The sequence below is a fragment of the Citrobacter sp. RHBSTW-00017 genome (assembly GCF_013797615.1).
Lineage (GTDB): Bacteria > Pseudomonadota > Gammaproteobacteria > Enterobacterales > Enterobacteriaceae > Citrobacter > Citrobacter braakii.
On sequence record NZ_CP056899.1, the window covers coordinates 2,471,508 to 3,394,253 of the forward strand.

Sequence of the window (922,746 nt, forward strand, 5' to 3'; positions counted from 1 at the left end):
AAGGCTTTGCGGCGCTGCATGAAAAAGTGCGGGCTGAACTGAACGATACGGTGGTGGATATTGCTAAGCAGGTCGAACAGATCCTGACCGCGGTGTTTAATATCAACAAACGTCTGAAAGGGCGCGTGGATATGACCATGGCGCTGGGGCTTGCGGATATCAAATCGCAGATGGGCGGGCTGGTGTACCGTGGATTTGTTACCGGCAATGGTTTCAAGCGTCTGGGCGATACGCTGCGTTATTTGCAGGCTATCGAAAAGCGTCTGGAAAAACTGGCTATCGACCCGCATCGTGACCGTGCGCAGATGCTGAAAGTGGATAGCGTGCAGCAGGCCTGGCAGCAGTGGTTCAATAAACTGCCTCCCGCGCGCCGTGAAGATGACGATGTCAAAGAGATCCGCTGGATGATAGAAGAGCTGCGCGTCAGCTATTTTGCCCAGCAGCTTGGTACGCCGTATCCGATTTCCGATAAACGTATTTTGCAGGCGATGGAGCAGATTTCGGGATAAATCGGTACCAGACAGCATACCGGGTAAGGTGACGTCACCGCCCGGTATGCAACCCGATAAAGTATTAAGATCAGGAGTCATGAGTATGAGCCAGTTTCCGACACTTTCCGCAACCACGCTTACGGCGATCAATACCGTAGGGCGATGGTTGGCGCAGAATGATTTTACGGGGAATATCACCGTTCAGTCAGATTGCGTGATTCTGGCAGGGAACGCGGTTATTCCGACCATCGACGCCGCCTGCCGGATCGCGAAAGAGCAACAGGTTCCCTTGTTGATTAGCGGTGGCATCGGTCACTCCACACGATTTCTGTATGACGCGATTGCAGAGCATCCTCGTTACAACATCATTCGTACCACCGGGCGCGCGGAAGCGGCGATCCTTGCCGATATCGCACATCAGTTCTGGCAAATCCCAGGTGAGAAGATTTGGGTGGAAGACCAGTCAACAAACTGCGGTGAGAATGCCCGTTTTAGCTGTGCATTATTGAATCAGGCGACGGAAAGTATTCATACCGTCATTGTGGTACAGGATCCCACTATGCAACGTCGCACGATGGCAACCTTTCAGCGTGTAACCCGCGATGAGCCGCATGCGCCGCGCTGGTTGAGTTTCCCTGGATTCATCCCTGAGCTGGCCCAACAGCAAGACGGCGTGGATTTTGTGCCAGCAGCAGAAGGTTTGTGGTCAGTGGATCGCTATCTGTCTCTCATAACCGGTGAACTTCCTCGCCTGCGTGATGATGCCACCGGTTATGGGCCTTGTGGCCGCGATTTTATTGCCCATGTTGATATTCCTCAGAACGTTGAGCAAGCCTGGCAGCAGTTGCAAAATGACATCGTGCTGACTGACTTACTGGAGAGCCGCTCTCTGTAATTCCTGTTGCCCGTTTGTCGGCGTTTTGCGGCAAACGGGCAAAAATCACACCTGTTTTTTCCCTTCATCATCACTTTGCCAGACGCTTTTATGAAGCCGCTCACAGAACAGCCACTCCAGCCATAATACGACCTGCATGATTGATATTAATTAACAATAGTTTTACTTGTTAAAAACAAATCAATCACAGGAGAGCCGCATGTCAGTACCCGTACAACATCCTATGTATATCGATGGGCAGTTTGTGACCTGGCACGATGATGCCTGGATTGATGTCGTCAATCCTGCCACGGAAGAGGTGATCTCGCGTATTCCCGATGGACGTGCCGAGGATGCGTGTAAAGCGATCGATGCTGCACAGCGCGCTCAGCCGCAATGGGAAGCGCTGCCCGCCATTGAACGGGCGAACTGGTTACGCAAAATTTCTGCGGGTATCCGTCAGCGAGCCAGTGAAATCAGCGCGCTGATTGTGGCGGAGGGTGGAAAAATACAGCAACTGGCTGAGGTCGAAGTCTCGTTTACCGCCGACTATATCGATTATATGGCGGAGTGGGCGCGTCGCTATGAAGGCGAGATCCTGCAAAGCGATCGTCCGGGCGAGAATATTCTGCTGTTTAAGCGCGCTTTGGGCGTGACTACGGGCATTCTGCCGTGGAACTTTCCATTTTTCCTGATTGCCCGCAAACTGGCTCCCGCACTGTTGACGGGTAATACCATTGTCATTAAGCCGAGTGAATTTACACCGAATAACGCCATCGCCTTTGCCAAAATTGTTGATGATATTGGCTTGCCGCGCGGCGTATTTAATCTGGTGCTGGGACGTGGTGAAACGGTCGGTCAGGCGCTGGCCGCAAACCCTAAGGTGGCCATGGTGAGCATGACCGGTAGCGTCGGGGCGGGTGAGAAAATTATGGCTGCGGCGGCTAAAAATATCACCAAAGTTTGTCTGGAGTTGGGTGGCAAGGCCCCGGCTATTGTGATGGATGATGCCGATCTTGAACTGGCCGTAAAGGCAATTGTTGACTCGCGGGTGATCAACACCGGACAGGTATGCAACTGTGCCGAGCGCGTGTACGTTCAGAAAGGTATTTATGACCAATTCGTCAATCGTCTGGGTGAGGCGATGAAAGCCGTGCAGTTTGGCAATCCGGCTGAGCGCAATGATATTGCGATGGGGCCGCTGATTAACGCCGCTGCGCTGGAGCGTGTAGAGCAGAAAGTTGCACGAGCGGTGCAGGAAGGCGCCAGAGTGGTGCTGGGCGGTAAGGCCGTTTCCGGCAAAGGGTATTACTATCCTCCGACGTTACTGTTAGACGTGCGCCAGGAGATGGCGATTATGCACGAGGAGACGTTTGGTCCGGTGCTGCCGGTGGTAGCGTTTGATACGCTGGAACAGGCGCTGACGATGGCCAATGACAGCGATTACGGTCTGACCTCATCGATCTATACGCAGAATCTGAATACGGCGATGAAAGCGATCAAAGGGCTGAAGTTTGGCGAAACCTATATTAATCGTGAAAACTTCGAGGCGATGCAGGGCTTTCATGCTGGCTGGCGCAAGTCCGGGATTGGCGGGGCTGACGGTAAACACGGTCTGAACGAATATCTGCAAACGCAGGTGGTGTATCTGCAGTCCTAATTTTTCGCCGGGTGAGCCAGTACGCCACCCGGCGCAATTCTCACACTTTGCTGGCGATCCATAAGAATAAGCCGGGTGAGCAAAAGTTAATGAATTTTTAACAAAAGCCCGTTATGGTGACGCATTATTGTTTTTATTCAGGAAGTGTTATGGGGAATAAGTATTCTGGCCTGCAAATTGGCATTCACTGGCTGGTCTTTTTGTTGGTCATTGTGGCCTACAGCGCTATGGAGTTTCGCGGATTTTTCCCGCGCAGCTATCGTCCCTTATTTAACATGGTGCACGTATCCTGTGGCATCACTATTTTAACGCTGATGGTGGCGCGTCTGCTGGTCAGGCTAAAATATCCGGCACCGCCGATTGTGCCAAAACCGAAGCCGATGATGACCGGAATGGCGCATCTGGGGCATCTGGTTATCTATCTGCTGTTTATTGTTCTGCCGATTATTGGACTGGTGATGATGTACAACCGGGGTAACCCGTGGATTGCATTCGGCATCGTTATGCCGCATGCGGCAGAGGCCAATTTTGATGTAGTGGATATGCTGAAGTCCTGGCACGTGACGCTGGCAAATCTGGGCTATTTTGTTATTGCTCTGCATGCCGCTGCGGCCCTGATGCACCACTATTTCTGGAAGGACAATACGCTGCTGCGCATGATGCCGCGAAAACGCTCCTGATGTAATGCCCCGCAAATGCGGGGTATTTTTTTAGCCGATTATTTTTCCAGACATCATAAAAACTTACCGACAAGATGGTTAAACAACGTCCAGTTCATCACACTCGCTACTTGATTGCTGCTCTTATTAAAACTACTGTATATAAATACAGTAAATGAGAGGCAGATTATTATGTTGTTTTTCCAGCCTGCGGAACGCCGCGAAATTAAACACTTTCCGTTATTTAGCGATCTTGTGCCCTGCGGTTTTCCATCTCCTGCGCAGGACTACGTTGAGAAACGTATCGACCTCAATGACCTGCTGGTACGGCATCCCAGCGCAACCTATTTTGTTAAATCATCTGGCGACTCTATGAGGGGAGCAGGGATCGGCGAGGGTGATTTACTGATTGTCGACAGCGCCAGAAAACCTGCCCATGGAGACATCGTTATTGCCGCCGTTGAGGGCGAATTCACCGTTAAACGCCTGCAATTACATCCGGTTGTGATGCTGAAGCCAGAGAACAGCGCCTACGCGCCGATCATGATTAGCAGCGAGGACACGCTGGATATATTTGGCGTGGTGACATTTATCATTAAAGCTGCGGGCTGATGATGTTTGCACTGGTGGATGTTAACGCGTTTTATGCCAGCTGTGAGTCGGCATTCCGGCCTGATCTGAAAGGGAAGCCCGTTGTCGTTCTTTCAAATAACGATGGCTGCGTTATTGCCAGTAGCGTAGAGGCAAAGGCGCTTGGCGTTAATATGGGAGCTCCGTACTTCAAACAGAAAGATCTGTTCAGGCGCTATGGCGTGTTCTGTTTTAGTTCGAACTACGAACTGTATGCGGATATGAGCAGCAGGGTGATGTCGATTCTGGAGGAGTTGTCGCCACGCGTGGAGATATACAGTATTGATGAAGCCTTTTGTGATTTAACGGGCGTGCGAAACTGTAGGGATCTTACGGATTTTGGTCAGGAAATCAGAGCAACCATTTTGCAGAAAACACGTCTCACGGTTGGGGTCGGCATCGCTCAGACCAAAACCCTGGCCAAACTGGCGAACCATGCGGCTAAAAAGTGGCAGGAACAGACAGGCGGAGTCGTGGATCTCTCAAATATTGAACGCCAGCGTAAGCTGATGGCAGCACTCCCGGTTGATGAAGTCTGGGGCATCGGACGCCGCATCGGCAAAAAACTGGACGTCATGGGCATTAAAACGGTTCTCGACCTGGCGGATACCGATATTCGCTTCATTCGTAAACATTTCAGCGTCGTGCTTGAGCGAACCGTCCGGGAATTGCGCGGTGAGCCTTGTCTGGCGCTGGAAGAGTTTGCGCCGGATAAGCAGGAAATTATCTGCTCAAGATCGTTTGGTGAAAAACTCACGGATTACAACGCCATGAGAGAGGCCATTTGCACCTATGCTTCACGTGCTGCGGAAAAGCTGCGCAGAGAACACCAGTACTGCCGGTTTATCTCTACGTTTATCAAAACCAGTCCGTTTGCCCTGAATGAACCTTATTACGGTAACAGCGCATCGATAAAACTGCTGACGCCAACTCAGGATAGCCGGGACATTATTACAGCAGCCACGCGCAGCCTGGACGCCGTTTGGCGAGAGGGGCTACGTTATCAAAAAGCGGGCGTTATGCTGGGGGATTTTTTTAGCTCTGGCGTTGCACAGCTGAATCTTTTTGATAATAACGCCCCGCGGCGTAACAGCGATAAATTGATGGACCTACTGGATACTCTTAATGCTGAAAAGGGGAAAGGAACGCTCTACTTTGCCGGGCAAGGGATACAGCAGCCGTGGGCGATGAAGCGAGACATGCTTTCACCACGTTATACAACGAGATACAGTGATTTGCTGCGGGTAAATTGATAGTCAAACAAGGCTTCCGCCCACCTTATTTATACCGGATCAATTATCCTTTCAATGACAGGACGTTGTAAATTGCCAACGATTCCATAACCTTGGATACCTTTCCAGCGCGGCTAAATTAGCGCTCCTTTAATACTTCGATAAGATACAAAGTTGATATTCAAAAAGTTGGATTGTTGTGAACTCAGGAGTAGGATTATTTCTATCTGATAGAACCAGTTATCGAACTGGCTTATACGAGTTGTTTGTTTTTCACTTACGAAAAGGTGGTGCTGGTAATGAGTACATTCATCATTCGTTTATTATTTTTTTCTCTCTTATGCGGTTCTTTCTCAATACATGCTGAAGAGCAGAACGGTATGAAACTTGAGCGGGTTGTGATAGTGAGTCGTCATGGAGTAAGAGCACCTACGAAGTTCACTCCAATAATGAAAGATGTCACACCCGACCAATGGCCACAATGGGATGTGCCGTTAGGATGGCTAACGCCTCGTGGGGGAGAACTTGTTTCTGAATTAGGTCAGTATCAACGTTTATGGTTCACAAGCAAAGGTCTGTTGAATAATCAAACGTGCCCATCTCCAGGGCAGGTTGCTGTTATTGCAGACACGGATCAACGCACCCGTAAAACGGGTGAGGCGTTTCTGGCTGGGTTAGAACCAAAATGTCAAATTCAAGTGCATTATCAGAAGGATGAAGAAAAAACTGATCCTCTTTTTAATCCGGTAAAAATGGGGAAATGTTCGTTTAACACATTGAAGGTTAAAAACGCTATTCTGGAACGGGCCGGAGGAAATATTGAACTGTATACCCAACGCTATCAATCTTCATTTCGGACCCTGGAAAATGTTTTAAATTTCTCACAATCGGAGACATGTAAGACTACAGAAAAGTCTACGAAATGCACATTACCAGAGGCTTTACCGTCTGAACTTAAGGTAACTCCTGACAATGTATCATTACCTGGTGCCTGGAGTCTTTCTTCCACGCTGACTGAGATATTTCTGTTGCAAGAGGCCCAGGGAATGCCACGGGTAGCCTGGGGGCGTATTACGGGAGAAAAAGAATGGAGAGATTTGTTAAGTCTGCATAACGCTCAGTTTGATCTTTTGCAAAGAACTCCAGAAGTTGCCCGTAGTAGGGCCACACCATTACTCGATATGATAGACACTGCATTATTGACAAATGGTACAACAGAAAACAGGTATGGCATAAAATTACCCGTATCTCTGTTGTTTATTGCTGGTCATGATACCAATCTTGCAAATTTAAGCGGGGCTTTAGATCTTAACTGGTCGCTACCCGGTCAACCCGATAATACCCCTCCTGGTGGGGAGCTTGTATTCGAAAAGTGGAAAAGAACCAGTGATAATACGGATTGGGTTCAGGTTTCATTTGTTTATCAGACGCTGAGAGATATGAGGGATATACAACCGTTGTCGTTAGAAAAACCTGCTGGCAAAGTTGATTTAAAATTAATTGCATGTGAAGAGAAAAATAGTCAGGGAATGTGTTCGTTAAAAAGTTTTTCCAGGCTCATTAAGGAAATTCGCGTGCCAGAGTGTGCAGTTACGGAATAAGTAACTAATTATTATATATAGCGTATTAAAAAATAGAAACCCCCGGTTTGTAGTCGGGGGTATTCGTATTGTTCATAATTACATGAGTCTTCAACTGACTGCTCTTTGCGAGTGACAATCCAGTTACGCTGCTCCAGAAAAAATCCGGACTGTTCAGCGATGCAGAATACATCGAAAAGCGCTCGGTGTTGGACTGCGACTCTAAAACCGCTTAACACGGTGATATGCCCACATATGTCTAAATGTGCTGTTTGTGCAACGTATTAAATAATAACAAGTTATTAATTTTACAATTAGTTAAAAAAACTGATAGTATACCCCCCTATAGTATTTGGAGGGCGTATGCCGCATTCACCCGAAGATAAAAAACGCATTCTCACTCGTGTACGCCGTATTCGCGGTCAGGTTGATGCGCTTGAGCGCGCGCTGGAGTCCGGCGAGCCGTGTTTGGCTATCCTGCAACAAATTGCCGCCGTGCGCGGCGCATCCAATGGCCTGATGGGCGAAATGGTTGAGATCCACCTAAAAGACGAACTGGTCAGCGGGGAAACAACCCCAGACCAGCGTGCCGTGCGCATGGCTGAAATCGGCCATCTTCTGCGTGCTTATCTAAAATAACACCATCACCTCGCAATAATGGGAAGAGACAAATGAAATCACGTGCAGCAGTTGCATTCGGCCCCGGCCAACCGTTAAAAATTGTCGAAATCGATGTCGCACCGCCAAAGAAAGGTGAAGTGCTGGTTAAAATTACCCACACCGGCGTGTGCCATACTGATGCTTTTACGCTCTCAGGCGACGATCCGGAAGGGGTTTTCCCGGCGGTGCTCGGCCATGAAGGTGGCGGCATTGTGGTTGAAGTGGGTGAAGGCGTTACCAGCCTGAAACCGGGCGATCATGTGATCCCGCTATACACCGCAGAATGTGGCGAGTGTAAGTTCTGTAAATCGGGTAAAACTAACCTGTGTCAGGCCGTACGTGCGACCCAGGGCAAAGGTCTGATGCCGGATGGCACCACCCGTTTCTCGTATAACGGCGAGCCGATTTATCACTATATGGGCACCAGTACCTTCAGCGAATACACAGTATGTGCGGAGATCTCTCTGGCGAAGGTTAACCCGCAGGCTCCGCTGGACAAAGTGTGTCTGCTGGGGTGTGGCGTGACCACCGGTATCGGAGCGGTCCATAACACCGCAAAAGTGAAAGAAGGCGATACCGTCGCCGTATTTGGTCTGGGCGGTATTGGCCTGGCGGTGATTCAGGGCGCGGCGCAGGCGAAAGCCGGGCGTATTCTGGCCGTTGATACCAATCCGGAAAAATTTACGCTGGCAGGTGAAATGGGCGCGACCGATTTCATCAATCCGAAGGATTACGACAAACCGATTCAGGATGTGATTGTCGAGCTTACCGATGGCGGCGTGGACTTTAGTTTCGAATGTATCGGTAACGTTAACGTGATGCGCGCGGCGCTGGAATGCTGCCATAAAGGATGGGGCGAAAGCATCATTATTGGCGTGGCAGGAGCCGGACAAGAGATCAAAACACGCCCGTTCCAGTTAGTTACCGGGCGTGTCTGGCGCGGTTCCGCGTTTGGCGGCGTGAAGGGTCGTACTCAGCTTCCTGGTATGGTTGAAGATGCGATGAGCGGGAAAATTCAGTTGGATCCGTTTATTACCCACCGTTTACCGCTGGAGCAGATTAACGACGCGTTCGATTTAATGCATCAGGGTAAATCCATCCGTACCGTTATCCACTTTGGCGATAACTGATTCATTGGCCAGCGGATTTCACCGCTGGCACTTTCCTGAATTTTTTAGAATTATGTTGTGAAAGTGTGACGAATCCGGCGCTTTTCACGGTAAGTAAACTTCCCGGATTGCCGATGACTATCTAACGGGCGTGTTTTCACGCATAAACCCTACAAGAGAGTCGACGGTCATGGACAACACTACATCGATGCAAGCCCAGCATAAACTGGGCTTTCTGCATCAAATCCGGCTGGTTCCGCTGTTTTCCTCCATTCTCGGTGGCATCCTTCTGCTGTTCGCCTTAAGTTCCGGGCTGGCAAGCTATTTTCTTATGCAGGCCGATCGCGATCAGCGCGACGTGACCGATGAGATTCAGGTCAGGATGGGGTTATCTAACAGCTCTAACCACTTGCGTACCGCGCGTATCAACATGATCCACGCCGGCGCGGCGAGCCGTATTGCCGAAATGGATGACATGAAGGCCAATATCGCCGAGGCAGAAAAACGGATTAAGCAATCGCAGGACGGTTTCAATGCTTATATGTCACGCGCGGTAAAAACGTCTGCCGATGAAGCGTTAGACGCTGAACTGAGCGCCAGCTTCAAAGCCTATACCGACGGCTTACAGCCGATGCTGAAGTACGCTAAAAACGGCATGTTTGAAGCGATCATCAACCATGAAAATGAACAGGCCAGACCGCTGGACTCTGCGTACAACAAGGTGCTGTTAAAGGCGATCGACATTCGTACCACCAGGGCGAATCAGTTAAGCGAACAGGCGCATCAGCGTACACAGCTTGGTATGGCTTTTATGCTGGGCGCATTTGTTCTTGCGCTGGCGCTGACCGTGATGACGTTCATTGTTCTGCGCCGTACCGTCATTCATCCTCTGTTGCGTGCCGCCCAGCGTATTGAGCAAATTTCAGCGGGGGATCTGACCATGCCGGAGGAACCGACCGGGCGCAGCGAAATTGGTCGCCTGAGCCGCCATCTGCAAACAATGCAACGTTCGCTGGGGACAACGGTAGGCACGGTGCGTCAGGGCGCGGAAGAGATTTATCGCGGTACCAGTGAGATTTCGGCGGGGAACACCGATCTGTCTTCACGTACCGAACAACAGGCTGCGGCGATTGAACAAACGGCGGCCAGCATGGAAGAGTTGACGGCGACGGTGAAGCAAAACGCCGACAACGCGCATCATGCGAGCAAGCTGGCAGAAGATGCTTCCGGCAAGGCCAGTCGGGGCGGTCAGATGGTTTCTGGCGTGGTCAAAACCATGGGCAATATCTCAACGAGTTCAAAGAAAATCTCCGAAATCACAGCCGTTATTAACAGCATTGCTTTCCAGACCAATATTCTGGCGCTGAACGCAGCGGTTGAAGCGGCGCGGGCAGGAGAGCAGGGCCGTGGGTTTGCCGTGGTTGCCAGTGAGGTGCGCACGCTGGCAAGCCGCAGCGCTCAGGCGGCAAAAGAGATTGAGGGATTGATCAGCGAATCAGTCCGACTGATTGACCAGGGCTCCGGAGAAGTGGTCGCCGCGGGCAATACGATGACGGATATTGTCGATGCGGTAAAACGCGTCACCGACATTATGCTGGAAATTGCAGCGGCCTCTGATGAGCAGAGCCGGGGTATCGTCCAGGTGAGTCAGGCAATTTCAGAAATGGATAAGGTAACGCAGCAAAATGCCTCGCTGGTTGAAGAAGCCTCTGCCGCTGCGGAATCGCTGGAAGAGCAGGCGGCGCGCTTAACGGAAGCTGTTGGCACATTCCGTTTAACAGGGACAAGTGCTATTAAACGCGCGCCTGTGACGACAAAGCCTGACCATTCACGCCCGCAGGCGGCAACTGCCAGTGGCGATAACTGGGAAACGTTTTAACAATAAAATCAATTAAGGGACCTGATGGTCCCTTAATTTTTGGCATCAAAACGGTACGGTTTTGCGTATTGCGGCGATCAGGATCTGCGCGGCCTGAGAGAGCTGCACATCGACACGGGTAAGAATGCCGATGGGTTCACCCGCACCGTGGGTGGGTATCGGCAACGACACCAGCGTCGCCTGGCGTAAATCTTCTCTAACCGCGCCTGAAGGGACAAACCACACATAGTCGTAATCGACCGTCAGTTGGCGGGAGAGCGATGCTGACAGCGTTTCAATACAGCCCGGAGGCATTTTGCAGCCCTGACTTTGCAACAACGCCTCTGCGTGCTGGCGAGGGGCGGTTCCTTTTGGTGAAACCACCACCGGCCACTCCATCACCCGACTCAGCGTGATGGTTTCCTGCAACAACGGGTGGTTAGGGCGCACGACCAGTTTGAGCGATTCCAGAAATAACAGCTCGTAGTTCAGACCAACCATCAATTCCGGATCGGCCATACGGCCAATGCCGAGATCAATTTCCCCTGACTTTAAACCCGCCAGGATCATGGGATTACTCATGGTGGCAACCTGCAGCGTGGTCTCCATTTGCTGCTTATGGAACGGGCCAATGACCGCTGGCAGAATGCCCAGGGCCGCGGTGGGTAAGGCGCCAATCCGTACGACATCCGTCTGTGACTCTTCGCGCTGGTTTAAGGCTTGTCCGGCGGTGTTGAGTGCATCCAGCACTCTGACTGCGTGGGTAAGAAACTGTTCTCCGGGCAGCGTTAATTGTGCGCCAAGGCGACCACGCTCAAAGAGCCGGGTACCGGTCAGTTGCTCCAGTTCATTCAGCGTTTTGGAGAGGGCTGGTTGGCTCAGGTTAAGGGTCTCAGCCGCGCGGCCCAACGTTCCCTGCTGTGCAACGGCGACAAAAGTATGAAGGTGGCGCAAGCGAATGCGCTGATTGAACAGAACATTTTTTTCCATAAGCGATGTTAAAAACAGAGTCGTATCGGTGACAAGTGAAGTTGTTCGATTTTGATAACCTGATAGCAAAATATTATTAACATTTATCCTATTTTACTTACAACTGATTTATTTTGCTTATGTTTTGTACAGCGCTGCCGGGTGGTGGGATCATGGAAGAGAATCCGTCCAGTCGATATACTTTCGTTATTGTTTGCTTTTGAACCATTCTCTTCACAAGGCACTGATTAATGATAGATGTAATAGGGCACCTTAACCCCGATAGCGATGCCATTTGTACCGCCGCCATGACGGCGCGTTGGCTTACTTTACGTGGCCAGCAGGCGACGGCATGGCGTCTGGGCGAACCTAACCGCGAAACGCAATTTATCTTTGAGCATGCGGGGCTGACGATGCCTGAACGGCTGACGTTTGAACTGACCGATCGTGATGTGTGGCTGGTCGATTTCACCGAGCCTGCCCAGGGGCCGGCATCGCTGGCAGAAAGTAACGTCGTGGGAATTATCGATCATCACCGACTCGGTGGATTAGTCACTCGTCTGCCACCAGAAGTGTGGGTGAAGCCAGTTGGCAGCAGCGCGACGCTGTTATGGCAACTGATGACGGAAGAGGAGCGCAGCCAGTTGTCTGCCGCTGAGGCCGTTTTATTGCTGGGTGCCGCATTGAGTGACACTGTCACGCTTCGCTCACCAACGACCACCTCTGACGATCGCCTGGCGGTGGAGGCCCTGGCCCAAAAAACCGGTGTGGATCTCGAGGCGTTTAGTCGCGACCTGCTGTCTGCTAAAACAAGCGTGGAAGGCATGAGCGCTCGCGAGCTTCTGCAGAAAGACATTAAAACCTTCACCATTCATGGACATTCGGTGTGTGTGGCGCAGCTTGAACTGTATGCGCTGCAACAGGTGGATGCGGTGCTGGACGATCTCCGTCTGGAAATGGCGCGCTATGCAGAGGAAAAGAATGCCGCTCTGGTTGTACTGATGCTCACCGATATCAATCTGGGCGACACCAGCCTGTGGTTTGCCGGTCCAGAGCTGTCAGACATCCCGCAGCCCTGTAAGGTGGAGGGGATGCTCAGCCGTAAAAAACAGATGTTGCCCTGGCTGGAAAGTCATTTAAAACCACGCCAGTAGGTTCTGTTCACCGTCTGTAGGGGTGGGAAATTTACGCGGGGTCACACTTTGTAAATTCTTCCCACCGGAGTCAGCGGCGTTTTCTACACTCCAGGTAATATTCACTGGAGGCATGACATTATGGCGAACACCATCACGGCAGATGAGATTCGGGAACAATTTTCGCAGGCAATGTCAGCAATGTACCAGCAGGAAGTCCCGCAATATGGCACGTTGCTGGAACTTGTCGCTGATGTGAATCTGGCGGTACTGGAAAATAATCCTACGCTGCATGAAAAACTGGCGAATGCAGATGAGCTGGCCCGGCTAAACGTTGAGCGCCACGGCGCCATTCGGGTGGGCACTGCGCAGGAGCTTTCTACGCTACGCCGGATGTTTGCCATTATGGGCATGTATCCGGTGAGTTATTACGATCTCTCCCAGGCCGGTGTTCCCGTGCATTCCACCGCGTTTCGTCCCATTGACGATGCGTCGCTTTCGCGCAACCCGTTTCGGGTATTCACCTCGTTATTGCGGCTCGAATTAATCGAAAACGCCGCGCTACGGCAAAAAGCCGCGGAGATCCTCGCGAAACGCGATATTTTCACCCGTCGTTGTCACGAACTGCTGGATGAGTTTGATGTGCAGGGCAGTTTTACGCCTGAGCAGGCGCAGGAGTTTGTGCAAGAAGCGCTGGAAACTTTCCGCTGGCATCAGCATGCCACGGTCGATGAGGCGACCTATCACGCATTGCACAATGAGCACCGGCTGATTGCTGATGTGGTGTGTTTCCCTGGGTGTCATATCAACCATCTGACGCCGCGTACGCTGGATATCGACCGGGTACAGTCGATGATGCCGGAGTGTGGCATTGAACCCAAAATACTGATTGAAGGGCCGCCGCGCCGTGAGGTGCCCATTTTATTGCGCCAGACCAGTTTTAAAGCGCTGGAAGAGCCGGTGTTATTTGCCGGTGAAATGCGTGGCACTCACACGGCGCGTTTTGGTGAAATCGAACAGCGCGGCGTGGCCCTGACGCCGAAAGGCAGAGCGTTGTACGACGAATTGCTGAATAAAGCGGGAACGGGAAAAGACAACCTGACACATCAGCTGCATTTGCAGGAGGTGTTCAAAGCATTCCCGGACAGCGAATTTCTGCTGCGCCAGCAGGGACTTGCCTGGTTCCGCTACCGGCTGACGCCGTCGGGCGAGGCGCATCGACAGGCGATTCGCCCGGATGACGACCCGCAGCCGCTCATTGAGCGGGGCTGGCTGGTTGCTCAGCCCATTACCTACGAAGATTTTTTACCGGTGAGCGCCGCGGGGATTTTCCAGTCTAATCTGGGGAATGAAACTCAGGCCCGTAGCCACGGTAATTCCAGCCGCGACGCGTTTGAACAGGCGCTGGGGTGTGCGGTTTATGATGAGTTTGCGTTGTATCAGGAGGCGCAAGATCGCAGTAAACGGCGGTGTGGTTTACTTTAATTGAATTTACATGGGATTCGGTCTGTTCCCATCGACATAAAATATTTTCGATTTTGTACAGATAATCGGCGACCAACAATTGGATTATTAATGAATTTTGTCTAGAGTGAGCGGTCAGAAATGTGCACTCTCTTGCCGCTGATTATGGCCGGCGCGGGACCATTTACACGACCAGAAGGACTTACTTTCAGGCATGAATCGCAGACGATTTATTAAAGGTTCAATGGCAATGGCCGCCGTGTGCGGAACCAGTGGTATTGCATCACTCTTTTCCAGCGCCGCCTTTGCGGCAGAGTCTGACATTGCAGACGGAAAAACCGTACGTTTTGATTTTTCCGTTCTGCAATCGATGGCCCATGACTTAGCACAGAAGCCCTGGGGCGGCGCACCGCGCGCGTTACCTGACACGCTGGCGAAACTGACGCCGCAGGCCTACAACAGCATTCAATATGACGCAGAGCAGTCTCTGTGGAACAATGTTGAAAATCGTCAGCTTGATGCGCAGTTCTTCCACGTGGGAATGGGCTTCCGTCGCCGCGTACGCATGTTCTCGGTTGATGGCAGCACGCATATGGCGCGCGAAATCCACTTCCGTCCGGAACTGTTTAAATACAATGATGCGGGTGTGGATACCAAACAGCTGGAAGGGCAGACTGACCTCGGGTTCGCCGGGTTCCGCGTGTTTAAAGCGCCAGAATTAGCCCGTCGCGATATCGTTTCTTTCCTGGGCGCCAGCTATTTCCGCGCCGTGGATGACACCTATCAGTACGGTTTATCGGCCCGCGGTCTGGCGGTAGATACCTACACCGACAGCAAAGAAGAGTTTCCTGATTTCACCTCTTTCTGGTTCGAAACGGTCAAACCGGGCGCAACCTCCTTTACCGTGTATGCGCTTCTCGACAGCCCCAGCGTAACCGGTGCATTTAAGTTCGTGATCCACTGCGAGAAAACGCAGGTGATCATGGATGTACAAAACCACATCTATGCGCGCAAAGACATCAAGCAGCTCGGTATTGCACCGATGACCAGCATGTTTAGCTGCGGCAACAACGAACGTCGGATGTGTGACACCATTCACCCGCAAATTCATGATTCCGACCGTCTGGCGATGTGGCGGGGCAATGGCGAGTGGATCTGCCGCCCGCTGAATAACCCGCAAAAACTGCAGTTCAACGCCTATACCGATAACAACCCGAAAGGGTTTGGCTTGCTGCAGCTCGATCGCGACTTCTCCCATTACCAGGATATCATGGGCTGGTACAACAAGCGTCCGAGCCTGTGGGTCGAACCGCGTAACCAGTGGGGCAAGGGGACTATCGGCCTGATGGAGATCCCGACGACCGGCGAAACGCTGGATAACGTCGTCTGCTTCTGGCAGCCTGAAAGGTCGATCAAAGCGGGCGATGATCTGGAATTCAAATATCGTCTGTACTGGAGCGCACAGCCGCCGGTGCGTTCACCGCTGGCTCGCGTGATGGCGACCCGAACAGGCATGGGCGGCTTCCCGGAAGGATGGGCGCCGGGCGAGCACTACCCGGAAAAATGGGCGCGACGTTTTGCTGTTGATTTCGTCGGTGGCGATCTAAAAGCCGCCGCGCCGAAGGGTATTGAACCGGTGATTACGCTCTCCAGCGGTGAAGCGAAACAGATTGAGATCCTTTACGTGGAACCTATCGACGGTTATCGCATTCAGTTTGACTGGTATCCGACCTCTGACTCAACCGATCCGGTAGATATGCGTATGTTCCTGCGTTGTCAGGGCGACGCCATCAGTGAAACCTGGCTGTATCAGTACTTCCCGCCAGCGCCGGATAAACGTCAGTACGTTGACGACCGCGAGATGCGTTAATCACTCCCTTTACGGCTCTCCGAATGGGGAGCCGTATCTGTAATCCTCTTCACAACCATTCTGTACACTATTTACTCGATCCCGTTCGCATTTTTCTGTAAGTCAAGTGGGTACTCTGGAGGTGTGTGTTTCTTATACACGTCCTTTTCCACTAACAGGGAGAAAGTATGTTTCCAGAATACAGAGACCTTATTTCCCGACTGAAATCCGAGAACCCTCGCTTTCTGTCCTTATTCGAAAAACACAACAGCCTTGATCATGAGATCTCCAGACTGGAAGGTTCGGATGGTCGGGGGTATAGTTTGGACATTGTTCGCCTTAAGAAACAGAAACTCCACCTGAAGGAAGATCTGCTCAAAATATTGCAAAAAGAGAGTGTCAGTGAGAGCTAAGTAAAACGGCGCTCGCTGTGTAAAAGGGCTTCCAAAAGGGAGCCCTTCCTGTTTTTATTTGATTGAGCAGGGTGGCCTGCTTAACCATCATAACGGAATGAAAATGTCAGAAGTGATTACCATCAATGACACGCTGGAACTGCGTGCCGTAGAAGAGCAACACGTCACGCCTCTGCATCAGTTGGTGCTTAAAAATAAAAGCTGGCTCCAGCAGTCGCTGAACTGGCCGCAGTTTGTTGCCTCTGAGGAGGACACCCGCAAGAATGTGCAGGGCAATATGATGTTGCACCAGCGCGGTTACGCCAAAATGTTCCTGATTTTTGCGCAAGAAAATGTGGTCGGGGTTATCTCGTTTAACCAGATAGAACCGCTGAACAAAGCGGCTTATATCGGCTACTGGCTGGATGAGGAGCATCAGGGTAAAGGCATCATGTCCCAGGCGCTACAGGCCTTAATTCATCATTATGCGCAGCGTCAGGAGATTCGCCGCTTCGTGATTAAATGTCGCGTAGAAAACGTTGAGAGTAACCAGGTGGCGCTACGTAATGGCTTCCAACTGGAAGGATGTATGCAACAGGCGGAATTCCTTAATGGTGATTACTATGATGTGAATCTCTACGCCCGCATCATTGATGGCTCTTCAGAATAAACCTGCGATAGGCGTGCGCGTAATGCGCTGTTCACCGTTAATCACTTTCGGTCCGCGTAGGTGAATGGTATCGCCATCAAACGCCTGGATATGCGCCTGACCGGTTATCTCAATGTGATGCTCGATCAGCACTTCGCCCAGCACGCAGACGTGGCCTTCAATCAGGATGTGGTCATCTAACTGGAGCGGTCCACCGCGTAATTGCGCATGACCGCCGACCAACACGTGGTGTTTCAGCACGCAGTTACCTTCAACTACCGCGTGCTCCGCCACCTGCGAGCTGTAGCGTAGGGTAGGTATGGCATCTTCTTCGCTCCCGGCGATGACGCGCGCATATCCATAGACTTTGGCGCAATCGCAAATCCAGACATTGTTCTCTTCATTACCTTCCACCTGTGCGAAATCAAAAACTTCCGCCCGATGTTCAATAAAGGCATAGTTGATTTTCGCATTGCCATAGATCTGCGCCTGATGCACCACTCGTGAGTGGCTGACAAAAGCCCGATCATAAATTTGCAGGAGCTGGTCGTTTTCACGGGTTAGCCCCCTGGCGGCGATGATTTCAGAGTCACACATCACGCGCGCATCACCAAAGAGAAGGCACTCGCCGCGAACCACAGAATCCTGAATGGTGACGTTGTCACGTATTTGCGCGTTATGACTGATTTCAGCCCGGTCAATCCACACGTCATCGCTAATTTGCGCGCCATCTCTGACCACGCTTGCCTGAGTAATGCGGGCGTTTCCTGTAATCGTCGCGCCGGAAAATGCGAGCGCGTTTTCATCGTAAATCCAGCAATCACCGCTTTGTGACAGCACGCTTTCATTGTCGATCCAACCACCGGGCGTACCGGCCTGGACATCATTAAAATCAGTGAGCGCAATGATTTGGCGTAGTAATACGCTTTTTTTATTGCCATTATCCTGGTAACTAAAGGATCGAGACTCATCGCTGAGACGATATTTGGTCATAGCTCATTTCCATGTTGCGCACCTTAGTTAAACGTAGCAAAGTTTTCCGCACTGGCTAAATCAGCGGAAATTCCATAAAATGCATTTCAAATATACTTTAAAAAATAAACAAAATGAGTAAGAACAAACAGAGTGAGCGGGTCCTCAATCTTCCGGCCGGTTATTTTGGCATGGTACTGGGCATCATTGGGATGGGGTTTGCGTGGCGTTATGCCAGTCAGGGGTCGGTTCCGGCTGAGGGCGAAATGACACCCTAAGCGTTAGCTCTGTGTCGTTGCACGATGTCAGCGACGGTATTCTTGCTGATACCGAGCTCGCGTGCGATCCAGCGATAGCTGCGTCCCTCGGCCCTCATCGCAACCACCTTAGGCAAAAGTCGGTCTGATTTTGGTCGCACTCCGGCCTGACGACCAAGCCTCTTACCACGTGCCTTCGCAACAGCAAGGCCTGACTTGACCCGCTCGCTGATGAGATCCCGCTCAAACTCCGCAATGCCGGAAAGAAACGTCGCCAGCATTCGTCCATACGGCGACGAAAGATCGAACGCCATTCCATTCATGGCTATCACGGAAACCTTCCAGTTCTCCAGTTCACGTAGCGTATTGAGCAGATCGAGCGTCGAGCGCCCCCACCGGGAAAGCTCAGTGACCAGGATTGCATCAATTTGTCTGGACTGGGCAAGCGCCAGGACTTTCTTTCGCTCGGCCCGGTCGAGTTTAGTTCCTGAACCTGTTTCCTTAAATATTCCCACCACGTCGTAGCCGGCACGGCCGGCGAAGGCTCGCAGATCAAATTCCTGGCGTTCACAAGACTGATCCGCTGTTGAAACCCGGCAGTAAATGGCGGCACGATGTCCCAATTGAACCCTCCTGGATTTTTGTATCGGAACGCCCTGATTTATATGGGCTGGCTGTTGTCCAAAACAGACTATACTTCAAAAGGGACGAATTTGTATGTCACGACGCCATATTTTCACCGAACGGCAGCGAGCAGCGCTGTTCGATCTGCCCACGGACGAACTGTCGCTACTGAAGTTCTACACGCTGGGCGATGATGACCTGGAAAACATTAGGCAGCGCCGCAGACCGGAAAACAGGATTGGCTTTGCCCTGCAACTTTGTGCCTTACGATATCCGGGCCGTGCACTGGCTCCTGGTGAGATGATCCCGCGTGAAGTCCTTTCCTTCGTCGGTGCTCAGCTTGGAGTTCCGGCTGATGCGCTTCTCACTTATGCCACACGGCGCCAAACCCGTCAGCAGCACATGGACACGCTGCGCGAAATTTACGGCTACAAGACCTTCACGGGCCGTGGTGCCCGTGATCTGCGGGAGTGGACTTTCGGCCAGGCCGAAGATGCCAGATCAAACGAGGATCTTGCTCATCGTTTTATTGTGCGGTGTCGGGAAACTTCCACCATTCTGCCCGCAGTATCGACAATCGAGCGCTTGTGCGCGGATGCTCTGGTCGCCGCTGAGCGGCGGATTGAAACGCGGATTGCGGAAAATTTAACAGCGGATGTTCGCGATCACCTGGACAAACTTCTGAGTGAAATGCTCGCCGGCAATATCAGTCGTTTCATCTGGCTTCGCAACTTCGAGGTTGGTAACAACTCGGCTGCTGCTAACCGTTTGCTCGACAGGCTCGAATTTCTGCGTACCCTGAATATCAATCATAGTGCTTTGGCCAGCATACCTGCCCATCGCATTGCCCGGCTGCGTCGGCAGGGTGAACGCTACTTCACCGACGGTTTGCGTGACATCACTTCGGACCGCCGCTGGGCGATCCTTGCCGTCTGTGTTGTGGAGTGGGAAGCGGCGATTGCTGATGCCATAGTCGAAACCCATGACAGGATCGTAGGAAAAACCTGGCGGGAAGCGAAGCGCCAGCATGACGAAACAATTTCCGGCTCTAAAGCCACACTCACGGATACGATCCGTACCTTCACCGCGCTGGGAGCTTCGTTGCTTGAGGCCCGCAGTGACGGAACCCCGCTGGAGATGGCTGTCGCCAGTTCGGTTGCATGGGACCGGCTCGCTCAACTGGTAGCGACAGGGACTCAACTCAGCAACACGCTAGCCGATGAGCCTCTTGCATATGTCGGGCAGGGATACCATCGCTTTCGTCGTTATGCGCCCCGCATGTTGCGCTGTCTGAAGCTCGAAGCCGCGCCGGTCGCCGGACCATTGGTAGCAGCAGCTTTGTCGATCGGAGAGATGAAAGGTGTTGCATCGCCAGAAAGGCGTTTCCTGCGGCCCAGCTCCAAATGGAACCGTCATTTACGAGCTCAGGAAAAAGGAGATACCCGTCTTTGGGAAGTGGCGGTACTCTTTCACCTCCGGGATGCTTTTCGTTCCGGAGATGTCTGGCTCGCTCATTCGCGCCGCTATGGTGACCTCAAGCAGGTACTGGTGCCGATGATCGCGGCGCAGGAAAATGCAAAACTGGCCGTGCCTTCCAACCCACAGGATTGGCTGGCAGACAGAAAGGCGCGACTCACGATCGCTCTTAAGCGGCTGGCCCGGGCTGCCCGTAACGGCACTATTCCGCACGGTAGCATAGAAGATGGAACGTTGCGGATCGACAGGTTGACAGCAGACGTGCCGGATGGTGCCGAGGCACTCATACTGGATCTGTATCGCCGAATGCCGTCCGTTCGGATTACCGACATGCTGCTTGAAGTTGATGCAGCCCTTGGTTTCACAGATGCGTTTACCCATCTGAGAACCGGGGCTCCATGTCGCGACCGGATCGGTCTGCTCAACGTCCTGCTCGCTGAAGGGCTCAATCTGGGCCTGCGTAAGATGGCGGAAGCTACAAACACGCATGATTACTGGCAGCTCTCACGCCTTGCCCGCTGGCATGTTGAAAGCGAAGCCATGAACCAGGCATTGGCAATTGTGGTGGCCGCGCAGGGTAAACTGCCGATGTCACGCGTCTGGGGGATGGGCACGTCAGCATCGAGCGATGGTCAGTTTTTCCCGACAGCGCGGCATGGCGAAGTCATGAACATGGTCAATGCCAAATATGGTTCTGTTCCCGGCCTCAAAGCGTATACTCACGTAAGCGACCAGTTCGCGCCATTCGCTTGTCAGTCGATCCCGGCGACCGTGAGCGAGGCACCGTATATTCTCGATGGACTACTGATGAACGAGGTCGGTCGCCATGTTCGCGAACAGTATGCCGATACAGCAGGATTCACCGACCATTTGTTCGGAGCCAGTAGCCTGCTCGGCTACAATCTCGTTCTGCGAATCAGGGATCTGCCATCGAAGCGGTTGTACGTATTTAATCCCGATACGACCCCCAGGGAGTTACGCAAGTTGGTAGGTGGAAAAGCCCGGGAGGATCTTATCGTTGCGAACTGGCCTGATATTTTCCGTTGTGCCGCGACGATGACCGCTGGCAAAATCAGGCCCAGCCAACTCCTGCGCAAGCTCGCTTCTTACCCACGACAAAACAACCTTGCAGTTGCGCTTCGTGAAGTTGGTCGTATTGAACGGACCCTTTTCATTATTGAGTGGATCCTGGATACGGACATGCAGCGGCGTGCTCAGATCGGTCTTAACAAGGGAGAGGCCCACCATGCGCTCAAAAATGCGCTCCGTATCGGGAGGCAGGGGGAAATTCGCGATCGCACGACAGAGGGGCAGCACTACCGAATCGCTGGGCTCAATTTATTGACTGCGGTGATCATTTACTGGAATACCGTCCATCTTGGTCATGCCGTCACGGAGCGGCGGAACGAAGGGTTGGATGTTCCCCCTGAATGTCTTCCCCACATATCCCCATTGGGCTGGGCGCACATTCTACTGACTGGCGAATATCTTTGGCCCAAGGAACCGAAAGCTTAGGGTGTCATTTCGCCCTCAGCCGGAACCGACCCCAGTCAGGTGTGGCCTGTGAGTCACTTGATTGGCGACGGTTTAGTGATCCTCGCAATGGTCATTTGGGGGCTGCTGACGCTGGCTTTTCTGAGCCGTTTACTGCGTTTTCCGCATAGCGTATTGGCGGAAATTCGTCACCCGGTGATGAGCAGCTTTGTCAGTCTGTTTCCGGCCACAACGATGCTGGTCGCGATTGGTTTTGTCCCGTGGTATCGAGCGCTGGCGATTGGGTTGTTCAGCATTGGCGTGGTGATACAGCTGGCCTACGCCGCCTGGCAAACGGCAGGGTTGTGGCGTGGTTCGCATCCAGAGGAAGCCACCACGCCGGGTCTGTATCTGCCGACCGTCGCCAATAACTTTATCAGTGCAATGGCCTGTGGCGCACTGGGTTTCAACGACGCAGGATTGGTGTTTTTAGGCGCCGGGGTTTTTTCCTAGCTCAGTCTGGAGCCGGTGATTCTGCAACGTTTACGTAGCTGCGGTGAGTTGCCTGCGGTGTTACGTACTTCACTTGGCATTCAACTGGCGCCTGCGCTGGTCGCCTGCAGCGCCTGGCTTAGCGTTAACGGCGGCGAGGGCGATACGTTAGCCAAAATGTTGTTCGGCTATGGTCTGCTGCAACTGCTGTTCATGCTACGGCTCATGCCGTGGTATTTGTCACAGCCATTTAATGCGTCTTTCTGGAGCTTCTCGTTTGGCGTGTCGGCTCTGGCAACAACAGGGCTGCATCTGGGCCACGGTAGCGAGTCAGGATTTTTTCATACGCTGTCGATCCCACTGTTTATTTTTACCAATTTTATCATTGCATTATTACTGGTACGTACGTTTGCATTGCTGATGCAGGGGAAACTGCTCATCCGCACGGAGCGTGCTGCATTACTGAAATCTGAGGATAAATAATGACCCTTTGCGACGAAAACTACTTTACTGAGAAATACGATTTAACTCGTACGCATTCCGATGTTGTTGAAGCGGCAAACATTGTTAAGCCAGGTAAAACGTTAGACCTGGGCTGCGGTAACGGTCGTAACAGCCTGTACCTTGCGGCAAACGGTTATGACGTGACAGCATGGGATAAAAATCCCATGAGCATCGCTAACCTTGAGCGTATAAAAGCGGCGGAAGGGCTGACCAATCTGCACGCGAACGTCGCGGATCTCAACGCATTACACTTTGATGGCGAATATGATTTTATTCTTTCTACCGTTGTGCTGATGTTCCTTGAAGCCAAAACTATCCCTGGCCTTATTGAAAATATGCAGCGGTGCACTAAACCGGGCGGATATAACTTAATCGTCGCGGCGATGGATACCGATGATTTTCCGTGTACCGTGGGTTTCCCGTTCGCGTTTAAAACCGGAGAATTGCGCAATTATTACAGCGGATGGGATCTGCTGAAATATAACGAAGACGTGGGTGAACTTCATCGTACGGATGAAAACGGTAATCGAATTAAACTGCGCTTTGCCACAATGCTGGCACGCAAAACTGCCTGAACCTCCCGCCTGGGTTAACTCTTTCTGCGCTCAGCATTTTTTGTGCCGGGCGTAGAGAGAAAATTGTGCGGTGTTTACCATTTTTAGTACATCCAAAATGAAACGGTTTTGCTATGCTTTTTAAGCATCATTGCGAAAACTAAAGGGATCGTTTCATGCGTACTCAAACTTTATTTAAAGTTGCAGTGCTTACTGGCTTGTTGGCATTATCCGGCTGTGCGTCAAAAGTGACCGCGCCGGATAAATATTCTGGGTTTTTAAAAAATTACTCTGATTTGAAGGAAACACAATCAGCATCGGGACAAACCGTACTCCGTTGGGTTGATCCGAGCTACAACGAATCCAAATATGACAACATCGTATATAACCCGGTAACGTATTATCCGGTTCCTAAACCTACCACGCAGGTAGGGCAGCAGGTTCTTGATCAACTGCTGACCTACACCAATACCCAGTTGAAATCCGCCATCAGCAAGCGTAAGCCCCTGGTTACTACCCCTGGGCCACGTAGCCTGATTTTCCGCGGAGCGATTACCGGTGTTGCAACAAGCAAAGAAGGTCTGCAGTTCTATGAAGTAATCCCGGTTGCGCTACTCGTTGCGGGAACACAAATGGCAACGGGTCACCGTACCATGGATACCAACCTCTATTTCGAGGGTGAGTTGATTGATGCTGCGACCAATAAACCGGTAATTAAAGTTGTACGTAAGGGTGAAGGTAAAGATCTGAGCAACGAAAATACGCCGATGGCGTTCGAAACGTTGAAGAAAGTTATTGATGACATGGCGACGGATGCCACCATGTTTGACGTGAACAAAAAACCACAATAATAATCAACGCACCATCTCAGGATGGTGCGTTTTTTTTATGCCACCCGGCGTCGATAGAATAGTTTACCCATCAGCACTTCTGGTCGGGCAAACATCACCATATTCCCCAGTAAAATCAATACCAATCCGGCAATAGCGTTAACTTGCCAGACGTATCCTTCATACAATGTTGACAGCGTTAGCGCAACCAGCGGGAAAAGCAGGGTACTGTATGCCGCCCTACTGGGACCAATGCGACCTACCAGTGTGAAATAAGCGCCGAAAGCAATCACTGAGCCAAAAATAGCCAGATATAACAGCGCGCTGAGATAGCTGAATGTCCACTGTGGCGTAAAATTGTCCCCGCGCATCAGCGCAATGGCAGCGATCAACAGCGTGCCGTACAGCATGGCCCAACTGTTGGTCGTTAACACTTCCAGCCCTTTTTTCTGGTGACGCATGCTGATCATATTACCCAATGAGAAACCGAAGGTTCCAAGGGCGCTTAAGCCGATACCCAGCAGCAAGGAATGATTGAATCCGCTGTTGAGCAAATCCTGCCAGAAAAGAGTCACAATGCCCGTCAGTCCAAGACCGGCTGCGATATAGAAACGCAGCGGTGGTTTTTGCCCAAAAAAGATGAAGCTATTGACCGCATTGAACAGGACGGCCATTGAGAAAATCACCGACTCCAGGCCGGTATTAATCCAGGCCGCAGCCGTATAAAAACACCAGAAGTTGAAGCAAAAAACGCATCCACCCTGTAACAGACAAAACAGATGATCGCGACCAGACAGTTTGCGTAATTTACCGCTAACCAGCAGGATCACTATCATCAGCGAACTGGCAACGGCGAAGCGCCAAAAGATAGAAACCGGCGCAGAAACCGGGCCCTGCTGCAAATAAATCGCAATCCATGTCGTTCCCCAAATTACCACCACCAGGCAGTACAACAGTGCGTTCATACAACTCTCTCTTTTTTGGATTCAGGTTCACACTGTGTCATGTCTGGCGGCAGGAGGCTTTCATCGGTTTGCGGCGGACTTGCAAAATCTTGCGCTTTTTTAGCGTAAAAGCGAAAAGGAAGCTGTTAACAATATGTGGCTGTTATAGACTGAAAGCCTGCTAACTTATTTTGAATGTGATGGTATGCCTCAGCCCTACGATGCCTTTGAAAACTTACGCAAACATAATGCCGTGCTGCATGAATCGGTTGCGTTACATTCAGGGATCCAACTGGCGGCCTGGTCAAACAAGCGCGATACCATCACCCAGTATTGCGATCACCATACGCTCAGTTTATATATCGCGGATGGCTACGAGAGTTACCACAAAACGGCGGGGGGCTGGAAGAATGGCGGCGGACCGGACCGTTTTTGCCTGATGCCGAAAGAGAGCGAGTCGAGTTGGGATATCCGCGACGATCTCTCCTTTGTTCACCTCTATTGTACCGATGCACATCTGCGCGAAGTGGGGGAAAAAGTCTGGGATAGAAGTCCCTATAGCTTCACGCTGGACGAGCACACGTTTGGCAGTGACCCCGGGATCACGGCGGTTTACCGTCAGTTTCTGCTTGATAACGACTGGCAGCAACCGGCCAATCACCTCACGCTCAGCGCGGCATCTTCGCTACTGTTAACGCATCTGATCCAGCATTACAGCAACGTTCAATGGCGACTGCCCACCGTCACCGGGGGACTCGCGCCCGTCACCTTGCGTAACGTGCTGGCCTATATTGACGCGCATCTGGCGTACCCAATCACCCTGAACGATCTGGCTAGCGAGGCGGCGCTCAGCGAATTCCATTTTGCCAGAATGTTTCGCCAGTCGATGAATATGGCACCGCATCAGTACGTGATGCAACGTCGTATGGCGCTGGCGCAGCATCTGGTCTGTTACACTTCACGCAGTTTGTCAGATATTGCGATGACCTGCGGATTCAGTTCGGCAAGCCATTTTAGTAACCGGTTTAAACAGGTAACCGGTAAAACGCCAACGCAGCTACGTGCGGCGAAATAACGTCAACACGGCGTAGCAGATACCGCCGACGACCAGCCCCCAGAATGCAGATCCAACCCCCAATAACGTCAGGCCGCTGGCCGTGACCAAAAACGTAACGATGGCTGCATCGCGTTCCGCTTCATTATGCAACGCCTGATACAAACTACCGCTAATCGTCCCGAGCAAGGCCAGACCGGCCAGCATCTGGATCCAGCTTACGGGCAGTGCCGCCATTAGTCCTGTGACTGAACCGCCAAACACCCCAGCCAGAAGATAGAAGACGCCAGCCGCGGCGGCGGCGAGCCAGCGTCGTTTGGCATCAGGATGCGCTTCGGGACTTTGGCAAATTGCGGCGGTTATGGCGGCAATGCAGATGGAGTAGACACCAAACGGTGAAAACAGCAGCGCCAGCAGACCGGTAAAGATAATGAGCGGTGAAACGGGTAATGAATAGCCCGAGGCATTCATAGTGGCAATACCAGGGGCATTTTGTGAAGCCATGGTAACCAGAAACAGCGGTAGCGCAATGCTGATACTGTGGGCAAATGAAAAGTGTGGGGCAATAAACGCAGGCATGACCGGCGACAAATTCACTCCGCTTGTGACAATGTCACCTTTTATTAGCGCGATAACGATACCCGCCAGCATCGCGGCGATCGTCGCGTACCGTGGGGCTGTGACTTTAAATACCAGCCATGCCACCAGCATACTACCGCACAAAATAAGCTCACTGTTGAGGCTATTAAAGGCCTGCAGACCAAAGCGCAGTAGGATCCCGGCCAGCATGGCTGATGCCAGTGAGTGGGGGATTATTTTCATCAGACGGGCAAACAATCCGGTTATGCCGCACAGCACAATCAACGCGTTAGCTACGATAAAAACGCCGATAGCATCCTGAATCGATACCCCGTGCAGACCCGTAACCAGCAGCGCGGCGCCAGGTGTTGACCAGGCCGTGAGCACAGGAGCGCGATACCATAACGTCAGCGCCAGCGTACTGACGCCCATTGCAATCCCCAGCGCGGTCATCCAGCCCGCGATTTGTTCGGTGGTCGCACCTGCGGCCAGGGCCGCTTGCCAGATAATGGCAGCCGAGCTGGCGTAACCGACCAGGACAGCCACAAAACCCGATAATACGGTGGGTAGTGGGATGGAAAATGCGCGCATAGTCACTCCGTGTGCGTTATAACGGTCAATTAATGTAGCACTGTGCGTTATAGCGTACAAGTGCTAAGCTGTAGCCTTGAGAAAGGAGAGTCAGGAAGGCGAAAAATGGAAAACTTAACCCACTATCTGGCCACAACGCTTCGCACGCTACGTCACCAGCGGGAATGGAGCCTGTCACGTTTGGCGGAGGAAACCGGCGTGTCAAAAGCCATGTTGGGGCAGATTGAGCGCAACGAATCCAGCCCAACGGTGGCGACATTGTGGAAAATTGCTACCGGACTGAACGTGCCATTCTCGACGTTTATTTCACCGCCAGAGTCAGACGGCGCGCCAACATTCGATCCCCAGCAGCAGGCGATGGTCGTCACGCCATTGTTTCCGTGGGACCCACAGCTGTGCTTCGATCATTTTTCGATACAGCTGGCACCTGGCGCACTCAGTGAATCGACTCCGCATGAAACCGGCGTTATAGAGCACGTGGTGGTGATAAATGGGCTGCTGGATATGTGTATTGAGGGGCAGTGGCGCACCATGAAATCCGGCGAGGGGGTGCGTTTTGCGGGAGACAGGGCGCATAGCTACCGTAACAGTAGCGAACAAACGGTTCACTTTCATTCCCTGATCCATTACCCGCGCGGTTAATCGGGAAAACTATTCCGAAAAGCCGCGCTTGTGACTACAATAGCCGCCATTTTTACCACTTGTGGATGGTAACAACTGTATGCGCCAGCAGCCTCATCACCTTGAATTGTTAAGCCCGGCCCGGGATACCGCCATTGCACGTGAAGCCATTTTGCACGGCGCTGACGCCGTTTACATTGGCGGACCGGGTTTTGGCGCGCGTCATAACGCCAGTAACAGCCTGAAAGATATCGCCGAACTGGTGCCGTTTGCGCATCGTTACGGGGCGAAAATCTTTGTGACGCTAAATACAATCTTGCATGATGATGAGCTGGAGCCCGCACAGCGATTAATTACCGATCTGTATCAGACCGGCGTTGACGCCCTGATTGTGCAGGATATGGGGATTCTGGAGCTGGATATCCCTCCCATTGAGCTGCACGCCAGCACCCAATGTGATATTCGCAGCGTCGAGAAGGCGAAGTTTCTTTCTGACGTCGGATTCACCCAAATTGTCCTCGCGCGCGAACTGAGCCTTGAGCAGATAAACGCCATCCATCAGGCTACGGATGCGACTATTGAATTTTTCATTCACGGTGCGCTGTGCGTCGCCTATTCAGGCCAGTGTTATATTTCACATGCGCAAACCGGACGTAGCGCTAACCGCGGTGACTGTTCTCAGGCTTGTCGCCTGCCGTATACCCTGAAAGACGATCAGGGGCGCGTCGTGTCCTATGAAAAACATCTGCTGTCGATGAAAGATAACGATCAGACCGCCAACCTCGGCGCGTTGATTGACGCAGGCGTGCGCTCCTTCAAAATTGAAGGGCGCTATAAAGACATGAGCTATGTGAAGAATATTACCGCGCATTATCGTCAGATGCTGGACGCCATAATTGAAGAGCGCGGCGATCTTGCCCGTTCTTCAGCCGGGCGTACCGAACATTTCTTTACTCCATCCACGGAAAAGACCTTCCATCGCGGCAGCACCGATTATTTTGTGAATGCCCGTAAAGGGGATATCGGCGCATTCGACTCACCAAAGTTCATCGGTCTGCCGGTTGGCGAAGTCCTGAAGGTGGCAAAAGATCATCTCGATGTTGAGGTAACAGAACCGCTGGCCAACGGGGATGGTCTGAACGTGTTAATCAAGCGTGAGGTCGTCGGATTTCGCGCCAACACCGTTGAAAAAACGGGGCACAATCGTTATCGGGTGTGGCCGAATGAAATGCCCGCCGACCTGCACAAAGTGCGCGCCAACCATCCGCTGAACCGCAATCTCGATCATAACTGGCAGCAAGCGTTGACCAAAACCTCCAGCGAACGCCGCGTCGCGGTCGATATTGAGCTGGGCGGCTGGCAGGAACAGTTGATCCTGACGCTCACCAGTGAGGAGGGGGTGAGTATCACCCATACGCTGGACGGCCAGTTTGAGGAAGCGAACAATGCAGAAAAAGCGTTGAGCAACCTGCAGGATGGTCTGGCAAAACTGGGACAAACGCTGTATTACGCCCGTAATATTCAGGTGAATCTGCCGGGAGCATTGTTCGTGCCGAACGGTCAACTGAATCAGCTGCGACGTGAAGCGGTCGATATGCTGGATGCAGCTCGTTTGCAAAACTATCAGCGCGGTCGCCGTAAACCGGTTGCCCAGCCGGCGCCGGTTTACCCGCAAACGCATCTGAGCTTTCTGGCTAACGTCTACAACCATAAAGCGCGAGAGTTTTATCACCGTTATGGCGTGCAGTTGATTGATGCCGCCTATGAGGCGCATGAAGAAAAGGGCGATGTGCCGGTGATGATCACCAAACATTGCCTGCGTTTTGCGTTTAACCTGTGTCCGAAACAGGCGAAAGGAAATATCAAAAGCTGGAAAGCCACGCCGATGCAGCTGGTTAACGGCGATGAGGTCCTGACGCTGAAATTTGATTGCCGACCGTGCGAAATGCACGTGATCGGCAAGATGAAACATCACATTCTGAAGATGCCGTTGCCGGGCAGCGTGGTGGCTTCCGTCAGCCCTGAAGAACTGCTGAAAACGTTGCCAAAGCGTAAAAGCTAACGGTTAGCTCTGATGTGTATCGGGTTTGCGTGATTTTTGCCAGTAATGGTGTTCGCGAAGATCGGCGGCGGATTCTTCCGCCGTCATTCGTAGCTCATCGCTGTCGGCCGTGTGTCGTAATAAGTGATCGGCATCCTGCACCTGAATATATTCATGTCCCTGATTGGTAGCGAGAAGCTGACCGGAAAAAAGCGCGCTGGCCAGCAATAACACCGTTAACCCTTTCTTAAACATCATGCACCCTCTGGTACGTTAGCTGCGGAATTGACGATAATTTCGCCAGGTGACTATTCAATATTTTAATCGGGTTAATGACAATCTCTGTTTTGTCATTTCGATGTTTTTTACATTTTTGTTTAGATAACGTTGGGATTTGTCACAACCGGGCAGTGCAGCGCTGCCCGGTTGTTATCAGGGAGAGAATCAGGATTTAAATCCGGCGGCCGTCATCAGGAGACGAAAGAACATACCAACGGCGGCCAGGGCCAGCACGCTGCCGCCCCAGAGGATCACCAGCCACATCAGGCGTTTCCAGATTGTTTGTTGCATCAATGATACCCCTCACCATGTTGAACTTTGCCGCGGAAAACGTAGTAGCTCCAGAAGGTGTACACCAGGATTATCGGGATAATCAGCAGCGCGCCAACCAACATAAAGCCATGACTCTGCGCCGGAGCTGCCGCCTGCCACAGCGTAATGGACGGTGGAATGATGTGGGGCCAGATACTGATCCCCAGCCCGCTGAACCCGAGAAAAATCAGCCCCAGCGTCAATACAAAAGGCAGCGTATGGCTGTTTTGCTGACCCAGCGAGCGCCACAGCCAGAGGCTAATCAGCGCAACCAGGAGCGGAACCGGCATCAGGAACCACAGATTGGGCAGGCTAAACCAACGCTCGGCAATGGCGCTGTGCGCCAGCGGCGTCCACAGGCTGATAATGGCAATGACAACCAGCATCGCCAGCAGCAGTTTTCTTGCCACGCAGCGCATTTTATCCTGCAACGGATTTTCGCTTTTCATCACCAGCCATGTTGGGGAGCCCGCAGAATTCGGAAAAAATCGTACGCTAAGGTTTTCCGGGCATCCGTAAGGGCCGAAACTTCCCGTCTTCCAGTCTGCGGCTCTGCCGCCAGACGTAATCGCCGGTTAGGTTGATGTGCTCCCAGCCCAGCGGCGACAGGAATTGCAGCAGCTCGCCGTCCACCGGCTTGCCGGCCTCGACCAACCCCTGGGTGGCGCGTTCCAGGTACACCGTGTTCCACAGCACGATAGCCGCCGTCACCAGGTTGAGGCCGCTGGCCCGGTAGCGCTGCTGCTCGAAGCTCCGATCCCTGATTTCCCCAAGGCGGTTGAAGAACACCGCCCTGGCCAGCGAGTTGCGCGCCTCACCTTTGTTCAGGCCGGCATGCACGCGGCGGCGCAGTTCAACACTTTGCAGCCAGTCCAGGATGAACAGCGTGCGCTCGATCCGGCCCAGCTCGCGCAGGGCCACGGCCAGTCCGTTCTGGCGCGGGTAGCTGCCGAGCTTGCGCAGCATCAGCGAGGCGGTGACGGTGCCCTGCTTGATCGAGCTGGCCAGGCGCAGGATGTCGTCCCAGTGGGCACGCACGTGCTTGATGTTCAGGGTGCCGCCGATCAGCGGGCGCAACGTCGGGTAGGCTTGCACGCCCTGCGGCACGTACAGCTTGGTTTCGCCGAGGTCGCGGATGCGCGGCGCGAAGCGGAAGCCTAGCAGGTGCATCAGGGCAAAGACGTGATCGGTGAAGCCGGCCGTGTCGGTGTAGTGCTCCTCGATCCGCAGGTCGGACTCGTGGTACAGCAGGCCGTCGAGCACATAGGTGGAATCGCGGACGCCGACATTCACCACGCGGGTGCTGAACGGCGCGTACTGGTCGGAGATATGGGTATAGAACAGCCGTCCCGGCTCGCTACCGTACTTCGGGTTGACGTGCCCGGTGCTCTCGCCCCGGCCACCCGCGCGGAAGCGCTGGCCATCGGAGGATGAGGTCGTGCCGTCGCCCCAGTGGGCGGCAAAGGCGTGGCGATACTGGTGGTTGACCAGCTCGGCCAAGGCCGCCGAATAGGTTTCGTCGCGGATGTGCCAGGCTTGCAGCCAGGACAGCTTGGCGTAGGTCAGGCCGGGGCTCGACTCGGCCATCTTGGTCAGCCCGAGGTTGATCGCATCACCGAGGATTGCGGACAGCAGCAACGTCCTGTCTTTGGCCTCGGCCCCGTCCTTCAAGTGGGTGAAGTGGCGGCTGAAGCCCGTCCAGTCGTCCACGTCCATCAGCAGTTCGGTGATCTTGATGCGCGGCAGTAACTGGCTGGTTTGGTCGATCAGCGCCTGCGCCCGATCCGGCACCGCCGCATCCAGCGGGGTGATTTTCAGCCCTGACTCGGTGAGGATGGCATCGGGCAGCTCGTTGTCCTTGGCCAGGCGGGTGACGGTGGCCAACTGCTCGTCCAGCAGCTGCAAACGCTCTTCCAGGTACTGGTCGCTGTTCGGGTTGATCGCCAGGGGCAGGGCCTGCTCGCGCTTGAGTGCGGCGAACTTCTCGGCCGGCAGCAGGTAGTCGTCGAAGTCGCGGAACTGCCGCGAGCCCTTGACCCAGATGTCGCCGGAGCGCAGGGCGTTCTTCAGCTCGGACAGGGCGCAGATTTCGTAGAATTTCCGGTCGAGGCCTTCCGGGGTGATCACCAGCGGCTTCCAGCGCGGCTTGATGAAGGCCGTGGGTGCATCGGCCGGCACCTTGCGCAGGTTGTCGGCGTTCATCTCACGCAGGGTCTGCACGGCTGCCAGCACGCCTTGCGCGGCCGGCGCGGCGCGCAGTTCCAGCACCTCCAGCAAGGCCGGCGTGTAACGGCGCAGGGTGGCGAAGTTCTCGCCGACCAGGTGCAGGTGGTCGAAGCCTTCCGGCCGGGCCAGCAGCTCGGCCTCGCTGACGCTCTCGGTGAACTCGTCCCAGGGAATCACCGCCTCGATGGCGGCATAGGGGTCGCTGCCGCTTTCCTTCGCTTCCAGCAGCGCCTGGCCGATCCTGGAGTACAGGCGCACCTTGTCGTTGATCGCCTTGCCCTGCTTCTGGAACTGCTGCTGATGCTTGTGCTTCGCGCCGCTGAACAGCTTGACCAGGATGCGGTCATGCAGATCGACCAGCTCATCGATCACGGTCGCGGTGCTCTCCAGCACCACGGCGGCCAGGGTCGCGTAGCGGCGCTGCGGCTCGAACTTACCGAGGTCTTTGGGCGTCATCTGCCCACCCTCGCGGGCCAGCTTGAGCAGGCGGTTCTGGTGGATGTGCCGGCCCAGGCCTTCGGGCAAGTCCACCAACTGAAATGTCTTCAGCCGCTCGATGTGTTCCAGCATGTGCCGAGAGTTGGGTTTCAGCGGTGCCTGGCGCAGCCAGGTCAACCAGGTGATGCTGCTGCCGGCCTTGAGCTTCAACAGCTCGTCCAGCTTGGCCCGATGCGAGTCCGTGAGTGGTTCGACCAGGGCGCGGTAGACCCGCCGATTGGCTCGCGCAATGGCTTCCGAGCAGGCCCGGTCAATCACGCTCAGCGCCGGCAGGATGCGTCGTTTCTGCCGTAGGCTCTCCAGGGCCTGACCGGCCAGCAGCAAGCCTTTGTCGGTCTGCTGGGCCAGCTCGGTTAGCTCGCGCACCAGGGCGCGGAAGTCGGACAGGCCGAACGGGGCCAGTTGCAGGTAGGTGCGCAGTTCCTGGGCATGCTCGCGACGGGTCACGTCGCGCTCGCCGTACTTTGCCCAGCTCGCCGGCTCGGCCTGGACTTGCTTCGCCACCCACAGGATGACCGGCTCGGGCAGCTCGCTGTCGGTTCCCAGCGCGTAACCGGGGTAGCGCAGCAGGCAGAGCTGCACGGCGAAGCCGAGGCGGTTGGCGTCGCCGCGTCGCTGGCGGATCAGCGACAGGTCGGAGTCGTTGAAGGTGTAGTAGCGGATCAGGTCATCCTGGCTTTCCGGCAGCGCAAGCAGGGTGTCCCGCTCCGTGGCCGAGAGGATCAAGCGACGCGGCATGTGTCAGTCGTCCGTGCGGAGGTACTGGTAGAGGGTTTCCCGGCTGATGTTGAACTCGCGGGCAAGCTGCGCCTTGGGCTCGCCGGCCGTCGCTCGCTGCCGCAGGGTAGCAGCCTGCTCATCGGACAGGGCTTTCTTGCGGCCCCGGTACGCGCCACGCTGCTTGGCCAAGGCGATGCCCTCACGCTGCCGCTCGCGGATCAGGGCGCGCTCGAACTCAGCGAAGGCCCCCATCACCGACAGCATCAGGTTGGCCATCGGCGAGTCCTCGCCAGTGAACACCAGGCCCTCCTTCAGGAACTCGATGCGCACGCCGCGCTGAGTCAGCTTCTGTACCAAGCGACGCAGGTCATCGAGGTTGCGGGCCAGCCGATCCATGCTGTGCACCACCACTGTATCGCCTTCGCGGACGAAGCTCAGCAGCGCTTCGAGCTGGGGGCGCTGGGTGTCCTTGCCCGATGCCTTGTCGGTGAACACCTTGCTCACCTGGGTTTGTTCCAGCTGGCGTTCCGGGTTCTGGTCAAAGCTGCTGACCCGGACGTAGCCGATGCGGTGCCCCTGCACGATGTCTCCTTGGTTGAAGGCGGCTTAAGTGCACTTTCTGTTCCGTTGTGCCTCAAAGCCCATTTCTGTCAGGCTGAAATCTATAACCTTCGCGGGCATGTGTCAAAAAATGGGAAAGCAGACTCTATTCTGACGAAGCGGCGCGGCCCTGCCTGACATCAAGTTAGGGTATAGCCTAGATTGACATGCGCGATGCAACCCTTAACTTGCTTGCACCTATCGTTTCCATGCTAGCTTTATCGTAACGCTAAGGAAGCTCTGAAAAAGCCCATGTTTCGCGAAATCACCGCTCTGTAACCCGCATGGTTGCTGGGATGCATTTCTCGAGCGGGGGCTTTTTCAGACCTTCCTTAGCTTAGCGTACGATTTTTTCCGAATTCTGCGGTTCCCCCATGTTGCCCCCAACAGGGCGTAGGCTACAACCAGGCCCACGCCGCAGAACAGGGTAAAGGGGGTCAGCCAGTCGAAAGGACCGCCGCTGTAGCTGCGTCCGGTGACGGAAAACCCGTTGAGTACGGCACCGACCACAATACCCTGAGTGAATGTCGCGAGGATTGAACCGCCGAGAAAAGCTTTGTCCCAGAATGGTCGATGCGCCGGCGTGGCTTTGAAGCGAAACTCAAACGCGACGCCGCGAAATATCAGGCCGATGAGCATCAGGGTCAACGGGATCGTCAGCGCATCGACAATCACCGCATAGGCCAGGGGAAAAGCGCCGAATAATCCGGCGCCACCCAACACCAGCCAGGTTTCATTACCGTCCCATACCGGGGCGACGCTGTTGACCATCACATCGCGGTCATCCGCATCCGAAATCGCAGGGAATAAAATACCGATCCCGAGATCAAAACCGTCCATCACGATATACATCAGCGTGGCGAACACGATAATTACAAACCAGATAACTGATAAATCGATACCCATTAGCGGTGTGCCTCCGGTTGAGAATCGAGAACAACAGCAGAAAGCGGCCGTGCCGGCGTGCCTGTTGGTGGAATGGTCGGCTCATCTTCCTGTGGCCCTTTGCGGATCAGGCGGATCATGTAGCTGTAACCCACGCCAAACACCGAGCTATACACAACAAAGAAAGACAGTAGGCTGATGCTCATATGTAAATCACCATGTGCGGAAACCGCATCCGCCGTACGTTGCAAACCGTAAACCACCCACGGCTGACGGCCAACTTCGGTGGTCACCCAGCCAGCAAGGATGGCAATCAGACCGGAGGGCCCCATCCACAATGCAAAGCGCAGGAAAGGACGTGAGGTGTATAGCCGCTCCTTATAACGCAGCCACAGGGCAAACGCGCCCAGCAGGATCATCAGCATGCCTAACCCTGCCATAATGCGAAACGACCAGAACACGATGGTGGAATTGGGCCTGTCCTCCTTCGGAAATTCTTTTAACGCCGGGACCTGTTTATCCAGACTATGAGTCAGGATCAGGCTGCCCAGCGCCGGGATTTCCAGCCCATAGCGGGTGCGCTCCTGCTCCATATCCGGCCAGCCGAACAACAGCAGCGGGGTCGGTTCACCGGGCGGATTTTCCCAGTGTCCTTCAATCGCCGCAATTTTTGCAGGCTGGTGCTTCAGCGTATTCAACCCGTGCATATCGCCAATTAAGGCTTGCAGCGGGGCGACGATTAACGTCATCCACAGCGCCATTGAAAACATCGCGCGAATTGCTGGCGTGCTATTACCGCGCAATAAATGCCATGCGGCTGATGCCGCGACAAACAGCGCGCTGCTCAGGAAGGCGGCAACGGACATATGCAGCAAACGATAAGGGAAGGAAGGATTGAAAATCACGGCGAACCAGTCGACGGGAACGACTTGCCCGTTAACAATTTCATAGCCCTGTGGCGTTTGCATCCAGCTGTTGGAGGCGAGGATCCAGAAGGTAGAAATAATAGTACCCAGCGCAACCATACAGGTTGCGAAGAAGTGAAGTCCTGGGCCAACCCGGTTCCAGCCAAACAGCATTACCCCGAGGAAGCCCGCTTCGAGGAAGAAGGCGGTTAATACTTCATAGGTCAGCAGCGGCCCGGTGATGCTACCGGCGAACTCAGAAAAACCACTCCAGTTCGTGCCGAACTGATAAGCCATCACCAGCCCGGAAACCACGCCCATACCAAAGTTTACGGCGAATATTTTCGACCAGAAATGGTATAGCGAGCGCCAGGTCGGATTTTTCGTTTTTAACCATAACCCTTCGAGCACCGCCAGATAACTGGCGAGGCCAATGGTAATCGCCGGAAAAGGATACCGTAAACGCGAACTGGATCCTCGCCAGGTGAAACGCGTCAAGACCGAACATGCTTAGCTCCGCAGGCAAAATTGATTTAGCGCAATTCTAAGGCTGCGAAGCAATGGAAGGCAGAAACAGAACAGTTCTTTTTAACCATAACAGTTGTCGTGCTGTTATAGGTTGGCCTGGCTGATATGAAATCTGGAACCTGGATTCCTGTTATTGAATCGCGTCCTCCCCATGCGAGTGATTTTACGCTATCACTAGCGAGGTAATGAAAAGGTAATCATAAATGTTTACTTTGTGCGTATAATAGACGACAGGGAGGCGCAGTGAAGCAAAGTGAGTTCAGACGCTGGCTTGAATCTCAGGGAGTGGCTGTTACAAACGGCTCAAATCATCTGAAGTTGAGGTACCAGGGAAGGCGTAGCGTTATGCCCAGGCATCCTGGTGATGAAATAAAAGAAGCCTTGCGAAAATCGATCCTGAAGCAGCTTGGTTTACAGTCATCATCAATATGAGGTTAATTATATGAGAGATTTTGAAAAAATCATGCGTTATCCCGTTAATCTAATCCCCTCCGTGGAAGGTGGATTCGTGGTTTCTTTCCCGGATATTCCTGAAGCATTAACCCAGGGCGAAACCCGTCATGGGGCTTTGCAGGCTGCGCAGTCTGCATTGGTGACCGCTTTTGAATTCTATTTCGACGATAACGAACCGATTCCTTTACCTTCGGCGGTTGGCACTGAAGGTGACTATGTGGAAATCCCCCTGAGCATTGCGTCGAAGGTTCTTTTGTTAAATGCCTTTCTTGAATCAAAAATCACCCAGCAGGAGCTGGCAAACAGGATCGGCAGGCCTAAGCAGGAAATTACCCGTTTGTTCGATTTAAAGCACGCGACAAAAATTGATGCTGTGCAAATAGCTGCACGCGCCTTAGGCAAGGAGCTGTCAGTAACAATGTTGTAAAACTGTTAACTATAACAGTTATAAAAAATGCCCTGATTATGTAAACTGATATATACAGTGCGTGTCACCGACACCGATTATCAGGACGAAAAATGAAAAAATACCAGCGACTGGCTGAGCAAATTCGCGATCAAATCGCGTCTGGCGTATGGCAGCCCGGCGATCGCTTGCCATCCTTGCGCGAGCAGGTGGTCAGCAGCGGCATGAGTTTTATGACCGTCGGACATGCATATCAGTTGCTGGAAAGTCAGGGCCGGATTATCGCCCGGCCGCAGTCGGGTTACTATGTTGCCGCGCGCCCTGAACGTGAGCTGGCAGCGCCGCAGGCGCAGGTGATGCGCGATGAAGCGGTGGATATCAACACCTATATTTTTGATATGCTGCAGGCCAGCCGGGATGCGTCAGTGATGCCATTTGCCTCTGCATTCCCCGACCCGCGTCTGTTTCCCCTCCAGCAGTTGAACCGCTCGCTGGCGCAGGTCAGTAAAACCGCGACCGCCATGAGCGTGATAGAAAACCTGCCGCCGGGAAATGCTGAGCTGCGCCATGCCATTGCCCGCCGCTATGCTCAACAGGGGATGACCATTTCACCTGATGAAATTGTCATCACTACCGGTGCGCTGGATGCCCTCAACCTGAGCCTGCAGGCGGTTACCGAACCGGGAGACTGGGTGATTGTCGAAAATCCCTGTTTCTATGGGGCGTTGCAGGCCCTGGAGCGATTACGGCTGAAGGCGCTTTCAATTGCCACCGACGTGAAAGAGGGGATCGATCTTACCGCGCTGGAGCAAGCGTTGCAGGAGTATCCGGTAAAAGCCTGCTGGCTGATGACCAACAGCCAAAATCCGCTGGGTTTTACGCTCAGCCCAGAGAAAAAGGCGCACCTGGTCGCATTGCTGGAAAAATATCATGTAATGCTGATAGAAGATGATGTCTACAGCGAGCTGTACTTTGGTCGCGAAAAACCACTGCCTGCCAAAGCCTGGGATCGCGCCGACAGCGTTTTGCATTGTTCATCCTTCTCGAAGTGCCTGGTGCCCGGATTTCGCGTGGGCTGGGTGGCGGCCGGGAAGCATGCTCGACGTATTCAGCGACTCCAGCTCATGAGCACGTTATCCACCAGTTCCCCCATGCAGCTTGCGCTCGTGGATTATCTGTCAACCCGGCGCTATGACGCGCATCTGCGCCGCTTACGCCGTCAACTGGCGGAACGCAAACAGCAGGCCTGGCAAACGTTGCTGCGTCATCTTCCGGCGGAAGTCAAAATTCACCATAACGACAGCGGCTATTTTCTGTGGCTGGAACTGCCTGAACCGCTTGATGCAGGCGTGCTCAGCACCCAGGCACTGGCGCACCATATCAGCATTGCACCGGGAAAAATGTTTTCGACCTCGGGGAGCTGGACTCGTTTTTTTCGCTTTAATACCGCATGGCACTGGGGAGAGCGTGAGGAACAGGCTGTGAAACAGCTGGGAAAATTAATTCGCGAGATGATGAAATAAAACGTAACGCGCTATTCAATATAAAAGAATAGCGCGTTCTTATTTTCGAAATAGAGAATACCTAACCCCGATGTTATTTATATCGGGTGCTACCATACAAAAAATCAATAGTTCTTACTATTGCCACCGTTGCACCTAACTCCTTGTCTATACTCCAGAAGATTAAAGCTCCCGATCAGCGTCAGTAGCGTAATGAGCGTTAGCTCACAACCTGATTAAATTTCCTTGCGCCAGCAGGAACGCTTACAACACCCCGACTATTTTTAGGAAAGGACATATATTTACGGCAAGGCTGCCGCTCAATATTTTTTAGACAGGAGTAAGACGTTATGAGCAAGCAGTTTGCCCTCAGTAGCCTGTGCGCACTCAGTATGACGCTGATGACTGCACAGGCAGCCGAACCCCCGACATCCTTAGATAAACCGGAAGGCCGTCTGGATATTATTGCCTGGCCGGGCTACATCGAACGTGGACAGACCGATAAACAATATGATTGGGTCTCGCAGTTTGAGAAAGAGACCGGCTGCGCGGTCAATGTTAAAACAGCGGCCACTTCTGATGAAATGGTCAGCCTGATGGCAAAAGGCGGCTACGACCTGGTTACCGCTTCCGGTGATGCCTCCTTGCGTCTGATTATGGGAAAACGCGTTCAGCCGATTAATACCGCGCTGATCCCTAACTGGAAAAGCATCGATCCGCGCGTGGTAAAAGGCGAGTGGTTTAACGTTGGCGGAAAAGTTTACGGCACACCGTACCAGTGGGGGCCAAACCTGCTGATGTACAACACCAAAATTTTCCCAACGCCGCCGGATAGCTGGAACGTGGTATTTGTTGAGCAAAAACTTGGGGACGGAAAAAGCAATAAAGGGCGCGTTCAAGCCTACGATGGCCCGATCTATATTGCCGATGCTGCATTATTCGTTAAGGCGACTCAGCCGCAACTGGGCATTACCGATCCCTATCAGCTCACCGAACAACAGTATCAGGCGGTGATCAAAGTTCTGAGCGATCAGCACGCGCTGATCCATCGCTATTGGCACGATACCACCGTACAAATGAGCGACTTCAAAAACGAAGGTGTGGTGGCGTCCAGCGCCTGGCCTTATCAGGCGAACGCCCTGAAAGGAGAAGGCCAGCCTATTGCCACGGTCTTCCCAAAAGAAGGGGTTACCGGATGGGCTGATACCACCATGCTGCACAGCGAAGCCAAACACCCGGTGTGCGCTTACAAATGGATGAACTGGTCATTAACCCCGAAAGTTCAGGGCGACGTCGCAGCCTGGTTTGGTTCTCTGCCAGTCGTGCCTGAAGGTTGTAAAGCCAGCCCGCTGCTGGGTGAAAAAGGCTGTGAAACCAACGGCTATAGCTACTTTGACAAAATTGCCTTCTGGAAAACGCCGATCGCAGAAGGTGGCAAATTCGTTCCTTACAGTCGCTGGACGCAGGATTACATCGCCATTATGGGCGGTCGTTAATTCCGCTGGGGGTTTTATGACGTACGCAGTGGAGTTTCATAACGTCTCGCGTCTGTACGGGGATGTTCGTGCAGTTGATGGGGTGAGTATTGCGATTAACGACGGTGAGTTTTTCTCTATGCTGGGGCCATCCGGCTCCGGCAAGACCACTTGTCTGCGCCTTATTGCAGGGTTTGAGCAACTGTCAGGCGGCGCAATCACCATTTTTGGTAAGCAGGCCAGCGAATTGCCGCCCTGGGAACGGGACGTCAATACGGTATTTCAGGATTATGCGCTATTCCCGCATATGTCGATTCTCGACAATGTCGCCTACGGGCTGATGGTCAAAGGTATTGATAAAAAACAGCGTCACGCAAAAGCACGTGAAGCGCTGGATAAGGTTGCGCTCGGTTTTGTTTATGAACGCAAACCATCGCAACTTTCCGGTGGTCAGCGGCAACGCGTGGCGATTGCCCGCGCGCTGGTCAATGAACCGCGCGTCCTGCTGTTGGATGAACCGCTCGGGGCATTGGATCTTAAGCTGCGTGAGCAGATGCAGCTGGAACTGAAAAAGCTACAGCAATCCCTGGGTATCACCTTCATTTTTGTCACCCACGATCAGGGTGAAGCCCTGTCGATGTCCGATCGTGTGGCGGTGTTTAATAATGGTCGCATCGAACAGGTGGATTCTCCGCGTGAACTGTACATGCGTCCGCGCACACCGTTTGTGGCAAGTTTCGTCGGGACGTCAAATGTTTTTGATGAAACGATGTCAGCGAACGTTTGCGGGCTACAGGGTATGTTTTCCCTGCGTCCGGAACACATTCGCTTGAATGATAGCAGTGGCGAAGTCCAGGCCCGGGGGGTTATCCAGGCAGTGCAGTACCAGGGTGCCGCGACACGTTTTGAACTGAAACTTGTCGGCGGTGAAAAATTGCTGGTTAGCCAGGCGAACCTGACGGGAGAAATGCTGCCAACAACGCTGTCGCCGGGTCAACAGGTGATGGCATCGTGGTCACGCGACGTGATGGTACCGCTGGTTGAGGAGAGGTGAATGGCTATGAATGTCTTACATTCGCCTCCACAGTCGACAAGTCTGAACCGGATCTCAGGGTTCTTCTGGCGTAATCCGGGTCTGGGGCTATTTTTGCTGCTCCTCGGACCGCTGATGTGGTTTGGGATCGTCTACTTCGGCTCATTACTGACGCTGTTGTGGCAAGGTTTTTATACCTTCGATGATTTCACCATGTCGGTCACGCCCGACCTGACGCTGGCGAATTTGCAGGCGCTGTTTAATCCCGCCAACTACGACATCATTTTGCGTACCCTGACGATGGCGGTGGCGGTCACCATTGCCAGCGCGATTCTGGCGTTTCCGATGGCGTGGTATATGGCGCGATATACCAGTGGCAAAATGAAAGCCTTTTTTTACATTGCTGTGATGTTGCCGATGTGGGCCAGTTACATTGTTAAAGCCTACGCATGGACGTTACTGTTGGCTAAAGACGGGGTGGCGCAGTGGTTTTTAACCCATCTGGGGCTGGAGCCGCTGCTGCTTTCGTTCCTGACGCTGCCTGCGGTCGGCGGCAATACGTTGTCGACTTCAGGGTTAGGGCGTTTTCTGGTGTTCGTCTACATCTGGCTGCCGTTTATGATCCTGCCGGTACAGGCCGCGCTGGAGAGACTTCCGCCTTCGCTCTTACAGGCCTCCGCTGATTTGGGCGCTCGTCCGCATCAGACTTTCCGCTATGTGGTCCTGCCACTGGCGATACCCGGTATCGCGGCAGGGTCGATCTTTACTTTTTCTCTGACGTTGGGCGATTTTATCGTGCCGCAACTGGTGGGGCCGCCAGGCTATTTCATCGGCAATATGGTGTATTCGCAACAAGGGGCGATCGGCAATATGCCGATGGCGGCGGCATTTACTTTGGTGCCGATTGTGTTAATCGCACTGTATCTGGCGTTCGTGAAGCGTCTGGGAGCTTTCGATGCACTCTGAACGCGCGCCCTGGTTACTCAAATTGGCGGCATGGGGCGGGGTTATTTTCCTGCACTTTCCCATCCTCATCATCGCCACCTATGCTTTTAATACTGAGGAGGCTGCTTTTAGTTTTCCACCGCAGGGGTTAACGCTGAAGTGGTTTAGCGTTGCGGCGCAACGTAGCGACATTCTGGAATCGGTGACGTTGTCACTTAAAATCGCTGCATTGTCGACGGCCATTGCTCTCGTTCTGGGGACGCTGGCCGCTGCCGCACTGTGGCGCAGGGACTTTTTTGGTAAAAGCGCAATATCGCTGTTGCTGCTGTTGCCGATCGCGCTGCCGGGGATTATTACCGGTCTGGCGCTACTGACGGCGTTTAAAACTATCAACCTGGAACCCGGTTTTCTCACCATCGTGGTCGGCCATGCGACGTTTTGCGTGGTGGTGGTATTTAACAACGTCGTGGCGCGTTTTCGCCGTACCTCATGGAGTCTGGTTGAAGCGTCTATGGATCTTGGCGCCAACGGCTGGCAAACCTTTCGTTATGTCGTGCTGCCAAACCTGGCATCGGCACTGCTGGCAGGAGGGATGCTGGCGTTTGCTTTGTCGTTTGATGAAATCATCGTGACAACGTTCACCGCCGGACATGAAAGAACACTTCCTTTGTGGCTGCTCAATCAACTGGGTCGACCACGAGATGTGCCTGTCACCAACGTTGTGGCATTGCTGGTAATGCTGGTGACAACACTGCCAATTTTAGGGGCCTGGTGGCTAACGCGTGAAGGCGACACTCTCGCCGGAAACGGTAAATAAACGACGATATGGGAAATTGCTATGCAACATCAATTACTGATTAATGGCGAGCTGGTCAACGGTGAAGGTGAAAAGCAGCCAGTCTATAACCCTGCCACTGGAGAACGCATTCTGGAGATTGCCGAGGCGTCAGCCGGGCAGGTTGATGCGGCGGTACGTGCAGCAGACAGCGCATTTGCCACCTGGGGACAAACCACACCGAAAGTCCGTTCCGAACTGCTGCTGAAACTGGCGGATGCTATCGCCGATAACGCGCAAACCTTCGCTGAGCTGGAATCGCTTAACTGTGGTAAGCCGCTGCACTGTGTCCTTAACGATGAAATTCCGGCAATCGTCGACGTTTTCCGCTTCTTCGCCGGGGCAGCTCGTACCCTGCAAGGACAGGCGGCCGGAGAGTATCTGGAAGGGCATACGTCGATGATTCGTCGGGATCCGCTGGGCGTGGTGGCCTCTATCGCGCCGTGGAACTACCCGCTGATGATGGCGGCGTGGAAACTGGCACCGGCGCTGGCGGCGGGTAACTGTGTGGTGATTAAACCGTCAGAAATTACCCCGCTAACGGCACTTAAACTGGCTGAATTTGCCAAAGATATTTATCCGCCTGGCGTTATCAACGTGCTGTTTGGCCGTGGCAAAACGGTGGGTGACCCGCTGACCGGTCATGAAAAAGTCCGGATGGTTTCCCTGACCGGCTCCATTGCGACCGGTGAACACATTATCCAGCACACCGCGCCTTCGATTAAGCGCACACATATGGAGCTGGGCGGCAAAGCCCCGGTCATCATTTTTGATGATGCCGATCTGGATGCGGTGGTGAGCGGCGTGCGAACCTTTGGGTATTACAACGCCGGGCAAGACTGTACCGCCGCTTGTCGAATCTATGCCCAGAAAGGCATTTATGACGCGTTGGTTGAGAAACTCGGTGCCGCGGTTGCCAGTCTGAAAATCGGTGCACCGAATGACGAATCGACGGAGCTGGGGCCGGTAAGCTCGCAGGCGCACCTCGATCGCGTGACTAAAGCGGTCGATGAAGCCAAAGCACTGGGGCATATCAAAGTCATCACCGGTGGTAAAAAAGTGGACGGCGCAGGCTACTATTTTGCTCCGACGCTGTTGGCCGGGGCGAAGCAGGAAGATGCTATCGTGCAGCGGGAAGTTTTCGGTCCGGTGGTCAGCGTCACCGTATTTGAGGATGAAGATCAGGTGCTGGCGTGGGCTAACGATTCGAAATACGGCCTGGCATCCTCCGTCTGGACTCGGGATGTGGGGCGCGCGCATCGATTTAGCGCTCGCCTGCAGTATGGTTGCACCTGGGTCAATACCCACTTCACGCTGGTCAGCGAGATGCCGCACGGCGGACAAAAACAGTCTGGTTATGGCAAGGATATGTCGCTTTACGGGCTGGAAGATTACACGATTGTTCGCCATGTCATGATCAAGCATGAGTAATGTATTAAGCGCGAGCGATAAATGCGGCACGGATAGCTAAATACTGGCAAACGTGTGTCTATATTATTCGCGCCACTGGCCTCGTCGCCATCGGACGGCGGTAAGTTGGAAATATCCGCGAGGTCAGGCTATTAATACAACAAAGCCCCGGCTTATTAATGTCAGGGCTTTGTGCTTTCAGGAACCTCATCCGGTTATCCGCGGCGCAAGCTGCAAATCCAGGCGAGTAGCGCACAGACGCTCAGAACCAGCCCCAGTTGTTGCACCATGCCTGCAACCCCCAGCATCATTCCCAGCAACAGGTAATAGCTTAATCCGAATAATGCACCGGCGGCCCCGGCCTGTTCACGATAGTGGCGTAGGGCCTGACTCAGCACATTAGGGATTGCGATGCCATAGGCAATCACCGCGCCGAAAACCGGTATCAGAATCCACGCGGAGTGCTGTAACCACCACGCGGCGAGGCCTGACAATGCTGCCAGCACACAGGCATAACGTACCCTCTGTTCCGACGTCAGGTCTGTCGTCAATAATCTCCGGTTCAGCAGGCTGCCCGACAGCGAAGCAAACGCAAGTAGTCCCCCCGTCCAGCCAAAGGCTCTGGAACTCCATCCCAATTGCCCGAAAAGAAACGGAGCCAGGCTGTAATAGCTAAACAGCATGGTGTTCAGCAGCGCAACCAACATGGTATTTTTCCACAGCTCGCGGTCACGCATCATACGGGAGAGCAGTGCAGCAAGGCTGGGGCTGAGCGTATTTTCGGGCCGGGTTTCTGGCAGCATGGTCGCAGTCAGTAGTAGCAGTAACAGCGCCAGCAGCACAAGGGCAATAAATACACCGGTATGACCATACAGGCTGATCAGCCAACCTCCGCTTAGCAGGCCGAAAAAGGGAGTCAATGCCAGCGCAGCGCCCATCACGGAAAAGACGCGGGATAGTGCAGTTGATTCATACGTGTCCCGTAACATGGTCTGTACCACCACTGACCCGGCAGCCGCGCCGATGGCTGAGATCATCCGCGCCAGCAGCAAAACGCTGAAGTCAGTGGCAACCACGGCCAGGGCACAACCTGACCCATAGCAGATAAGTCCTGCCAGCATCGCCCAACGTCGACCGATGCAGTCGCTCAGCCAACCCCACATCGCCACGCCGATGGCGAAGGCAATAAAATAAACGGAGAGTGTTTGCGCCGCGCGCTCACTGCTTACGTGATAAGACGTGGCGATTCCTGGCAATGCCGGGCTATAAATGGTTTCCACCAGTTGCGGAAACATAATCAGCAAAGTAAGAAGCCACAGTGGCGGACGGCGAAGAGTGTTCATAGCAATATCCAGAGAGACAGAAAACTGGCGGGCATTATTGCTGAAAGGGAGGTGTCGTATTACCATTATCAAGACTTTAAATATCAAATATCGGACAGATAATGGAAATTGCCCCGGATGATGATTTCGATGCGGATAGCTTTGATAAACCGGTAATCGGGATTGCCTCCGAGATGGGCGTACACGATTCCGGCCGGCATAGCCATCTTCGTCATCAGCTACTTTTTTCGGCAGCGGGAAGCATTACGATTGAGCTGGAGCATGCCCTGTGTCTGCTACCGCCACGGCGCGCGGTCTGGATCCCGGCTGGTACGGTACATCGCGCCATAATGCGCGGGGTGATGGCTTATCGTTCGTTGTATTTTTCAACTACATTGCCGTTATCTAAGTTACCGCTGCAGATAGTCGACGTTAATCCTCTCTTTTTTGAAGTAATAGAACGTATGGCTTTCTGGCCGTGGGAAATGCCTGCCGCGCAGCAGGCCAGTCTTATCACCGTTTTCTGTGAGGAAATGCGGGCCGCCCGCAGTGAAAACTGGACGTTGCAGTTTCCCTCAGATCCACGGCTGAACGTGTGGCTTGAAGGAGTACGTATGGGCGAATTGCCACCACGACTAAATCAATTATCCCAACGGGTTGGGGCATGCGAGAGGACGATCAGTCGAATATTTACCAGGGATACCGGGATGAATTATCAGAGCTGGCGGCAGCAATTTAGACTATTAAAAGCCATGGAGATGCTGGCTGACGGGGGGCAGATCAGCCAGGTGGCGCAATATCTGGAATTTGTCAGTGACAGTGCTTTTATCGCTTTTTTCCATCAGCATACCGGTACAACACCGAGCCGTTTTGCGGGCAATATAATGCCGCAAAAGGATTAGGGGTATTACATACTAAGGATAATTTACCGGGTGGCAGGAGAGTGGGAAAATCGTGTACTAATGGCAGAGAGAAGAGCCTCTCTGCCAGCGGACGCTGCAATTAATCAAGAAGAACGACATCAAGCAAACCAGCCAAACCTTGCGGAAATCAGACTTAAAAGTCCTACAGCAGCAAATATATTTATCAGCACCACAGTTTTACTGGAAACATTCATTTGTGCCACCTTTCGTTTTAACCCTTATGGGTATAGTACGGGTTATAACTATCCGCAATAGTACGGATTCTGAACATAATGAAAACGGCTTGTTTTACCGGCGTTTCTCTTAAAATAATTAATAAAACTTGATGTGGGTCATGAAAAAGAGCATATTGCGCGCGATTTTACCTTTCGGCCCGGATGCCTGACATGTCTCTGTACCAAAAAATGCTGGTTTTTTATGCGGTGATGGCCGCTATCACGGCAATCATCACCTGGTTTCTTTCCCGCGATAAAAAGCGGATTCGTTTTCTCAGCGCGGTATTAGTCGGGGCGACCTGGCCGATGAGTTTTCCCGTCGCGTTAATGTTTTCTCTCTTCTGATGACGGCGTAAACGCCGTTTCAGGAGGAAAGCAGGGCATCTAATCGTTTTTTGTCGGCTGCGCAAACATCCATTGGATGCTGATATCCCACGTTTTCATTGGCGCGGGTATACAAAGCGACCAGCCAGTCGTAAACGTAACGGCTTGCGCCATGCGAAGGTTGTTCATCCAGTTTCGTCAACCGTAACATCGGCTGTTGCGCCGGGGCACTAAAAATAGCCGATCCTTTTTGGATCCTGCTGGCCGGACGCTGTTCCTCTGCCACGCTGGCAAATCCAAGCCAGGTAATAAAATCCCCAATATCGGCGTGAAGCTGCGCGGCGCAGACGTTTTCTCGCTGCATAATGCGCTGTAAGCGTTGCGGCATCTCCAGCCGATAGCTGGTGGTAACGAGGATATCAGCAACCTGCCTTAGCGTACGCGGCTCGAGACGTAAACGGCGCGCATTATTTTCATCGCGACACCACTGGCGCACGTGGTTAACCCACATTTTGTGCGCCTGATACCCGGCCTCTTTGCTTTCCGGCGAGTGCGGTGTGTCACGCACCTCGGCAAACAGGTCAATCTCTTCATTAAATAATCCGCTCACCTGTTCCTCGCGCGGCTGCTGAACACGCAGCAGCGACTCAAAGAGGCGCATCGGCGGGAGCAAACCGTCCAGGAGTTCGCCATGCTTTGCCGCCTGGGTCTGGAGCTGGCGGATCACCGACTCATTGCTACCCGATTCGGTTTCAACGGGGTTAATCCAGCCTATCAAGGTTTCGCGTACGCGCTGCTGGTGCTGCTCACGCAGGGAGGTCAATCTCGCCTGGCGTTGCTGGGGCGAGGTTGCCTGAGTAAGCCATTCGACGAGGCGTTGTAAGCTGTGTTTATCCAGCGCCTGCAGCGTGCCCCAGTGCAGTCCGGGCTTGCCCATTAATTGCTGCACAGATTCATCAAGATTTTGCTGAGTGCTAAACCGCGCATCCTGCGGAGTAATGGCCCAGACCACTCCCGGCAATGCGGCGTCATGTACGGGCTGAGTGTCGTTAACCCAGCCCAGTAGTTTGCGGGTGATGGCGGGCGTCTGGGAGCGGGTAGATACCGCATTACAGATTAAAAGTACATCCGGTTGCAGATGCTGGCGATAATGTTCCAGCATCCAGCCTAATTTGGCCTGCCACAATGGATGGGGATGAACATCCGGGGCGAGGGGAATATCCAGCAGATCGACATTCTCCAGTACCGCGTCTTCAACCGTCAGGACCAGCTCGCGCGTGAGCAGCGCCAGCGAAGCCTGAGAAAGGCTGACCGCATTGAGCAACTGATCATTTTCTATTGGATGAACCACCACATCGCTTTGCGCCTCATTCCCGTTCAATGCTACCTGAGTCAGGAAACTCTCGGCAGGTAAACCAAAATGGTCAACCAGCAGGCTCAGCGGAGCCGCGAGTTCTTGCGCGCTCCCGGTTTGTTGCAGCGTATGCGCCAGCGCCAACCACTGTTGCGTCAACTCTGGTTGTTCTCCCCACAGTAACGCCCAGGCGTTTGCCCGGGTAGTCAGATCCAGAGCGGGTAGCAGCGTGGCAAACTGATGCCATAGCGCGTCGTCAAATTGCTGCTGTCTGGCCGGTACGCAGGCGCGCCAGAAACGACCAATTGCCGCGACATCATGCGCGGTAATGCCCGGCACCGGATGACGCTGGCGCAACGTTTGCCATTTTTCCAGGCGCGCCTCAATAATCGATTTCTCGACCTGGCGGTTGTCCGCAAGCGCACAGAACTGGGTAATAAATAGCTGTACCAGTTCGGCTTCACTGAGTAGCCGCAGGCGCAACGGCCATTCACCATCGAGCGGATTTTCATCACGCGTAAAACGGATCGCCATGTTGGTTGGCGCATGACCAGGATTAATATGTGAAAAGTAATCAAAGCTGCGATCCGGGGTAACGATATTCACTTTGCCATTGGCGTTGCTGCACAATGCTGTGAGCAGGTGCGCTTTTGCCGATTGCGAATGTCCGTAAAGCCCAACGCATCCTCGCGATGAAAAGGTTGTCTTCAATGCAGACTCATTAACGGCGGCCAGGGTGAGCTGTGCCAACAGGGCATCCGCTTCATCATCAAGACGCGCCGCACGCTGACGGGTATCAGTTACCCACTCGATGGCGGCCTGCGCGGTGTTTAACATCTTACTCATTTCAGGTACACGCTCCCGCTATCAATCCAGTAATGGCTCCCGCTATGGCGTCGGTCTGCCAGCGTATTCAGTTTTAACGTTAAGGCATTGGCGGCAACGGGAGTGCCATCCTGTAACCACGCATCGCTCAGTACGAAAAATTCCGGGCCGCTTTCTTTGCTACCACCGCGTAGCTGCAGCCGTACATTCAACACGCCATCTCCGGCGATGGTTTTTGCCAGTTCGGCAGAATTTATGCTGAGCGTATACAGCGGTGTGGCAGGCCAACGGCTGTTGGCCAGTTGACGGAAACCTAACGTAACGTTGCCGCGCAATGGGAAGTGCAGGCGGGCATCCAGCTTCGCGCCGGGCTTATCCAGATCGATATCGTGATACCAGATGTTCTCATCACGCAGCGTATTGACCGTATTATCCAACACGCCGAGATAACGTACGGTCGAGTAAGCGCCGATATCGGCAGCTTTAAAGTTGAAACGCGGCAAGCGTAGATCCAGCGCCAGGCTACACAACATGGCACCAACTGCTGCGGTGGATTTGGGGTTACCAATCCGCCCTTGTTGGCTGAATGGATACCACTCATGTACGCGGTAGTTATCCATCCAGACCATACGATTAACCGGAACGGGCTGCAGATGGCGGATCAACGCCTGTACGCCAGGTAAACAGGCGGGTCTGCCGGTCACTAATAAAATATCGCAGCGATAGTGTGAAATGGCCTCACAGACCGCGTGCAGTGGGGAGGTCAGGGTAAACTGGCCCGCCAGTAACGCTTCTTGTAACTGCCTGAACTGCACCTGTAACGGCACGCTCAACACATCAAACGCTGGCGATCCCGCAGGCAACGCATGATCGATAGCCTGATGGATGTAATTCAGTACGTTGCGCGTTGGTTGCTGGCTCAGGAGTTCGCCAAAGGTGGCATGCAGACCCGCTACCGGATCGTTAATATCACTTTGTTCCCAGGCTGAAAGTACCGCATGACCGAGCGGCATAAAGAGTTGTAACGCCGTTTGTTGACGCAAAATCGCCTGGGTGTCGATGCGCCCGGAATCGCCAAATAGCGTAGCCAGCAATGCGGCGGCGTCGGTCACGCCAGCCTGTTGCAGACGGGTTTGCAGCGCAGGCAACACGCAACGCTGAATCACGTCCAGCAGCATGTCATCGCCCGCAACCTTAAAGCCTTCACGGAACAGCAGGTGCGGGGTAATTTTGACGTTTGTACCCACGCCGTCATCAAGCTGGTAATGGACGACGGCCATATCCGTTGTCCCGCCGCCAATGTCGATCGATGCCACGCGCAGCGCACGACCTTTAGTCTCACCAGGCTCCGGCAAACGGTCCGGGCGGGCAAGGGCGTTAAAGAACGATTCGGTGTGACCATCGTAGTGAGAGATAGCTTCGTTATACAGCCACACCAGTTGCCCGCAGCTGGCCTCATCCCATTCCATCTGGATCTCAGGTACGGGAACCACGCTCTTTTCCTGCTGTTTACGGGTGGTGAAGTCTTCATCCTGCGGGTGCCAGCCCATCGCTTTCCAGACCAACGCAATAGCTTCAAACATGCGCAGGCGGAAAATCTCGCGCTCCTGTTTGGGCATCGCCGACGGCAGGGTCAGGATCAGCGTACGCAACTGACGAGGAGATGCCGGGAATCCGAGGCGCAAACGCGTCGCCACGCTGTTAATTTGCCCCAGCGCCTGGGCCAGTATTTCGCACAACATATGCGTCATCAGCGTACTGCGGCTGTATTGCGGTGAGAATACCGGCAGACGATCATCCTGAGGCAGGCTGAACAGCGGTTGCCCGTCATCGTTCATCAGGTTCATCAGCGGGAAGGCGGTAGCCAGTGGTTCGCGCTGGGTTTTGCCATTCATCTGGCTAAAGCGCCAGTCATGCAACACCGGCGTTTCGTCCCACAGATAACGGCGCGGGCTGGAGATCCCACTGCTGCCTTCAGTGCCCATGCGCTGCATCGCCAGCTTTCGGGCTTCATCGCCAACGCGGACAATCGACGGCCAGATAAAGGCATCATCACGACCGCTTTCCACGGAAAAGTGCTGCTTACCAAAACGCGCTTCGGAAAACTCCAGTCGGCTGGTGAACAACGGATCGTTGAGAAACTGTGGCTCGCTTAACGAACGCACCTGCAATTCGGCTGTCTGGCGTAGTCCGTCATTGGCATCCCCGTGATCTTCAATCAGGACGCCACAGGTATGGGTGTTACCGATATCCAGGATAAGATCAACGGGAATGGCGGGCGTGCTGAGGGTATGCGTGACCAGTTTCACTTCCGGGACGGAAAGCTGCTCGCCTAACAGGGTCAGCACATTCAGCCAGTGCGCCTGATATTCAAAGTTACGCAGCGCCTGTTGGATCTCTTGTTCTGAGCGGTTCTCATGCTGTGTGACATGATGCATAAAGGATTCGCGCAACCAGCCGTCAATCCAGGTCTGGTCGAGGAAATCGGCAATTTCGTTGTCATGCCAGGCCAGCGCAAATCGCGTACCGTTCAGCAGGTCATTTTCGTTGGGGGTTAACGCCGCAGGGGCATTTTCAGTGAGCTGGCTGTCCAGCGCCACGGTGACGCGGTGGGTGTTGCCCGCGCTGTCAGGTTGCGCCAGCTTTCGCACCTGTACGCGCGCCCAGTTATCCGGGCCTTCAACGAACGTACGCGGCGGGTTGAAGCGCAGGAACGGCAGCGGCAGCCAGACACCGTCGAGCACGTCCAGCGAATAATGCAGCTTCTGGGTGCTTTCCGGCTTCACCACTTCGGGCTGACCGCCGGTACTGCCTGGTAAGGTATAACGTCCGGTTGTCAGATCGAAATCCAGCCGCAGCAGGGGACCGTTTGCCGTTTTGCGCACAAAGCGACCATGATGCGCAGATTCCTGCGGCGTCAGGCCAAAATCCAGAAATTGCACACCGCTATTGGCGATGAGCGTCACGCTCTGTTTGTAGTCACACAGATTCACCAACATAAAATCAGGCACCTATCTTTTTGATCGTCAGAGGGATTTCCGCGTGATCGTCATAACGTGCGGTACAGGCGGCGACGTCATTGGTTCCCGCTTTGCAGGTAATTTCCGGCATCGGATAACGTGACCCATCCGTACAACGGGCATTCCCGCGACTCTTAATCATTAATTCACCTGACTGATGCAAACCGGAGAAAATCTCGGCACGACAAACAATATTGTCGCCATGAACCACGCGCGCCGTGCCTTTATTGGCCTGGATCTGATAGCGCAGCGACGGCGCTTTACCGCTAACCGGATCTTTAACATCAACCATTACGCGCCAGTTACCGTTGAGAAAACGCGTCGTTCCTGCCTTCATCTGGTTGGCATCCATCACCAGCGCATCTTTTGGAATCGCGGCGATCACGACCGGTCCCTCGACAGGTTTTTCTTTTTTGGCGACCGGAACCACTTCAGCCCGATGCAGCGGCAGTGCAGATGTCAGTTCTGGCAGCGGTGCTATATCTGACTTAGCGACGTCTGCAGGGGGAACAGCGGGTACGGGCGGGGTGGGCTGTTGCTTCCACAGCAGCGGCCCAACCATGGCTGCAATGATCACCGCGGCAACGGGCAGGCTCCACAGCGGCAGGCGGCGTGCGGGTTTCTTCTGTGCGAGCGGCGGCGAGACTTCCGGTTCGTTAACAACGACCGGGGGTTGTGGTTCAGGTTCAGCCGGTTTAGGTAGCTCAACGACTGGAGTCAACAAAGGCGCCTCGGCCTCGGCGAAGGTGATTTGGGCAGTGATTTCTTCTTCCGGCTCAGGCTCCGCTACGGTGACGACCGGAGGAATATCGGCAATGCGCAGGCAATCGAGCACATCGTCGCGAGGATTTTCATTCAGATTGACGAAACCCCAGAACGTAATAACGGGTTTACCTTCAACCAGAAATACGTGATTCTCACCAGGAAACTGGATGGCTTTTTCCAGCAGTGAGCCAAACAGTTGCAGGGAGGTTTTACCCGATTGCAGACTTTTACGGCTCAGCGCCGCCGCATTTTCCAGCGTGCTTCCCAGATAGCGCAGCGCACGAAAACGGGCCTCTTCATCAGCGGCTTTCCATGCAACGGCTTTCCCTTCAATCGGCGAATACCAGTCAACGCGATCGCCGTTGTCGTTAATTTGTGGGATCGCCAGACAATCCACCATCGCCTGCTGTTTACGCAGGCGAAGCGTTTCACGAATTTGCAATGCTGAATCAAACACGGCCTGACCACCGCCGCCCACGGCCTGATAGTCATCCAAATTGCCGCTGCGCAAGAGAGTTTTTGCCACGTTGTTACCCCTTAGACTTCTTCACGTATCTACTTTACGTTTTATAAAAACGAGCAAACGGTGGAAGAGAGGCAAAAAGGGGCGAATTTTCATGGCATAGAGTGCCGGGAAAAATCTTGACGTTTTGAAAAAGACTTAAGGGAAATTAATTCGCTTAGGGTGATGAATTATTCAGCGAAATACACCGGATTAGAATAACCTGATAGTGATTTGTTATTGGTCAGTTTTTGTCAGCTATGCTCTGATATCCCGGTTAATAATAAAATAAGAAGGCTTATAACCATGATTGCAAGGAAAACGTTACTCGCGCTGGCGCTCAGCGCCGTCTTACCATCAGGCGCGGCGTTCGCGGCCAATACTGACACTCTCATTTACTGCTCAGAAGCGTCGCCAGAGTCATTTAACCCGCAAATCGCCAGTTCCGGTCCATCGTTTGTGGCCAGCTCACAGGTGCTCTACAACCGACTCATCAACTTTGATCCGGTAAAAAATACCCCAGTTCCGTCTCTGGCAACGGACTGGACGATTTCGCCGGACGGTAAGACCTACACTTTTACCCTGCGTCAGGGCGTGAAATTCAACAGTAATAAATTCTTCAAACCAACCCGTGACTTCAACGCTGATGACGTGGTTTTCTCGGTATTACGACAGAAAGATGCCGATCATCCGTACCACAAAATTTCTCAGGGAAGCTACGAATACTTCAACGATGTCGGTCTGGATAAACTGATTAAAGAAGTGAAGAAGGTCGATGATTATCATGTTCAGTTTATCCTTAATGAACCTAACGCCGCGTTTCTTGCCGACTGGGGAATGGATTTTGCCTCCATCCTCTCTGCGGAATATGCCGACGTGATGCTGAAAAAAGGCACTCCGGAAAACGTCGATAACTGGCCAATTGGCACCGGGCCATACGTGTTGCAGCAGTACAAGCAGGATTCGCAAATCCGCTATCTCGCCAACCCCAACTACTGGGACGGCGCCGTCCCCACGAAGCACCTGATCTTCTCAATCACGCCAAACGTTCAGACCCGATTGGCGAAACTGCAAACCAATGAATGCCAGATAATTCCGGCGCCTGCGCCCGTACAGTTTGACGAGATTAAGAAGAATAAAGATTTGACGCTGCATTCGGTTGAAGCGCTGAACGTCGGGTATCTGGCGTTTAATACCGAGAAAAAACCGTTTGATAACGTGCTGGTGCGTCAGGCGCTTAACTACGCGACAGACAAAAAGGCCATTTTTAACGCCGTCTTTTTAGGTTCCGGTACGGTGGCAAAATCGCCAATTCCGCCGAATATGTTGGGGTTCAATAAAGATCTGCAGGATTACGCTTACGACCCGCAAAAAGCGAAAGATCTGCTGAAACAGGCGGGACTTGAAAACGGCTTTGAAGCGACGCTGTGGTCAATGCCGGTTCAGCGCCCATACAACCCGAACTCCCGACGGATTGCCGAGATGATCCAAAGCGACTGGGCGAAGGTTGGCGTGAAGGCGAAAATTGTGTCGTACGAGTGGGGCGAATATCTCTCCGGAATGCGTAAAGGTGAGCATGACACCGCGTTGTTCGGTTGGATGTCAGACAACGGCGATCCGGATAACTTCGCCGATGTACTGCTGGGTTGTGACAGCATTAAAACCGGATCTAACGCCGCGCGCTGGTGCGATAAAGAGTATAATTCGCTGGTTCAAAAGGCGAAACTGGTGAGTAAACCGGAAGAACGCGCCGCGCTTTACCAGCAGTCGCAAGAGATTTTCTACCAGCAGGCTCCGTGGATTGCGTTGGCAAACGGGAAAACGTTTTACGCGACGCGCAGCAACGTCAGCGGATACAGCGTTAGCCTGATGGGCAGCGATTTTTCAAAAGCAAAATTAAATTAATGAGTTAAGGAGAGGTTATGTCGCATCTGGATGAGGTCAGCGCACGTGTTGATGCCGCCATTGAAGAGAGCGTCATTACGCATATGAATGAATTGCTGATTGAACTCAGCGATGATGTCGTGCTGAGCCGGGAAGAACGTTACACCCAGCAACAGCGTTTGCGTACGGCTATCGCACATCATGGCCGTCAGCATAAAGAGGATATGGAAACCCGTCGCGAACAGTTGACCAAAGGCGGCACAATCCTTTAATTCGTTGTTGCCAGATGGCGAAGTAACACCTTATCCGGCCTGCATGTTCAGGCCGGATAAGCGCAATTAAAACGAACGTCTCGCCACCAGCCAGGCCCCAACAACCAGCAGCACCGCGCCGCAGACCGGCCCCACCAACGCCCGCAGCGGCACGCCATGACTGCGCAGAATATCCAGCACCAGTCCGCCGATTAACTGGCTGGCCACCAGCACCGCGATAGTGGTTGCTGCACCCACATTTTGGTATCCACTGATGCTGGCAAAAACAAAGAACGATCCCAGCAAGCCAGGGATTAGCGTCCACCAGCGCACGTTGGAAACCAGTTCCCCAAACCCCGCCATACCTTGCTTAAACCACAGTATGCTGACAAACAGCACGATCCCGACCAGCGAGTTAAGTAACATGGCGATGAGGATCGTCGAGGACGTCTGCGTGATGCGTACCATCAAGGTATTTTGCACCACCAGACCAATACCTGCAGCAATCAGAAAGGAGAGGGTTAGCGTCTGGTTCATCTGCTGGCATCCGGTTCGCGGCGATCGTCTAACTGCAACTGCATAAAAGTCAGATCCAGCCAGCGCCCAAATTTCGTGCCAACCTGTGGCATTTGCGCGGTGGTTTTAAAACCCAGCGTGCTGTGCAGATGCAGCGACGCCTGATTCTGAGACTCAATGCCCGCAACCATCACATGCTTGCCGCACGCGCGGGCTTCTTCTATTAACCTGCTGAGCAGCGATCGTCCCAGGCCTTTACCCTGATGAGCAGGATGGACATATACCGAATGTTCAACGGTATGACGGAATCCATCAAAGTTACGCCAGTCGCCAAAGGAGGCGTACCCTGTAATCACGCCATTCTCTTCACTCACCAGCACCGGATAGCCCATCAACTGGCGGGCTTGATACCATGAGATACGGTTTTCGGCATCGACCGTTTGATCGTTCCAGATAGCCGCCGTATGCAGTACCGCGTGGTTGTAGATTTCTGCAATGGCGGCACAATCTTCTTTGCTGGCAAATCGAATGGACATGTTGAACCTCAGGGATTGTTCACTATAGTATTACAATATGAATACTATTGAAGACAGCATAAATCAACGGATCGGTGCAAGAATTCGCATTGAGCGGGAGTCTCGCGGCTGGTCTCTGACGGAACTCGCTGAACGCGCAGGCGTGTCGCGGGCGATGATCCATAAAATAGAGCGCGGTGAGAGCAGCCCAACGGCCACGCTGCTGGGCAGGCTCTCCGGTGCCTTTGGTATCAGCATGTCTATGCTGATGGCGCGGGCCGAAATGCAGGAGGGCAAGCTGCTGCGCTTCGCTGATCAGCCTGTCTGGCACGACCCTCAAAGCCACTATCTGCGCCGCCACGTTTCACCGCGCAGCGATCTGCCTATTGATCTGGTGCAGATAGAATTGCCTGCCGGAAGCGATATCCCGATGCCAGCCTCTTCCTATGTGCAGGCAAGACAACTTATCTGGCTACAGCAGGGGGAATTGGTCTTTGTGGAAGGGGACGTGCGTCATGAAATGCGGGCTGGCGATTGCCTGGAGCTTGGCCCGCCGAATGATTGTCGGTTTATCAATGAAACCGCACACCCCTGCGTTTACCTGGTTGTGCGGTTAAATCATGTCGTCAGCTAACTGGCGGACACAGGCTGCTACTATTGATGGAATCATGCCAAAAGCAGAGGAGCACATCATGGGTCAACAGACTAATCGCAATCGCCGCTGGGTACTGGCTTCCCGCCCGCATGGCGCGCCGGTCCCGGAAAACTTCCGTCTTGAAGACGATGAGGTGGCAACGCCGGGTGAAGGCCAGGTTTTGCTGCGCACCATTTTTCTTTCCCTCGATCCCTACATGCGTGGACGCATGAGCGATGAGCCGTCTTACTCCCCGCCGGTAGAGATTGGCGGCGTGATGGTTGGCGGGACCGTGAGTCGCGTGGTGTCATCCAACCATCCTGATTACCAGCCAGGCGAGTGGGTGCTGAGCTACAGCGGCTGGCAGGACTATGACATCTCCGACGGTAACGGGCTGGTGAAGCTTGGCGATAATCCTGAACATCCCTCCTGGGCGCTGGGAGTGATGGGGATGCCAGGATTTACTGCTTATATGGGGCTGCTGGATATTGGTCAGCCAAAAGCGGGGGAAACGCTGGTTGTGGCCGCCGCCACCGGCCCGGTTGGCGCAACGGTAGGGCAGATTGGTAAGCTCAAAGGCTGCCGGGTGATCGGGGTTGCAGGCGGGGCAGAGAAATGCCGACATGCCACCGAGGTCTTGGGCTTTGATGTCTGCCTCGATCACCATGCACAAGATTTTGCGCAACAGCTGGCAAAAGCCTGTCCGCAGGGGATCGATATTTACTACGAAAACGTTGGCGGTAAGGTATTTGACGCCGTTCTGCCATTGCTCAATACCTCTGCGCGCATTCCGCTGTGCGGACTGGTCAGCGGTTACAACGCCACATCGCTTCCAGGCGGACCCGATAGATTACCTTTGCTGATGGCAACGCTGCTGAAAAAGCGAATTCGGATGCAGGGCTTTATCATTGGTCAGGATTATGGTCACCGCATTCAGGAGTTTCAGCGGGAGATGGGGCGCTGGGTTAAAGAGGGCAAAATCCATTACCGCGAGCAAATCACCGACGGTCTGGAAAATGCGCCGCAGACCTTTATCGGCCTGCTGACCGGCAAAAACTTCGGTAAAGTGGTGATTCGTCTTGCAGACGATGCGTAAAACGGATGGCGGGAGTCATTCCCGCCAGTGTTACTCAAAACGCCAGGCCAGATTAATCCCTACGCCATAGTTTCGTCCTGGCGCCGGTTCGTAATATCGACCATTTGCCTCATTCACTATCACCGAACCGACGTAGGACTTATCAAACAGATTATCCACCCGACCGAACAGGTCGATCATCAGACTGCGGTAATAAAATTTATAGCCGGTATTTAAACCCACTACGGTATAGGACGGGGCTTGCGCCGTATTTTCATCATTGGCCATAATGTTGCTCATATAACGAACATCAGTTCCCGCATACCAACCTTCATCAGGCACGTAGCCCAGCGAAGCAAATCCCATGTTTTGCGCAATGCCAGGCAGGCGGTTGCCGTTGCAGTTTTGATCGCCACAGACGTTGCTGCGGTAGGTCGCATCCAGCCAGGTCCATGCAGCTTTTACGCGCCAGCTTGCGGCAAAGCGTTGGTCCCAGGAAAACTCACCTCCCTGACGGCGGGTTTTTCCAGCGTTTTTGTAGGTTGTCCGCCCGCCGCTACTGCTGTCAACCACGATCTCGTCATCGGTATCGGTCTGGAATAGCGCTGCGGTAAACAACCCATCGCCGATACGCGTTTTACTGCCGATTTCCACGGTATCGTTTGTGGAAGGCTGTAGGTCAAAATTCATCCCACTTTGGCCGTCGGAGCGGTAAGACAACTCGTTGATGGTGGGCGTTTCGAACCCGCGTCCTGCGGCCAGGTAGACGTTCCAGGCATCGGTGATGGCGTATTTTAACGATCCGGCAGGTAACCACTGGTGATAGCTGGCGTCACCGCTGTCATCTCCGTTACCAGGCGTAATATAGCGATCGTTAGAATCAAACCACACCGAACTGTAGCGAACGCCGGCATCCAGCGAGAGTTTCTGCGTTAATTGCCACTGGGTTTGCAGATAGGGATCGACATTCCACATCAGGTTACGTTCGTTACGTCGTAAGTCGCCTTTCTGACCATATTCTGGCACGCCATCATCAAGGCGAAAGTTGTTGTAGCCTTTACGGTTTTCGCTCATGTTTTCGTAATTCAGACCGGTGGTGAAGGTCACGGGTATGCCCAGTTCGCCACGGTGAGTCCAGCGGTTGTCTATCCCTTGATAATGACGTTGCAGGGTAATAACGCCTCCGGCATGAGAGGGTTTTAACTGCGGGGCCATCGGGATCGACTGATACTGAGTGGTTTCACGCTCGCCTGCATAGGTCATGATGCTGATATCATCCTTCGCGCTAAGCTGGCGTTCATAGCGCAACCCCGCCTGGGTCTGCTTGATGGTTTTTCGCGTGTTGTATTGCTCAGCGCGGGGAGATTGCTGCGGATTGGCCTGCCACTCCGACTCGGTAAGACCACCAGGATCGTCAGCTTTACTCTCTACACTATTGAAAATCAGGGTTAGTTTGCTCGTATCGTCCATGCGCACGCCCAGTTTGGCATTGGCCAGATTTTTTTGTGCGCTGCTGCGATCGCGATAACCATGGGTGGTAAACCGGGTTGTTGAAACGGTGTAATCCACATCCCCTCGCTGTGTACCATCGCCCAGTGCGCCCGTTGCTTTTAACCCGTAGCGCCAACTGCCAAAACTGCCGTAATAACTGCTGGCTTCAATGGTTGGCGGCTCATGTCCCGTTTCAGTGCTGACATTTATCACTCCACCAGACGCATTGCCATACAGAGCAGAGAAGGGGCCGCGTAAAACCTCAATATTTTGTACGCTGCTGATATCAATATTGGATGTTTGACCCTGCCCATCCGGCATGGTTGCCGGGATCCCGTCGACATACAAACGAATGCCGCGGATACCATAAGTGGTTCGCGAACCAAATCCGCGAATCGACAACTGGAGATCCTGGGCGTAGTTCTGCCGATTTTGCACCTGCAGCCCAGGGACGCTGGTCAGGGATTCAGACAGGTTAATTCGCGGCGTTGCCAGACGCATATCTTCTCCGTCAACGACGCTGACGGCGGCAGGGGTGTCCAGTTCAGAAACGGACTGTGGTGTCGCGCTAACGATCAGCGTTTGATCGTTTATCTCACTTTCTGCCACGGCATAAGGCGAGAGGAAGACAGACAGTAAAGAAACAGGAAGTGCAGTGTAGCGGGATGCAAAAATCGTCATGAACAAGGCCAGTTAATGATGCTTACGCCGTAATACCGGCGATAAGCGCGTGAATTTTTTTATAAAAGATGAATTTCAGCGCTGCTGAATTACGCTAGTTTTTCGGGCAATGACAACGATTGTAGTCAATATGTGAAGAAGTGCTCCACTTTGAGATGAATAATGATTACTATTCTCATTCTTAAAAAAGGCAAAACCATGATTTTGCTCATTGAAGCTATGTGAAGCAGTAACAAACGAATTTATCAAAGGGAGTCGTCATGTCTTTACGTCATCTGTTTTCGCCGCGTCTGCGTGGTTCTTTACTGTTAGGTTCACTGCTCGTTGCATCATCTTTTACTACGCAGGCTGCAGAAGAACTGCTGCGCAAAGCCGTGGGCAAAGGCGCCTATGAAATGGCATACAGTCAGCAAGAGAACGCGCTGTGGCTGGCGACCTCGCAGAGCCGCAAACTGGATACCGGCGGGGTGGTTTACCGTCTTGACCCGGTCACCCTCGAAGTGACTCAGGTTATTCATAACGATCTCAAACCGTTTGGCGCCACCATCAACAACGCCACGCAAACGCTGTGGTTCGGCAACACGGTAAACAGCGCGGTGACGGCAATGGATGCTAAAACGGGCGCGGTGAAAGGACGTCTGGTGCTGGATGCGCGTAAGCGTTCTGAAGACGTTCGCCCACTGCAGCCGCGTGAGCTGGTCGCCGATGACGCCACCAACACGGTATACATTAGCGGTATTGGTAAAGAGAGCGTGATTTGGGTGGTGGACGGTGATGCTATTAAATTGAAGGACACCATTCAAAATACCGGCAAAATGAGCACCGCTCTGGCTGTCGACAGCAAGGCTAAACGCCTGTACACCGCCAATGCGGACGGTGAATTCATCACCATCGATACCACCACCAACAAAATTCTCAGCCGTAAAAAGCTGCTGGATGATGGAAAAGAGCATTTCTTCATCAACCTGAGCCTGGACACGGCGGGCAACCGCGCCTTTGTCACCGACTCTAAAGCGGCGGAAGTGCTGGTAATCGACACCCGTAATGGCAACGTCCTGGCAAAAGTCGCCGCGCCGGAATCCCTGGCCGTGCTGTTTAACCCGGCGCGTAACGAGGCCTACGTGACCCATCGTCAGGCCGGCAAAGTGAGCGTGATCGACGCGAAAAGCTATAAAGTCGTTAAAACGTTCGAGACCCCAACATTCCCGAATAGTCTGGCGCTCTCCGCCGACGGTAAAACCCTGTACGTGAGCGTGAAACAGAAGTCCACCCGCGAGCAGGAAGCCACCCAGCCGGACGATGTTATTCGTATTGCGCTGTAATTAACCGGAGGGGGAAACCCCTCCTGTCACTTCTCTAAATCCCCCGATACGCCTCGTTACACCCCGCCAGTAGCCTGACCTACTTCAGGGACTTACACTACGCCCTCAACGGCTAACTGAATAACACGGGAATACCATGAAAAAGCCATTTATCTGTCTTTGTGCAGGCGTAATGCTGTTTACATTGGCAGGATGCACCACCGATTACGTCATGACGACCAAAAGCGGACAAACCATCACCACTCAGGGTAAGCCAAAACTGGATAAAGACACGGGAATGACCAGCTATACCGATCAGGATGGAAATGCGCGGGAAATTAACAGCAACGACGTAGCGCAGTTGATTGAAGCGAACTAAAAAAGAAGGCCTGAAGGATTAACCTGTCAGGCCTTCTGCCGTTATGGCGCGGTGCGGTGGATCTCTGCAACGCGTTTACGCACGCCGAACCAGCCCGCGACCAGCAGGATGGCAATCAGCGGTAATGACGCGATGGTATAGGTGCCGTTTGGATAGTCAAACGCCATCAATACCAGTACGCTCAGCAGGAACAGCAGCGTTAACCACGAGGTAAACGGTGCGCCCGGCAGTTTAAAGCTGACGTCTGCCGTTTTACCTTCTTTTATGGCCCGGCGCAGACGCATCTGACAGACCATGATAAATCCCCACGACGCAATAATGCCCAGTGACGCGAAGTTCAACACGATCTCAAACACCTGTGACGGCACCAGATAGTTCAGGAATACCCCGACGACATACACGACCAGCGTGGCGAGGATCCCGGCCCATGGCACCTGTTGACGGCTCATTTTAGCCATGAATTTCGGTGCCGAACCGCCCATCGACATGGAGCGTAAAATACGCCCGGTGCAGTACAACCCTGAGTTAAGGCTGGAAAGCGCCGCGGTGAGCACCACAATATTCATGATACTGCCAATGTACGGCACGCCCAGTTTGGAAAAGAAGGTAACAAACGGGCTTTGCCCCGCCTGATAGGCGTTCCAGGGCAGTAGCAGAACCAGCAGCACGACAGAACCCACATAGAACAGACCAATACGCCAGATAACGCTATTGATTGCTTTCGGCACCATCGTTTGCGGATCTTTGCACTCACCGGCGGCGGTACCCACCAGTTCAATAGAGGCAAAGGCGAAAACCACACCCTGTACCAGTACCAGCGCAGGCAACAGGCCATGCGGGAAGAAGCCGCCGTTGTCGGTAATCAGGTGAAAACCCGTGGCGTTACCATCCAGCGGCTTTCCGGTACCTAAAAAAACGGTACCCACCACCAGGAAGATCACAATTGCCAGTACCTTAACCAGCGCAAACCAAAACTCCATCTCCGCGAACCACTTCACGCCGATCATGTTCATGGTACCGACAATAGCCAGCGCGCCGAGGGCGAATACCCACTGCGGCACGTCGCCAAACGCGCCCCAGTAGTGCATATACAACGCCACCGCGGTGATATCGACAATGCCGGTCATCGCCCAGTTGATGAAGTACATCCAGCCAGCCACATAGGCGGCTTTCTCACCTAAAAATTCACGGGCGTAGGAAACGAAGCTACCGCTGGAAGGGCGATGTAAAACCAGTTCGCCGAGCGCGCGCAGTATAAAAAACGAAAAAATACCGCATACCAGATAGACCAGCGCCAAAGCCGGGCCGGCCATCTGCAGGCGTGCGCCTGCCCCTAAAAACAACCCGGTACCAATTGCGCCGCCAATGGCGATCATTTGTACCTGTCGATTGCCCATCGCTTTGTGATACCCCTCTTCGTGAGCATTCAACCAGCGTCGTTTCGCCGCATGTTGTTCCGCGGCTTGCGTGTTGTTTGTGTTCATTACGATTCCTGTTGACCTGACAAAAATACAACATCCTTTTTGCCGCACCTGCTGCGGCGAAAACAGCCTTACCCTTCATTGTGTTACGGGGGAAAACTGCCGGCCGAGCATCCTACATTCAATTGATTGGTTCCGCAAAGCCCCGGTAACAAGAATTCAGCATTTTTATGCAGCCGGTACTGGCGCGGTGTGGCCTCGATTCAGCCAATAAAAGAGAAGGGCGTTTATACCTGTAGAGGAGTGCGCTTATCGAGACATTCACCCAATAAGCGCCGTAACGTTATGCCGATACGCCAAAGACCTGAACGGCCTGCTGTAAGCGTGATGAACGCTGGGTCAGATCGGCGGTGGCGTCGGTGACGCGCTCCACCATCTCGGCATTATTGTGTGTCATGGTGCCAACGCGTGAAATTGAATCGTTAATCAGATCCAAAGCCTGGGTTTGCTCACGCGTGGCCAGACTAATGTCTTTGATCATCATCGACATCTGCAGTACATCCCCAATCATCCCGGTGAGATGCGTTTCCGTTTGCTCCACCATTTTGACGCCGCTATTAACATTGGCGACGTTCTTCTCAATAAGCTGTTTGATCTCTTTTGCCGCAGACGCCGAGTGTTGGGCCAGATTGCGGACTTCTGCCGCAACAACGGCGAAGCCACGCCCGGATTCCCCGGCTCGCGCGGCTTCAACCGCGGCATTGAGCGCCAGAATATTGGTCTGAAAGGCGATGCTGTCGATCACGCCAATGATGTCAACGATCTGCCCGTTGTCACGCGATATCGCCTGCATCATGGCGATAGTTTGTTTCATGATATCGCCGCCTTCTGCAGCGTTGGCGCTGGTTTTATCGGCCATGGTCATGGTATGTGCCGCCGTCTCAGCGGTTTGTTGTACCGCGCTACCAATTTCTTCAATGGCCGCAGCGGTTTGTTGCAGGTCGGCAGAGGTTTCTTCTGAACGCTGATGCAGCGCCGTACCTTCTTTTGACACCCGCTGACTGATAGCGCGAATACCGGAAATTTGCGTACTGACGTCATCGACCAGAGAATTCAGATTAAGCCCGGACTGATTAACCAGTCGCATTAGGGAAGGTGCGAACAAGTTCCTGATATGAGATCATCATATTCATCCGGAGCGCATCCCAGAGGGACATCATGAGCCATCAACTCACCTTCGCCGATAGTGAATTCAGCACTAAGCGCCGTCAGACCCGAAAAGAGATTTTCCTCTCCCGCATGGAGCAGATTCTGCCATGGCAGAATATGACCGCTGTCATCGAGCCGTTTTATCCCAAGGCGGGCAATGGCCGACGGCCCTATCCGCTGGAGACCATGCTGCGTATTCACTGCATGCAGCATTGGTACAACCTGAGCGACGGTGCCATGGAAGATGCCCTGTACGAAATCGCCTCCATGCGCCTGTTTGCCCGATTATCCCTGGATAGCGCCCTGCCGGATCGCACCACCATCATGAATTTCCGCCACCTGCTCGAGCAGCATCAACTGGCCCGTCAATTGTTCAAGACCATCAATCGCTGGCTGGCCGAAGCAGGCGTCATGATGACCCAAGGCACTTTGGTGGATGCCACCATCATTGAGGCACCCAGCTCTACCAAGAACAAAGAGCAGCAACGCGATCCGGAGATGCATCAGACCAAGAAAGGCAATCAGTGGCACTTTGGCATGAAGGCCCACATTGGTGTCGATGCCAAGAGTGGCCTGACCCACAGCCTGGTCACCACCGCGGCCAACGAGCATGACCTCAATCAGCTGGGTAATCTGCTTCATGGAGAGGAGCAATTTGTCTCAGCCGATGCCGGCTACCAAGGAGCGCCACAGCGCGAGGAGCTGGCCGAGGTGGATGTGGACTGGCTGATCGCCGAGCGTCCCGGCAAGGTAAAAACCTTGAAGCAGCATCCGCGCAAGAACAAAACGGCCATCAACATCGAATACATGAAAGCCAGCATCCGTGCCAGGGTGGAGCACCCGTTTCGCATCATCAAGCGGCAGTTCGGCTTCGTGAAAGCCAGATACAAGGGGCTGCTGAAAAACGATAACCAACTGGCGATGTTATTCACCCTGGCCAACCTGTTTCGGGTGGACCAAATGATACGTCAGTGGGAGAGATCTCAGTAAAAACCGGAAATAACGCCAGAAATGGTGGAAAAAATAGCCTAAATAGGCTGATTCGATGTGTTTGCGGGAAAAAAATCGGCCCAGATCCGCGAAATTTTAATCAGCGAGTCAGCTTGGGAAGAAATGACCTGCTTATTCGCACCTTCCTTAGCATTCCGATCTCATCCACCCGATTTAAATGACAGTTATCAGGTTTACGTCCGGACACCACTTTCTTCATTTGCGTCAGGAGCGTATTAACTGGCTGACAAATTTGATACTTAAGGTAAATAGCCAGCGCCAGAAATAACACCAGCAAGCCACCCGACTGAATAAATGGATTAAACGGGGCGAAGATAAATAACAAAGCGAGCAGGGCCGTCACCCCTAAAGAATAATTGACGCGCTGGCTGATATTCAGCCATTTAAACATGGAGGTCCATGCCAATAAGCCGCGACGAATGATAATCCCTTTAAAAAGTCGAAAGCCTTTAAACTGCTGACTATTCATTTTTTGGTATAAACTTTCGCTGTGAGTTATTTCATCACGCGAAGGAACGGTACGCACTGAGATGTAACCGGTGAGTTTTTCATTGTGCCAGACCGGCGTAACATTGGCGCGAACCCAGTAATGGTCACCATTTTGGCGGCGGTTTTTCACCATACCCGTCCAGCTGTCTCCCTGCTGTAGCGTGTACCACATATCGGCGAATGCAGCGGGAGGCATGTCAGGATGGCGAATAATATTATGCGCTTCGCCCATTAATTGATCTTCGTTAAATCCGCTGGCATCGATAAAAGCAGAGTTAGCGTAGGTAATATGACTTTCTTTATCCGTCGTTGAAAGCAGCGTCGCTTTGTCGTTAAGTGCGTGCTCAATTTGTGTAACGGGCATGTTACTTTTCATAGAGGCCCCATAATGATATGTATAATCCATACAAAAATTCCCGCAATAAAATCGGGAGGAATATTAAAAAGCCGTTTTAAACCGTTTTAATAAGAAACGCTGCATTCTCTACTAATCATCATTTTTGTGGAAGTATTTAAATTAAAAAATCTCTGTGGATTATTCATTCAGGGTCATAAAACTGAAACATTTTATACAACCGCATAACGTTTTAAGTCATTTAACCTGACTTAACGTAAATCGCGTTAAAAAACGTTTTCGCAAAAAGAAAACTGGCATGAAATGATTTGGATGTTATTCCCGTGAGACCAACGACCCTATTATATTTTGTAGGCCATACATTCCGCGTGTTTTCAGTTTCGTGTTCCGACCAGTACAAGGCAATCCGAATTTTAACCCTGACAGCGTCAGGGCTGGTTATCTACTTTTTAGCTGAGCAAATGTGAATTAAATGTTTCTGCATGGTTATCTGATAATTTAATAATAATGACATGTTAACAAGCATAGGCCCGTAACATGTCATATCGCCTGAGTATTCTGGATAAAAGCCCCCTCGGGGAAGGTGAAACCGCCGCGATGGCGCTTGCCCGGACGTTGCGTCTGGCGCAGCAGGCAGAAGAGTGGGGATACCATCGTTTCTGGATCGCGGAACACCATAATACGCCACAGCTGGCCAGCCCATCACCGGAGCTGGTGATTGCCTGGATCCTCGGGCAAACCCAGCGTATTCGCGTTGGCTCCGGTGGCGTGATGCTGCAACATTACAGCCCGTACAAAGTGGCGGAAAACTTCAATCTTCTGGCCTCGCTGGCACCCGGGCGTGTCGATCTCGGCGTAGGGAAAGCCCCTGGCGGCTTACCACTGTCGACTCGGGCACTACAGCAAGGAGTGCATCAGGATGAAAAAGGCAGTTTTGCCGACCAACTTTCCCAGCTTAACGACTGGCTGACGCTGAGCGGCACGGAAAGTGGGGAAACGGTATTTCCGACGCCAATCCCACCGATACCGCCGGAAGGATTTGTCCTGGGAGCCAGTGTGCAAAGCGCACAGTTAGCAGCGCAATTTAATTGGCATTTTATCTTCGCGGCACACCTCAACGGTGACCGCGCGTTATTGCGTGACGTTTTGTCCTTCTGGCAGACCCACAGCGCACGTCCGACGATAGTTGCCGTCCAGGTGATTGTGGCTGACAGTAGCGATACCGCCGCGCAGCTTGCGGAAAACGTGCAAATCTGGGGCGTGGAGCTGGAGAATGGTCAACGTGTCACGGTAGCCAGCGAAGAGCAGGCGCTGGCATTCGCCGCGCAGGCCGGCAGTCCGCCACGCAAAATCGCGCGTCGTGAGCAGGCGTTGTTACACGGCACGGCTCAGGAGGTGATGGCAAAGCTGAATGCCCTGCATACGCAATTTGGCATTGAGGAGTTCATTATCGACACGCCAGTGGCGGAAGGTCACGCGCGTCTGACATCGCTGCGGTTGTTGGCGCAAGCCCATAACGCCGTGGAGGTGCTCTGATGACTCTGGCCTCAACGCTTATCAACTGGCGTCGTGAATTACACCAGCACCCGGAACTTTCCCTACAAGAGGCGGCAACGACGGCGCGCATTCACGCCTGGCTGCACGCAGCGGGCGTCGAGATTTTGCCGTTCGACCTGAAAACCGGTCTGGTCGCGGAAATCGGGCAGGGAGAAGAGGTCATCGCGCTGCGAGCAGATATCGATGCGCTACCGATAGAAGAAAGCGCCGATGTACCGTTTCGCTCCCTCACGCCGGGAGTGATGCATGCCTGCGGGCATGACGTCCACACCAGCGTCATGCTGGGCGCCGCGCTGCTGCTTAAACAACAGGAAACACACTTACCGGGTCGAGTACGTATTTTGTTTCAGCCCGCTGAAGAGAGTTTCGGTGGCGCAAAAACGCTGATCCGCGCCGGTGCGCTGCACAACGTTGCGGCTATTTTTGGCATGCACAATGAGCCAGGTTTACCAGTGGGGGAATTTGCCACACGCGGCGGCGCGTTCTATGCCAACGTCGATCGCTTCGTGCTGCGTATTAATGGCAAGGGCGCACATGCGGCGCGTCCGCATGAAGGCAGAGATGCCATCCTGCTCGCCAGCCAACTGGTCACGGTGTTGCAAAGCGTTGCCAGTCGCGACGTTAACACACTGGATTCAGTGGTGCTTAGCGTGACCCGTATTCAGGGAGGAAATACATGGAATGTGTTGCCAGAATCCGTTGAGCTGGAAGGGACGCTCAGAACGCACCGGACTTCGGTGCAACAGCAGGTTAAAGCACGGGTTAATGACATCGCCGCCGGTTTTGCCCACGCCTTTGGCGCACAAATCGACGTTATCTGGCATGCGGGGCCGACCGCGTTGGTAAACGATGCTCGTTGGGCCGATATCGCCACCGCCGTGGCGAAACAATCAGGCTACACCACCCATCATGCCGACCTGCATATGGGCGGCGAGGATTTTGCTGTCTATCTGCAAAATACGCCTGGGGCATTTGTCAGTATTGGCAGCGCCAGTGAATACGGATTACATCACCCGGGCTTCAATCCGGACGAACGTTTAATTGAACCTGCCGCGCATTACTTTGCACAGTTAGCAAAAACGGCATTCGCACATCTTTAAGTTTACCTGTTGGGTAGGGGTTATTATGGCTGAAAATCGGCAACTACGGCTCGGCACTATTCTGCATGGCGCAGCGGGAAATATGTCCGCATGGCGTCATCCGGCGGCACAGGCCGATGCCAGTATTAATTTTGATTTTGTCAAAGAGACGGCGCTTATTGCGGAAAAAGGGAAGCTTGATTTTATTTTTGTCGCCGATGGTCTGTATATTAATGAAAAATCAATCCCACACTTTTTAAATCGCTTTGAGCCGCTGACGGTATTATCTGCTTTGGCCAGCATTACCCAGAATCTGGGATTGGTTGGCACGGTATCCACATCATACAGCGAGCCGTTTACTACCGCACGGCAGTTCGCCAGCCTTGATCATCTCAGCCAGGGGCGAGCCGGATGGAACGTTGTCACGTCACCTCTGGAGGGTTCGGCAAAGAACTATTCCCGTGCCCAGCATCCAGAACATGCCCTGCATTATCGTATCGCCGATGAATATTTACAGGTGGTGAAAGGACTGTGGGATTCCTGGGAAGATGATGCTTTTACCCGTAATAAGGCAAGCGGAGAATTTTTTAATCCGCAAAAACTGCATACGCTTAACCATCATGGAGATTATTTTCAGGTCGCAGGGCCGTTAAATATTGGGCGCACGCCACAAGGCCGTCCGATTATATTCCAGGCGGGCGCTTCACAGGATGGTAAGAAATTAGCGGCGCAGCATGCCGATGCTATTTTTACCCATCAGGAGTCGCTGGCGGAGGCCAAAGAGTTCTATCAGGATGTAAAAAGCCAGTTGGCCTACGCCGGGCGACATCCCGAACAACTGCATATATTCCAGGGCGTCAGCGTGATTGTTGGCGACAGCGCAGAGGACGTTGAGCAGCAGTATCAGACTACCGCTGCGCTGGTCTCTATTACCGACGCGCTGAACTACCTGGGCCGCTATTTTGAACATCATGATTTCGCCCAATATCCACTGGACGCACCGTTCCCGGAGCTGGGTTCCCTTGGACAAAACAGCTTTCGCAGTACGACTGATGAGATCAAACGCAACGCGCGTGAGCGTGGCTTAACGCTACGCCAGGTTGCTCTGGAAGCGGCCAGTCCACGCCCACGTTTCAGCGGCACGCCGCAACAGGTTGCCGATGGTCTTCAGCAGTGGTTCGACGAAAAAGCCGCAGATGGTTTTATCATCCAGGGGGGAACGCCAGATACCTTCCCGCGTTTTGTCGAACAGGTTGTCCCCGTGCTTCAGGCGCGTGGCCTGTTCCGCCATGAATATCCCGGTACGACCCTGCGCGCAAGCCTGGGACTCGCGACACCTGCAAACCAATTCACACAATAAGAGAAAAACGCTATGCAGAAAAAATCAGTCTTCCTCGCGCTGTCACTGGCTTTCAGCGCTAACGTCTGGGCAAATGATGTGACTATTAACGGTACGGGCGTAAGCCTGGAAGCCAATAAAACGCCAATCAATACGGCAAAAAATCCGCAGGCGATTGCGCAGTTGCCCGCGAACCTGCACCTGGCCGTACCGGGTAAATTCACCGTGGCGATTGCCGGGTTAAGCCAGCCGCCGCTGACCGTCTTTGCCGATGACAATAAGACACTGATCGGCAGCGAGGCGGACATCGCTCGTCTGGTGGCTGATAGTCTGGGGCTGGAACTCAACGTCGTGCCCACGTCATGGGAAGACTGGCCGCTGGGCGTCACGTCCGGCAAATATGATGCCGCGATCAGCAATATTACCGTCACCAAAGCCCGCAAAGAGAAATTCGATTTCGCGACGTATCGTAAGGACTCCCTTGGCTTCTATGTCAAAACCGGCAGTAAGCTGAAGAAAATCGAGCAGGCAGAAGATATCGCCGGTCTGCGTATCATCGTCGGTTCGGGGACAAATCAGGAAGCCATCCTGCTCGCCTGGAACGATGAGAACGTGAAGAAAGGGTTGCAGCCGTTTACGCCGGTGTATACCAAAGATGATGCCGCGCAAACCCTGGCCCTGCAGTCAGGCCGTGCCGATGCTTACTTCGGCCCTAACGTTATCGGCGCGTGGAAAGCTGCACTCAACGGTAAAACGCAACGGGTGGGCAGCGTTGATGGCGGTTGGCCAAAAGCGGCACACATCGCTGTGACGCTGAAAAAGGGCAGCGGTCTGGTTCTGCCGGTACAAACCGCCCTCAACGGCGTAATTGGCAACGGCGACTATGACAAGGTGCTGAACCGCTGGGGAGAAGGGGTGGAACGTATTCCGCAATCTGAAATCAACCCGGCCGGTTTAGGCGACTAAGGAGGTCATCGTGAGCGATCAATTTCGCGTGGTCTCACCTGAAGCCAGCGAGCTGCAGCCAATTTTGAACGGTCTGTTCGGTGAATATGCCGCTCGTTATGGCGATTATTTTTCTCGCGACGCTGAAGTGGAGCTGACCGAATGGTATCTGGCACCGCAGGGACTTTTCGTGGTGCTGGAGCGCAGCGGCGAGATTATCGCCACCGGGGCCTACAAACCTTACGACAAAGACACCGCCGAGATTAAGCGCATCTGGACGAAAAGCAGCCTGCGTCAGCAGGGGCTGGCGGCACGCGTGGTGCAGGAGCTGGAACGCAGGGCGCTGCTGGCGGGCTACAGCCGGATTTATCTGACCACGGGATTTCGCCAGCCAGAGGCCGTGCGACTTTATTTAAGCCAGGGCTACGATCCGCAATTTGATACAGCGCGCGATCCCGAAGAGTACAGCCTGCCACCGTTTGATGGCCGGCTGCGCTTTACCAAACTGTTGACCATCGCCGGTCAGGCCAGAATAGCCTGAGGAGAGAAGATGAAAACGACGGAGAGTATTAAAGTCGTACCGGCGCGCTATCCTATGCGCACCGCAGGAGCAGTCATTGCCTTGTTTGTCCTGGCGGTGATTATCCAGTCCGTGGCGTTTAATCCGCGCTGGGAATGGGGCGTGTTTGCCCGTTGGTTCTTTGATCCGGTTATCTTGTCCGGCCTTGGGCAAACTCTGCTACTGACGCTTATCGGTACGCTGTTGAGTATTATCATCGGTGGTCTGCTGGCGCTGGCACGACTTTCATCTTCCTGGTTGCTGAACGGTCTGGCATGGGGATACATCTGGCTGTTTCGTTCGTTACCGCTGATTGTGGTGCTCATCGTTTTGTACAACTTCTCCTATTTGTACGACACGCTGGCGATTGGTATTCCGTTTACTCCCATTCAATGGGGCAGTTTTGAGACCATCAATGTGCTCGGCCAGTTTTCCACCGCGGTGGTTGGCCTGACGCTGGTGCAAAGCGCCTATACCGCTGAAATTATTCGTGGTGGATTTTTAGGGGTTGACCACGGCCAGTACGAGGCAGCGGCAGCGCTGGGCTTACCCGCATGGCGACGTACGCTGCGGATTATTCTGCCGCAGGCGCTGCGCACCATTTTGCCTGCTGGCTTCAATGAAATCATCAGTCTGGCGAAAGGGACGGCGATGGTATACGTGCTGGCAATGCCAGAGCTGTTCTACACCATCCAGATGATCTACAACCGCACGCAGGAAGTGATCCCGCTGCTGATGGTGGGTGCGGTGTGGTATCTGGTGATCACCAGCGTCCTGTCGTTAATTCAGCACCTGGTCGAACGCGCGCTGGCCCGCAGCGAGCGACGTTCAGCAATCAATACCGCCCGGGTGAGCCGTGCAGAAAAACGCAACCGTCAACGTCCGCAGCAGGAGGCCGTCCATGTCCCACTCGCCTGAAGGCCATATTTCCATTACCGGCGTCAGCAAATACTTTGGTCGCCACAAAGCGCTGGATAATGTGTCGCTGGAGATCCCTCCCGGAACGGTAACGGTTATTCTTGGCCCGTCCGGTTCAGGGAAATCCACACTCTTGCGGACGATCAACCATCTGGAGCGCGTCGATGAAGGGTTTATTCAAATCGATGGCGATTACATTGGTTATCGTCGGCAGGGAGACAAGCTGTATGAGCTGAAAGAGGCGGAAATTTTGCGCCAGCGCGTTAACGTCGGCTATGTGTTCCAGAATTTTAATCTGTTTCCGCACTTAACGGTGCTGGAGAATTTGATTGAAGCGCCCATTGCGCACGGTCTGGCATCGCGTAAAGCCGCCACCGAGCGGGCATTAACTCTGCTTGATGCCGTTGGCCTGCGTAATAAAGCCGATGCCTGGTCGCGTCATCTCTCCGGCGGTCAGCAGCAGCGTATCGCTATTGCCCGTGCGCTGGCGCTAAATCCACGCGTTATGCTGTTTGATGAACCCACTTCAGCGCTGGATCCTGAACTGGTAGGCGAAGTTCTGGATGTCATCAAAGCACTGGCGCAGTCGGGAACCACGCTGGTTGTGGTGACGCACGAGATTGGGTTCGCCCGGGAAGTGGCGGATCAGGTGGTGTTTATGGTCGATGGCAAAATTGTCGAACAGGGCAGCAGCGAGCAGGTGCTGAATCATCCACGCCACACGCGCACCCAGCAGTTCTTGTCGAAAGTGCTGTGAACTTGCAGGGAAAGATAGGCAGGTCTGCATAGACTGACGAATGCTGCTCTACACTTAGGGTTTTAACTTTGGGGGGTTGCAGCATGATTAAGGTCTATGGGGTGCCGGGCTGGGGATCGGCCATCAGTGAAGTGATGCTCACACTGGCGGAGATCCCTTACAGCTTTATTGATGTTGATGGTTTTGACCGCGACGGGCCTTCGCGGGAGTTGCTTAAAAAAATGAATCCGTTGTGCCAGGTGCCCACACTGATACTGGAAAATGGTAACGTGATGACGGAAACGGCGGCGATCGCCCTGATGATCCTCGATCGTTGTCCTGAACTTGCGCCACCCGTTGGGCACGCTGAGCGCCAGCAGTTTCAGCGTCTGTTGATATGGCTGGTGGCAAATGTCTATCCAACGTTTACCTATGCCGATTATCCACAACGCTGGGTACCAGACGCCGCGGCGCAGTTGAAAAAGAACTGTATTGAGTACCGCAAATCGCTTTATATGTGGCTGAACGACCAGCTAAGCGCTGAGCCGTATGCGTTTGGCGATCAGCTAACACTGCTGGACGTTTATATTGCCGTTATGCGCACCTGGGGGCCGGGGCATGACTGGTTTCAGGACAACACGCCCAATATCAGCGCTATCGCTGACGCGGTTTGCCAGCACCCGCGACTGCGTACTGTACTGAAAAATAATAAGATTATTTGAATAAAAAAACGCTGTTCCGCAGGAGTGCAAATCCCGGAACAGCGGGCGAACTATCGCCATAAGCTTACATTACGCGACGGACGGGCTCAGCGTAATACGATCCAGCGGCCCCACGATAAACAGATAAGAAATCAGGCCAATCAGCCCCATCGAACCGACGTACAGAATGGCGTAATCGAATGACTGGGTATTCGCCAGAATGACGCCAATCACCAGCGGCGTGATAATACTCGCCATATTGCCGCACATATTGAATACGCCGCCAGCAATGCCGAGCACTTCTTTTGGTGAAGTATCGCTAAGTACGCACCATCCCAGATTGCCAAAGCCTTTGGCGAAAAATGCCAGACTCATCGCCGCGATAACCACAAATTCTGACGAGGTGTAGTTAGCGATAACGATGACACAGGAAAGTAACATTCCGCAGATAACGGGTAGCTTACGAGCAACCGTCAGGCTGTAGCCGCGTTTTAATAGCCAGTCTGAAAAAACGCCCCCTAACAATCCACCGATAAAACCGGCAATAGCAGGAATACTGGCGACAAACCCCACTTTAAGGATCGACATTCCTTTAGCCTGATACAGATAGGTAGGAAACCAGGTCAGGAAGAACCAGGTGATTGACGTCACGCAGAACTGCCCGATGTAAACGCCAATCATCATGCGGTTGACGCAGACGCTTTTTATTTGCGCAAAGGTAATCTTCTGTGGCTCTTTTTTATTTCCCAGCGACGGTTCGCCACCGCCTTCCCGGATATAGTCAATTTCCTGCTGGTTTACCTTCGGATGATGCATAGGATCTCTGACTTTTACCAGCCAGAAGATGCCAAGAATAACGCCAATCGCCCCGATATAATAAAAAACAAAGTGCCAGCTGAGATTATGCAAAATAATCGTCATTAACGGTGTAATTACCCCTAACGAGATATATTGCGCGGCCTGGTAAACTGAGGTGACAAAGCCTCGTTCATTATTAGGAAACCACTGTACGCTTAATCGGCTGTTGGCAGGAAAGGCCGGAGCCTCAATGGCACCCATCAGTAAACGTAAGATAATCAATACCACAAGTGGACTGGCGTACAAATAAATGGTGCCCTGAAACATGGTCACCAGTGACCAGCCAATCAGGGCGCAGCCGTATACCAGACGAGAACCGTAGCGATCAAGTAGCCAGCCTCCAGGCAATTGCATAATGACATAAGAAATACCGAAGGCAGAAAAGGCCAGTCCCATTGCTTCGGGATCAAAACCTAATTCTTTGCTCATAATCGGAGCTACGACAGATAACGTCGCGCGATCGGCGTAATTAAATACGGTGGCAAGAAATAGAAATATCAAAATACCGTAACGCACTTTTGTGCGCTTTATTATTGTGTTCATCACCCACTCCTTTCATAAGGTTGAGAGCGTTTCTGTAGGGAAGAGGGCGGGTATTACTTACCCGCCAAATAAATTAAGGACGTTTACCAAACTCGCAGGTTAATTGCGTCCAGCGGCGTGTCTGCTCGCTGATGCTGAACCCCAGGCCGTGACGGTCGGAAACCCACATCCGCCCATCGCGCAGCTCAAGCTGTTCATTAAATAACGGGTTCAGCCATTCGAAATGTTCCAACCATGGCTCAAGCGGGTAAGCGGCGGACAGATGCAGGTGAACTTCCATGGCAAAGTGCGGAGCCAGTTTGCGACCGTGTTTCGCCGCCAGGTCCATAATTTTCAGAAATGGTGAAATTCCCCCCACACGCGGTGCATCGGGCTGCACAAAATCACTGGCATTACCGAGGATCAGCTGTTCATGTTCGCGGAAACTGGTCAGCATTTCACCGGTAGCAATCGGGGTATCAAGCGCGGCGGCCAGTTGGGCGTGACCTTCCACATCGTAGGCATCCAGCGGCTCTTCAATCCAGATCAGATTGAACTGCTCCATTTTTCGTCCCATACGAATGGCGGTTTCTCGGTCCCACTGCTGATTGGCATCGACCATCAGCGGGAAGTCATCGCCCAGCGCTTCACGCACCGCGGTTAAGCGGCGAATATCCTCGGCGCAGTTTGGCTGACCAACCTTGAGTTTGATGCCGCCAATGCCGTTTTCACGGGAAATAACGACGTTTTTGAGCACCTGATCCAGCGGCGTATGCAGGAATCCGCCGGAGGTGTTGTAACACTGCACGGAGTCCCGGTGTGCACCCAATAGTTTTGCCAGCGGCAACCCTGCTCGCTTGGCCTTCATATCCCACAAGGCGATATCGATAGGGGAGATAGCCTGAACCGCCATGCCGCTGCGCCCTACGGAAGCTCCAGCCCACAGCAGCTTGGTGTAGATCTTGTCGATATCGTTTGGATCTTCGCCTAACAGGTTATCGGCAATTTCTTTGGCATGAGCATAGATTCCCTGGCCGCCAGCCCGTTTGGAGTAACTAAATCCAACGCCTTCAAACCCGTCGCGACTGCGGATCTCCGCGATAATGATGGCAACTTCGGTTAGGGGTTTCTGGCGACCGGTCAGCACTTTGGCATCGCTCACGGGTGTTGCCAAAGGAAGGAAAGCCAGGGACAGCTTAACCCACTCGATACGGTCGCCGGTTTCAGCCGCGGTTTTTGCATTGGCTGATTTGGCATACGTTACGGCATCGGAATTCGCACTTAATGACATTTTAATCTCTCCTGGTGATAACAAATGATTGCGCTAACATTTTTAGTGTTAGCGCAATCATTGCGCCAGCGAATTGAATGCGTTTTGAACAATCGCTCACAAATACTGAGACAAAAGGACAGTAACTTGTAAACAGCATCACATTCCAATACTTTATGGGTAAATGCACAAGTCATTATGATGGCGCTATCATTTCAGATGACGCTAATTAACTAAGCTGCTGTTTTCTCAGCGTTATCGTAGAGGGGTGCTGGCAATAGCCGAAATCATGATGAATAATGCCAGGATAAATCAGCGATCTTTGACAAGGGCATCGACAGTGAAAAATCCCAGACCTCCGCGCGCACCCACGCTGGAAGATGTTGCCCGTACTGCGGGATTGTCGCCCATGACGGTGAGCAGGGCGTTGAATTCCCCGCAACTGGTGCGCCCGAGAACGGTTGAAAAAGTGATGCAGGCGGTACGCGCCACTGGCTATATTCCCAACGCGCTGGCCGGGGGGCTGGCGTCGCGTCGCAGTAAGCTTATCGCTGTGGTTGTCCCACAAATTAACAACAATATGTTTGTCGATACCATCCAGTCATTAAGCGATGAACTGGCTGAACGCGGATACCACATCTTGCTCTGCGTGTCGGGTTATACGCCGCAAACAGAGGCTGAGCTGGTGGCAACGCTGCTTTCTCGTCGCCCGGATGGTGTAGTGCTCAACGGTATCCATCATACCGCCGAGCTGAAAAAGGTGATTCTTAATGCGGCCATCCCGGTCGTGGAAATATGGGATTTAACGCCAACGCCCATCGATATGCTGGTGGGGTTTTCGCATGAAAAAGTCGGGCAGGCGGTAGCAGACTATTTGCTGGACAAAGGGTATCGCCGTCCTGGTTTGCTATGGACCGCCGATCGCCGGGCAGGCCAGCGTAAACAAGGACTGTGCGATGCGCTGAGCCGTCATGGTATTGCGGCTGGTGCACAGGTGGATGTCCCGCTTCCTGCCTCTCTGGCATTGGGGCGTAGCGGGTTGGCACAGCTATTGGCTGAACGCGCGTTTGATGTCATCGTCTGTAGCTCCGATACGTTAGCCCAGGGGGCGATCATGGAAGCCGAAAGCCGTGGTCTACGCGTGCCGCAGGAATTAGCGGTAATCGGTTTTGGCGATCTCGACTTTGCCGCCAGTAACCGACCTGCCATCACCACCGTCAGCGTCGACAGACGGGCTATTGGACAACGCGCCGCCTCTCTGCTTGCCGATCGTATCGAACAAATTCCGCGTGAAGACGATATCATTGATGTTGGGTTTCACCTGGTGGAACGAGAATCCGCATAAGTTACCTGCATCCCAAAACAATAAGGAATCTGCTATGCCGCACGTCGATATCAAATGTTTTCCTCGCGACCTGAACGACGAACAAAAATCCGCGCTGGCGGCGGATATTACCGACGTCATTATTCGTCATTTGCAAAGCAAAGACAGTTCAGTGAGTGTGGCGCTTAATGAAATTGAGCCCGAGGCGTGGCAGGGCGTGTGGGATGTGGAGATTGCGCCGCAGATGGCCAGGTTGATTAAAAAACCCGGCTACAGCATGTAAGACAAACGGGCGGATTTTCCGCCCGTTTTGTCGTGCCATTATTCAGCTGCTGTTATGAGTTTTCCACTGGAGACAAACGTTCCGGACCCAAGGTGATGCAGGGTATTGAGCTTGCCATCATCAAACTGCCAGCGTCCTTCCACGAAGGCTCGCTCATCAGCGGCAGCCGAGACCACTTCACCAAACAGCGTGTCATATTTTTCCTGTGCCGCAGTGGCAGGCAACAGGCGACACTCCATCCAGGCCAGACATTTTGCTTCAATCAGCGGTAAACCCAGTACCGGCCCCTGCACCACGGGAATGCCGTAGCAGTTGAATTTATCTTCCACCCGACCGGAAACGCTGCCTACGGCCCAGGTCCAGTTGGCGGCGGCAACGCCCGGAATAACGATGCCGAATTTGCCGCTACGTTCAATGAGCTCACGTGACCAGGCGGTCTTGTCGACAACAATCGCGATCCGCGGTGGTTCAAACTCCACGGGCATTGACCACGCGGCAGCCATCACATTTCGCCGCTCGGTATGCTCATCCCGGCTGGTGATTAATATCGTTGGGCCGTGATTTAGCAACCGACTGGCATGTTTTAATTCGATCGGACGAAAATGGCTCATGGATGCTCCTTGGCTGAGAGATAACACACCACAATAAACATAGATATTAACGGTATTAGCGATTTTGTCGCCTCGTCTGGAGGAACAACGCACAAAATCGACGGCGCAAAATTAAAAATGCGTTATAAGTACTGCATTAATTGAACAGGAACTCCGTATGACGCCTTTTTTAACCGCTTATTTTGCCCGTATTGGCTGGTCAGATTTGGCCAGGGTCAACATTGAAACCTTACGGGCGCTGCATTTACTGCACAACGCCGCCATACCTTTTGAAAACCTGGATGTATTGCTTCCAAGAGAGATGCAGCTTGACGATTTGTCTTTGGAGGAGAAGCTGGTGACGGCGCGTCGCGGCGGCTATTGTTTTGAACAGAACGGAGTATTTGAGCGAGCGCTACGCGAAATCGGTTTTACCGTACGCAGTCTGCTCGGACGTGTGGTACTGGCGAACCCGTCAAGCCTGCCACCACGCACGCATCGTCTGTTGCTGGTTGAGTTGCAGGGAGAGCGGTGGATCGCCGACGTTGGTTTCGGCGGGCAGACGCTGACGGCGCCGATTCGTCTGCAGGCGAACATTGAGCAGAAGACACCACACGGCGAGTATCGGTTGATTCAGGAAGGTGAAGACTGGATCCTACAGTTCTGTCATCACGAACACTGGCAATCAATGTACCGTTTCGACCTGGTCGTCCAGCATCAGAGCGATTATCTGATAGGCAACTTCTGGTCCGCTCACTGGCCGCAATCACATTTTCGCCATCATTTGCTGATGTGTCGTCATCTGCCCGACGGCGGGAAATTAACGTTAACCAATTTTCATTTCACCCATTATCAGGATGGACACGCGGTAGAACAGATTAATCTGCCTGACGTTCCCAGTCTGTATGCCTTGTTGCAGGAGCGGTTTGGCCTGGGCGTGGATGACGTGAAGCATGGGTTTACCCAGGATGAGCTGGCGACGGTAATGGCGGCGTTTGATACGCATCCGGACGCGGGGAAATAGGGGCATCGGGATTAGTGCCGGATTGGCGTAATCGCCTTATCCGGCCTACGGGAACAATTAAAAATCTATCGCCCATTCTGCGTGAAACAGGATCACCGCCGAACCGGTAATGGTGACTTTTTCTGGCTGGTTATCACGGATAGTCACCGTCACATCAACAATACCGTCGCGCCCGAGCGCACGGCCCTGATGTCCCTGAACACGTAACGTTTTCCCATCATGCGCCATCAGCCCATGGTGAACCAACCACGCGCCCATTGGACCGTTGGCATTGCCGGTAACCGGGTCTTCCACAATCCCAATTGCAGGCGAAAACATGCGGCCATCGGTGGCGTTTTCGCCCGGGCGGATTTGAAAAGGAAAGAAGCCGTTACAGCCAATTTGTTGGCTGATGGCTGTCAGAGCCTGCAAATCAGGGGAAAGGGCGTCGAGGTCCACCTCGGGCTTGAGCGGAATCATCACTTTCGAATGCCCGGTGGTAGCAACCTGAATCGGCAAGCCTGCCAGCATATCGTCTTCGCTCAGGAGTAGGGCCTCGATAATCGCACTACGAACAGCCCCTTCCAGCGGAGGTTCAAATCCGGGTACGCCTTGTTCAAGGCTAATACGATAGTCATTCCCGGTAGCTTCGATATCCACCCGATGACGACCAGCCAGCGAGGTTTGCCAGATTGTACTGTTGCCCAAGCCAAGCACGTTTGCCCGCACATAATGTGCAGCGACGGTAGCATGCCCACAGATAGGAACTTCGACCGTCGGCGTGAAATAGCGGATGCGAACATCGCTGTCGTCGCTGGTCAGCAGGAAAGCGGTTTCCGAATGACGCAGCTCGCGAGCAATGAGTTGCATCTGCGCTTCGCTCAGTCCGTCAGCATGCAAAACCACACCTGCTGAATTGCCGCGAAAGGGTACCGAGGTAAAGGCATCGACGTGGTAAACCTGTGGTTTCATTAACGTTCTCCCTGGAATGGAAAAGCATCATAACGTGCAAAATGCCGGATGGCGATGATCGCTATCTTATCCGGCCTACGGTGCCTGGTTGTAGGCCGGATAAGGCGTGTCGTCACCCGACATTTCAATGCGAATTTATCGGCGTGAACGCACTATTTGATAGCGGCGGGTAAAGTACTCAAACGGCGCGCTCCACACGTGAACCAGGCGCGTGAACGGGAACAGCAGGAAGATAGTCATCCCCAAAACCAGATGCACACGGAAAATCAACGCCACGCCATCCAGATGCGCAGACGCGCCGCCCTGGAAGGTCACCACCGACTGCGCCCAACCTACCAGTTTCAGCATTTCACTGCCGTCAGGATGCTGCGCAGAGAATGGGATGGTGGTTAAGCCGAGGATACACTGAATCAGCAGAACGCAGAGGATCAGGATATCGGCAGTGGAGGAGGTTGCACGAATGCGCGGATTGGTCAAACGACGTACCAGCAAGCCAGCGCCACCGACCAGCGTCAGCACGCCACAGAGCCCACCGGCGATCATCGCCATCTGCTGCTTCACTGCAATCGGCAGGAACCAGGCATACATCCAGTGCGGGGTTAACATGCCAAACAGGTGCCCGAAAAAGATCCCCAGAATGCCGATGTGGAACAGGTTTGACCATAACACCATGCCGCGTTTGTCCAGCATCTGGCTGGAAGAGGCCCGCCAGGTGTATTGCCCGTAGTCATAGCGTAGCCAACTGCCGAGGATAAACACCGTGCCACAGAGGTACGGGTAGATATCGTAAAAAAAGACGTTCAGGTACTGTATCATTTCGGGCCTCCCGCGCTGACGTCGACATACTGAGGTGCCACGTCCTGGCTAAAGCGTCGTTGATAGTTTTGTAACGGTGAACTGTCACAGGCGGTGGCGTTATCCTCGATAAACTTCACCTGTTCCTCTTCCCAGACGGCATCCAGCGCTTGTCGGGTATCGTCGCGGGTTTCCGTGCCAACCTGTTTAGTGACACTGTCACTTGAAAGAGGGCTTCCGGCAAGCAGTAGCAGGGCGTCAAACAGTTGATACCACGGCGTATCACGCTGTTTCAAACGCCCCCCCAGCAGCGCCAGAATTGGTGCGACGTTCTGCAATCCTTCTTTGGCCTCCGCTTCCGGCAACACGCTTAAGTACTCCAGATACAGCGGCAGATGATCCGGCAGTTCGCGACAGTCGAGCTGCAGTCCGACCTTTTCGTACTGCGCCAACAGATCAACCATCGCCTGGCCCCGATCGCGAGACTCGGCGTGCACGTGCTCAAACAGCAGCAGAGAGGTGGCCCGGCCCCGGTCAAATATCTCACACCATTCGGCTTGTTTATCCAGTAATGGCGCATTGAGCAGCCCCTGGCTAAATTCGGTAAGCATTGGGGCATCGCTGGCCACAAGCGCCAGCGCCTCGTCTTTACACTCCCACAGCAACTCGTCGGGATATTCCATCAGCAGGCCGATAACCTTCAGGATTTGCATTATTCACCCTCCGCTTTATCGCGCACTTCGGTGATGTCGATGGCGTCAATACGAGTGCTGTTAAACAGGTTGAATTTGGTATCTGAGCCATGGCAGCCGTCGCCAAAGGTAAATCCGCAACCGTTTTTCTCCGGGAACGCATCACGCGCCATTTCACGGTGGCTGGTCGGGATCACGAAGCGGTCTTCATAGTTGGCGATGGCCAGATAGCGATACATCTCTTCAACCTGCTCAACGGTCAGACCCACTTCCTCAATCGCGCGGGTGTCCGTTACGCCTTCTACGGTTTGCGAACGCATATAATGGCGCATGGCCATCATTCGTTTTAGCGCGCGCAGTACCGGACCGGTATCGCCCGCGCTAAGCATGTTGGCAAGGTACTGAACCGGAATTCGCAGTGATTCAACCGCTGGCAGAATGTTGCCATTGTGCGGCAGTCCCCCCGCGTCAGCGACCGACTGAATCGGCGACAACGGCGGTACATACCAGACCATCGGCAGGGTGCGGTATTCCGGGTGCAGCGGCAGCGCCAGCTTCCAGTCCATCGCCATCTTGTAAACGGGCGAACGTTGGGCCGCTTCGATGACGTTGTGCGGAATACCTTGTTTTAACGCCTCTTCAATGACCGCCGGGTCGTGTGGATTGAGGAACACATCGCACTGACGCTCGTAGAGATCGGTCTCATGCTCGGTGCTGGCTGCTTCTTCGATGCGGTCGGCGTCATACAGCAATACGCCAAGATAGCGGATGCGTCCCACGCAGGTTTCCGAACATACCGTCGGCTGGCCGGACTCAATACGCGGGTAGCAGAAAATGCACTTTTCTGATTTACCGCTCTTCCAGTTAAAGTAGATTTTTTTGTACGGACAACCGCTGATGCACAAGCGCCAGCCGCGACATTTATCCTGGTCGATCAACACGATGCCGTCTTCTTCACGCTTATAGATGGCACCGCTCGGGCAGGTGGCGACACAGCTTGGGTTCAGGCAGTGTTCGCACAAGCGCGGTAAATACATCATGAAGGTGTTTTCGAATTGCCCGTACATCTCCTTTTGCATTTTCTCAAAGTTACGGTCGCGGGCACGTTTTGAGAACTCACCGCCGAGCAACTCTTCCCAGTTAGGACCCCAGATAATCTTGTCCATCCGTTTGCCATCTATCAGCGAACGCGGACGTGCAGTGGGCTGATTCTTGCTTTCCGGCGCGCTATGCAGATGCTGATAATCGTAGGTAAAGGGTTCGTAATAATCATCGATTTGCGGGATCACCGGGTTAGCAAAAATTTTGGTGATAACGCCCATCTTGCCGCCCAGGCGCGGCCTTATCTTCCCGTTAACATCGCGAACCCAGCCGCCTTGCCACTCTTCCTGATCTTCCCAGTTTTTCGGATAGCCAATGCCTGGCTTGGTCTCAACGTTGTTAAACCACGCATATTCCATCCCTTCACGTCCGGTCCAGACGTTTTTACAGGTGACGGAGCAGGTGTGGCAGCCGATGCACTTATCCAGATTAAGAACCATGCCTACCTGTGAGCGTATTTTCATTTTTTCGCCTCCTGTACCTGATCGCGACCTTCATCATCCAGCCAGTTAATATTTTTCATTTTTCTAATCATGATGAACTCATCGCGGTTAGAGCCGACCGTGCCGTAATAGTTGAAGCTGTATGCCAGTTGCGCATAGCCGCCGATCATGTGCGTGGGTTTCGGGCAGACGCGGGTGACTGAGTTATGGATCCCGCCGCGCATACCGGTGACTTCCGAGCCAGGGATATTCATGATTCGCTCCTGAGCGTGATACATCATGGTCATTCCCGGCGGCACGCGCTGACTCACCACAGCACGCGCGGTGAGCGCGCCGTTGGCGTTAAAGGCTTCAATCCAGTCGTTATCCTCAATGCCCAGCTCTTTAGCATCGGTTTCACTGATCCAGACAATGGGGCCACCGCGCGACAGCGTCAGCATCAGCAGGTTTTCGCTGTAGGTAGAATGGATCCCCCATTTCTGATGCGGAGTCAGGAAGTTGAGCGCTTTTTCCGGGAAGCCGTTAGGCGGAACTTCGCGCATATTGCTGACGCTACGGGTATCGATAGGCGGACGATATGCCACCAGACTTTCACCAAACGCTCGCATCCACGCGTGATCCTGGTACAACTGTTGGCGACCGGACAGGGTGCGCCACGGGATCAGCTCGTGGACGTTGGTATAGCCTGCGTTATAGGAGACATGTTCACTTTCCAGCCCGGACCAGGTGGGGCTGGAGATGATTTTGCGCGGCTGCGCCTGAATATCGCGAAAACGGATTTTCTCGTCTTCTTTGTTCAACGCCAGATGCGTATGGTCGCGTCCGGTCATCGCTCCCAGCGCTTCCCAGGCTTTCACCGCCACCTGACCGTTCGTTTCCGGTGCGAGGGCGAGGATCACCTCAGACGCATCCAGCGCGGTGTCTATCAGTGGTCGGCCTTTCGCCGGACCTTCGCGTTTGGTGTAGTTAAGCTTGCCGAGGAAATCGACCTCCGTCTGGGTATTCCACGTAATACCTTTCCCGCCGTTACCGAGCTTGTCCATTAGCGGACCGAGCGAAGTGAAGCGTTCGTAGGTGGCGGGATAGTCACGTTCCACGACGGCAATATTGGGCGCCGTTTTCCCCGGGAGGAGATCGCATTCGCCTTTACGCCAGTCCTGAATGTCAAACGGCTGCGCCAGCTCTGCCGGGGAGTCGTGTTGCAGCGGTTGTAATACCACATCCGTTTCTTGCCCAAGGTGCCCGACGCAAACCTCAGAGAAGACTTTGGCGATGCCTTTATAAATTTCCCAGTCGCTCTTCGATTCCCACGCAGGATCGACCGCCGCCGACAGCGGGTGAATAAACGGATGCATATCCGAGGTGTTCATATCGTCTTTTTCATACCAGGTGGCGGTCGGCAAAACGACATCGGAGAACAGGCAGGTACTCGACATACGGAAATCGAGCGTTACCAGCAGATCAAGCTTGCCCTCTATCGCCGCGGACTGCCATTCCACCTCTTCAGGTTTAATACCTTCGCTTGAACCGAGCGCTTCCCCCTGGATCCCGCTTTCGGTACCCAGCAGATACTTGAGCATGTATTCATGCCCTTTACCGGAGGAGCCGAGCAGGTTAGAGCGCCAGACGAAGAGATTACGCGGATGGTTGTTACCACTATCCGGCTGCTCGCAGGCAAAACGAATTTCACCCGATTTCAGCGCCTGTGCAGTGTATTGCGCAGGCGACACTCCCGCTTGTTCTGCCTTTGCTTTGACGGTCAGAGGGTTGAGGTTGAGCTGCGGCGCGGACGGCAGCCAGCCCATTCTTTCTGCACGTACGTTAAAGTCGATCAAATGTCCGCTAAACTTCGACGCGTCAGCCAGCGGAGAGAGGAGTTCCTGAGCGGTGAGTTTTTCATAACGCCACTGGCTGGAATGATTGTAGAAAAACGAGGTGCTGTTCATCTGACGCGGCGGGCGGTTCCAGTCCAGCGCAAAGGCCAGCGGCAACCAACCGGTTTGCGGACGCAATTTCTCCTGACCCACATAGTGCGCCCAGCCGCCGCCGCTTTGTCCCACACAACCGCAGAACACGAGGATGTTAATCATTCCACGGTAGTTCATATCCATGTGATACCAGTGGTTGACGCCAGCCCCGAGGATAATCATCGAACGGCCATGGGTTTTGTGCGCCGTATCGGCAAACTCACGGGCGATTTGTTCGATATGACGACGAGGGACACCGGTAATTTGCTCTCCCCAGGCCGGGGTGTAGGCTTTCACTTCGCTGTAATCTTGCGCGCTATGAGCGTCATCCAGACCACGGTCGAGGCCGTAATTCGCCAGCACCAGATCATAGACGCTCACCACCGGGCAACGGCTGCCATCGGCGAGGGTAAGATGTTTTACCGGCAGTTGACGAATCAGCACGGGTTCCTGTTTCACGCTGCGAAAATGCGGGTTTTCGTTGCCGCCAAAGTAGGGGAATGCCACGCCGGTCACTTCATCATGCTGACCGAGCAGCGAGAGGGAAAGTTCTGTTTCAGCGCCAGCCGCCAGTGGCTCCAGGTTCCATTTACCTTTCTCGCCCCAGCGAAAACCGATAGACCCGTTCGGGACCACCAGTTCGCCAGCAGTGTTAAAGGCCACGGTTTTCCACTCCGGATTGTTACTTTCGCCCAGACCATCGACAAGGTCTGAGGCGCGCATCATGCGCCCTGGAACGTAGCTGCCATCTTCCCGGGCATCCAGCAAAACCAGCATCGGCATATCGGTATAGCGACGACAGTAATTGATGAAGTAATCGCTGGGATTGTCGAGGTGGAATTCTTTCAGGATGACGTGGCCCATCGCCATCGCCAACGCGCTGTCTGTCCCTTGCTTGGGGGCCAGCCACTGGTCGCACAGTTTGGCGACTTCCGAGTAATCCGGCGTAATGGCAATCGTCTTGGTGCCTTTGTAGCGTACTTCAGTAAAAAAGTGCGCATCCGGGGTACGGGTCTGCGGCACGTTTGACCCCCAGGCGATGATGTAGCTGGAGTTATACCAGTCGGCGGATTCTGGAACATCGGTCTGTTCGCCCCAGGTCATCGGTGATGCAGGCGGTAAGTCGCAGTACCAGTCATAGAAGCTCAGGCAGGTTCCGCCCAGTAGCGAAAGATAACGTGTGCCTGCGGCATAGGAGACCATCGACATAGCAGGGATCGGGGAGAACCCGGCCACGCGATCCGGGCCATAGGTTTTCACCGTCCAGACGTTGGCGGCAGCAATGAGCTGATTAAGCTCTTTCCAGTTGGAACGGATAAAACCACCGCGCCCGCGTACCTGTTTGTAGCTCTGGCATTTTTGCGGGTCGTTCATAATGGATTCCCAGGCCAGCACCGGATCGGGCTGGCGGGACAGGGCGTCGCGCCACAGTTCGATCAGACGTTTACGCACCAGGGGATATTTCAGACGGTTGGCGCTGTAAAGATACCAGGAGTAGCTGGCACCGCGCGGGCAGCCACGGGGTTCATGATTTGGCAGGTCAGGGCGGGTACGCGGGTAGTCGGTTTGCTGCGTTTCCCAGGTCACCAGTCCGTTTTTGACGTAGATTTTCCAACTGCATGAGCCGGTACAGTTAACGCCGTGGGTAGAACGCACAATTTTGTCGAACTGCCAGCGCTGACGATAGCTGTCTTCCCAGTCCCGGTTGGTGTGCATCACTTGCCCGTGCCCATCGGCAAACGTATCGCCCTTTTGTTTAAAGTAGCGAAAGCGATCGAACAGTTTACTCATGACATAACTCCTGCTTTGAGAATATTGCCGACGGTGAATCGAACGGTAGGCCGGATGGCGGTTAACGCCTTATCCGGCCTATCGAACTGTCCGATCCTGCGGTATCCATTTTGTTATTTTTTTTGTGATTTACGGCCATAGACCAGCCAGGTCACCAGCACGCAGACGATGTAAAACACGAGGAATATTTTCATTGCGCCCACCGGAGAGCCGGTCAGCGCCAGCGATGAACCAAACGCTTTGGGGATGAAAAAGCCCCCCACAGCGCCAATAGCAGAAATGAATCCCAGCGCGGCAGCGGTATCGGTTACCGCTTCACGTTGGGCCTGTTCTTCAGTACCACCGTGCAGCTTGACACGGTATATGGTGATTTTGCGAAAGATCACCGCGATCATCTGGAAGGTTGAGCCGCTTCCCAAACCCGCAGTCAGGAACAAGCCCATAAACACCAGGTAGAAGGCGACAAAGTTTCCTTCGCCTGACCCAGGCAGGGTGAGGAACAGCAGGGCGCTAAACAACGCCATAAAGATGAAGTTAATTAACGTGACGCGCACACCGCCGAATTTGTCAGAAATCACGCCGCCTGCCGATCGCGCAAGAGCGCCGATGAAGGGGCCGAAGAACGCAAGTTGCAGGATATTCACGTCCGGGAACTGAGTTTTCGCCAGCATGGCAAAGCCTGCCGAAAAGCCGATAAATGAACCGAAGGTGGCGAGATACAGCAGGCTTAATAACCACAGATGAAAACGTTTGAGGACCGGCAACTGGGAAGCAATTGAGGCCTTCGAACTGGCAATATCGTTCATTCCCATGCCTGCTGCTAAGGTAGCTATCAGCAGTAACGGAACCCAAATCCATGCGGCATTGGCCAGCGACAATAACGAGCCGTCGGCTTGCGGTACGCCCTGTACGCCCAAAAAGGTAAAGATAGGCAGAAAGATCACCAGCGGCGCGATCAACTGCATCACGCTGACGCCAAGGTTGCCGAGACCACCGTTAACGCCTAATGCGCTGCCTTGTTTCGCTTTGGGGAAGAAAAAGCTGATATTACCCATGCTGGAGGCAAAGTTTGCGCCAGCAAAACCACACATCAGCGCAATGATAATAAATACGCCAAACGGAGTAGCGTTATTTTGCACGGCAAAACCGAGCCAGACGCAGGGAATAACCAGAATAATCGTGCTAAAAATGGTCCACCGGCGCCCACCAAATATAGGTACCATAAAGGAGTAGGGAACGCGCAATATTGCGCCAGAAAGAGAAGGCAATGCCGTTAATAAAAACAGTTGGTCAGTAGTGAAATTAAACCCAATTTTATTCAGATTGACGGCCACGGCGCTAAACAACATCCAGACGCAGAACGCCAGCAACAGACAACTTACTGATATCCAGAGGTTTCTGCGTGCAATATGCTTACCTTTGTTTTCCCAAAAGGCGGGGTTCTCCGGTTTCCAGTCAGTTAAAAGATAACGATTATTTTTCTCATTTGATGCTGACATATTATTCTCCATGCCCATGCCGTTCATGAAAAAGAAATAAACGCACACAGCGCCGCGCGAGTTCTTTTTAGAAACTATTGAAAAGTTTTGGGAATATTGACTGAAAGAATAGATAAAAAAGCGCAATAACGCGGCGTGATGAGGGAATTACATGTTGCTTAAGTGTTACCAATTGTAAAAATAAAAGATGTATTATTAATTCATCTATAACATCAATTAACTAACTCTAACGTAATCATACGATCCAAATGGCGTTCGAATGCAGGGTCGGCCATTTCCTCAATGCCTAAGACATAAATGCCATCCAGGCCGCAAACCAATGCGATTAAGCGCCAGGCCACCTCGGCCGCATCCGGTATTGCTGAGAATTCACCTGCACTCTGTCCTTGAGTGATGATAGCGGCGGTTTCTTCATGCCACATCCGCATGGTTAGCAGGTAGGCGCTTTTGATTTCCGGATCTTTATCCGCCAGGACCTGCGCTTCACGCCACAGTTTAATGTAGGGTTCGAACCCGCCATCTTCACTGCCCAACATGGCATGCAGTCGTTCGCGGAAGCTGGCGTTATCACTGACCTGTTCGGCATCCAGAAGGGTCCGTATCAGTTGCACAAAAGCGAGGGATTTTAACTCACCCGCAGAGGTAAAGTGATGGTGTACCTGCCCGGTGGACACCTGCGCTTCCGTGGCAATACGCCGCACCGTCATCGCAGTAAATCCTTCCTCAAGCGCGACACGCATGGCCGCTTGCAGAATAACTTCCCGACGTTCGTCCCGATTCAGATAGCTCATCTTTCCTCCTGTACCCGTATAGCACGCAGTCTAACAAAAAGTTGGACATACGTTCAAATTTCCGTAGGATCGCTAAAGCTGGACACGTGTCCAGTTTCAGTTTCGTTAGGGAGTTTTATGTTTCGTCAGTGGTTAACGTTAGTCATTATTGTACTGGTCTACATCCCTGTTGCGATTGATGCAACGGTGCTGCACGTTGCCGCGCCCACGCTGAGTATGACGCTGGGTGCCAGTGGTAACGAGCTGCTGTGGATCATTGATATTTATTCTCTGGTAATGGCCGGAATGGTATTGCCAATGGGCGCGCTGGGCGATCGTATTGGCTTTAAACGTCTGCTGCTGTTAGGGGGCGGAGTATTTGGCCTCGCATCGCTGGCCGCTGCCTTTGCCCACAGCGCGGGTTGGCTGATTGCCACTCGGGCTGTATTGGCGATTGGGGCGGCGATGATTGTTCCGGCAACGCTTGCGGGTATTCGCGCCACATTCGCTGAGCAACGGCATCGCAATATGGCGCTCGGTGTCTGGGCTGCCGTGGGTTCCGGCGGTGCGGCATTTGGCCCACTGGTTGGTGGGATGCTGCTGGAGCACTTCTACTGGGGATCCGTATTCTTAATTAATGTGCCAATTGTCCTGGTGGTAATGGCCTTAACCGCGCGCTTAGTGCCGCGCCAGGCCGAACGTCGCGATCAATCGTTAAATTTCGGTCATGCGATAATGCTGATTGTCGCCATTCTGCTGCTGGTTTACAGCGCTAAAACCGCGCTGAAAGGAAATACGGCGACTGCTGCCATTGCGTTGACGCTGTTAACCGGCGCGTTACTGTTGTGGCAGTTTGTCCGCATCCAGCTTGCCGCTTCCCGCCCGATGATTGATATGCGGCTGTTCACGCATCGCATCATCTTAAGCGGCGTTGTGATGGCGATGACCGCCATGATAACTCTGGTGGGTTTCGAGTTACTGATGGCTCAGGAGCTACAGTTTGTTCATGGTTTAACACCGTATCAGGCGGGACTGTTTATGCTGCCGGTGATGCTGGCAAGCGGCTTCAGCGGACCCATTGCCGGTATGCTGGTGTCACGCCTGGGATTACGTTGTGTGGCAACGGCGGGTATGGCGCTTAGCGCCGTCAGTTTTTACGGCCTGGCGATGACAGATTTCAGTACTCAGCAGATTCAAGCCTGGATATTAATGGCTTTGCTCGGTTTCAGCGCCGCCAGTGCGCTGCTGGCCTCGACGGCGGCTATCATGGCGGCAGCCCCGGCAGAAAAAGCCGCAGCCGCGGGCGCCATTGAGACAATGGCTTATGAACTGGGGGCCGGGCTTGGGATCGCTATCTTTGGTTTGTTGTTGAGCCGCAGCTTTTCAGCCTCGATTCTGCCGCCTGTCGGACTTAACCCACAGGAGATAGAACGAGCCTCATCGTCAATGGGGGAGGCGGTGCAACTGGCGCACTCGCTCCCGTCGTCGCTGAGTGAGGCGTTGCTGTCGGCTGCTAAAGAAGCCTTTACCTGGTCGCACAGCGTGGCCTTAAGCAGCGCTGGCAGCATGCTTATCGTATTAGCGGTAGGAATGTGGTTCAGTCTGGCAAAGGTACAGCGTCAATAACTAATGGGCTAAATGACAGGGGTAATCCATCTCTTCGACTTCTTTCCCACTCAGTCGAGCGTATTGCCCCGTCAGCCTCCAGAACGCAGGCTGTGTTTCCGTATAGATCTCTGCCGCTAAAACCAGGCGGCGGCGATCCACCTCATTCAGCTCCAGCAGCGTCCACGGCACAAAATAACGATCGCTGCCCGTTAGGGTAAACCACAGCGGGCACCCGCAACCGGAACAGAAAAAACGTTCACCACGATTTGAAGATGGGAAGTGCGAAGGTTCTGCTGAATCCGGAGACATCAGCGGCTGAGCGCTGGCTTCCAGATACATAGCGATGCCACCTGACCACTTCTGGCACAGCGTACAATGACAGGCATAGACATCCAGCATTTCGACGTCGACGGTAAAATGACTCTGCCCGCAAAGACAACGACCAGTGAATGTCTGCACGGCATACTCCTTATGACCGAGTCTACATTAAGAGAAAAAGCCAGCCCTGGAAGGACTGGCTTTGTATTCAGACTACAACAAAATTAGAACTGGTAGTTCAGACCAACAGCAACGATGTTGTCAGTGCTTACACCGGCAGCTCTTGTGAAGTTGTTGGCATCCAGCAGGTTGATTTTGTAATCAACGAAGGTGGACATGTTTTTGTTGAAGTAGTAGGTAGCACCCAGGTCTACGTATTCAACCAGATCCTGGTCGCCGTAACCGTTGATGTCTTTACCTTTAGACTTCAGGTAAGCAACGGACGGACGCAGACCGAAGTCGAACTGGTACTGAGCAACAGCTTCAAAGTTCTGTGCTTTATTTGCAATACCGATGATCTCAGTACCTTTAACAGTACCACCAAAGGTAGTCATGTTACGGGTTTCGGAGTAGGTGGTTGCCAGGTAGATGTTGTTCGCATCATATTTCAGGCCAGCAGCCCAAACTTCAGCGTTCTTACCGTCAGCTTTGAACTGACCGCTGTGGTTGTTCTGGGAGTCAGTACGGTCAGATTTCGCATAGGCTGCACCTACGCCGAAGCCATCGTACTCATAGGTAGTTGACAGACCGAAGCCGTCGCCGTTAGCTTCTTTGTCGGCGCTACGATCGTTTTTACCCTGGTACTGCAGGGCAAAGTTCAGACCTTCGACCAGACCGAAGAAGTCGGTGTTACGGTAGGTTGCAACGCCAGTAGTACGACCAGTCATGAAGACGTCAGTCTGGGTCCAGGTATCGCCACCGAACTCTGGCAGAACGTCGGTCCATGCGCCGATGTCGTAAGCTACGCCGTAGTTACGACCGTAGTCGAAAGAACCGTATTCAGCGAATTTCAGGCCAGCGAATGCCAGACGGGTTTTATCTTTGTCGGAACCCTGATCTTCAGAACGGTTGCCTTTGAATTCATATTCCCACTGACCAAAACCAACCAGTTGGTCGTTGATCTGAGTTTCGCCTTTGAAGCCCAGACGCGCGTAAGTTTTGTCGCCATCGCTGCTGGTATCGTTAGAGAAGTAGTGTTGAGCGTGAACTTTACCGTACAGGTCCAGTTTGTTTGCGTCTTTGTTATATACCTCAGCTGCGTTTACCGCACCTGCCGCCAACAGGCTAGTCACTGCCACTGCAACTAATTTAAGTTTCATTCTAAATAATCCTTATAATTATTTCTTGGTGTGTTTCCTAAACCATTGCTAAACGAAGGGGTTCGTCAATGGCAAACCATTTTTAAATGACGCAGTGGTATAAGTTCAATAATAAGTTTCATAATATTGCGAAATATTTGAAGTTGTGTGATCCAGATCTACATAATATAGCTGATTGTATTAATCTTAATATGTGACAGATCGGAATGGGTATATTTACATGGGGAACTATTGTGCAGGCTATGATTTAAATGGCGTTAGTTTCGCAGGTGTAATATATACATGTGAAGAGATACAGATAACCGAGTAATACTTTCGGGCGTTAATTAATTTCCATATATTTAACATTTAATTAAAAAAATATAAACATAAACCGCAGTGGAATGAACAATTATTATTCATTAAATTGTCTAAAGTATAGCCGGATTTTATTTGTTTGTGATAAAACCCGACTTTTTTTCAGGCACGCCGCGTTGCCAGCCAGCAAAGCAGAGACCCCGCGCAGACCATCAGCGCTCCTTGCCAGAAGGATAGTGACAGCGGGGCGCTGAGCAACACCGCCGCCAGCGCAGAGGACAGCACTGGAGTAAAATAAGACCCGACGGCCATAACGGTCACGTTGCCATGCAAAATACCAATATTCCACGCGGCATAGGCAAATCCTAACGTTAATGCTGCAGTGAACATTTTAATCGTCACCGAAGTGCTGAAAACCATTTCCGGTTGAGGCGTAATAAAATAGTAAACCCACAAACTTGCCGCCGTTAGTAAAACGAACACGGTGATGCCGTTAAAACCTTTTGCATATTTATTGGTCACCGTGCAATACGTTGCCCAGATAAAAGCGCCGAGAAAGGCGAGGAAATAGCTAAGCGGGCTGCTGGCAACATTGCTGATAATTTCTCCAGGATTCAGGCCGTTTTCACCCCCCAACACCCAACAAACCCCGGTCAATGCGATGATTAATCCGGGAATCACCAACCAGGTTGTTTTTTGGCCATTAAATAAGATGGCGAATAATATTGTCAGACTTGGCCAGAGATAATTGACCATACCCACTTCAATAGCCTGGTGACGAGTTGCGGCATAGCCGAGGGCCAGCGCTAAGCATATTTCATAGCTAACAAAAAGCACGCTACCGGCGATTAAATATCGCACAGGAATTTTTCTGATATTTGGGAATCCGACGGTAAATATCAGCAACAGGCCGCTTAATGTAAAAATCATCGCCGCGCCGCCTGCCGGCCCCAGTCCTTCGCTTACCCCACGAATAAGCCCGACCATCGTGCTCCAGAGCACGATGGCAATAAGCCCAATTAACGTTGCTTTTTGTTTTGTCATGCTGATTGTCTGTCCATGGTACTGGCAAAAATTAAGCTGAAATGTATAGCACCTTTACACCGTAGCGCGCTAATTAATTCCCTTTTGTCTACTCCCTTATGGGTACAAAGGTTAAGCGAAGTGCACTATTTAGTAGCGGAACCGTTTCGTTATTGATTTGACGCAAAAAAAATATGGATATAGCTGATAGTTTCGTCGCGAAGTTGTACATGTCATCTTTCAATCATGCCGCGCTGGCGCAATTTGAGAGATTTCCTGTACGAATCCCTGCAAAAAAGAGGAAAGCAATGGACGTCAGCCGCAGACAATTTTTTAAAATCTGCGCGGGCGGTATGGCGGGAACAACAGTAGCCGCTCTGGGTTTTGCACCCAAAATGGCACTGGCTCAGGCGCGAAACTATAAGCTGTTGCGCGCCAAAGAGATCCGAAACACCTGCACATACTGTTCCGTAGGTTGCGGGCTATTAATGTATAGCCTGGGAGATGGAGCAAAAAACGCCAAAGAGTCGATTTACCATATTGAAGGGGATCCGGATCATCCGGTGAGCCGTGGGGCATTATGCCCTAAGGGCGCAGGATTACTGGATTACGTGCACAGTGAAAACCGTCTGCGTTACCCGGAATATCGCGCTCCAGGCTCCGACAAATGGCAGCGTATCAGCTGGGATGAGGCTTTCACCCGTATCGCGAAGCTGATGAAAACTGACCGCGACGCCAACTTTATTGAGAAGAATGAGCAGGGCGTAACGGTAAACCGCTGGCTTTCTACCGGGATGCTGTGTGCATCTGCGGCAAGTAATGAAACCGGCATGCTGACGCAAAAATTTGTGCGCTCACTCGGCATGCTGGCAGTAGACAACCAGGCGCGCGTCTGACACGGACCAACGGTAGCAAGTCTTGCTCCAACATTTGGTCGCGGTGCGATGACCAACCACTGGGTTGATATTAAAAACGCCAACGTCGTGATGGTGATGGGCGGTAACGCCGCTGAAGCACATCCGGTGGGATTCCGCTGGGCGATGGAAGCTAAAAACAACAATGATGCCACGCTAATTGTTGTTGACCCCCGTTTTACACGTACAGCCTCGGTAGCGGATATTTACGCGCCAATTCGTTCCGGCACGGACATTACGTTCTTGTCCGGCGTCTTGCTGTATCTGATTGAAAACAACAAAATCAACGCTGAATACGTTAAGCATTACACCAACGCCGGCCTGCTGGTGCGGGATGATTTTGCTTTTGAAGACGGTCTGTTCAGCGGTTACGACGCGAAAAAACGCCAATACGATAAATCGTCCTGGAACTACCAGTTCGATGAAAACGGCTACGCGAAACGCGATGAAACGTTAAGCCATCCTCGCTGTGTCTGGAATCTGCTAAAACAGCACGTTTCCCGCTACACGCCGGATGTGGTGGAAAACATCTGCGGTACGCCAAAAGAAGACTTCCTGAAAGTTTGCGAAGTGCTGGCTTCCACCAGCGCAGCGGATCGCACCACCACGTTCCTGTATGCGCTGGGCTGGACACAGCATACCGTCGGGGCGCAGAACATCCGTACCATGGCGATGATCCAGTTGCTGCTCGGCAACATGGGGATGGCAGGTGGCGGGGTCAACGCTTTACGCGGTCACTCCAACATTCAGGGTTTAACCGACTTAGGGCTGCTCTCTACCAGTCTGCCAGGCTACCTGACGCTGCCGTCAGAGAAACAGGCCGATCTGCAAACCTATCTGGCCGCTAACACGCCAAAAGCGACGTTGGCCGATCAGGTGAACTACTGGGGCAACTACCCGAAATTCTTCGTCAGCCTGATGAAATCTTTCTACGGCAATGCGGCGCAGAAAGAAAACGACTGGGGCTTTGAGTGGCTGCCGAAGTGGGATCAGTCCTACGACGTCATCAAATACTTCAACATGATGGATAGCGGGAAAGTCACCGGCTACATCTGTCAGGGCTTTAACCCGGTCGCGTCCTTCCCGGACAAAAACAAAGTGGTGCAGTGCCTGAGCAAACTGAAGTATCTGGTGGTTATCGATCCGCTGGTGACCGAAACCTCTACGTTCTGGCAGAACCACGGTGAATCAAACGACGTTGATCCGGCTTCTATTCAGACCGAAGTCTTCCGTTTGCCATCCACCTGCTTTGCGGAAGAGGACGGCTCCATCGCCAACTCCGGTCGCTGGCTGCAGTGGCACTGGAAAGGTCAGGATGCCCCGGGTGAAGCCCGCAACGACGGCGAAATTCTGGCCGGTATTTATCACCGTCTGCGCGACATGTATCGCACTGAAGGCGGTAAAGCCGTAGAACCCGTGCTGAAAATGAGCTGGAACTATAAGCAGCCGGACGAACCGCACTCCGAGGAAGTGGCAAAAGAGAACAACGGCTATGCGCTGGAAGACCTCTATGATGCCAACGGTGTGCTGGTTGCGAAGAAAGGCCAGTTACTCAGCAGCTTTGCGCTTCTGCGCGATGATGGATCTACGTCATCGTCCTGCTGGATTTATACCGGTAGCTGGACCGAGCAGGGCAACCAGATGGCCAATCGCGATAACGCTGACCCGTCAGGTCTCGGTAATACGCTGGGCTGGGCCTGGGCATGGCCGTTAAACCGTCGCGTGTTGTATAACCGCGCTTCGGCGGACCCGCAAGGTAAACCATGGGATCCAAAACGCATGCTGATCCAGTGGAATGGCACGAAGTGGACGGGGAACGATATCCCGGACTTCAACACCGCAGCACCGGGCAGTGGCACCAATCCGTTTATTATGCAGCCGGAAGGGCTGGGTCGTCTGTTCGCTATCGATAAGATGGCGGAAGGTCCGTTCCCGGAACACTACGAGCCGATGGAAACGCCGCTGGGTACGAACCCGCTGCATCCGAACGTGATCTCCAACCCGGCAGCGCGTCTGTACGAAGCGGATAAGTTACGCATGGGCACGAAACAGGACTTCCCGTATGTCGGAACGACCTATCGTCTGACCGAACATTTCCATACCTGGACCAAGCACGCATTGCTGAATGCGATTGCCCAGCCAGAGCAGTTTGTGGAAATCAGCGAAACGCTGGCGGCAGCGAAGGGGATCTCCAACGGCGATCACGTCAAAGTCAGCAGCAAGCGTGGATTTATTCGCGCAGTTGCCGTGGTTACCCGTCGTCTGCGTACTCTGCACGTCAACGGTCAGCAGGTTGAAACGGTTGGGATCCCGATCCACTGGGGCTTTGAAGGAGTCGCGCGTAAAGGCTATATCGCCAACACCCTGACGCCGAATGTCGGTGATGCAAACTCGCAAACGCCGGAATACAAAGCGTTTTTAGTTAACATCGAGAAGGCGTAAGGGAGGCGAACATATGTCTATGGAAACGCAGGACATCATCAAACGGTCCGCAACAAACGCCATCACGCCGCCGCCTCAGGCCCGTGATTACAAAGCTGAGGTCGCAAAGCTGATCGACGTTTCCACCTGCATAGGCTGTAAGGCCTGTCAGGTGGCATGTTCAGAGTGGAATGATATCCGCGATGAAGTCGGCCACTGCGTCGGGGTGTATGACAACCCTGCCGATCTTAGCGCCAAGTCCTGGACGGTGATGCGGTTTACCGAAACCGAACAGAACGGCAAGCTCGAGTGGTTGATTCGTAAAGACGGCTGTATGCACTGTGAAGATCCGGGCTGTCTGAAGGCATGCCCGTCTGCCGGGGCTATCATCCAGTACGCCAACGGGATTGTTGATTTTCAGTCAGAGCACTGCATTGGCTGCGGCTACTGTATTGCCGGGTGTCCATTTAATATTCCGCGCCTCAATAAAGAGGATAACCGCGTGTATAAATGTACGCTGTGTGTGGACCGCGTCAGCGTCGGGCAGGAACCTGCCTGCGTGAAGACCTGTCCGACCGGGGCAATCCATTTCGGTACCAAGCAGGAAATGCTGGAAATGGGCGAACAGCGAGTGGCAAAACTGAAAGCACGTGGTTATGAACATGCCGGTGTTTACAACCCGGAAGGTGTGGGTGGCACGCACGTGATGTACGTTCTGCATCATGCCAACCAGCCGGAGCTGTATCACGGCCTGCCGAAAGAACCGCAGATCGATACCTCTATCAATCTGTGGAAAGGGGCGCTGAAACCGCTGGCCGCTGCCGGATTTATCGCCACCTTCGCCGGACTGATTTACCACTACATTGGTATCGGTCCGAATAAGGAAGTGGACGACGACGAGGAGGATCATCATGAGTAAGTCGAAAATGATTGTGCGCACGAAGTTTATCGACCGCGCCTGTCACTGGACGGTGGTGATCTGCTTCTTCCTGGTGGCGTTGTCGGGGATTTCGTTTTTCTTCCCGACTCTGCAATGGCTGACGCAGACCTTCGGTACGCCGCAGATGGGGCGCATTTTGCACCCGTTCTTCGGACTGCTGATCTTCGTGGCGCTGATGTTCATGTTTGTACGCTTTGTTCACCACAACATCCCGGATAAAAAAGATATCCCGTGGCTGAAAAACATTGTGGAAGTGCTGAAAGGCAATGAACACAAAGTGGCGGACGTGGGTAAGTACAATGCCGGACAGAAAATGATGTTCTGGTCGATCATGAGCATGATTTTCGTGCTGCTGATCACCGGCATCATTATCTGGCGTCCGTACTTTGCGCAGTTCTTCCCGATGCAGGTCGTGCGCTATAGCCTGCTTATCCATGCGGCTGCGGGGATTATCCTGATGCACGCCATCCTCATCCACATGTATATGGCATTCTGGGTGAAAGGATCGATTAAAGGCATGGTCGAAGGGAAAGTGAGCCGTCGCTGGGCGAAGAAACATCACCCACGCTGGTATCGCGAAGTTGAACGACAAGAAGCGAAAAAAGAGAGCGAGGAAGGGGTTAACTAACTCCTGACGTGCCCTGATCGTAATGGCGCTACACCTGTAGCGCCATTTTTTTACCCAAAAAAACGTCATATTTCGATAAGCCGGATGACGGGCCTACACGCGCATTTTGCTGATGTAGGCCTGCCATCCGGCAATACGGTTTACTCCAGTTGTGAGTTCAGGCGCTCAATCTCCTCACGCCATTGCGCCTGTAACAGCGGCTTTTGATGTTTCGGCTTGCGGGCAAGATCGTCAGCCAGACGCTGCTCCAGCTCAAGAAGTTGTTCCAGCAATCCATCGCTGTCACCGCTTATTTCGGCTCTTGCATCGACCACCGTTTTGGGAACGGTTATCTCCGAGGATGTTTCCCGAATACGCGCATTGACCGCGTCCAGATCGTGCCATTCACTGAGTTCACCCTTGTCGATCAACCAAAACCGGTTACAGCTTTGGCTGATAAGCTGACGGTCGTGACTGACCAACAACACGCCGCCGTTATAGCTTTGCAGCGTTTCTGCCAACGCCTCTTTACCTTCCAGATCCAGATGGTTGGTCGGTTCATCGAGCATCAGCAGGCTGTAGCGCGCAAGCGTTAGCCCAACAAACAGCAGCCGGGAGCGCTCACCGCCGCTTAGGGAACTGATCCGCTGCGCGTGACGAACCCACGGAAAACCCGCGCTAATCAGCGCCATTTTGCGGATATCGGGCTGCGGAGCAAACGGCTCCAGCGCGTCAAATAACGAATCGTTATCTGCGAGTTGGTGCAGCGTCTGGTCGTAATACCCCAACGTAACGCGCGGGTGCAACACCAGTGAAGGTGATGCCAGTTGTGAGTGAAACTGTTGCCAGATAAGCCTTAACAACGATGATTTCCCGCAACCGTTGCGCCCGACAATCGCCACGCGATCGCCGCTTTTTAACCGGAGACCGGCAATGGAAAACAGCGTATCGGCGTCGGGAGCAGGGGCCACGGACAGATTAGTCATCTCCAGCAAACGATCCGCACGCAGGGCATCTCCCTGCAATGTTAGTGTCCACTGACTTCCTGACGTCACTTCAGTCTGTACCTCTTTCAGGCGCTGTACCTGCTTTTCCATCTGCTTGGCCTTGCGGGAAAGATCTTCGTTGTCGTAGACCCGCCCCCAGGTAGCCAGCCGTTTGGCGCTGGCGGTCACCCGGTCTATCTCCTTTTGCTCAGCCTTATGGCGCAGAGCATCGCTGATGTCTCTTTCTGCCAGAGCCTGACGCGCCGCGCTACAGGGCAGATCGAAGGCATGAAGAGTTCGATCGCGCAGGATCCAGGTTCCGTGAGTCACCGCGTCTAACAGCTGCGGGTCGTGGGACACCACCACAAAACTGCCAGACCAGTTTTGTAAGAACTGTTCCAGCCACAGTAATGTTGGCAAGTCCAGGTGGTTACCCGGCTCATCCAGCAGCAGCAGGTCAGGGTTTCGCATCAGCGCCCGCGCCAATAACAGACGCGTGTGTTGGCCGCCGCTCAGCGTGTGTGCTGTCAGAGATAAATTCTCCGGCGTGAACCCCATTTCGGCGAGCAGTGCTTCAACTCGCCACTGCTGACCTGCGCGTTCATGCTCGGGCAGTTGAGCCAGAACGGCTTCCTGCAGCGTGAGCGGCAATATTTCGTCAGGCAGATGTTGTTCTACACGGGCGAGATGGCAGTGATTTGCCTGCGCGATAACCCCACTGGTCGGCGAAATTGTGCCATCGAGCAGTTTTAACAGCGTGCTTTTGCCGCAGCCGTTGTAACCGATAAGCCCGATGCGGTCGCCTTTTTTCAGGGTAAAGGAAAGATCGTCGAATAGCGTGCCGAATGCCGTATCAACGTGTAAGGATTGTGCGGTTAGTAATGTGCTCATTGTTGCTTACTCAAGAGTTACAGGCGTAAAAACGCCTCGTCAAACATCGCTGACGATAACCCGGTAAGCCCGAGAGAAGGGGATTTAGAAGTTAGCTTCGCTCAAGCAGAAGTTATCGCAGCACGATACCGATAACGCTTGAGCACTGGCGATCGCCAAAAGCATGTGAAACGATAAAACGTTCACAGTACAGCATAAGTATCCTCCTTTTGTTTTTCAGAATGTTAATCGGTAGCGAAAGTGTAATCGTAAGTCACGCAGTCGCGCAAGTTCTGAGCGCCCGGCAGCAGAGTGCCGCCGGGCAAACCGTCAGATAGAGGTACGACGGTAGTCGCGGTATTCTGCCTGCCAGAAATTATCGTCAATCGCCTGTTGCAGCGCTTCGGCGGAGGTTTTCACCGCCACGCCTTGCTGCTGGGCCATTTTACCGACGGCAAACGCGATGGCGCGGGAAACGGTCTGAATATCTTTCAGCTCAGGTAACACCAGTCCTTCGCCGTTAAGCACCAGCGGTGAATACTGCGCCAGCGTTTCACTGGCCGACATCAGCATTTCATCGGTGATACGCGATGCGCCAGAAGCAATTACCCCCAGACCAATACCCGGGAAGATATAGGCGTTGTTACATTGGGCAATGGGATAGATTTTCTCTTTCCACAGTACCGGTGCGAACGGGCTACCGGTCGCAACCAGCGCGTTACCCTCGGTCCAGGCGATAATATCCTGTGGCGTGGCTTCTACGCGGGAAGTCGGGTTAGACAGCGGCATGACGATCGGACGCGGGCAATGCTTATGCATTTCGCGAATGATCTCTTCGGTAAACAGGCCGGTCTGTCCGGAAACACCAATCAGGATGTCCGGCTTAACGTTGCGTACCACATCGAGTAACGACAGCACATCTTCTTGCGTATCCCAGTGCTGCAGATTTTCGCGTTTTTGCACCAGTTTGGTCTGGAAAGAGAGCAGGTTCGGCATCTTATCGGTTAACAGGCCGAAGCGATCGACCATAAACACGCGTTGACGCGCCGCTTCTTCGCTTAAACCTTCACGCTGGATTTGCGCGATGATCTGCTCGGCAATTCCGCAACCGGCGGAACCTGCCCCGAGGAAGACAATGTTCTGTTCGCTTAACTGGCTACCGGCCGCACGGCTGGCCGCAATCAGCGTGCCAACGGTTACCGCAGCGGTACCCTGAATATCGTCGTTAAACGAGCAAATTTCATCGCGATAGCGGGTCAACAGCGGCATGGCGTTTTTCTGTGCGAAGTCTTCAAACTGCAACAGCACGTCCGGCCAGCGATGCTTCACGGCCTGGATGAATTCATCGACAAATTCGTAGTATTCATCATCGGTGATACGCGGATTACGCCAGCCCATATACAGCGGATCGTTGAGCAGTTGCTGGTTGTTGGTTCCGACGTCCAGTACCACCGGCAGGGTGTAGGCCGGGCTGATCCCACCACACGCGGTATACAGCGACAGTTTACCGATTGGAATACCCATCCCGCCGATCCCCTGATCGCCAAGACCCAAAATACGTTCCCCATCGGTGACAACGATGACCTTGATATTGTGGTTAGGAACGTTTTGCAGGATATCGTCCATATTGTGGCGGTTCTGATAAGAAATAAACACGCCGCGCGCGCGACGATAAATCTCGGAGAAACGCTCACAAGCCGCGCCGACCGTTGGGGTATAGATAACCGGCATCATCTCATCAAGGTGATTATGCACCAGGCGGTAAAACAGGGTTTCGTTGGTGTCCTGGATGTTGCGCAGGTAAATATGTTTATCGATTTCGGTTTTGAATCCCTGATATTGGATCCAGGCGCGTTCAGCCTGTTCTTCAATCGTCTCGACCACTTCCGGCAGTAACCCCAGCAGGTTGAAGTTACGGCGTTCTTCCGCACTGAAAGCACTCCCTTTATTCAGTAAAGGGAATTCAAGCAGAACCGGGCCAGCGTAGGGGATGTAAAGGGAACGCAGTTTTTTAGTTTCGTTTTCCATGTCACTCACTCTTTTTTGAATAACCGTCCCTGGCACTCTTTATGATCGTATGTGGCCTGTCAGCCAGGGAAACGGCCGAAGTATAAAGCATTGTGAATGGGTTAAGGGGTTTTATAAGCAAAAACACCACTGCGGTTGCAATGGTGTTTATCTCGTTATTCAGTCAGACGTGCGAAAGGCTATTTGCCGTCAGCGCGGCGCTTTCTTCCGGTAGGATTATTGACCACGTTGGTTTTGTCACCTTCGGTCACGACTTTACGTTGATTTGAGATTTTGTGGTCCAGTCCGAGAATATGACGGGCCTGACGGTTCGATTTCATTCTAACTCCTTAATCCTGTTACTGGTTTCAAGGGCGAGTCCGTATGAGAACGGACGAAATACAACCTGATAGAAAGCCGATGTTGAAAATAGCGGCTTTCTGGATGGTCGGTCATTTCAGCTGAAAGGTCAATGCTTAAGCGGCAAATGAGAACTATCCCGTATGTGCCATGCTTTTTCTCAGCCGTCCTATACTTGTAACTCCAACGACAACACAGGAGAGCGGTAATGACTATCCATAAGAAAGGTCAGGCACACTGGGAAGGCGACATTAAGCGCGGTAAAGGTACCGTATCGACCGAAAGTGGGGTGTTGAATCAGCAACCCTATGGGTTTAACACCCGATTTGAAGGGGCGAAAGGCACCAATCCTGAAGAGTTGATTGGCGCGGCGCATGCAGCCTGCTTCTCAATGGCGCTTTCGCTCATGCTGGGCGAAGCGGGTTTTACCCCAGATGCCATTGATACCACTGCCGATGTTTCTCTGGATAAAGTGGATGCCGGATTTGCTATCACCAAAGTCGCGCTCCACAGTCAGGTGAGCGTCCCGGGGATAGATGCCGCCACGTTTGACGGCATCATCCAGAAAGCAAAAGCCGGCTGCCCGGTATCACAGGTACTGAACGCGGAAATCACGCTGGATTATCAGTTAAAATCGTAAAGAAGGTGTGCCGGATGCGACGGGGTCTTATCCGGCACCAGATATCTTTATTGCGCCACCCAGCCGCCATCCATATTCCACGCCACACCATGCACCTGCGACGCCCCGTCTGAGCACAAAAATAGCGCAAGCTCACCCAACTGTTGCGGCGTGACGAATTCGCGCGACGGCTGTTTTTCCGCCAGCAGGGCGTCACGCGCGGCGTCAGGCTCAGCGCCTTCGGCAATACGTTTATCGATTTGCTGCTGGACCAACGGCGTAAGCACCCAACCGGGGCACAGCGCATTACAGGTAATACCCGTCTGCGCGGTTTCCAGCGCAATGGTTTTGGTTAACCCCACCACGCCGTGCTTCGCCGCCACATAGGCGGATTTCTCTTTTGAGGCCACCAGGCCATGAACAGAAGCGATATTGATGATGCGTCCCCAGTTACGCGTACGCATGCCGGGGAGCGCCAGGCGCGTGGTGTGAAAGACAGAAGAGAGGTTAATGGCGATAATCGCGTTCCATTTATCAACCGGGAAGGTCTCCACCGGTGAAACATGCTGGATCCCGGCATTGTTGACCAGAATATCCACACCGCCAAATTCGCTATCGGCATAGCGCATCATGTCGGCAATTTGCGCTTCATCGCTCAGGTCCGCGCCATGATAGCCCGGCGTTTTGCCATACTGCGCAATGGCATCTTTGGCGGCTTCCACATCACCAAATCCGTTAAGGATCAGGGTAGCGCCCGCTTGCGCCAGCACCTGTGCGATGCCTAATCCAATACCGCTGGTAGAGCCGGTAACCAGAGCGGTTTTTCCCGTTAAGTTCATGATGATTCTCCTTAAACAATTCCGGTGGTGTAGAAGACGCCGATAACAAACAGCACGGCCAGACTTTTAATTACGGTAATGGCGAATATCCCGCCGTACGCCTGACGATGGCTAAGACCGGTTATGGCCAGCAGGGTAATGACCGCACCGTTATGTGGCAGGGTATCCATACCACCACTGGCCATTGACGCCACGCGGTGGAAGACCTCGAGGGGAATATTGGCGGCATGGGCGGCGGCAATAAAAGTGTCAGACATGGCGGCGAGGGCAATACTCATCCCGCCAGACGCTGAACCGGTGATCCCGGCAAGCGTAGTGATGCTGATAGCCTCATTGAGCAGCGGGTCGGGAATGGCCGCCAGCGCTTTTGACAGCACGAGGAAACCTGGCAGGGCGGCGATCACTGCGCCAAAACCGTATTCTGATGCGGTGTTCATGGCCGCGAGGATCGCACCGCCAACCGCCGTTCGGCTCCCTTCCGCCAGGCGACCTTTAATGTTGCGATAGCCGAAGAGCACCACCAGCAGGATCCCAGAAATCAGCGCCGCTTCTACCGCCCAGATAGCGGTGATTTTACCGACTTCGGTGGTAATCGGTTTGGCAAGGCCCGGAAGTTCCAGTTGATGCGTAGCGCCATACCATTGCGGGATCCAGTGGGTAAATAGTAGGTTAAAAACGCCAACCAGGATCAGCGGAGAGATAGCAATTATCGGGTTCGGCAGGTTAATGTTATCCGGCGTTTCCGGCTCGTTTAACAGTTCAGTGCCGTACCCTTCATTCTTTGCCTGCGCTTTACGACGCTGGCGCTCGAGATAAACCAGACCGACAACGATGATAAACAGAGAGCCGATCAAACCCAGCCAGGGCGCGGCCCAGGCATTAGTTCCAAAGAAGCTGGTCGGAATAATGTTCTGGATCTGCGGCGTGCCTGGCAGAGCGTCCATGGTGAAGGAAAACGCGCCCAGCGCAACGGTGGCTGGGATCAGGCGCTTCGGAATATTACTCTGACGGAACAGCTCCGCCGCAAACGGATACACCGCAAATGCCACCACGAACAACGATACGCCGCCGTAGGTCAACAGTGCACACACCAGCACAATCACAGGGATGGCGTGACGACGCCCGAGAATGTTGATGGCGGCGGCAACGATGGAGCGAGAAAAACCCGATAACTCGATTAACTTGCCAAACACAGCGCCCAGTAAGAACACCGGGAAGTAAAGCTTCACAAAACCGACCATTTTTTCCATAAACAGGCCGGTGAAGGCAGGGCCGACGGCGCTGGGTTCGGTGAGCAATACAGCACCTAATGCCGCGATGGGGGCAAACAGGATGACGCTATATCCGCGATAGGCTGCCAGCATCAGCAGGCCCAACGCTGCCAGGGCGATTAATACACTCATCATGACTCCTCAATATCATTGTTATAGTGGGGGTACAGAAAGAGAAGTTACGGTTTCAGGGCAAAGCGCAGTTGATGCTCTCTGCGTTGCTGGATATATTCCTTGCGCGAATCATCCCAGCGATAAAATCCCTGGCCGCTGCGCAAACCGGTATCACCGTTAGCCACCTTGTCAGCGACCAGAGACATCATGTCGCTCCCGGTTGCCAGCTCCGGTAGCAGATGCCGACAAATGTCCTGTACCGTAGAAAGTCCGGTCATATCCGCCGCCTCCAGCGGACCGACCATCGCATAGCGGCGACCAAGCGAGGCGCGCATTACCTGATCCACCACCTCTGCGCTGGCGATCCCGCTTTTTACGATATGCAACGCTTCACGCAGCAGAGCGAACTGCAGGCGATTACCGACAAACCCCGGCGCGGCGCGGTCGAGCACAACGGCTTCCAGTTGCATCGAAAGCAGCAGCTGTTGCAGTTCCTGCAGATATTCCGGCTTCGTGGCCGTGCCGGGTACAATCTCAACCAGTGGAATAAAATGCGGCGGGTGCCAGAAATGGGCGATTAACAACCGCTCAGGATGGGCGAGCTTTTCTGCCAGCGCATCCGGCGGCAGGCCGCTGGTGTTACTGGCAATGACGGCCTCAGGCGCGATCAGTGCTTCCAGTTGTGCATACAACGCGTGCTTGAGTTCGAGTCGCTCTGGGATGGCTTCGATCAGTAACCCGCACGCGGCAATATCGTGCAGCGAGGTAGTGCCATGCAGACGACTCACAGCCTGTTCTTTGTCGTTTTTAGGAAACTGTTCGGTGGCAATCAGTTCATCCAGAATACCGCTGGCAACTGCGCCAATGTCTGCAATACGGTTGCTATCGGTGTCGTACAGCCAGACATCGTGACCATAACGGACGAAGTGGGTGGCAATACCGACACCCATTAACCCCGCGCCCAGTACGCAGATATGCTTACTTTTCATGAGATACCTCCTGCGGGCGCTCAACCGCCAGCGCCACCCCCTGACCGCCGCCTACGCACAGCGTAGCCAGCCCTTTGGCGGCGTTACGGCGGGCCATTTCGTGCAGCAAAGTCACCAGAATTCGGCAACCTGACGCCCCAATGGGATGGCCCAGCGCAATCGCGCCGCCGTTTACGTTCACCCGATTGCTGTCCCAGTTCAGGGATTCGCCAACCGCCAGCGCTTGCGCGGCAAAGGCTTCATTGGCTTCAATGAGATCGACATCATTCAACGTCCAGCCAGCTCGCTTCAGGCACTGAAGTGATGCCTCTACCGGCCCAATGCCCATAATCGCAGGGTCGACGCCGGAGACAGCGTAGCCCGCCACTCTGGCAAGAACCGGCAGATTGAGTTCTGCTGCTTTGGCGGCGCTCATCAACATCACCGCGGCGGCGCCATCGTTGATTGAAGAGGCATTCCCGGCGGTCACCGTGCCGTTACCTGGGCGAAATGCTGGTTTGAGCTGCGCCAGCTTTTCGGCCTGCGTATCCGGACGAGGCTGTTCGTCACGATCCACGACACGCGGCGGTTTTTTGCCCTGCGGGACGCTGACTGGCGTGATTTCCGCGCTAAAACGACCGGCTTCAATGGCGGCGGCCGCTTTTTGCTGTGAGCGCAGGGCAAAGGCGTCCTGCTGCTCGCGACCGATCACGAACTTATCCGCCAGATTTTCCGCGGTAATCCCCATGTGATAGTCGTTAAACGCATCCCACAGACCGTCATGCACCACGCTGTCTTTCATGCTGGCATGACCGAGCCGCAGTCCCGCCCGGGCGCCGTCGAGGAAATAGGGCGCATTACTCATGCTCTCCTGCCCACCGGCAATCACAATTTGCGCATCGCCGCAGCGAATCGCCTGGACCGCCTGATGCACCGCCTTCATGCCCGAGCCGCACACCAGATTAAGGGTTAACGCGGGCGTGGTGACCGGCAGTCCTGCGCGTAACGCCGTTTGCCTGGCAGGGTTCTGGCCGCAGCCTGCCGTCAGAACCTGGCCGAAGATCACTTCATCAATTTGCTCAGGTGCCACGGCGGTTTTTCCCAGCAGCGAACGGATCACCACTGAACCTAGTTCAACCGCGGAAAGCGGCGCCAGCGCGCCATGAAAACTGCCAATTGGGGTGCGCGTTGCCGCGACAATAACAACATCCTGCATGGTCAGCTCCTCAGCTAAAGTGCATTTCGGGGACATTTTCGGGAACGATCAGCTTGCCGGCGGTTCTGGCGACTATCTCATCCACGCTGATACCCGGCGCTCTCTCGCGCAGAATGAACGCCCCATCGGCAATCTCCAGCAGCGCCAGATCGGTAAGCACGCGTTTAATACAGGCCACGCCGGTCAGCGGCAGGGTGCAGGCGGGAAGCAGCTTTGACTCGCCGCTTTTAGAGGCATGCGTCATCACCACGATGATGTTGTCGGCTCCGGCAACCAAATCCATCGCGCCGCCCATGCCTTTCACCATTTTTCCGGGGATCATCCATGAGGCGATATTGCCGTTAACATCCACTTCAAACGCGCCGAGCACCGTCAGGTCGACGTGACCGCCGCGGATCATGGCGAAGGATTGCGCCGAGTCGAAGATTGCCGCGCCTTTGCGCGCCGTCACGGTCTGTTTCCCGGCGTTGATCATGTCAGCATCAATTTCGTCTTCCGTGGGAAACGGGCCCATACCCAGCAAGCCGTTTTCCGATTGCAGCATTACGTCCATGCCTTCAGGAATGTAGTTGGCCACCAGAGTAGGAATACCAATCCCAAGGTTGACGTAATAACCGTCTCGCAGCTCGCGGGCGACACGCATCGCCATTTGTTCACGCGTTAACATGGTCAGGCTCCTTTCTGGCGCAGGGTGCGTTGTTCAATACGTTTTTCAAACTGCCCCTGGATAATGCGGTTAACGTAAATTCCGGGGGTGTGAATTGCGGCGGGGTCCAGCTCTCCAGGAGGGACAATTTCTTCAACTTCCACGACGGTAATACGCCCAGCGGCAGCCATCAGCGGATTAAAATTTTGTGCGGTGTGGCGATAAATAACGTTGCCGTACCAGTCGGCTTTCCAGCCTTTAACCAACGCAAAATCACCGGTTATCGCCTGCTCTAAGATGTAAGGGCGTCCGGCAAACTCGCGAACTTCTTTCCCTTGCGCGACCGGGGTTCCGTATCCGGTCGCGGTAAAGAATGCCGGGATCCCCGCGCCGCCCGCGCGCAACTGCTCAGCCAGCGTGCCTTGCGGCGTCAGGATAGCTTCCAGTTCACCGCTGAGAACCTGCTGCTCAAACAGGGCGTTTTCACCTACATAAGATGCGACCACTTTGCGTACCTGGCGCGTTTCCAGCAGAACGCCAAGGCCAAAACCATCCACGCCGCAGTTGTTTGACACAACCGTAAGCCCCTGAACCTCCCGACGGCGTACTTCGGCAATCAGGTTCTCAGGGATCCCACATAAGCCAAAACCGCCCGCCAGCAGCGTCATGTTATCGGTCAGTCCTTCCAGCGCCTCTTGATAGGTGGCAACCCGTTTATCCAGTCCAGCCATATACTTGCCCCTCCTGTTGTCCTTGCCGACATCATTGGGGGTGAAAAATGATTTGTTAATTTTAAATTTGTGACTCACTCATTGGGTTTTTTTATCAATTTAATGTTAATTAAAGGTATTCAACAAGTTAAAGGAATGAGAAATGGGAATGAGCATCAAACAGTTACGCGCGTTTTTAGCGGTAGCTCACACTCTGAATTTTGCTCATGCCAGTGAAAGACTGAATATGTCGCAACCCGCTTTAAGCCTGGCGATTAAAGGACTGGAGGATTCACTGGGCGGGGCGTTACTGTTGAGAACCACCCGCAAAGTGACCCTGACGCAGGAGGGAGAAACGCTGCTCAACATGGGGCGACAGCTGCTGGCGGACTGGGAGAATACGGAAGAGGCAATGCGCCAACGCTTTACGCTGCAGCGCGGGAAAATTTCTATTGCCGCCATGCCCTCATTCGCCGCTAACGTCCTGCCATCGGTACTGAAAACGTTTCGTGATTCCTACTCCGGGATCAACGTAACGGTACATGACGTCATTAACGAACAAGTGATTGAGATGGTCAGTGAAGGGCGGGTGGAGATGGGCATCGCCTTTGAGCCGGACTCTTCAGGGCATCTGCATTTCACCCCGCTCGGCGTGGATCGTTTTATCGCGATTGTTCCGCCGACATGCAAACTGGCGGGCCGGGATCGTATTGCGTGGCGCGAATTACTGACGCTGGATTTTATCACCCTGCAACGTCCTTCCGCCGTGCGCCTGATGCTGGAAGAACAGCTGGTGCAAAGTGGGCATACGCTGGAAGTGGCGCTGGAGAGCCATCAACTGGTGACGGTTGGTCGCCTGGTGGCGAGCGGACTGGGCGGCAGCGCCGTGCCCGCATTGTGCCGCACGCAAATGACAGAGCTGGGTGCAACCTGTATCGATCTGGATACGCCGGTGATCCAGCGTCGGATCGGCGTTTTGCGTTCGGCGCATCATAAGTTATCTACCGCTTCTGAAGTGCTGGTGGATTCACTGAAAAAGGCGTATTGCACCTGACTCTCACGCAATACGCCAACCGTTCAGCTCATGCAACCGCCCGCCAGCAGCGAACTTCACCACCACTATCACTTTTCAGCAATGCCTGTTTCTTCTCACAGCCGCTGGTTGCCAGTGGGCACCTGTCACGGAAAAAACAACCCTGGGGCAGCGTTCGGTTCCCCGGTAGTTCGGTTTTCCGTAACACCAAATCCTCCGCCAGCGGTGCTCCCGTTTTAGGGACCGAATCCAGCAATAATCGCGTGTAGGGATGGGCGGGCTGCGTGAGTACCTGCTGCGCATCGCCCAGCTCAACAATTTGCCCGAGGTACATCACCGCCACGCGGTCGCTCATATGGCGGACCACCGACACGTTGTGCGAGATCAGCACGTAGGTCAGGTTTCTGCGCGCCTGCAATGACACCAGCAGATTGAGAATTTGCGCCTGCACGGAGATATCCAGCGCCGAAGTAGGTTCATCGAGCACAATCACGTCCGGCTCTGATGACAACGCCCGGGCGATGGCAATACGCTGGCGCTGTCCACCGGAAAACGCATGCGGCAGGCGGTCGAGATATTCAGGACGAATTCCCACTTGTCGCGCCAAATCTTCAGCAAGCATACGGCGCTCACGTTCTGCAGGACGTTTTTGGATCCACACCGGTTCGGTGATAATCCGCCATACCGGTAAGCGCGGATCCAGCGATGAAAGGGGATCCTGAAAGACCATTTGCATACCGGTATGCTGCTTGTCACCACGGCGCGCATAGTTGCCCTGACTGGGTTTCAGCATCCCCATCAGCAGTTGCGCCAGCGTACTCTTTCCACAACCGGACTCGCCAACAATCCCCAGTGTTTCCCCCTGACGGATCTGTAAATCCAGACCATTGAGGGCATGCACCCGTTCCGTTACCTTGCCGAGCCAGTTTTTACGCGCAGGGAAGTTGACATGAACATTCTGCAGCGCCAGTAAAAAATCAGACATGTGTTGTCTCCAGTTGCGGATACCAGCAGGCAGATTGTTGATCCCCGCCTCCCTGACTGCGTAACGCAGGTGTTTCTTCACAACGGGGGCCAGCGGCAAAGCAGCGCTCGCGAAACGCGCATCCCGTCGGTAAGCAGGTTAAGTTCGGCACGGTGCCGGGAATGGCGGGCAGCAATGCGCGCGGCTCGCCGTGTTCCGGCGCGCATTTCAGCAGACCAATGGAATAGGGATGCGTCGGGCGTTGAATAACGGTTTGCGTTGGGCCACTCTCAATCACGCTTCCGGCATACATGACGTACAACCGGTCGCATAACTGTGAAACCACCGCCATATCATGGCTGATAAATAACACGGCTGTCCCGCTAGCTCGCGCTTTTAACTTCAGCAAACGCAGCACCTGCAGTTGCACCGTGACGTCCAGAGCGGTGGTCGGTTCATCGGCAATGATAAGCTCCGGTTCACACGAAAAGGCCAGCGCTATCATTACGCGCTGGCGCATCCCGCCGGAAAGCTCAAACGGGAAACGCTTCATGACTTCCGCCGCGTCCGGGATTTGCATCTCCTGGAGTAAAGCGATGGCTTTCTGACGGGCATCCGTGCGGCTTAACGCCTGATGATGGCGGATAACCTCCACCATTTGCTGACCGATGCGTCGGGTCGGATTCAGCGCCGTCATGGGTTCCTGAAAGATCATCGCTACGCGTGCGCCGCGCCATTGGCGCATTTGCTTCTCGCTGGCATTGAGCACATCTTCCCCCAGCAGCGAAACGCGTCCCTGGTGGATATGATAACTGCCTTCCGGCAGCAGACGCATGGTGAGCATGGCCGTCACGGACTTACCGGAACCGGACTCACCAACCACGCCAACGATTTCTCCGCGGTTGATATGCAGCGATACATGGTTAAGCGCATGCACGTCAGCTTTATAGCCGGGAAAACTCAAATGCAAATCTTCGATTTCCAGCACGGGTTGTGTCATGACTGTTTTCCTCCGGCTTTCGGGTCAAGCAGATCGCGAATACCATCGCCAAAGAGATTAAAGCCCACGGCGGTAATCAGAATGGCGGCGCCGGGGAAAGCGCAATACCACCACTGATCAAGCACATAGTTACGGCCTATTGCGACCATCGCTCCCCATTCAGCGCTGGGTTGCTGTGCGCCCAGACCGATAAATCCGAGCGTGGCGGCCATCAGGATCGCACTGCCGATATCCAGCGACGCTTGCACAATTAGCGGGGGCAGAGAGTTACGTAAAATGTGCCAGCTAATCAGATGCCAGCGTGATGCGCCGTAGGTCCGCGCCGCCTGCACATAGGTAAACTGGCGCACTACTAACGTTTGACCGCGTGCGAGGCGCACATAAAACGGAATACGTACGATAGCAATCGCCAGCATGGCGTTAAACAGGCTTGGACCCAACGCGGCGGTCGGCGCCATCGTCAGCACCAGCGAGGGAATGGACAGCATAATGTCCATTATTCGCATAATAATTGCATCGGCGCGTCCGCCCATTACGCCAGACAAACAGCCCAGCAGCGAACCCAATCCCCCGGCGATACCCACCACGACAAGCCCCGCAACGACCGATTGTTGGCTACCCACCAGAACGCGGCTGAACAGATCGCGGCCGACTTCATCGGTACCAAACCAGTGAGCGGCTGACGGGGGCAGCAGGCGCGCACTCAAATTGATGGCATTAGGGTCGTGAGGGGTTATCCACGGCGACAGCACCATCAGCAGCAGTATCAACACAATGATGACCCCGCCAACCAGCGTCAGCGGGCTGCTTTTCATCATCCAGAACAGTTTAGCCCAGTCCGTGCGACGGCGTGTTGTCTGAGGCGCGGCTGGCGTTTCTTGTGTGAGCATCATTGTGCGTCTCCGCGTCCAATTCGTGGATCGATCCACAAGTAGAGTAAATCCACTACCAGGTTAACCAGCACATAGGCGAAAGAGACCACCACGGCAAATCCCATTACCGCCGGGAAGTCGAGCGCCTGAATCGACGTCACCACCCAGGCGCCCATTCCCGGCCAGGCGAAGACCGTTTCAGTCAGCACCGCACCGTAGAGCAGATCGCCCAATGCCAGGCCGAGAACGGTTATCGAGGGGATAAGCGCATTTGGCAACGCGTAACACAACACGATGTACCAGCCCGGCAACCCGCTGGCGCGAGCGGTGCGAATGTAATCTTCACTCAGTTGCTCCAGCATGGCGGAGCGAATCTGGCGGGCAACGATCCCCAGGTGCACAAAGGCCAGCGTCAGTGATGGCAGGATCAGGTGCTGAAGCGCATTGAAAAAGACTTCGCCATTGCCTTCCAGCAGTGCATCAATCAGATAGAACCCGGTGACGTGAGTTGGCGGATCCAGCCAGTCATCTAAACGTCCACCGCCGGGTAAAATTTGCAGATGACCATAAAACAGCACAATCACCCCCAGCCCCAGCCAGAATGCTGGCGTGGAGATACCGGTGATCGCCATCAGACGAACGAGGTGATCTAGCCAGCGGTTGCGCCAGACCGCAGATAAAATGCCCAAAGGAATACCGATAACCAGCGCCAGCAACAAGGAGCAGAAAGCCAGCTCAAGGGTGGCGGGGAAGAAGATGCGCAGCTCATCCAGCACCGGACGTCCGGTGCGAATAGAGGTGCCTAAATCGCCGTGAAAAATGTCGCTGACATAGCGAAAAAACTGGACATACAGCGGCTGGTTCAGCCCCAACTGTTGGCGAATATTTTCGACAATTTCATCGCTGGCGCGATCGCCCGCCAATAGCCGCGCGGGGTCGCCAGGTATCAGGTGCGAAATAATAAAAGTGATTACGCAAACACCGATAACCACCAGAATAAGTCCCCAGCATCGCTGGCGTAAAATGCTCCAGAACGTCATTAGCTTCCCCTTGCGGAGCCTGAGCGGCTCCGCATTAACGTGGCTTATTTACTCATGGTGGAGATATTGAAGACCTGTTCCAGCATGGGGTTGAATACAAATCCTTTGACGTCTTTGTTCATCGCCAACTGATAGTTTTTCTGGAATAAATAGACGTAGGCGGCTTCATCAATCACGATAGTTTGCGCCTGCTGGTAGTCATTGGTTCTGGCAACCTGATCGGTCGTGGCCAGCGCGCTACGCAGCAGCTTATCGACCTCACCGTTTTCATAGAACGAACGGTTACCCGGCAAGCCTTTCTTATCTGACTCAAACCAGTAGTTCATAAACATGTACGGATCGGCGAAATCTGGGCTCCAGTTGCCAATGGCAATGTCGTAATCTCCTTTGCCCACGCGGTCACGCATGGTGGCGTTCGCCAGTTTTTCCAGCTTCACCTTAATGCCCAGTTTGCCAAGGCTTGCCTGGGTCGCGAGCGCGATAGGTTCCCAGTTGGGGTCATTATCCGAGTACAGGAAGCTCAGGCTGTCAGGTTTGGTGGCAACTTTCTCCCACGCCGCTTTCGCTTTGGCTTCATCGAAACTGTACTGCATGGCCTTGTCGTCAAAACCCCACATGCCTTCAGGGATCGGACCTCGCATTTGCTTACCGTTGCCGCTCAGGATCCCGTTTACCATGCCTTTATAATCGGTGGCCCACGAGATAGCGCGGCGTAAATCCACCTGATTGAGCGGCGCTTTACTGTTATTCAGATACAGATAGGTCACGCGCAACGAGGGATAATCTGCCACGTTAACTTTGCCTTCCTGTTTTAAGGCGGCAAGCTGGTCAACCGGAAGCGCATCGGCAATGTCGATATCACCCCGCGACAATTGCAGACGGCGAGAGGCGCTTTCACCAATGATTTTTACCGAAACCCGCTTAAACGCCGGTTTTGCACCGGCATAATATGGGTTAGGAACCAGCACCAACTGCTGTCCCTTTTGCCAGCTTTTGAGCATGAAGGGACCGGAGCCTGCCGTGTTCTGCGCCAGGAATCCGCGGGCATCGTCTGCGGCATGCTCTTTTAAGACGGCCGGGTTAATAATTGAAGCCCCGTCATTGGCCAGCGTATACAGGAACGGCGCAAATGGCTGGCTGAGGGTAAACTTCACCGTATTGTTATCGATAGCCTCGACCTTCAGATCTTTCGGGAACGCTTCTGCAGGCCCCTGGCCGATTTTGAGCAAGCGTTCAAAAGATTGCTTTACCGCATCAGCCGTCACCGGCGTTCCGTCGGCGAATTTGGCATCGTTTTTCAGGATAAACGTCCACTCTTTCTGGTCGTCAGAGGCCTTCCAGCCGCTGGCCAAATCGCCTTCAACTTCCGTGGAGCCTTTACCGCCATCCGTTTTGTACTGAACCAGCCGCTGATAAGAGGGATAGGTGACCGTCCAGTCGTTGTTATCGATGGTCACGGCGGGATCGAGCGTCTGCGGATCGGCAGCTTTGCCGATCACCAGCATATCTTTGGGAACGGCGGCCTGCGCAGCGGGCAGGGCAAACGCCAGCGCAACGGCTATCAGAGCGGGGCGAAAAAACGCGTTTAACGCAGGTGTAGTCTTCATAACCAGGCTCCAGAATTAAAGGGAATGTTGTGTTGTTATGGGTGTGACAGTGTAACAATCTATCTGATCGTCAAGCAGCGGATAGCGGGCGGCATCAGGTAATTCAAAATGCCACCACTCGCTGGTGATACCGACAAAACCGCCGCCGAACATAATGGCATTGAGCAGCAGGCGGTTGCGCTGCGCAGCCGGAGGAACAGAAGGGTGCCAGGCATGGGAACGGTCGTGCATCTCATCAAAGCCCGCGCCCATATCGAGAAGATTGCCACGATCGTCCATTAGCGTAACGTCAATGGCCGTCCCGCGGCTGTGATTGGATCCTATCGCCACATCAACAACATACTGAGGATCTGGACACGCATTCCACAGCACCGCCTGCGCCTGCTGCGGGCGATACGCGTCGTATACCACAAGTTTCAGGCCCGCCAGTTGCGCAATACTGATGCTTTTCGCCAGCGCAGTGACCGCCTCGGTGTGCAACAGGCAACGAGCTTCCCGGTAGATAGGGGCGCCGGTAATGTTGTCTGCCGTAGCGTATTTAAGATCGATATGTAGTGACGGGAATATCACCGACAGATCGACCAGTTCTGGGGTTTCTGACATAGCACGTTTCCTGTTTATTGTTCGAATTGACCAAATTGTTGTTGTAACTGGCGATTGGTTTGCAGGCGTTCTGCGAGGGAATCACCCAGTTGGGCCACCACCGCAGAGAGTAATAAGTTGAACAGACAGCTCACCGGAGCCAGTGAGTCCCAGAAATGTCCGGTGTCAGTTTTCACCTGAAGTAAGTCAATGGAATAGTCTCTGGCCCACGGGCACCACACATCGGTGATTAGCGCCAGCGGAATGCAGCGTTCTGTGGCAACGCGGCAATATTGTCGAGAGATAGCGGAATAGGCGCGCATATCGGTGATCACCACGTAAGGCTGGGTGAATCCTGAATTCAGCGACTCAACCCAACTGCCGGAAAGCCCTTCGGAGTAGCTGACTTTAGGCCGCAGGTATTCCAGGTGACTGAAAAAGGCGTTAGCGATCCCGCGGGTGGACTGGATCCCAAGGATATACACGGCTTCCGCATGCGCCAGCCGCTGCGCTATGCGTAAAAACGTTTCGCTTTGCGCGAGTTGATAGACATTGGTAATGGCGTCGATTTCCAGTAACAGCGACTGCTGCGCGCGATCTGGCAGGCTTTGTTGCTGGTGCCAGGAGTCCAGCCGCTCGTTCATCCCCCAGGGTTGATAGGCGACGACGGGTAGCTCCCGCAGGCTGGCTTTTGCATCTTCCAGATTGCGAAAGCCCAGTTTACGCAGATAGCGTCCAACGGTAATGCCGCTGGTACCAGTCGCTTTAGCAATACCATCCGCGGTTTCAAAAGGGATCTGCACAGCATGGGCTAACAGCCACCCGGCCACGCGCTTTTCGCTGGGCGTCAGTTGGCTAAAGGTCTGCTCTATGCGGGTAAATAACTCCGGTTTCGCTGTCATTACCTTCTCGCTGTTAATTGTTTGTCAGAGTACGGTTCACTGTTAGCAAATTAACAATGCAGGACGCGTGCCATGTTGGTAACAGCGGCACGCCGACCATTTTTGTTAAAAATCAGCCCATATCCGTTAACTAATGATCAACATTTGTGCAGCGTAGTTCAGTTTTGGTGCAGCGACAGGGGAAGAGGGGTATGAATCTGCTGATTTCGTCGGAACGATCACATTGTGGCCACGTTTTACACCCTTACATCAGAATCAGTAATGTGAAATATAAATTTCAGCCATATCAATGGTGGCAATCTTTATTCTTATGACGTTAGGGGTATTATTTTTTGCGAACTACATTAACGGTTTGAAGCGCAAGTGTAGATATTATTTATATTATAAATGGAGTACTACAATGAATAAATTCTCCCTTTCTACAGCAGGTATTCTGGTCGCAGCGCTGTTAACCAGTGTCAGCGTCAATGCAGCAACTGATAACGCTAAAACTGAAGTGACTCCAAAAGGCATGAATTGCCAGGAGTTTATTGATTTGAACCCGCAAACTATGGCCCCAGTGGCTTTCTGGGTGCTCAATGAAGACGAAGATTTCAAGGGTGGCGATTACGTAGACTATAACGAAACCGTGACGACTGCAGTTCCTCTGACCGTTGAACTTTGTAAAAAACATCCGCAGAGCGAATTAAGCAAAATAAAAGACGAAATCAAAAAAGAATTATCCAAATAAGATTAAGTCATTATTAAAACCCAGCCAAAGTGCTGGGTTTTGCTATTTGTGACAATGTCACCTATTTATTTTGTGATACTTAAGAAAACTTTATAAAGATATAAACGACTGTGCCGATACTGGATAAAAGTTAGCCTTTTGCAGAAGGAGTTTGTATGGCCTGGTATCCTACTCGTATTTCAACGCGTTTAACCATCGGCGGCATTCTGCTGCTTGCAGTCACGACCCTTGTTATTGTGGTGATTATGCTCTGGCGTGGCCAACCGCGCGTCGTTGAAATCAACACCGCCCTGATCGAAGAAACAGGGCAAGGTTTAACCCGTCAGTTGAGTACCGTATTGTCCCGAATTGAAGGTGAGACCGTTAGCTTGTCACGACTGGCTGAGGTGCTGCCAAATGATGAATCTCTTTATCAAAGCGTCGTTCCGCATCTGATTGGTGAAGATAAAGATTCAATTATTACCGGCGGCGGTATCTGGCCAGAACCAGACGCTTTCACCGCAGGTGTGGAGAAAAGAAGCTTTTTCTGGGCGCGTAATGCTGAAGGTAAACTGGTGTATTCCAACGACTATAACGTCGAAGGGTCAAGCGGATACCACAATGAAAACTGGTATCAGCATGCTAAAGGGCATTCACAAAACAGTTGCTTATGGTCTGATGTCTACCAGGACGCCAGTTCAGGCGTCAACATGGTGACGTGCAGCGTACCTTATCAACTGGCGGGCAAGTTTGCCGGTGTCGCCACCACCGATATTCGCCTGGATAACGTCGCCACTTTCATGCAGCAGCAGGGAAATAGCACCGGTGGTTACGCGTTTGTGGTGGACAAGCAGGGACAAATTCTCTATTTCCCGCAGGCCGATCTGGCGAAATATAAAACCATTAACGATCTGGCGCAAAGCGCGCAATGGCTTATCCCGGTGGAAAACGGTCTGAAATCTCTGCGCCCAGCGGACGGGGTGAAAACGATTACGCTTGCAAATGATAACGTCCTGAATTCGGCTTCACGAGTGATGCTGTTCCCGATGGCGGATACCGGTTGGGTTGTTGGTCTTGCGACGCCTGAATCGCGTATCGTCGGCCTTGCCAAAGTGATGATGCAGGACGTGCTGGAAGTGTTGATCCCGATCATGACCCTGTTGCTGGTGGGATCCTGGCTGGTGGTTCGCCGACTGATTTCACGTCTCGATGATACCCGTCAGGCTCTGGATGACATTGCGCAGGGAGAAGGCGATCTTACCCGTCGCCTGGATGTGCGTGGCAAAGATGAGATTTCCGCTATCGCCGAAGCGTTTAACCTGTTCGTCGATAAAATCTCAGCCATTCTGATCACTGTCAGAAGCAGTAGCGTAGTGGTGGCGAATAACGCTGTCAGCCTGGCAGACAGTAATATGGAACTTTCATCTCGCGTGACGCAACAGGCCGCTGCGCTGGAAGAGAGTTCAGCGGCGATGGAACAGTTAAATGCGACCGTTCATCAAAATGCCAGTAATACACAACTGGCGGATGAACTCTCTGATAGCACCGCGCAAACGGCCAACCGCTGCGGCGATGTTATGCAGGGTGTTATCTCTACAATGGATAACGTCAGTGCCTCATCCGGCAGAATGGTGGAAATTGTCGCGGTTATCGACAGCATTGCGTTCCAGACCAATATTCTCGCCCTGAATGCCGCGGTTGAAGCCGCCAGAGCAGGTGATGCCGGGAGAGGGTTTGCCGTTGTGGCCTCCGAAGTACGCACGCTGGCCCAGCGCAGCGCCACTGCCGCGCAGGAAATAAAGGCGTTGATTGATGAATCCGTTTCTCATGTAGGTAGCGGAAGTCAGCAAATTCACAATGCGGGCGAACGTCTGGGAGAACTGGTCAGTAATGTACGTCAGGTACGTCAGTTGATGGGGGAAATACGCGTTGCGGGTGAAGAACAACGCAAGGGCGTTTCCGAAGTTACGCTGGCTGTTACCGAAATGGACAGCACCGTTCAGCAAAACGCCTCGTTAATAGATGATGCCGCCGCGCGAACGCAGGCGCTGAAAGAGGAGGCGGAACAGCTGGCGATGCTGGTCTCATCATTCAGATTGCCTGAGCCTTCAGTTGTCTGATGGATCGGTTAAGAGCGTCCGTATAACCGGACGCTCTTGCGTTATAAATCCAATACGGACGACCATTAACGCCCCCAACGACTGCGAATATAGGTCACGGCTTCCTGCGTTTGCGGCTGATTAAGGTAATCTTCGCGAAACAAAATTGTGCCGTTAATGTGCGGTTCAGACTCGTTCAGATCGAGCTGTTTTTTCAGCTCCGGCACACCGCCTTTGACCGTCCAGTCAGGTTCTTTTCGCGACGGCTCACCGACTTTGTACAACGCCACGCCAATATACAGGCGGGTGTTGGTTGATTTGACGACATCTGCCCACCATTTCGCCAACACATCGTAACGCGCCGCATCGCGGGCAAAAGGCCAGTACAGCTGCGGGGCGATGTAGTCCAGCAAGCCTTGTTGCACCCAGCGGCGGGTGTCCGCATACGATTCATCATAGGCTGCCGCGCCGCGCGTGTCGGAGCCCGCCGGATCGTGCGAACGGTTGCGCCACACGCCCGCAGGGCTGACGCCAAATTCAACTTCAGGTTTGAGTTTCTTAATGGTTCGTGAAACCTGAGCGATCAGGCGTTGCGTGTTATCGCGCCGCCAATCAGCTTTGGAGACAAATCCCTGGCCGTATCTTCTGAAGGTCTGGCTGTCGTTGAGCGCAGAGCCGGGAGACTCGGTATAGAAGTAATCATCGAATTGCACGCCGTCAACCGGGTAATTCTCAACCACTTCAGCCACGATGCTAGTTATCCAGTCACGCACTTCGGGAATACCGGGATCTAACACAAAACGCTCGCCCGAGGTACGGATCCAGTCCCGATGCAGGACAAAAACGCTGGAAGGCGTCTGTGACAGCGTGTTGTTTAATTCGGTAACCGTTGCAGGTTTAGTGTTCACGGACACGCGGTAGGGGTTAAACCAGGCATGGACTTTCATTCCGCGTTTATGCGCTTCATCGAGCATAAACCGTAACGGATCGTAACCAGGATCCTGACCAATCTTACCGGTCAGGGTATCTGACCACGGCAAGATTGTAGAATGCCACAACGCAGTGGCATCGGGCTTCACCTGGAAAAAAACGGTGTTAATACCAAGACGTTTCAGGTTATCCAGCTTGTCAGTCAGCGCCTTTTGCTGCTGGCTGATACGAACGGCAGGCGAGCTGATGTTGACGGATGAAATCGGCGGCCAGTCAAGACGCGAAACCGTTGCCAGCCAGATACCGCGCACCGGCTCCTTGCTCTGCTGTGGTTTGCCCACCGGGGGCAGTGGGGTGATTTTTGAACCTGGCGGCTGTGAAGAACAGCTGCCAAGTAGCAACATACTGCCTACGAGCAGCGCGAACCATTTCAGGTTGGTTCGCGGCAGCCTGGCTCGGGAACGGGCGAGAATATTCGCCAGTTTTTTCTGATAATTTGCTGAAATAAAACCGGATGCTGACATCAGATTTTGCTCTTAATTCTTCTTGTTGCGGCTGTTAGCCCAGGGATCGAACGCCGGTTCGGTGGTGTTATTTGAGGCAAGGTCATGCAGTGAATCCAGGTACAGCGCTTCAACTTCTGCCCGCGCCCAGGGCGTGCGGCGCAGAAACTTCAAACTGGATTTAACGCTTGGCTCATTTTTAAAGCAGTTGATATTAATGCGTTGCGCCAGCTCAGCCCAACCATAACGATCAACCAGTGCATTGACCTGCATTTCAAGCGTTACGCCATGTAAAGGGTCTTGAGAAATATGAGCATTCATATGAAGTCCAGTTCAGTGGTTCCAGATTTTGTCAGTAGTGCAACGGGAAGAAGGTTACAAGAAAGCGGGGCGACCAGCAATGGCATCTGTTCCTCAGGCTTTCATGATTAAGAAGTAAACATCAGCCAGACATTGCTGAAGAAAAGATCTGGATTAGATGCGTTCATTAATCTTAAGTGGGTATTTATACCTGGATTGTTACTCCAGTTTCTCTTTATTTATGTATTATCGCTGTCATTCGACTATTAAAATAAAAAAACAAAAGATCCAAATAAAACCGAAAATAACATATCCATAATGTTAACTATTAATAAAATTAAAGTAACATTTAGTAAAACATGGATATTTTGTTTTTCATGGACGAGAGTTTACATATCATGATATAATATTGCGGAAAAATTTGCAGGCTATTAATCTGCATGTAATGTAAATGAATTTCTGAGGAGACTATTCCAGTGGGACGTAAATGGGCAAATATTGTTGCTAAAAAAACTGCTAAAGACGGTGCAACGTCTAATATATATGCAAAATTCGGTGTAGAAATCTATGCTGCTGCCAAACAAGGTGAACCAGACCCAGAATCAAACTCAGCTTTAAAATTCGTTATTGAACGTGCGAAACAAGCACAGGTTCCCAAACACGTTATTGATAAAGCAATTGATAAAGCCAAAGGCGGCAGCGATGAAACGTTCGTGCAAGGGCGCTATGAAGGCTTTGGTCCAAGTGGTTCACTGATTATCGCTGAAACGTTGACGTCAAATGTTAACCGTACGATTGCTAATGTCCGCTCAATTTTCAATAAAAAAGGCGGGAATATCGGAGCGGCAGGTGCTGTCAGCTATATGTTTGACAATACCGGGGTGATTGTATTTGCAGGAACAGATCCTGACCATATTTTTGAAATTTTGCTTAATGCTGATGTAGATGTTCGCGATGTAACCGAAGAAGAGGGAAACATCGTTATTTATACTGAATCTACAGACCTTCATAAAGGAATTGCAGCCCTGAAAGCCGCTGGGATTACTGAATTCTCAACAACAGAATTAGAAATGATTGCTCAATCAGAAGTTGAACTTTCGCCAGAAGATTTAGAAATCTTTGCAGGACTCGTTGATGCCCTTGAAGATGACGATGATGTTCAAAAAGTCTATCACAACGTTGCAAACCTCTAATTATAAATAAAGGAATCTGTTATTGCGGCAGATCTTTAACTTATAAAGTTGTTACAAAAATATCTAGCCCGATACATTGATTATAAAAAAAGAAAAAATTTACGGTAGAAAATCAAAGTGACTGTCTGCTTTTGCTCAAGGCAGACAGTCATGTCCAGCAGTTTTCAGTCAGGATTAGCAGGGGGAGCTTTTCCAGGAATGAAAAAACCGCTTCCTGGCTTCCTGACTCGAAGGCGACAACAGCTCTGACCTTATCGTTTTTCATCACTGTGTACCAACCGGAACCGCCAAACTGAGAATGGCTAAAGAGGGATCTGCATTCGGGGTCATCTGACGAAAACTTTTTACCGTAGCAGATAAGGGAAGGGTAAGGATTTGATGGAACGGCGTCAGCTAAGGGGTATGAACTAAGCATTCATCAAATACTAAATTGCATTTAACATAATATACATTATGCGTACAAGCGTTGTAATGGCTCAATAGTAATGTCCGCCTGTGGCTCAATTCAGATGTCCGCGCTATGGTAAGCTTCACTGGTCCGTTTAAACTACCGGGAGGCATATCATGAGCGCAGAAAGCTCAGGAGTGTTTACTTTGAAAGAGATCAACCGGATCAAGATTATACAGGACGTCATTGAACGTCGCATCACAACGCGCCGTGCGGCCGAGCACCTCGGTATCAGCGACAGGCAATGCCGCAGACTTCTTGCCCGTTACCGTGAAGGCGGACCGCTTGGTATGGCCAGCAGACGATGTGGCATGCGTGGTAACCGCCAGTTGCCACCCGGGCTCGCAGATCAGGCTCTGGAACTGATCAAGACGCGTTATGCTGATTTCGGTCCGACTCTGGCGCGTGAAAAGCTCGAAGAACTCCACGGACTGTTTCTTGGCAAAGAAACTGTCCGGCGCATCATGGTGCGGGCTGGCTTATGGGTTCCCCGTAAACAACGTGCCGCAAGGATCCCTCAACCACGGTACCGGCGTCCGTGTACTGGTGAGCTGATACAAATAGATGGCTGTGATCACGACTGGTTTGAAGGCCGTGGCCCGGCCTGCACCGCGCTGGTCTATGTTGATGATGCAACCAGCAAACTGATGGAACTGTTGTTTGTTAAATCGGAGTCCACGTTTTCTTACTTCGAAGCCACGCGGCGCTATATCGATAAGCATGGTAAACCGCTGGCACTGTACAGCGATAAAGCCGGTGTTTTTCGTGTTAACAATAAACACGCCACAGGCGGAGACGGGCATACTCAGTTTGGGCGAGCCATGCATGAACTGAACATCCAGACTATCTGTGCAGAAACCAGTCCCGCCAAAGGGCGTGTAGAACGAGCTCACCTCACTTTACAGGATCGTCTGGTCAAAGAGCTGCGGTTACAGGGCATTTGTTCAATGGAGGCTGCAAATGACTTCGCTGAGGCCTATATGGCTGACTATAACCGCCGTTTTGGCAAAGTACCGCGACATGATTTTGACGTACACCGTGCTGTAGAACATGATGAGGACCTGGGGCTTATTTTCACTGTTCGTGAAAAACGTAAAGTCTCAAAATCGTTGACGATACAATATGATAAAATGTTGTACCTGATTGAAGACAGCGAACTGAGTCGCCGTGCAATAGGTAAATATATCGATGTGTATCACTATCCTGATGGCAGAAAAGAGCTGCGCCTGAACGGTACGCTACTTCCCTACTCTACCTACGACCGACTGTCAGAAATCGACCAGGGCGCGATTGTCGATAACAAGCGTCTTGGCCGAACCCTGGAGTTTATCAGTCTGGTGCAGAGCAAGCGGGATAACACGCGCTCTCAGTCAATTCCCGCTGGAGATGGCCCTTCCCGACGACGGCCAAAGCAGGAAGGGAAGAAATCCCAGCGCTCACTGGATAATGATGACATGCTCGAAGCACTCAAACAGCTTCAGTCACGTTCAGAGGACATTTTTGGTAAAAGAGCCCGCTGATGGTACTCACTGGCCGGACAGTGGTTGCTCACCAGTTGATATTGTCCGGCCAGACCCATGATGTATTATTCATTTCGTTCAGCATCTTTATGTCCTGCTTTTCACGGGCATACTTACCCCATAATGAATGAAAAGAACGAACAATACTGATTAACTGCTTTTTTCTTTGCTCCGGAGATAGGCTGATAAAATAGCAGCACCTGCTGTCAATATTATCCTCAATGAAATTAAAATCAGAGTCTGATGCATATTTTACTGTTAGCATAATATCATTCGACGTTGTTCTCTCAGACTCTGTTAATGCTGATTCTATCAGGTATTCAAAGGCATACATGACAGACAGCTGGTTTTTGTCTGTCTGAATATAACCCATTGAGTTTCTGAGTATTGAGGACTGTACCAGGACCAGAGGCCATAAAAGCTCAACACCATAAAGCTTATATGTATCATGTTGATCATACTGATGTTGCTCAACACGACGATTACCTTCCCGTGCTTTACGAATATCATAGGCAAGGGATAACATAAATCCGTCTTTAACTTTAATCAGTGGGCTTTCATCCACGATGTAATGAATGAGTTCATGTAATTCATTCAGGGCTTCTGAATCTCCCCACAGTATAAAACCTGCATTGTTCGGCGTTAACTCGTATCGAAGCATGGGCTCAATCATCCTGTTGTTTCAGTCGGAGGAAAGTCTATCAGTAAAGAGAATGAGAGATCAAAGTGGTCATTTTAATTGAGCTGGATAACGGACATTTCAATTGAGCCTTGACAAGCGTTGTAATGGCTCAATAGTAATGTCCGCCTGTGGCTCAATTCAGATGTCCGCGCTATGGTAAGCTTCACTGGTCCGTTTAAACTACCGGGAGGCATATCATGAGCGCAGAAAGCTCAGGAGTGTTTACTTTGAAAGAGATCAACCGGATCAAGATTATACAGGACGTCATTGAACGTCGCATCACAACGCGCCGTGCGGCCGAGCACCTCGGTATCAGCGACAGGCAATGCCGCAGACTTCTTGCCCGTTACCGTGAAGGCGGACCGCTTGGTATGGCCAGCAGACGATGTGGCATGCGTGGTAACCGCCAGTTGCCACCCGGGCTCGCAGATCAGGCTCTGGAACTGATCAAGACGCGTTATGCTGATTTCGGTCCGACTCTGGCGCGTGAAAAGCTCGAAGAACTCCACGGACTGTTTCTTGGCAAAGAAACTGTCCGGCGCATCATGGTGCGGGCTGGCTTATGGGTTCCCCGTAAACAACGTGCCGCAAGGATCCCTCAACCACGGTACCGGCGTCCGTGTACTGGTGAGCTGATACAAATAGATGGCTGTGATCACGACTGGTTTGAAGGCCGTGGCCCGGCCTGCACCGCGCTGGTCTATGTTGATGATGCAACCAGCAAACTGATGGAACTGTTGTTTGTTAAATCGGAGTCCACGTTTTCTTACTTCGAAGCCACGCGGCGCTATATCGATAAGCATGGTAAACCGCTGGCACTGTACAGCGATAAAGCCGGTGTTTTTCGTGTTAACAATAAACACGCCACAGGCGGAGACGGGCATACTCAGTTTGGGCGAGCCATGCATGAACTGAACATCCAGACTATCTGTGCAGAAACCAGTCCCGCCAAAGGGCGTGTAGAACGAGCTCACCTCACTTTACAGGATCGTCTGGTCAAAGAGCTGCGGTTACAGGGCATTTGTTCAATGGAGGCTGCAAATGACTTCGCTGAGGCCTATATGGCTGACTATAACCGCCGTTTTGGCAAAGTACCGCGACATGATTTTGACGTACACCGTGCTGTAGAACATGATGAGGACCTGGGGCTTATTTTCACTGTTCGTGAAAAACGTAAAGTCTCAAAATCGTTGACGATACAATATGATAAAATGTTGTACCTGATTGAAGACAGCGAACTGAGTCGCCGTGCAATAGGTAAATATATCGATGTGTATCACTATCCTGATGGCAGAAAAGAGCTGCGCCTGAACGGTACGCTACTTCCCTACTCTACCTACGACCGACTGTCAGAAATCGACCAGGGCGCGATTGTCGATAACAAGCGTCTTGGCCGAACCCTGGAGTTTATCAGTCTGGTGCAGAGCAAGCGGGATAACACGCGCTCTCAGTCAATTCCCGCTGGAGATGGCCCTTCCCGACGACGGCCAAAGCAGGAAGGGAAGAAATCCCAGCGCTCACTGGATAATGATGACATGCTCGAAGCACTCAAACAGCTTCAGTCACGTTCAGAGGACATTTTTGGTAAAAGAGCCCGCTGATGGTACTCACTGGCCGGACAGTGGTTGCTCACCAGTTGATATTGTCCGGCCAGACCCATGATGTATTATTCATTTCGTTCAGCATCTTTATGTCCTGCTTTTCACGGGCATACTTACCCCATAATGAATGAAAAGAACGAACAATACTGATTAACTGCTTTTTTCTTTGCTCCGGAGATAGGCTGATAAAATAGCAGCACCTGCTGTCAATATTATCCTCAATGAAATTAAAATCAGAGTCTGATGCATATTTTACTGTTAGCATAATATCATTCGACGTTGTTCTCTCAGACTCTGTTAATGCTGATTCTATCAGGTATTCAAAGGCATACATGACAGACAGCTGGTTTTTGTCTGTCTGAATATAACCCATTGAGTTTCTGAGTATTGAGGACTGTACCAGGACCAGAGGCCATAAAAGCTCAACACCATAAAGCTTATATGTATCATGTTGATCATACTGATGTTGCTCAACACGACGATTACCTTCCCGTGCTTTACGAATATCATAGGCAAGGGATAACATAAATCCGTCTTTAACTTTAATCAGTGGGCTTTCATCCACGATGTAATGAATGAGTTCATGTAATTCATTCAGGGCTTCTGAATCTCCCCACAGTATAAAACCTGCATTGTTCGGCGTTAACTCGTATCGAAGCATGGGCTCAATCATCCTGTTGTTTCAGTCGGAGGAAAGTCTATCAGTAAAGAGAATGAGAGATCAAAGTGGTCATTTTAATTGAGCTGGATAACGGACATTTCAATTGAGCCTTGACAAGCGTTGAATAAGGTAGAATCTGAAGCTTTATGGTAATCCTTGTGCTGCTCGATAATGATGGCCAAACCTCTTTTCAAATGCCGTTACCAGCGCTAACCATTTTCGACCTGTGCCGCATCACTCACTGAACATCAAAATCGATAACTGTATTTCACGCAGGCAAACCACAAACATGCCAATCTGTCTTCCTGGCATATTTCTGCCCTTATCCTTCATTATCATATAATCTTCTAAATGAAATGGCTCACCGGCAAGGACTTATGCGGTCCTTTCTGCCTTTTTCTCTCATACTGGAGATTCATTCATGGCTGACTGGAACCCTTCGCTTTATCTGCAATATGAAACTGAACGTTCAAGACCCGCAGCGGAATTACTCAACAGAGTGGCGTTAGAGAGTGTTCGTTCAGTTGTTGATCTCGGCTGTGGTCCGGGAAACAGCACGGCATTACTGCATCAGCGCTGGCCTTCGGCTGTAATAACCGGGGTTGATTCCTCACCCGCCATGCTGAATGAAGCGCGCAACGCATTACCGCAATGCCATTTTATTGAAGCGGATATCAGTCAGTTCCAGCCCGAGCATCCTGTGGATCTGCTTTACGCAAATGCGTCTTTACAATGGGTACCCGATCACTATGAACTATTGCCGAACCTGGTATCGCTACTGGGTCGCAACGGCGTTCTGGCCGTACAAATGCCGGATAACTGGCTGGAACCCACGCATGTTCTGATGCGCGAAGTGGCTTATGAACAGGGTTTCCCGGACCGGGGTCGTGCGCCACTTCCTGGCGTACATGCCTACTATGATATTTTGACCGAAACTGGCTGTGAGGTGGATATCTGGCGCACCACGTATTATCACATTATGGATTCTCATCAAGCAATTATCGACTGGGTAAGTTCTACAGGCCTGCGCCCCTGGTTACAGGATTTGAGAGAAAGCGAGCAACGTCAGTATCTGGCGCGCTACCACGAACTACTTCAGGAGCAATATCCACTGCAGGAAAATGGCAAAATTTTACTGGCATTTCCCCGATTGTTTATTGTTGCGCGCCGCAATAATTAAGCATTTATCATCAGATAGATCACAGGAATAGAGGATCGCCTATGAGCGCCCTCGCCTTTTTAACATAAGGATCTAGTGACAATGCGAGGCATCTGCTAGTGTCTTGCCACGTGTTTCCGACGGGAGTCGTTATGTCTAAAGTCTACATTGGTGGGTGTCTTTGTGGTTCGATCCGCTTCACGGCCAGCAGTCCTAATAATTCCCATACCTGTTCCTGCGATATATGCCGGAAACATACGGGCGCACCGACCGTCGTCTGGATTGAATTTGATGCGAAAAATGTGGAATGGACGGGAAAAGCCGGAAAACCGACAACCTGGCGCTCGTCAGAAACGAGTTGTCGAGCCTTTTGCCCTCATTGCGGCAGTTCCGTGGGCGCTATTGATGACGCCCCGGTAATTGCGCTTTTAGCCGGGGCTTTTGATGACCCTAACGATGAAGACCTGGCGCCAGAGTTTCATTCGTTTTCCGATATGCAGCCAGCCTGGTGGCAAAACGAACGTAACTAAGTTAGTTGGTAATGCTTATCAGGCATGTGTTTTGCTGGCACATTTGTTTCATCGTTCATCTGCAGCAAATCGATTTCAATCGCATTGCAAATCGCATCCAGCGGCAGGTCATTGTTCTCTGTGCCAAACGGATCTTCAAGCTCTTCTGCAAGCGTGTCGAGCGAGATAAAAGTATAGGAAATAAGCACCGAGATAAACGGTGTCATGTAGTGCAGATCCACCACTAACGCGAATGGTAGCATGATACAAAACAGGTATACCGTGCGATGAAGGATCAAAGTATAAGCAAACGGGACCGGTGTATTCGCAATCCGCTCACAACCAGCCAGTACCGCAGACATATCGCTTAACCTATTGTTTAAACTATGAAATAATATGTCTGACAGTTGACCATTACGCCTGCGCACGGCCAACCACTCTCCCATTAACAACAAAATGCGGTTTGCTGGAGATTGTGAGGCAAATACCGTCTGCAGATCTTTCTCGCTGAGGTACTTCGCCAACGGCTCTGCCTGTGGCTTTCGACGTAAAGTCATGCGTAAACAGTGGGCAAACGCGATTTGCAGACGAACAAACTGCCCTAATTCGGCGTCGTCCGGTAAGGTGGTTTTTACCTCACGCAGTAGCGATCGGGAAGCAATCATCAACTGCCCCCACAGGTGTCGGGCCTCAACGTAACGTGAATAACAGGCGTTATTGCGAAAACCTAAAAAGATTGCAATCGCCACGCCGAGAATGCTGAATGGCGCCAGCGTGAATTTGATTCCCAGCATCGTATACCACGGAAGCATGATAATAACGGCGATGGAGAGCAGGAAGTTCAGCAGCAGTCGTGAAAAGATTTTGGATAATACTGACCCATGCCAGACGAATATCAGGCGTAGCCAGTGTTGTTGGGGGCGAACGATCATGGTTTTCTTCGGGAAAATGTGAAATCCATCACATTAGACGCGATCATGATCAATGTTGCAAGTTAATCGCAACATTAACTAAACAACGTTTGCGCTGCCAGAACCACCGCGCACCGGAGTTACAGAACGGTGTAGTCATTAATAAACAATAGTATGTTGTAACTAAATAATGTTCTATAAAAAACCCGGCCTGAGCCGGGTTGTCTTCTTAGCACAATGGCTTAACGGCTTCACGCATGCCTTTGGCCAGAATGGTATCCAGATCGGCAGAAACCTGCTCCACGAGTCCGGAAACCTGAGTCAGATCCTGTTCCCAGTGTTCTTTAACGCCCAGTACCGATTTGACTAACTCGTCGGTGCTTATCTGGCGGTCATGATGCTGGGACCACAGCTGTTGAAAACGTGCCACCCAGTGCGCATCATCCTGGACCGGATAAGCCTCACCGTTACGCTCTCCACGATAGAAAGCAATCAGCGCGGCAAGCGCAAACGTCAGGCGCGCCGGCAGTTTACCGCTAGCCTGTTGCCCTGCCAGCAGCTGCGGCAAAATACGGGTACGGAATTTAGTCATGCCGTTCAGGGCAATCGACAGCAACTGATGCTTGATGTACGGATTGCAGAATCGACCGGTCACCGCACTGGCGAAAGACGCCAGCTCATCGCGGGGTAAATCCAGTACCGGGATGATCTCTTCATAAATCGCTTTTTCAACGAAGGCGCAAATCTCTGCGTCATTCATCGCCTCCCCCACGGTGTCCAACCCTGCCAGCCAGGCAACGGGAACCAGTGCGGTGTGTGCGCCGTTGAGAATCGCCACTTTTCGTTCTTTGTACGGTTTGATGTCATCAACAATCAGGACATTGAGCGGATACTTATCCAGACGCAGTTCTGCAGCTAATGACTTCGGTCCCTGAATAACGAACAGATAGAAGTGTTCTGCAGTGTCGAGGAAGGCATCGTGATAGCCCAACTCAGCTTCCAGTTTCTCCACTTCGTCACGCGGATAACCGGTAACAATGCGGTCCACCAGCGTGGAGCAAAATGCGTTGGCCTGATCCAGCCACTGAATAAATGCCTCCGGCAACGCCCACTCCTGAGCATAGCGCAGGACCAGTTCACGCAGCTCATCACCATTGTAATCAATCAGTTCGCAAGGAATGATAATCCAGCCTTTATCCGACGCGCCATTAAAATGGCTGAAGCGTTCGAACAACAGTCGGGTCAGTTTAGCCGGATAACTCACCGCCGGTGCATCCTCAAACTTATCGCCCGCGTGGTAGCTGATGCCCGCTTCAGTCGTGTTGGAGAACACAAAACGCATATCTGGATTATGCGCCAGCTTCAGGAACTCATCGTATTCGCTATAGACGCTGATTTCGCGGTTAACCGAACGGATCAAACGGGCATCGCTTACGGCCTCGCCCTTCTCATTCAAACCACGAATGATGGTGGTATAGAGACCATCCTGCGTACTCAGAGATGGCGGGAAGGTACTTTCGATAGGACGAACAATGACTACACCAGCGTTCAGATCGGTATGTTCGTTCAGCAAATCGACTTGCCAGTCAACAAAGGCGCGCAGGAAGTTTCCTTCACCAAACTGAATAATGCGTTCAGGATACTGAGCACCGGGGAAATCGCGACGATTTAGTGTTTGCACAATGGGTTCCCTTTTTAATTAGTCATACAACCTGATTGAATTGGTCCAATAGGTTAGCAAACTTTAATACATTGAAACCCTGTTTTGATCAATCCCCGGCGACAAATTAGAGAGTTTTGTAGAAAAGTGTGGTCCCGGTCAGCTTCCCGTCAGGCATTTTTGCATAGTCCGGTATCACCCCTACTTTTTGCCATCCACAATTGTGGTAGAACAACTCAGCGTCACTCCCCGTCGCTGTATCAAGCACCAGCAGCGTTTTCCCTTGCTGACGCGCGCAGTTTTCGAGTTCGTTCATCAACGTCCGGGCAACACCACCGCGCCGCGCTGAGGGGTGAACCAGCAGCTTGGCGACATCAGCACGATGAGGTTGGTTTTCGGGTTGATCGATAATTAGCTGGACGGTACCGACAAGCACCCCCTGTGCGTTCTGTGTACCCAGAACAATCCTTTCTCCACGGTCAACGCTTTGCGCGACACTTATCCAGAAAGGCCGTGATTTATCACCACTAAAAGGGAGCATAAAGCTGACAGAGGCGCCATCATTGACGCATGTTTCAAGGATGTCGCTGAATTCATCGATTCTCGACAGAATCTGGGCCGCGCTCAGCACAAAGCAGGGTTTACAGGAAGCCATTTTTTTTCTCCTTAGAATGACCCCTTCATACTGCTTTTAACAATTGCACAACACAAGGAGTCATATCATAGGATTATGTTATCTATGGCTTGTTCATCTGGATCACTAGCCAGTGATAGATAACCGTGACAACGTAACGCTGCTGTTCATCGTTTAACGCCACACCCTGAGGGATATCATGCCATTTCGCCAGACATCCCCGACAACAGGTCGCCGTGGCATGTTGAGCAATAAATACCGGATGCCCGCGCATAGGTGTCTGCTTACCGTCATTGGCAGGAAACGCGGGCGCCAGCCGTTTGGCAATAAAATCCGTGGCGTGTTGTTCGATAACCGGCGCGCCTTTATCCAGACAATACTGCCTTTCTTTCTGGCCAAGGCGAAACCGCGAGCGAAACGTTGATTTCGCCAGCCGGGCAAAAAGAGGATCGAGCGTGTTCATCAGTAAACCGAGCGCCCCAGTTGTTGCGTTAATTGCTCCAGCACGGCGATACCCGCCAGCGAATTTCCCGCCGCATCCAGTTCCGGACTCCAGACGGCAATCGCCATCTCGTGAGGCACGATAGCCACGATACCGCCCCCCACACCAGATTTCGCCGGTAAGCCCACTCGCCAGGCAAATTCCCCTGCGTTCTGATACATGCCACTGGTCGCCATCAGCGCGTTGATCTGCCGGGCCTGCATGGGCGTCACCACGGGCTCAGCAAGATGAAAAGCATGTCCCTGATTCGCCAGAAAGACGAACGTGCGCGCCAGCTCCACACAGCTCATTTTCAGTGCGCAGTAGTGAAAGTAATTTTGCAAAACGGTGGTCACGTCATGGTGAAAATTGCCAAAGGACTTCATTAGCCAGGCAATAGCCGCGTTACGCGCCGAGTGCTCAAACTCAGAACGCGCCACCGTCGCATCATAGGCGATATCCGAAACGCCGCTTAGCGCCCGTACCACTTCCAGCATCCGTTGACGCGGTGCGCTCAGACGTCCTTGCAGCATATCGCAAACCACCAGCGCCCCGGCGTTGATAAAGGGATTGCGTGGGATCCCTTGCTCCATTTCCAGCTGCACCAGGGAGTTAAAAGGATGACCGGAAGGATCCTTGCCGACACGTTGCCAGATCTCATCTTCCTGATAGTGACGCATCGCCACGACCAGACTGAGCACCTTTGAAATTGACTGAATAGAAAAGCGCTCTTGCGCATCCCCCGCCTGATAGTGCTGTCCATCGACGGTGCAAATAGCAATACCCAGTTTTGAACCGTCGACAGAAGCTAAGGCAGGAATGTAATCAGCGACTTTACCCTGACCAATCAGCGGACGAACCTGCTGCACAATGGTCTCTAAAATTGAATTGTCCATGGCCCTGGCCACAACATGCTCCTTGCTCGCAGGTATGAAAGGCCTGCGAGTATAACAGAGCTGAATACGCAGCGTCAGGCCGGAAGGCGGAATCTGCCCACGGTCTGCATGAGCGGGTGAGATTCATGCCGTAGACAGAAACATTGCAGAATTAAGGCCGGTGCCCCCGTCGGAGGCACCCACACCATCAGAGGCGGTTTTTCCAGACGGTCTGTACATTACAAAACTCATGCAGACCAAAGTGTGAAAGCTCGCGGCCAAAACCACTTTTCTTCACGCCGCCAAAAGCAACGCGGGCATCGCTGGCGCTGTAACCATTGATAAATACGCCCCCACACTCCAGGCGTGACGCCATCTTCTGCGCCAGAGCTTCATCCGCGGTGAACACCGTGGCTGATAAGCCGAAATCACTGTCATTAGCCAGCGCTAAAGCATGTTCCGCATTCTTTGCAACGGTAATCGCTGCAACCGGGCCAAACAGCTCCTGACGAAAAGCCGTCATCTCCGGGGTGACATCCCCCAGAACCGTCACGGCATAGTAATTGCCCTGACCCGCGATTTTTTCCCCGCCGAGAAGTAACCGCGCGCCTTCGGCAAGGGTGGCTTCGACCTGCTGATGCAGCTCATCGCGCAGATCAAATCTTGCCATCGGACCCAGATCGTTTTCTTCGTTCAGCGGGTCGCCCATTTTGAGCGCGCTCGCGGCCGCCACAAAACGAGCCGTAAATTCTGGCGCAATTCCTTCTTCGATAATAAAGCGCTTTGCTGCCGCACAAACCTGCCCAGTATTCTGATAACGACCGGCGACCGCCGCCTTAACGGCCAGATCGAGGTCAGCATCATTAAGGACAATAAACGGATCGGAACCCCCCAGTTCAAGCACACATTTTTTCAGCGCCGCCCCCGCCTGAGCACCAATCGCCGCACCAGCTCGAACGCTGCCCGTCACCGTTACCGCCGCGATACGCGGGTCATTGATCATCTGACTTACCCCGGCGTTATCGGCATTCACCCAACCATAAACACCCGCGGGAACGCCCGCATCAGCAAAAACCTGCGCGATAATCGCAGCACAGCCGGTTACGTTTGGCGCATGCTTTAACAGATAGCCATTTCCGGCCAGCAGAATTGGAATGGCGCCGCGAAGTACCTGCCAGAGCGGGAAGTTCCACGGCATGATCGCCAAAATAGTTCCAACGGGGCGATACTCAATCACCGCCTGGTTGTTCTCCACCAGCGTAGGTTCCGGGTTGAGCATCGCCGGTCCATGTTCGGCGTACCAGTCACACAATGCGGCTGATTTGGCAACTTCACCACGCGCCTGCTTGATGGGTTTCCCCATTTCACGTGAGATACACTGCGCCATCTCTTCCGCGCGATGACGCAGAGCCTGCCCGATATGACGCAGCGTTTGCGCACGGTGCTCAACGGCAGTGTGTTTCCATTCACTGTAGCCATTCGCGGCAAGGCTCAGCGCATGTGCAATCTCTTCAGTACTGGCCCACGGCATTGCCGCCAACCTTTCACCGTTGGTAGGGTTAACGGAAATCGCATGTGTTGCTGCTGTGATAGTCATAAGTGCCTCTCTTTATCGCAGGGTATGGTCATATCATGCGCATATTTACTCTTTCTGAAAAATGAATAATATTAACCACACCATTCACGAACAGAGAATATTATGGATCTGACGCAACTGGAAATGTTCAACGCCGTCGCGGAGACAGGCAGTATTACGCAGGCCGCCGCGAAGGTGCATCGCGTGCCATCCAATCTCACCACCCGTATTCGCCAGCTTGAAGCCGACCTTGGCGTCGATCTGTTTATTCGTGAAAATCAGCGTTTGCGGCTTTCCCCGTCCGGGCACAATTTTTTACGCTACAGCCAGCGGATCCTCGCCCTGGTTGACGAGGCGAGAATGGTCGTCGCCGGCGATGAACCGCAGGGGTTGTTCTCTCTTGGCTCGCTCGAAAGTACTGCCGCTGTGCGGATCCCCGCCACGCTGGCTGAATATAATCAGCGTTACCCCAAAATTCAGTTTGCGCTGGCGACAGGTCCTTCAGGCACGATGCTGGACGGCGTGCTCGACGGGACGCTGAACGCCGCCTTTGTCGACGGCCCAATTACTCATCCAGGTCTTGAAGGAATGCCGGTCTACCTTGAAGAGATGATGATAGTCACTCCGCACGGTCATCCCCCTATCCAGCGGGCCAGCGACGTTAACGGTTGCAGCATTTACGCCTTTCGCGCCAACTGTTCCTATCGTCGCCATTTTGAAAGCTGGTTTCATGCCGATCGCGCAATGCCCGGCACCATTCATGAAATGGAGTCGTATCACGGCATGCTGGCTTGCGTCATTGCCGGTGCGGGTATCGCGCTGATCCCGCGTTCGATGCTGGAGAGCATGCCAGGACACCATCAGGTCCACGCCTGGCCGCTAAGCGAAAACTGGCGCTGGCTGAATACGTGGCTGGTCTGGCGCAGAGGGGCAATGACGAGGCAACTGGAAGCGTTTATTGAGGTATTGAACCCTCAGTTGTCGAAAAGCACGGAATAATTCGCGATTCTCAAACAACGCCATAAATAGCGTTCCGGGTGAATTCTCACGCCTGGAATTTCATTAATAATGAAACAGTTAAAATTACGCGAAATGTTCGGCAGTCAATTTTGCCACCCAGTCAATGAAATGAGATCTGTATCACGAAATGATTGTATTTTAGCCAGCAAAAGTTTTAAGATCGTGGCCTTACCTTTTCGCAGCTAATCCACCTAATTGATATGACAACAGACACTGTTTCCCGCAAGGTCGCGTGGCTTCGGGTAGTTACGCTTGCCATTGCCGGTTTTATTTTCAATACCACTGAGTTTGTCCCTGTCGGTTTGTTATCCGACATCGCACAAAGTTTTAATATGCAGACCGCTCAGGTCGGGATCATGCTGACGATCTACGCCTGGGTTGTCGCCCTGATGTCGCTGCCTTTCATGCTGCTTACCAGCCAGGTAGAACGCCGCAAACTTCTGATCTGCCTGTTTGTCGTTTTTATCGCCAGCCACGTTCTCTCTTTCCTGGCATGGAATTTTACCGTGCTGGTGATCAGTCGTATCGGTATTGCTTTTGCCCACGCTATTTTCTGGTCGATCACCGCATCGCTGGCGATTCGCCTGGCTCCAGCCGGGAAACGCGCGCAGGCTCTCAGCCTGATTGCGACCGGCACCGCGCTGGCGATGGTGTTGGGCCTGCCTATCGGGCGCATCGTTGGCCAGTATTTTGGCTGGCGTACTACCTTCTTCGCCATCGGTATGGGGGCGTTAGTCACCCTACTTTGCTTGATTAAGCTCCTGCCAAAATTACCCAGTGAGCATTCCGGTTCATTAAAAAGCCTGCCGGTTTTATTCCGCCGTCCGGCATTGATGAGCCTGTATCTGCTGACGGTGATTGTGGTCACCGCGCATTACACGGCCTACAGCTATATCGAACCGTTTGTACAGACCGTCGCCGGGCTGAGCGCAAACTTTGCCACCGTGCTGCTGCTGGTTCTGGGTGGCGCAGGTATTGTCGGTAGCGTCATTTTTGGCAAGCTGGGTAATCAACATGCTTCCGTATTGATTAGTAGCGCCATTGCCCTGCTGACGGTGTGCCTGGTGCTGTTACTGCCCGCAGCGGACAGCGAAATGCATCTGGCCGTCCTGAGTATATTCTGGGGCATCGCCATTATGTTGATAGGCCTGGGTATGCAGGTGAAAGTGCTGGCGCTGGCCCCGGATGCCACCGACGTCGCAATGGCCCTTTTCTCTGGTATCTTTAATATTGGGATAGGCGCTGGCGCGCTGGTGGGAAATCAGGTGAGTCTGCACTGGTCAATGTCTACGATTGGTTACGTAGGTGCAGTGCCTGCGGTTGTGGCGTTCATATGGTCGGTGATTATCTTCCGTAAATGGCCAGTATCACTGGAAGAGCAGCCTCAGCATTCATAAAAGCGTGCCCGGTAGACAATACCGGGCACGTTGTTTTAAGCGTAAGTTTTAATGATTTCCAGCACGCCGTTAATAATAAACTGCACGCCCATACATACCAGCAGGAAGCCCATCAGACGGGAGATCGCCTCAATACCGCCTTTGCCGACCAGGCGCATAATTCCGCCAGAACTGCGCAAACAGCCCCACAAGATAACCCCGACCACGGCAAAAATAATCGGCGGTGCGACCATTATCACCCAGTCCGGAAACTCAGCCCCATGACGCACGGTGGACGCCGAGCTGATGATCATTGCAATCGTACCCGGACCCGCGGTGCTTGGCATGGCCAGCGGAACAAATGCAATATTCGCCGTCGGTTCATCTTCCAGTTCTTCTGATTTGCTTCTCGCTTCCGGAGAGTCATGTGCCTTCTGCTGTGGAAACAACATTCGAAAGCCGATAAACGCAACGATTAACCCGCCCGCGATACGTAACCCGGGAATCGAAATCCCGAAGGTATTCATCACCAGTTGTCCGGCATAATACGCCACCATCATGATGGCAAACACGTAAACGGACGCCATGAGTGACTGACGGTTACGCTCTGCGCTGTTCATGTTGCCGGCAAGGCCGAGGAACAACGCCACGGTGGTTAACGGGTTTGCCAACGGTAACAGGACTACCAGCCCCAGTCCTATTGCTTTAAACAAGTCCATCATAATGTCATCTTTCCTGTGCGTTAATCGTCAACGGCAAGTATACGGTGAAATCCGGGAGATAAGCCATTTTCGCGGTGTAAGGATTCATTTTTCATCCGCACGTATAAGCCATAATTTTCAAACCGTTAAAATTCCACTCGCCAGAAATTGAGTCTGATGATTTAGCAAAACGTGGCATTTGCTGACCCATTCATTTGACTTATATTTGCCTAAGCAATAATATCAGCCGTGACTAACTACTTGCCAGGGCAACCATTGTGAAAAGCACCAGTGATCTGTTTAACGAAATCATCCCACTGGGTCGTTTGATCTACATGGTTAATCAGAAAAAAGATCGTTTGCTAAACGACTATCTGTCACCGCTGGATATCACGGCATCACAGTTCAAGGTGCTCTGCTCCATCCGTTGCGCGGTGTGTATTACCCCTGTCGAATTGAAAAAAGTGCTGTCTGTCGATCTCGGCGCCCTGACGCGGATGCTGGACAGGCTGGCCTGTAAAGGCTGGATAGAAAGGCTTCCGAATCCACATGACAAGCGAGGCGTGCTGGTGAAACTCACCGAGCATGGCGCGGCAATTTGCGAGCAGTGTCATCAATTAGTAGGGCAAGACCTGCACCAGGAACTAACAAAAAACTTAACGGCGGATGAAGTGACCACGCTTGAGCATTTGCTGAAGAAAATCCTGCCGTAAACAGAAAGAGGTATGACGATGTCCAGACGCAATACTGACACAATCACTATTCATAGCATTTTGGACTGGATCGAAAATAACCTTGAATCGCCGCTCTCGCTGGAAAAGGTGTCAGAGCGTTCAGGTTACTCCAAATGGCACCTGCAACGGATGTTTAAAAAAGAAACCGGTCATTCACTGGGTCAATACATCCGTAGCCGTAAAATGACTGAAATAGCGCAAAAATTAAAAGAGAGTAACGAGCCGATCCTTTATCTGGCGGAGCGTTACGGCTTTGAGTCCCAGCAAACGCTGACCCGGACATTCAAAAACTATTTTGATGTTCCGCCGCATAAATACCGTATGACGAATATGCACGGCGAATCACGCTATTTGCTGCCACTCAATCAATGTAATTGCTAATCGCCAGTTAACGACGTAACCGAGGAAATCATGAAACTTCTGTCTTATGCGATGCTGGCCCTGCTGTATGTTGTTTCGGGCCAGAGCATGGCGGAACAGACCGCGCAACCTGCCACACAAAACAGTCGTGACGCGATGATTATGCCGCCTGCGCACGATCGGTCCCCGTTCGATTTTAATCATATGGGTGCAGGCAGCGACAAATCCGACGAATTAGGTGTGCCTTATTACAATATGCGCAACCTGTAATTTTTTTGCCCCGTCACTGCGGGGCTTTTTTTACCCTCTCGCCTGCGCAGTCTTACGCAACCGAAAGCCAAACACATTAATGTACAATCCTGCCATGATCAGCAGCGCACCGAGCAGTTGTAATCCGGTAAGCGTTTCATCCAGCAGCACGGCCGCGCTCGCCAGTCCAACAACCGGCACCAACAGCGACAACGGCGCGACACGCCAGGTTTCATAACGCCCGAGTAAAGATCCCCAGATGCCATAACCCACAATGGTTGCCACAAACGCCAGATAAACCAGTGACAGAATGGTGGTCATATCTATCGTCACCAGGCTTTGGATAATTTGCGTTGGGCCATCGAGAAGTATTGAGGCGAGGAAGAATGGGACAACAGGAATCAACGCACTCCATACCACCAACGACATCACCGCCGGGCGTGACGTATGCTGCATGATTTTTTTATTAAAGATATTACCGCTGGCCCAGCTTAGCGCCGCCGCCAACGTCAGCATAAAACCGAGCATGCCAACATGCTGTCCGTTGAGACTGGCCTCAATCAGCACCAGCACGCCAAATATGGCCAGCGCAATTCCTACCCGTTGTTTACCTTGCAGACGTTCACCAAAGGCGAATGCCCCCAGAATGATGGTGAAAAACGCCTGAGCCTGTAATACCAGAGAAGCTAACCCGGCAGGCATACCGAATTTGATGGCGCTAAAGAGAAACGCGAACTGCCCAAAACTGATGGTCAGCCCATAGCCGAGCAGCAGTGAAAGCGGAATTTTCGGCCGGGCAACGAAGAAAATCGCCGGAAATGCCACCAGTAAAAAACGCAACCCAGCCAGCATTAAGGGTGGCATATTGTGTAGCCCCACTTTGATGACGACAAAGTTCAGCCCCCAAACCACAACGACCAGTAACGCTAATAACCCGTCTTTACGCGACATACCACCGCCCCTGCGAATATTAAATTTTTGTAAACAAATTAAAGTAACGGAAATCGTTGTGCCGTAACAGATCATTAATTCAGGTAGGCCACACAGGGCATTTTCGGACAACTTATTGAGTGTACATCACACTTTTAGCATGCTATTTGTTTCTGATATCTAAAAAAAACATAACAACATGCATTGTCGGGCAGGAAAATGAATATCTCTCTGAGAAGGTCCACTCTCGCGTTACTCGCGTCATCATTGTTATTAACGATTGGGCGTGGCGCCACGCTGCCCTTTATGACGATCTACCTCAGCCGACAGTACAATCTGAGCGTCGACCTGATCGGTTATGCGATGACGGTCGCACTGACCATTGGCGTCGTGTTCAGCCTTGGCTTTGGTATTCTGGCCGACAAGTTTGATAAAAAACGCTATATGCTGCTGGCTATCTGCGGCTTTGCCTCTGGCTTTATTGCTATTCCACTGGTGCATAACGTAGTGGTAGTGGTTTTGCTCTTTGCCCTGATCAACTGCGCCTACTCCGTCTTCGCCACGGTGCTGAAAGCCTGGTTTGCCGATAATCTCTCGGCGACCAACAAGACTAAAATTTTCTCGCTTAACTATACCGTGCTGAACATCGGCTGGACCGTAGGCCCACCGCTGGGCACGCTACTGGTGATGCAAAGCATTAACCTGCCATTCTGGCTCGCTGCTGCATGTTCAGCACTCCCTCTGGTATTTATCCAGACCTGGGTAAAACGTTCACCAGCAGCATCAGAAGGTTTGAACGCCGCAGTTTGGTCCCCCTCGGTACTGCTGCGCGACAGAGCATTATTCTGGTTTACGCTGTCAGCATTTTTGGCGTCATTCGTTGGTGGTGCCTTTGCGTCCTGTATTTCGCAATACGTTATGGTGGTTGCAGACGGCGATTTTGCCGAGAAAGTGGTGGCAGTCGTCCTGCCTGTTAACGCCGCCATTGTGGTATCACTGCAATATGCCCTCGGGCGCAGGCTCACCGCCACCAATATCCGCCCGCTAATGACTGTAGGCACGCTGTTCTTTGTGGTCGGTCTGGTTGGCTTCACCTTCTCCGGCAACAACCTGGTGTTATGGGGCATTTCTGCAGCCTTTTTCACTATCGGCGAAGTCATTTACGCACCGGGTGAATACATGCTCATCGACAACATCGCGCCTGCAGGAATGAAAGCCAGCTATTTTTCCGCCCAGTCGTTAGGCTGGTTGGGCGCAGCGGTAAACCCATTAGTCAGCGGCGTCATTTTAACCACATTGCCGCCGTGGTCGCTGTTTGTGGCGCTGATGGTGGCGATCGTTCTTGCCTGGGCGCTAATGATAAAAGGCATGCGCGCCAAACCCTGGGGCCAGACGGCGGTCTGCTAATGATGATCGCGACAGAGCCAAAGCCGCTCTGTCGCGAATCTCAAATGGCGACCAGCCCTCGAACGCCTTCGGATTCCATATTTTTACCGTCACCGCTTTGAATAATGCTGCCTCGCGACATGAGTAAGTATTTGTCGGCCAGTTGCTGCGCAAAATCATAGAACTGCTCTACCAGCAAAATGGCCATGTCACCCCGGTGCGCCAGTTGAGAAATCACCTGCCCAATTTCTTTAATCACTGACGGCTGGATCCCCTCTGTGGGCTCATCGAGGATCAACAACTGCGGGCGACTGGCCAGCGCTCGCCCAATCGCCAGTTGCTGCTGTTGCCCGCCGGACAAATCTCCGCCCCGCCGATGTTTCATCTCCTGTAGCACCGGAAAGAGCGCATAGATATCATCCGGCACACGTCTGGCCTCCTGTGCTGAAAAACGGGAAAGGCCGAGCAGCAGGTTCTCTTCTACCGTCAGACGCGGGAAAATATCGCGACCCTGTGGTACATACGCCACACCGGCCCTGACCCGCTGATGCGGCTTCCAGTGAGTGACATTTTTCTCCTGCCAGAGCACACTCCCGCTGCGGGCAGGAATAAGCCCCATCAGGCACTTCAGAAGCGTCGTTTTCCCCACGCCGTTACGCCCCAGCAGACATGTCACCTCGCCGATACGCGCCTCAAAGTTCACACCTCGCAGAATATGGCTGCCACCATAATATTGATTCAGTTCTTTCACCTGCAGCATCTGTGCTCCTTAACGCCCGAGATAAACTTCAATAACCTGCTCGTTGGCCTGCACTTCGCGCAGACTTCCCTGAGCCAGAACGCGTCCCTGGTGTAAGACCGTGACGCGATCGGCAATGGTTTCGACAAATCCCATATCGTGCTCAACAACCATCAGCGAGTGCTTCCCGGCAAGCTTACGAAACAGTTCCGCAGTGTATTCCGTCTCCGCATCCGTCATGCCCGCCGCGGGTTCATCCAGCAGCAGTAAATGCGGCTCCTGTACCAACAGCATACCAATTTCGAGAAACTGTTTTTGCCCGTGAGAAAGCAGCCCGGCGCGGCGGGCCCGCTCGTTGCCCAGCCGCAACAGCGCCAGTATTTCATCTATACGATCCCGTTGTTCGCCGGTGAGGCGCGCCCGTAAAGAGCCCCAGACAGATTTATCGCTTTTCAGCGCCAGCTCCAGATTCGCCTCCACCGTTAACGCTTCAAATACCGTGGGTTTCTGAAACTTCCGCCCAATACCCTGACGTGCAATGGCGATGGGGTCCAGCGTTGTTAAATCGGTCGACTGATCGTATATCGCCCGACCACTTTGCGGCCTGGTTTTGCCGGTAATAACATCCATTAGCGTCGTTTTTCCGGCACCGTTGGGACCAATGATGCAACGCAGCTCCCCAACGCCAATATTGAGCGTGAGATCCGTTAACGCCTGGAAGCCATCGAAGTTAACGTTAATTTTTTCCAACTGGAGCACTGGGTCCGTTTGGTTGCGAAACCGATCGCCTGGCATCTGGCGAGTAAAAAGCCCTTCATCTGGCTGCATTATTTGTCTCCCTTGCGAAACAGCCCCATCACACCACGAGGTAAAAACAGCGTAACGCCAATAAAGATCAGGCCAAGAAACAGTTGCCAGTATTCCGGCATAATGACGGTAAACAGACTTTTAGCGCCGTTCACCAGTACGGTGCCAAATACCGGGCCAATCAGGGTTCCACGCCCGCCGAGGGCAACCCAAATCGCCGCTTCTATCGAGTTGGTCGGCGACATTTCGCTGGGGTTAATGATTCCCACCTGCGGAACATACAACGCCCCCGCCAGGCCACACAGCACGGCGGAAAGCGTCCACACCAGCAGCTTGAAACCTTTCGGATCGTAACCACAGAACATCAGACGGTTCTCGGCGTCGCGCACGGCAGTGAGAATTCGACCAAACTTACTGCGGGACAGCGCCAGTCCCAGCCATATTGCCAGCACCAGCAGCATGACCGTCGCCAGAAACAGTGCGATACGGGTTGAGGTCGCGGTCACCGGAAATCCCAGAATGGTGGTAAAACCGGTAAAACCGTTATTTCCCCCAAAGCCGGTTTCGTTGCGGAAAAACAGTAACATTCCGGCGAAAGTCAGGGCCTGAGTCATGATGGAGAAATAGACCCCTTTGATTTTTGAACGGAAGGCAAACCAGCCAAATACCAGCGCCAGCAGGCCCGGCACCAGCACAACCAGCAACATCGCCCAGATAAAATGTTGCGTTCCCCACCAAAACCAGGGCAGCTCGGTCCACGACAGAAACGACATAAAGGCCGGTAATCCTTCGCCGGAAGCCTGGCGCATCAGATACATTCCCATCGCATATCCCCCCAGCGCAAAGAAAATACCGTGGCCCAGCGAGAGCATTCCCGCATAGCCCCACACCAGATCCAGTGCCACCGCCACAATGGCATAGCAGAGAATTTTCCCGGCCAGAGTCAATGTCCACACCGATATGGCCAGCGGATGATCCGCAGGTAACAGCGCCAGAAACGGCAGAATAATCAGCGCCAGCAGTAAACCCAGCCCCAGGATGCGTGTCGCGCGCGGCGCTTTACGCGCCAGCGTTAATGTCATTGGCATCGTCATCAGTCAATAACCCTCCCTTTCAACGCGAACAGCCCCTGAGGACGTTTCTGAATAAACAAAATAATCAGCACCAGAATCATAATCTTACCGAGAACCGCTCCCACCTGTGGCTCAAGAATTTTGTTGAAGATCCCAAGCCCAAACGCAGCGGCTACACTCCCCGCGAGTTGTCCCACGCCGCCCAGCACCACCACCAGAAACGAATCGATAATGTAGCTTTGCCCCAGCTCCGGTCCTACGTTGCCTAACTGCGAGAGCGCTACGCCCCCCAGTCCGGCAATCCCTGAACCAAGACCAAAGGCCAGCATATCCACTCGTCCGGTAGGTACGCCGCAGCAGGCCGCCATATTGCGATTTTGCGTCACCGCACGTACGCGCAGTCCGAGACGGGTTTTATTCAACAACAGCCAGGTGAAGAACAGCACCAGAATGGCAAAGCCAAGCACCACAATTCGGTTCCACGGCAAAATCAGATTGGCATAAACCTGAATGCCCCCGGAAAGCCATTCCGGATTTGCGACTTCAAGGTTTTGCGCGCCGAAGGACATACGCACTAACTGGATAAGCATCAGACTGATCCCCCACGTTGCCAGCAGGGTTTCGAGCGGACGCCCGTATAAATGGCGGATCACTCCGCGCTCGAGTAGCATTCCAACCCCAGCGGTAAGCAAAAAGGCGACCGGAAGCGCAATAACCGGATACCAGGCCAACCATTGCGGGAAAAACTGGCCCATCAGCTGTTGCACCATCCAGGTACCGTAAGCGCCGAGCATTAACATCTCACCATGCGCCATATTAATGACGCCAAGTAAGCCGTAGGTTATCGCCAGACCCAATGCCGCCAGCAGCAAAATGGAGCCCAGCGACAATCCCATAAATGCCTGTCCAAGAAGATCGCCAACCTTCATGCGATGCGCGATGGCATTCAGGCTTTCGTCAGCGGCAGCACGAACGCGGGCATCAGGTTCATGTTCAGCATGGGTGAATGGCTGCAGGCGCGTCTGGGTTTCAGGATCGTTCGACGCCCCTAGCAGTTCGATTGCCTGACGTCTGATCTCAGGCGAAGTGCTGGTCAGTTGCAGGTTTGCCAGTGCAATAGCCAGTAAAGATTTCACGTCAGCATCGGGCTCCTGGGCCAGTCGTTGCTGCAAAAACGGCAGCATCCCCGGCTGGGCCTCACGCTGTAATGTACGCGCTGCCTCGCTCCTTTGCGTGACACTGTCACTTAATAGCTGGTGGACGGCCAAGGTTCCGGCAACCAGATTACGCAGGCGGTTAGTCAGGCGGATTTTTTTTAGCTCGCCGTTCGGACCTGCCGCCATTCCTAGCGGTTGTACGTGCGAGCCGTTCATGATGAACGCGTTTTTCGCGTTATCTGTCAGCAGGTTCTCATCACTCAGCGCTTTGAGCACCGGCAAGCGTTGAACATCGGGTTTTACCGACCATTGTTCTAGCAAGGCGGCCTGCTGAGTCCGGTTGGCGGCGGTAAAGGTATCGGCATCTGCGGCCTGCGCTATCCACGGCAAAAGCCACGTCAGCAACAACACACCACGAATAAAGCGCATGGCTTTCATGAGCATTCTCCAAAGCGTTGCCCTCCCGCAGGAGGGCGTAAGATCAGTTGCTGGCGGTTTTAACGGGCTGTTCAGATTTTTTATCATTACCAGCGATATATGGACTCCACGGCTGGGCGCGAACCGGCGCTTCGGTTTGCCACACCACGTTAAACTGGCCGTTGCCTTCAATCTCGCCAATCATGACGGGTTTATGCAGGTGATGGTTGGTCGCATCCATGGTCAGGGTAAATCCTGATGGTGCTGCGAATGATTGTCCAGCCATAGCCGCCCGGACTTTATCCACATCGGTAGTTCCGGCTTTTTCTACTGCCTGCGCCCACATATGCAGGCCAACATAAGTGGCTTCCATAGGGTCGTTGGTCACCACCGAATCAGCATTCGGCAGCTTATGCGCTTTGGCATACGCCCGGTAATCCGCGACGAACTTCTTGTTGGCCGCATTATCTACGGACTCAAAGTAGTTCCACGCAGCCAGGTTGCCCACCAGCGGTTTAGTATCGATACCGCGCAACTCCTCCTCACCCACAGAGAATGCCACCACCGGTACATCCGTGGCTTTCAGGCCCTGGTTCGCTAACTCTTTATAGAATGGAACGTTAGAATCCCCGTTGATGGTCGATACCACCGCCGTTTTTCCCCCTGCGGCGAATTTTTTAATACTGGCAACAATGGTCTGGTAATCGCTGTGTCCGAATGGGGTATACACCTCTTCGATGTCTTTATCGGCCACGCCTTTCGAATGCAAAAAGGCGCGTAAAATTTTGTTAGTCGTACGCGGATAGACATAGTCCGTACCCAGCAGGTAGAAGCGCTTAGCGCTGCCGCCGTCCTCACTCATCAGATACTCAACCGCCGGGATCGCCTGCTGATTAGGCGCAGCGCCGGTATAGAAGACGTTAGGTGACATCTCCTCACCTTCATATTGCACCGGGTAAAACAGCAGACCGTTCAATTCTTCAAATACCGGTAAAACCGATTTACGCGAAACCGATGTCCAGCAGCCGAAAACCGCCGCTACCTTGTCCTGGCTCAGTAACTGACGTGCTTTTTCAGCAAATAACGGCCAGTTCGAAGCCGGGTCAACCACCACCGGTTCCAGCTTTTTGCCCAATACACCGCCCTGCGCATTGATTTCATTAATAGTCATCAACGCCACATCTTTCAGCGGCGTTTCGGAAATAGCCATGGTGCCGGATAACGAATGCATGATGCCAACCTTAATAGTGTCGGCCGCCTGAACGCTAAAACTCATTCCCATTGCGACAACAGAGGCGGAAAGCGCAAAAGCTTTTAAAAATGTACGACGCTGCATAGTTTCACTCCTGAAATTAGTCTTGTTGAAAGCTCCGGTGCAGCCGGGCAGACAAAACGGTGCAAATTAAGGGTATTCAGAAGTGATAAGGCAAAAACGATGCCAGATATTTAAACATCATATAAAATCAATGAATTAGAATTTTAGGCACAAAAATCAGTATTAATTTTTGCCGCCAGAAGGATTAATCGCGTGAAACATTGAACCACAATGAGACAACTCTGCATTATAAACGTGCAACAATCTGTGTCTGTCACACACGGTCATAACGGCGCGCCCCGGTATAAAAACATGGTTATTTGTTCGCAGATAACCGTGCCTTGTCACTATTATTTATTTTTCCCGACGTAATCACGTCAAAATTTTACTTTTCCGCCGAAATAATCACACAGTTCAGCCTTTGTTTAAGATTGAATTGCTACTATAGTCATAAGCGAGGTGAACTTAAGGTAAGAGAGGAAACTCACAAATAAAGGAGCATTTACTATGCTGGGTAATATGAATATTTTTATGGCTGTTCTGGGAATTATTTTATTTTCCGGTTTCCTGGCCGCGTATTTTAGCCACAGATGGGATGATTGATGAACGGAGATAGTCCTGAACCGACCCGGCCCCTTGCTGCGTAGCTGCACAAGGGGCCATTTTTTTACCTGAATTCCCCCTCCCGGCACCTTTTCCCTGATGTACAGATAAAAAAAACCGCCGGATAAACCAGCGGTAAATGCTTGCATGGATAGATTTGTGTTTTGCTTTTATACGCTACCTGGCAATTCCCTGCGAAGATAACGGATAGTTGGCTAATCTATCATCGACAACCCCAATGAACGTTAAACGAAACGTAACTACCTTCTATAAGACATGTTGGCCGCTAATGAGATTCTTGCAAACCGTACAGTAATCCATGTCATCGCCATGGTTATAAAATGAGCTATTTATTGCTTCATAGTGTATGGTAAGCACCCCATCACAAGGACAATCAATATGTCGATACTCAAAGATATTAAGATGCGTACTTTACGACCAGTGAAAAGTACCTGTCCTCACTGCTGCCGCCAGTCAATGCACAGCCTGTCGAGAATAAAAAACAACATAACGTTAGTCTGCCCCAACTGCGGCAATACCTACCTTCCTTCCCAAAGCAAACCAGTCAAGTAACGTAAGAACAGGAAAACAATGCCGACCTTTCACCAGCAGCACTCCCTACCCGAGCGTCTCTATGAGATGCAAGGCATCAATACCCAACAACGATTCATTTTGCTGAAGAAAAAATCCAGCTAACAACCGGGCACCACGCCCGGTTCAATTTTCTGGCTGACCTGTCTTAAGCGCTCAAACCACGATGTTCCAGCATGGGTTCCATGCGCGGTTCACGCCCGCTCCACTGGCGATAAAGTTCAGTTAAATCAGTGCTGTTTCCGCGGGACAAAATTGCTTCGCGGAATTTCTGTCCGTTTTCACGGGTTAATCCTCCCTGCTCTACGAACCATTGGTAGCCGTCATCGGCCAGCATTTGCGTCCACAGATAGGCATAATAACCTGCGGCATAGCCGCCACCGAAGATATGGGCAAAATAACTGCTGCGATAACGCGGCGGCACGGCCTTGAGATCCAAACCTTCCGCCGCCAGCGCCTGCTGTTCAAATTGATCGACCGGATGAGATGACTCGCTCAACTCCAGAGAGTGCCAACGCATATCCAGCAATGCAGCGCTGAGCAGTTCGGTCATGTCGTAACCTTTGTTAAACAGACTGGCCCGCTGCATTTTATCCCGCAATGCCTGCGGCATTTGCTCCCTGGTATCAACATGTCGGGCAAAACGGGCAAAGACCTGAGGATGGCTCGCCCAGTGTTCGTTGATCTGTGAAGGAAACTCAACAAAATCACGCGGAGTGTTGGTCCCAGAAAGCGTGGCATAACGCTGAGTGGCGAACAGACCGTGCAATGTATGTCCAAATTCATGAAATAGCGTAATAACATCATCCCACAGCAGCAATGCAGGCTGATCCTGCGAAGGTTTTTGATAATTACAGACGTTGTAAATAACCGGTCTGGTTTCGTTAAGCAGCGATTGCTCAACAAAATTGCCCATCCAGGCTCCGCCGCTTTTTGATTCCCGGGCAAAGAAATCACCGTAAAATAGCGCCAACCCTACGCCATCATGATCGAATATTTCCCATACCCGAACATCCGGGTGATAAACCGGAATGTCGAATCGCTCAACGAATTTGATGCCAAAGAGTTGATTGGCCGTCCAGAAAACGCCCTCGTTCAGCACCGAATCCAGGGCAAAGTAAGGTTTGAGCTGTGCCTCATCAAGGTCATATTTCTCACGACGGACCTGCTCGGCATAAAACGACCAGTCCCAGGCCTCGGCGCTAAACGACTCGTGTTCTTGAAAGATAACGTTCTGGATTTCAGCCTGCTCATCCAACGCCCGCGCCCGCGCGGCTGGAACAATAGATCGCATAAATGTCAGTGCCGCTTCCGGCGTTTTTGCCATCTGGTCGGCAATTTTCCAGGCTGCGTAATTGGCAAAACCAAGCAGTTGCGCCTGCTGCATCCGGATTGCTACCAGTCGCTGAATAATAGCTCGCGTGTCGTTGCCATCATCATTTTCAGCCCGCGTCCATGCGCGGGTGAACAGTTTTTCGCGGGTCTGACGATCGCGTAAAACCGCAAGCGCCGGTTGCTGTGTTGTGTTTAATAGCGGGATAACCCAACGCGCTTCAAGCCCTTTCGTCCTTGCAGCTTCGGCAGCAACGGCAATTTCTTCTGTGCTCAGCCCCTCCAGCTGCCGGATATCATCCACCACCATAGCACCTGACGTGTTTGCTGCCAGCAACCGTTGATTGAACTGGCTGGTCAGCGTGGCTGACTCCGTATTGAGCGCTTTAAGTTTGGCTTTATCGGTCTCGTTCAGACGGGCGCCGGCCAGTACAAAACGCTGATACACAACCTCCAGCAGACGTATTGATTCGCTATCCAGACTTAACGTACCACGCCTCTGCCAGACGGCTTCGACACGGGCGAAAAGCGCGCCATTGAGATAAATATCATTGGCAAGGTTCGCCAGCTCTGCGGAAAACTCTTCGTCAAGGCGCTGTAGTTCATCGTTGGTGTGCGCCGCCGTCATCGCGAAGAAAACGCTGGTCACGCGCGTGAGCAGCCCCCCGCTTTGTTCAAGCGCCAACAACGTATTAGCAAAATCAGGAACCTGTGAGTTTTGCACAATAGCGTCGATCTCGGCGCGTTTTTGCCGCACGCCTTCATCAAACGCTGGACGATAATGCTGCACGTCGATCTGATCAAACTGCGGCGCCTGATACGGCAATGTGCTGTGGTGTAAAAATGGATTCGTTAACGACATCTTTCACTCCTGAAAACGATTTGTTTACCAGAGTAGACTTCCCGGGAATCGACCGCAATCGCGTTAAGCAGGAATAGCTCTGAACGGAAATGACGTGCTATGGTAGTACTACATAAAAAGCGTTGAGGAACAGTGAGATGATCGTTTTAGTAACCGGAGCAACCGCAGGTTTTGGTGAGTGCATTACGCGTCGTTTTATTGAGAATGGGCATAAAGTTATTGCCACCGGACGCCGCCAGGAGCGCCTGCAGGAACTCAAAGATGAGCTGGGTGACCGCCTCTATACCGCGCAACTGGACGTACGTAATCGTGCATCAATTGAAGAGATGCTGAACGCCTTACCCGCTGAATGGCGCGATATTGATGTTCTGGTCAACAACGCGGGTCTGGCGCTGGGCCTTGAGCCAGCCCACAAGGCCAGCGTTGAAGACTGGGAAAATATGATCGACACCAACAACAAAGGCCTGGTTTATATGACCCGTGCCGTTCTGCCAGGCATGGTTGAGCGCAACCGCGGTCATATTATCAATATCGGTTCTACCGCGGGTAGTTGGCCATACGCTGGCGGGAACGTCTACGGTGCGACCAAAGCGTTTGTTCGCCAGTTTAGCCTGAATTTACGTACTGACTTACACGGCACTGCGATTCGCGTTACCGACATTGAACCGGGTCTGGTTGGCGGTACGGAATTCTCTAACGTACGTTTCAAAGGCGATGACGCTAAAGCTGAAAAAGCCTACGAAAATACCACTGCCCTGACCCCGCAAGATGTTACAGAAGCGGTATGGTGGGTGGCGTCCTTACCCGCTCATGTCAACATCAACACCCTTGAAATGATGCCTGTCACACAGTCTTTTGCCGGACTGAGTATTCATCGGAGCTAATTTCTCTGCCCGGCCTTGCGCCGGGTATAGATAGCCTGAAATAAGTGATAAGATCTCCGGGTTAACTCTCTAAAAAGTAAGAATGAATGACCGTAGAAACGCAGCTCAACCCTACACAACCGGTAAATCAACAGATTTACCGTATTCTTCGTCGTGATATCGTGCACTGTCTGATTGCACCCGGTACGCCGCTGTCGGAGAAAGAGGTTTCCGTACGCTTTAATGTGTCACGCCAGCCGGTACGAGAAGCATTCATCAAACTGGCAGAGAACGGTCTGATTCAGATCCGGCCGCAGCGTGGCAGCTACGTAAACAAAATTTCGCTGTCGCAGGTGCAGAACGGCTGTTTTGTTCGCCAGGCAATTGAATGTGCCGTGGTCCGCCGCGCCGCATCACTGATCACTGATAAACAGTGCTATCAGCTCGAACAAAATCTGCATCAGCAACGCATCGCGATTGATCGAAAACAAATCAATGATTTCTTCCTGCTTGATGACGAATTTCATCAGAAACTGGCTTTAATCGCCGAGTGCCAGCTCGCCTGGGACACCGTTGAGAATATTAAGGCCACGATTGACCGCGTTCGCTATATGAGCCTGGATCATATCTCTCCGCCTGAAATGCTGCTGCGTCAGCATCACGATATTTTTACCGCACTTGAGAAACATGATGGCGATGCCGTAGAGCGCGCAATGATGCTGCATCTCCAGGAAATTGGTGAGTCCGTTCAGCTAATCCGTCAGGAAAATAGCGACTGGTTCAGCGAAGATTAATATTACGCTCACCTCACACCGAGGTGAGTTTCTCCTGCCTTCCCCTCTCCCGCACATCTGCATAAAAAAAGCTGTGATTTTGATCGAAAACAAAAAAAATCATTAACGAGAAGCGTATTTATATTGCGCCCGTTACGTGGGACTAGAGCCCACGGGCTTTGACGGTAAGTTGGAAAGGAGAAAACACCATGAAAACATACGATCGTAACCGTAACGCAATCACCACTGGCAGCCGCGTCATGATTAGCGACACCGGACTTACAGGCCGCATTACAGCGATAGATACCGATGGCCTGACCGCTGAGCAAATTCGCCGCGGGAAAACAGTGGAAATCGAAGGGTGTGAAGGTAAATATGCCCCCCTCGAACTGATTCGTTTGGGCATGAACTAATTGGTGTGAATGCCAAAAAACAATGCGCCATCTGGCCCGTTTATAGCCAGATGGCGACTTAAATGATGTTCTCGTTACTTCAGTTTTGCAGCATACTTCGCAACGGTTGCTTTCGCCCCTTCAGCCAGTAAAGCAAGATAGGCTTGTGTGACCTGATTCTTGAACAATTCTACCTGCGGCAGTTCACGACCAAAAATAGCATCGATCGCCAGCAGCGCCTGGACACGATCTTCGCCCTCGTTACTGCTATGCACCGTTTTCTGGATCACCGGAAACAGCGGATCGCTGATTTCAATCGCCTGGCCCTGATCATCGACACCGCCGACGTAACGCATCCAGCCAGCCACGCCCAGCGCCAGCAGTTCAAAGTGGCTACCGTGCACAATGTGCCAGCGAATGGAGTCCAGCATACGCTGCGGCAGTTTTTGACTGCCGTCCATCGCGATCTGCCAGGTGCGATGACGCAGTGCCGGGTTGCTGTAGCGCTCAATTAACAGATCGGCATAGTGCGGAAGATCCACACCTTTCACTTTTAACGTGGGCGCTTGTTCCTGCAACATCAGCGCGCGCGCGGCGAGGCGATAATTTTCATCGCCCATGCAATCGTTAATGTGCTGATATCCCGCCAGATACCCCAGATAAGCAAGGAAAGAGTGGCTGCCGTTGAGCATACGCAGTTTCATCTCTTCAAACGGAATGACATCAGCAACCAGCTCCGCTCCCGCCTTCTCCCATTCAGGGCGGCCAGCGACAAAGTTATCTTCAATAACCCACTGACGGAACGGTTCACATGCCACGCCTGCCGGATCGCGTACGCCGGTGATGTGTTCAATTTTGTCCAGCGTATCCTGGGTAACTGCAGGGACAATGCGGTCAACCATTGTCGACGGGAATGTGACATGTTGTTCGATCCACGCAGCCAGTTCCGCATCCACCGCCCGGGCATACGCGGTGACAACATTGCGTATCACATGACCGTTTTCTGGCATGTTGTCGCAGGACATCACGGTAAAGGCGGGTAAACCCGCAGCTTTGCGGCGTGCAAGCGCCTCAACCACAACGCCTGGCGCAGTTTTTGGCTGTTTTGGATTTTGTAGATCGGCGGCAATCATCGGGTTGTCTAACATCAATTGACCGGTCGCCGGAGAATGGCAATACCCTTTCTCGGTAATGGTCAGGGAAACAATCGCAACCTGCGGTTCACTCATCGCAGCCAGCACGCTTTCCAGCCCATCAACCTGCGCATGCAGCGCATTTTTCACCACGCCCACGACTCTTGCAGTCCAGGCATCTGCGGACATTTCTGCAACGGTATACAGGTTATCTTGCTGTTTCAGATCGGCAATCTGCTGCTCGCCGCCAATCAGGTTCACTTCGCAATAGCCCCAGTCACTGCCGTGATCTGCAGCGAGAATGTCAGCGTAAACCCCCTGATGTGCGCGGTGAAATGCGCCAAACCCCAGATGAACAATACGCGGAACCAGTTTTGTACGATCGTAGTCGGGAAGTGCAGCCTTTGCCGTTAAGAGCTTGTTTTGCATGGTATGACCTACTTATCAATGAAATCAGGATTGATTCAGAGTAACGCCTGTATGGTTGTATGTTTTGATTTGCATTAAGCTTTTTATGATTGGTATGACATCACTTAAAGCTGTGTACCAGCATAAACGGAGAACGAGCGCCTCCGTTCATGCTGCGGCTGTGGATTAGCTTGTCTGGGTCGCTGAACAACGCATCTTATCGGCTTTACTCACCTCAGCAGCATCCTCAAGCGCACTCAGATCGCGGTCTTTCACCTCTGGCATCAACAGCGCGGAAAACAAACCGATCAGTGAGTAGGCAATGACCATCACCAGAATTGGCCACCAGGAGTTAGTCATGTTACAGAAGATACCAGCCAGAACCGGACCAAAACCAACGGCAACCAACCCACCCGCCTCTTTTGAAATCGCCATGCGTGTGAATCGGTTACGGGCACCGAACATTTCAGCCATGGTAATATTTTCGAGAGCAAATAATCCCAATACGGCAAAGTTATGAATAACAATCAGTGCCGTCATAATAACGCCCGGACTATACGTTTTATCCACGACGATTGAGAGCATTGGGTAAGCCAGAATAATTGCCGAAATATTCAGAATAATATAAGGCAACCGGCGACCAAACTTATCAGACAACCAACCGAGCAGCGGTATCGTAATAAATCCTAGTACCGAACTAATCATTAAAGCATCGGTGGGTATTGATTTATCAAATAACAACGTCTGCACTAAATACCCAGCAAGGAAGGTTTGGATTAACCCAGAGTTACCCGCCTGTCCAAACCGTAAACCGGTTGCCAGCCAGAAGGATTTACTGGTAAACATCGCCCCTAGTGTATTTTCCGACGAATTATTTAATGCAGGAGAGTTTTCCTCATCATTAACTTTCTCAAATACCGGACTTTCTTTGAGGTTCATACGTAACCAGATGGCAAAAATCATTACCACGACACTTGCCAGGAACGGAATTCGCCAGCCCCAGGCTAACAGTTCTTCCCGGTCAAGAGCAAAGAACATCACCGCCCAGATAGCAGTTGCACTAAGGGTTCCACAGTTTGTCCCCATGGCGACAAGCGAGGAAATGATGCCGCGTTTGCCTTTTGGCGCATACTCAGCAAGCATAGTCCCTGCGCCCGAGATTTCAGCCCCCGCGCCAAGCCCTTGTACGATACGCAGCGTCACCAGCAATACGGGAGCAAAGATACCGATTTGCGCATACGTTGGCAGTACGCCGATTAATGTTGTGCAGATCCCCATCATGGTGATGGTAATAAACAGCACCTTTTTACGCCCAATGCTATCTCCCATTTTACCAAATATAAATGCTCCGACGATACGAGCAATATATCCTGCACCATAGGTACCCATTGCTAAAATGAGCGCCATCGCTGCAGACTGTTCCGGGAAAAATATCTCATGGAATACCAGCGCGGCACCCAGAGAATATAATTGGAAATCCATAAATTCGAGCGCAGTACCTAACCATCCGGATACGGCGGCTCTGATCAGATCCTTCGTTGATCTTTCGTGTTTTTCTTGATTCATATTGGCTATCTCTAAGAGGTAAGATGCGTACCACTTACTCGCAGTTATTTATATTATTCAGTGAATGTGAGTAAAACTTTGCAGCAGTGCTGCTGATCTTTCTCAAACAATTCAATTGCGTCGGTAACGTGGTGATAGTCAAAAGTATGGGTAATAAGTTGGTTAGGATCGATAAGTCCGTTGACTAACCAATCAATAACAACCGGGAATTTGTTCGCATTTAATCTTGAGGAATAAATTGAAAGTTCTTTCCCGGTAATGCCTTGTTGAACAATCTGACAAGGATCGCTGGAGAAGCCCATCAGAACAATCCGCGCGGCTGGCGATGCCAGCGTGATAGCCTCCTGTAAAATAGATGGATGACAAGCTGCATCCACGATGATGGTCGGTTTTAGCCCTTTTTCCGTCAGGAAATCTTGCAACGATTGCTGACTATTATTGACTGCCCAGTCTGCACCGCACTGCTTCGCCATGCTAAGGCGTTCATCGATTCTGTCAGCAATCACCACGGTTTTTACTTTATAGACACGTTTAAGCGCCTGTACGGTGGTCAGCCCCATAGGACCCGCGCCATAAATCAGCGCAATATCGTTTTCTGTTGGATTTATTTGCCCGGTTACGTTTGCGGCGATGGTAAAAGGCTCAACCATAACGGCATGCTCATCAGGCACGGCATCGGGGATCGTCCAGGCATTTTTCTCTGGCACGACAGCGTACTCGCTAAAACCGCCATCGCGATGCACGCCCAGCACCACCAGCGATGTGCAAACGTTAGGTTTACCAATTGAACAGGGATAACAATGTCCGCAACTGATAACCGGATCAACGGATACTCGCTCGCCCATTCGCGAACGGTCAACACCTTCACCTACCGCATCAATCACGCCAAAAAACTCGTGGCCAATCACACGTGGGTATTTTGCAAATGGATTGTGTCCGCGATAAATATGGCTGTCAGAACCACAAATTCCCGCCAGTTTCACCCTAACCCTGACTTCGCCTGCAGAGGGTTCTGGTACCGGTAGCTCGGCAATATTCAGCGTATTTGGTTTTTCAATCACAATACTTTTCATAGCAAATCACTCCTTACCAGTTCCATAATGTGCCATCTTCCAGACGAGCAACAGGCAGATATGCAGGGTCATACGGATATTTCGCCGCCAGCTTTTCGTCAAACTCGATCCCAAGACCTGGTTTGTCTCCAGGATGCATATAGCCGTTATCAAAGGTCCAGTTGTGCGGGAACACTTCCAACATTTGCTCGGAATACCCCATATATTCCTGTACGCCGAAGTTCGGCACCCACAGATCAAAGTGCAACGCAGCGGCCATGCATACTGGGGACAGATCGGAAGGTCCATGCGAACCGGTACGTACCTGATACAGCGACGCGAAATCGGCAATTCGACGCATGCCAGTGATACCGCCCGCATGGGTGATGGTGGTGCGGATATAGTCGATCAATTGCTCTTCGATAAGCTGTTTGCAGTCCCAGATGCTGTTGAAAACTTCCCCTACCGCAATCGGCGTGACCGTATGCTGGCGGATCAGGCGGAAGCATTCCTGGTTTTCAGCCGGGGTTGGGTCTTCCATCCAGAACAGACGGTATTGCTCGATGCTTTTGCCGAAACGGGCCGCTTCAATTGGCGTCAGACGGTGGTGCATATCGTGCAGAAGATGTTCGTTGAAACCAAACTTGTCGCGCACGGCTTCAAACAGTGTTGGTGTGAAATCGAGGTACTTCTCCGTTGACCATAACTGCTCTTCTGGCCACTGCCCTTTGGTAGCGGGTTCGTAGGCCAGTCCTTTGCCTTTAGACATACCGTAAGTGGTTTTCATACCCGGCACGCCGCACTGCACGCGAATTGCTTTAAAGCCCATCTCTTTATGACGCGCATAATCTTCGAGTACGTCATCAACGGTATGGCCTGTGGTGTGACAGTAAACCATAACGCCTTCACGAGATGCACCGCCGAGCAACTGGTACAACGGCATATTCGCCGCTTTCGCTTTGATGTCCCACAATGCCATATCCACCGCGGAAATCGCCGACATGGTGACCGGACCACGACGCCAGTACGCGCCTTTGTAGAAAAACTGCCAGATGTCCTCAATTCGGTGCGCATCGCGACCAATCAGTTGCGGACAAACATGATCTTTCAGATAGGACGCTACGGATAACTCGCGTCCGTTTAACGTGGCATCTCCCAGCCCAGTGATCCCATCGTCTGTGGTAATTTTCAACGTGACAAAATTACGCCCCGGACAGGTGACAAACACTTCAGCCCCAACAATCTTCATCTCTTATTCCTTGCATTTGTTCTTGTGATGCAGGAAATTTACCCAACTGAGCTACTACCATACAAGTATGAAGATCAAAAAAACGCTGATTGATCACAAAAAAGGCGCTATGCGCGCCCCCACCCAGCCACAATAATCAGCATGCCGCACAATGCCACCAGCGCGCCTGACCAGTCGTACAGGCTAAGTTTTACGCCGTCAACAATACGTAGCCAAAGCAACGCTGTCACCACGTAAACTCCACCATAGGCCGCGTACACACGCCCGCTTGCTGCCGGATGTAGCGTCAGTAACCAGACGAATAAGGCCAGTGACATCCCGGCGGGTATCAGCAGCCAGGCCGTAGCCCCTCGCTTAAGCCAGAGCCAAGGTAAAAAGCAGCCAATGATTTCGCATAACGCGGTGATGAAAAAAAGGAATGTGGTCTTAAGCATTGATGTTATTCAGTTACCTTCGGTTTAACCATGATACGACAGAATGTCGTTAGCGTATCCATCTCCGCTGAGTGGGTATGCCCGCAAGCCGGAATAGTGTAGAATTTAACCCTGTTTTATTGTTTTTTCCCTTTCCCATAAAAGGAATTCGCCATGAATATGACACTGACCAAACGCCTGTGCCTGACGGCTATGCTGACGCTGGCTGCGGCTGTGTACACCTCTTCCGCATTTGCTGAAACCAGTAAACTGATCATTGAATCCGGGGACAGTGCGCAAAGTCGTCAACAGGCAGCAATGGAAAAGGAACAATGGAACGATACGCGTCAGCTACGCCAGAAGGTCAACAAGCGTGCAGAGAAAGAGTGGGACAAAACCGACGCTGCTTTCGATAGCCGTGATAAGTGCGAACAGAGCGCTAATATTAATGCGTACTGGGAGCCCAACACCCTGCGCTGCCTCGACCGCCGCACTGGCCGCACCGTTGCCCCATAATGATTGCTCTTTGAAAGATATTGAAAGGATACGATATGACTAGCGCCCTCAGTGTTAAGCTGCGCCCGCTGGAGCGTGAAGATTTACGATTTGTCCATCAGCTTGATAACAACGCCAGCGTAATGCGTTACTGGTTTGAAGAACCTTACGAAGCATTTGTTGAGCTGTCAGATCTGTATGACAAGCATATCCACGACCAAAGCGAACGTCGCTTTGTTGTGGAATGCGACGGTGAAAAAGCCGGACTGGTGGAGCTGGTTGAAATTAACCATGTGCACCGCCGGGCAGAATTCCAGATCATTATTTCGCCGGAATATCAGGGCAAAGGTTTGGCTTCCCGGGCTGCTAAGCTGGCGATGGATTACGGCTTTACCGTACTTAACCTATATAAGCTGTATCTGATCGTTGATAAAGAGAACGAAAAAGCCATCCACATCTACCGTAAACTCGGCTTTATGGTCGAAGGCGAGCTGATTCATGAATTCTTTATCAACGGTCAATACCGCAACACTATCCGCATGTGTATCTTCCAGCAGCAGTATCTGGCAGAACATAAAACGTCAGGTCCCAACCTGCTGCAACCTACCGCTCAATAAAGACTGACTAATAGTAATCGATGGTGTTTTCAATCGAGTAATGGTGTTCAACTGCCGGCTTCACGCTCTCGTCAACGATAACAAGCTGGCAGTTGACCGGATTAGCATAGTCATCATACTTGCACGTTTGTTTTACATTACCTAACGGATGGTTATTGAGCAGACTTACCGCGGTGTAATCCAGCTTCTTCAAGGGGTCAACCGACGGTTTGGCATCAACCTGCAAGGTATTGTCCTTATTGACGGTGGTTTTACCCAGCGGGTAGCCTTCCGCATCATAGCGATATTGCACCTTCATCTCTTTTCCCGTGGCGGAAACGACAAAACCGTTATCGTCGGTATCCCATACCACGCCCGCCGCAGGCAGTTCTGCTAACTGACATTTACCCTGTAAGCGGATCCGTTTTTCCAGCGTTTTGGCGTCCCGGTAATAGTTAGCATCAAGGACCAGCGCCATGCCGGTATTGCTTTCAATATCATGCAATTCAAGCGTATCGAAGCACCCTTCCTGTGAGAGCGTACCGACAACGCGCTTGGTGACTACACCTTTGTCATTAAGCAGCGTCTGGCTGAAATCTTTTACTGGCCCGCGCAGCGGATCGAAATCAAATTCATTGGAAAAACTGGCCATTTCCGGCGTAAAGGAATCCAGGCCTTTGGCGTTATCACACCCGGCCAACACGACGCACAGGAAACCTAACAAGATCTTTTTCTTCACATTTTTCACCGGGATAAGAAGATAATTCTCAATCATATTAGCAAATACAGTTATTTACACCAGAAATGCTAATCTTAGTCCAGGTCGATCATAAAGGAGCTGATGATGAAATACATAACAGGAATTGCCGCGCTCTTACTGGCCGTCGCGTCCCCGCAGGTTTTGGCGGCACCGGCGTCATGTGAACGTGTGAAAAGTGATATCGAACAGCGCATCATTAATAATGGCGTTGCTGAATCCAGCTTTACGCTGAACATTGTCCCCAACGATCAGGCCGATCAGCCTGATTCACTGGTCGTGGGACATTGTGCAAACGATACGCACAAAATTCTTTATACCCGAACCAACAGTGGCAACGCCCCTGCCAATAGCACCCCTGCCCAGGACGGGCACGTCGCCGAACCGCAATAAATCACGCCCTCCGTACGCGGAGGGTCACTCCAGTTTGATATGCATTAAGATGACATACCCATAAGTGGGTAAACTCAAACCATTATTAGCATGCTATTAATTTCGTTATAGAAATTAATATATAGCGATAACTATAATGGGGTGAGTAATGTCAAAAACTGAGCAATATGGAGGCATTAGCCGCAGGACGTTAGTGAAATCCTCGGCAATCGGTTCGCTGGCGCTTGCCGCGGGTGGGCTGTCGTTACCTTTCGGAATGCGCACTGCCGCCGCAGCGGTACAGCAGGCGATACAACCCGTTGAAGAAAAAGTGGTTTGGGGCGCTTGTTCCGTAAACTGCGGCAGCCGTTGTGCCCTGCAACTCCACGTCAAAGATAATGAAGTCGTATGGGTGGAGTCCGATACGACCGGGAACGATATTTATGGTCAACACCAGGTTCGCGCCTGTTTGCGTGGCCGCTCAATCCGTCGACGGATCAATCATCCGGATCGCCTGAATTACCCCATGAAGCGCGTAGGCAAACGTGGTGAAGGTAAATTTGAGCGTATAACCTGGCAGGAAGCACTGGACACCATCAGTGCCAGTTTGAAAAATACCGTGCACAAATACGGTAACGAGGCCGTGTATATCAACTACACCTCTGGCATTGTAGGCGGCAACATTACTCGCTCCTCCCCTTATGCCTCGCTGGTCGCTCGCCTGATGAACTGCTATGGCGGATTCCTGAGTCATTACGGCACCTACAGTACCGCACAAATCGCGGCGGCAATGCCTTATACCTACGGTTCAAACGAAGGCAACAGCACCTCCGATATCGAAAACACGAAGCTGGTGGTGATGTTCGGCAATAATCCCGCCGAAACGCGTATGAGCGGAGGTGGAATAACTTACTTCCTGGAACAAGCCAGGGAGCGCTCTAATGCCCGGATGATCGTCATCGACCCGCGTTATACCGATACCGCAGCGGGTCGTGAAGATGAATGGATCCCTATTCGTCCAGGCACCGATGCTGCATTAGTAGCCGGAATCGCCTGGGTCCTGATTCACGAAGATCTCGTTGACCAGACGTTTCTGGATACATACTGCATTGGTTACGACGAGAAAACCCTGCCCGCCGACGCACCCGCTAACGGGCACTACAAAGCCTATATTTTGGGCAACGGCGATGACGGTATCGCTAAAACTCCCCAGTGGGCCTCACATGTTACCGGGATCCCAGCCGAGCGCATTATCAAACTGGCTCGGGAAATCGGCAGTACCAAACCCGCATATATTTGTCAGGGCTGGGGTCCGCAACGCCAGGCTAACGGCGAGCTGACCTCACGCGCAATCGCGATGCTGCCAATCCTGACTGGCAACGTTGGCATCAACGGCGGCAATAGCGGTGCACGAGAATCAACCTACACCATCACGATTGAGCGTATGCCGCTGCCAGAAAATCCCATTAAGACCCAGATATCCTGCTTTAGCTGGACCGACGCAATCGTCCGGGGCCCGGAAATGACCGCTACCCGCGATGGCGTACGTGGGAAAGATAAGCTCGACGTGCCGATTAAATTTATCTGGAACTACGCGGGCAACACCATCACCAATCAGCACTCAGATATCAATAAAACGCATGAGATCCTTCAGGACGACACGAAATGCGAAATGATTGTGGTCATCGAAAACTTCATGACCTCTTCGGCCAAATATGCCGATATTCTGCTGCCTGATTTAATGACCGTCGAACAGGAAGACATCATTCCTAACGATTATGCAGGCAACATGGGTTACCTCATTTTTATTCAACCCGCGACGTCGCCTAAGTTCGAGCGCAAACCGATCTACTGGATAATGAGTGAAGTCGCAAAACGTCTTGGCGATGATGTCTATCAACGGTTTACTGAAGGCCGTACCCAGGAGCAGTGGCTTCAGTATCTGTATGCAAAAATGCTGGCTAAAGACCCTGCGCTCCCGACTTATGACGAGCTGAAAAAAATGGGGATCTATAAACGCAAAGATCCTAATGGGCACTTTGTCGCCTATAGAAAATTCCGCGAGGATCCACAGGCCAACCCGCTCAAAACGCCGTCTGGCAAGATTGAAATATACTCCAGCCGACTGGCGAAAATTGCCAGTACATGGGAACTGCAAAAGGACGAAGTAATCAGTCCGCTTCCCGTTTATGCATCCACGTTTGAAGGGTGGGATGACCCGAAACGCAGTTCATTCCCGCTGCAGATGTTTGGTTTCCACTACAAATCCCGCACCCACTCCAGCTACGGCAATATCGATGTTCTCCAGGCATCCTGTCGTCAGGAAGTATGGATCAATCCCATCGATGCCCAAAAACGGGGGATTGCAAATGGCGATATGGTGCGAGTCTTTAAAGATCGCGGTGAACTGCGTATCCCGGCAAAAGTAACGCCACGAATTTTGCCCGGAGTAAGCGCAATGGGCCAGGGTGCATGGCACGATGCCGATATGGCTGGCGATAAGATTGACCATGGCGCCTGCGTCAATACGCTGACAACTCAGCGCCCGTCGCCGCTGGCAAAGGGCAACCCACAGCATACTAACCTGGTCGAGATCGAGAAGGCATAAGGACTAACCCATGACAACTCAGTATGGATTTTTTATTGATTCCAGCCGTTGCACGGGGTGTAAAACCTGCGAGCTGGCCTGCAAAGATTACAAGGATCTCACTCCCGACGTCAGTTTCCGGCGTATTTACGAATACGCTGGAGGCGACTGGCTGGAAGATAACGGCGTCTGGCAACAGAATGTCTTCGCCTATTACCTCTCCATTGCCTGTAACCACTGCGAAGATCCGGCCTGCACCAAGGTTTGCCCCAGCGGCGCTATGCATAAGCGTGAAGATGGTTTTGTGGTGGTGGATGAAGACATATGCATAGGCTGTCGCTACTGCCACATGGCCTGCCCGTACGGCGCACCGCAGTACAATGCCGCCAAAGGTCATATGACCAAGTGCGATGGCTGTCATGACCGCGTGGCCGACGGCAAAAAGCCCATCTGCGTCGAATCCTGTCCGCTGCGCGCGCTGGACTTTGGTCCAATTGATGAGCTGCGCAAAAAGCACGGTGAACTGGCGGCGGTCGCTCCGCTGCCAGGTGCGCACTTCACCAAACCGAGTATTGTGATCAAACCCAACGCCAATAGCCGCCCGACCGGGGATACCACGGGTTATCTGGCGAATCCGCAGGAGGTGTAACATGGGCAATGGATGGCATGAATGGCCGCTGGTCCTGTTTACGGTGCTGGGCCAGTGCGTGGCCGGAGCGCTGATAGTGAGTGGCTATGGCTGGCTGAACGCTAAAGACGAGGTGGTAAAACAACGTATCGTGCGCAGCATGTTTTTTCTGTGGCTGGTAATGGGCATCGCCTTTCTCGTCTCGGTAATGCACCTGGGTTCGCCACTGCGCGCCTTTAACTCGCTGAACAGAGTTGGCGCATCTGCGCTGAGTAACGAAATCGCCAGTGGTTCACTGTTTTTCGCCGTCGGTGGCCTGTGGTGGCTGGTGGCGTTTCTCGGTAAAATGCCCGCAGCGTTAGGTAAAATCTGGCTGCTGGTGGGCATGCTGCTGGGTCTGGTATTTGTGCTGGCGATGACCAGCGTCTACCAGATAGACACTGTCCCGACCTGGTATAACGGCTACACTACGGTGGCATTTTTTATGACGATGTTGCTGAGCGGACCGCTGTTTGCCGCCCTGCTACTGCGTGCTGCGGGTGTTTCCTCTGGCACCGCCAGATTCGCCTACGTGAGCGTTTTGGCCCTACTGGTGATCGTGGCGGTTATTGTTCTGCAGGGGCTGTCTCTCGGCGGAATCCACAGTTCGGTACAATCCGCCAGCGCGCTGGTTCCCGACTACGGAAGCTTGCAGGTCTGGCGCATCATTCTGCTGGCCGCCGGTCTGGGCTGCTGGATATGCCCGCTTATCCGTCGTAAAGCACCGTCCGTCGGCGGCCTGGCGCTGGGCTTGGTGTTAGTCCTCGCCGGTGAAATCATTGGCCGCGGATTGTTTTACGGTTTACATATGACAGTCGGAATGGCTGTTGCAGGTTAACTTTCGGGTGCGGGGCAACCCGCACTGTTCAGGATTGTTTGCATGACCCATTTTTCGCAAGGTGACAACTTTTCTACCGCGGCGCGTGTACTCGGCGCACTGTTTTACTATGCGCCAGATAGCGCGGAAGCCTCTGCATTAGTCAGCGCGTTAAGAGCCGATGGCTGGCAGGCGCAGTGGCCGCTCGATCAGGCAATGCTTTTCCCGCTGGCAGCACGGCTACAAGCCGAGGTCGATGAGCCTCTCCCGCAGGCCTGGCAACGCCTGTTTGTCGGTCCATATGCGCTACCCTCTCCGCCCTGGGGATCCGTCTGGCTGGATCGTGAAAACGTGTTGTTTGGCGACTCTACGCTGGCACTCCGTCAGTGGATGCGGGACAACGGCATCCAGTTTGCCATGCAGCAAAATGAGCCAGAAGATCACTTTGGTTCACTGCTGTTGCTGACGGCCTGGCTTGCTGAAAATGAACGCCACACCGAGTGCGAACAACTGCTGGCCTGGCATCTGTTCCCGTGGTCATCCCGCTTCCTTGATGTGTTTATCGAAAAAGCTGATCACCCGTTTTACCAGGCGCTGGGGGAGCTGGCCCGTCTGACGCTGGCGCAATGGCAGTCGCAGTTACTGATCCCGATAGCCGATAAGCCACTTTTTCGTTAGTTTCACCACAGGCAGGATGTGTCCTGCCTGTGTAGCATCCTGTTGCGCACGCTGAGCTTTTGCTTCTGTTGCCAAATAGCCGCAAAATAAAGCGTCTGAAATTTCCTGTCTGGCCACTCATGCATCATTTACATGCTTATCCTGACCTGCGCGCCATGTTCCGACGCCTGCTGATTGCTGCGCTGATTGGTATCCTTGCTGCGTTGGCCGTCGCAGGATTTCGCCACGCCATGCTCCTTCTTGAATGGTTGTTCCTGAGCAATGACACAGGGAGTCTGGTCAACGCGGCAACAAACCTTTCCCCTGTAAGACGCATGCTGACACCTGCGTTAGGAGGGCTGGTGGCGGGTTTGCTGCTTTGGGGATGGCAAACGTTCAACCGATTACGCCCGCAGGCTCCCACTGATTACATGGAAGCCTTGCAAACTAACGGACAATTTGACGTCAGTGCAAGCCTGGTGAAATCACTGGCCTCGCTACTGGTCGTCTCCAGCGGGAGTGCCATCGGGCGCGAAGGTGCCATGATTTTACTGGCAGCGCTGGCAGCCTCCAGCTTTGCTCAACGCTTCACCCCGCGCACAGAATGGAAGTTATGGATTGCCTGCGGAGCCGCTGCGGGTATGGCCGGAGCGTATCATGCCCCACTGGCGGGCAGTCTATTTATTGCTGAAGTGTTGTTTGGCACGTTGATCCTCGCGTCACTGGGACCGGTGGTGGTATCCGCCGTCGTCGCCTTGCTCACCACCAATATGCTGAGCGACAGCAATGCGCTGCTGTATGCCGTACACTTCACACGGGAACTGCATGCGCTGGAATACGTCATGATCATCAGCACCGGTCTGGCTGCCGGCGTTTGCGGACCGCTATTCATGTGGTTGATGACCACCAGCCATAATGTTTTTTTGCGCTTAAAACTCTCGCCCCCGTGGCAACTGGCGCTCGGCGGGCTGATCGTTGGCCTGCTGTCATTGCTCACGCCTGCGGTCTGGGGTAATGGCTACAGCGTGGTGCAGTCATATTTGCTCTCCCCACCGCTACTGGCCGTGGTGAGCGGGATCTTCATCTGCAAATTACTGGCGGTGCTTGCCAGCAGTGGTTCCGGTGCGCCTGGCGGTGTGTTTACGCCAACGCTGTTTGTCGGTCTTTCGGTAGGTATGCTGCTGGGACGAGTGTGGGGATTATGGCTTCCGGGTCCGGATGAGATTGCCATTCTGCTGGGATTAACGGGGATGGCCACGCTGCTGGCAGCGACCACGCATGCGCCAATAATGTCGACACTGATGGTTTGTGAAATGACCGGGGAGTATCGTCTGCTCCCCGGATTGCTGATTGCTTGTGTGGTGGCGTCTGTGCTGTCGCGAACGTTACGCCAGGACTCTATCTACCGACAACACGCTGCCGAGCATTGACAGACGGATGTACTGAGACAGCTCGCGTTGCTCTGCGCGAGGCAGATAAGGCAGTTCACCGATCAGCGGTGCGGGTAATTTTTTGCCCAGCACATCAATGATTTCCGCATAATGCGCTAGCCCCGGGTTGATTCGGTTCGCGACCCAGCCAATCAAAGGCAGTCCGTCGCTGGCAATCGCCTGTGCGGTGAGGATGGCATGATTAATACAACCTTCCTGGATACCCACCACCATCAGCACCGGCAGTTGTTCCTGCACCACCCATTCAGATAACGGACGCAGATCGTTCATCAGGCTCCGCCAGCCTCCGGTACCTTCCACGACAACGTGATCCACTTTTTCGCTGAGGCTTGCGAGGCCGTTGGATAACAGGGTGTAATTGACCGGACCACTATGCGCTACGCTGCTTTCATCCTCACTCAACGCAATCGGGTTGACCGCCTCGTAGGGCAGTTCGATAGTGGACACGCTTTGCAGCACCAGCGCATCTTTGTTGCGCAGACCTTCAGGTGTCTCTTTGCTTCCTTTGGCCACGGGTTTGTAGCCCGCAACGCTTTTACCCCCTGACGCTAACGCTTGTAGTAATGCGCGGGAAACCACGGTCTTCCCAACAGAAGTGTCTGTACCTGTAATAAAGAAACGCTTCAGCATCACTAACTCCACCGTTATGCTTTGAAAATATAAGTCAGGAAAATAATACAGTGGAGAAAGTCTAAGGTATGACGACGAGAATCGGCTTGAGATAGCGCAATTTTTCGTACAACAGTTAAAAAATGTTAACCCTGTAATAGACGAATCAACAAAGAACCGTTATACATCGCGTCCTTCACGAGCGCCGCCCCTGCCATCGTCCCTTGATTGGTGAACTGCGTACTTTCGACGACAATATGCTGACTGTAGGCCGGGAGCGCTTGCTGACGAATGCTGTCAGCAATAGTGGGAAACAAAATATCCGCCGCTTTACTGAGCGGCGAACCAATTAATATCTTTTGCGGGTTGAACAAATTCACCATGATGGCCAGAATGCGTCCGACATGGGTCCCGACGCCGCTAATGATATCTTTCGCCAATAAATCCCCCTGCATCGCCGCCAGACACAGCGCGTCTACCGTTAACGGTTGCCCGTGTAGAGAAGAACTCATTGATTGCTTCAAACGTACCTGTGCCAGTTCGAGAACGCTGTCGACGCTGGCGATCGTTTCCAGGCAACCATGGTTGCCGCAATAACAGCGTTTGCCGTACGGGTCCACCTGGGTATGACCAATTTCCACCAGGCTACTGCTGCCGGCATGCAGTAGATGACCGTCGGTGATTACTCCGGCCCCCACGTTATGATCGATCACCACCTGAATGACGTCGCGCGCGCCGCGCGATGCGCCAAAAAGCGCCTCGGCCATAGTCCAGGCGCTGATATCGTGCTGAATATAGACCGGCACGCCGGTATGATTTTCAAGCGCTTCACCCAGCGGCATCTCTTTGACATCGTCGTAGAATGGCATGCGATGAACGATACCGTTTTCAGTATCAATAATGCCGGGTAAGGTAATGGCGATGGAGGTTAAGCGCTCCAGCTTTTGCTGGTGGCGGATGAAAAACTGATCGACCTGGGTAATAACGCGTTCCAGCAATGGTGTTTCACTGACCAGCGCCATTTCAAGACAATCTTCAACCACCAGTTTGCTGCTCAGATCGCGCAGCGCCAGAAAGATCTCGCCGCGACTGATACGAATGGATAAATAGTGCCAGGCTTCCGTTTCCACAACCAGCCCAACGGCCGGACGTCCTCGGCTGCCCGCTTCCTTGATTTCCAACTCTTGCACCAGGTGCGCTTCGAGCATTTCGCGGACAATTTTAGTAATACTGGCAGGCGCCAATTGTGCCAGGCGAGAGAGATCAATACGCGATACCGGACCCAGCTGATCAATCAGGCGATAAACCGCGCCCGCATTGGTCTGCTTAATTTGATCGATATGCCCAGGCTGACTATCAGCAACCACCACTTACTCCCTTTATTTTCGCGCTCCGAAATAATCTGCGGGCTATGGTGAAGCACTTCAATGGCTTCCGTCAACTTTTTACTTAGCCTTGTGATTTACTGCACATTTTCGCCCATTTTTAAACTAAATTAATCGCCTGAACGGCCGCCAGCAGTTGCTCGCGAAAGCGTTGCGCGGCGTGACTTTGCTCATGATGTTTTGGCCACACTAGCCACATTTCCGAAACGGCATCGTCTTCCGCTATCGGGATCCAACACATTTCATACAATTGCACCCGTTTAAAGGAAGCGGGAAGAATGGAAACGCCTAATCCTGCGGCCACCAGCCCGATGATAGTCATCGCCTCACCAACCTCCTGAGTGATAGTCGGCTTCAGTCCATAGCGACGCATGAGGCCAAGAATATCGTCATACAACCCCGTCCCCACATGCGGATCAAAAAAGACAAATGGCTCATTGGCCAACTCCGCCAATGTGACCACCGGCTTTTGCGCCAACGGATGCGCGCGCGGGATCATCGCCATCAGCGGCTCATGCAGAATGATTTCACGCTCCAGCGTTTCCGGAAGCTGCGTGTTGCGCAGAAGTCCCAAATCCAGCGTTCCTTCATTGAGCGGAGCAATTTGCTCGCGCGTGTTCATTTCACGGGTTTGCATATGTACAGCGGGGTAGCTCTGGCGAAAGAGGGATAACGTATCTGAAACCGCTTTGATAAACGGTGCCGATGACGTAAAGCCGATACGCAATTCCCCCGCCTCTCCCAGATGCAGACGCTCAGCCCTAGCAGCGGCCTCATTAACCAGCCCCAGGATCTGCCGACTGTCTGCCAGAAACTGCTTTCCGGCTGAGGTCAGCGCCACGCTGCGGTTAGTGCGCGCCAGAAGTCGGGCGCCGACCTGCTGCTCGAGGATCTGGATTTGCTGGCTCAGCGGCGGTTGCGAAATATTCAGCCGTGCCGCCGCCCGGCCAAAATGCAATTCTTCGGCAACCGCTACAAAGTAACGTAAATGACGCAGCTCGATATTCATATTTTTAAGATATCATTTGAGATTATTAATATATTAGACAGAATAATGCGATTTTCATACTCTTAAAGCTAGTCATGTAGAGGTAATTGATTGAGCAAGGATTTCAAGTGAGCCGTACAACAACTGTCGATACCGCGCCGACAAGCAATGTTGATGAACAGAGAGTTACCCCGCCGGATAGTTTTATCAAACGCGGAACATCCCCATTTATGCGCGTCACGCTGGCGCTGTTTTCGGCCGGACTGGCGACATTTGCTCTCCTCTATTGCGTGCAACCCATACTGCCAGTGCTCTCGCACGAGTTTGGGGTCTCTCCCGCCAGCAGCAGTATTTCGCTTTCCATCTCAACGGCGATGCTCGCGATCGGTTTACTGTTTACCGGTCCACTTTCCGATGCGATAGGCCGCAAGCCGGTGATGGTTACCGCCCTACTGCTCGCGTCCTGTTGTACGTTGCTTTCGACGATGATGACCAGCTGGCACGGTATTTTAATCATGCGTGCGCTGATAGGTCTTTCGCTCAGCGGCGTGGCGGCAGTGGGAATGACCTATCTGAGCGAGGAAATACATCCCAGCTTCGTCGCCTTCTCAATGGGCTTATATATCAGCGGTAACTCGATTGGTGGTATGAGTGGCCGTTTAATAAGCGGCGTGTTTACCGACTTTTTTAACTGGCGTATCGCGCTGGCGGCGATCGGTTGTTTTGCCCTCGCCTCCGCGCTGATGTTCTGGAAAATCTTGCCGGAATCTCGTCATTTCAGACCAACGTCGCTGCGACCGAAAACGCTGTTTATCAACTTTCGTTTGCACTGGCGCGACAAAGGGTTGCCGCTGCTGTTTGCGGAAGGTTTTTTACTGATGGGGTCGTTTGTCACGCTGTTTAATTACATCGGCTACCGTCTGATGCTCTCGCCGTGGGAACTCAGCCAGGCGGTTGTCGGTCTGTTGTCCGTGGCCTATCTGACCGGGACCTGGAGCTCACCGAAAGCGGGGTCGATGACCACCCGCTATGGACGTGGTCCGGTAATGCTCTTTTCAACCGGCGTGATGCTGATTGGACTGTTGATGACCCTGTTCACGTCGCTGTGGCTGATCTTCGCCGGGATGCTGCTCTTTTCAGCCGGGTTCTTTGCTGCGCACTCTGTGGCAAGCAGTTGGATTGGACCACGGGCAAAACGCGCTAAAGGCCAGGCATCTTCCCTGTATCTGTTCAGCTATTATCTGGGTTCCAGTATTGCCGGTACGCTGGGTGGCGTATTCTGGCACAGCTACGGCTGGAACGGCGTGGGCGGATTTATCGCCCTGATGCTGGTGCTGGCGTTGCTGGTCGGTGCACGTCTGCACCATCGTCTGCACGTATAATCCACGATGCCCGGGTTCCGGGCATCGCCTTCATCAACCATGCTGTAACGTCTGAGCCCCCATTTGCAGGGCTATAACCGTCCCGTTCATCGCTATATGCAGCATAACCGGCATCAGCAGGCCGTTGCTTTTCATTCTGGCGATGATCAAAACCTGCGACACAAGAAACAGCATCAGCAACGTGCGCAGATCCACATACTGGGTATGCATGATGGCAAAAATGACCGATACCACCACCGACGACAGCCAGGTTTTATTATTGAACCAATACTGGAATGCATTGAATAAACAGCCCCTGAAAACAATCTCTTCATACACTGGCGCAATAAATATCAGGGTCAGAGTGGATAACCACAGCGCGTAGCTGTTTAGGGATATCTGGCTGGTCACCCACGCTTCGGTTTGTCTGAGGCCCAGAAACCATGGCAGGATAAGCTGAATAAACAGCAGCGCCACGAACAAAATGGCAAACCATCTGGCGTTGAAAATTCCCTTTCCCAGCCCCTCTCTTTTTCTGAAGAAGAAGTAATACAGCGGGACCAGCACAACAAATTCCAGCGCAAACAGCAGCGGAAAAAGTAGCCCTTTGGCAAGCAGAACCTGGCTGGCGGGGAAAAACAACGGAAGAAACGTGAGGCCAAACATCAGCAAAAACATGGTAAAACAGCCAGCAACCGCTTGGGTCCTGACGATATACAGGTTGTCGGCATCCAGTGACATACGATCTCCTTGCGCTTATCAAAGATAACTTGATGAATTATCAATATATGATAAAAATTCTCATTATCACTGGCAACCTACCAACTTTTACGCAATGCCCACGGTTTACAACGCGTATAGCGTTACAGACTCTTTTCAGCGGAACATTCTCATCAGCTACTCAGTGGGGAATCCGCCAGCGGCAACGAAAAACGGAAACAGGCCCCTGCCGTTGAATTAATCAGGCGGATATCTCCCCCATGCAGTTCGAGCATTCTGCGCACGATCAGTAAGCCCAGACCACCACGCTCAGCCCGCTGCTCACGGGGTAGTAACGCCGTCGGGCGCTGAAATAATACTTCGCGAACAGCCTCTTCGACGCCAGGCCCGCTGTCCTGCACTTCTGCTAACAAGCGGTCTTCATCACGCCAGACTTTTAGCCACACTTCGCCCCCGTCAGGCGTATGACGGATAGCGTTATCCAGCAAATTCGTGACGATTCTTTCCATCATCGATAAATCGGCATTCACCAGCGGTAACGGACCAATTACGTCAAGGTGCAACTGCAAATGACGCGTGGCAACGGGTAGATCAAATTTCTGTGCCACATCCTGGATCAGCTCGCCAATAGCAAAACGTTCACGCTGTGGTTTTATGCCGCCATGCTCAAGTCTCGCCAGCTCAAAAAGCTGTTGTGACAGATGGCGAACCTTATGCCCCTGGCGCAGTGCAATGCTTAGATAATGCCGGTTTTCCTCCGGCGTCATCGTATCGGCTTTCAGCGACAGCATTTCCAGATACCCCAGCAGTGAAGTGAGCGGCGTACGTAAATCGTGCGAAATATTGGCGATAAACTCTCTGCGCTGACGATCGCTGTCAGCTAATAAATCCCATTGGTGGGCAATTTTCTGTGCTAACTCGATAAATGCATTGTTCAGCAACGCAATTTCATTCGCCGGAGCTAAATCGGGCTTTTTCTGCGCCAGCTGTTTGATGACGCTAATGCTGTCCTGCTCCAGATTAACCACCTGACCGGTCAGCCTTTTCACCGGATTCGTCACCCATCTCCACACCAGGTACCCCGCGATTGCACCGGCTAATAAAACCAGTATTAACGTCCCGGTCACGGTGTTCCAAAGCGTTTTTTGCCAGGCGGTATTCGCCAGCATATTGAGATCTTCGCCCTGGAGAATAATGTACAAATAGCCATGCAGCTTGCCGTTAAATAAAACTGGCGCAGCGCTGAATACCTTTTGCTGGCTGCTGCGCGGATCATTGCCATAAACGGGCAGCTCGTCCGAATTAAGGAAAACCTGGATCGGCTGTACGCTAATGTTCTGGCGCTGAATATGCCCAGGCGGAGCGGCATCAGCAAGTATCTCGCCTGACGGTGAAACCAGATACAGCTCCACGCTAGGGTTGAGCGTCATCAGGTGATTGAACAGTCCTTTTAAGGTCTGCCGATTAACCTGCCCGCTGGCATCAATAAGCGACTCACTTTTGACAATTTTGCTTGCCAATTCCAGCGAGAGCCTTTGCACCATGGCGTCGCCATACTGTTTACTGCTGCGGATCTGGACAACGCTGACCGCAACCGCGCAAATCAACATAATAGCGGTAAAGACCAGGGTCAGACGCTGGCTCAGCGACAATCGATAAATCATGGTTGATGCTCCGCGTTAACCGCAGCAAGCTTATAGCCTCGTCCCCAAACGGTAAGAATAATTTCCGGCTCCGCAGCATCTTTTTCAATTTTGGTGCGCAGGCGATTAATATGACTGTTCACCGTATGCTCATATCCTTCGTGCTGGTAGCCCCACACCTGGTCTAACAACGCCTGACGCGAAAAGACCTCCCCGGGATGGCGGGCGAAAAAATAGAGCAGATCGAATTCACGCGGCGTTAAATCGAGGGATTTACCCTGCAGGCGGACTTCCCGGGCTAATGGATCAATCTCCACACCATGGACGGTGATAATCCCCGCCTCCATACGCAGGTTCTGACTCATCGCCTCCTGACGGCGAAACAACGCCTTCACCCGGGCCATCAATTCCAGCACCGAGAAAGGTTTGGCTAAATAATCATCAGCGCCCATTTCCAGCCCCAGTACGCGGTGAGTTTCACTGGTGCGAGCGCTGATAATAATGACAGGTAGATAGAAACTCATTTGCCGAATGCGACGACAAATTTCCAGACCGTCCACCCCCGGCAGCATTAAATCGAGGATAACGGCATCCCAGACGTGCTTCTCCAGTAGCTCGACCGCTCGTGCCCCATCAGCCTCATGAATAATTTCGTACCCCTCATCCTTCAGGCTAAGTTGCAAAAGTGAGGCGATATCGCTGTCATCTTCCACCAAAAATATCTTTTTCGCGCCTGCCATCAGTGTCATCCCCCTCTCGTCATGCTGAAAGCTTACCTCAGGCAAGGGGCGGAAGTTATCACAAAATTTTTAACTTTTCGTGAGGAATCAGGGATACGCATGCGTCCAGTATGTCGTTATAGATAGGTCAGGCATCAACAGGGAAACGTCGATTTGTTTTCCTTAACATGAAAATAAAAAGGAAAAGTTATGCAGAAAAAACATCCACTTCGGGAAGCTGATGTTACCGCCGAGTCCGTTTTTTTTATGCAACGACGACAGATCCTCAAAGCTCTTGGGATAGGCGCGGCGGCGGCTTCGCTCTCTTCCCCGACACAGGCCGGTCTGTTGAATTGGTTTAAAGGCAACGATCGCCCGTCTGCACCAGCGGGCAAACCGCTCGAGTTCACAAAACCAGAGATCTGGCAAAACAATCTGCCCTTGACGCCGGAAGACAAGGTAACGGGCTACAACAATTTCTACGAATTTGGTCTGGATAAAGCCGATCCTGCCGCGAATGCCGGTAGCCTGAAAACCGATCCCTGGACGTTAACCATCAGCGGTGAAGTGAACAAACCTTTAACGTTGGATCATGATGCGCTGACGACTCGTTTTCCATTAGAAGAGCGTATTTACCGGATGCGCTGCGTTGAGGCGTGGTCGATGGTTGTACCGTGGGTCGGCTTTCCTTTGCATAAATTATTGGCGCTGGTTGAGCCCACCAGCCACGCCAAATACGTCGCCTTTGAAACACGCTACGCGCCTGATGAAATGCCCGGCCAGAAAGATCGCTTCATTGGTGGCGGGTTGAAGTATCCCTATGTTGAAGGTTTACGTCTGGATGAGGCCATGCACCCGCTTACCCTTCTGACCGTGGGCGTGTATGGCAAAGCGTTGCCGCCGCAAAACGGAGCGCCAATACGCCTGACCGTACCCTGGAAGTACGGCTTCAAGGGCATTAAATCGATAGTCAGTATTAAGCTGACGCGTGAACAGCCGCCGACGACCTGGAATATGTCGGCACCTAACGAATACGGTTTTTACGCCAACGTAAATCCGCAAGTCGATCACCCCCGCTGGTCTCAGGCCACAGAGCGTTTTATCGGTTCGGGTGGCATTCTCGATGTGCAGCGACAGCCCACGTTGCCTTTTAATGGTTATGCCGATGAGGTGGCTTCTTTATATCAGGGCATGGATCTACGGGAGTATTTTTAAGTGAGGTTAACCGCAAAACAGATAACCGGCCTGAAAGTACTGCTGCATCTCGCCGGTTTATTACCCCTGCTATGGCTCTTCTGGGCCGCGCAGCGTGGTGAGTTGGGGGCCGACCCGGGTAAAGATATCCAGCACTTTACGGGCATCACCGCGCTGAAGTTTCTGCTTGCTACCCTGCTGGTGTCACCGCTTGCCCGCTACGCAAAGCAGCCGTTGTTGTATCGCACCCGTCGATTATTAGGGTTATGGTGTTTTGCATGGGCCACGCTGCATATGACCAGCTATGCGCTGCTGGAGTTGGGTATACAAAATCTGGGATTATTGGGACGTGAACTGGTTTCACGCCCATGGTTAACGTTGGGCATGACTGGTTGGATAATCTTATTCCTGCTGACGCTGACCTCCACGCAAGCCGCGCAACGTAAAATGGGCAAACGCTGGCAAACGTTGCACAACTACGTCTACCTGGCGGCCGTTTTGCTTCCGCTGCATTATCTGTGGTCGGTAAAAGTGTTATCACCGCTCCCCATTATTTATGCCCTCTATTTTCTCGTGCTACTGGCTTTTCGCTATAAAAAGCTGTTACGCAAAGTCGGGTACAAAGGTGTGTTTATGAAAAGTGAATGAATCACGGTAAACTTCTCACCACACCTAAACAGAACGAGAACAAAAAATGAGTAACAATGATAATTACCATCAGCTCACCCGCACGTTCCAGCGGCTCTCTCGCTTCTCCCACCTCTCGGCAATCGCCAGTTGGGACATGTTTACCATGATGCCATCTGGCGGCAGCAAAGCTCGCGGCGAAGCACTGGCCGAGCTGAGCGTGCTTGAGCACCAGTTGTTAACCGACCCGAAGGTGGCAACGTGGATCGCCGCAGCCCAACAGGAAGACCTTAACGATGTTGAGCAAGCCAACCTGCGCGAAATGTCGCGACTGCATCATCAGGCATCATTACTACCTGAATCGTTGGTAGAAGCGAAATCACTCGCGGGTAGCCGCTGTGAGCATGCCTGGCGCAGCCAGCGACCAGCCAATGACTGGGAGGGATTTTCCGAAAACCTGAAAGAGGTCGTGAAGCACAGTCGTGAAGAAGCCCGGCTGCGTGCCGAAGCCACAGGCTGTTCGCCGTATGACGCGCTACTGGACATATTCGAACCAGGGATGACCAGTGCCCAATTGGATGTCTTGTTTGCAGACGTTAAGAGCTGGTTACCGGATCTGCTCAACAAGGTGGTGGCAAAGCAGTCTCAGCAGTCGCTCATCGCCCCGGTTGGGCCTTTCCCAACCGCAATCCAGCGAGAGTTGGGCCTTGAAACGATGGCGCAGTTGGGATTCGATTTTACTGCTGGTCGACTGGATATCAGTGCGCACCCCTTCTGTGGTGGCGTACCTGAAGATGTGCGTATCACCACCCGCTATGATGAAAACGAATTACTTAGCGCGCTGTTTGGCGTGATCCATGAAACCGGTCACGCCCGCTATGAGCAAAATCTGCCGCACAGTTGGTCAGGGCAACCTATCGCCCTGGCACGCTCAACCGCTATTCATGAGTCCCAGAGTCTGTTCTTTGAGATGCAACTGGGGCGCAGTAAAGCATTTCTGACGCGGTTAATTCCTGCTGTGACGCGCCACTTTGGCGATCAGGCTGCGTTTGAAGAAAGCAATTTCATCGCCTGGAACCAGCAGGTTAAACCCGGTTTTATCCGTGTTGATGCCGACGAGGTGAGCTATCCTGCTCACGTTATCCTGCGTTATGAAATCGAACGCGCACTCATTAATGGCGATATTGAAGTGGATGATATCCCGGCATTGTGGAATGAGAAAATGCAGTCCTGGCTGGGGCTGTCAACCATCGGCAACTATCGTAATGGTTGTATGCAGGATATTCACTGGACCGATGGCGGCTTTGGCTACTTCCCTTCCTATACTTTAGGCGCCATGTATGCGGCGCAGTTATTCAGTGCCGCTAAGCGTGCATTGCCTGATTTAGAGCAGTCTATTGCGCAAGGTGAGTTTGGTGCCCTGTTTGACTGGTTACGTCAGAATATTTGGCAGCATGGCAGCCGTTTCACCACTGAACAGCTTATTACCCAGGCCACCGGAGAGCCGCTCAGCAGCCGTTATTTCCGCGCTCATCTGGAAGCCCGCTATTTGTAATCTCATACCGTGAGTCATTGTACATATCGTTACACGTCGAAACCAATGACTCACGGAAGCCCTGTGATTACAGCGATATAGTTATTTCAACGGCCCCGCAGTGGGGTTGAATGAAAAACCAAATCGAGGGTATGAGAATGAAAAAAGTATTAGCTCTGGTTGTTGCCGCTGCTATGGGTCTGTCTTCTGCTGCATTTGCTGCTGAAACAACTGCTACCACCGCTCCGGCTGCTGCTGCAACCACCAAAGCAGCTCCGGCAAAAACCACTCATCATAAAAAACAGCACAAAGCAGCGCCGCAGAAAGCGCAGGCTGCCAAGAAACACGCTAAAAAATCCACCACAAAACCGGCTGTAGAACAGAAAGCGCCAGAGCAGAAAGCTCAGGCTGCTAAAAAACACACCAAAAAAGCAGCGACCAAACCCGCTGCAGAACAAAAAGCACCAGAGCAGAAAGCTCAGGCAGCTAAAAAACACACCAAAAAAGCCGTAAAACACGACACCGCTAAACCCGCTGCTCAGCCAGCTGCATAACACATTTGTAGTTACTATGGCGTCCCCCACGCCATAGCATACGGCGCTAAATCAACCTGATTTAGCGCCGCCTTTTGGAGGGTAAAATGGTGTCACATTATCGCTTTGAGTTCATTCTTATTACCCTGATAATTTGCGCCCTCATTGCCATGCATTTTTATCTTTCCTGAGTGTAGTTATCTGATTTTACTCCCACTTTCCCGCCGTCCCGTCTATAGTATTAACTGAGGGTTTGCTGTTAAAAATCATAATTCCCCACCAGAGTGTGATATGCATAAAACCATTGCTGTGTTACTGGGTTCAATTTGTTTACTTCCTGTCGTTGCGCATGCGGACCAGCCTGCAACGGCCAGCGCTGAAGCAGAAAACGTAAAAACGCTGTTTTTTGGTCATGACGATCGCATAAAAGTGACTGACCCAACGCAATCTCCTTGGGACGCTATCGGGCAACTGGAAACCGCCAGCGGTAACCTGTGTACTGCCACGCTCATTTCACCACGACTGGCACTGACTGCCGGACACTGCTTACTCACCCCCCCGAAAGGCAAGCCGGATAAAGCCGTGGCATTACGCTTCGTGTCGAAAAAGGGTGTCTGGCGCTACGAGATCCACGGCATTGAAGGACGGGTAGATCCCTCGCTCGGAAAACGTTTAAAAGCCGATGGCGATGGCTGGATTGTGCCGCCTTCCGCGGCCCCGTGGGATTTTGGTCTGGTGGTGCTGCGTTACCCACCTTCTGGCATCACACCGCTGCCATTATTTGAAGGTGATAAAGCGGCATTAACCGCGGCGCTGAAAACCGCAGATCGTAAAGTTACGCAGTCGGGTTACCCGGAAGATCATCTCGATGACTTGTACACGCATCAGGATTGCGTGGTGACCGGTTGGGCGCAGAATACCGTTTTGTCGCACCAGTGCGACACACTCCCAGGCGACAGCGGTTCACCATTGATGTTGAAGACAGATACTGGCTGGCAGTTGATTGGTGTACAAAGCTCCGCTCCGGCGGCGAAAGATCGCTGGCGGGCCGATAATCGCGCCATATCCGTGACCGGTTTTCGCGATAAGCTGGATGAGTTGGCGAACGAATAACCTATGCTGCCCGTAGTAACGGGCAGCACTGAGATCAGGCAAGTTTAATCATCACCATTCCGGCAAGCAGCAGCGCCAAACCGATCCAGCCTTTATGATTCAGGCGCTGACCAAACAATACCCAACCTGCCGCTAACGTCGCGGCAATCCCGAAGCCGCCCCACAAGGCGTAGGCAACAGAAAGGTCGATACCTTTTACCGCCTGGGACAGCGCGCTAAAGGCCGCTAACACGGCTGCCAGCGACAGCACGCCATAAGTCTTGCGGCGAAACCCATCTGAAAATTTCAAAAAGACGTTAGCGACGATTTCGAGCACAATGGCTATGCCAAGCCATGCGCCGTGAACCCACTCAAACTGCTGCATGGCTCACCTCTCTGCCCGCCTTTGTCGGTTTTCGTGTACCGGATTTAATCAGCACAATACCTAACACCAGCGAGACCAGTCCAGCCACCTTCATCGTGGACAAGGTTTCGTCAAATAACAGCACGCTGAACAGCGTAATAAATAAAATACCGATACCTTCCCATAAGGCATAGGCCACACCAAGGGCAATTTTTTTAACGGCAAAACTGAGAAAAATATACGATAAGGCAATCATTACCAGCATTAAAATAAAGCCCGAATTACCATGGCCGACACTTGCCCATTTCATTGACAGCGTACCAGTAATTTCAGCCGCGATGGCCAGACCTAATAATATCCAGTAAAACATAATGCTTCTCCTGCTTGAGAATATAGTCCTTTGGGCCTACTGCATGCAGTAAACCAAAAAATAAAATTAGTTAGCTCAGCGCACAGCGCCAGCTCAGGCAGAAGAAGGGACTAAAGCGCGTTGCGCCAGTGTTGCTCACCCGCAAGCAAGAAAGTGGAGGAGGTACGAAGAAGTGAAGGTAAACGCAAAAACATCCTGAACATATTGTCCATAATATTACAATTATCCGCAGTGTTGCTTCTCATCATCGCGGATGATAATTGTCCTCGGTAGTTAAACACAGATGATTTGTACCATAGCTTCAATGCGAACTCAAAGTCTTTTCACTTCTTTACCTGCCCCATTTGATTTTTGTTATAACGGCTCGACGCAAATCACATTATTATTCAGATTCAAAAATGAAAAATGCAGGAATACACATGGCGAAACCGATCATCACGCTTAACGGCCTAAAAATAGTCATTATGCTGGGCATGCTGGTTATCATCCTGAGCGGCATCCGCGTTGCCGCAGATATCATCGTCCCATTTATTCTGGCGTTATTTATTGCCGTCGTGCTTAACCCCGTGGTGCAGCGGATGGTCAAACTTCGCATACCGCGCGTAATAGCGGTATCATTGCTCATTGTTATTATTGTGATGCTAATGGTGTTGCTATTAGCGTATTTAGGTACATCCTTAAACGAGCTTGCGCGAACGCTGCCGCAGTATCGCTCTTCACTGGTTATCCCACTCAAAAACCTTGAGCCGTGGTTACAGCGCGCAGGGATCGGCGTTTCCGTAGATGAACTCGTCAAATATATCGACCCGAACGCGGCAATGACGCTGGTGACCAATTTACTGGCGCAGTTGTCTAATGCCATGTCATCGATATTTTTACTGCTGTTGACGGTGGTTTTTATGCTGCTGGAAGTACCGCAGTTACCCAACAAACTCAAACAAATGATGAGTCGTCCCATTGAGGGAATGGCGGCGATTCAACGCGCCATCGACAGCGTTTCCCACTATCTGGTGCTCAAAACGGCGATCAGCATTGTGACCGGGCTGGTAGCCTGGGGCATGCTCGCCGCACTCGACGTGCGTTTCGCCTTTGTCTGGGGACTGCTGGCCTTTGCACTCAACTATATTCCTAATATCGGTTCGGTGCTGGCCGCCATTCCCCCTATTGCTCAGGTGCTGGTATTTAGCGGCCTTTATGACGCCCTGGTGGTTTTGGCAGGTTATCTGGTCATTAACCTGGTGTTCGGAAATATCCTCGAACCACGGATCATGGGGCGTGGACTTGGGTTGTCTACGCTGGTGGTGTTTCTGTCATTAATCTTCTGGGGCTGGTTACTGGGGCCTGTCGGGATGCTGCTTTCTGTGCCGCTGACCATCATCGTGAAAATCGCGCTTGAGCAAACCAACGGCGGTCAAAGCATTGCCGTGTTGCTGAGCGATCTCAATAAAGAGTGAATTCGCCCCGCCATTGCGGGCATTTTTATCGTTTAGCGCGTAGCACGTAGCGCCAGAACGGCGCTACACAACGTAAATAACGCAATTATCCAGGCCATAGTCCATGGTGTTCCGTCGCTGAAGGCGGCCAGCAGCAATGACGAGATAATGCCGCTACCGTATTGTAACGCGCCAATCAGCGCGGAGGCTGAACCGGCGATGCTCGGTACTGCGTCCAGCGCAGCAGCGGTTGAAGTAGCAGCAATAATGCCATTCATTGAGAAAAACAGAAAAACGGTGATGATAATGGCTTCAACGCCACCTGACTCCAGCTTAACCAGCACCGCAAGCGCCACTGCAGCCAGCGCCGCCAGCATCGTCGCATACTTTAGCAGTTGCTCCAGAGAATGCCGTTGCACCAGACGACGGTTTACTACGCTCATGACCATGACTCCGACAATATTGAGCGCAAACAGCCAGCCGTAATGCTGTGGTTCAACATGATAATAGCTAATATAAACAAACGGCGAACCGGTAATAAACGCATACGCGGCAACGTAATAACACGTCAGGCTCAGGGTGTAGCGCATAAAACGTCCATTGGCGAATAGCGAACGATAATTACGAAATGCGCCAGCTAAAGAAGCTTTCACCCGTTTCTCTTCCGGCAATGTTTCCGGCAGCCAGTTTAAGGAGATAAACATCAGCGCTCCTATCACCGCCAGCAGCCAAAAAACAGAGTGCCAGGTGCTCAGGCGAATAATTTGTCCGCCAATCAACGGTCCTGCTATTGGCGCAATCGCCATGACCAGCACCAGAGTTGAAAGCATTTGCGCCGCGCGAGTACGTGCAAAGAGATCGCGGATCATCGCCCGCGCCAGCATAGGTCCGGTACAGGCCCCAAACGCCTGAAAAACTCGCCAGAAAACAATTTGCGTAATACTCGTGGACATCGCACATCCTGCGGAGCCGATGATAAAAAGCACCATGCCAATTAACAGCGGTTTACGCCGTCCCAGATGATCGCTTATCGGCCCCCAAATCAATTGCGCAATGGCGAAACCTACCAAAAAACCGGTGATCGTCAGTTCTACATTGCCATGTAAATCCTCTGCCATTGTCGGCATTGCCGGAAGATAAATGTCGGTGGAAAGCGAGGCAAAGGCCATCAGGCCACTGAGGATCAGAATAAAAGTAAGACCAGTCTGGCTTGCTATAGCCGCCGACGAGGCATGTTTACGTGTACGCATAGCGCCCTGTTATGTTCTAAAAAGTCAGGAAGCAGTATATACACGGCGTTTTACGGTGATTAGACGGTTAAAACCGTATGGGTTTATGAGTGGTAATCATGAATAGCGGAGTATTAAAAAAACGGCCTCCGCAGAGGCCGTCTTGGTTTGCGCTGACGATTACAGCGCTTTCAGGATCGCATCCACGCTGGCTTTGGCATCGCCAAACAGCATATGGGTGTTTTCTTTAAAGAACAGCGGATTCTGCACGCCAGCATAGCCGGTGTTCATAGAACGTTTGAACACGATAACGTTCTGCGCTTTCCATACTTCCAGCACCGGCATACCGGCGATTGGGCTACGCGGATCGTCCTGTGCCGCCGGGTTTACCGTATCGTTGGCGCCAATCACCAGCACGGTATCGGTATCGGCGAAATCATCATTGATTTCATCCATTTCCAGCACGATGTCATAGGGTACTTTGGCTTCCGCCAGCAGTACGTTCATATGACCTGGCAAGCGCCCTGCTACCGGGTGAATACCAAAGCGTACCTTGATGCCGCGCGCGCGCAATTTCTCGGTGATTTCAGCGACCGGATATTGCGCCTGTGCCACGGCCATGCCATAGCCCGGGGTGATTATCACGGAGTGCGAGTTCTTCAGCATTTCTGCCGTGTCTTCCGCATTAATCTCACGATGCTCACCGACTTCTTCATCAGACCCCGTAGAAGAACCGTCAGAACCAAAGCCACCGGCAATCACGCTGATAAACGAACGGTTCATCGCCTTACACATGATGTAAGACAGGATCGCACCGGAAGAACCGACCAGCGCACCGGTGACGATCAGCAGATCGTTGCTGAGCATAAAGCCCGCCGCCGCCGCCGCCCATCCTGAATAGGAGTTAAGCATTGAAACGACGACCGGCATATCCGCACCGCCGATGGACGCCACCAGATGCCAACCAAAGGCTAACGCAATAATGGTCATCACCAGCAGCGCCAGAACCTGCAGACCCACGCTTTCGGTACGAACAAACACCACCAGCAGCAGGAAAGAAACAACCAGCGCCGCCAGGTTCATTTTGTGACGATTCGGCAGCATCAGCGGTTTAGAGGAGATCTTACCGCGCAGTTTGCCAAACGCCACCACGGAACCGGTAAAGGTCACCGCACCGATGAAGATACCAAGGAACACTTCCGTCAGGTGAATGTTCACCAGAATCGGTTCCAGGCCCGTGTCGTGATACAGGTAGCTGTTGAAACCCACCAGTACCGCCGCCAGACCGACGAAGCTGTGCAGAATCGCCACCAGCTCCGGCATCTCGGTCATCTCGACTTTCTTCGCCAGACGAATACCAATCGCGCCGCCGATGATCATCGCCACCAGGATCCACGCAACGTTGCCGGTCTCCGGGCCAAAAATCGTGGCAATCAGCGCAATCGCCATCCCGGCGATACCGTAGTTGTTACCCTGTTGAGAGGTTTCGTGTTTCGAAAGCCCCGCCAGGCTGAAAATAAACAGGATCGCGGCAACAATGTATGCAGCTGTAACTAATCCTCCAGACATATGTTACCCCTTAGTTTTTCCGGAACATTTTCAGCATGCGCTGAGTCACGGTGAAGCCACCGAAAATATTAATGCTGGCAATAAGCACCGCGATAAAGCTCAGGAAACTCACCCAGCCACCCTGGCCAATTTGCAATAACGCCCCGACAACGATGATCCCGGAGATAGCGTTCGTCACGGACATCAGCGGAGTGTGTAGCGCGTGCGACACATTCCAGACCACGTAGTAACCCACTACACAGGAAAGCGCGAACACCGTAAAGTGCCCCAGGAACTCTTTCGGCGCGACATCAGCAAGCCAGCCAAACAGTATGACGACCAGTGCCATCAACGCATATTTGCGCCACGGTGAGGCCGGTTTTTTCTCTTCTTTCGGCGCGGGCGCGGCTTTTGGCGCAGCCTGCGGCTGAGCAGAAACCTGGATCGGCGGCGCAGGCCAGGTGATTTCACCCTCGCGAACCACCGTAACGCCACGTACGACTACGTCGTCAAAATCGACGGTGATATTGCCGTCTTTCTCTTTGCACAACAGCTTGAGCAGGTTAACGAGGTTCGTGCCATAAAGCTGGGAAGACTGCGTCGGCAGTCGGCCTGGCAGATCGGTATAACCAATAACCTTCACCCCGTTCTCGGTGGTGGTCACCTGGTTAGGCACGGTGTATTCGCAGTTACCGCCGTTTTGCGCGGCGAGATCGACAATCACGCTGCCCGCCTTCATCGAATCGACCATTTCACGGGTGATCAGTTTCGGTGCCGGTTTGCCCGGAATCAACGCGGTGGTAACGATAATATCAACGTCTTTCGCCTGCGCGGCGAAGAGCGCCATTTCGGCTTTGATGAACGCTTCGGACATCACCTTGGCGTAACCGTCGCCGCTGCCGGCCTCTTCTTTAAAGTCCAGTTCGAGGAACTCAGCGCCCATACTCTGAACTTGTTCTTTCACTTCCGGACGGGTGTCAAAAGCACGAACGATAGCGCCCAGGCTGTTTGCCGCACCGATAGCTGCCAGACCAGCTACACCCGCACCAATCACCATGACCTTGGCAGGTGGAACCTTGCCCGCGGCGGTGATCTGGCCGGTGAAGAAGCGGCCAAATTCATGAGCGGCTTCAACAATGGCACGATACCCGGCGATATTCGCCATCGAGCTTAAGGCATCCAGCGACTGCGCGCGCGAAATACGCGGCACGGAGTCCATCGCCATAACCGTCACGTTGCGCTCTGCCAGCTTCTGCAACAGCTCAGGGTTTTGCGCGGGCCAAAGAAAACTCACCAGCGTCGTGCCCGGGTTAAGCAACGGGATTTCCGCCTCTTCCGGCGCGTTGACCTTCAGGATGATCTCTGACTGCCAGACGGCATTTCCGTCAACAATTTCTGCGCCTGCTTGTACAAACGCCTTATCGTCAAAACTTGCCAGTTGACCTGCACCGCTTTCAACCGCGACGCTGAAACCCAACTTAAGCAGCTGCTCAACCGTCTTCGGCGTAGCTGCGACGCGGGTTTCATTGGTTAACCGTTCTCTTGGTATGCCAATTCGCATAATGTTCCCTTCCATCTGTATTTGTGATGATGGTTTATCAATGTTCGCACGAGGCATGCGCGCACTCTCGAAAGAGGTCAGTGTTACCCCAATAAAATAAAACAGTAACAAACTCTGTATAACCTACTGAAAATGACGCCTGTGATCTAGCGCCAAAAAACAGTATTTATTATGAAATTCGCGAAATAGAGATGAATCGAACCGCTGGCAGATAAAATACCCTAAAAATAGCCCACAAAGGCTGATAATTCGCTCAAGCGAAGCGGCAAAACATGATTACGTGCCTGCCAAAAACAATTGATTAACATTAAATTAACTTATGAAATTCAACTGCTTTATCAGTTTTGGTCGCCAAACGCCGAAATTTTCGACATATCACAAAATGTTATCTGTGTTGTTACGTCACGTGGCACGATGAGTGAAAAATGACGCAGACACTGACACAATTTAAATGCAATAATCAGCGACGTTTCTAGTCAATAACAATACCAGTACCTGGTTTGCGCAAGGCGAAGGATTATTTTTATGAAGCTTAAGAACACTCTCCTGGCGTCCGCACTTATTTCTGCGACTGCTTTTTCTGTAAATGCAGCGACAGAATTGACGCCGGAGCAAGCGGCTGCCCTGAAACCCTATGACCGCATTGTGGTTACCGGTCGTTTTAATGCTATCGGTGACGCGGTGACCGCCGTATCACGCCGTGCAGATAAAGACGGTGCAGCCTCCTTTTATGTTGTTGATACCTCAGATTTTGGCAGCGGCGGTAACTGGCGCGTTGTAGCCGACATCTATAAAGCCGATGCTGAAAAAGCGGAAGCGTCCAAAAACCGTGTCATTAACGGCGTTATGGAATTACCGAAAGATCAAGCCGTTCTGATAGAACCATTCGATACCGTTACGGTGCAGGGTTTCTACCGCAGCCAGCCTGAAGTGAACGATGCCATCACCAAAGCAGCGAAAGAGAAAGGCGCTTACTCCTTCTACATCGTGCGCCAGGTCGATGCCAACCAGGGCGGCAACCAGCGTATTACCGCATTTATCTATAAAGCTGATGCGAAAAAACGCGTAGTACAAAGCCCTGATGCGATCCCAGCAGATTCAGATGCCGGACGTGCCGCATTAGCTGCCGGTGGCGAAGCCGCGAAGAAAGTTGAGATCCCAGGCGTTGCGACTACCGCGTCTCCGAGCGCTGAAGTCGGTCGTTTCTTCGAAACGCAATCCACCAAAGGTGGGCGTTACACTGTCACGCTCCCAGATGGAACCAAAGTTGAAGAACTGAACAAAGCAACCGCCGCTATGATGGTGCCGTTCGACAGCATCAAGTTCACCGGTAACTATGGCAACATGACTGAAATCTCTTACCAGGTTGCCAAACGCGCAGCGAAGAAAGGCGCTAAGTATTATCACATCACCCGGCAGTGGTCTGAACGTGGTAATAACATGACCATCAGCGCTGACCTGTATAAGTAATACTCAGTACCTTATCAGGTCTACAGCCTTGTAGACCTGATAATTTCCCGCCATCCTCCCCTCGGGCGAAACAAAAACAGCAGTATTAAGACTACTTTTCACACTATTAGTCACAAATCTCTCTATCCCCATTGCATGCGTTCTCTTCTCTCCGTAAAATCCCGCGCCTTAGTGGCTTTCACCATTTTTATGCGGTTTGCCAAAATAATTATTCTCTCACTCTCGTTTTTGTCACTGGATACAAATGGAAAAGAAATTGGGTCTGAGCGCACTCACCGCGCTGGTTTTAAGCTCAATGCTCGGCGCTGGTGTTTTCAGCCTGCCACAAAATATGGCGGCGGTAGCAAGCCCGGCTGCATTACTGATTGGTTGGGCGATTACCGGTGCAGGTATCCTTTTGCTCGCCTTTGCCATGCTGATTCTGACGCGTATCCGTCCTGAACTGGATGGCGGCATATTTACCTATGCACGTGAAGGTTTCGGTGAGCTGATTGGCTTTTGCTCCGCGTGGGGATATTGGCTGTGTGCTGTTATCGCTAACGTTTCGTATCTGGTGATTGTTTTCTCTGCGCTCAGCTTCTTTACCGACACGCCGGAGTTACGTCTGTTTGGCGACGGTAATACCTGGCAGTCGATTGTTGGCGCATCGGTGCTGTTGTGGGTGGTCCATTTTCTGGTGCTGCGTGGTGTGCAAACGGCAGCCAGTATTAACCTGGTGGCGACGCTGGCGAAATTACTGCCGCTTGGTCTGTTTATCGTGCTGGCGTTTATGCTGTTTAAGCTCGACACCTTTACCCTCGATTTTACCGGCGTAGCGTTGGGCGTTCCCGTCTGGGAGCAGGTAAAAAACACCATGCTCATCACCCTGTGGGTTTTCATCGGTGTGGAAGGCGCGGTGGTGGTTTCAGCTCGTGCCAGAAACAAACGCGATGTCGGACGCGCTACGCTGCTGGCGGTACTCGCCGCGCTGGGCGTTTATCTGCTTGTCACCCTGCTGTCTCTGGGCGTTGTCGCGCGTCCCGAACTGGCGGAGATCCGCAACCCGTCAATGGCCGGTCTGATGGTGAAAATGATGGGGCCATGGGGGGAAATTATTATTGCCGCAGGCCTGATTGTCTCCGTGTGCGGTGCTTATTTAAGCTGGACGATTATGGCGGCGGAAGTGCCGTTCCTCGCCTCCACGCACAAAGCGTTTCCACGCATTTTTGCGCGGCAGAACGCGCAAGGCGCGCCATCGGCGTCGCTGTGGCTGACCAACATCTGCGTACAGATTTGCCTGGTGCTGATCTGGCTCACAGGTTCCGACTACAATACGTTATTAACCATCGCCTCAGAAATGATTCTGGTGCCCTATTTACTGGTCGGCGCATTTCTGCTGAAAATTGCCACTCGTCCAATTCATAAGGCTGTCGGTATCGGAGCGAGTATTTATGGCATATGGTTATTGTATGCGTCAGGTCCGATGCACCTGCTGCTGTCTGTGGTGCTGTATGCGCCAGGGCTGCTGGTTTTCCTTTATGCCCGTAAAACACACGCGCATGAAAACGTATTAAAACGCCAGGAAATGGCGCTGATCGGCCTGCTGCTTGTTGCTGCTGTTCCGGCGACCTGGATGTTGATGGGGTAACATTGTCCCCATCGTTCGCGACACATGGAGATTACGATGGGTAAAAAACCCCCTTTGCCAATTCTTATCACCGGAGGAGGTCGACGTATCGGCCTCGCCGTCGCATGGCACTTTATTAATCAAAAACAGCCAGTTATCGTTAGCTACCGCACGCATTATCCGGCTATTGATGGCCTGCGAGATGCGGGGGCGCTGTGTATCCAGGCTGATTTTTCCACCGATGAAGGCGTACTGGCCTTTGCGGATGAGGTCAAAGCACAGACGGATGGCCTGCGCGGTATTGTGCATAATGCCAGTGCCTGGCTTGCAGAAAAGCCCGGTGCGCCGTTAACCGAAGTGCTGTCAGCCATGATGCAGATTCACGTCAATACCCCCTACCTGCTCAACCACGCGCTGGAAGGATTGCTGCGCGGGCATGGACACGCGGCCAGCGATATTATCCATTTTACAGATTATGTTGTGGAGCGTGGCAGCGATAAGCACATCGCTTATGCAGCCAGCAAAGCGGCGCTGGACAATATGACCCGCTCGTTCGCGCGCAAACTGGCACCGGAAGTAAAAGTGAACGCGATCGCCCCCTCGCTAATCCTGTTTAACGAGGGTGACGATGCAGAGTATCGTCAGCAGGCATTGAACAAATCACTGATGAAAACAGCGCCGGGTGAAAAAGAGGTCATTGATTTAATTGACTATCTGTTGACCAGCTGTTTTGTCACCGGGCGTAGTTTTGCCCTTGATGGCGGGCGTCATCTGCGTTAGTGCAGTTTAATCCAACAAAAAATAAGCAACCACGCGCTCAGGCCCCAGCACACCACTGAACCGCCGAGCGCAACGGGTAAGCGCATAAATCCGGTGAAATACCACAGCGAAACGAGGTAAACAAAATAGGGAATAATCGACCACATGCTGAAGACAATGGTTGTACGTAACGCTTCGATCCCACGTTCACTGGCCACGATATAGTGGGCAATCAACGCAAAGGTCGGGAACAACGGAATTAATCCGGCAATATAGTAGTTCTTTGTTTTCGCCAGCACACCAATTAACACCACCACCAGCGCACCGAGCGCCGCTTTTATAACGAGTCCCATCACTCTGCCTTAACACATCAATAACATCAGCCCCTAGCATAACGGAAGCGTTCTTGTTTAGAAAAGATTAATGGAAGGAAAAACCGGGGCGGTGTATGTTGGCGTTTTATATTCAAAATGAATGATATGAACACCATCGTATTTGTTGAAGATGATCCCGAAGTTGGCTCGCTGATTGCAGCCTATCTGGCCCGGCATGATATTGAGGTTATCGTTGAGCCTCGAGGTGATTTGGCCGAGGAGAAAATCCTGCAAGTTCAACCCGATTTGGTGTTATTAGATATCATGCTGCCGGGCAAAGATGGGATGACTATCTGCCGCGATTTACGCGGACGCTGGCAGGGTCCAATTGTCCTGCTCACCTCGCTGGACAGCGATATGAACCATATTCTGGCGCTGGAAATGGGTGCCTGTGACTATATTCTGAAGACAACGCCGCCAGCAGTGCTGCTTGCTCGCCTGCGTCTGCATCTGCGCCAGAATGAACATTCAGTCCAGTCTAAAGGCATTCAGGCGGCAACCATCACGCCGCACACGACGCTGCGCTTTGGCACACTCACTATCGACCCAACCAATCGTTCCGTGCTGCTCGGCGGCGAGCAAGTCTCTCTTTCCACCGCAGATTTTGAATTACTGTGGGAGCTGGCAACCCATGCCGGGCAAATTATGGACCGCGATGCGCTGCTGAAGAACCTGCGCGGCGTAAGTTATGACGGCATGGATCGCAGCGTTGATGTCGCGATTTCCCGGTTACGCAAAAAACTGCTCGATAACGCGACTGAACCCTATCGAATCAAAACGGTGCGCAACAAAGGTTATCTGTTCGCACCGCACGCCTGGGACGATGAACCTCAAATGTAATCCCTCCGGGCCGACCATTATACGTTACACCGTCACTTTTAATATCATCCAGATTTGGGTGATGAAGATGGTGAGTATCATCACCGCGAATTAGTCAGCCCTCAAGTAAGATCCAAGCCTTCCCTTTCACGGAAGGCTTTCTTTTGTGTCAACTAAACGTCTGCCCGTCGTATTTTTTCCAACGGTAATTTACTGCAGAAATAATCCAGCAGCCGATAAAGACGCCAATAATCGCAAACCCGACATTCCCCATATGGTCACTCAACTCGCTGACGGTATCCCACAAACCTCCCTGGAGCGAAAATGCGTCAGAGAGAAGCCCCAGCGCCTCCAGCCCGCCAATAAAAAGCGCAACAATTACCGAGGTCCCGGTGATGGTCATATTGTAATAGAGCTTACGCTGCGGCTTATTGAATGCCCATCCGTAGGCCTCAACCATCAGGATACTGTCAAGGCAGTCAATCAGCGCCATGCCGCAGGTAAACAGCGTCGGGAACACGAGAATTGACCACACCGACATGCCACTGGACGCGCTTGAAGCAGAAATTCCGAGCAGAGAAATTTCAGTAGCGGTATCAAAACCCAGGCCAAACAAAAAGCCGACAAAATACATATGCCAGTCTTTGCCTACCAGCCGAAACGCCGAGCGGAAAAGCCAGTTCAGCGGGCCTGAAACTGTCATTTCCTCTGTGGTGCCATCGTAAGTACCGGTGCGTTTTAGATGACGAAAAGCCTTCCAGACATGACAGAATATAACGAGATTAATGGTAGCCAGAATCAGCAGAAATACGGCAGAGACCGTGGTACCTATCAGACCGCCGACATTCTGAAACCATGCCATGTGTTGCTTAAACACGCTGGTGGTCAACGCAATGCCAATGCTTGCCAGTACCACAATGGTGGAATGCCCCAGGGAAAACCAGGCTCCCGTCGTCAGGGCGCGTTTTTTCTGCTGCATAAGTTTGCGCGTAGCGCTATCTATCGCGGCGATATGATCGGCATCAACAGCATGGCGCAAACCATAGCACCATGCGATCAGACTAAGCGCCAGTAACGACGTGTTGTTGCTAAACGCGGTGAAAGCCCACAGCCACGCCACGATGTTTGCCCCGATGAGTAAGACCATCAACAAAATAATGTTCGGGCGTTTTTTTAATAATAAAAACAATGCGTTCATTGCTCACAGCCTGTCAAATTTGCGCTAAAAAACACACTACACCGCCGTTCACTGATTGATTAATAAAACATTTACCAGGCTAATGATAACTCTAAAGAATTACCAGCCCAGTGTCGTAGATCAAAATTGATTACCCCCAAAAGCGAGTTCCGCGCTCGCTAACTCTGCGATGCGCAGGGGTATCGTGGCGCAGTCTCCTTCTTGCAGAAACCAGGCAGACGACAACCCACACCAGGCAATAATCCACATCAGCAAACGCTGCCGTTCAATCCTCGCGATTTCAGACACAATATTTACCCGTTGTGCGAATATTTCTGGCTCAATGGCGACAGGTTTGGTGGGGTCGGCAAGATCGGGATTAGTAAAAATATTGGCGTAATCAAAGCCACGCTCGCCCACCAGCCCTTTAGGATCGATAGCCAGCCATCCTTTCGTTCCGAAATCAAGAATATTGCCGTGGTGTAAGTCACCGTGCAATACGACTTCATTCTGGGGAGAGGAGAGCAATACGTTTGCCACCTCTGCACAATGCGTCAGGATGCCGCCATGCTTTTTCGCGGCAGGAGCCAGATCGCGAAACCAATAAAGCAGCGGTGTTAACGCAGGCGTTGACGCATTCCGGGGGAGATGGAGTCGACTGGCTGCATGGCAAATAATGCGACAGGCCTGCGCATCATTGCCGGACCAGGACATGTCCGCTAAAGACCCCGCCCCGGTTGCACGTTCTAACAGAATCGCCCCTGCTGCATGAGCAAGCACTTTCGCAGCACCATTCCCGTTCCACCAGACCATTAGTTTGCAGCCGTTTCGTTCACTGTCATCATCGGTGAGTTTGAGTATGGCTTTCTGACCATCTTTGGTCACCACGGGCAAAAGCTGTGATGTGTGCGTCTCAAGCGGTTGGCCATCAGGAGTAAGTCCCCAACGGCTGAGCCAGGTGTTGAACAGACTAATTTCCAAACATTATCCTCATTTTTCGCCGGAAATGACCCTCGACAGGGACGGTGTAGACATTATTCCTGCTTTCTGCTGGTTGGGCCACAACGACCCACGCTCACCATCACTGGCTTATCGTGTAGAGCACTAAAGGGCACACCCTTGCGTATCGGTGTGCCATGCTGACTGTGTTTTTTCAATAGAGGAAGACACGATGATCACGTTATGCAAAGCCTGTGGAACATCCTATGAGGTGGCAGACGCCCTTCCTGAACATTGCGAAATCTGCCAGGACGAACGTCAGTATGTTCCCGCGACCGGGCAGGAATGGGTCGATTTTGCCGCACTTTGTGCTTCGCACACAAATAAGTGGCGGCAACATGACAGTACCCTCCTCAGCATCCGCACCGTTCCTGGTTTTGCAATTGATCAACGGGCGTTTATTCTGCGTACTCCGGAAGGCAATATTTTATGGGACTGCATTGCCACACTCGACGACGCCACAAAAATGCTAATAACGTCCCTGGGCGGGCTTAAGGCCATCGCGATTTCGCATCCTCATTACTACACCACCATGCAAGACTGGGCTGACGAATTTAACGCTCCCATTTATCTCCATGCCAACGACCGCAAGTGGGTAATGCGCGACAGCCCGTGGATTAAATTTTGGGATGGCGACACCCTGGAACTGACACGCGACGTCAGTGTGATACGCCTCGGCGGACACTTTGCTGGCGGCTGCGTTCTGCACTGGGCGCGAGATGAAGGCGTGGTGCTTTCCGGCGATATCGTTCAGGTCACCCCTGGGGCGCATGCCGTCTCCTTTATGTGGAGCTACCCCAATATGTTGCCACTGCCAGCCGCAACGGTCAGCGACATTACCCACCGCCTGAGTACGGTGAAATTTAAGCAACTCTATGGCGCGTTTGAAGGGAAAGACATAACGAAAAATGCCGATGACATCGTGCAGCGCTCAGGTGAAAAGTACGTTTCCTGTCTCAAGTAAGCAGGCTGCCTGTCACTGACGTTCACCAGGATGAAATGGGATAGAAATGATAGGCCGCTCCGATGACAGACACATTCACTATCACACTGATAATGAAATAGGTTTTGAATGGCTGTTTTTGTGTTTTATGGCGAAAGAGTTGTTGAGCGGCTATCGCGCCACCCCACCCGCCAACAACGCCAAACAGCAGCAAAGTGGACTCCGGCACTCGGCGCCAGGCCCTGCGCGCTGCCATTTTATCCGCACCGTACATTGCCAACGTCAGTATGTTGGCGAGCAAAAACCATATAACAAAGGGATGCGAGGTGAAAATGCAGCCTAACGCTGCGAAAATGAGTAGTAAATAACAACAGCGATTGAAATTCATATTTTTATATCACAGCAATTTTGAGAGTATCGGTGAGCATTATATTATGTATTCGGTGATTTTTTATGAAGAAGCTGTTTGTACAGTTTTATCTCCTGCTGTTTGTCTGCTTTCTGGTGATGACCCTGCTGGTCGGCCTGGTCTATAAATTCACCGCAGAGCGCGCAGGCAGACAATCGCTCGACGATTTAATGAAAAGCTCGTTATACCTGATGCGCAGCGAGCTTCGCGAGATCCCGCCACGTGACTGGGGTAAAACGCTGAAGGAGATGGATTTGAACCTCTCCTTTGACCTGCGCGTTGAACCGTTAAATAAGTACACGCTGGACGTTCAAACAATGCAACGTTTGCGCGAAGGCGATATCGTGGCGCTTGACGATCAGTACACATTTATTCAACGGATCCCACGCAGCCATTACGTGCTGGCCGTCGGCCCGCTTCCCTATCTCTATTTTCTCCATCAAATGCGCTTGCTGGACATCGCGTTGATGGCGTTTATTGCTATCTCGCTGGCCTTTCCGGTACTTATCTGGATGCGTCCGCACTGGCAGGAAATGCTGCGACTGGAAGCTGCTGCACAGCGTTTTGGGGAAGGACATCTGGGCGAACGCCTCCATTTTGACAGCGGTTCCAGCTTTGAGCGATTGGGTATCGCGTTTAACCAGATGGCAGACAATATCAATGCGCTAATCGCCAGTAAGAAACAACTTATCGATGGCATTGCCCATGAGCTTCGGACCCCACTGGTACGCCTACGTTATCGTCTGGAAATGAGTGATAACCTCACCGCGCAGGAATCCCAGGCGCTGAATCGCGATATTGGCCAACTGGAAGGGTTAATCGAAGAATTACTGACCTATGCCCGGCTGGACCGTCCGCAAAATGAACTGAAGCTCAGCGTACCGGATCTGGCCGTTTGGCTGACAACCCATCTGGAGGATGTGCAAAGCGTAAACCCTGAGCGTGCGGTGCGCTTACGCCATCTTAATATTGGCGACTACGGCGCGCTGGATATGCGCCTGATGGAGCGCGTACTGGATAATCTACTGAATAACGCCCTGCGCTATTGCCAGTCTACGGTGCAAGCGAGCCTGTTATTGAATGGCAATCAGGCGACGCTGGTTGTGGAAGATGACGGTCCCGGTATTGCTCCAGACGCCCGCGAACAGGTTTTTGAACCGTTTGTACGCCTTGACCCCAGCCGTGACCGGGCGACCGGTGGTTGCGGGCTTGGGCTAGCCATTGTTCACTCGATCGCATTGGCTATGGGCGGTACGGTCGTCTGTGATGAAAGTGAACTCGGCGGCGCCCGCTTTTGTTTCAGTTGGCCCGTCTGGCATAACATTCCTGAAATTTCAGCTGCCTGACCCATTCGGCTCGGTGGTCAAATGGTGTAGGTTGTGCTATAAAAAAGTATGTTGTAACTAAAATGGTAAATCTATGGCCCGTTACGATCTCGTCGACCGCCTGAACGGCACCTTCCGCCAGATGGAGCAAGAGCTGGCGCTTCTGAACGACAATCTGTTGCAGCAGACGCTGCTGATTGCGCGCGTCTTCTCGTTACCGGAAGTGGCTAAAGAGGCAGAGCATGCCCCACTGCAGAACATTGATGTTAAGCAACATTTAGGTAAAGAGGCTGAAACGCTGGCGCTACGCCACTATCGTCATCTGTTTATCCAGCAACAGTCCGAGAATCGTAGCAGCAAAGCGGCCGTCCGCCTGCCAGGCGTACTGTGTTACCAGGTAGATAACGCAGCTCAGCGCGCTCTGGAAGAGCAAATACAGCGTATTAACCAGCTAAAAACCACCTTCGAGCGCATTGTCACGGTGGAATCAGGGCTGGCACCGGCAGCGCGTTTTGAATGGGTGCATCGCCACCTGCCGGGACTGATTACGCTGAATGCCTATCGTACGCTCACCCTTGTCAGAGAGCCTGCCACCCTGCGATTTGGCTGGGCCAACAAACACATTATTAAAAATCTGAAACGCGATGAAGTACTACAGCAACTGGAAAAAAGCCTGACGTCGCCGCGCAGCGTACATCCCTGGACGCGGGAAGAGTGGCAGGCGAAGCTTGAACGGGAATATCAGGATGTCGCCGCCCTGGGCCAGCAGGCGCGCCTGAAGATTAAACGGCCGGTAAAAGTGCAGCCCATCGCCCGCGTCTGGTACAAAGGAGAACAAAAGCAGGTGCAATATGCCTGCCCGACGCCCTTGATCGCGTTGCTCAACAATGAAAACGGCATGACCGTACCAGATATCGGCGAGTTACTGAATTATGATGCCGATAATGTTCAGCATCGTTTTAAACCTCAGGCGCAGCCGTTGAGATTGATTATTCCCCGGCTGCACCTGTACGTTGCGGATTAACTGCCTGGCCGCATACTGCCAACCATCAGTTCCGGACGTACCCAGCTGTCAAACTCCGCTTCGGTTAGATACCCCAGCGCCAGGGCGGAGGCTTTTAACGTCAGCCCCTCTTTGTGCGCCTTTTTGGCAATTTCAGCGGCTTTATCATAACCGATATGGGTATTGAGCGCGGTCACCAGCATTAGCGACTCGTTGAGCAGTTGATCGATTCGTTCACGATTAGGCTCGATTCCTGTCGCGCAGTGCTCGTTAAAGCTTTCCATACCGTCAGCCAGCAGACGCACCGACTGCAGGAAATTGTGGATGACCATTGGTCGGTAAACGTTGAGCTCAAAATTACCTGACGCTCCGCCCATGTTGATGGCGACATCGTTGCCCATTACCTGACAGCAAAGCATGGTCAGCGCTTCACACTGGGTAGGATTGACCTTACCCGGCATAATGGAGCTGCCCGGTTCATTTTCAGGAATCGAAATTTCGCCAATCCCGCAACGTGGACCGGATGCCAGCCAGCGCACATCGTTGGCGATTTTCATCAGCGATGCCGCCAACCCTTTTAGCGCGCCGTGGGCGTGAACCAGTGCATCGCAGGTAGCTAGCGCTTCAAATTTATTCGGTGCGGTAACGAACGGCGCACAGGTAATGTCCCGCAATTCATCCGCGACCCGACGGGCATATTCCGGATGCGTGTTCAGTCCGGTCCCTACCGCGGTTCCCCCCAGCGCCAGTTCCGCCACGTGGGGTAAGCTGTTTTCAATGTGTCTGAGGTTATGTTCAAGCATTGCCACCCAGCCGGAAATCTCCTGGCCAAGCGTAAGCGGGGTTGCATCTTGCAGATGTGTACGACCGATTTTGACGATATCCGCGAAAGCGTGTGATTTATCACTGAGCGTTTTAGTTAACACATTTAACTGTGGGATCAGTGAGTTACGCAGCGCCAGCAGCGCGGCAACGTGCATTGCGGTCGGGAACACATCATTCGAGCTTTGGCTTTTATTGACATCATCGTTGGGGTGAACTTTCCGTTCCATCCCCCGCACGCCGCCCAGCAACTCGCTGGCCCGGTTTGCCAGCACCTCGTTCATGTTCATATTGCTTTGTGTTCCTGACCCGGTTTGCCAGATGGCCAGCGGAAACTCATCGCGGTGTTTATCCGCCAACACCTCATCTGCGGCCTGCATAATAGCCCTGGCTTTATCCTCCGCCAGCAGCCCGAGATCCTGGTTAACCTTTGCTGCAGCGCGTTTCGTCAGCGCCAGCGCATGGATCAGCGAGACCGGCATTTTCTCCGTAGAGATACGAAAATGCTCCAGCGAACGTTGGGTTTGCGCGCCCCAAAGCTTATCGGCTGGAACATCAATCGCCCCCATTGAATCATTCTCGCGGCGTACCGTTACCATTACCTGCTCCTTACATTAACAATTGATTAGGTTATGTTTCGACATTGCCCATTTGCATCGGTCTTATGAGTATTAACGAGGATTAATCTGTCGTTTGGTGGTTCGTGCGGTAAAAAAAACCGCCCCGAAGGGCGGCTGACGTTACTTAACGCAGCGTGCGCACTGCGACGTCTGAATCTGCTTGAAGAAATCGTTGCCTTTGTCATCCACCAGGATAAACGCCGGGAAATCTTCCACTTCAATTTTCCAGATGGCTTCCATCCCCAGTTCAGGGTATTCCACACACTCCAGACTCTTGATACTGCCCTGGGCCAGCACCGCTGCCGGGCCGCCGATGCTGCCTAAGTAGAAGCCGCCATGCTTATGACAGGCATCGGTCACCTGCTGGCTGCGGTTGCCTTTTGCCAGCATGATCATGCTGCCACCTGCGGACTGAAGCTGGTCAACATACGAATCCATACGCCCTGCCGTGGTTGGTCCAAGCGAACCAGAGGCATAGCCTTCCGGCGTTTTTGCCGGGCCAGCGTAATAGATCGGATGATCTTTAACATACTGCGGCAAACTTTCGCCGTTATCCAGACGTTCTTTCAGTTTCGCATGCGCAATATCACGGCCAACAATGATGGTACCGTTAAGCGACAGACGTGTAGAAACCGGGTACTGCGACAACTGGGCCAGGATCTCTTTCATCGGACGATTGAGGTCAACGCGTACCGCTTCGCCTTCTCCCGCCTGGCGCAACTCTTCTGGTATAAATTTGCCTGGATTATGCTCCAGTTTTTCGATCCAGATACCTTCACGGTTGATCTTAGCTTTGATATTTCGATCGGCTGAGCAAGAAACGCCCATACCAACCGGACACGACGCACCGTGACGCGGCAGGCGGATCACGCGGATATCATGAGCGAAATACTTCCCGCCGAACTGCGCGCCCAGCCCCAAATTCTGTGCCTCAATCAGCAGCTCTTTTTCCAGCTCTACATCGCGGAATGCCTGACCATGTTCGTTACCTTCGGTCGGCAGCTCATCGTAATATTTAGCCGACGCCAGTTTCACCGTTTTCAGCGTGGCTTCCGCTGACGTTCCACCGATAACAAACGCAATGTGATACGGCGGACAGGCCGCAGTTCCCAGCGTTCGCATCTTCTCAACCAGGTAATTTTTTAATTTGCCCGGCGTGAGCAGCGCTTTGGTCTCCTGGTACAGATAGGTTTTGTTCGCCGAACCACCGCCTTTAGCAATACACAGGAATTTGTATTCATCGCCATCGACGGTATACAAATCTATCTGTGCCGGCAGGTTGGTACCGGTGTTCACCTCTTTATACATATCCAGCGCGGCGTTTTGTGAATAGCGCAGGTTGTCTTCGATGTAGGTGTTATACACACCGCGCGCCAGTGCAGCTTCATCACCGCCGCCGGTCCAGACGCGCTGACCTTTTTTACCCACGATAATCGCGGTGCCGGTGTCCTGACAGGTCGGCAAAATACCTTTTGCCGCAATATCAGAGTTACGCAGGAATTGCAGGGCCACATATTTGTCGTTTTCGCTGGCCTCCGGGTCACGCAGAATGTCGGCCACCTGCTGCTGATGCGCAGGACGCAGCATAAACGAGGCATCATGGAAGGCCTGACGAGCCAGCAGCGTTAAGGCTTGCGGCGCGACTTTAACAATCTCCTGCCCTTCAAATTCGGCAACGGAGACATGGTCACTGGTCAGCAGATAGTATTCGGTATCATCCTTTTTGAGGGGGAAAGGATGCTGATAATGAAAGGGTTTGTTTGACATTGTGCTCTCACTTACTGCTCGGTCTGGTTATTCTCTGGGCAGATGTTCCATTGCCCTGCTTCCCTGCCGCAGGTCGGGTTGTAGAAGGAAAGGCTTTCTGCAACCGGAATTACTCAGGGTATTAAAAGCGAGTCACCATATCCTACACAATTTTTTAACAAAAACTGAGACAAGTACGACTTTTTACATGTGCAGGTTACTTCGCTCAGGGTTTCTTGGTTTAATAGCCGTAGAAAATTCCACATTGAAACAGGGCTTGAGAATGCAAAAACTCATCAACTCAGTGCAGAACTACGCCTGGGGAAGTAAAACTGCGTTAACGGAACTTTATGGGATTGCCAACCCCACTCAGCAACCGATGGCTGAGCTGTGGATGGGCGCGCATCCGAAAAGCAGTTCGCAGGTTCTGAACGCTGACGGCCAGACGGTCGCTCTGCGTGATGTCATCGAACACGATAAATCCGCACTGTTAGGCGATGCTGTTGCGAAACGCTTTGGTGAACTGCCTTTCCTGTTTAAAGTGCTGTGCGCCGCGCAACCTCTTTCGATTCAGGTTCATCCTAACAAGCACAACTCTGAAATCGGATTTGCCAAAGAAAACGCGGCGGGGATCCCGATGGATGCCGCCGAGCGCAATTACAAAGATCCTAACCACAAACCGGAACTGGTTTTTGCTTTGACACCGTTCCTGGCGATGAACGCATTCCGCGAGTTCTCTGACATTGTCGCATTGTTACAACCGGTGTCCGCCGCGCATCCGGCTATTGCGCATTTCCTGCAGGAACCGAGTGCGGAACGTCTGAGCTATCTTTTCGCCAGCTTGCTGAATATGCAGGATGAGGAGAAATCCCATGCGCTGGCGATCCTGAAATCGGCGCTGAACAGCCAGCAGGGTGAACCGTGGCAAACCATTCGCCTGATCGCCGATTTCTATCCGAATGACAGCGGGCTCTTCTCCCCGCTGCTGCTCAATGTGGTGAAGCTCAATCCTGGCGAAGCGATGTTCTTATTTGCCGAAACCCCACACGCCTACCTGCAAGGTGTGGCGCTGGAGGTAATGGCTAACTCGGACAACGTGCTGCGCGCCGGACTGACGCCAAAATACATTGATATCCCGGAGCTGGTCGCCAACGTTAAGTTTGTCGCCAAGCCAGCCAATCAACTGCTGACCACGCCAGTTAAGACTGACAGCGAACTGGACTTCCCCATTCCGGTCGACGATTTCGCGTTCTCCTTACATGAACTGACCGCCAATGGCGCAGATATCAGCCAGCAAAGTGCGGCCATTTTGTTCTGCATCGAAGGTGAAGCCGTGCTGAGCAAGGGCGAGCAGCGTCTGGTGCTGCAGCCGGGTGAGTCGGCCTTTATTAGCGCGAATGAATCGCCGGTAAACGTCAGCGGCACGGGCCGTTTAGCTCGGGTTTATAACAAGCTGTAGCAAGATACTGATATTTTTAACAACTCTTGCTAAGCTGTAGTGAGTTAAAGACATGTCACTCCTCCAGGCGTCTTCAAACGCCTGGTTTTATTTTATGGATATCAAAATGAAAAAATCGCTGGTAGCTGCGGGTGTGGTGGTTGCACTGGGTATCGTCTGGACGGGCGGCGCCTGGTACACAGGAAAGAAACTCGAAACGCATCTCGCCGAGATGGTGACGCAGGCAAACGATCAGTTAAAACGCTACTCCCCAGAGGCGGGCATTGAACTGAGTTATCAAAACTACCAGCGCGGCGTGTTCAATAGCCAACTGCAGTTGGTGGTGAAACCTGTCGCCGGTCAGGCAGATTCCTGGCTGAAACCGGGACAAAGCATCGTTCTGAATGAAACCGTGGATCACGGTCCTTTCCCGCTGGCTCAGCTGAAATCACTGAATCTTGTTCCGGCAATGGCCTCCGTGAAAACGACGCTGGTCAATAACGACGTGACGAAGCCGCTGTTTGATATTGCCAAAGGTGAGACGCCATTCATCATTAATTCCCGTATTGGCTACAGTGGGGATACCCGTTCCGATCTCTCCCTCAAACCGCTGAACTACGAGAAAGGCGACGAAAAAGTGGCCTTTAGCGGCGGGGAGTTCCAGTTTACGGCAGATAAGGATGGTAATGCGGTGTCGCTGAATGGCGAGGCGCAAAGTGGCCTGGTTAATGCCGTCAATGAGTATGATCAGAAAGTACAAGTTACTTTCAATAACCTGAAAACTGAAGGTTCCAGCAGTATTGCAAGCTTTGGTGAGCGCATCGGCGATCAGAAATTGTCCCTCGAAAAACTGTCGATTTCAGTCGAGGGCAAAGAGCTGGCGGTGCTGGAAGGCATGGGTATCGATGGCAAATCCGATCTGATTAACGATGGCAAAACCGTCAACAGCCAGTTGGATTACACCCTGAACAGCCTTAAATTGCAGGGCCAGGATATGGGGAGCGGTAAGCTGACGTTGAAAGTTGGCCAGATTGACGGTGAAGCACTGCACCAGTTCAGCCAGCAGTACAGCGCCCAAACCAAAGCGCTGATGGCGCAGATTGATGTGGTCCAAAACCCTGAGCTTTATCAGCAGAAAGTCACCGAAGCCTTCTTTAATGCGCTACCGATTCTGATGAAAGGCGAACCGGTTGTCACCATTGCTCCACTGAGCTGGAAGAATGCAAAAGGTGAAACCGCATTTAATCTGTCACTGATGCTAAAAGATCCGACCGCAAACACGGTGGAGCCGCAAACGCTGGCCCAGGAAGTGGATCGTTCCGTCAAATCGCTGGATGCGAAACTGACCATCCCTGTCGATATGGCGACTGAGTTCATGACGCAAATTGCCAAACTGGAAGGTTATCAGCAGGAAGAAGCGGCTGGTCTGGCGAAGCAACAGGTTAATGGCCTGGCGGCGATGGGTCAGATGTTCCGCATTACGACTTTGCAGGACAACGTTATCGGCACCAGCCTGCAATACGCAAACGGCCAGGTGACGCTGAACGGACAAAAAATGCCGCTGGATGAGTTTGTGGGTATGTTCGGTATGCCTTCTCTTACACAGCCGGATGCCCCTGCCATCCCGCAACAATAATCACTCGCCAATGACAGGCCCGATAACAGTGTTTATCGGGCTTTTTTATTTCGCCGCCACCAGACGAGCGGAAAGCGTCAGATTGCGTGAATGACCTTCATCGTGGGCAATGCGTTGTAGCATACGTTCAGCAAGGGTGTATCCCATTTCACGCGCGGGCGAACAGGCCCAGGTAATCGGGATATCGTCCAACGCGTTTTCCGCCACATCAGCGAATCCGGCCAACGATATTTGCTGTTCGAAATAGCGATCGACACCAATTTCGCCACTCTGACGTCCTGCTCTCATCAAGCCAAACCAGGCGCCTATGGCGATTATTTCGTTGTAGCACACCACCGCGCTGATCGTGGGATTGCGGCGTAACAGCGCCGTTACCTCTTCTGCGGCCTGCTTCTGGCTGGATGAGCACTCCAGCACCCAGTCGCTATGAAACGGTAAACCATATTTTAGTAACGTTGCACAATAGCCGCCGACGCGCTCTGCGCGAGTCAATGAAGAACTCTGCCCGCCCAGCCAGGCAATACGCTGGTGTCCGTGGCGGATAAGATGTTCAACCAGTAACTGTGCAGCCTGCATGTTATCGGGCCTGACGGTGTCTGCGTCATCCATGTAGCTGGCGCGTGATGCAAATACCACCGGGATCCCTTTATCAGCGGCCAACTGTTGCAGTGCATCACTGCTACCGGCGGCCCCGGCAATGACCACGCCATCCACCCCCTGGTTGAGTAACATCGCGAAACGCTGCGCCAGCTGCTCCCCATCTTTACCGCCGTGCAGTAAGAAGACCATGCGCCCCTGCGCTTCTAACGCTTCCGTCAGACCCGCCGTCAGCTCGGCGTAAAACGGCGTTGAAAGATCGCGTACAATCAAACCAACTACTCCGCTCTGCCCGCCACGCAGCGCTGATGCCTGGCGGTTACGCACAAACCCCAGTTGCTCAATAGCAGCATTCACCCGCTCCCCAGTCGCTGATGAAATTCGTCCTTTTCCACTGAGCACCAATGAGACGGTGCTGACCGAAACCCCCGCAGCCAGCGCAACATCATGGATGGTTATTTTTTTGGCTATAGCCATAAAAACAGAAAACTCCCTGATAACGTGACGGATAAAACGTTTTATCAATCACTTATATTTATACCCCCTATTATCGTTCGATAATGTGATTTATACCGCACTAAAATTAGGTAAAACGTTTTATCTTCTCGCCATCATTAGTCAGCTAGCCTTTACAAGGAGTCGTTTGATGACGGCGAGAACCACACCAAAAATAACGTTATGGGAATTTTTCCAGCAGTTGGGCAAAACCTTTATGCTGCCTGTAGCGCTGCTTTCATTTTGCGGGATCATGTTGGGGATCGGCAGCTCGTTGAGCAGCCATGATGTCTTAACGCTGATCCCGGCGTTGGGGAATCCGGTGCTTCAGGCCATCTTTACCTGGATGAGTAAAGTTGGCTCTTTTGCGTTTAGCTTCCTGCCAGTCATGTTCTGTATTGCCATTCCTCTGGGCCTGGCGCGCGAGAACAAAGGCGTTGCGGCGTTCGCCGGTTTTGTCGGTTATGCGGTCATGAACCTCGCCGTCAATTTCTGGTTAACCGCCAAAGGTATCTTACCCACCACAGATGCGGCGATCCTGAAAGCCAACAACGTGCAAAACATTCTGGGGATCCAGTCGATCGACACCGGGATCCTCGGTGCCGTTATTGCCGGGATCATTGTCTGGATGCTGCATGAACGCTTCCACAACATTCGTCTGCCGGATGCGCTGGCGTTTTTCGGTGGTACGCGCTTTGTGCCTATCATCTCCTCGGTGGTGATGGGATTGGTCGGGTTGGTCATTCCCTTGATTTGGCCAGTTTTCGCCATGGGCATTACCGGACTCGGTCACATCATCAATAGCGCGGGGGAATTTGGTCCTATGCTGTTTGGTACCGGTGAACGTCTGTTGCTGCCTTTTGGCCTGCACCATATTCTGGTGGCACTCATTCGCTTCACCGAAGCTGGCGGCACACAGGAAGTCTGCGGCCATAGCGTGAGCGGCGCACTGACTATTTTCCAGGCTCAACTGAGCTGCCCGACAACGCAAGGTTTCTCTGAAAGCGCAACACGTTTCCTGTCCCAGGGTAAAATGCCGGCGTTCCTCGGCGGTTTACCGGGTGCGGCATTAGCCATGTACCACTGCGCACGCCCTGAAAATCGTCATAAAATTAAAGGGTTATTAATTTCTGGTCTGATTGCCTGTGTCATCGGCGGTACAACCGAACCACTTGAGTTCTTATTCCTGTTCGTCGCTCCGGTTCTGTATGTAATCCACGCCCTGCTAACCGGTCTTGGCTTCACCGTGATGGCGGTGCTTGGCGTCACTATCGGTAACACTGACGGTAACCTGATTGACTTCGTGGTGTTCGGCATCCTGCACGGATTGTCCACCAAGTGGTACCTGGTCCCTGTTGTCGCGGCTATCTGGTTTGCGGTGTACTACGTGATCTTCCGCTTCGCCATCACGCGCTTCAATTTGAAGACGCCGGGCCGTGAAGTCGAAATTGCCAGCAATATCGAAAAAGTAATGGCCGGAGCGCCTGGTAAATCAGGTTACAACGTCCCTGCTATTCTGGCGGCGCTGGGCGGCGCAGAAAACATTGTCAGCCTGGATAATTGCATCACCCGTCTGCGCTTGTCAGTGAAAGATATGTCGCTTGTTAACGTACAGGCTCTGAAGGACAATCGTGCCATTGGCGTAGTACAACTCAATCAGCATAACCTTCAGGTCGTTATCGGTCCGCAGGTCCAGTCAGTGAAAGACGAGATCGCGGTTCTGATGAACACCGTACAGGCTTAAGGACAACAATATGTTTGATTTTTCAAAGGTTGTGGACAGGCACGGTACCTGGTGTACTCAGTGGGATTACGTTGCCGACCGTTTTGGTTCAGCCGACCTGCTGCCATTCACCATCTCCGATATGGATTTTGCCACCGCACCTTGCATTCTGGAGGCGCTGACTCAGCGCCTGTCACATGGCGTGTTGGGTTACAGCCGCTGGAAAAATGATGAGTTTCTGGCGGCGATAAGCCACTGGTTTCTTTCGCGACATAACACCCAAATAGATCCTCAGTCGCTGGTATATGGCCCCTCGGTCATCTATATGGTGTCGGAGTTGATCCGCCAGTGGTCATCCGTGGGCGATGCGGTGGTTATCCATACTCCGGCGTACGATGCGTTTTACAAAGCGATTGAAGGTAATCAGCGACAGGTACGCGCAGTCGGACTGGAAAAACGCGCCGACGGCTGGTTTTGTGACATGGTTGCGCTGGAGAAAGCCCTGTCTCGACCTGAAAGCAAAATTCTTCTGCTTTGCAGCCCACAAAACCCAACGGGTAAAGTGTGGACGCGCGACGAGCTGGAAGCCATGGCAGAACTGTGTCAGCGCCATGGTGTAAAAGTTATCTCCGATGAGATTCATATGGATATGGTATGGTCAGACCGGCCGCACATCCCGTGGAGTAACGTCGCGCGCGGCAGTTGGGCACTGCTCACTTCCGGCTCAAAGAGTTTTAATATTCCGGCATTAACCGGGGCTTACGGACTCATTGAAGATGCTCAAAGCCGCAACGATTACCTCAGCGCGTTAAAAGGCCGCGATGGTCTTTCCTCGCCTGCGGTGCTGGCGCTTAGCGCACATATTGCCGCTTATCAACAGGGTGCAAGCTGGCTTGATGCGCTGCGCGATTATCTTGCCAGCAATCTGCATTACGTTGCACGTGAGCTTAATGCCGCATTCCCCGAACTCAACTGGCAGATTCCGCAATCCACCTATCTGGCATGGATTGACCTGCGTCCGCTCAATATTGATGACCATGCCTTGCAGGATGTTCTCATCCACCAGCAGAAAGTGGCTATCATGCCGGGATACACCTACGGAGAAGAAGGTCGCGGTTTTGTACGCCTCAATGCCGGATGCCCAAGATCCAAGCTTGAAAAAGGCGTTCAGGGGCTGATTAACGCCATCCGTTCTGTACGCTAATTAAGTTTGCGCAATGAAATTATTCATTGCGCAACATAGTTTTTTATCCCGATTTTTTCATATAATACGACGCACTTTACCTAAATACACGAGTGCGACCATGATTGATACTTCCCTCCCCCTGACCGACGTCCATCGCCACCTTGATGGTAACATCCGTGCCCAAACGATCCTGGATTTGGGTCGTCAGTTCAATTTAACGCTTCCGGCACAAACGCTGGAAATGCTGATCCCTCATGTGCAAGTCACATCAACTGAACCGGATTTAGTGAGCTTTTTATCCAAGCTTGACTGGGGCGTGAAGGTACTGGCCTCGCTGGATGCGTGTCGCCGCGTGGCATTTGAGAATATTGAGGATGCAGCACGTAACGGTCTGCACTATGTAGAATTACGTTTTTCACCCGGCTATATGGCGATGGCGCATCAGCTCCCGGTTGCGGGCGTGGTTGAAGCCGTCATTGCCGGCGTACGCGAGGGCTGCAAGACCTTTGGCGTCGAAGCTCGCTTAATTGGCATTATGAGCCGTACCTTCGGCGAAGCCGCCTGCCTGCAGGAACTGGATGCGCTGTTAGCCCACCGAGACCATATTACGGCACTGGATCTGGCGGGTGACGAACTGGGTTTCCCGGGCAGTCTGTTCCTGTCGCATTTCAATCAGGCGCGCGACGCCGGCTGGCGTATTACCGTGCATGCGGGCGAAGCCGCGGGACCAGAAAGTATCTGGCAGGCTATTAAAGAGCTGGGCGCAGAACGTATTGGTCACGGCGTAAAAGCCGTTGAAGATCGTGCATTGATGGATTACCTCGCCGAACACCGTATCGGCATCGAATCCTGCCTGACATCGAACATTCAGACCAGCACCGTCGCCTCTCTGGCAACCCACCCGCTGAAAACATTCCTTGAGCATGGCGTATTAGCCAGCTTGAATACGGACGATCCGGCGGTACAGGGTGTGGATATTATTCACGAGTACACCATTGCCGCGCCAGCAGCAGGACTCACGCGCGAACAGATCCGTCAGGCGCAAATCAACGGCCTGGAAATGGCATTTCTGAGTAACGAAGAAAAACGTGCCCTGCGCGAGAAAGTCGCGGCAGCGTGACGGTTAAAGTGCCGGATGAGATGCTGAGCATCACCATCCGGCATTTGCCTAATCAGGCAAGGCACAGCGTCGAGCGATGTTTCGCCGATTCAAGACCCAGCTCAATCAGCTCCATGATTTGAATAGCTTGTCTCGCCGGTACCGGGTTTTCACCATGACCATTTAGCGCATCACGAATGCCAGCATAATACGCCGGGTAATTACCCGGTACAGTCAGCCAGGTCTCTTCAACCTGCTCTTCGCCTTCTATTCGCGTCAACACGCCATCGCGCATGTCGTAACCCCAGTCTTCCTGAGGCAGTCGCTCGCCATTTTTCAGGCGCTCTTCCTGCGGGTCAAGACCATACTTCACATAGCTGCCACGCGATCCGTGCACGATATAACGGGCCGACTCAGCGGCAGCGAGCATGGTGCCGTGCAGAATCACACGACGCTGCGGGTAAGTCAGGATGGCATGGAAGTAATCCGTCGCTTGCGCACCTGGGCGGAGCTGAGCCAGGTCTACCGTCATGCTGACGGGCAAACCAAACAGGTTAATCGCCTGATCCAGAAGATGCGGTGCTAAATCATACCAGATGCCGCTTCCCGGCCCCCCCTGTTCACGCCAGCGGTCACGAACCTGCGGGCGGAATCGATCGAAATGGGATTCGAAATACGCCACCTCCCCCAAAACGCCATCCGCCAGCAGGGCTTTCAACGTCAGAAAATCACTATCCCATCGGCGGTTATGGAAAACGGACAGCACGCGGCCAAGGCTGCGCGCCAACGCATCCAGTTCGCGTGCTTGTGACAGTGTCACGGTAAAAGGCTTATCAACAACCACATGTTTGCCCGCTTCCAGCGCAGCCTTCGCTAACGGGAAGTGAGTGTCGTTAGGCGTGGGGATCACAATCAGGTCGATATTCGGATCGTTAAAAAGGTGTTTAGGCTCAGCAACAACAGCCACCGTTGGCCAGTCTGCCTTCACTTTTGCTTCATCACTACTGGAAACCGCAGCCAGTTCGAGGCCCGGTGTGCCCACAATCAGGGGGGCATGGAAGGTTTTACTGGCGTAACCATAGCCAATTAGCCCAACGCGGATGTTGTCACTCATGTTATAGCCTCTCAATTCAGGACTGACCTATTTCACACCATACCCTGCAACGTCTCAATAGTTTAATAACCATTGCGCTACAAAGGTTGTTTATTAACTTAAGTCAAACATATGCCACTTATGCTTAACTTGCAGCGAAAAAGAGGGAGAAATCGTTCCCAATTATCTTGCTGTATTATTGAGAGATTAGTAACATTTGCAGCCTGTGTTTATGGATAAATCAAAGCAAATGTCATCAGTAATGAATCGTCTTATTGAATTAGCAGGTTGGATTGTTCTCACCGTCTCTGTGATCCTGCTGGGTGTTGCCAATCATATTGACAATTACCAGCCACCGGAGCCCGTTGCTGCTGTGCAGAAGAAATAAGCATCTGCAGTCCCTTATAACCCGGCAATTAACATCGAGTAACGGCAGGGGTTGGCTGCAAAAGATCGAATTTTGTCAAAAAAAGAGAATAATGCCGCATCCCACTCCGGTGCATATTGCCTGCTGTAGCGAAGCGCGTTACCCTTACCGCAGGTGCGCATAGCGCCTGCTTTTCCACAGGTATGAACACTCTTCTCACATTTGCGCGTCAATCCGCTTTTACCTGTGCATGTTGTTTATTATTTATATTTACTACTCCGTTGGTATTATTTTATTAATATGGATTTCCATTTATGACTGTTCAGGATTACTTATTAAAATTCCGCAAAATCAGTTCACTCGAAAGTCTGGAAAAACTGTTCGACCATCTTAACTACACGCTCACCGACGATAGCGACATTATCAATATGTATCGCGCTGCAGACCATCGCCGTGCGGAGCTTATCTCAGGAGGTCGTCTGTTTGATGTTGGTCAGGTACCCAAATCAGTCTGGCATTACGTGCAATAAAGAAGAAAGTAGCGCTCAACGTTAAAAGCTTTATAATAATTGCCCCAAAATGAATGGCATGTTTGATTGCGCGCGTAAACCTGGAGAAGAGATGACTACCACACCGGCACAACGTATCGGGGGCTGGCTACTTGGGCCACTGGCCTGGCTGTTAGTCGCATTGTTGAGCGCTTCGCTGGCGTTATTACTTTATGTCACTGCGCTGGCTACACCGCAAACCTTCCAAACGCTGGGTGCGCAAAGTACGGCAAATTTGCTGTTATGGGGCGTCTCTTTTATTACCGCGATTGCCATGTGGTATTACACGCTGTGGCTGACGATTGCGTTTTTCAAACGCAGAGCCTGTGTGCCTAAGCATTATATTCTATGGCTGCTGATCTCCGTGTTACTGGCGATTAAAGCGTTTGCGTTTTCACCGGTTCCGGACGCCTTTGCCGTGCGCCAACTGCTGTTCCCATTGCTGGCTGCAGCACTGCTGGTGCCCTATTTCAAACGCTCGCAACGCGTTAAATCGACGTTTGTGAATCCGTAATAACCCTACAGTTAACCTGTTGTCGCCTGTTGTAGATTGTCAGATAATAGGCGGCTTTTTTATTTCAGGCCGAAAAATGACTGATTACCTGCTGCTGTTTGTCGGAACTGTACTGGTCAATAACTTTGTACTGGTCAAGTTTCTGGGGCTCTGCCCGTTTATGGGCGTTTCCAAAAAACTGGAAACCGCAATGGGTATGGGCCTTGCCACGACGTTTGTCATGACACTGGCATCCATCTGCGCATGGCTGATTGACACCTGGATCCTCATTCCACTCAATCTCATCTATCTGCGCACGTTGGCTTTTATTCTGGTCATCGCCGTCGTCGTGCAATTTACCGAGATGGTTGTACGCAAAACCAGCCCTGCACTTTACCGCCTGTTGGGGATCTTCCTACCGCTGATCACCACTAACTGCGCGGTATTAGGCGTGGCGTTACTGAATATCAATCTCGGTCATAACTTTTTACAGTCGGCGCTATACGGTTTTTCCGCCGCCGTCGGCTTCTCGCTGGTGATGGTACTGTTCGCCGCCATCCGCGAACGCCTCGCCGTGGCGGACGTGCCTGCTCCGTTTCGCGGTAATGCGATTGCGCTGATTACCGCTGGTTTAATGTCATTGGCCTTTATGGGCTTTAGTGGTTTGGTGAAGTTGTAATGAATGCTATCTGGATTGCCGTTGCCGCAGTGAGTCTACTGGGTCTGGCGTTCGGCGCTATTTTGGGTTACGCCTCACGACGTTTTGCCGTCGAAGATGATCCTGTCGTGGAGAAAATTGATGAAATTCTCCCGCAAAGCCAGTGTGGACAATGCGGCTATCCGGGCTGTCATCCTTACGCTGAAGCGATCGGCTCTCAGGGCGAAAAAATCAACCGTTGCGCACCCGGAGGCGAAGCGGTGATGTTAAAAATTGCCGCCCTGCTGAACGTCGACCCGCAGCCGATTGATGGTGATGAACACGATGTTACCCCCGTGCGTATGCTGGCGGTCATTGATGAAAATAACTGTATCGGTTGTACAAAGTGCATTCAGGCCTGCCCGGTTGATGCGATCGTGGGCGCGACCCGCGCCATGCACACGGTGATGAGCGATCTCTGCACCGGGTGCAACCTGTGCGTTGATCCGTGCCCGACGCAATGTATCGAATTACGCCCGGTGGCCGAGACACCTGATAGCTGGAAATGGGATTTAAACACCATCCCTGTGCGCATCATTCCCGTGGAACAACATGTTTAAGTTATTCTCTGCATTCAGAAAAAACAAAATCTGGGACTTTGATGGCGGCATTCATCCACCAGAAATGAAGACCCAGTCGAACGGTACGCCGCTGCGACAGGTTCCGCTGGCGCCACGCTTTGTTATTCCGCTGAAACAACATATTGGCGCGGAGGGTGAGCTGTGCGTAAACGTAGGCGACACCGTGCTGCGTGGTCAGGCGTTAACCCTTGGGCGTGGTAAAATGCTTCCGGTACATGCGCCAACGTCAGGCACCGTTGTTGCTATTGCGCCGCATTCTACTGCACATCCATCGGCATTAGCTGAGCTGAGCGTTATTATTGATGCCGATGGCGAAGATCGCTGGATTGAGCGAGACGGCTGGGCCGATTACCGTTCCCGCAGCCGGGAAGAGCTGATCGCACGTATTCACCAGTTCGGCGTCGCCGGACTGGGTGGCGCAGGTTTTCCCACCGGCGTTAAGCTGCAGGGCGGCGGAGATAAAATTGAAACGCTGATCATTAACGCTGCTGAATGCGAGCCGTACATTACGGCTGATGACCGCCTGATGCAGGACTGCGCGGCGCAGGTCGTCGAAGGTATCCGCATCCTGGCGCATATTCTTCAGCCACGCGAAATTCTACTGGGCATTGAAGATAACAAGCCACAGGCAATTTCCATGCTGCGCGCGGTGCTGGCTGATTCACACGATATCAGCTTACGCGTAATCCCCACCAAGTACCCGTCAGGCGGGGCCAAGCAGTTAACGCAAATCCTGACCGGCAAGCAGGTTCCCCACGGGGGACGCTCTTCAGATATCGGCGTGCTGATGCAAAACGTTGGAACCGCCTACGCGATTAAACGTGCGGTGATTGACGGAGAACCGATTACCGAGCGTGTCGTGACGCTGACCGGCGAAGCCGTCAGCCGTCCGGGCAACGTCTGGGCGCGTTTAGGCACGCCGGTTCGTCATCTGCTCAACGACGCGGGCTTCTGCCCTTCCGCCGACCAGATGGTAATTATGGGCGGGCCGCTGATGGGCTTTACGCTGCCGTGGCTGGATGTACCGGTGGTGAAGATAACCAACTGTCTTCTGGCGCCCTCTGCCAGTGAAATGGGAGAAACGCCGGAAGAGAAAGGCTGCATTCGCTGTAGCGCATGCGCCGATGCCTGTCCGGCCGATCTCCTGCCGCAACAGCTTTATTGGTTCAGTAAAGGGCAGCAGCACGACAAAGCAACAGCGCACAATATCGCGGACTGCATTGAATGCGGTGCCTGCGCCTGGGTATGCCCAAGCAATATTCCACTGGTGCAGTATTTCCGTCAGGAAAAAGCCGAGATTTATGCCATTAGTCAGGAAGAAAAACGTGCCGCTGAAGCGAAAGCGCGATTTGAAGCCCGACAGGCGAGACTAGAACGTGAAAAAGCAGCTCGTCTTGAACGTCACAAAAGCGCTGCCGTTCAGCCTGCGGCTAAAGATCATGATGCCATTGCCGCCGCGCTGGCTCGCGTAAAAGAAAAGCAGGCTCAGGCAATGCAGCCAGTAGTCATTCAGGCTGGCGAAAAACCTGACAATAGTGCCGTGATTGCCGCACGCGAGGCGCGTAAGGCGCAAGCTCGCGCAACCCGGATGGAAAACCCTCCCCAAACTGGAGGCAACAGCACAGAGGTCGACCCGCGTAAAGCTGCAGTGGAAGCGGCAATCGCTCGTGCCAAAGCCCGCAAGCTTGAGCAGGAAACCGTAACGGAAACAGCTGAACCGGTGGATCCGCGTAAAGCCGCCGTGGAAGCGGCTATCGCCCGCGCCAAAGCTCGCAAGCTCGAGCAGCAGGCGGTTACGGAAACAGCCGAACCGGTGGATCCCCGCAAAGCTGCCGTGGAAGCGGCTATCGCCCGCGCCAAAGCCCGCAAGCTCGAGCAGCAGACAGTTACGGAAACAGCCGAACCGGTGGATCCCCGCAAAGCTGCCGTGGAAGCGGCTATCGCCCGCGCCAAAGCCCGCAAGCTCGAGCAGCAGACGGTTACGGAAACAGTCGAACCGGTGGATCCGCGTAAAGCCGCCGTCGCGGCCGCTATTGCACGCGCTCAGGCAAAGAAAGCCGCCCAGCAGCAGGTTGTAAACGAGGAATAAATGGTATTCAGAATAGCAAGCTCCCCTTATACCCATAACCAGCGCCAGACATCGCGTATCATGATGCTGGTGTTACTGGCTGCATTGCCGGGGATCGCCGCTCAGCTGTGGTTCTTTGGCTGGGGTACGTTGTTCCAGATAGTTCTGGCCGCCATCAGCGCTATCGCCGCCGAAGCGGTCGTGCTTAAACTGCGCAAACAACCCATTGTCGCGATTTTAAAAGACAACTCCGCGTTGCTCACCGGGTTACTGCTGGCCGTGAGTATTCCCCCGCTCGCCCCCTGGTGGATGGTAGTTTTAGGCACGGTATTCGCCGTTATCATTGCTAAACAGCTGTATGGCGGCCTCGGTCAGAACCCGTTTAACCCCGCCATGATTGGTTACGTGGTGCTGCTGATTTCATTCCCGGTACAGATGACAAGCTGGCTGCCGCCGCATGAAATTGCGGCGACTGTGCCTGGTTTTTTTGACGCCCTGAACGTTATCTTTAGCGGACATACCGCCAGTGGCGGGGATATGAACACGCTGCGTATGGGTATTGATGGTATCAGTCAGGCAACGCCTCTCGATACCTTTAAGACTTCGCTGCATGCGGGACGTACTGTTGAGCAGGTGATGCAATACCCAATCTACAACGGCATGCTTGCAGGTGCTGGCTGGCAGTGGGTTAACCTTGCCTGGCTGGTGGGCGGCGTCGTGTTGCTATGGCAGAAAGCGATTCGCTGGCATATCCCGGTTAGCTTCCTGCTGTCGCTCGCCGTTTGTGCCACTTTAGGCTGGATTTTCTCGCCAGATTCGCTGGCCTCGCCTCAGTTGCACCTACTTTCCGGCGCGACCATGCTGGGTGCATTCTTTATTCTTACCGATCCCGTTACAGCATCAACAACCAACCGTGGCCGCCTGATTTTTGGCGCACTTGCGGGCCTGTTAGTGTGGTTGATTCGCAGTTTTGGCGGTTATCCTGATGGCGTGGCTTTTGCCGTATTGCTGGCAAATATCACGGTTCCCCTGATTGATTATTACACCCGCCCTCGCGTGTACGGACATCGCTAAGGACTCCCTATGCTGAAAACGATTCGTAAACACGGTATTACTCTGGCGCTGTTTGCAGCGGGCTCGACGGGGTTAACCGCGGCAATCAATCAATTAACCAAGTCCACCATTGATGAACAGGCCGCGCTGCAGCAAAAAACGCTGTTCGATCAGGTTCTGCCTGGCGATCGCTACAATAATAATTTGTCCGAAAGTTGTTATCTGGTCGATGCGCAGGCGTTGGGCAAAGGCACTCACCGAGTGTATATTGCCCGCCAGGACGATCGTCCCGTTGCAGCAATTCTTGAAGCTACGGCGCCAGATGGTTATTCCGGGGCTATTCAACTGCTGGTTGGTGTCGATTTTTCGGGTACCGTGTTGGGTACGCGGGTGACCGAACATCATGAAACGCCAGGGCTGGGTGATAAAATCGAACTGCGACTGTCCGACTGGATCACCCACTTTAGCGGCAAAACGATCGCTGCGGGTAACGACGCTCACTGGGCGGTGAAAAAAGACGGCGGCGACTTTGACCAGTTTACTGGCGCAACCATTACGCCGCGTGCGGTAGTTAATGCAGTAAAACGCGCCGGTTTGTATGCGCAGACGCTGCCCGCGCAACTTCCTCAACTTAGCGCCTGTGGAGAATAAACCATGAGCGAAATTAAAGACGTTATTGTCCAAGGGTTATGGAAAAATAACTCCGCGCTTGTGCAGTTACTCGGGATGTGTCCGCTGTTGGCCGTCACCTCGACCGCCACTAACGCGCTGGGCCTGGGACTCGCGACTACGCTCGTCCTGACGCTGACGAACCTGACGATTTCTGCCCTTCGTCGCTGGACACCGCCTGAAATACGTATTCCGATTTATGTCATGATCATCGCCTCCGTGGTGAGCGCGGTGCAAATGTTGATCAATGCCTACGCTTTTGGCCTGTATCAGTCTCTGGGCATTTTTATCCCGCTGATTGTGACCAACTGTATTGTTGTTGGCCGCGCTGAAGCCTTCGCAGCCAAAAAAGGCCCTGCGCTATCCGCACTCGATGGTTTTTCCATCGGCATGGGCGCAACTGGCGCCATGTTTGTTCTGGGCTCGCTACGTGAAATAATTGGTAACGGTACACTCTTTGATGGCGCAGACGGTTTGTTGGGTAGCTGGGCCAAAGTATTGCGCGTTGAGATCTTTCATACCGATACGCCGTTTCTGCTGGCCATGCTGCCACCAGGCGCGTTTATTGGCCTGGGTCTGATGCTGGCTGTTAAGTATCTGATTGATGAGAAAATGAAGAAACGTCGTGCCGAGGCGGCTGTCACGGACAGTCCGGCCGGTGAAACAGGGAATGTGTAATGAACAAAGCAAAACGGCTGGAAATACTGACGCGCCTGCGTGAGAACAATCCGCATCCGACAACCGAGCTAAATTTTACATCGCCGTTCGAACTGCTGATTTCAGTCTTGCTCTCCGCGCAGGCCACCGATGTCAGCGTCAATAAAGCGACGGCTAAGCTCTACCCCATCGCCAATACGCCAGCCGCGATGCTGGAGCTTGGCGTTGAAGGGGTTAAGTCCTACATCAAGACAATCGGTTTGTTTAACAGCAAAGCGGAGAACGTGATTAAAACCTGCCGCATTCTGCTGGAGCAGCATAATGGTGAAGTGCCTGAAGACCGGGCCGCATTAGAAGCCCTGCCCGGGGTTGGGCGAAAGACGGCTAATGTGGTGTTAAATACCGCCTTTGGCTGGCCCACTATTGCCGTAGACACCCATATTTTTCGCGTTTGTAATCGTACCCAGTTCGCCCCAGGTAAGAACGTTGAGCAGGTTGAAGAGAAGCTGCTGAAAGTCGTACCCAGTGAATTTAAAGTCGATTGCCATCACTGGTTAATTCTTCATGGCCGCTACACCTGTATAGCCAGAAAGCCGCGCTGCGGTTCCTGCATTATCGAAGATCTTTGCGAATTCAAAGAGAAAGTCGATATCTGATGCTGCCGGGGCATACTGCTCGCCCCACGCTAACATAACGATTAGTTATGCACTCCCCTGAGCTTATTTTCCCGACAATGATGCCGTTCAACCGCGCATATCTAATGCATTATTCTTGTTAATTAACACCTGAGCAGGTTAATCGTTTTTTTAGTAAAAGAAATTTCTATCTATACGTGATCCAGATCATCCAGATAACACAATGTTAAAAAATATTTATTTTTTAGTTAAAGTGACAATCAGATGACCTAACTGAACAGTTTCTAAACAAAACATTACACTGGCTATTTTTCAGATAATGGCCTATATCACTGGATTCAAGCGCAAATAGCAGAACATATCGCCACATTGCGGTTTTTACCCTGATTAAACAGTGTAAAAATCTGCCATTTTTCAAATGAAGAAATTTAACGCTAGATAACATTTCACAGTCCCGACGATTTCACCAGTCATGATATATGTAACAGATTATTACAAACCACTTGTCTGAATGGTCAAGATAGTGAACATTACTTGCCGTTTCCCCTCCCACTATAACAATCGGACGGATGAACTTGACTCATCACGTGCCTGAACACCCCCGTTGATATGGGATGTAAAAAAAGAGGTAAAAGTGTCTACTGCAAACAATAAACCAACAGAAAGCGTGAGTTTAAACGCCTTCAAACAACCAAAAGCGTTCTATCTCATTTTCTCTATTGAGCTGTGGGAGCGTTTTGGTTATTACGGCCTGCAAGGAATTATGGCCGTCTACCTGGTTAAACAACTGGGTATGTCAGAAGCGGATTCCATCACCCTTTTCTCGTCCTTTAGCGCCCTGGTGTACGGTCTGGTTGCCATTGGCGGCTGGTTAGGTGATAAAGTTCTGGGTACAAAACGTGTCATTATGCTGGGTGCCGTTGTCCTGGCCATCGGTTATGCGTTGGTAGCATGGTCTGGTCACGATGCGGGTATCGTTTATATGGGCATGGCGGCCATCGCGGTCGGTAACGGCCTGTTTAAAGCAAACCCATCATCCCTGCTCTCTACCTGCTATGCCAAAGATGACCCGCGTCTTGATGGTGCATTTACCATGTACTACATGTCCGTCAACATCGGTTCATTCTTCTCTATGCTGGCAACACCGTGGTTGGCTGCGCATTACGGCTGGAGCACCGCGTTCGCTCTGAGCGTCGTGGGTATGCTGATTACCGTTGTTAACTTCGCATTCTGTCAGCGCTGGGTTAAACAGTACGGTTCTAAACCTGACTTTGAGCCGATCAACTTCCGTAACCTGTTGCTGACTATTGTTGGCGTCGTGGTGCTGATCGCGATTGCAACCTGGTTGCTGCACAACCAGCAGATCGCACGTATGGTTCTGGGCGTCATTGCTCTGGGTATCGTGTTTATCTTCGGTAAAGAAGCATTCACCATGCACGGTGCTGCGCGTCGTAAAATGATCGTCGCCTTCATTCTGATGCTGGAAGCGATTATCTTCTTCGTGCTGTACAGCCAGATGCCGACCTCACTGAACTTCTTCGCGATTCGTAACGTTGAGCACTCTATTCTTGGCATTGCTTTCGAACCTGAGCAGTACCAGGCACTGAACCCGTTCTGGATCATCATTGGTAGCCCAATCCTCGCCGCTATCTATAACAAGATGGGCGATACCCTGCCGATGCCAACCAAGTTTGCGATTGGTATGGTGCTGTGTTCCGGTGCATTCCTGATCCTGCCGCTGGGTGCTAAATTCGCTACCGATGCGGGCATCGTTTCCGTTAACTGGCTGATCATCTGCTACGGTCTGCAAAGTATCGGTGAACTGATGATCTCCGGTCTGGGTCTGGCAATGGTGGCTCAGCTGGTTCCGCAACGCCTGATGGGCTTCATCATGGGTAGCTGGTTCCTGACCACTGCCGGTGCAAACATCATCGGTGGTTACGTAGCCAACATGATGGCTGTACCAGAGAACGTCACTGACCCGCTGATGTCCCTTGAAGTCTACGGTCGTGTGTTCCTGCAGATTGGTGTTGCTACGGCTGTTATCGCTGTTCTGATGCTGCTGACGGCACCGAAGCTGAATCGTATGACTCAGGACGATGACGTCAATGAGAAAGCCTCTAAGGCCGCGACAGCGTAATTCTCAGGGAAACTCTTTTTCAGGCCGCTAACTGGTGTTAGCGGCTTTTTTTTTGCCTGAGCTAGCACTACCATACGATATACCTCAGCCAAAAGGAGTTACCGATGAAACTGTTCTACAAACCGGGCGCTTGTTCTCTTGCTTCCCACATCACACTTCGTGAGAGCGGTAAAGATTTCACGCTGGATGGTGTTGATCTGATGAAGAAGCGTCTGGAAAACGGCGATGATTTTTTCGCGGTAAACCCAAAAGGGCAAGTTCCCGCGCTGCTGCTGGATGACGGTACGCTACTGACCGAAGGCGTCGCCATCATGCAATACCTGGCGGACACCGTTCCAGACCGTCAACTCCTTGCCCCGACCAGCAGCCTCTCCCGTTACAAAACCATTGAATGGCTTAACTACATTGCGACAGAACTGCATAAGGGCTTTACCCCACTGTTCCGTCCCGATACGCCGGAAGACTTCAAGCCAACCGTTCGCGCGCTGCTGGAGAAAAAAATGCAGTATGTGAACGACGCGCTGCAAGATAACCAATGGATCTGCGGTTCGCGCTTCAGCATTGCGGACGCCTATTTGTTCACCGTGCTGCGTTGGGCCTATGCGGTTAAGCTGAATATGGCAGGATTAAGCAATATCGATGCGTATATGGCGCGTATGGCTGAACGTCCGGCGGTTGCCGCGGCGTTGAAAGCAGAAGGGTTAAATTAATTGTTGTTGCCGGGAAGCGCTTGCGCTTACCCGGCTTTCAGCCAAACAAACGCAGGCCCGATAAGCGTGAGCGCCATCGGGCATTGGTTACAACTGCGTCGCGCTGAAGTAGTGTTCAGGCTTCGCGATACAATCCTGCGCAGCCACAACCTGCAGCTCATACTCGTGCATTTTTTTGGTGGCAATCATCACTTCGTACACCGCCGCCGTCACGTGCTCCAGCGCCTGCTGTAAAGACGCGCCCTGCAGCAGTTTAACCAACAATAAGCCGCTGGTGACATCACCCACGCCAACCGGTTGACGTGCGCCAAAATCGACTAACGGTCGGCTGATATGCCATGCCTGTTCAGCAGTAACTAACAGCATCTCGAAACGATCTGCGCTGATACCCGCGCGAGCCAGGTGCTTCACCAGCACAATCTCTGGTCCCTGAGCGATGAGCTCACGCGCTGCCGCCACGGCCTCATTGACATTGTTCACCGCATGCTCGCACAGAATTTCGAGCTCAACCAAATTCGGGGCGATAATATCGCTGGCTGGAAGCGCATGGCGTACATGAAACTCCGCTACGCCCGGCGCGACGATACACCCTTTTTCCGGATGGCCCATCACCGGGTCACAAAAATATTTCGCCTGCGGATTGGCCGCTTTTACTTTGCGTACAATACCCAGAATATGCTCGCCCTGTTCAGCCGAGCCAAGATAGCCGCTCAGTACTGCGTCACAAGTCTGGAGTTTATCGATATCGGCAATGCCCTGGACAATGTCAGTCAGATGACTCGGCGGCATAACGCAACCGGTCCATTTGCCGTACTGTGTGTGGTTAGAAAACTGAACGGTATTCAGCGGCCAGACATTTGCGCCAAGACGACGCATTGGAAATTCTGCTGCACTGTTGCCCGCATGACCAAAAACAACGTGGGACTGGATGGCGAGGATATTCTTCATTTTACTTACCACAACCCTGAAAAAATAAAGGGGCGTAGTTTCCCACGCCCCTGCTAACTAAATCTTACTTCCAGCAAATCAGACAATAGTTCTTCTTGCCACGGCGCAGTAAGGTGTAGCGCCCGAACAGGATATCACTCTCCTGGAAGAAATATTCCGGATCGGATTGCTTCTCACCGTTGATGGTCACCGCATTAGACGCGATAGTCTTACGTGCCTGGCCGCGAGAAGGTTGCAGCTCGGAGTCCACCAGCGCCTGCATCAGATCGGCACCTTTGTCCATCTCGATCATCGGCACGCCATCTTGCGCCAGCTGTTCGAAATCCGCTTCGCTCAAATCGCTCAGATTACCGTTGAACAAGCTTTCGGTAATACGTTTTGCCGCTACCAGACCTTCTTCGCCGTGAACCAGACGCGTTACTTGCTCAGCCAGAACATACTGGGCGCGCGGCGCTTTACCGCTATTTTTATCTTCTTCTTCCAGCGCATTGATCTCTTCAATGTCCATGAAGGTGAAGAATTTCAGGAAGCGATAAACATCCGCATCGGCGGTGTTAATCCAGAACTGGTAGAATTTGTACGGACTGGTTTTCTTCGGATCCAGCCACACAGCGCCGCCTTCCGTCTTACCGAATTTCGTACCGTCAGCTTTAGTGATCAACGGAACGGTCAGACCAAACACCTGGTTCTGGTGCAGACGACGGGTCAAATCGATACCCGAAGTAATATTGCCCCACTGGTCAGAACCGCCAATCTGCAGCGCAACACCGTGCAGTTTGTTCAGGCAGGCAAAGTCATAACCCTGCAGCAGGTTGTAAGAAAACTCGGTAAAAGAGATCCCCTGATCGTCACGGTTCAGACGCTGCTTCACCGCTTCTTTGTTGATCATCTGGTTAACGGAGAAGTGTTTGCCGATATCACGCAGGAAAGTCAGTACATTCATACTGCCAAACCAGTCATAGTTGTTCGCAGCAATCGCCGAGTTGTCGCCACAGTCGAAATCGAGGAACGGCGCAACCTGTTTGCGGATTTTATCCACCCACTCCTGCACGGTGTCTTCGGTATTCAGTTTACGCTCGGCGGCTTTAAAGCTCGGGTCACCAATCAGACCGGTTGCGCCACCCACCAGTGCGACAGGTTTATGGCCTGCCTGCTGGAAGCGTTTCAGGCATAACAATGGAACCAGATGCCCCAAATGCAAGCTGTCAGCGGTAGGATCGAAGCCGCAATAGAGCGCGATCGGGCCTTGCGCCAGTCGCTCTGCTAACGCTTCCTCGTCCGTCACCTGGGCCACCAGCCCCCGCTCTTGCAATTGTTTAATCAAGTTACTGCTTGCCATCAAAATCTCCATGTATAAAACGACTGCACCTTAGCCGGTACACGACTTTTCGCCTGATGCGAAAGAAACATAGAATAAAGCGCCGGATTGTTCAGCACCAGCGCTTAAAACAAGAATTTTGCATCTTTAGGGGGCCAGGCGATCAATTTTCCACGCGTTATCTTCGCGTTGGTATAAAAAACGATCGTGCAGACGGTTTTCGCCACCCTGCCAGAACTCCATCTGCTCAATACTCACGCGAAAGCCTCCCCAGAAACTGGGCAGTGGAACTTCACCTTGCTGAAACTTCTGCTTCAGTTCGAGGAATTTGCTTTCCAGAATACCGCGCGCGGAGATCCGACTGGATTGCTTAGAGACCCAGGCGCCAATCTGGCTATCACGTGGGCGACTGTGGAAGTATTTCACCACTTCCAGCGTGGATAGGCGCTCAGCCTTGCCGATCACCATCACCTGCCGTTCCAGCGTATGCCAGGGAAACAGGAGGCTGATGCGTGGGTTTTTCTCAATCTGATGTGCCTTACGGCTACCGAGGTTGGTATAGAACACCAGCCCTTTGTCATCATAATGTTTGAGCAACACGATACGCTGATAAGGCTGACCGTTTTCATCGACGGTAGCAACGACCATCGCTGTGGGATCGGCCAGTTTGGCGTCACAGGCTTGCCCCAGCCAGCGCTCGAACAGCGCAAGGGGTTCGGAGGGAAGATCGCGGCGGCGGAGACCGCCTTTCGTGTATTCACGGCGCAAATGCGCGATTTGCTGCAATTCGTCGTTATCAGACATGATGTTGGCTACGGATTGTCAGTGGGTGACGCTATTGTGCGCCGCCCAGGTGAAAATCTCAACGCTTCGGGTTCTGTAACTGACAGTTATTTAGCACAATTCTGTCTCGTTTATAGACCGTTGCCTCATCGCCTTTAGACCAGAAGACGTAAATACCATCGGTATAGCGAGCACCTGATGCCGACACGCCCTGTTTGAGGTTCAATAGCTGATTATCATAAACAAAACTCGCCATCTGACGGGTATTGTTCAGCTTCACGGTAAGCGGTTTTTCGTCACAGCGGTATTCAAGCGTATCCGTTTGCATACGCTCGACAAATTGGTTGTACACGCTGCACCCGCTAAGCAGTACCGGCAGACACACTAACAACAGTTTTTTCATAGCCATATCCTGAAGACTTTCCTGGTCCTGGAGGGTAATGGCACCCTCCCTAATATCCCTAGTTTATCGACATATGGCGCTGAATAATTTCAGTTAACTCTGAGTTCGTGGGTTAGCAGGATAAATCGCCCCTAAAACGCTCGGTTCTGATGCGCCGGTCACGGAAGGCAGATTTCCCGGTAATCCCGCCAGCGTTCGCCACGCCAGCCAGGCAAAAGCCAGGGCCTCCATATCATCGCCGCTGATCCCAGCCTCATCGGTTGAAGTGACCTCTGTCCCTGGCAATAACGCCGCCAGACGCATCATCAGCAGCGGATTACGGCTGCCGCCGCCGCATACCATTAGCCGTTCACAGCCTCCGCTTAGCAAGACCTGCTCGGAAATGGTCACGGCCGTCAGTTCGGCAAGCGTCGCCTGCACATCCCGCGGGCTTATTCCCGGGAACTGCGCCATATGACGTTCTATCCAGCCATAATTGAAATACTCGCGGCCAGTGCTTTTCGGCGCAGGCGCAGAAAAATAAGGATCGTTAAGCATATTTTGCAGTAAAGGCAGGATCACCGTTCCCGATGTGGCCCACTGCGCATCTTTGTCATAGGGTTGGCCGCATTGCCGCCAGATCCAGGCATCCATCAGCATATTGCCCGGACCGGTATCGTAACCGCGAACGGGTTGCTGTGGGATAAGCAGAGACAGATTGGCAATTCCGCCGATGTTTAGCACCATCCGCCGCTCCGTTGGATGAGCCAACAGCGCCTGATGAAAAGCGGGAACCAACGGCGCGCCCTGCCCGCCGAGAGCGATATCGCGGCGACGAAAATCGCCGATCACCGTTATCCCGGTACGCGCGACGATTTGATTGTTGTCGCCAATTTGCAGCGTGTGCGCCGCGATCCCCGTCGGTTCATGCCACACGGTTTGCCCATGACAGCCAATCGCAACGATCTCCTGCGGTTTCAATTTTTCCTGTGCCAACAGCGCATTCACCGCCTCGGCAAACAGATAACCGAGCTGTGCGTCAAGTTGGCCAAACTGCGATAGCGTAAGCTGCTGCCCCTGACAGATATCCAGGATCGCCTGCTTTATATGGAGAGGGATAGGCCAGGTCAGACTCGCCTGTTGCGCAACTATCGTTTCATCTATTGTCGCCAGCACAACATCGACGCCATCAAGGCTGGTTCCAGACATTACACCGATAAAACGGCCCGATTTCATATGTCATCCTTTTAAGCAAATTAGCCTTGACACTCAACCATAAAGTGCCGACTAATGCCATGCTTCCTTAATGATTTTTGAGGGCTAATCATTACAATGGACGCTTTATTACATCAATTATATGAATGATTCGTTTATACTCGGTATATCCGATTTCGGTTAAGATTTTCATATTGTTCCAGTAGAACATGTGACCTTAGGCTCACAAGTGCCATATAATTTAGCCATGAAGGGTGCTTTATTAGCGTTTCGTGGTGTTAAAGGAGATTTGTAAATGATTAAACGTGTGCTGATTGTTGCATTAATGGGTGTGTCTTTGGCGGGCTGCGTTAACAATGATAGCCTTTCAGGCGACGTATACACCGCATCCGAAGCGAAACAAGTTCAGAACGTTACCTACGGTACAATTGTTCATGTTCGTCCGGTGCAAATCCAGGGTGGCGATGACGCAAACGTGATTGGCGCCATTGGTGGTGCGGTACTCGGCGGGTTCCTGGGTAACACCGTCGGCGGCGGTACGGGTCGTTCATTAGCCACGGCGGCTGGCGCAGTTGCCGGTGGCGTAGCGGGTCAAGGCGTACAAGGTGCGATGAATAAAACCCAGGGTGTAGAACTGGAAATCCGTAAGGACGACGGTAATACCATCATGGTGGTTCAGAAACAGGGTGCGACCAAGTTCTCAGCTGGCCAGCGCGTTGTTATGGCTAACAACGGCAGCCAGGTTACCGTGTCTCCACGCTAATCGAATTCACGTGTGGTCAGGCTCTGGCCACACGTCATCTTATCGTTTCAGCCCTGTGACTGCAGTTCAATAATATTGTGTTCCAGTCTGGCGACCAGTTTAATCAGCAGATCAATTTCCTCAGCTGAAATCCCTTCCAAAATTTCTCCACGCGTCTTGTTGATAACCGCTTCCATATCTGCAATCAGCGGCTCTGCTTTTTCTGTCAGTTTAATTCTCTTAGCCCGACGATCGCTGGCGCAAGTCTGTCGTGAAATGAGTCCCTTTTCTTCCAGCTGGTCAAGCGTGCGTACCAACGAAGGCTGCTCGATGCCAATCGCTTTAGCCAACTGAATCTGCGATTGATCAGGCGGCAATTGATGAATGTTGTGCAGCGTAACCCAATGCGTCTGCGTCAACTCCAGAGGTTTCAGGCGATGGTCAATCAGAGCACGCCAAATGCGCACCAACCGTGCCAGATCAGAACCTAATGGCGATTCCAATTTCATCTCCTTATAATTAGCTTGCTAAGTTATTATGCTGATTTTAGAATAGTGTGCAGCATTTGTATTCCCAAAACAAATGTATTGCCAAATTTGCTTACCGGCTGACATTTTTTCAGACATTATGCGTTACAGAGACTCATTGTCTCTTTTTTGCTAAACCTATAGCAATGCTCTCTTCCGCCAAGGATTTTGCCCGTGAAGTTTATGTTTAATGCAACAGGATTGCCCCTACAAGATTTAATGATCGGAGCATCTGTCTACTTCCCTCCTGTTTTCAAGGCGTTTGTAGCAGGATTTATTCTCTGGCTGATTTTTCATCGCCTGCTACGCGACTGGATTTACTCCGGCGAAATCTGGCATCCCCTGTTAATGGATCTGTCACTCTTTACGCTTTGCGTATGTCTGGCCTTTGTAATGCTGATTGTGTGGTGATTATGTCGCTTAAAACCATTAAATACTTCTCCACCATTATAGTCGCTGCCATCGCAGTTTTCGCCGGATGGTGGATGTGGAATTACTATATGCAATCGCCCTGGACACGTGATGGCAAAGTGCGTGCTGAGCAGGTCAGCATCACGCCGCAGGTCTCAGGCAGCATTAGCGAATTCAATATAAAAGATAACCAGTTTGTGAACAAAGGCGATGTCCTTTTTATCATCGACAAGACGCCGTTTCACATTGCTGAACTGAATGCGCAAGCGCAGCTGGCGAAGGCACAGTCCGATCTGGCGAAAGCCAATAACGAAGCCAACCGCCGCCGTCATTTATCGCAAAATTACATCTCAGCCGAAGATCTGGATACTGCTAACCTCAACGTGAAAGCCATGCAGGCCAGCGTTGAAGCAGCCGAGGCCAGTCTGCGCCAGGCACAGTGGCAACTGACGCAGACGGTGGTCAAAGCGCCCGTAGCGGGCTGGGTCACCAACCTTTCAACTCGTACTGGAGACTACGCCTCAACCGGTAAGCCCCTGTTTGCCCTTGTCGACAGCCACTCTTTCTATGTGATGGGGTATTTTGAAGAAACCAAGTTGCGCCACATTCGTGAAGGTGCTCCTGCGGTTATCACGCTCTACAGCGGCAACATAAAGTTACAGGGTCACGTATCCAGTATTGGTCGCGCCATCTACGACCAAAGTGTGGAAAGCGATTCCGGCCTGATTCCCGACATCAAACCCAATGTGCCGTGGGTGCGTCTGGCCCAACGCGTTCCGGTCCGCATCGAATTCGACGCTCTGCCGCAGAAGGTCACCCTGGTTTCTGGTACGACCTGCAGCGTGTCTATCGGCCAGCGTAAATGAAACTGTCCCACCTGATGCCAGGCCATTGGCCGTGGTTTAAAGCCACGGTAGCGCAGTGGCGTTATGCGTTGCGAAATACCATTGCGATGTGTCTGGCATTAACGTTCGCCTATTACCTGAATCTGGATGAGCCCTACTGGGCGATGACCTCGGCGGCAGTGGTCAGCTTTCCCACCGTCGGCGGGGTTATCAGCAAAAGTCTGGGTCGTGTTGCGGGTAGCTTACTGGGTGCCACCGCCGCGTTGATTATTGCCGGTCATACCCTCAATGAGCCGTGGTTGTTTTTGCTGAGCATGTCAGTGTGGATCGGTTTTTGTACCTGGGCCTGCGCTCACTTCACCAATAACGTCGCCTACGCCTTTCAACTGGCCGGTTATACGGCGGCGATCATTGCTTTTCCCATGGTCAATACCATAGAGATTACGCAGTTGTGGGATATCGCTCAGGCCCGCGTATGCGAGGTCATCGTCGGTATCCTGTGCGGCGGCATGATGATGATGATCCTCCCCAGCACCTCCGATGGCACCACATTGCTTACCGCGCTGAAAAACATGCATTCGCGTTTACTGGAGCATGCCAGCTTACTCTGGCAACCGGAGACAACGGATGCGATTCGCACAGCTCATGAAGGTGTTATTGGTCAGATTTTGACCATGAACCTGCTACGTATTCAGGCGTTCTGGAGTCACTACCGTTTTCGCCGTCAAAATGCGTTGCTCAATTCGCTGTTGCATCAGCAGTTACGTATGACCAGCGTGATCTCCAGTCTGCGCAGGATGCTCCTGAACTGGCCCACTCCCCCGGCTAATACCCGGGAAATCATCGAACAACTGCTCAGCGAGCTGGTCAAATCCAATACCGACACCTACACCGTCGCGCGTATTATCGCCCCCTTGCGTCCTCTCGATGCGCGCGACTATCGGCACGTCGCCTTCTGGCAAAGACTGCGTTATTTTTGTCGGCTCTACTTACGCAGCAGTCATTATCTGCATTTACTGGAAAATGGCGTTACCGCCGAGCGTATTACTATCGCCCGCACGCCAGGACTTGCCCGTCATACCGATAATGCGGAAGCTCTCTGGAGCGGATTGCGTACGTTCTGTACCCTGATGCTTATCGGCGCATGGAGCATTGGCGCGCAATGGGAATCAGGCTCTGGCGCACTAACGCTCGCGGCCATCAGCAGCGTGCTCTATTCCGCCGTAGCCACGCCGTTCAAGTCACTTTCTTTGCTGATGCGCACGCTGGTTCTGCTGTCGCTGTTTAGCTTTGTGGTTAAGTTTGGCCTGATGGTGCAAATCTCTGACCTCTGGCAATTCATTCTGTTTCTCTTCCCGCTGCTCGCTACCATGCAACTCCTGAAGCTGCAAATGCCCGCGCTGGCGGGTCTTTGGGGACAGCTAATCGTGTTTATGGGATCGTTTATCGCGGTGACTAATCCGCCGGTTTATGATTTTGCTGATTTCCTGAATGACAATATGGCGAAAATAACCGGCGTGGCGCTATCGTGGCTGGCATTCGCCATTCTACGGCCCGGATCGGATGCGCGGAAAGGTCGCCGCCATATTCGCGCCCTGCGCCGGGATTTTGTCGATCAGCTCAGCCGACATCCCTCGCTCAGTGAAAACGAATTTGAGTCGCTGACCTATCACCACGTCAGCCAGCTCAGCAACAGTCAGGATGCACTGGCGCGACGCTGGCTATTGCGTTGGGGGGTTGTCTTGCTTAACTGCTCGCACGTGGTGTGGCAACTGCGCACCTGGGAGGTGCGTTCAGATCCTCTGGCTCGCGTCAGAGACGTGTGTATCTCGCTGCTTCGCGACGTAATGAGTGAGCGCGGCGTTCAGCAACGACCGCTGAATGCCACGCTGAGTGAGCTACAGCGTATTTGCGACACGCTCGCCCACCATCATCAACCTGCGGCGCAAGAACTGTCGGCGCTTATCTGGCGACTACACTGCTCGCTTTCTCAGCTCGAACAGACGCCTCCGCCGGGTACGCTAGGCAATTGATTATTTGATAACGCCACAGGCGTAGCGCGCTCCACCACCGCCAAGCGGTTTTGGTTGATCGGACATATTATCGCCACCGACATGGATCATCAGCGCTTTGCCTTTAACCTCATCGAGCGTTTTCAGCCGCGGCGCAATGACCGGTGTTGTGGCGTTACCGTCGTTATTCACCACCAGCAGCGGCAGGTCGCCCATGTGGCCTGCGCCTTCCGGACCTTCGTGCTTGCCGGTTTGGTGCGGATCATAATGGCCTCCAGCCGATTCCGCGGCTGAGGCTTTTCCTTCTTTAATCGCCGGTTGGCAACTGCCATTCGCATGGACATGGAAGCCATGTTCACCCGGCGGCAGCGCTTTCAGATCGGGCGTAAACTCCAGCCCTTTCCCGGTTTCAGCAATAGTGACCGTACCAATCGCCTGGCCGACGCCTTGCGACGTTACCAGATTCATCGTCACTTTTTCTTCACTGGCAGCCTGCGCACCTGCACAGGCGAGTAGAGTAATAATGGCCAAACTCAAACGCTTCATAAGACCTCCGTCCAAAAGGTGTCTGATTGATAAGTGTAAACCAGTGACACAAATTTGAACGGAGAAGCGTCAAAAACGCGATTACGGTACGTCGTAACCCAGCGCAGCTTTGCGAATACGGAACCACTGCTGGCGAGACATGTTCAATGACTCAGACTCAACGGCGGCGCGTACACGCTCTATCTTCCCTGAGCCAATAATCGGCAGCGGCTGAGACGGCAGACGTAAAATCCAGGCATACACCACCTGCTCAATGGACTGCGCGTTTAACTCTTCTGCGATTGTGGCAAGTTCATTACGTAATGGCTGGAACGCATCGTCATTAAACAGACGACCACCGCCGAGGCAGGACCAGGCCATCGGACGAATGCGCAGTTGTTGCAGTTGATCTAAAGTACCATCCAGCAGGAGCGGCTGATGTACCGGTGAGATCTCAACCTGGTTAGTCGCCAGCGTGAACGGCAGACGCGATTGCAGCAGTGAGAACTGTGCCGGGGTGAAGTTAGATACGCCAAAGTGACGCACTTTTCCGCTATGGTGCAATTTTTTGAACGCGTCGGCTACGTCGTCCGCATCCATGAGCGGATCGGGACGATGGATGAGCAGCAAATCAATATGATCGGTCGCCAGCAACTTCAACGATGCTTCCGCACTGGCAATAATATGCGCGCTGTCGGTGATGTAATGACCCAGCGCATTTTCCGTGCGCGCCGTCGTGGCGATCCCGCACTTGGTAACAATCTGCATTTTTTCACGCAGATGCGGGGCCAGCTTCAGTGCCTCGCCAAACGCCGCTTCACACTGGTATCCGCCGTAAATATCGGCGTGATCGACGGTGGTAACGCCCAGGTCCAGATGTTCTTCAATAAAGCTGACTAGCTGGCGCGCGGACATATTCCAGTCCATCAGGCGCCAATACCCCATTACAAAGCGAGAAAATTCCGGACCTTGCGGCGCAATAGTAATACGCTGAACCATAGCAGCTTCCTTATAAGTGAATGTGCATCGAGTATACGCAATTACGCTTTTAAAAGAGTGAAGGTTGTTGCGGTTCTTCCGAAGGGTTGGCTTTGTTTGCTCGTAATTTACGCATCAGGCGCTGACGACAAAGCCGTAGCACTTCCTGCTTTTCGGCATCGCTCATCTTTTGCCAGTTAAAACGCTCATCCCGACTGCGAAAACAGCCACGGCAAAAACCGCGCTCGTCAGACTGACATATTCCACGGCATGGGCTCTGGACGGGGAAAAACTCCAGCTGTTCGGCCACATCCCCTCCTTTAGTAAGATTGATATACCTATTGAAGACGTTAACTGAATTTCTCGCAAGCGCTATTGCATTAGACCGACTGGTCTATTACACTCCTTTCCATGAACAAAATCACTGAACACGATACACGCGAACATCTGCTGGCGACTGGCGAACTGCTGTGTATGCAGCGCGGTTTCACCGGTATGGGCTTAAGCGAACTACTGAAAACCGCTGAAGTCCCCAAAGGTTCGTTTTATCACTATTTTCGCTCTAAAGAAGCGTTCGGTGTCGCGATGCTGGAACGCCACTATGCGGCCTATCATCAGCGACTGGCTACGCACTTTGATACGGGGGCAGGAAACTATCGCGACCGCATTCTGGCCTACTATCAGGAAACCCTGAACCAGTTTAGCCAGCACGGCATTATCAGCGGTTGTTTAACCGTAAAACTGTCTGCCGAAGTGTGCGATCTGTCAGAAGATATGCGCACGGCGATGGATAAAGGCGCGCGGCACATTATTGCGCTGTTAGCGCAGGCGCTGGAGAAAGGTCAGGCAAACCATTGTCTGTCCTTTGTTGGCGAGCCGTTACAGCAGGCGCAGGTATTGTATGCGCTGTGGCTGGGCGCCAACCTGCAGGCCAAGATTTCTCGTAGCGCCACCCCGCTGGAAAATGCGCTGGCGCACGTTAAAACCATCATTACTACGCCTGCCGTTTAACAGGCGTTTTTATTTCTTTTATTACTAGACGACCGGTCTATTCAGGAGTGCCATATGTCATCTGAAAAACTTTTTTCCCCACTGAAAGTGGGTGCTATTACGGCAGCAAACCGCGTATTCATGGCGCCACTGACGCGTCTGCGCAGCATTGAGCCTGGCGACATCCCTACTCCGCTGATGGCCGAGTATTACCGTCAACGCGCCAGCGCGGGTCTTATCATCAGTGAAGCTACACAGATTTCCGCGCAGGCGAAAGGCTATGCGGGGGCACCCGGCTTACACAGCGAAGCGCAAATTGCCGCATGGAAAAAAATCACCGCTGCCGTACATGCGGAGCAAGGTCATATTGCGGTCCAGTTGTGGCATACCGGGCGCATCTCTCACACCAGTCTGCAGCCCAACGGTCAGGCACCGGTCGCACCTTCCGCGATTAGCGCCGGTACCCGGACCTCGCTGCGTGATGAAAATGGTCTGGCAACGCGTGCGGATACCTCAATGCCGCGTGCGCTGGAAACGGAAGAAATTCCCGGCATCGTTAATGACTTCCGTCAGGCGATTGCCAACGCGCGCGAAGCGGGTTTCGACATGGTTGAACTGCACTCCGCTCACGGCTATCTGCTGCACCAGTTCCTGTCGCCAACGTCTAACCAGCGTACCGATCAATACGGCGGCAGCGTCGAAAATCGTGCACGTCTGGTGCTGGAAGTTGTCGATGCCGGTATTAAAGAATGGGGTGCCGATCGCATCGGTATTCGCGTCTCCCCAATTGGCTCATTCCAGAACGTTGACAACGGCCCGAACGAAGAAGCCGATGCGCTGTATCTGATTGAACAACTGGGCAAGCGCGGAATCGCTTACCTGCATATGTCTGAGCCGGACTGGGCTGGCGGCGAGCCGTATTCCGATGCGTTTCGCGAAAAAGTTCGTGCACGTTTCCACGGTCCGATCATTGGTGCGGGTGCCTACACACCTGAAAAAGCAGAAGCACTGATCGAGAAGGGCCTGATCGACGCCGTTGCTTTTGGTCGCGCCTATATCGCTAACCCGGATCTGGTTGCGCGCCTGCAGCGTAAAGCGGAGCTGAATCCGCAACGTGCCGAAAGCTTCTACGGCGGCGGCGCGGAAGGTTACACCGATTATCCTACCCTCTAACGTCACAAACTCCGTTCTGCCATTGATAGCGGCGTAACAACGCCGCTATACTAAAACAACATTTTGAATGTATTAGCCATTTTCGAAGGGGAAAAAGATGCGTTTACTTCATACCATGCTGCGCGTGGGTGACCTGCAGCGTTCCATCGAGTTTTATACCAACGTGCTGGGCATGAAGCTGCTGCGTACCAGCGAAAACCCTGAATACAAATACTCCCTGGCCTTTGTCGGCTACGGCCCTGAAACCAGCGAAGCCGTGATCGAACTGACCTATAACTGGGGTGTCGACAAGTATGAGCTGGGCACTGCCTACGGCCATATCGCCCTGAGCGTAGACAACGCAGCCGAAGCCTGTGAACGTATTCGTCAGAATGGCGGTAACGTCACGCGTGAAGCCGGTCCGGTAAAAGGCGGCACCACCGTAATTGCGTTCGTTGAAGATCCAGACGGTTACAAAATTGAACTGATCGAAGAGAAAGACGCCGGGCGCGGCCTGGGCGACTGACCTCCCCACGGGCGCAGATCGTCTGTGCCCGTAGTTTTATACTCATCATTTTGCCATAATACGCGCTGCAATTTTCCCGTATTAAGAGACCCAGATGTCCGATAACGCTCAACTTTCCGGTCTGTGTGACCGTTTTCGTGGTTTTTATCCTGTCGTCATTGATGTCGAAACCGCAGGGTTCAATGCCAAAACCGATGCGCTGCTTGAGATCGCAGCCATCACACTGAAAATGGATGAACAAGGCTGGCTGATGCCGGACACGACGTTACATTTCCACGTAGAGCCATTTGAAGGCGCGAATTTGCAGCCGGAAGCCCTCGCCTTTAACGGAATTGACCCTAACAATCCGCTACGCGGAGCGGTCAGCGAATATGACGCTCTGCATGCCATCTTTAAAATGGTGCGTAAAGGCATTAAAGACAGCGGCTGCAATCGGGCGATCATGGTGGCGCATAACGCTACGTTCGACCACAGTTTTATGATGGCCGCAGCAGAACGCGCCTCGCTCAAACGTAATCCATTTCATCCGTTCGTCACCTTTGATACTGCGGCCTTAAGCGGCCTGTCTCTGGGGCAAACTGTGTTATCGAAAGCGTGCCTGGCGGCAGGAATGGAATTTGACGGGACTCAGGCGCACTCGGCGCTGTATGACACCGAACGGACGGCCGTGCTGTTTTGCGAAATTGTTAACCGCTGGAAACGTCTCGGCGGCTGGCCTCTTCCCGTACCTGAAGAGGCATAACGGACCGATAAAAAAAGCGACCATCACGAGGTCGCTTTTTTATTTACGCTGATATTATTCAGCGTCCGGCTCTTCGGTTTTGTATTTCGCCGCTGTTTCTTTAATCAGCTGCTGCAACTCCCCGCGCTGGTACATTTCGATCAAAATGTCACAGCCGCCAACCAGCTCGCCATCAACCCACAGCTGCGGGAAGGTTGGCCAATTTGCGTATTTCGGCAGCTCGGCGCGAATATCCGGGTTCTGCAGAATATCAACATAAGCAAAGCGTTCACCACAGGCGGACAGCGCCTGCACAGCCTGAGCGGAGAAACCGCAGCTTGGCAGTTTAGGGGAACCTTTCATGTACAGGAGAATCGGGTTTTCAGCGATCTGGCGCTGGATTTTTTCGATAGTGGTGCTCATTATCTTGCTTCCTTAAACTTCTTTTACGGCAGTAGTCTGACATTGTAGCGGGTCAGACAGGCAACGGAAAATAACATTTTCATTACGCGTTATTATTTTATCCCCTGACGCCAAAAGTTGCATTCACAATCTCATTTTTCCCCTTAAAGCCTGTGGATTTGATTATTCGTTCACCAACGCCAACTTTAATTGCTGATTTTTTTTGCGGTCGGTTACGAAACGTAGTTTTAAACAAAAAAGCTATTAACTTTCCCTCTTTCTATAGATTAGAATCATCAAGTTTTGAAAATCACACGCAGGCATGATAGACCTGCCTTACCAGAGGATTGCTCAGTGGCGCGGATAAACCGAATCTCGATCACGCTCTGTGCTTTACTTTTTACTACACTGCCCTTTACGCCCATGGCTCATGCTTCCAAGCAGGCCAGGACGACACCTACCCATTCCCACACCATCAAAACGGTAGATAAAAAGAAAAGCGCAACAACCAGCCAAAAAACAACAAAGACCAGCAAAAAAACGGCGACAAAAACCACCAGCAAAACCAGCACCAAAACCGCTTCCTCTTCTAAACATCGCACTGCCGCTCCGGCAAAGTCGACTAAAACGGCAAACCGTCGTGGTAAAAACACCGCAGCACAAACCGCTGCCGTTACCTGGACTGAAAAATGCACGCCGCGCAAAGGTCATAAGCCGCGCTGTGTAAAAGTGAAAACCACCGCACCAACGACGCTGGCTGACGCGCATAAAGTGAAAGTGCAGAAAGCCACTAAAACCGCCATGTCCACGCTGATGAACCAAATCGGCAAGCCTTATCGCTGGGGCGGCACCTCACCAAGAACCGGGTTTGACTGCAGCGGTCTGGTCTATTACGCCTATAAAGATCTGGTGAAATTCCGCATTCCACGTACAGCGAACGAAATGTATCATCTGCGCGATGCTGCGCCGATTGAACGTGGCGAACTGAAAAATGGCGATCTGGTATTTTTCCGTACCCAGGGGCGTGGAACTGCCGATCACGTTGGCGTTTATGTTGGCAACGGTAAGTTTATTCAGTCACCGCGCAGCGGCCAGGAAATTCAAATCACCTCTCTGAGTGAAGATTACTGGCAGCGCCACTATGTGGGCGCTCGTCGGGTAATGACGCCAAAAACAATTCGTTAAAAACTTACCCTACAGTACATGCTGTAGGGTAAGTTCTTCTTTTGCATAACCTTTCAATTTGCTACCCTATCCTTACTCACAATGAGGCTATTGTGTGTACTCAATACAAATAATAAGGAGAGAAGCAATGTCGTTTGAATTACCTGCATTACCGTATGCCAAAGATGCTCTGGCACCGCACATTTCTGCCGAAACGCTGGAATATCACTATGGCAAACACCATCAAACTTACGTGACTAATCTGAACAACCTGATTAAAGGCACGGCGTTTGAAGGCAAATCACTGGAAGAGATCGTACGTAGCTCTGAAGGCGGTGTATTCAATAACGCAGCACAGGTATGGAACCACACGTTCTACTGGAACTGCCTGGCACCGAACGCAGGTGGCGAACCTACCGGTAAACTGGCCGAAGCAATTGCCGCCTCCTTTGGCAGCTTTGCGGATTTCAAAGCGCAGTTCACCGATGCCGCTATTAAAAACTTCGGTTCTGGCTGGACCTGGCTGGTAAAAGGAACAGATGGCAAACTGGCTATCGTTTCCACCTCCAATGCAGGTACACCGCTGACCACCGACGCGACGCCGCTGATGACCGTTGACGTGTGGGAACACGCCTACTACATCGATTATCGCAATGCCCGTCCTGGCTACCTGGAAAACTTCTGGGCGCTGGTGAACTGGGAATTTGTTGCGAAGAACTTCGCAGCATAAAAAAGATGACGCAGAAGGAGAACCCTTCTGCGTTTTAGCATTAATTCGCGGTAGTGAAAGCCTCTTCAGGCTGTTTGCGCGCAGAGATAAAGACCAGCAGCAGCGCAAGTCCCGCCACAATTGCCCCCATCACCGGAACAAAGCTATAGCCCAACCCACCGGAAATCACCGCCCCACCGGCTGCGGCACCCAGAGCATTCCCCAGATTAAACGCGCCAATGTTGACTGACGATGATAATCCAGGCGCTTCGCTGGCAACGCGCATCACGCGCATCTGCAACGGCGGAACGACCGCAAACGTCGCTGCCCCCCAGATGACCATACTGACTGCCGCACCCAGCTCATTACGCGCCAGGAAAGGAATGGCCAGCATAATAACCATCAGCAGCAGTAAAAAGCCTTTCAGCGTACCGTTAACGGAACGGTCAGCCAGTTTGCCACCAAGATAGTTACCGATAGAGAAGCCAACGCCAATCAGCACCAGCATACCGGTCACAAACGCCGGTGTGGCATGGGTGATCGTATGTAACACTGGTGAGATATAGGTATAAAGCGTGAACATCGCCCCGGCTCCCAGAACGGTCGTCAGCAGCGCCGACAGCACCTGCGGACGCATAAGTACCGCCAGTTCGCTACGGACATCCGGGCGCTCTCCCGCCCCACCTTTGGGTAATGAGAAGAACAGGCTGACCATGGCGATGACGCCCAGACCCGCCGTTGCCATAAACGACATACGCCAGCCGATGGTTTCACCAAGCCAGGTCGCCGCAGGAACGCCGCCAATATTGGCAATGGTCAACCCCATAAACATGGTTGCCACGGCGCTGGCCTGCTTATGTTTGGGTACTACGCTTGCAGCGACAACGGAGCCAAGACCAAAAAATGCCCCATGGTTCAGACTGGTCAAAATACGCGATAACATCAGGGTGGTGTAATCCGGCGAAATAGCCGAAAGCACGTTGCCCAGCGTGAAAATCGCCATCAGGAATATCAACGCATTACGTCGCGCACGATGGGACAGCAGTAATGTCATCAGCGGAGCACCCACCATCACCCCAACCGCATACGCGCTGATTAACATTCCGGCCGCGGGAATCGAGACATCCACACCTTTGGCAATGACGGGCAATAATCCCATTGGCGAAAATTCAGTGGTGCCAATGCCAAACGCGCCGATCGCCAGCGCCAGTAAAGGATAATTGAGTTTCATATTTCGACTCCGTAACGTCGAGCCGGGGCGCGACATAAAATAAGAGTCAAAAGCATGACATTGATCGCAAAATTAATAAAGTTAACAAAATTGCAAAAGACTTTTGCTTATTCGCAAACAATCGACGGGAAAGGCAAGCGGAAAGGATGAGGGAGAGCGAACTCCCTCGGGGGAAATCAATGCAGCGCTGCGGTCAGGCCACCCGCGACGATCAAACCCAGAACAATAATGGTAGTCACTAACGAAAATTTCAGATCGGTGCTCATCAAGTTTTCTCCTTTTTATTCCCACACAAAAAGTGATATTGCGCATTTTTACACACTTGAAAGCAAAAATCTCTCACGATTTATATTGATAACTGCTTTTAACTCTTCCCCTTTTCGTTAAGATCAGACAAAATTCCACGCTTACTTGATTAGCGTACCGGCCATTGACCCCTTCCTGACGTTCCGTGTCGTTTTCCCGGCGTGCCGCAACCCTTACGTTGCGCTAAGGGTGTGTTAAGGCAAACGTTTACCTGGAGTATTCTCAGGAGCTTAGGATATGGTCTGGAGTGAGATGTAATGGCAACAATTAAAGATGTAGCGAAGCGAGCAAACGTTTCCACTACAACCGTATCACACGTAATTAACAAGACGCGCTTTGTCGCGGAAGAAACGCGTAATGCTGTCTGGGCGGCGATCAAAGAGCTGCACTATTCTCCGAGCGCCGTGGCGCGCAGCCTGAAGGTGAATCACACCAAGTCTATTGGCTTGCTGGCCACCAGCAGCGAAGCGGCCTATTTCGCTGAAATTATCGAAGCCGTTGAGAAAAACTGTTTCCAGAAAGGCTATACCCTGATTCTGGGTAACGCATGGAACAGCCTCGAAAAACAGCAGGCTTATCTGTCAATGATGGCGCAAAAGCGCGTTGATGGTCTGCTGGTGATGTGTTCAGAGTATCCGGAGTCGCTGCTTTCGATGCTCGAAGAGTACCGCCATATTCCGATGGTCGTCATGGACTGGGGCGAAGCTAAAGCCGACTTTACCGATACGGTCATTGATAACGCCTTCGAAGGCGGTTACATGGCGGGTCGGTATCTGGTAGAACGCGGTCATCGTGAGATTGGCGTGATCCCAGGCCCAATGGAGCGTAATACCGGAGCCGGGCGTCTGGCAGGCTTTATGAAAGCGATGGAAGAAGCGCTGATTAAAGTTCCTGAAAACTGGATTGTGCAGGGCGATTTTGAGCCTGAATCCGGCTATCGCGCCATGCAGCAAATTCTGTCACAGTCGCATCGTCCGACTGCCGTCTTCTGCGGTGGCGATATCATGGCGATGGGTGCGCTGTGCGCCGCTGACGAGATGGGACTGCGCGTACCGCAGGATGTTTCGCTCATCGGTTACGACAACGTGCGCAACGCCCGCTTCTTCACGCCGGCTCTGACGACCATTCACCAGCCTAAAGATTCACTGGGTGAAACGGCCTTCAACATGCTGTTAGACCGTATCGTGAATAAACGTGAAGAGTCGCAGTCTATCGAGGTTCATCCGCGCCTGGTAGAGCGCCGCTCCGTTGCCGACGGCCCGTTCCGCGATTACCGTCGTTAAGACTGTTGTGCGGGAGCCTCATCGGGCTCCCGCAACCATTCCTTATTCAGTGTTTCACTATCCCCTAAATAGTCCAGCAGCCAGCTCAATGCCGGCGACGTATCGTTCTGTTGCCATGTCAGGCAACATGCGGCATCAGGAAATGGATTCTCCAGCTGTAGCGCGACCCATTTGCCGCTATCAATCCACGGTTTAGCAAAATGCGTCGGTACCATGCCCACGCACAGACCTGCAGATAAACAGGTAGCAGAAGATTCCCAGTCAGGCACCACAACGCGCTTTTGGTTATCCAGCAGCCAGGTAATACGCTTAGGAAGCGTACGCGACGTGTCTTCACGCACCAGCGACGGCCAGTTGCGCAACGTGTCGTCGCTTAGCGGTCCGGACATTGACGCCAACGGATGATGGCTTGCCACCATGCAGCTCCAGCTCAGCATTCCCATGTCGCGGAAGGTATAGCGCCCCCCCACCGGAATCGCTTGCGTGGCGCCGATTGCCAGCTCAACGCGCCCATCGGACAGCGCATCCCAGACACCGTTAAACACCTCCTGGAAAACCAGCAGCTCCACATCATCAAAATGACGATAGAAATCCACGATCATCTGTCGGGTACGATCCGGGCGGACAATGTTATCTACCGCGATCGCCAACTGCCCGCGCCAGCCATTGGCAATTTGCTGACATTGCTGGCGGGTGATCTGCATTTTTTTGATAACAGAGCGGCCTTCCTTGAGAAACCATGCACCGGCAGGCGTCAATTCCACGTCCCGATGGCGTCGCTCAAAAAGCGGCACCGCCAGCCACTCTTCCAGTTGACGCACGGTGTAGCTTACCGCCGAGGGTACGCGGTGCAACTCCTGCGCGGCCGAACTAAAGCTACCGTTACGCGCAACCGCATCCACAACTTCAAGTGAATATTCCGACCACATATTCTGCCTACAAAAAATTTGAAATCAGTAAGCAAATATTAGCGTTTCACAGCAAGAATTACACTCACTACACTCAGCGGCATTGTTCTACTGCTAAAAAAAGAGAAATGATGATGCAACCTGGGAAAGGATTTTTAGTCTGGCTGGCGGGTCTTAGCGTACTCGGTTTTCTGGCAACGGATATGTATCTGCCCGCCTTTGCCGCAATTCAGTCCGATCTGCAGACGCCTGCATCTGCCGTCAGCGCCAGCCTTAGCTTATTCTTAGCGGGTTTTGCCGTCGCGCAACTTCTGTGGGGGCCGCTCTCTGACCATTATGGTCGCAAGCCTGTTTTGCTGCTGGGTTTATCCATCTTCGCGCTGGGCAGTCTGGGCATGCTGTGGGTTGAAAATGCCACCGGTCTGCTGGTACTACGCTTTGTTCAGGCCGTTGGCGTTTGTGCGGCATCGGTTATCTGGCAGGCGCTGGTCACCGATTATTATCCTTCACAAAAAGTAAACCGCATCTTTGCCACCATTATGCCATTGGTCGGGTTATCCCCGGCATTAGCGCCGTTATTAGGCAGTTGGATCCTGGTACATTTTTCCTGGCAGGCCATTTTCGCCACCCTGTTTGCCATTACTCTAATCCTGATGCTTCCGGCTCTGCGCTTAAAACCAACAGCTAAAGCACGCGACGACAGCCAGGATAAACTGACTTTCGCTACCCTGTTGCGCTCAAAAGTTTACCGCGGAAACGTGCTGATTTATGCCGCCTGCTCCGCGAGCTTCTTCGCTTGGCTGACGGGTTCCCCGTTCATCCTCAGCGAAATGGGCTACAGTCCGGCGGTGATTGGCCTGAGCTATGTTCCGCAAACCATCGCTTTCTTAATTGGTGGTTACGGCTGCCGCGCTGCGCTGCAAAAATGGCAGGGCCGTCAGTTGCTGCCCTGGTTACTCATTCTGTATGCCTTTAGCGTAGTGGCCACCTGGGCAACCGGCTTTATTCACCATGTTGCGCTGGCTGAAATCCTCCTCCCATTCTGCGTTATGGCGATTGCCAATGGAGCAATCTACCCTATTGTTGTGGCTCAGGCGTTACGTCCTTTCCCACAAGCTACGGGACGCGCAGCGGCATTGCAGAACACACTGCAACTGGGTTTATGCTTCCTGGCAAGCCTTGTGGTTTCCTGGTTGATCGCCACCCCGCTGCTCACCACCACCAGCGTGATGCTGACAACGGTGCTGCTGGCGGCCGCGGGTTACAAAATGCAGTCGCAGAAGGCTAATGCCCCGCACACAGATGATCGGGCGCAAATTGCCCACGGTGAGTCTCACTAGTAATCACCTTTGATAATTGATTAGCCTGCTAATATTTATTGGTTGAATCATCAAAAATTCAGGCCTATACTGATTTCCGGTTGTTAAAAAAACGATAATTGTTATGTGTTAACGGGGACAAGAACGTTCCCGTTTTCCCATGGATGGTCTTTTCGGCAAGGGTTCCTCCCTTCCTCTGTTCTACGTCGGATTATAGATTCGCGGATTAATTCCGTGAGAGTTCTCACAAAGCCCAAAAAAGCGTCTACGCTATTTTAAGGTTCTGATCACCGACCAGTGATGGAGAAGCTATGAGTTCATCGTGTATAGAAGACGTCAGCGTACCGGATGATGACTGGTACCGCATCACCAATGAATTATTGAGCCGTGCAGGTATTACCATTAATGGTCCGGCACCGGCAGATATTCGCGTAACGAACCCCGATTTTTTCAAACGCGTATTGCAGGAAGGATCGTTAGGGTTGGGCGAAAGTTATATGGATGGCTGGTGGGAATGAGACCGGCTGGACATGTTTTTTTGTAAAGTCCTGCGCGCCGGTCTTGAAAACCAACTCCCCCGCCACTTTAAAGACACGCTACGTATCGCCACGGCTCGCCTGTTCAATTTACAGACCAAAAAACGTGCGTGGGTCGTCGGCAAAGAACACTACGATTTGGGCAACGATCTCTTTACCCGCATGCTGGACCCTTATATGCAGTATTCCTGCGCCTACTGGAAAGATGCCGATACCCTGGAATCTGCCCAACAGGCGAAGCTAAAAATGATTGCCGAAAAACTGCAGTTGAAGCCAGGCATGCGGGTGCTCGATATTGGCTGCGGCTGGGGCGGCTTATCCCAGTTTATGGCGTCACAATATGGCGTTAGCGTGGTGGGCGTGACCGTTTCGGCAGAACAGCAGAAAATGGCGCAGGCGCGTTGTGCGGGGCTGGATGTCACAATTTTGCTGCAGGATTATCGCGACCTGAACGACAAATTTGATCGCATTGTCTCCGTCGGCATGTTTGAGCATGTGGGGCCGAAGAACTACGCGACTTATTTTGAGGTGGTTGATCGTAATTTAAAACCCGACGGCCTCTTTTTGCTGCATAGCATCGGTTCCAAAAAGACCGACAATAACGTTGATCCGTGGATCAATAAATATATCTTCCCGAACGGCTGTTTACCGTCAGTTCGCCAGATTGCCAACGCCAGCGAGCCGCATTTTGTGATGGAAGACTGGCATAATTTTGGCGCGGATTACGATACAACGTTGATGGCATGGCACGAGCGTTTCATGAGATCCTGGCCTGAAATCGCCGATAACTATACCGAACGCTTTAAACGGATGTTCAGCTATTACCTGAACGCCTGCGCCGGTGCGTTTCGTGCTCGCGACATTCAGCTGTGGCAGGTGGTTTTTTCCCGCGGCGTTGAACACGGCCTGCGCGTTCCCCGCTAATCGTTATCACCCCCGTGCCAACGGGGGTTTTACACTCTGGCTTAGGCTCCCGCCTCACCCGTTACGTTACTGATGGCGTTTTCACGCGCCGCCAGTACGCGCTCAACGGTATCAACCACCGCCTGGGTTTGAGGATCGATTTCGATATTGACCCGCGCGCCTAACTTTTTCTTACCCAGCGTCGTACGTTCCAGCGTTTCCGGGATCAAATGCACACAGAAACGCGTCGGTGTCACCTCGCCGACCGTCAGACTGATGCCATCAATTCCGATAAATCCTTTGTACAAGATGTATTTCATCAGCGACGGGTCCTGAACTTTAAACCACACCTGGCGGTTGTTCTCCGAGGTCAGAATTTTCGACACTTCGGCGGTCGTCATAATATGGCCCGACATTAAATGTCCGCCAATTTCATCACTGAATTTTGCCGCACGCTCAACGTTGACCAAATCCCCAACCTTCAGGTCACCCAGATTGGTGATACGCAGCGTTTCTTTCATCAGATCAAAGCTTATCTGGTTACCGTTGATTTCGGTTACCGTCAGGCAGCACCCATTGTGGGCAACCGATGCGCCGGTCTCCAGCGCATCCAACATATATTCAGGTAACTCCACAACATGCGTACGAAAATTTGGTTTTTCATCAATGGACACCAATTTCGCGGTGCCCTGCACAATACCCGTAAACATACTTCTAACTCCTGAACTGAATTAAGACATCTCTGCACAGCACAATAGCAGGTGGAAATTCAGGTTGCCAGCGATGCGCCGCTACTGCCTGTTTTTTCACTGGAGAATTACGTATTCCTCGCTACAATAGACTGAAATTTCCCCTGCTTTTTCTCCTTGCTGCCATATAAGGCGGCTTTTTTAGTCTCTCAAATAACAACAATATAGTGGTGTACACGTGCAAAAGTATGTAAGTGAAGCGCGTCAGTTATTAGCTCTGGCAATTCCGGTGATTCTTGCGCAAATCGCTCAAACCGCAATGGGATTCGTTGATACCGTCATGGCGGGCGGATACAGCGCCACGGACATGGCGGCCGTCGCCATTGGCACATCTATCTGGTTGCCGGCCATTCTGTTTGGTCACGGACTGCTGCTGGCCTTGACGCCAGTGATTGCGCAACTCAATGGTTCCGGGCGCCGCGATCGCATTGCCCATCAAATACGCCAGGGTTTCTGGCTGGCGGGCAGCGTCTCCATTCTGATTATGATCGTGCTCTGGAACGCGGGATACATTATTCGCTCCATGCATAACATCGACCCGGCGCTGGCAGATAAAGCCGTCGGCTACCTGCGCGCGTTGCTGTGGGGCGCGCCGGGGTATTTGTTCTTCCAGGTAGCCCGTAACCAGTGTGAAGGTCTGGCCAAAACCAAACCGGCGATGGTGATGGGATTTCTCGGCCTGCTGGTGAACATTCCTGTTAACTATGTTTTCATTTATGGGCATTTTGGCATGCCGGAGCTAGGCGGTGTGGGCTGCGGCGTGGCAACAGCGGCGGTTTACTGGGTGATGTTTATCGCCATGCTGTCATACGTTAAACGCGCACGCTCGATGCGTGATATCCGTAATGAGCGTGGTTTCCAGAAACCGGACACCGCCGTAATGAAACGCCTGGTACAGCTGGGTTTACCTATCGCGCTGGCGTTATTTTTCGAAGTGACGCTGTTTGCTGTGGTGGCGCTGCTAGTTTCCCCGCTGGGGATTGTCGACGTGGCCGGACACCAGATCGCGCTCAACTTCAGCTCGTTAATGTTCGTCCTGCCGATGTCTCTGGCTGCAGCCGTCACCATTCGAGTCGGTTATCGTCTGGGCCAGGGTTCCACGCTGGATGCGCAAACCGCAGCCAGAACAGGTCTGGGCGTCGGCGTCTGCATGGCGGTTGTGACGGCGATTTTCACCGTAACATTCCGTGAGCACATTGCCCTGCTCTACAACAATAACCCGGAAGTTGTCGCTCTGGCAGCACAGCTCATGTTACTGGCCGCGGTGTATCAAATATCGGACTCTATCCAGGTTATTGGCAGCGGTATCCTACGTGGTTATAAAGATACGCGTTCCATTTTCTTTATTACCTTTACGGCATACTGGGTACTGGGTCTGCCGAGCGGTTATATTCTGGCGCTGACCGATCTGGTGGTTGACCGGATGGGACCGGCAGGATTCTGGATGGGCTTTATTATCGGCCTGACCTCTGCGGCAGTGTTGATGATGCTGCGGATGCGTTTTCTGCAGCGCCAGCCGTCAGCGGTTATTTTACAACGCGCCGCACGATAATCCCCAAATAGCCGCCATCTGGCGGCTTTTTTATATCCTCAAAACGGGCTGGCGTTTTGGGCCGTCATCCATTCCTGACTGACCGGATGCCTGAAATGCAGTTCACTGGCATGCAGCATCAGTCTCGACGTCCGTTCGGTGCCTTGCAGCAGACGCCCACCATATAAATCGCACCCCAAAATGGGATGCCCCAACTGCTGACAGTGGATCCGCAACTGGTGGGTACGCCCGGTTTCAGGTGTCAGCCGTACCCGCGTCAAAGCGAGTAACGTCCCATCTTGCTGGCGATGATGAAAACGCTCAATAACCTGATAGCGCGAGCGCGCGGGTTTACCGTTAATGGCGCAAATCGACATCAGTGGAAACAGCGCCGGATCCTTGGCAATCGCTGCGTCTATAACGCCTTCATCGTTTTTCAGATGCCCGCACAACAACGCACTATACACCTTGCTTACCGCGCGCTGACTGAACTGCTGGCAAAGCGCGGCGTTGATAGCCTTGTTACGGGCAATCACCATCAGCCCTGACGTCCCAAAATCAAGCCGATGTACCAGCGTACAGCCGGGGTAAATCTGTACCAGCCGGTGATGTACCGAATCGAGATTCTGCGGGTTTTTCCCCGACAAACTAAGCAGTCCAGTGGGTTTATTGATAAGCACCAGATGCTCGTCCTGATAGAGGATCGCTATATCATCATGACAAGGCGGGGCAATAAAGGTATCAAGGATCGTAGACATGAGCGACCAGGATGAAGTGTGGAAACGGATGATAGCGAATTTTTAACACGCAGGCGAATCAGGGCGCTTAACCAATGACAATCATTGCATGATAGAGTGTGGGATATCCTGAGTGCGATGAGAGGGTTACACCGTGCAACAAATCGATTTCTACATGGTAGATGCCTTTACCACTACGACGTTTGGCGGTAATGCCGCAGCAGTATGCCCGCTCGATGACTGGTTGCCCGATGAAATATTATTAAAAATGTCGCAGCAGCATAACCAGTCGGAAACCGCTTTTTTTGTCGCCAATGAGAATGGCTTCGAGCTGCGTTGGTTTACCACGCAAGGCGAAATTAATCTGTGTGGGCACGCCACGCTTGCCGCCGCACATGTCATCTTTGAACATCTGGATTTCCCGGAAGCGACCATCCATTTTGCCACCCGTTTTGTGGGTCCACTGACGGTCACGCGCAGCGGTGATTGGCTGACTCTTGATTTTCCTGCCTGGCAAAGCGAACCTGCCGAACCGCCCGCCTTACTGCTGGAAACATTGGGCATCACCGAATATAAAGAAGTGCGCGTCGCGCGCGATTACATGGTCGTGATGGAGAATCAACAGCAGGTTGAGGCTGTGCGCCCGAATATCCACGCCATGATTCCCCTCGGGAAAATGGTATGTATCACCGCGCCGGGTGACGGGGAATACGATTTCGTCAGCCGTGTCTTCTGCCCGGGTGAAGCGGTCGCGGAAGACCCGGTTACCGGTTCGACGCATAGCATGCTGATTCCTTACTGGGCTGCAAAACTGAATAAAACGCAGATGCTGGCGCGCCAGGTCTCTGAACGCGGCGGCGATTTACGCTGCCAGCTGACAGGAACGCGTGTTTATATTGGTGGACAAGCAGTAACTTATCTGACGGGTAAAGTGCTGTTACGCTAGCAGCCTTACCCAAATTAACCAATCCATGGAGGATTTATGGCGAACAAACTCGTGCAGATACACTTTGATTTTCCTGGTCCGTTTGGCGCTGAGATGTCACATCAACTTGTTGAACTGGCCGAATCCATCAACCAGGAGCCGGGTTTCATCTGGAAAATCTGGACCGAGAACGCAGCAAACCACGAAGCGGGTGGCATCTACCTGTTTCAGGATGAAGACAGCGCTCTGGCCTATATCAAAAAACACACGGCCCGCCTGAAGCACCTGGGTGTGGATGACGTGACGTGCAAAATCTTCGATATCAATGAACCGTTAAGTAAGATTAACCACGGCCATATCGGCTAATTTTTGGCTTTAACGCCCCGCCCCGGGGCGCTTCTTCACTCCCCAGCTTTACCCTCATCAAAAGCGTTCCCCCTCTTTCACCGCGCCAGGATAGCTATATAACGTGGGTCACGTTTGCCTTAGTTCACAAAATCATCATCTGTGAAAACTATCACTAGCCGAACGCGGTATGAAAGCGTATAAAATAATACAAACAGTATTATTTTATACAAAATGGATTATCAATAACTACAGGAGATTCACTTATGTCCGTGGACATTACATTGAACTCATCTGCAGGAGGTTTTCCGCCTGCAGGTCATTACTCACACAGTACAACGGCTGGCGGATTCGTCTTCATTTCTGGTCAGTTGCCGGTCACAAGTGATGGCGAAAAAAAAACGGATGCCTCTTTTGAAGAGCAGACGCGGCTGGTACTGCAGAATATTGATGCCTGCCTGGCTGGCGCTGGGGTTTCTCGACAGCACCTGGTGTCAGTACGCGTCTATGTGACAGATATCAACCAATGGCCAACGTTTAACAAAATCTATGGAGAGTGGATCGGTGATTTCCGGCCCTCCCGCGCGGTAGCGGGCGTTGCAGAGCTTCATTATGGTTTCGCACTGGAAGTTGAAGCTATTGCCCTGGCCCCACAAGCATGACGTTTAACGACATACAGGTGAACAACAATGACTGAAATGACACTGCCTGATTATAACGATGTTGCCGCCGCGGCAGAGCGCATCGCCGACTATGCCAACAAAACGCCGGTGATGACCTCCCGAACGGTTAATGACGAATTTGGTGCTGAAGTTTTCTTCAAGTGCGAAAACTTCCAGAGAATGGGCGCGTTTAAATTTCGCGGAGCCATGAATGCGTTACGCCAGTTCACGCCAGAACAACGCGCTGCGGGCGTCGTCACCTTTTCGTCCGGCAACCATGCGCAGGCCATTGCCCTGTCGGCAAAATTGTTGGGGATCCCGGCGACGATTATCATGCCGCATGATGCCCCGGCGGCTAAAGTTGCAGCCACAAAAGGCTATGGTGGAAATGTGGTGATTTACGATCGCTATACCGAAGATCGTGAAAAAATCGGACGGGAGCTGGCAGAGAAACAAGGATTGACGCTGATCCCGCCATACGACCATCCGCACGTGATTGCGGGCCAGGGTACCGCCACAAAAGAGCTGATTGAAGAAGTGGGTCAGCTAGACGTTCTTTTCGTGTGTCTGGGCGGTGGCGGCCTGCTTTCGGGCTCCTCACTGGCAGCCAGACATCTGTCACCTGACTGCATCATCTATGGTGTCGAGCCGGAGGCAGGAAACGATGGTCAACAATCGTTTCGCAGCGGAAAGATTGTTCATATCGATACGCCGAAAACCATTGCTGACGGTGCTCAGACCCAACATCTTGGGAATATTACGTTTCCGATTATCCAGCAAAATGTGCACGATATCCTGACTGTCTCAGACGATGAATTAGTCGCCTCGATGAAATTTATCGCTGAGCGAATGAAAATTGTCGTGGAGCCGACTGGTTGTCTGGGTTTTGCCGCCGCCAGAGCGCACAAAGCTGAACTTCGCGGCAAGAAAATCGGCATTATCATCAGCGGCGGGAACGTGGATATCAGCCGCTACAGTGAATTCCTTGCCGGGTAATCAAGAAGGTATCTGCCATGCGGATACCTTATTACCGTCTGAACACTCGCGTCTGGAAAAGCGAACCCTGCTCACTGTAAACTGCCCGCAATCATGGCAACAGGCATCACCGCAGGAGACTGGCATGCCAAAAACCGATAACAACTCACTTCTCAGCCAAATTGACACTATCGCCAGGGGCTTGAGCGAGACCTTCTCTCCGTTTTGCGAAGTGGTGGTTCACGATCTCAAAAATCCTGAACATGCCATTTTATCCATCCATAATAACCTGTCCGGGCGAGAACCCGGCCAACCGGCAACAGAACTGGGTCTGGCTCGAATCGCATCGCCTGAATTTCCCAGCATTATTGCCAACTACAGCAACCAGTTTGCCGATGGCCGCCCGGTGAAAAGTACCTCTATCGGCATCAAGGATGACGAAGGCAAATACGTAGCAGCACTCTGTCTGAACGTGGATATGACGCTGTTTCGTGGCATGCAGAGTGCCCTTGCGCGTTTTACTGAAACCGCTGACTCCCCCATTAAGGAACATATCGATCCCGGCAGTAACGAAGTCATCCGCCAGCGTATCGATGACTTTGCCGCTAAATGCGCAACGACGGCCCGCGCCCTGAAACCTGAAGACCGTAAACGACTGATTCAACAATTACGCAAAGACGGTTTGCTGAACGTACGAAAATCTATGGACACTGTGGCGCAACATCTGGGCGTCTCCAGAGCGACCGCGTATCTGTATGCCCGCCAGTCGGCTCAGGCTGGCGAATAAACCCGGTTATGCGGCGCTCAGCAAGGTATATCCGCCTGGCTCAGGCAGCAAGCCAGCGCGGCATATTCCCCCAATCGCGGTGCATACAGCCATTGATAAGTTCATTAAGTTGCTGACGATCCCGTAGTTGATTTTGCATATTTTGAATTCCTGATAATTGACTATTTTTGAACGTCTGCTACGCCTGTGTAATCTAATCCCGGGAATAGGCAAAAGTTCGATTTATTCAACAAGGTTACCCGCCGATAAAACAACGATTCCCTGTCGCTGCACATAAAAATAAACCTTTATGATCGTGTGATTTTTTAACAACCACAGAGTGAGTGTTTTTTGTACAGGCACAACAAAAATCACCGTCCGTTAATAACAGACTTCGCCTGATTTAATAAATATTCATAACCATTAAGCATGGCAACCCATTGATTTAAATGAATTAAAATACAAATAACTTCACATCATCAATAATAGACAGGCGGAATATATAAATAGCGTGATATCTAAATTATAATTCTTTTACATCCGGCTGATTGGTGAGGTTAGAATGCGGTTAATAGTCATGTTGGTAAGCGTTGTGCTCTCCACCCAGCTTTGGGCGGGTGAACTTTCCAGGCCCACCGGTAAAGTTCTCTTAACGTTATCCGGTAATATTGAAAATACAAATGAAGACGGGAAAGCGGTTTTTGATACCGCCAGTCTTGAGAAGCTGGGCATGGTAAGTTTTCAGACCACCTCCCCCTGGTATAATGGACGTACGACCTTTACGGGTATTCCACTACAAAAACTCATGGATTATGTTGGAGCGAGCGGCTCCGTTGTAAAGGTTACTGCGCTTAATGACTACACCACCGTTATCCCTCTCAGTGATTTCAAAAAATACAATGCCATCCTTGCTTTAAAAATCAACGGAAAATATATGCGCATCCGTGATAAAGGCCCATTATTCATTGTGTACCCCTATGACAGCATGCCGGAACTAAATAATCAGATTTATTATTCAAGGTCTGCATGGCAGGTCAGTAGCATGGATATTGAGTAAGCGTTCAGAGGAACATCATGAACAGAATACTGGCTGGCATCATCTTTTTTCTTTTTATATCGACCGGATATATCTCTTTCCTCGTGCATGAACGGCAACAAGAGCTACAGAAACTGACTCACTACACCGATTCCTGGTCTGCCGCTCAGTTGGTATCTCAATATTACCGATTTGAATCGTTGCTTGGTCTTTACACTATCGATGATACGATGAATCTTGATGATGTACGCATGCGTCTCGACATTATGCTCAGCCAGAGTGATTTGATAAAAGAAGGTGATTTGGGGCGCTACATAGAAAGCAACATTGCCCACCGTGAGCTAGCGGTAACACTTGAAAATACCCTTAGTTATCTGGATGATAATCTCGAGAAAATGAACCGTCCAGCACTCCAGGCGTATCTAAAAAAAATGCATACCCTGGATGCACAACTTGGCCGTCTTTCATCCGGCGCATTAAACAAAGATGTTAACTCGATTAATAACGCCAACCAAAACATTCAAACGCTGTACTATATTTACTCAACGACATCTGTACTGCTAATAATACTGAGTGCGATTCTGGGCGTACTCATTTTTTATCAAAACAGAAATATTCTGCGAGCGCACCTTCAGGTCAAGAGTCTTGCCGAAGAACTGCAGAAATCGAAGGAAAAGCTACAAATTCAGAATGCCAAACTGGAATATGACGTCTACCATGACTCGCTCACCGAGATGAATAACCGCCAGCTATTCTGGAGCGATTTAAATAAAACAATCGAAATGGCAGAGAAAAATAACGATGCTGTGACTGTGATGTTGTTTGATTTAGATCGATTCAAAGAGGTCAATGATACGTATGGTCATGATGCCGGTGATATGTTACTGCGCCAGATATCCGATCGTCTGATTTCGACAAGCCTTACGTCGGATACGCTGTATCGCTTAGGCGGGGATGAGTTTGCGTTTCTCTCAAGTGGCCTGACAGAAAGTCGGGCCGTTTCGCGAGCCCAGAAAATATGTGAGTTTATCAGCCAGCCCTACACCATTTACAACACAATTATCAACATAACCACCTGTGTTGGCATTGTTATCTCAGAAAATGAGCGTCGCTCTGACTATCTTTATAAATTTGCCGATCTGGCCCTTTATGAAGCCAAAAATGAAGGCTCTGGCAAGATAAAAGTCTTCCGGCAACGAATGTTAGAAAAATTGCAGGAAAGCAGAACGCTTGAGCATGATATGGCATTAGCAATAGTGAACAAAGAGTTCGTGGTGTATTACCAGCCTATTGTCGATTCTTTCAGTCAGAAAATATACAGCTATGAGGCGCTTATTCGTTGGATCCATCCTCTCAAGGGCCTCCTGTCGCCGGATAGCTTTATTCCTGTTGCTGAAAAAACAGGGATGATTAATGAGATGGGGAAAGCGGTGCTGGAAATTGCCTGCAGGGAAGCCGCGGGTTGGGCGGTTCCGGCTAAAATTTCAGTCAATGTCTCCCCTGTCCAGCTAAGCAGCAAGGCCTTTGCAGGAATCGTGTTAACCATTCTGAAAGAAACTGGACTTCCACCTGACCGCCTCGAACTGGAAGTGACTGAATCCTCTCTCTTTACCGAGAGTGCTACGCCGATAAATACGCTTAATAAGCTCCGGGCCCTGGGGGTAAAAATCTCCATCGATGATTTTGGTACCGGATACTCTTCTCTTTCGCGCCTCAGCAGACTGGCCTTCGATAAAATCAAAATAGACAAGTCCTTTGTGCATTCGATATCTACGCAGGAAGACGCCCTGACTATCATCAAACTGATCACGGGCATGGCGAAATCTCTCAATATGAAAGCTGTTGCAGAAGGTGTTGAAACGCAGGAGCAACTGACAAGACTTCAGGCTCTGGGCTGCGATTTCGCGCAAGGATATCTGTTTGGCAAACCTCAGCCTTGTATCGATGAGGAAATCAGAAACGGTTAAATCGCGGTCGGCACATTTGCCCGTGGGTGCGGGCCGCATTTTCTCATCGATTACACACCGTGAAAATTATCCCTGCTTAAACGCATCAGAAAACGGCAGGGATAACCTTCCCGAACAACGGATATTTCTGCCCCAGATTTACTCGCCATCAGGCTAATTAATCATTAACCGTAGGGCTAAATCCTTCGGATAAGGATCAAAATAGTTCTGGGTAAGTAAATAGCTGTCTGGGTATTCAGCAAGGTAGTGCTTGAGCAGAGTCAGTGGCGCCAATATTGGCAGCAGTCCGCCGCTATAGTTGAGGATAACGTCACGCAACTCTCCGCGCTGGCGGGTGTTCAACCGATCGCGGAAGTAGCCCTGAATATGCATCAGTACGTTGGTATGATTTTTCCGTGAGGCGGGCGTTTTGAGGATCGCCATTAGCTTTTCGCGATATACCACGAAAAAAGCATCCAAATCATCCCACTGATGGAGCGAGGCCACGAAAGGGCCAATATCCCGGTAACCCGCCTGGTGATGAGCCAAAAGCTGGAGCTTATAGCGACTGTGGAAGTTGAGTAAACCGTGGCGAGTAAGACCAGAGGCTCGCAGCATATTAAGCTCATGTAACGCAAACACTCGCTCAACAAAATTCTCCCTCAGCACCGGATCGTGCAAGCGGCCATCTTCTTCGACCGGCAACCATGGGTAGGTTTCCATTAAGGTGCCGGTAAACAGACCGGTTCCCTCTTTTCGCCCACGATTTCCCTTTTCGTCATACAGCCTCACTCTCTCCATTCCGCAGCTCGGTGATTTAGCACAGACGATAAAACCCGACAGACCGCCAAGCCCATTGATATATGAAGCGGTGAAATCGGACATTTTATCGGTTACATCCTCACCAGGCGCATGGCTAAAACACATGCGGATATTCCCCTGGGCGGTTTGAACCAAACGCAACGCGGGGCGTGGTACAGGCAAACCGATGGACATCTCCGGACAGACAGGTTTAAAAGTCACCCACTGAGCCAGCTCGTCCATCACAAATCCCATCCGTTTATGCCCGCCGTCAAATCGCACGGCTGAGCCGGTTAAACATCCACTAATCCCGATGACAGGTTGAGTGTTCATAACGCCCCCTCTTTTTTTGACGCCCTTTTTCGGGAAGAAAAGTATGACTGTTTCACTAATAAATCATAGCGTACGTTATTTATCTGTCGCAGGCTCCCTACGAAAAACAGGTTAACCAATTTAAGTAAATATGCGCAGCGAAAGTTGGTAATTCCCCTGAACGGTTCTATAGTCGGGACTGCTTCTCATTACAGGGTTCACTAATGCGATTTAACGGACTGACTAAAGGTTTCTTCATTTTCATACTTGCCCTCGTGACCTGGGCGTTCTTCGATGTGTTGTCTCCCTATTTCTCTGCCATTTTGTGGGCCGCAATCTTAACCACCATCTTTAACCCGGTGAAAAACAGACTGCGTAGCGCGCTTGGCGAACGTAACGGGCTGGCGTCACTGCTCACCATCGGCATCATCTGTCTGATTGTTTTTATCCCACTGATGGTGATCTTCTCCTCGTTGGCTATTGAGCTGAACGTGGTGTATGCCAAATTACAACAAAACGACACTCAGTTCCCGGAAGTGGTCACCGCCATTATTTCGTATCTTCCTGACTGGGCCAGAGGATTCCTCGCAGAACATAATCTGGATAACGTCGCGCAGATCCAGAAAAAACTGTCCGACGTTGTACTGCAGGGTGGACAGTACCTCGCCGGCAGCGCGTTCCTGATTGGTAAAGGGACATTCGGCTTTGCTATTAGCTTTGGCATCATGCTGTATCTGCTGTTTTTCTTACTGAAGGACGGGCCGTACCTGGTGCGCCAGATTCTGGACTCATTACCGCTTTCTGATTTTGCCAAACAGCACCTGTTTGCCAAATTCGTCGGCGTGACGCGGGCAACGGTCAAGGGTACAGCGGTCGTGGCGTTGGTTCAGGGTATTCTTGGCGGCATCGCGTTTGCAATTGTCGACATCGACGGCAGCGTCCTGTGGGGCGCGCTGATGGCGTTTCTCTCCCTCGTGCCCGCGGTCGGCTCAGCGATCGTCTGGGTACCTGCGGCAATCTTCCTCTTCGCCACGCACCAGCTGTGGCAAGGGCTGTTTATCGTTGGCTTCTTCGTGATTATCGTCGGGCTGGTGGACAATATCCTGCGCCCGCTACTGGTGGGTAAAGACACCAAAATGCCGGATTATCTGATTCTGATTTCCACTCTCGGCGGAATGGAGATCTACGGCATTAACGGCTTTGTGATTGGCCCCCTGATTGCCGCACTGTTCATTACCTGCTGGAACCTGTTTTCCGGGCGCGATCATGAAGGTAACGTGGAAGGAATCGACGAAGCCTTTATGGAAGAAGGAAAAAATCCTCCAGATTTATGATGGCAGGACGATAACAGAAGGCGGTCCTGAGACCGCCTTTTTTATTTTCACGCAAAATCATACGTTTCCTATAATTTCAATCATGCTTATTCATTAATCGTCGCAGAAGGAACTAATCAGTGCGAATTGCCACAATCACCAACTGGGCCTACAGCGCGACGGTGTGTCTGACCATTGCCTCCGGCGTTGTCATGTTGATGGCCTCCAGCGCCGATAACACCGAACGCCAGGTGGTGGAGCAACGTTATCAATTCGATCAACTGACCGAAGAAGTCGAGCTCGATGCCTGGTCGCTGTCAGATCTGGCACGCGAATATGTTATTGCAAAAGACCCGGAAGCGCTTAACGCCTACCGCCAGAAAGAAGCGTCGCTGAAAGCCGTTGAACAGCGGCTGTCGAAACTAAAAGATATTGGGGCGACGGATGAAGAGCTGGCGCTATTGCATGAAGGGCTGCAGATTGTTGATGCCCTGCAGGATGAGCAAGCTGCGGCGCTTGCCAGCGTCGCGCGCGGAGAAGAGTCGCAGGCCATCGCCCTGCTGTATGGCAAATCCTATGAACAGGAACTGGAGCGAGCCCAGGACCGGATAGATCATTTCCGTCAGTTACTCGACAGCCGCGTACGCAACACCATTGAAGATGCCACTCAGACATCGCGCACGCTACGTACGGCTTCGGAAGTGATGGTCGGGCTGACGGCGCTGTTATTTTTGTTCGTTCTCGGTTTTATTTTAAAACGCCGCGTACTGCGTCCCGTGGTGCGTTTGAGCGATGTGGTTAACCGTCTGGCGTCGCAGGATTACGCCGTTGAGACACCCAGCTTTAATCAGATCGATGAAATCGGCGATATGGCACAGGCGATCCGCATTTTTCGCGAGAACGGTCTGGCACGTCAGCGACTGGAGAAAGAACGAGACGCCGACTGGGCAATCCGCGAGCTGCTCGCACGTATGACTCAACGTTTGCAAGGCTGCGAGAATTTTGCCGATGTCATTAATGTGGCAGAGCTGTTTGCGCCGAATGTTGCTCCCGGTATTGCCGGGCGGCTTTACATACTGGATCGAGAGCCCTGGCAAATGCGCTGCGTTGCGCAATGGCTTTCACCGCAGGGCAAAGCGGATGCTTTCCACCCGGACGAATGCTGGGCAGTGCGCCGCGGTCAGAGCCATCCTCCCGTGCAAGGCGAACCCGATATCGCCTGCTACCATCTACCGGAATCATGCCAGCAGCATACCCTGTGCGTGCCACTGATTGCCCAGGGTGAAGCCATCGGCCTGCTCTCATTCCAGAACCTCAGCAATGATTCTGCTCCCTCTCGCGCGTATCTGGAACTGATGGCGGAAGCACTCGGTCTGGCGTTAGCCAACCAGCGCCTGCGTGATGCGCTGCTGGAGAAAGCGCTCTACGACCCGCTAACCGGCCTGCGCAACCGTCATCATCTGGAAGATACGCTGCGCACCCAGATGAGCCAGGCAGTGCGTAACAAAGAGCCGATCAGTTGCCTGATGATCGATATCGACCATTTCAAAAATATTAACGACCGCTTTGGCCATGAGGCGGGCGATAGCGTGATAAAAAGTATCGCCACCACTATTCAGCGCGTTGTCCATGACAACGGCATGGCCTTCCGCTACGGCGGTGAAGAGTTTCTGGTGTTGCTGGCCAATACGGATGAGCAGGCCGCCAACCGCTTTGCGACAGATATTTATAATGGTGTACGCGAACTGTCGCTGCGCTTTGGACTCTCAGAGATTGGTCACGTTGATGTCTCTATCGGCGTTGCCAGCTATCCGCAGCACGCCCAGAGCGACAATCTTCTGCGCGCCGCAGACGTGGCGCTGTATCGCGCGAAAGAGTTAGGCCGTTCGCGCATCGTGAGCTTTGGCATGCTGGAAGCGAGCTAAGATACGTCAGTACGCCGTGCATTGCTTTACCTCTGCGCCAGGCGGTGATATGTTGACTGGATGAACACAAAACACGATATCACCGCGTTTAATCACAACCTGTGGTGGCTGCCTTCTTAAAGGCGGTCAGAATGTGTTTTCCCCATTTTAAATAACCGCCGAAAGGCGGTTATTTGCATTTAAAGACCCCTTTCGGTTTTTTGATTAAGGAGTCTTACATGAACAACAAAACTATCATCCTCACTGGCGATCGTCCCACTGGCCCGCTGCATCTCGGCCACTATGTTGGCTCTCTGCGCCAGCGCGCCACGCTGCAACATGATTATCAGCAGTTTATATTGGTTGCTGACCTGCAAGGGCTAACCGATAACGGCAGCACACCACAAAAGATCCGCAACAATATTCCCGAAGTGCTGGCTGATTACCTCGCCGCAGGAATCGACCCGTCACTCACCACCATTTGTCTGCAGTCGGCCCTGCCCGCCCTCGCTGAGCTGACCGTGCTTTATATGAACATTGTTACCGTGGCTCGCGTGGAGCGAAATCCTACGGTCAAAAACGAGATTGCGCAGAAAGGATTTGCCCGCTCGTTACCGGTTGGCTTTCTGGTTTATCCCATCAGCCAGGCGGCAGATATTACCGCCTTCAAAGCCGAGGTGGTTCCCGTCGGCGACGATCAGTTGCCCATGATCGAACAGACCAATGAGATCGTGCATAAGATGAATAGTCTGTTACCGACCTCTGTCTTGTCGCATTGTAAAGCGCTACTGAGTGAGACCAGCCGTCTTCCAGGGATCGACGGTAATGCCAAAATGTCAAAATCGCTCGGCAACACTCTACTCCTGTCCGCCAGCGAAGAGGCCATTCATCATGCGGTCAGCGCAATGTACACCGATCCCAATCATCTAAAAGTGTCCGATCCGGGGCAGATTGACGGCAATATGGTATTTACTTACCTCGATGCTTTTCATCCGGATAAAGCGAAAGTGGCGGAGATGAAAGCACATTATCAGCGCGGCGGGCTGGGTGATCGGACATGCAAAAACGAGCTGGAGATGTGCTTGCAGGAGCTTATCGCCCCGATGCGCGAGCGGCGGGCAACCTACATCCAGGATAAAGGTATGCTGATGGCGATGCTCAAAAAAGGAAGCGAAGAGGCGCACGAGGTCACACAGCAGACATTAAAAGAAGTAAAGCAAGGGCTGGGTTTGCCGGTGTTCTGAACTCGAAGCACTACAGGTTCGATAAATAAAGTTAGCTCCCGACGAATGACAATCGCCGGGAGTGTCGCAGCTATGCGTTGACGCGTAAAGATAACCTCTGTCACAGAGGCTAATTAATTCGCTGTTTAATAATCCACTCAAAACGATATGTCGTTTTTTATGCAGTGTTATTTCTATCCTGCACCTTCAATTATTTCAACTAATCATTATGAATTACCCATTACATGTACGGGTTCGAGATCCTCACCTTGCCTGAGATATGATTATTTGTTAAATTAACCGCATTAGCGTTAAATACATTGAGCATTACACAGACGCTATTTATACAATAATGAATGATGGAGTTAAAATGAAGTATGCGTTTGCATTAATGTTGAGTATGGTATTATCAGGTTGTACCGCAAATGATTGGGTGGATGCTGCAAGTGGGATAATGCAGGCAAAAGACCAACACAATAAAGACGCAAGAAACAATCGCATCAAAGAAGCCAACAGGGCTGCAGGCTACTGATATCTAAATGATTAGCACATCCCTCTTCTTGTCTTTATAAACAGAAGAGGAATGGTATTCTAAACAAATTTACTGACTAAATAGCACAATTAAAATTGGTGTATAGCGCATGCACATCCTTGCAGAGAATATAATAACCTAACGCTCAGTCCGCTCCGCGCCAGATGCTGGCTTTGCAAGTCCCCTATCCCTGTTCCTCATGTAAAAATGGCACTAATTGAAAGATGCCAATCCACCTCCTCATGTATATCTATATCCACACATAGTCATAAAGAAAAGGATGGATGAAGATGCTAAGAGGTAAAAGAGCTGTAATTACGGGTGGAGGCGGAGGATTTGGTCAGGCGCTGTGCGTGTGGCTGGCGCGAGAAGGCGTCGAGGTGGATTTTTGCGCGCGGCGTGCTGATGATATTCAAAAAACTTGCAGTATCATCGCGGCTGAAGGCGGGATTGCAAAAGGATATATCTGTGATTTAACCCAGCCTGAATCCCTTTCGCAGTTTTCTTCACAGTTGTTAACTTCAGACAAGCCCATCGACATTTTAATCCTCAATGCCGCCCAGTGGCTGTCAGGAACGTTAGACGATCAACCAGACGCAGAAATTATCAATACCGTCAGTTCAGGCCTGACAGGTGCGATTTTACTGACTCATGCATTGTTGCCTAGGTTAAGACGTTCAGAAAGCGCGGATGTCGTCTCAATAATATCTTCATGTGGGATTCCGAATTTTACGGATTCAATTGCGCATCCCGCTTTTTTTGCCAGCAAACACGGGCTTAGCGGATTCACATCTAAACTGTCACACCAGTTGTCCGAAGAAAATATACGTGTGACCGGATTGTATCCACCGGATTTCGAACTTACAGGGTTAGATACGTTTGTCGATAGTCAATCCAGAATGGGGGAACGTTTATTAAATGGACGCTCAGTCTGGGAAACAATTCGTTTTGTGCTCGCTCAACCGCGTAGTTGCCATATAGGTAGTATCTACTTTCAAGGTCCAACTCGCGAGAAACTGAGTTCCAGGGGCTGGCGTTGCTAACTCCCCCAAGATAATAATCATTGGAGATCTTCTCAAGTACAGAGCGTTTAACTGTTTTGTTAAAGCCTGAACAATAGTACTTTTCCCGCTTTCTGGCAGGAAGCTGAAAATGATTAGAATAGTTTGGCTATGAAATGATGAAATCCAAAAGTAATAAAACACATTAGCCCCTGACTTGAGGGATTTTGCGCCTCTATTACCACAAGCGATATGACAAGCGTCGAAAAGTATTACTGCCAGTCTTACTCGTGGCAGTCCTTGGGTCTGTCAGCGTAGCCGTTCCATGCCAAAATCGGTCATAGCTGACCTGGTGGGAGCGAACTTGCAAAATGAAACATTTAAAAAAATATAGAAGTCTAACCCGTCAAACAATCAGATTGATGCTCAAAAGGATCTCAAGCAGATCCTTATGATTTTTCTGATCGTTATGTCCTACCACTCACCATACGGATAGGTTTTACCTTTGATGAAATCACGCATAAAGGGATCGTAGCCGTTAGCCTCGATGTAACTGAAATCAATTTTGTTAGGAACATTTTTGCATATCAACATGTTATTCCCCGTCAGGGTAAATTGCCGTGCAGGATGCTGGAGCACAACAGGATCGCCGTTATCTGGGCATTGAAGTCGATGATGCGTTAGAGATCTCTGAATCGATTGAAGTCTAAGGTTGTCAGGGCTGCAACAGCAGCTCTGTGGCAATGGCAGACTGGCAACGAACGAATCAGAGAGCAGATGCCGTTCTTACTACAAAACAGTGGTCAAATTTCTTGACCAATCCCAGGAAAGAAATCTTCAGCTACTCTATTAAATTGCATTAGTCAATCCTGAAACTGAAAGCCTGCATCGATAATAGATCCATATAGAGTATTTACCAGCCCAAAAGTCCTAACGGCACAATATGGTTGTGGAATACCTCAGTGGGATGAAACAAAGGAAACAAAGCAATTCAATACCCGGCTAACCTCACGATTTTTAAGCCATATCATCATAGTATTGACATTACCAATGTGAGGAGTAATAGAGTGGCACCGTATGGGGAAGCTCGTTTCATACTGTTTGACGACGCTCTCAGGCAATAATGCAATGCCCATTCCGGCACTTACGCAACCAAGTATTGCCTGAAAAGAACCAAACTCCAGCGGGTCGTCATAATCGACATTTTGTAGCCGTAACCATTGCCCAAGCCGGGAACGATAATTACATCCTTTCACAAAGACGAGCGGCCTTGTCACCTCCAGATCGGCTCCCGTCACGACATCACCATGCTCTGCGGCCGTAACCAGAACCAGGGTTTCCTGACACAGCACCTGCGTTTGTAGCCTTGAATTGTCTACGTGCAACGCCTTGTGGTCAGCGACGAAGGCAATTTCAAGTTCACTATTCTGGATCTGACGAACTAACACATCTGTCGGTGACGTTTTTAAGTTTAATTCTACGGAGGGCATTTCACGGTGGAAGTTTGCCAGCAAAGCAGGAAGTCGGACGGCGGCAGTGGTTTCCATTGCGCCAATGCGCAGAGGGCCAGCCGCTTTCGTTCCCTGCATAGACAACTCGGCTTCGTCTAAAAGCGCGAGGATTTTGTTAGCGTAACGCAGAAGCAGTTCACCTTCAGGGGTGATGTGAAGACGATTCTTCTCGCGAACAAACAACGAAACATCCAGGCTGGACTCCAGTTGCTTGAGCCGCGTCGTGACGTTTGAAGAAACGCAGTGCAGATTACGGGCTGCTGCGGTGATAGAGCCGGTTTCCGCGACGGTTTTAAACAAATTTAATGAGGTACTGTTCATCGTGTCTGTCACTCAAAGTGAAGGTTTCCGTCATTTTTATTAACTTTTTATTATCATTTCTTTATGTAACATAACAATCAAATCTGATTGACATATTGAGCCTGAAAAATGGATCTTGATCACAATGTTATTGGCCATCGCCAGTTGAGCACGGCTGTCTTCGGTATGATTGTTTTAACGCTGGGGATGGGAATTGGTCGGTTTTTATATACTCCGATGCTGCCGGTCATGTTGCATGAAGGCATTTTTAATTTTTCGCAATTATCGTTAATCGCAAGCGCGAATTACGCCGGATACCTGGTTGGCAGCCTCCTGTTCTCGTTTGGTATTTTTGGTGGCCTGAAGAATATCAAAACGATGTTAATTTGTGCTGCATTAGTCACCGGCCTGCTTATTTTTGCGATGGCAGTAGTCACGCACCCTGATATAGTAATTGTTATTCGATTTTTCGCCGGTGTTGCCAGCGCAGGCATGATGATATTCGGGTCGATGCTTATGCTACAGCATACCCATAATCCGTTTGTCATTGCTTCTTTGTTTGCTGGCGTCGGGGTGGGTATTTTTATAGGCAATGAATATGTTATAGCCGGTATCGCATATGCATTAAATTCAAAGCTACTATGGATCGGCGCGTCAATCATTTCAGCTGTACTCTTCATCGCGCTGATTATATTGCTGCCTGCAAATAAACACGTTCTACCTCCTCAGAAAAAAGCTTCGTCATCCGAGCCGAACATCCAGTGGTGGAATTTAGCATTGTTATATGGACTGGCAGGCTTCGGTTATATCATTGTAGCTACTTATCTCCCTTTAATGGCCCGGGGAGTGGGTAATGAATTTCTGGCCAACCATATCTGGTCTATTGTTGGCCTTGCCGTTATCCCAGGATGCTATGGTTGGTTATGGGCTGCACGCAAGTGGAGCATATTGTCCTGCCTGAGTGTTAACTTAATTGTGCAGGCGAGCTGCGTTGTGATGGCCTCGTTTATCCATTCCCCGCTTTTATTGACCTTGAGTTGTATTGGCTTTGGTGCAACTTTCATGGGAACCAGTTCTCTCGTTATGCCACTCGCGAAAAAGATTTCTGCACCACAGAAAATTAATCTTCTGGGTCTGGTGACGTTAACATATGGCATTGGGCAAATTGCCGGGCCATTAATCGTGAGTGCGTTTCAGAACAATAAAAACGGGATGACTATTTCAATATTATCTGGCGCTTGTGCGTTATTTATCGCAGCAGGGATTAGCTATGTTCAACACAGCAAAGTTAAATACTCTCAAAGTTGGAGCAAAGAATGAAAAAGACAACCGTTGCTATTATAGGAATGGGGCCTCGGGGGCTTAGTATTCTGGAAAGGATTTGTGCTCAGCATGCACAACGTAAACAGAATGAACATATTAATATTGTTATCGTTGATAAAAATGCGATGGGTGTAGGTGCGCACAGTTTATCGCAGCCCGACCATTTATTGGTTAACACCGTTGCTTGCCAGATAACATTATTTGGTGATGCGACGGTAAAAAATGCCGGATCTTTCCGTTCAGGGCCATGTTTTCATCAGTGGGCTAATGAGCAGGGCTATAAAAATGTTGATGGCCGTTATTTAAAAGACGTGGCTGGCAAACCAATTGACGCCAACGATTATTTACCTCGTCGATTATTAGGTGAATACTTAAATTGGTTTTATCACGAAATTATCAAAAGTTTGCCTGACAATATCTCGGTTACACAGATAAATCAGCAGGCCAACAACATTCTGATTCAGGACGATGCGAAGTCTATTATTGTCTTGGAAGACAGTCAGCGTGTGGTGGCCGATTACGTCTATTTAACCACTGGTCACAGCGACAACGCCAAAACGTTTGACGATCATCTTGTTGAACGATTTATTGCCAATAATTATAAGAAAAATGAACGCCTGGACTACTATTCGACTCCTTATCCAATAAATAATTTGAATAAAATAACAGCGGAATCAAATGTGATTGTTCAGGGTATTGGTCTGACTGCCTATGATGTCATTTCGCAACTCACTATCGGCAGGGGTGGAAAATTTAGCCGGGAAGATGGTGAGCTTCGCTATCATCCTTCCGGAAAAGAACCGGGTATTTTTATCTATTCCACGTAAGGCTCTACCTTTTAGCAGTCGCGGCGCGAATCAAAAAGGCGTTTCTGGGCAGTACTCCCCACGCTTCTTAACGGCAATGGCTATCAGAGAATTGCGGTTGAAAAATGTGTTTGAGAAAGGATCTTCAAAAATCGATTTTCTTGAACAAGTTTTCCCCTTACTGCATAAAGAAATGTGTTATGCCTATCGTTCAACCCTAAATGGGCAGTGGTTAGATGCTGGCTCTTATGAACCGAGCGCTGAAGACATCGCGGTAATTGACAGTGTGCTTTATCCACATCAATCGCAGGAACATCTGAGTTTAAAGGATTATACTCAATGGTTTATGTATTTCCTGCGTAAAGATCTCCAGGAGTCTGAGGAGGGCAATGTCCATGGCCCGATCAAAGCGGCGACAGACATTATTCGTGATGTCAGGGATATTTTACGAGAAGCGATTGATAATTCAGGGCTTGAATCGCGGTCACATCAGTATTTCCTTGAGCATTTTAATCCCATTTTTAACCGCATTGCCGTTGGCCCGCCGAAGTTAAGAAATGAACAACTATTAGCATTAATGGAAGCGAATGTGGTGAGTCTGGCCGGTGGTAAAGATTCAAGGTTAGTATTGAACGACTGCGAAGGAAAATTCGAAGTTCACTCACCTTTTAAAGAAGAGAGTACTGAGATTCAGGCTGATGTTTTAATCAAGGCGAAAATTGCCAGTTTTTCGCCACTACATGACGCTTCACCGTTAATCAGAAATATGACAGCCAATGGTATTGTTCGTCCATTTATGAATGAGGGGTATCACCCGGGTGGGCTGGATATCGATCAATGCCAGCATCCTATTAATCGCATGGGGGAAGCGCAGACGACTTTTTGGGTGCTGGGCAATCCTGCGGAAGGCGCGAATTTTTACACCTACGTCCTGCCACGTCCGCTGGTTAATTCAAGATTCCTGGTTGATGCAGGCCGTTGTGTCGCAGATATGTATCATCAAATGATGGTGCGGCAGGCTCAGCCAGAGGTAGCGATAAATGCAGACTGAGCAAATCCAGGCCCGTGGCAAGGCGTGGCAATCATTGCAACCTGCGTTAGCGATAACATCATTGCTGGTATTTCTGTTCGCTTGTGCGTTGACGGATAAACATGCGGCGATGTCGGCTATTGCGGGAGTTACCGCCGTGCTCTACTTCGCATCGACATTTGCTTTCTGGTCAAAAAAATCATCCGCCAGAAGTGGTGTGATTATTTTTCTCTGCTCGATGATGTTTCTTCTTGCTACAAACAACCTGAAAGGCATTGTGCTCCCTGCAATTTTTTCGCGATATTTTGATGTGATTTTACTGCTTGTTGGTATTGCCTTATTACGACAAGTCATGGCCTCTCTTAATTTTACAGCTGTTCTGGGAGGATATTTTTCGCGTAGAAAAACATCGAACATGACTTTTGGGGTTACGTTATTGACGGCGTTCTTAACATGGCCAATGAGTCTGGGGGCAATATCATTGCTGCTCGATGGCCTCAAGTCAGTTATTGGGCCAAGATTCAACCTGGCAAAGATTATTACGCGCACCGTATGCATTACGATGGTACTGATGCCAACCACCATCGGCGCTGCTGCCGTTTGGGCGGCAATGCCTGACGTACCGCATCTTAAGGCGATGCTGGTGGGTATCCCTCTCTTTTTATTCAGTATCTTGTTCAACCAAAGCGCAAAAGTGACGGTAATCGCTGAAAACGAGACGGTGACACCCAGCCGTGATGGGATGCGGTATATCCTGCTATGTGTAGGTCTGTTCTGGGGAGTATTCATTTTTTCATTAACGGTACTGAATCTTAATTCACTGCAAAGTATTGCCTTTACAGCAGTCGTGCTCTTTGTTGTCGATCATCTGGTTAAAAAGGATAAACCCTGGGCTGAGCAATTAACTGAATCAGCACAGAATATATCCGGTGAGGTATTGTTGCTTTTAAGCTGTAGTGTGTTGACCTCAGTTTGTTGGCTGCTTTTTTCCCATGTACCTGAGGGTATCACTGCTTATGTTGGCGGGCTGACAACGTTGCAGATCTACGCGATTATTTTGTTCATCGTACCGCTTTTTGGTTTATTAGGTATCCATCCACTGATTATCTTTAGTATCGCATGGTCGATATTTTCTGATTATCTTACGGGGGGGATGGTTGATTATCAGATATGGATTTGCTTATTTATTGCAACTCAGCTTATTTCTCCCGTATCGGTCAATGCTATTTTCGCCGCAAACAGTCTGAATGTATCACCCAGTAACACCAGTTTTAAAATGCACTACGGTTATGTTCTATCGTTTAATCTCTTTGCACTTGTTTATCTTGGTGCAATGTCAAAAATCATCTAATAAAAGGAGTTCATATGCCCTACGTAAATATTAAAATTACTAATGAAGGTGCTACCGATCAGCAAAAGAAAAAATTAATGGAGGGAGTGACACAACTATTGGTTGATGTCCTGAATAAAAACCCCAGCACAACCATCGTGGTCATTGATGAAGTGGAGACTGATAACTGGGGAATTGGTGGCGTGCCAGTGACGGAGTTACGTAAAAAAAGCAAGTAGAGTGACTTAAAAAGTAAGGAGCCTGCCTCCTTACTTTTGCCCATAGATTATCAGTATAAAAGAGTCTGCAATATTATTTATTGTTGGATATGCATTTCATATCTTATAAGTAGACTGCTCAAACTACCGTATTAAGGACGTTATCTATGCACGCCTATCATCATATTCGACTGGGGAAGACTTCAGCGAAAGTCAAAAATAGTTTTGATGAATTACTACCCGATCCGTGGCTTAAGGCTGAAGATGGTATTTTTCGGTTCAGAAGTTACATGCAGGCCAGGGCCGGACGTGAAAAGTATTTTGATCTGTGCGCAGTGGGTGAGTTTTTTCAAGCGGAAAAACTGAACAATTACGCTGGCGGTATTGCAAGAAAATACCCAGAAATAAAACAAGACGTTGCTGAAGAAGTGATGAATCTGGTGTTTCGTAAGCTTTTGCCATTGCTTCCAGACACGACTTACAATATTGGCATTCATCAAATAAGAATAACGACAGATGACCGAAGGCCTGGATATCCCGCTCCAGAGGGTATTCATAAAGATGGTTTTAAGTACATTGCAATCTATTGCAGCGAAATTGAGAATGTGACTGGTGGAGAAACCACGCTTATTCCTAATCATGATGGGGGCAATGATGCCTCTACGTTCAAACTGCATGCGGGCGATGCAGTAATATTCAATGATGTGAATTATCAGCATTATACCGCGGCAGTGGTTCCTTTGTTGCCAGGAAAAGGTTATCGGGATGTATTTGTCATTACATTTGATATTGAATGAGAAAAACAATGAATATCTTGCTGTGTCCACCAAAAATTATTTTTCAGCACTCACGTGAAGAGTGGCAGTCATTGCAATCAGTGGCCCCGGTTCTGATTGCAACGTGCGCAAGCCAGATCGATAATATTCTTGATCATATGGGGGCAGGTTTTTCTTTCCTTTTTTATGAAAACTTTAATGATAATCCCTTCGTGGAAATGGATATTTACCACTACGCCCAGGACAATAAAGCAACGGGTATCTTTTACCTCGCCGAAATCGATGTTCTGAGGGCCGCGCGAATCAGCGATCGTCTGGGTTTGACACACGACCGTGAAAAAAAGGCCATGTTCTTCCGTGATAAATTTATGATGAAATCGCTTGTTCAGTCTCATCAGTTACCGGTTCCTGCTATGGCACGCGTCGACAGTGCGACTGCGATGGCGCGATTCATTGCCGAACAGGGATATCCCTGCGTCATCAAACCTAATGATGGGCGTGGATCACAGGGCGTGGTGGTTCTTAAAAATGAAGGCCAGCTTTATAAATATCTGGCGCAGGTTAAGCCGCCAGAGTATCACAATCTGCTCATTGAAAAATTTATCGAAGGCGAAGCTTATCAAATTAATGCGTTGTATTTAAAAGGAAAGGCGATATTTGTTTCTGCATCTCGTGCAACCGTCTCCTGCCTGGATTTTCTATCCGGGAAAACATTAGGTCTGGTTATGGAAGATGACACGCCGCTGCATCGTAAACTGATTGCCTACACCAAATATCTTGCTGAAGAGGTTTTTCCAACGGAAGAAAACGCATTGCTTCACCTTGAAGTTTTTGTTGATAAAGATAACAACATTATTTTTGGCGAGCTTGCTTGCCGATTAGGTGGCTGCTTTGTCAATGAAGAATTAGGGGCCGCTTTTGGTCTTGATCCTCGAATGACCTGGCTTAAAGCCAGTTTATGCGAAATCTATCCGCAGGATTTATCGCAAAGACAACCCGTTTTACGGGTTGGCCAATTAAATGTGCCGCCTGCACAGGGCACGCTCCTCTCTATTGCGGAAAAATGTCCATTGCCTTTTGTGGTTAAATATCGGGCAACAGGTGTCGTCGGCCGCCAATATGACGCGATGAAATTAACAAATGGCGAGATCGTGAGTGCTATTGTTCAAGCGGAGTCCAGCCGGGAAATACACGAACGTCTTGATGCATTGACCCAATGGGTTGCTGAAAATACCCTTTGGGTTAACGAAACCGTTCACTGAGTATTTAACACTCCCGGTAGCCAGGAGAAAGGTGTATGAAATTATTGTTAGGTTTTGCTCTTTGTATCCTGGCTGGGTTGGGTTTTACCTATTGCAACGTTCCGTTAGGTATGATGTTTGGCCCCCTTATTACCGTGCTGGTGTTAAAACGTACCGGTCTTTCTGTGCCAGTACTGCCGGGCAGCCTGACGGTGATTCAACTCTTTCTTGGTACGTCAATTGGTCTTTTATTTCGCGATTTTTCTTTTGGGGCGCAAGGAAATATCGCATTTTTACTGGTGTTGTTATTAGTATGCTTATCCCTGCAATTCACCGCATGCTACTTGTGGTGTATTCACCGATTACGCTGGAGTAAGGAAGAGGCGTTATTGGGCGCCGTTCCGGGGGCAATGGCAGCGGTATTAGCGCTAGCGTCCCATGTTAAAACGCCGCCGCAAAAAATTATCATTTCGCACTCGCTTCGGCTCATCACATTGACCTTATTTGCCGGATATATTACCGGCGGTGCGCAAACCCATATGGCCATGCCGCCTGTATTGTTTGCAACGACTAATGTGCTCTGGCTATTGGGCATTGTCTTTGCGGGCTATGTGTTGGGCAAATGCCTTGAACGCTTCCACTTTCCTGCGCCCTTTATGATCACGTCGTTGCTTTGTGCAGCACTCCTGCACCCTTTGTCATCTCAGACTGTGTTTTTTCCCGATATTTTCAATCAGTTCAGTATGATCCTGATGGGCATATTACTGGGGCATCATTTTATTGCGTTTACGTTGACTGCATTTTTGCGTCATCTTTGGTCTTCAATACAGCTCATTGCTATTGGACTGGGTGTGACGGTCATGATGGCATTTACAGCGGCGCATCTTCTGGATTATCCATTTTATGTATTGATGCTCTCCTGGGTTCCCGGGAGCGTGGAATCAATGTCCTTTGCGGCACTGGCGCTTAACGCGAATGCGAGTTTTGTGATGGCAAGCCATATTATACGCATGTTGCTCATCCAAACGATCCCTGCAATAGTTATCTACCGCAAAAGAGAGGTTATAGAAGGTAATAGCGCTAAAACCAGTAAGCCGACGAGGCCGCTGTAGGGGGTTATGACCTCCGTTATGAGCATAACGTTCGTTGCGAATTTTATACAGCTCATCATGAACAGCCCGTAGGTGGACAGGGAGATCATTCCGCTGGAGAACGCAAGTGCCATTGCTTTTGGCGAACAAACGTGCGTAGCTGACCACAAAAGCGGTTGTTAACATCTCCTGTTCCATCATCGATTCAGTAGTGATTTCAAACTTGGTCGTACGAAGCCGACGATAAATGTAACTAAGGCTTGTTGTAGTAGGTATTACCTTTATAGGTCTAATCAGACTTTCAATCTCTTTATCGCAACCGCTAATAATCTCCGCCCCTTTCTTCATTATTTGTTCAAAAGGCGCTCTTAGATCAGCTGGTAATTTGCTAAAAAATTCTTCAGAGACGCTGTAATAGTCGTTGCCTTCAAAAATAGGAGGTGGTGACACAGCCATCTGGGTAAACCCTGTGTTGAGAAATTGCACCATTTTCAAACTAACTGGCGGTGTAAACATCCCGCATAATCGTGCCATTCACATTTAGAGATCATCCGGCATAACCAATCTGCCAACGAAGGAGATCGCTATGCGTAAAGCCCGTTTTACTGAGCATCAGATCATCGCTGTGATTAAGTCGGTTGAAGGCGGACGAACTGTTAAAGATGTCTGCCGGGAGGCCGGTATCTCTGAAGCCACCTACTACAACTGGAAGTCCAGATACGGCGGCATGGAGGCTTCTGATATTAAAAAGATCAAGGATCTTGAGGACGAGAACCGACGTCTCAAACAGATGTTTGCCGACCTGAGCCTTGAGAACCGGGCGCTGAAAGACGTTATCGAAAAAAAGCTTTAAAACCAGCCTTTAAGCGTGAGCTGGTCACTCATCTGATAACGACATTTGGACTCAGTATCCGTCAGGCCTGCCGGAGTCTGAACCTGAGCAGAACGGTTTACCATTACCGTCCGGATACCACGCGTGACGAACCTGTTATTGTCGCGTTGCAGGCAGTGGCAGAGCGATACCCACGATACGGTTTTCCAAAACTTTTCCAGGTTCTGCGGCGGCAGGGATACCCGTGGAATCACAAAAGGATCCATCGTATTTATTGTCTGCTGAAGCTGAATTTTCGCCGTAAAGGCAAACAACGGTTGCCGGTGCGTAATCCCTCGCCACTGGCCACACCGGAAGCGCTGAACCAGAGCTGGTCTGTCGATTTTATGCATGATGCTCTGGTCTGTGGCCGTCGTTTTCGCACGTTCAATGTCGTTGATGACTTTAACCGTGAGGCATTGTCGATTGAAATCGATCTGAATCTGCCAGCTTTGCGCGTGGTCCGTGTACTCGAGAGGATTGCGGCAAATCGCGGCTATCCGGTCATGCTACGCATGGATAATGGTCCGGAATTTATCTCTCTGGCACTGGCTGAATGGGCAGAGCAACATGCAGTAAAACTGGAATTTATTCAGCCGGGTAAGCCGACGCAGAACGCTTTTATTGAGCGCTTTAACCGGACATACCGTACAGAAATACTCGATTTTTATCTGTTCAGAACGCTGAATGAAGTGCGGGAAATTACGGAGAAATGGTTGTCAGAATATAACTGTGAACGCCCGCATGAATCACTGAACAATATGACACCGGAGGAATACCGACAGCACCATTATTTGGCCGGGATCTCAAAAAATGCATGGAACTAAAACGGGTCTATTTACACATGCAACTGTCCCGAATACAGACATCAGCGGTGTTTTACTTAATAAACTCTACCTTGCCCCAACCAAAACGAATCAGCATTACGGTCAACTAATGTTTAATAAAGTCATAGATCTTGCCCGAAGTCAGGGGAAAAAATATTTATGGCTGGAGGTTCTTGAACAAAATGAACGTGCTCAAAAATTCTATAAAAAGCAGGGAATGAAACACATCAGCGACATCATTTTCGAAACAAATTCACAGAGGAGCATACTCAAGTTAATGGGGATGTGTATATAAGGCCCGCTCCTCGCTCAGATCAGTTACCCTGACACGTGTGCAGCCTGGCCTTCATTCATAAATTCTCAGTGTATCGATAACTGCTCGCAGAGCGGGAGACACATTGCGGTGCGGATAATAGAGAAATGAACCTTCCAGGCGTTGACTGTAGCGTTGTAAAACTCTGATGAGCGAACCCTCTTCTAAATCATCGGACACCAGTTCTTCCGGAACATAAGCCAGCCCCAGCCCCAGTCTTGCGGCTTTGGCTTCCATATAACTGTCAGCAAAAGCCCATTGTCCCTGCGGCTGATGAGTTATTTTTTTACCATCCTGTTGAAGCTCCCATGTATAGAGGCTTCCATCGCCAAATTGATAAGCGATGCAGGGATGAACCGCCAAATCTGCCGGGACTTGTGGAAAGCCATAGCGGCGAAAGTGTTCTGGCGTACCAACAATGGCCATCTCCATGTCGGGGGAAATACGGACCGCTATCATGCCACCGCCAACTTCCGGTCCGAGACGTACACCGGCATCGAATCTTTCCGCAATAATATCGACAAACCGACTTTCGCTGATGAGTTCCAGCCGGATGTCAGGATAGCGTTGCTTAAACACCGCAAGCTTTGGCAGGAGCAGTTTATCAATAGCGTGCTGACTGGCATTAATCCGTACCGTACCTGACGGGGACTGGCGATAATGGGCCAGCGTGGCAAGCCCCATATCTAAAGCGTCGAATCCTGACTCAATGGTCCGGTAGAGTTGTTCGCCGGCATGGGTGAGCGATAGCCTACGCGTAGTGCGAGCCAGAAGCTGAACGCCCAGTCTTTCTTCAAGTTCGCGTACGGAACGGCTTATACCTGATTGTGCCAAGCCGAGTCGTTGCGCCGCAGCGGTAAAACTCCCTTCCCGCACCACCTGCATGAACAGGTATAAATCATTATAGTTTTCCCGTTTCGCCATCACGTTTCCCTCGCTATCGCATCACCATTTAGAACAATATGGTATTAATTCTAGCAATTTTACCCCTCTAATAAGCACTATTACTGCTCACTATAATGCTCGCATTGCAACAAAGCACAGCAGTGTTGTCCGTATGAAACCTGTATCTATCACGTTTTATGAGGGGATTTTGATGACTGCCTTCACCAAAAAACTGACAGCCGCGATACCAGCCATGCTGCTCTGCGCATCATTAAGTGGAGTTACAACGATGAGTTATGCCAATACAACCAATCCGAACGCGCCAGTTTCACTGGTCGAGACATGGGATAAAACCTTCGCTAAAAGTACGAAAGTTAATCACCGTAAAGTGACCTTTCAGAACCGCTTCGGGATCACCCTGGTCGGTGATCTCTACATTCCAAAGGATCGCGGCGAGCGCAAACTGGCGGCCATTGCCATCAGCGGGCCTTTCGGCGCGGTGAAAGAGCAGTCCAGCGGTCTGTATGCGCAGACGTTGGCTGAGCAGGGATTTGTTACCCTGGCTTTTGACCCTTCATATACGGGGGAAAGCGGTGGCTATCCGCGTAACGTTGCCTCTCAGGATATCAACACCGAGGATTTCAGCGCGGCTGTTGATTTCCTTGGCCTGCAAAATGAGGTTGATCGAAATCGTATCGGATTACTGGGTATCTGCGGATGGGGCGGGATGGCCTTAAACGACGCCGCGATGGATACACGCGTGAAAGCGGTGGCGACCAGCGTGATGTATGACATGAGCCGTGCGATGGGGCATGGCGTAGGTGATGGTAAAGACCGTTATACCACTGCGGATCGTCGCGCCGTATTACAGTATCTGAACGCACAGCGCTGGGAAGATGCGAAGAACGGAGCTTTCGCGCCCGGCGGGCATGACATTTATGTTGATGAAAAGGGGAACGTCAGTACGTCGAAACGTATTCTGCCAGAAACGTTACCCGCAAATCCCAATCCGGTTCTGAAAGAATTCTTTGATTATTATCGCATGCCGCGTGGTTTCCATGCGCGTTCGGTCAACTCAACCGGGGCCTGGAATGCGACGATGCCGCTGTCATTTATGAATATGCCGCTGCTGAGCTACGCCAATGAAGTCACTATCCCCACGCTTATCGTGACCGGCGAAAAAGCCCATTCACGCTATTTTGCTGAAGATGCCTTTAGGACGATCGGCAGCAATGAGAAAGAGCTGGTGATTGTGCCGGGGGCAAATCATGTTGATCTGTACGACAACGTTGCGGGTAAGATTCCGTTTGCTAAATTTGAGCAGTTTTTCAATACCAACCTAAGATAACCGCCCCAAGCCGCCTGATATTTGCAGGCGGCTGTAAATCGCCTGCACATCATTTTCATCCATGTTTTGACGTGATTTCCTGAATGACGTCTGTCCGGACTGCGCCTGAACCTGGCCGATTCGATATTAAGAGATCTGATAATGTCCACAGTAAGACTAAAACCGCATTACGAAAAAAAGCATGCGCATTGGGGGGGCGTGTTTGCCATGACGCTGTGCGTGTTTGTGGTGATCGCTTCCGAGTTTATGCCGGTCAGCCTGCTTACGCTTATTGCCAGTGATTTACACATTACCGAAGGGCTGGCTGGCCAGGGAATTGCAATCTCTGGCGCGCTGGCGGTCATTACCAGCCTGACTATCTCCCATATTGCCGGAGATCTGAACCGAAAACATCTCCTGCAGGGGCTGACGGTTTTAATGGCCATATCGGGGATAGTCGTCGCCCTGGCACCCAGCTATCCGGTTTATATGCTGGGGAGGGCCCTGCTTGGGGTGGTTATTGGTGGATTCTGGTCCATGTCTGCTGCAACCGCCATTCGGCTCGTTCCGCAGCATCAGGTTCCCCGCGCGCTGGCGATTTTTAACGGTGGGAACGCGCTGGCTACCGTTGTAGCGGCACCGCTTGGCAGCTATCTGGGGACGACCGTGGGCTGGCGAGGGGCATTTTTATGCCTCGTTCCCCTGGCTATAGCCGCGTTCATCTGGCAGTGGGTCAGCCTGCCATCGATGGAAAACGATAAAAAACAAAAATCCCAGAGATCTATGCGTCATCTGTTCCGCATCACCATTGTCCCTGCGGGACTTCTGGCCTGCGGATTCTTCTTCATGGGGCAATTTGCCTTATTTACCTACGTGCGCCCCTTTCTTGAGACCGTAACCCGCGTAGGCCCTACTGGTCTCTCTCTGATTTTGCTCGCAATAGGCGTGGCGGGTTTTGTCGGCACACTGGCCGTATCAATATTCCTGAACACAAGTTTTTATCAGACTTTAATCATGATCCCCCTGCTTATGGCAGCGACTGCCGGGGCGTTACTTCTGGTTGGACACAGCATCTGGGCTGTTGCCGTATTGCTCAGCCTGTGGGGACTACTAGCAACGGCTGCGCCAACGGGATGGTGGACATGGATAGCGCGGGCACTACCCGAAGATGCAGAGGCGGGTGGTGGCTTAATGGTTGCGGTGATCCAGCTATCAATTGCTCTGGGTTCAACGGCAGGTGGGATGGTATTCGACACTCTGGGATGGCGCAGTACTTTTGGCTTGAGTGGTTTCTTACTTCTGGCGGCAGCAGCAATGACGATTGTCACATCCCGTCAAAACTGCAAAGCAAACTAGAACTATCCATTCATTTCTGGCGTGCTCTCTGTCATGGCATACGGCAGAGAGCCGAGTGTCCGCCCTCGCTGATCGCGGGCCTTTAGCCCAGTTATCTTCTATTTTTTCACCAAATATTTTCGCATCAGTGCATTTTGTAATGTCACTCCGCGACAGGCAGGAAACCCACGTTCCACAACATGAAAGCCGTGTCGTAGAAAGAACGCCTCCGCAGCCTTACTGACATTTGAAGTCAGTTCGCCAATTCCACGTTGTCTGGCTTCTTCATGAATGCGATTCATCAATAGTGTCCCTACTCCCTGTCTCGGGTAGGTTCCCGAGACAAAGAAATGGTCAATGTACCCATTTGGCTGAAGATCTGCATATCCAGCTATTTCACCATCCACTTCAACAACAAAGGGGCGTAATTCCTTCATATGATTGGCCCATTGTTCCGGGTCGATATCCGTTGGGGCCCACGCATCTATTTGTTCCTGTGTGTAGTAATGTGATGCGAGGGTATGTACAGAAGATAAAAAGACGCTGAATAACGAAATTTCATCTCCATTACTAAACCTTCTGATTTTCATAAGACCTCGTCAGGAGAGTGACTTGTAGAACAATACCATTTTTGGTGTAGCAGAGCGTCAGCCCCTCGTGGTGAGTTTAATGGGTCAATGCAACGCTATTCTTAATCAAGGGAGATGCTCAGGCAACGCCGTTGAGTCAACATCAAACCATCGGCCTGTGGCGGTAATGTCGCTACGCCACGGGTAAGGCTTTTTCCAGTTGAGTATGTAATATTGACTTATTGTGTAAAAAGATTACTTTTCAGGACATGAAGAAGATACTCATTATTGTTCCCGATGGCGGTATGCTGTTTGAGTCCGCCGGTATTGCCGACATTCTGATGCAGGCCAACCGCCTGCATCCCAAAGGCACTACGGAGACGTGTTACCAGGTTCAGTTAGCGACAACGCAACCGCATCAGGTGATCCATGGTCAGTCCGGCCTAAATCTACTGGCAGATCATCGCCTACATGAGATAGATCCTCGCGAACCTCTCGATACCATCATCATCACTGGCAGAGGTCAAAACCCGCAGGAAGGGATTGCAGTGGTTGACTGGCTACGCCTTGCCGCTCCCCACGCCCGCCGCATTGCATCCATTTGCGGCGGCGCGATGCTGCTGGCAGAAACCGGGCTGCTGGACGGCAGACGAGCCACCACCCACTGGAAGCTACTGGAAACTATGCAGGCAGAATTCCCTAAGGTGCGCGTCGAAAGCGGTCCGCTCTATATCCAGGACGAACACATCTGGACATCAGGTGGCGTCAGTTCCGGCTTTGACCTGACGTTAGCGTTAGTTGAAGAGGATTACGGCTTCAGTCTGGCGCGCGACGTCGCTCAGGATTTCGTCATGTACCTGCGCCGTCCCGGGGGACAACTCCAGTTTAGCCGCTACAACCTTCAGCAGACCAGCACCCTGGGCCCGATTAACGATCTGCTCACCTGGCTGCTTGAGAACCTCACCGCCGATCTCAGTGTGGATAAACTGGCGGAAAAAGTCGCCATGAGTCCGCGTAATTTCACCCGCGTGTTTACCCGAGAAACGGGCGCATCACCGGCACGCTATGTGGCTGAAGCCCGTCTGGCCGCAGCACGACAGCGTCTGGAGCAGACCAACGAGACGCTGGAGCGTATCGCCGAACAAACAGGATTTGGCAGCAGCATTAACCTGCGACGGCTGTTTGAAAAACAGCTTCACCTGACGCCTGGTGAATATCGCCAACGCTTTCACTGTCGTAAAATGGCGTAAAGTGATCCTTTTTTGTCATTTACGCCAACACGTGACCGGCCTAAATTTACTCCAGAGACAACAGATAAGGAGTTCATCATGGTAAAGGTCGGTATTAACGGTTTTGGCCGTATCGGACGTAACGTACTGCGTGCTGCACTGGGTAACCCGGAAATCCAGATCGTGGCAATCAACGATCTGACAGACAGTAAAACGCTGGCGCATCTGCTGAAATACGACTCGCTGCTCGGTAAACTCGACGCCGACGTCACCGCCGGTGAGGGGCAGTTGGTGGTTAACGGTAAATCCATCACCGTATTCAGTGAACGCGACCCAGCCAACATCCCATGGCGTCAGCGTGAAGTCGATATTGTCATTGAAGCAACCGGCTTCTTCACTGAACGTGACAAGGCGGCGGTGCATATCCACAGCGGTGGCGCAAAACGAGTGATTATCTCCGCCCCCGGTAAGAACGATGATTTAACCATCGTGATGGGCGTTAACGATCACCTCTACTCCGCGGATAAACACTTTGTCGTCAGCAACGGTAGCTGCACCACTAACGGTCTGGCACCTGCCGCACAGGTTTTGCACCAACATTTCGGCATTAAGCATGGTTTGATGAACACCACCCACGCCTATACCAACAGCCAGGCGCTGCACGACCAGCCGGAAAAAGATCTTCGTGGTGCCCGCGCCGCTGCATTGTCGATTGTGCCCTACTCCAGCGGTGCCGCGAAGGCACTTGGCAAAGTCATCCCGGAGCTGGATGGTCGCTTAACCGGGTATTCGCTGCGCGTACCGGTTCCTGTGGTGTCCATTGTCGACCTGACCGTAACGCTTGAGCGGGATGTTACAGCAGAGGAGGTCAATAATGCGTTTCGTGACGCCGCCGCGACAGGGCCACTGAAAGGGATCCTCGGCTACAGCGATGAACCGCTTGTCTCAAGCGACTATCAGGGTGATCCGCGCTCATCCATCATCGACGGCCTGTCAACGCTGGTGATTGGCGGCAATATGGTCAAAATTCTGGCGTGGTACGACAACGAATGGGGATTCTCTAATCGCCTCGTCGAGCTGGCACTGCTAATGGCAAGGCACGAACGTTAATCCCCTGCTCTCACACTCTCTCTAAATCCACGCCAGGCGTGGATTTTTTTATATCTGTTACGTGTTTGTCGCAGTGACAATCGCCCACAACGTCACGTCCCCCATTTTTAGTCGTCACCTTACGATGCTGCTGGGGTGACGCGTTTAAAAACGTTAGCGATAACCCGACAAAATAATAAATCGCCATCACTTTAACGGTCAGTTTATTAATCAGACAGTTGCGACCATAATAAAATGAGTAATGCGATCTTATTTGAGGATTCCGGCATGATCACCTTTTATCAACTTACAGCCACCCGTCTGCATGGTGAGCCCGTCTCTATGGCCGACTACGCTGGCAAACTGGTTCTGGTGGTCAATACTGCCAGCCATTGTGGCTTCACGCCGCAATATGCAGGCCTCGAAGCGCTTTACAAGAAGTACGCCGCGCAGGGTCTGGTGGTGCTTGGTTTCCCCTGCAACCAGTTCGGTAATCAGGAGCCCGGCGGGGCCGACGAAATCTCGCAAACCTGTCACATCAACTACGGTGTGAGCTTCCCGATATTTGAGAAAGTGGAAGTCAACGGCGCGGCTACGCATCCAGTGTTTCGTTACCTGAAAAACGAATTACCCGGCGTGCTGGGTGGGCGTATCAAGTGGAATTTCACTAAGTTCCTGATCGGGCGTGACGGCAAACCGCTCAAGCGTTTTGCGCCGTTCACTACCCCTGAGAAAATAGAAACCGCGATCCTTGCTGCGCTTAAAGTCTGAGCGCACCTGTCATTCAAACCGTCCCCATTATGCCCCAGCGCACTGTCTGAATAAAAAACACGCTGCAAAATCAACAAAATATAATCAACTTGCTTAATTACTCTGCAATCGCGTGAGTTCAGGAAGAAAAATGCTATTTCCCTCTTGCCTCATTCGGTCTGTGCCGCTAATATTCGTCCCCGTTGTCACCTACAACGTTGCGTTCATAGCTCAGTTGGTTAGAGCACCACCTTGACATGGTGGGGGTCGTTGGTTCGAGTCCAATTGAACGCACCATCTTGCGTCCGTAGCTCAGTTGGTTAGAGCACCACCTTGACATGGTGGGGGTCGGTGGTTCGAGTCCACTCGGACGCACCAAATTATTTCTATGATTTGGTGCTATTTCCCTTCGCTACACCTCATAATTTCTTTTTATTGCCTCCTGTTCGTAACCTTAAGCTTAATCATTACTCCGTATGATGCTGGCACAAAGCGATGCGCCAAAGCCTTCTAAACTCTATGCTCAGCGCGTATCATTTATCCTCTTCGCAAACCCTTTTTCGCCAGAGATCGGATACCATGCCCTCTTCCATTCTTCTGTTTGCCGCGGGCAGTTTACGCCTGGCATTTGCCCCTTTAATAAGCCAGTTCTCGCGCCATAGCGGAATAGACGTGAAGGTGGAATATGGTCCGGCCGGTTTATTACGCGAGCGTATTGAAGCCGGTGAACCGTGTGCGCTCTTTGCCTCAGCCAATCGGGAGCACCCGCAACGCCTGCTGGCTTTGCAAAAAGCTGTCCTCACGCAAACCTTTAGCTGGAATCAACTGAGTCTGGTCAGCAACCGAAACGGCGCCTGGCTGGATTTGCTCCGCGACCCAACGCTACGAATAGGTACATCCACGCCCGGCTGCGACCCTTCCGGAGACTATACCTGGGCATTTTTCGACAATATGGATGTACTGGAGCCAGGACTCGGACAACAGCTTAGGGCGCGCGCCATCCCGCTGGTTGGTGGGCGTGATACGGTGAAAATCCCGTCTGGTGAACTGGCGAGCGCTTGGATCCTTCGCCAGGGACTGGCCGATCTGTTTATCGGCTACGCGCATTACGCGAAAACGCTGCGCGCCCAACCCGACGTGCATTATGTAGCTATCCCTGATGAGCACAATATTCGCTGCGAATACCAACTGGCGGTGCTCGAGGCATCCAACGAGGTGATGGCGCTGGTTAAATTCATGCTCTCCAACGGCGGTCAGGCGTTTCTTACCGCCGCCGGGTTTTTACCTCTTAACGACGAACAGAAAACAGCGGTGCGATAAACGGCGTCGGGTGGTTCTCCAGACTGAGTTTTCGCAGCGGTAAGCCATAGGCCTGGAACAGATTCTCTTCCGTCACAATGCTGTCCGTTGGCCCTGCCCGCCATTTTCCTTCGGGGAGCAGCAGCAAAGTATGGGTGGCTATTTGTAACGCATGCAGCGGATCGTGGGTCGAAAAAAGAATGCTGCATCCCTGTAGATGGGCCAGATCGCTGATGAGCTGAAGCACCACCTGCTGATTGGCGAGATCCAGCGCGGAGCACGGTTCATCAAGCAGCAGCGTTTGACACTCCGTCACCAGCGCCCGGGCTATCATCACCAGTTGCTGTTGCCCCCCGGAAAGTGAGCTAAACGAGTGGGAAGCAAGCTGGGCAATATTTAACTGCTCCAGCGCCTGGGTCGCTCTTAGTTGATCCTGCTGGCTGGGTTGCGCAAAAAGCTTCACGTGCTGTGCCCGCCCCATCAGCACCACGTCGCTCACCGTATAAGGAAATGGCAGGTGGCAATGCTGCGCCACAATTCCTATCCCGCCGTCATTTTCAATGCTGCCGTCCAAAGCTGGCAGCGTGCCGGTTAGCGTATCGAGCAGCGTACTTTTCCCCAGGCCGTTACGTCCCAGCACAGCCCAGATCTCACCTTTCTGACAACTGAATGTAAGCGGCTCAAATAGCGGCACGCGATACCCATAAGTAAGCGTATTTACACGCAATGCGGCAGGTTTCATGATGTCCCCCGGCGGCTGGAGCGGATGAGTAAAAAAGCAAACAGCGGCGCGCCGAATATTGCGGTGATGATCCCAAGCGGTATCTCCGCGTGCATCAGGGTACGCGCAATATCATCCACCACAATCATAAAACCGCCTCCCATCCAGAAGGCGCACGGCAGTAGACGACGATGATCAACCCCCACCAGCAAACGCGCCAGATGCGGAATAACCAACCCAACCCAGGCGATACTGCCGCTGACCGCTACCTGAGCGGCGACTAAAAAAGCGCAGCACAGCAAAACGCTGCGTCGCAGAGGAACTACCGCGACGCCTAGCGAACGGGCATCTTTATCATTGAGTGATAACAGGTTTATCCGCCAGCGTAGCTGGTACAAAACTGTCGCAGCGATACCAACTGGAATCGCCAACAGCAGAACTTTATGCCAGTTAGCCGTCGCAAAGCTGCCGAGCAGCCAGAACACGATATTGGGTAACGTTTCTTCGGTATCAGCCTGATACTGAATCAGGCTCACCAGCGCGGCAAAAAAACCACTCAAAATGATACCCGACAGGATCAGCACCAGCGTATTCTCCAGCCCCTGCAGCGCAGCAATGGCATACACCAGGACCAGCGCCGTCAGACCGAAGAAAAACGTTGAACCCATCATCAACCACGGCGACAGGCCGAGCAGAATAGCCAGCGTTCCGCCAAAAGCGGCCCCGGACGTCACGCCAATAATATGCGGGTCGACCAGCGGATTATGAAATACCCCTTGCAGCGTCGCGCCACATAACCCCAACGCACCACCCGCCAGCAGCGCCATCAGAATTCGCGGTAGCCTGACCGTCCAGATAACCTGACCGGCAATCCCTTCAGCGTCGCTATAGTGCATCAGGTGATAAAAGACTTCGCTTAACGACAGCGGATATTGTCCGAGGCACAACGAACCAAGGCCCAGCAACAGGACCGTCGCGATTAAGAGTGGTTGCTGGAGTAAAATGCGCTTACTTAACTGCATCAGGCTGCCAGTTCACACCATAAAAACGCTGATAGTAGTCTTGCGCCTGCGCATCAACATCCACGTCTTTGTAGGCGTCCGGGTACAGTTTTTTGGCCATCCACAGCTCACCAATCGCTAACGCTTCAGGCATCGGATAGCCCCAGGCTTTGGCGTACTCAGGCATCAACCAGACGCGATGATTTTTTACCGCATCGATCCCCTGCCAGTTAGGATCGTTTTGGATCTCCGTTACCACCTGCGGGTAGCGATCCTGAACAAAAATTACCTGCGGGTTCCACGCCAATACCTGTTCCAGCGCAACCTGACGGGCGCCTTTTACACTGGCAGCCGCCACGTTTAGCCCACCCGCGTGCTGCATCATGAGTCCCGTGTACTTCCCGGAGCCGTAAGTCATCAGGTCGGGGTTAGCCATATAAATACGGACTTTTTGCGCATCCGGGATTTTTGCGACCGGCGCATTGAATTTTGCCCGCGCCGCAAAAACGTAGTCGATCAACGTCTCAGCTTGCGGTTTGCGCCCCACGACGTCCGCAATCAGGCGAATCCCCTGCTTTAACCCTTCGTTGTAGACCTGCTCTTCATCGGCCATGGTCGGGTTCATTTTATTCTGTTGCCCGGCTGCATCCTTGCGCAATGAGATTGCCACGACCGGAATACCGGCGTTCTGAATCTGCTGGATCATCTCCGCAGGCGCATAGTTGGCGACAAAAACCACCTGTGGATGAATCGCCAGTAGGCTTTCAATATTCACGCTGGTGAGATCGCCCGGCGTCGGCAATGTGGCAATTGTCGGCATAAAGCGCGCAAACTCAGGCCCGAGCTGTTTTTTCCAGCTCGACATCACGCCAATAATGTCCTGCTGAGCATTAAGCTGGACCAGAATATTCAGCGTCTGGTGTTGCAGCACGACCACTTTGTCGACGTGGTCCGGAATCGTGACCTGACGACCAAGCTGGTCGGTGATCGTACGGTCGGCCTGGGCAGAAAACGCAAACAACATGCTGGCGCATACCAGCACAAAAGAGCGGAAAGTTAACATGGGATACCATCTGGATAGCGGAGTAAAAACGATGTGTATTAAATTATATAACGATATGACAGGCAACCCATTCGCGATAAATACCGCACGACACACGAGGAAGATCAATTTATGCCGACAAAAAAGCCGACGGTGATGACCACCGTCGGCTGTGGGTAACACTAGGACTAACGGATTATTTGGTTGCCGCTTTAATGATATCGAGCGCTTTGGCGAACTGGTCCTGCGGGATCGTCAGCGGATAAAGGAAACGAATAACGTTGCCATACTGACCGCAGGTCAGCAGCAGTAATCCTTGCTCAAGGGCTTTCTTCTGCACGCGTTGTGCGGCGGCTGCGTTGGGTTCTCCCGTCGCAGCATCACAGAATTCAGCGGCGATCATAGAGCCTAAACCGCGCACTTCGGCCAGTTCAGGACACCCGGTTTGCGCGTCAGTCAGAGTGGCGCGCAGTTGTTCGCCAAGAGCTGCCGCACGCTGGCACAGCTGTTCATCACGAATGATATCCAGCACCGCATGAGCTGCCGCAATTGATAGCGGGTTTCCGGCGTAGGTTCCGCCCAGACCACCCGGCGCAGGCGCATCCATAATTTCAGCTTTGCCCACGACGCCAGACAGCGGCATGCCGCCTGCAAGGCTTTTTGCCATAGTCATCAGGTCAGCTTTGTCAGCATAGTGGTCCATCGCAAATAACTGGCCCGTACGGGCAAACCCGCTTTGCACCTCATCGGCGATCATCACGATGCCATGCTCGTCGCAAATACGGCGGATGGCAGCCACAAACTCCGGCGGCGCCACCACGAAGCCCCCTTCACCCTGGACGGGCTCGAAAATAATCGCCGCGACCTGAGTGGGATCGATATCGGCTTTAAACAGGCGCTCAATCGCTTTGATGGAGTCCGCCGTAGAAATCCCCTGCAACTCGCAAGGATACGGTGCGTGGTAAACGGAGCCAGGGAACGGGCCGAACCCTTTTTTATACGGCGCCACCTTGCCGGTTAACGCCATCGTCATGTAGGTACGCCCATGAAAACCGCCGCCAAAAGCAATAACGCCAGGACGGCCGGTATGTGCGCGCGCAATTTTCACCGCATTTTCGACCGCTTCAGCCCCGGTGGTGAAGAATGTGGTTTTGCGCTTGCCGTCGATTGGCGCAACGGCGTTGATTTTCTCCGCCAAAGACACATAGCTTTCGTACGGGACAATCTGATAAGCCGTATGGGTAAAAGCCTGCAGTTGCGCTTCGACTGCCTGCACCAGGCGAGGATGACGGTGTCCGGTGTTCAGCACGGCAATCCCGGCGGCAAAATCAATGTACTGATTGCCTTCGATATCGGTAATTGTGCTGTTTTCTGCTGACTGGGCATAAAAATCACACATTACACCCACACCACGCGGGGTGGCATCCAGACGACGTTGTTGCAGGTTTTTATTGTTCATTCTCTACACCTTGTCCATTAATACATTTAGGTTGAATTACCCTTTAAATTTAGACGCCATCTGGTACTTTAATCGAGAGCCAAATCGTTTTATTTTAAGGATCCAAATGCGTTCACTTGCCGGAGATGTGATCAAGCAGGCATTTAGCCAGCAGACCGATGAAAAGCTGCATCGTCGCCTGTATGCCGCCATCTGCAGTTGCATCCTCGAAGGTAGCCTGAAACCGGCTACCCGAATGCCTCCGTCGCGTGACCTGGCAGGCGAACTGACGCTATCGCGCAATACCGTCCTGCGGGTTTACGAGCAATTGCAGGCCGAAGGTTATATTTCCGCGCGCACCAGCAGCGGCACGTTTGTCACCGACAGCGTGCTGGACAATCTTGACCTGCGTCCCCACAAAGAGCCCGTTGCCGCCACACTGGAGGATCACACCCGCTTATCTGCCCGCTGCCTTGAGCTGCTGGGCCATGCCAGCGCCAGCCCTCGTCAATGGGGCGCATTTATTCCAGGCGTGCCTGATGTGGAGCATTTCCCTCACCGGGTGCTCAAAAAAATTCAGGATCGGCTGGCGAGACGGTTGCGCCCGGAGTTTCTCACTTACGATGCCGCAGGCGGCGTGACTGAGCTGAAAGAAGCGCTGGCAGACTATCTGCGCACCGCACGCGGGGTGCGGTGTTCACCTGAGCAAATTCTGATTACTGAAGGTATTCACCAGGCGCTGGATCTGGTGACCCGGACGCTATGCAACCCGGGGGATAACGCCTGGATTGAGGAGCCGGGCTACTGGGGAATCAAAAATATTCTGCGCATCAATGCGGTTAACTTTTCGGCGATCCCGGTTGATGAACAAGGTATGGTGCCGCTGGAGGCTGGCGAATCTGCGCCAAAGCTGATTTTTGTGACACCGTCACATCAATATCCGCTCGGTTCGGTAATGAGCCTCAACCGCCGTCGGGCACTTCTCTTTCGCGCACGTGAAACGCGAAGCTGGATAGTGGAAGATGACTACGACAGCGAGTTTCGCTTTTCCGGCCAGCCAATTCCATCATTGCAGGGTCTGGAAGAAGAGACGCCGGTCATCTATATCGGGACATTCAGTAAAACACTCTATCCCGCACTGCGGCTCGGTTATGTGGTACTGCCCAAACCGCTCGCCGCGCCGCTGAAGAAGGTTCATAACGACCTCTATCGTGGTGGACATTTGCTGATTCAGGCAGCGCTGGCGGAGTTTATCCGCGAGGGTTACTACGCGGCGCACATTCGTAAAATGCGCCAGTTGTACAGTCGTCGCCGCCAGACGTTGGTGGAGCTTATCAGTCGCCAGTTGGGCGAGCAGTATCTTGGCTCCTTCAGCAGCAACGCCGGGCTGCACATGATTCTACAGTTGCCCGTCGGGAGCGATGACGTTCTCATTGCCCAACAGGCAAATGCGCAAGGGCTGCTGGTGCGCCCGCTGTCTCGCTACTACGTGAATGAAGAGAAACGCAGCGGCCTGCTGCTGGGATTTGCCAGTATTGAAGAGCATGAAATGGCGGCGGCGTTTACCCGACTGGTGGGTATTATCAGAGTAAACGCCGTTTAAGCACTGCCGGATGGCGCTGCAAGCACCTTGTCCATCCGACATGCTGTTTAATGTGACGCTTTTTTAATCCCTGCCAGGTCCTCCTGGCTCACTTCGCCATTCCCTTCTCCCCAACTTTTACGCACGTAATTAATCACGTCGCGCATTTCGTTGTCGCTTAACATGCCACCGTAAGCCGGCATCTTAAAGGAGACGCTGCCACGCGTTGTCGGTGTTTCTGCGCCGTGGGCAATCACTCTGAATAGCGGCGTCGGGTCATCAACCATCACCAGCGGATTGTTGATCAAAGAAGGTGCGTTATCATCCGTACCTTTCCCCTCCAGACCGTGACAGGTGGAGCAGTAACGGTTATAGGTCACTTTGCCCGCCTCGGGTGAATTCGACCATGACACCGTAGTTGCCGCTGCGCGCACCGTTTCAGGCTTCTCGCTTTTCAGGCTCAGCAGATATTGCGCGATCGCCGTGGCATCGTCATCGGTCAGGTACTGTGTACTCTGCGTAACGACTTCAGCCATCGAACCTGAAACCGCGGCATGCTTGCTTTTACCGGTCAGCAACAGCGATTTTAATTCCTGCTCAGACATTCCCGTGCCGCGCAGCGAAGGCGCATACCAGCCGTCGATCATCGCGCCGCTCAGGTACTCGGCATCAGCATTGGTATACGCTTTTTCGTTCATCGCCATGCCTCTCGGGGTATGGCAAGAACCGCAGTGTCCGGGACCTTCCACCAGATAAGCGCCCCGTTTTACTAACGCAGCGTTGTCATCCGTTTTTGCACGTTCTACAGCCGTCGCTGGCGCGTCGGTAAACAGCCAGTTCCAGATATGCAGCGGCCAGCGGGCGGAGAGTAGCCACGGAATGGCATTCTCTTTATTGGGCTGCGCAGAGGGGGTGACATCATGCATAAAATAGCGATACAACGCCTGTACATCGTCATCAGAAAGTTTTGCGTAAGAGGGATAAGGCATGGCCGGATATAACGGATGACCATCTTTAGCAATTCCCTGACGTACGGCCTTGTCAAAATCCTCGTATGAGTAATTACCAATACCCTGGGTTTTGTCTGGGGTAATGTTGGTCGAATAAATATCCCCTACCGGAGTAGGAAACTTTTTGCCACCCGCCATCGCCGCCCCCCCTTCGGTGGTATGACAGGCCACACAGTCAGAGATACGGGCGATATATTCGCCATTAGATTCCGCTGCACTCACAGAGGCGGTAAACAAACAGGCGGCAAGAACGGTTACATTACGCATAGATCACCCCATATCCTTGAGTTCATTAACCGCACGCCATGCCTGGTCGATGGCCGTATGGGCATAAGCCCCCCAGTCAGAATCGGAATTAGCGATGGCAATGCGACCAACTGGCTGACGCGCCCGCTCGATAATTTCTGGCATTTTATCCATATCATCGAACAACGCGTTGGCGTAATACGCATAGCCATGCGCCCAGCGGTTAACCGTAATGGCGGAGATATCGCGTTGATTATCAAAGCCCGTTGAGCCAAACATTTCCTGCAACTGGGAGCGAATCATCTCCTCATGCGTCGCAAATGTGGTCCCCAGTAAATACGCTCGCCCAAGACGGAACTGTTCTCTGGCCGACAAATTACTGCCTGGATAAGTAGGCACATAGACCATGTGAATGACCATCGGATCGTCCGGTGAGGCCGGGTGTTGATACCCGCCGATGCTGACCGGATAGTCGAGCTTAATCCGGCTGTAAGGTGCCGCCGGAGAGTAAAATTCATGCACGCCAAGCTGTTTGAACGCCTGCCAGTTTTTGACCACCACGTTGGTGTACACCAGCGGTGCCTTCACGTTCAGTTTGAGATCCGCCTGCTGCTGTTCCGGCATCTCAGGCACCAGATACGGGATCATCATGTTATAGCCCGCCATGATGGTGTTTTTACCGCGCACGCGATGCATTTTGCCGTCACGCAGATAGGTCACCACCACGCCATCCTTTGTGTTGGCCGCATTAATCACCGTGCTATTCAGACGCAAGCGCGTGGTGTTTTCCGGCAGATCCAGCTTTTCGTAATGCAGTCTGGCAAGGACAGAGTCTTCCATCGTGTTACCCGGTAGCGCATCCGGCAGCATATACCTGACTAACAGTCGGGCCAGCCCGGCGTTACCGTCAGGGAAATGGTAAACATACGGCTCTTCGAGGTCGGCCAGCGACTCGCCGTCCAACGGCGGTATTCCCAGCGCCTCCATGCCGGGTAATGCGCACGCCCTGGCATCGCTACAGGAAATGCCTTCAATGCCGATGGCAAAGAAGTCATTAGAACGCTGCTGAAAATAAAGCAGCGCCATTTTGCTCAAACCAACTTTTGTGGCCAAAAATTCACTGTAGCTGTGGGTATCCAGCCATTCCATTTTCTCATCGACCGTCATGCCCGGAAGATAGTCGCCAGGATGGACGTGCAGGTCGATCAACGCCTTTCGGTCGTGCTCAGTTAGCGGAAAATCATTGATAAAGTCTTCAATTTTACGGCCATTGAGCCTGTTCGGCGGGATATCATCAGATACCGCGCGCCCCGGATCGCCGCTGACGATTTTTGTCTCGCCAAAATTCTTTTTGTCGAAGAAAACGCCACGACTGAGCTGCCAGTCGGGGTAGAAGTTTACGTCAAAACTCTCTTTTAACCGCGTGACGCTGACGCCCACGGTTTCCATCAGTTTTTGCACCTCAGGGCTGAAATTGTGCGCGGGCGACTGGAATGCTTCGCTACCGCCATAGCCGAGTAATTTCTTACCTGAGCTCGTAAATTCGTTACGTTTGGCGTGCCCGCCAAAATCGTCATGGTTATCGAGGATCAGGATCCGGCTATTTTGCCCGGCAAGCTGGCGCCAGAAACAACCGGCAGCCAGCCCGCTAATACCGCCGCCCACAATCACCAGATCGTACTCTTCCTCAACGGGCAGAGCGTTTAAATCAAAATGTTTATGCTCGCGGCCTACTGCATGCGCCATTTCAAACGATCCAGGATGATTACCCCGCAGCCCCGTCAGCCCTGGCGGATAATAATTTCCATCTATAAATGCGTTTCCCTTTCCTGCCGCCCTGACCCATTCCAGCGGGGTAAGCCCCGCCGCAATAGTCACCGCGACGCCGTTGAGAAAATCACGTCTGGTAATTGCCATTAACTTTTTTCCTTATTGCTACACACAGCCCTAAATACGACACAAATAAGAGATGTCCCCCTTCATAGTAATAAAGGGGTACAGCCGACTATTTCCCTGGCTTTAACTCTTCATCCAGTTTTTTAGAATCATAATAATCACCCTGCCAGGTGATTTTACCTGCTTTAACATGAATATAGCTGACACCTTCAAATTTTATCGGATTATTTGTCGGCGGACTCCCTGCCCATTCACCACTATTTTTGCCAGAAAACTCCCAACGAAACGCCACGGTATCTTCGTCGTAAACGGGTTTGCCGACCATTTTCCAGCTCAGATCTGGCACCGCCTTAATAAAGGCACCGATAACCTCTTTTTCAGCTTTTTCTCTGCCATTTATCGGTTCGCCAGCGGCGGCATCATAATAGACTGCGTCATCAGCAAGATATTGCGCGGCTCGCGAAGCATCGTGTGCATTCCAGGCCGCCATGTACTCTTTAACGGTATTCAGCGATGTGCTTTCTGCCAGGCTATAGCCCGAGAACATCACGAATGAAAGCACCGCTATGTTTAATGTTTTCATCGAAATCCTCTCTATTCAGAAATGTCACACATGATATGTTTCACCCGGGTATATTCTTCGAGCGAGTAGGATGAGAGATCTTTGCCATAACCCGATTTTTTGAACCCGCCGTGCGGCATTTCGGCGCACAGAGGAATGTGATTGTTAATCCACACGGTGCCAAAATCGAGGTCAATGCTGAAGCGCTGTGCGCGACCATGGTTACTGGTCCAGACGCTGGCGGCCAGACCATATTCCACATCATTCGCTTTGTGTAGACCCTCTTCATCAGTCGAAAACGGCTGAATAGTCATTACCGGTCCAAATACTTCATGCTGAATAGCTTCGTCATGTTGATGCAATCCGGAGACGATCGTCGGCTCAAAATAGAAGCCCGGACCTGGCCCGGCACGCCCACCCGTTTCAATTTTTGCATGTGCCGGTAAACGCGCAATAAAGCCTTTCACCTGCTCCAGTTGGTTTTTACTGTTCAATGCGCCATATAGCGCAGCCTGATCCGCTGGCGGTCCAAATTTAATACTCTTCGTTTTCTGAACCAGCTTTTCCAGGAATTCAGCGTAGATGGATTGTTCGACCAGAATACGCGTAGCCGCCGTGCAATCCTGGCCGGCATTGAAGAAGCCTGCCGTGGTGATCGTCGCGATCGCCTTGTCCATATCTGCATCAGCAAACACCACCGCAGGCGCTTTCCCGCCCAATTCCAGATGCGCCTTGGTCAGGTTCGCCGCTGCCGAAGCCGCAACCTGTAGGCCCGCGCGGACCGAACCGGTAATCGAAACCAGTGAGGCCTTCGGGTTTGAAACCACCAGCGAACCGGTGCTGGCTTTACCTAATACGACGTTAAACGCCCCTCTTGGGAACAACGGCGCGGCCAGTTCAGCCAACAGCAGCGTGCTGACCGGCGTGGTGTCGCTGGGTTTTAATACGACCGTATTGCCTGCCGCCAGCGCTGGCGCAATCTTCCATACCGCCATCATGAACGGGTAGTTCCATGGCGTGACTTGTCCAACGATACCCAGCGGTTCACGGCGGATAGTCGAGGTAAACCCGGCGGAATATTCCCCTGCTGCTTTCCCTTCAAGACAACGCGCCGCACCGGCAAAAAAGCGGATGGCATCGCAGGATGCCGCGATCTCTTCCTTCTCAATAAAATGGCGAAGCTGACCGGTCTCCTGACTCTGCGCGTTCACCAGCCGCTCAACGTTTCGTTCAATCTCATCTGCCAGTTGCAATAACGCCTTTTGCCGCTGTGCCGGCGTCGATTTTCGCCAGATGCTAAACGCCGCCTCCGCCGCCGAGTAGGCCTGCTCCACCTCTTCCGCATCGGCGTTGGGTGATAATGCATACGTTTCGCCGTCGACCGGACTCACCAGTTCGAAGGTATCTTCGCTACGACCTGCTACGTATTGCCCATTGATAAAATGCTTCAGGGTTTTCATGTCTGTCTCCTGCCCGTTAATACATAAAGAAACTTATGTAATATATATATTGTAAAAGATTTTCAAATGCGCAACATTGACACTATGATAAGCCTCGCATTTTTAACTTAATTTTTACATTTTCGGGATAAGGCTTTTCATCGTGAGCCGAGGCTTTATGCTCAGCTCATCATGAAGTTATCGGGACACACATCCGCTTGTGCAGTGACGTTGCGCATAGGCATGTAAAATAACTCGGCCATTCTTACCTTCCTTGCCTGACGGGCATGTGTTAAAAATGGTCGTTGTTTCAGGGAATTGAGTGCAGAAAAGATTATGATTACTCACGCGGTCATATTTGCGCCTATCGGGCAGGTCAGTCGTTCAGACCAGATAGTGCAGCGCCTGTCAAACGCCATTATCACGGGGTTGCTGGAGCCAAAAGAACAGCTCCCCAACGAAACTGATTTGGCAAAGATGATGGGTGTCTCACATATCACTATCAGAGAAGCGCTAAACACGCTTCGGGCTAATAATCTTATCCATACGGTTCGTGGTCGAAATGGCGGGAGCTTCGTTTGCGAAAATATTGATGGCAAAAACAGCGCCCTGCATCCGTTCAAAGCGATCAGTACGGATTATCTTTCTGACCTGGGCGAAATGCATTGCGCCATTATCAGCCATAGCGCAAGGCTGGCTTCCAGACGGATGACCGGCGCGGATATCGCCAAATTTCGCGAGTTTGTTGAGGTGCTCAGCAAGGCAAACTCACCAGAGCTGATGACCCAGGCCGATATGCGCTGTCTACTGGCGATAGCTGCCAGTTCACATTCGGCGCGACTGGCCAATCAGGAGCTGCAGGTCCAGGCTGAATGGGCATCGCTGGTGGCGATACTTTATCGCGCAGACAACATTCATGCCGAAATTATTGCGCTTTACTCGGCACTGGCCGATGCGCTGGCAGCTCACAACGAGGCAGAATCCGTGCAGCTTGCCACACGGATCATCGACACGTTTACCTATTACCTTATTGAAAAAAAGCTGAAATATAACTCGAACTGACAATCAGTGAAGGCAGGACAGACAATGAGCTCTTCGACATCCTTAAGCGCATTAATTCGTAAGATTGATGATATTACCGCCTCTACCGTAGATTCTACCGTTGCGCTGGCGAGGAGCATCCATGAGGCGATTTCCGGGGTGCAAAAGGCCTCAGCAGAAGTTGTCCTCGATCCATCGGTGAGATCTACCGTTCAGCAACACATCAAGCGCACCCTCAGTAACAATCATTACTGTTCAGGGGCCGGGTTCGCCAGCCATATTGAGAGCACTGCCACCACAAAAGAGTATTGGCTGCTGGAATGGTGGTATAAGAAAGATAATGGTTTGAGTCAGGCGCACCTCGATTTAGATCAGGCCACCCAGCAACGCCTGGATTTCAGAACCTTCGAGTGGTTTAAGCACTCACCTCCGGCAGGAAAAGCCTATATCCACGGTCCCTACGTCGACTATATCTGCAATATTTCCTACACCCTGACCTCGGCAGTGCCGGTCTACTACAACGATCAGTTTCTTGGCGTTGCCGCCGTCGATCTGCTGGTCAGTCAGATTGAGGCCGAACTGCTCTCCTGCGCTCATTCTGACTATGTCATTCTGACCAATCTGGAAAACAGAATTATCTTTTCCAGTTGGCCACGTTTTCGCGTGGGTGAATTACTCTCTCCCGCAAACAGTACCGTTGTTTATCAGAGCGACTACTTTATCCTTTATCACTATCAAAACTAAGGGCCCGAAGGCCCTTAGTGTTTAGTTATCCTGCCCCATATTCAGCTTGTTAGCGTAGGCAATGGCGTCGTTTTCCGGTGCCGCAGAGCGACCAAACGGTCGGGTCAGGAACATATAGATAAGCCCGGAGCCAACGACAATCGCCAGGCCGAACAGTACCGTCCAACGGTCGATGAAATCGCTGCTGTCTGCCGGTTGCGCCAACAACCAGATCCCACACAATCCATAGGCTAGCGCCAGCACGTTCACAATCACGCCCCAACCGCCAATGGTCCACTCCCCTGCCGGTTTCCAGCCTTTCAGGCGCTGGCGCAGTGCGGCAAGCACAACCATCTGGAACGAGATATAAATACCGATGACGGCAAACGCGGTAATACGCGACAGGTTGTCTGGCTGGAAATAGACCCAAACGCAGATGATGACTGGCAGCAGACAGCTAACAACCATGGCATTATCCGGAACGCCATTTTTAGAGATCTTTGACATCCACTCACTTCCCGGCAGCATTCTGTCGCGGGAGAAAGAAAAGATAAGGCGGCTTAACGCAGCCTGCAGAGACAAAATGCACGACAGCATCGCCACAATCGCGACGATGATAAAGATAGTTGCACCAGTTTCACCAAGAGCTTCATTAAGGATGGCCGGAATCGGGTCAGATGTTTTGCCATTCACGATACTGACCAGATTTGGTGAAGCCAGGAGGTATCCCATGACGGAAATAATCGCCGAAATCGCACCAAATACGATGCTCAAAATCATCGCAACCGGGATCTTTTTACTTGGATTCTGTACCTCTTCCGCAACGTTACCGCAGGCCTCAAAGCCAAAGAACATAAACAGCCCCATCAGCGCGGCAGACATAAACGCGGTGGAATAGCTGCCGTCATGCGCCAGCACGCCCATCGAATCAAAAATTACGGAGAATGGCTGCGAACGGTGGAATATCAGCAGATAAATTCCCAGCGCAATCACGCTAACGATTTCACACCAGAAGCCAATTTTTGCGACCCGAGCCAGATTTTTAGTCCCGGACATATTAACAGCCATCATCAAAAGCAGCAGCAGGACGGAAGTCGCCAACATAGTGGCTGGCGTCTGACCATAGTGGAAGAGCGACTCAACAAATGTTGAAGTATATTCCGCGATTGACGTAATGGTGACCACCAGTGCCCACAGGTAAATCCAGGCAGCGATCCACGCATATTTCTTGCCCCATAACCTTCTGGCCCAGGGATAAAGCCCGCCGGTTATCGGATACTGGGAAGCGACCTCACCAAACACCAACGCCACCAAAAGTTGTCCACATGCGACGATTAAAATCCACCAGACTGCGGGCGGCCCCGCCAGCGTTACGGCCAGTGCAAACAGCGAATAGACGGCGGTAAGCGGCGAAAGGTAGGTAAACCCCAACGCAAAGTTTGAAATAAGACCGATCGAGCGATTGAACTGTTCTTTGCCATCTTTTTGAAAATTATCGTTTTTCTTATCAGGTGTCTGTTCCATATAGCTTTCTCTTTTGTGGAATAGTCGCAGGGTTGAACAATTAATGTATAAAAGATATTAAGTTATATGTATAGTGATTTTGTCGCTAATTTGTTAAAAATGATCGCACATCACGTTAATGGAAAAGTGGGAGTAGAACAGTCGAGGGCACAAGCATTTTTCGGTATTTCCGCTTCACGGTTCTTTAGCAATTGCGAATTGTTGGCCAACTGGCGGGTAAACAGGCACCCCGAATTGAGTTCGACGCTAATTAGCAAGAATCGCTGCTGTTAAGCAACATTTTTGCAATATAATAATGTGATGTTAAACGCTGAACCTGAGCAGGTGAATGATGGAAATTGATCTCGATAATCTGGTCTTTGATGGACTGGAAGAAGCGCAAGAGCGTAATGCTGAACGTCTGGAAGATGCAGACAAGAAAGCGCAGGACATTATTGCTGATAATGACTGCGGCGACGCCTGTAAAATCTGATTTCCAAACCGGCGCAATGCCGGTTTTTTTACCGCCAGACTATGCCCCTCCTCTTATCTACATTTCCCATTGCGTTTACCCATTGTTAACACCGCTTTCACTAATAACATTTTGTAAATAGATAAGAATTTTTTCTTATTTTGTCCTGAACGTAAGTTATGGGAGCGTAAAAAGCACAAACCAAAAACGACAGGGATTTACATCATGATGGCAACGAAAACTTACCGCGCTAAAAAAACACTGTTGGCACTCGGCGTGCTGCTGGCCACCGGCATTGCCGCCTCGCAGGCTCAGGCTGACCAACTGGCCGATATCAAAGCCGCAGGTGTAGTAAAAGTTGCGACATTCGACGCGAATCCGCCGTTTGGCTCCATCGATGCAAAAACGCATAAGATTGTCGGCTATGACGTTGATTTTGCTGAAGCGCTGGCAAAATCCCTCGGCGTAAAACTGGAACTGGTAGCGACTAATCCGGCAAACCGCATTCCGTTATTACAATCCGGTAAAGCCGATTTAATCGTGGCGGATATCACGATTACGCCTGAGCGGGCGCAGGTCATTGACTTCTCCGTCCCCTATTTTGTTACCGGGCAGCAGTTCCTGGTACCGGCCAAATCCCCGGACCAGCTCGATGCATACAGCAAAGCGCGAATCGGCGCGGTAAAAGGTACTACCGGTGAGCAGGCGCTACATCAGCGCTTCCCGCAGTCGCGTGTGCTGGCCTACGACGATATTCCACTGGCGTTAACCGCGCTACGCAATGGCAATGTTCAGGCCATCACCCAGGACAGTACGATTCTGGCCGGTCTATTAAGCGGTGCGCCGGATAAAGCAGATTTCAAAATTCTGCCTGATCTGTTGAGCAAAGAAGAGATCGGCGTGGGAGTGAAAAAAGGTGAGCCAGCGCTGTTAAAAGCCGTCAATGATGAGCTTTTGAGGCTGGAATCTACCGGGCAGGCGGCAAAAATTTATGATGTCTGGTTTGGCCCTGAAACCAAAAATCCGCAACCCCGCGCCTTTAAAATAGAAGCGAAGTAATATGCTCTCAGCCCTGTTTCATCGTTGTGCAGTTTCCGCGGCGGATTTTAACCATTTGCGCCAGGCAAGCGTCGAACTGCGCAATGTCATCAAACAGTTTGACACTCATACCGTACTTAACGGCGTCAGCCTGTCAGTTGAACCCGGTGAAGTGGTGACTATTCTGGGCCCTTCTGGCTCGGGAAAATCCACGCTTATACGCCTTATCAACCAGCTTGAGTCGCTCAGCGGTGGCGAGATTTTCATTGATGACAAACCAATTAGTCAGTTGCGCGGGGCAGCATTACGCCAGTTACGCAGCCGTATCGGTTTCGTTTTTCAGCAATTCAATCTCTATTCGCATCTGACAGCGCATCAGAACATCTCGCTGGCGCTGGAATATGTTCACGGCTGGAACAAGGCGGCAGCGGCGCGTCGGGCACTCGAATTGCTGGATCAGGTGGGACTAGCAGAAAAAGCGAGCGCTTATGCCGCACAGTTGTCCGGTGGGCAGCAACAGCGCGTGGCCATCGCCCGCGCGCTGGCCTCATCGCCACAAATCCTTCTGTTTGATGAGCCCACCTCCGCGCTGGATCCGGAAATGATCGGCGAAGTATTACAGGTGATGAAAAACCTGGCCCACAGCGGTATCACCATGATCGTCGTGACCCATGAAATGCATTTTGCCCGTGAGATTGCCGATCGCGTGGTATTCATCGATGGCGGAGAAATTCTTGAAGTGGCCGCGCCGGAGGATTTTTTCACCCGGCCACAGCACCCGAGAACCCAGCGTTTCCTGAAAAAAGTGCTCGACCCGTTACACCAGGAGTCATCGCTATAATGCTTGCAATGGACTGGCAGGGAGTGCTGAGCGGGCAACCTCTGCAATGGATAATTTCCGGTTTTCTCACCACGCTCTGGGTGACACTGGCAGGTGTCGTACTCGCCACGCTCATTGCCATCTTCCTACTCGGCCTGCGTCTGACGGGCAATCGCTTCAACAAAGCGGTGGTCAGTGTATGGATTTCGGTGTTTCGCAACACGCCTTTACTGGTGCAACTGATGTTCTGGTATTTTGCCGCATGGAACTGGCTGCCCCGCAACATCATTACCTTCATCAATGCAGAGCATCCCTGGTCTATTCTGCCAGGCGATGTCTGGTGGTTAACACCAGAGTTTATCTGTTCAGCATGGGGGCTGGGCGTATTTACCTCGGCATTTTTGGTCGAGGAGATCGCCTCTGGTTTACAGGCGGTTTCTGCCGGACAACGTGAGGCTGCCGTGGCGCAGGGTTTTTCATCCTGGGCGACGTTTCGTCACATTCTGCTCCCTCAGGGACTGGCGAACGCCTGGCAACCCATTGTTGGGCAATACCTTAACCTGATGAAACTTTCCTCGCTTGCCAGTGGTATTGGATTTGCTGAGCTCACCTACCAGGTGCGGCAAATTGAGAGCTACAACGCGCACGCGCTGGAAGCCTTTGCTGTTGGCACTGCGCTCTATCTGTTCACAGGCATCGTTCTGGGTATGCTGCTTACGCGTCTTGGCCCACGACCTGCATCGGGTAAATCGTCAAAGGTTAAAACGCGTATCTTCAGCGTCAGGAGCATACTGCATGATCGCTAATATTTCGGTCATTACCGACAATCTTGATTATCTCCTGTGGGGACGGGTGGCTCAGGGACAACCCGGCGGCGTTCTGCTCACGTTGTTGATGGCTCTCGGCGCGGCGCTGCTGGCCTTGCCTGGTGGGATAGTTCTTGCCTGCTGCGCCTGGCGTTTTCCGGGCACGGTTCGCAACGGGTTGTTTATCTGGGCGGAGTTTATTCGCGGCATTCCGCTAATCTTTGTGATTTTCTGGATGTGGTATTTGCTACCCATGCTGACCGGAAGCGATCTCCCCGGAGCCGTTACCGTGACGCTGGCGCTGGCATGGTTCACCGCTGCCTCGGTCATGCACTCAGTGTATGCAGGAATTAGCGCGCTGCCTGGCGGGCAATATGATGCTGCCGTGGTTCAGGGTTTTCGCCCGTATCAGGCCCTGTGGCTTATCTTATTGCCGCAGGTGCTGCGTAACGTACTGCCATCGCTGACGGGGATTTTTATTGGATTACTGAAGGACACGTCGTTGGCGTTTATCGTTAACGTGCCGGAACTCACAACGGTTGCGGGTCAGGTTAACAGCCGGGTACTAATCTATCCGGCAGCCATTTTTATTTTTACGGGACTGGTCTATTACCTGCTGTGCCTGAGCCTGGAGAAAATCACCCAACGCCGCTTCGCGTTAAAATGAGATCACGGCTCAACATTCCACAAACTGGTGGTCTTCGTTGAGCCGATATTTCACGCCCGCCCGAATGTTATTTTCCCCCTCAACGGCAAGTGCAAAACGCATTCTCTCGCCATCGTGATAGGCCAGCGCCGCGCAGCCGCCGGGGCCGAGTATTATCGAATCGACAACACCGGTACTGGCAACAACGGCGTTCTCTCCGCTGGCAATAATGTGGATGTTGTCGGCGCAGTTGGCGATTTTAGACTCTGCGCCAAAACAGGCCAACTGAGTTAAATCACCACCGCAGGCAATCCGGTTTCTGTCGCCGAGCGAACTGATGCGTACGCGCATGCCGGTACTGGCGATACGCGTCCCGTCACCCACGCTACTGATACGTGCCGAATTTCCCGCAACCGCAATTCGCCCGCGATCGCCTGAACTGCCGATATGCGCGTTATAGCCTACGCTACCAATACGTGCGCTGTAACCTGCGCTGGCGATCTGTGCGGCATACCCGGCGCTGGTGATTTTAACGTTATCGCCTGCACAACTGAATCGGGCATTATCTTCCGCACTCGCCAGCGGAGGGCTGATTTCCCCCGCCGTTTGCACACGGGAAATATTCCCCATCGCGCGAATATCCTGCTGGGCAAAACTCGCCTCTTCCCGCCATTTTGACCAGCCGTATTCCACCAGACTATTTGCCCAGTCTGTATACCCTTCCCGCTGGAGCGCACGATGGACATCAGCGTAGCTTCCGCCAGTTGGAAACGCGCGTAGAAACCAGCGATACATTACGGGCCCAACGCGCCAGGCCCGTAAGTCACTTCGCGTAATCATCATCGCTTAATGCCGGTGATAGCCATCCACCATACACTTGAAGGTTTCGCCCGGCGTACGACCTGTCGTGCAGAGATAAAGATGCCCAAAAATGAAAAACAGACTGATTATTGCCAGCGCGAAGTGCGCCTGGAGCAACCAGTAACGCACGCCGGGGAACAGGTCACCGACAACCGTCGGATAGAGCGATAACAACCCTGAGATCAACAGCAGTGGCAGTAAGCCATACATCACGCCAACATAGGCCGCCTGCTGTAGCGGGTTGAATTTAGAACGCTTTGATGCCGGGAATGGGTGTGACTCGCCCTGCATAATGCCAAACAGGTAAAAACGCGTTTGTCTTTGCGCTCGTCCGATCCAGCCCTGACGTTGGATAATATAGTGATGCCCGTTGCCGCCAATCAGATTGATCAGGACAAAGCCAATCCAGCAGGCGAGCAGCAAAAAGCCGCAGACCTCATGCACGGTAAGCAGGCTTTTCATCACCGACGCACTGACGACGGAGAAGTGATTGACCAGGCCACTGACCAGAAGTAGCAGAAATAGCAGCGCATTCGACCAGTGCCACAAACGAACGGCCTTCGAGTATAAATAGACTTTCTCACCGTGCCCTGCCGACGCTTTATGCGCGGCCCGAAAGCGCAGCATGGCGTGTAGCGCCAGCACCAGCCACATCCCCACTAGCATTAACCCGGCGATGACCAACCACACAGGCCAGTAGTCCGGTGAAAACAGGGGAACATACTGCGCAAGCTGGGCGTGAAACTGTTCGGCATTCTGCGACGCGTTCATACATTTTCCTTTTTAATCAAATGTTGACCGAACCGACGATACAGATGGGGTTTCCCGGCGCCTGCAAGTTGATGCTCGTAATACTTATTTTCTCTCAACCAGGTCTGAATTTCCGGGCTATCTTCGCGACCAAAAATCAGCGCATGTTCCGGGCAGGCATTAACACAGATCGGCGGGAAACCTTTCGCCAGACGAGATTCAGCGCAGAAGTCGCATTTATCCGCCACTTTGGTCTGCGGGTTGAGATAACGCACCTGATAAGGACACGCGCCAATACAGTAACTGCAGCCGATACAGGAAGACGTGTCTACCCGCACAATGCCGTTGTCATCTCGCCATGAGGCGCCGGTCGGACACACCTCAATACAGGGGGCATCATCACAGTGCTGGCAGGACTGACGGAAGTAGTGATACAGCGTTTCGTTGTCGTTGTCCGAAACCGGAATATGAGCTATCGACAAACGGCTACCCTGCGCAGGAACATGGTTGGTTTTCCTGCATGCGCGGGCGCAGATATTACATCCGTTACACAGTGATTCATCGTGAATCATGACGTAATGTACGTCTTTAGAACTCCTGGTACTCGCTAACAGATTTTGACCTGGGCCAGTGAAAAAAATCACCGTCCCCATGCCAATGACAAATTTTCGTCGGGTGAAGGACATCGGGTTATCCTCTAATACTGTGACAGTGGTCGTCCACACGTTCCATGACATCAACCTGAATAATTCAGGGGTTCTGATACTGCTCAACCTCAAGCCATTCGCACAGGCCGTACGCTTTGCCATAACTCATAAAACGTTCGCTGAACAAATAAGGCTCCGCATTTGACGATTCCACAGTCCGTATATCTGCATAATCAGGATGCGTTTCCATAGCCGTGAGCGCAGCGGCAATCTGTTGAGACTCAAAGCGATACGGCGGTTGCGTCAACATGGCGACCTTATAAGGGCGAGGATACGTTCGACAATCGAAGCGTACCGCCTCGGCAATCGCACGGCAGATGTCGTTTTCCACCACCTGCACACACATGTCGGCGTAATTTGCCGTCATGGTTTGCGTCGAATAGAAATATGCTTCTTCCGCACCCTGCACACAGGTGATATCCGCACCATTCGCGTCCTGGCCCAGCACATCCAGCAGCGCGGAAAGATCGGTTTCAGGAACCGAATAAGGCGGCAGCAAAAAGACACTGCGCGCCACCAGTTGCCCCGATGCTGAATGCTGGCGGATAAAATCTGCCACAATCAACTCCGGGCTGGCTGGTTCCTGAACCTGGGGCGCATTCATCTGTTCTACAGGCGGGTGAAACGCCTGCAGCCACTGTCTCTTTCGGCTATCCACTTCGTCAGGAAACGCCTCAACGGGGGTCAGCACGTCGCTCACGTTAGTCATCTCGCATTCCTTACGCCGGCAACAGATCTTGTGCAGCCAAATCAGCGGCTACATCTTCAAGTCCGAGTCGGTTCAGGGTTTCACGCGTTGGGCAACCCAGTTCTGGATCCCAGCCCATTTCCTGATAGAACATCGTCAGCGACTGACGCATATCTTCCCGGTCCATCTTGTCGGTCCCTTCAGTGAAGACCGGGATCTTCGGATCTTTATCAAACACCCAGGAGCAGATGAGATCGTGCTCATTGCGCATATCTTTGGTTTGCATCAATTTGACCGTATAGGCACGGTGCAGGGTAAAGATGCGTTCAGCGGCCAAGTCCAGACTCGCCTGCGTGGTTTCATCGCCGGTGACCGCCTGGAAGAATTTTGCTTCCAGATCCAAATCGCCGCGATAGTTACGGCTCTTGAGTGGTGAAACCGTCATCGGCCACACCCAGTTGCACAGCGTAACCGCGTTATGCAGACAGACTTTCAGCAGCGTCCATTTGGCATATTTGATCTTGGCGGCATTGATTGGGGTGTAGTTTTTGGTTTCGTCGTATGCATCCTGCGAACCAAATAGCTCGCCCGCCACTTCGCGCTGTAATTTCAGCGGTAAACCGGAACCGATGAAGTTGATATGGGTGTGCGCCATACAGTCACGGTTAAACATACAGTTGGTGATCGCCCCCACCTGTGCAGAGGCCTCGTTTGCATGGTGGACAGGAAAACCAAACGGCGACCACAGTTTATTTTTGGCATAACCCCAGTACTCTTCGCCCAAATCCCAGCGTTCAGCAATGGCATACGATCCGTCCGCAAGATGGCTGAGTTCCCCCACGCGATGCGCCAACCGGTAGTAAAAATCCTTAATAAAATGAGGATCGCCCGCTTCCAGCTGATCCCAGCGGATCTCCGCATACTCTTCAGCTGGCAGTACGCGCTTAAAGACGCCTTTCGAATAGCAGTAAGTAAAATCACGGTGCAACTGCCCGTAGTTACACCAGATGCCATAATCGTCAAACAGGTTCAGGCCAATCAGATTTCCCACCACGCGCCCATCGTCTTTATCGTCGAAATCTTTCGGGCCATTGGGGAAAATGGTGGTGTGGACAAAGTTCGCCACGCAGGTGTTACCGCCGGTACTTGGCACGCCAAAATCTTTCACCCGCGGGACATTGAGCTGCGACATACAGCGAATGGGGCATGAATGGCAGCCGCTCATTTTGACCGTGTATTTCTCAGCGGCTGGCCCCAAATCGAACACGGATTTATAGGTACGGAAACCCACGGTATTCTGGTTACCCGGCGGGATTTCCCCGGTTTCGATTGGTCCCCCTTCTGCAGCGCCCCAGAACAGTCCCTTACGGGCCGTCCAGCGCGAGTTTGGCGAAGAGTATTCTGCCCAGGCCTGCGGGGTGCTTGGCACAACGTGGTTGTTGTTGGCACCGATGAGCTCGGTCATCATGTAATCATTGAGCCGCTTCATCTCTTTACGATCGGCAATATTGACCCCTTTGGTCCCTTCTACCGCAATAGCCTTCAGGTTTTTCGACCCCATTACCGCGCCAGTACCGGCGCCTCCGCTGTGGTTGCGACTGTTGATCATGCAGGAGAGCGGCACCAGATTTTCACCCGCCTGACCAATAGCGGCGACGCAGGTTTCCGGGCTGGTAATGCGGCAAATCTCTTCGGTTGTGGCGCGCGTTCCCTTACCCCACAGGAAATCGGCTTTTTCGATGCTGACCTTTTCGTCTTTAATGTTGATCCAGACAGGCGTCGCGGACTTGCCTTCGATAATAATGGCGTCGTAACCGGCGAATTTCATTTGCGCAGCAAAGAAGCCGCCCATATGAGCATCCACCACTAAATTGCCTTTGGTAAAAGTCGATAAGGAGGTGATATTGACGCGGGAGCTACAAGGGGCACCAGAGCCCGTTAATGGCCCGGTGGCGAAAACCAGTTTATTCCCTTCATCGAAAGGCATGGTGCCTGGCGGGACTTCGTCGTACATAATTTTATAACCAAAGCCCATCCCGCCGACAAATTTTTTAAATTTACTGGAATCTTCAAGGGTGATATTCCCCGTGGTGAGATTGACCCGTAAAATATTACCTGTCCAACCATTAGCCATCATGTTTTCCTTTGCAAGAAGGTTTAATAGATATACCCGCCATCCTTCAGGCAGTTTTTTTGCAAAACTGCGATATTTTTGGCAATTAATGACGCGTATCAGGTATGCCTGCTATCTATCAAACAGTAATATCTTTCCACTCGATAATTTTTAATGCCCCAGTCGGACAAGCATTGGCGCACTCCCCACATAACACACATTTTGAGGATTTTTTTGTTTCGGTATTCACGGTCGCCATCATCCACGGGCAGGCGGTGGTACAAGCGCTGCAGCCAATACAACGTTTATGATCCACCGCAATACAGCCGTCTTCCTGTTTCCAGGTAATAGCGCCAATGGGGCAGACCTTCATGCATTGCGGATCTTTGCACTGACGGCAGGTATCAGCGGTATAGTTTAAATCGCCATAAAGTCCGCCACCGGACCCGACGCCATCATCGCCAAAGAAGAAGTTGCGATGGATTTTTATACGGGAAAAGAAAGTCCCCACGGCACCATCGTTATAATTGGTACAGGAAATTTCACAGCGGTGGCAGCCAGTACAGCGCGCTCGCTGGGTCACCAGCACCCCTTTCGGCGTATTGATAAGCCCCACGGTACCGCTGTCGATATCTTCCTGCTTACAGCCAAAAAGTGATAACAGTGCAGGGGCGATGGTTAATCCTGCCAAACCTTTTCCTGATATCCGCAGAAATTCAAGCCGCGTTAAACCACAATCTAAAAATGGACGATCAACCTGATTCATTTATTTCGCATCCTCTTCGCAAACGCTGTGTTAGCAACACCTCCAGGCTAAATTAAACCCGTGCAACTCAAGCCATTTCGGGCGGTTAATGTTGCCAACAACACGTAAATTTTTGCCCTAACCTGATCGCGTAAAATGACGGTGGTTAAACTGAATGAATCTAATCCTTTAGGGTTAGGCGTAAAGATAATGTGGTTATTCAGCGCTCATAGTTTTGATCGTCATCAATTAAAAAACGGAAGGGAAATAATAAATGCGGAGTGAGATTTATTATCATTAAGATAAGTTGAAATAATATTTCACATGCTTTGCAAATATTTGTGACTCTACTCGCATATATATTTTAATATATCATTCGGAATATAACTCAATATACAGCGAAGGTTACTCTTCTAATTGCAGCACTAAATTATATATATTGATAAATTAACGTGACGAGAATAAAAGGACGGCGAACGAGACCACCATCCTCTTTTTGTGGATTAACCGGCTAATGCTTTAATGACGGTCTCAATAGCCTGTTTTTCTAACTCGCTGCGCTTCACACGCTGGTTGGCGAGGGTGGTTCTCAGTACTCCCGCAATGACGATATGCTTAGGCTCTTGTCCCAGATCGCGCATTTCCAGCACTACTTTACCGACTACTCTGCACATTTCACGGTACAACTCATCGTCTTTGGTCTGATTTCCCATTTTTTCCCGCTCGTCATTAACTCAAACCAACAGCATATATCAGTCTGACGGATTAGACAAAATTCAATGAAAATCAAATAAATGTCATAAATTTACTGAATCCTCTGCAGTCGATTAACCAGTTCAGCAAGACTCCCCGCCTGCATTTTTTCCATCACCCGCGCCCGATGAACCTCAACCGTGCGCACGGCAATATTCATGGCATCAGCAATTTCCCGATTCATTAACCCTTTTGCTACCAGTTGCGCCAGCTCTCGCTCCTTTGGCGTAAGCTGCTGATAGCAAACCACGATCTCTTGTCGCGAAAAGGCGGCGTGAGAAATCTGCACTGCATGCTCTAACGCCGCTTGCAGAGGCGCGGCGGAAACCGGCTTTTGCAAAAAATCGACCGCACCGCGTTTCATTTGTTCAACCGCCATCGGCACATCGCCATGCCCGGTGAGAAATACCACCGCCAGCGTACTCTCACGCTGGCGCATGGCTTCATGCACAGCATGCCCATCCAGTACAGGCATACGCATATCCAGCAAAAGTACGCCCACCTGGTGCAGATTTGCCTCGGTGAGGAATGTTTCGCCTTGCTCCCAGCAACACACCTCATATCCCAGACTTTCCAGTAAAAACGCGCAAGCCTGGGTGACGGCAATATCGTCATCCAGCAGATGAATGATTGCCACGACGGCCTCCCTCCGGATTTTGCTTAAAATGTAATGTCACTACCACGCCCGCTTTGTCATCTGGAGCCTGATGATTTTTGATCGCAATGTCTCCGTTTGCGTAGCGCACCAGCCGCTGACAAATGGCTAGCCCCAGCCCCATGCCCTCTTTACGGGTGGTCATAAACGGCTGAAAAGCCTGGTACAGCTGCACCTCATCAATACCTCCGGCGTTATCCTGCACCTGAATACTCACATCACCATCCTCACGCTGAGCGCAAAACCACACGGTGGTAGCCCCCGCCTGGGCGGCGTTGAGAACCACATTGGCCAGTACCTGTTCGAGGAGAACACTCGGCAACGTTAATGTTAACGCCTTACCGATCTGCGTTTGCAGCGCTACCGCCGGAAATTGCTGGGGCATGCGTAATAATTGCCAGACGTGATGGATAGCATCATGAACGTTGACGACCTGCCAGTCATCGGTCATCACCGGATTGCCCTGTGCCTGGCTGACCCACTGGCGAAGATTGTGCAGCGTATCAGCCCCCCGCTGCGCCTGGGTATCAATGTGCTCCAGCGCGGGCAGCAGCGGATGCTGTTGATCCTGACTACGCAGGCGGATCAGACAGCCCTGCGCATAATGACGGATAGCCGATAGCGGCTGATTGAGCTCGTGGGCAAAACCCGACGTCATCTCGCCAAGCACGCTCATTTGGCGAGCGGTTTCCAGCTCCTGTTCCTGTTTGCGCAACAATACGTTGTTTTGCTCCAACTGCCTGCCGCGTCGGCGGACCAGCAACATCACCCAGATGTAATTGAGCGTCAACAACAACAAGACAAGAGCCGCGGCCCCCATCGCCAGCCGATGTTGAATAAACCAGCTTTTGACATCCAGCCACAGCTGGCGCTGCTGCGGATGCTGGCGGACATCGCGCAGCAACGCTTCCACCTCGCGGGTCGAGGCGGGCGCCCCCCAGCGAAACGTCGCGTTCTGCGGCGCATTGAACAGGGCCCGCGTGACGCGATCGGCCAGCTCGTCGCTTACCGCAGGCAGTGCCGCAAATGACCAGTCAGGATAGAGCGGCGTACTGGTTAAACAGGGAATCGACGTCGGATGGTTAAGCACCGCCGTAAAATCTGTTTTACGAATAAGCCCTTCTTCGTCCATTTTTTCCAGCAGGCACACCGGCACAATCACCGCCTGCACGGCTTTTTCGCGTAATAAATAGAGTAAGGCATCGGCGGGAAATCCGGTAAACGTCAGGCGCAAATCGCGATCCGGGCGCAGGCCGGCATCGCTGAGCGCTTTATATCCCAGCAAATAGCCGCCAAATGCCTGAGCATCAATGGCACCCACCGTTTTGCCGATCAGATCGTGTGCGGAGGTTATCCCGCTATCGCGCCTGACGAGGATCGCGCTGCCAATCACATTACTGGTGGCTTTCCCCCCGCGAGTAGAACGGAGTGACGCCAGCCAGCGTAGCGCAGCGCGGCTGTTTAGTTGAACAAATTGCGCCGGATTAGTGACCACAAATTGTACCGTTCCACGATTCACCGCCTCCTGCATCTGCCGCAGGTCCAGCGGTTGAATATGAAACTGTTCGCCGGGAATTTGCTGATTCAACAGGGTTTCCAGCGGCTGCCAGTGATTACGCGTGGAGACATCCCCACGCATCGCCAAAACGCCAATGTTCCATGTCTGAGCCCTGACCACACCGCTTAGCATCCATAGCGACACCAGCACCGTCAGACATTTTGCTACGTTGCGTCCCACTCAATTATCCCTGTCAATTATGTTGTTTTAGATCAACAACAAGCCGGGTATGTGGTTAACCACAATAGAGTACCCCCCGTCACGATTTTTACACTGTAAATCATCAAGATTCTTTATTCATCACACGCAAACCAACGGCGTGACCAATGTTTCGTTGTTGCATCGTGACGGGAGAAAATATGGACAGCAGTAAACGGCAGTTTCTCCAACAACTGGGCGTCCTGACCGCTGGCGCATCACTGGTACCCTTGGCTCAGGCGCAATTTCCCTTCTCGCCTGAACGCCATGAAGGCTCACTTCAGCATCGCTACGCCATGCTGGTTGACCTGCGACGCTGTATCGGCTGCCAGGCCTGTACTGTCAGTTGCGCCATTGAAAACCAGACGCCGCAGGGTGAATTTCGCACCCTCGTTAACCAGTACCAGGTGCAGATTGAAGGTCAGCAGAGCGTCACCAACGTCCTGCTGCCGCGGCTGTGCAACCATTGTGATAATCCTCCCTGCGTGCCCGTTTGCCCGGTACAGGCTACTTTCCAACGCGAAGACGGCATTGTGGTGGTCGACAACACGCGCTGCGTGGGCTGCGCCTACTGCGTGCAGGCCTGCCCTTATGATGCGCGGTTCATCAACCATGAAACACAAACCGCCGATAAATGTACCTTTTGCGTTCACCGCCTCGAAGCTGGCCTGCTCCCAGCCTGCGTGGAATCCTGCGTCGGCGGCGCGCGCATCATAGGCGATATCAAAGATCCGCACAGCCGAATTTCTCAAATGCTGCGTGAACACCATGACGCCATCAAAGTCCTGAAACCGGAAAACGGGACATCACCGCACGTGTTCTATCTGGGTCTGGACGAAGCGTTTGTAACCCCGTTGATGGGACGTGCTCAACCCGCTCTCTGGCAGGAGGTTTAAATGAACCATTCACTGGTTATTGAAGAGGTTCTGGCCCATCCCCAGGACGTAAGCTGGTTACCCTGGGCCGTACAATATTTCTTTTTCATCGGCATTGCCGCCTGCGCCGCGCTGTTCGCCTGCGTACTTCACTGGCGTAAACAAGAGATGCCGGAGCTGGAAAATCTGACGCTGTTAATCGCCCTGACCTGCGCGATTACCGCGCCGCTGGCGCTGACCGCTGACTTACACCAAACCGCCCGCGTCTGGCATTTCTACGCCTGGCCGACGCCGTGGTCCTGGATGCCCTGGGGCGCGCTGTTTTTACCACTCTTTACCGGCTTCTTAGGTCTGTGGTTTCTGGCGCAGCATGTTAAACGGTTAACGCTTAAAAGTTACAGTGTCGCTAAGTGGCTGGCGATAGGTAGCGCCTTGTCAGCCATCGGGTTGCTGGTATACACCGGCCGCGAAGTGTCGGTAGTGCAGGCGCGTCCCGTCTGGTTCAGCTACGCCTTTCCGGTTGCGATGTTCCTCAGCGCGCTGCAAACGTTTCTCGCCCTGCTCATCGCCGCGACAAAACGCGAGGGAACATTGACCCGCAAACTGGCGTGGGGGCAGACAGTCACCCTGATGGTACTGGCTTTAGTCGTAGTGATATGGGTGAGCGGCAATACGCTTTCCGGTTCGGCTATTCGCCAATGGCTGAACGTTGCCCCGTTAGCACGACACTACGCCATCGGTTGGGTTGCGCTATGGCTTGTTTCGCTTGTCCTGTGCGGGCTGGTGCTCCGTAACCCCTTATTACTGCCGCTGCGCATATTACTTGTATTTAGCGCGATGGCGCTGTGCTGGCTGATGCGCTGGACGTTACTTATCCAGGTGCAGACCGTACCGAAATTTAACGCGCTGTTTAATCCTTATACCCTGCCCGGTGGTACCGATGGCTGGCTGGCCATTGTGGGCACCTTCGGCCTGTGGATAGCACTGATCATTATTGTTCGTGAAGCCCTGAACGCGATCGCAAGGAGAATGCAACATGGCTAATTTAACCCGTCGTCAGTGGCTTAAAGTAGGCCTTGCCGTAGGTGGCATGGTGACTTTTGGCCTGAGTTATCGGGATGTGGCAAAGCGCGCGATAGACGGTTTGCTGGACGGCTCCTCGGGCAAAATTACCCGAGATCGCATCTTTGGTAACGCCCTCATCCCCGAAGCCAATGCCCAGCCGCGCTGGCAGCAGAACCCGCAGCAGGTTATCTCCATGACGCAGTGCTTCGGCTGCTGGACGCAGTGTGGCGTGCGGGTGCGCGTTGACAGCGAACAAGGCAAGGTGTTGCGCATTGCGGGCAACCCCTATCACCCATTGTCTCACGAGCACCATATTGACGCCTCCGTCCCCTTTGCCACCGCAATGGAACAACTGGCGGGCGAAACGGGTCTTGACGCTCGTTCCACGGCCTGCGCCCGTGGCGCAACCTTACTTGAAGGTTTATACAGCCCGTTACGCATTCTCCAGCCCATGAAACGTGTCGGCAAACGCGGTGAGGGAAAATGGCAGAGCATCAGCTTTGAACAGCTGATCAAAGAGGTGGTGGAAGGCGGCGACTTGTTTGGTGAAGGCCACGTTGACGGCTTGCGGGCAATCCATGACACCAACACACCGCTTGATGCCAGGCATCCCGGCTTTGGCCCTAAATCCAATCAACTGCTGGTCACCAATACCAGCGATGAAGGACGTGATACATTTTTGCGCCGCTTTGCATTAAATAGTTTTGGCAGTAAAAACTTCGGCGCTCATGGCGCTTACTGTGGTCTGGCATACCGGGCCGGTTCCGGTGCGTTAATGGGCGATCTGGATAAAAATACCCATGTGAAGCCCGACTGGGACAATGTCAAATTCGCGCTATTTATGGGAACGTCTCCGGCGCAATCCGGTAACCCGTTTAAGCGCCAGGCTCGCCAACTGGCCAGCGCCCGTTTACGCGACGACTTCCGTTATGTGGTGGTGGCACCGGCCCTGCCATTGACCACGGTGCAGGCTGACAATCGCGGCCACTGGCAGCCTGTACGACCGGGAAGTGACTCCGCGCTGGCGATGGGGATGATCCGTTGGATTATCGAAAAACAGCGTTATAACGCCGATTATCTCACCATTCCCGGCGTACAGGCCATGCAGCAGGCCGGGGAAAAAAGCTGGACTAACGCCACGCATCTGGTGATTACCGATGAGCTTCCAACCCTTGCCGGACAGCATTTAACCCTCGCGCACCTGAGTGCAAACGCCGCCCAGGAGCCGGTGGTCATTAACGAGGCCGGCGAAATTGTCGCCGCCAGCAGTTGCCCACGCGCGCAGCTGTTCGTCACCCGCCAGGTCACGCTGGCAGACGGTCAGACGGTGACGGTAAAAAGCAGCTTCCAGTGTCTGAAAGAGTCCGCCGGGAAACTAACGCTGACGCAGTACAGCCAGCAATGCGGCGTGTCTGAAGCTGACATTGGCGCCCTGGCCGACGCGTTTACCCGCCATGGCCGCCAGGCAGCGGTGATTACGCACGGTGGAATGATGGCAGGCAATGGATTTTATAACGCCTGGTCGGTGATGATGCTCAATGCGCTGATTGGCAATCTCAGTCTTGAAGGCGGCGTATTTGTCGGCGGCGGCAAGTTCAATGGCGCCACCGACGGTCCGCGCTACAACATGGACAGCTTCGCCGGGAAGGTAAAACCAAAAGGATTAAGCATCGCGCGCAGTAAAACTGCTTATGAGTCTTCCGAAGAGTATCGCAATAAGGTGGCCGCCGGACAATCGCCCTTCCCGGCCAAAGCCCCGTGGTATCCGTTTGTCGCAGGCCAGCTTACCGAACTCCTCGTCTCGGCGCTGGAAGGCTACCCTTATCCGCTGAAAGCCTGGATCTCCAACATGACCAACCCGTTCTACGGCATCGCAGGGTTGCGCGGCGTGGCGGAAGAAAAGCTCAAGGATCCTGCGCGTCTGCCGCTGTTTATCGCTATTGACGCCTTTATGAACGAAACCACGGCGCTGGCCGATTACATCGTGCCGGATACCCACAACTTTGAAAGCTGGGGATTCAGCGCCCCGTGGGCCGGCGTTGCCAGTAAAGCCACCACCGCGCGTTGGCCGGTAGTGACAGCGGCAACCAGCAGTACCGCTGATGGTCAACCCGCCTCGATGGAATCTTTCTGTATCGCAGTGGCAAAACGCATCGGGCTCCCCGGATTTGGTGACAATGCGATTACCGATCCGCAGGGCAATCACTATCCGTTGAATCGTGCGGAAGATTACTACCTGCGACTCGCCGCCAATATTGCGTTTATGGGCAAAGCGCCGGTCGCTGAAGCGCAACCGGAAGACCTGGCGCTGACTGGGGTACAGCGGATCGTGCCGGTGATGACCCAAACGCTGAAAGCCGATGAAATCAGCCGGGTGGCGTTTATCTACTCCCGCGGTGGGCGTTTTGCGCCAGACAACAGCGGGCGGGTTGAGAATCGGATAGGCAATGCGTGGGAAAAACCGCTACAAATCTGGAATGCGGACGTCGCCGCGCACCGCCATGCAATTACCGGCGAGCGCTACAGCGGCTGCCCGGCCTGGTATCCTTCACGCCTGTCAGATGGGCGTGCGGTCGAGGAGTTGTTCCCGGAACAAGAGTGGCCGCTGAAACTGATTTCTTTTAAATCCAATACCATGTCCAGCGCCACGGCGGTGATCCCACGTCTGCATCATCTGAAGCCGGTTAATCTGGTGGCGCTTAATCCGCAGGATGGTCAACGATATGGTTTAGCGCACGGCGATATGGTGCGTATCACCACGCCTGGCGGTCAGGCGCAGGCGCAGATAAGCCTGCTTAATGGCGTGATGCCGGGCGTGATCGCCATTGAACACGGTTATGGGCATAAAGAAATGGGCGCGGCGCAGCATTCGCTCGACGGCAAGCCGATGGCGTTTGACGCACAAATAAGGTCGGGGATTAATCTCAACGATTTGGGCTTTGCGGATCCTACCCGGCAGGTAGCCAATACCTGGCTTGACTGGGTGTCAGGTGCAGCGGTGCGCCAGGGGTTGCCAGCGAGGATTGAGCGAGTGAAACTCTAGCGCCGGATGGCCACGCCAACGCGTTTTATCCGGCCTACAGAACGTCGTAGGCCGGATAAGGCAACGCCCGCGGATCAGTTATTTACCGGGATCACCGCACCTTTATATTTGGTGCGGATCCAGTCCTGGATCTCTTTTGAGTGCAGGACATCAACCAGCGCCACGATATCTTTTTTCTTCTCGTCGCCACGATGCACGGTAATGATGTTGGCATACGGGTTGTTTTCACCACTTTCGACGGCGATAGGATCTTTCACCGGATCCAGCCCGGCGTCGATGGCGTAGTTGGCGTTAATCACCACCGCATCGCCTTCGTCGTTGTTATACATCTGCGGTAACAGCGCGGCTTCCACGTTAGGCAGGAACTTCAGTTTTTTCGGGTTCTCGACGATATCGCTAATGCGCGCGGTGACTTTATCCACGCCCGGCTTCAGCTTGATTACGCCCTCTTTTTCGAAAATCGACAGAATACGGCCTTCCTCAGATACCGCATCGCGCATGATGACCTTGCCGCCTTCCGGCAGATCTTTAAGCGATTTCACTTTTTTCGAATAGATCCCAATTGGCTCGATGTGAATCGCTCCGGCGCTGACGAAATCATAGGTTTTATCGCCCGCATGATCTTTAATCACGCTGTTCAGGTACGGAATATGCTGGAAGTAGTTAGCGTCAATCTCACGGCCAGCCAGCGCGGTGTTGGGCAGAATGTAATCCTGGAACGGTTTAATCTCTAAATCGATCCCTTGCTTCGCCAGAATAGGCTTAGCCTGCTCAAGGATCTCCGCGTGCGGCACGTTAGAGGCGCCAACGGTCAGAGTATCGGCCCAGGAGGCAAAGCTCAGGGCGCTTAAGGTTGCTGCGGCGAGTAACGTCAGTGATTTTTTCATGATAATGGTTTCCGTATTTTATTAGCGTTTATCTAACAGAGAGGTGATCACATCGCCGCAAAGCTGGATGATGAAGACAATGAGCAAAATCGTCACCGTCGCCACCAGCGTGACGTCGCTGTGGTTGCGCTGAAAACCTTCCAGATAGGCAAGATTCCCTAAACCACCGGCGCCAATTACCCCTGCCATCGCGCTGTAGCTGACCAGCGCAATCAGCGTCACGGTGATCCCGGACACCAGAGCAGGAGAGGATTCCGGCAGTAAAACCCGAAAAATAAGCGTGCTTAGCCGTGCGCCCATCGAACGCGTCGCCTCAATAACCCCTTTGTCGACTTCACGCAGGGCAATTTCGACCAGACGCGCATAAAACGGTGCGGCCCCTACGATCAGCGCAGGCAACGCGGCATTAGCGCCGAGAATGGTGCCAACCATCGCTTTGGTAAACGGGATCAGCAGCACGATCAGAATGATGAACGGGATGGAACGAAAGATATTCACCACCAGCGAAATAACGCTATACACCGCGCGATTGTGAAACAGTCCGCCGCGTGCGGTCAGGAACAGAGCCAGACCAAGTGCAACGCCCAGGACAAAGGTCGCTGCGCCAGAAAGGACCGTCATGTAGAGCGTTTCCTGGGTTGCTGCCAGCAGTTGTTCCCACTTCAGATGAGGAAACAGTTCTTCAGCCATGGTTGATCACCTCGCCTTCAATGTCGCTCTGGCGCAGATCGGCCAAAATATTGTTCAATTGTTCCTCAGAGGCCACAACGTGCACCCAAAGCTGACCAAACACACCGTGCGCGGTTTGCGTCATCTTGCCGTGTAAAATGTTAAACGGCAGGCCATAGCGCAGGGTCAATTCGCCAACCACAGGCCGATGCGTACGTTGCCCGGTAAACGTTAGCTTGATCACCACACCGCCCAACTCGCGGGCCAACTGTGGGTTAAACTCGTCTTCCTCGGTGTACTGACTCACCTGACGAACGAACTGTCGGGTGATCGGCTGCTGCGGATGGGTAAAGACGTTGAGCACGTCGCCTTCCTCAACGACCCTGCCGTTTTCCATTACCGCGACGCGATCGCAGATTTTTCGTACCACGTGCATTTCATGCGTGATCAGCACAATGGTTAATTTGAAGCGGCGATTAATATCGAGCAGCAAATCGAGGATCTGATCGGTAGTTTGCGGATCCAGCGCCGAGGTGGCTTCGTCACACAGCAGAACGTCAGGATTGTTCGCCAACGCACGGGCAATTCCTACCCGCTGTTTTTGCCCACCGCTCAGCTGAGACGGATACGCATTTTCACGACCGCTCAGCCCCACCAGCGAAATCAGTTCAGCAACTCGCGCTTTAATTGATGCTTTTGGCGCTCCAGCAATTTGCATAGAGAACGCAATATTTTCACTAACCGTTCGTGACCACAGCAAATTGAAGTGTTGAAACACCATGCTGATTTTCAGTCGCGCCTGACGTAAAGATTCCCCACGGGCGGCAGAGATATCGTGGCCGTTAATCGTTACGCTGCCTGAAGTCGGTTTTTCCAGACCATTAAGTAAGCGTATTAAGGTGCTTTTCCCCGCCCCGCTGTAACCAATAATTCCGTAAATCTGTCCCTGTTCAACCGTCAGGTTGACGTTATCGACAGCGGTAATGGCAAGCCTGCCTGGCGTAAACACTTTCGAAATATTTTTCAGGACAATCATGTCGTTTAGGTATCCGCTGCTGCTTATTGTTCTGCTGCTAGCGCTTTTGGCTGTTTAGCAGTATGGATGTCCAAACGAGTGTAATCAGTGAGATTGGCTTTTAAAATGAATTAAAACGCATTTGATATAACTTTTAGAAATATGTCGGTTTGGTCGGCGTTATACACAAAAAGTCAGGGATTGGGATGACAATTACACCTTGTTGCGCAACAAATGCTGCTGCGAATAACCTCTTTATCCATACCTGGAAACAAATTAATGAATATTTTCTGTAAAACTGCACAGAAGTGTTTTGAAACACTGTTTCCATTTTCCTTTTTGATAATTTTCAGCGTATAATGCGCGCCAATTGTCTCTTGAATGGTTTCAGCACATTGACCTGTAAAACTCAACGACTACAAAACTCACCATCCCGTTGGGCTGAACCACAAGCACACATTCCTCTGCACGCTCTTTCGATGTCACCTATCCTTAGAGCGAGGCATCACAACTTTCGTAACTCAGGTTTAGCTTCCCGTCCGTGCGCGGCGGGAGCCAGATTTCCATATCCTTCTCAACTTAAAGACTAAGACTGTCATGAAAAAGACGAAAATTGTTTGCACCATCGGTCCGAAAACCGAATCCGAAGAGATGTTAACCAAAATGCTGGACGCGGGCATGAACGTCATGCGTCTGAACTTCTCCCACGGGGACTATGAAGAACACGGTCAGCGCATCAAGAATTTGCGCAACGTCATGAGCAAAACCGGCAAGAAAGCCGCAATCCTGCTCGACACCAAAGGTCCGGAAATCCGTACCATCAAACTGGAAGGCGGTAACGACGTTTCCCTGAAAGCGGGCCAAACCTTCACCTTCACCACCGACAAATCCGTTGTCGGCAACAACGAAATCGTTGCAGTGACTTATGAAGGCTTCACTAAAGATCTGTCCGTCGGCAATACCGTTCTGGTTGACGATGGTCTGATCGGCATGGAAGTTACCGCTATCGAAGGTAACAAAGTTATCTGTAAAGTGCTGAACAACGGCGACCTGGGCGAAAACAAAGGCGTTAACCTGCCGGGCGTTTCCATCGCGCTGCCAGCACTGGCTGAAAAAGACAAACAGGACCTGATCTTCGGTTGCGAGCAAGGCGTTGACTTCGTTGCAGCATCCTTTATCCGTAAACGTTCTGACGTCGTTGAAATCCGTGAGCACCTGAAAGCGCACGGCGGCGAAAACATCCAGATCATCTCCAAAATCGAAAACCAGGAAGGCCTGAACAACTTCGACGAAATCCTCGAAGCATCTGACGGCATCATGGTTGCTCGTGGCGACATGGGTGTTGAGATCCCGGTTGAAGAAGTTATCTTCGCGCAGAAGATGATCATCGAAAAATGTATCCGTGCACGTAAAGTCGTTATCACTGCGACCCAGATGCTGGACTCCATGATCAAAAACCCGCGTCCGACCCGCGCTGAAGCCGGTGACGTAGCGAACGCCATCCTCGACGGTACCGATGCAGTAATGCTGTCTGGCGAGTCTGCAAAAGGTAAATACCCGCTGGAAGCCGTCACCATCATGGCAACCATCTGTGAGCGTACCGACCGCGTGATGACCAGCCGTCTGGACTTCAACAACGACAGCCGCAAACTGCGCATCACCGAAGCCGTTTGCCGTGGCGCGGTTGAAACTGCAGAAAAACTGGATGCTCCGCTGATCGTTGTAGCAACTCAGGGCGGTAAATCTGCTCGCGCAGTACGTAAATACTTCCCGGATGCCACCATCCTGGCGCTGACCACCAACGAAACTACCGCGCGTCAGCTGGTGCTGAGCAAAGGCGTTGTTGCACAGGTAGTTAAAGAAATCAGCTCTACCGATGATTTCTATCGTCTGGGTAAAGAAGTCGCTCTGGAAAGCGGTCTGGCTCAGAAAGGTGACGTTGTGGTGATGGTTTCCGGTGCACTGGTTCCGAGCGGCACGACCAACACGGCATCCGTTCACGTGCTGTAATAATTCCAACGCGAATTAATTTGCTTAAAAAAGCGCCCTGGTGGCGCTTTTTTTATTTTATCGATAGCTACAATTAATAAAAAATCAAATCGGATTTCACTATCTAATCCGTGATTATCTAAGATGAATCCGATGGAAGCTTTCTGTTTTCACTCGGGTTTTTAGCCGTTTTTGCACAATTCGATGCTTCTTTGAGCGAACGATCAAAAATAAGTGCATTCCCATCAAAAAAATATTCTCAACATAAAAAACTTTGTGTAATACTTGTAACGCTACATGGAGATTAACTCAATCTAGAGGGTATTAATAATGAATCGTACTAAACTGGTACTGGGCGCGGTAATCTTGGGTTCTACTCTGCTGGCAGGTTGCTCCAGCAACGCTAAAATCGATCAGCTGTCTTCTGACGTTCAGACTCTGAACGCTAAAGTTGACCAGCTGAGCAACGACGTGAACGCAATGCGTTCCGACGTTCAGGCTGCTAAAGATGACGCAGCTCGCGCTAACCAGCGTCTGGACAACGCAGCTACTAAATACCGCAAGTAATAGTATCTGTGTAATAAAAATGGCGCACATTGTGCGCCATTTTTTTTGCTCTGAATTTCCCTTCCCTGTTATTGCGTAGCACGCACCTCTGCATCCTCTCCCGGCACGCCATTCTGTGCAGACTTCACTTCCGCGCCATTGCTTACGACCGACGCATGCCCGGCCGTTACGGTGACCGGATAGCCCGCACGACGATACAAGGCTCTTTCCACCAAACTGTTATCGACGGCTTTATTGTCTTTAAACTGGGTAAAACCGGCTGGCAGCACATACGGCATGGTCTGGACGTTTTGCTCCTCTTCCGGCGACAGCGGTCGATGCACCTCGACATAGCGCATTCCGTTCGGCTCTATCGAATATTTTATCGGCTCATTAATCACCCGAACCAGCGTTCCTGTCCGGACCTGAGCAAACAGTGCTTTGATGTCCGGCGCGTTCATGCGAATACACCCAGAACTTACGCGCAGTCCCACGCTGTCAGGCGCACTGGTGCCATGGATGAGATATTCACCGTTTCCATGCGCCAGACGCAGTGCAAAGCGTCCTAACGGGTTATTTGGCCCGGCAGGTACTACCGGCGGTAATGTTATGCCGCGCTCCAAAGAGCGTTTACGGATGCCTGCTGTAGGGGTCCAGGTCGGATTCGGGATTTTCTGCCCAACCCGGGTTTCCATTACCGGCGTTTCCAGCCCCTGCAAACCGATACCAATTGGGAAAACCTGAACAATATTCTCTCCCGGCGGGAAGTAATACAGACGCAGTTCCGCCAGATTCACAATAATGCCTTCTCGTGGTGCATCCGGTAGCAGTAATTGCGAGGGAATAGTAATCAGCGTTCCGGGTTTAGGTACGGGGGCAATCGTATTATTGGCTTCAAGGATCAGCATTGCGGCGGTATCAAACTTACGGGCAATCGCCTGTAGGTTTTTATCGCCTTCCTGCACGGTGTAAGTTTGATTTTGCCCAACAAGACGGCTGTTCGCCTGAGGCAAAGGATAATCGACCGCCCATGCGGCCTGAATAGCGCTGTAAGCGCCGATTAGCATTAACGTAATAACAGACGCGCGTTTCATACTCACCCCCCTGGCGTTCCTGCCGGACGGCGTCGAGCGCCCGATCCGGCCTACGAGTCACTGCGTTGCACTACCTCACTCTTTCACGTCGAGCTGAAAATTGACGTGTTTTATCAGTTTAGCTAAGAGTTGCGGCTTTGGTGCGAATAGCCCGAATCATCGCCTCCAGCCCTTGTGAACGAGACGGTGTGAGATGCTGTGCGAGCGCCATTTTTTCAAACCACGGACGCACATCAAAATTCACAATATCCTGGGCCGTCATGCGGTCATATAAAATGAATACGACAGCGATAAGCCCTTTCACAATTGCCGCATCGCTGTCGCCCTGTAATTCAATAATTCCTTCAGCATTCTGACGCATGACAATCCATACCTGACTTTGACAGCCCTGGATGCTATTTTCCGTATTACGATCGTCGTCGTTTAATTCCGGCAAACGCTGACCCAGTTCAATAATGTACAGGTATTTCTCTTCCCAATTAGCGCAACGCAGAAAATTACGCAACAACTTTTCTTTATCCGGCAGCGCAGCCATAACGCCTCCCTGTTATCCCAGTAAGTGATGAATACGCTTGAGGCCCGTTACCAGGCGATCCACTTCTTCGTGGGTGTTGTACATGGCAATCGACGCCCGGCACATCGCAGGAACGTTATAGTAGGCCATCAGCGGCATAGCGCAGTGATGCCCTGTCCGCACGGCGATGCCATAGTTATCAAGAAAACTTCCGACATCATAGGCATGATGTTTGCCGAGGTTAAACGCAATCACCCCCAGACGATTATCCGGCCCGTAGAGCGTTAAATCCGGCACATCCGCCAGCTGTTCCAGCGCATAGCGCATCAGGAATTGTTCATATTCGCTGATTTCAGTAAGCCCCAGCGCGGAAACATATTCAATAGCCGCGCCGAGTCCAATAATTCCCCCGGTGTTTGGCGTTCCGGCTTCAAACCGCCAGGGGGCTTTGGCCCACGTCGTCCCCTGGCTCAGGCTCACCGTCGCAATCATCGACCCACCGCCTTCCCACGGCGGCATCTCCTGCAGCAATGACTCTCTGGCATACAGAACGCCAATACCGGTTGGCCCGTAGAGCTTGTGCCCAGAGAAAACATAGAAGTCGCAATCCAGCGCCTGCACATCCACCTGATGATGCATAACTGCCTGTGCGCCATCCACCAGCACTTTCGCGCCGTATTGATGCGCCAGCTCAATCATCTCAACCAATGGGTTTTCCGTGCCCAACACGTTAGACACATGGGTAATCGCCAGCAGTTTCGTGCGATCGTCAAACAGCGTCGGCAGCGTTTCCAGTTGCAACGTACCTTCTGTATTGAGCGGAATAACGCGCAGTTCTGCACCTACGCGAGCGCACAACATCTGCCAGGGCACAATATTGGCGTGGTGCTCCATTTCGCTGATGATAATGTTATCGCCCGCCCGCACATTGCTGCCGCCCCAACTGTTAGCTACCAGGTTGATACCTTCCGTTGTGCCGCGAACAAACACCAGTTCTTCAGCTGAACGGGCGTTGATAAACAGCGAGGCGAGCTTGCGCACATTCTCCATTTTTTCCGTGGCCTGCGCGCTCAGCGTATGGATCCCGCGGTGGACCGCGGCATAGCCGTGACGGTAAAACTCGGCTTCGGCATCAATCACCTGGTTGGGCTTTTGCGCGCTGGCGGCGCTATCCAGATACGCCAACGGTAAACCGTTCACTTCACGCGTCAGGACCGGAAAATCAGCCCGCACTTTTTCAATGGGAAATGTCATGCTACGCCTCCCGGCAAGCGTTGGGCGATCCGTGCCAGGACCTGTTGTTTCAGCGTTTCCTCGCCCAGGGCTTCCGTCAGCTCAGCGGCAAACGCATAGAGAATCATTTGTTGGGCATCCTGCTGGCCGATCCCGCGCGAACGCAGATAGAACATCTGCTCGTCGTCGATCCGCCCTACCGTCGCCCCGTGGCTGCATTTCACGTCGTCGGCATAAATTTCAAGCTGCGGCTTGGTATCCACTTCCGCCAGTTTTCCGAGCAGCAAATTATTGTTGGTCATCTGACCGTCGGTTTTAATGGCGTGCTGAGCGACGTTGATCAGGCCATTGAATACCGCGCGCCCCTTATCGCTGACAATCGTTTTATGCAGTTGTCGACTGTTGCAATATCCCTTGTTGTGCGCAAGCCAGGTGCGGGTATCGCAGACTTCATTTTTCACCGGCATCGCCAGGCTGTTAAGCCGAAGCGTGGTGTTTTCGCCGTTAAGCTGGGTGCTGGTGTTATGGCGCAACACCGCATCACCGAGTAAAAAGCTGTGGCTGGCGGCCGTGGCATCAGCGCCCAACTGAATATCATTATGCGCGAAGTGGTGGCTGAGCGGATTCTCAAACGCCAGTTTGATGTGGCGCAAGTGTGCGTTTGCCGCGACGTTCATCGTTAATCGTGCACCGGTAAAATGGCGATATTCGCTGAGGCTGACATAGTGTTCAATGACGGTGGCTTCTGCGCCTTCTGCCAGGTCCAGATGGTGGCGATAGTGCGCCGTGTTCACCTCATCACCCGCCAGCCCCTGGGTAATGTGCAGCAGCAGCAACGGTTTTGCCGGTCGCTGGTTACGCTTCACCTGAATGTGCGTTACGCTGCGGGAGAGGCTTTCGGTCAGGTGCAGAAAGACTTCCGGTTGGATAGCCGCCGGTAGCGACTGGCGCACATCATCAACGGTAATGTTAAAACCGCTACCTTCCACGCTGTCGCTGAGCGTTGGACAGAATTGCCCGTCAACAAACACCAGGCGGACAGCATCAATAGCCGGCGCTAACGCTTCACACTGGGCGGACGTTATCTCAGTGACATGACTGACAAACTGGCTGTTGGTTAATCCTTCCAGCGGCGTGTATTTCCAGTCCTCATGCTTACGCGTTGGCAGTCCCAGACGCAGCATCTGCTGCAGGTGCTGTTGGGCGTGGTGCGAGCGCGTCTCCCCTTGCGTTTCAAACAGATGATGCCACTGTTGCAGCACGTTACTGCTGTTCGCTAAGCCAGCCATAACCTTGCTCCTCCAGTTGTTTGACCAGCGTGAAATCACCGGATTTCACAATTCGCCCCTGGTAGAGAACGTGCACATAATCGGGTTTGATGTAATCCAGGATGCGCTGATAGTGGGTGACGATAATGAATGAACGTTGCCCGTCGCGCAGCGAGTTCACGCCATCCGCAACGACTTTCAGCGCGTCGATATCCAGCCCGGAGTCCGACTCATCAAGAATGCACAGCTGAGGTTCCAGCACCGCCATTTGCAAAATGTCATTACGCTTTTTCTCGCCACCGGAGAAACCAACGTTGACCGAACGCGTTAGCAAATCTTCCGGCATCTTCAATAACGCGATTTTCTCTTCCATCAGATCCTGGAAGTCAAACCTGTCCAGCGACTCTTCGCCACGGTAGCTGCGCACCGCATTCAGTGCCGTTTGCAGGAAAAACTGATTACTGACGCCGGGGATTTCTACCGGATACTGAAATGCCATAAAGATCCCTTCACCGGCCCGGTCTTCGGGTGACAGTTCCAGTAAATCCTTACCGTTGAATTCTACCGTCCCGCCGGTGACTTCGTAGTCATCGCGCCCGGCGAGCGTTGCGGAAAGCGTACTTTTCCCGGAACCGTTCGGCCCCATAATGGCGTGTACCTCTCCGGGGCCAATATCCAGGCTCAGCCCACGCAGGATCGCCTTATCTTCCACACTGACCTGTAAATTTTTAATGCTTAACATGTGCTTTCCTTAAATTTTAACCGACGCTGTGTTCAAGACTTATGGCGAGAAGTTTTTGCGCTTCAACGGCAAATTCCAGCGGCAGTTCAGAGAACACGTCTTTACAGAAACCATTAACGATCATCGAAATGGCATCTTCTTCGCTGATGCCGCGCTGCAAACAGTAAAACAGCTGGTCTTCACCAATGCGCGAGGTCGTAGCTTCATGCTCAAGCTGGGCGCTATTGTTACGACACTCCACATACGGGAAGGTGTGCGCTCCACAATCCGCGCCAATCAGCATCGAGTCGCATTGGGTATAGTTGCGGGCGTTGGTTGCGGTCGGCATGATCTTCACTAAGCCGCGATAGCTGTTTTGACTGTGTCCCGCAGAGATCCCTTTCGAGATAATGGTCGATTTGGTGTTCTTACCGATGTGGATCATCTTGGTGCCGGTATCGGCCTGCTGATAACCACTGGTCAGCGCGACGGAGTAGAATTCGCCGATAGAGTTGTCGCCGCGCAGAATACAGCTTGGGTATTTCCAGGTAATGGCCGAGCCGGTTTCCGACTGCGTCCACGACATTTTGCTGTTTTCGCCTTCGCACAGAGCGCGCTTGGTGACGAAGTTCAAAATGCCGCCGGTGTTACCGTCACCAGGGAACCAGTTTTGTACCGTCGAGTATTTCACTTCGGCATCTTTGTGGATAATGACTTCCACCACCGCGGCATGCAGTTGGTAGCTATCGCGTACCGGGGCTGAACAGCCTTCGATATAGCTGACGTAACTGCCCTCATCCGCAACCAGAATGGTGCGTTCAAACTGACCGGTTTTTTCCGCATTTATACGGAAATAGGTCGACAGTTCCATTGGGCAACGTACACCTTTCGGGACATAAATAAACGTGCCGTCGGAGGCCACCGCCGCATTTAGCGCCGCAAAAAAATTGTCATTACCCGGGACAACCGTACCCAGATATTGTTTTACCAGCTCAGGGTGATCGTGAATCGCCTCACCAAACGAACAGAAAATAATGCCCTGTTCCGCCAGTTTATCGCGATAAGTTGTCGCCACCGACACCGAGTCAAAAATGGCATCAACCGCCACCTCTTTGCCTTCGCGGACCGGCACGCCAAGCTGCTCAAATGCGTCCTCAACTTCTTTACTTAAAAACGCATTCGCCCCCGTTTGCTGCACCGCGCCCGGCTCAGACGCGCAGGTTTCATCGCAATTACCGCAGGACGGCGCGGAGTAATAACTGTACTCCTGGTAGTTCAGCTTATCGTAATGCGCTTTTAGCCAGTGCGGCTCTTCCATGGTGAGCCACGCTTTAAAGGCATTCAGGCGAAATTCCAGCATCCAGTCGGGTTCATTACGTTTTGCCGAAATCGCGCGCACGACATCTTCGTTGATCCCTTTTGCCAGTTCATCGGTTTGTAGATGGGTGAAGAAGCCCTCTTTGTAATTAAGGTGCCCGCCAGCCCAGGTGTTGACATCGTCAGTTGCTTCAGTATTACGAGACATAGTACCGCCTATACCCCAAAACTTTCGCCACAGCCGCATTCGTTCTGGGCTTTCGGGTTATGAAATTTAAATAGCTGATTTAATCCTTCGCGCACGAAATCAACTTCTGTGCCGTCGATGAACGGCATCGCCTGTAACGGCACATAAAGTCTGGCCCCCTCCGTTTCAAACAGCAGATCGTCTTTTTCCGCCTGGCGAACGGTGTCCAGCACGTAGCCAAATCCCGCGCATCCCGTTTGCTTCACACCTAAACGCACGCCTAACATGTCGGGTTGCTTTGCCACCAGCTCGCGGATGTGCGCCGCAGCCGCTGGCGTTAACGTCAGACCACGCCAGGCAAAATCGTCCGGGTTAAATGTTCCTGAATGCAATTCCATAGGGTTACCTCGAGTCACTAGCTTTCAAGCTATAACAACATGTTAGTGATAATGATTATCACTTCAACCCCTCAACAGCAGGGGCATTCGGGTTAATCGCCCTTTTTGCCCCCTTTTACTAAGCATAGACCCTGCTGCGTGGGTTAACAGGGATGGGTTTTTTTGTTCAATGTATTGATTAATAATGGGTTTTAACAATTGAATCGTACAGACAGGTCAAAAACTAAAAGATGTATAGATAATGTCTATTTAAGTGATAAGTTTTAAAAATTTAATGAAATCATACGACTATTGTATAATTATTAACTTAATCTCTTCTTGTTATAGCCAAAAACGGACTAGTTAATCCTCTAAATTGCGCCCCAGTGCGTTTTTGCCCCCCAAACTTCACCCTTTTTCATGCGCCCTCTGCGCGTGATTTATCCAAAACACCACAACGCCTTCCGAACAAAATCGACGGTACGGTTTGCGCGTCTACTTTTAAGATCCTGCTTGATAGCATTACAAAGACTTTCTCAATATCAGAATTAAGCAATATATTTCGCTTCAAAATCTCACTATTCTTATATGTGCACCATTACTATTCATTTTTAATTCTAAGCTTTTTATTTCTCTCATAAATATAAATAAAACATAATAAAAATGTATGACATTTATTGCCTTGCGTATTCATGCGTCATGTCGTTTATTACAGTTACCTTGCGTATGTGAAATGGAGTTTTAAATGGCTATACCTGCGTATTTGTGGTTAAAAGATGATGGAGGAGCAGACATCAAGGGTTCTGTAGATGTTCGCGACCGTGTGGGGAGCATTGAGATCTTAGGGTTTAGTCATGGCCTGCACCTCCCTACCGACAACAACACAGGGAAAATAACAGGAACACGAGTACACACCGCTCTTATATTTGAAAAGGAGTTTGATAGCTCCAGTCCATATTTTTACAAAGCAGTAGCCACTGGACAAACCCTTAAAGAAGCCGAATTTAAATGGTACAAAATCAATGATGCAGGACAGGAAGTTGAATACTTCAATATGCTACTCGAAACAGTGAAGGTGGTTTCAATTTGTCCTCTAATGCATGACGTGAAAAACGCAGCCACTGAAAAACACAATCACCTTGAAAGTATTGCTCTTAGATATGAACGAATAACCTGGAAACACTGCGACGGGAATATAATATTTTCTGATTCCTGGAGTGAACGGTGATTCGTTGCACATTTCATTTAAACGGTGGGCAGCTATCAAGTCTTAGCTGCCCCGGAGTTGGCTTCTTCCCTGCATATTCAGGTAACAGTGGGGAGCATAGAAACAACCCTGAATCGATAGCAATTAAGGATATCGGGCCGCTTCCTCCCGGTAAATACTATATTGTTTCGCGTCCGAAAGGCGGGATTTTCAGCGCAATTAAAGATTATACTGCGTCAGAGATTAGCGGTTCAGACCGCGATATCTGGTTCGGATTATTCAGAGAGGATGAAAAATTAGATGACGTTACGTTCTATAACAAGGTCAGCCGTGGGTATTTCAGATTGCACCCTGCGGGGTATACTGGCGTCAGTAATGGCTGCATAACTCTTCCCAGCAGAGCTCATTACAACATACTCCGGGAAGCACTTTTAAGCACTCCACAAATGCTGGTTACCCCCAGTCTTCGTGCATACGGCACTATTCAGGTGTATTAATGAAACATATTAAAAAAGTCATCACATGGTATTTATTTGCAATATCTTGGGTTTGTTTTTTTCTATTTATTTTCAAATATTTACCTGAAAATAAATTATTTGATTTAATCTATCCCGATGTGAAAGAGATGGACCCCAGCGTCTGGGACAATACACACATGACCATTATCTTTATGGGCGCATTATTATTGAACGGAATTTTTATATTGTTCATGTCGATGATAATGGAAAGATGCAAAAATTAAATGAAAATGCTGAACAGTGGGACTTCAGTCCCACTGTTTTCAGTATCGAACCTACCCCACTGCCAATTTAGGCGAGTTCACATTCCACAACCCAATTGGCTGGCAACAAGGTCATCTAGTCAGTATGCGTCGTTGATAGCCAGTTGCCTACAGCACTGTCCTCAATCGCAAGGCTGGTAAAAAAAATTCTTTAGATTTAGATATATACTCATTTTACAGAATTAATATCTATTTAGAGAGACGTAGGAATGACGGGAGGGAAAAAATTCAAATTATGAACAAACAACAAAAAACCCTTAAGGCTGCTTGCTGGCAGGCTTAAGGGTTCCGGCCCCATCCGGCGCTTATCTCCGGCACTCACGATGGCTTAGCTCTTGAAGGGGCGATAAGAATAATCTCACTTCCGGATATGTTTTGTTTAACACAAATTGCGATTTGACTATTTTATAAGCGTATTCAATCAATTATTAGGCGCTGTTTTTCACTGAGCGCGTCCAGCAACAGGCGCAGTCCTGCAGGCTGATGCTCCCGCGAAAGATATAAACCATAAATTGGCAGGCTTTTTGGTTGAAGCTCGGGCAAGAGTCTAACCAGCTTTCCCTGTGCCAGCCCTTCCCGCGCCTCCAGTTCCGGCACCAGCGCAATGCCCGTTCCCGCCAACGCCGACTCACAGAGCAACGAAGAGATCCCGGCGCTCAAATTGCCTTTAATCGCAACAGCGGCAGCCCGCGCCTGGGCATCCAGAAAGTGCCAGGATTTTCCGGCAAACCCGCTGTAGTACAGACAATTATGCCGCGTAAGGTCGTCGATAGTCTCAGGAGTGCCATGTTGATGCAGGTACTCTACAGACGCGCACAGTACCGATTTACAGTCGCCAAGGCGACGGGCGATAGTTCCAGGTTCAGGGTTTTCCGTTATACGGATCGCCACATCAATGCGTTCTCCAACGAGGCTTACCGGTTGATTATTGATCTCCACCTCGATACGCAGTTGTGGATACTTCGTCAGAAACGCGGGCAGTACCGGCGCTAAAATATGCATAGCTGTAAAATGCGCACAGGCCACACGTAGCGTGCCAGAGGGAGTTTGCGCGGCGCTGGCGGCACCAATATCCAGCGAAAGCTGCGCCAGAGAACGCGTTTTCACTAATGCCTCTTCACCCGCTGGCGTGATCGTCAGACGGCGCGACGAGCGATGGATAAGCCTTGCACCCGCCCATTTTTCCATCTCGTCGAGGTAACGACTGACCATCGGACGGGAAAGCCCCAGCGCACGCGCGGCGGCGCTCAGACTGCCCAAATCACAGATATGGTTGAATACCGTTGCCGCCATCACTCTGTCCATTGCATCCCATCCGATCGTTTTATGAAACTCAGCATGTCCTAATAAGGGAATTCTAACAGATCCGAATTTCCTTAAAATACAGGAACTATCAAAAGACAATTCCCTGCACAAGGATACCTGGCATGAAAGTTAAAACGCTGGCCCTGCTGTTACCTCTGTTCGCCTCTTCAGCCTTTGCCGCGACGCTACAGCTGGACGTCTACAATCCACAGGACAAGGCTATTTTCCCGGTCTCTTCAACGCTGGTTTCAGGACCGAAAGAAGCAATATTGTTTGACGCACAGTTCAGTACTAAAGATGGTGAACAGCTGGTGCAGATGATTCGCGCCAGCGGTAAAACGCTGAAGGCCATCGTGATCACCTCCGGCGATCCGGATTTCTATTTCGGACTGCAGCCTATCGTCAAAGCCTTCCCACAGGTAAAAGTCCTGGCAACACCGCACGTAGTAGAGCATATCCGTGCCACCAAAGAGGCCAAACTGCAATTCTGGGGTCCGCAAATGAAGGATGGCGCGCCAACATCGCTCACTGTTCCGCAAGCGACAACGCAAACGCATTTCACGGTTGATGGTGAAACGCTGGAACTGCGCCACCCTAATGATTATGCAGCCTATGTCTGGATCCCGGCAAACCGTGCCATTATTGGCGGTACCGGCGTGGCGTCTGGTATACACGTCTGGACGGCGGATACGCAATCTGCAGAACAGCGTAGCGCGTGGCGTAGCGTACTGAGCGAAATGCAGAAGTTACAACCCACCCAGGTGGTCCCGGGGCATTACATCGGCGAACGCCCTGCGGGCGATAAAGCGATTCGCTTCACACAGGACTATCTGCAATCGTTTGAGCAGGCGTTAGGGGCGAAGAAAGGTTCGGATTATGTGATTAAAACCATCACCGCGGCATGGCCAGGTCTTGCAGACGCAAGTTCTCTGGAGCTAAGTGCGAAGGTTAATACTGGTGAGATGAAGTGGTGATTGAGATTTAACGCAAAAAATAACCCCGAACGCGTGTCGGGGTTTCATTAAGATAAGCATACCGGAATCAATGAACGCCCATGCGCCAGGCAAAATAGATCTCTTCTTTAAGTTCAGTCGAAGAAAGCGTCAATAAATCCGCGAACTCCAGCTCTAACTGTTTCAGTCTTTTCAGGTACTGAGCTGGTGAAAGATCGGTTTTATCACGACGTAAAAACTCTATTGCCAGTTGGGCCGGGTCTAATTGGGTAGACATATCATCCTCGCTTGTGTTCAAAACCTGCACAGTATAACACCATTCCCTGTGCAGATAATGACCAAAAGCAATATGCATCACAAAATTGCTGTCGTCAGACGCGACGTGCAGCACAATCGTCCCTGCTCATCGAAGATTTCGATTTGCCATACCTGATGACGGGAGCCGGTATGCACCGCGCGACATACCCCTCTGACGCGCCCTTCCCGCGCCGAGCGAATATGGTTGGCGTTGACCTCCAGACCCACCACTTTTTGCTCACCCTGAGTACACAGGTAGCCAGCCACCGAACCAATGCTCTCAGCCAGCACCACGGACGCGCCGCCGTGCAGCAAACCAAAAGGTTGTTTAGTACGATGGTCTACCGGCATTGTGGCTTCCAGCGTGTCATCGCCAATGTGCACAAAACGAATATCAAGCAGCCCAACCATATTTCCTTCACCCATGGCGTTGAGCGCTTCGAGTGTGACTTCACGTTTCCAGATCATCCTATAATCTCCAGCAGTGCCTGTAATGGATGGCGAACGCCCGTGCCTTCAACGCGTTTAACCTGACTGCGACAGGAGTATCCGGTAGCCAGACAACGGTTACGCGGCAATCGTTGCATTGCCTGGTGCCATGATAGCTCATAGATCCCCAGTGAGTTCTGATGATTCTTCACTTCGTGGCCATAGGTGCCCGCCATGCCACAGCACCCTACGCTGATGTTCTCCAGCTTTGCGCCAAAGCGGGCAAAAATAGCCGCCCACTGAGCAGGCGCGCCCGGCAGGGCCGTCACTTCGGTACAGTGTCCAAAGAAGTACCACGCTTCACCGCCCACAGCGACTGGCGGCTGTGACTCCACAACTGTCGATAACCATTCGTTGGCGAGTAACACATGGAAATCGCCCCGATGTTCCCCGAGCGCCAGTTTGTATTCATCGCGATAGCAAAGCACCAGCGCCGGATCGACACCCACCATCGGAATATTCAGCTTCGCCACCCGATTGAGAAACTCAGATGTTTTCTTTGCGGTTTTAGCAAAACGGTTTAAAAAGCCCTTAATATGCTGGGCCTTGCCGTTTGGCGAGAACGGCAGCAGTACCGGCTGCAAACCCAGCTTTTCAACCAGACGTATAAAATCAGCCACCACCTGTGCATCGTAATAGCTGGTGAACGGATCCTGCACTACCAGCACCGTACGGGCTTTTTGCTCAAGGCTGAGTAATTCGAGCTGTTCCAGCGTCATATTGGCGGAACGATGGCCAACCAACTGACGTTGAAGCGACGGCGCAGACAGCAGCGGTAAGTCGACCATGCCGATGTGCTTTTTAGCCAGATTACGCACCAGCGGCTGGTTGATGAAGAAGTTAAACGCGTTGGGCGCCCGCGCCATTAACGGCGCATAACTCTCAACGGTCGCCACCATGTGATCGCGCAACGGCCGCAGATAACGCGTGTGATACAACTGCAGGAAGCGTGAGCGGAACTCCGGCACATCGATTTTAATCGGACACTGTGTGGAGCAGGCTTTACACGCCAGACAACCCGACATTGCCTCTTTCACTTCGTGCGAGAAATCGTATTCGCCTTTGCGCGCATGCCAGCTGTTGCGGGTACGGGCAATCAGCGTACGTAAACTGGCACGTTTTTCCGGTAGCTCTTTTTCCAGCTGTAGCGGGTCAATCCCGCGATCTGCCAACAGACGCAGCCATTCACGCACCAGCGTAGCTCGCCCTTTCGGTGAATGGATGCGGTTGAGGCTGATTTTCATCGACGGACACATCGGGCTTTTCGCATCAAAGTTAAAGCATAACCCGTTGCCGTTACACTCCATCGCCCCACGCCACTCCTGGCGGACGGCCAGCGGGATCTGACGGTCATACGTTCCGCGCTTCACCGCGTCCACTTTCATCATCGGCGCATCAACATCTTCCGGTGGACAGATTTTGCCAGGATTGAGCCGGTTTTGCGGATCAAACACCGATTTCACTTTACGCAGTTCTCGATACAGTTCCTCACCGAAGAACGCCGGGCTATATTCTGCACGAAAACCTTTCCCGTGCTCGCCCCACAGCAGACCGCCATATTTTGCCGTCAGCGCGACAACATCGTCAGAAATGCGTTTCATCAGCACTTCCTGCTGCGGGTCGCACATATCCAGCGCCGGTCTGACGTGCAGCACGCCTGCATCCACGTGACCAAACATGCCGTAACTCAGGCCGTGGCTATCGAGTAGCGCACGGAACTCGGCAATATAGTCAGCCAGATGTTCCGGCGGAACGCAGGTATCTTCAGCAAACGGAATCGGCTTCGCGGCCCCTTTCGCATTCCCCAGCAGACCGACAGCTTTTTTACGCATCGCGTAAATGCGCTCGACGCCTGCCAGCTCGGTACATAGCTGCCAGCCTATAACACCCGCTTCCTGACGCGCAATTAAGCCATCCAGCCGTTCGCACAGTGCGCTGACTTGCGAATCAATCAATGCTTCATCGTCACCGGCAAACTCCACAATATTCAGACCCAGCATCTCTTTATCCGCCACATCGGTAATCAATTCACTTACCGAGTGCCAGACAATATCTTCCCGTGCCAGGTTAAGCACTTTGGAGTCGACGGTTTCTACCGACAGCGCGCGCGCTTCCACCATCACCGGGGCATTACGCAATGCCGAGTCGAAAGAGTCGTACTTAACGTTAACCAGTTGTCTGACTTTGGGTAGCGGCGTGATATCGAGACGGGCTTCGGTGATAAACGCCAGCGTGCCTTCAGAGCCGGTAAGAATGCGGGTTAAATCAAATTCGGTCATCTCATCGTTAAAGACGTGCCGCAGATCGTAACCGGTCAGGAAGCGATTAAGTTTCGGGAATTTATCAATGATCAGCTGTCGGTTGTCGCGGCAACGCTCATAAACCGTCTTGTAAATGCGGCCAATAGTGGTGTTGCTATTACCCAGCGTTTGGGCAAGTTCGACCGGCATTGGCTGGGTATCAAGAATATCGCCGCCCATTAGCACCGCGCGGATACCCAGCACGTGATCGGAGGTTTTACCGTAAACCAACGAGCCTTGTCCGGATGCGTCGGTATTGATCATCCCACCCAGCGTTGCCCGGTTACTGGTGGATAACTCGGGGGCAAAGAAATAGCCGTAAGGCTTCAGAAACTGGTTGAGCTGGTCTTTTATCACCCCGGCTTCGACCCGCACCCAACCTTCCTGCGCATTGATTTCAATGATGCGGCTCATATAGCGGGACATATCAACAATAATGCCCTGATTTAGCGCCTGACCGTTGGTCCCGGTGCCGCCGCCGCGTGGGGTAAAAATCAACGAAGAGAAAAGAGGTTCCGCTGCCAGACGAGCAATGAGCGCCACATCTGCGGTTGAACGAGGGAATACGACAGCATCAGGAAGCAGCTGATAAATACTGTTATCCGTCGACATTGTCAGACGATCGGCATAGCTCGTTGCCGTATCGCCCGTAAATCCTTGCTGCTCCAGTGCCTGCAAAAAATTGAGCACCAGTTGAACGACACCTGGCGCCTGAGAAATTTGTGGAATCATTATAGTGACCCTTTCCTGCGGTCTGTGTTGTGAATTTAATCGTTTGCGTGTTGCTTTGTTTGTTGTATCACATTTTTTTCTAATACGCTCAGCAGATTTACAGGCAGAATCCGCCTGTTAAAAACCGCTGAAATTGCTCATCATTACAGGGTGTCATTTAAGTGTTCACGTCGCGTCAACGTTCTGGCGCAAAGACAAAGGTGAAAAGTATTTATGGTAAATTTCCGCCAGCCCAAGGATATTGCACAAGTGCTGCTATCGGCGCTGTTTTTAGCCGTCATGATTGTGGCCTGTCTTTGGATTGTTCAGCCCTTTATCCTCGGTTTTGCATGGGCGGGGACGGTGGTCATTGCGACCTGGCCGATCCTGCTACGCTTACAAAAATTGCTCTGGGGCCGTCGCTCGCTGGCCGTGCTGGTGATGACCCTGCTGCTGGTGCTGTTGTTCATCATTCCTATCGCGCTACTGGTCAATAGCATTGTTGATGGCAGCGGGCCATTGATCCATGCCGTAACCGCAGGCGATATGACCCTGCCGGATCTGGCGTGGCTGAACAGTATTCCGTTGGTCGGCGCAAAATTGTATGCCGCGTGGCACAGTCTGCTGGATATGGGCGGCGCGGCCATCATGGCCAAGGTTCGTCCTTATATCGGCACGACGACGACCTGGTTTGTTGGCCAGGCTGCACATCTTGGCCGCTTTATGATGCACTGTGGTCTGATGCTGCTGTTCAGCGCCCTGCTGTACTGGCGCGGTGAACAGGTGGCGTTAGGTATTCGCCACTTCGCTTGTCGCCTGGCATCCAAACGTGGCGATGCCGCCATTCTGCTGGCAGCACAAGCCATTCGCGCCGTCGCATTAGGCGTTGTGGTCACCGCGCTGGTGCAGGCAGTGCTCGGTGGTATTGGTCTGGCGGTAACCGGCGTGCCGTACGCCACGCTGCTGGCGGTATTGATGATCCTGTCTTGTCTGGTGCAACTGGGACCATTGCCGGTGCTGGTCCCGGCCATTATCTGGCTGTACTGGACGGGCGATTCAACCTGGGGCACGGTGCTGCTGGTGTGGAGCGGCGTGGTCGGAACGCTGGATAACGTTATTCGCCCGATGCTGATTCGCATGGGGGCCGATTTGCCGCTGATCCTGATTCTCTCAGGGGTCATCGGCGGACTGATTGCCTTCGGCATGATTGGTCTGTTTATCGGCCCGGTGGTACTGGCCGTGTCCTGGCGTCTGTTCTCCGCCTGGGTAAACGAAGCCCCTGCGCCAGGTAGCGATCCCGACGAAATCCTCGAAGAAATTGCTGAAATCGAACGCAATAAGTAATCCCACGTCAGGCGGCACTGCCGCCTGATTGTTTAACATTGCTAATCAATTCCGCCCGTTTACTGAATAAGACCCAACGTTATCCTTCTTTAAATACTCATTTGCTTCGCAAATTATTTACAGTTTTTAAACTATTGAGATGAATCTGATCGACGTAAAAAATCAGTATGCCTACTATTAGCCCATGGCTTTAGATCAACACATTGATTTATAAGCATGGAAATCCCCTGAGTGAAACAACGAATTGCTGTGTGTAGTCTTTGCCCATCTCCCACGATGGGCTTTTTTTTGTCCTTCGCGCGGCTCGCCACCAACCTTACCGCACCACAGCTCCCCTCTTCCCCGTTGATAAACAAATAATATTGCACAAGATACTGTGACTCTCTTCAAGCCGAAATATCCACAGCAATGTTATTACTATTCCACCGTCTTTTATGAGGTGATCAAATAATGAACGCATTAGAACTCCAGGCTATCCGCCATATTTTTGCTATGACGGTAGAAGAAAGCGCTATGTATATCTCGCGGGATCACAATGTTGCCGCCTGGCAACAATGGGAGAATGGCGAAAGGGAAATCCCGGAAGACATCACGCGCATTTGTGCAGAAATGAAAGCCAGACGAAAGTTAAGAATTAACGCCATTATCGAAAAAATAAATAACCGTATCGGTAATAACACCATGCGTTTCTTTCCCGATCTGATCTCTTTTCAGGCGGTTTATCAGCACGATGATTTTCTCGACTGGAAAATCTATCAATCGGCCGCTGTTGAACTGTATGCCCACGACCTTGAGCGTTTGTGTTAAGAGACCGCAGCGCCACACTCATTTAGCCTTTTCGCTGAGTAACATATTATGAAAAACACCTATTTCTCCACTGCGATAGGGCTGTACTTTAATTACCTGGTACACGGCATGGGGGTCATTCTGATGAGCCTCAATATGTCTTCACTGGAACAACAGTGGCACACCGATGCCGCAGGCGTCTCAATTGTTATTTCCTCACTCGGCATTGGCCGTTTAAGCGTGTTATTGGTGGCGGGCATGCTTTCCGATCGCTATGGCCGCAGACCGTTTATTATTTTCGGTATGGTCTGCTACCTGCTGTTCTTTGTAGGCATCATCAATACTCACAGCATTTATATTGCCTATGCTTTTGGATTTTTAGCCGGAATGGCAAACAGTTTTCTTGACGCCGGAACTTACCCCAGCCTGATGGAGGCGTTTCCCCGCTCTCCCGGCACGGCTAATATCTTAATTAAAGCGTTTGTTTCCATCGGTCAGTTTCTGCTGCCGATGATTATCAGTCTGCTGGTGTGGGCAGAACTTTGGTTTGGCTGGTCCTTTCTTGTGGCGGCCGCGGTGATGCTAATCAATGGCGTATTTTTGTTTCGCTGTCGATTCCCGGCCCATCCTGGGCATCAAGCCCCCCTCAAGGCATTACCCGTTGAACAGAAAAGCATACAATCTGAACATCGTTGTTCTCTTCTCGATCTCGCCAGTTACACTCTGTACGGCTACATCGCCATGGCGACATTTTATCTGATAAGCCAGTGGTTAGCACAATACGGACAGTTTGTCGCCGGGATGTCCTACACCTTATCGATCAAGCTGTTAAGCATTTACACCTGCGGTTCTCTACTGTGTGTGTTGATCACCGCGCCACTGGCACGAAAGACGGGGCGCGCAACCTCTCTGTTAATGCTGTACACCTTTATCTCATTTATCGCATTGCTGATGGTCTGCCTGCATCCGTCGATCTACATGGTGATCGTCTTCGCATTTGTCATCGGTTTCTCTTCAGCCGGAGGCGTTGTACAAATCGGTTTAACGCTGATGGCCGCACGCTTTCCCGATGCGAAGGGCAAAGCCACCGGGATTTACTACAGCGCGGGCAGCATTGCGACCTTCACCATCCCACTGATAACGGCAAGACTCTCGCAGACCAGCATTGCTCACATCATGTGGTTTGATACCGGCATAGCCGCGGTAGGCTTCCTGTTAGCATTGTTTATTGGCTATCGCAGCCGTATCGCGACAAAGCAGCAACTAAACATGGCGACGGTCGTAAAATAATGCGGATGCAATATTGTTCTCCCCCGCTGCAAAATAATTGGTCGCGGTTTTAAAACTTCAGCAAAATGTTGGTTGAAAGAATTAAGTTTCACAGTTGAGCATGCAACATACCTGGTAACTTAAACGCCATGCTATGTAGGCACAATATCAGCGCCCCGGTATATTAATCACAAGGTCGCCGCAATTTAAACAATATCGACGAGCACAGAACAATTTTAAAATCCGCAAGGAGTTGTGAACATGTCTCAAAATAAGACCTTTAATACGCCATTTCTTTTGGCGATAATCTGTATTTATTTAAGTTATTTTTTACACGGCATTAGCGTCATTACACTGGCGCAAAACATGAGTTCTCTTGCAGAAAAATTCTCCACCGACAATGCTGGGATAGCCTATTTAATTTCCGGCATTGGTCTTGGTCGCCTGGTGAGTATTTTATTCTTTGGCGTGCTCTCAGATAAATTTGGTAGACGGGCTATCATTCTGTTAGGGGCAATTCTGTACATGCTGTTTTTCTTCGGCATTCCCGCCAGCCCGAATCTGATGATTGCTTTTATTCTCGCTGTTTGTGTCGGCGTCGCTAACTCGGCCCTGGATACAGGGGGCTATCCGGCTTTGATGGAATGCTTCCCTAAGGCGTCTGGGTCAGCGGTTATCCTGGTTAAAGCGATGGTCTCATTTGGGCAGATGATCTACCCCATCGTCGTCAGCACCATGCTGCTCAACCATATCTGGTACGGCTATGCGGTCATTATCCCGGGGGTACTGTTCGTCGTCATAACGTTGATGCTGCTCAAAAGCCGCTTCCCCAGCCAGATGGTGGATGCGGGCATTGCAAAAGAGCTACCACAGATGAACAGTAAACCGCTGGTCTGGCTGGAAGGTGTAGCCTCCGTTATGTTTGGGGTGGCCGCATTTTCGACCTTTTACGTCATCGTAGTCTGGATGCCGAAATACGCGATGGCATTTGCCGGCATGGCAGAAGCCGACGCGCTGAAAACCATCTCTTACTACAGTATGGGTTCGCTGGTCTGCGTGTTTATTTTTGCTGTACTGCTCAAGAAAATGGTTCGACCCATTTGGGCGAATGTGTTTAACGCCGGACTGGCAACCCTCACCGCAGCGGTTATCTATTTATATCCATCCCCATTGGTGTGTAACGCCGGTTCATTTCTTATCGGGTTTTCTGCCGCAGGCGGTATTTTACAGCTCGGCGTTTCGGTGATGTCAGAGTTTTTCCCCAGGAGCAAAGCCAAGGTCACCAGTATTTATATGATGATGGGGGGCGTAGCCAACTTTATTATCCCATTAATCACCGGATACCTTTCAAACATTGGCCTGCAGTACATCATTTTGCTGGACCTCGCATTTGCTTTGCTGGCCTTCATCACCGCCATCATCGTCTTTATTCGTTACTACCGCGTATTTGATATTCCCAAAAATGATGTGCGGTTGGGCGAACGTTATTTTCAATAAATTGCTTAGAAGGAGTATCAAATGGACGTAACTGCAAAATATGAACTGATTGGTCTGATGGCCTACCCTATCAGACACAGCTTGTCGCCTGAAATGCAAAATAAGGCATTAGAAAAAGCGGGATTACCTTTTACCTACATGGCATTTGAAGTCGATAACTCCACGTTTGCTAATGCGATTGCCGGGCTGAAGGCCTTAAAAATGCGCGGTACCGGAGTCTCGATGCCCAACAAGCAGCTGGCATGTGAATATGTTGATGAATTAACGCCTGCAGCCAAACTGGTCGGCGCGATTAATACTATCGTCAATGATGATGGTTACCTGCGCGGCTACAATACTGATGGCACGGGGCATATTCGCGCCATCAAGGAAAGCGGTTTCGATATCAGGGGTAAAACCATGGTACTGTTGGGCGCAGGCGGCGCGTCAACGGCCATTGGCGCCCAGGCGGCGATTGAAGGCATCAAAGAAATCAAACTCTTTAACCGTCAAGATGAGTTCTTTGCCAAAGCGCAAGAATTCGCCAAACGTGTTAATGAAAATACCGACTGCGTGGTCACCGTTATCGATCTCGACGATCGACAGGCTTTTGCGGACGCACTGGCCAGCGCGGATATTCTGACTAACGGTACGAAAGTGGGAATGAAGCCGCTGGAGAACGAATCTCTGGTGACCGACGTTTCCCTGCTACGCCCGGATCTGCTGGTGACTGAATGCGTCTACAACCCGCATATGACCAAATTATTGCAACAGGCACAACTTGCCGGTTGCAAAACGATTGATGGTTACGGCATGTTGTTATGGCAAGGGGCTGAACAGTTTAAACTCTGGACCGGGAAAGATTTCCCTCTTGAGTATGTGAAACAGGTTATGGGTTTTGCAGCCTGATGGGCAAGCATTTGTAAAATAATTAAAGGGTAATCGATGAAAACCGTAACCGTAAAAAACCTCGTCATTGGCGAGGGTGCGCCGAAGATCATTGTCTCACTGATGGGTAAAGACATCGCAACGGTAAAAAGCGAAGCGCTGGCCTATCGCGAGGCGGATTTCGACATTCTGGAATGGCGCGTTGACCATTTCACCGAGGTGTCCTCCGTTGATGCCGTACTGGAAGCTGCACGCGTCATCCGCGAGGTGATGGCTGACAAACCGCTGCTGTTCACCTTCCGTAGTGCCAAAGAAGGTGGTGAACAGGCGCTGGCTGTCGAAAACTATATTGCGCTAAACCGTGCGGCGATAGATAGCGGTCTGGTCGATATGATCGATCTGGAGCTTTTCACCGGTGACGAACTGATTAAAGCCACCGTCGAATATGCACATGCAAAAAATGTCGCCGTCATTATGTCGAATCATGATTTCCATAAGACGCCAGCGGCACAAGAGATTGTCCTGCGCCTGCGTAAAATGCAGGAGCTTGGCGCTGATATCCCGAAAATCGCCCTGATGCCGCAAAACAAGACGGATGTATTGACCCTGCTTGGCGCAACTCTGGAAATGCAGGAACGCTATGCCGATCGCCCGATCATTACTATGTCGATGGCTAAAACAGGGGTGATTTCACGTCTGTCCGGTGAGGTTTTCGGTTCAGCTGCAACCTTTGGTGCGGTGAAAAAAGCCTCTGCCCCTGGGCAAATTTCGGTCACCGACCTACGTACTGTTTTGACCATATTGCATCAGGCGTAATAGTACCGTTTATCCATATTAATATCAGTAATGCCCTGCCCCAGATATTCGCTTAATCACGAATATCGGGCAGATGGCCGGACATTATTAAATAACTCACATTATTATTGTCGAATATAGCGACAGGTAGTCGCACGCATATAATCTGGAGTTCACATGAAATTATCAAGACCAAAACGCATTGATGGTCGGGTCCCCGTATTATCCGCAGCGGATGCCATTAATTATATTCCTGATGAGGCAACGCTCTGTGTATTAGGCGCAGGCGGCGGTATTCTCGAAGCAACAACATTAATTAACGCGCTGGCTGAAAAATATAAAAATGCACACTCACCCCGAAACTTATCATTGATTAGCCCAACGGGATTAGGTGACCGTGCTGACCGTGGAATTAGCCCGTTAGCACAAGAAGGTTTAGTCAAATGGGCATTATGCGGCCACTGGGGACAATCACCACGAATTTCCGACCTCGCTGAGCAGAATAAAATTGCCGCCTATAACTATCCTCAGGGCGTATTAACCCAGACCCTGCGTGCCTCGGCAGCCCACCAGCCGGGTATTCTGAGTGAGATCGGTATCGGAACATTTGTCGATCCCCGCCAACAGGGCGGAAAGCTGAATGAAGTGACCACCGAAGATCTGATCAAGCTGGTGGAAATTGATAACAAAGAGTACCTCTACTACAAAGCCATTGCGCCAAACATCGCCTTTATTCGCGCCACCACCTGCGACAGCGAAGGTTACGCCACGTTTGAAGATGAAGTTATGTATCTCGACGCGCTGGTGATTGCTCAGGCCGTTCACAACAACGGCGGCATCGTCATGATGCAGGTGCAAAAAATGGTGAAGAAAGCCACACTGCACCCAAAAGCCGTGCGTATTCCGGGCTATCTGGTCGATATTGTGGTCATCGATCCCGATCAAACTCAATTGTACGGCGGCGCGCCGGTTAACCGCTTTATATCGGGCGATTTTGTCCTTGATGACAGCCAGCAGACTGCCCTGCCGCTCAATCAGCGTAAACTGGTGGCCCGACGCGCCCTGTTCGAAATGCGTAAAGGCGCGGTCGGCAACGTTGGCGTGGGTATCGCCGATGGTATTGGTCTCGTTGCACGCGAAGAAGGCTGCGCTGACGACTTTATTCTGACGGTCGAGACCGGCCCGATTGGCGGAATTACCTCCCAGGGCATCGCTTTTGGTGCCAACGTCAACACCCGCGCGATTCTGGATATGACCTCCCAGTTTGACTTCTACCACGGCGGCGGGCTGGATGTATGCTATTTAAGCTTCGCCGAAGTGGATCGCCACGGCAATGTCGGCGTACATAAATTCAATGGCAAAATTATGGGGACCGGCGGTTTTATCGATATTAGCGCCACCTCGAAGAAAATAATATTTTGCGGCACCTTAACTGCCGGAAGCCTGAAAACGGAAGTTGCCAATGGCAAATTAAATATCGTGCAGGAAGGCCGGGTGAAAAAATTCGTCAACGAATTACCAGAAGTCACTTTCAGCGGAAAAATTGCACTCGAGCGCGGACTGGATGTCCGTTACATCACCGAGCGTGCTGTATTTACGTTAAAAGAAGATGGCCTTCATTTAGTCGAAATTGCGCCAGGAGTCTCTTTGCAGGAAGACATTCTGGACAAAATGGATTTCCCTCCGGTTATTTCTCCGGAACTGAAACTGATGGACGAAAGATTATTTATCGATGCTTCGATGGGTTTTATATTGCCCGATGCCGCCAATTAAAAGGAGTACCCTGATGGATTTTTCATTAACTGAAGAACAAGAGCTGCTGCTTGCCAGCATTCGCGAACTGATTACCAGCAATTTCCCGGAGGAATATTTCCGTACCTGCGATCAGACGGCGACCTATCCGAAAGAGTTTATGCGCGCCCTTGCGGACAACGGAATTTCAATGCTGGGCGTTCCGGAAGAGTTCGGCGGTATCCCGGCAGATTACGTCACGCAGATGCTGGCACTGATGGAAGTTTCCAAATGCGGCGCACCCGCTTTTTTAATCACGAACGGTCAGTGCATTCACAGTATGCGTCGTTTTGGATCCGCCGAGCAGTTACGTAAAACGGCAGAAAGCACCATGGAAACGGGCGATCCGGCTTATGCGCTGGCATTAACCGAACCGGGAGCAGGTTCAGACAATAACAGCGCCACCACCAGCTACACCCGCAAAAACGGCAAGGTATATCTCAACGGACAAAAAACCTTTATCACCGGCGCTAAAGAGTATCCTTATATGCTGGTACTGGCTCGCGACCCGGAGCCGAAAGATCCGAAGAAAGCCTTTACGCTGTGGTGGGTGGATTCGAAGAAACCCGGCATTAAGGTGAACCCGTTGCATAAAATCGGCTGGCACATGCTCAGCACCTGCGAAGTTTATCTTGATGATGTTGAAGTAGACGAAAGCGATATGGTCGGCGAAGAAGGCATGGGCTTCCTCAACGTCATGTACAACTTTGAGATGGAACGGTTGATCAACGCCGCGCGTAGTACCGGTTTCGCCGAGTGCGCCTTCGAAGATGCCGCCCGTTACGCTAACCAGCGCATCGCATTTGGTAAACCGATTGGCCATAACCAGATGATCCAGGAAAAACTGGCGCTGATGGCGATTAAAATTGAAAACATGCGCAATATGGTGTTGAAAGTCGCCTGGCAGGCCGATCAGGAACAGTCGCTGCGGACCAGCGCGGCGTTGGCAAAACTGTACTGCGCCCGCACGGCAATGGAAGTGATTGATGACGCCATTCAGATCATGGGCGGGCTGGGTTACACCGATGAAGCGCGCGTTTCCCGATTCTGGCGCGATGTTCGCTGCGAGCGCATTGGCGGCGGCACCGACGAAATTATGATTTACGTCGCCGGACGCCAAATCCTGAAAGATTACCAGAATAAGTAAGCGGTAATTCGTGCCGGATAGCGCACAAGCGTTTTCCGGCACGATCCAGGATAATCAGACCTCTGGGATCAAGCATTCCTGCTCAACCAGATTATTTTTAAACTGCTTGCGATAATCACTGGGGGTACAACCCACATGCCGCTGAAAGAGTTTGGCAAAGTGATCGACATTTTCATACCCTACCCGCCAGGAGATTTCCGCTAACGAAGCTTCCGTATTCGTCAGGGCAAATTTCGCCTCGGTCATTCGTCGCTGAATCACATAATTGATCGGCGAAATTCGATACTCCTTAGTAAATTCATGGCAGATATAACTCACGCTGGCCCGGAATTTTTTGGATAACTGATCGAGAGTAATTTTTTCGCGGAAGTTATTATTTAAATAAACCAGCACATCTTTAATTAAGACATCTTTTTTAATATAACCTTGCTCAGAACGATAGGCATTTTTAAAGTTTTCGTAAAATAAAACGGTTAGAGCATAAGCAAAAGCGTCGTAGGCTGAAGATGTCAGGTTATTTTTGCTCTGGGGGAGCATAACCCCCAACTCATTAAAGATACTCTTAATAACCTCCTTCCCCTGAGTAACGCTAATCACCGGACACGAGTGCATCTGCAATAGCTGATTATCCTGCCAGCCGTTGAAACGAAAACCGTAGAGCGCGCAGGTGTAAGTCGTTGCAGGCGCGCTACTATCCGAAGCAACCGCATGGAGTCGCCCTTGCTCTATCACCACGATATCCCCGGCATGCGCGACATACAGCGACGAATCGATAATTAATCTTGCGACCCCTTTTTTGACATAAATAAGCTCTGTTTCATTATCGTGAACGTGATGACCCGACTCCCAGTTAGGGTCATCACTGATGACGAATCGCGAGAATCTCGGGGTTTTCCCCTGTTCAAAAAGGGTCTCCACGGCATTATCAAAGCAGCGTTGATACATGACAACCTCCACCTAAAGGCAGCAATTTTGGGATTATTAATATCAGAAAATAAAAATGATAATGACGTTATACAACGTTATTCCTTCCCGGCGAAACAAAATTATTTGCCCCGTCTGCAAGATGACACCTTTTGCTTTGGTACATTGCTGCCATTGATTATTTGCGTTTTATAATAATCAAAAAGAATAAATGTTATTAAGTCTGCATTAATAATTTACATATAAGAAACAAATTCAGCGCAGAGGCGATTAAAAACATGACGCATTTCGCAATTATTTTCACTGTCTTTGTGTTCCCGTTTTTTCCTCTGGTACGCACCGTCTGATTATTGCTGATAAACCAGGCATTCCCGGGACGTTTTTTTTGCAAGATTGTTGGCAATGAAAACAGATTTCCCCGTCGAAAACAGCCCTCCCTCTGTCGCACACTATTTTCAGTCAATTTTCCCTACTGTCGATAATGACGCACCACGTCATCATCCACACGAGAATCACTGGAGATGCCATGAAAATAATAACCTGCTTTAAGTTGGTGCCTGAAGAACAGGACATTGTTGTTACCCCACAGCGCTCGCTTAACTTTGACCGGGCCGATGCCAAAATCAGCCAGTTTGACTTAAATGCGATAGAGGCCGCAGCGCAGCTTAGCGCGGAGGGTGATGAAATCATCGCCTTAACGGTGGGCGGGTCGCTACTACAAAACTCCAAAGTGCGTAAAGACGTGCTGTCCCGCGGGCCGGACAGTTTGTATATGGTGCAGGATGCACAACTGGAGCATTCATTACCCCGGGATACCGCTCAGGCGCTGGCCTGTGCGGCCAACAATATGGATTTCGACCTGATGCTGTTCGGTGAAGGATCGGGGGATATCTACGCGCAGCAGGTCGGCTTACTGGTTGGCGAACTATTACAGCTCCCGGTGATTAATGCCGTCAGCAGCATCCAACGTAACGGCGATCGCCTTGTGGTTGAGCGCACACTTGAAGATGAAGTCGAAGTAATTGATCTGCCGCTCCCCGCCGTACTGTGCGTGACGTCGGATATCAACACACCGCGTATTCCCTCGATGAAGGCGATTCTGGGCGCGGGTAAAAAACCGGTCACCCCGTGGCAAGCCAGCGATATTGGTTGGATACCTGCATCACCGTTAGCGGAACTGGTGAGCCTTACCGTGCCGCCGCAAACCGAACGTCAGCACATCATTCTGGAAAATGACTCAGCAGAAGCCATTGCCGAACTGGCTGAACACCTGAAAAAAGCCCTGTACTAAGCCCAACGGAGAGAAATCATCATGAGTAAATTAGCCAACGTCTGGGTGTTCAGCGATAACGTAGAACGCTATGCAGAATTAATGGCCGGCGCTCGCCTGTGGGGTGAGCAGGTACACCTTATCGTACAAGGCAGCGACCAGGCCAATCAGTTGCAAGCCCTGGGCGCCGATAAGATAGTCGTGCTCGACGCAACCTCCGGTTTACAGCGTGTTGAAAATTACGCTGAGACCATCGCCGCCCTGATGCAGGAACACGCCGGGCTGCTGCTGATGTCCGCGACTAAACGAGCCAAATCTCTTGGCGCACGCTTAAGCATTCAGCTCAACGCAGCGATGGTGAACGACGCCACATCGGTAACGCTGGATGCAGGCATTTTGTTCGCCGAACACCGCATGTATGGTGGTCTGGCATTTGGCAAAGAAAAAATCAAAAGTACGCTGGCAATTATCACGCTTGCCCCAGGCCAGCTTGAACCGGTCGCGGAAAACGCCTCACACAACTGCCCGGTTGTCTCAGCAACGTACATCGCGCCGCACTATGAAGTGATGTGCCTGGAGCGTCGCGCCAAATCCGTTAGCAGCGTGGATCTCAGCAAAGCCAGGCGCGTGGTGGGTGTGGGTCGCGGCCTGGTGGCGCAAAACGATCTGGAAATGGTGCGCCAACTGGCATCGGTGCTGGGTGCTGAAGTGGGTTGTTCACGACCGATTGCCGAAGGCGAAAACTGGATGGAACGCGAACGCTACATTGGCGTTTCTGGCGTGTTATTGAAATCAGACCTGTATCTCACGCTGGGCATCTCAGGACAAATTCAGCATATGGTCGGCGGTAACGGCGCGAAAGTCATTGTCGCCATCAACAAAGATAAAAAAGCCCCTATTTTCAATTACGCCGATTACGGTCTGGTGGGCGACATCTACAAAGTGGTTCCGGCCCTTATCGACCATCTCAGCCGCTAACCCCGTTTAACGCACATCTCCCGCTGCCCTCGCGGCGGGAAAGGAGCATAAAGCATGTCAGATGAAAAATTTGATGCCATTGTGGTCGGTGCTGGTGTAGCGGGTACAATGGCAGGCTACGTTATGGCCCGGGCCGGACTGGACGTACTGGTCATCGAGCGCGGCAACAGTGCGGGCAGTAAAAATATGACCGGCGGGAGACTCTACGCGCATAGCCTTGAGCGCATCATGCCCGGATTCGCGCAGGAAGCGCCTCTCGAACGTAAAGTCACCCGCGAAAAAATCTCCTTCCTGACCGAAGAGAGCGCCGTTACCCTCGACTTCCATCGTGAAAAAGACAACGCGCCAGCGCAGGACTCTTATACCGTTTTGCGCAACCGGCTTGACCCATGGCTAATGGAAAAAGCGGAACAGGCTGGCGTGCAGTTCATCCCCGGCGTGCGCGTCGACGCGCTAATTCGCGAAGGCAATAAGGTCACCGGAGTGCAAGCCGGGGACGATATCCTCGAAGCCAATATTGTCATCCTAGCCGATGGCGTTAATTCTATGCTGGGACGGTCGCTGGGAATGGTTCCCCCCTCTTCTGCGCAGCACTATGCCGTTGGCGTAAAAGAGCTGATCGGCTTACCGTCGGCGGTGATTGCGGATCGGTTCAATCTGTCAGGCAACGAAGGTGCAGCCTGGCTGTTCGCAGGTTCACCGTCTGATGGACTGATGGGAGGCGGATTTCTGTATACCAACCAGGATTCCATCTCTCTGGGCCTAGTGTGTGGTCTGGGGGATATTGCCCATGCCACGAAAAGCATTCCGCAAATGCTGGAAGACTTTAAGCGACACCCGACTATTCGTCCGCTCATTGCCGGGGGTGAACTGCTGGAGTATTCCGCACATATGGTACCGGAAGGCGGTCTGGCAATGGTTCCGAAACTGGTTGATGACGGGGTAATGATCGTCGGCGATGCCGCTGGTTTCTGTCTGAATCTGGGTTATACCGTGCGCGGCATGGATTTGGCGATAGCTTCCGCAGAAGCCGCCGCCCAAACAGCCATTGCAGCAAAAGAGCGCCAGGATTACTCGGCCAGTAGCCTGATGGATTACAAACGCGCCCTCGAACAGGGCTGTGTGATGCGTGATTTGCAGCATTTTCGCAAGATCCCGGCGCTGATGGAAAACCCGCGCCTGTTCACCCAGTATCCCCGCATGGTGGCCGATATCATGAACGATATGTTTACCGTTGACGGAAGCCCAAATCAGCCCGTTCGCAAGATGATCATGTCCCATGCCAGGCAAATTGGGCTGATGAACTTACTGAAAGACGGCATCAAGGGGGCCACCGCACTATGAATCAGGACACTAACGTTAACGTCGACGTCAAACTGGGCGTCAATAAATTTAATGTTGATGAAGGCCACCCGCACATCATTCTGGCTGAACATCCCGACCTTAATGAATTTCGCAAGTTGCTGAAAGCCTGCCCCGCCGGACTGTATAAACAGGATGAGAGTGGAAATATTCATTTTGATTCCGCAGGCTGCCTGGAGTGCGGCACCTGCCGGGTGCTGTGCGGTGACACGATCCTCACACAATGGGAATACCCGCTCGGAACATTTGGCGTTGATTTCCGCTACGGCTAACGGATTTTGCATGTTGTACGCCGGATTGGCCCTGCCTGGCCATCCGGTCAGATGTATGCCGAAATAATCCTGGGAATAACTTCATGAGTATCACACTTACGTTTAACGCCGAACGTCGCCAGGCCTGGCGACAACTGGGTTTATGGGGAGATGCTTCGCTTGGCGATTACTGGCACCAAACCGCCAGAGCCATGCCGGATAAAATCGCCGTTGTTGATAATCATGGCGCTTCATATACCTACGCTGCACTCGACGATGCTGCCAGCAGTCTGGCAACCTGGTTTGTAGCCTGCGGGATCCAACCCGGCGATCGCATTGCCTATCAGTTGCCTGGCTGGTGCGAGTTCACCATTATCTACCTGGCCTGCCTGAAAACCGGGGCCGTTTCCGTACCACTGCTGCCTGCCTGGCGCGAAGCGGAACTGGTGTGGGTACTGAACAAATGCAAAGCGAAGATTTTTTTCGCACCGACGTTGTTTAAACAGACCCGACCGGTTGATCTGATCCTCCCCTTGCAAAACCAGTTGCCGCATCTGCAACAGATTGTCGCCGTAGATAAACTGGCACCGGCCACCGCCTCGCTGGCGTTCAGCCAACTGCTTCAGGCTCCGCCATTAACCCAGGTTATTAACGTTCACGCAGATGAACTGGCTGCCGTGCTGTTTACCTCCGGGACTGAGGGAATGCCGAAAGGCGTAATGTTAACCCACAACAATATCCTTGCCAGCGAACGCGCCTACTGTGCCCGACTCAATCTCACCTGGCAGGATGTGTTTTTGATGCCCGCCCCACTGGGACACGCTACCGGTTTTTTGCATGGCGTTACCGCGCCGTTTTTAATCGGCGCACGCAGCGTATTGTTGGATATATTCACCCCAACCGCCTGTCTTGAACTGCTCGAGCAACAACGCTGTACCTGCGTGCTCGGTGCAACCCCCTTCGTCTACGACATGTTGTGTAGCCTGGAAAAACGGCCCTGTGATCTCACATCACTACGTTTTTTCTTATGCGGTGGCACCACTATTCCGCAAAAGATTGCCCGTGACTGCCAACAGCGCGGCATTAAATTGTTAAGCATCTATGGTTCGACGGAGAGCTCGCCGCATGCGCTGGTCAATCTCGACGATTCACTTTCACGCATGATGAACACCGATGGATATGCCGCCGCAGGCGTGGAAATTAAAGTCGTCGATGAAGCGCGCAATACGTTGCCTGCAGGGGTCGAAGGTGAAGAGGCCTCGCGTGGCCCCAATGTTTTTATGGGCTACCTCGATGAGCCTGAACTGACCGCCCGCGCGCTGGACAAAGATGGCTGGTATTACAGTGGCGACTTATGCCGCATGGACGAAGCGGGATACATCAAAATTACCGGGCGTAAAAAAGATATTATTGTGCGCGGTGGCGAAAACATCAGCAGCCGCGAAGTGGAGGATATTTTATTGCAGCATCCGCGCATTCATGATGCCTGCGTTGTCGCGATGCCAGACGATCGGCTAGGTGAAAGGTCGTGCGCTTATGTGGTACTGAAACCGCCGCATCATTCGCTGTCGCTGGAATCAGTGGTGGCCTTTTTTAGCCGCAAACGGGTGGCAAAGTATAAATATCCGGAACACATCGTCATTGTCGAAACGTTACCGCGCACGGCGTCAGGCAAGGTACAAAAATACCAGCTGCGTCAGGATATCATTCAGCGTTTAAGCGTGGAGAGTGTGGAAAGCGTTGAAGGGTAAAGTACCGGATGGCGATGCTGACACCTCTAATCCGGCCTACGTTGCATACTAACCGTAGGCCGGATAAGGCATTTACACCACCATCCGGCATGATGTTACTTCTTCAGTTCAGCCAGGCTCAGCCAGGTCTGCACGACGGTGTCCGGGTTCAGCGACAGACTGTCGATCCCCTCTTCCATCAGCCAGGCGGCGAAGTCTTCGTGATCGGATGGACCCTGACCGCAAATACCCACGTATTTGCCCTGTTTCTTGGCTGCACGAATCGCCATCGACAGCAGCGCTTTCACCGCGTCGTTACGCTCATCAAACAGTTCAGAAACCACACCAGAGTCTCGGTCCAGTCCCAACGCCAGCTGCGTCATGTCGTTTGAACCGATGGAGAAGCCGTCAAAGTACTCAAGGAACTGCTCGGCCAGCAAGGCGTTGGACGGGATCTCGCACATCATGATGATCTTCAGTCCGTTCTCACCGCGTTTCAGCCCCTGACGCGCCAGCTCTTCCACTACCGCTTTCGCCTGGGCAACGGTACGTACAAACGGTACCATCACTTCTACGTTAGTCAGGCCCATATCGTTACGGACACGTTTCACTGCGTCACATTCCAGCGCGAAACAGTCGCGGAAGCTATCAGCAATGTAACGGCCCGCCCCGCGGAAGCCCAGCATCGGGTTCTCTTCATGCGGCTCATAACGCTCACCGCCGACGAGGTTGGCATATTCGTTGGACTTAAAGTCTGACATACGCACGATAACGCGTTTTGGATAGAACGCCGCACCCAGCGTGGCGATCCCTTCCGTCAGACGACCAACGTAGAATTCACGCGGGGAATCAAAACCTTTCATCATGCCGCGGATTTCGTTTTGCAGCTCAGGCGTCTGGTCATCGAACTCCAGCAACGCACGCGGGTGTACGCCAATCATGCGGTTGATGATAAATTCCAGACGCGCCAGGCCGACACCTTCGTTTGGCAGACAGGCGAAGTCGAAAGCCCGGTCCGGGTTACCCACGTTCATCATCACCTTCAACGGCAGATCCGGCATGGTCTCCACGCTGGAACTCTTCACGCTGAAGTCGAGCATCTCAGCGTAAACATAACCGGTATCACCCTCGGCACAGGAGACAGTGACTTTCTCACCGTCCTTCATACGCTCGGTGGCATCACCACAGCCAACCACGGCCGGGATCCCCAGTTCACGGGCAATGATCGCCGCGTGACAGGTACGACCGCCACGGTTGGTGACAATCGCCGCCGCTTTCTTCATGATCGGTTCCCAGTCCGGGTCGGTCATGTCGGTAACCAGGACGTCGCCAGGTTCGATACGGTTCATTTCGCTGATGTCCTGAATGACTTTGACCGGACCCGCGCCAATGCGGTGACCGATAGCACGACCTTCAGCAATAATTTTACCCTGAGCATGCAGCGTATAACGCTCCATCACCTGGCCGCGCGAGCGCACGGTTTCCGGACGCGCCTGCACAATGAACAGCTTGCCGGTATGACCGTCTTTCGCCCATTCGATGTCCATCGGACGACCGTAGTGCTTCTCGATCTGTACCGCCTGCTTCGCCAGCTCCTGCACTTCAGCGTTGGTCAGGGAGAAAATGTCGCGCTGCTCCTGCGGTACATCTTCAATCGTCACCTGCTTGCCATGTTCCTGGGTTGGCGCGTAGACCATGCGGATTTTTTTCGAACCCATTGTGCGACGGACGATCGCCGGACGGTTTGCCGCCAGAGTCGGTTTGTGCACGTAGAATTCATCCGGGTTAACGGCACCCTGCACGACCATCTCGCCCAGGCCCCATGCGGAAGTGATGAACACCACCTGATCGAAACCGGATTCGGTATCAATGGAGAACATTACGCCGGAAGACGCGAGGTCTGAGCGCACCATCCGCTGAACGCCAGCAGAGAGCGCCACGCCACGATGGTCATAACCCTGGTGAACACGATAAGAGATTGCACGGTCGTTAAACAGCGAGGCAAAGACGTGTTTGATAGCAACCAGTACGGCATCAAATCCCTGGACGTTGAGGAAGGTTTCCTGCTGACCGGCAAATGACGCATCTGGCATATCTTCTGCGGTGGCGGAAGAGCGCACGGCAAAAGAGGCATGGGCATCGTCTGCTGACAGCTGCGCGTAGGCATCGCGGACGGCATTTTCCAGCTCCGGCTGGAAAGGAGTGTCGATAATCCACTGGCGGATCTGTGCGCCGGCTTTCGCAAGCTCGGTGACATCGTCAATATCCGTTTTATCCAGCAGCTCATAAATGCGCTGGTTTACACCGCTCTGGTCCAGAAACTGGTTAAACGCATCGGCGGTCGTTGCAAAACCATTCGGTACGGAAACACCCATACCGGAAAGGTTAGTAATCATTTCACCCAGGGAGGCATTTTTGCCCCCAACTCTGTCTACATCATTCATGCCGAGTTGGTTATACCAAAGCACCAGCGGTGACGAGCCATTGTTGGACATCGAACAATCCTTATATATGAACGAGGTTAGGAAACTCAATTTTGCGTAATTATCTTTGCATATTTACTTCAGCGAAAAAAACGGTGAATCGTTCAAGCAACTTTATTTTTTATTTTTTCAGATTGTTTCCGCATTTGCGCAAACCCGCGAGCCACAGGGGATCACCACAAAAACTACCGGTATAAACATTTGTTCCGAAAAATGAAATGTACTTTTCAGTAAATATAAAAATACCGTTTCATTTTACAAAATAGATGCAGCAATATTCGCTTCTGGCGAATTTTAATTTATGCTTTCAGAGAATTATGTCTGCCCCAGGATGAGCAAAATGGATAATGCTGTTGATCGTCACGTATTTTATATTTCTGATGGTACGGCCATCACCGCCGAGGTATTGGGCCACGCGGTAATGTCGCAATTTCCGGTTACGATCAGCAGCATTACGCTGCCGTTTGTGGAAAATGAGAGTCGTGCGCGAGCGGTTAAAGACCAGATTGACGCGATCTATCAACAAACTGGCGTGCGCCCCCTGGTGTTTTACTCTATCGTTTTGCCGGAAATTCGCTCGATCATTTTGCAAAGCGAAGGATTTTGTCAGGATATCGTGCAGGCGTTGGTTGCCCCACTGCAACAAGAGATGAAGCTCGACCCTACGCCGATCGCCCACCGTACCCACGGCCTGAACCCCGGCAACCTTAACAAGTACGACGCGCGCATTGCCGCCATTGATTACACCCTCGCCCATGACGACGGTATTTCGTTGCGCAACCTCGATCAGGCGCAGGTGATCCTGCTTGGCGTTTCCCGTTGCGGTAAAACCCCGACCAGTTTGTATCTGGCCATGCAGTTTGGCATTCGCGCGGCCAACTACCCCTTTATTGCCGATGATATGGATAATCTGGTGCTGCCAGCGTCCCTGAAGCCGTTACAGCATAAATTGTTCGGCCTGACCATCGACCCTGAGCGCCTGGCAGCCATCCGCGAAGAGCGCCGGGAAAACAGCCGTTACGCCTCGATGCGCCAGTGCCGGATGGAGGTTGCTGAGGTGGAAGCGCTGTACCGGAAAAACCAGATCCCATGGCTGAACAGTACCAATTATTCGGTAGAAGAGATTGCTACCAAGATCCTCGACATCATGGGGCTGAATCGCCGCATGTACTAGAATGCTAGTGCATTGGTTCGATTTTTTGTTATTATGCTCGCCACCAGGCAGGATGAGTATGATATTGTGATATACATCACTTCCCGGTAGTCCTGCCGTTGAAGCAACAAATTTCTGAGACAAGTAATGAACAGAACCGATGAACTCCGTACTGCGCGTATTGACAACCTGGTCACTCCAGCAGAGCTTGCGCAACGGCATCCTGTTTCGTCCTCCGTCGCCCGTCATGTTACGGACTCCCGACGCCGGATAGAAAAAATATTAAATGGTGAAGACGCTCGTTTACTGGTGATCGTAGGTCCCTGCTCGATTCACGATCTTGATGCCGCCATGGAATACGCGACGCGTTTACAGGCGCTGCGCGAAAAACATCAGGCGCGTCTGGAAATCGTGATGCGCACTTATTTTGAAAAACCGCGCACCGTAGTGGGCTGGAAAGGCTTAATTTCCGACCCAGATTTAAACGGCAGCTACCGCGTGAACCACGGCATTGAACTGGCACGCAAACTGCTGTTGCAGGTCAATGAACTGGGCGTACCCACGGCAACAGAATTCCTCGACATGGTGACCGGTCAGTTTATTGCCGATTTAATCAGTTGGGGAGCCATTGGCGCACGCACCACCGAAAGCCAGATCCACCGTGAAATGGCCTCTGCGCTTTCCTGCCCGGTCGGCTTTAAAAACGGTACGGATGGCAATACGCGTATTGCCGTCGATGCGATTCGCGCCTCCCGTGCCAGCCATATGTTCCTCTCTCCGGATAAAACCGGCCAGATGACCATTTATCAGACCAGCGGTAATCCTTACGGGCATATCATCATGCGCGGCGGTAAAAAGCCGAATTATTATGCTGAAGATATTGCCGCCGCCTGCGATACCCTGCACGAATTTTCCCTGCCTGAACATCTGGTGGTCGATTTTAGCCATGGCAATTGCCAGAAGCAGCATCGTCGTCAGTTGGACGTTTGTGATGATGTGTGCCAGCAAATTCGCAATGGTTCGACGGCGATTGCCGGGATTATGGCGGAGAGTTTCCTGCGTGAAGGTACGCAAAAAATCGTTAGCGGCCAGCCGCTGGTTTACGGCCAGTCCATTACCGACCCGTGCCTGAACTGGGAGGATACTGAACTGCTGGTTGAAAAACTCGCCTCTGCGGTTGATAGCCGTTTTTAATGCTGTTCGCCGGGTAACATCACGTTGCCCGGTGCTAATCCTTTGTTTCCCCCCTCCTTATTGTACAAAATCTATTCTCGTCACAATTATTTCACAAAAAGGCTTGCCGCAATTTTGCAGTTTGATGATAATGATTATCATTGTTAAATTGATTGTTATTTTTAAACACTATTCACGTATGGATAACACAACAACGCCCGCAAAAGAAAAAACAACGCCTGCCGTCGCGCCAAACGAGCGCCGAATTGACAGTAAAAGTCTGCTGGGCAAAGAGGGGCGCGTGATCATAGAACACGATGGTCAGCTCTATCTGCTGCGCCAGACACAAGCCGGAAAACTCATTCTGACCAAATAAACACCACTTTTCGCCAGCCACCCAGGTAGTACCCAGGCAGCCAGCGCTTTTCGATTTCCTAATGGAGAGTTGCTATGCCACACCTGCACACTGCATCCCTGCGCCCTTCGCTCTTGGCGCTGGCGATTATCAGTAACCTGCCCGCCGTCGCGTATGCGGCGGTAGAAGATATGACCGTCACCGCTACCGGCAATGCCCGTAGTGCTTTTGAAGCACCGATGATGGTCAGCGTGATTGATGCCACCGCGCCGGAAAACCAGACCGCCAGCTCGGCAGCCGACCTGTTGCGTACGGTTCCGGGCCTGACCCTTGACGGCACCGGTCGCACTAACGGCCAGGACGTGAATCTGCGCGGCTACGATCGACGTGGCGTTCTGGTGCTGGTTGATGGCGTTCGTCAGGGAACCGACACCGGACACCTGAACAGTACCTTCCTCGATCCGGCACTGATCAAACGCATCGAGGTCGTCCGTGGCCCTTCTGCACTGCTGTACGGTAGCGGCGCGTTAGGTGGGGTGATCGCCTATGACACTGCGGATGCCAAAGATCTGCTGGAAGCCGGACAAAACAGCGGTTATCGCGTGTTCGGTACCGCGGCAACCGGCGATCACAGCCTCGGTATGGGCGCCAGCGCGTTTGGTCGCACCGATACGCTGGACGGACTGCTTGCCTGGTCCAGTCGCGATCGCGGTGATTTGCGCCAGAGCGACGGCACTACGGCACCAAACGACGAAGCGATTAACAATATGCTGGCGAAAGGCAGCTGGAAAATTGACAGCGCCCAGACGCTGGCCGGCTCGCTGCGTTACTACAACAATGACGCCCGTGAACCTAAAAACCCGCAAACCAGCGCGGCGGATGCCACCAGCAACCCGATGACCGATCGCTCAACCATCCAGCGCGACGCGCAACTGACCTACTCGATTGCTCCAGCAGACAATGACTGGTTGAACGCGGATGCCCGCGTCTACTGGTCCGAAGCACGCATTAATGCGCAAAACACGGATAACACCGGCGAGTTTCGCAAACAAACCATCAAAGGCGGCAAAATCGACAACCGCAGCCGCCTGTTTACCGACTCTTTTGCATCTCACCTGCTGACCTATGGCGGGGAATACTATCGTCAGGAACAACAGCCAGGCGGCGCAACCACCGGTTTCCCGGAGGCAAAAATCGATTTCAGCTCCGGTTGGCTACAAGATGAAATCACCCTGCGCGACCTGCCGGTTACGCTGCTGGGCGGTACCCGTTATGACTCTTATCGCGGCAGCAGCGACGGCTATGAAGATGTCGATGCCGATAAATGGTCGTCCCGCGCCGGGCTCACCGTTGCGCCAACCGACTGGCTGATGCTGTTCGGTTCATACGCTCAGGCCTTCCGTGCGCCGACCATGGGCGAGATGTATAACGATGCGAAACACTTCTCGATTGGCCGTTTTTACACCAACTACTGGGTGCCGAACCCTAACCTACGCCCGGAAACCAACGAAACCCAGGAATACGGATTTGGCCTGCGCTTTGACGATCTGTTGATGGCGAGCGATGCGCTCGAATTTAAAGCCAGCTATTTCGACACCAAAGCGAAAGATTACATCTCCACCAGCGTCGACTTCGCCGCCGCGACAACCATGTCCTATAACGTACCCAACGCCAAAATCTGGGGCTGGGACGTGATGGCGAAATATTCCGCCGATCTGTTCAGCCTCGACATGGCCTATAACCGTACGCGCGGCAAAGATACAGACACCGGCGAATACATTTCCAGCATTAACCCGGATACCGTCACCAGCAAACTGAACGTACCGGTTGCGCACAGCGGTTTTTCCGTTGGCTGGATAGGTACATTTGCTGACCGTTCAACGCATATCAGCAGCAGCTACACGAAACAGCCCGGTTATGCGGTAAACGATTTCTACGTGAGCTATCAGGGCCAACAAGCGCTGAAAGGCATGACCACCACGCTGGTACTGGGCAACGCCTTCGACAAAGAGTACTGGTCGCCGCAGGGCATTCCGCAGGATGGTCGTAATGGCAAAATTTTCGTGAGTTATCAGTGGTAATCACTTTTCCCCGGTTCGCCGGGGCAGCAATCTGGAAGGAAGAGACAATGAATCATTACACGCGCTGGCTGGAACTGAAGAAAGAAAATCCTGGCAAATACGCACGTGATATTGCGGGATTGATGAATATTAGCGAAGCCGAACTGACCTTCGCGCGCGTCGGTCATGACGCCTGGCGCTTACGTGGCGAAGTGCGTGAAATCCTCGGCGCACTGGAAGCCGTCGGCGAAACCAAATGTATATGCCGCAACGAATATGCGGTGCATGAGCAGGTTGGTGCGTTTACCAATCAGCACCTGAACGGTCATGCCGGACTGGTACTCAATCCGCGCGCCCTCGACCTGCGCCTGTTCCTCAATCAGTGGGCAAGCGTGTTCCATATCAGCGAAACAACCGCCCACGGCGAGCGTCAGAGCATTCAGTTCTTTGACCATCAGGGGGATGCGCTGCTGAAGGTCTATGCCACACAGAATACCCTCATTGAGGAATGGGCTGCGTTGCTGACCCGTTTCATCTTCGCTGAAAACCCGCCTCTGGCGCTGCAACCCGCCACCCCTTCTGCTCCAGCCACCGTCACGGTCGATGCGCAGACCGTTGATCAAGAGTGGCGAGCCATGACCGATGTACACCAGTTCTTCGGTCTGCTGAAACGCTACGATCTCACCCGCCAACAGGCGTTTAACCTGGTGGGCGACGATCTGGCCTGTAAAGTCGCAAATAGCGCTCTGGCGCAGTTACTCGACACCGCGCGCCAGGATGGCAATGAAATTATGGTCTTTGTGGGTAATCGTGGCTGCGTACAGATTTTTACCGGTGTGATAGAAAAACTGGTGCCGATGAAAGGCTGGCTGAATATATTCAACCCGACATTTACCTTACACCTGCTGGAAGAGAGCGTGGCAGAAACATGGGTAACGCGCAAACCGACCGCCGATGGCCACGTCACCAGCCTGGAACTGTTTGCTGCCGACGGCACGCAAATCGCCCAGCTGTATGGTCAACGAACGGAAGGCGAACCGGAGCAGACGCAATGGCGCGCGCAAATTGACGCACTGACGCCGAAGGGGCTGGCCGCATGAAAAAACTGCTGGTCCTGATTGCGCTACTGCCCATCGTCGCGATGGCTGCGTCCAGGGAACGGGTTGTTGCTCTCGGTGGCGATGTCACCGAGATTGTATACGCACTGGGAGCACAGTCTTCCCTTGTGGCGCGAGACAGCACCAGCCAGTGGCCTGAAGCAGCAAACGCCCTACCTGATGTCGGTTATTTGCGCCAGCTCAACGCCGAAGGGATCCTTGCCACCCGCCCTACGCTGGTCCTTGCCAGCGCGCAGGCGCAGCCCTCTCTGGCGCTAAAACAGCTCGAACAGAGCAACGTCAGGGTTGTGACGATCCCGGCAAGCAACGCGCTTAATGTGATTGATGAAAAAATTCGCGTCATCGCCGAAGCCACCCATAGGGAGGCCGATGGCGAAACGCTGCGCACCCGCTTCCGTCAGGAACTGGCGGCGCTGCCGTCATCTGAACTCAACAAACGCGTGCTGTTTATTCTCAATCATGGCGGGATGACCGCGATGGCAGCAGGCCAGCAAACTGCAGCCGATGCGGCTATTCGTGCCGCCGGTTTGCGCAACGCAATGCAGGGTGTTAACCGCTATCAGCCGCTGTCGCAGGAAGGCGTCATTGCCAGCCAGCCCGATCTGGTGGTGATTTCACAGGACGGCGTTAAGGCGATGGGTGGCGAAGATAACCTGTGGGCGCTGCCGGGCCTGGCGCAGACGCCTGCCGGACGAAATAAACAGGTATTGCAGGTTGACGATATGGCGCTGCTCGGCTTTAGCGTACGCACCCCGCAGGCCATTTTGCAGCTTCGCGCTAAAGCTGAGCAATTGCCCTGATGTCGCGACGTATCCGTTGTTCTTTATGGACACTCGCACTCATGTTGGTCGTGATGACAATTATGGCTACCGGTTTTGGCGCGTTGCGCCTGCCGGTAAGTCTGCTGTGGCGTGATGGCGATGAGGCACTGCGTCAAATCTGGCTCACCATTCGCCTGCCCCGCGTCCTGCTGGCGCTGGTGATTGGCGGTTCTCTGGCGCTCGCGGGCTGCGTGATGCAGGGTCTGTTTCGCAACCCGCTTGCCGATCCGGGATTACTGGGGATAAGCAGCGGTGCCGCCTGCGCCGTCGCCCTGTGGGTAGTGCTGCCGGTCTCTTTGCCCGCGCTGTTGATGCTGTACGCCCCCATGCTGGCCGCTTTTCTCGGTGCGCTGGCGGCAACGGTGGTTATTTTTATCCTTAGCCAACAGCGCGACGCTTCACTCTCACGTCTGCTGTTGGTCGGTATTGCCATCAACGCGCTGTGCGGGGCGGCGGTTGGCGTTCTGTCGTGGGTCAGTAATGACGCGCAACTGCGCCAGCTGTCGCTATGGGGGATGGGCAGTCTGGGGGCCGCGCAATGGTCCACGCTGCTGGCTGTCACTTCATTGACTGTCCCGACGGTGCTGATCATCTGGCGTCTGGCGCCGGCGCTGAACCTGCTGCAGTTAGGTGAGGAAGAGGCGCATTACCTCGGTGTAGATGTACGTACCGTTCAGCGTGTTTTGCTACTTTGTAGCGCATTGCTGGTTGCCGCAGCCGTGGCGGTAAGCGGCGTAATTGGCTTTATCGGGCTGGTTATCCCGCATCTGATGCGCATGTGGCTCGGCTCAGACCATCGGGCCGTTATCCCAGGTTCCGTGCTGGCGGGCGCATTTTTATTGCTGATAGCCGACACGCTGGCCCGTACGGTGGTTGCGCCTGCGGAAATGCCGGTCGGTTTGCTAACCAGTCTTCTGGGCGCACCGTGGTTTTTATGGCTTATTTTTCGTCAGCGAGGACCGCATGGCTGAACATTTCATCGCTGAAGGGCTTCACTATCGCGTCGCGGGCAGAGCGGTGATTGACGACGTCTCTCTTGCTCTCGAAAAAGGTGAACTGGTGGCGCTCATCGGCCCAAATGGTGCGGGGAAATCCACCCTGCTGCGCCTGCTGACCGGTTTTCTGAAACCGGCTACAGGGCGCTGCGTGCTGGCGGGTAAACCGCTGGATGAATGGCATAGCCAAACACTGTCGCGGCATCGGGCGGTGATGCGCCAGCAAACGCAACTGGGATTTGACTGGCCGGTAGAGGCCGTCATCGCGATGGGGCGTGCGCCCTGGACCCAGCGGTCGGAACCTCGACTTATCGCTCAGGTGATGGAAATGACCGGATGTACACCGCTGGCGGGCCGGCAATACGCCGCGCTTTCCGGCGGCGAACAACAGCGAGTACAGTTAGCCCGTGCACTGGCGCAACTTTGGTGCGACGGCGCGCCTCGCGGCTGGTTATTCCTTGATGAACCGACCTCTGCGCTGGATCTTTACCACCAGCAGCATCTGTTGCGCTTGCTGAAGACGCTTACCGCTTCACAAGAGCTGCATGTGTGCATTGTGCTTCACGATCTGAATCTCGCCGCACTGTGGGCAGACAGAATAGTGTTGCTGCACAACGGCAGGCTGGTGTCGCAGGGAACGCCTGAGGCCGTGTTACAGGCCGATGACCTGAAACGCTGGTATGGCGCGCAGGTACACGTTGGCCAGCATCCGGCCAACGGATCCCCACAGGTGTTTCTGGCCCCTTAGCTTGAACAGCTCACTTCCAGCCGTTTGCCCCAGTCAGGTGGACGGCTGACATAGTCATCATCACGATCGACAAATGGGGTACGCAACGCCTCGTGTAACCGATGCAGCTCGGCGTAATCCCCCTGCTCTGCCTGATTAATCGCCCGTTGCGCCAACCAGTTACGCAATACCATCGCCGGATTAGCCGCCTTCATCTGCGTTTGTCTGTCTGCGTCGGCAATGTTGTCTTGCTGCAGGCGTGAGCGATACCGCGTGAACCAGTCGTCAAACGCTGCGCGGTCGATAAACTCATCGCGCAGCGGGGATTGCGCGCTGTGTTGTTCCGTCTGACTGAGCATGCGAAACGTTCGGGTATAGTCGCTTCTTTCCCGCGCCATCAGGTTAAACAGTTCACTAAGCAGTTCGTTATCGTTTTTTTGCTCGCTAAAGAAGCCAAGCTTTTGTCGCATCCGCTGACCGTAGCGTGTTAACAGCGCCAGTTGATAACTGTCCAGCGCATCATTAAGCGCCTCGACCGGGATAAATGGCGACAGAGTTTGCGCCAGACGTTGCAGGTTCCAAAGCGCCGCGGCCGGTTGATTATCGAAACTGTATCGCCCCTGGTTGTCTGAGTGGTTGCAGATAAAATCGGGCACGTAGTCATCAAGGAAACCGAATGGGCCGTAATCCATCGTCAGTCCCAGAATCGACATGTTGTCCGTGTTCATGACACCATGCGCAAATCCCACCGCCTGCCAGTCCGCGATTAACGTCGCAGTACGCGTGACAACATCGTTAAACCACAGCTGATACTTATCGGCTTCTTCCTGCCATTGCGGCCAATAATAGCGAATCGCAAAGTTAGCCAACTGGCGCACTTTTTCCGGCTCGCGGCGATAGTAAAAATGCTCAAAATGGCCAAAGCGCATATGGCTTTGCGCCACGCGAATGAGCATCGCCCCTGATTCTACCGTTTCGCGATACACCGGCGTGTCGCTGGTAACAATCGACAATGCCCGCGTGGTCGGTATTCCCAGGTAATGCATCGCTTCGCTGGCCAGGCTTTCGCGAATTGTCGAGCGCAGTACGGCGCGACCATCCCCCATACGGGAATAAGGCGTAAGTCCGGCGCCTTTCAGGTGCCAGTCACACGTTGAGCCGTCAGCGAGCTGTTGTTCTCCCAACAGGATCCCGCGTCCATCGCCAAGCTGGCCCGCCCAGACGCCAAACTGATGTCCGCTATAAACTTGCGCTAAAGGCGACATCCCGGGAAGAAACGATTCACCGCCCCAAACACCGGCTCCGGTCGGAATATCAAATAGTGTCTCTGGAATAGCTAATTGCTCCGCCAGCGCATCGTTATGCCAGATCAGGCGCGCGTTTTTCAGGGGAGTGGGTGAAAGTGCTGTATAGGTTGCTGGTAATTCATCACGCCAGCGGGTGGTAAAAGACAGGGTCATAGGGCCTCCTGTCTCTAGTGTAGACTGTTAAAAGCCTGTTAAACACCAGCAAATATGAGGGTTATATCTTCGCGAGCGAAATTATCTGCGCGGGGGGCACAGCAGGCCACAGCGCGCCCTGCATGGCGCTGAATCCCAGAGGCAGTACGCGCGCTAACATCTCGGGTGTATCAATACCGCTAATGATAATTGACTCACTGCTGGGAAATAGCTGTGCCAGGATAGCCCGCATAAATGGCTCAAACGAAATATGTGTAATCCTTTGTTGAACAAAGTTTTTATCGAGCACGACGCGTTTGAACAGCCCATCAAAAATTGCCCGGTTTGATATGCCGCCAGCACCATAGTTTGTCAGTACTAATGGAAATCGCGCCGCCAGTGCTGCCAGCGTTGGATTCGCTTTTCCATTATTTAACTCTGGATAGTTTTCATTAATAGCCAGTTCCAGAAATGACAATCGTTCAACTTGTGAAGCAAATTTAGCATCTGATAATAAAGTATTAGCAATTGCCGGCGTTAAATTAATCCAGGCAGAAACCTTTCGTTGAATAAAAAAATGTTGGCACGTTTCGATTAATTCAAGCTTTTCGGTAAATAAGCGACATTGCTCTTCGTCCGACATCCGAGGTAGGACCAGCTCGGTGGGTATACGCACATCCCCCTGCGCACTGGCAAAACTGGTAATGATATCTACGTATTCAAGATCGCCTTTTTCGTTTCTCGCAGGGAGAAAAGAGAACTCTGAATGGTAAAGAGTATCCATTGAAACAATCATCGTGCCAGCCCCTCTGCATAGGTGTTATCCGGCATCCTGTAGCAAAGGATGGAGAAATACGTTATTGCTGATGCAAGTAGAGGCCCTTTCATTTTTCCCTTTATAGCCAGTAAATCGAATCCCTTTTTTTTAGCTTATCCTGATTATAAGCGAATATCCAGCTTTGCACTTTTTAATATCTCGGAATAAATCATATTTTTAGCAAGATACGCTCTTAATGTTCAGGGGTATTGTCCGGCTGGCGGCAGAAATAAGAAGTTACTAACAAATGGAAATGTCGAGGCTGCTCAGCCGTAGGCAGCCTCGTGACTGATGAGGATTAAATACGTCGCGCCTGCCAAAAGTTTTTGCGCCAGTAAACGTTGTCCAGTGACGAGCGCATCACACCACGGCTGGTTGAGGCATGAATAAATTGATTATTGGTGTCGTAAATTCCGACATGCAGACCGCTTTCCCCAGACCCGGTTTTAAAGAACACCAGATCGCCGGGCAGCAAATCATCTTTATCAATTTCGGTACCAATCTTTGATTGCGTGCGGGTATCACGCGGGAGTTGCAGATCGAATTTATCGCGCATTGTCATCAATACAAATCCAGAACAATCCACTCCGCTACGGCTCATGCCGCCATAACGATAGGGTGTGCCATGCCAGGTTTGTAGCTGGTCATTAAGCCCGGCGATAACGGCGATAGAATCCGACAAGCGGGCATTTGGCGCAGGAGCACGATGGCTGCTGCAGCCCGCCAAAAACAATGCTGTGATGAAAAGAAGCCAAAAGCGCATTCAGGACGAATCCTCTGAATTATATTTTTATGTCAATTTAGCGTGGAAATTATATGATTTTCAAGAACCCATTTAACTTAAGTGGTTGATATGAGCATTCTGTGGCCTTCAATATCCAAACGACGGAAGTTCACGCCATAAGCCGCAGACAGATTGGCCGGCGTTAGTACCGTATCACGAGCACCACTGGCAAGCAGCTTCCCGCGTTTGAGGAGCCAGGCCTTGTGCGCATGACGTAAGGTATGATTAAGGTCATGGCTGCTCATTACAATCGCGATGCCCTGCAAACACAGCTGACCCAGCATCCGGTCCAGCGCATTTTGTTGCGCCACGTCCAGGCTGTTCATCGGCTCATCCAGCAGCAAAAGCTGGCCGAATGGATTCGCTTGTGGGCAAATCTGCAGGATAACCGCAGCCAGGCGCACGCGCTGCCACTCACCGCCGGAGAGCTGATTCACGCTGCGTCCCAGCTTATCCCCAAGCCCAAGCGCATCGGCGACTTCCTGTAACAGATCGGTGCGTGCTTTATCGGGTTGATGCAGCGTCAGAAAATGCCAGACCGGCATCGCAAACGGCGGGTTTTGCTGTTGCGCAAGATAAGCGCGATATTGCGCCAGCTTTGCTGCCGGCCATTCATCCAATGACACATCACCAAAGGTGATGCTGCCCTTGCCGGTCGTCAGCCCCGCCATTCGCGCCAACAGTGTGCTCTTTCCTGCGCCGTTAGGCCCCACTAAATGCAGGATCTCCCCTGCTTTTATCTCACCAGAAAGCGGGCCGAGCCGGGTCGATTCTGCTACATCCTGTAGCTGCATCAATCGAGACATTAGTTTGCCAGCGCCATCTTGATGGATTGCACCAGAACAGGATCCTCAGGCGTCATATCAGGTGAAAATCGTTGCAGTACCTGACCATCCCGACCCACTAAAAACTTCTCGAAATTCCACAGAATATCGTCCGGGTAGAGCGGCGCCCGACCTTTACTCGCCATTCGCTCATAGAATCCACTATCCGCAGGCGCGACGGCGGTTGGCGCGGCATCAATCAGTTTCTGATACAGCGGATGGCGTCCCTCGCCATTGACCTCAATTTTGCTGAACATCGGGAAGGTAACGCCCCAGGTAGTACTGCAGTACGTTTTTATTTCCTCTTCACCGCCCGGCTCCTGGCCCAGAAACTGGTTGCAGGGGAACCCAAGAACGGTAAAGCCCTGCTGATGCCAGGCTTTCTGCAGATTCTCCAGTTGCTCATATTGCGGCGTTAGCCCACATTTTGAAGCAACGTTGACGATTAACAGCACATTTCCGGCATACGGCTGCAGTGAGGTCACCTCGCCGTCGATGGTCGTCACGTCTGTATCGAGGATAGTGTTTTGCATAGCATCTCCAGAACAACAGGTGGATTTTCAGTTTTTAATCATAGACCGAATCAACGCGTTCTAGCGCGCGGCTTTTAACAATAGCCAGATAAATACCGGTGCGCCCATGGTGGCCGTCACCACGCCAATTGGCAGCTCAGCCGAGGCCAGCACCAGACGCGCGACAACATCAGCCAACAGTAACACAATAGCGCCAGCCAACGCGCAGCCCGGCAGTAACACGCGATGATCGGTTAAGCCGCACAGCCGCAGAATATGTGGGATCACAAGCCCAATAAAGCCAATCGCTCCCGCCAGAGCCACGCTTACGCCAACCATCCAGCCCGTGGCGACCACCAGCAGGTTGCGCCAGAACCATAATGGCAATCCCAACTGACGTGCAGAAGTCTCCCCCAGCGCCAGCATATTCATCGGCTGCGACTGACAGCATATCCACACCAGTACCGGAATCAACGCCACCATGAGCCAGGCCTGATGCCAGTCAACGCCGCCAAAGCCCCCCATCATCCAGTACATTAGCTGTCGCAAATCAAAAGAAGTGGAGAAGTAGATGGCCCATGTCATTAGCGCGCTACAGATAATCCCCAGCGCCACCCCCGCCAACAGCAGACGGCTGGTAGACAAATGACGGCGGGCAAAACGGAGCAGAATAAGCGTGATAATCAGCGCCCCAGCGATGGCGCATAAACCCAACGCCCAGCCGGGGAGCTGCCCCTGCCCCAGCAACACCGCCGCGATGAGCCCGACTCCCGCGCCATTAGACACGCCCAGTAATCCAGGCTCTGCGAGCGGGTTTTCAAAGAGAGCTTGCATCACTGCGCCAGATAAGGCCAACGCAGCGCCTACCAGCAAAACGGCGAGGGTACGGGGAAATCGGATTTGCCAGACGAACAGATCGCCGCGGGCGCTGAACCAGTCGCCGGGGGCGATCCACTGTTCTCCTGCGCATAAGCTAATCACGAGCATGACCAATAGCAACAGCGATAAAGTGCCTAACCAGTATCGGTCTCGCCGACGTTGTAATTGTGCAAAAGGTTGCATGTTTATACTTTTTTTATGGGTTATCTCATTAATTTTACGATGAAAGCAAAAAACATGGAAGGAAGCTCTACCGCAAATGAGGCAATGGCCCAAAACAGCATGAACCTTAGTCTTTTGCATAATGCAATGCTGGCAGCAATACCAGGTAGTAGCTGTCATTATTAATATCGTTCCTGAGATTAAATAAATAACCACAACCGGACAAGATGTCCGGTTGCAGAAGTTTTGTGTGATTGTCTTCTCATCAATACGTAAATATATTGTGTAGTCTTCATATCATCATAACACCCTCAGGAATTATCTTATGGATATAATTCTTTCGCTTATTGCCGGTGCAATTATTGGTTTCATATTTACATTAATAAAACTCCCCATTCCAGCCCCTGCTGTCTGGCCTGGTGTATTTGGTATCATCGGTGTACTTAGTGGTAATCAGATCTTTAATTATTTATTCAACAAATAAATTCATTCACCAAAGAAATTAACGCATAGACAAAATAAACTTATTACATGGACCTCTCATCACATTCATGAAAAGTGAGGATTAGATGCCCTGTCGTTACAAAAAACAGCGTCTTCGCTATATTTTAACACTACTCAAAAAACAAGGAAGTGTAAAAATATCATCTCTTGTTAAGGTACTTGATGTTACGGAAAGAACACTCCGCCGCGACATCAATGACCTCGTAAAAACAGGACATGTCCGCTCATGCTATGGAGGTGCTGTATATAATCACGACAATGCATTCCCATTATATGAGAATAACTCTCTTTATTTGCACCAAAACATCATCATTAACCAATCAAAGATCGAACGAGAAATATCAATGAACGAAAACAATGGGAAAGTTTACATTCTGGGTTCATTTAATACTGACTTAGTATATCGGCTTCACCGTTTTCCTATTTCAGGGGAAACTACGCGCGCGCTTTTTTCCTGTTGTTTACCCGGAGGGAAAGGCAGCAACCAGGCGATAGCATCTGCACAAGCCAATGCTCGCACTTATTTTACAGTCAAATTAGGTGAAGATGAGTTTTCAACCAAAGCCCAGCATTTTTTAAATGGCGTAGGATTAGAAAAACTAACCATCTTTACCAAAAATGATGCGCCAACCGGCAGTGCCGTAGTGATGATATCCGAAGAAGCTGGCGATAATGTAATCGTTATTAATCCAGGGGCTAATCAGGAAATAACGAGTGAAGAAATTATATCCTGTTATGACGAGATAGGCACCGCCAATGTTTTTTTGACGCAGATGGAAAACAATCCTGACGCTACAGCTCAAGCTATTAAGTTCGCACATGCCGCAGGAGTGATGACAATCCTGAATCCAGCGCCATGGCGCAAGGAGGTGACAGACCTTCTCCGCTGGACACACATCCTGACCCCAAACCTCACAGAAGCAGAGGCGATTATTGGCAAGGCTATTCGTACGCCAGACGATATTCGTCAGGCCGCCGAAATCATGCACCAAATGGGACCACAATATATTCTAATTACGTTAGGCAAAGATGGGTGCTGGTTATTTGATGGATCTACACACCAACAGTTCCCGGCATATCCCGCCGTTAATATTGATACATCCGGCGCCGGTGATGCATTTAATGGTGCACTCGCTGCACGACTTGCCTGTGGAGAAAATATTGCCAACGCAATTCATTACGCCTGTGTATTTGCAGCACTGGCCGTAGAGCGTGAAGGTGCAGCCAATATGCCATTCCATGAACTCGTATTAAAACGATTAGCTTGTACTAAATACTGATATTAACCCACCACAAAAATAGGGATATAAAATGAAAAAAATCGCCTTCGGGGCTTTATTATCGTGCGTAGCTTTTTCCTCATTAGCTGAACAACAATACGGTTGGGGGAATATACATTTTGACTATCAATCCTGGGATGCCGGTGTTAAAGACCTCGAATATGAACAAGCCTTAATTGGTATTGAGGGAGGTATTGGTTTTGATTGGGGTGAGATGTACGGTTTTTATGATTTTGAAAATATTCTAGACGACGAGGGAAATCAGGGGCAGACTGCGAATGGTGAAATCCATACCTACCTCTGGAAAACGGGTGCCAGCCTATTTACAAAAGTCTATAATTCGCAAAGTCCCAATTTTAAAGAGACGAATCAATTTATTGGGCTTGGCTATACCGACCTGAAAGGCGATGGATGGTGGTTTAAACCCTGGATTGCTCGTCAGTATATTACCGCGCACAGTAATTTTGGCCCAGCTTATGATATTAATGGACTCAATGGTTTCTCAATTGGATGGAACGCTGGTTATGCTTTCAATCTTCTCAACCAGGACTTCTTACTGTCCAATTGGAATGAAATAGAACTTGACCGTAATGATGACTATACCGCTAACAATCATGGTAGCAATGGTTTAAACGGCGGCCTGAATATTACCTGGAAAATCATGCCTCATATATCCACCACATTAATGTATCGGTACTTTTATAACAAACTTGGTGCGGATGGATATGGCGATATTCTCATTTATCGACTGGCCTACGACTTCTAACTTAAGGAACATTAACGATGTTAAGTATCCACTGGCCTGAATTAACTTCAGCGCAGCGTATTACCTTAATTACGCCACCTAAGTATGGCAAAGTGCCTATCGTTATTGACAGCGATACCTACAATGAAATTGACGATCAGATGGCCATTGCCTGGGCATTCTTGCACCCGGAGCGCCTCGATCTGCAAGCTGTTTACGCCGCTCCGTTTACCAACCACTATTTTGGTAAAGAGGGCTCGCACACATATGTTGACGATCCCGCAGTAGGCATGCAACTGAGCGTCGATGAGATCTATCGCGTATTTAACAAACTCCCCCGCCGCGAAAACATACCGCAAATATTCCAGGGTTCAACACGCTATCTGAAAGATAGCAACCAGCCGGAGATGTCAGCAGCAGTACAGGATTTGATTAACCGGGCAAGAACGGCTGAGCAAACATTACATGTACTCGCAATCGCCGCGCCGACCAATATCGCTAACGCACTGCTCCTCGCGCCGGACATCGTCACAAAGATTCATGTCATCTGGCTTGGGGGTAACAGTTATGCCTGGAAAGATAATCATGAATTCAACCTGATGCAGGACATTGCGGCGAGTCGGGTACTTTTTGATAGCGGCGTAGCGCTCACCCAAATCCCCTGCTTTGGCGTGGCTAACACTATGGCCTCATCGGTCCCAGAGATGCAGCACTATTTTGCAGAGACCAGCCGCATTGGTAGCTACTTTGCTGAAATTGCCCCGCGATGCCCCTGGATTGGTTTTGCATCCCGCAAAGTCATTTGGGATATCACTACGGTTGGCTATGTCCTGAATCCTGACTGGTTCACCTGTGAATACCGTACATCCCCTTTGATCAATGACAATCTGAGCTGGAGTTTTGATAACCGCCGTCACGTCATTCAGGTCGCAAAATTTATTGAGCGGGATGCTCTCTTTAAAGATCTTTTCCGTAGCATCATTGATGCCGATGAGGGATAAACCATGCAGATACTCATCGTCATACTTGGCATTGTTGTCCTGTTACTCGTTGCCTGGCTATGTTCAGAAAATCGCAAAGCTATCCGGTTTCGCACTGTTGGCGGCGCCTTTGCAATCCAGGCTCTTTTTGCTGCATTTATCCTGTATGTCCCCTTAGGGGAAAAAATCTTACTCGCCATATCAAACAGTCTGTCAGGCATGCTGAACTATTCGTCGGAAGGGATTAACTTTCTCTTCGGTAATCTCGGACAGTTCAAAATGGGGTTTGTATTTGCCGTGCATGTTCTGCCGATTATCATTTTTATGTCAGCATTGTTCTCCGTGCTGTACTACCTAGGCATCATGCAGTGGATTATCCGTCTCATCGGTACGGGTATCCATAAACTGCTACGCACCAGCCCGGCAGAATCCATGGCTGCAACGGCCAATATTTTTGCGGGCAATACTGACGTCTTCGTCCTGATGAAGCCTTATGCGCCACGCATGACGCGCTCAGAACTGTTTGCCCTCATGACAGGTGGTGTGGCCTCTATCGCAGGCTCAGTGCTGGTTGGCTATGCCAGTATGGGGATCGAAATTCGCTATCTGGTAGCCGCCTCTTTTATGTCAGCACCAGGCGGTCTGTTAATGGCGAAAATGCTGTTTCCAGAAACGGAACCCGAAAACACTGCCGACGTGTCAGGCGATATGCTTGGTCAAGATGAAAAGCCTATCAACATCGTTGAAGCGGCGACAAATGGCGCGACTATCGGGCTGAAGCTCGCCGCTAACGTGGGGGCAATGCTTCTGGCACTGATTGCATTAATTGCTATGGTGAACGGCTTGTTGGGCTGGTTTTGTGGCTTTTTCGGCTATGGTAACGTCACGCTACAATTTATCTTCAGTTACCTCTTTGCTCCGGTTGCCTGGCTGTTGGGCATTCCCACTAACGAAGTCTTGCAAATTGGCAGCCTGTTAGGTCAAAAATTGGTGTTGAATGAGTTCGTCGCGTATACCAGCTTTATTCCAATGAAAGACCAACTGTCGGAATATTCGCAGATAATAACGATCATGGCGCTGGCTGGGTTTGCCAATTTGTCCTCTCCTGCCGCATTGATTGGCGTACTGGGGGGGATTGTGCCGGGGAAAAAAAGTTTCATTGCTAAAATGGGGCTTAAAGTGATCCTGGCGGGCACGTTGTCTAACCTGCTGAGCGCAGCACTGACCGGGCTGTTTTTCCTTCTGGCCCACTAAGAAAAAAGGCCGCATTCGCGGCCTTTTTAGTTAGTTCAGATTACTCTTCTTTCGGCGTTGCGTTTTCAACCCGGCTTTTTAACTTCTGTCCGGGTCTGAAGGTCACCACGCGCCGTGCTGTAATGGGAATATCTTCGCCCGTTTTCGGATTACGGCCCGGACGTTGATTCTTATCACGCAGATCGAAGTTACCAAAACCAGAGAGTTTTACCTGCTCACCATTTTCCAGAGCACGACGGATCTCTTCGAAAAACAGCTCGACCAGTTCTTTGGCATCCCGCTTGCTAAGCCCAAGCTTATCAAACAGATATTCTGACATTTCAGCTTTTGTAAGCGCCATAGGTTCAATCCCTCAATGATGCCTGGAATCGCTCTTTTAATGCCTCTACACATTTGGCGACGGTAGCGGCAATCTCCTCTTCTTCAAGTGTACGGCTGGTATCCTGAAGGATCAGGCTGATAGCGAGGCTCTTATAACCCTCCGCAACACCCTTACCGCGGTACACGTCAAACAAGTTTACGCCAACTACCTGATTTACGCCAACTTTCTTACATTCGGATAAAATATCCGCAGCGGGAACGTTTTCTGCCACAACGACTGCGATGTCGCGACGGTTCGCCGGGAAGCGAGAAACTTCACGCGCCTGAGGCACCACGCGGTCTGCGAGCTTGTTCCACTCCAGTTCAAACACCAGAGTGCGACCGTTCAGATCCAGTTTACGTTCCAGTTCAGGATGAACAACCCCAATGAAACCAATGCGTTCACCTTTCAGATAAATCGCCGCAGACTGCCCCGGATGCAGTGCTGGATTCGCTTCAGCTTTGAATTGAATATCCGCCAGCTTGCCGGTCAGGTCGAGAACCGCTTCCAGATCGCCTTTCAGATCATAGAAATCAACAGTCTCTTTTGCCAGATTCCAGTGTTCATCATGACGGTTACCGCAGATCGCGCCCGCCAGCATCAGATCCTGACGGATCCCGAGGTTGGCCTGCGTGTCCGGTACGAAACGTAAACCCGTTTCGAAAATACGCACGCGGTTTTGCTGACGATTCTGGTTGTACACTACCGTAGACAGCAAGCCGGTCCACAGGGATAAACGCATTGCCGACATATCAATCGAGATTGGGCTTGGCAGCAACAGCGCTTCTTCACCCGGGTGTAGCAGCGCCTGGACTTTCGGGTCGACAAAGCTGTAGGTAATAACTTCCTGGTAGCCTTTGTCATTCAGCATGGTTTTTACGCGTTTCAGCGACAAATCCGCTTCACGATGAGTACCCATGATAAGACCCGCCTGAATTGGCGTATTCGGGATATTGTCATAACCGTATACACGGGCGACTTCTTCGACCAGGTCTTCTTCGATCTCCATATCGAAACGCCAGCTCGGCGCTACCGCTTTCCACTCATCTTGCCCTTCCGTGACATCACAACCCAGACGGCGCAGAATATCGCTCACCTGCTCATCCGCAATATGGTGTCCGATCAGACGATCCAGTTTGCTACGGCGCAGCGTAATGGTTGCGCGTTTTGGCAGCGAGGCTTCGTTCGTCACGTCAATGATTGGACCCGCTTCGCCGCCGCAGATATCAATCAGCAGGCGCGTAGCACGTTCCATGGCTTTATGTTGCAGCGCCGGATCGACACCACGCTCATAGCGGTGAGACGCATCGGTGTGCAGACCGTGACGACGTGCGCGACCGGTAATAGACAGCGGGCTGAAGAACGCGCATTCCAGCAGGACGTTTTGCGTTTCATCATTCACACCGGAGTGCTCGCCACCAAAGATGCCGCCCATTGCCAGCGCTTTGTTATGGTCCGCAATCACCAACGTATCCGCATTCAGCTTCGCTTCACTGCCGTCCAGCAATACCAGGGTTTCACCTTCTTTTGCCATGCGGACAACAATCCCGCCTTCAATGCGGTCTTTGTCGAATGCGTGCATCGGCTGGCCCAATTCGAGCAGCACATAGTTAGTCACGTCAACCACGGCATCGATCGAGCGGATGCCGCAACGACGCAGTTTTTCTTTCATCCACAGCGGGGTTGGCGCTTTAACGTTAATGCCTTTCACCACGCGGCCCAGATAGCGTGGGCAGGCTTCCACCGCGTCGACCTGAATCGGCAGGACGTCGCTAATGGTTGCGGCTACTGGCGCTATTTCCGGCTCAACCAGAGGGGCTTTGTTCAATACAGCTACGTCACGTGCCACACCGATAATGCCTAAGCAGTCGGCGCGGTTCGGAGTGACGCTGATTTCGATAGTATTATCGTCAAGCTTCAGGTATTCACGGATATCGGTACCAATTGGTGCATCGACAGGCAGTTCGATAATACCGTTGTGATCGTCGGAAATGCCCAGCTCGGAGAACGAGCACAGCATGCCTTCAGACGGCTCACCGCGCAGTTTCGCGGCTTTGATTTTGAAATCGCCCGGCAGAACGGCACCAACGGTTGCTACAGCCACTTTCAAACCTTGACGGCAGTTTGGCGCACCGCAGACGATATCCAGCAGGCGGTCGCCGCCGACATTCACCTTGGTGACGCGCAGTTTGTCAGCGTTAGGATGCTGAGCGCACTCAACCACTTCGCCCACCACAACACCGTTGAACGCGCCAGAAACAGGATCCACACCGTCAACTTCCAGACCCGCCATCGTGATTTGGTTTGATAACGCATCGCTATCAATCGCCGGGTTTACCCATTCGCGTAACCACAGTTCACTGAATTTCATTGTTTTATCCTGCCTTTATTTAAACTGTTTGAGGAAACGCAGATCGTTTTCGAAGAAAGAACGCAGATCGGTTACGCCGTAACGCAGCATGGTCAGACGCTCCATACCCATACCGAATGCAAAGCCAGAGTAGATTTCCGGATCGATACCGACGTTACGCAGCACGTTCGGGTGAACCATTCCGCAACCCAATACTTCCAGCCATTTGCCATTTTTACCCATCACATCAACTTCCGCAGAAGGTTCGGTGAACGGGAAGTAGGAAGGACGGAAACGAACCTGCAGGTCTTCTTCAAAGAAGTTGCGCAGGAAATCATGCAGCGTGCCTTTCAGGTTGGTGAAGTTGATATTGGTATCAACAATCAGCCCTTCCATCTGATGGAACATTGGGGTGTGCGTCTGATCGTAGTCGTTACGATATACGCGGCCCGGAGCGATAATACGGATCGGCGGCTGTTTTTCTTTCATAGTGCGGATCTGCACGCCGGAAGTCTGCGTACGCAGCAGACGCGTCGCATCAAACCAGAAAGTGTCGTGGTCAGCACGCGCCGGGTGATGGCCAGGAATGTTCAGCGCATCGAAGTTATGATAGTCATCTTCGATTTCCGGACCGGTCGCCACGGTAAAGCCCAGCTCACCAAAGAAACTTTCAATGCGATCGATAGTCCGCGTTACCGGATGCAAACCGCCGTTTTCGATACGACGCCCAGGCAAGGAGATATCGATAGTTTCTTCAGCCAGACGAGCATTCAGCGCGGCATTTTCTAATTCGGCTTTACGCGCGTTCAGCGCTTGCTGAACCTGCTCTTTGGCTTCGTTTATCACCGCACCTGCTGCCGGGCGCTCTTCTGCCGGCAGTTCACGCAGGGTAGTCATCTGAAGGGTCAGGTGCCCTTTCTTGCCCAAATATTCGACGCGGACATTGTCTAACGCGGCAACATCTGAAGCCTGGTTAATGGCGGCCGTTGCACTGGCAACCAGCTCTGCGAGATGTGACATGGTTTTCCTCGTTATGTTGCGATATTCACTAGTCGCTCGTATATACACAAAATCATTCTGACTGAGTCAAGACAGCAGTAGAGCGCTAATCCTCAGACAAATATGTGACTGGGGTAAGCGACTGCAGCCAACGCAGAGGCAGCCTGAAGGATAACGTGTATAAAAAAAGCCTCCACCAGGGAGGCTTTTAGGCGCTGTTTTCCGTTTCTTCTTTCACGCGCAAGCCTCCTGAGTTCAGGTGCTAAAGTAAAAGAAGAAGCGGAAAATAGCAGCATTCATGCTTGCGTTACCTTGTGTGGTAAAAACCGGACAACCTTTATTGAAAAGGCTTACGGATAAATTGTCAACCAATTGATTGCACTACAAATAAAAGAGAGGGAGCCAGGCTCCCTCTTTTCACCGGCTTATGCCAGAGCTGCTTTCGCTTTTTCGACCAGAGCGGTGAACGCTACTTTGTCGAATACTGCGATGTCAGCCAGGATCTTACGGTCGATTTCAACAGAGGCTTTTTTCAGGCCGTTGATGAATTTGCTGTAAGAAATACCGTTCTGACGTGCTGCTGCGTTGATACGCGCAATCCACAGTTGACGGAACTGACGCTTTTTCTGACGACGGTCACGATAAGCGTACTGACCAGCTTTGATAACAGCCTGGAAGGCAACGCGGTATACGCGAGAACGCGCACCGTAGTAGCCTTTAGCTTGTTTCAAAATTTTCTTGTGACGTGCACGGGCAACTACACCACGTTTTACGCGAGCCATATGTGCTCTCCTGTATCTATATTCTTAGTAAAAAAATTAATTAAACGTTAACGGCTTATGCGTACGGCAGGCACGCGATAACCAGACCCAGATCGCCTTTAGAAACGAGGCCTTTTGGACGCAGGTGACGTTTACGCTTAGTAGATTTTTTGGTCAGAATATGACGCAGGTTTGCGTGCTTACGCTTAAATCCACCACCACCGGTTTTTTTGAAGCGCTTAGCAGCACCGCGTACGGTCTTAATTTTTGGCATTTTAATAACTTCCACTTCGCATTGTTAATAAACGAAACGTAGGCGAACAACGGCTGTGGAACCCGCAGGCTCCACAGACATTGCTACTTGAAGGCCTTACTGTTTCTTCTTAGGAGCGAGCACCATGATCATCTGGCGGCCTTCGATCTTCGTAGGGAAGGATTCGACTACTGCCAGTTCACTCAGATCGTCACGGACGCGGTTGAGCACTTCCATACCGATCTGTTGGTGGGCCATCTCACGACCGCGAAAACGCAGCGTGATCTTAGCCTTATCGCCATCTTCCAGAAAGCGTACCAGGCTGCGGAGTTTTACCTGGTAATCGCCATCGTCGGTGCCAGGACGGAATTTAATTTCCTTAACCTGGATAACTTTTTGCTTTTTCTTCTGTTCCTTAGAAGACTTACTCTTTTCATAAAGGAACTTGCCGTAGTCCATAATACGACAAACTGGCGGTTCGGCGTTAGGGCTGATTTCAACTAAATCTACTCCAGCTTCTTCAGCTTTTTCGATCGCTTCTCTCAGACTCACAATACCCAAAGCTTCGCCTTCCAGACCTGTTAAGCGAACTTCCAGGGCGCGAATCTCGCCATTGATACGATTCGGACGTGCCGTTTGAACTCGTTTTCCGCCTTTAATACCTTATTCCTCCAGTTGTTGAAGACTGCGGCTGCGAATCTCTTGTTGCAGCTTCTCAATCACTTCATTTACGTCCAGGCTGCCCAAGTCTTTGCCACGACGGGTGCGCACGGCAACTTTGCCTGCTTCTACCTCTTTGTCGCCACAGACCAACATGTAAGGGACACGACGTAAAGTGTGCTCGCGGATTTTAAAGCCAATCTTCTCATTTCTCAAGTCTGCTTTTACACGAATACCCGCATTTTGTAGTTTCTGCGTTAATTCGTTGACGTATTCAGACTGTGAATCGGTGATGTTCATGACGACAACCTGAACTGGCGCAAGCCAGGTCGGGAAGAAGCCAGCGAACTCTTCGGTCAGGATACCGATGAAACGTTCCATCGACCCAAGAATTGCGCGGTGAATCATAACCGGCACCTGACGCTCGTTGTTTTCGCCAACATAAGAGGCGCTTAAACGGGACGGCAGAGAGAAGTCCAGCTGTACAGTACCGCACTGCCATGCACGATCGAGGCAGTCATACAGGGTAAATTCAATTTTCGGACCGTAGAATGCGCCCTCACCCAGTTGGTACTCAAACGGGATGTTGTTTTCTTCCAGCGCAACGGCCAGGTCAGCTTCAGCACGGTCCCACATTTCATCGCTACCGATACGTTTTTCGGGGCGAGTGGACAGTTTGACGACGATTTTCTCGAAGCCAAAGGTGCTATACATATCGTAGACCATACGAATGCAAGCGTTAACTTCATCACGGATCTGCTCTTCTGTACAGAAGATATGTGCATCATCCTGAGTGAAGCCACGAACACGCATCAGGCCATGCAGCGCGCCTGACGGCTCATTGCGGTGGCAGCTACCAAACTCGGCCATACGCAACGGCAGATCACGATAGGATTTCAGACCCTGATTGAAGATCTGCACGTGGCCCGGGCAGTTCATGGGCTTAATGCAGTATTCACGGTTCTCAGAGGAGGTCGTGAACATCGCATCTTTGTAGTTATCCCAGTGACCTGTTTTTTCCCACAGCACGCGGTCCATCATGAACGGACCTTTAACTTCCTGATACTGGTATTCTTTCAGTTTTGAGCGAACAAAGACTTCCAGTTCACGGAAGATTGTCCAGCCATCATTGTGCCAGAACACCATACCCGGCGCTTCTTCCTGCATATGATACAGGTCAAGCTGCTTACCGATTTTACGGTGGTCGCGTTTGGCCGCTTCTTCCAGACGTTGCAGGTAGGCACTCAGGGCTTTTTTATCGGCCCACGCAGTACCATAAATACGCTGCAGCATCTTGTTATTGCTGTCGCCACGCCAGTATGCCCCAGCGGTCTTCATCAGTTTGAAGTGATGACAGAAACGCATGTTCGGCACGTGCGGGCCACGGCACATATCGACATATTCTTCATGATGGTACAAGCCAGGCTTGTCATCATGGGCAATGTTTTCATCAAGAATGGAGACTTTATAGGTCTCGCCACGCTTCACGAAGGTTTCACGCGCTTCGTACCAGCTGACTTTCTTCTTAATGACATCGTAGTTTTTCTCAGCGAGCTCGTGCATCCGCTTCTCGAGCGCGTCGACATCTTCCTGGGTTAGCGTACGGTCAAGATCGATATCGTAGTAAAAACCGTTATCAACAACCGGTCCGATCGCCATTTTGGTGTGCGGCCAGAGTTGTTTGATCGCGTGCCCTAACAGGTGCGCACAGGAGTGACGAATGATCTCCAGACCTTCTTCATCCTTCGCGGTGATGATGGAGAGCTTCGCATCATGCTCAATCAGATCGGAAGCATCTACCAGCTCACCGTCAACACGGCCAGCAATAGTGGCTTTCGCCAGACCTGGACCGATGTCCAGCGCAACATCCATGGGGCTTACAGCGTGGTCGTAATGGCGTTGGCTGCCATCAGGAAGAGTAATAACAGGCATGTTATATCCTTATTTGCAGTGGTGACCCACACGTAAGATCACATACAAAGATTCAATATTTAAAATCATCAAAAAGGTGTGGGCTGATTCCCGCTTCACTCTGCGAAATATGTCACTGGTCGCCTTAATGGCTACACTGGACCTACACCCGCTTTTTGATAACACCGTTTGACAGTGTACACGGCATTACGAGCCGATCAAAGCAACAATCAACGCGCACTCTATGATGTAAATCAATTCACTGACACCCTGACGTTTTTGTTACACTTGTATAAAGTCATCTAACCTGAGCAGGAAAAGGACAATGCCAACAAATCGCTTTGCGAAGAAACACTGGAAGATGGTTGTGATACTGCTCGTTATTTGTGCGGCAATGCTGATGCTACGTTGGGCTGCGATGATCTGGGGTTAAAATACTGGCACACGCTGTCCCGGTTCCGTTGTATTTATCAATTAAATCGAATTCGTCTGAAAATAGCGCGTTATTGATAAGTATTAAAAATAAAACACAGATTTAATATTAAATAAATTTAACGTTAATTGAGAAAAGCCGGGCCAATTATTTGACCCGGCTTGTCATTACATACGATAGCCGAGTGACACAGTAGTACGACGATCGGTATGCTCCGGCGCTGTTGCCGGTGGTTCAGAGTTCCAGGTAACGTTGTAAGCCACCTTTAACCCAAAGTGTTCGTTGATGGCAACGTTCAAGGCCGTTTCAGAATTGAGCGTTGTATCGTCAGCACCAAATACCGACACACCTTGCGTAAACTTAGTATTGTCCGTCATCTGCCACGCATAGGCCCCGGACGCATAGCCCAGCGGCTGTGTTTCGGTGGTGCCATCCGTGTGCTCGTCATAGCGCACACCTGGACCGAATTCAAAACGGAAGCTGTGCACCGGTCCGTTGAGGAACTGACGACCATAACCTGCGGTTAGCACGTCACGCTCGCGATAGCCGTTGTAACGGTCGGTCAGCCAGCTTGCCTGACCAAAGAGATAGTCATAGTCGGTCATGTTGTAACGACTACGGCCACCTACGGCATATTTCTCTGATGAACGCTCATCATTTGAGGAGGTATTGCTGGCATTTCCCCACAAAGACCACGCCGTATTTTGACCGTACCAGGTCATGGTGGTGTCTGCAGTTAAAGAAGAACTTTTTGTGTTGCCTGACTGGGCGAGATATCCCGCGTTCAGGTTACCTTCAAAGGGTTTTTTCGCGCTGGAAGGGTCATCCATGACAGTAAAAACGGAATCATCGGCGGCAGCCTGCATTGACGCAAGCAGGCCACCCGTCAGCAGTAACGCTGCGGGCACTGTCTTCAAAAGCTTCATTTATTAAGAGTCCGTACAACAAAAAAAGAGACCATAACGGTCTCGGAAACTTTCATATGGATCAATGACAAAAGACCCTTGAAAGGTAACAAATTATAAAAAGACTCGAATAACATAGCAATAAATTCTTATTTCATTTTTTGAATAAGAGCGTTCCTAAACCGTTTTTTTATTTATATATCTTTAACGCGATTATTTTAAATAAAGATATGAAAAATCATGTTGTTAATTACTTCACTTTCGGGGGGTTAAGTGCCAGACTGAGGACAGCCTAACAGGAGGTAAAGATGGTACGTATCTATACGTTAACACTTGCGCCCTCTCTCGATAGCGCAACAATCACGCCGCAAATCTACCCGGAAGGTAAGCTTCGCTGTACCTCGCCGGTTTTTGAACCCGGCGGCGGCGGTATCAACGTCGCTCGCGCAATTGCCCATCTTGGCGGCACCGCTACGGCCATCTTCCCTGCGGGTGGCGCCACCGGAGAGCATCTTGTTGCTTTGCTCGCCGACGAAAATGTTCCCGTGTCCACCGTCGAAGCTAAAGACTGGACCCGACAAAATCTCCATGTCCACGTTGAGTCCAGCGGCGAACAGTATCGTTTCGTCATGCCAGGCGCTGCGCTCACCGATGATGAGTTCTACCAACTTCAGGATCAGGTGCTGGAAATTGAGTCTGGCGCACTGCTGGTTATTAGCGGCAGTTTGCCGCCTTGTGTACAGCTTGAGAAGCTGACCCGGCTCATTACCACAGCACAAAAACAAGGGATTCGCTGTATCGTCGATAGTTCTGGCGAAGCGCTGGCAGCAGCATTAACCATCGGCAATATCGAACTGGTCAAACCCAACCTCAAAGAACTGAGCGCGCTGGTGAATCGCGAACTCACGCAGCCCGATGATGTGCGCAACGCCGCGCAGGAAATCGTGCAAAGCGGAAAAGCGCATCGCGTAGTGGTCTCGCTTGGACCACAAGGAGCGCTTGGCGTTGATCGTGAAACCTGTGTCCAGGTGGTTCCGCCACCGGTGAAGAGTCAAAGTACCGTAGGTGCGGGCGACAGTATGGTCGGGGCCATGACGCTTAAACTGGCGGAGAGCGCACCTTTTGCAGATATTGTTCGTTACGGTGTCGCCGCAGGTAGCGCCGCCACCCTGAATCAGGGTACGCGTCTGTGCGCTTTAGACGATACGCAAAAAATATACGCGTATCTGGCTCAGTAATGACGGCTTCCCCTTGTCTAGATACAAGGGGATTTCCCCGTAAAACTGTCGGCATGGGTGTTATACGTCTATGATAAAAAATCACATGATTACAAAGCAGTGAATCATGTGCGACCAGGCGTCTTCACAACGATGCGAGGTGAAGAAGAACGACACACATTAAGTGCCTTTCCAGCGATGACGCGTCCGTGGTGTGCGTCAGTTCGTGTTTTTTAACCGCATTCTTGCGCTAACCTTATGATCTGGCAGACAACATGGGGAGAGACATCATGTGGCAGGCTATCAGTCGTCTTTTAAGCGAGCAATTAGGTGAAGGCGAAATCGAACTGCGTAACGAACTGCCCGGCGGAGAGATCCACGCCGCATGGCATTTACGCTATGCGGGGCGCGATTTTTTCGTTAAATGCGATGAAAGAGAGCTGTTAACCGGCTTTACGGCGGAAGCCGATCAGCTGGAGCTACTTTCTCGCAGTCAAACCGTATCTGTACCGAAAGTCTGGGCGGTAGGCGCAGACAGAGATTACAGCTTTCTGGTGATGGATTTCCTCCCTCCCCGTCCGCTTGATGCGCACAACGCGTTTATCCTCGGCCAACAGTTGGCGCATTTGCATGAATGGAGCGATCAGCCGCAGTTTGGGCTCGACTTCGATAATGCGCTCTCTACCACGCCGCAGCCCAACACCTGGCAACGTCGCTGGTCAACCTTTTTTGCCGAGCAGCGTATTGGCTGGCAGCTGGAACTCGCCGCTGAAAAAGGCATTGCGTTTGGCAATATCGACGCCATTGTCGAGCATGTTCAGCAGCGTCTCTCTTCCCATCAGCCGCAGCCATCTCTTCTGCATGGTGATTTGTGGTCCGGGAACTGCGCCCTCGGCCCGAACGGCCCGTACATCTTTGACCCTGCCTGCTACTGGGGGGACAGAGAGTGTGACCTGGCAATGCTGCCGTTACATACCGATCAGCCGCCGCAACTCTATGACGGTTATCAGTCTGTTTCTCCGCTACCATTGGATTTTCTCGACAGACAGCCTGTCTACCAGCTCTATACGCTGCTGAACAGGGCTATTCTGTTCGGGGGACAGCATCTGGTCGTGGCGCAGAAAGCGCTGGACCGGTTACTGGCGGCTTAGCAAAGTCGCACGTTGCTTATCTGGCCTGGCGTTTCACAACGCGTCAGGCCTGATAGTGCAGCAGTTACAAAAAACCCAGTAATGAAAAGAAGAAGTAGCCAATCACGATAACGATCACCGGCAAAATATAGAGCGGGAAAATTTGTAAAAAGATCGTATGGTGCGGTACCACAATACGCGACTCAAGTTGCTCGCGTGATAACCCTTCACTGCCCTTTGCCTGTTCCAGAATCAACTGGTCCTCAACGCCCTCGCGTAAATAACGCGCCTGACGGCTCATTCTGGCGCCTGAATCCTGCAACGCCAGACCGATAAAAATCAGAATGAAAATCAGCCAAAAAACGAGATTCAGTCCACTTTGAAAATCGGGCGTCGGCGAGTTATACCAAAACACGTTAAGAAAAGGTGTGTTCACACGCATCATGTCGATCATCACATGAGCAAAATCGAGCATGACCGCGTTAATCCCTTCCTGCTTTTCGCTGTGCGCATACATAAACTTCAGTACTGAAACCAGGGTTGAAATCAGCGCGGGAATGAAAATCACCCATCCCACCAGCCTTTTCAAGATGGCAATGCGTCCAGCTTGTTGATACGTCATGAGTTCCCCTTGATTAAGACGTGTCATTTTGGCCTAAGTTTACCCGTTGATTATCGTTTTCGCCTGATCTTTAAAGGCGGTATACTGCTGAATTAGCCATAATGAACGCTCAGAGCCCGTCCAGGCTGGCTCTTAATCCCTTTTATCACCCGTAAAGGAGAGGTTGTGATGTCAACCCCGCGTCAAATTCTTGCTGCAATTTTCGATATGGATGGATTACTGGTCGATTCTGAACCGCTTTGGGATCAGGCCGAACTGGATGTGATAGCAAGTTTAGGCGTTGATATCTCCCGCCGCCATGAACTTCCCGATACACTTGGCTTACGCATCGACATGGTGGTTGATTTGTGGTTTGCACAGCAACCGTGGAACGGTCCCTCACGTCAGGAAGTAACCGAGCGCATCATTACCCGGGCAATTGCGTTAGTTGAAGAAACAAAACCACTGCTGCCGGGCGTGCGTGAGGCCGTGGCATTGTGCAAATCTCAGGGGTTGAAAGTAGGACTGGCATCCGCCTCGCCGCTGCATATGCTGGAAAAAGTGCTAACCATGTTTGATCTGCGCAGCAGCTTCGATGCACTGGCTTCTGCGGAAAAACTGCCCTACAGCAAACCGCATCCGCAGGTTTATCTCGATTGCGCGGCAAAACTGGGCATTGACCCTATAAACTGCGTAGCACTGGAAGACTCGGTGAACGGCATGATTGCTTCGAAAGCCGCCCGTATGCGTTCCATCGTAGTACCTGCGCATGAAAATCAGGACGATCCTCGCTTCGTTCTGGCCGACGTCAAACTGGCCTCGCTCACCGAACTCACTGCCGCTCACCTGCGCGGCTAATCCTGCGACGGGCAATGATCGCATTGCCCGCCTGCCGGACGCTGGGCACGCCTGATGACCTGAAAGGCCCGGTCGTGTTCCTCGCAAGTGCTGCCTCGGACTATATACATGGTTATACGCTAGCCGTGGATGGCAGTTGGCTGGCGCGGTAAAGGCGCACTTGTGACAAAGGGTTACAACGTCACCTCTTCCGCCTACTGTATAAAACCCCTATACTGTATGAATCGACAGTTTATTGGGTTTTATCATGACGGCGGAAGGTCACCTTCTTTTTTCTATTGCCTGTGCGGTATTTGCCAAGAATGCCGAGCTAACGCCCGTTCTTGCGCAGGGTGACTGGTGGCATATTGTTCCTTCAGCCATTTTAACGTGCTTGCTGCCGGATATCGATCATCCCAAATCCCTGCTGGGGCAGCGTCTGAAGTGGATATCAAAGCCCATTGCCCGGGCATTTGGTCATCGCGGATTTACACATAGCCTGCTGGCGGTTTTTGCCCTGCTGGCCACGTTTTACCTGAAAGTCCCTGATACCTGGATAATTCCAGCGGATGCCTTACAAGGTATGGTTCTCGGTTATCTCAGCCACATTCTGGCCGACATGTTGACCCCGGCGGGCGTCCCCCTGCTTTGGCCCTGCCGCTGGCGTTTTCGTCTGCCTATCCTCGTGCCGCAAAAAGGCAACCAACTGGAGCGGTTTCTGTGCATGGCGCTGTTCGCGTGGGCAATCTGGATGCCGCAGACCGTACAAGAGAACAGTGCGGTGCGCTGGTCATCACAAATGATAAATACGCTGCAAATGCAGTTTAATCGTTTTATAACGCACCAGGTTGACTAATAAATCAGCCAAAAAGTTATTTTTGGCATAAACAATTCCATTTGAATATAAGAGGCAAGTCACAGTTCTGCTAATCTTGCGCCAACAGAATCACCGTCACACGGTGATACGCATAATAAGATCAGGAGAACGGGGATGAACTATCCATTAATCGCGAACATTATCGTGTTCGTAGTGCTGCTGTTCGTGCTGGCGCAAGCCCGTCACAAGCAGTGGAGTCTGGCAAAAAAAGTACTGGTCGGTCTGGTCATGGGTGTGGTGTTTGGCCTCGCCCTGCACACCATTTATGGTTCCGACAGCCAGGTTCTTAAAGATTCCGTACAGTGGTTCAACATTGTCGGCAACGGTTACGTCCAACTGCTGCAGATGATTGTCATGCCGCTGGTGTTTGCATCTATTCTCAGCGCCGTTGCGCGTCTGCACAACGCCTCTCAGTTAGGTAAAATCAGCTTCCTGACCATCGGTACACTGCTGTTTACTACGCTGATTGCCGCGCTGGTAGGGGTTCTGGTGACCAACCTGTTCGGCCTGACCGCAGAAGGTCTGGTGCAAGGTGGGGCCGAAACCGCTCGTCTGAACGCGATTGAAACCAACTATGTTGGCAAAGTAGCTGACCTCAGCGTTCCACAGCTGGTGTTGTCGTTTATACCGAAAAACCCGTTTGCCGATCTGACCGGAGCTAACCCGACGTCAATTATCAGCGTGGTTATCTTCGCGGCATTCCTCGGTGTTGCCGCACTGAAGCTGCTGAAAGATGATGCGCCGAAAGGCGAGCGTGTGCTGGTTGCTATCGATACCCTGCAAAGCTGGGTGATGAAGCTGGTTCGTTTGGTGATGCAGTTGACACCATACGGTGTTCTGGCGCTGATGACCAAAGTGGTTGCGGGCTCCAACCTGCAGGACATCATCAAGCTGGGTAGCTTCGTCGTGGCCTCTTATCTCGGTCTGGGCATTATGTTCGTGGTACACGGGATCCTGTTGGGTATTAACGGCGTTAGCCCGCTGAAATACTTCCGCAAGGTGTGGCCGGTGCTGACTTTCGCCTTCACCAGCCGTTCCAGCGCAGCCTCAATTCCGCTGAACGTTGAAGCGCAAACCCGTCGTCTGGGCGTGCCTGAATCCATCGCCTCTTTTGCCGCCTCCTTTGGCGCCACCATTGGCCAGAACGGTTGTGCAGGGCTGTACCCGGCAATGCTGGCAGTAATGGTCGCCCCGACCGTCGGGATCAACCCGCTGGACCCGATGTGGATTGCCACGCTGGTTGGTATCGTAACCGTCAGTTCCGCAGGGGTTGCGGGTGTGGGTGGCGGTGCAACGTTTGCCGCGCTGATCGTCCTGCCAGCTATGGGTCTGCCGGTCACGCTGGTTGCGCTGCTGATTTCCGTTGAGCCGCTGATCGATATGGGTCGTACCGCGCTGAACGTGAGCGGTTCTATGACAGCCGGTACGCTGACCAGCCAATGGCTGAAACAGACCGATAAAACAATTCTGGACAGCGACGATAACGCCGAACTGGCGCATCGCTAAGTCTGTTAGACTGAAAAACAAAAAAAACCGCCGGAGTGTCATGCTCCGGCGGTTTTTTTATATCCATTAATCGCTCAGTTCATTTTCCTGGCGAACCTGATTAGCCCAGCGTTGCGCTGATTCCGGGACCGTAAATGCAGGCGAACGCTGAAACGCCTCCCCTATTAAGACAAAAGCGACATATTTTCCGCGCAGTATCCATACGTCACGATACGCATCCATTTTAACTGCATGCTCTGGTGGGGCTGGCTCCACGCGAGGAACATAGCTAATTACCGGACGATTTTGTTGGCGAAGAGGTTTCATAATCAGTTGCTTCACTAAAGACTAATTCTAAAAATCAGAAAACGGCTATCTTAGCCGATTTTGCCTCCTGACGTCCTGCCTTGCGTGCGCTGTTTGCCTGGTTCATCGCGCTTTACGTCCTCGGTCAGTTCCTGCACCACTGAGCAAGTGGTCTATAGTTAAAGCTTTTGACGGCAACAACGACCTTTAAGCGATGAAAACAGGAGACGAGTTTAATGTCACAGAATGATAAGCACCCACTCCATCACTCAGCGCCGGTTCATGATGCCAGCGAATCCCAGCCAGGACTTGACTCACTGGCGCCAGCAGACGGTTCACATCGGCCAACACCTGAACCCACACCACCTGGCATGCAGCCCACTACGTCCGGCAGCTTAAAAGCGCCTGACACCAAAAGTGACAAACTCAACGCGCTGGAAAGTTTTCGCAAAGGCAGCGAAGATTTTGCTCTGACAACCAATCAGGGAGTGCGCATCGCGGACGATCAGAACTCTCTGCGCGCAGGAAACCGTGGGCCAACTCTGCTGGAAGACTTTATCCTGCGGGAAAAAATCACCCATTTTGATCACGAACGCATCCCGGAGCGGATCGTACATGCCCGAGGTTCGGCCGCTCATGGTTACTTTCAGCCCTATGCCAGCCTCAGCGCGACGACGAAAGCGGACTTTCTGAGTGATGAAAATAAAATCACCCCGGTTTTTGTCCGTTTCTCTACGGTTCAGGGCGGCGCAGGCTCAGCGGATACGGTCAGAGATATTCGAGGATTTGCGACCAAATTTTATACTGAAGAGGGCATTTTCGATCTGGTGGGAAACAACACGCCAGTCTTCTTCATTCAGGATGCCCATAAATTCCCGGATTTCGTCCATGCGGTAAAACCGGAGCCGCATTGGGCTATCCCACAGGGTCAAAGCGCCCACGATACCTTTTGGGATTATGTCTCGTTACAGCCAGAAACGTTGCACAACGTTATATGGGCGATGTCCGACCGGGGTATTCCACGCAGCTATCGCACGATGGAAGGCTTTGGCATTCACACGTTCCGGTTGATAAATGCGCAAGGGAAAGCCACCTTTGTCCGTTTTCACTGGAAACCGCTGGCGGGCAAAGCTTCGCTGGTATGGGATGAAGCGCAAAAACTTACCGGTCGTGATCCCGATTTTCATCGCCGCGATCTGTGGGAAGCTATTGAAGCAGGCGATTATCCGGAATACGAACTGGGGCTGCAGCTCATTCCTGAAGAAGACGAATTCAAGTTCGATTTTGACCTGCTCGACCCGACCAAGCTGATCCCAGAAGAGCTGGTTCCGGTGCAACGCGTCGGTAAAATGGTGCTGAATCGTAATCCGGATAATTTCTTCGCCGAAAATGAACAAGTCGCTTTTCATCCCGGACACATCGTCCCTGGTATCGATTTTACCAACGATCCCTTGCTGCAAGGCCGCTTGTTTTCGTATACCGATACCCAGATCAGTCGCCTGGGCGGGCCCAACTTCCATGAAATCCCGATTAATCGCCCGACCTGCCCGTACCATAATTTCCAGCGTGACGGCATGCATCGTATGGACATCGATACCAACCCGGCCAACTATGAACCAAATTCCATCAATGATAACTGGCCGCGTGAAACGCCGCCGGGACCAAAACGCGGTGGATTTGAATCGTATCAGGAACGGATTGAAGGAAACAAAATCCGCGAACGTAGCCCCTCTTTTGGCGAATACTATGCGCACCCTCGCCTGTTCTGGCTAAGTCAGACGCCAATTGAACAGCAGCATATTATCGGCGGATTCAGCTTCGAACTCAGCAAAGTTACGCGCCCCTATATTCGGGAAAGAGTGGTCGAACAGTTAGCCCATATTGATACAGCCCTCGCCGAGGCGGTTGCCGATAATCTCGGTTTTGAGCTAACCGAGGAACAGGCCAAAATCGCCCCACCGGCTAACGTGAATGGTTTGAAAAGTGCGCCGTCACTCAGTTTATATGCGGGTGCGCAAGGTGAGATTAAGGGCCGCGTGGTCGCCATTCTACTTAATGACCAGGTGAAATCGGGCGACCTGCTTGCCATCATGCAAGCCTTACAGGCCAAAGGCGTTCACGCCAAACTGCTCTATTCCCGAATGGGTAATGTGGTTGCCGATGATGGTTCCGTCCTGACAATCGCCGGTACCTTTGCGGGTTCACCATCGCTGACCGTCGATGCGGTTATCGTTCCGTGTGGCAATTTCGCAGATATCGCTATGAACGGTGATGCCCGATATTACTTACTCGAAGCGTATAAGCACTTAAAACCTATCGCACTGGCAGGCGATGCGCGTCAGTTTAAAGCAACGTTGAATATCAAAAATGAAGGAGAAGAAGGCGTGGTGGAGGCAGACAGTGCAGACGCACAGTTTATGGATACCCTGCTGACGCTAATGACTGCGCACCGCGTCTGGTCACGCGCCGGAAAAATCGACACGATACCTGCCTAAAAAAATGCGGCGCATTATGCGCCGCAAACTCAGGAGTTACACGTTCAGAAAACTGCCAAGACGATAACCGCGCTCCGCAATAGCATATTTCAGTGACGGAGACGTCAGCACGTCGAGCTCAGTTAAGCGGGGGTAACAGTAGGCACTTTGACGAATAATGTCATCGATAAAGGCCGGATGACACATCACTTCCAGCGAGGACTCTCCCCGGTCTGCTGACGCGTCAAGCGTTTGCAAAAACAGGGCTTCAGAAATCGCTTCGCCATAAAACTCGCTGCTGAATCCCTGGGAAGTCCGTAACGTCTGCGGCAAGTCAGACGCCTGGAATACCGTCTGACGATCGATCCGTAACGCAATCCCCCGTTGGGCAGCAAACCCGGCCACGATAGGGAAAATCTGCGGGAACATATGCACATGGTGATGGCTATCCAGATGCGTTGGCTCCCGCCCGAACAGGTCAATAAAACGCTGATACTGCGCGGCCAGTTCCTGAGAAATTTCATCCAACGGCAAGGTGTCTTCTTCAGCCATCCGCCAGATCCATTTTCCCAGTAACCCGTCACGAGTAAGGCCTGGCATTGCCGTCAACGGCCTGCCCAGCGTCAGAACAAAATGCATCCCAACGGCAAGTTCAGGAATGTCGCGACTCAGCTGTACCGCATGGTCAATGGCTGCGCCATTAACCAGTGCGGTTGTCGAGGTGACCACGCCATTGCGACAGGCTTCAACAATGCCGTAGTTTTGTCCTTTACTCAGGCCAAAATCATCCGCATTTACAATCAGTACGCGTTCCATAGCCGACCTCAGTTAGTGTTGTTCGCTTTTGAGTTTCTCGATACACCCGGCGAAGTTTGGCAGCCATTTTTCATGCGCCAGAATCAGCTCACGCGCCAGAATCTCGGCATCGCTGTCAGAATGCACCAGCGGACTCAGGTTCAACGCCAGCAGCACATCATTCAGCTCGCCGCTCAGTGCCGCATTGCTCGCCGCGACTTCAAAGCCTTTAATGGTATAGATAAGGCCGAGCACTTTCTCATCAAAATGGGTAATACGTGGGTGCGGCGTGGCGCCGTTGCGTCCCAGTATACAGGTCATCTCAACCGCCCAGTCCGCCGGGATATTGTCAACATGCCCATGGTGCGGAACGTTGACATAGTGCTCGGTCTGTTTGTCGTTGTAGATGGCGTTGATCACTTCACAGGCCGCATCGGAGTAATAGGCTCCACCACGCTGTTCAAGCTCTTTCGGTTTCACGTTCAAATCCGGGTTTTTGTAGAGATCAAACAGTTGTTTCTCCACTTTCTGTACCACCTGAGCGCGAGCGCCGCCCTTATAGTATTCACCCATTTCAATCGCCAGCATCTCTTTTGGCTTGAAGTAATAGAGCAAATATGAGCACGGCAGCAGCTTCAGCGAGCGAATCAACCCTTCACTGAACGGCAGGTCGAAGATGTTCTTCACGGTGGAGGCTTTCAGTTGACCTGAAGCCACGCCATCCAACAGTTCATCAAAGCGTGATTTACCATTCACCAGTACGTCTTTAATAAAGACCATATGGTTCAGACCGAACAGATCGATGGATAAGTCATCGCTCTCTTTCAGCGCCAGCACATCGCTAATGAACATTTTCATGCCGACAGGAATATTACATACACCGATGAATTTCTTAAAATTCGTATGGCGATAGACCGCTTCCGTCACCATCCCGGCCGGGTTAGTAAAGTTAATCACCCACGCATTCGGGCACAGTTCTTCCACATCTTTGACAATATCAAAGATAACCGGAATAGTACGCAGACCTTTGAACAGCCCACCAGCGCCGTTGGTTTCCTGCCCCAAATACCCGTGGCTCAGCGGAATGCGTTCATCCTTTTCGCGAGCTTTCAGTTGCCCTACGCGCAGTTGGGTGGTAACGAAATCAGCATCTTTCAGCGCTTCACGGCGGTCCAGCGTTTTAAACAACTTCATCGGCACGCCAGCTTTATCGATCATGCGCTGGCAAAGGTCAAAAATAATGTCCAGCTTCTCTTTTCCATCGTCGACATCAACCAGCCACAATTCAGAAACCGGTAATTCATGATAGCGCTTAATAAAGCCTTCAAGTAACTCAGGGGTGTAGCTGCTCCCGCCACCGATAGTGACGACTTTTAATTTCTGGCTCATACTTTCTCCCTTCAGTGTCAAAACACTGACGTGTATTATGCTCAACCCGTTTGTCAGGTATAGCGTGGCTGTCCCGACGCTATTTTGGGCAAGCTATAAAAAATGGGTTATTGGCAAATAATATCTACTGATTAAATTCAGTTAATTTCTTACGATAGCTATTAGGTGTAAATGACGTCAGCTTTTTAAACGTTTTAATAAACAGACTTGGACTACTGTAGCCAGATTCGTAAGCAATATCCGTTACAGAATAGTTAGTCATTTCCAGCTGTTTTTTAGCAAAGTTAATGCGGATTTCATTAATGATCTGCATCGGCGTTTTGCTGTAATAACGCTGGGTTGCGCGGGTCAGATACTCCTGGGATTTCGCGGACAGGTGTACCATGTTTTCCAGCGCATTCTCGCTAAACTGCCGTTTGTCATGCATGGTCTCCACGGTGGTTTTAAGCCACTGCGGAATATCATCCAGCACCTGCTCTTCGCGATGATGGCGCAACCGGTTAATAATATAGAAGGTGACCACTTCTACAAATTCATCCAGTCCGCTCTCGCGAAAGTTTAGTGATGCAATAACCGTTTCAATGTAGGTGAGAAACGAATTATTCGCCCGATAGACCTGCGATGCAACGAAACAAAATGGCAGCAGCGGGTGGTAGTGCTGTTCAAAAAAGCGTTTACTGATACCGACGTTCAGGATCCTTGTCGCCCCAAAATCATAAAAACTCTGGTGGTGCGATCCCAATGGAATAAAAACAAAGTCCCCGCGTTCGAGCAATACGCGTTTACCGTTGATTTCCTGATAATAGCGCCCGGTTAAAACCAGGGTAAATTCGTAGTAGTCATGTTGATGCAGCCCGCTGATGCTCTCAGTTTTGTTATAGATGAACACATGGAAATTTTTGCCATTAAACAGCTGCTGCTCATAGACGGTTTTGATTTCCGGTGCGTTAATCTGTAGCTGCATTATGCACTCCTCGCTATTTCAGCTTTTCGTGAAGCTCAATCAGTTCAGTCACCAGCTCACGCGCCAGCATTGATGTCATCAGGTGGTCCTGAGCATGAACCAGCACCAGGCTAACTTTCATTTTACCTTCGCCCTGATCGCCTTCAATCAGTTTCGTTTGCACGAGGTGCGCTTCATTCAGCGCCAGGCGAGACTGGTCCATCATAGCCTTAGCTGACTCGAAATCGCCTTGCTTGGCCATTTTGAGCGCGCCGTACGCCAGGCTACGCGCCTGACCGGAGTTGATGATGAGACCCATCACCACTTCTTCGAGTTCTTCTGCTTCTGACTGCGTGTCGACGATGTTTTCGATATCCAACATACTTTTTTCCTCTGGTTCAGTCCGGCATGACCGTGAAGCCATGCCGGATTAAATTTAGAATTTCAATGCGTTAGCGATATCTTCTTCGCTTTCTTCTTGATCAATAACGTTCTGCGCTTTGTTGGCTACCACCACGAACGGCAGATAAACCAGCGTGGCGATACCAAGGTTGAACAGCGCAACCAGCAGAGCTGCGACGCTACCGTTGGTGTTAAAGAACGCGCCCAAACCGGTTGGCATGGTCCACGGTGCGATGTTGGTAATCGGTGGAATAATGCCGGAGTAATAAGCTGCCAGCGTAATCGCCGCCAGAATCGGCTGCACCAGAATGAACGGGATAAACATCACCGGGTTCATGATGATCGGCAGACCGAACAGGATAGGTTCGTTAATCTGGAACAGGCCTGACGGCAGTGCCAGTTTAGCAACCTGACGATAATCCGGACGACGCGATGCCAGGAAGATAGCGATAATCAGACCCAGCGTAGCCCCGCTACCCCCGAGGAAAATATAGGAGTCGAGCATCGGTTTCGCCCAGACGTGGAAGGTCTTTCCGGCTTCCAGCGCGGCGTCTACGGAACCAAACTGTTGGTAAATGGAGATGTTTTCCAGCGCCCATAGCGTCATGATACCGCTGTCCAGCGCGGTCAGCGCCAGTGAACCATGAATACCGAAGAACCACAGCAGCGGAACAAAAATCACGTAGGCCCAGCCCACTACGCTGCCCAGCGATGCCAGCGGAGTTGAAATGGAATCCATGATGATCTGGTGGAAGTTCGTACCCCAGGTGTTCAATGCCCAGGCGATGATCCCCATAATGGAGAGGATAAGGAAGCCAGGAATCAGCGCAGAGAAAGAGCGCGACACGGATGTCGGTACGCTATCAGGTAATTTAATTATCCAATTGCGACGGACCACAAAGGTGAACATTTCCGCGACCGCGAGGCCGATAATAATACCGGAAATAATATTGGCACCGCCGAGCCAGTTCGCGCCAACGGCATAGGCTTCACCCACGCTATATGGCGTTACGGTCATAAACGCGGCGACGGATAACAGCCCGGCAGCCAGAGAGTCGACTTTGCGTTCTTCTGCCAGCGCCATACCGATAAAGAACGGCGCCATCAATGACATGATACCCAGCGTACCGTTATAGACGTTTCCACCAATGCCTTTCAAACTATTCAGCGTTTCAATAGTTGAAGCATCAAGTCGAATGCCCATTGAATAAAAAAACGACCCCTCCCCAAAGCTCAGGAAAACGTTATTGATTAATACAAACATGGCCCCTGCGAGGGTTAACGGCATTAAACGAATAAAACCGTTTTTGATTGCATTAACGTGTGGCTGCTTTCCAATTTTTACAGCAAAAGGAAGGAGTACCTTTTCAAGTGAAGCAATAGCGTTACTCATAGAAAAATACCCTTAAATACCGCAATTAATAATTGCGGTGAATGTTAATGAAATAACTCTTTGACGGGAAAAATTAAAATAAAATAATTAATTTGCTGCGGCTTTTTTAATTGCTGCAACCGCAGCCTTAAGCACGCCTAAACCATCGACTTTGCCATACAGCAGCGAGTCAATCACTTCCACAGGCTTGTTGGGTAACAAACGCTGAATTTCGGGCAACATATAAGCAATTTGTGGACCTAATAATACAACATCGGCCACTGGACCTTTTTCTCCGGCCAGCGTTTCAGGAAACGCTTCAATAATAACCGGTACTTCGTATTTTTCGGCCTGAGCACGCATCTTCGAAACCAACAATGAAGTCGACATGCCCGCAGAACAAAACAGATAAATGTGTTTCTTTTCCATTAAAACGATCCTCATGTGCGATTATCTGTCACCAGACACTCCGCAAGCCCTAACCTGCATCCATGCTCTGGGTAACTTGCGTCAGCTAAATTACTTTTTTAGGTGGCTGAAATGAGTATACGGGATTGCACCGGCGGATGGTATTTCCTTGACCAACTAAATTGTCTCTCCTTGACCTGGCGTTATGACCACCCTCACACTTCAGGCAAATAATTCGCGTCAATAATTAAGATCGTGTGACATAAAAAAACCGGCGCAGTGGCCGGTTTTCCCGAGTGCTCAGGCAATAAACAGTTGTTACTTCTTCGCTGCCTGCGGGTCGGTGTCGTACTCTGCGCAGGTCTGGTAGCCAGAGTTAATCACGTGTCCGGTGTCATCTAAAGCAACAAAATAGGTCTCAGCTTTACCATCTCGTTGACCCAGGATGTAGGTCTGACACGTCCCACGCGCATGGATCATACTGACTTCGGAAGACGGTTTACCGGCAATCTGCGCTACCTGCGCCCGGCTCATCCCTTTCTTCACATCTTTCACCACGGGCTGAACAAATTGGTCTTTCGTACGATCGTAGGCCGTACACCCTGCCAGCATAGTCAAAACAGCCGCTGCGCTCAGAATTCCTGTTAGATTCTTGTTCATATTCCGTCCTCTTGTATTTCAGCGTGTTATATAAGCCTGGAGCACAACAACGCATTTTTCAAGCAATCAGAGGATACTTAGGTGGTTTCGGAAAATTCTATTAAAACAAAATGATGCTATATCAGGCTCGCATCCCTTGTCGTTTGGGCCTCAACGCGTTAGCTTTAACACATCATTTTTTTGATCATTTTATTTTTCGGAGGGGGTTAAATGACTCTGCAGCAAGAGATAATCCAGGCGCTTGGCGCAAAACCGCACATCGATGCAGAAGAAGAAATTCGCCGCAGCGTGGATTTCCTGAAATCGTATCTGCAGACCTACCCCTTTCTGAAATCGCTGGTGTTGGGAATTAGCGGCGGACAGGACTCAACGCTCGCGGGAAAACTGTGCCAGATGGCGATCACCGAGCTGCGAAAAGAAACGGGTAATGACGCACTGCAGTTTATTGCCGTACGCCTACCGTATGGCGTTCAGGCCGATGAGCAGGACTGCCAGGATGCCATCGCCTTTATTCAACCGGACCGCGTACTGACCGTCAATATTAAGGGCGCGGTGCTGGCCAGCGAGCAGGCCCTGCGTGAAGCGGGTATTGAACTGAGCGATTTTGTGCGTGGCAATGAAAAAGCCCGTGAACGTATGAAGGCACAATACAGTATCGCCGGCATGACCAGCGGGGTTGTCGTGGGTACCGATCATGCTGCAGAAGCCATCACCGGATTTTTCACTAAGTACGGCGATGGCGGTACCGACATTAACCCACTATTTCGTCTGAACAAGCGCCAGGGCAAACAACTGCTCGCCGCGCTGGGGTGCCCGGAGCACTTATATAAGAAAGCACCAACTGCTGACCTCGAGGACGATCGCCCTTCTCTGCCGGATGAAGCCGCACTCGGCGTCACTTACGACAACATCGACGACTATCTGGAAGGAAAAACGCTGGATGCCGACGTCGCAAAAAAAATTGAAGGCTGGTACGTGAAAACTGAGCATAAACGTCGCACACCGATCACCGTGTTTGATGATTTCTGGAAAAAAGCGTAATCCTTTTCCCTTCAAAATGCCGGGTAGCGCCAGGATTGGCCCTATCTGGCATTAGCCTGCTGAATCTCATGCCGCTTTTTTAATCGCCCTCAAACTGCTACACTGGATGAATAACCAGCATCTGGAGTCAACAGTGGTACAGCGTCAATCAGCCCCTCGTCTGATATTTGAGGCAGCGGCAATCTATGAATATCCCGAGCACCTGCGCCCGTTTTTGAGTGCGCTTCCCACCGCGCCAGGCGTCTATCTGTTTCACAGTGATAGCGACACCATGCCGCTTTATATTGGTAAAAGTGTCAATATTCGCAGCCGTGTGCTGGCGCATCTGCGTACCGTAGACGAAGCGAGTATGCTGCGTCAGGCCAGGCGTATTAGCTGGATTTGTACGGCAGGAGAAATTGGCGCCCTGCTGCTGGAAGCGCGGCTTATCAAAGAACAGCAGCCCCTGTTTAACAAACGGCTGCGACGCAATCGCCAGCTGTGTGCCTTGCAGCTTACCGACCGAACGGTTCAGGTGGTTTACGCACGAGATATTGATTTCTCCCACGCCCCCAATCTGTTTGGCCTGTTTGCCAACCGCCGCGCAGCGCTACAGACGCTGCAAAGCCTCGCCGATGAACAACAGCTGTGCTACGGCCTGTTGGGGCTGGAACCCCTCAGCCACGGGCGCGCCTGTTTTCGCTCCGCGCTTAAACGCTGCGCCGGAGCCTGCTGTGGGAAAGAAAGCCCTGAAGCGCATCATGTGCGTCTGGTAGAAGCCCTGGAAAGAGTTCGCGTAATCTGCTGGCCGTGGAGCAATGCCATTGCGCTGCAGGAAACCCGCGCTGAAATGACGCAGTACCATATCATCAATAACTGGCTGTGGCTGGGAGCCGTTTCAACGCTGGATGAGGCAACTACACTGGCGCGAATGCCGGCCGGCTTTGATCAAGATGGCTACAAAATTCTCTGCCGGCCAATTCTGTCTGGTCAATATGACATTATTGAACTGAGTCCGGAGAATGCCCCGGCATCCAGTTAATCTCGCTGAACAGCAGTTTCCCCTCGCGCTCCAGCAGTCGTAACGTGTGTTTACCGTCGTGCCAGCTTGCACCCTGATCGACGGTCAACAACTTATCACCCAGTTGCCAGGCTCCGCTGATAACAAACACCACGCCGCCGCGCGAACCAAAGGTCGTAAAGGTGCGATCGGCAACTCTGACTTTTGCCTGGCAGACATCCCGTCGGGTCATGATATTAAAATCCATCGACATCTGCCCTTCCGTCAGCTTCGCTTTTACCACCTTGTCACCGGCAAAGGTAAAAGGCTGATGCTGTTTCAGGGTATGCGTGAAGGTGTTCGGCTCTTCCAGCGTCACTTCTCCGCCTTCCAGCAGGGTAATCACGCGTTCTACGCCGGGAAAAAGAGAAAACTCTCCATTCGCTGCGATGGAGGCGATACTCGCCCGCCAGTGAAAATCTCGTGTTGCTGGCGGAAAACAGCAAATCTCACGCGTTTCTCCCGCACCATTTCGCCACAGATTGACCGGCATTTTGCGGATATCAAAGTATTCCATCATCCCTCCAGAAAGGCGCAGCACGGCAGCCCACCGTAAACAGGCAGCCATAATTCATCATTGTTATGTTCACCCTGCAGATTATTGTTATCGGCAGCAGAGTTGATTTGCCTTAGCGATGAACCCGGTGTTTTGCAAAAAAGAACAACGCGCCCTCCAGGTGGAATTTTCGCGGGCTTCAGGAGAATAACGTGTCACAAGCGCGGTGCAAGAGGCAGCAAAGAAAAAACCGCCGATCCTGCCCACCTCGTTAAACGTGTTGTGGACAAGAGCGGCGGTCTTGAGTTTGGTTTCACACTGTGCGGCAATCAGCACACACAGCGTGAATGATATAGTGTAGACGCTGAACAATTACTCAGCAGCTTGCGGCATTTTACCCTTCTGCGCGGCACGTTCTGTCAGACGCTTCTCAAAATTGGCATTAAACTGCTTTTTCTGTTCCGGGGTCAGAATGTTGTAAATCTTGTTCTGGGTTTCCATATGCGCCAGCATGTTGGCTTTGCGCTGTTCTTCCATCTTCGCAATCTGCGCTTCCGCTTTCGCTTTATCGAAGCTATCGCTGGCGATGATGTCGTGCATTGCGCGGCGCTCTTCCAGCGGTGGACGTTTCATCTGATCACGCTGACCTTTCATGATCTCGCGAATCTGCTGTTTCTGCGCATCGGTCAGGTTCAGGTCTTTAAACATCATGTCATGATGCGGGGCAAACTTACCGTTGTGGTGCATCATTGGTTTGGCATCAGCTGGCGCAGCTGTTGTCGTGTCAGCGGCGTGGGCCAGGTTAGCAGCGCCCAGCGCCAGGGTAGAGGCAACAAACAGAGCAGTCAGTTTACGCATAATTTCTATCCTTTCTTTCAGTTATTTTTACGACACTCATGCGACTCTTATGCAATGTGATGTCGTGTTGACGAGATTAACTTTACCGGCTTAAGCGTCAATTAATCAGAGCAACGGTAAAACAATGAAAGTGTAAAAAACAAACTTTCATCAATTATGGAGAAAAAAAGAATAAATTGCGCAGAGTTGCAATAAAAAATTACAACAGGATGATTTTGAAGGGATTATGAAGAACTATACCTTATCCCTGATTATTAAGAAAGCAATTCACCAGGAATAATCCGTAATAAATAAAAACAGCACGTAAAAATAAGCCCTTAGGGATAAACCAAAAGGGCATATATATTTGTCACAATTTTTCGAGCATCAATCCGGCACGTAAACCACAGGCCACGTTTGGATTTGGAAAGAGAACGTATTCAACATCATGGGTGACGGTAAAACGTTCATCACCGTCCTGCGCCAGCAAGGTGCCCTCTGTAAAAGGGGTAAAGTTGAGCGTCTGGTTATCCATGTGAAGAATGAAATCGTCGCTACGCCGCGTGATTTGCGACACCACGCGGTAACGCAGCGGAGATGTTTCTCCCGGTGACATTCGCTCGCCCTTTAGCAGCTTCGCCAGCGCATCTGCCGTCTGCGCAAACTGAGTCAGATCGTTTTGTCCAAACGGCAGCGCTTTACCCAGTTCCAGCGTGCAGGCCAGCGCGCCAAAATGTTCAGCGCTAAAATGGGTGAACGTGCCGCCAGGAGTCTGATGGAAAACCAGCGCCTCCAGCCCTGCCTCTCCCAGCCATCCCAAAAAATCTTCGTCCCAGGCAACGTTGCGTTGTGGCAACACACCAAAGCGCAGATGCTGCGAGCCGCGAATCGCGGTGTGTAGATCCAGATGCCAGCGTACAGGCTCTTTCGCCCGCGAATAAAAACCCTCCAGACACAGCTCAAGCTGATGGGCTCGGTGCGTTTCTTCACTCGCGGCAAAAATCTGCCAACGGCCGCCAAACATACGGTTCAGGTCGCTATGACAATAACGTTGTCCCGCCGCCAGCGCCTGCGGGTTCCCCAGAATCACCAGCAGCCGCCATGTCAACGTTAGTTCACCGCTAAACAGCCTGGAGAGAATTGAATCAAGTATCTCTACCGGGGCCGTTTCATTGCCGTGGATCCCCGCAGACAGCACCAGCGAATATTCCGCCGGAGCGACCGGCGTCAGCTCCAGAATTCCGTGACCAATCCACTGCCAGGAAAAGCCGCGAGCTGTGCCCTCGGTTGTCTCGGGGGTTATCCCTGCCAGCGTCTGGGCCAGAAAATTATCCATGGCTGGTCCTCTCCTGCTGGAAGGGATACACAGAGCCGAGGTTGAGCAATTGCGTCAACGTATCCAGCGCTTCACGCCCCTCACGCAACAGCTGCGGGTCGGCAAGGTCGGCGGCGGTAAGACGATCGCGATAGTAACGGTCGACCCAATTATTCAGCGTGTTAAACAGCGTATCGTTCATGATAACCGCCGGATTTACGGCCTGCAGCTCCTGTGGCGTAAGCACCACTCTCAGGCGCAGACATGCCGGACCGCCGCCATTGGACATACTTTCACGCAGATCGAATACCTGCAGGTCATCGATCGGATTGTCTTCCTCGAGCAGACGGTTCAAATACCGCCACACGCCCGCATGCTCCCGACACTCCTGCGGCAGGACCAGCATCATCGAACCGTCATCACGGCTCAGTAACTGGCTGTTAAACAGATAGGTAGTCACCGCATCCTGCACCGACACTTCCGCAGCCGGGACTTCCAGCGGGGTAAAACCTGCCACCTGACTGCGTAACTGCTCGAACAACGCCTGCTGTCTGACAAACGCCAGCTGATGACAAAACAGTACCTGGCGATTCGACACCGCAATCACATCGTTATGAAACACGCCAAGATCGATAACGTCCGGGTTTTGTTGGGCAAAAATGCGCTGATGCGGGTTAACCTGATTCAGTCGGGCGACCGCCTCGCTGGCCTCACGGGATTGCCTCGCCGGATAGCGCTTCGGATGGGACGCATTCCCTTCTTCACGACCGTAAACAAACAGCTGTACGCCAGGGTCGCCGTAATCCCCGCCGAGGCGGTTATGGTTTGCCGCACCTTCATCACCGAATAGTGCAACCTGGGGTAACGCACCGTGGACCGTAAAACTATTCTCATCACGGAAAATCGCCCGTAGCAACGCTTCGGTGGTCGGCGCTTCCAGCGAACGGTGAAACTTATTATTCAGATTCGCCACCGTCAGATGCACTTTCCCGTCCAGCGCATCGGCTGAAGGGCAGACCGTTGCCGCATTCGCCACCCACATAGACGATGCGGAGCTGGCGCTGGAGAGCCAGTGAGGCGCCTGACGCGCCACGTTCTCCAGTATCTGTTCGTCGCGGCCGGTAAAGCCCAACTGACGCAGCACCGGAATATACGGCCGCTCATGAGGCGGGATCACCGCCTGGGGAAATCCCGCATCCGCCAGCGCTTTCATCTTTAGCAGACCCTGCTTCGCCGCCAGACGCGGGTTCGATACCTGAAAACGATGTTTGGTTGAGGCCTCATTACCAAATGACAGCCCCGCATAGTGGTGGGTCAGCCCCACCAGACCATCAAAATTTACCTCACGGGCTTTCATAGCTTATCCTCGCGAGAAAAATCCAGGCCGGGGCTAAGCGTCGTTGGCAGCGTTAAGGCCGGTGATTCCAGACTTGCCATCGGCCAGGCGCAATAATCTGCGGCATACCACGCGCTGGCGCGATGGTTCCCGGAAGCGCCAACGCCGCCAAACGGCGCTGTACTCGCCGCGCCGGTTAACGGCTTATTCCAGTTGACGATCCCGGCCCGCGCCTCGAGCAGCAGTTGATCAAACTGGTTGCGATCGGGGGAAACCAACCCACACGACAATCCAAAGCGGGTGTTGTTCGCCATACGAATTGCGTCATCAAAGCTGTCATAACGCCAGACGCCAAGCAGCGGTCCAAAGACCTCTTCATCGGGTACGTTCGCCGCCCCGGTCAGTTCTATGATCCCTGGGGTGAGCAGTGACGTTCCGGCTTGCACCAGACGTGGCGCTAACAGCGTCCGGCCCCCTAACGACTCCAGACGCTGCCAGGCATCATAGACATGCCGCGCGGCCTGTTCGGAAATCAGCCCGCCAATAAATGGCTGCGGTTCTGCGTCCCAGTTGCCGGGCATTAAACTCTGGCTGACGTCCACCAGGCGCGTCAGGAACGCATCCCCCTGCGCGCCTTTTTTAACTAACAGGCGACGGGCGCAGGTACAACGCTGTCCGGCGGTGACAAACGCGGATTGAATAGTCAGATGCACTGCGGCATCAATATCTTCCGGGTTCTCAATAATCAGCGGGTTGTTGCCCCCCATCTCCAGAGCGAGGATTTTTTCCGGCTGGCCGGATAGCTGTCGATGCAGTTGATAACCCGTATTGGCACTGCCGGTAAACAGCAGGCCATCGAGATCGTCCTGCCCGCTCAGCGCCTGCCCCGTATCGCGACCGCCCTGCACCAGGTTCAGCACACCCGGCGGCAATCCCGCCTGCTCCCACAGCTTTGTCACGGCTTCACCGGTCCACGGCGTCAGCTCGCTGGGTTTGAAAATCAATGTGTTGCCTGCCAGCAGTGCCGGAACAATATGACCATTGGGTAAATGGCCGGGGAAGTTATACGGGCCAAAAACCGCCAGCACGCCGTGCGGGCGATGGCGCAACGTCGCTGCGCCATCCGGTAATTCGCTGTGATGCTCTCCGGTACGCGCATGCCAGGCTTTCACGGAGATGGCAATTTTATTGATCATCGCCGTCAGTTCTGTAGCGGCTTCCCAACGGGGTTTGCCGGTTTCCCGGGCGATAATCTGTGTGAGTTCGGCTTTATTGCTTTCCAGCAATGAGGCAAATTTTTCAACAATGGCCTGGCGTGCGCCAAAGGGCTGTTTAGCCCAACTGGCAAAGGCTGCGCGCGCGGCCCGGCACGCCTGCGCCACCTGGGCTGCATCGGCATCATTGCCCTGCCACAGTACATCACCGCTTACGGGATTGGTTTTCACCCGACGCTCGCCCAGCCCCGTCACCCAGTCGCCGTTTATCCATAATGTCATGCTGTTTTCTCCTCTGCACAAAGACGCACAAAACGTACATGGTCGCCCGCGTGACATTTCAGGGCGTCAAGTTGCGCCGCCGTCAGTACCAGACGCTGAGTATCCGGGTCGGCACGAACCAACATGACGCGGAAGTTTTGATAATTTTCATTGGCAACCAGACAAGCAGGATAGTCGCCCGGCGCAGGCTGCCCTTCAGCCACCTCCACCAGCCTGCTCTTACGGATAGCCCGTACCCGGTCAATATCGCACTCCAGGGTCGGTCCGCCGTCGAAAATATCGACGTAGTTGCGGTAGCGAAATCCTTCTTTCTCCAGCACCGCCCGCGCAGGAGCCGTTTGCGGATGCACCTGACCAATCACGCTTTGCGCTTCGTCAGACAGGAAATGGGTATAAATCGGATGCTTAGGCATCAGTTCAGCAATAAAGGCTTTTTGCCCGGTTCCGCAGAGAAAATCCGCCCGGCTGAACTCCATTGAGAAAAAACGTTTGCCGAGGCTTTGCCAAAAAGGAGAGTAGCCGTGTTCATCGATCACGCCGCGCATCTCGGCCACGACCTTCTCATTGAACCGGTCACGAAAGGCCGCCATAAACATAAAGCGCGACTTCGACAACAAATAGCCGTTGCCTTCTTTACGCCAGTCCGGATCGAGAAACAGAGAACAAAGTTCGCTACTGCCCGTGTGATCGTTACTCAGAAACAGCGTCGGCAGCGCGTTATACACGTTCAGCTCTTTCGAGGCGTGCACCAGTGTACCGACCCGGTAGTTGTACCAGGGATCGTTAAGCCCCACCGCCACCTCAATGGCGCAAATCCCTGCCACGGTTCCGCTGGCGCTGTCTTCAAGCACAAACACATATCCCTGCTCACTTTTGGGCAACTCACCGCGCCAGGTTTGTAGCGAACGTTCGATACGCGCCATCATCGTAGCTTCATTCGCCGGTAGCGATGTCAACCCGCCGCCGGTCTTACTGGCAAGCTGCATCAGCGCGGTGATATCAGCGCGTTCAATGGGACGAATCACCATCATGATGAACCTCCTGCTTTAATGCGTTCGCAGGCCAGCGCAAAGCGATCCAGTCCGGTGGCGATTTCTTCTTCGCTGACGTTTAACGCTGGCGCAAACCGCACCACATTAGCGCCAGCAATCAGCACCATCACTCCGGCAACGGCCGCTTCTTGCGAGATGAGTTTTGCTTTCCCGGCAAATTCCGCGTTTAGCACACAGCCAATCAGCAGTCCGAGTCCACGAATTTCACTAAACAGTCCAAAACGTTCGTTAATGGCGTTAATACGCTCCACAAACCAGTCGTGGCGCTGTTTCACTCCGTTAAGCACTTCCGGCGTGTTAACAATTTCCAGCAGTTTTCCCGCCACCGCAGTAGCCAGCGGGTTTCCGCCGTAGGTTGTACCGTGCGTACCGACCGTCATCACACTGGCGCAACGCTCTGTCACCAGCAGTGCGCCGATGGGGAAACCGCCGCCCAGCGCTTTCGCTGTCGTCAGCAGGTCCGGCGTAACGCCGTAGTGCATGTAGGCATACAGTTCGCCGGTACGACCAACTCCGGTCTGAACTTCATCAAAAATCAACAGCGCATTATGGCAATCGCATAATTCACGCAACCCCTGCAAAAAGGCGTTTGTTGCCGGCACTACGCCGCCTTCCCCCTGCACCGGCTCCACAATAACCGCACAGGTGTTGTCATCAATCAGTTGGCTGGCAGAGTCGAGATCGTTATACACGGCATGGCGGATATCCGGCGGCAGCGGCGCGAAGTCCTGTGAATAGGCGGGCTGTCCTCCGGCGCTGACAGTAAACAGCGTGCGACCATGGAAAGCATTTTTAAAAGCCACAATGCCGCTCTTCTGGCTACCAAAACGATCGTGGGCATATTTACGTGCCAATTTTAATGCCGCTTCGTTAGCTTCTGCGCCAGAGTTACAGAAGAAAATGCGCTCGGCAAAAGTGGCATCAATCAGCTTTTTCGCCAGGCGCAGCACCGGCTCGTTGGTGTAGCCATTTCCCGTATGCCAGAATTTGCTCGCCTGGTCGTTTAATGCCTCGCGCAATGCCGGATGTGCATGACCCAGTGCGTTAACCGCAATGCCTCCCGCGAAATCGATATACTCTTTACCCTGCTGATCCCACAGACGTGAACCTTCGCCACGCACCGGAATAAAAGGGGCCGGAGCGTATACGGGCATCATCCATTCATCAAAATTTTCACGCGTAATTGACAGAGACATAGCGACCTCAACGGTAAATAAAAGGTTATTTATATGTTAATAAATATAGTGTTTGCGGTGTAAATGTAGATTGCAGGCTTCGTGCCAGCCAGCGAAAAAAGTGCATAAACGGAGGGCGGTGACGGAATATCAACGAGTTACAACCTGACGATATTCACTGTATGTGCATATAAAGTGAATATGTTTGCGTACCAGATGACTAAACAGAGGAAAAAACGCAATTTTATTCAGTCGCCAAATATAATTCTGGAATTGTGATCGTATACGAAATTTATCGGAAATTATTGCTCTATTCCGACGCGCTACGCGCCAAAACGGTGCAGTTTTTGCTCCATCGTTAACACCATTAGCAATCATTGTTGGAATCAGGTGACAAGAAGCAGTCAGCCTGCAGAAATTCTGCTACCATCCTTGCACTATTCATCTTGCAAAGTGGCAGCGACTATGAAATTTGTCTCTTTTAATATCAACGGCCTGCGTGCCCGTCCCCATCAACTGGCAGCCATTGTCGAAAAACACCAACCGGATGTTATTGGCTTACAGGAGACAAAAGTCCACGACGATATGTTCCCTCTCGAAGAGGTAGCAAAGCTGGGTTATAACGTCTTTTATCACGGTCAGAAAGGCCATTACGGCGTAGCACTATTAACGAAAGAAACACCGATTGCGGTGCGTCGTGGCTTCCCGGGTGATGGCGAAGAAGCGCAGCGCCGTATCATCATGGCGGAAATTCCGTCGCCTCTGGGCAGCATCACGGTGATCAACGGCTATTTCCCGCAGGGCGAAAGCCGAGACCATGAAACCAAGTTCCCGGCCAAAGCCGCGTTTTATCAGAACCTACAAAACTATCTGGAGACTGAACTGAAGCGCGACAATCCGGTATTGATCATGGGCGATATGAATATCAGCCCAACCGACCTCGATATCGGTATTGGCGAAGAGAACCGTAAACGCTGGCTGCGCACCGGCAAATGTTCCTTCCTGCCAGAAGAGCGCGAGTGGATGGAGCGTCTGCTGGGCTGGGGCCTGGTAGATACCTACCGTCACGCCTGGCCTGAAAAGAACGACCAGTTCTCGTGGTTTGATTACCGCTCAAAAGGCTTTGACGATAACCGTGGCCTGCGTATCGATTTGCTGCTGGCGAGCAAACCGCTGGCGGAGCGCTGCGAAGAAACCGGCATCGACTATGAAATCCGCAGCATGGAAAAGCCGTCCGACCATGCGCCTGTATGGGCTAAATTCCGCGTCTGATCGTCTGCGTATTTTCACTCTCCGGGCCAGACCTGGAGAGTCTGTTTATTCTGTGCAAAATCAATAAAGCCACGGTAATATATTGTTGCGGCCGGAAATTTATTATATCTTCGCGCGCACTTTTCGCTGACGAAAACGCTACATTGCATTCGGTTTTACAGGAGAACCCCCATGAAAAAGAAGTTCGCATAACGCAGAATACCGGCTGCTAATTGTTGCGGTATTGTTCTGCGTTCTGGCGGGAGTTTTCCATCATTACGGTCTGACCGATCTGATCACCAATTTCCATCATTTACAAGATGTCATCGGCCAAAGCGGCCTGTTCGGCTATACCCTTTATATCCTGCTGTTTATAGTTGCTGCGCTGTGTCTGATCCCTGGCAGCATCCTGGTGATCGTCGGCGGTGTGCTGTTTGGCCCGGTGACAGGGACGCTTATCTCGTTAGTGGCGGCAACCATGGCTTCGGCGCTGTCATTTATGCTGGCTCGCTGGCTTGGCCGGGAATTACTGCTGAAATACGTTGGCCACACGGCAACGTTTCAGGCTATCGAAAAAGGCATTGCCCATAGCGGAGTAGACTTTCTGATCCTGACCCGGCTCGTGCCACTGTTCCCCTATAACATTCAAAACTATGCCTATGGGCTGACGGCCATTCCGTTCTGGTCATTTACCGTGATATCTGCGCTAACCACCTTGCCCGGCATCTTTATCTATACGCTGATGTCGCACGAACTGGCCAGCGAAGGGATTAGCTGGGCATTTATCGGTAAGCTCAGCGTTGCGGGGCTGGCGCTATTCGTCCTCGTTCAGGCCGCCAAAGCCTGGGCGCGACATAAACATGTCGATCCGGCGCCCGGTCACGAGTACGCGGGTAAATGATCAAGATGAATAAAGCGCGGCGGACACGCTATTACCGTATAAGCTTGCTTGCCCTGCTGCTGCTCGCACTGATGGCGTGGGCGTGGATACCTGGCGTGAGTGATTTTCTTCACGCCAGCCTGGCGGCATTTACCACGCTCGATCAGCATGCTCTTGAGAACTTCATTCGTTCTTACGGAACCCAGGCGGCGGTCGTGTCGTTCTTCCTGATGATCTTACAGGCCATCGTCGCACCGCTTCCCGCCTTTGTGATCACCTTTGCCAATGCCTCGCTGTTTGGCGCATTTTGGGGCGGCGTTCTGTCCTGGAGCAGCGCGATGGCAGGCGCGGCGCTGTGCTTTTTTATTGCCCGCGTTTTAGGTCGCAGCGCGGTGGAAAAACTGACCGGAAAAACGGTGCTGAACAACATGGACTCTTTTTTCGAGCGCTATGGCAAGCACACAATTCTTGTCTGTCGCCTGTTACCTTTTGTGCCGTTCGACCCGGTAAGCTACGCAGCAGGCCTGACCTCGATTCGTTTTCGCCATTTCTTCATCGCCACCGGCATCGGTCAGTTACCGGCCACTATCGTCTATTCATGGGCTGGTAGCCTGTTAACCGGCGGCACATTTTGGTTTGTTACCGGCCTGTTCATCCTGTTCGCTCTGAGCGTGGTGATTGCCGTGGCCAGAAGCCTTTATCTTGAGCATCAACGGAAAAAGACCTGAGTCTTTCCCCCATTTTTAGCAACGGAGATATTATGCGTTACTGCTTATTGTGCCTGAGTTTGCTGCTCTCTCCGCTGGCGGCTTTCGCCGAGGACGCCAGTTGGCAGCAAATCAAAAATGACGCCCGCGGTCAGACGGTGTGGTTCAACGCCTGGGGTGGCGACAACGCAGTTAACCAGTATCTCGTCTGGGTTAGCGGCGAGATGAAAACGCACTATGCCATTAACCTGAAAATCGTACGCCTGGCGGATGCCGCCGATGCCGTAAAACGTATCCAGACGGAAGCGGCATCCGGGCGAAAAACCGGTGGCTCGGTCGATTTACTGTGGGTGAACGGCGAAAATTTCCGCACGCTGAAAGAAGCCGGGCTGCTACAGACCCAGTGGGCGCAAACGCTGCCTAACTGGCGCTATGTTGATACCCAGAAACCGGTGAACGAAGACTTTTCCATTCCAACGGAGGGGGCTGAATCACCGTGGGGCGGCGCACAGCTTACATTTATTGCCAGGCACGATCTCACCGCGCAGCCGCCGCAATCCCCGCAGGCACTGCTTGAGTTTGCCCAGGCGCACCCTGGCACGGTGACCTATCCGCGTCCGCCAGACTTTACCGGAACAGCTTTTCTTGAACAGTTGTTAATTTCGCTCACCAACAAGCCGCAGGCGCTGAAAATAGCGCCAGATGCGTCCACATTCGCCGACGTTACCGCTCCATTGTGGCATTACCTTGATGCTTTGCATCCTGCCCTGTGGCGCGAAGGTAAAGATTTTCCGCCCACGCCAGCGCGAATGGATGCGCTGCTCAACGGTGGCACCCTGCGTTTATCAATGACCTTTAATCCTGCCCACGCGCAGCAAAAAGTGGCCAGCGGTGAATTACCCAAAAGCAGCTATAGTTTTGGTTTCTCACAGGGCATGCTCGGCAACGTGCATTTTGTCACCATTCCAGCGAATGCGCGTGCCAGCGCCGGAGCGAAAGTCGTGGCAAATTTCCTGCTTTCACCCGAAGCGCAGCTGCGTAAAGCCGACCCGTCAGTCTGGGGAGATCCTTCGGTGCTTGATCCACAAAAATTGCCTGTCGACCAGCGTAATGCGCTGCTGGCGCGGATCCCACAAGGGCTCCCTGCCGTACTGCCAGAACCGCATGCTGCATGGGTAAACGCTCTGGAACAAGAATGGCTACGCCGCTACGGTACACATTAATTCTGCTACTCTGGGCCATCATGGCGGGCGTTTATCTGCCGCTGGCGCCAGCGGCTTTTTCTCTGATAACGCCGGCGCTGAGCACCAGACACTGGCTGGCGCTATTTAGCGATCCTCAACTCCCGCAGGCGTTACTGGCAATGCTGGTTTCCGTAAGCCTCGCGGCTGGTGGCGCGCTGATCATCGCCCTGCTGGCGATCCTCGCCTTATGGCCCGGCGCAGGCTGGGCGCGTCTGTGCACGCGTCTTCCGTGGCTGCTGGCGATTCCGCACGTTGCCTTCGCCACCAGCGTGCTGTTGGTTTTTGCCGAAGGCGGCATGCTCTGGCAATGGCTCCCGTTTCACAGCTCCCAGCCTGACCGCTACGGCATTGGGCTTGGCGTGACGCTGGCGGTAAAAGAGAGTGCCTTTTTGTTATGGATCCTCTCAGCTCTGCTGAGTGAAAAACAGCTTTCGCAGCAGGTTATCGTCCTGGATTCGCTGGGTTACAGCCGACTGCAATGCCTGAACTGGCTGGTTCTGCCCTCTCTCGCCCCCGCGTTAGGCAAAGCCATGCTGGCGATCGTCGCCTGGTCGCTCTCGGTAGTGGATGTAGCAATCGTCCTTGGTCCCGGAAACCCACCAACGCTTGCCGTGTTGAGCTGGCAATGGCTCAGTCAGGGCGATGCCGAGCAACAGGCTAAAGGAGCACTCGCCAGCCTGCTGCTGGTACTGCTGCTACTCATCATCGCGCTGGCGGGGTATCTGCTCTGGCGCGCCTGGCAACGCACTATTCCCGCAGTAAACGGGGAACGCCTGCGTTTTTCATCCTGTACAATCGGCCGCTCGCTGGTACAACTTTTACCCTTTGGCGGTGTGGTGTGCGCGCTGGTTCTGGCGCTGATCGCCAGCTATTCGTCGCTAAATAGCGAGGCGCTCAGCACTAGCCTGCAACTGGGGCTTCTCTCCAGCGTGCTGGCGCTGCTGATACTTTTTGCCTGGCTGGAATGGGGTCCACAAACCGGACACCGTTGGGTCTGGCTACCGCTCATTTTGCCTGCGCTGCCGCTGGTAACTGGACAGTATCTGTTGGCGTTATATGCCGGACAGGATGGGCTGATGATAACCATTGTCTGGGGACACCTGCTGTGGGTGATGCCATGGATGCTGTTTGTGCTCAAACCGGCGTGGCAACGCATTGACCCACGATTGATTTTGATTGCGCAAACGCTGGGTTGGACCCGGGGCCGCATATTCTGGCAAGTAAAATGTCCGCAGCTGGCGCGCCCGGCGCTGGTTGCCTTCGCGGTAGGGTTCTCAGTCAGTATCGCCCAGTATATGCCGACACTGTGGTTAGGCGCCGGGCGCTATCCCACGCTGACCACCGAAGCGGTGGCATTAAGCAGCGGCGGTAGCACCGCCATTCTGGCAACCCAGGCGCTATGGCAGCTTCTGTTACCGCTTATAATTTTCGCACTGGCGGCGTTTCTCGCTGCGTGGATTGGCCGCTTTCGACAAGGACTCCGCTAATGCTCATTGTACAAGGCGTTTCGTTGTACCAGGGTACGACGGCGCTACTGAAGGACGTTAATTTCCAGGTTAATAAAAGTGACATTGTCACCATTATGGGGCCTTCCGGCAGCGGTAAGTCTTCGTTATTTTCGTGGATGATCGGGGCGTTGTCTCCTCAGCTTCAGGCGTCAGGCGAACTGTGGCTCAACGAACAGCGCGTAGACACACTGCCTACCGCGCAGCGCCAGATTGGCATTCTGTTTCAGGATGCGCTGCTGTTTGACCATTTCAGCGTTGGGCAGAATTTACTGCTGGCCTTACCCGCCAGCGTGCAAGGTCCCGCCAGACGCCATGAGGTGGAAAGCGCCCTCGCACGCGCGGGCCTGGCAGGATTTTATTCACGCGATCCGGCTTCGCTCTCCGGCGGGCAACGCTCGCGTGTCGTCCTGCTTCGCGCGCTGCTGGCGCAACCCCAGGCGCTGTTACTCGATGAACCCTTTAGCAGGCTGGATGCGTCGCTGCGCGATACCTTTCGCCAGTGGGTCTTCACCGAAGTACGTAAACTGGGTATTCCGGTGGTCCAGGTTACCCACGATGCGCAGGACGTTCCGCCAGCAGGTCGCGTATTACAGATGGAAAACTGGGCGTGAATGTGGCGATATGCTGCGTTATCGCAAGGTTTTTACTTAACTGGCGGCACAGAATGTCGTCCTCTTTTTCAACGTCGGGCTATTCGATGAAACGTGTTTCTCAAATGACCGCGCTGGCACTGGCTTTAGGGCTCGCTTGCGCTTCTTCCTGGGCTGCTGAAACAGCACAGACGCTCACCCTCAACCAGTTACAGCAAAAGCAAGGCGCGGCGATCGATACCCGTCAGAGCGCTTTTTACAACGGCTGGCCGCAATCGCTTAATGGTCCTTCAGGACACGAGCCTTCCGCACTGAACCTGTCTGCCGCCTGGCTCGACAAGATGAATGATGAACAACTCAGCGCCTGGGTTAAGGCACATCACCTGAAAACCGACGCGCCGGTGGCATTGTATGGCAGCGATACTGACATGCAGGCCGTCAAATCCCGCCTGCAGAAAGTCGGCTTTAACGCTATCTCAACCCTCAGCGATGCGCTTACGGACCCTGCCCGCCTGCAACGTCTGCCGCACTTCGAACAGTTGGTTTACCCGCAGTGGCTGCACGACCTTCAGCAGGGTAAAGAGGTGACCGCCAAACCGGCCGGTGACTGGAAAGTGATTGAAGCCGCCTGGGGCGCGCCGAAGTTGTATCTGCTCAGCCATATCCCTGGCGCGGGCTACATTGATACCAACGAAGTCGAAAGCGAACCGCTGTGGAATAAAGTGTCCGACGCGCAGCTCAAAGCGATGCTGGCGAAACACGGCATCCGCCACGACACCACGGTGATTTTATACGGCCGCGATGTCTACGCCGCCGCGCGCGTGGCGCAAATTATGCTGTATGCAGGTGTGAAAGATGTTCGTCTGCTCGACGGCGGCTGGCAGACCTGGTCTGACTCAGGTTTACCGGTCGAACGCGGTACTGCACCAACGGTGAAGCCTGAACCTGATTTCGGCGTGACGATCCCTGCCCAACCGCAACTGATGCTGGATATGGAACAGGCTCGCGGTCTGCTGCATCGCCAGGATGCGTCTTTGGTGAGCATTCGTTCATGGCCGGAATTTATCGGTACGACCAGCGGCTATAGCTACATTAAGCCAAAAGGTGAGATCGCAGGGGCGCGTTGGGGCCATGCAGGCAGCGACTCCACCCACATGGAAGATTTCCATAATCCGGATGGCACCATGCGCAGCGCCGATGACATCGCCGCCATGTGGAAGCAATGGAATATCCTGCCACAGCAACAGGTCTCATTCTATTGTGGTACCGGCTGGCGTGCTTCGGAAACGTTTATGTATGCCCGCGCAATGGGCTGGAAAAACGTCTCCGTCTACGACGGCGGCTGGTATGAGTGGAGCAGCTCTCCGAAAAACCCGATCGCCAGCGGTGAACGGGGTCCGGACGCCAGCAAGTAAGATTGTCATTGTTGCCGGATGCAGCGAGAACGCTTTACCCAGCCTACATAAACCATCGTTGTAGGCCGAATAAGCGAAGCGCATCCGGCAACGCACTGCGTTACGCCTGACGCTGGACCGCTTTCAGCGTCAGATATCCGCTCCAGATCCGGGTGAACGTCGTCATCCAGCACAGCGCGCCAAAGACCCACGCCATTACGGCAAAATATTCCGGGAACAGACATCCCAACACAAACAGCAAAATCGTCTCGGTTCCTTCGGTCAGTCCGCCCAGATAATAAAACGATTTATGCGCATAACCGGGGTTATCAATCTGATGCTTTGCCGCCAGCGCGGCGAAGGCCAGGAAGCTGCTGCCGGTGCCAATAAACGCGAACAACAGCCAACCGCCTGCCAGCGCATTTTGCGCCGGCGCAGCAAGAATAAAACCAAACGGCACTAAGGCGTAAAACAGAAAATCGAGCGAGATATCGAGAAATCCTCCCGCGTCCGTTAGTCCTCTGCGCCGTGCCAGCGCCCCATCCAGCCCGTCAAACAGCCGATTGAGCACAATAGCCACCAGCGCCGCCATATACCAGCCTAACGCCAGAAATGGCAACGCCAGCACGCCAATAGCAAAACCGACCAGCGTAAGTCCGTCCGGGGTAATCGCCGGTTGATCAATGATGCCCACGCAGCGATGCAAAAGCGGTTTTAATCGCGGATGAAGATGGCGGTCAAGCATGCGGGCGTCCTTTAAAACTGTCGCACAGTCCCTGGGAGGGAATATCGAGAGCGGCATTAAAACGCGCCGAGAGATTTTGAAACGCAATCAGCGCGGTCATTTCAGTAATGGCGTCATCGGTAAAATACTGCTTCATCTGCGCTTTCAGCGCATCGTCAACCTGTGGTGGCGTTGCGGTGACCGCATCAGCATAGGCCAGCCCTACACGTTCTTCTGCGCTAAATAGCGTTGATTCTTGCCAGTTGGCAACCTGTAAGACTTTATCCAGCGCGCCGCAGCGTTCAGCCAGCCGTAAACTGTTGGCGTCAACGCAGAAAGCGCAGTGGCACACCTGAGAAACGCGGGTCATCAACAGCGCGCGCATCACCGGCGACAGGCGCGCCTTTTTACGCTCCAGAAACCCGACAAACAGCGCCACCAGCCAGAACAGGAACGGCATCCGCCCCCACCAGCGCGTGGGATGCAGCACATCGCCATAATGTTTTTTCTGCGTAGCAACGAGCGGTTGCAAACTGGAAGGGATACGCGTTAACGGTTTTACCCACGACTGAGGATCGTTCAACGGTGGCTCCTGAATACTTTAGATAAAACAAAGATAACGATAGTATGTCATTTTCTACCGTTAGATCTTGATGAATATAATGAAAACCCTCGACGTGGTCGCTGCTATCATTGAGCGTGATGGCAAAATTTTACTGGCTCAACGCCCGCAGCATGCGGATCAGTCAGGTATGTGGGAGTTTGCTGGCGGTAAGGTTGAGCCGGGGGAAAGTCAGCCAGAGGCGCTGGTCCGTGAACTGCGTGAAGAGTTGGGCATAGAGGCGGTCGTTGGGCGCTACATTGCCAGCCATCAACGCGAGGTTTCAGGCCGACTCATTCACTTACATGCCTGGCATGTACCGTCATATCAGGGGGAGCTGAAAGTGTATGAACATCAGGATATCGTCTGGTGTTCAACCGAAGAGGCGCTGCGTTATCCGCTGGCGCCTGCCGATATCCCGCTATTAGAAGCGTTTATCCTTTTACGCGACGCCAGACCAGCGGATTCGTGCTGATCGTTTTATCATCACGCTGGCACTGAAGCAAAACGCCATCCGCTTTAATCACCGCCCCTTCTGAGTAGTTTTGATCCTGATAAATACAGCACTGACTACAGGGTTGCGCCCGCTGACCGCTGGAACTGAACACTTCCGGCGGGACATTCACCTGCACGTCCGGGCGATAGAGCTGATTTGCCAGCGTCGCGCTGGACACCAGTGCCAACGCTCCTGCCATGATTATACGGCGCATATTCTTTCCTTTTTGACTGACAGTTATGCTCAGTATAACGGTATAAACCGGCAGAAACTTTAGCCCTTGCCATCATCGCTTTTGGTTATGACCCACGCCGCAATATTAATTTACTTAGCGCGGTTAATTTTTTCTTGCGTCCCGTCACACTGCTGATGTTATAGTCAAAAACTGCAAAACACTTAACACAAAAATCAAAAATATAACCATATCAATACATAAGAGGTATTTATATCTATGGATCAGACATGTTCTCTGGAGTCATTCCTTAACCATGTGCAAAAGCGCGACCCGAATCAGACCGAGTTCGCGCAAGCCGTTCGTGAGGTAATGACGACACTGTGGCCCTTCCTCGAGCAAAACCCGCGTTATCGTCAGATGTCGTTGCTGGAACGTCTGGTTGAACCGGAGCGCGTGATCCAGTTCCGCGTCGTCTGGCTGGACGATCGCAATCAGGTGCAGGTCAACCGCGCGTGGCGCGTGCAGTTTAGCTCCGCCATTGGCCCATACAAAGGCGGGATGCGTTTCCACCCTTCCGTGAACCTGTCGATCCTGAAATTCCTTGGCTTCGAGCAAACATTTAAAAACGCCCTCACCACGCTGCCAATGGGCGGGGGTAAAGGCGGGAGCGATTTCGATCCGAAAGGTAAAAGCGAAGGCGAAATCATGCGTTTTTGTCAGGCGCTGATGACCGAACTGTTCCGCCATTTAGGGCCCGATACCGATGTTCCGGCGGGCGATATCGGCGTAGGCGGTCGTGAAGTCGGCTTTATGGCCGGGATGATGAAAAAACTGTCCAACAACAGCGCCTGCGTCTTTACCGGTAAAGGTCTCTCTTTCGGCGGCAGCCTGATTCGCCCGGAAGCTACCGGCTACGGTCTGGTGTACTTCACCGAAGCGATGCTCAAACGCCATGGCCTGGGCTTTGAAGGCATGCGCGTGGCCGTCTCTGGTTCCGGTAACGTGGCGCAATTCGCCATTGAGAAAGCCATGGAGTTTGGCGCGCGAGTAGTCACAGCCTCCGATTCCAGCGGTACCGTGGTCGACGAAAGCGGATTTACCAAAGAAAAACTGGCGCGTCTGTGTGCGATCAAAGACAGCCGCGACGGCCGCGTGGCGGATTACGCCCGCGAATTTGGCTTGACCTATCTGGAAGGCCAACAGCCGTGGTCGGTTCCGGTGGATATCGCCCTGCCGTGCGCCACCCAGAACGAACTTGATGTCGATGCGGCACGTGTACTGATCGCCAACGGCGTGAAGGCTGTCGCCGAAGGGGCAAACATGCCTACCACCATCGAGGCCACCGATCTGTTCCTGGAAGCCGGTGTATTGTTCGCGCCGGGTAAAGCGGCCAACGCGGGAGGCGTAGCGACATCCGGTCTGGAAATGGCGCAGAACGCCGCACGTCTGGGCTGGAAAGCGGAGAAAGTGGATGCGCGCCTGCACCACATCATGCTGGATATTCACCATGCCTGCGTCGATTACGGCGGCGAAAGCAAGCAAACCAACTACGTACGTGGCGCCAACATCGCGGGATTCGTGAAAGTTGCCGACGCGATGTTGGGCCAGGGTGTGATTTAATTCAGATCTGTTGTTCCCGTAGGCTTGATGCGGCACACATGCCTTATCCAGCCTAAGAGCGCACTACAGGCCCGCCTCTTCAGATGGCGGGCTTTTTTTCGCCGTGCGTTTACGCGGCGCGCTCTTTTTCTTGTCACCACCACTACTACCCGGTGCGGCAATACCACGGAAGCGTCGTACCGGGGTGCTGCGCGCCTGATCGATTAGCTGATACAGCGTCCCCACCAGCGGCTGCATGAAATCCTGATATCGACACTGTTTTTCGCTGATTTGGGTCAGGATAGATTCCCAGTGCGCAGTCATATCCGGACGCGTCGCCATTTCAGGCAGCGAATGAAACAGCGCTTTTCCGGCATCGGTAGAATGAATATAGCGCCCCTTCTTCACCAGGAAACCACGCTTAAACAGCAGCTCGATAATCCCGGCGCGCGTCGCTTCCGTTCCCAGTCCGTCCGTTGCGCGCAGGATCTTTTTCAGATCTTTATCCTGCACAAAGCGCGCGATTCCGGTCATCGCTGACAGCAGCGTGGCATCGGTAAAGTGCCGCGGAGGCTGGGTCTGTCGTTCAACCACTTCGCCTTTTTCGCACAGCAGCTCGTCGTCTTTTGCCACCACCGGCAGCGGCGTCCCGTCGTTATCTTCGTCGCGCTCTTTGTTGCCTAGCAGCGTACGCCATCCAGCTTCAGCCAGAAAACGGGCTTTGGCGACAAACTTACCTTTCGCGATATCCAGCTCAATAACGCACTTCCTGAATACCGCATCCGCGCAAAACTGCATCAGATATTGACGGGCAATCAGATTGTATATCTTCGCTTCATTATCGTTCAGGTTGATGGACGAACTGCGCGCGGTTGGAATGATGGCGTGGTGGGCATCCACTTTTTTATCATCCCAACAGCGGTTTCGCGTATCGGGATTGACCGCCGGTTGCGGAAGCAGATCCGGCGCATGGACGCTAATCGCGTTCAGCACCGCGTGACGTCCGGCAAAGTGTTCTTCCGGCAGATAACGGCTATCCGAACGCGGATAGGTGATCAGTTTATGGGTTTCATACAGCTTCTGGCAGATATCCAGAACGTTTTGCGCACTTAAGCCAAAGCGTTTCGCCGCTTCAATCTGCAACGCCGACAGCGAAAACGGCAGCGGCGCGGATTCTGATTCCCGTTTATCGTTATAGCTGGTGACGATCGCCGGCTGACCGTTAATGCGGTTTACCACGTGTTCAGCCAGCGTGCGGTTTAGCAAGCGCCCTTCTTCATCCTGATACGGCTCACACGCTTCGCTCGGCTGCCAGATAGCGGTAAACCGCTCATCGGCGGGCGTCACGATATGCGCCTTTACCTCGAAGAAGTCTTTGGCAACGAAGTTTTCAATCTCTTCATCGCGACGCACAACCAGTCCGAGCACCGGCGTTTGCACGCGCCCGACCGAAAGTACGCCCTGATAGCCCGCGTTACGCCCCAGAATGGTATAAGCGCGCGTCATGTTGATACCGTACAGCCAGTCCGCCCGCGCTCGCGCCAGTGCCGACACGCAAAGGGGGATGAACTCACTGTTGGCGCGCAGACGCTCAATCGCCCGCTCGACGGCCTGCGGGTTGAGGTCGTTAATCAGGCAGCGTTGCACCTGCTGGCGCTTTTCAGGGGCCAGTTGCAGGTAATCCAGCACTTCATCCACCAGCAGTTGTCCTTCACGATCGGGGTCACCTGCGTGAATGACTTCACTGGCCTCATGCAAAAATCGCTTAATAACGTTGAGCTGTTTGGTCACCGAGGGACGCGGCTGCAGTTGCCACTTTTCCGGGACAATCGGCAGATCAACCAGACTCCAGCGAGCATAACGACTATCATAGGCATCTGGCTGCGCCTGCTCAAGCAGGTGACCAATACACCAGGTCACCACTTGCCCGTTTCCGCATTCGATAAAACCGTCACCTTTGCGATGCGGCTTCGGCAGCACATCGGCGATAGCGCGCGCCAGACTCGGTTTTTCGGCAATAAACAACCGCATCGAGTTAACGGATCTCAACCATGGCGCGACCGCCACGAGCTTCCACTAACTCACCAATCGCAGTGAGGTCGATGCCAAACTGCGCCGCTGCCGCTTTAACTTCGGCTTCAGCTTGCGGCGTTACCGCTAACAGCAGACCACCGGAAGTTTGCGGATCGCAGAGCAAATCGCGAACCGACTGCGGCATTTCACCCATCAGGTGTCCGTAGCTGGCAAAGTTACGCTGGGTACCGCCCGGCACCGCGCCCTGCGCGATGTATTCTTCAACACCTGGCAGCTTAGGAATAGCCTGGTAGACGATCTGCGCCTGAACGCCGGCCCCCTGACACATCTCGCTCAGATGCCCCAGCAGCCCAAAACCGGTAACGTCGGTCATGGCTTTCACGCCGTCGATATCGGCAAATGCCGCCCCGGCAATGTTCATCCGGCACATCACTTCCGTCGCCAGCCCTTTGTGCTCGTCCTTCAGCAGCGATTTTTTCTCTGCGGTGGTCAGGACACCAATACCCAGAGGCTTGGTCAAAAACAGCTTGCATCCCGCCTCGGCGGTGCTGTTTTTCTTCACGCGTTCAGTTGGAACAACGCCGGTTACCGCAAGACCAAAGATAGGCTCAGGGGCATCGATAGAGTGCCCCCCCGCCAGCGCGATACCCGCCTGACGGCAGGCAAAGCGTCCGCCTTCGGTTACTTCGCGGGCGATTTCCGGCGCCAGCTTATCAAGCGGCCAGCCCAGGATAGCAATTGCCATAATCGGTTTGCCGCCCATGGCGAAAATATCGCTGATGGCGTTGGTGGCGGCGATGCGGCCAAAATCAAACGGATTATCGACAATCGGCATAAAGAAATCGGTAGTGCTGATTACGCTGGTGCCGTTCCCCAGATCGTATACAGCCGCGTCGTCGCGGGTTTCATTACCCACCAGTAAGTTTGGATCAACAAACTTCGCCTGCTCACTGTGCAGGATGGTTTCCAGCACTTTTGGGGAAATTTTACAACCGCAACCGGCTCCGTGGCTGTATTGCGTTAAACGAATAGCTTGCTCGCTCATGGACATCTCCTGTCATTGCAATCCGGATATGGTAGCGCTCATTCCATGATGTGGTAAGAGTGACTGTCTGAATTCGGGTGCCTTTGCTCATAATCCAGACAGTTTTGCCGTTGATATCAGAAATAACGGACGAATGCGCTCGGATCGGCAAGGGTAATTGTCGTGGATGCTTTCAACTGTGGTGTGCCCAGATAGAGAAAACCGACGATTTTATCTTGTGGGCGACAGTCAAACGCTTCGCGGACGACCTCACTTTCGGTTAATGCGCCACTGCGCCAGATACCGCCAAAGCCCTGGGCAATGGCAGCCATCTGCATGGCCATCACCGCACAACCGGCAGACATTTCCTGTTCCCATAGCGGAACCTTGTCGTTTGCTTCACATTTCGCCACCACGGTAATAATCAGCGGCGCGCGAAACGGCGCGCTGCGCGCTTTTTCCTGGGCCTTCTCATCGCTGCCAGATGCAATAGCGCCTTTTTCAAGCACGGCGGCAAAGCGTTCACGCCCTTCGCCCTCAATGACAAAGAATTGCCACGGTTGCAGCGTTTTGTGGTCCGGCGCGCGCATTCCCGCACGCAGAATATTTTGCAGTTGCTCTCCTGCCGGGGCCGGTTCGACGAGACGAGAGGCGCTACGACGGGTCATAAGTAATTCGAGTGCATCCATTTGCTTAACTCCAACAATGAAATTTGTTCACAAAATTAACACGTGAGCGGATTTTGTTACAGCACAGGCGGTGATTCCTGCTGACAAGTGCCTGTCGGGTCATTACGATAGCCTCATCTTATCGCCTTTCTCCGGGATTTCGGGGTGGCGTGTTGTTAATTGGTAGGGAGAATACATGCGAACCCTGTGGCGATTTATTGCCGGATTTTTTAAATGGACATGGCGATTACTCAATTTCGTCCGTGAATTTGTGCTTAACCTGTTCTTCATCTTTTTGGTGCTGGTTGGCGTGGGCATCTGGATGCAGGTCAGTAGCAGCAACACCAGCGAACACGCTGAGCGAGGCGCGCTGCTGCTGGATATCTCCGGGGTGATTGTCGATAAGCCTTCGAGCACCAGTCGTTTAAGCGTTATTGGCCGTCAGCTGTTTGGCGCCAGTTCCGATCGTCTGCAGGAAAACTCCCTGTTCGATATCGTTAATACGATTCGCCAGGCAAAAGATGATCGCAACATCACCGGCATCGTGATGGATCTGAAAAATTTTGCCGGGGCAGACCAGCCTTCCATGCAGTATATCGGCAAAGCACTGCGGGAATTCCGCGACAGCGGTAAACCGGTCTTTGCCGTGGGCGATAACTTCAGCCAGGGGCAGTATTACCTCGCCAGTTTTGCTAACAAAATTTACCTCTCTCCGCAGGGTTCCGTTGATCTGCACGGCTTTGCCACCAACGGTCTGTACTACAAATCCCTGCTCGATAAGCTGAAAGTTTCCACGCACGTATTCCGCGTCGGGACCTATAAGTCTGCCGTAGAACCGTTTATCCGCGATGATATGTCTCCTGCCGCGCGTGAAGCCGATAGTCGCTGGATCGGCGAGCTGTGGCAGAACTATCTCGACACGGTCGCCGCCAACCGCCAGATCCCAGCTCAGCAGGTGTTCCCTGGCGCACAGGCGATGCTGGACGGTTTGACGAAGGTCGATGGAGATACGGCGAAATATGCGCTCGACAACAAACTGGTGGATGCACTCGCCTCCAGCGCCGAAGTCGAAAAAATGCTGACCAAACAGTTTGGCTGGAGCAAAGCGGATAAAAACTATCGCGCCGTCAGCTATTACGATTATTCGCTGAAAACACCGGCGGATACCGGAGACAGCATTGGCGTTATCTTCGCGAACGGCGCGATTATGGACGGTGAAGAAACCCCAGGAAATGTGGGGGGCGACACCACTGCCGCACAAATCCGCGAAGCGCGTCTCGATCCGAAAGTGAAAGCTATTGTACTGCGCGTGAACAGTCCTGGCGGCAGCGTCAGCGCCTCGGAAGTCATTCGTGCTGAGCTGGCTGCGGCAAAAGCGGCGGGTAAACCGGTTGTCGTGTCTATGGGTGGCATGGCGGCCTCCGGTGGCTACTGGATCTCCACCCCAGCCAGTTACATTGTGGCAAACCCCAGCACTTTGACCGGTTCAATCGGGATCTTTGGTGTGATCAACACCGTAGAAAACAGCCTGGATTCCATTGGTGTACATACCGATGGCGTGGCCACTTCCCCGCTGGCGGATATCTCCATCACCAAAGCGTTACCGCCTGAAGTGCAGCAAATGATGCAATTGAGCATTGAAAATGGCTATAAGCGCTTTATCACGCTGGTCGCGGATGCACGTAAGACAACCCCTGAGCAGATTGACAAAATCGCGCAGGGTCACGTCTGGACCGGTCAGGATGCGAAAGCCAACGGACTGGTAGACAGCCTCGGTGATTTTGACGACGCCATCGCGAAAGCGGCTGAGCTTGCCAAGCTGAAACAGTGGCACATTGCGTATTATCAGGATGAACCGACATTCGTCGATATGGTAATGGACAGCATGTCAGGCTCCGTTCGCGCCATGCTGCCCGAAGCTATTCAGGCCATGCTCCCGGCGCCGCTTGCTTCTGCGGCCAGTGCAGTTAAAGCGGAAAGCGATAAGCTGGCCGCGTTTAACGATCCGCAAAACCGATATGCGTTTTGCCTGACCTGCGCCAACGTTCGCTAACAATTGCCCCCTCTTCGGGATGAAGAGGGGTTTTCATTGAGACAGAAGAAAAGTCATGCAAAAGAAATCGATTTACGTTGCCTATACCGGCGGTACCATTGGTATGCAGCGCTCAGAACAGGGTTATATTCCTGTTTCTGGTCATCTCCAGCGTCAACTGGCATTGATGCCTGAATTCCACCGCCCGGAGATGCCAGACTTCACCATCCACGAATACGTCCCGTTGATGGATTCCTCCGACATGACGCCGGAAGACTGGCAGCATATTGCGGAAGACATTAAAGCACACTACGACGATTACGATGGTTTTGTCATTCTGCACGGCACCGACACCATGGCGTTTACGGCTTCAGCGCTCTCTTTTATGTTGGAGAACCTGGGTAAACCGGTAATTGTGACAGGGTCACAAATCCCGCTGGCAGAGCTACGTTCAGACGGGCAAATCAACCTGCTCAATGCGCTGTACGTTGCGACAAATTATCCGATCAATGAAGTAACCCTGTTTTTCAACAATCGACTGTTTCGCGGCAACCGTACCACTAAAGCGCACGCCGATGGCTTTGACGCCTTTGCCTCACCCAACCTTGCGCCGCTACTGGAAGCCGGGATCCACATCCGTCGACTGGGAACTCCGCCAGCACCGCACGGCGCAGGTGAACTGATTGTTCATCCTATTACTCCACAACCGATTGGCGTAGTCACCATTTACCCAGGTATCTCCGCTGATGTGGTGCGTAACTTCCTGCGCCAGCCGGTGAAAGCGTTAATTTTGCGCTCCTACGGCGTGGGCAATGCACCGCAAAATAAAGAGTTTCTGCAAGAACTTGAAGATGCGAGCTCACGTGGCATTGTGGTGGTGAACCTGACCCAGTGTATGTCCGGCAAGGTAAACATGGGTGGCTATGCGACGGGTAATGCCCTCGCCCACGCTGGCGTGATTGGCGGCGCGGATATGACCGTCGAAGCCACACTCACCAAATTGCACTATTTACTGAGTCAGGGACTGGATGTGCAGAGCATTCGTGAAGCTATGACGCAAAATCTGCGCGGCGAGCTCACCCCGGACGAATAAAGGAGTCTATGCCCATGGCCCGAGCCTTACTGTTGGTCGATTTACAAAATGACTTTTGTGCCGGCGGCGCTCTCGCTGTTACGCAAGGCGACAGCACAATCGAGATTGCCAACCGTCTGATTGACTGGTGCGCCCTACGCGGCGACACGGTTGTTGCCAGTCTGGACTGGCATCCGGCTAATCACGGTAGTTTTGCCAGCCAGCATCAGGTCGCCCCCTACAGTCAGGGACAACTGGATGGTCTGGCGCAAACGTTCTGGCCCGATCATTGCGTGCAAAACAGCGAAGGGGCGGCCCTGCATCCGCTGCTGAACCAGCGTGCAATAGCGAAAACCTTCACCAAGGGCGAGAACCCGCTGGTCGACAGTTACAGTGCGTTTTTTGATAACGGTCGTCGTCAGGCAACCGCGCTGAACGCCTGGCTGCTCGAACACCGTATTGCTGAGCTTATTATCATGGGTCTGGCTAGCGACTATTGCGTTAAATTCACCGTTCTGGATGCGCTCGATCTTGGTTATACCGTCAGCGTTATTACCGACGGCTGCCGTGGCGTCAATATTCAACCCCAGGACAGTGCAGAGGCGTTTATGGAAATGGCGGCGGCGGGCGCGACGCTGTATACGCTTGATGACTGGCTGGAAACCCAGCGCTAATACTTTAAAACGCCTTATCCGGCCTATTGAATTTGCGCATGTATGCAAATCTGTAGGCCAGAAAAGGGACTTGCGTCAACACTCAGTAATGTTTGCCCCAACCGATACAACCTACCAGAAATGGTTTGCCGCTTCGCCGACATGACGTGAACCTCTTCGCATTTTTCCTGTTATGAAACTGTTAACCTGCAGATGCTGTTTTTTTCGCCACGCCATTTCCGTGGCGTGTTTGCTTGTTTAAATGTCAAAGAGGAACACCGATGAAACTATTGCCTTTGTTGGCAGCATTACCCCTGCTTTGCGCCAGCGTTGTTTCCGCCAGTTCACTGATGTCAGTTGGCTACTTCAATGGTGGCGGCGACGTCACTGCCGGTCCTGGTGGTGACATCAATAAACTGGATGTTCGTCAGATAACCCATCTCAACTATTCGTTTGGCCTTGTCTACAACAACGAAAAAGACGAGACCAATGACGCCTTAAAAGACGCCAGTAAGCTGCATCAGATTTGGCTTTCACCGAAAGTGCAGGATGATTTACTGAAAATTCCACAGCTGCGTAAACAGAATCCGAACCTGAAAGTATTGCTTTCCGTCGGTGGTTGGGGGGCACGTGGATTCTCAGGCGCGGCGGCAACGAAAGAATCGCGGGCGGTGTTTATTCAGTCTGCTCAGGAGATAATTGCGAAATATGGCCTTGATGGCATCGACCTCGACTGGGAATATCCGGTCAACGGCGCCTGGGGACTGGTCGAAAGTCAACCGGCCGACCGAGCTAACTTTACCGCGCTGTTAAAAGAGCTCCGCGCCGCATTGGGGCATAAAAAACTACTGACTATCGCCGTGGGCGCAAATGCGGAAAGCCCGAAAAGCTGGGTGGATGTGAAAGCCATTGCGCCATCGCTCGACTACATAAACCTGATGACCTATGACATGGCTTACGGTACGCAGTATTTCAACTCGAACCTGTACGATTCGACACAATGGCCGACAGTCGCCGCGGCGGATAAGTACAGCGCTGATTTTGTGGTCAACAACTATCTTGCTGCCGGTCTAAAAGCGAGTCAGATGAACCTGGGCATTGGTTTTTATGGTCGCGTACCGAAACGCGCTGTTGAGCCAGGCATTGACTGGAGCAAACCTGACGCACAGAAAAATCCCGTTACCCAGCCCTATTTCGAGCCCGCGCAAATTGAATTGTTCAAATCACTGGGCGTCGATCTGAGCAAAGATACCTATGTGAAGTACAACGATATCGTGGCGAAATTGATCAACGATCCGCAAAAGCGCTTTAGCCAGCATTGGGATGATGAAGCAAAAGTGCCGTGGCTGTCAGTGCAGTCTGTGGAGGGAAAAGCGCTCTTTGCCCTCTCCTATGAAAACCCGCGCTCGGTAGCGATCAAGGCTGACTACATCAAGAGCAAGGGGCTGGGAGGCGCCATGTTCTGGGAATACGGTGCGGATGACCAAAACCAGTTGGCTAAGCAGTTAGCCGATTCGTTAGGCATCAAACACTGATCCCAACGCCTGACACAATAGGTTATGATTATCGCATTCTGCTGCGCCAGCTTTTGGCGCAGCTTTTCATTTTCTACTGGAGGCATGAGCTTTATGGCTTTTATCCCTAAAAATTACGCCCGTCTGGAAGTCGGTTACCGGGAAAAGGCGCTTAAACTCTTCCCCTGGGTCTGCGGACGTTGTTCCCGTGAGTTCGTGTATTCAAATTTGCGCGAATTGACGGTACACCATATCGATCACGATCACTCCAATAACCCGGAAGATGGTAGCAACTGGGAAATGTTGTGCCTGTACTGCCACGATCACGAACATTCCAAATATACGGAAGCGGACCAGTATGGTTCAACGGTGGTTGCAGGCGAAGATGCACAGAAAGCGGTGGGCGAAGCGAAATATAATCCGTTCGCCGATCTGAAGGCGATGATGAACAAGAAATAACTTCAACTGCGGGCCCGACATAGATGTTTGCCGGGCCTGAGTAATCAGGATTTAAACGTCGCAATGGGTTCGGGCGTAATACCAAACTCCACTTTCAACTGCTGCTTACTCTTCATCACCATCTCACCATTGGTATCAATCGTCATATGCTGCGCGTCAATATTGTTTCGCGCCTGCCATAACATCACCAGCTGTAAGCAGTTCTCTTTTTGTTCTGCCGTTAGCGCCACGCCATCCGGCCATTTTCCGAGTTCAACGGCAGTTGATAAGCGCTGATAAACTTCCGGCGTCATGCTGTTGATCATCTCATCAAGATTCATGTTAAATCCACTCTCCGTAGAATAATTTGCTGAATCGTTTCTTCAGCCTTTGGTCTGCTCACCGTTTTCACCATCGGTGAAGTTCAAAGAGGCTGAGTTAACGCAGTAACGTTCACCGGTAGGTTGCGGACCATCCGGGAAAACGTGCCCCAGATGCGCATCACAGTTACCACAGCGGATTTCAATGCGCTGCATACCGTGTGAAGTATCTTTAATGTAACGGATAGCCTCTGCGCTGACAGGCTCGTAAAAGCTGGGCCAGCCGCAGCCAGAGTCATATTTTGTCTCGGAACGAAATAGCGGTTTGTCGCAGACCAAACAGTGGTAGATGCCGTCACGCTTGTTGTGCAGCAAACGCCCGGTAAATGGCGGTTCTGTCCCGTGATTCTGCGTCACGTAGAACTGCATTTCGGTTAAATTTTTTTTTAGTTCTTCTGGAGAAGGTTGATTAGCCATTTGCTCACATCTCGCTTTATCTAAACTCACATCGCGAGACAGATTCTAACAAAACATTAACACCAGAGTGCGAACTTTTGTTCTAAACTTGATCCGTGCGAAATGGCAGCCTGCAATTCGTGATCACAATCACGTTTTTATCTTGATTGCCCTTTAAAATTCGGGCCGCCGACCCCATGTGGTTTCAAGCCCAAAGGAAGAGTGAGGCGAGTCAGTTGCGCAAAGCTTAAGCAGCAGATTGATTTGTCGCAATGATTGACACGATTCCGCTTGACGCTGCGTAAGGTTTTTGTAATTTTACAGGCAACCTTTTATTCACTAACAAATAGCTGGTGGAATATATGACTATCAAAGTAGGTATCAACGGTTTTGGCCGTATCGGTCGCATTGTTTTCCGTGCTGCTCAAGAACGCTCTGACATCGAGATCGTTGCAATCAACGACCTGTTAGACGCTGACTACATGGCTTACATGCTGAAATATGACTCCACTCACGGCCGTTTCAACGGTACCGTTGAAGTGAAAGACGGTCATCTGATCGTGAACGGTAAAAAAATCCGTGTTACCGCTGAACGTGATCCGGCTAACCTGAAATGGGACGAAGTTGGTGTTGACGTAGTAGCTGAAGCTACTGGCCTGTTCCTGACAGATGAAACCGCTCGTAAGCACATCACTGCTGGCGCGAAAAAAGTGGTTCTGACTGGTCCGTCCAAAGATAACACTCCGATGTTTGTTAAAGGCGCTAACTTTGACAAATACGAAGGTCAGGACATCGTTTCTAACGCTTCCTGCACCACTAACTGCCTGGCTCCGCTGGCTAAAGTTATCAACGACAACTTCGGCATCATCGAAGGTCTGATGACTACTGTTCACGCGACCACCGCTACTCAGAAAACCGTTGATGGCCCGTCTCACAAAGACTGGCGCGGCGGCCGCGGCGCATCCCAGAACATCATCCCGTCCTCTACCGGTGCTGCTAAAGCTGTAGGTAAAGTACTGCCAGAACTGAACGGCAAACTGACTGGTATGGCGTTCCGCGTTCCTACCCCGAACGTATCTGTTGTTGACCTGACCGTTCGTCTGGAAAAAGCTGCTTCTTACGAAGAAATTAAGAAAGCAATCAAAGCTGCTTCCGAAGGCCCGATGAAAGGCGTTCTGGGTTACACCGAAGACGACGTAGTATCTACCGATTTCAACGGTGAAGTTTGCACTTCCGTGTTCGATGCTAAAGCTGGTATCGCACTGAACGACAACTTCGTGAAACTGGTATCCTGGTACGACAACGAAACCGGCTACTCCAACAAAGTTCTGGACCTGATTGCTCACATCTCCAAATAAGTTGAGATGAAACAGTAATCTGTAAGAGCGACTCAGGTCGCTCTTTTTTTTGCCTGAAGATACCCGTCATACTTCAAGTTACCGGTGTGTTGGCAATGCTCTCTCACCCGAATCACTTACTTCTGTAAGCTCATCGGGATCGTTCACTTGCCGCCGTCCTGCAACTCGAATTATTTAGGGTAAAAAAAAGGATTGCATAATGATTAATAAAATTTTTGCACTTCCGGTAATCGAACAAATTACCCCGGTCCTCTCCCGCCGCCAGCTTGATGAACTTGAGATTCTTGTGGTCGATCATCCACAGGTTAAAGCATCTTTCGCACTGCAGGGCGCACATCTTCTTTCCTGGAAACCCAACGGCGAAGAGGAAGTCCTGTGGCTAAGTAACAATACCCCGTTTAAAACCGGCGTAGCGCTGCGTGGCGGCGTACCAATTTGCTGGCCGTGGTTTGGTCCGGCTGCTCAGCAGGGCCTGCCTTCTCATGGTTTTGCCCGCAACCTGCCATGGACGCTGAAAGCGCACAATGAAGACGACAATGGCGTGGTGCTGACGTTTGAATTGCAAAGTAACGCTGAAACGCGTCAGCTATGGCCGCACGAGTTCTGCCTGCTGGCCCGTTTCAAAGTAGGTGCCACCTGTGAAATGGAACTGGAAGCCCACGGTGAATTTGAAACCACCTCTGCGCTGCATACCTATTTCAACGTCGGTGACATTGCGGCAGTAAAAGTCAGCGGACTTGGCGATCGCCTGATCGACAAAGTGAATGATGCTAAAGAAGATGTGCTGGCTGATGGTATCCAGACCTTCCCGGACCGCACCGATCGTGTCTATCTGAATCCGCAAGCGTGCAGCGTTATCCATGATGATGCGCTCAACCGCAATATTGACGTTGTCCATCATCACCATCTGAATGTCGTGGGCTGGAACCCGGGTCCGGCGCTGTCCGTTAGCATGGGCGACATGCCGGATGACGGCTATAAAACGTTTGTTTGCGTAGAGACGGCTTACGCAACCGCGCCGCAGAAAACCCGCGAAGAAAAACCATCACGCCTGGCACAAACTATCCGCGTTGCTAAACGCTAAAATTGTGTCTGTAGCCTGACGGAACTTGCGCCTTATCCGGCCTACCAAACATTGCGTTGGCCGGATAAGAAGCGTGAGCATCGCCATTCGGCAAATCAGGCCATATCCAGCGCCGTTTTACCCTTTGGCGCTGGATATGCCTTATCTAACTGCTTCAGCTCATCAACAGAGAGCGTTATCTCCAGCGCGGCGGCATTTTGTTCGACATGCGCTATGCTTGCCGCTTTTGGAATCGCCATCACGCCCGGCAGACGGATCACCCATGCCAGCAAAATCTGCGCAGCACTAACATTGTGCGCGTGCGCGATGTCGTTCACCACAGAATGAGAAAGCAAGTCACCGCGCAATCGCCCCGCCTGAGCCAGCGGACTGTAAGCCATGACCGGCATCTGCTGCTGCTGGCACCACGGCAGTAAATCATATTCAATACCGCGCGATGCTAAATGATAAAGCACCTGGTTAGTGGCACATTCCCGCCCACCCGTGACTTGCCATAACGCCTGCATGTCATCGTAATCGAGATTAGAGACGCCCCAGCGGCGGATTTTCCCCTGCGCAATGAGTGTTTCCATGGCATCAACGGTCTCAGCAAATGAAAAACTGCCCGTCCAGTGGAGCAAATAGAGATCCAGATAATCGGTTTTTAGTCGACGCAGGCTCGCCTCACAGGCGGCAATGGCTTTCTGACCACCGGCATTCCAGGGGTATACTTTCGAGACTAAAAAAGCGCTATCACGACGCCCGATTAATGCTTCACCCACTACCTCTTCCGCTGCACCATCTGCATACATTTCGGCGGTATCGATCAACCGCAGACCGAGATCCAGACCAGCCCGCAGCGCTGAAACCTCTTCCCGGCGTCGGCCAGGATCCTCGCCCATGTACCATGTTCCCTGCCCAATAGCAGGCAGCGATACCTGCTTTGTAAACATCACCTGTTTCGCTGTCATAGCGCCCTCCTGTGTTAATGCACCACAGTAAAGCAAAACAACTGGCATGTGTCCTGTTAGGGTGCACAAATTGCACCTTCTAAGATTGGAAGTTGACCGCTATGGCAACGGCAATAAAAAAACCCGGGAACAAACAATGCTCCCGGGCCGAATGACAGAAAATCTTAACTGCACTGCGGTTATTTTAAGCGACCTAAATATTTCCCCTCTTTCATCGCGTTAATTTTCCCGTTTTTATAGACAATGACGGAAATCAAGCCCGCGCTATAAGACTGAGCGTCTGCATTGTTCTCATCATTTGCCGCAGCTTTGCCATTAATATAAGCAATACCATCAGCGCCACGTTTAAAGTCTACGCCCAGTTTATTCACATGCACGGGTGTGATTTTACTGGCTTGCAACGGAGCATTAGCATCGCTGACCATCGTTTTATGTTCATGCTGTAACTGCTGACGGTAAGCCTCGCTGATGGCATAGGCTGGTGCAGCCGCAGATGTTGCGACCAGTGCAGCGATAATTATTAATTTCTTCATAAGTTACACCTTAATAATTATTGTGTTTGTGGTGATGACTGGAATTAGTATCATTTGAGTTATATACGTTTTGCGCGTTCTCCATAGCTTGTTTTTCAGCTACGGCATTGATTGTCGCCTGACGGTTTTGCTCAGCGATATAGCAGGCATCGCGGCTCACGCCCTTGCTTTCGCAAGCACTCATGCGTGAAGCCTCGGTGGAACATCCCGTCAGAATCCCACCCATCACTGCTATCATGATTAACTTTTTCATTATCTCTACCAGGTTTATTCGCAAGAAAACCACATGACATTTAATATCTGAGCCATGCAGCGTTACTGTCTTTACTTATTAAGTTGGAGTAATATCTGCAATCGCTTATTTAATGTCAATTTTAATTTTTTCAGATAAATACCTAAAAGATGTAAAATAAAAATTAACTTAATGATTTTATTTTTTCAAATGAAAGTTAACTTTCATCGTCTCACAAAAATAATAAAATAGTTATCTTGCTATTTTTAGTGGCGAGAGTTTCACGATAAAATTATACCGTGATTATAAAATAGAATATTATCAATATATTGCGAAACCAGAAATCACTCTCCCAGAACAATAATTCGTGAAACTGTACAGATACTCTTCCATTCACAAACGAATAGATTTCAGTCTCATCAAACAACAGGTTTAATTTTGGTAATTGCGGCAGGAAAAATACGTTAACTATTTGTTGCGGCCGATGTAATGCCAAAACAGCACAAAAAATCAAATCACATGTTTTGGATCAATATTCATCTCTGATATGCACAAAAAAGCCCGCATCTCTGCGGGCGAGTGTTTGACACACAGTGGTATCAGAACTTGTAGGTAACACCCGTTGAAATCAGACCCGTCCAGGATTTGTCCACCATCGGGCTGTCTGTCACTTCATCAGACAGGCGGGTATAACGCGCAGTACCGTATACGCTCCAGTTGCCCAGGAAGTTATAGTTTGCGCTGAGCTCCAGATACGGGTTCCAGGAGCTTTCAGGATCGTAGCTACGCAAGCCGCTACGGGCAGATTCATGGCGTGAAACACCATAATAGTATTCATTCTGGTTTTCACTGTTCCACTCGACACCAATCCCCGGAGTCAACGTCAGACCGCCATTGGTATAGCGGTATAACCACGCCAGATCCCATACAATACCATTGCTGTTATCCAGCGTGTCCCCTGCAAGGCTGGTACGCAGGAAACCGTATTGCGTGTTGTGAATGTAAGAAAGGCCAGCCATCATGGTGCTCTTACGTTTATCCAGACTACGCAGACGGTTGTCGTCGCTGTCACCCGGTTTGAAGTACATTGGCGACCAATAGGCCATCACCGACAGCTTATCGGTATCGTCATTCCACAGGTAGTAACCACCGCCCAGACCACGGAACCAGAAGTTATCGCTTTCATAAGTCACAACCGGGACCGGGTAAACGTCACTATCGTAATCTTTGTAAGGGTGCTCAACCACACCAACGCCTGCGCCCAGCGTCAGGTTGCTCTCTGCCTGTGCGACGTTAGCGGAAGTGGCAATAAGCACGCTAAGTGCCAGAAGTTTGAGTTTGGTCACAGTCAATAATTCCTTATTTAAATGTGTAGCGGTCAAAGTTTAACCGTCAATACGCTTCAGCCCAACTATTTTACGGATTCGCCCCAGAATGTAACCCCCTAATTTCTCAGCGAGTGATGACATTTTGCTTGCAGGACAGTGAACACCGCATGAATCCTGCCCCATAGATTTACAAAAGATATGCTTTTTTTGCTGATGAGTTATTGATATGCCATTGAAATTCATTTGCGCACACAGGCAAGTTTTGCAAATGCCATCTACGCTTAATTTTAGAAGGTGTATCACCGAATACGTTGATCTCCTGACCACCACAATGGCATGAGAGTTGCTTATTTCTTCAGCAGCGACGTCGTTCAGTTTACCTCTTCAGGGGCCTCTACTATTCATATGAACGGCTCTTAACATGTGCTAAAAAAACGAAAGGACGGCATACCATGAATATATTCGATCACTATCGCCAGCGTTATGAAGCTGCCAAGGACGAAGAGTTCACGCTGCAGGAGTTTCTTACCACTTGTCGGCAAGATCGCAGCGCTTATGCCAATGCGGCAGAGCGGCTATTAATGGCTATTGGTGAGCCTGTCATGGTCGACACTGCCCACGAACCTCGTCTTTCTCGACTCTTTTCGAATCGGGTGATTGCACGATACCCCGCTTTTGAAGAGTTTTATGGCATGGAAGAGGCCATTGAGCAGATTGTTTCTTATTTGAAGCATGCGGCTCAGGGTCTGGAAGAGAAGAAGCAGATTCTGTATCTGCTGGGGCCTGTGGGAGGGGGGAAATCATCTCTTGCTGAGCGGCTGAAGTCGCTGATGCAGCGAGTACCGATTTATGTCCTGAGCGCCAACGGCGAGCGTAGCCCGGTAAACGATCATCCGTTATGCCTGTTTAACCCGCAGGAAGACGCCCAGATCCTGGAAAAAGAGTATGGGATCCCACGTCGTTATCTCGGTACGATCATGTCGCCCTGGGCTGCAAAACGTCTGCATGATTTTGGCGGGGACATTACAAAATTCCGCGTTGTCAAAGTCTGGCCGTCTATTCTGGAGCAGATCGCTATTGCCAAAACGGAGCCTGGTGATGAAAACAACCAGGATATCTCTGCGCTGGTCGGGAAAGTGGATATTCGTAAACTCGAACACCACGCCCAGAACGATCCTGATGCCTACGGTTATTCGGGCGCACTGTGCCGCTCAAACCAGGGGATTATGGAGTTCGTTGAGATGTTTAAAGCACCAATTAAAGTGCTGCATCCTCTGCTGACCGCAACCCAGGAAGGAAACTACAACGGGACAGAAGGTATCTCTGCCCTGCCGTTTAACGGAATTATTCTTGCCCACTCGAACGAGTCCGAATGGGTGACGTTCCGTAATAATAAAAACAATGAGGCGTTCCTTGACCGTGTTTACATCGTCAAAGTGCCTTATTGCCTGCGGATCTCCGAAGAGATCAAAATTTACGAAAAACTGCTTAACCACAGTGAGCTGACCCATGCGCCTTGCGCACCGGGCACGCTGGAAACGCTCTCTCGCTTTACCATTCTTTCTCGCCTGAAAGAGCCTGAGAACTCGAGCATTTACTCGAAGATGCGCGTTTACGATGGGGAAAGCCTGAAAGATACCGATCCAAAAGCGAAGTCCTATCAAGAGTATCGGGATTACGCCGGGGTCGATGAGGGAATGAACGGTCTTTCCACGCGTTTCGCGTTTAAGATCCTCTCACGCGTCTTTAACTTTGACCACGCCGAAGTGGCAGCTAACCCGGTGCATCTGTTCTACGTACTGGAGCAGCAAATCGAGCGCGAACAGTTCCCGCAGGAGCTGGCAGAACGTTATCTTGAGTTCCTGAAAGGCTATCTGATCCCGAAATATGCTGAGTTCATTGGCAAAGAGATCCAGACGGCTTATCTCGAATCCTATTCCGAATATGGACAAAACATTTTCGACCGTTATGTCACTTATGCGGATTTCTGGATTCAGGATCAGGAGTATCGCGACCCGGATACCGGTCAGCTGTTTGACCGCGAGTCGTTGAACTCAGAACTGGAGAAAATTGAGAAACCGGCGGGTATCAGTAACCCCAAAGATTTCCGTAACGAGATCGTCAACTTTGTTCTGCGTGCCAGAGCGAATAACAGCGGTCGCAATCCAAACTGGACCAGTTACGAAAAACTGCGCACGGTCATTGAGAAGAAAATGTTCTCCAATACCGAGGAGCTGCTGCCGGTCATTTCGTTCAACGCCAAAACCTCAACTGACGAGCAGAAAAAACACGACGATTTTGTCGACCGGATGATGGAAAAAGGCTACACGCGTAAGCAGGTACGTTTACTGTGCGAATGGTATTTGCGCGTACGTAAATCGTCTTAAAAAAAGTGCCCGGAGGCGCGTACGCTTGCCGGGCCTACAATACACATCCGTAGGCCGGATATGCTCAGCGCATCCGGCGTTACTGATGTAGCATAAAGTTGGCAAATGCAGTACGGGGGGCTTATGACCTGGTTTATTGACCGGCGTCTTAACGGCAAAAACAAGAGCACGGTAAACCGCCAGCGCTTCTTACGCCGTTATAAATCGCAAATTAAACAGTCGATCTCCGAGGCCATTAACAAGCGTTCGGTGACTGATGTGGATAGCGGCGAATCTGTCTCTATTCCGACTGATGATATTAGCGAACCGATGTTCCATCAGGGGCGTGGCGGCTTGCGCCATCGCGTGCATCCGGGTAACGACCATTTTGTGCAGAACGACCGCATTGAACGCCCGCAGGGCGGCGGCGGTGGTTCAGGAAGCGGACAAGGCCAGGCCAGCCAGGATGGCGAGGGTCAGGATGAGTTCGTCTTCCAGATCTCTAAAGATGAATATCTCGATCTATTGTTCGAAGATTTAGCACTTCCTAACCTGAAGCAGAATCAGCAGCGTCAGTTAACGGAGTACAAAACGCACCGGGCAGGTTTCACCTCTAACGGCGTGCCTGCCAACATTAGCGTGGTTCGCTCCCTGCAAAACTCACTGGCGCGCCGCACAGCGATGACGGCTGGTAAGCGTCGCGAATTGCATGCGCTCGAAGCGGATCTGGAAACCATCGCAAAAAGTGAACCAGCGCAGTTGCTGGAAGAGGAACGGTTACGCAAAGAGATTGCCGAACTACGGGCAAAAATCGAACGCGTGCCGTTTATCGACACCTTTGATTTACGCTACAAGAATTATGAAAAACGGCCCGATCCTTCCAGCCAGGCAGTGATGTTCTGTCTGATGGACGTCTCCGGTTCAATGGATCAGTCGACCAAAGATATGGCCAAGCGTTTTTATATCTTGCTGTATCTGTTCTTGAGTCGGACCTACAAAAACGTGGAAGTGGTTTATATTCGCCACCATACCCAGGCGAAAGAGGTGGATGAGCACGAGTTCTTCTACTCTCAGGAAACCGGGGGAACCATTGTCTCCAGCGCGCTGAAGTTAATGGATGAAGTGGTAAAAGACCGTTACGACCCGGCCCAGTGGAACATCTATGCCGCACAGGCCTCGGACGGTGATAACTGGGCGGATGATTCCCCGTTGTGTCATGAGATTCTGGCGAAAAAACTGCTGCCGATGGTGCGATATTATAGCTATATCGAAATCACCCGCCGCGCGCACCAGACCTTGTGGCGTGAATACGAACATCTGCAATCAACGTTTGAAAACTTTGCGATGCAGCATATCCGCGACCAGGATGACATTTATCCGGTCTTTCGCGAACTGTTTCATAAGCAAAGTACAACCAGCAATAGCTAACCACATACATAAATCAGCCAGAGGTTATCTCCTCTGGTTGATTTTTATGACCTCGCGTTTCGACCACATGTTATGTCATTTAGCATTTTGTCTCAGGCTAGCCACTTCCACTTCGAGCGCGGAAATATCGCCAGAAGACAACAGCGGTTGCATTTTCACGAGCGACTCTTCCGGAAGTTGATACAAATTAAGGGCCAGTATTCGTTCAATATCCCCCACCGGCAGGCGATATTTTATTATTTTTGCCGGATTGCCGCCGACTACCGCATACGGTGGCACATCTTTAGTCACCACCGCACCTGCTGCGACAACAGCGCCCTCCCCGAGCGTAACGCCTGGCATGATCATGGCGCGCATGCCTAACCAGCAACCATCATGCAACACCGTGTCACCCCGAAACTCGTAGGCATCTTTGATCGACGCCATAAAGGGATAAAGACTGATCCAGTCAAGCCGGTGCGTACTATTTCCCCCCATCAGAATAACGCTCTCAGCGCCAATGCAGACGAAATTCCCAATAATCAACTTATCCAAATGCCCAAGCGGTTCCCAGTCCCGGCTGATCTCATCACCGAGTAAATACCGCACCACCGAACGTTCGAATCCATGATCCCAGCAGTCACTGTAATAGCTATGCGTACCCTTAATAACTATATTAGGGTTGGTCACTGTCTGATGAAGGTACTCCATTCTCGACCAGTGTTTTTCTGACACTTCGCCATCCTTTTATCATTGTGTTTTAAAACACCCTACATCCTTTCCACCAGCGGATAGAAGTCTTTATTTTCTTTTTGCATACGCTCATACACTTTGCGTAGAACATTGTTGGCATCACGTCTGAATGCCTCATCATTACCTTTTAATTTACTGGCAATATTCCAGCGCCGGGAAAAAACTTCATATTCGCTGACGATATCCGTCATTTCACGTTGAAATTTTGAGCTAATCTGTCTGAGCGTACTATTTCCATCCTGCTCAATATGTGGATAAAGGAACTGATCTTCAGCAGACAAATGTGTTTTTATAATGGCACTCATGCTAACGATCGCAGTTGCAATTTCCTGGGCATTGGATGATACGCCTGCATGGCTCAAGGTACGTAGAAATGATATTTTTTCCAGAATTTCAACATGCTGATTTTTCATTTTATCAATATTCATCCGTTTATCCTTTTTTATTTTCCCTTTACGGAGCAGCAGGCAATGTAGTTTAGCTGGTGACGTTGCGAACGGAAGAAGCGAAACATTTTCAGGAACCGGCGACGATTTTCGCGTGTGCGTAAGCCGTTAAACACAATTTTAACCGCCCCAGTCAGCCCTTCATCACGAATTAATCCTCGCGGCGACATCAGCGACATATCACCATTCTGCTGCAAGACCTGTGCAAACCCACCGTTCAGAAATAAATCGCGCCAGCCTTGGCTGGTCATCGGGCTAACGTTTGATTTCACTACCTCTACAAGCTGGCCCTGCTCGCCCGTGCCCAGTTTTTGTGCGGTGAACATAATGTCGTGAGTTAACAGACGCCCGCCGGGCTTCAATACGCGATAATATTCGGCAATTAACTTCGCCTTCGCTTTATCGGCATACATTGTCAGCATGGCTTCGTTGATCACAACGTCGAAACTGTTATCCGCAAATGGAAGGGTGTTAGCGTTAGCTGCCATAACGTGAATGTGATTTTCCAGACCATTTGCCGCCACGTTATTTCTGGCGTTTGCCAGTGCGGTTTTATCCATATCAATGGCGTATACCGTACAGCCAAAGCGTTGAACTAACTCTATCGCCGTCGTAGCCATGTTACACGCCACTTCCAGCACCTGGCTGTCGGGCGTCAGTTGTGACTGGCTGAACAACCACTCTGTTGCTTCAACGCCCCCCGGACGCAGACGGGTTTTGCCCAAGCCGGCTAAGAACGTATGGCCCGCTTTATCAGTCGCGCTCATCTGCTTGTCTCCTTTCTTATAAGTTGCATTATAAATACAACAATAAGAGTTAAAGGTGAAGCACGCGAATGATTTTTATTACAAAATGCCCTTCCCAGTAGCGTTAGAGCGGATGAATGCCGTGTGATAGACTGAAGTATCAGACTTACAGGGCTGTACATCATTATGCAATTGCATCATAAAGCGCTCAGGCTCTTTATCTCCGTCAGCGTAGTTGTTTTGACATTTTCTTTTTTGGTTTATGAGCTCATTGCCAGCGATAAAGCAATGAATGCGTACATGCGCTATATCAATGAGAAAGCCGACTCATCGTTTCTCTATGATAAGTATACTAATCAAAGTATTGCAGCCCATCTGATGCGCACATTTTCATCCCCCCAGGTACCCGCTTCTATCGAGCAACAAAAAGCACTTTGCAACGCTTTCGACAGCGTTAACGGCACTCATGGGCTCAACCTCACCCAGCATAACTACCTACCATTACACGGTACGTTGCAAACCCCCACTACAAAATGTAGCGAGAAACTTGAAGACATATTTCTACTGCCCTCTTTTGACCGGGCGGTAAACGTTAATCGTGAGCAGAAAGATTACGGTCATGGTTTAGGTATGCAGGAGTATAAATTTCGATATTACGTCGATCTCAAAAATAATTACGTCTATTTCTTTGATCTGGTCGACTCGCGGAAATTTGCGATACACAACTGGTCGTTTTTGCAAAAAGGAAACCTGGGTATCAACCAGAATGACATTGACGGTATTTTCACTGGCCGCACGGTAATCTCCCGTATTTATGAAGATAACCTGACCGAGAAAAAAGTGATGAGCTTTTTAACACCGGTCTACTATGCCGGTAAGTTAAAAGGCGTGGTGATGGTGGATATTAACAAAGAGAATTTAAAGAATATTTTCTATACCAGCGACCGTCCTCTCGTCTGGCGCTATCTTAACGTGACGCTTTCGGACATCAACTCAGGTAAAGAGATACTCGTTCACCAAAGTGAGAACAACCTGTTTAGCTATGTTCACTACCAGGAGGACATGCCTGGCGGTATACGCATCACCTTATCGCTTGATTTTATGTACTTTATTGTCTCCTCCTGGAAAGTATTCGCCTTCTATCTGCTGGCGACAATACTGTTGCTGAATATGGTCAGAACGCATTTTCGGCTGTATCACAACGTCACGCGTGAAAATATCAGTGACGCGATGACCGGGCTCTACAACCGCAAAATTTTAACGCCGACGCTCGAACAGCGTTTACAGCAGTTGGTAAACGCGGGCACCCTCGTGACCTTTATCGCCATTGATTGCGATAAACTAAAAGTCATTAATGATACGCTGGGGCATAAGGAAGGCGATCGCATTATCACCATTCTGGCTAGAGCTATTCAAACCTCGATTCGCAAAAACGACTATGCCATCCGCCTCGGTGGGGATGAGTTTTGCATTATCCTCATTGATTACCCCGCTGAATTAACGCCTCGTCTGCTGGAGAGGATTCGCTATAACTTACAAATTATTGCGCAAGATAAAGCAATCAGCTTCTCCGCAGGGATTTATAATATGCAGCCAAACGACACCATTGATGATGCCTACAAAGCATCCGATGCACAGCTCTACCTGAACAAACAGAAAAAACGCGCGGATGCGTAATCATTTTTCTGACAGGATTTTCATTGTTGTACCAGGAGTAAGTCATGACGGAAGTGAACAAAGGTAACGCAACGCATCAGCGTTTAATTTCGCTGTTGTCAGAACAAGGCGCGACGTATCGCGTGGTAAGCCATGAAGCGGTCGGCAAATGTGAAGCGGTTTCTGAAATTCGCGGTACCGCACTGGGCCAGGGAGCAAAAGCGCTGGTTTGTAAGGTCAAAGGCAACGGCGTTAATCAGCATGTCCTGGCGATTCTTTCTGCCGACCTGCAGGCCGACCTGAGCCTGTTAGCCAGTAATATCGGCGGGTTAAGAGCATCACTTGCCAGCCCGGCGGAAGTCGATGCACTGACAGGTTGCGTATTTGGCGCTATCCCACCGTTTAGCTTCCATCCAAAACTTAAGCTGGTCGCCGATCCGCTATTGTTTGAGCGTTTTAATGAAATTGCGTTCAATGCCGGAGTGCTGGAAAAATCCGTGATCATGGATACCGCAGATTACCTACGTATCGCGAAACCGGAATTACTCCCGTTCCGCCGCGTACAATAGCCGCCCGAGTCAGGTGTAAAAGCGTAGCATCGTGCATTAGCCCAAAAAAAATCATAATCATTAAAAAAAGCCTGTTCCGTCACGCGTTTACGCGTACAGTAAGCAGGCTTATTTTTTCTTTTGGCAAGGAAACTACGATGTTTGATGTCACTCTGCTGATCCTGCTCGGACTGGCAGCTCTGGGCTTTGTCAGCCACAACACCACTGTCGCTGTTTCAATTCTGGTGCTGATCATTGTTCGTGTTACCCCTCTGAATACTTTCTTTCCATGGATAGAAAAACAGGGCCTGACCGTCGGGATTATAATTCTAACCATTGGCGTCATGGCGCCGATCGCCAGCGGAACGCTCCCCCCCTCCACGCTCATCCACTCCTTTGTGAACTGGAAATCACTGGTCGCTATTGCCATCGGGGTATTCGTCTCCTGGCTTGGCGGGCGCGGTGTCACGCTCATGGGTAGCCAGCCTCAGCTTGTGGGCGGTTTACTGGTGGGTGGGCGTGGCGCTATTTCGCGGTGTGCCGGTGGGACCGCTCATTGCGGCAGGTCTGGTGTCATTGATTGTTGGGAAGCAGTAGCCAGTCCAGCCAGATAACGGCCTGGCGTCTGTCCCAGGCCTTTTTTGAACATGGTGATAAATGCCGTGGTCGAATCGTAACCGAGCATTTGCGCAACCTGTTGCACGTTATGGCCATCTATCAGCGCCTGCAACGCCAGAATCAATTGAAGCTGGTGACGCCAGCGGCGAAAACTCAACCCCGTTTCTTTAACGACCAGACGGGCAAGGTTCCGCTCACTCATCGCAAATACGCTGGCCCACTGTCCCAGCGTCTGCCACTGCGCGGGCTCCCCCGCCATCGTCGCGACCATTCTGCGGATTTTCGGGTGATCGGAAACCGGCAACTGCATTTGCTCCTGCGGCTGCTGCGGGAGTTCATCAAATAGCACTTGTGTCAGCCGCTGGGTAGACGGCTCCAGCCGTTGATCATCCGTTTTGGACGCCAGCGCCAGAATGAGCTCCCGACATAACGGGGCGATTTTCAGGGTGCAGCAGCGTTCAGGCATCACGACTGCCTGCGGCTCAATAAACAAAAAGCACAGTTGCGCTCCAACGGTAACGTGGTTGCTGTGTGGAATTTCACCGGGGATCCATACCGCATATTGTGGAGGCACCATCCACATAGCATTTTCAACCTCACAGGTGATCGCGCCATGCAAGGCCAGAATCAACTGCCCCTTACGGTGCTGATGCAGCGGACTGAAGAGTTCATCTTCCCGGGCTTGTATACAAAACGCCACCGCCGCATCGTGGTAAAGGTCGGGCTCATACCCATCCAGCCTCAGTCCTAACATAAAAATGTCCGTTTTTAGCGATAAACTGTCATTTTAGCTTGATTCATCCATTGAGTAAAAACGCTAAAGTATCGCCTCGCCTGACGATATGAGAAAAAAATGACAAATATGCCTTCCTCCCGCGGCAAAAACGCAGCCTGGCTGATCGCGGGGATCCTGATGATTGCCACCACGCTGCGCGTCACCTTTACCGGAGCCGCCCCGTTGCTGGATGCAATTCGCACCGACTACGGCCTGAGTACCGCCCAGACGGGACTTCTGACCACCCTGCCGCTGCTGGCCTTCGCACTGGTATCGCCTCTGGCCGCCACCGTTGCACGCCGTTGGGGTATCGAACGCAGCCTGTTTGCCGCAATGCTACTGATTTGCGCAGGTATTGCGATACGTTCGCTGCCCACGCCAGGTTTCCTGTTTAGCGGCACCGCTATCATTGGTTGCGGAATCGCGCTGGGAAATGTGCTGTTACCTGGGCTGATCAAGCGTGATTTTGCTCAGCATGTGGCAAAACTCACTGGCGCATACTCGCTGACTATGGGCGCAGCGGCGGCACTGGGTTCAGCTATTGTGGTTCCGCTGGCGCTGAACGGGTTTGGCTGGCGCGGTGCGCTGATGGTACTGATGGTCTTTCCGCTGCTGGCGCTGATTATCTGGTTACCCCAATGTCGCCAGACGGCCAATGCCAGTTTGAGCAACTCGCGCGCTTTGCATTCCCGCGCGATCTGGCGCTCGAGCCTCGCCTGGCAGGTGACGCTGTTTCTCGGGATCAATTCACTTATCTACTACGTGATCATTGGCTGGCTACCCGCCATTTTAATCAGCCACGGCTACAGCGAAGCGCAGGCCGGTTCGTTGCATGGTTTACTGCAACTGGCAACCGCCGCGCCGGGGTTATTGATCCCTCTCGTCCTGAACAGATTTAAGGATCAGCGCGCCATCGCCGCACTGGTTTCGTTAATGTGCGCCATCGGCGCAGCGGGATTCGCGGTAATGCCCGGGCAGGCTTTGCTGTGGACCATACTGTTTGGCTTTGGCTCAGGCGCTACGATGATCCTTGGTTTGACCTTTATTGGCCTGCGCGCAAGCTCAGCGCATCAGGCCGCGGCCCTGTCCGGCATGGCACAGTCCGTCGGGTATTTACTGGCTGCCTGTGGGCCACCGCTGATGGGTAAGATTCACGACCTCAATGGTAGCTGGCTGATTCCATTAGCTGGGGTCGCCGTGTTAGCAATACTGATGGCAGTGTTTGGTCTGTGCGCGGGGCGTAATCGGGAGATAGCAAGCGCATAAAGCAGCGGGCAGGTTTGAGTATAACCTGCCCGTTTTTTTATCCTCGCGCAGCGCGCAGCATTGCCTGAACTAACGGCACGGGTTTTCCCGCCAGCGCTCCACGTTCATGCTGAAAGAGTGTGCCGACAAAAAAAGGATGCGTCACCAGCTCAATGGCACGGATATCACCAGCCTCATCCCAGCCAGTCACACGAAGATCACCGCTCTCAAGCTCGGCGGCAAAATCTTCCGATACGCCATAGTTGCAATGATACCCCTCGGAGATAACACCCAGTCCGTAGGCTTTGGCAATCAGCGTATTGGCCCTCAGTTCAATATCATCCGTTTTTTCTACCAGCGAGCAGGTCAACGGTGCGATGACCATCCGCCCCGTGGTATCCGTTTCCGCATGGGCAGCATCACTCCAGCCCAGCACGTTGCGGGCATACTCCAGAATCGCATGTTGAAAACCGCCACAGGTCCCGAGGAATGGGATGCTGTTTTCACGCGCGTAGCGTATCGCGATCAGTGCGCCTTCCAGGTGCCGATATGGACTGCCAGGAACGACCCAAATAGCATCATAGCCAATCAGATCTTCACTGCTGCTAATATCAGAGGTGGTTAGCCAGTCATAATCAGCCACTAATTCCAGGACGGCAGCGGCATCGTCGATAGCAAGAGGAATGGCCTGATGCGCCACAATATCAGGGCTGTAATCACCCACCAGCGCAATGCGAAGCGTATCTTTAAACGGGGAAATTTCCATTAAGTTTTCCTTATGTCCAGACAATGAGGGACAATATAAGGAGCCTCAGCCTACCGATTTTTTGTTGGTATCACAATCCCTTAAATTGGGAGTCAGGACGGGCAGAATGTTACAATTGTCACGTTTTACGATCTTATTTAACCGTAATAAAGGTGTCGAAATATATCAAAGCAGTGGATTAATGGAGCGGATGAAAAGATGAAAATTCAATGTAAACGCGTGTATGACCCAGCAGAAAAAAATGATGGTTATCGCGTACTGGTCGACAGGCTGTGGCCTCGCGGGGTAAAAAAGACCGACCTTATTTTTAACGAATGGAATAAAGCGCTTACGCCGTCATCTGATTTACGCAAGGCGTTCCACGCAGAATTGATTGATTTCACACACTTTTCGGAGCAATATCGCGCTGAACTGGCCCTACAGCAGCAGGAAGGAAAGCGTCTCGCAGAGATTGCCCGACAGCAAACCTTAACGCTACTGTATGCGGCGAAAAACACCCAGCAAAACCACGCGCTGGTGCTGGCTGAATGGATACGTCAATGCTAACCGGATTTCATTTGCCCGTTGTCGGATGATCTCTGCGCCAGAGCACCCATTCATCAATCACTTCCCCGCCCGGTAATTTGCAGTCCGACCTTACGCCTTGCGGGGTCTGCACCGCAATCAGCGAGCCACCCTTTTGTTCACAATATACCGATGCAGGATTCGCCAGACCAATCTTCGGCGGTTTGGGGGCTTCGGGCTGAGTGGTACATCCCGCTAACACCAACAAGCCGGGCAAAATAATAGACGCCAGTTTCATATCGACTCCTGTTAAAAACCTTATCCCGGCAGGTTACCCCGACTTTCCATCTATCTCCATGTTTTACTGCCAGCTTTCAATTTAATGTTTAAATTTTGAGCGGGATGGCGTGTTTCATCTTTCATCTTGATGTTCTATCATGCGGGCCACGTTAGCCCAGTCATTACTCAGGAGCATTTACACCTCATGTCGGACATGATCCTTGCCAGAGTCTCACAATCCTTAGCCACGGAGCAGTCAGTTGAGAGCCTGGTTCGGCAACTTCTGGAGATGCTGGAAGTGGTGACTGAGATGGAATCCACCTATTTAACCAAGGTCGATTTAGATGCCCGCCTGCAGCATATTTTGTATGCGCGCAATAGCAAGCAGATGCAGATCCCTGAAGGGCTGTCCGTACCCTGGGATGAGACGCTATGCAAACGCGCCATAGACGAAAACTGTCTGTACAGCGACAACGTTCCCGCTCGCTGGCCGGAGTGTACCGCCGCCCGCGCGCTGGAGATAACCACTTTCCTGAGCACGCCGGTTCATCTTCCCGACGGAACGTTTTACGGTACGCTCTGCGCCACCAGTCGCCACCAGCACGCATTAAGCCAACGTGGCGAACAGGTGTTACATCTGTTTGCGGGCCTGATCGCCCAGTCAATTCAAAAAGAGTCGCTGGTTGCTCAGTTACGTGAAGCGAATGCCGCGCTGATTGCGCACTCTTACACCGATGCCCTGACCGGATTACCGAATCGGCGCGCCATTTTTGAAAATGTTGAGACTCTTTTTTCCCTTGCCCGACATCTCAGGCAGAAGATTATTTTTGCCTATATTGATTTGGATGATTTCAAATTGATCAATGACCGCTTTGGCCACGAGGTTGGCGACCAGTTTCTGATCCAGATTGGTCAGCGTCTGCTTCGCGAATGCGGTGACAATGATATCCTTGGCCGACTGGGTGGTGACGAATTTTTAGTCGTGAGCCTGTCACCGGAAGATGACAGGGATCCGCGGGACCGCCTGCAGCAGGTGAAAAATCAGCTACAACAGCAAATTTGTGGTGACTACCACCTGGGCGACATTCATCTATTTTATCCTGGCGCCAGTCTGGGCGTGGTGGTAATTAATCCGTTGGAGACTGATGTAAACTGCGCGCTTCACCTCGCAGACAGCGCAATGTACAAGGATAAAAAGCGTCAGGATAAAACCACTTTTGTCGTACATTAAGCCCTGCTATGCTAACCCGTCTTTAAATAACTCTGGCAGATAATCGTATGCGACTCGGTATTATTTTCCCCGTCATCATTTTCATTTCCGCTGTCGTTTTCTTATCCTGGTTTTTTATTGGCGGCTACGCTGCGCCGGGAGCATAACGATGAAAAAAACAACGCTTATTATGATTGGCGTGGCTATCATCGTCGTTCTGGGAACAGAATTCGGCTGGTGGTGACCTAAGAAAAAGGCCACATATTAGTGGCCTCTATTGTCTGTATGTTTACTTAGCTTTTGATTTTTCTGTAGATAAACAACACCACAATCGCACCGATCACCGCCACGGCGAAACTGCCGAAGTTGAAACCATCGACTTTACCAAAACCAAAGAAGGTGCTGATCCAGCCACCCACTACCGCACCGACAACCCCTAAGATAATGGTCATAAAGAATCCGCCGCCATCTTTACCCGGCATAATCCATTTTGCCAAAATCCCAGCAATAAGACCGAAAACCACCCATGAAATAATGCCCATAATTTCCCTCACTTATGTTTTTAAATTAACGATTCACTCGTCGTATAAAAGCATAGCATAGCGCTGAAAAATTAAAATTTGTGATCGCTATCACTTCTGTTTTTCATCTTTTTCCGATGTTTCATAAGGTTACATCGCTGACTTGCAGACTAATTTTGTCGCGCCTCGTCATTAATGTCGAATCGTCAGTCATTCTGCTTAACGCTTTGGCCGTCAGCCCCTGCTATTGCTGGGTTTTCACTTCTGGCACACTTTATGCTTAAACAGCCCGTCACTACGACACATCGTAGTCCGCGATGCGTATCGCGTGACTGCGTCTACAATTCGCGCTATTTCAGCATTTAACAGGTCTGTTATTGATGAAAAAAATCACCAGTGTATGCCCATACTGTGGGGCCGGGTGCAAGCTGAAGCTTGTTGTTGAGAATAACAAAATCATCCGCGCTGAGGCCGCAGAGGGTGTAACGAACCAAAATCAGTTATGCCTGAAAGGCTATTATGGTTGGGACTTTCTTAACGACACTCGCCTTCTGACTCCCCGTCTGACCCGCCCGATGATCCGTTATGAAAAAGGTGGAAAATTCACTCCCGTTAGCTGGGATGAAGCCATTCGTTACACCGCAAAACGCTTAACTGAAATCAAAAATACCTATGGCCCTCGTGCCATCATGACCACCGGATCTTCCCGTGGAACAGGGAATGAGACCAACTACGTGATGCAAAAATTCGCACGTGGCGTGCTCCATACCAACAATGTCGATTGCTGTGCCCGCGTCTGTCACGGCCCTTCCGTAGCCGGGTTACAGGAAACGTTAGGCAATGGCGCGATGAGCAATTCCATCAGCGACATTGAAAACTCAAAATGCCTGCTGATCTTTGGTTATAACTGTGCCGATTCACACCCAATTGTGGCCCGCCGGGTAATTAAAGCTCGCCAGAACGGTGCAAAAATCATTGTCTGCGACCCACGCCGGATTGAAACTGCCCGTATCGCTGACCAACATTTGCAGTTGAAAAACGGTTGCAATATGGCGCTGGTCAACGCGTTTGGCCATGTTCTCATCGAGGAGCAACTCTACGATCGCGAGTATGTACAAAAGCATGCGGAAGGACTGGAAACATACTGGGAAACCGTTAAGGAGTATGCGCCTGAAGACGTTGAACATTTAACCGGTGTTCCCGCACAGCAGGTTCGTCAGGCGATGCGTACATTTGCTGCGGCGCCATCGGCCACCGTGATGTGGGGGATGGGCGTCACCCAGTTTGGTCAGGCCGTTGACGTGGTTCGTGGTTTGTCGAGCCTGGCCTTGCTAACCGGAAATCTGGGACGCCCTAACGTCGGTGTTGGCCCGGTGCGCGGGCAAAATAACGTGCAGGGCGCGTGCGATATGGGGGTGCTGCCTAACCAGTTTCCAGGGTATCAGGACGTAACCGATTTCGCCGTCAGGGAGAAATTTGCCGCCGCATGGGGTATTGACGTTAATCAGATGGATGACAAGGTTGGAACCCGCATCACCGAAGTTCCGCATCTGGCTATCGAAGGCAAAATCAAAGCCTACTACATCATGGGAGAAGATCCGCTGCAAACCGAGGCCGATTTGGGTCTGGTCCGCGAAGGATTTAACGCGCTCGATTTTATCGTCGTGCAGGATATCTTCATGACCAAGACGGCGGAAATGGCCGATGTCCTCCTGCCTGCCACCTCATGGGGTGAACACGGTGGCGTCTTTACCTGCGCCGATCGCGGTTTCCAGCGTTTTGAGAAAGCGATTGAACCCACCGGTGATGTAAAGCGTGACTGGGAGATTATCAGCCTGCTGGCCAGCGAAATGGGTTATCCAATGCAGTATCAAAATAACCAGCAAATCTGGGATGAGATGCGCGAGCTGTGTCCACTGTTCTACGGCGTGACCTATGAGAAAATGGGTGAGATGGGTCATGTTCAGTGGCCATGTGCGGATCTCGATAGTCCTGGTACGCCCTACCTTTACGCGCACAGCCAGTTTGATACCGCCAATGGCAAAGGCAAACTGTTTGCCGCACCGTGGCGAGCGCCAGCAGAAGTTCCTGATGAACAATATCCGCTGGTGCTGTGTACCGTGCGTGAGGTTGGGCACTACTCCTGCCGTTCGATGACCGGCAACTGCGCAGCGTTGCAAGCGCTGGCAGACGAGCCTGGGTATGTGCAAATCAATACCCATGATGCTGAAAAAATGGGTATTCGTCATCGCGATCTGGTATGGGTCAGCTCGCGCCGCGGTAAGGTTATCAGCCGCGCGGATGTCTCCGAGCGCATCAATGTCGGAACGGTCTATATGACTTATCAATGGTGGATTGGCGCGTGTAACGAGTTAACCCAGGACAATCTCGATCCTATTTCGAAAACGCCGGAAACCAAATATTGCGCCGTAAATATTGAACACATTACCGATCAGGGGTGGGCAGAAAAATATGCCGCACAAACGTATAGCGATATGAAGTCACGTCTATGTGAGGCTATTGCGTAAGTCACCGCCATCATCTCCTGAGTCTGGCTTTCCAGACTCAGGCCTTATCTCATGACTTCGCCAGCTGTGGTTCACTGAAGCGGATGGATGCAGCTTCCTCCTGCTTATCCCGCCGCATAAAGCCGAGGTTCATCAGAAACAATCCCGCCATAAACGGTAGTTCGTACAGTTCTTCAATCAGATCGCCATACTGAGCATTGTGCAGAAAGATGGGAGCCAGCAGACGATGATGCTCTACCGTATCGGAGATCAAAAATGCACAGGTGGTGATCGCTAACAGCCACAGAGGTAGCGGTTCATTGCGAAAGCGACGGGCAATATCCTGGCGTAAGCGCTTCGAAATCAGCACTGGCAGAATAATCATGGCAATCAATACCACTGAGATAGCCCGGAACAGGAGTTTGGGATGCTCAGGAAAATAATCGCGGCCCCAACTTGTGCTTCGACCCAGTAATACCAGCCACCACGCTGCCGCCCAAAGCCAAAATTGCTTCTCGCCTTCGGGACGTGATAAGGGCCTGATGTAGCTGAGTGTAAATATGGCACCAAACAGCAGCCATAGCGCCTGGCCATTTTCAATCCAGCTGACGACAGTACCGTTGAGTAGCGGGAGATGCCAGTTCGCGGCGAACGGGATCGCCACGATGGCTAATCCGAGAATGATTGTGGGTAATGTAAGTCGGGTATTGAGTTTCATAAGCGCGATGTTCTGTTTTATATCTGTTTCGCGATCATAACCCCTGTGAATGATCAACTATTAGCAATCAATGCGAATCTCTTAAGGTATTCTTAAGGAATCCTTTCAGGATATTTCCCTGTTTCGCCCAGAAAAAAAACGCACTGCGCCGTCAAAGCGCAGTGCAGTTTTTAGATTAAAAACTAATATACTCAATCAGTAGCAGTGAATAATGCCTACCACCCGCAGACTTCGTGCTCATTTTCGGTATCGTACGAACGCACGGTATTGACCAGATCTTTGACCACTTCAGCTGCCACATCCGGCACCAGTAATGTCATTGGCGCCTCTGTTTCATAATCAACAGAAACACCGTTGCTGTTATTGGTCACGGTTACGGTATAGGTTGCTTTACCCATGATTTACTCCTTGCCGGTGCGCACGACTTTTCGTTGATTTGCACTCTCCATCAGAACTTCCGGGGCGACGAAAAAATCGATATTAAAGTAAGTGTCGTCGGTCATCACTTCGATGTTATGCCATTTTTCCGGTGGAAAAACGCCAAACTGACCGGCTTCAATAATCATCACCTCTACTGGCTCCGGACTGTGTTCGTCTGCGTATCCGAGATATTTGACCGCCCCCTGCATAACCGAAAGTCGAGGATAAACCCCGGCTCGGGTCCCTTTATCAAGGTGGCGTTCGAAAATTCCGGCAGGCGCCGTTTCTTTGTTCCAGAATGGCGTAGAGCGTGTATGGATATGATTCTGTGGAATTTGAAGCATTTTTCTTCCCTTTTCCAGTCGACAACCAGCGAGTCATATTGAACCGCTGCTGTACACAGGGTACGCCTCAAAATATACATTTAAAATACCATTTATTGGTTACAACCCTACGATTATAAATGAAAAGCAGAGCTCAATATTAAAGGCCCGCCGCAATCAGCGGGCCGATGGCATCACGATTGAAGCGTGGCCAGACGGGCGGCAAAACCAACGAAAATCAGGCCGATAAGGGAATTCCCCACTTTCGCCAGTTTCTTCTTCGTACGGATATATTGCGTCACAAACGCGCCGGAGAAAATAAGGAAGCTCAAATAGAAAAAGCTCACTATCTCAAGCGTAATAGCCAGAATAAAGAATGACAGCCCTGAATGCGGCGCATTGACATCAATAAACTGCACGAAGAACGACACATAAAACAGAATAGCTTTGGGGTTGGTCAGGCTCAGGATTAATGCGCGCTTAAAAATAGCGCCAAACGGGACTTCCTCGGGCGCGGCGTCGCTTGCTTTCGATTTCAGTGTTGCATACAGGATCTTCGCGCCAAGATACAGTAAATAGAAAGCGCCAAGATAACGAACGATATTGAACAAAACAGGCGTTGTTTTAATCAATGCAGCAACACCGGCATAGGCCAAAAACATCAACACGGCATCACCAATAAACACACCGCTGGCGGCGAGATACCCCCCCTTTACTCCCCTACCGACGCTGTTCTTCAGCACAAATATCGTATTTGGCCCCGGTACCAGCACGATAAAAATAGCCCCCACCAGATACGTCCAGTAATTCAGAACTCCATACTCTGCGAACACGTTAACCTCTTCCTGAAAAAACACATGCACTTGCTGCGATACAATATGCTAACGAATGCGACAGGTGATGGAAAGAGCAGGTAATTAATTAAAAAAACCCGCCACTGGTGGCGGGTGTGTACAGATAATGTTAGCCCGGATTAATGGTGCAGCATCTCATCCACTACTTCTTCGCCCTTCAGCTGATAAGGGTAGTAGGTAGGCCAGTTTTTCATCTCCTCAAGCAAGGCAGCCTGCGAGGTATTTCCCATAAAGATATGGAAGTGGCTCGATTTACGCGGCGCGATAATATGATCGCTGAATTGCACGTATTTAGGCGCTTTGCTGTCAGCGGCTTTACACTCAAACAGATACCGTACACCTTTCTTGCCTGATTTATAGTGCAAGATTTTATACCCGGCATAATCGTATTTGCACGATGCGACCTGATTACCGGTGTGAAATTCCATCACGCCATCTTCGATGCCGATGGTGTCTACATTGGTTGCATAGCCTGTACGGTAATAAGCTTTAATTTGTTCTGCCGTTTTGCTTTTATCTTTCTCCGCTTTCTTTTTGAAAACCGGATCAAGTTCGCCACTGACCAGATACGGATAGACAGATTGCCACATGCCATCCCAGTCGGACAGCGCCCGGTTCTGCACCTGGTTATCATCAAATACCCCTTCCGACGCCTTTTGTTCTGCTTCACTCATCGGCGCACCATGGGAATGATGACCATGCGCCAACACCTGCCCACTGACTAAAAGCATCCCCAGAGCGATTGTCAGTTTGTTAAAACGAATAGCCAAAATTTCACCCTCAAATCGTTTGCGAGTGAATTGTTATAATATAACATAACAATTTAATCAATAGACATTACTGCACGTTATTGCCTCACGCTTCAATGAGTTTTCTGGAGCAGATCTGATCAAGCAGAGCCTGCTGATGGCTGATAATGAGCATACCTAATGGCCGACGCTGGCACTCTTCAAGCAGCAATACCCAGATATCTTTTTGAATGGAAGGATCGAGCTGGGCGGTAATTTCATCGGCAATAAGAAAACGTGTCCGCGGATCCAGCGCGCGAAGTAAAGCAATTCGCGCCAGTTCACCGCCAGAAAGCTGTCCGGGACGGCGGGTTAACCACTCAGGGTTGATGTGAAGACGGGTAAGCAGTTCAGCATCAGGTCGCCAGGCATCATAAACCGCATCGCCGGTACTGCGCCGCGGATTAAAGGTTAACTCCGGATGCTGTGGCACCAGTTGCACCGGGCAATACTGGTGCATAGGCAGCGGTTGGTCATCAACCAGAATGTCACCCGAGGTCGGTTTTTGCCAGCCCGCCAGTACGCGTCCCAGCGTTGTTTTGCCGGTTCCGCTGGGTGCACAAACCCCAATGCGTTCTCCGGGGCGCAGAGAGAAGTTCAGATTTTGCCATAGCACCTTTCCTCCCTGACAAATCGTCACCTCACGACAGCACAGCATCGCGCTCTCCAAAAAGTTGATTTCTTTCAGGCAGCGCACGCCATTGGCGTTGCAGATGCTCGCTGATCTCTCCGCGTAACAGCTGTTCCCGGCTGACGTTATCCGACACCCTTCCCTGATGCAGCGCGACAATGCGGTCCGCGTGGCGAGCGGCCAGCGTAAGGTCGTGCGTTACCCATAAAACGCCAGCCCCTTGCTCACATTGCTCACGTAGCTGTTCAAGCAGTTGATTAGCCAGCGGTGCATCAAGCCAGGCGGTAATTTCATCCGCCAGAATATAGCGGGCCTGACTCAGCGACGCGTGACAGGCCAGAACACGTTTCGCCATCCCCCCTGAAAGCTGGCGTGGGAAGGCATCTAATACGCGACTTTCCAGTTGGCTACGCTGGAGCAATCGTTCAATTTTTCCGGCATTCCAGGCCTGGCCGGAGAGCTGACTTGCCCTGCGCAGATGCTTTTCAATCGAGAGCAGCGGGTTAAGTGCCTGAACACCTTGCGGGACATAGCTGAAAGTATTGCCACGACATTTGCGAATATCATCACTGTCCAGCGTTTTCCCCTCCAGGGTGATGGAGCCGTTGAAACGCAAATTGTCCGGTAAGAGATCAAGCAGACATTGCAGCAACAGGCTTTTACCTTCCCCACTTCCCCCAACTAACGCCACCATCTGACCTGGCGCTACATCGAAAGAGATATCCTGCAACAGCGAAGACCAGTTTCTCGCGCCGTACCAGCGATAACGCGCCACGTCCAGCGAGATCTGTCTTAAACTCAACATGCGTCACCTCGTAACCATAAACGATGCACTGCCCTTGCGAACTGATCGAATAACATAACCAGACTGAATAGCATCAGCCCGGGAAACAGCACTAACCACCAGTCGCCATGACTGATAAACCTCAGCGCATCAGCCAGCAGCAGGCCCAGCGATGGTTCATGTGGCGCCAGCCCAAAACCGAGGAAGCTCAACGCCGCGCTGTGCAACACCGCGTGGGGAAACATCAGCAAGGTTCCCGTTAACCACTGGGGTAACAATGCCGGGAGATAGTGATGCCGCCAGCAGTAAAAATGTCCGTGTCCCAGACGCCAGGTCAATGTCAGATAGTCACTGTGGGCCACGCGCTGCGCTTCGGCACGCAGGATTAGCGCCAGACGCGGCCAGTGGGTCAACGCAACCGCCATAATCACCCCATTTTTTCCGCCGCCCAGCGTGAAACAGATCAATATGAGCAACAGCAGATGCGGCATTGACAGCATGGCATCGGTAATCAGACGCATTAGTACATCCAGACGCGGATGTATACGTGAAACAGCCGCCATCAGTAATGCGATGAAGCCGCTGCACAACGCCGCGCCAATACCAATTTGCAGACTGGTTAACGCGCCCTGAAAGCAACGAATCCACAGATCGCGACCGAGGTTATCGGTGCCAAACCAATACAGCGCATCAGGCGGTAAATGACGGGCAAGCAGATTAACGCTCAATGGGTTATCCAGCGTCGCTGCGCCATACACCGCAATGCATAGCAGGCAGCTAAAAGAGAGCAGAAGACGAATCAGCGTCGGCGTCGGATTATAGAGCATCAGGTCGCTCCAGAGCACGGTTCAACACATGGACAAGCCAGGTAGACAGCGAGTTGCCAATGAACACCAGTATGGTACTGAACAACACAATTCCCATCAGTAACGGCAGATCGCCGCGTAATCCGGCATCAATAGTGGCCTGTCCCAGTCCCGGATAAGCAAAAACTTTTTCCGCCAGCAGTGCGCCGCCCAGCAGTTCTCCCAGCGAGGCGAACTGCAGGCACAGCGCGGGCGTGATAGCGTGGCGCAGAACCTGATGACGCAACAGCGACCAGCCTTTATCTCCCTGCGAACGCGCAAAACGGACAAAATCGCTTTTCATCACGCTGGCGATACTTTCCCGCGTATGAAGTGTAATTTGGCCAAGTCCCAATAAACTTAGCGCGCAAACGGGCAGCACTAAATGGCGCAGACGCTCAGCCAGCGTGGCCATATCGCCACTGTTGCCCGGCTCCCACGCGCAGCAGACCGGAAATACCGGCCAGCGCACGGCAAATAACGCCAGCAGCAGCATGCCAATCCAGAAGGTCGGCAACGACGAAAGCAGATAGCTGAGTCGACAGATTGCTTTATCCGGCCAGCGATTCAGATAACGACCCGCGACAAACCCCATTGCCGTTCCCAGTATGCCGGAGAGCAGCCACGCGCCGCCAAGCAAGGCAAACGAAGTCGCAAAGCGCTCCTTGATTACGCTGGCAACCGGTGCATTAAACAACATTGAGTAGCCGAGATCGCCCTGCAATACACGTATAAACCAGTGACCAAAACGCTCCCATAACGGCTGGTCTAATCCCCAGCGCGCAGCGATACGCGCATATTGTTCCGGTGGCACGTGCAGGAGATCGTTGCCGATATAGGCGCGAATCGGATCGACAGGAGAAAAGCTGAGCAGCATAAAAGTGCCAGCCGCAACCAGCACTAATAACACTATCAGCCGTAGAAAATGGCCTACAACAGACTTCATCAACGGCAGGTCCAGGTCCATTCATCCAGATTATTGAGCAGGGACCAGCTACCGTGGATCTCCGGCGCGCCTTTGCCTAAGTCAATACACGGATTTGCCAGATAAGTGTGCTGAATGTTCAGCAGCCATGCCCAGGCGGCATCGCCCTGCACCCCAGCCCCTTGCTTGCCATCCCACTCCACCTGTTGCCAGAAAGGAAACGCTTTTTGCCAGTCCGGAGCATCAATGGCCTGTTTAAGATGTTGTTCAACGACGGGATTGCTGTAATAGCCTGGATTGTAGTATTCCACGCCCGCGGCCTGATTGCTGTAGTGATGGAAAAGCTCCATCGGATCCAGGCTTCCCCAGCCAAACAGCGTCGGATTCGCATGCATATGCCGCTCAACGGTTTCCCAGCTTCCGGATTGCAGCGAGACCTGAATACCCACGGGCTCCAGCATCGCACGTACGGCCTCGGCTAAATCCCGGCGCGTACTGTCTCCGCTGGCGTACCATAGAGTCAGGCGAGCCTCTTTACCGTCTTTCACACGTACGCCGTCTTTCCCCACCTTCCAGCCGGCGTCTTCCAGAATCATCCGCGCTTTTTCGCTGTCGCCATCTTTGAACGCAACTGACTGTCCCTGCCATGGCAGGCCCTGAACCGCGCTATACGCCGGAATCACATGACCTTCCATGACCTGATCGGCAAGTTGTTTACGATCGATGGCGTAGTTGATGGCGCGTCTGATGGCGATATCAGCCGTGATATCGTTACCGATCGGATAACCATTGGCGTCTTTTTTACCCGCAGGGACCATTGGGAACACAATGCCACGGTTTTCCACGCTGTCGCGTACCCAAAGCTTCAAATTCTGCTGTTGAGGGGCGACCGCCATCGAAGGCGCAATACGCACGAGTCCCAGTTGACCACTGCGCGCTGCGGCATAAGCGTTATCTTCATCAAGGAAGACAAACACCAGCTTACTAAAATCATTTTTCTTACCGGCATACCAGGGGTTCGCCTCCACGATCAGCTGCTGCCCCGGCTGAAAACTCACCAACCGATAAGGGCCCGCGCCAATCGGATTTTTGGCGAATGTTTTTTCGTCATACCGTTTTTCGGGAACAATACCCAAAGAGCCCAGCACGTTCACAAAGGTGCTCTGCGGGCTGCGCAGCGTGATTTCTACCGTGCGGTTATCTTTCAGGCTGGCATGAGTAAAGTTTCCCATGTCGATTTTGCCGCCGCTCTTTGCGGCTTTATTATAGGTGAACACCACATCTTCAGCGGTTAGCGGGGAACCATCGGAGAATTTAAGGTCAGGTTTTAACGTCAACGTCCAGGTTTTGCCGTCAGCACTGGTTTCAACTTTTTCCGTCAGCAGGTTACCCCAGCTCATATCTGCGTTTTGTTTTAATAATGGTGCATGCAAAAGCAAATAGCTGCCATGACTCCAGCCCAGCATCGGGTCAAACCCTTCCGTTGGCTCAGGTCCAATTGCCAGCTTCAACGTCTGACCCTCGCTCACATTTTGCGCGGCGAGAAGTGGTGAGGTTAATGCGAGAGTCAATGCGCACGTAAGCAGTGCCAGCTTGCCTTTAATCATTATGTTATCCAGATTTGCGTTATTTTTATGCCGCTCAACGATTCATTGCCGTTAAACGGTCTCCTGGGGAAGGGATTATGGCGGACTGAAATGACGAAAAAAATGATGCGGCGCAGAAAAGTATGACGATTCTCTAAAATTATCATACTTTTTTCTGATACTCCTAATTGAGTACCTTCTGAATCGCAGAAAATAGATTAAATGTTAGTCATTCAATTAATGGCAAATTAATTACAAACTAATGATTACAAATACTAATTATTGGTCATTTCCGCTATTTACTTAGCTAAAACTAATGACAATTTATGTATATTTATTCAAGAAAAACACCAGAAGTGATAAGTTATGTAAACACATAATGATAATTATTTTTATTATCATTCCCATCAATTATCTTACTTCCTTTGAATTTTTAACAAAGGAAGTTTGACTATGCGCTTAAAACCTGTTGCTTCTGTTGTTCTGTCCTGTTTAGGATTTTCCAGTCCCCTGGCCTTTGCTGAAGATGTTATGGTGGTAACCGCTTCCGGTTACGAAAAGAAAATCACCAACGCTGCCGCCAGCGTCTCCGTTATTTCACAGCAAGAGTTACAAACCAATAAATATAATGATTTAGGCGAAGCCTTGCGTTCTGTTGAAGGGGTGGATGTCGAAAGCAGCACCGGTAAAACCGGTGGTCTGGAGATCAGCATTCGTGGCATGCCCGCCAGTTATACCCTGATCCTGATTGACGGTATTCGTCAAAACGGCAGCAGCGATGTGACGCCAAACGGCTTCTCAGCTATGAATACCAGCTTTATGCCTCCACTGGCGGCAATCGATCATATTGAGGTGATCCGCGGCCCGATGTCGACGCTTTATGGCTCCGACGCAATCGGTGGCGTGGTGAATATCATCACCAAAAAAAGCACCGATAAATGGAGCACCTCCATCAATACCGGCGTTAACCTGCAAGAGAGTAATAAATGGGGTAACAGCACGGTCGCCAACTTCTGGTCAAGCGGCCCGTTAATCGCTGGCGTACTGGATATGCAGGTTCGGGGTAGCACCACCCAACGTCAGGGTTCCAGCGTTACCTCCCTGAGCGATACCTCCTCCACCCGCGTACCTTATCCTACCGAGTCAGAAAACTATAACATCGGCACGCGACTCGACTGGAAAACGAATGAAAGCAATACGCTATGGTTAGATCTCGACTCCGCCAGACAGCGCTATGATAACGATGACGGTCAGTTGGGTAACCTGACGGGGGGTTACGATAAAACGCTGCGCTATGAGCGTAACAAAGTCACCCTCGGCCACGATACCGCCTTAACGTTCGGCACATGGAAATCCTCCCTCGGCTGGAATGAAACTGAGAACAAAGGACGACAACTGGTCTCCTCCGCACTCACGCCAGAGAACGCAGGCCGGGCCGGTGACGCACGTGAACTGAAGAACACTAACGTCATTCTGGACTCAGTACTGCTGACACCATTAGGTGATTCGCACCTCTTAACCCTCGGCGGGGAATATTGGGATGCGCGGATGAAAGACGGTGTGGTGCTGGCCAATACCGGCGAAACGTTCCATCAAAAAACGTGGGCAGCCTATGTAGAAGATGAATGGCATATTCTCGACTCGTTGGCCTTAACCGCAGGGACACGCTACGAGCATAACGATGTCTTTGGCGGTCATCTCAGCCCACGCGCGTATATGGTTTGGGACGTATCCGACGAATGGACGCTCAAAGGCGGCGTGACGACAGGTTATAAAGCACCATCACTGAGCCAGTTACATAACGGGATCAGCGGCGTAACCGCGCAAGGAACCGTGAATACGGTCGGTAATCCGGACCTGAAACCTGAGGAAAGTATCAGCTACGAAACCGGGCTGTATTACGAGAACGACACCGGGCTGAACGCCAACATTACCGGCTTCTATACCGAATACAAAAATAAAATTGTCTCGTATTCTATCGATGATAATACCAACAGCTATACCAACAGCGGAAAGGCAAGGACCGATGGCGTTGAATTTGCCAGCACCTTCCCTCTGTGGTCGGATGTGCTGACTTTATCCCTCAACTACACCTACACCCAGAGCAAGCAAAAAGATGGTGACAATAAAGGCGCGCCGTTAAGCTACACGCCAAAACATATGGCTAATGCTCGCCTGAACTGGCAGGCAACGGAAGATATGAATGCCTGGCTGAGCGCACGTTATCGCGGTAAAGCTCCACGCTTTACCGAAAATTACAACAACCTCAGCGCAGTACAAAAGGCCGTCTATGACGATAAAGGCGCTGATTTAAAAGCCTGGACCGTTCTCGACATGGGAATGTCTTATAAGCTGACCAAAGATCTGACGCTGAATACGGCGGTCAATAACGTGCTGGATAAAGACTTTAGCGAGGTTAAACTTTATCAGGTAGGCCGTAATAGCACCTACGCAGGAGATTACTATCAGACTGCGCAATCCACTACCGGATATGTAAACCCGGGCCGTAACTATTGGGTATCGTTAAACTACCAGTTCTGATTTAGTTTTTTCCTACCAGACGGGCTGTCAATGATAGCCCGTCGACCACTGGGTTTCACCAAATGCCCGGCACTGTTCTTTTTGCCAGCCAGCGGGGCTCCAATGTTTTTACCAGAGATAAAGCGACAAGGAATATTTTCGTCCCCGGCAGAGAAAAATGACGGAATGAGAGGTAAAGCTGAACTGGGACAGAATAGTCTGGACGAGGCTTTAATCGATAGCTTTAAATAGCCATTATGTTTTATGAGTCACGGAGCAACGGGTGCCCCGTGACAGCCATTAACTTACTTCAAATACTCTCCGCTGCGCAGCGCTTCAATACGTTTATCCAACGGCGGGTGAGTCATAAACAGCTCACTCAACGACTTGGATTTACCGTTGATGCAGAACGCCATCATGCTGGTCGCTTCCTGCGGCTCATAGCTGGTTTTCAGACGCTGCAGCGCGGCGATCATTTTCTCACGCCCCACCAGTTTTGCTGAACCGGCATCCGCATGGAATTCACGATGACGTGAGAACCACATGGTAATAATGCTCGCCAGAATACCAAACACCAGTTCCAGCACCGTCGCCACTGCGAAGTAGATCAATGGGTTGCCGTTACTGCCCTCACCCTCATCGCGGTTTCCGCCCATAAAGCCAGCGGCAATTTGCGCCAGAATACGTGAGATAAAGATAACGAAGGTGTTCACCACACCCTGAATGAGCGTCATGGTAACCATATCGCCATTAGCAATGTGGCTGATTTCATGCGCGATAACGGCTTCAGCTTCGTCCGGGCTCATGTTTTGCAACAGGCCTGTACTCACAGCCACCAGCGAAGCATCCCGGCGCGCACCGGTGGCAAACGCGTTAATATCTGGCGCATGGTAGATTGCAACCTGCGGCATAGCGATCCCAGCCTGGCGAGCCTGATTCGCTACCGTATTCATCAGCCAGCGTTCTCTTTCATTGCGAGGCTGTTCGATCACTTCCCCACCAACGGATTTTAACGCCATCCATTTGGACATCAGCAGCGAAATGAAGGAACCACCAAAACCAAACAGCAGTGCCATGATCAACAAGCCTTGAACGCTGCTTGACTGAATCCCTGTCAGGCTCAATACCAGCCCGAAAACGACCATCACAGCCAGGTTCGTCAGCAGGAAGAGCGCGATTCGCATCATAATTTTCTTTTAACCTCAATTTAACAAAACGCACTATGCGATTACCCATATCGTATGGGTCTTATGGCTATTTTCAAGCATCCATAGGTGCTAAGTCACCAGAAAGACACAACTTTACATTTTATCGTATCACACTGACGTCTTCATGCGCTTGTTAAAAAAACAGGCACAATTTCTTGTGCCTGTTGGAGGTTATTTACTGGTTGCGGGCTGTTCCGCTGGCTTTTCTTTTTCAAGATGCGCCAGGTCAAGCGCAATTTTTACCGTTTCATCCAGGTAGGGATCTGGTTCCTGGTAATCCTTCGGTAAATCGTCCAGTTTCTTCAGCGGCGGCTTACCTTCTCGCTTAAACCGATCGTTGATACGCGCCAGACGCATTGCGTCATCTTCGTTATTCTCTTTCTCGCGCTGAGCGTAATTGAGAGAAGCGATGTTGCGTTTATCCTTCATCGCATTGAAACGCGCAATATCCTTCATGATGTACTGGAACTCAGGATCGTTGGCAATTCGCGCATTGTGCTCTTTTAACAATTCAGGTCCGAACGGCGTCAGATTCTCTGATTTGGTGTAAGTCGCAGCATCAATGCTATCCCACGGCAGCGCGTTATCTTCAAACTTCTCACCGGTTTCCGTTTCTTCATTACCTGTCGGCATGATGATGTCCGGCGTAACGCCCTTACGCTGTGTACTGCCACCGTTTACACGGTAGAATTTCTGGATCGTATACTGAACAGAACCCAGCGCCGGCCATTCCGGACGCAGCATCTGATCATAAATACGGTTCAGAGAGCGATACTGCTGTACAGTGCCTTTCCCGAAAGTCGGTTCACCAACGATCAGCGCACGACCATAATCCTGCATTGCCGCAGCAAAAATCTCTGATGCCGAAGCACTGAAGCGATCGACTAACACTACCAGCGGGCCTTTGTAGTACACAACGCCGTCGGTATCACTGTCTTCACGCACTTTACCGTTATTGTCACGAACCTGAACCACAGGACCGGAAGGAATGAACAGACCGGAAAGCGAAACGGCTTCGGTCAGCGCGCCGCCACCGTTGGTGCGCAGATCGATAATGACGCTGCTGACGTTCTGTTTTTCAAGCTTCTGCAACTGAATTTTGACATCATCCGTCAGGCCAACATAGAAGCCAGGGATATCCAGTACGCCGACTTTTTCTTTGCCAACGGTTTTTACAGACATTTTCACGGCGCGGTCTTCGAGACGAATACGTTCACGCGTTAACGTGACGGTGCGCGTCTTGGTGCCTTTACCGGCAGGCAGGATTTCAAGGCGAACTTTGCTGCCTTTGGGTCCTTTGATCAGCGCTACAACGTCATCCAGACGCCAGCCAATCACGTCGACCATTCCCTTACCGGTCTGACCCACGCCGACAATACGGTCACCAACGCTTATTGCTTTGCTCTTGGCTGCCGGGCCGCCCGCCACCATGGAGTTAATGACGGTGTAGTCATCATCCATTTGCAAAACCGCGCCAATACCTTCCAGAGACAGGCTCATTTCAGTATTGAACTGTTCGGTATTGCGTGGAGAGAGATAGTTAGTATGCGGATCGATCTCACGGGCGAAAGCCGTCATCGCCAGAGAGAACACATCTTCGCTGTTGGTCTGCGCCAGACGGCGAATCGCAAACTTGTAGCGTCGCGTCAGCGTTTCACGAATTTCCGCATCGGTTTTGCCGGTCAGCTTCAGGCTGAGTTCGTCAAATTTAACCTTGCCGTCCCACAGCGCGTTAAGCTCTGCTTCGCTCTTCGGCCATGGCGCTTTGCTCCGGTCGAGGTTAAAGGTGTCGGTACCGGTGAAATCCATTGGACGTGCCAGTACGCTTAACGCGTACTGATAACGTTCAAATCGGCGTTTTTGCGCCAGATTATAGAGATCGTAAAAGACATCCAGCTTGCCGGTACGCAGTTCATCGCCAAGGACCGTTTTCTTTTTTGCATACTGTTCGATATCGCTCGCCAACAGCACGTTGTGGCTGTAGTCGAGCAGATTCAAATAGCGGTCAAAAATTTTTGCCGAAAACGCCTGATCCAGATCGAACTGGCGATAGTGCGAACGCGTAAAACGCGATGTCACACGTTCACTTACCGTCGCATGCTGGGTTTCTTCCTTTAAAACGGGGATTTGATCGGCACGCGTGATATCTTCCACAGCAAGTGCCTGGCCTGCTAATGCAAGCAGACCAGCTAACGCAGTAAGCCTAAAAAAAGTGTTCATGCCAGGCCTGGCCTCCGTTTCAGAACACCAGGTGTTCTGCGCGTACAATCAAAGACATACCCGAATTCAGCTGTACACGGACGCCATCTTTGGTGATTTCTAATACGGTGGCATCCATCGCATTATTACCTGCTTTCACCTTCAGAGACTGCCCTACCGTCAGTACTGAAATATCAGATACCGGAGTATGCTGTTCTTCACGAGGAGCACGCGGTGCTTTTGCTGCTGGTTTCTCAGCGCGAGGTTTACGCTCAGCGCCTTCTTTACGACGCGGTGCAGGACGCGGCTTACGCTCGCGACGCGGTGCGTCTTCTTTTTCACCGGCAGCAGCGGCTGCTTCGCGTTTTTTCGCCTGTTGCTCTGCACGTTGCGCCTGAACGCGGGCTTTAGCTTCTTCCAGCTGTTTGCGAGCATGTTCAACGTGCTGCTCATCCAGCTCACCACAAGGGTTGCCGTCGAGATCAACACGCGTTGCGCCCAATTTAACGCCATACAGATAGCGCCAGCTTGAAGTATAGAGACGTAAGGCAGAGCGGAGCTGCGTCTTGCTGAGGTTCATTTCGCCCTCAACACGCTCTACCAGATCCTGAAAAATGCCAATTTTCAGTGGGCGCGCTTCGCCTTCCGCACTAAAACACTGCGGGAAGCGTTCGGCCAGAAACGCGATGACTTCTTTACTGCTATTCAACTTAGGTTGATTTTCCATGAAATTTCCTGATTACAACGGACGTAGCCAACAAGCGCAGGCATGAACAGGCGACATTATAATGACGTCATCAGTAATTGCTACGTTATCCGTTGATTATCCTGCGACGCGCGCAAAGAATTTTTTGTAATCCGTCGTTGCAAGCACGGTTTCAAGCTGTGCCACCAGCGTTCGCAGCCCCTGTTCATCCTCGTCAGTAAAGCGGCCAAACGCGGTGCTATCGATATCCAGCACGCCGATTATCTGATTTTCGACGGTGATTGGCAGGACGATTTCAGCGTTGCTGGCGGCATCACATGCGATGTGTCCGTCAAAAGCATGAACGTCCTCAATGCGCTGAACCTGGTTCTGCGCTACTGCGGTCCCACACACCCCACGTCCTACCGGGATCCGCACGCAGGCGATTTTTCCCTGGAAAGGTCCCAGCACCAGCGTATCGTTTTCGAGCAGATAAAAACCGGCCCAGTTTACTTCTGCAAGACGTTCGTACAACAACGCGCTGGTATTTGCCAGCGTTGCCAGAAAACTGGTTTCACCTGCCATTAATGCCTGAAAGTCACGGTTCAGATCCGTGTATAGCTCTGTTTTGTTCATTATGTAATCACTTAGTTGTCTTTCTTAAAGCTGCAGCCTACTAAAATAAACATTAAATGCGTTAATGCTCAAGATCATTCCCGTCATGAGTTAAGATAACATTACTTCAACAATTTGATTCGCGATACATGGCCTTAACGACACCACGCATCACGCCGACTAAAAAAATAGCCATCAGGTCCATTGGTGATGCACTCCCTCGTGCGCATTACCATCGTTGCCCTGAATGTGACCTGATCTTTAGCTTGCCTAAAATGCGTTCGCATCAAAGTGCATTTTGCCCACGCTGTCAGGCAAAAATTCGTGACGGACGCGACTGGTCATTAACACGACTGGCGGCTATGGCTTTCACCATGCTGCTGCTGATGCCCTTTGCCTGGGGAGAACCGCTCCTGCACATCTATTTATTAGGTGTGCGCATTGACGCCAATGTGCTGCAAGGCATCTGGCAAATGACCCGACAAGGCGACCCACTCACCGCATCCTTCGTACTCTTTTGCGTTGCCGGTGCGCCCATCATTCTCGTGACCTCAATCGCTTATCTGTGGTTTGGCAATATTCTTGGGATGAACCTGCGCCCAGTGCTGCTGATGCTGGAAAGGCTCAAAGAGTGGGTGATGCTTGATATCTATCTGGTGGGCATTGGCGTCGCATCAATCAAAGTTCAGGACTATGCTTTTTTGCAACCCGGTGTAGGTCTGTTTGCTTTTATTGCGCTGGTGATCCTCAGTGTTTTGACGCTGTCGCACCTTAACGTTGAGCAGCTTTGGGACCGTTTCTACCCGCAAAGACCAGCCCGTCGGCCCGATGAAAAACTTCGCGTCTGCCTCGGCTGCCACTTTACAGGTTATCCGGACGCCCGAGGTCGCTGCCCTCGCTGTCATATCCCGTTGCGCTGGCGCAGGAATCAAAGTATCCAAAAGTGTTGGGCTGCTCTGCTGGCCTCGATCGTCCTGCTTTTGCCTGCTAATCTGCTGCCCATCTCGGTAATTTATGTCAATGGCGGCCGCCAGGAAGACACGATTCTGTCAGGCATAATGTCCCTGGCGAACAGCAACGTTGGCGTAGCGGCGATTGTTTTTATTGCCAGTATTCTGGTGCCATTCACCAAAGTGATTGTGATGTTTACGTTGCTCATCAGCATCCATTTTAGATGTGAGCAAGGATTGCGTACCCGCATCAAACTGCTGCGTATGGTGACCTGGATTGGTCGCTGGTCGATGCTGGATCTCTTTGTTATCGCTTTAACCATGTCGCTGATTAATCGCGATCAGATACTTGCTTTTATTATGGGGCCAGCTGCGTTTTATTTCGGCGCAGCGGTAATATTGACTATTCTTGCTGTGGAATGGCTGGACAGCCGCTTACTTTGGGATGCACATGAGTCAGGAAACGCCCGCTTCGCAGACTGAAGCGCAGATTAAAACTAAACGCCGTATCTCTCCGTTCTGGCTGCTGCCTTTCATCGCGCTGATGATTGCAGGATGGCTTATCTGGGGAAGCTATGAAGATCGCGGCAATACCGTAACCATTGACTTTATGTCTGCTGACGGCATTGTGCCGGGCCGTACTCCCGTTCGCTATCAGGGCGTTGAAGTGGGCACCGTGCAGGATATCAACCTCAGCGAAGATCTACGCAAAATTGAAGTGCGCGTCAGCATCAAATCGACCATGAAAGATGCTCTGCGCAAAGATACCCAGTTCTGGTTGGTCACGCCGAAAGCGTCGCTGGCGGGGGTTTCTGGCCTGGATGCGTTGGTTGGCGGCAACTATATCGGCATGATGCCCGGAACCGGCGAGCCGGAAGATCATTTCGTCGCCCTCGATACGCAGCCCAAATATCGTCTGGATAATGGCGATTTGATGCTGCACCTGCGGGCCCCTGACCTCGGGTCGCTCAATAGCGGTTCGCTGGTTTATTTCCGCAAGATTCCGGTGGGCCGGGTGTATGACTACACCATCAACCCAAATCATCAGGGCGTAACCATCGACGTGCTGATCGAACGTCGCTTTACCAACCTGGTGAAAAAAGGCAGCCGTTTCTGGAACGTGTCCGGTGTGAATGCGGATGTCAGCCTCAGCGGAGCGAAAATCAAGCTGGAGAGTCTGGCGGCGCTGGTCAATGGCGCCATTGCTTTTGATTCGCCCGAAGACTCTAAACCCGCGGTGGCCGATGACACGTTTGGTTTGTATCAGGATCTCGCGCACAGCCAGCGGGGAGTGATCGTCAAGCTTGATTTACCCAGCGGCGATGGACTCAAGGCCGGCTCAACGTCGCTGATGTATCAAGGATTAGAAGTCGGGCAACTGACCAAACTGGATTTAAATCCAGGCGGTAAAGTGACCGGCGAAATGACGGTCGATCCCAGCGTCGTAACGCTGCTGCGCGACAATACGCGGATTGAATTACACAGCCCTAAATTATCGTTAAACGATGCAAATATCAGTTCGCTACTGACGGGCAAAACTTTCGAGCTGGTACCTGGCGAGGGCGAGCCGCGTAACCAGTTTGCGGTTATTCCTGCTGAGAAGTCGTTGTTACACGATCCGGGCGTCTTGACGCTTACGCTGACCGCGCCGGAGAGTTACGGTATTGATGCCGGTCAGCCGCTGATTCTCCACGGCGTACAGGTCGGTCAGGTGATTGATCGCACGCTCTCTGGCAAAGGTGTTTCATTTACCGTTGCCATCGAACCACAGCATCGCGCTCTGGTGCAAGGTGACAGTAAGTTTGTGGTCAACAGCCGCGTTGACGTCAAGGTCGGGCTTGATGGCGTGGAATTCCTTGGCGCCAGCGCCAGCGAATGGCTCAGCGGCGGCATTCGTATTTTGCCCGGTACCAAGGGTGAAATGAAAAAAAGCTACCCGCTGTATGCCAACCTGGAAAAAGCGATTGAAAACAGCCTGAGCGATCTGCCAACTACCACGCTCAGCCTGAGCGCCGAAACGCTGCCTGATGTGCAGGCCGGTTCGGTGGTGTTATACCGCAAATTCGAGGTCGGTGAAGTGATTAGCGTTCGCCCACGCGCCGATGCGTTTGATATCGATCTGCATATCAAACCGGAATATCGCAACCTGCTGACCAGCAACAGCGTATTCTGGGCCGAAGGCGGGGCAAAGGTTCAGCTTAACGGTAGCGGATTGACCGTACAGGCATCTCCCCTGTCGCGAGCGCTCAAAGGGGCGATTAGCTTCGATAACCTCAGCGGCGCCAGCGCCAGCCAACGCAAAGGCGACAAGCGTATTCTGTATGCTTCCGAAACCGCTGCACGTGCAGTGGGCGGGCAGATAACCCTGCACGCGTTCGATGCCGGTAAACTCGCGGCCGGCATGCCAATTCGCTACCTGGGGATCGATATCGGCCAGATCCAGACGCTTGAGCTAATCACCGCCCGTAACGAAGTTCAGGCAAAAGCGGTTCTGTATCCGGAATACGTGCAGACTTTTGCCCGTAGCGGTACCCGCTTCTCCGTGATCACACCGCAAATCTCAGCGGCAGGCGTCGAGCATCTGGATACGATCTTACAGCCGTATATTAACGTTGAACCAGGACGCGGTAACCCGCGCCGTGATTTTGAACTGCAGGAAGCCACCATTACCGACTCTCGATACCTCGATGGTCTGAGTATTGTGGTAGAAGCGCCGGAAGCAGGTTCGCTGAATATCGGTACGCCAGTCCTGTTCAGAGGCATTGAAGTGGGGACCGTCACCGGGCTGACGCTGGGCTCGCTTTCTGACCGCGTGATGGTGGCGATGCGCATTAGCCAGCGTTATCAGCATCTGGTGCGGAACAACTCCGTGTTCTGGCTGGCATCCGGATACAATCTCGACTTTGGTTTGACCGGCGGCGTCGTGAAGACCGGTACCTTCAATCAGTTCATTCGCGGCGGAATCGCCTTCGCTACGCCACCGGGTACGCCGCTGGCCCCGAAAGCGCAGACAGGTAAACACTTCCTGCTGCTCGAAAGCGAACCAAAAGAGTGGCGTGAATGGGGAACCGCCCTGCCACGTTAATCTCTCCCCTTGCTCCGGCGTACATACTCGCGCCGGAGCACTTATGCTACACTGCGCACCTGTTTTTTTGCCGGTGGTACCAAGTGGCTTATTTTCCCGACGCCTTTCTAAACCAAATGCGTGAAGCAATGCCTTCCACGCTCTCATTTGATGATTTTCTCGCTGCCTGCCAGCGTCCGCTTCGTCGCAGCATCCGCGTCAATACGCTGAAAATCTCCGTTGCCGACTTCCTCACTCTGACTGCACCTTACAACTGGTCGCTCACTCCGATACCCTGGTGCGCTGAAGGTTTCTGGATCGAACGCGATGATGAAAAGTCAGTACCGCTCGGCAGTACCGCGGAACATTTAAGCGGCCTGTTTTATATTCAGGAAGCCAGCTCAATGCTGCCGGTCGCCGCGCTGTTTGCCGATGGCAATACCCCGGATCGTGTGATGGATGTCGCGGCAGCCCCCGGCTCCAAAACCACGCAAATTGCCGCAAAAATGAAAAATCAGGGTGCGATTCTGGCGAATGAGTTTTCCGCCAGTCGCGTCAAAGTCCTGCATGCCAATATCAGCCGATGCGGGATAGCCAATGTCGCGCTAACCCATTTTGACGGGCGGGTATTTGGCGCAGCGTTGCCAGAAGCCTTCGATGCCATTTTGCTGGACGCGCCGTGTTCCGGTGAAGGCGTGGTGCGTAAAGATCCCGATGCGCTAAAAAACTGGTCGCCAGAAAGTAATCTGGAAATTGCCGCAACCCAGCGCGAACTTCTCGACAGCGCCTTTCATGCCTTGCGTCCCAGCGGCACGTTGGTTTACTCGACCTGCACGCTGAACCGTGACGAAAATGAAGACATTATGCAGTGGCTGATTGAGACCTACCCGGACGCCGTCGAGTTTTTACCACTGGGCGATTTATTCCCTGAGGCTGAACGCGCCCTGACCCCGGAAGGATTCCTGCATGTGTTCCCGCAGATCTACGATTGTGAAGGTTTTTTCGTCGCGCGTCTGCGCAAAACCGCCGCGATCCCTGCACTACCGACGCCAAAATACAAAGTCGGTAACTTCCCGTTCAGCCCGCTTAAAGGACGTGAATCCGCGCTTGTCACTCAGGCCGCTAACGCCTGTGGATTGCAGTGGGAAGACACTCTGCGCCTGTGGCAGCGTGATAAAGAGATTTGGCTATTCCCAACCGAGATTGAACCCCTGATCGGCAAAGTCCGCTTTTCCCGACTCGGCATCAAACTCGCTGAAACGCACAATAAAGGGTACCGCTGGCAGCATGAAGCCATCATTGCTCTCGCCAGCACAAATCACAGCCATGCGTTTGAACTGACCCTTGCCGAAGCCGAAGAGTGGTACCGCGGACGGGATGTCTACCCGCAGACCGCACCGACCACCGACGATGTGCTGGTTACGTTCCAGCATCAGCCGATTGGCCTGGCGAAACGTATTGGATCGCGATTAAAGAATAGCTACCCGCGCGATCTTGTCCGGGATGGCAAACTCTTTACAGGATAACGCACGTTTTTACTGGCGCTTTTGCTAACGTTGACTACGCTGAAAAATGGACGGCCTAACTGGTCGTACCACAACCAGCAAATAAACGGAGAGCACGATGATGAAAACCAGTGTGCGCATTGGCGCTTTTGAAATCGACGACGCCGAGTTACATGGCGAATCGCCAGGGGACCGAACGTTAACCATTCCGTGTAAATCCGATCCGGATTTATGCATGCAACTTGATGCCTGGGATGCCGACACCAGCGTCCCGGCCCTTCTTAACGGAGAACATTCAGTTCTATTTCGCGAGCACTACGATCGTAAGTCAGATGCCTGGATCATGCGCCTTGCCTGATTCAAAAAGAACCCGTCGCCAGACGGGTTATTTCTTGGTTAATTTCCCTCATCTATCAACATCTTCTACACTACAGGTATGGCTTTACCATTTGAGGATGGAATGTTCACGCTGGTTCTTTTTGTGTGCTACCTGGGTGGCGGTTGTGAAGATATCGTTGTTGATGTCTACAAAACTGAGCAGCAGTGCCTGATATCGATGGACGATCAGCGTATTCGTAACGGCGGATGTTTACCCGCGGATGACTACATCGACAGCTTCTGGCGTCCGGCCCAGGAATACAGCGATTTTTGATTATTGCAGTTGCACCAGCGTCAACTCGCCACCAAACACCGCACCGGTATCAATATAGTGCAGATTCTCGTGATCCAGCCGCTGACGCAGAGGCGTATGGCCAAACCAAAAGTGATCCGCGCCGCGAATGCCGTTGCCTTTATTCATCAGCCTTGTGCGATCCCACAGTACCCGCTGTAAATCGACCTCTTTTTGCCACTGATAATTATCATCAGGGTAATCTGCGTGAGCAATAACGTGTATGCCGTTCTGGCAACGCAGCTCCAGAATCCAGGGTAATTGCCGACACGTTTCAAGAGCGGTTGTCGCCGCTGGCTGCTCCGCCTGCGCAAACCACGAACCGCCATTCATAAACCACAGGAATTGCTCCCCGGTTGCCAGCGCGTCCAGCCCCATCTGTTCATGATTCCCTCTGACCGCGATAATCCAGCGTTTACGCAGTAGTTTCAGGCAACGCAAACTGTCAGGTCCGCGGTCGATAACATCCCCCACTGAAACCAGCAGGTCCTGCCACGGATCAAAATGACACAGGCGCAATTTCGCCATCAATAATGAGAAGCAACCGTGGATATCCCCGACCACCCAAACATGTCGCCAGCGCGTCGCTTCCACTCTTTGATAAGCATTGTCAGGCAGTCCCATTTGACCTCCTGTACACAAATATTGCCCTGTTCTAAATTAAACCATAGCAGTAAAAAACAGAGCGACCGAATCATACATCACGGTCCTACGCTATCCGCGCGTCGACGAGGTACTAACGCAACAGCTTCCAGTTCTGCTTCCAGTTCAGCTACTATAGATTGCAGGTCATAAGTGGGTGCATTACGCGCACGAGCTCTTTCTTCTCTTTTCTGTTTACAACACAATTCCTGATAGAAATCATTAACCGCAGGGATATCCCCGGTAATTTTTATCACATCATGTTCATGATAAAACAGAAACGGCGGCCCGCCTTTGGTATCAAATGCAACGGCCTTAAGCGGCGTGAGCTCCATCGCCTCAATAAAACCTTTGTCACAAGTCAATATTCCAGGGAAAAAATATCGCTCATCATTTCCTGTATTGAAGGTAAGTGCTTGCTCTAAATACCGACAATGAGTCAGATCCCAGGCCATACCATGTAATGCCGACCACATATTTTTCGACTTTTTATGTATTTTGTTAAAAAACCTAAATTCTGTCCCTCGTATAAAAAACTCACTCGCTAGAATTAACTCTCTTGTCGCCAAAAAGCATACTTTGGTGTGAGCAAAACTTAATAGATCGATCAATTTATTTTTGAGCGATCTGGCAGGCGATTTGATTTGGATGATACTCATCATAAGAACATAAGCGTAAATACTATCGTGCCTGTCTCTTAACGCATGCCTGAACTCAGAGTCTTTGTTTTTGGTGAGCAGTGAGCTAAAATGTCTGTCGGTATTAAGAAAAAGCTCACCTTGCGATATTTTTGAGGTCAATACTCCGCTGGTTCCTGACTTAACGAGATCAACATCTTTTATAAATTCGTAACCCATCAACTTATCGAATATTTTATGGTGATTCTCTTTCTCATCCAGATTTTTAAGGTTCTCCAGCTCATATAACACAGAGTCTACCTGCGTATTCTGATGAGAAATAAATTTAAATATTTCTTCGATGTCATCATCCAGACCAGAAACTTTACCATTGATATATGGTCTGAGATAACTTAATGCCTGGCTATCAAGAGATATTGAGTAATCTATTTTAAATGTGGAGTGTCCTTTATCGCTGAACATTTCCTCTATGGTTTGAGGATCCATAACTAAAACATTTTCATCATTGAATAAAGAGCGTATAGACGCCCCATGCTTGAATTTCTTGTTAGTTTGAAACCCCGGATATGGCCCTTTAGGCGATGAAAAGGGTAATGACTCCAACTTACTGATAGTGTTTTATGTTCAGATAATGCCCGATGACTTTGTCATGCAGCTCCACCGATTTTGAGAACGACAGTGACTTCCTGCCCAGCCTTGCCAGATGCTGCCTCAGATTCAGGTTATGCCGCTCAATGCGCTGCGTATATCGCTTGCTGATAACGTGCAGTTCTCCCTTCAGGCGTGATTCATAAAGCGGCCAGCCATCCGTCATCCATACCACGACCTCAAAGGCCGACAGCAGGCCAAGAAGACGCTCCAGCGTGGCCAACGTGCGTTCACCGAATACGTGCGCCACAACCGTCCTCCGTATCCTGTCATACGCGTAAAACAACCAGCGCTGGCGTGATTTAGCGCCGACGTAACCCCACTGTTCGTCCATTTCCGCGCAAACAATGACGTCACTGCCCGGTTGTATGCGTGAGTTTACCGACTGCGGCCTGAGTTTTTTAAGTGTCGTAAAATCGTGTTGAGGCCAACGCCCATAATGCGTGCACTGGCGCGACATCCGACGCCATTCATGGCCATATCAATAATTTTCTGGTGTGTACCGGGCTGAGAGGCGGTGTAAGTGAACTGTAGCTGCCATGTTTTACGGCAGTGAGAGCAGAGATAGCGCTGATGTCCGGCAGTGCTTTTACCGTTACGCACCACGCCTTCAGTAGCTGAACAGGAGGGACAGCTGATAGAAACAGAAGCCACTGGAGCACCTCAAAAACACCATCATACACTAAATCAGTAAGTTGGCACCATTACCATGAAAAGACAAATTTATACTCTGGGATTAATAGATAGAAACTGGTGTATAGTTTTAATGCTGCAGAGAGATCTTCAGCATTACCAATCTCCATCACGAGTCTTTCTTTTAACTTTTCCATTTCTTATATCTCGTTATTGAGAAACTGAGTCCATGTATCAGGGGCCAGAACGGCATCAATTGATGGATAATTATACCGCTATTGATACAAGTGAGTCTAAACCTCTCGGCACTAGTGACAACTGAAATGCTGGCGCATAAGCAGACCATACGCCTGGAGAACAGGAAAAAATGGGCATCACGATCTGATCTTTTTCTGCGCAAATGAAGTGTAAATGTTAAAAGCAGTGTGGTATAACGAAGAAATCCCGAATTGTGATATGCGGACAAATTTCGGAAATTTTCGGACATGATGTCCTAAGTGATTGAAATAAAATCCACATAAAAAGAGACCGAATACGATTCCTGTTTACAACTCAAAACGCAACAACCTATAAAATTCAATAAGTTAACATCAAAAACCCACTAAAAAACACCTCCTGATACTTACTATTGCACCCGTTCAAGATCAATCAGTTGCTATTGGTTTCGTGGCGTCGTCGGGAAAAATTCGGGATCGCTTTCAACGAGCGCCCATCCATTTTTAAGAATTCATCAATTCACAAAACCATCATTCCGATTTACCTTACAAATTCCTTTTAAATCATTACCGGTGCGCACCACTTTTTCTTCCTGCCCTATACTTTCAGTCTGACATATGGCTGGAGGTTCCTATGTGTGGACGTTTTTCACAGTCAATGACGCGTGAAGATTATCTTGCCCTGCTTGCTGATGAATCAGAATGCGACATTCCATACGATCCAGAACCCATCGGAAGATTCAACGTAGCGCCTGGAACAAAAGTTCTGCTTCTGAGCGAACGTGATGAGCAGTTGCATCTTGATCCAGTTATCTGGGGATACGCCCCCGGTTGGTGGGATAAGCCACCGCTAATTAATGCTCGATCTGAAACTGCGGCCACCAGCAGAATGTTTAAACCACTCTGGCAGCACGGTCGCGCAATTTGCTTTGCTGATGGCTGGTACGAATGGAAAAAGGAAGGTGACACGAAGCAGCCTTACTTCATTCATCGCGCCGATGGTCAGCCGATATTTATGGCGGCGATTGGCAGCACGCCATTTGAACGTGAAGATGAAGCAGAAGGTTTCCTGATAGTGACAGCCGCTGCCGACAAAGGACTGGTAGATATTCACGACAGGCGACCGCTGGTACTGTCGCCAGAGGCCGCACGCGAATGGATGAGGCAGGACATTGGAGGGAAAGAGGCGACGGAAATTGCAGCCGACGGCTCCGTGCCGGCTGATAAATTTATATGGCATGCCGTAACGCGTGCCGTAGGGAATGTGAAAAATCAGGGAGCAGATTTAATTAAGCCTGTTACTTAACCTGAAGCAAGTCCTCATAGCGAGTCGTATATCGTGGTGACAGCATCTCTCTCTTCATCGCCCATTGTTGCTGGATCCCCTGTCCGGCGAAATAAAGCGCCCCCCTTCCTTCCTTTGCGTTCAGATGATCCAGAACTTCCATCAACTTCTCACTACCCCGACGAGGCGCATTATCATCGAACAGATTCAACTGGGCGATGCCCTGACTGAAGAAGTCCCCCAGCATTACCCCGGCTTTCTGATATCGATGCCCGTCTTTCCATATTGCATCCAGACTCCTCGTCGCTGCTGCAATGATATCCCGGCTGTCCTGTGTCGGAGTGATCAGCTTAACCGACGCACTGTTACCGTAGTACGCTTCGTTCAACGCAAAGGGTGACGTTTTGACAAAAGTAGATATGAAGCGGCAATACTGATGCTCTCCACGTAACTTTTCTGCGGCGCGCGACGCATAGCTGCAGATGGCCTGCCGCATAGCGTCATAATCCGAAATACGTTCCCCGAATGATCTGGAACAGACAATTTCCTGCTTTACAGGTGCATATTCCTCCAGTTCAAGACACGGTTCGCCACGCAGTTCGCGCACTGTTCTCTCGAGGACAACATTGAAGTGCTTCCGGATAAAACGAATATCAGTATCAGCCAGATCCAGAACCGTCTTAATCCCCATTGCCTCCAGCTTTTTGCTAATACGGCGCCCTACTCCCCATACTTCATCAACCGGAAGTGCAGCCATCAGTTTGCGCTGGCGATCCAGGTTAGATAAATCCACCACCCCCCCCGTTTGTCTCTGCCATTTTTTGGCAGCATGATTCGCCAGTTTCGCCAGAGTCTTTGTCTGGGCAATACCAACGCCAACCGCCAGCCCCGTATTTTGATAAACAGCATCTTTTAATTCCCGCCCAAAATCCGCCAGAACACGACAATTCCTTACTCCAGCAAGATCACAGAATGCCTCGTCTATCGAATAAATTTCGCAGCGTGGCGACAACGCCTCGAGCGTGAACATTACCCTGCTGGACATATCCGCATACAGTTCATAATTGCTGCTGAAACAAACCACGCCATATCGACGGAATAAGTCCTTCTGCTTAAAATACGGATCCCCCATTTTCACACCAACCGTTTTGGCTTCAGCGTTACGGGCAATAACACAGCCATCGTTGTTTGAGAGAACCACAACCGGCCTTCCTTTCAGATCTGGCCGGAACGCAGTCTCACAACTGGCATAAAACGAGTTAACATCAACCAGAGCAAACATGTTCAGCTTGCCGCTTTAACGATAAACGTCACAACGCCAAAGATATCCAACGTGTCTTCGCTGTTTATCATAATGGCCGCATACGCACTGTTTTCAGGAACAAGCATGACGCTCGGGTGCAACTGCAGACGTTTAACAGTGAACTCCCCATCTACAGCAGCGATAACGATATCTCCATGCGCAGCCTTTCTTGATCGATCGACCACCAACAAATCACCATTACTTATCCCCGCCCCATTCATGGAATCGCCCGACGATTTCACAAAATATGTTGCGCTGGGGTGTTTCACTAACAGTTCATTTAAATCAATACGCTTTTCAACGTAGTCCTGCGCCGGAGATGGGAAGCCACAGGGAACAAGATCGCTGAACAAGGGGAGCCCAACTATCTGGCGCAGCTCTGCTGGTGAATAAAACATCATAATAAACTCACTCACATTGATACTGTTTATATATACAGTATATACTGACGTTATACACAGTAAAGAGGAGTTAAAGCATGTTCGTGGAACTCGTTTATGACAAAAGGAATTTTGATGGTCTGCCCGATGCAAAAGATATCATTCTGGGTGAATTGACTAAGAGGGTTCACCGGATCTTCCCCGATGCTGATGTCCGGGTTAAACCGATGATGACACTGCCAGCAATCAACACTGACGCCAGCAAGCACGAGAAGGAACAGATAAGCCGTACTGTGCAGGAAATGTTTGAAGAGGCTGATATGTGGCTAGTTGAAGATTAACTAACGGGTATGCCATGCTTTAGGCATACCCGCAGTAATGGTGATCACAGCTGAGTATCCTGCTGATTTTCAGTACGCGTCTGCTCAGCTTGTTCCATCGCTACTCTCATCTCTTCCTGACGCCGGTTCCGGATACTGTCTGCTGGCATTTCAACACGCAGATCCACCCAGCGCCCTGAAGGGATATCGACAGGTTCCCCATTTTTTACCGTTTCGATAAAATTCCCATCATCAGACTCGTAGCCAATTAAATTACGTGCAAACTCCGGTGCTGACGGATGTGTCCGGTGATACGTTTTCAGCAGAATGGAACCGTCTGATTCAATTTTATAATCCACCCACAGCAGGGGTTGTTTGTTTCGGTCGAGCGGTATCTCAATGCCTCCATCGATCCCCCCCCATTCAGGAGTTGAGTTGAAGCCCAAAACACCGGAAATACGATAAACGCCAAGGTCAAGACGTTCTGTCGAAGCTCCTTCAGCCTGGTAGTTAACCTCCGCTGATCCGTCTCCTTTCAGTTTAACAATCGGAGATGCTTTTTTAATGAACCCGTTGCTGTCCACCGTGGTGTTGGCAGTATCGTACATTGTCCGCGAGAATACTCCGACACCTGCCTGGGCCGATATAACCGTCACTGTACCAGAAGGTGAGTAAGGTATCTGAATCGCCCCCGCTGTATCTCCCGTTTGTAACCACAGACTCGCACCGAATGTTGTGGACGGAACACCCGGTGGGGTAGTGTTATTTCGAAATACGCAGGATCCATAATTAATAAGTGCCGAATAAATGTCATTATTCGAAGCGGCATTTATAACAACATGCCCCGCTGTACCATACCCAAACCCCCACATACTACCAACAAGAGGTACATTCCCATCCTGTGTGCCTGCGTTTCTTGTTGCTGCGGTTCCTAAACCAAGAGATGTTCTGGCTCCTGAACTGGTTGTTGAACCGGTTCCCCCCTGGTTAACAGGGACAGCCCCGTTACTTTTTGTTGCCATATTATCGGCAAGGTATTTCCAGGATGGGCCGGTAAACGTTGATTGGTCAGGTAACTTTACAGTTATTGTCCCGGTACCGCTGAATACCTGCTGCCAGTTCTGTTTGTCGTAGTTCAGGCCGCGAAGCGCCTCTGCGCTCTGGGTAACCAGTGCAGCGGTAACCATATTCAGCGCTACGCGGGGAACGGCTGACCAGGCGGCGCCTGATTGTGTGGGTCCGGTATAATTACTGACGAGCGTCAACGCTGTACCACTTTCCACGGACTTAACCGGGAGCGTATAGGGAATGCCGCCGACAGTGACAACAATAAAATCTCCGGCCGCCACCTCTGTGGTAAATGACGTTCCTGCCCCTGATACCAGAGCAGAGTTATTCGTCAGGGTTAAGGTTCCTGCTGACATACGTTTTCCTCAGTACATATTGGGAAGAATGAGAATGGGCATGGTGATATTTCTGTTTCTGGTCATATCCCATGAACCGGAGTTGTGGTTAGCAAAGACTTTGTTGTAGGCTGACCTGACATTACCACCGGACATCACGACGCCCTTCGTCCGTATGTTTCCGTAACCGCCATCCATACGAACCTGCACGCCGGTATAAACTATCTGGCAGAACCCGCCGCCAATATTCTGGAAAGCATCGGTGATCTGAATTTGACGGTCATACACAAATGGGCGTTTCAGCGTGGAGAACGTGACCTGACCTGCTGCGTTGGTCATCGTAATACCGTCTCCGCCAACTGGTGCGGTCTGGTTGAATATCACCAGGTCTATCGTCGCCGTTCCGGCCACGTCGTCCCGCCCTGTGTAGGAAATATCGCGAACGATGATACTGGTGCCATCAAACCCCACCGACACATTCGGGTTATCCCATTTGCCGAAAGGAATACCGCTGACCGGAAGCGCAGCGCTGCCGCTAACCGTAATGCGCCCGTAATAAGCGCAGGTCATCAGCGCAGCCTGATTGGATATAGCGGTAAAGTCAGTCGAGTTTGAAACCAGTAAACCTTCGTTATACGTCGCCGCAGGCAGCAGCTCCATAACGTAGCCTGACCAGTCAGGGACAATGCTTTTCCCACCGATTGTCTCAGCCCCGATAATCACCCCTGAATCACCGTTTCGGGTGACGCTGCTCATTATGGCCACATCAAATTCAGCAAAGGAATAGATGTAAATGGGATTGGTTGGCACCACGATAGCCTGTGAGCCAGGAACGAGTGGCGTATTGACAGGGTACTGCATGAACTGGGATGACCAGCCCGAGAAGGATGTACAAAAACTCGGGGCGCGAAGCCCCGCAGTAATTGCCATCACCGGACGGCCATCGTTGTAATCAATCAGAATACCTTCCGGCATTATGACCACCTCCCGACGACAACCCGTCCACCACCAGACAAATTAACGGTCAGCCCATTTCCGTTGATGACGACAGTGTTATTGGTGCCGTTAAATGCAAAATTACCGTTGTTGGCATAAATTGAACCACGGACAGTGACATCATTGAATGTCGCATAGCCTGATTTGTTGATATGCCAACCAACATTACCGGTACCATCCCAGGTGTTAGACTGAATGTAATTACCAATTTTTGTATTGATAATAGTGCCATCCTGGATGAAGCCAGAACTGATAAACACCTGACCATTAACAACAGCAAAGGGTGAATACTGCGTATCACCGCTGCCACTCATCAGGACGAACTGGTTGGCGTTAAATCCGACGCGAGTGACCACCGGCTTACCCGCTTCGGCCAGTACCGCAATTGATATCCCGGCACTGTAAAAAATACCGTTGATGCGCACTCCGGCTTTCAGGGTATGAATAGCCGTCGCACCCGAAGCATCGACAGTAGCAGTCAGTTTGTCCTCGAGAGAGGCTGTCACATCTTTAATCTGCGCCTGTACCTGGGTGGTCATTTCAGCCATCGCTTTATCAACATCAGCAATGGTCGTTTTGACCACCAGAATATCCGCGCGGACTTCACCATACTGCGCCCACTGATGTTCAGCCGTTGCGTGGTTGGCCAGCGCGTTCTGCAATGCGGCTTCGAGGTTGGTATCAATGTCGCTTGTCAGGCGGTCACCGTCTGCAGACGTCAGGAAGTCATCAGCAATATCGCCCAGGTAGTCGTCAGCATTCGCATTAGATTCACCACGAACCCAGTCGGTCCAGTCACTCTGATTACCAATACGGTCGACCAGGCGAGCCCGGTACCAAAATTCAACACCAGCCTTTAAGCCCAGTTGTGTGTAGGTGTGTTGCGGATAAGGAACTCCGGCAAGCAGCAGAGGGTTATCCCCATTGCCGTTTACTGAATACTGCAACTCAGTCTGGAGGGTGTCACCTGTATCAACCGGGAAGGACCAGTCAACCTGAATACCCCAGTTGATTGCTGTGGTGCGCAGACCAACCGGTTTGGGAACTTCCCCTGTACGCCCAGTGAGATGAGTCAGAACAGAAGATGCCCACAAACTGGAAGCGCCACCAGAATTAATAGCGCGGACTCGCACAAGGTAATCACCGGAAAAAATTCCGGAGACCTCTATATTGCGTAGGCCTGCTTCGGGAATATTGATCCACTCATTATCACCACGTTTCCACTGTGCCTGATACGCGACGATATCAGCCTGAGGTTTCCCGTTTTTATCTACTGGCGCATCCCAACTCGCAACCATAGTGGCGATACGCTGCCCCTGGCGGACCGAATCGTAGCTGCTAATTGCGATGTTCGACGGTTGCCCTACCAGGCCTGTCGGTATCAGACTGATCGGTGGCGTATCCAGTCGGGCATTGTTATCAACGGCATCATATTTCGCCCCGTTGTACTCTGCACCGGTGATACTATAGGTGTTCTCCTCATCGTTAAATGTCAGATTGGTTACACGGAAATACTGGAGGCGCAACTGACCTGCATCGATAACAAAAATGGCATTAGGTAATGGCTCAGCAGTAAAGGCAGTTGCCAGTATCAGTTGCTGGCCATTAACTGCCTGGATGGTTCGGCTCTCAACGGTACCACCCTGAGTACGAATCATCAGAGTGTCGCCAGGTACGGCACTTGTACCCCGATCGGTAGTTACAGATTTCAGCGCGGCGTTGTAATCAGTGATACGTCCACCATAGACACGGCCAGATAGCCGTTCATCTGCAAACGCAAATACGGTCCCAGGCACATAAGCGAAGCCATCAAGTCCCGTCTGAACAGTGATAATGCGATCCAGCGAGTTGGAGTAGACGGCCCACCCTCCGCGGCGCTGCGCCTCGCTTTCGCGCGTGCATCCGATTGCAGTGAGTTGTGTCTGCTTAAACTTGAACTGTTTTACCAGGTCAGGAAACATTACTGCTGTAGTTCGGTCCTGATAGTGATTCTCCGGATCGCTAAAGTTAATCAGCGCTGAGCTATATCGGTTCTTTTCACTTCCGCTGGAGTACGTTGGCTTACCGACAACAGAAGCTCGAGTGAGTATCTGAAGTTTTGACGTATCCGCAGGCATATCAGAGACAACATTGAACATATTGTTGCCCCAGAACGTCATGCCATTGAAACCAGCCGCAATATCCTTAATCACCTGCCAGGCATCGGCCTGAGCCTGGATATAAACGTCAAACATAAAGCGAGGCTCGGTACCGCTGCCACCCTTACCATCCGCCACCTTCTGGTCGCAGCGCTGGGCAATACGATATAACTCCCATTTATCGAGCATCGCTGGCGTAACCCTGCGACCCAGGCCGAAGCGAGGTTCAGTAAGAATATCGAACCAGATCCATGCAGGATTATTCGTCCATCCCCACTTGAATGTACCGTCCCATGTACCGCCATAAGTGCGTGTAATCGGATCGTAGTTCTGAGGGATGCGGATTACCCGACCTTTAGGTTTACAAGAAATCTTCGGGATATTGCTGAATGACTTTGCGTTGAATGACACATACAGCAGCGCAGTATGCGGATAGCGCAGGCGAGCATCTATCACCTCGGTGATCGCCTGTACCTGCGTTTTGTTCTGGAGCATCTGGCTGGTACTGTCGTCGGTATCGCGCACGACCCGAATCTGCCAGCCTGTGTTCGCTTTCGGCAGGTTAATACGGTGTGTCAATTCATAGAGAGAGCTGAGTTTCTCCGTAACCGTTTTGGTCATTACCGTCGCGTAAACCCCACCATCAATGGCAAGATCGATATGGTACTGAACAGTTGTGCCAACGATATCGCCATCATTCTCCTGCTGCTGAAGCCCATTAATACCGACACGCACCAGAACAGCATCGATTTGGGTATTGCTAATTGCCCTTGTCCATGGAGCGACTTTCGTCAGCGAAACACCAATGCTGGTTTCGTTTTCTACCGCAGGAAAGCCGGGGATCGTTGTCTGAATCTGAGTTCCCGGGCGAAAATCCCATGACACATTCTCAAAATTCATAGAGCCATCAGAATTGCCCAGCGGCGTACCATCCAGGAAAATGCGCGTGGCATCCAACCCACCTGCAAACTCACCTTCCCCCAGAGCCAGAAGCATGCGGCAGCGAGCCATTGACTGCGCGGAGTCCGGCTGTTCTACAGGTGTATGCTGTTTTTGGCTGCCGCCCTTCGCACCAGTAATCGTTGCCATATTGCATCCATAAAAAAGCACCCAATTGGGTGCTAATTGAAAGATAAGGAGTCGTCAGATATCTTCGGCAACTATGCCGGCACTGATGATGGCGCCGCCGATTTCTCTTTCTCCGTAAAGAATGGCAACTGGGTTGCCCATTGCCAGGGTGTTTACCGAACCGCCGAAAGCGTAGCTCGGCTTGTTGTCAGGGTCATCACGACCCTGTAGTCCTTTGGGTTGGGGTGACAACATCTGGTAGATACCTCCAGCCATCATTGATGCACCGGACATTACAAGCCCAGCCCCGAATGTCAGACCTGCCCCAGTCCAACTAGTCATCACACCAATAATTACACCAGCAACAACCATCACCGCCCCGAGAATGGTCTGGAACATGCCCGCCTTCTTCGCCCCTTCCATCACTGGCGCAATGCGGATATCGCTATCACCGGACAGGTCCTTAAAATCATCCACGCCAATGTTGCGCTTGCCGCGAAACACCGCGAACGTCATGCCGTTCTTTTTGGCGTTCATCAGGTAACTTTCCAGCCCGTCCAGGTTGATACAGAGCGCCTTTACAGCTTCTGCCGACGTCTGCACCGCCAGTTTATGCACGCGCCCGAATCGTGCGCCGAGTGTGCCATACAGACGAATAGTGGTTAGCCGCGCCATGGTTTAATCTCCTCTGACAGGTCTTTGTGGCGGACGCAGATCATCGTCCGGTCTTTGAAGTAGCCGCGGGCATACGGCGTGACGCAGGATGGCTGGCCGTACAGATGGTGAAGCAGTTCGCCTTCCTCGGTAATGATCCCCGCATGGTTCCACTTACTGGATTCAACCTGCATGATGACCATACAGCCTGGCGATGGGTCGCATTCGACAAACCCCTCCCGCTCCCAGTTATCGAAATACAGGTTGTCTGGGTAGTGGCTTTCCCACCACGGATAATCGACCCGGAAATCATTCAGCGTTACACCCTGGGTGGCATGCCAGTCCATGACCAGTCCCCAGCAGTCGTGAGAGCCAAGGATGAACGGGCGGCCGATTAGCGGAATAGCATCCGGGGTTATCTCGGCGTATTCATCGCAATCAGGCGCATATATTCCCCATACCACACCTGACTGGTTGCATTGCTGGCGATCGAGGTCTGAGGGGATAGCCCTGGCTCCATCGCCAGGATGCGAGTGAATGACTCGAATAATGGTCCCTGCATCCTCGGCATTTGCCCAGTACTCACCATCAATACGGAAATGCTCAGATGGGTTTTCATGACTGTTCGGTACCGAAATATATCGCTGACGCCGTCCTGATTGGATGACAAAGCCGCAGCACTCTCGTGGCGACTCCTCCAGAGCATGCGCCCGGATAGCAGCCATAATAGTTTTGTTCATTGGTATTTCCGTTTATCGGGAGAAGAGAACAGTTGCCGGGAATCCACCAAAATCGAGGGTGGCAGTATTGGGTTCAGCCAGGCCCGCACCAAATCGCTTGCGGCAATCGCTCAGGCAACCACCGCACACGTCAAGCGCAGGGTCAGCAACCGCATTCCCCTTCGCATCAAAATACGCTGTTCCGTTGTAGGTGCAGCCGTCACCGCTTCGGTACTGGCCGCGCAGCGCCCACTCGCACAGCGATGTAATTTGACGGGTGGGAATAACCAGGTTCTGCAAATCCGCTGGGCTACTCAACGACCACGTAACCACCTCATCATCTTCTGAGGTTTTGGTGTCCAGCCAGAAGGTCTGGAGCGTGAACATTGTCGGATCAGCTGTTACATTCACGCCTCCTGGGAAGTTTGCCGCATCAAGATATACCGCATAGGTATCGATGATGCTCACCTTCGCATTGACCATATCTTTGAACTGTAGGCACAGCGCGGTGATGTGTCCGTCGAGGTTAGACACGCTCAGCTTCGGTTCTGCGGCCTGGTCGGTTGACAGTGCAAGGTCGGATATTTGGAACGGCCAGAAGTCGAAGGTTTTACCATCCCAGATGATGGGTTTTGGTCCTAGCTTTGCCTCATCGCCGTTCGCAGCATCAATCTCGGCGGGAGAATGAGGAAATGGTGAATAATGGAAGCGGTGAATACCGCCACTGAACTCTGAAGCATCTACTTCGACCAGGCGGACTCTACCGCCCGGCGCCAGCATTGCAGCTGTATCAATCAGTGCTGTCATGCTCCACCTCAGGCATAGACGCCATAGGCGCGCTTAATCGTGAATGTCAGCTCAGCGAATTTGCTGCTAATCTGGTTTTTGCGCACGGAGTCGGCGACAACGCGGTACAGCCCCTTATCTTCACCTGGCGGAGTGATGATGAAGGCTTTCACAGTATGTGCCAGCAGAAAGTCGCGAACGGTATTCACTTCAGAGTCAGCGCCGACGTGTTTCATCGGCACCTGAATGGCCGTGGAGTTGATGCCGTTCTCAGCCACCTGCTCGTAGCCATCGCCAAACTGTGCAGACCGCACCGTCTGGCTGTATTCCACGGCACCAGCACCGAGCTGTGAATGCCAGATATAGGTTTCAACCGCCATATTTACTCCATAAAAAAACCACCCAGAGGTGGATACTGTTTGAATATTAGGATGTGTTTATGCTTTAAGTATGTATAAGCTGTATGCTCAGCCCGCTAAGCGATAAAATTGCGGCACCACCCTGTTGTACTGGCGTTTCATCTAAGAAAATCAAGGACATAAATATTGGATAAGTTTGATCGTGACCTGCAACGGAACCTCCTTACCATATGCCTTGCCGCATACCCTGGGCATACCTCTTGGAGTGATTTTTCACCAGAGATTGCCGCCGTTGATAGCATTAAGTTATCAGCCAATATCCTTTATCTAAAAGAGCACGGGCTACTGACAATACGCGAACAGAGGAGTGACGACCCTTATTCATTTCTCGATCACATGCGCATCACTTGTCGTGGGATCGATTTTATGCAGGACGACGGCGGTCTTTCAGCAATTCTTAATGTCACCACCATCAAGTTCCACCGAGAGGCCGTTGTTGTCCTTGAAGATCTTATAGCCATTTCGGACATGGATAGTGCTGACAAAGAAAAGGCTAAATCCACTTTAGGGGAGTTATCTACTGAAGCGCTTAAAGTCGTCATCCAAACTGTAACAACAGCCGGCATGACTGCACTAATGAAGTGATAAGGTGGATTTAGCATCATTAATCAGGATCGACTCAGCATAAAACTATAGGAATAACCCCGGCGCAATATGATGGGTTTTTATTGACGGTTTATGACCGTTCCGGAAATCAAGAACTTCAAGATGCTTGGGGAAGTCGATGTTTCCTGTGGGGTTTACCACAGACTTTAGCTTCCCTCCCAAATCGTAAGTGGCCGCATGGTTCCCGAATGCGATTTTTGAGTAATTATCACCCAAAACAATAACCGCAAATTCAATTTTACTAGTCATGAAAACTCCTGAGGTTAATTATGAATTTTTACGTGTTTATGAATGTGGCGCAGTTCGATGTTGTGCCAGACTCTATGATTCAGATTATGTCTACGACCGATAACATCGGCGCCGTACTCCGCTCGCATCTAATCTGTGAGCAACTTGCAGAGGCTTGGGTATGTGGAATATGTAATAATGAAAATGTTTTCGGTACAGCAGATGATAGGGTCAAAATCGAATGCAATGCCAAGCTTAAAGTTGCTCGAAATCTAGGCCTCCCGATTCCGCTCTATAATGCAATGAAAAGACTAAACACATTAAGAAACCTGTTCGCTCACACTCACCAAGCGGATATCAGCGACAATGTAATAGCCTCAATTACGGACAATATCAGAAGCATGTCCCCTGATCGTACATTGGTCGGATTAGCAGATCCTGAAATAGAGATTTACGATGAAGACGGTTCAGTTCAAGGCAGGCACCTCTTCAGTAGCACAGCTACTCCAGGTAGGATAAAACTTGCTGTTTTAACTGCAGAAATAATCAGGCATACAGTTCAGAAAGCTCAAGAAATTAACACTGCACGCTCGATCGCTGATTTCACTATGAGGTGACGCTTACCTCTCGGCTATAGATGTAAAAAAGCCCCGCGTTAGCGAGGCTTGGGTTTGGGTGGTGGTGGTGGTTAGAAGGCTCTACATAAACTCATTTGGATGGTGTGGCACCGCAGCGGCTAACATAAGAGTTTCCGTCAAGATCTATCCATGACTCATCTCTTCCATCGGGGTATATCGCTTTTTCTCCGATCTCATAATTCACACCTTTAGAAAACGCCCCTTTGGGAGTCATCTTGATATGAACATAGAAAGGATGGTAGCCAACATACGCACCAAACCCATTCTTCCCAGCAACCCTGCCACATACGAAACCGCTCACAACATCCCCGGACTGCTGGTTTTTGTCCAAATTGAACCTAACCATTTTAAATTTGGCGCTATCGGGATCCATCAACCCATTTGCAATTTCTTGTTGCCCGAGTTGTAGTGCTTTTTCCTCTGAAGGTTTACACGCAGTAAGTGCAATACAGGCCAAACTTAAGCAAAACATTTTTCTCATTATCATCCCCATGATTATCATGTTTTTTCTCATGATAACCAGGGGAGATAGGGATGTAACGATCAGAAACTAGTAGCGACCGCTTTTAGCGTACCCTTAGCAGTGGCAATGGCAAGCTCTTCAACTTGCTTAAGGGTCAGGTCTAGCTGATATGGCAAGTTAACAGGGACACTTGCAATGCGAGTGCAATCGTCTGGGCCATAGAAAGTCACGAAGGCACTGATCGCCTTTCCATTTTCGTTGGCATACCAAACAACATCAGAGACCTTTACTTCTGCAATTTTCATTAGTATTTCCCTCTAACGGCATTCCACAGCGGAGTGCCTGGTTTTCTTACTTGAGTATTAATGGTGTCAATCATCGCATCGTTGAGTTGCCTGCCAATAGCTGCAGCATTTGCTGAGCCACCTGTATTGGCCTGTCCACCTGAACCAATGTTTATGTCACCAAAACTGACGCTGATAATTGGCACACCAGAGTCTGCCGCCCCAGCCTGATTTCCCCCAACAAGCCCACCAGAAGCGTAACGGCCTAAATTACCGTTGTTCATTAGACGATATAGGTTATCTACGCCGATCCGCCTAGTGGCTTCTTTGGTGAAAACGAACTCATCTTTATGCACGATGCCTGCGGGTTCATATTTACCGCCCGCACCTGTGTAACCACCGGAATCAAACAGGCTAACTCCAGAGTTTGCAGCGCTGGCATATGCTCCGCCTGGCGTGTTGCCACCAGCACTACCGCTAATCCACCCCATCGCAGCCTGAACGGCGTAAGCCACAAGCAACTGATTCGTTACCTGCGCGATCATCTTCAACATGGACTTGGTGAAGTCTTTGAAGCTTGCAGTGCCGGTAGTAACCAGATCTGTCAACATGTCGGATAGACCACTGAAGGTTGAACCGGCCACATTTCGCATTGCTTCAAACGTGTTTGTTGCTGAGTCGGCATAATCGGCCCAGCCCCGCTTTGCGCCAGCCTGCCAGTCGCTGCGAAGTTCATCTTCTTTCCGGTAGGTCTCCTCTTGATCTGCGAGAACCTTTTTCTGAGCGTCTTGGTTAAAGCCGTAGGATTCAGTCAGGTGCTGGCGCGTCGCCTCCCTTTCAGCCTCTCTGGTGGACAAGCCTCTAGCTGCTGCCGCAATTTTCGCCTGCTTGGCAGACTGTTGCTGGGCGAACTTAGTTGCCTGGTCAGCCAATGAGTTCAATTTTTGCTGCTTGGCAATTTGATCACCCAGTCCGGCATTAATATCTGCCTGGGCCAGCAGCTTCTCTTTGTTCGCCAGCAACGATTTTTCATCGAAAGTTAATGCACGCCCTTTCGGATCGTTAGCTGTGGACTCGAGGATGGTGATTTTTGAGATTAACTCCCACTGCTGCTTACGCTGCTGGCTGATTACATCGTTGATGTCACGATGATCCTGCAGCGTTTTGAGCTGCGCTTGCAGAGCTAGAGTCTCAGCATTGTAGGTGTCGGTTGAGCGATCACCGGCTGAAACCTTAACGGCTGGAGTCTTGGGAGTTTTGTCCGGATGAAACTGTTTATTAATGGCATCCACAGCCTGCTGCCGCTGTGCTGAGCTCCAGTCGCCGGGCGAGGCCGCAACATTTTTCCAAAGTTCAGACAGGGCCTTGCTGCGCTTTTCCTGCCATGTAGCTGACTGTTCGAGGATGCGATTTCGATAAATCAGGGCATTAGTTCGCTTGTTATCAGCCTCGGTTCCTTGCTGAATAGAAGCATTAATATCTTCCTGAAGCTGAGCAGCTTGTTGAAGTGGCGCTATTTGTGCCTTTAAAGCACTTATCGCTGATAACTGAGCTTTCCTACGTGCGTCATATTCCTGATCGTTACTGTTCGCATCATAGCTATATCCATATCCCTGACGCTGTCTATCTGGAAGCAAGGCTTTCTCACGCTCAGCAAGTTCGGACTGCATCTTGCGGAGCATGTCGTTCGGAGCTTCAGGGCGACCAATATTTAGAAGTTCATCCCACATCCCCTTAAGTGCCTTGCTGACGCTACCAGCAGCTCTCTCAATTAATCCCATGTTGTCGAGGATTTGCTGGCTGCGCTTTTGCTCAGCCAGGCTATAAGCTTTTGCAGCCGCCTCTGCTGCTCCCTCTTTATCACCCCGACGCTCCAGTGCCGAAATGTAGTCGTATTGCGATGAGGTAAGGAAATGGAGCGTAGAATTAAGATCCTCCGCCGCCTTGGTTGGGCTGGCATACAGCTTTTGGAAGTTCTTAATGGTGGCGTCAACAGACTGGCCAGTGGCCTCCTGCATCGCCAGCGCCGCCCTGGTAACTGTTTCGAGCTGCTCCGTTTTAAACGTCCCTGCCCCAACCACCTCCGCTAGCGTCCGAGCGGCAGCCGCAACCTTACCACTGGAGCCTCCAATTTTTTGAGCCATGTCTGACAGTTGGCTCGCCGAACTGGCCGAATAATTACCCGTGAGTATGAGCTGCTTATTAAACTCACTGGCTTCCTGGCTGCCTTTGTACCAAGCTACAGCCATCGCCCCGAGACCTACAACCAGGCCGCTAATACCTATCGTTACAGGATTAATGAAACCTAACAGAGTGCGTAAATAGTCGCCCACCCCCGTTAGAGCCCCTTTAACCCCACCGAACTGGTCTTTAATCTGCCCTCCCTGCTGTAGCAGGATCAGGAATGGCGACTGCCCACCAGCCAACTGCGTAGCGATGTCAGTGAACTGTGCTGGTAGCGTTCGCAACGCCTGGTTGTACTGCCCCACAGAGATACCAGCTCGCCGGGCAGCGGCCTCCTGTCGGGACAACGCTTCAGGCAGTACGTCAGCGACACCAGAAAGGCGCTCACGCGTCTGGTTGAGAATGCCGTTGAAATGCTCGAACTGCGCGCTATTGATGCGCCCCGACTCGAAGTGCGCCACAAGCTGCGCATGCTGCTCATCCAGCGAGTTGAATGCCCGGATGGTAGGGTCGATGGAACCCAGCAGGTTTTTCAGCGCAGCGGATTGCTTCTCGGCGGCCTGGGTGGCTGCCAGTTCAGCCTGAGCTTTCGCCGCTGCTTCGCCAGTGTCGGTCAGCTTTAGGCGGGTATCGTCCAGGATTTTGCTATACGCCTGGAACGAATCGGTATCAAGGAACCCCTTCGTCTGGAAGTTACGCAGCGCTGCCTGCTGCTCGTCAAGCCGGTTCAGCGCCTTGTTTACCGGGTCGATGTTTTCCAGCAGCCCTTTCAGCGCGGTCTGCTGTTCCTTAATCCCTGCCGTGCCTTGTTTGGTAGACTCAGCACCGGCACGGAAAACACTGTTCAGGTCATCAGCCTTGCCGACGGCGCCGGCCGCCGCTTCTCCGAGTTTATCCAGTTCATTGCTGGCTGTTTTCAGGTCGGCAACATCAGCCCTCAAAGTAATCGAGGCGATTTGGTCTGACATTATTTCGTCTCCTTATGCATTACCTTAAGTGCCTCGCTTTCCATGATTTGAAGGTCAGCCATACAGGCCGCCGCATCCTCAACCCCGTGTAACTCAAACATCCAGGGGAGTACGTTGTAATCAAGGCCGGTCGCCCCGCTCGCGCCAACGCGCCATTGGGTCGCCAGCGTGGAGAAAATGGTGAAAGCTTTCCATACCGACGGCAGAATCCCCACCTCTTCCTCTACGTCCTCAGGCGTTAAACCAAAAGCGCTCAACTCCGCAAGAGTCGGCCCCGGCGTATACATCGCTGCGGCGACCTGCCTTAGTTTTTTTCGCGGATGCCCATGAGTTCCTTGGTGTAAGCCAGGCCGATGCTGTCAAACGCGCGAGGGTAGTTCTTCAGCAGGACGATCACGTTATCGCGGGTGAGTTCATCCGGCAGCGCCCAGCCATCGACGATTTCCATCAGGTAATCGGCCTGCGGCTCAATAGCAGCTTTCTTGCTTGCTGCATCCTTTTGCAGTTTCTCGTCCATCGCGCGCAGCTCTTCCAGCGTCTTATGGCGGAAGGTGAATGTAAGCTTGCCGTCTTCAGTACCGGCGCGCGGGATGCTGGCAATTGCGGAGAAGGTTGGGTTTGGGATCAGGGAGAATTGGGTCATTTCGGTTCCTTAGAAAAAAAGAAACCCGCCGGAGCGGGTATTAGTTAATGCCGGGCAGATACATCTGGACTTCGTCAGCAGCACGCTCCCGGACTGAATGCAGGAGTTGTTTGCGCCCACCAATACCCCACTTAGCCATCTGACTTGCACACTGGCTAATTGCTTTGGTTTCAGTGTTGATGATGTGGTCGATTTTGTTCAGGCGCGACATGGCACTAATACCCAGACGCACCACTGTTCTAAATACTTCGTACACTTCAATCTCAAACTCTGGTTTTATCCAGGCGGCATAGCGGATTGCCAGAAGTTCAATGCCCCATGCACCACTTTGATCACCGCCTTTTATAACCTTAAGTGGTTGATTTTGTTCCGAAGCACTTTTTAGTGCTTTGGATTTTAGCGCTTTAACGAAGCGTTTGATCTGCGCGCTACGCAGGAAGACGCTGGGCCTTTGTGACTCAGTAGCCTCTCCGTTAGCTACCGCTGCCGCATGAAGATCGTTAAGACTGTACCGGCCTTCGTCATCAACGCGGACGGAGACCCCATTCACTGAGACGGTTGGGTGATTCATGGTGTGTACCTTTTAAAAAGCGAACCTGTTCACACAGAAAAGCCGCCCCAAGAGGCCCACCGGCACTAACGGCAGTTCTCAGGAACGCTTTCTGAAAGGTTCTTGGTTAGAGAGCGCGTGTGAAGGCGCAGTTTGAAAAGATGGGTAATGCGAATACAGAAAATTCGCCAGCGGTACTCATTGCGAAATAAAGCCCGGCGAACCGGGCCTGATTGGTTAGCTGACAGTAACGGTGCATGCCGCCGACGTTAGGGTCTTGCCTGCGGCGTCAGTGACTTCGCAGGTGTACGAACCGGCATCACCGGAAGCGACCGACGGAATATTGAATGTTGATGCAGTTTTGCCAGGAATGGCTGTGCCGCCCTTCTTCCACACGTAGGTGTAAGGTGCAGAACCGCCCTGCATGACCACAGCCAGGTCCAGCGCGGAACCCACGGTCGCTGACTTCGTGCCAGGCAGGTCGGTCAGGAACGCCAATGGCGTAGCGGAGGCATCAACAATCGGGTAAATCTGCATATCCGATTCGAAGTTCATGCGTGCTTCATTGCTTTCCACAGCGTTAATTTCGGTCTTCGGCACTTTCTGGAAGGACACCTTGGCAGAGTAGTAACGATCTGCTTTCCCGCGCGGGTTGTGGAACCATACCGCCGTGGTATCGCTCGATTCATCAAGCTCAATCAGACGTTTGTAGATAGCCAACTGCGGGTCATGAGCGAAAGTGTAGACCTGCACCACGGCGTTTTTAAACGTCGGGATAGTACGGGCCTTATCATCCTCCAGGAACTGGATGCTGATAGTCTGCTGGTCGCCACCTTCGGTAGATAAGGTCATGACCTGAGGCATGGTGATCCACGAATCGATTTTACGAAGCGTACCCGCACCGGTACCTGCCGGAAATTTCGTGGTATCGGTGGTATCGAACGCTTCCAGCACGATTTTAGTACCGGTGACTGATTTGACGCGCACCACCATGTTGTCGAGCTTCAGCCAGCCAGAGCTGACCTGGACGACATCACCCGCGAGGATGCCAGCCGCAGAGGCAACGGTCAGTTCGCATTCCGTTGCATTGGACGCCGCAGTGAAGACAATCGGCGCAAGATAGGCCTTGGCCACGTTTACACGTGACCCGTTAGGGATTGCGAATGCCATAGCATTCTCCTGAATTTATGTAATAAAAAACCCGCCGAGTGACGGGTCAGTAATCAGCGCGGTATTGCATGCTGATGGGGATGGTATAGGTTATGGAGCCGCTGCTGCCGTTTGGTGCAGATGTCGGACGGTCCTGTATTGGTGAACGAATCTGTGGCGGCCCGTTGATGTAAGTCGTCAGGTCACCATCCACCAGCGGTAGCCCTTCGGGGAAAGCGTCAGCGATGGACTGAGCCAGTCCTCTGGCCTGAGTCACGCCGCTACCCGCCGGAGCGATGATGTTGAGCTGGAGAATGCCCTGATAGGTTCGCAGCTGGCCTTCCATATCTTGCCCGACTGTTTGAGCCGGCAAGATGTAAACGCGCCCGTACGGCGCATTATCCGGTGGAGTAAACACGATGTTCGGCCAGGCCACCGGCAGACCCAGCGAAGAGGATATAGCCGCAACGCGACCCTCCAGCAGGTCAGCGATCCGCATTGACTGGTCACCGGCCATTGCGCACCTCGCTCATTGCCTCACGGAACAGCTGCGCGGCATCCAGCGCAGTGATACCCACCATGCCGCCCGGCGCCTGACCGGAGTGCCCGTTCTCCAGGGCTACGGAGTAAGGCAGATTATTGGTGAAGTAAATCGAGCTGACCTGCCCCACCCGGAACACCTCCAGCACCGCCATACCCCGGGAGTTCGAACCCTGCCCCGATGCGTCTGGCGTATCGTTGGATTGGGTCGGCTGACTATCAAATCCCACGTACCAGTTATTTTTGAAACGGCCTCCAACATACCCATCAGGCTTTTTGATATCCATCGAATCGTTAACCGCTCGACCACGCTTCAGATATCCTGCCTTTGTGACGTTGGCCGGGTCATTGCGAAGCGCAGCATTATGGTCACGCACCGCAGCGTTATAGGCCACTGCGGTCTGGTTTACCTCCCATTTTTCCGGCTGCCCAATGGGTGACATATCAACGAGCTGCGCCAGAATTTTGATGCCCGTCAGGCGCACTACCTCCTCAGTCTCCTGCTTTGAGCCATCAACGAACAGCTGAATAGCAGCCAGGAACGGCTGATTTACGGAACTGGTCATATCAGGTCCTTAGCTGGATGTTATAGGAGATCAACATGTCTGCCGGCTTAACCGGATTCGGCTGTACCACGCGCCACTTTTGGCCGTCGATATCAATGATGTCACCGATGCGCACCTCAGTTTCAAACGTGGCCGCCAGCTTCTTATCGCCTGTAGCAATCAGAGAACCGTCGATTTCACGAGTTGAGTATTCAGTGATAACGCCGGTAACGGTCGCGATAACAGGCTCGGTGGTAATCTCTTTCCCGTGCTGATCGCGGGTGGTGGTACCGCCTCGGGTCAGTTGGTAGGATTTGCCGTTATCCTTCAGGAGCCGCGTTGCCGTAGCGCGCATGCGGCGATAGTCGATTGCCATGCTATCCCCTTTCGATCCGGACCTGGTTGCCGCCCACTACAAGCCCGCGCAGTGCGGAATAGAACCATGGGAATGACGGAGAAGCTTTATTCGTTCCCGGCTCATACTGGACTGTTACCGCACCCTCGACGCGCTCCATCGTCACCGCCCCACCGCCAGCGACAGACGGGGTGAGGTCAATCTCCTGCGATTCGATGGCCAGGCGACATTGAGCATCAATCAGGCGCTGTGGAATCGCATCATTCGACAGGTCAACACCATCGAAGCGCACGCCGGAACGCGGCCAGGATAGAGGCTGTGATGCGCTGGAACGCTGACCGCGCCAGGCCTTCCCTTCCAGAAAGTCCATTGCCTGCATCAGCATCTGACCGCACTCACCATCATCTGCAGGAATGCTATATCCGCGCCCGGCGGCAAATGCCCGCAGGTCTGACACGCTGGCGTAGCTGTTGAAGCCTGGAGAGTTGGGATCGGCAACCAGCATGGTTATTCCTCCAGACGCCAGTCCAGCGCCAGCCAGTTATCCACTTCATCAGGATGAACATCTGCGCGCAGCGGGCCGCCAGGGAATTCTGGGGTGTCACGTAACATGACCACCAGCTCAATACCCTGCTGTTCCTGCTGCTGTTCCTGCTGCTGTTCCTGCTGCTGTTCCTGCTGCTGTTCCTGCTGCTGTTCCTGCTGCTGTTCCTGCTGCTGTTCCTGCTGCTGTTCCTGCTGCTGTTCCTGCTGCTGTTCCTGCTGGGCAGGATTTTTATCAGCGGCCTGCTGAGCTGCAAGCTTTTCCGCTTCACGCTGAGCGCGCTGCTCTTTGGTTAATCCGGCCATTGGGCCTCCTGAAAAACAAAGGGGCCGAAGCCCCCTGGGTTAACCCATGATGATGGCGGAATGACGTGGCGCCACAGCAGCCACACCCCATGCCAGACCCACTTCATAACGCACCTGACGGTACTGGCGGTACAGCGCCACCTGGAAGGTGATGCCAGATACCGGGTCGGTCACATTCATGACGTCATCAGCAGTATCGCCACCTTCAGGCATCGCCGGGGTACGGCTGGCCAGCAGGAATGCCCCGCGGTCAAACGCCATGTTCGGTACGAATTCGCTCAACACGGTGACATCAGCCTGATCTGCCAGATCCTGACGGAGGCCCGGCGCGCTAATAGTGATAGTGGAAGACGTAGCCGCAACGACCAGATACTGATTGTCATCACCGGCGAACTTCACCGCAGTACCTGCAGCAATACCGCCGGTGCCAGCAGAGATAGCGATGATGATATCGCCCTCTTTCTTCGCGCCATTGACCTTATAGCCAGCAGCAGCGCTTTTCGCGGTACGCTTGATGCTGAAGGATTCGTGGAGGTTGAAGCCCATGATGCGACCGATAACACCTTCACGCAGCAGTTGGTCGGTTCCCGCTTCGTTCGCTTTGAAGAGTACAGCCTGTTTACCACGGATGGATGCCATCGCTTCGCCACCCAGCACCATACGCAAATCAGTAGTCGGCGCACCGTTATCGGTCAGGATTTGACGCGCCAACGCAGCATCAGTCAGATCGTCTTTGATGCTGAACGGGGTATTCTTCGGCGCGCCAACAGCGCGGGAGGAGTTGAGGTACAGCGCAGCGAGATCCGCATCCACTTCGTTCGCCAGCGCACGGAAAGCCTGCTTGAACTGGTCAGCCAGGATGGTGTTGTAGGTACCAGCCGGGCCCAGAGCCAATTGCTCTTCACCATTCCATTTCACCGGGGCCATTTTGGATTTGGTGATTTTGACATCCACACCACCGATGGTCTGGTCGCCAGAATTAGGCGCTGAAGGACCAGGGACAATATCTTCAGTGGTGGCTGCAGGTGCGACTGGCGCACGTACGGTCTGGTCTTTTGCAGCAGCATCCGCTTTCGCGTCACGCGCCACCGCAGGAATAAAACCAGTTTGCTCGCGGGACACTACGTCCAGCGCGGTATAGATGGTCGGGATCAGACCAGTAAGGGTATTGCCTGCCATTTATGGCTCCTTTCGATTTAATCGACGATGCTGACGCCGTCTTTCAGCGCTGCTTGCTTGCCAGCGTTATCCAGGGAATCAAACGCATCGCGTTTCATGGTTTTTTGCCCGGCCTGGTGCTGCGACTGGTGAGAACCGCCGCCGCTGTTACCGGACGCTTTGAGGATGTAATCTTTCTGCGGATGCGACTCGACCAGAGACTCCAGGGCCTCATCAAAGCTGGCTAACTCGCCGGGCTTGGTGCGTGAGAACACCTTATTGCCCTGTCCGTCGTAGGCCACAACCTTCCCTTCTTCGATTTTGAAGTTCTGACCGAAGTAGGAACGCACGAACTCAGTCGGGATCGCCATCTTCTCGGAAATGTACTTAGAGCCACCGAAGCGGCCGCCGATCATCTCGTCGTAGAGTTGAGTTTCCAGCTGCTTGGTCTTGCCGTTCGCCTCGTCCAGCTGCTGTTGGAAAACTTTGGTGATCTCCGCCTTTACCTGGTCAACCGCACCAGCATCGATCAGTTTTTTTTGGTCGATTTTGGTCATCATTTCCAGGGCTTCGAGCGCCTTGGCCGGGTCGGTGATGCCAGAGAATTTCGCGAGGTTGGCTTCCGCCGCTTCCTTCGCTTCACGGTGAGTTTTCGCCTCGCCATTCAGAGAGGTGATTTTGGTCATCGCTGCGACCGCATCGAACGGGATTTCTTTGCCGTCATCATGGATGTACACAGGCATACCGTTTTCAACGACCACATTTCCGTTAGCATCAAGTTTCAGTTTCATTGTTTTTGCTCCAGCCTTCCGGCCATTGGTAATAGGTCATCCGACCCGATCACCGCGTCGCATCCGCTCAGCGGCAGGCATAAAAAAGGCCACCCGAAGGCAGCCTTGAGTTGAATTTTGTAATGCTCAGAGCTTATTGGTTATTTGCTCTGCGATTTTTGCGTCTTCTTCTGACAGCTCACCAGATAAGGCATAGGCAATCATCGCAATCATGATGAATTTGCGCTCAGCCTCAGTCAGGGTGACAGTTTTGTCTTTCTCGTTTTGCATGGTTAACCCTCAAACGCCGACGCATCCACGCGGCGCAGTTCATCCAGGGTGAGGAACTCCCCGGCATCGTTAAACATCTCCGGTACCGTGATTTTGCCGTCACGCAGCATCATGGCGCGGGTAACGCCCAGCACCTGCTCCTGCCGCACGTATGGCTGCCGCGCAAGCCAGTCGGCATAACTGGTATGCGCTGGTACCTGCCCGTCCATCGAGGCACGTGTAGCGCTGCTCATTTCGTCAGGCGGTATCTGCAACTCCTCCCACGATTTCGTAATGAGGATTTCACCGGACCGACAGCAGAAGTGGATTTTGCCGGGTCCGCGTAGATACGGGACCACATGCCCCAGCGGCTTGCCGTCGAGCGTGTAGAGTTTTCGGTCGCGAATGATGCACCACTGGCTCGTATGGGTGTCGAGCGTTGATGACCACTGCTTGGCCTTCACGATGTCGCTATTAGCCTGAGCGAACTCCTGGCGTGCTGTTGCGGCCATATGGTTCACCGCAGTGCGGGTCACCACGGCAAGGTCACGCCGGGAGGCGTTAATCACCCCATCTTCACGGTTGAGTTTCGGCGTACCAGCCACACGTTTAACAATCTGCTCTACCGTTTCGCCTTGGAGATACCCAGAACGCACAGCGTTAGTGATTTTGTCCAGTCGATCCGATTCTAGCTTCTGACCCCACTCCTTCAGCAATCGCCCCTGGAAGGGCTGCGCCACTGCCGCAGCGTAAACCTGCTCGGGTGCGATGCTCTGGAGCGGAGCATGCTGGAGAATCTGCTTGGGTATGATGCTGCTGAACAGGTCCAGTTGATACCCGGCTTCATACTCAACGTAGCGCGTCAGTTCGCGCGCCAGCGCAGTATTAACCGGTTCATAGGCCTGCTGGTTGAGGTCACGCACACCCACCAGCAATGACGCCAGGCGGCGGGCGCTGTACGTGTCAGCTCGCTTACCGTCCAGCAGCACCAGTAGTTTGGCTGCCAGGTCAGCATCAAGCCTGTTTAGCAATGCCACCATGCGCCGGGCGACGCCCGTGCCGTAGCGGTTCACGTACAGCCCGTGCGCTATCGTCTCATCCTGCAGGCGATCATTAACTGAACGGGCCATATCACACCTCGCCAGGCGGTGGTTCTGTCAGTGAAGCCGACTCAGCCAGCAGTTCGCTCAGCACCACATCTGGATCCGCATCGGCATCGATGATGTTCAGCTTCTGCAGAGACTTGATGGCGTCCACGCGACGGATATCACCGCCCTGGCGTAGCGACTGAATGGCCAGTGCAGCAGGAGGATTGAACTCTTTCGACTCGACATCCAGCTCGGTGCGGACATCGACGTTCCCCCCCTCAGATTCCCCGATGTACTCAGCCATAATTTGCAGGATGTTGTCGATCGCATCTTCCAGGCTTGTCGCCATGGTATAGAGCGGTGACTGCTCCTGCATTTTCTCTTCTGAGGTCTGGTCTACCGATTTGGTAGAGGTGTTTTCGGTGCGCAACAGCTTCGCACCCGCCTGTCGCATCTGCTCCACCAGCTCTGCCAGCGACTCTTTGCCGGCACCGATGGAGGAACCTGTGTGCTCGACGTATTCCAGACCCTGCCTTTGCCGATCGGAGAATGAAGTGGCAGAAGATGAGCCAATCACAAGTTCTTGCCCCTCCTCCAGCCCGAACACCGTGAGCAACGGCACTCTGGCGACGTGCAGGATGTTGTCCTGCTCGCTTTGACTCTGCCAGTGCTTGATATTCAGCAGAGCCATGTTGAGAAGCGGTGGTGAACCACACATAAACCCGGTGCGTTTGGTGTAGAGCGTGACCAGAGTGATATCCTGGCGGGATGTCTGCCACCCCTCGAATAGCGCCCAGTTCGCGGCACCGTCAGCATCCTTGGCCTTGCGGTAAATTTCCACCTTTCCAGGTGTCAGGTACCGTATTTGCTCGACCTTGGTCTGCCCGAAGTCGTCGCCGTCTTCGACCACAACCTCTTTGATACGCAGCGCAGTCAGCACCACTTTGCCGTCCACCATTTTAGACTTCCAGCCGATCACCTGGCGGGGATTCAGCATCGTCACATAGGGACGCGCTCCGGTGGCCTTTTCATCAGCCTTGGTCTTTACCTGCTCGGCATCGACCCGGGGGTAGTCCACCAGCGCGTGGGACAGACCGTACTGCATCGCCAGGCTGAAGAACGCCTGTGCCCATACATCGAGGCGACTGCCTTCAAGATCCACGTTCCTCGCAAATTCGCGCAGCGCATCCGGGACGTTCTCGCCCAGTTGGATCGGCTCAGCGAATACGCGGCCAACGTTCTGGTTGATGGTCTCTTCGTAGGCAGGAAGAAGCGTGGCCACAGCCAGGCGCTTTTTGTAATCCTCTTTGTCCTCTTTTGGCCAGCGCGGCAGATAAGCCTCACCAAGCTGGCGCATGTACAGCGTGCCGCCCATCAGGGCGTCGTTGATGTCCCACGCCTGCACCATGTTCCCATAGTCCAGATTGGGGGTTGAAATATCAGGCATGGGTTTAGAGCCTCAGGCTGGTGACTTTGCCGACTTTCTTCGGCGGTGAATGTAGGGCGGCATAGCGCGTGCCATCCCAATCGTGATCTTCCTGCTGTGTGTCTACATCGTCAGGGTTCTTACTGTCGCGAACGAGAACCGGAACACGGCTAATCCAGCCCCGGCAGTAGTCAAACACGTAGAATGCTGGTTTCTCTGGCATACCTGATTCCAGCTTCTTGCCCTCAATGACGGCCTCCAGCATGTCAGCAAACAGTGCCGCGCCGTTCACGCGTGAACCCGGCTTCTTGTTGGATGGCACCCATTTAACGCCCTGGGATTCCATTTTCTGGGCAATAGATAATTCGTCATCACCGGTGTTGTAGATAGCCCCGTCAGCAGGTCCGGGAACAACCTTCTTGCAGATACCGGGCATGATGTTCAGCTGCCCCTGCGTCACCCCGTTGAGTTTTATCTCCTCAGGCTCAGCAAGCTCCTCTCCCACCAGACGCTTATCAATCCACGCCACGCCCTTAGCAACGTTGGTGGATGACATATTCAGCCCTTTGTTCAGCTCATCAGGCGGGCAGCCGTACCACTCGCCAATGAGGATCAACGACCCGGCAGGCGGGCAGAACTGGCGACCATCAGGCAGCTCGGCGGTGGTGCCGTCAGCCCGCGCCCACCAGAGGTTGGAGAACGGCTTCGATTCTCCCCAGTCATGAGAGCGGTCAACCGTCCAGCTATCGGGAATGCGGAACGGCTTAATCACGTGATGCGAGGCATTCCACAGATGGTCAAAGCGACCACCGCTGGTGACATCCCATGAACCCTCTACCCAGGCTTTGCGCCGGTTAGGGTCTTTGATTGCCATCAGCGTCGCGATGTACTGCGGATCCAGATACGGGTTCTCTTTGAACGAACCGTGGATAGCGACACGCGTCAGCGTCACGTCCTCTTCTCGCTCGGTCTGAGGGTTAAACACCTTCTGCGTTTCGCGAATGATGGTGCCGCGCGGCGCAGGCTCAATGAAGCGCTTCTTAACCCATGTGTGGCCGATGCCAAACGGGTTTGTGGTGCTGAATGTCTCCAGTGGAATCGGCTTCAGCAGTGAGCCATCATCCCTCGGGTAGTTCTCGGGCCGAAAAGATGATCGCCGGCAGGAGAACATCATCTCGTAGAACTCACCCGACTGCTGCTTGGTCAGCTCGTTAAACCCGATAAACGGGAACTCCTGGCCGTGGTAATCCCAGTAGTCGCCCTCTTCTTTCCCGAAGCGGAACAGCAGCTCCTCACCAGTCGGCCACACCCAGCGCAGCTCAGATGCTGAGGCCAGATATCGGGCACCGTCGTTGAACAGGCGATACATACGCTTTGACTGGGTGATGATGTCGGTGAGGTTTTTATACTCGGTATCGAATATCACGCCACGCCAGAACGAGCCGTAGCCCAGACCAACCAGGCGACGAAAGCGCGCCAGCTGCGCGGCAGTTTTACCCGGTCCGCGCGTCCCCTCGTAGAGTATTTCGTTGCATGGGCAACTCAGGGAGAGCGACTGCGATCCCGGCAAAGGTTTCCAGACGGCTTTGTAATTCATCCACCAAGAACCTCGTTCTGTTGCTTCTGTGCTGCTGCTTCCCAGCTATCCACATTGTCGCTGGTTGGTACCAGCATTACGTTGTGAGTGACGTCCTTAGCAGGCTCTTTCTCGCCAATGTCATATGCCTGGCGCTCAAGGCCGACAAGGTTTTTCATCGCATCACTCAACGCTTTCACTGCTTTGACTCGTTCCGGCATGCTGATAATTGAGTGGTAAATCTCGTTGAGCTTATCGCGTCCATTCTCGTCCGGCTCAAGCATCAGCTCGCCCAGCTTACGAAGAGAAGCTACGTCCGCACACTCAGCGCCCAACTCATCAAACAGAGCATTGGTGATCTCCCTGGCTCGCCGTATGTCACCGCGATGCTCCATGCGCACCGTAGCAATCACCTCGGCAGTGGCCTCGATTAGTACGCGCTCAGAAAGTACCGTTTCGCTGCGTACCTGTTTGCGTACCTCGGCTTTGCGTACCAGATCGTCTGCACGCTCTTTCACCTTCGCATTGAGGTCACGAGACCATTCATCACGTTTGGCACGCTTACGGATAGCGCCTTCGCTGATGCCGTTCTGCGATGCAATCTCACGGAGGGACATCACTCCGGCCCGGTAAGCCGATTCGATAGCCTCCCAGTCCGGCTTGCTCATTAGACATTCCTTTTTAGAGATTGTGACGACTGAAAATAAAGTGAAAAAATCATTCGATTAGAGTTAAGTTATCTAATCACTTTGCCGATACCTCAATCAACCACACTCTACAGGGTAAAACTGATGTTAGGACTTTATGGCGGAGCTACCGGTTTAGTTATTGAATTAGCGGCACGAAAGGCTATTGAAGCCTTTAGTAAAAAATCGACTGATAGCGCACAGACTTCAGCCCAACTATCTGATGAAGCCCAAAAGGCGGAACTTCAGTCGTTAGTTTTTCAATCTCAGGCAAAAGTCCAACAAGAACTCGCTATAGCAAGAAGAATTCTCGCGGCTGAAGAAGTTGAAATTGAAGAGTTCTATGATGGCTCCGCATCGGCTGAATTAGGCGCAAAAGCTTCAACTGAGAAAGTGTCACTTGGGCTCAATGGTGAGGGAAGAAAAATCACTAAGCGTGTCATTAAATTCAAGGGGTTCAATAACCAGGTTGAGCATATTTTACAAGAAATCGATAAGAGCACGTCTGAGATTATAGATACACAGCAACAATGAAAAGTTGGTAACGATGCTCAATATTGCCATTACGATAGTTCTGCCCATGGTGATGGCAATAAAAAACCGCCCGTAGGCGGTTATATTCAGCAGGTCGCATGTTATCTGTGAATGACAAACAGTGATTTGCATTGAGGGCAGAGCAACGGTAGTTCTTGCCGTACTTTTGTGGACGGGTGGTTCGAGTTATGGCCGCATATCGGGCAAGCCACTGTTGTTTTGGTCGCCGCTTCAACGCGTTTAAGTGCGTAATCGAAGAATGACATATTTTTAACCCCTCTAAGAATGAGGTCTATCATACCACGATTGATTATTTTTTAATCTAAAATAGCCACAACTTAGCACTTAATCACCGAGTTAATAAACTGCTATCGGTTGGTTGTTTGCAGTTCGCCTGCCACGATTTGTTATGCGCCAGGATGTCGCGCTTCGTCTGGCGGTCCATCACTTCGATGTCGTGCTCAGTAAGGCGAATCGCGCTCACCCAGTCACATCCTGTATCGATGACCTCAACCTTTGCGGGTCCAGTTTGCGCGCAGCTCCCGATCAACATCGTCATCAGGCATATGGCTAACAGTCTGCTGTACATTGCTGGCCTCTCTGGTTGCTTCGACGCGACGTTCTGCGGCTGCTTTGGTGGCTGTGGCGTTATCATCGGTACGCTGTTTATCCGATTTGGCTTCAGCCTTTTCGCGACCACGCATGCTGCCCAGGCCAAAAGCGCCGAGCACCATAATGATTGCGAAGCCGATAGAAGCCAGAATAGCTTTCAGTTTCGTCATAGACTCACGCGCTCCCGTACCCAGCCATACACAAATGACTCGTTAGCCGGGCGCTGTTCTGCCAGTTCGAGATATCGTTGACCTTGGCTGCAGTTCAGTCCGCGGAGCAATACGGATTCCCCTTCACTTCCGCGTTTCGCCAGAAAGGATTTAAGGGCGCTGATACTTCGCGGGCCAATCTGGCCATCGGCGATCAGATCGGGATAGAGCTGCTGCTGGTTATTGAAGACATTCAGCCAACGCTGGAACCATTTCACCTGCACTGATGGCCCCATATTCACGCCGGTGTCGCACAGTTCGGCAGCGATGACCGGCGACACGGTAGCTACCTGGTCGAAGCGTGGACCATACCAGTAATCAGCCTCGAGTATTTCGAGAGCTTGCTGCCGTGTCAGGTTACGCATATCACCGGTATAGCCATGGGCGCGTGCCGTTGCCTGAGTGATGCCCCAGTTTGTCGGGCCGCCCTTATCGTTCGGGTGATTAACGTAGCCACCCTCTTTGCCGAGAATGCTGTTGAAGATATCGTCTTTGGTCATCATTCAGCCCTTACGACTTTTGCCAGATTGCCTTTGGCACGCCAGACAGCAATACATATGGCCAGGTTGAGGAATAACTCACCCGGGTCAACGTTACTGTAACGCCCGAGAAGAATACGGAAAGCGGTGAAGCCAGCCGCCAGAATCAGCAGGTAAGCCATCCACGCATAACTGGGTCGGTGTGTCTTCCCGGCTTTACTGAAGAACATCAGGCGCACCACGATCGCCATACAGATGATCGCGTTTGCGTCCAGGATGACGGAATGCCATGTCATTTCCCTTCCTCCTCCAGCCCGGGCATCTTGCCGCGCCGTGATTTGGCGACGATTCGAAGCAGGACTGCGACGGAAATGGAAGCGGATACCAGCGCACCGACATTCGGTGAAACTTCGATACTGACTGGCGGCTGCAACAACCCGAGGGCTGTGTTGATTACCCCGGCGAGTATCTTTGCCATGGGAACGGAGAAGAACACGCCCCCCATGAATGAGATGACCGCGAAGAGCATCTGCTTCCAGAGTTGATGAGGCTCTGAGGTCAGCACATACATTGCCGCCCCGGCAAGCGCACATAACATTACGCCAGGCGTCGCCTCCGGGAACATAGTGGCGAAAGTGATCCCTACCGTAGCGGAGGTCACCCCACTGGCAATTGTGATTGGCTCAGACATAGTTATTCCGTGTGTAGAGGGTCAGGCTTCACGGGCTGAATTTATCAACAAAGCACGTAGCGGATGATTCCCGTGAGCCTGAAATAGAAAAGCCCCGCATAAGCGAGGCTATAAATTATTATCCACACTCTCGCAGTGGCTGCGCTCGTGCCCTCGAGTATCTGTCGCGTCATCGCCGCTTATGACCGGTGCGCGTCTGGCGTTCGCGCTGCTTTACCGGAGTTTGTTTTGATATAAGAACCTTGACCCATCACTACACAGGCTCGCTCATAGGCGACTCTGGGCAGCATCATGACTGCTACATTGCCTATCGGCTGCGGTCTATCCGCTTACTGGTGCATTTTCTTACCCTCCAGAAACAAAAAAAGCCACCCTTAGGTGGCTTGTGAATGTACGAAGTTCGGATGCCTTTCTTCGCTTTTAATAGAGCGTTATCTTCTTTCAGGCTCTCTACTTGGTCTCGCAACCTTTCAAGTTCTTTCTCGGCTCTGTCTCGGTCACGCTGAAGACCTTTAATCACTTCGCCTTGGGATGCCTGTACTTCTTTGAGAGTCTGAACGTTGGCTTCAGATTCATCGACAGTGTCGACAATTCTAACCGCAAAAAACGATACGATCGCCATCAGTAAACCAACCATAAAGGTCAGTATCCAGACTTTTACTCCGGAAGCAGAGTTTTCAGAGGCTTCTATAAATTATTCCTTATACATAGCAAAAATACCGACATGCGGCCGCAAGTCGAATCCGAGGGTATTTTAGCTGTATAAGGAGATGAAAAGCTTTAGAAAACAGAACGGATACGTCTGTTTGATTATTTAACGAGCGAAAGCAGCCAAAATCCCCAAGCAGGGATGATAAAAAAAGTCATCGTATACACGACAGTAGGCTGAATTTTGTTCAAATTAAATATCCTTAGCAGGGCCTTGATTTGCTCTACAAATCCAACCTACATAAATAGTTGGATGCTGACAAGAGGTTGGCGCTACTTTTTTTCATTCAAATTAGGATTGAAGTGTCCCTTCAATGGCGCGGCATATTACGCATGTATCCACCATTTTTCAATCGTTATGCACATTATTATGATGCAATACGTGCTTTTGCATCACCTTAAGCCAGTAAGAATCTACAGCGGGGAAAATCAAAACCCCGCATCTGGCTGGTTCGCTTATCCGAGTAATAACGGGTTAACTCAAGCGCCATATTTTCTTCAACGGCAATTGAATTGCCACCCCTGAACACAACATTGGCACAATATCAAATTAAACTCAAATATGCGCTATTTTCTCTACTTTAGCAATAGTTTGTTCGAAATTAGTCGCCTTTTGTTGTGAACGTGATCGAGAAACTGTGAGCAAAGCATCTCTATCAAGCGACTCAAAAACCGTCTGCATAGTTTGCCATTGGTCACCAAATGTCTTGTACCAGTTTTTCTCTTCTACTCCAGTCAGTTCCGCAAGCTCAATGCCGCTATATTGATCGCCACCACGAATACCCTTCTTCACATCTTGCGCCGCCAGCCATATCAACTGACGCAACCGGTCGATAGTCTTCTTCGCCACCCTCTTCCCGGCCAGTTGCTGGCTGAACTGTTGCCAACCCCACTGAGTAATCAGCACCTGATTATCCCAGCGTACATTCTCGCTGTAGTTCCATAGCAGCCAGGCCTTCTGGTGTTCTTCGAGCGTCATCAGCGCACGGCGCCACGATGCAGTGGAGTATTCAACCGGCTGCACCAGCGGAATATGTGAGCCCTTGGCATGCGACTGCTTGCCCGGTATTGGCGGGTTATCCAGCGTAATCATTTCCCCGGTCACTTCATCCAGCACTCGAGGCTTTTTACGTTTAAACGTTCCCGTATCGAACTGCGCGTTTTCAAGCCACGCCATCAACTGCCCTTTTGTCGCACCACTCAGATCGGCGGTGGCCACTATCAGTTGCTGGCGCACGTATTCGAGAAATTGAGTGTTCATACAGCACCGCCTATGGTTTTGATGTAGTTCTTCAGTATTCGGTAGTCCGTCAGTACAGAGCCGGGAAAGTGATATAAGCGCAATCGTTGCCAACGAACGCGGAGGTGATCGGCAAAATAGGATTCAAATGTCATGCAGCCTCCCTGCTCTTAATTAATCCACGGCGAAGCGCGCTGTAGTGCTTCCTAATGGTTTCGAGTTCTTCGATGGTGTATCGGTGTGGGACGTTATTGTTTTCGAGTGCCTCGACGCGCTCAGGCCCTATTTTCTCGATAAGGCCAAGGCGGTACTGCTGCTGATTGCCCGACAACTGCACGTTACAGTGGTGGCACTGTTTACTGATATTGTCTTCGTGATAGCGGAGATGTGATGCCTTACCGCGTGATCGGTAGTGACCGGCTTCCCACTGGACGGTTTCGAACGTCCCGCAGCTAATGCATGGCAGATCGGCATCACGCTCGCGGATGTAGTCATTGACGACACGCTGCGTTAAATCTTCCCAGTGCTTCAGCGGCTTAACTGCAGCTTTACGCTGGCGCCAGGCGGCTCGCTCTTTCTTCTCAGTGGCGCGCTGTTTGGCGGACTCCTTGCGCCGTGCATCCTCCCGGGCTTTTCTGGTCTGCTCTTTGCCGACGGCAGTGGCACACTCATAACCGCAGACGGTCTGCGTGTCACGCACCGGGTGGAACCACTGGCGACATTCTTTGTTGGCGCACTTACGGCGCGGTAGCTTAGCCATACTCACCCCCACGCCTTGCTTTGCCATACCTGGCTAGGGCGCGGCGCTTTCTCGCTTTCCGGCAGCTGCACGCTGACGGTCCAGGTGATGTTGTCGCGATTCAGGCTACGTTCTACCGTGGCGCCACGACGACGGTAACTGGCCACCAGCTCGTCGGCCTGATCGGTTGTGCATTCGTGATGGTGGAACCAACTTGTTTTCATCGCCATCATCCCGCAAAGCTCATGAGCTGCGATGCGGCGTTTTCCGCTTCACGTTGGTCTTTAAATGCCCGGGACAATACCCAGCGCCACAGAACATCGAGCGCGGCTTTGTACAGCTGCTGGAACTCGGTTTCGTCCATGTTGGCGAAGGCGATGCTGCGGGGGTGTTTGCGAAGGGTGCCGTCGGGAAGCTGTATGGCGTCGTAGTGGCCGGATTCGACGATCACCCATGCGCGGTATGCGTCATAGGATTTGCAGATGCTGATACTACCGGCGCGTTTATCGGCGATACGGTCCAGATATTGCTCGGCAGCATCCAGGAGTGCGGCTTCACTTCCCGCGAATGAGGCAAGAAACTTGGCATAGCCGGTTACCAGCTTGCGTTCGTTGGAGGAGATTGCTCCGCCAGTAGGTTCCCAGTATTCGAAACCGAGATTGAGTAACGCGAAGAAGCGGCGATGGAATGCGGGATTCCTCACCTGCCTGAACTCAGCCACCAGCACGGCACCGAGCTTGAATTTTGATTGCAGAATATCACTGGTCTCCGGCGTGGCGGGGATCAGGATTCCTGAAGACTGCTTGATTAGTTGTAGTTCGTGCGCCATGGTGCTCTCCGTGGCGCATAAGGTTGTCAGTTGCTCAGACTGACACTGACATTATGTACAGTTGATAATGGAAAATCAATGCAATAAAAAACTCGCCGATTCGGGTTAATATTTAAAGCGATTTTCCGGGGTAAGCGCGTATTCGTATGTGAAGTTGAATGCCTCGCTTTCAGTGTTGAATCGGCGTTCGGTGATATCACTCCAGCGCCCTCCCCTGAAATACTTCTGAGCTACCCATTTTCCCTCGAACGGGAATACGGCATATGCGCCGACATACCGGTTATCAGCATGCGGATCCGGATATGACTCACCTTCTGCCAGAACGTAAAACTTGATGCCGCTTACAATGAGACAGCCCATTACTTCTTCTCATTCTGCGCAGCCATATCCAGATAGCGCGAATCGGATGCTTTCGGCAGCGTCAGGCTCTGCTCGCGGTAGTAATGAACGCGCTCCATGAAGTATTCGCGAAGATTCTCTGGCTGCTCGCGGGCCACCTGCTCAGCGATAACCGGCATGTTCATACGCTCTTTGTACGCCACTCCGGAGGCTGCCAGGTCAACGTTAACCTTATCGCGCTCTTCCTGCGGCTTTGCAGCAATATTCCAGTCAGACATTAGTCAGCAGTTCTCCCGCGCCAGCGTTTGTTACTTTCTGAGATTCGATCCGTATCGACGGACTCGACCTCCCCTTCTGAAAATCTAATGGCATTTGCTTTATTTAGCGCTGCCCTAGCCTCTTCTTCCGCCTTACTGAAATGCACCTTCTTTCTTCCCCTGAAACTTCCAATGCGGATTTTTGAAGATGACTGTGCCTTGTGCTTGCTAATCCGTAACTGTGCCGCCAAATGGGCTTTTGCCTCGGCCCGGTTAGCGGGTTTCTTCTTGACTAACTCAAGGTCTAATTTGTATTGCTGATCGGCATTTAGCTTCTTCGGCTTCATGATGTCACTCTCAAACAAAGTCCATTTATCATAGAATAAGAGGCCCCTAAGGGCCTTGATTTATATCTATGCGGATTATTGTCAGCTTGTTCGTCACTTCACATCCTGCTGCGGTGCTGCTGCGAGCATGGCTCTATACGTCGGGTTAATTGCATCATGTTCGTTAATTGCAGCCCAGCCAGCTTTATTCATCGCTTCTGTAGGCTCCTTCGGAACTAATTGCCAATCATCCGGAGTTACCGGAGAGTTGGCAGCCAGCGCTGCCGACTCTCTACCTGCCCTATAGGCAAATTCAGCCATCGTACCAAGCATCTGTTTTGCAGATGTTGTATAATTATTTTTCTGATAATTTTCATACCAGAACCTGCCAAACCACGAGTAGAAGTTATCATCCTCATCAACAGATACTGACTTAAATTCAGGTATATCAGGACCTTTTCGAATCGCTCTGGCAAGCTCGATTGGGTCGTCGTACAACCAGTCACCTGTTTGCGGATGATTGGCTTCTGCCAATTGTGCAGCCCACTCCAGTCCGTCTTTGTGTCCTTGCAGATAGTCCAGCGGTAACTCATCACTATTACTTACAGGTTCGGCCTGAAGCATGGCGGTGCGGCGGTTCCATACCTCACGCAACTTATCTCTCGCATCTATGTCTGTGTGATATACGGTATCGGTCGAAATTCCACAAGCGCTGCAAGATATCCAGTTGAGATTATCGTCATCATAATCAAACTCAGCGCCTCCTCCGCAGAGCGGGCATGGAAGAAGACCATTTTCATCAAGCTTCGCACCAAACGCCGCAATAGCCCCATCAATCACCTTCACAGCATCAGCCATTGCGTAGCCGAGATTACCGCCGTCGCTTTGTGCTGCTGCTTTGCTGAGTATTTCGCGTATCTGGTGCAGGCGATCGAGTGATACAGGACCGTGCGCCGGGTGGTTGTTAGTTGTCATGCTGATGCTCCCTCTTGATATTTTTCAAACCAGAACACAACCGGCTTTTCGACAACTTCAACCAGGCCAAATCGTTCAGCAGTGCGGAAGTTGACGCTATATGAGCGAGCACGTTCTGCCTGCCGCGTAATTTCTTCCCGGAATAAGTCCACGCTGAATGTGGCTTTAAACAGGTTGCAAGGTGCGCAAGCCGGGAAAAGATTTTCGATAGCATCATTCTCAGGTCGCCAGAATTCCCCGGTTGCAACAGCACGCCGGGTTCCATTGGACTGACGTTCGCCAAATTCCCACTTCCGCAATGCAGCCTCAACATGGTCAGCATGCCAGCCTTTCTCTGGTAGTTCGCACCCACAATAAGCACATCGACCGCCAAACTTCATGCGTAGCTCTGCACGTTGTTTTTTCGTCAGTGCCATCTCACACCCCCTTCACGCCAATGCCAGCGGCGCGGATTGCGTCGGCACATTCTTCCAGTGCAAAGTTATATTTATCAGCAGCCAGACCGTAACCTTTCGGGTACGGCGTTGGTAGCATCACCTCCCGTGTCTCCAGCTCTGCGATCCGATTCTCTTCGGCTTCCAGCTCATCCAGCAGCGCCAGCACAGCTTCCGGGCTTGCTTCATCCTGCCAGGCATCAGAGGTGTCACTTACAGAGCGGAGCATGATTTCTTCCTGCGCCGCTTCACGCAGCGCCTGTTTGTTGAGTGCTGTCATTTGGCTGCTCCAAAACTTGGTTTCCAGGTGAACTCCGGAGAGATAATCACATCCATGCAGGTTCCGCGCTCGTTATGCTGCTCGATCATTTCGAGAATGTCAGAGTCCGTCTGTGTATCTCCGTAACTCCCAACAATGCATAGTAATTCGACAGAGGCACCGAGGTTTTGCATAGCAATCGTCAACTGCTTTGCCAATGCTATTTTCATTGTTTCGTCGCTCATAGCGAGGCTCCTTTGCGAAGTTGGGTGGCGAACTTTTTCGATTCTTTCTGGATGAATAGCTTTTCGCTGAAGTTGTGGTACTGACCAAACATCTCCACACCCTGCGCCCGCACTTCAGCCAGAATAGCGTCGGTGGCTGGGGTTTTGATTTCCTCGAACGCCGATATTGCCGCATCGAGAGCCGCTTGCTGATAGGGAATTGACTGCTCGTCATGGAATCCACCGCCAGAGGTTTCCAGACCTTTGTACATGCTGTATAGCTTGTCACCAAACGACTTCAGCGCCGCATTCTCCGCCGCCAGCTCCCTGCACTTGCTCTCGGCGTTAGCGAGCTGTACTGCCATGTCTGTGACTTCGGCTTCAAGTTTTTCAGCATATTCAATCAGGAGATCGATTCTTTCCGGCGTTACGGTTTTAACGTATTTGCAAATCGATGACGCATAATTATCATCCTGGAGTGTGCCAGCCAGGCCATTACAAAATTTGCGGTTCCCTTTTGTCGCCTTGATATCGGCGATGATTTTTTTAACATCTGGTTTCATGCTGATGCTCTCCCGTAAAACGCCAGTACACGCTGCATAGCCGGACTTGTGCGGCAAACTGATGTGACCATGTTTTTGCTCATGTTCGATTTGAGCTGCTTGATGTTCAACTCCCCGCCGGGTTGCAGCGAATAGACCGGGCGGTGCGGCTCGCCAGTGCGGATTACTACCGCTCTGCGTACCAGGTGAAGCAGCAGGTTATGTGCCTTCTTGCAGTCACATCCCAGCAGGCTCTGGACCTGACGAGGCGTGATGGTCTGGTTAACCCGAAGGAAATCGACGATTGCCCACAGTGATTTGCTTGCCATAGTGATTTTTCCTCGAGGTTATTTAACGATCCGGAGATGGCTAACGTTCTTGCGATAGCTGCCCCAGTCAAAGTTCACCCACATCCCGCCATCCATCTGGAGGCGATCGATAACCCGCGCACCCAATGCGCCGAGAAGTTCGTCATGGTTCAGATTCGTCAGAACGCCAACTGGACGCATCGACGACAGCCGACGGTCGATAACCTGATTCAGGATAACTTTCTCCCCGTTGCTACCGCGCTGAATACCGACTTCATCCAGCACCAGCAGATCGACTTTGCAGAGGTCATCCAGAAGTGAAGCCTCTGACTGGCCACCGTCGTAGCACTCGCGAACGCGCAGCATCAGGTCAGGGATTGTCACCACCAGCACTGATTGGCCACCGGACAGGAGATGATTTCCGATCGCTGCAGCGAGATGGTTTTTCCCGGTACCAGGGCCACCGCTAAACACGAAGCTCGCGAACCCAGCACCGAAATTCTGTGCGTAGCTCTTTGCCATCGTGAAGGCTTTGCGCTGCCCTTCCCCGGATACATGGTAATTCTCGAAAGTGCAGCTGCGGTGCAGGCTTTGAATTCCTGAGCGACCGAAAATTTTCTCTGTCCGGGCTTTCTGATTCAGCCTGTCCAGTTCTTCACACCGCTTCAGGCCTTCTTCCCTCTGCCATGCCAGCAGCTCTTCCGCGCTGGTGAACTTCGGCTGAACTCCTGGCGGAATGAGTTTCTTCAGGCGCTCAAGAGCGCTGCCAGAATTAACAATGTTTTTCACCGTTACCCCCTGAACCCGGTCGGGATGGTTTTATCTGGCTCAGAAATTCGGTTGGGATCTCGCTGTCCAACATGGACGGTCCTTTGGCCGTGACCACGCGATTGCAACAGACTGTTGGCAAAGGTCTGCTCCCAAGCCAACTGGTGTTTAACCTTGCCGTCAGGTATCCAGTAATCACGGAATTGCTGAAGTTCTTCAGCGGTGTAACCCGGCTCAGTGCCGACGTTCTTACCCCAGAGCGCAGCCTGACGCACGAAGTCTGGAGACGGGGTCCATGAGTCAGTGATCGGAAATTTACCCAATGGGCCAAAATCCAGACCGGGCCCAAAATCCTCGTTCTGAGGTTTGGGAGGGATAGCTGGCAGAGGTGGGTGATTTCCAGAAATATCATCCCCAGAATGACTTCCGCCCGCGCGTTCTCTCTCTGGGTTTAGATCTTCTCTTCTCTTCTCTTCTCTGTGGTTACGCGTTACGTTATTAGTAACGTTACTCGTTACGTTACTTTCCTGGAGTTTTTTCCGTTCACGAAACTCCTTCTGGCGCTGCGCATTTGTCTTGGCCGTAGCTGAGCGCATATCACCTGACGTATTGTATTCATTGAAGTTTGGAAGAATGACGCAGTTATTCTCCGCATCATAAATGGCCCAGCCTACGGTTGATAATGCAGCCCCAAAACCGGGTACTCCGACAATATCATCGATATCAGACAGGTCTGCATTTTCAAATACACCGTTACGCGAGTGTTCATTTGCCGCAGACCAAAACGTTACTAGTAACGACACCGTAACGTTACGGGTTACGTTACGCGTTACAACGTCTGATAACGTGGTGTTATGCGAAAGTGTGAACATTTTTCCCACCTCCGGTGAACGCTCCAGTATTCGCGCAATTCCGTTCACCTTCGGGCTGGTGACCAGTGATGTACGCATCTTTATCCAGTCCCCGGCCATTAAGTCCTCCTGAAGAATAATTAAGGGAAGATTTATCCAGTCGCGGTCCGACACGCTGGCAAAACAATTTGTGGTTAGGCATACTTACCCCGCAATGATTTCGCAATGAATTGCACCAGAAAGCCGTTGGTGTTCGCGCACCGCGGCTTTCGCCATTTTTGAACCCGTCATACAACCCCCAGCATCATTTGAACCATTTCCATCAGCGGACCGGTTAAGCCAGGGTCAACGCGGTACATCTCCACGATCCCCTCGCTCAGCTCTTTCAGCTTCTGATGACGCGGCGCATCCATTGCGACAGCTATCTTCGCTTCGCTGGTTTCCTTCTCCATACGTGCCAGGCGAGCCATGATGTTGTCTTCTGGCAGCAGGCGACTGCGGTACACAATCGGCAAGACAGCGAGGATTGCCGGAGTCAGCTGACGAACGTTCTCGCGGTACCGCTCGCTGTTGAAATGATTGTCCAGGAAGCGAAACAGCTTCTGGCGCTTTCGGCAGAGATCGCCAGGGAAAGTGATGTCGTCACCACCCTGTGCCTGGTACTCTTCGATGATCAGAGCCGTAACTACGTCCTGACCATCGGCACCAGCCCAGGAGCGGACCGCGTCACGAATGGCATCATGTTTATCGCCATGCTCTTGTTGAGTGCGATTTATCATCGCGGACGAATGGAATCCGGTATTTTGTTGGTACGTAAGTGATTGCATAGTGCTTTCCCTTTCGTGGTTAATTTGCTGTCAGGCTGCTTTTGGTTTGCTGATCTCAAGAATTTGGGTGGTGGTAAATCGCCCCTCTGAAGCTTCAGCAATCTTCGATGCATAATCCGTCTCACCGGTGTAATCAGTGCGTGGTAAACAGCCGCTATTGATCCATTTGTAAATTGCGCGCGGACTGCGCTCACAAGCTTTTGCTACTACAGGTACGCGAATCATTTTGATGATTTCGCCAAGACTAATAGGTTGCATTCTTTGACCCTCAAATTGAACTGTAAGTACATATTATGTTGGAACTGATAGTTCAAGCAAGTGATATTATGATTGAACCTATGGTTCAGGAAGAAAAAGCGCGAAAAGACTTTTCCCATAGGCTAGCGCTGGCCTGCGATAAAGCTGGTTTGCCGGTACATGGTCGTCAGGCTGAAATAGCCAAAAATATGAAGCTGACACCAAAAGCTGTAAGCAAATGGTTTAACGGGGAATCAATTCCAAGGCGTGGGAAGCTGCAAGAGCTTGCTGCGAGCATAGGTACAACTTCAGCTTACCTGCTAGGTGACAGCGTGGCTGATGGTATTGTGGAGGGGCACTTACAGAAATCGACCGAAACATTTCGTATAGACGTACTCGATGTAGCTGTTAGCGCTGGACCGGGCGTGATCAATAGTGAGTTCGTAGAGGTATTACGCTCCGTGGAGTACTCAGTAGAAGATGCGCGTCAGATGTTTAATGGTCGTAAACAGGAACAGATCCGCATCATCAACGTTCGCGGTGACAGCATGTCTGGAACGATTGAGCCTGGTGATTTGCTGTTTGTCGATATAAGCGTTCAACACTTTGATGGTGATGGAATTTACGCTTTCATTTATGACGACACATCCCATGTGAAGCGACTTCAGAAGATGAAAGATAAACTCTTGGTCATCTCAGACAACCAGACCTATCGACCGTGGGAGCCGATTGAGAAGGAAGAGATGAACAAAATATTCGTATTCGGAAAGGTGATCGGCAGCATGCCGCAGACCTACCGTAAGCATGGTTAGCAGATTAACAGTGGCCTGAAGAGACGTTTGGGTGATGAGAGAATATCTGATAGTAGGCGTGGTTACTTTGCTCTCGGTTGTTGCGATCGTGCTTATGGTGGCCTGAAGAGACGTTTGGGTGAGTGAAAAATAGTGTTTGCCCGCCACACTTTAACAAGGAAAATCAAATGGTTAATGAGATAAATCCAATATCACCCCGCCAAGGTAACCTCCAGTTATTTCCTGTAAAAGAAGTTGAGATTGAAGGTGTGGCAATGGGCGTCCTGAATGATGGGACACCGTATCTCACTGGTCGAGGACTGGCTGAAATGTGTGGTGTGCATCATAGCGTAATCCAGGATATTTCTTCTGATTGGGCTAGTGAGCGCCTTAAACCCCGTGGTAAAAAAATTGATACCGTCCTCCTCGATCAAGGTATAGACGTTGAGTCACTGTTCATTCCATCTTCAGAAACAAAGCGGGATCATTATCCGTACCCAGACTATGTCTGCATGGCAATTCTTGAGTATTATGCGTTTGATGCAAGCCAAGCAAACAATGCCACAGCCCTTAGGAATTATCGTCTTTTAGCAAGACAAACACTTCGCGAGTTTATATTTAGAAGTGTTGGAATCGATCCAAGAAACCCAGTTAGCGGCGCTTGGAAGTGCTTCCAAGAACGCATAATTCTTAATGATAAAATCCCTGCTGGATTTTTCAGTGTGTTTAGAGAGATGGTTGATATCACCGTTCCCTTGATTAATGCTGGATTTGAACTGGGGCCTAAAACTGTTCCAGATATAAGCGTTGGAACTAGATGGTCAAATCACTGGAAACGTAACAAGCTTAGCGAAAAGTATGGGGATGTGCAGAAACATCCTCACGTATATCCAGATTGGTTCCCGCAGAGCAAAGCCGGCAATCTCCCTGCCAACATTTACCCAGAAGAGGCACTAGGCGAATTTCGACGTTGGCTTAGGGAAGGTGCGAATAAGCAGGTCATTTCTTCCCAAGCTGACTCGCTGATTAAAATTTCGCGGATCTGGGCCGATTTTTTTCCCGCAAACACATCGAATCAGCCTATTTAGGCTATTTTTTCCACCATTTCTGGCGTTATTTCCGGTTTTTACTGAGATCTCTCCCACTGACGTATCATTTGGTCCACCCGAAACAGGTTGGCCAGGGTGAATAACATCGCCAGTTGGTTATCGTTTTTCAGCAGCCCCTTGTATCTGGCTTTCACGAAGCCGAACTGCCGCTTGATGATGCGAAACGGGTGCTCCACCCTGGCACGGATGCTGGCTTTCATGTATTCGATGTTGATGGCCGTTTTGTTCTTGCGCGGATGCTGCTTCAAGGTTTTTACCTTGCCGGGACGCTCGGCGATCAGCCAGTCCACATCCACCTCGGCCAGCTCCTCGCGCTGTGGCGCTCCTTGGTAGCCGGCATCGGCTGAGACAAATTGCTCCTCTCCATGAAGCAGATTACCCAGCTGATTGAGGTCATGCTCGTTGGCCGCGGTGGTGACCAGGCTGTGGGTCAGGCCACTCTTGGCATCGACACCAATGTGGGCCTTCATGCCAAAGTGCCACTGATTGCCTTTCTTGGTCTGATGCATCTCCGGATCGCGTTGCTGCTCTTTGTTCTTGGTAGAGCTGGGTGCCTCAATGATGGTGGCATCCACCAAAGTGCCTTGGGTCATCATGACGCCTGCTTCGGCCAGCCAGCGATTGATGGTCTTGAACAATTGACGGGCCAGTTGATGCTGCTCGAGCAGGTGGCGGAAATTCATGATGGTGGTGCGATCCGGCAGGGCGCTATCCAGGGATAATCGGGCAAACAGGCGCATGGAGGCGATTTCGTACAGGGCATCTTCCATGGCACCGTCGCTCAGGTTGTACCAATGCTGCATGCAGTGAATACGCAGCATGGTCTCCAGCGGATAGGGCCGTCGGCCATTGCCCGCCTTGGGATAAAACGGCTCGATGACAGCGGTCATATTCTGCCATGGCAGAATCTGCTCCATGCGGGAGAGGAAAATCTCTTTTCGGGTCTGACGGCGCTTAGTGCTGAATTCACTATCGGCGAAGGTGAGTTGATGGCTCATGATGTCCCTCTGGGATGCGCTCCGGATGAATATGATGATCTCATATCAGGAACTTGTTCGCACCTTCCTTAGGGAAGAGTATGTGCCAAAAGGATTTAAAGAGTATCTTGCCGATAAAGTTCAGCAAAAGGTTATAGAAAATACTAAAGCAATAGAGGTTTTAGAAAACCTACAACGACCTGAGCTTGAACATAAAAAACATTGATTATCCACCCGGCCACCGCGCCGGGTATTTATTTGACCAAGCCACTCATAATGTTAAGATGATTCCGATTGCAATCAATGGATATACATAATGAATAAAATAGCTCTGGCAGTGGCATTAGCTGTAACCCTAACGGGGTGCGCATCTTCTGGAAATCAGAAACTTAAAAGCGAAACTGAAACAAGTGTTCAGTCTAAAATTCAGGAAGGTAAAACCACCAAGGCTGAAGTGAAAACCTTGTTTGGTTCTCCTGATGCAGTCTCTTATACCGACGGTGGTAATGAGATCTGGAAGTACTCATTTGCCAAAGTTAAAGTGAATGGAACCTCATTCATTCCATTCTATGGCTTGTTCCATAACGGCACGAACGGCACTAAGAAAGAACTGACCATTCTATTTAAAGATAATACCGTACAAAAATACACAATGGCGGAATCGGCGATCAATACCAAATCCGGTTGGGCCGACTAGCACCATTTGCCCGGCAAAGAAAGTCGGGCCATTATTTCCCCTTCCTCACGAACTCCGCTGCATCCCGCAAAAATCCCTTGTGGATTACATTCCCTACAGCCTTACGCTTAGCTTCCAGCTGGTCGACAATAGCGTCACGGTCAATCACCACACCATCGATTATCAACTCAACAACCGCTCCGCCAATCTCGCCAGCAATGAACGCTGCGCGATCCTCCAGCAGTTCATCACGTGACATATCCATACCTAAGCCCATAGCAACAATCTCTCTGATGTTTTTTTGAGCATAACAGGAATCAAATAAAAAATAAATTACCTTAAAGTTCATAGAATTATGACCAACTGAACTAACTGATTTATTAAAATGTACTTTAGGTACTTTACTTCATTGAACTCATGGTACATTATCACCTCATCGCGAAACACTAAGCGCATAAGGTTCAAACGTTCCGCCAGCCTGGCGACAAGGGCAAAAGGGGATTGAGATGAAAGGTAATACGAAGAAAACAGGCATGATCGGCTTTGGAGCATGCTGGGCACGTAAATTCTATTCACGCCAAAAGCCAATGCAACTCCCAAGTTCTCGATCGAATGGCGGGAAAGGTTCAAACAGCCCTGAAGCAAAACACCATCGCCGCGCCCAGCAGAGATTCAACAAAACAGGCGGCATTCCTCGCGGCAAAGCCTACGTGAAAATGTACCGCCTGGGATATCGCAGCGAGAGCCGAAAAGACCTTATGCGAGCGACTCAATAGGTTTCAGGGCTAACGGCTGATCCTGTTCCGGCACATATCGCTCTTTGACAATAACAGCCAGTTTTTGCTTAGCCGCAGGGTCGTCATTAGATGTGACGAGTCTGTTTATCTGTTCTGAAAGTGAAAACCATCCGTGAGTATCGCAAACGTAAACCACTGATGGAACTTCACGAATAGTTGGTGGTTTTACTTTGATGTTAACCAACTGATTTGTCTGGTTAAAAGACAAAGCATCTTCACCACAAATAGGACATGGCTTAGTTACTGATTTCATAGTTATTCCTTGCTGGCTGTGTGAGAACTACCAGCATACCACCGAGCCTGAAGTGGATAAAAGACAGGCACATAAGAGTGGGTTTCGCGGTGGTGAACTGCAGAGTTAAAACGCTCAACTGTGAAGATCAGCACCACGGCACCACCAGCGAAGTTCACTCAGCAATAGTGGAGAACATCATGGTTCATCAGCACTACGGTACACAGACAGTAAACCGCGGCGCAGTTCAGCCGGGGATGCTCGTCAAACACAAAGACTCAACCTGGACGGCATCAGCTAACGCTCGCGGACGTTTGTATCTGCATCGCGGCGTGGAGATGACTTACACCAAGGATTTGCTGGTTGAAGTTTATCTGAACGGTCTGGGGCATGGACTCAGCCACTAGCGGAGGATGTCATGTTAGACAAGAAATGCGGATATTGCGGCAAGCCGGTTAAAACGGAGGAAGTAATCAAGAGCACCCTTCTCTATCGCAACGGCTCACAGCTGGCGCGCAAAGAAAAAGAGTATTGCTCCAGACGTTGCGCTTCGCACGACCAGATGGCTCACGAAGGCTAACGTACACCCCGCGCAAGGCGGGATCTACGTCCGGTGGCACCGACCAAAGTTACACCGGAAACAACATCAAAACCAAAGTTAACCCAATGGGCGCTATCAATGGCCCGGGGATTCTAACACCCAAAAATGAGGATCTCACATGGAATTCTTTTATGTGGTTAAAGCCACTCAGAAATCCGGAAAGCAAGATGCAGTGATTTGGTTCACTGCTAAAACCGAGGCTCGCGCCAACCTGCAGCTGGATGTTGCACTGGAAGATGCTGGCATCGAAACGGGTCGCGGTAAGGACTACGCCAAACCGATTCGCACTGATTTCCCGGTTGTTGATGACCTTCCGGAAGAAGGTGAAGTTGATTTCACTTGGTGTGATCGTTATGAACTGGCCGAAGACCAGCGCACCTGGAATGTTAAACAACAGGCTGAAGATGAGTCTGTCGACGACGCAGATATTGAAGACAGCACCGCAGAAGAATCTCAGCAGTCAGAGCAGCCGAACCTGATCGTCGTTGCCACCCTGCCATTCCGTCAGCGCGTACTGGCTCAGTTCATCGGTGATGGTGAATATCTCTATCACGTCGACGCTGGGCAGAAAAACGAGATTGTCCGCCTTGAGATGGACACGGATGACACGTACATCCAGAACCTGCTGCTAGCTGCTGAGAATGTGGAAGCATTCAAAAAAGCGATTGAACACGATATTCATAAAGTCGTGAATGCCGTTAAGAAAGTCTTCCCTGTCGATGGAAAAATCCCTGAACTCGCAACCTTAATCCAGTTTTTGAAATTGTGGTTCGCTACAGATCACATCGACCACGGTATCCTCGTTCGCGAATGGGCCGCCGGTAATCGCATCAGTAGTGTGCAGCGTACTGATTCCGGCACTAATGCCGACGGCGGTTACGTCACTGACCGTGGACCTGACGCACACCACACACTGGACACTCTCGATTTAGAGATTGCGTGTGCCCTTCTGCCTATGGACTTCAACCACTTCGAAATTCCGGGCAGCATTCTTCGTCGCGCTAAAGAAATCGTGACCAAAAAAGAAGAACCATGGAAATCATGGAGCAACATCCTGCGCAATCAGCCAGGCGTTCTAGGTGTTAACCGCACGGCTATTTTTAACCTGGTACGTATCGCACCGGAAAATATTCATTTAACTCCTGTCGCTCACCTGGAATTTGTTAACCAGACCATGACAGCCGCGTTCAATTCCGCGGTCGAGTTATTGCCGTTGCATGAGGCTGAACCCGCAGCACAGGAAATTTCCCAACCTGAAAGCAAGGTGTTTCCGCGTAAATCCTTCTGCACTCACGAAGAGAACCTGCAACGCGTGCGTGAAGAAGGAGCACGCCGCCGCGCAGAGGAAGCGGCGGCACAACCGCAGAAAGTCGAACAAGAACTGGTTAGAAATGTCGGTAACGGGATATTCGACGTTACAGCTTTGCTGCAGAACTCAGCAACTCATGGCACGAAAAAGGCTACGGAGACCACCAGCAATGTGCAGATGGAAGAAACTGTCAGTGATGAAGAACAGGCTGGTGATAAAGTGCAGTCAGGCGAAAGCAGTCTGGAAACTGGTGAAGAGTCACATACCGGCCAGCAAGCCGATGTGAAACAAAAACCGGAAAATGCGCATCAGAATGATGAATATGCGCATCAAAACACCCAAAAAGTGAATCAAACCGAGCCAGAAGCGCAATCTGACGAACCAGCTGTTGTGTATCCCGCCTACTTCGAGCCAGGCCGCTATGAAGGTCTGCCGAACGAGGTTTATCACGCTGCGAACGGGATCAGCAGCACACAGGTGAAAGATGCCCGCGTCAGCCTGATGTACTTTAATGCGCGCCACGTCGCCAAAACGATCACCAAAGAGCGTTCTCCGGTACTGGATATGGGTAACCTCGTGCACGGACTGGCGTTGCAGCCAGAGCAGCTTGATGAAGAGTTCAGCGTTGAACCGGTGATCCCGGAAGGCGCGTTCAGCACAACGGCAACAATCCGCGCGTTTATCGATGAGTACAACGCCAGCCTGCCAGCGCAATTGAGCACCGACGACATCAAAGCGTTGCTGGAAGAATACAACGCCACCCTGCCTGCTCAGGTGCCACTGGGTGGTTCAGTCGAGGAAACTGGCCAGAGCTACATGTCGCTGCCAGAAGAGTACCAACGGATCGAAGCGGACCAGAAGCAGACCGCAGCGGCGATGAAAGCCTGCATCAAGGAATACAACGCCACCCTGCCTGCTCAGGTGAAAACCAGCGGTGGTCGTGATGCGTTACTCGAGCAACTGGCAATCATCAATCCCGACCTGGTGGCGCAGGAAGCGCAGAAGCCGCAACCGCTGAAAGTGTCCGGTACCAAAGCGGATCTGATTCAGACCGTGAAGTCTGTTAACCCGGACGCCGTCTTTGCCGACGAACTGCTGGATGCGTGGCGCGAGAATCCGCAAGGGAAAGTACTGGTCACCCGTCAGCAACTGAGCACCGCGCTGGCTATTCAGTCGGCATTACTGGCACACCCAACCGCCGGGATGCTGCTTCAGCATCCGAGCCGCGCTGTTGAGGTGAGCTACTTTGGCTTTGATGACGAAACCGGTCTGGAAGTCCGCGTTCGTCCTGATCTGGAGATCGACCTGGACGGCGTTCGCATCGGTGCCGACCTGAAAACCATCAGCATGTGGAACATTAAACAGGAAGGTTTGCGCGCCAAACTGCACCGGGAAATCATCGACCGTGATTACCACCTGAGCGCCGCCATGTATTGCGAGACCGCGGCACTGGACCAGTTCTTCTGGATTTTCGTCAACAAAGACGAGAACTACCACTGGATTGCCATCATCGAGGCATCCGCCGAACTTCTGGAGCTGGGCATGCTCGAGTACCGCAAGGCGATGCGTGCTATCGCTACCGGCTTTGACACTGGCGAGTGGCCAGCGCCAATCACCGCTGATTACACCGACGAACTGAACGACTTCGACCTGCGCCGCCTTGAAGCGCTACGTCTGGCTTAATGGAGGATTTGACCATGCAAAATACCAACATCATTACGACCGAGCAGGCACCAAACACCATTTCCGCCAGCAACGCTGTGTTCAACGTGCAAGCACTCGGCCAGCTTACTTCGTTCGCTGAATTGATGGCTCAGTCTGCCGTCACCGTCCCCAAACACCTGGCGGGGAAACCCGCCGACTGTATGGCGATCGTCATGCAGGCTATGCAATGGGGAATGAACCCATATGCAGTTGCCCAGAAAACGCATCTGGTCAACGGCGTTCTGGGTTACGAAGCGCAACTGGTCAACGCAGTAATCTCCAGCTCCAGTGCCATCGTGGGTCGCTTCCATTACGAATACGGCGGTGACTGGGAGAAGATCGCCGGCAAAAAAGACGGCCGCGATGAATTAGGCCTGTTTATCCGGGTTGGCGCCGTACTTCGCGGAGAAGAAGAAATAACCTGGGGTGAACCAATCTACCTGGCAGATATCACCACACGTAACTCTCCATTGTGGAAAACAGCGCCGAAGCAGCAGATCGCTTATCTGGCAGTGAAGTACTGGGCGCGCTTGTACTGCCCAGAAGTCATCCTTGGCGTCTACAGCCCAGATGAAGTTGAACCGCGCACTGAGAAAGAGATTAACCCGGCACCGCAACGCGTTAGCCTGGCAGATATTTCAGGTGACACCGTCACAACCACGCAAAGCGCACACGAATCGTCGGTAAATATCGACGCTCTTGCCGATGATTTCCGCGAGCGCATCGAGGCAGCACAGGATGTTGATAGCGCCAAAGCACTGCGTGCTGATATCGAAAGCGCGAAGGCCACGCTCGGATCTGCCCTGTTCACTGAACTGAAAAATAAGGCAGTCAAACGTTATTACCTGGTTGATTCACGTAACAAGGTCGAAGCCGCGATCAACTCCCTGCCATCTCCGGACGAACCGGATGCAGCAGCGCGTTTCGGTGAAGTTGAGCGAGTTCTTGCGGCGGCCAAGCGTCACCTGGGCGACGAGCTGCACGACCAGTTCAGCATCACCCTGGCAGATATGAAACCGGAATACGTGGGCTAAGGGAGGCGGGAGGGTTCGCCCTCCTGGTAAAGAAATGAGTAAATCATTAAATGCACGTTGCATCCGTCGCTGGGAAGTCGAATTTAAACCGCTCTGCGATTCGAAATATAGCCAGTATTGGCGTAAGCGCGACCTGTGGGGTTACATCCGCAAGGCGGCACTGACCACCGCTGATTGCATGGTCGAGCGTATAGCTGAGGATAATGCGATGGTAGATTTTCAGGGGGCTAATCGAGGATGGTCGCCGGAGTTTTCTGCCTGGTATCACGAACGCCGCGAACAGTATCTCAAAGAGGCGCGTGACTATCTGAACGAAGACGCCACCAATGACGAGGTTGACGAGGAAATCCAGAACGAACTGGAGGCCTGGAATGACTGAGCGCGGAATGATTTTTAACAGTGAGATGGTTCGCGCCATTCTCGACGGTCGCAAAACGCAGACGCGGCGCCCGATTAAGTTCCCATTCAAAGATCGCAATCTTGGCTGTGAATTATCCGGCAACGAACTCGCTGGGGAGCTGTCTGCCAGAAACTATTTGAACAGTCCGTTTGGTAAGCCGGGTGATCGCATCTGGGTGCGCGAGACGTTTCAAGGGCCATTATTCGATTTCGATCAGATGGACGCCTATTGCAAAGACTCCACACCATTTGAGAAAGCTCAGTTCTGCGTTTACAAGGCCGATGGCAAGCCTGCACCAGAGTTTTTCGATGCCGACGATAATCTGCATTGCTGCTGGCGTCCATCCATTCACATGCCGCGCTGGGCCAGCCGTATCACGCTGGAGATTACCGACGTTCGCGTTGAGCGCTTGAACGCAATTACTGAATCCGACGCCGAAGCTGAGGGAATAACTTATACCGGGTTTGGTGATTTACTGGTCGATGGTTACCGCTATCTATGGAAGTCCATTTACGGCGATGACAGTTGGCAGGTTAACCCGTGGGTGTGGGTTATTGAGTTTAAGCGTATCGGAGGCGATGGGCATGCGACTGATTAACCGAGGGAATCAACAATCCCCGTTAGCGCGTCAGGCATGCGACATCGCACTAGCCACTCATCACGAACGCTACGGCGACTACGGGCGCAGCAAGATGAAAGAGACGTACACGGTGAGAGTTGAAGGTGTGAAGGTCTGGGTGGAGGTAGTGAACCGTAAGGCTAGCTACGTGGCCACGGCGATGACAGGTATGCGCCGGTTGCGCGCGTTGCCGGGTCAGGTGAGTTGATAACGATATTTCAATAACAGTTTTCCGGCAGCTCTATAATAAGTTGCCGGGAGCCGGAGGTAGTATGGCCAAGCTTCTTAATCTGCTGGAATGGGCGAATTCAACTTATTCAACCCCACCGTCTCTTTCAACACTTCGCCGCTGGGCGCGGGAGGGGCGTATTTACCCTGCTCCGGAACTTCACGGCAAAGAATATAAGGTTCAGCCTGATGCCATCTATGTGGATCCGAGCAAAAAGAACCTTCGTCCCAAAGCAAAACGCATACCGCTGCCAACTGGTGGCACTCTACTGGAGAGACTGACTCATGGCGAAAAGGCCAGTTCGTTACGACGCTAACCTGCCCCGTAACCTGACCTATCGTAAAAGAGACAGGCTTTATAGCTGGCGAAACCCGATTACCGGTCAAGAGTTATCTCTTGGCCGGATCGACAGAAAGGACGCCATTTCTCAGGCCATCGAAGCCAATAACTACATCGAACAGAATTACCTTCCGTCAGCGCTGCTGGACCGCATAAAGGAAACACCAACATTTACGGTGAAAACCTGGCTTGAGCGCTACGAAGTAATTCTTGAGCGAAGAGAATTGAAGCCCAACACGATGAAGGTCAGGCGCAACCAGATCGCCACTATCAGTGATGAATTCGGACGTATGCCGCTATCGGCGGTCAGCACTAAGGATATATCTACTTTCCTTGAGAGTTACATACTCTGCGACAAGAAGAGCATGGCTTCCGGACTACGTTCGGTGTTGTTGGATATTTTCAGGGAAGCAATTGTCGAGGGGCATATTGAAAGGAATCCGGCTGAGCCGACAAGAACACCAACACCAAAAGTTAAGCGCGAGCGTCTTCTACTTGAACAGTTCGAGATAATCAGGGAAGCCGCTACCGCTCATTCTGGATGGGCTGCAAATGCATGTGACCTGGCGCTGGTCACCGGGCAGAGAAGAGAGGACGTATCACTGTTCAGATTCAGCGATATCAGGGATGGAAGATTGTTTGTCACGCAGGAAAAGACAGGTCACAAATTGGCGTTGCCACTTGATTTGCGACTGGACTCTGCTGATTTGGTATTGCAGGATGTTATCGACCGTTGTCGTAAAAACAACCCGTCAGACTTCATGCTTTATTCTGCGGTAAGGCGTGGTGGCCGGAAGCCAGGTCCGTTAACTCCGGACGGAATCACCCAAGCATTTTCTGATATCAGGGATTCTACAGAGTTAAAGTTTGGCCCCAACCCTCCCCCGTTCCATGAGATCAGGAGCTTGGCGAGCAGGCTCTATGAAAGGGAGCGCGGAGAGGATTTCGCACAGAGACTGCTGGGGCATAAAAATTTAACAATGACCAAAAAATACCTGGACGCACGCGGTGCAGAATATGTTATGGTTTAGACAGGATATGGAAATTTCGAGTAATTTTCGTGGGATTTCGTGAAAGCACCGAAAAAACCCAATGAAAACAGATAGATAAAAAGAGACCGAATACAATTCCTGTATTCGGTCCAGGGAAATGGCTCTTGGGAGAGAGCCGTGCGCTAAAAGTTGGCATTAATGCAGGCTAAGTTACCCTGCCATTTAAGAATAGATGACAGCGCCAGGTTTTCCAGTCCGCGACTAAAGTGGCCTGTAAAAAAGGACGATTGTCACACATCCAAACGTAAAAACCGCAAGTTCTCCTGAGCGAGCCTTGCGGTTTTTTATTGGAAATCAGAACGCTGCATCTGACAATTAGCAGAGCTTTTCTGCACGCTCCACAAACGGTGCGAGGCTCATTTTTTCGCCCGGTTTCGCCGGGTCGTCAATCTGGATAATCTCGATTGGCTTCGCCGTAGTTTTCCCACTCTCTACCTGCTGTCTGGCAACATCATTCAATGGGTATTGCACCAGCGTACTGGGATTGATGACATACAGCGCGTTACCTGGACGGCAGGTCAGCATCACCTCTTCCCGATTAAACGCCCACTTATCTTTGCCAACCTCAAAACGGCTGACGGTGATGACCTGTGGCGCAGCCAGCGCGGCCCCTGAACTTGCCAGTAGTAATAACGAGATAATGATTTTTTTCATGCGTTTTGCCAATCCATCAATCAGAAAGGTTCGAGGGTTGCAAACAGGCTGACAATCGCCAGCACAACGGCCCCAATTCCCCATTCCAGCTTAGTCATCCAAACAAAATAGAGTGCCATACTGCGGTTATCCTGCCGCATGCGTGGTACCAGAACATACCGATTCACCAGCGCAATCGCTACCATTAGCATCACCAGAGCACCTTTTAACAAAAGCAGTTGCCCGTAAGCCATGTGCCAGGGAACAGAAAAACCAACAATAAACAGCGCATTCATGATACCGGTAAGTAAAACTCCGATAACGAAAAGATGCCCGTAGCGGGAGAAACGCATCATAGTATTGATGGCCTGTTCCCGCCAGCGGCCTTGCGCCATTTGCATACAGTAAAGTACGGGCAGCAAACCGCCGAACCAGGCGGCAGCGCATACCAAATGCAAGGCGTGGTTAACCTGCTGGATTGCACCAGCGATACCGCTATGCAGCGTCGCGTGTCCGACGCCAGCCAGCAAAATAAACTGCGCAATCGTCAGCATTAACAGCAGTCGCGGCATGCTGCGCGGTACTATAATTACCACCACCAGCGTGACCAGTGCGAGGATAATCTGCCATAACCACACGCCGCCAAACTGCGTTTGCAACACGGCGCCCCATATGTCACTAGAAATAACATCCCGCCAGCCTGAGCCCATTAAACCACCCTGGATCGCCAGCATCAGCGTCGCGCTAATAAAGCTCCACGCTGCGGCATGTCGTTGCAGACGCAAAAAACGACGCATCATTAAACGACGAACCGAAACGGGAGCCAGCCATGCGCCGTAGAGCGCACAGCCAAACACCAGCATCAACGTGGTAAAATGGATAAACCGTAGTGCAACCCAGGTAAATTCCAGCATCGGTTATTTCACGCTAAAGGTATATTGCCCCTTTGTCTTATGACCATCCACGGAGACGACGTGCCAGTCGACAGTATATTTTCCGGCGTCAAGCGTTTGAGCAAGCGGAATAATCAGTTGTGTTTTGTCCTGTTCACTGCGTGATGCCTTGCCCGTTTTGATCTGTTCTTTGTTTGGGCCTGTCAGCGTTGCGCCGCTGAATCCCGGCTCGACACCTTCTGAGAAATTCAGCGTCAACGCCTGAGGAGATACCGCAACATCGGCATTAGCCGCCGGGCTTTGTTTTGTCAGGTGAGCATGAGCCAGGGCGGCGGGAGTTGCCAGAACGCTGGCGAGTACGATGAGAGCGTTGCGAAGCTTAGATGCAGATGAAGCCATTTCAACTATTCCTTTTTGTTATGTCTAATCTATAGAGAATAACCTTCTACAATGATCGAGTCGAGAATCATCATTTCGGTCTTGCCATTAATGCACACTCTTAGTAACTTTGCGCGCCGAAAGACAGAGAAAAGGAGAAGCCCATGAACATCAATCTGGCCAAACTTGAGCAAGCTGAAATGGATAAGGTCAATGTTGACCTGGCCGCGGCGGGTGTCGCATTTAAGGAGCGATACAACATGCCGGTTGTTGCCGAAGTCGTTGAGCGTGAACAGCCCGAACATTTACGCGACTGGTTTCGGGAAAGACTGATCGCACATCGTCTGGCATCCGTTTCCCTTTCACGTTTACCCTACGAGCCTAAAGTTAAATAAAACTTATATTACGTTACGATTCCTTACATGATGCCTGCTACAGTATAAGTATATTCTTAATCTATACTTTAAAGATGGTTGTAGACACTATGAAAAGGAAATCATTATGTCACACTGGAAAATCGCAGCAGCACAGTACGAACCTCTTCAGACCTCAGTTACCGAACATGTCGCGCATCACCTGCAATTCATTCAGGCAGCCGCTCAATGCCAATGTGAATTGCTGGTTTTCCCCTCCCTTTCCCTGTTGGGTTGTGTTGATGAGAATGACGCGCTCCCTGCCCCACCCGATGAAGCGTTGTTAGAACCTCTCGCTCATGCAGCCGTGACTTATCGCATGACGATTATTGCGGGGCTATCGGTAGAACATAACAATCGGTTCGTAAAAGGTATCGCGCTTTTCTCTCCCTGGATGACCTCCCCCTTAACGTTTCACCAGAGCCACGGGGCCTGTATCGCCAGACAGCAAAATGCCATCAGCGTTGTGGATAGCCAGCCGGAAGGTATCGATATCGACCCGGCGTACTCGCTATTCACCAGCAGTCAGTCTGTCAGTGAGCCCGAATTGCTCTCCTCCACATCTCGTCTACAGAGTTTCTCGCATAAATTTGCCATCGCGGTATTAATGGCCAATGCGCGTGGCAGCAGCGCGTTATGGGATGAACAAGGTCGATTGATTGTTCGCGCAGACAGCGGTTCCTTACTCTTAACCGGTCAACGCACGCCACGGGGTTGGCAAGGTGATATCATTCCTTTACGCTAATCGTTTTGGGTCAGGAGCATGGCATGTTGCGCATAATAGATACAGAAACCTGTGGTCTGCAGGGAGGCATTGTTGAGATTGCTTCTGTCGATGTGGTTGACGGAAAAATAGTCAATCCCATGAGCCACCTGGTGCGTCCTGACCGCCCCATCAGCCCTCAGGCGATGGCAATTCATCGCATTACGGAAGCGATGGTGGCCGATAAGCCGTGGATTGAAGATGTCATCCCACAATATTACGGCAGCGAATGGTACGTGGCGCACAATGCAAGTTTTGATCGCCGCGTATTACCCGACATGCCCGGGGAGTGGATTTGCACCATGAAACTCTCCCGTCGTTTGTGGCCAGGAATCAAATACAGCAACATGGCGCTGTATAAATCGCGCAAGCTGAGCGTGCAGACGCCAGCTGGCCTGCATCATCACCGTGCCCTGTACGACTGCTACATCACCGCGGCACTGCTGATCGACATCATACAGACGTCTGGCTGGTCAGCAGAACAGATGGTCGATATTACCGGCCGTCCTGCGTTACTCACTACTTTCACTTTTGGTAAGTATCGCGGAAAACCTGTATCAGAAGTGGCTGAACGCGATCCGGGCTATCTGCGCTGGTTATTTAATAACCTCGACAGTATGAGCCCGGAGCTGCGCTTAACGCTGAAACACTATCTGGATAACGCCTAAGCAGATGCCTGTCCAGGCAGTGTCCCCTGCGCCAGTCCGATCAAAAACGCGTATTCCAGGGCCACGCCTTCGTATGATTTAAAACGCCCTGATTTTCCGCCATGCCCGGAATCCATATCCGTGCAGAGTAACAGCAGACGATCGTCCGTTTTCAGCTCGCGCAGTTTTGCCACCCATTTTGCCGGTTCCCAGTATTGCACCTGGGAGTCGTGTAATCCCGTCGTAACCAGCAGATGAGGATAATCCTGCGCTGTAACATTGTCATACGGGCTGTAGCTTTTCATGTAGGTGTAATACTCTTCGTCCTGCGGATTCCCCCACTCTTCAAACTCACCGGTCGTCAGGGGAATGGACTCATCCAGCATCGTGGTCACCACATCGACAAAAGGCACCTGCGCAATGACGCCATGGAAGAGTTCCGGGCGCTCATTAATGGCAACGCCCATTAACATTCCTCCGGCGCTTCCCCCCATGCCATAACACAGCGAAGGCGCACCATAACCCATTTTTAGCAATGCGTCGCAGACGTCGAGGTAGTCATTGAAGGTATTTTTCTTGAGCAGAAACTTACCGTCTTCGTACCACTGTTGTCCTAACTCGCCGCCGCCACGCACATGAGCAATGGCATAAACAAAGCCGCGATCCAATAAGCTCAAGCGGCTGCTGCTGAAATCGGCGTCCATGCTGGCGCCATACGAGCCATAGCCGTAGACCAGTAACGGGTTTTTCCCTTTCAGGAAATACTTTTGATGGTAAACCAGCGAAACCGGAACCTCGGTGCCATCACGCGCGGTGATCCAGACGTGTTCGCTACGGTAGTTCGCCGCATCAAACCCTGGGACCTCCGTCTGTTTGAGTACGCGACGCTCTCCGGTGTCCATATCCAGTTCAAACAGCGTGTCCGGTGTGGTCATGGAGGAATAGCCATAACGCAGACGCGATGTCTCCGGCTCTGGATTATAGGCAAGCCATGTCACATACGCCGGATCATCAAAAGCGATGCCGACCACTTCGCGCGTTTTACGATTAATCTGTCGCAGGCTGGTTAAGCCCCGCTGACGCTCTTCCACCACCAGCCAGTCTGTGAACAGCGTAAAGCCCTCCAACATGACGCTGTCGCGCGGCGGGATCAGCGTCTCCCAGGCTTGTTCATCACGCACACGGGTACGGTACAGGCCGAAATTTTTACCCTGACGGTTGGAACGCAGATAAAACGTATGCTGATAGTGATCGAGGCTGTACTCGTGATCTTTGCGTCGCGCTAAAAAGACTAACGGCTCGGCATCCGCCAGTTCTGCGTCAAGCAGCAAAACCTCACTGGTGGTCGCGCTGGCGATATGAATAACCACATAATGTAACGAGGTCGTTTTATGCAGACTGACATAAAACATGTCATCGGCTTCTTCATACACCAGCTCATCCAGTGATGACGGCGAGCCGACGGTATGCCGCCACACTTGATACGGGAGCAGCGTCGTTGCGTGTTTGCGCACGTAATAGAAGGTTTGCGAGTCATTCGCCCAGACCAGATCCGCTTCAACGTTTTCCAGCACTTCCGGATACCAGTTACCGCTTTGCAGATTGCGAAAACGCACGCCATATTGCCGACGAGAGAGATAATCTTCGGCCAACGCCATGATGGTGTTATCCGGAGATATCGCCAGTCCCCCCAGCGTATAAAACTCACTGTGGGCCGCGCGCTGGTTACCATCCAGCAAGGTGTCCCATTCATCCCACTCTTCACTGAAGGCAGACTGACGCTGATAAATGGCATATTCGCACCCCGGTTCATAAATATGCCGGTAGCGATAACCATTCTTCACATAGGGGGCGGAAGCATCCTGAGGCGGGATACGGTCGATAATCTCTTTCAGGACGCGATCCTGCAATGCCTGCTGCGAGGCCATAATCTGGCGGCCATACGCATTTTCTTGTTGCAGATAATCCAGCACTTCTGGCTGCGAGCGGGTGTCATCTCGCAGCCAGTAAAAATTATCAACGCGGGTATCGCCATGATTCGTCATGGCGTGGGGGATACGAGAAGCTTTTGGTAGCATGTCATTGTTCTTTTGCTTAAACATCCTATAAGGGTGGCAAAAGACAGCAATGATGCAAGCGAAACATGCGCCTTAACGGTAAGTAATTAACCCGGTAAAGCCTGTTTTTGTTCCTTGAGATCCTGTTCAATGCCTTCACGAACATCCTGCGGGATCTTCAACGCATCGCCCAGCGCGTTCAGATAGCTACGCTCCATAAAGTGGTCGATATCAATCGCTGCACAGCTCAGGAAGTAAATTTCCAGCGCCTCTTCTTCGTTGCGGATCCCTTGTGCCAGGCGCTGAGGATCTAACGGTTGTTCAATGGCGCGTTCGATCAGAACACGGCCCTGCTCTTCCACGCCTGCTTCACGGAGCTGCTGCTCAATGGCGGTACGTTCTTTGGCATCAATATGACCATCGCTTTTCGCCGCAAAAACCAGCGCCAGGATCAGTCGTTCGGTTCGCTCATCCAGCGGCGAGCTTTGTGCACCGAACTGCGGCTCACCCTGATGCGCCGCGCGAACCTTATCCTTGTATTTGTTCCATAACACAGTACCGGCAACCGCACCGCCGCCCACCAGAAGCGCGCTGGTGCCGTATTTACTCAGTAATTTACGTGAAGATTTGTTGGCAACCAGTAATCCTGCCAGACCGCCTAACGCGCCGGGAACCAGAAGTTTACTCAGCCCTTGCTCACCAGAAGATGACGCGGAAGATCCTTTTTGCCCAAGAAGAGATTGAAGTTGATTCAGCCAGTTAGCCATGTTGCCCTCAAGTACAGACGAATAATCATCAAAGCGTACCCGAGGGGATGTCAGGAAGTGTTCAGGTCATCAAAAGAAGTGCAAATACCTTCTACCTTCGTTACTGCGACTGATACTCCGCCGTTCCGGCTTTGCAGTCGACTTTTACCTGGTAGTGAATATCCGCGCTTTTACCGCGAACCGTGAGGGGAACTGACCATTTCCCATCTTTGCCCGTAATATCGGGCGTGTTGACCCAGGCGACAGGATCGGCTTGCCCGACGCGTTTTTGATCGTCAGCCCAGCGCGCAATGCGATTTTGCTGATAATCACGTTTCACGCTCGCCGCGATACCGTCAGCATTCAGTCCTTCGCACTTGGGGAACTGAACTTTCTTGCTTTCCATATTTGCCGCAAATACAGATACGCTGGCAGATAACAACAGCAGGCTCAACAACGCTCTTTTTTTATACATTCTTTTCTCCTTAATCTCCCCTTCGTCCTTCAGGTTGCCTGTTGCAACGTGAAAAGACGTCAGGGATTGCACAATGATTCAGGGAAAAGCATGGTACAAAACGTCAGGAGCGCAAGTCGTTTCAGGCAGCCTGAGTATCATCCTCAGCGTGCGCATCGTTTTCGACCGCCTGCGGAGAGGGCAGCTTGCCGTTTTTCAGAATGGCGCTCAGCACATCTTTCTGCTCAGCCAGCCACAGGGAAAGCGCTTCGCGCTGCTCGTCTTCGAGCGCTACCGGCGATTGCTCCAGCCATGTGTCGAGCAAATCTGCTGTATCAAGCATTTTGTCATACGCATCGGCTTCCTTTTTGCTGGTAAACGACATTTTTTCCTCACCTTCCCGAATGACTACGTATTTAACTTCAACCGCCATTTTTGCAGCCTCTTAAATTACCTGTATTTATGTACAGTATATTCTTTTTGCGCCTTGAAATCAACCTGGTAATAAAGACAGACGCAAACGTTTTCGTATATACTGCGCCCAGATAAAACAGGGGATTAATTTATGACGTTATTAGGCACAGCGCTGCGTCCCGCAGCAACGCGAGTGATGTTATTAGGTTCAGGTGAACTGGGTAAAGAGGTAGCGATTGAATGCCAACGCCTGGGTGTGGAAGTCATTGCCGTGGATCGTTACCCCGACGCGCCAGCCATGCACGTTGCCCATCGCTCATACGTAATCAACATGCTGGATGGCGATGCTTTACGCCAGCTCGTCGAGCGTGAAAAACCACATTATATCGTGCCGGAAATAGAGGCGATTGCCACGGATATGCTGGTAAAACTGGAACAAGACGGTCACAACATCGTGCCGTGCGCCCGAGCGACGCAGTTGACCATGAACCGCGAAGGAATCCGTCGTCTCGCCGCCGAAGAATTATCTCTACCGACCTCTTCTTACCGCTTTGCTGACAGCGAAGCCCGCTTTCGCGAGGCCGTCGCCGAAATCGGCTATCCCTGCATCGTGAAGCCGGTAATGAGTTCCTCCGGTAAGGGACAGAGCTTTATTCGTTCCGCCGATCGACTCACTGAAGCCTGGAATTATGCTCAACAAGGCGGCCGAGCAGGTGCCGGACGCGTTATCGTCGAAGGCGTAGTGAATTTTGATTTTGAAATCACCCTGCTTACCGTCAGCGCCGTTGATGGCGTACATTTCTGCGCACCGGTAGGACATCGTCAGGAAGATGGCGATTATCGCGAATCCTGGCAGCCGCAGCAGATGAGTGACCTGGCGCTGGCTCGAGCGCAGGAGATTGCCCGTAAGGTGGTGCTGGCGCTGGGCGGCCACGGTCTGTTTGGGGTAGAGCTATTTGTCTGCGGTGATGAGGTCATTTTCAGCGAAGTTTCCCCTCGCCCTCACGACACGGGTATGGTGACCTTGATTTCGCAGGATCTGTCTGAGTTTGCCCTGCATGTACGCGCATTTCTCGGTCTGCCGGTTGGCGCAATCCGTCAGTATGGACCTTCTGCTTCCGCCGTTATTCTGCCGCAGCTTACCAGCCAGAATGTCACGTTTGATAACGTACAGGCCGCTGTGGGCACAGGTATGCAAGTCAGATTCTTCGGCAAGCCAGACATCGACGGGAGCCGTCGTATGGGCGTTGTGCTGGCAACAGCGCAGAGTATTGAAGACGCGGTGACACGCGCGAAAGACGCGGCGGCACAGGTGAAAGTCGCAGGATAAAAAACGGGCCAGATGGCCCGTTTCAGACTCGCAGGCCCGGTAATTATTACCGGGCATTTTACGCAATTACAGCTTCGCGCCTTCAACTGCTTCACGAGCCAGCTTGGTAATGCGTGCGTAATCGCCAGCTTCCAGGGCATCTGCCGGAACCAGCCAGGAACCACCGATGCACAGCACGCTTTTCAGTGCCAGGTAATCACGGTAGTTCGCTGGCGAAATACCGCCGGTTGGGCAGAAACGGACCTGAGAGAACGGACCCGCAATTGCCTGCAGCGCTTTAGTACCGCCGTTGGCTTCCGCCGGGAAGAATTTGAACTCTTTCAAACCGTAGTCCATACCCAGCATCAGTTCAGAAACGGTGCTGATGCCTGGGATCAGCGGAATAGTGCCTTCAGTTGCAGCTTTCAGCAGCGGCTCGGTCAGACCCGGGCTGATAGCAAACTGCGCACCCGCTTCAGTGACTTCAGCCAGTTGCTGTGGATTCAGTACGGTACCCGCACCAACGATAGCGTCGGGAACTTCTTTTGCGATCGCGCGAATGGCATCCATCGCACATGCGGTACGTAAGGTCACTTCCAGAACGCGCACGCCCCCTGCAACCAGCGCTTTTGCCATTGGCACCGCGTGTTCCAGTTTATTAACCACGATAACCGGTACAACCGGGCCCGTGGTCAGGATTGCTTCTGCACTTGTCTTCCAGTTTTTCATCAGAGTTTTCTCTCGCCTGATTACAAAATAAGTCTTAAAAAGTGATACAGGTTGCGCCCTGCTCCGCACCGGACAGCTTTTCACGCAACGCGCTGAACATTTCACGTCCCGTACCCACGCGCGATGCGCTGAGATCAGGAATGTGTGGCTGACGGGAGGCAAGTTCCTCTTCATCCACCAGCAGCGTCAATTCACCTGTCTGTACATTCACACGAATGATGTCGCCATCGCGTACTTTTGCCAGCAGCCCGCCATCATAGGCTTCCGGGGTTACATGGATTGCTGAAGGCACTTTACCTGAAGCACCTGAAAGTCGTCCATCGGTAACTAACGCAATTTTGAAACAACGGTCCAATAATACACCAAGTGGCGGCATGAGTTTATGTAATTCTGGCATTCCGTTCGCTTTTGGTCCCTGATGGCGCACAACCACCACGCAATCCCGGTCAAGCAGACCCGCATCGAACGCGGGTAAGACATCATGCTGACTTTCAAAGACAACTGCCGGCGCTTCAATAATCTGGTTTTCTACCGGTACCGCCGACGTTTTCATCACCGCACGCCCGAGATTACCGCTCAGCACTTTGGTGCCGCCGTGGTGGGAGAATGGTTGGTCAAAGGTGGCGATCACGTTGTTGTCCAGAGACTTCACCGCCCCTTCGCGCCAGTCCAGTTCACCCTCGTTAAGCCACGGTTCCATGGTGTAGCGGGATAAACCGAATCCGGCAACGGTGTTCACATCTTCATGTAGCAGACCCGCATTGAGCAGTTCACGCATTAACACCGGCACGCCACCCGCCGCCTGGAAGTGGTTAATATCTGCCGGACCATTCGGGTACAGACGCGCCATCAGCGGCACGATATCGGACAGATCGGAGAAATCATCCCAGTTAATCAGAATCCCGGCCGCACGCGCCATAGCCACCAGGTGCATCGTATGGTTGGTAGAGCCCCCGGTCGCCAGCAGCGCCACAATACCGTTCACTACCACTTTTTCATCGATCATTTTACCGATCGGCATCCATTCATTGCCATTGCCGGTCAGGCGTGTTACCTGACGGGCTGCAGCCGCGGTCAGCGCTTCACGCAGCGGCGCATCAGGATGTACAAATGAGGAGCCAGGCAGTTGCATACCCATAAACTCCACTACCATCTGGTTAGTGTTCGCCGTGCCGTAGAACGTACAGGTACCCGGAGCGTGATAAGACGCCGCCTCGGATTCAAGAAGCGCCATGCGATCGACTTTACCTTCAGCATACAGCTGACGGATACGCACTTTTTCTTTGTTCGCCAGACCGCTCGCCATCGGACCGGAAGGAATAAAGATTGACGGCAGATGACCAAATGACAGCGCAGCCATTACCAGACCCGGGACAATTTTGTCGCATACGCCGAGGAACAACGCGCCGTCGAACATGTTGTGGGAAAGGCCCACTGCAGCAGACATCGCAATCACTTCACGACTGAGCAGCGAAAGCTCCATCCCATCCTGCCCCTGGGTCACACCGTCGCACATTGCAGGTACACCGCCAGCAACCTGGCCTACTGCATTGGCTTCATGCAGTGCTTTACGAATGATGGCCGGATAGTGTTCATACGGCTGATGCGCGGAAAGCATGTCGTTATAGGAGGTAATGATCGCGATATTGTTACGCAGCATGCTTTTCAGCGAGGCCTTATCGTCCGGCTGACACGCAGCAAAACCATGCGCCAGGTTACCGCATGCCAGTTGCGAGCGATGAACGGTAGTTGATTTCGCTTGTTCAATACGGGCGAGGTAGGCGGAACGTGTGTCACGAGAACGTTCGACGATACGTTGTGTTACGCGTAACAAATTCGGATTCATAGAGGCTCCTAAAATTTATCTGTCAGAGCGTTGGATCAACAATGTGTTTCAGTTGGGTAAAAATAGCTGAATCGCTTGTTGGCCGTAGCTCAGGGGCAAAATCGTTTCAGGCAGTGTAATAAAAAAAGCCCCGCGGGTGAATCCACGCGGAGCCTAAAAGTGCAAAAATTATTCTACAATCTGTGTTAGATCATGTTACCGGTAAAATAACACCTATGGGCTAGATGATATTTTACTCGAATTCGTTCCAGGAACGACCATCTCGGGTAATCATCGCCACAGAAGCAACCGGGCCCCAGGTCCCTGCCTGATACGGCTTCGGCGCGTCGTTGTCCATCGCCCAGGCTTCGGTAATTGAGTCGACCCACTTCCATGCTTCTTCAACTTCATCACGACGCACAAACAGCGCCTGTATTCCGCGCATTGTTTCGAGCAGCAGGCGCTCATAGGCGTCGGCAAGGTGCGTCTGGTTGAAGGTTTCGGAATAGCTCAGATCAAGCTTGGTAATTTGCAGATTATGCTTGTGATCCAGACCCGGCACTTTGTTCAGTACCTGGATATCGACACCTTCATCAGGCTGCAAACGGATGGTCAACTTGTTCTGCGGCAGATCCTGCCAGGATTCTCTGAACAGATTCAGCTCAGGCGTTTTGAAGTAAACCACCACTTCAGAGCACTTCGTCGGTAAACGTTTACCGGTACGCAGGTAGAACGGAACTCCCGCCCAGCGCCAGTTATCGATATCCACACGGATCGCCACAAACGTTTCCGTGTTGCTGCTCTTGTTCGCGCCTTCTTCTTCCAGATACCCCGGCACTTTTTTGCCCTGGGCAAAACCCGCGGTGTACTGACCGCGAACCGTTTTTTCACGTACGTTCGAACGATCGATACGACGCAGCGATTTCAGTACCTTCACTTTTTCATCACGAATGCTGTCGGCGCTCAGATCGGACGGCGGAGACATCGCAATCATGCACAGGATCTGCAGCAGGTGGTTCTGAATCATGTCGCGCATTTGACCTGCCTGGTCAAAATAGCCCCAACGGCCTTCAATACCCACTTCTTCCGCCACGGTAATTTCTACGTGATCGATAGTGCGGTTATCCCAGTTGTTCACAAACAGGGAGTTGGCAAAACGCAGTGCCAGCAGGTTCAGGACCGTCTCTTTGCCAAGATAGTGGTCGATACGATAAACCTGACACTCTTCGAAATACTCGCCGACCTGATCGTTGATTTCACGGGATGTTGCCAGCGACGTACCCAGCGGTTTTTCCATCACAACACGGGCTGGTTTAGCATTCAGCTTTGCTTCACCCAAGCCTTTGCAGATCGCGCCAAAGGTGCTCGGCGGCATCGCGAAATAGTTAATGGTGGTACGTGATTTTTGATCCAGCATTTCGCCCAGACGGCTAAACGCGGCGGTGTCATTGACGTCCAGATTACAAAACTCCAGACGACCGCTGAGAGTCTCCCACAAACCTTCGTCGATTTTTTCTTTCATGAAGGTTTCGAGCGCTTCACGCACAACCTTGGTATAGGCTGCTTTGTCCCAGTCGGCACGCCCTACCCCAATGATACGGGTTTCCGGGTTAATCTGGCCGGCCTTTTCCAGTTGATACAGGGAAGGCAGCAATTTCCGCCGCGCCAGGTCGCCCTTCGCGCCGAAAATGACCAGATCACATGCCTGGGCTGTTTGCGTTACCGCCATGTCATTCTCCTCAATTAAGTGCCTGGTGCTTTTGCCAGACACTGGTTGTAATTTTATTACAGTGCACTGTACTGCTTTTACGTGAATCCGGAAACCGTAAACGCTTATCCAGCCGTGCTGTTACCGCGAACAGTCGCTTTATGGGCGTTTGCCGTCGCAAATTGGACAAAAAAGTCGTCTTTTTTCGTACCCCTGAAGACGTAAGAAAACCCGACTCCGATCATGTAATGAAAAAAAACAACAACTATTCTGTCCATTTTGCCCCGTTGCTGCATTAGCAGGGGTAATATCTATACACGAAATTATGCCCCGATTTCTCCGTATCATTGAAATCGTTTTTGCCCATGACCCATGAGTCTACCTACATCATGAATATGCTGGAAAAAATCCAGTTAAAACTGGAACAGTTGAGCAAGTCAGAGCGTAAAGTCGCCGACATTATTCTTGCCTCTCCCGAGCGGGCAATCCATTCAAGCATCGCCACACTTGCTGTGGAAGCCAATGTCAGCGAACCGACGGTGAACCGTTTCTGTCGCAGCATGGATACCCGCGGCTTCCCTGATTTTAAACTGCATCTGGCGCAAAGTCTGGCAAATGGCACCCCTTATGTTAATCGCAATGTGGATGAGGATGACAGCGTAGAATCTTACACGGGGAAAATCTTCGAGTCAGCGATGGCAAGCCTCGACCACGTCCGCCAGTCTCTGGATAACGCAGCGGTAAACCGGGCCGTAGATTTATTAACTCAGGCGAAAAAAATTGCCTTCTTTGGCCTCGGTTCTTCTGCCGCAGTGGCGCATGACGCAATGAATAAATTTTTCCGGTTTAACGTACCGGTAATCTATTCCGACGATATTGTTCTGCAACGCATGAGTTGCATGAATTGTAGCGACGATGACGTCATTGTGCTTATTTCTCATACCGGAAGAACCAAAAGTCTGGTGGAACTGGCGCAGTTGGCGCGGGAAAATGACGCCATGGTTATCGCCCTCACCTCTCCCGGCACGCCACTGGCGCGTGAAGCAACGCTGGCAATTACTCTCGATGTACCGGAAGATACTGACATTTATATGCCCATGGTCTCTCGACTTGCTCAACTGACCGTGATAGATGTGCTGGCTACAGGATTTACTTTGCGCCGTGGGGCAAAATTTAGAGATAACTTGAAGCGTGTCAAGGAAGCGCTCAAGGAATCGCGTTTTGATAAAGAATTACTCATCAAGAGTGATGACCGCTAAAAGCAATAACAATGTTCTACCCTTTTATCATCCGGGTCGTTCATTTACCGTTAATATTTGAGAACGACCGGATTAATGTTCACGCAACACCAAGTTGTTTCAGTCAACGGAGTATTACATGTCCAGAAGGCTTCGCAGAACCAAAATCGTTACCACGTTAGGCCCGGCAACTGACCGCGATAATAACCTTGAAAAGATTATCGCCGCGGGTGCGAACGTTGTACGTATGAACTTTTCTCACGGCTCTCCAGAAGATCACAAACTGCGGGCGGATAAGGTCCGTGAAATTGCCGCAAAACTGGGACGTCATGTAGCTATTTTGGGTGACCTGCAGGGACCTAAAATCCGCGTATCAACCTTTAAAGAAGGTAAAGTATTTCTTAACGTTGGCGACAAGTTCCTGTTAGACGCCAACCTCGGCAAAGGCGAAGGCGACAAAGAAAAAGTCGGTATTGATTATAAAGGACTACCTGCTGACGTCGTCCCGGGCGATATCCTGCTGCTCGACGACGGTCGCGTGCAGCTTAAAGTGCTGGAAGTTCAGGGCATGAAAGTCTTCACCGAAGTTACCGTCGGTGGCCCGCTGTCCAACAACAAGGGCATTAACAAACTGGGCGGCGGTCTCTCTGCTGAAGCCCTGACCGAAAAAGACAAAGCCGACATCGTCACCGCCGCGCAAATCAGCGTTGACTATCTGGCCGTCTCCTTCCCGCGCTGCGGCGAAGATCTGAACTATGCCCGCCGTCTGGCGCGCGACGCTGGCTGCGATGCGAAAATTGTCGCCAAGGTAGAACGTGCAGAAGCCGTCTGCGACCAGAATGCGATGGATGACATCATCCTTGCCTCCGACGTGGTGATGGTGGCGCGTGGCGACCTGGGCGTTGAAATTGGCGATCCTGAGCTGGTAGGTATTCAGAAAGCGTTGATTCGCCGCGCACGTCAGCTGAACCGTGCGGTCATTACCGCCACGCAGATGATGGAGTCGATGATCACCAACCCAATGCCGACCCGTGCGGAAGTGATGGACGTGGCTAACGCCGTCCTCGACGGTACCGATGCCGTTATGCTCTCTGCAGAAACTGCAGCAGGTCAGTACCCGGCTGAAACCGTCGCGGCTATGGCGCGCGTCTGTTTGGGTGCTGAGAAGATCCCGAGCATCAATGTTTCTAAACACCGCCTTGACGTGCAGTTTGATAACGTTGAAGAAGCGATTGCCATGTCAGCGATGTATGCCGCTAACCACCTGAAAGGGGTCACCGCTATCATCACAATGACGGAATCCGGTCGTACTGCGCTGATGACCTCACGCATCAGTTCTGGTCTGCCGATTTTCGCGATGTCTCGTCATGAACGTACGCTGAATCTGACTTCCCTGTATCGCGGCGTCACCCCGGTTCACTTTGACAGCGAAACTGACGGCGTCGTTGCCGCCAGTGAAGCAGTGAACCTGCTGCGCGATAAAGGCTATCTGGTTTCCGGCGACCTGGTCATTGTGACGCAAGGCGATGTCATGAGCACCATTGGCTCAACGAATACCACGCGTATTCTGACCGTCGAGTAACGCCCCGTTTGAAGTAAAAAAGCCTCTCGTTTGAGAGGCTTTTTTTATTTCTTCGGATAAAGATCTTTGCGCTTATAAGGCTCAATTTCACCGGGTTTGCGCGTCTTAAGCAGTTTTAGAATCCAGGTGTATTGCTCGAGATGCGGCGTCACAAAGATTTCCACTTCTTCGTTCATTCGTCTGGCAATGGTGTGGTCATCCGCCGTCAGGATGTCATCCATCGGAGGACGAACCTGAATCGTTAAGCGATGCGTTTTCCCATTGTATACCGGGAACAGCGGCACCACACGGGCGTGACACACCTTCATCAGGCGGCCAATCGCCGGTAACGTGGCTTTATAGGTAGCAAAAAAATCCACAAACTCGCTGTGCTCAGGGCCATGGTCCTGATCCGGCAGGTAGTATCCCCAATATCCCTGACGTACAGACTGAATAAACGGTTTGATGCCATCATTACGCGCATGCAAACGACCACCGAAACGACGACGTACCGTGTTCCAGACAAAATCGAATACCGGGTTTCCCTGATTGTGGAACATCGCAGCCATTTTCTGTCCCTGGGAAGCCATCAGCATCGCTGGGATATCTACGCCCCAACCATGAGGAACCAGAAAAATCACTTTTTCATCGTTGCGACGCATCTCTTCGATGATTTCCAGCCCCTGCCAGTCAACCCGATGCTGAATTTTTTCCGGGCCGCGTATGGCGAGTTCCGACATCATGACCATCGCCTGAGGTGCAGTCGCAAACATCTCATCGACAATAGCTTCACGCTCAGCTTCGCTGCGCTCAGGAAAGCAGAGGGATAAATTGATCAGTGCTCTGCGACGCGAGCTTTTTCCCAGCCGCCCGGCCATTCTTCCGAGCTTTGCCAGAATTGGATCGCGAAATGATGCTGGCGTTAACGAAATGCCTGCTATCGCCGCCACACCAAGCCATGCACCCCAGTAGCGCGGATGGCGAAATGATTTGTGAAACTCAGGGATATATTCAATATTCTTTTTTTTCGTTTCCATGCTCTTCCAGTGTCTGGTGCGGCGAAAAGTAGATCTGCTGATAGTGTAGCGGCGCGCGATGCGCCGTACAAAATAAAAAAGCCGGCACGCATAGCGTACCGGCTCTGTCAGCGTGTTAATTAATCGAAACGCAACTGAGGAACAACCTCTTTCACCTGTGCCAGGTAATCGGTGCGGTCCGACCCGGTCAGACCTTCTGTGCGCGGCAGTTTCGCCGTCAGAGGATTCACTGCCTGCTGGTTGATCCAGACTTCGTAGTGCAGATGCGGACCCGTAGAACGCCCGGTATTGCCAGACAGCGCGATACGATCGCCACGTTTCACTTTTTGTCCTGGTTTGACCAACAACTTACGCAGGTGCATATAACGCGTGGTATAGGTGCGACCATGACGAACCGCAACATAGTATCCGGCTGCGCCGCTGCGCTTGGCTACAACCACTTCGCCATCACCCACCGACAGCACCGGCGTCCCCTGCGGCATCGCAAAGTCGACACCTTTGTGCGGCGCAACGCGTCCGGTCACCGGGTTCAGACGACGCGGGTTAAAGTTGGAAGAGATGCGGAACTGCTTAGCCGTCGGGAAACGCATAAAGCCTTTCGCCAGTCCGGTACCGTTGCGGTCATAGAACTTACCGTCTTCAGCACGGATTGCGTAATAATCTTTACCTTCAGAACGCAAGCGGACGCCCAACAGTTGGCTTTGCTCACGTTTACCGTCCAGCATTTCGCGAGACATCAGTACCGAGAACTCATCGCCTTTTTTCAGTTTGCGGAAATCCATCTGCCACTGCATGGCCTTAATCACTGCGCTGATTTCAGAGCTGGTCAGTCCGGCATCTTTGGCACTGGCGACGAAGCTTCCGCCCACGGTGCCTTTGATTCGGCTGTTAACCCAATCGCCCTGCTGCATTTCGCTGCTCATTTTGAAACCCGTCGCGGTGCGATCGTAAGTACGGGTTTCACGACGGGAGACTTCCCAGGTCAGGCGCTGCAAATCACCTTCCGCGCCTAACGTCCAGGAAAGTTGCTGACCAATTTTCAGGTTACGCAGTTGTTTGTCGGAAGCAGCGAGCTGACTGATGTCACCCATATCGATGCCGTACTGATTCAGAATACTGCTCAGCGTATCGCCCGTGGAGACGACATACTCATGCACGCCGGCTTCACCAGACGTTTTGTCATCCAGTTCGTCCTGTGGGATAGCTTCGTCTTCCTGAGCGGCCTGATCGATAGGTTCGCTGGCCTCAGGCAATAGTGAACGAATCTCGCTTTTTTCCAGCTCGATAGTTTTGACGATAGGTGCAGAATCAGGATGGTAAACATAGGGCCGCCAGACAGCGACGGCCAATGTCAGTACGGTAAGCGACCCCAGCATAACGCGATGGGGCCGCGGCAGATTATTAAATGCCAGAGCGACAGAGCGGGCTATCTGTTGCACGTAATCACTTCCTCATTAATCTCCTTTCAGGCAGCTCGCATACTGGTTGGCTAATTGGTTCAAAAACGCTGAATAGCTTGTTTTACCCAGTTTGATATTCGTTCCGAGCGGATCCAACGTTCCCATTCGAACGGATGTCCCTCTCGCGACGGCTTCAACGACCGCTGGCCTGAACTGTGGCTCAGCAAAAACGCAGGTTGCTTTTTGCTCAACCAACTGTGTTCTTATTTCATGTAAACGCTGCGCACCAGGTTGAATCTCAGGGTTCACGGTAAAGTGACCAAGCGGTGTTAGTCCGTAGTGTTTTTCGTAGTAGCCATAGGCGTCATGAAAAACGAAGTAACCTTTTCCCTTGAGCGGCGCGAGCTCGTTACCTACCTGCTTATCGGTTGCGGCTAATTGTGCCTCAAAATCCTTCAGGTTGGCGTCAAGTTTGGCTCGACTTTGCGGCATAAGTTCCACTAATTTTTCATGGATTGCAACCGCTGAGGCCCGTGCTATCTCTGGGGAAAGCCAAAGATGCATGTTGTAATCGCCGTGATGGTGATGCTCGTCACTTTTTTCACTGCCGGCATCATTATGTCCATGATCGTCATCATCGTCGTCAGCACCTTTCATGAGTAACGGCTTCACGTCATTGAGCTGCGCAATCGTTACCTGTTTTGCGTTAGGAATATTCTTGACTGATTTTTCCATAAACGCTTCCATCTCAGGTCCAATCCAAACGACTAAGTCCGCGCCCTGTAAGCGTTTTACGTCTGAAGGACGCAATGAGTAATCGTGTTCGGAAGCCCCGTCAGGCAGCAGAACCTGGGTGTCAGTAACCCCGTCTGCAATGGCTGAAGCGATAAACCCCAGTGGCTTAAGAGAAGCCACGACAGCGGCATTTGCCGACTGTGTTGCACTACCCCAAAGAGCAGCGGATAATGCTGCGAAAAGAAGCGTATTTTTATGTAACATAATGCGACCAATCATCGTAATGAATGTGATAATTGTGATATTATAACATTCTATAACTTCTGCAAGACTAAAATTGATATGACGACTTTGGTTTCACTGGAAAATGTCTCGGTCTCTTATGGTCAACGCCGCGTCCTCTCTGACGTATCGCTTGAACTTCGACCCGGTAAAATATTGACGCTTCTCGGCCCAAATGGTGCCGGGAAATCTACGCTGGTGCGCGTTGTATTAGGGCTGGTAGAGGCTGATGAGGGAGTTATCAAGCGTAATGGTCGATTGCGGATTGGCTATGTGCCGCAAAAACTGTACCTAGATACTACGCTTCCGCTGACGGTAAGTCGGTTTATGCGCCTGCGTCCCGGCACCAAAAAAGAAGATATCCTTCCGGCACTGAAGCGTGTTCAGGCCGGACATCTGATGAATGCGCCGATGCAAAAACTCTCTGGCGGGGAGACACAACGCGTCCTGTTGGCCCGTGCTTTATTGAATAAACCTCAGCTACTAGTGCTTGATGAGCCAACCCAGGGCGTGGATGTCAATGGTCAAGTCGCGCTGTACGATCTTATCGACCAGTTGCGACGTGAACTGGATTGCGCCGTACTGATGGTTTCTCATGACCTGCATCTGGTGATGGCAAAAACCGATGAGGTACTGTGCCTGAACCATCATATTTGTTGTTCTGGTGCGCCGGAAGTGGTTTCCATGCACCCGGAATTCATCTCAATGTTCGGACAACGCGGTGCCGAACAACTCGGAATTTACCGTCATAATCATAATCACCGCCACGATTTACAGGGTCGTATCGTCTTACGCCGAGGAAATGGTCACTCATGATTGAATTGTTATTACCCGGTTGGTTAGCCGGGATCATGCTGGCCTGTGCCGCTGGCCCACTCGGCTCGTTTGTGGTCTGGCGTCGAATGTCTTATTTCGGTGATACGCTGGCCCACGCTTCGCTACTGGGGGTCGCCTTTGGCCTGCTGCTGGATGTAAACCCTTTCTATGCGGTCATCGTCGTCACCTTATTGCTGGCAGGCGGTCTGGTATGGCTGGAAAAACGCCCTCACCTCGCGATTGATACCCTACTGGGCATTATGGCCCACAGTGCACTGTCATTAGGGCTGGTTGTCGTCAGCCTGATGTCCAACATCCGTGTAGATCTGATGGCCTATCTGTTTGGTGATTTGCTCGCCGTGACGCCGGAAGATCTTATCTCCATCGCCATTGGGGTGGTTATCGTTCTGGCGATTTTGTTCTGGCAGTGGCGCAACCTGCTGTCGATGACCATCAGTCCGGATCTGGCATTTGTGGATGGCGTGAAACTGCAACGCGTTAAGCTTCTGCTGATGCTGGTCACAGCATTAACTATTGGCGTGGCGATGAAATTTGTCGGGGCGTTAATTATCACCTCGCTGCTTATTATCCCTGCGGCAACCGCCCGTCGCTTTGCCCGTACGCCAGAACAGATGGCAGGGGTTGCCGTTGGTGTGGGAATGATAGCGGTTACAGGCGGGCTGACCTTCTCGGCCTTCTATGACACCCCGGCAGGTCCTTCCGTGGTGCTGTGTGCTGCGCTGCTGTTTATCTTCAGCATGATGAAAAAACAGGCGAGCTAATGCGTATTTTAGCCGGATGGAGGCTATCGCCTTATCCGGCTTTTTATTTCATGAACGAAATGACTCCCTTCCCGCGGTTTATTAAATGTTTATCCCCACAGCCACATAATCAGCGTTAGACTACAAAATTGATTTTGAAAATTCAGTAAATGCAATAAATTACAATTAAATCAATCATTTAATAGAACACAACTTTGGACAATCGCGGTCAATATGGGCCATTTCATCGTCCCAAATCATGCCCCTAACTGATTTTTGCCCCCAAATTTGCCCCCAAAAAAGTAACAATGGGTAGTGGTCTATCGACCATATAGTAGCCTCGAGAAGGTAGAAGCCATAATGGAATATAAGTGGTGTGGAAGTTCAAATCCTCTCGTACTAGTCAATATCCTATACTTTCAGTTTGACAGATCGCCAGGGCTTCTATGTGTGGACACTTTTCACAGTCAAGGACGCGTGAAGATTATCTCGCCCTGCTCGCTGAAGAAACCGAACGCAACATCGCATACGTCAGAACCAATTGATCGATTCAACGTCGCGCCAGGCACAAAATTTCTACTGCTTATCAAACGTGTTAAACAGTTGCACCTTGATCCTGTTCTATGGGGATATGCTCCGGGATGGTGGAATAAGCCGTCCCTAATTGATGCACAATCTGAAACTGCGGCCACCAGCTGAATATTTAAACCAATTTGGCACCACGGTCATGCGATAACGAGATGTTGAAAGCTACCCGGCATAAATAAACGCGGGCAGAAGCCTTTCAGCTTCCGCCCGCAGCGCATGGTTTAATTCCTGCAGTGTTCAGGATATGGCTCAGAAATTAAAACGGAACCCGACACTACCCGTGACCGGAGACTCGGTATGCTTCCCGTTTTCATAACGTGCCTCAGCCCAGACGCCGGCATTTGGAGTCAACTGCGCACTGACACCCAGTCCGTATTTCCCGGTCGTCCCGGAGATGTCGTTCCTGAAATCGTAGCTGTCATTAATCCGGACTTTGTTGTTGTCCGAAAACTCATGGCTGATCGCCGCTTTGAGGTACGGTTTGACTGTCTTACCAGCAATGTCAAGGTTCATGCCGAGATTAACACCGGCCTCGGCCTGCAGCGATTTGGTCGTCCCGATGCTGGCTTTCATGCCGTTATTCAGGCTGATATCCTTCGCATCTGTGCGGAACGCCGTTGTCCGCACATATGGCTGAGCCCATGTATTGTCATTCAAACTGAAGGTCTTGCCCGCTTCGAGACTGCCGCCGAAACCGTTCTGGCTGTAATCGCCTTTAACTGCCGTACCGTCACTCATCCAGGTTCGCAGCTCATTATTAAAGCGGTTATATTTCAGCACACCGTCCACGTAGTAGCCGTCATTATCAAACCAGGTGGCATACAGACCGCCGCCGGTACTGCCGATCGTACTGTCTCCGCCCCGATTATGGCTAATGCTGTTGTCAGTGTAAGAGACGAATGCTCCCACAGCTAAACGGCTTTCCCCCAGATCAAAGACCTTGTCACCACCGGTTTCGAAACCGTTCTGGGTCAGGGCGTAACCCGAGCTTGCTCCGCCACTGATGCGATTATCAGACCCGGTATAACGGCCCCATACACCTCCTGGCGAACGGGTGTTCTGCATGAAATCGCCGTGACGGAAACGTAGATTCTGCAGCTCGCTGTTAAAAACGTATACCGGTGCGGTTGCCATGCCCAGTACCGCGTCGGCTGATTTTGTTGTGCGATACACTGGAGACGGCACACCTACATCCGGGTTACCTGCATCCGGGTTAGTCGGCGGAGTAACCGGAGGAGGCGTGTCAACCTTCAGATACCAGTTGGTATTTTCCTTGCTCAGGCCGTATTCCCAGGTACCGGCGTCAACTTTCCCGCCGTTCAGTGTAAACGTGGCATCACCGCCACCGGTCTGTACCACCTGAAGCGGCGCGCCAGCAGATACTGGCTCCCGGCCAGTGTTTTTGATATCCAGCACAAAGTTACCGCTGGCATTACCGGCAACTTTCAGCATATCTCCGGTATGCGATGCGATATCGGTGTTCATCCGGAACATTCCGCTACCCGACAGACTCCCGAGCGTCAGCGACACTGCCTGGAAGGCTGGCGTCAGACGCGTGGTTGTTGACGGACGGAAATCAACGGTCCCGTTATCCAGCGTTAATGCGCCGACAGTGGAGTCACCATCGAGATGCCAGACAGACGCACCTTTAATCGCCATGTCACCTGCGCCGGTACTGTCTCCCGCCACGTTCCCCGTCAGGATGGTCCCGTTATCCAGTGTCAGGGTGGTGCCTGACTGTGTCGTCACATTAACCTTGGCCTGAAGGGCATCCATCGTCATGGCACCGCCACTCTGAAGGGCAATCCCACCGTCCTTAGACAACAGACCGCTGAAGCGGGTGCTCCCGCCTTCCTGTGTCAGGGTACCGGTCCCCGTCAGGGTACCTGCGAAAGTCGCAGCTGTAGATTCAATCTGTCAATGCAACACCCCTTTCAATTATCTCTTTCGGTGTTTTGAACTTCAGTGTCTTTCTCGGTCTGTTGTTTAGCTGAGCAGCAACCAGATCTAGTTCATGTTGAGTATATTGGGCAAGACATGTCTTTTTAGGAAAGTACTGCCGAATTAGCCCATTTGTGTTCTCATTTGTTCCCCGCTGCCAAGGACTCTGAGGATCGCAGAAGTAAACTTTAACGCCGGTGCTGACAGTAAATTCTAGATGTCTGGCCAGTTCCATTCCTCTGTCCCATGTCAGTGATTTTCTGAGTTCTGACGGTAAACTCAGGAATTTGTCGGTAAGAGCCTGATTTACTGAGACAGAATCTTTGCCCCTGAGTCTAAGGATGATCGTATAACGTGATTTTCGGTCTACAAGTGTGGCTATATGAGAGTTTTTTGTACCTGAGACTAAATCGCCCTCCCAATGCCCCAGAGAGCGTCTGTTATCGATATTTCGGGAACGTTCGTGAATTGGTGTTCCGTTCACTATGTTAATCGTACCTCTTTCGCCTTTGCGGGTATGACGCCTGCCATGGCGAAGGCTATGCGACCGTCGCAGATGCTGTATATTCAGGTGGTGTAGCGCTTCACGGCTACGAAAGTACAGCGTTTTATAAATTGTCTCAGGTGATATTCGCAGCGTTTTTTGACGTGGTTTTGTTCGCCTTAACCATCCTGATATTTGCTCTGGAGACCATTTCATCTCCAGCTTTTCCAGAACAAGCTTTCGCAATGGTAAATTTTGATCCAGTAAGCACGGTTTTGGCCTTTTCGCCATTCTGTTGGCTCGGTTATTAGCATCAACAGCTTTGTAATAGCGTCTGCCCCGATTACGCTGAACTTCACGTGAGATCGTCGAAGGACTGCGATTCAGCGCAGTAGCTATCGCACGAATGCTCATTTTGGCTGACAAACCAGCTCGTATCTCCTCGCGCTCAGACAGTGTCAGGTGAGCTACAGCCCGCTTACGCTCATGGGGTTTTATGCCGCCAGTATCCCTTAACATAGTGAAGATCGTTCCGGGTTTTGAACCCAGGATATTCGCTATTTCACTGAAGCCTGTTCCGTTCTTCCATAGTTCAAAAACAGAGGCTTTTTCCTCTGCTGTAAATGTTCGTCTCATTCAAAAAACCTCCGCAACCCCATGTTTTCACATAACTGTTGCGTTGACCAATTGAATCTACAGCACTGTTGTTGAGGAAATACAAGTTCCCTTCGTTTTTGACCACGTCACCGACGAGCGTCCCTTTATCAGTCAGGGTGGTGGTACCGTAGAGCACACCGCCGCTGTGGACTTCAAGCGTCCCGTTGCTGCCAACAGTTGTATCGCTGGCCTGGTGACCGTCAAACACTGTCAGGTATCCGCCGTTCTCCAGCAGCATATTGGCTGCACTGCCGCCAGCGATACTGAAGCTGCCTTTAGCGTTGGTACCGCTCAGGACTGCACTGGTATTGGTGACGACAGCACCACCTTCGTTCTGTGTAATCTGTGAGGCTGAGCCACCGGCTTCCACCTGCAGCATACCACCGCTGGTAAGGGTCGTTTCTATGGCATAGCCGCCACTGTGGACCTTCATCGTCCCGTTGCTGCCAACGGTTGTATCGCTGGCCTGGTGTCCACTGTATACCGTCAGAGCGCCTCCGTTCTCCAGCAACATATTACTGGCACTGCCTCCTGCAATACTGAAGCTGCCGTTAGTGTTGTTGCCGTTCAGGACAGAACTGGTGCCCGCTTTAATGATGCTTCCGCTGTTCTGAGTAATATTTACAGCGCTACCTCCTGCATGAACCAACAAACTACCACCACTGTTAATAGTGGTATCCGTGGCACTGCCGCCGCTGGAGACAAACTGGCGTCCATCTTTGTTAATTACGGTGTCAGTGGCACTGCCGCCGCTGAAGACATGCTGGAATCCATCGCTGCCAAGGGTGGTATTCGTGGCAATGCCACCGCTGGAGACATACTGGAACCCACCGCTGTAAATGGTACTCTTCGTGGCAATACCACCGGAATGCACCACCATCCCCCCAGAGTCGTGAATAATGGTATTATTGGCACTGCCCTCGACAGTCATGCCCCCACCGCTGTTAATAGTGGTATCCGTGGCACTGCCGCCGCTGAAGACATGCTGGAACCCACCGCTGTTAATGGTGATATCCGTGACACTGCCGCCGCTGGAGACAAACTGGCGTCCATCTTTGTTAATTACGGTGTCAGTGGCACTGCCGCCGATGAAGACATACTGGAATCCATTGCTGCCGAGGGTGGTATTCGTGGCAATGCCACCGCTGGAGACATACTGGAACCCACCGCTGTAAATGGTACTCTTCGTGGCAATACCACCGGAATGCACCACCATCGCCCCAGAGTCGTGAATAATGGTATTATTGGCACTGCCCTCGACAGACATGCCCCCACCGCTGTTAATAGTGGTATCCGTGGCACTGCCACCGCTGTAAATATACAGCTCTCCGCCACTGTTAATAGAAGTATCCGTGATGATGCCGCCGCTGTGGACATACCCTTTTCCCTGCTCCTCAATGGTGGTATACGTGGCAGTGCCGCCGCTGAAGAGCTGCTGAATCCCAGCGCTGTTAATGGTGGTACTCATGGCAACGCCACCATTGGAAACGTTCTGCTGGCCGCCGAGGTTGATGGTGGTGCTAGTGGCACTTCCACCGCTGGAGATGTATTGCATCCCACTAGTGTTAATGGTCGTGTTTGTTGCCGTGTCGCCTGCACCCAGAGACATGGAAGAGCTTGCACCTCCTTTTCCCAGCGTCAGATTGTCATAGTCTGCCGCCAACACAGGCTGTGACGGCAAAAGCAGGCCGGCAATCAGCCCTGCCAGAGCGGTGCGCTTGATTTGACGCGGACGACGTCCCCCTTTACGGGTCAGCTCTGAGGTAACGACCCACATCCCGGTGGATTCGTTCCAGACAGTGTTAAATACCTTATTCATTGCTTACTCTCTTCTCTTGGGGTGTCCTCAACACCCTGCTCAGTTATAGAACGGTGAAGTTTATTGATGACGCCATTGACCTGGGCGCCAGTTATCAGCCGGGTACATTCAAATTGCCGGTTTGTGTTTTTATGTCTCGGGCACCACAGGAAATCCTTGTGGTCAAAATTCAGCGACGTGTCGTCCCAGCACCCGTAGCAGCCATGGGAGTTAAACACCCGCCACGGGGTATAAAACTCGCTGTTGGGCAGACTGAAACCACTTATCAGCACCACCGGAATACCGGTAGCCCAGGCCAGCCATGACAGGCCGCTTGCCAGCCCAATAAAGAAACTGGCATGGCGCAGCAGGTTCACCCGCTCCTGCAACGGGAGTTTTCCGGTGAAGTCTTCGGCTCCCCAGGGGATGTGGTTCCAGACAAAGCCCTGGCCATAATGGGCATCCCGGTCAATGCACAGCACCCGGTAGCCCAGCGATTTCAGGTGCGCGACAACCTCACTCCAGCCGGTGCCGTTGTTCCAGTATTTCGCCTGACAGGTGGACTGGGTGGCGACACATACATAAGGTTCCTGGATAACCTGGGGCGCAGAAAGGTCAAGCCGGACGGGGGCTTCGCGCGGGTCAACACCCAGGATGTAGCCTGCAGAACGGTGAAAACCGACCTTGCGAAAATCCACCGGCTGGTTGTCGGTATCGCCACCAAAATAGAGTCCCACACGATAGGTGGCATAAGGCGCCACCGTGCGCGGCTTATCCGGCGTGGAAAACTGTATCTGCGGATACTGAGGTGCCAGCAGGTCGATAATGTCCTGTGCCATCGTGCATTCCAGCCGGCACTTGTGCAGAGCCTGGAATCGTTCGGCATAAGGGAACCAGCCGAGCAAATCGCCCAGTGTCCCCGTGGGGAATGAAATCAGCACCGGCCGGTCTTTTAATTTCAGGTTTTCGTCCAGCAGGGGTGTATCTTCCCCCTGACGGAATACCTGAATACGGAAACGCACGAAATATTTCTTGCTGCTGGTCACCCAGCCTTTTTCCACATCGCAGCAGAAAAGAATATTGTCTGAATCTGCATCCAGCAGACGCACGTGCCACTTCCCTTCCGGAAGCAATACACGGGCACCATCATTAAAGTCATAAAAGATATTTTCAGGTCCGGCCTGCGTTGGCGTTTCAGGCGGAGGGATAAAAAATGTATTCTTCAGCGTTGACATATTTTCACCTTCAAAAATATATAAGCGTTGAAATGCACCACTGCCCGGGCGTTAATTTACGGTTTGCATGAGAAAAGTCTTATCAATTTCGGAAGTGCATCCGGTCAGCACGTGTCATCCCGGCGCTCACAAAAACGTCCTGTTCATAATCCATGCAATATCATTCCGGTTTCTCAGACCTGTTTTAAATATCGCCCTTTGCCGGTAGTAACATACATTCCGGTAATGTATCCGCATACGTTTTGCGATATCACTCACCGTATCCCCACCCAGAAGGTAATTCATGACGCGTCGTTCATTGACACTTAAACGCGTATATCTGTGCCCTCCTTTTATATAACGGGAGGGGTGCACCAGAATACGCAAAAATATATTTTGTAACTGACGAAGCCCCTGTGACGGAGAAATCCATACAAACGGGTGCCGGATATTATCCAGAGTCTGCTGGCATCCAAATAAAATGCATGGAGTTCCTCTCAGCTCGTGGTGCTCAGAATACAGTACTGACAGATTCCACAGAAACCACAACGCTTTCACCATCACGGGTGCCTCATGACAACTCAGGTCCACCACAATGGCACTCTGTTTCCCGGGGAGGTGTCTGTCAGACAGAATATGCGACACAATCTGCTCCGGGGCTTCCACAGAAATAACCTGAACAGCATGTACCCCGGCACTTTCAATCAGTTTAAACAGCCCAAGACGGGTGTACTGACACTGACTCATCAAGAATATCTGTTTCATCCGTTTTCAATCAGCTCCTGAGGAGGCTGTTCATTCTGTTTTCTGGATAACATCCACTGACGTAGTTGCTGAAATTTTGTCACTGGCCTGAGTTGCTGCTTTACTGCAGGGACAACAGTTTCCGACAGAAAATCCAGTTTTGCTCCTGAACTGGCTGGCATTTCCTGCGGAATCTGTACATCCAGGATGCGCAGGGCGCGTCTTCGTCCCGTTGTCGGTTCGTTCTGTATGAAGCGCCTGCTGCAGATATGATTTCGTCCCTCGTGCTCAATGTAATGCAGAATATCTTTTGCTGCTCTCTGGGGAATATGAAACTCCCGACTGACGACCTCCATCGTCAGTAACCTGCCGGTTCGTATCCCCCAGAAGGCCACGATGATATACAGTGGTTGAGACTGCATATCCTGGACACACTCAGGACAGAAAAAATGTCTCTTTATTCGGCGCATACCCGCCCCTGAATATCTCTCAGTTAAAAGTTATGGATTAAGGAACACTGGCACCTTCCCCAGACCAGTAATGACAACAGACATCTGTTGCCACAGGCATCGAATTATCAGCGCCAGGTAACATGCAATGCCGACAGGATTTCGAGAGAAGATCGGTTGTCAAAATGACCCATTTTGACAACAATGGATGAATACAACGATTTTAGGTTAATTATTGGTGTTATTTTATAGATATGGCGATTAATTTGGTGATTTATGCCGAGAAAGGTTCTTTGGAAAATTCAGAAAATTGACCGACTTCAAGCTCAGCGCTTACAAAATAGAAGTGATTGGATGGTTTTATTGATCTAAATCAATTATTTGTTAATAAGTTGTTGGCTGCATAATACGTGTTTTTTTAATATTGCATCTTGCAAAGCAGGTGGTTTACAGTTTGGGTCAAAAAGTTGCTTTTTGCCCCTTTTTGACCGATTCCATACCCGCTCAAAGCGGGCCGAATTTGAAGCCGTATAAATCACCGTATGCCGGATATTCCGGTGTCCCAGATAATCCTGAATCAGCCGCGTATCAATACCATTATCCGCCAGTGCATAACCACAGCCATGCCTGAGCATATGAGGGTGGACGGATACGGCCAGTCCGGCTTTCTTCCCGGCTTCAGCCAGCAGGTCATAGAACCGCTGACGGGTGAGAGGACGTCCCGACCTGGAAATAAAAAGCCAGTCCCCTTCCTCTTCTGCGGTCGGGGATTTTATCGTCGCCCTGGCCGTAAGCCAGCTTCTGAGGCACTTCACCTCTTCATCTAGTAAAGGATGAATGGTACTGAAACCATTTTTGAGGCGCCGGACACACAGTTTTCGGGACACGAGCTCCAGATCAGTAAGCCGCAGTGAAAGCAGTTCACTGACCCGCAGTCCGTGCAGAAAGGCCAAGAGTATCATGCAGGCGTCGCGCTCCGGGTGACGACTGGTGTGTGTAACCTGCAACAGCAAAGAAACTTCATGATGGGTGAGAAATTTGCGAGAAGACATTAATTGTTCCTGTCTGGTGAAACAGAGTAATAGAGAGTGGCACATTAAAAACGATTGACGATGGCGAAACGTGCTAGATTCAGAAAGTACAGCGAGATCACGGCTGTGTTTAATCCACAACTACCAGCGATACATAAATGGATAAGAGATGAATTTGGTTCAGCAATTGACGGGGATCATAGAGGAAAATTTAAACAGCGCACTGCCGGTTAAAAAGCTGGCAAATCGTTCAGGTTATTCAGAGCGTTGGCTGTATAGTCTGTTTCTGGAAGAGACGGGAATGAGTGTTGCACAGTATATTCGTCGAAGGAAACTTACACTGGCAGCTTCACTGTTACGTCATACTAGCCGTCCGGTAACAGATATTTCACTTATGTATGATTTCAGTTCCCTCCAAAGTTTTTCACGGGCGTTCAGGCATCAATACAGGATTTCTCCGTTGCAGTATCGGTCAGCCAACACCTGGGATATGCAGTATGCTCAACCTGTACTATATAACCTGAAATTATGTACTGAATTTAAGATGATCAATATAGCACAGGGCAATAACATGCCGGTATTTTTACACAAAAAACCCGTCACACTAGGCATGGACTTTATTAATACGATTAATCATGGGCGTCTAGTTTTTAACAAAAACTTGTTTCAGGCTATTATGTCAATTTATAGACCAACTTATAGAATGTCTGATTTCATAATGGTAGGCGAGATGGTTCCGTCAAAAAATACTGATTCAGAGCTTATTTATAATTTTGAAGAACTCGGCAAACAAAAAAAACCAGAGAAACTCCTCCCTGATGGGTTATTTGCCAGTCAGAAGTTCAGTGGAACGTATGAACAGATTTTTGAATTCCAGATGTACGATGCCTATACATCTCTGTGTAAAAATAAATGTATTTTAAAAAAGGGCCCTATGTATACACTATTTCACAGAAATGGGAATAAAAGTATTATGAACGCGCAATTCCTCATCCCCTGCCTGAAAGCTTAGCGTTGCCAGGCTCGCTGAAAACGTCCGGGATTACTGGCTGTATACAGTACAGTATGATGAATATTCCTGTGCCCGAGATAATCCTGGATAAGTCGTGTGTCCAGCCCTTGGTTAGCAAGAGCATAACCACAAGCATGTCGTAGCATATGTGGATGAACCTTAACTCTAAGACCTGCACGCTGGCTGTATCGAGCACATAATTTATACACCCACTGTCTGGATATTTTTTTGCCGTGAGTTGACAGAAAAAGATAATCCTCCTGACTACCTTTCGCATATCTTTTCCTGATCTGAATCCAGCGCTGCAATAATTCTATGGTTTCTGGCTGCAATGGATGAGAGGTTGACAATCCATTTTTTAACCGCCGTATGAAGACTATTTTTTCGGTCATATCAAGATCGCCCAGTCTCAGGTCTATCAGTTCACTGACTCGTAACCCATGGATATATGCCATCTGCAACAAGGCTTTATCCCGGACTTCATTTCGCGTACCATGTATAGCGTTGAATAAAAGTTCCCATTCGCTGTGAGTAATATATTTACGCATAATCCCTCCTGTAATATTTATGCGGAAATTTAACTGTTAACAGAACATATAGCTTATCAATTTCGGAATTCTGATGTTCTGAAGGTCGAAAATTCGTAGCCGACTACGCTACTTCACTTCATACTTGACTTAACTGGATACCCTCATACTACTGGGCGATCAGGCCAGTTAATGACTGGTGTCTGGTTGGTATCGACACGATTAATCAAGTGACCATTTTCTAATTCAAAATCAAACACAGTGACAAAACCATCTTTCGTTAGAGGTGGCTCAATATCGCTACTGTATGCAGGCAACCCAATATTAGTGGACATGAATCCATTCCCCTTAGCCACATGTTCAGTTATGGGAAATGGTTGCTCGTTTGATACGTCATTCTTCACCGCGCGTATGTGTTAACAAAAACGCCCTTCGCTGTTCCATTCTGGAATGACAGAGACATAAGGACCATGGTCGAACTGGGTAAATCTGTCGGTATCAATCCACGCTTCGACATCCCGTTTGAAGGTGACACGCACAATGCGCTTTCTGACGCATGACATCAGGTCAAATACGTATCTACAATCTGGCCAGACAGTGCCGCGCGTCCTCAACAGTCAATAAACAGAAGGCAGTTTTATCAGAAATGCTTAAGCTCGCAAACCGAAGCCAGTTTATATTGCATGCTCCTTATGAAGGAGTGTCGCGACTCAAGTTATCTAAAAATGGACCCGACCCACTTTTAATTCATGAGTACCAGGTACTGATAGCCGCCCTTCCCCGTAGCCAGGCATTAATCATCATTGTTGCCGTACATACAAGGATGAGGCCAGGCGAGATATGCGCCCTCGCATGGGAAGATATTGTTTAATTTCATAGCGCTGCTTTCAATCTTCATAATCAGCGTTAAACTATTTATACCGTTATTTTAGGGAGAAACGATGATGCGCGTACTGGTTGTCGAGGATAATGCTTTATTACGCCACCACCTCAAGGTTCAGTTACAGGATTTAGGGCATCAGGTGGATGATGCAGAAGATGCGAAGGAAGCGGACTATTATCTGAATGAACATCTGCCGGATATCGCGATCGTTGATTTAGGACTCCCCGATGAAGACGGTTTGTCATTGATCCGCCGTTGGCGTAGCAATGAGGTTTCGTTGCCGATTCTGGTGTTAACCGCGCGTGAAGGCTGGCAGGACAAGGTGGAAGTACTCAGCGCCGGAGCCGACGATTACGTCACAAAACCGTTTCATATCGAAGAGGTGGCAGCGCGCATGCAGGCACTGATGCGTCGCAACAGCGGTCTGGCATCGCAGATTATCTCTCTTCCTCCTTTCCAGGTGGACCTCTCTCGGCGCGAGTTATCCGTCAATGATGAAGTTATCAAGCTCACGGCGTTCGAATACACCATTATGGAAACACTTATCCGTAATAACGGCAAAGTGGTCAGTAAAGATTCGCTCATGTTACAGCTTTACCCGGATGCCGAGCTACGTGAAAGCCACACCATTGATGTTCTGATGGGGCGTCTGCGTAAAAAAATACAGGCGCAATACCCGGATGATGTCATCACCACCGTGCGTGGCCAGGGATATCTTTTTGAACTGCGCTAATGAATAAATTATTGCGTCATTTATTCCCGTTATCACTGCGGTTGCGCTTTTTACTGGCAACCGCGGGCGTGGTATTGGTGCTTTCGCTGGCCTACGGCATGGTTGCCCTGGTGGGCTACAGCGTCAGCTTTGATAAAACAACGTTCCGCCTGCTGCGGGGCGAAAGTAACCTGTTCTATACCCTGGCAAAATGGGAGAACGGTAAGATAAACGTCGAGCTGCCTGAGAATCTCGATATGCAAAGCCCAACAATGTCGCTGATCTATAACGAAGACGGTGAGTTGTTGTGGGCGCAGCGCAATGTTCCCTGGCTGACGCACAGTATCCAACCGGAATGGCTAAAAGCGAACGGTTTTCATGAGATTGAAGCCAATGTAGATGCCACCAGCACCTTACTGGGCGAAGATCACTCCGCTCAGCAGCAGCTAAAAGAAGTCAGAGAAGATGACGACGATGCCGAAATGACCCACTCGGTCGCCGTGAACGTCTACCCCGCCACTGCCAGAATGCCACAGTTGACCATAGTGGTTGTCGATACCATTCCTATTGAGCTAAAGCGCTCGTATATGGTCTGGAGTTGGTTTATTTATGTGCTGGTCGCCAATCTGTTGCTGGTCATTCCGCTGTTATGGGTAGCCGCCTGGTGGAGTCTGCGGCCTATCGAATCGCTGGCGCGTGAAGTCCGTGAGCTTGAGGAACATCATCGAGAGATGCTAAACCCCGCCACCACGCGCGAACTGACCAGCCTGGTCCGCAATCTTAATCGACTTTTAAAAAGCGAACGCGAGCGCTACGACAAATACCGTACGACGTTAACAGACCTCACCCACAGCCTGAAAACACCGCTGGCGGTATTACAGAGTACGCTCCGCTCGATGCGTAATGAAAAAATGAACGTGAGCGACGCGGAACCCATCATGCTGGAACAAATCAGCCGTATTTCCCAGCAGATTGGCTATTACCTGCATCGCGCCAGCATGCGTGGCAGCAGCGTGCTGCTTAGCCGCGAACTGCATCCAGTCGCGCCGTTGCTGGATAAACTCACCTCGGCGCTAAATAAGGTGTATCAGCGTAAAGGCGTCAACACAAATCTCGATATCTCACCCGAAATCAGTTTTGTGGGCGAACAGAACGATTTTGTCGAAGTAATGGGCAACGTGCTGGATAACGCATGTAAATATTGTCTGGAGTTTGTCGAGATTTCAGCGCATCTGTCCGAAGATCAGCTACACATTCTGGTTGAAGATGATGGTCCTGGTATTCCGCAAAGCAAACGGGAAGTGGTGTTTGACCGTGGACAGCGTGTCGATACGCTACGACCAGGGCAAGGCGTTGGACTGGCTGTGGCGCGAGAAATCACCGAACAGTATGACGGGCAGATTATTGCAGGCGATAGCCTGCTGGGTGGCGCGCGCATGGAAGTTATTTTTGGCCGCCAGCAGCCGGGGCAGATAGACGAGTAATCGCCGCATGTAATAAATATGTACTGATTTCCCGCTTGCGGTTAAGTATCCGTTATAATCGGTTGCAGATACCAGCCTGCGGGATGCTCATTATGGAATACCAACTCACACTTAACTGGCCCGATTTTCTTGAACGCCACTGGCAGAAACGCCCGGTGGTCTTAAAACGCGGGTTTAACAACTTTATTGATCCACTCTCTCCTGACGAACTGGCTGGACTGGCAATGGAAAGCGAAGTCGACAGCCGACTCGTCAGCCACCAGGACGGTAAATGGCAGGTTAGCCACGGTCCGTTCGAAAGCTATGATCATCTCGGCGAGAACAACTGGTCGCTGCTGGTACAGGCGGTCAATCACTGGCATGAACCCACCGCCGCGCTGATGCGTCCGTTTCGCGAACTGCCGGACTGGCGGATTGACGATCTGATGATCTCCTTCTCTGTCCCCGGCGGCGGCGTTGGCCCACATCTTGATCAGTACGATGTGTTTATCATTCAGGGAACCGGGCGACGTCGCTGGCGCGTGGGCGAAAAACTGCAGTTGAAGCAGCACTGCCCTCACCCGGACCTGCTGCAGGTCGCCCCGTTTGAAGCCATCATCGATGAAGAGCTGGAACCCGGCGATATCCTGTACATTCCACCAGGATTCCCGCACGAAGGCTATGCGCTGGAAAACGCCATGAACTATTCGGTCGGTTTCCGCGCGCCGAATACCCGCGAACTGATCAGCGGGTTCGCCGATTACGTTTTGCAACGTGAGCTGGGCAGCACGTATTACAGCGATCCTGACCTGCCGCCGCGCGATCATCCGGCTGACGTTCTGCCGCAGGAAATGGACAAGCTGCGTGAAATGATGCTCGGACTGATTAATCAGCCGGAACATTTCCAGCAGTGGTTTGGCGAGTTTATATCTCAGTCTCGTCATGAGCTGGATATTGCTCCACCGGAGCCGCCGTATCAGCCAGACGAAATTTACGATGCCCTGAAGCAAGGGGATGTGTTAGTGCGTCTGGGCGGATTGCGCGTATTGCGCATCGGCGATGACGTCTACGCCAACGGTGAGAAAATTGATTCACCGCATCGCCCTGCCCTGGAAGCGCTTGCCAGCCATATTGTTCTGACGGCCGAGAACTTTGAGGATGCGCTGGAAGATCCGTCTTTCCTTGCCATGCTTGCCGCACTGGTTAACAGCGGATACTGGTTCTTCGAAGGATAATACGAACGGTGCCTGATGCGACGCTAGCGCGTCCTATCAGGCCTTCTGGAGTGAAATACTGTAGGCCGGATAAGCGAAGCGCTATCCGGCATCTATCGATAAATTTACTGCTGCTTTGCGGTTAACTCCGCAATACGTACAATCACCCGCACCGCTTTTTCCATTCCTTCCAGAGTTACAAACTCATGTTTACCATGATAGTTGTAGCCTCCGGTGAACAAATTCGGACACGGTAATCCCATAAACGACAGCTGCGCGCCGTCGGTGCCGCCACGAATAGGTTTCAGCACCGGCTCAATATCGCAATCGCGCATCGCCTTCTGGGCGATATCCAGCACATGCGGATGCTCAATCACTTTTTCGCGCATATTGTAGTAGCTGTCTTCAATCACCAGTTCGATATAGCAATCCGGGTGTAACCCTTTGCCGACCTTTTTGGCGATCTCCATGATCTTGCGTTTGCGCGCTTCAAACTGCTTGCGGTCAAAATCACGGATGATGTAGTGCATATCCGCCCGATCGACCGTCCCTTTCATGCTCGCCAAATGATAAAAGCCTTCGTAGCCTTCCGTCGTTTCCGGGCTTTCGTCTGCCGGAACCTCAGCATGAATACGAGCAGCCAGCGACAGCGCATTCACCATCACCCCTTTTGCGGTACCGGGATGGACATTGTTGCCGACAATTTTGATATTAACCGACGCGGCGTTGAAGTTTTCAAATTCCAGCTCTCCCACGCCACCGCCGTCAACGGTATAGGCCCACTGCGCATCAAATGCCGCAACGTCAAAATGCTTCGCCCCTTTACCAACCTCTTCGTCCGGCGTAAAGGCCACGCGGATATCACCGTGCGGAATATCTTTTTGGATGAGCACAGCCAGCGCGGTCATGATTTCCGCTACGCCTGCTTTATCATCCGCGCCTAGCAGCGTTTTACCGTCTGTGGTGATCAGCGTCTGACCCAGAAGTTGATGCAGCACCGGGAACATCACCGGCGACAGAACTTCATCACCAATGCCTAACGCAATATCGCCGCCGCGATAGTTTTCAACGATTTGCGGATTAACGTTTTTACCGCTGAAATCCGGTGAGGTATCCACATGGGAAATAAAGCCGATCGCGGGAATATTGCCAGCAACGTTAGCGGGCAACGTGGCCATCAGCGTCCCCTTTTCGCTCAGTGAAATGTTAATCAGCCCCATCTCTTCGAGCTGTTGTTTGAGCAGTTGTAATAACTTCCACTGTCCTTCGGTGCTGGGTACCTGCCGCACGCCCGATTTTGATTGGGTGTCCAGCGACACGTAGTGTAAAAAACGCTCAAGTAGTTTATCCATGCAGTCACCCTCACTTTTTGTGACAACATTATCAATAAGCAACAAAAGACAAATATTGCGTCAGGTCACTTTTATCCCCGCAAGTGAGAATATTTCGCCCTGACATCCCCTCTGACTATAGGGCTAAGTCAGTAATTCGCAACAAGGATTGGCGATTACCATGGTTTGCCGTAGAATAACGGCCCTCATTAAGAGTCATCAAGGTGGTTAACCACGAACCCCGCAGCGGTCAGCCATCCGTTGCGTTTACATGGGACAGAGTAAAAAATTGAATAAACAACCGCGTTCGCTTTCTCCACTGGTGCAATTAGCGGGAATTCGCAAAAGTTTCGATGGCAAAGAGGTGATTTCCAGCCTGGATTTGACCATCAATAATGGCGAGTTTCTCACGCTGCTTGGCCCCTCTGGCTGCGGTAAAACAACCGTTCTTCGCCTGATTGCCGGTCTGGAAACGGTTGATTCCGGTCATATCATGTTGGACAACCAGGACATCACTCACGTTCCGGCGGAAAACCGCTACGTGAACACCGTCTTCCAAAGCTATGCGTTATTTCCCCACATGACCGTATTTGAGAATGTGGCCTTTGGCTTACGCATGCAAAAAACGCCCGCAGCCGACATTCCTCCCCGCGTTACCGAAGCTCTGCGCATGGTGCAACTGGAAGAGTTCGCCCAGCGAAAACCGCATCAACTCTCCGGTGGACAGCAGCAGCGCGTAGCGATTGCCCGAGCGGTGGTCAATAAACCCCGTTTACTTCTGTTAGACGAATCTCTCTCTGCGCTGGACTACAAACTACGCAAGCAGATGCAGAACGAACTGAAAGCGCTGCAACGTAAGCTTGGTATCACCTTTGTCTTTGTCACTCACGATCAGGAAGAGGCGCTGACCATGTCAGACCGTATCGTGGTGATGCGCGATGGCAAGATTGAGCAGGACGGTACGCCGCGCGAAATCTACGAAGAGCCGAAAAATCTGTTCGTCGCCGGGTTTATCGGTGAGATCAACATGTTTAACGCGACGGTGATAGAACGTCTGGACGAACAGCGCGTTCGTGCTAACGTTGAAGGTCGTGAGTGCAATATTTATGTCAACTTCGCGGTGATTCCCGGACAGAAGCTGCACGTCCTGTTACGCCCTGAAGATCTGCGCGTTGATGAAATCAACGACGACAATCATATCGAAGGCCTGATCGGCTACGTGCGTGAACGCAACTACAAGGGCATGACGCTGGAGTCGGTTGTGGAACTGGAAAATGGCAAGATGGTGATGGTCAGTGAATTCTTCAACGAAGACGATCCTGACTTTGACCACTCTCTCGACCAGAAAATGGCGATTAACTGGGTAGAAAGCTGGGAGGTCGTACTGGCTGATGAAGAACACAAGTAAATTCCAGAGTGTGGTGATCGTCACCATTGTCGGTTGGCTTGTGTTATTTGTCTTTCTGCCCAACCTGATGATCATCGGCACCAGCTTTTTGACCCGCGACGATGCCAATTTCGTCAAAATGGTCTTTACGCTGGAAAACTATACACGCCTGCTCGATCCGCTCTATTTTGAGGTACTGGTTCACTCCCTCAATATGGCGCTGATTGCCACGCTCGCCTGTCTGGTGCTCGGCTATCCGTTTGCCTGGTTTTTGGTGAAACTGCCGGAAAAAGTGCGTCCATTGCTGCTGTTCCTGCTGATTGTTCCGTTCTGGACCAACTCGCTTATTCGCATCTACGGACTCAAAATATTCCTCAGTACCAAGGGCTACCTCAACGAATTTCTGTTGTGGCTCGGCGTGATCGATACCCCCATTCGCATCATGTTTACCCCCAGCGCGGTGATTATCGGCCTGGTGTACATCCTGCTGCCGTTTATGGTGATGCCGCTCTATTCCAGCATTGAAAAGCTCGATAAACCGCTGCTGGAAGCCGCGCGCGATTTGGGCGCCAGTAAACTTCAGACCTTCACCCGCATCATTATTCCGTTAACGATGCCGGGAATTATCGCCGGATGCCTGCTGGTTATGCTGCCCGCAATGGGGCTGTTTTACGTTTCCGATTTAATGGGCGGGGCGAAAAACCTGCTGATTGGCAACGTGATTAAAGTTCAGTTCCTGAACATCCGCGACTGGCCGTTCGGTGCTGCCACCAGCATTACGCTGACCATCGTCATGGGTCTGATGCTGCTGATCTACTGGCGCGCCTCCCGCTTGCTGAACAAGAAGGTTAGCGACATTGATAGTTAACCGATATTACCTAAAAAGTTAAAATGATCATGGCATGCAGTTTACCCTCAAGTAAACTGCATGCCAGGTCACGAACGGGGATAAGATTTGTAAAATCAGAAAGGAATTGTAAACGCGCAAAAATATGCCGTCATGATACGCATGAATTTATTATCGATATTCAAGAAATTGTCTTCTGGATTCATCATCTTCAAGGTACTCAAATGAGAGAAGGCGAATTTTGGTAAGGTTATAAAACCACTCGCAATCGTTTCGTTGAATAATTTCGCCAGGCTTGAAACATATTCCGGATGCTTCCCGGATAATCGCATATTTACCATTATTAAACCTGGCCCTGTGGATACAGAAAGATTGACCAACCTGCCCATGACAGCTGTTCGAAAGGATATGTCCTTCAATAAAAATAGATTTTTTAGATTTCATCATCATATCCTCTCAAACTACAGTACAGGAGCAATATTGTCATTTCCCAACATCACTCACGTTAGGTGGCAGAAGCCGATCAGCCGCCGATACACCAGCATTCTGATGGTCTGAACAACAGCCCACAGGCAGGGCACTCCAGAACCGCATCTTTTCTTAGTTTACCTGCTTTCTGATCGGCTCTGTATGCGCATACCGGGCAGGCAACATGCACCGGTCTTTCTTTAAAGTGCCTGAGTCCTTTTGTATAAGACATAAATAATTCTCTGAGGAATACAGTAATTATTATACGCCTTAATATAAAAATAACTGGCTTAAGTTATGTTAATTTATGATTAAATCAGGATATCAGATATTGAAAATTAAACGTCTGATTTATGATATAATACCCTTCCGTGAGAAATTTATCATGAAATCAGAAGACACCCTTGACTGGTACCCGGCCCAGTTGCCACCAGTGAAAATTATTCTTGGCGAAGCCGTGCTGGCAGTGGGCAAACAGGGCCGACCTATTAATACCCGAACTTTGCTGGAATACCTTCAGGTCATGCAGGACAAGCAAAAAAAACGAGATGATAAAATCGCCATGCAGACAGCGATTGAGGTTCTCAGGGATAATCAGCGCATTAACGGCAGACGTTAATGCGCGTCCGGACTCAGTGTCAGTTCTGAATAATCTCAACCGTATGGTTTTGTCCATCATCCCGCAGCGGTATTCTGTCATCAGGGAGGAGAACACCATCCAGTGTAACGCGATATTCTGCATCGCCGTGTGAGACACTAATCTGATAATGGCTTTCGCCATATTGATAAGTCATAGAAAAAGACGGCCACCCATCCGGCAACCGGGCATGAACCGTAAGGTCAGCACCGGAACGTTTTATCCCCAGTAATTCCTCGGTAAGTAAACGCCAGGCCCAGCCTGATGAACCGGTATACCAGCTCCATCCGGCACGTCCGATATGGGGAGCGACGCTGTAGACATCAGCGCTCATGACATAAGGCTCGGCTTTATAAATCCCGACGGAGTTCACATTCAGAGTATGATTTATCGGGCTGAGCATGGACCAGAGTTGCCAGGCACGTTCGGCATTCCCCATTCGGGCAAATGCCATCACAGCCCAGATAGCGCCATGTGTATACTGCCCTCCGTTTTCCCGCACACCAGGCAGGTAGCCCTGTATGTAACCCGGATTTGGACCGTGCCCATCGAAAGGCGGTGTTAATAGTTTTATCAGTCCCCCCTCGCTATCCACAAGGTGCTTATCCAGCGCCTGCATGGCCTTTGCGCACCGTCCCGGGCTAGCGGCCCCGGACAATACTGACCAACTCTGGGCAATCGCATCAATACGGCAGTCCTGTGAGGCTTTCGACCCCAGGGGAGTACCATCGTCAAAATATCCACGCCGGTACCATTCACCATCCCAGGCGTGGGCTTCGAGATTGTTTTGCAGGCGCACAGCCTGCGAACGGCACATTGAGGCGACGCTTTCATCCAGCCTACGATCAGCCAGCGCCGCAAACCGCTGCAAAATGTCGAACAGAAAGAAGCCCAGCCAGACGCTTTCACCCTTGCCGTCGATCCCCACCCGGTTCATGCCGTCATTCCAGTCACCCGCCCCCATCAGCGGCAGACCATGCTCCCCGAACTGTTGTCCATACTTAATGGCTTTGACGCAGTGTAACCAGAGAGTCTCTTCGGTACCGCTGATCACCGGCGTATCATAGGCAGACTCTTCACCAGGCTGAAGCGGACGTCCCTCCAGATAAGGAATACATGTTTCCAGTACATCCATATCCCCCGTCGTTTCAACATAGTGGCAAACGGCAAGCGGAAGCCACAGATAGTCATCGGAACAGCGGGTGCGCACCCCGTTGCCGTGTGGCGGGTGCCACCAGTGCTGTACATCACCCTCAATAAATTGCCGTGATGCACACAGGATTATCTGTTCTCTCATCCGGTTCGGATCAGCATGACTCAGCGCCAGCGTATCCTGCAGTTGATCGCGAAAACCAAATGCGCCGCCGGACTGGTAGTAACCGCTGCGAGCCATCAGGCGACAGGCTACCGTCTGGTACAATAGCCAGCCATTCACCAGTAAATTTACCGATGTGTCGGGGGTGTTAACCACAATTTTATCAAGCACATTGTGCCAGTGGTTGTGAACCCGGTTCAGCTCCTCGCGGACCGTCTCCTCATTCATATAACGGGCAAGCGTCTCCTGAGCTCGAATATGATTCTCCTCTGCGCCGAGGATAAAAATAAACGTCCTCTGATCGCCATCAATTAATGTTACCGCCGATTGTACTGCCCCGCAGGGATCCAGACCGGCGCCCGTTTTACCTGAAAGCCTGCGTAGCTTCATGACCGACGGGGCGTACAGAGAACCATTACGACCGATAAACTCCCGGCGATCCCCGGTCAACGAACAGTCATTACCGCTGACGGCAAAAAAGGCAGTACGACCGCTACCGTTATCGCCATAAAAGTTGTTCGCCAGCACTCCGCAGCCGCCAGGCGGTCTGGCCGCATGTGTCACAATGTGAGGGGCTGAACGAGTTCGTGTTCCTCCGAGCGTCCACTCCACATAGCCGGTGACGGAAAGTTTGCGTGTCCGACCCGAAGAGTTACTGAGCGTCAGGAGCGCCAGTTTAACCGGCGCCTCTTCGGCAACCAGGACCGTCAGCTCGCTGTCTATACCATTCTCTCGATGGGCAAACACGCTGTAACCGAAACCATGGCGGGTCAGGTAATCACCATGTCCGCGAACAGGTAAAGCCGTCGGTGACCAACACTCACCGCTCTCTTCATCGCGCAGATAAAACGCCTCGCCGCTGCGATCGCTCACCGGATCGTTCTCCCACGGTGTCAACCGGTATTCATGTGCATTCTCGTACCAGGAGTAGGCCTGTCCCGCCTCTGAAATCACAGTGCCAAAACGGGCATTTGCCAGTACGTTTGACCAGGGAGCCGGTGTCTGCGCATCTTCCCGCAGGACAATCTGATATTCCCGACCATCCTGAGAAAATCCACCGTACCCATTGAAATGGCATAACTGACTGATATCGGGGCTCCAGTCCGTATGTTGATTACGCTCGCGCACAGCTCGTGGAATGAGTGCTCTGGCCTGAGGTTTAAGGGTGTGAGTACGCTGATTAAGCTGCTCATTGATACTGCCTGTGCGGTCATCAAGATAAAGACAGGCCACGCTCATCAAAAGCAACTTATCCTCAGCAGAGAGATGCTCGCCATTACGAACAAAAATACCGCCCGTTTTGTCCAGCAGACTGGCTTCAGACCCGGCATAAATTAAGTCCATAATCTGATTTTGTAAGCCCTGCTGGTAGCCGCCGGGACTGTTATTCAGGATAACCAAATCAACATCCAGTCCTTTCTGTCTCCAGTAACGGTGCGCCTGAATCAGTGTGGTCACTGAGGCAATACTTTCCTCGCTGGTAATACTGAGCAGCACTATCGGCAGATCGCCTGAAATTGCCCAGCCCCACAGACCGGACTGACCACGCCGGTTGCGGCTGATCGCCTGGCCTTCGGCGCGCAGCTCCTGGACAGGGTAAAGCACCGCGCTGGCAAGACGATTAAACAAAGTGGCATCATCTTCACTGGCGTTCATCTGGCGTAATACCACCAGACTGTGAGACCAGGCCAGTTCAAAGACGCGATCAGCGATAGGGTAATCGCGGTATTTTTCCAGCAACGCCAGGCTCTGCTGGCGGGTCTCGCTGATGCCATAAATGATATCAATCGTGACCGGCTGCCCCGGCTGCAGAGTGATGGTGTGGCGTATTGCCAGGATCGGATCCAGCACTGACCCCGACGTGTTGCTGAGCGCCCCGCCTGCCTTTATTGCCTGGGCATCCGCAGGGTTTCTGCCACGGCCAAGAAATTTTGCCCTGTCTGTTTCAAACGAAACGTTATGACGGTTATCGCCATGCACCACCATCATGTGAAACAGGCAGGGACTCGCTTCACCCGGTGAACGCGGGCGCCGGTGGCAAAGAATAGCGTCACGCTCAGGATCCAGTTCCGTCTGAATAAACAGATTGCTAAATGCCGGGTGTGCCAGATCGCTGGCTTCAGGCGCCAGTACTACTTCGGCATAGGTTGTCAGTTCCAGAGAGCGAGGCTGGCGACCACGATGAATCAGTGTGAGCCGTCGCAACTCAATATCATCCTCCGGGGAGATCACAACCTGAGTTTTGACGCTGAGCCCATCGAAAGTGCGTCTGAATTCAGCACTCGCATCGGTGAATATCACTTCCTCGTCATGCCCGCTGGTGTGGGCTGTCGGTTGCCAGGTATTGCTCGACACATTCCCCGTCTGTATATCGCGGATATAGCAGAATGCTCCCCAGTTATCGCGGGTGGTATCACTGCGCCAGCGCGTGAGCGCAATATTATTCCAGCGACTATAGCCGCCGCCGCCCGTGGTCAACATCAGATGATAATGGTTGTTGGACAGCAGTTGAATATCCGGGGCCGGCGTGTCCACGCCATAGAAAATACGGGGTTCATAGCGAACGGGTTTGACCCTGCCCTCATGAGATTCAAAATGACGGCGCGGACTGTACAGATCGACTGCATCCGGCACGCGTTCCTGTAACAGCAGGCTCGCTGATCGGAAGACCGTACTGGACATGAAGCGTTCAGTCATCGGGGCGTCAAGTAGCACATGAGCCAGCGCCTGAAACGCCATGCCCTGGTGATGCGCCATCCAGGACTGAACCACCGCATAGAGCTGACCGGTTGCGAGGCGTGAGGGAGTATAGTCCAGCGCTTCATAAAAACCGTATTCACCATGTGCGCCATTTTTTTGCAGCCTGATCAGGTTCTCACAGGCTTTCTGTGGCGAGACCATCAACGCCAGCAGTGTGGCGTAAGGGGCGACAACCATGTCATCAGCAAGCCCCCTGCGCAGGCCGAGACCCGGCACACCAAATGCCTGATATTGATAATTATGCTGAACATCAAAAGCATGATAACCAGACTCTGAAACGCCCCACGGTACTCCGCGTTCTTTCCCCCAATGAATCTGGCGCATTACCGCCGACTGACTCATTTCATCGAGCAGGCTGCCAGGCCAGGTGGGCATTACCAGATTCGGCATCAGGTATTCAAACATTGACCCGCTCCAAGACATCAGGGCGGTTTCATTGTCAATGGTGGTGAACAGTCGCCCCAGCGCGTACCAGCTTTTAAGAGGCAGTTGATTAGTGGCAATGGCAAGAAAGCTGGTCAGGCGGATTTCAGACGGCAGAAGATCGTAGTGGCTCTTGTCAGGCATATTCGTGTCACAGTTATAGCCAACACTGAGCAGACTGGTTGCTTCGCTGTACAGAAAGGCGAAATCCATCCGGGCATGCTCATCCAGCCGTTGTTCAAGTTCAGTGATAATATTGAGTCGCATCCGGGCCTGCTCCGTCGCTGACGCCGGGGGGGTTCCTACACCAGTAAATGTTGCGCGGGCAAGCTCGCACAAAGTCGGCAGCGTCTGTTCGTTCCAGGATGCAGGTAACCAGCCAAGCAGCAGCGACCACTCATGGCAAAGCTGAACCAGTTGATGCTCCAGATGTCCTGCCCAACGCATCTGAAGAGGAGATCCCTGATGGCATAGCGTGTTCAGGTGATTGCACTGGGTGCGCATATTTTTCAGCTCGCTGAAAAATGTCTGCGGAGAGAGCGACACCGCGCTCAGGCAGTGTTTTCGCAGCAACCGCAAGCTGTCAGGCGGGTTCTGACCCCACTGTTTTTCCAGAATATCCAGCGTATCGTTCAGTCCTGCCAGTATCTGTTGGCGATTTAAAACTGGCTGATGACGCATGGCGGACAGCCCTGCACGCAGCGTCAACAAATGCCCTGCCATGTTGCCGCTGTCGACGCTTGAGATATAGCGTGGGCTGAGGGGGGCCAGCGTACGAGTGTCATACCAGTTGTAGAGATGGCCCCGGTAGTGCTCCATTTTATCCATTGTGTCGAGCGTGAGCGACACGCGCCGGAGCACTTCCCCGCCGGGCAGGTAGCCAAAGTCCCATGCCGTCAGGTTAGCCATGAGGGAAAGGCCAATATTGGTAGGAGAAGTTCGATGGGCCACCGTCGGCTGCGGTATTTCCTGGTAATTATCAGGCGGAAGCCAGTTCTCTTTTTCTGTGGCAAAGGTTTCAAAAAACGCCCAGATTTCACGGCTTGTCTGGCGCAACAGCTGTTTTTGTTCCGGATTGGGCGAAAACACCTTACGCGCAGGCTGACGACTCAGCCAGCTCATCAGCAGCGGTGCCACACACCATAACAAACCGATCGGCAACGCAATCCCCAGCAGTTGTGGAGCAAATTGTCCGGTCAGTATTATCAGCATCACACCACATGCAACATTCAGCCACATCGCCTGATAAAAACGCGCGACAGTGGGTCCGGCCTGATTGCTGTCCTGGCTGTGGCTGACCCACTGGCTGAGGTGACGCCTGCTGATCCCCAATCGCCATAACGTCACGGCGATCGCTTTTAGCGAATATCCGGCTTCGTGCGGCAGTATCGCAAAATTAAGGCCGATACCTGACAAACGCTTCAGCGCGCCCGCCCCTACCAGTAACAGATGCGGCTTCAGGCGGCGACGCAGAGGTTTATGCAGCAGGTCATGGGTGATGCAGAGGATGGTTGGCAACAGCCATATCAGCGACAGTACGCCCAGCCAGTAAACCGGATTAGGTACCCCAAGCAGGGTGAAGAACAGCAATACCAGTAATGAGGGGGCGACCAGACTGCGACGCAGATTATCGAGTAATTTCCAGTAAGAAAGCGCGGTCAGCGGATTCCTGGCCCGGGTTCCATCGGCTCTTCTGACACGTGGTTTCAGCCAGTTAAGCAGTTGCCAGTCACCCCGGATCCAGCGTGAACGGCGTGCAACATCCGACAGATAATTATTCGGGTACTGTTCATAGAGTAACACCTCACTGAGCAGACCCGAACGTGCATAGCATCCTTCGAGTAGATCATGGCTGAGAACCAGGTTTTCCGGGCAGGTGTTGGCCGTGGCCTGCATAAAAATGTCAACATCGTAAATCCCTTTCCCCACGAACGATCCTTCCCCAAAAAGATCCTGATAGATATCCGAAGACATCATCGAATAGGGATTATTGCCCGGTATGCTGCTGCGCATGGCGGCGTAACGTCCCTGACCGTTGCGTGGTATCTCCTCCGCAAGGCCGGGTTGTAAAATGCCAAATCCTTTGACAACCCTCTGGCGTACCGGATCATACTCTGGCGTATTCAGCGGATGCGCCATCGTCGCGACCAGTTTGTGCGCCGTATCTCGCGGCAGCACCGTATCACTGTCCAGGGTAATGACGTATTTAATATGGCCCGGTAAAAGGTTAGCAGGCATGTCTGCAACGCTGACGAATTGTGTCCCCGGATGGCGCAACCAGCTGTTCAGTAACGCCAGTTTTCCCCGCTTGCGTTCATAGCCCATCCACGTTCCTTCCGCGGGGTTCCATTCAGGTTGGCGGTGTAGCAGGTAAAAACGTGGGCGACTGGAGGGATAGCGGCGATTCAGCGCCTGCGTATCGGCGATCGCCTGTCTGAGCAGCTTCTGGCTTTCCGGCGAGGGTTCATTTGCAGAATCAGCGAAATCAGTGAGCAGCGCAAACCTGAGATTTTCGTTTTCATTCCCCAACCAGCAGACTTCAAGACTGGTGAGGAGTTGGCTGAAACTTGCGTGGCTGGTCAGCATGCAGGGGATGACTAACAGAGTGGCGCTGTCAGGGGGAATGCCGGTTGAGAAATCCATCCGCGGCAAGGGGCGAGGAACGCGAAAACGGGTGGTGGCGTCACTGAGTAAATCGCTCATCAACTGAGTTACAGCGATAATCAGAGGGAATATCACCGCGATTAACAGCCAGTCTGCGCCTTGCATGGCTGTTTCGTGCAAAATCGCTGCGGTCGTTGCGGTTGTCAACAACGCCAGGCTTCCAAGCCATGACAGCAGGGTTATTCTGTTGAAACTGTGCCGCAAGCGCATGAGCCTTGAGGTGTCTGCTAACAGATGAATTTCCAGCGCCTGCCGACCTTCGCCTGCGAGATAATAACCAACATGATGTTCCAGTGTATCGGGAGCACTGTTTCCTGAAAGCGTCAGCACCCTGTCAGCAACGTCAGGCTCGCTGAGACCACTGTCTCTGGCCAGGACCTCAACAACGTGCCGGTAATGATCCCGGGTATTAAAGTGCATCCGAGGATAGATACCGGCAGGATCATTGCGTAATGCCTGTTCGACGACACTTATCGTTTCGGCGAAATCAGCCCAATCCGTTTCACTCAGTAATCGCAGACCCGCGATACTGTTACTGACAGATAGCTGGCTGGCGGCAAGCTGTTGATTGAAATTATGTATGAGAACGTCGGTGGTGATCCCCTGTTCCCGAAGGCACTGATCAACCCAGGTCAGAGGTAACGACAGCGCATTGCCATGCCCCTGCAGGCGCCGCACCAGCTCTGCGACAAACGCACTGGTTAACGTAGGTCGGGAGCGTGCCATATCGGCAACCACCATGATTAAATCGCCAGGGGCATTCTCTGCACATCCGAAAATCTTTGTTATCCACATATCAGCCAGCGTTCTGTCCTGCTGCGCTTTGATCACTTCGATACTGATACGACGAAGATTTTCTATCAGCGCCAGGCGCAGCATTCCCGGTAACGCCCAGACTTCACCTAATGTCAGCGGGGTCACCTGTTGATAGGCGGTGAGATAGCTGGTCAGGCTGGCGGCATCCCAGCGCCCGTCACCGTGAGCAATGGCCTCTGATGCAATATTGTAAATTCGTGGGCAATTCAGCGGCGACATCAGCGACGGGAGACCTTTACCAAAGCTTTTCGGCAAGTGCTGGCGGACAGTGCGGATTTGTTCCTCAATCAGATAATAATTGTCCAGTAACCACTCCCCGGCAGGCATGATACTGGTCTTTTTACCCGCGTTAAGCTCATAACAACTTTGGGTAATGATGGCCTCATTCTCGCCGAGTCTTTTTAGAAGATAATAAGGATGTTTATCCGGCGATAATTTATGGGTCCGTGCGAGCTTCTGACCGTAGCGTTCCATCTGGGCGGTCGAAAAGAGTTCTGACTGCAGCGTGCTTTCACCGGCAGGATCGTTCGCCGAAAACGTTACGCTTTCGGGAGCATTCATCGGAATATGGGAGCGGTTAAACCACGCCCTGGGGTTCATTTTCATAGCATTGCTCTGATGCAGAGTTAGCATGCAGGAGCAGTTGCGAAATCAGTTCAGAAACGTTCTCTCAGGATGGGCGTAAGGCATCAGGGATTTAACAGCTGCCGGGATTTGACTTAAGTATAGAACACCGGGTTTAGGTGCAACTAAGTGTCAGGATTATCGTGGTGAAACAAACAGTGTTTTACAGCCAGGGCACAGCATTGTCTGCTTAAGGCGAATTTTAGAAATAGATTGGGATGAACGTAAGCCGCAGGCCGGGCAGATGACAGTAGTCGTCGATACGCCGCCGAGGTACTTCATTGCGTAATCGATGAGAGACATGATGATTACCCTTTCGATGAATGAGATTCACTGTACCACGTTTGGATAAAATTTAACCATTTAATTTATCTTCCTATTTTTTATCCAAAAGGGGGATATCACAGGGTAGATGACGACGTTTGCCAAGATAGATATTTGCAGCCACAGTGTAAATAGACCCGTTTTAGTTCCATGCATTTTTTGAGATCCCGGCCAAATAATGGTGCTGTCGGTATTCCTCCGGTGTCATATTGTTCAGTGATTCATGCGGGCGTTCACAGTTATATTCTGACAACCATTTCTCCGTAATTTCCCGCACTTCATTCAGCGTTCTGAACAGATAAAAATCGAGTATTTCTGTACGGTATGTCCGGTTAAAGCGCTCAATAAAAGCGTTCTGCGTCGGCTTACCCGGCTGAATAAATTCCAGTTTTACTGCATGTTGCTCTGCCCATTCAGCCAGTGCCAGAGAGATAAATTCCGGACCATTATCCATGCGTAGCATGACCGGATAGCCGCGATTTGCCGCAATCCTCTCGAGTACACGGACCACGCGCAAAGCTGGCAGATTCAGATCGATTTCAATCGACAATGCCTCACGGTTAAAGTCATCAACGACATTGAACGTGCGAAAACGACGGCCACAGACCAGAGCATCATGCATAAAATCGACAGACCAGCTCTGGTTCAGCGCTTCCGGTGTGGCCAGTGGCGAGGGATTACGCACCGGCAACCGTTGTTTGCCTTTACGGCGAAAATTCAGCTTCAGCAGACAATAAATACGATGGATCCTTTTGTGATTCCACGGGTATCCCTGCCGCCGCAGAACCTGGAAAAGTTTTGGAAAACCGTATCGTGGGTATCGCTCTGCCACTGCCTGCAACGCGACAATAACAGGTTCGTCACGCGTGGTATCCGGACGGTAATGGTAAACCGTTCTGCTCAGGTTCAGACTCCGGCAGGCCTGACGGATACTGAGTCCAAATGTCGTTATCAGATGAGTGACCAGCTCACGCTTAAAGGCTGGTTTTAAAGCTTTTTTTCGATAACGTCTTTCAGCGCCCGGTTCTCAAGGCTCAGGTCGGCAAACATCTGTTTGAGACGTCGGTTCTCGTCCTCAAGATCCTTGATCTTTTTAATATCAGAAGCCTCCATGCCGCCGTATCTGGACTTCCAGTTGTAGTAGGTGGCTTCAGAGATACCGGCCTCCCGGCAGACATCTTTAACAGTTCGTCCGCCTTCAACCGACTTAATCACAGCGATGATCTGATGCTCAGTAAAACGGGCTTTACGCATAGCGATCTCCTTCGTTGGCAGATTGGTTATGCCGGATGATCTCTAAATGTGAATGGCACGATTATGCGGGATGTTTACAACAGGGGCCGTTGAGACCGTTGCTCCGCCACTCTTCGATACGGCTCTCTGCAGTCCGCTCTGGTATACAATGACCCGCTTCGATATTTCTTCCGGGAAATACTATGATATTTACCCTGAACTTTTCCTTTATTCCTTAGTCTAATAATCAAATCCATCTGAAATGAAGAAAATTTATGATTACCAGCCTTTCATTGGTATTTACCGTCATTACCGCTCTGTGCATTATGTTGTTTGCTGCGGTAAAAGTAGGAGTTGGGTTATCTAACAATCCCGACCGAAATGATAATTAACCCATTCGCAGGCTACTACGTCATCCCACTCCCCTCAATGTGATACCCACTGACCACGAAATATTCGACAAGTGCATTCCCTGCCCTGAGCCAGCAGTAGCCCGATAGCGCGGGCTGGCATCGGAAAGGCCCCATTAAAAAATCAGGCCTTGTCTCTATGGTTAAAAATGAAGGTTTTGACAACATCCAAATTTTTTGACAGTAATAAAAAAGCATTACCTTTTAAGATAATGCTTTTCATTCAAGCTGGGTCTTTTAACAATTAGATCAATGTAATTTTAATATCATAGCTTTCAAGCCCAGTCATTTTTTCACGAGCAGTAAACTGGATGTCGGAAACTTCTTTTCCTGTCTTTTTTTTGAGTTCAACAATTTTTTTTGTAATGAATTCAGAAATATCCGCTTCAGTTTTTGTTTTTAACTCTTCGACGTTCATTATTTACCTCTCTTGATCTCTAACGTATCAACGCCAAGTATGTAACATTCCCCGTGGAGCACTTATAACAGCGCTGACATGTTTAAAAGATAGAATGGAAAGACTCAATAATCAAGAGGTTGCAGTGCAATCTTCATACAAGAAAAGCGCAAAAAACCTGCAAACCACTGGACTACTATCTCGGTCGGTAAAGAAACAATCAGATGTCACTTCAAAAGCTTCGATGCTGCCTCGAGAATCTCTTCGGAACTGACATCGCGATCAGAGGCAACATAAACTATTTTATGGTCTCCTGTCAGAGATGGAAATCCTGCTGACATCACGGACAGGTGTGCTTTTTCCCCATTGGGAAACTCACGCATTATCGAAGTAATTCCCTTCATTACGGATACAACAACTGCCGGTTCTGAGTTAAAAAAAACGATTACTTTTTTCATAATGATACCGTGATTGTTCGTACAAAGATGAACGGTTTAGCATACAAAAAAGGCTCCATAAGGAACCTGAACTTTATTTTCTAAAATCTAACAAAGTCTGACCAGAACGAATGTATAGCGCAATATTGTCAAATGTAATCATTACCGATTTGCAAAAAATACATTTTGCTCCGAAAGGATTTTTTTCAGTAACATCAAAGCTCGACGTTCTGTACTGAGATCCGTGGCAACACGGGCATCTGAAGTGAATATTATGTGTAATAACAGTTACCTTATACAACCACGACATTAACTGCTGAGGGGCCTTTAGGTCCCTGTTCAACACTAAACTCAACTTCCTGATTCTCATTCAGCGTCTTGAAATCATTACTCTGGATAGCAGAAAAGTGTACAAACACATCTTTACTGCCATCTTTAGGGGTGATAAACCCAAAACCTTTTTCAGGATTGAACCATTTAACTAAGCCAGTCATTTTATTAGACATAATTATTACCTTTCTTGAGTAAGCCCTTGGGCAGAATGGTCCGAAAAAATCATCAGAGAGAAAAGCCAGCAAGGAAGTCTCAACAGGAACAAGAAATAAAATTATTACAGCACTTGCTTTAGATAAATTCGTTACAAACCAAGAATTCATTAACGCATGATGGTAATGACTCCAACTTACTGATAGTGTTTTATGTTCAGATAATGCCCGATGACTTTGTCATGCAGCTCCACCGATTTTGAGAACGACAGTGACTTCCTGCCCAGCCTTGCCAGATGCTGCCTCAGATTCAGGTTATGCCGCTCAATGCGCTGCGTATATCGCTTGCTGATAACGTGCAGTTCTCCCTTCAGGCGTGATTCATAAAGCGGCCAGCCATCCGTCATCCATACCACGACCTCAAAGGCCGACAGCAGGCCAAGAAGACGCTCCAGCGTGGCCAACGTGCGTTCACCGAATACGTGCGCCACAACCGTCCTCCGTATCCTGTCATACGCGTAAAACAACCAGCGCTGGCGTGATTTAGCGCCGACGTAACCCCACTGTTCGTCCATTTCCGCGCAAACAATGACGTCACTGCCCGGTTGTATGCGTGAGTTTACCGACTGCGGCCTGAGTTTTTTAAGTGTCGTAAAATCGTGTTGAGGCCAACGCCCATAATGCGTGCACTGGCGCGACATCCGACGCCATTCATGGCCATATCAATAATTTTCTGGTGTGTACCGGGCTGAGAGGCGGTGTAAGTGAACTGTAGCTGCCATGTTTTACGGCAGTGAGAGCAGAGATAGCGCTGATGTCCGGCAGTGCTTTTACCGTTACGCACCACGCCTTCAGTAGCTGAACAGGAGGGACAGCTGATAGAAACAGAAGCCACTGGAGCACCTCAAAAACACCATCATACACTAAATCAGTAAGTTGGCACCATTACCACGCATGATTAACCAAACATAGCAAGATTTAGTTTTATAGGGAAATCGCACATGATTCTTATCATAAAAATGAATTTAAATAGCTTAAATCGAAAATTATGTCATGCTGCTTAAGACCTTTATCTATCACCCTAAGTTTTCAGGGATTTTGACTCACGGAAGAGTCGTATTTCCTCCATCTCAGCATAATATTTAGGGTCTACCACGAAATTTCCGAGCATGTCAGAGAGGATTACAACGTCAGCTCCGGCTGTTTTGCTTTTGGCAGGAACGGCAAGATTTCCGGTGTGCTTTGCGGCATTCAGGTGGCGGGCAAGATTTGTGGTATCGGTGTGCGGCTGGCAAAGAGTAACAGACAGGATAGAACAAGCCGCATATGGCTGCCTGGGTTATATTTATCAGTAGATTGATCGCGTCTTAATGCCCGGCTGACACTAAGCTCACCATAACAATGCAAGAATCTTATTGTTGGTGCAAACGCACCGTCATAGCACATCACTGAAACAATATGAAACAATCAAACAATCAATACCCATGCTTTTTTGTTTGTTGTTGACATTTAAATCTGCCATTAATTAGGAACCGAATCTGTGGAGGATATTTATGCTCAAACTTTTCCATTACCATTCTCAATACTGGATATTTCTCGCACTTGCACTTTCTGTTTACGTAGTTGCTTTTCGATAACACATGAATAGGTTGTGTACTGCTTCCATCTAATGTAGCCAGAACTTATATCTCATGAGCTTTGGTCCGGGCCTTAGCTCATCAAAGTGCATATGTTATAAATATAATGATACCGTTGCTGATATAAAGCCGTGCACAGAAACCATCTGACCTGTTTTGCTTAGCCTTATAACAACCTGAAAAAGAAAACGTTTTAAACATGCTAACCAGTATTTTGGAAGTCCACAACTTTTTAATATCTGTCAAAGTCAACATGTTGAATTTAAGTCAGGGGCCACTCAAGATGTGTAGAACCGCTTACCACCATAATGGCAAATCCAAAGATAATGTGGGTATTAAAAATTACTTCTTCTTTCGCTACTGCATTAGCAATTGATTAACAATAACCTATATCAGGCATCGCCCTCCTTTTTTATAAGTTAAAAAAGTAAGACGAGTTTATTTTTTCAGTGTATATCTGAACATTCTTTATAATTCTGTCTATGTTAAAGATTTTAACCAATGAAAAACAATATTTTTTCCATTGAACGGAATAAACCGATAAGTCCTTTAGAACTTAAGATTTACCGCAACTATCGCGTAGTTCATGGGATCCGTATTGCTTTAGCATTTGTTATAACTTTCTTACTGATAAGAATGTTGAATTTACCAGACCACTCCTGGCCCCTGATTACACTGGTTGTGGTCATGGGACCAATTAGTTACATGGGCAATGTGATACCCAGGGCACTTGAACGTATGGCGGGAACTGTAGGGGGTGCGATTTTGGGGATCATCGCATTACACATTGAAATGTACTCTCTCACTATGATGATGCTGTGGTGTGGATGCGCAGCTTTCCTTTGTGGTTTTCTGGCCATGAGTAAACGTCCCTATGCCGCATTATTGATTGGTATCACGCTGGCGGTTGTCAGCAGCGCTCCTGCAGGAGACTTACAAACAGCATTGTGGCGAAGCACCAACATTATTATAGGATGCATTCTGGCGATGTTGTTTACCAGCATTTTTCCCCAAAGAGCATTCATTAACTGGCGTATACAACTTGCTGACTTTCTTTCTGATTATCTAAAAATAACAACGGCGGGAGTCTCCCGAAACGTTCTTGCGCCCCCGAGAATGGCCAAACTTCAAACGCGAGCGCTGAATAATGTAGTAAAAATGCGCAGCCTTATTACACCAGTAAATAAAGAAACAAAGATTGCGAAGAGTCTACTTGAAGATATTCAATCGATAACCCGCGATATGATAGCGGCGCAAAAATTTCAGATAAATGCCCACTGGGCATCCCGTGGCAGTCGATTTCTCATATTGAATACTCACACGCTGTCAGATATGGAAAAAATGACCCGTAGCACCCTCAACGCCCTCGCACATGCCTTGCATGAAGGAAACCCAACGCCGATAGCATCAAATAGCGAGCATCTTCTCGAAATTACTAAAGAGTTGCATTGTCTTTTACTCGCCAATGAGGGCGAGGAAATCATTGAAAGCGCCGTTCACGGATATGTCTGGTTGAGCATTCAGCTTGCTATCCAACTTGAAGCACTATCAACCTTAATCACAAAAGCGCTTACAGAAAATAATTGATTTCAATGTCAACCGAAAAATATGTAATCATTATTGCCTCACACCGTCCAGATATCACAACCTATCTTTTAGTAATGAAAAAGGCCTATTTTATTGTGTGGGCCAGAAAAGAAGAGTTTTGCACTACCAGGCTGGATGCCTCTCAGTAGGTCTTTGATTGAGAAACCATAATCCGTGAGCACCGTAGGTGATTTATAGCTCGTTTACAGAACAGATTTTTTCCTGATAAATATCAATATTTCTCTTATCTCATCGGCCTCTTGACCGTGCAAGGCATGACTTTTCCGTTCGAGCAAATCAATGATATTCCCGGTCGTAACCCTTTTGCCATTTTCAAGTAGCTGGATAACTGTTTCACCAATTTCCTGGGCCATAATATGGTTTTGTATGATTCTCAATGCGTTGCCCTTTATATGGTTATTAGTAATACCGTTACACATCAGACATGATGTTAATAGCAAAACAAAAAATACAATTCTTTGCCCAACTTACTTGTATGTTGTACGGATACCCCTGAAATGACAAAACCCCGTTAGAACGAGGTTTTTATTCATGGTGTAGCCATAGAGGATCAAACCCTCGTCTCCTGCAAGTTCAAAAGTCGCCCGCTCAATTCGATGAGGTAGTAGCAGACTGACGGCCCTTGTTGGACTTAAACCAGTGCCTGGCAATGATAATGAATCTTGCCGCCTTAACTGGAAGGTCAGAGCCAAATGTTACTTTCGCAACACCTGTTCATTTGATTTACTGGAAGTATATGGCGCATAGTTATCAGGTGTGATCATTGATGATTTACAAAAAATACACTTTGCACCAAAGGGATTTTTCTCAGTCACATCAAAATGGGAAGTTCTGTACTGTGACCCATGACAACAAGGGCACTTAAAATAAATATGGTCGGTCATGATGTTAGCCTTTATTTGCTACAACACTCACTACCGCAGTGATATCCAAAAGATCTATTTAACTAATAATTTCTCTTGGTTTTCAGTACCAGGTTACAACTCACTATTAAAAGCAATAAAAAATAAATATTTCTTATCAGTTCACATGAGGAATCTAAAATAATATAATTTTCTTTATATTATAGCACCAGCGATTTTTGGGATGTTGTTAGCTTTTACGAATGCACTTAAGCGTGCAAGAAAAACTACAGAGGTAAAACAACAAATGACATTCATAAAATAATCATTTCAACTGTTCTACCCAATGATTAGACTCAGACAACTGTTCAGCTTTATGTCGACAGATGTTGAGTTTCTGAAAAACCAATATATCTACTCAGGCATTCACCGTCTTCGCTATCGTATATTGGTTTACATCAGGAAAAATATCAGGCAGCTACAACGTTTTCAGCTGACGGCCCTTTTGCACCAGCAGTAATGCTGAACTCAACTTTTTGGCCTTCATTCAGCGTTTTAAAGCCACCACTCTGAATAGCAGAGAAGTGTACAAACACATCTTTACTACCATTGTCAGGGGTAATAAAACCAAAACCTTTAGACTCGTTAAACCATTTTACTAAACCAGTCATTTTATTAGACACAGGTAATTCCTTAAATTCTATGTAGCCTTACGGCGAAAAGGGCTTCGCACACAATCTAATTAGTAACGATAAGAAGGCTCAAAAGAAAGGATTATCTGTGGATAACGCTTGAGATGAGAACTGCTTTACTAAACCGCTTTAATGGGTCTGTGTACCTAACCAACCCCTCATTAATCACACACCCCACAAACAATAGCAAGTTATTTTTTCATTTAATTTTTCGCAAAATCTTAGAAATGGAAACTGAGACAGCATAATCAATGAGTTCTGTTCACTAGCAATAACATACAGCCGGTCGCCCCCCGGATAACGAAAAATAAAATAGAATATATTTATCAGTCACTTAAAGGAAAGCCCGTTTCAATCCGTAAAAATCCAGCAACGAATTTTCGTGCTATTTTTCGCAGTTCAGGAAATTAAAGCAACAAAGAAAATCATTTCATCCAACCAGTAAACTCTGAAACAACCATAACATTTACAAAACTATGCTCCTTTTGTTTCATATCAGTGTATTATCAGAGAAGGAAAATTAAAAAATTTGAAGGAGAAAAAATGCAACGACAGGCAATGATTTCATCAAAAATAAAATTTATTGGTTACTACCCATTAGAAAAGATTCTGGAGATAGGGTTCGTAAATTCTTCAACTTTCCAGTATGTGGGCGTTCCAGAAAGCATCTATAACTCTTTTCTCACGGTGCAATCTAAAGGCCGTTTCTTTGACGGTGTCATTAAAGGTAAATTCTTGTGTCGTAAAACAGGGTGATTCAAGCAATTTACGCAGTAGATAGCGTAAAACGCCGTTCTGGTATTTTCTGTTTTTTGTTACCACCGGGCCAGGAAATTGATATCCAAAAAACCACTATTCCCGTCAATTTCGTTACCCTTCGTTAAGCATGCTCCCTGCAGCGTTCACAGGTTTCAAACACTGGGACGCCATGCTCTTTCGTGGCTTTGCAGTCAAGTACCTCCCCTTTTCCACCACAGCGGTAGCGTGCGCTAATTGTTCCCTGAACAGATTGCTATACCGACACTCACAGTCAGCAATGGGTAAAGCGGGTCATTTAAATGGCCTTTTTTTCCCGATCATCCTAAAAATTGTTGTAAAATTCGCGGCCTTAGTGATAGCTGCTTCTTTTTGGCTATCTGTTTTGGCGGGAAGTTTTGGAGAGATTTTGGAGAAGAGAAAAAGTTGATTATTTTCAATACTCTGAAAACATCGCGCCTTCTGAACAAGAAGGTGAAACGCGAATGATCGGTCGGCTGCTCAGAGGCGGTTTTATGACCGCCATCTACGCGTATCTGTATATTCCAATCATTATTTTGATTGTGAACTCCTTTAACAGCTCGCGCTTTGGCATCAACTGGCAGGGTTTTACCACTAAATGGTACGGCCTGCTGATGAACAACGACAGCCTGCTACAGGCAGCGCAACACTCGCTGACGATGGCGGTGCTATCCGCCACGTTTGCCACGCTGATCGGCTCACTCACAGCGGTTGCACTTTACCGCTACCGTTTTCGCGGTAAACCGTTTGTCAGCGGCATGCTGTTCGTGGTGATGATGTCGCCGGATATCGTAATGGCGATTTCTTTGCTGGTGCTGTTTATGCTGATCGGCATTCAACTGGGTTTCTGGTCACTGCTGTTCTCGCATATCACTTTTTGTCTACCTTTTGTGGTGGTGACGGTTTACTCACGTCTGAAAGGTTTTGATGTACGAATGCTTGAAGCCGCCAAAGATCTCGGCGCCAGTGAAGTGACTATTCTGCGCAAGATTATACTGCCTCTGGCAATGCCTGCAGTGGCTGCCGGCTGGTTGCTGAGCTTTACGTTGTCGATGGATGATGTCGTCGTGTCGTCCTTCGTTACTGGGCCTGGTTATGAAATTTTGCCGTTAAAAATCTACTCAATGGTAAAAGTCGGCGTATCACCAGAGGTGAACGCGCTGGCGACCATTTTGTTGGTTCTGTCGCTGGTTATGGTGATTGCCAGCCAGCTTATTGCACGTGATAAAACCAAGGGCCGCTAAGGCCCTTAATTCAGGGGACGTTAAATGATGAAAAAATGGTCACGCCACCTGCTCGCGGCGGGTGCACTGGCACTGGGCATGAGCGCCGCTCACGCTAATGACAATAACACGCTCTATTTCTATAACTGGACCGAGTATGTCCCGCCTGGACTGCTGGAGCAGTTCACCAAAGAGACTGGCATTAAGGTTATCTATTCGACCTACGAGTCGAACGAAACCATGTACGCCAAGCTCAAAACCTATAAAGACGGCGCATACGATCTGGTGGTTCCGTCCACCTATTACGTCGATAAAATGCGCAAAGAAGGCATGATCCAGAAGATCGACAAGTCGACGTTGACCAACTTCCACAACCTCGATCCGGAAATGCTCAACAAGCCATTCGACCCCAACAATGACTACTCTATCCCGTATATCTGGGGTGCGACGGCCATTGGCATCAATAGCGATGCCATCGACCCGAAAACAGTAACCAGCTGGGCCGATCTGTGGAAACCGGAGTACAAAGGTAGCCTGCTGTTAACGGATGATGCGCGTGAAGTGTTCCAGATGGCGCTGCGCAAGCTGGGATACTCCGGCAATACCACCGATCCTAAAGAGATTGAAGCCGCCTATAACGAATTGAAGAAGCTGATGCCTAACGTCGCGGCATTTAACTCTGACAACCCGGCCAACCCGTATATGGAAGGCGAAGTCAATCTGGGGATGGTGTGGAACGGCTCCGCGTATGTGGCGCGTCAGGCAGGTACACCGCTGGAAGTGGTATGGCCGAAAGAAGGTGGGATTTTCTGGATGGACAGCCTGTCTATTCCAGCGAACGCAAAAAATAAAGAAGGTGCGCTGAAGCTGATTAACTTCCTGCTACGCCCGGACGTGGCGAAAGAAGTCGCGGAAACCATCGGTTATCCGACGCCAAACCTGGCAGCACGTAAGCTGTTAAGCCCTGAAGTCGCGAACGATAAAACCCTCTACCCTGATGCAGAAACCATCAACAAAGGGGAATGGCAGAATGATGTCGGTTCCGCCAGCGCTATCTATGAAGAGTATTATCAGAAGCTGAAAGCAGGACGTTAATTCAGCGTTGTAAGGAATGCCCGATGGCGCTGCGCGTATCGGGCATAAAAATCACAGTCCTTTCAATAATTTCTCAACAAACTCAGGCACCACCTGGCTTGCCGGACCGTAATACTTCTCTTCAAACTCGCTTCCTACCTGGCTCGGTTCGAGATTTAGCTCTACCGTATGCGCCCCATGTAGTCGAGCTTCATGCACAAACCCCGCTGCCGGGTATACATGGCCCGATGTACCAATCGCAATGAACACATCGGCCATTGCCAGTGCCATATAAATTTCATCCATGCCCAGTGGCATTTCACCAAACCACACCACGTGCGGGCGCAGCGGCGCAGGAAACTGGCAACAATGGCATTTATCTTCCGCAGTTACATCGCCAGTCCACTCCAGAATCTGCCCGCTTTGCGAACAGCGAACCTTGAGCAGTTCGCCGTGCATATGGATTACGTTCTGGCTGCCCGCACGTTCATGCAGGTTATCAATGTTCTGCGTCACCAGTAAAAAACGGTCACCCAGCTCGGCTTCGAGTTTTGCCAGCGCGATATGCGCCGCGTTAGGCTGGATTTCTGATTGTTGCAACTGATGACGACGGGCGTTATAAAACGACTGGACCAGTTGCGGATTACGACTAAATCCTTCCGGAGTCGCAACGTCCTCTACCCGATGTTCTTCCCAGAGACCATCCGCCGCGCGAAAGGTTCGAATTCCTGACTCAGCGGAGATTCCCGCTCCCGTCAGTACCAGCACTCTTGGTTTTTCCATCAATTCAGGCACCACTCTGTCTCTGAAAAAGATTCGTTGACGCAGGCGATCGCGCATATGGCGTTTATTTTTACGAAAGCGGCTTAACCGATGACCCCGGCGCGACAGCATAACAACCTCTTTGTATTAATCGGTAAGATGTAGGAAAGCGGCTCCGCGCATCCCGCCCGCATCACCGTGCCGCGCCTGCTCAATACGCGGCACCCGGGCAACCGGCAGCAGATGACGTGGCAGTCGGTCCGCCAGTTGCGTCGTAATAGCGGTAAAATTCGACAAGCCTCCGCCAATCACCACCAAATCAGGATCGACGATAGTCAGGATATTCCCAAGGCACACCGCCAGCAAATCCAGATAGCGTTCAACATGGGCACGTGCTTGTTCATCACCCTGCTCCCACAGCGCGATAATTTCACGGGCATCCAGCGATTGATGGTAGTAATGCTGATACAACCACGCAAATCCACCTCCGGAAAGATAGCTTTCGATGCATCCCAGTTGACCGCACCCGCAGCGGCGCAATGGGAAATCAAAGCCCATCAACGTCAGCGCATCGACTGGCAAACGGATATGACCAAACTCGCCGGTGATATAGCTGCGCCCGGTGATGGATTTCCCGTTAAGCACCAGACCGCCGCCAACACCGGTGCCGAGGATCAACCCCATCACGAGTGGATATTGGGTGAACTCGTCATCCCAGGCTTCGGAAAGAGCAAAACAGTTAGCATCGTTATCCAGACGCACATCGCGGTCAAGGCGAGCGCTGAGATCGGCGCGGAGTGGCTTACCACTGGCAGCAGGAACGTTGGCCGCATACAGCGTGCCGTCTTCCGTCTCCGGCATGCCAGGAATGCCGATGCCGACCGAACCTTTATCGCCGAACCGCTGGTCCGCTTCCGTCACCAGATTGCAGACCGCATCAAGGAAAGCGTCATAGCTGTCGCGAGGCGTAGGGACGCGTGTTTCCCATTGCAAACGACGTTGCTTATCAAATACGCCCAGCGCAATTTTGGTCCCGCCGATGTCAAATCCGTAATACATCACCGCTCCTTGATACACGTCATCCTTCAAGATGCCTTGGGGTTGGCTGCGCACTCACCCTCCAGTCACATCGTTATCTATGCTCATGGAGATTTCGGTTTGCCGCCTTACCGCCGCATGAATGCTTTCGTGTATATATTGTTATTGGCCGCTAAGTACTCTCGCAGGATCAATATTGCTGGCGCGACGCGCCGGATACCAACTTGCCAAAAGACTCAGCACGAGTGCTGTCACCAGCACGTAAATCACATCCAGCCAGTGTAATTCCGATGGCAGGAAGTCAATGAAATAGATATCGCCGGACAGGAACTGATGGCCGATAAGCGCCTCAATCCCGTTAATGATCGGCGTCAGTTGCAGCGAGACAACCACCCCAATGACGACGCCTATCAGGCTACCGAACAGACCCGCCAGCAAGCCGTACCAGACAAAAATGGCACGGATAAGGCCATCTTTAGCCCCAAGGGTTCTTAATACCGCAATATCGCCGCTTTTGTCTTTTACCGCCATCACTAACGTGGAAACGATATTAAAACAGGCCACGCCAATCACCAGCACCATCGCCAGATACATAATGGCGCGGATCATCTGGATATCGCGATACATATAACCGTAAGTACCGATCCAGCTCTTAATGTACACATAGTTATTGGTGACTTCACCCGCGTCTCGCACCAGCTTATTGGCGTTAAACACGTCGTTCACTTTCAGCGCGATCCCGGAAACGCTGGATCCCATATCCAGGTATTGCTGCGCGTCTTCCATTGGGATCATGGCAAAGCTGTGATCGAGCTGACCGCTCAGTTGCAGTATCCCGGTGACGTGCAAACGCACGCGTTTAGGCTGCTGTAACTTATGATCCGCACTGGCGTTAGGGATCATAATCGATACCCAGTCGCCCTGCTTCACCTTCAGCGCATCGGCAATTCCCTTACCAATAATGATTTGTTGCTCACCCGCTTTGAAATTATCCCATGCGTGGTTTTGCACAAACGAGGGTAGCGCGCTTAAACGCTGCTCCTGCTGCGGATCAACGCCCTTCACCTGCACTGCGCGTAGGTTCGCCCCACTCTCCACCAGCCCGGTAAAGTTAATATAAGGCGCCGCAGCAGCAATGCCTGGTACCTTCTGTACCTTGTCGAGCGCTTCCTGCCAGTTGTTCCACGGCTGATTCACGGCTTCAATCTCACCGTGCGGCACCACGGCCAGAATACGGTTGTTAAGCTCACGCTCAAATCCGTTCATGGCGCTTAAGCCGACGATCAACACCGCGACGCCCAACGCAATGCCAACGGTGGAAATCACGGAAATCAGCGAGACCATGCCGCCGCGCCGCCGACCACGGCTAAAACGCAAACCAATCAATAACGATAAAGGCGAAGCCATTACTCAGCTCCCATCAGGCTCAGTTCAGCCGTCAGGCGACCATCGCGCATTTCAAGCTGGCGGCTCATGCGCTTCGCCAGTTGCAGATCGTGTGTCACCACCAAAAATGCCGTGCCCTGAGAGCGGTTCAGCTCACCCAGAAGCTCGAAAATGCTGTCCGCGTTACGCGCATCAAGGTTACCCGTTGGCTCATCCGCCAGTACCAGGCGCGGGTTATTCACCAGCGCACGAGCAATGGCCACGCGCTGGCGTTCACCGCCTGACAGTTCAGACGGGCGATGGCTGGCACGATGGTCCAGCCCTACTGCTTTCAGCATATCTCGTGCGCGTTCGGTGATTTCAGCCGGTTTTTTCTTGCCGATCAGCAACGGCATAGCCACGTTTTCCAGCGCGGTAAAGTCCGGCAGCAGATGGTGGAACTGATAAATGAAGCCCAGCTTCTGATTGCGCAGTTCCGCTTTCGCCGCCGACGAGAGTTTGCTCATCGGCTGACCGCTAAAAATGACATCGCCGGAAGTTGGCGTATCCAGCCCGCCTAACAGATGCAGCAAAGTACTCTTACCGGAACCGGAGCTGCCGACAATCGCCATCATCTCACCTTCACCGACGCAAAAACTGACATCGTGCAGTACATCGGTCTGCACTGTGCCTTCCTGATAGCGTTTGCACAGGTTGTCGCATTGCAACAGGATCTTATTCATAACGTAAAGCCTCAGCGGGTTGAGTGGCGGCAGCGCGCCAGGAAGGATAAAGCGTAGACAGCAGCGCGATGGCCATCGCCACCAGCGCAATGACGATAACCTGCAGCGGCTCAATGGCGACCGGCAGCGCAGCCCCATCCAGAAGCACACCGATAATTGGCATCAGGTTGTTCAGTTGACTGGCGAGTAATGCGCCCAGCACCGCGCCCAGCAGCGCGCCGATAATCCCGGCACTGGCCCCCTGAACCATAAACACCATCATTATCTGCCGCGGCGTCAGCCCCTGCGTTTGTAGAATCGCCACTTCCCCTTGCTTCTCCATTACCATCAGACCCAGCGAGGTAATAATATTAAATGCCGCCACCGCCACGATCAGGCTAAGCAGCAGCCCCATCATGTTTTTCTCCATACGCACGGCCTGGAACAATTCCCCTTTCCGCTCGCGCCAGTCCTGCCATTTGGTGCCTTGCGGCAGCGTTTGCTGGCTCAGCGTATCAACCTTTAACGGTTCGTTGAGCCACAGACGCCAGCCGGTAATATTGCCCACCGGGTAACGCATCAGACGTGACGCATCCTGGATGTTGGTCAGCATCTGGTAGCCGTCGACTTCGCTGTTGGCGGCGAAGGTGCCAATTACCGTAAACAGACGCTGGCTCGGCAGACGCCCCATCGGGGTAAACTGGCTGGCTGAGGGCACCATCACGCGAATTTGATCGCCACGATTAACACCCAGTTGCCCGGCAAGCTGCTCTCCGAGGATGACATTATACTTACCCGGCTGCAGATCTGTTTGCTTCACATTGACCAGATATGGCGTTAATGGATCTTTTTGCGCCGGGTCGATACCCAGCATCACGCCGACTGCCACGCTACGCGCACTTTGCAGTACCACATCCCCCGTGGTTATCGGTGCAACGCGGTTGACGCCGTTCAACACCACCGCTTTTTCCGGTAGCTGTTGCGGGTTTAGAGAACCCTGTTCAGACGAGAGGACGGCCTGAGGCATCAGGCCAAGAATATTGTTTTGCAGCTCGCGCTCGAAACCGTTCATCACCGACAACACCGTAACCAGCGCCATTACCCCGAGAGTAATGCCAATGGTGGAGAGCCAGGAAACGAAGCGACCGAAGCGATCTGCTGCACGCCCACGCATATAACGCAGGCCGATGAATAGAGCGACAGGTTGGTACATGAAATCCGTCTGGTTGCTGTTAGCAAAGTCACGAGTATATAAGCGAAAGCGGAATGGGTAAATGACTGAACCGTAAGTGTTCGTCAGCACTATTCTTAAAAGTATAAATAAATCAAACCGCTAAAGTTGTCCCTCTCCCCTGCAACCCTAATCCCTGACCTTTATCCTAAAAAAACAAAATGCAGACAGTTACGCATTACAGCGCACGGCGGGTTGCGCAGGATGGCAGGCTATTGCAATCAATATGGATGCGCCGTCTCAATGAATAAAAAAGAACTATGGATTAATCAAATCAAGGGGTTATGCATTTGCCTGGTAGTGATTTACCACTCGGTGATCACATTTTACCCGCACCTCACCACTTTTCAGCATCCACTGTCAGAGGTGTTGAGCAAATGCTGGATTTACCTCAATTTGTACCTGGCACCGTTTCGCATGCCGGTGTTTTTCTTTATTTCGGGGTATCTGATCCGCCGCTACATCGATAACGTCCCGTGGACAACCTGCGTGGATAAACGGATCTGGAGTATCGCCTGGGTGCTTGTGCTTTGGGGAGTGGTGCAATGGCTGGCGTTGGTGGCGCTCAATAACTGGCTCGCCCCGCAGCGCGATCTGACCCATGCCGCCAACGCCGCTTATGCGGATTCGATTGCGGATTTTACCCACGGGATGCTGACCGCCAGCACCAGCCTGTGGTATCTGTACGCGCTGATTGTCTATTTTGTTCTGTGTAAAATTTTCAGCCGTTGGGCGATGCCGCTGTTAGCGTTATTTGTGGCGCTGAGCGTGGCGATCAATTTTTTCCCGACCCCGTGGTGGGGAATGAACAGCGTGATTCGCAATTTGCCCTGGTATAGCCTCGGCGCATGGTTTGGCGCAACGCTGATGGCGTGGATCAAGGAGGTGCCCCTGCGCCGTCATGCGGTCATTGTTCTGGGTTGCACAATCGTCGCCGTCGTCGCGTGGCTGGCAAATGTCTCGCTATTGCTTTCTCTCCTTTCCATTGTGTTGATCATGAAGCTGTTTTATCAGTTCGAGCTCCACTTTGGCATGCGCGCATCCAGTCCGTTAAGCGTGATTGGCGCCAATACCATCGCCATCTACACCACTCACCGTATTCTGGTTGAGCTGTTCAGCTTAACGCTTATCCCCAAAATCAATCATGCCGCCTGGCCTGCATACGCGGAGCTGGCCCTGCTACTGGTGTATCCGTTCGCCTGTCTGCTGCTGTGCACCCTGTTTGGCCTGCTGGTGCGTAAGATTTCACAAAAAACCGCGGCCGATCTGCTCTTTTCCCCGCCCTCTTTATCGCTCGCCTCGCGCTAACCCCTTCGCGCTTTTTGCCCCCATTCGGGGGCGAATCAATTTGCTTATGAGAAACGATCACGGATAATAAAGAACATTGCTTATCAGATGTATATCTAAACGAGATCCTGACAACCGAATGCCTGAACAACATCGTTACACGCTCCCAACGGGCGCTTCCGATCAGCGCCAGTTGGGTGAGCTTACGGGTGCCGCCTGCGCAACGCTGGTCGCCGAAATCGCCGAACGTCACGCGGGTCCAGTGGTGCTGATCGCGCCGGACATGCAAAATGCTTTGCGTCTGCATGATGAAATTCGTCAGTTTACTGACCAGATGGTGATGAACCTGCCCGACTGGGAAACGCTTCCCTATGACAGCTTTTCTCCCCATCAGGAGATTATCTCCTCACGGCTCTCCACGCTGTATCAACTGCCTGCCATGCAACGCGGTGTGCTGATCGTTCCGGTAAATACGCTGATGCAGCGTGTCTGTCCGCACAGCTATCTGCACGGTCATGCGCTGGTCATGAAAAAAGGCCAGCGGCTTTCGCGCGACGCCCTGCGCGAACAACTGGACAGTGCTGGCTACCGCCATGTTGATCAGGTCATGGAACACGGCGAATACGCCACGCGTGGCGCGTTGTTAGATCTGTTCCCGATGGGCAGCGAATTGCCTTATCGTCTGGATTTCTTTGATGACGAAATCGACAGCCTGCGTCTGTTTGATACTGACACTCAGCGCACGCTGGAAGAAGTCGATGCCATTAATTTGCTGCCCGCACACGAATTCCCGACTGACAAAACGGCCATCGAGCTGTTCCGTAGTCAGTGGCGTGATACGTTTGAGGTAAAACGCGACGCCGAGCATATTTATCAACAGGTCAGCAAAGGCACGTTACCTACGGGGATTGAATACTGGCAACCGCTGTTTTTCAGCGAGCCTCTGCCGCCGCTGTTCAGCTACTTCCCCGCCAATACGTTATTAGTAAATACTGGCGATATCGAGACCAGCGCTGCACGCTTCCAGGCCGATACCCTGTCACGCTTTGAGAATCGCGGCGTTGATCCGATGCGCCCGCTTCTGCCACCGGAATCGCTGTGGCTGCGGGTTGATGAGCTGTTTTCTGAACTTAAACGCTGGCCGCGTGTTCAGTTGAAAACCGAGAGTCTGCCGAAGAAAGCGGCGAATACCAACCTCGGGTTCCAGAAACTGCCGGATATCGCCGTTCAGGCACAGCAAAAAGCACCGTTAGATGCATTACGTAAATTCCTTGAAGGCTTTACCGGTCCGGTAATTTTCTCGGTGGAAAGTGAAGGACGCCGGGAAGCACTAGGCGAACTGCTCGCCCGCATCAAAGTCGCGCCGAAGCGGATATTGCGACTCGACGAAGCCGTAGACAACGGTCGTTATCTGATGATTGGCTCAGCCGAGCACGGCTTCATCGATAGCAAACGCAATCTGGCGCTGATTTGTGAAAGCGATCTGCTCGGTGAACGCGTGGCGCGTCGCCGCCAGGATTCTCGTCGCACCATCAACCCGGATACGTTAATTCGTAACCTCGCGGAGCTACATCCCGGTCAGCCAGTGGTGCATCTGGAGCACGGCGTGGGTCGCTATGCAGGTATGACCACGCTGGAAGCAGGCGGCATTACCGGTGAATACCTGATGCTCACCTATGCCAACGACGCCAAACTGTACGTGCCGGTGTCGTCGCTGCATCTGATAAGCCGCTACGCCGGCGGCGCGGAAGAGAATGCGCCGCTGCATAAACTGGGCGGTGATGCCTGGTCACGCGCCCGACAGAAAGCCGCTGAGAAAGTCCGCGATGTCGCGGCAGAGCTGCTGGATATTTATGCCCAGCGCGCAGCGAAAGAAGGCTTTGCCTTTAAACATGACCGTGAACAGTACCAGCTGTTTTGCGACAGCTTCCCGTTTGAAACCACGCCCGACCAGGCGCAGGCGATCAACGCGGTACTCAGCGATATGTGTCAACCGCTGGCCATGGACCGCCTGGTGTGTGGTGATGTCGGCTTTGGTAAAACCGAAGTCGCGATGCGTGCCGCCTTCCTCGCCGTAGAGAATCACAAGCAGGTTGCCGTGTTGGTACCGACCACCCTGCTCGCTCAGCAGCACTTCGACAACTTCCGCGACCGCTTTGCCAACTGGCCGGTACGCATTGAGATGCTGTCCCGTTTCCGTAGCGCCAAAGAGCAAGCGCAGATTCTGGAGCAGGTTGCCGAAGGTAAAATCGATATTCTCATCGGCACTCACAAACTGCTGCAAGCGGATGTGAAGCTAAAAGATCTGGGGCTGCTGATTGTCGATGAAGAGCACCGTTTCGGCGTTCGCCACAAAGAACGTATCAAGGCAATGCGCGCGGATGTGGATATTCTGACTCTGACGGCAACGCCAATTCCGCGCACGCTCAACATGGCGATGAGCGGCATGCGCGATCTGTCGATCATCGCCACACCGCCCGCTCGTCGTCTGGCGGTCAAAACCTTTGTGCGCGAATATGACAACCTGGTGGTACGCGAGGCTATCCTGCGTGAAGTTATGCGCGGGGGACAAGTTTATTATCTCTTTAACGACGTCGAAAATATCCAGAAAACCGCTGACAGATTAGCGGAACTGGTGCCGGAAGCGCGCATTGGTATCGGCCACGGGCAAATGCGCGAGCGCGAGCTGGAACGCGTGATGAACGATTTCCACCACCAGCGTTTTAACGTGCTGGTGTGTACCACCATTATCGAAACCGGGATCGACATTCCCACTGCCAACACCATCATCATTGAACGAGCTGACCACTTCGGTTTAGCGCAATTGCATCAGCTACGGGGTCGTGTGGGACGCTCACACCATCAGGCATACGCCTGGCTGCTAACGCCGCATCCAAAAGCGATGACCACCGACGCACAAAAACGCCTGGAAGCCATCGCCTCACTGGAAGATTTAGGTGCAGGTTTTGCGCTGGCGACCCACGACCTCGAAATTCGCGGCGCAGGGGAACTGCTGGGCGAAGATCAAAGTGGCTCCATGGAAAGCATCGGTTTCTCACTGTATATGGAGCTGCTGGAAAACGCTGTCGATGCGCTCAAAGAAGGGCGTGAACCGTCGCTGGAAGATCTCACCAGCCAGCAAACCGAAGTCGAACTGCGCATGCCATCGCTTCTGCCGGATAACTATATCCCGGATGTCAACACGCGACTGTCGTTCTACAAGCGCATTGCCAGTGCGAAAGGCGAAACCGAGCTGGAAGAAATTAAGGTCGAGCTGATAGACCGTTTTGGCCTGCTGCCCGACCCGGCCCGGACGTTGCTGGATATTGCCCGTTTACGCCAGCAGGCGCAGAAACTGGGGATCAGAAAGCTCGAAGGCAATGAAAAAGGCGGTACTATTGAGTTTGCCGAGAAAAACCATGTTAACCCAGTCTGGCTAATTGGTTTACTGCAAAAACAACCGCAGCACTTCCGTCTGGATGGTCCAACACGCCTGAAATTCATGCAGGAATTGGGCGAGCGTAAAGCACGGATCGACTGGGTTCGCCAGTTTATGCGCCAGCTTGAAGAGAACGCCATAGCCTAGCGTCAAGCCGGGTGAGCCCTCCGCTCACCCGGCCTGATGAATTTACAAACTCTTTGCACTTCCCTGCACTTCCCGACACTGCAAACCGCCATAATTCTTGTTTACTTTTACATAATAAAAACCACGTAAAAACAATGGATTTATGGTGATGTTAAACAATAAACGACTCTCTCGCTGGTTAGCATTTTTTACGCTTGCCGCGACCTTCGCGTTAGCACTTCCGGCCCAGGCAAATACCTGGCCGCTGCCGCCACCGGGAAGCCGCGTGGTGGGTCAGAATGCCGTTCATGTTGTCGAAGACAATGGCGGTTCTCTGGAAGCGATTGCGAAAAAATACAATGTCGGCTTTCTGGCGCTGCTACAGGCCAACCCCGGCGTTGACCCTTACGTACCACGACCTGGCAGCGTGTTGACTATTCCGTTGCAAACCCTGCTGCCGGACGCGCCGCGCGAAGGCATTGTTATCAACCTCGCCGAACTGCGTCTTTATTATTACCAGCCAGGGACAAATTCGGTGACCGTGTATCCTATTGGTATTGGCCAGTTAGGCGGTGACACGCTGACGCCCACAATGGTAACCACCATCTCTGATAAACGTGCCAACCCGACCTGGACGCCTACGGCAAATATCCGCGCGCGATACAAAGCGAACGGGATCGACCTTCCTGCCGTGGTGCCTGCCGGGCCGGATAACCCGATGGGCCATCATGCCATTCGCTTAGCGGCATACGGCGGTGTGTACCTGCTGCACGGAACTAATGCTGACTTTGGCATCGGAATGCGCGTCAGTTCCGGCTGTATTCGTCTACGCGACGGTGATATCGAAACCCTTTTCCGTCAGGTGAAGCCAGGAACCAAGGTCAATATTATCAATACGCCAATCAAAGCATCTGTTGAACCTAACGGCGTGCGCCTGGTTGAAGTGCACCAGCCGTTGTCCGAAAAAATCAATGACGACCCGCAATTGCTGCCGATCGTGCTGAACGCATCCATGCAGACGTTTAAGAATGCGGCGCAAACGGACTCTGCCGTCATGGAACATGCGATGGAGATTCGCTCAGGCATGCCGGTCGATGTCACCCGTCATCACGACGTTGCTCAACAACCGCTGTAAACTCAGCGCATAAAAAACCCCCGCTGGATTTTATTCCGCGGGGGTTTTTATATAACTCGCAGTGGCATTGCGATGGGTTAAATCTTATTTGTAGATAACTGCAGTCCCGTGGAGGGTGTTAGGACCGGTAACAGAAGTAATACGGAAAGACTTCGCCCCCATCTCATCCGCTTTCTGCGCCAGTTGATCTTCCAGAGAACCTAAGTTAGTCCCCGCATTCGCAGAAATAGTACCGACTTTCTGTTGGCCCGCAGGTGTGGCCTGAACTTCAACGGCAGCAAAGCTTGCAAATGAGAGTGAGCTAAGAACAGCAGCAACAAACAGAGTTTTTACGTTTTTCATGATAGTGACCTTTAGCAGATGAATGTGTGTCGCAAATATTAACTTAACGATCGATAGGTAAATCATAGATGTGATCCAGGTCACACGTCAACATTTTTTTATAATGATCGTTATATAAAATACAAAGACCTTATTTTTCATATCAATAGCGTTAAATTATTTTTATCGCTAATCCGCTGGAGTGTGCAGTCGAATATTTTTATAATGGTTATTCAATAAACCCAACAAAGGTACATCGGCGCCATGACAACTGAAATGACAGGTTGTGCTAAAAAAAGCCGTGGCCGACCAAAAGTGTTCGACAGGGAAGCCGCGCTTGATAAGGCCATGACACTCTTCTGGCAGCACGGGTATGAAGCGACATCGCTCGCCGATCTCGTAGAAGCAACCGGCGCAAAAGCGCCCACGCTGTATGCGGAGTTCACCAATAAAGAGGGGTTGTTTCGTGCCGTACTGGACCGCTACATCACCCGCTTCGCGGCGAAACATGAAGCCCAGTTATTTTGTGAAGAAAAAAGTCTTGAGTGCGCGCTGGAAGACTATTTCACCGCAATAGCGACCTGCTTTACCAGTAAAGACACCCCGGCGGGATGTTTCATGATTAACACATCCGCGACACTGGCGGCCTCCTCCCGGGATATTGCGCACACGGTGAAATCCCGCCATGCCATGCAGGAACAGACGCTTACCCAGTTCCTTCACCAGCGCCAGCAACGAGGCGAAATTCCGGCCCATTGCGATGTACAAAAACTGGCCGAATACCTGAACTGTATTTTACAGGGTATGTCGATCAGCGCCCGTGAAGGCGCAACGTTTGAAAAACTGATGCAGATCGCACACACGACTCTGCGACTGTGGCCTGAACTTATCAAAGTTTAACCCTTTCCCGCTATTTCCCCGCAGTACTGACACCACCGGGAGCTGATCAAGCCCCCGGTTAAATTCCCGCGGATTACCCCTACATTATTCAGTGTTTTCATCATCTTATCCGATCATTTTTTGTAAAATGTATTGATAACAACAATTATTATCAGCAATATTCGCATTTGTTTTAACGCCTGTTTCACAATGTAACTATCGGTTTCTCTACCGCCATAACAAAAACAGATCGACTCTTTTTAAAAGGAATACAAATGCATAAGCGTCTCTGGGTGCTCAATCCTCTCTTGTTGTCTTTAACTCTCCCAGCCATCGCGGCTGAGGAAGATAACCTCATCGTCAGTGCCAACCGTAGTCAACGCACCGTGGCAGAAATGGCGCAAACGACCTGGGTTATTGAAGGAAGTGAGATTGAACAGCAGGTTCAGGGGGGGAAAGAGTTCAAAGATGTTCTTGCTCAGTTAATCCCAGGAATCGATGTCAGCAGCCAGGGGCGCACAAACTACGGCATGAATATGCGCGGTCGTGCCATCGTAGTACTGATAGACGGTGTCCGTCTGAACTCCTCGCGTACTGACAGTCGTCAACTTGATTCTATTGATCCGTTTAACATCGCACACATTGAAGTCATCTCGGGTGCAACCTCACTGTATGGCGGCGGCAGTACCGGTGGGTTAATCAACATTGTCACCAAAAAAGGCCAGCCGGAGCGTGAAGTTGAACTCGAACTGGGGAGTAAAAGCGGCTTCAATAACAGTAACGATCATGATGAACGCGTTGCTGCGGCGGTGAGCGGAGGAACCGATCGCGCTTCCGGGCGCATGTCCGTCGCGTATCAACGGTTTGGCGGCTGGTATGACGGCAATCACGATGCCCTGCTGCTGGATAACACCCAAACCGGCCTGCAGCACTCCGATCGTCTGGACGTGATGGGCACCGGAACGATTGAGCTTGACGACAACCGTCAGTTACAACTGGTTACGCAGTATTATAAGAGCCAGGGGGATGACGATTACGGACTGGATCTTGGCGAGAACATGTCCGCCGTGACGGGAAACGGTAAGGCTTATACCAGCAGCGGACTGAATTCCGATCGTATTCCCGGCACCGAGCGTCATCTGATCAGCCTGCAGTATTCAGACGCGGATTTCTTCGGCCAGAACCTGGTCAGCCAAATCTATTACCGTGACGAATCGCTGAAATTCTACCCCTTCCCTACGCTGAGCAAAGGCAAGGTCACCAGTTTCTCCGCATCGCAGCAGGACACAGACCAGTTTGGTGCCAAAATCACCCTCAACAGCCAGCTGATGGACAACTGGGAGCTGACGTGGGGAGTCGATGCCGATCACGAAACCTTCGATTCCAATCAGAAATTCTTCGATCTGGCCTGGTCCCTGCCCTCCGGCGGTATGGACAACCGAACCGCTTATACCACCGGGCGTTACCCCGGTTACAGCATCACCAACTTCGCGCCTTTCCTGCAGAACAGCTATGACATTAACGACATCTTTACCCTCAGCGGCGGTGTGCGCTATCAATGGACCGAAAACAGGGTGGATGATTTCGTTGGCTATGCCCAACAACAGGGAATTGCCACCGGCCTGGCAAACTCCGCCGATACCATTCCTGGCGGTAAAACCGATTACGATAATTTCCTGTTTAACGCCGGTATCCTCGCCCACCTGACCGACCGTCAGCAGACGTGGTTTAACTTCTCTCAGGGCGTGGAGCTTCCGGACCCGGGGAAATATTACGGTAACGGCACCTATTCCCTGGTTGGCGATCATTACCAGCTCCAGCGCAGCGTCAACGTGGCGGACTCACGCCTGGAGGGGATTAAAGTTAACTCCTACGAACTGGGATGGCGCTACACTGGCGACAGTCTGCGCACGCAGCTGGCCGCTTACTACTCTACTTCGGATAAATCGATCGTTATCAACCGCAGCGATATGACCATTAACGTCCAGCCCGACGATCGCCGTATTTATGGCCTTGAAGGTGCGGTGGATTATTTCATTGCGGATACGGACTGGAGTCTGGGCGGCAACTTCAACGTCATTAAATCGGAAGTGAAGCAAAACGGTAAGTGGCAGAAATGGGATGTCACCCTGGCTTCCCCGTCCAAAGCCACCGCGTGGGTCGGCTGGGCACCTGAACCGTGGACATTGCGCGTACAGAGCCAGCAAACATTTGATCTGACGGACGCCAGCGGCAATAAGCTGGACGGCTATAACACGATGGACTTTATCGGCAGCTATCAGCTCCCGTTGGGTAAACTGACCTTTAGCGTGGAAAACCTGCTGAATGAAGAATACACCACGCTGTGGGGACAACGTGCGCCACTACTGTACAGCCCAACCTACGGTAGCCCGTCACTGTATGAATACAAGGGCCGGGGCCGCACGTTTGGTCTGAACTACGCCTTAACCTTCTGATAAAAAAAGCCCCCCAGCCTGAGCGAATGGGGGGCTAATGTTCAGGATAATGCTATTTTACGCTTTGTTATTCAGTACCAACTGTCCGTTGTTATCCAACGGAATTTGCGCGCCGGGGTCCTTATCCATACGGATTTTCCCCTGCTGATCGCCAATTTTGTACGTCACGTCGTAGCCCAGCATTTTTTCAGATTTGTCATACACCGTTTTACAACGCTGCTGCGTAGTAGTGTACGTATCATTTTCCTGCATCGAACCCTGGATCTGGTTACCTGCATAACCGCCGCCTAAAGCACCGGCCACGGTAGCAATATCTTTACCGCGTCCGCCGCCAAACTGATGGCCGATAACGCCACCAGCAACCGCACCCAGCACGGAACCCGCGATACGGTTTTCATCTTGTACCGGCTTACGGTGCGTGACCGTCACATTCCGACACTCCTGGCGCGGTGTTTTTACCGACTCTTTAATCGGTGTTGCAGAGACAACTTGTGCATACTGTGGGCCACGCTCGAAAACGTTAAGACTGGCCACCGCTGCAACACCCAGCGCAGCAGCTACGCCAATCCCTATACCCGCCAACATAGATTTATTCACGGGACTTCCTCCTTTTTTGCTATTAGCAACAACTTTGCAACAGAAGGTAAAGAATGCCAATCAGATTACGGATGAAAATAGCACGAGGAGGAGCGAAGGCAGGATGATTCGGAGAACTCTGAAGGAAGGCGCCGGATAAGTACAAACATCCGACGCCATAAGCCGTATTAATGCAGTTTCAGACGCGGGCGGATCACCCGGTTAATGCTGCCAACCAGCATCATCAGACCGGTTTTAAAGTAACCGTGCAGAGCAATCTGGTGCATGCGGTACAGTGAGATGTACACAAAGCGCGCAATACGCCCTTCTACCATCATCGAACCACGGGTCAAGTTACCCATCAGGCTACCCACGGTAGAGAAGTTAGAAAGTGAAACCAGAGAGCCGTGGTCTTTGTACTGATAGGCTTTCAGCGGCTTGCCGTTTATCTGCGCCAAAATGTTGTTCATTGCGCAGCTTGCCATCTGGTGCGCAGCCTGAGCGCGCGGCGGCACAAAACCACCTTCCGGGCGAGCGCAGGAAGCGCAGTCGCCAATCGCGTACACGTCGGGATCGCACGTGGTCTGCAGAGTCGGCTCAACCACCAGTTGGTTAATACGATTGGTTTCCAGACCGCCAATGTCTTTCATAAAGTCTGGCGCTTTGATCCCCGCAGCCCACACCATCAGATCGGCTTCAATGTACTCGCCATCCTTGGTATGCAGTCCGCCTTCATCAGCGCTGGTTACCATCGTCTGGGTCAGTACGCGTACGCCCAGTTTGGTTAACTCATTATGCGCAGCACTGGAAATACGCGGCGGCAACGCAGGCAGAATACGCTCCCCGGCTTCTACCAGCGTAACGTTCAGCGCTTCGTTGGTCAGCCCTTTGTAACCATAGCTGTGCAGCTGTTTTACCGCATTGTGCAGCTCGGCTGAGAGTTCAACCCCCGTCGCACCGCCGCCGACAATGGCGATATTTACTTTGCCATTAGCGCCCAGATTCGCGGAATACTTCAGGAACAGATTCAGCATCTCCTGGTGGAAACGACGCGCCTGATGCGGGTTATCCAGGAAAATGCAGTTTTCTTTGACGCCCGGCGTATTGAAATCGTTGGAGGTACTACCCAACGCCATCACCAGCGTGTCATACGGGACTTTGCGCTCAGGAACCAGCAGCTCGCCCTTCTCATCGCGCAGCTCGGCAAGAGTAATGGTTTTCGCTTCGCGATCGATATCCACCACCGAACCTAACTGAAACTGGAAACCGTGGTTACGGGCATGCGCCAGATAGCTCAGCGCATCCACGCCTTCGTCCAGGGAACCCGTCGCGACTTCATGCAGTAACGGTTTCCATAAATGGCTGTGGTTTCTGTCCACCAGCGTGATTTTGGCCTTTTTCTTGCGCCCCAGCTTTTTACCCAGCTGAGTCGCCATTTCCAGTCCGCCAGCACCGCCGCCGACAATCACGATTCTTTTTAATGGTGTAGTCAACGTGACCCCCTTAAATTTATTAACCAATTGTTAACTAAAAGTTATAGGCATAGCCTTTAATTAACAACAAGTTACGATAATGAAAATGTTCTTCGAGAGTGAGAATAACACGAACGGTGCATTGGTCATACCAAAATTGATGTGTATCAAGTTTTGATGCTGAAAAGATAGACAACACGAACTTTAAGAACAAAAAAACCAGCCCGAAGGCTGGTTTTTTAAACGTTCATTGAGGATTAACCTAACGTCTTGAACGCTTTGATGCGCTGCAAATGCGGGGAGATATTCTTAAACTTGTGCGTCTGCTCTTCGTCCCAGACTATCTCGTAAAAGTGATGCAGCTCTTCTGACGAACGCTGACTATTGAGCGCTTCATCATGACGTGACAGGATCACCAGGCAGCGATCGCGATTCTTTTCGCGGAAATTGGTCACGCATTTTGTCGCGATATCGGCATACTCTTCAGGCCTGTCGATTTTTCCTTCCATGTTCTCATACGGGAACAGGTTGGGATTAAACACTACCTGACGAATATCACACAGGAAACCAATCCGTTCAGCCCAATATCCCCCGAGCCCCACGCCACAAATCAGCGGACGGTCGTCCACATTAAGCTGCAGCATTTTGTCCACTTCCTTCAGTAGATGCTGCATGTCATGTTTAGGATGCCGCGTACTGTAGCTAATCAGCCTGACATCCGGGTCGATGAACTGCAGCTGCAACACCTTTTCGTGGTTGCCCGGGCTGTTAGAGTCAAAACCGTGTAAATAGATAATCATCGCATCCTCGCCAAACTTGCGTTAATGACCTGCTTTCTCTTCCTGCCAGCGCTCATGAAGCTGGTTGAGCTGGGCGCTTACCGTCTTCCAGCGTGCCGAGTCCATCAGTTCCTGACGTGAAAATGAACCTTTATGATACAAACGTGTAACACGTTCTGCATTGATCGGCGACAGATTATCTAACACACTGACCGCGCCTTTACGATTATTGCAGACCAGGATCATATCGCAACCCGCATCCAGCGATGCCTGACCACGCTCCGCATAGCTTCCCATAATCGCCGCCCCTTCCATCGACAAATCATCGGAGAAAATGACGCCATCGAAACCAAGCTCCTGACGCAGCACCGTTTTCAGCCAGTGTGGCGAACCGCTCGCCGGACGCGGGTCCACGTCACTGTAGATGACATGCGCAGGCATAATGGCATCGAGTTTGTTTTCCGTAATCAATGTCTGGAACACGGACATATCTTTTGCACGAATTTCGGCTTCTGAACGTGGATCGGTTGGGGTTTCTTTATGCGAATCCGCCGTCACTGCCCCATGCCCGGGGAAATGTTTACCGGTAGTTTTCATGCCAGCAGCATGCATACCGTCAATGAAGCGGGTCGCCATAGCCAGCGCTTTCCGCGGATCGGCATGGTAAGAGCGTTCGCCAATCGCCGCGCTGATATGCCCCACATCCAGCACCGGCGCAAAACTGATATCTATATCCATTGCGATCATTTCGCTGGCCATTAGCCATCCGGCGTCCTGAGCCAGATTGCCGCCGTCTTCCAGACCGTGCAGTGCTGCAAAGGATTGGGCCGCAGGCAGACGCGTAAATCCTTCGCGAAAACGCTGTACCCTGCCGCCTTCCTGATCTACCGCCACCACCAGATGATTGCGTGATGCCGCGCGAATCTGGCGCACTAATTCACGCAACTGTTCCGGGTCATGATAATTTCGGGTAAAGAGGATCAACCCACCTACCAGCGGATGCGCCAGAATCTCACGCTCTTCAGCGTCCAGCTCATACCCTTCGACATCCAACATTACTGGGCCCACACTGCTCTCCTTATCCTTTCATTATTAGCTGCCGCCAGGTTTCATCGGCCAGCCTGATAAATTGTCGATCGCCGGTTTGTCGCCAGCGATACTCAAACCACCCCGCTTTCAGCATTATGACCCAGGGCCGCCATCGTCTGACCTGCCGCCACAGCGCGTTTTGTTCAATGTGCGCTCGTTGGGCGTAGGCGCTAACCAGCCGTTGGTGCTGAGATTCGTCGTTGACCCAAACCGCCGCCAGCTCCAGAGCGATATCACCGTCCCCGGCATATTCCCAGTCAATCAGCCGCAGCCCTGATGCTGTACGTACGATGTTGTCACCGTGGACATCCATATGCAGAGGTCCCAAACGCAAAGGTCGAGGCTCACCGCTTTTCCTGAGCCGCTTCAACGCTCGCAACCAGCATGGCGTGCGACGCGCCGGATCGCCACACTGCCAGTACTGTTCGAGTAGCGGCAGCAGACTGATTCGCCAGCCCAATTGGGGTTGTTGGTGCAGATGATACAATAAGCCAGCGAGTTCGTCGGCGTCCGGCAATCTGGATTCTACCTTACCGTGAAAAAAGTCGACCGCCATCCACCCACGTATATAAAAGCGGGGGCGCGGCGCAAGGCTTTCAGGCAGGTGCTTTAACGCGTGATAGTGGCGTAAGAAATGCGATTCCGGCGCGTCAGAGTCGTGATGACAGCGCAACACTAAGCGGTGGGTATCATGTTCGATGATGCAGCTCCCGCCGCTCAGGCCGCTCTGGTTGGCTACGACGGGATGATACTGCGGGAAATAGCGCGACAACACCTCGTCGCGCGTTAGCCGGTTATTGTTGCTGTACGGCACCTTTACCTGACCAGATTATCTCGCCAGTTTGTACCAGCATTAATTGCATTTGCAGCGCCGGCGAATTGACGTTGCCGGAGGCGCTGGAATAGAGCACATACTGTGCGCCAACGTTACGGGCGATACCAATCGCTTTGCTGCGCGTTCCCAGACTGTCGTTCGGCGACAAACCTAACTGCTGTTTGGCGACAGCCAACTGCTGGGCGGAAACCAGGGTAAACTTGCCGTTATTCGCCAGCGCGTTCCTCAAGGTCTCGGTGGCTTCACCGGCGTTCAACGAGCCATTGGTCCGGTTATTCACGCTATCAACCAGCAGAACGCCTCCCGCTTTGACGCCGTCAGCCTGCAGCATTTTACCGACCATCGGCTGCATAGCCCCGTTCCAGTCATAATGACGTTGACGCGGCGTCGGCTGCGCCGTTTGGTCCTCGTGCTCAATCGGCCCCGGCTGCTGCGGTATGCTTGGCACCGTTGGTACAACCGGCACCGGCTGTTGCGGCTGCGCGGGCTGTTCCGGCACTGGCTTCACTTCCTCTACGGGTGCGGGCTCACGTTGCGCCACACAGCCAGAGAGAAACATCGCCAGCGCGGCAATCAGTGCGTAGCGATTCATTTTGATCATCAAGATTCACCCCTTACAAATAAAGATAAAGTCTAACCTTGTGCGCCCCCAGAAAATTGGCGCTGCCGTACAGCGTCACCGACGAATGAGCCGGGATAGTCACGCTGCGTGGCGCTTCCAGAGGATGCATTTCCAGTCCTCTGGCGTCATACCAGTAAAACCGATAATGAACGGTAACGGGTTCTTGTCTTTCGTTATAAAGTCGCGAGGATGCTGAGGCCTGAATATCAGACGTGGTTAACGTCGGCTGTTCTGCTGTAATGCCCGACGCCAGAATCGTTGATTCCATCACCAGCGACTGTTCATCACTTACCGGAATTTCAGGATGTGCCCGACAGCCAGCCAGTAGCAGCAAGCTCAGTGAAAGTGCAATGCATCCTCTGGTCATGCTTACAGACCTTTATGCGCAAGCATTGGACCAAGCGCACGTCCACCCAGCAGGTGCATATGAATGTGATACACCTCCTGACCGCCGTGACGATTGGTATTCATAATTAAACGATACCCATCCGCAGCAATGCCTTCCTGCTCGGCGATTTTCGCCGCTACGGTGATCATGCGACCCAACGCCTGCTCGTGTTCCGCCGTCACATCGTTGACGGTCGGGATCAGGACGTTAGGAATGATCAGAATGTGCGTAGGTGCCTGAGGGGAAATATCACGAAACGCAGTGACCAGTTCATCCTGGTACACGATATCTGACGGAATTTCACGACGGATAATTTTGCTGAATATAGTTTCTTCTGCCACGACGTTTTCCTTTTTCATTAACAGCCCAAGCGTTATGCCATGCTACGCTGGGTCACTCTGCGAGTATAGAGTATGAGCGAGTTACTCACGCTCTTTCAACTTTAACCCTCGATTTTTTAAGCAAAAAGCCCTGCCACTGCTGTTCTTATAACCATTTCCCGTCGCTATTGCTGAAGCATAGTACTGAAACAACATTTCACTTATGCCGTAGCATCTGTTTACATATTGAATGTGAATGCTTATATTTCGCATTTGCATTCGCGTGCGAGCTTAATAATTTACAACCAAAGGGTTCATCACAACCTCAGTGATTCGAACTTAATATTAATAATTATCAAGGACTTTTCGATGTCTTTCACAACACACAACGGGGATGACCAACGCCAACCGGGGCTTGCCCCTTCTGTACTGGCAGCCTGCATCACGTTAGCACTATTGCCTTCCACCAGCCTCGCAGCCCCTGCTGAAGAGACGGTTATCGTTGAAGGCTCTGCTCCAGCTACATCCAGCGAGGAGCAGGATTACAGCGTTAAATCAACGACTGCTGGCACCAAAATGCAGATGACGCAGCGCGATATTCCGCAATCGGTCAGTATTATCAGTCAGCAGCGCATGGAAGATCAGCAACTGCAAACGCTGGGCGATGTGATGGACAACACGTTGGGGATAAGCAGAAGTCAGGCGGATTCAGATCGCAGTAGCTATTACTCTCGCGGATTTCAGATTGATAACTACATGGTCGATGGGATTCCGACCTATTTTGAATCCCGCTGGAATCTCGGTGATGCCCTTTCCGACACGGCCCTTTTTGAGCGTGTCGAAGTTGTCCGTGGCGCAAACGGGCTAATGACCGGGACGGGTAACCCCTCAGCCTCGATTAATATGATCCGTAAGCATGCCACCAGCCGCGAGTTCACCGGTAATGTTTCTGCGGAATATGGCAGTTGGAATAAACAACGATATGTGACCGATCTGCAAAGCCCGCTCACGGCAGACGGCAACGTGCGCGGGCGCATCGTGGCGGGCTACCAGAATAACGACGCCTGGCTTGATCGCTACAATAGCGAAAAAATGTTCTTCTCCGGGATTGTCGATGCCGATCTGGGCGACACCACCAGCCTGTCTGCGGGTTATGAATACCAGCGCATTGATATCAACAGCCCAACCTGGGGTGGATTGCCGCGCTGGAATACCGACGGCAGCAAAAACAGCTATGACCGCTCGCGCAGCACTGCGCCGGACTGGGCGTACAACGATAAAGACTTCAACAAAGTGTTTGTCACCATCAAGCAACGTTTTGCCGATACCTGGCAGGCGACCATGAATGCCACCCACTCCGAGGTCAAGTTTGACAGTAAAATGATGTACGTCGATGCCTATGTCAATAAAGCCGATGGTACGCTGATTGGCCCGTATAGCAGCTATGGTCCGGGCTATGAATACGTCGGAGGTACCGGCTGGAACAGCGGCAAGCGTAAGGTAGATGCCGTCGATCTGTTCGCCGACGGCGGTTACGACCTGTTTGGTCGTCAGCATAATCTGATGCTGGGCGGCAGCTACAGCAAACAGAATAACCGTTACGAAAGCGCGTGGGCGAACGTATTCCCCAACGAAATCGACAGTTTCTATACCTTCGATGGTAACTTCCCGGAAACCAACTGGAACCCGCAGTCATTGGCCCAGGACGATACCACGCACATGAAATCGCTCTACGCCGCAACACGTATTTCGCTGGCCGACCCACTGCATTTGATTGTCGGCGCGCGTTATACCAACTGGCGTATCGACACCCTCGCCTACAGCATGGAACAAAACCACACCACGCCGTATGCGGGCCTGGTGTATGACATTGACGATAACTGGTCTACGTACGCCAGCTATACCTCAATCTTTCAGCCGCAGAACAAGCGCGACAGTTCCGGTAAATATCTTTCCCCAATTACCGGCAATAACTATGAACTTGGCCTGAAGTCCGACTGGATGAACAGCCGTTTAACCACCACCCTCGCGGTGTTCCGCATTGAACAGGATAACGTGGGCCAATCAACCGGCGTACCAATTGCCGGTAGCAATGGCGACACGTCCTATAGAGCGATGGATGGAACGGTCAGCAAAGGGGTCGAATTCGAAGTTAACGGTGCGATCACCGATAACTGGCAGATGACGTTCGGCGCGACACGCTATGTTGCTGAAGACAACGAAGGCAATGCGGTAAACCCGAACCTACCGCGTACCACAGTAAAACTCTTTACCCGTTATCGCCTGCCAGCCATGCCGGAACTGACCGTGGGTGGTGGGGTTAACTGGCAGAATCGTGTTTATAGCGATACGGTCACGCCGTATGGCACATTCCGCGCGGAACAGGGAAGCTACGCCCTGGTCGATTTATTCACTCGCTATCAGGTGACGAAAAACTTCTCTGTGCAGGGTAACCTCAATAACCTGTTCGATAAAACCTACGACACCAATGTCGACGGATCTATCGTCTATGGCGAGCCGCGCAACGTCAGCGTCACCGCCAGCTATCAGTTCTGATTCGAAACACATCACGCTCCACCTGCTCGTCAGGTGGATGCACTGGACTGAGAAAACAAAAAGCCCGCTTAAGTTTCCTTAAGCGGGCTTCTTAAATATGGCTCCTCTGACTGGACTCGAACCAGTGACATACGGATTAACAGTCCGCCGTTCTACCGACTGAACTACAGAGGAATCGTTGTGGAGGCTTATCTTAGCGGCGAAAAAATTTTTGTCAAACCCCATTTCCCCGAATAAGTTTCAATTGATGCTTCTCTCGACAGTTTGTTGCATTTCCAGACATTTTAAATGGAAAAAACTTTGCAGCTTTTTGGATTCTCCCTCATCATTTGAAATGAGGTTTCAACTTTCTTCTTTAAGGTCCACTTTGAACGTCTCCGCTGCCTTACGCCAGGTCGCTTCCCGCACGCCCTGGTATGCTAAACGCAAGAGTTATAAGGTTCTCTTTTGGCGCGAAATCACTCCGCTTGCGGTCCCCATTTTTCTGGAAAACACCTGTGTGCTGTTGATGGGCGTACTGAGTACCTTCCTTGTTAGCTGGTTGGGAAAAGAAGCAATGGCTGGCGTTGGTCTCGCCGACAGTTTCAACATGGTCATCATGGCGTTTTTTGCCGCCATCGATCTGGGAACCACGGTGGTGGTAGCATTTAGCCTGGGAAAACGAGATCGTCGACGGGCAAGGTCAGCAGCCAGACAATCGCTGGTGATCATGACGATTTTTGCTACCGTGCTGGCAGCGGTCATTCACTATTTTGGTGAACAGATTATTGACGTTGTCGCCGGTGAAGCAACTCCCGACGTTAAGGCTTTGGCACTCACCTATCTGGAGCTAACGGTGCTCAGCTACCCGGCGGCAGCCATTGCTTTGATCGGTAGCGGCGCACTTCGCGGAGCCGGAAATACCAAAATTCCGCTGTTGATTAATGGCGGTATGAATATCCTAAATATCATCATCAGCAGCATCCTGATCTACGGGGTCTTTTCCTGGCAAGGGCTGGGATTTGTGGGGGCAGGACTCGGGCTGACCATTTCACGCTACATCGGTGCGTTCGCCATTATCTGGGTGCTGATGATTGGTTTTAATCCGGCGCTGCGAATTCCCTTCAAAAGCTATTTTAAGCCGCTCAATCTCGCCATTATCTGGGAAGTTATGGGGATCGGTATTCCGGCAAGTATTGAGTCAGTGCTATTTAATGGCGGTAAACTGTTAACGCAAATGTTTGTCTCCGGCATGGGAACCAGCGTAATTGCCGGAAACTTCATTGCCTTTTCTATCGCCGCGCTCATCAACCTGCCGGGGAATGCTTTAGGCTCCGCGTCGACAATCATTACCGGCAGGCGTCTGGGAAATGGTCAGATTGCCCAAGCGGAAATCCAGTTACGCCATATATTCTGGCTATCAACAATCGGCTTAACCGCCATCGCCTGGCTAACCGCCCCTTTTGCCGGCGTTATGGCCTCATTTTATACCCACGATCAGGATGTAAAAGAGGTCATAGTCATCCTAATTTGGCTCAACGCAGCGTTTATGCCGATATGGGCAGCATCCTGGGTGCTACCATCAGGGTTTAAGGGCGCGCGTGATGTGCGTTTTGCGATGTGGGTATCGATGTTGGGCATGTGGGGCTGTCGCGTTGTGGCGGGTTACACGTTGGGAATCGTATTAGGATGGGGTGTAGTCGGCGTTTGGTTAGGGATGTTCTTCGACTGGGCCGTGCGCGCCGCGTTATTTTACTGGCGTATGGTTACAGGCCGCTGGTTATGGAAATACCCTCGTCCCGAGCGTGAAAAGTGCATAAAACAACCGGTTGCGTCTGAATAAGCGGCGAAATGGGGAATATTTCAGCAAACGATCGCATTTATCTATTCAGGCTTTGACAACGCTGAGTGGCATCGCTAATATTCGCCTCGTTCACACGATTCCTCTGTAGTTCAGTCGGTAGAACGGCGGACTGTTAATCCGTATGTCACTGGTTCGAGTCCAGTCAGAGGAGCCAAATTCCGATTCTTACGCTTCCCTGTGTGTCTTTATTCGATTTAGATTCAACAGGTTAGCGTAGAAATCTTTCCCGATGCGTATTCAGTTTTCCCTCCGCATCCGGTTAATTTGGTGGTCAGATTTTGGGTCAGGTTGGTTCGATTATGGAGTGACCCCCATATGTCCCTTAATGATTCAAAAATCCGCAGCTTAAAACCTTCTTTCAGACCCGTAAAACTCTCCGATTCACACGGTCTGTATCTGCTCGTCAATCCGGGCGGTTCGCGTATCTGGTACCTCAAGTATCGCTTCAACGGAAAGGAATCCCGCGTAAGTCTGGGCGCATATCCGCTGGTTTCTCTCGTTGAGGCCCGGCAGCAGCGCGATGTTTTCCGCAGGCAACTGGCGCAGAATATCAATCCCGCACAGCAGCGTATTGCTGAAAAAGCGGCCGCTTCGCCGGACAAATGCTTTCAGACCGTGGCGCTCGACTGGCTTAAGACCAACAAAAAATGGTCGAAAGACTATGCGGAGCGCACTCTCGCCAGTATGCACAATCACATCTTTCCGGCGATTGGTCATCTGCCCGTCACCCTGCTGAAAACGCAGCATTTCACGGTGTTGCTGAAGGTTATCGAAGAAAAAGGCCACCTTGAAGTCGCATCCCGTACCCGGCAACGGCTTTGCAACATCATGCGTTATGCCGTGCAGCAGGGGCTTACCGAAAACAACCCGGCGCAGCATCTGGAAGGCGTCACGGCACCACCGGTTAAAAATCACCACCCGGCCCTGCCGCTGGAGCGCCTGCCCGAACTGCTTGAGCGTATCGGCGATTACCAGCAGGGACGACAACTGACGCGGCTGGCGGTTCTGCTCACCCTGCATCTGTTTATCCGCTCCAGTGAGCTGCGTTTCGCCCACTGGAGCGAGATTGATTTCAGAAACAAAATCTGGACTATCCCCGCCACCCGCGAGGTCATAGATAAAGTCCGTTTCTCAGGTCGCGGGGCAAAGATGCGTACACCGCACATCGTGCCGCTCTCCCGTCAGGCAATTGCCATTCTGAAACAGATACAGGAACTCTCCGGTCATCAGGAACTGGTGTTTCCCGGCGATCACGATCCCTGTAAGCCCATGAGTGAGAACACGACCAACCGGGCGCTGCGTCTGATAGGCTATGACACCAAAACAGAAGTCTGTGGTCACGGTTTCAGGGCAATGGCCTGTAGCGCGTTAGTGGAATCTGAACTCTGGTCGCGGGATGCCGTGGAGCGGCAAATGAGCCATCAGGAACGCAACAGCGTGCGGGCGGCGTATGTTCATCGCGCCGAACATCTTGACGCCCGCAAGGCCATGATGCAGTGGTGGTCGGATTATCTGGACATGTGCCGGGAAAGTTATGTTGCGCCGTATATTTATGCGCGGCAGTATAAGGTGAGCTGAGTCTGCGGCAATATAGACAATGGAAAAGCAGACCCGGATCAAATCTGGATCTGCTTTTCTTTTTGCACTGAATACCTGCACCAGCCATAAGATCACGGGGGATTGCTCCAGTGCCACGTCCACAGCAACGTGACAGACCTGCGCCAGATATCACCGGATACATATCGATCTGCGCCAGTTACAGCCTTTTAAGCCCTTTGGCCTTTTCCGGTCTGGCGCTGTTACCCTTAGCCGCCCCTTACCCTTTCGGCCTTTTTCCTTTTACTGGCGCAGCGGTCAACAGGAGAGCGGGAGCATGATGCTGTACCAGAGTGATGCTGGATGACATCTGAAAACGCCTGGCAGCCCCTAATCGGCCATACCTTTCGAAATACCATTATTGAAAGGAAAACGTACAAAAAATTTCTACGTCGAAATTTTTTCGGTGGATAACGATGGATAGAGGATGTGTTATAAACTCATGCCTATCAAAAATAACCAAAACCAATAAGTTAATTGCCGATAATTATTGATTTAGTCAGTATTGATAGGAAAGCGTACAAAAAATTTTGCCCCCAAAATTTTTTGTACGAAAACCGATGGATAACCCGGGATTAATAGGAAATCACCCAAAATTATTTGAGGGCAAATAATTTTGTACGAAAACCGATGAATAACCCAATTTTTTCAGGGCAATGACTATCAATCAGTGTCCTCCTTTCGCCCGTAAACCTGCGCCACATACCGCCCGCGCCCGTCACCGTGGCCCAAATCCATCGCCGTCATTGCCAGCGCTTCCTTCTCATTGAACCGCTGCGCCAGATAATGACGGATCGCATCCTGCGCCCACGCATAGCGTAACGAGTGTGGGGAATACACGCCTGTTAAACCAATACGTGACGCCTGGCTGTGCCAGTATTTCATCGCACTCTTCAGATCGGGCTTGTCGATCAGCCTGCCGTGACGGCTTTCTGCGACAGAGTTGGCGTTATCCAGCGCCTTCCTGACTGCGCCAGTATCCAGGATCACCGTTTCGCGGGGTCGTCCGCCTTTGGTGCCGAACACCACCGTTAACCGGGACTCACCGCGATCCAGCGCCTGTTGCCACGTTTTCAGCGACCGGGCACTCTGCACTGCTTCCTGCGAGCGTAGCCCCATCAACCTTGAGAGCTCCAGAGCTGCCGCCAGTCCCGCGTCTTTTGCGCGGGCGGTTTCCAGCGCATGGCGGTAATGCTCCGGCGTAATGGCCTGCCGCGTACCGTTGCGGGATGCGCCGGACAGACCCAGCGAACGGTTATTCAGCCGCTCACTCTGCGCCAGCCTGTCGCGCCCGGCCTGTTTCAGCAAATTACGGATCGCCGCCATCTCATTTTGCAGGGAACGTTTTGTCATGCCCTGCGCCAGTCGTTCCCGGATATAGCCCTCAATATGCCGCGCTTTTAGCTGTTCTATCCGGCGGATCTGCACGTTTTGCGCCACGACTAAACGCTCACAAAACCGCTGCGCCAGCTTAATGCGGTCGTGAACGGTCTTGTGGCTGCCGCCCGCCTGCTGCGCCAGCCGTTTCATTTCCTGCTCCAGTATTCCCATACATTCCCCCTTTCATGATTGCCGCAAATTCATAACCCAAAACCTGATACAGCTTTCCCCGGCGCACAGGCCGATAGCCCCTGAGTTTTGTCGGGGCTGCGAACGATACCTGAGCGCCGGGGCGGCAGCCGTTGAGGTGTGGTGGGGCTTCGGTTGTGCTCTCTGAGCAGCCGCCCGCTTTCGCGGGTTATCCCCCGGATCGTCCTGATCCGCCTCGGTATCGGTTCATGTTCTCCTTATTGGTCAAATGGCCTGAAAAGGCGGTGTCAGAGTCCAGCCAGTGGCTGGCGCAGTTGATTTATCTGGTGCAAGACGAAAGGGCTGAGTGCGTCACTTTCCCGCTCAGCGCGGTTAAAGTGACGCACTGGACTGGTGCAGTGTTTTTAAAATCACAGGCTGGCGCAGTTTTACGGTCACACGACAGCAAAGCCTGACGGCAATGCAGGCCGCAGTCCGTTATACAGGGGGGACTGACGCTCCGGTTCAGGGAGCGTCAGTGTTTATAGTACAAATCCATAGTGAGAACCATCCGGCAGTTCAATATCAAGGCGTAGCTTGCCGCCGGTCGCTTCAACGTAGCGTTTCAGCGTGGAAAGCTTCAGGTCGCGCCCCGGTTTTTCCATTCCTGCAACGGTAGGTTGCCTGATCCCCAGAGCCTTCGCCATTTCGACCTGCGTTTTCTGCACTTTCTCGCGCAGTTCGGCAAGGTGAATGTTGAGCAGGATGTCCGTCGCCATCGCCTGAGCTTCGGCCACGACTTCAGGTTTTTCATCCGCAATAAGCTGTTCCAGCGTTCTGCCCATCGTGTTACTCCTTCTCTTTTATTGTGTTCAGCCAGTTCGTGAATTCCCGATCTGCAACCGGGATCATCTCATCGTAAAAACGTTTTTCATTGCCGACCTTATTTCCGGCACAAAGTACAATGCCGGTACGGGCTGGATCAAAAGCGAAAAATGCCCGTATCGGATCGCCCCGGCTCTGAATGCGCAACTCTTTCATGTTGCTAAAGCGGGAGCCTCTAAGCGTATCGGCATAAGGTCTGGACAAACCTGGCCCCTTTTCCCGCAAGACCAACAGCGCTGCAAGCACGCTGGCCCGATCGATATCATTGAGCGAGGAAAACCAGTGATCAAACATATCCGTTGTTTTAATCGTCCACACGGGACCTCCTGAGCAATATAGGTTAAACGCTATATATGTGTAAAGCTATAAAGATGATTATGAAACGATGGAATGAGGGATTCATGCGTCGTTGCTGAAAAGCTGGAGACGCATTCGGATATTTCAGTGAATGGCATGCACGGCATTCACCGTTTTACGATCTGTACCGAAAAACCAGTTCAGATATTGACGCAATGTGAAGAGTGACCTTAACTGCAACGCAGTCCGACATTTTCAAAGGTATTGTCGGTAAAGGGACGACCAGCCTGAAATCAGGCCGCTTCTTGCAGGTCGTGAAGCGTATAAGGGCGCCCCGGAGGGCCATTTGTTGCAGAGAGAAAATAATGCGAATGTGGCTGGTGCCGAAAGAGGAAACTGTTTTTGCCTGAAAAACATTTCCCGTTGATTTGATTAAATGCTGAGTTGCCGCACATCACTGGCATTCTCCCGATCTGCCATCTGCAAGGGCAGGCAAAAGATCGGGAGAAACCGTTTGTCTTATCGGTATTCTGGTTTACGGTAGCGTGATGGCCAGATGTTCTCAGGCGCAACATCTAACGCTTCGGCAATTAATTTCTCTCCTTTAGGCCAGCGGCGGGTAAGCGGATTTGCCAGCGTGGAGGATGCCAGCCCTGCCTGACGCGAAAGCGCTGACAACGAAGTACCACGTTTTTTCAGCCCTGCGATAATGTCGGCAGGATGCCAGTCAGACTTCATCATGCTTTGATCTCCACACCGTCGATAAACTTCACGCCGCCGGCAGTACGCAGCCAGCGCGGTGCCTTCATTTCTGCAGAGAAGTAGTTAATCAGGTCGTACAACAGCCAGCTAAGGTACTTCTCCGTTTCTGAAGCAAATCCCAGCCCCGACAGGGTTTGCGTGATAGCAAGGCAGTAACGACAAAGCTCAGTACATTCAGGCTCGAAACGGGGAGTAGTCGCAGGGAGAGTGTCAACGGTCAGGCTTTCAACCAGATGGGGAGGCACTGGTTCTAACAGTGTGGGTTGCAACAGCGTCAGACAGGCGTTGAGTCTGCCGCAAAGCGCCATTTTCAACGCGGGATCGTTGCTTTCAATCAGGGTTTCGGCAAAGTTTCCACAGTGATCGGCCAGTACGGTGAAATCCGTGGTGGTATTAAAGGGAACAGCAAGCAGCGGATGTGTTTGAATAGGGATCGTAGCCATGGTGGCAACCTCCAGTATGTAGTTTGAAAACCACCACCAGAGGTTCCAATCTCATGGGTGGTGGACTGAACGGGGTTGGAACTACCGGCCATACTGGAACCGGCGCACCTTACGGTGCCCCCGCCCAGCCCACCATAATTTTGGTGTAGCTAAGCGCGCGACATAAAAAAAGACGCAGACGCGTCACGTGTCGCCAGTATGGTTATATTTCGGGGTTCCAATCCCGGCGCCTGATTTTGCAGGTGCGGGTTTAAGATACCGCTTTCAGTCAAAAACGGCAAGGGGAAGTCGTGGAAGGAAGATCGCAGATTGTTAGAGCCTGTTATAAATATGCACAATAGTTCCTGTCAACGAAGGCGGCACGTATACTCAGGAAGGTGCGAATAAGCAGGTCATTTCTTCCCAAGCTGACTCGCTGATTAAAATTTCGCGGATCTGGGCCGATTTTTTTCCCGCAAACACATCGAATCAGCCTATTTAGGCTATTTTTTCCACCATTTCTGGCGTTATTTCCGGTTTTTACTGAGATCTCTCCCACTGACGTATCATTTGGTCCACCCGAAACAGGTTGGCCAGGGTGAATAACATCGCCAGTTGGTTATCGTTTTTCAGCAGCCCCTTGTATCTGGCTTTCACGAAGCCGAACTGCCGCTTGATGATGCGAAACGGGTGCTCCACCCTGGCACGGATGCTGGCTTTCATGTATTCGATGTTGATGGCCGTTTTGTTCTTGCGCGGATGCTGCTTCAAGGTTTTTACCTTGCCGGGACGCTCGGCGATCAGCCAGTCCACATCCACCTCGGCCAGCTCCTCGCGCTGTGGCGCTCCTTGGTAGCCGGCATCGGCTGAGACAAATTGCTCCTCTCCATGAAGCAGATTACCCAGCTGATTGAGGTCATGCTCGTTGGCCGCGGTGGTGACCAGGCTGTGGGTCAGGCCACTCTTGGCATCGACACCAATGTGGGCCTTCATGCCAAAGTGCCACTGATTGCCTTTCTTGGTCTGATGCATCTCCGGATCGCGTTGCTGCTCTTTGTTCTTGGTAGAGCTGGGTGCCTCAATGATGGTGGCATCCACCAAAGTGCCTTGGGTCATCATGACGCCTGCTTCGGCCAGCCAGCGATTGATGGTCTTGAACAATTGACGGGCCAGTTGATGCTGCTCGAGCAGGTGGCGGAAATTCATGATGGTGGTGCGATCCGGCAGGGCGCTATCCAGGGATAATCGGGCAAACAGGCGCATGGAGGCGATTTCGTACAGGGCATCTTCCATGGCACCGTCGCTCAGGTTGTACCAATGCTGCATGCAGTGAATACGCAGCATGGTCTCCAGCGGATAGGGCCGTCGGCCATTGCCCGCCTTGGGATAAAACGGCTCGATGACAGCGGTCATATTCTGCCATGGCAGAATCTGCTCCATGCGGGAGAGGAAAATCTCTTTTCGGGTCTGACGGCGCTTAGTGCTGAATTCACTATCGGCGAAGGTGAGTTGATGGCTCATGATGTCCCTCTGGGATGCGCTCCGGATGAATATGATGATCTCATATCAGGAACTTGTTCGCACCTTCCCTAGTAAAAGATACTATTGCGGCATCTATAATATCTTCATACTGCCATTCACGTTCTTTTAGCAACTGGACAATCTGAGCTGCTTTACTGTCAAAATGACTATAATGTTCTTTATACCAGTAATGAACACTCAGGCATACCCATATCTGCTCAGCAGTGTACTGCTCCTTCGTATTAAGAATAATCATCAGACCACTTTCAATATAATACAAAATTTCATGGCGATTTATTGATGATGAATACTGGTAATGACTCCAACTTATTGATAGTGTTTTATGTTCAGATAATGCCCGATGACTTTGTCATGCAGCTCCACCGATTTTGAGAACGACAGCGACTTCCGTCCCAGCCGTGCCAGGTGCTGCCTCAGATTCAGGTTATGCCGCTCAATTCGCTGCGTATATCGCTTGCTGATTACGTGCAGCTTTCCCTTCAGGCGGGATTCATACAGCGGCCAGCCATCCGTCATCCATATCACCACGTCAAAGGGTGACAGCAGGCTCATAAGACGCCCCAGCGTCGCCATAGTGCGTTCACCGAATACGTGCGCAACAACCGTCTTCCGGAGCCTGTCATACGCGTAAAACAGCCAGCGCTGGCGCGATTTAGCCCCGACATAGCCCCACTGTTCGTCCATTTCCGCGCAGACGATGACGTCACTGCCCGGCTGTATGCGCGAGGTTACCGACTGCGGCCTGAGTTTTTTAAGTGACGTAAAATCGTGTTGAGGCCAACGCCCATAATGCGGGCAGTTGCCCGGCATCCAACGCCATTCATGGCCATATCAATGATTTTCTGGTGCGTACCGGGTTGAGAAGCGGTGTAAGTGAACTGCAGTTGCCATGTTTTACGGCAGTGAGAGCAGAGATAGCGCTGATGTCCGGCGGTGCTTTTGCCGTTACGCACCACCCCGTCAGTAGCTGAACAGGAGGGACAGCTGATAGAAACAGAAGCCACTGGAGCACCTCAAAAACACCATCATACACTAAATCAGTAAGTTGGCAGCATCACCATGATTATGATATGACCACGCCTGCGAATCCCATTTTACTAAGTGCTAAAACGGCAAAAGAAGCAATCCGGCAAAACCTACCCACATGGATTACGCAGGGTTACACAATAGAAAACTACTTACCCGAACCAGTGCTTAGTACGTTTTTCGATGTAACAACGGATAAGACCAGCTTGAAAAACGGTAAAACGAAAATGGATGTTGCAGCCTATTTTGAAAATACCGTCACTGAGTTTAAGGGAAGCTATAACTCAGGCTCTAATCTATCGAAGATGATTGAATTCGTCATTAATCATATCTCCGCCTGGAATAGGTAGATGCTTCTGATATGTTATTATAGGTAAGCCGCTTAAAGGTGGTCATTCTGGTGGTCTTGACAACCCCAATTTTTAGGTTTAGCTTACCAATCAGCCAGTTAATGGCTACGGCGATCCCAGTCAGAGGAGCCATATTTAAGAAGCCTGCTTAGGAAACTAAGCAGGCTTTTTGCATTATATCTGATAATCAATCACGGCTTCATCTGGCTCCATCGCCTGGCGCTTGATTTCATCGACGGATAACCCTGCGTTGCATAGCTCAATGAATCGCCAAACGTAGTTGCGCTGCAGTTGCCCGCGTTTCAGGCCCAGCCAGACGGTATTTGCATCAAATAAGTGCCGGGTATCCAGACGGGTTAAGCTCCCCTCCTCCTGCTCTCCACTGGATTGTTCTGCCACCAGCCCGATTCCCAGCCCCAGCGACACATAAGTTTTAATTACATCCGAGTCCTGGGCGCTGAGGATAATATCCGGCACTAACCCTTTACGGGCAAATGCCTCATCGATACGGGAACGCCCCGTAATCCCCTGACGATACGTAATTAATGGCCAGTGGGCGATAGATTCCAGCGTGAGAGGAGACGTTTTCACCAAGGGATGATCGTGAGGAACAAGCAGGCTGTGGTGCCAACGAAACCAGGGAAAAGCTACCAACAGCGGATCGCTGCTCAGTCGCTCGCTGGCAATCCCGATGTCTGCCCCACCGTTTTGCAACAGTACGTCAATCTCCTGCGGTGTACCCTGGATCAGTTCCAGACGCACCTCAGGGAAGAGCTCACGAAAGGCTTTAATCACCGCGGGCAGGCTATAGCGTGCCTGTGTATGCGTGGTGGCAATCGTCAGTACACCGGACGTGTCATTGGTAAACAGATCCGCCAGTCTGCGAACGTTGCTGGCCTCATTCAGAATACGCTCGGCAATAACCAGCAAGGCTTTGCCCGGTTCGGTCATGCCCAGCAGGCGTTTACCGCGACGGATAAAAATCTCAATGCCAAGTTCATCTTCAAGTTCACGAATATGTCGGCTGACTCCCGACTGCGAGGTGTACAGTATATTCGCGACTTCCGTCAGGTTGTAATCCTGACGGGCCGCCTCGCGGATTATTTTAAGTTGCTGGAAATTCACTTTTCGCTCCGGGCACATCAGACATTACGCTATTGTTAAAGTCTGATGCCCGGCATAACAAATAATAAAAACCCGCATCTTATTCCTGGAGGGAATAAGGTTTAGCTGACCAGCTGTAGCTCGCGGTTTTCCAGTGCCGGACGGCTTACCAGCGACAACAGGATCTCCTTCACGGCCTGTGCCTGCGGCGATAAGCTTCCTCTGGCTGAGACGTTCAGCGATAATGGCAGATTCATCGATGGGGTTGTTATCCGCGCCATCCAGCCGTTCGCGGCATTACATAATGAACGGGCCGCCGACTCAGGCAACACTGTGACGCCCATCCCACTGGCGATGGCAGCCGTTAAGGTGGCGATAGATTCAATTTCGCCAATCACTTTGGCCGTCAGGCGACGAAGCGAAAAAGCTTCATCTACACGCAGGCGAACTGCGCTGTAATCCCGTGGCAAAAACAGATTCATCTGCGCCACCGCGGCTAAATCGACGCTTTGCCCCGGGCAATCACGCGTCCCGACCAGGTACAAATCCTCTTTGAGCAACGGTTGACTGCTGATACCCGCCACGGGTGAGCGCTCGTAGAGCACCGCCATGTCTAAATGCCCACTGAGCAGCTTGTCATTCAGCACCGCCCCACTGTTTTCATGCAAATAGACCAGCACATCGGGCAGCTCTGCTCGTACTGTCTGTAATAACGGCATAGTGATGGCTGACGCCGCCGTCCCCGGTGCCAGGCCAATAGAGACCTGTCCCCCCAGGGTCTGACCCACGTTATTGACCGCAAGTTGCGCCTGCTCGCACTGGCGTAAAATCGTCCGCGCATGGGCATACAACACTTTCCCCGCTTCCGTCGGTGTGACGCCGCGTTTGGTGCGAATCAGCAGTTGCTGATCCAGTTCGCCTTCCAGCGTAGCAACCTGCTGGCTCAGCGCGGGTTGCGCGATATGCAACACTTCCGCTGCCTGGGTCAGGCTACCAATATCGACGATTTTCACGAAATATTTCAGTCGTCTGAAGTTCATTTTGCCTCCTGTCGGAATACCAGAACCCGTGCTGGCAGTCATTAATTTCAGGATTGCAAGATGCTTGCCAGTTTAGTCAGCAGCCGTGTTTTACGGTTAAAACCGCGTAAAGTCAGGCTCAAAGGTGAAGAATGGACTTTTTGCACACCTGAATCTCTCATTCTGGCTGCCCTGGAAGAGGTAGACGCGCACCAGAATGGGGCAAAAGCATAAAAAGACGGAAAGATCGCCGCTTTGCTGATTTTGTCAGCAAACGAACGCACAAATGTATTTCCCCCTTTGACAAGCCTCATCGCCCTCGCTAATATGCGCCTCGTTCAAACGATTCCTCTGTAGTTCAGTCGGTAGAACGGCGGACTGTTAATCCGTATGTCACTGGTTCGAGTCCAGTCAGAGGAGCCAAATTTAAGAAGCCTGCTTAGGAAACTAAGCAGGCTTTTTGCTTTTCTGTTTTTCATTCATCTTATTTTTCATGTAGCCCTCTGGTGAGGGAGATAATCGTTTTCTCTTCCCGTCTGTCGCGGTAATCTCATAACGGTCGTTAATATATCGACTGCAATGTGTGTAGCCCAATTCAAATACTAATAACTAAAAGACAGTACAGACAGGATAACTATGGATTCCACTCTCACCTCCGCGGGTCCCCAAGAGGACGTCTCTTCGCTTCATCGTGCCCGACGCGCTGCGCTTGGTAGCTTCGCTGGCGCCGTGGTCGACTGGTATGATTTTCTGCTTTATGGCATCACCGCCGCACTGGTCTTTAATCGCGAGTTCTTCCCGCAGGTTAGCCCGGCAATAGGAACACTTGCCGCATTTGCCACCTTTGGCGTCGGATTTTTGTTCCGTCCGTTAGGCGGGGTTATCTTCGGCCACTTTGGCGATCGCCTTGGCCGTAAACGCATGCTGATGCTCACCGTCTGGATGATGGGGATTGCCACTGCGCTGATAGGGATTATTCCTTCTTTTGACACTATTGGCTGGTGGGCCCCTGTGCTGCTGGTGACGCTACGCGCCATTCAGGGATTCGCCGTTGGTGGTGAATGGGGCGGCGCGGCGTTGCTCTCGGTCGAAAGCGCGCCGAAAAATAAAAAAGCCTTCTACAGCAGTGGCGTTCAGGTCGGTTACGGCGTCGGACTGCTGCTTTCTACCGGTCTGGTATCACTGATTAGCTCGCAAACTACCGATGAGCAGTTCCTGAGCTGGGGCTGGCGTATTCCGTTCCTGTTCAGCATCGTACTGGTTTTGGGCGCGTTGTGGATGCGTAACAGAATGGATGAATCAGCCGAATTCGAACAGCAGCAACAGGCAGCGCAACCAGAGAAAAAGCGGTTACCGGTGGTCGAGGCGTTAATCCGCCATCCGGGCGCATTCTTAAAAATTATCGGCTTGCGCTTATGTGAACTGCTGACGATGTATATCGTCACCGCGTTTGCCCTTAATTACTCTACGCAGAACCTGGGCCTACCCCGCGAGCTGTTTCTGAATATCGGTTTGTTAGTGGGAGGACTGAGCTGTCTGACCATCCCCTGCTTTGCCTGGCTTGCCGACCGCTTTGGTCGACGGCGCGTGTACATTACCGGTGCACTGGTCGGTACGCTGAGCGCCTTCCCGTTCTTTATGGCGCTGGAAGCACAGTCTATTTTCTGGATCGTGTTCTTCGCGATTATGTTGGCCAATATTGCGCACGATATGGTGGTCTGTGTACAGCAGCCTATGTTTACCGGTTTGTTTGGCGCAAGTTATCGCTACAGCGGCGCAGGCGTTGGCTATCAGGTGGCAAGTGTGGTTGGCGGTGGTTTTACCCCCTTCATTGCTGCGGCACTGGTGACATTCTCTGGAGGAGACTGGCACAGCGTGGCCATTTATCTGATGGCCGGGTGTCTTATTTCCGCCGCCACTGCATTGCTGATGCGGGATAAGCAGCACAGTTAAGCCCTGATGCGAAGGTCATTCGGCCTTCGCACAATCTTCCTCAACGTCTGACTTTTGTTTCATATTCCTGTGACATACTATCGGGAGAGCAGTACATCTGTGGAACAAGGAGACAGACATGAACAATAAGGGCTCCAGCCTGACCCCAACTCAGGCACTGGATAAACTGGACGCGCTGTACGAGCAGTCGGTTAAAGCACTGCGTAGCGCCATTGGTAAGTACATTGAAACAGGGACGCTCCCTGACATAATCGCCCGCCATAATGGTCTTTTTGTTTACCCATCGCTTTGTGTCACCTGGGATGGCAGCGCCACCAATCCCCCGAAAACCCGCGCTTATGGCCGTTTTACCCATGCGGGTAGCTATACCACTACGATCACCCGTCCGTCGCTTTTTCGTCCCTATCTTGAAGAACAACTCACGCTGCTGTATCAGGATTATGATGCGCATATCTCCGTCGAACCGTCGCAGCATGAAATCCCTTATCCCTATGTGATTGACGGTTCTGAGCTGACGCTCGACCGCTCAATGAGCGCCGGATTAACGCGCCATTTCCCCACTACCGAGTTGTCACAAATTGGAGATGAAACAGCCGATGGTACCTATCATCCGGCGGAATTCTCCCCGCTGTCGCACTTCGACGCCCGACGAGTAGATTTTTCGCTCGCACGACTGCGTCACTACACGGGAACGCCGGTTGAACATTTCCAGCCATTTGTGCTGTTCACCAACTACACCCGCTATGTCGATGAGTTCGTGCGCTGGGGCTGCAGCCAGATCCTCGATCCGAACAGCCCCTATATCGCGCTGTCATGCGCGGGCGGGATCTGGATCACCGCTGAAACGGAAGCTCCAGAAGAGGCCATCTCCGATCTCGCCTGGAAGAAACATCAGATGCCCGCCTGGCATCTAATCACCGCCGACGGTCAGGGGATCACGCTGGTCAATATCGGCGTTGGCCCGTCTAACGCTAAAACCATTTGTGATCATCTGGCCGTACTGCGCCCTGACGTCTGGCTGATGATTGGACACTGTGGCGGCCTGCGTGAAAGCCAGGCGATTGGCGACTATGTTCTGGCCCACGCTTATCTGCGTGACGACCACGTGCTGGATGCCGTCCTGCCGCCGGATATTCCGATTCCGAGCATTGCGGAAGTACAACGTGCACTGTATGACGCCACCAAAGAAGTCAGCGGCATGCCCGGCGAAGAAGTTAAACAGCGCCTGCGTACCGGTACCGTCGTCACCACCGACGATCGCAACTGGGAGTTACGCTATTCCGCTTCTGCGCTGCGTTTTAACCTCAGTCGCGCGGTGGCCATTGATATGGAAAGCGCCACCATCGCCGCCCAGGGTTACCGCTTCCGTGTCCCTTACGGCACGCTGCTGTGCGTTTCCGATAAACCGCTGCACGGCGAGATCAAACTGCCTGGTCAGGCCAACCGTTTTTATGAAGGTGCCATTTCCGAGCACCTGCAAATAGGTATCCGGGCAATCGATCGTCTGCGTGCTGAAGGCGATCGACTGCACTCCCGTAAATTACGTACGTTCAACGAACCGCCGTTCCGTTAAGGCCTGAAGGTAACTATGCACAACTCAACTCCTCTTTCCGCTCTGCGCAACCTGCTGTTAGCGCAAGGGCTGGATGGCATGATTGTTCCGCGCGCCGACGCTCACCAAAGCGAAGATTGTACACCGCATGACAATAAGCTGGCCTGGCTGACCGGTTTTAGCGGCTCCGCTGGTCTCGCGTTGGTCCTGCGCGACCGCGCATTAATGTTTGTCGATGGACGCTATCAGGTCCAGGTGCGCAATGAAGTCTCGCTGGATGATTTTGAAATTCACCATTTACATGACGAACCGCTGGCCGATTATTTGCAGTCTCACGTTGCTGCCGGCGCGCGTATCGGCTTTGAACCGTTGCTGATGGTCAACAGCCAGTTTGAAGCACTGTCGGCGACCCATTGCGAGCTGGTATCTCTTGAGCAAGATCCTTTCGACCAGGTATGGCTTGACCGCCCGGCATCCCCCTGCGGCATCATTCGTGAAATGCCCATTGAAATCAGCGGGGAAAGCAGCACACAAAAACGAGCCCGCGTCGTGGATCTGCTCACGCAACAACAGGCCGACGTTCTGGCGATCACGCTGCCGGATAACATTGCCTGGCTGCTGAATGTGCGCGGTTCCGATCTGCCAATGGTGCCAGTGCCGTTTTCGTTCGCCCTGCTCCATCGCAGCGGCGAGCTGGAATGGTTTGTTGATAGCAACAAAACCCAGCAGCTCCCTGCTGCACTGCTGAATACGCTCACGCTGGCCCCAGAAGAGAGTTTTCTTGCCCGCTGCCAGCAGTTGGCCAAAGGGAAACGCTTTTTGGTCGATAAAGACTACGCCCCGGTCGCGCTGCGTTTTGCCATTGTAGAACACGGTGGCGAAGTCTTATGGGCACCCGATCCCATCACCTTGATGAAAGCGCACAAGAATGACGTTGAACTGGCGGGCTATCGGGAATGCCATGAACAAGATGGCGCGGCCTGGGTTAACTTTCTGGCATGGCTTACGCATGAAGTTCCCTTGCGCGAAGCGGCAGGCAATCCGGTCACTGAGCTGGAAGCGCAGGTCAGGCAACTGGAATTTCGCCAGCAGCAGCCGGGATTTATCGAGCAAAGCTTCAACACGATTTCGGCCTCAGCCAGCAATGCCGCAATGTGCCATTACCATTCCAGCGAAAAAACCAATACGCCCATTACCTCTCAGGCCATGTATCTGAATGATTCCGGCGGCCAGTACCATAATGGTACGACGGATACAACGCGCACCCTCGCGTTTGGTCCACAGGATCCGCAGCGTCGTCTGCATTACACCGCTGTGTTGAAAGGCTTTTTGTCGCTTATCTCACTGCAATTTCCCAGCGGCACTCAGGGTCATCAACTGGATGCCTTTAGCCGTCGGGCGCTGTGGGATCTGGGTCTGGATTTTGATCACGGTACGGGACACGGCGTAGGCCATCAGCTCCTGATCCATGAGCAGCCCCATCGCATTGCCAAAAAAGTAAACCCCTGGCCTCTGGTTGCGGGCAATATCATTACCATCGAGCCGGGTTATTATCTGGCCGGAGAATATGGGATCCGTATTGAGAATCAGGTGGAGATTATCAACAGTCGTCCTGGCTACTGTCGCTTCTCAACGCTGACGCTGGTGCCGATTGATTTAAGTCTGGTTGAACTGCATCTGCTAAGTGAGGCAGAAAAACAGTGGATTGATGATTACCACCAGCAGGTCAGAGAGACGTTATCCCCACGCGTGAACGCAGAGGCTCGTCCGTGGTTGTTCGCCGCCACTGCGCCGATTCGCGTTCAGGCCAATTAATGCATTAAAAAAGGCAGCCCGCAGGCTGCCTTAATTCTCCCCAACTTTTTACTGCTTAGCTGTGACGGATGTACTCATCCATTTCAGTTTTCAGGTTATCGGACTTAGTACCGAAGATAGCCTGAACACCGGAACCCGCCACTACAACGCCCGCCGCACCCAGTTTCTTCAGGCCAGCCTGATCCACTTTGGCAACGTCAGCGACGCTGACACGCAGACGAGTGATGCACGCATCGAGGTTAGTGATGTTTTCTTTACCGCCGAATGCCGCAACCAGGGCCGGAGCCATTTCGCCGGACGCACCCGCTTTGGTGTCTTCGGTAGCATCTTCACGACCCGGAGTTTTCAGGTCCAGCGCTTTGATCAGCACACGGAAGATGGTGTAGTAAACAATCGCATAACCGATACCGACAATCGGGAACAGCCACAGTTTGCTGCTGTTACCGGACAGAACGATAAAGTCGATCAGACCGTGGGAGAACGACGTACCGTCACGCATACCCAGCAGGATACAGATCGGGAATGCCAGACCAGCCAGAATTGCGTGGATGATGTACAGGATCGGTGCCACGAACATGAACGAGAACTCGATCGGTTCGGTAATACCGGTCAGGAACGAGGTCAGCGCCGCGGAGATCATGATACCGCCCACTTTCGCGCGGTTTTCTGGTTTAGCAGAGTGCCAGATAGCGATAGCGGCAGCCGGCAGACCGTACATTTTGAACAGGAAGCCACCAGACAGTTTGCCCGCAGTCGGGTCACCCGCCATATAGCGAGGGATATCGCCGTGGAATACCTGGCCCGCAGCATTGGTGTATTCACCGATCTGCATCTGGAATGGAACGTTCCAGATATGGTGCAGACCAAACGGCACCAGGCAGCGTTCAATGAAGCCATAGATACCGAACGCTACGACCGGGTTCTGGTATGCAGCCCACTGGGAAAACGTCTGAATAGCAGTCCCGATCGGCGGCCAAATGAAGGACAGAACCACACCGGTGAAGATAGCGGCCAGACCAGAAATGATAGGAACGAAGCGCTTACCCGCAAAGAAGCCAAGATACTCAGGCAATTTGATACGGTAGAAACGGTTGAACATATACGCTGCAATCGCACCGGAGATAATCCCCCCGAGAACACCCGTATCAGCAAGGTGTTTAGCTGCGATCTCTTCAGCAGGTAAATGCAGAACCAGCGGCGCAACAACAGCCATGGTCTTAACCATAATGCCGTAGGCAACAACGGATGCCAGTGCAGATACGCCGTCGTTATTGGTGAAGCCTAACGCGACACCGATGGCAAAAATCAGCGGCATGTTTGCAAAAACAGAACCGCCTGCTTCTGCCATTACGTGCGATACAACGGCTGGCAGCCAGCTGAAGTTAGCGGAACCGACACCCAGCAGGATACCTGCAATCGGGAGTACGGATACCGGCAGCATCAGCGATTTACCGACCTTTTGCAGGTTAGCAAATGCATTCTTAAACATAATTGAGAGTGCTCCTGAGTATTTGTGCTTTTCTACGTTCTCACGCATTAGCGAGGGGGGAGAACCTCGCCGTGTACAGGGCATCTAAGTACCCTTTATTTATTACACAGAGTAAAATAATTCAGTTTGTTTTTGTTTGACGGCTATCACAATTCAGTCGTGGATGGCCGTAAAATCCGCACATTCCGATAAAATGCGTTTCTGAATGTGTCAAACCGGTTATTCACCGCCCATTTTGAGGCGGTGAACTTTACTCGCTTTGCTTATTAATTACGAGCTTTAAAAAAAGTCAGTTAACGAACGGATTGCAGGCGAGAAGCGTCGATGTGAAACAGGCGGGCAAAGTTATCAGTGGTTGCCTGCGCCAGTTCTTCAACGGCAACACCTTTCACTACGGCCATATACTCCGCAACGTCACGGGTCATGGCGGGCTGGTTCTCTTTTCCACGATGCGGTACAGGCGCAAGGTAGGGAGAATCCGTCTCAACCAGCAACCTATCCAGAGGAACATAGCGGGCGGCATCACGGAGCTGATCTGCGTTACGGAACGTGACGATGCCGGAAAACGAGATATAAAATCCGAGGTCCAGCAATTTGCCCGCCGTTTCTCTGTCTTCTGTAAAACAGTGTAGTACGCCACCACAATCCGTCACTTTTTCTTCGCGCAGAATAGACAGCGTATCGGCCCGCGCATCGCGGGTATGTACGATAACTGGCTTTTGTAACTCACGGCCAATCTGAATATGATGGATAAAAGATTCCTGCTGGCGCACCTTTGTTTCCGGCGTATAGAAATAGTCCAGCCCGGTTTCCCCCATCGCCACAACGCCCTCTTCGGCGGCAAAACGGCGCAGGTCTTCAACATCATAGGCTTCATCCTGATTTAACGGATGCACGCCGCAGGAGAACACCACATTGTCACGTTCACCGACCAGTTCGCGCATACTGCGGTATCCTGGCAGAGTGGTCGCGACGGCAAGACAGAATTTCACATCGCGTGCGGCTGCTTTCGCCAGCACGTCATCCACGTCCTTATGCAGAGATTGATAATCCAGGCCATCAAGATGGCAGTGTGAGTCGACTAAAAACATAATGTCTCTCTCAAAGATGGGGAACAGGCAGTACGGTGCCTGGTTGCAGGTAATGCTCAATACGCAGGATAAGATCGGTTAACACCAGTTCACGGTTTACGCCTGTTACGTTCAGCAACTGCTGACGGCAATGACAAACGTCACCGAGTATCGCCTGTATCCGGGCGACGGATAACCGTTCTGCGATAGAAGATATCAGGTCCAGCGCATCAGGATTGGTTAAATGGGAAACCCCATACGGACGCTTCAAGGCATCCGTCAACAACGTTGCCAGCCAGTGTAAACGGGCGGCGGCCTGATCGTGGTTTAACGCCGCGAGCAGGATATACCAGTCACCTGCGTTTAATGTGTTTGCCAGTGCCGCACAAAAATCTGTGCGATGCGCCCAGCTTTCAGCCTGTAACAACGAGAGTGCCGCACCAGGCGAACCCGCGCTCAGGCGTAATGCGCTCAACAGCGCTTCTGGAGATGCGGTCACTTCGCGGGCGAGCCAGGAGATTGCGTACGACTCAGCCGGCGGCGCAAGATGGTGTAACCGGCAGCGGCTGCGCAATGTCGCCAGCAATCGCGCAGGCTCTGTGCTGGCGAGGAAAAACCAGGTTTGTGCAGGCGGTTCTTCCAGCGTTTTTAGCAGAGCATTGGCAGCAGCATCAGTTAACTGGGCAGCATCAGGGATCCACACCACTTTCGCACCGCCAAGGCGTGAATGCTCGTACAGCTTTTCACTCACTTCACGTACCGCATCAACCCCCAGCGTGCTTTTGCCTTTTTCCGGCAGCAGCGAATAGTAATCAGGATGCGTCCCCGCCTGCATCAATTGACAGCCCCGGCAGTGTCCGCAGCTTTTATGCCCTTCCGGCTGCTGGCACATTAAATAGCGACTGAGCGCGTAAATCAGCGCGTCGTCACCCATTCCGGGTAACGCCTGAATCAGTAACGCATGGTGACCACGACCCGCCTGGTAGCTGGCTACCAGTTTTTCAAAATCTGGCCGTAACCATGGGTACCATTTCATGCGCCCTGCTCCTGCACCCACTGGGTGATGGTATTGCGGATATCAGCCATCACAGCTTCCAGCGGCTGCGTAGCGTCGATGGTACGAATGCTGGCATCTTTGGCAGCCAGTTCAAGATAGCGCGCGCGGGTGCGATTAAAGAAATCGAAAGATTCCTGCTCAATACGATCCAGCTCGCCGCGCGCACGGGCACGCTTCAATCCGACTTCTGGAGTCACGTCCAGATAGAGCGTCAGGTCCGGGCGAAAATCACCGAGCACAGCATCGCGCAGGGTTGCCAGCATGTTTTGATCGATGCCGCGTCCGCCCCCCTGATACGCCTGGGTCGACAAATCGTGACGGTCGCCAATTACCCATGCGCCTTTTGCCAGCGCAGGTTTAATAACGGTTTCGACCAGCTGTACGCGCGCGGCGTAAAACATCAGAACTTCAGCTTTGTCAGTGATGACCTCGTCACCCACCGACTTAATGTCCAGCACCAGACTTCTTAGTTTCTCCGCGAGCTGAGTTCCCCCCGGTTCGCGGGTAAAAACCATGTCACGAATACCGAGTTGCTCAAGTGTCTCTACCACCACGTTACGCGCAGTGGTTTTTCCGGCGCCTTCCAGGCCCTCGATGACGATATAGTTACTGCCCATTTTTTTCCTTAAGCACTTTCAGGTAATCCTGCACGGACCGGTTGTGGCTGGCAAGATTGGTGTTAAACGTGTGACCGCCTTTACCGTCAGCCACGAAATAGAGGTACGGCGTTTTTGCCGGATGCGCCGCGGCCTGCAATGAGGCCTCTCCCGGCATGGCAATCGGGCCAGGCGGCAACCCCGTAATGGTATAGGTGTTATAGGCGGTCGGGGTATCTAAATCCACACGCGACAACTTGCCATTATACCGTGACCCCATCCCGTAAATCACCGTCGGATCGGTCTGTAAACGCATGCCAATCCGTAAGCGGTTAATAAAGACGGAAGCCACTTGGTCACGCTCGCTGGCAACCGCAGTCTCTTTTTCGATAATAGAGGCCATGGTTACCAGCTGATTTTTGTCCTGATAAGGCAGGCCTTCAGCGCGCCCTTCCCAGACCGAGTCTACCGCTTTAACCATTTTCTGATGTGCGCGTTTTAGTAACGCCACGTCAGTTGTATTGGCGGTATACATCCAGGTATCTGGCCAGAACCAGCCTTCCACCCATTGCGGGTTTTCCAGCTTCAGCGCCTGTGCAACGGTCTCGTAATTATCATCGCTCAGCGTATGTTTTATGTACGGGGCGTCACGCAGCTGTTTGAGGTAGTCGCTCAGACGCATCCCTTCAACCAGACGTAACGGGAACTGCGCCTCTTTACCGCTTTCCAGCAGTTGCAACATGTCCCGTACCGTCATATCGGGCGTAAAACGGTAGGTTCCGGCTTTAAAATGCGACAGTTCGGGTTCCACACGCAGCAGCCACTGGAACACACGCGGACGATTAATAACTTTGTCCGCATACAACTGTTCACCGAGAGCCAGACGGCCCGTACCCGCTTTCAGCGTAAAAATCGTCTCTTCTTTAATCAATAACTTACTGTCCGCCAGATGGCGAACTTTCCACATTCCCACTCCCGCAGCTATGCCCAGCACAACCAGCAATAACAGGACAACAAGTAACAGTTTTTTCATGACTAATTCGGGTGCTCACAAAGTGGGGCTAAAAAATCGAACAACATACGTGCAGACAGCAGCGTGTCGCCACAGGTGCGTACGGGAATAACAGGCATTAACGCATTACAGACGACGATTTCATCGGCCTGCATAACCTCTTCCAACCCGGCATACACTTCGACAATGCTGAACGGCGATTGTGCCAGCATCCGGATACAGAATTGTCGCATAATGCCGTTCACTCCGGCCTGATCCAGCCGGGGAGTGTAAACCACATCCCCCTTACGCCAGAACAAATTAGCCGCACAGCATTCCGTAACCCATCCCTCACTGTCAAGAACCAGTGCTTCATCAGCTGCCGTCTGCTCAAGATGAGAGCGAATCAACACCTGTTCCAGTCTATTCAGGTGCTTAAGTCCGGCAAGCAACGGATTACGCCCCAGACGCACTGGACTTAACGCCAGCGTTATCCCCTCCAGTCGCCAACGATCGTAATGATCGGGCCAGGCTGAAACAGAGAGAATACGTGTGGCACTGCGACAGTTTGCGCCGCTGTAACCACGGCCACCGCTACCACGGCTGATAATCACTTTTAACACGCCCCGCGCATGCCCTTGCGCCAGCATTTTCATTTCACTTTGCAGCTCTGACCAATCTCCGAAAGAGATCAGCAATTTTTGGCAGGCGTCTTGTAAACGCGCAAGATGCGCTGCAAAGAGGCAAATTTCGCCGTCAATAATACGCGCAGTGGTAAAACAGCCATCACCGAATTGGGTCGCTCGATCGCTTGCGGCCAGCATATTCTGCTCGCAGCCATTAATTAAGAACATGGTGGCTCCTTATTTCTGGTCCGCTAGTTTGGCAGGATGAACAACACAGGACAAGGGTGGAAAACCGAATAAAAAAAGGCCCGACAAGCGGACCTTTTTAAATTGCTATCGATGCTAACGCACCACCTGGCAGACTTAAATCTTTTTAAAGATCAACGAACCGTTAGTCCCGCCAAAGCCGAAGGAGTTACACAGTGCGTACTCCAGACCACTAACCTGACGCGCTTCGTGAGGTACGAAGTCCAGGTCACAACCTTCATCCGGGTTATCCAGGTTGATGGTTGGCGGAATAGCCTGATCGCGCAGCGCCAGGATAGAGAAAATAGACTCTACCGCGCCCGCCGCACCCAACAGGTGTCCGGTCATGGATTTAGTGGAGCTTACCATCACACGGCTTGCCGCATCGCCAAAGACAGATTTCACTGCCTGGGTTTCGGCTTTATCGCCAGCAGGAGTAGACGTGCCATGCGCGTTGACATAGCCGATCTGACCCGCTTCGATAGCCGCATCGCGTAGTGCGTTGACCATTGCCAGCGCAGCGCCCGCACCGTTTTCCGGTGGTGACGTCATGTGGTAAGCATCGCTGCTCATGCCAAAACCAACGACTTCAGCATAGATTTTTGCACCACGCGCTTTCGCATGCTCGTACTCTTCCAGTACCACCATGCCTGCGCCGTCGCCCAGCACAAAGCCATCACGTTCTTTATCCCACGGACGGCTTGCCGCTTGCGGGTTATCATTACGTGTAGACAGCGCACGTGCCGCGCCAAAACCACCCACGCCCAGCGGGGTACTGGCTTTTTCTGCACCACCCGCAACCATCGCGTCTGCATCGCCGTATGCAATGATACGTGCTGCATGACCAATGTTATGCACACCTGAAGTACAGGCGGTCGCAATGGAGATGCTTGGCCCTTGCAGGCCGTACATGATGGTCAGGTGACCTGCCACCATGTTAACAATCGTTGACGGAACGAAGAACGGGCTGATCTTACGTGGACCGCCATTCACCAAAGAGGTGTGGTTTTCTTCGATCAATCCGAGACCGCCAATACCAGAGCCGATAGCGGCGCCAATACGGTGAGCGTTCTCTTCCGTAATTTCGAGACCAGAATCCTGCATGGCCTGAACGCCAGCGACAATTCCATATTGAATGAAAGCATCCATCTTGCGCTGTTCTTTGCGCGAGATAATGTCTTCACAGTTAAAATCCTTTACTAAGCCAGCAAATTTCGTTGCATAGGCGCTAGTATCGAAATGGTCGATCAGGCTGATGCCACTCTGACCGGCAAGGAGAGCTTTCCAGGTAGACTCTACGGTATTGCCGACAGGAGACAACATGCCCAGTCCGGTCACAACTACACGACGCTTAGACACGGTTGTCCTCCAGGGAGGGAAAATAATTCAAGTGGGATAAAAAGATAAAACTCAGGCGGTCGAATGACCGCCTGGAGATGTTCACTTACGCCTGGTGGCCGTTGATGTAATCAATGGCAGCCTGAACGGTAGTGATTTTCTCAGCTTCTTCGTCCGGAATCTCAGTATCAAACTCTTCTTCCAGAGCCATTACCAGCTCAACGGTGTCAAGAGAATCTGCGCCCAGGTCTTCAACGAAGGAAGCATTGTTGGTTACTTCTTCCTGCTTAACGCCCAGCTGTTCGCCGATAATTTTCTTAACGCGTTCTTCGATAGTGCTCATACTCTTAAATTTCCTATCAAAACTCGCTTTCGCGATGGTTTTCGTAGTGTATAAAATGTTGAAAAATTTGCAACTAAATCCCGGCAGGTCTTACCACGATTTTACGTTATTTTGAGGGCATTCACCCTAATAACGCAAATTTTTTTATCTCGTGGTTAAACCATGTACATCCCGCCGTTGACGTGCAAAGTCTCACCTGTGATGTAACTTGCTTCGTCAGAAGCTAAAAATGCAACCGCACTGGCGATTTCCTGAGCGCCGCCAAGGCGACCCGCAGGAACCTGCGCCAGAATACCCGCACGCTGATCATCAGACAGCGCACGCGTCATGTCCGTTTCAATAAAGCCCGGAGCAACAACGTTTACAGTAATGCCACGAGACGCAACTTCGCGCGCCAGTGATTTACTGAAGCCGATCAGACCCGCTTTCGCCGCAGCGTAGTTAGCCTGACCCGCATTTCCCATGGTACCAACCACAGAACCGATAGTGATAATACGCCCATGACGCTTTTTCATCATAGCTCGCATTACCGCTTTTGACAGACGGAAAACAGATGACAGGTTGGTTTCGATGATATCGTTCCACTCGTCATCTTTCATGCGCATTAACAGGTTATCACGAGTAATCCCGGCATTATTGACCAGGATATCGACTTCACCAAATTCTGCGCGAATATTTCCCAGAACAGATTCGATAGATGCCGGATCGGTCACATTCAACATCAGACCTTTACCATTTGCACCTAAGTAATCGCTAATGGCCTGCGCACCGCTTTCGCTGGTTGCAGTACCGATAACTTTCGCGCCACGGGCAACGAGTGTTTCAGCAATTGCGCGGCCAATGCCACGGCTTGCACCGGTAACCAGCGCGACTTTTCCTTCAAAACTCATGGTCTTCCTCTTTTATTGCTCTAGCGCCGCAGAAAATGCCGCCGGCTCATTCAGTGCCGAAGCAGTCAGGGTGTCAACAATACGTTTCGTCAAACCGGTCAGAACTTTGCCCGGACCAGCTTCATACAGGTGCTCTACGCCCTGGGACGCCATGAATTCAACGGTTTTAGTCCATTGAACCGGGCTGTACAGCTGGCGAACCAGCGCATCGCGAATAGCGTCTGCATCTGTTTCGCACTTCACGTCGACGTTGTTCACAACCGGAACAGTCGGCGCGTTAAAAGTGATTTTTTGCAGTTCAACAGCCAGTTTCTCAGCAGCAGGCTTCATCAGCGCGCAGTGAGAAGGAACGCTGACCGGCAGTGGCAGAGCACGCTTAGCGCCAGCCGCTTTACAGGCTGCGCCGGCACGTTCTACGGCTTCTTTGTGCCCGGCAATAACCACCTGACCTGGTGAGTTAAAGTTTACCGGTGAAACCACCTGGCCTTCGGCAGACTCTTCACACGCTTTAGCGATAGCAGCGTCGTCCAGACCGATAATAGCAGACATGCCGCCAGTGCCTTCCGGTACCGCTTCCTGCATGAATTTGCCACGCAGTTCAACCAGACGTACGGCATCGGCAAAACCGATAACACCCGCACATACCAGCGCAGAGTATTCGCCCAGGCTGTGACCAGCCATCAGCGCAGGTGTTTTACCACCCTGCTGCTGCCATACGCGATAAAGCGCAACAGAGGCAGTCAACAGTGCTGGCTGCGTCTGCCAGGTTTTATTCAGCTCTTCGGCCGGCCCCTGCTGAGTCAACGCCCACAGATCATAGCCCAGCGCAGCTGATGCTTCAGCAAAAGTTTCTTCAACAATTGGGTAGTTTGCTGCCATTTCAGACAACATCCCAACGGTCTGGGAACCCTGCCCCGGGAACACAAATGCAAATTGCGTCATGTTTAAATCCTTATACTAGAAACGAATCAGCGCAGAGCCCCAGGTGAATCCACCCCCAAAGGCTTCAAGCAATATCAACTGCCCGGCTTTAATACGCCCGTCGCGGACGGCTTCGTCCAGCGCGCACGGTACGGAGGCCGCGGAGGTATTGCCATGTCTGTCGAGCGTCACGACAACATTATCCATCGACATACCCAGCTTTTTCGCGGTTGCGCTAATAATGCGGAGGTTTGCCTGATGCGGCACCAGCCAGTCCAGTGCAGAACGATCGAGATTATTTGCTTCCAGCGTTTCATCAACGATATGTGCAAGCTCGGTCACCGCGACTTTAAATACTTCGTTACCCGCCATCGTCAGGTGAATCGGGTTTTCCGGGTTCACGCGATCGGCATTAGGCAGCGTCAACAGTTCGCCATAGCGACCATCAGCGTGCAGATGCGTAGAGAGAATGCCGGGCTCTTCTGATGCGCTCAGTACAACCGCACCTGCGCCATCGCCGAAAATAATGATCGTCCCGCGATCGGTTGGATCACAGGTACGAGCGAGGACATCTGAGCCAACCACCAGAGCATGCTTCACTGCGCCAGACTTAACGTACTGGTCGGCAACGCTCAGGGCGTAGGTGAAACCGGCACAAGCGGCTGCAACGTCAAACGCCGGACAGCCTTTGATCCCCAGCATACTTTGGATCTGGCATGCCGCACTTGGAAATGCGTGTGTGGATGATGTGGTGGCAACCACAATCAGACCAATTTGTTCTTTGTCGATGCCTGCCATTTCAATTGCACGGTTTGCGGCGGCAAAGCCCATCGTCGCAACTGTTTCATTTGGCGCTGCAATATGGCGTTCACGGATACCTGTGCGAGTGACGATCCACTCATCAGATGTCTCAACCATTTTTTCCAAATCGGCGTTAGTACGCACTTGTTCAGGCAGATAGCTGCCAGTACCAATAATCTTCGTATACATGTACGCTCAGTCACTTTTTGGTTATATACCGCCACGAGCAAATCGCTGATACGTTGGCAGCATTCACAAACGCACGGTTATCTGTGTGCTCGCGAGTTTGCGTTTTCGCCACCGTCCAGCAGTTCGAATCCAGCTGGGTATACAGATTCCAGGCGAGCGGCAATTCGCTGAGGAACTTGTCGCTGCACCGCCTGCACTGCCTGTTCAATCGCGACTTCAAATGCTCGCTGATTGGCCGCACCATGACTCTTAATCACCGTGCCGCGCAATCCTAACAGACAGGCGCCATTATACTGGTCGGGGTTGAGGTGACTAAATCGCCTTGTCAGGCTTTTTTGTAACCAACGTTTTAATAACAGCAGCCACCACGACCGTTTTTTGCCCTCACCCTGAGACTTCAGCAGTGAAAGGAACATTCTGACAACACCTTCCATCGTCTTTAATGTGACATTACCTGTAAAGCCGTCACAGACCAACACATCAGTTTTGCCAGTCAGTAACTCATTGGCTTCAAGATAGCCGATATAATTGATAGAAGGGATTGTTTTTAGCACTGCAGAAGCATCCCGAATACTGTCGAGACCCTTGGTTTCTTCTTCACCGATATTGAGCAACGCAACACGGGGATTGGCAATTCCAACCACCTCTTCTGCCAGCACGGAACCCATGACGGCAAATTGCACCAACATCGTGCTATCACAATCCACGTTGGCACCCAAATCCAGCACCACCGTTTTACCCTTTTGCTGATGGGGTAAAACCGTCACCAGCGCAGGACGCTCAATCCCCTCAAGGGGTTTGAGCAATAACTTCGCAAGTCCCATTAGCGCGCCTGTATTACCGGCGCTCACACAGGCTTCCGCTCGTCCTTCTTTCACGAGCTCCAGGGCAACGCGCATTGAGCTTCCACGACTGGCGCGAATAGCTTGCGAGGGCCGGGCATCACTGGCAATAACTGACTGAGCAGGGATAATCTGCAGACGTGAACGTTGTTCGAAGTCAGCTTTGGCAAGTAATGGCGTGATTGTATCGGGATCCCCGACTAAAAGAAGTGTGAGTTGCGAATTAGAATTCAGTGCCTGCAATGCTGCAGGCACTGTCACGGTAGGGCCAAAATCACCCCCCATGACATCTAACGCCAGGGTTAGACGTGTCAAGGTATCGTCGCTGCCCGGTTAGGTGTTTCCCCAGTTACCCGGGGAAAGCCTCACTAAGCTTCATCACGCGTGTACTCTTTGTCTTTCTCACCGTAGCGGGAAAGCCATTGAGTCATGCGTGATTACTTAGCGATTACCTTACGGCCACGGTAAAAACCGTCGGCAGTGATGTGGTGACGCAGGTGTTGTTCACCAGAAGTTTTGTCTACAGACAGGCTGGTGACTGCGGTCAGAGCGTCATGAGAACGACGCATGCCACGTTTGGAACGGGTTGGTTTATTCTGTTGTACGGCCATGGACCTTACTCCTCAATTACTTACGCTTTAAGCTGGCTAATACGGCAAATGGGTTTGGTTTTTGCGCTTCATCAGGCAATTCGCCAAAGACCATGTCCGCCTCGGACACTTCACAGTGTTCAGAATCATGCACCGGAACTACCGGCAAGGAGAGGATAATCTCATCTTCAACCATTGCAAGCAGATCGATTTCACCGAATTCGTTAACCTCAATCGGCTCATACGCTTCCGGGAGTGCTTCAGCCTGCTCGTCAGAACGGACAGGACTAAAACAATATGTTGTGTGAACATGAAGTGGGAACGGTTTCCCGCAACGCTGACATTCGAGCGTAACCGACACCTTTGCATCACCGGTTATAACGGCAAGGCGCTGGTTATCGATAGCGAACGACATGGAGCATTCCACATCACTGTCCACACTGACTACAGAATCGGCGACACGCTCAACCAGATCAGAAGTATAGATACCTTCATAATCGAGGCGTTTCTGAGCCGTACGAACCGGATCAAGAGTCAGGGGTAATTTTACCTTTTGCATAGGGCGCGCATATTAACTTTGTAACGTCATATAGTCAAAGAAAAAGGCAGCCTGTGGTTGCCTTTTGCCAATAATTCGCACACATTGCGGGTCATCGACTTAAAATCGCTCAACACAAGCCATTACAGCCAGCTTGTAGGACGAAGTCCATAGTTTAAAATGGCTCTCATCAATACGCTATATGCGAGGGAAAAAATATGCCTCAACTTATTCTTGCTTCTACCTCTCCCTGGCGTCGCGCTTTACTAGAAAAACTGGCAATCCCGTTCGAATGCGCAGCACCAGAGGTTGATGAAACGCCGTTACCGGGCGAAGCCCCCCGGCACCTAGTCTTGCGACTGGCGCAGAAAAAAGCGCAATCTCTCGCCCACCGATATCCATCGCACCTTATTATTGGTTCCGATCAAATTTGTGTTCTCGATGGTGAAATAACCGGCAAACCGTTAACAGAAGAAAATGCACGCCAGCAGTTACTCAAAGCCCGTGGCAATATTGTGACGTTTTATACCGGACTGGCGCTGTATAATTCTGCGACCGGACATTTACAAACTGAAGTTGAACCGTTCGACGTGCATTTTCGTCATTTAAGCGAAACGGAAATTGAAGATTACGTGCGCAAAGAGCGCCCGCTGCATTGTGCCGGTAGTTTTAAAAGCGAAGGATTGGGCATTGCACTTTTTGAGCGCCTGGAAGGTCGTGACCCAAATACTTTAATCGGTTTACCGCTAATCGCACTGTGTCAAATGCTGCGACGAGAAGATATGAACCCGTTAAAAGCCTGACGGGTTGACGGCTGTTTAGGCCTAATCCTGTAGGCCTGATAGGCACAACGCCATCAGGTCTACAGGTAATGCGCGATAATATCAATGCGCATCAGCCTTTACTGCGTAACACCTCGAGGCAGCGCTTCAACTGCTTATCCATTGGTGCTTCAATACGCATTACTTCACCCGTCCCAGGATGAGTAAATTTCAACGCTGCGGCGTGCAAAAAGAGCCTGCTCAGCCCGGTATCCGCCAGTTGCTTATCGAACTCACGATCGCCATAGCGGTCGTCAAAGGCAATCGGATGTCCGGCATATTGCGTATGCACGCGAATCTGGTGCGTTCGTCCAGTCACGGGACTGCAGCGCACAAGCGTAGCGAACGCGTAACGCTCTTCCACTTTAAAGCGTGTTTCCGATGGTTTGCCTTCCTGATTCACCCGCACGATACGCTCGCCGCTTTGCAGAATGTTCTTTAACAGCGGGGCCTGCACGGTTTTGACATGGGACTGCCACTGGCCGCGTACCAACGCGAGGTAGTCTTTCTGCATGCCTTTTTCACGCAGTTGTTCATGCAACGAACGCAAGGCAGATCGTTTTTTGGCCACCAGCAGCACGCCGGAGGTATCCCGGTCGAGGCGATGCACCAGCTCAAGGAAACGCGCTTCCGGGCGCAGCGCACGTAAGCCTTCAATGACGCCAAAGCTTAATCCGCTTCCACCATGCACGGCCGTACCTGAAGGCTTGTTAAGCACCAGAATGTGGTCATCTTCATATAAAATGACATCGGTCAGCGCCGCGACCTTCTGCAAATTCGGTGAAATGGCCTCTTCTTCACGTTCAGCGACACGTACAGGTGGAATACGCACAATGTCCCCGTCTTCGAGTTTGTACTCGGGTTTAATGCGTTTTTTGTTCACCCGCACTTCGCCTTTACGCAAAATGCGATAAATCATACTTTTCGGCACACCCTTGAGCTGGGTGCGCAAAAAGTTGTCGATGCGTTGCCCTGCTTCGTCGGCAGTAATGGCAACTGTTTTTACGGCTGGAGTCTCTGTTTTCATGGGGGCCGATTTTAAATAGCCATCAAGATTCGCGCCACACATTTTTCTATGCTTATATTAACTGCTATACCTTATTACTTAAGTTTGACATAGCCGATTTGGTGGTTATTAAAGCAATCACTACGCGGAAGTGAAAAAACTGTGAGTAACCGGGTGATAAATGGCAAAAGTCATCTTGCTATAACAAGGTTAGCAGTGGAATAATGAGGTTGTTTCCGTGTTGAATCTTGTTAAAACAAGACCTTTTCCGGAATGACCCAATTTTGCCCGACCGATCATCAACGCAGCAATGGCGTAAGACGTATTGATCTTTCAGGCAGTTAGCGGGCTGCGGGTTGCAGTCCTTACCGGTAAGTGCTCTATAGATTTCGCGTTGTAGGAAGGCGGCAAGTCTGGGAACCCCAGGTGCTTACTCCTGTAAGTGGTTGGGGTAAGAAGATGAAGCCAACGCACCCACAGCGTGAAAGACGATAAGCACGATGGAAGCTTCTCTGGAGAGTAACACCCAGACTGTTCCCCTGATAATTGCGCTGTGTTTCCGTATGAAATACAGGCAACCGACACTCTGCGCCTCTTTGAGCTGACGATAACCGTGAGGTTGGCGACGCGAATAGACACGAGGCCATCGGTTCACACCCGGAAAGGCATTACTCTGCCCGCAGCTTAGTCGTCAATGTAAGAATAATGAGTAAGTTACGATGAAAAGAATGTTAATTAACGCGACTCAGCAGGAAGAGTTGCGTGTCGCCCTTGTAGATGGGCAGCGTCTGTACGATCTGGATATCGAAAGTCCTGGACACGAACAGAAAAAAGCCAACATCTATAAAGGCAAAATTACCCGTATTGAACCGAGTCTGGAAGCTGCTTTTGTTGATTACGGCGCTGAACGTCACGGTTTCCTCCCGTTAAAAGAAATTGCCCGCGAATACTTCCCCGCTAGCTACAACTCCCATGGTCGTCCCAACATTAAAGACGTGTTGCGCGAAGGTCAGGAAGTCATTGTTCAGATCGATAAAGAAGAACGCGGCAATAAAGGCGCTGCGCTGACCACCTTTATCAGCCTGGCAGGTAGTTATCTGGTTCTGATGCCGAACAACCCGCGCGCGGGCGGCATCTCCCGTCGCATTGAAGGCGACGACCGTACCGAATTAAAAGAAGCGCTGGCAAGCCTGGAACTGCCTGATGGCATGGGGCTTATCGTGCGTACCGCAGGTGTCGGCAAATCTGCCGAAGCGCTGCAGTGGGACCTGAGTTTCCGCCTGAAGCACTGGGAAGCGATTCAAAAAGCCGCTGACAGCCGCCCTGCTCCGTTCCTGATCCATCAGGAAAGCAACGTTATCGTTCGCGCATTCCGTGACTATTTACGTCAGGACATCGGCGAAATCCTCATCGACAACCCGAAAGTTATGGAGATGGCGCGTCAGCACATCGCCGCGCTGGGTCGTCCGGATTTCAGCAGCAAAATCAAACTGTACACCGGTGAAATTCCGCTGTTCAGCCACTATCAAATCGAATCTCAAATTGAGTCCGCGTTCCAGCGCGAAGTGCGTCTGCCGTCCGGCGGCTCAATCGTTATCGACAGCACAGAAGCGCTGACCGCTATCGATATCAACTCCGCACGCGCGACCCGCGGCGGCGACATCGAAGAAACTGCGTTCAACACCAACCTTGAAGCAGCCGATGAAATTGCTCGTCAGTTGCGTCTGCGTGACCTCGGCGGCCTGATCGTAATCGACTTCATTGATATGACGCCGGTTCGTCACCAGCGTGCGGTTGAAAACCGTCTGCGTGAAGCCGTGCGTCAGGACAGAGCGCGTATTCAGATCAGCCATATTTCTCGCTTCGGCCTGCTGGAGATGTCCCGCCAGCGTCTGAGCCCGTCGCTGGGTGAATCCAGCCATCACGTATGCCCACGCTGCTCCGGCACGGGTACCGTACGTGATAACGAATCACTGTCGCTGTCTATTCTGCGTCTGATCGAAGAAGAAGCGCTGAAAGAAAATACGCAGGAAGTTCACGCTATTGTTCCTGTGCCGATCGCATCCTACCTGCTCAACGAAAAACGTACCGCGGTAAATGCTATCGAGACACGTCAGAATGGCGTGCGCTGTGTGATTGTGCCAAACGATCAGATGGAAACTCCGCATTACTCCGTGCTGCGCGTACGCAAAGGGGAAGAAACACCAACCCTGAGCTACCTGCTGCCAAAACTGCATGAAGAAGCGATGGCATTGCCGATGGAAGAAGAGTTCGTCGAGCGTAAACAGCCAGAGCAGCCGGCATTAGCCACCTTTGCAATGCCAGAGGTGCCGCCAGCCCCTGCTTTGCAGGAACCTACTGCGAAGGCCGCCGCGCCTAAAGCCGCAGCAGCGACCGCGGCCGTCGCCGCGCAGCCAGGTTTGATTAGCCGTTTCTTCAGCGCACTGAAGTCCATCTTCAGCGGTAGCGAAGAAGTGAAACCGGTTGAACAACCTGCGCCGAAAGCTGAAGAGAAAACCGATCGCCAGCAGGATCGTCGTAAACCGCGTCAGAACAATCGTCGCGACCGTAACGATCGTCGTGATAATCGCGACAACCGTGGCGAGCGTGATAACCGTAACGAGCGTTCAGAAAGCGGTGAAAACCGTGAAGATAACCGCCGTAACCGCCGTCAGTCGCAGCAGCAAAATGCGGAAGCGCGCGATAACCGCCAGCAGTCTACTGACGTCGCCGACAAAGCGAAATCCGGTGATGACCAGCAGGCTCCGCGTCGCGAGCGCAACCGCCGTCGCAACGATGATAAGCGTCAGGCGCAGCAGGAAGTTAAAGAGCTGAATCTGGCAGAACAACCTGCGCAGGATACCGAGCAGGAAGAGCGCGTTCGTCAGCCTCAGACTCGCCGTAAACAGCGTCAGCTGACTCAGAAAGTTCGTTACACAGACAGCCCGGCTGTTGAAGCCGAAGTCGCGACTGCCGAGGTGGTCACTGAAACGGCTGTCACTCAGCCAACTGAACAGCCCGTACCGGCACAGCGTACTGAACTGGCGAAAGTTGATCTACCTGCCGTCGTTGCGACTGAGCAGGAAGACAACAGCGAAGCGCGTGACTCTAATGGTATGCCGCGTCGTTCCCGTCGCTCACCTCGCCATCTGCGCGTCAGTGGACAACGCCGTCGTCGCTATCGTGACGAGCGTTACCCGGTTCAGTCGCCGATGCCGTTAACGGTTGCCTGCGCATCTCCAGAATTAGCGTCCGGTAAAGTCTGGATCCGCTACCCTGTTGCTCGTCCTCAGGATCAGCAGGTTGCAGAGCAGCGCGAGCAGGAAACGGTTCAGGGGCAAACTGCACCTGTCGCCGTAGAGCCTCAGGTTGCTGCAGCTGCCGTTGAGCATATTGTGAACGCCCCTGCGTCGGTTGAAACCGTACAGCCAGAGGTGGTCATTGCTGAACCTCAGGCTACCGTCGTTGAAACCACGCATCCGGAAGTCATCGCTACTCCGGTCGAGGAACAACCGCAAATTATCGCTGAATCTGACGCGCCTGTTGCTGAGGATACCGCGGCGAAAGCCGAACCTGTCGCTGAAATTGTGGCTGCGCCGGTTGTCGAAGAATCTGCGGAGGTTGTTATTTCTCAGCCTGAAGTGGCTGAAGAGATTGCCGAGGTTGTGGAAACAGCGCCAGTGGCTGAAGAAGTTGCCGCGCCGCAAGAGGTTGTTGCCGCACCTGTCGTCGAAGACACAGTCGCTAAGGCTGAAGTTGTCGCAACCCGCATTGACGCAGAACATCTTCACAGCCACGCGGCCGCCCCGATGACCCGTGCTCCGGCACCAGAGTATGTGCCTGAAGCGCCGCGTCATAGTGACTGGCAACGCCCGGAATTCGCCTTTGAAGGTAAAGGTGCCGCAGGTGGACACAGCGCCACGCACCAGGCGACTGCGCCAGCAACGCGCCCGCAGCCCATTGAGTAAGTCATAATCAACATCAAAGCCGACCTTCGGGTCGGCTTTTTTTTATCTCTGCTCTACGCACTGGCAAACTGAGAAGGCGTGGTTACGCTGGCAATCTTTAGCGGTGCGATTGCGTGGGAAATAAGATTAACGGGGAATCTGTCGCTGAGAAAATAACAGTGGCCTAAAAAAATGCCCGCTCCGGGGTGTTAAAGGAGCGGGCAGACAAACATATCCAGTTTCATGATATGTTCAAAAAGGTGTTACCGGTTCAGTTGAAATAGCGACATTCCCTGCATATCGGTAAACGTTTTGTACGATGCCTGCAGTGCGGCCTGCTGCATCACGTAGGACGAAATCGCTGCGTTCCAGTCAACATCCACCAGATTGCTCATCTGCTGAGTCTGGCCCAATGCGCGATCGGCGCCCAGTGAATCCAGTGAACTTAACTCGCTGAGCTGAGTCCCTAATTCTGCACGAACAGAAAGCACGTTATTCAATGAATTTTTCAGGCCACGACTGGTTTTATCAATGGCTGCAGCGGCGGTAGCTTTTGCCGCGTCATTGCCCTCAATAGGGGTTTTGAGCGCATCAATAGCGGTATCCAGCATTTTGAACAGGTTCTTTTCCTGAGTACCGCCGCCTGGTTCCGGTACGGCATTACTGGTCAGATTAACAAATACTTTATCGCCAGTATGACCAATAACCATGGTACGGGAGGCATCGACCTGCTGGGTCACATTTGTTGTACCGCCACTGTAAGCGCCATCTGCCTGAGCAAATGGTGCAGATTCTGTTTTATATCCGCCAAAAATATAGCGTCCATTACCGTCGGTGCTGTTCGCCAGGTTCATCAGTTGATCGCGGATCCCCTGCAGGTCGGTGGCCAGCGATGCACGGTCGTCATCGCTTAACGTGCCATTCGCAGCATAGACAATTTTTTCCTGCGCGGTCTGAATTGCCGTCGTTACCTGACTCAGTACGTTCTCTTCCAGCGATACTTTTTGCGTCGCAAATGAACGCGCCAGCGTATATTGGCTGTTCTGCGCCTGTGCTTGAGAAAGCACCACGGCCTGCGAGGCGGCGATCGGATCGTCAGATGGGTTAATCACACGTTTGCCCGTTGACATCTGCTCGCCGAACTTCATCCATTCAGCCTGAGAGTTAGTGATGCCACGCATATTCTGCTGGTACATCATCTGGGTGCTGATACGCATTGTGTCCCTCTCCCTTAGCGAATATTAATCAGTGCATCAAACAGCGCATTTGCAGTTTGCAGCACTTGCGCGTTAGCCAGGTAATACTGTTGGTAGCGCTGTAAGTTACCGTATTCTTCGTCGAGGTTGACGCCGGAAATAGACTGCTGCTGCTTATAAAGCTGCGTTACCACGTTGTTCTGGGTAATGGCGCTGGTTTTCAGCGTCGCGGTTTTGTTCCCGACATCGCTTACCAGCGTGGCATATGCATCGTTGAAGGTCTTATTACCCACGGTAGCTTTGGTCTGCAGATCCAGCAGTTTCTGACCGTTACGGTTATCGCTTTTTCCCTTATCAATATCCGGGTCCGGATCATTTTTTGAGACCTGGGCCATGGCGATTTTCGACTCATCGGTCACCATGACTTTCATATCAACAACGGCGTTACTGACAGGTTTCACTGTGAAGCTGTCATTTGCTTTTGCGCCAGTATTTACGGTGATTTCCATCCCGTCAAAGGACATCTTCCCACCGGTAACGGTAGCTTTGAAGCTGGTATTATCCGCCAGGCGAGTAACCTGCCAGTCCGTCCCGTCATAAACGATTTTATAATCGGTCGCCTGTACAGCAGAGCTGTCGGTAATCTTCGCGCTTAACGATCCTGTTCCTGTATTTTTAGCGTTGTTGAATACTGCCGGGCTACCGATAGCAAAGAAATCCTTACCCTGATCGCCGTTCGCGTCAAAACCCTCTTTATGCTGGGTGTTAAACGCATCGGCAAACGCCAACGCCAGTTGGCCCAGCGTGTTACGCGTCTGGTCAAGCTCTTGAGAACGGAAGGTCAACAGCCCGCCCAGTGAACCGGTATTCAACAGTTTTTCGGGAATTTCAACCTCGCCGGCAACCCCGTCGACGTAGGCCACTGTGGTACGATTGGGATCGTCACTGGAGGGCACAGCCGCCAGCTGTCGTGCATTGCTGCCCTGCACCAGTGAATAGCCGTTCGCCATGGTTATGTTGTAAGTCCCGCCGTCCTGAACGCTGACTTCAACACCAACAATCTGGTTTAGTTCACTGACCAGTTGGTCGCGCTGGTCGAGTAAATCGTTAGGCGATGCGCCCGCGCCGACGCCGGTCAGACGGGAAATCTGATCGTTGAGGCTGGCAATCTGTTTTGAATAGTTGTTGATCTGGTCAACGCTGGCCTTGATCGCAGTATTAACCTGCTTGTCTTGATCGCGCAGATACTGGTCGGTTGTTCTGAACTGGTTGACTAAACCATCAGCTTTACCGATCAGCGCCTGGCGCGCCGCCGGGTCTTCCGCGTTACTGACAAGGGTTTGCAGGCTGGTAAAAAAGTCCTGCATTGAGGTCGAAATGGAACTGGTTTTGCTGGAGAGCAGATTGTCGATTTTCGACATTTGTTCATAGCGCGTTGTCAGGCCGCTGCTTTGGTTCTGCGCGGCACGTAACTGATTCGTGATAAAGGAGTCATACTCGCGCTGTACGCCAGAAACATAGACGCCATTGCCAACCCAGCCCCCCGCACCCAGCGTGCTGTTCGCTTGTGCCATAATTGTCGTTTGACGGGTGTATCCGGCAACGTTATAGCTGGAGATGTTATTACTGGCAGAATTCAACGCGGCCTGCGCTGCGGCGAGTCCACTCATCGCGTTATTAATCAAGCTGGACATGGAGGTTCCTTGTAATCCTTCAATACTCGTTATTATCGGCAGCAGGTTGGTAGACTTGAGCTATTTAAAAGAGATTATCGATATTCGTACTGTAGGTTTTGCTCACTTTTTCGCTCATCGATTTCAACTGCTGGATCATGCTGGTTAATTTACGCGCATAGTTAGGGTCAGTCGCGTAACCAGCATTCTGCAAAGCCTGTGCCCCCTGCTCGGCGGTAGCAGCGGCGGTTACCGCCGCATAGCGCGGGTTACGCGATATCAGACCGACATAATCCGACAGTGCCTCAAGGTAAGAGCTATAGACGCGGAATCGGGCTTTCACCTTTTTCGCCTCGCCGTTTTCATATTCGGTGGTGGTGATTTCGGTGGTTGGGCCTTTCCAGCTTCCCGAAGCCTTCACGCCAAAAATGTTAAAGCTCGGTTCACCGTTCTCACGGCGGATTTGTCGCTGGCCCCATCCGGACTCCAGCGCCGCCTGCGCCAGAATCAGATGATGCGGAACCCCGCTTTGCTGACTTGCCAGCTTAGCCGGCAGCGATAGCTGGGCGAGGAAGTCTTTGCTGTCACCTGACAGCGGCTCATCATTGCTTTCCGTCGCCCGGGGAATGGCTTTACGGACCAGTTGCGTCAGCGCCTGGTTTTGATAGCTGGTCACCGTTTCCAGGGAGAACTTCATTGGCACCTGCGGCGCATCGTCTGCGGGTTGCGCCTGCCCTTCAGTCATCTGCTTAACCATCATTTCAGCCAGTCCCAGACCTTTACCTGCTGTCATCTGCTGCGCAATTTGTTGGTCATACATGCTGGTATACAAACGTGTCGAATCACTGCTAAAAACACCATCTTTCGGCAGTGCTTCACGCATACTTTTCAGCATCATTTGTACGAACATCCCTTCAACCTGACGGGCAACCGGGCGGATATTCGCCGCCGGGTCCTGACCCGCTTTCGCTTTCAGTTCGTTCAGTGATTGCGCATCCCAGGCGGCACTGGTCAGCAGTTTGCTGTCACCAATCATTAGATGATTTCCAGTTTGGCGCGTAAGCATCCCGCGCTCTGCATCGATTGCAGAATGGACATCAGATCCATCGGCGTTGCCCCTAGCGCATTAAGCGCACGCACAACATTGTTCAGGTTGGCGCTGGAACGCACGCTTTGCAGCGAACCGCCGCTCTGGCGCAGATCGATCTGGGTTTGAGGTGTCACCACGGTCTGTCCACCGCCAAACGGTGTATCCGGCTGGCTGACGTTCGCCTGGCGGTTTACCGTAATCGACAAGTTGCCTTGCGCGACGGCACAGCTATCCAGCGTGACTTCACGGTTCATAACGACGGATCCGGTGCGCGAGTTGATAATCACTTTCGCATCCTGCGGCGTGACGTTCACCTCCATATTCTGGATGTCAGCAAGGAAACGCACCTGCGAGCTGTTGCCGCTTGGCACGCGTACCTGAATCGTCCGGGCGTCCAGCGCAGTGGCGCTACCAAAGCCGCGCGAACGGTTAATGGTGTCGGTTATCTGCTGCGCCATAGTGAAATCTTCATTATTGAGCTGCAGATTAATGGTGTTACCGCCGCCGAACTGGCTGGGTAATTCACGTTCGATGGTCGCGCCGTTGGTAATACGTCCGCCATTGAGCTGGTTTACCTGCACGCTGCTGCCACCCGCAGCCGCGCCTGCACCGCCTACCAGAATATTCCCCTGCGCCAGCGCATATACCTGGCTATCGACCCCTTTCAGCGGGGTCATCAGCAACGTTCCGCCGCGCAGGCTTTTGGCGTTCCCCATGGAAGAGACCACCACGTCAATGGTTTGCCCCTGACGACCAAAGGCCGGGAATTGCGCGGTCACCATCACCGCCGCCACGTTTTTCAACTGCATATTGGTGCCGGTTGGCACGGTAATTCCCAACTGCGAAAGCATGTTGTTGAGCGTTTGCGTAGTAAACGGCGTCTGGGTGGTCTGGTCACCCGTGCCATCCAAACCGACCACCAGCCCATAACCGATCAACGAGTTTTCCCGCACGCCCTGAACGCTGGTCAGGTCACGAATACGGTCGGCATGCGCAAAGGTGGTTATCAGCACCAGTACCATTCCAACTAAAGATTTAAACACTGGCTACCTCGCTTACATCGGCGACAAGTTAAGGAAGAAACGCTGCAACCAGCCCATATTCTGCGCTTCATTGATGTAGCCGTTGCCGACATACTCAATACGTGCGTCCGCAACCTGAGTTGACGGTACGGAGTTGCTGCCACTGATGGTGCGCGGGTTAACGACCCCGGAGAAGCGAATGAATTCAGTGCCCTGATTAATGGCGAGCTGTTTTTCACCCACAACATGTAAGTTACCATTCACCAGTACCTGATCGACCGTTACGGTCAGGGTACCGCTGAAGGTATTGCTGGCGTTCGCGCCGCCTTTACCGTTAAAGGTGTTACCGCCTGAAGCTTCTACGTCAGCACGCTCGTTGCCAAACAGTCCTTGCAAATAACGCGGTACGGTATCAAAACCAAAGTTGGTTTTGCCGTCGCGGCTGGCATTAGCCGAAGAACTTTTGCTCGCGCTGACGTTTTCCTGCAATACGATGGTCAACGTATCGCCAATATTGCGCGGACGGCGGTCTTCGAATAACGGCTGATAACCGTAGTTAATCGGTTGGGCCGACTGGAAGATTGATCCATTCGCCACCGGCGTCGGGCCTGGAACAGGCTGGGCAGACGTTGCGCCCTGCACGAGGGGCGTGGCCGGGATCCAGGCGCATCCTGTCAGTGAAACCACCAACAGGGCTAAAATTGGGTATGGGTGAAGCGCGTATTTTCGCATTGCGGTCATCTTCAAAATCAGTGTGCCGGTGAGGCTTTCACCCCACCGGGCCACACTTTAGAGTTGCGTCAGTTTTTGCAGCATCTGATCGGTGGTCGATACCGCTTTACTGTTGATTTCGTAAGCGCGCTGCACCTGGATCATGTTTACCAGCTCTTCCGCCACGTTGACGTTAGAGGTTTCAACATAACCCTGGTACAGCAGACCCGCGCCGTTCAGCCCCGGAGTGCTCTCATTCGGCGCACCGGATGACTGCGTTTCGGTGTACAGATTCTCACCAATGCTTTCCAGACCGGTATCGTTCATAAAAGTAGTCAGGTTAAGCTGCCCAACCTGAACCGGTGCTGCCTGGCCCTGCTGGGTTACGCTGACGATACCGTCGCGTCCAATGGTGATACTGAGCGAGTTAGCCGGGATGGTGATAGCCGGCTGAACCTGAAAACCACCCGCAGTCACCAGTTGACCGTTCTGATCCACCTGGAAAGAACCGTCACGGGTGTAGGCGGACGTGCCATCAGGCAGCATGACCTGGAAAAAGCCCTGCCCTTTAATCGCCACATCTTTACTGTTGTTGGTCTGCGACAGGTTCCCCTGGCTGTGTAAACGCTCAGTCGCGACCGGGCGCACACCGGTACCAATCTGCAAACCAGACGGCAGTGTGGTTTGTTCAGAAGACTGTGCGCCAGGCTGGCGAATCGTCTGGTACAACAGATCTTCAAAAACGGCACGTTGACGCTTAAATCCGTTGGTGCTGACGTTTGCCAGGTTGTTGGCAATCACATCCATGTTGGTTTGCTGCGCATCCAGGCCGGTTTTGGCGATCCACAATGAACTGATCATAAAATGTCCTGTATTAACTCATCGACAGCAGTTGGTTGGCGCGACCCGCGTTATCATCCACGCTACTGATAATCTTCATTTGCATTTCGAAACGACGGGCGTTGGCGATCATGTCACTCATCGCGGCTACCGGCTTAACGTTACTGCCTTCCAGCACACCCGACATAACGCGAATGCTGGGGTCAGCCTGTAACGTAGCGCCACGGGTAGCCTGCGCGGCCTGGGTCAGACGGAACATACCGTCATCGCCACGTTGCACTTCACTCCCCGTGGCCTTCACCAGTTTCAGTCGCCCAACTGGCGCAACGGTGTTAGCCGGATCGCCAGGGTTGAGCGCCGAGATCGTGCCGTCTGCCGCAATGGTGACTTCTGAACCTTCCGGTACGGCTATTGGTCCGGCTTCGCCAATCACCGGGTGTCCCTGAATGGTCAGTTCCCCCGTAGGGCTTACCTGAATGGCGCCATTTCGGGTATATCCTTCGCTACCGTTCGCGGTCTGCACAGCCAACCAGCCATCCTGTTGCAGCGCCACGTCCAGCGGACGTGAGGTATAGTCCATCTGACCCGGCGTCATATCGGCCCCCGGCGTGGAGGCCACCACCAGCGTACGCGTCGGTAAAGACAATCCTTCAACGGGAACCGCGCGCAGCGCATTGAGCTGCGCACGAAAACCCGGCGTTGAGGCGTTTGCCAGGTTGCTGGCCGTCACCGCTTGTTGATTCAGCGTCTGACTGGCCGCGCCCATGGCGGTATAAATTGCGTGATCCATTAAGCCATCCCGTCAGGCGCTTAGCGCAGGTTGACCAGCGTGTTGAGGATCTGGTCCTGGGTTTTGATGGTCTGCGCGTTCGACTGATAGTTACGCTGGGCGACGATCATATTCACCAGTTCTTTACTCAAATCCACGTTTGATGCTTCCAGCGCGCCGTTGGTCAGCTTGCCGAAGTTACCCTCGCCTGCGGTACCCAGCAGCGCCACGCCGGAAGACTGAGTAGCTGCCCAGACGTTGTCACCCTGAGAAGCCAGACCTTCGTTGTTGGCAAAGTTTGCCAGCACGATCTGCCCCAGAACCTGTTGCTGTTCGTTGGAGTAGTTACCGACCACAGTACCGTCATTGTTAATCTGGTAGCTCACCAGGTCGCCCGGCTTATAGCCATTCTGATTCGTGGCAACGATGTTGTTGGCGCCAGTGTTCTGCTGCATGGAGTTCAGGAAGCTCAGGGAGAAATTTGCCGCATCAGCACCGTTAATCTGCCCGGTTGTGATGTTGATTTCCTTTGGCCAGACGGTAGGAGGCGTTGGTACCGCCTCGGCGGCTGTGGCGCTAATCCCTAAGAACACACCATTTTCATTAAAGCGCATAAACCCTGCTGATTTTGCAGCGGCTCCGGTTGAAGCATCCTGTGTGTGAACTTCCCAGGTGTTGCTCTGCGCATTTTTGACATAAAAAATATTCATGTCATGGGCGTTACCCTGGCTATCGAAAACGGTAACGGTGCCTTTTTTGTTGTAGGAATCCGCATCGCTGGGATTAAACGGGGTCTTCGTTGGCACCTTGTCAGTGGAGTTCAGGTTGATCTGCATTGACGCAGTCGTGGTGGTTTTAGCCGCCATCAGCGTATTCGGGATAGTGATCGGCGCCGGGTTAGCACCTTGCTGTATCGTTGGCGGTGTACCGGTAGCCGGATAGCCCGTCAGCTGTAGCCCCTGCATGTTGACGATATTGCGGTTTTCATCGAGCTTGAACTGACCGTTACGGCTGTAGAAAACGGAACCGTTGCTGTCTACCATGCGGAAAAAACCGTTCTGGCTGATAGCGACATCCAGCCCGCGACCGGTGTTGGTCGTGGTACCGTCGGTAAAGTCCTGGGTAATGCCCGCAACTTTAACGCCCAGACCCACTTTAGAACCGGCGAACATATCGGCAAACGAGGCCGTACCGGATTTAAAACCGTAGGTGGCGGAGTTGGCGATGTTGTTACCAATGACATCGAGGTTGGTCGCTGCAGCGTTCAGACCGCTGACCGCTTGTGAAAAGGCCATGACTTACTCCTGATAAGTGTGAAGGCTTAAATGATCTGCCGTACTTCGTCGAGGGTGGTGGTTCCATAGGTGCCCAGATCCAGCGTATTACCGCCGTTACTGCGAATAACGCCCTGCACCAGCGCAAACTGAAGCGGCTGAGCCACCAGTTGTGTTCCGCCATTACTGGCAGCAATTGACACGTTGTAAGAACCGCTTGGCGCATCCGTGCCATCGGTCATGGTGCCGTCCCAGGTAAAGGTATGAACGCCCGCTTTCAACCCACCAATATCAATGGTGCGTACCACCTTGCCGTCTTTATCGGTAATGGTTGCGGTAACCTTATCTGCCGGTTGCTGCAGTTCAACGCCAAACGGCGTAGTGGTGGTTTTTGCGCCCTCTTCCGTACCTTTACCGGTCAGGATGGTGGTACCTGGGATCATGACACCGTGGCCAATCAGCGTACTGGCCTGCAGCGACTGACTGTTGTCGATCTGCCCGGAGATCGATCCCAGCGTGGTGTTCAGTTTCTCAATTCCACTCACGGTACTGATTTGCGCCAACTGGGTGGTCAGTTCGTTGTTTTGCAGCGGGTTGGTTGGATCCTGGTTTTTCAGCTGTGCCACCAGCAGCGTAAGGAAGCTGCTTTGCAGGTCCGCGGCGTTGCTGCCCGTCAGCGAACTCTTCCCCGTTGCGTCATTCACACCCGTCGTGCTCGGGTCATTCATTTTTACAGCAATAGACATGTGCGCCTCCTTTTACTGGCCTAGCGTCAGCGTTTTGAGCATCAAGCTTTTCACCGTATTGAGCACTTCAACGTTTGCCTGGTAGCTACGCGAGGCTGACATGGTGTTGACCATTTCGCCGACGACGTCCACATTCGGCATTTTTACGTAACCGTTCGCATCGGCCAGCGGATTACCGGGTTCATAAACCAGCTTATCCGGCGCCTGGCTTTCAATGACGTCAGCGACTTTTACGCCACCGGTTGCCGCACCTGGCGCGGCATCAACCTGAAAAACAACCTGCTTCGCGCGATAGGGCTGACCGTCAGGTCCGGTGACGCTATCCGCATTCGCCATGTTGCTGGCTGCCACGTTCAGGCGCTTAGACTGAGCCGTCAGCGCAGAGCCTGCGATATCAAAAATATTTAACAGCGCCACGAATTAGTTCCCTCCTTGCAGCACGTTCATCATGCCTTTGATTTGTCCACCCAACGCGGTCAGCCCCATTTGATACTTGAGGCTGTTGTCTGCAAATTGCGTACGCTCCCGGTCCATATCTACCGTGTTGCCATCGAGAGACGGCTGATCAGGAATGCGGTAGAGCAGTTCCGTAGAAGGAGCGGAAACGGTCTGGGCCGGAATGTGTTGTGCAGAGGTCAGCGTCAACGAGACACCGCCGGTTTCTTCCCGTCCCCGCACCATGACTTTTTTTAATTCACTGGCGAAATCCAGGTCGCGCGCCTGATACCCCGGCGTGTCGGCATTGGCTATGTTGGCCGCCAATACTTCCTGGCGTTGGGCGCGCAAATTCAGCGCTTCCTGTTGAAAACGTAAGGCGGCGTCGAGCTTATCGAGCATATCTCCTCCGCAAATGACAAAATTCAGCCGACAGCTTAAATCCCATTACGCGCGCGTTATCGCCGGAATAAACGCAAAATGCGTCGCTATTTGTTGCGTTGATGACTGCGTCACACAGGTAGAATCCTGTCACTACCTGAAAAAGCGCGAGGTTTTGATGCAAACGTTTAAACGTGGAGTCGTCGTGGCAGCACTGCTGTTCAGTCCTATGACGCTGGCGCAAGACCTGAATTCACAGTTGACGGCATGGTTCTCCCAGCGTCTGGCCGGATTTAGCGATGAGGTCGTCGTTACTATCCGAACGTCGCCAAACTTATTGCCGAGCTGCGAACAACCAGCATTAAGCGTGTCCGGGAGTGCAAAATTGTGGGGTAATGTGAACGTGCTGGCGCGCTGCGCCAACGAGAAACGTTATCTGCAGGTGAACGTGCAGGCCACGGGAAACTACGTTGTTGCCGCCGCGCCCGTCGCTCGGGGTAGCGCCCTGACTTCGGCCAGCGTAACGCTAAAACGAGGTCGACTGGACCAACTCCCTCCGCGCGCCGTGCTGGATATGAATCAGGTGCAGGATGCCGTAAGCTTGCGCGATCTGGTGCCAGGTCAGCCGATACAGCTTTCCATGTTGCGCCAGGCATGGCGAATCAAGGCCGGTCAGCGCGTCCTGGTTATCGCCAACGGAGATGGCTTTCGGGTGAATGCCGAAGGTAAAGCGCTGAACAATGCCGCCGTCGCCCAGAATGCCCGAGTACGGATGATTTCAGGCCAGGTGGTGAGCGGTGTCGTCGATTCTGATGGGAATATTCTTATTAACCTATAATAGGTTAAAGATTTTTTAGCGTGTGCCGATAGATAAACAACCAATGATTACAGCGGGCCGCTATAGCGTAACCCCTCGATGAGGATAAACAAAATGAGCATTGATCGTACCTCACCATTGAAGCCAGTAAGTACCGTTCAGCCACGTGAAACCAGCGATGCGCCGGTACAAAAAACGCGGAAGGAAAAAACCACCGCCACCACCAGCACCAGCGTCATGCTGAGCGACGCCCAGGCCAAACTGATGCAGCCCGGCACCAATGACATCAATATGGAACGCGTGGAAGCACTCAAAACCGCAATCCGTAATGGCGAGCTGAAAATGGACACCGGAAAAATTGCCGACTCGCTGATCCGCGAGGCGCAGAGCTACTTACAGAGTAAATAAAGTATGACTCGTTTGTCAGAAATACTTGACCAGATGACGACCGTCCTCAATGACCTGAAAACGGTAATGGATGCTGAACAGCAGCAGCTTTCCGCAGGATATATTAACGGCAGCCAGCTACAGCGTATTACAGAAGAAAAAAGCTCTTTGCTGGCAACCCTTGATTATCTGGAGCAGCAGCGCCGTCTGGAGCATGACGCCACGCGCAGCGCCAATGATGAAATTGCCGAGCGTTGGCAGACCATTACCCGGAAAACACAGGACCTACGCGAACTCAACCAGCACAACGGTTGGCTGCTGGAAGGGCAGATCGAGCGCAATCAACAAGCGATTCAAGTGCTGAAACCGCACCAGGAACCGGCGCTGTATGGCGCAAACGGTCAAACCTCTGCTGCGCACCGCGGCGGGAAAAAATTCTCTATCTGATGCTAGCCTGATAACGTTTTGCTTATCAGGCCTACGCGTTTTGTAGGCCGGATACGGCGTCATGCCGCCATCCGGCATTAATCGGTTACGCCGTCCGGCGCACAAACTCTTTCACTTTAAAGCCCAGCACCGCGAGCGCAGCGAAGTAAGCAGCAATACCTGCCACCACAACGGCCATCAGACGCAGCAGACGCCATAACATCGTTCCCTGCGACCAGTCCGGCATGATGTAGAGCATCCCAACCAGCGCCGCCGACATCACCAGCACAGAAATCACCAGTCGCGCCAGGAACCAGGCCCAACCCGGTTGTGGGGTAAAAATTTTCTGTTTACGCAGTTGCCAGTACAGCAGTGAAGCGTTCAGACACGCCGCCAGACCAATCGACAGCGACAGCCCGGCATGTTTCAGCGGCCCAATAAACGCCAGGTTCATTACCTGGGTCATAATCAGCGTGACAATGGCAATCTTGACTGGCGTTTTAATATCCTGGCGCGAATAAAAACCAGGGGCCAACACTTTCACCACGATCAAGCCAATCAAACCTACCGAATATGCCACCAGCGCGCGCTGCGTCATCGCTGCGTCAAAGGCGGTAAATTTACCGTACTGGAACAGAGAAACCGTCAGCGGTTTGGCCAGAATCCCCAACGCCACGGCGCTCGGTAATGCCAACAGAAAACACAAACGCAGGCCCCAGTCCATCAGACGGCAATACTCATCATGATTACCGCTGGAAAAACTTTTGGACAGCGAGGGCAGCAGGATAGTCCCCAACGCGACGCCAAGTACGCCAGACGGAAACTCCATCAGACGGTCAGCATAATACATCCATGACACTGAGCCAGAGGCCAGAAATGAAGCGAAAATCGTATTGATGATCAGTGAAATCTGGCTGACAGATACCCCAAGGATCGCCGGGCCCATTTGCTTGACGACGCGCATCGCCCCCGCATCACGGAAGTTCACGCGCGGCAGCACCAGCATGCCAATTTTCTTCAGGTGCGGAAGCTGATAAATCAGCTGTAGCACACCGCCAACGGTAACGGCCCACGCCAGCGCCAGCACCGGAGGGTGAAAATAAGGCGCAGCAAACAGCGCGAAACCGATCATGCTGATATTCAGAAAGGTCGGCGCAAACGCCGGAATGGAAAAGCGATTCCAGGTATTCAGGATCGCACCCACCAGCGAAGCCAGCGAGATCAGCAGAATATACGGAAAGGTGATCCGTAGCAGTTGAGTGGTCAGCGCAAATTTGTCCGCGGTGTCGGCAAACCCAGGCGCGGTGACTAAAATCACCCACGGGGCAGCCAGCATCCCAGCGACCGTCACCACGGCCAGCGCCAGAGTCAACAGCCCGGAAACGTAAGAGACAAAGACGCGGGTCGCATCCTCACCCTGCTTACTTTTATATTCGGCAAGAATAGGCACAAACGCCTGCGAAAAAGCGCCCTCAGCAAAGATTCGGCGCAGCAGGTTAGGAAGTTTGAACGCCACAAAAAAGGCATCAGTCGCCATCCCTGCGCCAAAGATTCTGGCGACAATCGCATCACGCGCAAAACCCAGCACACGTGAAAACATCGTCATCGAGCTGACGGCTGCCAGCGACTTTAATAAATTCATCTATGTTGTATTCCAGACTCTGAGGCAAAACCCCGACAAACCTGCCCGTAGGTCGGATAAGGCATGATCGCCGCCATCCGGCACTTTTGCTGTGCCTGATGGCGACGCCGTAGCGTCTTATCAGGCCGACAAACCAGCCTATGGTTGAAAAGAGGTGTTATTTTTGAGTTGGCATATAGTACCTGGATTACAATGAATTACTACCGCCAGATGTTACAGGGGATTATTCAGCCATTGCCTCCCGCCACAGCTTTTCGACAACGCGCTGGGCCAGGAGCGCCTGCTCACCTGCCGTCTGGGGAACCGTCTGATTTTGCACGCACTCAATGAAATGACGTGCGCATCCGGCAAAACCACGCTGCTCCAGGGTAGTTTGCCAGCCTGCTACCGGCTTGTGCACCACACCTTGCCCGCGCTCTTCCCGCCATTCCCGCATATCCGTAACGTCAATCAGGCCACCATCCGTCACCGCCTGCACGCTCTCGCGCTGGCTACCGGCGCGGCGATGCATACTGGTCGTTACCTGCATTTGCCCGGCAGAAAAATGGTGCTCCGCATAGAGCATCGCGCCGGAGTCATTGGTTAACAGCGTACCGTTATTTAACTGCGCTTTCTCTCCCGCCAGCCACAATGCGGTATCGACAACGTGCAGATAGTCGTCCAGCAAAGTGAAGCGCAGATCGTGCGGCCCGACGCTGTCCGTCCGGTGCTTATCCATGCGTACGGACGCCGCATTGCCCAACTGGGATTTGAGATCCTGATACAGCGGCGCAAATCGACGGTTAAACCCCACCATCAGCGTCAGCTTTTTCCGCTCGGCCAGCTCCACCAATTGTTCAGCCTCGCGCAGGTTTTCCGCCAGCGGTTTATCCACGCACACGTGAACCCCGGCATTCAGCAGTTCGCTGACCACCGCATAGTGCGTTGCGGTACTGGAATGGACGAAAACCGCATCGCAGGTTTGCGCCAGATTAACCAGTGAATCAACGTAGGGTATCCGCCAGGTATCACAGATACGCTGCGCTTTTTCCCGCGAAGGTGAAAACGCCCCTTCCAGCGTCCAGTCTGCACTAGCGCCCAGCACGGGCAGCCAGGCCTTTTGCGCAATCCCGCCGAGCCCGACAACGCCGATACGTAATTTATTCACATCAGTCTCCCAGGTGCGCCAGCAAGGAATCAAGCCGTTGCTTAAGCTCCGCGACGTCTGTTTCCAGCGCTTCAACGCGCGCCTGTAGATCGCCCGAAGCTGCCGGAAGTTCATCTACCGTTGTCATCGCTTCATCAACGTCACCGCAAAACAGGTGCATATAACGGCTTTCACGTTTGCCCGGCTCACGCGCCAGGCGAACGACATAAGGACCATCTTCCCGGGTTGCCAGTTTCTCCAGTGTCGACTCTACTTCGGCCATGTCGCTGAATTCGTACATCCGGGAGGCGCGGCTACGCAGTTCACCTGGTGTTTGAGCGCCGCGCAGCAACAGCGTGGTAATGAGCGCGACTTCCCCCGCGCTGAGCTTAAGATTACCAAACTCAGAGTTGCAAAAACGCTGCTCATATTTCGTGACGCGATTACCAAAGCCACTCACCGTACGCAGGAAATGCCGTTTCACCAGGTTATCAAGCTGATCCTGCACGTCGGATTCCGACAGGTTCATCACGGGTTCACGATTCGTTTTTTGATTGCAGGCGGTTACGACTCCGTTAACGGAGAGCGGATACTGTTCAGGTGTAGTCACTTGTTTTTCTAATAAACAGCCAATCACCCGTGCTTCGGTGGCGGTTAATTCGTATTTCATCGTCTTCTCCATTAATCATGGCTGCATCTGAAACTTAGCGGCCGGGGGTCCATTCTGATGTGGTCAACGCCGTCAGCACGTGATCGCGCCACTGCCCGTCAATCAGCAGGTAGTCTTTGGCATACCCTTCTTTTTCAAAACCCAGTCGCGCCAGTAGGTCACCGCTGCGTTTATTATGTGGCATGTAGTTAGCCATAATGCGGTGAATATGCTGCGTGCGCTGCATATAGCGGATGGCCGAGGTTAAGGCTTCATACATCAACCCCTGCCCCTGCCACTTCTGCGCAATGGAGTAACCGAGATAACAGGCGTGGAAAGATCCCCGCACGACGTTCGAGAAGTTCGCGACGCCAATAATCTCTTTTTCTTCCGGATCGAGCAGCGCAAAGTAATAAGCGGTGCCCTGTTTATGAAACTCAGAGATCATGCTCAGACGCGCCTGCCAGCCTGATGGATAACAGTGGCTTTCATCGCGAATAGGCTCCCAGGGCTTTAAGAAATGACGATTTTCTGCGTAATAATCTGCCAGACGCCAGGCATCACGCTCATGCACTAAACGCACGACCAGGCGGTCCGTGGTTAAGCGCACTTTTGGCACGTTACTGCGATAGCCAAACATTCTATACCTACTCCTTCCCGTAACGTCTTCAATACGCTATTCGCATTACTATACCTGCGCAAATACGCCCTGTGAAAAGAGCAAAATGCCATTTTTTGAATTATTCACACATTTTGATGAAAACTCTCTATCAAGACGGACTTTTGATAAAAAAATGTTGTCCCGCGAAGGGTGGGAAAAGCGATGACGACACCGCAGAATAGGAGGTGCTTATCTTTTAAACTCTATCCAGAGTGACGAGTTTTTCCCTGGAGGGGAAATGTCGCAAGTCTCGCAGGCAAGGAACCTGGGTAAATACTTCCTTCTTATCGATAACATGCTGGTCGTGCTGGGTTTCTTCGTCGTTTTCCCGCTGATCTCAATTCGTTTCGTCGATCAAATGGGCTGGGCCGCCGTGATGGTCGGTATCGCGCTTGGATTACGTCAATTTATCCAGCAAGGTTTAGGTATCTTCGGCGGTGCTATTGCTGACCGTTTCGGGGCAAAACCGATGATCGTCACCGGCATGCTGATGCGCGCTGCCGGATTCGCCACCATGGGCATTGCCCATGAACCGTGGCTGCTGTGGTTTTCCTGCTTTCTTTCCGGGCTGGGCGGCACGTTGTTCGACCCTCCCCGCTCGGCGCTGGTGGTCAAACTGATCCGTCCGGAAAAGCGCGGGCGTTTTTTCTCTATTCTGATGATGCAGGATAGCGCCGGGGCCGTGGTTGGCGCGTTGCTCGGCAGTTGGTTATTGCAATACGATTTCCGTCTGGTGTGTGCCACCGGCGCAATTTTGTTCGTTCTGTGCGCGGCGTTTAACGCCTGGCTACTTCCGGCATGGAAGCTGTCGACGGTGAAAATTCCGGTGCGCGAAGGAATGAGCCATGTGATGCATGACAAGCGCTTTGTCACTTATGTGCTGACGCTGGCGGGCTATTACATGCTGGCGGTACAAGTGATGCTGATGCTGCCAATAATGGTAAACGACATCGCTGGCTCACCGGCCGCTGTGAAATGGATGTATGCCATCGAGGCGTGCCTCTCTTTAACGTTGCTCTACCCGATTGCCCGCTGGAGTGAAAAACGCTTTCGCCTTGAGCATCGCCTGATGGCCGGTCTGCTGGTGATGTCTTTAAGCATGATGCCCATCGGCCTGGTCGGAAATTTGCAGCAGTTGTTCACCCTGATTTGCACGTTCTATATTGGCTCAATCATCGCCGAACCGGCGCGTGAAACCCTGAGCGCCTCGCTGGCGAATGCACGGGCACGGGGAAGCTATATGGGTTTCAGTCGACTGGGACTCGCCATCGGCGGCGCCATTGGTTATATCGGCGGCGGCTGGCTGTTTGACATGGGTAAAGCCCTGGCACAACCGGAGCTGCCCTGGATGATGCTCGGTATTATCGGCTTCATCACTTTCCTGGCGCTGGGCTGGCAATTCAGTCTCAAACGCCCAACGCGTGGTATGCTGGAGCCTGACGCCTGATAGCCAATCTGGTGTACGCGCATTTTTCAGTTTTTTCTGCTGTTACCCGCAGCGCTGGTGCTCGATGATGCTTTGTGTCACGATTACACCACAAGCATCATGTTGAGGAACCCCATGAAAAAGTTTTTTTTTGCCGCTGCACTAATTGTCAGCGGCCTGTTGGTTGGTTGTAATCAACTCACGCAATACACGGTTAGCGAGCAAGAGATTAATCAGGCCCTGGCGAAGAATAATAACTTTTCAAAAGATATCGGTCTGCCTGGTGTCGCTGAAGCACATATCGTACTGAACAATCTCGCCAGCCAGATAGGCCGTGAAGAACCCAATAAAGTGACGCTGACCGGAGACGCCAACCTGGACATGAACTCCCTGTTTGGCAGTCAGAAAGCGACCATGAAGCTGAAGCTAAAAGCCTTACCGGTTTTCAATAAAGAAAAAGGCGCGATTTATCTGCAAGAAATGGAAGTCGTGGACGCTACCGTCACGCCGGAAAAAATGCAGTCGGTACTGCAAACGCTGATGCCTTATTTAAATCAGTCGCTGCGCAACTATTTCAACCAGCAGCCAGCGTACATTCTGCGGGATGACAGCAGCCAGGGGGAAGCGCTGGCGAAAAAACTGGCGAAAGGCATTGAGGTGAAACCGGGAGAAATCATTATCCCGTTCACCGACTAATATGACAGAGGGCGCCGATGCGCCCTTTTTTTTCGTGCAAACGAAAACGTTTCCGCTTATCCTTTGTTTCCGGCAAAAAAGACTATCCTCAGCCGGAGCATATTGATGACTGCACCATCCCAGGTTTTAAAGATCCGCCGCCCAGACGACTGGCATCTTCACTTTCGCGATGGCGACATGTTAAAAACTGTCGTGCCCTATACCAGCGAAGTTTATGGCCGCGCCATTGTCATGCCGAACCTGGCTCCGCCCGTCACCACGGTGGACGCGGCTATCGCTTACCGCCAGCGAATTCTTGACGCGGTACCTGCCGGACACGACTTCACGCCATTAATGACCTGCTACTTAACGGATACGCTGGATCCCAATGAGCTGGAACGTGGATTCAACGAAGGCGTGTTCACCGCCGCAAAACTCTATCCGGCCAATGCCACCACCAACTCGACGCATGGCGTAACCTCTATTGATGCCATCATGCCAGTGCTGGAACGGATGGAAAAATTGGGTATGCCTCTGCTGGTGCACGGCGAAGTGACGCATGCGGATATCGATATTTTCGATCGCGAGGCGCGCTTTATTGAGACGGTAATGGAACCACTGCGTCAGCGTTTAACTGCGCTGAAAGTGGTGTTCGAACATATCACGACTAAAGATGCTGCCGAATACGTGCGCGACGGCAATGACCTTCTGGCGGCGACCATTACGCCGCAGCACCTGATGTTTAACCGCAACCACATGCTGGTCGGCGGGATTCGCCCTCATCTGTACTGCCTGCCGATCCTCAAACGTAACGTCCATCAACAGGCGCTGCGTGAGCTGGTCGCCAGCGGGTTTAACCGCGCCTTCCTCGGTACCGACTCAGCGCCGCATGCGCGTCATCGCAAAGAGTCAAGCTGTGGCTGTGCGGGCTGCTTTAATGCGCCGACCGCACTGGGCAGTTATGCCACCGTGTTTGAAGAGATGAATGCACTGGACCATTTTGAAGCCTTCTGCTCACTCAATGGCCCACAGTTCTACGGTTTGCCGGTGAATGAAACCTTTATTGAGCTGGAACGCGTGCAGCACCAGGTCCCAGAGAGCATTGCGCTGCAAGATGATACGCTGGTGCCTTTCCTGGGTGGCGAAACGGTACACTGGTCCGTGAAAAGCTAAAAAAAGTGTAGCCAACTGGCGAGAATAACTGTATAAATAAACAGCATATTCCACAGGGGGCTACTATGCGTATTGAAGTCACTATTGCCAAAACTTCACCTTTACCTGCTGGTGCAATTGACGCGCTGGCAGGTGAACTCTCCCGCCGTATTCAGCACCATTTTCCGGATAACGAAGGTAACGTTACCGTCCGTTATGCCGGCGCAAACAATCTGTCGGTTATTGGTGCCACCAAAGAGGATAAAGAACGCATCAGCGAGATCCTCCAGGAGACCTGGGAAAGCGCGGATGACTGGTTCATCAATGAATAAATAATGATATGCAGTGATGTTTGTTTGCCGGGTCGCCCCGGCTTTTTTATACACACCATCTTTTAATCAATAGTTCATTCCTTCTGGCAAACTGATATTTTAATAATAAATTCCTGGCTATCTTTTAACCACAACACCAAAATAATTGTGCAACATGCTTAAAAAAAATGAATAACATGTCGGTTTGTTAGTCAGATAACGCTGAAAACGAAAATTTTATGTGCTTACCTCTTTAAATTTTCAATGAATACCCTTATTTATTGATATACTGAAGTTGCTTCAGAAAAAACGCATTGAACCTCGAAAACCGTTGTCTAGTAACACGAATTAGGGGGCATGATGGAAAAGAATAATGAAGTCATTCAGACTCATCCGTTAGTAGGATGGGACATCAGCACTGTTGATAGCTACGATGCGCTGATGCTGCGTTTGCACTACCAGACCCCGAATCGTCCAGACCCGGATGGGACTGAAGTTGGTCAAACGCTCTGGTTAACCACTGATGTTGCCAGGCAATTTATTTCGATATTAGAAGCAGGAATCGCTAAAATTGAATCCGGCGATTACCAGGTAAATGAGTATCAGCGACATTAAATCTGATACATCCAACCATCAAAAGGCACCTTTCCGGTGCCTTTCTTATTTCCAGGTTGAATATTCCGGGTCACTTATTTACCCTGCTACTATCGCGATTGCAGAGAGAAGCGGATGAAATACGACTTAATCATAATTGGCAGCGGTTCCGTGGGCGCCGCAGCCGGATACTATGCCACTCGCGCCGGTCTGAAGGTTCTGATGATCGATGCGCATATGCCACCGCATCAGCAGGGCAGCCACCACGGCGACACTCGATTAATTCGTCATGCCTATGGCGAAGGTGAAAAATATGTTCCGCTGGTGCTGCGTGCGCAAACATTATGGGATGAATTATCCACCCAAAATGAAGAGCCGATTTTTGTGCGCTCTGGTGTCATCAACCTTGGTCCGGCAGATTCAACCTTCTTAGCGACCGCGGCGCAAAGCGCAAAACAGTGGCAACTCAATGTTGAACAACTGGATGCAGCAGCCATTATGGCGCGCTGGCCAGAGATTCGCGTACCTGAAAACTATATCGGTTTGTTTGAAGCGGAGTCTGGTTTTTTACGTAGTGAGTTAGCGATTAAAACCTGGATCCGTCTGGCGGAAGAAGCAGGCTGTGCGCAGCTATTTAAATGCCCGGTCAGCGCAATTCGTCATAGTGATGATGGCGTCACGGTAGAAACCGCCGATGGTGACTATCACGCGCAAAAAGCGGTGATCAGCGCCGGAACCTGGGTACAGGCATTAGTCCCTGAACTACCGATACAACCGGTACGCAAAGTGTTCGCCTGGTATCAAGCCGATGGGCGTTACAGCGTTAAGAATAACTTCCCTGCCTTCACCGGGGAGCTACCAAATGGCGATCAATTCTACGGTTTCCCGGCAGAAAATGACGAGCTAAAAATTGGTAAGCACAATGGCGGACAGGTAATTCATTCGGCAGAAGAGCGCAAGCCGTTTGCCGCTGTAGCCAGCGATGGTTCTGAAGCCTTCCCATTCCTGCGCACAATTCTGCCAGGCGTAGGCTGCTGTCTGCACGGTGCGTCCTGCACCTATGATAACTCACCAGATGAAGACTTTATTATTGATACTCTACCGGAGCATGACAACACGCTGATCATCACCGGGCTGAGCGGACATGGCTTTAAGTTTGCCTCCGTCCTCGGAGAGATTGCGGCAGACTTCGCCCAGGACAAATCGTCTGACTTTGACCTGACGCCCTTCAGGCTAAGTCGTTTTAAGCGATAATAAATGAATGGCCTCGTTGGTGAGGCCATTTTTAATGACAGGAATAACGTTGATGCGCCGCATCTTTCACTATCTGGTTAATAATATTCGCGAGCATCTTATGCTCTACATTATTTTATGGTCGCTGCTGGCAATTATGGATGTGATATATATTATGTTTTTCTGAACCCGCAACGCTGACACTAATTGATATAAACTGATATTAACTTAATTTTCATTGTAATTAACTGAACAAGAAAAATACCTTAAACACCCTGAAAACAAGCCTTAATGTCATCCACCCCCACTAATTCCTTGATGATTACTTCACAATTCAATCAATTTTATTGAATCAAAAACAAATATCACCATTATTGTTATTTATTAGTTGCATTAATGTCTTTTACGCGCCATTTTCATTCACTTCTGAAATATCTAACGGTGCACTTATGCAATTCAATAATACTCCACAACGCTATGGCGTGGTGTCTGCCGCTTTACACTGGCTGATTGCGATTGCTGTATATGGCATGTTTGCGCTGGGATTGTGGATGGTCACACTCAGCTATTACGACGGCTGGTATCACCAGGCCCCTGAACTGCATAAAAGCATCGGCGTTGTGCTCATGATGGGGCTGGTTATCCGCGTCGTCTGGCGGTTGATCTCCCCTCCTCCTCCTGCGCTGGCAAGTTATTCCCGTTTCACCCGCATCGCGGCGGCACTGGGTCACCTCGCGCTATACACATTGCTCTTTTCAATTGTCATCAGCGGGTATTTGATTTCCACCGCTGATGGCAAAGCGATAAGCGTATTTGGTTGGTTCGACATTCCTGCCACCCTTGCCAATGCGGGCGCTCAGGCCGACCTCGCCGGTAGTCTGCACCTGTGGCTTGCGTGGACTGTGGTGGTTTTATCGCTTCTGCACGGACTGATGGCCCTGAAACATCACTTTATCGATAACGACGATACCCTGAATCGCATGTTGGGAAAATCGTCATCTGACTATGGAGCTTAAAATGAAAAAAAACCTGCTGGGACTTACACTCGCCTCTCTATTATTCACCACCGGGTCAGCCTTGGCGGCAGATTACAAAATTGACAAAGAAGGACAGCATGCCTTTGTTAATTTCCGTATTCAGCACCTGGGTTACAGTTGGCTGTACGGCACATTTAAAGATTTCGACGGGACTTTTACCTTTGATGAGAAAAATCCCGCAGCCGATAAGGTTAACGTCACCATCAACACCAACAGCGTTGACACCAATCACGCCGAACGCGACAAGCACCTGCGCAGCGCAGATTTCCTTAACGTGGCCAAATTCCCGCAGGCGACCTTTAGCTCTACCAGCGTGAAGAAAGAGGGGAATGACCTGGATATCACCGGTAATCTCACCCTGAACGGCGTCACTAAACCGGTTACGCTGGATGCGAAGCTGATTGGTCAGGGCGGCGATCCGTGGGGTGGCACGCGTGCAGGTTTTGAAGCACAAGGTAAAATTAAGCTGAAGGACTTCAACATCACCACCGATCTCGGCCCGGCGTCTCAGGAAGTCGATCTGCTCATCTCAGTGGAAGGTGTCCAACAGAAGTAACGTATGAGTTGCCGGATGGGGCTAAAGCCGCCATCCGGCATGATGACTATTGCGCAGGGTCCGGAATACCCAGTTTGGTATTCAGACGACCGCGTGACTTATTAAATATTTTGTTGCCATTTTCACGTCCTGCTCGAAGACGACGTTGCTCTTCTTCCGGCAACTTACTCTCTTCGCTACACAACTCGCTACAGCAGCCGTTATACTTCTGCGCGCAGGCCGGACACTGGATAAACAACAGATGGCAGCCATCATTTTTGCAATTAGTATGGCTGTCGCACGCCGTTCCGCACTGATGGCAATGCGCAATAACATCTTCAGAAATCCTTTCGCCCATACGCTCATCAAAAACGAAGTTTTTACCGACAAAACGTACAGGAAGCCCCTGTTCACGTGCCTTGCGGGCATATTCAATAATACCGCCCTCAATGTGCCAGACTTTGCTAAATCCGTTGTGTTTCATCCAGGCGCTGGCTTTCTCACAACGGATCCCGCCCGTGCAATACATAACGATTTTTTTATCTTTATGCGCCTGCATCATTTCAACGGCTTTCGGTAACTGGTCGCGGAACGTGTCTGCCGGGATTTCTAGCGCATTCTCGAAATGGCCCACTTCATATTCATAGTGGTTGCGCATATCAATGAATACCGCGTCAGGATCGTCCAGCATGGCGTTTACTTCCGCCGCCTTCAGGTAATCACCTACGTTGCTGGCGTCAAATTGCGGATCGTCAATACCATCCGCCACGATGCGTTCACGCACTTTCATACGCAGCACCCAGAACGATTTACCATCATCATCCAGCGCGATATTCAGACGTAACCCGGCGAATGCGGGATCAAACGCATAAAGCTGCTGGCGGAATGCCTCGACGTTGCTTTGCGGTACGCTGATTTGCGCATTGATTCCTTCATGGGCAAGATAAACGCGCCCGAAGACGTTCAATGCAGTGAACATCTGGTACAGCGCATCACGCGTGTGCTGAGGATTGGCGATGGTGAAATATTTATAGAATGAGATCGTCGTGCGCGGCTCGGTCTCAGCCAACATTTTGGCTTTGAGCGCATCGTTCGAAATGCGGTTGTGTAACACTGGCATGGTGTACGTATCCTGCAAATAGGGAGAAAATGAAAATCGGCGGCATAATAAAGCAAACACCGCCAATTTACATCCACACATTTTACGCTACATTTCTTACTCCAATATAAAAGTGCAACAACAATTGCTGGTTTAATCACCGTTCTCCCGTCACAAATTTTTGATATGCGCGAAAAAATGCGACAATACAGGCAATTGGTCGTTTGAAGACAGGATAGACATGACGAATTTACCCAAGTTTTCGGCTGCGTTACTGCATCCACGTTATTGGTTAACCTGGCTGGGCATTGGCATCCTTTGGTTAATCGTGCAGTTACCCTACCCGGTTCTTTACAAGTTGGGCTGCGCATTAGGTCGTCTGGCATTACGTTTGATGAAACGTCGGGCAAAAATTGTTTCCCGTAATCTGGAACTGTGCTTCCCGCAAATGAGCGAGCAGGAACGCCAGCAGATGATCATCAAGAACTTCGAGTCCGTGGGCATGGGCGTGATGGAAACCGGAATGGCCTGGTTTTGGTCTGACAAGCGCATTTCACGCTGGACGGAAGTTATCGGGATGGAACATATCCGCGACGTTCAGGCGCAAAAACGGGGAATTTTGTTAGTGGGTCTGCACTTTCTGACCCTTGAACTGGGTGCGCGTCAGTTTGGTTTGCAGGAGCCGGGGATAGGCGTATATCGCCCTAACGACAACCCACTGCTCGACTGGCTACAAACCTGGGGCCGTATGCGCTCTAATAAATCAATGCTCGATCGTAAAGACCTGAAAGGAATGATTAAAGCGTTGAAAAAAGGCGAAGTGGTCTGGTATGCGCCGGATCATGACTACGGTCCCCGCGCCAGCGTATTTGTCCCGCTTTTTGCTGTTGAACAGGCCGCAACAACCTCCGGGACCTGGATGCTTTCACGCATGTCGAATGCCTGCCTGGTACCGTTTGTTCCCCGCCGCAAACCTGACGGTAAAGGTTATCAATTGATTATGCTGCCTCCGGAGTGTTCACCGCCGTTAGACAACGCGGAGACTACGGCTGCGTGGATGAATAAGATTGTTGAGCAATGCATCATGATGGCCCCAGATCAGTACATGTGGCTACACCGTCGTTTCAAGACGCGTCCTGAAGGTTCACCTTCCCTGTACTAAAGCACGGTTGCAGTCCTGTGGACTGCAACACCTTCCCTGCCCGCTTTAGGTTTAACTGCTATCCGCATTGCAGCAACTATCTACCAGGCGCATAATTAGCCTGCTTGCTTATATTCAATCGATAGCGCAAACAGCGCGCCACACTGCGGAACGCTATGTCACCCTCAGATGCTCCCATAAACTGGAAACGTAACCTCACCGTTGCCTGGTTGGGTTGTTTTTTAACCGGTGCAGCATTTAGCCTGGTTATGCCCTTTTTGCCCCTCTATGTCGAGAGCCTCGGCGTTACGGGTCATAGCGCCCTGAATATGTGGTCAGGTCTGGTCTTCAGCATCACTTTTCTCTTTTCCGCCATCGCCTCTCCTTTCTGGGGTGGCCTTGCCGATCGCAAAGGGCGAAAAATCATGCTGCTGCGTTCCGCATTGGGTATGGCGATTGTGATGCTGCTGATGGGGCTGGCGCAAAATATCTGGCAGTTCCTGGTCCTGCGTGCCCTGTTGGGTCTGCTCGGCGGTTTCATTCCCAACGCCAATGCACTCATCGCCACCCAGGTTCCGCGCAATAAAAGCGGCTGGGCGCTGGGAACGCTTTCCACCGGCGGCGTCAGCGGCGCACTGCTCGGACCGTTAGCTGGGGGGCTGCTCGCGGATCAGTACGGACTACGCCCGGTATTTTTCATCACCGCCAGCGTACTGCTGGTCTGTTTTATCCTGACGCTATTTTTTATTCGCGAACGTTTCCAACCGGTGAGCAAGAAAGAGATGCTGCACATTCGCGAAGTCGTGGCCTCGTTAAAAAATCCCAAACTGGTGCTGAGCCTGTTTGTCACAACGCTGATAATCCAGGTGGCAACCGGGTCCATCGCGCCAATTCTGACGCTGTACGTTCGAGAGTTGGCTGGCAACGTCAGTAACATCGCCTTTATCAGCGGGATGATTGCTTCCGTACCGGGCGTGGCTGCGTTAATCAGCGCCCCGCGACTTGGCAAATTAGGTGATCGAATTGGCCCGGAGAAGATCCTGATTGTTGCTCTGGTCATCTCCGTGCTGCTGCTTATTCCAATGTCGTTTGTACAATCACCCTGGCAACTTGCCGTTCTGCGCTTTTTATTGGGGGCCGCTGACGGGGCTCTGCTCCCGGCTGTACAAACGCTGCTGGTCTATAACTCAACCAATCAGATCGCCGGGCGTATTTTCAGTTATAACCAGTCATTTCGCGATATCGGTAACGTAACGGGACCGTTAATGGGGGCGGCAATATCCGCCAACTACGGTTTTCGCGCCGTCTTCTGCGTGACCGCGGGCGTCGTACTGTTTAACGCTTTCTACTCGTGGAATAGTCTGCGCCGTCGCCGGAGCACTGAGGCTACGGGATGATTTTTGTGCATTCATACTTGCAATATCGGAGAATCAACTATTATTTCCCTGAATACTTCATTAAATCAAAGGGAGACTCTGATGACCATGTATGCCACGCTGGAAGAAGCCATTGATGCCGCTCGTGAAGAATTTCTGGCTGATAACCCTGACCTTGAGCCCGACGAAGCCAGCGTTCAACAGCTAAGCGTACAAAAATACGTGCTACAGGATGGTGACATTATGTGGCAGGCGGAATTCTTTGCTGATGAGGATGAGAGCGAGGGTGAATGCCTGCCAATGCTGAGTGGTGAAGCGGCCCAAAGCGTTTTTGATGGCGACTATGATGAAATTGAAATCCGTCAGGAGTGGCAGGAAGAAAACACGCTTCACGAATGGGATGAAGGTGAATTCCAGCTGGAACCTCCCCTGGATACCGAAGAGGGTCAGACCGCGGCCGATGAATGGGATGAGCGATAGCTACTCGTAAGGTCCGTGGTGAATGTCGAGCGGGAGCAGCAAGGTATCAAACACCAGCGAAAATGGCAGGTCGAGGATGGTGACGTAGCGCCACGCGGAGTCCCGGACATCCCATTGCACGCCAGGATAGTATTGGTTTCCGTGCCCTTGTCCTGGGATAGTACGGCTAATAATACTGCCGCATCCGCTCAGCAAGCACACCATGATTGCCACTGCCAATATTCGCACCTGATACCTCACGGGTCTTTTATTTAGTATAAAAAAATACCGGCACCAGGCCGGTATTTTCACGTTACATAACGCTTACTTTTTCCTGAGCGCCAGCGGATTCAGGGTCAGTCCCTGGTAGTAATTCACCCACGAAGAATACTTATCAGGTGAATTCCAGACGCGATAGTGCAAACGCGCCATCGTCACCGGATCGCTCAACAGCACCAGACGGCGGTCACGGTTTAGTTTCTCCGGCGTTTCGTTCAGCGCCTGCTCCACATGGCGGTCACGGGCAATCTCAAGCACGTTACTCGCGCGGTGGCGTGCAGTCGCCATTGCCGTTGCCAGTGCATTAAATGACGGGTTAAACACCGCATGCATAAAGCCGTCGTCCAGCGTACGATTGCGGTTCATCACCAGATAGGTATCCGTATCCACCAGCACCTGCGGCGGAGAATACTCTTCCGGGATCAGGAACAGCTTCCAGCGCTTGGTACGTAACCCAACCGTGGAACGGCTGGAAATCACGGAAACAAACGGCGACAGGATCAGCGAGAAGACAATCGGCGCCAGCCAGAACAGGAAACGCAGATCCAGCCAGGCCATACCTACCGCCCACACCAGCCCCAGCAGTAACTGAGAACCGTGACGCATAAATGCTTCACCCCACGGGGTGGAATCGTCATCACGCTGCGGTGAATTCCACACCACTTCCCAACCGAGGAAGGCGCTCACGACGAAGACGGTATGGAACAGCATACGTACCGGCGCCAGCAGCACGGAGAACAGAACCTCCAGCAGCAGCGACAGCGTGACGCGGATAAACCCGCCGTACTCTTTCGTCCCTTTACACCAGATGAGCAAAATACTCAGCAGCTTCGGCAGGAACAGCAGCACCATCGTAGAAGCAAACAGCGCGATCGCCAGTTCAGGACGCCACTGCGGCCATACCGGGAACAGCTGGCGCGGTTGCAGGAAGTACTGTGGTTCCGTCAACGCATGCACCACCTGCAATGCGGTCGATAACGCGAGGAACATAAACCACAGCGGCGCGGACAGATAGGACATAACGCCGGTCAGGAACACCGCACGATGAACCGGGTGCATCCCCTTCACCAGGAACAGACGGAAGTTCATCAGGTTGCCATGACACCAGCGACGGTCACGCTTGAGTTCATCCAGCAGGTTCGGCGGTAGCTCTTCATAAGAGCCCGGCAGATCGTAAGCAATCCACACGCCCCAGCCGGCACGACGCATCAACGCCGCTTCGACGAAGTCATGGGAGAGAATCGAACCCGCAAACGAGCCTTCGCCCGGTAACGGCGCAAGCGCACAGTGTTCGATAAACGGCTTCACGCGAATAATCGCGTTATGGCCCCAGTAGTGCGATTCCCCCAATTGCCAGAAGTGAAGTCCAGCGGTAAACAACGGACCATAAACACGGGTCGCAAACTGCTGACAGCGTGCATACAGCGTATCCATACCGGAAGCCTTCGGTGAAGACTGGATAATCCCGGCATTTGGATTCGCTTCCATCAGGCGCACCAGCCCGCTCAGACAGTCACCGCTCATCACGGAATCAGCGTCCAGCACCACCATGTAGCTGTACTGATTTCCCCAGCGACGGCAGAAGTCATCAATGTTACCGCTTTTACGCTTCACGCGACGACGACGACGACGGTAGAAAATCTGCCCTTCGCCTTGCACTTCGGCAATCAGCTCCATCCACGCTTTTTGTTCTGCTACGCAGATATCGGGGTTGTAGCTGTCGCTCAGGATGTAAACATCAAAATGCTCGGCGTTGCCCGTCGCTTTGACCGACTCCCACGTGGCGCGAAGTCCCGCGAATACGCGGTCAACGTCCTCGTTACAGATCGGCATAATCAACGCAGTCCGGTGTTCGGGATTTAACGGTTCGTCCCCAACCGTTGAGGCGGAGATACTGTACTTATCTCGCCCAATCAACAGTTGCAGGAAGCCCATCAGCGCGGTCCAGAATCCTGCTGAAACCCAACAGAAAAGCACGGCAAACAAAATGAGAATGCCGGTCTGGAGCATGTAGGGCAGCAGTTGCATAAAGGAGACCCATAAATCCTGCCCCATCATGTCAACAGGATTAATGAATGCCCAACCCTGATACGGAAGGATCGTCTTCATATACCAGGTTGCGACAACCGTTTGCGCCAGCGTTAAGATCAACAACGTATAGCGGCGGATGGTGCCAACCGTACGCCATTTTTGCTCGCTCTCCTGTTCTTCTTTCGTCAAACGCGAAAGATAACGCGGAGTCACATCGCGCCCGCGCAGGCGATCCCAAAAGCGGCCAACCGGGTTGGTACGCCAGGGATCGGGGAACATAGAGGTACGCGTTGCTTTTGGCATCGCCTGCAGCTGATCGCGCCCCTCATCGTCCTTAACCAACTGCTCTTTGGCCAGAGAATCAGGCCACGCCTGCTCCAGGCGAGCTTTCACCGAACCCTGCGGTGAATCATCTTCGCGCGAGTACGTACGATGCTCGGCATCCAGCGCCTGATGAACGGCGCGGATGTCAGTTTTCGGCAGTGCCGCTTTTTCGATATCCGAAAGCGGCATTGCGTCAATATACTCAGTTGTCTTATTCATTGGCAGGTAACTGGTAGCTCCAGGTTTCACTCAGCGTCTGATCGGCATTGACCAAGGCAGCACGCATTTCAGTGGTTTTCTTCACGTCTTTCACTTTCACGCGCAATACCAAACGCCAACCTTTAGTTACCGGGTTGTAGCGCACAGTACTTTCAACGATCTCGCCGTTGTCGCCAATACTGGTTTGTGCGGTAACCGGGGTATCCTGCGGCAGCTTTTTCATATCCGTGCCGGTAAAGTCCACCACAAACGCGATAGTGCCATCAGGCTGACGAATGAGGTTAGACTGTTTTACATCACCGGTAGAACGACGAGTCTGCTGGACCCAGGCGCTATCAGGGGCATGAAGCTTGTCTTCGTCACGCGTGAACGTCAGGGTGTACTTGAAGTTCATCTCTTTGCCGGCTTCAGGCAGTTGATCCGGCGTCCAGTACGCAACGATGTTATCGTTCGTTTCATCGTTAGTTGGGATTTCAACTAACTCAATCTTACCTTTACCCCAATCACCTTTTGGCGTGATCCAGGCGCTTGGGCGCAGATCGTAACGATCGTCGATATCTTCAAAACGCGAGAACTGACGGCCACGCTGCAGCAGGCCGAAACCTTGCGGGTTTTCCATCGCAAAGCTGCTCACCGCCAGATGTTTCGGGTTATTCAGCGGACGCCAAATCCACTCGCCGTTGCCAGCGTGGATCGACAAACCGTTAGAGTCATGCAGTTCCGGACGATAGTTGGTCGCCGGAGAAGGCTGGTTTGGTCCGTACAGGAACATACTGGTTAACGGTGCCACGCCCAGCTTGCCCACTTTGTCGCGCAGATAAACTTTGGACTGAACATCGACTACCGTGTCACGACCCGGAATGATGACAAAGCGATACGCTCCGGTTGCGCGCGGAGAATCCAGCAAGGCATAAATGGTCAAACGTTTGTCAGTCGGTTTCGGACGCTCGATCCAAAACTCACGGAAGCGGGGAAATTCTTCGCCAGAAGGCAGAGCGGTATCAATCGCGAGACCGCGCGCAGACAGACCGTAGACCTGCCCTGCCCCCAAAACACGGAAATAGCTGGCACCGAGCATGCTGACGATTTCGTCGTTTTTATCTTTGCTGTTGATCGGATACAGCACTTTGAACCCGGCGAAACCGAGATCTTTTACCGTGTCTTTATCATGCTGAACATCGCCAAAATTAAAATAATCCGGGCTGTATTTGATTCTTTTCACCGCTGTAGCGGTAACTTCGTTGATTTTGACCGGCGTGTCGAAGTACATACCCTGGTGGTAGAACTCGAGCTTAAATGGGGTCTTGAGATTGCTCCAGTAGGCTTTATCGCGGTTAAACTGGATCTGCTGATAATCCGCATATTTCATGTCGCGGAAAACGGAGGGCAAGTTACTTTTTGGCGCCTCATAGCCTTTACCGGCTAAGGATTGAGCTTGTTTTGCAACATCATCGATGCTGAACGCCCAGCTCGATGATGTGTACAGCGTTAACATAACTGCTGCACCCAACCAACGCATTTTCATCATTTGTAGTTTATGTTTCATAATTAGTAAGCACTTCCCCCTTTGTGTGCTTATATTGATCCGATCCATTTTAATGGATAATCGGGTATTCCGACAACTGAATCCCTGTATTGTTCGCGCGCTGGCTCATGGTTTAATCAGGTTCAACTACCTGTTTTCACTTTGCGTGCTTATCCTGGAGACAGGTTGTTGGACTTCGTGTAGGGTTGCCCTCGAATGTAACCATTATTCGTCTTAGGGATAAGACGAAAAGTCTGAGAATACATAACTGTCTATGAGCTCTGTATCACCACCACGCGAATATTTTCTTGACTCCATCCGTGCCTGGCTAATGTTGTTAGGGATCCCATTCCATATTTCATTGATTTACTCGACCCACACCTGGCACGTGAACAGCGCGGAACCGTCGTGGTGGTTGACCCTGTTTAACGACTTTATCCATGCTTTTCGCATGCAAGTCTTCTTTGTCATTTCGGGTTATTTTTCCTACATGCTATTTTTGCGCTATCCGCTAAAGCGCTGGTGGAAGGTGCGTGTAGAACGCGTGGGGATCCCGATGCTAACCGCGATTCCATTACTTACGCTGCCGCAATTTATCATGCTGCAATACGTAAAGGGAAAAGCTGACAGTTGGCATACTCTCAGCGGCTACGATAAATACAATGCGCTGGCCTGGGAGCTGATTTCCCATCTGTGGTTTTTACTGGTTCTGGTCGTATTAACGACCGTGAGCATGTGGGTGTTCACCCAGATGAAAGACAGACTGACGCGTAGCGACGCCGCCAGCGCCCCAGCAGTGTCGATGACTAAATTAACGCTGATTTTCATCTTGTTAGGTGTCGGTTACGCTACCGTCAGAAGGACAATTTTCATCCTCTACCCTTCGATTCTCAGCGATGGCATGTTCAATTTTATCGTTATGCAAACGCTGTTCTATGCGCCTTTCTTTATGCTCGGCGCACTGGCGTTTATCAACCCGAATCTGAAAGCGCTGTTTACCACACCGTCACGCGGTTGCACGCTCGGTGCTGCATTCGCATTTGTGGCATACCTGCTCAATCAGCGTTATGGCAACGGCGATGCCTGGATGTATGAAACCGAATATGTCATTACCATGGTCATGGGACTGTGGATGGTGAACGTCGTCTTTTCGTTGGGTCACCGTTTGCTTAATTTCCAGTCTGCCCGCGTGACCTATTTTGTCAACGCGTCGCTGTTTATCTATCTGGTGCACCACCCGTTAACGCTGTTTTTTGGCGCTTACATCACACCGCATATCACGTCGAATCTGCTGGGTTTTCTCTGCGGTCTGCTGTTTGTGGTTGGGATTGCGGTAATACTGTACGAAATCCATTTACGCATACCGGTGCTGAAGTTTCTCTTTTCGGGTAAACCGCCCGTTAAGCAGGATAAAAACAAGGCCGTAGCCGGCTAGTTTTTCCCTCAATCATTGTGTGGTTCAAAGCAGCCATTCAATGGGTAACACGGACGCCAGCTTTACCAGAATCCGCTTCCAGAATCCTGTGGCGGGTTCTTTTTTCAGGACCTGTTCACTGCCAGAAAGTCGGTCGACCCAATTAATTCTCCCCCAACGGTCAAGGCGTAGCTGCCAGGCCATATCACGCTGGCTTTGCATAAACCGTTTATGAATCAATTCGGCCAGCACTTCACTCTCAATCACAAATCCCATTTCTGTATTGAGCAGCGTCGAACGAGGATCAAAATTAAGCGAGCCGATAAACACTTTGCGATCATCAATACTGAACGTTTTCGCATGCAGGCTGGACCCTGAATTCCCGGTTAATCCACGATCGTGAACGACCGAGACGCGATCGCGGGTCGGTTTAAGTTCGTATAACTCTACACCGTAGCGCAGCAGTTTTTTTCGCCAGCGCGCATAACCCGCATGGACGATCGCCACATCATTCGCCGCCAGTGAATTGGTTAAAATGGCAATCTTGACGCCTTTTCTTACCAGTCTCAGGAGCTGCGCCACACCGGCACGCGTCGGCACAAAGTAGGCAGAAATAATATCAATACGTTCGGTCGGCGAGCCCATTACGTCAAACAAACGCTGCGGTAATAGCGAGTGGCGCGGCGCTTTCCCTTCTCCTTTTGCAGGATCATCGCTCAGCAAACGCGTTTTGGCCCAAATCAGCGGCAGCGATCTTTGATCGAGACTGGACATAAACTGGCTGGTTTCCAGCTTATGCAGATAGCGGCGGGTAATATCATCGTTATACCAGGATTCGGGTAGCTCAATACGCTGCACAGAATCTGGCTCAGACATCTCAAGCACATTTTGTAACGTTGAAACCGAGCGACAGTGCCAGTAACGCTCAAAATCATCTGCCACATCTTTGACAACCGGCCCGATAGCCATGACGTCCAGGTCGGAAAACAGCGGTTGCTCACCCGCGCCAAAATAGGCATCGCCAATATTACGCCCACCAACGAGGGTCACCACGCCGTCAGCGGTATAACTTTTATTGTGCATGCGCCGATTAAGCCGGGCAAAATCGGTTAAATAGCCCAGCGCGCGCAGGATGCGAAAGGAAAACGGATTGAAGAGGCGAACTTCTATATTGGGGTGCTTATCCAGCAGACGCAGCGTGTCGTCCAGACCCGGCGTGTTGTTATCATCCAGCAGCAAACGCACCCGTACGCCTCGCTTCGCTGCGGCCAGCAGAACGGAAAATAACAATAGCCCAGACATGTCGTTTTCCCAGATGTAATACTGCACATCCAGGGTACGTTCCGCCATTTCCGTTAACCGATAGCGAGCAGCAAACGCATCCAGGCTGTCATCCAACGCAAGAATGCCGCATTCTCCCGGGTGGTCTTCGCAAAGGGGCGTGATGGCACGCTCAAGTCGAGTCATATCAGTCCGTGTGATCATCGCCTTGTTGTGTTAGCAATCTCTTATAAAGTTGAGCGTTTTCGTCATCAAAGCACACGAAGTATATCTGATCAGGAAGTGCGCGGCGGGTAATAAATTTCAGCACCGTTTTCACCGCTATTTCTGCCGCTGCGGCGCGCGGATAGCCATAAGCCCCGGTGCTAATCGCCGGAAAAGCAATGGAGTGATAACCATTGGCCAGGGCCAGTTGCAGGGTGTTTAAGTAAGCTTCTTCGAGGCGTTCGGCCTCATGATGACCTCCCCCTTGCCAGACGGGTCCTACGGTATGAATGACCGCTTTTGCCGCAAGCGCCCCCGCCAGAGTGATCACCGCATGCCCTGTCGGGCATTCTCCTTGTTGCTGGATAACCTGTTTGCAGGCCTCCAGCAATGCTGGTCCGGCAGCGCGATGGATTGCGCCATCGACGCCACCGCCTCCCAGTAGCGATGAATTCGCCGCATTGACAATCACATCAACAGCGACAGTCGTAATATCGCCATGTAACACATGAACACGTGATTGCATAAGTTCCCCCTGACAAAACACCATTCGTTAAGTGTACAGCAGGGTTTTCCCTTAAATCTCTCTTTTTAACCGTAAGTGTGCATATCTACGCCACAGCGAGTCATTTATATTCAATATTAAGAATCGCCATGTTTTTCTGTTCATTGAGGTAGTGCATTTTGACTGTGGCAATTTCCTGCACATTCTGAGGGGCTGTCGCGAGCTGTTGCGGGTTGTAAAGACTATTCTGGTTGGTGCCGTTGCGGATACATGACAATTCAATTTGCTGCTGCTGTCTGTTAAGGAAGGTGCGAATAAGCAGGTCATTTCTTCCCAAGCTGACTCGCTGATTAAAATTTCGCGGATCTGGGCCGATTTTTTTCCCGCAAACACATCGAATCAGCCTATTTAGGCTATTTTTTCCACCATTTCTGGCGTTATTTCCGGTTTTTACTGAGATCTCTCCCACTGACGTATCATTTGGTCCACCCGAAACAGGTTGGCCAGGGTGAATAACATCGCCAGTTGGTTATCGTTTTTCAGCAGCCCCTTGTATCTGGCTTTCACGAAGCCGAACTGCCGCTTGATGATGCGAAACGGGTGCTCCACCCTGGCACGGATGCTGGCTTTCATGTATTCGATGTTGATGGCCGTTTTGTTCTTGCGCGGATGCTGCTTCAAGGTTTTTACCTTGCCGGGACGCTCGGCGATCAGCCAGTCCACATCCACCTCGGCCAGCTCCTCGCGCTGTGGCGCTCCTTGGTAGCCGGCATCGGCTGAGACAAATTGCTCCTCTCCATGAAGCAGATTACCCAGCTGATTGAGGTCATGCTCGTTGGCCGCGGTGGTGACCAGGCTGTGGGTCAGGCCACTCTTGGCATCGACACCAATGTGGGCCTTCATGCCAAAGTGCCACTGATTGCCTTTCTTGGTCTGATGCATCTCCGGATCGCGTTGCTGCTCTTTGTTCTTGGTAGAGCTGGGTGCCTCAATGATGGTGGCATCCACCAAAGTGCCTTGGGTCATCATGACGCCTGCTTCGGCCAGCCAGCGATTGATGGTCTTGAACAATTGACGGGCCAGTTGATGCTGCTCGAGCAGGTGGCGGAAATTCATGATGGTGGTGCGATCCGGCAGGGCGCTATCCAGGGATAATCGGGCAAACAGGCGCATGGAGGCGATTTCGTACAGGGCATCTTCCATGGCACCGTCGCTCAGGTTGTACCAATGCTGCATGCAGTGAATACGCAGCATGGTCTCCAGCGGATAGGGCCGTCGGCCATTGCCCGCCTTGGGATAAAACGGCTCGATGACAGCGGTCATATTCTGCCATGGCAGAATCTGCTCCATGCGGGAGAGGAAAATCTCTTTTCGGGTCTGACGGCGCTTAGTGCTGAATTCACTATCGGCGAAGGTGAGTTGATGGCTCATGATGTCCCTCTGGGATGCGCTCCGGATGAATATGATGATCTCATATCAGGAACTTGTTCGCACCTTCCTTAACGTCGCAAGGTGATTCAACTATCGCTCCGCGAAAATGAATAACCCCGCCGGTTGTGATTTGCTGCGCAATTGCAGGGAGGGTTAAAAGAGAAAAAGCACATAAACTGGTACTTAAAATACGCTTTAATAATGTACACATAAGGGTTCCTCAATGATTAGCCATCTTTGAGGGATCGAAATGATCCTTCACCGCTACGATTAACGATCAAATACAAACGCTCACACGCTTCTATATTCATAGAACAGCAGCGCATTCCCAGCCACACCCTTAATGCAAATACAGCAAAAAATTATGGGTGACTGTTTGAGTCAGGCCATTGTTGCGACAGATGCAGAGACTGCCCATCTGAAACGGTAACGATAATTTTGACCGAATCCTCAGATGAAATATTAAAGCTCAGTTTGGTTAATTCAATCGGTCGATTAGCAGGGACCGAAAGGCTTATTTTCTGCTGCGACTGGCTTTGTCCCCCCTGCCCTTTACGTATGGCAAGGACTTGTACCTCACATACGCACGGTTGGGTTAACGTCACCTGAGGAATAATGGTGTACATATCACCTTGCTGAGTTGTATTGAATGTTATTTGATTTGCCAGCGCGGCAATGAGTAATAGCGTATGCATCATATTCTCCCGAAAAAAAAACAGGGCTCACGCCCTGTTTATTATCAGTCAGAAAACTGAATTAGTGTTGGTTAGCTGTAGCGTTGTTGCCAAAGCCAACTTGCTGAATCAGCACATTGGAGTCAGAAGCGGTCTGATTAACCAACGCACCGTTACGGCCACCGAACTGGGTTACACTAATATCAGCATTTTTAGCATTCCACTGATCGATAGTGGCATTGTTCTGGAAGCCAGTCTGTTTCAGGCTAATGGTACTGTCATCAGCGCCCTGACCAACTACAGCCCCGTTACCACGCCCCTGTTGTGTGATAGTGACATCTGATTTACGCGCATCACTTTGCAGAGCATTCGCAGCGTTGTTTGACCCATATTGGTAAATACTCAGTGAAGAGTCCGGGCCATAGTTACTACCGCCACCATGATGATTGCCGCCCCATTGCGGAACAACACCAGCCAGAGCACTGCCAGAAACTACGATTGCTGCGAATGCTGCCACTTTTAAAAGTTTCATGGTAAACCCCCATCGGATTGATTTAATCGTCGTTAATGGATTAGCGTTGAGTAACGCGAATTGCCATTTGCGACTGTCTCTGCACCACAACTGCTGTTTTTTGTGTACCGTACTGAGTAATATTGGCTTTATTACCAGAACCTTTCTGGATAATTACCGCCGTATTACCGTATGAACCTTGTTTAATACTCGCGTCATTGGAACTACCCGTTTGATCAATATATGCAAAGTTATATGACCCCGTCTGGTCTGTTTTCGCTCGGTTACCAGAACCTTCTTGCGAAATAACCGACAATAACTTCGAGCCCCCCTGTCGAGTATTTGCACTGTTCGCAGTGCCAACCTGACCAATAATGGCTGCCTGATTAAATGAAGACTTACTTAATTCATTTACCGCAAAGTTATATTCTGAGTTAGCTAAATCATAACTTGTAGCGGATGCAATCCCAGGCACACCCAGCATTGTAAACATCATAAATAACAACTTGTTTTTCATGTTGTCACCCTGGACCTGGTCGTACATAAGGTTAAATTATTTACCACTCAAATTATTGTTAACGTGACTTACATTTGTTAACGCCACGTTACGATGAAGAGTATGTCCGTTGAAACATTTTAAATAACTCACCCACCAGTTGTATTTTTATATCCAGATTCACCCCAAAGTACTAATTAACCGCAATTAACACCGTTATAGCTCTGGATTTTATTTCTTTTGTAACCCGATGAGTGAATTTCTATGCAGTAACAAAAAAACGCGTTTCCCGCGTTTTCTGGGCCTTGCAGACGGTAGTGGGATTGTCCTCGGTACAAGTCGTGACAAGTGCCATTTTTTTCTATCTAAAATTGTTCAACTTAAAGTGAGACAAAAAAATCAAAATTCATTAGAAATCTAAAACCATCTAATTATAATTTTATTTCTTAAAATTCAATAAGATATTATAATTTGTATGATTTTTTAAATCTATGCAATAACGCTAAAATGTACAACTTTACTATCAAATCTAAACTCCACAAAAACGCAAAAATCACATTTTAATATATAAATTTACATTATGTAACATGTTTAACACTTGCTTTAAGATTTGTAATAGCTAGATTGAAATCAGTTGAAGTCCATTTGTTTTAATATTTTCACCCCGTTGGGTCGAAGTTTTATTTCTACACAGCAGTGCAACATCTGTCAGTACTTCTGGTGCCTCTATTTTAGTAGAGGCAACTGTCAGGTGTGCGACTAAAAAAGTGGAGTTTCATCATGTTTAATGAAGTCCATAGTATTCATGGTCATACATTATTGTTGATCACTAAACCATCCCTGCAGGCAACTGCGTTATTACAGCATTTAAAGCAATCGCTGGCGTTAACCGGAAAACTACATAATATTCAACGTTCTCTGGATGATATATCCTCCAGTTGCATTGTTTTACTGGATATGATGGAGGCAGATAAAAAACTGATCCATTACTGGCAAGATAATTTGAGCAGAAAAAACAACAATATAAAAACTTTATTGTTGAATACCCCAGATGATTATCCTTACCGGGATATTGAAAACTGGCCGCATATCAATGGCGTATTTTACGCAACTGAAGATGAGCAGCGTGTAGTCAGCGGTTTGCAGGGTGTGTTGCGGGGCGAATGCTACTTTTCGCAAAAGCTTGCCAGCTACCTGATCACGCATTCCGGGAACTACCGCTATAACAGCACGGAGTCGGCATTACTTACGCACCGTGAAAAAGAGATCCTTAATAAACTGCGTATCGGCGCCTCAAATATTGAAATCGCGCGTTCACTATTTATTAGTGAAAATACGGTGAAAACACATCTTTATAATCTTTTCAAAAAGATAGCTGTCAAAAATCGTACGCAGGCGGTCTCGTGGGCCAATGATAACCTCAGGCGATAAAGCCATGAAACGCTATTTGACCTGGATTGTGGCAGCAAATTTGTTCCTTGCTGCCGGGAATCTACACGCGGCTGTAGAGGTGGAGGTTCCCGGACTGTTAACTGACCACACTGTCTCTTCCATTGGCCATGATTTTTACCGGGCCTTTAGTGACAAGTGGGAAAGTAAGTACACAGGAAACTTAACCATTAATGAAAGACCCAGTGCACGTTGGGGAAGTTGGATCACCATAACGGTCAATCAGGACGTTATCTTCCAGACTTTTTTATTCCCGACGAAAAGAGACTTCGACAAAATTGTGGTCTTTGCATTGGCAGAAACTGAGGAAGCATTAAATCGTCGGCAAATAGATCAAACACTATTAAGCACGAGCGATTTAGCGCGCGATGAATTCTAAAACATGATTTTGTCCGGAGGCTTTCATGCGTGTCAAACATGCAGTGGTTTTGCTCATGCTGATTTCACCATTAAGTTGGGCCGGAAATATGACGTTCCAGTTCCGCAACCCTAACTTTGGTGGTAACCCAAATAACGGATCTTTTTTACTGAACAGCGCCCAGGCGCAAAACTCGTATAAAGATCCGAGTGCCGGCGACTACGGGATTGAAACCCCAACAGCGCTGGATAACTTTACCCAGGCGATCCAGTCACAAATACTCGGTGGCTTACTTACCAATATCAATACCGGTAAGCCGGGAAGGATGGTAACCAGCGATTTTATCGTTGATATCGCCAACCGGGATGGACAACTGCAACTGAATGTCACGGACAGGAAAACGGGGAGAACGTCGACTATTGAAGTGTCGGGTTTACAAAATCAGTCGACCGATTTCTAAATTATAGCCACGAAAGGAAAAAATCATGCAGCGCTTACTTATCATGGTGGCAGTAATTTTACTCAGCGGATGTTTAACAGCCCCGCCGCAAGAAGCCGCTAAGCCGACATTAATGCCCCGAGCCCAAAGCTATAAAGACTTGACGCACCTGCCCATGCCTACAGGTAAGATATTTGTCTCGGTATACAATATTCAGGATGAGACTGGCCAGTTTAAACCTTATCCGGCAAGTAACTTCTCAACCGCCGTCCCGCAAAGCGCCACGGCGATGCTTGTCACCGCATTGAAGGATTCTCGTTGGTTCGTCCCGCTGGAACGTCAGGGATTGCAGAACTTGCTTAACGAACGAAAAATCATTCGTGCAGCTCAGGAAAACGGCACAGTTGCCATTAATAACCGGATCCCTCTGCAGTCTCTGACCGCGGCAAACATCATGGTAGAAGGGTCAATTATTGGTTATGAAAGCAACGTTAAATCGGGTGGCGTTGGTGCGCGCTATTTCGGTATTGGCGCCGATACGCAGTACCAGCTCGACCAGATAGCGGTCAACCTGCGTGTGGTTAACGTTAGTACCGGTGAAATCCTCTCATCGGTGAATACCAGCAAAACTATCTTGTCTTATGAAGTGCAGGCTGGGGTATTCCGCTTCATTGACTACCAGCGACTGTTGGAAGGTGAAATTGGCTACACCTCTAACGAACCGGTTATGCTTTGTCTGATGTCAGCAATTGAAACCGGCGTTATCTTCCTGATTAATGACGGGATTGATCGCGGATTGTGGGATTTGCAGGATAAGAAACAAGTTGATAATGACATCCTGGTTAAATACCGCCATTTGTCGGTACCTCCGGAATCCTGAGTGGTCGATACAGCATAAAAAGCGTGAGGAAAACCCTCACGCTTTTTTTATTTACTGGTCAGCGTCGACGATAGCCGATTCTCACGACGAGATGCCAGCCACAATCCGCTGTTTTTCATCGCATAGCCGAATACCAGCCCCAGCGCCAGAGAAGGCACGACCAACTGCCAGTCACCCTGCCCTGCAAACGTTGCGCATGCGCCAATAAAGGTACCCGGCACAAATGAAAGCAACCATTGCTTTGCCTGAATACACATTAGAAACGCGACAATTCCCGTCATGACATAACCAATAATGTCCATATGCGGGGCAAGCGCGCTACCGTTAATAATCACCAACGCCCACACCACACCGCTTAGCAGCGTACACGCCGAGATCCACAGCCCTTTCAGCCCACCCTGCGGACAGGCAAAATAGGCCGTGCAGCCCAGAAAGCCAGCCCAACTGAGTAAACCAAGAGATACGGCCACCCATCCCCAAATCCCAGAGAGAATGCCCGTTGTGATTGCAATTGAGAGAAGTATGTTCATGCCGCGTATCTTAGCAGAAAAACGGCATGGGAATGAGATCGTGCACACAATTCATGCAATGATGTAAATTGAGTTGCAGTTTAATGAGATCTAAATCACATTTACTCTTCAGTATCTTCCTGCAATTCGTCCCACATCGCGCCAATGGCATCACGCGTTAACGGTGCCATGGTACGCCAGAACTGTGTGTTTGCATGCGCTTCAACTTTGCCAAGGAACGTGCCGCACCAGGGCAACAGGTATTCCACAAACAAGGTTTCGAGTGCTTCACTTTCATCTTCCGCAGACTGGTCTTCAAGCCATGAAGCCGCCAGCAACAGCGTGCCAATATGATCTGCAGGCGTATCTGCCAGCGGCATTCCGCGGGCAGAAAGAAAAGCACGAACATCGGATTCTTTCGCCCCTTCTACCCAGGCGCTACGATAAGGCGGCACCGCACACTCGTCGCCGACAAACAGCGCGTTGTAATCCGCAGCCAACTGAGGCATATCGCAGCTTTTCTGCAGACGAGTGAACAGTTCGTCCTGTTCCAGCGGCCAGTTGGCGGACAGTTTACCTTCACTAATCAGGGTAAACAGAGGAACCAGTAAAGGGTCCTGCGGTTGGCGGTAAAACAGCGAGCCCAGTACACGACACAGGATAGAAAACTCGTTCATTGATATATTCCAGTTAGTAACAATTACAGTTCAGCAAATTCCGCGATCGGCTCCATGCCTCGCGATTCCAGAAACGCCAGCAGGCGTTTAGGGGTGACGTTTAAAATTCTGTCTTCCGGGAAATTTACATCATCCAGAATTTTACGGCATTCACCAAATTCACCCAGTGTGAAAGCGGTATGTGAATCCGACCCTAACGCCACCCAGCCTCCGGCATCACGCACTGCCGCAGCGACCGCGCGACAATTGTCCTCACTCCCCTTACGCGAATGCAAAAACGAGGAGTTATTGATTTCCAGCGCGACCTGGTATTTTGCCGCCGCCTGCGCAATCGCTGTGATATCCACGGGATATTTAGGATTCCCCGGATGGCTGATGATATGCACGTGGCCACTGGCCATCGTGGCTATCATTGCCTGGGTATTGGTGTCTTTATCGTGAGGTGCAAAAACCGGCTCATGGAAGCCCGCAATGATGAGATCCAGGGAAGTAAACATCGGACCGGAACAGTCGATTTCGCCTTCAATATTCTTAATATTCGCCTCGATACCGCGCAGGATCCCTACGCCATCGACGATACGAGGCCAAATGCGCATATTAATAAAGTGCCAGTGATGAGGCGCATCCGCCATGTCCGGTCCATGATCGGTTATGGCAAACAGCTTGATGCCTTTGCGATGGGCTTCAGCGATGTAATCACTTAAGGTGCTGTAGGCGTGGGTACTGGCGACGGTATGCATATGCAGGTCAACGGGATACATAACTCTCTCCTGTAGTCATTTTCCGTCAAGGATAGCAGGTATCGTCGCCATTTATTAGCTGAAACCCGGCACTTGCCGGGTTACCATCAATATCCCCGAACGCGATCGACCTGACCCGTTACGGATTTCCCACTTTCCAGGTCCAAAATCGTACGGGAGATGTAGTCCACCGCCTCTGCCGGGCGTGTTACCGCGGCGATATGCGGCGTCATTGCCACACGCGGATGTTTCCATAGCGGGCTGGTTTCCGGCAGCGGTTCACGGCTATAGACATCCAGCATGGCACCTTTCACTTTGCCGCTGTCCAGCGATGCCAGAAGATCGTCTTCATTGAGATGAACGCCGCGCGCCAGGTTGAGCACGTAAGCGCCATCCTGCAATTGGCTGAGTAAATCAGCGTTAATAATGCCTACGGTTTCTGCCGTATTAGGCAGGAGGTTGATCAGCACGCGAGTTTGACTCAAAAACGCGCTCAGTTCCTCGGTACCGGCGAAGCTTTCCACACCAGACCAGGATTTACGCGTACGACTCCAGCAGCGTAGCGGGAACCCCCATGCTTGCAGACTTTCTGCAACTTTTGCGCCTAAAACACCAGCGCCCATGATCCCGACGCTAAACTCATCGCGGGTATATTCTGGCAACGGTTGCCATTTCGCCTGGTTTTTTAATGCCTGGTAGTCATCAAAGCGACGGAACCAGTGCAATACCTGACTAACCGCATATTCCTGCATTTGCAGGCCCATCCCCGTATCTTCCAGACGGAAAAGCGGGATCGACGCATCCAACATTTCCGGATGAGCGTTTAGTTTACTGAGAATAGAATCGACGCCCGCACCCAGCGCAAATACGGCTTTTAATTTTCGTCCGGCGAGCATTTCAACCGGAGGATGCCAGACCAGCGCGTAGTCAGCATGCGCATTATCACCTGCCTTCCACTCACGGACCCGCGCGCCAGGTATGGCCTTTGTCAGCGCATTAAGCCACCAGGTTGTATCGAATGTTGGGTGATAGAAAATTATATCCATAGCGTCTCCTGAACATTGTTATGCGGAACGTACTCGCACTTATAATCATCATTTTTCGAGGGAACATCAGAGTAGCAAATTTTAGGGTGCTGGCAAAAAAAACAATTCCCGCTTATTTAAGCTGCATATTGATTGAAGTTTGTGTAAATGCACGTTTTTTTCAAAAAGTTGATTGACGCCGGAGCGGTATTTCCCTAAATTAGCGCCCGTTCCGGTAGCACAGGAACAACAATATGGTGAGGTGTCCGAGTGGCTGAAGGAGCACGCCTGGAAAGTGTGTATACGGCAACGTATCGGGGGTTCGAATCCCCCCCTCACCGCCATATTCGAGAAAGAGCTCGTACGCAAGTACGGGCTTTTTTTTCGCATGTGAGCCGTCCTGAATAGCGTTAACCTGTAGGTCTGATAAGCATCGCGCTATCAAGCATCATCCCCCGCCCCGTTGCACATTATCTAAACCACTCTTATGCTGTAACTACCGCTTTCTCAAGCAATCAGGAAAATAACGGCATGTTAAACCTAGAAGGAACTTTGCTTGATGAGATCATGTCGCAGGCAGACGAAGCAGGATTTATTCCGTTGAAGGTTTTCTCGCTAAAAATCCTCAAACGTACACCGAATGAAATAAATACGTTTTTCGATCCTGACAGCCGATTCTACGAAGAGTATCAGCGAACGGTTATTTGCAACGTCAGGCATAACGTCACCATTAAAAAAACCTACACCAGCAATGGGATCTTACGAAAAGAAACTACGGAAGGTGGGATTTATAAGGATGACCTACTGACCTTTCTGGCACAAGCGCTAAAGAAAATAGACGAAAATAACCAACTGTTTGACCAGGCCTGCGCCAACTACTGGAGCAGCAAAAGAAAGTAATCTGCTGACGTCAAATAACAAAGCCCGGTTTCCCGGGCCTTGAAGACGGAGTACTTATCAGTTGTATGCATTGAGCGTCCGCTGACAGAGTGCCGAACGGACGCAATCGTCTTTATTGAAACGAACAATCCCAACCATATCATCTTCTTCGAAACGGGCCAGCGCATCGCTTAGCCCTGAGCGAACGTGGGCGGGTAGATCGCACTGGGTCACATCCCCGTTCACAATCACCGTCACATTCTCCCCGAGGCGAGTCAAAAACATCTTCATCTGTGCTGCAGTAACATTCTGAGCCTCGTCAAGAATGACCACTGCATTTTCAAATGTGCGTCCACGCATATAGGCGAATGGCGCGATTTCCACCTTACCAATCTCAGGCCGCAGGCAATATTGCATGAAGGAGGCCCCCAGACGTTTCACCAGCACGTCATACACTGGACGAAAATAAGGCGCAAACTTCTCGGAAACATCTCCAGGTAAGAAGCCGAGGTCTTCATCAGCTTGCAGAACTGGACGGGTTACAATAATCCTGTCCACGTCTTTGTGGATCAGGGCCTCTGCTGCTTTTGCCGCGCTGATCCAGGTTTTACCACACCCGGCTTCACCGGTAGCGAAGATCAGCTGTTTACTCTCGATAGCATTCAGGTACTGGGCCTGAGCTTCATTCCGCGCCGTGATTGGCGTGGCGTCGCGACTATCACGCGCCATACCAATCGCTTCTACGCCGCCCATCTGCACAAGCGAGGTGACCGATTCATCTTCACGTTGTTTATGGCTACGCGAATCCCGCCTCAGCACACGTTTTGCTTCACGACGAGCTTTGATCACTGCTTTTTGTCTTCCCATGGATAGCACCTTGAGTTGTAGGTATACATCACACGCGCCGTTGGCGGCACGATTATGCGCACGAACATCTGAGGGTTGGCTTCCTTGTAAGCCATTGCTTGCTTTCGGATAAGACGCCACACACGGCTACGCGCACCGTACAAGGTGTCAGTTACGAAGATAAGAAGTGAAAGGGAGAGAGATTTGGCGGTGACGAGGTGGCTACCGGAAGAGAAACGTCCGCGTAACGTACTGCAGCTACTGTGAAAAATGTGTCCAATACAGGACTTTTCCATCGCGATCTCCATAGTGAACGACTATCACCGCCGGGAACTACCGCTGTTTCTTATAATTACATCATAATCTTTCGTTAATGCAACAATATTTTTACTTGCTGTTAACTTAAATTCTATCTAATCACCAGAGACAGTCTCTTGCAGAGAGATGACAGAATTATTTCAGTCTCGTGCCGATCATAAAAAATAATTTGTTCATTCATACAGATGTCAGGAAAAGCCCCGCTGTACAACGGGGCGCGATCATCAGGCTTCGAGTAGAGACTGTCCCAGATATTGATCTGCGGTTTTGACACCCGGCAAAGCAAAGAAGTAGCCCCCACCAATTGGTTTGACATACTCTTCCAGCGCTTCACCGTTGAGGCGTTTCTGCACAGCCAAAAAGCCTTTTTCCAGATCGTGTTGATAGCAGACAAACAACAGTCCCATATCCAGTTGACCGGATGGGGTCACACCGAGCGAATAGCTGTAGCCACGGCGCATCATCAGGCTGGACTCGGTCTCTTTCGTGCGCGGATTCGCCAGGCGGATATGACTGTCGAGCGCAATCACCTCACCTTCGGGATCGCTGGCATAGTCAGGCACATCGTGCTCGTGCTGCATACCCAGCGGCGCGCCGGTGTGTTTATCTCGACCAAATATCGTTTGCTGCTCTTTCAGCGGCGTACGATCCCAGAACTCGACGCGAAACTGAATGAGCCTGACGGCCTGATAGCTACCACCTTGCGCCCAGACAGGTTCGCCCTGCCCGTCCGTAACCCACACCACGTCTTGCATCAACTTCGCATCCGTCGCGTCCGGATTCGCGGTGCCATCCTTAAAGCCAAGCAAGTTGACCGGGGTCTCTTTGCCTTTGCTGCGCGCGGCATGGTCGGAAATAAACCCTTCACGTTTCCAGCGCACGCTAAGGAGATCGGGCGTATGTTTAATGATATCGCGCAGCGCATGGATAACGGTATCCTGCGTGTTGGCACAAATCTGCAGCAGCAAATCACCATGGCACAGCGCCGCATCCAGCGAATCATTCGGGAAGCGGGTCATTTTTTGCAGCTTTTTCGGCATCTGCGATATCAGGCCATAACGTTCATCAAATAGCGAGGCGCCGACTGACAACGTCATCGTCAGGTTGTCTGGCGCAATGTATGCGCCGAGGATACCGGAATCCATAGGGGGTAAACGCGGGTTCGGCGTATCCGGCGCCGGCCCGCCCGTGGTCAGAAACGCAAATCGGGTGGTCAGCAAGCGGAACAAGCGTTCCAGATCAGCCTTATCGCTGGCGAGAACATCGAACGCCACCAGCATCATCGATGCCTGCTGTGGCGTCAGGATCCCTGCCTGATGCTGACCATAAAACGGCTGCGCTTCACTACGCGCATCAGGGGACAGCGTTCCCGGCGCGCTTTGTGGTTTTTGCGCGTGGGCAACCGGACATCCACCCGCCAGCGCCAGCGCCCCACCCAGGGCGCCCATCCCTTTCAGTAAACGTCGGCGTGAAGGTTCGCTCACGCCGTTTTCATTATCTTGCTGCATTTTGCTTAATCCAGACCCAGAACACCGCGTAATTGCGACAAGTCTTCCGCCAGCGTCGTGATAGGCCCTTTCAGCGCATTGCGATCGGCGTCGGTCAGTTTGTCATAGGTTTCAAAACCGTCTTTGGTACGGTACTTGCTCAGAATGGTATCGACTTTTTTGAAGTTCGCATCCACCTTCGCCAACAGCTCAGCATTGGATTTTTGTAACTGAGGGCGCAGGAGATCGACGATTTTCTGCGCGCCATCGATATTGGCCTGGAAATCCCACAGATCGGTATGGCTGTAGCGATCCTCTTCTCCGCTGATTTTGCTGGCAGCGACTTCTTCAATCAGTCCTGCTGCCCCGCCAACCACTTTTGACGGTGGGAAGGCCAGCTCGCTAATACGCGTTTGCAGGTCAAGAACATCGCTGTTTAATTGGTCGGCATACTTGTCCATACCTTTGGTGGTGTTGTCGCCGAACAACGCTTTCTCCAGACGGTGGAAGCCGGTGAATTTAGGATCGGCGGCTTTTTGCTCATAATCATCTTCACGTGCATCGATGCTGCCGTCGAGATCGGAGAACAGTTCAGCAATCGGTTCAATACGCTCATAATGCTGACGAGTTGGCGCATACAGCGATTTCGCTTTTTCCAGATCGCCAGCTTTAATCGCATCGGTGAATGCTTTGGTGCCCGCAACCAGTTGTGCAGTTTCGGCTGTCACATAGGCTTTGTATTCAGTAATCGCGCCACTTAGGCTCAGCAGAGCATCGCCCTGCGCGGCATCCGCCGTTGCGCTACCTTTTACAATTAGTTTGCCTTTCGGGTTGGTCAACAGACCGCAGGTCATATCATATTCACCTGGCTGCAGGTTAGCTGTCATTTTCTGGCTAAAGCCCGGCGCAATGTTTTCACGTTCTTCAACCACCATAACCCCTTTAAGGATCTCCCACTCCAGCGCTTTCTGGCTGTGGTTCTGGATGATGAACTGCGTTTTCCCAGCGTTAACCGTGATCGTCATCGGCTCACACTGTTTGTCGTTAACCGTGACTTTCACCTGCGGAATATCGGCGGCTTGTGCAGAAAAAGCGGAGGCAAACAGCGCGGCAATACCCAACTGCAGCGCACTACGGCGAAAATTAAACGTCATAACCTATCCCTATAAATAAGTATGTTGTAACTAATGAGTATTCTGCATCGCGTTTTTATCAGGGTGCGGTACGCGATGCCGTAGTGCCTGAACGCGGCGGCAGTGCAAACATAATCAATGCCGGAATCAGGTAGATAAACCAAACGGCGACTTCACTGACGCTCGGCGCTTCCTGATAGCCGAAAATACCTTCCATCAATGTGCCAAACAGCGAATGCGTTGAAAGCACGCTGCTCATGTCAAACGCCACATCCTGAAAATGATTCCATAACCCGGCTTCGTGGAACGCGCGGATGGCCCCAGCGGCAAGACCAGCGGCCACCAGCAAAATGAACAGGCTGGTCCATTTGAAGAATGCCCCGAGGTTGAGGCGAATGCCGCCGAGGTAAATCAAGTAACCCAGTACCACCGCGGTGGCCAGCCCCAGCATCGCACCTAACGGTGGCCAAATGCCTACATCCTGCTGGAATGCCGCCAGCAGGAAGAACACCGATTCCAGGCCTTCACGGGCAACGGCAAAAAAGACCATCATCACCAGCGCCCAGCCGTGATGATTGCCGCGTTGCAACGCGTTATCGACAGCCTGTTCAAGCTGGACTTTGACGTTGCGCGAAACTTTACGCATCCAGAACACCATCCAGGTGAGGATCACCACGGCAATGACCGCCACGATACCTTCAAACAGCTCCTGTTCCTTTTGCGGAAATTCACCGGTGGTTTCATTGATGAAAACGCCTAACGCCAGGCATAACGCCGCCGCCAGCAGAACACCAATCCACATCACACCAATCCATCGACCACGCTGAGTCCGTTTCAGGTAGCTGGCAATCAGGCTGACTATCAGCGCGGCCTCTAACCCTTCGCGCAACATAATAAGAAATGGAACAAACATGCGAAGAACCCTTAAACGTTATTCTCAGTCAATTGATGAAAAGAAAAGTAAATTACAGTGATAGTGATTATCATTACAGTAAAGAAAAACTCAAGCAGAATGTTTTGAGAATGATGACTTAATGTAAACAGTTAGGCGGGTAACGATTAGGGCGGTTTTGCAGCGGGGACAAATAAAAAAGCCCGCACGCGGCGGGCTTAAGGAGCGAGGCGGATTACTCTGCCTGTAAACGTTATGGCGGAGCTGTGTGATAATGCGCATCAGCCTCGGCAAAACGTTGCTGCATAGCGGCTGAAGGCGCTTTACCCAACAGGCTGAAGACCACAATACCGATGCTGCCGAAAATAAAGCCCGGGATGATTTCATACAGACCCAACCAGGCAAACTGCTTCCAGACGATTACCGTCACCGCACCGATGAGCATCCCGGCCAGCGCGCCGTTACGCGTCATACGCGACCACATTACGGAGAACAGAACCACCGGACCAAACGCCGCGCCAAAGCCGGCCCAGGCGTAGCTTACCAGACCAAGCACACGGTTCTCCGGGTTCGCCGCCAGCGCGATAGACACCAGCGCTACAACCAGCACCATGATGCGACCAATCCATACCAGCTCTTTCTGGCTGGCATTTTTACGCAGGAACGCTTTATACAAGTCTTCGGTAATTGCGCTGGAACACACCAGCAGCTGGCAGCTCAGAGTCGACATCACCGCTGCGAGGATAGCAGACAGCAGAATACCGGCAATCCACGGGTTGAACAGGATTTGCGCCAGTTCAATAAACACGCGTTCGGCGTTCTGGTTAACGGCACCGGCAAGCTTTGGGTTGTTGTTAAAGTAAGCGATACCAAAGAAGCCAACGGCGACTGCACCTGCCAGACACAGGATCATCCAGGTCATACTGATGCGGCGAGCATGAACAATGCTATGGTGAGAATCAGCCGCCATAAAGCGCGCCAGAATATGCGGCTGCCCGAAGTAGCCCAGACCCCAGCCCATCAGGGAAATAATGGCAACAAAATTCAGCCCTTTGAACATGTCCACGTTCTCAATGCTCTTTTGTTTAATCACTTCCAGCGAATCGTCAAACCCACCCACGCCAATGACTACCATCACCGGCGTCAGGATCAGGGCGAAGATCATCAGGCTGGCCTGGACGGTATCGGTCCAGCTTACCGCCAGGAAACCACCGATAAAGGTATAAATAATCGTCGCGGCCGCCCCTGCCCACAGCGCTGTTTCGTAACTCATGCCAAAGGTGCTTTCAAACAGACGCGCCCCTGCCACAATACCGGAAGCACAGTAGATGGTGAAAAACAGCAGAATAACCAGCGCGGAGATAATACGCAGAATACGGCTTTTATCTTCAAAGCGACCGGTAAAGTAATCCGGTAACGTCAGCGCATTGTTATTGTATTCGGTATGCACGCGTAAACGTCCGGCCACCAGTTTCCAGTTGATCCACGCACCCAAAATAAGGCCAATAGCGATCCAGCTTTCTGAAATCCCCGACAGGAAAATCGCGCCAGGCAGGCCCATCAGCAACCAGCCGCTCATGTCAGATGCCCCGGCGGATAACGCGGTCACGAATGGACCCAGACTGCGTCCACCCAGAATGTAATCGTCAAAGTTTTTGGTTGAACGCCATGCAATAAACCCTATCAATATCATGCCGAAAATATAGACACAGAATGTCACTAACATCGGTGTGCTAATAGCCATCAAAACTCTCCAAAATTATGTATCAGCAATGCCGTGGCTTGCCGTTTTATTACCCTGCCGGAACGTGGCAAAGATATCTATGTTTACCAGGGCGACCGTATCCTGCCGGAAGCGATGGTCATTCACAATCGATTTAACACACCATTTACATCAAATTTAATCCAGAGTAGATAGCATTTTTCTGTAGGTTGCACTCTCTCACACTTTTTTCGGTTGCACCTTTTAAAAGTGTTAACTACCGCAGAGAAAAAGATTCGGCAACTTTTATAGCCCCCGTCAAAACACTCACATTTATTAACATTTCATTCATTTCCAAGCTTGCAAACCAAGTCACATTTAACACGGTTGCACAAAGTTGCAACATAGTGGATATTTCTCGGTAACTATCAGACCCGTATTTCAGTACAACAGGAGTAAACGGCATGGGAACCACCACGATGGGGGTTAAGCTGGATGACGCCACTCGCGAGCGTATTAAAACAGCAGCATCACGAATCGATCGCACGCCACATTGGCTGATCAAACAAGCCATTTTTAATTATCTCGAAAGACTGGAAAATGACGACGCGCTTCCTGAACTACCGGCCCTGCTGGCGGGTGCTGCGAATGAGGGCGATGAGTCGACCACGCTGCAAAATGAAGCGCATCAGCCTTTCCTGGAATTTGCTGAACAGATCCTGCCGCAGTCAGTTTCCCGCGCGGCAATCACCGCTGCTTACCGCCGCGCCGAAACTGACGCCGTACCTATGCTGATGGAGCAGGCTCGTCTGCCGCAGCCCATCGCCGAGCAGGCGCATAAGCTGGCATACGATCTGGCAGACAAACTGCGTAACCAGAAGACCGCCAGCGGCCGCGCCGGGATGGTACAAGGTTTATTGCAGGAATTCTCCCTTTCTTCACAGGAAGGCGTCGCGCTGATGTGTCTGGCCGAAGCCTTGCTGCGTATTCCAGATAAAGCGACCCGCGATGCGTTAATCCGCGACAAGATCAGCAACGGTAACTGGCAGTCGCACATTGGCCGCAGCCCGTCTCTGTTCGTCAACGCGGCGACCTGGGGGCTGTTGTTTACCGGTCGTCTGGTTTCAACGCATAACGAAACCAGCCTCTCACGCTCACTCAACCGTATTATCGGCAAGAGCGGTGAGCCGCTAGTGCGTAAAGGCGTCGACATGGCCATGCGCTTGATGGGCGAGCAGTTTGTCACCGGGGAGACCATCGCTGAAGCGCTGGCTAACGCGCGTAAACTGGAAGAAAAAGGCTTCCGTTACTCCTATGACATGCTGGGCGAAGCGGCCCTGACCGCCGCCGATGCACAGGCTTATATGGTTTCATACCAGCAGGCGATCCACGCCATTGGTAAGGCCTCTAACGGGCGCGGTATCTATGAAGGGCCAGGCATTTCTATCAAGCTGTCGGCACTGCATCCGCGTTACAGCCGTGCGCAGTACGATCGCGTGATGGATGAACTCTATCCTCGTCTGAAATCGCTTACTCTGCTGGCACGTCAGTACGACATCGGCATTAATATCGACGCCGAAGAGGCTGACCGACTGGAGATCTCCCTCGATCTGCTGGAAAAACTGTGCTTTGAACCCGAACTGGCAGGCTGGAACGGGATCGGTTTTGTTATCCAGGCCTACCAGAAGCGCTGCCCGTATGTTATCGACTATCTGATTGACCTCGCCACGCGCAGCCGCCGCCGCCTGATGATCCGTCTGGTTAAGGGCGCCTACTGGGATAGCGAAATTAAACGTGCCCAGATGGACGGTCTGGAAGGTTATCCGGTCTACACCCGTAAGGTGTACACCGACGTTTCTTACCTGGCCTGTGCGAAAAAACTGCTTGCCGTACCGAATCTGATCTACCCGCAGTTCGCCACCCACAACGCCCATACGCTGGCGGCGATTTATCAGTTAGCCGGTCAAAACTACTATCCGGGTCAGTACGAGTTCCAGTGCCTGCACGGCATGGGCGAACCGCTGTATGAGCAGGTCACCGGCAAAGTTGCGGATGGCAAACTGAACCGTCCATGCCGCATTTATGCGCCGGTCGGCACGCACGAAACGCTGCTGGCGTACCTGGTGCGTCGTCTGCTGGAAAACGGCGCCAACACCTCGTTCGTCAACCGCATTGCCGATACGACCCTGCCGCTGGATGAACTGGTTGCCGATCCGGTCGAGGCTGTTGAAAAACTGGCGCAGCAAGAAGGTCAGGCCGGTCTGCCGCATCCGAAGATTGCCCTGCCGCGTGACCTGTACGGTAAAGGCCGCGAAAACTCAGGCGGGCTGGATTTAGCTAACGAACATCGTCTGGCCTCGCTGTCCTCTGCCCTGCTCAACAGCGCGCTACAAAAATGGCACGCTAAACCCATTCTGGAACACCCGGTTGCTGACGGCGAAATGACACCAGTCGTTAACCCGGCCGAGCCGAAAGACATTGTCGGTTACGTGCGTGAGGCGACTCACGCTGAAGTAGAACAGGCGTTACAGAACGCAGCGAATAACGCGCCGATCTGGTTCGCCACACCGCCACAAGAGCGCGCCGCCATTTTGCATCGTTCCGCCGTTCTGATGGAAGGTCAGATGCAGCAGCTGATTGGCATCCTGGTACGCGAAGCGGGTAAAACCTTCAGCAACGCCATTGCGGAAGTGCGCGAAGCGGTAGACTTCCTGCATTATTATGCCGGTCAGGTTCGCGATGATTTCGATAATGAAACCCATCGACCGTTAGGACCGGTGGTTTGTATCAGCCCATGGAACTTCCCGCTGGCCATTTTCACCGGGCAGATTGCCGCCGCGCTGGCGGCGGGTAACAGCGTGCTGGCGAAACCGGCGGAACAAACCCCGTTAATTGCCGCCCAGGGCATCGCTATTTTGCTCGAAGCGGGTGTACCGCCGGGCGTGGTGCAACTGTTGCCTGGTCAGGGTGAAACCGTCGGGGCGCAGCTCACTTCTGATGAGCGCGTACGCGGCGTCATGTTTACCGGCTCAACGGAAGTCGCCACGCTGTTGCAACGCAATATCGCCACCCGCCTTGATGCTCAGGGGCGTCCAATCCCGCTTATCGCTGAAACCGGTGGGATGAACGCAATGATTGTCGACTCCTCCGCGTTGACGGAACAGGTCGTGGTCGACGTTCTGGCTTCTGCGTTTGACAGCGCCGGACAGCGCTGCTCCGCGCTGCGCGTCCTGTGTCTGCAGGACGATGTAGCCGACCATACGCTGAAAATGCTGCGCGGCGCGATGGCGGAATGTCGCATGGGTAATCCAGGTCGCCTGACCACGGATATTGGGCCGGTAATTGATGAAGAAGCCAAAACCAATATTGAGCGCCATATTCAGGCCATGCGCGCCAAAGGACGCCCGGTGTTTCAGGCCGTGCGCGAAAACAGCGACGATGCGCGTGAATGGCAAACCGGTACCTTTATTGCTCCGACGCTGATCGAGCTGGAAAGCTTCGACGAATTACAAAAAGAGGTGTTTGGTCCGGTACTGCACGTCGTGCGCTACACCCGTAACAATCTGGGCAACCTGATTGAGCAAATTAATGCCTCCGGCTACGGCCTGACGCTGGGCGTACACACTCGTATCGATGAAACCATCGCCCATGTCACAGGATCGGCACACGTGGGGAACCTGTACGTTAACCGCAATATGGTCGGTGCCGTTGTCGGCGTGCAGCCATTCGGTGGCGAAGGCTTGTCTGGTACAGGGCCAAAAGCAGGTGGACCGCTGTATCTGTATCGCCTGCTGGCTAACCGCCCGGAAAATGCGTTAGGCATTACGCTTGCCCGTCAGGATGCAGACTACCCGGTCGATGCGCAGCTTAAAGCTGCACTCGTTCAGCCGCTGGAAGCACTCAGCGAATGGGCAACCGATCGACCCTCGCTGCATGCGCTCTGCCAGCAGTTTGGCGAACTGGCGCAGGCCGGTACTCAGCGTCTGCTGCCAGGACCCACTGGCGAGCGCAATACCTGGACGCTGTTGCCGCGTGAACGCGTACTGTGTATCGCCGATGATGAACAGGACGCGCTGGTACAGGTTGCCGCCGTGGCTTCCGTTGGTAGCTTAATCCTGTGGCCAGATGATGCGTTCCATCGTGAACTGGCAAAACGTCTGCCAGCCGCCGTCTCCGGGCGCATTCAGTTTGCCAAAGCGGACAACATCACTACGCAGCCGTTTGATGCCGTTATTTTCCACGGCGATTCTGACCAACTGCGTTCACTGTGCGAAGCGGTAGCTGCCCGCGAAGGGGCGATTGTATCAGTCCAGGGCTTTGCCCGTGGCGAAAGCAATATTCTGCTGGAGAGGCTGTACATTGAACGCTCCCTGAGCGTCAATACCGCCGCTGCCGGGGGGAACGCCAGCCTGATGACAATCGGCTAAGGTTGTGGTTAATTAAGGCTCCGGTAACGGGGCCTTTTTTATGGAGCCAGAGGGAAGCATGAAACGAATCGTACTGACATGTGCAACGCTGCTGTTGAGCGGCCAGGCGCTGGCGGATGACTGCGCCAACGCGAACACTCAGATTGAGATGAACACCTGTGCGGCAGAGCAGTTTAAGGCGGCCGACACCAAACTTAATGACACTTATCAGAATGCGCTTAAGCGCGCCGCCCCAACCCAGCGCGATTTACTGAAAAAAGCGCAAATCTCATGGATAACCCTGCGCGATGCGGACTGCGCGTTAATCAGTTCCGGCACCGAAGGCGGTAGCGTCCAGGCGATGATTTCCAGCCAGTGTCTGACGGATAAAACCAACGAGCGTGAAGCGTTTCTCGCCTCGCTCTTACAGTGCGAAGAGGGCGATTTAAGCTGTCCGTTACCGCCTGCCAGTTAACGCACGCGGATCCCTTCAATAATCATCCGCTGCACGCTCTCCACCGTTTGGTTAAAAAAGGCTTCATCACGCAGCGTTGCGCCCGTTACCGCCTCTACCTGTGGGGCAAAGTCGGCGTAGTGCTGGGTTGAAGCCCAAATCATAAAAATCAGATGATGTGGATCGACCGGAGCCAGTTTCCCACTTTTGATCCAACCGGCAATCAGCGCCGATTTCTCATCAATTAGCGTTTTGAGATCGCCCGTTAATTCAGTCATCAATAAAGGCGCACCTGCCAGCATCTCCATACAAAACAGTCGTGAAGCCTGAGGGTAATCGCGCGACACTTCCAGCTTAAGGCGAATGTATTCTTTAATGGCCACTAGCGGCGCAAAGTCTTCGCGAAAAGCCTTCAACGGAGCCAGCCAGACGTCGAGGATTTGCCGCAAAACGGCAATATAGAGCACCTCTTTTGACGGGTAGTAATAAAGCAGATTCGTTTTTGACACACCCGCCTGCTCAGCGACCTGTTCGAGACGCGTGCCGTGGATCCCATATTGGGAGAAGATATTTAATGCCGCGGTTAATATGGCCTGGCGTTTTGCACTGACGGCCTGCGAGCGCTTACCTGTTTTTTTCTCTGCGCGTTGGACCATGCGCCCTCTCCTTCTTGTGAGGGCGTCAGCATACCAAATCACGCGGTGAATGGTTAAATTAAAGCGACTCCGGCGGCGCCTCTTGCACTCCCCCTTTTTTCTTTTTGAACTTCAGTTCGCTGACCAGCACGCCAACAATAATGAATGCTGCGCCGAGCAAAGCCAGTAGCGGTAAGCGCTCCCCCGCAAGGCGACCAAAGATCCCCGCCCACACCGGCTCACCGGTATAAATGACCGTCGCGCGCGTCGGCGAAACGCTGCGCTGTGCCCAGTTCATGGTGACCTGAATAATCGCACTGAAAATCCCCAATCCCAGCGCCACCACCAGCAATCCCGTAGACATCGGCGGCACGGACTCTCCGGCCGGAGCCATGGCAATAAACGCCACTATCGAAGCGGTTGCCAGTTGTACCACCGTTACCCGCCGCACATCCACTTTTCCCGCCCACGCGCTAATCAGGATAATTTCTGCCGCAATCGCCACCGCGCCGGCGAGTGTGATCCACTCTCCTTCGCCTAAAGCCAGCAAATTGCCTCCCGGTCCGGCGAGAAAAATCAACCCGATAAAGGCCAGCACAATGCCGACACACGGCATCAGGCCGGGCATACGCCCCAGACACAGCCATTGTAAAAGCGGTACCAACGGCACATACATCGCGGTAATAAATGCCGATTTACTGCTGGGAATAAACTGTAGCCCCCAGGTTTGCAGACTATAGCCCAACGCAATTGCGATACCGATCGCAACGCCTGCTTTGACTTCCAGCCACGTCAGTTTATGCAATGTGCGTAGTGACAAAAGCGCGACCGCCAGCGCAGCGGTGGCAAAACGCACGCCGACAAAGAAAAAAGGTCCGCTCAGGGTAACGGCATATTGCACGGCCAAAAACGTGCCACCCCAGAACATAGTGATCACAATGAGGATCGCTTCCTGAGGTTTAACAGAGAAGGAATAACGAGAAAGTAATGACATGAGACACCCGATTAACTGAATGTCGTTAGTCTGCGTTGCGTTTTGTTACAGTTCAACCTTGCAGACAAAAAAAACCGCCGGAAGAAACCGGCGGCGGTGGGTGGCTACGTAACGTCTGACTCTGATCCTCAGCCGTCACGGCATATCTGACAGCTAGCCCGGCAATTACGATTTGTTGTTGCCGTGGCTATTTTTGCCCCCTTTTTTGCCTGCCTCTGAAGCGCGTTGCGGGTCATTCTTAAAGTTGCCCCCGCTGTGCTGGCCACCTTTTCGACCTGCTTCTGATGCTCTTTCGCGATCTTCCGCAAAGTTGCCGGAACCGCCTCGATGGTTTGCCATTACTGACCTCCGTCATTGATTAGACATCATATTGCATAGGTACTGAGGAGTGATACCTCACGCAGCATTACGGGCGATACCCTGAAAATAACTGCGTGGGATTAAGCATAGTGAAGCGTGGCCTGAGCAGCCGCTAACTGTAATATCCTGCAACAGGATTGGCGGTGATAGAGAAATAATCACAGCGAGAAATCAATAAGTCTTTCTTATGACTACCAAATTCCACCCGGTTAAATATGTATCATTTTGCAACAAGAGAAGTTGTTATAAAAATTGTTATAAATCAAAGAAGTGATTGTGAAATTTGCACTCCTGACAGTACGTCATATCTTTAAAGGTAGGTAGCGAGTCGCTACGGACACGGTTAACTTGAGGAGTAGTGTAAAATGGCAAAAGTTCTGGTGCTTTATTATTCCATGTACGGACACATTGAAACTATGGCCCATGCAGTCGCAGAAGGCGCAAATAAGGTTGATGGCGCGGAAGTGATTATTAAGCGCGTACCAGAGACCATGCAGCCGGAGATTTTCCTCAAAGCTGGCGGCAAAACACAAAACGCACCAGTCGCAACCCCGCAAGAACTGGCAGATTACGATGCCATTATTTTTGGTACCCCCACACGCTTTGGCAATATGTCCGGTCAGATGCGCACCTTCCTCGACCAGACTGGCGGGCTGTGGGCTTCAGGCGGCCTGTACGGCAAACTCGCCAGCGTATTCAGCTCGACAGGAACCGGCGGCGGTCAGGAACAAACCATTACATCAACCTGGACTACGCTTGCTCACCATGGGATGGTGATTGTGCCTATCGGTTACGCGGCGCAAGAGCTGTTTGATGTTTCTCAAGTTCGCGGCGGTACCCCTTACGGCGCAACCACCATCGCCGGAGGTGACGGCTCTCGCCAGCCAAGTCAGGAAGAATTATCTATCGCCCGCTATCAGGGTGAATATGTCGCAGGTCTGGCAGTAAAACTCAACGGCTAATCTTCAACAGGAGGATTCGAATGCCAACTCAAGAAGCGAAAGCCCATCGCGTCGGCGAATGGGCAAGTCTGCGCAATACATCGCCGGAAATAGCCGAAGCCATTTTTGAAGTCGCGCATTATGACGAGAAACTGGCGGAAAAAATTTGGGAAGAAGGTAGCGACGAGGTGCTCATCAAAGCCTTTAAGAAAACAGACAAAGATTCGCTCTTTTGGGGTGAACAGACTATCGAACGCAAAAACGTCTAGCGCTCAGACTCCCCCGCGAACACGGGGGAGTTTTTCTTTTACTTAGCCGCCTCATTCAACACGCTGTCGAACTTATCTATCGGGCAAAAGCCATCCGCATCTATCGGACACCCTTTCAGCTCCAGCGTTACGCGCTGCGCCGGGGATTTCAGGGTCAGAACGTCAGCATTACGCAACTGCTGCGAGCTCTGATACACGTACTCGATTTTCATCAGATCACGATTCGCGTTGCTGTCATGCCAGCGCTGGAAGACAATCTTCCCGCCAATCGGCGTACGCTCGTTCTGATCGTGAAGCTGGTACGGTTTGAAATCCAGCGCGGTGAGCAGCGATGCGATGTTTGAGTCATGCCCCACCAGCACGGTTATTTTTGGCGCTTTTACGCGTTCAGTAACCAGCGCATTATCAATATACTTCACCAGCGGTTTGGCGACATTCTGCGCCACTTCCGGGGAGGTGAACAGGCTGTCCTGATAGCCATTTTTCAGCTTCGACAGAACCTTCCACTGTTGATCGGATTTAATCTCGCCCCAGGCGACCTTGTCCATCGGGAAGCCTTCGTAATATTGCAGCGTGAAGGCATCAACCAGCGAATTCCCGACCTTCAGCGGCCCCGAAACCCCAGGCTCCTGCTGGTATTTCGCGCTAAACGTATCTTTGGCATCGGTCAGGGAACACTGCTGTTTTTCTTTGCAGGACGGAGAGTCTTTGTAGTCGGTCATTTGCTCAAGCAACTGATAGCTGTCGTTGAGCTGCATTTGGCTACGCTCTTTCTCCATTGCCTGAACCGCCTGCTGGCTGAAGGCGGCGGAATCATCGGTGATCACCGGGTTAAAGGTGGGATCCATGGTGCCCATTTTTTCCTGATGATGGACCGGGACGTCGCAACCCGGGAAAGCACCGGTGACAAAGAACTGCGCCGTCGCGACCGTACGCTGCAGGCTGTTAGCATAGGTATAGACCGTACCCGGCGCCGGACATTCGCCCGATTTCACCATCCCCTGCTCTGCCAGCCACTCTCGCATATAGTGGCCCATATAGATTTCCAGCACGCCGCCTTTGGTGGTGAGTTGTCCGCCGGGGACATCCCATTCTGGCCATTGTTTGGGGGTGGACTGCTCAAGAACACTGCCATTATTGGCTAAAGGTGCGCGTAAGTTATGCCGACTCATCATCAATACTTGCTGAAGCTGATAGCCTTCCGGCGCGGTCTGCGCCTGCGCGGCGGTTGACATTAATACAGCCCCTGCCACGGCTGCGGCGATTAACGATTTATTCATCCCTACGACCTCTTGTTGTTATCAATCACAACAGAGTGTGACAGAAATATGACATATTTCCCGGAACGCTTTCGCAAAACGAACCATCTACGGTGTCGTTTTAATACCGAACTCGGTTTCTAATTTGCGAATGCCAAGCGGGGTGAAAGTGACGCGGCGACCACTCAGCTCCGTTTTTATCCATCGTTTTTCAATCAGCCAGCGTAGCAGCGATGCGCCAAGCACGCCGCCGGGATGGTAACGTCGTTCACTCCAGTCCAGACAACCGCAGGTTAATTTCCGCCGCGATGCGCTCGCAGCAAGGACAATCCCCATTTGTGCCAGTTTTTCCTGCCCAAGAGAGGTCAGCGTTTCACCATCCGGCGTTAACCACTGACGGGAAACCAGCCTATCGAACAGCCTCACCGCCACCTCGCCAGCGAGATGATCGTAGCAGGTTCGGGCATGTCGTAAGCCTGGCGGCGTCGTGATTTTTCGTGGCGTAGATGTAGCCCACGCCACGCCCATCAGGCGCTCCAGCAGTTCAGCGATATCGGAGCCTGCAAGGCGAAAATAACGATGCCTGCCCTGCGCGAGCGCCACAACAAAACGTTGTTCGCACAGACGCGCCAGATGCGCACTGGCGGTTGACGCTGACACATCCGCCACTGCGCTGAGCTCGGTCGCGGTCCAGGCGCGGCCATCCATCAGGGCGCACAACATTCGCGAGCGCGATTTATCGGCCATCGCCGCCGCGGTGAGCGCCATTCGCGACTCCAGAGCACCCTCTTCCTCACTTAACATCACTGATGCCATAGCGACCTCTTTGACCCTGAATGTCTGAATTAACGATGCCATGAATGCGTTCTAAAGTCACCGCACAGGTCACACCGCACGCAGCATCATCTCGATACCCAACCCGACCAAACAAAACAGAAAACAGCGTTTAAACACGAGCGGAGAAATAACCCGTCGTACACGGGTTCCTAACCACTGACCAATCAGCGCAGGAACAATGGCCAAAGCCGATAAGCTCAACGACTGTACGGGCAGCGCGTTGTGCCACCACAGACCAAGCGCCAAAGCCAATGTCGAAAACGTAAAAGAGATCCCGAGCGCCTGAACCAGCTCATCTTTCTCAAAACCCAATGACTGGATCCAGGGCACGGCGGGCATCACAAATACACCGGTTCCGCCAGTCAATAAGCCAGTAACAAATCCTATGACGAGGGAGTACGGTTTTTCATGCTGCGGAGCCACTGCGATTTTCTTTCCGGCCAGCGTCCAGATAGCGTAAGCCACCAGCGCCACGCCGAGCGCAAACTGGGTACGGGTGGTATCGCCGCCGGTAATCCAGGCGCTGGCAAACAGTGTCGCCACCACCACCGTCAATAACATTGGCCACAGTCGTTTGACTAATTGACGCGTATTTCCGCCACCGCCAAACTGAAACAGATTGCTAATCAGCGAAGGCAACAGCAGCATGGCCGCCGCCGCAACCGGCGAAATAAGCGATCCGAGGATCCCCATAGCCACGGTGGGCAATCCCATACCAGTGACGCCTTTTACCATCCCTGCGAGGACAAACGTGGCGGCAATCATCATCACCAGAGCGGGCCCAAACGCTAACGAACTCGTCATGTTGCACTTTCCTGAAAAAGAGAAGATGACCCATTCTGGACGTTAATCGCGGCGCTCGCTTCGCCAGGCAACGAAATATGTCTTCCCGCTTACGGGTAATAATATAAAAAATGCCGGGTTTCCCCGGCACATTATCAGAACGTTTTGGCCCACCACAGCCGCAGCTTCATGCCCCAGTAGCTGGTCCAGCCGCTGGTTGTTGACACCACCCGACCTTGTGACACTACCACCAGCGTGGGCGTGACGCTAATCGCCCAACTGCGGGAAATTGCCCCGTTCGCATCATTGATGACCGGAAAGTCCACGCCTTTACGCGACAGCCAACGAGACACCTCAGCTTCACTGCCGGAGCGTAACGCAATGGTCATCACGTTTTCCCCTTCCGAACGCAGCCTGGCGACTTCCGGCGTCGTGAAGCGGCAAACGCCGCACCAGCTCGCCCAGAAATAAAGCAGCACCGGCTCGTCTTTGCTGAGCGCCGCCAGCGTGACGGTTTCACCATCCAGCGTTTGCAAAGGCGTGCTGTCAAAAGAGCCAGGGAGCTGCGGCGCGCGCCAGACATCCATCAGCAGCATCGCCCCTGCCAACAGCGCCAGTAAGATCAGCCCTTCGCGCAGCCAGCGGCGCAGTTTACTGAGCATTGGCCGCCGCCAGCTTTTCTTTGACCACTTCCTCAAGGGTTTCCCACGGCACCGCACCGGGAATAAGCTCATCACCAATAATCGTTGCGGGGGTTCCCTGCACGCCCACCAGTCGCGCCAGTTGCAGGTTAGTGCTTAGCGTTTCAGCGCTTTGGGCATCCAGCGTCACCGGACTGGCTCCCGATTTTTCCTGCGCCTGTTTGATACTGACGTCGGTATGGTAACCCTTTTTCTGCATCAGTTTTTCATGTAGCGCCAGAAACTGCTGCGGATGCTCAAGCCAGGTAGTCAGCACGGTCCGCGCCGCCAGTTCCGAACTTTCCCCTTTAAACGGCAGCGGTTTAATCACTACCGCCACGTCAGGATATTTCTGCACAATTTTTTCCAGCATGGGATCCAGTTGCTTGCAGTACGGGCAGTTGTAATCGGTGAAGTTTATCAGGGTCAGTTTCGCCTGCTTAGCGCCAATCCGCGGGCTGTTGGGATCGTTAAACAGGGCCTCCTGGATTAATGCTTCAATTTGCTTTTCCTGTTCCGGTGTAAACGGTGCAGGTTCTTTAGCTACGCTGACGGCAGAAAACAGGGTTAACAGCAGAACAATCATTATTTTCATGGAGTTACTCCTTTGGCGTCGGTCAACGTTTGCAATACCGCATCGCGGGTTAACAACGTTGGTAACGCCTGGCCTTCCGGCAGACCGGGGCCATAAATTTGGTTATACGGCACAGCAACCTGGCCGCGTTTTTTCAGAAATTCGGTGATGGCTTCAGAAGGGAGCGTCCAGTCGCCGCGCAGCGCCACTACATCCGGCTGTTGCAAAGCGGCCTGTACGTCATCTTTATGCAACACGTTGTATTTGTTTACCTTACAAGTGATGCACCAGTCGGCAGTGACGTCAATAAACACACGCTTATGTTGCGCCAGCGCATCCTCAATCGCCTGCTCGCTAAGCGGTTGCCAGTTCACGCTTTCTTTAGCGCTAGCGTGTCCAGCCAGCCCTAAATGCGGGAGCAGCAACGTCGCAAGCCAGATAGCCGAACCCAGCATCATGACACCGAGAAGACGCCGCAAAATATTCATCCAGCGTCCCGGACGCGGCAAACGCAGCGCCAGACCGGGACGCAGAGCCACCAGCAGCCACGGTAAGCTCATCCCCAGACCAAGTGCGATAAACAGTCCCCACAACGTTGGCAGCGAAGCGGTCAATGCCACCGCTACCGCTGTTCCCAGAAACGGGGCGCTGCACGGCGTGGCGAGCAGGGTCGCAAATGCGCCTTGCCAGAAATGTCCCGACAAGCCGTTGCCACCGTGAGTCGCCAGCGTGGTGGTCATCGCCGAAGGCAGGCGGAATTCAAACCACGCGAACAGGCTGGCGCTGAACGTCAGCATCACCACGACCATGACGCCAATGAACCACGGGTTCTGAAACTGGATCCCCCAGCCCAGCGCCTGATTGGTTAAACGTAGCACTGTCATCAATAGCGCCAGGGCCATAAAGGAGGCCAGGATCCCGGCTACCGATGCGAGGAATTGACGGCGGATCTGGCGACGGCTTTTTTCCTCAACCAGCAAAATAGAGCCCAGTTTCATGCCGAGAACCGGTAACACACAGGGCATCAGGTTGAGGATTAAACCGCCCAGCAGCGCCATTAGCACCACCTGCCACAATGGGAGTGAGGCGTTCTCAATAACCGGGGCTTCGCCAATCGCAAGACGACTTTCCTGGGCAACACCGTTATCTGCCAGCACCAGCGTGACCGACTTACCGCGTAAATCCGGCGCGCCCTCCCCCCAACCATCATGAACGGGTACCGTGGCGCGTAACGTCTCACCTGCGACGTGAATTTGCGGCATGCCAAAATCAGCATCATCAACGGCGTCAAGATACAGCCCAGGCGCAGTCCATCCTCCCGCGCGGTGAGCCTCGACGACCAGCTCGCCGGCCCGTGCGCCAGCGCGCAAAGTATCGGTCAGGCCGCTGGCAAGCGGGATCTGCCCCATTGCCTGCGCATAGTCATGCGCAAAAGTCGGGTCCTGGGTCGTGGAGGTCACGGAAAAAGGAAAATCCGTCAACAGGCAAACGTTGCTACAGGTGGATAGCGTCAAAACACCGCTAAGCGTGGCGGGCGATCTGCCGCGCACAACCATCGGGAATGTCACATTATCGTGATAGCCCTGGGTCGTGATATTAGCGACCTCAAAGCGTGCAGGGGTTGGCCAGAACCAGTCGACCGCAGGCATTTCCCCTTGCCAGGCGATAGATGGCGCGACGCCTCCCTCGCCCGGCGAACGCCAGTAGGTTTTCCAGCCGTCCTCCAGTTTAACATCCAGCAACAGACGAGTTTCGCCGCCTGAGGACGTATCAGCGCGTAACCGCACGCTGGCGTGATCGTTATCGGGTGAACGCAGCCAGCCGGGTTCAGCCGCCCAGGCTACGGGCAGCCATAGCAATAACAGACAGAGCAGCGCCTGCCTGAAAACAGTCATCATATATTTTCTCCGTGAATAATTATCTAACAGTCAGCAACGGCTGTTCTGTCATTCACGGAAGACGCAAAATCGCAGATGTACCCTTAGTGTGGGCGGCGAGATGGCTCGCGGTGGGAAAAAAGGCAGACGAAACGCCCGCACTGGCGCCAGCAGCGACAGTAGCAGACACAGCACCAGAATAGCGCCTTCGAACAGTACCGGGGGCGCCGCCAGTAATGACTTCGCGCTCAGTTCACAAGGGGTAACGGACGAGGCCTCATCGGTCTGCGCTTGTGCGCTTACGACAACGCTTGTGGCAACGGTGTCCATCTGCAACGCGTGCAGGCCCGCCATGCGTTGTGCGGTACAAACCATCACCACAACACATGCCAGACAGAGGAACCACCATCCCATCCGTTGACGTTTCGCCATTATACCCTCACTGATTGATGCGAGTTATCTTAACCACTCACCAGGTTTTGGCAACCTTTGCGCTGTAAAGTTATGTCCTGTCATCAGCAGGATATACCGCGATTTCAATCAGATTGAGATCGGGATCTCTGACATAAACCGAGCGAATCGGTCCCATCGCACCGGTTCGTGCAACCGGTCCCTCAACAATATCTACCCCGTGCGTTTGAAACGTGGCTATCACCTCTTCCAGCGCACGCGTGGTGATAAAACACAAATCCAGCGCCCCCGGCGTTGGCGCGTAAGCTTTGGGTTCAAACTCTTTTCCCCGAATGTGGAGGTTAATTTTCTGATTGCCAAAGACGAAGGCTTTCCGCCCTTGCGCGAAGGTTTCCAGCCTCATCCCTAAAAGTTCGACATAAAAACGAACGCATGCCTCTTCATTATTGGAGGTCAATACCAGATGATCCAGGTGGTCAATCATAGCGATATCCATTTTGGTTGCTCATCACTGACACTTACCCTATTCATTCAAACGCTACAAGAAAAAGAAAATCTTACGGCTGCGTTGACAGAACATAGCGCAACGCGTTGCGGCTCACGTTTTATAAATCAAATGATAATTAATCATATTTCCGTTTTTATTTATTACAATATAACATTGCCAAAGTAATTACGAAAATATCACGGAAGTGATCATTCACTATTTACGAAGAGTACCAAAGGATATTCCCATAACAGTACATAAATACTGTCCCGCTACGTATTGATGCGTAAATGAAAGTAAGGGTCAGCGCATTTTTAGGTGATTATCGTATTATAGCCCGACGCAATGAAGATCGTATTCATTCGCAGAAAATTTGTTTATTGAATGTTATTTAGAGTATATGGAAATGAAAAAATATTTATTACCCCTGATTGGGTTACTTTTTACCGTTAGCGCTCAGGCAGCACCATTTACCGACGGCAAAGAGTTTATCTCACTGGAAAAACCCGTCGCTTCAGCCCCGGCAGCGCTGAAGTTTTTCTCATTCTATTGTCCTTCCTGCTATCAGTACGATGAAGTTTTTGAAATCACTGATAACGTGAAAAAAGTTTTGCCTGCTGACGTCAAACTCACCGAATACCACGTCGACTTTTTAGGCCCTCTGGGGCAGGACATGACGCACGCCTGGTCCGTCACCATGCTGTTGAACGTGCAAGATAAAGTTAAACCGTTGCTTTTTGATGCCGTGCAGAAAAAACAAACCATTTAATCGGCGGACGATATACGTAACGTATTTATCAGCGCGGGCGTCAGTGCCAGTGATTATGATGCTGCATGGAATAGTTTTGCCGTAAAATCACTAACCGCCAAACAGCAAGAAATGGCTAAAGCTGTAGATTTAACCGGGGTGCCCGCCATTTTTATCAACGGTAAATATATGATCAATCCGAAAGGACTGAAATCTGATGACCTTAACGCGTTCGTACAAAACTATGCTGATACGGTCCGCTTCCTGATCACTAAATCCTGATGTTTAGCTAATCTCACTATTCGCACCACACAACAGACGCCATAACGTCAAAAAGCGCTGTTGGTGGTGCAATGCCCGCATCGTTTATAGCAATATCCTCCCTTCCCGGTTGGCATTCTCCGTTATCAGGATTACCCTAAACTTAGCGGTGATACCTGTTGTCAGGGTTCACCTTCTGCAAGTGTTGATTTACACGAGAGAACGCTATGGAATTAAAGGATTATTACGCCATTATGGGCGTGAAACCGACAGACGATCTCAAGACAATCAAGACCGCCTATCGTCGACTCGCCCGGAAATATCATCCTGATGTCAGCAAAGAGACTGACGCGGAGGCCCGGTTTAAAGAGGTTGCTGAAGCCTGGGAAGTCCTGAGTGATGAACAGCGACGCGCCGAGTACGACCAGTTGTGGCAGCACCGCAACGACCCACAGTTCAACCGTCAATTCCAACAAGGAGAGAATCAACGCTATAACGCCGAAGATTTAGACGATATCTTCTCCTCCATTTTTGGTCAGCATGCGCAACAGTCTCGCCAGCGTCATGCCAGCCGCGGGCACGATATTGAAATTGAAGTCGCCGTATTCCTCGAAGAAACGCTTACTGAGCATAGCCGCACGATCAGTTACACCCTGCCGGTTTACAATGCGTTCGGCATGGTCGAACGTGAAATTCCTAAAACGTTGAATGTGAAAATTCCGGCTGGCGTCGGTAACGGTCAGCGTATTCGTCTGAAAGGCCAGGGCACCCCCGGTGAAAACGGCGGGCCAAACGGTGATTTGTGGCTGGTGATTCATATCGCGCCACATCCGCTGTTCGATATCGTTAATCAGGATCTGGAAGTGGTCGTTCCCCTGGCGCCGTGGGAAGCCGCGCTGGGCGCGAAAGTAACCGTTCCGACGTTAAAAGAGAGCATCCTGCTGACCATTCCTGCGGGCAGCCAGGCCGGGCAGCGGTTACGCATTAAGGGCAAAGGTCTGGTAAGTAAAAAACATACCGGCGATTTGTATGCGGTGATCAAAATCGTCATGCCGCCGAAACCTGACGACGCCAGCGCCGCCCTGTGGCAGCAGCTGGCGGATGCACAAAAGACCTTTGATCCGCGCAAAGAGTGGGGGAAAGCATAATGGCTAACGTCACCGTCACCTTTACCATTACCGAGTTTTGTCTGTACACCGGTGTGTCAGAAGAAGAGCTACATGAGATTGTCGGCTTAGGGGTGATAGAACCTCATGAAGACGAGACTTTTGACGATCATGCGCTGAACGTCATGCGTCGCGCGGTGCGCCTGCGTCAGGAGCTGGAACTTGACTGGCCGGGAATTGCCGTTGCGCTGACATTGCTGGAAGAGAACGCTCAACTGCGGCAGGAAAACCGCCTGCTGCGCCAGCGATTGTCTCGCTTTATCAGCCATCCTTAGTGTGTCAAGGCCAGCATGGTGCTGGCCCTTTTATTATCCGCAACCCGCTCTTAATGACATTGCGCAGCAGATGGCATACAGTCAGCGATAAGAATTATCTCAAACAATAAGACGTTGAGCCATGCAGCTTAAGCCCCTCACAAAAGGTCGTTTTCACAATATCTAGCAGCAAGATGATGCCTTAATTGAGAAGATATTCCAGGAGTTGCTCTCTGAAACACAGATTATCCAGGAAGATGACTATCTTTACCGCCAGGGACAGGTAGTCGATCGACTAATCATGGTGCAGTCAGGGAGAATTTCTCTGCGTTATAGCGCGGAGAATGGTCGCCGTTTTCAACTGGGTGCAATGGAATGTGATGAGCAACTGTTTGGCGAAATGGAGTTTTTTACCGGGTATCGTTGCCAGCTTGATATCGTAGCCGAAGAACCGCTGACCGTGGCGGTATGCAACTGTGACCGTCTGGAGGAAGCGCTGAACCGGCACCCCAGACTGGCGATATTTTTCGCCAGCGCAATGGCCGTTGATTATCAGGATATGCTGGAAATCTTCCTGCACCGGATGCTCTACCCTATCGTACATAACGTAGCGTATGACCTGTATCGCCAGCATCAGGACTAGCAGCCAATGGATGGTTTTCATAAAAAATACCAGGAAGCTGAGCGATTCGGCACCACCGACCGGGTCTATCGGCGGGCGGTGAAAGCGCTGACGGATGCCGGGCTGGTAACGCGCACGAAGCAAGGACTGGAGATTAAGGATCTGGATGGGCTGCGTAAATTTCTCGGCAATGACATCATTGACTGACACACCAACCCTGGCAAACGGAGCATTGGTGTGTCATTTCAGCGCAATCAGAACTTATAGGTGAGGTTGAAATAGTGACCCAGCCCGGTGGTACGCCCTGCTCCACCGTGGTTTTCCATCAATGCCATGTTGCGGAAATATTTTAAGCCATAACCTACTGCATAATGCTCTGAATGCCAGTAGATGCCGTTATACCATTCAATCGCGTTATTGCTATATAACGGCTGGTTAGCAATCTTGTTCGCGGCGAACTGGTAGTCAAAGTAACCCTGATAGTTCAAATAACTGCCGTTGGCGAACGTATAGAACGGCGTCGACCAGTTGGTCGAGAACATGTAACCATCCCACTTCCCTTCGTTATCTGCACCGTAATTTTCACGTACATAGTGCGCATAAATGTTCATTCCCACCAGACCAAACCACGGCACTTTAACATCCGTGCCGAGACCAACGTAATGCTCAAATAATTCCCGGTCACCAATGTTATTTACCGTTGCGATATAGAATTCGTTAAATGGCCCAACGGATAAATCTTTATTTAAAATGGCGTCCAGGGAAAAACGTGGAGATATCTTGGCAAAGAAGTTATCCCCCCCGTGACGATCGTCCTGCTCGCGATCCAAAATATCAAAGAAATCCACATAACCATACAGATCGATAATCCCGGATCGTGCGCCAAACTCCAGCTCAAGATAGGTGTCATTACGAATACCATAAGGCACTTTCGCATCCACACTTTGCATTAAGTTCATCTGCATCCAGTTAAAATCATTTTTGCGGATGTTGCCATCGGCATAATCAGCCGCAAGTGCTTGCGTACAGCACATCGCAATTACCGCACCCAGAACTGTTTTTTTCATCATTGATTTATTTTTCTTCAGCATTTTCAATTCCTTTGAGCAAGGTTGAGTGTCGCCCCACCAGATAAATGGCGTGACGGCGGGCTATCTAATTAAAGAGGTAAGCGTTATTACTGTGTTTAATTACGTTTGAGTTTTAATGCACCCATCAACATAATAAAGATAATTAAATACAACACCGGTATTGCGTACATAATTTTCTGCAACCCCATAGTTTTTTCCATTAGCGCACTGATCGCCGGACTAAACATGGCGCCAGCACTACCGCTAATTAAAATATAAGAAACGTTCTGGCTACTCGCGCGCTTCACGAAAGAAACCCCGTAGGCAATAAAGGAGTTATACAGCGCTGCGCAGACAAACCCGTAACTATAAGCCAGATAATCAAGCCCGGAGATATTTTCCTTCGTGACAATGATGGTGGTAATAACGCAAGCTAACAAAATAATGCTAAGCAAGAAATAATGTATCTTTACGCGGGAAACAATAACGGTTGAGACTAACGCGCCGACCAGCGCAGCACCCCAGTATTGCGTAATAATATTACCTGCTTCTTCGAAGGGAATACCAAATTTGTTCTTCACAAATAATGGTGCCCAGGTCAGGAAGGTATACAGCGCCAACATACCTAAGAACAAGCCGATGCCTACGCTCAGATAGCTGTAACTCCACGACATATTGTGCGTCAGGGCGAAGGTGGTAATCAGCGGGAAAACTACGCCCGCGACGTTAAAGGTGGCGTCCTGCACCACCAGCATCGTACTTTGAATGCGATCCTGCCAAACCGAAACCACGATCGTTCCCGCCACGCACAGACCAATCCCGCCGCAGAAACCCACCAAGGTCATGGCGACCATCACCGGCCATAAGCCAGGGCTTAAGTGCATTGCCAGAGCGCAGAGGAACACTATCGAATAGATAATGAGCGTCATACGCTTAACGCCGATTTTCTCAATCAGGAAAAAGGCGGCGATGGTCCCGGCTAACGCCCCACCGTTAAGCAATGAAAATATCGAGGCGACGGTATTCACATCGGCACTGTAGCGTACTGCAATCGGTTCAATCAGCATGCCAAACTGACTGGCAAATCCTGCCATAATAAAATTTGCCAGAAAACTAATCAGCGTAAGTGCTATTTTATTCTTCATATAATGCCATCTCTGATTGGTTCATTTAAATGCTGATGCTAAGCCGTAACAGCTGTATTTAGCGCCAGCTCTATCATATTTTTAAAGGTTAACTGCCGTTCTTCCGCCGTTGTTTCTTCTCCTGTCAGGCAATGATCGGATACGGTTAATATAGCCAACGATTCAATATTAAACTGATGAGCTAAAGCGTATAACCCTGCCACTTCCATATCCACACCCAGCACACCAAACTTTTCCAGTGCAGGTATTAAATTTTCGTCAGGATCGTAATAAAGATCGCCACTGAAGACATTGCCGACTTTAACGTCAATACCGGCCTTCTGCGCCAATGCCCACGCCTGCTGCAATAATGAGAAATGGGCAGATGTCGCCATCGCGTAGCCCGCGCTACGTTTTAAATTAGTGACGGAATCCGTTCCGGCGGCGACGGCAAGAATAATATCTCGCATTTTGACATGATGTTGTGTTGCCCCAAGACTGCCAACACGAATAATTCTCTGTACACCGAAGTCATGTACCAGTTCATGAGCATAAAGCGTCATTGACGGAATACCCATGCCATGTCCCATCACCGAAACAGGTTGCCCAAAATAAAGACCGGTATAGCCCAGCATATTGCGTACATTGGTGACTTCGCGGTAATCCATTAGATAATTTTCAGCAATAAACTTAGCGCGAAGCGGATCGCCCGGCATAATAACGGTTGGCGCAAAATCACCCGCTTTAGCATTAATATGTGCAGTCATAACAATTCCTGAATTATGGGTATTGAAGATATGCAGGGATTGTAACCAGAGGTTTGCAGAGGATTGAGGACAAAAGTCCTGCTCAGAGGATCGGCCTCTCATTTCTGAGAGTTAGTGTTGCGGGCAGATAGAAAAGCAGAAAACGGCGTCCCCGCCGCGCAGGCAGGGAAAACGCGCAGGACTATCAGGATTTATCGTTCTGTCTGAACAATAGAGCGGTGTAACGAGTATTCACTTTCCCGCTACGCTTACCATCTGGCCCGAAATAGCGATCGTTTCTACACAGACGCTCGGTGCCAGTCTGGTTAGTCCGGTCGTTGCTGCGTATGCTGACAATGGCAAAACGCTCATCACTAGCAAGATGCTAACTTTTGTCATCGTGTTGTCCTTATCTCATTTTGCTTTCGCCGGATAACAGTCCCAACAATGACCTATTAAACTAAAGAGTTGTAAATATTTCGGTAAGATTAAATTTTTTATATGCTTTTTCTTTTATAGTGCCATTCGATATCAACGTGCTCATTTCAGTGACAAAATTTATAATATCATCACACTTGCTGTTATCGGGTAAATCGGTGTAATTATAGTTCCACCATTTTATTTTTAACAACTGTTCAATAATATCTGACTCAAATCTGTATTTGATAATTTTCGCAGGAACCCCTGCGACAATAGCATATGGAGGCACATCTTTAGTAACAACGGAATTTGCTGCAACAACAGCACCATCACCAATTGAAATACCACCTTTTAAAACGACATCATTGCCAATCCAGACATCATTGCCAATCGTTGTATTTTTAGGCTTTGTAATAAATGGTTTCAATACCCAGTTTTGTCCGAACTCGTTGGCAGCGTATTTATCAAACTCGCCATTATAAGTAAGCATATGAGTTGTAAAACGATTCATAGGATGGTTCCCTCCCATGATTTTTACGTTTGATGCAATACTACAAAATCTTCCGATATTTACATTACCCGGAAAATAACAGGTTGGAAATGAAAACGCACCAACGCTAGAAAAACTTTTTACTGGCATTGTGGAATATTGTTCAGCAATAACATCAGCTTCAATTCTAATTTTGTCACCTTTCGAGAACAGTAACAAATTTCTTTCTTTATAAACTTTCTTACCTCTATGATTCAAAAAGATATCGTTATCCATGCAAAATTCATAGTGCTTCCGAGTCCATCTAAAAACAAAAATTTCATTTGTGTCTTCTGAAAAATTATAGAGTCTGGTTTTCATACTGTTATTGTCTGCTTTTATTTGAAAATGTACGATTAGATTAAAGATACTCTAAACCCTAACCTTAATCAACTATTACAGCATGAAATAATACATATTGTAAATCACCTTGTTGTGACATTTACTCTTACCACTAATAATTTAGTTTCTATAATATTCTGCTTAGAGAATGAATACAGATATGTTTTGAGACGTCGTTTTCAAAAAAAAAATGTCAGATGCTTTTCTATTAGGGCAATCCAGGTAATGAAGAAAAAAATGCAGCCCCAGTTGCAAATGCCTGGCAGCCCAATAGGATGCAATTCTTTTTTCTGTCCCAAGAAGACGCTGAAAACCTTAGTTCTCGCGACAGCCTGACCTTCTGCGCGAAGAATTTTGTTAAGTGTTTCTGCCTGATTGCACTCTGTGGTGGCCGCCCAAACACCCATTTATAACCCGTAATGAGAATAGCTCCGTATGCAATTGCGAGTCTGTCTCCTACTGCTCAATATTGTTTTTAAAGTGGTCTTATTGTTATTATCATTTTCCGTTCTAAATTTGAGTTATGCTGCCATGATCCCATTTAGGTTTAGTGAGATGACTCCCGCCGATATTCCTGCTGTTCAGTCGTTTCTTGTTGAGCATCTTAATTTATTCTTCAATGCCGGTAGAGCCATGCCTTCTGCCGAAGAGGATCTCTTTGATCTCGCACAACAGTATATCTTGCAGGAAAGGAATTTATTACTTTGCGCGTGGAGTGAAAACCAAGAATTAATCGCTACACTGGCGGTATGTCAATATGATGATCGTATTACTGAACTACGTGGTCGCTATAACTTGTCTGAAACGGCGGAAATTTGTCGTTGTTACGTGGATGAGCGCTACCGCAGACAGGGGATCGGAAGTCAGTTGTTTGCTTTAGCTGAGGTATTCTGTCAGCAACATCAATATAAGACTTTGTATCTCCATACACATCATTTTTTACCCGGAGGGTATTATTTCTGGTTGCGTAACAATTTTAACGTGATTATGGATATGCAGGATGAATGGCAATTGGTACATATGGAGAGTACACAAAAAAAAAGAGTCAAGCGCTGATATGCGGAACTTTTGATGGTGATCAATATGTTTCATACACAGAAGTTTCAGCATGCGTGTAATTTGATCAATATCAACCAATTCTCATTTAGCTTCCTGTTGCTATTTTCATTTACAACATCGCAGTAACCAACAAAATCATAACTCACTGTATTAAATGGGTATTTTTTTCTACACCACTACCTTTTATCTCTTACCCTCTATGGTTGACCTTGTTAACAATTGCCGCTAGAGTCGCTTTCGACAGCATTTCATTACATTTTTGTATATGAATAGGAATATGGTGAGAATTATTCAATTCAATTCCATAACTGCCCCCGCAACTGTAGGCGGATGCAGAATATCCCTGTGTGGCTCATAAACCACAGGTCACTGTAAAGTTCATCTTTATGGGAAGGCCGATATTCTGATTACCGTGAGTCAGGAGACCTGCTGTCAAAGGTATATGCCATTGAGTGGACGGGATGGTCCATGGGATGAATTATTTGACGCAAGCGGTAGTGTATTTATGAATAAGATTTTGGCTGAGTAAAGCTTATTTGCATTTTTTTGCATATCTTCATTCTTAAATTTCACGATTCAATGTCATCTATCTTCATGTCTCCTCCCGATATATGGAATGAAATAAGCCATGACCAGACCTTAAGATTCTGGCATCAACGGGACGATGATAATGCACGCTAATTCTACCTTTTACTTCTCTAAAAAAACGCTTCTGGCTATTTTTGGCACGACTGCTCTCCTGCTTACTTCCGGTTTTTCCGAGGCAGCAAAAACCGAATATCCTCTGACGATTAAAAACTGTGGCCGCGATATTACCTTCAATCAGGCACCAACGCGCGTGGCGACGGTGGGTCAGAACAGTACCGAGATTCTCTATTCACTGGGGCTGGCCGATCGCGTCGTGGGTACTTCGCTGTGGTTTGGCCCGGTACTGGAGGCTTATAAAACAGCAAACGAAAAAGTCGCCGTTATCGCGCAAAATATTCCAAGCTTTGAAGGGATCGTGGCGAAAAAACCGGATCTGATCGCCAGTCAGTTTGAGTGGCAAATCGGCCCTGCTGGCACGGTTGCCTCTTACGAACAGTTTAGTGAACTTAAAATTCCCGTTTACACCGCGCCAGCTGACTGTGCGAAAGATAACGAAGATGGTGGTGATGGTGTCCGTAAGGGCATGTTTGATATTGCCATGGTGTATCAGGAAGTCGCCGATCTGGCGAAAATCTTCGATGTTCAGGATAAAGGCGAGGCGCTGATTGCCAGCCTTAAAGCACGTGAAGCCGCAGCGAAAAACAAAATTACCGGAATGGATGAGAATGTTTCCGCCGTGTTCTGGTTCTCAAGCGCCGACCTCCAGCTTGACCCTTACGTTGCCGGGAAGTTTGGTCCGGCGGCATGGATCGCCCAAACGCTGGGAGTGAAGAATGTGATTGATTCTGCTGAAGAGTGGCCAACGGTGGGTTGGGAAACCATCGCAAAAGCGAATCCTTCACTCATTGTGCTCGGTGAGATGAGCCGTCGCCGCTTCCCGGCGGATGACTGGAAGGTCAAGATGGAATACCTCAAGTCCGATCCTGTCGCCAAACTGGTTCCTGCCGTCAAGGAAAACCATCTACCGGTCATTGACGTACAGACCATGAATGCCGGGATCAGAACTATTGATGGTGTGGAAAAACTGGCTGATGCCCTTGTTGAATATGGCTTAGCACATCCGCAGGCTGCTCATTAATCTACGTTTTGCGCTATATCCTCGCACGGTGTAGCGCATCTCCGTTACTCAGGAACGCAGATAATCATGAGTGATTCACGCAGGATGCGTCGCGCTGTTGGTCAGCTTGCGGTGAGAGTCAGTGGGCATGCCGTTTGGGTCAGTGCGCTAATGTGTGGCGTACTGCTGGCGGGGATTTCCATCGGCGAAACGCTTATCCCCTGGCAGCATGTTCTCAGCACGCTGGCAAATCATCTTTTTGATACACACTATCCTGTCGATGCGCTGGATGCAGGGATCGTCTGGAACTACCGCCTGACCCGAGCGCTGGTCTCGGCCAGTTGCGGCGCGTGCCTGGCTGTTTCCGGCGTAGTGTTACAGTCGCTGCTACGCAATGCGCTCGCCGAACCCTATCTACTGGGGATTTCTGCCGGAGCGTCCACCGGAGCGGTGCTGATTGCTCTCACTGGACTTGGGGCTGGCATCATCAGTATGTCATTGGGCGCTTTCATTGGTGCGCTGACGGCATTTCTGTTCGTTGCGCTATTGGCGATGGCCGCTGGCGGTAGACAAGGTGGGGGTGTAACAACCCAAATCATCCTTGCCGGGATCGCCAGCTCCCAGCTTTTCAATGCGATTACATCGCTTATCATCACCCGCTCAGCAAACGCCGAGCAAGCACGCGGTATTATGTTCTGGCTGTTGGGCAATTTGAGCGGTGTACGCTGGCCCGATGTGGTCTTAGCCATTCCTACCGCTCTGGTCGGTATCGCGCTGTGCTTCTGTTATGCCCGCCATCTTGACGCTTTCTCCTTTGGTGCGGAGTCTGCGGCATCGCTGGGCATTCCGGTAAAACGTACCCGTGCAGTACTGATTGCCGCCGTCACTGGCATGACGGCGATTATGGTCTCCATTGTGGGTGCGATCGGCTTTGTCGGTCTGGTGATCCCTCATGCTGCTCGTCTGCTGGTCGGCAACCAGCATCATCGACTGCTGCCGGTTAGTGCGCTTACCGGAGCTATTTTCCTCATTATCGCTGATGTTATTTCCCGCACGTTACTACCCGGTCAGGTACTCCCAATAGGCGTGATCACGGCTCTGGTTGGCGCTCCTGCGTTTTCAATCATTCTGATTAGAGGAAACCAGAACAAATGACGGTGAATCTCGTACAGCCACTCGTTACCTCTGCGCAAGCCGTTATTGAAGCCTGTAATTTGTACTGGAAGGTAAAAGGTAAGACGATTGTTGAAGATATTTCGCTCAGCGTAACGCCCGGCGAGTTTGTCGGCATCATCGGTCCTAACGGCTCGGGCAAAACGTCACTGATTTCACTGCTGGCCGGTTTGCTGAAGCCAACTTCCGGGCGTATCACCCTGCAGCAAAAGGCGCTCCAGCATTATTCGCGGCGTTACCTTGCGCAGCGGGTGGCGTTGGTCGAACAACAGGCAGAAACCAGCGAGCGTCTTACCGCTTTACAAGCCGTTTCTCTGGGGCGCACGCCCTGGCTTAGCCTGCTCTCGCCCTGGTCCGCCAAAGATGACGATATCGTGCAAACTATGCTGGGGAAGGTCGATCTCCGTGAATTACAGCACCGATGCTGGCATACCTTTTCCGGGGGAGAAAAACAGCGCCTGCATATCGCCCGGGCGCTGGCGCAGCAGCCGCAGTTGTTACTGATGGATGAACCCACCAACCATCTCGACATTCAACATCAGATTGGCCTGCTTAGTCTGGTTAAACGTGAAAAGCTCACGGTCATTGCCGCTCTGCACGACCTCAATCATGCCGCGATGTTCTGCGATCGCATCATCGTCATGACATCCGGGCATATGGCGATGCAGGGGACTCCTTGCGCCGTGTTTACCCGTGAAAACCTCCATGCCTGGTTTGGTATCGACGCCATTGTTGAACATGAAACTGGCGCTGAAAACTGTTTTATCCGTTATCAAAGACCTGATGAATTTTAAGGAAGAATCGATGAAATATCTCAAACAGAGCCTGAAAGTTTTATGTTTACTCGCCCTCGCCTCTTCAACCTTCGCACAAACTCACGACGTTTTGATGAAAAATCGTGGGTCTGCGGGACCAATGGTCTATGAGCCGGATTATCTGGAGATCCAGCCCGGGGATACGGTGAAGTTTATCCGTAAACATAAGAGTCACAACGCGGCTTCAATCGCTGAATTGTCTCCGGCTAACTATCCCGGTTTTATGGGAAAAATAGATGAAGAGATCGAAGTAACTTATGACAATGCCGGATTTTACGGCATCAAATGTACACCACATTACGCTCAGGGCATGGTGATGCTGATTAAGGTAGGAGATGCCCAGTTACCAGCAAGCTATCGGGCATTCAAAGCGCCGGGTATTGCTGATAAGCGCTTTCAGGAAATTTACGCGCGTATCGACAAACGTTAATCCGCGATACTCAGGGAGAAATTAGAGGTGACAGAGAACAAACTTGCAGATGGCGAAATCCAGGAACAGCGCCGGGAATGCCTGTGTAAACTGACAAAATTCGTCGGTGCAGCAGGCGTCGCTGCTGCCGTCTGGCCGCTGGTTTCGGCCCTGGGCCCGGATGAGAAGACTCTTGCGGAAAATGAACCGATTGATATCTCTCTTGCGGGGGTTGCTGCTGGACAAACCGTCAGACGCGTATGGCAGGGAAAGCTGATTCTTATTCACCATCGCACCCAGGATGAGATTATTACTGCCAGAAGTGCCGACTGGCATACGCTTATCGACCCACAACCGGACAGCGAGAGGGTCTCAGCAGCTCATCCTCAATGGCTGGTGGTTCAAGGGTATTGCCCACATGCCGGGTGCGTACCCAACGCCCGACCAGGAGGGGTGGGTTGGATCTGTCCGTGCCACGGCTCAGAGTTTGATACCTCCGGGCGCGTAACGCGCGGCCCCGCGACGACCAACCTGGCAATCCCGGACTATGTTATTCATTCGGATGGTCAGGCCGTGCGTATCGGCACGAAGGAAGCCTGAAATGAGGAGTGAGCGCGTCTATTCGCTTCGCTGGCGTATCCCGTTTCCTCGCTCGATTGCCGGACTCTGGGTATTCGCAATCGGCGCCATCCTGCTGGTTATACTCGGTGTGCAGATCCTTACGGGTATCGTGCTGGCAATGTTTTACGTGCCGACGGCCGAGCTGGCATTTGACTCCATTATTCATATTATGCGTGCGGTTCGCCATGGAGAACTGTTACGCAACATGCATGCTATTGGCGCGTCGCTCTTTTTCTTTGCCTGTTATCTGCATATTTTTCGTGGCATGTACTACAGCGTTTACCGCAAGCCCTGGACGACAATGTGGATGATTAGCGTGACGCTGTATATCCTGCTGATGATGACCGCATTTCTTGGTTATAGCCTTATCTGGGGGCAAAAAAGCTACTGGGCGGCCACGGTAATTACCCGCTTTGCCCAGGCCATTCCGCTGGTGGGTGATACCCTTTACGCATATTTAGTCGGCAGCCATACTCCGGGAACGCCGATGCTTGGCCGCTTTTTTGTTCTCCACTTTATTCTTCCCTTTGTGATTGTTGGAGCAACGGTTTTTCATATTCGCACCGTACAGTCGGCGTTTGCGCAGGCGATGAAAAAGAGGTTTAGCGAGAAAGAGTCCAGGAGCCTGCTGTTCGATTACAAAATTACCGATCTTGATGCCATCAAAATCATCCTTTTTTTGATGATCTTCGCCTGGTTCTTATTCTTCGCGCCGCACTATCTGAGCAGCGCCGATAACTTTATTCCTGCGGATCCAACAGTTACACCCGCGATTGTTGCGCCGGAATGGTATTTTCTCCCCTTCTTCTCCATCTTGCGTTGCTTCCCAAATGAATTCGTTGGCTTAGCCGCAATGTGCAGCTCGGTACTGATTTTCTATTTCCTTCCCTGGCTTGATACTTCCCGGGCTCGTTTTCGCCATTACAGCAAACTGGTTAAATGCGGATTCTGGCTGTGGGTCATTAATGCCTGCTTTTTAGGCTGGTTAGGGTCGAAAGCGCTGGTTGGCCCCGATCTTATTGACGGTTTCCGTAACGAAGAGGGCTGGATCCGTGCCGCATCGCAGCTTTCGACTCTGATTTGGTTTGCCTGGTTTTTAATCGTATTACCTTGCCGTCGTTTTCTGGAAAAACAGGACTGATGATGAAACAACTATTGAAAATCAGCATTCTGTCCTTTTCTCTGTTGGGACTGGGTTCCTCCTATGCGCAGGAAGCCACGCCTGAACGGCAGGAATGGAGCTTCAGCGGCATCAATGGACAGTATGATAAAGCGCAGCTTCGGCGTGGCCTGCAGGTTTATGAAGAGAAGTGTCGCGCTTGTCACGGCATGAAGCACCTTAGCTTTCGTTCGTTGACCAGGCCCGGCGGTCCGGAACTCACGGCTGAAGAAGCAAGAAGTATCGCCAGCGGCTATCAGTTTCCTGAGCTTCAGGATGACGGCCAGATTGGTGAGCGAGACGGGACGCTAAATGACAGCTTCATCTCGCCGTATCTAAACGAGCAGGAAGCACGATACCTTAACAATGGTGTTTCCCCCGTTGACCTGAGCTATATCGTGCGTGCCCGCTCATACGATCGCGGATTCCCGCAATTTCTGTTGGATGCTTTTCTGCCCTACACGGACCAGGGAGCAGATTACGTCTACGCACTGCTAACCGGTTATCAACCTGCCGATCCCGAACTGAAGGCTAATCGCTATTTTCCCGGTGGCGTGATTAACATGCCGAAACCGCTGACCAGCGGAGAGATTCAATGGCGCCCGGCGTCGCTACAAGCTGAAACGGAGGAGCAATATGCCAGGGATGTTACCGCCTTTCTGGCTTGGGCGGCCGACCCAACGCTCGCAGAACGAAGACAGCAGGGATATTACGTTATGGGCTACCTGACCTTTATGCTGGGGCTGCTATGGATATTACGACGAATGAAAAGGCGTTCGCTCATGTAGGCATTGTCAGATATGAAGATGATTCAGTTCGTCAGCTTTCCGCCGGGCAGCAGCGCTGAGTTGCCCTTGCGCGACTAAGGCTGGTGAAAGATGGCATGACATAAACTGCACAAAACGAAAAAACCCCGAGCTATTAAATAGCTCGGGGTTTATGTTTGGCGGAAGCGTAGAGATTCGAACTCTAGAACCCTTTCGGGTCGCCGGTTTTCAAGACCGGTGCCTTCAACCGCTCGGCCACGCTTCCAATGAGGCGCACTATAAACATCCCGAACGGACCTGTAAAGCACCAATGCGTTCGTTTGCCTGAAAAACAGCCAAAATATTGTTAATCGACTGAAATAACAACAGATTGACCGTTTATTCAGCACAAATACTGGCTACAGCGCTTAATGTTTTTTGATGAACATATCTTTGGTGTAGTAATTTCCCCGGTTATCTGGCGCAAATCCTCCCACCCACGGCTTCACAAGATGCGTGCGGACATAGTGGTAAACCGGAATCGCTGGCACATCCTCTTCTAAAAGGTCTTCAGCCTGCTGGTAGTATTTGCCTCGCTCCTCCAGCGAAGATGCTTTCGCCGCCTTGCGCATCGCGTCATCAAAAGCGGGATTGCTGTACCTGGTGGTATTCTCGCTATCGCCGGTACGGAAAATATTGAGGAAACTTGAGGCATCATCATAATCGGCGATCCATGCGTAACGCACGACGTCAAAATTACCGGTGTGCATGGTATCCAGCATGGTTTTCCATTCCTGATTTTGCAGCTTCGCCTCTACGCCGAGGTTTTTCTTCCACATTGACGATGCGGCAATGGCAATACGCTGGTGCGTTTCGAAAGTGTTATAGAGCAGATTTAGGCTAAGCGGATGCTCAGGGCCATAACCGGCTTCAGCCAGCAGTTTCTTAGCTTCGGCAATGCGTTTTTCGAGCGGCCACGCCGCATATTCCGGCGCATGCAATTGCACTCCCCCTATTTCCGGCTGGCTGATAACCCACGCCGCGCGTTGCCCCTGCCCCATCACCTTTTGTGCGATGATGTCTTTATCTAACGCCATATTCAGCGCCCGGCGCACGCGCGGGTCATTAAACGGTGCTCGAGTCGTATTGAACTGATAGTAATAGGTTGAAAGCTGAGGTGAGACATGGAGTTCATCGCCCATCGTCTTTTTCAACTGCGCGAACTGATTGACCGGGACGCTATACACAATGTCGATTTCGCCGGCCTTATAGCGGTTAACGTCTGCGGACTCTGAACTGATGGGCAAATAAGTGACCTTATCAATGACGGTATGCCGATCGTCCCAATAATGCGGGTTACGCACGGCAACGATGCGCTCATTGACTACCCACTGCGATAACTTGTACGCCCCGCTGCAGACAAAATGTTCTGGCCGGGTCCACTTATCACCAAAGCGGCCGATCAGCACTTTATCCAGCGGAACCAGTGACGGGTGCGCCAGCATCGCCAGAAACGCCGCCGTTGGCTGCGTCAGGGTAATTTCCAGCGTGCTATCATCCAGGGCTTTGACCCCGATATCGGCAGGATCTTTTTTCCCTTGGGCAATATCGAGGGCGTTTGCTACGTGCATATTGCCCAGATACGAGGAATAAGGTGAAGCTGTTTGCGGTGAGACCAGACGCTGCCAGCTCCAGACGACATCCTGTGCGGTGATGGCAGACCCATCTGACCAGGTTATGCCCGGACGTAAATGAAAGGTCCAGACGGTGTTGTCTTTGTTCTCCCAGGACGCGGCCAGCCGGGGTTCGATAGACCCATCCGACTTAACCGCCACCAGTCCGTCGAACATATCGCTGATTAAATTAAACTCAACGTTGCTTTCGACTTTATGCGGATCCAGCGACGCTGGCTCACTGCCATTGTTTCTGACCAGTTCCTGTTTTTCTGCAAGAATTGTTCCTGCGGGAACATTTGCCGCCATCGCCGCGCCGTTGATAGACATCAAACAGACAGTCAAAAGCGTAAACGTCAATATCTTCGATTTATGTTGAATCATTCCCTTTACCTTATTGCTCTGTTGTATGTAGACACCGCTGTCACTGTCAGAGAGAAACAGGAATAACGCAATATTTTTCAGTTACCTGGCAGATATCTAACAGGCATTTTTACACATATAGTGCTAACATCTGATTCGGGAGCTTTTGTTGAAATAATATGCTTAAGCCTGGCGGGTTAAAATGCGTAAAGATGGGTAAAACCGCTGTGTCATTCCCCTTGATTTCATTATCCTCCATCATTAATTACATCTGTCATAAGAGAGTGACTCATGGATCGTATTATTAGTTCTTCACGCGATCGTACATCGCTACTCAGCACGCATAAGGTGCTGCGCAATACCTATTTCCTGCTCAGCCTGACGCTGGCGTTTTCGGCGCTCACTGCGACTGCCAGTACCGTACTGATGTTGCCCTCTCCGGGGCTTATCCTGACGCTGGTGGGTATGTATGGTCTGATGTTCCTGACCTATAAAACGGCGGATAAACCGGTTGGTATTCTGTCAGCTTTCGCTTTCACCGGCTTCCTGGGCTACATTCTGGGACCGATCCTGAACACATACCTGTCTGCTGGCATGGGTGATGTTATCGCCATGGCTCTGGGCGGTACGGCGCTGGTCTTCTTCAGCTGCTCAGCCTACGTGCTGACCACGCGGAAAGACATGTCCTTCCTCGGCGGTATGCTGATGGCAGGGATCGTGGTGGTGCTGATTGGTATGGTTGCGAATATCTTCCTGCAGTTGCCGGCTTTACATCTGGCGATCAGCGCGGTGTTTATTCTGATTTCTTCAGGCGCAATCCTGTTTGAAACCAGTAATATCATCCGTGGCGGTGAGACCAACTACATCCGTGCCACCGTCAGCCTGTACGTTTCGCTGTACAACATCTTCGTCAGCCTGCTGAGCATTCTGGGCTTCGCCAGCCGCGATTAATCAGCATCACTGATACGAAAAAAGAGAATGCCATTGGCATTCTCTTTTTTTATACCTTATTGACCCCGGCAGATATAGGTAGGATAGCGCCGGTCCTGAATAAGCCACACAGCAGGTGAAAGTTCAGAGATCGTCAGGTAGTAGCGTGAGGTCGGATAGGCGAAACTCCCCCATTGGGCATTCGGCGTATTGTCATTGTGGCGAAGCCAGGTTTTGGTGTAGGTCAATACAATGACGTTGTCATCGTCCCGCTGCTCCCACGTAAAGTCTACATCCCTGTCAACGATAAAATTTTGCCCGCCAGCTCTTGCCGCACCTTTATAGGTGGTCAACCCTGTACCGTCCCGATGAAAATAGAACTGAGCAAGGGCATTTACCTTCACCTCACTTGCTTTCCCTTCATTGCGCGTAAAGTTAAATTCAGTGCTGCAGGCCAGCACATCGCTTTTTCCCGTCGCGCCGCAATAGTAAAATAACGCCAGCGCGCCGCCGACCAGGGCTCCGCCCAGTCCAAAAAGAAGCCTTATTTTCATTTTCCAGCCCCGTTTTTATAGCGAATGGTCTTGCACAGACGTGTTTTATTGACCGGGCAGGCCCCGATAAACAGTTCATCAGCAGTTGCAAGCGAAAAACGGGCGCTGAAAAAATAAATAGCATACTCCTCGCGCTCACAAGCCACGTCATTGGCCTCCAGTCGCTCTGCTAATTTTGATAGCACTAACGGCCGTCCATGATCTTCGATGACCCAGATACTACAACGCGCGATTTTTTCCTGGACCGGCTTTAATTTCGCCGGAACAGTTATCTCCTGCGGGCGGCTAACGTAAAAGATCGCTCCCAACGGCACGGCAATCAATGCCCCTATTCTGAACCACTTTTTCAGGGATACTCGCCGGGGCAGAACGTCTTGTTGCGCTGAGGGGGGTTGCGGATCAAAGGCTTGAATTTTCTCTCCAGGCTGAAAAATCACATCAGCATCAAAACGGAAACCATAGCGCGGGACAGTGACGATCAATTCGTGCCCCTCTCCCAGAGACTGGAAACTTTTACGCAGTTCGCTTACCGCTTTATTGAGATTATTTCCTGATGGCGTAAAGCCAAATTCTTCCCACACGCGAGCGATCAATTCCTCCCGGCTTAAGTCGCGTCCTCGGTGTTTAATGAATTCCTGTAAAAGACGAACGGCTGGCGCCGAAAGTGTTAATACAGACTCGGGTTGTCCAACAAGACTTATTGCATGTGCTTCAGGATCAAATAACAACGAATTATTGCATATAAAAAACATCTTTTATTCTCGGCTGTTACCGCATGCTTTTTATTCCCTGGTACGTCGATATGAAAACCGCCCCCTGATCTGCTTATTTTTTCATCAGAAGGAATTTTCCTCCCATCCTTGGCCGCGGTATTTTCGCTTAACTATACAACCTTAAAGCCAGAAAAGCAGGATAAAAAACTGTATATAACGAGTTAACTAATACAAATTTTCACAAATCGCTGTTCTGGTTAAAGTTTCCCTGCCCTGAAGCGATACGAAAGCAGACGGTGTCCTGGTGTTAACGCGCCGCCTTTAAACTCAGAGCAGGCAGACTGATTGTGAAACAGAAAAAAAGAGTGAGCATGACAACCGCCTTTTATGTCGCCGCGCTGTCATTGCCATTTTTCTCAGAAATGACAATGGCCAATATGAGCGTGTATCCCATGGAGCTGAATGTAGACAGATCCGGTGCGGCGCAAATTAAGGTGGCTTCAAAAACGGATGATATTCAGTTCATTCGGGTGAGGCAAAAGAAAATTCTTAATCCCGGAACAGCCCAGGAAAAAGAAATTGACGTCGCTTCGTGGAAAGAAGGTGGCGTGGTGGTTACGCCCGAGAAATTTGCTCTGGCTGCAGGCGCGATGCGCGTTGTTCGTCTGGTATCGCTTATACCGCCGAAAAAAGAGACCACCTGGCGTGTCTATTTTGAAGGGGTAAAACAACCTGACAGCATTATTCCGGGCAAGGCAGAAACCTCTGCAGCAATGGCGACATTAGGTGTCAATGTGATCTGGGGCGCACTGGTCCACATTGCTCCAGAAGAAAACGTAATTTCACTGTCGATTGACCCTCGCCGGGGAACGTTAAAAAACAACGGCACATTGCGTGTGCCGCTCAGAGAGATTGGTATTTGTGATGCTGTTTCATCGTGTAAATGGATAAAAGAAGACGCGACGATTTATCCGGACACTGAACGGAAATTAAAAACGCTCACTATGAAACAGGGTCAGAAATATAAGTTCCGCTACTTCAACTGGGTGAATAAAACCGCTGAAGAAGCTGATTTACCCGTCGTGCAATAACACGACGGCACAGTAAAAACCCACGTAGTTTGTTTAAAGAGCCAAGGTGCTCATTTGTAAATATGGAGATATCAATGCGTAACTATATTAAACCTCTGATGATTGTTGCCGCGATGGCCTCGTCCTTTAGCGCGCTGGCGATTCAAAAAGATATTACCGTCAACGCCAGCGTTGACTCACAGTTGGATATGACTCAGGCCGATAACACGCCACTGCCGGCCAGCATCGACATGCAGTACCTGCCAGGTCGTGGGCTGGAAAGCTACCGTCTGAACACCAAGGTGTGGTCTAACTCCGCCACCAGCAATGTCAAAGTGCGCCTCGTTAGCGCAGCTAAGCTCACCAATATGGATGGCGACGAGACTGTACCGATGACGGTGATTCTGGGTGATAAAACACTGTCTACCACCGATGCCGAATTTACCGGAACTGAACTGTTCCCAGGCAGCATTGAAAACGGTTCAGCGGTACTGCCACTGACCATTTCTCAGACCACCAAAGGCATTCTGAAAACCGGTCAGTACAGCGGCGTTGTCAGCCTGATGCTGACGCAGGCGACGACCACGGAAGGCGGTGCGTAACACCACAGTACATAAGGGATAACGTCAGAGGGTGCCCACCCTCTGACGTCAGGATGATGTCGAGGCTTGGTCATGGCGTTTCACAGAAATACTCTCCTCTTAGTTGCTTTATTACCCGCATCCATCCAACTCGCCTGCGCCGAGATGGCCGTCCCGGCAGGTTTCGAAGATCTGGCGAAAACGCAGCGTCTGTGGATAGAGGTTAACCTCTATGGCGAATCGCTTGGCCTTTTTGAAACGGATATCACACTTGAATCGGTAAGTTTTGTCGCACCCGAAACCGTGGTCGCGGCTATCAAACGTCAGTTTAATGACGCTCCTGCCCTCGTCGCCACTGTGTCTGCAGCTCTCGCCGTTCCACTTGCCCGTAACGGCAACCTGGCGTGCAGCAGCAATGGCTCCGCAACGGGATGTGATTACATTGATACCCATCGTGCGGCCATTATCTATGATGAGAATAACGCGCGCATTAGCCTGTTTTTGGACAAGAAATTTCTGCCTAAACAGACCACAGAAAACCAGTGGTATCAGCCTACGCAGGGCACTGAGAATGCGTTGATCCATCAACAGAATATCAATTTTGTTGCCGACAGGGATTACCAGTCAGCCACTGTTCAGGGCAATGGCGCGCTGGCCATGACGCAGGACGGCTACTTTAATCTCGACTGGACCTGGCTGGGGCAGCGTTCAAGGCACCAGCAGCAACAAGAAATAACCGTCAACAATGCCTGGTTTCGCCAGGATATCTGGCGTCAGTACTATATTCAGTTAGGCGAGATGGATACCCGCGATCTGTTCAGTAATGCTGGTGGGAATATCAACCTCAGCCAACTGCCGCTGGGCAAAATTCGCGGCCTGCGCACAGGCTCGACAAGGGCATGGATCAATCCGGTTCAGCAGTCAAAGGGTACCCCCATCACCGTGCTGCTTTCCCATGATGCGCGTATTGACGCCCGCCGGGGCAATCAGCTGCTGGCCAGTTTTTATCTCAATGCCGGGGCTCAGACCCTGGACACGCGATCGTTCCCCGATGGGAGCTATACCGTGACGCTGTCCGTCTATGAAAATAACCGGCTGACACGTACCGAGCAGATACCGTTTACCCGCACCGGTATTACGCCGTTTGACCGCGTCGAGTGGTTCCTGCAGGCGGGCGAAACCGACAATAACAATCAAAACGATGAACGTAGCGCGGTCGCGCAGGCGGGTGTCCGCCTGCCTGTCACTCCAACGTTGGCACTCACCAGTGGCGCAGCGATAAAGAAAAACCAACGTTTTCTGGAAAATGCATTCGACTGGAGTCGTGGTTTCAATGCGGGTCCGATCGATGGCGTACTCTCGACCCGGTTTAGCTACCTTTACGGCAGCGAAGGACAACGCGGCAATATTCAGCAAATCAGCTATAACGACGGTTTTTCACTGAGCTTCTATCGCAACGCGTTATCAGCGGAAAACTGCAATACCCGAAGCGCGGGATATGACGCCGTAAATGGCTGTTATCGAAGCCTGTCGGTGATGTTCTCCGTCCCTGTCGGCACCTGGTACGCCAGCCTGGGATATTCGGATAACCGCAACGAAGGACGGTACGTTTCTCGTCGGGAACTCCCGGACAGTGACGATCGCCACGATGCAGGCTTGCCCTGGGAGTCGGTTTATATGACCCGCTCACGCACGCGGGCCTGGCAGGGTGGCTTGAGTACGGCTTTCAGCACGCGCGGTCTGAACATCAACAGCAGTATTAACCTTTTCATGCGTAACGATGACTCGCGCGAAGGCAGGGATAAAGGCGGCTACCTGAGCGTGAGTCTGTCAATGGCGCATAACCGTCAGGGCAATGCGACAAGCTATACCTCTCTGGGCGCGACATGGCAGCACCAGCAGCATGATAAAAACCAGCTGAGCTATAACGTGGCGCACAGCTGGTATGCCGACGCACGTGGTGAAAATGAGTATGGACTGAGCGCATCAGGTATTAACAGCGATTCACTCAATACCTCTGCCTACACGCGCCAGGGCGGACGATATGGCAACGGGAGCCTGACAGTCAGCGATGCCTGGGATCGTCAGGATCGGCGCCATACCCTGAGCAGCAGCGGCAATTACAACTCCGCGCTTGCGCTGTCGCGCACTGGTCTGTGGCTGGGCCGTTGGAGCGACGGACGTCCTGCTTCAGCCATCGCGGTTAACGTTGCCACACCGGAAGATTCCCAGGATCCGAGCATTGCCGTGTCGCTGGATAACGGCGGCAGTGCAGACATTCCAGGCAATAGCCGCGCCCTCTTCGCCGTGCCGGGCTATCAGCAGACTACGTTGACGATTAACGAATCGCTGGATGTCTCGCGGGGTGCCAGCAGTGAAATCACACAAGGTTCAGGCAGCAGAACGTTATTTATGGTGCCAGGCAAACTGCTCCGCCGGGACGTGCAAACCACGGCAAGCTACACCTGGCTCGGCCAGTTAACTGACGAGCAACATTCGCCGTTCATCGGCGGCGTGCCACTGAACGTTAACGGCTGGAGCGACCTTGGCAACGGCGGGTTTAGCGCTCAAAGCGACGCTCTGCTGCATAACCTCTACCTGGTGCGTCAGCAGCAGTTTTATCAGTGCGAGCTGAATGTAAAGACTATGCGCGACGTCGTGCGTTACGTCGGGCCGATCCCTTGCCGGGAATTAACCTTCTCTGCCCTGCCGGATACTGTCCAGCAACAGGCACAGCTGATGCTCGCCGGACGATCGGTACCAACGGGTCCAACTGCCATGAATGCAGACAACGTCACAAAAGGGAAATGATGTGAACAAGCACTTAATTATTTTACTTTTTTTAAGCCTGTGGGCGGGTCAGACTCAGGCAGCGGCCCCTGCCGGAAGAAACACCAGCGTCGATATCAGCTTCGATCGCATGGCCCCCCCCGCGCGCTTTGATATCTGGGTTCATGAACCGAGCGGCTATGATGTCGCCGATCCGCAAAAGTGGGGACGTAATACTCTGACGTGTCTGTCCCGTACCGACTCCACAGTTGGCGCCTGCATGACCGCCCCGGCCTGGTTCACGGCGAACCCGGGGACACCTTATGCCATCAATTTACGTTTTACGCATGCCCTTACCAGCAAAACGGTGGATCTTAAGGTCTATGGCGACCACTACATGTTTTTCAATAATAAAGTCTTTACCTATCCCAGTTTTATCACGGGAGGGACAGAGATTGTTGCAAACTGGACCAGAGAACCCTACTTCGATTTCTATATCGTGAAAAGCGAGCTGGAAAAGCTCGCTCTGCCGGGTATCTGGACCGCAACGCTGAAGCAGAACCTGCGTGAATGGGATACTGCCAACTGCGGCGGGAACTTCAACGACGTCAATACCGGATGTCCAGGCTATCGCGCCATTGCTAGCTGGCAGGCCACGATGCGCATTGAGGTTGTCGATCCGGGTAATCAGCAGATTTATCTGCCGGCATTTCCGCACTCAACGCCTATCGTTAACCTCAACCTGACCAACTTCCCGGGGCGGCCGGGTGGCAGTGAAATCCAGGGTGAAAACACGCTGGATATGTGCCTGTACGACGGCAAAAACAGTACCAGCACCCGCACTTATCTTCGGTTTGAGGACGACGGACTCCCCTCAATGGACCGTGCTGAAGAGGCATTTTCAATCCGGCGACGCGGCGGAAGTCAGACCGATGCGCGGGATCGTCTCGACTATCAGGTTTTCGTCACTAATCCCGTCACGGGCGCAACCGAAACCGTCGCCAACGGTAAAACCCTGGTCTGGCAAGGCACCAACGATCCGCAGCATCTGCGTCAGGTCGTCCTGCCCGGCGGACGTGAGAGCGTACTGTGCGTACCAGCCCCTATTGTTTTGAAAACCCCTGCGTTTGCAGCCAGCAGTAAAAACGCCGGGGATTACACCGGCACGCTACGCATCATCTACACACCCAGTACGTTATAAAGAGGCCGCCGTGAATTTCGTCATTCTTGATAATAATCGTTTTTATGCCGAAGGGTTGCGCTACGCCCTTCTGCGCCGTAACGCTCACACTCAAGTTGAAAGTGGCGCGTTACAGTGGCACCGTTCGCTGTTGGCCTGCGACACCCTCGTTATGCGTTGCCGCTTTTCCGTCGCGAGGACGCATCTGGCGCTAGTCGACATTCTGCTTCAACTGGAGGCCAGGCGCTGGGAGGGAACGGTTTATCTGGTGTGCAATGAAAAAGGCTGGGCACTGGCCACGCATTTACGAAAGCGTTTTGCCACGCTGACCTTACATATCATTGATGACAGAATTGCCGTCGTGGATGCGGCGTATCTGCTTGCTAAAGAGCCCCGTCGGGTACGCAGTCTGAATTGCTGCCTGACTGGCATGGAGTTCAATGTTCTCGACAGGCTGGTTAACGGTCAATCGGTAAAACATGTTGCGCAAATGACGCAGATTAGCGAAAAACAGGTTTCGACGTATAAATGCAACGCGCTGAAGAAGCTTAATGCCAACAATCTGCTACAGCTACTTCTGTAGGTCGAGGTTTCTCACGCCGCCCCTTATTTGCTAAACTAAGGGCGGTTTTTACTTTATCGACAGAGCACTATGTTCATTTTTGCAGGCCATGAAATTGAGACCGATAGCGAAGGCTATCTGAAAGACACCACGCAATGGAGCGAGCCGCTGGCGGAGAAAATCGCCGAAAACGAAGGTATCGTTCTCTCCCCCGAACACTGGGAAGTGGTGCGTTTCGTTCGCGAGTTTTATCTGGAGTTTAATACCTCCCCCGCTATCCGCATGCTGGTAAAAGCGATGGCCAACAAGTTTGGCGAAGAAAAAGGCAACAGCCGTTATCTCTATCGCCTGTTTCCGAAAGGCCCAGCTAAGCAGGCAACTAAAATTGCCGGCCTGCCGAAACCGGTGAAATGTATTTAATAGCGGATACTAAATCCCTTTAGCTCGTCGCCAGGGCGGTGCGGTTCGCTGAGAACCCGATCAACCCTGGCGCTGCGCGGTCCCCCGGCTTTCAACCACTTCATCAGTTGTTCCACCCGCTCGCTTTCACCACAGGCGACAACTTCTACGCTGCCGTCATCCATATTCTTCGCATAGCCGGTCAACCCCAGCCGTTGCGCTTCATGCTGGGTGGTGTAGCGAAATCCTACCCCCTGAACCCGGCCATAGACCCAGGCGATGATGCAGACTTTCGACATTGCGGTTCTCCTTATCAACATAAATGAAAGAACAGGTACCGATGGACAGATGACCGGCAATCTCCTGATCTGTCCATAGATTAGCAGGGGATAACAGAATAAGTTGTCGCACCTGTTCAGTGAGATTAAACCGTCGCTCGATAAGCAGAGGTCCCGCCATACCATCATGCAGTAGCGCCAGACGCTGATGATTGACCTCACCATCTGTGCTACTCTACGCGCCATTTTATTTTAATGGTTTCAGGTTGGTACTTTCATCCAACCCGCGTCACTGTTTGTGAGAGGTTGCTCCGCATGACTGAATCTACAATTCCACATTATCCTCGTTTAGTGTTAGCCAAGGGGCGCGAAAAATCATTACTTCGCCGCCATCCATGGGTATTTTCCGGTGCTGTCGCACGTATGGAAGGTAAAGCCAACCTCGGTGAAACCGTTGATATTGTTGACCACCAGGGGAAATGGTTAGCGCGCGGTGCGTTTTCTCCGGCGTCGCAGATCCGTGCGCGCGTCTGGAGCTTCGATAAGTCTGAATCCATCGACATTGATTTCTTTACCCGTCGTCTGCAGAAGGCGCTGACATGGCGTGACTGGCTGGCGAAAAAGGACGGTCTGGACAGCTACCGTCTGATCGCCGGAGAATCCGACGGCCTGCCGGGTGTCACTATTGACCGCTTCGGCAACTTCCTGGTATTGCAGTTGCTCAGCGCGGGGGCTGAATACCAACGCGCCGCGCTGATTAGTGCTCTGCAAATTGTTTTCCCGGACTGCGCTATTTATGACCGTAGCGATGTGGCCGTGCGTAAAAAAGAAGGTATGGCGCTGACCCAAGGGCCCGTCACGGGCGAACTGCCGCCTGCTCTGCTGCCTATCGAAGAACACGGGATGAAGCTGCTGGTTGATATTCAGCACGGTCACAAAACCGGCTATTACCTCGATCAACGCGATAGCCGCCTGGCGACGCGTCGTTATGTGGAAAACCAGCGTGTCCTGAACTGTTTCTCCTATACCGGCGGCTTTGCGGTCTCAGCATTAATGGGCGGATGCCGTCAGGTGGTCAGCGTCGACACCTCTCAGGAAGCACTCGATATTGCCCGCCAGAACGTGGAACTGAACAAGCTGGATCTGAGTAAAGCCGAGTTCGTGCGAGATGATGTGTTCAAACTGCTGCGCGCCTATCGCGATCGCGGTGAGAAATTTGATGTCATCGTGATGGATCCGCCGAAATTTGTCGAAAACAAAAGCCAGTTGATGGGTGCCTGCCGCGGTTATAAGGACATCAATATGCTGGCTATTCAGTTGCTGAACCCAGGCGGCGTACTGCTGACATTTTCCTGCTCCGGGCTGATGACGACCGATTTATTTCAGAAAATCATCGCTGATGCCGCAATAGATGCTGGTCGTGATGTACAATTTATAGAGCAGTTCCGTCAGGCCGCCGATCATCCGGTGATCGCTACCTACCCGGAAGGGCTGTATCTGAAAGGGTTTGCCTGTCGCATCATGTAACTTGAAAAGTGGAATATTACCCTTACATAGAGGGTATCTATTTCCCGGGAGGTGACTATGATTGCCAGCAAATTCGGTATCGGCCAGCAGGTCCGCCATTCCCTGTTAGGTTACCTCGGAGTGGTCGTGGATATCGACCCGGAATATTCGCTTGATGAGCCGTCAGCCGATGAGTTGGCGGTTAACAGCGAACTTCGCGCCGCTCCCTGGTATCACGTGGTGATGGAAGACGATAATGGTCTGCCAGTGCATACGTATCTGGCCGAAGCGCAACTGAGTAGCGAGCTACAGGAAGAACATCCGGAGCAACCGTCAATGGATGAACTGGCGCGCACAATCCGTAAACAGCTTCAGGCTCCACGCCTGCGTAATTGATACTAACACAGGCCCGATGGCGCTTCGCTTATCGGGCCTGTGCGTTTCATCCGGCGACAATCCAACTTTACTTCGCCAGTCCCAGTCGCGGGATCTCAATCGCCGGGCAACGATCCATCACCACCGTCAGCCCCGCATCACGCGCCAGCACGGCCGCCTGCTCGTTAATTACGCCAAGCTGCATCCATAGCGTCTTCGCGCCAATGGCGATAGCCTCCTGAGCGACGCCCCACGCCGCTTCAGAATTACGGAAGACATCGACCATATCCACTTTCTCTGGCACATCCGCCAGCGTTGCATAGCCCTGCTGCCCCAGCAGCATTTTCCCGGCAACCTTCGGTGAAACGGGAATAACGTGATAGCCCTGATCGAGTAAATACTTCATCACGCGATAGCTTGGGCGATCGGGTTTATCGCTCGCGCCAACCAGTGCAATCGTACGGGTAGATGTCAAAATGCCAGCAATATCGGTCTCTTTCATCGTTTTCCTCCAGGCTGTTTAACAAAGTGTACGACAAACCTGCCCCCGCAACCATTCATCCCATACTGGCGTATGAGAGCTAAACTCAAAAATATGTCTATATGTTAGTAAACGTGATTATCGAAAAATTTAGATACATGTTTGCAGCTATTTTCTGGACAGGAGAAACCTATGAAAGCCGGCATTGTGACAGCCTTAATTGCCCTGTGTTTGCCGGTTACCGTTTTTGCTACCTCATTACGCCTGTCTAATGATATTGACCTTTTGGTGCTGGACGGAAAAAAAGTCTCCAGCTCATTACTGCGTGGCGCCGACAGTATCGAGCTGGAAAATGGTCGCCACCAGCTCGTATTTCGCGTAGAAAAAACCATTCGCTTGTCCAGCCACGAAGAACGTCTGTATATTTCGGCTCCGCTGGTCATCAGCTTTGATACACAACTCGTCAGCCAGGTTAATTTTCACCTCCCGCGTCTGAACAATGAGCGGGATACAGCGCATTTTGATGACGCTCCACGCGTGGAATTGCTGGATGGGGACTCCATGCCTATCCCCGTCAAGCTGGATATTCTGTCAATCACATCCACAGCGAAAATCGTGAATTATGAAATGGAAACTGAACGCTATAACAAAGCGGCTAAACATGCGTCATTACCGCAGTTTGCTACGATGATGGCCGATGACAGCTCGCTGCTTTCCGGGGTATCTGAACTGGATCGCGTGCCGCCTCAGTCGCAAACGCTAACCGAGCAGCGCTTAAAATATTGGTACCAACAGGCCGACGCGCAAACGCGAAGTAACTTTTTGCAATGGGCTCAGAAACAGCCTCCTTCATGACATTTATGTTCGCATACGCATTTTTTTTGTCTTTCTCTTGCAGCGTCAAGAGCTTCCAGTACTCTGTAACCAGGTTAACTTGGGAGCTGTACTATGGAATTAACAACTCGCACATTGCCAGCGCGTAAGCATATTGCGCTGGTTGCACACGATCACTGTAAAAAGATGTTGATGAGCTGGGTGGAACGCCACCAGCCGTTGCTGGAAAAGCACGTTCTGTACGCCACAGGAACAACGGGAAACTTAATCCAACGCGCAACGGGAATGGACGTCAACGCCATGCTGAGCGGTCCGATGGGGGGCGACCAGCAGGTGGGCGCGCTGATTTCAGAAGGGAAAATTGATGTGCTGATTTTCTTCTGGGACCCGCTTAACGCCGTACCTCACGATCCTGATGTCAAAGCCCTGCTGCGTCTGGCGACGGTATGGAACATTCCGGTTGCCACCAACGTGTCGACCGCCGATTTTATTATCCAGTCGCCAAACTTCAACGATGCAACGGACATCTTGATCCCAGATTACGCCCGCTATCTGGCAGAGCGCCTCAAATAAACACCGGGCAGGCGGCAATTGCCGCCTGCTATTCAGGGTTTTCTTGCTACCGGAACATCCAGTTGTTTAAGCTCATCAACAAAGCACGACGGTGTTTCTTTATTAAACAGCAGCCATACCCGATGCCGTGCCCGCGTTAGCGCCACATACAGCAAGCGTCTCTCTTCAGCATCCGGGAAATCCTCCACCGCCGGAAGCAACGCCTCTTCCATAATCGACTCGCGGGCCGGGGCGGGAAAACCGTCATTCCCATCATGAAGCCCCACAACAATAACGTAATCTGCCTGCTGTCCCTTGCTGGCATGGATAGTCATGAAATCCAGTTGTAGCTTAGGCCAACGGGTGGCAGCTTTCTCCAGACTGGCAGGTTTCAGGTGATGGTATCGCGCCAGCACCAGAATTCTCTCTTCTGCCTTCACAAATCCCGACAGCTTATCCAGTAGCAGATCCAGCTGGCTTTCATCGAGCAACGTGACGGCTTTTTTATCGCCTGCCATCAGACTGTTGAGCGGTTTCGTAAGCTGATGAGGGTTTTGCTGGATAACCTGGTTTGCGACTTCACCAATGCGGCTATTAAAACGGTAAGTCGTATCCAGATTACAACGGTCGCCCTCGCCGAAGTTTTGCTGGAATGCGGTGGTCAACGAAAGCTGTGCTCCGCTGAACCGGTAAATTGCCTGCCAGTCATCCCCTACGGCGAACAGCGTAGTCTGTGAGTTTTGCTTGCGCAGTGCGGCTAACAGGGCGGCTCGCTGAGGAGAAATGTCCTGAAATTCGTCGACCAGAATGTGTTTCCACGGACTGATAAACCGGCCTTTTTCCAGAATGACAATGGCCTGATGAATCAACCCGGAAAAATCGACGGCATTCTCATCCTTCAGGGCGCCCTTCCAGGCCTTGAGCAGGGGAGACATCAGCTTAATGCGTTTACTGAACAGATCGCGAATCTCCTCCGGAGCATTGGCGATCATCTCCGCCTGCGCTCCGCCATGCATACGCATCAGGCTAACCCAACGATCCAGCCGGGAAGCCAGCCGGCGCTGTAATTTTTCGTCATCCCAGAAGTTACCTTCGGGTACAGACCACTGCATCTCTTCTTCTAACCATTGCCGCCAGCCTTTGGCTTGTGCCTTTTTCTCACTGCACTGCTGACGCCAGGTCGTGATAAAAAGTTTGCTACGCGCGGCAACATCATTTTCCAGCTTGCTAACCGTCGGGACTTTTTTGCTCCCCTGAGAAATAATGTGCAACGCCAGTGAATGAAACGTCCTCGCGGTGATCTCTTCCGTATGCAGACGTTCACGGATGCGATCGTCCATCTCCTGGGCCGCTTTGCGTCCAAACGCCAGCAGCAGGATTTGTTCGGCCGCCGCTTCCCCTCGCGCAAGTAGCCAGCCCGCACGGGCGACCAATACGGATGTTTTGCCGCTTCCGGCCCCCGCAAGAACCAGTAATGATTGTTCGCCGTTCACCACCGCCCGCGCCTGGGCCGGATTCAGCGGCGAGGACTCAATTTGCTGGAAAAAATCGGCATGTTCTTCCAGCATGGCATCGGTATACGCCTGGTTGTGCTGCAAGCGACAAGCTTCAATGTCCTTCAACCATGCCTGGCATTGACGTAACGCCTCACGGCAATTTTCAAATTCTTCCAGCCGGTTGATCGGGAGCGGCAATGCGGCAAAGGCGCGGCGGATCTGCTGCTGTAGCCCTGACGTCTGCTCGCGCGTCAGCCATTTATTCTCACTGGTGCGGGTGGCGATCGCCTCCAACTGCTGCTGTAAAACTCCCGCAGCGACGTCGCTCATTTCCTGACTCCACTGCTGCCAGAGCGAATTCAAATGGTGATGGAAGCGCTGGGTTTCTGCCCATTCAGTGCCGTGAAGACGAACCACCTTATCATCCGGGAGCACAAACTCCAGCTCTCCCCATACCAGGCCGCGTTTACAATGAATAGCCAGTAACTGATTGAAGGGAATAAGATACTCGTGACGATCGCCGGAAACCTTAATCCCGGCATTGAGAATAACGGCCCGATCGTAAGGGTGTTGTGCCAGACGTTTTCCAAGAGAAGTTGCTTTCAGTTCCATAAGACTCAAGCGGATCCACACGAAGAGGTTTGCTTATCAGTGTAACCGCCAGAGAAAACGTGCTCCAGCCCAAAAAAACGTTACAATTGCCGAACTCACAGAAAACCAGAGTTAACCGAGGGTTTATGCGTACTGTTCTGAATATTTTAAATTTTGTGCTCGGGGGATTCGCCACCACCTTAGCCTGGTTACTGGCTACGCTGGTCAGTATTGTGCTGATTTTTACTCTCCCCCTGACCCGCTCATGCTGGGAAATAACCCGACTCTCGCTGTTTCCCTACGGTAACGAAGCGATTCATGTCGATGAGCTTAATCCAGCGGGCAAAAACGTCCTGTTGAATACCGGAGGCAACGTGCTCAATATTTTCTGGCTGATTTTCTTCGGCTGGTGGTTGTGCCTGATGCACATTGTCTCCGGTATTGCCCAGTGCATTACGATTATTGGTATCCCGGTTGGCATTGCGAATTTCAAAATCGCGGCGATTGCACTGTGGCCGGTGGGTCGCCGGGTAGTGTCAGTTGAAGTTGCTCGCGCAGCGCGTGAAGCCAACGCACGTCGTCGCTTCGAATAATCAGGACCGATGGCCTTTATGTTAAGTCCTCTGCTCAAACGCTATACCTGGAACAGCACCTGGCTGTACTACGTGCGGATTTTTATCGCGCTTTGCGGCACAACAGCGCTGCCCTGGTGGCTGGGTGACGTTAAGCTGACCATCCCGCTCACGCTGGGTATGGTCGCAGCCGCGCTTACTGACCTGGACGATCGTCTTGCAGGTCGCCTGCGCAATTTGATCATCACGCTGGTGTGCTTTTTCATTGCCTCGGCCTCGGTCGAACTGCTCTTCCCATGGCCATGGCTGTTTGCCCTTGGGTTAACGCTCTCCACCAGCGGCTTTATACTGTTGGGGGGATTAGGGCAGCGCTATGCAACCATCGCCTTTGGCGCGTTGCTGATCGCCATTTACACGATGCTCGGCACCTCGCTTTACGATCAGTGGTATCAGCAGCCAATCCTGCTGCTCGCGGGCGCCATTTGGTACAACCTGTTAACCCTGACCGGACATCTTCTGTTCCCTATTCGCCCGTTGCAGGACAATCTGGCGCGTAGCTATGAACAGTTAGCGCACTATCTGGAACTGAAATCGCGTCTTTTTGATCCCGACATAGAAGATGAAAGCCAGGCGCCGCTGTATGATTTGGCTCTTGCGAATGGGCAACTGATGGCGACCCTAAACCAGACAAAGGTGTCACTGCTGACCCGCCTGCGCGGCGACCGCGGACAGCGAGGAACACGTCGCACGCTACATTACTATTTTGTGGCGCAGGATATTCACGAACGCGCAAGCTCCTCGCATATTCAGTACCAAACGCTTCGCGACCATTTCCGCCACAGCGACGTGATGTTCCGCTTCCAGCGCCTGATGTCGATGCAGGGGCAAGCGTGTTCGCAACTGTCTCGCTGTATTTTATTACGCACGCCTTATCAGCACGATCCGCACTTTGAGCGCGTCTTCACTCATATTGATGCTGCACTTGAGCGCATGCGCGCGAGTGGTGAGCCTGCCGACCTGCTCAACACGTTGGGATTTTTGCTGTCAAACCTGCGGGCCATTGATGCCCAGTTGGCTACCATTGAGTCCGAACAGGCTCAGGTACTTTCGCGCAATGAGTCTGAAAATCAGCTTGCCGATGACAGCCCGCATGGGTTCAGTGATATCTGGTTGCGTCTGAGCCGTAATTTCACGCCTGAGTCCGCCCTGTTTCGTCATGCTGTTCGCATGTCGATGGTGCTCTGCGTCGGCTATGCCATTATCCAGATAACCGGAATGAACCACGGGTACTGGATCCTGTTGACCAGTCTGTTTGTCTGCCAGCCAAACTACAACGCCACCCGACATCGTCTGGCACTAAGGATTATCGGCACATTAGTCGGGATCGCCATTGGGTTACCGATCCTGTGGTTTGTACCTTCTCTCGAAGGGCAATTGATCCTTCTGGTGATCACCGGCGTGTTGTTTTTTGCCTTTCGTAACGTCCAGTACGCGCATGCCACCATGTTTATCACGCTGCTGGTGCTGCTGTGCTTTAACCTGCTCGGTGAAGGTTTTGAGGTTGCACTTCCGCGCGTCATCGATACGTTGATCGGCTGTGCCATCGCCTGGGCTGCTGTCAGTTTTGTCTGGCCAGACTGGCGTTTTCGGAATCTGCCGCGAGTGATTGAACGGGCCACTGACGCTAACTGTCGTTATCTTGATGCTATTCTCGAACAATATCATCAGGGGCGTGATAATCGTCTGGCATACCGTATCGCCCGCCGTGACGCGCACAATCGTGATGCGGAACTTGCTTCGGTGGTGTCGAACATGTCGAGTGAACCGGATGTCACGGCCCAAACACGCGAAACGGCATTCCGCTTGCTGTGTCTTAACCATACGTTTACCAGCTATATTTCCGCCCTCGGCGCACATCGCGAGCAGTTAACCAATCCTGACGTCCTGGCATTGCTGGATGATGCCGTCTGCTATGTAGATGATGCGCTTCACCATCAACCTGCTGATGAGCAGCGCGTATACCAGGCGCTGGAAGATCTGAAGCAGCGAATTCAGCATCTCGAGCCACGTCCGGACAGTAAAGAGCCGCTGGTCGTACAGCAAGTTGGGTTACTGATTGCCCTGCTCCCGGAGATTCGGCGATTACAGCAACAAATTGCTGTGCTGCCATCTAATACCTCGGTTCCGGCGTAAGAGAACTCACCCACTCCACCAGCTCCTGGCGACGCGTCGCCGGGAGCGCGGCTTCATGCACCCCGTCAACCGCTCCTTCAAGGGCATAGAGTATTTTTACCGTTAAGGCAGGGTTATTTTGCCGAAGTTTCAACCAGCACATCTGAGCTCCCAACGATCGCAATGTCCCTTCATCCTTAATTCCTGCTTCATTTAGCAAGGTCTCCAGATGAAACGTCATATTCGGTAATTCCCGCAGGCGATGTTGTGCAAAGCGACTCTGTTTTTCCTTAACGGCTGCATCGAGTGAAAATTGTGATAGCGACACTAACTGCTGCTGGTTCTGCCACAGGGTATCGTTCACCTGGTAATAATTGAGTACAACCGGACGCCCGCGCTTGATAAATGTTAGCCAGACAGGAGAATTTTTTACACAGTACTGGGCGCTCTGCTCACAGGCGCGAAGATATAACTCACCGCTGGCAACCATGGCAAAGACCGTATCACCAACCGTCAGACTATAGCCGCCAAACAGTGAGCGGTAGTGAATTGTTCCCAGAGAAGCCAGATATTCTTGTGATTTATAGATTCTTGCATAAGACTTTTCTTTCATAAAAATCCTTTTAAATCATAACATAAGCAAATAATTTGCAGTAGCAGATCCGTTAATGACGAAAATAGGCAACTTATGCGTATGGGGCAAGATGAATTTTATTTTTCCCGTGATGATGACTAAAAATTGCGAACCTGTTTCCGAAAATAAGGTTGATCTTTATTGATGGCGGGGTTACTGTATATCCATACAGTAACTCACAGGGCTGGATTGATTATGTACACTTCAGGTTATGCAAATCGTTCTTCGTCGTTCTCTTCCGCATCGAGCAGCATTGCGCGCGTTTCAGCAGAGAACGCTACCGCTGGGCTTATCAGTGAAGTGGTCTATCGCGAGGACCAGCCCATGATGACGCAGCTCCTGCTGCTTCCCCTGCTGCAACAGTTAGGGCAACAATCACGCTGGCAGTTGTGGCTGACGCCTCAGCAAAAATTAAGCCGTGAGTGGGTGCAGTCGGCCGGGCTTCCATTGACCAAAGTCATGCAAATCAGCCAGCTCTCCCCCTGCAATACGCTGGAATCGATGGTTCGTGCGCTGCGCACAGGTAATTACAGCGTCGTCATCGGCTGGTTGACGGAAGAATTAACCGAAGATGAACATGCCGAACTGGTAAAAGCGGCAGATGAAGGTAATGCGATGGGGTTTATCATGCGTCCTGTTCGCGCTCAGTCACTTGCGGGGAGACAGCATTCTGGGCTAAAAATTCACTCGAATTTGTATCATTGAGTAAAATTAGGATTTATCCTGGAATTTTTTTTCATGTTTTAATTTGCCATTGAGCTGTAACGCGTTTTCCGGCTGAAGGCCTGTCTGAAGCGGTTTTCAGGAAATCTTCAGTACATTTATTCATCTATAAATGTTAAATATTGTGTACACAAGCCTTTTTTTTTCATATGCCTGACGGACTTCACACTTGTAAGTTTTCAACTACGTTGTAGACTTTACATCGCCAGGGGTGCTCGGCATAAGCCGCAGATATCGGTAGAGTAACTATTGAACTGGTCCCCGGGTGAAGGATTTAACCGTGTTATCTCTCTTCGGAGATATTCATGGCGAATTTTGGATGATAACGAGGCGCAAAAAATGAAAAAGACAGCTATCGCAATTGCAGTGGCACTGGCTGGTTTCGCTACCGTGGCGCAGGCCGCTCCGAAAGATAACACCTGGTACACTGGTGCTAAACTGGGCTGGTCTCAGTACCATGATATTGGCAACAACCAGATCAACAACTCCGGTCCTACCCACGAAAGCCAACTGGGTGCTGGTGCATTCGGTGGTTACCAGGTTAACCCGTACGTTGGTTTCGAAATGGGTTACGACTGGTTAGGTCGTATGCCGTACAAAGGCGCCACCGATGCTACCCACAATAATGGCGCTTTCAAAGCTCAGGGCGTTCAGCTGACCGCTAAACTGGGTTACCCAATCACTGACGATCTGGACGTTTATACCCGTCTGGGTGGTATGGTTTGGCGTGCAGACGCTAAAAACAACGAAGGCTTCAAAGACCACGACACTGGTGTTTCCCCAGTATTCGCAGGTGGCGTAGAGTATGCAATTACTCCTGAAATCGCTACCCGTCTGGAATACCAGTGGACCAACAACATCGGTGACGCGAACACCGTTGGCGGTCGTCCGGATAACGGTCTGTTGAGCGTTGGTGTTTCCTACCGTTTCGGTCAGCAGGAAGAAGCAGCTCCAGTAGTTGTTGCACCGGCTCCGGCTCCGGAAGTACAGACCAAACACTTCACTCTGAAGTCTGACGTTCTGTTCAACTTCAACAAAGCAACTCTGAAACCAGAAGGCCAGCAGGCTCTGGATCAGATGTACAGCCAGCTGAGCAACCTGGATCCGAAAGACGGTTCCGTAGTGGTTCTGGGCTTCACTGACCGCATCGGTTCTGACGCTTACAACCAGGGTCTGTCCGAGAAACGTGCTCAGTCCGTTGTTGATTACCTGATCTCTAAAGGTATTCCTTCTGACAAAATCTCTGCACGTGGCATGGGCGAATCCAACCCAGTTACTGGCAACACCTGTGACAACGTGAAAGCTCGCGCTGCACTGATCGACTGCCTGGCTCCGGATCGTCGTGTTGAGATCGAAGTTAAAGGTATCAAAGACGTTGTAACTCAGCCTCAGGCTTAAGTTATCGTCTTATGAAAAAACCCCGCTTTGCGGGGTTTTTTTTTCACTTTTTATCAATCAAAGCACGCCTGTACACAACACATTTAGCCATTCTGTGGTTATTCTTTTCCCAGCAGCGCCTGTAAATCCTGCTTCAATGTCGACATTTTATTCGCGTACATCTCTTTATGCTCTGCGTCTTCAATCAGTTGCACAATAGTTTCAGAAAGCGTTTTGCCGCGCCGCTGCGCAAGCCCCGCTAAGCGCTGCCAGACCATAAATTCCAGATCGATAGATTTCTTTCGCGTATGCTGATGCTCCGCGTTAAAGTGCCGCTTACGCCTCGCCCGTATGGTTTGTTTCATACGATTTAGCAGCGCAGAGTTCATGTGTTCTTCAATCCAGGTATTGACCCGAACCGGTTCATTTTCGAGGGTTAGCAACAAATCAACGGCTTCTTCGGCAGCGCTGGCCTCTACGTAACGGGTGATTAATTCCCCCTCACGATGCTTCTTCACCAGATACTTCCATTTCCAGCCGCTTTCAAGGTTTTCAAGTTGTTGATATTTCATTGCGATCTCAATGTTACCGTGTAACTCTTATCAGAATATCAGCTTTTTCGGCATCTGAAGAAAAGAATATCCAGCCTGTGAACTGTCGCGCGTCATCGCATTCGTTTCACAGCGCTTTCCACGTGTGCAGTGATGATGGTTACGGTATAATCTCGTTTTTTACAACAGACTAAAAAACATCAACTTTGACCATTACGAAACTTGCATGGCGTGATCTGGTTCCTGACACCGATAGTTATCAGGAAGTATTTGCACAGCCGCACGTCACTGACGACACCGATACCTTACTTAGTGATACTCAGCCACGTTTACAATTTGCGCTGGAGCAGCTTCTTCAGCACTGGACGACGTCTTCGTTCATGCTGGTAAAAGCACCGGAAGAGCTTGAGTACATCAACCTTATTGCACAGGCCGCGCGGCCTCTGCACTCGGATGCCGGAAGTCTCACCGGAGGTCATTATGATATCTCCGGTCACACTATCCGCTATCGTACAGCTGAGACAGCAGAAGACAATTTTGCGACATTAACCCAGGTAGTCTGCGCTGACTGGGTTGAAGCCGAACAACTGTTTGGCTGTCTGCGTCAGTTCAACGGCGAAATTACCCTACAGCCAGGCCTTGTGCATCAGGCCAACGGTGGTGTGCTGGTTATTTCGTTGCGCACGCTACTGGCCCAACCGCTGCTGTGGATGCGCCTGAAAGCCATTGTCAGCCACGAGCGTTTTGACTGGGTAGCTTTTGATGAGTCTCGCCCGCTGCCCGTCTCCGTTCCACCTATGCCGCTTAAACTCAAAGTGGTATTAGTCGGTGAACGTGAATCACTGGCAGACTTCCAGGACATGGAGCCGGAGCTGGCTGAGCAGGCTATTTATAGCGAGTTTGAAGATAATCTGCAGATAGTGGATGCCGAAACCATGACGCAGTGGTGTCAGTGGGTAACACATACCGCTACGCGCAACAATTTGCCCTACCCGGCCCCTGATGCCTGGCAAGTGCTGATCCGTGAAGCCGTTCGTTATACCGGCGAACAGGATACATTGCCGCTTAACCCGCTGTGGATCACCCGACAGTTCAAAGAAGTGGCCCCGTTATGCGAGGGCGAAACCTGCAACGCTGAGCAGTTCAGCCTGATGCTGACCCAGCGTGAATGGCGGGAAGGTTTCCTCGCCGAACGAATGCAGGATGAGATCCTGCAGGAACAGATCCTGATCGAGACGGAAGGCGAGCGTATTGGCCAAATCAACGCCCTGTCGGTGATTGAATTTCCTGGTCACCCCCGCGCGTTTGGTGAGCCTTCTCGTATCAGCTGTGTGGTTCATATTGGCGACGGCGAATTTACGGATATTGAGCGCAAAGCCGAGCTTGGCGGAAATATTCATGCGAAGGGTATGATGATTATGCAGGCGTTCCTGATGTCGGAACTCCAGCTTGAACAGCAAATCCCCTTCTCTGCCTCGCTGACCTTTGAGCAATCCTACAGCGAAGTGGACGGCGACAGCGCGTCCATGGCAGAACTTTGCGCATTGATTAGCGCCCTCGCCGACGTTCCTGTTAATCAAAGCATCGCCATTACCGGTTCTGTCGATCAGTTTGGTCGGGCACAACCTGTTGGTGGTCTGAACGAGAAAATTGAAGGCTTCTTCGCCATCTGTCAGCAGCGTGAGCTGACAGGCACACAGGGCGTTATCATTCCTTCAGCGAATGTCAGACACCTGAGCCTGCAGCCCGCTCTGCTTCAGGCCGTAGAAGAAGAAAAATTCACTATCTGGGCGGTGGACGACGTGACCGATGCGCTGCCACTGTTATTAAATCTGGTGTGGGATGGTGAAGGCCAGACAACGCTGATGCAAACTATCCAGGAGCGTATTGCTACGGCAACGCAGCAGGAAGGTCGTCACCGTTTTCCCTGGCCGCTACGTTGGCTGAACTGGATTATTCCGAACTGATCGGACTTGTTCAGCGTACACGTGTTAGCTATCCTGCGTGCTTCAATAAAATAAGGCTTACAGAGAACATGGTAGATAAACGCGAATCCTATACAAAAGAAGACCTTCTTGCCTCTGGTCGCGGTGAGCTGTTTGGCGCAAAAGGGCCACAACTGCCTGCACCAAGCATGCTGATGATGGACCGTGTCATCAAGATGACCGAAACCGGCGGCAACTTTGACAAAGGTTATGTTGAAGCTGAACTGGATATCAACCCGGACCTGTGGTTCTTCGGATGCCACTTTATCGGCGATCCGGTGATGCCGGGCTGCCTGGGTCTGGATGCCATGTGGCAGCTGGTTGGATTCTATCTCGGCTGGCTGGGCGGCGAAGGTAAAGGCCGCGCGCTGGGCGTAGGCGAAGTTAAATTCACCGGCCAGGTTCTGCCGACTGCGAAAAAAGTGACTTACCGCATTCACTTCAAACGCATCGTTAATCGTCGCCTGATCATGGGCCTGGCTGATGGTGAAGTGCTGGTTGATGGTCGTCTAATCTATACCGCAAACGATCTGAAAGTGGGTCTGTTCCAGGACACTTCCGCGTTCTAATCAAGGTCAGCTTAGCAGCCAGACATTAACGTCTATTCGTCTTGTCTGGTGGGCAAAAAGGCGAAACCTCCGCTCTGCGGAGGTTTCTTTTATCTAAAGAGACAGAATCAGGCCATTAAAACCCTATCCCCCATGGCTTCTCGCCAGCCTCCCAGCCAGTATGACCTCTGATTCAGCGTCTGATAGGGACACATTTCTTTTGAGCGTCCGGCAATGCCGGCCTGATATCCACGTTGATGTGCCCGTTCCAGGCGATCTCGTTTTTGTCTCTTCATGCCTCGTTTCCCTCATCTTTTGGGTCTGGTGGAAAAGAAAACAGTGATTACTAAGTGTGCAATCACACTAAAACGAATACCCCTAAACATCAGGCTCGTCAATGCGCAAAATTCACGCCAGTGTCATATTTGTGAGCTACCCGCAAAATCATTTGTACAAAAATAGTCTGTCAGAACAGCTATCTCCACGGCTAAAAAAATAAAAAAAACCGCCCCGGGCAATGAACCAGGGGCGGCATAATTTACAATTATTTAAGCTTAAGGGATGCGTTTCAGCTCCTGAGCCATTGCCGTCGCTTCCTGGCTCCAGACGTTGGCCAGAACCTTCACCATCTCATCGTAGCCGTCTTTAGTCTGTACAGCTTCAATGTGGAATGGACGCTTGATCAACTGCCCCTGGTGATTCAGCAGCCATTCACCGCTCACGATGACCTTACCATCGTACCGACCGTGGAAGCCGGTCACGGTAACGTTCAACGTGTCCTGAGTGCTTCCCAGCGGCTGCGAAGCGACAACCCAGCCAGGCAACTGCATACTGAGGTTCGTAACCAGGGTATTGCGCAATTGCTGATCTAAGGGGCTGGCCCAGAGATTATTATTCGCTATCACATATTGCACATCGCTGGTCTGGTAAACCACCCCATTACCCGCCAGATAGTCCGGGACCGCAATCTGTTCAACCCACAGCAGACGGTTACCCTGGTTAGCTGAGCTCTGTACGCCCCCTTGCGCGATAGGAAGCTGGTAATAGCTTTTATTTTCTCCGCTGGAGCTGCATGACGTCAGCCAGACCGCCATCATCGCCACTAGCCACTTTTTCATTGTTTCGCCCTCTTCGGCTCTGGATCTTTTTTGTCCTTCGCTTCAAATACCAGCGCATTGCTCTTATCGTTCAACGTTTTCAGTACCGGTTGCAGTTCTCGCAGCACCTGATCAAGACGCTGCATATCCGCCACCATCTTGTTGTAGGCGGCGGAACCCGGCTGGAAGCCCTGCATACTACGGTTCAGTTCGCGCAGCGTGTTCTGCATATCCGCCGGAAGATCCTGCATCGACTGACTGGACGTGATCTTATTCATGTTGTCCAGCGTGGTTTGCAGATGCTTCATCGTACGCTGGCTTTCCGACAACGTATTGGTCGCCTGCTCAATCATCGGGTTCAACGGCAGATTGTTAATCTTATCCAGCGCTTCCATCAGTCGCTGCTGGATCTGCGCCAGACCACCGCTCACGGTCGGAATAATTTGATAACCGTTAAATTCGCGCACACCGGTAATCGGCGGTTCTTTCGGGTAGAAGTCGAGATCGACATACAGAGCGCCAGTCACCAGGTTCCCGGTTTTCAGCGATGCCCGTAAGCCGCGTTTAAGCAATTCTGCCAGATGAGCGCCAACATCAGTATCTTCTCCCAGCTGTGCCTTCAGACGTTCTGGTTCGATACGTACCAGCACCGGAATGCGGTAATCATTGTTGAAGACCTGACGCATATTCGGTGAGAAGAAAGGTACTTTACTTACCGTACCCAAACGGATGCCACGGAATTCCAGTGGCGCGCCGGGCTGCAGGCCACGAATTGAATCTTTAAAGAACATCAGGTAATCAATATGATCGGTATACAGTGAATCCTGAATACTTTTTTGGTCGTCATAAAGATTAAACGCAGACTGCTGTGCGACCGGTTCGCCTTGTTCCAGCCCTTCTGGCACATCAAAACTTACGCCACCGCCAAACAGCGTGGAGAGAGAGCCCATTTCCACTCGCATACCTGCCGAAGTAAGATCCACGGCGATCCCACTGTCCTTCCAGAAACGCACATTGCTGGTCACCAGACGATCGTTAGGCGCATTGATAAATAGCTGGTAGCTAATCGTACGCTTTTGCGCATCAAATGTGCTGGTTTCAACCGAACCTACACGATAACCACGGAACAGAACCGGGTCGCCCGGGCTCAACTGACCGGCTTTTTTGCTGTCCAGAATCACACGGATCCCTTTCGCATCTGGCGGCGCCAGCGGCGGTGAATCCAGCAGTTGGTAATTTTCCAGCTTGCTGCCTTTATTGCCAGGCTGCAGTTCAATATAAGCCCCGGACAATAGCGTGCCGAGCCCACTGATACCTTCACGTCCAACCTGCGGCTTCACCACCCAAAAGACAGAATCTTTATGCAGCAGCTTTTCCATTCCGGAGTTAAGACGAGCTTTAATTTCCACATGGGTCAAATCATCAGTCAGGGTTGCGCTCTCGACGATACCGACATCCACGCTGCGGCTCTTAATCGTCGTTTTACCCCCTTCAATACCTTCGGCATTGGTAGTAATCAGCGTGACTTGTGGCCCCTGATGACTGTAGTGATAAAACAGGACCCACGCGCCAATGAGGGCAGTGACTATAGGGAATATCCACACGGGCGACCAGTTTTTTACCTTTTGCACTTTGGCTTCCCCACTTTTAGATTCCATGCTGTCAGGACTCCTCATGATCTGGTTCACGGTCCCACGACAGACGGGGATCAAATGTCATCGCAGAAAACATTGTCATAATGACGACTAAAGCAAACATCAAAGCACCCATTGCAGGATAAATGTTCATTAACCCTCCCATGCGCACCAGCGCAGAGAGTACGGCAATTACAAAAACGTCGATCATTGACCAGCGACCGACAAATTCTACAACCTCGTAAATTAAATGCATTCGTTCACTGTCGCGTTTGCCGTGCCCTTTGGCATCCCAACACAGCCAGGCAATGGCGATCATTTTCAACGTCGGCACCATAATACTGGCGATAAAGATAACCGCAGCCACCGGGTAAGAGCCTTCGCTCCAGATTAAAACCACGCCCTCGAGTATCGTTGAAGGCAGCTTTGACCCGAGCAGATCGGTGATCATGATCGGCAGAATATTGGCAGGAAGATAAAGCATGATCGACGTAAACAGTAATGCCAATGTCCATTGCAGACTGTTTTTACGTCGCACATAACCTTTCGTCTGACAGCGTGGGCATACCAGCTCGTCTGCCGGAAGAATAGCGGTGCAGCAGGAACAGGAACGCAATCCTTGTCGGATGCCGGGCACACCAGGCTTTAATTCCTGCTTAATGGCTGGCATAGGGGCAATATCATCCCACAGCCAACGGCGATCCACACACTGGAAAGCCCGCAACTGGAGCATACAAAACATGCACCACGGGATGAAGCTGCTGCCCACGCCGATATCGCCGTAGGCCATCAGCTTAACAAAGCTCACCAGCACACCCGCGAGGAAAATTTCTGCCATTCCCCAGCTTTTTAACTGAAACAAAATACGCGCCAGCCATGTTTTAAGCCGCTCAGGCATATGAACCCGATTCACCAACAGCAAAATGGTCAACAAGCAAAAAGCGGGAACCAACTGAACGAATAAGATAAAGAAGGTACCGAGGCTGGCGTAATCTTCCGAAAAGAGAACGCTGGGAATTTGCAGCAGCGTCACTTCGCTGCTCACCCCCGCAACATTCATATTCACAAAGGGAAAGAGGTTTGACAAAAGCAGCATAAATAATGCTGCTAACACATAGGCGGTAGGACGCTGCCGTGGAGCGTCCCACTCAACCGTTAACGTAGTGCCACATCGTGGACATGCCGCTTTCTGACCATGCTCAAGGCGAGGTAACGCCACCAGCATGTCACACTGCGAGCACAGAATATGCTTCGCGGCATGGTGATGTTCGCACATATGTGCTCCTTTAAATTATGCGCCGTTCTTCAAAGACTCAAGATACTCCCAGCGCTCAAAGGCTTGCTCAAGTTCTTGTTCAGCTTCGTTCAGATTAGCTAATACCTGTTGCGTTTGCTCATGCGGCTGACTGAAAAAAGCGGCGTCAGCTACCTGAGCTTGTAATGCTTCCAGTTTAGCTTCCAGTTCTTCAAGCAGCGCGGGGAGCAGCTCCAGTTCGCGCTGCAGTTTATAGCTTAGTTTGCTCGTGCTGCGTTTGACAATTTCTGCTTTAGGAGCAACGGTTTCCTCTGTTTTTTTCGCAACTGGCTGTTTAAACGCCACATACTGCGATTGCTGGCTGCGGGCATCATGATAACCGCCGACATAACGACCAATTTTACCGCCGCCTTCGAAGATCCAGCATTCGGTGACGGTATTATCCACAAACTGACGGTCGTGGCTCACCAGCAGCACGGTGCCCTGGTAGCTATCAATCAGCTCTTCAAGCAGTTCCAGCGTTTCGACGTCCAGATCGTTCGTTGGTTCATCGAGAATCAAAAGATTACTGGGTTTGAGAAAAAGACGCGCCAGCAGTAGGCGATTGCGTTCCCCACCAGAGAGCGCACGTACTGGCGTCATCGCCCGTTTCGGATGGAACAGGAAATCCTGGAGATAGCCCAGCACATGGCGAGGTTTACCGTTAACCAGCACCTCTTGCTTACCCTCAGCAAGGTTGTCCATCACGGTTTTATCCGGATCCAGTTCGGCGCGGTGCTGATCGAAATACGCCACTTCCAGCTTCGTGCCGACGTGAATGCGTCCGCTATCAGCCTGAAGCTGACCTAACATTAGCTTCAGCAGCGTTGTTTTACCGCAGCCGTTAGGTCCAATTAGCGCAATCTTGTCGCTACGTTGCACCTGCGCGGAGAAATCTTTTACCAGTTGCTTTCCATCAACCTGGTAATCAACATTCTCCATTTCGAAGACAATCTTGCCAGAACGGCTCGCCTCTTCGACCTGCATCTTCGCCGTGCCCATCACTTCGCGACGTTCGCCACGCTCGCGACGCATGGCTTTCAGTGCCCGCACGCGGCCTTCATTACGGGTACGACGCGCTTTGATGCCCTGACGGATCCAGACTTCTTCCTGCGCCAGCTTGCGATCAAATTCCGCATTTTGGAGATCTTCCACCCGCAGCGATTCTTCTTTATCCAGCAGATACTGATCGTAGTTCCCCGGATAGGTCACCAGCTTGCCACGGTCGAGATCAACAATACGCGTCGCCATATTGCGAATAAATGAACGGTCGTGGGAAATGAAAATAATTGTCCCATTGAAGGATTTCAGGAACCCTTCCAGCCAGTCGATAGTTTCAATATCCAGGTGGTTAGTTGGTTCATCCAGCAGCAGTACGCGCGGGTTGCTCACTAACGCGCGGCCCAGCGCCGCCTTACGCAGCCAGCCGCCCGAAAGCGAAGAAAGCGCGGCGTTAGGATCCAGTCCCAGTTGCGCCAGCACTTCATTAATGCGGCTTTCGAGCTGCCACAGATTATGGTGATCGAGCATTTCCTGAACCCGCGCCATTTCATTCAGGTTTCTGTCGCTGGGATCGGTCATCACCAGGCGCGAAATATCGTGATAACGCTTCAGATATTCAGCCTGTTCCTCAATACCTTCAGCAACGAAGTCATAGACGCTGCCCTCAACATTACGCGGCGGATCCTGCTGCAGACGCGCCACAACCAGGTCCTGCTCATAAATAATACGCCCGTCGTCAAGACCCTGTTCACGGTTGAGGATCTTCATCAGCGTCGACTTACCTGCGCCATTACGGCCAACCAGACAGACGCGTTCGTTATCTTCGATATGCAGTTCTGCATTATCAAGAAGCGGCGCATCGCTGAACGACAGCCATGCACCATGCATACTGATCAATGACATTTATTTATCCTTTCAGGCTGCGGTAATCAGCCAGCAATTGTGGATCTGACGGTTACGGGCGAAGTCCTGGGAAAGCGTTTTTTGGGTGATTTCTTGTGCTTTTAATCCCAGTTCAGCCAGACCGTCGAGATCCATACGGAACCCACGCTTGTTGTTGGAGAACATGATCGTGCCGTCTTTACGCAGCAGACGTTTCAGATCTTTCATCAGCGCCAGATGATCGCGCTGTACATCAAACGAGTCTTCCATACGTTTTGAGTTAGAGAACGTCGGCGGATCGATGAAAATCAGATCAAACTGTTCATTGGCATCGCGCAGCCAGCCCAGGCAATCGGCCTGAATTAAACGGTGAGCGCGACCACTCAAGCCGTTCAGCCGCAGGTTACGCTCAGCCCACTCCAGGTAAGTACGCGACATATCAACCGTCGTGGTGCTACGCGCACCGCCCAGTCCGGCATGAACGCTGGCACTGCCGGTGTAGGAGAACAGGTTAAGGAAATCCTTACCTTTACTCATCTGGCCCAGCATGCGGCGCGCAATACGGTGATCGAGGAACAAACCGGTATCAAGATAGTCTGTCAGGTTGACCCACAGGCGCGCGTTGTACTCGCTTACCTCAATGAATTCACCCTTCTCATTCATCTTCTGATACTGGTTCTTCCCTTTCTGGCGCTCACGGGTTTTCAGCACCAGTTTATTTGGCGCGATTTCCAGGACCGACAGCGTTGCGGCAATGATATCGAACAGACGTTGACGTGCTTTTTGCGCATCGACCGTCTTCGGCGGAGCGTATTCCTGAACCACGACCCACTCACCGTAACGGTCCACTGCAACGTTGTATTCCGGCAGGTCAGCATCATACAGGCGATAGCATTCAATTCCTTCCTGACGAGCCCATTTTTCCAGCTTCTTGATATTCTTGCGCAGGCGGTTGGCATAATCTTCCGCGACCGTGGCTGGCTTGCTGTCCGCAGTGGTCTCTGCAACGTGATAGTTTTTCTGTACGCAATCCAGCGGACCGTTTTTCGCTTTGAACTGCTTATCAGCACGCAATTGCAGGCTGCTGAGCAAATCCGGAGAGGCACTGAACAGCGACAAGTTCCAGCCGCCAAACTGGTTTTTCATCGTACGGCCCAGCAAGCTATGCAGGGCAATCAGCGCCGGTTCGCTATCCAGACGTTCGCCGTAGGGCGGGTTACTGATCACCGTACCATACGGTCCCTTCGGCAGTGGATTACTCAGTTTGGCGACATCTTTAACGTCAAATGTCATCAGATCGGCAATACCTGCGCGGCGGGCGTTACTACGCGCTTTTTCAATCACGCGCGCATCGCTGTCGGAGCCATAGAAGTGCGAAGTATAGTCAGCAAGCCCCTTACGCGCACGCACCTGAGCTTCGGCTTTAACCTCTTGCCAGACGGCTTCATCGTGCTGTGCCCAACCGCTAAAGCCCCAGTACCCGCGATGCAGGCCCGGCGCGCGATCGGTTGCCCACATCGCCGCTTCAATCAGCAGCGTGCCGGAGCCGCACATCGGATCGAGTAACGGTGTGCCCGGCTGCCAGCCAGAACGCATAACAATAGCGGCGGCCAGCGTCTCTTTAATCGGCGCCTGACCCGCGCGATCGCGATAACCGCGCTGATGCAAACCGTCACCGCTCAGATCGAGCGCAATGCTGGCGGTATCTTTGTTCAACCAGACATTGATTCGCAGATCCGGAGATTCACGATCCACATTCGGACGCGGCAGATTTTTGCGGGTAAAGGCATCGACAATCGCATCCTTGACCTTCAGCGCGCCGTACTGGCTGTTACGAATGGTCTCGTTCAGGCCGCTAAAATGGACGGCAAACGTAGCACCAGGATTAAATATCTCTGTCCAGTCGATTGCCTGAACGCCGAGGTACAGATCAAGATCGCTGTAGACCTTGCACTCTCCCATCGGCAGGATAATGCGCGAGGCCAGGCGGCTCCACATCAGGCTCTGGTAAACAAGCCGCGTGTCGCCCTTAAAATGGACCCCACCCTGAACGACCTGACACTCCAGCGCGCCGAGGTTTTCCAGTTCAGTTTTTAACAGCTCTTCCAGCCCACGGGCCGTACTGGCAAACAGAGAATTCATAATGTCACTTTTACTCCTAGAAAATTGCTGCGCATTATAGCTAATATGGGCTGTATGTCATAAAGTTGAAGGCTTATTTTCGTTCAAGGGGCTGTGCAGTGGTAACGTTGACCCGACTTTTTATTCATCCGGTGAAATCAATGCGTGGAATTGGACTCACGCACGCCCTGGCAGACGTGAGCGGTCTCGCCCTGGATCGTATATTTATGATTACCGAACCCGACGGGACGTTCATTACCGCCCGACAGTTCCCGCAAATGGTCCGCTTTACCCCTTCCCCTTTCCACGATGGACTTCATCTCACGGCTCCAGACGGCAGCAGCGCGCTCGTGCGATTCGCAGACTTCGCCACCCAGGATGCGCCGACTGAAGTGTGGGGAAATCATTTTACCGCGCGTATTGCGCCAGCGGCTATCAACCTGTGGCTGAGCGGCTTTTTCTCCCGTGACGTGCAGTTGCGCTGGGTGGGTCCGCAACTGACACGCCGGGTGAAGCGCCACGCTGATGTTCCTTTGTCCTTTGCCGATGGTTATCCCTACCTGCTGGCCAACGAAGCATCTCTGCGCGATGTGCAACAGCGCTGTCCGGCAGGCGTCAAAATGGAACAGTTTCGCCCCAATCTGGTGGTTTCGGGGGCTGACGCCTGGGCAGAAGACACCTGGAAAGTGATTCGCATTGGCGACGTCATTTTTGATGTGGCAAAACCCTGTAGCCGCTGCATTTTCACTACCGTTAGCCCAGAAAAAGGCCAGAAACATCCGTCTGGCGAGCCGCTCGCCACGCTGCAAACCTTCCGGACAGCGGTGGATAACGGCGACGTCGATTTCGGCCAGAATCTTATCGCACGCAACAGTGGCGTTATTCGCGTCGGCGATGAGGTAGAGATTTTGGCAACCGGTCCCGCCAGAGCTTACGGTGCGGCGGAGCCAGACGATACCGCACAGGAACAACAACCCGATGCCACGGTACTTATTGACTGGCAGGGCCAGACCTTTCGCGGAAATAATCAGCAGGTATTGCTTGAACAGTTGGAAAACCAGGGTATCAGGGTGCCCTATTCATGCCGGGCAGGAATTTGCGGATGCTGTCGAATTCGACTGTTGGAAGGCGAAGTTAGTCCGCTGAAAAAATCAGCGATTGGGGATGACGGGACGATTCTGTGCTGCAGTTGCGTTCCCAAAACGACAATCAGGCTGGAGAGTTAAACCGCCTGCTCAAGGCTGAAACTGTCGGCAATAACCTGCGGTTTCAGTCTGTCATTCATTATTTTAATCGCGTCGCCAAGCTGCATTGTGCGCCCGGCAATAACCACACCAGGTTGTGCAAGCAGACAAAGCGCGGCATTTTCACCCGGTTCAACCACTAACAGGTTTACCTGTTCATCCGTATCGCTTAAATCCACACAAGCAGCATCCCCCACGACTGGCGACCAGTTAATACCGTGTGCGACAAAGTGCCAGCTTTTTGGCATTTGCGGTTTAAGGTAACGAATCGCCACCAGCGCATTAAGCACCAGTTCCGCCTTTTGCTCTTTGGCTAAATCCAGGTAGCGACATTTTTCTTCAAACGAAAAATAAAGCGCGGCGTCATCAACACAAAAACCCGACGGAGAAAATGCATCTGGAGTGAGCATTTTACGAGCAAAACGCGAACGGAATAACATGCCATTGGCCAAATCGAGCATCATACGATCGTGCTCTTCATCATAATACCAGCGCCAGTTATCGTCGGGTTTAATTCGCATCAGTTTCTCTCCTTTCCTTAATCATCACCATTACGACAGTATCCTTTTGCCGCTTCGTTTATTGCCTTAATAATAAAAGCTCAGAATGTTTAAATAAGCAACAGTAAAGGAATATAAAACAACCAGGGCCAGAAATAAAGCCCTGGATTGTGATTAAGGTAGCATTCAGATATTGGTGACGATTTCTTTAATCAACGGTGGGCCTTTAAAAATAAAGCCCGAATAAATCTGTACCAAAGAAGCACCGGCAGCTATTTTCTCACGCGCCGCGATTACTGAGTCGATACCACCAACCCCAATAATCGGCAGCTGACCTTTTAATTCCTGAGACAACTGGCGAATAATTTCTGTACTTTTTAATTGTAACGGTCGACCGCTCAGGCCGCCCATTTGATCGCAATTTTTCATTCCCTGAACGAGAGAACGATCGAGAGTGGTGTTAGTCGCAATTACGCCATCAATATTATGACGAACTAAACTGTCAGCAACCTGGATCAGTTCTTCCACAGAAAGATCCGGGGCGATCTTAACCGCCACTGGAACATATTTATGGTGGATCGCTTGCAGATCATTTTGCTTATTTTTAATTGCTGTCAGAAGATCATCCAGCGCCTCACCATATTGCAGCGTACGTAATCCCGGCGTATTCGGTGAAGAGATATTAATCGCGATATAACCAGCATAAGCATAGACTTTTTCCATACAAATCAGATAGTCATCTTTGCCGTTCTCTACCGGAGTATCTTTATTCTTACCAATATTAATCCCCAGAATACCGTCAAAATGCGATTTTTTGACGTTCTCAACCAGGTTATCAACCCCTAGGTTATTAAACCCCATGCGGTTGATCAAACCCTCTGCATCGACCAGACGAAACAGACGTGGTTTATCATTACCCGGCTGAGGACGCGGCGTCACGGTACCAATCTCAATGGAACCAAATCCCATCGCGCCGAGCGCATCAATGCACTCCCCGTCTTTATCCAGTCCGGCAGCAAGCCCGAGTGGATTTTTAAACGTCAGCCCCATACAGGTAACCGGTTTTGCGGGTACTTTCTGGCGGACAAGCGCTTCGAGCGGCGTGCCGGTAATGCGACGTAATTGCTGAAATGTCAATTCATGAGCGCGCTCTGGATCGAGCTGGAAAAGGGCTTTACGAACGAAGGGGTAGTACATGAACTCTCCTGGATTCCCGGTGTGCAAACCGGGGGCGTATTATGTGCGATCGCGAGCAAAAAGGGAATTGACCTGCGGCAATAAATAGCAATCGTTTTCCTGCTTCCTTCTTTTTATTCATTTTTCAACTTTTCTATCCCGTATAAATCATTTCGATAAACAAAGTCTCTCTGCCAGACTGCACAAATTGTTATCAATGTTAATTAAAAGCAAACAATTGGTTATAAGGGGAGAATGAAATTATGCGCGTCATCACTCTGGCGGGAAGCCCACGCTTTCCCTCTCGCTCCAGCGCGTTACTGGAATATGCCCGAGAAAAATTGAACGGCCAGGATGTCGAAGTCTTTCACTGGAACCTGCACAACTTTGCCCCGGAAGACCTGATCTATGCCCGTTTTGACAGTCCGGCGCTGAAAACATTTATCGAACAACTGCAGGATGCTGACGGGCTGATTGTCGCAACGCCGGTCTACAAAGCCGCTTACTCTGGCGCACTGAAAACGCTGCTCGATCTGCTCCCCGAGCGGGCGCTGGAAGGAAAAGTGGTTTTGCCGCTGGCGACTGGCGGCAGTGTGGCGCATTTACTGGCCGTCGATTACGCGCTGAAACCGGTGCTGAGCGCGTTAAAGGCTCAGGAGATCCTGCACGGCGTGTTTGCCGATGATTCACAGGTCATCGATTATCAGCATAAACCGCAGTTTACGCCCAACCTGCAGCAGCGCCTGGACAGTGCGCTCGACACTTTCTGGCTGGCGTTGCATCGTCGCGATCTCCAACTCCCGCAACTGAACGCCCTGCGAGGTGCCGCCCATGCTTAATCTGCTCAAGCGTCACACCCCATGGCTGGCATTTACCGGGCTGCTGTCCCTGTCATCCTTGGCGCATGCCGCAGAATCGGCTCCGGATGCCCTGCGCATTGGCTACCAGAAAGGAAGCGTCAGCATGGTGCTGGCAAAAAGTCATCAGCTACTGGAGAAACGTTACCCACAGACCAAAATCTCGTGGATTGAGTTCCCGGCTGGACCGCAAATGCTGGAAGCACTCAATATCGGCAGTATCGATCTCGGCAGTACCGGTGACATTCCGCCAATTTTCGCCCAGGCCGCCGGAGCCGATCTGGTTTATGTGGGCGTCGAACCACCCAAACCGAAAGCCGAAGTGATTCTGGTGCCGAAAAATAGCCCGATCCAGAGCGTTGCGCAGCTCAAAGGGCATAAAGTCGCCTTCCAGAAAGGTTCCAGCGCCCACAATTTACTGCTCCGGGCGCTGCAACAGGCAGGGTTGAAATTTACCGATATTCAACCGACTTATCTGACCCCCGCCGATGCGCGAGCGGCCTTCCAGCAAGGAAACGTCGATGCGTGGGCTATCTGGGATCCTTACTATTCGGCCGCATTACTGCAAGGTGATGTGCGCGTGCTGAAAGATGGCTCAGACCTCAAGCAGACCGGTTCGTTTTATCTCGCTGCACGTCCTTATGCCGAAAAAAATAGCACTTTTGTTCTTGGCGTGCTGGATACCTTTAGCCAGGCGGATGCGTTAACTCTCAGCCAACGCCAGCAAAGCATTACTCTGCTGGCTAAAACCATGGGCCTGCCCGAGCCGGTAATTGCGTCTTATCTGGATCACCGTCCGCCAACCACCATTACGCCCGTCAGCGCCTCTGTTGCCGCCCTACAACAACAAACCGCCGATCTATTTTATGACAACCGTCTGGTGCCGAAAAAAATCGATATTCGCCAGCGTATCTGGCAACCCACTCAGCAGGCAGGAGAAAAATTATGAGTCTGAACATGTTCTGGTTTTTACCCACCCACGGTGACGGTCATTATCTGGGGACGGAAGAAGGTTCGCGCCCAGTCGATCACGGTTATTTGCAACAAATTGCGCAAACAGCCGATCGCCTGGGATTTACCGGCGTTCTGATCCCAACCGGTCGCTCCTGTGAAGATGCCTGGCTGGTCGCCGCGTCGATGATCCCGGTCACCCAGCGATTAAAGTTTCTGGTCGCGCTACGTCCAAGCGTAACCTCGCCGACGGTCGCCGCCCGCCAGGCCGCGACGCTCGACAGACTCTCTAACGGCCGGGCGTTGTTCAACCTGGTAACCGGCAGCGATCCACAAGAGCTAGCGGGTGACGGCGTGTTCCTTGATCACACCGAGCGCTATGAAACCTCTGCTGAATTCACTCAGGTCTGGCGGCGTTTGCTGCAAGGTGAAACCGTGGATTTCAACGGCAAACACATTCATGTCCGCGGCGCGAAACTGTTTTTCCCTCCTGTACAACAACCCCGGCCACCGCTTTATTTCGGCGGTTCGTCTGATGTCGCCCAAGATCTTGCTGCCGAGCAGGTTGATCTCTATCTGACCTGGGGCGAGCCGCCTGAACAGGTGAAAGAGAAGATTGAACAGGTGCGGGCCAAAGCGGCGGCGCTCGGGCGCAAGATCCGCTTTGGTATTCGTCTGCATGTGATCGTCCGGGAGACAACGCAAGAGGCGTGGCAGGCAGCGGATCGTCTGATAGCCCATCTGGATGACGACACCATTGCCAAAGCCCAGGCCGCCTTCTCAAGAACGGATTCGGTTGGTCAGCAGCGAATGGCTGCACTGCACAACGGTAAACGCGACAAACTGGAAATCAGCCCGAACCTGTGGGCAGGAGTAGGACTGGTGCGCGGTGGCGCGGGTACCGCGCTGGTCGGAGATGGTCCGACGGTCGCGGCGCGTATCAACGAGTATGCCGCACTGGGAATCGACAGTTTTGTGTTGTCCGGGTATCCACATCTGGAAGAGGCATACAAGGTTGGCGAGCTGCTGTTCCCACATCTGGATGTCGCTATACCAGAAATTCCGCAGCCGCAGCGCCAGCATCAACAAGGCGAAGCGGTGGCAAACGAATTTATCCCACGCAAAATCGCGCAAAGCTAAGGAGCCTGCTGATGGCAACGCCGAAAAACAGGTGGTTACTGCGCCTCGCGCCCTGGTTTTTACCGGTTGGGTTGGTCGCGCTCTGGCAGCTCGCATCATCAATGGGCTGGTTGTCCACCCGCATCCTGCCCTCTCCGGAGGGCGTTGTCGAAGCCTTCTGGACGCTTTCCGCCAGCGGCGAGCTTTGGCAGCATCTGGCGATCAGCTCCTGGCGCGCGCTGGTAGGCTTCTCCATCGGCGGATCGATTGGCCTGACGCTGGGACTGATTAGCGGTCTTTCGCGGTGGGGAGAACGCCTGCTGGATACTTCGGTGCAGATGCTGCGTAACGTGCCGCATCTGGCGCTGATCCCACTGGTGATTTTGTGGTTCGGCATTGATGAATCCGCCAAGATCTTTCTCGTCGCGCTGGGCACGCTTTTTCCGATTTACATCAACACCTGGCATGGGATCCGCAATATCGATCGCGGTCTGGTAGAGATGGCTCGCAGCTATGGGCTGTCTGGTTTTTCACTATTTATTCATGTGATCCTCCCCGGCGCCCTGCCCTCGATTATGGTTGGCGTGCGTTTTGCTCTCGGGCTGATGTGGTTGACGCTTATTGTCGCGGAAACCATTTCAGCCAATGCCGGCATTGGTTACCTGGCAATGAACGCCCGCGAATTTCTGCAAACCGATGTGGTCGTGGTGGCCATTATTCTCTACGCCCTGCTCGGCAAACTTGCCGACGTCAGCGCCCAATGGCTGGAGCGAATCTGGCTGCGCTGGAACCCGGCTTACCATGTGAAGGAGGCTACCGTATGAATACCGCTCGTTTGAACCAAGGCACGCCGCTTTTACTGAGTGCCGTGACGAAACAATACGCCGCCAATACGGTGCTCAATCAGTTAGATTTGCACATTCAGGCCGGACAGTTTGTTGCCGTGGTTGGCCGCAGCGGAGGAGGTAAAAGCACGTTGCTGCGTCTGCTGGCTGGGCTGGAGTCTCCCACCTCAGGTGCATTACTTGCCGGAACCACCCCGCTGGCAGAAATTCAGGAGGATACGCGAATGATGTTTCAGGATGCGCGTCTGCTACCCTGGAAGACGGTTATCGATAATGTGGGTCTGGGTCTGAAAGGTCACTGGCGCGATGCGGCCCGGGACGCGCTGGCCGCAGTTGGGCTGGAGAATCGTGCTCAGGAATGGCCTGCCGCCCTGTCCGGTGGACAAAAACAGCGCGTGGCCCTGGCGCGGGCATTAATTCATCGTCCCGGTCTGCTGCTGCTGGATGAACCCCTCGGTGCGCTGGATGCCTTAACCCGCCTTGAAATGCAGGAGCTGATTGTCTCTTTATGGCAAGAGCACGGCTTTACCGTACTGCTGGTCACCCATGACGTCAGTGAAGCGGTGGCAATGGCCGATCGCGTGTTGCTTATTGAAGATGGAAAAATCGGACTGGATTTAACGGTGGATATTGCGCGACCACGCCGGATTGGTTCGGTGCGTCTGGCAGAGCTGGAAGCAGAAGTGTTAAACCGGGTAATGCAGCGTAGCGAAACGGAACAGCCGATCCGCCGGCATGGATAAGCATTCAGAAAAATCAGGCCCAGTAAGCGCAAGCGCCACCGGGCCTTTTGCCGGATAGCGGCGTTACCGCCTAATCCGGCTTACAAAACGACAGGTCAACGTTTCAGGCTAACGCTTTGGTTACCTTCTCGAACAGATCGCCGGAGAGATTCTCCAGACCTTTCAGCTGTTCCAGCGCCGCGCGCATCTGCGTCTGACGTTTTGCATCATACCGTTTTAAGCGAATCAGCGGCTCAATCAGACGTGACGCCACCTGCGGGTTACGGCTATTGAGTTCAGTCAGCATGTCGACCAGGAACTGATAGCCGCTGCCATCTTCCGCATGGAATGCCGCCGGGTTGCTGCCAGCAAAGGCGCCAATCAGAGATCGGATTCGGTTCGGGTTACTCATACTGAAGGAACGGTGCTTCAGTAAGCCACGTACCGTTTCCAGCACGTTTCTCGCCGGGCTGGTGGATTGCAGGATAAACCATTTGTCCATCACCAGACCGTCATGATGCCACTTATCGTCATACTCCTGCATTAGCGTGTCGCGGCAAGGCAGTTGCGCCGCGACTGCCGCGGACAGCGCCGCCAGCGCATCGGTCATATTGTTTGCTTCACGGTACTGCTTGCTGACCAGCGTGTCGGCCAGATGGGTTTCGCCAAAGGCCAGGAAACGCAGGCAGGCATTACGTAGCGTACGCTTGCCAATATCGGCATGCTCAACGCGGTACTCATCAAGATGATTAGCGTTATAGATGGCGAGGAATTCATCCGCCAGTTCGGCCGCCAGCGTGCGAGTTAACGCTTCACGTACTTCCGTTATTGCCACCGGATCGATGATGTCGAACAGTTCAGCAATTTCATTCACCGAAGGCAGCGTCAGAATCTCTGCCGCCAGTGCCGGATCGATTTTCTCATCCAGCAAAATCGCCCGGAATGCATCGGCTACGTGTACCGGCAGCGACAGCGGCTGTCCCTGCTGATGGCGGGCTACGTTGAGCTTAATATAGGTCGCCAGCAAGCTTTGCGCCGCGTCCCAACGAGAGAAATCGTTACGCGCATGACGCATCAAGAAAGTCAGTTGCTGATCGCTCCATTTGTATTCCAGTTTTACCGGTGCGGAAAATTCGCACAGCAGTGCCGGAACCGGCTGGAAGTAGACGTTATCGAAGACAAACGTCTGCTCAGCCTGAGTGACATTGAGTACGGAATTCACCGGGTGCCCGCCTTTTTGCAGCGGGATCACTTTCCCTTGGTTGTCATACAACTCGAGGGCGAAAGGAATATGCAGCGGCTGTTTTTCGGCCTGATCCGGCGTGGCCGGCGTGCGCTGGCTGATAGTCAGCGTGTACTGCTCAGTGGATGGATTGTAGTCATCACGCACGGTCAGAATCGGCGTACCGGACTGACTGTACCAGCGGCGGAAATGCGATAGATCGACGTTGGACGCATCTTCCATCGCCTGCACGAAATCATCACAGGTTGCAGCGCTGCCGTCATGACGCTCAAAGTACAACTGCATCCCTTTCTGGAAGTTAGCCTCACCGAGCAGGGTGTGGATCATACGAATAACTTCAGCGCCCTTTTCGTACACGGTCAGGGTATAGAAGTTGTTCATTTCAATGACCATATCCGGACGGATAGGATGCGCCATTGGGCTGGCATCTTCGGCAAACTGCAGGCCGCGCATGGTGCGTACATTGCTGATCCGGTTTACCGCGCGTGAGCCGAGATCGGAACTGAACTCCTGATCGCGAAACACGGTTAGCCCCTCTTTCAGGCTCAACTGGAACCAGTCGCGACAGGTCACGCGGTTGCCGGTCCAGTTGTGGAAATATTCGTGACCGATGACGCGCTCAATATCGAGGTAGTCTTTGTCGGTGGCGGTATCGGTACGTGCCAGCACATATTTGGAGTTAAAGATGTTCAGACCTTTATTCTCCATCGCCCCCATGTTGAAGAAATCGACCGCGACAATCATATAAATGTCGAGGTCATATTCGAGGCCAAAGCGCTCTTCATCCCATTTCATGGAGTTTTTCAGCGAGGTCATCGCCCACGGCGCGCGGTCCAGGTTGCCGCGATCGACGTACAGTTCCAGCGCCACTTCACGCCCGGAACGGGTGGTAAAGGTGTCGCGCAGGACGTCGAAATCACCGGCTACCAGCGCAAACAGATAACACGGTTTCGGGAACGGATCCTGCCACTGTACCCAGTGACGACCATTTTCCAGTTCCCCCTGCGCCACGCGGTTACCGTTGGAGAGCAGGAACGGATATTGGGTTTTATCGGCGATAATTTTGGTGGTAAAACGCGCCAGGACATCCGGCCTGTCGAGATACCAGGTAATATGGCGAAACCCTTCCGCTTCACACTGGGTGCACAGCGCGTCGCCGGACTTGTACAGTCCTTCCAGCGCGGTATTGGCCGCCGGGCTAATTTCATTCACGATACGCAACGTGAAACGTTCTGGCAGTTGACTGATGACCAGAGCGCCCTCTTCTTCTTTATACTCTGCCCACGGCTCGTCGTTCACGTGGATCGACACCAGGGTCAGATCTTCGCCATTCAGGCGCAGGGGCGCATCGGACGCGCCATGACGGACAGCCTGGCTCACGGCGGTGACCACGGTTTTTTCAGCATCCAGGTCAAAGGTCAAGTCAATATCAGTAATCTGGTAATCCGGCGCACGATAGTCGTGACGGTATTTGGCTTGTGGCTGTTGTGTCATAAAAAACCTTTAGCATCTTTGGTAGAGTCTCGGCTTCAGTCTATTCCTGTTGCGTAAATCGCGCTACGCAGAATGTTCATCTTTTCAGGCACAAACACCCTTTTTGCTACATTTTTATAACACGCGGCACGAATTGCCCTCGACCAGAAAGACAGCTTATGGTGTGATCGGGGTTCAATAAATCGCTAAACAAGGTATACTCCAGCGGTTTTCTTAGTTGTTTATTGTACTAAACGCTCCCGTGAGAGGATGCTACTGCGCACCTATGACACAATTCGCTTCTCCTGTTCTGCACTCGCTGCTGGATACAGACGCTTATAAGTTGCATATGCAGCAAGCCGTTTTTCACCACTACTATGATGTACAAGTAGCGGCTGAATTTCGTTGCCGTGGCGATGACCTGCTCGGTATTTATGCCGATTCTATTCGTGAGCAGGTGAATGCTATGCAACACCTGCGACTGCAGGAGGACGAGTACCAGTGGCTCTCCGGCCTGCCTTTCTTTAAAGCTGATTACCTCACCTGGTTACGTGATTTCCGCTATAACCCGGAACAGGTTTGCGTCACCAATGATAACGGTAAGCTGAACATCCGCTTAACCGGGCCGTGGCGTGAAGTGATCATGTGGGAAGTCCCGCTGCTAGCGGTTATCAGCGAGATGGTACACCGTTACCGTTCGCCCGAATCAGGCGTCCCGCAGGCACTCGATGAGCTGGAAAGCAAACTAGTAGAATTCTCTGCTTTAACGAAAGATGTCGATATGTCCCGCTTTCATCTGATGGATTTCGGTACGCGTCGTCGTTTTTCACGTGAAGTACAGCAGGCTATTGTTAAACGCCTGCAGCGAGAGCCCTGGTTTGTCGGCACAAGTAACTACGATCTGGCCCGCCGCCTGTCATTAACCCCAATGGGCACGCAGGCGCATGAGTGGTTCCAGGCTCATCAGCAAATCAGCCCTGAGCTTGCCACCAGCCAGCGCGTTGCCCTGGCCGCCTGGTTAAATGAATATCCTGACCAACTCGGCATTGCGCTGACCGATTGCATCACCATGGATGCGTTTTTACGCGACTTTGGCGTCGAGTTTGCGACCCGCTATCAGGGTTTACGCCATGACTCAGGCGACCCGTTGGAATGGGGTGAAAAAGCCATCGCCCATTATGAAAAACTGGGCATTGATCCGCTGAGCAAAACGCTAGTGTTTTCAGATAACCTCGATTTGAAAAAAGCGATTGAGCTCTACCGCCACTTCTCTTCTCGTGTGCAGTTGAGTTTTGGTATTGGCACACGTTTAACCTGTGATATTCCCCAGGTTAAGCCGCTCAATATTGTAATCAAGCTGGTGGAATGTAACGGCAAACCCGTGGCGAAGTTATCTGATAGCCCGGGTAAAACCATCTGCCACGATAAAGCGTTCGTGCGCGCGCTACGCAAAGCCTTCGATTTGCCGCATATTAAAAAAGCCAGTTAAACCTTCCAGGGAGCCAGTTTGGCTCCCTTTTCACGTTAATTTCCGAAATCTTTCACTCCAGCTACGAATTCTGCTTGTCTGATTGCAGATGCCAGGTAACATAGGTATCCCCCCCATTACGGGTGGACATGTGTTTATATATCCGACTATTAACAGAGAGAATATTATGAGCGTTGTGCCTGTAGCCGACGTACTCCAGGGCCGCGTAGCCGTTGACAGCGAAGTCACCGTGCGCGGATGGGTGCGTACCCGCCGAGATTCAAAAGCTGGCATCTCCTTCCTCGCCGTTTATGACGGTTCCTGCTTTGATCCTGTACAGGCCGTCATCAATAATTCTCTGCCCAATTACAATCAGGACGTACTGCGCCTGACGACGGGTTGTTCAGTTATCGTAACGGGTAAAGTCGTTGCATCACCTGGACAAGGACAGAGCTTTGAAATTCAGGCCACTGAGGTTGAAGTAGCCGGCTGGGTTGAAGATCCTGATACCTATCCAATGGCGGCTAAGCGTCACAGCATTGAGTATCTGCGTGAAGTGGCGCACATGCGTCCACGTACCAACATGATTGGTGCCGTCGCGCGTGTACGTCATACGCTGGCGCAAGCGCTGCATCGCTTCTTCCACGAGCAGGGTTTCTTTTGGGTATCGACTCCGCTGATCACCGCTTCCGACACCGAAGGTGCCGGTGAAATGTTCCGCGTGTCTACGCTGGATCTGGAAAACCTGCCGCGTAACGATCAGGGCAAAGTCGATTTCGACAAAGACTTCTTTGGTAAAGAAGCTTTCCTGACCGTTTCTGGTCAGCTGAACGGCGAAACCTACGCCTGTGCTCTGTCCAAAATTTATACCTTTGGCCCGACGTTCCGTGCAGAAAACTCTAATACCAGTCGTCACCTGGCAGAGTTCTGGATGCTGGAACCGGAAGTGGCTTTCGCCGACCTGAACGATGTTGCAGGCCTGGCTGAAGCGATGCTGAAGTACGCGTTCAAAGCCGTACTGGCTGAGCGTGCGGATGATATGAAATTCTTCGCCGAACGTGTCGACAAAGACGCGATTTCACGCCTGGAACGTTTCATTGAGGCTGACTTCGCGCAGGTGGATTACACCGACGCGGTAAGCATTCTGGAAAAATGCGGCAAACAGTTCGAAAACCCGGTTTACTGGGGTGTGGATCTGTCTTCTGAGCACGAACGTTACCTTGCTGAAGAGCACTTTAAAGCGCCGGTCGTCGTTAAAAACTACCCGAAAGATATCAAAGCGTTTTATATGCGCCTTAACGAAGACGGTAAAACCGTTGCAGCAATGGACGTACTGGCTCCAGGAATCGGTGAAATCATCGGTGGTTCTCAGCGTGAAGAGCGTCTGGACGTACTGGATGCCCGTATGCTGGAAATGGGTCTGAACAAAGAAGATTACTGGTGGTATCGCGACCTGCGTCGCTACGGTACCGTTCCACATTCCGGCTTCGGTTTGGGCTTTGAGCGTTTGATCGCTTACGTTACCGGCGTGCAGAACGTCCGTGACGTTATTCCGTTCCCGCGTACCCCGCGTAACGCCACGTTCTAACCCTGCATTTTTGATACAAAAGCCAGCATTGCTGGCTTTTTTTGTCACCGCTTCACGTTTTGGGATCCCCCTCCCGCGTTTAACACAACCCTTCGCCTTCCCCCTTCCTGTTACGTAATATTTCACCGCAACATATTTGAACAAAAAATAATCAGCATTTTTATTGTGGATTAGCATTTTCTGATTAAATAGTACATTTTCTGACCATTTGCACGGCATTCCAGACGTCCAGAAATAGCCATCTGTAAAGCAGGAACTTTATGGCAGAACAGAGAAAAAAGGAGTTTATCTAAATTAAATATAAGAAAATCATATAAATAGAAATAGAAGCGGTGATTTTTAGCGTACGGACATCTGAAATTTGAAGTTGTTCACAAAGTTGCACAAAAATAACATTTTGTTACACACTTTTTCTTTTTGAAACCAAATCTTTATATTTGTAGCACTTTGACGGTAGCGAAACGATAGTTTGAATGGAAAGATGCCTGTCAGACACATAAAGACACCAAACTCTCATCAATAGTTCCGTAAATTTTTATTGACGGAAATTATTGGCGGCAGTGGCAGGTGTCATATAAAAACCGATGAGGGTAATAAATAATGATGAAGCGCAATATTCTGGCAGTGGTTATCCCTGCTCTGCTGGTAGCCGGGGCAGCTAACGCTGCAGAAATCTATAACAAAGATGGCAACAAAGTAGACCTGTACGGTAAAGCAGTAGGTCTGCACTATTTTTCCAAGCACAACGGTGACAATGCCTACGCACCTAATGGCGATCAGACTTACGCCCGTCTTGGTTTCAAAGGGGAAACTCAGATTAACGACCAACTGACCGGTTACGGCCAGTGGGAATACCAGTTCAGCGGCAATAACTCTGAAGGCGGTGATGATGCTCAGAATGGCAACAAAACCCGTCTGGCGTTTGCCGGTCTGAAATTTGGTGACGCAGGCTCCTTCGATTACGGTCGTAACTACGGCGTCGTTTACGATGCACTGGGTTACACCGATATGCTGCCAGAATTCGGTGGTGACACTGCTGCTTCCGACCAGTTCTTCTCCCAGCGTAACGGCGGTCTCGCAACTTACCGTAACTCTAACTTCTTCGGTTTGGTTGAAGGCCTGAACTTCGCTGTTCAGTACCTGGGCAAAAACGAGCGTGATGACGTTCGTCGCTCTAACGGTGATGGCGTTGGCGGCTCTGTTAGCTACGAATTCGAAGGTTTTGGTATCGTAGGTGCGTATGGTGCAGCTGATCGTACCGATGCCCAGCAAAACCCACTTCTGCGTGGCCACGGCGACAAAGCTGAGCAGTGGGCGACCGGCTTGAAATACGATGCTAACAACATCTACCTGGCGGCGAACTACAGCGAAACCCGTAACGCAACCCGTATCGCTAACGGTTATGCTAACAAAACTGAAGACGTCCTGTTGGTTGCTCAGTACCAGTTCGACTTCGGCCTGCGTCCGTCCCTCGCCTATACCAAATCTAAAGGTAAGGACATCGAAGGAATCGGCGACGTAGATCTGGTGAACTACTTCGAAGTGGGTGCGACTTACTACTTCAACAAAAACATGTCCACCTATGTTGATTACATCATCAACCAGATCGATTCTGACAACAAACTGGGCGTAGGCTCTGACGACACCGTTGCAGTGGGTATCGTTTACCAGTTCTAATAGCAGACCTCTTTGTTAAATGCCTAAAAAACAGGACTTCGGTCCTGTTTTTTTATCTCTGCTAGCGGATTCTTGCGTCTTAAAAAAACACCTCGGCTTTTCGTCAGTAACGGTTGGCATTTTGTAAATCTACCGTTAACCTGATAGCGGACTTCCCTTCTGTAATCACTATGGAACCTCGTCATGTTTGAGAACATTACTGCCGCTCCTGCCGACCCCATTTTGGGTCTGGCTGATTTGTTTCGTGCCGATGACCGCCCAGGAAAAATAAACCTTGGGATCGGTGTATATAAAGATGAGACAGGCAAAACGCCGGTACTGACCAGCGTTAAAAAAGCCGAGCAATATATACTGGAAAATGAAACCACCAAAAATTACCTTGGCATCGACGGTATTCCAGAGTTTGGCCGCTGCACTCAGGAATTACTGTTTGGTAAAGAAAGTTCGCTTATCAACGACAAACGTGCGCGTACAGCACAGACCCCTGGCGGCACTGGCGCACTGCGTGTGGCCGCTGATTTCCTGGCAAAAAACACCTCAGCTAAACGCGTATGGGTGAGCAATCCAAGCTGGCCAAACCATAAGAGCGTCTTTAACTCTGCCGGTCTGGAAGTTCGTGAATACAACTATTACGATGCCGCGAACCACTCATTAGACTTTGATGCGCTGCTGGCAAGCCTCAGCGAAGCGCAGGCTGGCGACGTGGTGTTATTCCACGGCTGCTGCCATAACCCAACCGGTATCGATCCTACGCTGGAGCAGTGGCAAACGCTGGCTCAGCTTTCTGTCGAAAAAGGTTGGTTGCCGCTGTTTGACTTCGCATACCAGGGCTTTGCCCGCGGTCTGGAAGAAGATGCAGAAGGTCTGCGCGCATTCGCTGCGCTGCACAAAGAGCTGATCGTCGCCAGCTCTTACTCCAAGAACTTTGGTCTGTACAATGAGCGCGTAGGCGCTTGTACTCTGGTTGCAGCCGATGCTGAAACCGTCGACCGCGCATTTAGCCAGATGAAATCCGTCATTCGTGCCAACTATTCCAACCCACCAGCACACGGTGCGTCGGTTGTGGCAACCATCCTGAGCAACGATGCCCTGCGCGCTATCTGGGAGCAGGAACTGACTGATATGCGTCAACGCATCCAACGCATGCGTTTGCTGTTTGTGAATACGCTGCAGGAGAAAGGTGCGAACCGAGACTTCAGCTTTATCATCAAACAGAACGGCATGTTCTCATTCAGCGGCCTGACCAAAGAGCAGGTTCTGCGTCTGCGTGAAGAGTTTGGTGTCTATGCCGTCGCTTCCGGACGTGTGAACGTAGCAGGAATGACGCCAGATAACATGGCGCCGCTGTGCGAAGCGATTGTCGCAGTACTGTAATCTATCGCGTACTAAAAAGGCCGCAATAGCGGCCTTTTTCATTTATCTGCGGTGTTACCAGACAGGCATTTCATCCTGCAGGAACGGATTATGTAGCCGTTCGTTGCCCAACGTCGAAAGTGGGCCGTGACCCGGAATAAACGTCACGTCATCGCCCAACGGCAACAGTTTACGTTTAATCGAATCAATCAATTGACTATGATCTCCGCGAGGAAAATCGCTGCGCCCTACGCCGCCTTTGAAAATCACGTCACCAGAAATCAGTAGCTTTGATTGTTCATCAAAGAAGACCACATGTCCCGGCGTGTGACCCGGGCAATGCAGTACCTGCAACGTCACGTTACCCACGCTTACCCGGTCGCCTTCATTCAACCAGCGATCGGGCGTCAGCGGCTCACAATCGCCCAGGCCAAACATGCGACTCTGAGCAGGAAGTCCTTGTAACCAGAACTCATCTTCTTTTTCCGGACCAATAACCGGTACACCATAATGCTGTGCCAGTTCAGCCGCCGCACCTACGTGATCAAGATGACCATGGGTGAGCAGGATCTGCATTAGCGTCAGGCCACTGGCATCGACTTCCTGTTTGATTTTCTCAGCATCGCCGCCGGGATCGACCAGCGCAGCCAGACGGGTTTGCTCACACCAGATTAACGAGCAGTTCTGGGCGAATGCAGTGACCGGAATAATACGATAGTTCATACGGCTCCTGTTTCATTAAGCTTATGGATCACCAATGACGCGCCGGTCCGGTGTCAATATGCACAAAGTTACTGCGTGGGTAGTATCCTACACCACCTGCGCGCATAGATAACGCAGCTTTGCGAATATTACTTAATGCGATGCCTTCAATATGGAAATCCATGGCCTGCCCTTTCGTGTGGTAGCTTTTCTTTGCCACACCGCGGCTGTGCGCACGTAATTCATTATTGGTATCAATAGAGCGGTAACCAGAAATAAGCTGTACGGGTTTACGCGTGCCCAGCAGGCCCTGCAGACGGAAGAGTTGATCGAACAATCCCGGATCGATGGATTTCACTTTATTCGCACGAAAATCACGGAAAAAGTGATTAAGTTTAGCTAATTCGTCCTGAATATAGCCCCTGCCATCAAAAAACTCTGCTTTTATTGACTCACCGGTATGCAGGTTATTCAGAGTCAAAATGCGCGGACGTGGGGTGGAGAGTGTAGCAAACGCAGGCGTAGGCAGGATGGCAGCGCCGAGGGCAATGCCACCAAGCGCCAGCAGTTTGCGGCGATTAGCGTCAAATTTGTCCATGGTTTTAAGGTCTACAAGGTCAATGTTATCGTATGTATGCTCTAGCGCACGCGGGAAACCTTATCTGGCTAAGTAGTCCACGTCAAGGCTCCCAACCCCAGGAAATACGGGGCTTGCAGCCATTTCACCCCGTTTCCAGCATAACTTACGACAATTATTTTCCTCGAACTGCTTCATTTATCTGATTAATTGTTCAGCTTTTGACACAATTTGTGCACTGGATCGCGCTGTCTGATCGTAATTGTAAATATCTGTACGATACTGCGTGCGACCATCCGGGCCAACAAATGCGGTCAGATAGTAGAGGTTGACGGGGATATTCTGGCGAATATTCACGTACCTTGTATCCCCTTGCTTCAGGGCATCCGAGATGCGCGTATCATTCCACCCCGCATCCTGTAGCAGCATATTCGCCAGCTCAGATGCCTTGTTCACGCGCACGCAGCCGGAGCTTAACGCCCGCGAATCCTTCTGGAACAGAGTGTGGTTCGGCGTATCGTGCAGATAAATAGCATCCGAACTCGGCATATTGAATTTATAGCGTCCGAGCGAGTTACGCGCTCCCGGAGCCTGCTGGAAGCGGAACGGCAGATTGGAGGCGGTGATGGTGGCCCAGTCAACCTGCCACGGATCTATCGTCTCTTTGCTGTTCCAGCCGCGCATTACGGTATAGCCGTGACGCTCAAGATACCCCGGGTCATTCCAAACCTTAGGCAGAATATCCTTCCGGGCCAGCGTCGGCGGCACGTTCCACGGCGGGTTAACGACCACGTTATTCAGCGCACTGCTCATCATCGGCGTTTTACGATCGGGACGTCCGACGATAACGCGCGAGGCCAGCACCTGATTGCCGTTCTGATAATACACCAGCGAGTAGGCAGGAATATTCACCATAATACCGGTAGACAGCGTACCCGGCAGCAGGCGCAAGCGCTGAATATTTAACGCCAGCACGCCCGCACGTTGAGCGGGCGTCACGTTCAGCCAGTCACGCGTGGCAGGGCCAATCGCGCCATCGGCCCCAAGCCCCTGCCACGTCTGAAACCGCTTAACTGCGTCAACAAGTTCACGATCATAAGCGCTACGGCCTTCTTTGGCAGCCGTACTGACAACAGACTCCAGCATCCCGGTGCGGCGCAAAATTTCACGCAGCGCAGGGATGTCGTTACTCCACTCCCCCGGACGCAGCGTCGCGGTACTGGTCAGTTGCGGCCAGGGCCGCGTATCACCCACCAGCTTGAGCAGCGATTCATGCATGGCTGCGTACTGCGGATGTTGCGGTGCCAGGCTGGCGACAAACGAAGTCAGTTGACCGTTATCCAGCGCGACTTGCCATTGGTTGATCACGGAAATCGGCGGCGTCGTCAGCGCATAGGGCTTATCGCTATAGAGCCAGCGATTGCCTTTGACGGGGATGTTGGCAATAAAGTGCAGATACCCCATCATCGCATCTGAGAGCACGATATCTCGCGCCTGACCGGTTACTGCCGGGTCAGTCAGTAGAGCGACCCAGGTGGTGAACTGCGGCTGAAAGCCGGCAATCGCCACTTCAGCTAACTGTTGCTGAAAGGCTTTTACCGCATCACGATTTTCCCACATCGGTTTCATTTCGCGTGCGGCATACAGCAGTTCCAGTTGGCTCATATAAACCGGTGTGAAGCCCGCTGGAAGTTGAGATTGTAATTCGGCGCGGGCTTTATCAACTGACACGCCCTCGGGCAGCGGTTGGATACCTGCCATGATAGCCGTCGCGGAAGATTGAGCCTGCGGCTGCGATAACGCTGTTGGCTGTTCACTGACGGTCGCTGAGCTATCGCCAGGGATCATTTCAGGCTCATCGGCCTGGGCATTGAACAGTGGAGCGAATGTTACGGCCAGGCACAAACTAATTGCCGACAGCCGACGACCACACATTTTATTAAGCAACATCCCTTGCCCCCTGTTTTTTTATCATACTTTGAGTAGCCAGGCCGTATGTCTTCCCCTTATTTTGGCGGGGCCGAACCTGTAAAACGCCAATACAAGCTGAAGTATGACGAGCAAGCCTGTGACGCGTTAGGCTTACCTTTAGTATATAAACATGAAAAAATTTTTGCCTAACCTAATGTAAAGAAGTTTAAAGAAATTACACCAGTTATTGAGAGTTTCCGGAAAAAAAAGAAGGCGGCCATTTAGCCGCCTTTTATTTAGCTTGCCTGCGAGGAGGCATCTTCGGTGCCAGGCAGCGGCTCAGGTAACTGAGGCGCAAACCCGCGCAGACCTACCACGTGAACGTGTTCGGTGTTCTGGAATACTTTACGCACCAGTTTGTAGGTGGTCCCTTTCTCCGGGCTAATGTTTTCTGGGGCTGCGATAATCAGTTGCATTTGCAGACGCTCGCACAGTTCAAACAGAGTCGCGATAGAGCGTGCATCAAGTCGCGCAGCTTCATCCAGGAACAGCAGACGGCAAGGAGAAATATCTTTCCCACGCAGTCTACGCCCTTCGTCTTCCCAGCTTTGCACAACCATCACCAGAATAGACATCCCGGTCCCGATCGCTTCACCCGTTGACAGCGCGCCAGATTCAGCACGCAGCCAGCCGTCAGAGCCACGGTTAACTTCAACTTCCATTTCCAGATAGTTACGGTAATCCAGCAGCTCTTCACCAATGGTTTGCGGCGTACGTTGCCCCATATCAATCTGCGGATTCAGACGCTGATACAACTTCGCCAGCGCTTCAGAGAAGGTCAGACGATTGCTGTTAAACAGATCCTGGTGCTGCTCATGCTGTTCGGAAAGTACGTCCAGCAAGGTAGCATGCGTCTCGCGTACGTTGACGTTCAGACGAACGCTGTTTACCTGGCCAAACGACACGCTTTGCAGCCCCTGGTTCAGCATGCGAATACGGTTCTGTTCGCGCTGAATGGTCTTACGAATGATATTCGCCACGCTGCGAGAGCTGATCGCCAGTTTCTGTTCGCGGGACGTTAATTCTTCCGTCAGACGGCTCAGCTCAATCTCCATCTGTTCGATCGCTTCAACCGGATCGTCGGTACGGATGATATCCTGACGAATACGTTCACGCAGATGCTGATAAACCGCGACAAAGAACTGAATTTTACGCTCTGGGCGTTTTGGATCTTCAGACATGCGCAGTACATCGCGCAGGTGTTCGTTATCCGCAACCGCCAGGCGCAGCGCACCGAGCGCCTTATCCGACATTGAGCGCAGTTCATCACCGGAAAGATACGCCAGCTCACGACGGTGCAGGCGGCGTTCAACGCCGTTATCTTTCACCATCCGCATCACCGCACACCATCCGGCTTTCGCGGTAACCACCTGCTCGCGCATCTCAAAATAATCACGTTCCAGCTTGCGCAGCCTGCGGGTCAGGTTTTCCATCTCCGCTTCGCAGAAGGTCAACGCTTTTTCCAGTTGGTTACGGCGCGCACGGTTGTTGCTGAGCTGCGCATGCAGTTCATCACGACGAATACGCGCGCGCTCTTCGGCACCGCTGTCCGCACGAACGCCAATATCCTGCAGTTCACGTTGTAAATCGTTAAGCAGCTCTTTTTTGGTGTCATAGGAGCTTTTCAGCGACGCCATGACCTGGTTGTACTGGCTTAACTGTGCGGCGTGACTGCGTAGCGCTTCACGGGCGCGGGTACGTTCAGCTTCCGCCAGTTCCAGGCGCTCACGCAGTTTTTCGTTCAGATCGCTGTTGCCGCTAAGCATTTCAGCAGAGTCGGAATAGCTAAAGTGCGCCCGGCGCTGCACCACTTCGGTCAGAGCAAAAGCTTGCTGACGCGCATCGCGCTGCATCTGCTGGGAATACGCGTAGTCTTCCTTCAGCTGTTCAAACTGCTCAGGGTCATTTTGCAGGACCGAAACAATCGGTTCCAGTTTGGCTAACTGGTTGCCATGTTGCTGCACAAAACGCGCCGCTTCCTGGGCTTCATCCAGGCGCTCACGAATTTCGTCCACGCGATCGGCCAGCGTGTCATCCGCCAGCAGATTCAAACGCGGGAGAAGGCGGTTAAGAGCGGAGACCCCCTCTTTCGCCTGCTCAAACTGCATACGGCTTTGCTGATTATCATTTTCATGATTGCTCAGCGCACGTTCCAGTTCAACGCGACGGCCATTCAGTTGGCGAATTTCCGCTTCCGGATCGGCTTCAAACGCCACCGACAAATGACTGCCAATGAAACGACTGAACGCCTGATGCAGACGCTGGGTTTTCTGGACGTCAAAGGAGAGCGTTGCGAAACGTTCAGACAGCCCTTCACGCTCAGCATGCAGGGTTTCGATACGGCTTTCGCGCGCTGCACGGCCAAAAATCGGCACCGTCGGGAAGCGGGAATAACGCCACTGACGCTCGGCGGTTTTCACCACTACCGCTTTTTCCAGCTCATCAACGCTGAAAACGCTGTCATCAAACGACTGCGGATCCCCTTCGATGAAATAGAGATCTTCCGGACAATCCGTCAGCCCTTCAAGCTGCTCGGTAATCAGCGACAGATCCGGCACCACGATGGCATGACGCGAAGGACCGTACAGCGCAGAGAAGTACGGCGCATCTTCAAGGCTAACGTCGTCATAGATTTCTGACAGCAGAACGCCGCCGAAGCGCTCCGCCAGCGCGTTCAGACGCTGATCTTCCGCCCCGCCCGGCTGACTTAAACGTTCAATTTCTTCATCAACTGCATTTTTGCGCGCACCGACTTCATCACGCTCAACAATGGCTTCACGCTCGCGCTCCAGCAGTTGTTGCAGATACTCGGTCACGTCCTGGCTTGAGGTAAACTCTTCGCCACACTGCTCGCTAAGCTGATTCAGGCTATTCTGCGCGGCCAGCCAGACAGGCGCACGTTTCATCAGATGCTGGATACGAGACTGCAGCTGTTCCTGCTCCTGACGCAACGTCATACGCTGTTCGCTGGCAGAAGAGACGCTGTCCGACAAGGCGGCGATGCGTGCTTCCAGCTCCTGGTGCAACGCTTCCAGCTCATCGATATCGAACTGTTTACCCTGACGCTTGCAGAATTCAGCCAGCAGACGCTCGGCGTCTTGCTGTTCGCGCAGACGCTGCTCCAGCTCGCTAAGTCGCATACGCAACGGCTGAACCTGTTCCGCCAGGTGGCGCTGTTCAACGCCTTCTCGTAGCAGTTCACGCGCCACGCTCCAGGCTTCACCACGCGCCAGCGGGCCATTGATAGCCGCCACCAGCTGATAAGCCTGTTCGAACTGGCTGTGCGCGGTTTGCGCCACGCTCATTTTTTGTTCCAGCGTCAGCAGTTTTTCAGTGGCTTCCTGCTCTTTAGCCTGGAAGGTTTCCAGCCATTCAGCAGCGCTGTCGGCGGTCAGATCCGGTAAATGGCAGAGCTCTTTCGCCCGATTCAGCGCCTGGATCGCCTGGGTATACTGGATGGCTCGCGTTTGCTGGACGTCCAGCGCTTGCTGATAATCGGCAAGCTGGCTTTTCAGCTCATCCACTTCCAGTTCCGCGGCTTCTGCGCGGGCTTCGTTTTCATCCTGGCGGTCAACGGCTTCCGCGACCACCTCATTTTGTTCTTCGAGACGGACCTGCAGTTCTTCGAGATCCGCTTCGTAGCGTTCAATTTTTTCCTGCTGACGCAGCGCGGTTTGCACCAGATTCAGGTGATCGCTCGCGGCCTGGTAATCAGCTTCCAGATCGCCTTCCGCGCCGTTATGCTCGCCCAGTTCGCGCGCCATATCCACGTGCTTATACTGCTCCGCGGCCAGCTGCTTGCGTGAAGTATGCAGCTCACGACGATATTCCAGCGCTTTATCAAGATGGATACGACGTTCGTTGGCGTGACGCATATAATCCGCGGCCACATAGTTGGTCGCTTCGCTGATCAAATGCTTAAACAGATCGCGGTCAGACTGAGTTACGCGAATCGCTTCCAGCGTCATGCGGTTTTCACGCAGCGCCGCTTCCATATCCTGGAAGGCTTTACGTACGCCGCTGTTTTCCGGCAGCAGGTAGTCACGCAGTGAACGGGTAATGGCACTGGAGATCCCGCCGTACAGCGAGGCTTCAATCAGACGATAGAATTTACTACGGTCAGACGCGGAACGCAGACGACGGGCGATAATGCCCAGATCGAACATCAGTGAGTGATAATCGGTGATTGAGTTGAACTGTTTAAACTGCACGCCTTCCATCTCATCAAGCTTCTCTTTCAGCTCAGAGAGGGACAGCACGCGCGCCTGGCGTTCATTCAGCGTTTCCGTCACCAGTTGGGTTGGCTGCACCGACATCGGCAGCCCCTGAATGGCAAACGGTTTGATATCCACTTTACGATCGCGACCGGCAACCTGTTGCAGACGCACCCCCACGACCACGCGCTGATGGCGCGAGTTGAGGACGTCGAGCATTGAGTAACAGACGCCCGCTTTCAACTTACCGTGCAGGCCCTTATCACGTGAACCACTGGTTGCACCGGCTTCGGTGGTGTTACGGAAATGCAGCAGGGTTAAGTCCGGGATGAGCGCTGTAACAAATGCCGCCATGGTGGTGGACTTACCCGCACCGTTACCGCCGGACAGCGTGGTAACCAGTTCATCAAGGTCGAATGTACGGGCAAAAAAACCATTCCAGTTAATCAGCGTAAGTGAGCGAAATTTACCGCGTTCAATCATTATTCTTCTTCTCCACTGTCCGGCTGATTCTCTTCGGGCTCATCGTTGAGCTGCAGGCGGTTCTCGACCGGCATCGCTTCGCCATCACGAATTAAGCGACGCTGCGCTTCGCGCGGATCGTCACCGCTGCGCACGTCCGCGCCAAAGCGGAAGACTGATTCCGTAATACGGAATTTGCTGCTGTCGTGACCCATAAACCACACCATGCCTAAACGGCGCAGACGGTTTAGCGAAGAACGAACTTTTTCCTGTAGCTTCTGGCGATCAACATCCGAACCGGTTGAACGGTTGTTCACCAGTTTCAGCAGCTTCGCTTCATCAGCCAGCGTTAGCAGCTCGTCGTACAACTCTTGCTGGGTAAAAATCCCTTCGTTCGCCAGGCGTTCCGGGCTGAGATAGAGATAGCAAAGAATTTTACCGACCATCATGTCCAGTTCAGACAGGACCGAACGGGGAATGAGCGTCGTTGAACGCGGGCGAAGGTAGAAGAACCCTTCCGGCGCACGGATCAATTCCACGTTATAGCGGCTGTAAAACTCTTCAAAATATTCCTGAAAATCCATCAGGAAGGCATGATTATCCAGTTCATCCAGACCGATATGGCGGCCCGAACGTAAGGCGCTGTCCAGCGCCGGAAATAACGGATTCGCCAGCGCCTGCGCCAGCTTTACCGGCATCACTTGTTCAATATTTGTCAATGACATGCGCCTGTACCTTGGCTCCGTAATCATTAATCGGCTGCCATTTGGCTGGCAGTCCGGTGAAATCTGCTTGCGCTACGCCAAGGCGTACCGCCTGATCGATAACTATGCGCGCGACGTCGAAATGACGCGCACGTGGGTATTGCGCCAGATACTCGCGCACGACCAAACCGAGATCCAGTGGTGTTTGTCTGGATTTGTAGATAGCCAGCTGTTCTTCGATGATCGCCGCCAACTGTTCACGGATCTCGTTAAATTCTTCATATTCCAGATCTTCCGGAAGCTCGCCGGTGACCTCTTCGTCACGCAGCACCATCTCTTCGTCACGCATATCCAGCAGACGATCGGCGTTGGCATAGGTTAGCGCCCACGGATCGTCAAAGTATGTCTGCACGGACTGGCGCAGACGCTGGGCAAAGACGCGGTTTTTATCCATATCGATCGCGGTACGGATAAACTTATGCACGTGACGATCGTAGCCGATCCATAAATCAATGGACTGCTGACCCCAACTGATAATGCGGTCGAGCTTACTTTGTAAGTCAAACACCAGCCGATCGACGAAATGCAAATCGTCATGCGTCATCGTGGCGTCCTGGATGTGTAACAGGTGAGCCTGTAGCTTATCCCCCGCCGCTTCCAGCGTATCCTGCAGTTCACGCAGCGTACCAGACGTTTCAGAGAGCAGCAGTTCACAGCTGGAGATCGCCGCCCGCCAGTCTTTATTAAGCAACTGTGCGATGTCGTCTTTTACCTGCTGTTGCTGCTCATCCATGATGCGCTGAGTCAGATCGATACTGTCGAAAATCTCCGCCACCGAGTATTTCAATGGCGCGTAGACGTTACGATGCCAGTGGAACTCATCGCCACCTTCCGCTGCCGCATCCGCCGCGCGCTTTAGTTCACCTGCAACAATCGACAGCTGCATTGAAAGACGCAGCGTAGAGAATTCGCGCTGACGAATGTAGTAATCCGTGATGCCAATTCCCAATGGCGTTAAACGATATATAGCGTTGCCTTCCGCCTGCTCGCTGGTAAAGCGGTTCAGCAGACGTTGACGCACCATATCGTTGATCGCGTTGTTGGCGCGTACGCCGATGGTTTCGCTGGTTTGCTCAAACGCATCACTCACATGGCGGAACGCATCCACCAGCTCACCTTCACTCATCTCGCCGTCAAGTCGCTCACCGTTCAGGGTCGCGACCGCCAGCAGGAATGAAAGTCTGTCTACCGGCAGAGAGATGGAGAAGTCATTTTTTCTGGCCCAGGCAACCAGTTCGGGGACTGTCTGGGAAAATTCACTCATAAATTATCCTTGCATCTGCGGCTCGGGCCGAACTTTTAATCGCGGTGACATGAATATAGCGCCCAAGGCTGATATACGGTTCCTGGCGGCAATAGCGCGTTTCTAACTCAAGTAACATTTCAAAGTCGTCATGCTGTTTATGTTTATCTCGCAGATAATCATGAAACACGCGGACGCCCGTTTTACCGGTTATCTGCCAACCGATCTCGTCCAGCCACTGGTAGACCTGCCCCGGATCGCGCGGGTAGTCCGGTGAAAGCGTGCGTTTTTTACGTTTCGGCATCCCCACCTGCACATAGTCAAAGTTCCCTGCGACCATGTTATGCATCAACAGACCGTTAGCATTGTAGAACATTAACGACAGCGCGCCGCCAGGACGCAATACTGACCACAGAGTCTGCAACACGTTGACCGGATCTGTCACCCACTCCAGCACAGCATGAAACAATATCAGATCAACCGGGCTTTCCAAATGCGAAGCAACATCCTGAGCGGCGCATTGTATAAAATGCATGTTCCCGCTCACACCTTTTGCCTCTGCCGCCTGTTGCGCTCGGGCGATCATCTCGCCAGACAGATCGCATAATGTGACGAAATGTCCTCGTTCCGCCATTTTGATGGCCGTTTGCCCTTCACCACCACCGGCATCCAGAATGTGCAGTTTTTGCTCACCGAACGTTTCCAGTAATCGATCCAGATCCTGCCAAAGGATAGCCTGTCTTAATTGACCTTTGGTGGTGCCGTAAATGTTACGGGAAAACTTCTCTGCAATGTCATCAAAATTGCGATCCCGCATCGGGCTCTCCGCATACTGGCTTGAGGGTGACTAAGTAAAACCGCTATTTTGTCACACCCACGCCGAGAATGAACCTTCCTGGTGTAATATCCCTGCAGATCCCCTGCTGTATGGTTAAAAAAGGAACCAAAAAGGATGCTTTTTACGCTGAAGAAAGTGATTGGCGGTATGATGCTGCCGCTGCCACTGATGCTAATTATGATGGGTATTGGCCTGGCGCTGGTCTGGTTCAGTCGCTTTCAAAAAACAGGGAAAGTGTGTATTAGCCTGAGTTGGCTGGCACTGTTACTCCTTAGTTTACAGCCCGTCGCCGACAGACTGTTGAAACCGATTGAGGACAGTTATCCAACGTGGCAAGGTTCGCAAAAAGTGGAATATATTGTGGTGCTGGGGGGAGGGTATACCTGGAATCCGCAGTGGGCGCCGAGTTCAAATCTGATCAGCAACAGCCTTCCACGTCTGAATGAAGGTATTCGCCTATGGCGCGCAAACCCGGGATCGAAGCTCATCTTTACCGGCGCTGCCGCAAAGACGAATAACGTCAGTACCGCAGAAGCTGGCGCCCGCGTAGCGCAGTCGCTGGGGGTGCCAGCCAATGAAATCATCACCCTGGATCACCCCAAAGATACCGAAGAAGAAGCCGCAGCGGTAAAGAAGGCCATCGGCAATGCGCCGTTCCTGCTGGTAACCTCTGCCTCCCACTTACCGCGGGCGATGATCTTCTTCCAGCAGGCCGGCTTGCATCCGCTGCCAGCGCCAGCCAATCAGTTAGCAATTGATTCACCGCTTAATCCGTGGGAGCGCGCTATACCTTCACCCGTCTGGTTGATGCACAGCGATCGCGTTGGTTACGAAACCCTGGGACGCATCTGGCAGTGGCTGAAAGGCTCGGAACATTGACAGGAATATTGCCTGATAAGATGTTCACATGTTTATCATGCGAGCCACGGCAGCAATGATTTCGTTGCCAGGTCAAAGTTGGAACGATTAAAGCGTCCGGTGTTGACCAATTGCGTCACTTCATCCCATAACACATACAACCAGCGCCGCCAGATGAATGACTCCGCCACTGGCGCGCGCTGCAGGTATTGCCAAAGCAGGCTTTCCGCCAGCGCATTATCCATCAGGCGGAACAGTTCATATTCCCTTGGCGCCCACAGCATCAACCCCGGTCCCACCATAGCCAGAAGCTGATCGCTACGGGCGTCTTTGAGCATGCTACGTAAACTGAAATTACCGTGGATCAGCACGCAGTTATCATTGAATCCTGCAAATAAGGTAGGTAAGCACTCACGGGTGCGAAACAGGATCCGCTTGTCCTGCATCGTTAGCCCGGTATTGTTGAACTGATTTAACGTGGTCCACAGCACCTCAACCCGCTGACGATACCAGGATGGCCAGATATTCTCTTGCGTGTTATCCACCATTCCCACGCAGCCAGCACTATCCTGCCGATGCCATGACAGCAGACCTTCTACGATCTGATCTTTTAAATGTTCCCAGCGTTCGGGCGTTCGGGCTGGCGCTTCCACCGGTACTCCACGTAAACGCTCAAGCAGTAGCACATCAGGACCGGGATGTTCCTCGTGGGTTAAGACCCCATAAATGACGGGCATACGCACCGTACCACTGCGCGCCAGCATGGAGGTTTTCCATGCCAACTGCTGCGCCATACCCGGTGTGGTGAAACTTCTCGCCATCAGTGGCATCGGATTTCCCTGGCTGTCGTATAGTGACCACAGGGCCGTATCCACTTTTTCATTCACGCATTCTATACGACTGAGTTTTTCACCCAACAGATGACTGAGTTCGGCACGCAACTGTTCCATTTCGGATTGCCCTCATAAATGCTACTGCTTTCATAATGAGCGTCGTGCAGACAGATGTCACCCGGATGAGATCAATTGATGAAAAGAAAAGTGGCGGGAAAGCGTAACGATATGACACTCCTCCCAAAAATTCGCGTCATCAGGGGGAGTGTCGTGAGAAAAACTAACGCATTTCGGCGCGAACGCGCTCAAGATCTTCGGCAGTGTCTACGCCGGTACCGGGTACTTCTTTTGCGACGGCAACATGAATTTTTTCGCCATACCACAGCACACGTAGTTGCTCCAGCATTTCAATATGCTCAAGCGGGCTGGGCTGCCAGTTAACATAACGGCGGATAAAACCGGCGCGATAGCCGTAAATACCCAGATGTCGCAAGAAGGTGTCACCCACCGTTTCCAGGCTTTTAGCGAAACGGTCGCGATCCCACGGAATGGTCGCGCGTGAAAAATAGAGTGCATAACCTTCGGCGTCCAGAACGACTTTCACCGCATTCGGATTAAATGCCTCTTCCGCACTGTGAATCGGGGCAGCAAGGGTCGCCATACCGACCTGACGCTGCGCCAGATTCTCAGCGACCTGGCGAATAATGACCGCCGGGATCATCGGCTCATCACCCTGTACGTTCACAATAACGGTATCATCGCTAAAGCCACATTTCTCGACGACTTCCGCCAGACGCTCCGTACCGGACTGGTGATCGGCGCGGGTCATGCATACTTCACCCCCCACCGCTTCTACCGCGCGAGCGACATCTTCGTGATCGGTCGCAACAATAATACGTTCAGCGCCAGATTCACGCGCACGCTCCAGCACATGCACGATCATCGGCTTGCCATTGATATCCAGCAGCGGCTTGCCCGGCAAACGTGTGGACGCATAACGCGCAGGAATAATGACCACAAAACTCATGATTTACTCTCATCAGCAGTCAGAACGCGAGCTTCGGTTTCCAGTAACACGGGAATGCCATCACGCAGTGGGAAAGCAAGGTTATCCAGTTTACAAATCAGTTCCTGTTTTTCCTGGTTAAACCAGAGTTTGCCATTGCATACCGGGCAGGCAATGATTTCAAGCAGACGATGATCCATAGTTCCTCCAGATGGACCGGATTGTGAATCCGTAAATATTAACATAATCGCTTACCGTGCTGGGTCTATTTCCCAACCATGGCGCGCATCAGCAAATAAACCTTCAGGATAGCGTCCAAGCGTCACACGTGTTGCCTGCTGCCAGCGGGCAAAATCATCAATCGCCTGAAACAATCCTTTTTGCAGAGTAACCCCAGGTTTGACGCCATCCTGTAACCACAGCGAAATCACTTCCAGTACGCCCGTTTTGCGGTGCATTTTGGCATCCATCCGCCCAACTAACTGTCCGCGATGCAGCAGCGGCAGGACGAAATAACCATACTGACGTTTCGGTGCTGGCGTGTAACATTCGAGCCGATAGCTAAAATCGAATAGCTGCTCTGCCCGTTTACGATCCCAGACCACCGGATCAAAGGGTGATAATACTGCGCTATGCGTCGCCGTTAATTTACCCGTCAATGCCTGCTCCAGCAGCGGCTGAAGGTGGCTATGCAGCCACAGGGTTCCTAACCCTTCGACATCGACAGGAATAATCTGTTGCTGCTGTGCACGTACGTTGCACCAGTTTTTTAGCGCCGGACGCTTCAGGCGATAGTAGTCTGCCAGCCATTGTTCGCGAAAAATCCCCAAACTGCGGGCACTGTTATCCAGCATGAGGTTTTCAGCTTCTTCCTGTGAAAGCCGGTCGCGTTCATCATCCCAGTGCGGCATGACGCGATGGGTTAAATCATACACTCGCTGGAAATTACGCCGTTCCACCACCATCACTTTCCCGGCGGTGAACAGGCCTTCAAGATGACGCTTATGCGGTTTCCATGCCCACCAGCCGCTGGCCCCCTTGCGCAGATGCTCAAAATCGGCAGAGCGTACTGGTCCGTTATGCTGGATGTGCTGGAGCAGTTGCTCAATCTCATGCGCATGTTCTTTCATCCACTCCGCTTTATACTTCCAGCCCATTTTCTCCGGGGCCAGCATGCGGTGACGTATCAGCATAAAGTCGCTACGCGGCAAAAAGCAGGCCTCGTGCGCCCAGTATTCCATCAGTTCGCCCCGCTGCAATGCGTCATCCAGCCACTGGGGCGAATAATCACCCAACCGACTAAACAGCACCAGGTAAGGGCTGCGCGACACAATATTGATGGTATCGATTTGCAATAACGACATGCGCGAAATGGTAGCAAGAATATCTGCTGGGGTTGCCCGACGGCGTGTTTTTTTCAGCAGCCCTTGAGCGGCAAGGTGAAGATGACGGGCATCCGTCAAAGAAAGACGCGGCAACGACATTTATGGCCTCATAAATGATTCGCTGCCGCAGCGTGAATCAGTTAGCGAGTCAGCGAGATTAAGCTATCCAGCAACATATCAGGCCGATCGCCTGACAAATGAGCGTCAACAGGTAAATACCACCAGTTTTCATCGGCAAATGCACGGCACTTAACCGCATCTTTTTCCGTCATCACCAGCGTTTGCCCGGCGTCTGCAAACGCACTGACGTCACTGTAGGTCAGAGACTGATGGTCTGCCAGCGCAATACTTTTTTGCACGCTGGCACCGCATGCTTCCAGCGTGGCAAAAAAACGCGGTGGATGGCCAATGCCCGCCATGGCGACAATATTGGACAGCTGCGACACATCGCGGCGTTCACCCGTACGTAAATTAACGGCCAGCCCCGGTTCAAGTCGCATAGGGATTTCCCCTGGCTGCGCAACGCCACCGTTAACGATAGTCGCATCCACCGATTTAAGCCGGCCTGCGCGTTCCCGCATGGGACCCGCGGGAAGCCACCAGCCATTGCCAAACCGACGTTCTCCGTCAATAACCACGATTTCAACATCTCGCGCCAGACGGTAGTGCTGTAGCCCATCGTCCGTCACAATCATCTGCACATCGTGTTGGGCCAAAATGGCTTTGACCGCATCCGATCTTACCGGGGATACCGCTACGGGCACGCCGGTACGTTGGGCGATCAGCACAGGTTCATCACCCGCTTCTGCCGTAGTGGTATCTGCGGTCAGTAACAGCGGGTAAGCAGCCGCTTTCCCGCCATAACCACGCGACACCACGCCCACGCGAATCCCACGTTGACGCAGTTGTTCAACCAGCCAAATCACCACGGGTGTTTTGCCATTGCCGCCCGCGGTCAGGTTTCCGACCACCACAACCGGGACTGGTGCACGCCACGCGCGTTTAATCCCAAGCTTGTAACATAAGCGGATCCCCCCGCTCACCAGGCCATACAGCCAGGAGAGCGGGAGTAACAGTCGCCACAGCGGCGACTCACCAGACCAGATTCGAGCGATCATTGACCGAATTGCATTTTATGTAATTGTGCATACACCCCACGCTGCTCAATCAGCTCGCTATGGGTTCCACGCTCAACAATAATACCGTCTTCCACCACGATGATTTCATCCGCCTGTTCAATGGTAGAAAGGCGGTGAGCAATCACCAGGGAGGTACGGTTTTTCTGAAGCTCATCCAGAGCAGCCTGAATCGCGCGTTCAGACTCGGTATCGAGTGCCGACGTTGCTTCATCAAGGATCAGAATCGGACTGTCACGCAACAAGGCGCGGGCAATAGCGATACGCTGGCGCTGACCACCAGATAGCAGGACGCCGTTTTCGCCAATCACCGTATCCAGGCCATTGTCCATCTTATTGATGAAATCCATGGCGTAAGCCATTTTCGCCGCTTTTTCGATCTGCTCACGGCTGTACAAATCGGTACGCGCGTAGGCGATGTTGTTGGCAACCGTATCGTTAAACAGGTGCACATTCTGCGAAACCAACGCGACCTGATCGCGCAGGGATGCCAGGGTATATTCACGTAGATCGTGTCCGTCCATCAGAATCTGCCCTTCATCAATATCATAGAAGCGCGTGATCAAGCTGGCGATGGTGGATTTCCCTGAACCTGAACGGCCAACCAGGGCAACGGTTTTCCCCGCTGGAATATTCATGTTGATGTTGCGCAGCGCAGGTACTTCACGTCCTGGATAGGTGAATGTCACGTTGCGGAACTCGAGATTGCCGGTAGCACGTTCGATTTCGCGCGTACCTTCATCTTTTTCCTGCTCTCTATCCAGAATCGTAAATAAGGTCTGGCAGGCCGCCATACCGCGCTGGAACTGTGCGTTGACGTTGGTCAGCGATTTCAACGGACGCATCAGCGCGATCATTGACGAGAAGACAACCGTAATTGTCCCTGCAGTCAGGTTTTCCATTACGCTTGGGAAGCTGGCTGCATACAACACGAAGGCCAGAGCCAGAGACGCAATCAGCTGGATGATAGGATCGGAGATAGAAGAGGCGGAAACCATCTTCATGCCCTGCAAACGCATCTTATTGCTGACTTTATCAAAGCGCTTAGTTTCGACTTCCTGACCACCAAAAATCAGAACTTCTTTGTGGCCTTTCAGCATCTGCTCGGCACTGGTCGTAACCTGACCCATAGTGTTTTGCATATTTTTACTGATGCTACGAAAGCGCTTGGAAACTATACGAATCGCCACTGACACAATTGGCGCCAGTACAATCAGGATCAATGACAGCTGCCAGCTGTAATAGAACATCATGATAAACAGGCCAATAATTGAAGCCCCTTCACGTACCACGGTGATCAGCGCGCCGGAGGACGATGACGCGACCTGCTCTGAATCATAGGTAATACGTGACAACAGCGTACCTGTAGACTGCTTATCAAAATAGGAGACCGGCATGCCCATCATATGGCCAAACAGGCGGCGACGCATGGTCATGACCACTTTGCCTGATACCCATGAGATGCAGTAGCTGGAGACATAGCTGGTGAATCCGCGAAGAACCATTAGTCCAATGACCACCAGCGGCATCCACTGCAGCACCGAGCGATCCGTTTTACCAAAACCATCATCCAGTAATGGCTTAAGGAGCGATAGCATGAAGGTATCGCTGGCCGCGTTCAGGATTAACGCTATACCCGCCACGATCAGACCCGATTTAAAAGGCGCTATGGTTGGCCATAGTCGGCGAAACGTCTGCCACGTAGAGAGATCTTTATCGTTATGCATTCAAAAAACCAGCATTTGTTAGAATAGCCGCATATTCTACCCGTTATCCTCCGACACGCCAAACCACTGATGATACCAACGAGGTAAAATCTGATCCCGCAAGCTGTTTATTCGCCAGTTTTTTTGATAAAAATCCAGCGTAATCTGCCCCTGGTGGGGTGTATCCAGCCATTGATAATTTTGTTGCCGATAACGTTGCTTCACTTTCCTGGACGGGAGACGCCAGGCATTGTAACGGGATGCGGAGGCTAACGCGGCCTGCCCGCCGACCCGCTGAATCAGCGCCTGCGATGATGAGGTATTGCTACCATGATGTGGAACCTGTATCACCGTAGACTGCAGATGCTGCCAGTAGTGACTGAGCATTTTTTGTTCAGCGGGAGACTCAATATCTCCGGTCAGCAGAATACTCTGATGCCCGTCATCGACCTTAACCACGCAGGAGTGGTTATTCCCCAGATCTTTATTTCCACGCACGGGCCAATGCGCACTAAAGGTTAACCCTTGCCATTGCCAGCGCTCCCCGCGTAAACACGGGAGATGCCCTTCCCAACCTAATGGGCTTCTTATCCATAGCGACGGCCAGGCTTGCTGCAGCGAACGCAACCCGCCCCGGTGATCCATATGCTCATGGCTTAAAATAACGCCTTCTGGCTCCAGGTTGTGCCAGCGTAGCCAGGGAATAATCAGCTGTTGCGCGCTATCGCCTTCAGGCCATGCCAGACCGGTATCGTAAAGAATCGCTTTCCCATTGCGCGCAATGACCATCGCCAGTCCCTGCCCGACGTCCAGCATATGCACTTGCCAGACATCAGTACGTGGCGTTCGCCAGAACGGGGCGCTCAGTAAAAGGAGCACAGTGACGCAAACTACCGGTATAGTTCGCCACGCGTTCAGCCGATATGCGATGAGCAGGAGTCCGGGTACAAATGCAAGCCATTGCCAACGTGCATCAATATTGATCCACCCTTCAGGCAGGCTCCTGAGCCCCCAAAATAATAGCGCGAGGGAGCGATCCGCTAAATACCATAGGTTCGACTCAACCATCGCCAGCCCGGTTAAATGCACGATCATGCCTGCTAATATCAATGGTACGGAAATAAACGTAACCAGCGGTACAGCAAACAAATTCGCCAGAAATGAGGTCAGGCTAAAACCGTGAAACATCGCGATTTGCACAGGCAGAAGCAGGAGCGTAATTCCCAATTGCAAATGAGCAAGCGCCAGAAATTGGCGTCCAACGCGAGACAGCGGCCAATCCGGCATCGGAACCCATTGATACCAGAACAGCAGCGCCGCAACGGCAAAAGCAGACAACCACAGACTTTGTGAAAGAACGGCGACAGGATCCACCACCAGAATGGCTGCCAGACAGCAGATCCACACCGACCATCCACTCCACTGCCTGCCGCTGAGTTTTAGCCCTCCCCAGACCAGTAGCGCAACAACCGTACGTAATGCCGGGGGCTGTAGCCCTGTTAACCAGGCATAGAATGTTGCGCAGACGATCCCGCCAACTAACGGAACCTGCCAGCAAATCCATCTGGTTGGCATAAAAAATTGCCCCGCGCGAATTAATCCTGCTGCCAGAAGTGCGGCAAATGCAATATGCAGCCCGGAGATAGCCATCAAATGGGCCGTACCGGTATCACGCATAATGGTTTTCACCGCTTGTGACACGGACAAGCGCTCCCCCATTCCCAGGCCCAGTATAACCTGCTGCCAGGGATAGTCAGCGAGCGCGCTTTTCAACGAGGAGAGATACCGCGAACGCAAACTGCATTGTTGTGTGATAACCGAAGCCTGCAAAAATCTTCCCGTCAGCAGCTGGTGCTGCGCCAATGCGTAACGCTGGCTATCAAACCCGCCCTCGTTCAATTGACCGTGTATAGCACGAACCTTCAACGTCATCGCCCATGTCTGGCCCGCACAAACGTTGCCGGGTAAGTACTGCCCATACAGAGTAATTCCGATGGCAGGAAATACCCGCTTCCCCTGCAGATGCGTGATCTGGCCGTAGTGCGTTGTCATATTATCGGTTCCGGTTATCCGCACGATGGCCTGCTGGCTTTTTGCAGGCAGCGTATTACCGGCCCACAGCGCATCTTTCGCAGCCAGAACTCCCCAAAGAAAAAATAGCAGGGTTAATCCGGCGAAACGTACAGGGCTGTGAGAAATAAGACAGAGCAGAATTGCCAGACCAAATATAACGCCGATGCACAGCATGTCAGGTAACGCAGGTAATAGCATAAGCGGGAGAATGCCGAATAATGCACTCGTACTAACCGTTGTTATTTTCATCAGTCACCTCCCTATAGCAGGAAGTGTGCAGTAATGTTCGACGGTTGTCTGGTGCCAATTTAGCGTTATACGGTATGCATTCCGCTAACATTTAGCGGCGCTTGTAACGTGCAAATTAACTGGGATGGGGATTCCAGGATGGGCTGGCAGAAATGAAAAAAGCACCCATGCGGGTGCTTTTCTCGGCGTTAAGTCTCGTTAAAAACTTAACCGTAAATATTGGCGCGATCGCGCAGTTCTTTACCTGGTTTAAAGTGCGGAACGTATTTTCCTTCCAGGTCCACTTTATCGCCGGTCTTCGGATTACGTCCGGTGCGCGGTGCGCGGTAATGCAAAGAGAAACTGCCGAAACCGCGGATTTCAATACGCTCGCCCTGCGCAAGAGTCGAGGCCATATGTTCCAGCATCTCTTTAACTGCATCTTCAACCGCTTTCGCGGGAATATGAGGTTGCTGGGTTGCAAGTCTTTCAATCAATTCTGACTTGGTCATGATTCCTCCGGTTCCTTAAAGGCATAATTAGCTGCTGCATTGATTAAGGGCGGCCTTAGCCGCCCTTTGTCATTGATTACAGGACGAATCCTGTAATCTGTCAAGCTACTCGTCACCCTTTGTGCTGTTAACAGCACAAAGGATTTAGGAGCACTCGATATTACTCGCCTTTAGCTGCTTTGAAAGCTTCAGCCATTGCGTTGTTAGAGAAGTTAGCATCTTCCTGTTTGTTAACAGTTGCGATTGCATCTTTCTCATCAGCTTCGTCTTTAGCACGAACAGACAGGCTGATTGCGCGGTTCTTACGATCAACGCCGGTGAATTTAGCTTCAACGTCGTCGCCTACGCTCAGAACCAGAGTTGCATCTTCAACGCGGTCGCGGGAAGCTTCAGAAGCGCGCAGGTAACCTTCAACGCCGTCAGCCAGTTCTACGGTTGCGCCTTTAGCATCAACTGCAGTGACTTTACCGTTTACGATTGCGCCTTTCTTGTTCAGTGCAACCCAGTTGTTGAACGGATCTTCTGCGAGCTGTTTAACGCCCAGAGAGATACGCTCACGTTCTGCGTCAACCTGCAGAACAACAGCTGCGATTTCGTCGCCTTTTTTGTATTCACGAACTGCTTCTTCGCCTGCAACGTTCCAGGAGATGTCAGACAGGTGAACCAGGCCGTCGATGCCACCGTCCAGGCCGATGAAGATACCGAAGTCAGTGATAGACTTGATTTTACCTTCAACACGGTCGCCCTTGTTGTGGGTTTCCGCGAACTGCTGCCATGGGTTATTTTTGCACTGCTTCAGACCCAGGGAGATACGACGACGTTCTTCGTCGATATCCAGAACCATAACTTCCACTACATCGCCAACGTTAACAACTTTGGACGGGTGGATGTTTTTGTTGGTCCAATCCATTTCGGAAACGTGAACCAGGCCTTCAACGCCTTCTTCGATTTCAACGAAGCAGCCGTAGTCGGTCAGGTTGGTCACGCGACCAGTCAGTTTGGTACCTTCCGGATAACGCTTAGCGATAGCTACCCATGGATCTTCGCCCAGCTGTTTCAGGCCCAGAGATACACGAGTACGCTCGCGGTCGAACTTCAGCACTTTAACAGTGATTTCGTCGCCAACGTTTACGATTTCGCTCGGATGCTTAACGCGTTTCCATGCCATGTCGGTGATGTGCAGCAGGCCGTCAACGCCACCCAGATCAACGAATGCACCGTAGTCAGTGAGGTTCTTAACGATACCTTTAACTTCCATGCCTTCCTGCAGGTTTTCCAGCAGCTGATCGCGTTCTGCGCTGTTTTCGGATTCGATAACGGCACGACGGGAAACAACAACGTTGTTACGCTTCTGATCCAGCTTGATTACTTTGAATTCAAGCTCTTTGCCTTCCAGGTGCAGCGTGTCGCGGACCGGACGAACGTCTACCAGGGAACCCGGCAGGAACGCGCGAATACCATTCAGCTCAACAGTGAAGCCACCCTTGACTTTGCCATTGATAACACCAGTAACGGTTGCAGCTTCTTCGTAAGCTTTTTCCAGCGTGATCCAAGCTTCGTGACGTTTAGCTTTTTCACGGGACAGCAGGGTTTCACCGAAGCCGTCTTCTACTGCATCCAGAGCAACGTCAACTTCGTCACCAACCTGGATTTCCAACTCGCCCTGGGCGTTTTTGAACTGCTCAGCCGGAATGGCGGACTCAGATTTCAGACCAGCGTCAACCAGTACTACGTCTTTGTCGATAGCAACAACAACACCACGAACGATGGAACCCGGACGGGTTTCGATTTCTTTTAAGGATTCTTCAAACAGTTGAGCAAAAGATTCAGTCATGTTTAATCTTCAGGTTTCATATTTAACGTCCACCTGGCTCCATGCCGGATGGGGTTGTTTAACATACCCGCTGTCAATCCATTGCAACGGGGGTACTGCAAATTCGGTCGCACTTAAGCGAGTGCCAGTTTTTGGCGCGCGTATTGTAACGCTTTTTCAATCACTTGCTCAATGCTTAATCGGGTTGAATCCAAAACTAAAGCATCAGCAGCGGGAACCAGCGGCGCTACAGCACGGTTACGATCGCGGAAATCGCGTTCTTCGATCTCGGCCAAAAGGCGTTCAAAGTTAACACTAAAGCCCTTTTCCTGCAACTGTAGCATACGTCTATGCGCACGTTCTTGCGAGGAGGCGTCCAGGAAAATTTTCACTGGTGCATCCGGGAACACCACGGTCCCCATGTCTCGTCCGTCGGCAATCAGGCCGGGCGCTTCACGAAACGCGCGTTGACGACGTAACAGCGCTTCGCGTACGCGAGGAAACGCAGCGACCTGAGATGCGGCATTCGCTACTTCCTGGGTGCGGATTTCGCCGCTGACATCTTCACCTTCCAGAATGACTTCCAGGTTGCCGTCCGTTGAGATAAAACGCACATCCAGGTGTGAGGCAAGCGGTACCAGAGCATCTTCAGATGTGACATCAACATGGTGATGCAACGCTGCGAGCGCCAGTACGCGGTAGATCGCGCCTGAATCTAACAGATGCCATTGCAATGCTTCCGCCATTGCCTTGCACAAGGTGCCTTTTCCTGCACCACTTGGGCCATCAATGGTAATAACCGGGGCAATTGCCGTCATCTTTTTCTCCTTAAACGGGCATACGTTAACGTGAACGCCGCGCATTATACGCGCCAACGCTAATAATCGTTAACACAGAGTGTAAAAACCCGATTAGTCTGTAACGATATGAGGAAGAATTGCGCAATTATAGCGGGCTGGCGAGAAACCAGCCCGGAAGATGACACTGATTTACTTTTTATCTGCAGCGATGCGCTCACGAATATGCTGAGCGCGATCGTCAGATGTGAGGATCAGGCAGGTGTACTAATACGCGCCAGCTGTTCGAAATAATCCGGGAAGGTTTTGGCGGTACATTTAGGGTCCAGAATGGTCACCGGCGTGTCAGACAACGCCACCAGCGAGAAACACATCGCCATGCGGTGATCGTTGTAGGTCGCGATCTCCGCAAACTGTAACGTCGCCGGTGGTGTAACGCGAATATAGTCTTCGCCCTCTTCAACGATCGCACCCACTTTACGCAACTCGGTCGCCATCGCGAACAGGCGGTCGGTCTCTTTGACGCGCCAGTTATAGATGTTACGTAAGGTCGTGGTGCCTTTAGCGAACAGCGCTGCCGTGGCGATGGTCATCGCCGCATCGGGAATATGGTTCATATCCATGTCTACCGCGTTCAGCTCACCGTGAGTACAGGCAATAAAGTCTTCGCCCCAGGTAATGGTCGCGCCCATTTTTTCAAGCACATCAGCGAAGCGGATATCACCCTGCATACTGTTGCGGCCAATCCCGGTGACTTTTACCGTACCGCCTTTAATGGCTCCTGCTGCGAGAAAATAGGAAGCGGAAGAAGCGTCACCTTCAACCAGATATGCCCCCGGTGACTGATACTGCTGCTGACCCTGCACAATAAAGCGCTGGTAGTTCTGATTCTCAATTTCAACACCAAACGTTTTCATCAGGTTCAGTGTGATATCAATGTAAGGTTTGGATACCAGCTCGCCTTTAATGGCGATCGTCGTATCCTGCGGCGCCAGTGGCGCAGTCATCAGCAACGCAGTCAGGAACTGGCTGGATACGCTGCCGTCTACCTCAACCTGTCCTCCGGTAAAGCCACCGCGCAGACGTAAAGGCGGATAGTTTTCCTGCTCCAGGTATTCAATGTTGGCTCCGCCCTGGCGTAACGCATCAACCAGATGGCCAATCGGGCGCTCTTTCATGCGCGGCTCGCCCGTCAACACGATGTCATTACTGCCCAGACACAGCGCAGCGGCCAGTGGGCGCATTGCGGTTCCGGCATTGCCAAGGAACAGTTCTACTGCGCCTTCGGCATGCAGCGCGCCGCCATTGCCGATAATCTCGCAACGCGTACGGTCGGCAGAAAGGGTATAGCTAATTCCTAACGCATTCAGAGCATTAAGCATATGGCGGACATCATCGCTGTCCAGCAGGTTGGTCAGGACAGTGGTGCCATTTGCTAATGCAGCCAGCAGCAAAGCGCGGTTAGAAACACTTTTGGATCCAGGCAGATTGATGGTGCCATCCACCCGCGCAATGGGTTGTAACGTCAGGGATTCCATGAAACTCGACTCTCAAAAACAGACATAAAAACCCCACAGACTGGCTGTGGGGATGAAAATACAGCAGATTAACCGCGGCGGCGCTCGAAATCGACCATGAAATCGGTCAGCGCTTTTACACCTTCTAGCGGCATTGCATTGTAGATGGACGCGCGCATACCGCCGACCACACGGTGCCCTTTCAACGCGTGCAGACCCGCAGCGAAAGACTCTTCCAGGAAGAGTTTATCCAGTGCGCTGTCAGCAAGCTGGAACGGTACGTTCATGCGTGAACGGTTCGATTTTGCCACGTCGTTACGGTAGAAATCGCTGTTATCGATTACGCCGTACAGCAGTTCCGCTTTTTGCTGGTTAATTTTATCCATCGCGTTAACACCGCCCTGCTCTTTCAGCCATTTAAAGACCAGGCCAGACAGATACCAGGCAAAGGTTGGCGGCGTGTTGAACATGGAGTCGTTGTCATTCAGCACGGTATAGTCGAGGATTGACGGGCATGACACATGAGCCTTACCCAGCAAATCTTCACGTACGATGACAATGGTCAGCCCGGCCGGGCCGATGTTTTTCTGCGCCCCGGCATAAATTACGCCATAACGGCTCACGTCAAGCGGTGCGGAAAGAATGGTAGAGGACAGATCCGCCGTAACCACTACATTGCTGGCAAAATTCGGCGTTTCATCGATCGCAATGCCATCAATGGTTTCATTCGGGCAATAGTGCAAATACGCCGCGTTGTCAGAAAGCTGCCATTCGCTCATTGGCTTAACAGCGCGCAGTCCGTCAACGGTGACTTTGGCGTCGATAACGTTTGGCGTACAGTATTTTTTCGCTTCTTTAATTGCGCTGGCGGCCCAATAACCGGCATCAACGTAATCCGCCGTGGTTTTGTCACCCAGAATATTTAACGGGATACCCGCAAACTGCCCGCGCCCACCGCCATGGCAGAACAACACTTTATAGTTGGAGGGGATGCTGAGAAGATCGCGAAAATCCTGCTCCGCTTCCTCTGCGACCTGGATGAATTCTTTGCCACGGTGGCTAATTTCCATCACCGACGTGCCAAGACCGTTCCAGTCGCGAAGATCCTGTTGAGCCAGTTTAAGTACTTCTGCCGGTAACATTGCCGGACCTGAACTAAAATTGAAGACCTGAGCCATTTCCCCTCACCACGTTGTGTTGTTGTCCAATCAACATCCTGTCATTGGCGATAATCCGGTGACAGACATTGGTATAAGTTATTCCTGTGGATATCGGTTTTATCATTCAGTGACACGCGCCGCAATGGGTAAAACTGACCAGGGTAAAAATGTGTCATTGGTCACACAACAGAATCTATCGGATTGACGGGTAAAAACCGAGATTTTCGCTGTCAGGTGACCCGTTTTGCCCGACTGGCCTTCGACCATTCTGGATTTGCACAGCGTGGACATAATTGATGATCTCCGGCGTTCATTTGCACCACTTCACTACACCGTATACAGGCATAGTCCCCAGCTTCAGGTATCACTTTAAATCGCTGTGTGCAGCGTTTAGGCAAAATACTGAGCCCCGGCTTTACGTCTTCATCAGCAAAGAAATAGACGCTGATTTGCCCATTAGTCTCCAGGATGGCCAGTCTCACCTGTCCCAATTGCTCCACGCCGTTCAAACGCAATTCCATAAAGAATTCGAATTCCGTCATATTGGCGCTATTGAGCTTCGACCATGCCAGCTCACCGTCCTCAATGATCACAACGGGCTTGCCCTCCAGCAAATCCTCCATTTTCTCGCTATGCGCCATCAGCCACATAACCAGCCGATACAGCACGGCAAGCGTAATAAAGACCACCAGCACCGGCAGCATCGGGACATCATCATAAAATGCCACGTCTCCCGCCGCGGACCCCAGCGTAAGGATAATCAGCACTTCAAAAAGCGACATCTGGCGTACGCCGCGACGTCCGGTGATTTTTAAAAACAGAAAAACCAATATAAAGGTATAGAGGCTGCGCAGAGCAACTTCTCCCAGAAAATCCATGGGCACCTTATCCAGTACCATTCGGTGTAAATCGAAAGCTTTCATTATTATGCTCTAAACGTGGTTGGCTGTAGGAAAGCATAGCTAATACTTTTATTTACGTCTGAACTCCGGCGACGATAGCGCCATTCATTTAAAACCCGTATCATTGCGCGCTTTCCGTACGACAAAAGTGATTTTCATGACGCAAACATTTATCCCCGGCAAAGATGCCGCTCTGGAAGACTCCATCGCTCGCTTCCAGCAAAAATTGCTCGACCTTGGTTTTCAAATTGAAGAAGCCTCGTGGTTGAATCCCGTCCCTAACGTCTGGTCTGTACATATTCGCGACAAAGAATGCGCGCTGTGCTTCACCAACGGTAAAGGCGCGACGAAAAAAGCGGCGCTGGCTTCCGCGCTGGGCGAATATTTTGAGCGTCTGTCGACTAACTATTTCTTTGCGGATTTCTGGCTGGGTGAAACCATCGCCAACGGCCCATTCGTGCATTATCCGAACGAAAAATGGTTCCCGTTGACTGAAGAAGACGACGTACCTGAAGGTCTACTGGATGCTCGTCTGCGTGCGTTTTACGATCCAGACAACGAACTGACTGGCAGCATGCTTATCGATCTGCAATCCGGTAATGAAGAACGTGGGGTCTGCGGCCTGCCGTTTACCCGTCAGTCGGATAACCAGACCGTCTATATTCCGATGAACATTATTGGCAACCTGTACGTTTCTAACGGCATGTCTGCGGGTAACACCCGTAACGAAGCGCGCGTTCAGGGCCTGTCTGAAGTCTTTGAGCGCCATGTGAAGAACCGTATTATTGCGGAAAGCATCAGCCTGCCGGAAATCCCGGCCGAAGTCATGGCGCGCTACCCGGCAGTGGTGGAGTCCATCGCCAAACTGGAAGCGGAAGGTTTCCCAATTTTCGCCTACGATGGCTCGCTGGGCGGCAAGTATCCGGTGATTTGCGTTGTCCTGTTCAACCCGGCCAATGGTACCTGCTTTGCCTCCTTCGGTGCGCACCCGGATTTCGGCGTTGCGCTGGAGCGTACTGTCACTGAACTGCTGCAGGGTCGTGGTCTGAAAGATCTTGATGTCTTCACCCCACCGACCTTTGACGACGAAGAAGTGGCTGAACACACTAACCTTGAAACCCACTTCATCGATTCCAGCGGCCTGATCTCCTGGGATCTGTTCAAGCAGGATGCTGACTATCCGTTCGTTGACTGGAATTTCTCCGGTACCACCGAAGAAGAGTTCGCCACCCTGATGGCCATCTTCAATGCTGAAGATAAAGAAGTGTATATCGCCGACTACGAGCACCTGAGCGTTTACGCGTGCCGCATTATTGTTCCGGGAATGTCTGACATCTATCCGGCTGAAGATCTGTGGTTAGCCAACAACGCCATGGGCGCCCATCTGCGTGACACTATTCTCTCGCTCCCGGGCAGTGAATGGGATAAAGAAGACTATCTCAATCTGATCGAACAACTGGATGAGGAAGGCTTTGACGACTTCACCCGCGTACGCGAGCTGCTCGGTCTGGCAACCGGTGCGGATAACGGTTGGTACACCCTGCGCATTGGCGAGCTTAAAGTGATGCTGGCGCTGGCCGGCGGCGATCTGGAGCAGGCGCTGGTCTGGACAGAATGGACGATGGAATTCAACGCCTCTGTCTTTAGCGCTGAACGTGCCAACTACTACCGCTGTCTGCAAACGCTGCTGCTGCTATCTCAGGAAGAAGATCGTCAGCCGCTACAATATCTGAACGCGTTTGTTCGCATGTACGGTGCCGAGGCGGTTGAAGCCGCAAGTGCAGCATTAAGTGGCGAAGCGCCGTTCTACGGACTTCAAACTGTTGATAGCGATCTGCAGGCTTTCCCGGCGCATCAGTCTCTGCTGAAAGCCTACGAAAAACTGCAGCGCGCGAAAGCAGCACATTGGTCAAAATAGTGACAATCAGCCTGCGCTGAGTAGGCTAAAGGTATTGTCTGGGCTATATTACGGGGCGCTTAATGCGCCCTGTTTTTTATTTTGGTCAAATCAAAAAATAAATGTAAAAACAAGGTTAAATATTAGTAGTTGATATTAAGAAAATTAGCTTATTAATGTGGTTTTTTATCTCAATTACTCCATTTTAATTAACCGCTCCAGAGGAGACAGAAAGAAAAAATTCAACTCACTTTATAATTTTTAAAATTTATTTTTATTTGGATAATCAACAAGTTACACCGTAATCGCATAAAAACCATGCGCCTTACGGGCCTATAAGCCAGGCGAGATATGATCTATATCAAATTCTCATCTATAATGCTTTGTTAGTATCTCGTCGCCGACTTAATAAAGAGAGAGTTAGTGTGAAAGCTGACAACCCTTTTGATCTTATTCTTCCTGCTGCAATGGCCAAAGTTGCCGAAGAAGCAGGCGTCTATAAAGCAACGAAACATCCGCTTAAGACGTTCTATCTGGCAATTACTGCCGGTGTATTCATTTCAATTGCCTTTGTTTTCTATATCACCGCCACAACCGGTACCGGCACAATGCCTTTCGGCATGGCGAAGCTAGTAGGTGGTATCTGCTTTTCCCTGGGGCTGATTCTCTGCGTTGTCTGCGGTGCAGACCTCTTCACCTCAACCGTACTGATTGTCGTAGCGAAAGCCAGTGGTCGCATCACCTGGGGCCAATTGGCTAAAAACTGGCTTAACGTTTATGTCGGCAACCTGATTGGCGCCCTGATCTTCGTGTTACTCATGTGGCTTTCTGGCGAGTATATGACCGCTAACGGCGCGTGGGGTCTCAACGTCCTGCAAACAGCCGACCACAAAGTGCACCATACTTTTGTTGAGGCGGTAAGTCTTGGCATCCTGGCGAACCTGATGGTGTGTCTGGCAGTATGGATGAGCTATTCGGGTCGCAGCCTGATGGACAAAGCGTTTATCATGGTATTACCGGTCGCAATGTTTGTTGCCAGCGGTTTTGAGCACAGTATCGCAAACATGTTTATGATCCCTATGGGTATTGTAATTCGCGATTTCGCCACCCCGGAATTCTGGACCGCTGTTGGGTCTTCTCCGGAGAATTTTTCTCACCTGACCGTGATGAATTTCATCACCGATAACCTGATTCCGGTTACGATCGGCAACATTATCGGCGGCGGTTTGTTGGTCGGGTTGACATACTGGGTCATTTATCTGCGTGGTAACGATCATCATTAATCTGATGATGCCCATTACACGCAGTAAATAAAAAATCCACTTAAGAAGGTAGGTGTTACATGTCCGAGCTTAATGAAAAGTTAGCCACAGCCTGGGAAGGTTTTACCAAAGGTGATTGGCAGAATGAAGTAAACGTCCGTGACTTCATTCAGAAAAACTACACTCCGTATGAGGGTGACGAGTCCTTCCTGGCTGGCGCAACTGATGCGACCACTGCACTGTGGGACAGCGTGATGGAAGGCGTTAAACAGGAAAACCGCACTCACGCGCCTGTTGACTTTGACACCTCCGTTGCTTCTACCATCACTTCTCACGACGCTGGCTACATCAACAAAGCGCTCGAGAAAATTGTTGGTCTGCAGACTGAAGCTCCGCTGAAACGTGCGATCATTCCGTTTGGCGGCATCAAAATGGTTGAAGGTTCCTGCAAAGCGTACAATCGCGAACTGGACCCGATGCTGAAAAAAATCTTCACCGAATACCGCAAAACCCACAACCAGGGCGTATTCGATGTTTACACCAAAGACATTCTGAACTGCCGTAAATCCGGTGTTCTGACTGGTCTGCCAGATGCCTATGGCCGTGGCCGTATCATCGGTGACTACCGTCGCGTTGCGCTGTACGGTATCGACTACCTGATGAAAGACAAATACGCTCAGTTCGTCTCTCTGCAATCCGATCTGGAAAACGGCGTAAACCTGGAAGCCACTATCCGTCTGCGTGAAGAAATTGCTGAACAGCACCGCGCACTGGGTCAGATCAAAGAAATGGCTGCTAAATATGGCTGCGATATCTCTGGTCCGGCAACCAACGCTCAGGAAGCTATCCAGTGGACTTACTTCGGCTACCTGGCCGCGGTTAAATCTCAGAACGGCGCAGCAATGTCCTTCGGTCGCGTATCCACCTTCCTGGATGCCTACATCGAACGTGATATCAAAGCAGGCAAAATCACCGAGCAAGACGCTCAGGAAATGATTGACCACCTGGTCATGAAACTGCGTATGGTTCGTTTCCTGCGTACCCCTGAATATGATGAACTGTTCTCCGGTGACCCGATTTGGGCAACTGAATCTATCGGTGGTATGGGCGTTGATGGCCGTACTCTGGTTACCAAAAACAGCTTCCGCTTCCTGAATACCCTGTACACCATGGGTCCTTCTCCGGAGCCGAACATCACCGTTCTGTGGTCTGAAAAACTGCCTCTGAACTTCAAGAAATTCGCCGCTAAAGTGTCCATCGACACCTCTTCTCTGCAGTACGAGAACGATGACCTGATGCGTCCGGACTTCAACAACGACGACTACGCTATCGCTTGCTGCGTAAGCCCGATGGTTGTTGGTAAACAAATGCAGTTCTTCGGTGCGCGTGCAAACCTGGCGAAAACCATGCTGTACGCAATCAACGGCGGCGTTGATGAAAAACTGAAAATGCAGGTTGGTCCTAAATCTGAACCGATCAAAGGCGACGTTCTGAACTTCGACGAAGTTATGGAGCGCATGGATCACTTCATGGACTGGCTGGCTAAACAGTACGTCACTGCACTGAACGTTATCCACTACATGCACGACAAGTACAGCTACGAAGCCTCTCTGATGGCGCTGCACGACCGTGACGTTATCCGCACCATGGCGTGTGGTATCGCTGGTCTGTCCGTTGCTGCTGACTCCCTGTCTGCAATCAAATATGCGAAAGTTAAACCGATTCGTGACGAAGACGGTCTGGCTGTCGACTTCGAAATCGAAGGCGAATACCCGCAGTTTGGTAACAACGACTCTCGCGTTGATGACATGGCGGTTGACCTGGTAGAACGTTTCATGAAGAAAATTCAGAAACTGACTACTTATCGTAACGCTATCCCGACTCAGTCTGTTCTGACCATCACCTCTAACGTGGTTTATGGTAAGAAAACCGGTAACACCCCCGATGGTCGTCGTGCCGGCGCGCCGTTCGGACCGGGTGCTAACCCAATGCACGGTCGTGACCAGAAAGGTGCTGTTGCCTCTCTGACCTCCGTTGCTAAACTGCCGTTTGCTTACGCTAAAGATGGTATCTCTTACACCTTCTCTATCGTTCCGAACGCCCTGGGTAAAGACGACGAAGTTCGTAAGACCAACCTGGCTGGTCTGATGGATGGTTACTTCCACCACGAAGCGTCCATCGAAGGTGGTCAGCACCTGAACGTGAACGTCATGAACCGTGAAATGCTGCTGGATGCGATGGAACATCCGGAAAAATATCCGCAGCTGACCATCCGTGTTTCTGGCTACGCAGTACGTTTTAACTCCCTGACTAAAGAACAGCAGCAGGACGTTATTACTCGTACCTTCACTCAGACCATGTAATTGGTTTTGACTGAAATCGTACTTTAAAAAGCGTACAATAAAGGCTCCACGTAAGTGGGGCCTTTTTAATAGCCTGCTTTGTCAGCTATCTATACTTATGGATAGCAGCCAAAACAGACTCGACACAGTTAATAACTGTGCACTAACACTGGCCCCGGATGGGCCACACCTGGAGAAACACCGCAATGTCAGTTATTGGTCGCATTCACTCCTTTGAATCCTGTGGCACTGTTGATGGCCCGGGCATCCGTTTTATTACCTTCTTCCAGGGCTGCCTGATGCGCTGCCTGTATTGTCATAACCGTGACACATGGGATACGCACGGCGGCAAAGAAGTCACCGTCGACGAGTTAATGAAAGAGGTCGTGACCTACCGCCACTTTATGAACGCCTCCGGTGGCGGTGTGACAGCGTCCGGTGGCGAAGCTATCCTGCAAGCTGAATTTGTACGCGACTGGTTTCGTGCCTGTAAAAAAGAAGGTATTCATACCTGTCTGGATACCAACGGTTTTGTTCGCCGCTACGATCCGGTGATCGATGAATTGCTGGAAGTCACTGACCTGGTGATGCTCGATCTCAAACAGATGAATGATGAAATCCATCAGAATCTGGTGGGCGTATCTAACCATCGTACGCTTGAGTTCGCACGTTACCTGTCCAATAAAGACATCAAGGTGTGGATCCGCTACGTCGTTGTGCCTGGCTGGTCTGACGATGACGACTCCGCGCACCGCCTGGGCGAGTTTACCCGCGATATGGGCAACGTAGAGAAAATCGAACTGCTGCCATACCATGAGCTGGGCAAACACAAATGGGTGGCAATGGGTGAAGAGTACAAACTTGACGGTGTTAAGCCACCGAAAAAAGAGACCATGGAGCGCGTGAAAGGCATTCTTGAGCAGTATGGTCATAAAGTAATGTACTAAGGTATGACGACCACGGCGTCGCAGCGCTCTGCTTGAGTAGCGCGACGCCAACGTTCGATGCCTACGACATAAAATATTCTGAAAGTTTATTGGTCACGCTTTCAATAGAGAAAATACGTTTCTGGTGTGCTTTACGACACTGCACGTAACGCTCATCCTGCTCTTCCAGAGCACTGAGTATGCGATCCGCCACCATCATCGCACCAGCAATTTCAGCAAAACCAGACTCACCTTCCCCCTGTAATGCAACCGCCGCCTGCAAATTCCAGTCAGAAAGCCGATTTAATGGCGCAAACGATCCGCGAGTTAACGAGAGAATTTTTATGCCTTGTTCCTTCGCTAGCGTCAGCGACTGCATCATATCGGTAGAGATTTGTTCTGTATGAATAACAATAATCCCTGTTTTTTGGCTGTCCGCCAACGGAGAGATAGCCGCCGGATAAAACCGGTCGATATAACTGGCTATTTTCCCCATCTGCACCAGATTGATTTGCAGGAATAACGCCACCGGCACCGCAGTACCTACCGCATAAATTGCAATATTACTGAGCTGATTTAACCAGGTCGCAACCGCCTGCAATTCTTTGCTGTCGATGATGGCATTGCTGTCACAAACGCTTGCCAGTACCGCCGCCGTCTCCTCACTTCCTCCATCATTCGGCCGTGCAGCTCCTTGCTCCAGTGCAAGAGCCGTTCTGAAATCAGAAAACCCCTTAAAACCAAAGGCACGGCAAAAACGAGTGATACTCCCCTCACTGGTATCAATAGAATCAGCCAGCTCGGTTATCGTATGCCGCATCACAAAATCAGGATTTTCAGTGATAAAACGCCCTACCTTTTCCAGGATCGGACTCAGTTCTGAAGCCCCATTTCTTATGTTAATCAATAAATTAGTATCTATCTGACTCATTTTTCGCCTTTTTGCACAAAATGCAAATGCTGTCACATACTTTGCCCGGTTTTGCGATAATAATTTTTATCGCACCAATGATAATTAAAAATAATTATTTTTACAAACAGGAGAACGTCTAATGAAAGGTCTGATCGTCTGTCGTACCGGTATGGGCAGTTCGCTAATGCTGAAAATCAAAGCCCAAAAAGTCATCGATAAACATGGCTGGGATATCGATCTTGAACACGATGTCCTGTCAGGGCTACGAACCTGGCAAAACATCGACTTCGTGATCACCATGAGCGACCTGACCGATGAGGTAGAAGCCGCCGGGTTCAGAGCAATCGGTATCACCGATCTGATGAACAGCGAAGAAATGGAATCTGCGCTCACCAGCGTTGTTCAAAACAACTAACCTCTCCGGGGGAAATATGGATCTCCTAAAGTTCATTGTATTCGACATTTTGGGTGTAACCCCACTTTTAGTTGGCTTTATTGCGCTAATTGGTTTGCTTATCCAGCGTAAACCCATCGAAAAAGTGCTTTCAGGTACCTTTAAAACCATCGTCGGATTTCTGGTATTTGCCGGCGGAGCAGGGATTGCGGTGACATCCTTAGGTAATTTTCAGACCTTATTCAGCGATGGATTCGGTCTGAAAGGTGTGATGCCGTTAGCCGAAGCGTTAACTGGGCTGGCACAAACCAAGTTTGCCATGTGCGTTTCACTCATCATGGTCGTTGGTTTCGGCTGGAACTTGTTTTTTGCCCGCGTAACACCGTTCAAATACATCTTCCTGACGGGCCAACATAATCTGTATCTGTCTGCCCTCTTAACCGTTACGCTTAAGGCGCTTGGCTACAGCGATGTAACAACAATTATCGTCGGCTCCATACTGCTGGGGCTTGCGGCCTGTGTCTATCCAGCTATCGCTCAGCCGTGGATGCGTAAGATTACCGGTAATGATGAAATCGCGATGGGTCATTACGTTACTCTGGCCTACGCGCTATCGGGATGGATCGGTTCGAAAGTGGGCGATCCTAAGCAGTCAACAGAAAAGCTAAATCTTCCCGGATGGTTGGGGATTTTTAAAGACTACATCGTCTCCGTGTCCATCTCTGTCAGTATTTTCTATTACATCGCGGCGCTTGCCGCAGGCGAAGAAGCGGTAACGGCCGCCGCCGGTGGAATGCATTGGCTGGTTTATCCGCTATTCCAGTCACTCACATTTACCGCATCGCTTTATATCATCATCACCGGCGTTCGCTTGCTGTTGTCAGAAATAGTCCCGGCATTTCTGGGCATCTCTGAAAAGTTTATCCCGAACGCCAAACCCGCACTGGATTGCCCAGTCGTCTTTCCGTATGCCCCAACCGCCACCGTTTTAGGTTTCATCTCTTCCTTTGTGGGTGGATTGGTGGTTATGGGGGTACTCGCATTAATTGGGCAAACGGTCATTATCCCCGTCGCCATCCCCTACTTCTTCATTGGTGCTACCGCCGCCGTCTTCGGTAATGCGTCAGGAGGCTGGAAAGGGGCCATCGCCGGTAGCTTTGTCACTGGCATATTAATTGGTATTGGCCCGGCACTCATCTATCCCATCATGGAGTCGGTTGGATTGTCCGGTACTAGCTTCCCGGAGACAGATTTTGTCGCCCTCGGCTTAGTGGTTTATTACATCGGCAAAATGTTGCCCTGATAAGGAATGAACATGAATATTGACGAATTGAAATCCCATGCGCTGGCTGCTCGCCGGGATATTGTCACCATGATTTATGAATCAGGCATTGGCCATCCTGGCGGTGCATTGTCCATCATCGACATTCTGACCTGGATTTACGATCAAGAGGTAGACTTCACCTGCGCCCCTCGCGCTCGCGTGGTCATGAGCAAAGGTCATGCGGTTGCTGCTCAGTACGCCATGCTGCATCAAAAAGGCAAAATTGAGCGCAGCGAATTTAATACTTTTCGACAAATTAACTCACGTTTACAGGGGCACCCTAGCATCAAATCTCTGCCCGAAGTCGATGCAACAACCGGCCTGCTGGGCCAGGGATTATCCATTGCCTTTGGTATGGCGGCGGCCAAAAAACAGCGGGGGGAATCACAGCGCGTTTTCGCCATCATTGGCGATGGCGAAATGCACGAAGGGCAAATCTGGGAAACGCTACAACAGGCAGGCCATATGAAGATGGATAACCTGGTGGCGATTATCGACTACAACGGTTTTTCCTCCCACGACCCCGTTAATCAGGTGGTGAATCTGGAACCTCTGGCCGACAAAGTGCGTCTTTTCGGCTGGCACGTACTCGAACTCCATAACGGTAACGATATGCATCAGGTTGCCGACACGCTGATGCTTTCACGCCATCTGAAAGGAAAACCTGTCGCCATTATTGCGCATACCACCAAAGGCAGTGGCGTTAGCTATATGGAAAATAACGGTGACTGGCATTCAAAAACCCCAACCACCGAACAATATCAGCAGGCTATGGAGGAGTTGCAGTGATGAAAGCCCCACGTGATGAAATTGGTAACGCACTCATTGCCCTGAAAAAAAAGGGCTATCCCATTGTCGCCATTGATAGTGATTTAGCCAGCTCCACCCGCACTGACCAGTTCCAGGCCGTCTATCCAGACGCTTTCTTTGAAATGGGTATTGCGGAAGGATCGGCAATGAGCTTTGCCACTGGCCAGGCGTTGGAAGGAAATATTCCGTTCTACGTTAACTTTGCGATGTTTGTGACAGGCACCGCCTGGACTCAACTGCGCCAGGCGTGCTACGCCAAAGCTAACATTAAATTAGTTGGTAGCCACCCAGGAATGGATGATGGACCTGACGGCGCATCGCATCATGCGCTGGAAGATCTGGCCCTGACGCGCGTACTGCCGGGGCTCACAATTCTAACACCTGCCGACGCTGAAGAAGTTGAGGCCGCATTTGAACAGGCAGTAAACATTCCCGGTCCGGTCTATATTCGCGTAGCCCGAGAACCGATGCCCGTGCGCGATAAATCTACCGTTCCGCGAGTGACCGATATCGCCGCCGTGGAGGACTCAGGCAATGACTTCGCCATTCTCTATGAAGGGACCGTTCTGGAGCAGGCAAGCGCAGGTTATGTGCAGCTGTGCGCCCAGGGAAAACGTGGCAAGCTGATTCACGTCGCCATGCTAAAACCGTTTAACCGCCAGCGCTTTCTGCAACTGATTGCCAACTGCCCGCAGATCGCAACGATTGAAAATCACACGATCATCGGTGGGCTTGGCGGACAGGTTGCTGAAGTATTGGCGGAGGAAGGATTAACCACGAGATTAATCCGACTGGGGACACAAGATACGTTTACGGAATCAGGCAATAGCCGCCAGTTGAAAGAGAAATACGGTATTTCGGCGACCGCACTCTTTGAAGCCCTGAGATAGTTCGGGTTGGCAGACCGCAATGCGGTCTGCTGCTCTGAAATAAGGAGAACACAATGACATCTGCGCTATTTTCTGCCTGTCAGTTTCGTGAACAATGCCGATCCTGGCAGGAGGCCGTGACGCTGGCTTGCCAGCCTCTGGAAGAACTGGGCGCGATTACGTCCGCCTACGCACAGGCAATCATCCGTGAAACAGAACAACTGGGTCCGTGGTACATCTTAAGCCCTGAGTTTGCCCTGCCGCACGCTCGTCCGGAAGAAGGAGTGATAAGCAGTGAGACACATTTGTCGCTCTTGTGTCTGAAAGAGGCGGTGCCTTTTCCTGGGCATCCAGATGTGCGGTTAATTATTGTCCTGGCGGCTGCCAGCAGCACCCGACATATTGAAATGATTCAAAAACTGGTTTGCTGGCTGGATGAAGGGGAGCATTTACAACAGCTGACGAGTATGACCAGTCAGGCGCAGCTTCACTGCACGCTGAAAGCATGCGAATACCTCGCAACTTCCGGCATACCCGCAATGGGAAAATGAGTCACGGTATGCAAACATTTTGCCTTGCATACCGTCTGGCGCGCTTTATACGTGAGCCACCGGAGTCGGCGTATGTCTGGCGCTACGCAACAACATCAGCAGATAAATAAACGATACGCTGGCAATCATAATGAATAATAGATTATCGGAATAATTCTGCATCAGCATTGCGGTGAATGAAGGACCCAGCAGGCTGCCAACGGTATAGCTTAATAACAATGCCTGATTCATGGCGACCAGCTGATGATGTTCAACCTTTTCACAGGCCCAGGCCATCGCCACCGGATAGAGGGTAAAACCTGCCGCACCCAACATAAACAACGCAGGCGCCATCGCCGCCTGATTCAGCATGGCGATACTTCCGACGATAACCACGAAGACCTGGACGCGTAAAACCAGCAGGCGCCCCAGCTTGTCTGCCAGGCGGCCAATCGGCCATTGCCCCAGAATACCGGCGCTAACCAGAACCGCCATCCAGAAACCAATGCTGGCGTTGCTCACCCCTTGATGGTTGAGATACAGCGGCATCAGGCCATACAAAGACCCCAGCACAATCCCGGAAATAATACAGCCGTTAACGCCCAGACGCGCCTGCCGCAGCTTCAGCATGGAGGTAATAGGAGTAGACTGCTGTTCATCACCCTGCTGATTGGCAATGCGCGTAAAGAGCAATGGCAAAACACCAGCCAGGATCGTACCCGTCACCCACGGCAGGACGTTCATCAATTCTGTTGATACTTTACTAACCAGTAGCTGGCCTAAAAACGTCCCCACGTAATAGATCATCATATAGGCGGCAAGCAAGCGTCCGCGATTACGCGAAGTCCCGCTGCACATCAGCGCACTTTCCACTACCACCCAAATCATGGCGCAGCCAACACCGGCGATAAAACGCCAGGTCATCCAGCTCCAGAATCCCACCATAACCCCCAGGCCGATACAGCCCGCGGCAAAAATAAGCGAGGCAATGTAATAGCTGCGATTAAAACCAAGGTGTTTTATTAAATACCCGGTCAGCAACGTCCCTACCAGATTGCCGGTAAAGTAGGAAGAACTCACCACCCCCACCTGCCAGGTGGGCAAATTTTCATGGGCGAGCCAAAGCGGGACGAGCGTGTTTAACACGGCGATCGCCAGGGTCAGCAGAAGCAGCCCGCACAGCAACAGCATGACGGGACGGGTATAGATGGACATGAATAAAAACCGTGAGGAAGTTCAAATTTCATGCGCATCATGCCACTGCCAAAAACATTGTCAATCGGCGCAATCAAAGGGCTGAGGCGCTTTCCGGACGATCGATTTGCATTACTGATTCTTAATGTGAATAGATAAAAAACACAAAAACACATCTGCTTGTTTTTATTGATCTAAAACAAAAATCTCGCGTTGCGTTCAGTCGAAAAATTTCATGGACTCCCCTTACTTTTATTTCTTACTAAACTCTATGCGGGATGCAGATCTGCATTGTCTTCAAAATAGAACAGTGAGTTCTTATTTAGGTATCTAATCCATATATCGTTCTTTCTGTAGACTTAAACTCATCAAATTTCCCCCACTGATGCTGAACAGGAGAAATATCATGACTAAACCTTACGTAAGACTTGATAAAGATAATGCGGCAGTACTGCTGGTCGACCATCAGGCTGGCCTGCTCTCTCTGGTTCGGGATATCGATCCCGATAAATTTAAAAACAACGTGCTTGCCCTCGGCGACTTAGCAAAATACTTCAAACTCCCAACCATTCTGACAACCAGTTTCGAGACAGGACCAAACGGGCCACTGGTACCGGAACTGAAAGCTCAATTTCCCGATGCGCCTTATATTGCTCGCCCCGGAAACATTAACGCGTGGGATAACGAAGATTTCGTGAAAGCAGTGAAAGCGACCGGTAAAAAACAGCTGATTATTGCCGGTGTCGTGACGGAAGTTTGCGTTGCTTTCCCTGCGCTCTCGGCTATTGAAGAAGGTTTTGATGTCTTTGTCGTAACCGATGCGTCGGGTACATTTAATGAAATTACTCGCCATTCAGCATGGGATCGGATGTCCCAGGCCGGTGCTCAACTGATGACGTGGTTTGGTGTCGCATGTGAGTTGCATCGCGACTGGCGCAACGATATCGAAGGTCTGGCGACGCTGTTCTCTAATCACATTCCTGATTATCGCAATCTGATGACCAGCTACGACACGTTAACTAAACAGAAGTAAAAAAACCGGGGCTATGCCCCGGTTTGTCATTTAGCTGGCAACCGCCATACCGACGGTCATATGCAGACCGTAGAACACGCCACGACCAATCAACTCGCCGACTAACAGCAGAATAAACGCGACGGAAAGCAGCGGAACTGCAGGCTGGTAGCCTTTCACTTGCGGTACAATCCAGCAGCACAGCGCTAATGCCAGAGCGACAATCCGCCACGCCATCAGCGAGCCGTAATCCGGAACCAGCGCAGACGCCTGTTGAATGGAACTGTGGATCGTCGCCAGTTCAGCCCCCTGCATTACAGACATGATGGCGCTCACGACCAGAGCAAGCACTGAAATAGCCGGCAACAGGCGCATCGCCCAACCGTCCACGCCAGCAATTCTCAGCAACAGATATCCCAGCAGCGGACCGCCCATAAACATCGTCAGGAAGAAGCCCAGCGGCGTCCAGATGCTGTACCAGGTCGGTACGGTATCGATGGTGTTATACACGCGCACCATCATCCAGACAAAAACCACGCCCAGTACCATGGTGACAACTAACCACAGATTGCGTAATACGGGCGACATTTTTTTCAACGTTGCCAGCAGCCAGCCGATGCCGCCAACGGCAAAGAAGATTGAGCCGCTGGCAATTTCATTACTCAACGCAGAAGATCCTACACGATTGAGTGAGTTAAAGGCGCGCATCGGTGAGCCCAGGTGGAGCATGGAAGCAATAAAGCCAATGCCCATTAATACCCACAGCCCGAACATGCAGGCAATCACGCGCTGCTGCGATTCAGGGCGTAAGTCCCCTTTCATCAACGCCAGCGCCAGAACGATAAAGCCACCAACTACACACTGTCCGAAGACAGTGAAGATCATCAGCGGCCATTCATGCCATCCACTTCCCATCTTACACCTCCTTCGGATTGGCCAGATAACCTGTAGTATCCCCGGTCGGACGGCTATTGGCGTTAGGTTTGATGACAATACTTGGTTTGGTAAAGTGCGCGCCCGGCAGTGGCGCTACCGCAGCCAAAGTACCATGTTTTTTGCGCAGCTCTTCAATCGGACCAAAATCCAGCGCACGCAGTGGGCAGGACTCCACGCAGATAGGTTTCTTGCCTTCAGCGACGCGCTCATGGCAGCCATCACATTTAGTCATATGCCCTTTTTCAGCATTGTACTGTGGCGCGCCGTAAGGACAGGCCATGTGGCAATACCGGCAGCCAATGCAAACATCTTCGTCGACAACGACAAAACCATCTTCACGTTTGTGCATCGCGCCGCTCGGACAAACCTTGGTACAGGCTGGATCTTCACAGTGGTTACACGCAATGGAGAGGTAATAAGCAAAGACGTTCTGATGCCAGACGCCGTTGTCCTCCTGCCAGTCGCCGCCTGCGTATTCATAAATGCGGCGGAAGCTGACTTCCGGGGTTAAATTTTTGAAATCTTTGCAGGCCAGTTCGCAGGTTTTGCAACCGGTGCAACGGCTGGAATCAATAAAAAATCCATACTGGGTTGTCATCGGTTACTCCTTACGCCTTTTCAACCTGAACAAGGTTCGTGTGTGACGGATTCCCCTTTGCGAGAGGAGACGGACGCTGGGTCGTCAGGACGTTAATACAACCGCCCTGATCCACGCGTTTTGCATCCGGGTCATACCAGGCCCCTTCGCCCAATGCCACCACGCCGGGCATCATACGTGGCGTCACTTTCGCCTCAATATGCACTTCACCACGATCGTTAAAGATACGTACCTTGTCGCCGTTGTTAATACCGCGTCGCTGCGCATCCATCGGGTTGATCCACATTTCCTGGCGGCAGGATGCTTTCAGGACATCGACGTTGCCATAGGTCGAGTGAACGCGAGACTTATAGTGGAAGCCGGTCAGCTGCAAAGGGAATTTCTCCACCAGCGGATCGTTTAAGCTTTCAAAGCCTGGGGTATAAATCGGTAGCGGATCAATTACATCACCTTCCGGCAGTTCCCAGGTTGCCGCGATCTCGGCAAGCTGCTGCGAATAAATTTCGATCTTACCTGACGGCGTGGTCAGCGGATTGGCTTTAGGATCCTCACGGAATGCCTTGTACGCCACATGATGTCCTTGCGGATCGCGCTGTTTAAAGATCCCTTGCTGACGGAATTCTTCAAACGTAGGCAGTTCAGGAATCGCTTTGCGCGACTGCTCATACAGATGGCGCATCCACTCTTCCTGAGTACGACCTTCTGTAAACTGCTGCTCAACGCCAAGGCGCTTCGCCAGCTCGCTAGTCATCTGGTAGATAGTCTTGCATTCGAAGCGTGGTTTGATCGCCTGATCGGTGAAAATCACATAGGACATGTTCCCGCATGAGGCATCCAGCGCGAAATCCATCTGTTCGGAGGCGGTGCAGTCCGGCAGCAAAATGTCTGCGTATTTCGCCGAGGAAGTCATATGACAGTCGATGACGACGATCATCTCGCACTTCTTCTCGTCCTGGAGGATTTCATGCGTGCGGTTAATATCAGAGTGTTGGTTAATCAGACAGTTACCGGCATAGTTCCAGATCATCTTAATAGGAACATCGAGCTTGTCTTTGCCGCGTACGCCGTCACGCAGGGCCGTCATCTCCGGGCCTCGCTCAATCGCGTCCGTCCACATGAACATCGAGATGCTGGTTTCAACAGGGTTTTCCAGCGTTGGCATACGCTCAAACGGCAAACTGTATGAGCCCTCACGCGCCCCGCTGTTGCCGCCGTTGATCCCAACGTTACCGGTCAGGATAGCGAGCATAGAAATGGCGCGGGTCGCTATTTCACCGTTAGCATGACGCTGCGGCCCCCACCCCTGGCTGATGTATGCCGGTTTAGCGCTACCTATTTCACGCGCCAGTTTGACGATACGTTCAGCGGGAATACCGGTAATCTGCGCCGCCCACTCCGGGGTCTTGGCAATGCCGTCCTTACCCTGCCCAAGAATATACGCCTTATAGTGACCGTTCTTCGGTGCGTCGGCCGGTAAGGTTTTCTCGTCGTAACCCACGCAATATTTGTCGAGGAACGGTTGGTCAACCATGTTTTCGGTGATCAGGACATACGCCAGACCATTGACCAGCGCCGCATCAGTACCAGGACGGATCGGGATCCATTCATCTTCACGCCCCGCACCGGTATCCGTATAACGGGGATCGATAATGATCATGCGGGCATTGGATTTCTGTCGCGCCTGTTCAAGGTAATAGGTTACGCCACCCCCGCTCATACGGGTTTCACCAGGGTTATTACCGAACAGAACCACCAGCTTGCTGTTTTCAATGTCGGACGGGCTGTTACCGTCAGCCCAGCCGCCGTAGGTATAGTTCAACCCGGCAGCGATTTGCGCTGAAGAGTAGTCACCGTAGTGATTAAGATAGCCGCCGCAGCAGTTCATCAACCGTGCTACCAGCGTTTTACCCGGCGGCCACGAGCGCGTCATAGTGCCACCCAGCGTACCGGTACCGTAGTTCAGGTAGATAGACTCATTGCCGTAGTCTTTGATAAGACGCTGCATATTGCTGGCAATGATGTCGTAGGCTTCATCCCAACTGATGCGCTCAAATTTTCCTTCGCCACGCTTACCAACGCGTTTCATCGGGTATTTCAGACGATCGGGATTATAGACTCGGCGACGCATGGAACGACCACGCAGACAGGCGCGTACCTGGTGCAGACCGTCATAGTTGTCATCGCCGGTGTTGTCGGTTTCGACATACTTTATTTCACCGTCGACCACATGCATACGCAGCGGGCAGCGGCTGCCGCAGTTCACCGTACACGCGCTCCAGATCACTTTCTCATTAATCGGTGTCGGATTAAGGGCTTCTGCAGCATTTGCAATACGGGTAAATGGCAGGGTAAACGCGCTACTGGCCACCGCCAGTCCGCCTATCGCCGTCGTTTTCACCAAACCGCGGCGACTAACCTCAGCTGCCAGCACGGCATCGGGGATCTTAGTTTTCATAGTGGCTCACTCTGCTGCTCACAATAAACAAAATACAAATATTCGATGTATAGTTTTTTATATAACGTTAATATCGATATACAGGCTGGTAGAAACTGAATTTGCTAAAAGACAGAGAAAAATACTGACTTTCATTCGAAGTCAGTATTACCCCTATGGGAGTAGTCGTTATTGTCCGACGTCAAACGGGCATAAAAAAAGCGCCCTGAGGCGCTTTTTTAGCAGAGGAAGGTAGCTTAGCCGATGAATTCCAGGCCATTCATGTACGGACGTAATACTTCCGGAACCTGAATGCGGCCATCAGCCTGCTGATAGTTTTCCATTACCGCAACCAGCGTACGCCCAACCGCCAGACCGGAACCGTTCAGAGTATGCACTAAACGGGTCTTTTTGTCGGATTTGCTGCGGCAACGCGCCTGCATACGACGAGCCTGGAAATCCCACACGTTGGAGCAAGAGGAGATTTCGCGATAGGTGTTCTGCGCCGGGATCCACACTTCCAGATCGTAAGTTTTGCATGCGCCGAAGCCCATGTCGCCAGTGCACAGGATGATTTTGCGATACGGCAGCCCCAGTAGTTGCAGGACCTTCTCGGCATGGCCGGTCATCTCTTCCAGCGCGTCCATCGAATCTTCCGGGCGAACAATCTGCACCATCTCAACTTTATCGAACTGGTGCATACGGATCAGACCACGCGTGTCACGACCGTAAGAACCTGCTTCAGAACGGAAGCACGGCGTATGCGCAGTCATTTTGATCGGCAGCGCATCTTCATCGATGATCTCGTCGCGCACCAGGTTGGTCAGCGGAACTTCTGCCGTTGGGATCAGCGCATAGTTGCTGCTGTCAGCTTCTTCATCCAGCGGACGGGTATGGAACAGATCGCCAGCGAATTTCGGCAGTTGGCCTGTACCGTACAGCGTGTCATGGTTAACCAGATACGGGACGTAGTTTTCGCTATAGCCATGCTGTTCAGTATGCAGATCCAGCATGAACTGAGACAGCGCACGGTGCATACGCGCAATCTGCCCTTTCATGACCACGAAACGAGAGCCGGTCAGCTTAACCGCAGCGGCGAAATCAAGACCCGTGTGCATTTCACCCAGGGTAACGTGATCGCGCACTTCGAAATCAAACTCACGCGGAGTACCCCAGCGGCTGACTTCGACGTTGTCATTTTCATCTTTACCCACCGGAACGTCGTCCGCTGGCAAGTTAGGAATAGTCAGCGCAATGTCGCGGATCTCGGCCTGTAAGGTATCAAGTTCAGCTTTCGCGGCATCCAGCTCTTCGCCCAGTTTGTTCACTTCCAGACGTAAAGACTCGATATCTTCCCCGCGCGCTTTTGCCTGGCCGATGGATTTCGATCGCGAGTTACGCTCTGCCTGCAGGTTTTCAGTTTGTACCTGCAGAACTTTACGACGCTCTTCAAGAGCGCGCAGCTTATCTACATCCAGCTTAAAGCCCCGGCTTGCCAGTTTTTCTGCGACTGCGTCTGGCTCATTACGCAGCAGATTGGGATCGAGCATGCTTATCCTGTGCTTATCGAATTAAAATAGGAGAAAGTGACCACAGCCTGCGGTCACAGGGATACAGAGACAACATTACCGCAACGATAACACTAACGGTAGCGTTTTATAGGGCTATTTTGATCCTGTCCGGCGAGCCAGGCGAGCTTTTCGCCAATCTTGCCTTCAAGACCTCTGTTTGTGGGGCGATAATAGCGCGTTTGTGCCATTTCCTGCGGGAAGTACTCTTCTCCGGCGGCATAGGCATTAGGCTCATCATGGGCATAACGATACTCCTGACCGTAGCCCATCTCTTTCATCAGCTTAGTCGGCGCATTGCGCAGGTGAACCGGCACGTCGTAATCCGGACGTTCGCGGGCATCAGACAACGCGGCTTTAAAGGCGGTGTAAACCGCATTACTCTTTGGCGCACAGGCCAGATAAACAATCGCCTGAGCAATCGCGCGTTCGCCTTCCGCGGGTCCCACGCGGGTAAAACAGTCCCATGCGGAAATCGCCACCTGCATGGCGCGGGGATCGGCATTGCCGACATCTTCTGAGGCAATCGCCAGACAGCGACGGGCAACGTACAGCGGATCGCCACCAGCGGTAATAATTCGCGCATACCAATAAAGCGCCGCATCTGGGGCGCTTCCACGTACCGACTTGTGTAATGCGGAGATGAGATCGTAAAAACGATCGCCTTTATTATCGAAACGCGCACTACGTTCACCGGCAATTTCGGTGAGCAATTCTGGTTTCAATACGCGCTTGCCGGAATCATCAACTTCGGCCATATCGGCCATCATTTCCAGCGTATTCAGCGCCCGCCGCGCGTCACCATTAACCAGTTCGGCAATAGCCCGACGCGTTTCTGGCGGCAGAACAATATCCTGGCCGCCATAACCACGCGCTTTGTCTGACATCGCCTGGTCCAGCACCTGTTCAATGTCGTCGGAAGTTAACGATTTCAGTAGATAAACGCGTGCACGCGACAACAGCGCCGAGTTGAGCTCAAACGAGGGGTTTTCAGTGGTGGCGCCAATAAACGTAATGGTACCGTCTTCGATATGCGGTAAAAACGCATCCTGTTGGCTTTTATTAAAACGGTGAACTTCGTCCACGAACAGGATCGTGCGTCGACCCGCGTTACGGTTCTGACGCGCACGCTCAATCGCTTCACGAATTTCTTTCACGCCAGACGTAACTGCCGAAATTCGTTCGACATCGGCGTTGGCGTAACGGGCAATAACTTCGGCAAGCGTCGTTTTCCCGGTCCCCGGCGGTCCCCATAAAATCATGGAGTGCAGATGCCCGGCCTCAATGGCGCGCGGCAAGGGTTTGCCCGCAGCCAGCAGATGCTGCTGGCCGATATACTGCGCTAAATTTTCTGGCCGCATACGCGCGGCCAGCGGCTGAAAAGTATTATCAGAAAAGTCGAGCGACAGATTGCTCACTCACACGCCTCTACTTACGTTGATCGTCAACCGTTACACCTTGCGGCGGGGTAAAGGTGAATTTAGAGGGTTCAATCGCACCATTCTGCTGAGATTTCAGCTGATAGCTGCTGCGCTGATCGTCTTGTTCAACGGCGCTGAACTGGTGGATCGTCCCGTCACGCCCAACATTGATAGTAAACTGCTTAAGGTTACCGCTGCTGGTTTTTGGCGTCAGCACGAAATCATCGCCATTTTGCTTAATATTGTACTGCTGCCAGTCGCTGGCCTGGTTACGTGCAATCAGCATAAACGGCGTGTTGCCCGTGGCGTCTTTCAGCCATGTCGCAGTCGCCTGCTCAACAAACGGGTTAAAGAACCACAGCGTTTTACCATCGGAAACCAGGATGCTCTCGTCAGGCTGCGTCATATGCCAGTTAAACAGATTAGGACGTTTAACCCATAAGTCACCCTGACCTTCCTGCACCGCCGCACCGCTACCGTCCGTGACCTTCTGAGTAAAACTGGCATGGAAGCTACTGACTTTATCCAGGCGGCTTTTCAGGTCGCTGGCAGCATCTGCCCAGACGCTGCTCACCACAAAGCTCGACAATAATGCACAGGTGATTGCGATTCTTTTCATTGTTATTCCTCAAAATACGTCACTCCCAACGGGGAGATCCCTCTGCTATCCATTTCAGGCCAAAAATCAGCATGAGGAAAGTAGAAAATACTGAATTACTTAACTTTGCAATCATTCGAAGGGCGGTGGAGCCAGCACTTCACGATTACCATTATGCCCTTGCTCGCTGACAATTCCCTGCGCTTCCATCTGTTCGATGATACGCGCCGCTCGGTTGTAACCGATACGGAACTGACGCTGGACGCCGGAGATTGAGGCTTTGCGTTTCTGGGTGACAAAGTTTACCGCCTGATCGAACAGCGGATCCAACTCTTCGCCACCATCAAAGCCGCCACCGCCGCCTTCGCTTTCGCTGTCAGACGTTATGCCGTCAACGTATTGTGGACGACCGCGCGCTTTCCAGTCCTGAACCACAGCGTGAACTTCTTCATCGCGTACAAAGGCGCCGTGTACTCGCACTGGGATCGTTGAGTTTGGTGCGGAATAAAGCATGTCACCCATACCCAACAGCGATTCCGCGCCGCCCTGGTCAAGGATGGTACGCGAGTCAATTTTACTGGACACAGTAAAGGCGATACGCGTTGGGATGTTCGCTTTAATCAGACCAGTGATAACGTCAACCGACGGTCGCTGGGTCGCCAGCACCAGGTGGATCCCCGCCGCACGCGCTTTTTGCGCCAGACGAGCAATCAGTTCTTCCACCTTTTTACCCACGGTCATCATCAGGTCGGCGAATTCATCCACCAGCACAACGATATACGGCAGTTTTTCCAGCACCGGATGCTGAACATCCATACTGTCGCCCGGCTTCCAGTACGGGTCCGGAATCGGACGCCCCATACGGGCGGCTTCAGCAATTTTTTCGTTATAACCGGCAAGGTTACGCACACCAAGCGCCGACATCAGCTTGTAGCGACGTTCCATTTCATTGACGCTCCAGCGCAGGGCGTTGGCAGCATCTTTCATGTCGGTCACAACTTCAGTCAGCAAATGCGGAATGCCTTCATAAACCGACAGTTCCAGCATTTTCGGGTCAATCATGATAAAGCGAACGTCTTCCGGCTGCGCCTTGTATAACATGCTGAGGATCATGGCGTTCACCCCAACCGACTTACCGGAACCGGTTGTCCCTGCCACCAGCAAGTGCGGCATTTTCGCCAGATCGGCAACCACGGGTTCGCCCGCAATATCTTTACCCAGTACCACGGTCAGCGGAGATGAGTTATCACGGAATTTGGCGTTATCCAACACTTCGCGCAGATAAACGGTTTGACGTTTTTTGTTGGGTAACTCTAGCCCGACATACGGTTTGCCCGGAATTACCTCGACCACGCGTACCGCTGCGGTCGATAATGAACGCGCCAGATCTCGCGACAGGTTGGAAATACGCGCCGCTTTAACTCCAGGCGCAAGATTAAGCTCAAAGCGGGTAATAACCGGACCAGGTGAGTAGTTCACCACATCGGCTTTAATGCGGAAGTCCGCCAGACGAGCCTCCACCAGACGAGCCATTTGCTCCAGAGCGAAAGTATCTATCGGCTCAACCTCACTCGGCGGCGGCGTGAGCAGATCCAACGATGGCAGCGGCGTACTTGGACGGTGCGCCGGACGACTGTCGCCATTACGCATCAGGAGCGGATGGATCAGGCTATCCTGCGGCGGCGCTGTAACAGGCTGCGCCGGCTGCTGATAATGCTGCTGCGGTGCGACTGGCTGCGCTGGCTGCTGATAATGCTGTTGTGGTGCAACTGGCTGCGCCGGCTGCTGATAATGCTGCTGTGGTGCGACAGGCTGCGCCGGCTGCTGATAATGCTGCTGTGGTGCGACAGGCTGCGCCGGCTGCTGATAATGCTGCTGCGGTGCGACAGGCTGCTGGTACTGCGGCGCAGGCTCCGGCATTACGCCTGGAGTAAATAGCGGCTCATGTGGACCATCATCCACCAGCGTTTTCATTGGCGAAAATTCAAAGTCATCAAGCGAGAACGGATTCGCTCCGGCAGGCTGTTCACCGGAATAGCGCTGCTGCTGGGAAGAGGCAAACTGGCGTGCCAGTTCTGCTTCTGCGGCTGAATCATCATCAGTCTGACTGGCATCATCCTGATACTCGTCGCCATAGCGGTGCTGCTGCGACTGGGCGAACTGACGCGCCAGCTCATCTTGCTGCATTGCGTCAATTTCTTCGTCACTGTACGCATCTGTATCAAGATGCTCTTCGCGCGCTTTCTCTTCAGCCATACGTTGTGACGGCAGTTTTATGCCATACGACGCCAGCTCCCGACGAGTAGGCACGCGCACACGATTCGGACGCGGTAACTGCGGACCAATCCCCTCTTTCACCTGTGGACGCGGTGCACCGCTACCCGCAAGACTAAAGACAGGTGCTGCGGCAGCCGCACTCGCCCCTAAAGCGGCGTTTTTCACCCCAGCGGCCAGCGGCGCAGCGGCAGCAACTGACTCAACGGGCGGTATGGATGCTGCCGTCGGCATAGACGGCTTAACACGTTCAGGCTCCTGAGCAGGCTCTGGAATCGGCTGATACCAGGCGGCCAGTTGCTCGCGCTCACGTGCACGTTTCTCTTCAACTTCTTCAAAATAGTAGAGTGGCGGACGAGTCGGTTTAACCTCTTCAACCACCGGCTCAGGTTCCACTACAGGCGGTTGTTCAACCGCAGGCTGCTGGAACGCGGCGTTTTGTTGAAAGGTTGATTCCGGCTGATAAACAGGTTGCTGCACGGGCTCCGGCTGATATGCAGGTTCCGGCTGCCAGTTGTGCTCCGCGGTAAATCCCTGCGGCTGCGGACTCTCCTCCACAACCGGCGGCTGCCATGGTTCATACTGCTGCTGCACCGGTGGCTGTGCGTAGTGGGCTGGCTGAGGATACCCCTCAGGTGCTGGCGCAATCACCGCATCACCGGTTTGCGGACCAGGCACGGCTTGCCAGGCTACGGCTGGGGCCGGTTGTTCCATAACAGTATTGGTCACTGGCGATGTTTGCAGCAGCGGATCAACCGGTGCGATCCAGGCCTGAGCTGCCGTTGTCGCTGCCGCTGCGGCGGCAACTGGCTCTGTCACCGAATGGCCATTCAGCAGTGGGTCAAGTTCGTCATATTCAGGCAGCGTCGCACGATTACCGGAGAACAGCACATCGTTAGGATCGGCAACCACGCCACGAGCGCTGTATTCAATTTCATCTTCATCATCCATGCGTTTGCCGGAAAACAGCGCAGCATCAGTATGACGGCCAAGCGGGTTGGTAAATTTCTCCGCCAGACGCTTACGGCGCGCTAACGCACCGCGCAGAATACGCGCCCGACGCGATTCATCAGGTTTGCCATCAGCGGCGTCGAAAGACTCATCTTCATCTTCATATTCTTCGTCATCGACCCAGGTATCGTCGCGGCGGGTACGGTTGCTGGCAAACGTCAGGATATTGAGTAACCAGCCGCCCAGTTTTTCCGCAATGCTCACCCATGACCAGCCGGTAAACAGCGTTAATCCCGCAGCCCAAATGCACAATAGCGTCAGCGTACCGCCGCTACTGTGCAGTAATGGTTGCAACGTGGTGCTGAGCAGGCTGCCGATCACGCCGCCAGAGGCGAAATACCAGATGTCATCGGCATTGATTGCGGCAAGCCCGCAGGAGGTAAGGATCAGCGCCAGAACGCCAATAATACGCAGCGAAACGGCAAAATAATCGACGTATTCGTCGCTGGCCTGGTGTCGCCATGCAAACCAGCAGCCGCCGACAATGATGACGGGAATGGTGTAGGCCATGACGCCAAAAATAAAGAACAGTGTGTCTGCCAGCCATGCTCCGGGTATTCCCCCAAGATTATGGATAGGTTCGTGCCACGCGGTTTGCGACCAACTGGGATCCGAAGGGTTAAAGCTGAGTAAGGCAGCCATCAACCAGACGGCAAAAAGGGCAATAAGGATCAGTAGCGCTTCCAGGAGTCGGCGCCCGCTGCTTAACTTCGTCAATGTGACGTCTTTGTCTTCAGTGTATTCCTGGCTCAAAAACGGCTCTCCAGGTTTCAGGCTTTTCCTGCCCGATGCTAAAACGGACAACAGCACCGGGTTGCCCCGGCACTGTTGCTGTATGGATTAACAGGAGTGTAATCAAACTGCGTCGATTTTGCACCTGTTCCGTGTTAGCGCGTCTTAATTACCAGACGATTGCTCTGTTTGACTTCTTCCATTACGACATAAGTACGTGTGTCATTCACGCCAGGCAGACGCAGCAGGGTTTCCCCCAACAGCTTACGGTACGCCGACATATCCGGTACGCGTGTTTTCAACAAATAGTCGAAATCACCGGAAACCAAATGACACTCTTGAATTTCTTCAAGTTTTTGTACTGCAGAGTTAAATTGCTCAAACACATCCGGGGCGCCACGATTCAGAGTAATCTCAACAAAAACCAGAAGTGATGCATCCAGATAATGCGGGTTTAACAGCGCTGTATAGCCCTGAATAAAACCCTGTCTTTCCAACCGACGCACACGCTCAAGGCAGGGCGTTGGTGAAAGTCCCACACGTTTAGAAAGCTCGACGTTAGAAATACGCCCATCCTTTTGCAGCTCATTAAGAATGTTACGATCGATACGGTCGAGATCTTTGCCAGGGCGCTTCTTACTATCTACCATTATTATTGTCTCTCTGTATTCCTTCCCTACTCCTGCCTGACTCTACCAACATCACTGTTCAGAGTCGCTACCCATCAAAATAAACCGCAACCCAGAGGGATTTTCGGTTTGTAATGCCTGGGCTTATGGTGAGAAGACCGTTGCCTGTCGGCGGCTATCGACATCACGAATGGCATCTGTCCACACCATGCGTAGATTTCGCTAACACGGTAAACATGGTATCTACATGCATGATTATGCAGCACATACATGACACATTTTTTTTCTTCCTTGACTGTTTTCGCAAAACAGCAGGTGATTGTCAAAGCAAAACATCGATTTTTAGTACAACATGCCAGTTATTCATTCGCAGTGATGGAAAATCGTCATTTTATCACCTTATAACTGACCGATTTTTAGTAGAAATCGTTATAGTATTACGACTAATTCCCCCGCTCATCGGTTTCTTCTATTACACATATTGTTAACAAAATCGCCATACTCTTTTTTTACGCCTGTAAATTCCCTACAATCCTGCTCATTGCCTGCCAACAACAATGGGGATCTCATGGGCGCAACCAAACACAGTAAACTTCTTATTCTGGGCTCAGGCCCTGCGGGATATACCGCTGCGGTCTACGCTGCACGCGCTAACCTGCAACCGGTACTGATTACCGGTATGGAAAAAGGTGGTCAACTGACCACAACAACAGAAGTGGAAAACTGGCCTGGCGATCCGCACGATCTCACTGGCCGGCTGCTGATGGAGCGTATGCACGAACATGCGACCAAATTTGATACAGAAATCATTTTTGATCACATCAGCAAAGTTGATCTGCAAAACCGCCCTTTCCGTCTGACCGGCGATAGCGGAGAGTACACCTGTGACGCACTGATCATCGCTACCGGCGCATCAGCACGTTACCTGGGCCTGCCTTCAGAAGAAGCATTCAAAGGCCGCGGCGTTTCCGCCTGCGCAACCTGCGACGGTTTCTTCTACCGTAACCAAAAAGTTGCGGTGATTGGCGGTGGCAACACTGCGGTTGAAGAAGCACTGTATCTGGCGAATATCGCATCTGAAGTGCATTTGATTCACCGTCGCGACAGTTTCCGCGCTGAGAAAATTCTCATCAAGCGTTTGATGGATAAAGTTGAAAACGGCAACATCGTGCTGCACACCCACCGCACGCTGGAAGAAGTAACCGGCGATCAAATGGGCGTAACCGGGCTGCGCCTGCGCGATACGCAAAACACTGACAATGTGGAGTCACTTGACGTTGCCGGATTGTTTGTCGCTATCGGTCACAGCCCGAATACTGCCATTTTCGACGGTCAGCTTGAACTGGAAAACGGCTACATCAAAGTTCAGTCCGGTATTCACGGTAATGCCACACAAACCAGCATCCCGGGTGTCTTCGCAGCCGGTGACGTAATGGATCATATTTATCGCCAGGCGATCACCTCTGCGGGCACAGGCTGTATGGCCGCGCTCGATGCAGAACGTTATCTCGACGGTCTGGCGGACGCTTGCAAATAAGTTTTACAAATCAGTAACAAAAGTAAAAAAGGCGACTATAAGTCGCCTTTATTTTTGCCTCGTTGTAACATTGCCCTGCCCAAAAATTCCAATAACTCACCTGCTAAGCGTGCAATGAATAAAACCCGTCAAAAAGAGCTGACCCGCTGGTTAAAACAGCAAAGTGTAATTTCCCAACGATGGCTGAACATTTCACGCCTGTTGGGGTTCGTGAGTGGTCTGTTAATCGTCGCTCAGGCCTGGCTCATGGCCCGCATTCTGGACCATATGATCATGGCCAATATTCCCCGAGAGGCGCTGCTGCTTCCGTTCATCGTGCTGGTATTGATTTTCATCCTGCGGGCATGGGTCGTCTGGTTACGCGAACGGGTCGGGTTTCACGCAGGGCAACATATTCGCTTTGAAATTCGCCGCCAGGTGCTTGACCGTCTGCAACAGGCTGGTCCGGCCTGGATACAGGGCAAACCGGCCGGGAGCTGGGCCACGCTGATCCTGGAGCAGATTGACGATATGCATGATTACTATGCACGTTATCTGCCGCAAATGGCGCTGGCCGTATGCGTCCCATTATTGATTGTGGCGGCGGTATTCCCGTCAAACTGGGTAGCCGCCCTTATTCTGCTCGGAACAGCCCCGCTGATCCCGTTATTTATGGCAATGGTCGGTATGGGCGCTGCCGATGCTAACCGCCGCAATTTTCAGGCTCTTGCCCGCCTCAGCGGTCATTTCCTCGATCGTCTGCAGGGTATGGAAACGCTAAGAATATTTGGTCGCGGTGAAGCCGAAACGGAAAGCATCCGCGCTGCGTCGCAAGATTTCCGCCAGCGCACCATGGAAGTCCTGCGCCTGGCGTTCCTGTCATCCGGTGTCCTTGAGTTCTTTACCTCTCTGTCTATTGCGCTGGTGGCGGTTTACTTCGGTTTTTCCTACCTCGGAGAGCTCGATTTCGGCCACTACGGGACGGGCGTCACGCTGGCAGCAGGCTTCCTCGCGCTCATTCTGGCGCCGGAGTTTTTCCAGCCCCTGCGTGATCTGGGCACGTTTTATCACGCCAAAGCGCAAGCCGTTGGTGCAGCAGATAGTCTGAAAACCTTCATGGAAACCCCGCTGGCTCATCCAGAGCGTGGCGACATTGAGCTGGCGACGAAAGACGCCGTTTCAATTGAGGCACACGATCTGATTATCACTTCGCCGGAAGGTAAAGTGCTGGCCGGCCCGCTCAACTTTACCCTGGCAGCCGGTCAACGCGCAGTGCTGGTTGGACGCAGCGGTTCCGGTAAAAGTTCGCTGCTTAATGTCCTGTCCGGTTTCCTCTCTTATCGGGGATCGCTGCGAATTAACGGCTTTGAGCTTCGCGACCTGTCACCTGATTCCTGGCGTAAACAGCTGTCATGGGTCGGGCAAAATCCGCAGCTTCCTGCCGCCACGTTACGCGAAAACGTTCTGCTGGCTCGCCCCGATGCCAGCGAAGAACAGCTACAAGCCGCACTCGACAGCGCCTGGGTCAGCGAGTTTTTACCGCTGCTGCCGCAGGGCGTGGATACGCCAGTAGGCGATCAGGCGGCCCGACTTTCCGTCGGGCAAGCGCAGCGCGTTGCCGTCGCTCGCGCCTTACTCAATCCCTGTCAGTTACTGCTGCTGGACGAACCCGCCGCCAGCCTTGATGCGCACAGCGAACAACGCGTGATGCAGGCGTTGAGCGCGGCATCTCGCCGCCAGACCACGCTGATGGTGACGCACCAGTTGGAAGATCTTGCCGACTGGAACGCTATCTGGGTGATGCAGGATGGACAGATCGTTGAACAAGGTACCTGGACCGAACTTAGCTCAGCCAACGGGGCTTTTGCGACATTACTGGCTCATCGTCAGGAGGACATCTAAATGCGCGCTTTGCTACCTTATCTGACGCTGTATAAACGTCACAAATGGATGTTAACGCTGGGGATCGTTCTGGCGATCGTCACGCTGCTGGCAAGTATTGGTTTGCTGACGCTTTCAGGGTGGTTCCTGTCGGCTTCTGCGGTGGTTGGCGTCACCGGGATTTACAGCTTTAACTATATGCTCCCTGCCGCAGGCGTACGCGGCGCAGCGATCACCCGCACCGCGGGGCGTTATTTCGAACGACTGGTCAGCCATGACGCAACATTCCGTGTGCTGCAGCATTTGCGTATTTATACCTTCAGCAAACTACTGCCGCTCTCTCCTGCGGGCCTGTCCCGTTATGGACAGGGTGAATTACTTAACCGCGTGGTGGCTGATGTCGACACGCTCGATCATCTGTACTTGCGCGTGATCTCCCCGCTGGTAGGGGCTTTTGTCGTCATCATGGTGGTCACGCTGGGGCTAAGCGTTCTCGATTTCACGCTGGCTATCACCCTCGGCGGTATTATGCTGCTGACCTTATTTATTCTGCCCCCACTCTTTTATCAGGCAGGCAAAAGCACCGGACAAAGTCTGACGCATCTGCGTGGGCAATATCGTCAGCAGTTAACCTCATGGCTACAGGGCCAGGCTGAATTGACCATTTTTGGCGCCAGTGAACGCTACCGCGCTCAAATGGAAGCCACCGAGCTGCAGTGGCACGAAGCCCAGAGACGCCAGTCTGAATTAACGGCGTTGTCGCAGGCGGTCATGCTGTTAGTCGGCGCGCTGGCAGTGATTATGATGCTATGGATGGCCTCAGGCGGCGTGGGCGGTAACACCCAGCCAGGCGCATTGATCGCGCTGTTTGTCTTCTGTGCACTAGCCGCGTTCGAAGCGTTAGCGCCTGTCACCGGCGCATTTCAACATCTCGGCCAGGTTATTGCCTCTGCGCTGCGCATCACCGAACTGACCGAACAGCAGCCAGAAGTGACCTTCCCGGATGCGGGTTCCTCGGTTTCAGAGCAGGTAACCCTTACGCTACGCGATGTGTCGTTCAGCTATCCAGGACAGGCGCAAAAGGCGCTCGATACACTTTCCCTGCAGGCCAACCCCGGTGAACACATTGCGATTCTCGGTCGCACCGGCTGTGGTAAGTCAACGTTATTGCAATTGCTAACCCGCGCATGGGATCCGCAGAGTGGCGAGATCCTGATTAACGAACAGCCGATTGCGACCCTTAGTGAAGCCACGCTGCGCCAGAGTATCAGCGTCGTGCCACAGCGCGTGCATCTGTTCAGCGCTACGCTTCGCGATAACCTGTTGCTGGCGGCACCGCACGCCGGCGATGACGCCTTAACCGCGATGTTGTGCCGCGTCGGTCTGGACAAACTGCTTGAGGATGATGGACTCAACGCCTGGCTGGGCGAAGGCGGTCGTCAGCTTTCTGGCGGCGAGCTCCGTCGTCTGGCTATCGCCCGCGCCTTATTGCACGATGCTCCGCTGATGCTGCTGGATGAACCTACCGAAGGGTTGGATGCCACAACGGAAAGTCAAATGCTTGAATTAATTAGCGATGTCATGCGCAACAAAACCGTATTAATGGTTACACATCGTCTGCGTGGGCTGTCACGTTTTGATCAAATAATAGTAATGGACAACGGACAAATTATTGAGCAAGGTAATCACGCAGATCTGTTAGCCAGGCAGGGGCGTTATTACCAGTTTAAGCAACGTCTGTAAGCTATTATTGAACGATCAAACTCGCGTAGTGGAGTTTCGCTGTCATGCGCCTGGTGCAACTGTCCCGCCATTCCATAGCCTTCCCGTCACCGGAAGGCGCTTTACGCGAGCCTAACGGTTTGTTGGCGCTTGGCGGCGATCTCAGCCCTGCCCGCCTGCTGATGGCCTATCAGCGCGGTATTTTCCCATGGTTTTCACCTGGCGACCCTATCCTTTGGTGGTCGCCCGATCCGCGCGCCATTCTTTGGCCCGAGAAATTTCACCTCAGCCGCAGCATGAAACGCTTTCATAAAAATTCGCCTTATCGCGTGACGCTCAATTACGCGTTTGGTCAGGTGATTGAAGGCTGCGCGAATGACCGGGAAGAAGGCACCTGGATAACGCATGATGTGGTGGATGCTTACCATCGGCTGCACGAACTGGGGCATGCCCACTCAATTGAGGTGTGGCGACAAAATGAATTAGTGGGCGGTATGTATGGCGTGGCGCAAGGTACGCTGTTTTGTGGCGAATCGATGTTCAGCCGTCAGGAAAATGCGTCCAAAACCGCACTGCTTGTTTTTTGCGCTGAATTTATCCGTCAGGGCGGAAAATTAATCGACTGCCAGGTATTAAATAGCCACACAGCCTCGCTGGGCGCCGTCGAAACACCGCGTCGGGAGTACCTTGAGCACCTGAGCAGACTACGCCAGCAGCGGCTACCGAGCCATTTCTGGATTCCCAGGACGTTATTTTCACCTCAGGAGTGAATGTTTTCGGCACATTTTTTGTCGGGGTGTTATAATTGTCGCGCAGAGTTGGTTTAGCCCATTACCCCGCCGCCGTTAAGGAACAGTTCGCGTCAGGCAACGCCTATCGTTTATCTCCTCGTTCCCTTACACGTTGCGCTTTAAGTGCGGCTTTGCCGTGTGTGGATAGAGTAATGCGCCAAACCCGATTTGCTGTGTTTTAAACGCACAAATCTTTACTTATTAAAAGAACTTCGGCATTATCTTGCCGGTTCAAATTACGGTAGTGATACCCCAGAGGATTAGATGGCCAAAGAAGACAATATTGAAATGCAGGGTACCGTTCTCGATACGTTACCTAATACCATGTTCCGCGTAGAGTTAGAAAACGGTCACGTGGTTACTGCACACATCTCCGGTAAAATGCGTAAAAACTATATCCGCATCCTGACGGGCGACAAAGTGACTGTTGAGCTGACCCCGTACGACCTGAGCAAAGGCCGCATTGTCTTCCGTAGTCGCTGATTGTTTTTAACGCCCGAATGGCGTCCAGATAATAAAAGGTCGGTTTAACCGGCCTTTTTTGTGGACTGAGGCCTGGTATTTAATCCTCAATCATCCGCGCATATTCTTCCGTTAAGAAATCCACTAATGCGCGCACTGACGGTAATAATCCCCTGCGTGATGGAAAGACTGCGTGAATAATTTCTCGCTTAGGTTCCCAACCGTCGAGCAACGCCACCAACTCACCCGCAGCTAATTGATCTTTTACCATCAACTGTGGAAGTTGAACAACACCTACGCCGGCGACTGCGGCTTCGCGTAACGCCAGCATATCGGTGGTGATCATACGCGGCGTGAAATGCACCTCCGCCCGCGCGCCCTGCGGGCCGAATAACTCCCAACGATGCACATGTTTACCAGAGGCCAGACTCAAACCTGGCCAACGGGTCAGCTCTGCCGGAGAGTGTAGCGCCCCCATCTGCTCAATTAACTGCGGGCTGGCATACAAGCGATGCCCTCTGTCCGCCAGGACGCGCATCACCAGGTCGCTATCCTCAAATGGCCGAGGTCTGACGCGAATCGCCACATCCAGACCTTCTCCAACGACGTCAACACGACGGTTAGTGGCCTCCAGTTGTACTGATACGTCAGGATAACGTGCCATAAAACGGGCAAGCATTGGCCCGATATGCACATGCAGCAACGTAACAGGACAAGTCAGCTTCACAACGCCACGCGGTTCAACCTGTAACGCGGCAATGGCATCCTGCGCCGCCTGCGCCTCCACCAGCATCGCCTTACAGTGTTCGTAAAAGGTTTGCCCGACTTCAGTCACGTTAAATTGCCGGGTGGTTCGCTGAATCAGTCGTACCCCCAGCCTCTCTTCGAGTTGCGCTATCCGTCGGCTCAGTTTTGATTTTGGTTCATCAAGCGCCCGACCCGCCGCCGCGAATCCCCCTTCCTCTACAACATGCACAAACCATGCAAAATCATTGAGATCCGGCATTGTCATTTCATTGTCCTATTTTTGAGACAGTGAGAGCTATTTTAGCTACTACTCAGCTCGCTGTCATGAATATAAGCTTATTCACATCAAAACAACGCCACTGAGGAGACACATATGAAACAAGTAACAGGCGTCTACACCGCACCTCGCCCACACTGGGTTGGCGATGGATTTCCGGTTCGCTCGATGTTCTCTTACCAGTCTCATGCGGAGCAATTAAGCCCGTTCCTGCTGCTTGATTACGCGGGTCCGCATACGTTCACGCCGGGTAACGAAAAACGCGGCGTAGGTGAACACCCTCACCGCGGTTTTGAGACGGTGACTATCGTTTACAGCGGCGAAGTTGAACACCGTGATTCGACCGGTCGCGGCGGCATTATCGGCCCTGGCGATGTGCAGTGGATGACCGCTGGTGCAGGAATATTACACGAAGAGTTCCACTCCCCGGAATTTACCCGTCAGGGCGGTGAACTGGAAATGGTGCAACTGTGGGTCAATCTGCCGGCAAAAGACAAAATGGCCGTACCGGGTTATCAGGGCATCAGCAGCGATGTTATTCCCACCGTCGCCTTGCCCGATGATGCAGGCAGCGTTCGCGTGATCGCGGGTAGCTATCAGGATACGAAAGGCCCGGCACACACCTTTTCACCGCTGAACATCTGGGATATGCGCCTGCAACGTAATCATCAGCTGACGTTGTCCCAGTCTGAAGGGTGGAGCACCGCCCTGGTGGTATTAAAAGGGAATATCACCGTAAACGGCACCACGCCTGCCGGCGAAGCACAACTGGTAGTGCTAAGCCAGCAGGGGAAAACGCTACACATTGAAGCCACCAGCGACGCCAGCGTGCTGCTGCTGTCTGGCGAACCGTTGAACGAGCCGATTGTAGGTTACGGTCCGTTTGTGATGAATACGAAACAAGAAATCGCTGAAGCCGTCCGCGATTTTAACTCCGGCCGCTTTGGCCAAATCTGAATCGAAGGAGAAGAATATGTCCAGTCCTGCAAACTTTAATGGTTCACGTCCGGTCATCGATGTGAATGATTCTGTCATGCTGCTTATCGATCATCAGAGTGGGCTGTTCCAGACTGTCGGCGATATGCCCATGCCGGAACTGCGTGCGCGTGCCGCCGCGCTGGCTAAAATCGCAACCCTGGCGAAGATGCCGGTAATTACCACGGCATCGGTACCGCAGGGGCCTAACGGCCCGTTGATCCCAGAGATCCATGCCAATGCGCCACATGCCCAATACGTAGCACGTAAAGGCGAAATCAACGCCTGGGATAACGAAGACTTCGTGAAAGCGGTCAAAGCAACGGGTCGAAAGACGCTGATTATCGCCGGTACGATCACCAGCGTGTGCATGGCTTTCCCGGCCATCAGCGCGGTTGCGGAGGGCTACAAGGTCTTCGCAGTGATCGACGCTTCCGGTACTTACAGCAAAATGGCGCAGGAAATCACCCTGGCACGTGTTGTTCAGGCTGGCGTGATACCGATGGATACCGCCGCCGTCGCTTCTGAAATTCAGGGGACATGGAACCGTGAAGACGCCGCTGAATGGGCGGAAGTGTATACCAAAATCTTCCCGGCTTATCAGTTGCTGATCGAGAGCTATAGCAAGGCCCAGGAAGTCGTGACCAACGGCGAAAAACTGGACTCGCAGCGCTAATCATATTCTCCGCGCCTGTCCGGGCGGAGGAATATGTACATTGCGTAACCAAACGAGAGTTAACACGTAAATTCTGCTTGACCGTTTTAGCGCAACTCCCTATAGTAGCGCCCCGTTGCCCCCCAAGCGGTCAGGCAGCAATACAATATGGTGAGGTGTCCGAGTGGCTGAAGGAGCACGCCTGGAAAGTGTGTATACGGCAACGTATCGGGGGTTCGAATCCCCCCCTCACCGCCATATTCGAGAAAGAGCTCGTACGTAAGTACGGGCTTTTTTTTCGCATGTTGCACGCCTGCGGGGGGATGAGAAGCCCCGACCGGGGTTCGACCACTGGCGCAGCCAGTTGGACAGACTGAGAGCGCAGCGAACAGGCTGCCCGAAGGGCGAGCGAAGCGAGTCAATCCCCCCCTCACCGCCATATTCGAGAAAGAGCTCGTACGTAAGTACGGGCTTTTTTTTTCGCATGTTGCATTTGCCTGATAAGCGTAGCGCCATCAGGCATGTCGGTTATTGTCGGCTGAGCAGAGTTAACACTTCGTAATGCGCGGTATGTGGGAACATATCAAAAAGTTGGACGCGTTCAATGCGATATCCAGGCAACTCGCGGATATCCTTTGCCATGGTTTGTGCATTACAGCTGGAGTAAACGATAAAACGCGGCGCCATGCGGGAAAGAAAATCGCACAGCGGCTTCCCAATCCCCCGACGAGGCGGATTCACCAGTACCAGGTCCGGCACTTCTCCCTGCGCGGTAGCAAACTGGGTTGAATCCAGCGCCTGAAAATGCAGATTCTGCAACCCAAGCTCCTGCGCCGACTGTTTCGCGCAGGTAATGGCCTCTGGCGCAATTTCAATACCCGTCAGTTTCATCTGCGGCGTGGCGCAGTGCAAACCAAAACCCCCGACGCCGCAAAACAGATCCCACATGTGATTAACCGGAAGCTGACGAACCCAGTCGCGCGCCGTGGCATATAAATGCCCAGCCACCACAGGGTTGGTCTGGAAGAAGCTCTGTGGGCGTATCCACAATGGCACATCGTTAAAGCGTTCAGCCAGCGCCTGTTGTTCCGTCAGGAAGATTTCGCTCTCCCCTTCCATAATCGCCATATGCACAGGTTGAATATTGGCGGTGATCACTTTTAACTGCGGAAGCTGCGCCTGTAACCATGGCAGCGCCGTACGCAGTTGTGCCAGTTTCGCATCGGAGCGCAGAACAAAACGCAGCATCATACCGCCATCAAACCGGCTTTCCGTTAACAGCAGATATTTCAGCTCCCCGCGTTTGCGCGCCACGTTATAGGGCGTCAACCCCGCACGGGCGATAAACGGTTTTAGTGCGGCAAACACCGGCGCAAAAGACTCAGGATAGAGCGGACACTCGCACAAATCCTCCGGCGTACCGTCACGATGCAGCATCCCCAGCAGCGGTTTTTCCACGCTGCCGCTGACCACCATTTTGGCTTTATTACGAAAAGCGCTCTCCGGGCCGCTGACCGGCGCGCACCATTCTCCGACCGGATAATCGGCCAGCAGATTCTGCAGATCGGCTGTTTTGGCGAAGAGTTGATCGGCGACAGGCTGCGTTATCCACTGACAAGAGCGGCAGCGTTCGGCCTCATAAAGTGCGCACTGCATACAAAAACCTACAAATTAACAGGGGGCGAAGATTATACACGTTATTGCAAGCGGAAGAACCGCCTGCTGGACGCAGGAACAAACAGCAGTAGCAACACCAGCATATCCGGCAATTTTTGCATCACCAGCGTATGCAGGATTTCACGTCTGGACTCTCCCGCAATACTGAACAGTTCCGGATATCCATAGCCCAATGAGGCCGCCCACAGATAGACGCTGGCGATAATCTGGGTCAGTAGATAGACCCAGCGTGCCCAGTTCCGACCTTTAACCAGCGAAAATGCGCAGTAAATTTCGATAAACAGCAGCACCAGGCTACCCAGAAACACCAGCGTCAAATTCCAGGTCTGGACGCTGCGATGAATAAACTCGCTGGTTCCGCGAAACCCGAGCGTATTAAAAATCATCAACAGATCGAGACAGCGGATCATGATAATAGCCAGCGCCGCCACCTGCACTAAAGTAGGGACGTTTAAACGGGCATGTGATGTGGATGATTTCTTAAAAAATCCCAACGCGTCGTCTTCCATGAAAACGGCGCAGCCACCGCAGCTGCGCCGTATAGACAGGTTGGCAGATTTTAGTTTTTTCAGCCGCGTCTTGCACGTTGGATATCGCGAATCCGTTGTTTTTCTGTTCGCGCCATCAGATACCACGCGATAAATCCGATAATTCCTACCACGCCAAGTATCAACGTCGCCAGCGCGTTGATCTCCGGATTGACCCCCATACGTACGCTGGAGAACACCAGCATGGGTAACGTTGTGGCGCCAGGACCAGAGACAAAACTGGCAATGACCAGGTCATCGAGCGACAGCGTAAAGGCCAGTAACCACCCTGAGATCACCGCCGGCATAATCATCGGCAGCGTGATGACGAAAAAAACCTTCAGCGGCGTGGCACCAAGATCCATCGCCGCTTCCTCAATGGAGTGATCCAGTTCGCGTAAACGCGAGGAAATCACTACCGCCACGTACGCTGTACAGAATGTGACGTGCGCCAGCCAGATGGTCAACATACCGCGATCCGCTGGCCAGCCGATGGCGTGCGCCAAAGCCACAAACAGCAGCAGCAGCGACAAACCGGTAATGACATCCGGCATCACCAGCGGTGCGGTGATCATAAAGGCGAAACCATTTGATCCACGAAAACGACCAAAGCGCACCATCACCACGGCGGCGATGGTACCGAGAATTGCCGCCATCGTCGCAGCGCAGGCGGCAATCGTTAAGCTCATGCCGACGGCGCTTATCATCGCGCTATCGTGGAAAAGCTCACCATACCAACGCGTTGACCACCCCGCCCAGACCGTCACCAGCTTGGAGCTGTTAAACGAGTAGATAACCAACATCAGCATCGGCGCGTACAGGAAGGTAAAACCCAGTACCAGGATAAAAATACGCCACGGCGAGCGAACGACCGGTAAGTTATTCATCCGTGTTCCCCCACGCTTTTTTGCTGATATTTATGAAACCACATGATCGGCACAATCAGTAACAGCAGCATAATAATGGCGACGGCAGAAGCCACCGGCCAGTCACGGTTATTGAAAAACTCCTGCCAAAGCACACGCCCAATCATGATGCTGTCCGGGCCGCCCAGCAGTTCCGGGATCACAAACTCCCCAACCGCCGGGATAAACACCAGCATTGACCCGGCAATAATCCCGCCCTTGGTCAACGGCACGATCACGCTAAAGAAGGTTTTCAACGGTCGGGCGCCTAAATCCAGTGCCGCTTCCACCAGCGAGTAATCAATACGCGTCAGCGCGGTATAAATCGGCAGCACCATAAAGGGCAAATAGGCGTAAACAATACCGATATAGACCGCCAGATTGGTGTGCAGAATCGTCAACGGTTGGTCGATAACGCCCAACCACATCAGAACGTTGTTCAGGACACCGTTATTTTTCAGGATCCCCATCCAGGCGTATACACGAATCAAAAATGACGTCCAGGACGGCAGGATCACCAGCAGCAACAGAATATTGCGTGTCGAGGGTTTGCTGTGCGCGACCGCCCATGCCAGCGGATATCCCAACAGCAGGCAACAGACAGTCGAAATCCCCGCTACCTGCAAAGATTGCAGATACGCATCAAAATAGAGCGGATCGTCCGTCAGTTGCAGGAAATTGCCTAAATTGAGGGTGATGGATAACTGATCGTCAGCCCATGAAATGAGGTCGGTATACGGCGGAATAGCCCGCGCCATTTCAGCCAAACTGATTTTGAAGACGATCAGAAACGGCAGCAGAAACAGGAGCATCAGCCACACATACGGCAGCGCGATGACCAGCTTGCGCCCGTGCTTCATTTGCAGTCGCGACATAAACAGCGTGAAACGCCCCACGTTATCCACGCGCGCCGGAGGTTCAAGTGTACTCATCTTCGCTCCTTAAACCGTCAACACCACACAGCTGTCCGCATCCCAACATAAACGGACTTCGTCACCCCAGGTTGGTAATCCCTTGCGATAACGATGTTCATTTTGTAACTGAGCGCTCAGCATCTGGCCACTTTTCAAGCGTACGTGGTACACCGACAAATCACCCAGATAGGCAATGTGCACCACTTCGCCTACCGCGAAGTTATATCCCTCTGGCGGAGGGGCTTCGCAGAGCATGATTTTTTCCGGGCGCAGCGCAACATACACCGGGACGTTATCGACAACGGAAGCGTCTGCGTCCACTTTCAGCGGATGTACCAGTCCTGGAGACTCAATAACCAGACCATCTTCCTGACGTTCTTTCAGCAGTCCTTCAAAGACGTTAACCGAACCGATAAATTCTGCACTGTAACGCGTAGTCGGATGCTCGTAGATCTCTTCAGGCTCGCCGATCTGGACAAATTTGCCACGGTTCATGATCGCAATGCGGCCCGCCATCGTCATGGCTTCTTCCTGATCGTGCGTCACCATCACGCAGGTCACGCCGACACGTTCAAGGATATCCACCACTTCCAGTTGCATGCGGTCACGGAGCTTTTTATCCAGCGCCCCCATCGGCTCATCCAGCAGCAGCAGCTTCGGGCGTTTCGCCAGGCTACGCGCCAACGCCACGCGCTGACGCTGACCGCCAGAAAGCTGATGCGGCTTACGTTTGGCGAACTCCTGCATATGCACGAGTCCTAGCATCTCACTCACCCGGCTGGCGATTTCAGCCTTTGGCAGCTTGTCCTGCTTGAGGCCAAAGGCAATGTTCTGCTCTACCGTCATGTGCGGAAACAGTGCATAGGACTGAAACATCATATTAATCGGACGCAGATAAGGCGGGACATGCGCTAAATCGACGCCATCAAGCATAATTTGCCCAGTTGTTGGCTGTTCAAATCCCGCCAGCATCCGCAACAGGGTCGATTTACCGCAGCCGGACGCCCCGAGCAGAGCAAATATTTCGCCTTTGTAGATAGTAAGATTGACGTCATCAACGGCGTGCTGACCGTCAAAGGACTTGGTCAGGTTGCGAATTTCAAGCAGCGGGGTCAGCGCCTTGCGGATTTTCGCTTGTGGGCGTGGGGTTGCATCATTCAATTAGGTGCTCTCCGGCATAAAACAAAGAAACGGTGCAAATAACGCACCACGGTGGTGCGTATTGCCGGGTTATGTGTGTCCGGGATCAACACTGCCCGGCAGGCGTAAATCCTGCCGGGTCATGTCCCGTACATCGGGTTATTTCCCGCTTTTTACCTTCGTCCAGGCGCGAGTACGTACACGGTCGATCTTCGGATCCTGTACTTTCAGCGTGAACAGCTTGGCGCGAACATCGGCAGGCGGGTAAATGCCCGGGTTGTCGCGCACGTCCTGGCTGACCAGTGCTGTCGCTTCTTTGTTGGCATTGGCATAGAACACGTGGTCAGAAATATGCGCAATTACATCAGGGCGCAGCAGGTAGTTGAGGAACTGATAGGCTTCGTCTTTGTTTTTCGCATCGGCTGGCATCGCGAACACATCAAAGAAGGCCATCGCACCTTCCTTAGGAATTGAGAAGGAAATATTGACGCCATTTTTCGCTTCTTTCGCCCGGTTTGCCGCCTGCCATACATCCCCGGCCCAGCCAATCGCCACGCAGGTATCACCGTTTGCCAGGTCGTTAATGTACTGCGAGGAGTGGAAGTAGCGAATATTTGGGCGCAGTTTCAACAGCAGATCGGTTGCCGGTCCGGTGTAATCATCCGCTTTGGTACTGTTTGGATCTTTACCCAAATAATTCAGCACGGTGGCAAACACTTCTTCGGGCGCGTCGAGGAAAGAGACGCCGCAGCTTTTTAGTTTTTCCAGATTTTCTGGCTTGAGGATCAGATCCCAGCTATTAACCGGCGCATCCGGCCCCAGTACCGCTTTCACTTTATCCACGTTATAGCCAATACCGGTTGTTGCCCACATATACGGCATCGCAAACTTGTTGTCCGGATCGTGTTTACCCACCAGCTTCAGCAATTCAGGATCGAGGTTTTTCCAGCCAGGCAATTTGCTCTTATCCAGCGGCTGGAAGACGCCCGCGGTCAGTTGACGCTCAAGGAAACTGGCGGATGGAACGACAAGGTCAAAGCCGGTACTGCCAGCCATGAGCTTACCTTCCAGCACTTCATTGGAATCAAATACGTCATAGATAACTTTAATTCCGGTCTCTTTTTCAAAATTAGCCACCGTATCCGGGGCAATATAATCAGACCAGTTATAAATATGCAGCGTTTTTTGTTCAGCAGCGAGCGTGCCAGCAGAGATGGCCATCAGAGCACCCGCAACCAGGCCTGGTAACCATCGTTTATTTAAGGCGGTCATAATCTCTTTCCTTCTGAAAGTTCGTTAACAAACGAACAAAAATGTCACACTCTAATGATATGCAAGAAACGTGCATATTCTTTCAAGCGGCACCCATGAAAAGAGAGGCCTCTCCTCACGCCGCTATTGCGCGCTGTTATCCGCCCATGCATTCAATATGCATTGTGGCCACAGGTCAGGCCACAAGGGGCTGTTTGAATGATGACGTTGATCAGCTTCGCAAGAATAACTTTAGCCAGGATTTGTGGATATAGCCCAGATTAAAAAACGTCTTTTATCAATTTTTTATGCATGAATTGTCTATGACATACAGTGGAAGGCGCTGAATGGAGGTGAATAATACTTTAATGAACGGTTAAGTACAGAATAAAAACAGGCAATACGCAACCGCTTTGGCAGCGGCTGCGCAATATATGTCCAGATTCAGGAAGAATTAATGGAGGAAATGAACTTCGGCGTTGCTGTTTTGCGCATCTTCTTCAGCGTTAAATAACAGCTGATGCGCACCGGCCTCGAGGATCACCATCGATATTTGCTCTTCACTCTGGCGAACAAAATATTCGAACTGCTCAAACGTCACGCCCGGGATAACGGATAAAGACTGGCAGACCACCAGCTTTGGCAGATTATCATCCTGCATATCCAGAAAGGCTTTCACCGTCAGTGAACTGGCGTTAATCGCAGACAGATCGGCGGCCAGCGGCAGTAGTGCAGAAGGTCTGACTTCTGCCATCGCGGAAAACAGAATGACGTTATCGACCAAATCAACTTTTGCATCAAAGATGCCGTCAAAATTCTGCATGTGCGGCAAATGCAGCGCCTGACAGGTATCGCATTCAAAAAAACTCATGCCCAGGTCGTCGAGCCATTGACGCAACGTATCCAGAGTGGGAACGACCAGTGATGTCATAATAATGTGCGACCTCTATTGATGAAAAAAATACCGGCACAGCTTACGCAAAAAGAGCGTGTCATACTACGATCGCAATCGATATTGTGCTTAGCCGCCGATTTTAAGGCAAAATTCAGGCGTAGCGTGACGCTCAATCCACTGGATCATCTTGCCGGCAATGTCTATTCCGGTAGTTTTCTCCACCCCTTCCAGGCCAGGAGAAGCGTTGACCTCCATGACCAGCGGCCCACGTTCAGCACGCAGAATATCAACGCCAGCAACGTCCAGACCCATTGTCTGAGCGGCTTTGAGCGCAATTTCCCTTTCGCGCGGCGTGATATTCGCAATAGTGGCAACCCCACCGCGATGGAGATTAGAACGAAAATCACCTTCTTTGGCCCGGCGCTCAATGGCGGCCACCACCTCGTCACCCACCACGAAACAGCGAATATCTCGCCCTTTCGCTTCTTTGATATATTCCTGAACCAGAATATGGGCATTCAACCCACGAAAGGCATCCACCACGCTTTCTGCGGCCTGGCGCGTTTCCGCCAGTACCACGCCGATCCCCTGCGTACCTTCAACCAGTTTCACCACCAGCGGCGCGCCGCCAACCATGTCAATCATGTCGCTGGTATCGTCCGGAGAGTGAGCAATCCCGGTGATGGGTAAATCGATTCCCTGACGCGCCAGCAGCTGCAGCGAACGCAGCTTATCGCGCGCACGCGTAATCGCTACCGACTCATTCAGCGGATAGCTACCCAGCATCTCAAACTGGCGCAACGCCGCGGTACCGTAAAAGGTAATCGCTGAACCAATCCTTGGGATCACTGCATCGAAATGAGGAAGCTGGCGGCCCTTGTAATGAATAGAGGACGCCGCCGGGCTGATGTTCATATAGCAAGAAAGGGGATCGATAATTTCAACCAGGTGACCACGCTGCATCGCCGCTTCACGCAGGCGCTTACAAGAATAGAGCGTTCCGTCCCGGGACAAAATGGCAATTTTCACCCTGCACCTCTCTGAATGACCTGGTAAAAGCTGGCGTATCATACACTGCGTTAAAATCTTTAGCGCGTAGCCCATCCCTGTTTATGCAAATATTCCAGGATAAAGGGACGACTTTCTTTAATGATGGTGCGGCGAATATGGTCGCTCCAGGTGTCACGACGCGTATTGCTCCCGCGGGTCAGATAGTACTGCGCGAGCTGCTCATCATATTGCGACAAAACGTCTTTGTTGAGTGGCTGATACTGATTTTCGTGCACCACAAGCGACGCTGGCAGTCGCGGCTTGATATCCGGGTTATCAGCAGGCCAGCCGAGGCATAGCCCAAACAACGGCAGAACATGTTGCGGAAGCTTCAGCAGTTCAGTGACCGGCTCAATGTTATTTCGCAGACCGCCAATAAACACGCCGCCAAGCCCCAAAGACTCTGCCGCCGTCAGCGCATTTTGCGCCATCATCGCGGTATCAACAACGCCCAGTAGCAGTTGTTCCGCCAGCCCGAGTTGCGCGTCAGGGCAAATCTGCAAATGGCGATTAAAGTCAGCGCAAAACACCCAGAACTCGGCGGCCTGCGCCACATGTTTTTGTCCGCCGGATAAAGTAGCCAGTGATTCACGCAGGGCGTTATCCGTTATGCGAACGATGGTTGTGCATTGTAAAAAACTGGAGCTTGAGGTCCCCTGAGCGGCGGCAATAATCGCCTCCCGCTGCGCATCCGAAATGGCATCATCGGTGAAATGGCGAATGGAACGGTGGCTACGAAGTAAATCAATGGTTGGCGTCATCTCTTTTTTCTCTGTCTGAACGTGAAGAATCACCGGGGGTTCGTGACATCAGCTGCGGCGCAACCAGTTGAGCAATACGCCACGTTAATACCACCGCGGCGGGAAGCATCAGCAGCACACCCAGAAATATCATCACCACGCAGGCTAACGGACTGCCAAGCGGTGCGGGTAAAGTGAGGTAATCGTTAAGCGATAGCAGCGCCAGCGATAACAAAACCATCCCGATTATTTCCAGCATCAATACGCTTTTGGGTAATGCACCAATTGCGCGCATAAGCGGCCTCCCGGCGAAATGGCTTTCATTATAAAACGTTCCGGCTTGTCGTGTTTAACAGTTATAGCTTGAGGATATCAAAGCAACAGGCTGAACCTGCTTTTCATCTGTCACAAATCGCGGCATCATAACAAGTATTGCCATCCGGCCTGATAAGTTCGAGGAGAGAGAGATGTTTGCCGTTATTTTTGGTCGTCCAGGGTGCCCGTATTGCGTGCGCGCAAAAGAATTAGCAGAAAAATTAAGCAATGAGCATGACGATTTTAACTTCCGCTACATTGATATCCATGCCGAAGGTATTACGAAAGCCGATCTGGAAAAGACGGTAGGTAAGCCAGTTGAAACCGTTCCGCAGATTTTTGTTGATCAAAAACACATCGGCGGCTGCACGGATTTTGAAGCGTGGGCAAAAGAGAACATGAATCTGTTCGCCTGATCGCCGTTTCTACGCCCTCCGCTGGAGGGCGTCTTCAGTTCTTTTTCCGTCGATGATGCTGATTGAACAAGTTGCTGATAAACAAAAAACACAATGCGCCAAGCGCGCACCAAAACACCGCACTAAACAACCACGCCAGCTCTTGCCACAACGAACGCGTCGGCATAAAAACGAACCGCATCAGTAACAGACAGCACGGCGCCGCCAACATGGCACCAAGAAGGGGTTTGAGCACCTCCCGACGATGGGAGAAAAAGCTTGCTGCAGCACCAGGCAGGATAAAAAACAACAATCCGACCTCAGGATGCCCTGCCGCTCTGAATGCCCCTTTCACGTTCAGCGTTAATGAAAGACACACCACAATAAAGAGCACAAAGCAGCAGACCGCACCCGCCCAACTTTGCTTATGTTTCAATTGTTCCTCCTGACACATTCTCTATCGAACACTCTTTTCGCCCGCAGGCGTCCAGTCAGATAAAGTAACCAGGCATTCCATGCCAAAAACACACTCACACGATTCTTATAGCCGTTGATACGTAATGAGATTAAACTAACCGCATATATTGTTATGCTGCATTATTTGGGGCTGTGTACGAAGCTGTCGCCCCTTAATTTCTGGCAAAAACATTAGCGTAAATTGCCATTTCTTTCAATAGCTTACTAGTAAACAAGAAGTTAGTCTCCGTGAATATAAACGTCGCAGATTTGTTAAATGGGAATTACATCCTGTTATTATTTGTGGTCCTGGCACTGGGCCTGTGTCTGGGTAAATTACGTCTGGGTTCAGTCCAACTCGGTAATTCCATTGGCGTTTTAGTGGTGTCCCTATTATTAGGTCAACAGCACTTTAGTATTAACACCGATGCATTAAATCTCGGCTTTATGCTGTTTATTTTTTGTGTCGGCGTCGAAGCCGGTCCCAACTTTTTTTCGATTTTTTTTCGCGATGGGAAAAATTATCTAATGCTTGCTCTGGTGATGGTCGGCAGCGCCATGCTGATCGCCCTGGGGCTGGGTAAGCTATTTGGCTGGGACATCGGCCTGACGGCAGGTATGCTGGCCGGCTCGATGACCTCAACGCCGGTGCTGGTCGGCGCGGGTGACACCTTGCGCCATTCCGGAATGTCGGGGACATCGCTTTCAACCGCCCTCGATAACCTGAGCCTCGGTTATGCGCTCACCTATTTGATTGGTTTGGTCAGTCTGATTGTTGGCGCGCGCTACCTGCCGAAACTTCAGCATCAGGATCTGCAAACCAGCGCCCAACAAATCGCACGTGAACGAGGTCTGGACACTGATGCCAACCGTAAGGTTTATCTGCCGGTAATTCGTGCCTATCGCGTTGGCCCGGAACTGGTGGCATGGGCCGATGGCAAAAATCTGCGCGAGCTGGGTATCTATCGCCAGACCGGTTGTTACATTGAACGCATCCGTCGCAACGGCATCCTGGCCAACCCGGATGGCGACGCGGTACTGCAAATGGGTGATGAGATAGCCCTGGTGGGTTATCCGGATGCGCATGCCCGCCTCGATCCCAGCTTCCGTAATGGTAAAGAGGTGTTCGATCGCGATCTGCTCGATATGCGCATCGTCACTGAAGAGATTGTGGTGAAAAACCACAATGCCGTTGGCCGCCGTCTGGCCCAGTTGAAGCTGACCGATCACGGCTGTTTTCTCAACCGCGTGATCCGTAGCCAGATTGAAATGCCTATCGATGATAACGTCGTGCTTAATAAAGGCGACGTGCTGCAGGTCAGTGGGGATGCTCGCCGCGTCAAAACCATTGCCGATCGTATCGGCTTCATTTCCATTCACAGTCAGGTGACCGATCTGCTGGCTTTCTGCGCCTTCTTTATCATCGGTCTGATGATCGGGATGATCACCTTCCAGTTCAGTAATTTCAGCTTCGGCATCGGGAATGCGGCTGGACTGCTGTTCGCTGGGATCATGCTGGGCTTCCTGCGTGCCAACCATCCAACGTTTGGCTATATCCCACAGGGGGCGCTGAACATGGTCAAAGAGTTTGGCCTGATGGTATTTATGGCAGGCGTCGGTTTAAGCGCGGGCAGCGGCATTGGCAATGGCCTTGGCGCCGTGGGTGGTCAAATGCTGATTGCCGGCCTGGTTGTCAGCCTGGTGCCGGTTGTCATCTGTTTCTTATTCGGTGCTTACGTATTGCGCATGAACCGCGCCCTGCTTTTTGGCGCCATGATGGGCGCGCGTACCTGCGCTCCGGCAATGGAAATCATCAGCGATACGGCACGCAGCAACATCCCCGCATTAGGCTATGCCGGGACCTACGCAATTGCCAACGTACTGCTGACATTAGCGGGGACACTCATCGTCATTGTCTGGCCTGGGCTTGGTTAGCGCTGAAATTTACTCTTAAACGAAAATTTTTTGCAGGTAAGCAGAACTTTTCTTCAAGACGTCAGTCATAACTATTGCCACTGCTTTTCTTTGATGTCCCCAATTTGTGGAGCCCATCAACCCCGCCGTTTTGGTTCAAGGTTGATGGGTTTTTTGTTGCCTGAATTATGCGATCGCTGACTCCCTCCCCCGAAACTCTCTCTCACATTTGCAGCATGCTGGTTATGACACATACTTTTAGTCAGAGCTAAATGGTAATAGGTGGTTGCTATGTTACTCGCAGGCAAAGTCGCGGTAATTTTCGGTGGCAGCGGCGCTATAGGCAGTGCAGTTGCGCATGCCATGGCGCGTGAAGGCGCCCATGTGTATCTGGGCGCGCGCAGTCAGGAAAAGCTGGATTGGGCGGCCAGTAGTATTCGAACCGCGGGCGGTGCCGTCGAAACCTTTGTCGCCGATGTCCTCGACGAATACGGCACCTCAAAACAAGTTACTCACCTTGCGCAGCAAACCGGTGGAATAGATGTGGCGGTTAACGCAACCGGCTTTATGCATGAACAGGGCAAACGCATCGAGGCGTTATCCCTTTCTGAGTTTATGAGCGGTATCACCCCTTTCCTCTCGGCGCAGTTCAATATCGCAAAAGCCGTAACGCCACACATGGGCGGCAATCGTGCGGGCGTCATTCTCACCGTTGTTGCGCCCGCGGCCCCGATGGCGATGCCTGGACATCTGGGACACATCGTTGGCTGTGCGGGAACAGAGGCCTTTATTAAAGCGCTCGCCAGCGAACTGGGGCCGGCGAATATTCGGGTCGTCGGCGTGCGCTCGCATGCGATTGTGGATGCCGTTCAGGCCGGTTCCTATACCGGGGAGATTTTTACCGCTAAAGCGCAGTCCATGGGTATTACCGTCGCACAATGGTTAGGTGGTGCGGCGCAAAGTACCATGCTTGGGCGCCTGCCTACGCTTGCACAAATCGCAGAGGTAATGACCTTTCTGGCTTCAGACCATGCCGGAGCAATCACCGCAACGGTGGTGAATATTACCGGCGGCGCTACGCACAACTGACCGTTGCGGGCAACCCCGCAATACGCTCCACCATCAGCAAGATATCTTCTCGCCGCAGCGGTTTTTTGTCCGTGACAAAATGCAGCGTCATCCCTTCAATAAACGCATCCAGCGCCCGCGCCGTAACCGGAGCAAACCACTGCTCCAGCGTTTGTTGGCTGCGTAACATCCAGTTTTGCATCACCGTTTTTAGTGCCGGTTTACGGCTGGCGAAGGCATACAGCTGATACATGAGTTCCATGTTATCGGGTGTCGTGACCTGGGAGCTGTAAATCATATCGGTAATCGCATGGCAAGCCTGCGACGCATCCTCAACGTCGGCAAAAAAAGCCTGATACTGCAGCATCATCCTGTCAGTAAAACGCTCAAACGCCTCCATTAAAAGCTCATCAATTCCCGAAAAGTAATAGGTCATAGAACCCAAGGGCACCTGAGCAATTGTCGCAATCTTCCGATGTGTAACCGCATGAATACCATGGGCTATTACCGCATCCAGAGTCGCCTGAACTATTTTTTCCCGCCGCTGCGGATCGTTCGCACGTCGCACTGCATTACCTCTTCTTGCATTTGTGTACAAATGTACACAACCTTGCTAAGGTTGTCTTCTTTCCTCTTTTCTTTGGCTCGAATTCATGACTGGCATCTCATCACGCAAAGCCTTAAGACGTCGCACCTGGGCACTGTTCACGTTCTTCTTTTTACCAGGATTATTAATGGCCTCCTGGGCAACGCGTACCCCTGCCATCAGAGATATCCTCTCCATCTCAACCGCCGAAATGGGCGCGGTGCTGTTTGGACTTTCAATTGGTTCGATGAGTGGCATTCTTTGTTCGGCCTGGCTGGTGAAACGATTTGGCACACGTAAAGTGATCCGCACCACCATGTCTTGCGCAGTCCTCGGAATGGCAATCCTCAGCGTGGCGCTCTGGCTGCATTCCGCATGGCTTTTCGCATTTGGTCTGGGCGTGTTCGGCGCCAGCTTTGGCGCAGCAGAAGTTGCCATCAACGTCGAAGGTGCGGCTGTTGAGCGCGAAATGAATAAAACCGTACTGCCGATGATGCACGGTTTTTACAGCCTGGGAACGCTGGCGGGTGCCGGAGTCGGGATGATGCTTACCGCCTTCAGCGTACCGGCGACCGCGCATATCTTGCTGGCGGCGATGGTGGCTATCACCCCTATCTTCATCGCCATCAAAGCCATTCCTGACGGCACGGGTAAAAATGCCGCTGACGGGTCTCACTCCAGCGAAAAAGGGCTGCCTTTTTATCGCGATATTCAGTTATTGCTGATTGGCGTCGTGGTGCTCGCAATGGCATTTGCTGAAGGTTCCGCCAACGACTGGCTTCCGCTGCTGATGGTGGACGGACATGGATTTAGCCCGACATCAGGCTCGCTGATTTATGCCGGATTTACGCTGGGCATGACCGTTGGACGATTTACCGGCGGCTGGTTCATCGACCGCTACAGCCGCGTCGCGGTAGTGCGCGCCAGTGCGCTTATGGGGGCTCTTGGGATTAGCCTGATTATTTTTGTCGACAGCACTTGGGTGGCGGGTGTTTCCGTTATTCTGTGGGGACTCGGCGCATCACTGGGCTTCCCACTGACCATTTCGGCTGCCAGCGACACCGGCCCCGATGCGCCAACCCGCGTCAGCGTTGTCGCCACTACCGGCTATCTGGCATTCCTGGTTGGACCACCGCTGCTGGGCTACCTGGGTGAACACTACGGCCTGCGTAGCGCTATGCTGGTGGTGCTGGCGCTGGTGCTTGTCGCCGCCATCGTCGCGAAAGCGGTGGCAAAACCGGATCTCAAAAACACCACTGTGATGGAGAACAGCTAATGCGTATCAAACTGATTGCAGTCGACATGGACGGCACATTTTTAAGCGACCAAAAAACCTATAATCGTGAGCGCTTTATGGCGCAATACCGTCAGATGAAAGAACAAGGGATCCGCTTTGTGGTCGCCAGCGGCAACCAGTATTACCAGCTCATCTCCTTTTTCCCTGAACTGTCCAGTGAAATCTCATTTGTCGCCGAAAACGGCGGATGGGTGGTCAGTGAAGGGGAAGATGTCTTTAACGGCGAGCTGGGAAAAGACGATTTCCAGGCCATTGTGGAACATCTGCTGACACGTACGGACATCGACATTATCGCCTGCGGTAAAAATAGCGCCTATACCCTGAAGCGGTACAGCGATGAGCATAAGACGGTTTCCGCCATGTATTATCATCGTCTTGAATTTGTGGATAATTTTGACAACCTCAACGACATTTTCTTCAAGTTCGGGCTAAATATTTCAGACGATCGTATCCCCCAGGTGCAGGCTGACCTCCATGAGGCGATTGGCGACATTATGGTGCCGGTACATACCGGCTACGGCAGCATCGATTTAATTATACCCGGTGTGCATAAGGCAAACGGGCTGCGTCTGCTGCAACAACGCTGGAATATTACCGACGATGAGGTTGTTGTGTTTGGCGATGGCGGCAATGATATTGAGATGCTGCGTCAGGCAGGATTTAGTTTTGCAATGGCGAACGCCCATGAGCCGGTTATCCAGGCGGCAAAATATCGCGCAGGGTCGAACAACGAAGAGGGCGTGCTGGATATTATCGACCGCGTGTTAAAGAATGAAGCACCGTTTACGCAATAACGCCTTAGCACAGACGGCAACAAAATGATGGCATGATCTATTCATAATCCGCCTCAAATTAACCCGCTGGATTATTACCTCCAGTGAATATTCAGACGAGCGGATTATGAAGAAAAGTGTACTGATAGCGACATTGTTGCTGGGTTTTGCGGGGACAACATTTGCGCAAAGCGTTACCGTTGATGTACCAAGCGGTTATAAGGTGGTGGTAGTGCCCTCTTCCGTCAGCGTTCCGCAGGCGGTGAGCGTTACCACAGCGCCACAAACGGTGTATGTTGCTCCGGCGCCTGCCCCGGCGCCTGTCTATCGCGCACATCCTTATGCGCGACATGTTGCAAGCGTCGGTGAAGGAATGATCATCGAACACCAGATTGACGATCACCACTAAGTTTTTGCCTGGCCCGGGCAACCGGGCTTTAACCTTCCCGTGAATCCCCTACCCGTTTATCTTTCAGGAAGATAACCATCAGAATCACCCACAGTACGCCGCTTGCCAGATTGAACAGGCTGAACAAGCCGTTTCCTCCGAGCAGATAAGCGTGTTTACTCAGCTCAATACCGACGGTAAAAATCAGCATCTGCAACATACCCATGGCGGCAGAAACCGTGCCCTTACTCATTTCACTGGCAAACAGCGTCAGACGTACCAGTCCCGCATTCGCCACGCCAATACCAAACGCATAGATGCTTAAACCCGCCGTCATCCATAGATACGCATGGGATGACACCACCGTGGCCGCAGCGGCAATCACCAGCCCGACGGCGATTGGCCAGCCGCCCATGATAATCAGCGAACGTACGGTTTTTCGTGAGGTCAGGCGCGCCAGTACCAGGTTACCGGCAATCAATGCGCCAAAAATCGGCACCTGCAACAGGCCATATTCGTAGCTGCTGAGATGTTCACCGCTGATGATTATAATCGGGGACTGCGCAATCCACGCCAGTAACGGCAGACTGACAAAACCCAATGCCAGCGCGCCTGCAACGAAGCGCACGTTCCTCAGCACCAGCTTATAATCTTTGCCCAGCTCTTTAATCGACAGCTTTTCACCAAGCCGGGTTGCCGTCTCCGGCATCGCGCGTTGCAGACCAAAAAAAGAGATGGCGGCCAGGGCGGCAAACAGGATAAACATCCCTTCCCACGGCAGAACATGTACCCAGGCTGCACCGACCAACGGCCCCAGCAGGGGCGCAATCAACGCTACGTTTGCCATCAGCGCGGTAATTTTTATGCACACCGCTTCTTCAAAGGATTCCTGAATTGCGGCGTAACCCACCGCGCCAATAAAGCACAGGCTTATCCCTTGTAAAAAACGCAGGAAGGTAAATTGCTCAATATTCTGCGCAAGCAGGGTTGCAAGGCAGGTCACAATGAACCAGAGCACGCCGGTTAACATCACCGGGCGACGTCCAATTCGATCCGACAGCGGTCCTAATAACCACTGCAAAAACATGCCGCCAGCCAGATAGGCGGTCATGGATGTGGGCACCCAATCTAATCCGGCATTATATTGCTCCACCACCGCCAACATTCCGGGCTGGATCATATCGTTGCCGATATAAGTAGAGAATTCGTAAAGCACCAGACAGAGAGGGAAAAGTAATGCCTGACGCCCCAAACGGGCGCCTGAAGATAAACGGTTCTGCATGCAGTCTCTTAACTATAGAAAAATCGCGCAAAGTGTAATAAATGCGCCGTACTAGTGATAGTGAATTATGTGATTTGAAAGCAAATTGCGCACATTTTTACACTCATTTGCTCAGGAATATTTTGCGTTAAGGTTAATTTAAGTTGAGGCCGCTATCATGTTCAATAAGTCTCATTAATTGTCTGAAAAATAGTCATTTAACAGACAAATAAGACAAGACCGCTTTTTATCCCGTGAAAGCAATTTTATGCTCTCCCCTCATGGGCCTTTTTAACGATTACACTGAGTCTGGACGTTATGCTGGAAAATCTGAACAACTCACTTTTTTATCTCATCAATGCCACGCCGGACTCTGCGCAATGGATGATATCGCTTGCCATTTTTATTGCCAAAGACCTGATTAACATCGTACCGCTATTAGCCGTTGTGCTTTGGCTTTGGGGGCCGCGGGCCCAGGTTACTCTCCAGCGCCAGTTAGTTATAAAAATGGCGATTGCGCTGATCGTCGGTCTGACGATTTCATGGCTGATGGGGCATCTGTTCCCTCACGATCGTCCGTTTGTTAACCACACCGGTTACAACTTCCTGCATCATGCGGCGGATGACTCTTTCCCGAGCGATCACGGTACGGTTATCTTTACCTTTGCACTGGCTTTCTTGTTCTGGCATCGCCTGTGGACGGGCGCTCTGCTGATGGTCGTTGCTGTGGCGATTGCCTGGTCGCGGGTCTACCTTGGCGTACACTGGCCGCTGGATATGCTGGGAGGATTACTCGTCGGGCTGATTGGCTGCCTGAGCGCCCAGATGATCTGGCAGCGGTTTGGCGCGCCCCTGTACCTCGGCTTGCAAAATGGCTATCGCGCCTGCTTCGCTCTGCCCATCCGTAAAGGCTGGGTGCGTGACTAACCCACGGTAAAAAGAGTAGTATTAAGCGCGATACTGAGCACTTATTCTACTCTCCAGGGGAACTATGGAAACTCGACGCGACGAGCGTATTGGTCAATTACTGCAGGCGCTGAAACGCAGCGATAAATTACACCTCAAAGAAGCCGCGACGCTGCTGGGCGTATCTGAGATGACCATTCGTCGCGACCTGAATAATCACGATGCTCCCGTCGTCTTGCTCGGGGGCTATATTGTTCTGGAACCCCGCAGCGCCAATCACTATTTAATCAGCGATCAAAAATCCCGACTGGTTGATGAAAAGCGCCGTGCCGCCCAGATGGCGGCAAGCCTCGTGCAGGCACACCAGACTATCTTTTTCGACTGTGGTACCACCACGCCGTGGATCATTGAGGCTATCGACAATGAATTGCCTTTCACCGCAATCTGCTACTCGCTGAATACGTTTCTGGTGCTACAGGAAAAACCGCAGTGCCGCGTCATTCTGTGTGGTGGCGAATTCCATGCCAGCAACGCAATTTTCAAACCGCTTGATTTCCAGGAAACGCTGAACAACCTGTGCCCGGATATCGCTTTTTATTCCGCAGCTGGCGTTCATATTGAGAAAGGCGCGACCTGTTTTAACCTGGAAGAGCTACCGGTGAAACACTGGGCGATGTCGATGGCGCAGCATCACGTGCTGGTGGTCGATAACAGCAAATTTGGTAAGGTGCGTCCTGCGCGGATGGGTGAAGTAAAACGCTTTAATACCATCGTCAGCGATAGCCGTCCTGACGAGGCGTTTGTTGAGTACGCGAAAGCGCAACGTATCAAGCTGATGTATTAAGCGATACTGCCGGATGGCGATAGCGTCATCCGGCAAACGCTAAGCTTAAGAGAACCAGCCGCCAAACCACTGGTGGAATTTCATCATCACAAAGTCCCACATGCGACTAAAGAATCCCCCCTCTTCCACGGCCTCCATCACCATCAGTGGACGCTGCTCGATGGATTTCCCGTTCAACTGGAAGTCGATAGTCCCCACAACCTGGCCTTTCTTCAGCGGCGCGGTTAACTGTGGTTCGGTCAGGGTAAAGCTGGCCTTCAGGTTTTTGAGCTGACCACGCGGGATAGTCACCGAGCCCGCTTCTCCGGCGCCCAAATTAACCTCACTCTTATCGCCAAACCAGACGCGCTGCGTCACGAAAGTGGCATCCGGTTTAATCGGCGTAACGGTTTCAAAGAAGCGGAAGCCCCAGGTCAGCAGCTTTTCTGACTCATTAAAACGAATGCGGTCGGTTTTCGCCCCCAACACCACGGAGATCAGGCGCATATCCCCCTGGGTCGCGGAAGCGACCAGGTTGTATCCCGCCCCGGCCGTGGTACCGGTTTTCATACCGTCCACGTTCAGGTTGGTGCTCCACAACAAACGGTTGCGGTTCGGCTGGCGGATTTTATTAAAGGTAAATTCTTTCTCTTTGTGGATAGCGTACTCTTCCGGTACATCGTGGATTAGCGCCTTCCCGAGCAGGGCCATATCACGTGCGGTACTGAACTGTCCTGCCGCATCCAGGCCATGCACGGTCTGGAAAGTGGTATTGGTCAGCCCCAGTTTTTTCGCGTAGCCGTTCATCAGACCAATGAAGGATTCCTGGCTGCCGGCAACGTAATCAGCCAGTGCGATACAGGCATCGTTACCAGACTGGATGATAACGCCTTTGTTCAGATCGGACACTGCAACCTGATCGCCGGGCTTGAGGAACATAACCGACGAACCGCGCAGGGCCGGATTACCGGTCGCCCAGGCGTCTTTGCCCACGGTAACCATGTCGTTGAGGTTAATTTTCCCGGCCTTCAGCGCCTGACCGACTACATAGCTGGTCATGATCTTGGTCAGACTGGCAGGATCCAGTTTCTCATCAGCATTACCTTCCGCCAGTACCTTACCGCTGGCGTAATCCATTAGGATCCACGCGCGCGCGTCGACGCTCGGTGGGGCCGTTGGTTGCTCCGCCGCCTGTACGCTCGGCGCCAAAAGGATTAAGAGTGCAGAACCTGCAGCAAAGCTGCGAAGTGAAGAGAAGTATTGCGTCATAAATGCCACCCGAGTATCCATTCCAAAAAACCACGTCATACCACACCGTGTTTACACAAAACCAGCCAGGCGACCCTGGCCAACCCATGCAGAAAAGGTCTGATGGATGACGTGTAAAATAAGTGCGGTGAGTAATAACGCACTAACGAGCTTAAAGAAACCGTAAGTTGGTAAAGTTTTTAAAGTTTATGCAATAACACCGCGCTGCGCTGCTCCCGGCACGATTTTTTTAGACTTTGTTGCGTAAATATTAGGTTTACCCCACCATGTGGGCTAGTCAGATGGCATCAGCAGCCATAAAGCTGCTCAATTAATTTGCGGGGTTACTATGATTACACTGTGGGGTCGCAATAACTCGACCAACGTAAAAAAAGTATTGTGGACGCTCGAGGAACTGGAACTGCCGTATAACCAAATTCTGGCGGGCGGACAGCATGGCGGTAACCGCGATGCCGACTATCTGGCACTCAACCCGAACGGACTGGTCCCGCTACTACGTGATGATGAAACGGACGTTGTTCTCTGGGAATCCAATACCATTGTCCGCTATCTGGCAGCTCAGTACGGACAAAAGCGTTTGTGGATTGACGCCCCGGCCGCGCGCGCCGTCGGTGAAAAATGGATGGACTGGGCAAACCAGACGCTAAGTCCTGCGCATCGGGTTATCTTGTTTGGCCTGGTCAGAACCCCTGCCGAGAAACGCGATATGGCGGCAATCGAGGCGGGTAGTCAGGTGTGCGATAACCTGTTTGCTATTCTGGATAACGCGCTGGCGGAACAGCCATGGTTCTCCGGGGCTGAATTTGGCACTGCCGATATCGCCGTTGCGCCGTTTATCTATAACCTGTTCAACGTTGGCCTGAGCTGGACCCCGCGCCCACATCTGGAGCACTGGTATCAGCAACTGACCGAACGTCCGGCGTTTCAAAAAGTCGTGATGATCCCGGTCAGCTAACTCAATCAGGGACTCACTTTCAGTAATTCCCCGTCGGACTCGTCGGTTAGTACGTATAAGTACCCGTCTGGTCCGACACGCACATCACGGATCCGTTGCCCTCTTTCCTGCAACAGACGCCCCTCTTCGGTGACGGCATTCCCTTTGACGCTCAGCACGATCACTTCTTTATCTTTCAACGCGCCAATGAACAACTTCTGCCGCCACTGTGGGAAGGTATCGCTATTATAAAAAGCCATTCCGCTGACCGCCGGTGACTTTTCCCAGTAAAAGATGGGTTGCTCTGTTCCAGCAACAATTGGGCCTTTTGCTTCGGGAATTTTAAGACCACTGTAGTTAACGCCCCAGGTCGCAAGCGGCCAGCCGTAGTTTTTCCCTTTCTCCGGGATATTGATTTCATCGCCCCCGCGTGGACCATGCTCATTGAGCCACAGCGTATCGCTCCAGGGATTCATCGCCATCCCCTGCGGGTTGCGGATACCATATGACCAAATCTCTGCCCGTGCTCCTGCCCTCTTCACAAACGGATTATCCGGCGGAATTTTTCCCTCATCGGTCAGTCGTACGACCTTGCCCTGCAGCTTATCCAGATCCTGTGCGGTAGAACGTTGATTGTTTTCACCAAGGCCAATAAACAGATAACCGTTGCCATCAAAAACCATACGTCCGCCAAAATGGTTTCCGCTGGAGAGCTTCGGCTGTTGGCGAAAAATGGTCTGGAACCCTTGCAGATGTTTGAGATCGTCGCTCAATCGTCCGTAACCAACCGCTGTCCCGGCGTTACCTTCACTGTCAGCTTCAGCAAAGCTAAGCCACACCCGGCGAGATTGTTTAAAATCCGGTGCTAATGCCACATCAAGCAATCCCCCCTGACCATTCGCCCAGACTTTGGGTACGCCGGTTAGCGGGTCGGAAAGCCCCTTTCCAGACTGCCAAAGTCGAAGCTGGCCGCCTTTGAGCGTAATGAGCATACCGCGATTGTCGGGTAAAAACGCCAGCGACCACGGATGATCGAGTTTCGTTTGCAGCACTTCCACCTCTACCGCGGCGGCATAAGAGGAAAATAGCGCAAGTGGGACAGCACAGAGAAAGAGTCGACGCATAACACCTCCTTAATGGCTCTGCATAAAGCGTAGCCAGCAAGGGGAATTATCCCGCCACATTTACATAATCTTAACGAAAAGGGGGAGCGCCCTCCCCCTGATTCAGACGTGTTCCAGCGTTGAATAAGATTGCAAACACTGGATACTTAGCGTCAGCGTTGTCAGGCAGTTTTCCAGTTTCTCTGCGTTAACGGCGATAAAAGTTGGACAATCGTGATGTCCACTCATAAGACAAACAGCGGCGGCGGCTAACGCCCCTTCAGCACGATGAAGGGCATTCCACTCTTCCTGATCAAGATGCATACCGTGAAGCTGTGATTGCTCGTGCAATTCGCGATTCAGTGCAAAAAAATTATCACGCAGACGATCGCTCTCGCTGACTGACATGTAGCCTTTCGCTTTTCTCAACAGCAAATAAGCGGCAAGTTCGACACGGGCGTTTATCAATTTGTTGAGAAGATCGGTTCTCAGTCTGTCAACAACCATACTTTGTTCCTCCTCTTTCCAACTATGGTGCAACTTAATAGTATGGTCATTTTTTGAACAAAGTCGTGTCCAGGATCAATCCATCACCGAAAATTAACATAATTTACAAATAATCTTTAATTCCACGCCGGGCGTGGCGACTGATGGTATGAGATTGCGATACAATTTTTATTCAGAACTCTGTAGAATCCGTGCCCTGAATATTCCAATAACTGAACAATTTTTACGCTATGAGCAATGTAACCCACCAGCCGAAAATCGGCTTTGTCTCCCTCGGCTGCCCGAAAAACCTCGTCGATTCTGAACGCATCCTGACCGAACTTCGTACCGAAGGCTATGATGTTGTGCCAAGCTACGACGACGCGGATATGGTTATCGTTAACACCTGTGGCTTTATCGACAGCGCGGTTCAGGAGTCGCTGGAAGCAATCGGCGAAGCGCTGAACGAAAACGGCAAGGTGATCGTCACCGGCTGTCTGGGCGCGAAAGTCGATCAGATCCGTGAAGTCCACCCGAAGGTGCTGGAAATCACCGGGCCGCATAGCTACGAACAGGTTCTGGAGCACGTTCACCACTATGTGCCCAAACCAAAGCACAACCCGTTCCTGAGCCTGGTTCCTGAACAGGGCGTCAAGCTCACTCCGCGTCATTATGCCTATCTGAAAATTTCTGAAGGCTGCAACCACCGCTGCACGTTCTGCATTATTCCGTCGATGCGTGGCGATCTGGTGAGCCGTCCGATTGGCGACGTCCTCAGCGAAGCCAAACGTCTGGTGGATGCGGGCGTAAAAGAGATACTGGTTATTTCTCAGGATACTTCCGCGTACGGCGTGGATGTGAAGCATCGCACCGGTTTCCATAACGGCGAGCCGGTCAAAACCAGCATGGTTGATCTGTGCGAGCAGTTATCAAAACTGGGGATCTGGACTCGTCTGCATTACGTCTATCCCTATCCGCACGTTGATGACGTGATCCCACTGATGGCGGAAGGGAAAATCCTGCCGTATCTGGACATCCCGCTGCAGCATGCCAGCCCGCGTATTCTTAAGCTGATGAAACGCCCAGGCTCCGTGGACAGACAACTGGCACGCATCAAGCAGTGGCGTGAAATCTGCCCTGAACTGACGCTGCGCTCAACCTTCATTGTCGGTTTCCCAGGTGAAACGGAAGAAGACTTCCAGATGCTGCTCGACTTCCTGAAGGAAGCGCGTCTGGACCGCGTGGGCTGCTTTAAATACAGCCCGGTAGAAGGCGCTGGCGCCAATGACCTGCCGGACCAAATCCCGGAAGAGGTGAAAGAGGAACGCTGGAACCGCTTTATGCAATTGCAACAGCAAATCTCCGCTGAACGTTTGCAGGAAAAAGTGGGCCGCGAAATTCTGGTTATCGTTGATGAAGTTGACGAAGAAGGCGCGATTGGACGCAGCATGGCTGACGCCCCGGAAATCGACGGCGCGGTATACCTGAATGGCGAAACCAAGGTGAAACCTGGCGATATCATCCGCGTGAAGGTCGAAAACGCTGATGAATACGATCTGTGGGGCACCCGCGTTTAAATAAGCGCAACCCAACTGTAGGCCGGATAAGCGTTACCTCTTATCCGGCCCTGTGATTTATCCTTTAATTTTCGGGTCCAGCGCGTCGCGCAGACCATCTCCGAGTAAGTTAAACGCCAGCACCGTCAGGAATATTGCCACCGCCGGGAAAATCGCCACGTGCGGCGCGATCACCATATCAGCGCGGGCTTCATTGAGCATTGCCCCCCACTCCGGGGTCGGCGGCTGCGCACCCAATCCCAGAAATGACAGGCTCGCGGCAGAGATAATCGACGTGCCAATTCGCATGGTAAAAAAGACCACGATCGATGAAACCGTACCCGGCAAGATATGGTTGAAGATGATGGTCGCATCGCTGGCGCCAATACTGCGCGCGGATTCAATAAAGGTCTGCTGCTTTAGCACCAGCGTATTTGCGCGCACCAGCCGCGCGAAGGCCGGAATGGAGAAAATGGCCACGGCAATAATCACGTTTGCAATGCCGCTGCCCAGCACAGCGACCACGGCTATCGCCAGCAAAATACCCGGAAAGGCGAACAGCACATCGCAGATACGCATAATCAGTCGATCCCACCAGCCTTCGTAGTATCCCGCCAGCAGACCCAGCACGGTGCCAATCGCTGCGCCAATAAATACGGCAAAGACCCCCGCCGCCAGCGAGATTTGCGCCCCCACCAGCACGCGGCTAAAAATATCCCGCCCCAGCGAGTCAACGCCGAACCAGTGCAGCATCGATGGTCCGTCATTCAGACGGTCATAATCGAAGTAATTCTCGGCATCAAATGGCGTTAACCAGCGAGCAAAAATCGCCACCATTATTAGCAGCACGACAAATAACCCCGCTAACATCGCCATGCGCTGGCGATGGAAACGACGCCAGAATTCATGCCACGGCGTGCGTATCTGCTCAGGCTTAACAAGGGGCATCGCATTTAAAATCGCCTGTCGGCGCCAGTTAAAAAATCGCATCCTTACTTGTACCTGATAGCCGGATTAATGGCGGCATAGAGCACATCCACCACTAAGTTAATAAGAATAAACTCCAGAGAAAACAACAGCACCTCGGCCTGAATCACCGGGTAGTCGCGCATTTCGACTGAGTCCACCAACAGCCGCCCAAGCCCTGGCCAGTTAAACACCTTCTCAACCACAATCGAGCCGCCAAGCAAAAAGCCAAACTGTAGCCCCATCATGGTGACCACCGGGATCATCGCATTGCGCAAACCATGTTTTAACACCACCCAGGTTTCACTCACCCCTTTGGCCCGCGCGGTACGCATATAGTCTTCACTGAGCACATCGACAAACGAAGCGCGGGTAAACCGGGCTAACACCGCAGCCACCGCCGCACCCAGGGTAATAGACGGGAGGATATAGTGCCGCCAGGTATCAGCGCCAACGGTGGGCAACCAGCCAAGCTCAACGGAGAATATCTGCATGAGCAGCATGCCGAGCGCAAACGCCGGGAAAGAGATCCCGGTGACGGCGAGCGTCATACTCAATCTGTCCGGCCAACGATTGCGCCATACAGCAGCAATAATCCCTGCCGTCATGCCGAATAACACCGCCCACGCCATGCTGGCAATGGTCAGCCATAGCGATGGCATAAAACGACTGGCTATCTCTTCGGAGACCGGGCGACGAGAAACCATTGAGGTTCCAAAATCGCCTTGCAACACGTTAGTAATGTAATGCCAGAACTGAATATGCAGCGGCTGGTCCAGACCCAACTGCTGACGCACCAGTTCGATCACCTCAGCATCAGCCTCCGGTCCGGCAATCAGCCGGGCCGGATCGCCGGGTAGCAGGTGAACAAATAAAAATACCAGCACCGCTACGATCAACAGAGTTGGAATCAACCCCAGCAGGCGCTTGAAAACATAGTTAAGCATCACACTCCCTTCGCCGGCCCCTGCGTGGCGGGGCCGGATGAATAGCTTATTTTAAATCCGCATCATCAAAGCTAAATCCGGTATCCGGCATGATCCAGAACCCGGTCAATCTGGTGTTGTGCGCCGAAATCAGTTGTTCCACTACCAGTGGGATCCACGGCGACTCTTTCCAGATAATATCCTGCGCATCCTTGTACAGCTTCGCTTTCTGGGCCGGATCGTTGGTTTGCAACGCTGCCGCTAAATCACTGTCCACCTGCTTATTGCTGTAGAACGCCGTATTAAACAGCGTTGGCGGCCAGTTTTGAGATGCAAACAGCGGTGACAGCGCCCAGTCTGCTTCACCCGTAGAGGCAGACCAGCCGGTGTAGAACATGCGTACCCCGCTCTCTTTCTGCGCTTTACCTTCGACTTGCGCCGCGCGCTGACCGGCATCCATCGCCGTCACCTGAGCCTTAACGCCCACCTGAGCCAGTTGCTGCTGGGTAAATTGCAGCACTTTTTGCGCGGTACTATGGTTATGAGAAGACCATAGCGTGGTGGTAAAACCGTTCGGATAACCCGCTTCTTTCAGCAGTTCGCGCGCTTTTGCCGGGTCGTATGGCCATGGCGTATAGCTTTGCGCATAGGCGATCGACGGTGGGAGAACGCCGGTTGCTGGCGTCGCGTAACCGGCAAACGCCACTTTCACCAGCGCCTGACGGTTGATGGCATAATTCAGCGCTTCACGCACCTTCGGGTTATCGAACGGTTTTTGCGTGACGTTCATGCTGATGTAACGCTGCATAATAGAAGGACTGGCCACCAGTTCCAGGTTTTTATTCTTCGCCAGTAGCGCCGCCTGCTCGTAAGGGATCGGGAAGGCAAACTGCGCTTCCCCGGTCTGCAGCATTGCCGCACGCGTGTTGTTGTCGGTCACCGGACGCCAGGTAATCGTATCCAGCTTTGGCAGCCCTTGCTGCCAGTAACCCGCGAACTTCTTAACCTTTACAAAATCCGTCTGATTCCAGGTCTCAAGCTGATACGGCCCGGTCCCCACGGGATGGAAACCGATCTCCTTGCCGTATTTCTCCAGCGCGGCGGGAGAGATCATCGCCGTAGCCGGGTGCGCCAGAATATTGATAAATGCAGAGAACGGCTGCTTCAGCGTTATCTTCACCGTCGACGGATCGACGACCTCGGTTTTATCGATATTCTTATACAGGTTGTAGCGTTTCAGATGGTTTTCCGGGTTGCTGGCCCGATCGAGGTTAGCTTTAACCGCATCGGCGTTGAAGTCGGTGCCGTCCTGAAACTTCACGCCCTGTCGCAGCTTAAGGGTATAAGTCAGGCCATCATCAGAAACCGTATAACTCTCCGCCAGCACATTTTTCAGCTTCATCTCTTTATCAAGGCCAAACAGTCCCTGGTAAAACGACTTCGCTACCGCCTGCGACAACGTGTCGTTTGCGTCGTAGGGATCGAGGGTGGTGAAATTGGATCCTACCGCCACTACTACATCTTTGGCGGCCCAGCCAGGTGTGGCGGCCAGCGCAGAGGCCACTCCCACAGCAACCAGCCATTTTCGAGCAACAATTTTTGTCATGTTATTCTCCTTAAACCCTGCCTGCCTGTTATAAACGCGAAAGCGCATTTTCTGGTTGCGGACGCGCAACATAATGCCCCGGGCCAACTTGCTGGAGTGAAACGGGGGAAATCTCTTCACCGCGTTTGCGGATATTACTGGGGATATCATCCGACAGCAGCACGCGCTGGGGCCGGTGATGTGAGGGATCGGCGACCGGGACTGCCGCCATCAGTTTGCGGGTGTACGGATGCTGCGGATTTTCAAACACCGCGCGTCGGGTGCCGATCTCGACGATTTGCCCAAGGTACATCACCGCCACCCGATGACTGATCCGCTCCACCACCGCCATATCGTGGGAAATAAACAGGTACGCAATCCCCATTTCTCGTTGGAGGTCGAGCAACAGGTTGATAATTTGCCCGCGAATTGAGACATCCAGCGCCGAAACTGACTCATCGGCAATAATCACCTTGGGATTGAGCGCCAGCGCCCGGGCAATACAGATCCGCTGACGCTGCCCACCGGAAAACTCATGCGGATAGCGCCAGGCATGCTCAGGGAGCAATCCTACGCGTTCCAGCAGCCATGCAACCCGTTTTGTCGCCGCATCGCCTTGCAGTAGCCCATGCACCCGCAGCGGTTCTAAAATGGAATATCCCACGGTCTGACGCGGATCGAGCGAAGCATAGGGGTCCTGAAAGATAAATTGAATATCCCGACGCAGCGGCTGTAGCTTACTGGCGGCCAGGGTATCGATACGCTGTCCGTTGAAAACAATCTCCCCGCGTTGAGACTCGACCAGACGTAGCAGCGCCCGACCGGTGGTGGATTTCCCGCAGCCTGACTCCCCCACCAGCGAGAGCGTCTCTCCGGGCCACAGGTCAAAGCTGACGTTTTCCACCGCATGCACCTCGCGGGTCACCCGATTAAGAATGCCGCTGCGCAGCGGAAAACGCGTCACCAGATTACGTACCTGCAAAATAGGCTCGCCTTCAACCACGGTATCCTGTTCAGTCTGTGGTTCTACATGACTGGGATCGTGTAACGAAATGAGAGGAAACCGGCGCGGGTACGCTTGTCCGGTCATCGCCCCAAGCTGCGGCACGGCTGCCAGCAGCGCTTTGGTGTAAGGATGCTGGGGAGCGTGAAAAATCTGCTCAACGCTGCCGGTTTCTACCGCCTCGCCCTGATACATCACCAGCACGCGATCGGCAATATCCGCCACGACGCCCATATCGTGGGTAATAAAGATCACTCCCATCGACATATCCTGCTGCAACACTTTTATCAGTTGCAGGATCTGTGCCTGAATAGTGACATCCAGCGCGGTAGTCGGTTCATCGGCAATTAAAACCGCAGGGCGACACGATAGCGCCATGGCGATCATTACCCGCTGGCGCATGCCGCCAGAAAGCTGGTGCGGATAGCGCGATAAAATAGCCTTCGCCTCGGGGATACGCACCTGGTCGAGCATCCGTTTCGCTTCCACCATCGCCTCTTCGTGGCTGGCCCCCTGATGCAAACGGATTGACTCAGCAATCTGCTCACCCACGGTAAATACCGGATTAAGCGATGTCATGGGCTCCTGGAAGATCATGGCGATATCCGCGCCACGCACGTGACGCATCCGCGACGCGCTCTGTTCACCCAGCTCAATAACCTGTCGGTTACGGCGTCGAAGGAGCATTTCATCGCAGCTCACCTCGCCGCCTGACTGTTCAATCAAACGCATTAGCGACAAGGCTGTTACCGACTTTCCTGAACCGGATTCACCCACTATCGCCAGCGTTTCACCACGCTTCAGGCGAAATGACAGATTACGCACCGCACTGATGCGCTGTTGCTCCTGTTCAAAGGCAATGTTCAGGTTGCTGACTGCCAGCACGTCGCTGGCGTCAAGCTCATCACTGTGTGGCAACGGTATCTCCTTTTTCCCGATAAATACCGGTGGTTGGCGTATCGCCTGCATATCCCCAGGCACGGTACATGCCTTCGCTGTTAAACGGCAAGGCGACGTTGCCCTCGTGATCGACGGCAATTAAACCGCCGCTACCGCCGAGCGCCGGTAATTTTTCCATTACTACGCGTTCGCACGCCTCCGATAAACTCAGGCCGCCATAGTCCATCAACGCCGCAATGTCATAGGCCGCCAGCGCACGAATAAAGACTTCACCGGTTCCGGTGCAGGAAACGGCCACACTTGCGTTATTGGCATAACAGCCAGCGCCGACCAGCGGACTGTCACCTACCCGACCCGGTAATTTGTTGGTCATCCCGCCGGTCGATGTTGCCGCCGCCAGATTGCCAAACATATCCAGCGCGACCGCACCCACAGTACCCATTTTGTTGTTTTCATCCAGCGGGGTCGCGCTATGATCCAGCACCGTTTCACCCGCCGATTGCGCTGCCAGCAGTTGAGCGTAGCGTTCTGGCGTCGAGAAAATATCCGCCGAAACGCGCTCCATACCCTGCGCAATGGCAAAGTTTTCAGCCCCTTCACCTATCATCATGACGTGGGGACTGTGCTCCATCACCAGGCGAGCCGCGAGAATTGGGTTGTGCAGATGGCTAACCCCGGCGACGGCTCCCGCGTTTAGCGTATTACCGTCCATCACACAGGCGTCCAGTTCATGGGTTTCATCACGGGTATACACCGCGCCAATTCCGGCATTAAACAACGGACACTCTTCCAACAAACGCACGGCTTCGGTGACCACATCCAGTGCGCTACGACCGTCTTCAAGCATCCGCTGGCCGGTTTCAACGATATCCGACAGCGCCTGTATATAACGCAATTCTTGCTCCTGGCTCAGTAGCGCGCGGGTGATAGCCCCTGCGCCGCCGTGAATTGCAATGACTGCTTTACCCATTTTATTCGTCCATTAGGTGGCGGGTACCGGGGGGTTATAAATATCAGAATTTCGGTGACTTATTGATTCGATTTTTGAATATAGAAAGATGCAGACGTCATGTAAAGGTAAAGGCCCGCACCTCACACCCCGTCTCATCAGGTCATTCAGATGTGTTTAACGGAAAGGAGATCTCTCGACGTTGGTGCTAAATTATTCAAGCCGATCGGTAATCTGTTTTTTTGCATAAAATACAAAGCGTTCTACAGACGGCATACACGCTGCCCAGTTATGTTTGGTTAACCCCAGATATTCCGCACGCGCTACTTGCAGCAAATCAGCATGCTCAGCGGGTAATTGCGGCAGAAGCCAGGATGCGGCCTCATCTTTAGCGACAATATTACCCGTAACCACGCTATACCAGATACGTGCCAGAGCAAGGATGATATTACGCTCGTCCCCCTCTAAATCAGCCGGTTTCTGCCACATCTCAAGGATATGCCGAAATGTTTGCAATACATCGCTAAACGGAATGACGTTAAATAACGTCTCAGCAGGTTCACCGAACAGCGGTACGCTGGCGCGCCGGGCCTGGGTCAGCAGAATAGAAAGATCAGCATCCACCATTGCCGGTTCAAACACGCCAGCACGAATATCATCACGCAACCATTCGCCAAACTGCATTTCTCTCGCCGGTGGGAATCGCCACGGCACGATCTGCGAGTGCAGAACCACGGTCACTTCCAGCGCACGATATGGCCCGGAGGTGCCGGGAGGCGCTGAAATGGTCAGCAAATCCTGCATCAGTTTTTTTCTTTGTCGGGCATTTATGGGTTCACGCAGGGTGACCAATAAATCAATGTCGCTTTGGGGTTTTAAGCCGCCTTCAACCGCAGAGCCATACAAATGAAGGGCAATGAGATTCCCCTCGAAAATCTGACGGATGCACGCACTGGCGGCCTCCACCTGTCGTCGAATTGCGTCTGGAATAATATTAGCCATTTAGCCCCCAGGGAAAAATGAGCGGAAATATTGAGTCTATACTGCATTCTTCCTGCAGCGCTATCCCTGGCACAAAACCTTTACCAGATCTGATTCTAAGCCTGAGGTAGCATACTGCCCGCGTCCATTTTCTGACATAATGAGCAGATTCGATTTTGCCCCGCAGGAGTCTTCTCATGGAATTTACCGCCGGACTGATGCCGCTTGAAACGGCTCTCTCTCAGATGCTTTCGCGTATTACCCCGCTCACCGCCGTCGAAACGCTGCCGCTGGTTCAATGCTTTGGCCGCATTCTGGCCACCGACGTTGTCTCCCCCATTGATGTACCGGGATTCGATAACTCAGCAATGGATGGCTATGCGGTACGATTAGCCGATTTACAATCTGATCAGCCGCTTGCTGTGGCGGGTAAAGCCTTTGCCGGTCAGCCTTTCCATGGCGAGTGGCCTGCGGGAACCTGCATCCGTATTATGACCGGCGCCCCAGTGCCTGCTGGTTGTGAAGCGGTGGTGATGCAGGAGCAAACGGAACAAACTGAGGACGGGGTGCGTTTTACCGCCGAAGTCCGCCGCGGGCAAAATATTCGTCTGCGCGGTGAAGATATTGCAAACGGCGCGGTGGTGTTTCCCGCCGGGACTCGCCTGACAACCGCCGAGCTTCCCGTTCTGGCTTCGCTCGGTGTTGCCGATGCTCCCGTTGTACGCAAAGTCCGCGTGGCGCTGTTCTCTACCGGCGATGAACTGCAGTTACCAGGTCAGCCGCTGGGAGACGGGCAGATTTATGACACTAACCGTCTGACCGTTCACCTGATGCTGCAACAGTTGGGCTGCGAAGTGATCAACCTGGGGATTATTCGCGACGATCCCAACGGGCTGCGTGCCGCGTTTATCGAAGCCGACAGCCAGGCCGATGTCGTCATCAGCTCCGGCGGCGTTTCAGTAGGCGAAGCGGATTACACTAAAACTATTCTGGAAGAGCTGGGAGAAATTGCCTTCTGGAAGCTGGCCATCAAACCGGGCAAACCGTTCGCGTTTGGCAAACTGAGCAACAGCTGGTTTTGCGGTCTGCCGGGTAATCCAGTGTCTGCGGCCCTCACCTTTTATCAACTGGTACAACCGCTCCTGGCGAAACTCAGCGGCAACACCGCCTGTGGACTGCCGCCTCGCCAGCGCGTGCGCACCGCCTCACGCCTGAAGAAAACACCTGGCCGTCTGGATTTTCAGCGCGGCGTATTGCAGCGTACCGCTGAAGGCGAACTGGAAGTCACCACTACCGGGCACCAGGGCTCGCATATTTTTAGCTCTTTTAGCCAGGGTAACTGTTTTATCGTGCTGGAGCGCGATCGCGGTAACGTCGAAGCCGGCGAATGGGTTGAGGTCGAGCCGTTTAACGCACTGTTTGGAGGCCTGTAATGGCAGAACTCAGCGACCAGGAGATGATGCGCTATAACCGGCAAATCATTCTGCGCGGCTTCGATTTCGAAGGTCAGGAAGCGCTCAAGGAGGCGCGGGTACTGGTCGTTGGTGTGGGAGGACTGGGATGCGCAGCAACTCAGTACCTTGCAGGCGCTGGCGTCGGGCATTTAACCTTGCTCGACTTTGACACAGTCTCCGTGTCGAACCTCCAGCGCCAGACGCTGCACAGCGATGCGACCGTTGGACAGCCAAAAGTGCTATCCGCCCGCGACGCACTGGCGCGGATTAACCCTTATATCGCCATTACGCCGGTGAATGCCCTGCTGGACGAGAGCGAGATTCACACGCTTATTACCGAACACGATTTGGTGCTGGACTGTACGGATAATGTCAGCATCCGCAATCAGTTGAATGCCGGATGCTTCGCCACCAGGGTTCCGTTGGTTTCCGGTGCGGCAATTCGCATGGAAGGACAAATTACCGTATTTACCTACCAGGAAGGAGAGCCCTGCTACCGTTGCCTGAGCCGTCTGTTCGGTGAAAACGCCCTGACCTGCGTAGAGGCCGGAGTGATGGCCCCGCTGATCGGCGTGATCGGCTCGTTACAGGCGATGGAAGCCATTAAGCTGCTGGCTAACTACGGTAAACCGGCGTCAGGAAAAATCGTCATGTACGACGCCATGACCTGCCAGTTTCGCGAAATGAAGCTGATGCGCAATCCCACCTGTGAGGTCTGCGGGAGTTAGCAGAGAAATCGTCGGCACCGCACTATTGCCAGAGGGCGATGCTAATGCCTCCAATCAGGCCTACAACAGCGCATTGTGTAGGCCGGATAAGGTGTCAGCCGCCATCCGGCAAAACAGACTTACAGAGAAGTGCGTCCAAATGCGCTCTGCCAGTCGTGCTCGAACTTCGCTACGGCAGCATCAACGGCCGGAGAGCTAATCATCTGCTGAGCGACATCCAGCGGCAGCGTGATGGACTCGCAGCCTGCCAGCAGGCAATCCAGCGCCTGACGCGGCGTTTTAAAACTGGCGGCCAGTACTTTGGCGTGCGGGGCATGCATTTTCAGTAAGGTCTGCAGATCGGTCACCGTCTGAATGCCGTCCCCCCCCTGCGCATCCACACGGTTAACGTATGGCGCAACGTATTCGGCCCCCGCAAGCGCAGCTAATAGCCCTTGAGCAGCGCCGTATACCGCGGTACCCAACGTCGGGATCCCCTCTTCTTTCAGCAATTTAATGGCCGTCAGACCTTCTGCCGTGACCGGCACTTTGACCACGATATCCGCAATGATTGCCCGCAGCTTACGCGCATCACTGACCATGCCTTCGGCGGTGGTCGCCATTACCTGAGCAAACAGGCGTCCTTGCCCTCCCATCGCTTCCTGCAGTTGCGGCAGTAACACGTCCAGCGTCTGCTTACCTGCCGCCACAATGCTTGGGTTAGTGGTCACCCCTGCTAGCGGAAAAACCCGCGCCAGAGCTTTTACCGCGTCAACGTCAGACGTATCTAAATAGAGTTCCATAACCTTTCCTCAAACGAATAATTAGCATGAATAAAAGGTAACACGGCGAAACCTCACGGTTAGTTGACGTACGTCAATATAACTTTCATTCGAAAGTAATTTAATCTTTATACGAAAGATGAGAGGCCGCTTATGATTTTCAATATCCAGCGCTATTCCACACATGATGGTCCCGGTATCCGTACCGTGGTGTTCCTTAAGGGATGCTCACTGGGCTGTCGGTGGTGCCAGAATCCGGAAAGCCGCGCCCGCACGCAGGATCTGCTCTATGACGCGCGTTTGTGCCTCGACGGTTGCGATCTCTGTGCTCAGGCCGCACCGAAGGTGATTGAACGCGCGCTGAGCGGATTGCTGATTCATCGCGAAAAACTGACCGATGATGCGCTCACGGCGCTGACCCACTGCTGTCCAACCCAGGCGCTGACCGTCTGCGGAGAGGAAAAAAGCGTGGACGACATCATGGCGACCGTAGTGCGTGATAAACCGTTTTACGATCGCAGCGGCGGGGGCCTCACCCTGTCTGGCGGTGAACCCTTTATGCAGCCAGAACTGGCGGCAGCGCTACTCAAAGCCAGCCACGATGCAGGTATTCATACAGCGGTTGAAACCTGTCTGCATGTCCCGTGGAAGTATATTGAACCGTCATTACCTGACGTCGACCTGTTCCTGGCCGATTTAAAACATGTCGCCGACGCGCCGTTTAAACAGTGGACCGATGGCAGCGCCTCTCGCGTACTGGAAAATCTGAAAAAACTGGCCGCCGCCGGTAAAAAAATGGTTATCCGCGTCCCCCTGATTCAGGGGTTCAACGCTGACGAAGCCGCTATTCAGGCCATTACCGATTTTGCTGCCGACGAGCTTCACGTCGATGAGATCCATTTTTTGCCCTACCACACGCTGGGCATCAACAAATACCACTTACTCAGTCAACCCTACAACGCACCGGATAAACCGCTTGATGCGCCTGCGCTGCTCGAATTTGCCCAGCAGTACGCCAGCCTGAAAGGTTTAACCGCGACCCTACGAGGATAATCGCCATGACCACTCTGAAACTGGACACACTCAGCGACCGTATCAAAGCGCATAAAACGGCCCTGATCCACATCGTGAAGCCGCCGGTTTGTACCGAGCGCGCCCAGCACTATACCGAGATGTATCAACAGCATCTGGATAAACCTATCCCGGTTCGCCGCGCGCTGGCGCTGGCCCATCATCTGGCGGAACGCACCATCTGGATCAAGCATGACGAACTGATCATTGGTAACCAGGCAAGCGAAGTGCGTGCCGCGCCAATCTTCCCGGAATACACCGTGTCGTGGATTGAAAAAGAGATCGATGACCTCGCCGACAGGCCGGGCGCTGGCTTTGCGGTAAGCGAAGAGAACAAACGCGTGTTGCACGAGGTGTGTCCATGGTGGCGTGGTCAGACCGTGCAGGATCGCTGCTACGGGATGTTTACGGACGAGCAGAAAGGGCTGCTGGAAACCGGCATTATCAAAGCCGAAGGTAACATGACCTCTGGTGATGCACACCTGGCGGTAAACTTCCCGCTGCTGCTGGAAAAAGGTCTCGACGGCCTGCGCCACAAAGTTGATGAACGTCGTTCCCGCATCAATCTGACTTGTCTGGAAGACCTCCATGGCGATCAGTTTCTGAAAGCGATTGATATCGTGCTGGAGGCCGTCAGTCTGCACATTGAGCGCTTTGCCGCGCTGGCACGTAAAATGGCGGCCACGGAAACTCGCGCCAGTCGTCGTGATGAACTGCTGACCATGGCGGACAACTGCGATGTGATCGCCCATGAGCCGCCAAAAACGTTCTGGCAGGCGCTGCAGTTGTGCTATTTCATCCAGTTGATCCTGCAAATTGAATCGAATGGTCACTCGGTGTCGTTTGGTCGCATGGATCAGTACCTCTATCCGTTCTACCGTCGTGACGTAGAACTGAACCAGAGCCTCGATCGTGAGCACGCCATTGAGCTGCTGCACAGCTGCTGGCTGAAACTGTTGGAAGTGAACAAAATCCGCTCCGGCTCCCATTCGAAAGCCTCGGCGGGTAGCCCGCTGTATCAGAACGTGACCATTGGTGGCCAAAACCTGGTTAACGGTCAGGCAATGGATGCCGTCAATCCGCTCTCCTACGCTATTCTGGAATCCTGCGGTCGCCTGCGTTCTACTCAGCCAAACCTGAGCGTGCGTTATCATGCAGGGATGAGTAATGATTTCCTGGATGCCTGTGTACAGGTGATCCGCTGCGGCTTCGGGATGCCTGCCTTTAATAACGACGAAATCGTCATACCTGAATTCATTAAGCTTGGCATTGAACCGCAGGACGCCTATGACTATGCGGCCATTGGTTGCATCGAAACCGCCGTTGGCGGCAAATGGGGCTACCGCTGTACCGGTATGAGCTTTATTAACTTTGCCCGCGTGATGCTGGCAGCGCTGGAAGGTGGTCGCGATGCCACCAGCGGTAAAGTATTTCTGCCACAGGAAAAAGCACTCTCGGCTGGTAACTTCAACAATTTCGACGAAGTGATGGACGCCTGGGATGCGCAGATTCGCTACTACACGCGTAAATCTATCGAAATTGAGTATGTTGTCGACACCATGCTGGAAGAGAACGTACACGATATTCTGTGCTCTGCGCTGGTAGATGACTGTATTGAACGCGCGAAAAGCATTAAGCAAGGCGGTGCGAAATACGACTGGGTATCGGGTTTGCAGGTGGGTATTGCCAACCTCGGCAACAGCCTGGCTGCGGTGAAGAAACTGGTCTTTGAACAAGGCGCTATCGGTCAGCAACAGCTGGCCGCCGCGCTGGCCGACGATTTTGACGGTCTGACCCACGAACAATTACGCCAGCGGCTGATCAACGGCGCACCGAAATACGGCAACGATGACGATAGCGTTGATACGCTGCTGGCCCGCGCTTATCAGACCTATATCAATGAGTTGAAACAGTATCATAATCCGCGTTACGGACGTGGCCCGGTTGGCGGCAATTACTACGCGGGTACCTCATCGATCTCCGCAAACGTACCGTTTGGCGCGGCAACGATGGCCACACCGGATGGTCGTAAGGCGCACACTCCGCTGGCAGAAGGCGCAAGCCCGGCTTCCGGAACGGACCATCTCGGCCCAACAGCGGTAATTGGCTCGGTGGGTAAACTGCCGACCGGTTCAATCCTCGGCGGCGTGTTGTTAAACCAGAAGCTGAACCCGGCCACGCTGGAGAATGAATCCGATAAGCAGAAGCTGATGATCCTGCTGCGTACCTTCTTTGAAGAGCACAAAGGCTGGCATATTCAGTACAACATTGTCTCCCGTGAAACGCTGCTGGAAGCCAAAAAGCACCCGGATCAGTATCGTGACCTGGTGGTCCGTGTAGCAGGTTATTCGGCCTTCTTCACCGCGCTGTCTCCAGATGCGCAGGACGATATCATCGCACGTACTGAACATATGCTGTAATCCCCCTTACCCGGCGGCATTTCGCTTGCCGGGTATTCTTCTTTCGAATGAAATAAATTTGTGCTTTAGCTCACATTGTTATTAAAATGTTTCTGGTCGCAGTTATGAGCCAGGAGCAAGTATGACCATCAAAGTTATCGTCACTGATATGGACGGAACTTTTCTCGACGACGCCAAAAAATACGATCATGCACGTTTTATGGCGCAGTATCAGGAACTGAAAAAACGAGATATTGAATTTGTCGTGGCCAGCGGCAATCAGTATTACCAACTGATCTCCTTTTTCCCGGAACTCAAAGATGAGATCTCTTTTGTTGCCGAGAACGGGGCGTTAGTCTTTGAACATGGCAAACAGCTGTTTCACGGTGAGCTGACCCGCCACGAATCCCGCATTGTCATTGGCGAACTGCTCAAAGATACGCATCTCAACTTTGTGGCTTGCGGCCTGCAAAGCGCCTACGTTAGCGAAAATGCCCCCGAGTCCTTTGTCGCATTGATGTCAAAACACTACCATCGCCTGAAACCCGTGAAGGATTATCAGGACATCGATGATGTGCTGTTTAAGTTCTCGCTGAATTTACCGGACCAACAAATCCCATTAGTGATCGATCACCTTCATTCTGCCCTTGACGGTATAATGAAACCCGTCACCAGCGGCTTTGGGTTTATTGACCTGATCATTCCAGGCTTGCATAAAGCCAACGGAATCAGCCGTCTGCTAAAGCGCTGGAACCTATCCCCGCAAAACGTGGTCGCCATTGGCGATAGCGGCAATGACGCAGAAATGCTGAAAATGGCGCGCTACTCTTTCGCCATGGCCAACGCGGCAGAGAGTATCAAATCGATTGCCCGCTATCAGACCGACGACAATAACCATCAGGGCGCGCTGAACGTGATTCAGGCGGTGCTGGATAACACTTCCCCTTTTAATTGCTAATCCTGCCCAACCGGGGTATCCCCTTGCCCCGGTTTCCACGCTTTTTCATGTTTCTCACACCATCAAATTTTAAACTTGCGTTAACTAAATTTTAACTTATATTATCACCTGTAAGTTAAATCAGTTTCGAATGAAAGTTAATGCGAGGTGGATATGGCTTTTACTTTTACCAGCGACACGTTGCCCACCGATCACAAAGCGGCAATCCGGCAGATGAAAAAGCAATTGCGTGAACAGCTTGGAGATGTTCAGTTGATTTTCAATCAGTTGAGCGAGGCCATTGCCAATCGCGTGGCGGAAATCAACGCCCTCAAAGCGCAAGGCTCTCCGGTATGGCCTGTGTTGTCCTATGCGGATATCAAGGCGGGTCGCGTGAGTGCTGAGCAGCGTGAAGAAATTAAGCGTCGCGGATGCGCGGTCATTAAAGGCCATTTCTCTCGCGAACAAGCCCTCGATTGGGATAGGTCAATGCTGGACTATCTGGACCACAACCATTTTGACGACATTTACAAAGGACCGGGCGATAATTTCTTTGGTACCCTGAGCGCGTCGCGACCTGAAATCTACCCCATCTACTGGTCCCAGGCGCAGATGCAGGCCCGTCAGAGTGAAGAAATGGCAAATGCGCAGTCATTTCTCAACCGTCTTTGGACATTTGCAGGCGAAGGTAAGCAATGGTTTAACCCGGATGTCAGCGTTATCTACCCCGACCGCATACGCCGTCGTCCACCGGGAACGACGTCCAAAGGGCTGGGCGCGCATACGGATTCCGGTGCGCTGGAACGCTGGCTTCTGCCGGCATATCAGCAGGTCTTTGCTAATGTTTTCAATGGCAAGCTGGAAGACTACGACCCGTGGCAGGCCGCGCATCGCACTGAAGTAGAAGAGTACACGGTGGATAACACCACCAAATGTTCAGTATTCCGTACCTTCCAGGGCTGGACTGCTCTCTCTGATATGCTGCCAGGTCAGGGGTTGTTGCACGTGGTCCCTATCCCTGAAGCGATGGCCTGGGTACTGTTACGTCCATTGCTTGACGATGTGCCGGAAGATGAACTTTGCGGCGTTGCGCCCGGCAGAGTTCTGCCGATTTCTGCGCAATGGCATCCGCTGCTGATTGAAGCGTTAACCAGCATTCCGCAACTGGACGCCGGAGACTCCGTCTGGTGGCATTGCGATGTGATCCACTCCGTCGCGCCGGTAGAAAATCAGCAGGGTTGGGGCAACGTGATGTACATCCCTGCCGCACCGATGTGCGAAAAGAATCTGGCCTACGCCCATAAAGTGAAGGCCGCGCTGGAAAAAGGCGTATCGCCGGGTGATTTCCCACGCGAGGATTATGAAACTCACTGGGAAGGACGCTTCACGCTGGATGATTTGAATATCCATGGCAAGCGTGCGCTGGGGATTATTTAATCTATAACTTACACAAGTTTCCCTAAGTATTTCGCGTTACAGGAAGGCGGCCAGCCTGTAAATCCCCGCAAGCTTACACAAGTAAGTGACCGGGGTGTACAGGTGCAGCCAACACACCTGTAACACGAAAGACGACGGGAAAATTATTCGACGCCCTTGCTACGCAGGTAATCTTCGTAGTTACCGGTGAAGTCGATTACGCGTTCCGGCGTAATTTCAATCACGCGGGTTGCCAACGAACTGACGAACTCACGGTCGTGAGAAACGAAGATCAGCGTGCCCTGGTACATTTCCAGCGCCATATTCAGCGACTCGATAGATTCCATATCCAGGTGGTTGGTCGGTTCATCCATTACCAGGATATTCGGCTTCTGCATCATCAGCTTACCGAACAGCATGCGTCCTTTTTCACCACCGGACAGCACTTTAGCAGGTTTCTTGATATCGTCCTGGCTGAACAGCAAGCGACCAAGGAAGCTACGTACTACCTGCTCATCATCGCCTTCCTGTTTCCACTGACTCATCCACTCGAAGACCGTCAGATCGTTTTCGAATTCGTACTCGTGATCCTGCGCGTAGTAACCAACCTGGGCGTTTTCAGACCATTTCACGGTACCGTTATCCGGCTGTAATTCGCCGACCAGCGTTTTCAGCATGGTTGATTTACCCACGCCGTTGGCACCCAGAATGGCAATTTTCTCACCGACTTCCAGCAGCAGGTTAAAGTTTTTAAACAACGGACCTTCATCAAAACCTTTCGTCAGCGCTTCCACTTCCAGCGCGTTTCGGAACAGTTTCTTATCCTGTTCGAAGCGGATGAACGGGTTCTGACGGCTGGACGCCTTCACTTCGTCAAGCTTGATCTTATCAATCTGACGCGCACGAGAAGTCGCCTGACGAGATTTAGATGCGTTGGCGCTAAAGCGGCTGACGAAGGATTGCAGATCGGCAATCTGCGCTTTCTTCTTGGCGTTATCGGCCAGCAGACGTTCACGCGCCTGGGTTGCCGCCGTCATATATTCGTCGTAGTTACCCGGATAAACACGCAGTTCGCCGTAGTCCAGATCCGCCATGTGCGTACAGACCATGTTCAGGAAGTGACGGTCGTGCGAAATGATGATCATGGTGCTGTCACGCTCGTTCAGCGTCTGCTCCAGCCAGCGGATGGTGTCGATATCCAGGTTGTTCGTTGGTTCGTCGAGCAGCAGAATGTCCGGGTTAGAGAACAGCGCCTGTGCCAGAAGCACACGCAGCTTCCAGCCGGGGGCGACTTCGCTCATCGGGCCGTAATGCTGTTCTACCGGAATACCTACGCCCAGCAGCAGTTCACCCGCACGCGCTTCCGCAGAGTAGCCGTCCATTTCGCCATACTGAACTTCAAGGTCAGCAACTTTATAGCCGTCTTCTTCGCTCATTTCGGCCAGGGCGTAAATGCGATCGCGCTCCTGCTTTACTTCCCACAGTTCACCGTGACCTATGATCACGGTGTCAAGCACGGTGAACTCTTCAAAGGCGAACTGATCCTGACGCAGCTTACCAATACGCTCGTTCGGATCGAGGGAAACGTTGCCCAGCGTCGGTTCGAGGTCGCCGCCGAGAATTTTCATAAAAGTGGATTTACCGCTACCGTTCGCGCCAATCAGGCCGTAACGGTTGCCGCCGCCAAATTTGACGGAAATATTTTCAAACAGCGGCTTACTGCCGAACTGCATGGTGACGTTGCTGGAAACTAACACTGGCGTATCCTGAAAGAGAAAGAAATATGTGACGAACCGCTTATTATGCCATAAGTCTGCAATAAGATCGCGCCTTGATGCTGAAGGGATAAAGTGAAAGCAAAAGGAAAAAAATGTGATTTAGTACACATCCGAATTCCTTGTTGCTCAGATTGCACATATAATGCGTGCCCAACACTACATAAATCTCAACCCACTAGCCTGCCTGGCACTGAATCTCGCATACATGAACATGAATATGAAATTAACAACGCTTTTCGCGGCGGCACTCGCAATAGTTGGTTTTTGTAACACCGCTTCTGCCGTCACGTACCCGCTGCCTACCGATGGCAGCCGTTTGATCGGCCAAAACCAGGTCATCACTATTCCTGAAGGCAACACCCAACCGCTGGAGTATTTTGCGGCGGAGTATCAGATGGGTCTGTCTAATATGCTGGAAGCCAACCCGGGCGTGGATACCTTCCTGCCGAAGGGCGGCACCGTACTGAACATACCTCAGCAATTGATCCTGCCGGATACCGTGCATGAAGGTATTGTTATTAACAGCGCTGAAATGCGTCTGTACTACTACCCGAAAGGCACCAACACCGTTATTGTTCTGCCGATCGGTATTGGCCAGTTGGGCAAAGACACGCCAATCAACTGGACCACCAAAGTAGAACGTAAAAAAGCGGGCCCAACCTGGACGCCAACGGCAAAAATGCATGCGGAATACCGCGCTGCGGGCGAACCGCTGCCAGCTGTTGTTCCGGCAGGTCCGGATAACCCGATGGGCCTGTACGCGCTGTATATCGGTCGCCTGTACGCCATCCACGGCACCAATGCTAACTTCGGCGTCGGCTTACGCGTCAGCCACGGTTGCGTGCGTCTGCGTAACGACGACATCAAATTCCTGTTTGAAAATGTGCCGGTCGGCACCCGCGTACAGTTTATCGATGAGCCGGTAAAAGCCACGACTGAACCAGACGGCAGCCGTTACATCGAGGTACACAATCCACTGTCTACCACTGAAGCACAGTTCGAAGGCGGGGAAATCGTACCGATTACGCTGAACAAGAGCATTACCAGCATCACCGGTCAGTCTGACGTCGATCAGGCCGTCGTTGAGCAGGCGGTACAGAACCGTTCAGGTATGCCGGTTCGTCTGAACTAAGCATCAAAACTGTCATTTCGCCTTATCGGGCCTACTTAACCTGTAGGCCCGATAAGCGCCAGCCCTATCGGGCACAATCCTCACATCACCTGCAATAAACCATACCCTACCAGCGCCGCCCATATCAGCATCGGCACCGAATACCAATGAAAACGCCACCAGATCCGTCGATCGTTTGCCATCCGTAAAGCAATAAGATTCGCCAGCGATCCCGGCAACAACCCAAAACCGCCCACATTGACCGCCCAGGCCAGCAGCAGCGTTGGCGGGACGTAGTTCAGCAGCAAAATCGTGCTGGGAACATTACTGATAAACTGCGACAGGCCAATGCCCGTCACCCAAAGCCCCGGCGCTGAAAGCGTGCCAATCTGGTGGGTAATCTCCTGCAAGGCCGGGAGTTGCGTCAGCAAGTGCACATCAATGAACATCGCCATAAACACCAACAGCAGCGTCCAATCCACGCTGAGGATCACGCGGCGAGCCAGCACCATGAATCCTGCCGCAACGATCGCCAGGCCCCACAGCTCTTGTTTTAACTCCAGTGCCGCCAGGAAAATGATATACAGCCCCAGACAGCTCCACACCAGGCGCGGTTGCCAGTCAGGCGCGCGCGTACCGGTATGATAATGCAAAGCTTTATACGGGAAACTGAACCAGCACAGCGCCACCAATGTCAGCATCATGGCCCCCGCAAGCGGCGCCATCTGCCAGGTAAACGCGGTAAACGATAAGCCGGAGCGTCCCCACATCAGAATGTTTTGCGGATTACCTATTGGCGTGAGCAACGAACCGGCGTTTACCGCCAGCGCCTCAAAGATAATCAGGCGATTTACAGGAATGGCGCACAATTTTTTCAGGGTGATCGTCAGCGGAACAACAATAAACAGCGCAACATCGTTGGTCAGAAACGTCGACAGCAGCGCCGCCGCCAGCACCATAAATATCGCCAATTGACGTTCAGTGTTGAAGCGCCGGATCATCTTGCGCCCTAACACATCGAAGTAACCGCTTAGCTCCACGCCTTTGGTCAGTAACATCAGGCCGCTAAGCGTAATAATCGTGTGCCAGTCTATCGCCCCCGGCCACGACCGTGGTGTAAATGGCACGAACAGGCTCAGTACAACCCCGACGATGATTAACAGCTGAAAAAAGCGATCGCGCTGTAAGGCGCGTAGTAAAGGAAAACTCATTCAGAGCCTGTGCCTTTCTGTTGCGTAAACCGGCTAAAAGCCTCCAGCGTTTCCTTACTGACGTGATGCTCCATTCCCTCCGCGTCGCGACGGGCAATTTCCGGGCTGATACCTAACATCAGCAGGAAGTTCTCCACAATCTGGTGACGCTCCCGACTCTCCTGAGCCAGTCGTTCACCTTCTGCGGTTAAAAAAACGCCCCGCCAGGGGATCATTTCAATCAACCCAACTGAAGCAAGACGCTTAAGCATTTTAGCAACCGTCGGCTGGGAAACCCCAAGCCGTGCGGCCATATCGACCTGGCGCGCTTCACCCACCTCAATAATGAGATCGGAAATCAACTCTACGTAGTCATCAATCAGCTCACGGCGATGTGCCTCCCGGACCTGACGAAATCCTTCAACATGTTCTTCGACATTCACCAATTGCGTCACTTTTTTTGTTGTTGGCATACCTGCGCGACGACTCATTCTGCTTCCTCGTTACTGTGACGCGTTAACGGCATCTGATTAGAGAACGCTCATTGTAAACCAGAGTTGCGTGGGCACAAAAAATTAACGTTTTAGCAATAGCTATATAATATAGCCTGTGCTATATCTGTATATAATAAAGACATCCCTCAAGGACTGATGGGATCGTGAAGTCAGGAGGTTTATATGAATGAATTTAAGAGGTGTATGCGCGTGTTTAGCCACTCTCCCTTTAAAGTACGGTTAATGCTGATCTCTATGCTGTGCGACATGATTAACAGCAAACCAGAGCAGGATAAACCTGCAGATAAATAATGCGGCGTCGCGGTACGCCGCTTCATTTTCCTGCCGTAACTCGGATACGGTGATCGTTTTCGTGCCAATAACCCTTCTTTTTGTCAGTTTTGCCACGCCCCTCGCAAAACAATTTCTTAGTAGTAGTTGACCTTCTCTTGCACACACTCTATCTTTTCGCAGCCCTGCATATATTGCGGCTCGCGGATGCGGACCCTATCCCCCTTCTCGCTCTCTCAGGCAGGCAATGACCCTTAGCGCCAGGGTAAGCACATGGCGTTTTTGTAACAGTGGCATATGAATTTAACCCTCAAAGATTCAATCATTGCTCGTAGCCGGGCGATTAGTCCGTGGACTGGCCTCTATTTCTTACAGTCTCTGCTGATCAACCTTGCGCTGGGCTATCCGCTTAGCCTGCTCTATAGCGTTGCTTTCACCTGTATATTGATGCTGCTGTGGCGCAGCGCGCCGCGTGCGCAGAAAGTGTTGATTGGCATTTGCTCGCTGATAGCGGCAATGTACTTCCCGTTTGGCCAGGCTTACGGTTCGCCGAACTTCAATACCTTACTGGCGCTGCACTCAACCAATATGGAAGAGTCTACTGAAATCCTCACCATCTTCCCCTGGTACAGTTATCTGGTTGGGGTGTTTATTTTCGCCCTCGGTGTTATCGCCGTACGCCGTAAAAAAGAGGTGCAGCAGCGTAGCTGGAACAAGTTCGACAGCATTTGTTTGCTGTTCAGCGTAGTCGCGTTCTTTGTAACCCCGGTGCAAAACCTGGCCTGGGGCGGCGTGTTCAAGCTGAAAGACACCGGCTATCCGGTTTTCCGCTTTGCCAAGGACGTTATCGTTAATAACAACGAAGTGCTCGACGAACAAGAGCGTATGGCGAAGCTGGCGAGCGTGAAAGACAGCTGGACGGTAACCGCCGTGAAGCCGAAGTATCATACCTACGTGGTGGTCATCGGCGAAAGCGCCCGCCGCGATGCGTTAGGCGCTTTTGGCGGCCACTGGGATAACACCCCGTTTGCCAGTTCCGTTAACGGCTACATCTTCGCGGATTACATCGCGGCAAGCGGTTCGACACAAAAATCACTCGGCCTGACGCTAAATCGGGTGGTCGACAATAAACCCCAGTTCCAGGATAACTTTGTCACTCTGGCTAACCGCGCGGGATTCCAGACGTGGTGGTTCTCCAATCAGGGACAGATTGGTGAATACGATACAGCAATCGCCAGCATTGCGAAGCGAGCTGATGAAGTTCAGTTCCTCAAAAGCGGTGATTTCGAAGCGGATAAAAATACCCGTGACGAAGCGTTGTTGAAGATGACCGCCCAGGTGCTGGCAACCGAGCGCACTCAGCCACAGCTTATCGTGCTGCATTTAATGGGCTCGCATCCGCAGGCCTGCGACCGTACGCAGGGTAAATACGAGACTTTCGTCCAGTCGAAAGAGACATCTTGCTATTTGTACACCATGACGCAGACGGATGACCTGCTGCGCCAGCTTTACGATCAGTTACGTAACAGCGGTAACAGCTTCTCGATGGTCTATTTCTCCGATCATGGCCTCGCGTTTAAAGAGCGGGGGAAAGAGGTGCAGTACCTGGCGCATGACGATCAGTTCCAGCAGAATTTCCAGGTACCATTTATGGTGCTGTCGAGCGATGATAAAGCGCACCGGGTGATTAAAGCCCGTCGCTCCGCCAATGATTTCCTCAGCTTTTTCTCGCAGTGGACGGGGATAAGCGCGAAGGAAATCACCAACAGCTATCGCTTTATTTCGGAGAAAAAGGCTGGCCCGGTGTACATCACCAACTTCAAATTGCAGAAGGTGGACTACAACCATCTGGGTACCGACATCTTTGAGACCAAATCTCGTTAATCTCTGAGTTGCGCACAAAAAAAATCCGCCCCGAGAGGCGGATTTTTTTTATCACCGAAGTGATTAGAAGCGGTAACCCACGCCAGCGATCCAGGTGCCAACGTCAACGCTACGAATACGGCTCTGCTCGTAGGAGAAGTCCAGAGCAACGTTTTCGATCGGGTTGAACTGCAGACCAGCACCGTAAGAGAAACCGTAGTCACTGGTGGTGTGGTTATCAGCCGGGGATGCTGCGTTCTGGAATTTACCGTAGCCAACACCCACTACACCGTAGATGCTTGCCCAGTCGTTCAGACGGTAAGCCGGGCCAGCAGTGATGCCGTAGTACTGGGTTTTGTTGTAGTCGCCAGACGCATCGGTACGATCTTTTTCAGTGTAAGTGAAGGAACCGATAACACCCAGCGGGTTGCTGTCCTGCTCGTAGCGATACTTCAGGTTAAAACCGTTCATTTTGTTCGCTGCGCCCTGAGCATCGCTCTGAGCGTAACCACCGGTAACGGTAGAAGTCGCAGCTACAGCAGTACCTGCGGAGAAAGCCAGAACAGCGGCCAGTGCTGAAAGACATGCAATTTTTTTCATAACCACCTCAAATGTGCTTCAAGTAAATCCTAAGTTTTAAATATAACAAAAATTGATGGGAAACTCTTTGCGATTCGCGATGTCTAACGGGGTCTTTCATGTAACAGAACGTTTCAGAAACCCGCTATCTCTTTCAATTAACATCACTTTTCTAACCTAAAATGCCATTATTGCGCGCACAATATGGCACATTCATCCAGAATATTCCTAATCACACAGATTATTAATCCATCACTTCCATGCCATTGTACGGAACTGAGCAATTTTTTTTTCAACGAATACTCAACCAGCGATGCGTATTTCCATTACACTCGCTGTTTTACTTTTCTATACATCACGTCATCCGTGTCGTAGCAAATTTGCAACGTCACGCAGATGAAGGCGTGTAATTATCATTTGACAGGAGAAAGGATGCCGGGGTCGTCACGTAAAGCGCCAGTCTGGTTGCCTATTTTGGTTTTGCTTATTGCTATGTCCTCCATTCAAAGCGGAGCATCTCTGGCAAAATCGCTATTCCCACTCGTCGGTGCGCCGGGCGTTACCGCATTGCGCCTTGCGCTGGGCACCCTCATCCTTATTGCCTTCTTTAAACCCTGGCGTTTGCGATTCGCCAAAGAACAACGCCTGCCGCTGCTGTTTTATGGTCTGTCTCTGGGTGGGATGAACTATCTCTTCTACCTGTCAATCCAGACCGTCCCGCTGGGAATTGCCGTAGCGCTGGAGTTCACCGGCCCGCTCGCGGTAGCGCTGTTTTCATCCCGACGTCCGGTGGATTTCATTTGGGTTGCACTGGCTGTACTCGGGCTTTGGTTCCTGCTGCCGTTAGGTCAGGACGTTTCTCACGTGGATTTAACCGGTGCTGCGCTGGCGCTGGGCGCTGGCGCCTGCTGGGCAATCTATATTCTTACCGGGCAGCGTGCCGGCGCGGAACATGGTCCGGCGACCGTTGCGGTAGGGTCATTAATTGCGGCGCTGATTTTTGTACCCATCGGCGCGCTCCAGGCTGGGGATGCCTTGTGGCACTGGTCCATTCTGCCGTTAGGCCTGGCCATTGCGGTCCTCTCCACTGCGCTTCCCTACTCGCTGGAGATGATTGCGTTGACGCGGCTGCCAACACGCACTTTTGGTACTCTGATGAGTATGGAACCCGCACTGGCTGCGGTTTCAGGAATGATCTTCCTCGGTGAAACGCTGACGCTTGTCCAAACGCTCGCTCTGGGCGCCATTATTGTCGCATCAATGGGTTCCACGCTCACTATTCGCAAAGAACCACAAATTAAGCAAGTTGACGTGAATTAACCACTTAATATTCTGCATGGTTTGCATAATCATGCAGAATATTCAATTGTAAATCTGCGTGATAATTATTCTAATAAATATAATTTTCTCATCTACATATTTCTTGAAATTTTTACATTAACATAAAAATAACACCCCTCCATTAGTAACCATCATATCTGTATGATTTTATTAGTTATTTCATATCCACCCCTCTCTTCGCTATTAAAGTGATAGGTAACACCAGAAAAATAAATCCAAAATTCACGCTATACTTATTCCCGTTGAAGAGCTGGGACATAATTATCAAGAGGATATGAAAATATGAGTACCGCAAAACTGGTAAAAACAAAAGCATCTGCCCTCCTTTATACCCGCAACGATGTAACAGATAGCGAAAAGAAAGCGACCGTAGAGCTGCTGAATCAGCAAGTGATCCAGTTCATCGACCTGTCTTTGATCACCAAACAGGCTCACTGGAACATGCGCGGCGCGAACTTCATTGCTGTGCATGAAATGCTCGATGGCTTCCGTACTGCCCTGACCGACCACCTCGATACCATGGCTGAGCGCGCCGTACAGTTAGGCGGTGTGGCATTGGGTACCACCCAGGTTATTAATAGCAAAACGCCTCTGAAAAGCTATCCGCTGGATATCCATAGCGTACAGGACCACTTAAAAGAGCTGGCCGATCGTTATGCCGTCGTCGCTAACAGCGTCCGTAAAGCCATTAGCGAAGCAAAAGACGAAGATACAGCAGATATCTTCACCGCCGCTTCACGCGACCTCGACAAATTCCTGTGGTTTATCGAAGCCAACATTGAATAACAGCAGACATAAGAATTACCTATATAACCCTCGCCCTGGCGGGGGTTTTGCACATCTATGGTGCATGACATTGATCGTTCGTCACTCCAAAGTAAATTATTTGTAATAATCACTTCACACAATCGTTAACGAAAGATTGTTTTATCAACAATTTTTACGCTAAATAGTCATACCGTTTGCACTGTGTCAGGTACGCACCAAATGAGTGCCCCAAAACAGTGCAGATTGCCCACTTTGCCCTACTTATTGTGCAGAGAAACGAGACACCCTCTTGTTAAAACAATGAGTTGCAAAACTGGCACGATTTTTTCATTAAGCCATATGTTCTCGCAGGGGATCGCCCCGTGGATATAAAAGGAAATCCTATGAAGTCTGTATTAAAAGTCTCACTGGCTGCACTTACCCTGGCTTTTGCGGTGTCCTCCCATGCCGCAGATAAGAAACTGGTTGTCGCAACCGACACCGCGTTTGTACCGTTCGAATTCAAACAGGGTGACAAATACGTTGGTTTTGATGTGGATCTGTGGGCTGCCGTGGCCAAAGAACTGAAGCTGGATTATGAACTGAAACCAATGGATTTCAGCGGCATCATCCCGGCTCTGCAAACCAAGAATATCGACCTGGCGCTGGCGGGTATCACCATCACTGATGAGCGTAAGAAAGCGATCGACTTCTCTGACGGCTACTACAAAAGCGGTCTGTTAGTGATGGTCAAAGCGAATAATAACGACGTGAAAAGCGTGAAAGATCTGGATGGTAAAGTCGTCGCTGTGAAGAGCGGCACGGGTTCCGTTGATTACGCGAAAGCTAACATCAAAACCAAAGATCTGCGTCAGTTCCCGAATATCGATAACGCATATATGGAACTGGGCACCAACCGCGCAGACGCCGTGCTGCACGACACGCCAAACATTCTTTACTTCATCAAAACCGCTGGCAACGGTCAGTTCAAAGCTGTAGGCGAATCCCTGGAAGCCCAGCAGTACGGTATCGCCTTCCCGAAAGGCAGCGATGAACTGCGTGAGAAAGTGAACGGCGCGCTGAAAACGCTGAAAGAGAACGGCACATACAACGAAATCTACAAAAAATGGTTCGGTACGGAACCTAAATAACAAGAACGTTCTGTAACGCCCGGTAGCGCCAGCGCCGCCGGGCCTGCAATTTTGAGTCATCGCGTTATGGCTCATTACTTTTCTCACCACGGTAACAGGAACGAAATATGCAGTTTGACTGGAGTGCCATCTGGCCCGCCATCCCGCTTTTGATTGAAGGCGCCAAAATGACCCTGTGGATCTCGGTCCTCGGTCTGGCAGGCGGTCTGATAATCGGGCTTGCAGCAGGGTTTGCGCGTACTTTCGGCGGTTGGATAGCCAACCACGTAGCGCTGGTGTTTATCGAAGTCATTCGCGGTACGCCAATCGTTGTGCAGGTGATGTTTATTTACTTTGCCCTGCCAATGGCATTTAACGATTTACGCATTGATCCCTTTAGCGCCGCCGTTGTCACCATCATGATCAACTCCGGCGCCTATATTGCGGAAATCACCCGCGGCGCGGTGCTCTCAATCCATAAAGGATTCAGTGAAGCCGGACTGGCGCTTGGGCTTTCACGTACAGAGACTATCCGCCACGTTATTTTACCTCTCGCGCTGCGTCGTATGCTGCCACCGCTGGGCAACCAGTGGATCATCAGCATTAAAGATACCTCGCTGTTTATTGTCATTGGCGTCGCTGAACTGACCCGTCAGGGCCAGGAAATCATTGCCGGTAACTTCCGCGCACTGGAAATCTGGAGCGCCGTTGCGGTGTTCTATCTGATCATTACGCTGGTGCTGAGCTTCATTCTGCGTCGTCTGGAAAGAAGGATGAAAATCCTGTGATTGAATTTAAAAACGTTTCTAAGCACTTTGGCCCAACCCAGGTGCTGCACAATATTGACCTGAACATTCAGCAGGGCGAAGTGGTGGTAATTATCGGGCCATCCGGGTCCGGCAAATCAACCCTGCTGCGCTGCATTAACAAACTGGAAGAGATAACCTCTGGCGATCTGATCGTCGACGGTCTGAAGGTAAACGATCCAAAGGTAGACGAGCGGTTAATCCGCCAGGAAGCCGGGATGGTGTTTCAGCAGTTCTACCTGTTCCCGCATCTGACGGCGCTGGAAAACGTCATGTTCGGACCGCAGCGCGTACGCGGGGCGAATAAAGAACAGGCCGAGAAACTGGCTAAAGAGCTGCTGGCGAAAGTAGGTCTGGCCGAGCGTGCGCATCACTACCCTTCTGAACTGTCTGGCGGTCAACAGCAGCGTGTGGCGATCGCCCGTGCGCTGGCGGTGAAGCCTAAAATGATGCTGTTTGATGAGCCAACCTCAGCGCTGGACCCGGAACTGCGCCACGAAGTTCTGAAAGTTATGCAGGATCTGGCGGAGGAAGGGATGACCATGGTCATTGTGACCCACGAAATCGGCTTTGCCGAAAAAGTGGCTTCACGCCTGATTTTCATCGATAAGGGACGTATTGCCGAAGACGGTAATCCGCAGGCCCTGATTGAAAATCCGCCCAGCCAACGTTTACAGGAATTCTTGCAGCACGTTTCCTGATAGCTCTCCCTCCCTTCGCCTGAAGGGAGGTTTTTCACCAGAATCCTCTCATTTCATTTCTCCCCCGCCCTGACATCTATACTTATCCTTTTGAATTTATTTTCTCATGGGAGGAGTCATGCGCTGGATCCTGTTCATCTTTGTTTGTCTGGTGAGTCTCCCGACTCAGGCGGTGACGATACCTGGCGTCACTACGACAACGTCAACCAACGCGCAAACCGCGCCGACGAAAGAGCCGGATGTTGAACAGAAGAAAGCGGCCTACGGCGCACTGGCTGATGTGCTGGAAAATGACGCCTCGCGCCAGGAACTGATCGGTCAGTTACGCAAAGTGGCGACAGCGCCCCCTGCCGAACCGGTGCCAACCATTGTTCCGCCCACGTTAACGGAAGAAAAAACGGTGCTGGAAAACGTCACGGATGTCACCCGCCACTACGGTGAGGCGCTCTCCAGCCGCTTTGCTCAGCTTTACCGCAATATTACCGATGCACCACACAAGACCTTCAACCCGCAAACGTTCACCAATGCCCTGACCCATTTTTTAATGCTGGCGGCGTCAGTGTTCGGTTTTTTCTGGCTGCTTCGCCTGTGCGCGCTGCCGCTGTATCGCAAAATGGGGCAATGGGCACGACGGAAAAACCGCGAACGCAGCAACTGGCTCCAGCTTCCGGCAATGATCGTCGGCGCATTCATTATCGATTTGCTTCTGCTGGCGCTGACTTTGTTTGTCGGGCAGATACTGAGCGACAGAATGAACGCCGGTAGCCGCACTATCGCCTTTCAGCAAAGCCTGTTTCTTAATGCCTTTGCGCTAATTGAGTTCTTCAAAGCCATTCTACGCCTGATATTTTGCCCAACGGTGGCCGAACTGCGCCCGTTTAACATTCAGGATGCCGGTGCGCGCTACTGGAATCGCCGTTTAAGTTCATTGAGCAGCCTGATTGGATACGGACTTATCGTTGCCGTTCCCATTATCTCGAATCAGGTCAACGTGCAGGTCGGCGCGATGGCAAACGTCATCATCATGCTGTGTATCACGCTATGGGCGCTGTACCTGATTTTCAGAAACAAGAAAGAGATAACGCAGCATTTGCTGAATCTGGCGGAAAGATCGTTAGCGTTTTTCAGCCTGTTTATCCGCGCCTTTGCGCTGGTATGGCATTGGCTGGCCAGCGCCTACTTCATTGTGCTGTTTTTCTTCTCGCTGTTTGATCCGGGCAACAGCCTGAAATTCATGATGGGCGCTACGCTGCGCAGCCTGGTGATCATTGGGATCGCCGCTTTTGTTTCCGGCATGTTTTCCCGCTGGATAGCCAAAACTATTACCCTTTCGCCACACACCCAGCGCAGCTATCCGGAATTACAAAAACGGTTGAATGGCTGGCTGTCGACGGCGTTAAGCGTGGCCAGGATCCTGACGGTGTGCGTCGCGGTAATGCTGCTACTGAATGCCTGGGGATTGTTCGATTTCTGGAACTGGCTGCATTACGGCGCAGGAGAAAAAACGGTGGATATCCTGATCCGTATCGCGCTGATTTTATTCTTCTCCGCCATCGGCTGGACGATCCTTGCCAGCCTGATTGAAAATCGTCTGGCTTCCGATATTCACGGCCGCCCGCTCCCCAGCGCCCGTACCCGCACCCTGCTGACGCTGTTTCGCAACGCGCTGGCGGTGATCATCAGCACGATCACCATCATGATTGTGCTATCCGAAATTGGCGTCAATATCGCGCCCTTACTGGCCGGGGCCGGGGCGCTGGGGCTGGCTATCTCTTTCGGCTCGCAAACGCTGGTAAAAGATATTATTACCGGGATCTTTATTCAGTTCGAAAATGGCATGAACACCGGCGACCTGGTGACTATCGGCCCACTCACCGGTACGGTTGAACGGATGTCCATCCGCTCTGTGGGCGTCCGTCAGGACACCGGGGCGTACCATATCATTCCCTGGTCATCGATAACGACCTTCGCCAACTTTGTGCGCGGGATTGGATCGGTCGTCGCCAATTACGACGTAGACCGCCATGAGGATGCAGATAAAGCGAATCAGGCGTTGAAAGACGCTGTGGCTGCAGTGATGGAACAGGACGATATTCGCGGGCTGATTATTGGCGAGCCGTCGTTTGCCGGGATTGTGGGGTTAACCAATACGGCCTTCACGCTACGGGTCTCATTTACCACATTACCGCTGAAACAGTGGACGGTACGTTTCGCGCTCGACAGCCAGGTGAAGAAATACTTCGATCTGGCCAACGTACGCGCGCCAGTACAGACGTATCAGGTTTTGCCTGCACCGGTGAATGGCCCTGCGTCGGCAGCAAGCGAACCGCTGCCGCCAACCGAGCCAACGCTTTAGCGTTTACGCGCCATAAAACGGCGACGCTGATCGTTATCCATAAAGGTCCAGGCAATAAAGCGACTCTGCTTTTGCCCCTGGGCCATCTCTTTCTTAACCACTTTCACCGCGCCCGCATCCGTTAACGCGTGGTACAGCGGAGGCAAATTCTCGCCGCGCGAAACCAGCGTGGTGAACCACATCACCTGACGGCCAAAGGCCTGGCTTTCGGCGATCATTTTTTTGATGAATGCCACTTCACCGCCTTCACACCACAGCTCCTGCTGCTGCCCGCCAAAGTTCAGCGCATCATCTTTATCCTGCCCCAGATTACGACGTTTGCGCTCGCTTCCGGCGCGGGCTGAAGCCGCAGAATCATGGAACGGCGGGTTACACAATGTGGCTTCATATTGCTCATTCTTGTGAATGATACCGTTGAAGATTGCCGTAGCATCTTTCTGGCGACGCAGACGAATAGCACGAGTTAACCCCGGATTGGCATTTACGATCGCCTGAGCGCTGTTAAACGCTTCGCTACTGGTCTCACTACCGGTGAATCGCCAGCCATATTCATGCACGCCGATCAACGGATAAATACAGTTTGCCCCAACTCCCACGTCCAGCACGCTCGCATTTGCCGGAATGGTTCCGCTGGTTTCACCTAACAGGTCGGCCAGATGGTGAATGTAGTCAGCGCGACCAGGAACCGGCGGGCACAGAAAACCGTCTGGAATATCCCAGTTTTTCACCGCATAAAAATGCGCCAGCAGTGCTTTATTGAGCGCCTTCACTGCCTGCGGATTCGCGAAATCAACACTCTGCTCGCCGCCTGGCGTGAGGGTGAGAAATTGCGTCAACTCGGGTGTAACCTGGCATAAAGTCGCAAGATCATAACGGCCATTGTGGCGGTTGCGTGGGTGTAATCCCGGTTTCTGGGGGGGCATAGCATTCTCCTTTTAACAGCGGCGTAAGATACCCGCATAACGCCACGCGGTAAACACACAGCAAGGAAATTTGCTTTTTTTATACCTATTTGATGGCTTGCTGATTGTTCAAAAAACAGACACCTCATCACCAGTTTTTTGCGGTAAATGTCATCCGCTGACGGCCTAAACTTATCAGGCACGACCTGTTGTTTCTCAGAGGATATCACCATGAAGAAATGCCTCACATTCCTTGCCGCTACCGTACTGACCGGCATGACATTTGCGTCCTTTGCTGCACAGCCCTACACCAGCCCTCAAACCGGCCAGCTACAAGCTTCCGGCACTGTTTTCGCTACCGGAGCTTCTAACCTGAGCGATCTCGAAGACAAGCTGGCAGAGAAAGCGAAAGAGCAAGGCGCAAAAGGCTTTGTCGTCAATTCTGCGGGCGGTAAAAACCAGATGTACGGCAGCGCAACTATCTATAAGTAGTCCCTCACCTTAGCCCAACTGCATTCACCCCGAATGCAGTTTGCTACCTGCTGTTCACGTCGTTCACCGCTCAAATTGTAATCATCGTGTAGCAATTTTGAATCCAATGTAAATAAATGTATTTATTTTTGAATTAATGAATGCTAAAACGTCGCACTGATTAGTAATGCTTATCAAAATCATTATCAATTACACATTCACTCCCGCGAGGCCTGCAGGGTATAACATCCACAGAGATGTCCCTTCGCGCGAGTGAAACCGTCTACTCAAAAAATAATAAGTCACTCACTAACATGGATAAAAATCGCAATTTGCCTGCCAGTAGTTTTCATTCACTGACTTTTTTTGCCGGTCTGTGTATTGGCCTGTCTCCGGTAGCTCAGGCTGTCGCCGCGGGCGATCAAGATAAAAAACAAGAAGATACGTTGGTTGTTGAAGCGGCCAAACCTTCGTTATACGCCCCAACGCAGTCTGCCGACCCTAAGTTCTCCCGCCCGCTAGCGGATACAACCCGCACCATGACAGTGATTTCTGAGCAGGTGATTAAGGATCAAGGTGCAACCAATCTGACCGATGCGCTGAAAAACGTACCGGGCGTTGGCGCGTTTTTCGCCGGTGAGAACGGTAACTCCACCACCGGTGACGCGGTGTACATGCGTGGTGCGGATACCTCGAACAGTATTTATATCGACGGTATCCGAGATATTGGCAGCGTTACGCGCGACACTTTCAATACCGAACAGGTTGAAGTGATCAAAGGCCCCTCCGGCACCGACTATGGCCGTAGCGCGCCAACGGGCTCCATCAATATGATCAGCAAACAGCCGCGCACCGACTCAGGGATCGATGCCTCGGCCAGCGTCGGTAGCGCCTGGTTCCGCCGTGGTACGCTGGACATTAACCAGGTCATTGGCGAGACCACCGCTGCACGGTTAAACCTGATGGGTGAAAAAACGCATGATGCCGGTCGCGATAACGTTAAGAATGAACGTTATGGTGTGGCCCCCTCTCTCGCCTTTGGCTTAGGCACTGAGAACCGACTGTATCTGAACTATCTGCATGTCACCCAGCACAACACTCCGGATGGCGGTGTCCCGACCATCGGTCTGCCGGGATATTCCGCGCCTTCCGCGGGGACTGCTGCACTGAATCAGTCAGGAAAAGTGGATACGCATAACTTCTACGGTACCAACTCGGATTACGACGATTCGACGACCGATACTGCAACGATGCGTTTTGAACATGACCTGAACGACAGCACCACTATTCGCAACACCACCCGCTGGTCACGCATTAAGCAGGATTATCTGATGACGGCGGTGATGGGCGGCGCGACTAACATCACCCAACCCTCCAGCAGCGTCGACACCTGGACCTGGTCACGCCTGGCAAATACCAAAGATGTCAGCAATAAGATCCTGACCAACCAAACCAACCTGACCTCAAAATTTTACACCGGATCCATCGGTCACGACATCAGCACCGGCGTGGAGCTAACGCGTGAAACGCAAACCAACTATGGTGTAAACCCGATCACTCCGCCGTCGGTAAATATCTATCACCCCAACAGCAATGTGAATATCGGCGGATTGTCTCGTAACGGCGCTAATGCTAACGGGCAAACCGATACCTTCGGTGTATACGCGTTTGATACGCTACAGATTACCCGTGAGTTTGAACTAAACGGTGGTATTCGCCTCGACAATTACCGCACGGAATATGACAGCGCCACCGCTTGCGGCGCTTCTGGTCGCGGCGCGGTCGCGTGTCCGACAGGCGTGGCGAAAGGTTCTCCGGTCACCACCGTGGATACTGCCAAATCAGGCAATCTGGTGAACTGGAAAGCGGGCGCGCTGTATCACCTGACCGATAACGGTAACGTTTACATTAACTACGCCGTTTCTCAGCAACCGCCGGGCGGCAGCAACTTTGCCCTCGCTCAGGGCGGAAGCGGTAACAGTGCGAACCGTACCGATTTCAAACCGCAGAAAGCGAAAACCAGCGAGATCGGCACCAAATGGGAGGTGCTGGATAAGCGCCTGCTGTTAACTGCCGCGATTTTCCGTACGGATATTGAGAACGAAGTTGAGCAGAACGACGACGGCACATATTCCCAGTACGGGGAGAAGCGCGTTGAAGGTTACGAACTCTCGGTAGCAGGGAACATCACTCCCGCATGGCAGGTTATTGGGGGTTACACCCAGCAGCGCGCGACGATCCACAGCGGCAAAAACGTTGCTCAGGATGGTTCTTCATCCCTGCCGTATACGCCAGAACATGCGTTCACGCTGTGGAACCAGTATCAGGCTACCGATGATATCTCTGTTGGCGCGGGCGCTCGCTACGTGGGCAGTATGCATCGCGGTTCCGACGGGGCCGTGGGTACGCCATCCTACACCGAAGGTTACTGGGTCGCCGACGCGAAACTGGGTTATCGCGTGAATCGCAATCTCGATTTCCAGTTGAACGTCTATAACCTGTTCGACACCGATTATGTATCCTCCATTAACAAGAGCGGATACCGTTACCATCCGGGTGAGCCAAGAACCTTCCTGCTCACGGCAAATATGCATTTCTGATCTTTTACGTGGGGCGTAAGCCCCACTTTCAGGAGAAACACTGATGATGTATCACATTCCCGGCATTCTGTCGGCGCAGGATGTCGCCTGGTTTCGCGAACAGCTGGACGCTGCCGACTGGGTTGATGGCCGCGCAACCACCGGCGCTCAGGGCGCGCAGGTTAAAAACAACCAGCAGGTGAATACGCAAAGTGAGCGTTACGGCGTTTTACAACAGGCGGTACAAAACGCGGTGAACAACAGCGCGTTATTCTTCGCCGCTGCATTACCGAAAACGCTCTCCACACCGCTGTTCAATCGCTACCAGGACAACGAGACCTACGGTTTTCACGTTGACGGCGCGGTGCGTAGTCATCCGCAAAACGGCTGGATGCGCACAGATCTTTCCGCCACCTTATTCCTGAGTAATCCTGACGATTATGAGGGAGGAGAGCTGCTGGTCAATGACACCTACGGCCAGCATGCGGTAAAACTTCCGGCAGGCGATCTGGTACTTTACCCTTCCAGCAGCCTGCACTGCGTTACGCCGGTGACCCGTGGGGTTCGGGTGGCATCCTTTATGTGGATCCAGTCGATGATCCGGGACGATAAAAATCGCGCCATGCTTTTTGAACTGGATAAAAACATCCAGTCCCTGAAGACACGTCATGGGGAGAGTAGCGAGATCCTGTCGCTTCTCAATCTCTACCATAACCTGCTGCGCGAATGGTCTGAAATCTGATACCGCTGACGCGTGGTCGTTTTTCAGCCATCACATTCGCTATACTTATTCTGTAGACATCAGCAGGAGGTAGGTATGGCATCCGGATGGGCAAATGACGACGCTGTTAACGAACAGATCAACAATACTATTGAAGATGCTGTTGCCCGCGCCCGCGGTGAGTTACCGACGGGGGAAAGTCTGTATGAATGCGAAGAATGTGGTAATCCAATCCCTCAGGCCAGACGGGAGGCCGTGCCCGGCGTACGCTTGTGCATCACATGCCAGCAGGATAAAGATTCACATAGCGCAGCATTTTCAGGATATAATCGCAGAGGTTCGAAAGACAGCCAGCTACGTTGACTTATCTTTACCGAAAGTTTCAGCGCATACGATTTCCTTTACGAGCACGCTTTTTTGCACTCTGTGTAGCAAAATGTGCCGTTGTCGGTTTCTCTGTAAAGCGCAATGACAAGAACTGTAAATCCCTCTTTCGAATTTATTAATATTCAATAAGTTATTTGTCATTCAATTTTTTTGATTGATGTCGTCAATTCTATTCGATTTTATCTCGCATAAAAAAACGTGATACTTCTCACATCGACGAAACAACGTCTTCTTAAAGAACACTGACTAACAGAACAAACCTGCGAGAAATTAATCATGAAAAATATCAAATTTGCTGTTGCCGCCATCGCTCTGTCTACCCTGTCATTTGGCGTTTTTGCTGCCGAGCCAGTTTCCTCTACTCAGGCGCAAAACATGAACAAAATTGGTGTGGTATCTGCTGACGGCGCCACCACGCTGGACGGCCTGGAAGCAAAACTGGCTGAAAAAGCGACTGCTGCTGGTGCAACGGGTTACAGCATCACTTCCGCTATCGGCAAAGACAAAATGAGCGGCACCGCGGTTATCTATAAATAACCGAAAGATTACCTGTACGACCCAATGCTCCAACCCTCATTGACCCTGTTTGTTACCCTTTGTTTGCCCGTCCGCCACTGGACGGGCTTTTTTTTGCTTAGTGTTCCAGTCGTTGACGGAATTCCTGCAACACGGCGTCTGGCATCCCTATTTGCAACGCCGCCTCGCAAATCGCCTGCCAGCTTCCGGCATCCAGCGGAATACCTTGCTCCAGCCGTTCTTCACGAGTATTCACCTCCCACTCCCCTGGCAACAGGATCGGGGCATCTTCAGCATGGGGGGACGCTTTCACCCACTTAGCAAATGCCGCGACCTGGTTGTCGCAGTCCGGCGCGCCAAACAGTTCCGGATTCATAATGATGGTCGTCATACAGTTAATGATGGCGTCCGCGCTGGTCTGCAGGCTCTCTTCATGTGTGGTTTTACCACCAGAAAGCGCTCCCCCCATAATTTCGCACATTGCCGCCAGCGCATAACCTTTGTGTTGGGCGAAGGTCAGCAACGACCCCAGCGGAGAGACCTGCATTACGGCGGGATCGGTTGTGGGTACCCCATTAGCATCAATCAGGCATCCCGGAGCCACCGGCTCACCCTTGTGCCATGCCACACGGGTTTTGCCAAACGCGATGGCGCTGGTTGCATAGTCCAGCAACAACGGGAACGTATTTTTACGCGGGAACACCACGCAGAAGGGGTTGGTGCCAAATCGACTATCGCGGCCATGAAACGGTGCGACCATCGGGATCCCTACCACATTCACAAAGTGCACCGAAACAAAACCCGCCGCCGCACATTGCTCCGCCCAGTAGCCAATGCGTCCAATATGGTGCGAATTATGTAATGCCACAGCAGCGATACCGTGCTGGCGCGCTTTTTCGATCCCAAGCGTAATTGCCTCGTGGGCCGCCACCTGACCAAATGCGCAGTCGCCGTCAAGCGTAATCACCGCTCCCGCATCGTTGACCACTTTGGCATGACGGTTGATCTGCAGGTGTCCCTGCGAAAATGAGCGAATATAGCTTGGGATCATGCCGATACCGTGGGAGTCGTGGCCGGCGAGGTTAGAGGCTATCAGATGATCGGCCACCAGCCGCGCCTCCAGCTCATTGCTTCCCATCTGGTGAAAAACGGCCTGGATAAAGGCGTGCAGCGTTGGCACATGGAAGCGATGTCCACTGTTCATTGTTATCTCCTGTTATGTCGCGTGTTGATTGTGTTTCTTATTTTTCAACAAACTATGCTGCGCCACAGCGCTCAGGAGATCAATAAACGTGCAGAAATTTCACGTTGCCGGAAGGCGTGAAGCGACGGGCCAGGCAAATGACCCGTCGGGAGAAAGAAAAATCAGAAGCTTTGCTCGACGCGGCCAAGTCCTTCAGCCAGCGTCGCGGATTCACCGGTTGCTACCAGGCAGCAGGCCATCTGGATTTTCAGCGATGCCGGAACCGGCTCACTGCCCGCCAGACAACGCTCAATCCAGCGCGCGGTAGTTTCCGGGTCTTTAGCCACCGGCAGTGGGACCGGCTCATCGGGCATCTCGCTCTGCCGGTCCTGTAGCACTCGCACGCCGGACGAATCTATCAGGCTTATCTGCGGGCAGCGCTGCGGGTTGGCGTACACTTCACCCTCGGTACCGTGCATCAACAGGGCACGCCCACCGGTATCGCCGAAAAATTTCGCCACGCGCGATACGTATTCCGGGTGGGAAACGCTGGAAAGACGCAGCGCGGCATCTTCGGCAAACGGCGTGGCTAATTTAGCCAGCGTATGCGCACTGTTACGCACGCCCATTCGCCAGCGCATCGCCAGCTGTTTTTCCAGCGGAGGACACAGCGCACTCACCGGGATAAACACCGGCTCATGACCATCCAGCTTTGCCTGCGCCTGCCCGGCATGCAGCGTCGGCGCAATCCCCATCAGTTCAAAAATGGTTTCAGTCAGCACGCGGGTTGGATCCTCGCTGACACCGTGCACCACCACCGGGAAGCCCAGTTTATGCAGTAAAATCGCCAGCAGCGGAGTCAAATTTGCCTGCTTGCGCGCGCCATTGTAGCTGGGAATGACAATCGGCATGGGTTTGGCCACTGGCGGAGTCAGGCGAATGGTGTGGTTCTGCATCGCTTCGTAAAAGCCCAGCATCTCCGCTTCGCCTTCGCCTTTAATACGCAGCGCAATCAGTACACCGCCCATCTCAAGATCGGGCACCTCGCCGTTCATCATATGGGTATACAGTCCGCGAGCAGTATCCTTATCCAGGTCACGCGCGTGATTTTTTCCTCGCCCAATCTCTTTGATGATTTTGCGGTAATCCATCGATAACTCCTTGCCTGTTGCTCGCATCGTTAACGCCGACGGCGACGCGTGGGTTTCGCTTTTTCTTTTGGTTTTACTATAACGTCTGGCACAGCAGGTTGCTCTATCGGAAATATGGGTAATGCGTTCAGTAAACGCTTGCCATAGCTTTTGGTCAATAAACGCTTGTCATAAATAACCACTTCTCCCCAGCAGCCGTGGCTACGAATGAGTCGCCCAACCTGCTGGATCAAATTGAACGATGCCGCGGGCAAGCTCTGCACCTCAAAGGGGTAGCGGTTCAGGCTTTTCAGCCACTCGCCCTCGGTGATCACCACCGGGCTGTCGATAGGCGGAAAAGCAATTTTGTGAATATGCACCTGGGTCAGCAAGTCGCCTTTCAAATCCAGACCTTCGGCAAAAGATTGCAGCCCAATCAGTACGCTACGCTCGCCGTTGTTCACCCGCTTGCGGTGCAGCTCCACCAGTCGATAGCGCGGCTGGTCGCCCTGTACCAGCAACAGCAGGCGCAGATCGGTAACGTGCTCAAGAAAACGCTGCATTGCCCGACCGCTGGCAAAGAGTACCAGCATGCCCTGATGCTTTTTACTTTCCAGCTGTTCGCGGAAATAGGCGGCCATTTCCGCGATATGCTGCTCTTCGTTATCAATTGACGGTTCGTAGCGCATCTGCGGAATGACGATTTTGCCTTGCTCAACGTGATTAAACGGTGAATCCAGCGCGATAAACCGGTCCCCTGCTTTTTCTTTCAGCCCGCTCATCTCCTGCAAACGCGAGAAGCTGTTGAGCGAACGCAGCGTGGCGGAGGTCACGATAATATGCGGTACGCTGCGCCACAGCAGTCGTTCAAGCTGATCGCTCACACGGATCCCCACACAGTGGAACCAGACGTGGATCTGCCCGTCACGCACTTCGCGCGTCGCCCATTTACTCACCGGCGCGCCTGACGACTGCGCGAGCGAAGCCAGCCGCCACAGTTTGCTTTGCGCCTCAAACATGCCCAAAGCCCGATTCATCTGCAAAATAACCCGATGCAGACGCACAATATCGTGGGTGCCGGTTTTTTCGCTGAGATCGTTGAGGAACAGTTCCGCCAGACCGCGCAGCATTTCTGTTAGCTTCGCCAGACGCTGACAAATCTCCATCACTTCCGCAGGCAGTTCGCCCATCGCGAAACGGTGTTCCGCCTCCTGGGTCGCAGGCATATACAGATTAAGAATGTTATTGAGCGATGAAATCAGCTCATACAGTTCCTCACAGTGACCGTTCAGACGCTCGGCATTCGCCAGCGGCGGCGTGGTTTTTGGGCGAAACTGTTCCAGGCAGGTGGCTACTAATTTGCAAAACAGATCCAACTGCAGCCGATACCAGGGGGCGCTGATTTCTGCGCTCATCTCCAGCGCATCGCGCGCGACGTCCGGCAAATGGTGACCTTCATCAAGGACCAGCAGCAGGTTCTTCGGCTCCGGCAAAACAGCTTCGCTTTCCATGGCCGCCATCACCAGCGCGTGGTTAGCCACCACCACTTCTGCTTCCTGAATCTCACGGCGGGCGACAAAAAAGGGGCATTCACGATAGTAGTGACAGTTACGATTCAAACAGCTGGCTTTATCAGTGCTCAGGCGCTGCCAGAGTCCGTCGTCGATAGCGATATCCGTGTGATCGCGCAGCCCGTCCCACTTGTAGCTGTCGAGATCGCCTTTTAGCCTGGCGCAGCGCTTTTGTTCTTCCTGGTTGTTGGGCGTCAGGTCATCGTCGAGAAAGGCCAACAGATCCTGCTGATTGGGTTCGCTACTGGCCAGCGCCGCTAAATTACGCGGGCAGACGTAACGCCCGCGACCAAACGCGGCGGTAAAACGCAGATCGGGGATAATTTTGCGCAGCAGCGGTAAATCTTTGCTGTAGATCTGATCCTGTAAAGCAACGTTGGCGGTACTGACCACCAGCGTTTTTTGTTCTTCACGCGCTATGGCAATACCGGGAATCAGGTACGACAGCGTTTTCCCCACCCCTGTCGGCGCTTCAATCGCCAGATGCCGCCCTTCTTCCCCAGTGAGCGTTTTCGCGACGTCAGCAATCATCTGCCGCTGCGGCGCACGGGGAATAAAGTCGGGGATCTGTTCCTGAAGCGCCTTATACCAGGCGGCAATTTGCGCTTTTAGCGCAGCCGTTAGTGCCATGAGAAAACCTGAAATACTGTATAAACAGCCACTATTGTGGCACTTTCTGATACGTGTCGCAAAAAGAAAAGCCCGACCTTTCGGCCGGGCTCGCAATTACTGCGCTGTAGACGGTTTGCGCGGACGGCGCGGTGGACGAGGCTTATCGCCCGCCGGTTTGCCTTCGCCGCTACGCGGTTTCGCTTTTGGCGCACCGCCATCCTGACGACGCGGCTGCTGACCACGCCCAGCTCCACCCTGACCGCGACCACCGCCGCCACGCTGCTGGCGACCATTCTGGATCGGCTCGGCTTTGATGGACGGGTCTGGCTCGTAGCCTGGCATCGCAATTCGCGGGATCTCTTTTTTCAGCAGCTTCTCGATGTCACGCAGCAGCTTGTGTTCATCAACGCACACCAGAGACAACGCTTCGCCGGTAGCGGCCGCACGACCGGTACGACCAATACGGTGCACGTAATCTTCCGGGACGTTTGGCAGCTCGTAGTTCACCACGTGCGGCAGCTCTTCAATATCCAGACCGCGCGCGGCAATATCGGTCGCCACCAGCACACGAATATCACCGGATTTAAAATCAGCCAGCGCACGCGTACGCGCCCCCTGAGATTTGTTACCGTGGATCGCCGCGCTGCGGATGCCGTCTTTATTCAGCTGTTCCGCCAGATGGTTTGCACCATGTTTGGTACGGGTAAACACCAGCACCTGCTGCCAGTTGCCCTGACCGATCATCTGCGATAACAGTTCACGTTTACGCTTTTTATCAACGAAATGAACGTGCTGAGTCACCTGCTCTGACGCGGTATTACGGCGCGCCACTTCGATTTCCAGCGGATTGTGCAGCAGCTTTTCGGCCAGCGACTTAATATCATCAGAGAACGTTGCTGAGAACAGCAGGTTCTGGCGTTTCGCCGGCAGTTTCGCCAGAACGCGACGGATATCATGAATAAAGCCCATATCCAGCATGCGGTCAGCTTCATCCAGTACCAGAATCTCAACCTGATCCAGTTTCACCGCATTCTGGTGTTCCAGATCGAGCAAACGACCTGGCGTGGCGATCAGCACATCCACACCGCCACGCAGCTTCATCATCTGCGGGTTAATGCTCACGCCGCCGAAGACCACCAGCGAGCGAATATTCAGATACTTACTGTAATCACGTACGTTTTCGCCAATCTGGGCCGCCAGTTCGCGAGTTGGCGTAAGGATCAGCGCACGCACCGGACGACGGCTTTTGCCATGCGGCTGATGGGTAATCAGGTGCTGCAACAGCGGCAGGGTAAAACCTGCCGTTTTCCCCGTACCGGTCTGGGCGCTGGCCATCAGATCGCGGCCTTCCAGCACGGCAGGGATCGCCTGCTGCTGAATAGGGGTAGGTTCACGGTAACCCTGCTCGGCAACGGCACGTAAAATATCAGGGTTTAAACCAAGGGAATCAAAAGACATAACAACTCCGAACCACCCTGACCGTTACCGGTGTCGTTTTCAGGGAGATACATATAATAAAGATGACAAAAACCACAATGTCATGAAGGGGCGGAGTGTAGCAGTTTTTGTGATGTGCCGCATAAATTATCCCTGCGCTGAAAAATAACGGTCCGGACTGGACAAGGTTACACATCAGTCATAATCTTAATCAATCGATTGATTAAGATCTGAGTCGTGCTATGAATACACCCACCATGACAACCAAAGGTGAACAGGCGAAAAATCAGCTTATTGCCGCCGCGCTGGCGCAGTTTGGCGAGTATGGTCTGCACGCCACTACTCGCGATATCGCCGCGCAAGCCGGGCAAAATATTGCTGCCATCACCTACTATTTTGGCTCAAAAGAGGATTTATATCTCGCCTGCGCCCAGTGGATTGCGGATTTTATCGGCTCACAGTTTCGCCCGCATGCTGAAGAAGCCGAGCGTCTGTTTGCTCAGCCGGAACCGGATCGTGGCGCGATGCGCGAACTGATCCTCCGCGCCTGCAAAAATATGATCATGCTGTTAACCCAGGACGATACCGTTAACCTGAGCAAATTTATTTCGCGCGAACAGCTTTCCCCCACCGCGGCTTATCAACTGGTGCACGACCAGGTTATCAATCCGCTACATACTCACCTGACGCGCCTGATTGCTGCCTATACCGGCGGCGATGCCAACGATACCCAAATGATCCTGCACACCCACGCCCTACTCGGCGAGGTACTGGCCTTTCGTCTGGGGAAAGAAACCATTCTGTTGCGTACGGGCTGGTCACAATTTGATGAGGATAAAACCGCGCTGATTGACCAAACGATCACCTGTCACATCGATCTTATTCTGCAAGGTTTAACGCAAAGGAGTCTGGAGTCATGAAAAAACCTGTCGTTCTCGGGCTGGTCATCGCGGCCCTCGTTGCCGTGATTGCCGGTGGAACGTGGTGGTATCAAAGTCGGCAAGATAACGGTCTGACGCTGTACGGCAATGTCGATATCCGTAGCGTCAACCTGAGTTTTCGCGTCGGCGGCAGGCTGGCCTCGCTGGCGGTTGACGAAGGCGATGCCATTACCGCCGGTCAGGTGCTGGGCGAACTGGACCGTGCACCGTACGAAAACGCATTAATGCAGGCAAAAGCGAATGTTGCCGCCGCCCAGGCGCAATACGATCTGATGCTGGCAGGGTATCGTGAAGAGGAGATCGCGCAAACCGCAGCGGCAGTCAAACAGGCGCAGGCAGCCTATGATTACGCGCAAAACTTTTACAATCGGCAGGTGGGATTGTGGAAAAGCCGCACTATCTCCGCCAACGATCTGGAAAACGCCCGTTCATCACGCGATCAGGCGCTGGCCTCTCTGAAGTCCGCACAGGATAAACTCAGCCAATACCGCAGCGGTAATCGTGTTCAGGACATTGAGCAGGCGAAAGCCACGCTCGAACAAGCTCAGGCCGAGCTGGCCCAGGCAGAGCTTAATTTGCATGACACCACGCTGACCTCGCCGTCTGACGGCACGTTACTCACCCGTGCGGTCGAACCCGGCAGCATGTTGAACGAAGGGGGCACGGTACTGACGCTGTCACTCACGCGTCCGGTATGGGTTCGCGCCTACGTTGACGAACAAAATCTGAGCCAGGCGCAGCCAGGACGCGAAATCCTGCTTTACACCGATGGCCGTCCGGACAAACCGTATCACGGTAAAATCGGCTTCGTGTCGCCCACCGCGGAGTTTACCCCAAAAACAGTCGAGACCCCTGACCTGCGCACCGACCTGGTTTATCGCCTGCGTATTGTGGTGACCGACGCGGACGATGCGCTGCGCCAGGGAATGCCGGTAACGATAAAGTTCAGCGATGAGGCACGGCATGAATGACGCCGTCATTACGCTGAATGGACTGACGAAAAACTTTGCCGGAATGGATAAACCGGCCGTCGCCCCGCTCGACTGTACCGTTCATGCGGGCTACGTGACCGGGCTGGTCGGGCCGGATGGCGCTGGCAAAACCACGCTGATGCGAATGCTGGCAGGGCTGTTGAAACCCGACGCCGGTAGCGCAACGGTGATTGGTTTTGATCCCATCAAAGACGACAGCGCGCTGCATGCGGTACTGGGTTACATGCCGCAGAAATTTGGTCTGTATGAAGATTTGACCGTCATGGAGAACCTCAATCTCTATGCAGATTTACGTAGCGTTACCGGTGAAGCGCGAGAAAAAACCTTTGCCCGGCTACTGGAATTTACCTCGCTGGGGCCGTTTACCGGACGACTGGCCGGCAAGCTTTCCGGCGGCATGAAGCAGAAGCTCGGACTTGCCTGTACGCTGGTCGGTGAACCCAGCGTGTTACTGCTGGATGAGCCTGGCGTGGGCGTCGACCCTATTTCCCGTCGCGAACTGTGGCAAATGGTTCATGAGCTGGCCGGGGACGGCATGCTGATCCTCTGGAGCACTTCGTATCTGGATGAAGCTGAACAATGCCGTGATGTGCTGCTGATGAACGAAGGTGAATTGCTGTATCAGGGCGATCCCACTCAGCTTACGCAAACCATGTCGGGTCGCAGCTTCCTGATGAGCAGTTCGCAGGAAAATAACCGCCGACTGCTGCAACGCACGTTAAAACTGCCGCAGGTTAGCGACGGGATGATTCAGGGGAAATCCGTCCGCTTAATCCTGAAAAAAGAAGCGACGGCCCAGCAGATTCAAAACGCTGACGGCATGCCGAAGATAACCATCAACGAAACCGCCCCCCGCTTCGAGGATGCCTTTATCGATTTACTCGGCGGGGCCGGAACATCGGAGTCCCCGCTGGGCGCTATCCTGCATACCGTGGAAGGCACGCCAGGTGAAACGGTGATCGAAGCCAAAGCGCTGACCAAAAAATTTGGCGATTTTGCCGCTACCGACCACGTAGACTTTGCCGTGCAGCGCGGCGAGATTTTTGGTTTGTTAGGACCCAACGGCGCGGGCAAATCCACCACCTTTAAAATGATGTGCGGCCTGCTGGTCCCCACCTCGGGTAAAGCGCTGGTGCTGGACATGGACCTGAAGGTCAGCTCCGGTAAAGCGCGCCAGCATCTGGGCTATATGGCGCAAAAATTCTCCCTGTATGGCAACCTGACGGTTGAACAGAACCTGCGCTTTTTCTCCGGCGTCTACGGCCTGCGCGGTCGGGCGCAGAAGGAGAAAATCGAGCGGATGAGCGAGGCATTCGGCCTGAAGAGTATCGCCTCCCACGCCACCGACGAACTGCCGCTGGGCTTTAAACAGCGCCTGGCGCTGGCCTGTTCGCTGATGCATGAACCCGACATTCTGTTCCTCGATGAACCCACTTCCGGGGTCGATCCCCTCACCCGTCGGGAGTTCTGGTTACATATCAACAGCATGGTGGAAAAAGGCGTCACGGTGATGGTGACCACCCACTTTATGGATGAGGCAGAATACTGCGATCGCATCGGGCTGGTGTATCGCGGCAAACTGATTGCCAGCGGTACGCCGGACGACCTGAAAGCTCAGGCTGCTGACAGTGAGACGCCAGACCCGACCATGGAACAGGCCTTTATCACGCTAATCAATGACTGGGATAAGGAGCATACGCATGAGTAACTCCGTTCTCTCCTGGCGTCGCGTACGCGCGCTGTGCGTGAAAGAGACGCGCCAGATCGTCCGCGATCCCAGCAGTTGGCTGATTGCGGTGGTAATCCCGCTGCTGCTGCTGTTTATCTTCGGCTACGGGATCAACCTCGACTCCAGCAAGCTGCGGGTAGGGATTTTGCTCGAACAGCAAAGCGAAGAGGCGCTGGATTTTACCCATACCATGACCGGTTCACCGTATATTGACGCCACCATCAGCGATAACCGTCAGGAATTGATTGAGAAAATGCAGGCCGGGCGCATTCGCGGGCTGGTGGTGATCCCGGTGGATTTCGCCCAGCAGATGGCGCGCCCCAACGACGTGGCGCCGATCCAGGTGATCACCGACGGCAGTGAACCGAATACCGCTAACTTTGTGCAGGGTTATGTCGAAGGCATCTGGCAGATTTGGCAACAACAGCGGGCGGAAGATCGCGGAGAATCATTTGAACCTTTGATCGACGTGCAGACACGCTACTGGTTTAACCCGGCGGCCATCAGCCAACATTTTATTATTCCCGGGGCGGTAACCATCATCATGACGGTTATTGGCGCTATCCTCACCTCATTAGTGGTGGCGCGCGAATGGGAGCGCGGAACCATGGAAGCGCTGTTGTCTACCGAAGTCACCCGCGTCGAACTGCTGCTGTGTAAACTGATCCCCTATTACTTTCTGGGCATGCTGGCGATGCTGCTGTGTATGCTGGTGTCGGTGTTTATTCTCGGCGTGCCCTATCGCGGTTCGTTGCTGATCCTGTTTTTCATTACCAGCCTGTTCCTGCTCAGCACGCTCGGCATGGGGTTGCTTATCTCCACCATCACCCGCAACCAGTTTAACGCCGCGCAGGTCGCGCTAAACGCCGCCTTCCTGCCCTCGATTATGCTGTCAGGTTTTATCTTCCAGATAGACAGCATGCCGGCGATTATCCGGGCAGTAACCTATATTATTCCGGCTCGTTATTTCGTCAGCACCCTACAAAGCCTGTTTCTGGCGGGAAATATTCCGGTGGTGCTGATTATCAACGTGCTGTTTTTAATCGCTTCGGCGGTGATGTTTATTGGCCTGACGTGGCTTAAAACCAAACGTCGGCTGGATTAAGGGGACGGGCATGTTTCATCGCTTATGGACATTAATTCGTAAAGAGCTGCAATCGCTGTTACGTGAACCGCAGACGCGAGCCATTCTGATTTTACCGGTGCTGATTCAGGTTATTCTGTTCCCGTTCGCGGCCACGCTGGAAGTCACCAACGCCACTATCGCTATCTATAACGAAGACAACGGTAAACATTCGGTGGAACTAACCCAGCGCTTCGCTCGCGCCAGCGCCTTTACGCACGTTCTGCTGCTGAAAAGCCCGCAGGAGATCCAGCCCACCATCGACACGCAAAAAGCCCTGTTGCTGGTGCGCTTCCCGGCCAACTTTTCGCGTAATCTGGATACCTTCAAGCAGGCTCCCATGCAGATTATTCTCGACGGGCGTAACTCTAACAGTGCGCAAATTGCCGCGAATTATCTGCAGCAGATCGTTAAGGAGTATCAGCAGGAGCTGATGGACGGCAAGCCGAAACCGAACAACAGCGAGCTGGTGGTGCGTAACTGGTATAACCCGAATCTGGATTACAAATGGTTTGTGGTTCCGTCGCTGATCGCCATGATCACCACCATCGGCGTCATGATCGTCACTTCGCTCTCGGTTGCCCGCGAGCGCGAGCAAGGCACGCTGGATCAGCTGCTGGTCTCCCCGCTTACCACCTGGCAGATATTCATCGGTAAAGCGGTGCCCGCGTTAATTGTGGCAACGTTTCAGGCCACCATTGTGCTGGCGATCGGCATCTGGGCTTATCACATTCCGTTTGCCGGTTCACTGGGGTTGTTCTATTTCACGATGGTGATTTACGGGCTGTCGCTGGTCGGCTTTGGTCTGCTGATTTCATCACTGTGTGCCACCCAGCAGCAGGCGTTTATCGGCGTGTTTGTGTTTATGATGCCGGCGATTTTACTTTCAGGCTACGTCTCGCCGGTCGAAAATATGCCGGTCTGGCTACAGAATCTGACGTGGATAAACCCAATCCGCCATTTTACGGACATCACGAAACAGATTTACCTGAAGGATGCGAGTCTGCAGATTGTGTGGGGAAGTTTGTGGCCGCTGTTGGTGATAGCGGCCACGACCGGCTCAGCGGCGTATGCGATGTTTAGACGCAAGGTGATGTAGCTTTTTGTCTTTCGCCAACAGCGAGACCACGGCGGGTCCGGCAAGGATCACCAGCCCCGCCAGGGCCAGCAAGACGTTGTTTTGCAGCACGCGCGACAGCAACCACAGTACGATCATCGCGGCACCGAAATACCACGTGGTAGTCAGTTCTTCCAGCACATCAGCTACGTCTCGCCAGCGCTGTTCATGGTGACGTTGCAAGGCCAGCATTAATAAAACCGTTACGCCGTAAACGACGCATAATCCCAGGCCGACGCGCACCAGCGTACCGCTCATCCAGCCCATTACCAGCAACGCCACTACCAGTAAATGCAACACAATCTGCCAGCAACTTAGACCCGTTGCGACACGAACACGTTGTTGCCACCTCATGGCTTTTCTCCTGAAGGATTTTCAACTAATTATTCAGAGTACCGGACTTTACGGAAAATTCCGCAACACCGCATCTTTTTGTGACGACGACTACACTATTTTATTTAGGAAGTAACGCCAACGGGAGGCTCATGAGCGGATCGGGAGTTCAATTTTCATTCAATGTGCTCACCATTAATACTCACAAAGGGTTCACCGCCTTCAACCGGCGTTTTATTTTGCCTGAGCTACGGGAGGCTGTCAGAACGGTCGGTGCAGATATTGTCTGCCTGCAGGAAGTCATGGGCGCGCACGATGCTCACTCGCTGCAGATTGAAAACTGGCCGGATACCACCCACTACGAATTTCTGGCGGACACCATGTGGAGCGACTTCGCCTACGGGCGTAACGCCGTGTACTCGCAAGGGCATCACGGTAACGCGGTGCTGTCGCGTTATCCTATTGAACATTATGAAAATCGCGATGTGTCCGTCGGCGCGAGTGAAAAGCGCGGGGTCCTCTACTGCCGCATCGTGCCGCCAATGCTCTCGCACCCAATTCATGTCATGTGCGTGCATCTCGGTTTGCGTGAAGCACACCGTCAGGCCCAGCTCGCTATGCTGGCTGACTGGGTCAATGCCCTGCCCGACGCGGAGCCCGTGGTGATCGCCGGAGATTTTAACGACTGGCGGCAAACGGCCAATCACCCGTTGAAAGCCAGGGCCGGCCTTGACGAGATTTTTACCCGCGCCCACGGTCGCCCGGCGCGGACGTTTCCGGTGCAGTTTCCCCTGCTGCGTCTGGACAGGATCTATGTGAAAAACGCGAATGCCAGTACCCCAACGACGCTGGCGCTGCGTCACTGGCGACATTTGTCCGATCATGCCCCCCTGAGTGCGGAGATTCATTTATGAAAAATGGCTGGCGTGAAGGCAATCAAATTCAGCTGCTGGAAAACGGCGATCAATACTATCCCGCCGTCTTTGACGCCATTGCACAGGCACAGCAAAAAATTATCCTTGAGACCTTTATCTGGTTTGAAGATGCGGTCGGAAAACAGCTGCATGCCGCCTTGCTCGGAGCCGCCCAGCGCGGAATCCAAGCAGAGGTGCTGCTGGACGGTTACGGCTCGCCGGATCTTAGCGACAGTTTTGTCGAAGAGTTGACCGTAGCAGGCGTTGTTTTCCGCTACTACGATCCGCGCCCGCGTCTGTTCGGTATGCGCACCAATCTCTTTCGCCGTATGCATCGCAAAATTGTGGTCATTGATGATCGTGTTGCCTTTGTCGGCGGTATTAATTATTCCGCTGAACACATGTCTGATTACGGTCCCGAGGCCAAGCAGGATTATGCCGTTCGCGTGGAAGGTCCTGTCGTGGCCGACATCCTGAAATTCGTGCTGGATAACTTACCGGGACAGAGCGCCGTACGACGCTGGTGGCGACGTCATCACCGGGCAATTGAGAATCATCGGCCAGGCGAAGCGCAGGCGCTGTTTGTCTGGCGCGATAACGAAGAGCATCGCGATGATATTGAACGCCACTATTTGAAAATGCTGACCCAGGCCCGGCGGGAAGTGATCATTGCCAATGCCTATTTCTTTCCGGGTTATCGCCTGCTGCATGCCCTACGAAAAGCTGCGCGACGCGGCGTTCGGGTAAAACTCATCGTCCAGGGTGAACCGGATATGCCGATTGTGAAAGTGGGTGCCCGCCTGCTGTATAACTATCTGGTTAAAGGCGGCGTCCATGTCTATGAATACCGGCGTAAGCCCCTGCATGGTAAAGTCGCGCTAATGGACGATCATTGGGCGACGGTAGGTTCCAGCAATCTCGACCCGCTCAGTCTGTCGCTCAATCTGGAGGCAAATCTTATTATTCATGACCGCACGTTTAACCAGACCCTGCGTGACAACCTGAACCCCATTATTGCGCAGGACTGCAAGCGAGTTGATGAATCAATGCTGCCAAAACGCACCTGGTGGAACCTGACCAAAAGCGTGCTGGCCTTCCACTTTTTACGCCACTTCCCGGCGCTGGTCGGCTGGCTACCGGCGCATACCCCGCATCTGGCCGAGGTAGCCCCCCCCGCACAGCCAACTCTGGAAACCCAGGATCGTATTCCAACTGAGGATGCAGGAGGGGAAACCTGATGCCAAAAAACCACCGACGCTGGCGCTTAGCGAAAAAGATCCTCACATGGCTATTTTTTATTGCGGTCATCGTATTGCTGGTCGTTTATGCCAGTAAGGTCAACTGGCAGGAAGTGTGGACGGTAATTCGCGATTACAATCGGATCGCCCTGCTCAGCGCCGTAGGGCTGGTGATCGTCAGTTATTTACTTTACGGCTGCTATGACTTGCTCGGGCGCTACTACTGCGGGCACAAGCTGGCAAAACGCCAGGTCATGCTGGTGTCGTTTATCTGTTACGCCTTCAACCTGACGTTAAGCACATGGGTGGGCGGTATAGGGATGCGTTATCGTCTCTACTCGCGTCTCGGATTACCGGGGAGCACAATTACGCGAATTTTTTCACTGAGCATTACCACCAACTGGCTGGGCTATATTCTGCTGGGCGGTTTTATTTTCACTTTCGGCGTTGTTGAACTGCCCGCGCACTGGTATATCGATGAAGGTACGCTACGCCTCTTAGGCATTGCGCTGCTGCTGATGATTGTTGTTTATCTGTGGTTTTGCGCTTTCGCTAAACATCGCCACATCACCATCAAGGGCCAAAAACTGGTACTGCCCTCCTGGAAATTTGCCCTCGCGCAAATGGCGATATCCGGTACTAACTGGATGGTAATGGGGGCGATTATCTGGCTGTTGCTGGGTCAGAATATCAACTATTTCTTCGTGCTGGGCGTACTACTGGTGAGCAGTATTGCCGGTGTTATCGTGCATATTCCGGCGGGGATTGGTGTGCTGGAGGCGGTCTTTATGGCGCTGCTGGCAGGAGAGAATACCTCTCAGGGGACAATCATTGCCGCCCTGCTCGCGTATCGCGTGCTGTACTATTTTATTCCGCTGCTGCTGGCGCTGATGTGCTATTTGCTGCTGGAGAGTCGGGCGAAAAAGTTGCGGGTAAAAAACGAGAAGGCGATGGCGAAATGATTCACCGGATGGCGGCTTACGCCATCCGGCAACAGAGAATTAACGACGATTGCCGAAGATACGCAGCAGCATCAGGAACAGGTTGATGAAGTCCAGATACAGCGTTAAGGCCCCAAGAATCGCGTATTTACGCAGATTGGAGCTGTCACGCAGGTCGATCTGCTCACCGATATTTTTCAGCTTCTGCGTGTCATAAGCGGTCAGGCCGACAAACACAATCACCCCAATATAGGTCACCGCCCACATCAGCGCTTCGCTCTTCAACCAGAAGTTAACCAGCGAGGCCAGCACAATACCGATCAGCGCCATAAACAGCATATTGCCGAAACCGCTGAGATCGCGTTTGGTGGTGTAGCCGTACAAACTCATGATCCCGAACATCCCGCCGGTGACCACGAAGGTGCTGGCGATAGACGAGTAGGTATAGACGATAAAAATGCTTGATAGCGTCAGCCCGGTTAATGCCGAATAGAGCATAAACAGCGTGGTCGCCATTCCCGCGCTGAGCCTTTGCACCATGCCGGACAGGACGAACACCAGCGCTAGCTGGGCGATGATCAGTCCAAAGAAGGTGATTTTGCTGGAGAAGACAAACATCATCACCGCGGGCGTATTTGCCGCATACCAGGCGATAAACGCCGTCAGCAACAGTCCGCAGGTCATCCAGCCGTACACCTGCGCCATATACGTTTGCAGGCCGGAACGGGCCTGTACAATAGAATCGGATCGTGGGAATCGGTCCATGACAATCTCCTGAATCAGTATGAGCCTACACCAATTGTACTCTACCAGCGTTTTGCTGCTAGCTTATCGCTGTCGCGGGCATCAACCCAGCGCTCACCTTCTGGCGTGGCCTCGCGCTTCCAGAACGGTGCGCGGGTTTTCAGATAATCCATAATGAACTGCCCGGCATCAAACGCGCTACTGCGATGCGCACTGGTCACGCCAACAAAAACGATTTCGTCACCCGGCCACAGTTCGCCAATGCGATGAATGACCGTTACTCGTCCCAGCGGCCAGCGCGCACGCGCTTCGTCGACAATCTCCGCCAGCGCTTTTTCGGTCATTCCCGGATAGTGTTCCAGCGTTAACGCCTGCACGCTATCGCCGAGATTGTGATTGCGGACTTTACCGGTGAAAGTGACCACCGCGCCATCTTCATCGCGTTCGGCCAGCCAGGGATACTCATCCCCGACGCTGAACGGCGCATGACCAACAACAATTCGCGTTTCAGCCATCTTAGCCTCCGGTTACCGGTGGGAAGAAAGCCACTTCGTCCCCCACCTTAAGGCGATGGTCAAAACTGACCAGCGTCTGGTTTACCGCGGCCAGCAGCTTGCCGTCTTCCAGCGCCAACGCCCAGCGATCGCTTTTTGCCGCAAGACTCCGGCGCAGCGCTTCTACCGTTGCAAACTCAGCGGCGACTTCTATCGCATCCGTGTTCACCAATTCCCGTACCTGAGCAAAGAAAAGAACCTTAATCATGCGCATCCACCTTAAAATCTCCCGATTTACCGCCGCTTTTAGCCAGCAGACGCACCGGACCAATCACCATATCCTTTTGCACCGCTTTGCACATATCGTAGATGGTCAACGCCGCCACGGAGGCCGCCGTTAACGCTTCCATTTCGACGCCGGTTTTCCCGGTCAGGCGACACAGCGTTTCAATGCGTACGCGGTTGTGTTCCGGCTCGGCGTGCAGATTAACTTCAACCTTGCTCAACATCAGCGGATGGCACAGCGGGATAAGATCCCAGGTCCGTTTGGCGGCCTGAATACCGGCAATACGCGCCGTGGCGAAAACGTCGCCCTTATGGTGGCTGCCGTCGATAATCATCGCCAGCGTTTCGCTACGCATGGTAACGAATGCTTCTGCACGCGCCTCGCGTACGGTTTCCGCTTTGGCGGAGACATCCACCATATGCGCTTCGCCAGCGGCGTTAATATGAGTCAGTTGCGACATACTTATTTCTTCAAATGTGGGTGGAAATTACACGGACGCGTACGGGCATCGAGCTGCGGCGCAATGATATTTTCCCATGCGGTACGACACGCCTTAGTCGACCCAGGCATGGCGAAAATCAGCGTTTTGTTGGCCACTCCGGCAATCGCCCGGGATTGCAGCGTCGCGGTGCCAATCTCTTCAAACGACAGCATACGGAATACTTCACCAAACCCTTCGACTTCTCTGTCGAACAGCGGCTGCAGCGCTTCTGGCGCCTGGTCCCCTTCGGTTAAGCCCGTGCCGCCTGTAATGAGCACGACCTGCACATCCTCACTGGCAATCCATGCAGAAACCTGGGCGCGAATGGCGTAGCGGTTCTCTTTGACAATAGCCTTGTCGACAATCTGATGACCCGCCTCTTGCGCCGAGTCACGCAGATAATGGCCGGAGGTGTCATCTTCTTCGCCGCGACGGTTGGAAACAGTAAGAATAGCAATGCGTGTCGGGATAAATTCAGCGCTTACCTGACTCATGAAAAACTCCTTTTAGCGATCAGCCGCCAATGTAAGATAAGTTTTGCGTAATACCGGTATTGTTCTGATGCAGGAAATGAGTCTGCTTTTTCTCCAGCAGCGCGGCTGAAATGCGTTCTTCCAGCGCCGACTGCTGAGCGTCATCTTCCAGCAAATCACGCAGGCTTACGCCGCCTTCACCAAATAAACACAGATGCAGCTTGCCGACAGAGGAAACGCGCAGACGGTTGCAGGTGGCGCAGAAGTCTTTCTCATAAGGCATGATCAGACCAATTTCACCAGCATAGTCAGGATGACAGAAAACCTGAGCTGGGCCGTCGCTGCGCTGTCGGATCTGGTGGATCCAGCCGCGACGCAGCAGCTCATCGCGCAGGACCTGGCCTGAGATATGGTGTTTACGGAAGAGAGAGCTGCCCTCGCCCGTTTCCATCAGTTCAATAAAGCGTAGTTGGATAGGACGGGGCTGAACCCACGCCAGGAAGGTGTCCAGTTGATGATGGTTTACGTCGCGCATCAGCACGGTATTGACTTTCACTTTTTCAAAACCCGCATCAAAGGCGGCGTCAATGCCTGCCATCACCTGCTGAAATTTGTCCTGCCCGGTAATGGCGTGAAACTGACGGGCATCGAGGCTGTCGACGCTGACGTTAAGTGCGGTCAGTCCGGCATCGCGCCAGGCAGCGGCATCACGCGCCAGACGATAACCATTAGTGGTCACCGCAATCTGACGGATGGCGTGGTTTTCGCGCACGGCGGCGATAATGTCGGTAAAGTCGCGACGCAATGAAGGTTCGCCCCCTGTCAGACGCACTTTTTCCGTTCCCAGACTGGCGAACGCGCGCGTGACGCGGCGAATTTCATCAACGGTCAAAAAGCCGTTATTGGTGACACCGCCGGGCTTATAGCCATCCGGCAGGCAGTAGGTGCAACGAAAGTTACACACATCGGTAATCGACAAACGTAAGTAGTAAAACTTACGTGCGAAAGCATCGGTAAGTTGAGAGCCCATGTACACCTTTCCAAATACGGGAGACGTAGTCATTTCTTCCTACGCCCTGGTGACAAACTTATTCAAGTATTGTCACGGCCAAAGCACCGTATCATTTGACCCAGGTGCAGAGGCTAGAGTGTTTATTCTCGTCATACTTCAAATTGCAGAAGCGTGGGCTTTGTTCATTCACCCCAGTCACGTACTTATGTCCGCTTACGGGGGATTCTCTCCCTCACTGCCTTCCTGCAACTCAAATTATTCAGAGTACATTGTGGTTATGCCGATACTAGCGTGTAAATGACGCTTTTGCCATGTACACTTTCGCTGTATAAACACATACATAGCGACATAATCGTGCAATTTCGCTACAGAATAAGCAAAAACCACAGTTTTGCATTGATATACATCATCTTGCCGGCAGGTGAATCTCGTCAGAAAGGAGTAGATCGCAGAAAAAAATTACGCCAGATTCCGCCTGGATAATTGCTGAAAACACACTATTTACGTTACTGTAGCGCCGATCAATTGATATCAGGAAAATATATGCGCACTCGCACGCTGGCAGATCTGGACCGCGTTGTCGCTCTCGGCGGAGGGCATGGACTGGGACGCGTTCTCTCCTCTCTTTCCCCTTTAGGTTCACGCCTGACAGGGATCGTCACCACGACCGATAACGGCGGGTCGACAGGTCGTATTCGTCGCTCTGAAGGAGGGATTGCCTGGGGAGACATGCGTAACTGTCTGAACCAGTTAATTACTCAACCCAGCGTTGCATCCGCCATGTTTGAGTATCGTTTTGGCGGTAATGGTGAGCTTTCCGGGCATAACCTCGGAAATCTGATGTTAAAGGCGCTCGATCACCTCAGTGTGCGGCCTCTGGAAGCCATCAATTTAATTCGTAGCCTGCTGAAAGTTGATGCACATTTAATTCCGATGTCGGAGCTGCCGGTGGATCTGATGGCTATCGACGATCAGGGACATGAAGTCTATGGCGAAGTGAATATCGATCAGCTCACCATCCCGCCTCAGGAACTGATGCTGTCGCCAAAAGTCCCCACCACGCGGGAGGCAGTTGAAGCTATCGCCGAAGCGGATTTGATTTTGATAGGACCCGGCAGTTTTTACACCAGCCTGATGCCGCTCCTGCTACTCGACGAATTGGCGCAGGCATTACGTCGCACACCTGCCCCGATGGTCTACATCGGCAATCTGGGTCGTGAGTTAAGCCTGCCAGCAGCCAGCCTGACGCTTAACGATAAGCTGGCAATCATTGAACAGTACGTTGGCAGGAAAGTGATTGATGCGGTGGTTGTGGGCCCGAAAGTAGATGTATCCACCGTTACCGACCGCGTTGTTATTCAGGAAGTGCTGGAAGCCAGCGACATTCCCTACCGCCATGACCGCCAGCTATTGCATTACGCGCTGGAGAAAGCGGTACAGGCGCTGGGGTAATCCCAAGTGCGTGATTAGCATACAATCCTCATCGTAATGAGGATTGTAGCTTACTGCATTAACCTCTCAGCACAGGTACCTGCTCGGCGGATATTGGCTCTTCGTATCTTGTGCCAAAATTAGACCACCGGGCAAGAATGGCAAAGAATACGGCCATAACCAGGCAACTTAAATTGAACAAAACCCAGGGTGCATAATCCAGCGTCGCCACCCCCAGCGTTTTCGCCATGAACATACCAGATATTGTCCAAGGGAAAAGCCCTTCAAGTAGCGTGGCTCCAGACTCCATTGATCGGGACATATTAACCATATGCAATTTTTTGTTTTTAAAACAAGGATCATAAATATTCTTCACCAGAAAGAAACTGATGACTGCATTGCCAGTGCAGGCAACTAATAAAGAACTTGTGAACATTGTCGCCAACAGAGTACTGGTCACCGTTTTTAATTTCTGAACCAGTCGCCCAAGCAGTACATTAAGGCCACCAGAAACATCAAGTGCCGAAGCGAACATAAATGCACAAAGCATAACCACAATTGGGCTAACCATTGAATACATACCGCCACGATTAAGCAATATATTAATATTTTTAGTCGTAGATTCATTCATCGCGACATCTGAAAAATTGCTGATCATATTGGTATTAAAGCCATTAATCGATGCTTGAACAAGGTCCATCATGGTAAACGGCTGAAAAATTGCGCATATTGCCAGAGCAAAAAAAGAAGATGCGATCAAAACAATAATGGTATCCCATTTTTTTATCGCACCAATAAAGACCAGCAATGTCGGTAATATTAATAAAGGGTTAAGCCAGAATAATGAGTTTAGCGCTTTTTTCATGACCGGGATAGTATCTAGTTGGATTGAATTTACCACATTTAAATCTAACCCCGCGATATAAAACCCCAGGCAGGCAAACAAAAAAGCAGGAACCGATGTATACAACATATTTCTAATACTTTGATAAAGCTCAGCCCCCGCAGCTAACGCGGCCATGTTTGTGGTATCTGATAAAGGAGATAATTTATCACCAAAATAGGCACCGGAGATAACGGCTCCAGCAGTAATCGGCAATGACACATTCATCGCCGCAGCAACGGCAACCAACGCCACACCAATTGTTCCTGCGGAACCCCATGAAGTGCCTGTAAATGTCGAGATGCAAACCGTCACTAAAAAAGCTGTAAGATATAAGTAAGCTGGGTTGATAATTTCCAGGCCATAATAGACCATTAACGGAATGGTACCACTAACCATCCAGCATCCAATCAACATACCGATCGACAGTAGAATTAACATTGCAGGGACGGCATCTTTTATTTTTTCTATAAAAGTCTGGAGAATTTCCTTCCAGCCCGCGCCATAGTATCTGGCAAAAAAACCTGTAATAATCGTAATAACAATTAAGATAAATTCAACTGGGTAATTTAAAATCCCAATACCAATGAAGAAAACCAGAAAAATAGCCACTAATAACATCAATGCTGCATAAAAGCTCGGTTGCTTATTTGTGCTTACCATGTTATTTTCCCGCTATTAATATGTTTTTATAGAATCAAACGCATTCTCTAAGTCCGCGATTAACACCTCTGGAGATTCCTGTCCAATTGAAATCCTAATTAAACCAGGCGCCATCCCATCTTTGCATATTACATCCTGGTTATAACCGCGATTTGGAGAAATAATCAGGCTTTCATATCCCCCCCAACTGCACCCCGGTTTGAAAATTCTACAACTATCAATGATGGCTTTAACTTTTTCAAAACTGCCATCTTTAAGTTCAAAACTAATGAGACCAGAAGTACCAAACATTTGTTGTGAAACAATTTCACGTTGTTTTGCATCTGCCATAAGGGGGTGACAGATATTCTCAACCTCTGCTCTGCTATTGAGAAAAGTAAGAATTGCATAGGTATTATTCTGATGTTGTCTCATGCGCAGCGGTAACGTTCGTAAACCGCGAATCACTAGCCATGCACTATCCGGGGCCAGCACTGCGCCAAGAAGCTGATGTGAAAAATCACGAATAATATCAAGATAGACTTTTGCGCCTACTACAGCACCCGCCGTTAAATCACTGTGACCGCCGATATATTTAGTACAAGAGTGGAGCACTAAATCGAAACCAAGAGTCAATGGCTTTTGGAAGAGTGGCGTAGCCCATGTATTATCAATGGCAGTAATAATATTATTCTCTTTCGCCAACCCTGCTATCATCTGCAGATCCACAACTCGCATGGTCATTGTTCCTGGGGATTCCGTGTATATCATGCGAGTATTCGGCTTTATTTTCTGCCGAATATCCTCGACATCGCCACTGAGAACAATGTCATAGTCAATACCAAAGCGTTGTTGCATTTGCTTCACCAGCGCAACTGTTGGACCATAAACATTATTCACCAGAATAATATGGTCGCCACTTTTCAGCAGGCCAAACAATGTTGCACTTATCGCGCCCATGCCCGATCCAAAAACTTTGCAGGCCGCGCCACGCTCCAACGCTGCCAGTTTATGTTCTAACAGTTCCGTTGTTGGGTTAAGCCCCCGGGAATAGATGTAACGTTCAGCTTCGTGTTGCATATCATCACAGTATTGCTGATAGCTCGGCTGCACAAACAGACTGGTTTTTACTAGCGGAGGGCTGACTGCACCATAATTTTTCTGGTGTTGTTCACCAACTCCAGAACATATCATGGCGTCCTGAACGGCATAATCATTCTCAGCGTAATTGCATATTATCTCTTTCATAATTTTCCTTTATATTTTCGTCAGGGAAATTTCTATAACAGGACAATTATAAAAAAAAGGAACAATGACAGCCTTTTGCTTGCTGCCAAAATGCTGAAAGAATCGTCAGAAATGTAAAGAATAAAACGATGAGGTTCACAAAGCTGAAAAACAAAAATCAATTCAGCAAAGAATCAATTAGAGTGAGCGCATTAATTTTAAGAATAATAAATGGCAATAGAAAAACGAATAATATAATTATAAGTGATAATACATTCTGTATTTTTCCAATCGCCATGGCATTTACGCGATGGCGAATTGGAAAGTGGAAACAATCTTACGATGCCGCGATAAACAACTCGCGCAACTGATGCAACTGGTCGCGGATTGTCGCAGCCTCTTCAAATTCAAGATTCTGCGCATGCTGCATCATCTGCCCTTCCAGCTCATGAATCTTCTGCTGCAGCGCTTTTGGCGTCATATCCAGTTCGACAATTTCAGACTTCGCGCCTGCGCGTGACTTCCCTTTGCCTTTCGCCTTAGTCTTCGCAATATTCTGACCCAGCGCCAGAATATCGACCACTTTCTTGTTCAGCCCCTGCGGCGTAATACCGTGTTCTTCGTTGTAGAGCTGCTGTTTCTCACGACGGCGTTCAGTTTCACCTATCGCCTTAGCCATTGAGGCGGTAATTTTGTCGCCGTAGAGAATAGCCTTCCCGTTGATATTACGCGCCGCACGACCGATGGTCTGAATAAGCGAACGTTCAGAACGCAGGAACCCTTCTTTGTCTGCGTCCAGAATCGCCACCAGTGAGACCTCAGGCATGTCCAGACCCTCACGTAACAGGTTGATACCCACCAGCACGTCAAACTCGCCCAGACGCAGGTCACGAATGATTTCCATACGTTCCACGGTATCGATGTCTGAGTGCAGATAGCGCACCCGCTCACCGTGCTCTTCGAGGTATTCGGTGAGATCCTCTGCCATCCGTTTCGTGAGCGTAGTGACCAGCACACGTTCGTTAATCGCCGCACGGATGCGGATCTCAGACAGCAGATCGTCAACCTGCGTCGCCACCGGGCGTACCTCAATGATAGGATCCAGCAGGCCGGTCGGTCGTACTACCTGATCGACGACGTCATCACCGGATTTCTCCAGTTCATAGTTGCCCGGCGTCGCTGAGACGTAGATGGTCTGCGGGGCCAGCGCTTCAAACTCTTCAAATTTAAGCGGACGGTTATCCAGCGCCGACGGCAGACGGAATCCGTATTCGACCAGAGTCTCTTTACGCGCCCGGTCACCACGATACATACCGCCAATTTGCGGGATAGTGACGTGGGATTCATCCACCACCAGCAGGCCGTCGGCAGGCAGGTAATCAAACAGCGTCGGCGGCGGCTCGCCGGGGCCACGCCCGGACAGATAGCGGGAGTAGTTTTCAATCCCCGAGCAGTAACCCAGCTCATTCATCATTTCCAGATCGAACTGCGTACGCTGACTTAGCCGTTGTTCTTCCAGCAGTTTGTTATTTGCCAGCAGGACCTTGCGCCGCTCTGCCAGCTCAACTTTGATTTCTTCCATCGCCTGCACGATACGTTCGCGCGGCGTCACGTAGTGCGTTTTAGGATAGATGGTGTAGCGCGAAATCGTGGATTCAACCTGCCCGGTAAGCGGGTCAAACAGCGATAAACGTTCGACCTCTTCATCAAACAATTCCACGCGCAGCGCGATATCGTCGGATTCAGCCGGGAAAATGTCGATCACTTCACCACGCACGCGGAAGGTTCCGCGCTGAAATGCCTGATCGTTGCGGGTATATTGCAGTTCCGCCAGGCGACGCAGGATCGCACGCTGGTCGATAATCATCCCCACCGTCAGGTGCAGCATCATTTTCAGATACAGATCCGGATCGCCCAAACCATAGATAGCGGAAACTGACGCGACGACAACGACATCCCGACGTTCCAGCAGCGCTTTGGTCGCCGACAGACGCATTTGCTCAATATGTTCGTTAACCGAGGCATCCTTCTCGATGAAGGTGTCAGAACTTGGAACGTAGGCTTCCGGCTGATAATAGTCGTAGTAGGAGACGAAATACTCCACCGCGTTATCCGGGAAGAACTCTTTCATCTCACCGTACAGCTGCGCGGCCAGCGTCTTATTGGGAGCCAGCACCATGGTAGGCCGCTGCAAGTCCGCAATTACGTTAGCGATGGTGAATGTCTTCCCCGAGCCCGTCACCCCCAGCAGCGTCTGATGCGCCAGACCATCCTCCAGCCCTTCTTCCAGACGGCGAATAGCCTCAGGCTGATCGCCAGAGGGTTTAAAAGCGGAATTTAGTTTGAACGGTTTACTCATGAGCAGCTACCTGAAGCAATGGGCGGGCAGGTGTGTAATTTTACTCGCAGTCGTATATTTTGCCAGTAAAATATACTGGATGAAAAAACAGTAACGCACCAGAATATTTCTGATACGCCATCAGAATGACCGTGACCGCAGGCTAAAATTTGGCCTCAGACAAGATAAAACACCAGCAAAAACGTGTTATCCCCAAAGCAATGACTTTTTTAACATTTGTCAAGCCGCCCGATGAAAGTTTTGTGGCAACGCATGACACTTCTGCGACAGCCATTGATTTTATCTAACATTCTGTAATTTAATGACTATTATCCCGAGCCGTCTTTCGCATCAATTTAGTCGCAGGCCGCGTCTTCTCTCGCTTACATTGTGTTTTCTAACTCTAATACACAAGGTTATCCACAGGAATAGTGGATAACTGCCTCCAGCCCGTATGGACTGTAGCCTGGCAAAAACGTCCTCACTCCCTTTTCCGAAGGGATAAAAAAAATTTATCGCTATTTTTTGATATTTATCAGCTAACGAAGCGGCCTGGAATGGCCGGGATCTTGCTCGCATTTTCATCATTTTCTTGCCTGCACCATTACGACACCGCCAGGCACTGGCAATGTGCACAAAACAACGCCAGCCCTCCGGCCAGCCAGACGTTACCGCCTGCGCGGCACACTCTCCTGCTGTTTTTTGACCCCAATCCCTCTTC

Annotated in this window: 887 protein-coding genes, 8 tRNA genes, 2 other RNA genes, 22 pseudogenes, 2 riboswitches and 1 other annotated feature (1 of these 922 cut by a window edge); of the genes and pseudogenes, 426 read left to right on the top strand and 493 right to left on the bottom strand. The window is 51.9% G+C overall.

Annotated elements, in window-relative coordinates; genetic code table 11:
• The 10 genes from hrpA to HV037_RS12005 all read left to right on the top strand — a co-directional run.
• A protein-coding gene (gene hrpA, locus HV037_RS11960) for an ATP-dependent RNA helicase HrpA (RefSeq protein ID WP_047498566.1) crosses the window boundary here: on the top strand, positions 1-509 show its end. It extends 3,394 nt beyond the left edge of the window; only the last 509 of its 3,903 coding nucleotides appear in the window; its start codon lies off the left edge, out of view; the stop codon is at positions 507-509.
• Between the two features lie 85 nt (positions 510-594).
• The gene (locus tag HV037_RS11965; protein WP_103283791.1) at positions 595-1,386 is read left to right on the top strand and encodes a YdcF family protein; all 792 of its coding nucleotides are present in this window, start codon (positions 595-597) and stop codon (positions 1,384-1,386) included.
• Positions 1,387-1,585: 199 nt separating this feature from the next.
• Entirely contained in the window at positions 1,586-3,025 is a 1,440-nt protein-coding gene (gene aldA / locus HV037_RS11970) for an aldehyde dehydrogenase (RefSeq protein ID WP_016153178.1), read from the top strand.
• Positions 3,026-3,174: 149 nt separating this feature from the next.
• On the top strand, positions 3,175-3,705 hold the full coding sequence (gene cybB / locus HV037_RS11975; protein WP_019076843.1) for a cytochrome b561: 531 nt from the start codon (positions 3,175-3,177) through the stop codon (positions 3,703-3,705).
• A gap of 171 nt (positions 3,706-3,876) precedes the next feature.
• Complete coding sequence (locus HV037_RS11980) at positions 3,877-4,296, top strand: translesion error-prone DNA polymerase V autoproteolytic subunit (RefSeq protein WP_016153176.1); 420 nt, start codon at positions 3,877-3,879, stop codon at positions 4,294-4,296.
• Positions 4,297-4,298: 2 nt separating this feature from the next.
• Positions 4,299-5,567, top strand: a complete 1,269-nt coding sequence (locus tag HV037_RS11985; RefSeq protein WP_029139549.1) for a Y-family DNA polymerase — start codon at positions 4,299-4,301, stop codon at positions 5,565-5,567.
• Between the two features lie 278 nt (positions 5,568-5,845).
• A complete protein-coding gene (locus HV037_RS11990) occupies positions 5,846-7,147 on the top strand; it encodes an AppA family phytase/histidine-type acid phosphatase (protein ID WP_019076842.1) in 1,302 nt (433 codons plus the stop codon).
• Positions 7,148-7,489: 342 nt separating this feature from the next.
• Entirely contained in the window at positions 7,490-7,765 is a 276-nt protein-coding gene (locus tag HV037_RS11995) for a metal/formaldehyde-sensitive transcriptional repressor (RefSeq protein ID WP_003833178.1), read from the top strand.
• 32 nt (positions 7,766-7,797) lie between these two features.
• Positions 7,798-8,916 (top strand): S-(hydroxymethyl)glutathione dehydrogenase/class III alcohol dehydrogenase, encoded by a 1,119-nt coding sequence (locus HV037_RS12000; protein ID WP_016153173.1) that lies wholly within the window; start codon positions 7,798-7,800, stop codon positions 8,914-8,916.
• A 169-nt stretch (positions 8,917-9,085) separates the two neighbouring features.
• Entirely contained in the window at positions 9,086-10,774 is a 1,689-nt protein-coding gene (locus tag HV037_RS12005; RefSeq protein WP_103283792.1) for a methyl-accepting chemotaxis protein, read from the top strand.
• 45 nt (positions 10,775-10,819) lie between these two features.
• Here the strand turns inward: HV037_RS12005 and pcaQ are convergent, their stop codons facing one another.
• Positions 10,820-11,743 carry a pca operon transcription factor PcaQ gene (pcaQ, locus tag HV037_RS12010; protein WP_003020288.1) on the bottom strand — a complete coding sequence of 308 codons (924 nt, stop codon included), beginning with the start codon at positions 11,741-11,743 and terminating at the stop codon, positions 10,820-10,822.
• Between the two features lie 230 nt (positions 11,744-11,973).
• On the opposite strand from pcaQ, the gene HV037_RS12015 reads away from it, so the two are divergent.
• From HV037_RS12015 to rimL, 5 genes are all read left to right on the top strand, one after another.
• Positions 11,974-12,876 carry a manganese-dependent inorganic pyrophosphatase gene (locus tag HV037_RS12015; protein ID WP_088582967.1) on the top strand — a complete coding sequence of 301 codons (903 nt, stop codon included), beginning with the start codon at positions 11,974-11,976 and terminating at the stop codon, positions 12,874-12,876.
• A 120-nt stretch (positions 12,877-12,996) separates the two neighbouring features.
• On the top strand, positions 12,997-14,340 hold the full coding sequence (locus tag HV037_RS12020; protein WP_016156596.1) for a VOC family protein: 1,344 nt from the start codon (positions 12,997-12,999) through the stop codon (positions 14,338-14,340).
• Between the two features lie 193 nt (positions 14,341-14,533).
• Positions 14,534-16,189: a glucan biosynthesis protein gene (locus HV037_RS12025; protein ID WP_029139548.1), complete on the top strand. Its 1,656-nt coding sequence runs from the start codon at positions 14,534-14,536 to the stop codon at positions 16,187-16,189.
• Positions 16,190-16,356: 167 nt separating this feature from the next.
• Positions 16,357-16,581 (top strand): YdcH family protein, encoded by a 225-nt coding sequence (locus tag HV037_RS12030; protein ID WP_003833168.1) that lies wholly within the window; start codon positions 16,357-16,359, stop codon positions 16,579-16,581.
• Between the two features lie 103 nt (positions 16,582-16,684).
• The gene (gene rimL / locus HV037_RS12035) at positions 16,685-17,230 is read left to right on the top strand and encodes a 50S ribosomal protein L7/L12-serine acetyltransferase (RefSeq protein WP_016156595.1); all 546 of its coding nucleotides are present in this window, start codon (positions 16,685-16,687) and stop codon (positions 17,228-17,230) included.
• On the opposite strand, the gene ydcK is transcribed toward rimL, so the two are convergent.
• Entirely contained in the window at positions 17,222-18,202 is a 981-nt protein-coding gene (gene ydcK, locus HV037_RS12040; RefSeq protein ID WP_016156594.1) for a YdcK family protein, read from the bottom strand. The two genes, rimL and ydcK, sit on opposite strands and share 9 nt — an antisense overlap.
• 113 nt (positions 18,203-18,315) lie before the next feature.
• Here ydcK and HV037_RS12045 point away from each other — a divergent pair.
• A pseudogene (locus tag HV037_RS12045) lies at positions 18,316-18,423 on the top strand (dicarboxylate transporter/tellurite-resistance protein TehA); the annotation flags it as partial.
• A gap of 32 nt (positions 18,424-18,455) precedes the next feature.
• Here the strand turns inward: HV037_RS12045 and HV037_RS12050 are convergent.
• The gene (locus tag HV037_RS12050; protein WP_000509966.1) at positions 18,456-19,061 is read right to left on the bottom strand and encodes a recombinase family protein; all 606 of its coding nucleotides are present in this window, start codon (positions 19,059-19,061) and stop codon (positions 18,456-18,458) included.
• A 94-nt stretch (positions 19,062-19,155) separates the two neighbouring features.
• On the opposite strand from HV037_RS12050, the gene HV037_RS12055 reads away from it, so the two are divergent.
• The 4 genes and pseudogenes from HV037_RS12055 (at position 19,156) to HV037_RS12070 (ending at position 24,412) form a co-directional block, all read left to right on the top strand.
• Positions 19,156-22,053, top strand: coding sequence for a Tn3-like element Tn5403 family transposase (locus HV037_RS12055; protein WP_181500347.1), 2,898 nt, complete (start codon positions 19,156-19,158; stop codon positions 22,051-22,053).
• Positions 22,054-22,086: 33 nt separating this feature from the next.
• Positions 22,087-22,986, top strand: a pseudogene (gene tehA / locus HV037_RS12060) (dicarboxylate transporter/tellurite-resistance protein TehA); the annotation flags it as partial.
• Positions 22,986-23,582 (top strand): tellurite resistance methyltransferase TehB, encoded by a 597-nt coding sequence (gene tehB / locus HV037_RS12065; protein ID WP_103283793.1) that lies wholly within the window; start codon positions 22,986-22,988, stop codon positions 23,580-23,582. The pseudogene tehA and the gene tehB, both read left to right, overlap by 1 nt.
• 155 nt (positions 23,583-23,737) lie before the next feature.
• Positions 23,738-24,412 carry a DUF3313 domain-containing protein gene (locus tag HV037_RS12070; protein ID WP_019076834.1) on the top strand — a complete coding sequence of 225 codons (675 nt, stop codon included), beginning with the start codon at positions 23,738-23,740 and terminating at the stop codon, positions 24,410-24,412.
• Between the two features lie 35 nt (positions 24,413-24,447).
• Here the strand turns inward: HV037_RS12070 and HV037_RS12075 are convergent, their stop codons facing one another.
• The gene (locus HV037_RS12075) at positions 24,448-25,356 is read right to left on the bottom strand and encodes a DMT family transporter (RefSeq protein ID WP_016153163.1); all 909 of its coding nucleotides are present in this window, start codon (positions 25,354-25,356) and stop codon (positions 24,448-24,450) included.
• A 184-nt stretch (positions 25,357-25,540) separates the two neighbouring features.
• Between HV037_RS12075 and HV037_RS12080 the strand changes: the two genes are divergently transcribed.
• Complete coding sequence (locus tag HV037_RS12080) at positions 25,541-26,410, top strand: AraC family transcriptional regulator (RefSeq protein WP_103283794.1); 870 nt, start codon at positions 25,541-25,543, stop codon at positions 26,408-26,410.
• Here the strand turns inward: HV037_RS12080 and HV037_RS12085 are convergent.
• A complete protein-coding gene (locus HV037_RS12085; protein ID WP_146053234.1) occupies positions 26,393-27,559 on the bottom strand; it encodes a benzoate/H(+) symporter BenE family transporter in 1,167 nt (388 codons plus the stop codon). The two genes, HV037_RS12080 and HV037_RS12085, sit on opposite strands and share 18 nt — an antisense overlap.
• A 105-nt stretch (positions 27,560-27,664) precedes the next feature.
• Between HV037_RS12085 and HV037_RS12090 the strand changes: the two genes are divergently transcribed.
• Both HV037_RS12090 and HV037_RS12095 read left to right on the top strand, forming a co-directional pair.
• Positions 27,665-28,201, top strand: a complete 537-nt coding sequence (locus tag HV037_RS12090; protein WP_016153160.1) for an XRE family transcriptional regulator — start codon at positions 27,665-27,667, stop codon at positions 28,199-28,201.
• Positions 28,202-28,280: 79 nt separating this feature from the next.
• Complete coding sequence (locus tag HV037_RS12095) at positions 28,281-30,242, top strand: U32 family peptidase (RefSeq protein ID WP_019076832.1); 1,962 nt, start codon at positions 28,281-28,283, stop codon at positions 30,240-30,242.
• 3 nt (positions 30,243-30,245) lie between these two features.
• Here HV037_RS12095 and HV037_RS12100 read toward each other — a convergent pair whose 3' ends face one another.
• The 7 genes and pseudogenes from HV037_RS12100 to HV037_RS12130 form a co-directional block, all read right to left on the bottom strand.
• Complete coding sequence (locus HV037_RS12100) at positions 30,246-30,476, bottom strand: DUF2554 family protein (RefSeq protein WP_016156585.1); 231 nt, start codon at positions 30,474-30,476, stop codon at positions 30,246-30,248.
• Positions 30,477-30,665: 189 nt separating this feature from the next.
• The gene (locus HV037_RS12105) at positions 30,666-30,791 is read right to left on the bottom strand and encodes a DUF2474 domain-containing protein (protein WP_003020230.1); all 126 of its coding nucleotides are present in this window, start codon (positions 30,789-30,791) and stop codon (positions 30,666-30,668) included.
• Positions 30,791-31,273, bottom strand: a pseudogene (locus HV037_RS12110) (cytochrome d ubiquinol oxidase subunit II); the annotation flags it as partial. The pseudogene HV037_RS12110 and the gene HV037_RS12105, both read right to left, overlap by 1 nt.
• A gap of 34 nt (positions 31,274-31,307) precedes the next feature.
• Positions 31,308-34,274 carry a Tn3-like element TnAs1 family transposase gene (locus HV037_RS12115; protein WP_001138014.1) on the bottom strand — a complete coding sequence of 989 codons (2,967 nt, stop codon included), beginning with the start codon at positions 34,272-34,274 and terminating at the stop codon, positions 31,308-31,310.
• 3 nt (positions 34,275-34,277) lie between these two features.
• Positions 34,278-34,838: a recombinase family protein gene (locus HV037_RS12120; RefSeq protein WP_001161490.1), complete on the bottom strand. Its 561-nt coding sequence runs from the start codon at positions 34,836-34,838 to the stop codon at positions 34,278-34,280.
• Between the two features lie 390 nt (positions 34,839-35,228).
• Positions 35,229-35,762: pseudogene (cydB, locus tag HV037_RS12125) on the bottom strand (cytochrome d ubiquinol oxidase subunit II); the annotation flags it as partial.
• Positions 35,762-37,154, bottom strand: a pseudogene (locus HV037_RS12130) (cytochrome ubiquinol oxidase subunit I). The pseudogenes HV037_RS12130 and cydB, both read right to left, overlap by 1 nt.
• Before the next feature lie 263 nt (positions 37,155-37,417).
• On the opposite strand from HV037_RS12130, the gene HV037_RS12135 reads away from it, so the two are divergent.
• The 8 genes from HV037_RS12135 (at position 37,418) to patD (ending at position 45,254) form a co-directional block, all read left to right on the top strand.
• On the top strand, positions 37,418-37,606 hold the full coding sequence (locus HV037_RS12135) for a type II toxin-antitoxin system HicA family toxin (RefSeq protein WP_049259794.1): 189 nt from the start codon (positions 37,418-37,420) through the stop codon (positions 37,604-37,606).
• 31 nt (positions 37,607-37,637) lie between these two features.
• Positions 37,638-38,054, top strand: coding sequence for a type II toxin-antitoxin system HicB family antitoxin (locus HV037_RS12140; RefSeq protein WP_146053235.1), 417 nt, complete (start codon positions 37,638-37,640; stop codon positions 38,052-38,054).
• 92 nt (positions 38,055-38,146) lie between these two features.
• A complete protein-coding gene (locus HV037_RS12145) occupies positions 38,147-39,556 on the top strand; it encodes a PLP-dependent aminotransferase family protein (RefSeq protein ID WP_103283798.1) in 1,410 nt (469 codons plus the stop codon).
• Positions 39,557-39,885: 329 nt separating this feature from the next.
• Positions 39,886-41,031, top strand: a complete 1,146-nt coding sequence (gene ydcS, locus HV037_RS12150) for a putative ABC transporter substrate-binding protein YdcS (protein ID WP_016153154.1) — start codon at positions 39,886-39,888, stop codon at positions 41,029-41,031.
• 16 nt (positions 41,032-41,047) lie between these two features.
• Positions 41,048-42,064, top strand: a complete 1,017-nt coding sequence (locus tag HV037_RS12155) for an ABC transporter ATP-binding protein (RefSeq protein WP_016153153.1) — start codon at positions 41,048-41,050, stop codon at positions 42,062-42,064.
• Positions 42,065-43,009, top strand: a complete 945-nt coding sequence (locus HV037_RS12160) for an ABC transporter permease (RefSeq protein WP_016153152.1) — start codon at positions 42,065-42,067, stop codon at positions 43,007-43,009. It abuts the gene before it with no gap.
• The gene (locus HV037_RS12165) at positions 42,999-43,805 is read left to right on the top strand and encodes an ABC transporter permease (RefSeq protein ID WP_003020204.1); all 807 of its coding nucleotides are present in this window, start codon (positions 42,999-43,001) and stop codon (positions 43,803-43,805) included. Before HV037_RS12160 ends, HV037_RS12165 begins: the two co-directional genes overlap by 11 nt.
• Before the next feature lie 21 nt (positions 43,806-43,826).
• Entirely contained in the window at positions 43,827-45,254 is a 1,428-nt protein-coding gene (gene patD, locus HV037_RS12170; RefSeq protein ID WP_103283799.1) for an aminobutyraldehyde dehydrogenase, read from the top strand.
• 194 nt (positions 45,255-45,448) lie between these two features.
• Here the strand turns inward: patD and HV037_RS12175 are convergent, their stop codons facing one another.
• Entirely contained in the window at positions 45,449-46,576 is a 1,128-nt protein-coding gene (locus HV037_RS12175) for a multidrug effflux MFS transporter (RefSeq protein ID WP_103283800.1), read from the bottom strand.
• A 101-nt stretch (positions 46,577-46,677) separates the two neighbouring features.
• On the opposite strand from HV037_RS12175, the gene HV037_RS12180 reads away from it, so the two are divergent.
• Entirely contained in the window at positions 46,678-47,457 is a 780-nt protein-coding gene (locus HV037_RS12180; protein WP_103283801.1) for a helix-turn-helix transcriptional regulator, read from the top strand.
• 119 nt (positions 47,458-47,576) lie between these two features.
• Here the strand turns inward: HV037_RS12180 and yncL are convergent, their stop codons facing one another.
• Positions 47,577-47,672: a stress response membrane protein YncL gene (gene yncL, locus HV037_RS12185; protein ID WP_103283802.1), complete on the bottom strand. Its 96-nt coding sequence runs from the start codon at positions 47,670-47,672 to the stop codon at positions 47,577-47,579.
• A 192-nt stretch (positions 47,673-47,864) separates the two neighbouring features.
• On the opposite strand from yncL, the gene HV037_RS12190 reads away from it, so the two are divergent.
• Positions 47,865-48,038, top strand: coding sequence for a GhoT/OrtT family toxin (locus tag HV037_RS12190; protein ID WP_016153148.1), 174 nt, complete (start codon positions 47,865-47,867; stop codon positions 48,036-48,038).
• Between the two features lie 19 nt (positions 48,039-48,057).
• Here HV037_RS12190 and HV037_RS12195 read toward each other — a convergent pair whose 3' ends face one another.
• From HV037_RS12195 to HV037_RS12205, 3 genes are read right to left on the bottom strand one after another with little or no spacing between them, the layout of a single operon-like run.
• Entirely contained in the window at positions 48,058-50,217 is a 2,160-nt protein-coding gene (locus HV037_RS12195) for a virulence factor SrfC family protein (RefSeq protein ID WP_103283803.1), read from the bottom strand.
• Complete coding sequence (locus HV037_RS12200; protein WP_103284459.1) at positions 50,214-53,195, bottom strand: virulence factor SrfB; 2,982 nt, start codon at positions 53,193-53,195, stop codon at positions 50,214-50,216. Before HV037_RS12200 ends, HV037_RS12195 begins: the two co-directional genes overlap by 4 nt.
• A gap of 4 nt (positions 53,196-53,199) precedes the next feature.
• Positions 53,200-54,507 (bottom strand): SrfA family protein, encoded by a 1,308-nt coding sequence (locus HV037_RS12205; protein WP_103283804.1) that lies wholly within the window; start codon positions 54,505-54,507, stop codon positions 53,200-53,202.
• A gap of 282 nt (positions 54,508-54,789) precedes the next feature.
• Between HV037_RS12205 and HV037_RS12210 the strand changes: the two genes are divergently transcribed.
• Positions 54,790-56,388 (top strand): ABC transporter substrate-binding protein, encoded by a 1,599-nt coding sequence (locus HV037_RS12210; RefSeq protein WP_103283805.1) that lies wholly within the window; start codon positions 54,790-54,792, stop codon positions 56,386-56,388.
• A gap of 17 nt (positions 56,389-56,405) precedes the next feature.
• On the top strand, positions 56,406-56,639 hold the full coding sequence (locus HV037_RS12215) for a YdcY family protein (RefSeq protein ID WP_016153143.1): 234 nt from the start codon (positions 56,406-56,408) through the stop codon (positions 56,637-56,639).
• 66 nt (positions 56,640-56,705) lie between these two features.
• Here HV037_RS12215 and HV037_RS12220 read toward each other — a convergent pair whose 3' ends face one another.
• On the bottom strand, positions 56,706-57,155 hold the full coding sequence (locus HV037_RS12220; protein ID WP_080858792.1) for a DMT family transporter: 450 nt from the start codon (positions 57,153-57,155) through the stop codon (positions 56,706-56,708).
• Positions 57,152-57,670, bottom strand: a complete 519-nt coding sequence (gene mddA / locus HV037_RS12225; RefSeq protein ID WP_047498607.1) for an L-methionine sulfoximine/L-methionine sulfone acetyltransferase — start codon at positions 57,668-57,670, stop codon at positions 57,152-57,154. Before mddA ends, HV037_RS12220 begins: the two co-directional genes overlap by 4 nt.
• Before the next feature lie 37 nt (positions 57,671-57,707).
• On the opposite strand from mddA, the gene HV037_RS12230 reads away from it, so the two are divergent.
• Together HV037_RS12230 and HV037_RS12235 are read left to right on the top strand one after the other, a co-directional pair.
• Entirely contained in the window at positions 57,708-58,283 is a 576-nt protein-coding gene (locus HV037_RS12230; protein ID WP_046275593.1) for an XRE family transcriptional regulator, read from the top strand.
• A 58-nt stretch (positions 58,284-58,341) separates the two neighbouring features.
• Entirely contained in the window at positions 58,342-59,379 is a 1,038-nt protein-coding gene (locus tag HV037_RS12235; RefSeq protein ID WP_016156570.1) for an NADP-dependent oxidoreductase, read from the top strand.
• A 30-nt stretch (positions 59,380-59,409) separates the two neighbouring features.
• Here HV037_RS12235 and pqqU read toward each other — a convergent pair whose 3' ends face one another.
• The gene (gene pqqU / locus HV037_RS12240; RefSeq protein ID WP_103283806.1) at positions 59,410-61,530 is read right to left on the bottom strand and encodes a TonB-dependent receptor PqqU; all 2,121 of its coding nucleotides are present in this window, start codon (positions 61,528-61,530) and stop codon (positions 59,410-59,412) included.
• Positions 61,531-61,790: 260 nt separating this feature from the next.
• Here pqqU and HV037_RS12245 point away from each other — a divergent pair, with 260 nt between their 5' ends.
• A complete protein-coding gene (locus HV037_RS12245) occupies positions 61,791-62,852 on the top strand; it encodes a YncE family protein (protein WP_016153137.1) in 1,062 nt (353 codons plus the stop codon).
• Between the two features lie 136 nt (positions 62,853-62,988).
• Positions 62,989-63,210, top strand: a complete 222-nt coding sequence (locus HV037_RS12250) for a YgdI/YgdR family lipoprotein (protein WP_003020157.1) — start codon at positions 62,989-62,991, stop codon at positions 63,208-63,210.
• A gap of 41 nt (positions 63,211-63,251) precedes the next feature.
• Here the strand turns inward: HV037_RS12250 and ansP are convergent, their stop codons facing one another.
• Positions 63,252-64,694 (bottom strand): L-asparagine permease, encoded by a 1,443-nt coding sequence (gene ansP / locus HV037_RS12255; RefSeq protein WP_003833088.1) that lies wholly within the window; start codon positions 64,692-64,694, stop codon positions 63,252-63,254.
• A gap of 280 nt (positions 64,695-64,974) precedes the next feature.
• A pseudogene (locus tag HV037_RS12260) lies at positions 64,975-65,781 on the bottom strand (methyl-accepting chemotaxis protein); the annotation flags it as partial.
• Between the two features lie 68 nt (positions 65,782-65,849).
• On the opposite strand from HV037_RS12260, the gene HV037_RS12265 reads away from it, so the two are divergent.
• Positions 65,850-66,830 (top strand): IS5-like element ISKpn26 family transposase, encoded by a 981-nt coding sequence (locus HV037_RS12265; protein WP_000019445.1) that lies wholly within the window; start codon positions 65,850-65,852, stop codon positions 66,828-66,830.
• Positions 66,812-67,012, top strand: coding sequence for a hypothetical protein (locus HV037_RS24805; protein ID WP_326926136.1), 201 nt, complete (start codon positions 66,812-66,814; stop codon positions 67,010-67,012). The genes HV037_RS12265 and HV037_RS24805 overlap by 19 nt, the downstream gene beginning before the upstream one ends.
• Here the strand turns inward: HV037_RS24805 and HV037_RS12270 are convergent.
• A pseudogene (locus HV037_RS12270) lies at positions 66,979-67,716 on the bottom strand (PAS domain-containing protein); the annotation flags it as partial. The gene HV037_RS24805 and the pseudogene HV037_RS12270 sit on opposite strands and share 34 nt — an antisense overlap.
• Before the next feature lie 516 nt (positions 67,717-68,232).
• Here HV037_RS12270 and HV037_RS12275 point away from each other — a divergent pair.
• The 7 genes and pseudogenes from HV037_RS12275 to HV037_RS12310 all read left to right on the top strand — a co-directional run bounded on the left by HV037_RS12275 (position 68,233) and on the right by HV037_RS12310 (position 75,550).
• Complete coding sequence (locus tag HV037_RS12275; RefSeq protein WP_016156560.1) at positions 68,233-69,231, top strand: MsnO8 family LLM class oxidoreductase; 999 nt, start codon at positions 68,233-68,235, stop codon at positions 69,229-69,231.
• On the top strand, positions 69,231-70,352 hold the full coding sequence (locus HV037_RS12280; RefSeq protein ID WP_103283807.1) for an amidohydrolase: 1,122 nt from the start codon (positions 69,231-69,233) through the stop codon (positions 70,350-70,352). Before HV037_RS12275 ends, HV037_RS12280 begins: the two co-directional genes overlap by 1 nt.
• Before the next feature lie 25 nt (positions 70,353-70,377).
• A pseudogene (locus tag HV037_RS24590) lies at positions 70,378-72,636 on the top strand (NtaA/DmoA family FMN-dependent monooxygenase).
• A 10-nt stretch (positions 72,637-72,646) separates the two neighbouring features.
• Positions 72,647-73,156 (top strand): GNAT family N-acetyltransferase, encoded by a 510-nt coding sequence (locus HV037_RS12295; protein WP_016153131.1) that lies wholly within the window; start codon positions 72,647-72,649, stop codon positions 73,154-73,156.
• 9 nt (positions 73,157-73,165) lie between these two features.
• Positions 73,166-74,092 carry an amino acid ABC transporter permease gene (locus tag HV037_RS12300; RefSeq protein WP_016153130.1) on the top strand — a complete coding sequence of 309 codons (927 nt, stop codon included), beginning with the start codon at positions 73,166-73,168 and terminating at the stop codon, positions 74,090-74,092.
• Complete coding sequence (locus HV037_RS12305; RefSeq protein WP_016153129.1) at positions 74,076-74,849, top strand: amino acid ABC transporter ATP-binding protein; 774 nt, start codon at positions 74,076-74,078, stop codon at positions 74,847-74,849. Before HV037_RS12300 ends, HV037_RS12305 begins: the two co-directional genes overlap by 17 nt.
• A gap of 83 nt (positions 74,850-74,932) precedes the next feature.
• Positions 74,933-75,550 carry a glutathione S-transferase family protein gene (locus HV037_RS12310; protein WP_016153128.1) on the top strand — a complete coding sequence of 206 codons (618 nt, stop codon included), beginning with the start codon at positions 74,933-74,935 and terminating at the stop codon, positions 75,548-75,550.
• Between the two features lie 69 nt (positions 75,551-75,619).
• On the opposite strand, the gene HV037_RS12315 is transcribed toward HV037_RS12310, so the two are convergent.
• Both HV037_RS12315 and HV037_RS12320 read right to left on the bottom strand, forming a co-directional pair.
• Positions 75,620-76,930: an MFS transporter gene (locus tag HV037_RS12315; protein ID WP_016156557.1), complete on the bottom strand. Its 1,311-nt coding sequence runs from the start codon at positions 76,928-76,930 to the stop codon at positions 75,620-75,622.
• Between the two features lie 73 nt (positions 76,931-77,003).
• Positions 77,004-78,200 (bottom strand): L-talarate/galactarate dehydratase, encoded by a 1,197-nt coding sequence (locus HV037_RS12320; protein ID WP_016153126.1) that lies wholly within the window; start codon positions 78,198-78,200, stop codon positions 77,004-77,006.
• Positions 78,201-78,519: 319 nt separating this feature from the next.
• Between HV037_RS12320 and HV037_RS12325 the strand changes: the two genes are divergently transcribed.
• Together HV037_RS12325 and pptA are read left to right on the top strand one after the other, a co-directional pair.
• The gene (locus HV037_RS12325; protein WP_181022915.1) at positions 78,520-79,524 is read left to right on the top strand and encodes a LacI family DNA-binding transcriptional regulator; all 1,005 of its coding nucleotides are present in this window, start codon (positions 78,520-78,522) and stop codon (positions 79,522-79,524) included.
• A 34-nt stretch (positions 79,525-79,558) separates the two neighbouring features.
• Positions 79,559-79,786: a tautomerase PptA gene (gene pptA / locus HV037_RS12330; RefSeq protein WP_047358141.1), complete on the top strand. Its 228-nt coding sequence runs from the start codon at positions 79,559-79,561 to the stop codon at positions 79,784-79,786.
• A 38-nt stretch (positions 79,787-79,824) separates the two neighbouring features.
• Here pptA and HV037_RS12335 read toward each other — a convergent pair whose 3' ends face one another.
• Positions 79,825-80,397: a flavin reductase family protein gene (locus HV037_RS12335; protein WP_103283811.1), complete on the bottom strand. Its 573-nt coding sequence runs from the start codon at positions 80,395-80,397 to the stop codon at positions 79,825-79,827.
• A 157-nt stretch (positions 80,398-80,554) separates the two neighbouring features.
• Between HV037_RS12335 and nhoA the strand changes: the two genes are divergently transcribed.
• The gene (gene nhoA / locus HV037_RS12340) at positions 80,555-81,400 is read left to right on the top strand and encodes an N-hydroxyarylamine O-acetyltransferase (protein ID WP_103283812.1); all 846 of its coding nucleotides are present in this window, start codon (positions 80,555-80,557) and stop codon (positions 81,398-81,400) included.
• Positions 81,401-81,457: 57 nt separating this feature from the next.
• On the opposite strand, the gene HV037_RS12345 is transcribed toward nhoA, so the two are convergent.
• From HV037_RS12345 to HV037_RS12375, 7 genes are all read right to left on the bottom strand, one after another.
• A complete protein-coding gene (locus tag HV037_RS12345) occupies positions 81,458-82,351 on the bottom strand; it encodes a PhzF family isomerase (RefSeq protein WP_016156551.1) in 894 nt (297 codons plus the stop codon).
• A gap of 135 nt (positions 82,352-82,486) precedes the next feature.
• On the bottom strand, positions 82,487-83,167 hold the full coding sequence (gene narI, locus HV037_RS12350) for a respiratory nitrate reductase subunit gamma (protein WP_003833047.1): 681 nt from the start codon (positions 83,165-83,167) through the stop codon (positions 82,487-82,489).
• On the bottom strand, positions 83,164-83,859 hold the full coding sequence (narW, locus tag HV037_RS12355) for a nitrate reductase molybdenum cofactor assembly chaperone (RefSeq protein WP_016153117.1): 696 nt from the start codon (positions 83,857-83,859) through the stop codon (positions 83,164-83,166). The genes narI and narW overlap by 4 nt, the downstream gene beginning before the upstream one ends.
• Positions 83,859-85,403, bottom strand: a complete 1,545-nt coding sequence (gene narH / locus HV037_RS12360) for a nitrate reductase subunit beta (RefSeq protein ID WP_103283813.1) — start codon at positions 85,401-85,403, stop codon at positions 83,859-83,861. The genes narW and narH overlap by 1 nt, the downstream gene beginning before the upstream one ends.
• Positions 85,400-89,140, bottom strand: coding sequence for a nitrate reductase subunit alpha (locus HV037_RS12365; RefSeq protein WP_103283814.1), 3,741 nt, complete (start codon positions 89,138-89,140; stop codon positions 85,400-85,402). The genes narH and HV037_RS12365 overlap by 4 nt, the downstream gene beginning before the upstream one ends.
• Positions 89,141-89,253: 113 nt before the next feature.
• Positions 89,254-90,639 (bottom strand): NarK family nitrate/nitrite MFS transporter, encoded by a 1,386-nt coding sequence (locus HV037_RS12370; RefSeq protein WP_047358146.1) that lies wholly within the window; start codon positions 90,637-90,639, stop codon positions 89,254-89,256.
• A gap of 212 nt (positions 90,640-90,851) precedes the next feature.
• The gene (locus HV037_RS12375) at positions 90,852-91,430 is read right to left on the bottom strand and encodes a TetR family transcriptional regulator (protein WP_016153113.1); all 579 of its coding nucleotides are present in this window, start codon (positions 91,428-91,430) and stop codon (positions 90,852-90,854) included.
• Between the two features lie 117 nt (positions 91,431-91,547).
• Between HV037_RS12375 and HV037_RS12380 the strand changes: the two genes are divergently transcribed.
• A complete protein-coding gene (locus tag HV037_RS12380; RefSeq protein ID WP_103283815.1) occupies positions 91,548-93,035 on the top strand; it encodes an MFS transporter in 1,488 nt (495 codons plus the stop codon).
• Here HV037_RS12380 and HV037_RS12385 read toward each other — a convergent pair whose 3' ends face one another.
• The 3 genes from HV037_RS12385 to yddG form a co-directional block, all read right to left on the bottom strand.
• Positions 93,036-93,416 (bottom strand): GFA family protein, encoded by a 381-nt coding sequence (locus tag HV037_RS12385; RefSeq protein WP_087121860.1) that lies wholly within the window; start codon positions 93,414-93,416, stop codon positions 93,036-93,038.
• 143 nt (positions 93,417-93,559) lie between these two features.
• Positions 93,560-94,654 (bottom strand): porin OmpD, encoded by a 1,095-nt coding sequence (gene ompD, locus HV037_RS12390; protein ID WP_019076795.1) that lies wholly within the window; start codon positions 94,652-94,654, stop codon positions 93,560-93,562.
• Between the two features lie 459 nt (positions 94,655-95,113).
• A complete protein-coding gene (gene yddG / locus HV037_RS12395; RefSeq protein WP_016156546.1) occupies positions 95,114-95,995 on the bottom strand; it encodes an aromatic amino acid efflux DMT transporter YddG in 882 nt (293 codons plus the stop codon).
• Between the two features lie 287 nt (positions 95,996-96,282).
• Between yddG and fdnG the strand changes: the two genes are divergently transcribed.
• Genes fdnG through fdnI form a run of 3 tightly spaced genes read left to right on the top strand, consistent with a single transcriptional unit; the run spans position 96,283 to position 100,877 of the window.
• Positions 96,283-99,330 carry a formate dehydrogenase-N subunit alpha gene (gene fdnG / locus HV037_RS12400; protein ID WP_103857603.1) on the top strand — a complete coding sequence of 1,016 codons (3,048 nt, stop codon included), beginning with the start codon at positions 96,283-96,285 and terminating at the stop codon, positions 99,328-99,330.
• Between the two features lie 13 nt (positions 99,331-99,343).
• Positions 99,344-100,228, top strand: a complete 885-nt coding sequence (gene fdnH, locus HV037_RS12405; RefSeq protein ID WP_016156544.1) for a formate dehydrogenase N subunit beta — start codon at positions 99,344-99,346, stop codon at positions 100,226-100,228.
• A complete protein-coding gene (gene fdnI / locus HV037_RS12410; RefSeq protein ID WP_016153106.1) occupies positions 100,221-100,877 on the top strand; it encodes a formate dehydrogenase-N subunit gamma in 657 nt (218 codons plus the stop codon). Before fdnH ends, fdnI begins: the two co-directional genes overlap by 8 nt.
• 140 nt (positions 100,878-101,017) lie before the next feature.
• Here the strand turns inward: fdnI and HV037_RS12415 are convergent, their stop codons facing one another.
• The 3 genes from HV037_RS12415 to sra all read right to left on the bottom strand — a co-directional run bounded on the left by HV037_RS12415 (position 101,018) and on the right by sra (position 105,060).
• Positions 101,018-102,733: an ABC-F family ATP-binding cassette domain-containing protein gene (locus HV037_RS12415; RefSeq protein ID WP_080858778.1), complete on the bottom strand. Its 1,716-nt coding sequence runs from the start codon at positions 102,731-102,733 to the stop codon at positions 101,018-101,020.
• Between the two features lie 309 nt (positions 102,734-103,042).
• Positions 103,043-104,740 (bottom strand): malate dehydrogenase, encoded by a 1,698-nt coding sequence (gene maeA / locus HV037_RS12420; RefSeq protein ID WP_016153104.1) that lies wholly within the window; start codon positions 104,738-104,740, stop codon positions 103,043-103,045.
• A 179-nt stretch (positions 104,741-104,919) separates the two neighbouring features.
• Complete coding sequence (sra, locus tag HV037_RS12425) at positions 104,920-105,060, bottom strand: stationary-phase-induced ribosome-associated protein (protein ID WP_006684530.1); 141 nt, start codon at positions 105,058-105,060, stop codon at positions 104,920-104,922.
• Between the two features lie 227 nt (positions 105,061-105,287).
• Between sra and HV037_RS12430 the strand changes: the two genes are divergently transcribed.
• Entirely contained in the window at positions 105,288-105,719 is a 432-nt protein-coding gene (locus HV037_RS12430) for an OsmC family protein (protein ID WP_019076792.1), read from the top strand.
• 47 nt (positions 105,720-105,766) lie between these two features.
• Here the strand turns inward: HV037_RS12430 and HV037_RS12435 are convergent, their stop codons facing one another.
• The 6 genes from HV037_RS12435 to HV037_RS12460 are packed head-to-tail and all read right to left on the bottom strand — an operon-like array spanning position 105,767 to position 111,483.
• Complete coding sequence (locus HV037_RS12435; protein WP_019076791.1) at positions 105,767-106,537, bottom strand: 3-hydroxybutyrate dehydrogenase; 771 nt, start codon at positions 106,535-106,537, stop codon at positions 105,767-105,769.
• A gap of 11 nt (positions 106,538-106,548) precedes the next feature.
• Positions 106,549-107,943, bottom strand: coding sequence for a GntP family permease (locus tag HV037_RS12440; protein ID WP_196615732.1), 1,395 nt, complete (start codon positions 107,941-107,943; stop codon positions 106,549-106,551).
• 44 nt (positions 107,944-107,987) lie between these two features.
• Positions 107,988-108,911, bottom strand: coding sequence for a 3-hydroxyacyl-CoA dehydrogenase family protein (locus HV037_RS12445; protein ID WP_016153099.1), 924 nt, complete (start codon positions 108,909-108,911; stop codon positions 107,988-107,990).
• Entirely contained in the window at positions 108,901-110,106 is a 1,206-nt protein-coding gene (locus tag HV037_RS12450) for an acetyl-CoA C-acetyltransferase (RefSeq protein ID WP_103283817.1), read from the bottom strand. Before HV037_RS12450 ends, HV037_RS12445 begins: the two co-directional genes overlap by 11 nt.
• A 10-nt stretch (positions 110,107-110,116) precedes the next feature.
• Entirely contained in the window at positions 110,117-110,773 is a 657-nt protein-coding gene (locus HV037_RS12455) for a CoA transferase subunit B (RefSeq protein ID WP_016153097.1), read from the bottom strand.
• 2 nt (positions 110,774-110,775) lie between these two features.
• Complete coding sequence (locus tag HV037_RS12460) at positions 110,776-111,483, bottom strand: CoA transferase subunit A (protein WP_016153096.1); 708 nt, start codon at positions 111,481-111,483, stop codon at positions 110,776-110,778.
• A gap of 142 nt (positions 111,484-111,625) precedes the next feature.
• Here HV037_RS12460 and HV037_RS12465 point away from each other — a divergent pair, with 142 nt between their 5' ends.
• The gene (locus HV037_RS12465; protein WP_016153095.1) at positions 111,626-112,516 is read left to right on the top strand and encodes a LysR family transcriptional regulator; all 891 of its coding nucleotides are present in this window, start codon (positions 111,626-111,628) and stop codon (positions 112,514-112,516) included.
• A gap of 28 nt (positions 112,517-112,544) precedes the next feature.
• Here the strand turns inward: HV037_RS12465 and HV037_RS12470 are convergent, their stop codons facing one another.
• Genes HV037_RS12470 through HV037_RS12500 form a run of 7 tightly spaced genes read right to left on the bottom strand, consistent with a single transcriptional unit; the run spans position 112,545 to position 119,462 of the window.
• Positions 112,545-113,480 (bottom strand): ABC transporter ATP-binding protein, encoded by a 936-nt coding sequence (locus HV037_RS12470; protein WP_016156538.1) that lies wholly within the window; start codon positions 113,478-113,480, stop codon positions 112,545-112,547.
• On the bottom strand, positions 113,473-114,459 hold the full coding sequence (locus HV037_RS12475) for an ABC transporter ATP-binding protein (protein ID WP_016156537.1): 987 nt from the start codon (positions 114,457-114,459) through the stop codon (positions 113,473-113,475). Before HV037_RS12475 ends, HV037_RS12470 begins: the two co-directional genes overlap by 8 nt.
• Entirely contained in the window at positions 114,456-115,352 is an 897-nt protein-coding gene (gene ddpC / locus HV037_RS12480) for a D,D-dipeptide ABC transporter permease (RefSeq protein WP_181500099.1), read from the bottom strand. Before ddpC ends, HV037_RS12475 begins: the two co-directional genes overlap by 4 nt.
• The gene (locus HV037_RS12485) at positions 115,349-116,371 is read right to left on the bottom strand and encodes an ABC transporter permease (RefSeq protein ID WP_016153091.1); all 1,023 of its coding nucleotides are present in this window, start codon (positions 116,369-116,371) and stop codon (positions 115,349-115,351) included. The genes ddpC and HV037_RS12485 overlap by 4 nt, the downstream gene beginning before the upstream one ends.
• Positions 116,372-116,415: 44 nt before the next feature.
• Positions 116,416-117,978, bottom strand: a complete 1,563-nt coding sequence (locus HV037_RS12490) for an ABC transporter substrate-binding protein (protein WP_016153090.1) — start codon at positions 117,976-117,978, stop codon at positions 116,416-116,418.
• Positions 117,979-117,993: 15 nt separating this feature from the next.
• Positions 117,994-118,581 (bottom strand): D-alanyl-D-alanine dipeptidase, encoded by a 588-nt coding sequence (gene ddpX / locus HV037_RS12495; RefSeq protein ID WP_016156534.1) that lies wholly within the window; start codon positions 118,579-118,581, stop codon positions 117,994-117,996.
• Positions 118,582-118,595: 14 nt separating this feature from the next.
• Positions 118,596-119,462, bottom strand: a complete 867-nt coding sequence (locus tag HV037_RS12500) for a MurR/RpiR family transcriptional regulator (RefSeq protein WP_103283819.1) — start codon at positions 119,460-119,462, stop codon at positions 118,596-118,598.
• Positions 119,463-119,862: 400 nt separating this feature from the next.
• Here HV037_RS12500 and hdeB point away from each other — a divergent pair, with 400 nt between their 5' ends.
• Positions 119,863-120,192, top strand: coding sequence for an acid-activated periplasmic chaperone HdeB (gene hdeB, locus HV037_RS12505; RefSeq protein ID WP_003019999.1), 330 nt, complete (start codon positions 119,863-119,865; stop codon positions 120,190-120,192).
• A gap of 155 nt (positions 120,193-120,347) precedes the next feature.
• A complete protein-coding gene (locus HV037_RS12510; protein ID WP_103283820.1) occupies positions 120,348-122,291 on the top strand; it encodes a methyl-accepting chemotaxis protein in 1,944 nt (647 codons plus the stop codon).
• A 65-nt stretch (positions 122,292-122,356) separates the two neighbouring features.
• Here HV037_RS12510 and HV037_RS12515 read toward each other — a convergent pair whose 3' ends face one another.
• A complete protein-coding gene (locus HV037_RS12515; protein WP_103283821.1) occupies positions 122,357-123,724 on the bottom strand; it encodes a glycoside hydrolase family 10 protein in 1,368 nt (455 codons plus the stop codon).
• 12 nt (positions 123,725-123,736) lie between these two features.
• Positions 123,737-124,024, bottom strand: coding sequence for a VF530 family protein (locus HV037_RS12520; protein ID WP_103283822.1), 288 nt, complete (start codon positions 124,022-124,024; stop codon positions 123,737-123,739).
• 455 nt (positions 124,025-124,479) lie between these two features.
• Between HV037_RS12520 and HV037_RS12525 the strand changes: the two genes are divergently transcribed.
• On the top strand, positions 124,480-125,196 hold the full coding sequence (locus HV037_RS12525) for a YebC/PmpR family DNA-binding transcriptional regulator (RefSeq protein WP_016153084.1): 717 nt from the start codon (positions 124,480-124,482) through the stop codon (positions 125,194-125,196).
• A 564-nt stretch (positions 125,197-125,760) separates the two neighbouring features.
• Complete coding sequence (locus HV037_RS12530; protein WP_001567368.1) at positions 125,761-127,164, top strand: ISNCY-like element ISKpn21 family transposase; 1,404 nt, start codon at positions 125,761-125,763, stop codon at positions 127,162-127,164.
• Positions 127,165-127,192: 28 nt separating this feature from the next.
• On the opposite strand, the gene HV037_RS12535 is transcribed toward HV037_RS12530, so the two are convergent.
• Complete coding sequence (locus HV037_RS12535) at positions 127,193-127,825, bottom strand: hypothetical protein (protein ID WP_001567369.1); 633 nt, start codon at positions 127,823-127,825, stop codon at positions 127,193-127,195.
• A gap of 218 nt (positions 127,826-128,043) precedes the next feature.
• On the opposite strand from HV037_RS12535, the gene HV037_RS12540 reads away from it, so the two are divergent.
• Positions 128,044-129,447, top strand: coding sequence for an ISNCY-like element ISKpn21 family transposase (locus tag HV037_RS12540; protein WP_001567368.1), 1,404 nt, complete (start codon positions 128,044-128,046; stop codon positions 129,445-129,447).
• A 28-nt stretch (positions 129,448-129,475) separates the two neighbouring features.
• Here the strand turns inward: HV037_RS12540 and HV037_RS12545 are convergent, their stop codons facing one another.
• Positions 129,476-130,108 (bottom strand): hypothetical protein, encoded by a 633-nt coding sequence (locus HV037_RS12545; RefSeq protein ID WP_001567369.1) that lies wholly within the window; start codon positions 130,106-130,108, stop codon positions 129,476-129,478.
• 421 nt (positions 130,109-130,529) lie between these two features.
• Here HV037_RS12545 and tam point away from each other — a divergent pair, with 421 nt between their 5' ends.
• Positions 130,530-131,288 carry a trans-aconitate 2-methyltransferase gene (gene tam, locus HV037_RS12550; protein WP_016157955.1) on the top strand — a complete coding sequence of 253 codons (759 nt, stop codon included), beginning with the start codon at positions 130,530-130,532 and terminating at the stop codon, positions 131,286-131,288.
• A 131-nt stretch (positions 131,289-131,419) separates the two neighbouring features.
• Complete coding sequence (locus HV037_RS12555) at positions 131,420-131,797, top strand: GFA family protein (RefSeq protein WP_049042177.1); 378 nt, start codon at positions 131,420-131,422, stop codon at positions 131,795-131,797.
• Here the strand turns inward: HV037_RS12555 and HV037_RS12560 are convergent.
• The 6 genes from HV037_RS12560 to sad all read right to left on the bottom strand — a co-directional run bounded on the left by HV037_RS12560 (position 131,794) and on the right by sad (position 137,934).
• Positions 131,794-132,708 carry a bestrophin family protein gene (locus HV037_RS12560; RefSeq protein ID WP_103283823.1) on the bottom strand — a complete coding sequence of 305 codons (915 nt, stop codon included), beginning with the start codon at positions 132,706-132,708 and terminating at the stop codon, positions 131,794-131,796. The genes HV037_RS12555 and HV037_RS12560 overlap by 4 nt on opposite strands.
• A gap of 208 nt (positions 132,709-132,916) precedes the next feature.
• Entirely contained in the window at positions 132,917-134,368 is a 1,452-nt protein-coding gene (locus tag HV037_RS12565) for a tagaturonate reductase (RefSeq protein WP_103283824.1), read from the bottom strand.
• Between the two features lie 106 nt (positions 134,369-134,474).
• Positions 134,475-135,002, bottom strand: coding sequence for a GNAT family N-acetyltransferase (locus tag HV037_RS12570; RefSeq protein ID WP_016153079.1), 528 nt, complete (start codon positions 135,000-135,002; stop codon positions 134,475-134,477).
• 82 nt (positions 135,003-135,084) lie between these two features.
• On the bottom strand, positions 135,085-135,444 hold the full coding sequence (locus tag HV037_RS12575) for a DUF4186 domain-containing protein (RefSeq protein WP_016153078.1): 360 nt from the start codon (positions 135,442-135,444) through the stop codon (positions 135,085-135,087).
• Positions 135,444-136,370: a glutaminase B gene (glsB, locus tag HV037_RS12580; RefSeq protein WP_016153077.1), complete on the bottom strand. Its 927-nt coding sequence runs from the start codon at positions 136,368-136,370 to the stop codon at positions 135,444-135,446. The genes HV037_RS12575 and glsB overlap by 1 nt, the downstream gene beginning before the upstream one ends.
• Positions 136,371-136,545: 175 nt before the next feature.
• A complete protein-coding gene (gene sad / locus HV037_RS12585) occupies positions 136,546-137,934 on the bottom strand; it encodes a succinate-semialdehyde dehydrogenase (protein ID WP_016156487.1) in 1,389 nt (462 codons plus the stop codon).
• Between the two features lie 102 nt (positions 137,935-138,036).
• Between sad and HV037_RS12590 the strand changes: the two genes are divergently transcribed.
• On the top strand, positions 138,037-138,912 hold the full coding sequence (locus tag HV037_RS12590; protein WP_103283825.1) for a LysR family transcriptional regulator: 876 nt from the start codon (positions 138,037-138,039) through the stop codon (positions 138,910-138,912).
• Between the two features lie 221 nt (positions 138,913-139,133).
• Positions 139,134-140,330 carry a sugar transporter gene (locus HV037_RS12595; RefSeq protein ID WP_019076778.1) on the top strand — a complete coding sequence of 399 codons (1,197 nt, stop codon included), beginning with the start codon at positions 139,134-139,136 and terminating at the stop codon, positions 140,328-140,330.
• 35 nt (positions 140,331-140,365) lie between these two features.
• On the opposite strand, the gene HV037_RS12600 is transcribed toward HV037_RS12595, so the two are convergent.
• Positions 140,366-141,031: a MarC family NAAT transporter gene (locus HV037_RS12600; RefSeq protein WP_016153073.1), complete on the bottom strand. Its 666-nt coding sequence runs from the start codon at positions 141,029-141,031 to the stop codon at positions 140,366-140,368.
• 257 nt (positions 141,032-141,288) lie between these two features.
• Between HV037_RS12600 and marR the strand changes: the two genes are divergently transcribed.
• Genes marR through marB form a run of 3 tightly spaced genes read left to right on the top strand, consistent with a single transcriptional unit; the run spans position 141,289 to position 142,374 of the window.
• Complete coding sequence (gene marR / locus HV037_RS12605) at positions 141,289-141,723, top strand: multiple antibiotic resistance transcriptional regulator MarR (protein ID WP_016156485.1); 435 nt, start codon at positions 141,289-141,291, stop codon at positions 141,721-141,723.
• Positions 141,724-141,741: 18 nt separating this feature from the next.
• On the top strand, positions 141,742-142,125 hold the full coding sequence (marA, locus tag HV037_RS12610) for an MDR efflux pump AcrAB transcriptional activator MarA (protein ID WP_003032424.1): 384 nt from the start codon (positions 141,742-141,744) through the stop codon (positions 142,123-142,125).
• A gap of 30 nt (positions 142,126-142,155) precedes the next feature.
• Positions 142,156-142,374, top strand: a complete 219-nt coding sequence (gene marB, locus HV037_RS12615) for a multiple antibiotic resistance protein MarB (RefSeq protein WP_016153071.1) — start codon at positions 142,156-142,158, stop codon at positions 142,372-142,374.
• 30 nt (positions 142,375-142,404) lie between these two features.
• On the opposite strand, the gene eamA is transcribed toward marB, so the two are convergent.
• A complete protein-coding gene (gene eamA, locus HV037_RS12620; protein WP_019076776.1) occupies positions 142,405-143,304 on the bottom strand; it encodes an O-acetylserine/cysteine exporter in 900 nt (299 codons plus the stop codon).
• A gap of 198 nt (positions 143,305-143,502) precedes the next feature.
• On the opposite strand from eamA, the gene ydeE reads away from it, so the two are divergent.
• The gene (ydeE, locus tag HV037_RS12625; RefSeq protein WP_047359042.1) at positions 143,503-144,690 is read left to right on the top strand and encodes an efflux MFS transporter YdeE; all 1,188 of its coding nucleotides are present in this window, start codon (positions 143,503-143,505) and stop codon (positions 144,688-144,690) included.
• A 40-nt stretch (positions 144,691-144,730) separates the two neighbouring features.
• Here ydeE and urtE read toward each other — a convergent pair whose 3' ends face one another.
• Genes urtE through urtA form a run of 5 tightly spaced genes read right to left on the bottom strand, consistent with a single transcriptional unit; the run spans position 144,731 to position 150,198 of the window.
• Positions 144,731-145,429, bottom strand: coding sequence for an urea ABC transporter ATP-binding subunit UrtE (urtE, locus tag HV037_RS12630; protein WP_047500443.1), 699 nt, complete (start codon positions 145,427-145,429; stop codon positions 144,731-144,733).
• A 9-nt stretch (positions 145,430-145,438) separates the two neighbouring features.
• Positions 145,439-146,236 carry an urea ABC transporter ATP-binding protein UrtD gene (gene urtD, locus HV037_RS12635; protein ID WP_103283826.1) on the bottom strand — a complete coding sequence of 266 codons (798 nt, stop codon included), beginning with the start codon at positions 146,234-146,236 and terminating at the stop codon, positions 145,439-145,441.
• Complete coding sequence (urtC, locus tag HV037_RS12640) at positions 146,236-147,309, bottom strand: urea ABC transporter permease subunit UrtC (protein WP_103283827.1); 1,074 nt, start codon at positions 147,307-147,309, stop codon at positions 146,236-146,238. The genes urtD and urtC overlap by 1 nt, the downstream gene beginning before the upstream one ends.
• Positions 147,309-148,883 carry an urea ABC transporter permease subunit UrtB gene (gene urtB, locus HV037_RS12645; RefSeq protein WP_181500100.1) on the bottom strand — a complete coding sequence of 525 codons (1,575 nt, stop codon included), beginning with the start codon at positions 148,881-148,883 and terminating at the stop codon, positions 147,309-147,311. The genes urtC and urtB overlap by 1 nt, the downstream gene beginning before the upstream one ends.
• A gap of 43 nt (positions 148,884-148,926) precedes the next feature.
• On the bottom strand, positions 148,927-150,198 hold the full coding sequence (urtA, locus tag HV037_RS12650) for an urea ABC transporter substrate-binding protein (RefSeq protein WP_016156478.1): 1,272 nt from the start codon (positions 150,196-150,198) through the stop codon (positions 148,927-148,929).
• A gap of 486 nt (positions 150,199-150,684) precedes the next feature.
• On the opposite strand from urtA, the gene mgtS reads away from it, so the two are divergent.
• Positions 150,685-150,780 carry a protein MgtS gene (mgtS, locus tag HV037_RS12655; protein WP_003032406.1) on the top strand — a complete coding sequence of 32 codons (96 nt, stop codon included), beginning with the start codon at positions 150,685-150,687 and terminating at the stop codon, positions 150,778-150,780.
• Between the two features lie 739 nt (positions 150,781-151,519).
• On the opposite strand, the gene dcp is transcribed toward mgtS, so the two are convergent.
• Complete coding sequence (dcp, locus tag HV037_RS12660) at positions 151,520-153,565, bottom strand: peptidyl-dipeptidase Dcp (protein ID WP_103283829.1); 2,046 nt, start codon at positions 153,563-153,565, stop codon at positions 151,520-151,522.
• Between the two features lie 137 nt (positions 153,566-153,702).
• Between dcp and ydfG the strand changes: the two genes are divergently transcribed.
• From ydfG to ydfZ, 3 genes are all read left to right on the top strand, one after another.
• Positions 153,703-154,449 carry a bifunctional NADP-dependent 3-hydroxy acid dehydrogenase/3-hydroxypropionate dehydrogenase YdfG gene (ydfG, locus tag HV037_RS12665; RefSeq protein ID WP_016153061.1) on the top strand — a complete coding sequence of 249 codons (747 nt, stop codon included), beginning with the start codon at positions 153,703-153,705 and terminating at the stop codon, positions 154,447-154,449.
• An 86-nt stretch (positions 154,450-154,535) separates the two neighbouring features.
• The gene (locus HV037_RS12670; protein ID WP_047417528.1) at positions 154,536-155,222 is read left to right on the top strand and encodes a GntR family transcriptional regulator; all 687 of its coding nucleotides are present in this window, start codon (positions 154,536-154,538) and stop codon (positions 155,220-155,222) included.
• A 188-nt stretch (positions 155,223-155,410) separates the two neighbouring features.
• On the top strand, positions 155,411-155,614 hold the full coding sequence (gene ydfZ, locus HV037_RS12675; RefSeq protein WP_003032393.1) for a putative selenium delivery protein YdfZ: 204 nt from the start codon (positions 155,411-155,413) through the stop codon (positions 155,612-155,614).
• 74 nt (positions 155,615-155,688) lie between these two features.
• On the opposite strand, the gene HV037_RS12680 is transcribed toward ydfZ, so the two are convergent.
• From HV037_RS12680 to HV037_RS12700, 5 genes are all read right to left on the bottom strand, one after another.
• Entirely contained in the window at positions 155,689-157,155 is a 1,467-nt protein-coding gene (locus HV037_RS12680) for a mannitol dehydrogenase family protein (protein ID WP_103283830.1), read from the bottom strand.
• 165 nt (positions 157,156-157,320) lie between these two features.
• Positions 157,321-158,700, bottom strand: coding sequence for an MFS transporter (locus HV037_RS12685; protein WP_103283831.1), 1,380 nt, complete (start codon positions 158,698-158,700; stop codon positions 157,321-157,323).
• Positions 158,701-158,753: 53 nt separating this feature from the next.
• Complete coding sequence (locus HV037_RS12690) at positions 158,754-159,773, bottom strand: Zn-dependent oxidoreductase (protein WP_094761168.1); 1,020 nt, start codon at positions 159,771-159,773, stop codon at positions 158,754-158,756.
• Positions 159,774-159,786: 13 nt separating this feature from the next.
• Positions 159,787-161,001 carry a starvation-sensing protein RspA gene (gene rspA, locus HV037_RS12695; protein ID WP_016153056.1) on the bottom strand — a complete coding sequence of 405 codons (1,215 nt, stop codon included), beginning with the start codon at positions 160,999-161,001 and terminating at the stop codon, positions 159,787-159,789.
• 107 nt (positions 161,002-161,108) lie between these two features.
• Positions 161,109-161,435, bottom strand: a complete 327-nt coding sequence (locus HV037_RS12700) for a YnfA family protein (RefSeq protein WP_016153055.1) — start codon at positions 161,433-161,435, stop codon at positions 161,109-161,111.
• A gap of 153 nt (positions 161,436-161,588) precedes the next feature.
• On the opposite strand from HV037_RS12700, the gene HV037_RS12705 reads away from it, so the two are divergent.
• Entirely contained in the window at positions 161,589-161,930 is a 342-nt protein-coding gene (locus HV037_RS12705; protein WP_046274464.1) for a DUF1283 family protein, read from the top strand.
• Between the two features lie 35 nt (positions 161,931-161,965).
• Positions 161,966-162,526, top strand: coding sequence for a spermidine N1-acetyltransferase (gene speG / locus HV037_RS12710; RefSeq protein WP_006684613.1), 561 nt, complete (start codon positions 161,966-161,968; stop codon positions 162,524-162,526).
• 7 nt (positions 162,527-162,533) lie between these two features.
• Here the strand turns inward: speG and HV037_RS12715 are convergent, their stop codons facing one another.
• Positions 162,534-163,244, bottom strand: coding sequence for a YnfC family lipoprotein (locus tag HV037_RS12715; protein ID WP_080858812.1), 711 nt, complete (start codon positions 163,242-163,244; stop codon positions 162,534-162,536).
• Between the two features lie 102 nt (positions 163,245-163,346).
• Between HV037_RS12715 and HV037_RS12720 the strand changes: the two genes are divergently transcribed.
• The 6 genes from HV037_RS12720 (at position 163,347) to clcB (ending at position 169,792) form a co-directional block, all read left to right on the top strand.
• Entirely contained in the window at positions 163,347-163,655 is a 309-nt protein-coding gene (locus tag HV037_RS12720) for a DUF1161 domain-containing protein (protein WP_085951053.1), read from the top strand.
• A gap of 148 nt (positions 163,656-163,803) precedes the next feature.
• Entirely contained in the window at positions 163,804-166,242 is a 2,439-nt protein-coding gene (ynfE, locus tag HV037_RS12725) for a selenate/tellurate reductase subunit YnfE (protein ID WP_103283832.1), read from the top strand.
• A gap of 10 nt (positions 166,243-166,252) precedes the next feature.
• Complete coding sequence (locus HV037_RS12730) at positions 166,253-166,870, top strand: DMSO/selenate family reductase complex B subunit (protein ID WP_046276317.1); 618 nt, start codon at positions 166,253-166,255, stop codon at positions 166,868-166,870.
• Between the two features lies 1 nt (position 166,871).
• Complete coding sequence (locus HV037_RS12735; protein WP_181500101.1) at positions 166,872-167,726, top strand: dimethyl sulfoxide reductase anchor subunit family protein; 855 nt, start codon at positions 166,872-166,874, stop codon at positions 167,724-167,726.
• A gap of 42 nt (positions 167,727-167,768) precedes the next feature.
• Positions 167,769-168,383, top strand: a complete 615-nt coding sequence (dmsD, locus tag HV037_RS12740) for a Tat proofreading chaperone DmsD (protein WP_016153048.1) — start codon at positions 167,769-167,771, stop codon at positions 168,381-168,383.
• Between the two features lie 119 nt (positions 168,384-168,502).
• Positions 168,503-169,792, top strand: coding sequence for a voltage-gated ClC-type chloride channel ClcB (gene clcB / locus HV037_RS12745; RefSeq protein WP_103283834.1), 1,290 nt, complete (start codon positions 168,503-168,505; stop codon positions 169,790-169,792).
• Here clcB and bioD read toward each other — a convergent pair.
• The 3 genes from bioD to HV037_RS12760 all read right to left on the bottom strand — a co-directional run bounded on the left by bioD (position 169,748) and on the right by HV037_RS12760 (position 172,816).
• On the bottom strand, positions 169,748-170,443 hold the full coding sequence (bioD, locus tag HV037_RS12750) for a dethiobiotin synthase (RefSeq protein ID WP_016153046.1): 696 nt from the start codon (positions 170,441-170,443) through the stop codon (positions 169,748-169,750). The genes clcB and bioD overlap by 45 nt on opposite strands.
• Before the next feature lie 125 nt (positions 170,444-170,568).
• A complete protein-coding gene (mlc, locus tag HV037_RS12755; RefSeq protein WP_016153045.1) occupies positions 170,569-171,789 on the bottom strand; it encodes a sugar metabolism global transcriptional regulator Mlc in 1,221 nt (406 codons plus the stop codon).
• Between the two features lie 118 nt (positions 171,790-171,907).
• The gene (locus tag HV037_RS12760) at positions 171,908-172,816 is read right to left on the bottom strand and encodes a LysR family transcriptional regulator (RefSeq protein ID WP_047358410.1); all 909 of its coding nucleotides are present in this window, start codon (positions 172,814-172,816) and stop codon (positions 171,908-171,910) included.
• Positions 172,817-172,923: 107 nt separating this feature from the next.
• On the opposite strand from HV037_RS12760, the gene HV037_RS12765 reads away from it, so the two are divergent.
• The gene (locus tag HV037_RS12765; RefSeq protein WP_016156466.1) at positions 172,924-174,177 is read left to right on the top strand and encodes an MFS transporter; all 1,254 of its coding nucleotides are present in this window, start codon (positions 172,924-172,926) and stop codon (positions 174,175-174,177) included.
• A gap of 33 nt (positions 174,178-174,210) precedes the next feature.
• Here HV037_RS12765 and HV037_RS12770 read toward each other — a convergent pair whose 3' ends face one another.
• The 3 genes from HV037_RS12770 to HV037_RS12780 form a co-directional block, all read right to left on the bottom strand.
• Complete coding sequence (locus HV037_RS12770) at positions 174,211-174,897, bottom strand: CPBP family intramembrane glutamic endopeptidase (RefSeq protein WP_016156465.1); 687 nt, start codon at positions 174,895-174,897, stop codon at positions 174,211-174,213.
• A gap of 152 nt (positions 174,898-175,049) precedes the next feature.
• A complete protein-coding gene (locus HV037_RS12775) occupies positions 175,050-176,540 on the bottom strand; it encodes an ATP-binding protein (protein ID WP_016156464.1) in 1,491 nt (496 codons plus the stop codon).
• Positions 176,537-177,259: a response regulator transcription factor gene (locus HV037_RS12780; protein ID WP_016153040.1), complete on the bottom strand. Its 723-nt coding sequence runs from the start codon at positions 177,257-177,259 to the stop codon at positions 176,537-176,539. The genes HV037_RS12775 and HV037_RS12780 overlap by 4 nt, the downstream gene beginning before the upstream one ends.
• A gap of 189 nt (positions 177,260-177,448) precedes the next feature.
• On the opposite strand from HV037_RS12780, the gene msrP reads away from it, so the two are divergent.
• The 5 genes from msrP (at position 177,449) to HV037_RS12805 (ending at position 182,239) form a co-directional block, all read left to right on the top strand.
• The gene (msrP, locus tag HV037_RS12785) at positions 177,449-178,453 is read left to right on the top strand and encodes a protein-methionine-sulfoxide reductase catalytic subunit MsrP (protein WP_016156462.1); all 1,005 of its coding nucleotides are present in this window, start codon (positions 177,449-177,451) and stop codon (positions 178,451-178,453) included.
• Positions 178,454-179,080 carry a protein-methionine-sulfoxide reductase heme-binding subunit MsrQ gene (msrQ, locus tag HV037_RS12790; RefSeq protein ID WP_016156461.1) on the top strand — a complete coding sequence of 209 codons (627 nt, stop codon included), beginning with the start codon at positions 178,454-178,456 and terminating at the stop codon, positions 179,078-179,080. It begins immediately after the preceding gene.
• A gap of 46 nt (positions 179,081-179,126) precedes the next feature.
• Entirely contained in the window at positions 179,127-180,614 is a 1,488-nt protein-coding gene (locus tag HV037_RS12795) for a carboxypeptidase M32 (RefSeq protein ID WP_016156460.1), read from the top strand.
• Between the two features lie 137 nt (positions 180,615-180,751).
• Entirely contained in the window at positions 180,752-181,147 is a 396-nt protein-coding gene (gene asr / locus HV037_RS12800; RefSeq protein WP_003028934.1) for an acid resistance repetitive basic protein Asr, read from the top strand.
• A gap of 270 nt (positions 181,148-181,417) precedes the next feature.
• On the top strand, positions 181,418-182,239 hold the full coding sequence (locus HV037_RS12805; protein ID WP_016156459.1) for a serine protease: 822 nt from the start codon (positions 181,418-181,420) through the stop codon (positions 182,237-182,239).
• 34 nt (positions 182,240-182,273) lie between these two features.
• On the opposite strand, the gene mdtI is transcribed toward HV037_RS12805, so the two are convergent.
• The gene (mdtI, locus tag HV037_RS12810; RefSeq protein WP_016153035.1) at positions 182,274-182,603 is read right to left on the bottom strand and encodes a multidrug/spermidine efflux SMR transporter subunit MdtI; all 330 of its coding nucleotides are present in this window, start codon (positions 182,601-182,603) and stop codon (positions 182,274-182,276) included.
• The gene (gene mdtJ, locus HV037_RS12815) at positions 182,590-182,955 is read right to left on the bottom strand and encodes a multidrug/spermidine efflux SMR transporter subunit MdtJ (protein WP_161623250.1); all 366 of its coding nucleotides are present in this window, start codon (positions 182,953-182,955) and stop codon (positions 182,590-182,592) included. The genes mdtI and mdtJ overlap by 14 nt, the downstream gene beginning before the upstream one ends.
• Positions 182,956-183,371: 416 nt before the next feature.
• Between mdtJ and HV037_RS12820 the strand changes: the two genes are divergently transcribed.
• Positions 183,372-184,406: an AI-2E family transporter gene (locus HV037_RS12820; RefSeq protein ID WP_016156458.1), complete on the top strand. Its 1,035-nt coding sequence runs from the start codon at positions 183,372-183,374 to the stop codon at positions 184,404-184,406.
• 32 nt (positions 184,407-184,438) lie between these two features.
• Here the strand turns inward: HV037_RS12820 and HV037_RS12825 are convergent, their stop codons facing one another.
• The 3 genes from HV037_RS12825 to pntA all read right to left on the bottom strand — a co-directional run bounded on the left by HV037_RS12825 (position 184,439) and on the right by pntA (position 188,723).
• A complete protein-coding gene (locus HV037_RS12825) occupies positions 184,439-185,635 on the bottom strand; it encodes a multidrug effflux MFS transporter (RefSeq protein ID WP_103283836.1) in 1,197 nt (398 codons plus the stop codon).
• 159 nt (positions 185,636-185,794) lie between these two features.
• Entirely contained in the window at positions 185,795-187,183 is a 1,389-nt protein-coding gene (pntB, locus tag HV037_RS12830) for a Re/Si-specific NAD(P)(+) transhydrogenase subunit beta (RefSeq protein WP_016153031.1), read from the bottom strand.
• Positions 187,184-187,193: 10 nt separating this feature from the next.
• Positions 187,194-188,723, bottom strand: coding sequence for a Re/Si-specific NAD(P)(+) transhydrogenase subunit alpha (gene pntA / locus HV037_RS12835; protein ID WP_029139532.1), 1,530 nt, complete (start codon positions 188,721-188,723; stop codon positions 187,194-187,196).
• A 525-nt stretch (positions 188,724-189,248) separates the two neighbouring features.
• Between pntA and ydgH the strand changes: the two genes are divergently transcribed.
• The 3 genes from ydgH to folM all read left to right on the top strand — a co-directional run bounded on the left by ydgH (position 189,249) and on the right by folM (position 192,579).
• Positions 189,249-190,193, top strand: a complete 945-nt coding sequence (ydgH, locus tag HV037_RS12840; protein ID WP_016156455.1) for a DUF1471 family protein YdgH — start codon at positions 189,249-189,251, stop codon at positions 190,191-190,193.
• Between the two features lie 244 nt (positions 190,194-190,437).
• A complete protein-coding gene (locus HV037_RS12845) occupies positions 190,438-191,820 on the top strand; it encodes an amino acid permease (protein WP_016153028.1) in 1,383 nt (460 codons plus the stop codon).
• A gap of 36 nt (positions 191,821-191,856) precedes the next feature.
• A complete protein-coding gene (gene folM / locus HV037_RS12850; RefSeq protein WP_019076752.1) occupies positions 191,857-192,579 on the top strand; it encodes a dihydromonapterin reductase in 723 nt (240 codons plus the stop codon).
• On the opposite strand, the gene HV037_RS12855 is transcribed toward folM, so the two are convergent.
• On the bottom strand, positions 192,576-192,911 hold the full coding sequence (locus HV037_RS12855) for a GlpM family protein (protein WP_016153026.1): 336 nt from the start codon (positions 192,909-192,911) through the stop codon (positions 192,576-192,578). The two genes, folM and HV037_RS12855, sit on opposite strands and share 4 nt — an antisense overlap.
• Before the next feature lie 117 nt (positions 192,912-193,028).
• Between HV037_RS12855 and rstA the strand changes: the two genes are divergently transcribed.
• Entirely contained in the window at positions 193,029-193,772 is a 744-nt protein-coding gene (rstA, locus tag HV037_RS12860) for a two-component system response regulator RstA (protein ID WP_016153025.1), read from the top strand.
• 148 nt (positions 193,773-193,920) lie between these two features.
• On the opposite strand, the gene HV037_RS12865 is transcribed toward rstA, so the two are convergent.
• Positions 193,921-194,949 (bottom strand): HoxN/HupN/NixA family nickel/cobalt transporter, encoded by a 1,029-nt coding sequence (locus tag HV037_RS12865; protein WP_103283837.1) that lies wholly within the window; start codon positions 194,947-194,949, stop codon positions 193,921-193,923.
• Positions 194,950-195,069: 120 nt separating this feature from the next.
• Positions 195,070-195,909, bottom strand: coding sequence for an aminoglycoside phosphotransferase family protein (locus tag HV037_RS12870; RefSeq protein ID WP_103283838.1), 840 nt, complete (start codon positions 195,907-195,909; stop codon positions 195,070-195,072).
• 190 nt (positions 195,910-196,099) lie between these two features.
• On the opposite strand from HV037_RS12870, the gene HV037_RS12875 reads away from it, so the two are divergent.
• A complete protein-coding gene (locus HV037_RS12875) occupies positions 196,100-196,891 on the top strand; it encodes an MBL fold metallo-hydrolase (RefSeq protein ID WP_103283839.1) in 792 nt (263 codons plus the stop codon).
• A gap of 22 nt (positions 196,892-196,913) precedes the next feature.
• Here the strand turns inward: HV037_RS12875 and HV037_RS12880 are convergent, their stop codons facing one another.
• On the bottom strand, positions 196,914-197,258 hold the full coding sequence (locus HV037_RS12880; RefSeq protein ID WP_049041453.1) for a DUF1294 domain-containing protein: 345 nt from the start codon (positions 197,256-197,258) through the stop codon (positions 196,914-196,916).
• A 65-nt stretch (positions 197,259-197,323) separates the two neighbouring features.
• Here HV037_RS12880 and rstB point away from each other — a divergent pair, with 65 nt between their 5' ends.
• A complete protein-coding gene (rstB, locus tag HV037_RS12885) occupies positions 197,324-198,625 on the top strand; it encodes a two-component system sensor histidine kinase RstB (RefSeq protein WP_016153020.1) in 1,302 nt (433 codons plus the stop codon).
• Between the two features lie 73 nt (positions 198,626-198,698).
• Positions 198,699-199,628 carry a DNA replication terminus site-binding protein gene (gene tus / locus HV037_RS12890; protein WP_019076745.1) on the top strand — a complete coding sequence of 310 codons (930 nt, stop codon included), beginning with the start codon at positions 198,699-198,701 and terminating at the stop codon, positions 199,626-199,628.
• Here tus and fumC read toward each other — a convergent pair.
• Both fumC and fumB read right to left on the bottom strand, forming a co-directional pair.
• Positions 199,625-201,028: a class II fumarate hydratase gene (gene fumC / locus HV037_RS12895; protein ID WP_016153018.1), complete on the bottom strand. Its 1,404-nt coding sequence runs from the start codon at positions 201,026-201,028 to the stop codon at positions 199,625-199,627. The genes tus and fumC overlap by 4 nt on opposite strands.
• A gap of 141 nt (positions 201,029-201,169) precedes the next feature.
• Positions 201,170-202,816, bottom strand: a complete 1,647-nt coding sequence (gene fumB, locus HV037_RS12900; protein WP_047358425.1) for a class I fumarate hydratase — start codon at positions 202,814-202,816, stop codon at positions 201,170-201,172.
• Positions 202,817-203,078: 262 nt separating this feature from the next.
• On the opposite strand from fumB, the gene manA reads away from it, so the two are divergent.
• Positions 203,079-204,254, top strand: coding sequence for a mannose-6-phosphate isomerase (gene manA, locus HV037_RS12905; protein ID WP_019076743.1), 1,176 nt, complete (start codon positions 203,079-203,081; stop codon positions 204,252-204,254).
• 106 nt (positions 204,255-204,360) lie between these two features.
• Positions 204,361-205,869 carry a YdgA family protein gene (locus HV037_RS12910; RefSeq protein ID WP_103284460.1) on the top strand — a complete coding sequence of 503 codons (1,509 nt, stop codon included), beginning with the start codon at positions 204,361-204,363 and terminating at the stop codon, positions 205,867-205,869.
• Between the two features lie 45 nt (positions 205,870-205,914).
• On the opposite strand, the gene HV037_RS12915 is transcribed toward HV037_RS12910, so the two are convergent.
• On the bottom strand, positions 205,915-206,943 hold the full coding sequence (locus tag HV037_RS12915; protein ID WP_016153014.1) for a Mal regulon transcriptional regulator MalI: 1,029 nt from the start codon (positions 206,941-206,943) through the stop codon (positions 205,915-205,917).
• Positions 206,944-207,112: 169 nt separating this feature from the next.
• Between HV037_RS12915 and malX the strand changes: the two genes are divergently transcribed.
• The 3 genes from malX (at position 207,113) to add (ending at position 210,990) form a co-directional block, all read left to right on the top strand.
• Entirely contained in the window at positions 207,113-208,705 is a 1,593-nt protein-coding gene (gene malX / locus HV037_RS12920; protein ID WP_016153013.1) for a maltose/glucose-specific PTS transporter subunit IIBC, read from the top strand.
• Between the two features lie 10 nt (positions 208,706-208,715).
• The gene (locus tag HV037_RS12925; protein ID WP_019076740.1) at positions 208,716-209,888 is read left to right on the top strand and encodes a MalY/PatB family protein; all 1,173 of its coding nucleotides are present in this window, start codon (positions 208,716-208,718) and stop codon (positions 209,886-209,888) included.
• 100 nt (positions 209,889-209,988) lie between these two features.
• Positions 209,989-210,990: an adenosine deaminase gene (gene add, locus HV037_RS12930; RefSeq protein ID WP_047500522.1), complete on the top strand. Its 1,002-nt coding sequence runs from the start codon at positions 209,989-209,991 to the stop codon at positions 210,988-210,990.
• A 52-nt stretch (positions 210,991-211,042) separates the two neighbouring features.
• On the opposite strand, the gene HV037_RS12935 is transcribed toward add, so the two are convergent.
• On the bottom strand, positions 211,043-212,083 hold the full coding sequence (locus HV037_RS12935) for an oxidoreductase (protein ID WP_016153010.1): 1,041 nt from the start codon (positions 212,081-212,083) through the stop codon (positions 211,043-211,045).
• Between the two features lie 241 nt (positions 212,084-212,324).
• Here HV037_RS12935 and blr point away from each other — a divergent pair, with 241 nt between their 5' ends.
• The 12 genes from blr to gstA all read left to right on the top strand — a co-directional run bounded on the left by blr (position 212,325) and on the right by gstA (position 222,680).
• Positions 212,325-212,450, top strand: a complete 126-nt coding sequence (blr, locus tag HV037_RS12940) for a division septum protein Blr (protein ID WP_019076739.1) — start codon at positions 212,325-212,327, stop codon at positions 212,448-212,450.
• A gap of 293 nt (positions 212,451-212,743) precedes the next feature.
• Positions 212,744-212,959 carry a transcription modulator YdgT gene (ydgT, locus tag HV037_RS12945; RefSeq protein ID WP_003832804.1) on the top strand — a complete coding sequence of 72 codons (216 nt, stop codon included), beginning with the start codon at positions 212,744-212,746 and terminating at the stop codon, positions 212,957-212,959.
• A 91-nt stretch (positions 212,960-213,050) separates the two neighbouring features.
• On the top strand, positions 213,051-213,491 hold the full coding sequence (locus HV037_RS12950; RefSeq protein WP_016153009.1) for a DUF2569 domain-containing protein: 441 nt from the start codon (positions 213,051-213,053) through the stop codon (positions 213,489-213,491).
• Positions 213,492-213,567: 76 nt separating this feature from the next.
• Positions 213,568-214,149: an electron transport complex subunit RsxA gene (gene rsxA, locus HV037_RS12955; RefSeq protein ID WP_003029144.1), complete on the top strand. Its 582-nt coding sequence runs from the start codon at positions 213,568-213,570 to the stop codon at positions 214,147-214,149.
• Complete coding sequence (gene rsxB / locus HV037_RS12960) at positions 214,149-214,727, top strand: electron transport complex subunit RsxB (RefSeq protein WP_006684670.1); 579 nt, start codon at positions 214,149-214,151, stop codon at positions 214,725-214,727. The genes rsxA and rsxB overlap by 1 nt, the downstream gene beginning before the upstream one ends.
• Complete coding sequence (rsxC, locus tag HV037_RS12965; protein WP_181500103.1) at positions 214,720-216,837, top strand: electron transport complex subunit RsxC; 2,118 nt, start codon at positions 214,720-214,722, stop codon at positions 216,835-216,837. The genes rsxB and rsxC overlap by 8 nt, the downstream gene beginning before the upstream one ends.
• Positions 216,838-217,890: an electron transport complex subunit RsxD gene (rsxD, locus tag HV037_RS12970; protein WP_103283841.1), complete on the top strand. Its 1,053-nt coding sequence runs from the start codon at positions 216,838-216,840 to the stop codon at positions 217,888-217,890.
• Between the two features lie 9 nt (positions 217,891-217,899).
• Complete coding sequence (rsxG, locus tag HV037_RS12975; protein ID WP_016153006.1) at positions 217,900-218,520, top strand: electron transport complex subunit RsxG; 621 nt, start codon at positions 217,900-217,902, stop codon at positions 218,518-218,520.
• A 3-nt stretch (positions 218,521-218,523) separates the two neighbouring features.
• The gene (locus HV037_RS12980) at positions 218,524-219,216 is read left to right on the top strand and encodes an electron transport complex subunit E (RefSeq protein WP_016153005.1); all 693 of its coding nucleotides are present in this window, start codon (positions 218,524-218,526) and stop codon (positions 219,214-219,216) included.
• Entirely contained in the window at positions 219,216-219,851 is a 636-nt protein-coding gene (gene nth, locus HV037_RS12985; RefSeq protein ID WP_016153004.1) for an endonuclease III, read from the top strand. The genes HV037_RS12980 and nth overlap by 1 nt, the downstream gene beginning before the upstream one ends.
• A gap of 613 nt (positions 219,852-220,464) precedes the next feature.
• Positions 220,465-221,970 (top strand): dipeptide/tripeptide permease DtpA, encoded by a 1,506-nt coding sequence (dtpA, locus tag HV037_RS12990; RefSeq protein WP_016153003.1) that lies wholly within the window; start codon positions 220,465-220,467, stop codon positions 221,968-221,970.
• Between the two features lie 104 nt (positions 221,971-222,074).
• A complete protein-coding gene (gene gstA / locus HV037_RS12995) occupies positions 222,075-222,680 on the top strand; it encodes a glutathione transferase GstA (protein ID WP_016153002.1) in 606 nt (201 codons plus the stop codon).
• Positions 222,681-222,767: 87 nt separating this feature from the next.
• Here the strand turns inward: gstA and pdxY are convergent, their stop codons facing one another.
• The 5 genes from pdxY to anmK all read right to left on the bottom strand — a co-directional run bounded on the left by pdxY (position 222,768) and on the right by anmK (position 227,347).
• Positions 222,768-223,628: a pyridoxal kinase PdxY gene (gene pdxY, locus HV037_RS13000; RefSeq protein WP_019076734.1), complete on the bottom strand. Its 861-nt coding sequence runs from the start codon at positions 223,626-223,628 to the stop codon at positions 222,768-222,770.
• 64 nt (positions 223,629-223,692) lie between these two features.
• Positions 223,693-224,967, bottom strand: coding sequence for a tyrosine--tRNA ligase (tyrS, locus tag HV037_RS13005; RefSeq protein ID WP_003836431.1), 1,275 nt, complete (start codon positions 224,965-224,967; stop codon positions 223,693-223,695).
• A 126-nt stretch (positions 224,968-225,093) separates the two neighbouring features.
• Positions 225,094-225,750, bottom strand: a complete 657-nt coding sequence (pdxH, locus tag HV037_RS13010; RefSeq protein WP_047358433.1) for a pyridoxamine 5'-phosphate oxidase — start codon at positions 225,748-225,750, stop codon at positions 225,094-225,096.
• A 58-nt stretch (positions 225,751-225,808) separates the two neighbouring features.
• Complete coding sequence (gene mliC / locus HV037_RS13015; protein ID WP_085951051.1) at positions 225,809-226,138, bottom strand: C-type lysozyme inhibitor; 330 nt, start codon at positions 226,136-226,138, stop codon at positions 225,809-225,811.
• Positions 226,139-226,225: 87 nt separating this feature from the next.
• Positions 226,226-227,347 (bottom strand): anhydro-N-acetylmuramic acid kinase, encoded by a 1,122-nt coding sequence (anmK, locus tag HV037_RS13020; RefSeq protein ID WP_103283842.1) that lies wholly within the window; start codon positions 227,345-227,347, stop codon positions 226,226-226,228.
• A 274-nt stretch (positions 227,348-227,621) separates the two neighbouring features.
• Here anmK and slyB point away from each other — a divergent pair, with 274 nt between their 5' ends.
• On the top strand, positions 227,622-228,089 hold the full coding sequence (gene slyB / locus HV037_RS13025; protein ID WP_046276343.1) for an outer membrane lipoprotein SlyB: 468 nt from the start codon (positions 227,622-227,624) through the stop codon (positions 228,087-228,089).
• A 47-nt stretch (positions 228,090-228,136) separates the two neighbouring features.
• Here slyB and slyA read toward each other — a convergent pair whose 3' ends face one another.
• Complete coding sequence (gene slyA / locus HV037_RS13030) at positions 228,137-228,577, bottom strand: transcriptional regulator SlyA (RefSeq protein WP_019076732.1); 441 nt, start codon at positions 228,575-228,577, stop codon at positions 228,137-228,139.
• A 192-nt stretch (positions 228,578-228,769) separates the two neighbouring features.
• Between slyA and HV037_RS13035 the strand changes: the two genes are divergently transcribed.
• The 3 genes and pseudogenes from HV037_RS13035 to HV037_RS13045 all read left to right on the top strand — a co-directional run bounded on the left by HV037_RS13035 (position 228,770) and on the right by HV037_RS13045 (position 231,909).
• A complete protein-coding gene (locus tag HV037_RS13035) occupies positions 228,770-229,006 on the top strand; it encodes a DUF1656 domain-containing protein (protein WP_080858752.1) in 237 nt (78 codons plus the stop codon).
• 2 nt (positions 229,007-229,008) lie between these two features.
• A complete protein-coding gene (locus tag HV037_RS13040; protein ID WP_199773184.1) occupies positions 229,009-229,872 on the top strand; it encodes an HlyD family secretion protein in 864 nt (287 codons plus the stop codon).
• Positions 229,869-231,909, top strand: a pseudogene (locus tag HV037_RS13045) (FUSC family protein). The gene HV037_RS13040 and the pseudogene HV037_RS13045 overlap by 4 nt, the downstream one beginning before the upstream one ends.
• Here the strand turns inward: HV037_RS13045 and sodC are convergent.
• From sodC to HV037_RS13060, 3 genes are all read right to left on the bottom strand, one after another.
• Positions 231,885-232,409, bottom strand: coding sequence for a superoxide dismutase [Cu-Zn] SodC (sodC, locus tag HV037_RS13050; protein ID WP_016156429.1), 525 nt, complete (start codon positions 232,407-232,409; stop codon positions 231,885-231,887). The pseudogene HV037_RS13045 and the gene sodC overlap by 25 nt on opposite strands.
• 81 nt (positions 232,410-232,490) lie before the next feature.
• Positions 232,491-233,387 (bottom strand): aldo/keto reductase family oxidoreductase, encoded by an 897-nt coding sequence (locus tag HV037_RS13055; protein ID WP_016152993.1) that lies wholly within the window; start codon positions 233,385-233,387, stop codon positions 232,491-232,493.
• A 49-nt stretch (positions 233,388-233,436) separates the two neighbouring features.
• The gene (locus tag HV037_RS13060; protein WP_016156428.1) at positions 233,437-233,676 is read right to left on the bottom strand and encodes a DUF1289 domain-containing protein; all 240 of its coding nucleotides are present in this window, start codon (positions 233,674-233,676) and stop codon (positions 233,437-233,439) included.
• A 101-nt stretch (positions 233,677-233,777) separates the two neighbouring features.
• On the opposite strand from HV037_RS13060, the gene HV037_RS13065 reads away from it, so the two are divergent.
• The 4 genes from HV037_RS13065 to rnt all read left to right on the top strand — a co-directional run bounded on the left by HV037_RS13065 (position 233,778) and on the right by rnt (position 236,776).
• Positions 233,778-234,377 (top strand): TetR/AcrR family transcriptional regulator, encoded by a 600-nt coding sequence (locus HV037_RS13065; RefSeq protein WP_016152991.1) that lies wholly within the window; start codon positions 233,778-233,780, stop codon positions 234,375-234,377.
• Between the two features lie 54 nt (positions 234,378-234,431).
• Positions 234,432-235,529, top strand: a complete 1,098-nt coding sequence (locus tag HV037_RS13070) for an alkene reductase (RefSeq protein WP_016156427.1) — start codon at positions 234,432-234,434, stop codon at positions 235,527-235,529.
• A 97-nt stretch (positions 235,530-235,626) separates the two neighbouring features.
• Complete coding sequence (gene gloA, locus HV037_RS13075; RefSeq protein ID WP_003029198.1) at positions 235,627-236,034, top strand: lactoylglutathione lyase; 408 nt, start codon at positions 235,627-235,629, stop codon at positions 236,032-236,034.
• 94 nt (positions 236,035-236,128) lie between these two features.
• Positions 236,129-236,776: a ribonuclease T gene (gene rnt, locus HV037_RS13080; RefSeq protein WP_016152990.1), complete on the top strand. Its 648-nt coding sequence runs from the start codon at positions 236,129-236,131 to the stop codon at positions 236,774-236,776.
• Positions 236,777-236,830: 54 nt separating this feature from the next.
• On the opposite strand, the gene grxD is transcribed toward rnt, so the two are convergent.
• Positions 236,831-237,178 (bottom strand): monothiol glutaredoxin 4, encoded by a 348-nt coding sequence (gene grxD, locus HV037_RS13085; RefSeq protein ID WP_003832760.1) that lies wholly within the window; start codon positions 237,176-237,178, stop codon positions 236,831-236,833.
• A 333-nt stretch (positions 237,179-237,511) separates the two neighbouring features.
• On the opposite strand from grxD, the gene HV037_RS13090 reads away from it, so the two are divergent.
• Positions 237,512-238,342 carry a C40 family peptidase gene (locus HV037_RS13090; RefSeq protein ID WP_019076728.1) on the top strand — a complete coding sequence of 277 codons (831 nt, stop codon included), beginning with the start codon at positions 237,512-237,514 and terminating at the stop codon, positions 238,340-238,342.
• A 127-nt stretch (positions 238,343-238,469) separates the two neighbouring features.
• Positions 238,470-239,051 carry a superoxide dismutase [Fe] gene (gene sodB / locus HV037_RS13095; RefSeq protein WP_016152988.1) on the top strand — a complete coding sequence of 194 codons (582 nt, stop codon included), beginning with the start codon at positions 238,470-238,472 and terminating at the stop codon, positions 239,049-239,051.
• Positions 239,052-239,091: 40 nt separating this feature from the next.
• On the opposite strand, the gene HV037_RS13100 is transcribed toward sodB, so the two are convergent.
• A complete protein-coding gene (locus tag HV037_RS13100; RefSeq protein ID WP_103283845.1) occupies positions 239,092-240,261 on the bottom strand; it encodes an MFS transporter in 1,170 nt (389 codons plus the stop codon).
• A gap of 176 nt (positions 240,262-240,437) precedes the next feature.
• Positions 240,438-240,527, bottom strand: coding sequence for a cytochrome bd-I accessory subunit CydH (cydH, locus tag HV037_RS13105; protein ID WP_003029209.1), 90 nt, complete (start codon positions 240,525-240,527; stop codon positions 240,438-240,440).
• Positions 240,528-240,824: 297 nt separating this feature from the next.
• On the opposite strand from cydH, the gene purR reads away from it, so the two are divergent.
• Entirely contained in the window at positions 240,825-241,850 is a 1,026-nt protein-coding gene (gene purR, locus HV037_RS13110) for an HTH-type transcriptional repressor PurR (RefSeq protein ID WP_003832757.1), read from the top strand.
• Here purR and punR read toward each other — a convergent pair.
• Positions 241,847-242,779, bottom strand: coding sequence for a DNA-binding transcriptional activator PunR (gene punR / locus HV037_RS13115; protein ID WP_016156424.1), 933 nt, complete (start codon positions 242,777-242,779; stop codon positions 241,847-241,849). The two genes, purR and punR, sit on opposite strands and share 4 nt — an antisense overlap.
• Before the next feature lie 113 nt (positions 242,780-242,892).
• Between punR and punC the strand changes: the two genes are divergently transcribed.
• The gene (gene punC / locus HV037_RS13120) at positions 242,893-244,098 is read left to right on the top strand and encodes a purine nucleoside transporter PunC (protein ID WP_103283846.1); all 1,206 of its coding nucleotides are present in this window, start codon (positions 242,893-242,895) and stop codon (positions 244,096-244,098) included.
• A 290-nt stretch (positions 244,099-244,388) separates the two neighbouring features.
• Positions 244,389-245,537: pseudogene (gene cfa / locus HV037_RS13125) on the top strand (cyclopropane fatty acyl phospholipid synthase).
• A gap of 41 nt (positions 245,538-245,578) precedes the next feature.
• On the opposite strand, the gene HV037_RS13130 reads toward cfa, so the two are convergent.
• A complete protein-coding gene (locus HV037_RS13130; protein WP_047417658.1) occupies positions 245,579-246,226 on the bottom strand; it encodes a riboflavin synthase in 648 nt (215 codons plus the stop codon).
• A 217-nt stretch (positions 246,227-246,443) separates the two neighbouring features.
• Here HV037_RS13130 and mdtK point away from each other — a divergent pair, with 217 nt between their 5' ends.
• Positions 246,444-247,817 carry a multidrug efflux MATE transporter MdtK gene (gene mdtK / locus HV037_RS13135; protein ID WP_016152981.1) on the top strand — a complete coding sequence of 458 codons (1,374 nt, stop codon included), beginning with the start codon at positions 246,444-246,446 and terminating at the stop codon, positions 247,815-247,817.
• 38 nt (positions 247,818-247,855) lie between these two features.
• On the opposite strand, the gene HV037_RS13140 is transcribed toward mdtK, so the two are convergent.
• Positions 247,856-248,554 carry an RluA family pseudouridine synthase gene (locus tag HV037_RS13140; protein WP_075849134.1) on the bottom strand — a complete coding sequence of 233 codons (699 nt, stop codon included), beginning with the start codon at positions 248,552-248,554 and terminating at the stop codon, positions 247,856-247,858.
• Between the two features lie 133 nt (positions 248,555-248,687).
• Between HV037_RS13140 and HV037_RS13145 the strand changes: the two genes are divergently transcribed.
• The 7 genes from HV037_RS13145 (at position 248,688) to HV037_RS13175 (ending at position 255,209) form a co-directional block, all read left to right on the top strand.
• The gene (locus HV037_RS13145) at positions 248,688-249,479 is read left to right on the top strand and encodes a PhzF family phenazine biosynthesis protein (RefSeq protein WP_103283847.1); all 792 of its coding nucleotides are present in this window, start codon (positions 248,688-248,690) and stop codon (positions 249,477-249,479) included.
• A 36-nt stretch (positions 249,480-249,515) separates the two neighbouring features.
• On the top strand, positions 249,516-249,824 hold the full coding sequence (locus HV037_RS13150) for a monooxygenase (protein WP_019076722.1): 309 nt from the start codon (positions 249,516-249,518) through the stop codon (positions 249,822-249,824).
• 245 nt (positions 249,825-250,069) lie between these two features.
• The gene (locus tag HV037_RS13155) at positions 250,070-250,465 is read left to right on the top strand and encodes a RidA family protein (RefSeq protein ID WP_016156419.1); all 396 of its coding nucleotides are present in this window, start codon (positions 250,070-250,072) and stop codon (positions 250,463-250,465) included.
• A gap of 27 nt (positions 250,466-250,492) precedes the next feature.
• Positions 250,493-251,461 (top strand): threo-3-hydroxy-L-aspartate ammonia-lyase, encoded by a 969-nt coding sequence (locus HV037_RS13160; protein WP_103283848.1) that lies wholly within the window; start codon positions 250,493-250,495, stop codon positions 251,459-251,461.
• 124 nt (positions 251,462-251,585) lie between these two features.
• On the top strand, positions 251,586-252,227 hold the full coding sequence (locus HV037_RS13165) for a PAS domain-containing protein (RefSeq protein WP_016152975.1): 642 nt from the start codon (positions 251,586-251,588) through the stop codon (positions 252,225-252,227).
• Positions 252,228-252,768: 541 nt separating this feature from the next.
• The gene (locus HV037_RS13170; RefSeq protein ID WP_016152974.1) at positions 252,769-253,263 is read left to right on the top strand and encodes a molybdopterin-dependent oxidoreductase; all 495 of its coding nucleotides are present in this window, start codon (positions 252,769-252,771) and stop codon (positions 253,261-253,263) included.
• Between the two features lie 17 nt (positions 253,264-253,280).
• Positions 253,281-255,209 carry a bifunctional diguanylate cyclase/phosphodiesterase gene (locus HV037_RS13175; RefSeq protein WP_103283849.1) on the top strand — a complete coding sequence of 643 codons (1,929 nt, stop codon included), beginning with the start codon at positions 253,281-253,283 and terminating at the stop codon, positions 255,207-255,209.
• Positions 255,210-255,362: 153 nt separating this feature from the next.
• Here the strand turns inward: HV037_RS13175 and HV037_RS13180 are convergent, their stop codons facing one another.
• Complete coding sequence (locus tag HV037_RS13180; RefSeq protein WP_103283850.1) at positions 255,363-256,322, bottom strand: DUF523 and DUF1722 domain-containing protein; 960 nt, start codon at positions 256,320-256,322, stop codon at positions 255,363-255,365.
• A gap of 203 nt (positions 256,323-256,525) precedes the next feature.
• Here HV037_RS13180 and HV037_RS13185 point away from each other — a divergent pair, with 203 nt between their 5' ends.
• The 5 genes from HV037_RS13185 (at position 256,526) to HV037_RS13205 (ending at position 262,316) form a co-directional block, all read left to right on the top strand.
• Complete coding sequence (locus HV037_RS13185) at positions 256,526-257,635, top strand: AI-2E family transporter (protein WP_016156415.1); 1,110 nt, start codon at positions 256,526-256,528, stop codon at positions 257,633-257,635.
• Between the two features lie 119 nt (positions 257,636-257,754).
• Positions 257,755-259,539 carry a diguanylate cyclase gene (locus tag HV037_RS13190; protein WP_103283851.1) on the top strand — a complete coding sequence of 595 codons (1,785 nt, stop codon included), beginning with the start codon at positions 257,755-257,757 and terminating at the stop codon, positions 259,537-259,539.
• Positions 259,540-259,757: 218 nt separating this feature from the next.
• Positions 259,758-260,762: a tryptophan--tRNA ligase gene (gene trpS, locus HV037_RS13195; RefSeq protein WP_103283852.1), complete on the top strand. Its 1,005-nt coding sequence runs from the start codon at positions 259,758-259,760 to the stop codon at positions 260,760-260,762.
• 349 nt (positions 260,763-261,111) lie between these two features.
• Complete coding sequence (locus HV037_RS13200; protein WP_172976641.1) at positions 261,112-261,273, top strand: hypothetical protein; 162 nt, start codon at positions 261,112-261,114, stop codon at positions 261,271-261,273.
• 290 nt (positions 261,274-261,563) lie between these two features.
• The gene (locus HV037_RS13205) at positions 261,564-262,316 is read left to right on the top strand and encodes an SDR family oxidoreductase (RefSeq protein ID WP_103284461.1); all 753 of its coding nucleotides are present in this window, start codon (positions 261,564-261,566) and stop codon (positions 262,314-262,316) included.
• 917 nt (positions 262,317-263,233) lie between these two features.
• Here HV037_RS13205 and HV037_RS13215 read toward each other — a convergent pair.
• Entirely contained in the window at positions 263,234-264,106 is an 873-nt protein-coding gene (locus HV037_RS13215; RefSeq protein ID WP_016152964.1) for a LysR family transcriptional regulator, read from the bottom strand.
• A gap of 108 nt (positions 264,107-264,214) precedes the next feature.
• Here HV037_RS13215 and HV037_RS13220 point away from each other — a divergent pair, with 108 nt between their 5' ends.
• The 10 genes from HV037_RS13220 to HV037_RS13260 all read left to right on the top strand — a co-directional run bounded on the left by HV037_RS13220 (position 264,215) and on the right by HV037_RS13260 (position 273,893).
• Complete coding sequence (locus HV037_RS13220) at positions 264,215-265,405, top strand: MFS transporter (protein WP_046276354.1); 1,191 nt, start codon at positions 264,215-264,217, stop codon at positions 265,403-265,405.
• Positions 265,402-266,235: an FAD/NAD(P)-binding protein gene (locus HV037_RS24595; RefSeq protein WP_233896734.1), complete on the top strand. Its 834-nt coding sequence runs from the start codon at positions 265,402-265,404 to the stop codon at positions 266,233-266,235. The genes HV037_RS13220 and HV037_RS24595 overlap by 4 nt, the downstream gene beginning before the upstream one ends.
• Positions 266,174-267,265 (top strand): hypothetical protein, encoded by a 1,092-nt coding sequence (locus tag HV037_RS24600; protein WP_233896735.1) that lies wholly within the window; start codon positions 266,174-266,176, stop codon positions 267,263-267,265. Before HV037_RS24595 ends, HV037_RS24600 begins: the two co-directional genes overlap by 62 nt.
• Complete coding sequence (locus HV037_RS13230) at positions 267,255-268,595, top strand: hypothetical protein (RefSeq protein WP_103283853.1); 1,341 nt, start codon at positions 267,255-267,257, stop codon at positions 268,593-268,595. The genes HV037_RS24600 and HV037_RS13230 overlap by 11 nt, the downstream gene beginning before the upstream one ends.
• 14 nt (positions 268,596-268,609) lie before the next feature.
• Complete coding sequence (locus HV037_RS13235) at positions 268,610-268,813, top strand: 4-oxalocrotonate tautomerase family protein (RefSeq protein ID WP_016152960.1); 204 nt, start codon at positions 268,610-268,612, stop codon at positions 268,811-268,813.
• 146 nt (positions 268,814-268,959) lie between these two features.
• Positions 268,960-269,589 (top strand): 2OG-Fe dioxygenase family protein, encoded by a 630-nt coding sequence (locus HV037_RS13240; protein ID WP_016156404.1) that lies wholly within the window; start codon positions 268,960-268,962, stop codon positions 269,587-269,589.
• 8 nt (positions 269,590-269,597) lie between these two features.
• On the top strand, positions 269,598-270,830 hold the full coding sequence (locus HV037_RS13245) for an ATP-grasp domain-containing protein (RefSeq protein WP_016156403.1): 1,233 nt from the start codon (positions 269,598-269,600) through the stop codon (positions 270,828-270,830).
• Positions 270,831-270,865: 35 nt separating this feature from the next.
• The gene (locus tag HV037_RS13250) at positions 270,866-271,921 is read left to right on the top strand and encodes an AbrB family transcriptional regulator (protein ID WP_103283854.1); all 1,056 of its coding nucleotides are present in this window, start codon (positions 270,866-270,868) and stop codon (positions 271,919-271,921) included.
• A gap of 565 nt (positions 271,922-272,486) precedes the next feature.
• A protein-coding gene (locus HV037_RS13255) for an IS3 family transposase (protein ID WP_103283726.1) occupies positions 272,487-273,598 on the top strand; the annotation gives its coding sequence in 2 pieces (ribosomal slippage) (positions 272,487-272,748 and positions 272,748-273,598; 1,113 coding nt in all).
• Positions 273,585-273,893, top strand: coding sequence for a GNAT family N-acetyltransferase (locus tag HV037_RS13260; RefSeq protein WP_233896736.1), 309 nt, complete (start codon positions 273,585-273,587; stop codon positions 273,891-273,893). Before HV037_RS13255 ends, HV037_RS13260 begins: the two co-directional genes overlap by 14 nt.
• A 51-nt stretch (positions 273,894-273,944) precedes the next feature.
• On the opposite strand, the gene HV037_RS13265 is transcribed toward HV037_RS13260, so the two are convergent.
• Positions 273,945-274,835 (bottom strand): LysR family transcriptional regulator, encoded by an 891-nt coding sequence (locus HV037_RS13265; protein WP_016152950.1) that lies wholly within the window; start codon positions 274,833-274,835, stop codon positions 273,945-273,947.
• Between the two features lie 172 nt (positions 274,836-275,007).
• Here HV037_RS13265 and HV037_RS13270 point away from each other — a divergent pair, with 172 nt between their 5' ends.
• Together HV037_RS13270 and HV037_RS13275 are read left to right on the top strand one after the other, a co-directional pair.
• A complete protein-coding gene (locus HV037_RS13270) occupies positions 275,008-276,144 on the top strand; it encodes an alpha/beta hydrolase (protein WP_103283855.1) in 1,137 nt (378 codons plus the stop codon).
• A gap of 141 nt (positions 276,145-276,285) precedes the next feature.
• A complete protein-coding gene (locus HV037_RS13275; RefSeq protein ID WP_103283856.1) occupies positions 276,286-277,479 on the top strand; it encodes an MFS transporter in 1,194 nt (397 codons plus the stop codon).
• 98 nt (positions 277,480-277,577) lie between these two features.
• Here the strand turns inward: HV037_RS13275 and HV037_RS13280 are convergent, their stop codons facing one another.
• Positions 277,578-278,048, bottom strand: a complete 471-nt coding sequence (locus HV037_RS13280; RefSeq protein ID WP_046274913.1) for a GNAT family N-acetyltransferase — start codon at positions 278,046-278,048, stop codon at positions 277,578-277,580.
• Positions 278,049-278,296: 248 nt separating this feature from the next.
• Here HV037_RS13280 and HV037_RS13285 point away from each other — a divergent pair, with 248 nt between their 5' ends.
• From HV037_RS13285 to HV037_RS13310, 6 genes are all read left to right on the top strand, one after another.
• Positions 278,297-279,277 carry a helix-turn-helix domain-containing protein gene (locus tag HV037_RS13285; RefSeq protein ID WP_103283857.1) on the top strand — a complete coding sequence of 327 codons (981 nt, stop codon included), beginning with the start codon at positions 278,297-278,299 and terminating at the stop codon, positions 279,275-279,277.
• A 78-nt stretch (positions 279,278-279,355) separates the two neighbouring features.
• Positions 279,356-280,366 carry a type I glyceraldehyde-3-phosphate dehydrogenase gene (gene gap, locus HV037_RS13290; RefSeq protein ID WP_103283858.1) on the top strand — a complete coding sequence of 337 codons (1,011 nt, stop codon included), beginning with the start codon at positions 279,356-279,358 and terminating at the stop codon, positions 280,364-280,366.
• 267 nt (positions 280,367-280,633) lie between these two features.
• Positions 280,634-281,116, top strand: coding sequence for a glutathione peroxidase (locus HV037_RS13295; protein ID WP_016152944.1), 483 nt, complete (start codon positions 280,634-280,636; stop codon positions 281,114-281,116).
• A 199-nt stretch (positions 281,117-281,315) separates the two neighbouring features.
• A tRNA-Val gene (locus tag HV037_RS13300) sits at positions 281,316-281,392 on the top strand.
• 4 nt (positions 281,393-281,396) lie between these two features.
• Positions 281,397-281,473 (top strand) — tRNA-Val (locus HV037_RS13305).
• Between the two features lie 201 nt (positions 281,474-281,674).
• Entirely contained in the window at positions 281,675-282,415 is a 741-nt protein-coding gene (locus HV037_RS13310) for a substrate-binding domain-containing protein (protein WP_103283859.1), read from the top strand.
• Here the strand turns inward: HV037_RS13310 and HV037_RS13315 are convergent.
• The 4 genes from HV037_RS13315 to puuE all read right to left on the bottom strand — a co-directional run bounded on the left by HV037_RS13315 (position 282,384) and on the right by puuE (position 286,617).
• Entirely contained in the window at positions 282,384-283,136 is a 753-nt protein-coding gene (locus HV037_RS13315; RefSeq protein WP_103283860.1) for an ABC transporter ATP-binding protein, read from the bottom strand. The genes HV037_RS13310 and HV037_RS13315 overlap by 32 nt on opposite strands.
• Positions 283,133-284,137, bottom strand: a complete 1,005-nt coding sequence (locus HV037_RS13320) for an iron ABC transporter permease (RefSeq protein WP_047417753.1) — start codon at positions 284,135-284,137, stop codon at positions 283,133-283,135. Before HV037_RS13320 ends, HV037_RS13315 begins: the two co-directional genes overlap by 4 nt.
• Positions 284,124-285,179: an ABC transporter substrate-binding protein gene (locus HV037_RS13325; protein ID WP_047358855.1), complete on the bottom strand. Its 1,056-nt coding sequence runs from the start codon at positions 285,177-285,179 to the stop codon at positions 284,124-284,126. The genes HV037_RS13320 and HV037_RS13325 overlap by 14 nt, the downstream gene beginning before the upstream one ends.
• A 175-nt stretch (positions 285,180-285,354) precedes the next feature.
• A complete protein-coding gene (gene puuE, locus HV037_RS13330; RefSeq protein ID WP_016152939.1) occupies positions 285,355-286,617 on the bottom strand; it encodes a 4-aminobutyrate transaminase in 1,263 nt (420 codons plus the stop codon).
• 106 nt (positions 286,618-286,723) lie between these two features.
• Here puuE and HV037_RS13335 point away from each other — a divergent pair, with 106 nt between their 5' ends.
• Positions 286,724-288,199, top strand: coding sequence for a PLP-dependent aminotransferase family protein (locus HV037_RS13335; protein WP_049268692.1), 1,476 nt, complete (start codon positions 286,724-286,726; stop codon positions 288,197-288,199).
• Between the two features lie 47 nt (positions 288,200-288,246).
• Here the strand turns inward: HV037_RS13335 and HV037_RS13340 are convergent, their stop codons facing one another.
• From HV037_RS13340 to HV037_RS13355, 4 genes are all read right to left on the bottom strand, one after another.
• Positions 288,247-289,455, bottom strand: coding sequence for a cytochrome c (locus HV037_RS13340; protein ID WP_019076697.1), 1,209 nt, complete (start codon positions 289,453-289,455; stop codon positions 288,247-288,249).
• Positions 289,456-289,458: 3 nt separating this feature from the next.
• The gene (locus HV037_RS13345) at positions 289,459-291,351 is read right to left on the bottom strand and encodes an NAD(P)/FAD-dependent oxidoreductase (protein WP_103283861.1); all 1,893 of its coding nucleotides are present in this window, start codon (positions 291,349-291,351) and stop codon (positions 289,459-289,461) included.
• Between the two features lie 88 nt (positions 291,352-291,439).
• A complete protein-coding gene (locus tag HV037_RS13350) occupies positions 291,440-291,913 on the bottom strand; it encodes an ester cyclase (RefSeq protein ID WP_016152935.1) in 474 nt (157 codons plus the stop codon).
• 11 nt (positions 291,914-291,924) lie between these two features.
• A complete protein-coding gene (locus HV037_RS13355) occupies positions 291,925-293,352 on the bottom strand; it encodes a gamma-aminobutyraldehyde dehydrogenase (RefSeq protein WP_016156386.1) in 1,428 nt (475 codons plus the stop codon).
• 315 nt (positions 293,353-293,667) lie between these two features.
• On the opposite strand from HV037_RS13355, the gene HV037_RS13360 reads away from it, so the two are divergent.
• The gene (locus tag HV037_RS13360) at positions 293,668-294,393 is read left to right on the top strand and encodes a GntR family transcriptional regulator (protein ID WP_016156385.1); all 726 of its coding nucleotides are present in this window, start codon (positions 293,668-293,670) and stop codon (positions 294,391-294,393) included.
• Positions 294,394-294,417: 24 nt separating this feature from the next.
• On the top strand, positions 294,418-295,116 hold the full coding sequence (locus tag HV037_RS13365) for a cache domain-containing protein (protein ID WP_016156384.1): 699 nt from the start codon (positions 294,418-294,420) through the stop codon (positions 295,114-295,116).
• 21 nt (positions 295,117-295,137) lie between these two features.
• On the opposite strand, the gene HV037_RS13370 is transcribed toward HV037_RS13365, so the two are convergent.
• Positions 295,138-296,619: an APC family permease gene (locus HV037_RS13370; RefSeq protein ID WP_016152931.1), complete on the bottom strand. Its 1,482-nt coding sequence runs from the start codon at positions 296,617-296,619 to the stop codon at positions 295,138-295,140.
• A gap of 331 nt (positions 296,620-296,950) precedes the next feature.
• Between HV037_RS13370 and HV037_RS13375 the strand changes: the two genes are divergently transcribed.
• The 5 genes from HV037_RS13375 to HV037_RS13395 all read left to right on the top strand — a co-directional run bounded on the left by HV037_RS13375 (position 296,951) and on the right by HV037_RS13395 (position 300,401).
• On the top strand, positions 296,951-297,091 hold the full coding sequence (locus HV037_RS13375; RefSeq protein ID WP_016152930.1) for a hypothetical protein: 141 nt from the start codon (positions 296,951-296,953) through the stop codon (positions 297,089-297,091).
• Positions 297,092-297,295: 204 nt separating this feature from the next.
• Entirely contained in the window at positions 297,296-298,129 is an 834-nt protein-coding gene (locus HV037_RS13380) for an ABC transporter substrate-binding protein (RefSeq protein WP_016156383.1), read from the top strand.
• A 1-nt stretch (position 298,130) separates the two neighbouring features.
• Entirely contained in the window at positions 298,131-298,949 is an 819-nt protein-coding gene (locus tag HV037_RS13385; RefSeq protein ID WP_016156382.1) for an amino acid ABC transporter ATP-binding protein, read from the top strand.
• Positions 298,949-299,734: an amino acid ABC transporter permease gene (locus HV037_RS13390; protein WP_016156381.1), complete on the top strand. Its 786-nt coding sequence runs from the start codon at positions 298,949-298,951 to the stop codon at positions 299,732-299,734. The genes HV037_RS13385 and HV037_RS13390 overlap by 1 nt, the downstream gene beginning before the upstream one ends.
• The gene (locus HV037_RS13395) at positions 299,724-300,401 is read left to right on the top strand and encodes an ABC transporter permease subunit (RefSeq protein ID WP_103283862.1); all 678 of its coding nucleotides are present in this window, start codon (positions 299,724-299,726) and stop codon (positions 300,399-300,401) included. The genes HV037_RS13390 and HV037_RS13395 overlap by 11 nt, the downstream gene beginning before the upstream one ends.
• A 9-nt stretch (positions 300,402-300,410) precedes the next feature.
• Here HV037_RS13395 and ydhT read toward each other — a convergent pair whose 3' ends face one another.
• The 9 genes from ydhT to ttrS all read right to left on the bottom strand — a co-directional run bounded on the left by ydhT (position 300,411) and on the right by ttrS (position 309,342).
• Complete coding sequence (ydhT, locus tag HV037_RS13400; RefSeq protein ID WP_016156379.1) at positions 300,411-301,223, bottom strand: protein YdhT; 813 nt, start codon at positions 301,221-301,223, stop codon at positions 300,411-300,413.
• Between the two features lie 3 nt (positions 301,224-301,226).
• A complete protein-coding gene (gene phsC / locus HV037_RS13405; protein ID WP_016152924.1) occupies positions 301,227-302,012 on the bottom strand; it encodes a thiosulfate reductase cytochrome B subunit in 786 nt (261 codons plus the stop codon).
• Positions 302,009-302,677 carry a 4Fe-4S dicluster domain-containing protein gene (locus HV037_RS13410; RefSeq protein ID WP_016152923.1) on the bottom strand — a complete coding sequence of 223 codons (669 nt, stop codon included), beginning with the start codon at positions 302,675-302,677 and terminating at the stop codon, positions 302,009-302,011. Before HV037_RS13410 ends, phsC begins: the two co-directional genes overlap by 4 nt.
• Positions 302,678-302,741: 64 nt before the next feature.
• On the bottom strand, positions 302,742-303,407 hold the full coding sequence (locus HV037_RS13415; protein WP_016156378.1) for a YdhW family putative oxidoreductase system protein: 666 nt from the start codon (positions 303,405-303,407) through the stop codon (positions 302,742-302,744).
• Positions 303,408-303,417: 10 nt separating this feature from the next.
• Positions 303,418-305,520 (bottom strand): aldehyde ferredoxin oxidoreductase, encoded by a 2,103-nt coding sequence (locus HV037_RS13420; RefSeq protein ID WP_016156377.1) that lies wholly within the window; start codon positions 305,518-305,520, stop codon positions 303,418-303,420.
• A gap of 118 nt (positions 305,521-305,638) precedes the next feature.
• Positions 305,639-306,265: a ferredoxin-like protein gene (locus tag HV037_RS13425; protein ID WP_016152920.1), complete on the bottom strand. Its 627-nt coding sequence runs from the start codon at positions 306,263-306,265 to the stop codon at positions 305,639-305,641.
• A 482-nt stretch (positions 306,266-306,747) separates the two neighbouring features.
• Positions 306,748-306,957, bottom strand: a complete 210-nt coding sequence (gene fumD, locus HV037_RS13430; RefSeq protein WP_003029345.1) for a fumarate hydratase FumD — start codon at positions 306,955-306,957, stop codon at positions 306,748-306,750.
• Positions 306,958-307,049: 92 nt separating this feature from the next.
• Positions 307,050-307,634, bottom strand: coding sequence for a tetrathionate respiration response regulator TtrR (gene ttrR / locus HV037_RS13435; protein WP_016156376.1), 585 nt, complete (start codon positions 307,632-307,634; stop codon positions 307,050-307,052).
• Positions 307,609-309,342 (bottom strand): tetrathionate respiration histidine kinase TtrS, encoded by a 1,734-nt coding sequence (gene ttrS, locus HV037_RS13440; protein WP_231392230.1) that lies wholly within the window; start codon positions 309,340-309,342, stop codon positions 307,609-307,611. Before ttrS ends, ttrR begins: the two co-directional genes overlap by 26 nt.
• Before the next feature lie 227 nt (positions 309,343-309,569).
• Here ttrS and ttrB point away from each other — a divergent pair, with 227 nt between their 5' ends.
• From ttrB to ttrA, 3 genes are read left to right on the top strand one after another with little or no spacing between them, the layout of a single operon-like run.
• The gene (gene ttrB, locus HV037_RS13445; RefSeq protein ID WP_019076686.1) at positions 309,570-310,304 is read left to right on the top strand and encodes a tetrathionate reductase subunit TtrB; all 735 of its coding nucleotides are present in this window, start codon (positions 309,570-309,572) and stop codon (positions 310,302-310,304) included.
• On the top strand, positions 310,305-311,327 hold the full coding sequence (gene ttrC / locus HV037_RS13450; protein WP_103283863.1) for a tetrathionate reductase subunit TtrC: 1,023 nt from the start codon (positions 310,305-310,307) through the stop codon (positions 311,325-311,327).
• Entirely contained in the window at positions 311,320-314,391 is a 3,072-nt protein-coding gene (gene ttrA, locus HV037_RS13455) for a tetrathionate reductase subunit TtrA (RefSeq protein ID WP_103283864.1), read from the top strand. The genes ttrC and ttrA overlap by 8 nt, the downstream gene beginning before the upstream one ends.
• 74 nt (positions 314,392-314,465) lie before the next feature.
• Here the strand turns inward: ttrA and HV037_RS13460 are convergent, their stop codons facing one another.
• The 3 genes from HV037_RS13460 to HV037_RS13470 are packed head-to-tail and all read right to left on the bottom strand — an operon-like array spanning position 314,466 to position 316,983.
• Entirely contained in the window at positions 314,466-315,278 is an 813-nt protein-coding gene (locus HV037_RS13460) for a MetQ/NlpA family ABC transporter substrate-binding protein (protein WP_003029358.1), read from the bottom strand.
• A gap of 21 nt (positions 315,279-315,299) precedes the next feature.
• A complete protein-coding gene (locus HV037_RS13465) occupies positions 315,300-315,968 on the bottom strand; it encodes a methionine ABC transporter permease (protein ID WP_016152914.1) in 669 nt (222 codons plus the stop codon).
• Complete coding sequence (locus tag HV037_RS13470) at positions 315,961-316,983, bottom strand: ATP-binding cassette domain-containing protein (protein WP_016156371.1); 1,023 nt, start codon at positions 316,981-316,983, stop codon at positions 315,961-315,963. Before HV037_RS13470 ends, HV037_RS13465 begins: the two co-directional genes overlap by 8 nt.
• A gap of 576 nt (positions 316,984-317,559) precedes the next feature.
• Here HV037_RS13470 and pykF point away from each other — a divergent pair.
• Positions 317,560-318,972 carry a pyruvate kinase PykF gene (gene pykF, locus HV037_RS13475; RefSeq protein ID WP_016152912.1) on the top strand — a complete coding sequence of 471 codons (1,413 nt, stop codon included), beginning with the start codon at positions 317,560-317,562 and terminating at the stop codon, positions 318,970-318,972.
• 309 nt (positions 318,973-319,281) lie between these two features.
• Complete coding sequence (gene lpp / locus HV037_RS13480; RefSeq protein ID WP_003029373.1) at positions 319,282-319,518, top strand: murein lipoprotein Lpp; 237 nt, start codon at positions 319,282-319,284, stop codon at positions 319,516-319,518.
• A 68-nt stretch (positions 319,519-319,586) separates the two neighbouring features.
• Here lpp and HV037_RS13485 read toward each other — a convergent pair whose 3' ends face one another.
• The 7 genes from HV037_RS13485 to sufA form a co-directional block, all read right to left on the bottom strand.
• On the bottom strand, positions 319,587-320,591 hold the full coding sequence (locus tag HV037_RS13485) for a L,D-transpeptidase family protein (protein ID WP_103283865.1): 1,005 nt from the start codon (positions 320,589-320,591) through the stop codon (positions 319,587-319,589).
• A gap of 118 nt (positions 320,592-320,709) precedes the next feature.
• Complete coding sequence (gene sufE / locus HV037_RS13490; protein WP_016152910.1) at positions 320,710-321,126, bottom strand: cysteine desulfuration protein SufE; 417 nt, start codon at positions 321,124-321,126, stop codon at positions 320,710-320,712.
• A gap of 12 nt (positions 321,127-321,138) precedes the next feature.
• Positions 321,139-322,359 carry a cysteine desulfurase SufS gene (sufS, locus tag HV037_RS13495; RefSeq protein WP_016156370.1) on the bottom strand — a complete coding sequence of 407 codons (1,221 nt, stop codon included), beginning with the start codon at positions 322,357-322,359 and terminating at the stop codon, positions 321,139-321,141.
• Positions 322,356-323,627 carry a Fe-S cluster assembly protein SufD gene (sufD, locus tag HV037_RS13500; protein ID WP_103283866.1) on the bottom strand — a complete coding sequence of 424 codons (1,272 nt, stop codon included), beginning with the start codon at positions 323,625-323,627 and terminating at the stop codon, positions 322,356-322,358. The genes sufS and sufD overlap by 4 nt, the downstream gene beginning before the upstream one ends.
• Positions 323,602-324,348, bottom strand: a complete 747-nt coding sequence (sufC, locus tag HV037_RS13505; protein WP_016152907.1) for a Fe-S cluster assembly ATPase SufC — start codon at positions 324,346-324,348, stop codon at positions 323,602-323,604. Before sufC ends, sufD begins: the two co-directional genes overlap by 26 nt.
• Before the next feature lie 16 nt (positions 324,349-324,364).
• On the bottom strand, positions 324,365-325,852 hold the full coding sequence (sufB, locus tag HV037_RS13510; protein WP_016152906.1) for a Fe-S cluster assembly protein SufB: 1,488 nt from the start codon (positions 325,850-325,852) through the stop codon (positions 324,365-324,367).
• Between the two features lie 8 nt (positions 325,853-325,860).
• Complete coding sequence (gene sufA / locus HV037_RS13515) at positions 325,861-326,229, bottom strand: Fe-S cluster assembly scaffold SufA (protein WP_016152905.1); 369 nt, start codon at positions 326,227-326,229, stop codon at positions 325,861-325,863.
• A gap of 724 nt (positions 326,230-326,953) precedes the next feature.
• Here sufA and HV037_RS13520 point away from each other — a divergent pair.
• Both HV037_RS13520 and HV037_RS13525 read left to right on the top strand, forming a co-directional pair.
• Positions 326,954-327,436 carry an Hcp family type VI secretion system effector gene (locus HV037_RS13520; RefSeq protein WP_016156368.1) on the top strand — a complete coding sequence of 161 codons (483 nt, stop codon included), beginning with the start codon at positions 326,954-326,956 and terminating at the stop codon, positions 327,434-327,436.
• On the top strand, positions 327,433-327,912 hold the full coding sequence (locus HV037_RS13525; RefSeq protein ID WP_016156367.1) for a DUF2778 domain-containing protein: 480 nt from the start codon (positions 327,433-327,435) through the stop codon (positions 327,910-327,912). Before HV037_RS13520 ends, HV037_RS13525 begins: the two co-directional genes overlap by 4 nt.
• 701 nt (positions 327,913-328,613) lie before the next feature.
• On the opposite strand, the gene HV037_RS13530 is transcribed toward HV037_RS13525, so the two are convergent.
• The gene (locus HV037_RS13530) at positions 328,614-329,501 is read right to left on the bottom strand and encodes a LysR family transcriptional regulator (protein WP_103283867.1); all 888 of its coding nucleotides are present in this window, start codon (positions 329,499-329,501) and stop codon (positions 328,614-328,616) included.
• A gap of 122 nt (positions 329,502-329,623) precedes the next feature.
• Between HV037_RS13530 and HV037_RS13535 the strand changes: the two genes are divergently transcribed.
• Positions 329,624-330,475 carry a Vmh family MBL fold metallo-hydrolase gene (locus HV037_RS13535; protein WP_016156364.1) on the top strand — a complete coding sequence of 284 codons (852 nt, stop codon included), beginning with the start codon at positions 329,624-329,626 and terminating at the stop codon, positions 330,473-330,475.
• A 67-nt stretch (positions 330,476-330,542) separates the two neighbouring features.
• On the opposite strand, the gene HV037_RS13540 is transcribed toward HV037_RS13535, so the two are convergent.
• The 3 genes from HV037_RS13540 to HV037_RS13550 all read right to left on the bottom strand — a co-directional run bounded on the left by HV037_RS13540 (position 330,543) and on the right by HV037_RS13550 (position 334,272).
• Positions 330,543-330,731 (bottom strand): YdiH family protein, encoded by a 189-nt coding sequence (locus tag HV037_RS13540; RefSeq protein ID WP_029139522.1) that lies wholly within the window; start codon positions 330,729-330,731, stop codon positions 330,543-330,545.
• A 77-nt stretch (positions 330,732-330,808) separates the two neighbouring features.
• Positions 330,809-331,219: a 1,4-dihydroxy-2-naphthoyl-CoA hydrolase gene (gene menI / locus HV037_RS13545; protein ID WP_016152900.1), complete on the bottom strand. Its 411-nt coding sequence runs from the start codon at positions 331,217-331,219 to the stop codon at positions 330,809-330,811.
• Positions 331,216-334,272, bottom strand: coding sequence for an FAD-binding and (Fe-S)-binding domain-containing protein (locus HV037_RS13550; RefSeq protein WP_016156363.1), 3,057 nt, complete (start codon positions 334,270-334,272; stop codon positions 331,216-331,218). Before HV037_RS13550 ends, menI begins: the two co-directional genes overlap by 4 nt.
• Before the next feature lie 213 nt (positions 334,273-334,485).
• On the opposite strand from HV037_RS13550, the gene ydiK reads away from it, so the two are divergent.
• The 9 genes from ydiK to HV037_RS13595 all read left to right on the top strand — a co-directional run bounded on the left by ydiK (position 334,486) and on the right by HV037_RS13595 (position 343,747).
• Positions 334,486-335,595 (top strand): AI-2E family transporter YdiK, encoded by a 1,110-nt coding sequence (ydiK, locus tag HV037_RS13555; RefSeq protein ID WP_016156362.1) that lies wholly within the window; start codon positions 334,486-334,488, stop codon positions 335,593-335,595.
• A gap of 184 nt (positions 335,596-335,779) precedes the next feature.
• Positions 335,780-335,887: antisense sRNA RprA (gene rprA, locus HV037_RS13560), an RNA gene on the top strand.
• Between the two features lie 158 nt (positions 335,888-336,045).
• Positions 336,046-336,402, top strand: a complete 357-nt coding sequence (locus tag HV037_RS13565; RefSeq protein ID WP_016156361.1) for a YdiL family protein — start codon at positions 336,046-336,048, stop codon at positions 336,400-336,402.
• A gap of 48 nt (positions 336,403-336,450) precedes the next feature.
• Positions 336,451-337,671, top strand: coding sequence for an MFS transporter (locus HV037_RS13570; RefSeq protein ID WP_049040475.1), 1,221 nt, complete (start codon positions 336,451-336,453; stop codon positions 337,669-337,671).
• A gap of 240 nt (positions 337,672-337,911) precedes the next feature.
• Positions 337,912-339,147 carry an MFS transporter gene (locus HV037_RS13575; RefSeq protein WP_053390159.1) on the top strand — a complete coding sequence of 412 codons (1,236 nt, stop codon included), beginning with the start codon at positions 337,912-337,914 and terminating at the stop codon, positions 339,145-339,147.
• Between the two features lie 21 nt (positions 339,148-339,168).
• Positions 339,169-340,035 (top strand): quinate/shikimate dehydrogenase, encoded by an 867-nt coding sequence (gene ydiB, locus HV037_RS13580; protein WP_016156358.1) that lies wholly within the window; start codon positions 339,169-339,171, stop codon positions 340,033-340,035.
• Positions 340,036-340,071: 36 nt separating this feature from the next.
• Complete coding sequence (gene aroD, locus HV037_RS13585) at positions 340,072-340,830, top strand: type I 3-dehydroquinate dehydratase (protein ID WP_103283868.1); 759 nt, start codon at positions 340,072-340,074, stop codon at positions 340,828-340,830.
• Positions 340,831-340,986: 156 nt separating this feature from the next.
• Entirely contained in the window at positions 340,987-342,582 is a 1,596-nt protein-coding gene (locus HV037_RS13590) for an acyl CoA:acetate/3-ketoacid CoA transferase (RefSeq protein ID WP_046274671.1), read from the top strand.
• A gap of 13 nt (positions 342,583-342,595) precedes the next feature.
• Positions 342,596-343,747: an acyl-CoA dehydrogenase gene (locus tag HV037_RS13595; RefSeq protein WP_003836610.1), complete on the top strand. Its 1,152-nt coding sequence runs from the start codon at positions 342,596-342,598 to the stop codon at positions 343,745-343,747.
• 54 nt (positions 343,748-343,801) lie between these two features.
• On the opposite strand, the gene HV037_RS13600 is transcribed toward HV037_RS13595, so the two are convergent.
• Positions 343,802-344,692, bottom strand: a complete 891-nt coding sequence (locus HV037_RS13600) for an AraC family transcriptional regulator (protein WP_016156354.1) — start codon at positions 344,690-344,692, stop codon at positions 343,802-343,804.
• A gap of 505 nt (positions 344,693-345,197) precedes the next feature.
• Here HV037_RS13600 and HV037_RS13605 point away from each other — a divergent pair.
• From HV037_RS13605 to fadK, 5 genes are all read left to right on the top strand, one after another.
• Complete coding sequence (locus tag HV037_RS13605) at positions 345,198-345,962, top strand: electron transfer flavoprotein (protein ID WP_103283869.1); 765 nt, start codon at positions 345,198-345,200, stop codon at positions 345,960-345,962.
• A gap of 21 nt (positions 345,963-345,983) precedes the next feature.
• Positions 345,984-346,919, top strand: a complete 936-nt coding sequence (locus tag HV037_RS13610; RefSeq protein ID WP_103283870.1) for an electron transfer flavoprotein subunit alpha — start codon at positions 345,984-345,986, stop codon at positions 346,917-346,919.
• Between the two features lie 54 nt (positions 346,920-346,973).
• Positions 346,974-348,263, top strand: coding sequence for an FAD-dependent oxidoreductase (locus HV037_RS13615; RefSeq protein WP_049040471.1), 1,290 nt, complete (start codon positions 346,974-346,976; stop codon positions 348,261-348,263).
• Positions 348,260-348,553, top strand: a complete 294-nt coding sequence (locus tag HV037_RS13620; protein WP_016152887.1) for a ferredoxin — start codon at positions 348,260-348,262, stop codon at positions 348,551-348,553. The genes HV037_RS13615 and HV037_RS13620 overlap by 4 nt, the downstream gene beginning before the upstream one ends.
• An 83-nt stretch (positions 348,554-348,636) precedes the next feature.
• Positions 348,637-350,283 (top strand): medium-chain fatty-acid--CoA ligase, encoded by a 1,647-nt coding sequence (fadK, locus tag HV037_RS13625; RefSeq protein ID WP_103283871.1) that lies wholly within the window; start codon positions 348,637-348,639, stop codon positions 350,281-350,283.
• Between the two features lie 95 nt (positions 350,284-350,378).
• Here fadK and ppsA read toward each other — a convergent pair whose 3' ends face one another.
• Positions 350,379-352,757 carry a phosphoenolpyruvate synthase gene (ppsA, locus tag HV037_RS13630; protein WP_016152885.1) on the bottom strand — a complete coding sequence of 793 codons (2,379 nt, stop codon included), beginning with the start codon at positions 352,755-352,757 and terminating at the stop codon, positions 350,379-350,381.
• A gap of 328 nt (positions 352,758-353,085) precedes the next feature.
• Between ppsA and ppsR the strand changes: the two genes are divergently transcribed.
• The 8 genes from ppsR to HV037_RS13670 all read left to right on the top strand — a co-directional run bounded on the left by ppsR (position 353,086) and on the right by HV037_RS13670 (position 361,168).
• On the top strand, positions 353,086-353,919 hold the full coding sequence (gene ppsR / locus HV037_RS13635) for a posphoenolpyruvate synthetase regulatory kinase/phosphorylase PpsR (RefSeq protein ID WP_016152884.1): 834 nt from the start codon (positions 353,086-353,088) through the stop codon (positions 353,917-353,919).
• A 126-nt stretch (positions 353,920-354,045) separates the two neighbouring features.
• Complete coding sequence (gene aroH / locus HV037_RS13640; RefSeq protein WP_016152883.1) at positions 354,046-355,092, top strand: 3-deoxy-7-phosphoheptulonate synthase AroH; 1,047 nt, start codon at positions 354,046-354,048, stop codon at positions 355,090-355,092.
• 178 nt (positions 355,093-355,270) lie between these two features.
• Positions 355,271-355,447, top strand: a complete 177-nt coding sequence (gene hemP / locus HV037_RS13645) for a hemin uptake protein HemP (RefSeq protein ID WP_181022905.1) — start codon at positions 355,271-355,273, stop codon at positions 355,445-355,447.
• A gap of 74 nt (positions 355,448-355,521) precedes the next feature.
• Positions 355,522-357,507: a TonB-dependent hemoglobin/transferrin/lactoferrin family receptor gene (locus HV037_RS13650; RefSeq protein ID WP_103283872.1), complete on the top strand. Its 1,986-nt coding sequence runs from the start codon at positions 355,522-355,524 to the stop codon at positions 357,505-357,507.
• Between the two features lie 47 nt (positions 357,508-357,554).
• A complete protein-coding gene (gene chuS / locus HV037_RS13655; protein WP_103283873.1) occupies positions 357,555-358,586 on the top strand; it encodes a hematinate-forming heme oxygenase ChuS in 1,032 nt (343 codons plus the stop codon).
• Positions 358,583-359,404 carry a hemin ABC transporter substrate-binding protein gene (locus tag HV037_RS13660; RefSeq protein WP_049268798.1) on the top strand — a complete coding sequence of 274 codons (822 nt, stop codon included), beginning with the start codon at positions 358,583-358,585 and terminating at the stop codon, positions 359,402-359,404. Before chuS ends, HV037_RS13660 begins: the two co-directional genes overlap by 4 nt.
• Positions 359,404-360,396 (top strand): iron ABC transporter permease, encoded by a 993-nt coding sequence (locus HV037_RS13665; protein WP_103283874.1) that lies wholly within the window; start codon positions 359,404-359,406, stop codon positions 360,394-360,396. The genes HV037_RS13660 and HV037_RS13665 overlap by 1 nt, the downstream gene beginning before the upstream one ends.
• A complete protein-coding gene (locus HV037_RS13670) occupies positions 360,389-361,168 on the top strand; it encodes a heme ABC transporter ATP-binding protein (protein ID WP_103283875.1) in 780 nt (259 codons plus the stop codon). The genes HV037_RS13665 and HV037_RS13670 overlap by 8 nt, the downstream gene beginning before the upstream one ends.
• On the opposite strand, the gene selO is transcribed toward HV037_RS13670, so the two are convergent.
• From selO to btuC, 6 genes are all read right to left on the bottom strand, one after another.
• Entirely contained in the window at positions 361,165-362,607 is a 1,443-nt protein-coding gene (gene selO / locus HV037_RS13675; protein WP_103283876.1) for a protein adenylyltransferase SelO, read from the bottom strand. The two genes, HV037_RS13670 and selO, sit on opposite strands and share 4 nt — an antisense overlap.
• A gap of 61 nt (positions 362,608-362,668) precedes the next feature.
• Complete coding sequence (locus HV037_RS13680; protein WP_019076659.1) at positions 362,669-363,382, bottom strand: EAL domain-containing protein; 714 nt, start codon at positions 363,380-363,382, stop codon at positions 362,669-362,671.
• A gap of 319 nt (positions 363,383-363,701) precedes the next feature.
• Positions 363,702-364,166, bottom strand: coding sequence for an NlpC/P60 family protein (locus tag HV037_RS13685; protein ID WP_003832591.1), 465 nt, complete (start codon positions 364,164-364,166; stop codon positions 363,702-363,704).
• 77 nt (positions 364,167-364,243) lie between these two features.
• Positions 364,244-364,993, bottom strand: coding sequence for a vitamin B12 ABC transporter ATP-binding protein BtuD (gene btuD, locus HV037_RS13690; protein ID WP_016152874.1), 750 nt, complete (start codon positions 364,991-364,993; stop codon positions 364,244-364,246).
• Positions 364,993-365,544 (bottom strand): glutathione peroxidase, encoded by a 552-nt coding sequence (locus HV037_RS13695; protein WP_103283877.1) that lies wholly within the window; start codon positions 365,542-365,544, stop codon positions 364,993-364,995. Before HV037_RS13695 ends, btuD begins: the two co-directional genes overlap by 1 nt.
• Before the next feature lie 60 nt (positions 365,545-365,604).
• The gene (gene btuC / locus HV037_RS13700; protein ID WP_032931198.1) at positions 365,605-366,585 is read right to left on the bottom strand and encodes a vitamin B12 ABC transporter permease BtuC; all 981 of its coding nucleotides are present in this window, start codon (positions 366,583-366,585) and stop codon (positions 365,605-365,607) included.
• Between the two features lie 304 nt (positions 366,586-366,889).
• Here btuC and HV037_RS13705 point away from each other — a divergent pair, with 304 nt between their 5' ends.
• From HV037_RS13705 to HV037_RS13725, 5 genes are all read left to right on the top strand, one after another.
• Positions 366,890-367,048, top strand: coding sequence for a DUF1427 family protein (locus HV037_RS13705; RefSeq protein ID WP_103283878.1), 159 nt, complete (start codon positions 366,890-366,892; stop codon positions 367,046-367,048).
• Positions 367,049-367,133: 85 nt separating this feature from the next.
• Positions 367,134-368,348, top strand: a complete 1,215-nt coding sequence (locus tag HV037_RS13710; RefSeq protein WP_103283879.1) for a PfkB family carbohydrate kinase — start codon at positions 367,134-367,136, stop codon at positions 368,346-368,348.
• Positions 368,349-368,379: 31 nt separating this feature from the next.
• Positions 368,380-369,114: an outer membrane protein OmpK gene (locus HV037_RS13715; RefSeq protein WP_016152869.1), complete on the top strand. Its 735-nt coding sequence runs from the start codon at positions 368,380-368,382 to the stop codon at positions 369,112-369,114.
• Positions 369,115-369,131: 17 nt separating this feature from the next.
• Positions 369,132-370,094 carry a nucleoside hydrolase gene (locus tag HV037_RS13720; protein ID WP_016156339.1) on the top strand — a complete coding sequence of 321 codons (963 nt, stop codon included), beginning with the start codon at positions 369,132-369,134 and terminating at the stop codon, positions 370,092-370,094.
• A 3-nt stretch (positions 370,095-370,097) separates the two neighbouring features.
• Positions 370,098-371,327, top strand: a complete 1,230-nt coding sequence (locus HV037_RS13725) for a NupC/NupG family nucleoside CNT transporter (protein WP_016156338.1) — start codon at positions 370,098-370,100, stop codon at positions 371,325-371,327.
• Between the two features lie 40 nt (positions 371,328-371,367).
• On the opposite strand, the gene ihfA is transcribed toward HV037_RS13725, so the two are convergent.
• The 8 genes from ihfA to thrS form a co-directional block, all read right to left on the bottom strand.
• A complete protein-coding gene (gene ihfA / locus HV037_RS13730; protein WP_003030571.1) occupies positions 371,368-371,667 on the bottom strand; it encodes an integration host factor subunit alpha in 300 nt (99 codons plus the stop codon).
• A 4-nt stretch (positions 371,668-371,671) separates the two neighbouring features.
• Positions 371,672-374,059 (bottom strand): phenylalanine--tRNA ligase subunit beta, encoded by a 2,388-nt coding sequence (gene pheT / locus HV037_RS13735; protein WP_016152866.1) that lies wholly within the window; start codon positions 374,057-374,059, stop codon positions 371,672-371,674.
• Positions 374,060-374,074: 15 nt separating this feature from the next.
• The gene (gene pheS, locus HV037_RS13740; protein WP_016152865.1) at positions 374,075-375,058 is read right to left on the bottom strand and encodes a phenylalanine--tRNA ligase subunit alpha; all 984 of its coding nucleotides are present in this window, start codon (positions 375,056-375,058) and stop codon (positions 374,075-374,077) included.
• Positions 375,059-375,217: 159 nt separating this feature from the next.
• Positions 375,218-375,342: a sequence feature (Phe leader region), on the bottom strand.
• A complete protein-coding gene (gene pheM, locus HV037_RS24430) occupies positions 375,293-375,337 on the bottom strand; it encodes a pheST operon leader peptide PheM (protein WP_001386830.1) in 45 nt (14 codons plus the stop codon). It overlaps the preceding feature by 45 nt.
• 120 nt (positions 375,343-375,462) lie before the next feature.
• Positions 375,463-375,819, bottom strand: a complete 357-nt coding sequence (gene rplT / locus HV037_RS13750) for a 50S ribosomal protein L20 (RefSeq protein WP_003030578.1) — start codon at positions 375,817-375,819, stop codon at positions 375,463-375,465.
• A 55-nt stretch (positions 375,820-375,874) separates the two neighbouring features.
• Entirely contained in the window at positions 375,875-376,072 is a 198-nt protein-coding gene (gene rpmI, locus HV037_RS13755; RefSeq protein WP_003030583.1) for a 50S ribosomal protein L35, read from the bottom strand.
• A gap of 96 nt (positions 376,073-376,168) precedes the next feature.
• Complete coding sequence (gene infC, locus HV037_RS13760; RefSeq protein WP_048997935.1) at positions 376,169-376,711, bottom strand: translation initiation factor IF-3; 543 nt, start codon at positions 376,709-376,711, stop codon at positions 376,169-376,171.
• Between the two features lie 3 nt (positions 376,712-376,714).
• The gene (gene thrS, locus HV037_RS13765) at positions 376,715-378,643 is read right to left on the bottom strand and encodes a threonine--tRNA ligase (protein ID WP_016152864.1); all 1,929 of its coding nucleotides are present in this window, start codon (positions 378,641-378,643) and stop codon (positions 376,715-376,717) included.
• A gap of 304 nt (positions 378,644-378,947) precedes the next feature.
• Here thrS and yniD point away from each other — a divergent pair, with 304 nt between their 5' ends.
• Positions 378,948-379,055 carry a small membrane protein YniD gene (yniD, locus tag HV037_RS13770; protein WP_003030590.1) on the top strand — a complete coding sequence of 36 codons (108 nt, stop codon included), beginning with the start codon at positions 378,948-378,950 and terminating at the stop codon, positions 379,053-379,055.
• Between the two features lie 167 nt (positions 379,056-379,222).
• Here the strand turns inward: yniD and HV037_RS13775 are convergent, their stop codons facing one another.
• The gene (locus HV037_RS13775; protein ID WP_016156337.1) at positions 379,223-379,981 is read right to left on the bottom strand and encodes a YdiY family protein; all 759 of its coding nucleotides are present in this window, start codon (positions 379,979-379,981) and stop codon (positions 379,223-379,225) included.
• Between the two features lie 287 nt (positions 379,982-380,268).
• Between HV037_RS13775 and pfkB the strand changes: the two genes are divergently transcribed.
• Both pfkB and HV037_RS13785 read left to right on the top strand, forming a co-directional pair.
• Positions 380,269-381,198: a 6-phosphofructokinase II gene (pfkB, locus tag HV037_RS13780; protein ID WP_181500105.1), complete on the top strand. Its 930-nt coding sequence runs from the start codon at positions 380,269-380,271 to the stop codon at positions 381,196-381,198.
• 269 nt (positions 381,199-381,467) lie between these two features.
• Entirely contained in the window at positions 381,468-382,328 is an 861-nt protein-coding gene (locus tag HV037_RS13785) for a fructosamine kinase family protein (RefSeq protein WP_016152861.1), read from the top strand.
• 64 nt (positions 382,329-382,392) lie between these two features.
• Here the strand turns inward: HV037_RS13785 and HV037_RS13790 are convergent, their stop codons facing one another.
• A complete protein-coding gene (locus tag HV037_RS13790) occupies positions 382,393-382,929 on the bottom strand; it encodes a YniB family protein (RefSeq protein WP_019076635.1) in 537 nt (178 codons plus the stop codon).
• A gap of 168 nt (positions 382,930-383,097) precedes the next feature.
• Here HV037_RS13790 and hxpB point away from each other — a divergent pair, with 168 nt between their 5' ends.
• From hxpB to tcyP, 4 genes and pseudogenes are all read left to right on the top strand, one after another.
• Complete coding sequence (gene hxpB, locus HV037_RS13795) at positions 383,098-383,766, top strand: hexitol phosphatase HxpB (protein ID WP_016156335.1); 669 nt, start codon at positions 383,098-383,100, stop codon at positions 383,764-383,766.
• 23 nt (positions 383,767-383,789) lie between these two features.
• Positions 383,790-383,918 (top strand): annotated as a pseudogene (locus tag HV037_RS24435) (2-deoxy-D-gluconate 3-dehydrogenase); the annotation flags it as partial.
• Between the two features lie 83 nt (positions 383,919-384,001).
• Positions 384,002-384,601, top strand: a complete 600-nt coding sequence (locus HV037_RS13800) for a metal-dependent hydrolase (RefSeq protein ID WP_087050648.1) — start codon at positions 384,002-384,004, stop codon at positions 384,599-384,601.
• A 135-nt stretch (positions 384,602-384,736) separates the two neighbouring features.
• Positions 384,737-386,128 carry a cystine/sulfocysteine:cation symporter gene (gene tcyP / locus HV037_RS13805; RefSeq protein WP_016156334.1) on the top strand — a complete coding sequence of 464 codons (1,392 nt, stop codon included), beginning with the start codon at positions 384,737-384,739 and terminating at the stop codon, positions 386,126-386,128.
• A gap of 66 nt (positions 386,129-386,194) precedes the next feature.
• Here the strand turns inward: tcyP and cedA are convergent, their stop codons facing one another.
• The gene (gene cedA, locus HV037_RS13810) at positions 386,195-386,437 is read right to left on the bottom strand and encodes a cell division activator CedA (protein WP_071600320.1); all 243 of its coding nucleotides are present in this window, start codon (positions 386,435-386,437) and stop codon (positions 386,195-386,197) included.
• Positions 386,438-386,649: 212 nt separating this feature from the next.
• On the opposite strand from cedA, the gene katE reads away from it, so the two are divergent.
• The gene (gene katE, locus HV037_RS13815) at positions 386,650-388,908 is read left to right on the top strand and encodes a catalase HPII (protein WP_103283880.1); all 2,259 of its coding nucleotides are present in this window, start codon (positions 386,650-386,652) and stop codon (positions 388,906-388,908) included.
• A gap of 36 nt (positions 388,909-388,944) precedes the next feature.
• Here katE and chbG read toward each other — a convergent pair whose 3' ends face one another.
• The 7 genes from chbG to osmE all read right to left on the bottom strand — a co-directional run bounded on the left by chbG (position 388,945) and on the right by osmE (position 394,856).
• Positions 388,945-389,703, bottom strand: a complete 759-nt coding sequence (gene chbG, locus HV037_RS13820; RefSeq protein WP_103283881.1) for a chitin disaccharide deacetylase — start codon at positions 389,701-389,703, stop codon at positions 388,945-388,947.
• A gap of 12 nt (positions 389,704-389,715) precedes the next feature.
• Positions 389,716-391,071, bottom strand: coding sequence for a 6-phospho-beta-glucosidase (locus HV037_RS13825; RefSeq protein ID WP_103283882.1), 1,356 nt, complete (start codon positions 391,069-391,071; stop codon positions 389,716-389,718).
• 124 nt (positions 391,072-391,195) lie between these two features.
• Positions 391,196-392,038 carry a transcriptional regulator ChbR gene (chbR, locus tag HV037_RS13830; protein ID WP_085951046.1) on the bottom strand — a complete coding sequence of 281 codons (843 nt, stop codon included), beginning with the start codon at positions 392,036-392,038 and terminating at the stop codon, positions 391,196-391,198.
• Positions 392,039-392,048: 10 nt separating this feature from the next.
• Positions 392,049-392,396: a PTS N,N'-diacetylchitobiose transporter subunit IIA gene (gene chbA / locus HV037_RS13835; RefSeq protein WP_003030618.1), complete on the bottom strand. Its 348-nt coding sequence runs from the start codon at positions 392,394-392,396 to the stop codon at positions 392,049-392,051.
• A gap of 54 nt (positions 392,397-392,450) precedes the next feature.
• Complete coding sequence (chbC, locus tag HV037_RS13840; RefSeq protein WP_181500106.1) at positions 392,451-393,809, bottom strand: PTS N,N'-diacetylchitobiose transporter subunit IIC; 1,359 nt, start codon at positions 393,807-393,809, stop codon at positions 392,451-392,453.
• Positions 393,810-393,896: 87 nt separating this feature from the next.
• Positions 393,897-394,217, bottom strand: coding sequence for a PTS N,N'-diacetylchitobiose transporter subunit IIB (gene chbB, locus HV037_RS13845; protein ID WP_003832547.1), 321 nt, complete (start codon positions 394,215-394,217; stop codon positions 393,897-393,899).
• Positions 394,218-394,514: 297 nt separating this feature from the next.
• Entirely contained in the window at positions 394,515-394,856 is a 342-nt protein-coding gene (osmE, locus tag HV037_RS13850) for an osmotically-inducible lipoprotein OsmE (protein ID WP_003030621.1), read from the bottom strand.
• A 210-nt stretch (positions 394,857-395,066) separates the two neighbouring features.
• Between osmE and nadE the strand changes: the two genes are divergently transcribed.
• Both nadE and cho read left to right on the top strand, forming a co-directional pair.
• Entirely contained in the window at positions 395,067-395,897 is an 831-nt protein-coding gene (gene nadE, locus HV037_RS13855; RefSeq protein WP_047498859.1) for an ammonia-dependent NAD(+) synthetase, read from the top strand.
• Positions 395,898-396,030: 133 nt separating this feature from the next.
• A complete protein-coding gene (cho, locus tag HV037_RS13860; RefSeq protein WP_199773179.1) occupies positions 396,031-396,918 on the top strand; it encodes an excinuclease Cho in 888 nt (295 codons plus the stop codon).
• Here the strand turns inward: cho and ves are convergent.
• The 7 genes from ves to HV037_RS13895 form a co-directional block, all read right to left on the bottom strand.
• On the bottom strand, positions 396,878-397,453 hold the full coding sequence (gene ves, locus HV037_RS13865) for an environmental stress-induced protein Ves (RefSeq protein ID WP_016152850.1): 576 nt from the start codon (positions 397,451-397,453) through the stop codon (positions 396,878-396,880). The two genes, cho and ves, sit on opposite strands and share 41 nt — an antisense overlap.
• A gap of 351 nt (positions 397,454-397,804) precedes the next feature.
• Entirely contained in the window at positions 397,805-398,290 is a 486-nt protein-coding gene (gene spy / locus HV037_RS13870) for an ATP-independent periplasmic protein-refolding chaperone Spy (RefSeq protein WP_003030629.1), read from the bottom strand.
• 349 nt (positions 398,291-398,639) lie between these two features.
• Positions 398,640-399,605: a succinylglutamate desuccinylase gene (gene astE, locus HV037_RS13875; protein WP_103283885.1), complete on the bottom strand. Its 966-nt coding sequence runs from the start codon at positions 399,603-399,605 to the stop codon at positions 398,640-398,642.
• Positions 399,598-400,941 (bottom strand): N-succinylarginine dihydrolase, encoded by a 1,344-nt coding sequence (gene astB / locus HV037_RS13880; RefSeq protein ID WP_075847319.1) that lies wholly within the window; start codon positions 400,939-400,941, stop codon positions 399,598-399,600. The genes astE and astB overlap by 8 nt, the downstream gene beginning before the upstream one ends.
• Positions 400,938-402,416 carry a succinylglutamate-semialdehyde dehydrogenase gene (gene astD, locus HV037_RS13885; protein ID WP_103283886.1) on the bottom strand — a complete coding sequence of 493 codons (1,479 nt, stop codon included), beginning with the start codon at positions 402,414-402,416 and terminating at the stop codon, positions 400,938-400,940. Before astD ends, astB begins: the two co-directional genes overlap by 4 nt.
• Entirely contained in the window at positions 402,413-403,447 is a 1,035-nt protein-coding gene (gene astA / locus HV037_RS13890; protein WP_181500107.1) for an arginine N-succinyltransferase, read from the bottom strand. Before astA ends, astD begins: the two co-directional genes overlap by 4 nt.
• Entirely contained in the window at positions 403,444-404,664 is a 1,221-nt protein-coding gene (locus tag HV037_RS13895; RefSeq protein ID WP_049040427.1) for an aspartate aminotransferase family protein, read from the bottom strand. The genes astA and HV037_RS13895 overlap by 4 nt, the downstream gene beginning before the upstream one ends.
• Positions 404,665-405,108: 444 nt before the next feature.
• Here HV037_RS13895 and xthA point away from each other — a divergent pair, with 444 nt between their 5' ends.
• The 7 genes from xthA (at position 405,109) to HV037_RS13930 (ending at position 412,238) form a co-directional block, all read left to right on the top strand.
• Positions 405,109-405,915 (top strand): exodeoxyribonuclease III, encoded by an 807-nt coding sequence (xthA, locus tag HV037_RS13900; RefSeq protein ID WP_016156323.1) that lies wholly within the window; start codon positions 405,109-405,111, stop codon positions 405,913-405,915.
• Between the two features lie 223 nt (positions 405,916-406,138).
• Positions 406,139-406,795, top strand: coding sequence for a TVP38/TMEM64 family protein (locus tag HV037_RS13905; protein WP_170975115.1), 657 nt, complete (start codon positions 406,139-406,141; stop codon positions 406,793-406,795).
• Positions 406,792-407,502, top strand: a complete 711-nt coding sequence (locus tag HV037_RS13910; RefSeq protein ID WP_103283887.1) for a TVP38/TMEM64 family protein — start codon at positions 406,792-406,794, stop codon at positions 407,500-407,502. Before HV037_RS13905 ends, HV037_RS13910 begins: the two co-directional genes overlap by 4 nt.
• 32 nt (positions 407,503-407,534) lie before the next feature.
• The gene (locus tag HV037_RS13915) at positions 407,535-408,704 is read left to right on the top strand and encodes an ABC transporter substrate-binding protein (protein WP_103283888.1); all 1,170 of its coding nucleotides are present in this window, start codon (positions 407,535-407,537) and stop codon (positions 408,702-408,704) included.
• Positions 408,677-410,212 (top strand): thiamine ABC transporter permease, encoded by a 1,536-nt coding sequence (locus HV037_RS13920; RefSeq protein ID WP_103283889.1) that lies wholly within the window; start codon positions 408,677-408,679, stop codon positions 410,210-410,212. Before HV037_RS13915 ends, HV037_RS13920 begins: the two co-directional genes overlap by 28 nt.
• Positions 410,212-410,844 carry an ATP-binding cassette domain-containing protein gene (locus tag HV037_RS13925; protein WP_103283890.1) on the top strand — a complete coding sequence of 211 codons (633 nt, stop codon included), beginning with the start codon at positions 410,212-410,214 and terminating at the stop codon, positions 410,842-410,844. The genes HV037_RS13920 and HV037_RS13925 overlap by 1 nt, the downstream gene beginning before the upstream one ends.
• 86 nt (positions 410,845-410,930) lie before the next feature.
• Entirely contained in the window at positions 410,931-412,238 is a 1,308-nt protein-coding gene (locus tag HV037_RS13930) for a sulfurtransferase (RefSeq protein ID WP_049040435.1), read from the top strand.
• A 100-nt stretch (positions 412,239-412,338) separates the two neighbouring features.
• Here the strand turns inward: HV037_RS13930 and HV037_RS13935 are convergent, their stop codons facing one another.
• A complete protein-coding gene (locus HV037_RS13935) occupies positions 412,339-412,962 on the bottom strand; it encodes a CDP-alcohol phosphatidyltransferase family protein (protein ID WP_047358607.1) in 624 nt (207 codons plus the stop codon).
• A complete protein-coding gene (locus tag HV037_RS13940) occupies positions 412,955-413,524 on the bottom strand; it encodes a carboxymuconolactone decarboxylase family protein (RefSeq protein ID WP_016156315.1) in 570 nt (189 codons plus the stop codon). The genes HV037_RS13935 and HV037_RS13940 overlap by 8 nt, the downstream gene beginning before the upstream one ends.
• A gap of 79 nt (positions 413,525-413,603) precedes the next feature.
• On the opposite strand from HV037_RS13940, the gene HV037_RS13945 reads away from it, so the two are divergent.
• Entirely contained in the window at positions 413,604-414,017 is a 414-nt protein-coding gene (locus tag HV037_RS13945) for a pyrimidine (deoxy)nucleoside triphosphate diphosphatase (RefSeq protein ID WP_103283891.1), read from the top strand.
• Here HV037_RS13945 and HV037_RS13950 read toward each other — a convergent pair.
• Positions 413,977-414,237, bottom strand: a complete 261-nt coding sequence (locus tag HV037_RS13950) for a YnjH family protein (RefSeq protein ID WP_170973731.1) — start codon at positions 414,235-414,237, stop codon at positions 413,977-413,979. The genes HV037_RS13945 and HV037_RS13950 overlap by 41 nt on opposite strands.
• A gap of 252 nt (positions 414,238-414,489) precedes the next feature.
• Between HV037_RS13950 and gdhA the strand changes: the two genes are divergently transcribed.
• Entirely contained in the window at positions 414,490-415,833 is a 1,344-nt protein-coding gene (gene gdhA / locus HV037_RS13955) for an NADP-specific glutamate dehydrogenase (protein ID WP_103283892.1), read from the top strand.
• Positions 415,834-415,896: 63 nt separating this feature from the next.
• Here the strand turns inward: gdhA and topB are convergent, their stop codons facing one another.
• The 3 genes from topB to HV037_RS13970 all read right to left on the bottom strand — a co-directional run bounded on the left by topB (position 415,897) and on the right by HV037_RS13970 (position 419,559).
• Positions 415,897-417,843: a DNA topoisomerase III gene (topB, locus tag HV037_RS13960; RefSeq protein WP_019076618.1), complete on the bottom strand. Its 1,947-nt coding sequence runs from the start codon at positions 417,841-417,843 to the stop codon at positions 415,897-415,899.
• 4 nt (positions 417,844-417,847) lie between these two features.
• On the bottom strand, positions 417,848-418,891 hold the full coding sequence (gene selD / locus HV037_RS13965) for a selenide, water dikinase SelD (RefSeq protein ID WP_103283893.1): 1,044 nt from the start codon (positions 418,889-418,891) through the stop codon (positions 417,848-417,850).
• Between the two features lie 116 nt (positions 418,892-419,007).
• Positions 419,008-419,559, bottom strand: coding sequence for an NAD(P)H nitroreductase (locus HV037_RS13970; protein WP_016152830.1), 552 nt, complete (start codon positions 419,557-419,559; stop codon positions 419,008-419,010).
• Between the two features lie 175 nt (positions 419,560-419,734).
• Between HV037_RS13970 and sppA the strand changes: the two genes are divergently transcribed.
• The 5 genes from sppA to yajD all read left to right on the top strand — a co-directional run bounded on the left by sppA (position 419,735) and on the right by yajD (position 425,268).
• On the top strand, positions 419,735-421,591 hold the full coding sequence (gene sppA, locus HV037_RS13975) for a signal peptide peptidase SppA (protein WP_016156312.1): 1,857 nt from the start codon (positions 419,735-419,737) through the stop codon (positions 421,589-421,591).
• A 55-nt stretch (positions 421,592-421,646) separates the two neighbouring features.
• Positions 421,647-422,663, top strand: a complete 1,017-nt coding sequence (gene ansA / locus HV037_RS13980; protein ID WP_103283894.1) for an asparaginase — start codon at positions 421,647-421,649, stop codon at positions 422,661-422,663.
• 8 nt (positions 422,664-422,671) lie between these two features.
• Positions 422,672-423,316 (top strand): bifunctional nicotinamidase/pyrazinamidase, encoded by a 645-nt coding sequence (pncA, locus tag HV037_RS13985; protein ID WP_103283895.1) that lies wholly within the window; start codon positions 422,672-422,674, stop codon positions 423,314-423,316.
• 260 nt (positions 423,317-423,576) lie between these two features.
• Positions 423,577-424,830 carry a glycoside hydrolase family 18 protein gene (locus HV037_RS13990; protein ID WP_049271252.1) on the top strand — a complete coding sequence of 418 codons (1,254 nt, stop codon included), beginning with the start codon at positions 423,577-423,579 and terminating at the stop codon, positions 424,828-424,830.
• A 93-nt stretch (positions 424,831-424,923) separates the two neighbouring features.
• Positions 424,924-425,268, top strand: a complete 345-nt coding sequence (yajD, locus tag HV037_RS13995; RefSeq protein ID WP_003832478.1) for an HNH nuclease YajD — start codon at positions 424,924-424,926, stop codon at positions 425,266-425,268.
• Between the two features lie 44 nt (positions 425,269-425,312).
• Here yajD and HV037_RS14000 read toward each other — a convergent pair whose 3' ends face one another.
• Positions 425,313-425,588 (bottom strand): YeaC family protein, encoded by a 276-nt coding sequence (locus HV037_RS14000; RefSeq protein WP_016152817.1) that lies wholly within the window; start codon positions 425,586-425,588, stop codon positions 425,313-425,315.
• Between the two features lie 42 nt (positions 425,589-425,630).
• Entirely contained in the window at positions 425,631-426,044 is a 414-nt protein-coding gene (gene msrB, locus HV037_RS14005) for a peptide-methionine (R)-S-oxide reductase MsrB (protein WP_016152816.1), read from the bottom strand.
• A 341-nt stretch (positions 426,045-426,385) separates the two neighbouring features.
• Between msrB and gapA the strand changes: the two genes are divergently transcribed.
• Positions 426,386-427,381 (top strand): glyceraldehyde-3-phosphate dehydrogenase, encoded by a 996-nt coding sequence (gene gapA / locus HV037_RS14010; protein ID WP_003030697.1) that lies wholly within the window; start codon positions 426,386-426,388, stop codon positions 427,379-427,381.
• Positions 427,382-427,580: 199 nt separating this feature from the next.
• Positions 427,581-428,465, top strand: a complete 885-nt coding sequence (locus tag HV037_RS14015; protein ID WP_016156308.1) for a D-hexose-6-phosphate mutarotase — start codon at positions 427,581-427,583, stop codon at positions 428,463-428,465.
• Positions 428,466-428,560: 95 nt separating this feature from the next.
• Here the strand turns inward: HV037_RS14015 and HV037_RS14020 are convergent, their stop codons facing one another.
• From HV037_RS14020 to HV037_RS14035, 4 genes are all read right to left on the bottom strand, one after another.
• Positions 428,561-429,415: an aldo/keto reductase gene (locus tag HV037_RS14020; protein WP_103283896.1), complete on the bottom strand. Its 855-nt coding sequence runs from the start codon at positions 429,413-429,415 to the stop codon at positions 428,561-428,563.
• A gap of 179 nt (positions 429,416-429,594) precedes the next feature.
• Positions 429,595-429,948, bottom strand: a complete 354-nt coding sequence (locus HV037_RS14025; protein WP_101699987.1) for a hypothetical protein — start codon at positions 429,946-429,948, stop codon at positions 429,595-429,597.
• A gap of 10 nt (positions 429,949-429,958) precedes the next feature.
• Positions 429,959-430,201 carry a hypothetical protein gene (locus HV037_RS14030; protein ID WP_019076610.1) on the bottom strand — a complete coding sequence of 81 codons (243 nt, stop codon included), beginning with the start codon at positions 430,199-430,201 and terminating at the stop codon, positions 429,959-429,961.
• A 578-nt stretch (positions 430,202-430,779) separates the two neighbouring features.
• Complete coding sequence (locus HV037_RS14035; RefSeq protein ID WP_016152811.1) at positions 430,780-431,526, bottom strand: MipA/OmpV family protein; 747 nt, start codon at positions 431,524-431,526, stop codon at positions 430,780-430,782.
• A gap of 434 nt (positions 431,527-431,960) precedes the next feature.
• Here HV037_RS14035 and yeaG point away from each other — a divergent pair, with 434 nt between their 5' ends.
• Together yeaG and HV037_RS14045 are read left to right on the top strand one after the other, a co-directional pair.
• Positions 431,961-433,895 carry a protein kinase YeaG gene (yeaG, locus tag HV037_RS14040; protein ID WP_016152810.1) on the top strand — a complete coding sequence of 645 codons (1,935 nt, stop codon included), beginning with the start codon at positions 431,961-431,963 and terminating at the stop codon, positions 433,893-433,895.
• A 123-nt stretch (positions 433,896-434,018) separates the two neighbouring features.
• On the top strand, positions 434,019-435,302 hold the full coding sequence (locus HV037_RS14045; protein ID WP_016152809.1) for a YeaH/YhbH family protein: 1,284 nt from the start codon (positions 434,019-434,021) through the stop codon (positions 435,300-435,302).
• A 75-nt stretch (positions 435,303-435,377) separates the two neighbouring features.
• On the opposite strand, the gene HV037_RS14050 is transcribed toward HV037_RS14045, so the two are convergent.
• The 3 genes from HV037_RS14050 to HV037_RS14060 are packed head-to-tail and all read right to left on the bottom strand — an operon-like array spanning position 435,378 to position 437,247.
• Complete coding sequence (locus HV037_RS14050) at positions 435,378-436,016, bottom strand: CatB-related O-acetyltransferase (protein WP_016156305.1); 639 nt, start codon at positions 436,014-436,016, stop codon at positions 435,378-435,380.
• Between the two features lie 35 nt (positions 436,017-436,051).
• Positions 436,052-436,462, bottom strand: coding sequence for a hemerythrin domain-containing protein (locus HV037_RS14055; RefSeq protein WP_080858689.1), 411 nt, complete (start codon positions 436,460-436,462; stop codon positions 436,052-436,054).
• Positions 436,463-436,476: 14 nt separating this feature from the next.
• A complete protein-coding gene (locus tag HV037_RS14060) occupies positions 436,477-437,247 on the bottom strand; it encodes a class I SAM-dependent methyltransferase (RefSeq protein WP_103283897.1) in 771 nt (256 codons plus the stop codon).
• A 165-nt stretch (positions 437,248-437,412) separates the two neighbouring features.
• Between HV037_RS14060 and dgcJ the strand changes: the two genes are divergently transcribed.
• The 3 genes and pseudogenes from dgcJ to HV037_RS14075 all read left to right on the top strand — a co-directional run bounded on the left by dgcJ (position 437,413) and on the right by HV037_RS14075 (position 440,027).
• Entirely contained in the window at positions 437,413-438,903 is a 1,491-nt protein-coding gene (gene dgcJ / locus HV037_RS14065; protein ID WP_103283898.1) for a diguanylate cyclase DgcJ, read from the top strand.
• A 44-nt stretch (positions 438,904-438,947) separates the two neighbouring features.
• A complete protein-coding gene (locus HV037_RS14070) occupies positions 438,948-439,451 on the top strand; it encodes a YbaK/prolyl-tRNA synthetase associated domain-containing protein (RefSeq protein ID WP_103283899.1) in 504 nt (167 codons plus the stop codon).
• Between the two features lie 137 nt (positions 439,452-439,588).
• A pseudogene (locus HV037_RS14075) lies at positions 439,589-440,027 on the top strand (DUF441 domain-containing protein).
• Here the strand turns inward: HV037_RS14075 and HV037_RS14080 are convergent.
• Positions 439,984-440,802 carry a helix-turn-helix transcriptional regulator gene (locus tag HV037_RS14080; RefSeq protein WP_019076605.1) on the bottom strand — a complete coding sequence of 273 codons (819 nt, stop codon included), beginning with the start codon at positions 440,800-440,802 and terminating at the stop codon, positions 439,984-439,986. The pseudogene HV037_RS14075 and the gene HV037_RS14080 sit on opposite strands and share 44 nt — an antisense overlap.
• Positions 440,803-440,901: 99 nt before the next feature.
• On the opposite strand from HV037_RS14080, the gene HV037_RS14085 reads away from it, so the two are divergent.
• Positions 440,902-442,089, top strand: a complete 1,188-nt coding sequence (locus tag HV037_RS14085) for a CynX/NimT family MFS transporter (protein ID WP_103283900.1) — start codon at positions 440,902-440,904, stop codon at positions 442,087-442,089.
• A 37-nt stretch (positions 442,090-442,126) separates the two neighbouring features.
• Here the strand turns inward: HV037_RS14085 and HV037_RS14090 are convergent, their stop codons facing one another.
• Positions 442,127-442,834 (bottom strand): CTP synthase, encoded by a 708-nt coding sequence (locus HV037_RS14090; RefSeq protein WP_103283901.1) that lies wholly within the window; start codon positions 442,832-442,834, stop codon positions 442,127-442,129.
• Between the two features lie 198 nt (positions 442,835-443,032).
• Between HV037_RS14090 and HV037_RS14095 the strand changes: the two genes are divergently transcribed.
• Entirely contained in the window at positions 443,033-443,380 is a 348-nt protein-coding gene (locus HV037_RS14095) for a DUF488 domain-containing protein (RefSeq protein ID WP_016152799.1), read from the top strand.
• A gap of 7 nt (positions 443,381-443,387) precedes the next feature.
• On the opposite strand, the gene HV037_RS14100 is transcribed toward HV037_RS14095, so the two are convergent.
• On the bottom strand, positions 443,388-443,636 hold the full coding sequence (locus tag HV037_RS14100; RefSeq protein ID WP_103283902.1) for a DUF333 domain-containing protein: 249 nt from the start codon (positions 443,634-443,636) through the stop codon (positions 443,388-443,390).
• Between the two features lie 186 nt (positions 443,637-443,822).
• On the opposite strand from HV037_RS14100, the gene HV037_RS14105 reads away from it, so the two are divergent.
• The 3 genes from HV037_RS14105 to yoaJ are packed head-to-tail and all read left to right on the top strand — an operon-like array spanning position 443,823 to position 445,071.
• Positions 443,823-444,848, top strand: a complete 1,026-nt coding sequence (locus HV037_RS14105; protein WP_103283903.1) for a sensor domain-containing diguanylate cyclase — start codon at positions 443,823-443,825, stop codon at positions 444,846-444,848.
• Positions 444,849-444,895: 47 nt separating this feature from the next.
• A complete protein-coding gene (locus HV037_RS14110; RefSeq protein WP_032941789.1) occupies positions 444,896-444,994 on the top strand; it encodes a YoaK family small membrane protein in 99 nt (32 codons plus the stop codon).
• A 2-nt stretch (positions 444,995-444,996) separates the two neighbouring features.
• Positions 444,997-445,071, top strand: a complete 75-nt coding sequence (yoaJ, locus tag HV037_RS14115) for a protein YoaJ (protein WP_101700011.1) — start codon at positions 444,997-444,999, stop codon at positions 445,069-445,071.
• A gap of 49 nt (positions 445,072-445,120) precedes the next feature.
• Here the strand turns inward: yoaJ and HV037_RS14120 are convergent, their stop codons facing one another.
• Entirely contained in the window at positions 445,121-445,369 is a 249-nt protein-coding gene (locus tag HV037_RS14120; protein WP_016152796.1) for a GlsB/YeaQ/YmgE family stress response membrane protein, read from the bottom strand.
• 359 nt (positions 445,370-445,728) lie between these two features.
• Here HV037_RS14120 and fdhF point away from each other — a divergent pair, with 359 nt between their 5' ends.
• On the top strand, positions 445,729-447,876 hold the full coding sequence (fdhF, locus tag HV037_RS14125; RefSeq protein ID WP_103283904.1) for a formate dehydrogenase subunit alpha: 2,148 nt from the start codon (positions 445,729-445,731) through the stop codon (positions 447,874-447,876).
• A 49-nt stretch (positions 447,877-447,925) separates the two neighbouring features.
• Here fdhF and HV037_RS14130 read toward each other — a convergent pair whose 3' ends face one another.
• The 10 genes from HV037_RS14130 to HV037_RS14175 all read right to left on the bottom strand — a co-directional run bounded on the left by HV037_RS14130 (position 447,926) and on the right by HV037_RS14175 (position 455,750).
• Positions 447,926-448,573: a hypothetical protein gene (locus HV037_RS14130; RefSeq protein WP_016156293.1), complete on the bottom strand. Its 648-nt coding sequence runs from the start codon at positions 448,571-448,573 to the stop codon at positions 447,926-447,928.
• A 215-nt stretch (positions 448,574-448,788) separates the two neighbouring features.
• Positions 448,789-448,971, bottom strand: a complete 183-nt coding sequence (locus HV037_RS14135) for a DUF1869 domain-containing protein (protein WP_003832433.1) — start codon at positions 448,969-448,971, stop codon at positions 448,789-448,791.
• Between the two features lie 3 nt (positions 448,972-448,974).
• Positions 448,975-449,337, bottom strand: a complete 363-nt coding sequence (yeaR, locus tag HV037_RS14140) for a DUF1971 domain-containing protein YeaR (RefSeq protein ID WP_005120376.1) — start codon at positions 449,335-449,337, stop codon at positions 448,975-448,977.
• Between the two features lie 173 nt (positions 449,338-449,510).
• The gene (leuE, locus tag HV037_RS14145) at positions 449,511-450,149 is read right to left on the bottom strand and encodes a leucine efflux protein LeuE (RefSeq protein WP_016152793.1); all 639 of its coding nucleotides are present in this window, start codon (positions 450,147-450,149) and stop codon (positions 449,511-449,513) included.
• 140 nt (positions 450,150-450,289) lie between these two features.
• The gene (zinT, locus tag HV037_RS14150; RefSeq protein WP_233612815.1) at positions 450,290-450,901 is read right to left on the bottom strand and encodes a metal-binding protein ZinT; all 612 of its coding nucleotides are present in this window, start codon (positions 450,899-450,901) and stop codon (positions 450,290-450,292) included.
• Positions 450,902-451,025: 124 nt separating this feature from the next.
• On the bottom strand, positions 451,026-451,616 hold the full coding sequence (locus HV037_RS14155) for an ATP-binding cassette domain-containing protein (RefSeq protein WP_047358586.1): 591 nt from the start codon (positions 451,614-451,616) through the stop codon (positions 451,026-451,028).
• Positions 451,600-452,394, bottom strand: a complete 795-nt coding sequence (locus tag HV037_RS14160) for an ATP-binding cassette domain-containing protein (protein WP_103283906.1) — start codon at positions 452,392-452,394, stop codon at positions 451,600-451,602. Before HV037_RS14160 ends, HV037_RS14155 begins: the two co-directional genes overlap by 17 nt.
• Complete coding sequence (locus HV037_RS14165; RefSeq protein WP_103283907.1) at positions 452,388-453,200, bottom strand: ABC transporter permease; 813 nt, start codon at positions 453,198-453,200, stop codon at positions 452,388-452,390. The genes HV037_RS14160 and HV037_RS14165 overlap by 7 nt, the downstream gene beginning before the upstream one ends.
• A complete protein-coding gene (locus tag HV037_RS14170) occupies positions 453,190-454,164 on the bottom strand; it encodes an ABC transporter permease (RefSeq protein ID WP_016152788.1) in 975 nt (324 codons plus the stop codon). The genes HV037_RS14165 and HV037_RS14170 overlap by 11 nt, the downstream gene beginning before the upstream one ends.
• The gene (locus HV037_RS14175) at positions 454,164-455,750 is read right to left on the bottom strand and encodes an ABC transporter substrate-binding protein (protein WP_103283908.1); all 1,587 of its coding nucleotides are present in this window, start codon (positions 455,748-455,750) and stop codon (positions 454,164-454,166) included. The genes HV037_RS14170 and HV037_RS14175 overlap by 1 nt, the downstream gene beginning before the upstream one ends.
• A gap of 432 nt (positions 455,751-456,182) precedes the next feature.
• Between HV037_RS14175 and HV037_RS14180 the strand changes: the two genes are divergently transcribed.
• A complete protein-coding gene (locus HV037_RS14180; RefSeq protein ID WP_047498958.1) occupies positions 456,183-458,270 on the top strand; it encodes a TonB-dependent receptor in 2,088 nt (695 codons plus the stop codon).
• A 284-nt stretch (positions 458,271-458,554) separates the two neighbouring features.
• On the opposite strand, the gene htpX is transcribed toward HV037_RS14180, so the two are convergent.
• The 4 genes from htpX to HV037_RS14200 form a co-directional block, all read right to left on the bottom strand.
• Positions 458,555-459,436, bottom strand: coding sequence for a protease HtpX (htpX, locus tag HV037_RS14185; RefSeq protein WP_003034964.1), 882 nt, complete (start codon positions 459,434-459,436; stop codon positions 458,555-458,557).
• Positions 459,437-459,628: 192 nt separating this feature from the next.
• The gene (prc, locus tag HV037_RS14190; RefSeq protein WP_103283909.1) at positions 459,629-461,677 is read right to left on the bottom strand and encodes a carboxy terminal-processing peptidase; all 2,049 of its coding nucleotides are present in this window, start codon (positions 461,675-461,677) and stop codon (positions 459,629-459,631) included.
• Positions 461,678-461,696: 19 nt separating this feature from the next.
• Positions 461,697-462,383: an RNA chaperone ProQ gene (gene proQ, locus HV037_RS14195; protein ID WP_003833781.1), complete on the bottom strand. Its 687-nt coding sequence runs from the start codon at positions 462,381-462,383 to the stop codon at positions 461,697-461,699.
• A 96-nt stretch (positions 462,384-462,479) separates the two neighbouring features.
• Positions 462,480-462,977, bottom strand: coding sequence for a GAF domain-containing protein (locus HV037_RS14200; RefSeq protein ID WP_016152783.1), 498 nt, complete (start codon positions 462,975-462,977; stop codon positions 462,480-462,482).
• 128 nt (positions 462,978-463,105) lie between these two features.
• On the opposite strand from HV037_RS14200, the gene yebS reads away from it, so the two are divergent.
• The 5 genes from yebS to HV037_RS14225 all read left to right on the top strand — a co-directional run bounded on the left by yebS (position 463,106) and on the right by HV037_RS14225 (position 469,127).
• Positions 463,106-464,389 carry a membrane integrity lipid transport subunit YebS gene (gene yebS, locus HV037_RS14205; protein ID WP_103283910.1) on the top strand — a complete coding sequence of 428 codons (1,284 nt, stop codon included), beginning with the start codon at positions 463,106-463,108 and terminating at the stop codon, positions 464,387-464,389.
• On the top strand, positions 464,358-466,991 hold the full coding sequence (locus HV037_RS14210) for a PqiB family protein (protein WP_103283911.1): 2,634 nt from the start codon (positions 464,358-464,360) through the stop codon (positions 466,989-466,991). The genes yebS and HV037_RS14210 overlap by 32 nt, the downstream gene beginning before the upstream one ends.
• A 116-nt stretch (positions 466,992-467,107) precedes the next feature.
• Positions 467,108-468,496, top strand: a complete 1,389-nt coding sequence (rsmF, locus tag HV037_RS14215; protein ID WP_233896743.1) for a 16S rRNA (cytosine(1407)-C(5))-methyltransferase RsmF — start codon at positions 467,108-467,110, stop codon at positions 468,494-468,496.
• Positions 468,497-468,596: 100 nt separating this feature from the next.
• Positions 468,597-468,833 carry a YebV family protein gene (locus HV037_RS14220; protein WP_029139506.1) on the top strand — a complete coding sequence of 79 codons (237 nt, stop codon included), beginning with the start codon at positions 468,597-468,599 and terminating at the stop codon, positions 468,831-468,833.
• Between the two features lie 102 nt (positions 468,834-468,935).
• Complete coding sequence (locus HV037_RS14225; RefSeq protein WP_016152779.1) at positions 468,936-469,127, top strand: YebW family protein; 192 nt, start codon at positions 468,936-468,938, stop codon at positions 469,125-469,127.
• On the opposite strand, the gene pphA is transcribed toward HV037_RS14225, so the two are convergent.
• The 3 genes from pphA to HV037_RS14240 all read right to left on the bottom strand — a co-directional run bounded on the left by pphA (position 469,128) and on the right by HV037_RS14240 (position 471,727).
• Positions 469,128-469,769 (bottom strand): protein-serine/threonine phosphatase, encoded by a 642-nt coding sequence (gene pphA, locus HV037_RS14230; RefSeq protein ID WP_047358581.1) that lies wholly within the window; start codon positions 469,767-469,769, stop codon positions 469,128-469,130.
• A gap of 77 nt (positions 469,770-469,846) precedes the next feature.
• Positions 469,847-470,911, bottom strand: coding sequence for a hypothetical protein (locus tag HV037_RS14235; RefSeq protein ID WP_249414947.1), 1,065 nt, complete (start codon positions 470,909-470,911; stop codon positions 469,847-469,849).
• Between the two features lie 118 nt (positions 470,912-471,029).
• Positions 471,030-471,727 (bottom strand): IS1 family transposase gene (locus HV037_RS14240; protein ID WP_223274117.1). Its coding sequence is split into 2 segments (ribosomal slippage): positions 471,030-471,478 and positions 471,478-471,727, totalling 699 coding nucleotides; the frame shifts between segments, so codons are not numbered across the junction.
• Positions 471,728-472,555: 828 nt separating this feature from the next.
• On the opposite strand from HV037_RS14240, the gene HV037_RS14245 reads away from it, so the two are divergent.
• The gene (locus tag HV037_RS14245) at positions 472,556-473,227 is read left to right on the top strand and encodes an SOS response-associated peptidase (protein ID WP_049041258.1); all 672 of its coding nucleotides are present in this window, start codon (positions 472,556-472,558) and stop codon (positions 473,225-473,227) included.
• Here the strand turns inward: HV037_RS14245 and HV037_RS14250 are convergent.
• Together HV037_RS14250 and HV037_RS14255 are read right to left on the bottom strand one after the other, a co-directional pair.
• A complete protein-coding gene (locus HV037_RS14250) occupies positions 473,220-474,488 on the bottom strand; it encodes a Y-family DNA polymerase (RefSeq protein ID WP_049041262.1) in 1,269 nt (422 codons plus the stop codon). The genes HV037_RS14245 and HV037_RS14250 overlap by 8 nt on opposite strands.
• 2 nt (positions 474,489-474,490) lie before the next feature.
• Entirely contained in the window at positions 474,491-474,910 is a 420-nt protein-coding gene (locus HV037_RS14255) for a translesion error-prone DNA polymerase V autoproteolytic subunit (RefSeq protein ID WP_019078490.1), read from the bottom strand.
• 77 nt (positions 474,911-474,987) lie between these two features.
• Here HV037_RS14255 and HV037_RS14260 point away from each other — a divergent pair, with 77 nt between their 5' ends.
• A complete protein-coding gene (locus tag HV037_RS14260) occupies positions 474,988-475,230 on the top strand; it encodes a DinI family protein (protein WP_049041271.1) in 243 nt (80 codons plus the stop codon).
• Positions 475,231-475,274: 44 nt separating this feature from the next.
• Here the strand turns inward: HV037_RS14260 and HV037_RS14265 are convergent, their stop codons facing one another.
• From HV037_RS14265 to HV037_RS14295, 7 genes are read right to left on the bottom strand one after another with little or no spacing between them, the layout of a single operon-like run.
• The gene (locus HV037_RS14265; protein WP_049041273.1) at positions 475,275-476,633 is read right to left on the bottom strand and encodes a hypothetical protein; all 1,359 of its coding nucleotides are present in this window, start codon (positions 476,631-476,633) and stop codon (positions 475,275-475,277) included.
• Between the two features lie 9 nt (positions 476,634-476,642).
• Positions 476,643-477,587: a DUF6453 family protein gene (locus tag HV037_RS14270; RefSeq protein ID WP_181500108.1), complete on the bottom strand. Its 945-nt coding sequence runs from the start codon at positions 477,585-477,587 to the stop codon at positions 476,643-476,645.
• Complete coding sequence (locus tag HV037_RS14275; protein WP_049041277.1) at positions 477,587-480,835, bottom strand: DUF1983 domain-containing protein; 3,249 nt, start codon at positions 480,833-480,835, stop codon at positions 477,587-477,589. Before HV037_RS14275 ends, HV037_RS14270 begins: the two co-directional genes overlap by 1 nt.
• A 54-nt stretch (positions 480,836-480,889) precedes the next feature.
• Entirely contained in the window at positions 480,890-481,489 is a 600-nt protein-coding gene (locus HV037_RS14280; protein ID WP_049041279.1) for a tail assembly protein, read from the bottom strand.
• Positions 481,477-482,208 carry a C40 family peptidase gene (locus HV037_RS14285; protein WP_049041282.1) on the bottom strand — a complete coding sequence of 244 codons (732 nt, stop codon included), beginning with the start codon at positions 482,206-482,208 and terminating at the stop codon, positions 481,477-481,479. The genes HV037_RS14280 and HV037_RS14285 overlap by 13 nt, the downstream gene beginning before the upstream one ends.
• Before the next feature lie 12 nt (positions 482,209-482,220).
• Complete coding sequence (locus tag HV037_RS14290; protein WP_049041285.1) at positions 482,221-482,994, bottom strand: phage minor tail protein L; 774 nt, start codon at positions 482,992-482,994, stop codon at positions 482,221-482,223.
• 8 nt (positions 482,995-483,002) lie between these two features.
• Positions 483,003-483,353 carry a phage tail protein gene (locus tag HV037_RS14295; RefSeq protein WP_049041287.1) on the bottom strand — a complete coding sequence of 117 codons (351 nt, stop codon included), beginning with the start codon at positions 483,351-483,353 and terminating at the stop codon, positions 483,003-483,005.
• Between the two features lie 165 nt (positions 483,354-483,518).
• Between HV037_RS14295 and HV037_RS14300 the strand changes: the two genes are divergently transcribed.
• Positions 483,519-483,977: a hypothetical protein gene (locus HV037_RS14300; RefSeq protein WP_065242451.1), complete on the top strand. Its 459-nt coding sequence runs from the start codon at positions 483,519-483,521 to the stop codon at positions 483,975-483,977.
• A gap of 45 nt (positions 483,978-484,022) precedes the next feature.
• Here HV037_RS14300 and HV037_RS14305 read toward each other — a convergent pair whose 3' ends face one another.
• Complete coding sequence (locus HV037_RS14305) at positions 484,023-484,247, bottom strand: hypothetical protein (RefSeq protein ID WP_049041291.1); 225 nt, start codon at positions 484,245-484,247, stop codon at positions 484,023-484,025.
• Positions 484,248-484,267: 20 nt separating this feature from the next.
• Here HV037_RS14305 and HV037_RS14310 point away from each other — a divergent pair, with 20 nt between their 5' ends.
• Complete coding sequence (locus tag HV037_RS14310; protein ID WP_049041294.1) at positions 484,268-484,843, top strand: hypothetical protein; 576 nt, start codon at positions 484,268-484,270, stop codon at positions 484,841-484,843.
• A gap of 91 nt (positions 484,844-484,934) precedes the next feature.
• Here HV037_RS14310 and HV037_RS14315 read toward each other — a convergent pair whose 3' ends face one another.
• The 19 genes from HV037_RS14315 to HV037_RS14405 all read right to left on the bottom strand — a co-directional run bounded on the left by HV037_RS14315 (position 484,935) and on the right by HV037_RS14405 (position 500,350).
• Positions 484,935-485,345 carry a hypothetical protein gene (locus HV037_RS14315; protein WP_175330120.1) on the bottom strand — a complete coding sequence of 137 codons (411 nt, stop codon included), beginning with the start codon at positions 485,343-485,345 and terminating at the stop codon, positions 484,935-484,937.
• A 62-nt stretch (positions 485,346-485,407) separates the two neighbouring features.
• The gene (locus HV037_RS14320) at positions 485,408-485,632 is read right to left on the bottom strand and encodes a hypothetical protein (RefSeq protein ID WP_049041295.1); all 225 of its coding nucleotides are present in this window, start codon (positions 485,630-485,632) and stop codon (positions 485,408-485,410) included.
• Complete coding sequence (locus HV037_RS14325) at positions 485,632-488,763, bottom strand: phage tail tape measure protein (protein ID WP_103283914.1); 3,132 nt, start codon at positions 488,761-488,763, stop codon at positions 485,632-485,634. Before HV037_RS14325 ends, HV037_RS14320 begins: the two co-directional genes overlap by 1 nt.
• A complete protein-coding gene (locus HV037_RS14330; protein WP_035895695.1) occupies positions 488,763-489,050 on the bottom strand; it encodes a DUF1799 domain-containing protein in 288 nt (95 codons plus the stop codon). Before HV037_RS14330 ends, HV037_RS14325 begins: the two co-directional genes overlap by 1 nt.
• Positions 489,051-489,067: 17 nt before the next feature.
• Positions 489,068-489,406 (bottom strand): phage tail assembly chaperone, encoded by a 339-nt coding sequence (locus tag HV037_RS14335; RefSeq protein WP_049040904.1) that lies wholly within the window; start codon positions 489,404-489,406, stop codon positions 489,068-489,070.
• A 40-nt stretch (positions 489,407-489,446) separates the two neighbouring features.
• Complete coding sequence (locus tag HV037_RS14340) at positions 489,447-489,977, bottom strand: KilA-N domain-containing protein (protein WP_049040902.1); 531 nt, start codon at positions 489,975-489,977, stop codon at positions 489,447-489,449.
• A 216-nt stretch (positions 489,978-490,193) separates the two neighbouring features.
• Positions 490,194-491,126 (bottom strand): phage tail tube protein, encoded by a 933-nt coding sequence (locus tag HV037_RS14345; RefSeq protein ID WP_049040900.1) that lies wholly within the window; start codon positions 491,124-491,126, stop codon positions 490,194-490,196.
• A gap of 46 nt (positions 491,127-491,172) precedes the next feature.
• Positions 491,173-491,622, bottom strand: a complete 450-nt coding sequence (locus tag HV037_RS14350) for a phage tail terminator-like protein (protein WP_019076571.1) — start codon at positions 491,620-491,622, stop codon at positions 491,173-491,175.
• Positions 491,612-492,211 (bottom strand): hypothetical protein, encoded by a 600-nt coding sequence (locus HV037_RS14355; RefSeq protein ID WP_049040897.1) that lies wholly within the window; start codon positions 492,209-492,211, stop codon positions 491,612-491,614. The genes HV037_RS14350 and HV037_RS14355 overlap by 11 nt, the downstream gene beginning before the upstream one ends.
• Before the next feature lies 1 nt (position 492,212).
• On the bottom strand, positions 492,213-492,566 hold the full coding sequence (locus HV037_RS14360) for a hypothetical protein (RefSeq protein WP_049040895.1): 354 nt from the start codon (positions 492,564-492,566) through the stop codon (positions 492,213-492,215).
• Between the two features lies 1 nt (position 492,567).
• Complete coding sequence (locus HV037_RS14365) at positions 492,568-493,050, bottom strand: DnaT-like ssDNA-binding protein (protein WP_049040893.1); 483 nt, start codon at positions 493,048-493,050, stop codon at positions 492,568-492,570.
• 2 nt (positions 493,051-493,052) lie between these two features.
• The gene (locus HV037_RS14370) at positions 493,053-493,394 is read right to left on the bottom strand and encodes a hypothetical protein (RefSeq protein ID WP_103283915.1); all 342 of its coding nucleotides are present in this window, start codon (positions 493,392-493,394) and stop codon (positions 493,053-493,055) included.
• A gap of 39 nt (positions 493,395-493,433) precedes the next feature.
• On the bottom strand, positions 493,434-494,573 hold the full coding sequence (locus HV037_RS14375; protein WP_016156686.1) for a P22 phage major capsid protein family protein: 1,140 nt from the start codon (positions 494,571-494,573) through the stop codon (positions 493,434-493,436).
• A 17-nt stretch (positions 494,574-494,590) separates the two neighbouring features.
• On the bottom strand, positions 494,591-495,343 hold the full coding sequence (locus tag HV037_RS14380; protein ID WP_049041726.1) for a DUF6651 domain-containing protein: 753 nt from the start codon (positions 495,341-495,343) through the stop codon (positions 494,591-494,593).
• Positions 495,344-495,469: 126 nt separating this feature from the next.
• Entirely contained in the window at positions 495,470-495,613 is a 144-nt protein-coding gene (locus HV037_RS14385) for a hypothetical protein (protein ID WP_158655785.1), read from the bottom strand.
• A 2-nt stretch (positions 495,614-495,615) separates the two neighbouring features.
• Complete coding sequence (locus HV037_RS14390) at positions 495,616-496,722, bottom strand: phage minor head protein (RefSeq protein ID WP_049041728.1); 1,107 nt, start codon at positions 496,720-496,722, stop codon at positions 495,616-495,618.
• A gap of 1 nt (position 496,723) precedes the next feature.
• Complete coding sequence (locus HV037_RS14395; protein ID WP_049041730.1) at positions 496,724-498,127, bottom strand: DUF4055 domain-containing protein; 1,404 nt, start codon at positions 498,125-498,127, stop codon at positions 496,724-496,726.
• Between the two features lie 4 nt (positions 498,128-498,131).
• A complete protein-coding gene (locus HV037_RS14400) occupies positions 498,132-499,703 on the bottom strand; it encodes a terminase (protein ID WP_049041731.1) in 1,572 nt (523 codons plus the stop codon).
• Positions 499,700-500,350, bottom strand: a complete 651-nt coding sequence (locus HV037_RS14405; RefSeq protein ID WP_049041734.1) for a hypothetical protein — start codon at positions 500,348-500,350, stop codon at positions 499,700-499,702. The genes HV037_RS14400 and HV037_RS14405 overlap by 4 nt, the downstream gene beginning before the upstream one ends.
• 123 nt (positions 500,351-500,473) lie before the next feature.
• On the opposite strand from HV037_RS14405, the gene HV037_RS14410 reads away from it, so the two are divergent.
• Positions 500,474-500,902, top strand: a complete 429-nt coding sequence (locus HV037_RS14410; protein ID WP_049041738.1) for a hypothetical protein — start codon at positions 500,474-500,476, stop codon at positions 500,900-500,902.
• Positions 500,903-501,003: 101 nt separating this feature from the next.
• On the opposite strand, the gene HV037_RS24440 is transcribed toward HV037_RS14410, so the two are convergent.
• From HV037_RS24440 to HV037_RS14525, 25 genes are all read right to left on the bottom strand, one after another.
• On the bottom strand, positions 501,004-501,201 hold the full coding sequence (locus HV037_RS24440; protein WP_316340051.1) for a YnfU family zinc-binding protein: 198 nt from the start codon (positions 501,199-501,201) through the stop codon (positions 501,004-501,006).
• 50 nt (positions 501,202-501,251) lie between these two features.
• Positions 501,252-501,455, bottom strand: coding sequence for a hypothetical protein (locus HV037_RS24605; protein WP_049041740.1), 204 nt, complete (start codon positions 501,453-501,455; stop codon positions 501,252-501,254).
• Complete coding sequence (locus HV037_RS14415) at positions 501,412-501,684, bottom strand: hypothetical protein (RefSeq protein WP_049041743.1); 273 nt, start codon at positions 501,682-501,684, stop codon at positions 501,412-501,414. The genes HV037_RS24605 and HV037_RS14415 overlap by 44 nt, the downstream gene beginning before the upstream one ends.
• Entirely contained in the window at positions 501,681-502,223 is a 543-nt protein-coding gene (locus tag HV037_RS14420; RefSeq protein WP_049041746.1) for a glycosyl hydrolase 108 family protein, read from the bottom strand. Before HV037_RS14420 ends, HV037_RS14415 begins: the two co-directional genes overlap by 4 nt.
• Positions 502,223-502,498 carry a phage holin family protein gene (locus tag HV037_RS14425; RefSeq protein WP_049041753.1) on the bottom strand — a complete coding sequence of 92 codons (276 nt, stop codon included), beginning with the start codon at positions 502,496-502,498 and terminating at the stop codon, positions 502,223-502,225. The genes HV037_RS14420 and HV037_RS14425 overlap by 1 nt, the downstream gene beginning before the upstream one ends.
• Positions 502,495-502,893: a putative holin gene (locus HV037_RS14430; protein ID WP_049041756.1), complete on the bottom strand. Its 399-nt coding sequence runs from the start codon at positions 502,891-502,893 to the stop codon at positions 502,495-502,497. The genes HV037_RS14425 and HV037_RS14430 overlap by 4 nt, the downstream gene beginning before the upstream one ends.
• A gap of 307 nt (positions 502,894-503,200) precedes the next feature.
• Entirely contained in the window at positions 503,201-503,530 is a 330-nt protein-coding gene (locus HV037_RS14435) for a hypothetical protein (protein ID WP_049041759.1), read from the bottom strand.
• 627 nt (positions 503,531-504,157) lie between these two features.
• Positions 504,158-504,862 (bottom strand): bacteriophage antitermination protein Q, encoded by a 705-nt coding sequence (locus tag HV037_RS14440; protein ID WP_049041761.1) that lies wholly within the window; start codon positions 504,860-504,862, stop codon positions 504,158-504,160.
• On the bottom strand, positions 504,859-504,996 hold the full coding sequence (locus HV037_RS14445) for a YlcG family protein (protein WP_016156248.1): 138 nt from the start codon (positions 504,994-504,996) through the stop codon (positions 504,859-504,861). The genes HV037_RS14440 and HV037_RS14445 overlap by 4 nt, the downstream gene beginning before the upstream one ends.
• Positions 504,993-505,601, bottom strand: coding sequence for a recombination protein NinG (locus tag HV037_RS14450; RefSeq protein WP_103283916.1), 609 nt, complete (start codon positions 505,599-505,601; stop codon positions 504,993-504,995). Before HV037_RS14450 ends, HV037_RS14445 begins: the two co-directional genes overlap by 4 nt.
• Positions 505,602-505,603: 2 nt before the next feature.
• Complete coding sequence (locus HV037_RS14455; protein WP_049041776.1) at positions 505,604-505,810, bottom strand: hypothetical protein; 207 nt, start codon at positions 505,808-505,810, stop codon at positions 505,604-505,606.
• Complete coding sequence (locus HV037_RS14460) at positions 505,810-506,409, bottom strand: DUF1367 family protein (RefSeq protein WP_049041767.1); 600 nt, start codon at positions 506,407-506,409, stop codon at positions 505,810-505,812. The genes HV037_RS14455 and HV037_RS14460 overlap by 1 nt, the downstream gene beginning before the upstream one ends.
• 105 nt (positions 506,410-506,514) lie before the next feature.
• Positions 506,515-506,769 (bottom strand): hypothetical protein, encoded by a 255-nt coding sequence (locus tag HV037_RS14465; RefSeq protein ID WP_049041769.1) that lies wholly within the window; start codon positions 506,767-506,769, stop codon positions 506,515-506,517.
• On the bottom strand, positions 506,769-507,026 hold the full coding sequence (locus tag HV037_RS14470) for a DNA polymerase III subunit theta (protein ID WP_049041771.1): 258 nt from the start codon (positions 507,024-507,026) through the stop codon (positions 506,769-506,771). Before HV037_RS14470 ends, HV037_RS14465 begins: the two co-directional genes overlap by 1 nt.
• Positions 507,026-507,352, bottom strand: a complete 327-nt coding sequence (locus HV037_RS14475) for a hypothetical protein (protein ID WP_049041775.1) — start codon at positions 507,350-507,352, stop codon at positions 507,026-507,028. Before HV037_RS14475 ends, HV037_RS14470 begins: the two co-directional genes overlap by 1 nt.
• A gap of 93 nt (positions 507,353-507,445) precedes the next feature.
• On the bottom strand, positions 507,446-508,306 hold the full coding sequence (locus tag HV037_RS14480) for a Lar family restriction alleviation protein (RefSeq protein WP_103283917.1): 861 nt from the start codon (positions 508,304-508,306) through the stop codon (positions 507,446-507,448).
• Positions 508,303-508,722: an HNH endonuclease signature motif containing protein gene (locus HV037_RS14485; protein ID WP_049041799.1), complete on the bottom strand. Its 420-nt coding sequence runs from the start codon at positions 508,720-508,722 to the stop codon at positions 508,303-508,305. Before HV037_RS14485 ends, HV037_RS14480 begins: the two co-directional genes overlap by 4 nt.
• Position 508,723: 1 nt before the next feature.
• Positions 508,724-509,020 (bottom strand): ead/Ea22-like family protein, encoded by a 297-nt coding sequence (locus tag HV037_RS14490; RefSeq protein ID WP_053089138.1) that lies wholly within the window; start codon positions 509,018-509,020, stop codon positions 508,724-508,726.
• Complete coding sequence (locus HV037_RS14495) at positions 509,017-509,244, bottom strand: hypothetical protein (RefSeq protein ID WP_049041802.1); 228 nt, start codon at positions 509,242-509,244, stop codon at positions 509,017-509,019. The genes HV037_RS14490 and HV037_RS14495 overlap by 4 nt, the downstream gene beginning before the upstream one ends.
• Entirely contained in the window at positions 509,241-509,786 is a 546-nt protein-coding gene (locus HV037_RS14500) for a hypothetical protein (RefSeq protein WP_049041805.1), read from the bottom strand. The genes HV037_RS14495 and HV037_RS14500 overlap by 4 nt, the downstream gene beginning before the upstream one ends.
• Positions 509,783-510,094 carry a hypothetical protein gene (locus HV037_RS14505; RefSeq protein ID WP_049041807.1) on the bottom strand — a complete coding sequence of 104 codons (312 nt, stop codon included), beginning with the start codon at positions 510,092-510,094 and terminating at the stop codon, positions 509,783-509,785. The genes HV037_RS14500 and HV037_RS14505 overlap by 4 nt, the downstream gene beginning before the upstream one ends.
• A gap of 18 nt (positions 510,095-510,112) precedes the next feature.
• Positions 510,113-510,862: an ATP-binding protein gene (locus tag HV037_RS14510; protein ID WP_049041809.1), complete on the bottom strand. Its 750-nt coding sequence runs from the start codon at positions 510,860-510,862 to the stop codon at positions 510,113-510,115.
• Between the two features lie 2 nt (positions 510,863-510,864).
• Entirely contained in the window at positions 510,865-511,812 is a 948-nt protein-coding gene (locus HV037_RS14515) for a DnaT-like ssDNA-binding domain-containing protein (RefSeq protein WP_016156235.1), read from the bottom strand.
• A gap of 167 nt (positions 511,813-511,979) precedes the next feature.
• Complete coding sequence (locus tag HV037_RS14520) at positions 511,980-512,519, bottom strand: toxin YdaT domain-containing protein (RefSeq protein ID WP_049041812.1); 540 nt, start codon at positions 512,517-512,519, stop codon at positions 511,980-511,982.
• Positions 512,520-512,549: 30 nt separating this feature from the next.
• A complete protein-coding gene (locus HV037_RS14525; protein WP_016156713.1) occupies positions 512,550-512,777 on the bottom strand; it encodes a hypothetical protein in 228 nt (75 codons plus the stop codon).
• A gap of 35 nt (positions 512,778-512,812) precedes the next feature.
• Here HV037_RS14525 and HV037_RS14530 point away from each other — a divergent pair, with 35 nt between their 5' ends.
• Positions 512,813-513,568, top strand: coding sequence for an XRE family transcriptional regulator (locus HV037_RS14530; RefSeq protein WP_049259699.1), 756 nt, complete (start codon positions 512,813-512,815; stop codon positions 513,566-513,568).
• A 932-nt stretch (positions 513,569-514,500) separates the two neighbouring features.
• On the opposite strand, the gene HV037_RS24810 is transcribed toward HV037_RS14530, so the two are convergent.
• Together HV037_RS24810 and HV037_RS14540 are read right to left on the bottom strand one after the other, a co-directional pair.
• Positions 514,501-514,692, bottom strand: coding sequence for a hypothetical protein (locus tag HV037_RS24810; RefSeq protein WP_326926155.1), 192 nt, complete (start codon positions 514,690-514,692; stop codon positions 514,501-514,503).
• Positions 514,674-515,654, bottom strand: a complete 981-nt coding sequence (locus HV037_RS14540) for an IS5-like element ISKpn26 family transposase (protein ID WP_000019445.1) — start codon at positions 515,652-515,654, stop codon at positions 514,674-514,676. The genes HV037_RS24810 and HV037_RS14540 overlap by 19 nt, the downstream gene beginning before the upstream one ends.
• A gap of 25 nt (positions 515,655-515,679) precedes the next feature.
• Between HV037_RS14540 and HV037_RS14545 the strand changes: the two genes are divergently transcribed.
• Both HV037_RS14545 and HV037_RS14550 read left to right on the top strand, forming a co-directional pair.
• Positions 515,680-515,859, top strand: coding sequence for a hypothetical protein (locus tag HV037_RS14545; protein WP_181500364.1), 180 nt, complete (start codon positions 515,680-515,682; stop codon positions 515,857-515,859).
• A 90-nt stretch (positions 515,860-515,949) separates the two neighbouring features.
• Positions 515,950-516,330, top strand: coding sequence for a lipoprotein (locus tag HV037_RS14550; protein ID WP_049041820.1), 381 nt, complete (start codon positions 515,950-515,952; stop codon positions 516,328-516,330).
• A gap of 31 nt (positions 516,331-516,361) precedes the next feature.
• On the opposite strand, the gene HV037_RS14555 is transcribed toward HV037_RS14550, so the two are convergent.
• Positions 516,362-516,568: a hypothetical protein gene (locus tag HV037_RS14555; protein WP_172625561.1), complete on the bottom strand. Its 207-nt coding sequence runs from the start codon at positions 516,566-516,568 to the stop codon at positions 516,362-516,364.
• 247 nt (positions 516,569-516,815) lie between these two features.
• Here HV037_RS14555 and HV037_RS14560 point away from each other — a divergent pair, with 247 nt between their 5' ends.
• Positions 516,816-517,085: a hypothetical protein gene (locus tag HV037_RS14560; protein WP_016247087.1), complete on the top strand. Its 270-nt coding sequence runs from the start codon at positions 516,816-516,818 to the stop codon at positions 517,083-517,085.
• Here the strand turns inward: HV037_RS14560 and HV037_RS14565 are convergent.
• Positions 517,066-517,359 (bottom strand): hypothetical protein, encoded by a 294-nt coding sequence (locus HV037_RS14565; protein WP_049041823.1) that lies wholly within the window; start codon positions 517,357-517,359, stop codon positions 517,066-517,068. The two genes, HV037_RS14560 and HV037_RS14565, sit on opposite strands and share 20 nt — an antisense overlap.
• A 179-nt stretch (positions 517,360-517,538) precedes the next feature.
• On the opposite strand from HV037_RS14565, the gene HV037_RS14570 reads away from it, so the two are divergent.
• The 9 genes from HV037_RS14570 to HV037_RS14610 all read left to right on the top strand — a co-directional run bounded on the left by HV037_RS14570 (position 517,539) and on the right by HV037_RS14610 (position 524,604).
• Positions 517,539-517,745, top strand: coding sequence for a hypothetical protein (locus tag HV037_RS14570; RefSeq protein ID WP_001568763.1), 207 nt, complete (start codon positions 517,539-517,541; stop codon positions 517,743-517,745).
• Between the two features lie 11 nt (positions 517,746-517,756).
• Positions 517,757-517,918: a YdaE family protein gene (locus HV037_RS14575; protein ID WP_049259698.1), complete on the top strand. Its 162-nt coding sequence runs from the start codon at positions 517,757-517,759 to the stop codon at positions 517,916-517,918.
• 139 nt (positions 517,919-518,057) lie between these two features.
• Positions 518,058-520,931 (top strand): RecE family exodeoxyribonuclease, encoded by a 2,874-nt coding sequence (locus HV037_RS14580; protein WP_049040225.1) that lies wholly within the window; start codon positions 518,058-518,060, stop codon positions 520,929-520,931.
• Positions 520,932-520,945: 14 nt separating this feature from the next.
• On the top strand, positions 520,946-521,986 hold the full coding sequence (locus HV037_RS14585; protein ID WP_049040226.1) for a RecT family recombinase: 1,041 nt from the start codon (positions 520,946-520,948) through the stop codon (positions 521,984-521,986).
• A 34-nt stretch (positions 521,987-522,020) separates the two neighbouring features.
• A complete protein-coding gene (locus HV037_RS14590) occupies positions 522,021-522,365 on the top strand; it encodes a hypothetical protein (RefSeq protein ID WP_049040227.1) in 345 nt (114 codons plus the stop codon).
• Entirely contained in the window at positions 522,358-522,984 is a 627-nt protein-coding gene (locus HV037_RS14595; protein ID WP_049040228.1) for a morphogenetic protein, read from the top strand. The genes HV037_RS14590 and HV037_RS14595 overlap by 8 nt, the downstream gene beginning before the upstream one ends.
• Positions 522,971-523,213 carry a DUF4060 family protein gene (locus HV037_RS14600; protein WP_005121071.1) on the top strand — a complete coding sequence of 81 codons (243 nt, stop codon included), beginning with the start codon at positions 522,971-522,973 and terminating at the stop codon, positions 523,211-523,213. The genes HV037_RS14595 and HV037_RS14600 overlap by 14 nt, the downstream gene beginning before the upstream one ends.
• Positions 523,214-523,277: 64 nt before the next feature.
• Positions 523,278-523,550, top strand: coding sequence for an excisionase (locus HV037_RS14605; RefSeq protein WP_049040229.1), 273 nt, complete (start codon positions 523,278-523,280; stop codon positions 523,548-523,550).
• Entirely contained in the window at positions 523,519-524,604 is a 1,086-nt protein-coding gene (locus HV037_RS14610) for a tyrosine-type recombinase/integrase (RefSeq protein WP_049040230.1), read from the top strand. Before HV037_RS14605 ends, HV037_RS14610 begins: the two co-directional genes overlap by 32 nt.
• A 336-nt stretch (positions 524,605-524,940) precedes the next feature.
• Here the strand turns inward: HV037_RS14610 and HV037_RS14615 are convergent, their stop codons facing one another.
• From HV037_RS14615 to yobA, 3 genes are read right to left on the bottom strand one after another with little or no spacing between them, the layout of a single operon-like run.
• On the bottom strand, positions 524,941-525,279 hold the full coding sequence (locus tag HV037_RS14615; protein ID WP_003833793.1) for a YebY family protein: 339 nt from the start codon (positions 525,277-525,279) through the stop codon (positions 524,941-524,943).
• Between the two features lie 20 nt (positions 525,280-525,299).
• On the bottom strand, positions 525,300-526,172 hold the full coding sequence (gene copD, locus HV037_RS14620) for a copper homeostasis membrane protein CopD (RefSeq protein WP_103283918.1): 873 nt from the start codon (positions 526,170-526,172) through the stop codon (positions 525,300-525,302).
• Positions 526,173-526,175: 3 nt separating this feature from the next.
• Positions 526,176-526,550, bottom strand: a complete 375-nt coding sequence (gene yobA / locus HV037_RS14625; RefSeq protein WP_103283919.1) for a CopC domain-containing protein YobA — start codon at positions 526,548-526,550, stop codon at positions 526,176-526,178.
• A 143-nt stretch (positions 526,551-526,693) separates the two neighbouring features.
• Here yobA and HV037_RS14630 point away from each other — a divergent pair, with 143 nt between their 5' ends.
• The 3 genes from HV037_RS14630 (at position 526,694) to exoX (ending at position 528,373) form a co-directional block, all read left to right on the top strand.
• The gene (locus HV037_RS14630; RefSeq protein WP_003034925.1) at positions 526,694-526,924 is read left to right on the top strand and encodes a DNA polymerase III subunit theta; all 231 of its coding nucleotides are present in this window, start codon (positions 526,694-526,696) and stop codon (positions 526,922-526,924) included.
• A gap of 106 nt (positions 526,925-527,030) precedes the next feature.
• Entirely contained in the window at positions 527,031-527,687 is a 657-nt protein-coding gene (locus tag HV037_RS14635) for a carbon-nitrogen hydrolase family protein (RefSeq protein WP_016156222.1), read from the top strand.
• Between the two features lie 23 nt (positions 527,688-527,710).
• Positions 527,711-528,373, top strand: coding sequence for an exodeoxyribonuclease X (gene exoX / locus HV037_RS14640; protein ID WP_016152773.1), 663 nt, complete (start codon positions 527,711-527,713; stop codon positions 528,371-528,373).
• Here exoX and ptrB read toward each other — a convergent pair.
• The 4 genes from ptrB to yebG form a co-directional block, all read right to left on the bottom strand.
• Positions 528,370-530,430, bottom strand: coding sequence for an oligopeptidase B (gene ptrB / locus HV037_RS14645; RefSeq protein WP_181022921.1), 2,061 nt, complete (start codon positions 530,428-530,430; stop codon positions 528,370-528,372). The genes exoX and ptrB overlap by 4 nt on opposite strands.
• An 86-nt stretch (positions 530,431-530,516) precedes the next feature.
• Positions 530,517-531,176 carry a tellurite resistance TerB family protein gene (locus HV037_RS14650; RefSeq protein WP_016156220.1) on the bottom strand — a complete coding sequence of 220 codons (660 nt, stop codon included), beginning with the start codon at positions 531,174-531,176 and terminating at the stop codon, positions 530,517-530,519.
• Positions 531,177-531,276: 100 nt separating this feature from the next.
• Positions 531,277-531,630, bottom strand: a complete 354-nt coding sequence (gene yebF / locus HV037_RS14655; RefSeq protein WP_016152770.1) for a protein YebF — start codon at positions 531,628-531,630, stop codon at positions 531,277-531,279.
• Between the two features lie 121 nt (positions 531,631-531,751).
• Positions 531,752-532,042 carry a DNA damage-inducible protein YebG gene (gene yebG, locus HV037_RS14660; protein ID WP_003833810.1) on the bottom strand — a complete coding sequence of 97 codons (291 nt, stop codon included), beginning with the start codon at positions 532,040-532,042 and terminating at the stop codon, positions 531,752-531,754.
• A gap of 132 nt (positions 532,043-532,174) precedes the next feature.
• On the opposite strand from yebG, the gene purT reads away from it, so the two are divergent.
• Positions 532,175-533,353: a formate-dependent phosphoribosylglycinamide formyltransferase gene (gene purT / locus HV037_RS14665; protein WP_016156219.1), complete on the top strand. Its 1,179-nt coding sequence runs from the start codon at positions 532,175-532,177 to the stop codon at positions 533,351-533,353.
• A 66-nt stretch (positions 533,354-533,419) separates the two neighbouring features.
• Here purT and kdgA read toward each other — a convergent pair whose 3' ends face one another.
• The 3 genes from kdgA to zwf all read right to left on the bottom strand — a co-directional run bounded on the left by kdgA (position 533,420) and on the right by zwf (position 537,615).
• Positions 533,420-534,061 carry a bifunctional 4-hydroxy-2-oxoglutarate aldolase/2-dehydro-3-deoxy-phosphogluconate aldolase gene (kdgA, locus tag HV037_RS14670; RefSeq protein ID WP_016152768.1) on the bottom strand — a complete coding sequence of 214 codons (642 nt, stop codon included), beginning with the start codon at positions 534,059-534,061 and terminating at the stop codon, positions 533,420-533,422.
• Between the two features lie 34 nt (positions 534,062-534,095).
• On the bottom strand, positions 534,096-535,907 hold the full coding sequence (gene edd / locus HV037_RS14675; RefSeq protein WP_181545559.1) for a phosphogluconate dehydratase: 1,812 nt from the start codon (positions 535,905-535,907) through the stop codon (positions 534,096-534,098).
• Positions 535,908-536,139: 232 nt separating this feature from the next.
• Entirely contained in the window at positions 536,140-537,615 is a 1,476-nt protein-coding gene (zwf, locus tag HV037_RS14680) for a glucose-6-phosphate dehydrogenase (protein ID WP_003034896.1), read from the bottom strand.
• A gap of 368 nt (positions 537,616-537,983) precedes the next feature.
• Between zwf and HV037_RS14685 the strand changes: the two genes are divergently transcribed.
• Together HV037_RS14685 and pyk are read left to right on the top strand one after the other, a co-directional pair.
• Positions 537,984-538,853: a MurR/RpiR family transcriptional regulator gene (locus tag HV037_RS14685; RefSeq protein WP_019076523.1), complete on the top strand. Its 870-nt coding sequence runs from the start codon at positions 537,984-537,986 to the stop codon at positions 538,851-538,853.
• 118 nt (positions 538,854-538,971) lie between these two features.
• On the top strand, positions 538,972-540,414 hold the full coding sequence (pyk, locus tag HV037_RS14690; RefSeq protein WP_016152765.1) for a pyruvate kinase: 1,443 nt from the start codon (positions 538,972-538,974) through the stop codon (positions 540,412-540,414).
• A 44-nt stretch (positions 540,415-540,458) separates the two neighbouring features.
• Here pyk and lpxM read toward each other — a convergent pair whose 3' ends face one another.
• From lpxM to znuA, 3 genes are all read right to left on the bottom strand, one after another.
• Positions 540,459-541,430: a lauroyl-Kdo(2)-lipid IV(A) myristoyltransferase gene (gene lpxM, locus HV037_RS14695; RefSeq protein WP_016152764.1), complete on the bottom strand. Its 972-nt coding sequence runs from the start codon at positions 541,428-541,430 to the stop codon at positions 540,459-540,461.
• Between the two features lie 119 nt (positions 541,431-541,549).
• Positions 541,550-542,869, bottom strand: a complete 1,320-nt coding sequence (gene mepM / locus HV037_RS14700; protein WP_016152763.1) for a murein DD-endopeptidase MepM — start codon at positions 542,867-542,869, stop codon at positions 541,550-541,552.
• Positions 542,870-542,884: 15 nt separating this feature from the next.
• On the bottom strand, positions 542,885-543,829 hold the full coding sequence (gene znuA / locus HV037_RS14705) for a zinc ABC transporter substrate-binding protein ZnuA (RefSeq protein WP_019076521.1): 945 nt from the start codon (positions 543,827-543,829) through the stop codon (positions 542,885-542,887).
• A gap of 78 nt (positions 543,830-543,907) precedes the next feature.
• On the opposite strand from znuA, the gene znuC reads away from it, so the two are divergent.
• From znuC to HV037_RS24610, 3 genes and pseudogenes are all read left to right on the top strand, one after another.
• Positions 543,908-544,663, top strand: a complete 756-nt coding sequence (znuC, locus tag HV037_RS14710) for a zinc ABC transporter ATP-binding protein ZnuC (RefSeq protein WP_016152761.1) — start codon at positions 543,908-543,910, stop codon at positions 544,661-544,663.
• A complete protein-coding gene (gene znuB / locus HV037_RS14715; RefSeq protein WP_016152760.1) occupies positions 544,660-545,445 on the top strand; it encodes a zinc ABC transporter permease subunit ZnuB in 786 nt (261 codons plus the stop codon). Before znuC ends, znuB begins: the two co-directional genes overlap by 4 nt.
• A gap of 425 nt (positions 545,446-545,870) precedes the next feature.
• A pseudogene (locus HV037_RS24610) lies at positions 545,871-546,120 on the top strand (SOS response-associated peptidase family protein); the annotation flags it as partial.
• 141 nt (positions 546,121-546,261) lie between these two features.
• On the opposite strand, the pseudogene HV037_RS14720 reads toward HV037_RS24610, so the two are convergent.
• The 8 genes and pseudogenes from HV037_RS14720 to HV037_RS14750 form a co-directional block, all read right to left on the bottom strand.
• Positions 546,262-547,920, bottom strand: a pseudogene (locus tag HV037_RS14720) (autotransporter outer membrane beta-barrel domain-containing protein); the annotation flags it as partial.
• A 1-nt stretch (position 547,921) separates the two neighbouring features.
• Entirely contained in the window at positions 547,922-549,073 is a 1,152-nt protein-coding gene (locus HV037_RS14725) for an IS30-like element IS30 family transposase (RefSeq protein ID WP_001254932.1), read from the bottom strand.
• Positions 549,070-549,165: pseudogene (locus HV037_RS24615) on the bottom strand (hypothetical protein); the annotation flags it as partial. The gene HV037_RS14725 and the pseudogene HV037_RS24615, both read right to left, overlap by 4 nt.
• Positions 549,138-550,913: pseudogene (locus HV037_RS14730) on the bottom strand (AIDA repeat-containing protein); the annotation flags it as partial. The pseudogenes HV037_RS24615 and HV037_RS14730, both read right to left, overlap by 28 nt.
• Entirely contained in the window at positions 550,910-552,127 is a 1,218-nt protein-coding gene (locus HV037_RS14735) for an autotransporter strand-loop-strand O-heptosyltransferase (protein ID WP_103283922.1), read from the bottom strand. The gene HV037_RS14735 and the pseudogene HV037_RS14730, both read right to left, overlap by 4 nt.
• 126 nt (positions 552,128-552,253) lie before the next feature.
• Positions 552,254-552,871: a LuxR C-terminal-related transcriptional regulator gene (locus HV037_RS24815; RefSeq protein WP_019076517.1), complete on the bottom strand. Its 618-nt coding sequence runs from the start codon at positions 552,869-552,871 to the stop codon at positions 552,254-552,256.
• Positions 552,868-553,320, bottom strand: a complete 453-nt coding sequence (locus HV037_RS14745; RefSeq protein WP_019076516.1) for a CaiF/GrlA family transcriptional regulator — start codon at positions 553,318-553,320, stop codon at positions 552,868-552,870. Before HV037_RS14745 ends, HV037_RS24815 begins: the two co-directional genes overlap by 4 nt.
• Before the next feature lie 356 nt (positions 553,321-553,676).
• Entirely contained in the window at positions 553,677-554,351 is a 675-nt protein-coding gene (locus HV037_RS14750) for a tyrosine-type DNA invertase (RefSeq protein ID WP_103283923.1), read from the bottom strand.
• Between the two features lie 148 nt (positions 554,352-554,499).
• Here HV037_RS14750 and HV037_RS14755 point away from each other — a divergent pair, with 148 nt between their 5' ends.
• The gene (locus HV037_RS14755) at positions 554,500-555,342 is read left to right on the top strand and encodes a helix-turn-helix transcriptional regulator (RefSeq protein WP_019076514.1); all 843 of its coding nucleotides are present in this window, start codon (positions 554,500-554,502) and stop codon (positions 555,340-555,342) included.
• Here the strand turns inward: HV037_RS14755 and HV037_RS14760 are convergent.
• Both HV037_RS14760 and HV037_RS14765 read right to left on the bottom strand, forming a co-directional pair.
• Positions 555,339-555,890 carry a tyrosine-type recombinase/integrase gene (locus HV037_RS14760; protein WP_103283924.1) on the bottom strand — a complete coding sequence of 184 codons (552 nt, stop codon included), beginning with the start codon at positions 555,888-555,890 and terminating at the stop codon, positions 555,339-555,341. The genes HV037_RS14755 and HV037_RS14760 overlap by 4 nt on opposite strands.
• A gap of 143 nt (positions 555,891-556,033) precedes the next feature.
• The gene (locus tag HV037_RS14765) at positions 556,034-556,204 is read right to left on the bottom strand and encodes a hypothetical protein (RefSeq protein ID WP_181022919.1); all 171 of its coding nucleotides are present in this window, start codon (positions 556,202-556,204) and stop codon (positions 556,034-556,036) included.
• 78 nt (positions 556,205-556,282) lie between these two features.
• Here HV037_RS14765 and HV037_RS24625 point away from each other — a divergent pair, with 78 nt between their 5' ends.
• The 4 genes from HV037_RS24625 to roxA all read left to right on the top strand — a co-directional run bounded on the left by HV037_RS24625 (position 556,283) and on the right by roxA (position 560,162).
• Positions 556,283-556,429 carry a 3'-5' exoribonuclease gene (locus tag HV037_RS24625; protein ID WP_233896619.1) on the top strand — a complete coding sequence of 49 codons (147 nt, stop codon included), beginning with the start codon at positions 556,283-556,285 and terminating at the stop codon, positions 556,427-556,429.
• Positions 556,430-556,813: 384 nt separating this feature from the next.
• Positions 556,814-557,485 (top strand): two-component system response regulator PhoP, encoded by a 672-nt coding sequence (gene phoP, locus HV037_RS14775; RefSeq protein WP_003846709.1) that lies wholly within the window; start codon positions 556,814-556,816, stop codon positions 557,483-557,485.
• On the top strand, positions 557,485-558,948 hold the full coding sequence (gene phoQ, locus HV037_RS14780) for a two-component system sensor histidine kinase PhoQ (RefSeq protein ID WP_103283925.1): 1,464 nt from the start codon (positions 557,485-557,487) through the stop codon (positions 558,946-558,948). The genes phoP and phoQ overlap by 1 nt, the downstream gene beginning before the upstream one ends.
• 92 nt (positions 558,949-559,040) lie before the next feature.
• Positions 559,041-560,162: a [50S ribosomal protein L16]-arginine 3-hydroxylase gene (gene roxA / locus HV037_RS14785; protein ID WP_016152697.1), complete on the top strand. Its 1,122-nt coding sequence runs from the start codon at positions 559,041-559,043 to the stop codon at positions 560,160-560,162.
• A 104-nt stretch (positions 560,163-560,266) separates the two neighbouring features.
• Here roxA and pepT read toward each other — a convergent pair whose 3' ends face one another.
• Entirely contained in the window at positions 560,267-561,493 is a 1,227-nt protein-coding gene (gene pepT / locus HV037_RS14790; protein WP_047415361.1) for a peptidase T, read from the bottom strand.
• Between the two features lie 250 nt (positions 561,494-561,743).
• Here pepT and potA point away from each other — a divergent pair, with 250 nt between their 5' ends.
• The 3 genes from potA (at position 561,744) to HV037_RS14805 (ending at position 564,793) form a co-directional block, all read left to right on the top strand.
• On the top strand, positions 561,744-562,880 hold the full coding sequence (gene potA, locus HV037_RS14795; RefSeq protein WP_016152695.1) for a spermidine/putrescine ABC transporter ATP-binding protein PotA: 1,137 nt from the start codon (positions 561,744-561,746) through the stop codon (positions 562,878-562,880).
• A complete protein-coding gene (potB, locus tag HV037_RS14800; protein ID WP_016150058.1) occupies positions 562,864-563,727 on the top strand; it encodes a spermidine/putrescine ABC transporter permease PotB in 864 nt (287 codons plus the stop codon). The genes potA and potB overlap by 17 nt, the downstream gene beginning before the upstream one ends.
• Positions 563,728-564,559: 832 nt before the next feature.
• A complete protein-coding gene (locus tag HV037_RS14805; RefSeq protein ID WP_029139493.1) occupies positions 564,560-564,793 on the top strand; it encodes a hypothetical protein in 234 nt (77 codons plus the stop codon).
• Positions 564,794-564,812: 19 nt separating this feature from the next.
• Here the strand turns inward: HV037_RS14805 and HV037_RS14810 are convergent, their stop codons facing one another.
• From HV037_RS14810 to HV037_RS14840, 8 genes are all read right to left on the bottom strand, one after another.
• Positions 564,813-573,395: a glucoamylase family protein gene (locus HV037_RS14810; protein WP_103283926.1), complete on the bottom strand. Its 8,583-nt coding sequence runs from the start codon at positions 573,393-573,395 to the stop codon at positions 564,813-564,815.
• A 156-nt stretch (positions 573,396-573,551) separates the two neighbouring features.
• The gene (locus tag HV037_RS24450; RefSeq protein ID WP_175299807.1) at positions 573,552-573,716 is read right to left on the bottom strand and encodes a YnfU family zinc-binding protein; all 165 of its coding nucleotides are present in this window, start codon (positions 573,714-573,716) and stop codon (positions 573,552-573,554) included.
• Positions 573,717-573,879: 163 nt separating this feature from the next.
• A protein-coding gene (locus HV037_RS14815; protein WP_103283726.1) for an IS3 family transposase occupies positions 573,880-574,991 on the bottom strand; the annotation gives its coding sequence in 2 pieces (ribosomal slippage) (positions 573,880-574,730 and positions 574,730-574,991; 1,113 coding nt in all).
• 633 nt (positions 574,992-575,624) lie between these two features.
• Positions 575,625-575,798 (bottom strand): addiction module toxin, GnsA/GnsB family, encoded by a 174-nt coding sequence (locus HV037_RS14820; protein ID WP_016152691.1) that lies wholly within the window; start codon positions 575,796-575,798, stop codon positions 575,625-575,627.
• Between the two features lie 206 nt (positions 575,799-576,004).
• Entirely contained in the window at positions 576,005-576,235 is a 231-nt protein-coding gene (locus tag HV037_RS14825; RefSeq protein WP_019076503.1) for a hypothetical protein, read from the bottom strand.
• Positions 576,236-576,308: 73 nt separating this feature from the next.
• Complete coding sequence (locus tag HV037_RS14830; protein WP_146053243.1) at positions 576,309-576,497, bottom strand: cold-shock protein; 189 nt, start codon at positions 576,495-576,497, stop codon at positions 576,309-576,311.
• 10 nt (positions 576,498-576,507) lie between these two features.
• Positions 576,508-576,720, bottom strand: coding sequence for a cold shock protein CspG (gene cspG / locus HV037_RS14835; protein WP_016152690.1), 213 nt, complete (start codon positions 576,718-576,720; stop codon positions 576,508-576,510).
• A gap of 176 nt (positions 576,721-576,896) precedes the next feature.
• Positions 576,897-577,594, bottom strand: a protein-coding gene (locus tag HV037_RS14840; RefSeq protein WP_223274117.1) for an IS1 family transposase whose coding sequence is annotated in 2 segments (ribosomal slippage) — positions 576,897-577,345 and positions 577,345-577,594 — 699 coding nt in all. Because the reading frame shifts where the segments join, the coding sequence is not laid out codon by codon here.
• Between the two features lie 1,243 nt (positions 577,595-578,837).
• Here HV037_RS14840 and HV037_RS14845 point away from each other — a divergent pair.
• Positions 578,838-579,923 (top strand): FUSC family protein, encoded by a 1,086-nt coding sequence (locus tag HV037_RS14845; RefSeq protein ID WP_103283724.1) that lies wholly within the window; start codon positions 578,838-578,840, stop codon positions 579,921-579,923.
• A gap of 203 nt (positions 579,924-580,126) precedes the next feature.
• On the opposite strand, the gene HV037_RS14850 is transcribed toward HV037_RS14845, so the two are convergent.
• The 3 genes from HV037_RS14850 to HV037_RS14860 form a co-directional block, all read right to left on the bottom strand.
• A complete protein-coding gene (locus HV037_RS14850; protein WP_223949811.1) occupies positions 580,127-580,297 on the bottom strand; it encodes a hypothetical protein in 171 nt (56 codons plus the stop codon).
• A gap of 342 nt (positions 580,298-580,639) precedes the next feature.
• Positions 580,640-580,828 carry a cold-shock protein gene (locus HV037_RS14855; RefSeq protein WP_071600303.1) on the bottom strand — a complete coding sequence of 63 codons (189 nt, stop codon included), beginning with the start codon at positions 580,826-580,828 and terminating at the stop codon, positions 580,640-580,642.
• A gap of 428 nt (positions 580,829-581,256) precedes the next feature.
• Positions 581,257-581,469 carry a cold-shock protein gene (locus HV037_RS14860; protein ID WP_005127641.1) on the bottom strand — a complete coding sequence of 71 codons (213 nt, stop codon included), beginning with the start codon at positions 581,467-581,469 and terminating at the stop codon, positions 581,257-581,259.
• A 552-nt stretch (positions 581,470-582,021) separates the two neighbouring features.
• Between HV037_RS14860 and HV037_RS14865 the strand changes: the two genes are divergently transcribed.
• The gene (locus tag HV037_RS14865) at positions 582,022-582,234 is read left to right on the top strand and encodes a KTSC domain-containing protein (RefSeq protein WP_016152687.1); all 213 of its coding nucleotides are present in this window, start codon (positions 582,022-582,024) and stop codon (positions 582,232-582,234) included.
• A 139-nt stretch (positions 582,235-582,373) separates the two neighbouring features.
• Here the strand turns inward: HV037_RS14865 and HV037_RS14870 are convergent.
• A pseudogene (locus tag HV037_RS14870) lies at positions 582,374-582,481 on the bottom strand (antitermination protein); the annotation flags it as partial.
• Between the two features lie 238 nt (positions 582,482-582,719).
• On the opposite strand from HV037_RS14870, the gene potC reads away from it, so the two are divergent.
• Both potC and potD read left to right on the top strand, forming a co-directional pair.
• Complete coding sequence (gene potC, locus HV037_RS14875; protein ID WP_003030794.1) at positions 582,720-583,499, top strand: spermidine/putrescine ABC transporter permease PotC; 780 nt, start codon at positions 582,720-582,722, stop codon at positions 583,497-583,499.
• A 27-nt stretch (positions 583,500-583,526) separates the two neighbouring features.
• Positions 583,527-584,573: a spermidine/putrescine ABC transporter substrate-binding protein PotD gene (gene potD / locus HV037_RS14880; RefSeq protein ID WP_029139492.1), complete on the top strand. Its 1,047-nt coding sequence runs from the start codon at positions 583,527-583,529 to the stop codon at positions 584,571-584,573.
• Positions 584,574-584,624: 51 nt separating this feature from the next.
• Here the strand turns inward: potD and cobB are convergent, their stop codons facing one another.
• The 5 genes from cobB to lolC form a co-directional block, all read right to left on the bottom strand.
• The gene (gene cobB, locus HV037_RS14885; protein ID WP_016152685.1) at positions 584,625-585,446 is read right to left on the bottom strand and encodes a Sir2 family NAD+-dependent deacetylase; all 822 of its coding nucleotides are present in this window, start codon (positions 585,444-585,446) and stop codon (positions 584,625-584,627) included.
• A gap of 15 nt (positions 585,447-585,461) precedes the next feature.
• The gene (gene nagK, locus HV037_RS14890) at positions 585,462-586,373 is read right to left on the bottom strand and encodes an N-acetylglucosamine kinase (protein WP_103283723.1); all 912 of its coding nucleotides are present in this window, start codon (positions 586,371-586,373) and stop codon (positions 585,462-585,464) included.
• A gap of 141 nt (positions 586,374-586,514) precedes the next feature.
• Positions 586,515-587,759 (bottom strand): lipoprotein-releasing ABC transporter permease subunit LolE, encoded by a 1,245-nt coding sequence (gene lolE / locus HV037_RS14895; RefSeq protein ID WP_016152683.1) that lies wholly within the window; start codon positions 587,757-587,759, stop codon positions 586,515-586,517.
• A complete protein-coding gene (lolD, locus tag HV037_RS14900) occupies positions 587,759-588,460 on the bottom strand; it encodes a lipoprotein-releasing ABC transporter ATP-binding protein LolD (RefSeq protein WP_003832278.1) in 702 nt (233 codons plus the stop codon). Before lolD ends, lolE begins: the two co-directional genes overlap by 1 nt.
• The gene (gene lolC, locus HV037_RS14905) at positions 588,453-589,652 is read right to left on the bottom strand and encodes a lipoprotein-releasing ABC transporter permease subunit LolC (protein WP_003030806.1); all 1,200 of its coding nucleotides are present in this window, start codon (positions 589,650-589,652) and stop codon (positions 588,453-588,455) included. Before lolC ends, lolD begins: the two co-directional genes overlap by 8 nt.
• Positions 589,653-589,913: 261 nt before the next feature.
• On the opposite strand from lolC, the gene HV037_RS14910 reads away from it, so the two are divergent.
• From HV037_RS14910 to HV037_RS14920, 3 genes are all read left to right on the top strand, one after another.
• Entirely contained in the window at positions 589,914-590,978 is a 1,065-nt protein-coding gene (locus tag HV037_RS14910; protein WP_103283722.1) for an acyltransferase family protein, read from the top strand.
• 118 nt (positions 590,979-591,096) lie between these two features.
• Entirely contained in the window at positions 591,097-594,543 is a 3,447-nt protein-coding gene (mfd, locus tag HV037_RS14915; RefSeq protein WP_049270539.1) for a transcription-repair coupling factor, read from the top strand.
• Between the two features lie 148 nt (positions 594,544-594,691).
• Positions 594,692-595,657, top strand: coding sequence for a L,D-transpeptidase family protein (locus HV037_RS14920; RefSeq protein ID WP_016156209.1), 966 nt, complete (start codon positions 594,692-594,694; stop codon positions 595,655-595,657).
• Positions 595,658-595,741: 84 nt separating this feature from the next.
• On the opposite strand, the gene bhsA is transcribed toward HV037_RS14920, so the two are convergent.
• Positions 595,742-595,999, bottom strand: a complete 258-nt coding sequence (gene bhsA, locus HV037_RS14925) for a multiple stress resistance protein BhsA (RefSeq protein ID WP_029139491.1) — start codon at positions 595,997-595,999, stop codon at positions 595,742-595,744.
• A 243-nt stretch (positions 596,000-596,242) separates the two neighbouring features.
• Between bhsA and comR the strand changes: the two genes are divergently transcribed.
• Positions 596,243-596,878, top strand: coding sequence for a TetR family copper-responsive transcriptional repressor ComR (comR, locus tag HV037_RS14930; protein ID WP_016156207.1), 636 nt, complete (start codon positions 596,243-596,245; stop codon positions 596,876-596,878).
• Between the two features lie 254 nt (positions 596,879-597,132).
• Complete coding sequence (locus HV037_RS14935) at positions 597,133-599,313, top strand: TonB-dependent siderophore receptor (RefSeq protein WP_019076496.1); 2,181 nt, start codon at positions 597,133-597,135, stop codon at positions 599,311-599,313.
• A 57-nt stretch (positions 599,314-599,370) separates the two neighbouring features.
• On the opposite strand, the gene HV037_RS14940 is transcribed toward HV037_RS14935, so the two are convergent.
• From HV037_RS14940 to hinT, 8 genes are all read right to left on the bottom strand, one after another.
• The gene (locus HV037_RS14940) at positions 599,371-599,910 is read right to left on the bottom strand and encodes a glycine zipper 2TM domain-containing protein (protein ID WP_003030814.1); all 540 of its coding nucleotides are present in this window, start codon (positions 599,908-599,910) and stop codon (positions 599,371-599,373) included.
• Positions 599,911-600,077: 167 nt separating this feature from the next.
• Positions 600,078-601,382 carry an NADH-quinone dehydrogenase gene (gene ndh, locus HV037_RS14945; protein ID WP_049270533.1) on the bottom strand — a complete coding sequence of 435 codons (1,305 nt, stop codon included), beginning with the start codon at positions 601,380-601,382 and terminating at the stop codon, positions 600,078-600,080.
• Between the two features lie 236 nt (positions 601,383-601,618).
• Positions 601,619-602,161, bottom strand: a complete 543-nt coding sequence (gene ycfP / locus HV037_RS14950) for an alpha/beta hydrolase YcfP (protein ID WP_003030817.1) — start codon at positions 602,159-602,161, stop codon at positions 601,619-601,621.
• Positions 602,162-602,182: 21 nt separating this feature from the next.
• The gene (gene nagZ / locus HV037_RS14955; protein ID WP_016152675.1) at positions 602,183-603,208 is read right to left on the bottom strand and encodes a beta-N-acetylhexosaminidase; all 1,026 of its coding nucleotides are present in this window, start codon (positions 603,206-603,208) and stop codon (positions 602,183-602,185) included.
• A gap of 10 nt (positions 603,209-603,218) precedes the next feature.
• On the bottom strand, positions 603,219-604,043 hold the full coding sequence (gene thiK, locus HV037_RS14960; RefSeq protein ID WP_049270530.1) for a thiamine kinase: 825 nt from the start codon (positions 604,041-604,043) through the stop codon (positions 603,219-603,221).
• Positions 604,024-604,665, bottom strand: coding sequence for a penicillin-binding protein activator LpoB (gene lpoB / locus HV037_RS14965; protein ID WP_016152673.1), 642 nt, complete (start codon positions 604,663-604,665; stop codon positions 604,024-604,026). Before lpoB ends, thiK begins: the two co-directional genes overlap by 20 nt.
• A 13-nt stretch (positions 604,666-604,678) precedes the next feature.
• Entirely contained in the window at positions 604,679-605,053 is a 375-nt protein-coding gene (locus HV037_RS14970) for a YcfL family protein (protein ID WP_019076489.1), read from the bottom strand.
• Between the two features lie 2 nt (positions 605,054-605,055).
• On the bottom strand, positions 605,056-605,415 hold the full coding sequence (hinT, locus tag HV037_RS14975) for a purine nucleoside phosphoramidase (protein ID WP_016156204.1): 360 nt from the start codon (positions 605,413-605,415) through the stop codon (positions 605,056-605,058).
• Between the two features lie 348 nt (positions 605,416-605,763).
• Here hinT and fhuE point away from each other — a divergent pair, with 348 nt between their 5' ends.
• The gene (fhuE, locus tag HV037_RS14980; protein ID WP_103283721.1) at positions 605,764-607,950 is read left to right on the top strand and encodes a ferric-rhodotorulic acid/ferric-coprogen receptor FhuE; all 2,187 of its coding nucleotides are present in this window, start codon (positions 605,764-605,766) and stop codon (positions 607,948-607,950) included.
• A 98-nt stretch (positions 607,951-608,048) separates the two neighbouring features.
• Here the strand turns inward: fhuE and HV037_RS14985 are convergent.
• Positions 608,049-608,124: transfer RNA gene (locus HV037_RS14985), tRNA-Asn, on the bottom strand.
• 160 nt (positions 608,125-608,284) lie between these two features.
• Here HV037_RS14985 and HV037_RS14990 point away from each other — a divergent pair.
• The 3 genes from HV037_RS14990 (at position 608,285) to HV037_RS15000 (ending at position 611,371) form a co-directional block, all read left to right on the top strand.
• Positions 608,285-609,772 carry an EmmdR/YeeO family multidrug/toxin efflux MATE transporter gene (locus HV037_RS14990; protein WP_278085702.1) on the top strand — a complete coding sequence of 496 codons (1,488 nt, stop codon included), beginning with the start codon at positions 608,285-608,287 and terminating at the stop codon, positions 609,770-609,772.
• 99 nt (positions 609,773-609,871) lie between these two features.
• Positions 609,872-609,947 (top strand) — tRNA-Asn (locus HV037_RS14995).
• Between the two features lie 161 nt (positions 609,948-610,108).
• On the top strand, positions 610,109-611,371 hold the full coding sequence (locus tag HV037_RS15000) for an integrase arm-type DNA-binding domain-containing protein (protein WP_103283720.1): 1,263 nt from the start codon (positions 610,109-610,111) through the stop codon (positions 611,369-611,371).
• Positions 611,372-612,052: 681 nt separating this feature from the next.
• On the opposite strand, the gene HV037_RS15005 is transcribed toward HV037_RS15000, so the two are convergent.
• On the bottom strand, positions 612,053-612,940 hold the full coding sequence (locus HV037_RS15005; protein WP_103283719.1) for an integrase domain-containing protein: 888 nt from the start codon (positions 612,938-612,940) through the stop codon (positions 612,053-612,055).
• 263 nt (positions 612,941-613,203) lie between these two features.
• Between HV037_RS15005 and HV037_RS24630 the strand changes: the two genes are divergently transcribed.
• Complete coding sequence (locus tag HV037_RS24630) at positions 613,204-613,374, top strand: hypothetical protein (RefSeq protein WP_233896717.1); 171 nt, start codon at positions 613,204-613,206, stop codon at positions 613,372-613,374.
• Positions 613,375-613,440: 66 nt separating this feature from the next.
• Here the strand turns inward: HV037_RS24630 and HV037_RS15015 are convergent, their stop codons facing one another.
• The 7 genes from HV037_RS15015 to HV037_RS15040 all read right to left on the bottom strand — a co-directional run bounded on the left by HV037_RS15015 (position 613,441) and on the right by HV037_RS15040 (position 617,810).
• Entirely contained in the window at positions 613,441-613,743 is a 303-nt protein-coding gene (locus tag HV037_RS15015; RefSeq protein ID WP_103283718.1) for a helix-turn-helix domain-containing protein, read from the bottom strand.
• A 4-nt stretch (positions 613,744-613,747) separates the two neighbouring features.
• Complete coding sequence (locus HV037_RS15020; RefSeq protein WP_053390179.1) at positions 613,748-614,101, bottom strand: type II toxin-antitoxin system RelE/ParE family toxin; 354 nt, start codon at positions 614,099-614,101, stop codon at positions 613,748-613,750.
• A gap of 498 nt (positions 614,102-614,599) precedes the next feature.
• The gene (locus tag HV037_RS15025) at positions 614,600-614,821 is read right to left on the bottom strand and encodes a helix-turn-helix transcriptional regulator (RefSeq protein WP_103283717.1); all 222 of its coding nucleotides are present in this window, start codon (positions 614,819-614,821) and stop codon (positions 614,600-614,602) included.
• On the bottom strand, positions 614,818-615,285 hold the full coding sequence (locus HV037_RS15030) for a hypothetical protein (protein ID WP_103283716.1): 468 nt from the start codon (positions 615,283-615,285) through the stop codon (positions 614,818-614,820). The genes HV037_RS15025 and HV037_RS15030 overlap by 4 nt, the downstream gene beginning before the upstream one ends.
• A 322-nt stretch (positions 615,286-615,607) precedes the next feature.
• Positions 615,608-615,823, bottom strand: a complete 216-nt coding sequence (locus HV037_RS24820) for a hypothetical protein (protein ID WP_326926156.1) — start codon at positions 615,821-615,823, stop codon at positions 615,608-615,610.
• The gene (locus HV037_RS15035; RefSeq protein ID WP_000019445.1) at positions 615,805-616,785 is read right to left on the bottom strand and encodes an IS5-like element ISKpn26 family transposase; all 981 of its coding nucleotides are present in this window, start codon (positions 616,783-616,785) and stop codon (positions 615,805-615,807) included. Before HV037_RS15035 ends, HV037_RS24820 begins: the two co-directional genes overlap by 19 nt.
• A 327-nt stretch (positions 616,786-617,112) precedes the next feature.
• Positions 617,113-617,810 (bottom strand): IS1-like element IS1A family transposase gene (locus HV037_RS15040; protein WP_103215986.1). Its coding sequence is split into 2 segments (ribosomal slippage): positions 617,113-617,561 and positions 617,561-617,810, totalling 699 coding nucleotides; the frame shifts between segments, so codons are not numbered across the junction.
• 66 nt (positions 617,811-617,876) lie between these two features.
• Here HV037_RS15040 and HV037_RS15045 point away from each other — a divergent pair.
• Positions 617,877-618,182: a hypothetical protein gene (locus tag HV037_RS15045; protein WP_233896713.1), complete on the top strand. Its 306-nt coding sequence runs from the start codon at positions 617,877-617,879 to the stop codon at positions 618,180-618,182.
• Positions 618,183-618,356: 174 nt separating this feature from the next.
• Here the strand turns inward: HV037_RS15045 and cbl are convergent, their stop codons facing one another.
• Together cbl and nac are read right to left on the bottom strand one after the other, a co-directional pair.
• Positions 618,357-619,307 (bottom strand): HTH-type transcriptional regulator Cbl, encoded by a 951-nt coding sequence (gene cbl, locus HV037_RS15050; RefSeq protein ID WP_016152661.1) that lies wholly within the window; start codon positions 619,305-619,307, stop codon positions 618,357-618,359.
• 101 nt (positions 619,308-619,408) lie between these two features.
• Positions 619,409-620,326 carry a nitrogen assimilation transcriptional regulator NAC gene (gene nac / locus HV037_RS15055; RefSeq protein ID WP_016156200.1) on the bottom strand — a complete coding sequence of 306 codons (918 nt, stop codon included), beginning with the start codon at positions 620,324-620,326 and terminating at the stop codon, positions 619,409-619,411.
• A 60-nt stretch (positions 620,327-620,386) separates the two neighbouring features.
• On the opposite strand from nac, the gene HV037_RS15060 reads away from it, so the two are divergent.
• The 5 genes from HV037_RS15060 to HV037_RS15080 all read left to right on the top strand — a co-directional run bounded on the left by HV037_RS15060 (position 620,387) and on the right by HV037_RS15080 (position 625,625).
• Positions 620,387-620,539: a hypothetical protein gene (locus tag HV037_RS15060; RefSeq protein ID WP_016156199.1), complete on the top strand. Its 153-nt coding sequence runs from the start codon at positions 620,387-620,389 to the stop codon at positions 620,537-620,539.
• Positions 620,540-620,652: 113 nt separating this feature from the next.
• Positions 620,653-620,728 (top strand) — tRNA-Asn (locus tag HV037_RS15065).
• A 213-nt stretch (positions 620,729-620,941) separates the two neighbouring features.
• A complete protein-coding gene (gene shiA / locus HV037_RS15070) occupies positions 620,942-622,258 on the top strand; it encodes a shikimate transporter (protein WP_103283714.1) in 1,317 nt (438 codons plus the stop codon).
• A 118-nt stretch (positions 622,259-622,376) separates the two neighbouring features.
• A complete protein-coding gene (locus HV037_RS15075; RefSeq protein WP_016152657.1) occupies positions 622,377-623,831 on the top strand; it encodes an AMP nucleosidase in 1,455 nt (484 codons plus the stop codon).
• Positions 623,832-623,846: 15 nt separating this feature from the next.
• A complete protein-coding gene (locus tag HV037_RS15080) occupies positions 623,847-625,625 on the top strand; it encodes an aminopeptidase P family protein (RefSeq protein WP_103283713.1) in 1,779 nt (592 codons plus the stop codon).
• A 55-nt stretch (positions 625,626-625,680) separates the two neighbouring features.
• Here the strand turns inward: HV037_RS15080 and ptsG are convergent, their stop codons facing one another.
• The 14 genes from ptsG to yceD form a co-directional block, all read right to left on the bottom strand.
• The gene (gene ptsG, locus HV037_RS15085; RefSeq protein ID WP_016152655.1) at positions 625,681-627,114 is read right to left on the bottom strand and encodes a PTS glucose transporter subunit IIBC; all 1,434 of its coding nucleotides are present in this window, start codon (positions 627,112-627,114) and stop codon (positions 625,681-625,683) included.
• A gap of 293 nt (positions 627,115-627,407) precedes the next feature.
• Entirely contained in the window at positions 627,408-628,205 is a 798-nt protein-coding gene (locus HV037_RS15090) for a metal-dependent hydrolase (RefSeq protein ID WP_016156196.1), read from the bottom strand.
• 10 nt (positions 628,206-628,215) lie between these two features.
• Entirely contained in the window at positions 628,216-629,220 is a 1,005-nt protein-coding gene (gene holB / locus HV037_RS15095; protein ID WP_016152653.1) for a DNA polymerase III subunit delta', read from the bottom strand.
• Positions 629,217-629,858, bottom strand: a complete 642-nt coding sequence (gene tmk / locus HV037_RS15100) for a dTMP kinase (RefSeq protein ID WP_016156195.1) — start codon at positions 629,856-629,858, stop codon at positions 629,217-629,219. The genes holB and tmk overlap by 4 nt, the downstream gene beginning before the upstream one ends.
• Positions 629,848-630,870, bottom strand: a complete 1,023-nt coding sequence (gene yceG, locus HV037_RS15105; RefSeq protein WP_103283712.1) for a cell division protein YceG — start codon at positions 630,868-630,870, stop codon at positions 629,848-629,850. Before yceG ends, tmk begins: the two co-directional genes overlap by 11 nt.
• Before the next feature lie 2 nt (positions 630,871-630,872).
• On the bottom strand, positions 630,873-631,682 hold the full coding sequence (pabC, locus tag HV037_RS15110; protein WP_103283711.1) for an aminodeoxychorismate lyase: 810 nt from the start codon (positions 631,680-631,682) through the stop codon (positions 630,873-630,875).
• A gap of 135 nt (positions 631,683-631,817) precedes the next feature.
• Positions 631,818-633,059 (bottom strand): beta-ketoacyl-ACP synthase II, encoded by a 1,242-nt coding sequence (gene fabF / locus HV037_RS15115; protein ID WP_003036260.1) that lies wholly within the window; start codon positions 633,057-633,059, stop codon positions 631,818-631,820.
• A gap of 85 nt (positions 633,060-633,144) precedes the next feature.
• A complete protein-coding gene (gene acpP, locus HV037_RS15120) occupies positions 633,145-633,381 on the bottom strand; it encodes an acyl carrier protein (RefSeq protein ID WP_000103754.1) in 237 nt (78 codons plus the stop codon).
• A 155-nt stretch (positions 633,382-633,536) separates the two neighbouring features.
• Entirely contained in the window at positions 633,537-634,271 is a 735-nt protein-coding gene (fabG, locus tag HV037_RS15125) for a 3-oxoacyl-ACP reductase FabG (RefSeq protein WP_016152641.1), read from the bottom strand.
• 12 nt (positions 634,272-634,283) lie between these two features.
• On the bottom strand, positions 634,284-635,213 hold the full coding sequence (fabD, locus tag HV037_RS15130; protein WP_103283710.1) for an ACP S-malonyltransferase: 930 nt from the start codon (positions 635,211-635,213) through the stop codon (positions 634,284-634,286).
• Between the two features lie 15 nt (positions 635,214-635,228).
• Entirely contained in the window at positions 635,229-636,182 is a 954-nt protein-coding gene (gene fabH, locus HV037_RS15135; RefSeq protein ID WP_016152639.1) for a beta-ketoacyl-ACP synthase III, read from the bottom strand.
• A gap of 77 nt (positions 636,183-636,259) precedes the next feature.
• Positions 636,260-637,339: a phosphate acyltransferase PlsX gene (gene plsX, locus HV037_RS15140; RefSeq protein ID WP_071601761.1), complete on the bottom strand. Its 1,080-nt coding sequence runs from the start codon at positions 637,337-637,339 to the stop codon at positions 636,260-636,262.
• Between the two features lie 122 nt (positions 637,340-637,461).
• Complete coding sequence (gene rpmF, locus HV037_RS15145) at positions 637,462-637,635, bottom strand: 50S ribosomal protein L32 (protein WP_003036242.1); 174 nt, start codon at positions 637,633-637,635, stop codon at positions 637,462-637,464.
• Positions 637,636-637,651: 16 nt separating this feature from the next.
• Entirely contained in the window at positions 637,652-638,173 is a 522-nt protein-coding gene (gene yceD / locus HV037_RS15150) for a 23S rRNA accumulation protein YceD (RefSeq protein ID WP_003036239.1), read from the bottom strand.
• A gap of 197 nt (positions 638,174-638,370) precedes the next feature.
• Between yceD and HV037_RS15155 the strand changes: the two genes are divergently transcribed.
• A complete protein-coding gene (locus HV037_RS15155; protein ID WP_016152637.1) occupies positions 638,371-638,955 on the top strand; it encodes a nucleoside triphosphate pyrophosphatase in 585 nt (194 codons plus the stop codon).
• Positions 638,956-639,046: 91 nt separating this feature from the next.
• Here HV037_RS15155 and rluC read toward each other — a convergent pair whose 3' ends face one another.
• On the bottom strand, positions 639,047-640,000 hold the full coding sequence (gene rluC, locus HV037_RS15160) for a 23S rRNA pseudouridine(955/2504/2580) synthase RluC (protein WP_049259723.1): 954 nt from the start codon (positions 639,998-640,000) through the stop codon (positions 639,047-639,049).
• A 698-nt stretch (positions 640,001-640,698) separates the two neighbouring features.
• Between rluC and rne the strand changes: the two genes are divergently transcribed.
• Positions 640,699-643,947 carry a ribonuclease E gene (gene rne / locus HV037_RS15165; RefSeq protein ID WP_103283709.1) on the top strand — a complete coding sequence of 1,083 codons (3,249 nt, stop codon included), beginning with the start codon at positions 640,699-640,701 and terminating at the stop codon, positions 643,945-643,947.
• A 242-nt stretch (positions 643,948-644,189) separates the two neighbouring features.
• Here the strand turns inward: rne and flgL are convergent, their stop codons facing one another.
• The 11 genes from flgL to flgB form a co-directional block, all read right to left on the bottom strand.
• On the bottom strand, positions 644,190-645,143 hold the full coding sequence (gene flgL / locus HV037_RS15170; protein ID WP_094761485.1) for a flagellar hook-associated protein FlgL: 954 nt from the start codon (positions 645,141-645,143) through the stop codon (positions 644,190-644,192).
• A gap of 14 nt (positions 645,144-645,157) precedes the next feature.
• Positions 645,158-646,816: a flagellar hook-associated protein FlgK gene (flgK, locus tag HV037_RS15175; protein WP_016152633.1), complete on the bottom strand. Its 1,659-nt coding sequence runs from the start codon at positions 646,814-646,816 to the stop codon at positions 645,158-645,160.
• A gap of 64 nt (positions 646,817-646,880) precedes the next feature.
• Positions 646,881-647,831 (bottom strand): flagellar assembly peptidoglycan hydrolase FlgJ, encoded by a 951-nt coding sequence (gene flgJ, locus HV037_RS15180; RefSeq protein WP_016152632.1) that lies wholly within the window; start codon positions 647,829-647,831, stop codon positions 646,881-646,883.
• Positions 647,831-648,907 carry a flagellar basal body P-ring protein FlgI gene (locus HV037_RS15185; RefSeq protein WP_019076467.1) on the bottom strand — a complete coding sequence of 359 codons (1,077 nt, stop codon included), beginning with the start codon at positions 648,905-648,907 and terminating at the stop codon, positions 647,831-647,833. Before HV037_RS15185 ends, flgJ begins: the two co-directional genes overlap by 1 nt.
• A gap of 33 nt (positions 648,908-648,940) precedes the next feature.
• Complete coding sequence (flgH, locus tag HV037_RS15190) at positions 648,941-649,639, bottom strand: flagellar basal body L-ring protein FlgH (protein WP_181500111.1); 699 nt, start codon at positions 649,637-649,639, stop codon at positions 648,941-648,943.
• A gap of 57 nt (positions 649,640-649,696) precedes the next feature.
• Positions 649,697-650,479, bottom strand: coding sequence for a flagellar basal-body rod protein FlgG (gene flgG / locus HV037_RS15195; RefSeq protein WP_003036202.1), 783 nt, complete (start codon positions 650,477-650,479; stop codon positions 649,697-649,699).
• 13 nt (positions 650,480-650,492) lie between these two features.
• Positions 650,493-651,248, bottom strand: a complete 756-nt coding sequence (locus HV037_RS15200; protein WP_103283708.1) for a flagellar basal body rod protein FlgF — start codon at positions 651,246-651,248, stop codon at positions 650,493-650,495.
• Between the two features lie 20 nt (positions 651,249-651,268).
• Positions 651,269-652,522 carry a flagellar hook protein FlgE gene (flgE, locus tag HV037_RS15205; protein WP_016152628.1) on the bottom strand — a complete coding sequence of 418 codons (1,254 nt, stop codon included), beginning with the start codon at positions 652,520-652,522 and terminating at the stop codon, positions 651,269-651,271.
• 26 nt (positions 652,523-652,548) lie between these two features.
• Positions 652,549-653,247 carry a flagellar hook assembly protein FlgD gene (gene flgD, locus HV037_RS15210; RefSeq protein ID WP_016152627.1) on the bottom strand — a complete coding sequence of 233 codons (699 nt, stop codon included), beginning with the start codon at positions 653,245-653,247 and terminating at the stop codon, positions 652,549-652,551.
• A 12-nt stretch (positions 653,248-653,259) separates the two neighbouring features.
• Complete coding sequence (flgC, locus tag HV037_RS15215; RefSeq protein ID WP_006685091.1) at positions 653,260-653,664, bottom strand: flagellar basal body rod protein FlgC; 405 nt, start codon at positions 653,662-653,664, stop codon at positions 653,260-653,262.
• Positions 653,665-653,667: 3 nt separating this feature from the next.
• Complete coding sequence (gene flgB, locus HV037_RS15220) at positions 653,668-654,084, bottom strand: flagellar basal body rod protein FlgB (protein ID WP_016152626.1); 417 nt, start codon at positions 654,082-654,084, stop codon at positions 653,668-653,670.
• 157 nt (positions 654,085-654,241) lie between these two features.
• On the opposite strand from flgB, the gene flgA reads away from it, so the two are divergent.
• The 3 genes from flgA to flgN all read left to right on the top strand — a co-directional run bounded on the left by flgA (position 654,242) and on the right by flgN (position 655,714).
• Complete coding sequence (gene flgA / locus HV037_RS15225; RefSeq protein WP_016156187.1) at positions 654,242-654,901, top strand: flagellar basal body P-ring formation chaperone FlgA; 660 nt, start codon at positions 654,242-654,244, stop codon at positions 654,899-654,901.
• Between the two features lie 93 nt (positions 654,902-654,994).
• Entirely contained in the window at positions 654,995-655,288 is a 294-nt protein-coding gene (gene flgM, locus HV037_RS15230; protein ID WP_016152624.1) for a flagellar biosynthesis anti-sigma factor FlgM, read from the top strand.
• Positions 655,289-655,291: 3 nt separating this feature from the next.
• Positions 655,292-655,714: a flagella biosynthesis chaperone FlgN gene (gene flgN, locus HV037_RS15235; RefSeq protein ID WP_016152623.1), complete on the top strand. Its 423-nt coding sequence runs from the start codon at positions 655,292-655,294 to the stop codon at positions 655,712-655,714.
• 85 nt (positions 655,715-655,799) lie between these two features.
• Here the strand turns inward: flgN and murJ are convergent, their stop codons facing one another.
• From murJ to rimJ, 4 genes are all read right to left on the bottom strand, one after another.
• Positions 655,800-657,335 (bottom strand): murein biosynthesis integral membrane protein MurJ, encoded by a 1,536-nt coding sequence (gene murJ, locus HV037_RS15240; RefSeq protein WP_016152622.1) that lies wholly within the window; start codon positions 657,333-657,335, stop codon positions 655,800-655,802.
• Positions 657,336-657,558: 223 nt separating this feature from the next.
• Positions 657,559-658,482 carry a Gfo/Idh/MocA family oxidoreductase gene (locus HV037_RS15245; RefSeq protein ID WP_047415318.1) on the bottom strand — a complete coding sequence of 308 codons (924 nt, stop codon included), beginning with the start codon at positions 658,480-658,482 and terminating at the stop codon, positions 657,559-657,561.
• Position 658,483: 1 nt separating this feature from the next.
• Positions 658,484-659,131, bottom strand: a complete 648-nt coding sequence (locus HV037_RS15250) for a YceH family protein (RefSeq protein WP_049040969.1) — start codon at positions 659,129-659,131, stop codon at positions 658,484-658,486.
• Positions 659,132-659,165: 34 nt separating this feature from the next.
• Positions 659,166-659,750 (bottom strand): ribosomal protein S5-alanine N-acetyltransferase, encoded by a 585-nt coding sequence (gene rimJ / locus HV037_RS15255; protein WP_006685101.1) that lies wholly within the window; start codon positions 659,748-659,750, stop codon positions 659,166-659,168.
• Between the two features lie 259 nt (positions 659,751-660,009).
• On the opposite strand from rimJ, the gene mdtH reads away from it, so the two are divergent.
• The 9 genes from mdtH (at position 660,010) to HV037_RS15300 (ending at position 666,755) form a co-directional block, all read left to right on the top strand.
• Positions 660,010-661,218, top strand: coding sequence for a multidrug efflux MFS transporter MdtH (gene mdtH, locus HV037_RS15260; RefSeq protein WP_016156184.1), 1,209 nt, complete (start codon positions 660,010-660,012; stop codon positions 661,216-661,218).
• A gap of 114 nt (positions 661,219-661,332) precedes the next feature.
• A complete protein-coding gene (locus tag HV037_RS15265; RefSeq protein WP_016152618.1) occupies positions 661,333-661,893 on the top strand; it encodes a lipoprotein in 561 nt (186 codons plus the stop codon).
• Positions 661,894-661,998: 105 nt separating this feature from the next.
• On the top strand, positions 661,999-663,045 hold the full coding sequence (gene pyrC, locus HV037_RS15270) for a dihydroorotase (protein ID WP_103283707.1): 1,047 nt from the start codon (positions 661,999-662,001) through the stop codon (positions 663,043-663,045).
• A gap of 65 nt (positions 663,046-663,110) precedes the next feature.
• The gene (dinI, locus tag HV037_RS15275) at positions 663,111-663,356 is read left to right on the top strand and encodes a DNA damage-inducible protein I (protein ID WP_003036157.1); all 246 of its coding nucleotides are present in this window, start codon (positions 663,111-663,113) and stop codon (positions 663,354-663,356) included.
• Positions 663,357-663,695: 339 nt separating this feature from the next.
• A complete protein-coding gene (gene bssS / locus HV037_RS15280) occupies positions 663,696-663,950 on the top strand; it encodes a biofilm formation regulator BssS (RefSeq protein WP_003036154.1) in 255 nt (84 codons plus the stop codon).
• Positions 663,951-664,064: 114 nt separating this feature from the next.
• Positions 664,065-665,183, top strand: a complete 1,119-nt coding sequence (gene solA / locus HV037_RS15285) for an N-methyl-L-tryptophan oxidase (RefSeq protein WP_047501073.1) — start codon at positions 664,065-664,067, stop codon at positions 665,181-665,183.
• 52 nt (positions 665,184-665,235) lie between these two features.
• Positions 665,236-665,349 carry a YceO family protein gene (locus tag HV037_RS15290; protein ID WP_003036148.1) on the top strand — a complete coding sequence of 38 codons (114 nt, stop codon included), beginning with the start codon at positions 665,236-665,238 and terminating at the stop codon, positions 665,347-665,349.
• A gap of 262 nt (positions 665,350-665,611) precedes the next feature.
• A complete protein-coding gene (locus HV037_RS15295) occupies positions 665,612-666,178 on the top strand; it encodes a cytochrome b (RefSeq protein ID WP_016152615.1) in 567 nt (188 codons plus the stop codon).
• Between the two features lies 1 nt (position 666,179).
• Positions 666,180-666,755 carry a YceI family protein gene (locus HV037_RS15300; protein ID WP_103283706.1) on the top strand — a complete coding sequence of 192 codons (576 nt, stop codon included), beginning with the start codon at positions 666,180-666,182 and terminating at the stop codon, positions 666,753-666,755.
• A gap of 46 nt (positions 666,756-666,801) precedes the next feature.
• On the opposite strand, the gene HV037_RS15305 is transcribed toward HV037_RS15300, so the two are convergent.
• Positions 666,802-667,854, bottom strand: coding sequence for a rhodanese-related sulfurtransferase (locus tag HV037_RS15305; protein WP_016152613.1), 1,053 nt, complete (start codon positions 667,852-667,854; stop codon positions 666,802-666,804).
• Positions 667,855-668,074: 220 nt separating this feature from the next.
• On the opposite strand from HV037_RS15305, the gene HV037_RS15310 reads away from it, so the two are divergent.
• From HV037_RS15310 to HV037_RS15320, 3 genes are all read left to right on the top strand, one after another.
• Positions 668,075-668,995, top strand: a complete 921-nt coding sequence (locus tag HV037_RS15310; protein ID WP_019076458.1) for a Kdo(2)-lipid IV(A) acyltransferase — start codon at positions 668,075-668,077, stop codon at positions 668,993-668,995.
• Between the two features lie 155 nt (positions 668,996-669,150).
• On the top strand, positions 669,151-670,371 hold the full coding sequence (gene mdtG, locus HV037_RS15315) for a multidrug efflux MFS transporter MdtG (RefSeq protein WP_046274768.1): 1,221 nt from the start codon (positions 669,151-669,153) through the stop codon (positions 670,369-670,371).
• Between the two features lie 81 nt (positions 670,372-670,452).
• A complete protein-coding gene (locus tag HV037_RS15320; RefSeq protein WP_103283705.1) occupies positions 670,453-670,830 on the top strand; it encodes a MysB family protein in 378 nt (125 codons plus the stop codon).
• Here HV037_RS15320 and HV037_RS15325 read toward each other — a convergent pair whose 3' ends face one another.
• The 3 genes from HV037_RS15325 to mdoG all read right to left on the bottom strand — a co-directional run bounded on the left by HV037_RS15325 (position 670,831) and on the right by mdoG (position 675,190).
• The gene (locus HV037_RS15325) at positions 670,831-671,058 is read right to left on the bottom strand and encodes a YceK/YidQ family lipoprotein (RefSeq protein ID WP_016152609.1); all 228 of its coding nucleotides are present in this window, start codon (positions 671,056-671,058) and stop codon (positions 670,831-670,833) included.
• Positions 671,059-671,133: 75 nt separating this feature from the next.
• Positions 671,134-673,662, bottom strand: a complete 2,529-nt coding sequence (gene mdoH / locus HV037_RS15330) for a glucans biosynthesis glucosyltransferase MdoH (protein ID WP_019076449.1) — start codon at positions 673,660-673,662, stop codon at positions 671,134-671,136.
• Positions 673,655-675,190: a glucans biosynthesis protein MdoG gene (mdoG, locus tag HV037_RS15335; protein ID WP_085951042.1), complete on the bottom strand. Its 1,536-nt coding sequence runs from the start codon at positions 675,188-675,190 to the stop codon at positions 673,655-673,657. Before mdoG ends, mdoH begins: the two co-directional genes overlap by 8 nt.
• Before the next feature lie 271 nt (positions 675,191-675,461).
• Here mdoG and mdoC point away from each other — a divergent pair, with 271 nt between their 5' ends.
• Complete coding sequence (mdoC, locus tag HV037_RS15340) at positions 675,462-676,622, top strand: glucans biosynthesis protein MdoC (protein WP_049040634.1); 1,161 nt, start codon at positions 675,462-675,464, stop codon at positions 676,620-676,622.
• A 24-nt stretch (positions 676,623-676,646) separates the two neighbouring features.
• On the opposite strand, the gene HV037_RS15345 is transcribed toward mdoC, so the two are convergent.
• From HV037_RS15345 to csgB, 8 genes and pseudogenes are all read right to left on the bottom strand, one after another.
• Positions 676,647-678,086: a phospholipase D family protein gene (locus tag HV037_RS15345; protein ID WP_087121833.1), complete on the bottom strand. Its 1,440-nt coding sequence runs from the start codon at positions 678,084-678,086 to the stop codon at positions 676,647-676,649.
• Complete coding sequence (gene ymdB / locus HV037_RS15350) at positions 678,070-678,612, bottom strand: O-acetyl-ADP-ribose deacetylase (RefSeq protein ID WP_016156177.1); 543 nt, start codon at positions 678,610-678,612, stop codon at positions 678,070-678,072. Before ymdB ends, HV037_RS15345 begins: the two co-directional genes overlap by 17 nt.
• Before the next feature lie 100 nt (positions 678,613-678,712).
• A complete protein-coding gene (locus HV037_RS24635) occupies positions 678,713-679,060 on the bottom strand; it encodes a hypothetical protein (RefSeq protein WP_249414949.1) in 348 nt (115 codons plus the stop codon).
• Complete coding sequence (locus HV037_RS15360; RefSeq protein WP_000019445.1) at positions 679,042-680,022, bottom strand: IS5-like element ISKpn26 family transposase; 981 nt, start codon at positions 680,020-680,022, stop codon at positions 679,042-679,044. The genes HV037_RS24635 and HV037_RS15360 overlap by 19 nt, the downstream gene beginning before the upstream one ends.
• A gap of 70 nt (positions 680,023-680,092) precedes the next feature.
• Positions 680,093-680,233: pseudogene (locus HV037_RS24825) on the bottom strand (type 1 fimbrial protein); the annotation flags it as partial.
• A gap of 151 nt (positions 680,234-680,384) precedes the next feature.
• A complete protein-coding gene (csgC, locus tag HV037_RS15365; protein ID WP_016152602.1) occupies positions 680,385-680,717 on the bottom strand; it encodes a curli assembly chaperone CsgC in 333 nt (110 codons plus the stop codon).
• 61 nt (positions 680,718-680,778) lie between these two features.
• Positions 680,779-681,228 (bottom strand): curli major subunit CsgA, encoded by a 450-nt coding sequence (gene csgA / locus HV037_RS15370; RefSeq protein ID WP_016156176.1) that lies wholly within the window; start codon positions 681,226-681,228, stop codon positions 680,779-680,781.
• Between the two features lie 40 nt (positions 681,229-681,268).
• Positions 681,269-681,724: a curli minor subunit CsgB gene (gene csgB / locus HV037_RS15375; RefSeq protein ID WP_019076446.1), complete on the bottom strand. Its 456-nt coding sequence runs from the start codon at positions 681,722-681,724 to the stop codon at positions 681,269-681,271.
• A gap of 759 nt (positions 681,725-682,483) precedes the next feature.
• Here csgB and csgD point away from each other — a divergent pair.
• From csgD to csgG, 4 genes are read left to right on the top strand one after another with little or no spacing between them, the layout of a single operon-like run.
• The gene (gene csgD, locus HV037_RS15380) at positions 682,484-683,134 is read left to right on the top strand and encodes a biofilm master transcriptional regulator CsgD (protein WP_003036091.1); all 651 of its coding nucleotides are present in this window, start codon (positions 682,484-682,486) and stop codon (positions 683,132-683,134) included.
• Positions 683,135-683,138: 4 nt separating this feature from the next.
• Positions 683,139-683,531, top strand: a complete 393-nt coding sequence (gene csgE, locus HV037_RS15385) for a curli production assembly/transport protein CsgE (protein ID WP_016152600.1) — start codon at positions 683,139-683,141, stop codon at positions 683,529-683,531.
• A gap of 25 nt (positions 683,532-683,556) precedes the next feature.
• Positions 683,557-683,970, top strand: a complete 414-nt coding sequence (csgF, locus tag HV037_RS15390) for a curli production assembly/transport protein CsgF (RefSeq protein ID WP_016152599.1) — start codon at positions 683,557-683,559, stop codon at positions 683,968-683,970.
• A gap of 25 nt (positions 683,971-683,995) precedes the next feature.
• A complete protein-coding gene (csgG, locus tag HV037_RS15395; protein ID WP_016152598.1) occupies positions 683,996-684,829 on the top strand; it encodes a curli production assembly/transport protein CsgG in 834 nt (277 codons plus the stop codon).
• Between the two features lie 47 nt (positions 684,830-684,876).
• On the opposite strand, the gene HV037_RS15400 is transcribed toward csgG, so the two are convergent.
• From HV037_RS15400 to ghrA, 4 genes are all read right to left on the bottom strand, one after another.
• Complete coding sequence (locus HV037_RS15400) at positions 684,877-685,359, bottom strand: DUF1097 domain-containing protein (protein ID WP_016156175.1); 483 nt, start codon at positions 685,357-685,359, stop codon at positions 684,877-684,879.
• A 101-nt stretch (positions 685,360-685,460) separates the two neighbouring features.
• Entirely contained in the window at positions 685,461-686,015 is a 555-nt protein-coding gene (locus HV037_RS15405) for a molecular chaperone (RefSeq protein ID WP_103283704.1), read from the bottom strand.
• 23 nt (positions 686,016-686,038) lie between these two features.
• Entirely contained in the window at positions 686,039-686,776 is a 738-nt protein-coding gene (locus tag HV037_RS15410) for a phosphatase (RefSeq protein ID WP_016156173.1), read from the bottom strand.
• An 86-nt stretch (positions 686,777-686,862) separates the two neighbouring features.
• Positions 686,863-687,801 carry a glyoxylate/hydroxypyruvate reductase GhrA gene (gene ghrA / locus HV037_RS15415; RefSeq protein WP_019076444.1) on the bottom strand — a complete coding sequence of 313 codons (939 nt, stop codon included), beginning with the start codon at positions 687,799-687,801 and terminating at the stop codon, positions 686,863-686,865.
• Positions 687,802-688,036: 235 nt separating this feature from the next.
• Here ghrA and HV037_RS15420 point away from each other — a divergent pair.
• Positions 688,037-688,124: transfer RNA gene (locus tag HV037_RS15420), tRNA-Ser, on the top strand.
• A gap of 187 nt (positions 688,125-688,311) precedes the next feature.
• The gene (locus HV037_RS15425) at positions 688,312-688,680 is read left to right on the top strand and encodes a hypothetical protein (RefSeq protein ID WP_181545560.1); all 369 of its coding nucleotides are present in this window, start codon (positions 688,312-688,314) and stop codon (positions 688,678-688,680) included.
• 57 nt (positions 688,681-688,737) lie between these two features.
• Here HV037_RS15425 and phoH read toward each other — a convergent pair whose 3' ends face one another.
• The 5 genes from phoH to putP all read right to left on the bottom strand — a co-directional run bounded on the left by phoH (position 688,738) and on the right by putP (position 695,079).
• Positions 688,738-689,526 (bottom strand): phosphate starvation-inducible protein PhoH, encoded by a 789-nt coding sequence (gene phoH, locus HV037_RS15430; protein ID WP_016152592.1) that lies wholly within the window; start codon positions 689,524-689,526, stop codon positions 688,738-688,740.
• A 521-nt stretch (positions 689,527-690,047) separates the two neighbouring features.
• Positions 690,048-691,331, bottom strand: a complete 1,284-nt coding sequence (gene efeB / locus HV037_RS15435) for an iron uptake transporter deferrochelatase/peroxidase subunit (protein ID WP_103283702.1) — start codon at positions 691,329-691,331, stop codon at positions 690,048-690,050.
• A 5-nt stretch (positions 691,332-691,336) separates the two neighbouring features.
• A complete protein-coding gene (gene efeO, locus HV037_RS15440; protein WP_016152589.1) occupies positions 691,337-692,464 on the bottom strand; it encodes an iron uptake system protein EfeO in 1,128 nt (375 codons plus the stop codon).
• A 58-nt stretch (positions 692,465-692,522) separates the two neighbouring features.
• Positions 692,523-693,356 carry an iron uptake transporter permease EfeU gene (efeU, locus tag HV037_RS15445; protein ID WP_016156168.1) on the bottom strand — a complete coding sequence of 278 codons (834 nt, stop codon included), beginning with the start codon at positions 693,354-693,356 and terminating at the stop codon, positions 692,523-692,525.
• Positions 693,357-693,588: 232 nt separating this feature from the next.
• A complete protein-coding gene (gene putP, locus HV037_RS15450) occupies positions 693,589-695,079 on the bottom strand; it encodes a sodium/proline symporter PutP (protein ID WP_103283701.1) in 1,491 nt (496 codons plus the stop codon).
• A 422-nt stretch (positions 695,080-695,501) separates the two neighbouring features.
• Here putP and putA point away from each other — a divergent pair, with 422 nt between their 5' ends.
• Together putA and HV037_RS15460 are read left to right on the top strand one after the other, a co-directional pair.
• A complete protein-coding gene (putA, locus tag HV037_RS15455) occupies positions 695,502-699,464 on the top strand; it encodes a trifunctional transcriptional regulator/proline dehydrogenase/L-glutamate gamma-semialdehyde dehydrogenase (RefSeq protein ID WP_103283700.1) in 3,963 nt (1,320 codons plus the stop codon).
• 58 nt (positions 699,465-699,522) lie between these two features.
• Positions 699,523-699,918: a lysozyme inhibitor LprI family protein gene (locus tag HV037_RS15460; RefSeq protein ID WP_053389922.1), complete on the top strand. Its 396-nt coding sequence runs from the start codon at positions 699,523-699,525 to the stop codon at positions 699,916-699,918.
• Here HV037_RS15460 and rutR read toward each other — a convergent pair.
• The 3 genes from rutR to HV037_RS15475 all read right to left on the bottom strand — a co-directional run bounded on the left by rutR (position 699,915) and on the right by HV037_RS15475 (position 701,865).
• Entirely contained in the window at positions 699,915-700,553 is a 639-nt protein-coding gene (rutR, locus tag HV037_RS15465) for an HTH-type transcriptional regulator RutR (protein WP_103283699.1), read from the bottom strand. The genes HV037_RS15460 and rutR overlap by 4 nt on opposite strands.
• Positions 700,554-700,611: 58 nt before the next feature.
• Entirely contained in the window at positions 700,612-701,526 is a 915-nt protein-coding gene (locus HV037_RS15470; RefSeq protein WP_016156164.1) for a DMT family transporter, read from the bottom strand.
• A gap of 165 nt (positions 701,527-701,691) precedes the next feature.
• Positions 701,692-701,865, bottom strand: a complete 174-nt coding sequence (locus HV037_RS15475; RefSeq protein WP_003036022.1) for a general stress protein — start codon at positions 701,863-701,865, stop codon at positions 701,692-701,694.
• Between the two features lie 386 nt (positions 701,866-702,251).
• Here HV037_RS15475 and wrbA point away from each other — a divergent pair, with 386 nt between their 5' ends.
• Together wrbA and HV037_RS15485 are read left to right on the top strand one after the other, a co-directional pair.
• Complete coding sequence (gene wrbA, locus HV037_RS15480) at positions 702,252-702,848, top strand: NAD(P)H:quinone oxidoreductase (RefSeq protein WP_003832057.1); 597 nt, start codon at positions 702,252-702,254, stop codon at positions 702,846-702,848.
• Positions 702,849-702,868: 20 nt separating this feature from the next.
• Positions 702,869-703,096, top strand: a complete 228-nt coding sequence (locus HV037_RS15485; RefSeq protein WP_016152581.1) for a YccJ family protein — start codon at positions 702,869-702,871, stop codon at positions 703,094-703,096.
• A gap of 38 nt (positions 703,097-703,134) precedes the next feature.
• Here HV037_RS15485 and agp read toward each other — a convergent pair whose 3' ends face one another.
• The 8 genes from agp to HV037_RS15525 all read right to left on the bottom strand — a co-directional run bounded on the left by agp (position 703,135) and on the right by HV037_RS15525 (position 710,013).
• Positions 703,135-704,376 (bottom strand): bifunctional glucose-1-phosphatase/inositol phosphatase, encoded by a 1,242-nt coding sequence (agp, locus tag HV037_RS15490; RefSeq protein ID WP_016156163.1) that lies wholly within the window; start codon positions 704,374-704,376, stop codon positions 703,135-703,137.
• A gap of 87 nt (positions 704,377-704,463) precedes the next feature.
• On the bottom strand, positions 704,464-705,171 hold the full coding sequence (locus HV037_RS15495) for a winged helix-turn-helix domain-containing protein (protein WP_103283698.1): 708 nt from the start codon (positions 705,169-705,171) through the stop codon (positions 704,464-704,466).
• A gap of 69 nt (positions 705,172-705,240) precedes the next feature.
• Complete coding sequence (locus tag HV037_RS15500; protein WP_049271386.1) at positions 705,241-705,996, bottom strand: sulfite exporter TauE/SafE family protein; 756 nt, start codon at positions 705,994-705,996, stop codon at positions 705,241-705,243.
• A gap of 134 nt (positions 705,997-706,130) precedes the next feature.
• Positions 706,131-706,637 carry a protein disulfide oxidoreductase gene (locus HV037_RS15505; protein ID WP_016152577.1) on the bottom strand — a complete coding sequence of 169 codons (507 nt, stop codon included), beginning with the start codon at positions 706,635-706,637 and terminating at the stop codon, positions 706,131-706,133.
• Positions 706,627-707,250, bottom strand: a complete 624-nt coding sequence (locus tag HV037_RS15510; protein WP_046274457.1) for a DsbA family protein — start codon at positions 707,248-707,250, stop codon at positions 706,627-706,629. The genes HV037_RS15505 and HV037_RS15510 overlap by 11 nt, the downstream gene beginning before the upstream one ends.
• Positions 707,247-709,127 (bottom strand): protein-disulfide reductase DsbD domain-containing protein, encoded by a 1,881-nt coding sequence (locus tag HV037_RS15515; RefSeq protein WP_103283697.1) that lies wholly within the window; start codon positions 709,125-709,127, stop codon positions 707,247-707,249. The genes HV037_RS15510 and HV037_RS15515 overlap by 4 nt, the downstream gene beginning before the upstream one ends.
• Before the next feature lie 48 nt (positions 709,128-709,175).
• Positions 709,176-709,538: a hypothetical protein gene (locus tag HV037_RS15520; protein WP_016152574.1), complete on the bottom strand. Its 363-nt coding sequence runs from the start codon at positions 709,536-709,538 to the stop codon at positions 709,176-709,178.
• Between the two features lie 70 nt (positions 709,539-709,608).
• Positions 709,609-710,013 (bottom strand): VOC family protein, encoded by a 405-nt coding sequence (locus HV037_RS15525; protein WP_016156158.1) that lies wholly within the window; start codon positions 710,011-710,013, stop codon positions 709,609-709,611.
• Between the two features lie 397 nt (positions 710,014-710,410).
• Here HV037_RS15525 and dsbA point away from each other — a divergent pair.
• The 5 genes and pseudogenes from dsbA (at position 710,411) to HV037_RS24645 (ending at position 713,262) form a co-directional block, all read left to right on the top strand.
• A pseudogene (gene dsbA / locus HV037_RS15530) lies at positions 710,411-711,034 on the top strand (thiol:disulfide interchange protein DsbA).
• Between the two features lie 206 nt (positions 711,035-711,240).
• Positions 711,241-712,161, top strand: a complete 921-nt coding sequence (gene cbpA / locus HV037_RS15535; RefSeq protein WP_103283696.1) for a curved DNA-binding protein — start codon at positions 711,241-711,243, stop codon at positions 712,159-712,161.
• Positions 712,161-712,454, top strand: a complete 294-nt coding sequence (gene cbpM / locus HV037_RS15540; RefSeq protein WP_103283695.1) for a chaperone modulator CbpM — start codon at positions 712,161-712,163, stop codon at positions 712,452-712,454. Before cbpA ends, cbpM begins: the two co-directional genes overlap by 1 nt.
• Positions 712,455-712,659: 205 nt before the next feature.
• A complete protein-coding gene (locus HV037_RS24640; RefSeq protein ID WP_233896710.1) occupies positions 712,660-713,076 on the top strand; it encodes a Crp/Fnr family transcriptional regulator in 417 nt (138 codons plus the stop codon).
• Positions 713,077-713,082: 6 nt separating this feature from the next.
• Complete coding sequence (locus HV037_RS24645) at positions 713,083-713,262, top strand: hypothetical protein (protein WP_233896709.1); 180 nt, start codon at positions 713,083-713,085, stop codon at positions 713,260-713,262.
• Between the two features lie 47 nt (positions 713,263-713,309).
• On the opposite strand, the gene HV037_RS15550 is transcribed toward HV037_RS24645, so the two are convergent.
• From HV037_RS15550 to HV037_RS15565, 5 genes and pseudogenes are all read right to left on the bottom strand, one after another.
• On the bottom strand, positions 713,310-714,146 hold the full coding sequence (locus tag HV037_RS15550; protein ID WP_103283694.1) for an outer membrane protein OmpK: 837 nt from the start codon (positions 714,144-714,146) through the stop codon (positions 713,310-713,312).
• 95 nt (positions 714,147-714,241) lie between these two features.
• A complete protein-coding gene (locus tag HV037_RS15555) occupies positions 714,242-715,270 on the bottom strand; it encodes an MFS transporter (RefSeq protein ID WP_103283693.1) in 1,029 nt (342 codons plus the stop codon).
• Positions 715,271-715,308: 38 nt separating this feature from the next.
• The gene (gene deoD / locus HV037_RS15560) at positions 715,309-716,016 is read right to left on the bottom strand and encodes a purine-nucleoside phosphorylase (protein WP_047414218.1); all 708 of its coding nucleotides are present in this window, start codon (positions 716,014-716,016) and stop codon (positions 715,309-715,311) included.
• A 184-nt stretch (positions 716,017-716,200) separates the two neighbouring features.
• Positions 716,201-716,308: pseudogene (locus HV037_RS24650) on the bottom strand (hypothetical protein); the annotation flags it as partial.
• Between the two features lie 147 nt (positions 716,309-716,455).
• A complete protein-coding gene (locus HV037_RS15565; protein WP_032931140.1) occupies positions 716,456-717,265 on the bottom strand; it encodes a CatB-related O-acetyltransferase in 810 nt (269 codons plus the stop codon).
• A gap of 552 nt (positions 717,266-717,817) precedes the next feature.
• Between HV037_RS15565 and HV037_RS15570 the strand changes: the two genes are divergently transcribed.
• The 8 genes from HV037_RS15570 (at position 717,818) to HV037_RS15605 (ending at position 725,015) form a co-directional block, all read left to right on the top strand.
• Positions 717,818-718,342 carry a GNAT family N-acetyltransferase gene (locus HV037_RS15570; protein ID WP_181022903.1) on the top strand — a complete coding sequence of 175 codons (525 nt, stop codon included), beginning with the start codon at positions 717,818-717,820 and terminating at the stop codon, positions 718,340-718,342.
• Positions 718,343-718,569: 227 nt separating this feature from the next.
• Positions 718,570-718,794: riboswitch (cobalamin riboswitch) on the top strand.
• A 221-nt stretch (positions 718,795-719,015) separates the two neighbouring features.
• Complete coding sequence (locus HV037_RS15575; RefSeq protein WP_016152563.1) at positions 719,016-720,071, top strand: ABC transporter substrate-binding protein; 1,056 nt, start codon at positions 719,016-719,018, stop codon at positions 720,069-720,071.
• A 66-nt stretch (positions 720,072-720,137) separates the two neighbouring features.
• The gene (locus tag HV037_RS15580) at positions 720,138-721,205 is read left to right on the top strand and encodes an iron ABC transporter permease (protein ID WP_016156150.1); all 1,068 of its coding nucleotides are present in this window, start codon (positions 720,138-720,140) and stop codon (positions 721,203-721,205) included.
• Entirely contained in the window at positions 721,202-722,017 is an 816-nt protein-coding gene (locus tag HV037_RS15585) for an ABC transporter ATP-binding protein (protein ID WP_103283692.1), read from the top strand. The genes HV037_RS15580 and HV037_RS15585 overlap by 4 nt, the downstream gene beginning before the upstream one ends.
• A 10-nt stretch (positions 722,018-722,027) precedes the next feature.
• Positions 722,028-722,468: a pseudoazurin gene (locus HV037_RS15590; RefSeq protein WP_016152560.1), complete on the top strand. Its 441-nt coding sequence runs from the start codon at positions 722,028-722,030 to the stop codon at positions 722,466-722,468.
• A gap of 27 nt (positions 722,469-722,495) precedes the next feature.
• Positions 722,496-723,047, top strand: coding sequence for a ubiquinol-cytochrome c reductase iron-sulfur subunit (petA, locus tag HV037_RS15595; protein WP_103283691.1), 552 nt, complete (start codon positions 722,496-722,498; stop codon positions 723,045-723,047).
• A gap of 1 nt (position 723,048) precedes the next feature.
• The gene (locus HV037_RS15600) at positions 723,049-724,209 is read left to right on the top strand and encodes a cytochrome b N-terminal domain-containing protein (RefSeq protein ID WP_047501122.1); all 1,161 of its coding nucleotides are present in this window, start codon (positions 723,049-723,051) and stop codon (positions 724,207-724,209) included.
• 2 nt (positions 724,210-724,211) lie between these two features.
• Positions 724,212-725,015 carry a cytochrome c1 gene (locus tag HV037_RS15605; RefSeq protein ID WP_103283690.1) on the top strand — a complete coding sequence of 268 codons (804 nt, stop codon included), beginning with the start codon at positions 724,212-724,214 and terminating at the stop codon, positions 725,013-725,015.
• Positions 725,016-725,171: 156 nt separating this feature from the next.
• On the opposite strand, the gene HV037_RS15610 is transcribed toward HV037_RS15605, so the two are convergent.
• Positions 725,172-725,259: transfer RNA gene (locus HV037_RS15610), tRNA-Ser, on the bottom strand.
• A 142-nt stretch (positions 725,260-725,401) separates the two neighbouring features.
• Positions 725,402-727,030 carry an ABC transporter substrate-binding protein gene (locus HV037_RS15615; RefSeq protein ID WP_047414167.1) on the bottom strand — a complete coding sequence of 543 codons (1,629 nt, stop codon included), beginning with the start codon at positions 727,028-727,030 and terminating at the stop codon, positions 725,402-725,404.
• A 270-nt stretch (positions 727,031-727,300) separates the two neighbouring features.
• Here HV037_RS15615 and yccA point away from each other — a divergent pair, with 270 nt between their 5' ends.
• Complete coding sequence (yccA, locus tag HV037_RS15620; protein WP_016152501.1) at positions 727,301-727,960, top strand: FtsH protease modulator YccA; 660 nt, start codon at positions 727,301-727,303, stop codon at positions 727,958-727,960.
• Positions 727,961-728,016: 56 nt separating this feature from the next.
• Here the strand turns inward: yccA and HV037_RS15625 are convergent, their stop codons facing one another.
• Together HV037_RS15625 and HV037_RS15630 are read right to left on the bottom strand one after the other, a co-directional pair.
• On the bottom strand, positions 728,017-728,493 hold the full coding sequence (locus HV037_RS15625; RefSeq protein WP_019076424.1) for a hypothetical protein: 477 nt from the start codon (positions 728,491-728,493) through the stop codon (positions 728,017-728,019).
• Positions 728,490-729,245, bottom strand: coding sequence for a winged helix-turn-helix domain-containing protein (locus HV037_RS15630; RefSeq protein WP_103283689.1), 756 nt, complete (start codon positions 729,243-729,245; stop codon positions 728,490-728,492). The genes HV037_RS15625 and HV037_RS15630 overlap by 4 nt, the downstream gene beginning before the upstream one ends.
• 308 nt (positions 729,246-729,553) lie before the next feature.
• Between HV037_RS15630 and HV037_RS15635 the strand changes: the two genes are divergently transcribed.
• The 6 genes from HV037_RS15635 to tusE all read left to right on the top strand — a co-directional run bounded on the left by HV037_RS15635 (position 729,554) and on the right by tusE (position 735,788).
• Complete coding sequence (locus HV037_RS15635; RefSeq protein ID WP_165500000.1) at positions 729,554-730,297, top strand: fimbrial protein; 744 nt, start codon at positions 729,554-729,556, stop codon at positions 730,295-730,297.
• 74 nt (positions 730,298-730,371) lie between these two features.
• Positions 730,372-730,878, top strand: coding sequence for a CS1 type fimbrial major subunit (locus HV037_RS15640; protein WP_016152497.1), 507 nt, complete (start codon positions 730,372-730,374; stop codon positions 730,876-730,878).
• A 72-nt stretch (positions 730,879-730,950) separates the two neighbouring features.
• Positions 730,951-733,668, top strand: coding sequence for a TcfC E-set like domain-containing protein (locus tag HV037_RS15645; protein ID WP_181500113.1), 2,718 nt, complete (start codon positions 730,951-730,953; stop codon positions 733,666-733,668).
• A 1-nt stretch (position 733,669) separates the two neighbouring features.
• The gene (locus HV037_RS15650; RefSeq protein WP_103283686.1) at positions 733,670-734,827 is read left to right on the top strand and encodes a CfaE/CblD family pilus tip adhesin; all 1,158 of its coding nucleotides are present in this window, start codon (positions 733,670-733,672) and stop codon (positions 734,825-734,827) included.
• Between the two features lie 10 nt (positions 734,828-734,837).
• The gene (locus HV037_RS15655; protein WP_103283685.1) at positions 734,838-735,389 is read left to right on the top strand and encodes a LuxR C-terminal-related transcriptional regulator; all 552 of its coding nucleotides are present in this window, start codon (positions 734,838-734,840) and stop codon (positions 735,387-735,389) included.
• A gap of 69 nt (positions 735,390-735,458) precedes the next feature.
• Complete coding sequence (gene tusE, locus HV037_RS15660) at positions 735,459-735,788, top strand: sulfurtransferase TusE (RefSeq protein ID WP_016152493.1); 330 nt, start codon at positions 735,459-735,461, stop codon at positions 735,786-735,788.
• On the opposite strand, the gene yccX is transcribed toward tusE, so the two are convergent.
• Positions 735,785-736,066, bottom strand: a complete 282-nt coding sequence (yccX, locus tag HV037_RS15665) for an acylphosphatase (protein WP_016152492.1) — start codon at positions 736,064-736,066, stop codon at positions 735,785-735,787. The two genes, tusE and yccX, sit on opposite strands and share 4 nt — an antisense overlap.
• Positions 736,065-736,247, bottom strand: a pseudogene (locus HV037_RS24655) (hypothetical protein); the annotation flags it as partial. The pseudogene HV037_RS24655 and the gene yccX, both read right to left, overlap by 2 nt.
• Before the next feature lie 113 nt (positions 736,248-736,360).
• On the opposite strand from HV037_RS24655, the gene rlmI reads away from it, so the two are divergent.
• Complete coding sequence (gene rlmI / locus HV037_RS15670) at positions 736,361-737,572, top strand: 23S rRNA (cytosine(1962)-C(5))-methyltransferase RlmI (protein WP_047414158.1); 1,212 nt, start codon at positions 736,361-736,363, stop codon at positions 737,570-737,572.
• Between the two features lie 57 nt (positions 737,573-737,629).
• On the top strand, positions 737,630-737,947 hold the full coding sequence (gene hspQ / locus HV037_RS15675; RefSeq protein WP_016152490.1) for a heat shock protein HspQ: 318 nt from the start codon (positions 737,630-737,632) through the stop codon (positions 737,945-737,947).
• A 67-nt stretch (positions 737,948-738,014) separates the two neighbouring features.
• On the opposite strand, the gene HV037_RS15680 is transcribed toward hspQ, so the two are convergent.
• The gene (locus HV037_RS15680; RefSeq protein WP_016152489.1) at positions 738,015-738,428 is read right to left on the bottom strand and encodes a CoA-binding protein; all 414 of its coding nucleotides are present in this window, start codon (positions 738,426-738,428) and stop codon (positions 738,015-738,017) included.
• A 171-nt stretch (positions 738,429-738,599) separates the two neighbouring features.
• On the opposite strand from HV037_RS15680, the gene HV037_RS15685 reads away from it, so the two are divergent.
• Both HV037_RS15685 and mgsA read left to right on the top strand, forming a co-directional pair.
• Positions 738,600-739,262 carry a DUF2057 family protein gene (locus HV037_RS15685; RefSeq protein ID WP_049042103.1) on the top strand — a complete coding sequence of 221 codons (663 nt, stop codon included), beginning with the start codon at positions 738,600-738,602 and terminating at the stop codon, positions 739,260-739,262.
• Positions 739,263-739,355: 93 nt separating this feature from the next.
• Entirely contained in the window at positions 739,356-739,814 is a 459-nt protein-coding gene (gene mgsA, locus HV037_RS15690; RefSeq protein ID WP_016152487.1) for a methylglyoxal synthase, read from the top strand.
• Between the two features lie 32 nt (positions 739,815-739,846).
• Here the strand turns inward: mgsA and helD are convergent, their stop codons facing one another.
• The gene (helD, locus tag HV037_RS15695; RefSeq protein WP_103283684.1) at positions 739,847-741,901 is read right to left on the bottom strand and encodes a DNA helicase IV; all 2,055 of its coding nucleotides are present in this window, start codon (positions 741,899-741,901) and stop codon (positions 739,847-739,849) included.
• Between the two features lie 125 nt (positions 741,902-742,026).
• On the opposite strand from helD, the gene HV037_RS15700 reads away from it, so the two are divergent.
• Together HV037_RS15700 and yccS are read left to right on the top strand one after the other, a co-directional pair.
• Positions 742,027-742,473 carry a YccF domain-containing protein gene (locus HV037_RS15700; RefSeq protein ID WP_103283683.1) on the top strand — a complete coding sequence of 149 codons (447 nt, stop codon included), beginning with the start codon at positions 742,027-742,029 and terminating at the stop codon, positions 742,471-742,473.
• A gap of 18 nt (positions 742,474-742,491) precedes the next feature.
• The gene (gene yccS, locus HV037_RS15705) at positions 742,492-744,645 is read left to right on the top strand and encodes a YccS family putative transporter (protein ID WP_103284452.1); all 2,154 of its coding nucleotides are present in this window, start codon (positions 742,492-742,494) and stop codon (positions 744,643-744,645) included.
• Here the strand turns inward: yccS and HV037_RS15710 are convergent.
• Positions 744,623-745,237, bottom strand: coding sequence for a TfoX/Sxy family DNA transformation protein (locus tag HV037_RS15710; protein WP_103283682.1), 615 nt, complete (start codon positions 745,235-745,237; stop codon positions 744,623-744,625). The two genes, yccS and HV037_RS15710, sit on opposite strands and share 23 nt — an antisense overlap.
• Before the next feature lie 216 nt (positions 745,238-745,453).
• On the opposite strand from HV037_RS15710, the gene sulA reads away from it, so the two are divergent.
• Together sulA and ompA are read left to right on the top strand one after the other, a co-directional pair.
• The gene (gene sulA, locus HV037_RS15715) at positions 745,454-745,963 is read left to right on the top strand and encodes an SOS-induced cell division inhibitor SulA (protein ID WP_019076414.1); all 510 of its coding nucleotides are present in this window, start codon (positions 745,454-745,456) and stop codon (positions 745,961-745,963) included.
• Between the two features lie 357 nt (positions 745,964-746,320).
• Positions 746,321-747,379, top strand: coding sequence for a porin OmpA (gene ompA / locus HV037_RS15720; RefSeq protein WP_016156137.1), 1,059 nt, complete (start codon positions 746,321-746,323; stop codon positions 747,377-747,379).
• A 98-nt stretch (positions 747,380-747,477) separates the two neighbouring features.
• Here ompA and matP read toward each other — a convergent pair whose 3' ends face one another.
• Entirely contained in the window at positions 747,478-747,930 is a 453-nt protein-coding gene (gene matP, locus HV037_RS15725) for a macrodomain Ter protein MatP (protein WP_103283681.1), read from the bottom strand.
• Between the two features lie 185 nt (positions 747,931-748,115).
• On the opposite strand from matP, the gene HV037_RS15730 reads away from it, so the two are divergent.
• Positions 748,116-749,876, top strand: a complete 1,761-nt coding sequence (locus HV037_RS15730; protein ID WP_016156136.1) for a Lon protease family protein — start codon at positions 748,116-748,118, stop codon at positions 749,874-749,876.
• A gap of 68 nt (positions 749,877-749,944) precedes the next feature.
• Positions 749,945-750,463, top strand: coding sequence for a bifunctional 3-hydroxydecanoyl-ACP dehydratase/trans-2-decenoyl-ACP isomerase (gene fabA, locus HV037_RS15735; protein ID WP_003035875.1), 519 nt, complete (start codon positions 749,945-749,947; stop codon positions 750,461-750,463).
• Positions 750,464-750,570: 107 nt separating this feature from the next.
• On the opposite strand, the gene rmf is transcribed toward fabA, so the two are convergent.
• The 6 genes from rmf to rlmKL form a co-directional block, all read right to left on the bottom strand.
• Positions 750,571-750,738, bottom strand: a complete 168-nt coding sequence (rmf, locus tag HV037_RS15740) for a ribosome modulation factor (RefSeq protein WP_003035871.1) — start codon at positions 750,736-750,738, stop codon at positions 750,571-750,573.
• 258 nt (positions 750,739-750,996) lie between these two features.
• A complete protein-coding gene (gene pqiC / locus HV037_RS15745; protein ID WP_019076413.1) occupies positions 750,997-751,560 on the bottom strand; it encodes a membrane integrity-associated transporter subunit PqiC in 564 nt (187 codons plus the stop codon).
• Positions 751,557-753,197 carry an intermembrane transport protein PqiB gene (gene pqiB / locus HV037_RS15750; protein ID WP_003836843.1) on the bottom strand — a complete coding sequence of 547 codons (1,641 nt, stop codon included), beginning with the start codon at positions 753,195-753,197 and terminating at the stop codon, positions 751,557-751,559. The genes pqiC and pqiB overlap by 4 nt, the downstream gene beginning before the upstream one ends.
• A 4-nt stretch (positions 753,198-753,201) precedes the next feature.
• Positions 753,202-754,449 (bottom strand): membrane integrity-associated transporter subunit PqiA, encoded by a 1,248-nt coding sequence (gene pqiA, locus HV037_RS15755; protein ID WP_016152477.1) that lies wholly within the window; start codon positions 754,447-754,449, stop codon positions 753,202-753,204.
• 15 nt (positions 754,450-754,464) lie between these two features.
• A complete protein-coding gene (locus HV037_RS15760) occupies positions 754,465-756,372 on the bottom strand; it encodes an ABC transporter ATP-binding protein (RefSeq protein WP_065554534.1) in 1,908 nt (635 codons plus the stop codon).
• Positions 756,373-756,384: 12 nt separating this feature from the next.
• Complete coding sequence (gene rlmKL / locus HV037_RS15765; RefSeq protein WP_016152475.1) at positions 756,385-758,493, bottom strand: bifunctional 23S rRNA (guanine(2069)-N(7))-methyltransferase RlmK/23S rRNA (guanine(2445)-N(2))-methyltransferase RlmL; 2,109 nt, start codon at positions 758,491-758,493, stop codon at positions 756,385-756,387.
• 98 nt (positions 758,494-758,591) lie between these two features.
• On the opposite strand from rlmKL, the gene HV037_RS15770 reads away from it, so the two are divergent.
• Positions 758,592-759,698, top strand: coding sequence for a YcbX family protein (locus HV037_RS15770; protein WP_049271481.1), 1,107 nt, complete (start codon positions 758,592-758,594; stop codon positions 759,696-759,698).
• Here HV037_RS15770 and zapC read toward each other — a convergent pair.
• Together zapC and pyrD are read right to left on the bottom strand one after the other, a co-directional pair.
• Positions 759,695-760,237: a cell division protein ZapC gene (gene zapC, locus HV037_RS15775; RefSeq protein ID WP_016152473.1), complete on the bottom strand. Its 543-nt coding sequence runs from the start codon at positions 760,235-760,237 to the stop codon at positions 759,695-759,697. The genes HV037_RS15770 and zapC overlap by 4 nt on opposite strands.
• A gap of 165 nt (positions 760,238-760,402) precedes the next feature.
• On the bottom strand, positions 760,403-761,413 hold the full coding sequence (gene pyrD / locus HV037_RS15780; RefSeq protein WP_016152472.1) for a quinone-dependent dihydroorotate dehydrogenase: 1,011 nt from the start codon (positions 761,411-761,413) through the stop codon (positions 760,403-760,405).
• A 242-nt stretch (positions 761,414-761,655) separates the two neighbouring features.
• On the opposite strand from pyrD, the gene ssuE reads away from it, so the two are divergent.
• The 5 genes from ssuE to ssuB are packed head-to-tail and all read left to right on the top strand — an operon-like array spanning position 761,656 to position 765,907.
• Positions 761,656-762,231 (top strand): NADPH-dependent FMN reductase, encoded by a 576-nt coding sequence (gene ssuE, locus HV037_RS15785; RefSeq protein WP_016152471.1) that lies wholly within the window; start codon positions 761,656-761,658, stop codon positions 762,229-762,231.
• Positions 762,224-763,198, top strand: coding sequence for a sulfonate ABC transporter substrate-binding protein (locus tag HV037_RS15790; RefSeq protein WP_103283680.1), 975 nt, complete (start codon positions 762,224-762,226; stop codon positions 763,196-763,198). Before ssuE ends, HV037_RS15790 begins: the two co-directional genes overlap by 8 nt.
• On the top strand, positions 763,195-764,340 hold the full coding sequence (ssuD, locus tag HV037_RS15795) for an FMNH2-dependent alkanesulfonate monooxygenase (protein ID WP_103283679.1): 1,146 nt from the start codon (positions 763,195-763,197) through the stop codon (positions 764,338-764,340). Before HV037_RS15790 ends, ssuD begins: the two co-directional genes overlap by 4 nt.
• An 11-nt stretch (positions 764,341-764,351) precedes the next feature.
• Positions 764,352-765,143, top strand: a complete 792-nt coding sequence (ssuC, locus tag HV037_RS15800; RefSeq protein WP_016156130.1) for an aliphatic sulfonate ABC transporter permease SsuC — start codon at positions 764,352-764,354, stop codon at positions 765,141-765,143.
• The gene (gene ssuB, locus HV037_RS15805) at positions 765,140-765,907 is read left to right on the top strand and encodes an aliphatic sulfonates ABC transporter ATP-binding protein (protein ID WP_016152467.1); all 768 of its coding nucleotides are present in this window, start codon (positions 765,140-765,142) and stop codon (positions 765,905-765,907) included. Before ssuC ends, ssuB begins: the two co-directional genes overlap by 4 nt.
• A gap of 103 nt (positions 765,908-766,010) precedes the next feature.
• Here ssuB and pepN read toward each other — a convergent pair whose 3' ends face one another.
• Positions 766,011-768,623, bottom strand: a complete 2,613-nt coding sequence (pepN, locus tag HV037_RS15810; protein ID WP_019076406.1) for an aminopeptidase N — start codon at positions 768,621-768,623, stop codon at positions 766,011-766,013.
• Between the two features lie 265 nt (positions 768,624-768,888).
• On the opposite strand from pepN, the gene pncB reads away from it, so the two are divergent.
• From pncB to aspC, 4 genes are all read left to right on the top strand, one after another.
• Positions 768,889-770,091, top strand: coding sequence for a nicotinate phosphoribosyltransferase (gene pncB, locus HV037_RS15815; RefSeq protein WP_103283678.1), 1,203 nt, complete (start codon positions 768,889-768,891; stop codon positions 770,089-770,091).
• A 166-nt stretch (positions 770,092-770,257) separates the two neighbouring features.
• On the top strand, positions 770,258-771,658 hold the full coding sequence (gene asnS / locus HV037_RS15820) for an asparagine--tRNA ligase (RefSeq protein WP_016152464.1): 1,401 nt from the start codon (positions 770,258-770,260) through the stop codon (positions 771,656-771,658).
• Between the two features lie 600 nt (positions 771,659-772,258).
• The gene (ompF, locus tag HV037_RS15825) at positions 772,259-773,335 is read left to right on the top strand and encodes a porin OmpF (RefSeq protein WP_016156126.1); all 1,077 of its coding nucleotides are present in this window, start codon (positions 772,259-772,261) and stop codon (positions 773,333-773,335) included.
• Between the two features lie 183 nt (positions 773,336-773,518).
• Entirely contained in the window at positions 773,519-774,709 is a 1,191-nt protein-coding gene (gene aspC, locus HV037_RS15830; protein WP_016152462.1) for an aspartate transaminase, read from the top strand.
• Positions 774,710-774,763: 54 nt separating this feature from the next.
• On the opposite strand, the gene HV037_RS15835 is transcribed toward aspC, so the two are convergent.
• The 7 genes from HV037_RS15835 to cmoM all read right to left on the bottom strand — a co-directional run bounded on the left by HV037_RS15835 (position 774,764) and on the right by cmoM (position 785,438).
• Positions 774,764-775,411, bottom strand: a complete 648-nt coding sequence (locus HV037_RS15835) for an MBL fold metallo-hydrolase (RefSeq protein WP_003035823.1) — start codon at positions 775,409-775,411, stop codon at positions 774,764-774,766.
• Positions 775,412-775,439: 28 nt separating this feature from the next.
• Positions 775,440-775,988 (bottom strand): YcbK family protein, encoded by a 549-nt coding sequence (locus tag HV037_RS15840; RefSeq protein ID WP_016152461.1) that lies wholly within the window; start codon positions 775,986-775,988, stop codon positions 775,440-775,442.
• 177 nt (positions 775,989-776,165) lie between these two features.
• A complete protein-coding gene (ldtD, locus tag HV037_RS15845; protein WP_016156125.1) occupies positions 776,166-777,917 on the bottom strand; it encodes a L,D-transpeptidase in 1,752 nt (583 codons plus the stop codon).
• 257 nt (positions 777,918-778,174) lie between these two features.
• A complete protein-coding gene (gene mukB / locus HV037_RS15850) occupies positions 778,175-782,635 on the bottom strand; it encodes a chromosome partition protein MukB (RefSeq protein WP_016156124.1) in 4,461 nt (1,486 codons plus the stop codon).
• A complete protein-coding gene (gene mukE, locus HV037_RS15855) occupies positions 782,635-783,339 on the bottom strand; it encodes a chromosome partition protein MukE (protein WP_016152457.1) in 705 nt (234 codons plus the stop codon). Before mukE ends, mukB begins: the two co-directional genes overlap by 1 nt.
• The gene (mukF, locus tag HV037_RS15860) at positions 783,320-784,642 is read right to left on the bottom strand and encodes a chromosome partition protein MukF (RefSeq protein ID WP_016156123.1); all 1,323 of its coding nucleotides are present in this window, start codon (positions 784,640-784,642) and stop codon (positions 783,320-783,322) included. Before mukF ends, mukE begins: the two co-directional genes overlap by 20 nt.
• Entirely contained in the window at positions 784,635-785,438 is an 804-nt protein-coding gene (gene cmoM / locus HV037_RS15865; RefSeq protein WP_016156122.1) for a tRNA uridine 5-oxyacetic acid(34) methyltransferase CmoM, read from the bottom strand. Before cmoM ends, mukF begins: the two co-directional genes overlap by 8 nt.
• A 135-nt stretch (positions 785,439-785,573) precedes the next feature.
• Here cmoM and elyC point away from each other — a divergent pair, with 135 nt between their 5' ends.
• On the top strand, positions 785,574-786,338 hold the full coding sequence (gene elyC, locus HV037_RS15870; protein ID WP_047414137.1) for an envelope biogenesis factor ElyC: 765 nt from the start codon (positions 785,574-785,576) through the stop codon (positions 786,336-786,338).
• A 35-nt stretch (positions 786,339-786,373) separates the two neighbouring features.
• Here elyC and HV037_RS15875 read toward each other — a convergent pair whose 3' ends face one another.
• From HV037_RS15875 to HV037_RS15935, 13 genes are all read right to left on the bottom strand, one after another.
• Positions 786,374-787,267 carry a YcbJ family phosphotransferase gene (locus HV037_RS15875; RefSeq protein WP_016152453.1) on the bottom strand — a complete coding sequence of 298 codons (894 nt, stop codon included), beginning with the start codon at positions 787,265-787,267 and terminating at the stop codon, positions 786,374-786,376.
• A gap of 163 nt (positions 787,268-787,430) precedes the next feature.
• Complete coding sequence (gene kdsB, locus HV037_RS15880) at positions 787,431-788,177, bottom strand: 3-deoxy-manno-octulosonate cytidylyltransferase (protein ID WP_016152452.1); 747 nt, start codon at positions 788,175-788,177, stop codon at positions 787,431-787,433.
• The gene (gene ycaR, locus HV037_RS15885; RefSeq protein ID WP_003035793.1) at positions 788,174-788,356 is read right to left on the bottom strand and encodes a protein YcaR; all 183 of its coding nucleotides are present in this window, start codon (positions 788,354-788,356) and stop codon (positions 788,174-788,176) included. Before ycaR ends, kdsB begins: the two co-directional genes overlap by 4 nt.
• Before the next feature lie 51 nt (positions 788,357-788,407).
• Entirely contained in the window at positions 788,408-789,640 is a 1,233-nt protein-coding gene (locus tag HV037_RS15890) for a winged helix-turn-helix domain-containing protein (RefSeq protein WP_049259787.1), read from the bottom strand.
• A 41-nt stretch (positions 789,641-789,681) separates the two neighbouring features.
• Positions 789,682-790,659, bottom strand: a complete 978-nt coding sequence (lpxK, locus tag HV037_RS15895; RefSeq protein WP_016152450.1) for a tetraacyldisaccharide 4'-kinase — start codon at positions 790,657-790,659, stop codon at positions 789,682-789,684.
• Positions 790,656-792,404, bottom strand: coding sequence for a lipid A ABC transporter ATP-binding protein/permease MsbA (gene msbA, locus HV037_RS15900; protein WP_103283677.1), 1,749 nt, complete (start codon positions 792,402-792,404; stop codon positions 790,656-790,658). Before msbA ends, lpxK begins: the two co-directional genes overlap by 4 nt.
• 36 nt (positions 792,405-792,440) lie before the next feature.
• Positions 792,441-794,705 (bottom strand): ComEC family protein, encoded by a 2,265-nt coding sequence (locus tag HV037_RS15905; protein ID WP_103283676.1) that lies wholly within the window; start codon positions 794,703-794,705, stop codon positions 792,441-792,443.
• Positions 794,706-794,911: 206 nt separating this feature from the next.
• Entirely contained in the window at positions 794,912-795,196 is a 285-nt protein-coding gene (gene ihfB / locus HV037_RS15910; RefSeq protein WP_003035780.1) for an integration host factor subunit beta, read from the bottom strand.
• Between the two features lie 160 nt (positions 795,197-795,356).
• Positions 795,357-797,030, bottom strand: coding sequence for a 30S ribosomal protein S1 (gene rpsA, locus HV037_RS15915; protein WP_003035776.1), 1,674 nt, complete (start codon positions 797,028-797,030; stop codon positions 795,357-795,359).
• Between the two features lie 113 nt (positions 797,031-797,143).
• Positions 797,144-797,827 carry a (d)CMP kinase gene (gene cmk / locus HV037_RS15920; protein ID WP_016152447.1) on the bottom strand — a complete coding sequence of 228 codons (684 nt, stop codon included), beginning with the start codon at positions 797,825-797,827 and terminating at the stop codon, positions 797,144-797,146.
• 233 nt (positions 797,828-798,060) lie between these two features.
• Positions 798,061-799,344, bottom strand: a complete 1,284-nt coding sequence (gene aroA, locus HV037_RS15925) for a 3-phosphoshikimate 1-carboxyvinyltransferase (protein WP_047414126.1) — start codon at positions 799,342-799,344, stop codon at positions 798,061-798,063.
• Between the two features lie 68 nt (positions 799,345-799,412).
• Positions 799,413-800,501: a 3-phosphoserine/phosphohydroxythreonine transaminase gene (gene serC, locus HV037_RS15930; RefSeq protein ID WP_016152445.1), complete on the bottom strand. Its 1,089-nt coding sequence runs from the start codon at positions 800,499-800,501 to the stop codon at positions 799,413-799,415.
• 212 nt (positions 800,502-800,713) lie between these two features.
• Entirely contained in the window at positions 800,714-801,406 is a 693-nt protein-coding gene (locus tag HV037_RS15935; protein WP_016156114.1) for a DUF421 domain-containing protein, read from the bottom strand.
• A gap of 136 nt (positions 801,407-801,542) precedes the next feature.
• Between HV037_RS15935 and ycaO the strand changes: the two genes are divergently transcribed.
• From ycaO to pflA, 4 genes are all read left to right on the top strand, one after another.
• The gene (ycaO, locus tag HV037_RS15940) at positions 801,543-803,303 is read left to right on the top strand and encodes a 30S ribosomal protein S12 methylthiotransferase accessory factor YcaO (RefSeq protein WP_047414124.1); all 1,761 of its coding nucleotides are present in this window, start codon (positions 801,543-801,545) and stop codon (positions 803,301-803,303) included.
• A 404-nt stretch (positions 803,304-803,707) separates the two neighbouring features.
• Entirely contained in the window at positions 803,708-804,565 is an 858-nt protein-coding gene (gene focA, locus HV037_RS15945) for a formate transporter FocA (RefSeq protein WP_003831909.1), read from the top strand.
• A gap of 59 nt (positions 804,566-804,624) precedes the next feature.
• Positions 804,625-806,907 (top strand): formate C-acetyltransferase, encoded by a 2,283-nt coding sequence (gene pflB, locus HV037_RS15950; protein WP_016152441.1) that lies wholly within the window; start codon positions 804,625-804,627, stop codon positions 806,905-806,907.
• A 185-nt stretch (positions 806,908-807,092) separates the two neighbouring features.
• Positions 807,093-807,833 carry a pyruvate formate lyase 1-activating protein gene (gene pflA / locus HV037_RS15955; RefSeq protein ID WP_003035751.1) on the top strand — a complete coding sequence of 247 codons (741 nt, stop codon included), beginning with the start codon at positions 807,093-807,095 and terminating at the stop codon, positions 807,831-807,833.
• Positions 807,834-807,894: 61 nt separating this feature from the next.
• Here the strand turns inward: pflA and HV037_RS15960 are convergent, their stop codons facing one another.
• A complete protein-coding gene (locus HV037_RS15960; RefSeq protein WP_047359385.1) occupies positions 807,895-808,743 on the bottom strand; it encodes a MurR/RpiR family transcriptional regulator in 849 nt (282 codons plus the stop codon).
• A gap of 121 nt (positions 808,744-808,864) precedes the next feature.
• Between HV037_RS15960 and HV037_RS15965 the strand changes: the two genes are divergently transcribed.
• From HV037_RS15965 to HV037_RS15985, 5 genes are read left to right on the top strand one after another with little or no spacing between them, the layout of a single operon-like run.
• Positions 808,865-809,140 (top strand): PTS sugar transporter subunit IIB, encoded by a 276-nt coding sequence (locus HV037_RS15965; RefSeq protein ID WP_016152439.1) that lies wholly within the window; start codon positions 808,865-808,867, stop codon positions 809,138-809,140.
• A gap of 16 nt (positions 809,141-809,156) precedes the next feature.
• Entirely contained in the window at positions 809,157-810,422 is a 1,266-nt protein-coding gene (locus tag HV037_RS15970) for a PTS ascorbate transporter subunit IIC (protein ID WP_046274698.1), read from the top strand.
• Between the two features lie 12 nt (positions 810,423-810,434).
• Complete coding sequence (locus HV037_RS15975; RefSeq protein WP_049043003.1) at positions 810,435-811,232, top strand: transketolase; 798 nt, start codon at positions 810,435-810,437, stop codon at positions 811,230-811,232.
• Positions 811,232-812,143 carry a transketolase C-terminal domain-containing protein gene (locus tag HV037_RS15980; protein ID WP_103283675.1) on the top strand — a complete coding sequence of 304 codons (912 nt, stop codon included), beginning with the start codon at positions 811,232-811,234 and terminating at the stop codon, positions 812,141-812,143. The genes HV037_RS15975 and HV037_RS15980 overlap by 1 nt, the downstream gene beginning before the upstream one ends.
• Positions 812,144-812,196: 53 nt before the next feature.
• Complete coding sequence (locus HV037_RS15985) at positions 812,197-812,673, top strand: PTS sugar transporter subunit IIA (protein WP_046274696.1); 477 nt, start codon at positions 812,197-812,199, stop codon at positions 812,671-812,673.
• 45 nt (positions 812,674-812,718) lie between these two features.
• Here HV037_RS15985 and HV037_RS15990 read toward each other — a convergent pair whose 3' ends face one another.
• Positions 812,719-813,867 (bottom strand): MFS transporter, encoded by a 1,149-nt coding sequence (locus tag HV037_RS15990; protein WP_016152434.1) that lies wholly within the window; start codon positions 813,865-813,867, stop codon positions 812,719-812,721.
• Between the two features lie 385 nt (positions 813,868-814,252).
• On the opposite strand from HV037_RS15990, the gene ycaC reads away from it, so the two are divergent.
• Positions 814,253-814,879, top strand: a complete 627-nt coding sequence (gene ycaC, locus HV037_RS15995) for an isochorismate family cysteine hydrolase YcaC (RefSeq protein ID WP_016152433.1) — start codon at positions 814,253-814,255, stop codon at positions 814,877-814,879.
• A gap of 30 nt (positions 814,880-814,909) precedes the next feature.
• On the opposite strand, the gene HV037_RS16000 is transcribed toward ycaC, so the two are convergent.
• The 8 genes from HV037_RS16000 to lrp form a co-directional block, all read right to left on the bottom strand.
• Positions 814,910-815,773 carry a dimethyl sulfoxide reductase anchor subunit family protein gene (locus tag HV037_RS16000; RefSeq protein ID WP_016152432.1) on the bottom strand — a complete coding sequence of 288 codons (864 nt, stop codon included), beginning with the start codon at positions 815,771-815,773 and terminating at the stop codon, positions 814,910-814,912.
• 1 nt (position 815,774) lies between these two features.
• A complete protein-coding gene (locus tag HV037_RS16005; RefSeq protein WP_003035741.1) occupies positions 815,775-816,392 on the bottom strand; it encodes a DMSO/selenate family reductase complex B subunit in 618 nt (205 codons plus the stop codon).
• 10 nt (positions 816,393-816,402) lie between these two features.
• Positions 816,403-818,847: a dimethylsulfoxide reductase subunit A gene (gene dmsA / locus HV037_RS16010; RefSeq protein ID WP_049269642.1), complete on the bottom strand. Its 2,445-nt coding sequence runs from the start codon at positions 818,845-818,847 to the stop codon at positions 816,403-816,405.
• Between the two features lie 236 nt (positions 818,848-819,083).
• Positions 819,084-820,376 (bottom strand): serine--tRNA ligase, encoded by a 1,293-nt coding sequence (gene serS, locus HV037_RS16015; RefSeq protein ID WP_003831902.1) that lies wholly within the window; start codon positions 820,374-820,376, stop codon positions 819,084-819,086.
• Positions 820,377-820,468: 92 nt separating this feature from the next.
• Positions 820,469-821,812, bottom strand: a complete 1,344-nt coding sequence (gene rarA, locus HV037_RS16020) for a replication-associated recombination protein RarA (RefSeq protein WP_016152429.1) — start codon at positions 821,810-821,812, stop codon at positions 820,469-820,471.
• A 10-nt stretch (positions 821,813-821,822) separates the two neighbouring features.
• Positions 821,823-822,434, bottom strand: a complete 612-nt coding sequence (lolA, locus tag HV037_RS16025) for an outer membrane lipoprotein chaperone LolA (RefSeq protein WP_003831898.1) — start codon at positions 822,432-822,434, stop codon at positions 821,823-821,825.
• Between the two features lie 111 nt (positions 822,435-822,545).
• Positions 822,546-826,451 (bottom strand): DNA translocase FtsK, encoded by a 3,906-nt coding sequence (gene ftsK, locus HV037_RS16030; RefSeq protein ID WP_181500115.1) that lies wholly within the window; start codon positions 826,449-826,451, stop codon positions 822,546-822,548.
• A 134-nt stretch (positions 826,452-826,585) separates the two neighbouring features.
• Positions 826,586-827,080 (bottom strand): leucine-responsive transcriptional regulator Lrp, encoded by a 495-nt coding sequence (gene lrp, locus HV037_RS16035; protein ID WP_002439523.1) that lies wholly within the window; start codon positions 827,078-827,080, stop codon positions 826,586-826,588.
• A 547-nt stretch (positions 827,081-827,627) separates the two neighbouring features.
• Here lrp and trxB point away from each other — a divergent pair.
• From trxB to infA, 6 genes and pseudogenes are all read left to right on the top strand, one after another.
• Positions 827,628-828,596: a thioredoxin-disulfide reductase gene (gene trxB / locus HV037_RS16040; RefSeq protein WP_103283672.1), complete on the top strand. Its 969-nt coding sequence runs from the start codon at positions 827,628-827,630 to the stop codon at positions 828,594-828,596.
• Positions 828,597-828,710: 114 nt separating this feature from the next.
• A complete protein-coding gene (gene cydD / locus HV037_RS16045; RefSeq protein ID WP_103283671.1) occupies positions 828,711-830,477 on the top strand; it encodes a cysteine/glutathione ABC transporter permease/ATP-binding protein CydD in 1,767 nt (588 codons plus the stop codon).
• Positions 830,478-832,199, top strand: a complete 1,722-nt coding sequence (gene cydC / locus HV037_RS16050) for a cysteine/glutathione ABC transporter ATP-binding protein/permease CydC (RefSeq protein WP_094761268.1) — start codon at positions 830,478-830,480, stop codon at positions 832,197-832,199.
• 44 nt (positions 832,200-832,243) lie between these two features.
• Complete coding sequence (gene aat, locus HV037_RS16055) at positions 832,244-832,948, top strand: leucyl/phenylalanyl-tRNA--protein transferase (protein WP_016152424.1); 705 nt, start codon at positions 832,244-832,246, stop codon at positions 832,946-832,948.
• Positions 832,949-833,306 (top strand): annotated as a pseudogene (locus HV037_RS16060) (hypothetical protein).
• Positions 833,234-833,452: a translation initiation factor IF-1 gene (gene infA, locus HV037_RS16065; protein ID WP_002211347.1), complete on the top strand. Its 219-nt coding sequence runs from the start codon at positions 833,234-833,236 to the stop codon at positions 833,450-833,452. The pseudogene HV037_RS16060 and the gene infA overlap by 73 nt, the downstream one beginning before the upstream one ends.
• A 79-nt stretch (positions 833,453-833,531) precedes the next feature.
• Here the strand turns inward: infA and HV037_RS16070 are convergent, their stop codons facing one another.
• Positions 833,532-834,443, bottom strand: a complete 912-nt coding sequence (locus HV037_RS16070) for a LysR family transcriptional regulator (RefSeq protein WP_103283670.1) — start codon at positions 834,441-834,443, stop codon at positions 833,532-833,534.
• Positions 834,444-834,551: 108 nt separating this feature from the next.
• Here HV037_RS16070 and HV037_RS16075 point away from each other — a divergent pair, with 108 nt between their 5' ends.
• From HV037_RS16075 to HV037_RS16090, 4 genes are all read left to right on the top strand, one after another.
• Positions 834,552-835,412 carry a pirin family protein gene (locus tag HV037_RS16075; RefSeq protein ID WP_103283669.1) on the top strand — a complete coding sequence of 287 codons (861 nt, stop codon included), beginning with the start codon at positions 834,552-834,554 and terminating at the stop codon, positions 835,410-835,412.
• Positions 835,413-835,428: 16 nt separating this feature from the next.
• Positions 835,429-836,106, top strand: coding sequence for an isochorismatase family protein (locus HV037_RS16080; protein ID WP_016156101.1), 678 nt, complete (start codon positions 835,429-835,431; stop codon positions 836,104-836,106).
• Positions 836,107-836,255: 149 nt separating this feature from the next.
• A tRNA-Ser gene (locus HV037_RS16085) sits at positions 836,256-836,343 on the top strand.
• 44 nt (positions 836,344-836,387) lie between these two features.
• Positions 836,388-836,524, top strand: a non-coding RNA gene (locus HV037_RS16090) — RtT sRNA.
• Positions 836,525-836,613: 89 nt separating this feature from the next.
• On the opposite strand, the gene rlmC is transcribed toward HV037_RS16090, so the two are convergent.
• The 10 genes from rlmC to HV037_RS16140 all read right to left on the bottom strand — a co-directional run bounded on the left by rlmC (position 836,614) and on the right by HV037_RS16140 (position 845,479).
• The gene (gene rlmC, locus HV037_RS16095; protein ID WP_019076382.1) at positions 836,614-837,741 is read right to left on the bottom strand and encodes a 23S rRNA (uracil(747)-C(5))-methyltransferase RlmC; all 1,128 of its coding nucleotides are present in this window, start codon (positions 837,739-837,741) and stop codon (positions 836,614-836,616) included.
• A 41-nt stretch (positions 837,742-837,782) separates the two neighbouring features.
• Positions 837,783-838,271, bottom strand: a complete 489-nt coding sequence (locus tag HV037_RS16100; protein WP_016152418.1) for a YbjO family protein — start codon at positions 838,269-838,271, stop codon at positions 837,783-837,785.
• 59 nt (positions 838,272-838,330) lie between these two features.
• Positions 838,331-839,176: a putrescine ABC transporter permease PotI gene (gene potI, locus HV037_RS16105; RefSeq protein ID WP_016152417.1), complete on the bottom strand. Its 846-nt coding sequence runs from the start codon at positions 839,174-839,176 to the stop codon at positions 838,331-838,333.
• Positions 839,173-840,126, bottom strand: coding sequence for a putrescine ABC transporter permease PotH (gene potH, locus HV037_RS16110; protein WP_016152416.1), 954 nt, complete (start codon positions 840,124-840,126; stop codon positions 839,173-839,175). The genes potI and potH overlap by 4 nt, the downstream gene beginning before the upstream one ends.
• 9 nt (positions 840,127-840,135) lie before the next feature.
• Positions 840,136-841,269 (bottom strand): putrescine ABC transporter ATP-binding subunit PotG, encoded by a 1,134-nt coding sequence (gene potG / locus HV037_RS16115; protein ID WP_016152415.1) that lies wholly within the window; start codon positions 841,267-841,269, stop codon positions 840,136-840,138.
• A gap of 138 nt (positions 841,270-841,407) precedes the next feature.
• The gene (gene potF / locus HV037_RS16120) at positions 841,408-842,520 is read right to left on the bottom strand and encodes a spermidine/putrescine ABC transporter substrate-binding protein PotF (protein ID WP_016152414.1); all 1,113 of its coding nucleotides are present in this window, start codon (positions 842,518-842,520) and stop codon (positions 841,408-841,410) included.
• Between the two features lie 433 nt (positions 842,521-842,953).
• The gene (locus tag HV037_RS16125) at positions 842,954-843,430 is read right to left on the bottom strand and encodes a YbjN domain-containing protein (protein ID WP_016152413.1); all 477 of its coding nucleotides are present in this window, start codon (positions 843,428-843,430) and stop codon (positions 842,954-842,956) included.
• A gap of 90 nt (positions 843,431-843,520) precedes the next feature.
• On the bottom strand, positions 843,521-844,423 hold the full coding sequence (gene rimK, locus HV037_RS16130) for a 30S ribosomal protein S6--L-glutamate ligase (RefSeq protein ID WP_016152412.1): 903 nt from the start codon (positions 844,421-844,423) through the stop codon (positions 843,521-843,523).
• Positions 844,424-844,482: 59 nt separating this feature from the next.
• Positions 844,483-845,205, bottom strand: a complete 723-nt coding sequence (nfsA, locus tag HV037_RS16135; protein WP_016156098.1) for a nitroreductase NfsA — start codon at positions 845,203-845,205, stop codon at positions 844,483-844,485.
• Positions 845,189-845,479, bottom strand: coding sequence for a YbjC family protein (locus HV037_RS16140; protein WP_019076379.1), 291 nt, complete (start codon positions 845,477-845,479; stop codon positions 845,189-845,191). Before HV037_RS16140 ends, nfsA begins: the two co-directional genes overlap by 17 nt.
• 172 nt (positions 845,480-845,651) lie before the next feature.
• On the opposite strand from HV037_RS16140, the gene HV037_RS16145 reads away from it, so the two are divergent.
• The gene (locus HV037_RS16145; protein WP_016152408.1) at positions 845,652-845,915 is read left to right on the top strand and encodes a GrxA family glutaredoxin; all 264 of its coding nucleotides are present in this window, start codon (positions 845,652-845,654) and stop codon (positions 845,913-845,915) included.
• Positions 845,916-845,949: 34 nt separating this feature from the next.
• Here HV037_RS16145 and HV037_RS16150 read toward each other — a convergent pair whose 3' ends face one another.
• Positions 845,950-846,330: an inner membrane protein YbjM gene (locus tag HV037_RS16150; RefSeq protein WP_016152407.1), complete on the bottom strand. Its 381-nt coding sequence runs from the start codon at positions 846,328-846,330 to the stop codon at positions 845,950-845,952.
• 269 nt (positions 846,331-846,599) lie between these two features.
• On the opposite strand from HV037_RS16150, the gene HV037_RS16155 reads away from it, so the two are divergent.
• On the top strand, positions 846,600-848,285 hold the full coding sequence (locus tag HV037_RS16155) for an aspartate:alanine antiporter (RefSeq protein ID WP_016152406.1): 1,686 nt from the start codon (positions 846,600-846,602) through the stop codon (positions 848,283-848,285).
• A gap of 270 nt (positions 848,286-848,555) precedes the next feature.
• The gene (locus HV037_RS16160; protein ID WP_019076378.1) at positions 848,556-849,353 is read left to right on the top strand and encodes an SDR family oxidoreductase; all 798 of its coding nucleotides are present in this window, start codon (positions 848,556-848,558) and stop codon (positions 849,351-849,353) included.
• Here the strand turns inward: HV037_RS16160 and HV037_RS16165 are convergent.
• Entirely contained in the window at positions 849,340-849,900 is a 561-nt protein-coding gene (locus HV037_RS16165; protein WP_049270788.1) for a TetR/AcrR family transcriptional regulator, read from the bottom strand. The genes HV037_RS16160 and HV037_RS16165 overlap by 14 nt on opposite strands.
• Positions 849,901-849,985: 85 nt before the next feature.
• Here HV037_RS16165 and HV037_RS16170 point away from each other — a divergent pair, with 85 nt between their 5' ends.
• The 3 genes from HV037_RS16170 (at position 849,986) to HV037_RS16180 (ending at position 852,397) form a co-directional block, all read left to right on the top strand.
• Positions 849,986-851,194, top strand: a complete 1,209-nt coding sequence (locus HV037_RS16170; RefSeq protein ID WP_065554549.1) for an MFS transporter — start codon at positions 849,986-849,988, stop codon at positions 851,192-851,194.
• Positions 851,194-852,009, top strand: a complete 816-nt coding sequence (locus HV037_RS16175) for a Cof-type HAD-IIB family hydrolase (protein WP_103283668.1) — start codon at positions 851,194-851,196, stop codon at positions 852,007-852,009. Before HV037_RS16170 ends, HV037_RS16175 begins: the two co-directional genes overlap by 1 nt.
• Before the next feature lie 106 nt (positions 852,010-852,115).
• Positions 852,116-852,397: a hypothetical protein gene (locus tag HV037_RS16180; RefSeq protein ID WP_019076373.1), complete on the top strand. Its 282-nt coding sequence runs from the start codon at positions 852,116-852,118 to the stop codon at positions 852,395-852,397.
• 28 nt (positions 852,398-852,425) lie between these two features.
• On the opposite strand, the gene HV037_RS16185 is transcribed toward HV037_RS16180, so the two are convergent.
• Positions 852,426-853,658, bottom strand: coding sequence for an MFS transporter (locus HV037_RS16185; protein WP_047501216.1), 1,233 nt, complete (start codon positions 853,656-853,658; stop codon positions 852,426-852,428).
• A 297-nt stretch (positions 853,659-853,955) separates the two neighbouring features.
• On the opposite strand from HV037_RS16185, the gene ybjG reads away from it, so the two are divergent.
• Both ybjG and deoR read left to right on the top strand, forming a co-directional pair.
• Positions 853,956-854,564: an undecaprenyl-diphosphate phosphatase gene (ybjG, locus tag HV037_RS16190; RefSeq protein WP_103283667.1), complete on the top strand. Its 609-nt coding sequence runs from the start codon at positions 853,956-853,958 to the stop codon at positions 854,562-854,564.
• Positions 854,565-854,628: 64 nt separating this feature from the next.
• Positions 854,629-855,387 carry a DNA-binding transcriptional repressor DeoR gene (gene deoR / locus HV037_RS16195; protein ID WP_103283666.1) on the top strand — a complete coding sequence of 253 codons (759 nt, stop codon included), beginning with the start codon at positions 854,629-854,631 and terminating at the stop codon, positions 855,385-855,387.
• A 45-nt stretch (positions 855,388-855,432) separates the two neighbouring features.
• On the opposite strand, the gene dacC is transcribed toward deoR, so the two are convergent.
• Entirely contained in the window at positions 855,433-856,635 is a 1,203-nt protein-coding gene (gene dacC / locus HV037_RS16200; RefSeq protein ID WP_016156089.1) for a serine-type D-Ala-D-Ala carboxypeptidase, read from the bottom strand.
• Positions 856,636-856,963: 328 nt separating this feature from the next.
• Between dacC and HV037_RS16205 the strand changes: the two genes are divergently transcribed.
• A complete protein-coding gene (locus tag HV037_RS16205; RefSeq protein WP_103283665.1) occupies positions 856,964-857,590 on the top strand; it encodes a glutathione S-transferase family protein in 627 nt (208 codons plus the stop codon).
• Positions 857,591-857,595: 5 nt separating this feature from the next.
• On the opposite strand, the gene HV037_RS16210 is transcribed toward HV037_RS16205, so the two are convergent.
• Positions 857,596-858,693, bottom strand: a complete 1,098-nt coding sequence (locus HV037_RS16210; RefSeq protein WP_103283664.1) for a PQQ-dependent sugar dehydrogenase — start codon at positions 858,691-858,693, stop codon at positions 857,596-857,598.
• 102 nt (positions 858,694-858,795) lie between these two features.
• Positions 858,796-859,179, bottom strand: coding sequence for a biofilm formation regulator BssR (bssR, locus tag HV037_RS16215; protein WP_016156086.1), 384 nt, complete (start codon positions 859,177-859,179; stop codon positions 858,796-858,798).
• A gap of 230 nt (positions 859,180-859,409) precedes the next feature.
• Between bssR and rimO the strand changes: the two genes are divergently transcribed.
• Positions 859,410-860,735 (top strand): 30S ribosomal protein S12 methylthiotransferase RimO, encoded by a 1,326-nt coding sequence (rimO, locus tag HV037_RS16220; protein WP_016152393.1) that lies wholly within the window; start codon positions 859,410-859,412, stop codon positions 860,733-860,735.
• Between the two features lie 57 nt (positions 860,736-860,792).
• Here rimO and gsiD read toward each other — a convergent pair whose 3' ends face one another.
• From gsiD to HV037_RS16250, 6 genes are all read right to left on the bottom strand, one after another.
• Entirely contained in the window at positions 860,793-861,704 is a 912-nt protein-coding gene (gene gsiD, locus HV037_RS16225; protein WP_075847005.1) for a glutathione ABC transporter permease GsiD, read from the bottom strand.
• Positions 861,705-861,706: 2 nt separating this feature from the next.
• Entirely contained in the window at positions 861,707-862,627 is a 921-nt protein-coding gene (gene gsiC / locus HV037_RS16230) for a glutathione ABC transporter permease GsiC (protein WP_016152391.1), read from the bottom strand.
• Positions 862,628-862,673: 46 nt separating this feature from the next.
• Positions 862,674-864,212, bottom strand: a complete 1,539-nt coding sequence (gene gsiB, locus HV037_RS16235) for a glutathione ABC transporter substrate-binding protein GsiB (RefSeq protein ID WP_046274653.1) — start codon at positions 864,210-864,212, stop codon at positions 862,674-862,676.
• Between the two features lie 28 nt (positions 864,213-864,240).
• Positions 864,241-866,112 carry a glutathione ABC transporter ATP-binding protein GsiA gene (gene gsiA / locus HV037_RS16240; RefSeq protein WP_181624244.1) on the bottom strand — a complete coding sequence of 624 codons (1,872 nt, stop codon included), beginning with the start codon at positions 866,110-866,112 and terminating at the stop codon, positions 864,241-864,243.
• Positions 866,099-867,064: a beta-aspartyl-peptidase gene (gene iaaA, locus HV037_RS16245; protein ID WP_103283663.1), complete on the bottom strand. Its 966-nt coding sequence runs from the start codon at positions 867,062-867,064 to the stop codon at positions 866,099-866,101. The genes gsiA and iaaA overlap by 14 nt, the downstream gene beginning before the upstream one ends.
• A gap of 192 nt (positions 867,065-867,256) precedes the next feature.
• On the bottom strand, positions 867,257-868,045 hold the full coding sequence (locus HV037_RS16250; protein WP_103283662.1) for an aminoglycoside adenylyltransferase family protein: 789 nt from the start codon (positions 868,043-868,045) through the stop codon (positions 867,257-867,259).
• Positions 868,046-868,221: 176 nt separating this feature from the next.
• Here HV037_RS16250 and moeA point away from each other — a divergent pair, with 176 nt between their 5' ends.
• Together moeA and moeB are read left to right on the top strand one after the other, a co-directional pair.
• On the top strand, positions 868,222-869,457 hold the full coding sequence (gene moeA / locus HV037_RS16255; RefSeq protein WP_049270799.1) for a molybdopterin molybdotransferase MoeA: 1,236 nt from the start codon (positions 868,222-868,224) through the stop codon (positions 869,455-869,457).
• Positions 869,457-870,206, top strand: coding sequence for a molybdopterin-synthase adenylyltransferase MoeB (gene moeB, locus HV037_RS16260; protein WP_103283660.1), 750 nt, complete (start codon positions 869,457-869,459; stop codon positions 870,204-870,206). The genes moeA and moeB overlap by 1 nt, the downstream gene beginning before the upstream one ends.
• Positions 870,207-870,325: 119 nt before the next feature.
• Here the strand turns inward: moeB and fsa are convergent, their stop codons facing one another.
• The gene (gene fsa, locus HV037_RS16265) at positions 870,326-870,988 is read right to left on the bottom strand and encodes a fructose-6-phosphate aldolase (RefSeq protein WP_019076360.1); all 663 of its coding nucleotides are present in this window, start codon (positions 870,986-870,988) and stop codon (positions 870,326-870,328) included.
• A gap of 132 nt (positions 870,989-871,120) precedes the next feature.
• Between fsa and HV037_RS16270 the strand changes: the two genes are divergently transcribed.
• From HV037_RS16270 to HV037_RS16285, 4 genes are all read left to right on the top strand, one after another.
• A complete protein-coding gene (locus HV037_RS16270; protein ID WP_016152383.1) occupies positions 871,121-872,020 on the top strand; it encodes a glycyl-radical enzyme activating protein in 900 nt (299 codons plus the stop codon).
• A gap of 5 nt (positions 872,021-872,025) precedes the next feature.
• Positions 872,026-874,458, top strand: a complete 2,433-nt coding sequence (locus tag HV037_RS16275) for a glycyl radical protein (RefSeq protein ID WP_049040697.1) — start codon at positions 872,026-872,028, stop codon at positions 874,456-874,458.
• Positions 874,459-874,579: 121 nt separating this feature from the next.
• Positions 874,580-875,395 (top strand): Cof-type HAD-IIB family hydrolase, encoded by an 816-nt coding sequence (locus HV037_RS16280; RefSeq protein ID WP_016156075.1) that lies wholly within the window; start codon positions 874,580-874,582, stop codon positions 875,393-875,395.
• Positions 875,396-875,548: 153 nt separating this feature from the next.
• On the top strand, positions 875,549-876,811 hold the full coding sequence (locus HV037_RS16285; RefSeq protein WP_016156074.1) for a DUF1479 domain-containing protein: 1,263 nt from the start codon (positions 875,549-875,551) through the stop codon (positions 876,809-876,811).
• A 143-nt stretch (positions 876,812-876,954) separates the two neighbouring features.
• Here HV037_RS16285 and HV037_RS16290 read toward each other — a convergent pair whose 3' ends face one another.
• A complete protein-coding gene (locus HV037_RS16290) occupies positions 876,955-878,547 on the bottom strand; it encodes an ABC-F family ATPase (protein ID WP_103283659.1) in 1,593 nt (530 codons plus the stop codon).
• 232 nt (positions 878,548-878,779) lie between these two features.
• Here HV037_RS16290 and ldtB point away from each other — a divergent pair, with 232 nt between their 5' ends.
• Positions 878,780-879,700, top strand: a complete 921-nt coding sequence (gene ldtB, locus HV037_RS16295) for a L,D-transpeptidase (RefSeq protein WP_003035268.1) — start codon at positions 878,780-878,782, stop codon at positions 879,698-879,700.
• 80 nt (positions 879,701-879,780) lie between these two features.
• Here ldtB and HV037_RS16300 read toward each other — a convergent pair whose 3' ends face one another.
• The gene (locus tag HV037_RS16300; RefSeq protein WP_103283658.1) at positions 879,781-880,890 is read right to left on the bottom strand and encodes an anion transporter; all 1,110 of its coding nucleotides are present in this window, start codon (positions 880,888-880,890) and stop codon (positions 879,781-879,783) included.
• Positions 880,887-881,360, bottom strand: coding sequence for a manganese-binding transcriptional regulator MntR (mntR, locus tag HV037_RS16305; RefSeq protein ID WP_047359431.1), 474 nt, complete (start codon positions 881,358-881,360; stop codon positions 880,887-880,889). Before mntR ends, HV037_RS16300 begins: the two co-directional genes overlap by 4 nt.
• A gap of 186 nt (positions 881,361-881,546) precedes the next feature.
• Here mntR and mntS point away from each other — a divergent pair, with 186 nt between their 5' ends.
• Positions 881,547-881,675, top strand: coding sequence for a manganase accumulation protein MntS (gene mntS / locus HV037_RS16310; RefSeq protein ID WP_046274644.1), 129 nt, complete (start codon positions 881,547-881,549; stop codon positions 881,673-881,675).
• Between the two features lie 276 nt (positions 881,676-881,951).
• Positions 881,952-883,538, top strand: coding sequence for a phosphoethanolamine transferase (locus HV037_RS16315; RefSeq protein WP_047359432.1), 1,587 nt, complete (start codon positions 881,952-881,954; stop codon positions 883,536-883,538).
• Positions 883,539-883,601: 63 nt separating this feature from the next.
• Here HV037_RS16315 and ompX read toward each other — a convergent pair whose 3' ends face one another.
• The gene (ompX, locus tag HV037_RS16320; RefSeq protein WP_016152372.1) at positions 883,602-884,117 is read right to left on the bottom strand and encodes an outer membrane protein OmpX; all 516 of its coding nucleotides are present in this window, start codon (positions 884,115-884,117) and stop codon (positions 883,602-883,604) included.
• A gap of 411 nt (positions 884,118-884,528) precedes the next feature.
• On the opposite strand from ompX, the gene rhtA reads away from it, so the two are divergent.
• From rhtA to ybiO, 6 genes are all read left to right on the top strand, one after another.
• On the top strand, positions 884,529-885,416 hold the full coding sequence (rhtA, locus tag HV037_RS16325; protein ID WP_016156069.1) for a threonine/homoserine exporter RhtA: 888 nt from the start codon (positions 884,529-884,531) through the stop codon (positions 885,414-885,416).
• Between the two features lie 303 nt (positions 885,417-885,719).
• Positions 885,720-886,223: a DNA starvation/stationary phase protection protein Dps gene (gene dps, locus HV037_RS16330; protein WP_006685362.1), complete on the top strand. Its 504-nt coding sequence runs from the start codon at positions 885,720-885,722 to the stop codon at positions 886,221-886,223.
• A 365-nt stretch (positions 886,224-886,588) separates the two neighbouring features.
• The gene (gene glnH / locus HV037_RS16335; protein ID WP_016152370.1) at positions 886,589-887,335 is read left to right on the top strand and encodes a glutamine ABC transporter substrate-binding protein GlnH; all 747 of its coding nucleotides are present in this window, start codon (positions 886,589-886,591) and stop codon (positions 887,333-887,335) included.
• 107 nt (positions 887,336-887,442) lie between these two features.
• Complete coding sequence (gene glnP, locus HV037_RS16340) at positions 887,443-888,102, top strand: glutamine ABC transporter permease GlnP (RefSeq protein WP_003035248.1); 660 nt, start codon at positions 887,443-887,445, stop codon at positions 888,100-888,102.
• Positions 888,099-888,821, top strand: a complete 723-nt coding sequence (glnQ, locus tag HV037_RS16345; protein WP_003035246.1) for a glutamine ABC transporter ATP-binding protein GlnQ — start codon at positions 888,099-888,101, stop codon at positions 888,819-888,821. The genes glnP and glnQ overlap by 4 nt, the downstream gene beginning before the upstream one ends.
• Before the next feature lie 118 nt (positions 888,822-888,939).
• Complete coding sequence (gene ybiO / locus HV037_RS16350; RefSeq protein ID WP_103283657.1) at positions 888,940-891,177, top strand: mechanosensitive channel protein; 2,238 nt, start codon at positions 888,940-888,942, stop codon at positions 891,175-891,177.
• Here ybiO and rlmF read toward each other — a convergent pair.
• On the bottom strand, positions 891,174-892,100 hold the full coding sequence (rlmF, locus tag HV037_RS16355; protein ID WP_047359435.1) for a 23S rRNA (adenine(1618)-N(6))-methyltransferase RlmF: 927 nt from the start codon (positions 892,098-892,100) through the stop codon (positions 891,174-891,176). The genes ybiO and rlmF overlap by 4 nt on opposite strands.
• Positions 892,101-892,310: 210 nt before the next feature.
• Between rlmF and mcbA the strand changes: the two genes are divergently transcribed.
• From mcbA to ybiJ, 5 genes are all read left to right on the top strand, one after another.
• Complete coding sequence (gene mcbA / locus HV037_RS16360) at positions 892,311-892,571, top strand: DUF1471 family periplasmic protein McbA (protein WP_016152367.1); 261 nt, start codon at positions 892,311-892,313, stop codon at positions 892,569-892,571.
• Between the two features lie 293 nt (positions 892,572-892,864).
• Positions 892,865-895,150, top strand: a complete 2,286-nt coding sequence (locus HV037_RS16365; protein WP_049043091.1) for a catecholate siderophore receptor Fiu — start codon at positions 892,865-892,867, stop codon at positions 895,148-895,150.
• A 43-nt stretch (positions 895,151-895,193) separates the two neighbouring features.
• The gene (ybiX, locus tag HV037_RS16370) at positions 895,194-895,871 is read left to right on the top strand and encodes a PKHD-type hydroxylase YbiX (RefSeq protein WP_047415262.1); all 678 of its coding nucleotides are present in this window, start codon (positions 895,194-895,196) and stop codon (positions 895,869-895,871) included.
• A 75-nt stretch (positions 895,872-895,946) separates the two neighbouring features.
• Positions 895,947-896,213, top strand: a complete 267-nt coding sequence (locus HV037_RS16375) for a DksA/TraR family C4-type zinc finger protein (protein WP_003035233.1) — start codon at positions 895,947-895,949, stop codon at positions 896,211-896,213.
• Positions 896,214-896,513: 300 nt separating this feature from the next.
• Positions 896,514-896,774 (top strand): DUF1471 family protein YbiJ, encoded by a 261-nt coding sequence (gene ybiJ, locus HV037_RS16380; protein WP_016152363.1) that lies wholly within the window; start codon positions 896,514-896,516, stop codon positions 896,772-896,774.
• A gap of 97 nt (positions 896,775-896,871) precedes the next feature.
• Here the strand turns inward: ybiJ and HV037_RS16385 are convergent, their stop codons facing one another.
• The 4 genes from HV037_RS16385 to rhlE all read right to left on the bottom strand — a co-directional run bounded on the left by HV037_RS16385 (position 896,872) and on the right by rhlE (position 902,707).
• Positions 896,872-897,957 carry a malate/lactate/ureidoglycolate dehydrogenase gene (locus HV037_RS16385; RefSeq protein WP_016152362.1) on the bottom strand — a complete coding sequence of 362 codons (1,086 nt, stop codon included), beginning with the start codon at positions 897,955-897,957 and terminating at the stop codon, positions 896,872-896,874.
• Positions 897,958-898,118: 161 nt separating this feature from the next.
• Positions 898,119-899,087: a DNA-binding protein YbiB gene (gene ybiB, locus HV037_RS16390; RefSeq protein ID WP_049043045.1), complete on the bottom strand. Its 969-nt coding sequence runs from the start codon at positions 899,085-899,087 to the stop codon at positions 898,119-898,121.
• A 29-nt stretch (positions 899,088-899,116) separates the two neighbouring features.
• Positions 899,117-901,267 (bottom strand): ATP-dependent DNA helicase DinG, encoded by a 2,151-nt coding sequence (dinG, locus tag HV037_RS16395; RefSeq protein WP_019076347.1) that lies wholly within the window; start codon positions 901,265-901,267, stop codon positions 899,117-899,119.
• Between the two features lie 96 nt (positions 901,268-901,363).
• The gene (gene rhlE / locus HV037_RS16400; protein WP_047415258.1) at positions 901,364-902,707 is read right to left on the bottom strand and encodes an ATP-dependent RNA helicase RhlE; all 1,344 of its coding nucleotides are present in this window, start codon (positions 902,705-902,707) and stop codon (positions 901,364-901,366) included.
• 221 nt (positions 902,708-902,928) lie between these two features.
• Here rhlE and cecR point away from each other — a divergent pair, with 221 nt between their 5' ends.
• The 5 genes from cecR to HV037_RS16425 are packed head-to-tail and all read left to right on the top strand — an operon-like array spanning position 902,929 to position 908,570.
• Positions 902,929-903,606, top strand: coding sequence for a transcriptional regulator CecR (gene cecR / locus HV037_RS16405; RefSeq protein WP_016152358.1), 678 nt, complete (start codon positions 902,929-902,931; stop codon positions 903,604-903,606).
• Positions 903,603-904,598, top strand: coding sequence for a secretion protein HlyD (gene hlyD / locus HV037_RS16410; RefSeq protein WP_047415256.1), 996 nt, complete (start codon positions 903,603-903,605; stop codon positions 904,596-904,598). The genes cecR and hlyD overlap by 4 nt, the downstream gene beginning before the upstream one ends.
• Complete coding sequence (locus tag HV037_RS16415; RefSeq protein WP_103283655.1) at positions 904,591-906,327, top strand: ATP-binding cassette domain-containing protein; 1,737 nt, start codon at positions 904,591-904,593, stop codon at positions 906,325-906,327. The genes hlyD and HV037_RS16415 overlap by 8 nt, the downstream gene beginning before the upstream one ends.
• A complete protein-coding gene (locus HV037_RS16420) occupies positions 906,320-907,453 on the top strand; it encodes an ABC transporter permease (RefSeq protein WP_016156059.1) in 1,134 nt (377 codons plus the stop codon). The genes HV037_RS16415 and HV037_RS16420 overlap by 8 nt, the downstream gene beginning before the upstream one ends.
• A gap of 10 nt (positions 907,454-907,463) precedes the next feature.
• On the top strand, positions 907,464-908,570 hold the full coding sequence (locus HV037_RS16425; protein WP_016156058.1) for an ABC transporter permease: 1,107 nt from the start codon (positions 907,464-907,466) through the stop codon (positions 908,568-908,570).
• On the opposite strand, the gene HV037_RS16430 is transcribed toward HV037_RS16425, so the two are convergent.
• Positions 908,532-908,942, bottom strand: coding sequence for a YbhQ family protein (locus tag HV037_RS16430; RefSeq protein ID WP_016152353.1), 411 nt, complete (start codon positions 908,940-908,942; stop codon positions 908,532-908,534). The genes HV037_RS16425 and HV037_RS16430 overlap by 39 nt on opposite strands.
• Before the next feature lie 131 nt (positions 908,943-909,073).
• Here HV037_RS16430 and HV037_RS16435 point away from each other — a divergent pair, with 131 nt between their 5' ends.
• Genes HV037_RS16435 through HV037_RS16445 form a run of 3 tightly spaced genes read left to right on the top strand, consistent with a single transcriptional unit; the run spans position 909,074 to position 912,035 of the window.
• A complete protein-coding gene (locus tag HV037_RS16435) occupies positions 909,074-909,835 on the top strand; it encodes an endonuclease/exonuclease/phosphatase family protein (protein ID WP_047415253.1) in 762 nt (253 codons plus the stop codon).
• Positions 909,832-911,073 carry a cardiolipin synthase ClsB gene (gene clsB, locus HV037_RS16440; RefSeq protein WP_016156056.1) on the top strand — a complete coding sequence of 414 codons (1,242 nt, stop codon included), beginning with the start codon at positions 909,832-909,834 and terminating at the stop codon, positions 911,071-911,073. Before HV037_RS16435 ends, clsB begins: the two co-directional genes overlap by 4 nt.
• Positions 911,073-912,035 (top strand): YbhN family protein, encoded by a 963-nt coding sequence (locus HV037_RS16445; protein WP_016152350.1) that lies wholly within the window; start codon positions 911,073-911,075, stop codon positions 912,033-912,035. The genes clsB and HV037_RS16445 overlap by 1 nt, the downstream gene beginning before the upstream one ends.
• Positions 912,036-912,074: 39 nt before the next feature.
• Here the strand turns inward: HV037_RS16445 and HV037_RS16450 are convergent, their stop codons facing one another.
• From HV037_RS16450 to moaA, 6 genes are all read right to left on the bottom strand, one after another.
• Positions 912,075-912,779 (bottom strand): Bax inhibitor-1/YccA family protein, encoded by a 705-nt coding sequence (locus HV037_RS16450; protein ID WP_003831536.1) that lies wholly within the window; start codon positions 912,777-912,779, stop codon positions 912,075-912,077.
• Positions 912,780-912,820: 41 nt separating this feature from the next.
• On the bottom strand, positions 912,821-913,273 hold the full coding sequence (moaE, locus tag HV037_RS16455) for a molybdopterin synthase catalytic subunit MoaE (protein WP_046274634.1): 453 nt from the start codon (positions 913,271-913,273) through the stop codon (positions 912,821-912,823).
• Position 913,274: 1 nt separating this feature from the next.
• Positions 913,275-913,520, bottom strand: a complete 246-nt coding sequence (moaD, locus tag HV037_RS16460) for a molybdopterin synthase sulfur carrier subunit (protein WP_103283654.1) — start codon at positions 913,518-913,520, stop codon at positions 913,275-913,277.
• Positions 913,513-913,998, bottom strand: coding sequence for a cyclic pyranopterin monophosphate synthase MoaC (gene moaC / locus HV037_RS16465; protein WP_003035188.1), 486 nt, complete (start codon positions 913,996-913,998; stop codon positions 913,513-913,515). Before moaC ends, moaD begins: the two co-directional genes overlap by 8 nt.
• A 2-nt stretch (positions 913,999-914,000) precedes the next feature.
• A complete protein-coding gene (gene moaB, locus HV037_RS16470) occupies positions 914,001-914,513 on the bottom strand; it encodes a molybdenum cofactor biosynthesis protein B (RefSeq protein ID WP_016152347.1) in 513 nt (170 codons plus the stop codon).
• Positions 914,514-914,532: 19 nt separating this feature from the next.
• Positions 914,533-915,522, bottom strand: a complete 990-nt coding sequence (moaA, locus tag HV037_RS16475; protein WP_016152346.1) for a GTP 3',8-cyclase MoaA — start codon at positions 915,520-915,522, stop codon at positions 914,533-914,535.
• Positions 915,510-915,655, bottom strand: a riboswitch (molybdenum cofactor riboswitch). It overlaps the preceding gene by 13 nt.
• Before the next feature lie 392 nt (positions 915,656-916,047).
• Here moaA and yvcK point away from each other — a divergent pair.
• Positions 916,048-916,956 carry a uridine diphosphate-N-acetylglucosamine-binding protein YvcK gene (gene yvcK / locus HV037_RS16480; protein WP_016152345.1) on the top strand — a complete coding sequence of 303 codons (909 nt, stop codon included), beginning with the start codon at positions 916,048-916,050 and terminating at the stop codon, positions 916,954-916,956.
• 58 nt (positions 916,957-917,014) lie between these two features.
• Here the strand turns inward: yvcK and nhaC are convergent, their stop codons facing one another.
• The 3 genes from nhaC to uvrB form a co-directional block, all read right to left on the bottom strand.
• Positions 917,015-918,481: a Na+/H+ antiporter NhaC gene (gene nhaC, locus HV037_RS16485; RefSeq protein ID WP_049043054.1), complete on the bottom strand. Its 1,467-nt coding sequence runs from the start codon at positions 918,479-918,481 to the stop codon at positions 917,015-917,017.
• A 15-nt stretch (positions 918,482-918,496) separates the two neighbouring features.
• The gene (locus HV037_RS16490) at positions 918,497-919,708 is read right to left on the bottom strand and encodes an aminotransferase class I/II-fold pyridoxal phosphate-dependent enzyme (RefSeq protein ID WP_103283653.1); all 1,212 of its coding nucleotides are present in this window, start codon (positions 919,706-919,708) and stop codon (positions 918,497-918,499) included.
• A 316-nt stretch (positions 919,709-920,024) separates the two neighbouring features.
• A complete protein-coding gene (gene uvrB, locus HV037_RS16495; RefSeq protein WP_016152344.1) occupies positions 920,025-922,046 on the bottom strand; it encodes an excinuclease ABC subunit UvrB in 2,022 nt (673 codons plus the stop codon).
• Between the last annotated feature and the right edge of the window lie 700 nt (positions 922,047-922,746).

Excerpts from the sequence above, each read along its gene's own strand:
- HV037_RS14765 (WP_181022919.1), bottom strand. The coding sequence starts at position 556,204 with ATGTCCACTAATATTGGGTTGCCTGCATACAGTAGCGATATTGAGCCA.
- ttrA (WP_103283864.1), top strand. The coding sequence starts at position 311,320 with ATGGCTAATTTAACCCGTCGTCAGTGGCTTAAAGTAGGCCTTGCCGTA.
- HV037_RS16375 (WP_003035233.1), top strand. The coding sequence starts at position 895,947 with ATGGCATCCGGATGGGCAAATGACGACGCTGTTAACGAACAGATCAAC.
- flgN (WP_016152623.1), top strand. The coding sequence starts at position 655,292 with ATGACTCGTTTGTCAGAAATACTTGACCAGATGACGACCGTCCTCAAT.
- mntS (WP_046274644.1), top strand. The coding sequence starts at position 881,547 with ATGAATGAATTTAAGAGGTGTATGCGCGTGTTTAGCCACTCTCCCTTT.
- HV037_RS12115 (WP_001138014.1), bottom strand. The coding sequence starts at position 34,274 with ATGCCGCGTCGCTTGATCCTCTCGGCCACGGAGCGGGACACCCTGCTT.
- HV037_RS24440 (WP_316340051.1), bottom strand. The coding sequence starts at position 501,201 with ATGATAGACCTCATTCTTAGAGGGGTTAAAAATATGTCATTCTTCGAT.
- potB (WP_016150058.1), top strand. The coding sequence starts at position 562,864 with ATGAAGAACACAAGTAAATTCCAGAGTGTGGTGATCGTCACCATTGTC.
- pqiC (WP_019076413.1), bottom strand. The coding sequence starts at position 751,560 with ATGAAAAAGTGGCTAGTGGCGATGATGGCGGTCTGGCTGACGTCATGC.
- HV037_RS12570 (WP_016153079.1), bottom strand. The coding sequence starts at position 135,002 with ATGGCTTCCTGTAAACCCTGCTTTGTGCTGAGCGCGGCCCAGATTCTG.
- roxA (WP_016152697.1), top strand. The coding sequence starts at position 559,041 with ATGGAATACCAACTCACACTTAACTGGCCCGATTTTCTTGAACGCCAC.
- HV037_RS15320 (WP_103283705.1), top strand. The coding sequence starts at position 670,453 with ATGACCATGTATGCCACGCTGGAAGAAGCCATTGATGCCGCTCGTGAA.
- HV037_RS16100 (WP_016152418.1), bottom strand. The coding sequence starts at position 838,271 with ATGGAAGACGACGCGTTGGGATTTTTTAAGAAATCATCCACATCACAT.
- HV037_RS16185 (WP_047501216.1), bottom strand. The coding sequence starts at position 853,658 with ATGCAGAACCGTTTATCTTCAGGCGCCCGTTTGGGGCGTCAGGCATTA.
- bssS (WP_003036154.1), top strand. The coding sequence starts at position 663,696 with ATGGAAAAGAATAATGAAGTCATTCAGACTCATCCGTTAGTAGGATGG.
- nagK (WP_103283723.1), bottom strand. The coding sequence starts at position 586,373 with ATGTATTACGGATTTGACATCGGCGGGACCAAAATTGCGCTGGGCGTA.
- pqiB (WP_003836843.1), bottom strand. The coding sequence starts at position 753,197 with ATGGAATCTAAAAGTGGGGAAGCCAAAGTGCAAAAGGTAAAAAACTGG.
- mdtG (WP_046274768.1), top strand. The coding sequence starts at position 669,151 with ATGTCACCCTCAGATGCTCCCATAAACTGGAAACGTAACCTCACCGTT.
- chuS (WP_103283873.1), top strand. The coding sequence starts at position 357,555 with ATGAATCATTACACGCGCTGGCTGGAACTGAAGAAAGAAAATCCTGGC.
- ddpC (WP_181500099.1), bottom strand. The coding sequence starts at position 115,352 with ATGATGCTCACACAAGAAACGCCAGCCGCGCCTCAGACAACACGCCGT.
- narI (WP_003833047.1), bottom strand. The coding sequence starts at position 83,167 with ATGATACAGTACCTGAACGTCTTTTTTTACGATATCTACCCGTACCTC.
- HV037_RS15075 (WP_016152657.1), top strand. The coding sequence starts at position 622,377 with ATGAACAATAAGGGCTCCAGCCTGACCCCAACTCAGGCACTGGATAAA.
- HV037_RS12595 (WP_019076778.1), top strand. The coding sequence starts at position 139,134 with ATGACAACAGACACTGTTTCCCGCAAGGTCGCGTGGCTTCGGGTAGTT.
- HV037_RS15905 (WP_103283676.1), bottom strand. The coding sequence starts at position 794,705 with ATGAAAATAACAACGGTTAGTACGAGTGCATTATTCGGCATTCTCCCG.
- HV037_RS24600 (WP_233896735.1), top strand. The coding sequence starts at position 266,174 with ATGGTGAGCTTCGCTATCATCCTTCCGGAAAAGAACCGGGTATTTTTA.
- cbpM (WP_103283695.1), top strand. The coding sequence starts at position 712,161 with ATGGCTAACGTCACCGTCACCTTTACCATTACCGAGTTTTGTCTGTAC.
- HV037_RS15035 (WP_000019445.1), bottom strand. The coding sequence starts at position 616,785 with ATGAGCCATCAACTCACCTTCGCCGATAGTGAATTCAGCACTAAGCGC.
- gsiD (WP_075847005.1), bottom strand. The coding sequence starts at position 861,704 with ATGCGATTTTTTAACTGGCGCCGACAGGCGATTTTAAATGCGATGCCC.
- HV037_RS13340 (WP_019076697.1), bottom strand. The coding sequence starts at position 289,455 with ATGCGTAATGTAACCGTTCTTGCCGCCTGTTTGTTTACCGCCTCTGTG.
- menI (WP_016152900.1), bottom strand. The coding sequence starts at position 331,219 with ATGATCTGGAAACGTGAAGTCACACTCGAAGCGCTCAACGCCATGGGT.
- HV037_RS14390 (WP_049041728.1), bottom strand. The coding sequence starts at position 496,722 with ATGGCCCGTTCAGTTAATGATCGCCTGCAGGATGAGACGATAGCGCAC.
- patD (WP_103283799.1), top strand. The coding sequence starts at position 43,827 with ATGCAACATCAATTACTGATTAATGGCGAGCTGGTCAACGGTGAAGGT.
- maeA (WP_016153104.1), bottom strand. The coding sequence starts at position 104,740 with ATGGAAAACGAAACTAAAAAACTGCGTTCCCTTTACATCCCCTACGCT.
- HV037_RS12145 (WP_103283798.1), top strand. The coding sequence starts at position 38,147 with ATGAAAAAATACCAGCGACTGGCTGAGCAAATTCGCGATCAAATCGCG.
- dinG (WP_019076347.1), bottom strand. The coding sequence starts at position 901,267 with ATGGCACTAACGGCTGCGCTAAAAGCGCAAATTGCCGCCTGGTATAAG.
- flgD (WP_016152627.1), bottom strand. The coding sequence starts at position 653,247 with ATGTCTATTGCTGTAAAAATGAATGACCCGAGCACGACGGGTGTGAAT.
- pfkB (WP_181500105.1), top strand. The coding sequence starts at position 380,269 with ATGGTACGTATCTATACGTTAACACTTGCGCCCTCTCTCGATAGCGCA.
- purT (WP_016156219.1), top strand. The coding sequence starts at position 532,175 with ATGACGTTATTAGGCACAGCGCTGCGTCCCGCAGCAACGCGAGTGATG.
- HV037_RS12485 (WP_016153091.1), bottom strand. The coding sequence starts at position 116,371 with ATGACGTTCTGGAGCATTTTACGCCAGCGATGCTGGGGACTTATTCTG.
- HV037_RS13040 (WP_199773184.1), top strand. The coding sequence starts at position 229,009 with ATGTCGCTTAAAACCATTAAATACTTCTCCACCATTATAGTCGCTGCC.
- HV037_RS14170 (WP_016152788.1), bottom strand. The coding sequence starts at position 454,164 with ATGAAGTCTGTTGTAGGCCATTTTCTACGGCTGATAGTGTTATTAGTG.
- HV037_RS12430 (WP_019076792.1), top strand. The coding sequence starts at position 105,288 with ATGACTATCCATAAGAAAGGTCAGGCACACTGGGAAGGCGACATTAAG.
- HV037_RS14495 (WP_049041802.1), bottom strand. The coding sequence starts at position 509,244 with ATGAGCGACGAAACAATGAAAATAGCATTGGCAAAGCAGTTGACGATT.
- uvrB (WP_016152344.1), bottom strand. The coding sequence starts at position 922,046 with ATGAGTAAACCGTTCAAACTAAATTCCGCTTTTAAACCCTCTGGCGAT.
- mdoG (WP_085951042.1), bottom strand. The coding sequence starts at position 675,190 with ATGATGAAAATGCGTTGGTTGGGTGCAGCAGTTATGTTAACGCTGTAC.
- rimO (WP_016152393.1), top strand. The coding sequence starts at position 859,410 with ATGAGCAATGTAACCCACCAGCCGAAAATCGGCTTTGTCTCCCTCGGC.
- HV037_RS15060 (WP_016156199.1), top strand. The coding sequence starts at position 620,387 with ATGCTTGCCAGTTTAGTCAGCAGCCGTGTTTTACGGTTAAAACCGCGT.
- HV037_RS15290 (WP_003036148.1), top strand. The coding sequence starts at position 665,236 with ATGCGCCGCATCTTTCACTATCTGGTTAATAATATTCGCGAGCATCTT.
- HV037_RS12235 (WP_016156570.1), top strand. The coding sequence starts at position 58,342 with ATGGGTCAACAGACTAATCGCAATCGCCGCTGGGTACTGGCTTCCCGC.
- gloA (WP_003029198.1), top strand. The coding sequence starts at position 235,627 with ATGCGTTTACTTCATACCATGCTGCGCGTGGGTGACCTGCAGCGTTCC.
- HV037_RS12195 (WP_103283803.1), bottom strand. The coding sequence starts at position 50,217 with ATGAGTAAGATGTTAAACACCGCGCAGGCCGCCATCGAGTGGGTAACT.
- sufD (WP_103283866.1), bottom strand. The coding sequence starts at position 323,627 with ATGGCTGGCTTAGCGAACAGCAGTAACGTGCTGCAACAGTGGCATCAT.
- HV037_RS14480 (WP_103283917.1), bottom strand. The coding sequence starts at position 508,306 with ATGACAACTAACAACCACCCGGCGCACGGTCCTGTATCACTCGATCGC.
- HV037_RS14570 (WP_001568763.1), top strand. The coding sequence starts at position 517,539 with ATGGTTCATCAGCACTACGGTACACAGACAGTAAACCGCGGCGCAGTT.
- HV037_RS15000 (WP_103283720.1), top strand. The coding sequence starts at position 610,109 with ATGTCCCTTAATGATTCAAAAATCCGCAGCTTAAAACCTTCTTTCAGA.
- sufS (WP_016156370.1), bottom strand. The coding sequence starts at position 322,359 with ATGACATTTCCCATTGAAAAAGTGCGGGCTGATTTTCCGGTCCTGACG.
- spy (WP_003030629.1), bottom strand. The coding sequence starts at position 398,290 with ATGCGTAAACTGACTGCTCTGTTTGTTGCCTCTACCCTGGCGCTGGGC.
- ydcS (WP_016153154.1), top strand. The coding sequence starts at position 39,886 with ATGAGCAAGCAGTTTGCCCTCAGTAGCCTGTGCGCACTCAGTATGACG.
- HV037_RS14380 (WP_049041726.1), bottom strand. The coding sequence starts at position 495,343 with ATGAAACTGAAACTTGATGCTAACGGAAATGTGGTCGTTGAAAACGGT.
- HV037_RS11965 (WP_103283791.1), top strand. The coding sequence starts at position 595 with ATGAGCCAGTTTCCGACACTTTCCGCAACCACGCTTACGGCGATCAAT.
- ptsG (WP_016152655.1), bottom strand. The coding sequence starts at position 627,114 with ATGTTTAAGAATGCATTTGCTAACCTGCAAAAGGTCGGTAAATCGCTG.
- flgJ (WP_016152632.1), bottom strand. The coding sequence starts at position 647,831 with ATGATTGGTGACAGCAAACTGCTGACCAGTGCCGCCTGGGATGCGCAA.
- rluC (WP_049259723.1), bottom strand. The coding sequence starts at position 640,000 with ATGAAAACAGAGACTCCAGCCGTAAAAACAGTTGCCATTACTGCCGAC.
- HV037_RS14020 (WP_103283896.1), bottom strand. The coding sequence starts at position 429,415 with ATGACAGCGAAACAGGTGATGTTTACAAAGCAGGTATCGCTGCCTGCT.
- HV037_RS15980 (WP_103283675.1), top strand. The coding sequence starts at position 811,232 with ATGAAAGCCCCACGTGATGAAATTGGTAACGCACTCATTGCCCTGAAA.
- HV037_RS14280 (WP_049041279.1), bottom strand. The coding sequence starts at position 481,489 with ATGGCGCGGCTAACCACTATTCGTCTGTATGGCACACTCGGCGCACGA.
- HV037_RS14515 (WP_016156235.1), bottom strand. The coding sequence starts at position 511,812 with ATGGCCGGGGACTGGATAAAGATGCGTACATCACTGGTCACCAGCCCG.
- aldA (WP_016153178.1), top strand. The coding sequence starts at position 1,586 with ATGTCAGTACCCGTACAACATCCTATGTATATCGATGGGCAGTTTGTG.
- fabA (WP_003035875.1), top strand. The coding sequence starts at position 749,945 with ATGGTAGATAAACGCGAATCCTATACAAAAGAAGACCTTCTTGCCTCT.
- ycaC (WP_016152433.1), top strand. The coding sequence starts at position 814,253 with ATGACTAAACCTTACGTAAGACTTGATAAAGATAATGCGGCAGTACTG.
- HV037_RS15495 (WP_103283698.1), bottom strand. The coding sequence starts at position 705,171 with ATGGCATCAGTGATGTTAAGTGAGGAAGAGGGTGCTCTGGAGTCGCGA.
- mdoC (WP_049040634.1), top strand. The coding sequence starts at position 675,462 with ATGAGCTCTGTATCACCACCACGCGAATATTTTCTTGACTCCATCCGT.
- HV037_RS13605 (WP_103283869.1), top strand. The coding sequence starts at position 345,198 with ATGAAAATAATAACCTGCTTTAAGTTGGTGCCTGAAGAACAGGACATT.
- efeB (WP_103283702.1), bottom strand. The coding sequence starts at position 691,331 with ATGCAGCAAGATAATGAAAACGGCGTGAGCGAACCTTCACGCCGACGT.
- HV037_RS14255 (WP_019078490.1), bottom strand. The coding sequence starts at position 474,910 with ATGATGTTTTATTCACCAGCAGAGCTGCGCCAGATAGTTGGGCTCCCC.
- HV037_RS14415 (WP_049041743.1), bottom strand. The coding sequence starts at position 501,684 with ATGACGAAACTGAAAGCTATTCTGGCTTCTATCGGCTTCGCAATCATT.
- ompD (WP_019076795.1), bottom strand. The coding sequence starts at position 94,654 with ATGAAACTTAAATTAGTTGCAGTGGCAGTGACTAGCCTGTTGGCGGCA.
- HV037_RS15790 (WP_103283680.1), top strand. The coding sequence starts at position 762,224 with ATGCTTAATCTGCTCAAGCGTCACACCCCATGGCTGGCATTTACCGGG.
- holB (WP_016152653.1), bottom strand. The coding sequence starts at position 629,220 with ATGAAATGGTACCCATGGTTACGGCCAGATTTTGAAAAACTGGTAGCC.
- HV037_RS13370 (WP_016152931.1), bottom strand. The coding sequence starts at position 296,619 with ATGGAACAGACACCTGATAAGAAAAACGATAATTTTCAAAAAGATGGC.
- HV037_RS14555 (WP_172625561.1), bottom strand. The coding sequence starts at position 516,568 with ATGTCACGTGATGAACTGCTGGAGGATCGCGCAGCGTTCATTGCTGGC.
- HV037_RS15525 (WP_016156158.1), bottom strand. The coding sequence starts at position 710,013 with ATGGATATCGCTATGATTGACCACCTGGATCATCTGGTATTGACCTCC.
- exoX (WP_016152773.1), top strand. The coding sequence starts at position 527,711 with ATGTTGCGCATAATAGATACAGAAACCTGTGGTCTGCAGGGAGGCATT.
- HV037_RS12415 (WP_080858778.1), bottom strand. The coding sequence starts at position 102,733 with ATGAGCACATTACTAACCGCACAATCCTTACACGTTGATACGGCATTC.
- ybiJ (WP_016152363.1), top strand. The coding sequence starts at position 896,514 with ATGAAAAATATCAAATTTGCTGTTGCCGCCATCGCTCTGTCTACCCTG.
- HV037_RS15555 (WP_103283693.1), bottom strand. The coding sequence starts at position 715,270 with ATGAAGAATAAAATAGCACTTACGCTGATTAGTTTTCTGGCAAATTTT.
- ansP (WP_003833088.1), bottom strand. The coding sequence starts at position 64,694 with ATGAACACAAACAACACGCAAGCCGCGGAACAACATGCGGCGAAACGA.
- HV037_RS11995 (WP_003833178.1), top strand. The coding sequence starts at position 7,490 with ATGCCGCATTCACCCGAAGATAAAAAACGCATTCTCACTCGTGTACGC.
- ycaR (WP_003035793.1), bottom strand. The coding sequence starts at position 788,356 with ATGGATCATCGTCTGCTTGAAATCATTGCCTGCCCGGTATGCAATGGC.
- HV037_RS15475 (WP_003036022.1), bottom strand. The coding sequence starts at position 701,865 with ATGGCAAACCATCGAGGCGGTTCCGGCAACTTTGCGGAAGATCGCGAA.
- HV037_RS12190 (WP_016153148.1), top strand. The coding sequence starts at position 47,865 with ATGTCTCTGTACCAAAAAATGCTGGTTTTTTATGCGGTGATGGCCGCT.
- HV037_RS15550 (WP_103283694.1), bottom strand. The coding sequence starts at position 714,146 with ATGCTGAAGAAAAATAAATCAATGATGAAAAAAACAGTTCTGGGTGCG.
- urtB (WP_181500100.1), bottom strand. The coding sequence starts at position 148,883 with ATGAAAGCCATGCGCTTTATTCGTGGTGTGTTGTTGCTGACGTGGCTT.
- HV037_RS15680 (WP_016152489.1), bottom strand. The coding sequence starts at position 738,428 with ATGAAAGAGACCGATATTGCTGGCATTTTGACATCTACCCGTACGATT.
- pepT (WP_047415361.1), bottom strand. The coding sequence starts at position 561,493 with ATGGATAAACTACTTGAGCGTTTTTTACACTACGTGTCGCTGGACACC.
- flgG (WP_003036202.1), bottom strand. The coding sequence starts at position 650,479 with ATGATCAGTTCATTGTGGATCGCCAAAACCGGCCTGGATGCGCAGCAA.
- HV037_RS14610 (WP_049040230.1), top strand. The coding sequence starts at position 523,519 with ATGGCGAAAAGGCCAGTTCGTTACGACGCTAACCTGCCCCGTAACCTG.
- HV037_RS14850 (WP_223949811.1), bottom strand. The coding sequence starts at position 580,297 with ATGGCCCAGGAAATTGGTGAAACAGTTATCCAGCTACTTGAAAATGGC.
- helD (WP_103283684.1), bottom strand. The coding sequence starts at position 741,901 with ATGGAACTGAAAGCAACTTCTCTTGGAAAACGTCTGGCACAACACCCT.
- HV037_RS15985 (WP_046274696.1), top strand. The coding sequence starts at position 812,197 with ATGACATCTGCGCTATTTTCTGCCTGTCAGTTTCGTGAACAATGCCGA.
- glnP (WP_003035248.1), top strand. The coding sequence starts at position 887,443 with ATGCAGTTTGACTGGAGTGCCATCTGGCCCGCCATCCCGCTTTTGATT.
- HV037_RS14080 (WP_019076605.1), bottom strand. The coding sequence starts at position 440,802 with ATGTTAGGACTGAGGCTGGATGGGTATGAGCCCGACCTTTACCACGAT.
- tam (WP_016157955.1), top strand. The coding sequence starts at position 130,530 with ATGGCTGACTGGAACCCTTCGCTTTATCTGCAATATGAAACTGAACGT.
- HV037_RS12845 (WP_016153028.1), top strand. The coding sequence starts at position 190,438 with ATGGAAAAGAAATTGGGTCTGAGCGCACTCACCGCGCTGGTTTTAAGC.
- HV037_RS13945 (WP_103283891.1), top strand. The coding sequence starts at position 413,604 with ATGAAAACCCTCGACGTGGTCGCTGCTATCATTGAGCGTGATGGCAAA.
- pphA (WP_047358581.1), bottom strand. The coding sequence starts at position 469,769 with ATGGGACTGCCTGACAATGCTTATCAAAGAGTGGAAGCGACGCGCTGG.
- HV037_RS15600 (WP_047501122.1), top strand. The coding sequence starts at position 723,049 with ATGAGGAGTGAGCGCGTCTATTCGCTTCGCTGGCGTATCCCGTTTCCT.
- fdnH (WP_016156544.1), top strand. The coding sequence starts at position 99,344 with ATGTCTATGGAAACGCAGGACATCATCAAACGGTCCGCAACAAACGCC.
- HV037_RS14920 (WP_016156209.1), top strand. The coding sequence starts at position 594,692 with ATGTTAAACAATAAACGACTCTCTCGCTGGTTAGCATTTTTTACGCTT.
- HV037_RS14435 (WP_049041759.1), bottom strand. The coding sequence starts at position 503,530 with ATGGTTGGTTTACTGATGGCGATCGTATCGTTTTTTGCGGTTAGAATT.
- HV037_RS24595 (WP_233896734.1), top strand. The coding sequence starts at position 265,402 with ATGAAAAAGACAACCGTTGCTATTATAGGAATGGGGCCTCGGGGGCTT.
- phoP (WP_003846709.1), top strand. The coding sequence starts at position 556,814 with ATGCGCGTACTGGTTGTCGAGGATAATGCTTTATTACGCCACCACCTC.
- ldtD (WP_016156125.1), bottom strand. The coding sequence starts at position 777,917 with ATGTTGCTTAATAAAATGTGTGGTCGTCGGCTGTCGGCAATTAGTTTG.
- aat (WP_016152424.1), top strand. The coding sequence starts at position 832,244 with ATGCGCCTGGTGCAACTGTCCCGCCATTCCATAGCCTTCCCGTCACCG.
- dmsA (WP_049269642.1), bottom strand. The coding sequence starts at position 818,847 with ATGAAAACTAAGATCCCCGATGCCGTGCTGGCAGCTGAGGTTAGTCGC.
- HV037_RS14755 (WP_019076514.1), top strand. The coding sequence starts at position 554,500 with ATGAATTTGGTTCAGCAATTGACGGGGATCATAGAGGAAAATTTAAAC.
- HV037_RS14910 (WP_103283722.1), top strand. The coding sequence starts at position 589,914 with ATGAATAAAAAAGAACTATGGATTAATCAAATCAAGGGGTTATGCATT.
- HV037_RS12705 (WP_046274464.1), top strand. The coding sequence starts at position 161,589 with ATGAATATGACACTGACCAAACGCCTGTGCCTGACGGCTATGCTGACG.
- HV037_RS13705 (WP_103283878.1), top strand. The coding sequence starts at position 366,890 with ATGGATATAATTCTTTCGCTTATTGCCGGTGCAATTATTGGTTTCATA.
- mliC (WP_085951051.1), bottom strand. The coding sequence starts at position 226,138 with ATGGCTATGAAAAAACTGTTGTTAGTGTGTCTGCCGGTACTGCTTAGC.
- HV037_RS13315 (WP_103283860.1), bottom strand. The coding sequence starts at position 283,136 with ATGAAACCTGCCGCATTGCGTGTAAATACGCTTACTTATGGGTATCGC.
- HV037_RS13465 (WP_016152914.1), bottom strand. The coding sequence starts at position 315,968 with ATGGCTGAAGAACTGTTTCCTCATCTGAAGTGGGAACAACTGCTGGCA.
- puuE (WP_016152939.1), bottom strand. The coding sequence starts at position 286,617 with ATGAACAATAAAAACCTGCAACAACGTCGTCTGGATGCCACCCCGCGT.
- HV037_RS12175 (WP_103283800.1), bottom strand. The coding sequence starts at position 46,576 with ATGAACACTCTTCGCCGTCCGCCACTGTGGCTTCTTACTTTGCTGATT.
- HV037_RS13665 (WP_103283874.1), top strand. The coding sequence starts at position 359,404 with ATGTCGCGACGTATCCGTTGTTCTTTATGGACACTCGCACTCATGTTG.
- ydfZ (WP_003032393.1), top strand. The coding sequence starts at position 155,411 with ATGAAAACATACGATCGTAACCGTAACGCAATCACCACTGGCAGCCGC.
- HV037_RS12215 (WP_016153143.1), top strand. The coding sequence starts at position 56,406 with ATGTCGCATCTGGATGAGGTCAGCGCACGTGTTGATGCCGCCATTGAA.
- HV037_RS13325 (WP_047358855.1), bottom strand. The coding sequence starts at position 285,179 with ATGTTAACTTTCCGCTCTTTTGTGCTGGTATGCGCCAGCATGTTGTTT.
- flgK (WP_016152633.1), bottom strand. The coding sequence starts at position 646,816 with ATGTCCAGCTTGATTAATAACGCGATGAGTGGACTCGCCGCAGCGCAG.
- osmE (WP_003030621.1), bottom strand. The coding sequence starts at position 394,856 with ATGAACAAGAATCTAACAGGAATTCTGAGCGCAGCGGCTGTTTTGACT.
- thrS (WP_016152864.1), bottom strand. The coding sequence starts at position 378,643 with ATGCCTGTTATTACTCTTCCTGATGGCAGCCAACGCCATTACGACCAC.
- HV037_RS12775 (WP_016156464.1), bottom strand. The coding sequence starts at position 176,540 with ATGATTTATCGATTGTCGCTGAGCCAGCGTCTGACCCTGGTCTTTACC.
- rsxC (WP_181500103.1), top strand. The coding sequence starts at position 214,720 with ATGTTTAAGTTATTCTCTGCATTCAGAAAAAACAAAATCTGGGACTTT.
- HV037_RS15015 (WP_103283718.1), bottom strand. The coding sequence starts at position 613,743 with ATGGGCAGAACGCTGGAACAGCTTATTGCGGATGAAAAACCTGAAGTC.
- yvcK (WP_016152345.1), top strand. The coding sequence starts at position 916,048 with ATGCGCACTCGCACGCTGGCAGATCTGGACCGCGTTGTCGCTCTCGGC.
- HV037_RS12720 (WP_085951053.1), top strand. The coding sequence starts at position 163,347 with ATGATGAAATACATAACAGGAATTGCCGCGCTCTTACTGGCCGTCGCG.
- moeA (WP_049270799.1), top strand. The coding sequence starts at position 868,222 with ATGGAATTTACCGCCGGACTGATGCCGCTTGAAACGGCTCTCTCTCAG.
- HV037_RS13205 (WP_103284461.1), top strand. The coding sequence starts at position 261,564 with ATGCTAAGAGGTAAAAGAGCTGTAATTACGGGTGGAGGCGGAGGATTT.
- lolC (WP_003030806.1), bottom strand. The coding sequence starts at position 589,652 with ATGTACCAACCTGTCGCTCTATTCATCGGCCTGCGTTATATGCGTGGG.
- mukB (WP_016156124.1), bottom strand. The coding sequence starts at position 782,635 with ATGATTGAACGCGGTAAATTTCGCTCACTTACGCTGATTAACTGGAAT.
- HV037_RS12950 (WP_016153009.1), top strand. The coding sequence starts at position 213,051 with ATGACTACCACACCGGCACAACGTATCGGGGGCTGGCTACTTGGGCCA.
- HV037_RS15615 (WP_047414167.1), bottom strand. The coding sequence starts at position 727,030 with ATGATTCAACATAAATCGAAGATATTGACGTTTACGCTTTTGACTGTC.
- HV037_RS16140 (WP_019076379.1), bottom strand. The coding sequence starts at position 845,479 with ATGCGCGCAATTGGTGCATTACCCAAAAGCGTATTGATGCTGGAAATA.
- HV037_RS14430 (WP_049041756.1), bottom strand. The coding sequence starts at position 502,893 with ATGTCTGAGCCAATCACAATTGCCAGTGGGGTGACCTCCGCTACGGTA.
- rsxB (WP_006684670.1), top strand. The coding sequence starts at position 214,149 with ATGAATGCTATCTGGATTGCCGTTGCCGCAGTGAGTCTACTGGGTCTG.
- mdtH (WP_016156184.1), top strand. The coding sequence starts at position 660,010 with ATGTCGCAAGTCTCGCAGGCAAGGAACCTGGGTAAATACTTCCTTCTT.
- astE (WP_103283885.1), bottom strand. The coding sequence starts at position 399,605 with ATGGATAATTTTCTGGCCCAGACGCTGGCAGGGATAACCCCCGAGACA.
- tyrS (WP_003836431.1), bottom strand. The coding sequence starts at position 224,967 with ATGGCAAGCAGTAACTTGATTAAACAATTGCAAGAGCGGGGGCTGGTG.
- HV037_RS13620 (WP_016152887.1), top strand. The coding sequence starts at position 348,260 with ATGAATCAGGACACTAACGTTAACGTCGACGTCAAACTGGGCGTCAAT.
- HV037_RS13365 (WP_016156384.1), top strand. The coding sequence starts at position 294,418 with ATGAGCTCTTCGACATCCTTAAGCGCATTAATTCGTAAGATTGATGAT.
- HV037_RS14070 (WP_103283899.1), top strand. The coding sequence starts at position 438,948 with ATGACGGAAGTGAACAAAGGTAACGCAACGCATCAGCGTTTAATTTCG.
- HV037_RS14500 (WP_049041805.1), bottom strand. The coding sequence starts at position 509,786 with ATGAAACCAGATGTTAAAAAAATCATCGCCGATATCAAGGCGACAAAA.
- lolD (WP_003832278.1), bottom strand. The coding sequence starts at position 588,460 with ATGAATAAGATCCTGTTGCAATGCGACAACCTGTGCAAACGCTATCAG.
- pncB (WP_103283678.1), top strand. The coding sequence starts at position 768,889 with ATGACACAATTCGCTTCTCCTGTTCTGCACTCGCTGCTGGATACAGAC.
- HV037_RS15500 (WP_049271386.1), bottom strand. The coding sequence starts at position 705,996 with ATGACGAGTTCGTTAGCGTTTGGGCCCGCTCTGGTGATGATGATTGCC.
- lrp (WP_002439523.1), bottom strand. The coding sequence starts at position 827,080 with ATGGTAGATAGTAAGAAGCGCCCTGGCAAAGATCTCGACCGTATCGAT.
- HV037_RS14120 (WP_016152796.1), bottom strand. The coding sequence starts at position 445,369 with ATGGGCATTATTTCATGGGTGGTTTTCGGTCTTATTGCTGGGATTTTG.
- HV037_RS14130 (WP_016156293.1), bottom strand. The coding sequence starts at position 448,573 with ATGAAACTCAATACCCGACTTACATTACCCACAATCATTCTCGGATTA.
- HV037_RS14085 (WP_103283900.1), top strand. The coding sequence starts at position 440,902 with ATGACAAATATGCCTTCCTCCCGCGGCAAAAACGCAGCCTGGCTGATC.
- hspQ (WP_016152490.1), top strand. The coding sequence starts at position 737,630 with ATGATTGCCAGCAAATTCGGTATCGGCCAGCAGGTCCGCCATTCCCTG.
- HV037_RS12680 (WP_103283830.1), bottom strand. The coding sequence starts at position 157,155 with ATGCAAAACAAGCTCTTAACGGCAAAGGCTGCACTTCCCGACTACGAT.
- cydD (WP_103283671.1), top strand. The coding sequence starts at position 828,711 with ATGAATAAAACCCGTCAAAAAGAGCTGACCCGCTGGTTAAAACAGCAA.
- HV037_RS13685 (WP_003832591.1), bottom strand. The coding sequence starts at position 364,166 with ATGCGCTTTTGGCTTCTTTTCATCACAGCATTGTTTTTGGCGGGCTGC.
- cydC (WP_094761268.1), top strand. The coding sequence starts at position 830,478 with ATGCGCGCTTTGCTACCTTATCTGACGCTGTATAAACGTCACAAATGG.
- rpmI (WP_003030583.1), bottom strand. The coding sequence starts at position 376,072 with ATGCCAAAAATTAAGACCGTACGCGGTGCTGCTAAGCGCTTCAAAAAA.
- gap (WP_103283858.1), top strand. The coding sequence starts at position 279,356 with ATGGTAAAGGTCGGTATTAACGGTTTTGGCCGTATCGGACGTAACGTA.
- HV037_RS13680 (WP_019076659.1), bottom strand. The coding sequence starts at position 363,382 with ATGATTGTTTCAATGGATACTCTTTACCATTCAGAGTTCTCTTTTCTC.
- HV037_RS12315 (WP_016156557.1), bottom strand. The coding sequence starts at position 76,930 with ATGAACACAATAATAAAGCGCACAAAAGTGCGTTACGGTATTTTGATA.
- HV037_RS16160 (WP_019076378.1), top strand. The coding sequence starts at position 848,556 with ATGTTACTCGCAGGCAAAGTCGCGGTAATTTTCGGTGGCAGCGGCGCT.
- putP (WP_103283701.1), bottom strand. The coding sequence starts at position 695,079 with ATGGCTATTAGCACACCGATGTTAGTGACATTCTGTGTCTATATTTTC.
- HV037_RS13420 (WP_016156377.1), bottom strand. The coding sequence starts at position 305,520 with ATGGCTAATGGTTGGACAGGTAATATTTTACGGGTCAATCTCACCACG.
- HV037_RS14175 (WP_103283908.1), bottom strand. The coding sequence starts at position 455,750 with ATGATTAAAGGCAAGCTGGCACTGCTTACGTGCGCATTGACTCTCGCA.
- cspG (WP_016152690.1), bottom strand. The coding sequence starts at position 576,720 with ATGTCTAATAAAATGACTGGCTTAGTTAAATGGTTCAATCCTGAAAAA.
- HV037_RS13535 (WP_016156364.1), top strand. The coding sequence starts at position 329,624 with ATGAAAGTTAAAACGCTGGCCCTGCTGTTACCTCTGTTCGCCTCTTCA.
- rlmKL (WP_016152475.1), bottom strand. The coding sequence starts at position 758,493 with ATGAATTCTCTGTTTGCCAGTACGGCCCGTGGGCTGGAAGAGCTGTTA.
- HV037_RS16490 (WP_103283653.1), bottom strand. The coding sequence starts at position 919,708 with ATGAAAGAGATAATATGCAATTACGCTGAGAATGATTATGCCGTTCAG.
- HV037_RS14825 (WP_019076503.1), bottom strand. The coding sequence starts at position 576,235 with ATGAAAAAAGTAATCGTTTTTTTTAACTCAGAACCGGCAGTTGTTGTA.
- flgA (WP_016156187.1), top strand. The coding sequence starts at position 654,242 with ATGCAAACGTTTAAACGTGGAGTCGTCGTGGCAGCACTGCTGTTCAGT.
- moaB (WP_016152347.1), bottom strand. The coding sequence starts at position 914,513 with ATGAGTCAGGTAAGCGCTGAATTTATCCCGACACGCATTGCTATTCTT.
- pncA (WP_103283895.1), top strand. The coding sequence starts at position 422,672 with ATGCCCATGGCCCGAGCCTTACTGTTGGTCGATTTACAAAATGACTTT.
- HV037_RS14550 (WP_049041820.1), top strand. The coding sequence starts at position 515,950 with ATGAATAAAATAGCTCTGGCAGTGGCATTAGCTGTAACCCTAACGGGG.
- rsxA (WP_003029144.1), top strand. The coding sequence starts at position 213,568 with ATGACTGATTACCTGCTGCTGTTTGTCGGAACTGTACTGGTCAATAAC.
- HV037_RS16435 (WP_047415253.1), top strand. The coding sequence starts at position 909,074 with ATGAGCGGATCGGGAGTTCAATTTTCATTCAATGTGCTCACCATTAAT.
- HV037_RS16270 (WP_016152383.1), top strand. The coding sequence starts at position 871,121 with ATGATTTTCAATATCCAGCGCTATTCCACACATGATGGTCCCGGTATC.
- potA (WP_016152695.1), top strand. The coding sequence starts at position 561,744 with ATGGGACAGAGTAAAAAATTGAATAAACAACCGCGTTCGCTTTCTCCA.
- yobA (WP_103283919.1), bottom strand. The coding sequence starts at position 526,550 with ATGGCTTCATCTGCATCTAAGCTTCGCAACGCTCTCATCGTACTCGCC.
- HV037_RS13540 (WP_029139522.1), bottom strand. The coding sequence starts at position 330,731 with ATGTCTACCCAATTAGACCCGGCCCAACTGGCAATAGAGTTTTTACGT.
- yajD (WP_003832478.1), top strand. The coding sequence starts at position 424,924 with ATGGCTTTTATCCCTAAAAATTACGCCCGTCTGGAAGTCGGTTACCGG.
- HV037_RS15585 (WP_103283692.1), top strand. The coding sequence starts at position 721,202 with ATGACGGTGAATCTCGTACAGCCACTCGTTACCTCTGCGCAAGCCGTT.
- sufA (WP_016152905.1), bottom strand. The coding sequence starts at position 326,229 with ATGGAATTGCATTCAGGAACATTTAACCCGGACGATTTTGCCTGGCGT.
- HV037_RS13165 (WP_016152975.1), top strand. The coding sequence starts at position 251,586 with ATGCCAAAAACCGATAACAACTCACTTCTCAGCCAAATTGACACTATC.
- HV037_RS15710 (WP_103283682.1), bottom strand. The coding sequence starts at position 745,237 with ATGAAAGAAAAGTCTTATGCAAGAATCTATAAATCACAAGAATATCTG.
- yddG (WP_016156546.1), bottom strand. The coding sequence starts at position 95,995 with ATGACAAAACAAAAAGCAACGTTAATTGGGCTTATTGCCATCGTGCTC.
- rimL (WP_016156595.1), top strand. The coding sequence starts at position 16,685 with ATGTCAGAAGTGATTACCATCAATGACACGCTGGAACTGCGTGCCGTA.
- HV037_RS15425 (WP_181545560.1), top strand. The coding sequence starts at position 688,312 with ATGTTAAACCTAGAAGGAACTTTGCTTGATGAGATCATGTCGCAGGCA.
- fabH (WP_016152639.1), bottom strand. The coding sequence starts at position 636,182 with ATGTATACGAAGATTATTGGTACTGGCAGCTATCTGCCTGAACAAGTG.
- glnH (WP_016152370.1), top strand. The coding sequence starts at position 886,589 with ATGAAGTCTGTATTAAAAGTCTCACTGGCTGCACTTACCCTGGCTTTT.
- HV037_RS14635 (WP_016156222.1), top strand. The coding sequence starts at position 527,031 with ATGTCACACTGGAAAATCGCAGCAGCACAGTACGAACCTCTTCAGACC.
- urtD (WP_103283826.1), bottom strand. The coding sequence starts at position 146,236 with ATGCAGCCAGATGAAGGGCTTTTTACTCGCCAGATGCCAGGCGATCGG.
- HV037_RS12910 (WP_103284460.1), top strand. The coding sequence starts at position 204,361 with ATGAAAAAATCGCTGGTAGCTGCGGGTGTGGTGGTTGCACTGGGTATC.
- potD (WP_029139492.1), top strand. The coding sequence starts at position 583,527 with ATGAAAAAATGGTCACGCCACCTGCTCGCGGCGGGTGCACTGGCACTG.
- HV037_RS12600 (WP_016153073.1), bottom strand. The coding sequence starts at position 141,031 with ATGATGGACTTGTTTAAAGCAATAGGACTGGGGCTGGTAGTCCTGTTA.
- HV037_RS14385 (WP_158655785.1), bottom strand. The coding sequence starts at position 495,613 with ATGCAAAACGAGAAAGACAAAACTGTCACCCTGACTGAGGCTGAGCGC.
- HV037_RS13785 (WP_016152861.1), top strand. The coding sequence starts at position 381,468 with ATGTGGCAGGCTATCAGTCGTCTTTTAAGCGAGCAATTAGGTGAAGGC.
- HV037_RS15045 (WP_233896713.1), top strand. The coding sequence starts at position 617,877 with ATGACCACGCCTGCGAATCCCATTTTACTAAGTGCTAAAACGGCAAAA.
- HV037_RS13720 (WP_016156339.1), top strand. The coding sequence starts at position 369,132 with ATGTTAAGTATCCACTGGCCTGAATTAACTTCAGCGCAGCGTATTACC.
- HV037_RS24645 (WP_233896709.1), top strand. The coding sequence starts at position 713,083 with ATGGATGGTTTTCATAAAAAATACCAGGAAGCTGAGCGATTCGGCACC.
- hxpB (WP_016156335.1), top strand. The coding sequence starts at position 383,098 with ATGTCAACCCCGCGTCAAATTCTTGCTGCAATTTTCGATATGGATGGA.
- elyC (WP_047414137.1), top strand. The coding sequence starts at position 785,574 with ATGCTTTTTACGCTGAAGAAAGTGATTGGCGGTATGATGCTGCCGCTG.
- HV037_RS15505 (WP_016152577.1), bottom strand. The coding sequence starts at position 706,637 with ATGCTCAGTAAACTGCGCCGCTGGCTGCGCGAAGGGCTGATCTTACTG.
- urtC (WP_103283827.1), bottom strand. The coding sequence starts at position 147,309 with ATGACGATGCCAATGACATTAACGCTGGCGCGTAAAGCGCCGCGCGCG.
- kdgA (WP_016152768.1), bottom strand. The coding sequence starts at position 534,061 with ATGAAAAACTGGAAGACAAGTGCAGAAGCAATCCTGACCACGGGCCCG.
- matP (WP_103283681.1), bottom strand. The coding sequence starts at position 747,930 with ATGAAATATCAACAACTTGAAAACCTTGAAAGCGGCTGGAAATGGAAG.
- ybiX (WP_047415262.1), top strand. The coding sequence starts at position 895,194 with ATGATGTATCACATTCCCGGCATTCTGTCGGCGCAGGATGTCGCCTGG.
- HV037_RS14750 (WP_103283923.1), bottom strand. The coding sequence starts at position 554,351 with ATGTCTTCTCGCAAATTTCTCACCCATCATGAAGTTTCTTTGCTGTTG.
- ycfP (WP_003030817.1), bottom strand. The coding sequence starts at position 602,161 with ATGATTATCTATTTACACGGTTTTGACTCTAACAGCCCGGGCAACCAC.
- pcaQ (WP_003020288.1), bottom strand. The coding sequence starts at position 11,743 with ATGGAAAAAAATGTTCTGTTCAATCAGCGCATTCGCTTGCGCCACCTT.
- pdxH (WP_047358433.1), bottom strand. The coding sequence starts at position 225,750 with ATGTCTGATAACGACGAATTGCAGCAAATCGCGCATTTGCGCCGTGAA.
- sodB (WP_016152988.1), top strand. The coding sequence starts at position 238,470 with ATGTCGTTTGAATTACCTGCATTACCGTATGCCAAAGATGCTCTGGCA.
- rimJ (WP_006685101.1), bottom strand. The coding sequence starts at position 659,750 with ATGTTTGGCTATCGCAGTAACGTGCCAAAAGTGCGCTTAACCACGGAC.
- nadE (WP_047498859.1), top strand. The coding sequence starts at position 395,067 with ATGACTCTGCAGCAAGAGATAATCCAGGCGCTTGGCGCAAAACCGCAC.
- dps (WP_006685362.1), top strand. The coding sequence starts at position 885,720 with ATGAGTACCGCAAAACTGGTAAAAACAAAAGCATCTGCCCTCCTTTAT.
- cbpA (WP_103283696.1), top strand. The coding sequence starts at position 711,241 with ATGGAATTAAAGGATTATTACGCCATTATGGGCGTGAAACCGACAGAC.
- rstB (WP_016153020.1), top strand. The coding sequence starts at position 197,324 with ATGAAGAAGCTGTTTGTACAGTTTTATCTCCTGCTGTTTGTCTGCTTT.
- HV037_RS14055 (WP_080858689.1), bottom strand. The coding sequence starts at position 436,462 with ATGAATATTGATAAAATGAAAAATCAGCATGTTGAAATTCTGGAAAAA.
- HV037_RS13200 (WP_172976641.1), top strand. The coding sequence starts at position 261,112 with ATGAAGTATGCGTTTGCATTAATGTTGAGTATGGTATTATCAGGTTGT.
- punC (WP_103283846.1), top strand. The coding sequence starts at position 242,893 with ATGCAACCTGGGAAAGGATTTTTAGTCTGGCTGGCGGGTCTTAGCGTA.
- rspA (WP_016153056.1), bottom strand. The coding sequence starts at position 161,001 with ATGAAGATTGTTGGGGCTGAAGTGTTTGTCACCTGTCCGGGGCGTAAT.
- HV037_RS13790 (WP_019076635.1), bottom strand. The coding sequence starts at position 382,929 with ATGACGTATCAACAAGCTGGACGCATTGCCATCTTGAAAAGGCTGGTG.
- pheS (WP_016152865.1), bottom strand. The coding sequence starts at position 375,058 with ATGTCACATCTCGCAGAGCTGGTTGCCAGTGCAACGGCCGCCATTAAC.
- csgG (WP_016152598.1), top strand. The coding sequence starts at position 683,996 with ATGCAGCGCTTACTTATCATGGTGGCAGTAATTTTACTCAGCGGATGT.
- HV037_RS16365 (WP_049043091.1), top strand. The coding sequence starts at position 892,865 with ATGGATAAAAATCGCAATTTGCCTGCCAGTAGTTTTCATTCACTGACT.
- sulA (WP_019076414.1), top strand. The coding sequence starts at position 745,454 with ATGTACACTTCAGGTTATGCAAATCGTTCTTCGTCGTTCTCTTCCGCA.
- moaC (WP_003035188.1), bottom strand. The coding sequence starts at position 913,998 with ATGTCGCAACTGACTCATATTAACGCCGCTGGCGAAGCGCATATGGTG.
- ydiB (WP_016156358.1), top strand. The coding sequence starts at position 339,169 with ATGGACGTAACTGCAAAATATGAACTGATTGGTCTGATGGCCTACCCT.
- HV037_RS13360 (WP_016156385.1), top strand. The coding sequence starts at position 293,668 with ATGATTACTCACGCGGTCATATTTGCGCCTATCGGGCAGGTCAGTCGT.
- potH (WP_016152416.1), bottom strand. The coding sequence starts at position 840,126 with ATGAGTACACTTGAACCTCCGGCGCGCGTGGATAACGTGGGGCGTTTC.
- HV037_RS14605 (WP_049040229.1), top strand. The coding sequence starts at position 523,278 with ATGGCCAAGCTTCTTAATCTGCTGGAATGGGCGAATTCAACTTATTCA.
- HV037_RS15265 (WP_016152618.1), top strand. The coding sequence starts at position 661,333 with ATGAAAAAGTTTTTTTTTGCCGCTGCACTAATTGTCAGCGGCCTGTTG.
- flgL (WP_094761485.1), bottom strand. The coding sequence starts at position 645,143 with ATGCGTATCAGCACCCAGATGATGTACCAGCAGAATATGCGTGGCATC.
- zapC (WP_016152473.1), bottom strand. The coding sequence starts at position 760,237 with ATGCGAATTAAACCCGACGATAACTGGCGCTGGTATTATGATGAAGAG.
- HV037_RS13595 (WP_003836610.1), top strand. The coding sequence starts at position 342,596 with ATGGATTTTTCATTAACTGAAGAACAAGAGCTGCTGCTTGCCAGCATT.
- HV037_RS16000 (WP_016152432.1), bottom strand. The coding sequence starts at position 815,773 with ATGGGAAGTGGATGGCATGAATGGCCGCTGATGATCTTCACTGTCTTC.
- msbA (WP_103283677.1), bottom strand. The coding sequence starts at position 792,404 with ATGCATAACGATAAAGATCTCTCTACGTGGCAGACGTTTCGCCGACTA.
- HV037_RS12005 (WP_103283792.1), top strand. The coding sequence starts at position 9,086 with ATGGACAACACTACATCGATGCAAGCCCAGCATAAACTGGGCTTTCTG.
- HV037_RS16175 (WP_103283668.1), top strand. The coding sequence starts at position 851,194 with ATGCGTATCAAACTGATTGCAGTCGACATGGACGGCACATTTTTAAGC.
- HV037_RS12200 (WP_103284459.1), bottom strand. The coding sequence starts at position 53,195 with ATGTTGGTGAATCTGTGTGACTACAAACAGAGCGTGACGCTCATCGCC.
- HV037_RS15700 (WP_103283683.1), top strand. The coding sequence starts at position 742,027 with ATGCGTACTGTTCTGAATATTTTAAATTTTGTGCTCGGGGGATTCGCC.
- chbC (WP_181500106.1), bottom strand. The coding sequence starts at position 393,809 with ATGAGTAACGCTATTGCTTCACTTGAAAAGGTACTCCTTCCTTTTGCT.
- HV037_RS16415 (WP_103283655.1), top strand. The coding sequence starts at position 904,591 with ATGAATGACGCCGTCATTACGCTGAATGGACTGACGAAAAACTTTGCC.
- HV037_RS14615 (WP_003833793.1), bottom strand. The coding sequence starts at position 525,279 with ATGAAAAAAATCATTATCTCGTTATTACTACTGGCAAGTTCAGGGGCC.
- nth (WP_016153004.1), top strand. The coding sequence starts at position 219,216 with ATGAACAAAGCAAAACGGCTGGAAATACTGACGCGCCTGCGTGAGAAC.
- ttrS (WP_231392230.1), bottom strand. The coding sequence starts at position 309,342 with ATGCTAAGCGGTGTGGTCAGGGCTCAGACATGGAACATTGGCGTTTTG.
- HV037_RS13380 (WP_016156383.1), top strand. The coding sequence starts at position 297,296 with ATGATGGCAACGAAAACTTACCGCGCTAAAAAAACACTGTTGGCACTC.
- HV037_RS12435 (WP_019076791.1), bottom strand. The coding sequence starts at position 106,537 with ATGAACTTAACGGGAAAAACCGCTCTGGTTACCGGCTCTACCAGCGGT.
- flgH (WP_181500111.1), bottom strand. The coding sequence starts at position 649,639 with ATGCGAAAATACGCGCTTCACCCATACCCAATTTTAGCCCTGTTGGTG.
- HV037_RS15520 (WP_016152574.1), bottom strand. The coding sequence starts at position 709,538 with ATGGCGAAACGTCAACGGATGGGATGGTGGTTCCTCTGTCTGGCATGT.
- HV037_RS12375 (WP_016153113.1), bottom strand. The coding sequence starts at position 91,430 with ATGAGCTATCTGAATCGGGACGAACGTCGGGAAGTTATTCTGCAAGCG.
- HV037_RS14400 (WP_049041731.1), bottom strand. The coding sequence starts at position 499,703 with ATGAATTACAAAGCCGTCTGGAAACCTTTGCCGGGATCGCAGTCGCTC.
- HV037_RS14060 (WP_103283897.1), bottom strand. The coding sequence starts at position 437,247 with ATGAGCGCGACTGATAAAGCGGGCCATACGTTCTTAGCCGGCTTGGGC.
- HV037_RS13470 (WP_016156371.1), bottom strand. The coding sequence starts at position 316,983 with ATGATTGTCCTGAAAAATATTTCGAAAGTGTTTACGCCAGGCAGGCTT.
- pflA (WP_003035751.1), top strand. The coding sequence starts at position 807,093 with ATGTCAGTTATTGGTCGCATTCACTCCTTTGAATCCTGTGGCACTGTT.
- sad (WP_016156487.1), bottom strand. The coding sequence starts at position 137,934 with ATGACTATCACAGCAGCAACACATGCGATTTCCGTTAACCCTACCAAC.
- solA (WP_047501073.1), top strand. The coding sequence starts at position 664,065 with ATGAAATACGACTTAATCATAATTGGCAGCGGTTCCGTGGGCGCCGCA.
- HV037_RS14595 (WP_049040228.1), top strand. The coding sequence starts at position 522,358 with ATGACTGAGCGCGGAATGATTTTTAACAGTGAGATGGTTCGCGCCATT.
- HV037_RS14335 (WP_049040904.1), bottom strand. The coding sequence starts at position 489,406 with ATGACCCAATTCTCCCTGATCCCAAACCCAACCTTCTCCGCAATTGCC.
- HV037_RS13215 (WP_016152964.1), bottom strand. The coding sequence starts at position 264,106 with ATGAACAGTACCTCATTAAATTTGTTTAAAACCGTCGCGGAAACCGGC.
- HV037_RS15510 (WP_046274457.1), bottom strand. The coding sequence starts at position 707,250 with ATGAAAATAATGATTGTTCTGCTGTTAACCCTGTTTTCTGCCGTCAGC.
- rlmC (WP_019076382.1), bottom strand. The coding sequence starts at position 837,741 with ATGCAGTGCGCACTTTATGAGGCCGAACGCTGCCGCTCTTGTCAGTGG.
- HV037_RS12980 (WP_016153005.1), top strand. The coding sequence starts at position 218,524 with ATGAGCGAAATTAAAGACGTTATTGTCCAAGGGTTATGGAAAAATAAC.
- HV037_RS16275 (WP_049040697.1), top strand. The coding sequence starts at position 872,026 with ATGACCACTCTGAAACTGGACACACTCAGCGACCGTATCAAAGCGCAT.
- sppA (WP_016156312.1), top strand. The coding sequence starts at position 419,735 with ATGCGAACCCTGTGGCGATTTATTGCCGGATTTTTTAAATGGACATGG.
- rstA (WP_016153025.1), top strand. The coding sequence starts at position 193,029 with ATGAATGATATGAACACCATCGTATTTGTTGAAGATGATCCCGAAGTT.
- ptrB (WP_181022921.1), bottom strand. The coding sequence starts at position 530,430 with ATGCTACCAAAAGCTTCTCGTATCCCCCACGCCATGACGAATCATGGC.
- HV037_RS14320 (WP_049041295.1), bottom strand. The coding sequence starts at position 485,632 with ATGAAAATTGCAGAAGTAAAGGTCTCTGATGTTGTTTGGTATGCCAAC.
- HV037_RS16145 (WP_016152408.1), top strand. The coding sequence starts at position 845,652 with ATGTTTGCCGTTATTTTTGGTCGTCCAGGGTGCCCGTATTGCGTGCGC.
- HV037_RS12250 (WP_003020157.1), top strand. The coding sequence starts at position 62,989 with ATGAAAAAGCCATTTATCTGTCTTTGTGCAGGCGTAATGCTGTTTACA.
- HV037_RS15970 (WP_046274698.1), top strand. The coding sequence starts at position 809,157 with ATGGATCTCCTAAAGTTCATTGTATTCGACATTTTGGGTGTAACCCCA.
- zwf (WP_003034896.1), bottom strand. The coding sequence starts at position 537,615 with ATGGCGGTAACGCAAACAGCCCAGGCATGTGATCTGGTCATTTTCGGC.
- aroD (WP_103283868.1), top strand. The coding sequence starts at position 340,072 with ATGAAAACCGTAACCGTAAAAAACCTCGTCATTGGCGAGGGTGCGCCG.
- rnt (WP_016152990.1), top strand. The coding sequence starts at position 236,129 with ATGTCCGATAACGCTCAACTTTCCGGTCTGTGTGACCGTTTTCGTGGT.
- ydgT (WP_003832804.1), top strand. The coding sequence starts at position 212,744 with ATGACTGTTCAGGATTACTTATTAAAATTCCGCAAAATCAGTTCACTC.
- HV037_RS12080 (WP_103283794.1), top strand. The coding sequence starts at position 25,541 with ATGCCTCAGCCCTACGATGCCTTTGAAAACTTACGCAAACATAATGCC.
- fsa (WP_019076360.1), bottom strand. The coding sequence starts at position 870,988 with ATGGAACTCTATTTAGATACGTCTGACGTTGACGCGGTAAAAGCTCTG.
- ompA (WP_016156137.1), top strand. The coding sequence starts at position 746,321 with ATGAAAAAGACAGCTATCGCAATTGCAGTGGCACTGGCTGGTTTCGCT.
- mdtI (WP_016153035.1), bottom strand. The coding sequence starts at position 182,603 with ATGCAGCAGTTTGAGTGGGTTCACGGCGCATGGCTTGGCATAGCCATT.
- acpP (WP_000103754.1), bottom strand. The coding sequence starts at position 633,381 with ATGAGCACTATCGAAGAACGCGTTAAGAAAATTATCGGCGAACAGCTG.
- HV037_RS15570 (WP_181022903.1), top strand. The coding sequence starts at position 717,818 with ATGATCCCATTTAGGTTTAGTGAGATGACTCCCGCCGATATTCCTGCT.
- HV037_RS14265 (WP_049041273.1), bottom strand. The coding sequence starts at position 476,633 with ATGTCAGCAGGAACCTTAACCCTGACGAATAACTCTGCTCTGGTATCA.
- HV037_RS14865 (WP_016152687.1), top strand. The coding sequence starts at position 582,022 with ATGCAACGACAGGCAATGATTTCATCAAAAATAAAATTTATTGGTTAC.
- ppsR (WP_016152884.1), top strand. The coding sequence starts at position 353,086 with ATGGATAATGCTGTTGATCGTCACGTATTTTATATTTCTGATGGTACG.
- tus (WP_019076745.1), top strand. The coding sequence starts at position 198,699 with ATGGCCCGTTACGATCTCGTCGACCGCCTGAACGGCACCTTCCGCCAG.
- ldtB (WP_003035268.1), top strand. The coding sequence starts at position 878,780 with ATGAATATGAAATTAACAACGCTTTTCGCGGCGGCACTCGCAATAGTT.
- lpp (WP_003029373.1), top strand. The coding sequence starts at position 319,282 with ATGAATCGTACTAAACTGGTACTGGGCGCGGTAATCTTGGGTTCTACT.
- HV037_RS14725 (WP_001254932.1), bottom strand. The coding sequence starts at position 549,073 with ATGAGACGAACATTTACAGCAGAGGAAAAAGCCTCTGTTTTTGAACTA.
- HV037_RS11980 (WP_016153176.1), top strand. The coding sequence starts at position 3,877 with ATGTTGTTTTTCCAGCCTGCGGAACGCCGCGAAATTAAACACTTTCCG.
- znuC (WP_016152761.1), top strand. The coding sequence starts at position 543,908 with ATGACGACTTTGGTTTCACTGGAAAATGTCTCGGTCTCTTATGGTCAA.
- fdnI (WP_016153106.1), top strand. The coding sequence starts at position 100,221 with ATGAGTAAGTCGAAAATGATTGTGCGCACGAAGTTTATCGACCGCGCC.
- pptA (WP_047358141.1), top strand. The coding sequence starts at position 79,559 with ATGCCGCACGTCGATATCAAATGTTTTCCTCGCGACCTGAACGACGAA.
- HV037_RS13935 (WP_047358607.1), bottom strand. The coding sequence starts at position 412,962 with ATGCTTGACCGCCATCTTCATCCGCGATTAAAACCGCTTTTGCATCGC.
- mukF (WP_016156123.1), bottom strand. The coding sequence starts at position 784,642 with ATGAGTGAATTTTCCCAGACAGTCCCCGAACTGGTTGCCTGGGCCAGA.
- HV037_RS12230 (WP_046275593.1), top strand. The coding sequence starts at position 57,708 with ATGAATACTATTGAAGACAGCATAAATCAACGGATCGGTGCAAGAATT.
- rsxG (WP_016153006.1), top strand. The coding sequence starts at position 217,900 with ATGCTGAAAACGATTCGTAAACACGGTATTACTCTGGCGCTGTTTGCA.
- HV037_RS12935 (WP_016153010.1), bottom strand. The coding sequence starts at position 212,083 with ATGAGTGACAACATCCGCGTTGGGCTAATTGGCTATGGTTACGCCAGT.
- HV037_RS13895 (WP_049040427.1), bottom strand. The coding sequence starts at position 404,664 with ATGTCTCTGTCAATTACGCGTGAAAATTTTGATGAATGGATGATGCCC.
- rplT (WP_003030578.1), bottom strand. The coding sequence starts at position 375,819 with ATGGCTCGCGTAAAACGTGGTGTAGTTGCCCGTGCACGTCACAAGAAA.
- ssuC (WP_016156130.1), top strand. The coding sequence starts at position 764,352 with ATGGCAACGCCGAAAAACAGGTGGTTACTGCGCCTCGCGCCCTGGTTT.
- HV037_RS13615 (WP_049040471.1), top strand. The coding sequence starts at position 346,974 with ATGTCAGATGAAAAATTTGATGCCATTGTGGTCGGTGCTGGTGTAGCG.
- pyrD (WP_016152472.1), bottom strand. The coding sequence starts at position 761,413 with ATGTACTACCCCTTCGTTCGTAAAGCCCTTTTCCAGCTCGATCCAGAG.
- cybB (WP_019076843.1), top strand. The coding sequence starts at position 3,175 with ATGGGGAATAAGTATTCTGGCCTGCAAATTGGCATTCACTGGCTGGTC.
- gsiC (WP_016152391.1), bottom strand. The coding sequence starts at position 862,627 with ATGCTTAACTATGTTTTCAAGCGCCTGCTGGGGTTGATTCCAACTCTG.
- HV037_RS12085 (WP_146053234.1), bottom strand. The coding sequence starts at position 27,559 with ATGCGCGCATTTTCCATCCCACTACCCACCGTATTATCGGGTTTTGTG.
- HV037_RS13990 (WP_049271252.1), top strand. The coding sequence starts at position 423,577 with ATGAAACTATTGCCTTTGTTGGCAGCATTACCCCTGCTTTGCGCCAGC.
- punR (WP_016156424.1), bottom strand. The coding sequence starts at position 242,779 with ATGTGGTCGGAATATTCACTTGAAGTTGTGGATGCGGTTGCGCGTAAC.
- cmk (WP_016152447.1), bottom strand. The coding sequence starts at position 797,827 with ATGACGGCAATTGCCCCGGTTATTACCATTGATGGCCCAAGTGGTGCA.
- HV037_RS12000 (WP_016153173.1), top strand. The coding sequence starts at position 7,798 with ATGAAATCACGTGCAGCAGTTGCATTCGGCCCCGGCCAACCGTTAAAA.
- HV037_RS15485 (WP_016152581.1), top strand. The coding sequence starts at position 702,869 with ATGCCAACTCAAGAAGCGAAAGCCCATCGCGTCGGCGAATGGGCAAGT.
- HV037_RS13270 (WP_103283855.1), top strand. The coding sequence starts at position 275,008 with ATGACTGCCTTCACCAAAAAACTGACAGCCGCGATACCAGCCATGCTG.
- HV037_RS12500 (WP_103283819.1), bottom strand. The coding sequence starts at position 119,462 with ATGACAGCGAAACCGGAGTTATTTACCCGCATAGAGCAGACCTTTAGC.
- hlyD (WP_047415256.1), top strand. The coding sequence starts at position 903,603 with ATGAAAAAACCTGTCGTTCTCGGGCTGGTCATCGCGGCCCTCGTTGCC.
- HV037_RS12560 (WP_103283823.1), bottom strand. The coding sequence starts at position 132,708 with ATGATCGTTCGCCCCCAACAACACTGGCTACGCCTGATATTCGTCTGG.
- ssuD (WP_103283679.1), top strand. The coding sequence starts at position 763,195 with ATGAGTCTGAACATGTTCTGGTTTTTACCCACCCACGGTGACGGTCAT.
- HV037_RS15565 (WP_032931140.1), bottom strand. The coding sequence starts at position 717,265 with ATGAAAACCAGACTCTATAATTTTTCAGAAGACACAAATGAAATTTTT.
- bhsA (WP_029139491.1), bottom strand. The coding sequence starts at position 595,999 with ATGAAAAACGTAAAAACTCTGTTTGTTGCTGCTGTTCTTAGCTCACTC.
- HV037_RS12380 (WP_103283815.1), top strand. The coding sequence starts at position 91,548 with ATGTTTCGTCAGTGGTTAACGTTAGTCATTATTGTACTGGTCTACATC.
- HV037_RS16250 (WP_103283662.1), bottom strand. The coding sequence starts at position 868,045 with ATGGCTAATATTATTCCAGACGCAATTCGACGACAGGTGGAGGCCGCC.
- mgtS (WP_003032406.1), top strand. The coding sequence starts at position 150,685 with ATGCTGGGTAATATGAATATTTTTATGGCTGTTCTGGGAATTATTTTA.
- HV037_RS13275 (WP_103283856.1), top strand. The coding sequence starts at position 276,286 with ATGTCCACAGTAAGACTAAAACCGCATTACGAAAAAAAGCATGCGCAT.
- HV037_RS15965 (WP_016152439.1), top strand. The coding sequence starts at position 808,865 with ATGAAAGGTCTGATCGTCTGTCGTACCGGTATGGGCAGTTCGCTAATG.
- pepN (WP_019076406.1), bottom strand. The coding sequence starts at position 768,623 with ATGACACAACAGCCACAAGCCAAATACCGTCACGACTATCGTGCGCCG.
- HV037_RS15030 (WP_103283716.1), bottom strand. The coding sequence starts at position 615,285 with ATGGCTACGATCCCTATTCAAACACATCCGCTGCTTGCTGTTCCCTTT.
- csgB (WP_019076446.1), bottom strand. The coding sequence starts at position 681,724 with ATGAAAAACAAGTTGTTATTTATGATGTTTACAATGCTGGGTGTGCCT.
- HV037_RS16445 (WP_016152350.1), top strand. The coding sequence starts at position 911,073 with ATGCCAAAAAACCACCGACGCTGGCGCTTAGCGAAAAAGATCCTCACA.
- HV037_RS16080 (WP_016156101.1), top strand. The coding sequence starts at position 835,429 with ATGTCCAGTCCTGCAAACTTTAATGGTTCACGTCCGGTCATCGATGTG.
- kdsB (WP_016152452.1), bottom strand. The coding sequence starts at position 788,177 with ATGAGTTTTGTGGTCATTATTCCTGCGCGTTATGCGTCCACACGTTTG.
- HV037_RS12730 (WP_046276317.1), top strand. The coding sequence starts at position 166,253 with ATGACAACTCAGTATGGATTTTTTATTGATTCCAGCCGTTGCACGGGG.
- sodC (WP_016156429.1), bottom strand. The coding sequence starts at position 232,409 with ATGAAGCGTTTGAGTTTGGCCATTATTACTCTACTCGCCTGTGCAGGT.
- slyB (WP_046276343.1), top strand. The coding sequence starts at position 227,622 with ATGATTAAACGTGTGCTGATTGTTGCATTAATGGGTGTGTCTTTGGCG.
- HV037_RS14270 (WP_181500108.1), bottom strand. The coding sequence starts at position 477,587 with ATGCCGGAAGGTATTCTGATTGATTACAACGATGGCCGTCCGGTGATG.
- bioD (WP_016153046.1), bottom strand. The coding sequence starts at position 170,443 with ATGCTGAAGCGTTTCTTTATTACAGGTACAGACACTTCTGTTGGGAAG.
- HV037_RS14525 (WP_016156713.1), bottom strand. The coding sequence starts at position 512,777 with ATGCAACCTATTAGTCTTGGCGAAATCATCAAAATGATTCGCGTACCT.
- moaD (WP_103283654.1), bottom strand. The coding sequence starts at position 913,520 with ATGATTAAGGTTCTTTTCTTTGCTCAGGTACGGGAATTGGTGAACACG.
- btuC (WP_032931198.1), bottom strand. The coding sequence starts at position 366,585 with ATGCAACCTTTTGCACAATTACAACGTCGGCGAGACCGATACTGGTTA.
- HV037_RS13590 (WP_046274671.1), top strand. The coding sequence starts at position 340,987 with ATGAAATTATCAAGACCAAAACGCATTGATGGTCGGGTCCCCGTATTA.
- HV037_RS14560 (WP_016247087.1), top strand. The coding sequence starts at position 516,816 with ATGAAAGGTAATACGAAGAAAACAGGCATGATCGGCTTTGGAGCATGC.
- cecR (WP_016152358.1), top strand. The coding sequence starts at position 902,929 with ATGAATACACCCACCATGACAACCAAAGGTGAACAGGCGAAAAATCAG.
- HV037_RS12685 (WP_103283831.1), bottom strand. The coding sequence starts at position 158,700 with ATGAATCAAGAAAAACACGAAAGATCAACGAAGGATCTGATCAGAGCC.
- nfsA (WP_016156098.1), bottom strand. The coding sequence starts at position 845,205 with ATGACGCCAACCATTGATTTACTTCGTAGCCACCGTTCCATTCGCCAT.
- HV037_RS13530 (WP_103283867.1), bottom strand. The coding sequence starts at position 329,501 with ATGGACAGAGTGATGGCGGCAACGGTATTCAACCATATCTGTGATTTG.
- HV037_RS14970 (WP_019076489.1), bottom strand. The coding sequence starts at position 605,053 with ATGACCAGAGGATGCATTGCACTTTCACTGAGCTTGCTGCTACTGGCT.
- HV037_RS15410 (WP_016156173.1), bottom strand. The coding sequence starts at position 686,776 with ATGTATCCCGTTGACCTGCATATGCATACCGTCGCCAGTACCCACGCC.
- phoQ (WP_103283925.1), top strand. The coding sequence starts at position 557,485 with ATGAATAAATTATTGCGTCATTTATTCCCGTTATCACTGCGGTTGCGC.
- yebG (WP_003833810.1), bottom strand. The coding sequence starts at position 532,042 with ATGGCGGTTGAAGTTAAATACGTAGTCATTCGGGAAGGTGAGGAAAAA.
- HV037_RS13235 (WP_016152960.1), top strand. The coding sequence starts at position 268,610 with ATGCCCTACGTAAATATTAAAATTACTAATGAAGGTGCTACCGATCAG.
- comR (WP_016156207.1), top strand. The coding sequence starts at position 596,243 with ATGACAACTGAAATGACAGGTTGTGCTAAAAAAAGCCGTGGCCGACCA.
- tcyP (WP_016156334.1), top strand. The coding sequence starts at position 384,737 with ATGAACTATCCATTAATCGCGAACATTATCGTGTTCGTAGTGCTGCTG.
- HV037_RS12515 (WP_103283821.1), bottom strand. The coding sequence starts at position 123,724 with ATGTCAGCATCCGGTTTTATTTCAGCAAATTATCAGAAAAAACTGGCG.
- HV037_RS12020 (WP_016156596.1), top strand. The coding sequence starts at position 12,997 with ATGGCGAACACCATCACGGCAGATGAGATTCGGGAACAATTTTCGCAG.
- HV037_RS14345 (WP_049040900.1), bottom strand. The coding sequence starts at position 491,126 with ATGGCATTCGCAATCCCTAACGGGTCACGTGTAAACGTGGCCAAGGCC.
- HV037_RS13565 (WP_016156361.1), top strand. The coding sequence starts at position 336,046 with ATGAACGCATTAGAACTCCAGGCTATCCGCCATATTTTTGCTATGACG.
- HV037_RS14455 (WP_049041776.1), bottom strand. The coding sequence starts at position 505,810 with ATGGCGATGAAAACAAGTTGGTTCCACCATCACGAATGCACAACCGAT.
- HV037_RS15295 (WP_016152615.1), top strand. The coding sequence starts at position 665,612 with ATGCAATTCAATAATACTCCACAACGCTATGGCGTGGTGTCTGCCGCT.
- dmsD (WP_016153048.1), top strand. The coding sequence starts at position 167,769 with ATGACCCATTTTTCGCAAGGTGACAACTTTTCTACCGCGGCGCGTGTA.
- prc (WP_103283909.1), bottom strand. The coding sequence starts at position 461,677 with ATGAACACTTTTTTTAGGCTTACTGCGTTAGCTGGTCTGCTTGCATTA.
- astA (WP_181500107.1), bottom strand. The coding sequence starts at position 403,447 with ATGATGGTGATTCGTCCCATTGAACGCGCTGATATCACCGCGCTGATG.
- HV037_RS13395 (WP_103283862.1), top strand. The coding sequence starts at position 299,724 with ATGATCGCTAATATTTCGGTCATTACCGACAATCTTGATTATCTCCTG.
- HV037_RS15305 (WP_016152613.1), bottom strand. The coding sequence starts at position 667,854 with ATGCCAGTGTTACACAACCGCATTTCGAACGATGCGCTCAAAGCCAAA.
- katE (WP_103283880.1), top strand. The coding sequence starts at position 386,650 with ATGTCACAGAATGATAAGCACCCACTCCATCACTCAGCGCCGGTTCAT.
- purR (WP_003832757.1), top strand. The coding sequence starts at position 240,825 with ATGGCAACAATTAAAGATGTAGCGAAGCGAGCAAACGTTTCCACTACA.
- ttrB (WP_019076686.1), top strand. The coding sequence starts at position 309,570 with ATGGACAGCAGTAAACGGCAGTTTCTCCAACAACTGGGCGTCCTGACC.
- HV037_RS12820 (WP_016156458.1), top strand. The coding sequence starts at position 183,372 with ATGGCGAAACCGATCATCACGCTTAACGGCCTAAAAATAGTCATTATG.
- csgD (WP_003036091.1), top strand. The coding sequence starts at position 682,484 with ATGTTTAATGAAGTCCATAGTATTCATGGTCATACATTATTGTTGATC.
- HV037_RS14585 (WP_049040226.1), top strand. The coding sequence starts at position 520,946 with ATGCAAAATACCAACATCATTACGACCGAGCAGGCACCAAACACCATT.
- HV037_RS15935 (WP_016156114.1), bottom strand. The coding sequence starts at position 801,406 with ATGAAAGCTTTCGATTTACACCGAATGGTACTGGATAAGGTGCCCATG.
- ycaO (WP_047414124.1), top strand. The coding sequence starts at position 801,543 with ATGACGCAAACATTTATCCCCGGCAAAGATGCCGCTCTGGAAGACTCC.
- efeU (WP_016156168.1), bottom strand. The coding sequence starts at position 693,356 with ATGTTTGTTCCATTTCTTATTATGTTGCGCGAAGGGTTAGAGGCCGCG.
- sufE (WP_016152910.1), bottom strand. The coding sequence starts at position 321,126 with ATGGCTGCGCTGCCGGATAAAGAAAAGTTGTTGCGTAATTTTCTGCGT.
- yccS (WP_103284452.1), top strand. The coding sequence starts at position 742,492 with ATGTTAAGTCCTCTGCTCAAACGCTATACCTGGAACAGCACCTGGCTG.
- nac (WP_016156200.1), bottom strand. The coding sequence starts at position 620,326 with ATGAACTTCAGACGACTGAAATATTTCGTGAAAATCGTCGATATTGGT.
- rutR (WP_103283699.1), bottom strand. The coding sequence starts at position 700,553 with ATGGTCCAACGCGCAGAGAAAAAAACAGGTAAGCGCTCGCAGGCCGTC.
- HV037_RS12155 (WP_016153153.1), top strand. The coding sequence starts at position 41,048 with ATGACGTACGCAGTGGAGTTTCATAACGTCTCGCGTCTGTACGGGGAT.
- HV037_RS14460 (WP_049041767.1), bottom strand. The coding sequence starts at position 506,409 with ATGGCGCACGAACTACAACTAATCAAGCAGTCTTCAGGAATCCTGATC.
- HV037_RS14630 (WP_003034925.1), top strand. The coding sequence starts at position 526,694 with ATGAACATCAATCTGGCCAAACTTGAGCAAGCTGAAATGGATAAGGTC.
- lpoB (WP_016152673.1), bottom strand. The coding sequence starts at position 604,665 with ATGATCAAAATGAATCGCTACGCACTGATTGCCGCGCTGGCGATGTTT.
- HV037_RS12075 (WP_016153163.1), bottom strand. The coding sequence starts at position 25,356 with ATGAACGCACTGTTGTACTGCCTGGTGGTGGTAATTTGGGGAACGACA.
- fumB (WP_047358425.1), bottom strand. The coding sequence starts at position 202,816 with ATGTCAAACAAACCCTTTCATTATCAGCATCCTTTCCCCCTCAAAAAG.
- HV037_RS12280 (WP_103283807.1), top strand. The coding sequence starts at position 69,231 with ATGACTCTGGCCTCAACGCTTATCAACTGGCGTCGTGAATTACACCAG.
- HV037_RS15580 (WP_016156150.1), top strand. The coding sequence starts at position 720,138 with ATGAGTGATTCACGCAGGATGCGTCGCGCTGTTGGTCAGCTTGCGGTG.
- putA (WP_103283700.1), top strand. The coding sequence starts at position 695,502 with ATGGGAACCACCACGATGGGGGTTAAGCTGGATGACGCCACTCGCGAG.
- HV037_RS15005 (WP_103283719.1), bottom strand. The coding sequence starts at position 612,940 with ATGGGAATACTGGAGCAGGAAATGAAACGGCTGGCGCAGCAGGCGGGC.
- selD (WP_103283893.1), bottom strand. The coding sequence starts at position 418,891 with ATGAGCGAGCAAGCTATTCGTTTAACGCAATACAGCCACGGAGCCGGT.
- mddA (WP_047498607.1), bottom strand. The coding sequence starts at position 57,670 with ATGTCCATTCGATTTGCCAGCAAAGAAGATTGTGCCGCCATTGCAGAA.
- HV037_RS14845 (WP_103283724.1), top strand. The coding sequence starts at position 578,838 with ATGAAAAACAATATTTTTTCCATTGAACGGAATAAACCGATAAGTCCT.
- ssuB (WP_016152467.1), top strand. The coding sequence starts at position 765,140 with ATGAATACCGCTCGTTTGAACCAAGGCACGCCGCTTTTACTGAGTGCC.
- copD (WP_103283918.1), bottom strand. The coding sequence starts at position 526,172 with ATGCTGGAATTTACCTGGGTTGCACTACGGTTTATCCATTTTACCACG.
- HV037_RS12450 (WP_103283817.1), bottom strand. The coding sequence starts at position 110,106 with ATGCAGGATGTTGTTATTGTCGCGGCAACGCGCACCCCAATTGGCAGT.
- HV037_RS14355 (WP_049040897.1), bottom strand. The coding sequence starts at position 492,211 with ATGACCAGTTCCGTAAATCAGCCGTTCCTGGCTGCTATTCAGCTGTTC.
- yebF (WP_016152770.1), bottom strand. The coding sequence starts at position 531,630 with ATGTATAAAAAAAGAGCGTTGTTGAGCCTGCTGTTGTTATCTGCCAGC.
- lpxM (WP_016152764.1), bottom strand. The coding sequence starts at position 541,430 with ATGGAAACGAAAAAAAAGAATATTGAATATATCCCTGAGTTTCACAAA.
- HV037_RS12365 (WP_103283814.1), bottom strand. The coding sequence starts at position 89,140 with ATGAGTAAACTGTTCGATCGCTTTCGCTACTTTAAACAAAAGGGCGAT.
- HV037_RS14310 (WP_049041294.1), top strand. The coding sequence starts at position 484,268 with ATGAATTTTTACGTGTTTATGAATGTGGCGCAGTTCGATGTTGTGCCA.
- HV037_RS12370 (WP_047358146.1), bottom strand. The coding sequence starts at position 90,639 with ATGTCAGCATCAAATGAGAAAAATAATCGTTATCTTTTAACTGACTGG.
- HV037_RS15360 (WP_000019445.1), bottom strand. The coding sequence starts at position 680,022 with ATGAGCCATCAACTCACCTTCGCCGATAGTGAATTCAGCACTAAGCGC.
- shiA (WP_103283714.1), top strand. The coding sequence starts at position 620,942 with ATGGATTCCACTCTCACCTCCGCGGGTCCCCAAGAGGACGTCTCTTCG.
- HV037_RS14545 (WP_181500364.1), top strand. The coding sequence starts at position 515,680 with ATGAATATGATGATCTCATATCAGGAACTTGTTCGCACCTTCCTTAGG.
- HV037_RS16125 (WP_016152413.1), bottom strand. The coding sequence starts at position 843,430 with ATGACATCACTGGTCGTTCCCACTCTGGATACGTTGCGTCAATGGCTC.
- HV037_RS14045 (WP_016152809.1), top strand. The coding sequence starts at position 434,019 with ATGACCTGGTTTATTGACCGGCGTCTTAACGGCAAAAACAAGAGCACG.
- HV037_RS12540 (WP_001567368.1), top strand. The coding sequence starts at position 128,044 with ATGAGCGCAGAAAGCTCAGGAGTGTTTACTTTGAAAGAGATCAACCGG.
- HV037_RS13100 (WP_103283845.1), bottom strand. The coding sequence starts at position 240,261 with ATGAAACTCAATTATCCTTTACTGGCGCTGGCGATCGGCGCGTTTGGC.
- HV037_RS15200 (WP_103283708.1), bottom strand. The coding sequence starts at position 651,248 with ATGGATCACGCAATTTATACCGCCATGGGCGCGGCCAGTCAGACGCTG.
- HV037_RS12070 (WP_019076834.1), top strand. The coding sequence starts at position 23,738 with ATGCGTACTCAAACTTTATTTAAAGTTGCAGTGCTTACTGGCTTGTTG.
- HV037_RS16210 (WP_103283664.1), bottom strand. The coding sequence starts at position 858,693 with ATGCGTCGACTCTTTCTCTGTGCTGTCCCACTTGCGCTATTTTCCTCT.
- cydH (WP_003029209.1), bottom strand. The coding sequence starts at position 240,527 with ATGAGCACCGATCTGAAATTTTCGTTAGTGACTACCATTATTGTTCTG.
- HV037_RS14440 (WP_049041761.1), bottom strand. The coding sequence starts at position 504,862 with ATGAACACTCAATTTCTCGAATACGTGCGCCAGCAACTGATAGTGGCC.
- ynfE (WP_103283832.1), top strand. The coding sequence starts at position 163,804 with ATGTCAAAAACTGAGCAATATGGAGGCATTAGCCGCAGGACGTTAGTG.
- rsxD (WP_103283841.1), top strand. The coding sequence starts at position 216,838 with ATGGTATTCAGAATAGCAAGCTCCCCTTATACCCATAACCAGCGCCAG.
- pyk (WP_016152765.1), top strand. The coding sequence starts at position 538,972 with ATGTCCAGAAGGCTTCGCAGAACCAAAATCGTTACCACGTTAGGCCCG.
- HV037_RS14095 (WP_016152799.1), top strand. The coding sequence starts at position 443,033 with ATGAAAATTCAATGTAAACGCGTGTATGACCCAGCAGAAAAAAATGAT.
- HV037_RS12300 (WP_016153130.1), top strand. The coding sequence starts at position 73,166 with ATGAAAACGACGGAGAGTATTAAAGTCGTACCGGCGCGCTATCCTATG.
- HV037_RS14340 (WP_049040902.1), bottom strand. The coding sequence starts at position 489,977 with ATGAATCACCCAACCGTCTCAGTGAATGGGGTCTCCGTCCGCGTTGAT.
- grxD (WP_003832760.1), bottom strand. The coding sequence starts at position 237,178 with ATGAGCACCACTATCGAAAAAATCCAGCGCCAGATCGCTGAAAACCCG.
- HV037_RS13355 (WP_016156386.1), bottom strand. The coding sequence starts at position 293,352 with ATGAAAACCCTGAAGCATTTTATCAATGGGCAATACGTAGCAGGTCGT.
- HV037_RS12780 (WP_016153040.1), bottom strand. The coding sequence starts at position 177,259 with ATGGCAGGCGCGAAAAAGATATTTTTGGTGGAAGATGACAGCGATATC.
- pqiA (WP_016152477.1), bottom strand. The coding sequence starts at position 754,449 with ATGTGCGAACATCACCATGCCGCGAAGCATATTCTGTGCTCGCAGTGT.
- HV037_RS14245 (WP_049041258.1), top strand. The coding sequence starts at position 472,556 with ATGTGTGGACGTTTTTCACAGTCAATGACGCGTGAAGATTATCTTGCC.
- HV037_RS14015 (WP_016156308.1), top strand. The coding sequence starts at position 427,581 with ATGATTAATAAAATTTTTGCACTTCCGGTAATCGAACAAATTACCCCG.
- HV037_RS12735 (WP_181500101.1), top strand. The coding sequence starts at position 166,872 with ATGGGCAATGGATGGCATGAATGGCCGCTGGTCCTGTTTACGGTGCTG.
- HV037_RS13320 (WP_047417753.1), bottom strand. The coding sequence starts at position 284,137 with ATGCAGTTAAGTAAGCGCATTTTACTCCAGCAACCACTCTTAATCGCG.
- HV037_RS12245 (WP_016153137.1), top strand. The coding sequence starts at position 61,791 with ATGTCTTTACGTCATCTGTTTTCGCCGCGTCTGCGTGGTTCTTTACTG.
- HV037_RS13350 (WP_016152935.1), bottom strand. The coding sequence starts at position 291,913 with ATGAAAACATTAAACATAGCGGTGCTTTCATTCGTGATGTTCTCGGGC.
- HV037_RS14450 (WP_103283916.1), bottom strand. The coding sequence starts at position 505,601 with ATGGCTAAGCTACCGCGCCGTAAGTGCGCCAACAAAGAATGTCGCCAG.
- rlmF (WP_047359435.1), bottom strand. The coding sequence starts at position 892,100 with ATGCCCCCCCAGAAACCGGGATTACACCCACGCAACCGCCACAATGGC.
- HV037_RS12700 (WP_016153055.1), bottom strand. The coding sequence starts at position 161,435 with ATGCTTAAGACCACATTCCTTTTTTTCATCACCGCGTTATGCGAAATC.
- slyA (WP_019076732.1), bottom strand. The coding sequence starts at position 228,577 with ATGAAATTGGAATCGCCATTAGGTTCTGATCTGGCACGGTTGGTGCGC.
- dacC (WP_016156089.1), bottom strand. The coding sequence starts at position 856,635 with ATGACGCAATACTTCTCTTCACTTCGCAGCTTTGCTGCAGGTTCTGCA.
- serC (WP_016152445.1), bottom strand. The coding sequence starts at position 800,501 with ATGGCTCAGGTCTTCAATTTTAGTTCAGGTCCGGCAATGTTACCGGCA.
- mgsA (WP_016152487.1), top strand. The coding sequence starts at position 739,356 with ATGGAATTAACAACTCGCACATTGCCAGCGCGTAAGCATATTGCGCTG.
- fdhF (WP_103283904.1), top strand. The coding sequence starts at position 445,729 with ATGAAAAAAATCACCAGTGTATGCCCATACTGTGGGGCCGGGTGCAAG.
- hemP (WP_181022905.1), top strand. The coding sequence starts at position 355,271 with ATGGATAACACAACAACGCCCGCAAAAGAAAAAACAACGCCTGCCGTC.
- HV037_RS12030 (WP_003833168.1), top strand. The coding sequence starts at position 16,357 with ATGTTTCCAGAATACAGAGACCTTATTTCCCGACTGAAATCCGAGAAC.
- HV037_RS13055 (WP_016152993.1), bottom strand. The coding sequence starts at position 233,387 with ATGGTTCAGCGTATTACTATTGCGCCGCAAGGTCCGGAATTTTCTCGC.
- HV037_RS12875 (WP_103283839.1), top strand. The coding sequence starts at position 196,100 with ATGATCACGTTATGCAAAGCCTGTGGAACATCCTATGAGGTGGCAGAC.
- HV037_RS15460 (WP_053389922.1), top strand. The coding sequence starts at position 699,523 with ATGAAACGAATCGTACTGACATGTGCAACGCTGCTGTTGAGCGGCCAG.
- HV037_RS12220 (WP_080858792.1), bottom strand. The coding sequence starts at position 57,155 with ATGAACCAGACGCTAACCCTCTCCTTTCTGATTGCTGCAGGTATTGGT.
- HV037_RS14465 (WP_049041769.1), bottom strand. The coding sequence starts at position 506,769 with ATGGGCTGTCTCATTGTAAGCGGCATCAAGTTTTACGTTCTGGCAGAA.
- xthA (WP_016156323.1), top strand. The coding sequence starts at position 405,109 with ATGAAATTTGTCTCTTTTAATATCAACGGCCTGCGTGCCCGTCCCCAT.
- HV037_RS12025 (WP_029139548.1), top strand. The coding sequence starts at position 14,534 with ATGAATCGCAGACGATTTATTAAAGGTTCAATGGCAATGGCCGCCGTG.
- astD (WP_103283886.1), bottom strand. The coding sequence starts at position 402,416 with ATGACATTATGGATAAACGGCGACTGGGTGACGGGGCTGGGCGAGCGT.
- HV037_RS13910 (WP_103283887.1), top strand. The coding sequence starts at position 406,792 with ATGATCAAGATGAATAAAGCGCGGCGGACACGCTATTACCGTATAAGC.
- HV037_RS12445 (WP_016153099.1), bottom strand. The coding sequence starts at position 108,911 with ATGAAAAGTAAGCATATCTGCGTACTGGGCGCGGGGTTAATGGGTGTC.
- HV037_RS14745 (WP_019076516.1), bottom strand. The coding sequence starts at position 553,320 with ATGCGCCGAATAAAGAGACATTTTTTCTGTCCTGAGTGTGTCCAGGAT.
- HV037_RS13220 (WP_046276354.1), top strand. The coding sequence starts at position 264,215 with ATGGATCTTGATCACAATGTTATTGGCCATCGCCAGTTGAGCACGGCT.
- HV037_RS14105 (WP_103283903.1), top strand. The coding sequence starts at position 443,823 with ATGTCGGACATGATCCTTGCCAGAGTCTCACAATCCTTAGCCACGGAG.
- lolE (WP_016152683.1), bottom strand. The coding sequence starts at position 587,759 with ATGGCTTCGCCTTTATCGTTATTGATTGGTTTGCGTTTTAGCCGTGGT.
- tehB (WP_103283793.1), top strand. The coding sequence starts at position 22,986 with ATGACCCTTTGCGACGAAAACTACTTTACTGAGAAATACGATTTAACT.
- msrB (WP_016152816.1), bottom strand. The coding sequence starts at position 426,044 with ATGGCTAATCAACCTTCTCCAGAAGAACTAAAAAAAAATTTAACCGAA.
- HV037_RS13230 (WP_103283853.1), top strand. The coding sequence starts at position 267,255 with ATGCAGACTGAGCAAATCCAGGCCCGTGGCAAGGCGTGGCAATCATTG.
- HV037_RS14025 (WP_101699987.1), bottom strand. The coding sequence starts at position 429,948 with ATGAAGAAATTAATAATTATCGCTGCACTGGTCGCAACATCTGCGGCT.
- ybiO (WP_103283657.1), top strand. The coding sequence starts at position 888,940 with ATGCGCTGGATCCTGTTCATCTTTGTTTGTCTGGTGAGTCTCCCGACT.
- HV037_RS15090 (WP_016156196.1), bottom strand. The coding sequence starts at position 628,205 with ATGTTTTTAGTCGACTCACACTGCCATCTTGATGGCCTGGATTATCAA.
- infA (WP_002211347.1), top strand. The coding sequence starts at position 833,234 with ATGGCCAAAGAAGACAATATTGAAATGCAGGGTACCGTTCTCGATACG.
- csgA (WP_016156176.1), bottom strand. The coding sequence starts at position 681,228 with ATGAAACTTTTAAAAGTGGCAGCATTCGCAGCAATCGTAGTTTCTGGC.
- rmf (WP_003035871.1), bottom strand. The coding sequence starts at position 750,738 with ATGAAGAGACAAAAACGAGATCGCCTGGAACGGGCACATCAACGTGGA.
- sufC (WP_016152907.1), bottom strand. The coding sequence starts at position 324,348 with ATGTTAAGCATTAAAAATTTACAGGTCAGTGTGGAAGATAAGGCGATC.
- rhtA (WP_016156069.1), top strand. The coding sequence starts at position 884,529 with ATGCCGGGGTCGTCACGTAAAGCGCCAGTCTGGTTGCCTATTTTGGTT.
- malX (WP_016153013.1), top strand. The coding sequence starts at position 207,113 with ATGACGGCGAGAACCACACCAAAAATAACGTTATGGGAATTTTTCCAG.
- ybjG (WP_103283667.1), top strand. The coding sequence starts at position 853,956 with ATGCTGGAAAATCTGAACAACTCACTTTTTTATCTCATCAATGCCACG.
- yncL (WP_103283802.1), bottom strand. The coding sequence starts at position 47,672 with ATGAATGTTTCCAGTAAAACTGTGGTGCTGATAAATATATTTGCTGCT.
- HV037_RS16425 (WP_016156058.1), top strand. The coding sequence starts at position 907,464 with ATGTTTCATCGCTTATGGACATTAATTCGTAAAGAGCTGCAATCGCTG.
- HV037_RS12105 (WP_003020230.1), bottom strand. The coding sequence starts at position 30,791 with ATGCAACAAACAATCTGGAAACGCCTGATGTGGCTGGTGATCCTCTGG.
- chbA (WP_003030618.1), bottom strand. The coding sequence starts at position 392,396 with ATGTTGGATATCGAAAACATCGTCGACACGCAGTCAGAAGCAGAAGAA.
- HV037_RS13970 (WP_016152830.1), bottom strand. The coding sequence starts at position 419,559 with ATGGATGCACTCGAATTACTTATGACCCGTCGTAGCGCCTCTCGTCTC.
- HV037_RS14445 (WP_016156248.1), bottom strand. The coding sequence starts at position 504,996 with ATGACATTTGAATCCTATTTTGCCGATCACCTCCGCGTTCGTTGGCAA.
- yeaG (WP_016152810.1), top strand. The coding sequence starts at position 431,961 with ATGAATATATTCGATCACTATCGCCAGCGTTATGAAGCTGCCAAGGAC.
- ves (WP_016152850.1), bottom strand. The coding sequence starts at position 397,453 with ATGGAATACTTTGATATCCGCAAAATGCCGGTCAATCTGTGGCGAAAT.
- HV037_RS13920 (WP_103283889.1), top strand. The coding sequence starts at position 408,677 with ATGGCTACGCCGCTACGGTACACATTAATTCTGCTACTCTGGGCCATC.
- HV037_RS13180 (WP_103283850.1), bottom strand. The coding sequence starts at position 256,322 with ATGAACACTCAACCTGTCATCGGGATTAGTGGATGTTTAACCGGCTCA.
- HV037_RS12865 (WP_103283837.1), bottom strand. The coding sequence starts at position 194,949 with ATGAACGCATTGTTTTTATTATTAAAAAAACGCCCGAACATTATTTTG.
- HV037_RS13245 (WP_016156403.1), top strand. The coding sequence starts at position 269,598 with ATGAATATCTTGCTGTGTCCACCAAAAATTATTTTTCAGCACTCACGT.
- agp (WP_016156163.1), bottom strand. The coding sequence starts at position 704,376 with ATGAATAAATCGTTAATCGCCGCAGCCGTGGCAGGGGCTGTATTAATG.
- pdxY (WP_019076734.1), bottom strand. The coding sequence starts at position 223,628 with ATGAAGAATATCCTCGCCATCCAGTCCCACGTTGTTTTTGGTCATGCG.
- HV037_RS15515 (WP_103283697.1), bottom strand. The coding sequence starts at position 709,127 with ATGATGACTGTTTTCAGGCAGGCGCTGCTCTGTCTGTTATTGCTATGG.
- btuD (WP_016152874.1), bottom strand. The coding sequence starts at position 364,993 with ATGTCTCGATTGATGCAGCTACAGGATGTAGCAGAATCGACCCGGCTC.
- HV037_RS13660 (WP_049268798.1), top strand. The coding sequence starts at position 358,583 with ATGAAAAAACTGCTGGTCCTGATTGCGCTACTGCCCATCGTCGCGATG.
- astB (WP_075847319.1), bottom strand. The coding sequence starts at position 400,941 with ATGAAAGCCCGTGAGGTAAATTTTGATGGTCTGGTGGGGCTGACCCAC.
- HV037_RS15645 (WP_181500113.1), top strand. The coding sequence starts at position 730,951 with ATGGCGTTTCACAGAAATACTCTCCTCTTAGTTGCTTTATTACCCGCA.
- HV037_RS15400 (WP_016156175.1), bottom strand. The coding sequence starts at position 685,359 with ATGAACATACTTCTCTCAATTGCAATCACAACGGGCATTCTCTCTGGG.
- HV037_RS12100 (WP_016156585.1), bottom strand. The coding sequence starts at position 30,476 with ATGTTTAAGAAAGGGTTAACGGTGTTATTGCTGGCCAGCGCGCTTTTT.
- proQ (WP_003833781.1), bottom strand. The coding sequence starts at position 462,383 with ATGGAAAATCAACCTAAGTTGAATAGCAGTAAAGAAGTCATCGCGTTT.
- urtA (WP_016156478.1), bottom strand. The coding sequence starts at position 150,198 with ATGCAGCGTCGTACATTTTTAAAAGCTTTTGCGCTTTCCGCCTCTGTT.
- HV037_RS15975 (WP_049043003.1), top strand. The coding sequence starts at position 810,435 with ATGAATATTGACGAATTGAAATCCCATGCGCTGGCTGCTCGCCGGGAT.
- HV037_RS14000 (WP_016152817.1), bottom strand. The coding sequence starts at position 425,588 with ATGAATCTTGATGAGATGATCAACAGCATGACGCCGGAAGTTTATCAG.
- dcp (WP_103283829.1), bottom strand. The coding sequence starts at position 153,565 with ATGTCGTTAACGAATCCATTTTTACACCACAGCACATTGCCGTATCAG.
- yniD (WP_003030590.1), top strand. The coding sequence starts at position 378,948 with ATGCCAACAAATCGCTTTGCGAAGAAACACTGGAAGATGGTTGTGATA.
- HV037_RS14350 (WP_019076571.1), bottom strand. The coding sequence starts at position 491,622 with ATGGCCGGTGACCAGTCAATGCGGATCGCTGACCTGCTGGAGGGTCGC.
- iaaA (WP_103283663.1), bottom strand. The coding sequence starts at position 867,064 with ATGGGTAAAGCAGTCATTGCAATTCACGGCGGCGCAGGGGCTATCACC.
- HV037_RS13710 (WP_103283879.1), top strand. The coding sequence starts at position 367,134 with ATGCCCTGTCGTTACAAAAAACAGCGTCTTCGCTATATTTTAACACTA.
- HV037_RS15630 (WP_103283689.1), bottom strand. The coding sequence starts at position 729,245 with ATGTTTTTTATATGCAATAATTCGTTGTTATTTGATCCTGAAGCACAT.
- rpsA (WP_003035776.1), bottom strand. The coding sequence starts at position 797,030 with ATGACTGAATCTTTTGCTCAACTGTTTGAAGAATCCTTAAAAGAAATC.
- HV037_RS13265 (WP_016152950.1), bottom strand. The coding sequence starts at position 274,835 with ATGGCGAAACGGGAAAACTATAATGATTTATACCTGTTCATGCAGGTG.
- HV037_RS14305 (WP_049041291.1), bottom strand. The coding sequence starts at position 484,247 with ATGACTAGTAAAATTGAATTTGCGGTTATTGTTTTGGGTGATAATTAC.
- HV037_RS14395 (WP_049041730.1), bottom strand. The coding sequence starts at position 498,127 with ATGCCTGATATTTCAACCCCCAATCTGGACTATGGGAACATGGTGCAG.
- HV037_RS14250 (WP_049041262.1), bottom strand. The coding sequence starts at position 474,488 with ATGTTTGCTCTGGTTGATGTTAACTCGTTTTATGCCAGTTGTGAGACT.
- HV037_RS15760 (WP_065554534.1), bottom strand. The coding sequence starts at position 756,372 with ATGTCATTGATCAGTATGCATGGTGCATGGCTGTCGTTCAGCGATGCG.
- urtE (WP_047500443.1), bottom strand. The coding sequence starts at position 145,429 with ATGCTGCAGGTGAAAGAACTGAATCAATATTATGGTGGCAGCCATATT.
- HV037_RS12305 (WP_016153129.1), top strand. The coding sequence starts at position 74,076 with ATGTCCCACTCGCCTGAAGGCCATATTTCCATTACCGGCGTCAGCAAA.
- HV037_RS13185 (WP_016156415.1), top strand. The coding sequence starts at position 256,526 with ATGCGATTTAACGGACTGACTAAAGGTTTCTTCATTTTCATACTTGCC.
- nhoA (WP_103283812.1), top strand. The coding sequence starts at position 80,555 with ATGACGCCTTTTTTAACCGCTTATTTTGCCCGTATTGGCTGGTCAGAT.
- HV037_RS12275 (WP_016156560.1), top strand. The coding sequence starts at position 68,233 with ATGTCATATCGCCTGAGTATTCTGGATAAAAGCCCCCTCGGGGAAGGT.
- HV037_RS13335 (WP_049268692.1), top strand. The coding sequence starts at position 286,724 with ATGCGTTCACTTGCCGGAGATGTGATCAAGCAGGCATTTAGCCAGCAG.
- HV037_RS13915 (WP_103283888.1), top strand. The coding sequence starts at position 407,535 with ATGCGTTACTGCTTATTGTGCCTGAGTTTGCTGCTCTCTCCGCTGGCG.
- HV037_RS14260 (WP_049041271.1), top strand. The coding sequence starts at position 474,988 with ATGTTCGTGGAACTCGTTTATGACAAAAGGAATTTTGATGGTCTGCCC.
- pykF (WP_016152912.1), top strand. The coding sequence starts at position 317,560 with ATGAAAAAGACGAAAATTGTTTGCACCATCGGTCCGAAAACCGAATCC.
- HV037_RS14330 (WP_035895695.1), bottom strand. The coding sequence starts at position 489,050 with ATGTATACGCCGGGGCCGACTCTTGCGGAGTTGAGCGCTTTTGGTTTA.
- HV037_RS12095 (WP_019076832.1), top strand. The coding sequence starts at position 28,281 with ATGCGCCAGCAGCCTCATCACCTTGAATTGTTAAGCCCGGCCCGGGAT.
- HV037_RS12535 (WP_001567369.1), bottom strand. The coding sequence starts at position 127,825 with ATGCTTCGATACGAGTTAACGCCGAACAATGCAGGTTTTATACTGTGG.
- ppsA (WP_016152885.1), bottom strand. The coding sequence starts at position 352,757 with ATGTCCAACAATGGCTCGTCACCGCTGGTGCTTTGGTATAACCAACTC.
- HV037_RS14990 (WP_278085702.1), top strand. The coding sequence starts at position 608,285 with ATGAGGTTTCAACTTTCTTCTTTAAGGTCCACTTTGAACGTCTCCGCT.
- yccA (WP_016152501.1), top strand. The coding sequence starts at position 727,301 with ATGGATCGTATTATTAGTTCTTCACGCGATCGTACATCGCTACTCAGC.
- HV037_RS14135 (WP_003832433.1), bottom strand. The coding sequence starts at position 448,971 with ATGGGTAAAGCAACCTATACCGTAACCGTGACCAATAACAGCAACGGT.
- HV037_RS16315 (WP_047359432.1), top strand. The coding sequence starts at position 881,952 with ATGAATTTAACCCTCAAAGATTCAATCATTGCTCGTAGCCGGGCGATT.
- aspC (WP_016152462.1), top strand. The coding sequence starts at position 773,519 with ATGTTTGAGAACATTACTGCCGCTCCTGCCGACCCCATTTTGGGTCTG.
- phoH (WP_016152592.1), bottom strand. The coding sequence starts at position 689,526 with ATGGGAAGACAAAAAGCAGTGATCAAAGCTCGTCGTGAAGCAAAACGT.
- gapA (WP_003030697.1), top strand. The coding sequence starts at position 426,386 with ATGACTATCAAAGTAGGTATCAACGGTTTTGGCCGTATCGGTCGCATT.
- HV037_RS14590 (WP_049040227.1), top strand. The coding sequence starts at position 522,021 with ATGAGTAAATCATTAAATGCACGTTGCATCCGTCGCTGGGAAGTCGAA.
- HV037_RS12335 (WP_103283811.1), bottom strand. The coding sequence starts at position 80,397 with ATGAGCCATTTTCGTCCGATCGAATTAAAACATGCCAGTCGGTTGCTA.
- HV037_RS14580 (WP_049040225.1), top strand. The coding sequence starts at position 518,058 with ATGGAATTCTTTTATGTGGTTAAAGCCACTCAGAAATCCGGAAAGCAA.
- HV037_RS16170 (WP_065554549.1), top strand. The coding sequence starts at position 849,986 with ATGACTGGCATCTCATCACGCAAAGCCTTAAGACGTCGCACCTGGGCA.
- HV037_RS14820 (WP_016152691.1), bottom strand. The coding sequence starts at position 575,798 with ATGAACGTCGAAGAGTTAAAAACAAAAACTGAAGCGGATATTTCTGAA.
- HV037_RS16285 (WP_016156074.1), top strand. The coding sequence starts at position 875,549 with ATGGCTTTTACTTTTACCAGCGACACGTTGCCCACCGATCACAAAGCG.
- phsC (WP_016152924.1), bottom strand. The coding sequence starts at position 302,012 with ATGAACGCGTCGCAGAATGCCGAACAGTTTCACGCCCAGCTTGCGCAG.
- mcbA (WP_016152367.1), top strand. The coding sequence starts at position 892,311 with ATGAAGAAATGCCTCACATTCCTTGCCGCTACCGTACTGACCGGCATG.
- HV037_RS14935 (WP_019076496.1), top strand. The coding sequence starts at position 597,133 with ATGCATAAGCGTCTCTGGGTGCTCAATCCTCTCTTGTTGTCTTTAACT.
- aroA (WP_047414126.1), bottom strand. The coding sequence starts at position 799,344 with ATGGAATCCCTGACGTTACAACCCATTGCGCGGGTGGATGGCACCATC.
- HV037_RS15685 (WP_049042103.1), top strand. The coding sequence starts at position 738,600 with ATGAAAGCCGGCATTGTGACAGCCTTAATTGCCCTGTGTTTGCCGGTT.
- HV037_RS15890 (WP_049259787.1), bottom strand. The coding sequence starts at position 789,640 with ATGTCGTTGCCGCGTCTTTCTTTGACGGATGCCCGTCATCTTCACCTT.
- selO (WP_103283876.1), bottom strand. The coding sequence starts at position 362,607 with ATGACCCTGTCTTTTACCACCCGCTGGCGTGATGAATTACCAGCAACC.
- ssuE (WP_016152471.1), top strand. The coding sequence starts at position 761,656 with ATGCGCGTCATCACTCTGGCGGGAAGCCCACGCTTTCCCTCTCGCTCC.
- serS (WP_003831902.1), bottom strand. The coding sequence starts at position 820,376 with ATGCTCGATCCCAATCTGCTGCGTAATGAGCCAGACGCAGTCGCAGAA.
- ihfA (WP_003030571.1), bottom strand. The coding sequence starts at position 371,667 with ATGGCGCTTACAAAAGCTGAAATGTCAGAATATCTGTTTGATAAGCTT.
- HV037_RS12795 (WP_016156460.1), top strand. The coding sequence starts at position 179,127 with ATGAGTAACAATGATAATTACCATCAGCTCACCCGCACGTTCCAGCGG.
- marB (WP_016153071.1), top strand. The coding sequence starts at position 142,156 with ATGAAACTTCTGTCTTATGCGATGCTGGCCCTGCTGTATGTTGTTTCG.
- ghrA (WP_019076444.1), bottom strand. The coding sequence starts at position 687,801 with ATGGATATAATTTTCTATCACCCAACATTCGATACAACCTGGTGGCTT.
- HV037_RS12690 (WP_094761168.1), bottom strand. The coding sequence starts at position 159,773 with ATGAAAAGTATTGTGATTGAAAAACCAAATACGCTGAATATTGCCGAG.
- HV037_RS14290 (WP_049041285.1), bottom strand. The coding sequence starts at position 482,994 with ATGACAGCACTGATTGATACAGCTGCAATGCTGGCGCCGGGCGGTAGA.
- HV037_RS14530 (WP_049259699.1), top strand. The coding sequence starts at position 512,813 with ATGTTGGAACTGATAGTTCAAGCAAGTGATATTATGATTGAACCTATG.
- rlmI (WP_047414158.1), top strand. The coding sequence starts at position 736,361 with ATGACTGAATCTACAATTCCACATTATCCTCGTTTAGTGTTAGCCAAG.
- HV037_RS15470 (WP_016156164.1), bottom strand. The coding sequence starts at position 701,526 with ATGTCATTACTTTCTCGTTATTCCTTCTCTGTTAAACCTCAGGAAGCG.
- HV037_RS13550 (WP_016156363.1), bottom strand. The coding sequence starts at position 334,272 with ATGATTCCACAAATTTCTCAGGCGCCAGGTGTCGTTCAACTGGTGCTC.
- HV037_RS14470 (WP_049041771.1), bottom strand. The coding sequence starts at position 507,026 with ATGTCTGACTGGAATATTGCTGCAAAGCCGCAGGAAGAGCGCGATAAG.
- rsmF (WP_233896743.1), top strand. The coding sequence starts at position 467,108 with ATGCGTGAAGCAATGCCTTCCACGCTCTCATTTGATGATTTTCTCGCT.
- HV037_RS12520 (WP_103283822.1), bottom strand. The coding sequence starts at position 124,024 with ATGAATGCTCATATTTCTCAAGACCCTTTACATGGCGTAACGCTTGAA.
- HV037_RS13925 (WP_103283890.1), top strand. The coding sequence starts at position 410,212 with ATGCTCATTGTACAAGGCGTTTCGTTGTACCAGGGTACGACGGCGCTA.
- pabC (WP_103283711.1), bottom strand. The coding sequence starts at position 631,682 with ATGTTCTTAATTAATGGCTGCGAGCAGAATATGCTGGCCGCAAGCGAT.
- HV037_RS14565 (WP_049041823.1), bottom strand. The coding sequence starts at position 517,359 with ATGAAATCAGTAACTAAGCCATGTCCTATTTGTGGTGAAGATGCTTTG.
- gsiB (WP_046274653.1), bottom strand. The coding sequence starts at position 864,212 with ATGACAAAAATTGTTGCTCGAAAATGGCTGGTTGCTGTGGGAGTGGCC.
- HV037_RS13170 (WP_016152974.1), top strand. The coding sequence starts at position 252,769 with ATGCGGTTAATAGTCATGTTGGTAAGCGTTGTGCTCTCCACCCAGCTT.
- zinT (WP_233612815.1), bottom strand. The coding sequence starts at position 450,901 with ATGCTTTTAGTCAGTGGGCAGGTGTTGGCGCATGGTCATCATTCCCAT.
- HV037_RS12805 (WP_016156459.1), top strand. The coding sequence starts at position 181,418 with ATGCATAAAACCATTGCTGTGTTACTGGGTTCAATTTGTTTACTTCCT.
- HV037_RS12555 (WP_049042177.1), top strand. The coding sequence starts at position 131,420 with ATGTCTAAAGTCTACATTGGTGGGTGTCTTTGTGGTTCGATCCGCTTC.
- HV037_RS15840 (WP_016152461.1), bottom strand. The coding sequence starts at position 775,988 with ATGGACAAATTTGACGCTAATCGCCGCAAACTGCTGGCGCTTGGTGGC.
- HV037_RS12855 (WP_016153026.1), bottom strand. The coding sequence starts at position 192,911 with ATGGGACTCGTTATAAAAGCGGCGCTCGGTGCGCTGGTGGTGGTGTTA.
- lolA (WP_003831898.1), bottom strand. The coding sequence starts at position 822,434 with ATGAAAAGAATCGCAATCACCTGTGCATTATTGTCGAGCTTTGTGGTG.
- pntB (WP_016153031.1), bottom strand. The coding sequence starts at position 187,183 with ATGTCTGGAGGATTAGTTACAGCTGCATACATTGTTGCCGCGATCCTG.
- HV037_RS12160 (WP_016153152.1), top strand. The coding sequence starts at position 42,065 with ATGGCTATGAATGTCTTACATTCGCCTCCACAGTCGACAAGTCTGAAC.
- HV037_RS14685 (WP_019076523.1), top strand. The coding sequence starts at position 537,984 with ATGAATATGCTGGAAAAAATCCAGTTAAAACTGGAACAGTTGAGCAAG.
- HV037_RS16430 (WP_016152353.1), bottom strand. The coding sequence starts at position 908,942 with ATGAGGTGGCAACAACGTGTTCGTGTCGCAACGGGTCTAAGTTGCTGG.
- HV037_RS15875 (WP_016152453.1), bottom strand. The coding sequence starts at position 787,267 with ATGGAACAGTTGCGTGCCGAACTCAGTCATCTGTTGGGTGAAAAACTC.
- HV037_RS14180 (WP_047498958.1), top strand. The coding sequence starts at position 456,183 with ATGCGCTTAAAACCTGTTGCTTCTGTTGTTCTGTCCTGTTTAGGATTT.
- HV037_RS14315 (WP_175330120.1), bottom strand. The coding sequence starts at position 485,345 with ATGAGAAAAATGTTTTGCTTAAGTTTGGCCTGTATTGCACTTACTGCG.
- HV037_RS14110 (WP_032941789.1), top strand. The coding sequence starts at position 444,896 with ATGCGACTCGGTATTATTTTCCCCGTCATCATTTTCATTTCCGCTGTC.
- HV037_RS14410 (WP_049041738.1), top strand. The coding sequence starts at position 500,474 with ATGTTAGGACTTTATGGCGGAGCTACCGGTTTAGTTATTGAATTAGCG.
- HV037_RS14100 (WP_103283902.1), bottom strand. The coding sequence starts at position 443,636 with ATGAAACTGGCGTCTATTATTTTGCCCGGCTTGTTGGTGTTAGCGGGA.
- fabG (WP_016152641.1), bottom strand. The coding sequence starts at position 634,271 with ATGAGTTTTGAAGGAAAAGTCGCGCTGGTTACCGGTGCAAGCCGTGGC.
- HV037_RS15405 (WP_103283704.1), bottom strand. The coding sequence starts at position 686,015 with ATGAACGAGTTTTCTATCCTGTGTCGTGTACTGGGCTCGCTGTTTTAC.
- fabD (WP_103283710.1), bottom strand. The coding sequence starts at position 635,213 with ATGACGCAATTTGCATTTGTGTTCCCGGGGCAGGGTTCCCAGACCGTT.
- HV037_RS16300 (WP_103283658.1), bottom strand. The coding sequence starts at position 880,890 with ATGAGTTTTCCTTTACTACGCGCCTTACAGCGCGATCGCTTTTTTCAG.
- HV037_RS13610 (WP_103283870.1), top strand. The coding sequence starts at position 345,984 with ATGAGTAAATTAGCCAACGTCTGGGTGTTCAGCGATAACGTAGAACGC.
- HV037_RS13410 (WP_016152923.1), bottom strand. The coding sequence starts at position 302,677 with ATGTCCTTCACCCGACGAAAATTTGTCATTGGCATGGGGACGGTGATT.
- yceD (WP_003036239.1), bottom strand. The coding sequence starts at position 638,173 with ATGCAAAAGGTAAAATTACCCCTGACTCTTGATCCGGTTCGTACGGCT.
- ihfB (WP_003035780.1), bottom strand. The coding sequence starts at position 795,196 with ATGACCAAGTCAGAATTGATTGAAAGACTTGCAACCCAGCAACCTCAT.
- HV037_RS14810 (WP_103283926.1), bottom strand. The coding sequence starts at position 573,395 with ATGAAAATGAACCCCAGGGCGTGGTTTAACCGCTCCCATATTCCGATG.
- znuA (WP_019076521.1), bottom strand. The coding sequence starts at position 543,829 with ATGTTACATAAAAATACGCTTCTTTTCGCAGCATTATCCGCTGCTCTT.
- cobB (WP_016152685.1), bottom strand. The coding sequence starts at position 585,446 with ATGCTGTCGCGCCGGGGTCATCGGTTAAGCCGCTTTCGTAAAAATAAA.
- HV037_RS14855 (WP_071600303.1), bottom strand. The coding sequence starts at position 580,828 with ATGACCGACCATATTTATTTTAAGTGCCCTTGTTGTCATGGGTCACAG.
- HV037_RS14165 (WP_103283907.1), bottom strand. The coding sequence starts at position 453,200 with ATGCTCTATAATCCGACGCCGACGCTGATTCGTCTTCTGCTCTCTTTT.
- ydfG (WP_016153061.1), top strand. The coding sequence starts at position 153,703 with ATGATCGTTTTAGTAACCGGAGCAACCGCAGGTTTTGGTGAGTGCATT.
- HV037_RS16005 (WP_003035741.1), bottom strand. The coding sequence starts at position 816,392 with ATGACAACCCAGTATGGATTTTTTATTGATTCCAGCCGTTGCACCGGT.
- HV037_RS13570 (WP_049040475.1), top strand. The coding sequence starts at position 336,451 with ATGAAAAACACCTATTTCTCCACTGCGATAGGGCTGTACTTTAATTAC.
- ompF (WP_016156126.1), top strand. The coding sequence starts at position 772,259 with ATGATGAAGCGCAATATTCTGGCAGTGGTTATCCCTGCTCTGCTGGTA.
- pyrC (WP_103283707.1), top strand. The coding sequence starts at position 661,999 with ATGACTGCACCATCCCAGGTTTTAAAGATCCGCCGCCCAGACGACTGG.
- ydiK (WP_016156362.1), top strand. The coding sequence starts at position 334,486 with ATGGTAAATTTCCGCCAGCCCAAGGATATTGCACAAGTGCTGCTATCG.
- HV037_RS15310 (WP_019076458.1), top strand. The coding sequence starts at position 668,075 with ATGACGAATTTACCCAAGTTTTCGGCTGCGTTACTGCATCCACGTTAT.
- HV037_RS12440 (WP_196615732.1), bottom strand. The coding sequence starts at position 107,943 with ATGATGAGTGTATTAATCGCCCTGGCAGCGTTGGGCCTGCTGATGCTG.
- asr (WP_003028934.1), top strand. The coding sequence starts at position 180,752 with ATGAAAAAAGTATTAGCTCTGGTTGTTGCCGCTGCTATGGGTCTGTCT.
- flgM (WP_016152624.1), top strand. The coding sequence starts at position 654,995 with ATGAGCATTGATCGTACCTCACCATTGAAGCCAGTAAGTACCGTTCAG.
- folM (WP_019076752.1), top strand. The coding sequence starts at position 191,857 with ATGGGTAAAAAACCCCCTTTGCCAATTCTTATCACCGGAGGAGGTCGA.
- yceG (WP_103283712.1), bottom strand. The coding sequence starts at position 630,870 with ATGAAAAAACTGTTACTTGTTGTCCTGTTATTGCTGGTTGTGCTGGGC.
- HV037_RS16075 (WP_103283669.1), top strand. The coding sequence starts at position 834,552 with ATGAAACAAGTAACAGGCGTCTACACCGCACCTCGCCCACACTGGGTT.
- HV037_RS14220 (WP_029139506.1), top strand. The coding sequence starts at position 468,597 with ATGAAAACCAGTGTGCGCATTGGCGCTTTTGAAATCGACGACGCCGAG.
- clcB (WP_103283834.1), top strand. The coding sequence starts at position 168,503 with ATGCATCATTTACATGCTTATCCTGACCTGCGCGCCATGTTCCGACGC.
- eamA (WP_019076776.1), bottom strand. The coding sequence starts at position 143,304 with ATGTCGCGTAAAGACGGGTTATTAGCGTTACTGGTCGTTGTGGTTTGG.
- HV037_RS13415 (WP_016156378.1), bottom strand. The coding sequence starts at position 303,407 with ATGACTAACGTGAGCGACGTGCTGACCCCCGTTGAGGCGTTTCCTGAC.
- rne (WP_103283709.1), top strand. The coding sequence starts at position 640,699 with ATGAAAAGAATGTTAATTAACGCGACTCAGCAGGAAGAGTTGCGTGTC.
- flgE (WP_016152628.1), bottom strand. The coding sequence starts at position 652,522 with ATGGCCTTTTCACAAGCGGTCAGCGGTCTGAACGCTGCAGCGACCAAC.
- HV037_RS13930 (WP_049040435.1), top strand. The coding sequence starts at position 410,931 with ATGAAACGTGTTTCTCAAATGACCGCGCTGGCACTGGCTTTAGGGCTC.
- HV037_RS14420 (WP_049041746.1), bottom strand. The coding sequence starts at position 502,223 with ATGACCAAAGACGATATCTTCAACAGCATTCTCGGCAAAGAGGGTGGC.
- HV037_RS16450 (WP_003831536.1), bottom strand. The coding sequence starts at position 912,779 with ATGGACCGATTCCCACGATCCGATTCTATTGTACAGGCCCGTTCCGGC.
- HV037_RS14365 (WP_049040893.1), bottom strand. The coding sequence starts at position 493,050 with ATGCTGGTTGCCGATCCCAACTCTCCAGGCTTCAACAGCTACGCCAGC.
- HV037_RS14325 (WP_103283914.1), bottom strand. The coding sequence starts at position 488,763 with ATGTCAGACCAAATCGCCTCGATTACTTTGAGGGCTGATGTTGCCGAC.
- topB (WP_019076618.1), bottom strand. The coding sequence starts at position 417,843 with ATGCGGTTGTTTATTGCCGAAAAACCGAGTCTGGCGCGCGCTATCGCC.
- HV037_RS16205 (WP_103283665.1), top strand. The coding sequence starts at position 856,964 with ATGATTACACTGTGGGGTCGCAATAACTCGACCAACGTAAAAAAAGTA.
- HV037_RS16180 (WP_019076373.1), top strand. The coding sequence starts at position 852,116 with ATGAAGAAAAGTGTACTGATAGCGACATTGTTGCTGGGTTTTGCGGGG.
- HV037_RS14275 (WP_049041277.1), bottom strand. The coding sequence starts at position 480,835 with ATGGCAACGATTACTGGTGCGAAGGGCGGCAGCCAAAAACAGCATACA.
- HV037_RS15835 (WP_003035823.1), bottom strand. The coding sequence starts at position 775,411 with ATGAACTATCGTATTATTCCGGTCACTGCATTCGCCCAGAACTGCTCG.
- htpX (WP_003034964.1), bottom strand. The coding sequence starts at position 459,436 with ATGATGCGAATCGCGCTCTTCCTGCTGACGAACCTGGCTGTGATGGTC.
- edd (WP_181545559.1), bottom strand. The coding sequence starts at position 535,907 with ATGAATCCGAATTTGTTACGCGTAACACAACGTATCGTCGAACGTTCT.
- HV037_RS12320 (WP_016153126.1), bottom strand. The coding sequence starts at position 78,200 with ATGTCATTAAGTGCGAATTCCGATGCCGTAACGTATGCCAAATCAGCC.
- HV037_RS14805 (WP_029139493.1), top strand. The coding sequence starts at position 564,560 with ATGAAATCAGAAGACACCCTTGACTGGTACCCGGCCCAGTTGCCACCA.
- asnS (WP_016152464.1), top strand. The coding sequence starts at position 770,258 with ATGAGCGTTGTGCCTGTAGCCGACGTACTCCAGGGCCGCGTAGCCGTT.
- nhaC (WP_049043054.1), bottom strand. The coding sequence starts at position 918,481 with ATGGTAAGCACAAATAAGCAACCGAGCTTTTATGCAGCATTGATGTTA.
- HV037_RS13295 (WP_016152944.1), top strand. The coding sequence starts at position 280,634 with ATGATCACCTTTTATCAACTTACAGCCACCCGTCTGCATGGTGAGCCC.
- HV037_RS16420 (WP_016156059.1), top strand. The coding sequence starts at position 906,320 with ATGAGTAACTCCGTTCTCTCCTGGCGTCGCGTACGCGCGCTGTGCGTG.
- HV037_RS15625 (WP_019076424.1), bottom strand. The coding sequence starts at position 728,493 with ATGAAAATAAGGCTTCTTTTTGGACTGGGCGGAGCCCTGGTCGGCGGC.
- gdhA (WP_103283892.1), top strand. The coding sequence starts at position 414,490 with ATGGATCAGACATGTTCTCTGGAGTCATTCCTTAACCATGTGCAAAAG.
- cmoM (WP_016156122.1), bottom strand. The coding sequence starts at position 785,438 with ATGCGGGATCGCAATTTTGATGACATTGCAGAGAAGTTTTCCCGTAAC.
- hdeB (WP_003019999.1), top strand. The coding sequence starts at position 119,863 with ATGAATAAATTCTCCCTTTCTACAGCAGGTATTCTGGTCGCAGCGCTG.
- HV037_RS24815 (WP_019076517.1), bottom strand. The coding sequence starts at position 552,871 with ATGAAACAGATATTCTTGATGAGTCAGTGTCAGTACACCCGTCTTGGG.
- ydgH (WP_016156455.1), top strand. The coding sequence starts at position 189,249 with ATGAAGCTTAAGAACACTCTCCTGGCGTCCGCACTTATTTCTGCGACT.
- mdoH (WP_019076449.1), bottom strand. The coding sequence starts at position 673,662 with ATGAATAAGACAACTGAGTATATTGACGCAATGCCGCTTTCGGATATC.
- HV037_RS14370 (WP_103283915.1), bottom strand. The coding sequence starts at position 493,394 with ATGGCCGGATTAACCAAAGAGCAGCGCGCTCAGCGTGAAGCGGAAAAG.
- add (WP_047500522.1), top strand. The coding sequence starts at position 209,989 with ATGATTGATACTTCCCTCCCCCTGACCGACGTCCATCGCCACCTTGAT.
- HV037_RS14540 (WP_000019445.1), bottom strand. The coding sequence starts at position 515,654 with ATGAGCCATCAACTCACCTTCGCCGATAGTGAATTCAGCACTAAGCGC.
- msrP (WP_016156462.1), top strand. The coding sequence starts at position 177,449 with ATGCAGAAAAAACATCCACTTCGGGAAGCTGATGTTACCGCCGAGTCC.
- HV037_RS14575 (WP_049259698.1), top strand. The coding sequence starts at position 517,757 with ATGTTAGACAAGAAATGCGGATATTGCGGCAAGCCGGTTAAAACGGAG.
- HV037_RS12015 (WP_088582967.1), top strand. The coding sequence starts at position 11,974 with ATGATAGATGTAATAGGGCACCTTAACCCCGATAGCGATGCCATTTGT.
- HV037_RS13280 (WP_046274913.1), bottom strand. The coding sequence starts at position 278,048 with ATGAAAATCAGAAGGTTTAGTAATGGAGATGAAATTTCGTTATTCAGC.
- pheT (WP_016152866.1), bottom strand. The coding sequence starts at position 374,059 with ATGAAATTCAGTGAACTGTGGTTACGCGAATGGGTAAACCCGGCGATT.
- tusE (WP_016152493.1), top strand. The coding sequence starts at position 735,459 with ATGTTCATTTTTGCAGGCCATGAAATTGAGACCGATAGCGAAGGCTAT.
- HV037_RS12575 (WP_016153078.1), bottom strand. The coding sequence starts at position 135,444 with ATGAACACGCTCGATCCTCTTTTTGCCCGGCTGGCGAAATCAACGTTT.
- HV037_RS14490 (WP_053089138.1), bottom strand. The coding sequence starts at position 509,020 with ATGACAGCACTCAACAAACAGGCGCTGCGTGAAGCGGCGCAGGAAGAA.
- pntA (WP_029139532.1), bottom strand. The coding sequence starts at position 188,723 with ATGCGAATTGGCATACCAAGAGAACGGTTAACCAATGAAACCCGCGTC.
- HV037_RS15345 (WP_087121833.1), bottom strand. The coding sequence starts at position 678,086 with ATGATCACACGGACTGATATGACTCGACTTGAGCGTGCCATCACGCCC.
- ydcK (WP_016156594.1), bottom strand. The coding sequence starts at position 18,202 with ATGACCAAATATCGTCTCAGCGATGAGTCTCGATCCTTTAGTTACCAG.
- HV037_RS13425 (WP_016152920.1), bottom strand. The coding sequence starts at position 306,265 with ATGAATCAGGTTGATCGTCCATTTTTAGATTGTGGTTTAACGCGGCTT.
- HV037_RS16385 (WP_016152362.1), bottom strand. The coding sequence starts at position 897,957 with ATGAACAGTGGACATCGCTTCCATGTGCCAACGCTGCACGCCTTTATC.
- mntR (WP_047359431.1), bottom strand. The coding sequence starts at position 881,360 with ATGAGTCGTCGCGCAGGTATGCCAACAACAAAAAAAGTGACGCAATTG.
- HV037_RS12055 (WP_181500347.1), top strand. The coding sequence starts at position 19,156 with ATGTCACGACGCCATATTTTCACCGAACGGCAGCGAGCAGCGCTGTTC.
- aroH (WP_016152883.1), top strand. The coding sequence starts at position 354,046 with ATGAACAGAACCGATGAACTCCGTACTGCGCGTATTGACAACCTGGTC.
- HV037_RS14520 (WP_049041812.1), bottom strand. The coding sequence starts at position 512,519 with ATGCAATCACTTACGTACCAACAAAATACCGGATTCCATTCGTCCGCG.
- HV037_RS13130 (WP_047417658.1), bottom strand. The coding sequence starts at position 246,226 with ATGTTTACGGGTATTGTGCAGGGCACCGCGAAATTGGTGTCCATTGAT.
- HV037_RS15185 (WP_019076467.1), bottom strand. The coding sequence starts at position 648,907 with ATGGTACTGGTGCTGATAACCACCTTTGCGCATGCCGACCGTATTCGT.
- HV037_RS13240 (WP_016156404.1), top strand. The coding sequence starts at position 268,960 with ATGCACGCCTATCATCATATTCGACTGGGGAAGACTTCAGCGAAAGTC.
- HV037_RS15250 (WP_049040969.1), bottom strand. The coding sequence starts at position 659,131 with ATGAAATACGAATTAACCGCCACCGAAGCACGGGTGATTGGCTGTTTA.
- HV037_RS13375 (WP_016152930.1), top strand. The coding sequence starts at position 296,951 with ATGGAAATTGATCTCGATAATCTGGTCTTTGATGGACTGGAAGAAGCG.
- HV037_RS12490 (WP_016153090.1), bottom strand. The coding sequence starts at position 117,978 with ATGAAGACTACACCTGCGTTAAACGCGTTTTTTCGCCCCGCTCTGATA.
- ybiB (WP_049043045.1), bottom strand. The coding sequence starts at position 899,087 with ATGGATTACCGCAAAATCATCAAAGAGATTGGGCGAGGAAAAAATCAC.
- pqqU (WP_103283806.1), bottom strand. The coding sequence starts at position 61,530 with ATGACGATTTTTGCATCCCGCTACACTGCACTTCCTGTTTCTTTACTG.
- HV037_RS14405 (WP_049041734.1), bottom strand. The coding sequence starts at position 500,350 with ATGAGCAAGCCGGACTGGGAGGCTATCGAATCGGCTTACCGGGCCGGA.
- HV037_RS12915 (WP_016153014.1), bottom strand. The coding sequence starts at position 206,943 with ATGGCTATAGCCAAAAAAATAACCATCCATGATGTTGCGCTGGCTGCG.
- chbB (WP_003832547.1), bottom strand. The coding sequence starts at position 394,217 with ATGGAAAAGAAACACATTTATCTGTTTTGTTCTGCGGGCATGTCGACT.
- HV037_RS13460 (WP_003029358.1), bottom strand. The coding sequence starts at position 315,278 with ATGAAAAAATCACTGACGTTACTCGCCGCAGCAACCTTAAGCGCCCTG.
- HV037_RS13600 (WP_016156354.1), bottom strand. The coding sequence starts at position 344,692 with ATGTATCAACGCTGCTTTGATAATGCCGTGGAGACCCTTTTTGAACAG.
- HV037_RS13250 (WP_103283854.1), top strand. The coding sequence starts at position 270,866 with ATGAAATTATTGTTAGGTTTTGCTCTTTGTATCCTGGCTGGGTTGGGT.
- deoD (WP_047414218.1), bottom strand. The coding sequence starts at position 716,016 with ATGACTGCACATATTAATGCTAAAGCGGGTGATTTTGCGCCAACCGTT.
- HV037_RS13390 (WP_016156381.1), top strand. The coding sequence starts at position 298,949 with ATGCTTGCAATGGACTGGCAGGGAGTGCTGAGCGGGCAACCTCTGCAA.
- marA (WP_003032424.1), top strand. The coding sequence starts at position 141,742 with ATGTCCAGACGCAATACTGACACAATCACTATTCATAGCATTTTGGAC.
- csgF (WP_016152599.1), top strand. The coding sequence starts at position 683,557 with ATGCGTGTCAAACATGCAGTGGTTTTGCTCATGCTGATTTCACCATTA.
- HV037_RS12475 (WP_016156537.1), bottom strand. The coding sequence starts at position 114,459 with ATGACACAACCCGTGCTGGAAATCGAAGATTTGCATTTGAGTTTTCCC.
- HV037_RS12925 (WP_019076740.1), top strand. The coding sequence starts at position 208,716 with ATGTTTGATTTTTCAAAGGTTGTGGACAGGCACGGTACCTGGTGTACT.
- bssR (WP_016156086.1), bottom strand. The coding sequence starts at position 859,179 with ATGGTTGTTGACAGACTGAGAACCGATCTTCTCAACAAATTGATAAAC.
- potC (WP_003030794.1), top strand. The coding sequence starts at position 582,720 with ATGATCGGTCGGCTGCTCAGAGGCGGTTTTATGACCGCCATCTACGCG.
- pflB (WP_016152441.1), top strand. The coding sequence starts at position 804,625 with ATGTCCGAGCTTAATGAAAAGTTAGCCACAGCCTGGGAAGGTTTTACC.
- HV037_RS13670 (WP_103283875.1), top strand. The coding sequence starts at position 360,389 with ATGGCTGAACATTTCATCGCTGAAGGGCTTCACTATCGCGTCGCGGGC.
- HV037_RS14030 (WP_019076610.1), bottom strand. The coding sequence starts at position 430,201 with ATGAAAAAGTTAATCATGATAGCAGTGATGGGTGGGATTCTGACGGGA.
- ompX (WP_016152372.1), bottom strand. The coding sequence starts at position 884,117 with ATGAAAAAAATTGCATGTCTTTCAGCACTGGCCGCTGTTCTGGCTTTC.
- HV037_RS13575 (WP_053390159.1), top strand. The coding sequence starts at position 337,912 with ATGTCTCAAAATAAGACCTTTAATACGCCATTTCTTTTGGCGATAATC.
- blr (WP_019076739.1), top strand. The coding sequence starts at position 212,325 with ATGAATCGTCTTATTGAATTAGCAGGTTGGATTGTTCTCACCGTCTCT.
- HV037_RS15300 (WP_103283706.1), top strand. The coding sequence starts at position 666,180 with ATGAAAAAAAACCTGCTGGGACTTACACTCGCCTCTCTATTATTCACC.
- HV037_RS15640 (WP_016152497.1), top strand. The coding sequence starts at position 730,372 with ATGCGTAACTATATTAAACCTCTGATGATTGTTGCCGCGATGGCCTCG.
- flgB (WP_016152626.1), bottom strand. The coding sequence starts at position 654,084 with ATGCTCGATAAGCTCGACGCCGCCTTACGTTTTCAACAGGAAGCGCTG.
- HV037_RS12670 (WP_047417528.1), top strand. The coding sequence starts at position 154,536 with ATGACCGTAGAAACGCAGCTCAACCCTACACAACCGGTAAATCAACAG.
- HV037_RS12090 (WP_016153160.1), top strand. The coding sequence starts at position 27,665 with ATGGAAAACTTAACCCACTATCTGGCCACAACGCTTCGCACGCTACGT.
- HV037_RS12770 (WP_016156465.1), bottom strand. The coding sequence starts at position 174,897 with ATGTCACTGGATGCCGACAACCTGTATATCGTCAGGACCCAAGCGGTT.
- trpS (WP_103283852.1), top strand. The coding sequence starts at position 259,758 with ATGAACAACAAAACTATCATCCTCACTGGCGATCGTCCCACTGGCCCG.
- HV037_RS13695 (WP_103283877.1), bottom strand. The coding sequence starts at position 365,544 with ATGCAAAACACTATCCTCGATACAGACGTGACGACCATCGACGGCGAG.
- HV037_RS12455 (WP_016153097.1), bottom strand. The coding sequence starts at position 110,773 with ATGTTAACGCGTGAACAAATGGCGATGCGTGTCGCCCGCGAGCTGCGA.
- HV037_RS12140 (WP_146053235.1), top strand. The coding sequence starts at position 37,638 with ATGCGTTATCCCGTTAATCTAATCCCCTCCGTGGAAGGTGGATTCGTG.
- HV037_RS14735 (WP_103283922.1), bottom strand. The coding sequence starts at position 552,127 with ATGTCAACGCTGAAGAATACATTTTTTATCCCTCCGCCTGAAACGCCA.
- HV037_RS12760 (WP_047358410.1), bottom strand. The coding sequence starts at position 172,816 with ATGAATATCGAGCTGCGTCATTTACGTTACTTTGTAGCGGTTGCCGAA.
- HV037_RS12165 (WP_003020204.1), top strand. The coding sequence starts at position 42,999 with ATGCACTCTGAACGCGCGCCCTGGTTACTCAAATTGGCGGCATGGGGC.
- wrbA (WP_003832057.1), top strand. The coding sequence starts at position 702,252 with ATGGCAAAAGTTCTGGTGCTTTATTATTCCATGTACGGACACATTGAA.
- HV037_RS13155 (WP_016156419.1), top strand. The coding sequence starts at position 250,070 with ATGTCCGTGGACATTACATTGAACTCATCTGCAGGAGGTTTTCCGCCT.
- HV037_RS14505 (WP_049041807.1), bottom strand. The coding sequence starts at position 510,094 with ATGGCAAGCAAATCACTGTGGGCAATCGTCGATTTCCTTCGGGTTAAC.
- HV037_RS13950 (WP_170973731.1), bottom strand. The coding sequence starts at position 414,237 with ATGGCAGGAGCGTTGGCACTGGTGTCCAGCGCGACGCTGGCAAATCAG.
- HV037_RS12265 (WP_000019445.1), top strand. The coding sequence starts at position 65,850 with ATGAGCCATCAACTCACCTTCGCCGATAGTGAATTCAGCACTAAGCGC.
- rpmF (WP_003036242.1), bottom strand. The coding sequence starts at position 637,635 with ATGGCCGTACAACAGAATAAACCAACCCGTTCCAAACGTGGCATGCGT.
- HV037_RS12825 (WP_103283836.1), bottom strand. The coding sequence starts at position 185,635 with ATGCGTACACGTAAACATGCCTCGTCGGCGGCTATAGCAAGCCAGACT.
- HV037_RS12530 (WP_001567368.1), top strand. The coding sequence starts at position 125,761 with ATGAGCGCAGAAAGCTCAGGAGTGTTTACTTTGAAAGAGATCAACCGG.
- moaA (WP_016152346.1), bottom strand. The coding sequence starts at position 915,522 with ATGGGCTCTCAACTTACCGATGCTTTCGCACGTAAGTTTTACTACTTA.
- HV037_RS14360 (WP_049040895.1), bottom strand. The coding sequence starts at position 492,566 with ATGGCAATCGACTATCGCCGCATGCGCGCTACGGCAACGCGGCTCCTG.
- HV037_RS14210 (WP_103283911.1), top strand. The coding sequence starts at position 464,358 with ATGAGTCAGGAAACGCCCGCTTCGCAGACTGAAGCGCAGATTAAAACT.
- yeaR (WP_005120376.1), bottom strand. The coding sequence starts at position 449,337 with ATGCTTCAAATTCCACAGAATCATATCCATACACGCTCTACGCCATTC.
- HV037_RS15990 (WP_016152434.1), bottom strand. The coding sequence starts at position 813,867 with ATGTCCATCTATACCCGTCCCGTCATGCTGTTGCTGTGCGGGCTGCTT.
- gstA (WP_016153002.1), top strand. The coding sequence starts at position 222,075 with ATGAAACTGTTCTACAAACCGGGCGCTTGTTCTCTTGCTTCCCACATC.
- HV037_RS12880 (WP_049041453.1), bottom strand. The coding sequence starts at position 197,258 with ATGAATTTCAATCGCTGTTGTTATTTACTACTCATTTTCGCAGCGTTA.
- HV037_RS14295 (WP_049041287.1), bottom strand. The coding sequence starts at position 483,353 with ATGGCGGTTGAAACCTATATCTGGCATTCACAGCTCGGTGCTGGTGCC.
- HV037_RS12345 (WP_016156551.1), bottom strand. The coding sequence starts at position 82,351 with ATGAAACCACAGGTTTACCACGTCGATGCCTTTACCTCGGTACCCTTT.
- fhuE (WP_103283721.1), top strand. The coding sequence starts at position 605,764 with ATGTCTTTCACAACACACAACGGGGATGACCAACGCCAACCGGGGCTT.
- HV037_RS12465 (WP_016153095.1), top strand. The coding sequence starts at position 111,626 with ATGGGAATGAGCATCAAACAGTTACGCGCGTTTTTAGCGGTAGCTCAC.
- HV037_RS12210 (WP_103283805.1), top strand. The coding sequence starts at position 54,790 with ATGATTGCAAGGAAAACGTTACTCGCGCTGGCGCTCAGCGCCGTCTTA.
- HV037_RS14160 (WP_103283906.1), bottom strand. The coding sequence starts at position 452,394 with ATGTTGAGTTTAAGACAGATCTCGCTGGACGTGGCGCGTTATCGCTGG.
- sufB (WP_016152906.1), bottom strand. The coding sequence starts at position 325,852 with ATGTCTCGTAATACTGAAGCAACTGACGATGTCAACACCTGGGCTGGC.
- HV037_RS13065 (WP_016152991.1), top strand. The coding sequence starts at position 233,778 with ATGAACAAAATCACTGAACACGATACACGCGAACATCTGCTGGCGACT.
- HV037_RS13775 (WP_016156337.1), bottom strand. The coding sequence starts at position 379,981 with ATGAAGCTTTTGAAGACAGTGCCCGCAGCGTTACTGCTGACGGGTGGC.
- HV037_RS12310 (WP_016153128.1), top strand. The coding sequence starts at position 74,933 with ATGATTAAGGTCTATGGGGTGCCGGGCTGGGGATCGGCCATCAGTGAA.
- HV037_RS13140 (WP_075849134.1), bottom strand. The coding sequence starts at position 248,554 with ATGTCTACGATCCTTGATACCTTTATTGCCCCGCCTTGTCATGATGAT.
- HV037_RS13825 (WP_103283882.1), bottom strand. The coding sequence starts at position 391,071 with ATGAGCCAGAAATTAAAAGTCGTCACTATCGGTGGCGGGAGCAGCTAC.
- murJ (WP_016152622.1), bottom strand. The coding sequence starts at position 657,335 with ATGAATTTATTAAAGTCGCTGGCAGCCGTCAGCTCGATGACGATGTTT.
- yccX (WP_016152492.1), bottom strand. The coding sequence starts at position 736,066 with ATGTCGAAAGTCTGCATCATCGCCTGGGTCTATGGCCGGGTTCAGGGG.
- HV037_RS14475 (WP_049041775.1), bottom strand. The coding sequence starts at position 507,352 with ATGAAGCCGAAGAAGCTAAATGCCGATCAGCAATACAAATTAGACCTT.
- HV037_RS14760 (WP_103283924.1), bottom strand. The coding sequence starts at position 555,890 with ATGCGTAAATATATTACTCACAGCGAATGGGAACTTTTATTCAACGCT.
- HV037_RS13725 (WP_016156338.1), top strand. The coding sequence starts at position 370,098 with ATGCAGATACTCATCGTCATACTTGGCATTGTTGTCCTGTTACTCGTT.
- HV037_RS14285 (WP_049041282.1), bottom strand. The coding sequence starts at position 482,208 with ATGAACAAAACTATTATGGCTGCTATCCGGGCGCATGCTCTGGAGGAG.
- fumD (WP_003029345.1), bottom strand. The coding sequence starts at position 306,957 with ATGGGAAATCAGACCAAAGACGATGAGTTGTACCGTGAAATGTGCAGA.
- ydeE (WP_047359042.1), top strand. The coding sequence starts at position 143,503 with ATGAATATCTCTCTGAGAAGGTCCACTCTCGCGTTACTCGCGTCATCA.
- HV037_RS13715 (WP_016152869.1), top strand. The coding sequence starts at position 368,380 with ATGAAAAAAATCGCCTTCGGGGCTTTATTATCGTGCGTAGCTTTTTCC.
- HV037_RS13285 (WP_103283857.1), top strand. The coding sequence starts at position 278,297 with ATGAAGAAGATACTCATTATTGTTCCCGATGGCGGTATGCTGTTTGAG.
- potI (WP_016152417.1), bottom strand. The coding sequence starts at position 839,176 with ATGAATAACTTACCGGTCGTTCGCTCGCCGTGGCGTATTTTTATCCTG.
- sra (WP_006684530.1), bottom strand. The coding sequence starts at position 105,060 with ATGAAATCGAACCGTCAGGCCCGTCATATTCTCGGACTGGACCACAAA.
- HV037_RS13070 (WP_016156427.1), top strand. The coding sequence starts at position 234,432 with ATGTCATCTGAAAAACTTTTTTCCCCACTGAAAGTGGGTGCTATTACG.
- HV037_RS15080 (WP_103283713.1), top strand. The coding sequence starts at position 623,847 with ATGCACAACTCAACTCCTCTTTCCGCTCTGCGCAACCTGCTGTTAGCG.
- HV037_RS11985 (WP_029139549.1), top strand. The coding sequence starts at position 4,299 with ATGTTTGCACTGGTGGATGTTAACGCGTTTTATGCCAGCTGTGAGTCG.
- mukE (WP_016152457.1), bottom strand. The coding sequence starts at position 783,339 with ATGTCATTGACAAATATTGAACAAGTGATGCCGGTAAAGCTGGCGCAG.
- HV037_RS12510 (WP_103283820.1), top strand. The coding sequence starts at position 120,348 with ATGGCCTGGTATCCTACTCGTATTTCAACGCGTTTAACCATCGGCGGC.
- HV037_RS15590 (WP_016152560.1), top strand. The coding sequence starts at position 722,028 with ATGAAATATCTCAAACAGAGCCTGAAAGTTTTATGTTTACTCGCCCTC.
- trxB (WP_103283672.1), top strand. The coding sequence starts at position 827,628 with ATGGGCGCAACCAAACACAGTAAACTTCTTATTCTGGGCTCAGGCCCT.
- dgcJ (WP_103283898.1), top strand. The coding sequence starts at position 437,413 with ATGCAATTGCATCATAAAGCGCTCAGGCTCTTTATCTCCGTCAGCGTA.
- HV037_RS15960 (WP_047359385.1), bottom strand. The coding sequence starts at position 808,743 with ATGAGTCAGATAGATACTAATTTATTGATTAACATAAGAAATGGGGCT.
- narW (WP_016153117.1), bottom strand. The coding sequence starts at position 83,859 with ATGCAAATCCTGAAGGTTATCGGCCTGCTGATGGAATATCCCGACGAG.
- anmK (WP_103283842.1), bottom strand. The coding sequence starts at position 227,347 with ATGAAATCGGGCCGTTTTATCGGTGTAATGTCTGGAACCAGCCTTGAT.
- yebS (WP_103283910.1), top strand. The coding sequence starts at position 463,106 with ATGGCCTTAACGACACCACGCATCACGCCGACTAAAAAAATAGCCATC.
- HV037_RS13150 (WP_019076722.1), top strand. The coding sequence starts at position 249,516 with ATGGCGAACAAACTCGTGCAGATACACTTTGATTTTCCTGGTCCGTTT.
- fumC (WP_016153018.1), bottom strand. The coding sequence starts at position 201,028 with ATGGTAACGGTACGCCGCGAGAATGATTCAATGGGGGCGATTGATGTT.
- ymdB (WP_016156177.1), bottom strand. The coding sequence starts at position 678,612 with ATGCAATCACGTGTTCATGTGTTACATGGCGATATTACGACTGTCGCT.
- HV037_RS13345 (WP_103283861.1), bottom strand. The coding sequence starts at position 291,351 with ATGGCAATTACCAGACGTGATTTTCTCAACGGCGTCGCGGTGACTATT.
- potF (WP_016152414.1), bottom strand. The coding sequence starts at position 842,520 with ATGACCGCCTTAAATAAACGATGGTTACCAGGCCTGGTTGCGGGTGCT.
- deoR (WP_103283666.1), top strand. The coding sequence starts at position 854,629 with ATGGAAACTCGACGCGACGAGCGTATTGGTCAATTACTGCAGGCGCTG.
- HV037_RS13175 (WP_103283849.1), top strand. The coding sequence starts at position 253,281 with ATGAACAGAATACTGGCTGGCATCATCTTTTTTCTTTTTATATCGACC.
- ttrC (WP_103283863.1), top strand. The coding sequence starts at position 310,305 with ATGAACCATTCACTGGTTATTGAAGAGGTTCTGGCCCATCCCCAGGAC.
- HV037_RS14425 (WP_049041753.1), bottom strand. The coding sequence starts at position 502,498 with ATGACATGGCATTCCGTCATCCTGGACGCAAACGCGATCATCTGTATG.
- speG (WP_006684613.1), top strand. The coding sequence starts at position 161,966 with ATGACTAGCGCCCTCAGTGTTAAGCTGCGCCCGCTGGAGCGTGAAGAT.
- HV037_RS12385 (WP_087121860.1), bottom strand. The coding sequence starts at position 93,416 with ATGCTGGATGTCTATGCCTGTCATTGTACGCTGTGCCAGAAGTGGTCA.
- HV037_RS12545 (WP_001567369.1), bottom strand. The coding sequence starts at position 130,108 with ATGCTTCGATACGAGTTAACGCCGAACAATGCAGGTTTTATACTGTGG.
- HV037_RS14200 (WP_016152783.1), bottom strand. The coding sequence starts at position 462,977 with ATGAACAAAACAGAGCTATACACGGATCTGAACCGTGACTTTCAGGCA.
- znuB (WP_016152760.1), top strand. The coding sequence starts at position 544,660 with ATGATTGAATTGTTATTACCCGGTTGGTTAGCCGGGATCATGCTGGCC.
- HV037_RS11990 (WP_019076842.1), top strand. The coding sequence starts at position 5,846 with ATGAGTACATTCATCATTCGTTTATTATTTTTTTCTCTCTTATGCGGT.
- HV037_RS14485 (WP_049041799.1), bottom strand. The coding sequence starts at position 508,722 with ATGGCACTGACGAAAAAACAACGTGCAGAGCTACGCATGAAGTTTGGC.
- HV037_RS14235 (WP_249414947.1), bottom strand. The coding sequence starts at position 470,911 with ATGGATCCTCAAACCATAGAGGAAATGTTCAGCGATAAAGGACACTCC.
- HV037_RS14375 (WP_016156686.1), bottom strand. The coding sequence starts at position 494,573 with ATGGCAGGCAATACCCTTACTGGTCTGATCCCGACCATCTATACCGCG.
- dinI (WP_003036157.1), top strand. The coding sequence starts at position 663,111 with ATGCGTATTGAAGTCACTATTGCCAAAACTTCACCTTTACCTGCTGGT.
- mfd (WP_049270539.1), top strand. The coding sequence starts at position 591,097 with ATGCCTGAACAACATCGTTACACGCTCCCAACGGGCGCTTCCGATCAG.
- ydhT (WP_016156379.1), bottom strand. The coding sequence starts at position 301,223 with ATGATGATTACGCGAAGTGACTTACGGGCCTGGCGCGTTGGGCCCGTA.
- HV037_RS13260 (WP_233896736.1), top strand. The coding sequence starts at position 273,585 with ATGCATGGAACTAAAACGGGTCTATTTACACATGCAACTGTCCCGAAT.
- HV037_RS15025 (WP_103283717.1), bottom strand. The coding sequence starts at position 614,821 with ATGATGAAGTCTGACTGGCATCCTGCCGACATTATCGCAGGGCTGAAA.
- csgE (WP_016152600.1), top strand. The coding sequence starts at position 683,139 with ATGAAACGCTATTTGACCTGGATTGTGGCAGCAAATTTGTTCCTTGCT.
- HV037_RS12460 (WP_016153096.1), bottom strand. The coding sequence starts at position 111,483 with ATGGCTGGACTGGATAAACGGGTTGCCACCTATCAAGAGGCGCTGGAA.
- HV037_RS13650 (WP_103283872.1), top strand. The coding sequence starts at position 355,522 with ATGCCACACCTGCACACTGCATCCCTGCGCCCTTCGCTCTTGGCGCTG.
- HV037_RS13485 (WP_103283865.1), bottom strand. The coding sequence starts at position 320,591 with ATGAAACGCGCGTCTGTTATTACGTTAATGCTAATCGGCGCTTACAGC.
- HV037_RS14225 (WP_016152779.1), top strand. The coding sequence starts at position 468,936 with ATGTTCACGCTGGTTCTTTTTGTGTGCTACCTGGGTGGCGGTTGTGAA.
- ddpX (WP_016156534.1), bottom strand. The coding sequence starts at position 118,581 with ATGTCAGAAACCCCAGAACTGGTCGATCTGTCGGTGATATTCCCGTCA.
- HV037_RS24450 (WP_175299807.1), bottom strand. The coding sequence starts at position 573,716 with ATGTCTCTCATCGATTACGCAATGAAGTACCTCGGCGGCGTATCGACG.
- HV037_RS13520 (WP_016156368.1), top strand. The coding sequence starts at position 326,954 with ATGGCTATACCTGCGTATTTGTGGTTAAAAGATGATGGAGGAGCAGAC.
- HV037_RS15155 (WP_016152637.1), top strand. The coding sequence starts at position 638,371 with ATGCCTCAACTTATTCTTGCTTCTACCTCTCCCTGGCGTCGCGCTTTA.
- chbG (WP_103283881.1), bottom strand. The coding sequence starts at position 389,703 with ATGGAACGCGTACTGATTGTAAATGCGGATGATTTTGGCCTGAGTAAA.
- efeO (WP_016152589.1), bottom strand. The coding sequence starts at position 692,464 with ATGACGTTTAATTTTCGCCGTAGTGCGCTGCAGTTGGGTATTGCCGCG.
- fadK (WP_103283871.1), top strand. The coding sequence starts at position 348,637 with ATGAGTATCACACTTACGTTTAACGCCGAACGTCGCCAGGCCTGGCGA.
- HV037_RS15575 (WP_016152563.1), top strand. The coding sequence starts at position 719,016 with ATGCACGCTAATTCTACCTTTTACTTCTCTAAAAAAACGCTTCTGGCT.
- moeB (WP_103283660.1), top strand. The coding sequence starts at position 869,457 with ATGGCAGAACTCAGCGACCAGGAGATGATGCGCTATAACCGGCAAATC.
- HV037_RS12470 (WP_016156538.1), bottom strand. The coding sequence starts at position 113,480 with ATGTCTGATTTTTTACTGGCGCTGCAGAATGTTCATGTCAACTTCCCT.
- HV037_RS14650 (WP_016156220.1), bottom strand. The coding sequence starts at position 531,176 with ATGGCTAACTGGCTGAATCAACTTCAATCTCTTCTTGGGCAAAAAGGA.
- manA (WP_019076743.1), top strand. The coding sequence starts at position 203,079 with ATGCAAAAACTCATCAACTCAGTGCAGAACTACGCCTGGGGAAGTAAA.
- HV037_RS12590 (WP_103283825.1), top strand. The coding sequence starts at position 138,037 with ATGGATCTGACGCAACTGGAAATGTTCAACGCCGTCGCGGAGACAGGC.
- ansA (WP_103283894.1), top strand. The coding sequence starts at position 421,647 with ATGCAAAAGAAATCGATTTACGTTGCCTATACCGGCGGTACCATTGGT.
- HV037_RS13385 (WP_016156382.1), top strand. The coding sequence starts at position 298,131 with ATGCTCTCAGCCCTGTTTCATCGTTGTGCAGTTTCCGCGGCGGATTTT.
- HV037_RS24605 (WP_049041740.1), bottom strand. The coding sequence starts at position 501,455 with ATGTTGATCGGGAGCTGCGCGCAAACTGGACCCGCAAAGGTTGAGGTC.
- HV037_RS13310 (WP_103283859.1), top strand. The coding sequence starts at position 281,675 with ATGCCCTCTTCCATTCTTCTGTTTGCCGCGGGCAGTTTACGCCTGGCA.
- HV037_RS14155 (WP_047358586.1), bottom strand. The coding sequence starts at position 451,616 with ATGCTGTGCTGTCGTGAGGTGACGATTTGTCAGGGAGGAAAGGTGCTA.
- HV037_RS14600 (WP_005121071.1), top strand. The coding sequence starts at position 522,971 with ATGCGACTGATTAACCGAGGGAATCAACAATCCCCGTTAGCGCGTCAG.
- rhlE (WP_047415258.1), bottom strand. The coding sequence starts at position 902,707 with ATGTCTTTTGATTCCCTTGGTTTAAACCCTGATATTTTACGTGCCGTT.
- HV037_RS15605 (WP_103283690.1), top strand. The coding sequence starts at position 724,212 with ATGAAACAACTATTGAAAATCAGCATTCTGTCCTTTTCTCTGTTGGGA.
- lpxK (WP_016152450.1), bottom strand. The coding sequence starts at position 790,659 with ATGATCGCTCGAATCTGGTCTGGTGAGTCGCCGCTGTGGCGACTGTTA.
- clsB (WP_016156056.1), top strand. The coding sequence starts at position 909,832 with ATGAAAAATGGCTGGCGTGAAGGCAATCAAATTCAGCTGCTGGAAAAC.
- HV037_RS13160 (WP_103283848.1), top strand. The coding sequence starts at position 250,493 with ATGACTGAAATGACACTGCCTGATTATAACGATGTTGCCGCCGCGGCA.
- csgC (WP_016152602.1), bottom strand. The coding sequence starts at position 680,717 with ATGCATACGCTATTACTCATTGCCGCGCTGGCAAATCAAATAACATTC.
- moaE (WP_046274634.1), bottom strand. The coding sequence starts at position 913,273 with ATGGCTGAAACGCGAATTGTTGTTGGTCATGCGCCGTTCAGCGTCGGG.
- HV037_RS16280 (WP_016156075.1), top strand. The coding sequence starts at position 874,580 with ATGACCATCAAAGTTATCGTCACTGATATGGACGGAACTTTTCTCGAC.
- tmk (WP_016156195.1), bottom strand. The coding sequence starts at position 629,858 with ATGGGCAGTAACTATATCGTCATCGAGGGCCTGGAAGGCGCCGGAAAA.
- HV037_RS12180 (WP_103283801.1), top strand. The coding sequence starts at position 46,678 with ATGGAAATTGCCCCGGATGATGATTTCGATGCGGATAGCTTTGATAAA.
- HV037_RS14090 (WP_103283901.1), bottom strand. The coding sequence starts at position 442,834 with ATGGAAATTTCCCCGTTTAAAGATACGCTTCGCATTGCGCTGGTGGGT.
- HV037_RS16070 (WP_103283670.1), bottom strand. The coding sequence starts at position 834,443 with ATGACAATGCCGGATCTCAATGATTTTGCATGGTTTGTGCATGTTGTA.
- narH (WP_103283813.1), bottom strand. The coding sequence starts at position 85,403 with ATGAAAATACGCTCACAGGTAGGCATGGTTCTTAATCTGGATAAGTGC.